This window comes from Mucilaginibacter sp. HD30 (assembly GCF_054061755.1).
The window spans coordinates 2473571-3396316 of sequence record NZ_JBSSEO010000001.1 but is presented as its reverse complement, the minus strand read 5'-3'; the positions used below and the strand labels follow the sequence as shown (position 1 = coordinate 3396316).

Here is a 922746-nt window from a genome sequence, read left to right as displayed (position 1 = left end):
GCAATAATAGCTTTAATGCTATCATCATCCACAAAGCGCTGCATATCTGCTGCCCGCATATCGTCGTCGCCCGCAAACTGATGGTATGATGCTGTAACCGTATCGCCCAAAACCACCTCCAATCCCCAGGATTGCAGCAATACAACAGCATCCGTCATGGGTACAGGAAGTTTCTTAGCCGGGCAGGTAATGGCAATTTTATCGCCTTTTTTAAGGTGCGGTGGTTGTACGATTGCGGCGCTGGCGTTGTGCATCATCAATAATAAAAAAAAATTAGCAGTTTACCACCTGCTGCCGGTTAACTATGGGTTTTGTAGCAAGTTTGTAGCAGGGGAGTCCCCCCTGCTAACGCTACACCATGTAATTGCTTTAGCGTTTGGCCTTAAAATAATTTATCTTTGCAAGCTATTGATCTATATAATAAATGTCGCAATTAGATAAATTTAAACGCTATACCATTACTTCGGCACTACCTTATGCCAACGGCCCGCTACACATAGGCCATTTGGCTGGTGCGTATTTGCCGGCTGATATATTTGTGCGCTTTCTTCGCCTTAAAAAGAAAGATGTGGTATACATCTGCGGTTCTGATGAGCATGGCGCAGCCATCACCATAAAGGCAAAGAAAGAGGGTACAACGCCGCAGGCTATTATTGATAAGTACCATGCACAAATAAAACAAAGCTTTGAGGATTTCGGTATCGGATTTGACATTTATCACCGCACCTCTTCACCAATACATCATGACCTGTCGCAGGAGTTCTTTCTGAATCTGTATAAAAAAGGGGAGTTTGTAGAGCAATACAGTGAGCAGTACTTTGATGAAGATTTTCAACAATTTTTAGCGGACAGATACATTATTGGCACCTGCCCCAACTGCCACAATGAGAATGCTTATGGCGATCAGTGCGAACGTTGCGGTACATCATTAAACCCCACGGACCTGATCAACCCTGTGTCTACTTTGAGTGGCAAGCCACCTATTTTAAAAGCAACTAAGCACTGGTACCTGCCATTAGATAAGTACCAGCCCTGGTTGGAAGAGTGGATAGAACATAAAGAAGGCGAATGGAAGGTGAATGTTTTTGGGCAGTGCAAGTCGTGGCTAAAATCGGGCCTGCAGCCGCGCTCTATGACCCGCGACCTGGATTGGGGTATTGACGTACCGCTTGAGGAAGCAAAAGGCAAAAAGCTGTATGTTTGGATGGATGCGCCTATAGGTTACATATCCGCCACCAAACAATGGGCAATTGATAAAGGAAAAGACTGGCAATTATACTGGAAAAAGCAAGCTAACGAGGCGGACGACACCTGCCTAATCCATTTTATAGGTAAGGACAATATTGTTTTTCATTGTATCATCTTTCCATCCATATTGCATGCACACGGCGACTATGTGTTGCCACAAAATGTGCCTGCTAATGAATTTCTGAATCTGGAAGGCGATAAACTCTCAACTTCGCGTAACCATGCGGTGTGGTTGCACGAGTATCTGGAAGAGTTCCCAAATAAGCAAGACGAGCTACGGTATGTGCTTACATCAATATTACCCGAAACCAGCGATAGCGAGTTTACATGGAAGGATTACCAAGCCCGTGTAAATAACGAACTAGTTGCCATATTAGGCAATTTTGTTAACCGGGTTATGATATTGATGCACAAGTTTTACGATGGCAAGGTTAACGGCGACATAAAACTTACCGACGGTTATCTGAACGATGAGATAGGTATATTTTATGATGCTTTAGATAGCAGTCTGCAAAACTACCGCTTTAGGCAGGGGCTACAGGCCGTTATGGACATTGCCCGTTTAGGTAATAAATACCTTACCGATAAGGAGCCCTGGAAAACCATCAAAACCAATCCGGATGATGCCCGCGACGCGCTGCACAACTGCCTGTTTATTATTGGGCATTTGGCAACCTGTTTGCAACCCTTTTTGCCGGCAACGGCCAAAAAGATCTTTGGCATGCTCAATTTGCCTGAGCAGTTTACTTTTGATGCAGAACTGGTATTTAGTGATGGACATCAGCTTAACCCCGCTGCATTGTTATTTGACAAGGTAGAGGATGAGGTTATTGACAAACAGATAGAAAAGCTAAATAGTAAGAAACAGGTGGCCACAGTAGTGGAAGAGGTACCCGTAATACCGGCGAAAGAGAACATCAACTACGAAAGCTTTGCCACTATGGATATACGTACCGGCACCATACTAACTGCCGAAAAGGTAGCCAAAACCAAAAAGCTGATTAAGTTAACAATTGATACAGGTATAGATCAGCGCACGGTAGTATCCGGGATTGCGGAGTATTACGAACCCGATGCTATAATTGGCCAAAAGGTGAGCATCCTGGTAAACCTGGAGCCACGCGACATAAAAGGCATAACATCGCAGGGGATGATACTAATGGCCGAGAACGCCGAAGGAAAACTAAGCTTTGTTGCTCCCGTGGATGATTTTAATAACGGATCTGTAATTAGGTAATGTGGATGTGCAAATGTGCGGATATGCAAATGTTTTTTGCTTATCCGGCTTTAATTTGCACATTTGCAGCATTAATTTGCACATTCGCAAATCTGCATATTAAATGGTCCCGTAGTTCAACGGATAGAATAGGAGTTTCCTAAACTCTAGATATGGGTTCGATTCCCGTCGGGACCACATTGTTAAGTCAAAATTAAAAGCCTTTTAGATGAAAATCTGAGGCTTTTTATGTTTAAGGCTTTTGAGTATCTTCGTAGATAAGGCACCGAACCCCAATGAACTTTAGAAGCTTATATGCTGAATATCAGAAATTGGACTCCAATGATCCATTGATCGCACATTCTTTTTTAGATAGCATTTTTCGATCAGCGAAAAAATTTAAATCGGAAATCCATAATATTATTAATGAAGCAATATTTCATCAAGACAAAGTTCAATTACAATTTGCATTACATATTGCATATAGGGACGGAATTGATAATAGCCATAAAGCTAATAGCCCAATTGTTAACGGCAACTTGGCATCAAGAACACGAAGATTTGATAAATACTGTTTATTTACACAACCTAAATAATAACATTTTCACAGATTCGTTATATAAAATTGCTACTGAGCCAGGCATATATAAGAAGTATGACGATGAAATGGAGTCGACATTAAGAAAATGTATTCACGCGCTAAAAATGATTAATTCAGGAGAAGCTAACACATACCTTGAGGAATTGAAAAACTCTAAAAGCAGCAATGTAGATATGGCGCTTTCGGTTTATAACAAGTAATCTGTTAGATATATATCTTCCAAATTGGTGGTTGCCTACACCATCGCTAACTCGGGTTATTATATTCAGTTTAGAGAACAGCAAACATTTGTTATATTGGTCTGTAGAGGAACCAACAGATCTGTAATGCTTAATTGTAAGATGATAAGATGGACTTTTCTACAAAATCACCCTAAAGTATGACTAAAAACACAAACCGATAATTCAATTTTGCTTAATATTAAAGGTAAGACGATAGCAACATGAAAAAGATTGTTTGGATTTACGGTGTATTAGCGGGCATTATAAGTGTGTCTTGGGGGGTGCTGAGCGAAAGTGTGTTAGGCGATAGTTTGAGCCTAAACACCCGGATGATACTGGGATATGCTACCATGATAGTGGCGTTCTCGCTTATTTTTGTGGCCATAAAAAGCTATCGCGACAATGAAAATCATGGCCGGATAACTTTTGGTAAGGCGGTGGGAATTGGTCTGTTAATAACACTCATTGCTTCAACAGTATATGTTGTGGTATGGATGATAGACTTTAAATATTTCGTGCCGGATTTTGGCGAAAAATACCAGGCCCAGGCTATTGCCGAAATGAAGCAAAGCGGCTTAAGCGCCCCTGAGATACAAAAACAATCGGCAGAGATGGCTGATATGATGCAAACCTATAAATCAAACGCTGCTTACAGGGCAATGTTCACTTACTTGGAAGTGGCTCCGGTAGGCATTTTGATGTCGTTATTAGCGGCGCTTATCCTTAAAAGAAAAACTAAACCGGCTGAAGCGGCCGCATAAATTAATTTAACTATATGAAAAAAGTAACAGGTATTGGCGGAGTTTTTTTTAAAGCCAACAACCCCAAAGCAATGAATGATTGGTACGCTAAAAACCTTGGACTACCAAGCGGCGAGTATGGTACCACCTTTGAATGGCGCGAAGCAGAAGATCCTGCTAAAACGGGAAGTACCTCGTGGTGCGCATTCCCTGCCGATACCAAATATTTCAACCCATCTGAGAAACCTTTTATGATCAACTACCGGGTTGAAGACCTGGTGGCGCTGGTGGAGGAGCTAAAAAAGGATGGCGTAACCATAGTTGATGAAATAGCTACATATGACTATGGCAAATTTGTGCACATCCTTGACCCGGAAGGCAACATCATAGAGCTTTGGCAACCGATAGATTAATTTAAACGGCCGAACTCTGTTTTGCAGTTATTTAAATATCGATTTAGCTTTTTTGATCGTGTTTTCCAGGTTTATTCCTTCACCCAACACGCCTTTAAACAAATCGCCGGTTTCCTTTAGTCGGCCCAGCGAATTGCGGATGTTAAAGTCGCGCATTTTTAAACCGGCTTTAACCTCATGCCAGGCCAATGGCATTGAAACGGTACCGCCCGGTTTTGGGCGTAATGAATAAGGCGCGGCAATAGTAGCTCCGGGGCGGTTCTGCAAAAAGTCAAGATACATTTTGCCTTTGCGCTTGCTTATCATACGTTCAATGCTGGTAAAATCGGGCATTTGCTTATGCACAAGTTGCACTACCATTTTAGCAAACAACTGGGACTGGTCATAAGTGTATTTTGCGCTAAGCGGGATATAAATATGTATGCCTGTTGAGCCCGATGTTTTTGGATAGCTGGGTACTTCAATGGCATCCAGCACTTTCTTAACTTCCTGTGCAGCCAGTATTACCTGATCAAAAGTGTTTTTATCGGGATCAAGATCTATCACACAAAAGTCGGGGTTGTCTGGCGATTGTATGCGGCTAAACCAGGGGTTCATTTCAATACAACCTAATGATGCCATCCAAAGTAGACTATCTTCTTCGCTGCCTACAAGGTATTCTTTATGCTCACCTTCGCCGGTAACATGAGGCATGGTTTTGGCCCAATCGGGCGCTTTATCAGCTACATTTTTTTGGTAAAAGCTTGGGCCGTGAATTCCGTTGGGAAATCGGTTTAACGACATGGGCCTATCCTTTAAATACGGAATGATATACGGCGCTACCTGATAGTAATAGTTAAACATATCGCGCTTGGTAATGTCATCCTCGGGCCAGTAAACTTTGCTTAAATGACTAAACTTAAGCGTGTGTCCGTTTACAGGCCGCTCCTGTGTTTCGTCTTTAGGGTTAAGTAAGGTGCGTCTTGCCTGTTTTGGAGGTTCAACAGGCGGATGCAAAGTGTTTTCAGTCTGCTCATCAGCAGTTTTAACGGTTTTGCCTGTTTCGGTGGGCGTTTCAAGAACCACATCATCTGCATCTTTATCGCTCCGCAGTCCTTTAAACGATGCCTGCCTAACTTTACCGTCGCTGGTTAATTCGGCAAAATTTATCTCGCACACCAGTTCCGGCTTTAACCAGGTAGGTTTTGCTCCTAACCGCTTGGGTCTAAAACGCGATGGTTCATCTACATCCGGTTCAATTTCAAAAGGGCACTCGTCTGTTATCAGCGGCTTGAATTTTTCCATTAATTCCTTTTGCAGCTTGTCGCCCCACCCGGTACCTACCTTGCCCATGTATTTAAAAATGCCGTTTTTGTATACGCCGATAGTAAGTGCGCTAAACGGTTTTGAAGTACCTTCATTTTTAGTAAAGCCGCCTATTACCACTTCCTGCCGCCTTTGCACCTTAATTTTTAGCCATTCTCTTGACCGCAGGTCTGATGTATAAACACTGCTTGATTTTTTAGCGATGATTCCTTCAAGCCCCATGCGTTCTGCTGCGTCAAAAAACTCAATGCCGCGGGCCTCAAATACCATGCTCTGGCGTATCCTGTCGTCATTTTTCGGTAGCACATGGCTTAATATAGTCTGACGCTCCTTAAGGGTAAGGTCCATCAGGTTGTTGCCCTCGTACCATAAAATATCAAAAACGTAATAAACCAGGTCCCCATCTGCTTCGCTGCGCCAGTTTTGGATGCCGCTAAAATCGGAGATGCCTTTATCGTTTAGCACTAATATTTCGCCGTCTAAGACAGCGTTTTCACCCCATTCGCTCAACAACGTATTGATGGGATAAAACTGATCGAACAGCAGGTTATTGCGCGAGATCAGCTTAACCTCATCCTTACTTACCTGGGCAACTGCGCGGTAACCATCCCACTTAATTTCGTACACCCAACCCGGGTCGTCAAAGGGCTCGTCAACCAACGTAGCTTTCATGGGCTTAACTTTTGCCGGCATGGGCGATTTAGGTGCAGCGTTTAACAGGCGCTCCGCCTCCGCGGCTTTATCCGGCATTTTGATTTGACCCTGTTCGGCCTTCTCAATCTTTTTTTCAAGCGTCTTTGTTGCCATAATGGTATGTGCAGACGTTGAAGCCCCTTGCGGGGCTTCTTTATTTTTGTCTATTTAGTTCTTTTTCTACTGCCGACCGCTCGTTGCTTTTGGCCTCTTCTTTTGCGGCCTCAACCGCTTTTGCCGAGGTGTTTGTTTTTCTTCCTTCGTAACTTAATTCATGTGGCTGTTCAGATACTGAACGTCTTTCCACTTTCGTTCCTCTTGTTGCCATATTTATCAATTATGCTGTTTAAATAACTTTTGGGTAGATTGTTTTGTTTTGAGAAAGTGCCTTTAAAAAAAGAGCCGCTCTTGACAAAGCAGCTCTGCACAAAGCAGCTGATTATTTTAAACCAGCTTCTATTTTTGTTATCTCTTCCAGGTGGTGTTTTACTACAGGCGCTGTTTTGGCAGCAAATGCTTTCAACTCGCTGTCCTGGCCACCATTAGCTTGAGTATTCATTATTGCCAGCGTTTTATTATGGCCTTCAATCATGGTTTTTGCGTACGCCTTATCAAATTCTTTTCCGCTAAGTTGGCTCAAGCTGTCGCTTTTGGCCTGATGTTCGGCATCAAGGCCGGTTGGTAAGGCCAGCTTTTTCTTTTGAGCAATAGTCATCAATTCGCTATTGGCCATGCCGTGGTCTTTAACCATCATATTGCCAAAGTTTTTAATCTCGGTGCTGTTGCCTTTTGCCATTGCCATTTTGCCCAATGCCACTTCGGCCAAACCGCTAACAGCGGCTTTATTGGCGAAGGTTGTGTCGGTTGCAGCCGGTGATGATACGTTTGATTGAGCGGCTACAGGTGAGTTGTCAGCTAATACATCTGTGCTGTCCGCGCCACGGTCGGCTTCATTGCCGCTGCAAGCTTGCAATAGACCCGCGGCAAATAGTGCAATAAAAAGAAGGTTGATCTTTTTCATAAGAATAGTTTTTTAACACTACAATGCATGGGTTACAAAGTTCTGTTTACCCGCGTTCTTATTGAAAAACACGTAGTTTACGCGTTTGCGTATTTAACGCAATTGCCGGCTTTGGCCGTTTAGTTTCAAAACAATTGCGTTGCCAAAATAACCTCACGATTTTGTAACACCGGGATTATTCTACCAAGTGCGATAGCCTGAAAATGTTCTGAAGCACGGTGCGCCGCTACCGAGGCCTCATCTTTATAGGCCTCGTATAGCATAAATATATGCGGTTCTGTATTGCTTTGGTGTACGGTATAAAACAGATTGCCCTCTTCTGTGCGTGTTTGTTCTACTAATTCCGTAAACAAATTTAGTACTTTATCCAGTTCGCCCTCTTTTACCTGCCATTTGGCAAACACGGTGATAGGTTTTTGTTCCATTTTATTTACTGCGTTAAAAGCCGCAATATAAATACAACAAAGCTCGCTTCAAAAAGCGAAACGAGCTTTATTGTATTTAGTGGCGCGTACCATCATTATGTTTATTCATCAGGCTTTCCAAATTCTTCAGTTTGGATGCCCAGAACTGATCGAAGTAGGTAAGCCAGGCCTGTAGCTCTTCAAAGCCATCCTTTTTTAAGCTGCAATAACGCTCTCGACCGATATCCTCAATGGCTATGAAGCCGGCGGTTTGCAGTATTTTAACATGCTTTGACACTGCGGGCCGGCTCATATCAAAGTTATCAGCAAGGTTATTAATCGTCAGGCTATCCTGCGATAGCAGCATCAGCATTTTGCGCCTGCTCGGGTCGCCTATCACCTGGAAAATATCAAGCGTTGGTATGGCCATGTTGTGCAGCGTTTAAAAGAGCATCAATTTTGGTGAATTTCTCCAGCCAGCCGTGCATCAGGCCATTATAGAAATTTAGGTTTTCTGCTTTCTCAAAACCGCGATGATCTAAGAAAACTTCGGTACCATTTTCTTTTGACTGCAAATCCCAGGTCACTACAGATTCGAGGGTGATCTTGCCCTCGCCGGGTCCACAGTTCCATGAGTAGGAGAGCTTTTTTTGCGGCTCTATCTCCAATACTTGACAGTAAAAAATCCCGTCAAAATCAAGGCTCGTTATGGGGCCTGTTTTGAATTGAAAATCGTGCCCTATAACAGGTTGAAAATCATTTTTCATGAGCCATTGCGTCATCAGCTCAGAGGTTGTTAAATACGCCCAAACCATTTCAACAGGATGAGGGAAAAAATACTGGTGTTTAATAACTTGTGTCATAATACGTAACTTATGGGTTACGCAAATATATGGGTAACTTACGGGTTACGCAAATGTATTTTAAAATTGCGTAGCTTTTAAACAAAAAAACCTCCGGATAATCATCCGGAGGCCCTGTTTTTCGATAGGTATTATAATTATTTTGTAGCTACCAGGCTAATGTTTAATATAAACTCATCATCAATAGCTTTGTCGCCAAGGGCATCAAAAAAGCTTTTTGAATTGTATTTAATGTTGTGCTTAGTGCGGTCAACCTTTACGTTTACAGCTTTAGCTGTTAAGGTATTGCCGGTTACTGCATAAGTGGCAGGGAAAGAGATAGTATTGGTTAAACCTTTTATAGTAAGATTACCTGTTATCAAAACGCTGCCATTGCCCGCTTTGGTAATTTTGGTAGTTACAAATTGAGCTTCAGGGAATTTTGTTACACCAAAGAAATCGTCAGATTTTAAGTGGCCCAACAATTTACCTTTTGAATCCTCATCTGTAAGATCTTTATTGCTAATAGAAGCCATGTTAATTGCGAAGCTACCTTTAGCCGGAACATTGTCCTCTGTAACAATAGTTCCTGAAGCCAATTTGATCTCGCCATTGTGCTGACCTAATACTTTTTTACCAGTCCACTCAATATTACTCTTCTGAGTATCTATTTTGTAAGTTTCTGTTTTTGCTGCTCTGAATGCTAATAACGCCGTTACCGCCAGACCAATTGTTAAGAGTGATATCTTTTTCATTTTTGTTTTTTTTATGATTATGCATCAAATATAGACTTATATATTAGATGTTTAAACATATATTTGTTTTAATTGCACCTTTTTGACAATTGGATACGCTGATAGTTTAATTAAGGTTGCCTCAGCTATTCATCAGCTTTATTTTTCATCATCATTAATAAGGAATATGCGCCTTTGATAACGAACTGAGCACTTTTTAACCGGTTTGCCGGGTTTATAATTTCTGTGTATCCATTTTCGCTTTCGCCGGTATTTACTTCAGTCATTTCGTAACTGTTTTTACCAACAACCCTGTATAGGTACTGCTTGCCTTCAAACTCTACCAGGGCATCGGTTGGTATAGCGGCTGCTTTTGCATTTTTAACCTGCACTTCGGCATTCATATAAGTACCCGGTACCAGGGTTTTGTCATAATCTTCAAAGTGGCAATGCACCTCTGTATTACGATCGGTAGACAGGTCGCGGCCGATCAGCAATATCTCGCCTTCATGTTTCTTTTCAGGATTATTGTTCGTGTACGAAATCACTTTCTGCCCTATGTAAAGCTTATCCAGATCCTTTTCATAAACTTTAAGTGCCAGATGTATATCTGTAGGATTAACAAGCTCAAAAAGCACCTCGGTTGGCGATACGTACTTACCTATATTTACATTTACCTTAGATACAAACCCACTAATTGGCGAATAAATATTTACGCTGCGCGCGATGCTGGATTCGCTGATGCTGCGCACATTGATGCCTGCTAACTGTAACTTTTGCGCCAGCGACGTGATCAATACCAATTGGGTGTGATAATCTGCTTCGGCCTGTTGAAAAACCTTGTCGCTTGCAGCGCGGCTCTGGTTAAGATCCTTTTGGCGCTTGTATTCATTCTCGAGGTAACTAATGCGTGCCTTTGCAGTTAAATAGTCTTGCTGTAGTTGTATGTATTGCTGATCCTCTACCACGGCAATTGCATCGCCCTTATTTACGTGCATGCCGGGCAGCATTGTGGTCGATTTTAAATAGCCGCCCAAGGGTACGCTTATAGAAACCATATTTTGCGGCGGCACATCAATTTGCCCGTTAAGTTTTAAAACGGATGATATGTCTTTCTGCTCAATTTTGCCGGTTGTAATGGCGGCATTCTTAAATTGCTCATCGGTGAGGGTTACTATATTGCTGTTGTTTGCCGGGGCGGCGTCTTCGGTTGCTGTTTTTTTATCGCCGCAGGCAGATAGAAATAATACAAGGCTTGCTAAAAATATAATAGGTTTCATGGTTATTTGCTATTGAAATAGTTAACTTGAATAGTTGCCTCTACAAGGCTATTTATCGTGTTTATGTATTCGCTTTTTACTGCAGTGGCCTGGTTAATAAGCTGCACCCACTCCAGGTAATTGATATTACCTGCCGCCAACTGCTTATTTGCTGTAGTAGTTATTAAAGCCGCGTTTTTTAGCGCCTGATCCTCAAAATACTTTAGCGCCTTTGCATATTTTTCCTGTTGCAGCATGGCTTCGCTATATGCTGCATTTATATTTTGAACATCGGCTGCATAATTGCCTTCGGCCATTTGCTTATTCAGCTTCGCGCTTTTTATCCGTGCTTTTTGCGATCCTGCGAAAATGGGCACTCCCACACCTATCTGTACCGAATTGAAACGCGTGGAGCCTTTGTAAAATACATTATCGGCACCGGTACCCCGTATGCTGGTATTGTTGTAACCGATAGTCAGGTCTGGCAGAAGCTTGCTCTTTTCCAGCGCTACGGCGGCATCGGCTGTTTGTAATTGCTGTGCCGATAACATCAATTGGGGATGCTGCTTTATAGCCGTTGTATCGGCCATAACAACTGTGCCCGGTTTAAACGCCCCGGGCGCAGGTGTAAATACAATTCTTGAATTTAACAGTAATTGAAACTGCAATTGTAAAACCGCCGAATCCTGTTTTAACGGATTAAGCTGTTGTTCTATCTGCCCCAACAATATCTCAGCGCTTGTTTTCTCCAGTATATTGGCCTCGCCTTTTTCCAGTCTTAATGCTGCCTTTTTATAAAAATTGCGGTAAAGACTATCCGTATATAGCAATAATTGCCGCTTTTGGTCTAAAAGCAATATTGAGTAAAACACCTGTGTTACCTGTCGTTTTAATAAAGCTTCCTGCACCGCAATGTTAAGCACACTGCTTTTCCAATCCTGTTTTAAAAACTCTTTTTGCCTGCTGTAAACAGTTGGGAAGCTGAACGATTGTGAGATGCCAAACTTGGTATCGGTGTAACTGCTGTTAAACTGCCCAAATTCGCCGAAGGCATTTGCCTGTGGTATGGCTGCAGATGTGCCGATAAGCGCCTGCTGATATTTGGCTTTTAGCTGATCCTGCTTAACGCGCAGGTTATTCTTTAAAGCGGTGTCTACAGCAGCCCTAAGCGTAATGGGCTGCTGTGCGTTAGCTTTTTGCATGATTCCTGTTAAAATGCAAAAGCCAATTATTATTACCACTCGCTTGCTTATGGTATTCTTCAACCCCTTTTCGCTGATTATATACAACACCGGCAAAACAAATAAAGTTAAAAAAGTAGCGATCAAAAGGCCGCCTATTACAACGGTAGCCAGTGGGCGCTGCACCTCGGCGCCCGCACCATTACTTAGCGCCATAGGTAAAAATCCTAATGATGCAACAAAAGCGGTCATTAAAACCGGCCGTAATCTTAATGCTGTTCCGGTTAGTACTATGGTTTTCATATCAGTAATTCCTTGTTTTTTTATGTTGTTAAATTCAGATATCAGCACAATGCCATTAAGCACCGCCACGCCAAACAGCGCAATAAAACCAACACCCGCGCTAATGCTGAAAGGCATGCCCCGTAGCGCCATAAACAAAATGCCACCAATGGCCGATAACGGGATAGCCGAATAAATAAGCAAACCCTGTTTTACAGAATTGAATGCGAAATACAACAACAGAAAAATGAGTACAAGGGAAACCGGCACCGCTACTGTAAGGCGTTGTTTAGCGGCATTCAGGTTTTCAAAAGCGCCGCCGTAAGTTACGTAATAGCCTGCGGGGAGTTTTAGCTGTTTATCAACCTTTGCCTGTAATTCATTCACAATGGTTTCAACATCGCGGCCACGCACATTAAAGCCAACAATTATTCGCCGTTTAGCATCCTCGCGCTGTATCTGGTTGGGGCCATCTTTTATTTGCACGTCGGCCAGTTGATATAAAGGTATTTGCGTTCCCTGCGGCGTTGGGATCAGCAGGTTTTGTATGTCTTTCAGATCCTTTTTTTGATTGCCGCTTATGCGGACAACTATCTCAAAGCGTTTTTCACCCTCAAACAAAGTACCGGTACTTTGTCCGGCCAACGCGGTATTTACCACTTTGTTTATTTCAACTATGTTAAGCCCATACTGCGCAATGGCATTGCGGTTATAGTTAATTATTACCTGTGGTAAACCGGCAACGGCCTCAACATACAGGTTTTGTGCACCGTCAACCGTATTAACCACCCGCCCCAGTTTGCCGGCATAAGCAGCCAGGGTATCAAGGTCCTCGCCAAATATTTTACACACTACATCCTGGCGCGCGCCTGTCATCAGCTCGTTAAAACGCATCTGCACCGGGAACTGAAAGCCCGCGGTTATGCCCGGCACCGCCTGTAGGGCAACCCCCATTTTTTCTGCCAGATCATCAAAAGTTTTGGCGGATGTCCATTCGGCTTTAGGTTTTAAAATAACCATCATATCGCTGGCCTCCATAGGCATGGGGTCTGTTGGTACTTCGCCACTACCAATTTTGGTTACCACCTTTTCCACCTCGGGGAACTGTGTTTTTAAAATATGCGCCGCCTTTTGGGTATTGGCAATGGTAGTGTTAAGGTTGCTACCTGTAAGCACGCGGGTATCAACCGCAAAATCGCCTTCCTCAAGGGCGGGTATAAACTCACCGCCTAAAGTGGTCAGCACAAAAACAGAGACTATAAACAATCCAATAACCACTAATAACAAGGCTTTAGGGAAATCAATTACCCGTTCTAACGTACTGCGGTATGATCGCGTTACCTTTTCCATCAGTCTTTCTGAGAAATTGGGTGCATGCTTTATTCTTTTGCTGAGAAAGACCGAACTCATCATCGGTATATAGGTGAGCGATAAAATAAATGCTCCCAATAAAGCAAATGCCACCGTTTGCGCCATAGGCTTAAACATTTTGCCTTCTATACCCTCCAACGCAAAGATGGGCAGGTAAACCACCAGGATAATTATCTGTGCAAATACAGCGCTGTTCATCATCTTGCCCGCCGATTCTTTTACCTCGCGGTCCATGGTGGATTGGTCAATGCCGTCGGCCTTGCTAAATTGTTTACTATGGCTCAGGCGGTGCATCACCGCCTCAACAATAATTACCGCCCCGTCTACTATCAAACCAAAATCAAGCGCGCCCAGGCTCATCAGGTTGCCGCTAACGCCAAATATGTTCATCATAATAATAGCGAACAGCATAGCCAGCGGTATAACCGACGAAACCAGCAAGCCCGCCTTTAAATTGCCAAGGAATAATACCAGTACCAACACTACTATCAGCGCGCCTTCTAATAAATTACGTTCAACGGTACTTATGGCGTTGTTAACCATTTTGGTACGATCTAAAAATGGCTCAACAACCACACCCTCCGGAAGTGTTTTTTGGATCTGGGCAATGCGCTCTTTAACGTTTTTTATCACCTCGCTGCTGTTGGCGCCCTTAAGCATCATCACAACAGCGCCGGCAACTTCGCCTTCATCATTATAACACATGGCACCGTAGCGGGTGGCGTAACCTGTTTTAACATCTGCCACATCCTTAATAAACAAAGGGCTTCCATCGCCGTTGTTGCGGATAACCGTGTTGTTAATATCGTTTATATTCCCCATCAAACCTTCGCTGCGGATATATAGCACCGTTGGCCCCTTTTCAATGTAAGCGCCACCCGTATTTTGGTTGTTATTTTCAAGCGCATTAAAAACATCAGTAATAGTAATATTATGCGACAGCAGTTTGCCGGGATCAACCTCAATAGAATATTGTTTAAGCTTGCCGCCAAAGCTGCTTACTTCCGCAACGCCTTTAACACCAAGCAGCTGCCTACGCACTATCCAATCCTGTATGGTTCGCAGCTCTGTTTCGTCGTACTTATCCTCAAAGCCTTTTTGGGGTTTTACCACATATTGGTAAATTTCTCCCAAGCCGGTGCTTACAGGGCCTAACACCGGTGTACCAATGCCTGTGGGTATCTGCGTTTGTACCTGCTGTAAACGCTCGGCCACCTGCTGGCGGGCCCAGTAAACATCAGTAGCGTCATCAAAAACAATGGTAACTAATGATAGCCCAAAGCGGGAAAAACTCCTGATCTCTTTAATGCCGGGAATATTGCTGTTGGCCTGCTCTATAGGGTAAGTAACCAGGCGTTCAATATCCGTAGCGCCAAATGATGGTGCAACGGTTATTACCTGTACCTGGTTATCAGTAATATCGGGTACGGCATCAATAGGAAGCCGCGTAAACTGGTAAAGGCCATAACTTATCAGGGCAATAGTAAACAGCCCTACAATAAGCTTGTTCTTTACAGAAAAAGCTATTATATGATCTAACATAAAAATATGATGTTAAAATAAAATTACAATTCAAGAAACCGCCGTATAGCACGGCAAAGGCCAAACTACAGCAATGGTTAATTAAAATTTGAATAGGAAAATGATCAGCAAGCTTTAGGCGGCTGCCAGATGCGGGAAAGGTAAGATGAAGGCATAAATTCATCCTGCATAATAAACCGCTGCCTCTTTTTAAGCTTAACAGGCTGGTGTACAGCTATATTGATGTTCTGCGGAACAATTACCGCCATGCCGGCGCTAAGGCATTTATCAATTGTTTTAAACGGAAGTTGCATGTCCTCGGCATAATCATTAGAGAGAGGGCTGCCATGCATATAATGCATGTCAAGAAAGCCGAGAAAGGAAATATCTTTGTTCAGTTGCTTGTGCTCATAATAATGCTGAAAAACAACGGGAAGCTTTAACAACTGATGTAACTCGGTTGTTGAAAACAAATAGGCTGTTAAAATTAATATGGCTGTAAATTTTTTCAATTGACCCTAAAGTTAAATAACGTTAATGAATAACGGCGAATAAATGTAAGATTTGTACAAAGCGACACTAAATAGTTACAGCACTATTTTAAACAAATTATTACCTTAGTGCTGTAAACCAATATAAATCAATCTTATGAATTTCTGCAAATTTGCATTTGCTGCTTTAGTTATAGCGCTTGCCGGCTCTTCAACCCAAGCTCAAAGCCAAAAACCATTAATTACCGTAAAGACTATTGACCCGGCTTTTAACAAGTTGGTAAGCAAAACCGCCAAAGCCGAAATCATTGCAGAAGGCTTTGTTTGGTGCGAAGGGCCGGTATGGATAGAAAGCCATAAAATGCTGCTCTTCTCTGACGTTAAAACGAATAAAATATACAAGTGGACAAAAGAAAAAGGTAAAGAAGTTTATCTCGATCCGTCCGGCTATACCGGAAAAACACCTCGTGGCGGTGAACTTGGCTCAAACGGACTGGGTTTAAGCCCCGATGGAAAGCTGGTAATTTGCCAGGATGGTAACCGCGAGGTGGTTATAATGGATGCGCCATTTGACAAGCCTAAACCAAAATATAAAGCCTTAGCCGCCAACTACAATGGCTTAAAGTTTGACAGCCCTAATGACCTGGATTTTTTACCAAACGGCGATATTTATTTTACTGATCCTCCGTATGGCCTTGAGAAAAACGTTGATGATCCGTTGAAAGAAGCCCCTTATCAGGGCGTTTACCGCATAGCAAAAAAAGACGGTAAGGTTACGCTGCTTACAAAAGATATCACCCGACCTAACGGCCTGGCATTTTTCCCGGGTAAAAAAAGAGTGCTGATAGCCAATTCAGATCCGCTTAAACCAGATTGGTATGTTTACGACCTGGATAAAAACGGATTGCTGATCAACAAAAAAACCTTTTACACCGCCCAAATGCCTAAGGATACCTATAACGGCGTACCCGATGGTTTAAAGATAGACAGGCAAGGCAACGTATACGCTACCGGCCCGGGCGGCATATTTGTACTAAACAGCGCCGGTAAATTATTAGGTAAAATAGAGGTGGATGATCTGGCGTCAAACTGCAGTTTCTCTGCCGATCAGAAAACAATGTATGTTACCAATAATCACAGGGTAATAAAGATTGCGTTAAGGTAAGGTCTTGTCACTGGCAGATTGCCCAAAGGCGCGCTTATAAAATTAAACTATGGTAATATCTTCCCTTAAAAAAACAATACTTCTCATTAGCCTGTGCTGCATAAGTCTTTTTACATCGGCACAAGTAGTAAAGGAGCGGGCGACGCTCACGCCCAACTGGGTAAAATTATATAAGCCTTTCCGCATTGTAGGCAATCTCTATTACGTAGGAACGTATGATCTGGCCTGTTACCTGATAGTAACGCCGAATGGAAATATTTTGATCAACACCGGCTTGGCGGCTTCAACGCCCATTATAAAAGCCAATATTGAGGCCCTTGGCTTTAAGTTAGAAGACACCAAAATATTGCTTACTACCCATGCGCATTATGACCACGTAGGCGCTATGGCCGAAATTAAAAAGCTAACCGGCGCCAAAATGATGATCAACGAAGCCGATGCCAGCGTACTGGCAGATGGTGGCGTGACTGACTATGCCTACGGCGGCGAGTTCCCAAGTTTTGCACCGGTGAAGCCCGATGTTTTGTTAAAGGATGGCGATAAAGTTAAATTGGGTGGTATGGAGATCACTATTGTAAATAGCTATGGACACAGCAAGGGAGCAAACAGCTTTTTATTGAATGTTAAGGATGAAACCAAAACCTGGAAGGTGTTTATTGCCAATATGCCTACCATTATTGCTAACGAACCTTTTACGGCAGTGCCGGGTTATCCTAATATATCTGCCGACTACGCCCACACTTTAGCATCCTTGAAAGCGCAGACATTCGACCTTTGGCTGGCATCGCATGCTGATCAAATGAAAATGCACAGCAAGCGCAAACCCGATGACCCGTATAACCCCTCCGCATTTGCAGACCGCGCGGGCTTTGATGCCATTATAGCCGGGTTTGATGCGGCTTATCAGAGGAAGATAAAGCAGTAGCGTTTACAGGCGATATCAACCTAATCCGCTGGATTTATGGTTTGCTCATCCTGGCTTTGAATATTTTCCTTGCTTAACTCCTTTGGCTTATCGCTCGTCCCCGCCCCCTTAGTTATCTCGCAGACGAGCCTCTATTGGCGAAGAATTCACTTTACGGGCAAGAGAATATTTATCGATATTATTTAGATAGGCTTGCATTCCAAGGCTGTTAGCTTTCTTAAGCATGTTTTTTTCTAAGTACAGCTTCCTGTTTTTAACAATCAAGCCGGTGATCTCACAAGCTCTATGTCTATAATGGATTTTATTATAATTCGGAAAGAACCCGTTTACCAAAAGTATGTGTAGTATTTCGCTCTTACTAGATGTAAAATCATGTTTAGATGAAAAAGTTAGATCATCTACAAATGCAGTAAAAATTATATTTCTTTTAGCACAAATTTTTTCTAATAGCCCAGCTGTATACGCAAATGCAATGTTTGCTAGCGTACTTGATGTTGGCGCGCCTTGCGGTAAACATTGATTTAAAGTGCACATTTTAGTAATTATTCTGGCGTCCTCTAATAAAATGCCATGGTCGCATAGCGCGCAAAAGATCTGGCACTTACTTATATTGGTAAAAAAGTCCTTCAAATCAATTGTAAAAAAGTAATTTGATTCAATATGCTCGAGTGCATTTAGTATATTATTTTTAAACTTTACTGCACCGTACATGCACTTCGGTAGCTCCAAAACCTGCAAACGGGTGTTTATTTCTCGTTGTTTAAGTTTTAAAATTGGATTTGGAGCAAGGGTGACTCTTATCCTGGGCTCGCCATTTTCATCCAACTGCATCCTGCCAAATTTCATTTTAGGCTGTTCTTTCCTTGCATAAAATTTCTCCGGACAGGCGGACAATTTATGAATGAACTGATTTGACAACTTTAAATCTGATTGTAAAGGCATATTTAACAAAATGAACCGGGTCTAGAAAAGAGGAATGTTAACGCAGAGCACCATTTTTAGTAGTAATAATAACGTTAAGATATTGTTAAATGTCCTCTTCGTGCTAAGTTTGATGATCAAGGCTATCAAAATCCACTTTTCCGTTCTTGATAGTTGTTTGCAATTCTTTGCATACAGTTTTTGCAATTTTTTTCGAAAATGCTTTCGTTTTTTCATGATTTATGAGGGTTAATTCCGGGTTATTCCGGCCGCAGTAAATCACACCCGTCAACTTGGCAAATCAAGAACTCAGACCCGGGATAAATCATTATTTCTCGCTGCCTGCCGCAGGCAGCGAGATACCATCAAAGGCATTAATTAAAAAAGGTATAACGGAAAAACGAATTTGCAAAGAACTGATACGAATATATTTTATATCCTATAAATGCATCACATTGTTGATAATTATTAGTTATTAACAGCCTCCTGCTACAAGAAAATGTGTTTTAGCCATCCTTTGATGTGAAGGATAATTACGCCGTTAAATTTTCTACGTCAGAAATGATTACCTGCATAACAATGTCATAAACAAGAATGGAATTTATTAGTTAGAATTGCGGTCTGCAAGATAATTTATGAGAATCCTGCGGAAACAAAGGCATAGAAAAGTCTGGGTAAACTAATCAGTGGGATTTATTATCTGCTCACCCAGGCTTTGAATATCTTCCTTGCTTAACTCCTGTGGATTATCGCTCGTCCAAAGATACAGGGTGTCTTTGTAAACGGTAATAGTGCGGTCCTCAAATTGGATATCATATAGCGTTTTATCGCCCTCCACGTGCTCAGAAATCCGAACCGGGAATTGTTTGCCATTAAGAGATATGTTATAATCGTAGGTTTCCATGTGTAATCGTAAGCGTTTATTTGATGATTTAATAACAGCAATTACAAATGGTTGTTTGATTTGACCTATTTTGCTATTCACCCGTCGCCTAAAGAAGATGCTTTATTAGCGCAAAAGCGTTTCATTCGTTTTTTAAATGTCGCCGTTTTTCAATCGTTTAATAACCAACTAATTAGCTGTTTATTGCAGCTAAGTTCACTGACTTTAAAGTAGTTTCATTGTGTTTCACCATTAAAATGCAAGTGCCTAATATCTATTCCTTTATAAAAAATAGCGTTTCAAACGTTTCTATTATGTTATATATATCTGTGAAACGTATCTGCGTTAATTTAATATTAAATAAATATTACCAAAACGTTAAAATGATAATATACAAGCTATTGTTATTATGTGTAAGTTTAATTCTACAATCAATTTTAAACAAAGATGATCGGGCGTGCGGGCAAGCTTTTGGTGTTGTTGCTGATCATTACTTTTCCCTACGTTTATGGCCAAAGTAATGACAGGAGGCTGTGCTTTGAGTTTTACGAGGGTACCTTTAACAGCGAAATTAGCGCCGATCTTTTGGTTGATGTTCCGCAACGGCTAACCCAGCTAACAGTAAGGTCTTTTTATGCTGATTTAAATGCAGGCAACTATCGCCCGCTGGTTGATTCATTACTGTCGTTCAAAAAACGCTATCAACTAAACGATTGGCTTTATTATCAGCTGATCCGCAAAACAGCGCAGCTGTTAAGCCCTAAAGCTGATAACTATAGCCGTTACACTTTATACAAATGGTTTCTGCTTACTAAGTCAGGTTACGATGCCCGCCTGGCACTTACCCACGATAAGGTGATATTTTACGTTTATAATCGCGAGGATGTAGAGGACCTGCCGTTCTTTATGGTGGAGGGCAAAAAGTATGTTTGCCTTAACTGGCATGATTACGCCCGCGTAAATTTGAATGAAGACGCGCCCATACCGGTTAACATTGCCGTGCCCGGGGCGGAAAATGCTTTCTCCTATAAAATAGATAAAATGCCCGATCTGCGCCCTGCCGAGTATTTTGACAAGGAGCTGCAGTTTACCTATAAGCATAAGGTGTACTATTTCAACATAAAACTGAGCAAAGAGGTAGACGCCATTTTTAACAACTACCCTATAGTTGATTTTGCCAGTTACTTCAACATCCCACTGAGCAAGGAAACCTACGGTTCGCTAATTCCGACACTTAAACAGAACACCAAGAAAATGAGCCAGAAAAAAGGGATTGATTACCTGATGCGATTTACCCGCTACGCCTTTTTGTACGAAAATGATGAAGATAATTTTGGCAGGGAAAAGCGCCTTGCCCCCGAGGAAACCCTGTTTGCCAAATACAGTGATTGCGACGACCGTGCCGCGCTGTTTTTCTATTTGGTTAAAGAGGTGTATAATCTGCCCATGATTGCGCTTTTATACCCTACTCACATTACGATTGCTATACAATTTGATAAACCTGTGGGTACGCCAATAATGTATAAAGGCGTAGCCTATTCTGTTTGCGAACCAACCCCACAAAAAGAGGACCTTGGTATAGGACAGTTGTCAGCAAAATTAAAGAATGAGCCTTACAAAGTGGTTTATCAGTATGTGCCCAGGGTGCAGGGTTTATAGGCGTTATACAAACCTGTATTGAAGTATAGCGGTAACCGTCGGGGTAAGCATTTTGATGTCGTGCTCGGCATGTAAGGGTATCTCCAGGAAATCGCCCGCATTTAAAAACACCTCTTTGCCATCTATTGTACATTGACACTGTCCCTGTAAAATAAAAAAGCTTTCGGCGTAATTATTATGAGATTCGTCGGGAACGTCAACCTTGGCAACCACCAGCATTTGGGCAATTTTATCATTTTGCTGCAGCACCTGTATATTCAAACCTTCAAAAGGTTCGGTTGGCAGCAGGTGCTCCACTGCTTGCAGCCAGCTTAAGTAATTAGAGTAAGCATCTGTTGGTGGCAGGTTGTTAATGTCAAGCACCTGATTGCCGGCAAAGCCAAGACGGGCAAAAATTTTGTCTTTAAGTGGGGGCGGAGGATCTTTAGCTTTTTCTATTGCCATTTTTTCAATGGCAGCCTCAATGTTGTTCAACTCGTCCCGCAAGGCCGGATATTTTAAACAATAGCTTACAACCTGGTTAGCTTCGTCGCTATCCAGCAGGCCCAAACAATATTGTTCTAATACGCCGCTGTTTATATAATCCTGTAAATTCATTTTTAAAGGATGCAATCAATATTTAAAGCAAAAAGCATTTTGTTGCGGAAAAATACCTTCGGGGGTAAGGGATAATCGTGTTGCAACAAATATATAATATATTTACGTTTAAATCACCTCAAGCGTATCAGTATAAAATTTATATTTACCGTTGGCCTACCGCTAAAATGTACTTCATTCTTTCTAAACTTCTATTGTTTTTACTCATTCCGCTCAATTGGGTTTTGGCTCTGTTGATAATGGCGATTTTTAAACTTAATAAAACTAGTAGCCGGCGCTACATATTTGCAGGCTTAATATTGGTGTATGTTTTTAGCGTCCCTTTGTTATTTAAAGGATTTACCCGCTTATGGGATGTTAAACCAGGATCCATAAAAACGGACAGCGTAAAATATTCGGGTGTAATAGTTTTGGGCGGATTTTCTGGTGCAGGCGTTAACGGGGGCGGGCAGTTTAATCGCGCTTCCGACAGGTTCATAACAGCTACCTTGCTTTTAACTACAGGTAAAGCCGGGCACATATTGATAAGCGGAGGTAACGGCGAGTTAGTTCCGGGCGCCTATCGTGAGGCGCCGTGGGCAAAGCTGCAATTACAAAAACTGGGTATTGCAGATAGTTTGATCCTTACAGAAGGTAACTCTCGTAATACCATAGAGAACCTGGAGTTTTCAAAAAAGGTATTGCTCGCGCATAAATTAAAGCCGCCATATTTACTGGTTACATCTGCATTCCACATGCGTAGGTCACTAATGATCTGCAGGAAAAAGGGAATTGACGCAGTGCCGTATCCATGTAATTATTTAACTGATAACAGGCACCTTAAACTGACCGACGTAGTTCCACAGGCAGATGTGCTTTCCAGCTGGGAGTTTTATTTGAAGGAAGTAGTTGGCTACGTAGTGAATTACTTTTCTAAATGACGGCATTTTAATACCCCACGTATTGATAGCTAAATCCCTGGCTTACAACTTAATTTCCCCTCCCATCTATATAATCTAAGGGTGTTTCTGCCATATAAGAGAACTTTTTTATATGATTTTTTTAAAAAAGGCGTTTCAATAAAACATTTCACCCCTGAAAAACATTATTTACGCTTATGAATACAACATTGCACCGGGTTCGGTCAATTGATGCATTTCGTGCCGTTACCATGTTCCTGATGATATTTGTGAATGATATTGACGGGATGCCTAATACCCCACAATGGATACAACACGCGCACGAAAGCGCCGATGCACTCGGACTTGCCGACACCATATTTCCCGCTTTTTTGTTCATAGTGGGGCTGTCCATCCCCTTCGCTTTTCAAAACCGGTTAAATCAAGGCTATTACCGTATCCCGTGGCGAATTATTACGCGATCGGCCGCTATGATATTTATCGGTGTTTTCTTCACCAATGTAGAAACTTATAATGAAGAAGCCGCGCTACTTCCCCGTCCCGTGTGGGAAAGCCTGGGAACGCTCAGCATATTTTTCATTTTCTTAGATTATGACGAGACCAAACCAGCATGGCACAGGTACACCCTGCGTGGCATCGGGTTGTTATTGTTGTTGGTGTTATCCTGGGCATATAAAAGCACCGACCCTGCCCACCCCTGGCTGCATTTTACTTGGTGGGGCATATTGGGATTAATAGGCTGGGCCTACCTGGTTTGCGCGCTTATCTACTATTATTCCGATGGGCAGTTGTGGATCCAGGCCGCGGCCTGGCTGTTCTTTATGTTCTTCAATATTGATTTTCACTTTGGCTGGTTTGAATTTTTAAACCCCTTGAAAGATTATGTCTGGATAGCCGGCAATGGCGCTATGCAAGCCTTTACCATGGCAGGCGTATTTGTGGCCGTTTTATATATGCGCCTTGCCGAGCGTAATGAGCTAAAACTACTTTGGATTGGTATGCTGTTAATGGCAGTGATCCTATTCAACCTGGGCTTTATTATAAGATTCGTAAGCGGCGGCATCTCAAAAATACGCGATACCCCGGCTTGGGTTTTAATATGTACGGGCATAAGTCTGGTTGTATATGCCGTATTTATTTTTGTTGTTGATTTTAAAAAGAAGTATCACTGGTTTAAACCTATTGAACCGGCCGGGGTTGCCACTTTCACGGCCTATATAGTGCCGGGGCTGTTTTATCCTATGTACGAAATGATGAATATAGAATACCCGCAGTTATTGAGTCAGGGTACAGGTGGGCTGATAAAGTGCATTTTGTTTGCTTTAGCAATGATCGGGTTTACAGGCTTATTGCAACGGATAAATATCCGGCTTAAGATATAACAGCGTGCCGGGCACCTTAACAAATCATTGCTTAATTTGAGGTTTTTTATGGTATTTTTCGATCTTGTAAAACGGTTGGAATACAGGCCGATCAAACGTAAAAACCCATGACTGCAACTTTACCACGCGTACGTTCAATAGATGCATTTAGGGCGGTTATTATGGTCCTGATGATATTTGTGAATGATATTGAGGATATTCCGAATACACCACAGTGGATGCATCACGTTGCAGATGATGTTGATGGCCTTGGCTTAGCAGACATCATCTTCCCTGCGTTTTTGTTCATTGTGGGTCTATCTATTCCATTTGCACTTCAAAACCGTTCAGCAAAAAGCAGTAATTTGCCATTGCATATAATTAAGCGCTCCGCTGTACTTATGTTCTGGGGCTTCCTTTTTACCAACCTGGAAACTTACGATGAAGAGAACACACTAATACAGCGTGGCACGTGGCAGTACCTTGCCATAATCAGCATGTTTTTTATATTTCTTGATTACAGTTGGCTAAAACGCGCTTGGGTAAAATATGCGCTACAAGGTTTGGGCGTGGTATTGTTAGTGTTTTTGGCAGTGATATATAAAAGTGCGGATCCTGAAAATATATGGCTCCATTTTACATGGTGGGGTATTTTAGGTTTAATAGGCTGGGCTTACCTTTTTAGCGCTTTGATATATTGCTACTCGGCGGGAAGGCTTTGGATCCAGGTTGCTGTCTGGCTATTCTTTGTATTGTTCAACATTTTTTCTAAGATAGGACTTGCGGATTTTCTGGATCCGTTTTATCCATACGTATGGATAGCGGGCAATGGGGCCATGCAAGCTTTCGCAATGGCGGGTGTTGTTGTAGCCGTTTTTTACCGTATTGTGTTAAGCAATGGTAATATGCGCCTGTTTTGGTTTATTGTACCAGCGGCAGGTTTGTTACTTGCAATAATTGGCCTTGCCTTGCGCAACAGTACCGGGGGCATGTCAAAAGCACTTGAAACACCGGCCTGGGTTTTGGTTTGTACATGCCTTTGTTTATGGTGTTATTTGCTGTTTGTTTTTATTGTTGATGTAAATAAAAAATACAACTGGGTAAAGCCCATTGAAGCGGCAGGAATTGCCACACTTACCTGTTTTATGTTACCAGATATGTTTTATTCCTGGTTTGAAACCACCGACTTTGATTACCCGGATCTGGTAAAAAGCGGTGCCGGGGGTGTAGTTAGGGGTGTTGTTTTTGCCTTACTGACGGTTTGGGCAACGGCGATGCTATTAAAGATCAGGATCCGGCTTAAAATATAAAAGCGAATATATTTTTATTTTCAATAATTTCTGAAAGTTTAATATTGTTTTTATATTTGTTTATGAAAGCGGAAGTAATAGCCCTTGTGAACATTCATCGACTGATCCAACTGGCTGGCCTGGCGCAGCTAATACTGGCCCTTGGTAGTCTTGCAATCCCTAAATTACTCAACTGGCGGGGCAGCTTACTCAACACTACTAAGTTGATACAACAAATGTTTTGGACCTATGCGGCATACATTCTGGTCATTAACATTTGTTTCGGTTTATTATCTGTTTTCTGTTACCATGAACTTGCCAATGGTTCCCGGTTGGCAGTATTGATAAATGGTTTTATAGGTGTTTACTGGATCTCACGCCTTATCATTCAATTTTTTTATTTTGACAGAGCAGCTTTTCCGCAAGGCGGGTTTTACCTGGCGGGCGAGTTTTTGCTGGTTTTGGTTTTTGTGGCGCTGAGCGTTGTATATAGCTACGCTTTTATGTTTAATGCTTTTCTGCAATGAGTCACTATCCTGCAACGGTGATTAATTTGTTTTACCTGGCCCTTGTTTATTTTTTTTTATTGCTGATAGGGTATCCAGTAGCAAAACGAAACTTAGCATGGGTAGGATGGCTTTGCCTTGTACTGTGTGTTTCTGCTATGTGGCTGGTTTTTCGGCTGGAGCATCCGGTAATAAAGATGCTGGCTATAATTATTACAACCTTTACCGCTATGAAAATGGTTGTGGTTGCAGAAAGTTACCGCAATAAACCATTTAAGCTGAGTTTTTTTCAGTGGTTGGCATTTACGGCAGGCTGGGCGGGTATGCAACCAAAAGCCTTCGAAACCGTGTTCAGCAAAAACCTGCCAGGCGGCGGGCTGCTGATAAATCAAGGTGTTATTCGCATATTGATAGGCTTGTTATTAATAACATTGGCCCATCTTACAACAGATCTGGCCGGGAACACGCAGATTATAACAAATGGCTTATTGCTGGTTGGTTTAAGCTTGATTTTGCATTTTGGCATATTAACTGTTTCTGCCGGCTTATGGCGGTTTTTTGGGGCCGATACCTATCTGCTGTTCAGGCAGCCAGCTAAATCAAATAGTCTGGCTGAATTTTGGGGACGACGCTGGAACCTGGCTTTCATTGAAATGCTTTCTATTGCCGTTTTAAGGCCATTCAAAACAAAAATTGGTAACACAACTGCCGTGCTTGTTTCATTTTTACTTTCCGGTTTGTTGCACGAGATAGCAATTACATTGCCGGTAAACGCCGGCTTCGGCGGGCCAACCATTTATTTTATTATTCAGGGGATAGCTGTAGTGGCGGAGAAAAAAATGGAAGAACAAAACATCGCCCTAAGCAAAAACAAGCTTTTAGCAAAACTGTGGCTATTGTTTTGGTTGATAGTTCCTATCCGCTTTTTGTTCCCTGACGCTTTTATTGAGCAAATTGTACGGCCGTTGGCAAATCTAAATCCAATACTGAATACTGCCCCTTAGCTAAGCGGCAATTACCCTGTTTTTGCGCCCGAAAGCATTTTAAAAAAACGTTTTTCTGTATTATTATTTTTATCTACATTTGCAGGCTAATTGTTGCTCATTGAAATCGCTTAAAAAATATTCCATCCCGTATACCGGTCTGGCTTTAGGAAAGCATAAGTTTGAGTATGCTGTTGATGACGCTTTTTTTACCGAGTTTGAGTACTCGCTGGTAAAAACGGCCGACCTGAAATGTGAGATAGAATTGGAAAAGCAGGAAACAATGCTGATCCTGAATTTTCATATTGTTGGAACCATCGGCGCTACTTGCGATAAATGCCTGTCACAATATCCGCAGGTTATTGATGTGCAGGAGCAGCAGATAGCTAAGTTTAGCGTTGAAGAGCTGGGAGATGATGAAGATATCATCACGTTGAGTAAAAACGAACACGAGATTGCGCTTGCGGGCCTGATCTATGAATACATAAATGTTGCAGTGCCGTTTGTAACGGTTTGTGACGACGAGGGTAACACCCCGTATTGTGATAAAGATATGCTTGATAAGCTAAATAACTTATCGGCAGGTAATGAACAAAATGAGAGTCCGGACCCACGATGGGAAGCACTCAAAAAATTAAATAAATAACAGGAAGTTATGCCACATCCAAAACGTAAAATATCCAAATCAAGAAGAGACAAGCGTAGAACTCATGATAAAGCTGTCGCTCCAACATTAACTACTTGCAAAACAACTGGCGCAGTGCATTTATCGCACAGAGCTTATACTGTTGATGGTAACGTATACTACAACGGCAAATTGCTGATAGAAAAAACTGCAGTAGCTTAATTTCCATTTTCCGCGTATGAAAATTGGACTAGATATTATGGGCGGTGATTTCGCTCCAAAGGCTGCGGTTTTAGGAGCAATCAAAGCATATAAGGTCTTAACAGGTCATACGTTGGTACTTATTGGCGATAAGGAAGCTGCGTTAAGCATCCTTGCCGAGCATGGAGTTAGTGCCGACAATTTTGAATTTGTTCATACTACCGAGGTGATCGGTATGGGCGAACACCCTACCAAGGCTATAGTTCAAAAACCAGATTCAAGCATAAGCGTTGGCTTTAACCTGCTTAAGCAGGGCGCAATACAGGCATTTTCGTCGGCTGGTAACACAGGCGCAATGCTGGTAGGCTCCATGTTTAGCGTTAAGGCAATTCCGGGCGTGATTAGGCCTGCTATAACTACTATTGTACCCAAACTGAAAAACGGTTTGGGTATTTTGTTGGATGTAGGCGCTAACGCAGATTGCAAACCAGATGTACTGGTGCAATTTGGTGTGTTGGGCAGCCTGATGGCCGAAAGCGTTTATAAGATAGCTAACCCAAAGGTTGCGCTGATGAATATTGGCGAGGAGGAGGAAAAAGGCAATTTGCTTTGCCAGGCCACCTATCCGTTAATGAAGCAAACTAAGCTGTTTAACTTTGTTGGCAATGCCGAAGGCCGCGATTTGTTTAGTGACCATGCCGATGTTTATGTGTGTGATGGGTTTACGGGCAATATCATTTTAAAATTGGCCGAATCTTTTTACGGCATATCCCGCAAAAAAGGAATAAAAGACGATTTTTTTGACCGGTTTAATTATGAGCAATATGGTGGAAGCCCAATTTTGGGTGTTAATGCGCCGGTAGTTGTGGGCCACGGCATTTCAAATGACGAGGCAATAAAAAACATGGTACTGTTATCAAAAGATATGGTTGAAGGCGATCTGGTGAATAAAATAGCCGGAGCTTTCCAATAAAAATATATTTATGAGTAAAATTACTGCAGCAATTACCGCTGTGCATGGCTACGCGCCAGATTATGTACTCACTAACGAGGAGTTATCTACAATGGTGGAAACCAATGATGAATGGATAACTACCCGTACAGGTATTAAGGAACGCCGCATTTTAAAAGGCGAAGGATTGGGTTCTTCTGATCTTGCTGTTCCTGCCGTTAACGCCTTATTAAAAAAACGAGGTATTGGTGCGGATGAGATCGATCTGATCATTTTTTGCACTACTACACCCGATATGCCTTTCCCGGCAACCGCAAATCTTTTTGCACATAAAATTGGAGCCGTTAACGCCTGGGGGTTTGACTTGCAGGCAGCTTGTTCCGGCTTTGTTTTTGGCCTGGCTACCGGTGCCCAGTTTATTGAAACAGGTAAGCACAAAAAGGTATTAATTGTTGGCGCTGATAAAATGTCGTCAATTGTAGATTACCAGGACCGCGCTACCTGTATTATTTTTGGCGATGGTTGTGGTGCTGCCCTGCTTGAACCCAATTATGAAGGTTTAGGCGTTATCGATTCTATTATGAAAAGCGATGGCGCAGGTATTCCTTTTCTGCACATGAAAGCAGGCGGATCTGTAAAGCCGGCAAGCCACGAAACCATTGACGCCCGCGAACATTATGCTTATCAGGAAGGTAAATCTGTATTTAAATTTGCGGTGACCAATATGGCCGATGTTTCTGCCGAAATAATGGAACGCAATAATCTTACCGGCGACGATGTTGCCTGGTTGGTACCACATCAGGCCAATAAACGTATTATTGATGCTACCGCATCGCGCATGAATATTGGCGAAGATAAAGTGATAATAAATATTGAACGCTACGGAAATACAACCAATGCTACTATACCCCTTTGCCTTTGGGAGTGGGAAGATAAGTTTAAAAAAGGCGATAACCTGATATTGGCTGCTTTTGGCGGTGGATTTACCTGGGGTTCGCTTTACTTAAAATGGGCTTATTGATGTGCGGATATGCAAATGTGCGGATGTGCAGATGCGTGGATTGCAGACATTAATTATTCCTATACCGGCTAAACTTTAAAATATAAAAGTTGTTAATTATCAATAACCTAAAGTAAAAAATTCATCTGCAAATTTGCACATTTGCATATCTGCACATCAGTTGAAATATGGATATTAAACAAATACAAGAACTTATACGCTTTGTTGCAAAATCGGGCGTTAACGAAGTTGCTATAGAACAGCAAGACTTTAAGATCACTATTAAAACCAACCAGGCCCAAACTATAGTTAATGCTACGGTGCCGCAGGTACAGCAAGCACCTGTAGCGGCACCGGCGTTACCTCAGACACCGCCAGCAGCCCCGGCGGCAGCTGTTGAAGACACTTCGAACTATATAACTATCAAATCGCCTATGATAGGCACGTTCTATCGTTCTGCATCGCCTGATAAGCCACTATTTGTTAGCGTTGGCGATGAGATCAAAGCCGGAACAGTAGTTTGCATTATTGAGGCTATGAAGCTGTTTAATGAAATTGAGTCAGAAATATCAGGTCGCGTAGTAAAAATACTGGTTGATAATGCATCACCTGTTGAATACGACCAACCTTTATTTTTGGTAGAACCTATTTAATGATGTGCAAATGTGCAGATGAGTAGATGTGCAAATACCTTGCGCATCTAAAAACATCTGCACATTTGCATATCTGCACATTTGCACATTAACTATCATGTTTAAAAAAATACTTATAGCTAACCGTGGCGAAATTGCCCTGCGAATTATCCGCACCTGTAAGGAAATGGGTATTAAAACCGTAGCTGTATATTCTACTGCTGATCGTGACAGCCTTCACGTTCGTTTTGCCGACGAGGCCGTTTGTATAGGCCCGCCGCCAAGTAAAGACTCTTATCTAAGCATTCCAAATCTTATATCAGCTGCCGAATTAACCAATGCCGATGCGATCCATCCGGGTTATGGTTTCTTATCAGAAAATGCAAAGTTCTCTTCTATTTGTGCCGATTACGGTATAAAATTTATAGGCGCTACTGCAGATCAGATCAACGCCATGGGCGATAAAGCTTCGGCTAAAGAAACCATGAAAAAAGCGGGAGTACCCACTATTCCAGGATCGGAAGGTTTGTTAACCGACTTTAAGCAAGGTATTGCCATCGCAAAAAAAATTGGGTATCCGGTAATATTAAAGGCTACCGCAGGTGGTGGTGGTCGTGGTATGCGTGTGGTTTGGAAAGATGAAGAATTTGAAGCGGCCTGGGATTCGGCCCGTGCAGAATCAGGTGCAGCATTTGGTAATGACGGCATGTATCTTGAAAAATACGTTCAGGATCCGCGCCACATTGAGATACAGATCGTAGGTGACCAATATGGCAAAGTTTGCCATTTATCAGAACGCGATTGCTCAATCCAGCGTCGTCACCAAAAGCTGGTAGAAGAAGCACCATCTCCGTTCATGACCGAAAAATTGCGGAAAAAAATGGGCGAAGCTGCCATTAAAGGCGCCAAAGCCGTTAAATATGAAGGCGCAGGTACCGTAGAGTTTTTGGTTGATAAAGACCGTAACTTCTACTTTATGGAGATGAATACCCGTATACAAGTAGAGCATCCGGTTACCGAAGAGGTAATAAATTTCGACCTGATAAAAGAGCAGATAAAGGTGGCATCGGGTATACCTATTTCCGGCAAAAACTATGAGCCAACTATGCATGCCATAGAGTGTCGTATCAATGCTGAAGATCCTTATAACAACTTCCGTCCTTCACCAGGTAAAATAACCAACTTCCACTCACCCGGCGGGCATGGTGTGCGTATAGATACGCATGTTTATAGTGGTTATGTTATTCCGCCTAACTACGACTCAATGATAGCAAAGGTTATTTGCGTGGCGCAAACCCGCGATGAAGCCCTTAGCACCATGGAGCGCGCTTTAAGCGAGTTTGTTATTGAAGGTGTTAAAACTACTATCCCTTTCCATTTAAAGTTGTTGCAAGACCCCAACTTCCGTGCGGGAAACTTTACCACCAAGTTTATGGAAACCTTTGAATACTAAGGTAAAGGGATTATTACCAAACAAAATAAAACTACAAGCGGCAGTATATACGTTAATGCGTAATATTGACACATAAAAATGGCCAACAAACTATTTAACGCAATAAAAGACAAGGGTAAGAACCTGGAATCGGAAATGTCATTTTTCGAGCATCTGGAGGCCTTGCGCTGGCATTTGATACGGGCTGTTATTGCCCTAGTGATCTTTACATCCCTTGCTTTTTATTTTGAGGACTTTCTGATAAACACAGTTATTTTCGGCCCCAGGTACAAAACATTTTGGACCTACAGTGTGCTGTGTGAAATTGGCAACGCGCTGAAAATGGACGGATGGTGTTTTGAAGGTTTTACCGACAAAATGGTAGTTACGGAAGTAGGCGCTAAGTTTAACCTGGTAATGAATTCGTGTATAACGGCTGGGCTGGTGTTTGCCATTCCCTACTTTTTGTATGAAGTGTGGCGATTTATAAAGCCTGCGCTTCATGAAAAAGAACGAAAAGCAGCGTCAGGATTTGTTTTCTATGCGTCGGCTTTGTTTTTGCTGGGTGTATTATTTGGGTATTACATTGTGTCCCCAATGTCAATAAGGTTTTTGATCGGGTTTGAAGTGAGCGACCAAATAGACACAATGATACGTGTGGATTCTTACCTGTCTACACTAACCACTTTAACGCTCGGTTCGGGTTTGGTGTTTGAACTGCCTATATTAATTTACCTGCTTGCCAGTCTTGGTATATTAAATGCTGGTTTAATGCGCCGTACGCGCCGTTATGCTATCATCATCATCTTAATAATAGCCGCCATTATTACACCAACACCTGACATGATCACCATGAGCGTTGTTGCGGTGCCATTGCTTTTTCTTTATGAAATAGGTATTTGGGTAGCTGCGGGTGTAGACAGAAGACGTGGAAAGAAAAGCGAAGAGTTGATGAGTTCTTAAAAATACAATCTATTTTAATTGAACAGCGATGAGATGATATCTCATCGCTGTTTCTGTTTTTTATAACAAAACAGCTACCTTAGCGTTAATTAACTGATTTTATGAAAAAGACTCTTTTACTACTAACCCTTTCGGGGTTTGTTATTAGCGCATACGCGCAGAAAAATCCAACTGCTGTAAAATATTCAAAAATTGTAAGTGCGGAATTAGCCAGAAAGCATCTTACAATAATTGCTTCCGACGAGTTTGAGGGCCGCGAGACGGGCAAACCCGGCGCTGAAAAAGCTGCACAATACATTGCTGCCGAGTTTAAAGCATTAGGCTTATTACCTGCGGCAAAGGGCTCCTATTTTCTTGACGTTCCGATTGTGGAGCCCGCCTTTACAGTAAACGCATTAACTGCCAACGGCAAAAGCTACACTATTGGTACCGATTTTTCGGCTACCGGAAATACCGGCGTTAAAACTTTAACCGCCGGCGATTTTGTCTTTATAGGATATGGAATAGGTGCTGATGCTTACGATGACCTTAAAAGTACAGACATAACCGGCAAAGTGGTGTTGTATATTAATACCGGCGAGCCAGTTAGTAACGGCATATTCAAAATAACAGGTACCGATAAAACATCAAACTGGAGTACCGACCGTAGCCGTCGCATTCAGTTTATCCAAAGTAAAAAACCTGCCTTGGTCTTGGCGGTAAATCCTGCGGGTGGCGTGGTAAGGCGATCTAACGGTGCAAGAATGACGCTTAAAGTTGAAAGTGTTTCTGCCCCCGTTTATACCATAACACCGGCTATGGCAAATGATCTGCTTAAGCCAACCGGAAAAACCATTACACAGTTTAAGCAAGAACTTGATGCCAACGGCACGCCGCAAACGCAAACTGTTAAAGCTGATTTTTCTACAACGTACACAGGTACAGAAAAAGCTGTAAAAGCAGTTGACGTGGTGGGTGTTTTACCGGGCCGCGACGCTAAACTTAAAAACGAATATTTAGTAGTATCTGCGCATTATGACCACATTGGCATGCTGCCCGAAGGTACCAAAGGCGACCGTATAAATAATGGCGCAGATGATGACGGATCTGGTACTACGGCTATGTTAGAGATTGCCCGTGCTTTTTCGCAAGCTAAAAAAGCCGGTAAAGGCCCACTCAGAAGTATTTTGTTTTTAGGTAACGTGGGCGAAGAGAAAGGGCTACTGGGCTCTGAGTATTACTCTGAGCACCCGGTTGTACCAATGGAAAGTACCATTGCTGACCTTAATATTGATATGATAGGCCGTGTAGGCGAGGAGTATGTTGGTAAACCCGACTCTGCAAATACAGTTTATGTTATTGGTTCGTCTATGCTAAGCTCTGATCTGCATAAAGTTGGTGAGAATGCCAATAATACCTACACCAAACTAAATTTAGACTACAAATATGACGATCCTAACGATCCTAACAGGTTTTACTATCGTTCAGATCACTATAACTTTGCCAAGCACAATGTGCCTATTATATTTTATTTTAACGGGGTACATAAGGACTACCATGGCCTTGGCGACGAAGTGAGTAAGATCAACTTCCCATTGTTGGCCAAGCGTGCACAACTGGTTTATTTTACAGCCTGGGATTTAGTCAATGCAGCTAAACGGCCGGTTGTTGACAGCAAGAGCAACCGTTAATTTAAAGATATATTATAAAACAGCCATTCTCTTCCCCGGGGATGGCTGTTTATTCCTCTAAAAAACCACCACCTTTGGTGGTAGGTCAAGGTTGAAGGCTTTGCCAGTTTTTGTACCTTAGCTTTGTGACGAAATACAGGAAATTATCTCATAGCTTTTACTATTAAAGCAGGGGTTTTTTGTTTTTAGGGGATACGCTTAACTAAACAGCCGGTAAGGTAAAAGAAAATACAGAGCCTTCTCCCTCTTTACTTTCTACCCATATTTTTCCGCCGTGCCTGTCAATGATCTCTTTACATATATACAAACCTACGCCAAACCCCGAAGTGTTTTGCATCTGATCGCCCTCTACTCTATAGTAGCGGTTAAATAGTTTATCAAGCTGATTGGCAGGTATGCCCATACCTTGATCTGTAACCGAAACGGTTATCTTACCATCAGTAGTTATACAATCAACTTTAATTGGGTTTACCGAAGATGAATACTTAATAGCGTTGCTTAATAAATTGGTCAACACCTGGCCAATTTTATCACGATCAGCGTATAGGTTTACGGTTTCTTTACATGGCACAAAGGTAACCGTGTGGGTGGCACTGGTAAATTCTGTTTCATTAACCATTTCCCAAATAAGATCGTGCATATTAAATACTTCCGGCTGCAGTTGAATCTGCCCTGAGCTGTATCTTCCAACATCCAGAAAACCGGTTATAAGCTTGGTCATTTTTTTTATCTGCGTTGCAGATTTCTCAAGCTTAGTGAGTAATAAAGGTTGCTCCTCCCTTTTTGCCATCAATTGCATTATCTGTACATAACCTTGCAATGAGGTAAGTGGCGTTTTTAACTCATGACTTACCATACCGATGAAATCATTCTTACGCCGCTCATCCTCTTTTTGCGCAGTTACGTCCATAACAATACCGGTAAAAGATGAAATTTCTCCGGAGTCATCTGCACGAAGGTTTCCAACGGCCCTTACCCAGCGGAGCTGCTTATCATGAAACCCTTTTACTGTATGGGTTACGTCATAGTTTCCGCCTTGGGTAATTGCTTTTTCAACTTCTGCTTTGACTAAGTTCCTGTGATCATCAGTTATTTGCGCAATGCAGCCGGCTAACGTGATCTCATCATCCGGATAAAACCCGAATAATTCTTTTAAGCGCCGCGAGGCTATCATGTTCCTTGATCGCGGATCAATACTCCAGGTTCCGAAATCTGCTGCAGTTGTTGCCATGCGCAAATCGCGTTCGGCATTAATTAACTTTAATCTGTCGGCAACTTCTTCCGTTATATCTTTTACAACACCTACCATGCGGCTGGCAACGCCATTTTCGTCATAACGGGCAAGTCCGTGAGCGCTTATCCAATGGATCGTTTCATCCGGCCAGGCCACTTCATATTCGGCACGGTAAACCGTATGGTTTTCTTTTGCTGTTGTAACCAGGTTTTTTATGTGCTCCCTATACTGCGGTAACATGGCATTAAAAAGGTCAGGATAAGTAAATTCCTCATCTGGCCCCCTGCCATAGCACTTTTTAAACTGGGTGGTACACGTCATTTTTCCCGTAGCAAGATCAACTTCAGTCGCACCAAAATCACCTGCCTCTAATGCGATACTCAAACGCTGATTGACCTCAGAAATAGCCTTGCGTGCATCTACCTGCGAAGTTACATCTGTTACCAAAGCCAGTATTCCGGCTATGGATCCGTCAATACTCCGCCATGGTAAATAATCAAAAGAAAAATAGCGGTTAATTAAAGGGCCGTCCGCAAATTCAGCAATAGGTATTAATAATTCCTGAATATTGAAGGTTTCTCCTTTATGATAAACGTTCAATAGCAACTCTTCAACCTGTGTACCTACCAGTTCGGGCAGGGCGACAAAAACTGACCGGTTTTGCAGATCACGGTCCGGTAAAAGCGCCTGATAGGTAGGATTAATAAACGTGTAGATTAACTCAGGCCCTTCTAACACACACACACCAACCGGGGCCTGCATCAAAAATTGATTTAAACGCGCGCGCTCCAGTTCTGAAACGGCCTTCGCTGCGGCCAACTGTTGGTTTGTAAATGCCTGCTCTTCCGACGCTGCCAGTAGTTCCTCGTTGGCCGCCATCAATTCTTCATTCATGGCCTGCTGTTCCTTTTGGCTTTGCTTTAGCAGTTCCCTTGTCTCTACAATTTGGGTAATATCTGTTACTGTAGCCATAACAGCTTCTACTTGTCCATCTGCTGCAAATAGCGGTTCATAGCTAAAGTCGACAAAAACAGTCCTGCTTTCTCCTGATAGATCTTTGATGTCGGCAGACATCTCTGCAATAGCTATAGACTTGCCCGTTGTAAATATATCTGCCAACATCTTCGGAAAAGGTTGATCATGCAATTCAGGGAAAATGTCCAATAGACGCTTGCCGATAACTTCTCTTTCTGTTCTGCCCCAGATGGTTAGCATGGGTAAATTGGCTATTTCAACCACCAATTCCTCGCCTTGTAGTATGGTCATGCCCACTTTGGCAGTTTTTACCATATTCCTGAAACGTTGTTCCCGCTGCTCAAGCAATCTTGTTTTTCGGCGCAACTCCAGCTTGTCCATCAGTTGCGTGCCAAGGGTTTCCAGGGCCTGTATCTGCATGTCAGATAATTTACGGGCTTTGTGGTCTATTACGCAAAGCGAGCCAAGCGCGTAACCATCCTCGTTTACAAGCGGCACACCGGCATAAAAATTAACTTGTGTTGGGCCGGTAACCAGTGGGTTTTCATTAAAACGCGTATCAAGCGTTGCGTCTGGCACAACCATAATATTGTCAGCAACCAACGTATGCGCGCAGAAAGCTATTGACCGGGGCGTCTCGGTTATATCAGTACCGTGATGGGATTTAAAAACCTGCCGCTCGCCATCAAGAAATGTTATTAACGCGATAGGCACATCACATATGGCAGAAGCAAGCGCAGTTAGCGCATCAAAATCTTTTTCTTTAGCAGTATCAAATATATTGTAAGATAACAGCGCTTTTAAACGCTCCGTTTCATTAATTGGAATAGGGTAGTCAGACATTACAATACTATATACTTATATCACGAAAGATAAAAAAATTAATTCCTGCATTTCACTTTTAAGAGAATTTATTATCAATGTATAAACTTTGGTCATTACAGTTTAATTAACAACGGTTAAACTTAAAGATAGCACATGGCAAATTTTACATTGCATTTACGTAATTTGCGGCATATACCTAATTTGATCTTCGCCATGAACAAATTATTTATCTCTATGTCTATTGTATTGCTACCGGTATTTACAATGGCACAAAAAAAAGATAAGTCATCCACGCCAAAAGTTTTTGATCTTTTAATAGGAGGATATACCGCCCCCGATGGTAACCGGGGCATTACGGTTTATCGCTTTTATGCAGAAACCGGGAAGTTTGCCTTTTTAGGTGAGACAGAAACAGCAAGCCCTACTTTTTTGTGCGTATCACCCGACAGAAAATTTGTTTACTCGGTTAACGCAGTTGCAGATGGGGGGGTGAGCGCTTTTAGTTTTGATTATAATACAGGGGCACTTAAATTTATTAACAAGCAAGCTTCAGTGGGTGCTAATCCTGCTCATATTACTATAGATAAAGATGCCAACAATGTTATTGTGTCAAATTACAATAACGGTACGCTTTCCGTTCTGCCGTTAAATAAAGATGGATCAGTGGCGCCCGCCACGCAGACTATTATCGGCGAAGGGAGCAGCGTAAATGCTGAGCGACAGGCAGGCCCGCATTTTCATTCAGCCAATTTTTCACCCGACGAAAAGCATGTGCTGTATGCTGATCTGGGAACTGATAAACTTTACATAGCCAAGTATAAAGCAGGTAAAATACCCCCCTTAGTACCAGAGGAGATTGCATTTGAAAAAGTTAAGCCTGGCAGCGGCCCTCGCCACATGGATTTTTCTACGGACGGTAAGTTTTTGTATCTGGTAAACGAAATGGCAGCAACGGTTAACCAATACGCATATAATAAAGGCAAAGTAACCTTTATTGAAAGCCTGGACCTTGCATCGCCCGGCTTTACCGGCCGTAATGGCGCTGCCGATATACATGTATCGCCCGACGGCAGGTTTTTATATGCCACCAATCGCGGTACAGCGAATGAATTGGTGGTTTTTGGCATTGACCAGGCAAGCGGTAAATTACATTACTTAACCCGCTATCCAACAGGTAAAGAGCCGCGTAACTTTGTTATTGAACCGGGAGGGAATTTTTTATTGTTAGCAGCGCAGAAAGACAACATTGTTAATATATACAGAATAGATAAGCTAACCGGCCTTTTAGTAATGTTAAATATGTCCATTAATATTCCTTCGCCAACTGTTTTGAAGCTGGTATCGGCAGAATAATAAGCTATGGCACTTTTGCCTCGCCTTTAAGGAACAGGGAAACATTTGTAAAATGTTCTTATAACACAAAAGCGCCCTGATATAGGGCGCTTTTGGTGATTATTTAGTTTGTGATTTGAAATTACAATTCTTCGTCGTGTTGGCTAACGTCCAAACCTGCTAACTCTTCTTCAGCAGTTACACGTAGCGGGCTAATCAGGTCAGTTACTTTCAATAAAATAAATGAACCAACGAACGCGAACACTGAAACAGAAACTAAGGCAATAACGTGTTTGACAAACAGTTCAGTTTCGCCATAAGCTAAACCTTCTGCACCTAAACCGTTAACGCTTTTAGTAGCGAAGATACCAGTCATTAACATACCAACCATACCGCCTACACCATGGCAAGGAAATACGTCAAGGGTATCGTCAATGTTAGTTTTGCTTCTCCAGATAACTACCAGGTTACTTACAACAGCAGCAACTATACCTACTACTAACGAGCTTGATACAGTGATGAAACCTGCAGCAGGAGTAACAGCAACCAAACCAACTACAGCACCAATACAAGCACCTACAGCTGAAGGCTTTTTACCACGTAGCATATCAAAGAAGATCCATGACATGGCAGCAGCAGCCGATGCAGTAGTTGTTGTAGCTAAAGCGGTGGCAGCTAATTCGTTTGCACCTAATGCAGAACCCGCGTTGAAACCGAACCAGCCAAACCAAAGTAAACCTGTACCTAATATTACGTAGCTAATACGTGCCGGTACATGAGACTCGGAAACCTCGTTACGTTTTTTAAGATATAAAGCTGAAGCTAATGCCGCCCAACCTGCAGACATGTGTACTACAGTGCCACCTGCAAAGTCTAACACACCGTATTTAAAGAAAATACCTTCTGGGTGCCATGTAGCGTGAGCAAGTGGAATGTAAATGATAACAATGAATAAAGTAATGAAGATAAGGTAAGAGTTAAAGCGGATACGCTCTGCAAATGCACCGGTGATTAACGCAGGCGTAATAACCGCGAATTTTAACTGGAACATAGCGAAAAGTATTACCGGGATTGTTCCCCATGCTACACCCAAGGTGTTTTGCATCATAAAGAACGATGCCGGGTTACCAATGATTCCCCAGCCGTTAACGTCTTCGCCAAAAGCCATACTGAAACCGAATACTACCCAAATGATAGTTATCAGGCCCATACAAACAAAGCTCTGTAACATGGTAGAAATAACGTTCTTCTTTCTCACCATACCGCCGTAGAAGAATGCAAGACCAGGGGTCATTAATAATACAAGCGCTGTTGAGATTAATAGCCAGGCAATGTCTGCGCCTACGTAGGTAGTTGGTGCAGGCGTAACTGCTTTAGCACCCGGGTACATTAGTGCCAGGATAACTACAATTACAAGAATGCCAAAAGGTACGATTTTTTTCATTTTTTAATTTGTTGATTAGGTTGTTATACAATAAGTAATATTTGGGGCTCGCCCCCGGGGTTGTTCTATAGTTTAAGTTTTGTAGCAATTTCACCCGAACGAGTGATTGGGGAAAAGCAGCAGCCTTAAAAAACGGGCGCGCTCTCCGCTTAAATTTTTTTTGTTATATACTTTGTCCCGATGGAACACCGGCAAGGCAACGATATGGCTTACCTGTGTTCTTGTAAAATCTCCCTGGTCTGTTACATTGCCGTCTGCCAGATATAAAACTCTGCGTTCTGCAACTGATAACATCTCTGCATTGAACTCCCCACTCTTTGTTACATGATCTGCAGAAGTATCTGTATTACCTTCGCCTGCAAAAGAGTCGCTCACGTTCCATAAACATGCGCGCATCAATACAAAAATCATGTAAAATTGTTTGTATACTCTCATTTGCATGTCTAAAATTAGTATTTTTTTATTAAATAGATAATAAAAATGAAATTTTTTGTGAAAAAATTATAAAAAATATGAAAATTGGTAAATTTTAAGTTCAAAATGCTTTAATTTTCAATGTAAAATGAAAATATGCATAAAAGGGAAAATTATATTTTGATTGTAGTGGTAAAAGTGACCGAATGGAGCTACATAAAAGCCTATAAACAGAAAAAGCTCCGAAATTCGGAGCTTTTTCTATTTCATATATAAAACTAAGGCTATTCTTCTACCATCTCGCTGTTGGGCGCTATTTCTTCGGGCGCCTCTTGCTTAAAATAGTGTTTTTGAAAAATAAGGATCAAAATAACGCCTACTGAAATAGAGGCATCGGCTAAATTGAACACCGGGCGGAAGAAAACAAACTCTTCGCCGCCCCAAAGTGGCACCCATGCCGGGAAATTGCCGCTTATTAAAGGGAAATAGAACATATCTACAACCCGCCCGTGAAAAATCGGTGCGTATTTATAAATAATACCATAAAACGTAGAGTCTATTATATTGCCCATAGCGCCGGCAAATATCAGCGCCACATTCATTATCAATCCGCGGTGGTATTTATGTTTAATAAGATACACCATGCCGTAACCTATACCTATAACAGCAACAATCCGGAAAAGCGTAAGGGCAAGTTTGCCCCAGTCGCCGCCAAGCTCCATGCCAAAGGCCATTCCATTGTTTTCGGTATAGTGCAGCATGCCCCTTTCGCCCAAAAACTTTATCTCCTCGCCCTGGTACATGTTGCTCTTAACCCATACTTTAATAAGTTGATCGGCAATAATAACTAACGTAGCAGCAATAAAAGGTTTAATGTAAGCAGCCTTCATTTATTGCTTTAATTTAGCTTCCATTGTTAAGGTAGTGTGTGGCACTGCACGCAGGCGCTCTTTAGGTATTAACTTGCCTGTTTCGCGGCAAATACCGTAGGTTTTATTCTCAATACGCACTAAAGCAGCTTCTAACTGATCAATAAACTTTTTCTGACGGGCAGCTAACTGGTTGATCTGCTCTTTCTCTAAAGTTGCTGATCCATCCTCTAATGTTTTATAAGTGCCGGCGGTATCATCAGTACCGTTGGCATTAGGTGAGCTTAGCGATGTAGCCAGCGCATTCAATTCTTCTTTAGCACTTGCCAACTTATCCAACAGCAAATCTTTAAACTCTTTAAGTTCTGCGTCGCTATATCTGGTTTTTTCTGTTTCTGGTTTCATTTAAATTTTATTTATGGCGATAATTATTTCATTTCCGTCTATCTCGGTCTTTTCTCCCTCAGTTAATTGATTGTCAGGCGATACGGTATCTGCTAAAATTTCGGCGCAAATATATAACAAATTATTTTGCACCGACTGCCAAATATCCTGCGGACCGCTTACCTGAACATTTATCCTGTCGGTAACTTCAAACCCTTTGGCTTTGCGTAAGTTTTGCACGCGGTTGATAAATTCGCGCGATATCCCTTCCTCCTTTAAATCGTTGGTTAGGGTAACATCCAAAGCCACGGTTAGTTTTCCTAAACTTGCAACCTGCCATCCCGGAACGTCTTCGGCAATAATTTCAACATCTTCCAGGAGTATCAAGTATTTAGTATCAAGTATCAAGATTCGGCCCTCTGATTCTAACTTACCAATCTCATCCTGGCCAAATTCGTTTATAGCGGCAGCCACGGCTTTCATATCCTTACCCACCTTGGCGCCTAAAGCTTTAAAGTTGGGTTTTATTTTTTTGGTAATGATGCCGGCGGTATCGGTTATATATTCTATATCCTTAATATTGGTTTCAGACAAGATCAACTCTTTTACCTGCTCTACCTGCTGCTTAAAGTTTTTATCCAGTATGGGCAGCAAGATTTTGCTTAAAGGCTGACGAACATTAATGCTCACCTTTTTGCGCAACGATAATACAAGCGATGATATATCCTGCGCCATTTGCATGCGCTCTTCTAAACCGGTGTTTACCAATTCGGCTTTATACTGGGGGAAGTTGGCAAGGTGCACTGATTCAAATTCTTCTTTACCGGTTACCGCATTTAAGTCGGTATATAAACGCTCTGCGAAGAAAGGCGCCACGGGCGACATCAACTTGCTGATCGTAATTAAACAGGTATACAGGGTTTGATAAGCCGAAAGTTTATCTGAAGAGTCATCCGATTTCCAGAAACGGCGGCGACTTAGCCTTACGTACCAGTTGCTTAAATGCGCGTCAACAAAATCTTGTATTGCGCGGGTAGCTTTGGTAGGCTCAAAATCGGCATAATAACCATCAACCTCTTTGGTTAAGGTATTTAACAAGGAAATGATCCACTGGTCAATCTCCGGCCGTTTTGCTAATTCAACTTCTGCCTCGGCATAATTAAACTTGTCAATATTAGCATACAGCGCGAAAAAGTTGTACGTATTATATAAAGTGCCAAAAAACTTACGCCTTACCTCGTCAATGCCATCGGTATTAAACTTAAGGTTATCCCACGGCGACGCATTGCTGATCATATACCAGCGGGCGGCATCGGCACCGTATTGTTCAATAGTCTCAAACGGATCGGCAGCGTTGCCCAAACGTTTAGACATTTTGTTGCCGTTCTTATCAAGCACCAAACCGTTTGAAATAACATTTTTAAAGGCAACGCCTTTATTGCCAATCTCTGCATTAATAGCTTTTACTTCATCACTGGCCTCGCTCAGCATTACGGCTATGGCGTGCAGGGTGAAGAACCAGCCACGGGTTTGGTCAACACCTTCGGCAATAAAATCGGCCGGGTAGGCGGTTTTAAACTTGTCTTTGTTTTCAAACGGGAAATGCCATTGCGCATAAGGCATGGCGCCGCTATCAAACCAAACGTCAATCAGGTCCGGTTCGCGGAACATTTTGTTACCGTTTGCAGAAATGAGGATAATATCATCCACATAAGGCCTGTGCAGATCGCTCAGGTCAAAATCAGCAGGCATAAAACCAGCCGAAACAGATTTTGCTACTTCGGCAGTTAATTCCTCAACAGATCCGATGCATTTTTCTTCTTTACCGTTCTCTTCGCGCCAGATAGGCAGTGGAGTGCCCCAAAAGCGGGAGCGCGACAGGTTCCAGTCCACTAAATTCTCCAGCCAGTTACCAAAGCGGCCGGTACCGGTCGACTCAGGTTTCCAGTTAATGGTTTTGTTCAGTTCCACCATCTTGTCTTTTAAAACAGTAGTGCGAATGAACCAGCTATCCAGCGGATAGTATAATATAGGCTCATCCGTACGCCACGAGTGCGGGTAGCTGTGTTCGTATTTCTTAACGTCAAAGGCTTTGTTCTCTGTCTTTAATTTAATAGAGATCAGCACATCTGTAGGTTTAAAACCTTCGGCAGCACGCTCTTCGGCGGTATAATATTCTTCTTTTACATAAAACCCGGGGAAATCGCTCACCTCATCAACAAACTTACCTTGTTTGTTAACCAACGGTACATCTTTACCAAGTTCATCTTTTACCATAACGGCAGGCACACCTGCTTCACGGGCCACCCTAAAGTCATCCGCGCCAAAGGTTGGGGCAATGTGTACTATACCAGTACCGTCGGCAGTGGTAACAAAATCGCCTGCAATAACACGGAAACCGTTTTGTTCCAGATCTGCGTTGGTTACATACGGCAGCAACTGCTCATAATGTATGCCAACCAGTTCTGCACCTTTATGGATAGACTTTAACGCCCACGGAATCAGTTTATCTCCGGCTTTGTAATCATTAAAAGATGCGTTCTCAGCTTCGGCTTTAAAGTATTTGCCCACCAGGTCCTGCGCCAAAACAACAGTTATCGGCTCAAAAGTGTAAGGATTAAATGTTACTATTTTAGCGTAGGTGATCTTTTCGCCAACGGCTAAAGCACTGTTTGACGGCAATGTCCACGGTGTAGTGGTCCAGGCTAAAATAAATACATCCGCATTTACACCCTCAAACAAAAACTCCGAATCTTTATCCCGCTTAACTTTAAACTGAGCTGTAATGGTGGTATCCTTCACCATTTTATAGGTTCCCGGTTGGTTCAGCTCATGCGAGCTTAGGCCGGTGCCCGATTTTGGCGAATACGGTTGTACGGTGTATCCTTTGTATAAAAGATCTTTATTGTAAAGCTCTTTTAAGATCCACCAAAGGCTTTCTATGTAGTCGTTTTTGTAGGTAATGTATGGGTCTGCAAGGTCAACCCAGTAGCCCATCTTTTCAGTCAGGTCGTTCCAAACATCGGTATAGCGCATTACCTCTTTGCGGCAGGCATCGTTATAGCCCTGTACGCTTATTTTTTTACCAATGTCTTCTTTGGTAATGCCCAATGATTTTTCTACAGCCAGTTCAATAGGCAGGCCGTGGGGTATCCCATCCGCCTTTACGCTCAACGCGATAACCTTTCAGGGTTTTATAGCGGCAAAAAATATCTTTTATAGCACGCGCCATTACGTGGTGAATGCCGGGCATTCCGTTTGCCGAAGGCGGGCCCTCGTAAAAAGTGTAAGGGTTACCGGCTGGGCGACTGTCAATACTTTTTTTGAAGATGTTATTCTTCTGCCAAAAGTCCAGCACGTCTTTTCCGGTCTGCGATAAATTTAACTGCTTGTATTCCTTGTACATCAAAATGGCTACCTCAATTTTTAGAGGTTGCAAAAATAGGCAATTTGAAGTAAAAACTGTTAAGGAACTGTAATGAAATAAGCATCGGTTTTGAATTTTTTGATGGCTTACTTCATAGGGATGGGTTTGAACTACGAGTGTTCGAAAGATTGATTACCATAAAAACTCCTTCCCTGGGGAAGGGTGCGGTTGGCTGTGAAATGGCGGGATGGGGTTTAATAAAGCGTATAAACCCCTCCCTACACCTCCCGAGGCAGGGAATCGCACTGCCCACTGCTTTTTTGCATTTTTTACCCCACACATTATGTGCTATGTAATTGTATTTAAAATTATAATTTTACGCTAACAAACATTAAAGTCCATGGAAACCGTAAACATCCCTTTGCTGGATCTGAATAACTACCTAAATGGCGACGCAGCCCAACGCAAGCAATTTTCTGACGAAATAGGAAAAGCCTTTAACGATACCGGCTTTGTTACGGTAACCAATCATGGATTGAGCAAGGAGTTGATAGATGATCTTTACGCACAGGTTAAGGCCCTATTTGCTTTGCCTGAAGAGGTGAAATCAAGTTACGAGATCCCTGAACTGGCGGGGCAACGCGGTTATACTGGCAAAAACAAGGAGACGGCCAAAGGCTTTAAAACGCCGGATATGAAGGAGTTTTGGCAGATAGGGCAGACTGTAACCGATGGCGGTGTTAATAAAGACGATTATCCGGACAATCTGGTGGTTAAAGAATTGCCAAAGTTTAATGACGTTACCTTAGATATCTACAGGAAGCTGGAGAACATAGGCATTAACCTGCTGCGCGCCATAGCCGTTTATTTAAATTTAGACGAGCATTATTTTGATGATAAGGTGCATAACGGTAATTCTATTTTGCGCACGTTGCATTACTTCCCGATAGAGAACCCCGATGCGGTACCCGCCGACGCGGTGCGTGCCGGGGCCCACGAAGATATAAATTTGATAACCCTGCTGATAGGCGCCAGTGCCGACGGTTTGGAAGTGCTAACCCGCACAGGCGCATGGTACCCGGTAAAAGCGCACGGCGAGGACCTGGTGGTTAACGTAGGCGATATGCTGCAACGGTTAACTAACAACAAGCTAAAATCAACCACGCACAGGGTAGTTAACCCGCCGCGCGAACTGATGAAGTTTTCTCGCTTTTCGGTACCGTTCTTTCTGCATCCAAAATCAGATATGGACCTTACGTCGCTGCCATCCACCATTGATGCAGAAAACCCTAAGGCTTTCAGCGATATCACTGCCGGTGAGTATTTAGACGAGCGATTGAGAGAGATAGGCTTGAAGAAGTAATTTTTAATGTGCAGATGAGAAAATGTGCAGATGTTTTGATTAGCATCTGCATTTTTTTTGCTTTGATCCTTGCTAGACCATCAAGGGTTAGTGGAGGAATAAAAAAAAGCTGTCATGCTGAACTTGTTTCAGCACCCCACAAGATATTTACGCTTGCTTAGCATATGAGGTGCCGAAATAAATTCGGCATGACATGATGTTAAAGTTAACATAAACATAACATTACTACCTGTAGCGTTTGCTCGTCAAAGCCGTTTTATCAACAAACTAAAACGGCATGAAAACTTTAATCTATCGCATTATACTATTATTTGCTGGCGTAGCTTTATTAACCGCCTGCAACGACAAGAGCAACAACCCTGAGCCTGAGTTGACCAATTGCACCAACTGCCAGTTTTTGTTTACTGAACGAGCAGACCTGGTGATACCCGGCTACAATTTCACCAGCGGCGATTACCGCATTTTTTGGAGTGAAACCAAAAAGAACGTAATTACGCAAAGGCTTTATATAAAGGCACCTATGCAAGGTACAAGCTTCAACCTGACGAAAGCGGATATACTGGCCGGTAAAATTATAGTACTTGATAACTGCGCCAATTGTAATTTATTTGCGATGCAGCCGGTGGATGGAAGCGTGAAAGGCGTAAACACAACGCCCGGAGTAAGGGCAGATAGGGCAAAGTGGCTTATAGAGGCTAAAATAATACGCCAGCCATTTGACAATACATTTGGCTTTCGCGATACGGTTTATGTTAAGCAGTATTTTGGGGCTAACTTTGTGATTGATTAGCCAAACGGGTAATTAGAAACATCCTTTGTTAATCCGTATCTGTCGCAGGTCCGGATTAAAGTGAAGGTAACGGTTTACTTTTTTGATTGCTTTGCAATTTGGCTCTTCGCCCACTCCAATTCCTTGTCTACTCCACTTAAATACTCTTTAATGGAATACGAAACTTCATGATTAGGCATCACCCCCCTGCCTTCTGTTTTTTCCAAGATCGGTGTTTCCATCACAATATTGCCAAACCGCAGAATTAAGTGGGAATTAGGTGCCACTGCTTCAGTAATTAAACCGGCAGTTAAATAGTTGCGCCCCCCTCCGCTTTCTTCGCCTATAAACACTGCTCTGCCTATTCCCTGTAAATTTGCGGCTAACAAGCTCGCGCACGAAAAAGTGCCGCCATTGATCAATACATATAACGTTCCTTTAAAACTTAGCGATTGAGGGGTCACTGGGGTGGCGCTTCCATATTTTAAACGTTCGTTGGGCGTTTTAACTTTATTGTTTAACACACTGTCTGCCACCCTGGCAAAAAGCGAGGGTCTGTCAATCAGGTAAGAGAATAGGTTGGTAGCCGTAAGATAGTCTCCGCCGGTATTGTTGCGCAAATCAAGGATCAGAGATGTAGTCCGGCTTGACGCCAGCCTTTGAAAAACCGATAAGTGCGGCGATTGTAATTGTGCCAGCAGGCCAGACTGACTTTGACCTGGTATGCTTGCAAAACCAGCGAACGGTATTTGCGGAAAACCAGTAACCTTTAAATAAGCCGATGCATTCGGTAATAATATAAAGTCGGGAGTTTGCTTTCCGGTTTGAACCGGAGCAGGCTTATGCACCGGTATCGTATTAACCTGCACCACCCGTGCACTGTCGTTGACGTTTATTTTGAATGCAAGCCTTTCCTTAAGACCATAAAACTGGGTAAACAAATCAGGGATGACACCCTCACTTAACATTGTAAATTTAAAAGTTTGGTTGTATCCGTCTGAGGAGATCACACTGCAAAAATCAGCAAGCATTTTAGCGACCGTGATGCCGTCGATCGACAAAACTTCCGCACCCGGAGGAATCAGTGCATTAGGGTCAGATGTGCTGGTAATAAACAATCTGCCTTGTAAAATTTGGTAAGTAAACTGCTCAATTGGATAGGTTTTTAAGGTTGCTGCTTTAAAAGCGGCCAATTCGGCTTGGTTGCTTTTTAATATCAGGCTGAGATGGCCGTTGCCAATGAAAGTCAATACGCTCAATACGGCATTTCTTAACGCTATCTGAGTTACAGGCTGCTTGATAGAGCGCTTAAGACTATCCATCTTTTTATCAAAAGTCTTCTTGCTAATGTACCTGTATAAATTGGGATGCCCTTTTTCTAAGGTATTCTTTATAAAATCAATGTCGGCACGGGCTTCCTTAACGGTGTTTATCTTGTCAAATAAGGGAGTATACAATTGCGCGCGTAAACCATGAGAAAGGCTTATAAAAAACGCCAAAGTTAGGCAGGTAAAATATTTCACAGGAGATATTATTTAATACTTAATCAAAATTCGTCTTCACCAAATTAATTATCCCACCCGAAGCGATCTGCAACCCCACACAAAATATCAAAAAGGCCATTAAACGGTTAACTATGTTCTCGTTGCTGGAGCCTATGTAGTTGATCATGCGTTTGGTATTGGCGAAGAATAGGAAGATCAGAATACAGATACCAATAACTGAAATCAAGAGCGCACCGATGTTGAGCAGATAATTATTGAATGATCTGTCTGCTCCGTTGGCGCTTAGGGTAAATAGCACCGCTATGGTGCCTGCACCGGTTGTCATAGGGAAGGTAATAGGGAAAAACAGCTTACCTTCTACTTCGCTAAAATGTTCAGCGTTAAGATCGGCTGTTTGTGTTGAGGGTGTTTTCTCTACCGCGTCGTTGTCTGATGCCAGCGACTCCCAGCCAATTTTACACATCATAATACCGCCCGCCAGTTGGATAATGGGGATGGAAATGCCGAAAAGTTCCAGGATCCAATGCCCCAATAGTAAGGTAGTGAGACAAAGTAGAAAGGCATAAAATGTGATCTTTTTTACCGCGTTTAGGCGCTCTTTGCGAGATGAAATAAGGATTAACAATAAAGGCAGTACCCACAGGGTTTACCACCGGGAACAGCGCCACAAAGCCAATAAATACCAGGTGAATAAAGGAGTTTAGATATTGTGGCATGGTGTAAGTGTTTAACAAAATCTAACCTACAAAATAAAATTGGTTGAGCCGAATTAGAACACCAATGCCCTCCATAAATATTAGCCACCCCCTGTTGCAAAAGTGTTGCTATGGTGTTGTTAAACTGTTGCTATTGTGTTGCAAAAAACGGCAAAAAGCAGCCAATTTCATAAATTTTCAATTGTCTGATAATCAATGCATTACGATGTATTTACAGCTAAGTTTACTAACTTAAAAGTTGTTGTATGCAAAATTGTTAAGCTGTTGATTTTTAGGAAATTGTGTTTTTGTTGCATAGGGAACATATATTTTTTGCAACACCTGTTTTTTACTAACCTTTTTAGGATTTAGCGTTAACTTCTCCTAATTTTACCAATATGAACAATCTGCCGCCATTAGCCGAGCGTATGCGCCCCAAAACCCTTGACGACTATGTCGGTCAGAAGCATTTGGTGGGGCAGGGCGCGGTGTTGCGTAAAGCTATAGAAAGTGGCGCGCTGCCGTCCATGCTGTTTTGGGGGCCGCCAGGGGTGGGTAAAACCACGCTGGCCTACATTATCTCACAAACACAGGATAGGCCGTTCTTCTCTTTAAGCGCCATTAACTCTGGCGTGAAAGACATCCGCGAGGTGATAGAAACGGCAACCCGCTTACGTGATGAGGGGCATACCCTGCCTGTTTTGTTTATTGATGAGATCCACCGCTTTTCCAAATCGCAGCAGGACTCATTGCTTGGGGCAGTTGAGCGGGGGATAGTTACGCTGATAGGTGCCACTACAGAAAATCCCTCGTTTGAGGTGATCTCGGCTTTGCTGTCGCGATGCCAGGTATACATATTGCAGCACCTGGAAGAAGATGACCTGATGGGCCTGCTGGATAAAGCCATGCACGAAGACGAGGTGCTCAAAAAGAAAAAGATCACTATAAAAGAGAGCGAAGCGCTGCTGCGCCTATCCGGTGGCGATGCCCGCAAACTGCTCAATATATTTGATCTATTGGTAAATGCCCTTCCCGGTAAAAGCATTGAAATTACTAACAAAGCCGTGCTCGACCATGTGCAGCAGAACATGGCGCTGTATGATAAGGCCGGCGAGCAGCATTACGATATTATTTCGGCCTTTATAAAATCAATGCGGGGCAGCGATCCTAACGGAGCCGTTTACTGGTTGGCCCGGATGATAGCCGGCGGCGAGGACCCGCTATTTATAGCAAGGCGCATGCTAATACTGGCATCAGAAGATATTGGCAATGCCAACCCGAATGCCTTGCTGCTGGCGCAGGCCTGCTTTAATTCCGTCAATGTTATAGGCATGCCAGAGTCACAGTTAATCCTATCGCAAACGGCCATTTATTTGGCTACATCGGCTAAGAGTAATTCGGCAACTACAGCTATTGGCGCGGCCCTGAGTCTGGTTAAACAAACCGGCGACTTACCCGTGCCACTACACCTGCGCAACGCCCCAACCAAGCTGATGAAGAACATAGGTTACGGGAAGGATTACAAATACGCCCACAGCTACGAAGGTAATTTTGTAAACCTCGACTTTTTACCCGATGCCATAAAAGGCACAAAAATTTACGAACCCGGTAACAATTCGCGGGAAAACGAATCGAAAGAAAAGTTAAAGAAACTTTGGGGTGACAGGTATAAATATTAGTACCTTAAGCCACATAAAACTGATCTCACATGATATCAACCTTCCTCAGCCATGAACTGAAAGCCTTTTGGCGGTCAAAAAATACAGGTAAAAGCATAGCCATCCGCGTTGTAATGGGTTTGCTTATTTTGTATCTTTTGCTTAATGTGCTGTTCGTGGGCTTTTTTATGGATAAGGTTTTAGAAAAAGCCTTCCCGCATGACGATCTTATTGTTGCCTTTTGCGGCATAATCCTTATCTACTTCCTGTTCGAATTATTGATGCGTATGCAATTGCAGGAACTGCCAACGCTGCGTGTACAACCCTATCTGCATTTACCGGTTAGGCGTAACATAATTGTGGGCTATTTGGCGCTTACAGCATTGTTGTCTGTATTCAACCTGTGGCCAATTATTCTGTTCTTCCCCTTTATATTTAAAGTGATAATGCATACCGGCGGCGGCGCGGCAGCGGGTTTTATGGTATCCATAATTGCCATCAGCGTTTTCAATAACTACCTGGCTATCTATTTTAAACGGAGAGCCAATATTAACGGCTGGGTTTACCTCATCGTAAGCGTATCGCTGGCTTTAATAATTTCGGGTGATTTTGCCTGGCACCTGTATTCGCTAAAAGATATATCTTACTTGTTTTTTGGTAACCTGCTAAAGCAGCCCGCTTTGGCTTTAATACCTGTAGCAATGGCCGCAGGCATGTACACACTTAACTTTTTGTATCTAAAACAAAACCTTTACCTGGAAGAGCTTTCGCGCAAAAAGGCATCGTTTAAAAGCAGTACCGAGTATCCGTTTCTTAACCGTTTTGGCTCCATCGGCGACCAGGTGGCTAACGAAATCAAACTTATTTTGCGCAACAAGCGCCCGCGTTCGGCCTTTATTATGTCGGGCCTGTTTTTGTTGTATGGCTTGATTTTTTACAAGAACCCTCAATTTGCAAATTCCGACTGGCCGAGGCTGTTTGTAGGAATGTTCATCACCGGGTTTTTTATAATCAGCTACGGACAGTTTCTATACAGCTGGCAAGCCTCGCATTTTGACGGTTTAATGGTGAGCAAGGTAAACTTTACCGATTTTTTGAAAGCTAAGGTTTTGTTATTTAGTGCAGTTTCAACCGCTACTTTTTTACTTACTACACCATATGCATACTTCGGTTGGCGAACTTTGCTGATCCACTTTATTATGTACCTGTGGAACCTGGGCGTTAACATTTACATCGTACTGTATTTTGCTAACCGCAATGCTAAGCGAATTGATCTGAGCAAGGGGGCATCTTTTAATTGGGAGGGTGTAGGGGCCACTCAGATGTTGCTATCTTTCCCGTTGCTGCTGGCGCCATATGTAATATATATTCCATTCAAGCTGCTGCATTTGCCCGATGTTGGGCTGGCGGTTATGGCTGTAATGGGCGTAGCAGGCATTTTAACACGCAGTTTCTGGCTGGAGAAGCTGGTGCAGGATTTTTATAAGAGAAAATATACCATAACCGAGGGTTTTAGAAATAAATAACATGATACAGGTAAAAGATATTAAGAAGGTTTATAATGGCGTTATTGTGGTTAACGTGCCGCAATTGAACATCAATAAAGGCGAAAGTGTTGGCCTGGTAGGTAACAACGGCGCAGGTAAAACTACCCTGTTCCGCATGATGCTTGACCTGATCAGACCTGAGGCTGGCGAGGTGCTATCGGAAGGAAAATCTGTTGCCGGTAACGAGCACTGGAAGGAATATACCGCCTCTTACCTTGACGAGGGTTTTTTGATAGACTACCTTACGCCTGAAGAGTACTTCTATTTTATTGGCGGCTTGCATAATCAAACCCGGGCGCAGGTGGATGATTATGTTGGGCAGTTTGGAGAGTTCTTTAACGGCGAGATCCTTAAAAAAGGGAAGTACATCCGCGACCTGTCTAAGGGTAATCAAACCAAAGTGGGGATAATATCATGCCTGCTGCAAAAGCCACAGTTTTTAATGCTGGATGAACCCTTTGCTAATATTGACCCTACTACGCAATACAGGTTAAAAACTTTACTTAAGGATCTGAACAAGAACAACGGGGTATGTACATTGGTATCCAGCCATGATCTTAACCACCTTACTGATGTTTGCGACCGCATTTTGTTAATGGAAAAGGGAAGGATCATTAAAGATATTGCTACCAGTGCGTCAACATTGGCTGAGTTGGAAGCGTATTTTGCCATCGGGCAGTCTACCCAACATATATCTTTACCTGTTGATGAGGAGGAAAATCATTAATTTGAACTTAAAAGTCTCCCCTTCCGGGAGAGATTTAGAGGGGGCTTAATTATGTATGTCATCCGCAAAGCAACAACAAACGATGTAGCAACTATCCGCCAATTGGCTGAGGCCGTATGGTGGCCAGCCTATTCTCCAATTCTCTCCACGGAGCAGCTAACGTATATGCTGGCTGAAATATACTCGGCAGAAAAAATCACATCGCAAATAAATAATGGCGAGCAAACTTATCTATTGCTGGTAGAAGATGATAATGCTGTAGCCTTTGCGGCATACTCCCCACGAGAAGAAAACGCCGACATATACAAACTGCATAAACTGTATTGCCTGCCAGCAACACAAGGTAAAGGCTATGGCAAAGCACTAATTAATAAGGTTTGTGCGGAGGTTTTAGTTGCCGGTAAAAACATCCTGGAGTTGAATGTTAACCGCCATAATCCCGCTAAGCACTTTTATGAAAAGCAGGGATTTACTGTAATATACGAAGAGGATATTGCCATTGGTCCGTACTGGATGAATGACTACGTGATGCGGAAGCAGCTAACCAATTCCTGATACAAAAAGATTTTTCAACGTCGCCTCAATGTTATTTTAGTTAAGAATTTTCAATGCATCGTAGATGCAAAGGTCGGTAGAAAACCCAGCAAACAGATAAAGCATGCCGTAGGTATGCCACTTAGGTATCGTACCGATGACAAGATTATCTTCGTCGTTACTTTCCTGCCGAAGTTTAACTCCTAACGGAGTTGCTTCAACTCAATATCTGCAAAAACTCCTTCTTATAGTCGGTAGGTTTTTTGTTCATCTCATCCCTAAAATGCTTGTTGAAGTTAGACAGTGTTTTAAAGCCTGTCCGTTCGGAAATAGCGGCTACGCTCAGATCGGTTTCCGTTAGTAATTTACAAGCGTGTTTAACCCGCAGCTCGGTAATAAATTTGGAAAAGCCTTTGTTATTAGCCGCAGCAAAATAACGGCTAAAGGAGGTCGGTGTCATACAAACCAGGTCAGCCAACTCATTCAGGTGAATTTTTTTGCGATAGTTTTTAAGAATGTATTCATAAACACTGCTCATGCGGTCCGCTTCATCCTTTTTAAAAGGATCAATATATTCGTTATGCGATATGAAGCCGTACTCTTTAGTGTTGGCAAGTGTATTCAGTATTTTTAGCAAATGAATAAAGGCAGGTAAGCCGCTTAAGGTTAAAAGCTCCTTCATCATTTCAATTATCGCTACCCGTACCTTGCCATGAAACTCTAACCCGCGCGACGACTTTTTAAAGAAATTTCTTAATTGCACCATTTCATCCTTTGCCATCAAGTGCCCGCCCAAAAAGCTCTCCTGCAGGTAAATTACAATTCCGCTTACTTTTAAAGTGGCGTTCTTTTCAAAATAAGACTCGTCGCTCCGCCACAAATGGGGTAGGTTTGAACCAATGAGAATCAACTCGTTAGGTGTAAAATTTTTGATACTATCACCAATAAACCGGGTTCCGGTGCCTTCAAGAGGTACAAATAACTGGTATTCTGAGTGGGAGTGCCATACCGGATCAAAATAATGATCTTCCAGGTACTTTACCGTAAATATCTGTGAATCAGGTATTGAGTGCTTGTGTATGGCGGTTCTCATGGGTTATTATTGCATTAATGCATGCTAAAATACTGTATCAATGGCAAAATACAGTCAGTTTTTGATAAAAAAGGAGTGGATTAGATGTTCATATTTGTTTTATAGCTAATTGCACAATTAGCGCAAACCAATATTAACCAAGTTCATGAAAAAATACATTGCGATTGCTGTGATCTGCCTGGTGGCAGTTATCAGCTTTAAAGGAACGTTTATTAAAAGCGCCGGGCCGCATAGGTTAGAGCTTTTATTTTTAGGCCATACCCCTAAAAATCACGACTCAGAAAAACTTGCAGAGATACTTTCTAAAGAGTATTTTAAGAGTGGAATTAACATTACCTATACAACTGATGTTAACGATCTGAACACACCCACTCTATCAAAATATGATGGGCTTATAGTATATGCCAACTACGATAGAATTACAGATTCGCAGGCCGAGGCATTATTGTCTTTTGTAAAAAGCGGTAAAGGCTTTATTCCATTGCACTCTGCTTCGTTCTGTTTCCGCAATAATGATGAAGTGGTTAAGTTAATTGGTGGCCAGTTTCAATCGCATAAAACTGCCGATTTCCCGATGGTTATAGTGGATAAAAAGCATGAGATAATGAAAGATATGGTTCCGTTTACCACTTGGGATGAAACCTATGTTCACACAAAAATAAACCCCGCAATACACGTGCTTTCTGAGCGTGTAGAGGGCGACCATCACGAACCATACACCTGGACAAATACTTATGGCAAAGGCCGTGTGTTCTACACCGCCTATGGGCATGACGAAAAAACGTTTAATAACCCGGGCTTTAAGCAATTGGTTTACAACGGCATTTTATGGGCGGTTGGTAAAGATGCTGCCAAACAGCTTTCTAAGTTAAAAAAACCACAACCTACCTACAGCGATGCTGCTATTCCTAACTATGAGAAACGTGACCCGGCCCCGAAATTACAGGCTGTTTTATCTCCTGAGGAGTCGCAATTACTAACGCAAATACCGGTAGGCTTTAAAATGCAATTGTTTGCACAAGAGCCACAAATAGAAAAACCTATTGCTATGGCATGGGACGAAAAAGGGCGCTTATGGATAGTTGAAACGGTTGATTACCCTAACACGGTATTAGAAAATAAAGATCAGGGTGCAGACCGTATCAAGATATGCGAAGATACCAACGGCGATGGCAAGGCTGATAAATTCACCATCTTTGCTGATCACCTTAATTTACCAACAAGTATAGTATTTGCCCGCGGCGGCATAATAGTTTCGCAGGCACCGGTAGCCCTGTTTTTAAAAGACACCAACGGCGATGATAAAGCCGATGTAAGAGAAACACTTATATCCGGCTGGGGATTTAATGATACCCACGCGGTTATCTCAAGCTTACATTATGGCTTTGACAACAATATTTGGGGTACAGTGGGTTACTCTGGTTTTAACGGTACTGTTGGCGGCAAACAAATGAAATTTAGCAACGCGGCTTTCCGTTTTGCACCAGATGGTAAATGGTTAGAGCACATGGGCAACCTAAGCAATAATACCTGGGGCGTTGGTTTTTCTGAAAACAATGATGTGTTTTATTCAACTGCTAACAACTCTCATAGTGATTACCTGGGTATACCTCAGCGCTATTTAACTACCACAGGCTTACCGGCAGCTACATCTATATTGAAAATTGATGGTCACTACGGCGTTCACGCGGTTACAAAAAACCTGCGTCAGGTTGATGTGTTTGATGGCTTTACTGCTGCTGCGGGGCATAACCTGTATACCGCGCGTAACTTCCCTAAAGAATACTGGAACCGTATAGCATTTGTTAACGAGCCTACCGCCCGCGTTGTTCACCGCGCAATACTTGAAAAAGATGGATCCGGGTTTAAAGAAAAAGATGGTTGGAGCCTGTTAGCCAGCGCTGACGAGTGGATGGCCCCCGTGCATACAGAAGTTGGCCCTGATGGCGCTGTTTGGGTGTCAGACTGGTATAACTACATTATCCAGCACAACCCTGTGCCAAAAGGTTTTGAGAATGGTAAGGGTAACGCTTATGTAAACCCGTTGCGCGACCGTACTCATGGCCGTATCTACCGCATAGTTTATGATGGCGCTAAACCATCTGAAATTAAAAAATTAGATAAAAACGACCCTGCCGACCTGATTAAAGGTTTGCAAAGCGACAATATGTTTTGGCGCATGACAGCTCAGCGTTTAATTGTTGAGTCTGGCAATAAAGCAATTGCACCGCAATTATACGGCTTGATCCGCGATACCAAACTTGACGAGATAGGCTTAAACCCAACGGCTATACACGCGTTGTGGACACTGCATGGTTTAGGATTATTAGACGGATCAAATGCAGAAGCTTTAACAGTTGCGGAAGGGGCGCTTAAACATCCTGCCGCCGGTGTGCGTAAAGCTGCTGCCCAGGTTCTGCCTGTAACAGCCAGAACATCGAAAGCATTGTTAGGTGCAAACGTTATAAACGATGCTGATCTGAATGCCCGCAAAGACATGATATTAGCGTTAACAGATATGCCACAATCTGATGAAATAGGTGCGCTGTTATTGGCTGCACAAAAAGACCCTGTAAATGCTAAAGACAAGTGGATAGCAATGGCCTTAGAAGTTGGCGTAGCTAAACATGTAAAAGGTGCGGCAGAAACAATTCTGGCAAAAAACAAAGAGTCTGTAGAGCAGGAAGCCCTTGCCCGTGTACCTGCAAATAGGATTCAAGCTGTGAAAATCGGTGTTATACAGAACGAAATGAAGTTTGATACCAAGGTGCTTACAGCAAGAGCAGGTGGTGTTATCGAAATTGAGTTCACCAACCCCGATTTTATGCAGCATAACCTATTAATACTTCAAAAAGGCAGTCTTGAAAAAGTTGGCGCTGCTGCTGATAAGCTGGCACAAGACCCTAAAGGCATCGAGATGAACTACATTCCAAAGATGCCTGAAGTGTTGTTCTCAACAAAATTGATCAACCCTAACGAGTCAGTAAAAGTTAGATTCCGCGTCCCGATGGAAGCTGGTGATTATCCATTCATCTGTTCTTTCCCTGGTCACTGGAGAATAATGAACGGGGTGCTTACGGTTACAGCAGCTGCAGGCCCTCCGGGACAAAGATAAATACCTAAACCTTGTTACATAAACCTGTCAACTGAATTTACAGCTGACAGGTTTTTAACCTTAAAAAACTAAATGGCAGCTAAAAAAAATACATTGGAAACTACGGCCACAGCAGTTAAACCAGATCTGAAAGTATTTTACGCATGTTTTATTGCTCTGGTCACCACTGCTTTTGGGTTTGTGTTACGCGCAATTGTACTACCTACATGGGGGCATCAGTTTAACTTAACCCAAACACAGCTTGGGGAAATATCGGGGGTAGGTTTATGGCCCTTTGCCATCAGTATTGTACTATTCAGTTTGATAATTGATAAAATTGGTTATAAAACTGCCATGATATTTGGGGTAATTTGTCACCTTACATCTACAATTATAACCATTTTTGCTACCGGGTATTGGTCGCTTTACATAGGCACATTTATTGGCGCTCTGAGTGCAGGTACTGTTGAAGCCGTAGCCAATCCGGTAACTGCGACTATGTTTCCTAATGATAAGGTAAAATGGTTAAGCCGCCTGCATGCGGGTTGGGCCGGTGGCTTGGTTTTAGGCGGTATAATGGGTTTGTTGATTGGCGAAAGTACGGGTTGGGAATACAAAATAGCCCTAATATTTATACCTACAGTAATTTATGCGGTAATAACGTTTTTTGTTAAATTTCCGCTTAATGAACGCGTTCAGGCAGGCGTGTCTTACAAAGAAATGCTGCAAGAAGTTGGCGCTCTTGGGGCTCTTATTATTACGGCATTAATAGTGTTTCAGTTGGGTGCAGTATTGAAACCATACATTCCCGGATGGTCACCTACAGTAAGCGTTATAACAACGCTTGTAATTGCCGCTGGTTTCGGTTTTTACACACGTAGTTTAGGCCAACCATTGTTTGTAATATTTCTTTTAATAATGATACCGCTGGCTATCACCGAATTGGGTACTGATAGCTGGATAAGCGACCTGATGACGCCGGAAACCCAGAAGATAGGTTTACAGGCAGGTTGGGTATTAGTTTATACTTCGTTAATTATGCTTGTTCTAAGGTTTTTTGCAGGACCAATATCGCACAAGTTTTCATCGCCCGGTTTGCTGGCACTATGTGCTGCAATAGCCATAATTGGGCTGTACTTACTATCCGGTTCGTCAGGAGTAATGGTATTAGTAGCGGCATCCATTTATGGTATAGCTAAAACTTTCTTTTGGCCAACCATGCTGGGCATGGTATCAGAGCGTTTTCCAAAAGGCGGTGCTTTAACATTAAACATTACAGGTGGTTTGGGGATGATAGCAGCAGGAGTTATTGGCGCGGGTGCTTTAGGCTTTATACAGGATAAAACAATTGATCAAAACATTGCTAAGTACGATGCAACTAACAATACAGCAATTCATTCAACATACGTAACAGAGAAAAAGACAAGCGTTTTTGGCGATTATCAAGGTTTAGATCAAACAAAGCTTTCTGTAGCTGGCCAAGGCGAGCAGAGTATTGTAAAAAACATACAAGATGGGGCCAAGAAAGAAGCGTTAAAAAGCTGGCTGCTTTTTCCTGTAGTTATGTTTGTGAGTTTTGTATTGTTGATATTGTATTTCCGCTCAAAAGGGGGCTATAAAGTAATTGCCTTAAAAAAGCAGGAAGAGGATATTATTAAGATTTAAACGGATGCCTTTAGATATAAAATTTGGGGTAAGTACCTGGTTATGGACATCGCCATTTCAAACATCGACTATTGATGAACTGTTCTCAAAAATAGCCGCAATGGGTTATGATCTGGTTGAAATTGCGTTGGAAGATCCTGATTTGGTTGATGGCAATGCGGTAAAGGCCGCGCTTAAACAATACGGACTTAAAGCCCTTGTTTGTGGGGCCTTTGGCCCAACCCGGGATTTGACCAATGAAGACCCGGCTGTACATGAAAACTGTTTCAAATATATTGCGGCCTGCATGGACCTTTGTGTCTTATGGGATGTTAAGTTTTTTGCCGGGCCAATGTACTCTGCAGTGGGTAAGGCACGTATGCTACCGCCCGAGCTTAGGCAAGCCGAATGGGATTTAGCTGTTAAAAACCTGCGTATAGTTGGTGATATGGCGGTAGAGCGGGGCTTGGAAATTGCTATTGAACCACTAAACAGGTTTGAGTCTGATCTGGTAAATACTTGCGAAGACGTTGTGCGTTTGATAAAAGATATCAATCATCCGGCAGCAAAAATATTGCTTGACGGTTTCCACATGAACATAGAGGAGCCAAGCTTGGAAGCAGCTATAAAACTTGCCGGCGATAAGTTATTACACGTACAAGTAGCCGATAATTACCGCGGTACGCCCGGCACCGGCCAAACTAACTGGGGCGCATACAGAACCGCGCTTGAGGAGATTGGTTATACCGGCGCCATATCAATAGAGAGCTTTACGCCAAATAACAAAGAGTTGGCGCAGGCAGTATGTATATGGCACCCATTGGCTGAAAGTCAGGATAAGTTTGCCATTAACGGGCTGGCTTTTTTAAAGGAATGGGCCGCAAAACCTGTAAAAATTCAACAATATAGTTTATAGTAGTTTATAAAATTTATGCAGAACAAAACAATTAATGTTGCCATAGTGGGCCTCGGTTTCGGGGCCGAGTTTATACCGATTTACCAGCGTCATAAAAATGCAAATATGTATGCCATTTGCCAGCGCGATAAAGAAAAACTGAACGCAGTTGGAGATGCTTTTGGTATTGAAAAACGCTATACCAACTATGATGAGTTGTTACTTGACCCGGAAGTTCACGCTGTACACATTAACACGCCTATTCAAAACCATGCAGAGCAGTCAATAAAAGCACTGCGGGCAGGTAAGCACGTGGCCTGCACCGTACCTATGGCTACTACGGTAGAAGAATGCCGCCAAATTGTTGAAGCCGTTGAAGAAACCGGCCTTACTTATATGATGATGGAAACCGTAGTTTACAGCCGCGAGTTTTTGTTTGTTAAGGAATTGTATGAGAAAGGCGAGTTAGGCAAATTGCAGTTTTTACGCGCATCGCATCAGCAGGAAATGGCAGGCTGGCCGGGATATTGGGAAGGGCTGCCACCAATGCATTACGCAACACATTGCGTTGGCCCGGTAGTGGCGTTGGCCGGAGCCGATGCCGAATACGTGTCTTGCTTTGGTTCGGGTACAATTGATGAGAACCTTATACCAAAATACGGTTCGCCATTTGCCATTGAAAGCTGCCATATTAAGTTCAAAGCTTCTGACCTTGCGGCAGAAGTAACACGCTCTTTGTTTAATACTGCTCGTCAGTATCGCGAAAGCTTTGACGTGTACGGCTCTAAAAAAACATTTGAGTGGACCTTAATTGAGCATGAGCCATCTGTTATTCACACAGGTGAGGTACCCGAGAAAGTTACAATACCAGATTATGCACACCTGCTACCCGAAGAAATACAGGCTTTCACCACAGGTGGTGTATATGATGCTGATAGCAATCAACATCTTTCCTTCTTGCAGGGATCGGGCCACGGGGGTTCGCACCCGCACCTGGTAAATGAGTTTTTATCGGCATTGGTTAACAAACGCGAGCCTTTTCCTAACGCCAGGCAGTCGGCTAATATAACCTGCGTGGGTATATTGGCACACGAGTCGGCAATGGATGGGGGCAAAAAAATAAACCTGCCTCAATTTACTTTAGCAAAATAATAAATTAAGGTTGGCCCGGGCAACTCCATGTTGCGGGTCCATTTTAGTATAATCGGGTGTAAAGGGGCTTTAGGGCCCCTTTACTATTTCTCTACTGATATTTAACTAGTTAGCTTTTTTTATTAGGCCCTTTTACCATAAATCATTAAGTTGTTTAACAGTTGGTTACAAACATTTTACAAACTATTTTAAGGGGGTTTAAAAAAAAATAAAAAAAAAGATTATTGTTTGTAAGATATTATTATCTAATTTCGAATAATAACCAATTGTAAAATACTCCTTAAAGGTTAATCCGTGATACCCCTCACGTACTTTTCCGGTGGGATTTGCTAATATGATAATTCAGGATATAGAGGAAGCTATTCAGAGAGTTGTGTTTGAAGACGACCAGGTAGCCTTTGAAAAAATTTACAAAGGATACTATAGTCGTTTATTCAGGCTTGCATTGTCTGTTGTAAAATCTGAAGAGTTGGCCAACGAGGTATATGATGATGTGATGCTCAATGTTTGGCAAAAAAGGAAAAACCTTGCTCACGTTAATAATTTTACAGTTTATCTGTACGTGTCTGTAAAAAACGCGTCATTGCGGCAATTAAGTAAACTCGGCAAAATTAGCTACATCCGCATTGATGAAGATTTTGACATTCAGGATAACACTCCTACAATGCAAGAGGAAATGATGTCACTTGAATTGTTAGCTATAATAAATCAATCGATTGCAGGGTTATCACCTCAATGTAAACAAGTATTTAAGTTAGTGAAGGAAGACGGTTTGAAGTATAAAGAAGTGGCCGAAATTTTAAATGTAAGTGTTAAGAATGTGGAATACCACATGGGTAACGCCCTGAAGAAGATCAGCGAAAATATCTCAAACAACAAGAAACCGGTAGTTCAGGACGCATTCAAGTCCATCATATTCAATTGACTCAATACTACATCGTTGTAGGTGTTTCTTACGCAACCGGCGATAATCTGCTGCAGAAATATTATTAATTTTTTTTTCCACTAGGGTATGCCCTGTAAAAAAGCCTCCTTTCGTTAATGGTTGCTAATCGCATTTGGATATTGATCGGTAAAAAGGTTTCGGGTGAAGCTACTTTGCAAGAACTTGAAGAGCTGCAAAGCCTTATTGCCAACAGTGGCGATAGTGGCCATACTATAGAGGAACTTGAACATACGTTACTGGCAGTTACTATTGAATCACCCCATAAATCTGACGATGAGATTGATGAAAGATGGAACGAGTTTAAGAAACAAATAGCCCCTGAACCTGCTGTTATTCCATTGCAAAGAGGCAGTAAACGTAATATTATTTGGCTTGCTGCAGCGTCTATCCTGGTAGCGCTGGCAATTACGTTCACACTGATTAAAGCCGACGTATTTAACAGTAACCTTGCAAATAACGTAGTTGCGCCTACCGCATCACCTAAAAAAATAAAACTGCCGGATGGCTCAACAGTGTGGCTAAATGCTAAAAGTACACTTACTCCCGCAAAAAACTTTGGTGTTAAACGCAGAGAAGTAACGCTGGTTGGCGAAGCTTATTTTGATGTTGTTAAAGATCGTAAACATCCATTTGTTGTTAAGACGGCGTCAATGCACCTTACAGTGCTGGGTACCGCATTTAACGTTAGGGCATTCGCTAACGAAAAAAAATCAGAAGCTGCGTTGGTGCATGGTTCAATTGAGGTTATGTTGGTAAATAATCCCGACAAAAAGATAATTTTAAAACCCAGCGAGAAAATAACGGTACGTAACAGCAACCTGGAGGTAACGCCTGCTGCCACTGACCTTGTTGAAAAAGGTAGAACTGTACCTATACCTCTTATTACATTAAGCAACATTCATTATAAAGATAGAGATCCGCTACCTGTAGAAGCACAGTGGATAGAAAAGAAACTTGCCTTTGAATCAGAAACATTTGATGACATTGCAGCGCGCATGGAGCGTTTTTATAACGTTTCTATTAAATTTCAGGACGAGTCTGTAAAATCATTGGTATTAACCGGAACTTTTAAAGACGAAACCCTGAACCAGGCAATGTTAGGCTTACAGGATGCAGGCGGCGGTCAGTTCAAGTTTAAAGCCGAACGCAATAATCAAATAGTCATTTATAAATAATAAACCAATTATACTAAAACCATACCTAAATTATAAGGAGAGATATATGAGATAAAAAAGCTTACCTACCCCTCAGTAGATAGTGCAAAAAAAAGCGGAAGGTGTTGGCGCACCCCCCGCAAAATAGACGCTGTCTTAACTACTTACAGTAAAAGAGAACATAGTTAAAAAACCAACCAATCAAAGTTATGAAAAAAAATATTTCTGACGCCCTACGGGTGCGAAATAAACGCATATTAAAGTTTCTCATTATGTCAAAATGTATCTTGCTGCTTGTCATAATCTCTTCACTACAAGGCTTTTCAAAGGGCTACAGCCAGGATAAGATAAGCATCAAATTGCGTAATGCATCCCTTCAAACTGCCCTAAAGGAAATTGCAAAACAATCAGATTATCGTTTCCTATATAGTGACGCGGTGCTTAATGGATTTGACAATAAAGTTAACCTTGAGGCTACAGATGCCTCTATTAATCAAATAGTATCGCAGGTACTTGCCAATAGCGACCTTAGTTTTAAAGTGAACGCAAACCTGGTTATAATAACTAAACCCATTGCAATTGCTGTCCCAATTAAAGGTAAAGTAACAGACAGTAAAGGCCAGCCTATGCCGGGCGTTACAGTGTTTGAAAAAGCTAATCCGGTAAACGCAGTTGTTACTGATGGTGATGGTAACTATACCATCAGCGTTGCAGACAGAACCTCGGTAGTGGTTATTCGTTACGTAGGGTTTATTACACAAGAAATAACCGCGGGCACACAAACTACAATTAATGCTTCATTGGTAGAAGAAAACGCTACTTTAAATGAAGTTGTAGTTGTTGGTTACGGTGTACAAAAAAAATCCAGCGTAACCGGTGCAGTTAGTAGCGTAAAGGGCGCTGAACTAGCACAGGCACCTGTACCAAATATTAGTAACGCCCTTGTAGGCAGGGTGGCAGGTGTAATTGGTCGTCAGTCAAATGGCGCGCCTGGTAGTAGCGGTAACTCGTCAATTCAAATACGTGGTGTAAATACAACAGGTAACAATGGGGCTTTGGTTGTTGTTGATAACGTAGTACGTGGCAACATAAACCAGGTAGATGTTAATAGTATTGAATCGGTATCTATTTTGAAAGATGCGGCCGCGGTAGCACCGTATGGCTTAAATGGTGCCAACGGTGTAATTTTAATAACTACTAAACAAGGTAAAATTGGTGCCCCAACAATAACACTAAACTCGTGGTACGGTTTCCAGGGACCAACTTATCTTCCAAAAGTATTGGGTCCTCAGGATTATATGCGCCTGCGTAACGAAGCTTATTTAAATGATGTTCCGGGTGGTGTAAACAAGCCTTTTCCACAAAGCACGATAGATAATTACTTAACTATGAATGCTGCTGACCCTGATAGGTATCCTATAGCTACTCCTCAGGATATAATAAAAATGCGTGCCCCTTATCAAAGCCATAACGTTCAGGTAAGCGGTGGTACTGATAGGATCAAGTTTTTTACCAACTTAGGGTTTCTTAGACAAACGGGTATGTTTGACCAAATAGGTTATACACATTACACCTACAGCATGAACGTGGTAGCAAAGGTTACTAATACTACAACCTTTACTATGTCATTAAATGGTTCACAAGAAAAAGATGATGGCTTAGATCCTGATTGGAATGTTGGTAACTTATTACGTGCTGTATACAAATATATACCTACTGACCCTTATAGATATACTAATGGCTTGTATGGTGCTTCTGCCGCTCAAAACCCTGCAATTGTAACTAATTCTGGTGGATATACAAGAGGCTACTATAACACATTATTATCAAGTGTAAGCCTTGAGCAAAAATTGCCAATTAAAGGTTTAAGCATTAAAGGTGTGCTAAGTTACGACCCTGTAAACCAAAATGGAAAAAATTGGCACAAACCGTTTTATTATTATACTGCTAACCTAAGCACTACACCATATACTTATACAGCGGCTGTATCTACTGCTGAAGGAGCCGCTACTGGCTATACTTATTTGACTGAGAGTAATATGAAAAACTTAAGGTTGACTTATGACGGTTATCTTAATTATCGTAATACATTTGGCAAGCATGACGTTACGGGACTAATTGTGGCTACAGCCAGTAACTTTAAATCTGACAATTTTAATGCCCGTATTAACAATTACGCGTTAAGTGTAGACGAGTTTCAATTTGGTAGTTCAAATAAAAACGACTATAGTATTGGTGGTAATTCCAATACATCAAGCCAGGTAGGTTATGTGTATCGTGTAAGTGATTCTTACGATAATGGCCGGTTCACAGTAGAGGCTTCGGGCCGTTATGATGGGCACTATCTGTTTGCACCAACAAAAAGGTATGCTTTTTTCCCGGCATTTTCAGGAGCATGGACTATCTCTAGAGAAAAATTTATGCAATCTGTTACATGGGTCAACAACTTAAAATTAAGGGGCTCATGGGGTAAATCAGGCGCATTGGCTGGTGGTGCGTTTCAATACGTAGATGCTTATACCTTAGGTGGTAACGCTTATGCCTTTGGTTCCGGTAACCTGCTACAAGGTACTACACCTACAAATCAGGCTAATCCTAATATTACCTGGGAACAAGCTATTAAAACAGACGTGGCTTTAGAAGCAACGTTATTTAACGGTGCATTGAATGCTGAGTTTGACTATTTTAAATCAAAACGTTCAGGCATGTTAGCTAATCCAACTACTACAGTACCTAACGAATACGGAACGGGCCTTTCTCAAGTGAATGCAGCCGCTATGGAAAGTTCAGGTTTTGAGGTATCATTAGGCTCTTCGCACAGGTTTGCCAATGGCTTAGTTTTAGGATTAAATGGTAACTTAACCTATGCTACCAATAAATTAACCCAGGTTTTTGAATCAGCTGCAACCTTTAATAACCCTAACCGTAGCAGAACTGGTAGGCCCAATGGCACACAATTTGGTTTACACTCTTTAGGGTTGTTCCAACAATCTGATGATAAAAATAATGATGGTATCATTAATGCCGCTGATGGTTATAATATAACCCAGTTTGGTGTTTTACATCCGGGCGATATCAAATATCAAGATCAAAATGGCGATAATAAAATTGATAATGCAAATGACGAGGTAGTTATAGGTAAAAATGCTACACCACTATTAAATTATGGTTTTACATTAACTGCTAACTGGAAAGGTTTTGATGTAAGCGCGTTCTTCCAGGGATCTTCTTTATCTTCAATAGGTACCTTAGGGTTCCTTACCAACCCTTTCCAGCAAAATAACTCTAACGCTGGTTATGAATATTATGACAATCGTTGGACTCCTTCAACACCAAATGCAAAATACCCAAGAATAGCCGGGGCACCTACACAAAACAATACAGCAAATTCAGATTTTTGGGTTAAAGATGGTTCTTTCCTGAGGTTTAAAACTGCAACAGTAGGTTATACTATTCCCGGCAGTGTTGTACGGGCTTTAAAGATCAAATCTGTTAGATTTTATGTAACCGGCCAAAATATTTTGACCTTTAGTAAGATTAAATTTATTGATCCGGAAACTGCAACAGGCGGTGGTAATAACCCTGCATCTGAAGTACAATTCCCTTTACAGAAGAGCGTAATTTTTGGTTTAAATGCAACTTTTTAACATAAACTAATTTATAAATAAAATTATGAGAAGGATTAAATTTTTAGTAAGGCTATTATTAGTAGTTGTACTAATGAGCACGTTTTCGTGTAAAAAGTATCTTGACGATAACATTAACAAAAGTACTGTGGCTGATGATGCGCAATGGGCATCAGAAGGTAATGCAGATATTTTTCTAAATGCTATATACGGTAGACTTTGTGCAATGAATAATACACCCGATCCGATGGATTGTTTTACTGATGATAACGACGGATCACAGCTGTGGAAATCATGGCCGTGGAAACAAGGTACAGTAGGCCCATCAAATAACGGCGGTGAGCCATTTCGCGAAACACAAGGTGGAAGTAATGCTACTTTTGCAAGTTGGAACGATGCCTACACAAGCATAAGAAGATGTAATCTTTTTATTGAAAAGGTTACTTTAAATAAGGGAAACGTTTTTACCCCCGCTTACGCAGCTAAGAGAATTGATGAAGTGAAATTTTTAAGAGCTTATTGGTATGCCATGTTATGGCAACATGTTGGCGGCTTACCAATTATTACAAAAACACTTAACAATAATGATGGAACTGAGATATACTATGCCCGTAATACCTTTGAAGAAACTTATAATTTTATTGTAAGTGAGCTAACTGCTATTGTGACCAACAACAAATTGGCTGTAAAATACTCAAATGGTAATACCGATGCGGGCAGAGCTACCATAGGCGCAGCTCAGTTTGTAAAGGCTTGGGTGCAATTATATGCTGCAAGCCCTGCATGGAATTCTGGCACTAGCCCAACAGGTGTTGCGGATCCAAATAACCTGATACATTTTGCAAGTGCAGACAATAACAGATGGGCTGCTGCTGCTGCCTCGTTTAAATATTTCATGGATAATTTCCCCCAGTACAGCTTATATAACGATATGACCAAATTTTGGTATGAGGCAAATGAGTATAATTCTGAAGTGATATGGGATAAACAACAGGTGCAAGGCATCGGTGGCCAATTAAATAATAATATTGACCAATACGGTGGCCCGGTTTGGATATATGGTACCTACCATACCTGGGGTAACTATTGTCCTAACCAAGAATTGGTTGACGATTACAGGATGGCCAATGGAAAAAGGATAAACGAAACAGGATCAGGTTATGATCCTAAAAATCCTTATGTAGGGCGCGAAAACAGGTTCTACCAGTTTATAGTTTACGATGGAGCGCCATACAAACAAGATTGGATGCCAACAACAGATATTATTTATACCCGTATAGACGATAACAAAAACAGCCCGAACTATAATGGTGGCCCATTTATTGGTAAAAGTAACCGGATAGTTTTTGATGGTTCAGATCCAACCAGAACAGGTTATTATTTTAGGAAAAAACTAAACAACACAGCATTTGAAGGTGGTAATCGTAATGGCCAAAACCAGGTTTACTATCGTTATGCCGAAGTATTGTTGGGATATGCTGAAGCTCAAAACGAAGCCTTAGGCTCACCTGATCAATCTGTTTATGATGCTTTAAACAAAGTAAGACAACGTCCGGGCACTAATCTTCCTAAAGTAGATTTTGGCACCCTGAACAAACTTGAAATGCAAAGAGAGATAAGGGACCAACGCCGTATTGAGTTTGCTTTTGAAAACCGTCGTTATTATGATCTTATCCGTTGGAAAATTGCAAAAGATATACTAAATGTTGATCGTCATTCTATGGTGATCAAAAATACAGTTCCGGCTGATAACTCAGGTGTATGGACATATACTGTTACTCCTTTGAACCACCCTCACGTGTTCACAGATAAAATGTATATAAGCCCGGTACCTCAGGGAGTTATGGATAATAATAAAAAACTTATACAAAATCCCGGTTACTAATAATTTATTTAACTGATCCACTGGGCGGGGCTGCTTTTTTAAAGCAGCCCCTTTTTTTGTGGAAATTTTTATCGGACCGATAGCAATGCTGAGAAATTTATAAGAAGCGAAAATTTATAAGGTGGCAATTATCAATCACATATTAAATTAGGTGTATTCAAAATATCGAAGTGTATTTGCTGTATACAGCTACACCTACAGCCCGTTTTGGCTTAGAATATCTCAACTGATTTTGTCGTGGAGAGGAAATTAATTTTTGAGAATATAAAAGTACATATCAGATCGCACTGAAAAACCGAGCGACAGATAGAGATTAACAGCACGTTTATTATCGTGTTTTACGTGTAGATAGGGAATGTCAGAGGTAGTTAAAATACGATTTACCTGATTGGTAAGTAGTTGTCGCGCGTAGCCTTTGCCGGCATAGTCAGGATGCGTACAAACGGCACTTAATTCGGCATAATTAAAGGCATGCATACGTTGCCCAGCCATGGCCGCCAGTTTATCATTGTTAAATATACCCTGATAATAACCAAACTCAATAGTGCGCATGTTAAACGGACCCGGGTTGGTGAGTTTTGCCAAAGCCACCATTTCTGCGCAATGATTAGTAGACAAGTTAACTGCTGTATAGGCACACTCATCTTTTATCGCAATACCGTTATGAACCATTTGTAGGCCGTGTACGCAGGCTATAACCTTCCAGGGTGGGGGTATAGTAAGCATTAAGGGCGTAGCAAAAAAATTTATTCGGTTGCCAGGTAGTATTTGGTATAACTCACTAAAACTATCGGCAGTAGCTTCGCGCAGCGCTATAAACGGCGACACATCAGCATTGAAATATTTTACCCTTTCGTTCCCTTCACCAAGATGACTATTACCTGAGTTAAGCGCATGCCATACTGGATTGTTCAATACTTCACTCATAGGCTATTTGCTGTTGCCAAACCGGGTAAATAAAGTAAGTTGCATAACATTGTTAATATTATATGCCTTTGCTTGCTGCACATATTGATTAAGATATCCGGCTTCAAGGTCAACGTTTTTGTTAAAGCGGTGTCCAATCCCAATAAACGCACGGTTTTGATCAAAAAAATGGTTGTTTACCTTCTCTTTGTTTTGTACGTTAACAAATACTTCATTAGCTAATGCAAGATATGTTCCATTGGTAAAAGGCAGTTCTTTGCTGTTTAAAGGCACCACGGCTCTAATAAAATACCTAAAGCGTTGAGAAAAGACGCTTTGTTGGGTGGCTGTTTCGCCTAAAAAGCGCTGTTCAAGCCTAAAGCGATGTGTTATTTGTGTATTAACGCCTGCGGGCTGCGAAATAGTTAGTTGTTCAAACGCCCGGTTTTCGGGTCTGAATGTTTTTACATCGCCCGCCCGACCGCTGGCACCTACGTAAGCATAACCCAAGGCCACATTTTTATTACCGAAATAGTAATTGATAGACGGCCTTAACAATACAGTTTTTAGATAGTCAGCGTGATGAGAGGAGCGCAAATGTCCGTCAAACGATGCGCCCCAGTGTTTGTTGAAGCGCTGGGTATGAAACCACGCGGCCCAGCCCGATAGCTCGTTGGTTTGCGCATTGGCCACACCAACAGCAGCCAGTTGTATAAATGCAATAGCTAACAGTATCCTGTATTTCATAAATGAACTTTAATTGTATCGAAATTTTTCGCAAGTATAGTAAACATCGCAAAGAACTAAATACTCATTAAAATAAAAGTGTTTTTACTTGCGGCTAAATACAGCCCGCAGTTTTTCTACCAAGCTATCATTTTTACTCCCTTTATCGCCACATCCAAGCAAAAAGCCATAAGGCTTAAGGGCGTCAAAATGATCGCAAAAAATCTTTATCATGCCGAAGATAGGTACTGCCAGCACCATGCCTGGCAAGCCCCAAACAGCCTCGCCTATAACAATGCCAAGTATTGTAAATAGTGGATTTAAGTTAACGCCCTTGCCTACAACAAGCGGTTCCAAAATGTATGATTGTATAAATTGTACAAGTGCGTATGTAACAAGGATGCCCCCTATCAGTTTAAAATCCCCGCCTTGAACTATACCCATCATAACCGTTAGGGCTGTTCCGGTTAAATTACCAACGAAAGGTATAATCTCAAGCGTGCCACAGAGGATGGCAAAAAAAATAGCGTACTTAACGCCTGCTATGGTAAAGCCAATGGAATACATGATCCACAATGTCACAATCATCTGAGACAGCCCGATAAGGTATTGTTGCGACACTTCCCCAGCGCACTGAACCATATCGGCAACATTGCCGCGTTGGGTAGCTGGCACGGCCTTTTTAATAAACGTCATCAAGTGGTTTCTGAAATACATCAACATAAAAATGTACACCAACACCAATATTACGTTTACCAGACCGCCGGTTATAATGCCGGTTACCTGGCTTATCATACTTGCGGGGGCTTCCTTATTTACTTGCTCTACCAATTCTTTTTGTTGGCTGCTGTCAATACCGGTACGTGTACTGATAAATTGTTGAATCCTCTGCATCATGCTGGTAAGTCGCTCCTCTATATTATTCATATCGTCTATCAGCGATGAAAGCTGCCATGATAACAGACCTATTATTACAGCAAAGGTTAACAGCAGCAGTAGAATGCAAGTTAAAACAGCCACTGCGCGGTTCAAACCAACCTTTTCCATCCGCTTGCACAATGGTATTAGCAGCATAGCCAATACCAGCGCGAACGCCACCGGCACCAACACCGGCTTGGCTACGTATAACATTGCCGTACCTGCTATGATAATAAACAAAACGTGACTAATACGGGGCAGATAAGTAGATGGAGTTGGTGGCATTGGCAGGGCTTAATAGCGCATCCGTAATTTGGATGAATCATTTAATAAACATTTTTAGGCCAAACATGTTTGGTACATAGCCTTGCGTAAACATATACGCATTTTAAGCCGCACGATATGAGAATAAACAACCTGATAATACCAACAGTAATTGCTATAGCCATGGCAGCGTGTACATCGCCAGAAGAAAAAGAAAGCATTGGAGATACCATAGTTAACCGCGACACTGTTGCCAAACCAATTAAGGTGGAGGCAACTTCCATGTGCTTTTTGCACACCGAAGGCACGGGCAATAAAGACACAACCAGTATTGAACTGGTTATTAAAAACAACAAGGTAAGCGGACAAATGTATTGGCATCCGTTTGAAAAGGATAGCCGTAAGGGTGCATTAAACGGAATCCTGAAAGGCGATACTGTTGAAGCAGTATGGACTTTTATGCAAGAAGGTATGCAGGATACCCTTGGCCTGCAGTTTTTAATTAAGGGTGAAAACCTGATGCAAAAGCCGCTGAAACTGAACAGCCAAACCGGCAGACAACAAACTGATAATACTGCAGGGTTTACGCTTTTGCACCATCCAAGCGTTAGTTTGAAGAAATAGTTATACTGTATTAGAAAGATGTTCCGTTCCGGAACAGGCGGAACGCACCGGAAAGGCTTTTTGGTAAGTAGTTGGCAGTAAGCGGTTTGCTTTTTTTGGTGAAACAAAGCGAAACAACTTATATGTCAGGAAAAATTAGCTGTAGCAATAAGCTATCGCTTTGACTATTAAGAAATTGCTAAATAGCATAAATTGGTCAAAATAAAACAATGATTGTTGCCCAAATCTGGCCTTAATTACGTAGCATCCCCCTCGTGTTTGCGGAGTTTTATTTCGGATTGGTTAAAGTCTTTTTCAAAATCTTTTTCATCCTTAATATTTCGTCTTATCATCCATCCAACCAGGATCAATAAAAGTATTAGAATGGGAACTACCCACCAGTAGTTTACAGCTGTTTCCATGAACTATTGTTAATAGCGGTAAAATAGATAACTACTTTAAATATAACGTTATGCAAATATTAACATTAAAAAAGTTAATACGCGCGTACCATCTGATATTACAATGGACAGATCTTATTGCCGGTTATATAAATTGGGCGATCAACAGATAAAATGAGATATTTATCAGCTATTGTTAACTTAGATAATGCAAACTACCAAAACCTACAACTCCGGAATTGATAACTGGCTAATTGCCGTTTTAACCATACCTTTTTTGATAGTCTTTATACTGCTTCTGTTTAAACCGGATTGGGTAGGGATGTTAGTGATGGTACCTATTGCAGGCTTTGTAGCGCACATACTCTGTGGCACTAAATATACCATAGCAGATACTATATTAACAGTGAAAGCGGGATTTGTGGTCAATCTTTCAATCGATATCACCGCCATTAAAAGTATTACAGAAACCAATAGCTTTTTTAGCGCCCCGGCAAATTCATTAGACAGGATAGAAATTACCTATAACAAATATGATAGTGTTGTAATATCACCTAAAAATAAGGCTGAATTTATTGCTGATATACTTGCAATTAATAGCGACGTAAAAGTTACCTACAAAACCTGAATTTAGCAGTTCGCAACCCATATAAGCACATCCGTAATTAAAAACTTAGTTTGTATATTGCAAAACCGTTTTAAACCTGCTATCCAATAGTTAATAAAATTATATGTTTTGTGTGCTAAAAAAACACCTTGTAAGTTGCTGCCTGTTTTTGCTGCTGGTTGCTTATGGTAATGTGTTGCACGCGCAACGGCCCATGTTTGATTCGCTGCTTAATTTATATGATGCTAAACATCATTCGCCGGTGTTATTTATGCACTTTGACAAGAACGTATATTCTAATAACGAGAACGTTTGGTTTACTGGTTATCTGTTAGACAATATTGATAATTCGCCCTACAAAACACTGTCGCTTACATTGGTTAAGGATGATGACCGCAGCGTATTAATGGACGACAGGTTTGTAATAACTAACGGATTTTGTTTTGGCAATTCCTACATACCCGATTCGGTAAGAGCGGGGAGTTACACGCTTGTTGCGTACGGAAATTTGCTTAAAAACAATGCTCCCAATATTGTTTTTAAGCAGCAAATAACCATTAAAACGGGCAGTCAGCAACTGTTTAACGCTTCACTTAACCCCTTAGATACTTCTGCTACCGCGGCTAACCAAAAGGTAATACTGCTGGTAAATTTCGTGAATGAAAAGTCGCCGCCGTCGTCTGTTCCGGTTACCTATTATGTGGGTAAAGCAAATAAGCCTGTAAGCACGGGTGCTGTAAAAACAGCTGAAGGGCAATATGTTTTTAACATACCTTCTAATTTATTAAGTGCAGGTAATAATACCCTAAATGTGCAGGTTAAGTTTAAAACCGAAGTGCAGGATCTAAGTATAGCGCTCCCTGTTCTGCCGCAGCCCCCCCAGGTAAACTTCTATCCCGAAGGTGGTAACATGTTGAATGATGTTGTTAACATAATTGGCTGGGAAGCAAAAACTGCAGCAGGAGCGCCGCTCAATACAGAAGCTACGCTTTATGAAGATCAGCAAGTGCTTAACACCGTAAATACAAATGGTAATGGGTTGGGCAAATTCGCTATAATTCCTAAACAAGGTAAAAAGTATACGGTTAAGCTTGCACCTGCCAACTATACTACAAGTTATAACTTGCCTGATGCTGTTAGCGGACCTGGTTTGTCTGTAAGACGAGGGATCGTTAACGATACGCTATTGGTGGATATATATAACAATGACCCGCTGAAGAAGCTTTACCTGGTGGGCCATAATTACAGCAAGTCTTTTTTTGAAACACCTATTGAAAAGTTTCCCAATCAACGGGTTAAAATACTATTGAATGGCATGCCGCGCGGTATTATGCAGTTAACTTTGGCTGATAGCCTTGGGCATCCCTACGCCGAACGTGCGGTATTTGCACATTATACTAATACTGCCAAATTAGAGATAAGCGCCGATAAAGACGACTATACTAAACGCGAAAAAGTTAAGCTTAAAATAAAGCTTAACGGCCAGGCTACCACCGGAGCGGTATCTGTAGCTGTTGTTCAGGAAAACAGGGTAGAGCTTAAAAATAAAAATGATATTGAGACCTATACTTATTTGAAGAGCGAACTAAGCAGCGTGCCTGTAAAAGAAAATTATTTTAGTAATGATGATATTGACCGCCGCGACTTGGAAAACGTACTGCTGATTAGAGGTTGGAGCAGGTATAAGTGGACTGATGTATTGAAGATAAAAGCGGTGGACACTGTGCGCAATACCCAAGACTTAGTTTTTACCGGCAGGGTGAAAAAATATGCAGGAAAGTTTAAAGAGCCTGTAGTTTTGGTAGCATTCACACCTACAACTATGCACAACACAGATGTAAACGGAGATTTTGTGTTACCAGATAGTAGCATAGTTACTGAAGCCGGTAAAAAATTGACGATGATGGTAGCCAACGATAAACCGTCGGACTATAAGATAAACCTGGCAAACCCTTATGATAGTGTAAATAGAAAAATAGCTAAGTTGATAAACCCGGAGCAATACCTTATGGCCGTGCAGGAAACTTCGGCCGCATCCAGATTGTCGGCGTCAGAGCATGCCATTCAGCTTAAAGAGGCCGTTATTAAAGCAAAAAAAGATGATTTTTTTTCGCAAAGTGGTAAGGAATTAAGAGAGAACGATTGCGGCGACTATGTGTGTATGTATAATATACTTAACTGTCCAAACCATCATTTCGGCAGGCCGGCAATGGTTGGAGAAACATATCAGGGGAGGGTTTATACTGGTTGCCAATCAGGGCGACCACTTAATCAGCCAAATTCAATCAGATTTAAAGGCATATACGCCGCGCAGGAATTTTATCCGGCAGATTATGCTGAGCTTAGTCCCAGCCAGCCGGAATATGTATCAACACTGTTTTGGAAAAGCCAGCTGATGTTGAAGAAAGGCGAAACGCAGGAAGTATCGTTTTACACCAGTGATATAACCGGCCCCTTCAAAATTATAGTACAGGGTGTAACAGATAAGGATGTTATCTATGGCGAAGCCTCGTTTAGGGTAACTAAGTAATCGTACTCCTTACTTTTATTTATCTGCTATTGCGAGGCATGAAGCAATCGCGAGTCTGGCATATTCCGCTTTTCTCCGTGCTATTGCTTCGTGCCTCGCAATGACAATATATTATTTTAGCTTAGCCAATGCCTCGCGTATGCGTGGTATAGCGGCAGCAATCTCTTCATATCCGCAGGCGCCTACTGATGCCCTGAACCAGGTAACTTCATCGCCGGTGCCAAATGCAGCAAACGGAACAAAAGCTATTTTGGCTTCTTTTATGAGGTGGAAGTTAATATCAGCAGATGTTTGCAATACATTACCATCGGGCGTAGTTTTCCCTTTGTAGTCAATTTTGATAGTCAGGTAAATAGCTCCCATCGGCGCTATAGAATCAACGCTAAAGCCATCTGCCTTTAATTGCTGAAAACCTTCGTGCAACGTGGTAAGGCTTTGTTGTACCCGTGCTTTTAAGGTGGCCAGATAGCTGTTTACGGCCACGTCGTCCATTATGTACTTGGCCATGGCAACTTGTTCTGCTTTGGGCGACCATGCGCCCATATGGCCTACAATGGCTTTCATGTTATTGATAACACCTTCAGGCCCGAAACCCCAGCCCACACGTACGCCTGTAGCCGCGAAGCATTTTGATGCGCCATCAATAAATATCACGTAATCTTTCAACTCGGGGCGCAAAGTAACCGGGTCAAAGTGCCGATTATCGCCAAAGGTTAATTGCGAATAGATCTGATCATATAAAAAGTACAGTGGCTTTTCGCCTGTAGCGCGACTTTTGTTTTCGGCGATCACCAGATCACAAATTTCCTCCAGGTCCTTTTTTCCGAACATAGTTCCGGTAGGGTTTAGTGGAGAGCATAGCGCCAACAGCGCAGCGCCTTTTACGTGCGGGCGCAGCTCCTCGGCAGTAGGCATAAAATTGTTTTCTGCCCGAGTTTGCACTATAATGCCCTCGGCTTTTAGCAGATCGCAATAGTGGTTATTGTTCCATGACGGTGCCGGGAAAACCACCTTATCGCCCGGATCAACCACAGCTAAGAAAGTTGAATAGATCAATGGGCGCGATCCGCCGGAAATTAAAATCTGGTTAGGCTTGTAATCCAGGCCCAAACGGCTCTTTAAAAACACCGATACACTTTCGCGTAGCGCCAATACACCATCCGCAGGCGGGTAATTGGTTTGATTAGCAGCATAAGCCTCAACAATGCTTTGTTTTAGCTCATCAGGGATAGGGTATATGTTAGAGTCGTAATCGCCTATGGTAAGGTTAGCAATATTCTGACCCTGACGTTTTAATTCATTTATTTCGCCGGCTATTTTAATTATCTCAGAACCGCGCAGGTTCTCGGCTAATGCAGATACTTTCATTTTTTTTAAGCTCAAAGGATTAAGCACAAAGCTATAAGGATAAGCTGAAAGCAAAAAGAATAAAGCAAAAAGCTTTTGCTCGATTTTCTTTAAACAAAAAAGCCGAAAGGGTTGCTTTCAGCTTTGGTGTTTCAGCTTTTCGCTTTAAGAGCTTTCACCTTAAGAAACGTAAGGCTTTCGTAATCTTATAATGCGTACCCAATGCATCAATTTCATTACCGGGTAAACAGGGTCAATCTCGTACCATTTAGCGGCGAAGTTAGAGCTATTGGGGCGTTTATGGTGATTGTTTTGAAACAACTCGCCAAGCATTAAAAAGTCAAGCGGGATAGAATTTTTTGATTTATCGCCGTTATCAAAATTAGAATAACCGTATTTATGGCCGCACCAGTTTACAATAGCGCCGTGCAGTGGGCCCATTACAAAATGGATGGGTATTAATAAAAACATCCACCAATGCGTGGCAAAGGCAACATAAAAAGCAATATAACCAATGCCGAATAATATCCGCGATGCATAGGTGGAGCCCCAGTAATCAAGCGCGCGCCACTCGGGGTATGACCCGCCAAATTGCGCATCAGGTTCTTTAAGGCGTTTTTCGTATAATTTATAACTCTGCGCGGTGCGCCACATCATCTGAAAAACATCAGTGAAGAAATGGGGTGAATGAGGGTCTTTTTCGGTGTCACTATATGCATGGTGTTCGCGGTGCATAATCGCATACGCACGCGGATTTAAATAAGACGATCCCTGACAAATAAACGTAAGCAGATGGAACAAACGCTCGTTAAATTTTGACGTACTGAACATTTTATGAGACGCGTACCTGTGCAGGAAGAATGTCTGGAAAAACAGGGATAGGAACCAGTGCCCTATAAAGAATAGTAAGATAGCCAAAATAATTGTATTGATTGTAGTATAACTAACGGCAAAGATACGATTATAGTTTTACCACAATTAAAGTAAATCAAATAATGACTAACATCATTTAACTGCTTCCAGCTCAAATAGATCAGCTAAATGTTTGTACGATAGCAGCCTGTCATCAAAATCCTCGGCAATGGTAATGGCTATAATTTCATCTATGCCATAGCTTTCTGCCAGTATGCTTAGTCGCTCTTTTACCATTTTAGGTGTGCCGGCTACCACGCGTTGCCGGTTGTACCGTATCCTGTCCTGCTCTTGCAGCGTATACTGCATGTCTTTAACATCATCATAGCCTAAAGCAGATATACCGCCGCCGCGCTCTAACTGGATAAAGCGGTGATCCATTACAGCTTTATGCTGTGCTATTTTTTCTTCATTGTCAGAGCAAAAAACAAATATGGCCATATTGACCTGTGGCTCATTCAGATCCAGCGAAGGGTGAAAACGGTCTTTGTACTGCTGAACAGCAGCCGGCCCGCCTACAGGGTTAATAAAATGTGCGAATGAAAAGCCCATACCTAAGTGAGCAGCAAATAAGCCGCTTTGCCCGCTCGAGCTCAGCAGCCACATATCAGGTACAGTTTTTACCTGCGGGATGGCCCTTACTCTGGCTTGCGGCGTTCCCGGTTCGCCGGTATCATAAAAGTAGTTTTGGAGTTCGGTCAACTTTTCCATAAAATCCTGCTCGCTAAAATGATTAGAGGGATTTAACAGGGAGGCAGTCAGGCGGTCAGTACCGGGTGCACGGCCCATGCCAAGGTCAACTCGCCCTGGCGCCAGTGCTTCCAGCATCCTGAAATTTTCTGCAACTTTTAATGCGCTGTGGTTAGGCATCATTACACCCCCAGAACCAATCCTTATAGTTTTGGTTTGCGATGCCAGGTAGGCTATCAAAACCTCGGGCGTTGAGCCCGCCAGGCTACCCGTATTATGGTGTTCTGCTACCCAAAAGCGGGTGTAACCAAGTTCTTCGGTATATTTTGCTAACGCGATAGTTTCTTGCACCGCCTGCACGGCTGTAACGCCCTTGCGCACCGGCGATTGATCTAAAACGCTTAACTTTAATATTTTTGTACCCATATTATTATTAGAACACAAAGGTAAGCGCAGCGTTTGCCGAGGGCTAGTTCTAAGTGTTTTATGGCATTGGGCTTACAGAAGAATTAATCTTTAAAGTGATACAAGAACACCACTTCGCCTTTGTATGCCGGCTTTTTCTCGCCCTCTATTTCCATGGTAACACCAATAGCCGCTTTGGTAATACCTCGTAAATTAACAATGGATGCTAAAGTAGCGATAAGCCTTACCCTGCTGTTCACCTTTACGGGCTGTGCAAACCTGATATTCTCAATAGAATAATTGATCTCCATTTTTAAATTTTGCACATCTGCAATCTGATGCCAGAAATAGGGAAGTAGTGACACGGTTAAATAACCATGTGCTATCGTCGCTCCAAACGGACCTTCGTTTTTAGCGCGTTCTTCATCTGTATGTATCCACTGATGGTCAATAGTGGCCTCGGCAAACTGGTTTATTTGCTGTTGGGTTATGGTGTGCCAGCCTGATGTACCTATCTCTTGTCCTAAAAGCGCTTCAAATTCGGCGTAATTATTAATAATAACCATGGGTGTATGTTTATAATGGTGGCGGTGAATATAGAAAAAAATCTAAATAATTTAATTATCGCGTTATGCCCGCTGAGTTAAATTGCAGATCATACAATTTGCGGTAATAACCATTTTCTATACGCAAAAGTTCTTGATGGGTACCTTCTTCTTTTATTTCGCCATGGTCAAGTACAATGATTTTATCCGCATTTTGAATAGTTGAAAGCCGGTGGGCAATAACAATTGCGGTACGGCCCTCCATCAGTTTATCAATTGCTTTTTGTATGAGTATTTCTGTTTCCGTATCAACCGATGAGGTGGCCTCATCTAACACCAATATCGCCGGGTTATAAACCAACGCGCGTATAAACGATATCAACTGCGCCTGTCCTGCTGATAGAGTAGCTCCGCGCTCCATCACATTATAATCGTAACCGCCGGGCAAGCGCATAATAAAGTCGTGCGCGCCAACATCTTTTGCCGCCGCGATGATCTGCTCGCGGGTAATGACATCGTTATTTAGACTGATGTTGTTAGCGATGGTATCGCTAAACAAAAACACATCCTGTATAACAGTTGCAATCTGCGAGCGCAGGTAATTAACGTCGTATTCATTAATAGCGTGCCCATCTATAGTTACCTCCCCTTTGCCAATTTCATAAAACCGGTTCAGTATGTTTATGGTTGATGATTTACCCGCTCCGGTAGCACCCACCAAAGCCATTTTTTCGCCTGGTTTAACTTTAAAGTTGATGTTTTTTAGCACCCAATTCTCATAATTATAAGCAAACCAAACATCTTTAAACTCAATTTCGCCGGTCAGTCTGCCGGTTTGCAGTTGTCCATTGTTAATAGCTACCTCATCAGTATCTAATACCTTAAAAATCCTGTCCGCGCCAACCATGCCCATTTGCAGGGTGTTAAATTTATCAGCGAGCTGGCGTATAGGGCGAAACAGCAGGTTAAGCAATATTATAAACTCTAAAATAACACCCGCAGTTACCGGCTGGCCGGTAGACGAAATGGCGGATAACTGCTGATCTGTAAGAATACGCTTGCAGCCATACCAAACCAGCAAACCCATGCATATAGCAAACAAAATTTCTACCACGGGGAAGAAGATGGAGTAATACCAGTTAGAGCGAATGTTGGCATCGCGGTATTTTAAGTTAACTGCCCTGAACTTGCGCATCTCCTGCTCTTCGCGCGCAAAGTTTTGTATTATGCTGATGCCTGAGATATGCTCTGCCAAAAATGTATTTAAGCGTGCAACCTGCGTACGCACCTCCTGGAAAGAAGATTTAATGGCCTCTTTAAATACATAGGTAGATGCAAAAAGCAGTGGCATAGGTATTAGCGTAATAAGTGCCAGTTTCCAGTCTTTAACCAACATAGCAACTACAATAGCCACCACCAATAAAAGGTCGCCTATGATGGAGATTAGCCCCTCGGCAAAAATATCTGCGATAGTCTCCAGATCAGATACCGTGCGGGTTATAAGCATGCCGATTGGTGTACGGTCAAAATATTTTAAACGCAGACTGGTAATGTGATTGAACACATTTATCCGCAGGTCCCGAATAACGGATTGCCCCAAAGTATTTGTAAGGTAAGTTTGATAATATTGCGCAACCGTTTGAATAACTAACAAGGCCAGCATGATCTCCACCATCAGCAGCAGACCATCATAGTTGTTCACCATGATATAATCGTCAAGCGTTTTTTGGATGAGCAAGGGGAGTGCCAGCGCGCTTACCGCTAAAAAAACAGTAAGAAAAGCAGAGATAACAAAGGTTGAGCGATATGGCCTTACATAGCGCATTATGCGCTTAAGCAATTGCCAGTCGAATGCTTTGCCGGTAACACCCCCAGCCCCCCCCGGCGGGGTAACTTTTGAATTGTCTTTTGTTTTGTCGTCGCTCACCAAATCAAAGGTAATCTATTGTGAACCTAAAATAAAATATCCCGCTATTGTTCCCCCCTTCAAGGGTTAGAGGGGTACTTTACCTCTGTTAAATACAAACCACAGGCCGGTACCGATGTTCCGGCGTTACTGCGGCTTTTGCTGGCTATTATTTCGCGCACAGCATTGGGCGGTATCTGTTTGCGGCCTACCATTATTAGGGTGCCAACAATGGCCCGCACCATGTTGCGTAGAAACCTATCGGCCGAGATATGAAACACAATTCCGCTTTCGGTTTCAACCCACTCTGCTCTTGTTATTTTACAGTTATTGGTTTTAACTTGTGTGTTCGCTTTACTGAAACAGCTAAAATCGGTATACTCCATTATGATATCCGCTGCCTGGTTCATCAGCGTAATATCCGGCCTGTCTCGCAGCAACCAGGAATAGCCTGCTTTAAAGGGGTCTTTATGAAAGTGGATATGGTACTGGTACGACCGCAGGTTTGCATCAAACCGTGCATTAGCATCAGCAGCTACCGGAAAGATTTGTTTCACGGCGATATCTGATGGAAGAAGATAATTTATACTCCGTAATACTTTTTCGTAGTCGATGGTCCATGGCTCATCAGCTACGGACTTAATATCAAAATGCGCGAAAAACTTTGTGGCATGCACCCCTGCATCCGTACGGCCGCAGCCGGTGGTATAAATAGGTTGCCTTAAAATAGTAGAAAAAGCTTTGTTTAAAACCTCCTGAATGCTGACAGCGTTGGGCTGAAGCTGCCAGCCGTGATAATGCGTACCATCGTAAGACAGTTCTATAAAATAGCGTTGGGTGTTAATCACCGGGCAAAGTTAGTTATTAAAGATTAGTGATTAAAGATTGGAGATTGGCCATCGGAAATAATAATCTTTAATCTTCACTCAACTAATGTACTCCTTATAAATAGCGTCAAACAGTATCTTGTTCTCTACGGCAATGTCAAAAGGCTGGTCAAAAAAAGTATTGCTGTAGCCAAGCGCCTGGGCAAGGTTTTTTAATACTTTAAAATATGTTATTTCAATGCCTTCAATTATCTGCAGATAAAAAAGAATAAATACATCGCGTTCTATTGGAGTTTTACCCGATTTAATTACTGATATATAGGCCTCAAGCGTCATTCCCTTCATGCCTAATATACTAATTTTTGAAGGTTGCTCATTTACCATATTGTAAACAGAGTCTAATTGCATTAGTTGTGTTACGGTGTCATCCTGGCATTCCCTTAGCGCCAATTTAAGCTGGTTTAATGATGCTATTTCTACTACTTCTGCTAAAAAATCTAATAAGTGTTTTTTGCCAAAATAAATGTTATTTAAATGTTCTAAAAAAATACGTTTAAGGTGCGCATCAGCTATTACAACGTCTTTGGGCGTTTGCGGATCTTTCGGAGTGTCTGTCATAGCGATAATTATGGGTGCATAAATTTAACATTATTTATTGTATGTTATAATACACACTTTACCAGGAATAATAATGAACTGATGCTATGGCAAATAATTTATATTTGCCTAAAAATTGACGTGTTATGTTGCAAAGAATACAAAGTATATATCTTCTTTTTGCCGCGCTGGTAATTGCGGCCTTGTTTGTTTTTCCGTTAGTGCATGATGTTTATGTAAGCGGGCAATCTGTTACCATAAAGGTTGCAGGCATTTATACGTATGTAAACGGGCAGGCACACCAACTGCAGGCTTTTATGCCGCTAACTATAGCCACTGTTGCCGTTGCACTGATGCCTGTAGGCATCATCTTTATGTACCGCGATCGTAAAAAACAGATTATGCTGTGCTATGGCGCTATGGGTATTATATTAGCGTACAGCTATTGGGTATCATCAACTGTAAAAAATGCTATCGGTGGCGCTGATTTACAGATGTCTAATTATGGTATCGGCATCATTCTTCTCTCGTTAGCTATATTTTTAATTGTGTTTGCGCAAAAAGCTATTCAAAAAGATGAGAAGCTGGTAAGATCGGCTGATAGATTGAGGTAATTGAATTTCGGATTTCGAATGTTCAATTTCGGTTAAGAGTTAACTCCTGAATAAATTGATTATGACAACCTGGATAAAAGTGTTGTTTTTTTGCATGGGCTGTACGGTGTTTATTGGCTGCGACAGGGTGACCAAACAGTTAGCCAAGGCACATCTCATGTATCAGGAGCCGCGTTCTTACTTTCACGATACTTTTAGATTTGAATACGCCGAAAACACGGGTGCCGCCTTGGGGTTGGGTGATAGCTTGCCTAAAATGCTTAGCTTTTGGCTACTTAGTATGGTGCCGCTTGCTGTAATGATGGTGGTGTTGGCATATGTGTTGAGGCATTTAGGCAAACTGGGTTTTCTTAAACTCTTTTGTTTCTGCCTGGTCATAGCCGGTGGTTTGGGGAATATAATTGACCGTATTGTTTATGATCGGCATGTTACCGATTTTATGAACATGGGCCTTAGCAATATACGTACAGGCATTTTTAATGTGGCCGATGTTTGTATAACGGCAGGGGTTATTGGTTTGTTTTTCGCTTATAATAATGGGGTTAAAGGGTTATTGAAGCGAGATGTGGCGTCGCAATAGCAGGATGGTTACTAGCCCGCGAATGGAATCTCAATTGTCATACAAAACACACGTTCACCAAACTCTTTGAAATGTGAATTATTAACACTACCTTTGCGCCCGATTTGGCGATGTAGCCAGATACGTTATTTTAAATCATGAACCCATTTATTAATCTGGGAATCCGTCATGATATTGTTAATGCCATCTCTGAGTTAGGCTTTGAAAACCCTACTCCAATCCAGGAACAGTCAATCCCGGTATTGCTTACAGGCAGCAACGATTTTGTCGGATTAGCCCAAACCGGGACCGGTAAAACTGCTGCCTTTGGCCTTCCACTTTTGGAACTGTTGGATTTCGAAGAAAATCATCCCCAGGCGCTTATTCTGTGCCCAACGCGCGAACTATGTTTGCAAATTACTAACGACATTAAAAACTACGCCAAAAACATGAACAACGTACACGTTGTTGCAGTGTATGGTGGTGCAAGCATCTCTGATCAGTTGCGTCAAATTAGACGCGGCGTGCAGATTGTTGTAGCTACACCCGGCCGTATGTTAGACATTATTAACCGTAAGGCGGTTGATTTTTCGGAGGTGAAGTTTGTAGTATTGGATGAAGCTGATGAAATGCTCAATATGGGCTTTCAGGAAGATATAGACAATATCCTGTCAACCACACCCGACGAGAAAAAAACCTGGTTGTTCTCGGCCACCATGCCTACAGAAGTTAGGCGCATCGCCAAAAAATACATGGATAACCCTTTTGAGTTAACCATGGGCGAAAAAAACACAGGCAACGTAAATATTGAGCACGAATACTATGTAGTGCGTGCCCGCGATAAATACGCTGCATTTAAACGCATTGTTGATTTTAACCCTGAGATTTTCGGTATAGTATTTTGCCGTACCAAAATTGAAACACAGGAAATTGCAGAATCACTGATAAAAGACGGTTACAATGCCGATTCTTTACACGGCGATCTTTCGCAACAACAACGCGATAAAGTAATGAAACGCTACCGCGAGCGCAGTTTGCAGTTGTTAATTGCAACAGACGTAGCTGCACGTGGTATTGACGTTAACGACGTTACACACGTTATTAACTACTCGTTACCTGACGAGATAGAGAATTATACCCACCGTAGCGGTCGTACAGCCCGTGCAGGTAAAACCGGTGTTTCTATCGCCATCATAAACTCTAAAGAGTTAGGTAAGATCCGCCAGATTGAGCGTGTTATAGGTAAGAAATTTGTTAAAGCTGAGATCCCTACAGGGTTTGATGTTTGCGAAAAGCAATTGTTTGCCTTGATACACAAAGTACATAACGTTGAGGTGAATGAGCAGCAGATTGAGCAGTACATTCCGCGTATTATGAATGAATTTGCTGATCTGAGCAAAGAAGATATCATCAAACGTTTTGCATCATTAGAGTTTAACAGCTTCCTTGATTATTACAAGAATGCTCCCGATCTGAATGCGCCTGCTGATGACCGTGTCGGTCGTGACAGACCTGAACGCGGTGAACGTGGCGAGGGTGGCGAACGCTTTGCGCGTGAAGGTGCCCGTGGCGAGTTTACCCGTTTGTTTATCAACTTAGGTTCTGTTGATGGCTTTAGCCGCGGCGATCTGTTAGGTTACATCTGCAATACTGCTAAAATAAGCGGTAAAACAGTTGGTAAGATAGACGTTAAAGGTGTGTACTCGTTCTTTGAAGTACCGCATGATGATGTTGCTAAAACACAAGAAGGCTTTAAAGGCGCAGATTTTCAGGGCCGCGAAGTTAGGATAGAAATATCAGGTGAAGGTACAAGCAGCACCCGTAGTGGTGGTGGCGAAAGACGCGAAGGCGGTGGTGGTTATCCTCGTGGAAATCGCGAAGGCGGTTTCAGAGGCGGCGACAGGCGTGAAGGCAGCGGCGGTGGCTACCGTGGCGGCGAAAAACGCGAAGGCACTGCAAGCACCGGTGGTTTCCGTGGTGGCGAGAAACGTGAAGGTGGCGGTGGTTTCCGCGACTTCTCGGGCAAACGCCGCGAAGACAGACCAGAGCGCAGAAGACGTTTTTAAGTTTAGTTTTTTTATAATGAAAAGCCCGCTGATGTTATCGGCGGGCTTTTTCATTATATTGTAGATTACATCCAGCTCACCAAAAGAACTGCTGTAATTATGTGAATGGCTATTAAAGCGTAGGTTTTCATGGTGATAAGATGGTTAAACCGGTTATGGCTTAGTTGTCCTCATTTGTGCTTTGGTAATAAACTGGCGATGGCCCTTTTTGTCTACATAAAAGTATTTACCATACTCGTCTATATAAACCAGTTCGCCTGTCATCGCCCAATGGCCTGCGTAGCGTTTTGTAGAAACTGCAGCAGCGCCTTTTGAGGCAAGTTCTGATGTTTTTTTGCCTACGGCTTTCGCGCCGGTTGCGGTTGTGTTGCCCACGTCTTTAGCGGCAGTCGCTGTGGCATGGCCAACATCTTTGGCGGCATTTCCAATTTCTTTGGTTACGGGTTTCTTTTCCTGCGCGTAGGTAGTGCTTTGCGCAGCAACAAAAAGGGCTGCTGACAGCAAAGCTATTTTGAGTGTGTTTTTCATGTTAGTGTTATTTATAACACACTAACACAATTTTTCGGCCAATTGCTTCATTTCAAAAACAGGAGACCGTTTGTCGTACAAAATAGCATATACAGCCTCGCAAATGGGCATATTCACTTTGTATTGTTTGTTGATCTGGTGTAGGCAATTTACTGCATAATAGCCCTCGGCTACCATGTTCATTTCCAGCTGTGCGGATTTTACAGTATAGCCTTTCCCTATCATATTACCAAAAGTGCGGTTACGGCTAAACTGCGAGTAGGCGGTAACCAGCAGATCACCCAGGTAGGCCGACTCTTTAATGTCACGGTCTATCGGGTGCACGGCATCAACAAAATTCTTTAACTCGCGTATAGCGTTAGAAATTAATACCGCCTGAAAATTATCACCATAACCTACCGCATGACAAATGCCGCTGGCCATGGCATAAATGTTTTTTAACACCGCGGCGTATTCAGTACCCCATATATCGTCAGATGTGATGGTTTTTATGTAGCGGGTATTGATCATCCCGGCAAATTCCGCCGCAAATTCTGCATCACCCGAGGCAATGGTTAAGTACGAAAGTTTTTCTAACGCAACCTCTTCGGCATGGCAAGGGCCGCTCAAAACCGCAAAATTTTCTGTGGTTATGCCATAAGCTTTGTTCAGATATTCAAATATGATCAGATTTTCATCTGGCACTATGCCTTTAATGGCTGATATTACTTTTTTACCCTTCAGGTCTTCGGCGCCAATGTCTGCCAATGCTTCCTTCAAAAAAGCAGCGGGAACATTGAGTAACACCAGGTCAACGCCGGTAATGAGGTCGCGCAAATTACTGGAAATGTTTTCGGGGGCAACTTTTACTTCTACCGAACTAAGATATTTAGGATTGTGCCCAAACTTATGGATATGCTCAACAGCTTCAGTATTGCGCATCCACCAAAAAATTTCTTTGGGGGTAATGTTATCAGTTAACATTTTAATGTTGGCCGTAGCCCAGCTACCTCCACCAACAACCAGTATTTTATTTTGCTTTTGCATTAATATGTCCCGGGCAAAGTAACAAAAAATTGTGCATATGTACCGTGAACGTTAGTTTAATGCCCAAGCTAATGCCTTTAATTTGCTACTAATCCATAAGCTGTTTTGTGGTAATAATGTTTTTTTCTATCCGGTTTTTTTCTGATTTGACCTTTGTAAGATTTAATGCTGAGTTTAAGTGCTGCAAAGCCTGCTTATTATCAATGCCTGTATAAAGATGCCCTAAGAGGCAATGGTAAAGATGGGTGCCCGCTAATTGTGTAAGTTTTTCAGCTTCAATAATGGCAACTTCATTTCCCTTTGCTTTAGCCAGCGCATAGGTTCTGTTAAGTGCCGCCATGGGCGAATACTCAAGTATGAGCAGTTTGTTATAAAGCTGTAATACGCTTTCCCATTTTTCGTGCGAGGGGATTTTGCGGGTATGCCAGAAAGCAATAGCCGCTTCCAGATGATACCTGCTTAATTGCTCTCCGCGCGATGCGCTGATGAGATAGTTGGTGCCTCTGGCTATCAGTTCATCGTTCCATAAGGTATTGTCCTGCTCATCATATAAGATTATCTCGCCGCGCTGGTCCATCCTTGCGTCAAACCGCGAGGCATGGAAACACATCAAAGAGAAAAGTGCATTCACAGCCGGTACATCCGTTTGTTGGTTTTCTATTAAGAGGTAGTTGAGGCGCATGGCCTCAAGGCAAAGCTCTTTTCGTAATGCTGTATTACCGCTGTTAGAATAATAACCCTCGTTAAACAGCAGGTATAAGGTAAGCAAAACCGTTTCAAGCCGCTTATCTATCTCGTTACCCGCCGGGAAGGCTATTTTTACATTCAGTGTCCTGAGTTTTTCTTTGGCCCGGTGCAAACGTTTGTTAATGGTTTCTTTGTTGGTCAGAAAGGCGTCTGCAATCTCATCAATGCCAAAACCGCACAGTATGCGTAACGCCAACCCTATTTGCGCTTCAGCGGGTATGGCAGGCTGGCAAATGGCAAACATCATTTGCAGCTGACTGTCATTAATGTTTTTTTCGGACAGATCTATTTCGGTTTCATCTGTTAGCCGGTGCTCGTTTTGCAAAGCAGGTTGTACCTTTTGGTTAAAGATAGTGCCCCGTTTTAAATGATCCTTGGCTTTATTTTTTGCAACAGCATATAGCCACGCAGCCGGGTTGTCCGGCGGGCCCTTTATCTTCCAGTTTTCTGATGCGGATAAAAACGTTTCGCTAACAATATCCTCGGCGGTTTCCATGTGCTCAAAACCAAAAAAACGCACAAGCACCGCAGTTATCTTGCGGTGCTCGGTGCGAAAAAGGTTAGATAAAATCGCGTCGTGATGCATATTGGCTTTTAATTAGCGCATTTGCATTATTTGCCTTATCTCTACACAGCCACCCGTTGCCAGTATAGGGCAGTTTTTTGAAAGTTCTGTAGCCTCGTCTAATGATGATGCCCTGATAATAGTATAACCACCAATAGATTCCTTAACCTCAACGTAAGGGCCGTTAGTAATTATGCCGTCCGGTTTTACTACTTTACCATCAGGGTTAAGGCGGTTGCCGGGGCTGGCTAATTTGTCCTGGGCGGCGAGCCCACCCATCCAGTCCATCCAGGGGGTGGTAATTGCCTGTAATTGCTCCGGTGTCATTTTCGCGTCGAAATCTGCGTCGCGGTGAAAGATCAAAAGAAACTCGTTCATGTTATTTAAGTTTAAGAGTTAAAAACCTAATGACGTTTCACACTGGCTAAATTGGACAACATCAAAATTTAAATACCAAGATAGTAATTATAAAGTCTCTCCTTTAGGGGAGATTAGAGGGGCCGCAGATAATCCTTCAAACTTGTTCCTAAAATATAGGTCCATCCTTTGGCAAAGCTTTCGCGCGCAAATGAAGAATTATCTTGCGGGAAGCTTTCCAACCCCGTATGCGTAAGCTTAACCCGGGTTTGATGCCCATCATCAAACAGCTCTATACTTACCAATGAGTTACCCGGAAAATTTAAATATCGCCAGCTGTAAGCTATTTTCCGCTCAAAAACCGCATCGGTAACCACACATTCATGCACAAATTTTACGCCTTTATCCTCGCCCGAGAAATGAAAAGTAAAGCCTACCTCAGGCTTAAAATCGTCTACATCAAAATACCAGGCTTTCATTTTCGCCTTATCTGTTAGGGCTTGCCAAACGGCATTAACGGGCGCATCATAAGTGCGTTCAATTACAAAAGGTACTGTTTTCATAATGGTAGGTTTTTAATTTTATAGCTTGTTATTGATTATTGTTTTCCTGTTCCTTAGCCAGAAAGTCGCCTAAAGCATCCAACTTCTCGTTCCAGAATTTTTGGTATTTGGCTGTCCAGTCGGCAACCTGTTTAAGCTGCTTAAGTTCTGCATGGCAGTAACGTTCGCGGCCCTGCTGCGTTATGGTAATAAGCCCGCACTCCCTTAATATTTTAATATGCTTTGATATGGCGGGCCGACTTATTTTAAACTGGTCAGCAACGTTATTGAGATTTAAGGTGCGCCCCGAAAGCATACCAATAATTTCGCGCCGGGTAGGGTCTGCTATTGCCTGAAATACATCTCGTCTCATTTTACAATTAATTGGTAACTGATTGGTTACAAATATATATGTAATCAATCAGTTACGCAATTTTTTAAAAAATGGTTCATAATTATATTTCAATATGGAAGCAGAGACGATTTAGCATTGTAACATTTCTATAAGGTGGATATTTAGTGCAGCTTTTATTATGAATTGAGCGATAAAATTTGTTTTTTTGACAACGACAAATGCTGCTTTAACGGCAGTATAACCAATTGTATTAATAAGCAATAGTTTAAGTAAAAGATTTTAGGGCAAATTACGTTGCCAAAGCGCTTTAACCGCAAACGATTGCACTGATGTTAAACCAAATTAATTTAAATTGAAAAATAAAGTTATTTACCAAGCGGCTTTGGGCGCAGCAGCAATTGCCCTTATAGCCGGTGTTGTTATGGCCTTTAGCGGAAACGGCGTAAACGCCGGGTCCGGCATTTATTGCATTTTTCCTGTTAATGGCTGTGGGTGTAAAAATTAACACTACGTCGGGCAGGTTCTCTTATACCCTGTTAATATTTGCCTCAACGGTAGCGGCTTTATATTACCCAGCATTTTTTACATCATGGGGAAGTTTTAAGCTTTCTGTTTTGCTTATTCCGCTTATTCAGGTTATCATGTTTGGTATGGGTACCTCAATGGGTGTACAAGATTTTGTGGGTGTAGTAAAAAATCCTCGCGGAGTATTTATTGGTGTTGTGAGCCACTTTATAATAATGCCGGGCGTTGGTTATTTATTGGCAAAATCAAGTGGTTTACCTCCTGAGATAGCTGCCGGTATTGTATTAATAGGCTGCTCGCCTAACGGTATGGCATCAAACGTAATATCTTACTTGGCTAAAGCTAACCTTGCGCTATCTATTACAATTACTGCTGTTTCTACACTCTTATCGCCGTTTGTTACACCGTTACTGATGGGTTGGCTCGCAGGCGCATTTGTTAAGATAGAAGTAACCAAGATGATGTGGGAGATAGTAAAGATGGTGATTTTACCTATTGGAGCCGGCTTAATTGTTAACAGAATATTTAAAGGTAAAGCCAAAGTTTTAGACGTTATAATGCCGCTGATTTCAATGGGTGGTATAGTTTTGATCATCACCATTATAGTTGCTGCCGGCAGAAACAACCTGTTAACTATCGGACCGATATTGTTATTGCTGGTACTGGTACATAACTTATTGGGTTATACGTTTGGTTATTGGTCTGGCAAGCTGTTCAGAATGAATGAGCGCGACTGCCGCACCATGGCTATTGAGGTGGGTATGCAGAATGGTGGTTTAGCAACGGGTATTGCCCAGGGCATGGGTAAAATGGCTACCGTTGGCTTAGCGCCCGCCATATTCAGCCCATTGATGAACATTACCGGGTCAATACTGGCATCGTACTGGCATAGCAAACCGCTTGATGCAGAGTCTGTAAAGGCTGCTTCAAAAGATACGGTCACCAAGCACTAATAGATCAAAAGAATATTTAAATAAGAATTTTGCCGGACTAAAATGCTAAAAACGCATTTTATGTTCGGCAAAATTGCATATAGAGTCAAGCAATTCGCTTAGTTCGGTGCCTTTTTCGGTTAGTGTATATTCGGTTTTTGGCGGCGGGCCGGATAGGTGATGCTTGTTAATAAGTTCATGCTGCTCCAATACTTTAAGCCTGTCGGCCAAAATATGGTCGCTAATAAACTCCAGGTCTTCTTTTAAACCGGTAAAACGGTTATGTCCCTCTTCTATACTGAACAGAACCTCGGTCATCCAGCGTTTGCTTAACAAGTAAAGCAACTCGTTAAGTGCGCATTTTTCTTCCAAAAAAGTTTGATTCTGGAAATTCGTGGAACTTAATTTTCTCTCAGACATACAGCACTATTTAATGAAAATTATTGATCGGTTTAATTTAGGGTAGCAAGGTAGTATCGTAATATTATATGTAAAGCTATTAAACATAAGGAATAACAAAGTTTGTGCATCGTAAAATTTACATGTCAACTTTATTGTTAGTCAACGCTAATTTATTTGTTAGTACGCGGCAATTTTGTATAAAGTCCTTTATAGCTGATTTTACTTAATCAGTTTTGTAGTTAATGGTTAGTCTCCACCGGCTGGCTTTGCTGCTCAAGTAATTTAATAATGCCGGAGTAATACTGATGATGATTTTTCGGTTTGGTCCAGTAATAGTAAAGCGCAGGCTTAAAAGCCTGCGCCCATCCGGCATCACTACTAATAAAAAATGCGCACAGAGGCATTTAATTAATCCGTAAATCCATAGTTTTATTGCCATATCTAATCTTTTTATGAAGACGCTCCTGACTATTGTATCGCTTTTTTTAACAACCTTGGCCCAGGCTCAACAAAAAGTGAATGTTAGGTTAATAGATAGTAAATCGGGATCTGCACTACCGGCTGTTTCTATTAAAAGCGCAAAACGTGTTTTAGCTATTACAGACGGCAGCGGTAAAGCGGTACTATCCCTGTTGACGGGTAACCATACTTTAAGTTTTTCAATAACAGGTTATGGATTGAAAGACACCATAATTACTATTCCGGGTAGCGAGACACTTATTATATCTTTAACAGAGGCCGAAACATCATTAGAAGAAGTTACGGTTGTATCGTCTACACGTAACAACCAAACTATGGAAAATGGGCCCATGAAAGTAGAAGTTATAGGGCTGGAGGAAATGACAGAGGAAGCAGGCTTAAAGCCCGGGAACGTAGCCAGTATTTTGGGCGATTTGAGTGGCGTACAGATACAACAATCATCGGCAACATCTGGCAATAGCAACGTGCGTATACAGGGGCTTGACGGGCGGTACACCCAAATAATACGCGATGGTATGCCAATGTACGAGGGTTTTTCCGGTAATTTTGGCATCCTTACCATCCCACCGCTTGACTTAAAGCAGATAGAGCTGATAAAGGGATCTGCTAGTACGCTTTATGGTGGTGGGGCCATTGCAGGCCTTGTTAACCTTATATCAAAAAGGCCCACTCAAAAGCAGGAATTGGATGTATTGCTTAATTATACAACCCTTGATGAATTTAATGCCAACGCTTATGTGGCGAAACGTAACAGCAGATGGGGATATAATCTATTTGCCGGCTATAACCGCCAGGAGAAACGCGATGTCGATAAAGATGGTTTAAGCGACCTTCCGGATGCGAAAAGTTTCATTTTCCACCCCAAAGTATTTTTTTACCCGACATCAAAAACCATTATTCATGTTGGATACAATGGCTCGTTTGACGACCGCAAGGGCGGCGACATGCTGGTATTGCAAAACAAGCCAGACGCTGTTCATCAATATTTCGATGCAAATAAAACGCAGCGGCATACCGGCGAATATTTACTGGAACAATTTTTTGGTGGCGATGCAAAGCTTACTGTTAAGGGTAACTTAAGCAACTTTACACGCGACAACACCACCTCTCAGTATTTTATAAAAGGCAAGCAGTTAAGCTACTATAATGAAGCATCGGTTTATGCTCCCTTTGGTAAGAATGACCTTGTTGCTGGTATAAACGTAACAGGGCAGAATTATGAGACAGTTGAACCCAAGGGGGCTTTATTGAAAAAGTATTCCGGTAATACCATAGGCGCCTTTGCGCAGTATGATCTGCATCTTTTTGATAATACTACCGTTGAAGGCGGCATGCGGGCCGACCATCATGATCAATATGGCTGGTTTGCATTGCCACGCATAGCAATATTCCATCGCTTTAATGAACACTGGGCCACACGAGCAGGGTTTGGAATGGGTTACAAAACACCTAACCCATTAGTGGAGCAAAACATAGAACGCAGCGTGCTTGACCTGCTGCCGTTTAACGCTAATGTAAATGCAGAGAAATCATACGGTTACAACGCCGAGTTTAACTATAAAAAAGAATGGGGAAAGGATGTCACCCTCTTCATCAATCAGGCATTCTTTTTAACTACGGTGAATAGCCCGGTAGTGTTTGATCTGATAAACCCCTCAGGCAAAATAGGACTCATAAATGCGGCATCACCAATAAGAAGCAAAGGGCTGGATACTTACGTTAAGCTGGATGTGGATGAATGGGAGTTGTATGCAGGCTATACGCTTACCGATGCCCGCAATACATTCTTACCTGTACAAAGCTTTATACCTTTAACACCTAAACACCGCTTTGCTTTTGTAGCCGCTAACGAAATATCAGAAAAGTTAACCGCTGGCCTTGAGGGTTCATATACAGGTACGCAGTTTAGGTACGACGGTACAAAAACACCATCGTACTTTTTTATGGCAGCTATGGTTAAATATGCTATAGATAACCATGTTACCGTAGTATTTAATTGCGAAAATTTGCTGGATTATAGGATGAATAAGGTTGAAAGTGTCTATGTAGGAAGTATAACCAATCCGGGTTTTAAACCGCTCTGGGCGCCAATTGATGGACGAGCCATTAACCTGTCGTTGCGGTGGAAGTTGTAGAACTTATTTTTTAATGCTTCGTTTAATCAATTCCTTTTCAATTCCCTTGAGCGCTTTTTGCTTTCTGTTGGCTACGGCTTTCTTTTGCTTTAAGGCTTCGGCCTTTAGCAAGGCTTTTTCGGTATGAGTACGCTCGTAATAACGGCAAAACCAGGTTAGCGGACAAATTTCGCATTTTGGGTTGCGGGCCACGCAGATATAACGCCCGTGCAGAATAAGCCAATGGTGGGCTACTCCTAAGGTTTGGGGAGGCAAATATTTCATTAACTGTTTTTCGACAGCTAAAGGAGTACGGGCATTAGTTGTAAGGCCGATACGATCAGCAACTCTGAACACATGCGTATCTACCGCAATTGCAGGCGCGTTAAACACAACTGATGCAATTACATTGGCTGTTTTGCGGCCAACGCCTGGCATCTTCTGTAGTTCATCAATTTCTGACGGCACTTCTCCGTTAAAATCATTTAATAAAACCTTTGCCATGCCCAGCAAGTGCTTCGCCTTATTGTTAGGATAGCTTACGCTGCGGATATACGAAAGGATCTCTTCTACGCTTGATGCAGCAAGGCTTTCGGGATCAGGAAAACGCTGAAATAAGGCAGGAGTAATTTGATTGATCCGCTTATCTGTGCATTGTGCAGATAGAATTACTGCAACCAGTAACTGAAAAGGATTATCATAATGCAATTCCGTTTCAGCATCGGGCTGATTTTTTGAGAAGTATTCAACAAAGTGGTGGTAACGTTCTGATCGTAGCATAATGCGGGTTAAACCGGAGCGCTAAAATAAAAAAAGTCCGGACATGAATGCACCATCTCCGGACCCAATGCTATCTTTTGATTTCGTTACCTAAGACTTTTTGAATAATCAAGCAGGTAATGGATGGTTTGCAGCTTGGGCTTTTTAGCTAAAAGTTCAAGGTCTGCGCGTAGCGAATGATAAAAGAGCAGGTCATCAGCAGTTAAGTTTTCTGTAGTACTCATTTTTTCCTCCTCGCTTTGGTTATCGACAGCTTTTAAAAAAGTAAAGGTTTCACCCATAAGCATTATTTTGATCAGTTATGTTAATATAGGATGTATAACGACGGTGTGTTTCAAATATTTTATGAAAGATGAAATTTTAATGAAATTTCCACTTTTTTATTATTTTCCAAAATGCTTTAAAACAATACTATATCCGCTGTAAAATGCATGCCATCAACAATAAAAGGATACAATAATTGAACACCCGCCCTAGTAATATGACTTTTTTAATAAAAAAAGCAATAAATTAGACAAATTAGTTGTTTAAATATGATACTAATTAGAGTAATTTATTAAATTAGCAGCACCAATTATAAGCATGAAGCTTTCTAAAGTTAAATACTTATTTGTTTTTTTATTCCTGTTTTCTCTAATGGAGAAAACAGGAATATCTGTTGTCTCTTTGTGCTCGCATATCAAAATTATGGTTAGTGGGCCACAGGCAGAAAAACAAGCAAGTGAAAACAGCGAAAGCAGTGAGGCTAAACAAGTAGAAGTTAAAGAGTATTGGGCCACCTATCCGGAACATACTTTCAGGTTCGTACCGGTAGTTACAACGACCATGCTTTATCCCCGCGAAACATCACAACGGCACTACAACTGGTGCCCGCCTGTCCCTACCCCTCCGCCCAACTTTAATGTTTCATAAATAGCATTGTTATTCAGTATGCACACACCGCTGTGCATAACGATTTTATTATTTAAACATTTAAAGAACCATGATTTCAAATATTAAAGCGGGCATTATTATGCCTGCAATTGTCGCCCTGTTTTTAGCGTGTAATACAAAGGCTGCTCAAGCGCAGCAACTGTCTGATAAAGAGATAAAGAAGAACACTACACCTGTAAGTAATTCTTTAGCCGCTTTATCACGCCTGGAGCCGGTTACTTATGAGTTTAACCGCGATCAGTTTAAGCAGTTAAACCTGCCGGGTGGTACACAATACGGCTTTATAGCCGACGACCTGAAACAGGTACTGCCAAGTGCAGTTAGCACAGATGCAAAATGGTATACTGCGGGCAAGAACAGCCAGCGCGCTGTTACCGTGAGCACTGTTGATCTGGAAAAGATAGTGCCCCTTTTGGTAGGCGCAGTTAAAGAGCAGCAGGCCGAAATTGAAAAGCTGCGCGCCGATATAAAGGCGCTTAAAAGGTAAGTTTTTTGTTTTGTTTTAGTAGAAACCCCGGGAAGCCGGGGTTTTTTTGTTGCCCTATTTTAAGAGAGCTAACGGTTTGAAAAAAAAGCTGTTAAAACGAGAAAGCAACCTCCTTTCGGGGTTGCTTGTATCTCGCAAATCACAACGTATTAATCTTAGTTCTTAAGGCTCAACTCTTTTGTAAGCATCATTTTGCGCAGGTTATTCAACGCGTAACGCATACGGCCAAGGGCGGTATTAATGCTAACATCAGTTATGTCGGCTATTTCTTTAAAGCTCATATCGCCAAAATGGCGCATTATTAAAACTTCTTTCTGCTCAGAAGGGAGTAACTGTATCAACGATTTAAGGTCTTTATGCGTTTGCTCGCGAACCATGCGGTCCTCCATGCTTTCATCATAATTGCCTAACACTTCAAAAATGTCAAAATCATCGCCGTTACTCACCATAGGCGCGCGTTTTTCCCGCCTAAAATGGTCAATAACCAGGTTATGCGCAATACGGGTTACCCAGGGTAAAAACTTACCTTCTTCGTTATATTTTCCGGCTTTAAGGGTGTTGATCACCTTAATAAAGGTATCCTGAAAAATATCTTCAGCCAAAAAATCATCCTTTACAAGGAGATAGATGGAAGTATAAATTTTGGTTTGATAACGGCGTATAAGCTCAACCAGTCCTCCCTCTTCGCCGTTTATGTACAGATGGATTAGATCCTGATCACTTTGCAATTGAAAATCCATAGAAATCACTACTACTTTAAATTAATTAGCTTAAATTTTATTAGTATAGTTTTATTCTATAGACTGATCTCCTCTCAATTAGTTAATTGCGTACATCAAATAAAACAAATTTCACTTAAAAAAACAAATAATTTTTTTGCGTCATAATAAAATCTAATAGTGGTATGTTATTTGGATACTGCTAAAAATTTTAGGATTTTTGCGGTTGGAAGAGGTTCATAGTTAATAGATCATAGTTCATGGTCATTTTCTCTATGAACTATGAACCATGAACTATCAACTAAAAAATGATCAGCGAAGCAGACAAAGATCCTAAAAAGCATATTATAATAAAGGGTACCCGCGTACACAACCTTAAAAATATTGATGTCGCCATCCCAAAAAATAAGCTGGTGGTGGTAACGGGCATGTCGGGTTCGGGTAAATCATCGCTGGCGTTTGATACCTTGTATGCCGAGGGGCAGCGCCGCTATGTAGAAAGCCTTTCGGCTTATGCACGCCAGTTTATGGGCCGGATGAACAAGCCCGATGTAGATTACATCCGTGGTATTGCGCCTGCAATAGCTATTGAGCAAAAGGTAATAACCTCCAATCCGCGGTCAACCGTTGGTACATCAACAGAGATATACGATTACCTGAAGCTACTGTTTTCCCGCATTGGGCAAACTATATCGCCGGTATCGGGCGAGGTAGTTAAGAAAGATTCGGTTACTGATGTCATCAACTTTATTATGGCTTTGCCTGATGATACCCAGGTTACTCTTCTTTGCCCCTTGCATCCGCATAATAACCGCAGCATAAATGAAGAATTGGCGGTTTTAATGCAAAAAGGTTTTGTTAGGGTTGAGTTAGATGGCACAATAAGCAGGATAGAAACTTTATTAGAAGAAGAAATTGAGGTAAAGGGTGCAAGAAAAAAGGTTAAAGGCGATCTGCAGCCGGATGAATCATCGCTTGCCACCGGCCACTCGCTCCGCATCGTTATTGATCGTATTACCAAAGATCAATCGGAAGAAACCATCAGTCGTTTAGGCGACTCGGTGCAGACCGCTTTTTTTGAGGGGAAGGGAGATTGCTATGTTCGTTATGAAGTCTCCCCTTCCGGGGGAGATTTAGAGGGGGCTACAGAACGCTTTTTTTGTGACCGGTTTGAGCTGGATAATATCCGCTTTGAAGAACCTACGCCAAACTTCTTCAGCTTCAATAACCCTTATGGCGCCTGTAAGCGCTGCGAGGGCTACGGCAAGGTAATTGGCATTGACGAGGATCTTGTTATCCCCGACAAAAGTAAAACCGTTTACGAGGGCGCTATAGCCCCATGGCGCGGTGAGAAGATGCGCGAGTGGAACGATCAGTTAATAAAACACGCCTTAAAGTTTGATTTTCCTATCCATCGCCAATATAACCAGTTAACCGAAGCGCAGCAACAATTGCTGTGGACGGGTAACCAATATTTCCGTGGACTGGATGAGTTCTTCAAGGAAATGGAGGCGCAGACCTATAAAATTCAGTACAGGGTAATGTTATCCCGCTACCGCGGTAAAACTACTTGTCCGGATTGTAAGGGCAGCCGCCTGCGTAAGGATGCAACTTATGTTAAAATAGCCGATAAATCTATAACCGATATTGTTTTAATGCCGCTGGATACGGCTCATGCCTTTTTTATAGGTTTAGAACTGAACGATACGCAAGCCATAATTGCTAAACGCCTGCTGGTTGAAATTACCAATCGTTTAGGCTTTTTAAATGATGTGGGGCTGAGCTATCTCACGCTTAATCGCCTGTCTAACACGTTATCCGGCGGCGAATCGCAGCGGATCAACCTGGCTACATCATTAGGCAGTAGTTTGGTGGGTTCGGTTTATGTTTTGGACGAGCCAAGCATTGGCCTGCACCCGCGCGATACACAGCGTTTAATAACCGTGCTAAAATCCCTGCGCGATGTGGGCAATACCGTTTTAGTGGTAGAGCACGAAGAAGAGATAATGAAAGCCGCAGACCATATTATTGATATTGGTCCCGAAGCGGGTACGCATGGTGGCGAACTGATCTTCACCGGCACATATGATGAAATTATTAAGGACGAAAAGAGCCTAACCGGCAAATACCTGAGCGGTAAAGAAGAAATTGCCATACCTACACGTCGCCGTAAATGGAATGATTTTATTGAGATAAAAGGCGCGCGCGAGAATAACCTGCAAAACGTATCGGCTAAATTTCCGTTGGGGGTTTTTACGGCGGTTACGGGGGTATCCGGCTCTGGTAAAACAAGTTTGGTTAAACGCATTTTTGCGCCTGCCCTGCAAAAGACCTTGGGCAACTACACCGGCGAACAAACCGGAAGCTACGATGCCATTGAAGGTGACTACAACAAAATTGAACAGGTTGAACTGGTTGACCAAAACCCTATAGGCCGTTCATCGCGCTCCAACCCGGTTACGTATGTAAAAGCCTGGGACGATATCCGTAACTTGTTTGCCGCGCTGCCAAAAGCAAAAGCTGCCGGGTTAAAGCCATCGGCGTTCTCTTTTAACGTAGAGGGTGGCCGTTGCGATGTTTGCCAGGGCGAAGGCGAGGTGAAGATAGAAATGCAGTTTATGGCTGATATATTTCTCACCTGCGAGACCTGCGGAGGCAAACGCTTTAAGCAACATATATTAGACATTGCCTACAACGATAAGAATGTGAGCGATGTACTGAACATGACCATTGAAGATGGTTTGGAGTTCTTCGCCAAAGAAACCAAGATACTGGCCAAGCTAAAACCACTGTTTGACGTGGGTTTGGGTTACGTGCAGTTGGGGCAATCGTCTAACACGCTATCAGGCGGCGAGGCGCAGCGTATTAAGCTGGCATCGTTTCTGGTTAAAGGCAACAATCCGCATAAAACACTCTTTATTTTTGATGAGCCTACCACCGGGCTGCATTTTGCCGATATTAAAAAACTGCTGAAATCATTCGACGCACTGCTGGAGCATGGCAACACCATTATTGTTATTGAACACAATATGGATGTGATAAAATGTGCCGACTGGGTGATAGATATCGGCCCCGAAGGTGGCGACAGGGGAGGTAAGGTGATGTTTGAGGGCCTGCCCGAGGATTTGATAAAAGTTAAGGATAGCTATACGGGGGTGTTTTTGAAAGAGAGATTTTTGGGTAGTTGATTAGAGATTAGTTGAAGACTAACGCATAAAGCTATAAATAATTAATTTTATTCGGTCTCAATGGGTAAAAACTTATAGTTAAACGAGTAACTACCCACGCTGATCTCATAAGTAATAATAAACTTTTGAGCTACCGGTACACCATCAAAAGTTGCAGGTTGCATTTTGGGTATCCGCATTAATTCTTTCAACAACTTCATCACTGCCGGATTAGCACCATATGTATCAGCTGTTAAGTGGCTGATGTTACCTTTGTTTGAAATTTCACCTTTTAAAACTAAGCTTGTTATATTATTTGCGCTGTAATCAGCATAACTAAGTACGCCAGTTGTAGCGCGTGCAATTTGCCCCGTAAAACTGGAATATCTATCTTCGTATTGGGCGTTAACAAAGTGCTTTTTCTTAACGCCGTAACATGGCGCAGATGATAGTGTTAATAATTCTGCATTGATGAAGGGCAGTAAATCGGCAGCCACCAATATTATCTTAGAAGAATTAGTATAGGCACCCAATATTCCGGTACCTTTTTGGAAGCTGCCATTTTTAAAATTTTCGGTGGCTACCACCCTTTTAGCTTTATCATCCGTTCTCATCATCTTCCACTGTCCGGTTGGTTTTCCATCCAGCAATTTCCCGCTCCAGTATAGATCGCCCAGGCTTATCTCGTAGTTTCCTTTGCCATTGTCAATCACTTTAGTGCTTTTATTATCCCACATATCTATAATTTTAACATCACCGGGTGTAGATTCAAAAGTGATATGTGGGTGGCCATCATCATAGAAAACTTCCCATTTGCCATCAAAAACATCATTCTTAAAATTGCCGCTTGCTTGCAGCTTGCCATTTAAAAAACGCGCAATAAATTTTCCCTCTTTTAATCCTTGACTGCTGTAATAGCCCTCCGTTAACGCAAGATTAGGATCAGTACGGCTAACATCAATTACTTTACCTTTAAACTTATGGGTATCAAAATTCAAATGACCATATCGAATAATTTGACTACAGCTATCTTCAATCAGCTCAAAATTTTCGTTTAGCGGAATGGCAACACTATCATAGCCAATGACCTTGATCTTCACCTCGCGCGAAACGTTGTCGATGAACTGTGCATCGGCTGAAGACCAGGCAGAGAAAGAAAAGCAGATCAGTATAATTTGTTTCATCAGTGATAAGGTTGTATTTACGCTGACACAATATACCAATTATTTGCAAAACCAAGCTGCTAATAGGGGCTGTTGCCGAAAATTCAACATAAGCAGTGTTAGCCTTAATAAAAAAGCCAGCAAGGTGTAGCAATATTTTGTTAGTGTTATTAGCCTGTTATCTCGCTACCAGTTCAAAGATTTTGTTATACAATTCATTTTTATCAAATGGCTTTGAAATAAAATCGTTCATCCCTATTGCCAAACATTGTTCCATCTCTCCTTTAATGGTGTGTGCTGTCATGGCAACAATCGGGATGTCCTTTTTGCCGGCACTTAATGCACGGATCTTTTGCGTTGCTTCGTAACCATCCATTTCAGGCATCTGTAAATCCATCAATATAATATCGAAATCTTGCCGTTCATGTTTGTGTAACGCTATCAACCCGTTTTCAGCTACATCAATTGTAAATCCGTAATTTTCAAGCACTTTCACTACCAGCATTTGATTTATCCTATTGTCTTCAACCACCAGAATTTTTATGCCATTGCCACTGTGCTTTATTACTTCCGTTTTAATAGGCACCCGAGCAGGAATTTCTGTCGCCACCTTTAAAAATTGCAACCTGAAACGAAAATCAGAGCCTACCCCGGCTTCGCTGTCCACAAAAATTTCGCCATTTTGTAATTCAATCAGTTGCTTCACAATGCTGAGTCCCAACCCTGCACCCCCAAATTTGCGTGCGGTATCGTTATTAGCCTGTTCAAAACTTTCAAAAATGCTGGCTTGTCTTTCCTTGGGTATTCCTATACCGGTGTCTTTAACGGTAAAATCCACTAAAACGCCATCAGTGTTATGTTTAAGGCAAACCACTGAAATATGCACGCCTCCTTTTTCAGTGAACTTTATAGCGTTAGAAATCAGATTCAACAATATTTGATTTAACCTTAATGAGTCTCCCAGTAGTGTTTCCGGAATTTGCTCATCTATATCAAACGTAATTGCCAGACCCTTTTTCTTTGGCTCCATCATCTTAACGTTAAGATGAACTATATCGCGGATGTTGATAGGTGCATTTTCGATGGTAATTTTACCCGCCTCCAGCCGCGAAAAATCAAGAATATCATTTAAAATGACCAACAGGTCATCGCCCGATCTGATAATTATTCTGAGATATTCTTGTTCATCATCACCTTTAACCGTTTCTTCAAGCAGTTTCGCAAAACCAAGGATGGCGTTCATCGGCGTTCTAATCTCGTGGCTCATCTTAGCCAAAAAAAGCTGTTTGGCTTTTTCTGATGATTCTGCTTTGTCCTTTTCTATTTTAAGTTGGTCTTTTTTGTCGTTAAGGTCACTTATATCACGCAAACTGTGTTGAAGCGCGTCGGTCATTTTATTAAAAGATGTGGCAAGCAAACCAATTTCATCGCCCGAATAAACGTTTACTCTCGTGTTTAAAAATCCCTGGCTAATTAACGCTGCTCCGTCTATTATCGCGTTAACACCTTTAGCAATACCGCGACTTACCGAGATTGTTATCAGTATGCCGGTTGTCCCGATAGTAAGCGATAGGGTTAACAATACCCGCAATACTATATCTTCCAGCCATCGGGCTCCCTCGCTAAGTGTGAAAGAAAATTCATCTTCAGATAAGGTGACATCCCTGTTCAACTCACCAACCTCCGCCGTAAGTCTATTGATCTTTTGCCGGGATGATGGTGTAGATCTGATCACATCATGCAGCGTATCGCCCAGCACAATTAGTTGCTCCATCTTCAATTGGGCATCTCCCCAGGCACCGATAGCTTTATTAAGATAGGATATGTTATGAAAACGCATAATAAGCGAAATCATACCGTCAACATCTTCGGGCGCGTTACGGCCCTCAATAAATCCGTTACGCGCAATTTGCAGGTCAGAATTTACTTTCGAAAGTTCCAATCTGGTTTTGTTGTCGCCAAGCGGGACCTTCAAGTATTCGCGGAATGCCCGGAAATCTGTTTCATTATGCGAATGTGCATAATGAAACAAACTGTAAACGGCATCTTTCTGCGCCTTTGACCATAATCCCTCGCCATTTACAAAAGCCCTGACGGAGGAAAGGGTATTAACGGCAAACCAAAGTGTACATAACTCTAATACTATCAACAGCGCCATTATTCCAACAGTAAAATACAGCTTTCGGGCTATTGTAATATCGCGGAGCTTCTTCTTTAAAAATGGCATCATAGGTAAGGGCTTTGCAAAATCATTTCATAGCATAGCTATAAATGGTAACAGTAGAGGCATGTATTAACTGACGCTGGCATTTAAAAAGCTACTTCACTGTGTACGCAGTTGCTTTTAATAAAGTTGAGGAAAACAACTTAAACGCATATGGTTTAAGCAAAACGCTTGCAAACGCGTTTCGCATAAGGGTCAAATCTTTGCTGATAGGTGGTATGGCCCAAGATTCTGAGCGCGCGTGATGCATTAAATGTCTTTCGGTTTTTCTAACGGCTTTTTTAATAAGAATACCGACCTTCGCAAAAGATCTATAAAAAATGTCGTCAGAACCGAACAGTAAAATCACGGAAAAAGAAAATCTGCACCCACGCAACAGCCATAGGGCTGGGTATGATTTTAAACAACTTAGCAAAAGCAGTCCGCGGTTAAAAGCGTTTATATCATTAAATCAATATAATGACGAAACGATAGATTTTAGTAACCCCGAAGCTGTTAAAGCTTTAAACAAGGCCCTGCTAAAGCAGTTCTACGGTGTTAACCATTGGGATATCCCCGAAGGCTACCTATGCCCGCCTATACCCGGACGGGCCGATTATGTTCATTATATGGCTGATATCTTGGCCGAACTTAATAACGGTAAAGTACCCACAGGCAGTAAAATACAGGTTTTAGACATTGGCGTGGGTGCCAATTGCGTTTACCCTTTAATTGGCAGCCACGTTTACGACTGGCAATTTGTTGGTACTGATGTTGACCCTGCTGCTATCGCTTCGGCAGAGAATATTGTTGCGTTAAATCCGGAATTTAAGGATAAGATAGAATTTAGGTTGCAGGCCAACAAATCGCACATATTTGCCGGTATGGTTAAAAAGCACGAGGGTTTTGACATCACTATGTGTAACCCGCCGTTCCACGCATCATTGCAGGAAGCGCAGATCTCTACAGCTACCAAGTGGAAGAAATTAGGTTTTAGCAAACAGGCTACAGCGCTAAACTTTGGCGGCCAAAAAACTGAGCTATGGTGCTACGGCGGCGAGGCCGGTTTCATCAGGCGCATGGCTGAGCAAAGTACCGTAGTTGGGCAGCAATGTTTATGGTTCTCAACCCTGGTATCAAAAAAAACCACGCTGCCCATTATTTACAAAGCACTAAAAAACGTTAACGCGATTGATGTCAAAACCATTACCATGGCACACGGCCAAAAAGTAAGCCGCATTGTAGCCTGGACATTTTTAACGCCGGCAGAACAGGTTAATTGGAGAAATAAATTTTGGCAGGATCGCGGCTAAAGAAAGCGTTTCAAGCGAAGCGTACATTTCTATTTTTAATAATCTATTAAAAGTCAACCGGTTAAACATAATTTACAGCTGGTGTTCCTGACGAATAAGTCGTTTCATTTTGTTTCACTTAGAAAGTATAAAGCGCTAACAATTAATTAAATGAATAACAATTCTGTTTCATTGTTTCACCATTGTCGTATATTTTTGTGAAACACCATCACCTAACCTCAATCGGCAATAACGAATAGTTAAATCTATACATCCCCTCGTTAAAAATAAACGCGATTGTGAAATTTTGCTTTACAGGCTTACCATCAACCGTGGCGGGTTCCAAAAAGGGCAGCTTTTGTAGTTGGCGCGTTAACGTTCTAACAAACGCGTCGTTTTGGTGGCTTTGAGCGTTAAAGTTTACAATTCTTCCGCTGGTGGCTATTTCGCCTTTAAAAAGTAATTCGCTAAAAGTCAGCCTTCTTATATCAACATCTTTAAATGCGTCGGGCATTAAATTTTGTATCTGTGTGTTAAAACTTTCAAACCCATTGCCATATTTGGCGCCCACTACTTTTTTAATGTTAAATAGGGATGTGCCGTCGCAGTTAGTCATAGAAATACGCATTGCCTCTGCCTGGGTAAAGGGCAACAAATCTGGCGCTACCAACATTATACGCGATGAGTCGGTATATGCCGCTATCGTCCCGCTACCTTTTTGAAATATACCATTCTTAAAATTCTCAGTTATCATCACAGTTTCTTCGCCGCGACTATTATTTATAGCTTTCCAGGTACCATCCGGTTTGCCATTAGCCAATTTCCCTTTCCAAAACAGATCGCTGGGAGGGCCACGGTAATTGCCGTTGCCATTGTCGATAATTTTGTTGCCTTTTTCATCCCACATATCAATTATTTTAACATTTCTGCCATTGCCTTCAAATGTTACCCGTGGCTTATTGTTATCATAAAAAATCTCCCACTTACCATCATACTCTCCATTTTTAAAGTTGCCCCGCGCTTGCATGTTGCCGCTTAAAAAACGTGTAATAAATGGGCCGTCTTTTAATCCATTGTCGGTATAAAACCCCTCGCTTAAGACCAACAGCGGGTTGCCCTTGCTTACGTCTTTTACTTTGCCTTTAAATTTACGCTCCTGCATATTTAAGTGGCCATAACGTATTATCTGCGCGCAGCTATCTTCAACCATCTCAAAATTTTCATTTAATGACAGGTTTACGCTATCTCTGTTGATAAAATTGATTTTAATGTTGCGCGTAACTGTGCTTGTTCTGATGAACTGCGCGTTTCCCAGCGTTGCGCAAGCAATTAAATTGATCAGTAAAATAAGGCGTTTCATATATATTGGCCGATTAGGTTTATTGGTTGATGCAAAGTAGCAATAATTATAATCCACTCCAATAGCCAGCTCTGTCAGTTACGGGCAATAATTAAACTTATATAAATGCCGCGCCAAATTATGGCTATATTAGCTTTGATGAATAGGCTTGCCGGTTACTTGTATTTATTTGTGCTTTGTGTAGCCCTATCATCGTGCCGGTCGGCAGATGATAACAGTAAAAAAACCGTTTTCAATTTAAATTTAGATGAGGGCCTTACCTCTTTAGATCCCGCTTTTTGCCGTAACCGCAATACCATCTGGATGGATAATCAGTTATACAACGGCTTGGTGCAGTTGAATGATAGCCTGCATACCATCCCCGCCATCGCCAAAAACTGGGATATATCTGCGGACGGACTGGTCTATATCTTTCACCTGCGTAATGATGTTTTTTTTCATGATGATTCGCATTTCAAAGGCGGCATTGGCAGGCAGGTTACCGCTGCCGATTTTGCTTACAGTTTTTCAAGGCTGATAGACCCTAAAGTGGCTTCATCCGGCTCATGGATCTTCAGTGATAAAATCACGGGCAAGGAGGCCTTTGAAGCCGTTAACGACTCAACCTTTCGTATCACATTAAAACAACCCTTCGCGCCCTTTATAAGTATGCTTACGGCGCAATATTGCTCTGTAGTACCGCATGAGGTGGTGGAGTTCTACGGGAAGGATTTCCGCAGTCATCCCATAGGTACCGGGCCGTTTAAGTTTAAGTACTGGAAAGAGGGCGAAACCCTTGTGCTGCTCAAAAACGAGAAGTACTGGGAGCGTGATGCCACCGGTGCTGCACTGCCTTATCTGGATGCGGTACAGGCAGGTTTTATTGATGATAAGCAAACCTCCTTCCTGGAGTTTATGAAGAAGAAGCTTGATTTTCTGAATGATATTGATGGCAGCTACCGCGATGATATCTTGACCAAAACAGGGCACATCACCCAAAAATATGATGGCAGATTTAAACTAAGTACCGGTCCGTTTTTGAATACCGCCTACCTGGGGATGTTGGTTGATACTAATTTGGCTATTGTAAGAAACTCGCCCCTGCGCAAGCTTAAAGTAAGGCAGGCCATTAATTGCGCTATAGATAAACGTAACTTGATAAAGTACCTGCGTAACGGCCTGGCAACGCCCGGCGACGCAGGATTTATACCTAAAGGCATGCCGGGCTTTGACGAAGAAGCAGTGAATGGTTACGGCTATGATCCTGCCAAGTGTCGTCGCTTGTTGGCCGAAGCGGGATATCCTAACGGGAAAAATATGCCGGTTATCCAATTAAACAGTACCGTGGCCTACCATAATTTGATTGAATATGTGCAAGGCGAGCTGGACCGCGCGGGTATTAAAACCAATGTGGAGGTGGTGCATGGGGCAAGTCTGCGCGAAATGATTGCCAAAAATGGTATCAACTTTTTTTACGGCAGTTGGATAGCCGATTACCCCGATGGCGAAAACTATCTGTCGGTATTTTACTCAAAGAACAAAATTCCGTTTGGCCCCAATTATACCGGCTTTAACAACAAAACTTTCGACAGGCTATACGAGTCGTCTTATCATGTAAAAGACGATCCGCAGCGCCACGCTATCTATCAGCAAATGGATAACCTGATCATGGAAAAGGCGCCTGTTGTGGTGCTGTATTATGACAAGCGCGTAAACTTGTATCAGAACAATATATCGGGCTACAGCACTAATGCCCAAAACCAGCTTACTTTAAAGCGGGTTAAGAAAATCAATTAACAGATAACCGCCGCTGCATAAGGTTTTACCATAGTGTAAAAAACAAGATACGAATGCGATTTCGTGACAAATTACATGATTGAAGCTACTTATCTTCTCTAAATCGTCCTTCCTTTCCGTTGTTATAAGGCTATATTAGCCTAACCAATTACCTGCAACCAGGCAGTTTACATCCCCGTTAAACCGAGCATACTATTATAAAATAACGTTATGGAAAACGAAATTAAAAAGGAGTTACAAGGAATTTCCCGTCGTAAATTTCTGGAGTCGACAGGCAAAGTTGCGGCCGGCACCATATTGTTAGGCGGTTTCCCAACCATTGTGCCATCATCGGTATTTGGTAAGAGCGCACCCAGCAATAAGATCAACGTAGCACAGATTGGCTGCGGGCGCATAGCCCGGGTGCATGATCTGCCATCGACCCTAAAAATAGCCGAGGCCCGCATTATGGCCGTTTGCGATCTGGACAGTAAAAGGGTAGACAGTACCAAAAAGTTTATTGAGGATGAGTACGCTAAGAGCACTAACAAGGATAATTACATGGATGTTAAAACTTATAGTAATTACCGCGATCTGCTGGCCAATAAAGATATAGATGCCGTTATGATAAGTACGCCCGACCACTGGCATGCGCAATTAGCGGTTGAAGCGGCCTTGGCCGGCAAGCATATTTACTGCCAAAAACCTACGTCCCTAACCATAGAAGAGGGCCGCCAGATGAGCGATTTTATACGCAAGACGGGTGTGGTTTTCCAATTGGGTAGTCAGCAACGTTCTAATAACCCCTGGCCACAGTTTAAGCGTGGCTGCGAGCTGGTGCGCAATGGCCACATAGGTAAGCTGCATACCATTAAAGTGGGTTTACCGGGCGATCCTGCGGGTGGTATTGCTACAGAAATGCCCATCCCTGCCAACTTTAACTACGAGATGTGGTTAGGATCAACGCCATACGTTTATTATACGCAGGATAGGGCGCATTCGCAAAATTCGGTAACATCAAGGCCCGGATGGTTACGCTGTGAGCAGTTTGGCGCAGGCATGATAACCGGTTGGGGTGTGCATCACCTGGATATTGCCCACTGGGCCATGGATACCGAATACTCGGGGCCGCTATCAGCAGAGGCTACTGCAGAGTACCCGACAAAAGGTTTCTGGAACGTGCATGGCAACTTTGAAGTAACCATGAAGTACAAGAACAATGTTAACGTGATTGTTAGCGGTAAGTTCCCTAACGGCCTGCGTTTTGAAGGTACAGAAGGCTGGATCTTTGTATCTCGTGGCGAAGAGCCGGTAACGGCATCTGATCCTTCGTCGCCAAAATCTCCGGCCTTTGAGGCAAGCAGCGCAGCAATTACAAATGCTATTATTAAACCTAATGGCATTAAATTATATGATAGCCCAGAACAGCATAAAAACTGGATAGAATCCATCCAAACCAAAAAACCCAACATTAGCCCCGTTGAGGTGGCCCACCGGTCATGCAGTGCATGTTTGGTTGCACATGCAGCCATGAAGTTGCCACGTAAGCTGGTTTTTGACCCTAAAAAAGAGCTGTTTATAAATGATGCCGAGGCGAATAAACTGTTATCACGCCCGCAGCGTTATCCGTATGGAACAAGCTTTATAAAGGCGTAGGTAGTCGTTTATCGTATAAAGGAACGCCTCGTGATCATTGATCACGAGGCGTTTTGATTAATATTAAGTTTGTCCTTTCGACTGATAACGAGAAATTTATACACAAGCTCAGCAGCCGGACAGGTTTGTGTATAGATTTCTTACTGCGTTAGTTATGACAATTATTGGTTGTTTTTACTTCCCCGCCTTAGCCATCTCTAACGCGGCAGTAGTTGTATAATATTTCGCAATCATGTTAGGTACTTCCCAGGCAGGCATGTTCTTATTTTTAAAGTACGCTAAAAACTTTTCCATAACGCGGGCAAAGTGTGCTTCGTGACCTTCTTTAAAGGTATCAGGAATAGTTACCCACCAGCCATTCTTTGCTTTTTTTAGCGCGATGCCGGGATATTTTGCCTGTAGTTTTTCTATCTGCTGCTGTAATAACTGCTCTGTTAATGCTGGTTGCCCGGCCGCCTGCTCAATGTAAAGTTCAGGTTTGTGTTGTTGCTCTGCCCCCTGTTTTATTACCAGGTTAGTTTTTGTACCCCGCATAACCGAGTTATGTGTGTCACCTGTACCCTCGGGTGCTTTATAGTTCCACCTAACCGATACCCTGGCATGCACACCATTAATGGTGTAATTCATCTCGCCGTTTGAAAATACTTTAAGCACACTGTCCTGTATTACATCCTTTTTTAAGTAATCAGGAAAAGCACCAGCGCCCGTAATGGTTTTAAACTGACTCAAAGTCATATCGGTGGGCCATCTTTTAGCCGCAAGCATATTAATGTTTTTTGTTTCGATGATCTTCTCCGGGAAACACTCCCACTGCACAAGGTCAACTAAATGAGTGGTAACATCAACAATGCCTTCGCCCTGTTGCGCTACATCCATAAACCAGGGTGGTCTAACCAGCACCTTACCCGATACGTATTTGTAGAAATAATGCACACTCTCTTTAGTCACGGCCGGGTTGTCGGTGGTGCCTTGTTCTAATTTCCCAAACACTTCGGGTATCATAGAAAGTTCGCGCTGTAAAATGGTAGTTATCTCATAGCGCTCAGTCATAATATCATACAACAGCACCTTATTCTTTTTTGCACTTTCAAAGGCGTTTTTTAAAACCTCAAAACCGGCACGGTCAATAGCCATAGGTTTATCTGCCAATACGTTTAAGCCGGCATCTACTGATTTTTTTATATAGCTTGTTTTCTTCTCGTTATTACCCGCCAATATTACAACGTTGCCTTTTTTTTGGTGTATCATTTCTTCAAAGAAATTGGAGCCGACAAAAATTTTCTCTTTCCAATCAGTTGGCTTATCAGGGCGGTGGTTGTAAGCTGATATTCTATCCATATGTTGTTGCAGGTCGTTCCCCTCAGGGGCGTAAATACGTACAACGCTGTCAACTTCTGGATACATTGTTTTTTGCACCAATGCCGCATGAAAGTGCCCGGGATCAACGGTGATCAGATGCACAGTGAAAGCTTCCTTACTATCTTGTTTTTGTGTACAGCCGGCCAGTAAGGCAGATAGTAATAAAATAGATATTTTCTTCATTTATCGGATTGTGTATAATTGGGTTTATATAATTGAGCGCTTCAAATTTAAAGTATTTTTTTACATGTGATATAGCGAGTTTCACTAACAAAAAAGGATGGTCGTTTTGACCATCCTTTTTTGTTATCTGCAAATTGTGCTTAAGCTTTTTTTACCGGCTTTTTCTTCGTTTCGGTATAACCCGCAGCGCCTATGGCTAATACCAACAGTATTGATCCGGCTAATGAAATGCCCTCGCCGGTATAATAAGATGCAGGGTGGAAAACAAATTCAATATCATGGTTGCCTACAGGTATTTTAGCGGCACGCAAAAGATAATCAGCACGGAAATACGGCGCTTCTTTACCGTCGATATACATATTCCAGCCCTTATTGTAATAGATCTCTGAAAAAACTGCTATTTGCTCTGCCGTTGAACCACTGTGGTACTTTAAGGTATCAGGACTGTAATGCACTAATTTAATTGTCGCATTAGGATCAAACGCGGTTCTGTCACCTGCCTGTGGTTTATATTGCTCGTCAACTATAGCTTCAAGTTTGGGGTCGAAACTGCTTATAGCGGCCATTTCCTGGTCGGCTGTTTTTACATATTTTACGCTTTTTACAAACCAGGCATTGCCGCAGGCAGTAGAATTGGCCTGCATTTTTACGGACTGGCCGTCAGAGTTGGCCGTTATGATGTATTTCGTGTTCATCATATCCAGAACATCCTGGTTTACGCTTTTGCTGAATTGCGCGTCTATTATCTCCTGGAAACGCTTTAGCCTTGCTGCAGAATACCCTCCGAATGATTTATGAAAGAATGGATTATACGTGTCCTGCAATGGCCCGGTAGTTGCATCATAAACTCTGAAATTCGGATCAGCATCGCGTGCAATGAAGGTGTCAACTTCACGTGGTTCGGGTTTGTTAGATAATTGCTTAGGCGCAAAGTTTTCATCTTTTAAATAGCGCTTATCAACCTGCCAAAGATCAACCAATATGAGTGATAAGAATCCAAGTGAAAGTATAGTAATGTTTATTTTTTGTTTGATGTACAGGAAAACAATGCCAAATGCCAATGCAACAAATACCAGGGTCCTGATAGCGTCCATACGGGCGAGGCTTACTCTGTCCTGAACAATACCGTTAGATATTGCAGACGCAAAATTGTTATCTCCATTGAGATATTGTGAAAGCATAGTTACACCTTCTGACTGGTTTGAGGGGCGAAAGCTCAAAATGACATCAGGTAATGCAACCATTATCAGCGCAATGCCTCCAGTAATATAAAATGATAACAAAGCTTTTTTCAGTAAGACCTTTTTGTCAGTGCTATCCATAAGTTCTTTTATTGCTAAAATAGCCAGGATAGGGAAGCACAACATAGTAACGGACAGAATGGATTCAACTGCGCGAAACTTATTATATAAAGGGAAATAGTTAAAGAAAAGGTCGGAAACAAAAGGGAAATTGCGGCCGAAGGAAAGCAACATTGTTAATAAAACTGTTGCGAGTATCCACCATTTAAGGCGATCCTTAACGATAATAAGGCCCAATACAAACAGAAAGCATACTACTGCGCCAAAATACCACGGCCCGCTGGTAGACGATTTATTACCCCAGTAAGTGCCCAAACCAGGAACAGCGCCCGCACCAATCTGACCGGCGTTTTTAACGGCTTCCTCTACGGATGCTCCTTTGGTAATAAATGCCTTGGCAGTAGCCGAATTTTCATCCAGTTCTAAAGTACCTGTTCCACCGCCATACGCATTTGGTACCAAAAACGTAATACATTCGCCTACACCCTGGCTCCATAGGTACGCATAATCCTTAGCGAGACCGGTGCTCGGCTCGTCTGCTGATGTTAAATTGGATTGGCCGCGGATGGTTTCTTTTGCATACTCCGCATTGCTCCATAACATAGATGCATTAACGGCTATAGCTAAACACAAGCCCGCCACTAAAAAGCCTATAGATTTTAGCAGTTGAGGCATTGTTTTGCTTTTTACCGCGTGGAATACTTCTACCACTACCAAAATAAGTACCGCAAGCATCAGGTAATACGTCATCTGCAGGTGATTGGCACGTATTTCCATCGCCAGAAAGAAAGCTGTTAACGCTCCGCCCAAAATATGTTTTCCACGCAGGGTTAATATTATGCTGGCTATTATCGGCGCAAAAAAGGCGATAGCAAAGGTCTGGTTGGAATGCCCTGCCACTATATAAATAATATTGTATGACGAGAATGTAAAGGCAATTGCGCCAGCTGCTGCTAACCAGGGGTTCAGCTTTAGCACTATAAATAGAAAATAGGCTCCAGCTAAAAGAAGCATTACGGTATCAATAGGATTGGGGAAAACAGCTTTTAGCCCGATTATAATATGGCTGGTAATGTTATTGGTATAAGGCACCCAGATCTGGAATACGGGCATGCCACCAAATATCTGGTTGGTCCATAATATGGTTTGACCCCTATCTTTATAAGCATTTATCTCGGTTTGTGTTGATTGCGCGCCGGTTACGTCACTTTGGCCTAAGGTTTTACCCTGAAACGCAGGCGTAAAATAAATAAAACACATTACGAAAAATATGCCGATAATGGCAAAATGGATGCCATTGCGCTTGAACCAGTTATTCATTTACTTGATTTAAATTGGAATTAATTGTACCGCCCAAAAATAGAAATTTACGCGACAATTGAAACGGCAAAGCTAAAAAGGATTTTGCTTAAATTTTGTGGATAAAAAAATACAGCAAAGCTATGCCAGCCCAGCCAACTGCGTAAGCAATAATGTTTATGCGGGTTATCTCATCGCGGTTGCGGCGGATAATGTGAACATTATACAGAATTAAACCTGCCAGTACTATAGAAAAAAACCAGCGGGTAGGACTAACTGTTGAAAACAGTATAGTACAAACTATATAATTTGTTATGATCAGAACCAAAGATTGAGGCGTGTTATCATGCCTTCGCCTGCGGTTATATAATTCTTTTGGGATCATTTATTTTTTAATCTCTTCGTATTCTACAAAGTCGCCTTCAGTGTCGGGCACCTTACTTTTGGCAGCTTCCTGGGGTATAAAATCGATGTTGATCTTTCCAGTTGGCTTTTGCTGGTTGGGGCGACCATAACCTTGCTGGCCCTGCTGCTGTGCTTTATTTACCAGGCCTTGAAAAAGCATGGGCAATAAATAACGTAACAGCGCTCGTATGGCATATAAAATGAGTATGGATACTAATAAAAATCGCAGAAATACTGACATGCGGATATGCTTTTAAATTACAAATATAGAATATAACGTGTAAAATGATCGCTTATGATTTTACACGGTAATTTGATGTAGGGATGATAGCGTTTGTTACATCAGCTAAATGTAAACTCTACCCGACATGCCGAACTTGTTTCGGCATGTCATCAGCAATTACCGTACGCTTAGCATGTGGGGTGCTGAAACAAGTTCAGCATGACATTCTTGTTTAATATCTGTACATCTAACTAAATTTCTCCTCCATCATCTTTTCAAGCGCAAACATTTCATCACGAAGCTTGGCTGCACGTAAAAAGTCCATATCCTTGGCGGCGGCCAGCATATCTTTTTTGGTGTTGTCGATGGATTTCTTCAGGTCGCCTTTACTCATGTATTGCACAATAGGGTCCGCAGCAAGGGTAAGGGTATCAGTTTCAACATAAGCTTTTTGCACACCGCCCTGAAAATCCATAACCGATGTTTGCTCAATAATTTCGGCCTTGGTTTTACCAACTGTTGTTGGCGTTATCCCATGTTCGGCATTGTAAAGGATTTGCTTTTCGCGGCGGCGGTTGGTCTCGTCCATGGTGATCTGCATAGAGTCGGTTATCTTATCAGCATACATAATTACCCGGCCACGATCGTTACGCGCTGCACGGCCTATGGTTTGTATCAGCGACCGCTCAGACCGCAGGAACCCCTCTTTATCGGCATCCAAAATGCAAACCAACGATACTTCCGGCAGGTCCAAACCCTCGCGTAGTAAGTTAATACCTATCAGCACATCAAATACACCAAGCCGCAGATCGCGCAGTATCTCAACCCGTTGCAGGGTCTTTACTTCTGAGTGGATGTAACGGCATTTTATATTCAGGCGGTCCATGTATTTGGCCAGTTCTTCTGCCATGCGTTTAGTAAGGGTGGTTACCAGCACGCGGTCGCCCTGTTTAATGGTTTTATCTACCTCATCCAGCAGGTCGTCTACCTGGTTAATGGCCGGGCGCACATCAATCAACGGGTCAAGCAAGCCGGTAGGGCGTATTACCTGCTCCACCACCACGCCGCCCGATTTCTCCAGCTCAAAATCGGCAGGAGTAGCGCTCACGTAAATGGTTTGCGGTGCCAGCCGTTCAAACTCCTGGAAGTTAAGCGGACGGTTATCCAATGCTGCAGGCAAACGGAAACCATAATCAACCAAAGAGATCTTACGCGACCTATCGCCGCCATACATGGCGCGAATCTGCGGCACAGTTACGTGGCTCTCGTCAATCACCATCAGGTAATCATCCGGAAAATAATCTAACAAACAGAACGGCCTTGCACCCGGTTGGCGACCATCAAAAAAGCGGGAGTAGTTCTCGATGCCCGAGCAATAACCCAGCTCGCGGATCATTTCCAAGTCATAGTTTACCCGCTCTTCTAAACGCTTGGCTTCTAAAAAGCGGCCGTCGCCAATAAATTGCTTCTTGCGGCTCTCTAACTCCTCCTGTATGGCCCAGATGGATTGCTGGAAACGCTCGCGCGGAGCTACATAAAGGTTGGCCGGGTACAGCACCATGTGGGTCATCTTCTCAACCGTTTTACCGGTGCCAATATCAAAAGTGCTTAACTCTTCAATATCATCGCCAAAAAAAGAGATGCGGTAGGCGTGGTCCATATAAGCGGGGAAGATATCTACTGTGTCGCCCTTAACCCTGAAGGTTCCGCGTTTAAAATCGGCAGTGGTGCGGGCGTATAATATCTCTACAAGTCGGTGCAAAAAAGCGTTGCGACTTATCCTTGTACCTACCGCGAACTTAAATACCGAAGCCGCGAAATCTTCCGGGTTACCCATACCATAAATGCAGGAGATAGACGACACCACAATAACATCCCGCCGCCCGCTCATTAAAGCTGATGTAGTGCGCAGGCGCAGTTTCTCTATCTCCTCGTTTATCTGCAGGTCCTTTTCTATGTAGGTGTTGGTTGTGGGGATGAAAGCCTCGGGCTGGTAGTAATCGTAGTAAGAAACAAAGTAGTTCACCGCGTTTTCGGGGAAGAACTGCTTAAACTCGCCGTATAACTGCGCGGCAAGGGTTTTATTATGGCTCAATACCAGCGTAGGCTTTTGCGTTTGCGCAATAACATTGGCAACCGTAAACGTTTTGCCCGAACCGGTTACCCCCAGCAGCGTTTGGTAGTTTTCGCCGCCATTAACGCCGTCTACCAGTTGTTTAATGGCGCCGGGCTGATCGCCGGTGGGTTGGTATTGAGAGGTGAGTTTAAAATCCATGTGTGTGTTGCAAAAATACAGATTAGTGACTAGTTAATCGGTTTTAGTGATTAGTTATAACACTTTTTGACTATCGAATGTTCAAAGAAACACAACGGTAATGACAAAGGTATGTCAGCAGGGTGAATATAAATAGCGATGGGTTTCAAAGCCATCTCTATTGCGGGAGTGTGTCCCAAGCGGGTGTGAGACAAAAGAGGACAGTGTGGGACGCTTTTTTTAGTAAGCATTTGGTAGTAAGCGGTTTGGGTTTTTGGAGTGGGACGAAGTGAGACTACTTATTCGTCAGGGAATTTAACTGTAAAATCTCGGTAAATTATTGATTATTAATCTCATGCGAAAGTCTTAAATTTTGTCTCACTTTTGAAAGTCAATTAACTCCGGTCGCGCCTATTTTCTTTCTCCCGCCAAACAGCTGCCCACATTAAAAACCACCACCGCCGCAAATATCAGCGAATAAGAAACAATCTGGATAGCGCTCATATGCTCGTGATATACCACCCCCGCAAGTGTAAAGCCAATAATTGGATTAATATTCAGCAGCATCCCCAACGTAGAGGAGCCAAGACCCTTTAACGCAAACAGATTTAAAAACAGCGGAATAATGGTAAACAGCACGGCAATTATTAGTATGTATAAGTAGAAGTTGTCGGCTGTAGGTAGCGCTCCGCCAAAGGCGGGGTAAAAAGGGAGCAACATAATAGCCGACAGTACAATATGAAAAGTAAGCACCAAAAATCTATCAAACCCTGTATTAGGGCGCTGGCTAACCAGATAGGCGGCATAACTAAGCCCCACCACGCTGCTGTAAAGCATATCAATTATGTTGGCGTAGGACAGCAACAGGCAGCTAACTAAACTTAAGCTCACGGCTCCCCATTGCAGTTTGCTCAGCTTTTCGCGTAGTATTAACCAGGCAAGCAGGGTGGTTAACACAGGGCAAACCAAATAAGCCAATGCAGCTGCTTTTACGCTTATGTGGTTCATTACATAAATAAAGCTGAACCAGTTAAAGCTTAGCAGTACACTCCCGCCAATGTTGAGCCATAGCGCTTTGCGCCTCTGTTTAGGTGATAGTGCTTTATAAGTGTTAATGGCGTCTGTAATAGCCTGCCTTTTAAACAGCGCCACAACTACCAGCATCAATATCGCGCAGCTAAATACCCGGAAAAATAAGATATCAACCGATGGGTATGCTACCAGCGGCTTTAGCACCAAGCTAAAAAAGCCCCATATTACATAAGCTACAATTGCTGCCAGGTAGTATTTACTGTTATTCAAACCTTTATTGTGAATGTTTAAGCGGGCAAATATCTATAAATGCACCTTGTGTAATGACACGGCTTTGTTAAATTATGTTTCGCTAAGCGGGTAAATTTGTTAGTGCCGGAGTTTAATATATCACTCAATCGGCGGCGTGATGATTATTCTTCTGTATGAGGTTAATGGATGCATACCATTATCGGTTACCTCGCAAATGATGTGAAATCTTTCTCCTGCGGCATCAAAAGGAATGTTCAGCTTTACTTTCGATGTATTGTTATTGGCTATTTCAATAGCTTGTCCGTAAGTTCCGGCCTCGGTGAGTATCCACCAGTTGTAGCTAAGGTTATCGCCATCCGGGTCTGAGGACGCCGACGCATCCAATGTAATAGTTGTATTTTCCTTGGGTGACAAATGTATAGGTGATAGACTTTTGTCTCCATTTATCACTACAACAGGCTCGCGGTTGCCTTTACCATCGCGTGCCCACTCCATCCGCGCCGCGAAGTTGTTATAAAGCGCCGGGTAGAATTTCTCTTCGTATTTTTTTGAGACAGCGTTGGCGGGTGTGTTCTTTTGATTTACGTACGCCGTAGTAACACTATCGGCGCTAATGCCTCTTCGAAAAAAGCCGCCCCAACTGCCACCGGATGGATTTTCAGGATCGTTCAATCCGTTTGGCCACACATATAATAACGAAGGGGTATCGCCTTCAACGCCCCATTTGTATTTGGGGTACAAAGTGCCTAATGCGCCATGTCCCTGTATATCTTTAACGTATTGGTCCCAGTTTTTCTTGCCGTTGTTATTTTGAAATAACCAGGCAGATTCATCCCATACAAAAAACAGGTCGTTAGCAAACTCCTTACGCATCCAATAGTGTGAGCTGGCATTTGCTTTATACCGAAACTGGACATGGTCTTGATCTGTGATGGTATAAATGCGCAGCTTATGTAAAAACTTCTTTAGCTCTGCCGGCGAGCGTTCTTTTTGCACCTTCCATATGGCTTGTGCCACAGTGTTGCCACCACCCCATACTAATACCCACAACGGGCGGTCGTCTTTTTCATCAACCATCTTAATAATGAGATCGCTTCCCGCCGAGTTGTTGGCGTCGCTTAAAGCGGTTACACCCATTTTTGTGCTACCCAAAACTGTGCGGTCGCGTAGATATGCCGGACTGGGCCAATAGCCCATTTGCTGCCGCGATTCGTCGGTCCTAAACGCTTTTTGTGCTGACCGCTTTTGCAGGTTAGGCAGGTCCTTCTCGTAGGCGTTTATCACGTCATGAATGATCTCTGGGTGTTCTTTATCGCCATAATCGCTCCAGCCTGTGCCGGCTATAAGCCCCTCTATTTCAAACAGGTCCGCGTGCGCCAGTAAGCGTATCATTGATTCCATGTCGTCGGGCTCAATATCTATCGGCGCAATGTCGGTTAAAACAATAATGCGCGGTTTAAGGTTATTACCTGCACCGACAGGTACCTGTGCCACAGAAAGTTTGCTGATTAAAAACAGCAGGGTTAATGCCCGGAGAGAAGTCTTCATATATAAGAAACATTTATAGTCTGTTAAAATTAAACAATAACGGGTAAGTTCTAATAATGCGAGTCGGCATTTGCTTTAAAACGATCTGTACTTGGTGTTGATTTGTTGTGGTATAAATCCCAGCTTATAATTTACGACGCTCATAGAGATCTAAAAGTGGTGCGATAGATCCCGCCAATTAGATAGTTCTATTCCCGCCGAAAGCATCCCGCCGATTTGAGCATACAACCGATCTGGCGACATGCCTTGGCCCACCAGGTATTGAATGGATGTTGCCCCTGCGGATTTAGAAAGCTTGGTGTGGTTGTAAGCCATTAATAACTTGTGATGATGAAAGGTTATTTGGTTAAATGAAGGCATGTTTAATACAGATGCCAGGTAATTTTGTGCAATGGTGGACGGCCACAGGTCCTGGCCCCTAACAATCAAATCAACACCGAAATGCAGATCATCCAGCAGTGATGTGAGCTGATAGGCCGGATATCCATCCTTTTTTCGGACAATGAAGTTTTTCATTTCTGCAGGTAGTGCTACCTTTATATTGCCTTGCGTAAGTGTGTTAACAGATAAAACCTTGTCGCTGGTTAATACACGCCATGCAACACCTGCCGCGTCAAGCGGCACATGTTTTTCCGAGCAGCTACATTCATACCCGGCAGTTTGCAATTGTCTGCGCGAGCAGGTGCATGCAAAAACGTTACCGCTCTCTGCTAATTTTGCAAGTACAGGCTGGTAAATATTTAACCTGAATAGCTGCGACCATTCGCGCTTATATTCATCGGCATTACGGGGGCCGCGCTGCCATCCAATACCCAAAAAGGTAAGCGTATCAAAAATATCATTTACATAGGCAAGCTCCGCTCTGTCACGATCAAGATCGTCTATTCGCAACAAAATTTCGGCACCTGTACTTTCGGCTATAGCGGCGGTAAGTGCAAATGAGTAAGCGTTACCCAGGTGAAGGTATCCACTTGGCGTAGGAGCTATTCTTGTTAAATTATACTGTTTGGCGGATTTGAGCATAAGCAGCCATCAAAATAAGTAAAAGTATTCGCCAATAAAAAAGGCATGAGAATAATCACGCCTTTAGCATTATGTTTATTATGGCCTTAATTAATAATGAAAGCTGCCTGTATCTTGCTAAACCTAACAACTGTTTATAAATGAAGGGTTTTTGATGAAACATATAATTTAATTTTTCGTTAAATTCTTAAAACAATCTCACTTATGAACAATATTAGCAACTTGCACAACAAAGTGCATAAATGGCTCAATGCCATCGGATTTAGGTTGAATGCTTCGCAAACCAACAAACGCAGCAAGGTAACTACCAATCATTATTTTTTTGAAACTTTTAACTTACTGGAAAAAAGTAAGCCAGGCGATCAGAACAATTCAAAGTTTTTATGTTTTGATATGTATGGCGAAAAAATCAATGTGAGGTCCTTACTTGACCTTCAAACAGCTTTTTTTGAAAATATAAGTCAGTTGAAATAAGGTATAAATCAAGCTTGATCATATTCTTCGTTTTAAAGTAAGCACCAATCTTTCGGTAATTTTATCGCGGTATAGCTCCAATAAAATATTGCGGCCATCTCTTGATTTAAAGAGCTCGTCAATTTGCTGCAGGCTCATTTTGTAAACCGGCCTAAAGTTGATAGAAATTATTTCATCCAGGGGCTGTACGCCCATTTCTTCTGCCGTAGATCCTTCGTCAACTTTTTCAACAATTAGGTGATCAAAGTTTTTGCCGCCGGCATGATAACTTATTCCGCTCATATCATGCTCAAATGTTTCCTTAAAATTATAATTCGGCTTTAAGTACATTGCGCCATTTTGATAATCGAATATGATATCAAATCGTTTCAATGTCCCCATACCTATGCTTCCGTTGCGGGGTACGGAAGTTTTAAATGAAGGGTCATCAGCAGGGAAGGACGTGATGACATCTTTTATACCATATCTCCCGATAGCAAGTTGATTTACGCGCGCGAGATGTCCACCTATCAACCCGTTCAAACCTATTCCTAAATTAGCGCTGATGCATTTCTGAGGTAAAGAGTCTATGTTTTCTAACGATAATGCATGCCCGGCTCCAAGATCAATCAATAGCTTGTTTGTTTTTTCAATACCGGCAGACATGGTAACATTAGTTTGTATGTAAGGTTTGCCCCCTTCAATTGTTATAGGAATTTTCTCCGCTTTTCTGAAAATGCGCATGCCCCCCGGCTTTGTAGCTACTAAGGTGCTATCCGTAAAACTGATCTTAACCGCCAGTTTAGAAAAAAAATCATTTCCAATCAGCCCGTGAATGGGTATCCCCGCATAATTTGAAAGTCCAAAAAAATCTTCTTTTAGTATGGCGGCTGATACATTATGACTAACAAGCCGGTCTGAAATGTTAACATTCACTAACGGTGCCACTATCGCCTCGTAGTTTTCACGCTCCCCTAATCCGGCTATCTTTATGGTGCGCGGGTTTACAATATTAAGCGAATCAGCAACTATAGGATCGGTGATGAGCATTACTCCAACACCAGTGTCTAATATAAAATTGTAAGGCCCTTTATTATTTATCTTCAGTTGGATAACAACCATGCTACGTATAACCTTAAAAGGTACATACGCTCGATTTTTATTTCCTGATATGTTAAATTGCTGCGCCCGGGCCGAGGTTGCACACGTTATTAGTGCCAACAAATACAGCAGGATATTAAATCTCACAACACGGGGCATTCTGTACAATGTATTTACAATTGGAATCTAAAATTACAAAATTTAGAACGCAAATGAAATCAACATCGTAAACGATATTCGGTTACTCGCTATCTGAAGGGCTTTTGAGTTTCCCCTCCAGTTGCGGATTTTGGGGCGGCAACTCTTTAACCACTGCTTCAACTTCTGTTTGTCTAACATATACCGCGTAGGGGGCCGGCTCAATTTTACTGCCTATGGCTTCGGCATAAACCTGTGTAAATTCGGCACCTATGTATAGAATTGCTGATGTATAATAGATCCAAACCAAAATAACAATAAGCGATCCGGCAGCGCCGTAAACAGATCCCTGTGCTGTGTATTGTATGTACATGCCGATTAAATACTGCCCTAACATAAAAAGTATAGCGGTAAAAAATGCGCCTATCCTTACGTCTTTCCATCTGATCTTAACGTCTGGCAAAAATTTAAATATAATGGCAAATAGCACGGAGATAACAACGGCTTCAATAGCCATATTAACCCCTTTTAATAACAGGCCGGTTATTACGGGTAAAAAGTGCTCAATGCGGGCGCTTAGCGCATCCATTAGCAAATTGATCAACAGTGATGCCAGCAGCAGAAAGCCCAAACTGATAATGAGTGAGAAAGAAAGAAAGCGATTTTGAAGCATCTTAACCCAGCCTTTTTTGGGCTTGGCTTTAACCCGCCATATCATGTTCAACGAGTCCTGTATCTCAATAAATATACTGCTTGCGCCAAGCATAAGTGTTGCAATACCAAGTACAAAGCCTAAAGAACTTTTACCGCTAAGCTTTAATGCTGTAACAGTACTGTGTAATTGTATTGCAGCGTCGTTCCCAATAAATTTACCTAAATCCTGATAAAGAGAATCGCCTTTTGCCATTGGAAAAAGGCCCACTATAGCTATAAGTAAAAATAGTAAGGGCGCTATAGAAAATACTGTATAATAAGCTAATGATGCGCTTAGTTTTAAGCCGTTATCATTAGAAAAACCCGTAAATGTTGCAACTAAAACCTTCCAGAATCTTTTCATGTACTCTTTATTAATTATCATGTTAATGGAGATGTATCGCTATTGAATGCATGAATTTTTAAATATACTTATTTGCCAATGAAAACTTACGTAACTGCTACAGGCATATTTAGTTTCAATAAGCTGCCTTTGGCTAAGCAATTTTAATGCCCTTGCGCAAAAAACAAATTTTTGGATTGTAAGCACGTGTGGACAAGAGAATTGTCCGGTAATGCGTTTAACAGATTTTAACCTTATGTTTTGTTCGGCCTATAATGTAGCGCGTTTTGCTAATGGTGCGATACAATTAACAAGTCAAGGTCTTTGCAGGGCAGCGAAAAACGTTCAGCAACATACTTGTTGGTGAGATTACCTTGGTAGATGTAAACAGCCTCGCGTACGCCCGCTTTTTGCCATATTACATTCTTTATGCCTCCGTGTTCTCCTATGTCCAGTAAAATGGGTGCAAAAATATTGGTAAGTGCATACGTTGCGGTACGGGCTACACGCGATGCTATATTGGGAACACAGTAATGAATAACATCGTACTTGCGAAAAACCGGATGCGTATGGTTGGTAATTTCTGATGTTTCAAAGCAACCACCCTGGTCTATACTTACATCAATAATAACCGAGTTAGGTTTCATTTTGCTAACCGTTGCTTCTGATACGATACAAGGGCTGCGGCCATCTTCTGCGCGCATGGCACCAATGGCTACATCGCAGGTAGTAATAGCTTTTTCTAATACGATAGGCTGCACCACCGAAGTGAATATTCTTGCGCCAATATTGTTTTGCAGCCGTCGCAGTTTATAAATGGAGGGGTCAAAAACTTTTACTTCGGCACCTAATGATATCGCTGTGCGGGCGGCGTATTCGCCTACGGTTCCTGCCCCTAAAATTACTATTTCTGTTGGTGGTACGCCTGTAATGCCGCCTAACATAAGGCCCTTGCCGCCGAATATATTACTCAGGTATTCTGCCGCTATTAAAATGGAGGTGGCACCCACAATTTCGCTCATGGCCCGCACTACCGGTAACGAGTTGCCCTCATCGCGCAGGTCCTCAAAACATAAAGCGGTTATTTTTTTTGCCATCATAGCTTGCAAACAATCAGCCTTCATGGTTGAGATCTGCAATGCCGATATCAGGATCTGACCGGGTTTCATCAACTCGATCTCCTGCAAAGTAGGTGGGGCAATTTTGATAATTATGTCCGCTTCGTAGACCTTTTTGGTTTCGAATACTATTTGTGCGCCTTGTTCGGCGTAGTCCTTATCCAAAAATTTTGCAGCTTTACCGGCGTTGCTTTCCAGCATAACGTCGTGCCCGTTGTTTACCAGCAAGGCCACAGACAAGGGAGTAAGCGGTATCCGGTTCTCCTGAAAAGAGACCTCTTTAGGGATACCTATGTATAGTTTGTTTTTTTTGTTTTTTACCTCAAGCATTGACTCCTGAGGTTGCATCATAGCTTGTTTGGCTACATCTGAGAACCCACTGTATTTCCCTGAACTCATAACGCGTTATTTATGGCTGATGAAGATAAGAAAAAAACATTAAATTTTTTCAAATGATATCTCCCTGGTAGTGTCATTTAACACACTGATGTTTATATTGATATAATGAGCCGGAAGCATGTCGGGAATCTTCTCCGGCCATTCAATAAAACAGTAATCGCCTGAGTAAAAATACTCTTCGCACCCCATATCCAAGGTTTCTGTTTGATTTTTAAGGCGATAAAAGTCGAAGTGATAAATGCGGTTTTGTGCGCCTTCGTATTCATTTACAATGGCAAATGTGGGGCTGCTAACAGAGCTGCTAACACCTAATTCTGCGCAAAGCGACTTGATAAGTGTAGTTTTTCCCGCTCCCATATCACCATGAAATAGAAATATGCGGTTGTTGCCGGCAAAGCTTAATAGCTGCTGAGCAATGGAGGGGAGATAGGAAATATTATAAATTAAAGATTGGTTATTCATCCGCAGTAACATCGTAAAATATTAGATCTAACCCCGCTACATTTCTAAGGGCTTTATCGGCAGTTATTAAAGGTAGCTTCAAAGTTATAGCCAAAGAAGCAATAATTGCATCTTGTAATTTTAGTCGTTTCCCAGCGCGAACTTTTACAATATCTTTTTTATGAGAATCATCGTATTTTACAATCGTAACATCGGAAAGAAAGTCTTGTATAAGTGATTTTTGTTCAAAAGACATCTCTGGGGCAGATAAAAGCTCCAATTCGCTTATGAAAGAAATCAAAGGGTCAAAATCCTGAACAAAACGGACAACGTTTTTATCTCCGTTCAAAAAATATAAAAGAATGTTAGTGTCAAGAATTACCTTTTCACCATTCATCGCGCCACCTTCTTTGTAGAATTACGGGGTCTTCGTTGAGTTTAAGAGCCCCAAAAAATTGGCTTAAGCGCTTTTTTTTGTCTTCAATGAGTCCGTCTCTAGCCTCTTTAAGTTTGGCCATTCTGTTGGAAGCCTCCTTGATCTTATTTTCAAGTTCTTCTTCAGAATCCTGTTTCCTTATTTCAACAATAACACTCATATTCAAATATAAGCAAAATAATTAATACTACTTTGGCCCATAAGTAACCACCGGAATGATCATTTCTTCTAACGAGATACCGCCGTGCTGGAAGGTTTCGTTATAGAAATTAACAAAGTGGTTGTAGTTGTTGGGGTATACAAAAAAGGTATCCTCTTTAGCAAAAACAAAGCTCGAGCTTACATGCAACTTAGGCAACATGGCATCATGTGGATTGCGTACATGAAACACATCTTTTGCGTTGAAATTAAGATTACGCCCTTGTTTGTATCTCAGGTTGGTATTGGTATTACGGTCGCCGATTATTTTGCTGGGCTTTTTAACGCGAATAGTGCCATGGTCTGTTGTAATGATAACCCGCGCTTGTTTCTGGCCCAGGAATTTAAGCAGATCAAACAAAGGCGAATGCTCAAACCATGATAGGGTTAAAGACCGGTAAGCAGCATCGTCACTGGCCAGTTCGCGTATCATCTGCATATCAGTACGGGCGTGCGAAAGCATATCAACAAAATTATAAACAACCACATTCAGGTCGTTTTTCATCAGGTTGTTTACCGAATCGTTTAATGAACGCCCTTCGTCAATATTCAATATTTTGTGGTACGAATGCTTAACATCTTTACGCAAAACGCGACTTAACTGATCGCTTAAAAAATCTGCCTCAAACAAATTCTTACCGCCTTCGTCCTCATCGTTCTGCCATTTCTCCGGAAAACGTTTTTCCATTTCAAGCGGCATTAAACCGGCAAATATGGAATTTCGGGCGTATTGCGTTGCAGTGGGTAAAATACTGTAGTAAGTATCTTCTTCCTCTAAACGGAAATATTCTGAAATTATAGGGTTGATGATCTTAAACTGATCAAACCTTAAATTATCAATCAAAATAAAAAACAAAGGCCCCTTGCCATCCAGTTTAGGAAACACTTTCTTTTTAAAAAGCTGGCTTGAATTGGTTGGCGCGTTTTCAGGGTTTTTTATCCACCCCAGGTAGTTTTTTTCTACAAATTTGCAAAACTGGGTGTTAGCTTCGGCTTTTTGCAGGGTAAGTATTTCGTGCATGCCGGCGTCTTCCAGTTGCTGTAGCTCAAGTTCCCAGTATATCAGCTTCTTATATACGTCTACCCACTCCTGATAGCTAAGGTTCTCATTTAATGTAATACCCAGGTTTCTGAAGTCCTGCTGATAAGCCATGGTGGTGCGCTGTGTAACCAGGCGCTTATTTTCAGTAAGTTTTTTTATTGTGAGCAGTATTTGTTTGGGGTTTACCGGTTTTATAAGGTAATCATCAATTTTTGATCCTATCGCATCCTCCATCAGGTACTCTTCCTCACTTTTGGTGATCATTACAATGGGAACATCATTATTGATGTTTTTTATCAGCGCAAGTGTCTCAATACCTGTAATACCAGGCATGTTTTCATCTAAAAAAACCAGATCGAAATAGCCATTCTTAAAAGCATCAACAGCATCATACCCATTGGTAACAGTAGTAACCTTATATCCTTTCTCACTTAAAAAAAGCACATGCGGTTTTAACAGATCAATCTCGTCATCGGCCCAAAGTATAGTAGTATCTTGCATGGTATAGTGTATAAATCAACTAAAAATGCGCTGCTAATACAGCACATAACGTATAATCTAACCCCAAAGCAAATCATTTGTTGCGGGTTTTGGTGACTAATTAACATAAATTAACATAATGGTGTTAATCCGTTTATTTATTTTGGCATTTTTGCATTATATAATCTGCATTTGAACAAGCGAAAGATAATTAACGACCCGGTTTACGGGTTTATCTCCATCCCTTCTGATCTGGTCTTTGATCTGATAGAACATCCATACTTTCAGCGCCTTAGGTACATAAAGCAACTGGGGATGACCCATTTGGTTTATCCCGGTGCGTTGCACACACGTTTTCATCACGCGTTGGGTGCCATGCACCTGATGAAGCTTTCTATTGAGGTTTTGCGCTCAAAAGGACATGAAATAACGCCACACGAAGAAGAAGCTATAACCATTGCCATTTTACTGCATGACGTAGGGCATGGCCCGTTTTCGCACGCCTTAGAACATACTTTAGTTCAGGGCTTATCGCATGAGCACATTTCTGTTATGTTGATGGACAGGTTAAACCAGCAATTTAAAGGGGAACTAACTACCGCTATAAGCATTTTTAAAGGAACGTATATTAAAGGCTTTTTGCACGAGTTAGTATCAAGCCAGTTAGATATGGACAGGTTGGATTACCTGAACCGCGACAGCTTTTTTACCGGCGTATCCGAAGGTGTAATAAGCTCGGACAGGATAATTAAGATGCTGAACGTAAAAGACGGGCATATTGTAATAGAAGAGAAAGGCATTTATTCGGTTGAAAAGTTTTTGATAGCGCGCCGTCTAATGTACTGGCAGGTATATCTGCATAAAACGGTAATAGCTGCAGAGCAGTTGTTGGTAAAGATCTTGCAGCGCAGTCGTGAGCTGGTTACGCAAGGCAAACAGCTTTTTGCTACTCCCGCCCTGGAGTACTTGCTTACAAACACCATAACCAGCGATGCCCTAATGCAGGCAGATCATCACCTGGAAATATTTACTGCATTAGATGATACGGATATCATGTCGGCTGTGAAAGTCTGGGCCACTAACGAAGAGTTTGTTTTGGCCAAGCTATGTACTGATTTTGTACAACGTAAGCTTTTTCATGTGGATATTACCGCGCAGCCTGTTGCAGTTGAATACATAGAAGAATTAAAAGAAAGGGCCGCCAATAAATATAACATATCAAAAGCAGAGGCAGGTTATTTTGTTTTTTCAGATTCGATACGGAATGATGCCTATCAGCCCGGCGACGGGAACATACGCATTCTGCTAAAAAATGATAAGATAATTGATATTGCAGCTGCGAGCGATAACTCTAATCTGGAAGCATTGGCTAAAACCGTTAAAAAATATATACTTTGCTACAGTAAGGATTTGATGGACTAATATTTTGGCTTTAAAGATTGAAGATTAGTTACTTGGTGCAATTATGCCCAGTTAGCTAATTTACCGATACACAATCTTTAATCTTCAATCTTTAATCTTTAACAACTAAAAATAATAAATTTGCCCGATGCAGTTTACAGCACAGGATATAGCATTTATACTTAACGGGAAAGTTGAAGGCGATCCGCTTGTTGCGGTGGACCGGTTGGCTAAAATTGAAGAGGCCGCCCCGGGCAGCTTAACTTTTTTGGCTAATCCTAAATACGAGCCGCATTTGTATAGCACCAATGCATCAATTGCTATTGTAAATGACAGTCTTGAACTAAGTGCTCCGGTTAAATGTACCCTTATAAGGGTGGAGAATGCATATAGCGCATTTACGGTACTGCTTGAAAAATATAACACTTATAAGCTGCACAAAGAGGGTATAGAGCAGCCATCTTTTATACACGAAACAGCAGTTTTAGGAGAAAACGTTTACGTAGGCGCTTTCGCTTACATTGGCGCAGGTGTAAAAATTGGGGACAATAGTAAAGTTTATCCGCACACCTACATTGGCGACAATGCTAAGGTAGGATCAAATACAACCCTGTTTGCTAACGTAAAAGTTTATTTTGATTGTGTTTTAGGTAACAATAACACCATCCACTCGGGCGCGGTAATAGGTAGCGATGGTTTTGGTTTTGCTCCAAACGCCGACGGTACATACACTAAAATAGCTCAAATAGGTAACGTAGTTTTAGAGGATGATGTTGAAGTGGGCTCTAACACCACTGTCGATCGTGCTACAATGGGCTCAACCATTATTCACAAGGGCGTTAAATTAGATAATCTTATCCAGATAGCCCATAACGTGGAGATTGGAGCAAATACAGTAATTGCCGCCCAAACGGGTGTATCGGGCAGCACAAAATTGGGCGAAAATGTGATTTTAGGCGGACAGGTTGGTGTAGTTGGGCACATAACAATTGCTAAAGGCACACAAGTGCAGGCACAGTCTGGTATTGGCCGGTCACTTACCGAAGAAAATAAGAAGTGGGCGGGATCGCCGGCATTTGCATATAGTAGTAATATGCGTTCTAATGTTGTATTGCAAAGACTGCCCGAATTAGAAAAAAGAGTTGTTGAATTAGAAAAAATAATAGCGGAACTGCGTAAGGCTGATTGATTAGTCAATAGTCATTGGTCATTAGTGAATTAGTTATGTTTTTAAATAGCTAAAACCAATGAGCAATGATGAATGACAAATGACCAATAAAGGATGAATATTAAACAAAGAACTATTAAGGCGCCTATAACTGTTTCGGGTGCGGGTTTGCATACAGGCGAGAAAGTTACCATGACGTTTCATCCGGCACCGGAGAATCATGGCTATAAATTCAGAAGGGTTGATGTAGAAGGCATGCCTATTATAGATGCCGATGTGGATAATGTTACCGATACTTCGCGCGGCACAACACTATCACAAAACGGCGCAAGTGTAAGTACTATTGAACATGTTTTGGCCGCATTAGTGGGCTTGGAGGTTGATAATGTGCTGATTGATATGGACGGCCCGGAGACGCCAATAATGGATGGGAGCTCTATTCAGTTTGTTGACGCTATTTTAAACGCAGGCTTGCTTGAACAGGAAGCTGACCGCGAATATTATCATATCCCATATAATATTCATTATTCTGAGCCGGACCGTAAAGTAGATATGGTGGCTATGCCTTTAGATGACTATCGGTTTACCTGCATGGTTGATTATAACTCGCAGGTATTGGGCAGTCAGCATGCCAGTATATCATCAATTACCGAGTTTGTTAAAGAAATAGCATCATGCCGCACCTTTTGCTTTTTGCATGAACTGGAAATGCTTTTAAAGCACGACCTGATAAAGGGTGGTGATTTGAATAACGCCATTGTTGTGGTTGATAAGGATGTTGACGAGGCTGAATTGGCTCATCTGGCCAAACTATTTAATCGTAAAGACATCAAAGTAGCACCGCAAGGCATACTCAATAATATTGAACTACGCCATCAAAACGAGCCGGCACGCCACAAGCTGCTGGATATGATAGGTGATCTTGCGTTGGTAGGCGTTCCGCTGCGCGGCCATATCATGGCGGCAAGGCCCGGTCATGCGGCCAATGTTGCCTTCGCAAAAAAAATAAAGACGCTGATAAAAAAAGAACGCAGCCGTAAGCACTTTAAGGTTTACGATCCGAATATGAAGCCGGTTTATGATACCGTGCAGATAATGAAGATATTGCCGCACCGTCAGCCTATGCTGCTGATAGACAAAATATTAGAGCTAACAAAAAGCCACGTGGTGGGGTTGAAGAACGTTACCATGAACGAAGAGATTTTTAAGGGTCACTTTCCGGATGCTCCGCTTTTCCCCGGTGTTTTGCAGATCGAGGCTATGGCGCAAACCGGTGGAATACTGGTGTTGAATACAGTGCCTGATCCTGAGAATTACATTACCTTGTTTTTAAAAATAGAAAATGCCCGCTTTAAAGATAAGGTTGTGCCCGGCGATACGTTAATATTCCACTGCAACTTGTTAGCACCCATACGCCGCGGCATTGCACAAATGAAAGGCATTGGTATGGTAGGCGAGCGTGTTGTAGTAGAAGCTGAGCTAATGGCCCAGATTGTTAAAAAACAAATAACAGAATAATCGAATGATCCAACCCTTAGCGTATATACATCCGCAGGCCAAAATAGCCGACAATGTTGTTATTGAACCCTTTGTTACCATCCATAAGGATGTAGAAATTGGCGAAGGCACCTGGATAGGCTCAAACTCTGTTATTATGGATGGCGCCCGCATTGGTAAAAACTGCCGTATTTTTCCGGGTGCAGTAGTTTCAGCACCGCCACAAGATTTAAAGTACAAAGGCGAGCCCAGCACCGTTACCATAGGTGATAACACAGTTATCCGCGAATGCGTAACGCTTAACCGCGGTACTGCATTAGATAAAAATACCACTACTATTGGCAGCAATTGTTTGCTGATGGCCTATGTACACGTAGCGCACGATTGTGTTATTGGCGATAATGTAATTATAGCCAACTCTGTACAGTTGGCCGGCCACATTAACGTTTACGATTACGCATTCATCGGCGGAACCTCTGCTGTACACCAGTTTGTGGAGATAGGTGCGCATAGCATGATATCCGGCGGATCATTGGTGCGTAAAGATGTGCCACCTTTTACCAAAGCAGGACGTGAGCCATTATCATACATAGGCATAAACTCAGTTGGTTTGCGCCGCAGGGGATTCTCTGCAGCATCCATTAATGAGATCCAGGAGATCTACCGGATCATCTTTCTTAAAAAATATAATGTTACCAAGGCACTGGACATTATTGAGGCAGAGTTTAATCCAACCGTTGAGCGCGACGAGATCATTAACTTTGTATCCAACTCGCAGCGTGGTATCATGAAAGGGTTTGGGATATAGGTTAGTTCATAGATGATAGTTAATGGTTCATGGCAAAAAGCATAATGATGGATAATCTAACCACTAACAATTACCATGATCTTATGAACCCTTAACTATGAACCAAATAAACATCTCCCTCCAAAACGTAGGCCGACGCTTTAACCGTGATTGGATCTTCAGGGGGATAGACTACAACTTTACGGGTGGAGAAAGTTACGCCATCCTGGGGCCGAATGGTTCGGGCAAATCAACCTTGCTGCAAATACTAAACGGCAGCCTTTCACCATCAATAGGGAATATTACGTTTTTAAATAACGGTAACAAGATCGACATAGAAAGAGTATTCAATTACCTGAGCTTGGCTGCGCCCTATCTTGAATTGATAGAGGAGTTTTCGCTGGAGGAGGTGATCGATTTCCATTTCAAATTTAAACCCTACAAAGCAGGCATCAATAAGGACAAAATAATTGAACTGCTGAGCTTACCTGGTGGTAAAAATAAACTCGTTAGGTATTTTTCATCAGGAATGAAACAGCGGCTAAAACTTGCACTCGCGTTTTGTTCGGACACGCCATTGCTGATGTTGGATGAGCCAACCTCTAATCTGGATACACAAGGTATCGACTGGTATTTAAGCCTGGTAGAGCAATTCGCGCAGGGCCGGCTAACCATTGTATGCTCTAATCAGGAGCATGAGTATAGTTTCTGCAAATACCGGTTAAACATATCTGATTATAAATAGCATGACGCTTAACTACTTGCTGGAGGTTTATAGCATAATAGCAGGTATTGGCTGGATAGGAGTGATTGTGTATGTTCTAATTGGCTTTAACAATATTAAGAACCTGCCTGATCAGGGATTTGCTGCGAACGAGCCTGCTATAGCAGTTATAATAGCAGTAAGGAACGAGGAGGAAGATGTAGAAAAGGCATTGCAAAGTGTTTGCCACATCAAGTACAGCAACTGTCGCATCATTGTATTGAATGACCGCTCTACCGACGGCACCGGCGCCATACTGGCCCAAATGAAGATAAAATATCCCGCAATTAATGTGGTTACTATTGATGCCCTGCCTGGTGGCTGGCTCGGTAAAAACAACGCGCTTTATCAGGGGTATCTGCAAAGTACCGAAGAGTGGATGCTGTTTACCGATGCTGATATTGTTTTCCATCCCGATGCCTTAAGTAAGGCAATGAGTTATGTTGCTCAACATGATCTGGATCACCTTACTATATTGCCGCGAACTGTTTCGCGTTCCGTTATTTTAAACAGTTTGTTGGCCACATTTGCCTTAATGCTGGTACTTTATATTCGCCCCTGGGATGTTCGCAATCCTAAACGGAAAGCAGCAATGGGTGTTGGCGCTTTTAACCTGGTTAAACGCACTGCCTATGAAAAAGCCGGTACACATGCACCCATCAGTTTAAGGCCCGACGACGACCTTAAACTGGGCCAATTAATTAAGCAGGCAGGTTTGCGGTCAGATGTATTATCGGGCAAGGAATACCTTACCCTGGAGTGGTACAAAACCGTCAGGCAGTTTCGCGACGGATTAATGAAAAACTCTTTTTCTATTAGTAACTACAAAATGAGCGGCGCTGTTATAAACGTGCTGGCCACCCTAATTTGTGTGGTAATACCCGTTCCGTTAACGCTGGCCTCGGGTAGTTTCCCCATTCAAATATTAGGTTGTGCAGTTATTTTATTTCAAATGGTTTATATGGAGCTAACATCGCCTAACAAATGGTGGTACGCGCTAATGATACCTTTTGCGGGTGCATTAATGGCCTACATTATAATGCGTGCCGCTATAATTACTCTTAAACAAGGTGGCATATACTGGCGCGACAGCTTCTATTCGTTAGATGAGCTAAAAAGAGGTTCATAGTTAATGGTTAATGGTTCATAGCTGTATTTAATTGAATCAACAAAGCGTTGCTACAATCTATGAACCATCATCCATGAACCAATTTCAACCTCTTGCAACTTTCGCCTTAACTCCCTAAGTTTGCGCCTCAATTATTATTGTTATGTCTAAAGCATCCGAAGTAAAAAATGGCAATATCCTGCGTTTTAACGGGGAGTTATTACAGGTTGAAGAGTTTTTACACCGCACACCCGGCAATTTGCGCGCATTTTACCAGGCCCGTATGCGCAACGTAAAAACAGGCAAATTGGTTGAGTACCGTTTTCGTACAGATGAAGACGTAACTATTGCACGTGTTGAAACCAACGATTACCAATATCTTTATGATGACGGCGATCAGCTGGTGATAATGGATAACACTACTTACGACCAGCATAATGTGCCTAAAGCGTTGTTTGGCCCGGCTGTTAAGTTTCTTAAAGAGGGCATGAATGTTATTGTTGCCTTTGAAAGCGAAGAGCCGATAATGGGACAGATACCAGGATCAGCAGAGTTGGAAATTACTTATACAGAACCTGCCGTAAAAGGCGACACTTCAACCGGAGCGCTTAAAAAAGCAACAGTTGAAACCGGTGCAGAAATTAACGTGCCCCTTTTCATCAACATTGGCGACAAAGTTAAAGTTGATACTGCCAGCGGTTCATATGTAGAAAGAGTTAAAGGATAAGCCCCCGGTCCCGTAAAGGGGGTGTAATATTTTATAAGCCTCTGCAAGGGGCTTTTTTTATACCCAATTTCCCGCTAAATGCGGGTGTTGCAAAATATATGTGTCCCCCTTATTTAAAAAAGGTAATCATTTGATTTTTAGATAGTTGTTTTTTTAAACTTGCTAACTTATTGGTCGGGATATTTAGCTGTAAAAAATTTGTAATGCATTAGTTATCAAATAATTGTGAATTACTAAAATTGACTGTTTTTTGCGATATAATGCAACAGTATAGCAACACAATAACAACAGTTTAGCAACACTTTTGCGAGAGGCCTATTGAGTTGTCGTTGTAAGGATAAGAGCGGTAATTGTGGTCCGCAGGGTCCTCGCCTTACAAAGGTAAATGAAAACAAAAAGTGCTGCCTTTACCCGGTTCACTTTGAATGCTAAACGAGCCTTTATGTTTTTTAATGATCTCTGAAGCTATGTATAGACCCAGCCCAACACCCTGAAACTGCAAAGCCGTTTTGCTAACCCGGTAAAACCGTTGGAACAAGTGATCAATATCTGCCTTAGCTATGCCGATCCCGAAATCCTGTATAGAGACAACGAGTTGCTTTGCCTCCAACTGAGCACGTACAATAACCTGGCTTGCATTGGGAGAGTATTTAATGGCATTGGTTAATAGATTGATCAGCACCTGTTCAATCCGGAACTGGTCACCGGTATATAAGAGTTCAATGGAGTTCTCTAATATGATCTCATGATGATGTGCTGCCAGCTGCACGGTGGCAATGCTATTAGTAAGCGCATCGGCAAAATAGAAAGCGGCGACATTCAGATCGATCTGGCCCGAATTGATTTTTGTTACATCCAGCAGGTCTGCAATAAGTTTCTCAAGGCGTTTGATGCTGTTGCCGGCATTGGCCAGAAACGGGTAGATCTTATCTGCTTTGTCCGTTTTCTTTTCTAATAATTGATGAATAACCTTAATATTAGTCAGCGGCGTTTTAAACTCATGACTCACCATATTGAAAAATTCGTCCTTTTTGGCCTCCGCCACTTCTCGCCGGTCATTTTCCAATTTTTGCACCATTAACTCCCTGTTGGCGATAATGAGTTCGGCGGCCCTTTTTCCTTTTTCTTCATCCTGATAACCCAGTTCTTTCAAAGCTATCAGCAATTCTGCGGCACGCTTTTCCTTTTCCTCATCCTGAAAATCTAGTTCAATATTGGCGATGATGAGTTCGGCTGCGCGTTTTGCTTTTTCCTGGTGCTCAAAAACCAGCTTTTTATTAGCAATGATCAATTCGTTGGCGCGCTTTTCCTTTTCCAGGTTCTGAAAAACCAACTCTTTATTCGCTACCATCAGTTCAGCAGCCAGTTTCTCTGTCAGCTTGTTTTGTAGTACCAATTTCTTATTGACAACAATGAGTTCGGCAGCTCTTTTTTCTTTTTCACGATTCTGAAAAACCAGTTCCGTCCCTGCAAGGATCAGTTCTGAAGCGCGCTGTTCGCGGTCCGCCTCCTGGTTGTCCAGTCGGGTGTAGGCTATAACCAGTTCGGCAGCTCGTTTAGCTTTTTCTTTTATAAGCCCATCCAATTGTTCATTGGCAATGATCATTTCACTCGCGCGTTTGATCTTTTCTTCATTCCGAAGATCCAGTTCAATGTTTGCTAAGATCAATTCTGCTTCCAGCTTGGCCTTTTCCTGGTTGGCAATCAATAATTGTGCGGTTAAGCTGTTGGTATCCATTTGGGCTGCCGTAGCAGCGATCGGTTAAGCACGGTGAATTTATAAAGAGGTACTACAATAGTACACATTTAACTCGCTTTACGGCTATTTTTAAAGTAACTGGTATAAATAAGCTCTAATTTATCTTTGGTTACAGGTTTTATCAGGAATTCTTTTACAAATGGGTAAGCAGCAACCCGTCTGTGATCGTTTTCGTCTACAGACGACGAAACGACGTAAATACTGATCGGTTTTTGAAAAGAAAGACAAAGCCGTTGAAATTGTTCCAGAAAAGAGAAGCCGTCGCAAATAGGCATATTCAGGTCCAAAAAGATCAGATCGGGCAGTTCGGCGGTATTGTACCGGTTCTCCTTCAAAAAGTCGATAATCACTTGCGCCTCTGCAGCATGGGCAGCATCCTGGAACAGATTATGCTTGTCAAACATCTTCTGCATAATATAATGTTCCATCGGGTTATCGTCAATCATGATTAGCTTGCTCATATATATATAAATATTAGGATCTGAAAATCAATATACTACAACAATCGCTCCATGAAACATACAAGATTGATGTTTATGCAAGTATGTTACGCAAACGCCTTACTTTATGTAATTAATACAGATATCCAAAGCCCAACTTTATTAAAACTATTTGACAAGTTTTCGAGTCAATTTTTATATTTGTCAACTCGTAAAAATTAACAAAAACGGGATGTAGCGTAGCCCGGTATCGCGCCAGCATGGGGTGCTGGAGGTCGTGGGTTCGAATCCCGCCATCCCGACGGAACCAAGTATAAAAGAGCATATTAAGAGGTTGAAATAACTGATTGGATGTGCTCTTTTGAAGTTTTTACGGCATTTGTATACGGTACCGTATACACCTCAGTCATTGAAAATGTACTGTCATAACCACAACTTAAAAGATGTATTGCCTAGTTGATGGGTTTCATACGCCTTACTAGAATTGAACTTCTCTCACTTCATGTCAACGAATTTGAATGGGATTAAGATAATTTTACATATGACTATGATCTTAGCTATGCTGATTCACATATATAAAAAAACAATCAGGTAGGCTTTAAAACAGCCAAAAGACGTATTAAAATGGAGTTGGATGATCTGTTAACTATTATGATTATTCAAACTTCCGGCGGTGATTCTACCGTCTTTTTCAGGGGACCCTAATCTTTCGAACGCTCCTAATCGCAGATCCAAACTCTTTTTAGGCCGGGGATGGAACTTACCGACCAACGGGGGCGTTGAGCTCAATTCAACATCAACTATCGCCCAATCTCACAAATCATCGCCGAATTGCCGCCTGCTTGTTTAGTTGTGTCAAAGCAGCCTCCGGGTATTTTTATAAGCGGCCATGAATGTGGTAATGCCGCCATTACCGCAACTTACTACAAAGATATTTGCTACCTTATTTCTAAATAAGATCCTTTAAATAATTCATAATTGTACGGCCCGCAGCATCCCAGTTAAGCACCTCCTGAAATCTTTTGTAAGATGACATGCACAAGCGCTGATACCTTTTTTCGTCGTTAAAAACATCAAATATATACTCGGCATATTGCTGCGGGGCGGCATCCAAACTAAACGTTATCCCGTTTATGCCGTTTTCAATAATAGTGGGTATGCCGCCAACATTGGTGGATATAACCGGTAAGCCGTTTGAATTGGCTTCGCTAAAAACAACAGGGGTGCAATCAGCTTTGGTGGGTAGTATTAAAAAGTGACTATCTGCGTATAACTTGTCTATTTGTTGTTGACCTTCTTCGGTTTTTTTACTTATAAAACCATAGCTTTTTACATAGGGCGGTAAATCAGGGATCTCGGGTACCCCTGCTATATGCAAGCTGGTGGGCAGTCCCATCTCGTTAAGTATCCGGGCTACGTTCAAAGCCGTTACGCCGCCCTTACGTTCCCAGTCTATACCCATAAAAAGCAGGTTGCACATTTTTATTCCCCTTTTTTGCACAAGGTTTTCTATTTCATGAAAAGGCTTGATGTGGGCTATATTAGCCCCAAAGGGCACCACTTTAACTTTATTGGGGTTTGCCCCATAAAAATTGATGGCCGAGTTTGCCGCCCAGGCCGATGAGTAGATGGCTAAATCGCAATTTTGCAAAGCCAATCGTTCAATTTCATTGCCGTATTTAATAGTTTCGGCACTTAAGTTTTTAAAGGCGTCGTAAAAGTTAATTAACAATTCAAAAGTGGCATCGCAGTAAAGCACTTTTGGTTTATCCGTTTTTAAATAGGCATAGAATAAAGAGGTAGGGGAAAATATAACATCCGTACTGTTTTGTATAGCAGCAGCGGCATTTACGGCAATCTTTTTTGCATACGGCTTTGTTCTGTCAAACAAAAATTCTTTTCCCAAAAGTTTATAGAAGTGCTTTTTCAGGTGATAAGAATATATGCGTGCCCAGCCCAAATTATTACCATAATTAAGGTGTGCTCCCTGCTGCTCAAGCGATTGGCCAATGTAGTAATTTAAGCCAGACCATGCATGTATATTCTCTGCGGAATCCAGGGAAAAATAGGATATTTTCATACACCTAATATACATAATTATACTTATACCGGGCTAAAACCAGCTCTTTTCAGGGCGTCCCATCGGGCAATGTCATTAAGTTAAAAAAAAACGAAATAAAAAAGGAATTGCAGTAAGTAGTTTTGAATCGACTAAAACGCAAAACACTACTACAACCCTAATGGCCGAGATAAAAACAGGAATAAAATAAATATGCATTTGCACATTTTACCTTTTAAAGGCTAAGGGTGAAGATGGATTTTCGATACTCACAAACGGGATTTCCCAAAATCTTAATTTTTCAAAGCAGAACTACAGTTGATATCAAGGGGGTGTAATAACCCCTTTTTTAGTAAAAGTGTAGTTGAGAAATATTTATTTATATATCCTGCGTTATTCCATTCGCGCGCTTTTAAGATATCTTTGTTTATTAAATTATCATTCAATGAGATACGCTATTTGGTCTATTACGTGTTTGCTATCGGTTACGACATTTTACTCATGTAAAAAAGCAGGAACGGCGCCAAATTCTATAAATGACAAAGATCCTGTTGTATATATTGCAGGTACAGTTTGGGATGATGTTAATAAGAAATATAGCGCTTTTGTATTAAAAGATGAGGCACTTTCACTCTTAAATAACAGTGATGAAAGCGCAGCTGTTTTAGGAATGACTGTTCAAGGTTCAGATATTTACCTAACTGGATACTTGAAGAAACCTTCTGATAAGGATCGAATAGCCTGTTATTGGAAAAACGGAATACGTACTCCTGTTGATATAGATCGTGATTTTGGAAGCTCTGCTGTTGACATTGTTGTAGGAAACAACATAGTTTACACATGCGGTTTCAAAAATGGTTCTGCTGTTTATTGGAAAAATGAATCCAGTTTTAATGCCGCAAGATCATCATCTGGCAGAGACAACTATAATGCGATAGCTATTAATAACAGCGATTTTTATATAGGAGGCAACTACACTAACCCAGTAACCTTTAAATCAATACCAGCCTATTGGAAGAACGATGTTTTAGTAAATCTTCCTGCTCCGGATGGTCATCATGGGATTGTGAACGGAATAGCCTCAAAAGGTAATGACGTATACGCAGTAGGGTATACACTTGAGTTTGATGGCAAAAATGAAGTTGCCACATATTGGAAAAATGGAATTGCTGTCAAACTTGGCGATGGCTCAGTTCCAACCACTATTAAAAGTATTGCCATTGAAGGTAATGATGTTTACATGGTAGGTACAGTTGATAGAAAAACGATGGTATGTTGGAAAAATGACAAAATTCTCTTAAAAGATTTAACTGCTGCTCAAGAGTCCACTTACCCAACCGACATTTACATCTATAAAAACGATGTTTATATAACTGGATCCATTTACATAAACAATATCAACACAGGCCCTTTATATTGGAAAAACTCAGAACGCCACATCATTAACAATATAGCTTTAAAAGGAGGAACCGGTTATGGCATAGCTGTGTTACCACAATAAAAACGCTATAGTAATCTACTGCTTCAATGATTCATTGAGCAATCTTTAACTTCTTAGTCAAGGCAGCAGTACGTTATTTCAGCTTCATCCTTTATAAGGGAAAGAAGGTAAAGTGTCGGAGATAAAAGTGGATTGAAGAGGGGGAGTGATATTAGAATTACTTAACAAAGTTACGCTTATAGCTTCTGAAGCGTGCAAGAGCTTCCGGCATAAACCCTCAATACAGCCGCACTATCCATTTATTCCTTTGCCATCTTGCACTTGATTGCTATAAGCGTGTGTGGGCATCATAATTCTTTTATTCACCTAAATCAACTTTATATGAAACAACTATCTTTATCTTATGAACAGCATCTTGTATACGGTGGACGATGCCCGGTATGTTCAATTTATGCGATTTTAAACAGATTTAACAACATTACCGACAGTATTTGGCAATGATGGGGTGCTGGAGGTTGTGGGTTCGAATCCCGCCATCCCGACGAAGTAAAAAAGCTCTGACAATCGTCAGAGCTTTTTTATTAGTATACGCTGGGTACTTAAAGCGCTACATCTTTGCCACAAAACCACCGCTTGGGCGCAGCTTTATGGTCAAAACATCTTTTTTAGATACGGTTTGCTCTTTTCTGTCAACGCTGGTATTGGTTTCGCCATCATAAACAAGAGAAGCCTTAACTGTTTTGGTTAAAAAATCCAGTGGGATCTTCACTTCACGCTCTTCGCCGCCGTTCATTACACCAACCCACCAGGTAGTGCCTTTGCGCCTTGCAAAAGCAACCACATCGCCCATGCTGGTGCATGGCAATACACGTGTCTCATCCCAGGTAGTAGGCACTTCCTGAAAAAGATCAAACATCGGGTTGTCCAGGTAAAACTGGTACTGATCTGTAAAGTGTATTACCGGCGACAAGTAAACAATAGCCTGTGAAAACTCATGCGGCCAGGTAAATTTTGTGCTGGTTAACTCTTTAGGGTTCAATATAACCGATGTAAAGTCAGCAGGGCCGGTTAACAGGCGCGTAAATGGCACGGTTACATCATGCTGCGGCGGCATAACACGGCGGTATCTGGTCATGTGATATTCGTTGCCACGAATAGCCTCGCGTGTAATATCGTTCGGGAAGCTGCGGTTTAACCCCGTTGGTTTTACGCTGCCATGAAAGTTAAGCAGTAATTTCAGCGCGGCACATTCCTGCTGCGTTTCGGCGTACCACTGCATTATGTCAGCAGTTGCATCCGGGATAAAATCTATTTTTATACCAGCCGCACCAAGGGCTTTAACCTTATCCAAATAAACCTTGCGCTCAGGCGCTTTTCTAAATTCTTTTGAATCAACCCAAACAATAGATTTTACACCTACTGTTTTGCCGTAATCTATCGCTTCTTTTAACAAGGTCCATTGATCCTTGCCTTCCTGTTTCCAGTTGCGCCAGCCATCATCAATAAGGTAGTATTCCCATTTTAGCTTAGCTGCTGCATCAAACCATTTTTTTTGATCGTCCAGCTTCGGCGCGCCAATGCTCCACCACTGCCACATACTGCGGCCCGGTTTAACCCAGGAAAAATCTGAACCCTTTTGCGGTGGCGGGCACAAATTGGTTATCAGGTCTGAGTTTGCCAGTTGGTTAAGCGACCTTGCCACCGTGGTAGTGCGCCACGGCGTAACCTGCACCCCTTTATAGGTACCGTTTAAATATATTGTGGTTGATGGCGGCTTAACTTCCCATCCTTTTTTTGCAAACGGGAAGTAAGCGCTCAGCACATTGCCGTTGCGCATAAAAGACATATCCGAAAAATTTTCGACATCAGCTTCTGATACCGAAACGTAGTAGCCATTGGTTTGAAATGTAACCGGCCCCATTATGGTTTTCCCCTCTGTCACTTTATCCAGCGCGGTTACATAGTTTACGCCTTCATAGCTTTGCGAGTAATCTGCCCATGCAATTTTATCAACCTTGGCAGGCAATGTCCATGATGTGCGTTCGCTGTCAATACGCTTAACGCCGGAGGGTATGGTATAACGGATGGCAACACCATCATTATAAACCCTAACAATAAGGCTCATTTGCTTGCCGGCGGCCATAAGCGGTATTTCAGCTTCGTTTGCCTGGTTGTGCGCCACCGGATGGTTGCCTATAAGTGCATAGGTCTCGTTGATCTTACTGTTTTTTACTGCGCCCTTTATAGTAACGTTATCTCCAAGATCAGTACTGTCTGCAATTAACCCCAATGGCGATGTATCAATTATGGTGTTCTTGTCTGCTTTTATATTGTAAACCAGTTTTTTGTTAATGGTTGATACCGTTAACGAGATCCGCTTATCCGGGCTGGCCAATGTTACACTTGCCGTTTGGCTAAATGCGTTTGTTGATGCACATAGCACTAAAGCAGCAAATAGAATATTAATAAATTTCATATAAATATATTGTTATTTTGGAGCGATAAACTCCATTAAACCCATACGGTTAGGTTGGTGAACATCCATTTTTATATCATATATTGGATATAGGGTTGATGAAGAGCGGAAACGATCATCCACAAGATTACGATCCTGCCTCACAGCCTGGAAAGCCCACTTTGCACCAACACGCGGCCGGCCAAAATTTGATAGAGCATCTATAGGGATAGCCAATTCCATTGTCCAGCCTTTGTCTTTGTCCTTGTCATTATTAATGGTACCATCATAGGTAACCTCAACCTTATAAGCGGGATTATATCCCTTTACAAAAAAATCGCGTTTGTTATAATATTTATAAAACATCATATAATCGTAAGCTGCTTTGGTTATGTTGATCTCAAAGCCAAAGTGCATACTTACGCTGTCAGGAATAGGAACAACAAAAAATTCGGCACAATCATCAAGGTAGGGGCGAGCATCAAAAGCAGTTTCGCGCGCGGTTAACGAGGTGTCCTGGCACTCATAGAACAAATACAGGTTGGTATCATCCCACATCATCCTGAACTTGGTAGCTTGTTTATCAACTGGTTTGTCTGCACGGTAAAAATAATCAAGGCTGCGCACCTCGGCGTTTTTCCAGGCGGCCTCGTTCATTTTTCCATCAACAGTAATGGGCTCTGTGGCCCTTGCAACTTTGTAGCTTGGCAGTTCGCCAATTACAAATTTCTTTTCGGTTTGTGCCTTCAAACTTAAGCATGCCAGTAAGCAGCATGCTGTTGTGGCTAATATTTTACGGATCATAATTTATGTTATATAAGTAGATTAATTAGCGGCTATAACAGGCCCTTTGTGGCCTAATAACTCCAGCATTTTTTCGCCATAACGTGTGCCAAGTAATTTATAGCCATCAAAAGTGAAATGTAACCTGTCTCGTTTAGCTGTTGCCCCTGCAGATGATATTACGTAGGAGTTGGGTATTACCTGTGGTATGGTGGCAATAAATTTATTAAAGCCGGCACACGCACCATTTTGATCTGCGTTTACTAACTCACCAACCAATAAAGGTGTGTTTTTCGCTTTCAGGTTAAGGTCAGTTAACAAATGATCATAAATGCCTTTTACTTTTTTGGTCCACAAGCTATCGTTAGGGTTTGATTCTCCCTGATGTAACAAAATTCCTTTAATAACTCCATATTTAGATGCTTCTTTAGCCGCATCAACAAAATATTGGTAAGGGTTGTCATTGTATTCTTTAACAATGTTTTTCATCCAACTCGCCTGGTTAACAATATAACCTTGATAAGTTGTGTTATCAAATACTTCTATTTTGGCACCGGCAACAGCTACATTTACAATACCCACTTTTACATCAGAAGGAAGATTTGCTAAAAGCGTTCTGCCAAAATAGTCTGAGGGCGATACCCCGGTATTGCAACGGCAAAGCGGCGGTTTTGCCTTGTACCATTTGCCTTTTTCGCGGCCCAGGTTAGGGCAGTTCACTGTTTCAAAAACCTGGAGACGTGGGTCTACACCAACAGTGTCTTCTGGCCGCACCGGCCCGTTACCCTCCATGTTAGACTGACCAAAATTGAGGAAGATGTAGAATTTCTTATCCTGCTTTATTTTTTCGACCGGTTTATAGGCCGGAAAAAATATTGCACTGATTAATATAAGTGCACAAAATGCTGTTAATGTAGCAATGCGTTGTTTCATGTAATGCTTATAAATTGATTAATATAATTGGTTAATCGCCGGTTGCGATAATCACAGCCAATTTATAAATAATCACCAAAAGAATTGTAAAGGTTTTATTCCTCATTTGTGGTGTATTTATTCCTGTTTTGTAACAATTTTGTCGGATATGGGCGTATGTGGCATAGGCGCCTGATACTACCTGTAATATTAACACGTTAAGTGTGTGCCAACATGAAAATATCAACTATAATTCCATATCTGTACTTAGTGTTTCTGTTTACAATTCCGATGGGATGCGGAACGATCAGGTCAGTTGGTAAAAATCCCTCCGGCAGGGACCTTACAGCGTTGCAAGACTTGCCTAATTATACCGCAGATGGCTTCCTGAATTTAGGTGATGTGCCACCCCGCCGTGTAGCGGTATCTAATAGTCCGCCTAATAATAGCAATGGCATCCTCAGTAAAATAAGACCGTTACGGATGTTAAGAGGCAAACCCGATACTGTTAGGCCAAAAAGCATTATCCGGGTTGTTAAAACAGATTTGCTAAGCCTAAAGGCCGATAAGCCCACTATTGTATGGTTTGGCCATTCCTGTTTTCTTGTCAAAACAAAAACAGCAAATATCCTTTTCGATCCGGAATTGAGCAGTTTTGCCGGGCCGTTCAGCGGCCCTGTAAATGCTTTTGAAGGTGCAGATGCTTACAAACCCGAAGATATGCCGCCGATTGATGTACTGATAGTGTCGCATGATCATTATGATCATCTGGACTACAACACCGTAAAAAAGCTGAAGAAAAAAGTTAAAAAGGTGGTTGTGCCTATGGGTATTGGCAGTCACTTTAAATATTGGGGATATGATAGTGCGAAAATACTGGAACTTAATTGGGGCGAATCAATAAGCATAAACCCGCAGCTAAATATAACTGCCATGCCTGCGCACCACAGATCAGGCCGCACATTTACCGGAAACAAAACGCTTTGGGCATCTTACGTGATTGAGGTAGATGGCTTTAAGCTTTTCTACTCGGGCGATACCGGTTATAACCGTCATTTTAAAACTATAGGCGAGCAGATGGGTCCGTTTGACTTGGCTGTGATGGAGTGCGGACAGTACAACAACAACTGGTCGCAGAACCACATGTTCCCGGAGCAAACGGCGCAGGCCGCTGCGGATCTGAAAGCAAAAATGATATTGCCGGTACACTGGGGTAAATTTGCCGAGGCCTATCATCGATGGAACGAATCGATCAAAACCATGTTACCGGTTGCAGAAAATCTTGGCATTGCAGTTACCATCCCTAAAATTGGCGAGCCTTACACGGTTAGCGGCCCGCCCTTGCGCAGCAATTGGTGGGCTATGGATTAACGTCTGTTCTATTGCATAAAAAAGAGCGCGGTAATTACCGCGCCCCAACAAAATCTAACAGGGGTATTATGCGCTTTTTAGTTTGTTGCTCATTTCAATTTCTATATCACTGATAGCTTGCGTTGTTTTCATGAATGAGTCTGGCGTAACAGAGATGGTATCAATGCCTTCCTCAACCAAAAACTGAGCAAAATCAGGGTAATCTGATGGCCCCTGGCCGCATATACCCACTTTTACACCCATGCGTTTTGCTGTACGTATCAGTTGAGATATCATTGATTTAACAGCCTCGTTCCTTTCGTTATATAATGATGCTACTAAAGATGAATCGCGATCTAACCCTAATACCAATTGCGTAAGGTCATTTGATCCGATAGAAAATCCGTCAATATATTTAGCAAACTGATCTGCCAGTATCACATTAGACGGTACTTCCGCCATCAGGAATACTTTTAATCCCGCTTCGCCTCTCTTCAAACCAAATTCCTGCATTACATCATAAACCATCAATAGTTCGGTAACGGTGCGGCAAAATGGGATCATCACTAAAACATTATCTAAACCCATTACCTCGCGTACTTTTTTAATCGCCATACACTCCAGTCCAAAAGCCTCGCGATACGCTTTTGAATAATAACGTGAGGCGCCTCTCCAACCTATCATTGGGTTTTCTTCATTCGGTTCAAAGTATTTACCGCCCGGCATGTTGTAATACTCATTGGTTTTAAAATCAGAGAACCTAACAATCACAGGCTTCGGATATACCGATGCTGCTATTTTAGCTACACCAAATGATAATTTTTCAATAAAAAAATCCTCTGCTGATTTGAAAGGCTTTGCCAGCGTAGTTATCATCTCAGTTAATTCAGGGTCGTTCAATTCCTCGTGTTTAAGCAAAGCCATCGGATGTACTTTGATGTAGTTATTGATGATAAACTCCTCGCGCGCCAACCCGATGCCGGCAGATGGATACCCCGCGTATTTAAAGGCAATATCCGGTGATGCAATATTCATCATTACAGGCGTGTCAGTTTCTGGTAACGAAGCAACGTTATGTTTTATCATATCAAAGGCTATAACGCCACTGTATACATTGCCGTTGTCGCCTTCGGCACAGCTCACAGTTACCTCAGTCCCGGTTTTGAGTATTTGTGTAGCTGTGCCACAACCCACAATTGCGGGTACGCCTAACTCGCGGGCTACAATTGCAGCATGGCAGGTGCGGCCGCCCTTGTTGGTAACAATGGCTGATGCTTTCTTCATTACCGGTTCCCAATCTGGATCCGTCATGTCGGTAACCATTATATCGCCCTCTTTAAAGTCGGCCAGATTAATGTTGTCACCCTCTAATACGTGTACTTTACCAGATGCTATCTTGTCGCCAACAGCAATGCCGCTTAAGATCAATTTTTCCGCACGGCTCGCATCTTTTATATTGTATTGAATAATTGTTCCGTGGTTTTTGCGGGAGTGGATAGTCTCTGGCCTTGCCTGTAAAATAAACAGTTGGCCAGTGGTGCCATCAACACCCCACTCTACATCCATCGGGCACCAGTGGCCCTTAAGGGTGGTGTAATAGGTTTCTATTTTGCTCACCCAATCGGCCAGTTGCAGAATATGCGCGTCGCTAAGGCAAAATTTTTCTTGTTCAGCTTCGGTGGTATCAATCGTTTGCAGGCTGATTCCTTCACCTTTACCGTATATCATTTTATTGCGCTTGGCGCCTAATTTCTTTTCTATTATAGCCGGATAGCCTTTTTTAAGCAGGGGTTTAAATACAGTATATTCATCCGGGCTCACGCTTCCCTGAACGATCATTTCGCCCAGGCCGTATGAAGCGTTTATTACCACGACGTCTTTAAAGCCACTCTCGGTATCCAATGAAAAAGCAACGCCAGACACACCACGATCAGACCGCACCATTTTTTGCACGCATATAGAAAGGCCAACCTTAAAATGATCATAGTTAAAAGCTGCGCGATAGCTTATCGCCCGGTCTGTAAACAATGAAGCAAAGCAGTTTTTTATAGCTTCCATCAGCTCGGTTTGGCCGCGAACATTCAGAAAAGTATCTTGTTGTCCTGCAAATGAAGCGTCAGGCAAATCCTCTGCCGTGGCAGAAGAACGTACGGCCACATCCATGCTCACACCGCCGTAATCTAATATCAACATGCGATACCGCTCGGCTATTTGCTTTTCCATTTCGGCAGGGAACTTTCCTGATCTGATTAAATCGCGCACTTTTGAACCACAGACAGCCAGTTGCGACAGATCATCTATATCAGTAGCCTCAACAATCTGACGAATAGAATCAGCAAGGTTGTTGTGTTTTACAAATTCATAGTAACCATCAACCGTTAATATAAATCCGTCAGGAATTTTAATGCCTAATTGCTCCATATTCTGCAGCATCTCGCCGAGCGAAGCATTTTTACCGCCAACGGTTTCAATATCAGTTATTGATGCTTCGGCCAATTTCATTGTGAACTTTACTGTTTTCATAGCTTCCAAATGTTGATGATACAAACGTATGCTTAAAAAATGCGCATTAATTTGTAAAACTTCATAATAACTAATACTATTTTCATAATTTGTGCTAATGAAATAGAAATTAATGGTAATATCATACAAATGGCATTTACTTTAAGTGAGTTTTTAAGGAAGGATAATGAGTCGCTGGTTGTAAAGCGGAGCAAGATCTACCACGCGCTTAATGAATTCCATACACACCCTGATATGGAACTGCTGCACATAACCGAAGGCACCGGCACTTTACTAATAGGCGAAACGCCAATTTCTATTAAGGGTGACGAACTCATATTAGTTGGCTGCAATGTGCCGCACCTGTTTCGTTTTGAGCGGGAAGGGTTTACAGACCCCATAATGTTACGCGGGCCAATTCAATTACCCATCAATCTATTAATGCTGCATTTTGACCCCCTGATATTTGGCGAGACTTTTATAAACGTGCCCGAGAACGGTCTGATAAAGCAGTTGCTAAAAAAGGCAGGCAGCGGCTTATTGATTGAAGGCGCAATTAAGAACGAGGTGATAGCGATAATGAATACCCTGCTAACCGCACCGGTTAACGAGCGATTGATACAACTGCTCACCCTGCTCAACAAACTGGCATCGCAGGAGCACAAACCCTTGACGGACGATATCTACCACATGGATTTTAACCGCAGTGACGAGGCCCGGCTCACCAAGATCTTCCTGCTCACCATGCACGATTTTAACAAGCGCATTAAGCTAAAGACCGTAGCCGAAGCCATCTATATGGCGCCCAATGCGTTTTGCAACTACTTTAAGCAGAAGACGGGTAAAACCTATTTTGAGTTTCTGTTAGAAGTGCGGGTTAACCATGCCTGCAAGCTCTTACGCGAAACCGACTTTGCCGTGGTAATGATCTGCTACGACTCCGGGTTTACCAACCTGTCTAACTTTAACAGGCACTTTAAGGATATAACAGGGAAAACGCCGCTGGCCTATCGCAGGGAGTACCGCACCGCTGTATAAACCTACCCTTTCAGCTCCTTTACCAGGCTATTAAAGGCATCGCGGAGGGTGGCAAGCTCTTCTTCCAGTTGGGTAACGCGGGCTTCCAGTCCGCTGTTGCGGGTGGGGGTGGGTTCGTCGTTCCAATCGTCGGTTATTTGGGGTTCGCCGCTTAGGAGGTGGGCGTAGCGGGCCTCTTTTTGACCGGGGCGTTTGGGTAGCTGGGTTATAAAGGTGGGTTGGCCGTTAGCCAGCTTATCCAGGTATTCCTGCACTTCTTCTATGGTTTCAAACTCGTAGAGGCGGGCCGAGTTGGTGTTCAGTTCGCCGGGTGTTAGGGGGCCGCGCAGCATAAGCAGGCACAGTAGCGCCAGTTCTTGCGGAATGAGCGGGTGTACTATGGCGAAGTTGTGCTTAAACTTTACCGCCCTGCTTGAGCCGCCAGTTGCAGTTGAGATCAGTCCGCGTTTTTTGAGGGAGTTGAGGGCGTCCATCACAGTTGCTTCCTCGTAAGCTACCACCGGGTTGCGGGATGTTTTCTGGTTGCAGGCCGTAGTGAGGCCGTTCAGCGTCATGGGGTAGTAATCGGGTGTGGTGCGGCTTTTCTCTATTAACGAGCCCAGCACACGCAGTTCGGCAGCGTCTAATAGGGGTAAGGTTTGTGGTGTATCCATAAGTGTGGTAAATATAATGATTTGGCCTTAATGCAGAGTTTTGTCCCACGTGTGAGTGAGACAATATGAGACGAAGTGGGACGCTATTTTAAGTAAGCAGTTGACAGTGCGTAGTTTGCAGTTTTCGCGTGGGACAAAGTGGGACTACTTATTCGTCAGGAAATGTAGCTGGGGATTCAAGTTAATTTGTTGAATTTCAGTATAGTTGTAGAATTGAATATTTTGTCCCACTTTTTTGTATTTGTCTCGTCCTGAAATAGGTTTACACATTAAGTAAACAAAGATGGACGAAAGAACAGCAGAATCGATACTTATGGATCGTAATTTATTGGGATTAAATTACCGAGCTTTAGAGAAAAAGTACGGAATATCCCGTGCGCAAATCCACCGGATGGTGATGTCAAAGCAAAAGAAAGAAAAGAAGCCGGCAGCAATTAAAGCCATTTCAGTAGAAGACACAACCTTACCGGATGATGTTAAGACGCTCCGTGAGGAGCTTCGAAAAGCTCGTCTGAAGATTGAGTTACAGGATCTGATGATCGATATATCCAGTAAGGAGCTGGGTATAGACCTGCGAAAAAAGCATGGCACCAGGCGGTCCAAATGAAAATGCAAAGCTGCTCACGGGGACTTCGTGAGCTTTGCAGACTGCTTGGTCATTCGCCACAGGCGTATTATCAATATCAAAAAGCATTAGGAAAAAGTGTACTGGAGGACGACCTGATAATCGCTCAGGTGCTTGCTCACCGCCTGCTTCAACCGAAACTTGGAGGACGAAAGTTGTATGCGATGATGGAGCCATTTATGGCAGATCATCATATCGTCAGGGGCAGAGATCGGGTGTTTGACCTGCTGCGTGAAAACGGTTTGTTAAACAGAAAGCGTAGGCACAGTAAGCCCCGGACAACGGACTCGAATCACTGGATGAAGAAATACCCCGACCTGATAAAGGGTATCGTATTAAGCCGTTCAGAAGAATTATGGGTGAGTGACATTACCTATATACGACTGAAAAAGAGCATATTCGCTTATCTGAGTTTGGTTACAGATGCTTACAGTCGTAAGATCGTGGGTTACCACATGAATAAGGACCTATCAGTTCAGGGGCCTGTGGCGGCTCTGGAAATGGCGCTTAAAGAAAGGACGGGTAATGAACTGTTGATCCATCATTCAGACCGTGGTTCACAATACTGTTGTGAAAACTATATCGGTTTGTTAAATCAAGCCGCTATCGCTATCAGCATGACCCAAAGCGGTGATCCCAGGGATAATGCCATTGCAGAAAGAGTAAACGGAATACTAAAGCTGGAGTTACTTAAGGAAGTATATCCCCACCTTACAAGCGCCCGGGAGTCGGCAGTAACAGCTGTTGAGATTTATAACAGCGTGAGGCTGCATAGCAGCATTGATATGATGACCCCTGACCAGGCACATGGGCAAACCGGCCCGATCCAACGTAAATGGAAGAGTTGGGTTAACAGACCCTGCAGAAATCGGGTACTACAGTTTTAAACAAAAGAAAGGAGACAGTAAAAAGAAAAAAGAAGCAAAAAACGAAAAACATGTGGAAATATGGAAAACTGAAGGAGTTTCCCACATTCCCACACAACAAGCAAACAACAATAGTTTATTCTTTATATTTAGAAAAGTGTAAACCTATAACAGGACTAAAATTAAAGTGTAAACTTATCACAGGATTAATCATTAAAAGTGTAAACTTTTTTCAGGACGATACAATTAAAAGGCGGTTATGCTTGTCGCTTGGTGACGCTACTGCACTTGACTTGCCCTTGCCAGCGCACCGCTCACCAGTTTTTCCTGATTTCGTCCGAAGCTGACCTGCTTTGGGATAATCCTATTAATCCGTCCATTCAAACAACCTGCCGCCTATGGGGTTAAAATATTACCTTGCCATTTTTGTAGGGACACACCAACCATTAAAGCATGACGGTAGGCATCATCATAACACTCTGTACATTAGTTCTGTTAGCTTATATTTTCGACTTTACATCGGCAAAAACCAAAATCCCGTCGGTTATTTTATTGCTGGCTTTGGGCTATTTAGTTAAGCAACTTTGCAACTTTTTCGGCGTTGTTTTATTCAATTTGAGCAGTATTCTGCCTGTTTTAGGCACTATCGGCCTTATTCTTATTGTGCTGGAAGGAGCATTAGAGCTTGAGCTTGATCAAGGCAAGCTGCCCCTCGTGGGTAAAACTGTTTGGGTGGCGCTGGTACCTATTTTAGTGCTTTCTTTCGGGATAGCCCTAACTATACATTATTTAGCCGGCTACAATATGCAGCAATGTTTGGCCAACGCCGTGCCGCTGGCCATCATCAGCAGTTCAATAGCCATACCAGCCACCCGCAACTTTACAGCCGGGCAGCGCGAATTTGTTATTTACGAAAGTTCAATTTCTGACATCCTCGGCGTAATACTTTTCAATTTTATTGCCCTGCATACCACCTTTGGCGTAATGTCGTTCGTTCTGTTTTTTGTGGAGCTTATTATAATCGTGCTCATATCCTTCGTTGCCACGGGGGCGCTCTCGTTTATGCTGGGCAGGCTTCAGCACCATATTAAATTTGTGCCCATTATATTTTTGGTGATCCTGGTTTACGAGATCTCAAAGGTTTTCCACCTACCTTCGCTGATTTTTATACTCGTTTTCGGGCTCTTCCTCAACAATCTGGAGAAGATAAAACACATCCCATTCGTTCAAAAACTAAAGCCAAGCGTACTGCATATCGAAGTAAAGAAATTTAAAGAAATAACCATAGAAGCCACCTTTTTGGTAAGGGCGCTGTTTTTTTTGCTGTTTGGTTACCTTATAGAAACCGACGAATTAATAGCTACAGATACGCTGGCATGGTCGGTAGGTATAACCGCAGGGATATTTGTGGTGCGGACGCTTATTTTAAAGGCGGCTAAAATGCCGCTCTCGCCATTGGTATTTGTAGCGCCGCGCGGACTTATCACCATATTGCTGTTCCTGTCGTTAACCCCTCAACTGCGCATCCCGCTCATAAACCGCCCTATCATTATCCAGGTAATTATCCTGTCGGCATTGGTGCTAATGGTAGGGGCGTTGCTTAATAAACGACCGGTAAGTGAGGGGGCAGTTGTGGAGTATCCGGGGTAGTGTGGCAGGTTGAACGTACTTGTCGCTTGGTGATTCTCAACACGCTTGGCTTGCCCCGCTTGGGCCGCGGAGGCCTTTTTTCTTTTCCTTGATGAAAGGAAACAAAACTAAGCGCAGCGATCTCATGAACACTTTAAAAAACAAACAACACGTGAATAAATCAAGTCAGCAGGAAGGCTTCTTTGCCGCACCGGGCCTTTGCCCTGCAAATCAAGAAAACCACGGGCTGTAAAGTTTTGCCCCGCTGTCGCTCGCACAAGGCCTGCGCTTCAGCAAAAAATTACTATGCCCTTGCCTGCGCACCGTCCCACCAGTTTACCTGATTTCGCCCGAAGCTGACCTGCTGACGGGTTCTCTTATTAGGCCTCCTATAACCCTCCACGTCATTGCGAGGAACGAAGCAATCTCTACACGATAGGTTGAGCAGATTTTTCTATTAAATGAATTAATTCCGCCAACTTAACCGCTCCATTTGCCGGGTCATCAGTATATTCCAAGCTTTCAAATTCATGCCAGGTTGGGTCCTTGTCATTAATGTCTGCAAATCTCAGATCGGGTAATTGCCACTGATGCGCGTAGAGCCAACAGCCATCAATTAAGCGGCTTTTGATGTGTTTTTCAACAATACTCAGATCAATATTTGATGGATTTGCAAAAACTATCGAGCCGAAGTTTTTATAGTTACCGCTATCGCGGTAGAGATAGGAGAGTTTGATGTTGGTCATAGCTGAGCTAAAAAACTCCGATTTTTATTTCCATTGAAATCAATAATTCGCTATTAACTGGCATAAAGGTCACATTCGATAAAACGAGTTCGGCGTTTTCAAGTAAGCAATTTGCTTGCGACTTATAATCATAAGTTAGCTTATCTCCTGCTAAGCTCATCAGGAACTTCTTCAATTTATATTCGTAAAATTTGTGGCCTAACGAATGTTCAAACTTAAGCGGATTGCTAACCTCCAACCAATGCAATAGCTCGCTAAATTTACAAACACCATCTTTATAGGCTTTAATAACCATTGCAGCTAATATTTGCGGCAATGACGATTCTATCAAAATTAAATCAAGCTCAAGTAAAGCAGGCTCAATCCTTACTAATTCTAAATTGTCGTCCTCAACCTTAAAAATGAAATTAGACGCGGTTTGTAGAAGCTCGGATTTACCATTTTCCATTAAGCTAAGTTAATTGGGCTACTATGCCATGTCAATCGGATATAAGTGAACTTTGGATAATTTAATGACACTTATAGTCCGTTGACTTATAGTCGACAAAGCTTGATCTTGCTGCATGAGTATTAAAGCAGATGTTGGCTTAAGAGTTAGGGAGTTACGGAACAATATTGGGATTTCGCAAGAGGCGCTCGCTAATAAAGCGGAGATCGATAGAACGTATGTTACTGACGTGGAAAATGGACGTCGAAACATATCGATAGAGCTTCTTTTAAAAATCACCTCTGCTTTAGAAATTTCAATCAAAGATTTTTTTGATGCGCCTAATTTCAGTAAATAATGGGTGCATTTTATTCGAACGCAGTCGGCAGGTTTATTAATGATGATGACGAGCTAATCATAGGGGCTCTAACAATTAAAGCAGGCTTGGCCGGCTTTCACCAACAGCTTCATACCCAAACTCTTTCCTGGAAGGAAGAAATATCAATTTTAAAGGCGGCTTTCGTCAACGCAATTTCTCAAAACCCAGCAATAGAAGATTTTGCAATTTTGTTGGAGTATCCTATAGCACGGCGCGAGAAGAGAATAGATGTCGTCATAATTGCTAGCGATTTAATAATTGTAGTCGAGTTTAAAGTTGGTCAAATTGATTATTTAAGTTTAGACAAAGAGCAGCTAATGGATTACTGCTTGGATTTACGCGATTTTCATTTTGAGTCGAGAAACAGAAATATAGTGCCTATTTTACTTGCAACTAATGCGAAAGACGAGGAAAATGAACCTTTGGAATTTGAAAACTCCATATCCAATATGCAAATCGCTAATGTCCTCAATTTTGCAGGAGTTCTTCAACATACAATCTCCAATTGCAGCATTGAAAATGCAATTGATTATTTAAAATGGAACGTTAGCGACTATAATCCAACGCCAACCATTATAGAGGCGGCGAAAACATTATATTCTGGAAAATCAGTTGTTGAAATTTCGAGATCGCATGCAAGAATCAAAAATTTAACCCGGACATCAGATGCTGTTATTGAAGCGATTAACGCGGCGAAGAGAAATAATGAGAAAATAATTTGTTTTATTACAGGTGTTCCTGGAGCCGGCAAAACACTGGCAGGTCTAAATATAGCGCATCATAAAGCTTTCCAAAATAAAGATGGGTCAATTGCGACGTTTCTCTCTGGGAATGGACCTTTAGTAAAAGTATTGAAGGAAGCTTTATCACGAGATGCATATAAAAGGGCTAAACTAAAAGACCCTAAAGCAACTAAAAAATCAACTGGTCGCGAGATATCGTTCATTGAAAATGTTCATAATTTCATATCACATTACTTTGAAAAAGCAGACACTGTTCCTAATAACAGAATCGTGATTTTTGACGAGGCGCAAAGAGCATGGAATGCTGAACAGTCTAAGAGAAAATTTCAGCGAAATTTCTCAGAAGCTGAAATAATGTTAGAGATTATGAGTCGAGATACTGGTTGGGCGGCTATTGTTGCTTTAGTAGGTGGCGGTCAAGAAATAAACACGGGAGAGGCCGGGCTTCCAGAGTGGGGAAAAGTTTTAAAGGAAAAATTTAATAAATGGAAGGTTTACATTTCTCCTCAGTTGAAAAAAGGCAACCACAGCACTGGCGACATGACTTTATTTGATCAAGTACCATCAAACTTGGAAGTCATCGAAGAAGTAGATCTTCACTTAGACGTTTCAATCAGATCTTATAAAGCTGAACAACTTTCCAACTGGGTTAACTTGGTATTAACCAACGAGCCTTTTTTAGCAAAAGAACTGCACGACGTTGCGTTAAAGAACTATAAAATTTTGTTGACAAGGGATCTAGAGCAAGCAAAAAAATGGCTAAGAAATCAGTGCAAAGGCTCTAGAAGAATGGGATTAGTTGCTAGTTCTGGGGCAAGGAGATTGCGTCCATATGGACTGGATGTAAAGGTGCCTTTAGAAGAAAGTGAATGGTTTTTGAATGATAGGAATGATGTTAGGTCATCCTACTATCTAGAAACACCTGCCACGGAATTTGGGGTACAGGGTTTAGAATTAGATTGGACTGGAGTTTGCTGGGATGCAGATTTAAGAAGGAAAGGTAAATCTTGGGACTTTAATTCTTTTAGTGGAACTAGATGGACAAAAACGAAGGCGAGTGCAGCTCAAACCTTTACGCTCAATAAATACAGAGTACTATTGACAAGAGCTAGAGAAGGAATGATAATCTTTGTACCCCCGGGAGACTTTGAAGATCCAACAAGAAATCCAGAGTGGTATGACCAAATAGCTGACTATCTGATTTCTTGCGGTGTTAGGCGATTATAACTGCGTACTTCCTTACTATGCACATCGGCCATAAACAAATAACGATAAAACCGGTAAATTGTGCTATAGTGTATTAATTGCCATTCCCGTCAGCAGATAAGCTTCGGATGAAAACAGGTAAGACTGCCGGCCTTTGCGTAGGCAAGGGCATAGTAAATTTTTGCTGAAGCGTAAGACACGCGCGACAACAGGCGCAAAAAGATTACAGCCCGTGGTTTTACCTGATTTGCAGGGCAAAAGGCCCCGTGCGGCAAGGAAGCCTCTCTGCTGACTTGATTATTCGCTGTTGATTGTTTTTTTTGGATGCTCATGAGATCGCTGCGCTTAGTTTTTGTTTCTTTTTATCAAGAAAAAGAAAAAAGGCCTCCGCGGCCTAAGCGGGGCAAGGCATGAGCAAAGGCTTGTCCGCTGTCTACTACCACCATTATAAACATCAAATTACCATTTTCATAAATCCTACGCCGCTTAAAACCGTATAAATACGCAAATGGCAAATAAATGTACCCGTTGTTTAAAAAACGCCATTTTTTACAACACATTTTTTAAATTATCTGCTTGTTCTATTGCATAAATGTTTAGTACCTTAATCGCAGTTACTATACCCAATGAGAATATACCATTTAAGTGCCGAATGCTACCCTGTTGCCAAAGTTGGCGGCCTTGCCGATGTTGTAGGCGCATTGCCAAAATATCAGGTACGGGCGGGTTTAGATGCTGCCGTTGCGCTGCCTTTTTACGACCGTAAGTTTGTGCAGGAAAACCTGTTTGACCTGGTTTTTCAAAGCGCTACCCTGCTGGGTACACGCAGATTGTATTTTGAAGTTTGGAAAGAACGTAACAACGTATTGGGCTTTGAGCTGTTTTTAATTAAGATACCCGGGCTGATAGACCGTGAGGAAGTTTATTGTTATCCTGACGAGAACGAACAATTTATTGCTTATCAGCTGGCTTTTTTAGACTGGATAACCTACACCGGGCAGTCGCCTGATATTATACACTGCCATGATCACCACTCGGGCCTGGTGCCTTTTTTATTAAAATATTCAAAACTATATACTCGTTTGGCTAATACGGCAACGGTATTTACCATTCATAACGGGCAGTATCATGGCGCTTTTGGCTGGGATAAGGTGAGTTATTTGCCCGAGATAGATTTAACAAAGGCCGGCCTGCTTGATTGGAGCGGCGGCATTAATCCGCTGGCTTCGGCAGTGCGCTGCTGTTCAAAATATACCACCGTGTCGCCAAGTTACCTGCTGGAGCTGGAGGTAAGCTCAAACGGCCTGGAGCACCTTTTTGAAATGGAAAAGGCGCGGGGCGTAGGCATTGTAAACGGCATTGATAACGAGGTTTGGGACCCACAAACCGACACCATGTTAAAAGGTAACTACAACACTGCCACCGCAGCTGTAGGTAAACAGGCCAATAAGCAAGCCATTTGCGACCGTTTTAACCTTGAGCCCGACAGGCCTTTGATATCATTTATTGGCAGATTGGTTTACGAAAAAGGGGCCGATGTTTTGGCGCAGGCCATTGCTGATAGTTTAAGATTATTGAGCGGGCAGGTAAATTTTGTACTGTTAGGCGCCGGCGACCCTGAAGTTGAAGCGCAATTGCAGGAGTTGAAAGAAAAATTCCCCGAAGATTGCAATGTGTTCATCGGCTATAATGAAGAGCTGGCGCATTTGGTTTATGCAGGGTCAGACTTTTTGCTGATGCCGTCGCGCGTGGAGCCTTGCGGATTGAACCAGCTTTATGCCTTACGTTACGGCACAATGCCAATGGTGCGCAGCACCGGGGGTTTGAAAGATACCGTGAAAGATTTTGGCGACGAAGGTGGCTACGGCATACGGTATGACGAGACCAGCGTACCCGATATTGAATATGCCATTAACCGGGCCCTGGTACTCTATAAAAACAACAAACATTTACAACAATTGCGTAAACGCATGATGGGTCTTGATTTTTCGTGGGACGTATCGGCCAAACAATATATTGATCTTTATAAAAGCTTAATTCCAACAACAACAACTCCATAAACTGTTATGACATCAAATGTAATTTGCATAGTGTTAGGCGGCGGGCAGGGCAGCCGGCTTTCTCCTCTAACGGCATCGCGCTCAAAACCCGCAGTGCCAATTGCCGGTAAATACCGGTTGGTTGATATTCCGATCTCTAACTGCCTTCACTCGGGTATAACGCGTATCTATGTGTTAACGCAGTTTAACTCGGCATCGCTTAACAAGCACATAAAAAACACCTACCACTTTAGCAGTTTCAGCGAGGCTTTTGTTGATATTCTGGCTGCAGAGCAAACTCCTATGAGCGGTGGCTGGTACCAGGGTACTGCCGATGCGGTAAGGCAAAGCCTGCACCATTTGGCCGTGCATGAGTTTGACCACGTACTAATACTATCGGGCGACCAGCTGTACCAGATGGATTTTGAGGAGATGATAGCCAACCACATTAGTAAAGGAGCAGAGATCTCTATAGCCACCATTCCGGTGCACGCTAATGATGTGCCGGGTTTTGGTATTCTTAAAACCGATGAAAATAGCTTTATTACTGATTTTGTTGAGAAGCCAAAAAGCGGTTTTGACAAGCTGGTATCAGAAGTGAGTGATGAGATGAAGGAACAGGGGCGCGTGTACCTGGCATCAATGGGTATTTACCTGTTTAACCGTAAGCTGTTGTTTGATACGCTGCAAGGTAATGATCATCCTGATTTTGGTAAAGAGATCATCCCATCGGCCATACATAAAAGTAAAGTGCTTAGCTATCAGTACGAAGGTTACTGGACAGATATTGGTACTATCCCATCTTTCTTTGATGCCAACCTGGGCCTTACTGATGACATACCGCAGTTTAACCTGTTTGATAAGAACTACATATTTACCCGTGCGCGGATGCTGCCGCCCTCAAAAATATCGGGCACACACATGGAGAAGGTTATTATTGCCGATGGTTGCATAGTTAATGCCAGCCATATTAAACGGTCGGTAATTGGTATCCGTACCCGCATTGGTTTTGATACGGATATTGAGAATTGCTATGTTATGGGTAGCGACAATTATCAAACACTGGATCAGATTGATGAATCTTTTGCCAACGGCACGCCTATAATGGGCATTGGCGACAGGTGTAAAATAAAGAACGCCATTATTGATAAGAACACCTATATAGGTAACGATGTATGCATTAACTGCGGTCCGGCGCTTGCAGATGGCGATTACGGCACGTACACCGTTCAGGATGGAATTGTGGTGGTTAAAAAGCGGGCTGTTATACCGCATGGTACGGTTATTTAGCCTTTAAGCACCAGCTCTTATATAACAAAATCGGCCCGAATTTCGGGCCGATTTGTTATATACAATAAGTTTTATACGTAAGGTAATTTTGTATTAGCGTCTGTTTTTAGCACGCACCCTTATTTTAACCATTTTTTTCTCGGCAAGTATTTGCATACCGCCAATAGTTAATAACGCCGCAAAAACGGGATATAACACCATAAAAGCACGGTGAACAGATGGTGTACCAATTAGCAGGGCCATAAAAATATGCAGTACAGCGGTAACTATCATTCCTATAGTTCCGATCACAAAAAAAGGGTTCAGTGTTTTCATAGCCTAAGGGTTTTTATTATTGGAAAGGTACCCAAAAATATCCGGAAAACCTAACCGCAAGCTTAAATGTTAAAAATGTTAAATAATTTGCAATATTGAGGCTCAAGCATTTAAATTAGATTAACCATTTCATGCTTATGAAAACAATCGTCATTACAGTAGTAATTTCTGCTTTTGCCTTTAGTGTAAACGCACAGCAATCGCCTTTATTACCCGAGCAGCAGCCGTTAAAAAAATTTAGGATACTGCCGGATAGTTTATCAGGCAATAAATTTTCATTTAAGGCAGATAGTCTGCGTAAACAACCGGCCGTCAAGCTTGATTTACCGACCAACGCTAATATTGATAATATGCTTGTAGCGCGTATGCGCGGGAATGATAACATGCCTGTGGTACAAACCGACATAACGGGTTATAATATGCCTGTGGTAGGTTTGCAGGGTGATTCAAAAAAACAGGTAGCACAAGCTGAAGGGATGCCTTACAATATGCCATTTTTTGGAGGGAAGCCACCCGTATTTCTTAAATTTAAGAAATACCCGAATGATACTCCACCGGCAGATAACACCACGAAATAGCAGCGCTATCAGGCCTGCTCGTTCATAAGCTTAACCTCTGCACTAACCAGTACCGCAGCTTTTTCTGTGTCGATGCCGTTTATGTTGGGGTTGCTTTTTACGGCATCGCGCTGGCCTGCCACTTGTTCAAATACTTCCTCGTATTTAGGGTGATTGGTTTTCATCCATCTGTCCCATAAATTAAAATACAGCCCGAAGTTATATTTAACATACCTGTGGTGCATGTTATGATGTGTGGCGCTGTTGTGCCAGTTGGCAGCTTTGTTGCGGGCAAAACTTTTAGGGAAAAACTCATAACCCATGTGGCCCATTATATTCATTACCAAAGCATAACCCGAAAATATGGTAAGCGCCAGGTAATGATAGGGGACGATAAATACAATAACCGGAACTATCCCCACCTCAACCAAAGCCTCAACAGGGTGAAAAGCATAAGCCGAGAATGGTGTTGGGTTTAACGACATGTGATGCACCACATGCACGCGCTTAAACAGCGGTTTCCAGTGTAGTAGGCGATGCGTCCAGTAAAAGTAGGCATCATGTATCAATATCATCAAAAATACGCTGAACACAAAATAGCCGTAGCCGTATTTATCAATAGGGCGATACACAAGGGTGATATCTTCAGCGCTGGCCCACATCACTAACACTATCACCACACTAAAAATAATGGAGGTGGAGATGGAATATTTTATCTCGCGGGTGACATCTTTTTTTGATGGAAAACGCTGCTGAATTTTAAGATAGAGGTATTTGGTTTTTTTCCAGATATAAAATACCATGAACAGCCCGCCTGCTATCAGCATAAAATGCAGGGTAAGTAAAATTGGCGGCGCCAGCGCTACCCACCATTTGTATATTGAGTTAAATATCTCCATATAAAGGCTGCAAAGGTACAAAAACTATACCCGCATTTTTAATTAGCGATTAAGTATTGTAATTATGGCGATAGGTTATTGGAAATCTTTGTTCAGCAATTTCTCCAGTTCAACAAAACTGATGCTCATTTTTACGCGGCCCTGTTTGGCGTAAGATATTTCACCGGTTTCTTCGGATACAATGATGGCAGTAGCTTCGTTAGCCTCGGTAACACCAATCCCTGCCCTGTGGCGCAGGCCAAACTGCGCAGGCAGATCCTGCTTATCCGTAAGCGGCAAAATACAACTGGCAGATTTTATTTTGTTATCAGCAATTACCACAGCCCCATCATGCAAGGGGCTGTTTTTTTGAAAGATGCTTTCCAGCAATCGCTTGGAAATTTTAGCCTCCATCAGTTCGCAGCTGTTTTGATAAAACTGTTCATCATAATATTTGGCAAACACAATAAGCGCGCCTGTGCGGGTTTGCTTAAAGCTTTTACAGGCATCAATAATAGGCTTTATGCGGGCGTAATTGTTCTTTTCGGCTTCAACTTTACCAAAAAAGTATTGCCACCAGGCTTTGTTGCGCTGCAGCGAGGCGTTTTTACCTGCCAGCAGCAAAAAACGCCGGATTTCCTGCTGAAACACAACTACAATTATTACAATACCACCGCTGGTAAAATACCCCAATATGCGCGACAGTAGTTGCATGTGCAGCTTCTCTACCACAAAACCAAGGGCATATAAAATAAGCAGGCCCACTAAAATGTTGGCGGCAATGGTACCCCGTATCAGGTTATAAATATGATAGATAATGAATGCTACCAGCAATACATCTACCACATCAATAAACGATGGCATAAACGAAGAAAGATCGCGTAACTGCATTTTACTAAGGTAACATTTTAAACTTAAAACACTTTTAACAGGCAGATTTTAGCCCTGGTACGGCCCGCCCGGCACACCCCAACCCCAGTGCGGCATGGGTATATGTGGCGGGCTGTCAATCTCATCGGTATTTGAGTTGATTACGGCAATGCGCGTTCCCCACTCCAGGTAAGCTACAAATGCAGAGCGGAACTCAGGGTCGTCAGGTAATTCATGTTCATCAGCTGTTTGCAGCAGCAACTCTACCCAACGTTTGCCGTGCTGTTCCGTTAAATGCTTTGACAGGTGCTTCTGGATCATTTTAAAATGACTGCCACCCGCCTCGCTGTATAACTTTGGTCCGCCTAAAACTTCGGCAACAAATTGGGCCACGTGCTGCCGGTGCTCATGCGACATGTGTTTAAAAACGGGTTCCAGTATCGGGTCGGCTAAAACTTTGTCGTAAAATTTATTAAAGAGCTTCTCAAAGGCAGGCATACCTCCGGCCCACTCAAATAACGAAGGGATTTGTTGTGCGCTATTGTTTTCCATACGGCTAAATGTTACCGTAAATTTAGTAGAATAAACGGCTTATGCCAGTTTCTTTTTAGGGAAAACCAATGATGCCACCACGCTTATGGTTAAAATAGATAAGATAATTATAAGCGAGGTAAAGGTCGTTAAACCTATCTGCTCGGCGTAATGCGCGGCCAGCATTTTTAAACCGATAAAAGCCAGCAGCGCGGCCAGGCCAACTTTAAGGTAATGAAACTTCTCGATGATATTCACCAGCAAAAAGAACATGGACCGCAGCCCCAGTATGGCGAAAATATTAGAGAAGAAAACGATGTAAGGATCTTTAGTTATTGAAAATATCGCCGGGATAGAATCAACAGCAAAAATAAGGTCTGTAGTTTCAATGATGAGCAACACCAGGAAGAGTGGCGTAATCATTTTTTTGCCTTCTATCTTAGCAAAGAATTTATTACCTACAAAATGCGGATGAACAGCAAAAAACCTGGCGGCAAACTTAACAACAGGGTGATTTTCAGGATCTATCTTCTCCTCCTTATTGCGGTTAACAAACATGCTGATGCCGGTATAAATTAAAAATGCCCCGAACACATACAAGATCCAGTGGAAACGCTCAATAAGCGCGGCACCTAAAAATATAAACAGGAAGCGCATTATAATAGCGCCAATAATACCCCACAATAAAACCGTGTGATAGTTTTTGGGCGCTACACCGAAAGCAGTAAAGATGAGCACCATCACAAAGATATTGTCTACAGAGAGCGCGTACTCCACTACATAGCCGGTAAGAAACTCCAGGCCGAGTGTTTTACGATAGACCTGCAGGCTGCTAACCAGGTTATGGTTATCAATAACAAGGCGATGAAAGTGTTTTTGATTTATCTCGCGTAGCCTTGCTAATGTAGTAACATCATGCAATAAATTGCCGAAGTTTAAAATGAGCAGATAAAATGCCAGTGCAAGCGTAACCCATACCGCGCTCATAATACCGGCCTGCTTTAAACTTACCGGTTTACTTGCCTTACCGAACAGGCCCAGGTCAATAGCCATCATTATCCCAATGAAGGTTATAAAACCAGCTATAAAAAGAAACTCGGTAGACATTATTTGTTGCGTTCGGTGGTAAATCTTACTAACTGCTCAAGCCCGCGCCGGGCTTCGCTATCCGGAAAAGTATTTAAAATAGCAAAGGCTTCCTCCTGGTACTTTTTCATCTGCGTTTCGGCATATTGCAAGCCGCCGCGCTGGTTAACAAAGGCTATAATGGCCGAGATCTTTTCAGGGTCGTCATTATGGTTTTTTACCAGGCTAATCATCTTCTTTTTTTCAGAGGCTTCGCAATTGTTTAAAGCATAAATAAGCGGCAGGGTAACCTTTTTCTCCTTAATATCAATTCCAACAGGTTTACCCACATCATCTGTGCCAAAATCAAACATATCATCCTTTATCTGGAAGGCTATGCCCGTTTTTTCGCCAAACAGGCGCATTTTTTCAACTGTTTCGGCATCGGCGCCTGCAGATGAAGCCCCGCTGGCACAGCAGGAAGCTAAAAGCGAAGCTGTTTTTTGCCGTATCACATCGTAATACACCTCTTCGCTAATATCCATACGGCGCACTTTTTCTATCTGCAGTAACTCTCCCTCGCTCATCTGCCTTACGGCTTCTGATACGATCTTTAGCAAAGCGAAGTCGTTATGCTCAACAGACAGCAACAAACCTTTTGATAGCAGGAAATCTCCCACTAAAACAGCTATCTTATTTTTCCATAAAGCGTTGATAGAAAAGAAACCACGGCGCTGGTAAGAGTTGTCTACCACGTCGTCATGCACCAGCGATGCGGTATGCAACAGTTCAACCAAAGCAGCTCCACGATGGGTAGCATCCGTAATGCCCCCGCAAACACCTGCTGAAAAGAATACGAACATGGGCCGTATCTGTTTGCCTTTGCGTTTAACTATGTAGTGTGTAATGCGGTCTAACAGCGGCACCGAGCTTTGCATAGACGCCTTGAAGCGGTGCTCAAAAACGTCAATATCAGCGGCAATAGGTTTTTTTATGTCGTTGATGCTCAGCATTGGTAATAGGTAGTCTCTTATGTGCTACGGCTGTTATTGCCGCGGACAAACATAAGGTAAAAAACGCTATTTGTGTTTATTCACACTTGTTTTTATAACATAGCCGCCCCCTTCAACTACCATAGGCATAAACTGTTTAGCTTTAATTGCGCTACATAATTTTTAAGGCATTATAATAGCTTGCAGTAATATTGCCGCTTTGCCTAACTTAGCCAACACAAAAACCAGCAACAATTATGAGCGAACTTGCGCCGTGCCCAGTATGCAATTCAGCATTTACTTATGAAATGAACCAGCTACTAATATGCCCTGAGTGTGGGCATGAGTGGAGCCCCGCCGCAGATATCGCAGATGAGCCCGGAACCTTTGTGGTGAAAGATAGCAACGGCAATATTCTGGCAGACGGCGATTCGGTAGTTACTATCAAAACGCTGCCGGTAAAAGGCTCTTCGCAAAGTATTAAGGCCGGAACAAAGGTTAGAAACATCCGTTTGGTTGATAGCGACCATAACATTGATTGTAAAATAGATGGCTTTGGCGCTATGGCATTAAAATCTGAATTTGTGAAAAAGGCCTGATAGTATCGCTCCCTGGAATTTCCTTGTCTATGAGTAAGTGTATTTTATATACCCAATTAGGAATATTCTGCTTAATAGATTTTTAAGTCAATTGCTCAAAAAATAAGTAATTTGGGCCAACCAATTTTGATTCCAGAACCAATTAGTGACTAAATGAAAAATTTACTCTTACTTCCTTTATTGTTTATATCGATGCTCGGCTTTGGGCAAACAAAGCCAGGTATGAAACTCTGGTATAAAACCCCGGCGGGTAAAACCTGGGAAAACGCTATGCCTATAGGAAATGGCCGACTGGGTGCCATGATCTATGGTAATGCCGAAAAAGAAACCATTCAGCTTAACGAGCATACAGTTTGGAGCGGCAGCCCCAACCGTAATGATAACCCAATGGCATTAGATTCGTTAGCACTGATCCGTCAGCTAATATTTGATGGCAAAAGAAAAGACGCTGAGAGAACTGCCGGCAGATCCATCATCACAAAAAAATCTCACGGACAAAAATTTGAACCGGTTGGAAGCCTTCAACTAACTTTTGACGGGCACGATAAATATTCAAACTATTACAGGGAATTGGACCTGGAAAAGGCAGTAACAAAAACATCTTACACCGTTGATGATGTAACCTACACCCGCGAAGCCTTCGCATCGTTTCCGGACCGTGTTGTGGTGATGCACTTAACTGCGAGCAAACCGGGCAAACTTTCTTTTACGGCCGGTTTTACTACGCCTCAAAAAAGGGCGACCATTAAAACAACAGCTGCTAAAGAGCTAACCATTTTTGGTGTTACGTCTGACCATGAAACGGTTAAAGGCATGGTGAATTACAAAGGTATTGTAAGGATGAAACTGGAAGGCGGCGACCTGGCATCGACAGATACTTCGCTGGCCGTAAAAAATGCCAACGCAGTAACTATTTATATATCTATTGCTACCAACTTTAACAACTACAATGATATTAGTGGTGATCAGGATAAAAGAGCGTTGGACTATTTAAACAAAGCTTATACAAAATCATATGCTGCTATGTTACCTGCACATGTAGCTGCTTATCAGAAATATTTTAACAGGGTAAAAATTAATTTGGGAACCAGCGATGCGGCTGCTGCAGCACTGCCTACAGACGAAAGATTGAAGAATTTTAATACCACTAACGATCAATCTTTTGCAGCACTTTATTATCAATTTGGCCGTTATCTTTTAATTTCGTCTTCGCAGCCGGGCGGACAGGCAGCTAACCTGCAAGGTATTTGGAACGATAAGATCAACGCATCATGGGATAGTAAGTATACTGTTAACATTAACGCAGAGATGAATTACTGGCCCGCCGAAAAAACAAACCTTGCCGAAATGCATTTGCCATTTATTGAGATGATAAAAGATCTGTCAATAGCCGGGCAAAAAACCGCTAAGGATATGTATGGCGCGCGCGGTTGGGTGGCACACCATAACACAGATATTTGGCGCGCAACAGGCGCAATTGACGGTGCTACTTATGGTTTATGGAACGGCACAGGCGGTTGGACAAGCCAGCACCTTTGGGAGCATTATTTATACAGCGGCGATAAAGCTTATCTGGCTTCTATTTACCCGGTAATGAAAGGCGCAGCAACTTTTTATGTTGATTATCTGGTTGAGCACCCGGTATATCATTGGCTGGTTGTTAGTCCGGATGAATCTCCGGAGAACCCGGCTAAACAGCACCAAAATTCTGCTGTTGACGCGGGCGTAACCATGACCAATCAGATAGTTTTTGAATTGCTAAGCTCAACCATTAAAGCCGCGGAGGTTTTGAAAAAAGACGCTAAGTTTATTGATACTTTAAAGGGGATAAGAAAGCGCCTGGCGCCTATGCATATTGGCCAATACGGCCAGTTACAGGAGTGGCTGGATGATGTGGACGATCCGAAAGATACGCACCGTCACATTTCGCACTTGTATGGGTTGTTCCCGTCAAACCAGATCTCACCTTACCGTACACCGCAGTTAGCCAGTGCAGCTAAAACTACGCTAACGCATCGCGGCGATGTATCTACCGGTTGGAGCATGGGCTGGAAAGTTAACTGGTGGGCACGTATGTTGGATGGCAACCACGCTTATAAATTAATTCAAAATCAACTTACACCTGTTGGTTCAGGTGGTCGTGGCAGCGGCGGTACCTATAACAACCTTTTTGATGCGCATCCACCGTTCCAGATAGATGGTAACTTCGGCTGTACATCAGGTATTACCGAAATGCTGATGCAAAGCGAAAATGGTGAAGTGCATTTACTTCCGGCGCTTCCGGATGTTTGGCAAAACGGCAGCGTTGCCGGCTTGCGCGCTATGGGCGGTTTCCAGATAGTAAGTGTGGAATGGAAAGACGGCAAACTGGTAAAAGCGGTTATCAAATCTACCCTGGGCGGTAACTTAAGATTAAGAGCGCCAAACGCCATCAAAGTAACTGCCGGAGCTTTAAAGAAAGCAACAGGCAAAAACTCAAATGCATTTTTCCAGGTTGAAGATACCCCAACTGCTGTCATATCAGAAAAAGCGACCCTTGTTCCGCTTAACCTGAAAGAAACGATGGTTTATGACCTGCCAACAGCAGCAGGTAAAACTTATACTTTGGTAGCGCAATAGTTGCCCATTTGAATAATAAACAAGCAAGCCTGCAATAATTATTGCAGGCTTGCTTGTTTTCAGGGCTTGTCGCGGCCCATGAATCTGTTTAGTCCCATCAGGAAACCTATTGCAAGTTTTATGTTCCTGGCCCGGCTTTCGGGGGACTTTAGATTAGAAATATAACGAATGATCTCCTTCTTGCGTGATGGCGGTAGTCCCTCAAAAACAGATTCGGCTTCTTTGTTTTGCGTCAGCGCCTGTAACAGATCAGGGTGTGCCTGTAATGTACGGTCCCGCCGATCAAATTCAACCGAAACTTCAATGATCTCGCCTACCTTTTTTGGCGAGTTGGGTAACATAGTGGTGTTGATATATAAACGCCACTCTCCTTTGTAGCGTAACAGCGTTTGTTCGTATGATTTTCCGTTTACCAGGCCACACACCGGGATATGCCCCTTGTCTCTTCCGGCATCTTTAAACAAGCCCAACAATATATCTTCAGGAACAAACACGAAAGGGTTAATTCCTATAATAGCTAACTCCGCTTTAAATGACGACATGCACTGCAAGATAAAGCGCGAAGGGGATTATTTATAAATGAAAGAGATCGTTTTATTTACTTTTAGGCCGCTAATATTTTCGCTGGTGTATTCAATTGTATACTTACCCGGCTTTGTAAGCGCGTAGCCTTTTAATACATCAACTTTTGTTACCAAGCTATCTTTTGAGTTAAGGCTGATGTAAGCGTCAGCCGGTGGCGGCATCATCCTTTTGGCCATGGCACCCTTGTACTGAACTTCCTGGCCCTGCTCATCCTTTATGTCCAGGTATTTGCTTAACAAAGGCTCAAAGGGCGTTTGCCATTTCAGGAATTTTTTAATGCTATCGGTTGGGTTGTAAACAGTAAACTTCAACAAAACAGAATCTGCTGTACGGATGGTGTCATTAATAGCCATTACCGCATAAATGTTCTTTTCGGTATCCGGCACTTGAGTGGCCATTGTGGCATCGTCTGTCTTATTGTTTTGCATGCTGCAAGACGCGGTTACAAATAATAAAAGGGCAATCGGCAAATAAAATATATTTTTCATAGGTGTTTTACTAATTACGTGTATAGACAAGCAAAGGCTGTTAAAGTTTTATAGCTATACAAACAGTTATAAAAGGATATCCTGTTGCAGAACAGCTATTTTAGCACAACCCGTGTGGCGCCATAACCAAATTTTTCCTTTTGAGCGTCCATAAAGGTTTGCACTTTGGGGTGCTTGCTTAGCGTTTTTTGCAGCTCGTGGCGCAAAGTACCGTTGCCCGCGCCGTGAATAAATATAACATCAGGCAGCTGGTGCACAATTGCAGCATCAAGCGATTTGTTAAAATGAGCCAGTTGGATCTTTAATATCTCTGTACTGTTAAAAAGCTGGTAGTCGTCCCGCAGCTTTTCTATGTGCAGGTCAATCTCGCGGCCGGGTTTAGTTAACGTGATTTTTTCTTCGGCAGATTGGAAAAAGCTTGCTTTTAACTTTTCGGCATCAATAACTAATTCAGGTTCGTCCAAACGAATCAGCCAGCCCTGTTGATTGATGACGGGCAGATTTTTCTTATTTCCCGAGAAATCTTTGGCTTTAAACTTCTCTGCAAATGTAAATGGCGCTGGCGCTTCAATATCCTGGGCGGTAAAATATAAAACATTAAGTACCACCTTCGGCCAAATTTGAAGATCAGCCAATTGCGCTGAGTAAACCTTTGCCGAACTGTTTGGGCCGATGATGCCCGCATATTCGCCTTTAAAGCCTTGCTTTTCGGTAATTAGCGTTGCTAACAATTGGAAGGAGGTATCATTGATCAGGTAAAAATGCACTACTGAATTGGCCTTTTCATCAGGCACAACACCCAGGTAAATACCCTTGGTTTTAAATTCAGCTGCCAGTATTGGCGGCTTATCAGTCGTGTTAATAGTTGCTGTCCCCGGCGCTTTGTAACCATGTACCAGCGTAACTTTAGCGGCCGGCACAGGTATTTCAAAATCGTCATCACCGGTTACCCCAATCATTTGTTCGTCAATAATGCGGGTTATAAAACCTTCCAGCTTCTCGTCAACAAAGCGTACAAAATCGCCTAATTTATATTTCATAGTGGTGTTTTGGGTAAAGCTACTTTATATAGTTATACCATACAGATCCTCGGTATTAAAAAAGCCCGCAAATATTTCATTTGCAGGCTTTGCGGAGAGGGAGGGATTCGAACCCTCGATACGCTTTTGGCGTATACACACTTTCCAGGCGTGCTCTTTCGACCACTCAGACACCTCTCCAGGTCATTATTTGGATGGCAAATGTAACAAAAAAACCGCCCCAAAAAATTGGAGCGGTCAAAACTAAATTATAACCTAAAAACTATACTCACTTTTATCACCATCATGGCAATTGCGGTGTTATTATAATAGAGTGTTTTAACGTTAGATGGTTTAATAGAGGATGATTATTTTTGTAAAAAGGATGCGCCAATCAGCACATTTGCCGGTATAACAGCGTATAGGCAAGATTTTATATTTAATAGCGAACATGGAATTTAACCCGGGCAACAACATTATACAACTTTGTATAAAAGGCATGGATATGGAAGAGAAAGGCAAACCTGAAGAGGCAGGCAAACTCTTTCTTCAAGCCTGGAACGAGGCTTTAAACGATTTTGAAAAATTTATTGCTGCCCATTATGTAGCGAGGCACCAAAAAACTGTTTCGGCCAAATTACAGTGGTACCAAGCAGCTTTGCAGTTTGCGTTAAGCGTAAATACCGACGCGGTTAATGGCGCTTTTGCTTCACTATATTTAAATATCGCCAAGTGCTATGAAGAACTGGGCGACTTTGACAACGCAAAAAAGAACAATGAATTAGCTATATCGGCCGCGCATACACCAACTGATAAAGGGCCCTTTTATCACGGAACAAAGGCAGATATGCACATCGGCGATTTATTGACCGCCGGCCGCGGGTCTAATTATCAGCCTGAGCTGCTAATGAATCATATTTACTTTACCGCCCTGGTTAATGGGGCGGGCCTTGCCGCGGCATTAGCCAAAGGAGATGGCCAAGAACGTGTTTATATTGTTGAACCTGTAGGAGGTTTTGAAAACGACCCCAACGTTACCGACAAGAAGTTTCCGGGTAACCCTACACGTTCTTATCGCACCCAAGAACCTTTAAAGATAATTGGTGAGGCGAAAGATTGGTTAAGACAAACCCCGGAGGATTTGCAAAAATGGCGCGAAAGGTTGGCGACTAACAAAGGAGAGATAATTAATTAAATTTGAACAGGATACTTAACAGGTTTTGGGTAGTGTAAAATGAAATGTACTTCCGTCTCCTTCTAAAGATTCAACTGTAATATTTCCACAAAGATTCTCAATTATCTTTTTGGTAATTGCCAACCCCATGCCGGTACCAGGATATTCTTCGCGTGTGTGTAAACGTTTTAAAGGCAGAAAAATTTCTTTGAGATGAGCCGGGTGGATACCTATGCCATTATCTGCAATAGCAAATTTCCAGTGATCACCTTTGTCTTCTGCAGATATTCTAATGGCCGGCGCATTACCCTCATGATGGTATTTTAATGCATTACCAATAAGGTTTTGAAATACCTGGTGCACGGGCGCTCTAAAAGTACTTAAAACAGGCAATTGCTCAATTTCAATATTGGCGGTAAGTTCTTCTACCTGCTTTCTATAAAAACCAACTATTTTTAAAACTAACCCTTGTAGGTCAATATTTTCCCGCTTATCATTAGTACGCCCCACGCGCGAGTAGTCTAACAGGTCAAGTATAATCTGGCGCATGCGGGCGGCACCATCTACGGCAAAGAACATGTACTGTTTGCCTTTTTCATCAAACGTGTCGCCATACTTTTTATTGATCTGCCCTAAAAATCCGGTTACCATGCGCAGTGGTTCCTGCAAATCATGCGATGCTGCATACGTAAACTGTTCAAGGGCTGCGTTAGATACCGCCAGTTCCCTTGCTTTTTGTTCTAACTTTTCATTTAGTACTTTCAATTCTGTTTTGTGTGCAATGCGTTCTTCAGACATTAATGCTTCTTTTTCTAATTCAATATTATGCAGCGCTTGTTGTAGGTACAGTTCGCTATTTTTTTTAAGCTGAAATGACCATAATCCGCAGATAAGCAAAATTGCAATTGCCAAACTGATATGTATAATGAATGTAGAAAGGTGGAAATAGTTAAGCTGCGTAGAATATAGTCCCGAAAATGCTGGGTGTTGTATATCAGATACCGCGAGCTGTAGCATTAGGATAACCAGGATAGGTACTTGCAGTTTCCAGTTTTGATAAAGGTATTTTGCTAAAAAATAAGCCAAGACCCAAATGCCGCTAATACCAATTGCTATAAGCCAGACGCCGTAAAAAAATGCAAAACTACAGCCAATAAAAAAATACCCAATGAGAAAATAATTCAACAATCGGCCTGAAGGTTCTTTAACATCCAATAACATAGCATAATTATTTGAGTGGCTCATTTCAATTTGGGGTCTTTTACGTAACCTACCAGCAAAGGTTATCTTTTATAATGGCTTTAATAGTGGTTCGCCGGCTTATCGTATAAAGTAATATCAAGTAATACACTATAAATTCAGCGTCAGCGCCAGAAGTTGGGCTATGGCCAATTTAAAATTAGATGCATGTAGAATACTTGGCGCTTCAATTTGGTCATGTAAAAAATCTTCAACCAAATCAAATTCGCTGGGTTGTCTTCAATTACCAAAATTCTTAAACGGCGGCTGCTCATTGCTGGCGGGGTATCTGCTTTTTTGCCTTAATATGATGAATGTCAGGTTAGAAAATGATTTCCATCCAAATCACATAGTAAGGTTATGGTATCTTATACGGAAAATAAAAAGTTATGTTAGGGAATTAAATGAATAGGTAGGGCTATAGGAGAGGCTTAAAAACAATAATGCCGGATCCCATTACTTTCTAAACTCTTCTCCGATGCGCGGCGCTTCGGGTTTCTGTTCGTCTAACGAGGTACGGTACTTTATACAACCCCTTAAAAATACGGGCCATTCCGGTACGGCTATTTGCGGCTCCGTTTTTTCAGGTAGAAGCGCCCATAGATCGGGATGATGCCAGCATAGCTCATGCGCTGAGCTATCGCGATGTTTTCGGATACCGTTTCGCAGTTTAATTATTTCTTCAACCAATTGTTCGCGCGAGAGGGACGTTAAGTCGTTGTCTGTTGCTGCCATATAAAAGCATGGGATTAAACCGAACCCATACAGAATATACAAAAGAGCAGTCAATGTGTTTTTGGTGGGTTAAAGAGGTAGGTGGCTCAGAGCCGGTTGAGCCGCGCGAACCTTACTTCTTGCCAATATCCTGCTTATAGGGTATAGTGTAGCAGAGGGAGGTGCTACATCCAGCTACCAAACGCCACAGCAAACATTTGATAAAATAAAGCGGCAGGGTCTGTTTAGGAGACACTGCCGCTTTTACCATTAAATATGTGTTACCTGCTGTAGGTTTTTATTGCGGAGCTAATATAACATTATACGTTTTAACCACACCGTTGTAATCAAACTTCACCACTGCCATACTTTTAGATGTTTCAGGTTGAGTAATGCCTATTTTAACGGCAGGATTATTTGATGATGCGGTAACAACAGGCGCTGCCGTGCCCGCAGTATATTTATACGTTGTTTCGTAAATATCATATCCGGTAATTCCGTTAGCATTGGTTGATCTTAGCGGAGTAGCCGGAATAGTTACGGCTTGTCCACCAACAGCTATATTTACAGATGGTACAACGGGGCGTGTAATTTTCTTAGCTTTTGAGCTGAACCCAAGGCCCATTAAATCAAACAGCGCATCTGTTCCTTCGCCTTCTGCTACAAGGTATATAGCATGTTTCTTGCCCATATTGTCAACTATTTTGGCTACGTCTGCAGTAAATTGCGTTACCTCTTGTTTTGAATTGGCAGGCACAACTATCTCAGCAATTTTTTTCCCTTTCCAGGTGGCATTGTCCCAGGGGCCATCCAGCCACACGTTAACCTTAAAGGCCTTATCGGTTTTCGGGGTAAGCCACACGTTAAATTTAGTGCCATTGCCAGGTTTAGTTCCTTCAAATGGTTTCAAGCCTTTTTGGGCTGTTTTAAGGCCGCCAAAGCCAAAGTATTTATATCCTACAATGTTGCCATTCTTGGCTTTTTCAATAGGCATGTGGTTATCCCAAATATCCCATGAGTCTTGCTGAATTCTGCCGTCTGAAAGATAAGATGCATAACCGGCAGAGTAATACTGATACGGATCAAGCCCGTAAAAATGGAAACCTTCTGAAGTCACTTCGGCGCCCTTGTACTCTCTTCCCTGGCTGTCTTTAGCAGACCAGGTACCGTCTGCAGCGTACGGATCATAACCTCTGATCGTAACAGTACCACCTTCTGATACTGGTTTCTGATCCCACTTAATGGTAACCGGAGCTACCACAGCCTGGCGGGCAAATCCAAATCCACGCGGTGGCCTGTGATAAAACACATACCATTGTCCATTTATATCTTGTAAACTACCGTGCGTGTTGTGGCCGGCGTTTGTTGTTTGTATGCCTGTTCCATCCTGATTTAATACCGGCGCGCGCGAATCAACTACCACTCCGCCGCTTTTCCATGGTCCAAGAGGTGAGTCGCCTACGGCATAACGCAGGGTAGAGTTGGAGCTGCTTACACCATATTCCGGACCAGAGTAACCGCTAAAAATGGTTACATATTTATTACCAACCTTGCGGATAGATGATGCTTCAAAAAAGTTGAATGTGCCCAGATCTTCGCCGGGATAGATGTTTGGATATACAGCGGTTGGTTGCCGAAGAACGCCATAGCGTGAGCTTGCCGGTATGAGCAAATTAATAGGCTCTGTACCGGGACGCAAAGAATACATAGTATTTTGATCTAACTGCGCGGCTGATGATTTTTGAAAGCCCCAAAAACCATAAGCGCGGAAACCAATGTTGAAATCAGGATCTTTCGGATCGGTAACGTATTCTATATACACCGCCGGATCAAATCCTAATATACTACCAGGGATAGTGCTTTTGCCATCTTCAGTTAAGTTAACCGGTTTAAAAGGGCCGTCTGGGCGGTCACCCTTGCATACCATTGCTTCCCTGTTACGACCACGGCTGTGGGGATATAAATAATACTCTTTTTTGCCATTTTTTCTCTTCACCTCAACTAAATCGGGTGCATACATAACATCCCATTGTCCGTCTATAGGGTAGGTAAAAATAGCTCCTTCGTTACGCCACTTGGTCAGATCCTCTACAGGTGCAGACCACATCCTGATGTCGGGGCCGCAATATTCGGTAAATCTCAGATCATGAGATCCGATAATGTAAGCACGGTATTTTCCCGGATTATCAGGGTCTTCAAAAACGCGGGGTTCGCCGTCAGGAACATGCTCCCATAACGGCAGGTAGGGGTTCCCCGCCTTGGTATGGACGAATCTATCAGCCGTCTTTTTTTTAGCAGTGCTATTTTGCGCGCTTACTCCTGTTGCACAAAACAGAAAGATGGCGGCAAGAAATAAAACAATTTGGTGTCTTTTAAAACCGGATTGAAAGTTCATAAAGAATAAGTTTGTTGAGGTTTTTTAAAAGCCAAAGTAAACGTTTTTTATTAAAATACGACTAGCAAGGTGGAACGTAGCAGGGGTGCTACTTTAAATGACATCTATTATTGATTGATCATATTAAATTAGGTGCAATACATGCATTCCTAAAGGGATACTTAAACTGATAATTTTTTGTTATTGCGAAGCCTCCGCGGTTTTCTTCAACACTGTAAACAACAGATCTATTTTTAATGGCTTGCCTAAAAAGCCATTCATTCCTGCATTAAGGCATTCCTGTTGTTGTTCTGCAATAACATTAGCTGTCATGGCAACAATCTGTGGTTGAAAAGCGCCGTTTTTACGTATTTGGCGGCAGGCCGTCAGGCCATCCATTTCGGGCATTTCAAGGTCCATCAGTACCAGGTCATAGGGTTGCTTATCAAGCAGCTCAATTACTTCAAGTCCATTTTGGGCCAGGGCAGGTGCATATCCCAAACGCTCAAGGATCTTTAAAATAAACAGCTGGTTTATCTTATTATCTTCGGCTACAATAATGTTTAACGGATGCGCTGTTGCAAATTCTTTATCTAACAGACTGGTGGTTTTCGGCGCAGCACCTGTGCGCAAATTAAGCGCCGATAACAAAGTATGAGCCAACGCCTGTTGCTTAACCGGCTTGGTCAATATTGCCGAAAATTTTTGTTTTGCACTTCTTTCAAATTCTGCGCCTGCTTTCACCAATAATATCACCGGCAGGGTGACATCGGCGGCCTTTACGGCTGTAAATAGCAGTTCTTCGCCACATTCAGGCAATCCGGCATCTGTTATAATAATATTAAAACGTTGGCCGCTGTTTATCAGGTTAATTGCAGCAGTGGCATTATTTATACCCGTAACCACTACTTTCCATGACCTTAATTTTGCGCACAGCAGTTGTAGTGCGGTATCGTTGTCGTCAACAACCAGCATATGCAAGCCTTGCAACTGCATCACTTCCTGGTGGTAGTCTGGCTGCTTGGCATCCCGGACAATTCCGCATTTGATTGTAAAATTAAAAACGGTGCCCTTTTGCGGCTGGCTTTTAACAGATATATCACCACCCATAAGATTAACTATCTGCTTACATATCATTAACCCCAGGCCAGATCCGCCATATTTACGCGCTGTTGATGCCTCCGCCTGCGTATAAGGTTCAAATAAATGGGGCAGCTTATCGCTGGAAACACCTATGCCGGTATCGCTTACTTTAAAATCAATCTCAATTTTATCATCAAGATTTGCTTTAAGTTCTACATTTAAAAATATTTCGCCTTGTTGCGTAAATTTTGTGGCATTACCTATTAAATTTATCAGTACCTGGCGTAAGCGCATACTGTCGCCCAGTAAGTATTCGGGCAATTGGTCGTCTATATTATATAATAGTTCAACATTACTGTTAGCCAATTTTACAGAAAATAGCCCGAGCACTTCTTCCACGCAATTACGTAACGAAAACTCGTGGCTATCAAGTACCATCTTACCCGACTCAATTTTTGAAATGTCCAGCACATCATCAATCACACTTAACAACGCTTCGCCACTCTGAATAATAGCCTGGGCATATTCCTTTTGTTCGTCGTCCAGATCGGTTTCCTTCAACAGCGCAGCCATGCCCAATACGCCATTCATAGGCGTACGTATCTCATGGCTCATGGTAGCTAAAAAGACACTTTTAGCCTCATTTGCATTCTTATGCCTGAAAGCGTCTACTTGTTTGCGATATATAACTATTAGAAAACAAATAACGATGGTGAATGTGCACATCATGGCAACAATCACCATTACCTCAATATTTTCTGTTATTTCTTTCATTTATAATTGCCCAGAAAAATAGCAGGTACATAATCAACACAAAAGTACCATGCAAATCCCAAATTAAGTGCCTTATAAGCTTGCTTGCATTTTTACTGATTACATTTGAGAATATAAACTGAAACAGCGAGCTGCAAAAATAGATCAGAAACCCGGCAGCTACCAACCTTCCTGATCTGGTTATTAGTGCGCGGTTTTTAAAACCGTTTTGCATGGCCATATAAGCCGTTGTAAATATGATGATAATTAAGGCATCTAAAGGCCGGGTAAAGGTATTGTATTCGTATAGACTTTGAAAAAAGGTAAAGTTGATAATGCAGATCACCGGGAAGATGATCATTACCGCTTTAATCCATTTACTGATGTTCCCCTTTTCAAAAGCGTACAGAAAATACAGCATTACGGCAACTACTTCAACAATAGTATAAAAATGCAGGCCGGGCAGGTTGTTAATATGCTGGTAAGACAGTACACTGCCCATTACGTTAAGACCAAACGACGCGCCTAAATAAATCAATAATATCCGGAGAGGTTTATTTATTTGCTTATAAAAAACCAAACCCGAAATAATTGGAATTAGGGTAGCAGCGGGTATAACATACCCTAAATAAATGGCAGAAGGTGACATTGTTAATGGTGTAATTTATTCTATGCCGGTAAAAAGAGGACTTTCCCAATCGCACACATCTGGGCAGGGTATTGTATAATCATATACATTTGAGTTTTTGGCAACACTGCCATCGCTGTCGGGCATATAAAGCACATCATCGCCATATGGCTTTTTGTCACTTTTCCTTACAAGCACCATTACAAAGGTTACTTCATTCTTTATATCCTCTGCAGCCTCACTGTTTAACGTAAAATAGGCGCGCACACCTGCAATGCTGTCATCTGCTTCGCATTGCTTACCCATTTCTATAATATCTTCTTTTGAAATATAAACCGCCTTCGGAACCTTTTTTGCATCCGCCTCAGAGGTTTTATTTAGCATAAAATTGCGCCAGTTGGTGGTTTTTTCTATTGCTTCCGGAACAGAAATAATTACTTTGGTTTCTGTGGGTAATTGGTTTTTTGAACTCATTTCTTAGGTTTTTAATTGTGAAAGTTGGTTGTATTAGCCTATGTAAATATTAGCGGAATTTACCTAAAAAAGTAATTAGGATGCAAGTTTGTTATGCATTATTAAGGCGCAACGCTTCCGGATGAAAATATTTCATTATAATGCAATTTAAACTAATGAAAAATGGAATTTCGCGAGATAGGTAATACAGGGATCATTGAAATAATTGTTGATGGTTTGGTTATCAATAATTTGGAAGATGGGACTGACCTGGTAGGCGATGTATACTATCAGGGTTATGAAAAATTAATCATCTATAAAGATAACATCGCACCCGATTTTTTCGACCTGAAAACAAAACTGGCCGGTGAGATCCTGCAAAAATTTTCTAATTACCGGGTGAGATTAGTCATCCTTGGCGATTTTAGTAAAGTTGAAAGCAAGAGTTTGCAAGACTTTATCCGCGAGAGTAATAAGGGTAAACTTGTTAATTTTTTATCGTCAAGAGAGGAAGCGATAGGCCGGTTGTCCGCTTAAAGTTATGTAACTGGCATACCACCTCGAGCAACCGGAGCTTGAGTGGATATAAAGTGGCTTGGCGAGAAAAGGTAACAATCAATCTTAACGCTTTGCTTTCCCTTTACAAATGTTTAAATTTGATAAACAGCATTATTATGGCAAAGGCATTAGAAAGGGAATTGTTGCAATATATTCTCCAACTTGACGAGGCGGAGAAGAAATCTGTATTACAAATGCTAAAAACCTTTTTAAAAGGTCGTGAAAAAGCAGTTTCTCGTATTAGCGTAGAGCAGTATAATAAAGAAATTGACGAAGCCATTGCCCGTGTAGAAGCGGGTGATTTTTACACACAAGCCGAAGTTGCACAGATGGCGAAAGATTGGTAATGAGAAGGATTTCCTGGGATAAACAGGCATTTGATTGCTTTCGCGATGCTATTTCTTTTTCCGGTAAGTGATAATTTTATGTTGTTCCCCATGCGTACCAATTATCACTTATTTTTACCCAGCGAACAATTTCTCCGCAATCATTAAACTGTGGATGTGTACCGGATTTTGAATAGGAAAATCCATAGCAATTATCTAACATTCCATCCATTGTGAATGAGATTGACCCATCTTCCAACAATGCAAAACTTATGAAGCCTGTCGCGATCAGTCTTTGACGAAACCGTTCATAAATTTTCTTGTCAATCCCGTTATGGTTTAAAACACTATCAAGTAAATATTTTTGCCCTCCAAGTTCATTGCCAATCGTGTCGATGTCTTTCTTATCAGGCTCTATGGATATACTATTTACTGATTTCCAATATCTCAGGCCATCAGTCATTTCTACAATCTTGCGGTAATCTTTTATTTCAGAAACTAAACTTCTCAGCTGCTTCTCTCTAAACTTAAAGTAAATAGCATCTGCAACTTGCAACTGGATGTCGTAGCTGTAAAAAAACAAAACTACGCTGCCTATTGCGATTGGGATAATCAAACTCTTTCTAACGAACTTACGGCGTGACAAACGAACCGTTGTTATTATTAGAACAAACAATGCAATAAAGTATATTGGAAACAGCATGAATATGCTTATATTCCGTATTAAGAATATGGTTCCTATAAATGGCGTTATGGCACTACTTATAAAAAATACCAATAGTGGCTTGTAATTAGTGGTTGTTTCCTTTTGAGTTGTCAAGTGGTTTAGCTATATCTAAGGCTGGTGATAACAAATATAAACAACTATTCGCAAGTCAAATCTTGTTACAAGTATTCGATACTTATTGATAACAACTTTGATTAAATTTAACACTAAACCAAAAACACCCCACAGCCTTCCAACTGTAGGGTGTCTTATTATATAAATAATTACTTCTTCACTGCATAAACATTAGCAGCCCCCGGCGTAGGCCCGGCGCTGGCTACCTGTGTACCCACAATATGCGTTTTGGTCAGTGCTGCAGCAAGTGTAACGCCACTGCCCGATACTTGCACTCCAGCCATTTGCGCGTTTTTGAGCGGCGCAGTTAAAGCAATTGAATTACCGGGTGCTGCAGGAGCATTTGCTGCCGGCGGCGGACCGCCAAAGCCGCGACGTGCCGCCGTAACGTTAGCAATAACAACCGTTTCTGTAGTAGCACCGCTGCCTATGGTAATGGTTTGGCCAACGGCAAATCCAGCCACGCTACCAACAGGGACAACTGTTTCGCCTGCGTTGATGGCTGCACTTGTTGTTGTGGCGCCGGTTGTGCCTACGTTGCTAATCACAATATTTTCAGCATTAGCGCCCGAACCTATGATAAGTTTCTGGCCCGCGGTAAGATTGGCTACACTTGCCACTTTGATATTAGTTGATCCTGCCGCTGCTGGTACTACAATGTTCACTGTATTTTGTACATTAAAGTCGCTGCAATTGCTGTCGCTGTCGTTACCATCCGGGAAACGGCCCACGCTGCGGTTAGTAAGATCTGTAGGTGAAGCTCTTGGGGCTGCAGGCCGCGCGGTTGAACCGGGCAGTACCACAATGCAACCACCCATACCTTGTTCTCCCTCTAATGTAGCTATTTCTGTACTGGCTATGGTGCCGTTGGCGCTCGAGTTGCTTTGCTGCGATCCGTATACCATGCCATCAACCAGCACCTTGCCCGTAGCGTCCATCAACGCTATAGATCCTGCATTGGCCGAAAGCGGAATGCCAAACCATTGGTTGGGCTGCCCCTGATAGCCAAAAGATGCCTCGCCCGCATGGTGCAAGGGCGCACCTTCCTGATGTGCCTTACCCAGATAGTTATTAAGCGTTATACCACTACCTAACGCCTGCACCAGGTCGGCACTTTTGTGTTCAAAACGTGTTGCGGGTGTAAAGCTAATGCCTGTGCCTGATCCAAACACATCAACATCAACCATGTGATCGCGTTTTAAAGGAGCCTGTAACTCTATCTCGCCGCCTGCGCCGGGAGCCGCGCCACGTACAGGGGCGGTATACGCGCTGATTATTCTTTTAACCTTTACATCTTCAATGCGGGCACCAGTATTGATGGTCAACACATCACCCACATTAATGGCAGAATTGTCAGTAACTTTAATAACGGTTTCGCCAGCCTTGGCAGCAACAGAAAGATTGGCCTGTGTGCCCGCTTTTCCAACCGCGGTAACTGTTGCAACTTCGTAGTTGCCGCCCATATCAATACCTATCTTTTCGCCTACCACAAAACCTGCCGCGCTGGTTATAGGGATATTGGTAGCACCAGCTTTAATGGTAAGTCGGGATGAAGTAGAAACCGGAATGTAAACCGTTGTTGCCGGTGCGGCTGCGGTGCCTAATCTGGAGATCCTGCGTGTTTCGCCATCTACATCCAGCACCTGACCCTCTACCAGGCCATCTATACTTTGAACATTGATATCTATATCGCCTGCTTTAACAGGCGCAACAAAGCCCGACGTAGCCAGGCCAAGCACATAAAAACCACCCGCCTTAATTTTTGTACCTGCCGGGATGGTTGCCAATTTAACAGAACCCCATTCGCTGCGGGTATTAACAATGGTCCAGTTTGAAATATCTACAGATGAAGAGGATGAATTATATAATTCTATAAACTGATTGCTCAAATTATTGCCTGTACCAAAACGAACCTCGTTGATTTTTACAGGCGGCGCGTTGCGTACCCGCTGCGTGCTTATATCTGATTGAGCTATGGCATTATTAGCCCCACTCCATTCGGCTTTGGTGGTTAAAAAACCTGCTTCAGCAGCGGCGGGTGCGGTTACTTTAAAAGTAACGCTCACGCTGGCGCCTGCAGCAATTGGGTAAGCAAAGCTTTTTGATGCACCCGTTGCACCGTCAACGGTTGCTGTCCATCCCTTGAGTGGTAATATGCTTAGTTTTACACCATTTGCTGTTGCGCCGGTGGTATTGGTAAACTTTACAGTTACATCCTGCGATGCCTTAGGGGTGAAAGTTTTAATGCGCGAAACACTTAGTCGCTCCACATCATATTTAGCGGCTACTATGTTAGCTTGCACAGCATCGGTAGTAGTAAATGATGGGTAGCCAACGGTCATCACACCCTCGTAAAATGTACCTGATGAACCTGCTCCGTTATCGCCGCCGTTACCCAATAATACACCGCCTTTTTTGTGCATAGGGTAATAAGCGTTGCTGCCCGGTGTGCCGGGGCGAACGCCGTCATAATAAGTAGTTAATTTGCCTTGCTGTGCATTGCCGCCACGCAGGTCCCATTTGTTTCCGCCGCCGCCATCAACAAAAGCGCTCACAAACCGCCACGAGTCTATAGTGGGTACATCATTCTTTTTAGCGTTATAACCCGAAAACAGACCAGCCTCCATATCAGACATTATCCAGGGGCCGGCGCCGTTGCCACTACCCCATGCGGTTGATGTGCCATAATAAGTGGTTTCCATGGTACCTGTCCCAACAGCCCGGCTGTTGGTTGATGAGTTACCGTAATCAAAGCAGCAGCCACTATCATAATGCTTTCCGTTAATAACATAATAAATGCCTTCGGGTTCGTCGTTTATGGCAAGGTCGCTGGAGTTGTTGTTACGCAAACCAGTACCAGGCATTATAAACACGCCGTAAGCTTTATGCCCGCTGATGGTTACCGGTGCCATATCGGCTATCGGCAGGGCATCATAAGCGCCTTTTTCCGGGCCTTTAAATGTTCCCGGGGGGGCTTCGGTAAGGTGGTTTTTTTTGCCCGACTGATCGTAAAGTATGGCAATACGACAAAGTGAATTAGCACAAAAGGCATCCTGTGCCGCCGCATTAGCGTAGCCGCCTGCATCACCCTCGCTGGGTTGAACTACCCCCACATCCAATGTCTGCCCATCGCTTTCGCGCAAAACCTGGTAAAGGGGGCCGTTGTAAGATTTGTATAAGGCGCGTGTAGTGCTGTGTGCCGCCGCGCAGGGTGTGCCACCTTTTGCATAAATATCACATGCTCCTTCGGGGCGCTCCGGAATGGCATTTTTTGGTCCGGTCATGGCCATTATTAATAATCCGACGGGCATTGTTAATGCAAATGCGGAGAGCGCTATTAAACGATTCTTCTTCATTAGTTATGTTGGCTGTTTATTAGGAATTTTAATTGGTTTTCAGTCTGCAAAACAAATATAAACCTTTAAATGTGTTTTAAACACTTAAAAAAAAGCTCCTCAGCAATAAGATCTCTGCTTCTTTTTGCTTTAAGATATATTTTATTTATACTCATTATCAACAGTTTAAACTAATTTATTTGTTAGGCAGATGATTGGCCTTTAATGGTAGCATTTTAGTTACGAAAATGGATAGTTCTTGATAACTAAGCCCATAAATTTTTATATTTGGGAATAAACTTAATGATATGGCCAGTTATAACCTTTCTGTCAACGGTAAGAGCATGACCGTTGAAGCTGATTCGGATACCCCTATGCTATGGGTGTTGCGAGACCATTTAAACTTAGTGGGTACTAAGTTTGGTTGCGGCATTGCACAATGCGGCGCCTGTACCATTCATGTTAACGGTGTAGCCACGCGCTCATGCCAGTTGCAGGTGGCATCAGTAGGCAATAATAAAATAACCACTATTGAAGGGCTTAGCAAAGACGGCAACCACCCACTGCAAAAAGCATGGGAAGAGATTGATGTTGCGCAATGCGGTTATTGCCAGGCTGGCCAGATTATGGCTGCAGCGTCCCTGTTAAAGAAAACTCCAAAACCAACGGATGCTGATATTGACGCAGCAATGAATAATATATGTCGTTGCGGTACGCACTACCGCATACGCAAGGCCATTCATTTGGCTGCTGAGAAAGGAGTGGTAACGAAATGATAGATCAATCAACATCAAGACGTAATTTTTTAAAGATTACCTCAATAGCTGGTGGCGGTATGCTGGTTGGCTTTAATATGATAGCCGATTCGGCTTTGGGCAATGCTGCTGATGCAGTTTTCAATCCAAACGCCTACGTGTCTATTAGCTCAAAGGGGGTTGTAACGTTAATGTCGCCTAATCCTGAGATTGGGCAGGGCGTTAAAACCGCTTTACCCATGATCCTTGCCGAAGAATTGGAGGTTAAATGGGACGATGTGGAAGTTGAAATGGCTCCGCTTAACTCAGCCAAATACGGCCAGCAAATTGCCGGAGGTAGTGGTGCTGTAAGAGGAAGGTATATGCCTATCCGCACCGCCGGGGCTACTGCTAAAACAATGCTGGTTACAGCTGCCGCTCAACAATGGGGCGTACCTGCAGAAGAGTGTTATGCAGAGAATGCTACAGTAATACATAAACCTACCAAGCGCAAATTATCTTACGGCGACCTGGCAGCTAAAGCGGCAACCTTGCCTGTGCCAACTGATGTTAAACTTAAAGATCCTAAGGATTTTAAGATAATTGGTACGCGTGTACCCAATATAGATAACCATAAAATAGTAACCGGGCAGCCTTTATATGGCATTGATACCCGCAGAGAGGGTATGCTGTTTGCCGCCGTTGCCCGCCCGCCTGCATTTGGTAAAGCATTAAAATCGTTTGACGACACCGAGGCCCGTAAGGTAACCGGGGTGAAAAATGTAGTAAAAGCAGGCAATGTGGTTGCGGTATTGGCAACATCTACCTGGGCAGCTAAAAAAGGCAAACTGGCGTTAAAGGTTGAGTGGGAAGACAAAAGCAAACTGGAAAGCTCTACTGAGCATACTGCAGCGTTTACTGAGTTATTAAGCAAGACAACAGAACGCGCGGCAAGAAATGACGGTGATGTAGAGGCAGCGTTAAAAGACAGCAACAATAAAATTATGGAGGCTGTTTATGAAACGCCTGCACTGTCGCACGCTAACATGGAGCCGCTTAACTTTTTTGCCGATGTTAAAGGCGATAAAGCCGAACTATATGGCCCTACCCAAGTACCAAGTGCCCTCCGCTCTTCGGTAGCGCAGGCTTTGGGGATACCTGAAGCAAATGTTACTTTGGCTATGCCAAGACAAGGTGGTGGCTTTGGCAGAAAGTTAAAACCTGACAATGGCGTTGAGGCGGCACTGATATCGCAAGCGGCTAAAGTACCCGTGCAAATGCTTTGGATGCGTGAAGATGATATGCAGGGAGACTTTTATCGCCCGGCATCCATGTTTAAATATCGCGCAGCCATCGGCCCTAATAATGAAATTGCTGCATGGCATTTAAACGCCGCGGTGTTAAGTGGCGGCGGAGCTGCAGCAGCCAACGCCTTCCCGGCAGCCAGTATTACCAATTTTAGGGTAGACAATCAAAATTTGCCTACCAATATTCAAACAGGTGCATGGCGTGCGCCAACGGCTAACTCGGTAGCTTTTGCTGATGAGAGTTTTATAGATGAGCTGGCTCATCAAATGAAGAAAGACCCGGTTGCGCTACGCCTTGAATTGATAGAAAAAGGAAAGAACCAACCGGTAGGCAAAGCGCTGAGCTACGACCCGGTTAAATACAAAAGCGTGATAGACCTTGTGGTAAAAATGAGCGGCTGGGGTAAAACCAACAAGCCTAATGTTTACCAGGGTTTCGCAGCTCACTATTCATTCTCAACCTACGCGGCACACGTTGCCGAGGTAACTAAAATGCCCGATGGCCAATTGCGTGTAACAAAAGTTTACAGCGCCATTAACTGCGGCAGGGTAGTAAACCAAAGCGGCGCAGAAAACCAGGTGGAAGGCGCGATAGTTGATGGCTTAAGTCATGCTTTATTTAGTAAGGTAACCTTTGATAAAGGAGCCGTAGAGCAAACCAACTTCCATACCTACCGCTTTATGCGCATGAAAGACGCGCCTATAGAGGTTATAGTAAAATTCGTACCATCAGAAGATGCACCAACCGGCTTGGGCGAACCAGGCTTACCTCCGATAGCGCCTGCCGTAGGTAACGCTATTTTTGCAGCAACGGGCAAAAGATATCGTAAGTTGCCTTTTGAGTTAGGATAAAATTAGATCGATATTTATATACAAAGCGATGGGTGTAAACCCATCGCTTTTTTGTTTTAGCGGCGATCTCTTCTTCTCCTCAACATAAACTAACAATTTTTATTTGCATTGACTAACTTTTTAGTTATTTTCGATGTAAATCATTTATAAACCTTGTTGAGTGAAGTTATCAGCACTTAGAGTCTGCACCTTAGCAGCAATTATTAGCTGTGTTTATAATAATATATACGCCCAGCAAAAAACAGTTGCAAAACTTAGCAATTACGCAAGCGCGCTAAACAACATCCGCGAGCTAAAGCCGATTGAAAAGTTGTATCTGCAAACAGATAAACCCTATTATGGGGTTGGCGATACCCTGCGTTTTAAAGGATATTTATTGAATGCTGATTACCTTACAGCTGCTGCCCATAGCGGTTTACTTTATGTTGAACTGTATAACGAGCAAAGTAAAAGTGCAAAGCGAATAATGGTGCCCGTTACAAACGGACTGGCATGGGGTAACATTGCATTAGACAGTACAGAGATACCCAATGGCACTTATACTTTGCGTGCCTACACCAACTGGATGCGCAATTTTGGCGAAGATTATATTTTTAAGAAAACCATTCTCATATCAAAAAGTGCGGATAACCCCCAATTGGTAAAAGCCAACTTTAAGCAGGTTGGTAATAAGGTGGAGGCCCAACTGCTGTTCAGTTTGCTTGATGGAAGGATTGAGGCTTTTAAGGACGTGGAACTGAAAGTAATGAATGGCAGGCGAAACTTGTCGAAAGATAAAGTTGTAACGGGAGCCGACGGTGTTGTTAAAGTTAACTTTACTGTGCCTGAAGGTGCCGGGACATTGAGCATTCAGGTGCTTACCCAAGGCCGTGATTTGCTGAACATTCCTGTCCTGATCAATCGCAAGGAAAACATCGACCTGCAGTTTATGCCCGAAGGGGGGCATTTGGTTGCGGGCTTAATAAGCAGAGTTGGCTTTAAGGCCATTGGCGAGGATGGCAAAGGGTTTGATGTTAGTGGTAAGATACTTGACAGTAAGGGCCAACAGGTAAGCACCTTTGCGTCTGCACACATAGGTATGGGAAGTTTTGAGTTTACGCCGGTGGCCGGCGAGATCTACACAGCAAATATTAACGGAGTTGCCAAAGCTTACGCTTTTCCGGTTGTTAAATTAAACGGAACAACTTTATCGGTTAAACAACAAGCTGACTCAATACAGGCTCTGATCTCTGCTACGTCTGATGCAAAAGGCACTTACAACTTAATAGCCGTGGCAAATGGTTTGGTTTGTTTTGCAAAAACGATATCGGTAGATAAAAGCACTAAGATATCCGTTGATAAAAAGCTATTTGCGACAGGGGTTGCGAGATTTACGCTGTTTAATAATTATCAGCCGCTTAACGAACGGATTGTTTTTATTGATAATCACGACAGCTTAAATGTTAGCATTAATACCAACAAAGCCAATTACACACCAAGGGACAGTATAGCACTAAACGTTACTGTAAAAGACCCGGACGGCAACCCCGTGCAGGGGAATTTCTCAATAGCTGTAACCGACGATAGCCAGGTAAAATTAGATAGTTTAAGCACCAATATTCTGAATGACTTGTTGCTCACTTCTGATCTGAAAGGCGAGATAGAGCAGCCGGGTTATTATTTTACTTTAAACAAAGAAACCGATCTTGACAATTTAATGCTCACGCAGGGCTGGGTGGGCTACACCTGGCAGGAAGCATTTCAGCCAAAATTGCCGTATGCTTATATGCCCGAAAAGGAGTTTGTTATTAAGGGAAAAGTGAGTACGGCTTTCGGCAAGCCGATTGAAAGATCAAATGTTGTGCTTGTTGCCAATAAGCCGCTCACGTTTAAAGACACATTAACAGATAACACCGGGCGCTTTACTTTTAAAGGCTTATTTCCGGTTGATACGGCCATATTTAAATTACAGGCACGTAATAAGAACGGCAAGGAAATGAATGTAAAGATAGATATGGACGAAGTAGCTTCTCCTGTATTTGATCTTATTCCATTAACAAATCCCTGGTACGTTAATACTGACAGTATTTTACTCAACAATTCAAAAACAAGAATTGCTGAGGCCCAAGCGCTATCTGAGTACAAGGGCGAAGGCAATGTACTTAAGGCAGCAACTATCAAAGCAAAAAAAGTAGTGCAAGGTTCTAAAAATCTTAACGGCCCCGGAGCTGCAGATCAGATAATTGATGAAGAGGAATTGCTGAAAGCGGATAAAATGACTTTAGAAGAGTTACTATTAAAAAAGATAAAAGGATTTGCCGTTTGGTGGCCGGGCAAACCTGTACCTAAAGCGTATTATATTAATGGCAAAAGATTGTTTTTAGTAATAGACGGGTACAATATTGATAGCTTTTTTACCGGAAAAACGGAACAAGAACGATACTCTTTTATGAAAACTTACATGGATTATTTTACAGCAGAAGATCTTACAGGACTGGAAGTGATGTTCAATGCAAAGTACACTGCTGGTTATATTATTGCCTACTCTGCATCTGGGGTAAACATTCGAAAAGAACCCAACCCTTTACTACCCTATTGTTATTTAGAAATAACAACACGCTCAAAAAATGGGCCGTTTATGCAGGTAACGCCGGGTACGTACCTTTATAAAACACTACCTTTTTCAGTAGCGAAAGAATTTTACAGCCCCAAGTATACCCTTAAAAATAAAACTACCGGTTTGGGTACAGATCAGCGTTCAACCATTTTTTGGGATGCAAATATTACTACAGATAAAGGCGGTAAGGCTACGGTTTACTTTTATAGCGCAGACAAAGCGGCTAATTACAGTGTAATTTTAGAGGGCACGGATATGAATGGGCAATTGGGATATAAAAAATACAAAGTGGTTGTATCGCGCTAATAAAATTCCTCCTTACAAAAAACCATTAATGCAAAAGGTATGCATTAGCGTCGACTAAGCATACCTTTTTTGTTTTTCTTATAAATCAAGCCTGAATCAGATCGCTAATCTTTTTTTATCTTTTTATAGGACGGTGCCGGTTTGGGCTTTTTACTGAATAACCCTCCAAAAAGGCCTTTGGCTTTACCCCAAATATCGGTAACTGTATCGCTTGAAACATAGCTGGATGCTTTTTGAGACGCAATGCCCACCAAAGCTTTCATTATAAAACCCGAGCCACGGAACAGTGTTTTATTTAACACCAGCGGAATAATAAAACGGGATAAAAAGCCTACCCAATCCTGCTTTGGTTCGTGTTTGTCATCAGATTTTGAAGAACCGCCTATTAAACCAACAACGGTAGATAATACGGCACCAGGACTGCTGAAATGCTGTTTCAGCTCGATCTGTTTCTCTAATTTTGCCTGTTGCAGCCTGAATATCTCAGCCCTCAGATCACTTCGGTTTCTTATCAGCGTATTCATAGCTTAATTGTTAATTATTTTGTTGATCATTTTGTCGGCTATTGAAGCTTTTATGGCTTTGCTGCTTAACAAAAGTATCAGCACCAAAATAAGATATAATCCCGCCACACAGCCAAAGCCGGCCCAGAAAGACTGCAGCACATCTGCCAGATAAAACCCTAAGGCGGTGCTTGCAAACATGACCAGAAATATTACTAATACAGCGAGTACTACGCCAACTATAGCAGATGCTAATGCACCCGAGCTACCGTCAATTGCTTTTAGTTTTGCAATTTTTATCTGCAGCTCAATGTATTCTTTTATCTGATCAATAAGAGATTGAGGTTGCGTATCTTTTTGGTCTTCCATAGGTATTATGTTAGCCGGATATATAATTAAACCCCGGATATTGTATAAAGCCAAACGGGGCTTAATAAGTTTTAATCAATATTTACGCGTGTTCAAGATCGTCCTGATATTCTTCTTCAGCGCCTTGTATCTTGCTTTTGATGTTCTCAACTATCTTATCTTTAAAGCCTACCAGGTTATCAATTTCGGCAGCAGCAGTTTCTTTTATGGAGTCGCCAAGATTTTTTAATGATTCGGCCAGTTTATCACGGGTTTCATCCCCTTTGTTTGGCGCAAACAATATCCCAAGTGCAGCACCTGCCGCTAAGCCGGCAAGCAGCGCAACAACTACTTTTGTGTTATCTTTCATAATAATGGTTTTTTAAGTTGAACATTCTGTTTAATAACGACTAAATATCTTGCCAAATATATGAGCCGAGACATTTTATTTGAATTTAGATAAAAAAAGCGATTCTAGAAATAAGGCCGGCCGTTAAATGTTCAGAAAACTGTCCATCTGTCAGGTCAAACCCTCCTCACGGACTGATTGGATGCGCTCCAGCCGGTCGGCAGCCAGACGGTTGGTTTCGTAGATCTCTACTAACAACAAAAAGTACGAAAACAAAAGCGGCCCGAACACCAGGCCCAATATTCCAAACAGCGGCAAACCAATAAACACGCCTATTACTGTTATAATAGGGTGGGTGTTAGATACCCGTTTGTTGATCATCATGCGCAATACATTGTCAATGTTGCCTATAAACAGCACGCCATATAATAACAGTAAGACGCCTTTAGCCGGATGGCCCTGAGCATATAAAATAGCCCCTGCGGGGATGGTTAAAGTAGGCGCACCTACAACGGGTAAAAACGAGATAAAGGCGCCTATAACGCCCCAAAAAAGCGGATCGGGTATGCCGCAAATCCAAAAGCCGTTGGCCAGCAACGCGCCCTGTACTACCGCTATTAACCCCTGGCCCAATACGTTTGAATAGGTGGAGTTACGCAGTTCTTCTGCAAACTTCAGTGCATATTGTTCGCGGAATGGTGCATACTTTAGTGCGCCGGCCTCAAACTGCTTTATCTGTACAAACATAAAGTACATCAAAAAATAGCATACCAGCAGCAGTAAAAAGATATTGATTACACTACCTATAAGGGAGGGGAAAAGCTCGGTTGCAATTGTGCCCAATTTTTGCACTGTCTCTTCGGCAAAATGCGGTTTGCCTATTGTTTTACCGGTAAACTCATCAATCTTAACCAGCCATTCCTGTATCGGGAAATTCTTACTATTCAACTCGGATATTTTGCCTATCACCATTAAGCTCAGTGCTAAAAAAGGCAAAACAATAACCACGAACGAAAACACAATGATAAGGACGGCAACTAAAGGGCGGTTCCAGCCCTTTTTATCAACCATGTATAAATAAAATGGCCTGAAAATGGTGAAAAGCACAATAGCGCCAAGTATAGCGCTGAATAAACCGCTTAACGCATAAGTTATAAAGCAGCCTAATATGACTATGCTTACCAGGATTATAACATTGCGCTGCTTATAATTAAAAATGGACATGCGGTAAAATATATAAGCAAAACAAAAATGCGCCCGAATGTTTTAGCGCATGCACGTAAATATTTTTGAAAAGCGCGTTACGGCATTTCTTTTATCAGGGCATCAATTTTTGCTGCGCTGGCGGCAATGGTTTCAATGCAAAACTTAACATCGTCGGTTGGGTTAACCACGTCGTGTTTAATAGTATCTAAAGCAAGGTGAATATTAGAAAGCTGATTCTTTACATCATGTTTAATTAAACGCAAAGTTCTTATATCAACGGTTCCCATTTACTTTAAATTAATAGCTTTCATTTTATTGTAAAGGGTTTTCCTGTCTATCTGCAAAATTTCTGCCGCTTTGGTTTTATTAAAATTCACTTCGCGCAATACTTTCAATATCGTTTCGTATTCTGCTTCAAGCGCCGCGTTCTTCAAATCGTGGCGCGGCTCTTTGGCTACCTGTGGCTCTGTTGATTGGCCTTGTGCAAAATCACTAACAGGCATACGGTAGTTTGATATCTCTAAAGGTAACGATTTGGTGGTTATCTCGGTGCCCTCGCTTATTAACGCTGCCCTGCGCACTATATTTTTCAGCTCGCGTACATTGCCCGGCCAACGGTAGTTCATAAAACACTCAATCGTTTCGGGCGCAAACGTTATAACGTGCCTGCCCAATTCTTTATTAGCTTCTTCCAGAAAAAACTCCGCCAGTAACAAAATATCGTTTCCGCGCTCGCGCAATGGCGGCATATAAATACCAAACTCGTTAAAGCGGTGGTAAAGATCCTCGCGAAAACGGCCTTTTTGTATGCCTTCCTGCAGGTTTTCGTTGGTTGCTACAATAATGCGCACATCAAGGTCTATCTCTTTGGTGCTGCCAATTCTTTTTACTTTGCGTTCCTGCACTGTTCTAAGCAGTGCCGCCTGTATCTCGTAAGATAGGTTACCTACCTCATCTAAAAATAAAGTTCCGCCATTGGCCATTTCAAAGTGCCCTATTTTAGTTGCAAAGGCGCCGGTGAAAGAACCCTTTTCGTGCCCGAAAAACTCGCTTGCAGCCAGTTCTTTAGTTAACGATCCACAGTCCATAGCTACAAATGGCTGGCTGTGGCGATTACTGTGCAGGTGGATGCTTTTAGCTACTTCTTCCTTCCCGGTACCGCTTTCGCCTAAAATAATTACGCTGTAATTGGTTGGTGCAACTAATTCTATCTGCCTGTAAAGTTCTTTTGAAGCACGGCTGGTACCCACTACAAAACCTGATAGGTTTTGCTTTTTATTAGCTTTATTAGCTGTAGGGGCGCTGCCTTCATCCTCAACTAAAGCGTGGTGAGTTTCAATAGCTTTGGTAATGGTGTTTAAAATTTCATCAGGATAAAGCGGCTTGGTGATATAATCATATGCGCCCATCTTTATCAGTTCAACCGCCATTTTTATATCAGAATAGCCGGTAATGATGATGACCCCCGTTTTTGGATACTGGGTCTTTATCTTCTTCAGCATTTCGCGGCCATCAGTGTCTTCCAGTCTAAAATCGCACAAAACAAGGTCAAATTCCTCGGTTTTGAGAATTTCCATGCCACTGTTACCGCTTGATGCAGTACTTACATCAAAGCCATTACGTGTTAAAAACTTTGACAATAATAAGGCAACGTTAACTTCATCGTCTATGATGAGTATTTTTTTCATATAGCTTCGTACAATATAACAGGCAGATGCACCAAAGGGGTTAAATTACACAAAAAAACATAATTCTGTTTGAAATAAATTAATTGGAAAAAATTATTGCGCAGTTGCTTTCACAAAAAAACGGGGAGCGCTAATTAGCGCTCCCCGTTTAAATTACAAATGTTGTGATGGTAGTTACTTGGTGTCAAACGCATAAGCTAAACGCAGACCTAAAAAGTTGATCTTGCTATCGTTAACCAGGCTGTTAAATTTGGTGCTGGCCTCGTAACGGATACCGGCATCAAGGTAACTTTTATTACCTACCGGGAACTGGATACCCACCTGCGGTGCCCAAACAAAAGCTGCTGAGTTATCAAAACCCAGATCTTTTTTGTTTAAAGCGATGCCGGCACCAGCTTCACCCTGAATGTAGAAGTTACTTACAGGGAAGAACTTTAAACCCGCTTTAACCGGCAGCAATTGAATATCGGTTGCTGATATTGCGCCGACAGCTTTGCCAAAGATGTTGTTGTAACCCGCATTAACGGTAACAAACAAGTCGTTGGCAACAGGGATATCAGCTTGTACCGATCCGCCCAGGTTCCAGTTATGCGAATCATTTAATTTGCCGGTAGGGATGCCGGTTTCAACACCGATACTTAAACGTACGCCATTTGCATTGGTAGATGTAGGGGCGGTTTGTGCTTTTGCAGCGAAGGTAAGACCAGCAAATGCCGCAACTAATGCTGAAATTTTTAATGTACTTTTCATGGTATATAAGATAAATTGTTGTGTGTGTTTTTAAACACGGAGCAAATTAAAGCAACAATTTATATATGATTTCTCATCCAAAAGTCACGATTATTCAATCGATTGATTAACAGTAATTTAATTTTTGACCGAATGGGAATTTTGGTCAGTATTATGTAAAAATCATTACAGTTATGCTATCTTATTGGCGGGGATAAGGTTGATAAGCTAATGAATTATTTACAAAAGTTAAGAAATCTATGCTAATTTTATGAGATGAAAAAAACCTTATCAATTAGTTTCATTATTGTGTTAATGGCATGTGGTTGTAAGAAAAATAATGAATCGCCAGATACCGGGTCTAAAAACTCCTATCAACCAGTTAGCAGAGAGTCATTTTGGAAGTATAAGGAAATCGGTCCCTCTGGAACACCCCTCACCACGCTCGTCACCATGACGGGAGCAACAAAGACTATAAACGGCCATATGTACTATGAATACACAACCCAGCTTGCACCCTCAGGCGCCAAAGGTACAGGTTACTCTTACTCAGAAAATGGCATAGTGAGGTCAGCGATTGGCGACGTAGAAAACCTTTTCCTCAAAGAAAACGCGGCGATAGGCGAAACCTGGACATATATGGGGCCAATGGCCGATAAAGAGGAGATAAGGCCGGGCGTTTTTGTTGATAGTTATTCTACAGTCATTGCAAAAGTTGTTGAAAAAGGTATTAACTATACCGTTGAGGGAAAAGCATTCGCAAATGTTATCCATATTAAACAGATGAAACAGTACAGTTCGGGCGCGACAATTGACCTGGATGATTATTACATAGCTAAAGGCGTAGGTATGATTGAACGCAAAAGCGCTGACGGAACCAATGGTTCTTTGCTGGTGGATTATGCTGTAAAGTGATGATACGTTACGTATCCCTTTAAGTTAAAGATGTTGAAAGGTAACTTCCTCTGTAATGCCGGAGCCAAATGCAGACAATGTCATGGTGTTTTCGTTAAGCGCCTGAATGGAAAAAGTCTGGTCGAGCAGAACATTATATAAAGTAATATTCATTTCATAACCCTGATAACTCCACCTGCCTATAATGGGCTGTGTAAAATCAGGGTTGCATGCTATTGCTCCCATTTCTCTGGTGCAAGTTTGATCTGATTTAAATGTGAAAATGTCATCCTTCATGCAGGCATCGCGCGAAGTGAAATTGTCAACCCAATCACCCCCTCTTATATTGTAGCGCCAACTAACGATTATCCAAGGTTTTTGCGTGAGTAATTCGGACCGTGTTTTAGTTTTAGTAGTCTCACTTTTTTTGCACGATGATTGAGCAAATGAGATAACGATCAGTAATAGCAGTAAATATTTAGTATGCGTCATTTTGATAGGTTTTATTATAATTCACTAAAACAATGAAATAATGAATTGGCAAATCAGAAAAGCATTTCACTTTTAGTGTAAATTTATGTTATTTACAGCGCTTTGATGATAAGTAGTTTAAGGTGTTCAAAGCGCTTCATGCCAACTGCTTACTAAAAATACTGTTTCGGTCTGTTCCGCATGTTTCGGAACGTAACACTAACCATAAAAAAGCCCTCCCGTGTTCCGGAAAGGCTTAATATATATTGCAGATAGGAATTGCTTAAGCGCCACCGCCCAGATCACCACCATGCACACCTTCCTCGCGGAATAGTTTAGCACTCAGGTAATCATTATTCATGCGGCTGATGTTGGTCAGCGTAATTTCTTTAGGGCATTCTGCTTCGCAGGCGCCGGTATTGGTACAGTTACCAAAGCCTTCTTCGTCCATTTGTGCAACCATACTTTGCACACGGCTCCAGCGCTCAGGCTGGCCCTGTGGTATCAAAGCAAATTGCGACACCTTGGCAGATACAAACAGCATAGCTGATGCATTTTTACAAGCTGCCACACAAGCACCGCAACCAATACAGGTAGCAGAGTTAAAGGCCTCGTCCGCAATTACTTTAGGGATAGCAATCTCGTTGGCATCAGGCACGCCACCGGTATTAACCGATACATAGCCACCCGCCTGTTGTATGCGGTCAAATGCAGAACGGTCAACCGCCAGATCCTTTATCACCGGGAAAGCTGCTGCGCGCCATGGCTCAATAGTAATAGTTTGCCCATCATGAAAGCTGCGCATGTGCAACTGGCAGGTGGTAATGGCGCGTTTTGGTCCGTGCGGCTGGCCGTTAATGTATAACGAGCACATACCGCAGATTCCTTCGCGGCAATCGTGATCAAAATGTATAGGGTCCTCGCCTTTTTTTGTTAAGCTTTCGTTCACTACGTCAAGCATCTCCAAAAATGACATATCAGGCGAAATGTTTTCGGCCTTGTAGGTTACCATTTTCCCTGAGGTGTTGGCGTTTGCCTGTCTCCACACTTTCAGGGTAAGATTCATATTTCCACTCATTCTTCGTTAGATTTGAGATGTGAGATTTGAGACATGAGATTAATTATTTAGCAAGGTTTTTTGAAATGCATAATTCATCTTCTGCAATTCATCAATTTGTTTTAATAATACATCCAACACCTCATCACTCAATAAACTTAATTTATTTGATATTATTAACTGAGTTTGTAATTCATAGGATGAGCCATTAGCAATTCCCAAGAAATTAGTGAACTCTTTTTTTGAATTTCTTCCTGCCCCTTCAGCAATATTTGAAGGAATAGAGACAGCGCATCTTCTTGATTGGCTGGTTAGGCCAAACCTCTCATCTGAAGGAAAATTACCAGTTGCTTTATAAACATCAACCGTTAAATTAATAGCTTTATTCCAGATTTTCAGTTCCTTTAGATTATGCATTGTCTTTAATTTGAGTATTGAAATATGAGATTTAAGACAAAAGAGCCACTGGAGGTCTCAAATCTCATATCTCACGTCTCAAATCTTACTTATAACTCCTCTGCGAAGGATGCACCGTTTCAAAAATCAGTTCTTCCTTGTTCAATATTTCCGGTTGGTTATCGCCTGTGTATTCCCACGCGCCAACAAACAAAAAGTTCTCATCGTCTCGCAAAGCTTCACCTTCTTCTGTTTGCGATTCCAACCTGAAGTGGCCGCCGCATGATTCACGGCGCATCAGCGCATCATCAACCATTAGTTCGCCAAGTTCTAAAAAGTCGGCAACGCGGCCGGCTCTTTCTAACGAAGCATTAGCCTCTTCATTCGCACCTATCACCAGCGCGTTCCTCCAAAAATCAGCACGTAGCTCGCTTATCAATCCTTTAGCTTTGGTTAAGCCCTCTTCTGTACGCGCCATGCCGCAATATTCCCACATAATGTGGCCAAGGTCGCGGTGGTACTCATTAACAGTTTTGGTGCCCTTAAGCGCCAATAGTTTATTTATACGTTCAATTACTTCTTTCTTGGTTTGCGCAAAAGCAGGGTGGCTGGCATCAACCGGTTTCGGACCGATGGTAGCCAGGTAATCGCCTAAAGTATATGGTATCACAAAATAGCCGTCGGCTAAACCCTGCATCAAAGCAGAGGCACCTAAACGGTTGGCACCGTGGTCAGAGAAATTACATTCGCCCAAAGCGTATAAACCAGGTACGGTTGTCATCAGGTTATAATCAACCCAAAGGCCACCCATGGTATAGTGCACCGCCGGATAAATACGCATTGGCTGGGTATAGGGGTCCTCGTTAGTGATCTGATAATACATATCAAACAAGTTGCCGTATTTAGCTGCTACTGCAGGCTGCCCAAGGCGTTTTATGGCATCGGCAAAGTCAAGGAAAACGGCTATGCCCGAGCCACCTACACCACGGTTATCATCAACCATTTCTTTAGCGTTACGTGATGCCACGTCGCGCGGTACAAGGTTACCAAATGATGGGTATTTGCGTTCCAGGAAGTAATCGCGGTCTTCTTCTTTTACATCAACAGCCTTTAACTGGCCCTTGCGCATTTTTTCGGCAGTTTCAACAGTTTTTGGTGCCCAAACCCGTCCATCATTACGTAATGATTCAGACATTAGCGTCAGTTTAGACTGATGATCGCCGGATACCGGGATACACGTTGGGTGAATTTGCGTATAGCATGGGTTAGCAAACATAGCACCGCGTTTGTGTGCGCGCCATGCTGCCGTTACGTTGGAGCCAATTGCATTGGTTGACAGGTAGAATACGTTACCGTAGCCACCTGTACACAATAATACTGCGTGGCCAGTGTGTGTATCAATCTCGCCTGTTGTTAAGTTACGGGTAATGATGCCCTTGGCGTGGCCGTCAATAGTAACCACGTCAAGCATTTCGCTGCGGGTATACATTTTAACCTTGCCTTTGTGGATCTGGCGGTTGAGCGCAGAATATGCACCTAACAACAACTGTTGTCCGGTTTGGCCGCGGGCGTAGAACGTACGCGATACCTGCGAACCACCAAAAGAGCGGTTATCAAGCAAGCCGCCGTATTCACGGGCAAAAGGCACGCCTTGTGCCACGCACTGGTCAATAATATTTACTGATACCTCGGCTAAACGATGTACGTTCCCTTCGCGTGCGCGGTAGTCGCCACCTTTAATGGTATCATAAAACAAACGATATACACTATCGCCATCATTCTGATAATTTTTAGCTGCGTTAATACCACCCTGTGCCGCAATTGAGTGGGCACGGCGCGGGCTGTCCTGAAAGCAAAATGCTTTTACATTATAACCTAACTCGCCCAAAGTGGCTGCTGCCGAAGCACCGGCTAAACCTGTACCCACCACAATAACATCAAACTTGCGTTTGTTGGCGGGGTTAACCAGTTTTAAATTAAATTTATGCTTGCTCCATTTTTCGCCCAGCGGACCGGCGGGGATTTTAGCGTCTAAATTCATGTTTTTTATTTTAGAGGCAAGAATTAAGAGTCAAGAATCAAGATAAAATGATAATTGCTTCTCTGTCTTTTCTTCCCGTTTATTTTAGTGTTATAATTCTTTTTGATGAAAATTAAAAGTCTTGAATCCTGACTTCTTAACTCTTGATTCTCAACTTATTTCAAAATACAATTCTGTAAAAAATACCAAACCGGCATGGCTGCAAAACCTAAGGGGATAATAACCCCAAAAAACCAGGTGCCAATAAACTGTACCACAGGCGTGTACTTGCGGTGCGTCCACCCCAGCGTTTGGAAAGCGCTTTGAAAGCCATGCAGCAAGTGAAATGCCACAGCAACCATAGCCAGCACATAGAATATTACGTATATTGGATTGGTAAAGCTCTCTACAATTTTTGCATGCAGATCTTTAACTCTAACAATCTCAATATCGCCTTCTGATGTTGCAGAGTGTTCAAACTCCGGATCAGCCGGTGTAAAGTCTGTTACAGTAGTAACATTGGTTAACACATTAGTGCGGTACTCTTTATAAGCTACCGTGTGGGTATACTTGTACTTATACCAAAAATCGCTCATGTGTATCACAATAAACAAAAACAATATAGAGCCTAAAAGCCCCATGTTTTTGGATGAGAATGATGCGGGAGATTTTGGCTGGCTTGCATAAGCCACGGGGCGCGCTTTACGGTTTTTAGTTGTAAGTACAATAGCGTACACAGTATGCACAAGTATAGCAGCGTATAACAGGTATGCTATAACTTCAATAGGCGGAAAATGCGTAAGGAAGTTGGCGTACATATTAAAACCATAACCCTTATCATCCTTAAAAAGAAAAAGGTTGCCGCCCAAATGCACAATAATAAATGTACATAAAAACAGGCCCGTTAGTGCCATGATCAGCTTTTTACCCACCGATGAGTTAAAAGTTTGTTTAAATTCACTCATTATGTATTATAAAAAATTTTTGTCAAAAGTATTTATTAAATGCCGAAAGATAGAAATGCAATCAGCGTTTTGGCTATGAAATGGTTATTTAGAATCAATCTAAAAAAATGACAAAGTTTTGACCATGTAACATTATAAAATCAACTTTAAAAAACGCTTAAGTTTAAATAAATTGCCCCGCTAAAACTTTGTCCCTATGCGCTATTTTTTCTTTCTTTTGGCCACCGTTTTTCTACTTACGGGCTGTGGTAATAACACTGTTGAATTTACCGGAACGGTTTTGAGCGGTAGTACGGGCAAGGTGCTGATAAGCAATAACGCTAACGAAATTGTTTATCAGACCGAAATAGCCAATGGCAAGTTTTATATTAACAGGCAGCCTCTGCCATCAGCGGGTTTTTATAAATTGGTGTTTTTTATAGGAGGCAAGTCATCCAAAAAAAATGAAATTTACCTTGAACCCCGTGTTTTCTACACTATAAAACTGGATGCCAAGAACATTGAAAAATATCCTGAAATAACAAGCTCACCAAAAAAACAAACAGAACTATCAGCTTATTACAATCTGCTAACGGCTGCTAAGGTAGCGTCGCGCGCCAAAGTAATGTCTTTTGATGCGCAAATGCACAAGCTTGATGATGAGTTGCTGACATTTGAAGAGCGTAACACCCGTTTGCAGCAACTGCGCAACCAGCAGTTAGATGCCAATGTAGTTGATATGGTTGCAGTGTTTGAGGCGTTTTTAAAGCAGCATGCTGATAGTGAGATTGTACCGCATTTAATGCTGAGTACCGAATACCAGCTAAACCCAATTGGTTACTATGCGTTATTTAACAAATTGAGCGACGCTGCAAAAAGCACTGATGAAGGCAAGCAACTGGAGGAAAAATTGAAACAGCTTACCCGCCTGGCTGCCGGGGGAGAAGCACCCGAAATTGAAGGAAGTACGCCAGAGGGCAAGGCCATTGAATTGAAAGCACTGAATAAAAAAGTAATTATAGTTGATTTTTGGCGGGCACTCAATTCGCAAAGTTTGCGCGATCATGATGAAATGCAGAAAAACATGTTGCCCCGCTATAAAAGCAAGGGCCTTGAAGTTGTAAGTGTATCGTTTGATGACAATCGCGACAAATGGCTGGCTTACATTAAAAAGAGCAACATGACCTGGCCGCAGTTATCAGACCTTAAAGGCGACGACTCGCCCAATGCAAAGAACTGGGCCATCACAAAAATACCTACCTATTATATACTGGATGGCAAGGGCCATATAATTAAACGCTGCCTTGATTATTACGAGCTGGAAGTGGCTGTTAACAATTATATGGCGAAGCGCTAAACGCCAACCACCTTATCTTTTAGCACGGCAAATATCTTATCGGTTTTGCTGCTACGCACCGCTACGCGGCCTGTAAATTTGCCAAAGGACGGCAGGATGGCCTGCCTGCTGCCAATTGCAAAACATGGCAGCGTAATACTTTGACGGCCCTTGCCCGTTAAGTGGATGCCCGGGTGTATGTGGCCGCAAAATGCATATTGCGTTACTAACTGTAGGTCATCTTCGGTTAGTGGGTGATGTAGCATTAAAAACGGCCCGATGATCATTTGTTTATGCAGCGCGATATTTAACTGATCATAATATTTATCGGCTATAATATCGTGGTTCCCTCTTACCAGATCAATGATAACCTTCGGAAATTGTTGTCGCCACATAGCAAACCACTCCCAGTCAGCATTTATATCGCTATGAAACAAATCGCCTAAAAAGATGATGCGTTCGGGTTTAAACTCGGCCACAAGATCAGATAATACTGCCAGGTCATTTTGCTCCAGGTCTCGCGGAACTGCTATGCCTGCTTTTCTGAAATGGCCGGTTTTGCCTAAATGCACATCGGCAACCATTAATGCTTTTTGCTGCTGCCAGTAAATGGCTTTTTGCGGCAACAATAACAGATCCTGATCAAATAGTTTATATGGTGCACCCGCGCTTATCGTCATGGGGCAAAAATAATAAATTGGATGTAATCCTTTGGCGTGATACACATGCTAACAAACAAGCCAAATTTTAGCACATAAAAAAAGGGTCGGAAAACTCTCGCAGTTTTACGACCCTACATCTACCTATGAAAAACAGCCCTTTGGGTGGGCGTATGCGCATTTTGTCCAAAAAAAATGCCAAGAGTATTTTATGCGTTTTTAGCCCAAAACACAACTAAAAGGTGTGGAATTAATTTACTATGAGGAAAATACTTCCCCTAATTGGGTAAAATTTGCCATAACCGTATGTAGCTTTAATTAACTAATACTAAAGGCTAAACTTGTTTAACAGGCAAATGCATTAACTGCGTAATAATTAATAGCGCTAAGCGAATAATTTATGAAACCATCGGCACAAACTATTGTTAGAAAGGATATGGAGTACAATGTGTATTTATTAGCTACCGACCCAAAAAACCCTTGCAGAGACGTTATACACTCTAGAGATACCGGTTTAAAGATCAGGGTTTACTGTTTGGATAGTGATAAGATAAATCCGGATCCGAACGAGATACAGCTTTTTGGATATGCCCACAAAAAATTATACGCCTTTGAAACTATTGATATAACGGCCGAAGACGCATTAGACGTGGTGGGGGCCATTCAATGGTATGCCGAATATATTAACTATCCCGAAATGGAAATTTTGCCCGAAGACCCACGCCCGGGCCATAGCAATGATATTGCCATGTAATAAAAAAGCAGCTTCCTCACCGCTTTATTAAACGTAAAACACACTAAATGAGCTGAGTAAAAATAATTGAAAATTATTTTTGCATAGTTGTGTAGAGATTCTATATTTGCAGTCCCAAAACAAGGGAGTTTAGCTCAGCTGGTTCAGAGCATCTGCCTTACAAGCAGAGGGTCACTGGTTCGAACCCAGTAACTCCCACTTAACAAAAGGTCTTTTTCGCATGAATTAGGCCTTTTTTGTTGCTCCTAACTTTTCTATCCTATCAATGTGCTTGCAAATCGCTTGCAAATGCTTGCAAATTTTGCAAGCAACCAAACCGGTTAATGATTTAATTAATTACATACAATATACGAAAAATTACCGGGATTACCAAGGCAAACATAAAGTTTACCTTAGCTCCCCCGGTATATAGGGTTACCGGGGGTATCCCCCCTTACCCCCCACCTGCACCCCACCCCCAACCGGGGAGAGACACGCTCCGAAAATCGTAACAATTTTTTTGGGTGGGAATAATAGTCTTTTAAAAACGGGCTTGTTTTGAAAAAAATGCGAGCTCTAAAAAAAATTTTTCTGGTAAAATTTTGTTGTGAATTTTTAGCATGTTCCGGGTCTTACGCATGGCGTAAAAAACTTTTAAAAGTTAAGCCCAATTAAAATATCTTAGCCTAATTCATTTATTACTATTTGAATTTACATAAACTATGTCGCAACTTACTTTAGATAAACTGGAATCATGGCTTTGGGATTCTGCCAATATATTGAGGGGCAGTATTGATAGCTCTGATTTTAAAAACTACATATTTGGGTTACTGTTCCTGAAACGTGCTAACGATGTTTTTGATGAAGAGGTTGAAACCATAATAGAACGTGACGGCATAAGCCGGGAAGATGCCGAAGAAGAGCCTTTTTTTAAATTACCTGCCGAAGCCCGGTGGGGTGCACTTAAAAAGGTTACCGAAAATATTGGGGTGGCATTAGATAAAGCATTTGCCGCCATTGAGCGTGAAAACACAAAATATTTAGAAGGTGTATTGACCACAACCAAGTTTGGTGATAAAGACAGGCTGAGTGACGAAGTATTACAACGCTTACTACGCCATTTCAATCAACACTCATTAGCCAATAGGGACTTATACACTCCGGACTTATTAGGTGATGCTTATGAATACCTCATTAAACAATTTGCCGATGACGCTGGAAAAAAAGGTGGCGAGTTTTATTCACCGCAAGGAGTTGTAAAAACCATCGTACAATTAATCAAGCCGCAACCCAAAAACAAGATATACGACCCCACTTTTGGCAGTGGTGGAATGTTGATTGAATCGGCTAAGTACGTTGCTCAACTGCCGGAAGGTAAAGTTGGTAACAACATCAACGTATCATTGTATGGGCAGGAAAAGAATGTAGGTACTTGGGCTATCGGTAAGATGAACATGATACTTCACAACTTTGTTGAAGCTGACCTTAGAAAAGGCGATACGCTTACCAGCCCACAACACTTAGAAAATGACAGCTTGATGTTGTTTGACAGGGTAATTGCTAACCCGCCATTCTCACAAGATGCGTGGTGGGGATTGATTGAAGCCAATCGAGAAGTTCAACTGGATAAAGAAGGGAAAGAAAAGAAATCAGCACCTAATTATACAAAAGAAGTGGTTGATAAACATGGTAGATTTCAATACGGGATACCACCAAGAGGCTATGCGGACTTAGCTTTTTTACAACACATGATTGCTTCTTTAAAGCTGGATGGTAAGGCTGGTGTAGTACTACCACTTGGTACCCTTTTTAGAAGTGGTACAGAAGGCTCAATAAGAGAAAAGTTATTAAAAGAAGATTTGATTGAAGGCATAGTAGGTTTACCCGCTGCGTTATTTTATAACACCGGCATACCCGCCTCAATCTGGATTATCAATAAAAGTAAGCCCACTTATCTAAAAAACAAAGTCATTGTTATTGATGCCAGTAAAGAATATAAAGAAGGAAATAATCAAAACGAGCTTACGGAAGATAATATCAGAGCCATAATCTCTGCTTACGACAATTTTGCGTTAGCGCAATCATTACAGGAAAACCAAAAGGAAAGTTATGCTCGGTTAATTAACACAAATGAAATCGCCGATAATGATTATAATCTCAATATAAGCAGGTATATCGATAATCAGGTAAAAGCAGCCGAAATCGACCTTCATCAAGTAAAATTAAAAATTAAAGAGTTGGAGTTAGCAGAAAAAGCTATCGATGAAAAATTGCAAAACCTATTAACCGAATTGGGGATATAACAACAATATTATGCCACAAGCGAACGAATTTCCGGAAAATTGGCTTTTAGCTAAAATATCAGATACCGGGTTAATTATAAGTGGAGGTACGCCCGATACCTCTAAACCCGAATATTGGCAAGGGAATATTTTATGGTGTACACCAACAGATATTACATCATTAAAAGGGAGTAAGTATATTAATTATACTTCACGTAATATTTCAGAGAAAGGCCTTAAAAATTCCTCAGCAAATATTTTACCAATTCATTCGTTGGTAATTTGCACAAGAGCAACTATAGGAGATTGCGCCATAAATGAGGTGTCCTTAACCACCAATCAAGGTTTTAAAGCTATTGTACCGAATAAAAATTGGTCAACTGAATTTTTGTACTACTTAGTAGTTAATTTAAAGCCTAAGCTAATTCAATTATCAAGCGGCAGTACATTCTTAGAGCTTTCCAAGAAAGTATTTGAGAATATAATCATTCAACAACCACCTCTGAATGAGCAAATAAGAATCGCAGAAGTACTTTCGGCAGTTGACGAAAAAATCAATATTGTTAAAGCTCATATAATTGAATACCATAAATTAAAAGAATTTTTGAGTAGCAATTTATTAACGAGAGGTATTGGGCATTCCAATTTTAAAAGTAGTGTAATAGGTGAAATTCCTGAATCGTGGAAAGTAAAAAAATTTGAAGATGTTACCACAGTCATCACCTGTGGAGTTGCGTCAACACCACAATATGTTGACGACTGTGTAGGTGTGCCGTTTTTGTCAGCACAAAACGTAAGGGATGGAAAAGTGGTTTTGGATAAATACAAATTTATATCTCGTGAATTTCATACTCAGCTTACCAAAAATAATAAACCCGAAAAAGGAGATATTTTATATTCAAGAGTTGGAGCAAAATTCGGCGAAGCAGGTATCATTGAACATTCCTTCGAATTTAGCATTTATGTAAGCTTAACCCTTATTAAAGTAAATTCCGAAAATCACAATTATTACATAAAGCATCTTTTAAATAGCAGCGTTGTTAAAAGCATGGCTAATAGAAGTGTTTTCCAAGGTGCAGGTGTGCCAAACTTGAATGTTAAAGTTGTTAGAAACTTTTTATTACCCTTTCCTCCTATAGAAGAGCAAAAAAAAATCGCCTCTATCCTGAATGCTATAGATGAAAAAATAGAAATGCTTAATATAAAAAATGAAAATCTCAATAAGCTGAAAACGGGATTAATGCAACAACTTCTTACTGGTAAAGTACGAGTTAACACCTATCAATAACAGAGCGCAGTAGCATGAGCCAGTCGCCAGAGTATATCTACAGTGAACAACCAGCAATAGAGTTGTTCCAAAAATTGGGTTACCAATATTGGGATGGTAGCGGTACTCACGAGCGCATCAGCATAAATGATATAATTCTTAAAGACCGGCTATTAGAAGCTATTAAACGGCTTAACCCGTGGATTGATGAAACCAACCTAAGTAAAGCATACGATAAGATAACCGAGGTACAGGGTACATCCCTGATGGAAGTAAACCAAAATTTTTGGAATTTAATTAAGGGGAGCACCTTTTCAGTTAAGCAGGTTATCAATGGCAAAGAAGAGTTCCCACCGGTAAAGTTTATCGAGTATGATACCGACCATGTGGACGATAACGACTTTTTAGTTGTTAGCCAGTTGAAGGTTTACGGTATCGCCCGGCACTCTATTCCAGATTTGGTAGTTTACGTAAACGGCTTGCCTATCGGAGTGATTGAGTGTAAAGCCCCCGCCGCCCATAATTCTTTTGAAAATGCACACAGCGATTTAGAATTTTATCAGCGCAATTCCGAAAAGCTGTTTTACCATAACCAGATATGCGCCACTATATGGGGTGTTGGTGGTAAGTATGGCGCAATTAACTCACCAGCCGCCTTTTATTCAGTGTTCCGGGTAAAGCCCTATGAGGAGGTTGCCGGTATTACTACCGAACAAGACAGATTAATATACAACCTGTTCCAAAAAGAGAAGTTACTGGACATCATACGGCACTTTGTCATTTTTGAATTGGATGAAGGGAGGGTTATTAAAAAACTCCCCCGCTACCAGCAAATCCGGGCCACCAACAATACTATTGACAAATTACAAGAGGGTAAGGGAGGGGTTATATGGCATACCCAAGGCAGCGGAAAGTCTATCACCATGGCATACGTTACCCGTAAATTACAAGCACCAGAGTACGGTTTTGATAACCCTACTGTTATTGTCATGACCGACCGTAAAGATTTGGACATACAAATTACAGGTACACTGCGAAACGTGGGATTGAAAAATGTACGTCAAGCATCGTCGGTAAAGAATCTGGACAGGTTACTGCGCAACGATTATGGAGGTATCATTACCACAACCATACAAAAGGTTCAGGAAGCCGATACTGAGGCCACCGATTCACTTGACCAGACAGATATTGAAGAGGAAAAACTGCGGGTTGAAAAACATATCAATAATAACATACTTTTTAAGATAACGAAGATTGCCAAAGATGGTAAATGGCTGGAAGTTGAACGGGAAGAAGTAAAGCTTGAAGAGCTATCCAACAAAAAGAATTTATATGTTTTGGTAGACGAAGCACACCGCAGTCAATACGGCTTTTTAGCCTCGTTTATGCGCTCTGTGCTGCCCCATGCGAAGTTTGTAGCGTTCACCGGTACACCAATATCAAAAGAAGATAAAAGCACCTTAGGTGAGTTCTATGGAGGTGATTATTTAGATGTTTATACTATTAAAGAATCAGTAGCAGATGGCGCAACAGTTGAGCTATTGTATGATGAAGGTATAGCCAAACTTGATATAAAAAAGGAAGAGCTTGATGCTGAATTTCACAAAAAGTTTGGGGACGAATCCGAAGAGAGGCAGGAGCTACTAAAAAATAAAGCACTTAAAACTTACCAGTTTTCAACCAGCCGCATTAACGAGATTGGTAAACACATTATTACCCATTTCCGGGATAAGATTTTCAAGAACGGTAACAAAGCCATACTGGTATGCGATGGAAGGTTTGGTGCTATCCGTTACAAGCAAGCCTTCGAGGAATTAAAAGCCGCAGGTTACCATGATTTTGAGACCAAAGTGGTTGTAAGTATTGGTTCGCCAAAAACAGATGAGATTGCAGAGGAATACTACAAAACTGTTGAATGGAATAAAAACCACCCTGATGATTTAAAACCTCTTTGGGTTGTTGCGCCGGAAGATATTAAAACGCTTACTGAGGATTATAAACTGCCGTTTGGTGATGTTACAGAAGTTGAAAAATCTGGAAGGAAGAGGTTTGACAATACGGCGATACTTATCGTTTCTGATATGCTTTTAACAGGCTATGACGCACCGATAGCATCTTGCCTATATTTAGATAAGCCTTTAAAAGAACATAACCTACTGCAAGCAATAGCACGGGTAAACCGCAGCAGAAAGGGCAAAGCGGCGGGTTACATAGTTGACTATTATGGTATATCGGCCTTCCTTATTCAAGCACTTGAAATATTTTCTGGTGACTTGCGCCCGGATGATATTTTAAAGAACATAAACGAGGAGTATCCTAAGCTGGAATTAAATCATACTAAGCTGGTGGATTTTTTCAGGCCATTAAAAGCCAACAGGCATTTAAACCGTGATAAATACATTGATGAAGCGATACGGTTTATTGAACCCGTAGATAAGCGGGATAATTTTAAAGAGGTATTAAAACACTTTAACAAAAGCGTAGCTATTGTATTACCTGATGTCAAAGCGATGAAGTTTTTTGATGACTTCAAATTATATAACGAAATTAAGCTTCGTGCAAGGAATGCCTACCCGGATGATGAAGAGCTGAAAGTAACAAAAGATGAGAGCCAGATGCTACAAGCCTTGATAGATGCGCACCTGCGGTCTGAGGGTATTGCAAGCTTACTGTACAAACCTATCTCAATTATTGATAAAGATAAATTTAAAGAAGAGATTATGAACGCATCCCCGGCTACCAAAGAGCTAAAGATGCGTAACAACTTGATACACGTAATAAAAGTAGGACTGGATAAAAACCCTGACTTTTATAAACCACTTGCCGAGCGGTTGGAAGCTTTACTAAAAGAGCGGGAAGATGACCGCATAACGCAAATAAACCTGTTGAAGGCTTTTGCTGATATTCAGGATGAAATTATTAACGAACACCGGGAAGGAGCAGCTAAAGGCTTTTTCACTGAGCGGCAAATAGCGGTTTACAATACCATGAAAACTATTTATGGTGAATCAGATGCGGAAGCAGCCACTAATTCGTTATTTGATATTATAGATGGCGAGCTTGGAATTGTTGGTTGGGAGGGTAAAGGTTTAGTACTACATGAGATGGAAAAAAAGATAATTTCTGTTATAAAAGATAAAATTGAAAGACCAGCAGCAAAGGTTAAAGCTAAAGAATTAATAGAGGTTTTAAAGCGAAATAAAGATGCCTAAGGTAAAGTATGGTAACAGCGTGATTGATTACTCCATTCTTGAAAAGGATGGCCTTAAATCGCATTATATCGTGGTTGAGAAACATGCAGGAGTAGTACTCAAAGGCAAATCGTTACCACTATACAAAGCAGACCAACTGATACTCAAAAAAGCAAGGTGGATAATAAATAAATTGAATCTTGTACGGGGGATTGAAGAACAAGAAATTGTTACCGGTTCAAGAATAATGTACTTGGGTAGAAGGTATTACACAGAGGTAATATTTGATAGTACTGTTGCTAACGCTGAGATTCAATTTAATCATTCACAATTCAAGCTTACTGTTAACCCTTTTGTTGATGTTCAGGCTGCAATTAAAACTTCATTGGAATATTTCTATAAAGCCAAAGCAATTGAGAAGATAACTCCCCGCATAAAGAAGTGGTCGAAGACCACCGGTTTACACCACAACGAATTAAAGTTTTTAAATCTTACTAAACGTTGGGGTAGCTGCACTGATACCAACAATATAATAATTAACATTGATACCGTAAAACTCCCTTTTTCATTGATAGATTATGTTATAGTACATGAACTTGTACATACTAAAATCAAAAACCATTCAAAGGAGTATTGGGCAGAAGTATCTAAGTATATTGGTAACTGGAAAGAACTTGATGAGAAGATTTACGGGTTACAGCTGTAACCAAATGTGCCGTCCCTGGCACTGTGAACAGTTGAGATATTCTGCTGCGCAGGTCTCAATCAAAATAAATAAGCCTTGTTGTTGAGATGCCCACACTTCCAACATATTTGTTAATTAACATTAATTACTCAATACACCTACCGGTAAATTATCAGAAAGGAATGGTATTGAATACTCTTCTCAAAGAAAACCTCTCCATGTAACTTAAATTATATATTTCTTTTTTTTTATTTCTATTAGCTATATACTATTACTATAAAGGAATGGTTTCCAAGAGGGTTTACCGCAGGGTTTTCTGGGTAGTTTGCCGGGTAGTTTTCTTGCTACAATCGTCTCAAAAAATAATATTGAAGTTTTTTATTTCACCACTTGACACGGCTAAAAAAAGAACTATATTTGCACTATAACTAATTGATAAAGAATTGGTTACCTAATAAACTTTGCCACCAAAATAAACTATACCAGTGTTATTGATGTGGGATATGCTTGATAATTGAGTTAGGCATAGTGAGGTAGATTTAATAAGAAATATAACACAGAAAATGGATAAATTAAACAACGAAGATAAACCTGTTATCTTCAACACCCCGGCGGGGTTCAACTTTCAAAACTTATTTGAAGAACATTCAATTAAGTTTAAACCTAAGGTAGAATTTCTGATACATCAGATTAACTACTACGACAACAGAGGTGGGTACCAGATACATTCAAAAAACCATCAGTGGTTTTTTGGTATAAAAGGCACGGAACTTGCCATGATGCTTAGGAAGTTAGTGGCAAATGGCATAATAAAATTAGCAGCAAATTATCATCCCGGTAATACCAGCAATACTTATAAGATGGTTACCCCGTTTGACATTAAAGCAGCGGATACGCAACAAAGCTTTTACTATGCCCATGAAGTAACGTTTGTGAAGAAATGGATACTGGATGGCCATATTGTAAAGAATGCCAGTACATCCAGCTTTATCAAAGAGCGCAAAGCAACGACCAATTCTGCAATTATAGCGGCGCAACAAAAACAAATAGATGAATTGAGAGCGCAGGTGTTATCGTTTGTTAATCAGTCGATTACAGGCAAAGATAAGCAATCTACTATAAGGATATCCAATGTTGAAATAGTGAACGATAACCCGCAGGCTACAACCATATCAGAAACGGACACCAAGGTGGATGAATCACCTTTAGACCAAAACCTAATGTTAGATGCATCAGGCGCAATGGAAGAAATTCTGCCGCTATCATTTGATACTGTCACTCCCGTGGATGTAGTTGAGGACGAGCCAGATATTAGCCAATTAGCTACTTTATTGAGTCAAAACACAATGCCAAATGTTGAAGAAAAAGCCTTTAAAGGCAATCTGACAATTCACTACTTAGAACAGGGACTGGGAGTGGGGATAGAACATGGCGATACATGGGGTGTGTTATACAACTACGATGAAATGCAACCATGGTGTGAAGCATTATCGGAGTTTGAAAAGCAAAGACTTTATCATCATATAATAACATCAACAGAAAAAGATATAAAGTTTCCACTGAATAAGCATACAAAAGCTTTGTTTACACGAGAGCTGATGAATGGTGGCCTGCTTTTTTCCTACCGAGGAGTTTACACAGCATAGACTGTTGTTATTGGATTATGTCTCCCGGATTGTGAAAAATCTTTCCGGGGGATATTCTTACCTCATAAAGGGTTATCTGGAAAAAAGTCTTTAGGAGAACAGTTGAATATTTTAGCAAGTTTGTTAAGATGGTCAATATTGTATTTAGCCCTATGTAAGGGGTTTTCTATCGCCCCGATAAAAGAATCTGTAACATCAAGTTTAACAGCTAAAGCCGCCTGAGAAAGCCCGTTTTTGACCCTAAGTTGCTTTACAACTCCAATTATATGCTGGTCTAACGCTGATTTCTTTACTTCTGACATCAACTACAATGATGCAGGTAATGACAATAGGCTTCACCAATACAGGTGTGGGTATTATTTACCAATACAGGTGTTGGTAAAATGGTTTATTTTTTGTAGATTAGGACTTTATAACGAATTTATGAAATCCTATAAAGTCAGATTTTACCTTATCCCATCCGGCGCACTTGAAGTAGTTATTCAAGCTAAGAATAGCTATGAGGCCGAGCAAATTGTTAAAGCGCAATACGCAGGTAAGTTTAAAGCTATCGCATCCACCAGAGAAATTTAAAAGAACATGATTGCAATTTTTGCGATTTCGGCTGCAATAACACTTTTTGTAGTAATTCTCATTTCCAAAAAACATTCAATAAAGGAGTATACTGAATGGGAATTCTGGAAAGTCGCTCCGCCGCACATCCTTGTTTTGCCAAATGGTGAAAAACGATTTCAACATCAGGAATACTGGTCACGATATAACAACATTACGCAAAAGTGGGAGAGAAAAACTGTGCGAGACCCTCAAATCCTGCGATTTGAAGAGGCTACCCATTGGAGTGACTCCTATAATTTTCTACATCAATAACTTTATCATAATTACATGTCATTAATTTCAGATTATGGCGGTATTAAACCATCAATAATAACATACCAGCCTTACAAGGAAACCATAGAAACAATCAGCGGATTATTTTTACAGTACCTTATAATTGAAGAAGAGTATATACAAAATGGTATAATTTATCACTTCTTCAAGAAGAGTCTTTGGGGTAAAAAGCAGATGGGTTTTTTAACATTAGAATATTTGCCGGGGCAGCACATTAATGACTTATTAACAAGTGATGATACTGAGCCGATACATCCATATTCTGATATTTTAATAGGTGCGGAATATGGCTCTGAGTATAGCTCAGTTAATTGGACGGGGATGTATCAAACCTTTAATCTGCAATCTCCAAATAAGCAGGTTCTTAGTTTGGGATTATTAATAGCGAACATAGAAGCAGGGAAAGATGTGTTCAGAACTTTGCAAGCAGACGAATTTAATAACGCCGGGGATATGATGATGCTTAATACTACACGCATGAATTACCTAAGGAAGAACATTGAGCTGTTGGATACAGTTAAAAGCAAGTTAAAAGTCTTCGATAAATTCTTAATAAAATCATCATTTCAACCTGCGCCAAATGAGCAACAACAGTTATAATGATTTTAAAAATGGTATTAAAACAGATATAAAAGAAACAGGGGCTGGTTTACTTATTGTTGGTGGGGCTGCCATATCAGTTATATTAATACTTACAAGCCTTATGTATGCTTTTAAAAGTAAAGATGCAAATACTGAGACAAGGTTTTTAGTGGGTGGCATTGCTGCTATCACGGGTCTCCTAATGATATTTAGCGTTAAAATAAGAACCTTAATATTTCAATTTTTTGTAATTGCTTTAGTAGCGATTCCTATGCTACTTTTAATTTATCTTGTACTGGCTTTTTTTTATGTCGTTATAATTCAGTCATAAATGATGGAAAAAAAATACAGTATTACGTTGTATAATACGCAGTTCTTTAGTGACATTCTTACTTATGAATTTCCTGTTCTTCCTGAGGTGGGGGATATGATTGAAGCGGTTAACCAGCGCACTATGTTTATAGTAAAAAGCAGGTCGTTTACGCCACATTTCACAGCAGGATTAATACATGTGATGTTGCATGGTGTTTTTGAGAATGGGGAAGAAATGGGTTTAAGTACTTTTGATAAAATAAGAAACTCAATTATAGATAATAAAGAAACATTAGCTTCTATGCATTCAGAGATTAATAACCATATTTCCTGATTATTATATGTACCATAACCCGGTTTTACTGTACCTATAAGCTTTATTATCGGAACCTATTGGTCCGAGAGGCCGCCCGGCAGGGCTTATCAATGCCGATTTCTACGATAATTCAACAATATAAGCGGTGTTTTACGCCTAATTCACGCAAAAAGGTGACTTGCAGTGATAAATAGCCTTGCAAAATGTTTTTGAAAAATTTTCAAATAATTAGATGAGTATCAAGCCAATCCTTCATATCCCTCACGCCAGCACTAATATTCCTGATAAAACAGGGTATTTAGTAAGTGATGATAAGCTTGAAGATGAGATGTTGCTTCTAACCGATTGGCACACAAATGAGCTGTTTACTTTTGCGGGGGGTATTCCGATAATTGCTGACTTTAATCGTGTTTTTTGCGATGTTGAGCGGTTTGCGGATGATGAGCAGGAGGTAATGGCTAGTTACGGAATGGGTGTATGTTATAAAAGGTGTGATGATGGCAGTGATTTGCGGATACTAACAACAGAACAACAGTCTACTATTATAAACAGCTTTTATAAACCTCATCATGATAAGCTAACAGTGGCTGTAGATGAACAATTAAAAGTGAACGGTCATGCGCTAATCATTGATTGCCACTCGTTCAGTAATGAGCCATTTAAAAGAGATTTAAGCCAAGAAACACCAAGGCCGGGTATTTGTATAGGGACGGACAGTTATCACACCCCAATGGCTTTATTGCACTTTACCGAGGCTTATTTTAAGGGAAGAGGATACAAAGTCAAATGCAATAGTCCTTATTCTGGGAGTATTATTCCGTTTAAACATTACAAAAAAGACAAGCGAGTTTGCTCAATTATGATAGAAGTTAACCGTGATATTTACATGGTGCCGGGCACCAACAGTAAAAGCAGAGGATACTTCAAAACCAAGCTTGCAATTCACGAGTACTTTGTCAAAGTATTGCGGCATTTTTTGTAATTTTCGAAATGGCCGAATCACACAATACTTATTCCAAATTATTAAACGAAATTTGGAGATTTTTGTCGTCTGAACTCTCATACACTTTTACAATTCACTTTTTACCTGCGGATAAATGCATAATCTATTCTGACGATTTTGAAATTACCACTGGTGTACATTCATGGTCGGTAGAAAATAATGTATTCTGTGTAAGTATCGACTCTGACTTAATAATTTTAAAAGGTAATGTAATCGATGAACAAATAAGTGGTGAACTTCGTAGAGGTGATGAGCGTCAAACTTTAACAGGTGAAATTTTAAATATTTCCACTAATAATGCGATACATAAGACAAATCTATTCGGTTATAATTGGGCTTCAACGTTTAATGGATATTGGATGCTTAGTCACAGTGACAATCCATTAAATTTTATTGTGATTGAGTTCTGTGAAGGCGGGGAGATGTTTTTACTTCGTAGCGATTGGCAAAGGGAATCAACAAATACATATTGGGAATATAACAAGTCGGCAATTAAATTTTGTCTCTATGGAGGTATGAAAATATATAGCCTTACTTTCAAGCGTAATCACATGACTGGAATGGCAATTACAAAAACAGGTCATAATTACTCCTTGCGTGGTACGAGATGTATCAATATTGGACTTAATTTTTATGATAAACGTTGGAAGTTTACACTTATAGCCGATAAAAGCAATTTTATTGTTGACTTCCATCCATCAAAAAAATGTACTATTTACAACGAAAACTTAGAACTTATAGATGGGGAGCATACATGGAAGTTGTGTTATCATGATTTTTGTTTTAGTATTGACGGAAAAGGTACTAAATTTTTTGGAATAATCTCAAATAACATGGTTTCCGGGGATGCCTATATCGAGAATAAAGAGTTTAAATTTTTAGGGGAACGTAATGAGGTAGTTAAAAAAAGCAATCTCAATGTAGAGGTTAGTTCAAATAAAAAACAAAAACTTATCTGGTTTACCAAAGCTACCAAAGTAGAATTGGACGCTAAATTAGGTAAAAGTGAGTTCTTCCACATTCCCGGTAGACCTCCAAGAAAAATAAGGGAGAGATTAGTTTACCATATAGACCAACGATGCGCTTATGCGTTAAAAGACTATGAAGTAGCTGGCGAAATTATTGCCTATAACTCTGGTGTTGTAGATGGGGAATATAATGGATTTTTAGAACTGTGTAAATGTTGCGGAAGCGGTTTTTACACGCCATGTGACAGATGCGGTGGTTCGGGAAATCTGTCTCAATATATTCATGTAGAAGGAGGGGTGTGCTTTAAATGCGGTGGCGAAGGTTATGATGTAACTAAGGTTCAGTAACTTTAAAAAAGCACCGAAATACATCGAAGTAATTGCAACATTAACATCTTACAGAAAATTTCTAAAAGTGCAATAAAATAATCAGTACACTTGCCTTAGAACATTGCTTTTACATGGACCGCACAATACAAAATCTCTCAGAGTTAGAAAAGAAATTTGTTGATACAGTGATTATCAACTCTAAAAGTTATGCTGAATCAGCCCTACTTTTAGCTGTTGATAGAAAAACCATAATTAGACTTTATGCTGAGTTAGAAAGCTGTTGGCGACCATTAATTTCTGTCCGAAATAAGTGGAAATCAAAAAAGATTGGTGGCGATTTTTGGGATTTCTATCACTGGTACTTATCCGCAGAAAAATGTTGCCGTTATTGCGGCATTACGGAGGAAAAGCTTGCCGAACTTCATTTAATCGGATTGGTAAACAAAAGAACTTCACGGGGTAGAACATTGGAAATCGATAGAATGGTATCATCTGAGCAATATGCTAACATAGGTAACCTGACCTATAGTTGTTATTGGTGCAATAATGCTAAGACTGATACTTTCAGCGAGGAAGAATTTAAGATTATTGGCAAAGCCATATCAACAGTTTGGAAGAAAAGATTAAACAATGATAACTGATAAAGAGTCCAACTTTGTGTATCTATCCAATCTGCTCCAAGATAAATGCCCGGATGTATTTGAGCAGCTTACATTTTGGTTTGAAAAATATAATATAAAACACGCCATGCTTTCTAACACGAAAGATTTGTGGGCGGTTGATTATATGCCTTTGCAATTATCCACAAATCGATTTGTGCAGTTTAGGTATGCTCCTGATTATCTTACTCCAAAGATACATCAGATAACGAAAACCGACTCCGCAAAGGTTTACGGCGAGTTAGGGATTAATCCTGAGTGTGTAGATATAACTATTGATGGTGGTAATGTTGTTAAATGTGCGAATAAGGTCATCTTAACCTGTAAAATATTTAAGGAAAACCCCACAGTTCTTGAACACGATTTAGTTAACTGTATCGCAAATGCACTACAAGTAAAACAAGTAATCATCATCCCCCAAGAACCTAAAGATTTTGTTGGTCATGCAGACGGAATGTTAAGATTTATTAATAAAGAAACTGTATTAATCAATAAATATCCCAACCAAAAACCTTATCAGGACTTTGGCTATATATTTAGATGGAGTTTGCGGAATGCTGGTATTCATTACGTTGAATTTCCTTACGAATCATGGAAAAATGTTGACCCTAACGATGCTACTGGTTGCTATATTAATTTCTTAGAAATTCAGAATTTCATATTTTATCCAGTTTATGGTCTCGCTACTGACCAAAGTGCTCTAATTCAGTTACAAAAAGTATTTTCGGGAAGAGAATTTATAGGGATTGATTGTAGAGAATTAGCAAAACTCGGCGGCGTACTCAATTGCGCAACTTGGAATATTAAAATCTAAACTATTTTAAAGCTTTTTTGCAAACCCGGTAAACCGAGGTTGGAAGCATATTCAATAGCCTTGCCTTACCCAGACTATAACAATCAGACGGCTTAAAAACTTATATTTGACTATAAGCCTATACAAAATGTTAAAACTGTAAAACACCTTTTCAAAAGGCGGAGGGCTAAGAAACAAAATTAAATTACTATTATGACAACCGAGCAGAGACAGTTAGTATTGCAGCTAAATGATATTAAAAATAAGGTTCAGGCTTCTGATAATCGGGAGGAGATTAATGAGCTAATATTAGATGCTATAAAGTTGGCAAATCCCATTCAGCCAAGATTAGTATATCTTAACGGAGATATCGGCGAACCATACTATAAGGGAAAGGAAAATTCAATAAAAATACTCCTTAGAGATTCGGAACATCTAAACCTGTACGCAGACATTGAAGATGTACACTTACAGGTTTCAGCATCGTTATTGATGCTGATGAATAAATTTGCAGATGGAATCAGTACGATAGAGCAGGTGATACAGTAGCAATCATCTATCTTCGGGATTATGGAAAATAAAATTTTAAGTATCCTCAAGGAATTACGAGAAAGAGACATTGAGAACGTCTATTCCTCAATTAAGAATTTCTTTGATTATCAAAATTTTCCATTTCAAGTAGTTGAATTAGTCAGTCCTTACAAATTTCTCTTTAGAGTACGGCGGCATGAATCTGGCGAAGATTTCTTTAACAATGAATCAGATGTTTCTTATCGGAAAGACTTTTTAAACATTAAAAGTTACGGTCGATGCAATGAACCCTTACAAAGTATGTTTTATTGCTCTGATAGTAACCTTTTATCCTTTTGTGAGGTATCTAAGTACTTACAAGACCACAAAAGTGTACCACCAGTTTATCATACAACAAGTGTATGGCGAGTTAATCGGAACGTTAGAGTAACCTATTTGCTGGAAAATCAAAGCAACGAGTTTTTGAATAAGGAGCTGCTTAACATGACATTAAAATTCAAAAATGAAATTATAGCTAATCCTAACTTAATCGGAGATAAAATTGAGTTGATAGAGTTTCTACACTACATATCTGATGAGTTTAGAATCAAGCACGCTAAGACCGCCGATTATTTTTTAAGTGCAGCATATAGTAACTACTTATTTTCCAGAGTTACTGAGGACAACAAAAGCATAGTTGGAATAATTTACCCAACTTGTTTAGGTGAAGCGGGATTAATAAATACTGGATTAAATCATGCTTTCAATCCTGATGTGGTCGGTTTTGATAAGGCTATCGAGTTATTTGATGTATACAGGTCAACAATCACAGTTACTGAAGGAGAATGTAACGAATTGGAGGTTGTACACTGTAAAAACATTAATAGAACTACAGGGAAAATCAGTTGGTAATTAAATAAGTCCGCCTATAATTTATAGCGAATACTTTTTTTTATTTAAAGGCCTTTCGCCTGTAATATTTATCTTCCCATTGATGGTAAGTCTGTGTCCTTCTCAACAGGCTATTCAACCTGTTATTATAGAATATTGCTCTAATCCATACAATCAACAAAGAAAGGAGTGGTAAGGCAGAAGCAAATAATACTATTGCCAATGCGCCGTACATGAAATCTAAAACCTTTAATGCACCTTCCGTTTGAAGGAAATAAACTTTAACATTGAGAAGTAAAACTATCAGTAATGGAATTGCATCTACAATCAGCCACCCTTTAGCCTCATTAAAGATGCTTACATATCCGTAGAAATCAATTCTTTTTCCGTTATCTGATATTGCTTTAACTCTCAGATAATCCCAATCACTAATTGGGAAACCGGGGTTATTGAATTTATAATATGTGAATGTTACACTCATGGTTTTTAATATAAACCTAATATAAACCAGCTCCTTGTGTTACGAAGCAGACTGTACCAAATTAATTTATTTTGACATAACTTTGTTATAACTGCATTTGAATAACAACTTTTAACCGGATAACAATACCTCGTAGCATGCCGTTTCTTAGAACATACTTCCGCAAGATAAAATTTAAGAAAGCTTATTGAAAAAATAAGTGAGGCATTAAAAATGCACATAATCGAATCCCTCCCTCTACGGAAATAATTGCCATGTCGTAGTAAATAAAATCACAGGTAAAATTTACTTTGCTCCGGCACCATATTGGTTCTAAATACTTGGTAAAATGTTCTCTTTTTAAGCATGATTAAAAGGAAAACAGAACACAATTCAAGTATAAAGTAGTGATTAATGGATAATTATGTAAATTTAATGCTACTAAGACATTGCAAAACTAATCATGCTTAAACTATTAGAACATATTTCTCAATTAGTTCCTCTTTTTATTTTATTCGTAACAATTTTAGGATTCGTTGTTGGTAAAATCTTTTACAAAATCTCTTTTCTACAACCATTGGAAAAGATTGCTAACGAGCAGAAAGAATATCAGAGAAAAAACAGGCAAGAAGATTTAAAGATAGCGATTACTGAAAGGCATCTATTGTTAGGAAACAATTTATTAAATGTTGGGAACCTAAATGCTGCAAAGTTGGAATTTAAAGCCGCATTAAATATTGATTCCGTTAATGAATTAGCAGCAATGGGGCTTTTTAAGTCGCAAATTAGGGATAACATCGACAACTATGGTTTCACTACAGAGCTATTGATAAAGAAGATTGACTTGATTTTTCAATTCAATAAAAATGATGAACATGCTTTATATTTCATGGGGTTATTATACCGAGACCTTGATTATAAATTAGCGATAAAGTACTTTCAAAAAGCTACCGAGAGCAATCCGGAATTTCCTGATGCATTTTATCGATTAGGAATGATTTACGAAACTTTAGACGAATATGACACTAAACTTGCTTTACCTTATTATGAAAAGGCGTTAAGCTTATCCAAATATAATCAAACATATCTGAATAACTTAGCCTACCAATATTTTCAATTCGGCGAGTATGAGAAGGCAATCAAAAATTACGAGACGCTAATTAAAATAGATAAAGATGACCTATTACCATATTTAACCGTCTCCACATCTTATTTATTGGCTAATGATTTCTCCAAATGCACTTTCTATATAAATTTATTTTTAGACAAGATTGAAAAACAGCCGGACATAATGGGGACTGTATTCAATCAACTGAAATGGCATTTTGAAAGTTTCAATGAACAAAAGGTATTGTTAGATTCAACAGAAAAGAAGCTTATTTATGGGTATTTGTCAGGGTTTATAAAAATGCAATAAAACAAGATGAGAAAAGAGCTAAACATTATTTAGATACAGCTTTTAACTTATTTCAAAAAAATGTTCGTGAAAACTATTCCATTTTGCAACTAATCGATTTTGAAATAGAATACTATGCAAGTAAAATTACTGATAACGTAACTTTAGGAACTTTACGGCAACGGTATAAAATCATATTCAAAGACATCATTGAAGCTAATATTTTAGTTATATAATAATGTTTCCAATATAATCTGCGTCAGAAGGTGCGCCACTTAAACAAAAATTGAGTAATGTAAAAGTGAGGCAAAAAAAAAGTCCTCAATAACCAATATTTTACTTAATCCCTCACTCTCTCATTGTTCAATAAAACCTTGCTGGTAGAACTACATGTATTTTAAAAGATAATATTTCGCAGTTTATAAATATTAAATCTAACTTACGCTCATACCAAAACCTCATGTCAATTCAAACTACTATCCGCCAATTCTCAATAGACGTTTTTTATTTTCTAACAAGTGTTTTCAGGCACAACAATAGTTTTGCCGAATTGGGGCTTACCGACCACTTAGTACATAGGTTATCAGAGTACCTTGCATCGAGCGGGAGCAATGTAATTGAGATTTACAAGTCGACTTGGAAAACAGAAACCAAATATGGGAATGACTTAGACTTATATATACAAAACGCTTCGGGAACCTATAGCTGGTATGCTTTGCAAGCTAAGGTAATGTCGGCAAATGGAGCATTTAAAGATATTAAGATAAAGGGCAAAATATTAGAGCAATGGGATAAACTATTCATCCATGAAAAAAAGTTCGGGGGTAAATCTTACTACCTTTTATATTGCGGAAAATCAAAGGCGTTTCCTACAGCTTTACCTCATAGAAGTGATTGTTTCGGCGTTCCGCAGGTAGAAGAACTTGGTTTGGGAATAGTTGAAACAAGCATAATAAAAAACATACGAACTGTTACATTGACTTCAGGTAGCTTACTTTATTTTAAACACGTTTTTCCAGACCATATAGATTCAGTAAGAAAATTACTTTGTGATTTAACTAACGCCGCTCCGTCTACAAAGCAGTTTACCAGAGGAGAAATTGATACCAATGGTTATCAAAGAATTTATAGCGCAGACAATATTGAGTCAGTAAATCAAGACGATTTAAAGCCGAAGGCTGGATTAGCTCCTATAAGAATCATTATAACCAACGAAGAGAACCATAATAGCTAAACATCACAAAAATGAACATATACGAAAAAATAAAAGAGCAAGTTCAAACGGCTTTTTTCCAACAAAACTTTGCTAATGACGGGCAAAGATTTGTTGCTTGGTATCTCCGAAATATCCACCTAAGGGATATGAATGAGACAAGAGATGATATCACTGATGGTGCGGACGACAAGCAAATTGACGCTATAGTAATAGATAATGATAAGACTACAATTTATATAATTCAAGGTAAATTCATGTCCGGGTCTTCCGTTGATGCTGAGCCTTTAAGAGAAGTTTTATCTTCATGGATTCAATTAAGGGATTTGGTTAGACTTCAAAACGTTGGGAATATTAGACTTCAAAGAAAACTTGCAGAAGTAGCTAAGGCACTTGAAGATGATTATGAAATTTGTTTTGAATTGGTAACTACATCACTATTGACAGAGGCCGCACAAAATGACCTCGAAACGTTCCAAAGAGAGCTGGCTATCATATCAGAAAATGATGATATTGATGCCGTAATTACGGTAGTTGATGCACCCGAGTTATTGAGGAGATATGAACTCTCTATTGAATCAGATAACCCAAACATTAATTATACACTTGATTTGTCTGACTGCAAATATTTTTCAGAGACTATTGCAGGTACGCAGGTTGTTTTGGCGGCTGTTCCTTTAAAAGACTGCGTTAAACTGCCCGGAATAAAGGATGGTTCTCTATTTCAGAAAAATGTAAGGCAAAGTCTTGGAATAAGTAACGCTGTTAATAAGGGTATAAAAAATACCATTTTGGGGGATAAGCATCGGGACTTTTTCTTTTTTCACAATGGAATTACAGCCATTTGCAATAAAATGGAAGTCGAGGGATATAGCTTAAAAATGCATGGATTAAGTATTGTAAATGGTTGCCAATCTTTAAATACAATTCTTAGCTGTAGTGAAACTGTTAAAAAGCTTGATGAAACTTTTGTGATGTTCCGATTCTATGAAATCCCACAAAGGGAAAGAGCAGACAGGATTAGTATAAACACAAACTCACAAAGTGCAGTAAAACCACGTGATTTAAGAAGCAATGATAAGCGAGTATTAAACCTTAAACGTGCATTTGAGCTTAAATATCCAAACGGATATTTCGTTACTAAAAGAGGCGAGCAAGCTCCCGCTGAGAAAGATAAAAACTTTGTGTTGGATTTATCAGACTTCGGTAAATACCTTATAGCATGGCACTCACAGAGGCCGAATATATCTTACGGTGAAACTAAGATATTTGACAAATATTTTGAAATATTATTTAAGCGTGATTACAGACCTGAAAATGCACAAGCCCTTAATTTGTGGATGAAGGAAGTGTTGACTACTTGGACACCTGATAATCCAATAGGATTAAATGAAACGTTGTTAGCTATGAAAGCGTACGCACCATTTCATCAGTTGTATGCAATATCAATGTGTTTTGCAATTTCAAATAACATTTCTGATAGGGTACCTTCACCTATAAGATGTTTAGAACAAGCACAAAAAAATGGTTTGGTAAATGAAATTGTTAAAATTGCAGGTCTTAGCTTAAATATGGCATTAGAGGCGGCTGCCAATGAAGTGCAGCCACAAAACAGGGTCTTTAGCCCACAAAACTGGATAAAAGCGAAAACATGTTTAGCAGGAATCAACTTCGCCATAAGGAATTATTTCCAGATGTTACCTATGATGCCCGGCGGTACACAGGTAAGCCAAAAACTTAAAGAAGGTCTTGTGCTCGGGCAGGAGGATTTCGAATATCGATGGGCGGCCGATTGATACGCATCGCAATCACATAAATCATCTACTACAATCAAAACCTTGAAATTTTATGCGTGGTATTACGCCTGAACTTACAAATGAGTTATTAAGATATTACAAGGATGCTAATAAAGTCGCAGCATCAGAGGCTTTTCCGATTAATACCTTTGGTGAACTCGTTGAGGTCGCAGCAAAGTTGTCTTATAAAAACAAGGATAATCTCCTGTTTTTCAGGGGGCAAAATAATGACTTTTTAAACAAGGCCGGTAGTTCAACATTCTACCCAAGTATATACAGAGGTGACTATTTGCCAATTCGGGAGCTTACAAATCGTTTTGATATCTTGGATGGAGCATGTAAAGCTCTTGTAGATTTGTTTACAGAAAAGAAGATTGACGGTTATAAAGAACTAAGAAAGCGTAAGTATGTTCAATGGAGTGTTTTGCAGCATTATGAAGTTTGCTCGACACCTTTATTAGATTTCACACATTCATTAAGAGTCGCATGCTCATTTGCAACACTTGGCAACACTGATGATTTTGCCTATGTCTACATGTTTGGGTTTCCATATCTTACCAATAGAATTTCTATCAATTCAGAACAAGATATTGTTAATATTAGGCTACTAAGTATTTGTCCACCAAATGCCCTTCGACCCTATTTTCAAGAGGGCTATTTGGCGGGTACGGACGAAATCACTACTAACTTCGAAAGTAAAAACGAGTTAGATTTTAACAATCGCCTTGTTGCGAAATTTAAAATAAATAATAGCAAGGTTTTTTGGGGGAATGATTTTCATGAAATCCCGGAGGCATCACTTTACCCTAAACAAGATGAAATACTTGAATTATGTCAAGAAATTAAATCGATAGTTGAAAGGGAGTTAAAAACAGGAGATTTAGGCGAGTTTTTGAAACTATGGGCTGAACTCGAAGACGTTATGGTTACAACATCTCGCAACGAGTCAAAAAGATTTTTATCAGTAAGAGAGGCTACAAGACTTTTATATGAATCGAAAAAAATAGATAAAGGACAGGCGTTTATAATTGATAGGTTGAGAATTTTTAGAAATTTGTTAGTACATACACCTAAGAAAATCTCACAGCAAGAGTTACAAGACTATACTCAGTCACTGATTGTCGTATTGGCAGAGTTAAAAATTAAATTATAATTTCTTACATCGTTAAGTTCATCAATACGTAAAACAATTACAATTAATGTGTAAGCTATTCTTTACGACCATTTATAAAGCCTTTACAACTTTAATAGCTGGGCAAGAACATATAAGACCCAAGGAAAGGTTGTATCCTGCAATAAAAAATCAAAAACTAAATGTTTGCCGTATTTGGAAAAATAAATACCATAATGATTTTGGTATTGAAAGAATACTACGGTTATTGTTGTCGTTATCATTATTTATATTTCCGGGATTATATATTAGGCACGTTTCAGGAAAATACGGGTTGCTTACAAGAAAAATATGGATAGAAATCTACGTTATCTTCAAACTCTTTCTACCAATAGCCTTTCTACTTTTTCATTTAAACAATCATTGGATATACGCATGCATAGCCGGTTACATGGCTTGGGAAACGGTGAATTATTTGGCGTGCCTTATATTTCTATCAAATGAATTTGCCGAACCTATATCCTATAAGAGGTCACTAATTTCAATTTTCATAAATTACATTGAGGTAGCGCTAAATTATGCCGTTATCTATTCAGTATGTAATACCCTGATTAACAATTTCTTTAAAGACAAGCTAATTTCAAATATTCAATTAGTATATTTTAGTTTTGTAACAACGGCGACGGTTGGGTACGGCGATATTTATCCTTTACATTGGTTTGGGCAGCTTTTAGTTATAAGTCAAACAATCTTATTTTTTTTATTTGTTAGTTTGTTTTTTAATTTTTTTTCAGCCAACATTCAACGGCCTACTTATTATACAAAAGGTGAAGATTACAAAGCTAAATGGAAAAATCGCACGAAAAGTTAGATTGACCTAAAAAAGCCTTTAGTAATTACTAAAGGCTCATAAGTGCTCAAAAGTTCTTTATCTCCTTGAATTAATCACTAAAACTCAATAGCTCACTTATAGAATATTGTATTGCGAAATTTAAGTTATCAATAACATCTTGCTCGAAATCATCCAGATAAATAGCGGTAGTTCTATTGCCGTATTGATGCCCCATTGCTTCAGCAATTAACTCGTTTGAGTACCCCATACGCTTAGCTAAAGTAGCCCAAGTGTGACGTGCGACATAAGTAGTAACTTCACCAATTTCGAGGTTACCGGATATTCTTTTCAAATATTTGTTCGTGGTTTTAATCCATTGCAGTATGATGTTTTTTGCCTCTAAGCCATCTTCTTTAATAGTGTTAGGCATGATAGGTAAAAGATACTCCCCGTTTTCATTATGATACTTCTTAAAGATTGCCAGAGCTTCGGTAGTCAATTTTATATCGTAACGCTTACCAGTTTTGCGTCGTTTATATTGCAAGCGACCAGACTTAATATTTGAGTGTTTTAAGTATGCAAGGTCGGTAAACGATATACCTATAAGGCAAAAGCTTAGCATGAAATAGTTTTTTACATCCCACTCAGGTTTATTCGGTGCAGCCTCGTAGGTTGCAAATTTTATAACCTCATCTTTTGTGATTGCACGTTTAGCGGTTCGTTCAGACTTGAACGCAATATCAGTAAAGTAATACGCATCTTTACTTACCAGTTTCTCTTTAATCGCCTTATTAAAAATCGCCCGGATAGTTCGGAAGTAGTTGCTTACAGTATTCGGTTTTACGCCATCGCTAACCAACCTGCTTTTAAAGTTTTCAAGAAAGCGGTAGTTTATTTGCTCAAACGTGAGTTCGGCAAAGTTAGCAAACGATATAAGGCGATTAACCGAAGTCTGATAAACGATAGCATTTCCAACTTTATTATTTTGGTATAGGTCATTTATTAGGCGATTCGAGTATTCATTAAAAGTAAGTGGTTTGTTTACTTCAACTTCAATTACCGGCTGTACCCTTATCTTTTCTTTTAAGGCCTTTAACGTAAACTGTTGATTGTCCAATAACCCCTCAGTGGACTTCTGTACCTTGTGGTAAGCGTTGGTAATGGCGGAATGAAGACTTTTATAGTTAGGGTGAGATTTGAGCAGGGTGGAGTTATGCTCGTCCCAATGTTCTTTCTTTATTGATACACCTACCGGAAATGCGGCGGTTCTACGATTGTGGGTTACCCGGATAATGACTGGATAAGTACCATTAACTTTTGCTCTGCGGTCATCTAAAACTAAATGTGGAAAAACCATAAAAGTGATTTTTATGGCTCGGTGGCATGCTTTTGCTTGCAAATGCTTGCAAATTTTACAACAACACATCGGTTGGACGGTAGCGGTTAGACGATTTGTCTTTATAATTACCTAGAAAACAGTCCCTTTAAGCCAAAGGGAGTTTAGCTCAGCTGGTTCAGAGCATCTGCCTTACAAGCAGAGGGTCACTGGTTCGAACCCAGTAACTCCCACTTAATAGTCAGGCACTTACGGTATAAAAACCATAAGTGCTTTTTTATTTGCATACAATTTGCATATAAAAACTGTTAAATTAAATATTCTATCGGATTTTTAAAGCTTAGAAGCTCAGCTGCATTTAGTGAAAAATGGCGGTTTAATTTGATCATGAGGTACCTAGCGGCAAACGCGAGGGGACATTTAAGATGCCTGAACGACCTTGCTAAAGTTAGCATAGCAAATTTCATACACTTCACTCAGTAGGTCACGCCTTCTTACCGTTTTATTCCGGTGTTTTTGTTTGATATCTAATATAGGAATCTCTTTTAAAGGCAAGGTGAACAGGTAATCATCATGGAAACGCGCAGCTCCCCTCGCCTGCCAAAACTCGTCATAGGTATTGGCAAAAGCCTTTTGATCCAATCCAGGACTATTACTCAACTGGTTGGCGGCGCCAACCGCTAATAGGGTATCGATATCCAATGACACGGCAACCGCTTCAATTGCTTTAAGCAAAATAGCCGACGGGTGAATTTTGTTAAAAAGGTCCAGGAAACGATCATTGTTCGCTTTTAATGTTGGCGACCTTTGCAAGTGAGCAATGTAGAGAAGGACACCGCTCCGGCAGCCCATCAATTCCCCGGGCAGGAAACTAAATGACATGGTAGAGATGAGATCATTATTCACTTTCAGGCATAAGGATAAAGGCCCCTCATACTCCGATATGATATTCTTTTGCAAAACGATGCTAAATTCACAGTCCTCTATGCTTAATTTAACACACTCCAGTCCGTATAAAAAAAGCTGGCGAAGGTGTACCGTGGGAATAGTCCGGGAAAGAAAGGTATAATGACAGATCAATACCTGATTCCTTTGGCGGCTATCAAAGGGCCGGGAAATATAAGGGTCCAGGAAAATAGTAAGCGGGCGGTTGGAAATGAGTTTTGCCTTCAGAAATGGGGAAAGTACCCGGCTCAATTTCCAAAAGTTACCGATGTTCAAAAGTACCTGACCGTGAATCATGTAGGAAAGGATCGCAACTATTCCCTTGACTTTATCACTCATTTTATAGAAAAACCGCATGTCTCATAGGACTCGATCTGCTAAGGTAGGCTTTTTCGGTCAACTTATCCGGGTGGTCGCATTCGGGAACAATAAGAACATCAGGGTTATGAGATAAAATAAATTCGCCTTTTTTACGAAATGCCATACTACAATTCCACATAATTATTTTCATTTCGTTATAATGCTTTATTAAACCTTCTCTAAAAGTCTAATAATTTTTCCATTAGTTCCTTTTTATTTGCCTCTTCAAAGCCTGCAAAATAACCTTGCGTTGTTTTCAAGTTACTATGCGAAAAAGCCTCGCTAACAAACTCCATACTTAACCCGCTTCTAATTGCGTTGGATGCTGCGCAAAATATGTATGAAAGGAAGAGATTGAAAATATTTTCAAAAATAAGTCCTAATATTTGTTTCGTACGAAAATATTCCTACCTTTGTTTTATCAAATATTATGGAAGATCAAAACAAAAGAGTAGAACCTACCAAATCTGAATTAGAAATATTACAGGTACTATGGGAAAAAGGCCCTTTAACCGTTCGCGCGGTTAATGACGAGTTGCTGAAGCAAAAGGATGTGAACTATACCACTACCCTGAAGCTGATGCAGATTATGGCTGAAAAGCGCATCCTAAAACGTGATGAAAGCCAGATGAAACACATATATCACGTGGTGGAAGCCGAGCATAAAACCAAAGACCACCTGCTTGATAGGTTTATCGACTCTGTATACCAAGGCTCAGCAGGCAAGCTGGTTATGCAACTGTTAGGCAATGAAAAAGCGTCAAAAGAAGACCTTGATAGTATCCGCCAGATGCTTGATGAATTAGAAAAGAAATAAACCACTCCTAAACCTTCTACATTATGTTAAAATCAGTAATTACATCCACGTTGATTGATCAAATAATGGTTGCATTAAGTGCCACGCTAGTGTACTCATTAGTTTTGGCAACTGTGTTGGCCGCGTTGGCTGGGCTGGTAATTTTGTTTACCCGCAAGGCAAGCTCGGCCATGCGTTACAATTTATTAGTATGTCTGTTAGTGTTGTTCAGCGTTTCATGCGCAGTAATATTTGGTCGGGAGTTTAGCGATATTGACCGGTCGGAAGTTGCTTCGTCTTTGGGTACCTTTACGGGCAACATTGATCTTGGGTCAACAACTGTTGCACCGCCAATGCAGGTTCGGTACAATTATCTAACAGATCTTTCGGCCTTTATCAATACCTATCATCATGCTGTAGTGCTCATCTGGTTCCTGATTATTTGCGTAAAGGCTATTCAAATGGGGTTGGGGTTACAGGATGTTTACCGTTTAAAGCGTTCAGGTACGCGCCAGGTGAGCGGGCGTTGGATAGAAACCATGCAACAAATGGCGGAGCGCCTTAGAATTAAACAAAAAGTTGAGCTACTAGAATCAGGTGCGGCCAGGGTTCCAATGGTGATAGGCAATTTAAAACCGGTTATACTGATGCCTATAGGCCTGCTAACAGCTTTAAGCACTGCCGAGGTAGAGTCTATATTAATGCATGAACTGGCGCATATCCGCCGCCGCGATTATTTGGTTAACCTTCTGCAAAGCTTTATAGAGATAGTCTTCTCTTTTTAACCCTGCTGTGTTGTGGGTATCGCATTTGATCAAAACTGAGCGCGAAAATTGTTGTGATGATCTCGCTCTTAACAATAGCACAAGCAAACATAATTATATACAAGCGCTGGTAAGTTGCGAGGAATACCGCCAGGCAAACCCTACGTATGCGGTAGCTTTTTCGGGCCAGAATAACAGTTTGATCAGCAGGGTAAAACGCTTGGTAAATAACCGTAACCACAGCCTGAATGCTTTTGATAAAGCCTTGCTGACTATCTGTTTGGTTATATCTGGCCTATGTCTGTCGGCCTTTGCAGAAAAAGAAACGATTAAGAAGACCATCCATCAGGTGGTTAATGCTATTTCACATAAGCAAGAGAGGAGCAAACGGGTTGCCGAAATTGTGGTGCCTGCTGCCGTTAAATTAAAGCCAATACTTGGGCAGACAGATACAGTTCCGAAGAGTGCCAGGGAACAAGCCGAACTTAATGAAGCAGCATGGTTTAAGCCGACAGATTCACTTAATAAAAATATTCAAACAGGCAGAAGAGTTATCCGCGACACGAATACAGTAACCAGTTTTTCAGTAACTACTTCATCCAAAATAAACCTAAAGGAGTTGATGAAGTTAGACTCTGCCGGTAGTTCTACTCCGCTAAAACCGCTGCCTACAACCGCCGCTAATAAACCCAATAACACCACCGGCGTTATTTGGGCCGAAATGGTAAAGGATGGTCTAATGAAAGAAAATCATCCGGTACCATTTAGTATTGATGAAAACTCATTTGTAGTAAACGGAGTGAAACAACCGGAAGCACTGGCCCAAAAATACCTGGCATTATCTAAAAATGGTCTTTCACATAGAGTTGATCCAACGCAAAACCGATCAACCATGAACAAAATTATTTTGGAAATGGCAAAAGATAAACTGTTCACAGCCGGCGAAGACAATTTTTCATTTAAGCTAAATAGCGATGAGTTTATAATAAACGGTAAGAAGCAGCCCGACGACGTTTTCCAAAAATATTTAAACGACTTTGTGAAAAAAGCACCGGGTGGCGCAATAAGTTGGAGTTACAGCGATGTTAGAACCAAGTGACCTTCACTTAATAAGAAGTCCGACAGAAATGTTGGACTTTTTTGTTTAGCTTATTGCTAACTTATAGCATAAATTTACAACATGAACAACGGCCGCCACATCAAACCAGAATGGATACCCGCCGCTTACCAGAGCAGTCAGGATGAGGCAGAGGAAAAGGGCATAAAACCCCAAATGCAGCCCTTAGCGCCACTATATTCCCGTGGCAAGGCTCTTTTGAAGACAAACATAAACAAGCCCGGCAAAAAGCCCTAAAAACAAAATGTGCAGACGTTAATTAAAACATCTGCACATCCGCATATCTGCACATCAAAAAATCTACAGCTTTATCTCTTCGTCTTTCGACGAGAAAAAATGAAACTCGGTTATCTGGTAAGCAGGGTTACTTTTAACCTTTATCCATTGGTTATATTTAAAGTACCACTTGCGCTGTATATTAAATAAGCCCTTTTTTATGAATGCTTCAACGTACGGGTGCACGCATAGTGTTATGCCGCGCTCGTTTTGTTCAAGCAGTATATAATTAAAGTTATTCTCAATATCGTCTATCAGCAATACGGTAGGCCTTATGGTGCCGGTGCCATGGCATGCCGGGCAAACCTCGCTGGTGACAATATTCATTTCGGGCCTTACGCGCTGGCGGGTAATTTGCACCAACCCAAATTTGCTTGGAGGCAAAATGGTGTGCTTGGCCCTGTCATGCGCCATTTCGGCACGCAGGTAGTCAAACAGCTCCTTGCGGTTGGTAGGTTTGTGCATATCGATAAAGTCGATCACCACAATACCACCCATATCGCGCAGGCGCAGTTGCCTTGCAATTTCTTTAGCAGCTTCTTTATTTACCTGGAAGGCGTTCTCTTCCTGGTTTTCTTTGCTTGCTGTGCGGTTGCCGCTATTAACATCAATAACATGCAGCGCTTCGGTGTGTTCAATAACCAGGTAGGCGCCGCCTGCCAGGTTAACTGTTTTACCAAACGCTCCCTTTATTTGCTTATCAATGCCATAATGTTCAAATATCGGTTCTTTGTGCTTGTGCAGCTTAACGATACTTTCCATATCCGGAGAGATGTCGCGTATGTACGACTTCACCTCTTCAAACAAACTTGGGTCGTTTAAATAAATGTTCTGAAAATCGGGATTTAATATATCCCTTAAAATTGTTGAGGTACGGCCAATTTCGCCCAATACCTTCTTCCCCGGCTCTACCAATGGCAGGCGCGTAACAAAGGCTTCCCACTTTGATATCAGATCAAGCAGGTCTTTTTGCATTTCGGTTACACCTTTTCCTTCGGAAACGGTACGGATAATAACCCCAAAATTTTGGGGCTTAATGCTTTCAACTATCTTGCGCAGGCGTGTACGCTCTGTGTTGCTCTTTATCTTTTTTGATATGGATATCACATCAGAAAAAGGCACCAGTACTACGTAACGGCCGGCTATTGACAGGTCTGAGCTTAAACGCGGGCCCTTGGTAGATATAGGTTCCTTTGCAATCTGCACCGGAACAAGCTGATTTTTTACCAATACTTCAGAGATCTTTCCTCCCTTACTTATATCGTCATCAAGCTTTAACCCATCTAACAATTTAGACTTGTAGCTGCCGCCACGTACCTGCTTGGTCAGTTTAAGCAGGCTCTGCACCTGCGGACCAAGGTCAAGATAGTGTAAGAAGGCATCTTTCTCGTAGCCAACATCAACAAAAGCGGCATTTAACCCGGGCATCAATTTTTTAATGCGCCCGAGATAAATATCGCCAACAGTATAATTGTTGCTTATTTGCTCTTTATGAAGCTCTACGAGTTGTTTATCCTGTAATAATGCAATGGTAGCCCCGTTGGGGGATGAATCGATAATTAGTTCTTTTATCAACTGCTACTCCATTTCTTAATGCCGTGATTTGTTTATTCTCACAAGGCATATTAATTGAGGGTAAAAAACAATAAATGCTATCTGCTTTTGCTATAAAAGCAAACAAAATAGGGGGCCTAAAAGCCCCTTATCTTATTTCTTTTTGTGCCTGTTTTTTCTTAAACGCTTTTTGCGTTTGTGCGTAGCCATTTTATGTCTTTTACGTTTTTTACCGCTTGGCATAATAATAATTTTTTAAATGTGTTTAACTTAATTTTGTAATTCCTTTATATACTGGTCAATGCGCTGAGTGAATGATGGATCAGGCATTAGTTCCTTGCATTTTTGGTAAGCCGCAATGGCTTCCTGTTTTTTGCCTATTTGCTTGCAGCTTTCGGCTAAATAAAAATAAGCTTCAAAATCGGGCTTAATAGCTATCAGCGTTTTAAAACGTGCAACAGCTTTATCATACTGACCAGATTTCATCGAGAACAAACCCAGATTAAGGTTTGCTGCCACATTATTAGGGTCTTTATCAACCACCTCGCGCAGCAAAGCTATACCCTGCATTGGCGATGCGCCACCATTTACATAAGCCACACCCAAACCTGTTTTTGCATCCAGGCTTGATGGGTTAAGTTTAGTGGCATTTTGAAAAGCTTCAACCGCGTTAGTTACAAAAACAGGTGCGGCTGCAGTATCCGGCGAAACTTTGTAAGCCTCATTAAACCTGATACCAGCGTTCATCCATTGGCTGAAAGAATTTTCTTTGCGCGCAACGGTAAGGTAGTAAAATGCAGCTGGTGCGGGTTGATTTACATCATCCCAGGTTTTTGCAAGTTGTTTTTCAAGATCAATTTTATCCGCATCAGCTGATGCTTTTTGAAGCTTCGCTTCCAGATCATTGATCTTTACTGACAGGCCTTCGCCTATAGCAGCTTTAGCGGTTACAGATACACTCGTAACTGTAACATTTGCTGCCGGGGCAACACCTGCTTTAGCGCTTTCGGGCGCATCATGGCCGCTATCTTTAGGTAAAGCCCTTAACGGTTGAACATACAAATAGCCCATAATAGCCAAAATGGCTACTGCGAATGCTATTTGTTTGATTTTCATGACCTTTTAATTGATTGCTTATTTAGAAACTTTGTTACCAGTTTTTACTTTCTCAACAAAAGTTTTAGCCGGTTTAAAGCTTGGAACGAAATGCTCCGGGATGATGATAGCGGTATTTTTTGAAATGTTACGCGCTGTTTTTTTAGCTCTCTTTTTAATAACAAAACTACCGAATCCTCTAACGTATACGTTCTCGCCGCTAACCATAGAGTTTTTTACAACTTTAAAAAACGCCTCAACTGTTTCCTGAACGTCTACTTTTTCTATACCTGTTTTTGAAGAGATCTCGGTTATAATTTCTGCTTTAGTCATGTTTTTATTTCCTTTTAATATATTATTACTTAACTGATTTGGGGTTGCAAAAGTATCTCTTTATTGGCAAAGTTTGAAATTATTAGTGCTTTTTTTTTGCGGGGGTATCTAATACACATATATATATTACAAATGCCACACAATTAGCTGTATAACTTATACTTTTGTGGGTCATGCACGTTACAGAAAAGCTGATAAACTGGTACAATACACGCAAGCGCGATCTGCCCTGGCGCCACACAACGGATGCTTATACCATATGGTTGTCTGAAATTATTTTACAGCAGACCCGGGTTGAGCAGGGCCTGCCTTACTTTTACCGGTTTTTAGAAAGATACCCTACCGTAACTGATTTTGCCGCCGCGCCGGAAGATGACATTTTAAAACTTTGGCAGGGCCTGGGGTATTACTCGCGCGGGCGCAACATGTTAAAAACTGCTCTACAGGTGGAGCAAGAGTATAAGGGAACATTCCCCACCGCCTATCATCAGCTTATAAAATTAAAGGGTATAGGCGAGTATACAGCCGCCGCTATAGCATCGTTTTCTGCTAATGAGGCTAAGGCCGTGCTTGATGGTAATGTTTACAGGGTGCTATCCCGCTACCTGGGAATAAGCGAGCCTATTGATAGTACGATAGGGAAAAAGATCTTTAGAGCGGCGGCAGACGATTTTCTTAACCAGGATAAGCCCGCCGAGCATAACCAGGCCATGATGGAGCTGGGCGCATTGGTTTGTAAGCCCAAAAATCCGGCTTGTGGTACCTGCCCCATTAATTTGGGTTGTTACGCTTTTTTGCACAACGCAACAACAGCGTTGCCCGTTAAGGCCAAAAAAGTAAAAATTAAGGAGCGCTATTTTAATTATTTTTTAATAGAGGACGATAACCGGATACTAATAAATAAGCGCGGCGAGGGCGATATATGGGCCAATATGTATGATCTGCCTTTGATAGAAGCAGACCATCAAATCACCATAGCAGAATTGGCAACCTTACCCCAAACGGTACAATTTTTTGGGCCTGATTTAAGAATAAAGAAAATACTCCCAGTTGTAAAACATATTTTAACCCATCAACATTTGCATGTGCGCTTTGTTATTTTAGACCAGAAACCCATTGTAATGGCTAAAAGCTGGGATTTCATAGAAGTAGAAAATTTGACGAAGTTGGCGCTGCCAAAAGTGATTTTTATATTTTTAGATAATTTTTTAAATTAGAAATAAATATTTACTTTTATGGCCATGTCTGGAATTAACAAAGTAATTTTAGTGGGTCACTTAGGCAAGGACCCCGAAATAAGATATTTAGAAGGTGGTGTGTCTGTAGCAAGCTTCCCTTTGGCCACCTCAGAAACATTTAATAAAGATGGAAAAAAGGTTGAGCAAACGGAGTGGCATAATATAGTATTATGGCGCAGTTTGGCAGAAGTAGCCGCCAAATATTTGCAAAAAGGCAAACTGGTTTACATTGAAGGTAAACTGCGTACCCGTTATTTTGAAGATAAAGAAGGCTTAAAAAAGTATACTACCGAAATAGTTGCAGAGAACTTTACCCTTTTAGGTAGAAAGACTGATTTTGAAAGCGACAATCATCCGCGCTACGGTAACAAACTGCCCGACGGCCAGCCAACTTTTGACGGGACTGCCGCATCAGAGGATATACAATTCTAAACCAAATATAAACCAACCAATGAAGGCCTCCCGATTCTTGTCGGGGGGCTTTGTTTTTTTTAGTGATTTATTTGAAGGTCTTAATGCAATCGGCAAGTTGCCTGCCAGGATAATGATATATAGTAATAATTATTTATTGTTTATCAGCCCGACTAAATGTAATACCGTCTTTGTAATCGATAGCAAGTCTATTTTGGTCGCACTTGTGTGTATCGTCCTGAAAAAAGTTTACACTTTTAATGATTAATCCTGTGATAAGTTTACACTTTAATTTTAGTCCTGTTATAGGTTTACACTTTTCTAAATATAAAGAATAAACTATTGTTGTTTGCTTGTTGTGTGGGAATGTGGGAAACTCCTTCAGTTTTCCATATTTCCACATGTTTTTCGTTTTTTGCTTCTTTTTTCTTTTTACTGTCTCCTTTCTTTTGTTTAAAACTGTGGTACCCGATTTCTGCAGGGTCTGTTAACCCAACTCTTCCATTTACGTTGGATCGGGCCGGTTTGACCATGTGCCTGGTCAGGGGTCATCATATCAATGCTGCTATGCAGCCTCACGCTGTTATAAATCTCAACAGCTGTTACTGCCGACTCCCGGGCGCTTGTAAGGTGGGGATATACTTCCTTAAGTAACTCCAGCTTTAGTATTCCGTTTACTCTTTCTGCAATGGCATTATCCCTGGGATCACCGCTTTGGGTCATGCTGATAGCGATAGCGGCTTGATTTAACAAACCGATATAGTTTTCACAACAGTATTGTGAACCACGGTCTGAATGATGGATCAACAGTTCATTACCCGTCCTTTCTTTAAGCGCCATTTCCAGAGCCGCCACAGGCCCCTGAACTGATAGGTCCTTATTCATGTGGTAACCCACGATCTTACGACTGTAAGCATCTGTAACCAAACTCAGATAAGCGAATATGCTCTTTTTCAGTCGTATATAGGTAATGTCACTCACCCATAATTCTTCTGAACGGCTTAATACGATACCCTTTATCAGGTCGGGGTATTTCTTCATCCAGTGATTCGAGTCCGTTGTCCGGGGCTTACTGTGCCTACGCTTTCTGTTTAACAAACCGTTTTCACGCAGCAGGTCAAACACCCGGTCTCTGCCCCTGACGATATGATGATCTGCCATAAATGGCTCCATCATCGCATACAACTTTCGTCCTCCAAGTTTCGGTTGAAGCAGGCGGTGAGCAAGCACCTGAGCGATTATCAGGTCGTCCTCCAGTACACTTTTTCCTAATGCTTTTTGATATTGATAATACGCCTGTGGCGAATGACCAAGCAGTCTGCAAAGCTCACGAAGTCCCCGTGAGCAGCTTTGCATTTTCATTTGGACCGCCTGGTGCCATGCTTTTTTCGCAGGTCTATACCCAGCTCCTTACTGGATATATCGATCATCAGATCCTGTAACTCAATCTTCAGACGAGCTTTTCGAAGCTCCTCACGGAGCGTCTTAACATCATCCGGTAAGGTTGTGTCTTCTACTGAAATGGCTTTAATTGCTGCCGGCTTCTTTTCTTTCTTTTGCTTTGACATCACCATCCGGTGGATTTGCGCACGGGATATTCCGTACTTTTTCTCTAAAGCTCGGTAATTTAATCCCAATAAATTACGATCCATAAGTATCGATTCTGCTGTTCTTTCGTCCATCTTTGTTTACTTAATGTGTAAACCTATTTCAGGACGAGACAACTGTTATCAAAAGTGCGCAAATTTGAATTTATATAACTGGCTGATAATCAAGAAAATGGATTTATTTTACAGCTAAATTTCCTGACTTATAAGTAGTCTCACTTTGTCCCAACAAAAAACTGCAAACGGCTAACTGCCAACTTCTTATTTAAAAGAATGTCCCACAACGTCTCACTCTGTCTCGCGCACACATGGGACAATAGATCATGGTTGATAGCTAACACAAGGGAACCATGATCTGTCAACCATCAACCAATCTCCTATCTTCCTCCCGGCGGGCAATGCTCTTTTAAAAACTTGGTAAACGTAGTTTGCAGGTGCTTGGTGGTACCCTCGCCTTCTGATATGGAGTGCGTTCGGTTAGGGTATAGCATCAGTTGAAACGTTTTGTTGTTTTTAACCAACTCGTTAATAAGCAGCTCAGCGTTCTTGTAATGCACGTTATCGTCTCCGGTACCATGAACGTACAACAGATCGCCCTTCAAATTCTTAGCATAAGTAACCGGCGATCCCTTTATAAAATAGGCCCGGCCCTCGTCTGTAGTAGGTACACCCATATAGCGCTCCTGGTAAATGTTATCATAAGTAAGCTGATCGTCTACCGCAGCTACGGCAATGCCTGTTTTGTATATCTCAGGGTACTGAAACATCAAGTTAAGGGTAGATGAACCGCCGCCGCTCCAACCATGTACGGCCACGCGGGTAGGGTCAACAAAGGGCCATTTTAGTATCTCGGTAGCGGCCATAGCCTGGTCGCGTATGTTAATAAGGCCTATGTTTTTGTAGATAGCCTGGCGCCATGCTGCACCTTTAGGGGCAGGTGAGCCGCGGCCATCAACAGATATATAGATATAACCGTCGTCGGCCATGCTGCCGGCGTATCTTGAGTTTTTACCGGCACTATAGGTATCCGCAGAGGTTTGCGTAGCCGGTTCGCCATATACATAGAACACAACAGGGTATTTCTTAGTTGGGTCAAAGTTGGTGGGTTTAACCATCCAGCCGTCCATTTCAATACCATCAACCGTTTTTACTTTGAAAAACTCGGGCTTGTTCTTGGCGGTAATGTTTAAGCGTACCTGCGTGCCGCTTATATACTGATGCTCTGGCAGGCTAATTACCTCGCTTGCCGCCGCAGTGTAGCTGTTCTGGAAGGAATGTATGGCCACCTTGGCATTAGGGGATATATCGTAACTGTGCGTACCCGGCAACGCATATGGCGACAGGCGCTCGGCCCTGCCACCGCCAATTTTAACGCGGTGCAGGTAGCGTTGGGTTGCATTATCAGGCGAGGCTATAAAGTAAATGTAGCCACCCTTTTCATCTATCAGTGTTACGCTTATCACGTCGTAATCTCCGGGGGTTAACAGGGCTTCCTTGCCATCAATCCCAACGCGGTAAATATGTTTCCAACCGTCTTTTTCGGTAAGCAGTAAAAAGGCTTTGCCTTGATTTACCCAATCCCATCCAACTGCTTTGCCGCGCACATCAACCCAGGCTTTGCTTTTTTCCTGATAGATGGCACGCGCGGTACCGGTTTGGGCATTGCATATAAAGATATTCTCCTCGTTTTGCGGGCGGTTAAGCTGCAACAATATTAATTCGTTGGCATTGGTGGTCCATTCCATACGGGGTATATAATGCTGTATGGCATCTCCCGGTACGTTCATCCAGGTGGTTTTGGCAGTTGATACATCTACCACGCCAACCTTGCATGCGCTGGGGTCTTCCCCTGCTACCGGGTATTCCACCGGCACTACAAAGGGGTAGGTGGCATCAGTAGTGTTAAGCATCAGGTAGTTTTTTATCTTGCGGGCATCTAACTGCCAGTAAGCAATTGTCTTGCTATCCGGCGACCAGCGGAAACCGTCGCGGCAATCAAATTCTTCCTCATATACCCAGTCAAAAGTGCCGTTTATCAGGCGATCAGTTCCGTCGGTGGTTAATGCTTTGGCCGTGCCGCCCGCAACGTCTTCCACGTAAATGTTGTTTCCACTTACATAGGCTACCTTGCTGCCATCCGGAGATAACTTGGCAAACATGAGGGACGAGGCCGGCTTGTCCTTACCAATCTGCTTCAGTGTTTGTGTGGTGGCATCAAATAACCAGTAATCGCCGCGGGTATCCTGCCGCCAAACTTTTTTGGTATTGGTGTTGATCAGGATCTTTTGCCCGTCTGTTGTTATGGTAAACCTGCGCACATTGATAGGTTTGCCGCCCTGCGGTGTAAGCTGAGCTACACTTGCCAATACGGTTTTCTTTGCTGCATCACGTGCATCAAGGGAAACTATCTCGCCATTTTGCGTGGTGTAATACTGATAACCATCAGGTGCCCAATAGCGCTGGGCCTTTGTGATGTTAACAAAAATGAACAACGCCAATACCGGCGATAAAAATTTTATCGAAATTTTCATGAGAATAATATTCAGTTAATGTTAAATAGGCTATTGCTTATTTTGGCGTTAAAATTAATATTTTATTGCGTTATTTAAACCATCGCAAACCTAAAGGCGTTACGCTATTAATAAATCTATATAGAACCGGTTTTAAATGAGAAAAATTGTATTGGTATTTGGCTGTGTGTGCCTTGCTTTTAGTGTTTTTGCCCAGCGTGCAGACAGGAGCCAGTTTATTCGGGACAGCCTTGATATTTACATAAACCGTGCGATGACCACCTGGCGAATACCGGGTTTGGCCGTTTGTGTTGTAAAGGATAACCAGGTTGTACTGATGAAAGGCTACGGCATTAAGGAAATGGGACTTAATGATCAGGTAGACGAGAATACCCTGTTTATGATAGGGAGCAACACAAAAGCATTTACAGCTACCGCGCTTGCCATGTTAGCTAACTCTGGTAACCTTTCACTTGATGATAAAGTAACCAAATACTTCCCCTGGTTTAAGTTAGATGATAAAGCAGCGGGCGAAATGGCAACCGTTCGTGATCTTTTATGTCACCGCCTTGGCCTAAAAACCTTTCAGGGCGATTTTACATTTTATAACAGTAACCTTACGCGTTTACAGATCATTGAAAAGATGGGGCAATTAAAGACCACCTATCCTTTCAGAACTAAATGGGGTTATTCTAATTCTGCCTTTTTAACTGCGGGCGAGATTATTCCGCACGTTTCTGGAAAATCATGGGATGCTTATTTAAAAGAGAATATTTTTGCTCCGCTGGGCATGAGCAATACCGTGGCTCTTACTGCCGATCTACCAAAATCGCTTAATCGCACTGTACCACATACTTTTATTGATGAACGGCTAAGCCCTGTTCCTTACGGGCAATTGGATAATATGGCACCAGCAATGAGTATATCATCATCAGTTAGTGATATGAGCAAGTGGGCCATGATGTTGCTAAATAACGGCAAAGTAGGAGCAAAGCAGGTTATACCTGCTGCAGCAATTGCTGCAACGAGGGCTCCACAAGATGTTGTTGGCACGGTACGCCGGTTAAACGGGCAAACTAATTACTCGTTATATGGACTTGGCTGGCATTTGGAAGATTATGCGGGGCACAACCTGGTGATGCATGACGGCGGCGTTACCGGCTATGTGTCTTCGGTAACGTTGGTGCCTGACGAGCATTTAGGCATTATTGTTTTAACCAACACTGATCAGAATGATCTTTACGAGGCTTTGAAATGGGAACTTATTGATGTTTTTTTGAGATTGCCTTTTCGCAATTATAGTGAACAGTTCCTGGCTAATGCAAAAAGTGGAAAGGCTTTACAGCAACAAACTGATAAAAAACTGCGCGACTCAGTAGCGTTGAATTTACAGCCTGTGCCGTTTGTCAGCAATTTTGCCGGAGTTTACCATAATGATCTGTATGGCAATGTAACGGTAACACGCGGTTTAAATAATGATCTGGAAATGCGGTTTGAGCATCATCCGCGTATGTTTGCTAAGCTACAACCATTAGGAGGGGCGCGTTTCTATGCTGCTTTTTCTGATCCGATATATGGAAAAACGGTTTTTCCATTTACCGTCCAAAACGGGCGCATAATATCGGTAAGGGTAAAAGTTGATGATTTTATAGAATCAGACCTTTACGAATTCAGGAAAATCAATTAAGCAGTTTAGTTAAAGTTAACCAGTGTAATATCAAATATTAATACTGAGTTGGCAGGAATAGTCCCGGCATCTTCATTTTTATATCCCAAACCCGAAGGGACGTACAACACGATGCGCCCGCCTTTGCCAATTTTAGGTAGGCCAATTTTCCAGCCTTCAATTAAACCATCAATAGTTGAGAAATAATAAGGGCTGGTTTTTTCGTCAAAAACAACTCCGGTTTCCATCAAACTACCTCTGTATGTTATAAACGGACCATTGCTTAAAGTTGGCTTGGCTGCCGAGCCCGGCGTAATTATCTGGTAATATAATCCCGACGCATCCTTAACCGCAGTAATACTATTTGCAGCAAGATAAGCCACTATTTTCGCATCATCTATCTTAGCTTGCGCCTCATGGTCAAAATTATCCTTATCAGATTTTTTACACGCAGAGAGGGCGGTTATTATCAGGCAGAAAAACAGTAGATATCTTTTCATATAAATTTATGGTACTTGCTATGCAAGTTTAACGCAAAAGTACTTTAACTATTTTGTTTATATTGTTAAAGAATGTTAAAGCGCCGTTTTAATTTTTAGTTCATTTAACTGTGCATCTGCAATGGTTGATGGCGAATCTATCATTACATCGCGCCCCGAATTATTTTTAGGGAAAGCTATCACATCGCGTATAGAATCCAGACCAGCAAAGATAGAGCACAACCTGTCAAACCCGAAAGCGATACCACCATGCGGCGGAGCGCCATATTCAAAGGCATCCATTAAAAAGCCAAACTGTTTTTGAGCTTCTTCCGTGCTAAAGCCTAAATGTTTAAACATAAGGGCCTGCAAAGCGCGGTCGTGTATACGAATAGAACCGCCGCCTATTTCAGTGCCGTTTATAACAAGGTCATAAGCATTAGCACGTACCTCTCCCGGTTTTGAATCAAGCAAAGCAATGTCCTCTGGTTTTGGCGAAGTGAAGGGGTGGTGCATGGCGTGGTAGCGCTCGGTTTCTTCGTCCCACTCTAATAACGGGAAGTCAAGCACCCAAAGCGGCGCATAAGTATTTTTATCACGCAGGCCCAAACGGTTACCCATTTCTAAACGCAGTTCGTTCAATTGCTTGCGTACCTTATCTGTTGTGCCTGCAAGCACAAGCATTAAGTCGCCTTTTTCGGCTTCAAACGCAGCGGCCCAATTGGTCAGGTCGTCTTCAGTATAAAATTTATCAACGGATGATTTTAAAGTACCGTCAGCATTGTAACGGCAATAGATCATGCCTGTTGCACCTATCTGCGGGCGTTTTAACCACTCGGTAAGTTCATCAATTTGCTTGCGGGTATATTCTGCGCAACCTTTGGCGTTGATACCCACAACCAACTCTGCATTGTCAAAAATGCCCAGGCCTTTGCCTTTTACAATATCGTTAAGTTCAACAAACTGCATCCCAAACCGGATATCGGGTTTGTCAGACCCATATAAACGCGCAGCATCAGCATATTGCATCCGTGGGAAATTCTCAAATTCTATCCCCTTAATATTTTTAAACAAATGCCGGGTTAATCCCTCAAATATATTCAGGATATCTTCTTGCGTAATGAAAGCCATTTCGCAATCTATCTGGGTAAACTCCGGTTGTCTGTCGGCACGCAGGTCCTCGTCCCTAAAGCACTTTACTATCTGGAAATAACGATCGAAACCGCTCACCATTAACAGTTGCTTAAATGTTTGTGGCGATTGTGGCAGGGCGTAAAATTCGCCCGGGTTCATGCGGCTTGGTACAACAAAATCGCGCGCACCTTCTGGGGTTGATTTAATAAGCACCGGGGTTTCAACTTCAATAAAGTTAAGCCCATCTAAATACTTACGTATTTCCTGCGCCATTTTGTGGCGTAACACCAGGTTGTTGCGTATAGGGTTACGGCGCAGATCAAGATAGCGGTATTTAGCGCGAAGCTCTTCGCCGCCATCAGTATCATCCTCAATTAAAAACGGAGGGATCTTAGCCGCGTTAAGCACTTCTATATCGGTTACGGTTATTTCAATTTCGCCGGTGGGGATCTTTGTGTTCTTGTTAGTACGCTCTATTACAGTACCGGTAACTTTAATTACAAATTCCCGGCCCAGCTCGCGGCTGATTTCACGCAATGCGGCATCGCTATCGGTATTAAATACCAGTTGGGTTAAACCGTAACGGTCGCGCACATCAATAAAGGTGGTGCCGCCCAGGTCGCGAGATTTTTGCACCCATCCGCATAAAGTAACCGACTGGCCTAAATGGCTGATATTTAATTCGCCGCAAGTATGTGTACGTAGCATAGCAATTTTTGTAAAGAGTGCAAAAGTAGTATTTTGAGGTGAAAGCTGAAAGGTATTTTAAGGCGAAAGGAAAAGGGGAAAAGGTAAAAGGTCTTTACAGGAATAATTTAACCAGGGTAGTAATGACTTTGCCATATTAATTATATTTGAAAGAGTAGATATGGAAGTAAGAAAAAGCATCATCATTTTATCAGGGCCTATTGGTGCGGGCAAAAGCACTACCGCTTGTGAGTTGATAAAACTTTTACCAGAACCGCTGGTGTATATTGAGGGTGACAGCTTTTGGAAGCACATTGTTAAAGGCAGGCCGGATTTTAGTGCCAAGGAAAATTTAAGAATGAATGCATCGGCCATTTTTGCCGCGGCCATTCCATACGCGCTTTATGGGCATACCGTATTGCTGGATTTTGCCTTTACGCCCGGAGCTTTAAAGAAAGCGATTGAAGTAGCTACCCGCCGGCAAATACCCGTAAGGTATGTAGTATTAAGGCCGGATATAGACATATGCGCCACCCGTGCCGCCAACCGCAAAGAGTGGGCTTTTGCAAAATACGACGAACCCTTGCAGCGCTTATACAATGCTTTTGATAGTATGCAGGCCAATATCATTTACGATAACACAAATAATGCTGCTGAAATCGCCTCAAAAATTATAGAGGGGCTTGATGAAGGGATGTTTGATGTAAGTATTTAAAATGCTAAATCTATAAAATACGAAATAGTACATCCGAAATGGCGCAACCCTCTTGAGCACCTAAAAAAACAACAACTCGCGAAAAATCCGAAATAAAGAAATACCTTTGCCTCATAATTCTCAAGGGGTGCCTTGCTTTGGTTATAAAATAAACTGCAGGTTATTTTACCAAACATAAAGACGGGCTGAGATCAAACCCATGTTGATTTGTAAGTTACATGTTGAAGGTTGTAAGTAAAACTTGCATCTCAAAACTCGAAACACGCAACCCAACTGCACCTGATCCGGGTAATGCCGGCGTAGGGAGAGGTAATAAGTTAAGTGTACTGCGCATTCAACCCTGGTGGGCAGATGGTTTAACGTTTTTTATTTAATAATCATTTGAAAAATTTATTTACGGCATTATTTGCCCTGCTGCTGCCTGTCTTGGCATCTGCGCAATTCTCTATTTCCGGAAAAATTACAGACAAACTCGACAGTCAACCTTTGCCTGGCGCAACCATTAAGATCAATGATTCAACATTAGGAACCACAACAGATAACGAGGGTAACTATAGTATTGCTAACCTAAAATCTGGTGTATACACAATATCGGTAAGTTTTGTTGGTTTTGAAACACAGCAGAAGAGGATATCCTTATCAGCTAACAGTAAAGTTGATTTTTCGCTTTATCTCTTGATGAATATTAACGAGGAGGTGGGAGTAACAGCTACACGAGCGGCATACAATACGCCTGTGACCTTTAAAAATTTAACAAAAAAAGATATAGCAGAAAACAACTCAGGCCGTGGCTTTGAGTATCTGCTGGAGCAAACACCATCTGCGGTAGTGAGCTCAAACGCCGGGGCGGGTGTAGGTTACACCGGGATCCGCATCCGCGGATCAGACGGTACGCGGATCAACCTTACCGTTAACGGAATACCTATTAATGATGCCGAGTCCCAAGGCTCCTACTCTGTTAATTTACCTGACCTGGCATCGTCTGTAAATAGTATTCAGGTGCAACGTGGTGTAGGTACTTCAACAAATGGCGCTGCCTCTTTTGGTGCAAGCATAAATATACAAACCAATACCCGGCAGGATTCCGCCTATGCGGAGTTGAATAATTCGGCCGGCTCATACGGAACTGTAAAAAACACGGTTAGTATGGGTACTGGTTTGCTAAATAACCATTTTAGTGTAGATGGTCGGTTATCGCGTACCGTTTCCAATGGTTATATTGATAGGGCATCATCTAATTTAAGATCGTTCTTTTTGAGTGGAGCTTATTATGGTAAGAATGATCAATTGCGTCTTAACGTATTTTCAGGTCATGAAAAAACCTACCAGGCCTGGAACGGTGTCGCTGAAGAAACAGTATTGGCAGGCAATGCGCGCTATAACGAGGTTGGCTACATTGCTAAAACAGGTGGATTTTATGATAACCAGACAGATAACTATACTCAGAATCACTACCAGTTATTGTACGACCGGAAATTAAGCGACAAGCTAACTTTTAACGGCGCTTTACACTATACCCGTGGTTATGGCTATTATGAAGAATATAAAAATGATCAGGCTTTAAGTAAATACGGTATTACCCCCGTTGTAATTGGCGGTGTACCGGTAACCAATACCGATTTGGTGCGCCAGCTTTGGTTGAGCAACCATTTTTACGGTACCACTTACAATTTTACTTATAAACCTAATCAGCGGGTTAAATTTATTTTGGGCGGCGCCTATAACGAATATAAAGGCGACCATTATGATAAGATCATGTGGACGCAGGAAAGTACCAACGTTCCGCCGGGATATGAATACGCCCGCGATTTTGCTAAGAAGACGGATTTTAATGTTTTCGGGCGCTCTGAGGTGACATTAGGGGGCTTTCTTTTGTATGGCGATATGCAATATCGACACATCAACTACTCATTTTTAGGATTTGACCGCAACCTTAACAATGTACAACAACAGGCCCTGCTTGATTTTTTTAATCCTAAAGTAGGAGCCACTTATAGTTTTGGCAACAGCCGGGTTTATGCGTCGTTATCAGTGGGTAACCACGAGCCTAACCGGAATGATTTTACCAATTCATCGCCAACAAGTCGCCCTAAATCAGAGAATTTAAAAGATTTTGAAGCGGGATATCATTTTGATTCGAAAAACTTTAGCACAACGGTTAATGGCTTTTATATGTTGTATAAAAATCAATTGGTGCTAACCGGCTCACTAAACGATGTTGGATCTGCAATCCGCACCAATATCGAAGATAGCTACCGCGCCGGCATTGAAGTTAGCACTCGAGTGCGCATTGCCGAACCGCTTACGTGGCTGGCCAACGCCACTATAAGCGCTAACAAGGTGAAAAATTTTAAGCAGTACTTGTATAACTATGATACCGATACCTATGATCTTACACAGTATACAAAAACTAATATAGCCTATTCGCCGGCATTTATAGCTGGTAGTACTATTAGCTACAAACCGCTAAAAAACACAGAGATCGCTTTTATAAGCAAATACGTTAGCAGGCAGTATCTGGATAACACATCAACAGAAAGTCGCTCACTTGCAGCTTACTTTGTAAATGATGTGCGCCTGGCTTATAACTTTAAGTTTGCCGGTGTTAAAAATATAGGCCTTGGCTTGTTGATCAACAATGTGTTCAGTGAGAAATACCAGTCGGACGGCGCAACTTACCCAGATATTGAAGGCGGTAAGGTGGTAAACTATAATTATTGGTTCCCGCAGGCACCTGTGAATTTCCTTGCATCATTGAATATAAGATTTTAAACAGCCACAATTTGTCATTCTGAGCGATAGCGAAGAATCTTGTAAAGGCGGCGAGCAAGGCGTATAGGATTCTTCGCTATCGCTCAGAATGACAATTAAATAAAAAAATGGATACAAATCACTGGTTACAACTTTTTAAAGAACAAGTTAAGCAAACTTCTTTATTGGAGTGGGCCTCTGTATCTTTCAGCGTAGCCGAGGTGTTATTGGCTAAGGTTAACAATGTGCTGCTATACCCGGCAGGTATAATCGGCATAGTGCTGGGTACCTATATTTTAGTGGATGTTGGCCTATATGCTGAATCAATTTTGAATGGCTATTACCTGGTAATGAGCTTTTATGGCTGGTGGTACTGGCTAAAAAAACGCAACGAGACACCTGTTAAAATATCGGTAAACAGCAAGCAAGAGTGGGTAATAACCCTATTGATTGTTTTTGTAGGATGGGGATTGTTATATATCCTGCTTAAAAACTTCACCAACTCCACTGTGCCTGTTTGGGATGCCTGGGTATCGTCAACGGCATGGGCGGGTATGTGGCTGTTGGCAAGGCGTAAACTGGAGAACTGGGTATTGCTTAACTTGAGTAACCTGTTTGCCATCCCTTTGCTCTGGCATAAGCAGTTGGTAATGTTCTCGGCGCTCACGTTGTTTTTATTTATTGTAGCCATTTTCGGCTTTTTTGATTGGCGGGCCATCCTGAAAAAGGATAAAGCCGCTGTGTAATTTTAAACCTTATGGGAGATCTACCTCACCCTTCAAAATATATTAATGATAAGCATGTAGCTGCTATCCGCAACGGCGCTACGCAAGCGGAGCATTTGGGTATGCTGAGCGACGAGCAACTTGCTATCGCATATAGCCAAAAATGGTTCCGACTGTTGGTGCCCGAAGTATATGGCGGCAAACAAATTGCATTACCTGATTTAGTGCGCTTGCAGGAAGCCATTAGCTGGACCGACGGCAGCACCGGCTGGGTGGTAACCCTTTGCAGCGGTGCAGGCTGGTTTGGTGGTTTTATTGATCCCGAAGCGGCAAAAGATATATTCAATAATGAAGGTGTGTGCCTGGCGGGGAGTGGCGCAGTTAGCGGAACAGCAGACATAAATAACGATGGCTATGTGCTTAATGGCACCTGGAACTACGCCAGCGGCGCACATCATGCCACGCATTTTACAGCCAATTGCACTATCAAAAGAAACGGCGAAACGGTATTTGATGATGATGGCCTGCCTTTAGTGTTACCTTTTATTATTGATAAAAAAGATGTTAGCTTGTTGCCTACCTGGAAATACATGGGCATGGTTGCTACCGGGAGCCATTCGTTTAAATTAGAGAATGCGCAGGTACTTGCTAACCGGTGTTTCCATATTGATGCCAGGTATTCGCAAATTGATGAGAAGCTATACCAATACCCGTTTATGCAACTAGCAGAAGCTACCCTGGCGGTTAACCTATCGGGTATGGCGGTACATTTTGTTGATCTGTGCCGGGATACTTTTGAAGAGAAACAACATCAACCTAAATTAAGCAAAACACAAAAGGACCTGCTTTGGCAAATTTTAGATGAGCAAACACAACGGCTAAACCTGGCGCGTACAGAGCTTTTTGCTGCTGTGGATGCATCCTGGGTGGAAACAACATCAGAAAGCTTAAGGGATGTTAGCCATACCAGTCGTGTTTTGGCCAAGTTTGCACGAGAAGCCGTAGATAACCTTTATCCTTATTGTGGATTAAAGGCTGCGGCTCCTGATACAGAAATTAACCGTGTTTGGCGCGATCTGCACACGGCAGGGCAGCATTCCTTGTTAACCTTTCTGGAGATATCCGATAATTAACGCTGCTGTTTTAGCTGATGCGCCAGGTTGACCCATTAGCGTGTCGAGTTCGGCGTAGTCGGAAAGCATTTGTTGGCGGTAGGCGCCATCGTTAAGTATGTTCTCCATTTCTGTTTTTATTTTATCAGGACTGCAATCATCCTGAATCAGTTCTTTCACAACAAGTCGATTCATAATGAGGTTAACCAGTGATATAAACTTGATAGTAACAACCATTCTTGCAATGCCAACGGATATTTTACCCCCCTTGTAAACTACTACCTGGGGTACGTGGAACAAAGCGGTTTCTAACGTGGCCGTGCCTGATGCTACTATTGCCGCATCGGCATGCTTTAAGAGATCGTATGTGGCATTAAATATGATCGGGATTTTTTTGCCGTTCAAAAAAGGTGTATAATAATCCGCATCAAATGATGGCGCTCCTGCTACCACAAACTGATACAATTTAAAGCGTTCTGCAACAGCCACCATGTCCGGCAATAGCCTGCTTATCTCTTGCTTACGGCTGCCCGGCAGCAAGGCGATTATTTTTTTGCCGGTAAAATTATGCTTAACAAGGAAATTATTTTGCGGTTTAAATGCAGCAACTGCGTCAAGCAGGGGGTTACCTACATAATCTACCTCCATTCCCCATTTTTTATAAAAATCAACTTCGAAAGGCAGTATGCAAAACAAGTGATCAACTACCCGTTTTATTCTTAATACTCTTCTCTGGTTCCATGCCCATACTTTGGGCGATATATAAAAATTGACGGGGATACCCTGCTTTTTAGCGTAGGTGGCTATTTTTAAGTTAAAACCGGGGAAATCTATCAATACCAAGGCATCAGGTTGCCAGGCGGCTATGTCCGCTTTGCATGCTTTAAGGTTTTTTAAGATGGTAGGCAGGTTAATAACCACTTCTAAAAAACCCATAAAGGCCATTTCGGCATAATGCTTAACCAACGTACCACCTTCGGCTTGCATCAGGTCGCCGCCAAAAAAACGGAATTCGGCCTGTGGGTCCAGCTTTTTTAGCTCCTTCATTAAATTGGCCCCGTGCAGATCGCCCGAGGCCTCGCCGGCTACCAGGTAATATTTCATGCGTTGGGGTTATTTAATGATGCCATGTAATTAAACATTGAATTTCCAGCTGTTTAAAACGGGTATGGCATGATGGGCCGTCATATCAAAATGTACCGGCACAACCGAAACATAATTATTATCCAAAGCCCAGGAATCATTATCCTCGCCATTATCATTTAATTGAAATACGCCCGTGAGCCAATAGTACGGCCTTTGGTGCGGATCCATACGCTCATCAAACTCCTCGGCCCATTTAGCATTAGCCTGACGGGAGATCTTTATACCTTTCAAGTTGCTTCCTTTAGGGAAGTTAACGTTCAACAGCGTAGCTGTTGGCATGCCGTTTTGCAGAACCTGAAAGGCAATTTCTTTTACATATTTTCTGCAATGGCTAAAGTCGGCCTGTAGCGTATAATCATCTAAAGAGAAACCTATAGCTGGAATACCCTCAATAGCTGCTTCAACAGCTGCCGACATGGTGCCTGAATACAATACGTTAATGCCGTTATTTAAGCCATGATTGATGCCTGATACACACAGATCAGGCTTTTTGCCTTTGAATATTTTGTTCACGGCAATCTTAACACAATCAACCGGGGTGCCGGAGCAGCTGTACATTTCTATACCTTCATAAACGCTAACCGCGTCTAAACGCAGTGGTTTGCCAATGGTAATGGCATGCCCCATACCCGACTGCGGACTATCAGGTGCCACTACAACCACGCGACCTATCTCTTTCATTACATCCATCAAGGCTTTTATACCGGGTGCGGTAATGCCATCATCATTCACTACCAGTATGGTGGGTTGGTGTTTTTTCATTATGGCTCAAAATTAGTTATATTTGTTATATGCTGATTGCAGAAGGAAAAAAGAAGTATACGGTTGCAGAATATGATCTGTTAGAAGAGGGCGCACCTTTTCAGCTAATTAATTATGATTTAGTTATGTCGCCTTCTCCTTTAGCTGTTCACCAGCAAATATTATTTGATCTTTCAGAAATTATCGTTTTATATAACATTACTTCCAGAAAAGGTCAGTGGATGTACGCCCCAATTGATGTTAAATTTGACGACGGGAATGTTTTACAACCCGATATACTCTTTATTTCAGAGGAGAGGAAAACTGAACTAATAAAAGACCGTGTGGAAGGAGCGCCTGATCTTATAATAGAGATACTATCACCTTCTAACGCTTATTATGATCTACGGCAAAAGAAAGAGATATATGAGAAGTTTGGGGTTAAGGAATATATAATTGTTGATCCTATAGCTCAAAATGCAGATTTATATTCTTTAAAAGATGGTGCATACCAACTACAGCAAAAAGCACAAAAAACAGAGCAATTAAACTCGGTTTTGTTGCCCGGCCTGATAATTGAGCTGCAAAAGCTATTTAAATAAAAAACTCCCGTTTTGCGGGAGCCTTCAACTTACAAATCGTTTATCCATTTTACCAGCTCATCGCGGCCTTTGCCTGTTTTTTGTTGGAGTTTGCCTAACAGTTCATCATCTTTTCCTTCCTCCCGTACTAAGTCATCATCTGTCAGATCGCCATAGGCTTGTTTTATTTTTCCCTTCAGCTCGTTCCAGCCGCCTTTTAATTCTAACTTATCCATAGTGTTTTTTATTAGATGTATTAGTATAACATCTGTAAATGGTATGGGTTTTAAACAATTAATAATGATAGCGAAGCTGGGCTACAAACAAAGTATCTTTCTCCACTTTGTAAACTAAACGGTGTTCGTTTGTGATGCGTCTTGACCAATAACCATTTAGATTATGTTTTAAAGCCTCTGGTTTGCCTGTTCCTTCAAATGGGGTAAGTTGTATTTCTTCAAGGAGAAACTTTATTTTTTCGATCACCTTTTTGTTGCCGCTTTTTTTCCAGTATTGTAATTGTTCTAAAGCCAGAGGTGAAAAAACTATTTCCATAAATCATCGAGAGAGACTTTAATGCCTTGTCCTGCATTCAATTGCTCAATGCTTTCCGTTAAAGCCTTGCGGTTCACTTCGCTCTTCATAAGGTATTCGGTTTCATCAAGCTCTTTTTCATACTTAATGCCGAAAGCTTCAAAAATAGTTTTCAAAGCTCTTTCCTGTGCCTCGTCTTTAGGGTGAATGGTAAGTGTCGACATCTTCTTTGAATTAGTAATGCAAATTTAAGTTATTTACATTAACAATTTATATAAATTGCCTAGTCGCCTGTCATCATAACCGGCTCGGCAGTCTCATCCTTGTCTTTCTATTTTATAAATCTACAACGCCCCCGCTTTTATCTCCTCAACAACTCCCGGATCCAACAGCGTTGAAGTATCACCTAAATTGCTTGTATCGCCCTCAGCGACTTTTCGCAAAATGCGGCGCATTATCTTTCCTGAACGCGTTTTTGGCAATCCGCTTACAAACTGGATTTTATCGGGTTTTGCAATGGCACCGATTATACGGGCAACCGTCATTACTATGTCTTTACGGGTAAGCTCATCATCTTCGTGTTTATTAGGGCAAACCACGAAGGCATATACGCCCTGACCTTTAATATCATGCGGATAACCCACCACAGCAGATTCAACCACACTGCTGTGCATGTTAATAGCGTTTTCAACTTCTGCAGTGCCAATACGATGGCCAGATACATTCAGTACATCATCAACCCGGCCTGTAATACGATAGTAGCCGTTTTCATCGCGCATGCAACCATCGCCGGTAAAGTAAAGGTTTTCATAAGCCGAAAAGTAGGTCGTGCGGCAGCGCTCGTGGTCGCCATAAGTAGTGCGCAGCATACCCGGCCAAGGGAATTTGATACATAAATTGCCGTTTACCCCGTTGCCTTCAATTTCTTTACCTGTTTCATCAACCAAAATGGGCTGCACGCCCGGTAAAGGCAAGGTTGCAAAGCTTGGTTTAAGCGGCGTTACATTAGCAATGGGCGATATCATAAAACCGCCAGTTTCTGTTTGCCACCAGGTATCAATAATAGGGCAGTTGCCATGACCTATCTTTTCATCAAACCAGTGCCAGGCCTCCTCGTTAATAGGCTCGCCTACAGAGCCGAGTTTAGTTAATGAACTCAGATCTTTATTTTTCACCACATCATCGCCAAAACTCATTAATGATCGGATGGCGGTAGGCGCAGTATATAATATGTTTACTTTGAATTTCTCCACGATCTCCCATAAACGCCCCGGAGTTGGATAGGTCGGTATCCCCTCAAACATTACCGATGTTGCACCTTGTGTTAATGGTCCGTAAGCAATATAGGAGTGACCGGTTATCCAGCCTATATCAGCGGTACAGAAATATACTTCGCCCGGCTCGTATTGGAACGCAGTTTTAAAAGTATAACCGGTGTAAACCATATAACCGCCGCAGGTATGTACCACGCCCTTAGGCTTGCCAGTAGAGCCGGAAGTGTATAAAATAAACAGCATATCTTCGGCATCCATTTCTTCGGCGGGACAGTCAGGGTTCCCCTGTGTTTCAACTTTTCTAACCTCATCTTCCCACCACACATCGCGGCCCTTTATCATGGCTACAGGTGTGCGGGTGCGGGTAAGCACAATAGTTCTGTCTACCGTTGGGCATTGAACCAAAGCATCATCTATAATAGATTTAAGCGGCACCTCTTTATTGCCACGGAAACTGCCATCGGCAGTTATAACAATATTGCAGCTTGCATCTTGTATCCGGTCGGCTATGGATTGCGCTGAAAAGCCCCCAAAAACAACCGAATGAATTGCACCAATGCGTGCGCAAGCTAAAACGGCAATAGCCAGCTCCGGCACCATGGGCATGTATATACAAATACGATCACCTTTTTTTGCGCCATTGTTTTTTAACACATTGGCAAACTGGCAAACCTTTTCGTACAGTTGTTTATAAGTGAGTACGCGGTGCTCATCTTTAGGATCGTTAGGTTCCCATATAATGGCCGGTTTATCGCCCAGTGTATCCAGGTGTCGGTCAAGACAGTTCTCCGTAATATTCAACTTGGCACCCTGGAACCATTTTACATCAGGATCCTTAAAATTCCATTCTAAAACATTATCCCACTTCTTTTTCCACAGAAAGTTTTCAGCAATACCTGCCCAAAATTCCTCGGGCTGTTCAACGCTTTGTTTATATACTTGTTTGTACTGGTCAAATGATGTGATCTTCATAATTATAAATTGGTAGCGCAAATTAGCGATTTCCTGAAAGATGTGTAAATGGAATATTTAAAGCGGATGATTTTTTTACGAACACGAAAGAGTTGTTTACTTTAGGTAAAGTATCATGCAATCATTCGTTAAAAAAGCTGTTTTAGAAGTGTATATTCCTTAGGGAATAGCGTTTTCGTCTTTGGCAAGGGACCTTCGGCATTGGTTAAATGTTTAATTTGATTTTAAAATAGCATTCCTTAGGTTAACCTCAATCTGGCTGTAACCTGCATGCTTGCCATTTTTATGGCCATGTTAAGCCTTATTGTTTGGTCAAAAGCAACTCAAAAGGGGGCCGTTTGAATGCACTTTATAGGCTATTTACAAGGCGCTTAAAAAAGTTGAAATATTTTTCAACTCGCTGTTGTCTATATCATTCAAAATCCTGATATTTGCAAACTCTTTTAATAAAAGGGTACTAAAATTAATTTGTCATGTCAAGAATTTGTGATCTAACAGGAAAAGGCTCTATAGTTGGTAACAACGTTTCTAACTCAAACGTTAAAACCAAACGCAGATTTCATCCAAACTTAAAACTTAAAAAGTTTTACATTCCTGAGGAAGATAAATGGATAACCTTAAAGGTATCTACGTCAGCAGTAAAAACCATCAGTAAAAATGGTATCACTGCCTGCATCAATAAATTTGTAAAAAAAGGATACATATAGTAGTTGTAGGTTAGTGGTTTTACGTTATGCGTGAAAGATCTAACTGAAGCTTCAATTTGAACATAACGTACAACGTATTTGCGTAATACGTACAACAATAAAATAAGATGGCTAAGAAAGGTAACAGAGTTCAGGTAATTTTAGAGTGCACAGAGCATAAAACAAGTGGTATGCCGGGTATGTCTCGTTATATTACCACCAAGAACAAAAAGAATACTACCGAGAGATTGGAGCTTAAAAAATTCAATCCGGTTTTACGTAAAGTAACTGTACACAAAGAGATTAAGTAATTAGTTGATTGGATTGAATGGTTGATTAAGTTCAGTTATTCAATAAATCAATAATTCGCTAATTCAATAATTAAAAAGACATGGCAAAGAAAGTAGTTGCAACCCTGAAAACAGGTGCTGGTAAAGAATACTCAAAAGTAGTTACAATGGTTAAGTCGCCTAAAACAGGTGCTTACTCATTCAAAGAAGTAATTGTGCACAACGATCACGTTAAAGACGCGATCAACGCTGCAAAAGGTCAGTAATTATTTTTGATGATGATATAAAAGCCGTCTTGTTTATAACGAGAGGGCTTTTTTTATTAATATGCAGACAGATAGATGTGCGAATGTGCAGATATGTAAATGTGAAGATGCTTTAATTATTGAATTGATTTGATAATTGTTAAATTACAAAGCGGGATATTTGCACATCTGCGTAATTGAATGCGCTAACAATGCTACTTTTTAATAAAAACATTTGCACATCCACACACATTTGCATATCTGCGCATCTACTAATCTGCACATCTAAAACTTATGGGATTATTTGATTTTTTTAAAAAGAAGGAAAGCACGCCGCAAGAGCAGGAAGCGCTTGATACCGGTTTGGAAAAAACCAAGGATAGCTTTTTTTCAAAGATCACCAAAGTAATAGCCGGCAAATCTACCGTTGACGATGACGTGTTAGACGATCTGGAAGAGGTGTTGGTAACTTCAGACGTTGGGGTAACTACCACACTAAAAATAATTGAGCGTATACAGGGCCGTGTAGCGCGCGACAAATATGTAAGCACATCAGACCTTAACGGCCTGTTGCGCGATGAGATACAACAATTACTTGCTGAAAACAACAGCAACGATTTTTCGAGTTTTGAGTACGGTAGCCACAAGCCTTATGTAATAATGGTAGTGGGCGTTAACGGTGTGGGTAAAACTACCACAATTGGCAAGCTCGCACATAAACTAAAGCAAGCGGGCAACCAGGTGGTATTGGGTGCAGCGGATACTTTTCGTGCTGCGGCTGTAGACCAAATAAAACTATGGGGAGAGCGTGTTGGCGTGAAGGTGGTAGCACAAGCCATGGGATCAGACCCTGCATCGGTAGCATTTGATACTTTACGGTCGGCCGTTGCCAGTGGCGATGACGTAGCTATAATTGATACAGCGGGCCGGTTACACAACAAAGTAGGCCTGATGAACGAGCTGACCAAGATTAAAAATGTAATGCAAAAGGTTGTTCCCGGCGCTCCGCACGAGATCTTGCTGGTGCTGGATGCTTCAACCGGGCAAAACGCTATTGAGCAATGCAAGCAATTTACCGAAGCCACAGCCGTTAATGCTTTAGCACTTACCAAGTTAGATGGTACCGCTAAAGGTGGTGTGGTGATAGGAATATCAGATCAGTTTAAAATACCCGTAAAATATATTGGGGTAGGCGAAGGCATGGATCATTTACAGTTATTTGATCGGAAGGCGTTTGTTGCTTCGCTATTTAAAGAACAGTGATGATTTCGCTGATTGATTTTTGATTCCACCGATGGTTGATTGCAAACTTTGAGCATGATGTATTGACAGAGAAAATTATTGGATGCTGCTTGCAGTGCATTCATCACTTGGCCCCGGTTTTAATGAAGAGGTGTATGCAAAATCACTTCAGCATCAATTGGCGAAAGAATATTTAAACTTTGTAGCCGAAAAGGAATTTAATGTGGAGTTTGACAGTGTGTTGGTTGGTAAATTCCGTTGCGATCTGTTTGTAGAAGGTCGCGTTATAGTAGAACTTAAATCAGTGACAGGTTTTATACCCAAACTTTTTCAAAACCAGTTACTGTCGTATTTAAAAGCCAGTAAAGTTAAAACAGGGCTGTTAATAAATTTTGGTAACCCAAGTTGTGAAGTAAAAAGATTGTCTGTTTGATCTCTACCGTCTGATTAAATCAAGAGCATCGGTGCAATCAACAAATAATCAGCGAAATCTAAATAATAATGCGTACGAAAGAAATAAGTAAGCCGATACAAATTAAAAAACCACGCGTTAACGTAGTGACTTTGGGCTGCTCAAAAAATATCTACGATTCAGAGATTTTAATGGGTCAGCTTAAAGGTAATGCTTTTGATGTGGTGCATGAGGCTAACAAGGTGGGTAAAGACGATATCATCGTAATAAATACCTGTGGCTTTATTGATAATGCCAAGCAGGAATCAATTGATACCATTTTACAATACAGCGAGCTAAAGGAGCAAGGCAAAGTAGGCAAAGTAATAGTTACCGGATGCCTGAGCGAACGTTATAAGCCCGAGCTGGAAGCCGAAATAACCAATGTTGATGCCTACTTTGGCACTAACGATCTTCAAAATCTATTGTGTTCGCTTGGCGCTGATTATAAGCACGAACTGATAGGGGAGCGCTTACTGACCACCCCATCTCATTTTGCCTACTTTAAAATTGCCGAGGGCTGTAATCGCCCTTGTTCGTTTTGCGCCATCCCCTTAATGCGCGGTACACACGTGTCAACTCCGATGGATGAGTTGGTTAAAAACGCTGAAAAGCTGGTGAGAAACGGTACGAAAGAATTGATACTTATTGCTCAGGATCTTACTTATTATGGATTAGACCTTTACGGTAAACGTAATCTTGACGAGTTACTTCGCCGTTTATCAGATGTTAATGGTGTAGAATGGATCCGACTGCAGTATGCTTATCCATCGGGCTTCCCAATGGAGATCTTGGATGTGATGAACGAGCGCAGCAACATATGTAAGTACCTTGATATGCCTTTGCAGCATATTACCGATAATATGCTAAAATCAATGCGCCGCGGTATCACCAAGCAAAAAACCATTGATGTTGTTAACCAGATCCGCGATAAAGTGCCGGGCATTGCCATGCGCACCACACTGATAACCGGTTACCCTGGCGAAACGGAACGCGATTTTGAGGAAATGCAGCAATGGGTAGCAGATACCAAATTTGACCGTCTGGGCTGCTTCACTTATTCCCATGAGGAAAAGACCCATGCCCATAATCTGGTTGATGATGTGCCTGAAGAAGTAAAACAGGAACGCGCTGATGCTATAATGGAGATACAACAAGGGATCTCATTTGACAAAAATCAGGAAAAAATAGGCAACACCTACAGGGTACTAATTGATAAAAAAGATGGCGGCTATTTTGTTGGCCGTACGGAGTTCGACTCGCCGGAGGTGGATAACGAAGTTTTAATCAATTCAGCGATAGATTATGCTCCAATTGGCAGTTTTGTACAGGTAAAAATTGACTCGGCAGAGGATTTTGACCTTTATGGACACATTGTAAAATAATCAGGATTTAGGATTGCTGTTGCGTTTTTAGAATTTTAAAATCTAAATTCGGCATCGGATAAAAAATCCGAAATTGAACATCCGCAATCCGAAATCAATGGACGTTACCTGTATAAGCTATAAAGACACCGGATTTTTCTCTTCGGGCTTAACCGACTACCTGGAAGGTAAACCCGAACTTGAGCCGTTTTACGGCAACCGCCCCAATTTTGAAGGTTTTGCAGAACTGCTTAAAAACAAAAAAGTTATTGCAGACAGGGAAATACTTGCCGGCGTTTTAACTGAACAATACCAGATTATTACTAAATACGCCCGCATTTGGGATTCGTCTTTCGCAATTGCAGACGCTGTTCAGCAAAATATAGCAAGGCTTAAGCAGGCTAATACTTACACCATTACCACCGGCCACCAACTTAACATTTTTGCCGGACCGCTATACTTTATTTATAAGATTGTAACAGCCATTAAACTGGCGCAACAGCTTAAGGACAAGCATCCTGATAAGGATTTTGTGCCCGTTTACTGGATGGCGTCAGAAGATCATGACTTCGCAGAAATCAGCTATACCTATATCGGTGGTAAAAAAGTGCATTGGTGGCTCGAAGCTTCTGGAGCTACGGGGCGCATAAACCCAGAGACCATGCGGCAGGCGCTTAATCAATACAAGGGCGTTTTGGGTATGGAAAACTTTGGTCCGGAGCTGGCTGAAATTGTAGAAACGGCTTACACCCGCTTTGATAAATTGGCCGATGCTACGCGTTATATGGTTAACGCATTGTTTGGGCAATACGGCTTAGTAATTATTGATGCGGATAACAGTCGCCTTAAGAAACAGTTCGTTCCAATTATTGAGCAGGATATAATTGAGCAAAATAGCTTTAAAAATATAAGTGCCACCAACGAAAAATTGCATAAACTGGGAATGCACATACAGGTAAACCCGCGCGAGATCAACTTTTTTTACATGAAAGGTGGTACGCTACGCGAGCGTTTGGTGTTTGAGGACGGCATTTATAAAGTGCTGGATACCGAAATAAGGTTTACAACGGATGAACTGAAACAGCAAATTGCCAAACATCCCGAAAGGTTTAGCCCAAACGTGGTGATGCGGCCGCTTTACCAGGAATGCATTTTACCTAATATCGCTTACATTGGCGGCGGTGCAGAAGTAATTTATTGGCTGGAACTGAAAGCTAACTTTGACTTTTATAAGGTTAATTTCCCCATACTGATATTACGCAACTCGGCTTTGGTGGTGCGTAAAGAAGCAGCCGGAAAAATAAAGCGGATGGAACTACAGCTTGCAGATCTATTTAAACCAACTGATGCCATTAAAGCCAACTGGGTTAAACAGCATAGCGAAAATGACCTATCTATAGGATCTGAATGGCAACAAATACAGGCAGTTTTTGAACAGATAAAATCTAGCGCTTCACGCATTGATGTTTCGTTAGTACCATCAACCGAGGCTGTACAAGCACGCTTGAAAAAGGCAATGGACAGTCTTGAGAAAAAACTGGTTAAGGCAGAAAAACGCAATCACCAAACCCGCTTAGAGCAGATAGATCAGATTAAAGAGGATCTTTTCCCGAACGGAAGCTTACAAGAGCGTACAGAGAACTTTGGTATGCTCTATGTACGCTGGGGGCAGGATTTTATTGACGAGTTGATCCGTCATTTTGAACCGTTGGATTTTGAATTTGCAGTGGTAACGGAATAACGAAAGCGTTTAGGGTGTCATCCTGAGCTTGTCGAAGGACTGTATAAAGGCCAGCCGCACTATTGGTTCGACAAGCTCACCATGACACCCACTTTTTCGCTTCTATTTCAATGACAGGTATCTATCCTCTCTTCTCTATCCTATCATAAAACCCACCAAAAACATTCTCTTTGACAGCTGCTTCTTTAAAAAATTCACCCGGAAAGCCTAAGTCTATTTTACTTACTTCATCCAGCTTTTGCAGTTGTTCTGTGCTCAATTTTACATCGACAGCTTTCATATTCTCTTCCAGTTGGCTCACTTTTGTGGCACCCGCAATTGGGATAGATGAAAAGCCTTGGCTCATGGTCCATTGTAAGCTAACATGACTTGCGGGTACACCCAGCTCATCAGCAATTGATACTACAACTTCGGCAATTTTGGTGCTTCTATCATTGCGACGGTTGCTTTCAGGCTTGACACGCCCTTGCTCGCCCCTTAAATATTTGCCGCTTAACACGCCACCGCCTAAAGGCGCCCATGGCGTAACCGTCATCCCGAAGTGTTTGGCCATGGGTATAAGCTCACGTTCAGGCGTGCGTTGCAACAAGCTGTATTCAACCTGTAACGCAATAAATTGGCTCCAGCCCATCAACTCGGCCATGGTATTGCCTTTGGCTACCATCCATGCGGGGGTGTCGCTTATGGCAGCGTAGTTAACTTTGCCCTGACGAATTAAGTCGTCTAACCCGCGCAGCACCTCATCAATAGGCGTAAGGTCGTCCCAAATGTGCAGGTACATTACATCTATAAAATCCGTCTTTAATCTTTTCAAACTTTCTTCCACGCTCCGCATCATATTTTTGCGGTTATTTCCCGATGCGTTAGGATTGGTGACGTTATCCTTTAATGAATATTTGGTAGCCACCACAAAGTAATCGCGATCATGGTTGCTCATATATTCCCCAATTATCTTTTCGCTGGTTCCCAGCTTATATATGTTGGCAGCATCTAAAAAATTCCCTCCGGCGTTGACAAAAGCGTCCATTATGGCAAAACTGGTTTCTTTGTCAGCGCCCCAGCCGGCCTCGGTACCAAAACCCATTGTGCCCAGGCACAGTTCAGAAACTTTAAGACCCGAGCGGCCCAATAATTTGTAGTTCATAGTGCAGTAGTTTTAAGCAAAATTAAACAATAATAGCCTCTGCTTGTACAATAAGTATGAAAGTTATAACCCTCCATAATCGCATTGGCATTGACGAGCTGTTTAGCCATTTGCAGCAAAAGCTAAATCCGTTATTTAAAGAACAGCGGCAAACAGATATTGATCTGCAAATATTCCAGGCAGACGATTCCGTTGAAATTGCTATACCTCAATTATATGAAGGAGCACTTTTTCAAATTGCCATTAACGGCACAGAGCTTTGGATAACACGCAGTGAGCACTATGTTGATGACGTCAACTCGTTAGCTATTGAGTCGATATTAAATCAGTTGTTTGATGATCTGTCTGATGAAAAAGGGACAGATCTGGTGCAGGAGGGGTAATCATCACGTTGTGAGCTATCATGGCATGAAACAAAACACCGTCGCACTTTTCGTTTATGCTAATCGCAAAAAAATAAGGCCTCTTTCTATTGCTAAAAAGAGGCCTTATATATAATTTCATTTTTTATATTTTAACCGTATATCCAGCTAAACTTATACTCCAGCATAGGGTTTTTCATACGTTCGGCAACGCGTAATAAACGGGCAGGTAAAGCTAAAACATAGTCGCGGGCCTTTTCGCCTTGCTCATTTAAGCCGGTAACTTTTTCAATTTGCCATTCCTCTATCAGGTCTTTTAAAATGTCCACATAGTCTACGGCTGTATAAATGCCCAAACGTTGTGCAGCATCGGTAAAGTGCCCGAAAGTTTGACCGATCTTTAAACCAACTTCGCGCAGAAAATGAGCCGGCATCACTATTTTTTTACGCATCATATCCTCAAAGGCTATCATGGCTTCGTTGGCATCAACTTCAAAAACACGTTTTATAAAGTACATATAAGCTTTAGCATGGCGAGCCTCATCAGAAGCAATAACGCCGCACATTTTTGACAATAGCGCGTCACCATCTTTTTTAGCTTGTGATGCTACTCTGCGGTGGGATACATTGGTAGCCAATTCCTGAAAAGATGTGTAAATAAAGTTGCGGTACGGATCATGCCCGGTGCCAATGTCAAAACCATCGGCGATTAAATATTGGGTTGATACCTCCATGGCACGCATATTAACGCGGCCGGTTAAATAAAGATATTTGTTCAACAGATCACCATGGCGATTTTCTTCGGCTGTCCAGTGGCGGGTCCATTTCATCCAGCCACCTTCTTCGTTATCAGATACACCTTCAACCATCGTTAACCATGATTCGTAGGTAGGCAGGGCCTCTTCGGTAATTGTATCGCCAATAAGTACCGCCATCAGGTCATACGATAAGCCTTTTGCGCTTTCGCGCATCTCTTTTATTTCGTCAAAAAACGTATCTTTTGTAGAGTCAGGCAAAAAATCAGTTGGCTGCCAAATAGTGTCAATAGGCTTTAAATATTCATACATTTTCTCCAGCATGAATTGTTCAATATGCCCCATCACTTCCCGCCTTTTTTCTTCAAAAAATCTCATATTTATCTGTTAGCGTGCAAAGGTAATGATTTAAATGTTTAGTAGTTATCAATTTTTACCGGTGTAGCCTATGGCTTTTTTCATACACTCGGGCAAAGTTTGCGTTGATGGCTTACCCGTAAAAATAGAAAATGTTCCGTTATAGTCCCATAACATTCCGGGGATGTTTAAAGTTTTAAGGGTTTTGCGCATTGCTGTTATATACCTACAACGGCTATCTAAATTAGCATACTTGTTATATACCCCATATTCGCCGCATAAAAGAGGAACATTATATTTTGCACCCCATTTTTTTACAATAGTAAGTTTGTCAAACAGAGACCGCTCATTACCGTCAACCTTATATTGGTAATAATTAGTTTCGCCCCAGGTGTTTTTTGCCTTTGCGCTAAGTGCAGGAAAATTTTCCGCATTATAAGGAAATGGCACCCCAATAGTTGCTACCTGGTTGCCTACCCAATCAGCACCCTGATGGGTAAAGAAAAAAGGTTCATAAAAATGAAATGTATAGATAATATTTTCATCAGCCAGCCGTACAAAACGGCTCAACTCGTAAATGCTGTTGTAGTTAGATGCGCCCACAATAAGCGTTCTCTTTGTATCTACCTTGCGTATTGCAGTTGTTATGTTATATGCTGCATCTTTCCAAACCTGTGGGTTGATTGGAGGGGGTTCATTGTATATTTCAAACAACAAGTTGTCGGGACTTACACTCTTATATCTTTTAGCTAAAATAAGCCATAGTTTAGTTATTTTGGCCGTTTCCGTTAAAAAATTAGCATCGTTTAGATTGCCGTAATGATAGTCAAGCACAAGTTTAAAATCATATTTATTACATAGGGCAAGCACGCGGTCAATTTGCGCCAACACATCATTAAGCGGTGTTTTTTGCTGCTCAAAAAAATTAAATGCCACAGGTAGTCTTACACTTTTAAAACCTAAAGTTTTAAGCAAAGCAAAATCTCTTTGGTGTATACCAGCTTTTAGTATACCTTTATTCCACGTCTGCTCAAGCCATGATATACTTATGCCATTGTTTAAGCTTTTGGCTCTTTTAAATGCAATTGCACGTGCATCAACCACACTTGGTTTGCTTTTTGCATGTACTCGGGCCAAAGCGTTTGTTTTAACGGACAGAATAAATATAACAAGTGTTAATAAAAAAGTTTTCATTCGGTATTTTTCATTTTATTAATAACAACCGTTCAATCTTTTCATAATTTTAGTGGCTAATAATGTTTGTTCAGATTACAAAAGAAGAATTTTCAAAAGAGGTTTTAAAAAAAGCATGGTATCAAACTAATAATATTGTTTGGACACTCATTTTTTTATATCCGTTACTTGCTGTTGTTGACTTTATTTACGCTATTGACCTTTGGGTTCAGTTTTTAATAGTACGGATAATAGTTGTTATAGTTATTTACGGGTTATACAGTTTTTTCAAAAGTAGCCAATACAATTACCGCATACTGCTACACTGCTGTTTTTTTCTGGTATCATGTACCTCGGCAATTTTCTGCAACCTGGTACATATAGAGCATTTAACTGTTTACTGCCTTGTTTACTCGGCCGCACTGCTGTTTTTCAATATACAGGTATTCTGGGAACCGGTGCATTCCATAGTTCAGTCGCTGGCTGCATTGGTGCTGCTGTCGGTATTTTTTAACACACTAAATAGCGGCACTGCCGAACAATTTATTAACGAAGGCGGGCAGTTTTTTTTCATTATAGCGGCTGTGTCATGTCTTATTCCGGGCGCCCGTTTTAAAGTATTGGAGCGCGAAGCACGGCAACAGTTGCAGATTGAAAAATCTAATGAACAACTAAAAGTTCAAAATCAGGATATTGTTGAAAAGAATCGCATTATTGACATACAGTATGAACGTATGGTTAAAATGGACGAACAAAAAAACAGCTTTATCAATATTGCCGGCCACGATCTTAAAAATCTGATAGGATCAATAGTGATGAGTGCCAACATGATAAGAGAAGAGGATTACAGGTTAAGCGCAGATCAAAAAGAGTTTTTGGGCTATATCACTGAATCGTCAGAGAAAATGCAATACATGTTGAACAAATTGATGGATGTGAAGGAGATTGAGTCGCCGGAGTTGAAGTTCAATATGGAGATATTTGACGTAAACGTAGAGGTTCGTCGTATTTACCGTGGATTGATAGAAACCGCGCAGATGAAGAACATACATTTGCTTGACAACATCCTGAAATTGCCGCTTAACGTTAAACTGGACAAGGTATTCGCCGGACAGGTGTTCCAAAATTTGTTGTCAAATGCGATAAAATTCTCGCAGACAAATAATACTATTAAAGTAATAACCGGTTTACAACGGCAAAAATTTGTGTTAGAAATAATTGACGAAGGAATTGCGATCGGACAGGAAGATCTGGACGTAATGTTCAATAAACTACAAACACTTAATGATGCATCAACCAGCGCCGAGAGCCGTTTAGGGTTGGGCCTTTCCATTGCTAAATTAATTACATTGGAGATGGGCGGCGAGTTGTTTTACCGCAGCGACGAAAACGGCAATTATTTCAGAGTAGAATTTAATGTAATTAACTAAACATATCAGTAAGCAATGAACAAATTTTTAAGCTTGTTAGCCTTTTTATTTTTGTGGAGCACAGCTTCTTTCGCTCAAAAAATTGTATCGTTCAAGGCAATGGGGCATGAGGACGAGGCGGTGCAGGGAATGATCGGTAGTACAGCGTACTACATGAAAATAGACCCTCTTATTGAAATGAATGGCAGTAAATTGGTTTTGTTTTTCGAGGCATCACAGGCGCTTATTCGCGAAAAGTCTTTTGTTAACGTTATTATCAATGACAGACCAGCCTTCAGTGCCCGTTTAACTAAAGACTCAATACAGCAAATTAGCCTCAATCTAAGCCGTAACGACCTTTCGGGCGACAAGTTTCTTAAGGTGCAGGTAAAAACGGCGCTTACGGTGTCTGATGAGAAATGTAAAGATTTAGATAACCCTGCAATGTGGTTAAAAGTAAAATCATACTCCTATCTTAACCTGGTTAAAAGCAACTCCAACTTTTTTTCCAACGTAAATATTGGCAACAGTTTTGAGACGATGCGTGCTATTGTTTACCCGGCTAACCCTTCGCTTAATGATCTTAAAGCAGTAGCCTGGGCTTACTCACGCTTAAAGAAAGCGGATGCCAAGAATATCCAGGTTTATCAAGACGGACGCCTGCCAGATAGTGTGAAAAATTATGTTGTGGTGGGTCAGCTTTCGCGGCTTAGTGCTGCAAGACGCAGCTTGATTAAAATTACGCCGCAAGGGGGCGAAGGTTTAATGTATTTAAGTAAAGCTACTGTTAACACGGTAGATACCATAATGCGTTTAGTAAATGCAGGCGGCAAAATAATGGCAGTAAAATCATTAGCAGAGAGTACTGTGCCATCTCAAATATTATTTGTTACCGGCAGTGATGAAACAGGTTACGCAAAATCAATCACAGCTTTAGGAAACATCAACATTCTGAATTCAACTTTCGGCGATTATTTGCTAATCAATAAAGCCGAGAATGCCTTTTTCAAAACTATTGATGAAAACCGCTCAAAATTAAGCTTCAGACAAATAGGTGGCACAACTACCTTCATGTCAGGCATCGGTAGCTTGCGTAGCGTTTATAATTTTAAAAACAGCGATTTTAGCTTTACACCAAAAGAAGTTGAGATACGCGTTATAGCCAACTACAGCAGTTTGGCCCAAGGCGATAGGGGCTACCTGAACGTTTACCTTAACGGGATGCTGATACAATCAGAAAAATTGGATGGCACCGGCAAACTAAATACTGCCGTAACAATTAACCGCTACCAACACCATAAATATAATACGCTCGAAACTGAGTTTAGATTTTACTCAAGTGGCGGCAATTGTTTAAACAGTTTCAATGGTTTCTTTGCAGAGGTTGATGTGGATAAATCTTACCTTGAATCAAAAAACCCATTTGTTACCAGTGATCTTAGCTTTTACCAATACCCTGAAGCATTTAATAATGGTACCACACGTATAGTTATCAGCAAAAAATACGCGCCTTTTGCTGCCGGAGCTTTAGGAGAGATAATTTATGAATTAAACAATAACATCAACGCCAATAATTTCCCTGAGTTTACTTACTCTGGCGACATGGATGTAAATGATCTGAAAAAGAACCACATTATTGCGCTATTGGCCGGAGATGATCCGCTAATGAAGGAGTTTCCGGATGCGCCGATACAATTTGACCGCAAGTTTAGATTATATAATAACGAGAATAATAAGATAGTATACGAGCTGTCAGACTCCGTGTCAAACGGGTTGGCGCAGATTTTTTACGGGCGTAGTAACAACGCGGTACTGGTTTTAACAGCAACCGGTAATGACCTGGCCGCGGCCTTTAGTTCGGCTTCGCGCTCCATAACAGAGCAGCTTTCAACTCTTTCAAGTAACGTAGCTATATCTGATATAAACAATAATAAGTATCTGTTTAACATCAGTAAATCAAGCGAGAACTTGGAGTACATAGATACCAAGAGTGTACTTACCCGTTTCTGGGAAAGTTATAACCTGTATATATTACTGGCTATGCTGGTGCTGATATTACTGTCGTTCCTTTACATACGCGCTAAGGTTCAAAAATCACAAGACATATTCACCGACTAATTACACAGGCCGGTGGCGCAGGCTGCCGGCGTATTTATAAAAATACATGAAATTATCTGTCCCGAGACTTTTAATACGCGACGGCTTTTTAACGCAGGCCGACCAGGAAAGGATCGATGATTTTTCGCGGCGGTCGGGTTTATCTTATGTTAAAATAGCCCTTAATTTTGGTTACATATCGCGCAAAAACTACGAGCGTTCACTAATTAACGAAGGTTACGTTTTTCAGCAGATCCGCGAAGAGCCTTTTGACCAGGAAGTGCTTGATAAAATTGAGCTGAAGTTTGCTGATGAGCACCTTGCTTTACCCCTGCGTATTGAAAACAATAAAGTGGTTACCTTAATGGCCGACCCAAGTGACGAGCTTTTTATTGATTTTATCAGATTTACTTATGATCTGGAACCTGAAATAATAGTAGCTTCCGACCTTGACATCACCTGGCGAAGCCATATTTTACTGGGCCAAAAATATGTTAAATCGGCTGTTTTTGAATTGTTGAACCGCGACCCCAAGAACTCTGCCCTTACAACATTTACAACGCCTCAGTTGATTTTTACTTTTGGCGTTATCGCCGCTTTGGTTGTGGGATTAGTTTTAAGCTTTTCTAATACAGCAATTATTCTTAATGTAGCGCTTAGCAGTTTCTTCTTGATAGCTATTGTGTTTAAACTGTTTTTAGCGCTGGTAGGATCGCGGTTTGAGTTAGACGAAGCAGTTACGAAGCAAGAGGTGCGCGATGTTGTTGATGAGGACCTGCCTATTTACACCATACAGCTGCCGGTATATAAAGAAGATAAGTTGATAAAAAAACTAATCTGGAATTTGCAGAGTATTGACTATCCACGCGAAAAACTCGATATTAAATTACTGATTGAAGAGGACGATGATAAAACCCTTAATGCCGTACGTAATTTGGATTTTCCGGCAGTATTTGAAGTAATTGTAGTTCCTTTCCATATGCCTAAAACCAAACCTAAGGCTTGTAACTACGGTTTGCATTTTTCGCGGGGTAAATATCTTACCATTTACGATGCTGAGGACGTACCCGATACCGATCAGCTTAAAAAAGTAGTTGCGCTGTTTAATAAACTGCCTGATAATTATATTGTTATACAGAGCGCGCTTAACTATTTTAACCGCAATGAGAACTTTCTTACCCGCATGTTTACGCTTGAGTATTCCTACTGGTTTGATTATATGTTACCAGGGCTTGATACGTTTGATATTCCCATCCCACTGGGTGGTACCAGCAATCATTTTAAGTTTGAATACCTAATTGAGTTGGGTGGCTGGGATCCTTTTAACGTTACCGAAGATGCCGACCTGGGCGTGCGGGCTTATGACAAGGGCTATAAAGTAGCAATTATTAACTCAACCACTTACGAGGAAGCTAATAACGAAATGTTTAACTGGGTGCGGCAGCGTTCGCGCTGGATAAAAGGCTACATGCAAACCCACCTGGTACACATGCGTAACCCGGTTGCCTTGTGGAAGAAGCTTGGATGGAAAGGCTTTTTAGGATTTAACTTTTTTATTGGTGCTACACCAATTACCTTTTTGGTGTACCCGCTGCTGCTGGCCATATTCTTCTGTTACGTAGTTTTTGACCTGGATAGTATAAGAACGTTTTTTCCAGATTGGGTGCTATTCATGGCAATTATCAACCTTATGGTGGGTAATATATTAATGATATACGTAAATATGATGGCAGTATTTAAACGCCGTTATTATGAACTGATATTGTTTGCAGTTGCCAATCCGGTTTACTGGTTACTGCACTCGTGGGCCGCCTACAAGGGCCTTTACCAACTTGTAATAAACCCCTTTTACTGGGAAAAAACCAACCACGGCTTAAGTAAAACCCATAGTCCAACAAATGCGGTTCAGTAAAATAAAAATAAGTAAAAGTCAATCGTTATTAATAATAACATTGCTGCTGGCGGTTTATTACCTCATTTGGGGTTATGTGCTTTATGATATGGGCTACAGCAACCTCGAGTCGCTGTTTTATGTAGAAAAAGTGCGTATTGTATTTGAGGGTGTTGGCTATAAGCTGAAGGTTATAGGCCTCACGGCACCTATAATACCATTTTTTGCTACCATCGCATTTACCGTTTTAAGCCCTTTAATGGCCCCTGTAATAGCATCGTGCATAGGTACTGCGTTCCTTTTTTACGTAATAGCCGGCACGTTAGTAAGCAATCTGAAAGACGATTTTTACTTGTTTTTACTGTTTGCGGTGTTTTTACTTCATCCCGGCCTTATCTATACGGCCTGTTCCGGCAAGTCCATATATCTCATACTGGTGTTTTTTTATTTGTTTTTCTTCAATTTATTCAAATACTATACCTCAAATACTACGTTTCACATATCAATTGCCAGCGTATGCCTTGTATTGTTGCTGTTTTGCGATTATAAATTTATTTGGCTCACCTTATTTTTTATACCGCTTATTTTCTCAATGGCAATACATAGCCTTAACCTGGCCGAGAAGGAACCTATTTTCCGGATGACGCTGAGCTTTAATAACCCGTCGTTGCGGCGTAAACTCATCAATAAAACTTTTGCACTATATATTATACTTTTTATTTTACCTATCGCATCTGTTACATGTTATAAGCTTCTTAACCTTACCAATGCTAACGATGTTGATTACTTTTTGCAAAGCCCATATTCTACCTGGACAGTTTTAGCCGATCGCCTTAATTATGATTTGGCAGCGGCTGATCCAAAAGGTGAAACGGCCGAACTTTCGCTACTTGTGGCTGGTAAAGCAATAGTATTTTGCCCGCTTATTGTGGTAATGATGCTTTTTTTTAGGGATAAGCTTTACCAAATACTCACCTTGTTTACGCCTTTCGCCTTTATTGAGTTTCTGCCCTTAAAGTATGAAAAAACGTTTGTGGCTTATCAGTATTATCTTATTTTTTTGATGCTTGCCATTTTATGCGTTATTATAAAAGGCGCTGCCATTAAACGGCAGTTGGCATTTAAAATAGGCCTGGGATTAATCATGGCTCTGCAGATATTTACAGGATACTATTTTCTAAAAAATTCTTCATCTGAAGAGGAAAAGAAATTTATTACCGCGCTTATCGATAGAAAAATTGAAGTAGTGGAGGTAGAGGATGAGGATAAGGATATGGCCAATTATATAAACGGTTTGCCCGAGTATTCGCGAATATTATTGGACGATGCGGTAGCTTATAAAATTGTTGCTTTTACCGATAACATCTCTCGTTTGATTCTGCCTTACCAGGATGTTTACCTGGGTGCTGTGGAATCGCCCGGAGACTATGCCGAGTATATATTGGTTACCTCGCCTAAAAATTTGTCGGCCGGCTACACCCTGCTAAGCTCCAAATACCCGCCATTATTCTATCAAACAATAAGTCACCCCACACTACAAAAAGTGCACGAAACCAAAAATTGGGCACTATACAGATTTATACAACTATAAAACCAACCTGTATGCTGATGCGTAAAGATTAATAGCGCAACTATGCTATTAATCTCTATCTTTATAAACGCCTGCCTGTTATACAAACTTCTCTTAGACATTACTGTTATTTCAAAATCGGTAATTTTTAAGCTTTTGCTATTAAATTATCGTTACAGAAAATGAATCTGCGCTGATGCCTCGTGCTTTTACAAATGAAACGGTTGTAACAAAGGTTACGGCAAGCATGCCGGGCCATTAGGTTGCTAAGAGAAACAGTATTAATAAATCAGCGCTCTAAAAAAGAAAGCATTATGAAAATAACAACAGTAGAACAACAAGCCAAAATGTATGTGTATGACCTGGATAACAAAGCCACGGAGCTTGGTTTTAAAGCTGATGAGGCCTGGTCATTACGTGCGGTAGCTACCGACGAAAAGGCTGTGATTGAAAAGCAGTATTACCCCACGGTATCTGTAAAAGCATTTCCTGAGAAACTGGCCGAGCTTTTTAATTTGGTAAAGGCCAAAGTGACCCAAGTAAAGCCAGGTTTTGTCGCAGAGTTAGGATTAGTGCAATCTGATATGGAATACATTGTTGCTTACAATACGCAACGGCCAATAAGGTAAGCTTACCAGGAACTAATTTATCAAGGCGTTATGCTGAATATTTATTCGGAATAACGCCTATTTGCTTTTTTGATCACCTTAATCTCTTCCCTTACTTTGCCCACACTGTCTTTTATATCGCTGTTCTGCGTTTTAAGGCTGTCAATCTCCTGTTTAAGCCCATTTAAATTTATTACAAGTACCTGGCGAATTATAACGAAGAAAAAGTCGACATGGAAAGCGAGCTTGAAAAGGCAATCTTAAAAAAGTCGAACCTTGACCAGTATGCCGATTATGCCGTTGGTTTCGCTTCAAACCTGCATAAAAGTGGCATTCTGCTACCTATGAAACAAAGCAGAAGCTTCAAAACCTGCTGTTCCCGAGGGTATTTACTATGATCGCGAAACGGACAAATGTCGAACTCCTAGGATAAACTTTGTGTTCTTATATCTCGCGTATTTAAAGCAGACTACGCTGAAATGCAAATGGGCGTACCCGCCTTACAGCTTCAGTACGCCCAAATCGCGCGTTTGGTAGCGGGGAGCAGGATCGAACTGCCGACCTTAGGGTTATGAATTCGCAAAAAACTGAAATTAAATGGTGCAAAATGGCCTAATTTGGCTGTTTTCTCGGTTTTTCAGTCCATGCCAAACCACCTCATTGCGTATAAATACAGGCAATGTTTTATCATTGTTTTATCAAAACAGGTAGCTTTATGCCAATGGTTGGCCAGCCATTCACACTTAATATTTTGTGGAATGGCAACTGTAGATTTTTACATTTGGAAACGTCCAAAGAAGGACGGCAAGTATGCTATTTCGGTGCGGATTACGATCAACCGAAAAGCCTCTTACATCGTGACCGGTCAGAAGCTGGATAGCTTAGACCAATGGGATGAGAAAAGACAATGCGTCAAGAAAACGCATCCGAACTCCGCCCGCCTCAACAACTACCTGCGTGCGGAACTTGCAAAGGCGAATGACAAGGCGTTGGAAATGGAAACCAAAGGCCAGGCTTCTGCTAAGGAAGTCAAATTCGGACTGAAGCCGATTGAGGAACAGCACACCTATTTTAACGAGATAGCTGATCGCTATTTGGAAGATCACAAATTATGCGGCAACTATGACGCATACAAAACGGACACAGGCCGCTTAAAGCGGTTCTATGAAATGACGAACGGCGGTAAGATTACCTTTCCAGAAATTACGGTTGAACTGTTGCAACGGTATCTCGTTCATCTTCGCGCAGCGAAACGATTCCGATACAACGCTAACAGCCCGGTTAAGCCGCTTAGCGAACGGTCCATTACCAATCACATGATTTTAATCCGCACGATCTATAACCGCGCGATTACGGCTAAGAAAGCCAGTAAGGATGATTACCCGTTTGGCGCAAAGGGTAAAATCGCCATCAAAATTACTGGCGCTGGGAAAATGGGTTTGGACGAAACGGAAATCAAAAAACTGGAAGAGTTAGACTTGTCGCACCATTTACCGATCTATAATGATGCGCGGAATATTTGGCTTACCGAATTCTACTTCGCTGGGATGCGTGTTACGGATTGCCTGCTACTGAAATGGCCGGATTTTCAGAATGGCAGACTCTATTATCAGATGTCTAAAAATGGTGAGCATGGCTCGGTTAAGGTTCCAGCCAAAGCACTAACCATCATTAACCAATATCGCCAAGGCTGCAACGACCGGGAAAACAACAAACACAATCTTGTTTTTCCGTTGCTGCAAGAGTTGCCATCACTTGACGACCGCTACGAATTACGTCGGAAAATCGGCGCTGTCGTGAAACGGCTGAACAAGACAATGGGAGCTATCATGGAAATGATCGGCAGTACCAAAAGCGCATCGCAACACAAGGCGCGGCACTCTTTCGCGCAACGGGCTGAAGAAAAAGAAATCCACCCTAAGGTACTGCAAAAAATGTATCGACATGAAAGCGTGCTGACCACCATGAAATACCAATCCAATTTTTCATTCAGCAAAGCGGATGAAGCGATTGATGCGGTCTTGAATTTCTGACCGGCAAACAAACCCTGTCCTTATAAAATAACCACTTGGTGGCTATTTTATAAGGATGACTCAAAAATATTTCTGTTTCAAAAGCCCTTAAATTATGGCATATAGTCATTGGAATAGAAAATAATTACTTAATTTAGTCATTTAAACGGCAAAATATTATGATAATTCGTCAGCTGCAATCAGCCATAAAAGCCCGACTTTTCAAAGGCAAAGCATTATTGATCTTTGGCCCACGCCAGTGCGGCAAATCCACATTGGTAGAGGCAATCCTGGAAGGAGAGGAATATTTGCATCTGACTGGTGATTATGCCGATGTCCGTGAGATGCTTTCCAATACCAGTACAGGAACCTTAAAAAACATCATCGGCAAATACAAAATCCTGTTTATCGACGAAGCACAACGGGTGGAAAATATCGGCCTGACACTCAAAATTATTACCGATCAGATCAAGGACGTGCAAGTCATCGCTACGGGTTCGTCCGCGTTTGAACTGTCCAGTAAAGTCAATGAACCGCTGACGGGGCGTAAGTTTGAATTTATGCTTTATCCTTTTAGTTTCGGTGAAATGGTCGCGCACCATAACTTTATCAAAGAAAAAGGAATGCTCAATCACCGCCTCATTTATGGTTATTATCCTGAGGTAGTTTCCGCACCTGGCGGAGAAAAAGACCTGCTGAAACTCTTGGCTGGCAGTTATTTGTACAAAGATCTGCTGATGCTTGAACAGGTTAAAAAGCCCGTGCTGCTTGAAAAGCTATTGAAGGCTCTAGCCTTACAGATCGGTAGTGAGGTCAGCTATAACGAACTGGCGCAAACTATCGGTGCCAATAAAATTACGGTCGAAAAATACATCGATCTGCTGGAAAAAGCATTTGTGGTCTTTGTGTTGCCCGCCATGAACCGCAATATGCGCAACGAGATTAAAAAGGGGAAAAAGATATATTTTTACGATTGCGGCGTCCGCAACGCCATCATCAATAACTTCAATACCATCGATTCCCGTACCGATGCCGGTGCGCTTTGGGAAAACTTCATCATTGCCGAGCGCATGAAGTTTTTACGCTATCATCAAAACGATGCACGGCTTTATTTCTGGCGCACCACACAGCAACAGGAAATAGACCTCATAGAAGAACACGAGGGAGGGGTATTGAAGGCCTTTGAGTTTAAATGGGGGAAAACCCAAAAGGTAAGATTTCCGCAGACATTTACTGAAAACTACCCTGGTGCTGAAACATCGATAATCTCTCCCGATAATTTAGAAGATTTTTTATTACCCATTTCATCGTAAGTTATTCACCCTAAAAACAAAAACGTGCCGCAGGACGTAAGCCAAAAATGCGCGGCGGCCCCTTATGCGTCGAATAGCTAAACACGGAAGCAATATACAGGGTAACCACACTAGGTTAATTCTTCAATTTGTAACCGAGATAATCAAGATTGAGGCCGAAGAGGGCCCATGTTTTACCGTTCCACCGTTGCGGGTCCGTATGAAATTGATTGATCATACTTTGCAGAAGTTTTGCATAGGAATCACTATCAATAGCTTTTACTAGCCCGAGCATCAGCGCGGTTTGAAGACCAAATGCATCAAATGGTTCAATGACATCATCGTCACCGGTCACGATGATGTCCGTAAAAAATAGCACACCTGCCCCGCGGATTAATCGGAGGGAGGTATGAATATTACGATCAAACAGATTATCCTTGCTCACACATGTAACATCTACGTAATTGTCTTGGATCGTGTAGGTCCCGTTAAGGTAAATATTAGACACATGCGCCGCTTCACTCAGGTCTTTTACACCTTTGTAATAGAAAAAATTGGAAAGCGTTTGAGCGAAAGCCCATTGGTTGGCGAGAAGCGCAATAGCGATGATAAGCAGGCTAATGGTGATAAATCGTTTCATTAGGTTAGGTTTTAAAAGGTGAATAATTCCTTAGGTATGGATTATTACGCGTAATTATTTTACGCTGACATTCTGCCGCAAAATATCGGCAGCGAAGGCTTTCACCCCGCCATGGTCGCGGTAATAATCTGGCAGCAACTGCTCCAATACATCGTAGCGGGTTCGCTGGGCCGCCATGCTAAGGAAGCGTAAGGCCCCGGGTGCTTCTTTCTTCATTACCTTTAAATCACTCGGTACCCAATCTTCGTAAGACTTCACCCAAACTACCCGCTGGCCATCTGTATGATAATCCTGATCCTTACAATAATTAGCTTCTTTAATTGCCTCAATTGCCGCCTGTATCTTACTTACCTGCTGACCTAACGCGGTACTTGCAATCAACGTGAAGCCGAGCATTAGCATCATGTATTTTAGCGGAGCCTTTTTTGAGTTGATTTGAAAATCCTGCATTGTTTTATGTTTTGATATTTATCTGCGACATTATTTTATGCACCGTGCTGACATGCCATTTACTGCCATCATTGCGGTACGTTGGCACACGTTGCCGGTTTAGTTCATCGGTAATGGCCCGCACCGTTTCATAACCGTCATCAACGAGCCTGTTGATCGTCGGACACATAGCCAGTGCAAACCGCTGCGACAGTTCCCTGTTCTGCTTTGACAGGACGTGCCGTCCATAAGTACCGAGTTCCACGCCCCGCGCCTTTGCTGCCTGTAATGCCAGGATTGTGCGTTTGCTGATCTGGTCGCGCTCATGCTCTGCTACCGCTGCCATGATATGCATCACAAATTTTTCGCCGCCCGGCACATCAATCGCTACAAAACCAATCCCGGATTCGAGCAGCCCGGTAATGAAATTCACGTTGCGGCTCATCCTGTCGAGCTTGGCCACCAATAACGTAGCTTGCTTTCGCTTGCACTGATTCAACGCGCGTTTTAACACAGGCCGGTGGTTATTTTTGCCCGACTCGATTTCGATATATTCCTTTTCGAGATCGTAATTATTGGCCATTGCAAAATCCCGGACCGCCTTGATCTGCGCGTCAATGCCCAAACCGCTCTCGGCCTGCCTCCCGGTTGATACCCGGTAATACGTGATCGCTTTTTTCATATCTGTTTTTCGCAAAGGGTGAGGACACCGCTGCGTCAGACACATCTGTTATGAAGTAAACCAACGTATATCTTTGAACAGAATTTGCCGTTTGACTCACGGAACCTCGGTTGATGGCTATTGCAGTTAGCGCTGTAAAGCAAAAAGTTACGGGGTGAACGAATTAGGTAAAGTGTCGGTTTGCGGTTGGATTTTGTTCGGAAATATACGTTCGTATGCTTACGAACAAATTTTTGTGAATTATTTTTTGCTTCGCTTGGAAGTCCGGTCGGAGGGGCAACATCATTCATTGTAAGTTTTGTATCTGGTGAGGAGGTATCGTCGAACGCCGATAACGCATTGTCAGCAACGGATTCTCTTTTTGAGATCACCGCCAACTCCTTATCCACCATCTCATGCCGATCTTTACTCTTTTTATTAGCATCATCAAATGACGGCTGGGCATTCGGATGCTCTTTAAGCTGCTTCTCTGCCTGCAACAACATCGCATCATCCACCGCGTCGAGTTCTTTTTGACTGGTAAGGTCACGCGGATGGGTCTTTAAGTACTCCATAAGCTCGGTGTGGCGATTCAGCAGGGTTTGATTGAACACAATCCCTGCCTTTTGCATTTTCGTGAAATCGTCGTCGATTTCTTTGTTGCTTGTTTTAATGCGATGCCAAAGCTGATCCGTTTTCTCTTGCAGCGTTTGCGCTTTTCCAGTGCAATCTGTACCTGAAACAGCGGTAGAAGCTTCTGCCAGGGCTTGAGTGAGTGCAGCACGTGAAACGTTATCCTTGCCTACGGCAGAGCGTAATTTGGTTAAAGCGGCAGTCAGCTTCAGCGAAGTGGTATCGTCCAGCTTACCCGCATTCAGCAAATGTTCGATATTCTCAATAGCCGTATTCGCCTGTTCGGTAAGCTTGGCGAGGTCATCATGTGGTGCGTCTTCATGCTTCACCTGCCGCAAGTTGGATAATACGCCAGAATGCGTTACCGATGCCCGAACGGCATCTGTCAATTTCTTACTGTTTTCAGCGTTATCCATCCTCACCATCCTTTGCTTAGCCTATCGTAAAACCATTAATAATTTATTAAATACGCTGCCGTTTGCGAAAATCGAACCAAGTGTTTAATTTTAAAGCATTAATCTAACCTAATCACGCAATGGAAGTTATTTGCCTACATGACGAAGCGTTTTACAGCCTGATTGAGCGTGTGATCGAGCGCATTAAAGAAAAACAGCACAATAGTTCTGACAAATGGATTTCCGGTGAGGAGGCAATGGGTGTCCTGCACATTACCAGCAAGACCACGCTGCAAAAGCTTCGTGACGAAGGGAAAATACGTTTCTCGCAGCCTGAGAAGAAAATCATCCTTTACGATGTAGAGTCTATTTATAGCTACCTGGAAAAACACACTAATCCCAATTTCTAAGCAATGGAGGAACAACAATATATCAGCGGATTCAATAGGGGTTACCTAATCGCCAAACATGAACCGGACTTGGCGGCAAAGCTGGCAGCGACACCAAATCAAGAGAATCCATTCTTTAGCGGCCTGATCGACGGTAAAGAACAATACGAAATGGAAGTCCGTGAATGGACGAAAGGATTTTCAAGGGGAACTCCTGCGAAGGATGACAGAGATATTCATAAGGAACGGTAATTGCTGTTAAATCTACGGCACTATTGTCCGAATAAGTTGCATAACACTTTTATCAATGCAATTTAAAGATGCATAACCCCGGAAAATATTTCAGGGGGGAATCATGAACGTTTTTGAAAAGGAATATCACGGTAGAATTCAGTGCCCGCAGCAGTGGCTGCCGGAAAATATTATCGAGGTAGATAAGAACATCCTACGCGAGATCGTCGATAAAATTTGCGGAAAAGACGGGTGTCGTTATCCATTGCTTGCCCTACGCATCCTCATTCATGTGATCACAAGCATCGACCAAGCAGGCAGGGTCTACATTTCAGCGCGGCAGCTTTCAAAGTCACTGGATGTCAATTACGACACCGTTACCAAATGCATGAAATACCTGCGCAGCATCAATGTGTTGGAGCAGGACAAATGCTAACACGTTTCATGCTTCTTTACGCCACCTGCTTAATACTGCTGATTTTCTTGTTTTCAGCTGCTTGCAGATAGTCGCTCCACCATTGCATCATTTTTTGTCTTTCGGGTAAGTATTCTGCACGGTTATACGCGGCACGGACCTTGTCTCGTTCGGCGTGTGCAAGTTGGCGCTCTATAACATCCGATCTAAAACCATGTTCATTAAGAACGGTCGAGGCTAATGCACGGAAGCCGTGCCCAACTAATTTGCCTTCGTAGCCCATTCTTTTGAGGACAACATTAACCGTATTCTCACTCATGACCGGATTCTTTAACCGTTGTTGAGAGGGAAACAGATATTGGCTATACCCTGTTAGTGTCTGCAATTCCTTCAATAAAGCAATTGTTTGGTTTGCTAATGGCACCACATGCGCGTCACGCATTTTCGTGTTTTCGGCTGGAATGTGCCACTCGCGGGTTTCCCAATCGATATCTGACCATTTGCTATAGCGTAACTCGCCTTGCCGCATAAAGGTCAGTAGCAACAGTTTTACCGCCAGTCTATTTTGATGGGTCGTGGCTACATGCTCAAGTGATTCAAGGAACTGTGGTAATTCTTTGGGTTTAAGCGTGGGGTAATGTTTTTCTTTATGCGAAATAAGAGCGCCTTGGAGATCACCAGCTGGATTATATTCTGCTCGCTCCGTGACGATGGCGTAGCGGAATATAAGTTTACACATTTGCAAAATCCGATGTGAAAGATGGGTAGCCTGGCGTTTCTCTATTTTGCGGATTACGTCAAGCAGTTCGATAGGTCTGATTTCCTTGATAGGCCGTTGCCCCAGATCAGGAAAAACATGCAAATTAAGTCGCCGCAAGACCACCTGGGCATGCCTTTCAGTCCATTTCGAATGATTAACGCGATGCCATTCCTCAGCAACGGCTTGAAAAGAATTAGTAGCGTTGAAATTGATCAAACGCTTATCGTTTCGCTTTTTTACAGCGGGGTCGATGCCACTAACAATATTTTTCTTAGCCTCATCACGTTTTGCACGCGCCTCTTTCAAAGACACAGAGGGGTAAATACCAAGCGCAAGCTTCTTCTCCTTGCCGTTTATACGATACTTGAATCGCCATGCTTTTGTCCCGCTCGCGGCAATCAGCAAATACAATCCGCCACTATCGTAAACCTTCTGCTCTTTCAGAGTAGGTTTTAAAGCGCGGATCGCTACTTCGGATAATGGCATCACTCACTCCTAAAAAGGCCCCCAAAAGGCCCCCAAAATGTTTCGGCTCACAAGAAATCGCTCAGGATCATCACGGATCATAAATCCGTATTTTCCTTGGATTTGCTTGGGTATTTTGGAATTTATGGGATGATGTCGGAAATGTCAATGGTGCCCAGGAAGGAATCGGAACTAATTTAGTAACCCCTTGCTTTTAAACTCAAATCTTCCTTCATGTTTTTTGCGAGGCCCCCAAAAAGGCCCCCGCATTGGCCGTACTTGGGTTTTGAAGAGCCGCACCTTTGTTCGGTACAATCCTTATGTCCCCCTCTTACATTTTTAAAACGCTGATGTAAAGTTTTTATGGATTAAAAGAAAGGTTCATCATGCACAGAATTATCAAATTACCCGCAGTCAAATTAGCAACTGGCCTCAGTCGCAGCACGATCTATAAAAAAATGTCGGAAAAAAGCTTTCCAGCACAAATCCCGCTTGGTCAAAAAGCTGTTGGCTGGTTAGAGGACGATGTTCAAAATTGGATTCAAGAACAAATTGATCAGCTTCGAAGGACAGTATAGATATGAAAAAACAAAGTGGCTGCTATAATGGAAAAAAGCCCATTACCTATTATGGTAAGAAGGCTTATACGGTAAATAGTTCACTGGTACGAACTAAGATTTCGATAAATGACCCTGACTACAGCAATGAAAATTTAAAGGGAATGTACGTCACCGACAAGCAGAGGTTCCCACAGCCGTCATAAATAAAACTATAGTCTGAAAATGATCTTAATCCATTGCACGGGATTTAGAAGCGTATCTGTTATCCCAGAAGCAATAGCATCTGCACGTTTTTCCTCGGAAGGTCGATTATCTGGCTTTGGCTTAACGCCTTCTTTAAAACCCTCTACAAAGTCGCTCCACGAGTCTTTCTTATTGTCATCCATTGTTATACAGTTGCATGGTAAAATGAGTCTGTGTCTGGATTGTAACGATAAGTTTTATCGTGGACTTTCAAATATTCGTGTCCGTCAGCACAATGATAAGCATCCCCCACGTGACGATCTTCATGAAAAACATGGCCTTTAATATATGCAACAACTCTATTTCCTATTGGATTGTATACGAAAATAGATGCTCCTTGACTTGCAGCTTGTTTTAACCACCAGTCAGTTTTTTTTAGATTACCTACAAGTTCTCCTAGAGCTTTGCCGGTAGATTTGAAGTTTCCCATTATGTGATAATTTTATATAACAAAAATATGATTTACAATGAGATATGCAAATAGGTATCCAACTATTTAACAGCACTATAACATTTATTTTTATTTCGGCGTGCGTCTTCCGTATCTACAAAACTGCGCTTCCAAATGTCTTTTTGGGAATCATACAAATAAGTGCGGTCCCCTATTTGGGCATAAGCACTTTTTTCACCTTTTAATGAGGTTAATTGACAGATATCTTCGTTGTAACCTTCTTTAAATCCCTCCACAAAATCTTTTAATCGCTGCTTTATCGCAACATATGAATTTAGTAGATATTGCATATGAATCCCCAGTTTAATAGATTAATTATACCTCATAGCAGTTTGCGCGAATATTAAGATTTTGTGACAATTGAGAAAACGCTCTTATCACTCAATAAGGGAAGATGTCTGTTCCAAAGAAAAACAATTACCTCTGTTGTTTGAACTCAGACTAAAAGCAGCAATATTTATATCAGCAAAATACTATAGGTGAGTTGAAGTTATGTCAGATTCGATTAACTTTGAAGCATACATCTATTCAAATGATCGCAACTTGGCTAACCTCGAAGCCCATCGCTCATCGAGGGTTACATACGAACAACAAAATTATTCCTGAGAATTCGATAAGTGCTTTCCGTGCCGCAATCAAGCGGGGCTTTCCGATAGAATTGGATGTCCACGTTACTGTAGACGGTACGGTTATCGTGTTTCATGATAACGACTTAGAGCGGATGTGTGGCGTAAAGCGCGACACAGACAGTCTGCGGTTAGAAGAACTCACTAATTTATTTCTAAAGAATTCAAAAGAAACGGTACCGACTCTTAAATCTGTCCTTGATGTAGTAGACGGCCAAGTTCCTATCCTTATTGAGATCAAGGAACTTAAGAATATCGGCCAAGGAGCAGAAAAGATTTGGAAGGTACTTCGCGATTACTCCCATGAATATGCTATTCAAGCCTTCAACCCATTTATTCTTGCGTGGTTTGCAAGGCGGGTACCTGAAATTACTCGGGGTCAGTTGGCATCGGGTTTCAAAAATGAAAAAATGTTTTTTCTTAAAAAGTTTTTATTAAGAAATTATTTATTTAATTTCATCAGCCGACCTTATTTCATTGGGCACAACATTCATGATTTACCATCAAAGCGTGTTAATTCGTTTCGTGAGAAAGGAATTATAGCCTTAGGATGGACCGTTAAATCTATGGAAGAGATGGAAACGGCTAAGCAGTATTGCGACAATATAATATTTGAACAATTTATTCCTATATAAATGGCTGATCCGAAATCTTACTTTGATGATTTTATTGATAAAGGTTTCGTTCAAAATGTAGTGGTTGGTCTGATTTTTTCTATTGCGGGCTATATAAGTGGTTTGAAATTTCACGGGTATTATGTTTTCCCCTTATTAAGACGAATCAAATACTTTTTCTTTAGGCAAAAATATATCCTAATCTGGAATGACGACAGCGTTGAAACGAGTCAAAATATCACAGCGCTATTAAAACTCCAATGCCCACAATATCGTTATAAGGAGCTTACGACTGCTGAACATCTGCTTCGATATCCCCTTAAAACCAAACAAGTGCACATGGTTATTCTGATTGTTACCGATGTGACAAAATTATCGGAAATTGAAAAACGACGTGAGAGAATTCAGGTTAAGTTAGGAGATTATGTGCGCGCTGGAGGCACATTATTCGGCACTCATGACCTTATTTATAGAAGATGCCGCAACGAACATCTCCAGGAATTATTTGGATGTGAAATCTGCCATTTTCAGCGGGTCCATGTTCCTGTTAGTGTAAAAATTGAACAACAATTTCACGATCACCCTCTTCTCAAAAATTTGCCAGATGAGTTTTCTTTTGACGATGGTGAAGTGTGCTGGGGAAAGTGGGTGCCAGATGCAAAGATCTTAATCAAAACAACGAAAAAATTCAAAGACACGGATGGTAATTCTGATCAGGTGCCCACATTAGTCGTTCGTCATACCGGAAATATAGGCACATTGATTTGGGTGAACTGTGCAGATAAGGCGGATAAAATACCAAGAAGTCTTAGTGAGCCGCAATCCCAACTTGTGAAAATCATGGAAAATGCGATAACATATTCCAACGAAATCAAGCAATATTACAGGGAACATAACTGATAGTTTTGCTACAGTAAATTGGGGTAATCAGAGATGATGCCGTCTATACCCCAATCCTTTAATTTTTGAATATCCGCAGGCTTATTGACCGTCCAGGGAATGACTCTGATATTCAAGTCATGGCATTCTTTGATGATAGATTCATCGATCACTTTATAATCAGGGCTGTAAATAGCAGGGGTAAAGGACAATTTTGCTAAGTTACCCTTCAGGTCTTTTGTATCGACGAGATAAGACGTTGGAATTTTAGGATATTTTTTATGGATGATTTCCAGAGTTCGCGTGTCAAACGATTGAATAATAACGCGCTGGTCAATCTTTTTTGAAAGGATAACTTCCATCAACTTTTCAACAAACTCTTCAGGCGCAGGATGAAGAATATTATCCCCGGCAGGCGATGTTTTGGTTTCAATATTGTATTGGGGCAAAGGTCGCTTTTGTTGTTTTGCATAAGCTTCTACACTGTCTATTAGCTCATCCAATTTAGGAACATACGTTTTCGTTAACGTCTGATTTGGAAAAAGTGGGTAGTGTTTTTGACCGTAAATATATTTTCTGATCTCAGCGTATGGCATCTGATATAATATAAGCGCGCTCTCCTCTTCCTTGCTGATGGTATCACCGTTTGGTTTCAAGGCAATTCGTGAGTCGATGTATTGATCATGCGCTACGATGGGCGTTTTTTCCTTACTGAACGAAATATCCATTTCCAAGGTTACGCCAAGATCTACGGCCTTCTTCATTGCCGGAATAGAATTTTCTGGAAAAAGCCCGCGACTTCCACGATGCCCTTCTTTATCGAAAGTTTGCTGAGAATTAGACATTGCTGACATAGAAACCCCTACAAATAGTAACGCAATTTTCGTGTCAATTTTCATGGTTTCATTTTTAGCTAATTTAAGGATTAACTTCAACAGCGAACGTACTTACTTCAAATGCGCTACCCGCCAATATAATTTATATCTGCAACTTATTGTAATTTGCTAATTATCTTCGTCGCTCCAACAATAGATGGTTGATTGAATTCGAAGGTGTATTTAGGTTGATCCGAATACTCAAGATAAGTCCCATCCGGCATGGTGGCGAAAATCTTTATTATCGGAAATTGTCTGTCGGGGACATTTAGCCGATTTTGAGTATTAGGAGTTGTCATAGTTGGATTATCGAATGGATGAGTTTTATCGAAGTTAGATGTAAAGGTAACGGTGACACCAGGCGGCGTTTGCCCTTTGGAATCCAAAACTACAGCTTTTAAAAAGTATTCGGCATATCCGTAGTGTGGGTTACTTACACTTCCATAAAAGGTTAAGTTGATTCGTAAAGAAGCAGATAACAGATACTCCGTGTTTACATTCTTGAATCTGATAACTTTATAACCTTTTTCAAACAGAAATTTTAAGTCCTCAGAATTGGGTGCCATACCAACGGGGCCATGTTGCATATCGGAATTTATTTCACATGTATTTGAAGGCTTACCAAATGAATTCAAAATACTCCGACCGTTTTTACCATCAAAAACCATTCCCATATGACGTCCTGGTCGTACGATTATGTCCCCTTCAAGGAAATCGTAATTTGATGTTATCTTTGTAACATCAACCGCTTTGATGCCCGAATAAATACCAGATTTTGCAAATAAAGAATTCCAATAATTTAGATCTGCGTAACCGGATGTCCCCAGCCTTTGAATGTCTAATCCGGCTTTACTGAAAATTTGGTATACAAATCCTGAACAATCTAAGCCATACAGAGGCTTTGAACACGCACAGTCGGTTTCAGTCTTGTCCTCACTACATAAATGCTGTTTGTCAGTGTCACTAGCGGCCCAGACATAAGCAAGCCTGTCTTGTTCTTTTATGTTTGGAAAATTAGAGTGAAACGTTTTAACGTCTGGATACCTAGAAGTAAATTCAAAGGCCGCTCTTTTACAGCGAGAAAGCAGCGTTGCCAAAGCCTGTCCGGGTGACAATGGCGTTTCCGCCATTGTTTTTAGAGAACTAATGGATTGGCTGACTTTAAGTTGTTGCGATTTAAACCATTCGTCTAAATTTTTACCGTCGATAGTCTTTAAGTCGGATAACCGCGTCATCGTATCGACAGGAATGCCTTCCCATAGTTGATATTCGCCATCGGAAGTTGACAACCCAACTTCTTTTACTATTTCGGTTGCAGGTGGTTTCTCAGCTGTGGAAGTCGCTTGCTCAGTTATTATGGGGGACTGTTCTTTCTTTTTACAACTAAGGGCAAACAGAAGAATAAATCCAACAAGTTTGATAGGCAGGCAAGGTTTCCTCATATTACGTTTTTATTTTATAGAGAATTGGGACTATACATGAATAGGAGCGTTAGAAAATTACAATAAAGATATTCATTCCATTGACCTTATTGAAGTATATTTCTTGAAGAATTTGCTAAAGGTTTTATGCTGCGACGTCGGGATATTCCTTATGCAATTGGAATAAATTGTTCACTTACCCGCAGGATATAATGGATGCAGTTTAATCCATTCCTCCAGGTTCTCGCCATCAATGGTCTTTAAGTCGGATAAACGGGTATTAGTATCGATGGGAACGCTGCTCCACACCTCGTATTCGTCGTCTTTAAGGCCCACTTCCTTAATTGCACTTGGGGGAAGATTTGCGAAGTTACTGATGAAGCAGTTTGTCCACTCCTTTCACAACTAACAGTAAATACAAGAGTGAATGCAATCAAAGTTATATCAAGACAGCGCAGGGTTCTCATTTTTCTTCCAATCATATTTGCCGTTAAATATTCTTAGTTCAAATTCAAATGCGCTACCCGCAATATCAATGGTCCCTTAGGAACATCTTTCGTTAACTGAACTAAGTAGCCGTTACCATCAACGTGCTTCCATGCCGCGCCGACAGGGTTCCAATTGTTAGCCTCGTCAACATGCCAAGCAACGTAACTAGCGTTATCATTTGCCCGAATTTTAAGATGATCTTTATTCGTAGTTAGATCCATTACACTCTCCTTAAGAAACCTTCCATTCAGTTCTTCGATGCTAAGTATATACAATTCTGCTTGCGGCGAAAAGAGATTGATCGCTAGCCCTCTTTCTCGTTTAGGCGCATCGTGACACGGCCATTGCGCGGCAAGCATTCCAGATTGATATTGTAGCCCTTGCCGTCCTTGTGTGGCCATGCTGCTCCGATGCGTGTCCAGTAACCTGCCTGGCCACCCTCGCTCACCTGATAGGCAATGTAGGTCGGCATCGATGGTTGGCCTTGCTGGTTGTCGTGATTGCTCATTGTATCCTCCGGTTTGTAGGCGGCAGAATTGCCGTCCTTATGAGAACGATCCAAAGCTGCCGATGCGGCGTAGCGCACGGGTCAACCGAAACGCGGAGGCTCCATGTAATGGAAACCGTGTTGGCAGGTTTACCGGCGCAGAGGCTGCTTTAGTTTCTCATGCAAAGGTCGGCAGTTCAGTTGCCGGGGATGGGGGATTAGCATTGGGCTCGCAACCGCATTGTCCGGCACCATTGTGCCGTGTTGTGAGATCGTCGTTTTATTAGGGTATGGGCCGGGCGTAGAGGTCTCTCTGGCAGCAATCAGAGGCACATGCACCACATGACCCCACGCGATACCATATCAAGCCAAGAATATTACGCCGCAAGGACCGAACTTAATGCGCAGATAAAGAGTGTATTATGCTGCGTATCACGATGAATAAATCCGCCTCCGGCGCAAAGAAATATTACTGTGAGGAATATTACAAGGAAGGACATGCAGCGGCCTATGATTATTACGGCGAAGGAAATGAGCTGATCGGGCGTTGGGGCGGCAAAGCCGCCAAAGCCCTTGGCCTGACAGGCAGCATCGATAAGCAAGGCTTTGCGAAGCTGTGCGATAACATCAACCCATCGACAGGTACTACGCTGACAGGCCGAAATGATACCGACCGAACGGTTGGGTATGATTTTACCTTCAACGCCAGCAAATCGGTTGGCCTCGCCTATGCGTTTGCGGGCACCGGTGAAAAAAGAATTATCCTGGATGCGTTTCAATCCGCTGTCCGCGACACCATGAGCGATATTGAGAACGGTATGCAGACACGGGTTCGGGCTAAAGGAAAGAATGAGAACCGGGAAACCGGCAACCTTGCTTACGGCGCGTTCACCCATTTTACCACCCGCCCGATTGATGGGGTGCCCGATCCGCATTTGCATAGCCATTGCTTTGTGTTCAACGCCACCTATGACCAACAGGATAGGAAATGGAAAGCGGGGCAATTTCAGCAAACCAAGCAGGATGCGCCGTATTACGAAGCGATTTTCCATAGTAAACTGGCGCAGGGCCTGCAAGAGCAAGGCTACGCTGTCGAAAAAACCAAAAACGGATTTGAGTTGGCGGGTCTTCAAAAGCAGACGCTGGAAAAGTTTTCCCGGCGGACGCAGGAGATCGAAGATTATAGCCGTGAACACGGAATCAGCGACGACAAACAAAAATCGCAGATCGGCGCGAAAACCCGCGAAGCAAAACGTTTATCGCTCAATTTCGCGCAGCAAGAAGCTGCATGGGAATCACGCCTGACAGAAAGCGAACGAAAAGCACTGCGTAGCCTTAAACAGCAACCGGCCTCCGGCGAAAATGCTCAGGCGGCGAAACGCGCTGTTCAATTTTCGCTTAGCCATCATTTGGAGCGCAAATCGGTCGCAAGTGACAAAGAGATTTTGGCAACGGCCATTAAATCAGCCATCGGCGAGGCAACACCTGAACAAGTGCGGCAGGCGTTTCGTAACGAAGAGGATGTTTTACACGTTACCGACCGATTACGTACGTTCATCACTACCAAAGAAGCCCTGAAGGAAGAAAAGAAGCTTATTCAGCACTGCATGCTCACCCGTAATAAATTCCGGCCCATCAATGAAAACTACCTGCCTGCAAATCCTATCCTTAACACACAACAGCAAAAGGCGGTGAAGCACGCCTTATCGTCAAGCGATGGCGTTATCCTCATCACCGGCAAAGCAGGTACAGGTAAAACAACCCTGATGAAGGAAGTACGGCAGGGCATTCTTGCCAGCGGCAAGCAAATCTTCTCCTTTGCGCCGTCAAGCGAAGCAAGCCGGGGTGTGCAGCGTAGTGAAGGGTTCGACAATGCGGAAACGGTGGCGCGGTTGATCCAGCAAACGAGCGGACACCCTGCTTTTAAGAACCAGGTGATCTGGGTAGACGAGGCTGGCATGTTATCCAATAAAGACATGAACCGCATTCTGGCGATAGCCAATGCGCAAAGTGCGCGGATCATTCTGTCGGGAGATACCAAGCAGCATACAAGTGTGGAACGTGGCGATGCGATGCGCATTATCGAACAGGAAACAGGCCTTAAGCCGGTAACGGTCGATAAGATCCAGCGGCAAACAACGGCCGCTTATAAGGAGGCCGTGCAGCAACTTTCAGAGGGCAAAGTGGAGCAAGGGTTTAAAAAGCTCGACCGTATGGGTGCCATTCACGAAATAACGGACGGCGACGCACGTATCAATGCTGTCGCGGAAGATTATTGCAACTCCGTTGGCAATGGTTCCGGCAAAAATGTATTGGTCGTTTCACCGACTCATGCCGAAGGTCAACTCGTGACCGACGCCATCCGGGAAAAACTGAAGATGCAGGATATAATCGGCCAAGAGGACCGCACGTTTACCACGTTAAGAAACTTGCAATTCACCGAAGCGGAGAAGCAACAATGGGAATCGTATCAGCCCGGCACTATCCTTGCGTTCCATCAAAACGCAAAGGGGATCAAGGCCGGAAGCCGTTTGGATGTGCTTAAGGCAGATGAGCAAGGCGTGTTCGCAAGTAACAAGGAGGGGCTGGATTTTTTGGTGCCCTTTACCGAGACCGCCAAATTCTCCGTATTTGAACCAAGACAGGTCGATATCACCGAGGGCGATAAAATCCGCATTACCGCTAATGGTAAAGGCGAAGATGGAAAGCACCTGTTCAACGGTTCGGTATTTCAGGTGGAGGGATTTAACGAGGCGGGAAGTATAAAGCTCTCGAACGGTTCCACCATCTCAGAGGATTTCGGACACTTCAATCTGGGCTATGTTTCGACATCGCACGCGGCGCAAGGCAAGACGGCGGATAAAGTCATTATTTCGCAAAGCGAGTCCACCTTCAAAGCATCCTCAATGGAACAATTTTATGTGTCCGTTTCGCGCGGTCGCGAAGCGGTATCGATCTATACCGATGACAAAGAGCATTTGCTCGACGCGGTAAGCCAGTCAGCGGAACGCATTTCCGCCACGGAGTTAATGGCAAAGCAACAGCAGCAGGCACAGGAAATAAACAGGCAATTATCCATCAGGTCGCAACAGGAAAAGCGGCCCGAATCTCACGCTTATGCAAATCTAAATCAGCAAACATATGGACTTCAGGAAGCGACTCGAAACTAGCCGCGTACAATTGGTACATGGCAATTCTGCCGAGGAACCGCTGGATCACAGCGCCTCGGCGTATTTTGCCACGGATAGAGGCAATACCCCCACTTGCCTTGATCTGCGCTTGCCCGATGGCAGCCGCAAAGCAATTCCCTATTCCTATTTCACACAAATCAATTTCGACGTGGATGCAGGCATTGAAGTCCTTACTACGCAGCAACGTATAATTCTTACTGGCCGTAATTTAATCTCACTCTATGAAGCGTTAATTACGTACCGTGTACGTTACGTACAATCGGATGTCGGCAGCGATATGCAGGAGGATGGGTTATTTATCGCCGATATCTCACTCAGTAGCCTTTGAGCGGGCAACATTTGTGATTACACTGGATAATACGCCCTTCATTAGCGTATCAATCCTTTCATTCCGCATATCGTCAATGATCTTGCTGAGAGGCGGGTGCTGAATGATAACGGGAGCGGGTGCCTTTGCAGAAGGAGATTTTTTATCTGCTGGCTTCTTCTTTTCTTTCCCCGTTTCTAAACTGGCTTTTCTTAGTTCGCGCATCAACTCCGCCTCGACCTTGCTATCTTGAAAATCGATTATTTTGGCTTTCCGCGCCATTTCTTTCCAATGGGCATGCAGGAACATCGCAAGACTGGTTACAAGCAAATAGAAGCTAATGAAACTGCTTAAAAGAATACCTAGAATAAGAACCGCACCTGGTTCAAAAAAAACATTTGTGAATGTATCTTCTTCCTTGAAAAGCCAGGGGAAAGGCTTGCCACTTCTTTGTTTAGACGGAATCAATATCCAAAATAAAAACATGACTGGCGTGGCAATGATGTTGAATATCCACATCACTAAAAATGCTGCCCATTTCAACCTTGACCTACCGTCATCAAAGGAATGCAACGGCACCTTAGCCTGATTTCGCCACTTTATTTTGAACAAATGATAAGCACCCATGTAAAAATAAAGACAAAAAAACAGCAACATGAAGTATTGATTATACAACTTTTTTATTGCTGCATCGGGGCCTTGTTCAAAGGGATTTATAAAGCCAAGCCAACCGGGAATTTCTTGAAAATGGTCAGCAATATCATAGAACGTGAATTGAATGCCTTCGACGATACATACCAATAGGGCTCCTGTTATAAAGCTGACAATCGTAAACCAACGCTGCCCAAAATCCTTTCGGAAAATCACCTCAAAGGGGATCGTAAACCATCCCATAATTAACATGAACGTGCCGATGACCGGCGACGAACGCGCCCATTTATTGATGCCTGTTACATTACGTGCCTTGTCCATTTCCTCCCCGTGAGCAAATGGTTTGGTGATTACTTTAGTCATGTTGCTTGAAGGTTGCGCGTAAATGGGTCTGTTCGTTTGACCATGTCCGGCCATTCTGGAAGATGATCGCTTCCACGATCTTGTCATTCGTTCCGCCGCCTTTGAGGAGTTTGGTAAAGGTCTGCGGTGGGATATCGTAATCGAAGCTTTCATTGCTGCCGCTACTGACATTAAAATAATCTGCGCCATAGCTTTCACCGGAAGATTGCCGTATATGCCAGCTCTTACCGATGGTTTCTGCCGCATGCTCATTGGTCATGGGATCACTGTTGGCATGCCATATTTTCGTTTGCAGATTACCCATTAAGGAATCAACCCGGTATTTGCTTTGACCGCCGCCCATGACTGCATAGTAATTGGGCAGATTTTGCGTGAGATAAACGGTGCAGGCACGGGTGCTTCGCGCCGTTGCCTGAAATTGCATGTCATACTCGGTAACAAAGTTCTGTGCCTCATCCACCCATAGGAAGACGGGTACGGTGCTATTCGATGCCTTTCTGCGCTCGACAGCCTGTTGCCAGAGATATTTGTAAACCACCTGCGCCGCCCTGCCTGCGTCGCCAAACTCTTTCACCGGCAGATTGACAATAATGATCGCTCCCCGGTGGGAAAGCTCTGGATAGGCTATTTTGCGCCTGTCGCTGGGCATTTCAGAAAACAACCTGCGAAACGGCCTGCGCAGGAAAATATCCATCATCGTGCTCAGCGTCGAAATAATACTGCTACGCGTCTTATCAGCGAGATTCGGGTATTCCTCCAGCCAGAATGCCGCCGTTGCGTCGAAATCATACTTGGTCCAGGTTTCAAGATCCTTCGCATGTGATTCCATAAGCAGCTTCCAGCAAAGGCTTCGGTCTTTCCAATCCTGTGTATCGATCTGGGTAACGCTTAAGGGAGCGGAAAGAATCACATCGTGAATCATCGGTACGGAGACTGTGCCGCGAGCAATCATGCAAAGGTCAATCGTATTGCGAAGCAGCTGCTGCATGGCGCGTTCCCAATAGGGATCGGCCCCTTCGCTTTTGACGCTACGGTCGATGGCTTCATAAACCGTTGTAAATAGCCTCACGAGGTTATCGGTATAACCGGCCCCCTCGCCTTCGCGCTCGATTTCATACTGAAGAAAAGGAAAGACGAAGTCCCCCGACGCATCAAAAACCAGCACCTGTTCGGCCCGGCCGGTTTCACGCGCATAGCGTAGCCAGTCATCGAGGACATCTTTTTTGGCGCAAAGCACCAGGCCACCAAGCAAGATAAGCACGTGCAAGCGCCTCGCCGCTGCCGCTGGTTTTGCCGGAACCTATTCCACCAAATATCTGCACACCCTCGCAGGCATTGCCGATGGTGAATGGTTCTTCGTCGTTGAAAGAATAGATTGCCCGGTCAAGCGGGAAGTCAAAAGAAGGCATAAGATTCAGGATTTGAGCCGAATATAAAATGTTCGGGTGAAAAATCCAAAACCTTGATGCAATTATCGGCCTAAACTTTTTTCTTGCGGTTCCTGTAGCGGATTTGCCTGCTCTTGCCTGGCGTTGGCACGGTCAACCGCATTCTGATTCAGGTAATTGTTCCCGCTGCCTTGCTCGATGTTTTCAATGTTGGATTTGAAATTGGAATTCAGTTCAATAGGTTCGGCATTGACCACCCCATGCGTCGGCGGGGTGGTCATCGGTGGAGATACCGAATCAACACTTTGCATCGTTTCAAACGGGATAGAACGTCTTGCTTCTGCGATAATCTGTTCGTTGCGGGATATAATATCGGCCGCCTCAGGCGACTGGAAATTTCCCATCTGAAAGCTGGCAGAATTAATATTCCGCTGCGCTTCATCGATGGTTTGCATCGCTTTTTCTTTTTGATCGGCTTTCGCACGGTTTAGTGCGTCTTCAACTGCATTTGCCATAACGGTAAGGTTTGCTTTGGCTAAAGATAAGATTTTTGCTTAGTACGATGAAGATGAGCTGAATAATTGTTACTTTAGCTATTCGGCAGTATCTCTTACTGCCGTGTGATAAGGTTTAGGTTGAAGGCCCCCAGACAGCGAGTGTGTGAGGGCTTTCGTTTTTTGGGCAAAACCGGAAATGATCGTAGGGCTGGCGTTTTCTTTTGCTACTTTGCTTTGCCGCCGGAGAAAAGAAAAGTAGCGCGGCAGATGCTTCCATGTCGCAAATATCGAATCGTTAATGAACGGCCTAGATTAATGCGAATAATTCAATAAAGTTGGCGTGTCGCTATTAAAACATAAGGGTATCTTTGGGTTTCTATCGCTATGGTGCGATAGAAGATCTTCCATCCCCCTTATGGTAAAGTCAGATACAAATAGCGAAAGTGAAAAAAATAAAAAGAAGTGCGCCTGTGGTTCACTGAAGTCTGATTGGGACCGCATTTCTCGCGGGCTTTTGGTAAAGACATTTTTATTTTGGTTGCCCATTAAGCATTATAAATGCCGTCGCTGTGATCGGTCGCATTGGGTTATGGATTAATAGATTCGTTCACGGCATGTCGAACGTTTCATAGGCAAAATCTTCCAAGTAATCGCTGATCGAATCCCGGTCATAAAGAATAATGCGTTTAGCGGGCTGCGATACGCGTATCTTCCCCTCATCTTTCATTTTCTGTAATGTTGTTTTGCTTTTTAAACGTAACAGCTGCATGGCTTCCGCTCCGCTTATCCATTTCTCCGATTTCGCGGGTGTTTTTTCTCTAATGCGCGCAACCACTTTTTCGACCAGCACATGGAAAGCGGATTCTTCAATACAGATAACGTCCATGAGGTTAGGATTTTATGAAAGTAAAAATGCTAAAATTTTGCGAAGAAGCTGAATGTTTTGTATATTTAGGTATAAATCGTTGCACGAAGCAGCGGTAGGCTGGCTCAGCCATTTGACATAATTACCTCTGTTTTATCATTGTTTTATTAAAAAACAAAAAAGGCAGCTACATGGTATGTAACTGCCTGATAATGAGTAGCGGGGAGCAGGATCGAACTGCCGACCTTAGGGTTATGAATCCTACGCTCTAACCATCTGAGCTACCCCGCCTTAATATTCTGAGCTGCAACAAGGCTGCTCAAAAAAGGTTTGCAAATATAGCAGAAATTCGTTTCCTTTAGAAAAAATGTTAACATTGTGGCACACAATCCGGGCCATCAATTATAAACCCCTATGTCTGAAAAGAAAAAATTCTCTATTGAGTACGAGATAAAATCGTCGCCACGCATATTATACACTTTTTTAGTTGAACCTAACGGGCTGGCGCAATGGTTTGCTGATGATGTTAATATTCGCGAGCAGACCTATACTTTCACCTGGGACGGTGAGCAGCAAAAAGCGAAACTGGTTAACGCCCGCGAAAATAAACTGGTAAGGTTTAAGTGGTTAGACGACGAGCCGCATTGTTATTTCGAGATGGAGATAGTACAGGATGAGCTGACCAATGACGTTGCTCTTGCTGTTACCGATTTTTCTACAGAAGAGGCAATGGGCGAAAGAAAATTGATATGGGATAATCAGATTCAGTACCTTATTAGCGTTTTAGGTGCATAAGGGTTAATTTTCCCTAATTTTGCACGCGTGAAAAAGATACACCTGTTACTCCTCAAATCTTTTATAAGGCCTTTCCTGGTTACGTTTTTGATAGTAATGTTTGTGTTGCTGATGTTATTTCTGTGGAAATACATTGACGATCTGATAGGGAAGGGCTTCCAGTGGTACATCATATTGGAACTGATGGCTTATGCCTCGGCTACTAACGTAGCAATGGCTTTGCCTTTGTCGGTTTTACTTTCGTCTATCATGACATATGGAAGCCTGGGCGAAAACTACGAACTGGTAGCCATCAAATCTGCGGGCATATCACTCACCCGTGCTATGTATCCCATGTTTTTTTTAGTTTGTACCTTAAGCATGGGCGCTTTTTTTTTCTCCGACTATATGCTGCCTATTGCCAACTATAAATATTTTTCGTTATTGTACGATGCGCGCGAACAGAAATCAGCCAATTTTTTACCCGAGGGCGTTTTTAGTAACAGTTTTTCTAACAATACCATACGCGTGCAAAAAAAAGATCCGGATGGCCAAACACTTTACGGATTAACTATTTATTCTAAAGATCCGCTTAAAAACACCTCGTTTATGGTGATGGCTAAACAGGGTAAAATGTATCGCTCATTTGACAATAAATATTTAATAATAGAGCTTACAGACGGCATACGATATGAAGAAAACGCCGGATCGGGTAGTGGCGTCTATATCCCAAGACGGGTTTTTATAAGGCAACGATTCAAGTCCACTACTCAAAAGCTTGACCTTAGCGGGATAGGATCATTTAAAAGAACCGATGAAAGCGCTTTTAAAGGTGCATTTCAAATGATGAACCTGCGAATGCTGCGCGATACGATACGCATTCTTAACCACGTATTAGACAGTAACCGGGTAGCAAATTTTAACGTAACCAAACCGTTTATAAAATACTTTTCTGTACCGAATAAGCCCGATAGCCCAGCTATTAAACCTGTTGCCTATAAAGCTAATTGGTTTAGCGCATTGCCGGTAGCAGAGCAACAGCAGGCCGTTTCAACTGCCCAGGGCGAAGTGAATTCTGTAAAAGAGCAATATAAGATCAGAAAGGGTGCCGTTGAAAATATAGCTTTGAGTGAACACGGTGCCCAGGTTGAATACTATAAGAAATTTACCTTGTCTGCCGCTTGCCTGGCACTGTTCCTCATAGGTGCACCGCTTGGCGCCATTATTAGAAAAGGCGGATTGGGCCTGCCCGTAGTAGTTTCAGTAATATTCTTTCTCATCTATTACATTATTTCAACAATTGGCGAAAAAGCTGTTAAGTCCGGAGACGCGTCGCCATTTATAGGCATGTGGATCAGTATAATCGTGCTTACTCCCATCGGTATCTTCTTGTCTTACAAAGCGGCCAATGATTCGGCTATTTTTGATGCCGAACTTTATAAACGCTTTTTTACCAATTTGTTAACTAAAGTAAAATCCCTCTTCAGCAAAAAACAAGTGGTTTAACATAGCGGCGCAGATAGCCTATATATTTACAAACCACCGACGTTTATTTTTTTAATATGCGTTAACTTTGTTAAGCGGCATTGGTAGTCAAACAAAAGCCGTTAATTTGATAACATGCTTAACACCATTCCAGAAGCTATTGAAGCTATAAAAGCCGGTAAAACTATTATTGTGGTTGATGATGAGGATAGGGAAAACGAGGGTGATTTTTTAACTGCCGCGCGTAACGCAACCCCTGAAATAGTAAATTTCATGATCCGCTATGGGCGGGGGCTTGTTTGTGCGCCTATAACGCAACAGCGTGCATCTGAGTTAGAGCTGGAGCTTATGGTTAGCCATAACACTACATCGCACGAAACTAATTTTACGGTATCTGTTGATCTTTTAGAAGGTTGTACCACCGGAATTTCTGCGAGCGACAGATCAAAAACCATACTTGCTTTAATAGATCCAAACACTAAGCCTGCAGATCTGGGCCGGCCGGGACATATATTTCCGTTGATAGCAAAAAACGGAGGCGTACTACGGCGCTCTGGTCATACTGAGGCAGCTGTAGATCTTGCTGTAATGGCAGGCTTTGAGCCGGCTGGGGTAATATGCGAAATAATGAGCGAAAGCGGTGACATGGCTCGCCTGCCCGAATTAAAGGAAATAGCTAAGGAACTTGATCTTAAAATAATTTCTATCAAAGATCTGATAGCGTACCGGTTGGATACAGAAACTTTGATAAAAAAGGAAGTATCTGTTAAGTTACCAACCGAATGGGGCGAATTTGAAATGACCGCTTACACGCAAGTTAATACAGGTGATAATCATATCGCATTAACAAAGGGAACCTGGGAGCCGGATGAACCTGTTTTGGTGCGTGTGCATAGCTCATGTGTTACTGGCGATATTTTTGGATCATGCCGTTGCGATTGTGGCCCGCAATTGCACGCCGCTATGGAGATGATAGAAAAGGCAGGTAAAGGCGTTATTGTTTACATGAACCAGGAAGGGCGAGGTATTGGCCTTGTAAATAAACTTAAAGCGTATAATTTGCAGGAAAACGGTTTTGATACTGTTGAAGCTAATATAAAGCTGGGTTTTAAAATGGATCAGCGTGATTATGGCGTAGGCGCTCAAATATTACGTAGCCTGGGTATATCAAAAATGAGGTTGCTGAGTAACAATCCTAAAAAACGTGCGGGTCTTACTGGTTATGGGCTTGAAGTGGTTGAGAATGTACCGATAGAAATAGCACCTAATCCACATAACGAGGTCTATTTACGAACCAAGCGTGATAAAATGGATCACGCTATTTTACGCAATCACTAATCTTCTTCGTCTTTATTAGCCGGGCCGCCTGGGGTATCTGCTTTTGGTAAGGTTCCGGGCGTAGGTACTAATGGAACACTTTGGTCAAGTGGAATTAACCGGCGGTTACGACGGTTACTGTTTCTGAATATATTTTTGAAAAAATCGCCGAAGTTGTCAAAATCTTTTTGGTAAACTAAGCCCAAACCGTTAACATACTGCACGTTAAGTTGATCTGCAGTATTAATTGTATTGGTATTAAGTACCCGGTACGAATAGCGGGCAGTTAAGTTACCGTCAGGCCTAATGCGGTACAACGCCTCAAAATCTTTTGTAAGCTTGTTAAAGTCTGAGTTTAGTAAGCTGTTATTACTGTTAAATATGCTGTTATTACCGCTGTTATTGAATAAACTCCCGTTGAATATTAATCGCTCATTCATAAATTTAAGAGATGCACTTGCATCGCTTGGCGACTTTATATTGAGGTCAAACCCTTTAATATTTGATTGTGATATAAGGCTGTTTAACTTGTTAAACGCAAACTCACTTATAGCGCTATAAGCCGTATTAAAAACCTGGTTGCCTAAATTACTGCCTGTGCCCGGCGCAAAAACACGACGGACTATAATGCTGAGCGCTTGCTGGCTACGGTTATTGTTGTCGGCTAAATAGGTGCTTACATCTTCCTTAATCTGTGGATCTGTAGGGAAGTTAAAGTCAAAATCAATATTCGGTTTTAAAAGCGATTTTGTAATAAGTAAATTAGCCTGTACCAATACCTGCTGGTTACCTCTTGGCGATTGCAAACCTGCAGCTGTATATAGGGGCGAAACAGGTGTTCGCACTTCATATACCGCATTTAAATTAATTTCGGCATTGGCGGGGTTGCCGGTCCAGCGTATGTTACCACCCTGGTTTACTACAAAATTTTTGCTGATGAAGTTTTTTGCCGTGAATTCAAACTTACCCGATGTGATGTTAAAGTCGCCAAACATTTCAAAATCCCCCAAACTGTTTATTTTAAGGCTAAGTCTGCGGGCGGTTCCACTTCCTTGCAACACGCCATAATCAGTTGTAATTATCACAGTACTTTTTTCGTCTACATCTAACAAAAAATTAAGAGTAACGCCGTTAAAGTTTTTCTTTTTATCAACCTCAACGTTAGTAGTGTCTTTATGGCTTACAAACTTTATAAAGTCATAGTCGCTCACTGTTGACGATGCATTTAAAGGAAGATTAAATACAGTGCCTGCCTGGGTGGTTGCATCAATATCAATGCTCATATTATCAACGGGGCCTTTAAAGCTAAAATCGCCGGTAGCGAAGGCTTTGCCAAAGTACACGTGATTGTCTTTGAAAGTTGTGTTAAGCGCCATTAAAGCGTTGCCGTTCTCTACAGTAAGCTTAACATCAATTATTGGATTACCGGGGTCGGCAAGGTTAACGCTCCCCGTTGCAACACCTTTCCCGCCAATAGTATCCCTCAATGTGAGTTTTTCAATGTTGATGATGCTGTTTTTTACCGTTACCTTATCATTTAAAATAAATGGTGTTTTAAGGTAATTAACTGTTACCCCCATATCATTAAATTCAACATCGCCGTTGAGCTGCGGCCTTTTAGGTGTTCCGGTAAGTTTAAGATCGGTGGAGAGCGTGCCTTTAATATTTGATACCAGGTCTTTAATAAATGGTTCAAAAATAATAGCCTTTGTTTTATCCATTGTTATGTTAAAATCAAGCCCATCATCTTCGTTATTTTTTATAAAATAAGTTCCGTCAATATCTAATGTTTTAAGGCCGTTTGATGTTATTCCCATTTTAACGGCTGCCCTTTGCTTCTCATTATCAAGGTTTGATACAATAGATACATCGCCTATTTGTGTGGTGTTCATTTTAAGCGAGTCGATCTTTAATTTTGCATCAATCCCAGGCGATTTAAGGATAGATGAAAGCTCCACATTGCCATTAAGTAAGCCATGTAATTCAATGTCAGACGTTCTGGTAAGCTGGTTAAAAGTGCCCATGTTAAACTGCTCAAAAACCACATTGAGCTTATCATTAATAGATGGAGAGATCAATCCATCAACCTTTACTTTTTGCAAACCGTTGGATAGCTCAAAACCCGAGACCTGTGCTTTACCCTCAAGAAAACGCACTCTAACTGCTTCTTCAACGTGCCATTTCTGATTCTCCAATATAACATCAGAAGGTAGGATCTCTAATTTAGCCAAAGTATCGCGGCCAAAAGCCACGCGGCCGTAAAGGTCCAGCTGGTTGGTTGCGTTTTTATCCGCAAGCTTTATGTTAAACTTTAGGCTGTCGTTATTCAAAAAATTGGTTACGTCTACGTCTTTCAGATAAAGCTTTTCAGTAAGATCTACGCGACTCATGGATATGTTCAAACTCATAAACTGGTCCAATGTAGATTCGTCAAGGATGAAATCGTGAAAAACCATATCGCCATACTTAATAGTTTTAATAAAACCATTAAGAGTGGCTGTTTTATCTTCAGAATTAAATCGCCCTATAAAAGTTCCCCGCTCGGGTATTTTCAACTCAGGTAAAAATATAGCTGTAAGCGGATCAAGGTTTTTAATGGAAAGGTTAAACTCAAAGTTCTGCGGTTTGGGCTCGACTATGGTTGTTTTTAACGATGGAATATATTTTTTAACGATGGTTTTAAAATAGGATGGCAGGGTAGCCAGATCATAACTTCCCTTTATGCTTCCATCTAAGGCATCAGACCGGAAATTGATAGAACGCACATCGCCGGCGCCTACTGCGGCAATATATATAGAATCAAGCAGGTAATTATTGCGCGGATCAACAATGCGGATGGGCGAAAACAGTGCTTCGCCCTGTAGGTTTTTTAGGCTGTTACCTGTTATTTTTGTTTTTATTTGAGTGCTTATAGTAATGGTGTCTTTTAATAATTTAAGCTTATTTAGATGCGCATCGGTTATAAGTGCTGAGAAATCATATTCTGGCAGATCAGATTTTAGATTGACACTACCATCGGCATCAAGTTTTACGTTAACGTCATTTATAGTTAGCTTTCCGCTCACTTTTTGGTTTATAAAATTGCCATTTACTGCAACGTTGTGATAGTTATATCCTTTAAAATAAATGTGTGCAATTTTTGCAATTACCTTTTCATTTAGCGTTTCCAGCTTATCACCACTTCCCTGCACATTTGCGTTAAAGGTGGCACGGCCCAGGTCAGCTTCGTCTAATAATGTACCCAGATCAAAATCGTAAGCGTTTATTTTGCCGCTATAGCTTGGGTGGCCATTCTTGTCAATTTTAAGATTGATATCCGGATCAAACCTTCCTAATTTAGTTTTGAAACTGCCGTAGGCAACAAAGTTGTTTTGCAAGCCGGTGAACCTGCCTTTGAAACTTATGTTGCCAAATTTTGAAAGAATATCCGGAGCCTTAGTTTTAGTGTTGCCCGTAAAGCCTGCAATAACGCGGTCAAGGTCTTTTTTGTTGGTAGCCACCTGATCAAAGTCAAGTTCCATAAATGTTTTGTCAAAGTCTGGCAATCCTTTTACGCTAAAATCACCTTTAACAAACGTTGCCTGGCCGGTTGTAACTACAAGGTCTTTGGCGCGCAGGTCATTCATTTTGCCCTGGATGTGACCGTTAAGGCCCAACTCGAATTTCATTTTTTCCAGATCGGCGAAGTATGCAATGTCTTTTGATGAAATATGCGACGATTTAAATCGCCCTTCCATGCGCACTTTGTTTTCAAAGTCCTTCATGTCATCAAACGTTTTGAAACGCATGCGCAGGTAGTCCTTAATATTTGAGTTGGGCGTTTTAAGCAATAGTTTCTCTACCAGTATTTGGTTAGAATCAACGGTGGCATTAGCTGTAAAGTTTTTTATGTTGAAGCCGCTTTTTTCTTTCAGGGTAAGGTTGCGCACCTGTGCCTTAAACAGATGGTTATAAATATCCATATTATTTACAACCGTACTGAAGTTGCGCACATCAACATCATCAAAGTTTACTCCCTTAACAACATCCTTTTTAAGCGTGTTTTTATAACGGAAATGAAAGTTATTGACCGCTATTTTTTGAAAGATGAGTGTCCAGGGTTTGCTTTTTGTAACAGGAGTAGTTTTGCTAGTGTCTTTAGAGGCAAGGCTATCTATTATAAACTTGAAGTTGGTTTTATTGCCGGCAAGATTTTTAAGGTAAAAAGAACCATTATCCAGCTGAATAAGCTTAAGATCTATTTTCCTATCGGGTATGCTTGAAAAAACTGAGAAACCGTTTAGCTCCACTGTAAGTTTTGGCGTGCGTATAAGTGTGTCGTTCTGCTTGTCCAGCACATAAAAGTCTTCCAGCACTATAGATGTAAAAGGTTTTATATAAATGCTCTTTATATCAACCTTGGTACCCAGTTTTTCTGAAAGATAATGCGTTACTTTTTTAGCCGCCCAGGTTTGCACCGGCTGATACTGAAATACCAATAGCAAAATGCTCAGCATTAAAAACAGGAGCAGAACAATGCCGAGGGTTATTTTGAGGACTTTTTTAATAACTTTGAGTTTAATTTACAATTCAAAAGTAAAAATTCAAAAACGCGTAAAGTGTTTCACATTTTGAATTTATATTTACAACCCGCCCAAAGGCTAAAGGAGTTTTTGACTTTTAGCTTTTGAATTTTGACTTTTGCAAAATGCCCGTAATATTAGCCATAGAATCTTCCTGCGATGATACCTCTGCTGCCGTATGTGTGGACGGGGCTGTTTTAAGCAACGTTATTGCCAACCAGGCCATACACGAAGCTTACGGAGGTGTTGTGCCCGAGCTTGCCTCGAGGGTTCATCAGCAGAACATAGTTCCGGCCGTACAACAAGCATTATTAAACGCAAAAGTAAACAAAAATGATATTGATGCTGTAGCTTTTACACGCGGCCCCGGTTTATTAGGTTCTTTACTGGTTGGTGTATCCTTTGCTAAGGCGTTTGCGCTGGCAAACAGCATCCCGCTTATTGAGATTAATCACATGCAGGCACACGTTTTGGCGCATTTTATTGCAGATAAAAAGCCATCGTTCCCGTTTTTGTGCCTTACAGTATCAGGTGGACACACACAGATAGTTTTGGTGAAAGATTATTTTGAGATGGAAGTGATAGGCCAAACTTTGGATGACGCAGCGGGCGAAGCCATGGATAAAACCAGCAAAATACTGGGCTTGCCTTACCCCGGCGGGCCACTTATTGATAAGCACGCACGTTTAGGCAATGCCGAGAGGTTTAAGTTCCCGGAGCCACAAATTGCGGGGTTTGACTACAGCTTTAGCGGATTAAAAACTTCTATACTTTATTTCATCCGCGATAATGTAGCTGCTAATCCCAATTTTATACAGGAAAATTTAAATGATATTTGCGCCTCAGTTGAAAAGCGCATTGTAACCATACTGCTTAACAAGTTTGAAAAGGCCGCAAGGCAATATGGTATAAAGGATGTAGCTTTGGCGGGCGGTGTGTCTGCTAATACCGGTTTGCGGTTAGGGTTGCAACAATTAGCAGAAAAGAACGGATGGAACTATTTTATACCCGCCATGCAGTATTGCACTGATAATGCAGGTATGATAGCTATAGCTGGTTACCATAAATATTTAAAAGGCGATTTTACCGGGCAGGATGTAGCGCCGCTGGCGAGGATGCCGATTTAGTTTAATGAATGATTGAGTGAGTTTTGAATAAGTGAATGGTCATTTCAATCGTTAATAAAGTAATTTAATCGCTAATTCACTCAATCATTAATTCTCTCATTATAGAAATGTCAGCACCATCATTAATTTTCTGGGCAATATTTGTACTGCCGCTCCTTGTATTTTTAATTTGGCTGCTTAAACAGGATAAGCGCAAAGGCTGGATAGGGCTTATAGTGCTGGCAGTTACGGTAATTGCCGGCATTGCGTGGATGTATGTAAAAACAGGAGGTAAGTAAGATTAGGATTTGTAGAATTTAAGGGATGTAGGATTCTTTCCAATCATTCCAGCAATTTTCTCGGGCGGAAATTCAAATTGCCATTACAATCCTAAATCCTTCCATCCTAAAAATCCTGGTTCAGACATTCTGGTTCAGGCAACTAAACGTATATCCCGCCTTGCTCCACACCTCCATTGCCTTTGGCAAAACGTACTCCAACCGTTCAAAAGCTTTTAAACTATCGTGAAAAACAATAATAGAGCCCGGTTCTGTGTGCTTTAAAACATTTTGCAGGCAATTTTCGGGGCTCAGCGTTGTATCAAAATCTCCGCTTAAAACATCCCACATAATAATTTTAAGGTTGGGGTGGTGTTCTTTTAGCAATTTTATTTGCGAACGTTTAATTCGGCCATACGGGGGGCGGAATAATGATGTGTGTAGGAATTCGTCGGCTTTTACAAAGTTTTGCAAGTAAACATCATCCGCTGTAGCCCAGCCGTTTAAATGGTTAAATGTATGATTGCCGATTGTATGCCCTGCCGCTTTTACCTTAGCGAAAATATCCGTATGTTTAGTGACGTTTTCACCAATGCAAAAAAAAGTGGCCTTTGCCTTATATTGTTCTAAAATATTTAAAACAAATGGTGTAACAATTGGTATAGGGCCGTCGTCAAAGGTGAGATAAATAACACGGTCGCGTTTATCACTATCCCAAATTAGTTGGGGATATATTTTTTTTAGCAACCACGGTGTTTTAACCAGATACATTTTCAAACAAGAGAGCCCCTATACAGGAGAGATCAGAAAAACCCTTTATTAGTGAAACATGCACTAATGTAAAGCCAAATCTAATTATCTAAGGTATAACATCTCAATTATTTGTACACAATAACCCATATGAAGCAAAATACATCAGTTTTAAAACGGGCAGGCTTAATAGTCACACTGTTCATGGCTGCAAGTTTTACTGTTAAAGCGCAAGAGAAAATTACTCTACAAATGGCGGTTGACCGCATGTTGGCCAATAACCTTAACATAAAACAGGCACAAGTAAGTGAAGCTGTAGGATATGCCGATTTGCAGCAATCACAGTACAATCAGCTGCCAAGCTTAACTGCTTTTACATCAACAGGATACAATTTCGGGCGGAGTTTAATAACAGGTACTTCTGATTATCTGTCATCGACAGCACAAAGTGTCAATGCTAATGCCCAAATGTCGCTTACATTGTTTCAGGGCGGTCAATTGCGCAATCAGATTATCCAAAACAGGTTAACTGTTGAGGTTAATAAGAGCAATACCTCTAAAATTAAAAACGACCTGATATTAAATGTTGTAACCACTTATTTGCAAATATTAATTAATCAGGATCTGGTAACTGCTGCCACCCAACAAGGCGATATAGCTAACCAAACTTTGCAGCGTTCGCAAATAAGTTTTGATGCAGGCCGCCAAACACTGGCTGATTTGTCGCAGGCAAAGGCCCAGGTAGCCACTGCCAATCTTAATTTAATTAATGCTCAAAACCAGCTTAATATTTCGATTTTGGTGTTGAAACAGTATATGGAGATGAATCCAAATACCGAAATAACAGTTGAGAAGCCGGACATTAGCCGTTTAACAAATGTTCAAACTATTTTTGATGCTAACCAGGTGGTAAGAACAGCTTTGGATATCAATCCGGATATAAAATTGGCAGAGGCTCGTCAAAAAACGTTTGCGCAATCCATCAAAATAGCTCGCGGTACTTTTTATCCAACCTTAAGTTTATCAGGCGGCGTTGGTTCTACTTATAACAACAGGTTTAAGAAGTTTTTAAATAACACGGCAGTTGATTATCAGTTTTTTGATCAGATAAGAGATAACTTCAATCAGTCAATAAGTTTAAGTTTGAATATACCCATATTTAACCGCTTTAATGCGCATACTAACGTTAAAAAGGCTGAGTTGAATTTTCAGAACGCACAGTTAAATACCCAAATAGCTAAAAACAATCTTAGCAAAATAATTATACAGGCAGTGCTTGATTTAAACGCTGCTAACAAACAGTACCAATCGGCCACGCAAACATTTGAAGCTAACCGCGATGCATTGAACGTTACACAACAACGTTATGATGTAGGTTTGGTTAACTCGTTAGATTACAATACTGCTGTTACTAACTATAACAGATCGCAAAACGATATGATACAGGCGCAATACTCTGTCATATTTAGAAGCAAAATTATTGACTATTACTTAGGAAACACTATAACTCTTTAAAATAAAAAATCCTGCACATCATGGGAAAAACTACAAAATATATTCTGATTGGTTTAGGCATCTTAGTGGTGCTGCTTGTTGTTGGTAAAGCAACCGGCGTTATTGGCAAAGAGCCGAAAACTAAAGTAGCTACTGAAAAGGCCGCTGACCGCGAAATAAATGAAACAGTATCAGCAAGCGGAAAAATAATGCCGCATGTTGAAGTAAAAATTAGTCCGGAAGTTTCTGGTGAGGTAGTAGAGCTGCCTATCAAAGAAGGCGACGTGGTTAAAAAAGGTCAGTTGTTGATCCGTATTCGCCCGGATATTTTGCAATCAGGCTATAACAGGGCTGTGGCTTCATTAAACTCGCAAAAAGCAAATGTGGCTAATTCAAGCCAACAGCAAAAGCAAGCCGAAGCTACTTACAACAACCAGGCTGCCAATTACAAACGCAGCAAAGAGCTTTTTGACAAAAAAGTGCTTACAGCTGCCGAGTTTGATCAGGCTAAAGCTACCTATGAGAGCGCTGTAGCAGGTTTAGAAGCCGCTAAGCAGAGCGTTATAGGTGCCAGATTTGGGTTGGAGCAAACAGCAGCAAGCGTTAAAGAAGCAAGCGATAATCTGTTAAAAACCACTATCTATTCTCCGGTTGATGGCGTGGTTTCAAAACTGTCTGTAGAACTTGGTGAACGCGTTTTAGGTACTGCTCAATTTGCGGGCACAGAGATAATGACCATTTCAAACCTTAACGAGATGGACGTAAATGTTGATGTGAATGAAAATGATATTAACCGCATAACTTTAGGCGATGAGTCTGTGATACAGGTTGACGCGTTCTCTGGTAAAAAATTCAAAGGAACAGTATCAGAGATTGGTAGCTCTGCAAACGTAGTGGGTACCACTGCAGACCAGGTTACTAACTTTACAGTGAAAGTTCGTATTGATCCTAAATCATATACTGACATGTTAAATGCAAAGGCTGTTAATCCATCACCTTTCCGTCCGGGACTTACGGCTACTGTTGATATTCAAACTAATCATACCAAAGCATTGTCAGTTCCAATACAAGCGGTAACCACCCGCGACGAGAAAAAGGACGAAACAGGCCCTAAGAAAGATGAAAGCGCTGAAGAAAAAACTACTGCGAGCGCGGCTCCTGCAAAAGAGTATGTATTTATTTACCTGGCTCCGGGTAAAGTAAAGCAAGTACAGGTAACTACCGGTATCCAGGACGATACCTATGTGCAGATATTATCCGGCATTAAAGTGGGTGATGAGGTTGTTTCGGCTCCATATCCCGCAATTTCAAAGACTTTGAAAGACGACGCTTTGGTTGAAAAGGTTGACAAAAGCAAATTATTTACCAAAGAAGGTAAGGAATAGATAGTATAAACAAGTAACTAAATTAAGGCCGACCCGAAAGAGTTGGCCTTTTTTTTTAAGAATAATTTTTGGTTACTTTAAATGGGGCGTTTACGTCGGCATAATATTTAATCTATCACGAATACAACGAAGTGACTTTTGATCCTACAGAAAGAAAATGGAGGTTTTACAAATCAGTAGTTAGTTACGAAGAGTTGCTTATAAACGGTTTAAACTTATGGGAGCATGAGTGGCGATCCCTTGGCTATAGTATTCACGTAAAAGATCCGCTATACCAGCAGGATCACTCTATGGACGTATATGAAATTACTGATGGAATGGGAACTGTGTTATTCGCTGCGGGCGAGTTTTCCAACAATGTTTGGGGTATATATCTTCCGGTCGATTAGTTTTTGTAGAAGCTAACTAACGGAGTATAAACAAGAAGAGCTCCTGATGGGCAGGAGCTCTTTCTAAACCAATTATAAACCAATTATATGAAGAGATGTGCCTTGAGGCACATTGCGTTAATTCGTTGTAACTGAATAACATTATACAAACGTTGTACCAAAAAATATATTGTGTGTTATGTTAACACTATTAAAATGTTACATGTGCTAAATTAAGTACAAAAAAAAGTGCTTCAGAATGTTCTGAAGCACTTTTTATACGTGACTTTATTAAGTATTAAATTGTGTGCAAAGCGTTGCCTGTATAGTACAGTATAATTATAACTATACCGGCTGCAATACGATACCAGCCGAATACCTTAAAACCCTTGCGCTCTAAAAAAGTAATGAATGATTTTATTGCTAATAGCGCAACAATAAATGCCACAAGGCTGCCCACCAATAAAAATTTAATATCCTGATAAAGTTCAGCCTGATTAATGCCTCCATCTTTATAAAAATCATAAACGTCTTTCAGGGTAGCGCCAAGCATTGTTGGTATCGCTAAAAAGAAAGAGAACTCCGCAGCTGCGGTCCTGCTTAATTTTTGCGACATGCCGCCTATTATTGATGATGCTGAACGCGATACGCCGGGTATCATGGCCAAGCATTGAAAGAAACCTATTTTAAGCGCGGTAACATAACTTATATCTTCTTCGTTTTTAACTGTTGGGTTTTTGAACCAATCGTCAACAAAAAGCAATACAATACCACCGGCAACCAATGCCACGCCAACCACCAAAGGGTTTTCAAGCAGCTGGCTAATTTTGCTTTTAAACAACAAGCCAAAAACCACAGCGGGAATAACGCCTACTACCAGTTTAATATAGAAATTAAAGGACCGAAAAAAGCGTTTAAAGTAAAGCACCACCACAGACAGTATGGCACCTAACTGTATAACTATCTCAAATAGCTTAACAAATTCATCTTTGCCAATACCCATTAATGAACTTGCCACAACCATGTGGCCGGTTGATGAAACAGGCAAAAACTCGGTAAGGCCTTCAATAATGGCCAATACAATAACATGAAATATATTCATTTTGCGATAATGTTAGATTGAAATGCTGTCCATTAGCCCTATCAGGCATCAGATTTTTTCAGGATGGCGTAAAATCCTATGCCGAAACCGGCTAAAACTACCACTGGCGCCACAACTATTTTGGTACTGCTATAAATATCGGTTGTACCAGCCATCAGGAAGAAGCCCAACATTACTACAGCTATGCTGATAATAAACCACAGATAATTGGTTTTGCCGAAAATAAACTTAACAGCGCTGGCGGCGTCCTGCTGGTTAGAGGTTTTGGTTTTTGATATTGTTTGCGCGGTCTTTGCCATTTTAATTATTGAATTACTGCGTTATTGATTTTATTGAAGGGCAAAAGATTTTTTTACCCTTCAGCTTTACCTTACCTGTAAAGGTCGTATATTTTTAAACGTAAAAACTTGTTTACAGCTAAATAGGTACTTAAACCTGATATAAAAACCCCTAAACCCAATACCAATAAAAACACGGCACCAAATTCAAAGTTGTTTTGAAGTATCACAAGGTCTGGTATTTGCAGGTTGGCGAGATATAAAGTACCTATCAGTATAATTACAGCTATTAAGCCACCTAATATGCCGTGCCATAAACCATATAGTATAAACGGTTTGCGAATAAAGTTTTTGGTGGCGCCAACTAACTGCATTGATTTGATTAAAAACCTTTGCGAATAGATAGCCAGCCTGATGGTGTTATTTATCAGCGCTACGGATACCACTACAAAAATACTTGCAAAGGCCAGTATCACCAGGCTTATAGCTGTAAGGTTTTGGTTCATTTGATCAACCAAAGATTGTTGGTATTTTACTTCTTTTACAAAAGGATTTTTTAATAATTGAGTCTTTAACTTTGTTATCTGGATGTTATTAGCATAATCAGCATTGAGGTAAACATCTAAAGACTGCGATAGCGGGTTGTAACCTAAAAACTTAACAAAATCCTCGCCCAGATCTTTTTGCAGATTACGGGCCGCAAGTTCTTTACTTACATAAATAGCTTGTTTAACAGCAGGGTTGGCATCAAGTTGCGTTTGCAGCTGCCTAACATCTGCTTCGTGCGCGGCCTCGTCAACAAAAATATTAAGCACAATATTTTCTTTTACGTAACGCGATAGATTATTGGCATGTACTAATATCAATCCCAATAAACCCACCATAAGCAGCACCATTGAGATACCGAATACCGTTGAAATATAAATGGTCTTGGTTTTTGTTGCCGACTCGCTTACTTCAAATTCTTCCATACTTGCGTGTTTGTTGCGCTAAATTAAGAATACGCGCTTAAAGGTAAAACTTTATAATTTATTTAAACAGATAACGCATGGATATTAACATTATTTAACGGAGTTAAACAATATGGATTAATAGTGGTTTTGATTATAAGGTGAGGGGTAAAAGCTGAAGGTAAATGGTTTTTGCCTTCACTAATTCAATCACTAATTCACTCATTCAATAATTAACATGACCACGCCAGCCAACTCAACAGATAAACCTTCACCGGCAGATACGCCTACAGACAGACCAAATGATAACGGCCAAAAAAGTAAAGTGAAAAAAGAAGATAAAGTTTACAATGCGGACGAGCCACATGGTGGCGATGTTGCTAAAAAACGAGAAAAGGAGGAGCAACCGGTACATTCGGTTAAAACTCCTCCCAAAAATAATCAGTTAAATTAGTATAAAGAACGATTTATAAGAGACTGGGATTTAATGATTCTACTTAAGTTTTAAAGCGATCTTACCCTCTTCTATCCCTTCAATGTTCTTCTCGCTGAAAATGTCTTTGCCGGTTTCGCCCATTAATTTTAACAGGTTGTCGGTTGATTCTTTGTGCGTAACTTCAATAGTTGATGCAGTTGAGTTAAACTTCATTTTGGTTTCGGTAACAGTACCGCAAGCCTGAATGCTTTCGTTGAATTTTTTAAGCGTAGCATAGTCAATTCCGGTTATTGATACAGTGGTAACTTTAACGCCGGCCGGTAATGCAGGTATGCTTGCAACAGCAGCGTTGGCTGTTTGCAGGGCCGCAGCGGCTGCTGCTGCGGCAACCGCCTCAGCTTCTTTTTTCTTTTTGCCACCAAACATACCTTTAAGTGTGTTTACGGCACCGGCTGCCTGGCCGACGGCCCCCGCGGCGTTACTTACACTTCCCGCCGCGCCTGATACACCGCCTGCCGCGCCGTTAGCTGCATTTGTTCCAGAAGCAATTGCGCCTAAAAGGCCCTGAGCCATTAATGATGAGCAGCTTAGCATTATTGCAGCTGCAATTAAAGTAATACGTGTTTTCATGATTCCCTTGGTTTTACAGTTATTATTTAGTTTTAATTGTCTATGCTAATAACTCCGCAATTTTTAGAGGCCGCCAATCACTATACTTTCAAATCAAAAATAACAGAGATGTTTTGAATGATGCCTTAATTTTTCCCGGCGATCAGACAATTCAAAACTATCCATGTAAGCGGGGGTAATCAATAATACATTTGTAGTATTTTGTGAGACAGTGTATTATGAAATAAAAAACCCCTTTCTTTTTTAAGAGAGGGGTGGGATAAGGATTTATTTAAACCTGTTCTTTAATGCCGCCAGCTTTAACGCCATATCTGTTTCCGGCTCGGGTTGCATCTTTTTTGCCGGCTGCTGCTGATTTGGCCGACTTGGCTGCTGCGGTTTTGCCGGTCGCTCTTTTTGTGGTTCATCGGTTTTCATCGAAAGCGATATGCGTTTACGGGCTACATCAATTTCGGTAACGGTAACCTCAACCTGCTGATGCACCTTTAACACTTCGTTAGGATCTTTAACAAAGCGGTTGGTTATTTGGCTCAAATGTACCAGGCCATCCTGATGCACGCCGATATCTACAAATGCACCAAAATTGGTAATGTTGGTAACAATGCCTGGTAGTTTCATGCCTGGTTTCAAATCAGTAATGCTATTTACTCCCTCGGTAAAGCTAAATGCCTCGAACTGTTCGCGCGGGTCGCGGCCGGGTTTGGCCAACTCCGCCATGATGTCGTTCAGGGTGGGTAAACCAACAGTATCGGTAATATATTTTTGTAGCGGGATGCTTTTGCGTAGCTTTTCGTCACGTATTAATTCACTTACAGAACAACCTTTATCCTTTGCTATTTGTGCCACCAACTGATAGCGCTCGGGGTGCACCGCGCTGGTATCAAGTGGGTTTTCGGCATTCCTTATCCGCAGAAACGCTGCTGCCTGTTCAAAGGCTTTGTCGCCAAGGCGGGGTACTTTTTTCAGCTGCTCGCGATGGGTAAACGCCCCGTTAACATCGCGATAGCTTACAATATTTTGCGCCAGTTGAGGCCCAAGACCCGATACATAAGATAGGATCTGTTTAGACGCCGTATTCAGCTCAACCCCAACAGCATTTACGCAACTGATAACTGTGTCATCTAACGATGCCTGTAATTTAGTTTGGTCAACATCATGCTGGTACTGACCAACACCAATTGATTTCGGATCAATTTTAACCAGTTCGGCCAATGGGTCCATTAACCGCCGACCGATAGATACGGCTCCGCGTACGGTAACATCCTTATCCGGAAATTCCTCCCGCGCAACATCCGATGCTGAATAGATAGACGCACCGCTTTCATTAACCATAACAATTGTTGCATTTGGCAAATTAAGCTGACGAACGAATAATTCAGTTTCGCGACCGGCAGTGCCGTTACCAATGGCAATGGCCTCAATGTTATATTTTTCAAACAAGTGAATAACCGTTTTCTGCGCCTCACGTGCCTGGCCCGCACCTGTGTGCGGAAATATAGCATTGTATTCCAGCAGCTTTCCCTGCTCATCCAGGCAAACCACCTTACAGCCTGTGCGGAAGCCAGGGTCAATTGCCATCATGCGTTTTTGGCCGAGCGGCGCAGCTAACAATAGCTGGCGGGCGTTTTCTGCAAACACCCGGATGGCTTCTTCATCGGCACGCTTTTTCGTAAGCAGGCGCACTTCCGTTTCCATCGACGGGCGCAGCAGGCGTTTGTAACCATCATAAATTGCCAAACGCACCTGTTCAGCAGCGTCATTACGACCCCTTATAAAAGCGTTTTCCAGCAAACTTACCGCTTCATCTTCGGGCGGCAAGGTGTCCAAAAACAGAATCTCTTCCTTTTCGCCGCGGCGCATAGCCAATATGCGATGCGATGGCGCCGATTTTACAGGCTCTTCCCACTCAAAGTAGTCTTTATATTTTATACCGGTTTCTTCTTTGCCCGGTGCAACCTTGCTTTTAAACACACCTTTTTCAAGGAACAACTGGCGTAGTTTGGCCCTTACATCGGCATTTTCACTTATAAACTCTGCAATAATATCGCGGGCACCGGCAAGGGCATCTTCAGCATTTGCAACCCCTTTTTCTTCGGATATATATATTTCTGCTTCTACTGTTATATCAAATTTGTTCTGGGCCAATAATGCATCAGCCAAAGATTGCAAACCTTTTTCGCGGGCAGTTGTAGCACGCGTTTTGCGTTTAGGGCGGTAGGGCAGGTAAATATCCTCTAACAGCACCATCGTTTCTGCACCTTTTATCAGGCTTTCTAATTCAGGTGTTAGCTTGCCCATTTCGGTAAGCGAGTTTAGAATCGCTTCGCGGCGTTTATCCAGTTCGCGTAGTTGTAGTATGCGGTCGCGTATGCCCGCTACCTGCACCTCATCCAAACTTCCGGTAAGTTCTTTACGGTATCGGGAAATAAAGGGTACAGTAGCGCCTTCGTCAAGCAAGGCAATAGTGGCAACAACCTGCTTTTCGGCAATGGAAAATTCAGCAGCTAATTTTTTATAATGATCAGTCATAATTCAATAAATCGGACTGCGAAAATCGGTTTATAAAAAACAAATGCCAAGCGATGTGGGAAAATAGGTGAATGGTTGATTTGTGATTAGTTAGATGGTTGGCTCAGAGCCAGGGTGAGCCTACGTGAGTCCTGTGAGCCACCGCAATATTTGTCAAGTAACCGTAAATGGAGCATGAATTAGATAGTTAAATACTAATTACTAATTACTTTTTCTTCTCCAAACTCTTCTCCACCCTAAATTTCACTATCCGTGTTATCAGGTCAAGTGGCAAGGGTTTATCCAACGCAAACTGTAGCGTGCCTTTACCGGTCTCGTACTGCGCTGTTTCTTCCTTAAAAGCTTCAATACCCATTGGGGCAGGATAAAACCCGATGTGCTTTTTGTAGCCGCCAAAGTGCACCAGGTTACCGTTTAACACAAAAGTGGGTATGCCATATTTAATAGCTTCTTCGGCGGAGGGAGCGGCAGCGTGAATGGTGCTGCGAATTTTTTGAAGTAAGATCTGCACATCATTAGGGAACGACGTGATGTACTCATCAATATTTTTATAATTCTTCATCGTATGTTAAATTGATGAATCGAATTTAAAGTGATTTGTCGGTTTTGCTGATGGCTAAAAACGACAAAATCAGGGGGTGTTTCTCCTCCTGATCTTGCAACGCGTTTAAATATTTTGATTTAGTTTTCCAGCGGAGAAAATACTTCTAAAAGGATATTCCATTTATGTGCAGCATCAATTTCCCAAATGCGTACATAGTAGTAATTGTTAACCACGTTTCCTTTTTTAATAGTGGCTTTTCCGAAACTGTAAGCCAGGTCTCCGCTTGAAGATCGCCCTGCCCCACTGGTTTCTGCAGAGATACTGATGGCATTGTTGTTTATAAATTTCAATACTTTGTCTGTACCGGTCATAGGTTCAAAACCAGGGAAATAATACCTGCCTTCTGGACTTAAAAACTCCTTGTAAGCCGCCATTTCTGATTTTGTTAAAGAAATATTGAAGGTTTTATCTGTATTTATTATAATCGTTTTACTATTAAAAGGATCTGCCGCTTCCTTAACCGGTTTGGCCTCGCTGTCTTTAAAATCAGTTAATTGTTTTTCTACAGGCTCGGGGTGTTGTATGCCCAGGTGTATCAATAATTTTAATTTGTTATTTGCATCTGCCCGCCATAAAGAAACATAATCACCATATACTTTGTCATCTTCCGACTTGCCGTTTTGGTAAGTATAGGGCCCTGCGGTAAAGGCCAGGTCGCCATTTGCAGATATGCGCGCAAATTTAGGTTCTTGTTTAGAAGTGCCAGGTTGCTTTTCCACACTGGCATAGAAACTGGTTATTTTTACCGGATTAGGCTTAAAAACAAAACCCTCCGCATCAGCCGCGCTTAAAAATCCTTCTTTTATACCTTTAGCGGCAACTATTTTATTAAAATTTGTTTCGGCTTCTACTACTTTGCTAACCTTGGCAGTTTGTGCCAAAGCAGATGCCGAGTAGCTAAAAATTAAGGTCGCCAGTAATATTTTTTTCATGTTTTTGTTTTGGTGATATTATTGCGGTTAAACAAGGTTGTTTCCGTTTTGTTGTGTCGTTTCTTGATAACGTAATTTTATCAATTAAATTTTACTCCAGTTAGTACCTTCTTTACTGTCTTTTAACTGGAAGCCAATTTTTTGCAAACCATCTCTTATCTTATCAGAGGTAGCGTAGTCTTTGTTTGATTTAGCTTCGTTTCGTAATGAAACTATCAGGTCAAGCACTTTAGGCAGGTCATTATTGGCGGCTTGTTCATTTTTCAGGCCCAAAATATCAAACACAAAAGTATTCATCATGTTTTTTAGCAGGTCCAAATTGTGTGCATCTATGTTCATCTTGCCATCGTGCACCGAGTTAATGATACGCGCTCCATCAAACAGTTCAGCAATTAAAACTGGACTATTAAAGTCATCGTTCATGGCCTGGTGGCAACGTTCTGTTAATGCCGCAATTTCTACGTCAGACGCAGGAGATACTTTAAGAGTATCTAACAACGACAAGGCATTCATCAGTCGTTTAAATCCTTTCTCGGATGCTTCCATGGCGTCATTTCCAAAATCAAGTGTACTGCGATAGTGCGCCTGTAACATAAAAAAGCGCACCGTCATTGGGCTGTAGCCTTTATTAAGGATAGAATTGTTGCCGGTAAAAAGTTCGTCAGGTAAAAAACTGTTGCCTAATGATTTTGACATTTTTTGCCCGTTAACCGTAAGCATGTTGGTATGGATCCAGTACCTGGCGGGGTTTTTACCGCAGCAGGCCACATTTTGCGCTATCTCGTTAGTATGGTGTGTTGGCGCAAGGTCAATGCCGCCGCCATGTATATCAAACTGATGGCCCAGGTATTTAGCGCTCATGGCAGAACACTCTAAATGCCAGCCCGGAAAGCCATTACCCCAAGGCGAGGGCCACTGCATTAAATGCTCGGGTTTGGCCTTTATCCATAAGGCAAAATCAAGTTTACCACGTTTCTCATCCTGCCCGCCTAAATCGCGGGTATTGGTAAGCAGATCTTCCAGCTTGCGGCCATTTAAAATGCCATAGTCCTGCGTTTGGTTGTATTTCTCAACGTCAAAATAAATTGAGCCATTCACCTCGTAGGCGTAGCCTTTAGTCATAATACTTTTAACCAGCTCAATCTGTTCACTTATATGCCCGGTAGCAGTTGGTTCAATGCTCGGTGGCAAGGTGTTAAGTATCCGCATAACGTCGTGAAAGCCAACGCTGTATTGCTGTACGATCTCCATTGGCTCCAACTGTGCCAGTTTTGCCTTTTTTGATATTTTGTCTTCTCCCTCGTCGCCAGCATCGCCCTCTAAGTGGCCCGCGTCTGTTATATTACGTACATAGCGCACCTTGTACCCAAGGTGGGTAAGGTACCTGAATATCAGGTCGAATGAAATATAAGTGCGGCAATTACCCAGGTGTACATCACTGTAAACTGTTGGGCCGCATACGTACATGCCAACGTGTGGCGCTGCAAGTGGCTTAAATTGTTCTTTTTTGCGTGTTAGGGTATTGTAAACAAACAAATTTTGCTCCATGGAGGCAAACTTACGATTTTAGGTTTGAGTTAAGTAATGGTTGATTAAGTGAGTAGTTGATTAAGTGGGTGGTTGTGTTATTCAATTGTAAGATTTTAAACATTCACTTAATCAACATCTCCAACTGCTCACTTCAAAACAACATCAGCATAGACCGGATAATGGTCTGAGAATTTTTGTTTTATGATGTTGTAATTCAATACATCAAATTGGTTGCTCGCTATTATATAATCAATTTGATAATTGGGGAAATCGCCGTTATAAGTGCGGCCCAGACCAAAGCCTTTTTCGCGGAAGCTATTTTTTATGCCCTTTGCCACTTGGTTTACTGCAAATGATGTAGGTGTATCATTAAAATCACCAGATATGATATAAGGATAGGGGCAGGCTGCAGCATGTTGCTTTACTTTAAGTGCCTGATCTGCCCGTTTTAAAAATGCCCGTTTGAGTTTTGCAGCGAGGCGTTTTGTTGATGAGATATCGGTTTTGCCGCTTTTTGCAACCGTATCAATGTATTTATAGTCTTCCTGTTCAAAAAGGAAAGACTGTAAATGAATGCAGTAGACCCTAACTATATTTTCGCCGTTTTTTACATCGGCATAAATACATTGTACGCCGCTGTTAGGTTCGGCAATAGCAACAGAGCCACTGGCAATTATGGGGTAGCGCGAAAAGATTGCCACTCCTATCACTTCGCTTTCACTTTCCATGCTGTTTTCGGTAAACCTGTAATTTGTGCCCAATAAATTACTTATCGAATCTCGCATGGCATAAGGCCCTTTTTTACGCGAGAAGTATTCTTGTATACTGATAACATCGGGCTTATTACTGCGCATAATACGCAAAATACCGCGTCTGGTTGTATCGTCAAAAAGCAACCCGCCCTTCCTGAAATTATGAACGTTGTAACTCAACACGCGCAAATTGCCCACGGAGCGCTCATGGGCTTTATTCCAAAAAGAAAATCCTATGTTATTGTGTAGCGTATTCCATCCCAATAAAATTGTAACTATTGATACCAGTGCAAGTTTACTGCGTGCAATTAGCCAGTAAACTATAAAAAGTACATTAGCCAGTAACAAGGGTGGGTAGGCCAAACCAAAAAATGCCACCGGCCAAAACTTACGCGGATCTGTTACAGGAGCCAGGTAAGAAATAAGCAAAGCAAGGGCCACCCCGCAGTTAATAAAGAGCAGCAGCTTTGTAAAAAAGGAAAGTTTTTGATCAGATTTCTTCTTCATGTTTGCTGGCCCGGAAAAGGATCTCCTTTTCGTGCTTGTTTAGGCTATCATAACCGTTTTGAGAGATTTTGTCTAATATGGCATCTATCTCTTCCTGCCGTGGTTTTACCGAAAGATTTTTTTCGCGATTGGTTGATACTACTTTGAGTGTGGGTTTGCGTTTAAATATTCCTGTCATACCCGTAATCCAGTCGTTGCCCCGCTGCAACTGTTTTACATAAATAAAGCCAATCAAAGCACCACCTAAATGGGCTATCTGCCCGCCGGCATTAGGGCCGGTGGTGCTTAAAAAATCTACAGCAACGTAAAAAAGCGCAATCCATTTTATTTTTACCGGGCCAATTAACATCAGGTTAATAGTATAGTTGGGCGCAATGGTAGCCGCGGCAACCACTATAGCCATAACACTTGCTGATGCCCCAACAACCGTCCCGGTATGTTTGATATATGAAAATAGCGGTAGCAGATTAAAAGCTACAACAAATAATACCCCGCCGGCAAGGCCCCCTAACAGATACAGGCCAATAGTGCGTTTTTTGCCTAAAAACTCTTCAAATATCTGCCCAAACCAGTATAGCCACAACATGTTAAACAGGATATGCCAGATATCTGCGTGCATAAACATGTAGGTAACAGGCGTCCAGAAACGAATAAGCAACCGATGCAGATTTGAAGGCAGCGAAAGATACTCATTGGCGTAGGCTGCAATATATTCTGTACGGTTAAACCAACCCTCAATTGTACCCGGGATATTAATTGCCAAAAAAACGGCAACGTTTATACAGATAAGCATAAATAGCTTACTCTGAGTTGCCGTTATTTTATATTTTATGTTATCCCAAAAAGTCATAGATCAGCGTAACCTTAATAACCATACTTGCCCGGGCCTTGTAAGCGCCACATTTTTACTAATAAAAAACCTAAAACAGCACCGCCTAAGTGGGCAAAGTGCGCAACATTATCGCCGTTAACTTGGCCCAGGCCAAGCATTAATTCTAAAACAACGTAAACCGGCATAATGTATTTTGCTTTTACCGGAACCGGGATGAACATGATCATCATTTCGGCATTGGGGTATAACATACCGAAAGCTATGAGTAAACCAAATATAGCTCCGGATGCACCCACCATTGATGAGCCATATATGCCCTGTAATTTTTGTATAACATCTGATGATGCTGAAAAGTTATCTGCCACGGTGAAAGAACCGGTTAGCTGATGAACTTCTATGCCCTGCACCAGCAATTGTAAAGCAATACCGCCCAAACCGCAAATAAAATAAAACATTATAAATCGTTTGGAGCCCATGTTGTATTCTAAAATGCTTCCGAAAGAATAGAGCGCAAACATGTTGAAAATTATATGTGCCCAACCGCCATGAAAGAACATGTAGGTTATGGGTTGCCACGGTTTAAATAAGGGCGAATCGAAATAATGGGCCGACGCGAGGTTGTATATAGTATTAACCAATGACGGATTAAACAACAAAAACGGCAAAAAGCAGATGACATTAATAATAAGCAGGTTTTTTACAACCGGCGATATATTGGCTAATGGAGATTGCATCATAAATATAAAAATGGGTTATTTTTCAAACCGCTCTAATAATTCAGTTAAGGTAAAAGTACTAATAACAGGCTTACCGTTAAGCGCTATGTTGGGTAATTGGCAGGCAAAGAGCTGATCCGTCATCAAATTCATCTCTTCTAACGATAGTTTTGTTCCTGCTTTTATAGCCGCGTTACGCGCCAGCGACCGCGCCAGGTTATCCCGTTTATCCAACTTTAAAATACTTAAGTTGTTTTTAAAACCTTCCAGTAAATGCTCCAACAACTGGTGCCCGTCGGCATTGTTAAGGTCGGCGGGTATACCCTCTACTACTACGGTGTTTTTGCCAAACTCGCGTATGTCAAAACCCAGTCCGCGAATATCGGGCAATAACTCTTTCAATAACTCAAAGTCGGCCCCGTTTAGTGTAAGCGATTGTGGAAATAAGCTTTGCTGACTAACACCCGAATGGTTCTGCAATTGCTGCAAAAAACGCTCGTACAATATACGCTCATGCGCGGCTTGCTGGTCTATCAGCATAAAGCCAGATTTAATGGGCGAAATAATAAAGCGGTTATGGATCTGAAAAAACTGACGCTCGCTGGCTTTGCTTATTTCCTGCTCATCAACATCAATGGTTTTTTCAACATGCATTTCGTGCTGCGTAGCTGTATCGCGCTTGCTTATTTCATATAAGGTGTCCCAATTTTGGGGGATAGATGAGCTACGGTGGCCGCCACTGTCGCGCTGATTCGAAGAAGAGGCCAGCGGCCTTTCTGTATTGCGTTCAACAAAGGGATTAAAATTAGGATCAAATTTAATAGATGGCGCAATTATCTGCTCAAATGGCTTGGGTGTTATCAGGTGCCCAATGCTGTTTTCCTGGTCAAAATCTAAACTTGGGGTAATGTTATAACGGCCCAATGAGCGTTTTACCGCAGAGCGGATGATAGCATAAATAGCTTTCTCGTCCTGGTATTTTATTTCAGTTTTGGTAGGATGTACGTTGATATCAATTTTTGAGGGATCGATATCAATAAACAAAACATAAAGCGGAAAGGACTCATCTGGCAATAACTCCTCAAAAGCAGTTAACACCGCGTGGTTAAGGTAAGCATCCTTTATAAAGCGGTTGTTTACAAAAAAGAACTGCTCGCCACGGGTTTTACGGGCAAACTCGGGCTTACCCACAAACCCGTGCAGTTTTATAATAGTGGTATCCTCCTCAACCGGCACCAAACGCTGATTGTAATTATTACCTAACAGGTGCACTATGCGCTGCTTTAAGGTAACGGCAGGTAAGTGATAAACTTCCTGCCCGTCATGGTGCAGCGTAAAAAACACTTCAGGATGTGCCAGCGCCACCCGCTGAAACTCATCAATAATATGCCGCATTTCTACCGGGTTACTTTTTAAAAAGTTGCGGCGGGCCGGTATGTTGTAAAATAGATTCTTTACAGATATGGAAGTCCCCGGAGTTACGGAGCAAGCCTCCTGTTTTAACACTTCAGATCCTTCAATAAACAGCTGCGTGCCTAATTCATCCTCGTGGCGGCGGGTTTTTAACTCCACCTGCGCTATAGCGGCTATTGAAGCCAAAGCCTCGCCCCTAAAACCCATGGTTCGGATGGCAAACAGGTCATCAGCTTTTTTTATTTTGGATGTGGCGTGGCGCTCAAAACTCATGCGGGCGTCTGTACCGCTCATACCGCAGCCGTTATCAATCACCTGTATTAATGATTTTCCGGCATCCTTAATAATCAATTGTATTTTATCGGCACCTGCATCAATAGCGTTCTCTATCAGTTCTTTTACGGCAGATGCGGGCCTCTGCACCACTTCGCCGGCGGCTATCTGGTTGGCAACGGAATCCGGTAAAAGCTGAATTATATCTGACATTAAATTTCCCTTCAATTTCTTTCCGATGCTAAATTAATTATTTGAGGGGATAATTGAGTAGGTTTAATGTAGAACGCTGAATATACAATAATGAATAAAGTAGTGCTAACTCGATAGTGGATATTCATTCGACTGCAGAGTTTGATACTAAACTTTATCAACTAACGGTTGTATATACTATTACGTTAAATATATTTACAGAAAGTACCCTGCCGCGATGAAGAAATTATTGCCCTTATTGTTGCTTTTAATAGCAGCGTGCAAAAAGAAAGATTTTAATGCCGATATATTGATTAAGAATGCTGTGGTTTACACTGCAGATAGTGCTTTTACAGTTACAGATGCGTTTGTTATTAGCGCAGGTAAAATTGTTGCCGTAGGCAAGGCTGCGGATTTAGAAGAAAAATACACGCCGAAGGAAGTTATTGATGCGCAGGGCAAGGCTATATATCCCGGATTTATTGATGCGCACACACACTTTTACGAATACGGAATGGGTTTGCAGCAGGTAAACCTGAAAGGCATCACTAACTGGCACACCGTTACCGATTCTGTGCAGGCGTTTGCCCGCAGCAACCCAGACGGTTGGGTATTGGGTAACGGCTGGGATCAAAACCTGTGGCCGGGCAGAAAATTTCCGGATAAGGCAGTGCTTGATTCCCTCTTCCCCATGCGGCCGGTTTTACTCTCACGGGTTGATGGGCATGCCGCCATTGCCAATCGGGCAGCCCTGGATATTGCTGGAATAAAACCAGATCAGAAAATAGCTGGTGGTGAAATTGAAACGATAAACGGAAAGCTTACAGGCGTTTTATTGGACAATGCCGTAGGCATAGTTACCCGTAAAATTCCTGCAGCTGATGAGCAGGCCGTTCAAAAAGCGCTACTGGCAGCACAACAAAACTGCCTGGCAGTAGGTTTGACAACTGTTGACGATGCGGGCCTGCCTTATGGAATGGTTAATACCATTAATCAACTGCAAAAAAAGGGCGACCTGAAAATGCGTATGTACCTTATGTTGGCAGATAGGGAAGAAAATTATAAATATCTTTTTAAGAACGGCATAGTTAAAACACCGCGCCTTAGCGTTCGGGCCATAAAAATGTATGCTGATGGGGCACTGGGTTCGAGGGGGGCATGTCTGTTAAAGCCTTATGCCGACCAAGCCGGATGGAGCGGCTTTTTGTTGGCCAATCCGCAACATTTTATACAAATTGCCGAAAGGCTTGCCGCAACTAATATTCAGTTATGCACCCATGCCATTGGCGATTCGGCCAACCGGGTAATGCTGAAAATTTATGCCGGGGTATTAAAAGGCAAGAATGACAAACGCTGGCGCATAGAACACGCACAGATAGTAGCACCCGAAGACCTGCACTACTTTGGCGACAATGATATAATACCATCTGTACAACCTACGCACGCTACATCTGATATGTATTGGGCCGGTAAGCGTTTAGGTGACGACCGTTTAAACACTGCTTACACCTATAAACAACTTTTAAAACAAAACGGATGGATGGCTTTAGGGACAGATTTCCCGGTGGAAAGTATAAACCCCATGTATACTTTTTATGCTGCGGTTGCCCGTAAGGATCTAAAAGGTTATCCGCAAAACGGTTTTCAAGCAGACAATGCGATAACGCGCACAGAAGCTTTAAAAGGAATGACCATTTGGGCGGCAAAAGCCAATTTTGAGGAAAAAGAGAAAGGCAGCATAGAGCCGGGCAAGTATGCCGACTTTGTTATATTAGACGCTGATATTATGCGGATAAGTGCCAGCCAACTGCCTTACACCAAAGTTTTAAAAAGCTATATCAACGGAGAAAAAGTGTATGAGAAGAAATAGGCCGTTCGGCTTTACGGTAATTTTATCGGCATTTATTTTACTTAATTCGGCATGTGCGCAAAGCCCCTATACGGGTGAAGGTTACCTGGTTGAACAACGTCAGGTACAAACGTCAACAGTATTGTTCAATAACCAGAAGGACATTATTCCGCTAAAAAAACTTGCCGAGAAAAAGATAGCCAGTATACATTTTTCCCATGTTTTTGCTGCTGGTTTTGACAGTCTGCTTAACAACTACGCTAGGGTGGAGAGCTTTAAAGGGGCAGATTATTTGGGCGCTAAAAGTATAGAAGACCTTTCACGGGACGTTAAATTATACAACACGATTATTTTACAGTTAAATGAGGCTGATATTATTAATCCTAAGATCATAGATTTTATAAAGGCGAATCAAAAGTTAAAGGATATAATAGTAGCTTATTTTGGTATGGGCACACAATTACTTTACCTGAATGATTTTAAAGGCCCCATCATTTGTGCTGAACGCATATCGCCGGTATCATCCAATTTTGTGGCGCAGGCCATATTTGGGGGTTTAGCATTTACGCAAAAACTAAGCACCACTTACACCCAGCAATTAAAGCCCGGTTCGGGTTTTACTACTAAACAGATCCGCCTGCAATACACAGTTCCCGAAGAGGTAGGTATCCGCTCAGAAAACCTGGCTGACATTGATAAAATAGCCCGCGAAGCCATTGCCCAGCATGGAACACCCGGCTGTGTGGTGTTGGTGGCTAAAGATGGCAAGGTGATATTTAATAAAGCTTATGGCTTTCAAACTTATGATGCTGTGGTGCAAAATAAGATAACGGATATTTTCGATTTGGCCTCTATGACTAAGATCTCTGCCACTACAATTGAGGCCATGAAGTTGGTGGACGAAGATAAACTGGATATAAATGCTACTGTTGCAGATTACTTACCAGAGGCAAAAAACACCCCGGTTAAAGATGTAAAGATATGGGAGATACTCACCCACCAGGCAGGTTTTATTGCCGATATCCCCACTTTTGAGGTAATAAAACCACAGGACCACAGCGTTGACTCGTCTGCTGCGTATCCAACCAAAGTAAACCAGAATTATTACCTGGTTAAAGATTATTTTAAAAACGTAATGTGGCCCAAAATGCTGCGCGGCCCGTTAAAAACACGCGGTCAGTACGTTTACAGCGATGTAGGAATGTGTGTGTTGCAGCAGATAATTGAAAACATTACGGCTACCGGCGAAGCTGACTATACCCAAAAGAATTTTTATACGCCGCTGGGTATGCAAACCGCAGGCTTTTTACCACTTTACCGTTTCAACGCAGACAGAATACCGCCTACAGAAATAGACCGGAAATACCGCAAGGCAACACTAAAGGGTTATGTTCACGATCCCACCGCGGCGTTAATGGGTGGTGTAGCCGGGCATGCAGGCTTGTTTGGCAGTGCTATTGATATGGCAACTTTGTACCAGATGCTGCTAAATGGCGGTAAATACGGAGGCGAAGAATATATAAAATCTGGTACGATAAAGCAGTTTACCGCAAAATACTCCAACGTAAGCAGACGAGGGTTGGGCTTTGACCGCTGGGACCCTGCCAAAGACAAGAAATATCCATCTGAGTTTGCATCCGATCAAACTTTTGGGCATACGGGCTTTACAGGTACCTGCGTTTGGGTTGATCCTAAATACAATTTGGTTTACGTGTTGTTGTCAAACCGGGTTTATCCAGATGTGAGTAGTAAATTTAATAGCTTAAGCATAAGGCCGCGTATTCAGGATGTTGTATACCAGGCAATTGAAAAGGGGATGCAGTAAGCTCCACCCAACCCTCCCCGTAAGGGAGGGATTTATTTTGGAGGAAGCATAAAAAAGTCTCCCCTCCCGAAGGAGATTTAGAGGGGGCTGAAATATTACATCCGGCTAACACTAATGTTATAAAATGCTGTTAAACTTGCAAGGTAATTCAACTCATACTTTATAAATGAAGATCGGAATAGTTTGCTATCCAACTTTTGGCGGTAGCGGCGTTGTCGCCACCGAGTTGGGGAAAGCTCTGGCAGATAACGGACACCAGGTGCATTTTATCACCTACAACCAACCCGCCCGTTTAGACTTTTTTTCCGAGAATCTTTTTTACCACGAAGTATCGGTAGCCAATTACCCGCTGTTTGATTATGCGCCTTACGAGGTTGCTTTAGCCAGTCGTTTGGTTGATGTGGTACGCTTTGAAAAACTGGATGTTTTACACGTTCACTACGCTATACCACATGCGTCTGCGGCGTTTATGGCTAAGCAGATATTGCTAACTTATGGTATTTATATCCCCGTTGTAACCACTTTGCATGGTACCGATATCACTTTGGTTGGTAAAGACCGCACGTATAAGCCGGTAGTTACTTTTTCTATTAATAAGTCTGATGGCGTAACAGCGGTGTCTGAAAATTTAAAGAAAGATACTTTTGAGTTTTTTGATATTGAAAACGATATAAGAGTAATACCCAATTTTATTGATCTTACCCGTTTCAGCCTAAAGCCGAAAGACCATTTCAAAAAGGCCATTGCACCAAACGGCGAGAAGATACTGATCCATACCTCCAACTTTCGTAAAGTAAAACGCACCGAAGATGTTGTGAGGATCTTCGCCAAGATCCGCGAAAAGATCCCATCAAAATTGCTGATGGTAGGCGATGGCGGCGAACGCTCTGCATGCGAGCAATTGTGCCGTGATCTTGGTGTAAGTGAAGATACCCGCTTTTTAGGCAAGCAGGATGCTATTGAGGAGATCCTTTCTGTATCCGACCTGTTTTTGATGCCTTCGCAGTCTGAAAGTTTTGGTTTGGCTGCACTGGAAGCTATGGCTTGCAAGGTGCCTGTTATAAGCTCAAACACCGGCGGCCTGCCCGAACTTAATTTGGAAGGTGTTACCGGCTTTTTGCGAGATGTGGGAGATGTTGACGGCATGGCCGAAAGATCCATCTATATTTTAGAGGATGATGCACGTTTAGCCACTTTTAAAGATAACGCCCTTGCCCGCGCAAAAGAATTTGAACTGTCTAAAATATTACCGCTATACGAAAGCTATTATACTGAGGTGATAGAGAAAAAGCTTATCGGCTAAGGGTATAGCCTGAGAGGGGGTTACAAGTTGCTTGCAGAAGCAAATATTAGTATATTTGTTAAAAGGTAAATGCAATGAAATTAGTAATAGACATAGCAGATAACGAAGCCGAAGGTTTTATTGAATTGCTCAAGGGCTATTCCTACGTAAAAGCCAAGCCTATTTCTGCTCCTGATGCGGCGGTGTTGGAAGAATTAAGGCACCTTAAAAAGGCTGTAAATTTGGCTGGCAAACTTAAAGCCGGAAAAATGCAAAGCCGCCCTGCTGCTGAATTTCTGAATGAGCTATAGTGTTCGAATAATGACGGAAGTCTTCCGTTTTTAGACGTGTTTTTTTCAGTCTCTTCCTGCGGAAACCCAATATTTCTTAAATTAGGTTTATGGAACAAGCGGAAACTTTTCAAGCTGGTAAATGGCAATGGTGGCAAAATCGTCGAGCTAAATATAATAAAGGTTTAATAGTGGCCGGTCTTTTGGCATTTCTGCTTTACTGTATTGTGGGAGAAATAGTGATAGCGCCGTATGAAGAGTTTGAAGTAACACTCTTTACAACAGGTTTTCAGGGCATAGGCTATTTAATTATGATGCTTGTAGCCAATTTGCTATATAACCTGGGCTTTCTTTTTGACAGACTTTTCAATAAACAGAACAGCGAATCCTTTAGGTTAAACCTCTTTCAGTTAGGTTATTGGTTCTCGGTAGTGTTGCCCTTTTCTATTCCTGTATTAGTGGCAGTTACTCATTGGAAATAAGCCTTTATGATTCAGACATTTAAGGCGTCCAACTACCACAATATTTGCGATGAGCTTGGCAGGAAGGATGTTCATTTAAATAATATTATCCAAACCTACGGCTATCCGGCAATGTGGAGCCGCCCCAATACTTTTGAATCATTAGTGCATATTATATTGGAGCAACAGGTTTCGCTTGCTTCGGCATTGTCTGCCCTAAATAAACTGCGCAATTATGTGCAGCAAATAACCCCCGCTCGTGTTTTACTGCTTACAGATGACGAGTTCAGGGCCTGCTATTGCAGCAGGCAAAAAACAGCCTACATAAAATACCTGGCTGAAGTTATTTTAAGCGGGCAAATAAATCTGCAAACATTTGAGACAGTGCCCAATGATAAAATACGGGCCCAACTAACAGCGCTGAAAGGCATTGGCAACTGGACGGTTGATGTTTACCTGATGTTTGTTTTGCAGCGTGCAGACACTTTCCCGGTGGGTGATCTGGCCGCTGTTAATGCGTTAAAACGGATAAAAGGTTTGCCGGCTCAAACATCAAGAGAGGAACTGATTAGCGTAGCTGAGCGATGGCAGCCTTATCGTACAGTAGCAACAATGATTTTATGGCATTATTATCTGTCGGCACCGCGAAAAAGCTAAAAAACTCTAAATCTTGGCTCTTGATTCTTGACTTCACTCAAACACCACTGTTTTGTTATTATAAACAAACACCCGGTCCTCAAAAACCAGTTTAAGCGCGCGGGCCAAAACAGCGGTTTCAATTTCTTTTCCGGCGTTTACCATATCGGCAACGGTGAAAGAGTGGTTTACAGGTATGGTTTGCTGCGCGATGATTGGCCCCTCGTCCAGTTCGTTAGATACAAAGTGGGCGGTAGCGCCTATCAGTTTTACGCCCCGTTCGTAAGCCTTACGGTAAGGGTTGGCCCCTATAAATGCCGGTAAAAAGGAATGATGAATGTTGATTACACGCATAGGATATTGGGCCACAAATGCGGGCGACAGGATGCGCATAAATTTGGCCAGTACTAAATAATCGGGTGCATACGGTGCTATCAAAGCCTCTGTTTGCTGTTCAAACTCGTCTTTGCTTTTTGATTCATGCGATACATGATGAAATTGGATGCCAAATCTTTCGCAAACATCGCTCAGGTCATTATGATTACCAATAACGCATTGTACCGTTGCACCTAAAGTATTAAAGAAATTGCGTATCAATATATCGGCCAGGCAATGGTATTCTTTGGTGACCAAAACCACTATCTTTTTCTGTGGAAGCGGATTAATATGAATTGTAGCATCATCAGGCAATACATTGCTTAACTGTTTCTGAAGCTCATCGGAGTTAAAAATCTCCTCAACTTCAAGCCGCATAAAAAACAGATTTTCCATTTTATCAACATACTCACGCATGGATATAATGTTTAACTGTTGTTTAGAAACTACCGAAGATATGGCTGCCACCAACCCAACCTGGTCAGCGCATTGTATTACAATTATCATATAAGGTTTTATAACCGGGCGTCAGGAGAAAATGTGTGTTTGTTATTTCAACCCTTTAATAAAGCCAACCACGCTGGTAACAAACTCCGGCTTTAAAGGCAGATCGGGTTTATTATAAGTTGCCAGGTTTTGCTGCCTGTCTTCGGGCGCTTCTTTCAAAATATGGTTCATACCCGGTATTATCGCTAATGTGGCATTCCGGGTTTTTAACTTTTCTGCATTGGCAACATTTACCTGTAGATCAGTAGTTCCCTGCACTATAAGGATGGGCATCTTTAATTTTTTAATCTCTCTTTGCGGATCAAAACGGCACCAGCTCATCAAGTACATTTGCACACTCGGGCGGGCAATAAAGTATAGCTGAGGGTCAACCTTTTTTTGCAGCCTTCCCCTCTTTAACGAATCCATGATCTTGTTAAGGCCGTCGGCCAGGTAAGATGGCTGCGATTTCATCTGATCCTTCAATACTTTCTCACCAGGTTCGCCTGCTCCCTCAACCGAAATAAATGCATTAACGTTTTCGTCAGCTGATCCGCAGGCAAGTATGCCAACCAGCGAACCCTCGCTGTGCCCCAGCACAATAATCTTTGAAAAACGCTGATCTGCCTTCAACAAGTTAATAAAGCCAATGGCGTCATCAGTATTATCATCAAAAGTCAGGTTTTCTTCTTTCTGTGTCCCCATGCTTTGGCCCACCATGCGTTTATCATAGCGTAAAGATGCTATACCGTTTTTGGCCAATGATTCTGCTATTTGCTTATAAGTATTGGTGTTAAGGTTGGCCTGCGCATTGTTGCCATTACGGTCTGTTGCGCCTGATCCCGGTATGATCAGCACCACAGGCATTTTGCCGGATGCATTGCTGGGTACTGCAACAGTGCCAGACAGTGTACCGGTTAGTGTTTTAAGTAAAATTGGTGCCTCTGATATGGATGGATCAGCAATGGCGGCGGCGGCAGTTTGTTGCTGATATGGACTCAGCAACAAACCAATAAATTCGTCTTTGCTGTTTAGTGAGATATTCAGTAAAAAAACGCCGTTCTTAAAGGTAGCTTTATAAACTGCAAGCGGTTCGCTGTAAGTAGAAAACTCTGCTTTGGTTAAATTGCCTAATTGTGCCTTTAACTGGGTGGTGGTTTCTTTAAACTGAGAAGGGGGCAATTGGGCCTTCATGGCTGCGCTAAAATGCACTGAAATGCTGTCTGGTAGATTTTGATTATAAAACTTTTCAAAAAGCCCTACTGCTGCTTTGTATTTTGCCGGCTCGGACTGCGCAAATAACATGGCCGGAAAAAAAATACGAAGTATGATAATGCTAAATCTTTTCATTAATATACGGTGAAATTGAAGACTGATATTTTCAATCGGAAAATTAGTAAAAAAGTGCATACAATTTGAAATTCATTGTGCATTTTTACCCGTACCTGTGTTTTACTTAATATCTTATCAAAGGCCACAATCAACTTTAGTGCAGTAAAGGCCGTATAAGGTTTAATAACAATTTTGATATTGCTTACTAACTTCAATATAGCTTACTACATATATTGTGGAATAAGGCGCGCTGTTAAAACAGCAGCGCTTGTTGTTGGCCTGTTTTTTACTGTCACGCAATGCTATGGTCAAAGTAAAACGTCGGTTATAAAAGGCACCGTTTTTACTGAGAACAAAATACCTTCGCAATCTTCAACCGTTATTTTGTTAGCGGCAGACTCATCCATACTTACTTCCACCGCAACTGACGAACACGGCGGTTATAATTTTACTGTTAACGAGGGTGTTTATTTGGTGCTTGCTTCGCGGATAGGTTACAACCAGTCGTTTTCGGGGCCGTACACTGTATCAGGGCAGGGAGATCTTAATGCGCGAGACATAGTTCTTGTCCAATCCGTTCCTGTTTTGAAAGAGGTATCAATAACTGCAAGAAAGGCGTATGTAGAAGTTAAGCCCGGCCGTATGGTACTTAACGTACAAAGCAGTATTGTTGCAGAAGGTAATTCGGTATATGATTTGCTTCGCCAGGCGCCGGGTGTACATGCGGGCAGCCAGGGCACTTTAAGTATTATAGGGCGGCAAAGCGCTATGGTATTGATTGACGGAAAGCCCGTTAATGTAAGTGGAGAGAGCCTTGCCACCATGTTAGAAAATTTGCAAAGCAGCACTGTACAGCAAATTGAATTGATAACTAACCCCTCTGCCCGGTACGAGGCAGGTGGCGCGGGTGTTATTAATATTATGTTAAAAAAAGGCAGCAACGCCGGTACAAACGGCACATTTACCATTGGTGGGGGATATGGTAAATTTTATAAAGCTAATACTGGTATTACGTTTAATAACCGTATGGGTAATGTCAATATTTTTGGCAATTATAATTATGCCGCCAATAAAACCTTTAAAACCTTTACCACTGATAGGGCAATTGATTACCTGGGCGTTTTAAGTAACTATGATTCGCGCTATTATACCACGCGCGAAAGTTATAATCACGCATTCCGGCTGGGCTCAGACTTTTTCCTGTCTCCAAACCATACATTAGGCGCATTGATTAGCGGTACTGTGAATAACAGTAACTTTATTAAAGACAACTTGCTTCGCATTAGCAACAATGGTAAGTTTGATTCAACCATTGTTACAATGGCCAACCTTAAACGAAACCTTGCAACCGTTAATTACGAGGTGAATTACAATGGCAAGCTTGATACGTTGGGGCAAACGCTTTCGGCTTATGTAAGCTATAACCATTTTGATCGCGAATCTGATGAATACATCAGTAATCACTTTACTAAAGCTTCCGGCGAGGTTTATCGTCCTGATCTGTTTCAGCAAAACATTTCTCCCTCGCAAATAAATATTTGGGCTGCAAAGTTGGATTACGTGAAACCACTGTCGAAAACTACTACGTTAGATGCGGGTATAAAATATAGTCGGGTTTCAAGTGGTAACGATCTGATATTTGGGCCAAAAAGAAATGGCGTTTATACGGTAGATCCCAATTTTAGCAGTAATTTTAATTATATCGAAAACGTAAATTCAGCTTATACTAACCTGTCAACCGCGGCAGGTAAATGGAAAATGAGCGGGGGACTACGGGTGGAGCAAACCATTGCCCATGCTATTTCAACAAGTGATAAAATCAATTTCGAAAAAAATTATGTCGATTTTTTTCCGCAGGCGCAGCTACGGTATACCTATAATGCTAAAAATAACTTTACACTTAGTTTCAACAGAAGCATCTACAGGCCATTGTATGAGGAAATAAATCCGTTTTTATATTATGTAGACCTTTATGATTACCGGGCCGGTTACCCGCAATTATTACCCTCTTACACCAATACAATAGAATTAGCGCACAGCTATAACAGCGCAATTGTAACCAGTTTGTATGCGTCCGTTACAGATAATTTTTATGGTTTTAACGCATTTGAGCAGAATAATGAAAGCAAGGTAAATATTACTATACGCAAAAACTTTGGCAGAATGGCTGTGTATGGTATTAAGTTTTCAACCCCTGCGCAGTTTACTGCATGGTGGAGCGCCAATTTCTCTGCTGATGTTTCCTACCAACGCACAAAAGCCTACCCAGAAAACGGAGATCTTAACAAAGGAACGCAAGACGTGCTTTTATCAACAAATCATTACTTTAAGTTGGGTGCGGGTTTTACGGCGGAAACAAATTTCAAATATGAATCGCCTACGTTTTATGGGTTTAGCCAGTTCAAAGCAAATTACCGGCTCGATGCCGGTATAAGTAAAACTGTGTTCAATAACCTGGGTACATTCAGGCTAACAGTGCTCGATATTTTCAGGACAGAGCGCGACCGTGCCTATACCAATTATCGTAACCTTAACCTATCAATAGTTAACCGTGAGGAAGGGCGGGTGGTGCGCTTTGGTTTTAGTTACCGGTTTGGCAACAAGCAGCTTAAAAGCGCCGGTACGCATAAGTTAGGAAACGAAGATGAGCAGCGCCGCAGCGGAAGCGTGGCAGGTTCAGCCAATTGATAGTACTAATTGGCAACACAACACTTTTTCAATTTTGTACATTTGCCGCAATATATTTTGATATGGGTTACCCAAGTTTGCAGGCATGCATAGCCGATCTGGAAAAAAATGGACATTTGATCCGCATAAAGCAGGAGGTTGATCCCTATTTGCAAATGGCGGTCATACACCTTAGGGTGTTTGAAAATGGCGGCCCGGCTATTTTGTTTGAGAAGGTAAAGGGTAGCAAGTTCCCTGCAGTTTCTAACTTGTTTGGTACGCTGGAGCGGTCTAAGTTCATTTTCCGCGACTCGCTCGATAAAGTTAAAAAGCTGGTAGAGCTAAAAAACGACCCAATAACGGCTTTCAAGCATCCCATACAAAACGCCAATGTAGCGCTGACAGCTTTATCTGCCCTGCCAAAAAGACTAAGCAGAAACTACCTTAACAATTTTGAACGTTGCCGTATCAGCGATCTGCCGCAGATCCTTAACTGGCCCAAAGATGGCGGCCCCTTTGTTACCATGCCGCAGGTATATACCGAAGATATAGACAAGCCGGGTGTTATGAATGCCAACCTGGGTATGTATCGTATACAGCTGGCAGGTAACGATTATATATTGAATGATGAGATAGGCCTGCACTACCAATTGCACCGGGGTATAGGCGTGCATCAAACAAAAGCCAATGCCAAGGGGCAGCCGCTAAAGGTGAGCATATTTGTAGGGGGGCCACCATCGCACCCTGTGGCTGCAGTTATGCCCTTGCCCGAGGGGCTGTCTGAAATGACCTTTGCGGGGGCGCTGGGTAACCGTCGCTTTAGGTATTTGTATGACAATGAAGGCTTTTGCATCTCTGCTGACGCCGATTTCATAATTACCGGCACCGTGATGCCGCACGAGAATAAACCCGAAGGCCCCTTTGGCGATCACCTTGGGTATTACAGCCTCACCCATCCCTTCCCATTGATGAAGGTGCATAACGTGTATCACCGCAAGGATGCTGTGTGGTCGTTTACTGTTGTGGGGCGCCCGCCGCAGGAAGATACCAGCTTTGGGGCGCTGATCCATGAGATTGCAGGCTCGGCCCTGCCGCAGGAGATCCCGGGGTTGAAGGCGGTAAATGCCGTTGATGCTGCTGGTGTGCACCCCTTGCTGTTTGCCACAGGCAGCGAACGATATACGCCTTACCTGAAAGAGTGCCGACCGCAGGAGATCCTTACCATAGCCAATCATATATTAGGCAAGAACCAATTGAGCCTGGCAAAATACCTGTTCATTGCCGCGCACGAGGATGACCCCCAATTGGATGTGCACGATATCGGCCACTTCTTAACGCACATACTACAGCGCGTTGACCTTACCCGCGACCTCCACTTTTACACCAAAACCACCATTGATACGCTTGATTACAGCGGCAGCGGACTAAACTCAGGCAGCAAGGTGGCCATAACGGTAGCAGGCGATGTTAAGCGCGAGCTATGGGCCCAAACGCCCACCGACTTCACCCTGCCGCGCCCTTTTGTTAACAGCCAAATGGTTATACCAGGCGTGCTGGCGCTTGAAGTGCCCGGCAACATACGCAGCAGCGATATGCCGTTAATGCTGGAGATACTGCAAGAGCATTTTGGCGAGACCGACCTGAGCGGCCTGCCGTTGATGGTGCTTTGCGATGATGCCGCTTTTACCGCCGCTAACATTAACAACTTTGTTTGGGTAACCTTTACCCGCAGCAACCCATCGCATGATATATATGGGATAAACGAGTTTACTGAGCATAAGCACTGGGGCTGCCACGGCCCGCTGATTATTGACGCCCGCATAAAGCCGCATCATGCGCCTGTTTTGGTGAAGGACCCGGAGGTGGAAAAGCTGGTGGATAAAATGGGCGAATCAGGAGGCGAATTGTACGGGGTGATCTGATGTTTGTCCCACGGGTGTGTGAGACACAATGAGACAAGTGGGACGATTTTTTTTAATAGTCAGCTGATAATTAGTGCTTTGCTGTTTTAGCGTGGGACAAAGTGGGACTACTTATTCGTCAGGGAAATTAGCTGTGAATATTTGTTATTGGGCTGATAATCAGCTATGATGTAAAATTTGGATTTCTTGTCCCAATTTTTAAGCAAAAGGGGCCAATTAAACGACGACGTAAAAACCGATTCAAACTAAACGCACGTTTATATTAACCCAATGTAGCCGCTTTCAACTTGTATGTTTTTTGGAAAAGATATTTGCAGGAAGTTTAATGAAAATTAAACGCACAAACATGAAAACTTTACTAACCTTCCTTTCCTTATTTTTAATTTCCTGCACCTGTTTAGCACAGGAAAAACTCCCGCTCAGGGATCAAAGTGGACAAATGGCCACGTTCGGTGTTAGCTCGTTAAATTCTAAAATTCAGATTTTTCTGCAGGCGGATGAGCATACAAAATCTATAAGTCCCTTTAACTACATACCTAACGACCCATTGGGCACGGTAGTTTTTTTAGAGGGCGCCACAACTGTTAATGTAACTACAAGGATTCACAAAGACAGTTTAAAGTACTATCGCTATTCTATAACGGAGAATGACAGCTCCATTATAAAATCTAACCAAAGTTTAACCAAAGTAGATTTTGTTTGGGTAAAAGGAAGTGATCTTCCGGGTTATTTAACCATGAATTTCGGTGTCAGTAATACAGCAGGAAAAAAAGTAACATTAAAGGTATATAGCCTGCTTGATGTTAATAAAGTAACCAATGTTGTTATTTATAATAAGCCGATAAAAACTGCGAAGCTTTTAAAAACAGCATTAACTACCATAAACGAAGGAAAAAAAATAACCTACAATGGTTTTACATATAATAAATACAAATCTTTACCTATTAAGGACGGAACCACTATAACAGATAACGGAAAAAATATAGGCATTTGGTTGTCTATGAAAAAAACCGATCTGGATTTTATTTATAACATCTATGTGGTTCATCATAACAAAGATGGACAACGAATAACGCTACAGACCAGCAACTGGACATATAATTCAGTAGACGGCGGTCCGGCTTATTTTATCGACTACAACTATCTAAAACAACCCGGCGATTACGAAATATTGATAGCCCCCGGAAAACTAACGCTTGAGCAGTTAAACAGTGGCAAAATACAAACCGCTAAATTCTCATTTAAAGTTTTGCCGGCACCAATGGTATATTCTACCGGAGAACTGGTTCTAATAATATTTATCATAGCATCTGTAATTGCCACCATTGCGCTGGTAATTATTTACCTGATGAGGAGAAAAAGTAAGGCAAAATTAATGTTGGCAGATTTACGCGCGGATGCTGCCGGAAGCGAGCTGAACATGGTACGTTCGCAATTAAACCCACATTTTGTGTTTAATGCTTTAAGCGGCATTCAAAGTTTAATAAACAAAAACGAAGTGGAGCGAGCTAACAATTACCTGAGTAAGTTTGCAGGTTTAACAAGACACGTGCTGAGTGACAGCGCGATGATAAGTGTAGGCGATGAGATAAACCTGTTGAGCGACTACCTTGCAATGGAACAGCTGCGGTTTTCTTTTCAATACCAGGTTGACGCGGGTGAGGATGTGAATGATAACGTTGAAATTCCGGTCATGTTAATTCAGCCCTTTGTTGAAAATGCTGTGAAGCATGGGATAATGCCCCTAAAAGGGACAGGTGAAATAACTGTACGTTTTGCAAAGCATAATAACGACTTAAAAGTAACCATTACAGATAACGGGAAAGGATTTGATGCTAATAAGAGTTACACCGGCTTAGGTTTAAAGTTGAGCAAAAAAAGAATAGATTTATTAAATCAAACCTTTAAAGAATGTCCCATAAAACTGGAAGTCAATTCCACAGGATCCAAAACATCAGTTGTTATACTTTTAACCCAATGGTTGTAAGCTGATGAGAGCGTTAATTATTGATGATGAGCTGCATAATATTGAAAACCTGGAGATTTTATTAGGACAGTATTGCCCTGACGTAGAAATTGCAGGTTCAGCAACAGACGTAGCGGTTGCTGTTGCACTTACCCATGATTACCCGCCGGATATTGTTTTTTTAGATATACAAATGGGTGAAGCTTCAGGATTTGACTTCCTGAAGCTGGTGCCTAATAAAGATTTCGAAGTGATTTTTATCACAGCCTTTGATAAGTATGGCATAGACGCGATCAAGTTTGCAGCGCTTGATTATTTGTTAAAGCCGGTTGCCATTGCCGATTTAGTGCTCGCGGTTAATAAAGCAAGAGAAAAGCTCAAAATTAAGGAGAAAAGTAAACAGCTTGATTTTTTGCTGAGCCATGTGCGTAACAGCGACCAGCACGTTGCCAGGATAGCACTGCCGCAATTACATGAGATACGTTATGTATTAGTGAGCGACATTGTACGCTGCGAAGCAGACAATTCATATACATTTTTTCATCTTGCCAATGCTGAGCGGATCCTGGTTTCCAGGTCTATTAAAGAATACGCAGACTTGTTAAAACCATCAGGCTTTATTCGTACGCATCAAAGCCACCTCATCAATGCTATCCATATAAAAAGCTGGGTAAAAGAAGATGGCGGGCTGTTAGTGTTAACCAATGGCGACAAAGTTCCGGTTTCAAAGCCTAATCGTGATGCTGTTAAAATGATCCTGAATAGATCTTTGCGATAATTCGCCGATAAATTACAAATGCCTCTACTCAATTACAAGGTTTTTGCAGCCACGCCCTTCCAAGCTTGCAGCTTGGAAGGGCAAAAATTTAAGCGTCCCGCTTAAATCAAAACATATATGCTATTCTTCATACCAAAGCCTCGCTATCGCCAATACGCAAAGAACTTAGAATTAATTAGTTAATTTAAGCGGGACGCTTAAATTGGTTAGCATCCAAGCAAGATGCCTGGATGTGCGTATTTGGATTTTTTCGCGGTTATATCAACACACTTTTGGGCACGTAATACGCTCATACTACGCATTGTTAAAATAATTTTTTAAATTGTGATTTGATTTAACCTGCTGCTAAACCACACACTATGCAATCTTCCGAAACTTCTTCCTGGCCGCTTTGGAGAAAAATACTCTTTCGCTTCTGTTTTATTTATCTCACGCTACAAATTGCTCCTTTAACCTGGTTAGACAGCCTGCCATTAGTTTCCACGGTAACGCAATACTATGGCAAATTAACAGATTGGGTAGTTACGTGGGCTAACGCTGCGTTCTTTCACGTTCGCCCCGTGCTTGTGCCCGAAAATGGCAGCGGTGATACCTCTATGGGGTGGGCGCGGCTGTGGACCTATCTGTGTATAGCCGCTTTAGGCGCGCTTATATGGTCCATCCTGGACAGGAAACGGCCAAATTACACGCACTTAAACTATTGGCTGGTTTTGTTCGCGCGGTACTTTGTTATAATGATTGCGCTGTCATATGGTATTATAAAGGTGTTTGGCCAGCAAATGGTGTTTCCTAATATGCATCAGTTGGCTACACCGCTTGGCGATTTGCTGCCTATGCGCTTTTCCTGGCTTTTTATCGGCTATTCTGCCCCATACCAGTTCTTTTCTGGTGCCATGGAAATATTTGCTGCCTTGCTGCTGCTCTATCGCCGCACAATATCATTAGGCGCTTTGGTGGCTACAGGCGTGTTCATTAACGTAATGATGCTTAACCTGTGTTATGATATCCCTGTAAAGATTTTCTCTATGCAAATGGCTTTTACCTGCCTGTTTTTATTGGCTAATGAAAGCGGCCGGTTGATAGACTTTTTTATTTTGAACAAGCCAGCACCTGCAGGCGCTGTTTATCATTTCAGGTACTCCAAGAAATGGATGCGCGTTACCAGAATAGTTTTAAAGTGCGTAATTATTATAGTAGTGTTAGCAATACCATTTTATTATTCCTACAGCAGCCCTGTATATAATGATACTGTAGCCAAGCAACCGGTAAAAAATGGTATGTACAACGTTACCGGTTATCGTATAAACGGGCAGGAACAACCACCCTCTGTTACAGACACCTTGCGCTGGCAGAACGTTATTTTTGAGAACGGACTGGGTAGCGTAGCATCGGGCGATACAATTTTCAGACAAAGGTATAAACGCGGCTATTTTGGATACAGTTTAGACAGTGCGAAGCACATGCTGGCTTTCAAAAAGTTTGCTGACGACTCAAACTATATAATGGAATTTAGTTATTCAAGGCCAGACACCAACACTATTATATTGGCAGGACTTAAAGGTAAGGATAGCCTGCATATAGAATTGAAGCTTATAAAACGCCATTTTCAACTGGCCGAAAGACAATTTCATTGGTTGAGCGAGAAGAACAGGTAGGTACATCTTTTCTGTCTTTGTAGAGCTTGTAAGTCTGTATCGATAAAAAGTAAACCTGACCGCTTGTATGGTGGGATCATACAACTGCAAGAAAGCCTGCGCAGACAGAATATTGTATATTGTTGATTACTGTGGGTGCGCAGCTTATTTTAATGAGGCCACCCATTCCTCCACTTTACTATCCTGGTAAAATTTGCGGTAATCTTTAATGTTAAGTATATCATATACGGCCTGCTTTTTATCTGCCGCATTGTTGTAATATGCTTTGCAGATAACGTACCCTACCCAATAACCCAGGTCAGCCGGATGATCCGGAGTTTCCTGACTGCTGTTCGCTATCCAGTTATAGTTGCGTTGCATGTACATTTCTTTCCTGAAATCATTCCATATTTTTTGCTCTTTGCCCTTTGCAAACGTTATCAGTCGTTCATTTGCTGAGTGTCCGGATATGAGCTCACCAATAAAGTCAGCCATGCCTTCCACAAGCACACTGCGCAGCAGTATAGTGTCTTTGGCCAGGTTATCCTGCTGAAAGTGGATCAGTTCGTGCGCTACTATATTGGGCAATGTATTAATATCTAAAAAATTATTCTTCTCCCACAAACTCAATTCGTTGGTAGGTATATCTGCAGAGCGGGCTATTTGATCTACACCCAATATAAGCCCGTTAGCACTCACGGTACCTGCAGAGTTAAACCTTCCTATCACAAAATAAACGTAAGGGAACAGGGCCTGCGGATACAGCACTTTAAATTTGTTAAGAGCGGCCTGCATTTGCTTTTTCTGATCTTTTACTTTCAGTGTATTAGCACGAATAGCGGGGTAAAAATGTGCTTTCTTATCATGCTGCTCAATAAACCTGCTTACGCTGCCTACTTTAGTGTTCAGGTAATCCTGCAGGCCGGCACTACCTTTATCCATATACATTTGGGTGTAATAGCGGGCGCGGTTAGCGGTGTCTTTTTGAGCCATATCGTACGCTCTCCAAAAATTATCAATGTCGGTAGTAACTAATTCGGCTTTAGCCGGATCGCCGGAACTTGTTACCGGCGTTTGCATGGCTTCAAACTTTTTCCATTGTCCCTCAGCATGCAATAAGTTAAGGTCCGAGTCGGTTTTTAAATGCTTAAAGTTAGAGTAACCATTATCAACGGCTTTTTGCAGGTAGGCAAAAGCCTTCGCCTTATCGCCAAGCAAGGCATAGCAGCAGGCGGCATTATAATAACCGGTACGGCGCTGGGCTTTAAAATCTGCCATTGCCGCTGCCGCCACATATTGTTCGGCAGCTGGTTTATAATTTTTCGCGTTGTAATTGCTGTCGGCGCGGGCCGCAAGTTGATCAAGGGTTTGAGCGCGGGCTGTTACCGCAACAAAGAGTAATAGAAAAATGGTTAATGCTTTTTTCATAGCGTTAAGATAATAATTTGACGCAAAATTTTAGTGAGTAATTTTTTACTTCGGACATGCAAGCCGATTGGATAGACGGCCAGACGTGCGTTTTCCAACTCAACAAAACCTGATGCACTAATCTTTATATCGGAAAATACCCTCAATCTCTTTTATATATAAAGGCAGGTCTTTCTTGGCCGCATCTGTATAAAAGAAATAGAAGTTAACAAAGCCTCGGCCTTTCTTTTGCAGGTAAAGCGCATTAAAATTATTATACTTTCCTTTATAAATATCTCTATCACTAAGTTTTATGGGTACAAGTATGGCTGTATCTGCATTAAACTTTTGTTGCGCCTCTTCACCGGGATAGTAAGTAACATGTTCTTTCCAATTGTTTACAGCTTCTTCGCTCACTAACCACCGTATATTCTGTTTTATGTTACTTATGTGTTGCTTGTCGACATAGTCATGTGAAAACCCGGGCAGCAGTTTCTTCATCTCTAACGAAAATTGCCGGGTGAATGGCTTATATATAGCAATAAAAGCAACAAACTCTCCATCCTTCGACTGTAACTGATGCCTAACACAACTCATACTTTCTTTCAGATACGGTTGATCATTGAAACACTCTCCTCCGGGAACTTCAACAAAGAGGGAAGATGGTTTATAGGTAAGCTTCATGGTATCTAAAATGTTCCTGTAAAATTGTTCTAGCCATCTGCTGTCCGGTACTGCATCTATGACATTAATTTTAGGGATAACGCGCTGTGCACCTGCAATAGTTGACAGGCACAATAATGCATTAAGAATGGAAAGGCGAAGGATTTTCACGGTTGATTGCTTTCTTTGTGAGTCTTTTGGTTTTACCTTCCTTTAGGGCTGGAGTAGGTTGTCGTCTCAAATATAAAAAAGAAATTTGGGCATTTCTCCCCCAACTCGTCACGCTTTCAACTTAGATGGGTAGGGCCCGTTTTTCAATCCCCTGTTTGCGCGGTACGTTAAGAAAGCGTACGTAGCGATGTCGAGTAAGTTTAGTCGCTATAACCAATAGTTAAATCCATTTACCGTAGCTTCATTTTTCCCATTGTTCGCTAAAATTCTACCGCCCACTTTGCACATGTGCTAACTGCCTGCCACTAAGTAATTAAGAGAATTTTCTATTCTGCCGCCGTCTATAAAACACAGCCAAAGTGGGAGAAAAAACACCATTTGTAATGTTGAAAACTTTTTGGTGGGAAAAAGTGTTTAAAAGTGGGAAAAGTAAATTACTTTTACGTTACAATAATTGCCAAAGTGTAACCATGCCAAATTTTTTGGGTGAATTTGATTGTAAACTGGATGCCAAAGGACGCATGATGATCCCTGTTGGCCTCAAAAAACAGCTTCCCGAAGCTGTAGCTGAGGGCCTTGTGATCAATCGTGGGTTTGAAAAGCACCTGGTGATCTATACCCGGAAAGAGTGGGAGAAAACTGTGGAGGACCTGCAGGAGCTTAACCAGTACGAGAAAAAGAGCCGCGAGTTTATAAGATATTTTATGCGCGGCGCTTCAGAAATGACGTTGGATACGGCCGGTCGCGTGCTTTTGCCAAGGTCGCTGCTGGATTATGCCGGCATTGATGCAAGTGGGGATGTGGTGCTTTCGTGCCAGTTAAATACAATAGAAGTTTGGGCCAAGAACGCTTATGATGCGGAACTGGATAACGAACCAGAAAATTTTGCCAAGCTGGCCGAAGAGGTAAAAGGTGGCGCAAAGATCAGGAGGATAGATGAGTAATTACCATACCCCCGTTATGCTGCAGGAGTGTATTGAGGCGATGAATATTCGCCCTGATGGCACTTATGTAGATGTAACTTTTGGAGGTGGTGGGCACTCGCGCGAAATAATGAAACATTTAGGCGAGGGTGGCAGATTGCTGGCCTTTGATCAGGATGCTGATGCGCAGCAAAATACTATAGATGATGAGCGCTTTGAACTGGTGGACCAGAACTTTCGCTTTTTGAAAAACTTTTGCCGTTTGCATGGTGCTATTCCGGTTGATGGTATACTGGCTGATCTGGGTGTCTCGTCTTACCAGTTTGACCAGGCCGAGCGGGGTTTTTCCATCCGCTTTGATGCTGAACTGGATATGCGGATGAACCAGGCATCAGACCTGAGCGCTAAAGAAGTGGTAAACACCTATGCCGAGGTTGATCTACATCGCATTTTCGGCATATATGGCGAAATACAGAATGCTAAATCGCTTGCAAAAACAATAGTTACAGCAAGGTTGAATACCCCGATCAATACGGTAGCTGACCTTAAAAACGCCATCGGAGGCTTGATTCCCCGTGGTAAAGAAAATAAATACCTGGCGCAGGTTTTTCAGGCGCTGCGGATAGAGGTTAACCAGGAACTGGAAGCGCTTAAGGATTTTTTGATCCAGAGTGCCGATGTACTGGTATCGGGAGGGCGGTTGGTTGTGATGTCTTACCATTCGTTGGAGGACCGGTTGGTAAAAAACTTCATCGCCAAAGGCAAATTCAGCGGCGAGGTGGTGAAGGATCTGTACGGAAATGATCAGAAACCTTTGGATGCGGTAAGCAGAGGCGCTATAACAGCATCAGAAGAAGAGATAAAAAATAATAACAGGGCACGGAGCGCTAAATTAAGAATAGCGGTAAAAAAATGACCAATCGTTTACGTACCGAAATTGACCAGGAAGAGGAAACAGATACAGCTGCAGGCAACAAATCTGTAGAGATACCTGATAACTTTTGGATGAAATTTTTAACCAAAGGATTCATTACCACCGATGATGCCACCCGTGCGCTGCCTTTTGTTTTATTCATTGCCTTTTTGGCCATGATATACATAGGCAACAGGCACCTGGCCGAAAAGAACATCAGGAAAATAGACAAGCTGGGTAAAGAAGTAAAAGAATTAAGCTGGGGTTATAAAGTAGCCAAAGCGGATATGGCTTTTAAAAGCACACTTAACGAGGTTGCACAACGTACAGATACGTTGGGGATTAGAGAATCTATATCGCCGCCGCAAAAAATAGTATTAAAGGAGGAAGTGCAATGAGTATCAGGACCAATATACTTTTTCGTGTATACATAGCTTTCGGGCTTATCCTGCTGCTATCATTGGCGGTAATTGGGCAGCTATATAATTTGCAGTTTGTGCAGGGTGAAAAATGGAAACAAATGGCGAGTAAATCGTCAACCAAATATGAAACCATTGAGGCAGTAAGGGGCAATATATATTCTGTTGATGGCAGCCTGCTGGCCACATCAGTACCCGAGTACGAGTTGCATATGGATATGATAGCCGGTAAAATTGCCGAAGACGAAGTGTTTTACAGCAAGGTTGATTCTTTGGCGGCCAATTTATCAAAAATGTATCCTGATAAATCAACCCGCGATTATTCACGTTTACTACGCGAGGCGCGCAAGGAAAAGTTGCGTTATCAATTGATTCGCAGGCGGGTTACTTTTAACGAGCTGAAGGCCATACGCAAGTTCCCGATTTTTAATTTAGGTAAATATGGCGGCGGCTTAATAGTAGAGCAAAAAAACAAACGCATTCTGCCGTTTAAAACATTAGCAGCACGTACCATCGGCTACAAAAACGAGAACGTTGCTAATGGTGTCGGTTTGGAAGGTTCGTTTACAAAATATATTAGTGGCGAGAACGGCAAACGCCTAATGCAGCGTATAGCAGGTGGCGTGTATGTTCCTGTTAATGAAGAAGACGATGAAGAGCAGGCAAAAGATGGCGCTGATATCATCTCTACTATTGATGTAAACTACCAGGACCTGGCGCAAAAGGTTTTGAAAAAGCAATTAGACAGTGTACAGGCTGATTTTGGTACCGTGGTGCTAATGGAAGTGGCAACCGGCGAGATCCGCGCCATTGCCAACTTTACCCGCACACCTGAAGGGGATTATAAAGAGAAGATGAACTATGCTATAGCGGCATCGGCAGAGCCGGGTTCAACTTTTAAGCTGGCATCGTACATGGCTATGATTGACGACCATAAAATAGATACCAGCAGCACCATTGATGCGGCCCATGGCACTTTTTCGGTGATGAATCCGCGTAACGGCAGGGTAGCTTTAAAAATAAGGGACACAGAAGATCACGGAGGGTTGATAAGTGCCAAACGCGCTTTAGAAGAATCGTCAAACATAGCGGTGGCCCGTTTTGTAAACAGGGCTTATGGTGATAACCCGCAAGCTTTTATAGACAAGCTATACAGCTTCCATTTAAACGAGCCCAACCAGATACAGCTACGCGGCGAGGGCAAACCCCGGATAAAAAATACACGCAGCGAAGATTGGAACAAGATCCAGTCGCTTTGGCAAATTGCTTATGGTTATGAGTCAAAGTTAACGCCGTTGCAAATGCTTACGTTCTATAATTCGGTTGCTAATAACGGTAAGCTGATAGCGCCATTGTTTGTGCGCGAGATCCGCCGCATGGGTAATACGGTAGAGCGTTTCCAGGCAAAGGTTATTAACCCTAAAGTATGTTCTGATGAAACGTTGGCCAAAGTACGCGGAATGTTGGAAGGGGTGGTTTTAGAGGGTACGGGTAAACTCATCATCAAAAATAAACTATACAGCGTGGCCGGTAAAACAGGCACAGCTCAAATAGCCAACGGCGCAGCCGGTTATGGCAGCAAAAGTAGTCACCAGGCATCTTTCTGCGGATATTTCCCGGCTGATAAACCTAAATATTCCATGATAGTAGTTATCAGCAACCCGCGTGTGGGCTCGCATCTGGCCGCATGGGTAGCCGGACCGGTGTTCCGCAAAATAGCCGACAGAGTTTACGCTAATGATTTGAACATTAACCAACAGCCTGCGCCATTAAAGTTTGTAGGTAACACCAACCTGCCAAAGGTTAAGCAAGGCAATGTAAAGGCTTTAAAGCAGGTGTACGAGCAACTTGGCGTTAAACCCCTATATGCATCGGCAACTACAGGGATTGACACCAGTGCGGGTATATCATTTGAAGATGTAAAATATAAAACAGGCACCGTTCCGGCTGTTGCAGGCATGGGTTTAAGCGATGCCTTATATACGTTAGGAAATGCAGGTTACAAAGCGGTTGTGCGTGGCGCGGGCGCTGTGGCAAGCCAGTCGGTGCCTGCCGGAAATGTATTGCGTAAAGGATCTAAAATATTTATTGAGCTGCGATGATGTACCTGAGCGACATAATAAAGGGTGTTCCGTTTACCGAACTGCAAGGCAGCGCCGATGTTGAGATCAGCGCTGTTGTGTTTGATTCGCGTAAGGTAGTGCCCGGTTGCTTATTTGTTGCGGTTAAAGGTACTGTTGTTGATGGCCATGAATACATAGAGCAAGCCATACAACAAGGTGCGGCAGCTATCATCTGCGAGGATTTGCCCGCCCATACGGCAACCGAAGTTGACTTTTTAATGGTTGCCAATTCTGCCAAGGTGTTAGGCACAGTAGCCGCCAATTTTTATGATAACGCATCAGACAAATTAAAGCTGGTGGGCGTAACCGGCACTAATGGCAAAACTACCGTGGCTACTTTGTTATATCAGCTTTTTAGAGAGTTGGGTTACAAGTGCGGTCTGCTCTCAACAGTTGAGAACCAGATAAACGGTAAAGTTATACCATCAACCCATACCACGCCAGACCCGGTAGCCTTAAACAGCTTACTGAACGACATGGTGGAGCAGGGCTGCGATTATTGCTTTATGGAAGTGAGCTCGCACGCAGTTGCACAGCACCGTATTGAGGGGTTGAACTTCGCGGGCGGCATTTTTACCAACCTCACGCATGATCATCTGGACTATCATAAAACATTTGATAACTATCTGAAAGCTAAAAAGGCTTTTTTTGATGGCTTGCCTAAAGATGCATTCGCCCTTACCAACATTGACGACAGGAACGGTAACGTTATGCTGCAAAACACTAAAGCGCATAAAAAAAGCTACGGACTAAAAAACATGGCCGATTACAGGGCTAAAATATTAGAAAACCAGTTTGGTGGTTTGCTATTGATGATTGATGGCGAAGAGGTTTGGTTTAGGATGGTAGGCAGCTTTAACGCTTACAACCTGCTGGCAGTTTATACAACAGCCATGTTATTAGAGCAGGATAAAGCCAAAGTGCTAACCGCGCTAAGCAAGCTGAGTGGTGCCGAAGGCAGATTTGATTACGTAGTAGCACCCAACAAAATAATAGGCATTGTTGATTACGCCCACACACCGGATGCTGTGCAAAACGTTTTAAGCACCATTCACGATATCCGCAAGGGTAACGAAAAAGTAATAACCGTTATTGGCTGCGGCGGCGACAGGGATAAAACCAAACGCCCTGTTATGGCGAAAGTAGCTTGCGAATGGAGCGATAAAGTGATCCTGACATCAGATAACCCGCGGTCAGAAGATCCGGCAGCTATTATAAAAGATATGGAAGCCGGTGTTGATGCTGCTTTTAAACGTGTTACTGTAAGTATAGCCGATAGGCGCGAGGCAATTAAAACTGCCTGTATGCTGGCACAACCCGGCGACATTGTTTTGTTAGCAGGCAAAGGCCACGAAAAATACCAGGAAGTAAACGGAGTGAAAAATCACTTTGACGATAAGGAAGAGTTATTGAACCAATTTAAGATGATGTGAGGATGTTTTTGATGTGCAGATATGCTGATGTGCCAATGTGCAGATAAGTAGATGTGCAATTGAGAAGATAAGAAGTCATATAATCAAGTAGAAGAGAACTAATAATTAAACAATCATTTGCACATCTGCACATTCGCACATCTGCAAATTAGAGCGAAGCGATGCTATACTATCTATTTACATACCTGTCTGAAAACTATCATATCCCTGGGACGGGGGTATTTCAGTACATCACGTTCCGGATGGCAATGGCTGTTATCACTTCGCTGTTGGTAACAACAGTTTATGGCCGCAGGCTGATAGATTATTTGCGGTATAAACAGGTAGGCGAAACGGTAAGGAATTTGGGTTTAGAGGGGCAAATGCAAAAGCAAGGCACCCCAACAATGGGCGGCTTGATCATTATAGCGGGCATACTAATCCCGACGCTGTTATTTGCAAGGTTAGAGAATGTATATGTAATACTAATGTTGGTTACAACCGTTTGGCTTGGCGCTATAGGTTTTTTAGATGATTATATTAAAGTATTTAAAAAGAACAAAGAGGGCTTAGCGGGCAGGTTTAAAATAACAGGTCAGGTTGGTTTGGCGCTGATAATTGGTTTTACTATGTACAATAACCCTAACGTGGTTACCAGGCAAGAAGTTAAGCTGCCCATTCAATATGATGCACCTGTTGCTTACCATATAAAGAACGGCAAGCAAGTTTATACACAGGATATAAAATCAGTAAAAACCACTTTACCGTTTATTAAAAACAATGAGTTTGATTACGGCAAAGTAGTAGAATTTTTGGGCGGCGACTATGAGCGTTACACACTTTTAATATTCATGCTGGCCGTTATAATAATAATAACAGCCATATCCAACGGCGCTAATATAACAGATGGTATAGACGGCCTGGCAACGGGTACATCAGCCATTATGGGTTTCACGCTGGCCATCTTCGCCTATGTTTCCGGTAGTGTGGTGTTTTCAGATTATCTGAACATTATGTACATCCCCTACACCGGCGAGCTGGTAATTTTTGCGGGTGCCTTTGTTGGGGCCTGCGTTGGCTTTTTGTGGTACAACGCTTATCCGGCCCAGGTTTTTATGGGCGATACCGGCAGCTTAACCATTGGTGGTATCATAGCAGTTTTTGCCATTTTAATACGGAAAGAATTGCTGCTGCCTGTACTGGCGGGCATCTTTTTGATAGAGAATCTATCAGTAATGATACAGGTAGGTTGGTTTAAATATACGCGTAAACGATTTGGCGAAGGCCGCAGGATCTTCCTGATGTCGCCGTTGCACCACCATTACCAGAAAAAGGGATTCCACGAATCAAAGATCGTTACCCGGTTTTGGATCATCGGGATAATGCTGGCGATAATAACAGTGATAACATTGAAGTTGCGGTAGACCGCAGTCCATGGTCCATAGTCAATGGTCCATGGTTAGTAAAATGAAAAACAACTATGGGCTATGGTCCATGGTCTATGGACGAAAAGATGAACGATAACAAAAACATAGCAATACTCGGTGCCGGCGAAAGCGGGGTGGGTGCGGCATACCTTGCGCAGCAGCAGGGCTATGATGTTTTTGTGTCTGATTTTGGAGCTATAGCGCCAAACTATAAAGAACAGCTGCAAAGCTGGAATATCCTGTTTGAAGAAAATCAGCATACCGAAGCTGAGATACTAAAAGCCACAGAGATAATAAAAAGCCCCGGGATACCTGACAAGGCGCCTATCATAAAAAAGATAAAGGAAAAAGGCATTCCTATTATTTCAGAAATAGAGTTTGCCGGTAGATATACGGATGCAAAAATAATAGGCATTACCGGCTCGAACGGAAAAACCACTACCACCAGTCTTACTTATTTCATCCTTAAAAACGCGGGAGTAAACGTGGGTTTGGCGGGTAACATAGGCCAAAGCTTTGCCTACCAGGTGGCTACAGAAAAGTTTGACTATTACGTGTTGGAGCTAAGCAGCTTTATGCTGGATGATATGTATCAGTTTAAAACAGACATAGCAGTGTTGTTGAATATCACACCCGATCATTTGGACAGGTACGATTACAAACTGGAAAATTACGCGGCATCAAAGTTCCGCATCACGCAAAATCAAACAGCTGATGATGTATTTATTTATTGCGCTGATGACGAGGAAACGCTTAAAGGCATGGATGGGAAAGCCTTTAATGCGCAGCTATTGCCTTTTTCAATAAAAAAAAAAGTTACACCCGGAGCATATCTCCAGGACGACAAAATTATTATACAAACCAATCAACAACCTTTTGAGATGACCATTACAGAACTGGCCCTGCAAGGCAAGCACAATATTTATAATTCTATGGCATCAGGTATTGTTGCCCGCGTGCTTGATCTGCGCAACGACACAATACGCGAGAGCATGGCGCAATTCAAAAACATCGAACATAGGCTTGAGTTTGTTGCCAAAATATCGGGCATCAGCTTTATTAACGACTCAAAGGCCACCAACGTTAACTCAACATGGTATGCTTTAGAGAGCATGAGCAGCGATGTGGTGCTAATATTAGGTGGTGTTGATAAGGGAAATGATTACAGTATGTTACGCGACCTGGTGAAGCAAAAAGTGAAAGCTATTGTGTGTTTGGGAAAAGATAACCAGCGCATTCATGATGCTTTTGAAGATGATGTTGATGTAATAGTAAACACCACATCAGCGCAGGAAGCGGCTACTGTGGCGTATCATCTGGCAACAAAGGGCGATACCGTATTACTGTCGCCTGCATGCGCCAGTTTTGATCTGTTTAAAAATTACGAAGACAGGGGAAGGCAGTTTAAAGAGGCGGTGAAGGAGTTGTAGATGTGCAAATGTGCAGATGCGAGGATGTGCTGATATTAAATATGCAGATTTGCTGATTTTTGAATAGAGTAAATGAAAGATAAGCCTAACCTGATTGTTGATTTGACATTTAATTTTTCCATCAAGGTGATCCGTTTTTCGGAGGAACTGGAATCTAAAAGAAAATTTAACATGGCTAATCAACTTTTCAGATGCGGAACGTCAATAGGAGCAAATGTAAGGGAGGCCCAGGGCGCAGAAAGTAAGATTGATTTTAGACATAAATGTAAAATAGCATATAAGGAAGCAGAGGAGACAGAGTATTGGTTGTCGTTGTGTAAGCATTCTGACAGTTACCCATACGAAGAAAGTCTGCATAGTGATATACAATCTATTATAAAAGTATTAGGGAAAATTATTTCATCAACGCATTAAAAAATTATCTGCACATCTGCACATTCGCACATCTGCATATAACTAACATAGGGGCATGAACCAAATAATAAATAACTTAAAAGGAGATCGCTGGATATGGCTAATAGTGATATTGCTTTCGCTTATATCATTGTTATCTGTTTACAGCGCTATTGGTTCGTTGGCCTATAAGCGTGGTGTAGGGGCAGAATCCATATTAATAAAGCACCTTGCTATAATAATTGGCGGCTTAATGCTGATGTACATTTCGCACAAACTGGATTACCGTTATTATGCCGGTATCAGCAAATTGCTGATGTTTATCACTATTCCGCTTTTGCTATATACTTTGGTTTTCGGTTCCAAATTGAATGAAGCCAGCCGTTGGATAGCTATACCCGGTACTGGCTTAAGCTTCCAGACATCGGATATGGCTAAACTTGCCTTGATCACGTATCTGGCAAGGCTGCTATCGCGTAAGCAGGAAAACATTAAAGACGTTAAGAACTCATTTATCCCAATTATGGGTTCGGTTTGTCTGGTGTTTATATTGATAGCATTGGCTAACCTTTCTACTGCTTTAATGTTGTTTGGTGTAAGCATTTTGTTGCTGATAATTGGCCGGATAAGCATTAAGCAAATAGCAGTAGTATGTTTGGCCGGAGGCGTGTTACTTGCAGGAGTGGTGCTGTTGGGCCCTCGCAGGCATACTTACATGTCGCGTTTTAACACGTATATGCACCCTGAGTTGGCTGATCCGGATAAATCATTCCAGGCAGATCACGCCAAAATAGCCATTGCCAGCGGTGGTTTCCTGGGCAAAGGACCGGGCAAAAGCACCGAGGTGAATTATTTACCCGAAGCTTACTCTGATGAGATCTACGCCATTATAGTAGAAGAATATGGCATGTTAGGTGGCATAGTGCTGGTGGGCATTTACCTGTTCCTGCTTTATCGCTGTATAAAAATAGTAACACGTGCGCCGAAGGCTTTCGGGGCTTTATTGGCCGCCGGACTAAGCTTTAGCCTTACCATACAAGCCTTTGCCAATATGGCCGTAGCGGTTGGCCTGGGGCCGGTAACCGGTGTGCCTTTACCGTTTGTGAGTATGGGTGGTACATCAATGCTGTTTACCAGTATAGCCTTTGGTATTATATTATCGGTAAGCAGGGATATTGATGAGCCAAAAGGAGCAGAGCAAGAGGAAGCAAGGACAGGAAACAAAGTTATTGTGGGGCAAATTGCGTGATATGGGATTTCGAATTTCGAATTTTCGGATTTCGAATTTAAAAATAGAAAGTAAGAACTAATAGATCGGGGAAATAATTTATTAATCGGCGTAATCAATAAATAACAAATCGGTGGAATCACTAACAGGTAAAAGGATAATCATTAGCGGCGGCGGCACAGGTGGGCATATCTTCCCGGCTATTGCCATTGCCAATGCTTTGAAAAAACTGGATCCTAAAACCGAAATATTATTTGTTGGGGCAACCGGCAGAATGGAAATGGAGAAAGTGCCTGCGGCAGGTTATCGTATTATCGGGTTGGAAATACAGGGCATACAGCGCGGCTCTATTGTGAAGAACCTGATGTTCCCTATAAAACTGATCAACAGCGTGCGCAAGGCACTGCAAATAATAAACGATTTTAAACCCAATGCATGTGTGGGTGTTGGTGGATATGCCTCGGGGCCGCTTTTGTATGCGGCTTCATTAAAGGGCATACCCTATTTGATACAGGAGCAAAACTCTTATGCGGGCATCACCAATAAATGGCTGGGTAAAAAAGCACAAAAAATATGTGTTGCGTTTGATGGAATGGAAAAATTTTTCCCCGGTGCAAACATCATCAAAACAGGTAATCCTATTAGGCGTGAGTCTGTAGATATTGCCGGTAAGCAACGTGAGGCCTTGGAGAACTTTAAGTTATCAGCATCAAAAAAAACCATTTTGATTACAGGTGGCAGCCTGGGTGCGCGTACTTTGAACAATAGTATAAAAGCGGGTTTAGACAAATTGATAGCGGCAGATGTGCAGTTGATATGGCAAACAGGCAAGTTTTATTATAAAGATTTGATAGCCCAACTGAGCGAGGATTACCACCCAAATGTGCGTATTAAAGAGTTTGTAACCAGAATGGACCTGGCCTATGCAGCGGCGGATGTTATTATATCACGCGCCGGTGCAGGCACTATAGCGGAACTATGTGTAATTAAAAAGCCGGTTATACTGGTACCATCGCCAAATGTGGCGGAGGACCACCAGACCAAAAACGCGCTGGCTTTGGTGCAAGAGCGTGCGGCAGTTTTTATTGCTGACAGGGATGCCGAAACCAAGCTGGTTGATAAGGCTATTGCGCTTTTAAATGATAAACACGAACAAAAAATATTAAGCGATAACATTGGTAAACTGGCCATGCCAAATGCTGATGAAGTTATTGCGAAAGAAGTTATCCAAATAACAATTAACAATTAATCCCGGCTCTCCTCTTCAAAAGGAGGAGAGCTTTTTTAAAAACATGGAACTACAAAACATACAAAGGGTGTACTTGGTAGGCATAGGCGGCATAGGCATGAGTGGCCTTGCGCGCTATTTCCATAAATTGGGTTGTATTGTTTATGGGTACGATAAAACGCCTACTGATCTGACCGATCAGTTACATAACGAAGGCATACAGGCCTCTTTTGATGATAACAGCGAATGTATCCCCAAAAGCTTCCGCGATTTTGACGAGGGTACGCTGATAATTTATACTCCGGCCATCCCAAAAGATTCTGCCATACTTAATTTCTTTAAGAGTAAGGGCTTTAATCTATATAAGCGGTCGCAGGTGTTGGGGCTTATCAGTAAAGGTAAATACACCATAGCTGTTGCAGGTACGCATGGTAAAACCACTACGTCAAGCATGGTTGCGCATATACTTAAAGATTCGGGCAAAGATTGTTCGGCGTTTTTAGGTGGTATCTCATCCAACTACCAAACCAATGTGTTATTTGGCGATAATGATATTGTGGTAGTTGAAGCTGATGAGTACGACAGATCGTTCCTAACGCTGCACCCCGATATAGCCATTATTACTTCGATGGACGCCGATCATTTGGATATCTACGGCAATCACGCGCAGTTGACAGAATCTTTCCAGTTGTTTGCTTCGCAGATAAAACAAGGCGGCACACTTATCCATTATAACGGCTTGCCGCTTAACGGAGGATTAACTTACAGTATTGACGGCGCTGCCGATGTACGTGCGGTGAACATACGCGTTGAGAACGGCGACTTTTATTTCGACTTTAACAACGCGGACATCAGCATTACAAACATAAAGCTGGGCATTGCCGGTTTGCACAACATAGCCAATGCCACAGCTGCAATTGAAGCGGCATTGCTGGTAGGGGTAAATGCCGACGATATAAAAAAGGCTTTGGAATCATTCCGCGGGGTTAAACGCAGGTTTGAATATATATTGAAAAACGATCAGCATATTTTTATTGATGATTATGCGCACCATCCGGAAGAGTTGAAGGCGGCTATATCATCAGTAAAGCGTTTGTATCCTGAAAAAAAACTCACAACAATTTTTCAACCGCATTTATACACCCGCACCCGCGACTTTGCCGATGGCTTTGCCGAAGCTTTAGATATGAGCGACGAACTGTTGATGCTGGATATCTATCCGGCGCGAGAGTTGCCAATTGAGGGGGTAAATTCTGATATGATCATGCAGCGCATGCAAAGCCCTAACAAGCAAAAATATAGCATGCAGGAAGCCCTTGAAAAAGTAAGAAAAGAACAACCCGAACTGCTGCTAACAGTAGGAGCGGGCGATATAGATACATTGGTACAACCATTAAAGCAAGCCTTACAGCATGTGGAATAAAAGACTATGGCGCAACATTTTTATAGGATTTTCCTGGCTTATTAGCCTGGGCGGTCTGGTTGTGCTGATGAGTTTTATCGGGGTAAAAAAAGCCGGTGTGGTTTGTAAGGCCGTAAAGGTTTACATCCCGGGCAGCCAGTTTTTTATAGATAAACAGGAGGTGGACCATATTTTACAGTTGGGCAATTATGCGCTGGTGGGTTTAAAGATGGAAAACATCAAAATGCACGAGCTGGAGAACAGCCTAAAGGCTAATCCTTTTATTGAATATGCAAAGGTATACGGCGACATGGACGGCACTTTAGTGATTGAGATAAGTCAGCGGCAGCCTATTTTACGCATGCTCAACCGTTTTGATCAGGATTTTTATATAGATCAGCATGGACTGAAATTGCCATTGTCGCCCAACTTTACCGCTCGTGTACTTGCGGTGAACGGCTTTATTGAGGAACCATTTGGCGGTAGGGTAGATACACTGCACACACCAATAGCGCGTGATGTTTTTAAAACAGTGAGTTACATCCATAACGATGCCCTTTGGGATGCGCAGATAGCGCAGGTATATGTTAACGCCGACCAGGAAATTGAGTTGATACCCCGTGTGGGCACTCAGCGCATCTTGTTAGGCAATGCAGATTCGTTAGACGTTAAATTTAAGAACCTTTTAGGTTTTTACAAGCAGGCTTTGCCAAAAGTAGGCTGGGCCGCATATAAAACAATCAATATAAAATACACTAACCAGGTAATTGGTATAAAAAATACAAAAGCCGATTCGTTAAATGCAGTAGCGCCTGCGGTTACAGATTCGGCCACATTAAAAAAAGATACATCTCAAATAATGCATTAATATGGATAAAAGTTCAACTCAGGAAAAAAGTTCGCCCATTGTAGTAGGGTTAGACATTGGGACTACCAAAATATGCGCAATTGTAGGCCGCCGAAGCAAGAACGGGAAAATAGAAGTGTTGGGTGTTGGCAAAGCCGAATCTGCCGGAGTAACGCGCGGTGTGGTTTCTAACATTGATAAAACAGTTCAGGGCATAGGCCAGGCGGTTGATATTGCAGGCACGCAATCAAACGTAGAAATACGGGTTGTAAACGTGGGCATAGCGGGGCAGCATATAAAAAGCTTACAGCACAGGGGCCTGATCACCCGCCGCGATCTTAAGGAAGAAATAGGCCGCAAGGATATTGACAAGCTTATAGAGGATATGTATAACCTGGTTATGCCTCCGGGCGAAGAGATCATCCACGTATTGCCGCAGGAGTTTACTGTTGATGGCGAGCCGGGTATAAAAGATCCGATAGGTATGGCAGGTGTACGTTTAGAAGCCAATTTTCATATCATCTCGGGCCAGGTCACAGCAATAAAAAATATCGTTAAGTGTGTCAACAAGGCAAGCCTGGAGAGTCAGGAACTGATATTGGAGCCATTGGCTTCGTCTGAATCGGTTTTAAGCGACGAAGAAAAAGAAGCCGGCGTTGTATTGGTGGATATTGGTGGTGGTACTACGGATGTAGCTATCTTCCATGAAGGCATTATCCGCCACACGGCTGTAATACCATTTGGCGGCAACAGTGTTACAGAGGATATCCGCGAAGGTTGCTCGGTAATGCGCAACATAGCGGAGCAGTTAAAGGTGCGTTTCGGTTCTGCATTAGCCGAAGAGAACCGCGAGAACGAGATAGTATGTGTTCCGGGTTTACGCGGCCGTGAGCCAAAAGAGATCTCGGTTAAAAATCTGGCCTTTGTTATCCAGGCACGTATGGAAGAAATTGTAGAGCACGTTTACTACGAGATCAAATCGTCCGGCTACGAAAAGAAACTGATAGCGGGCATAGTAATAACCGGCGGTGGTGCGCAATTAAAACACTTGCCACAGTTAGTTGAGTTTGTAACGGGCTTAGATTGCCGCGTTGGTTACCCTAATGAGCATTTGGCTAAAAACGAACTATTGCCTAAAAATGTTTACGAGGAAATGCAAAGCCCAACTTTTGCTACCGGTATTGGCTTGCTGATTAAAGGAATCCAAAAAATGGAGTATGATGGCTTGACATTGCCGCAGGTAGAAGCACGTACAGAAAAACAAAAATATACCGATGAGCGCAAGTTTGGCTTGTTGGGTAAAATATTAGAGAGCGGAAAGAAGTTTATTAAAGACGATATAAAGGACGAGGACTTTTTGAAATAATAGCTGCGCTGTCATGCTGAACTTGTTTCAGCACCTCATTAGTTATGCAGGCGTGTATGCCCTGTGAGATGCCGAAACAAGTTCGGCATGACATATGTGAGGAGGGCAGTGGTAATTTTCAACAAGCCGTTAATTTTTCCACATTATGTACAATTGTGGAAAACGCTTGTGGAAAATGTTATATTATTACAATGGTTTAATCTACTGAATCGTCAAATACCAAATGGCTGAAAAACAAAGACTATGCAATTTGAGATGTTAAAAGAAAAGTCGTCTATCATCAAAGTTATTGGTGTTGGCGGCGGTGGTGGCAATGCGGTTAACCACATGTACAAGCAAGGCATTACCGGTGTCGACTTTATAATTTGTAATACCGATGCCCAGGCGCTTGAGTTAAGCCCCATCCCTAACAAGGTGCAATTGGGTGCAAGCCTTACAGAAGGTATGGGCGCAGGCTCTATCCCCGAAGTTGGTAAAAACTCGGCTATTGAGAATATAGATGATATAAAGCAAATGCTGGGTACCAATACCCGCATGCTTTTTATAACCGCCGGGATGGGTGGTGGTACAGGTACAGGCGCGAGCCCTATAATTGCCAAAGCCGCCCGCGAGCTGGATATTTTAACTGTGGGCATTATTACCACTCCTTTCTCTTTTGAAGGCAAGCGTCGTCGTATGCAGGCCGAAGAGGGGATGGAAGAGTTTAAAAAATATGTAGACTCTTACCTGGTAATATCAAACGACAGGCTACGCCAGATCTTTGGTAACCTTACATTAGGTTCGGCATTTGCACAGGCTGATAACATATTGACTACTGCCGCTAAAGGCATTGCCGAGATCATCACACTGCCGGGCTACATAAACGTTGACTTTAAAGATGTGCGCACTGTGATGAAAGACAGTGGCGTATCTATAATGGGTAGCTGCGCAGCCGAAGGAGAAAACCGTGCGCTTAAAGCTGTTGAAGGAGCTTTAGCATCACCATTGTTAAAAGATAATGAGATAGAAGGTGCGCGTTATATATTGCTTAACATAAGCTCCGGTGAAAAAGAAGTAACCATGGACGAGGTGAGCATTATTACCGATTATATACAGGAGGAAGCAGGCTTATCAGCAGATCTGATATGGGGTAACTGCCGCGATGAGAGCTTAGGCGATAAGCTATCGGTTACAATTATAGCTACAGGGTTCCAAACTAAAGACGAGCGCGAGAAAGAGCATAACAGCAAGAAAGTTGTATCAATGCTTATGCCTGATGCGCCGTTAGTAAGGCCGGTTAATGAGTTTATAACCCCTGTTAACGATGCGCCTGCTACAACAAGCACTCCTTACCTGAAAGGTCAGAAAGAAGAACAACAACCGCAAACAGGTTTGTTTGATCTTTTTGCCAAACCACAAGTTACAGAGGAAAATGCAGACATAGTAAAATATAATCTGCAGGAAGAAGAAACTGTGGCACAAGCATCTGAAAATGATTTGCCTGAGTTTACTTTCAAACTGTCTGAACCAACTGCGTTGTTAGATATGCAGATAGAAGATATTGAAGAGGAAGAAGAAGAGCCGGTGCAGGCAGAAGTAGCGCCAGTTGTGCTTAAAGGCGCCGACGATAATAAAACCGATGAATCTATTGAGGAGCAGCTGCGTAAATCGCGCGAGCGTATTATGCGCCTTAAAGATCTGAGCATGAAACTGCGCAGCGGCAATATCCAGGAAATGGAAAATGTGCCTGCCTATAAGCGCAAAGAGATAGCCTTGCAGGAGCCCCCTCCATCAAACGAGACACAGGTATCAAGGTTTTCCCTGCTTCCTGATGATGAAGGCAGAACCGGCATCCGCAACAACAACTCTTTCCTGCATGATAATGTAGATTGATTTTTAGAGACAAGAATCAAGAGCCAGGAGCCAAGATATTTTTAATAGCTTGATTTCTGGCTTTTTTGCTACAAAAGGCATCTTAGTTCTTGGTTCTTGTCTCTTGCTTCTTATATAGCTATATTTGCAATTTTAAAATACAGTACATTGGATTTATTTGATAAGATTTTGAAAACCGTGGGCGGCCCGCTTGGACAGCATCAGAAATGGGCTCACGGTTATTTTTCGTACCCTAAGTTAGAGGGCGAAATAGGACCCCACATGATGTTTAACGGGAAGGAACATTTGGTTTGGAGCCTTAATAACTATTTAGCTCTGGCTAATCATCCCGAAGTAAGGGAGGCTGATGCCAAAGCAGCCGCAGACTACGGAATGGCTTACCCCATGGGTGCCAGGATGATGTCTGGAAATTCAATCCATCACGAAGAGTTAGAAGCCAACCTCGCCAATTTTGTAGGTAAGGAAGATGCATATCTGCTTAACTATGGTTATCAGGGTATGGTATCAATAATTGATACACTGGTTGATCGTAATGATGTTATAGTGTATGACGCTGAATCGCATGCCTGTATAATTGATGGTTTGCGTATGCACATAGGTAAGCGTTATGTATATCAGCATAACGATATTGAAAGCTGCGAAAAGCAACTGGAACGTGCTACCCGTTTAACCGAGCAAACCGGTGGGGGGATACTTTTAATAACCGAAGGTGTTTTTGGCATGTCGGGCGCGCAAGGCAGGTTAAAGGATATAGCTGCTTTAAAAGAAAAATTCAATTTCAGGATGCTGGTTGATGATGCACATGGTTTTGGTACCATGGGCAAAACAGGTGCGGGCACACACGAGGAGCAGGATTGTATTGACGCTGTTGACGTTTATTTTGGCACCTTCGCCAAATCAATGGCAGGTATAGGTGGCTTTGTAGCTGCAGATAAGCAGATTGTTGACTATCTGCGTTATAACATGCGCTCGCAAATCTTTGCAAAAGCGTTGCCTATGCCAATGGTAATAGGGTTGAAAAAACGCTTTGAGTTGCTGGTTTCTCAACCACAACTGCGCGAAAAACTTTGGCAAATAGCAAACGCCCTGCAAAGCGGTTTAAAAGAACGTGGGTTTGATTTAGGTGTTACCAATACTATGGTTACCCCTGTATTTTTAAAGGGCGATCTTTACGAAGCTACCGCGCTTACCCGCGATCTGCGCGAAAACTACGGCATATTTTGTTCTATAGTTATCTATCCTGTTATTCCTAAAGGATTGATAGTTTTAAGGCTCATTCCAACCGCGGCCCATTCTTTAGCGGATGTGCAACGCACGTTGGATGCCTATACCGAAATGGGCGAAAAACTTAAGGCCGGGCATTATAAAAGCGATAAAGTTAACGCAGTTTAATAAGCTGATATATATTAGAACGAAAATGCACCTGTCTTAAATGTTAGGTGCATTTTTGTTTATAGAAAAAACACTATAAAATCCTCATAATAAGTAGATTTAGTGTTTAATATCGTTAATTCTTAAAAAAAACAGCTTACTTAATAGCTAAAATTTTTTTTTTCAATAAAACATATTAGATTAGCTTAACAAAAACAAAAAACCTCAAATTATATTAAAAAAAGGAGCAATTTAAATGGAAAAATTTACTGAAGTTAAAAACTTAATTGCGTCACTGGAAGCAGATGCAGACAAGTTTTACAACAAAGGCAACAGCGCTGCCGGAACCCGCGTACGTAAAGGTATGCAAGATCTGAAAAACCTTGCTCAGTCAATTCGTTTGGAAATTCAGGATTCCAAAAACAAAGCTTAATTAGCTTTTTTGCTGATTATAGAAAAGACATTTAAACCCCCGATCACTCCGGGGGCTTTTTTATGCAGTTATTTTTGCAAGCTCTTTTTTAAACTGATCAACCGTATCACTGCCAACCTGTACAAGGGGCAGGCGCACGGTATCACCACAAACGCCCAGTAGTTTTAAGGCTGTTTTAACCCCGGCGGGGCTGCCTTCAACAAAGCACAAACGTGTAAAGTCTATTAAGCTAAAATGACCTTTTTGGGCAGCAGTATAATCGTTATTAAGGGCGGCCCGCACCATATCAGATGTTTGGCGTGGCAAAGCATTCCCAATAACGGTTATAGCACCCACGGCGCCAAGGGCTATCATAGGTAATGTAACCGGGTCATCGCCAGATATCAGTAAAAAACCCTCTGGCTTATCGCGCATTATCTGGTTAAACTGGTCAAAATTGCCGGATGCTTCTTTGGTGCCAATAATATTTTTAAAATCACGGGCGAGGCGTACAGTGGTATCAGCACTCACATTGCTGCCCGTGCGGCCCGGAACGTTGTATAATATAACCGGAAGCGGCGAAGCCTCTGCTATTGCTTTATAATGCTGATATATGCCTTCCTGTGTTGGTTTATTGTAAGATGGGCTTGCCGATAGAATGGCATCATAGCCGGTAGTATCAAATGCTTTTATCTGCTCAACCACATCGGCAGTATTATTGCCGCCAATGCCGGCAACTAAGCCAATGCGCCCGTTCACCGCTTGCGCAGTGAACGCCCATACCTTCTTCTTTTCTTCTGCGTTCAATACAACATTTTCGCCCGTAGTGCCTAAAGACACTATGTACTCAACGCCACCCTCAATTAAATACTCAATCAGGGTTTTAAGCGCGTCAAAGTCTATTTCTCCGTTTTGTTGAAAAGGTGTTATAATAGCTACACCCGTTCCGTAAAATTTGTTCATTGTCAGAATTAAAAGGTCGCTAAGATAATAATTTTAGTTGTGGATGTGAGGTTTAAACTATTAAATCTACTGCTTCTGTAGACAATTATTAAAAATTTATGCCCACCCTAAAGGCCGAACCGGCATTAGTTGCCGAATTGAATGATCGCCCATACATTACCCTAAAGCTAAAATACTGCAACCCTATTCCAACTTCGTAATAGTTTTTTAGCTCCGGTGTTGACAGGTAGTTAACGTTTAAGATCTCCTGTAATTTTAACTTGCGTATTAAGGGCAACTTATTAGTAATAAAGCCCGAGAAGTTATGTTCAAGATGCCCTTCTAAATATTCGGTGTTTGTACTGTACTTATAATAATCTAATAGCATAAAACTGTTTAAACCACCCTTATAAAAGAGTACCTGGTTGCCGCTAAAATGATGATAATCTGTATAGAACAAATTTTTGTTGCTCAGAAATTTTCCTGCCGAAATATAAAACGATGTTTTACCGTAAACACCCATGCTGAGGTTTGACTTGGAGATATCTGCCGAAACCTGGGTATAATCTACGTCAGATCCCAACACGTTCCTAAGTCCCCTTGTAAGTGTAAACCCAACAGTTGGATATTTTGAAGATACATATCTTCGCCCGCCAGGGTAGGTCTCGTACTTGTTGCTAAAGTTGTAAGTAGTGCGTAAGCCTATTTTAAACGAGTTATTATCCGCAAAAAGCGGCACATCAACCCCCGGTACCAGCGGGTTGTTAGAAGTAAACACTCTATCTCTATTGAAAAAACTGAAGTTAGACGAGTTGGCTAACCAGTGCCTCTCGGCCCACTCAACACCCAAACTGCCCTGCCATCCGCCGGCAATACGCACACCCAACGATGCCGCAGCAAAAGTTTTTTGATAGAACTTTTGAAAATTCTCTCTATATAATAATGTATGGCCAGTATTAATAATGTTTTTGATAGGTTGGGTATTATTCATGTCTAAAATATCAGAGCCGCCGCTTATACCAAGATTGAATCTTCCAACTGGTATGTTCACCGCGGCATTAGCATTTAACAAGCGGTTAGCAAAACCGTAGCGCAAATTGCTGCGGATACTAAGGTTGCGATTGTTAAGCGTGTCTATCCTTTTTACGTATGATGCGCCATAGTTTATGGCAAGTCCTTCAACGGTATTAAATAACAGCGACGCAGGTATAGCATCAAAGTGAAAAGATTCGCGCTTATAGCGGTTGCGGATATTGATACCACCGATAATGAAATTGCCCAGCCTTACTTTGTTGTTTCGGTTGTCTAAAGAATCCAGATATTCTTTTGATTCGCGTTTCCGCGCTAACACCTCTTTTTTCTGATAATCTTTTTTTTCTTCCAGCGTTAGCGGTATCGGCCTTTGCTCCAGCCAGTACAAGCTGTCTTTTTTATTTACATCGCGGGTAATACGCAACAGTTCATTAAAGTTCTTTTTGCTAAAAGTTGGATTAAGGTCGTAATTGTTGTAAACAGAAACAAAATATCCGGCCAGTTTAAAACCAAGCAATCCGGCTGTAAAATCAAACCTAACTGTTGATGGCATCCATGCTTTTTGATCAACAGGTAAAAACTGCTGATTTATTTTAACTGTATCAACAAACCTTATGTTAGCTTTTTTGGTAATAAAAAGTTCAACGCCTACCACGCGCCAGTTATCCTCCTGTATGTAAATAAAACCTTCAAAACAGGGGTCGTGCCCGCGGCGCGGAATTACCTGTATCTTGTTTACCTCCTGCCCGTCTTGCGTGGTTTGGCCTATATATTTATAACGATAATAAAACAGCGCGTTATCAGCAATGGGTGATACAAGTGGCCGCAAGATTATCTCATCCCAGTTTTGATAGTTCTCATAAAAATCCACTTTCAGGTCTGATGCCCTGTTATAACTGAACGCCCGGTTATTGCCCGATACTTTTGAGGATATCATTTCTTCATGCACCTGGTCCGGGTAGCTAAAGCTGTATTTTGATTGCGATTCTGACAGATAGACAATACCCCGCCTGTTTGAATCAAGGCCCATCCTGCTAGTCATCTGTTCAATATCGCGACCTAAAAAACGCTTTGGCGCATCTAACAGCTTTTGCAGCCCCTTAATATATACATCAGCAGTATAGGCTTTAACTTGCTGCAAATAGAATTTACGCTTTTTAATTGCCTGGCGAATGATGGCGTAGGCAGGATCTTCGCCTGTTGCGCTAATGGATACGGTTTGCAGCTGGTAAACCTCTGGCTGGAGTGTTATATTTTTTGCCTGATTCTGCTTGAGGTCAATTGCAAACGCTTCCTGCCTGTAGCCTACAGCTTTATATATTATGGTATGCAACCCTGTTTTTAGGTTGAAGGAATATTCACCTTCGTTGTTGGCAGAGGTGCCTGTTGTTGTATGCTGAATATATATACTCGCAAATGGAACCGGCCGGCCAGATTCATCTGTAATTTTTCCTGTTAAAGTAAATTGTTGCGCCGAAGCGGAAAAAAATATAAATAGTAAACAGACTGAAAACAGGACAGGTTTCATGCGCATATATATGGCGCTAATATGCGTTTAATTAATACAACTATATGCTGCTTACGTGTTAATTACTGTTAAATTTTAATACCCTGCAAAACAAAAAAACCTGCTTTACTTTTGGTATTGCAGGTTTGGTGGAAATATAACCGTTAGGGGTCTCCGGTTCAATTAGAATATATATACTGTTATAGGCGTATAATAAAATTAATGACCATAGTCATGCTGTTCAAGCGTTATCTGCCTTTTTATACTTTCTTCAAGCGATATGAAGGTTTCTGTACGCTGTATACCTTTAACCCCTTGAATCTGTTCATTCAATACTTCGCGCAAATGAGTAGTGTCATGACAGATAATTTTGGCAAAAATACTGTAGCTACCGGTTGTGTAATGCAACTCAACTATCTCTTTTACAGTCTTTAACTGTTTAACGGCCTCGTTATATTGCGAGCCCTTTTCCAGAAATATGCCCAGGAAAGCAGTAATGTCATACCCCAATTTTTGCGGGTCAACTTCAAGGCTGGCGCCTTTAATAACACCCATCTCTTCCAGTTTCTTCATACGCACGTGTATTGTGCCACCAGAAACTATTAATTCCTTGGCGATCTCGGTGTACGGAGTGGTCGCGTTTTTCATTAATATTGATAGAATCTGTATATCCAGATTATCAATTTCTAAATTTTGCGCTTTTCTGTGAGACATAAATTTGAATTTCAATATTTAAATACAAGTTTAATTAAAATTTGTATAAAAATAAAATAATTTTGTTGAAATATTTGCAAGAAAGATGAGACTATGTTACTTTTGTTTCAAGCAATCGATAAAACCTAATCGTCGTTCTTAAAAAATTTATAATGTTGGGTGGTGAAATTTTTGGCAGACACACCTCCTTGTCCCGGTGGCGGAGATCATAGGAAACCCGAAGCGGGCTAACTACTCTGTGGAGGTTCGAATCCTTCCCCAACAGCAATTCACTGGCGTGAATTTTATACTGTAGGATGGTGAAATTTTTGGCAGACACACCTCCTCGTCGCGGTGGCGGAGACTATGGGAAACGCTGGCAACAGCATAACCACTCTGTGGAGGTTCGACTCCTTCTCCTACAGCTCTTCTCATAATTTAGGTTTATAATTGGTTAGTAAAGGCCCCTGCCCATCAGGGGCTTTACTTGTTTTATACCTTTTTGTATTGAAAAATATACAATGTAATATCGAACACCGAATTTTGAATAATGAATTTCCAATTAAGGAGAGTAATGGTTCTAATTCATCATTTAGTATTCGATGTTGGATATTCACAAAAAAGCCTCCTGATCAAATCAGAAGGCTTTTTATAAGAATCAAAGTTATCCTCTAATCTACAAATCTTACGTCAGCCTAAAAGAATTTAAAGCCAACACTCAGCGCCCAAAGGTTTTGGCGCTGCCCGTAATTTTTGTTTACATCAGTTAGGCCGCCTTCATAGCGTACGTCGGCAGTAATAGCGCCAATATCAACGCCGGCACCTACCTGGTAACCCAGTGTGCTATTTTTGTAGTTGCCAAAATCAGCATAAGCACCGTTAAAATTAGCCGAGAAATTTTGACTTTTATCCATAATGTAAGAGTAAATAGGGCCTCCCATAATACGGAAGTTAAAACTATCATCGCCGATAGCGGTGCCTAATAAAAGCGGTACGTTTAAAGTAGTAAATTTAACATCGCCGCTGTAACTGGTGTTGTTGGCGGTAGAATTAAATTTACCACCTTTGCTGCTTACATAAAGCTCGGGCTGTAAATAAACACCGCTACCCACACGGGCAAATAACCCGGCCTGATAACCGGCCACTGTCGATTCATTTAAGTTATCGGTAGCGATCTTTGAAAAATTTACGCCACCTTTTACGCCTAAACTAAATTGTGCCTTAGCGCTGATGCTTACTGCTACCAGTAATGCTGCACTTAATAAATACTTTTTCATAAATAGATACATTAGTTATTATAAAGTATGGCTTTAAACGGCCATACTTTGTAATATTAACAATTGCTATACCAATTTTTAAAAATGCAAATGAGGTTATTTTTATATTTGCCCAAAATATATCATCATGGCAGAGGTAACTATCAGTAATAAAGACTGGGAACGGGTAAAAATTAAGTTACAAAGAAAATATAATCATCTTACAGATCAGCAGTTAAGTTATGCCGAGGGCCAGGAAGAGGCCTTAATTAATACCATAATGCAGTTGGTTAACCGTAAACGCGAGTATGTAGTATTCACGTTAAAAAAAGCTTTGGCTAATATGGATAACAACAGACTGTAAAATCTCTGTCAAGTGTCTTATTAATAAAGATCTATTTTTGTATTTTTATTTTTCTAAGTTTATTTATGTGGGTGTGATGAAAAAGTATAAAAAGATCATTTTGTCGGCAGGGTTGCTGGCATTTGCAGTAGGCACATGGAGCTTTAAGGACGACCTGTTTCAGATCTCCAAAAATCTGGAAGTATTTGCCTCACTATACAAAGAAGTGAACGTTAACTATGTTGATGATATTAACTCTGCAGAGATGCTTAGAACGGGTGCCGATGCCATGCTTAATGGCCTTGACCCCTACACCGAGTTTGTTCCCGAATCGGAAATTGAAGACTACAAGCTGCATTATGTAAGTACACAGTATGGCGGTATTGGCGCAAGTATTTTTTTGCGTGATAGTAAAGTGTTCGTTTCGAGCGTATTTGAAGCATATCCCGCTCAAAAAGCCGATGTTAGAGCCGGCGACCAGATAATTTCTATAAATGATGTACCACTGCAAGGTAAAGACAATGACCAGGTGAGCACTTTGCTTAAAGGATCAAACGGAACTGCGGTAAAGTTAGTGGTTAAGCGCGAAGGTGAAGCCAATACTTTAACAAAGAGCGTTATACGCGATGAGATAAAGCAACCTAACGTTTCCTACTCTGGTATGGTTGACGGTAATATGGGTTATATTAAGTTAGACAAGTTTCTGGAAAACTCTGCTGATGAAGTAACCAGCGCTTTAGTGGCTATAAAGAAGAACAACCCCGCCGGTGTTATACTTGACCTGCGCGCAAACGGTGGTGGTATTTTGCAAGAAGCCGTAAAAATTGTGAACCTTTTTATACCACAGGGTGTTGAAGTGGTATCGCAAAAAGGCAAGGTCAGAGAAAAGAGTTATGTATACAAAACCATGGCACCACCTGTAGCAGGAGATCTACCTTTGGTGGTTTTGATAAATAACAGGTCTGCTTCTGCATCAGAAATTGTTGCGGGTGCCATTCAGGACCTTGACCGTGGTGTTGTTATTGGCCAGCGTAGCTATGGCAAGGGTTTGGTGCAACAAACATTTCCGTTGCCCTACAATAGCCTGGTTAAGATAACCATAGCCAAGTATTATGTACCATCTGGCCGTTGCATTCAGGAATTAGATTATGCGCATCGTAAAGACGATGGCAGCGTATTGAAATTTGCCGATTCGCTTATACATGAGTTTAAAACCAAAGCAGGTAGGTCTGTATTTGATGGTAGCGGTATCTATCCGGACATTGCCGTTAAACAGGAACGCTATGCCACAGTTACACAGACGCTCATTGGTAAATTATTATTGTTTGATTACGCTACCAAATACCGCGATTCGCACCCTAAGATTGCTGATGCAAAGACATTTACTTTGAGCGACGCTGATTACAACGATTTTGTGAAATATTTGGCGGGCAAAAACTATAGTTATAATACGGTATCAGAAAAAACGCTTGATATCTTAAAATCCGACGCTACCAAAGAAAAGCAGTTTGATCAGATCCAGACAGAATACGACATACTGAAAACAAAATTAATGAATAGCAAGAAAAACGATCTGCAAATTCATAAAGCCGAAATAAAGCAATCTTTAGAGAATGAGATCGTATCGCGTTATTATTACGAAAAGGGCCGCTATGAGGCCAGCCAAAAGTATGATAACGAAATGGCGCAGGCTGTAAAAACATTACAGGATAAGAGCCAGACTGCAGCTGTATTACGCGGCGATGGCAATTATAAAGTTATTGGTAAGCCTGTTTTAGCCATGGCCGGTAAAGGTGCAGATGACAAAGAGAAGAACTAAATTTAACTGAATACTCATTTTTAAAAGAGCGGCACTTCGGTGTCGCTTTTTTAATTGAGTAAACTTTTTAACAATAAAGTTGTCTTACATCCATATTAAACAAAACAACTATGAAAAAGATAACTTTAATTGCCGCTACTATTCTTAGCAGTTTACTTTACACAACTGCCAATGCACAAATAAGTTTAAATGTAAACATCGGCAGCCAGCCAGCCTGGGGCCCGGTTGGATATGACTATGTTGAAAATTATTACCTGCCTGACATTGACACTTATTACGATGTGCCAAGCCACCAGTATGTTTATTTAGATAATAATGTGTGGGTGCGCTCACGTGCATTACCTGCCCGTTACGCAAACTACAATGTTTACAATGGTTACAAAGTTGTTGTTAACGAGCCACAGCCCTGGAAGAGAGCCGATGTTTACCGCACCAAATATGTAGGTTACAAAGGCCGTAAAGATCAGGTTATTATTCGCAACAGCGTTGATGTAAAATACAAAGAGCATTGGAAACCGGGTAAAGGTCCAAAAGGTAAAGGTCCCGGAAGAGGTAATGGTGGCGGCCCGGGTAAAGGCCACGGTAACAAACATTAATACAATACTGAGCAACAAAAAGCCGACCCAATTGGGTCGGCTTTTTTGTTGCGCTATTAAAATTTATCTATAATCATTTGCCGAAGGCACACTCGCTACGCGATAGCTTGTATTCCCGTCCTTTACAATAGCCTCATAATAAACGCCATCCGGAGCGGCAAAGTAGTTAACGCCATTAAGGGTAACTTTTTGGCTTCCATCAGGCAGTTTATCAATTGTATCACCAACTTTCGGTAATGGCGCCTCGTTGTCGCCATCGTCAGTATTTAAAACCCCGTCTTTGCCGGCAACTACATATATTGTTTCGCCTTTATCATTAACCTGTGCGGTGTAATACACCCCACGGTATTCATAGTACTGTGCGCCGTCAATAAGTATTGAATGAGCATTTTTAGGCAGATTAGGAATAGTAGCGCCCACTGGTGGGTCTGTTACAGTATAGCCGCCGGTATCATTAGGGCGATAAAATGCGCCAGCCGAAAAATAATATAAACTGTTACCAAAGTAAAAAGGATAAAAGCCCAAGGGCATTGCACCTATACGAAAACCTATATTCGGATATCCCCAGGCGCCAAATCCCGGGCCGTAAAACCCACGATTAAATCCTATTCCCAAACCTATTGCTAATCCTGGTCGGTAACCAAAACCGCCACCGCCATGCGCAATATTTACTCTTCCACGGACTCCTCCGCCACCACCGCCGGTGCCGCGGCGTTGCGCGTCGGCAGTTAAAACCATTGCACACATTGCCCCGGCTAACAATAAACCGGCAGCATACTTAAATACTTTACCCATTTTCTGAAAAATTGTTATGTATTCCGTTGGACTGATTTAGCTTGAAAGGGTTTAATGATGGGTACTTAAAATTTAATTTTATAACAGGCTATTTATTCCTACATTCAAACTTAATCTTTCAGTTTTTTAGCAGCAGTATAAATGGATATTTGATTCCGGGCATGAAGAAAGTTCTAATTCTTATACTTGCTTTAATTATACTGGCAGCGGCATATATGTTCAGCGGGCGAAGCTTAGAAAACAATAGGATACCGGTGTCAGGCTGGCCGGTGCTTCCAAACGATTTTCAGTTGGGCGAGCCCAGTGGGCTTGCTATAGACAGTGCCGACAACTTAGTGGTTTTTCATAGAGCTGGCCGCCAATGGCCGCTTCTTGGGCCGATGCCTGATACCGTTATCAAGAACAACACCATCACCGTATTCAGCAATAAAACCGGGGAGTTGCTACGCAGTTGGGGTGGCAACATGTTTGTGATGCCGCACGGTCTGTGTATAGACAGGAAAGGTAATTATTGGTTAACAGATGTTGGCTTGCACCAGGTGTTTAAGTACAGCCCGGCCGGTAAGCTTTTATTAAAGTTAGGCGAAGCAGGCTTACCCGGCGCGGACCGTTTTCATTTTGATAAACCAACCGATGTAGCCGTAGCTGAAGATGGCAGTTTCTATGTTAGCGATGGTTATGGTAATAGCCGCATAGTTAAATTCTCTGCTCAGGGAAAATATCTTTTAGAATGGGGACGTAAAGGCAGTGGCGATGGAGAGTTTAATATTCCTCATAATCTGGAATTGGATAATACAGGCAATGTGTATGTTGCCGACCGCGAGAACAAGCGCATACAGGTTTTTACGCCTAACGGTCGCTTTATCCGCAAGATTACCAGCCCCAATTTTGGTAAGATCACATCGTTGGCTTTTGGATCAAATGGTCGGCTTTACGCAGCTGATGATGCCAATATCCTTGGATTACTGCATCGGGGATCGAATATTTTTGAGATACCGGATAACGCCGCTCCGCGAGTACTTGCTGGTCAGGCAGGTTGGTTTCATGCAATAGCAATAGATAGCGATGGTAATTTGTATGCCGGCGACATTAGTAAAAACAAGATCTTTAAATTCCTTGGGCCTGAATAAGTAGGGATATTACTTCAAATAGATACCTCAGATTAAGCAAGCACATCTGCGGGGAATATCACTTTAAAGGTGCTGCCTTCGTTTACCTCAGAGCTAACCACTATCTCTATGTTATGAAAGTTAGCTATCGACTTTACTATTGGTAAACCCAGGCCAAAGCTGTCTTGTTGTAGTGATTGCCTGAATTTTTTAAACCGGTTAAATATAAAAGGCATTGCATCGGGGCTTATACCAATTCCTGTATCAATTATACTCACCACTAATGTTCCGTTTTCCGTAGCAGTAATCACAGTGATCTCCCCATTTGGCCGATTATATTTTATGGCGTTGTTTATCAGGTTGAAAAACAAATTAAATATTAAAAAGCTATTTATGTTTATCAATTGTTTGTCCTCTGGTACTATTAAAGTACAAGTAATGTCCTTCTCAGTCAGGCGGATAGAGATCTCCTCATAAACTTCGTGCAAAAGCTCTTTGATGGAAACCTTGTCTTCTTTTAAAAATTGCTCGTTTTCAATTTGGGATATCAGTAACAAGGTTTTGGTGATGCTTTTTAGCCTGTTAAGCATTTTCTGCATTTCAAGCAAACGCAGTTTAAGATCCTCTGCAATATCTTCCCGCTCAAACATGTTCTCAATTTTTGATTGCAGAATAGATATTGGCGTCATCAATTCGTGCGACGCGTTAGAAATAAACTCACGTTCTTTTTGAAAAGCCGCCTCAATAGCCTCTATCATTTTATGAATACTGATATCAAGATGCTGAAAGTCGGTAGTGCTGGTTTTAACTTCTTTATAAGTACCGAAGTTTGGAAATTTTTGATTGAGCAGCTTGTTTTTTATGATCAACTGTAACGGTCGCAGCAAGTAATTGGTATAGATCTGATCGGCCAGGATAGTGAGCAATATCATGCTAATCAAAACAACAAATGCAATATTTTGCAGGGGTGCGCTGGTATCGTAAAGGGTAGCTGTGCTTTTACCTATTTCAAGAAGATAATTTTGGTTATCTATTTTAAAGGTGTGGCTTAATATGCGGTATTCAATCGTATCGCGCCCTACAGATCGCTTATCATTTTTTATAGTATCAATAGCCAGTGCAGATAGCGTATCTCTTTCAATGGTCAGATACTCGTCTTTTAACGGCAAATAATAACTGCCATAAGTTTCTCCGGGTGGTATGTATTCTGTTATTCCCTGCTGCGCTACTATTTGAAGGAATTTGTTCTTCTGCTTAATAAGGTTGCTATCTACATAATTTTTGCTGATGGTGATGATAAAATAGGGAACCAACAGTACAAACAGCACCGCTATAGCCAGCTTTGATATGGCATTAAACAGGGTGAGTTTGGTGTTTAGTTTCAATAGATCAGCTATTCAAGGTAATTTTATAACCCAGGCCCCTTACGGTTTCCAGCCAGTCGGGCGCTGAGTAGGTATTTAACTTTTTGCGGATATTTTTTATGTGCGCATCAATATAATTAGAGTCGTAATCGTCATTGATAACGCTTCCCCATATATGTTCACTTAATTGTGTACGCGTAAGTGTTCGGTTTTTATGCAGTATTAAATAAGCTATCAAGTCAAACTCTTTTTTGGTGATAGTATTTACAACGCTACCCAAATGGGTGATAGTACGGTCGGTTAAATTTATGGCGAAATTGCCCAACTCAACCGCACTTTGCTTAAGCCCAAACTTGCGGCGCAGTATGGCTTGCATACGGCTTTGTAGTTCAAGCAACGAAAAAGGCTTAGGTAAATAATCGTCTGCACCCTGATCAAGTCCCCTCACACGGTCATACACTTCGGCCCGGGCGGTTAAAATAATGCAAACGGCGTCGGGATTATTTTGCTTTGCTTCTTTAAGTAGGTCCATGCCATCGTAATCAGGTAGGCCAAGGTCTATCAAAATAAAATCGTACAAGTTGGTAGCTACCTTTTCTGATCCACGCTTGCCGGTATGGCACACTTCGCAAATGTAATTGTTGTTGGTTAAGAATATTTCCAGTTCCCGGGCAAGGGCAACCTCATCCTCTATGATCAAAACATTCATTGTGTATCAGTAAAAAAGGTAGTAAAACGTAAGGTTGTAAAATGATTCGCGCCTGTTCATTAAATTCCCTTCGACATTAACAGGTATAGAATATTTATAGGCAAACTCAAAAGTATAATGCGGGCGGTTGTATGCTACGGGGATCTTAAAACTATAATTTAAAGCATTGAAGCGCCCGTTATTATATTGATAAGGCGAGTAATCATTCTTATAAATGTTGGCTATCAAAAAACGAGTTTGATGATCAAGGGCATAGGTTTGCACAAAATTTTGCGTGCCTAAGATCATGCTTATAGAAGGATTGAACGTTAGATAGTCGTTTTTGCTAAAAAGGCGCCAGTTAGGTTCAAAATACTTAGACTGACTCACGGTAACAAAAAAATCGCTCGAGCGGCCAAACAGGTAGTCCAATATCACGGTAGATTTAAAAGGTCCCCAGTTATAAGCGTTTTTTAGGTTGATATCATTATTAGTGGCAGATTCAATTATACGCTGCTCTTTGTTAAAAATAAAACGGGTATAGCTAACCGAGCCCGAGAATTTTTTTGAGGGCCGATAAAGGTATCCGCCGCCAATATCTATTTCGTCAATAGAGGTGCGGTAGCCAATTAAACGTAACAGCGAGCCATAAGCAAAAAAACCCTGTTTGGTGTTGTAAACAACGTCGGCAGAATAAAACGGATACCTGATAGGCCCGGTGCGCCCAAAAAACATAGCATCGCTGCCAAAATTAAACCCTACGGAAATTGATCTTTTACGGATGATGGTATCAGTATCAGCATACAAACTAAGGTTAATTTTGGGCAAAAGCAACCTTGCTGCCGAAGAGTGTGCAGAGATAACTATGGTAAGAAAAAATAATATTCGGACGAACTTCATTTACTGCTTACAAATTGGATTAAGGTTAATTGCTATTTCTTCTGGGTATTTCGGGCGGTCGTTCCATACCTTCGGGCCTGCGTTCGCGCTGTGGCTTGGGCTGGTTATTAGCGTCATCAATTTTCTCGGGTTTTGACTGGCGCTTTGCCTTTGATATTCCCTTTATTTTATTTTTTTCTTCTTCATCAGGCGGATGCTTTTTTATAATGGTATCTGCCAAAGGTAAAGTGTACAGGATATAATACCGCTTATTTGCGGACGGCAGCTTAACCGCGCTGCTAATTAATTTGGCTGATGACGGTGTTGGCGCAATTAGCAAAAACATCACAATATACACAAACCACCTTATCATCAAATAACAGAAATTTCTACAAATTTTTTCAAAGCAGGTATTAATCAGAATGCCGTTACAGGGGCGGCTGCAAATTAGAGGCTAATTTACCCTTATAGTTTAATAAAGCCAAGCTATTTGCTTAGGCCGTTTTAACGTCTTTAGAAGTATAAACACGATTTTGATCGTCGGTAATAACGCAGCCAATCTGATGAAGACGATTTACCAAATACAATGCGGCATTTATACCCATGGCCATTAACGGAGAAGTTAAGGCACCAGCAAACTCGGCCGATGGACTCAATACATTTATGCTTTCAATAGCGCTCACAACAAATCCACTTTTCGTGCTTGATTTTTTGGTAAGGTTTTCCTTATTCACAGAAGCGGCCAAAGCCATATTACTGATGTTGATATTGGCCAGCAAACTATCATTATAAGCAGCACAGGCTGTTGTTACGGTCCACGGTTCAAAGTTGGGTTGGGCTCCCCAAGTTAAAATATCGCCGCCTGCGTTAATAACACCACTGCCCACACCTTCTAATTGCATTAAATATTTGGCCCTGTCTGCAGCGTAGCCTTTGGTAACAGCGGCAAGGCTAATGCGCATTCCTTTTTCCTTTAAAAACACAGTACAGTTTTGCGGGTCTACAACAACACCCTTGTAGTTTGTTTTGATAATAGAGTAGGGGATGGTATTTACAGGGGTATTGTTATTGCTGTCAATAAAAATTTTATCGGCAGAATAATAAGTAATATCAAAAGCGCCGTAAGTAAGATCAGAAATTTTAAGCGCACGATCTATAAGCCTGAAAATTTCGCCACTTACCTTAACAGGTTGTATACCTGCATTGCGGTTGATGGCATTAACTTCACTATCGTCGCCAAAGGCGCTTAGTAGCTTTTCAATACGGTTTATCTCGGCTATTGCGCTGTTTATTCGCTCGTTTGCCCAGGCATGATCATCGCCCACAACACTTATCTCAAATTGCGCACCCATTAAGCGGGTTTCGTGTCCGAAAACTGATAAGTTACTTACTGATATTTGTTTTAGAGCCAGCATAACAACGCTATTAATATATTATCAGATAAACCAGTGTTCTTTAAACCTAATCATGCAGAACATAGGTATAATAAATATAGTAGCTAAAGTAGCGGCGTTTTATGAAATTAACATGAAAAGGGGGACTTGAACCACAGACATAAATAGTTAACTTTTGCTGTCGCTCTTTAAGGCCTATTTAGGGAGAGCAAAAAGGTGGCACCTGTCCGGAATAAAAACACTGCGGTTGAACTGCACCGGTGGACTATATATATCCAATTGTATCCATAAGTCATAGTTCTTTTCAATTAAAGACAGTAATTGGTCAACAGTTGCGCCATAACGTTGCATCATGTCCAAGTGCAGTTCGATGGCCAATCGCGGCCGCGTTTTCAATATTTCCGTAGCGCCTTTAAGAACTTCGAACTCAAACCCTTCGACATCTATTTTTATTACGTCTATTTTTTTGTCTGCAAAATCATCAATTTTAACAATAGGTACTTCAATCCCTACATTTTCGTTGCCTTGAAGGATATAAGAATTTGAGTTTGAATGGGATATCAATATGTTACCGTGTTCGGAACCAACAGCATTTGGTATTACTGTTATGTTTTTTGAAGAGTTTATATTTATATTTTTCCTGATGATGGCTAAATTGTCAGAATTGGGTTCAAACGTATATACATGCCCTTCTTCGCCTATCCATTTTGAAATGACAACTGCAGTAAGCCCGTGATGGCCACCGCACTCTAATATAACATCGCCTTTCTTACAAATTTTGTTTTTTACAAATTCCATTTCCGGCCATAACCATTCTTTTGATTCGTCCTGACTCTTATTCGATGTTTGGTCATACCACTGTTGCCCCTCCAAATTAGCTACGTAAAATTTAAAGTCAGTATGATATAACTTTTTTTCAACTATGTAAGGTTTAAAACCTCGATTTTTATAGCGGTAATAAATTTTCTTGAGACTTTCTTTTACGTCTGTGCCAAAAATGTTAGTAAGTTTCATTTATTATATGGTGTTGAATAAATTGTTATATTCCGCAATATAAATTTAATTTAAGCTAACGAAGTATTCCACGATCAATATTATAATGCCATGAGTGACTTTATATCTTATTCCAACAACACCTTACGCTACCGTTCCCTCTTTCAACTTCTCAGCATTCTCTGCAAACTGCAGCGCTTCCATAATGTCCTGAATGTCACCATTCATTACACCTGCAAGATTGTAGATGGTAAGCCCTATGCGGTGCTCGGTTAAGCGGCCCTGCGGGAAGTTATAAGTACGCACCTTGGCAGACCTGTCTCCGGTGGCAACCATGGTTTTACGTTTTTTAGATGCTTCTTCCAGGTGTTTTTGCAGCTCCATTTCGTATACACGTGAGCGCAATACCTGCAAAGCCTTATCAAAGTTTTTTAACTGTGATTTTTGGTCCTGGCACTGTGCAACAAGCCCTGTAGGTAAGTGAGTTAAACGTACCGCAGAGTAGGTAGTGTTTACTGATTGTCCACCCGGTCCTGATGAGCAGAACAGATCCTTACGTATATCAGCAGGGTTTAGCACAATATCAAACTCATCCACCTCTGGCAATACCACAATTGATGCTGCCGACGTATGCACGCGGCCCTGTGTTTCAGTATCTGGCACACGTTGTACACGGTGCACACCCGATTCGTATTTTAAAGTACCGTAAGCGTCTTCTGCATTTACGTTAAAAACAATCTCTTTGTAACCACCTGCAGTGCCTTCGGTAAAATCAACCAATTCAGTTTTCCAGCCGCGTTTTTCGCAAAAACGCATATACATGCGGTAAAGGTCGCCTGCAAAAAGCGAAGCCTCATCACCACCTGTACCACCACGTATCTCAACAATAGCGTTTTTGCTATCTTCAGGATCTTTAGGTATCAGCATCAGGCGGATCTTTTCTTCCATCTCATCCTGCTGGGTAAGCAATTCATCCAGCTCCATTTTAGCCATTTCCCTGAATTCGTCGTCCTTTTCAGTGGCCAAAATCTCCTTGTTGGTATCTATATTGCTCATTATGTTGCGGTATATATTATACTCAGCAACAATTTTAGCCAGGTCTTTATATTCTTTATTTAATTGAGCAAAACGCTTCATATCAGCCATTGCATCCGGGCTGCTCAGTTCAGCTTCTACATCTTTCCAGCGTTGAAATATCGCCTCTAACTTATCTAACATAATCTAATTATTATTGGGGATACAATAGCTGCAGCCCTAAAAAGCCCACAAAAATACGGTTTTTTAAGGGAAGGTGAAAGCTTAAAGCTTAAAGGCAAAAGGTTTTACAATTTCAGGATATACTATACCATTTTCTGTTCAAAACGTTCCAGTTTTAAATCTTCGCCATCAAATACGGCGTACGAGTTGTAATTTATCCATTCGCCAAGGTTTACATAGGTACTTTTATCTGTTAACTGTACTTCCATGGGATAATGCCTGTGGCCAAATATCATGTAACTATAGTCTACAGTTTTAATAACCTCCTTACTGTAATCAAGCAACCAACCCTGCTCTTCCTCTTTATAAGGCTTGTCGCCCAGGTTATGAAGCCGGCTTTTGCCAGACCAATAATTGGCTATGCCCACGCCTAAATTAGGGTGCAGGCGCTCAAACAGCCACTGGCAAAATCTGCTGCGAAATATCTTCTTCAGTAGCTTATAGCTACTATCGCCGGGCCCAAGGCCATCGCCGTGATGCAGGAAGAATTTTTTGCCGCCGCGCTCTATTACCAGTTCATCATTGATGATGGTAGCGCCAAGTTCCCTTTCAAAATAACCAAACATCCACATATCATGGTTGCCTTTAAACAGGTATATTTTTATGCCCGCATCAGCCAGTTCCGCCAGCTTTCCTATAAAGCGGATGTAGCCTTTTGGCACAACTGTACGGTATTCAAACCAAAAGTCAAACACATCGCCCATTAAAAAAAGTTCGGCGGCATCAGTCTTTATCGTATCAAGCCAGCGCACCAGGCGCGCTTCGCGCTCACGACTATCATCTAAACCACCTGCCCCTAAATGAAAATCAGAAGCGAAATAAAGTTTGTTGCCTGTTGCCATCAGCCCCAAAAATACATTTTAAGCGCAATATTTAACGCAAGGCCTTTGGTTTATCAATTGTGGCAAACCGTTTGCAAGTAAATAAGTTATAGTTTAAATAATAAAGCTTTAGCAATGAGATCTATCTGGAAGGGTTCAATAGGGTTTGGGTTGGTAAACATCCCGGTAAAATTGTATTCTGCTGTGCAAACCAGCAATATTGATTTTGATATGTTGGATGGTCGCGACCACTCGCGTATCCGCTTTCAGCGCGTTAATGAGCAGACGCATAAGGAGGTACCTTATGATAAAATTGTTAAAGGCTATAAGCTGAATGATGATTATGTAATAATGGATGACAGTGATTTTGAAGACGCTGCCCCCGAAAAAAGCAGACTGATAACCATTGAAAGCTTTGTTGATATTGCTGACGTTAACCCAATGTATTACGAAACATCGTATTACACCGAGCCCGATACCAAGAATAACAAAGCTTATGCCCTATTGCTTGCCGCCCTTGCAAAATCAAAAAAAGCAGGGCTTGCACGTTTTGTACTGCGCAGTACAGAAAGTTTATGCATTGTGCATCCGGTTGATAGTGTGCTGGTTGTTACGCGCATACGTTTTGGTCAGCAAATAAGAAGCACCGAGGAATTGAAAGTTGGCGATAAGGTGGATGTTACCAAAAAAGAGCTGGATATGGGTTTGGCGTTGATAGACCAATATGCAGAGAAGTTTGATGTGTCAAAATTTAAGGATGAGTACAGCGAATCGTTATTAAATATAATAAAGGCTAAATCAAAAGGTAAACGTGCCAAGGTTAAAAAACTCACCCCGCATAAAACCACCAGCGATGATCTGTACGACCAGTTAATGGCAAGCCTTAATACCAAGAAAGGAGCATAGCATGAGCCTGGAGACCTATGTTAAAAAGCGCGATTTTAAACAAACTGCTGAGCCTAAAGGCGGCAAAAGCGACAATAAAACTTTGTCGTTTGTAATACAACGGCATCATGCCTCGCGTTTGCATTATGATTTTAGGCTGGAGCTGGACGGGACGTTGAAAAGCTGGGCGGTGCCTAAGGGGCCATCGCTAAATCCGGATGATAAGCGACTGGCCATGATGGTAGAAGATCACCCAATAGATTATCAGCATTTTGAAGGTATTATTCCTAACGGCAACTATGGCGCCGGCGTAGTTATTATATGGGACAAAGGTACATATACATCATTGGCAGGTGACCGCAAAGACGATATTAAACAACTGCGGGCGGGACTAAAAGCGGGTAATTTAAAGATCAGGCTGGACGGTGATATTTTAAAGGGCGAGTTTGCGCTGGTTAAAATAAAAAACGCTAATGAGGACAACTCCTGGTTGTTGATCAAGCATCGCGATGAATATGCGGTTGATGATTTTAACAGTGAGGATTTGGTGCCCGATGCCGTAAAGGTGATGTTAAACAACAAAGACGGCAAGGCTAAGGCATTACCAAAACAGCATAAGGTAAAGGTTGAAAAAAAAAGCGCTGAACTTATTGAGGATACAAAAGAAGAGCCTGTAGAAACTAAGTCAAAAAAAGCTTTCTCGCCCATGATGGCCAAGCTTGACGATAAGCTTTTTAACGATGATAACTGGATCTATGAACGTAAGCTTGACGGTTACCGTGCTTTAGGTTACTCCGGGAAAGATGCCAGGCTGATATCGCGCAATAACATCGATTTTAGCGCCAACTACAAAAAAATAGTGGCTGAACTTAAGTCAATTAAAAAAGATGCGGTGCTGGATGGAGAACTGGTGATAGAAGATAGCGAGGGCCGCAGCAGTTTTCAGGATATACAACATTACGAGGGTGATACGAAAGATAAGCAGCTAAAATTTTATGTTTTTGATCTGCTGAGTCTGGACGGTCATGATCTGCGTGGAATTGAACTATTAAAGCGAAAGCAGTTGCTTAAAGCTTTGGTAGAGCAACTGGATAGCACGTCAATAATATATAACGACCATATTACTGGTAATGGAACTGATCTTTTTGACAAAGCAAAAAAAGAAGGGTGGGAAGGTATAATAGGGAAAGATGCCGAGAGCTTTTACGAAAGCGGCAAACGTACAGACAGGTGGCGTAAATTTAAATTACAGCAATCTCAGGAAGCTTTGATCTGTGGATACACCGCACCCACCGGATCACGCAACCATTTTGGTGCGTTGCTATTGGGCATTAATAAAGGCGGTGGCTTACAGTACATTGGTAATTGCGGTACCGGGTTTAACGATGCAGGTATAAAAGAACTTTATAAAAAACTACAGCCGCTTGAAACCGATGTAAAGCCTTTTAAAGAAAAACAACATAGCCGCACAAAAGTTACCTGGGTTAGGCCCGAACTGGTATGCGAGGTATGGTATTCTGAATGGACCGCCGATGGACACCTGCGTCATCCGGTGTTTAAAGGTTTGCGCGTGGATAAAGAAAAGGAAAAAGTAGTTATGGAAAAGCCGGATAAACAAATGGCCGATGATGAAACCATAGCCGTAGGCAAACATAAATTAAAGGTTACGCACCTTAATAAGGTGTTTTGGAAGGATGAGGGTATTACCAAAGGTGAACTGATAAATTACTACCGGGAAATGGCCGATTGGATAGTGCCTTATTTAAAGGATAAACCCATTTCTATGCGCCGGCAGCCCAACGGAATAGACGACCCCGGTTTTTTTCAAAAAGACAATACAGCCAATTTACCTGCCTGGATAAAAACAGAAAAACTATACTCTGAGAGTAATGATAAGGACATCAACTATATTATTGGCAAAGATGCGGCAACGCTGATATACATGGCCAATTTGGGTTGCATTGAAATAAACCCCTGGCTTAGTTCATACAAAACGCCGGAAAACCCGGAGTTTGTTGTGATAGATATTGATCCGCACGATGTACCGTTTACGCAGGCAGTAGACGCAGCACTTAAAACCAAGGAGGTGTTTGAACGCATGAAACTTGATGTTTTTGTTAAAACCTCTGGTTCAAAAGGTCTTCATATTTATTGCTACCTGGGTGCAAAGTATGATTATGATCTGGTTAAAATGTTTGCCGAGTATGTAGCTAAACAGATTCATGCCGAACTGCCGGATACTACCAGTATAGAACGCAGCCCCGCAAAACGCCCCAATAAAATTTATATCGACTTTTTACAAAACCGCCGCGGGCAAACTATAGCCTGCCCGTACTCTGTAAGGCCAAAGCCCGGAGCTACCGTTTCAATGCCCCTGCACTGGCATGAAGTGAATAATGACCTTAAATTATCCAACTATACTATTTTCAATACAAAGGAACGTGTAGAGAATACAGAGGACCCATGGAAAAACCTTACTTCAAAAAAAGCCGATTTAAAACAGGCTTTGAAATTGCTTAAGGAATTTGTTTAGGCCATCGTTTTTTGCTCACATATCTCAAAAATTAGTTAGAAAATTAATAATTTTCTTAATAGTACGTGTTGTGGCATTGCCTTTGCATACTTGCTTGTAGAAAAACATAAAACATCATTTACCATGGCAACTACAAAAACAGCTAAAAAAGCAGAACAAACAACAGACGTTCAGGAGTCAGCATTGAACGAATTATTCCTTGACGAATTAAAGGACATTTATTGGGCAGAAAAGCATTTGGTTAAAGCCTTACCTAAAATGGCAAAAGGAGCAACATCTGATGAGTTGCGCGCGGCCGTTCAAAAACACATTAGCGAAACTGAAAACCAAATTACCCGTTTAGAGCAGGTATTTTCATCAATAGGCGAAAAGGCTGTTGCGGTAAAATGCGAGGCGATGGCAGGTTTGCTTAAAGAAGCAGAAGAAATTGTTTCTGAAACCGAGAAAGGCAGTGTTACCCGCGATGCAGGTATAATCTCTGCAGCACAAAAAGTAGAGCATTATGAAATTGCTTCTTACGGTACCCTGCGCACTTTAGCCGGTGTTTTAGGTTATGAGGAAGCAGTTGATTTGCTTGAAGCAACTTTGGCAGAAGAAAAACAATGCGATGAAGATCTGACCGTTTTAGCCGTTAACGGCATAAACAAAATGGCCAGCACCGAAGCTGAGTAACATTTGCCGACACGATAGAATACGAAAAGGCCATTCCTTAAAAGGAGTGGCTTTTTTGCTATTGATGCCATCTTAAATGGACGAAAGATCTACACACATTTATAGCAGTGGCTCGACAATGCAAAACGTTTACAGCAGAGTTTTATTAACCAAAAAAAGTCCGCAGAATCATCTTCTGCGGACTTTTTGAATCTTAACGCGCTATATATTAAAGCGCTGTTGGCCTTCTGATCACCCCTAATAATAAAGAGATAATAGCAATTACAAGCAATACGTGAATGATGCTGCCTGCTGAATACACGAAGAAACCTAATACCCATCCTATGATGAGAATAACTGCGATGATATACAATAATGAGTTCATGGTAGTGATGTTTTAGTTAACGATTTTCATAAGTTATGATAACCAATACTAAAACGGTGCCAAATAACAACTATACAAACAAATCGGCCTTACATAGCAAAAAACGCCCTTTTTTAAGGGCGTTTTGTATTTTTTTAGCCATAAGATAGTGCATTGGGTTATTCAAGCGTCATCCATTTTTTACGCACTGCTAATTGCTGAGGCGTAGCATTTGCAAGCTGTTCTATCTTAAACTTAACAGTAGTAGAGCGTTTAAGCGTTACCATAATCTCTCTTTCAAGTCCATCGCGTATCAGCTTTACTAAAATTTTATCTCCGGGCTTTTTATTGCCAATAAGTGATTCCTGGCTGTCAACGGGTTTGCCATCTATGGTAATAATCTCGTCATTAACATTTATTCCATCGTCCCACGCAGAAGTACCCCGCAATACCGAGGCTACTATTACCCTGCGGGTATTGGCTATCATAGTAATACCTAACGCTGCCGTATTGGTTCCGGCTAAATCGTCGCTTATTTTGCAGCCTGCGTAGGTTAAATAACTGTTATAATCAATATCAGCAACACCGTTTATATATTTAGCATAAAAGTCATCCAGTTTTTTACCGGCAAATTTTTCAAGGGCCAGTTTAAACTCGGCATCAGTATAACCGCGTTTTTTAACTTTATAATACTCGTTATACATGTATTGCATTACATCATCTAACGAGTTTTTGCCTTTACTGTAGTTGATTATTTCAAGGTCCAGCATCATTGCAACTACAGCTCCCTTGGTATAATAAGATATGGTGGTGTTAACAGAATTCTCGTTGGGGCGATATGATTTTATCCACGCATCATAACTTGCCATGGCAGCGCTTTGCACCTTAACCCCCGGTTGATTTTCAAGCTGGGTAATTTGCCTCGCCATCAGATCAAGATAATTTTGTGGGGCATATAACTGCGTGCGGCGCACAATAACATCCTGATAGTAGGCTGTAAAGCCCTCTGCTATCCATAGGTTGGTAGTGTAGTTTTCGTTGTCATAATCAAACGGACCCAGTGCAATAGGGCGTAAACGCTTTACATTCCAAAGGTGAAAATGCTCGTGCGCCGCTAATGACAGAAAGCTCTGGTAGGTGCCTTCGTGTTTATAACCATCGCGCGTAGCACCCAACGTGGTAGAGCTTAGGTGCTCTAACCCGCCGCCGCCTTTTAAATTATTATGTATAATAAAAGTGTAATGCTTGTTAGGGTTTTCACCAAAAATGGCCGCCTCCTCTTCAATAATGCGGGTAAAGTCTTTTTTAATACGCTCTTTGTCGTAGTTACCCCCACCGCTCATGGCCACTTCATAATCTGTTGCGCCTACTTTAAAGCCAAACACATCCTGCGTTCCTACCTCTAAAGGTGAGTCAAACAAAATATCGTAGTTAGGAGCTGTGCGGGTAAAGGTATCGCCGTTCACCTTTTCCAAACTTGTTGAAATGGTTGTCCAGCCTTTATACGGAATAATACGAACGGTAGAAGGACTATTAAGCATACCGGCCGGATAAATAAAAACATCCGGAGATGACAGGAACGCGTGATCTGCATCTATAAAGCTGGTGCGTACCGATAGTTCAAAAGCATACAGCCGGTATTTCACGGTTACCGTCGCTTTTCCGGAGATATCAACATGCCATATGTTTTTTCGCGTTTTAACCACAGGTAATGCTTTCCCGGCCGCGCTTACATCTAACGATTCAATATTGCGGGTAAACTCGCGCACCAGGTACGAGCCGGGCGCCCAAACAGGCATTTTAAGATCCAAAGTTTTCTGAGCCAATCCGCTCAGGGTCATTTCCACATCGGCGTAATGGGCCTGCGCTTCGGGAAAAGAAATGGTGTAATTAATTTTTACATTATCAATAGCGTATCCTGAATTCGTGTTCATTAAAATATACGTTATAAAAAAAAGTGTAGTAAGAAATTTTTTCATAGCTGCAATGTATAAAAATATGCGTATTTGCTTATCAATAAATTAGCATAAAGTTGTTGTAACATGGTTGATACAAGGAATTATCTGGAAATCGAACTAATTACTTTTGACGTTTTGAGCTTACGCATGCAAAAACGTTAGCAACGGCTTCTGCGGTATCATTAAAGTCGGCAAAAACAGGCCGCATTAATTGGGATCTTAGTTAAATTGCCCATATTATGAATATATTTGAGGACCGTTCAGTACGGCCGAAGTATACTGTTGAGAATACAAAATAGAGCTTTAAATTCAGAGGGGAATAAAAAAAACCTAAGCGTCTTTTATAGGAAATATGAAAACCAGATATATTGTTTACATCGTTATAGCCGGAGTAATTGGCTTTTTAATTTATAACAAATTTTTTAGTGAGGGTGCTAAAAAAAGAGCAGCTATGAGCGCGAAGGGGCCAGGTGGTCCGGGTGCCGGAGGCCCGGGCGGCGGACGTGATGGTGGGGGCGGCAAACGCGGCGGCGGTGGCCCTGGCGGCCCAGGTGGTCCCGGAGCGGGTGGCCCCGGTGGTGGTAAAAGAGGCGGTCCTGTTGCTGTTAATGTAATGATAGTGAAAGATACCACAATAAGTAATAACATTGATGTAACAGGTACCATTGATGCTAACGAAAGGGTGAATTTGATAAGTGAAGTAGCAGGCAGAATTACCGGCATTTATTTTACCGAAGGCAGCCATGTAAACAAGGGCCAATTGCTGGTTAAGGTAAATGATCAGGACCTGGTGGCTTCGCTCAAGCAAAATGCATATAGCATAGCGCTGGCAAAGCAAAACGAGAGCCGTAACAAACAGTTGTTACAAAAAGAGGCGATAAGCCAGGTGGAGTATGAGACATCGCTAACCGGCCTGAATACTTTAAATGCGCAGGCAGACATGATAAAGGCACAAATTGCCAAAACAGAAATGCGTGCACCGTTTTCGGGCACCATAGGTTTGCGCAGTGTGAGTCCCGGTGGCTACCTGTCGCCTAATACGGCTATTGCTACATTGGTAAATTTGGACCCTGCCAAGGTTACGTTTTCCGTACCCGAAAAATATCAGGCCTACATAAGGTCTGGCAGTAAAATAAGCTTCAACGTGGCAAGTTCACCGGATGATTTTAACGCAACGGTATATGCCATTGAGCCATCTATTGATGTTAGCTCGCGCACCATTACTGTGCGCGCAAGAGCATCTAACCCAAAAGGAGTGCTTAAGGCAGGTAGTTTTGCCAAGATCAACCTTGTGCTTGACCACATACCTAAAACTATTATGCTGCCTACCGAAGTGGTTACACCAGACATTAAAGGCAACAAAGTTTTTATTTATGACAATGGCATAGCCGTGCCTCGCTCGGTTACTACTGATCTGCGTACCGACACTAAAATACAGATTACAGATGGGTTAAAACCGGGAGATAGTGTGGTGGTTTCTGCCATTATGCAAATGCGCCCTAAGGCTCAGTTAAAATTGATCAAAGTAATTAAATAATAGAGCATGAGTTTATCCTCAGTTAGCATAAAAAGGCCGGTACTTGCAACAGTTATGTCTGTTGTTATAGTTGTATTTGGCATAATAGGCTATAATTTTTTAGGTATCCGCGATTTCCCTTCGGTTGATCCGCCTATTATAAATGTGCGCACCACTTACACAGGCGCTAACTCTGATGTAATTGAGTCGCAAATTACCGAGCCATTGGAGAAAGCCATTAACGGTGTACCGGGTATACGCAACATATCATCAACAAGCTCTGTGGGAAGCAGCAACATAACTGTTGAGTTTGACCTGGATGCTGACCTTGAAACTGCCGCTAACGATGTGCGCGATAAGGTGAGCCAGGCGCAACGCCAGTTACCGCAAGATATAACAGCGCCGCCGGTTGTTACCAAAGCCGATGCAAATGCCGATAACATTATTACCGTATCTGTAAAAAGCAACAAGCGTAATATTACACAGGTAAATGATTATGCCGAAAACGTTTTGATGGAAGGCTTGCAAACCATACCGGGTGTAAGTTCTATCAACTTGCAGGGTACGCGCCAGTATGCCATGCGTTTATGGATAGATCCTTCTAAATTAACAGCATTAGGCTTAGCCGCCAATGATATATCTACGGCGCTTAACCGCGAAAACGTAGAGCTGCCTGCGGGTAAAATTGAAGGTAATAAAACCGAACTGAGTATACGCGCAGTAGGTAAAATGACCACCGAAAAAGAGTTTAACGACCTTATAATACGTGCCGATAGTAACCGGGTAATACGCTTAAGCGATATAGGCTATGCTGTATTAGGATCAGCAAATGAGCAAACTGCTTTTAAAGAGTCTGGTTCGCTACAGGTATCGTTAGCTATTGTGCCACAGCCTGGTGCAAATTATGTAGAGATTGCCAAAGAGTTTTATAAAAGATTTGATCAGTTAAAAAAGGACCTTCCACCTGATATAGAGGTGAAAGTTTTGGTTGATAAAACAAAATTCATTAAACAGTCAATTACAGAGGTTGAAGAAACGCTGGCCATATCGTTTATACTGGTAGTTATTATTATTTACCTGTTCTTCCGCGATTGGCTCATTGCATTCCGTCCGTTAATTGATATTCCGGTATCATTGATCGGCACATTCTTCATCATGTATGCTTGTGGTTTTTCCATCAACATTTTAACCTTGTTGGGTATAGTGCTGGCTACGGGTTTAGTGGTGGACGACGGTATAGTGGTAACTGAGAACATCTATAAAAAGATAGAGGAGGGCATGGATGTGCGTAAGGCCGCGTTTGCAGGCTCTGCGGAGATCTTCTTTGCAGTAATATCCACTTCGGTTACCCTTGCGGCGGTGTTTTTGCCGGTAATGTTCCTTCAGGGCTTTACGGGCCGCTTGTTCCGCGAGTTTGCGGTTGTGGTGGCAGGGTCTGTGCTTATATCGGCTTTCGTATCCCTTTCATTAACACCTATGCTGAGTGTTAAGTTTATCCGTAAAGATCAAAAGAAATCGAAATTTTATGAGCGCACCGAGCCGTTTTTCGTAAAAATGACCAATGCTTATACAGAAACGCTTACTAATTTCATGAAGCGTAGATGGATTGCGGTTGTTGTTTTGGTGGCTTCGCTTGGCGTTATTTGGGCACTTAATGGTGCTATACCATCAGAACTTGCTCCGTTGGACGACCGCAGTTTTCTGCGTTACCAGGTAACCGGTCCCGAAGGTTCTTCATACGAGTTTATGGCCGATTACATGGATAAGGTATCAAACATGGTAGCCGATTCTGTGCCCGAAGCCAACATGAATGTTGAAATAGTTGCTTTTGGCGGTGGTGGCGCCGGCGCTGTAAATAGTGGCATGGGTATGATTGGGCTTGTTGATCCTGACGGACGTAAGCGCACTCAACAGGAAATAGCCGACGCTTTGACTAAAGCGCTGCAAAAATATCCTGATGCCCGCGCTATTGTATCGCAGGAGCAAACCATAAGCGCCGGTGGTGGCGGTGGCCGAAGCTCACAGCCTATACAATACGTTATTCAGAATCAAAATTTTGATAAGATACGTGCGGTGCTTCCAGAGTTTTTAGCTGAGGTTAACCAAAGCCCTGTATTTGTAACGCCTGATGTAAATTTAAAATTTACTAAACCCGAATTAACCGTTACAACTGACAGAGAGCGAGCGCGCGATCTGGGTGTTTCCGTTGCCGATATAGCACAAACATTGCAATTGTATTATAGTAACAGCCGTTTAAGCTACTTCTTGATGAACGGTAAGCAGTACCAGGTTATAGCGCAGGCAGACAGGGCAAACCGCGATGAGCCACTGGATCTTAAAACATTATATGTACGTAATTCGCGTGGGCAGCTAATTCAGTTAGACAACGTTGTAAAAGTTGCTGAAGATGCTACCCCGCCTTCAATACTGCACTTCAACCGTTTTAAATCAGCAACGTTGCAAGCGGGCCTTGCTCCGGGATACACTATAGGTGATGGTATAAAAGAGATGGACCGGATTTCCAAGAAGGTATTGGACGAAACCTTCAGTACTGAATTAAGCGGCCCATCCCGTGACTTTGCTGAAAGCGGATCAAACATCATGTATGCTTTCATCTTCGCCCTGTTACTCATTTACCTCGTACTTGCAGCACAGTTTGAAAGCTTTAAGGACCCTATAATTGTAATGTTTACCGTGCCATTAGCAGTTGCAGGCGCTTATTTATCGCTTTGGCTGTTTGATCAAACCCTTAACATATTTGGCCAGATAGGTATAATTACTCTTGTGGGTTTGGTTACCAAAAACGGTATTCTGATTGTTGAGTTTGCCAACCAACGCATGGAGCATGGCTTGAAAAAGTACGATGCCGTAATTGAAGCTGCAACGGCCCGTTTACGCCCAATTTTAATGACGAGCCTTGCCGTGGTTTTAGGCTCGGTGCCCATTGCATTTGCTTTGGGTGCAGGCGCAAAAAGCCGTGTATCATTGGGTATAGTTATTATAGGCGGCATGCTGTTTTCACTGATACTAACCTTATACGTTATCCCAACAATGTATGTGTTAATAGCATCAAAAGTACGCCGCGACCCGGATGCCGAAAATGAATTTGAGCCCGAAACCAAAAAGAACAAAAAAGTAAAATTGGTTGAACAACACTAAGAAATGCAGTTAATGAAACTTAAACAAATAGCCTGCCTTATTTTATGCTGTGTGGCTTCATCTTTTATTGCAAGTGCGCAAAATGCACCCCTGCTTACTTTAAAAGGTGCCATAGACACCGCATTGCAGAATAATTACAACATAAAGCTGGCACAAAATAATGCAACTATAGCACAGAATAACGTTACACTGGGTAACGCCGGATTTTTACCCGCTTTACCCGGTAGCTTTAGTAATAACAACAGCGTTCAAAATAGTACCGTAACGCGTACAACAGGAACAAATAATTTTGTTAATGTGCGCAGTAAAAGCTATAACTATGGTGTAGCAATGGACTGGACCATTTTTGATGGTTTTGCCATGTTTGCCAATTACGATGCGTTGAAAGTGCGTGAGCGTTTAAGCGGCATAACATCGCGCGATACAGTGTTGCAAACATTAACCAATGTAATATCAACCTATTATAGCTTAATTAATCAAAACCAGGTTTTAAAGTCGCTGCGCGGAGCAATTGGTATCTCAAAGCAGCAGTTAAAATTTGCACAGGATAAGTTTTCGGTAGGCGCTGTTTCGCGGTTAGAAGTGTTAAATGCAGAAGTGAATGTAAATACAGATACAGCTAATTATGTATCGCAATTACAGCAATTTAAAGCTACCAAAATACAATTGAACCAATTGTTGGTTAGAGATCCGCAGGCAGATTTTTCGGTAACGGATACTATAGTAGTTGACGATAAGCTGGTGCTTGGTAATATACTTGCGGCCGCTGCTACGCAGAACCCGCGTATCTTATCATCCCAAATAGCCAAACAACTTGCAGAGATCAACCTGAAACAGGTTAAAGCGGTACGGTACCCGGTTATTGGTGTAAACACAGGCTATAATTTTACCAACAGCAGGTCGCCAAGTGGTGCGCTATTGGCAAACGACGCAAGAGGCTTAACCTATGGTTTTACAGCAAGTATGAATATTTTTGACGGATTTAACCAAAAACGCCGCGAAACCAACGCTAAAATTCAATTAGAGAACTCCGCAATACAAACTAAAAATGTTAAGATGGGAATTGATGCGCAGATCAATACCTTATATGTTAATTATTTATCGGGCCTTGATCTGATAAAACTTGGGCAGGCTAATGTGGCCATTGCAAGGCGTAATCTTGAAATTACTTTGGATAAATATAAATTGGGCAACATTACTCCGCTTGAGGTGCGCCAGGCCGAAGAGAACTTTATTAATGCGCAGGTGAACTATCACGCAGCAGAATATCAGGCAAAAAGTGCTGAGATAAGCTTAAAGCAGATAACCAACAACATTAATATTCAATAAATATCCAATAATAAAATAAAAAGTTATTTTTGATGATTAAAAATGGCTGAATCTTACAAAACCTGCTTGCTGATTGATGACAATTATATTGATAATTTTGTCACGAGCAGACTTTTGGAAAATTGTAATTTTGCTGAAAGCATAATAATAAGTCAGTCATCGTCTGAGGCAATTGAGTCACTGCGCGACGGTAAAGTAACTCCAGATGTTATATTTTTGGATCTGAGAATGCCGGTTATGGACGGCTTTGAATTTTTGCAGGAATACGATAAGCTTGAAATTGAAAAGAACAGGGTAAAAATATTTATGCTGTCGTCATCGCTTGACCCCACAGATATGCGCAGGTCACTGGCCAACAAATACGTCACCCAGTTTCTTCACAAACCACTAACTAAAAAAATACTGGAAGATATTTCATGATCTTAGTTGCGGATAGCGGATCATCAAAAACAGATTGGTTGCTTAAACAACCCGACAAGGACCCGGTCGAGTTTCTAACCCCGGGCCTGAATCCATATTTTTTAACCGAGAAAGAGATAGTTAAGATCTTGCAGGATAGGGCAACTGATATGCTGGCCTACAGCAGTAAGGTTACCGAGATTTATTTTTTTGGCGCCGGATGCTCCGGCCCCGACAGGCACGAAATTGTATCAAACGCGTTAAGTCAGTTATTTCCAAAAGCCTATATAAGTGTTGATAGCGATCTGCTGGCCTCGGCATACGCAACGTGCGGGCATGAGAAAGGCCTTTGCTGCGTTTTAGGCACAGGTTCCAACATGTCTTTTTTTGACGGCGAAGACATCCATTCGGGTAAGCATGGCCTGGGTTTTATATTGGGTGACGAAGGATCTGGTAACTGGTTTGGTAAGGCCTTAATAACCGACTTTTTATATGGCGAGATGCCTTATGAGGTGCATACCCTGTTTGAAAACACTTATGAACTTAATAAGGAAGTGGTGATGCAGAATGTTTATCAAAAGCCCGCCGCTAACACTTACCTGGCGTCGTTTGCAAGGTTTTTGAATGTAATACGGCGCACACCTTACGGGCAGGACCTGCTAAAAAAAGGCTTTTTGGAATTCATCGAAACTAACATAAAGTCCTACCCCCAATATCACGATCATAAATGCCATTTTGTAGGATCAATAGCTTACACCTTTGCGCCCGAACTTACTGCCTTATGTAAGGCCAACGGTGTGCATGTTGGCAAGATCATAAAACAGCCCATACATGATCTGCTTACATTTATTTTAAGCCGCGAGGCTTTGTAATTGCTAAAAGGCTAAATTTGAACAATGAACGTTCAGGTAAAGGATCTCAGCAAAACTTACGGTACACAAAAAGCTGTTAATGATATTTCTTTTAGTGCAGATTTAGGTGTGCTGGGCTTTTTAGGGCCTAATGGCGCGGGTAAGTCAACCACCATGAAAATGCTTACGTGCTTTTTACCGCCCACCACCGGCAGCGCAGAGATCTGCGGGTTTAGCGTGGACAAGCAATCGTTACAGGTGCGAAGCAATATTGGGTATCTGCCAGAGAATAATCCACTTTATACAGGTATGTACGTAAAAGAAGCGCTTGCTTTTGTTGCAGACCTGCATAAAATTGAAGGGGCGGCTAAACGCATTGCCGAAGTTATTGAACTTACCGGCCTGGGCGAGGAACAACACAAAAAGATAGGGCAGCTTTCAAAAGGTTACAGGCAACGGGTAGGTTTGGCGCAGGCTATTTTGCATGATCCGCCGGTTTTGATATTAGACGAACCAACTTCGGGGCTTGACCCAAACCAGTTAATAGGCATAAGGCAGCTGATCCGCGATTTGGGTAAAACAAAAACCGTTATTATATCAACCCATATTATGCAGGAGGTTGAGGCCATATGCGATAGGGTAATCATCATTAATAAAGGAAAAATTGTAGCTGATGATACGCTAACAGGTTTGGTGGCTGCCAATGGTTCAGATTCGTTAGAGAAGATATTTATAAAATTGACCAATAACGCGGCATAAATACCCGTAAGTTAACAGCATGAAAAAGTTTGTTTTTACAACCCTGTTTTTTGCAGTTATTAGCTTAACGTGCGTTGCTCAACAAGATAGCAGGATGAGTATAGGCGTTGATGCGGGTATACCAGTTGGATTCTCTGCGGACGATTTCGCATCTGCTATAGGCGGCTCACTAAAAGTAGAAAACCCCCTAAATGATAACACATTCATCACCTTTTCATTGGGGTACACGTCTCTGGCTGCAAAAAACACATTACTTGGTGCCAATATTAAACCCCCTGCTCCTGTATTTACCCCATTAAAATTTGGTGTAAAATATAAACTTGCGGGGCCGCTATTTGCCGAGGCGCAAATTGGCGCTGCATTTGAGATCCGTGGCAGGCGCAGTACCCGCTTTGTTTACGCACCCGGCCTGGTTTGCAGCATTAACAAGTTTGATCTGGGTGTGCGGTATGAAGGCTGGGCGGGTAGTGGCGGTGCTATCAGCCAGGTGGCTATGCGGTTAGGTTACAGTTTGTAATACTTGCTGCATTCATTGAAAGGCAGGCGTTAACTTGACGAATACGGTTTATAATGCAAGCTTGCAAGGCAAGAAGTAAATTACATAATGGAATAATCTACTCTCGCCGTTGCCTACTTGCTTAACTAACTATATGTGCATACCTCTTCTTGTAAATATTATGCCATATACTAATTTGCTTAAAATCAATAGTTTATTTTTTGACAAACAAGGAATGGTATCATAACCGAACGGTATTTGTTCGCAGTTGATACACCCTGATAAGCCAATAGCCGACTCAAAAAGCGTTTCACGATGAGCGTGAAAGTGAATAATCCTCAAACTATTTTAAATCAGCCAATTACTGTCGTTTTACAGCTGAATGTACTGACGAATAAGTCTGTTTCAAAGCGTTTCATATTTCTAACATTTATTTATTTAACTAACTGATAGATAGATTTTTACAAAATTCGGGTGTTTCAAATGTTTCTTTTGTTATTATATGTTCGTGAAACGCTCTATCGCGATGTTTAGTAAAGCTTGACATGTAAAATGGCTAAAAACAACAAAGTAAGGCTTCATTATTTTTAATTTGTAATTTCGGCCGTTACATTATTAATATGCTATCCATCTTAAAAAAAGAGATCACTCAATACCTCAGCTCGCTGGTTGCTTATTTTACCATAGGCGTGTTTTTGGTAGTACTTGGCCTTTTTTTATGGGTGTTTCCAGACTCAAGCATATTAGATTACGGCTATGCCGGATTAGATAGTTTGTTTAATACCGCGCCATACCTTTTTATGTTCCTGGTGCCGGCCATTACCATGCGCTCCATAGCCGAGGAGCGCCGCGAAGGTACTTTTGAACTGCTGGCCACACGCCCGCTAACCCATCTACAAATAATATTGGGTAAATACCTGGCCGCAGTGCTGATAGTGCTGTTTGCCTTGCTACCAACGCTGGTTTACTATTATTCGGTATATACGCTTGGGGCCATTCAAGGTAATATTGATACCGGAGCGGTAATAGGTTCATACATCGGTTTGTTTTTGTTGGGAGGCGCGTTCGCGGCTATAGGTCTGTTTGCATCGGCAGTTACGGGTAACCAGATCATTGCTTTTATCATTGCTGTGTTTACCTGTTTCTTTTTTTATAGTGGTTTCGATTCTCTAAGTGGTTTGCTTTCGCTGCAAAGTTTTGGCGTGCAGCGGCTGGGTATTACACAACATTATACGTCTATAAGCCGGGGTGTATTAGATACCCGCGACCTGATTTATTTCATCGTATTAACAGGTCTCTTTTTATGCCTCACACTTTTTGTGCTGCTGCGCCAAAGGCAAAAAAGTCTGCGCGAGGAACCGTTGTTACAAATATTGGCGACCCTGATTGTGCTGATGCTGATATCAGCATTCACCTTTGCCCGATTTGATTTTACTAAGGAGAAGCGCTATACCATATCGCAAACCAGTCGCGATATTTTGAGCAAGCTGCCTGCTGATGTTAAGGTTACTGTCTACCTGCAAGGCAATTTAACCGGCGGGATGAAGCGTTTACAGAACGAAACCCGCGACATGCTGTCGGACCTGCAAGCTTATAGCGGCAGCAAGCTGCAATTTGAGTTTGTTGACCCGCTTGCCGGGCAAACGGCGGAGCAGCAGGAGCAAACCATAACAAAACTACAAGCCTGGGGACTTGAGCCTACTAATTTAGGTGTAGCTACAGAGAATGGCATGAATCAGCAGGTAATTGTTCCGGCTGCGATGTTGTCAAGCAAGGGAAGGAACGTGCCGGTTAAACTCCTCTACCAGCAACGTGAGATGGGCCTGTCGGCAGACGAAGTGATTAATAATTCTATTCAAAACCTGGAGTACGCGTTTGTTTCAGGTATAAAAAAGGTGAGCAGCGGTGGTACATCAGCCATTGGTTTTACCACCGGACATGATGAGCTAAATGACGGCCAGCTAAATGATGCCATGGCCAGCCTGTCTGACGGTTTTTTGGTTGGTCGGGTGGATCTGAAAAACATTCCGTTTGACAGCTTGCAAAACATTAAAATGCTGGTAATAGCCAAGCCCGCAAAGGCATTTACCGAGGCCGAAAAATTTAAGCTGGATCAATATATTATGCGTGGTGGCCGCGTGCTGTGGGCCATTGACCAGGTAAGCGCCGAACTGGATAGTATGCGCGGCCACGGCGACGAGCAAATGGCATTCCCGAGGCAGCTGAATTTGGACGACCAACTGTTTGTTTACGGCGTGCGCATCAACTACGATCTGATAGCCGACGTAAACAGTGCACAAATACCGGTAAGCACAGGGAACGTGGGCGGGCAGGCGCAAATACAGTTGGTGCCCTGGCTGTTCTACCCGGTATTTGTACCCTGGTCAAAGCATCCTATTGTGAAAAACCTGGATGGTATTTATAGCGAATTCCCCTCTACAATTGACGTGCTTGATATAAAGAACGTGCGTAAAACGATGCTGCTTACATCATCCATCTATAACAAGAAGCTAAAGGCTCCGCACCTGTTATCATTGCAGGCTATTGAGCAACAACCAGACCCAAAAGCCTTTCAAAGCGAACCCAAAATAACAGGTGTTTTGCTGGAAGGTAAGTTTGCATCTAACTTTAAAAACCGGCCGCAGCCGGATGGTGGGGTGGCAGGCATTACTACAACAGCCGAAAGCGTTCCGACTAAAATGATTATTGTAAGTGATGGTGATCTGTTTAAAAACCAGGTAGGAGCAGACGGCTCACCGTTTCCGTTAGGGTATGATCGCTATACACACCAAACCTTTGGCAATAAAAACCTTTTATTGAACATTGCCGATTACTTAACTGACGATTCGGGCCTGATAGAACTGCGTAATAAAGAAGTACAATTGCGACTGTTAGACAGGGCTCGTATCAAAACAGAAAAGATGTTTTGGCAGCTTATTAACACCATTGTGCCCTTGCTATTAGTGTTAATATTTGCTATTTTTCAACATTATATTCGCAGGCGTAAGTATGCCCGCTAAATTTTATACTTTTGATAATTAATCATTAATTATATATATGAGATTTATAGTTTCCACATCAACTTTACTTAAGCAATTGCAGGCGGTTAGTGGGGCATTAAGCAGCAGTACGGTTTTACCGATATTGGAAAACTTTTTGTTCGAGATAAAAGAAGGAAACTTAACTATTTCGGCTACAGACCTGCAAACCAGCATGACCACCACACTAACCGTGGAGGCAAAAGAGAATGGCCGCATAGCTATACCATCGCGCATTTTGCTTGATACTTTAAAATCATTACCAGAGCAGCCTATTGCCTTTTCTGTTGATGATAACACCTTTGCCATAGAAATAAACGCCGGCGATGGTAAATATAAACTGAGCGGCGAGAACGGTGAGGATTTTCCGAAGATCCCGGTTGTAGAGAACGCTTCATCAGTAAACCTGCCTGCTTCGGTTTTATCAGAAGCAATAAACAAAACCATTTTCGCGGTAAGTAATGATGAACTGCGCCCTGCTATGACGGGTGTTTACTGCCAGCTATCGTCGCAATATTTAACCTTTGTGGCTACTGATGCGCACAAACTGGTGCGTTACCGCCGCCTTGATGCAAAGGCAGAAAGCGTTACATCATTCATTCTGCCTAAAAAAGCATTGGCCTTGTTAAAGTCGGCGTTGCCTTCTGATGATGTTAATGTATCAGTTGAGTACAACAGCACAAGTGCATTTTTTAAATTTAATAACATTAACCTGGTTTGCCGTTTAATAGACGAGCGCTACCCGGATTACGAAGCAGTTATACCGCAAAACAATCCTAACAAACTAAGCATTGATCGCCTTGCGTTTTTAGGATCGTTAAGCCGTGTAGCTATATATGCTAATAAGACAACTCATCAGGTTAGGTTAAAAATAACCGGCAGTGAGCTGCACATTTCGTCAGAAGATATTGACTTTGCAAACGAGGCCCACGAGCGCTTAAGCTGTCAGTACGAAGGAACCGATATGGAAATTGGTTTTAATGCGAGATTTTTGATAGAAATGTTAAAGAACTTAAGTGGAGAAGAAGTATCTTTGGAGATGTCTTCGCCAAACAGGGCAGGTTTATTACTGCCGCAGGGAGGGGATGAGAACGAAGACGTGCTGATGCTGGTTATGCCGGTGATGCTTAATAGTTATGCTTAAGTGTAAACTTAAATTATAGATCCAAAATCTAAGTCCGGTATAAAAACCGGACTTTTTTGTTAAACGCAGATAACAAAAGCCACAATTGTAAGTTAAATAGCAATTGACTGCCCATGACGAATAAAACCGGCATATTAATATTGATTGCACTACTGGCATGTATAGTATGTTCATGCAAGAAAATGAATGCCGATCTGCCGCCGGATACCGGTGAACCTGCATTGATAAACGTGGTAAATGCCTCTGCCGATACCCTTAATATTTTTCAGAATGGAACCCGCTTTAATTATAGTTCGAGCTTTTACCCGGGCGGCTCATTAGGTTATTTGAGGGTGCTGGCCGGCGAGCATCAGTATCAGCTAAAAAAAGATGGTAAGCCGGATGTTTTGCTCAGTTTACCTATGACGTTGGATATTACAGGTGTTTATTCGTTTTTTATTGGCGGTAGTGCTACCGACCGTGTGTTTTTAACAAAAGATGTATTTTTGGCCAATAACGATATTGAAATAAGGTTTGTTAATTCATCGCCGGGAAAAAGTTTTGATATTAAAATAGGCAGCAACTTTAGCTATAACAACCTTGGCTTTAAAACAGTTACCGGTTTTGTTAAGATGACCGCAGGTAAAAATCATTATGAGTTGTACGAGACTGGAAACCCTGTACCCATAGCACAAGGCGATTTAACGTTAGCCGAGCAGCGCGTTTATACGTTATTTACAAAGGGCACAGCAACCGGAACAGGTGACAACGCATTAGGCGTTAAATTAATAACCAACAGATAAAATGAGATCGGCATTACTACTTATCAGGCAAAAGGGAATAGCATGGCTGTTTGCGTGTTTTGCCGGGCTGTTGTTAATGTCGGGCATCATCTCTTGTGGAAAATCTAATAGTGTTATTCCGGTAGGCGCAAATATCCAGTTTCAGGTGGTTAATCTCAGTCCCGATCTGCGCCCTATAAACCTTTGGGTGGGTTTTGTAAAAAGGAATATTTCTTATAGTTATCCATCTCCGTCGGGTTATTTTTCAATGGCATCTGTTGATACACCTTTGCAAATACGATCGGCCCTGGCTAACGTATCTACAGCCAACCTGGTATCATTAGATACCTTGCTTAAGGCAAATACCAAATATACTTTGTTTGTTACCGGCCTGCGGATAGATTCAACCGTAACCGGAATTTTTACCACTGACACCTCATCAACAAGCACACCGGGCCGTGGCAAAGTAAGATTTGTGAATGCTTCGCCACGTTCTGCAGGTTTAAACGTTACAGCTAATGGTACTACGGCCTTTACCAACCGTGTTTATAAAAGTGTTTCAAAGTTTATAGAAATGGCACCAGGCAGTTACGAGTTTAAAATATCACCAACCGGGGCACCTACCAATGTTTTAAAAACGCTGCCTGTGCTAAGTGTGCAGGACGGCAAGTTATACACCATATATTCTTATGGAATGGTGGGACGTACGGATTCTGCGGCATTTGGCGCAGGAGTTATAGCCAACAAATAAGGCTTTACCCATATATATTTATATTTTTGCCCAAAACATACAAAGCCCTTGGAACTGATTAAGCACCTTATCGATTTTATTCTTCATATAGATACACACCTGTCGGCCATTATCAGCCAGTATCAGGGTTGGACGTATTTAATTTTATTTGTAATAATTTTCGCCGAGACCGGCTTTGTGGTAACCCCATTCCTCCCGGGCGATTCCTTGCTATTTGCAGCAGGGGCGCTGATTGCAGGCGGCAACACAGGTTTAGATATCTATCTGCTATCGCTGATATTAATTGTGGCGGCCATTAGCGGCAATACGGTTAACTATACATTGGGTAAGATATTAGGCGACAAAGTATTTAAACCCAATAACCGCATACTTAAACTGGAGTATTACAATCAAACTCATGCTTTTTTTGAGAAACATGGCGGAAAGGCTGTAATTTTCAGCAGGTTTATGCCTATAATACGCACTATAGCACCTTTTGTGGCAGGCGTGGGTAAGATGCCTTTTGGGCGCTATACAATATATAATGTTATTGGCGGCGTAACGTGGATTGTGATCTTCTTGTTTGCGGGCTTTATGCTGGGCAACATCCCATTTTTTAAAGCGCACTTTTCACTCATAGGCCTTGGTATTATTGCAGTATCCCTGATTCCACCAATAGTGGCAGCAGTAAAAAGCAAAATAAAAAAGTAAATTCTACTTTCGTCATTATTTACATCCGTACTCGTGCTAAGCAGTTGTAACAAAAATTTTCCGCTTTTTTTTACCTCTGTAACTAAACCATCCCGAATACGCGAAGGGAAACAGAAAATAAATACATCCTGACATACCTGCATGTTCAGGGAAAATAAGAGCAGTCGCTATAGATAGCGCACAAATGCCCATACATATCAGGTTGATATTTGTTAAAGTTTTGGTTTCCCATATTTCTGAAGCGGTTAGCTCAAGCTCGACAACAAATTTTTTAACGTGGCTGTACATCAGGTAAAACAAAAGATAAATGGTAAAAAAGCCGGTGCTGTAGATCAGCATCAATGGTTGTATTTGTTCGCGGTTTAGTTTAATTAGCTCCTTTCCACCCTCATGGTATTTGTTTCCGACAAGTAAAAGATCACATAAAAATTTAAGTGGGAAGGCATACACCAGCACCACAAAAAGCAGTACCGCGTTAAGGAATATAGTATAAGAGTCGTTAACACCGTACCTTCTGAAAAACATATTTTGACTGTTCCATATATTGAACAGTATCGCAAAGCAGGCAGCGAAGCTAAGTGTGCCGCTCATTATTTCAATTAACTCTTCGAATGATTTGGGCACTTCTATTGACAGGATAATGAGCGTCAGCGCAAATGCAAATACGGCATCGCTAAATGTTTCCAATCGAGAGGGTTCGTGACTGCGCCAGGCAATTTCACCTGACTGTAGTTTGGCAGCTTTTGTTCTTAGCATTATCAGTTACTGTTAAAGGTCGCTATCTTTCCTGCCTTAAATATACTTTCTTCTTTTTGAATTTTTAAACGATCTACTTTACTTAATGGCTCCGTAATGAATTTATTCAGGTCAGGCTGCCCCGCATCTACCCAGGCCGAATACCAATAACTCCCAACAGATAATACTGCCGACCGCATACGGCGTTGCACCATCCCCCGCAAAAGTTTTTGATAAGCGCTACTATAGGTCACGGAGTAATCTTTTACCTTGCGCGTTCCGCGCACGGTCATAGTATATTTCTTTAGGGAAGGGAAGGTTCTGTTAAGCTGCCGCTCCAGTCGTAAAACAGAATCGGCATTGCTAAAAGACATTCGGCAGATCTTGAATGCCCCGGTAAGCGGGTTTTCAATGTACCGTGCTTTACCTGCATAACAGTTGTAATTGGCTGCAAAAAGTTCGGGCAGGCGGCTTTCCCATAGCGCGTGTATGCCATCCTGGTGGCTTAGCTGACCGTTGTAATTGCTGTGCAGATGCAACGGTACGTGGGCATCCGCCACATAATGCCCTAAATTTGCCGAGGCGGTTAATATGGCAGTGGTATCATGATTTTTAAATGCTTCAACCAAACGGTAATACTGAAACTGAATGGCCCATGGAACCGTGCCGTATTTATTTAATGTATCGGCGGAATATTTTTTTGCCGCATCCGTCCATTTGCGGGGTATGGCTGTAAACGGTTTTTTACCATAGCGGTCAGCGTTCAGAAAGTGTCGCGGAGCTTCTGTAGAGTCTACGTAACGGCGTTTGTCGGCGCTAATGGCATGTTCGGTTATAAAACCAATGTTGGCTTTGTAGAAGCCTGCCATAGCCTTGGGCAAAATAAAAACAGCCAGCCGGTTAATGCGGTAATGCGCAAAAAAGCCCCAGGAGGAACATACCACAATAAGCAATGATCCCGCTATAAAACGGGCGGCGAATTTCATTTTAAAATTGGCTGTAGTTAAATGCAGTAAATTACTGGTTTTTAAAGATAAAACTAATTTAAAAAAGACATTTGTTTTTAAATTAAAACGTCATATATTTGCAGTCCTTAAATAAGAACAGAAAGAATAGAGCTACAATGGCAAATCATAAATCATCATTAAAAAGGATCAGGTCAAACGCTGCGAAGCGTCTGCGTAACCGTTATCAGGCAAAAACAACCAGAAACGCAATTAAGAAATTAAGAACCAGCACCAGCAAAGCTGATGCAAGCGCTCTTTTATCTAAAGTGATATCTATGCTTGACCGTTTAGCTAAGAAGAACGTTATTCACAAGAATAAAGCGTCAAACAATAAATCAAAGCTTACTAAATTCGTTAACGGATTAAGCTAATCATACTTTAAACTTCCGGGTTTAGAAAGGCGATGAATGTATACTCATCGCCTTTTTTGTGTCATGATTTTTAGGATTTTTTGTCTTAAAAATCATAGTTCAAACAATTTTTGTATCTTAAACTTGTGGAACCTTACCAGGAGAAAATAAGCATTAAGGCATGGGCGGAAGAAGACCGCCCGCGCGAAAAGTTAAACGGCCAAGGCAGGCGCGCGCTAACCGATGCTGAATTAATAGCCATTTTGATTGGGTCGGGCAGTCGTACTGAATCGGCAGTGGAGCTTAGTAAACGTATCCTTCATCATTACGGTAACGATCTTAACAAGCTGGGTAAGGCTTCCGTTGTTGAGCTGTCGCGCTTTAAAGGCATCGGCGAAGCTAAAGCAATTTCTATTATAGCCGCTTTAGAGATCGGTCGCCGCCGGAACGATACCGAAACAAAGGCACCCGAAAAGATAAACAGCAGCAAAGACAGCTACAACGTTATGCGCCGGCACCTGATGGATCTGGGTCATGAAGAGTTTTGGATCATCTTACTTAACCAGGGCGGCAAAGTTATCTCTACAGAACTTATAAGCAAGGGTGGCTTAACCGGTACGGTGGCCGACCCAAAGATAATTTTCAGTGTGGCGCTGCAGCATCAGGCGGTTTCTATTATACTTAGCCACAATCACCCATCGGGCACTCTTAGGCCAAGTCAACTGGATATTGATCTTACTAAGAAAATCACAGCGGCAGGTCGACTGCTGGAAATCAACGTGCTGGATCATATCATATTCACTAACGAAGGCTTTTATAGCTTTGCAGATGAGGGGATAATGTAACTTCGGATTTGGTGTGTTTAATCTCGGACTTATTGTTAAAAGCAACGCATTTTCATAAATCGAAAATAATCGATAAATTTGCACAATGGAACTGGATGCAAAGAAAGTAGAGCGGATATCAAAGGCGTTGGGCGACCCGTACCGTTTAAAAATTATGGAAATGGCCAAATGCCAGGCCGAAAACAATTGGCTAAAATGTTCGTGTGTGATGGAAAATATTGAATTGGCGCAGTCAACCATATCTCATCACATTAGTCAATTAGTGGACGCGGATCTGCTACTTACAGAGAAAGACGGCCGTAATGTACGCTACCGGGTTAATAAAGATGTACTGGATGCCTACATTAAATTTCTTGGCGTGTTAAGCGCCTAAAAAAAATTAAAAATATTAATCGAAATATTTCGATATATCAATTTAATGTATTTATATTTGCATCGGATTTAATGGAAACATTATTCTATAAAATATCGAAAAATTTAAATATATAAATAAATGAAAAAGTTAGAAAACAAAGTTGCCGTAGTTACCGGTGGTAACAGCGGTATAGGATTAGCGGCAGCTAAATTATATGCACAGCAAGGCGCCAAGGTTGCCATTACCGGCCGTAACAAAACAACGCTTGATTCTGCTATAACCGAAATAGGCGAAGGCGCCATAGGTTTTATAAGTGACGTGTCTGACGTGAGCAGCATTGCGCCGGCGTACGAAAAAGTAACCGAAGCGTTTGGTAAAATTGACGTGCTGGTAGTTAACGCTGGTGTTTATGCCGGTGCGCCTTTGGCGGATCTTACTGAAGAAGTTTTCGATCAGTTAAGCGACATCAATTTTAAAGGCGCGTTTTTCTCGGTGCAAAAGGCATTGCCTTACTTGAAGGATGGCGCTTCAATTATCATTACGTCATCAGCAGTAAGTAATAAAGCTTTTGGCGACGCGGCGGTGTACGCGGCTACCAAAGCAGCAACCACCTCATTGGCCAGGAGCTTATCACAATCATTGCTCGACAGAAAAATCCGCGTTAATGTGCTCTCTCCCGGCCCGGTTGAAACACCAATATTCGGCAGGAACGGCGGAACCGCTGAAGAAGTTGACGGCATGAAAGCGTATATGGCTGAACTGACCCCGATAAAACGTATTGGTAACGTGGAAGAAATAGCCGAAGGTTACCTGTACCTTGCATCAGACGATTCAAAATTTATGGTTGGCGGTGATTTGGTACTGGATGGCGGTTTTAGCAGATTTTAATTTTTTGAGATAAAAGGTAAAAACTAAAAGGTAAAAGTTTTTTGGGGGATCACCGTATAGGTGACCCCTCTTTTTTTTGAAATATAATTATATACGTTTACTTGAAACAACACTAACTTTATAGGGTTAACCAATAAACAACAAGCCATGATAACACCAGACGACGAACTATTACCAGACGATTCAGAACCAGGAGAAGTAGAACAAACCAGTCAACAGGACATTCACTCCATAGGCCTTGACGAGGACGTTGAGTACGAAGCCGGCGAGGTTGACGAGACTGATGCCCTAAACCAGGCTTATGATGCTTCAGAATCATCATATACGCTGAACTTAGATGACGCGCCGTCTGACGATGAATAATTAGGATCTACGACATACGAATTACGATTTGGGTCTAAAAGCCATCAATCGTAATTCGTAAATCTAAAATCGCAAATCAACCAACCTTTCAGCTTTTACCTTTTAGCTTTCACCTGCAAACGACTATCTTTGCCGATTATCGTTCCGCAATAATGAAGATATCATATAATTGGCTTAAAGAATTTATCCAAACCGAAAAAACTCCGCAGGAGATATCAACCATACTTACCGGCACCGGCCTTGAGGTAGAAAGCCTGGACAAAGTGCAGGCTGTTCCCGGTGGATTAGAAGGTTTGGTAATTGGCTATGTGAAAGAGCGTGCCCAGCACCCCAATGCTGATAGGTTAAGCATAACTAAAGTTGATGTAGGCACAGGTGCCGATCTGCAAATTGTTTGCGGCGCACCCAACGTAGCCGCAGGCCAAAAGGTGGTAGTTGCCACCGTTGGCACAACTGTACACCCAACAGTAGGCGAGCCTTTCGCTATAAATAAATCAAAAATAAGAGGCGAAGTATCCGAAGGCATGATCTGCGCCAACGACGAGATTGGCTTAGGAACAGGCCATGCAGGTATAATGGTTTTGGCTGATGATGCTATAGTTGGCACACCCGCCAAGGAATATTTTAAGCTGAACGATGACTATATGTACGAGATCGGCTTAACACCAAACCGTGCTGATGCCACATCACATCTGGGTACGGCCCGCGATATTGCAGCATTTCTGAAAACTACCGTAACACGGCCTGATGTATCAGCCTTTAAAGTTGATAATAATGATCGCGTTATTGAGGTAGTGGTAGAGAACGCCGCTGCAAGTCCGCGTTATGCAGGTTTAACTATTTCGGGTATTGAGGTAAAGGAATCGCCACAATGGTTAAAAGAGCGCTTAGCTGTTATAGGTGTAAGAAGTATCAATAATATTGTTGACGTTACCAACTACGTGTTGCACGATTTAGGGCAGCCGCTACACGCTTTTGATGCAGATGCTATTAAAGGCGGCAAAGTGGTTGTGAAAAACTGCGCAGAAGGCACCTTATTTAAAACATTGGATGATGTAGAGCGCAAGCTATCTGCCGATGATCTGATGATCTGCAACGCCGAAGCGCCGATGTGTATTGCCGGTGTGTTTGGCGGCATTGATTCTGGCGTTACAGAAAAAACTACCGCTATATTTTTAGAGAGTGCTTATTTCAATTCTGTTTCGGTACGCAAAACCGCTAAGCGCCACGGCTTAAAAACTGACGCTTCTTTCCGCTTTGAGCGGGGCACGGATCCGGATATGCCTGTTTTTGCATTGAAACGCGCTGCCTTATTGATCAAGGAAGTTGCGGGCGGAATCATATCGTCAGATATTATCGACCTTTACCCGGAGCCGGTTCAACCGTTCGCTGTTGAGCTGCCGTATAAAAATGTAGATAGACTGATCGGTCAGCAAATACCGCACGAAGAAATTAAAGCCATTGTTACCGGTTTGGAAATGCAGATAGTTAACGAAACTGTAGAAGGACTATCGTTGTTGATACCACCTTATCGTGTAGATGTAACCCGTGATGTAGACGTGATTGAAGATATACTTCGCATTTACGGTTATAATAACATTCATATTCCTACGCAGGTTCGCGCGTCATTAAGCACCTCGCAGCGACCTGAAAAGGATACCGTTCAGAATTTGTTGAGCGATCTGCTTACTGCAAATGGCTTTAACGAAATCTTATCTAACTCGCTTACCAAATCTGTTTATTCTGATAAGCTTGAGTCCGCAGTTAAAATATTGAACCCATTAAGTTCTGATCTGGACGTTATGCGCCAAACTATGCTTTACTCTGGTTTAGAAGCTATAGCCTATAACCAGAACCGCCAGGCCGCTGATCTTAAGCTGTACGAGTATGGCAAGGTTTATAGCATCAACGAGGATAAGTATGTAGAGAGCCAACGCTTCGCGATATTTATAACTGGCGATGCTGCGCCAGCACAATGGAGTAAAAAGGCTCAACAATCGTCGTTCTATAATTTAAAGGCCATAGTTGACGGCATTTTGCAGAAACTGAATATTACCGACACTACGTTGGAGGATTACACCTGCAAAAAAATGGCTTATGGACTAAACTATATTAAAAATGGCAAAACGCTGGTTAAGTTTGGCGCTGTAGCTAAAGAGGCTTTGAAGAAAGCCAATGTGGACCGCGAAGTTTTTTACGCTGATTTTAGCTTTGACCAGATCGTGCAGATCGTTAAAAAGAACAAAATTGTTTACCGCGAAATATCTAAGTTCCCTTCTGTAAAACGCGATTTGTCTATGTTGGTAGATAAAGCCGTAACGTTTGATCAGCTAAAACGCGTAGCTCAGCGTACGGAGCGTAAGCTATTGGCACAGGTGGATATTTTTGATGTTTACGAAGGCGATAAGCTGCCCGCGGGAAAAAAATCATACGCGCTTAGCTTTGTTTTGCAGGATGCAGAAAAAACCCTGACTGATAAAGCTATTGAAAGCGTTATGCAAAAAATAATGTATAACTTAGAGAAGGAAGCAGGAGCGGAGATAAGGAAGTAGTTGATCAGAGATTAGTTGATTAGAGATTAGACTTAGCATGAGTTCATTTTCGGATTTAGAGGTTTGGAAAAAATCAAGAATTTTACGAAACAGCATCTTTGAATTAACTAAATCTTTTCCTGTGGAAGAAAAATATAGATTGAGCGATCAAATCATCCGGTCTTCCAGATCAGTAGGAAATAACATTGCGGAGGGGTATGGCAGATTTCATTACGCAGATGAGGCGAAGTTTCTGCTAAATGCAAGGGGCTCCATGATAGAAACAATTGATCATTTGATAATTGCTTTTGATAATAAGTACATAAGCGAAGTTACGTTTGAAAAGTTCAAAGCCGATTGCGATGAATGCGCTAAAATGATAAACGGTTATATTAACTATTTGCGTAACCAATCAAAGCAAAAACTCACAGACAAATAAAATAATAATAACTAGTCTCTAATCAACCAGTCAACTAATCAACTAATGTCAACAGCAGCAACTTTAGATAAAGTTCTTGATAAAGCACAGCGACTAATAGAGCTGTGTACTGCTTTGCAGGAGGAGAATGACTTGCTTAAACTGGAGAATGAATCACTGTCGGTTGCCTTTAATGCAAGTAAAAACAAGACCAAAGAGCTCGACGAAAAGTTGAGGGCGTTGAAGTTAGCCAAGTCATTTTCAGAAACAAATGAAAAAAGTGTTGACATTAAACAAAAAATTAACGAATTTGTGCAGGAAATAGACAAGTGTATTGTATTGCTGAAAAAGTAATGCAAAAAGTGAACAAGCTCAAATGGGAGAAATCTCAATAAAAATAAATATTGCTGACAGAGTTTACCCTTTAAAGGTGAACATGGAAGAGGAAGAAATAATACGTAGGGCAGCTAAGTTAATAAACGACCGTATAAAGGAATATCAGGAAAATTACGCGGTTAGAGATAAGCAGGATCTGTTGGCTATGAGTGTGTTGCATTACGCCACATCATCATTAAAAGCAGAAAAGAAAGTTACTTTTGAAGATACAGAGGTGGCCGAGAAAACTTATCAGTTAGATAAATTGCTGAACGACTTTTTTTCAAAACAGTAATAACGTTCTTTAATATAAGCGAAAAGCAAAAAGGTAAAAAGCATAAAGCGCTGTAAAGGTTGGCTTTTAGCTTTGTCTTTCAGCTTCAGCTTAAAAACGAGTAATTAAGATTTAACCGCGGTTAAATTTTGAGTTCACTATTGAAAACTTAACACTTCAATATCAAAGGATCAAAGAGAGCATGCGTTACTATACAGTATTAACGGTAACTCATGGTCCCAAAGTATCTGCAGAAGTTTTTCAAATACATGAGCTTGAAGTTTAATCGCGGTTTTTTTTTATATAACCTAACAAACAAGAATGAATATATTATATGTAATTATCGGGCTGCTGATAGGCATCCCGTCGGGCATCGTTATAGGACGGTTCCTGCTGAGAAAGCTTTTTAAAGATCAGGAAGCAGCCGCTCAGCTAAAAGTAAAAAAGATACTGAAGGATGGAGAAAATGACGCAGAGATATTAAGGAAGAACAAATTGCTGGAAGCTAAAGAGCGTTTCTTGCAAATGAAAGCTGAACATGAACAGGAGATAAACAGTAAGAACAACGAGATCAATCAGCGCGAAAACGGTGTTAAGCAAAAAGAACAATCGTACAACCAACGTTTAGAGAACATCACCCGCAAAGAGAACGAGCTGGATAATACCCGTAAAAACCTGGAACGTCAAACTGAACTTGCTGTTAAGAAACAGGAAGAGGTTGAAGTTTTAAAAAATCAGCACGTACAACAGCTGGAAACCATTGCCGGTTTATCTGCTGAAGAAGCTAAAAATCAATTAGTAGACAACCTGCGCGAGGATGCCCGCAGCAAGGCCATGGCACAGATAAAAGATATTGTTGACGAAGCTAAGCTAACTGCTACCAAAGAAGCCAAGAAGATAGTTATACAAACCATACAGCGCACAGCTACCGAAGCAGCTATTGAGAACACCGTATCTATTTTTAATATAGAAAACGACGAGATCAAAGGCCGTATCATAGGTAGGGAGGGCCGTAACATCCGTGCGCTGGAAGCCGCAACCGGTATTGAAATTATTGTTGACGACACGCCGGAGGCCATTATCCTGTCGGGATTTGATCCGGTACGTCGAGAGATTGCCCGTCTGGCCATGCACCGTTTGGTTACTGACGGACGTATTCACCCTGCCCGTATTGAAGAGGTAGTTGCCAAAACCCGCAAGCAGATAGAGGAAGAAATTGTTGAAATAGGCGAGCGTACCGTGATCGACTTAGGTATCAGCGGCCTGCACCCGGAACTGATAAGAATGGTTGGCCGCATGCGCTACCGTTCGTCATACGGACAAAACTTATTGCAGCACTCGCGCGAGGTAGCTAATTTCTGCGCTACTATGGCGGCTGAATTGGGCCTTAACGTAAAATTAGCTAAACGTGCCGGCTTACTTCACGATATTGGTAAAGTACCTGATGACAACCCGGAATTGCCACACGCAATTTTAGGTATGCAGTTAGCCGAAAAGTATAAAGAACACCCTGAAGTTTGTAACGCTATTGGCGCTCACCACGACGAGGTGGAAATGACCTCGATGTTATCGCCTATTATACAAGTTTGTGATGCTATATCAGGTGCGCGCCCTGGTGCACGCCGCGAGGTGGTTGAAAGCTACATTAAACGTTTGAAAGAACTGGAAGAATTGGCAATGTCATACCCTGGTGTTGAGAAAACTTTCGCTATACAAGCCGGTCGTGAGTTGCGCGTTGTTGTAGAAAGCGAAAAGATAAGCGACGCACAGTCTGAGACTTTAGCTGCCGATATCTCTAACCGTATCCAAACTGAAATGACCTATCCGGGCCAGATCAAAGTAACGGTTATCAGAGAGACTCGTTCGGTAGCGTTTGCCAAGTAAGATTATTATCGACAACGTCATGCTGAACTTGTTTCAGCATCCCACTAATTAAGCAGCTTGATCTGTAAGTGAGATGCCGAAACAAGTTCGGCATGACTTCTTTAATAGATATCATGAAAAATCAATCCAAAACTAAGCAACCAGAAATAGCAAAACGTCCGGTGGATGTTGTGATGGATGAGTATGCTTCGTTTCATACCAACCCCACCAACCGCATTATGAATTATATATGCATACCCTTGGTAAGTTTTGGTATCCTGGCTTTCGTGTGGTCAATTCCTTTCCCGAAGCTGGAGTTTTTAGGAAAAAATCAAACGTTTATAAACTGGGCTTCGTTTGTAGTGGCATCTGCGCTTTATTATTATTTGCGATTATCGCCCATGCTGTCGTATCTGATGCTGTTTTTACTGGGCGTGTTTAGTTACGTAATTGTCTCGTTAGAACACACTTTTGTATTGGCACAAATCGGACTCGTGCTATTTGTGATAGGCAATATAGGGCAGTTAATTGGCTATAAAAATGAAGGCCGCCGGCCCGTGTTCGCACAGGACTTTAAATTTATGCTGATAGCACCTATGTGGTTGTTAAGCTTGATTTTAAAGCGATTTAAGATTCGATATTAATTACGCCAACATCGCCATCAATTCCTCGTCGCTGATAATTGGAATATTGAGTTTCTGCGCTTTCTCTAATTTTGCAGGGCCCATATTATCCCCGGCCACCAGGTAGTTTAGTTTTGCAGATATACTGCTTAATATCTTACCACCGTTTTGCTCAATAATATCTTTCAATTCATCGCGCGAGAATTTTTCAAATACGCCCGAAATAATAAAACTCTTACCGGCAAACTTATCGCTGGCAAGTGTTACCTCTTTTGTTTCGGCAATAAGCTGCAAACCGGCCGCCCGTAGTTTTTCAATTTCTTCGCGATGCTTTTCTTCGCTAAAATACTCAATCAAACTATGAGCAATGCGATCGCCAATTTCGTCAACAGCTATAAGTTCCTCAAATGTTGCTGCCATCAGGTTATCTATATTTTTAAAATAGGCAGCCAGTTTTTTAGCAACGGTTTCGCCAATAAAGCGGATGCCTAACCCAAACAATACTTTTTCAAAAGGCATTTGTTTAGATAGTTCAATACCGTAAAGCATGTTAGTTATTGACTTTTCGCCAAAACGTTCCATTTTTTTCAGATCATCCTGATGGTCTTTTAGTACATACAGATCGCTGATGTGCCTGATAAACCCTTTCTGATATAAAGTGTCAATGGTCTCATCGCCCAAACCATCAATATTCATGGCCTTACGGCCAATATAATGCTGCATTTTTCCCGTTATTTGCGGCGGGCAACCCTCATCATTAGGGCAATAAAACGCAGCCTCGCCTTCCTGGCGTTTTAGTAAAGTTTGGCAAGCAGGACAATTGGTGATATAATCAATAGCTGGAGCTGCAGGATCGCGCTTTTCAATATTTACGCTGATGATCTTCGGGATGATCTCGCCTCCTTTCTCAACGTAAACCCAATCGCCCTCATGCAGATCAAGCCGGAGCATCTCGTTAGCATTATGCAGCGTGGCACGTTTAACTGTGGTGCCCGCTAGTAACACAGGTTTTAAATTAGCCACAGGCGTTACTGCTCCTGTACGACCTACCTGGTAAGTTACAGCCTGCAATTGCGTTTGCACCTGCTCGGCTTTGTATTTATAAGATATGGCCCAGCGCGGCGATTTGGCCGTGAAGCCCAGCTCTTGTTGCTGGCCGTAACTGTTAACTTTAATTACAATGCCATCAATATCATAGCTCAGTTCAAACCGGCGCTTATCCCATTCAGTTATAAAAGCCAGTACATCATCAATATTTTTGCAAAGCCTGCTTTCGTCGTTTACGTGGAAGCCCCAGTCTTTAACCGCCTGCAGGCTTTCCCAATGGGTTTTAAAAAGCGTTTTCTCTGTATACAGTCCGTACAGAAAGCAATCCAGCGGACGTTTCGCTACTTCGCTTGAGTCCTGTAACTTTATGGTACCCGATGCAAAGTTGCGCGGGTTGGCATATGGCTGCTCGCCGTTATCTACCCGTTCCTGATTTAGACGCTCAAAGGCCTTCAGGTGCATAAACACTTCGCCGCGAATCTCAAACTCGTCAGGATAACCACTTCCATTTAAGCGCTTCGGTATGGTATGTATAGTTCGCACATTCGTAGTAACATCATCGCCCTGTGTGCCGTCGCCGCGGGTAACAGCTCTGACTAATTTACCTTGTTCGTAAGTGAGGCTCATAGAAAGCCCATCAAACTTTAGCTCACATACATATTCAAAATTATCTCCTATAGCTTTACGGATACGCTGGTCGAAATCCAGCAGTTCCTGAGCGTTGTACGTGTTGCCCAATGATAGCATGGGCCAGCGGTGCTTTACAGTGGTAAACTCCTTGGTGATAAAACCACCCACCTTTTGCGTCGGCGAATCAGCATCCAGCAAGTCCGGGAACTGTTTTTCAAGCGTGGTCAGTCGCTCTAATTTCTTATCAAACTCAAAATCAGTTATGACAGGCATGGCCAGCACATAATAGTTGTAAGTGTGCTGTTTAAGCTCCGCCGATAATTCGTCTATTAGTTTTTTTGCTTCCGAAGGTGACATACCAACGAAGATAGTAAATTGAGCGCTGAGCAAAATAATTTTATTACAGAATGCTATCGTTAAACTTTCCCCGGTGAAACCAGTCTTTATTATAGTAAATGATATTACGATGCTCTTTAACGTTAAGCGCTAACTTTATAGGGTAATAACTTTAAGAAACCTTCATTTTCGGGAGAGGAGCCCGAAGGTGAGGGTTTTTTATTTCCCGGTTTTACAGCTTATAATCGTATTATTGTGTTAGGATGAAACGATTACTCACCAACCTTACCTTCCAGGTTTTAGTAGCCATAGCCCTTGGTGTAGTAACGGGTTTATACTTTCCAGCGTTTGCCCCAACGGCGCAGCTCATCAGCAAAACGTTCATCAACCTAATTACTATGTTGATTGCGCCTATCATATTCTTCACCATAGTGCTTGGTGTAGCCGGCATGCGCGATATGAAAAAAGTGGGCAGGGTAGGCGGCAAGGCACTTCTGTATTTTGAGATAGTAACCACCTTTGCGTTGGTAATAGGCGTTGTTGTATGCAATTTACTTAAACCCGGCGCGGGGTTCGTAAGTCATGTAAAGATTGATACGGCAAAGCTGGATGAGTACGAAAAAGCAGCATCCGCGATGCATTGGGGCGATTTCATCGCCCACATAGTGCCACCAAATTTCTTTGATGCCTTTGCCAAGGGTGATATTTTGCAAATCCTTTTCTTTGCTATATTGTTCGGCATAGCGCTTAGCCGGATGGGGGAGAGTGGCCATACCGTGGTTAACCTGTTTGAAAAGATAGCCAAGGTGTTCTTCAACATTATGCACATGGTAATGAAGGTGGCGCCTTTCGGGGCTTTTGGTGGGATGGCCTTTACCGTTGGTAAGTACGGAATATCTACACTTCAGCCGCTGGCTAAGCTCATGGGGTCTGTATACCTTACCATGTTCCTGTTTATATTTGTGGTACTTAACATCATTTGCTACCTGTACAAATTCAGCTTGTGGCAATACCTTAAGTTTATCAGGCAGGAGATATTGATAGTTCTTGGCACCTCGTCCTCTGAGCCCGTGCTACCTGCCATGATGGAGAAAATGGAAGCTTTTGGTTGCTCAAAATCTGTAGTAGGCCTGGTTATACCAGCGGGCTATTCCTTTAATCTGGATGGCACAACTATTTACCTGTCCATGTCGGTGATATTTTTGGGGCAGGTGTTTAACATACCGCTTAGCTGGGAGCAGCAGCTTACCATCATTGGCATTTTGATGGTAACCTCAAAAGGCGCGGCAGGAGTTACGGGCAGTGGCTTTATCGTGCTGGCATCAACCCTAACCGCTATTAAGGTAATACCTGTTGAGGGCGTGGCTATACTGCTCGGAGTAGACCGCTTCATGTCCGAAGCACGGGCCATTACCAATATGATAGGCAACGGCATGGCTACCGTGGTAATTGCCAAAAGCGAAAAGGAATTTGATGAAGCCAAATACCGCGCGGCGATAACTGATAAATATTAACGCCCCGTCCCACGCGTGCGTGAGACAAAACGGGACGAAGTGGGACGATTTTTTAAGTAAATAGTTGTTAGTAAGCATTTTGTGTTTATTAGTTGGGACAAAGTGAGACTACTTATTCGTCAGGAAAATTAGCTGTGAATGTTAATTAAATAACTAATAATCAGTACAATTATAAAAATAGAAAATTTTGTCTCATTTGACTTGTCGTGAAATGGGTTGACAAAAAAGGTCAACCATGAGCAAAAATAGAAACAAGCAAGAGATTATAGCAGAATATTTGTTAGGAGACACAAGTACACGTAAATTAGCCATGAAGTATGGCTATGGCCGTGTTACCATATCAAGATGGGTTATGGCATATCAAAGACAAACAAAGAACCACCCTTTAAAGTATTCCAAAGCTATTTTGGAATCAAAGGAAATGCCGGTTACTGTAGAGGAGCTACAGGAAGCCTTGCGCTTAAGCCAGCTTAAGGTTGAGCTGCTGGAAGCGATGATCGATATCTCGGATGAACAGTTTGGTACCGATATCCGAAAAAAAGCTGGAGCCAGGCAGTCATGAGAATAGAGCAAAGCAGCGGGCGTAGTTTATTGCTGCTATGTTTACTGTCTGGCCACAGCCGTCAGGCTTATTACAAACAACGTTCACAAGCGGAAAAGGAGCCATTACAAGAAGATCTCATTGTTCAGCAGGTGCTCAAACACCGCCGGTTGCAGCCTCGCATAGGTGGCCGTAAACTGTATTTTTTAATCAAAGGTTTTATTGTTAATCGGGGAATAAAGATGGGCATGGATGCCTTTTTTAAGCTGCTGGGCAAATATGAGCTGCTCAATAAACGCCGCAGACATAAAGTACGCACAACCAATTCTAGCCATTGGATGAAAAAACATCCCAACCTGATCAAAGATGTCACTCTCACCGCTTCCGACCAGGTATGGGTGAGCGATATAACCTATATGGCATTACAGCATAAAGATGCTTTCCTGAGTTTAGTAACTGATGCATACAGCCGTAAGATAGTTGGGTTTCATTTAAGCAATAGCCTGTCAGCCGAAGGGACAGTAAAGGCGCTTAAAATGGCTATTGCAGGGCGCAGGGAACTACCCGGGCTTATCCATCATTCGGACCGGGGCGGACAATATTGCTGTAATGACTATGTAAGTGAACTCACCCGCCGTCAGATCAGCATCAGTATGACCCAAAGCGGTGACCCAAGGGATAATGCTATAGCTGAAAGAGTGAATGGAATACTCAAGATGGAATTACTTGAACCGGTATATCAGGATTTACAAACCGCCAGAGAAGCCGTTGAGAAGGCGGTAAACACTTATAATTACCTTCGTCCGCACAGCAGCATATCTATGTTAGCGCCTGCACTGGTTCATGGCAGGGATATTCCGGTAAAACGACGCTGGAAAAACTATTACAGAACTGCCAGAGAGAACAGGCAGGATGTAGTTATCAACAAAACAGAATCATCTTTGAAAAAGAAAAAAAGAAGCAAAAAAAGAAAAACGCATCAGGATGTGAACAACGCTGCGCGTTCCCCACATCCTGACACGACAAACAAACAAGCAATTAATTAACTTTATTAAAAATCACTGTCAACCTTTTTTGTGACAAGTCAATTGTGAGACAGCGAAAACAGCCACCTGGCTGATAAGATATGATGAATAAAGATATACAAAAGTGGACCGTACTTGAACAGGAAGACGTATCACCGAGCCATTGGTTTCCTGTTACCAAACAGAAGGTAAAGCTTGCTAACAATAACGTTTACGATTATTATTTTTCTGAACTGGGCGATGTTGTGCAGGTTTTAGCCATTACCAAACAAAACGAGGTGGTTTTGGTAAGGCAATACAAACATGGCCTGGGCGATGTGTTATTGGAAGTGCCCGGCGGCATGCAGCAAAAAGATACATCTATCATCCAATCGGCATTGAACGAGTTGGAAGAAGAAACGGGAATCAAAGCTACGTCTGATCAGTTGATATCATTGGGTAAAATAGCTATCAATCCTACCAAATTAAAGCAGGTAACTTATGGCTTTATTGTGTTTGATGCTGAGTTTAACTCGGTGCAGCAATTAGAAGATACAGAAGACATACAAATAGTATTAATGCCCGCGCCAGAGGTGTTTCAATTAGCGCTAAAGGGCGAGATCTGGGTTACGGATTCGCTTAACTGGATTTTAAAGGCGGCTATGTTGTATCCTGATGTATTTGGACGGTTGTAGACACCGATTGTAAAACTCAAAATCAGCATGGTATTTTTGTAAACAAAAAAAGCGATGACCTTTCGCCCATCGCTTTCAATATAAGAATGCTCTGTTAATTACCTCATATCACTTTTGATTTTATTAGCGGTGCTTTTACCAGGCAAGTAAACCTGTAAACCCAGCGATAAATTTAGCGTGCTTTGGAAAGCAGCGTTACCAAACCCTCTAAGACCGTTGTATTTTAACAAGGTCTCTAACCCAATGTTAGGTGTAATAAAGTATGCAAAGCCGGGGCCTATGCCTAAGTTAATACCGTTGGTGTTACCTACGCCATTGCTAACATTTATGCCGCCAAAACCAAGTGTGGCCTCAGCAAAAAATCTGCCGTGACGCAAAACCTCAACATCATTGCCTGCATAGTAACGCCCTAAAGCACCTACACCGTAAGTGGTAGTAGTTGCGGTGTTTTTTGCAGTGCGTATACCCAGGTTGGCATAACCACCCAAGGCAAGGTTGTCCTCAATAAACCAGGCCGCTTTAGGCGTTAGGTCAAAGCTGAAAATTTTACTGTTATCAAGCCCAAGGTTAAGGTTGGCAATGTTGCCGCCCATTAATACGTTGCCTTCTTGTATTTGCGCCTGTGCTGCCAAACCTGTAAAGGCTAATAAACCTGCTATTAAAACTTTTTTCATGTCAACATTTTTCATAAGGGAGGATTTAAATTGGTGATTATTTTTTGATGCTTTAAAGCATGTTATGTATATTAGGAAGGACAAATTTGGTGCCATGCGTTACCCAACCAGGGCAAAACAGGTATAATTCGCACAAAACAAGGCGATGAGCTTTCACCCATCGCCTTTAACAATGTAATTAAACAGATTTGTTAGTTTAACGAAAATTCAACCCTACGGTTTTGCTGACGACCCGCTGCAGTTTTATTTGTTGCTATTGGCTGGTTTGGACCGTAACCTGTTGCTTCAATTAATGATGCATTTGCACCTTGCGATACCAGGTAAGACTTAACAGCTTCTGCACGGTCTTTTGATAAAGCCAGGTTTAACGCCATTGAACCGGTATTATCTGTGTGGCCGGCTAACTTTAAGCTAAAGCTTTTCTCTTTAAGCAATTCGGCAACACGGTTTAATGTTGGATATGATTTTGCTTTGATGGTAGCTTTACCTAAATCAAACTCCAAATTTTTAATGGCTTCGCCAACTACACGGCGATCAGACTCAGTAACTATTACACGTTCTTTAGTAACAACCACTGGAGTCGGAACTTTTAAAGGGCAACCTGCGCCGTCAACTTGTGTACCTGATGCTGTGCCCGGGCATTTGTCAAACTTGTTAGCAACACCGTCGGCATCATCATCACCCATTTCGCGGGCATATTGTTGCGCCAAAGCTGTTCTTGCTGCCTCTTCAGCCATGCGTTGTTGTTCGGCAGTGGCCAATCTTGCTCTAAGTTCAGCACTTTCAGCAGCAGCTTCTTCGCGTAAAGCAGCAAGGGCGCTGTAATTTTGCAGTTGCGGCGATTTCTTTTTGCCTAAAGCTATTTCTAAACCTGCGTGTGCGTAAGAGAATCTGTCGCTTGTGCCACTTCTATAGCCATCAAAGTTGTTGCTTTTTACAAAGTTTACGTTATAGCCAAGGTCTATGTTAATTCCTTTGGCTACACCAATCTTTACACCTGCACCAACAGGAATATAAATGTTTTCATCATAAGTAGTGTTAAAAAAGCCGGGTACATTACGCACATTAGCACTTGATGACATTACGCCTACACCCGAAGTAAAATAAGGGGATAGCACACTTCGTTTTTGATTTATGCTAAGGTTAGCCAATGTAATGTTTGCGCTAATTGCACCTGCCCACTGTATAGTGCTTTTAAAGCTGCTGTTATCCTGCGCTGTTGATCCAGGCTGCAACGCGTTTGAGCGTGAACCTTGAACGCTGCCTGCAAGGAAATCTGCCTGAATGCCAAAGCCTGGTAAAATTTGTTTTTTAATATAACCGCCATAACCCCAGGTCTCCTGCGGGGTCAAAAAATCGCCGTTGGTTTGGTTATTCAAGGGTGTGTAGTGGGTTAACATGCCGCCATTAAGGCCGATAGACCAGGTGCGGAAGTTTTTTTTGTCGAAACGTTTGGTTGTGTCTGAATAACTTTGTGCAAATAACGCGCTTGTTGATCCGATCAATGAAAGGACCATGAGAGATCTTGTAAAATTAAGTTTCATTTGTATAAGTATAAATTATGTTGGGCTTGTGCTCAACATGCGCCAATATTCAACAACCACGCCCATTTTAGCTTAATTAGCGTTTAGCTTACCCAACCCCCTCGTAACCACTGTTAAACATTACAGGCATATGATAAACGGAAAAATGGACAACCGTTTAAAAGTGTTTACTAAATAGTGCATATTTTGGTTTTAAACTAAATTTGGATGCCCAAATAACCTTTGGCAACTGTTTTTACGCTGTAAAACAGTTTGCCTGGCTACATTTTATTAAAACACGAGCAATAGAATTTACAAACTACTGCATGTCAGTGGGTTGAAATACACATTCAAAAAAAGCTTGTCCGGGCATATTTACAGCCAAAAAATCAATAAAATTTCGCTAACATTGCGGGCTCAAAACGGCGCCGTTTTTTTTTAATAAAAAATTTTGTGCGGCGTTAAAATTTTGTAAATTTGCAATCCCTTTCAGAAAGGTATATATGGCCACTTCTGAAATAAGGGAACGGTTCTTTAAAATAAAAATTATTAACCTGAATAATTGACCGAAAGGTTTTCGTGGTTCTTCCCCGATAGTTTGCCCAGGCAAACCAAACAAAATAGGTAAATAAGCCTCCTTAGCTCAGCTGGTAGAGCGACTGACTTGTAATCAGTAGGTCATTGGTTCGATCCCGATAGGAGGCTCAGTTTGATTTCGAATTTCGAAATTTCGATTTTGGATTTTATCTGTCAAAGGGTAAATCTGAAATTCTAAATCCGAAATCCGAAATAAACTTGGGGGGATACCAGAGCGGTCAAATGGGACGGACTGTAAATCCGTTGCTTCGGCTACGAAGGTTCGAATCCTTCTCCCCCCACAAGGGAGTAAGCAGTTTGCAGTAGCAGTGTGCAGTTTTTAACTGCCTACTGAAAACTGTAAACTGCAAACTTGTTTAAGCGGAAGTAGCTCAGTTGGTAGAGCGATAGCCTTCCAAGCTATAGGTCGAGAGTTCGAACCTCTTCTTCCGCTCAATAAAATGTCGGATTGCGGAATTTCGATTTCGGATTTGGCATCATGATTAGAATAAAAGATGTAGGAGCGGTATAAAATCCGAAATTGAACATCCGAAATTCGAAATCAGAATAAGCCGACGTAGCTCAGGGGTAGAGCACTTCCTTGGTAAGGAAGAGGTCATGGGTTCAAATCCCATTGTTGGCTCAACTTATTAAAGTATAAATAAGTAATTGTTTTTAAATATAAATTAACCTACAAAATAAATAAATCATGGCAAAAGAAAAGTTTGACCGCAGTAAGCCGCACTTAAACATCGGCACTATCGGTCACGTTGACCACGGCAAAACTACCTTGACCGCAGCTATCACTAAAGTATTAGCTGACGCAGGTTTATCAGAAGCTCGTTCATTTGATTCAATCGACTCAGCTCCTGAAGAAAAAGAACGTGGTATCACTATTAACACAGCACACGTTGAGTATTCAACTGCTAACCGTCACTACGCTCACGTTGACTGCCCAGGTCACGCGGATTATGTGAAAAACATGGTTACAGGTGCTGCTCAAATGGACGGTGCTATCATTGTGGTTGCTGCTACAGACGGCCCAATGCCTCAAACCCGCGAGCACATCTTGTTGGCTCGTCAGGTAGGTGTACCTTCATTGGTTGTGTTTATGAACAAAGTTGACATGGTTGATGATCCGGAATTGTTAGAATTAGTAGAAATGGAGATCCGTGAGCTACTTTCATTCTATGATTTCCCTGGTGATGATATCCCGGTTATCCAAGGTTCTGCTTTGGGTGGCTTAAATGGCGATCCAAAATGGGTTGGTAAAATTATGGAGTTAATGGATGCTGTAGATAGCTACATCCCAATCCCTCCACGTTTAACTGATCTTCCTTTCTTGATGCCGGTTGAAGACGTATTCTCAATCACTGGTCGTGGTACTGTTGCTACTGGCCGTATTGAGCGTGGTGTAATCAACTCTGGTGAGCAAGTTGACATATTAGGTATGGGTGCTGAGAACTTAAAATCAACCGTTACAGGTGTTGAGATGTTCCGCAAGATCCTTGACCGTGGCGAAGCTGGTGACAACGTAGGTTTATTGTTACGTGGTATTGAAAAAACTGATATCCGTCGTGGTATGGTTATTTGCAAACCAGGTTCAGTTAACCCACACACTGATTTCAAAGCAGAAGTTTACGTATTATCAAAAGCAGAAGGTGGCCGTCACACTCCATTCTTCAACAAATACCGTCCGCAATTCTATTTCCGTACAACTGACGTAACCGGTGAGATCTCATTGGCAGAAGGTGTAGAAATGGTTATGCCTGGTGATAACGTTACCATCACTGTAAAGTTGATCAACGCTATCGCAATGGAGAAAGGCTTACGTTTCGCTATCCGCGAGGGTGGTAGAACAGTAGGTGCCGGTCAGGTAACTGAAATTTTAAAATAATCCCCCTGCCCTCTGAAAAGAGGGATTAGGAAATGGGTTAATTATATACAAAGTACCTGGGTTTTTAACCTGGGTACTTTGTTACATAAAGAGATAACAACCAAATTCCTGTTAGGGATTAGGATATAAACGGGAATAGTTCAACGGTAGAATAGAGGTCTCCAAAACCTTTGATCAGGGTTCGAATCCTTGTTCCCGTGCTTATAGTAGTAAATAAAATATTGATGGCTGGCGTATCAGAATATATTAAAGAGTCGTACATAGAGTTGACCCAGAAGGTAACCTGGCCAACCTGGAAAGAGCTGCAAAGCAGTGCCATATTGGTGCTTATTGCCGCTGTTATTATTGCGTTGCTTATTTTCGGTATGGACCAGTTAATTGGTACTGTACTTGACAAGTTCTATAGTTCACTAGCTTAATAATATATATAAAGAATGGGTGATCAGTTAAAATGGTATGTTGTTAGGGCCATTAGCGGTAAAGAAAAAAAGGTAAAGCAATATATTGATGCAGAGATAAACCGCTTAGGAATATCACACCTTGTGCCGCAGGTTTTGATACCTACCGAGAAATATTACCAAATGCGCGACGGTAAGAAAATTGCAAAAGAACGCAATATTCTTCCGGGATACGTGTTGATGGAAGCTTCGCTTGACGGTGAGCTTGAGCACATTATAAAAAACATAAACAGCGTAATTGGCTTTTTAGGTGATAAGGCAGGTAATGCCATACCTATGCGCCCATCAGAAGTAAGCCGTATTTTAGGCAAGGTTGATGAGATGACCGCGCAAGGCGAAACCATGAACGTGCCATATTATGTTGGCGAGGGCGTTAAAGTGATGGACGGGCCTTTTAACGGTTTCAGCGGTGTGATTGAAGAGATCAATGAAGAGAAAAAGAAACTGAAAGTAATGGTAAAGATATTTGGGCGCCGTACACCGCTTGAATTGAATTACATGCAGGTGGAGAAAGAATAGTTAATATTTCGAGTATCGAATTTTCGATTTCGAATTTTTATATAAAGACATTTTGATCAGGAAGAGGATAGGAAACTCGAAATTGAACATCCGAAATCCGAAATCAGAATAACAAATGTTACATAGCTTCCACTAATAACATTGAATAATTAAATAACAAAGCAAAAGATGGCAAAAGAAGTCGGTGCGATGGTAAAGCTGCAAGTAAAGGGCGGCGCTGCAAACCCATCACCTCCAATAGGCCCAGCATTGGGTGCCAAAGGGGTGAACATTATGGAGTTTTGCAAGCAGTTCAATGCACGTACGCAGGACAAACCTGGTAAAGTGCTTCCTGTAGTTATTACTGTTTATGTTGACAAGTCATTTGATTTTATCATTAAAACCCCACCGGTAGCTATCCAGTTAATGGAAGCAACAGGCTTAAAAAGCGGGTCGGCAGAACCCAACCGTAAAAAAGTTGCCAGTGTAAACTGGGAGCAGGTTGAGAACATTGCCAAAGATAAAATGACTGATTTAAACGCATTTACAGTAGAATCAGCCATGAAAATGGTAGCAGGTACTGCCCGCAGCATGGGGATAACCGTTAGCGGTACAGCTCCCTGGAACAACAATTAATTTCGGATTTCGGATTTTCGATTTCGAATTTTGAAATTGAAAACAAGAGAGCCGATCATTAAAATTTTGAATAAGGAATTTGACAAAGACGACAAATCTGAAATCACACATCCGACATTCGAAATAAAAAATTAAATCAGTTAAAGACAGTGGCTAGATTAACAAAAAATCAAAAAGTGGCACTCTCCAAAATTGAGGCTAATAAATCATACACGTTAGAAGCTGCATCAGCTTTGGTAAAGGAATTAACCTTAACTAAATTTGATTCATCAGTTGATATAGATGTGCGTTTAGGTGTTGACCCGCGTAAAGCCAATCAAATGGTACGTGGTATTGCAACATTGCCTCATGGAACCGGTAAAACTGTACGTGTGTTAGTTCTTTGTACTCCTGATAAGGAACAAGAAGCTAAAGATGCAGGTGCAGATTTTGTAGGTTTGGATGACTATATTGCCAAGATTGAAGGCGGTTGGACTGATGTTGATATTATCATTACTATGCCAAGTGTTATGGCTAAGGTAGGTAGATTAGGCCGTGTGCTTGGTCCGCGTAACTTAATGCCTAACCCTAAATCAGGAACAGTAACTCCAGAAGTTGGAAAAGCTGTAACTGAGGTAAAAGCGGGTAAGATCGATTTCAAGGTTGATAAAACCGGTATCATTCATACTTCAATAGGAAAAGCATCTTTCCCTGCTGAGAAGATTTACGAGAATGCATTAGAAGTATTGCAAACACTCTCTAAATTAAAACCTTCATCAGCTAAAGGAACATACTTTAAGAGCATTCATATCTCTTCTACTATGTCTCCGGGAATAACAGTAGAAACAAAATCAGTAGCGGGGATCTAAATCATGAATAAAGAAGAAAAATACGACCTTGTTCTTGCCCTCACTGAACAAATGAAGGAATACGGTAATTTTTATATTACCGATACTTCAAACCTAACGGTTGCAAAAGTTAATGATATCCGTCGTAAATGTTTCGAAAGCGACATTAAAATGCAAGTAACAAAAAATAGCTTGATCAAAAAAGCTATGGAAGCTGCAGGCGGAGACTTTGCTCCAATATATGATGTATTAAAAGGTTCATCATCAATACTTTTCTCTAAATCAGCAACTGCTCCGGCAAAACTGATCAAACAACTGAGAAAAGCAGGTGACAAACCAGTTTTAAAAGCAGCTTATATTGACTCTGCAATATTCATTGGCGATAACCAATTAGATACGTTAACCAAGTTGAAATCAAAAGAGCAACTTATTGGCGAAGTTATTGGCTTATTGCAATCACCAGCGAAAAATGTTATTTCAGCACTGCAATCAGGCGGAAACACATTGGCAGGATTAGTAAAAACATTACAAGAAAGAGGTTAATCCAAACACCTATAAGTTTGGTAATTAAAAACAAAGCATTACAATAAAACACAAAATAAAATGGCGGATTTAAAAGCGTTTGCTGAACAGTTGGTAAACTTAACAGTAAAAGAAGTAAACGAATTAGCTCAGATATTGAAAGACGAGTATGGCATTGAGCCTGCTGCTGCAGCTGTTGCTGTTGCTGCTGCTCCTGCTGGTGGCGATGACGCCCCTGCTGCTGCTGCTGAGCAAACAGCATTTGACGTTATCCTGAAAGAAGCAGGTGGCGCTAAATTAGCTGTAGTTAAATTAGTAAAAGACCTAACCGGCCTTGGTTTGAAAGAAGCTAAAGATCTTGTTGATGGTGCACCAAAAGAAGTTAAAACTGGTGTAACTAAAGAAGAAGCTCAATCTTTGAAATCACAATTAGAAGAAGCCGGAGCGGTAGTTGAGGTTAAGTAATTTAACCATACACACAAAGCACAGAGACTCCGACCTGTTTTTGGTCGGGGTCTATTGCTGTTTATAAGGTTTTAGATAGGAGATATCCGAGCTGAGTTATGAGATTTAATGGCACAATATTTGCGCAATCAAAATTTCGTTCTTCCTCACATCTCATAATACCACCCGGTACAGCGCCGGGAAACTCACATCTACTAAAGTTTAATTTTTAAACTAAATTTATAACACCTTGGCAACCCAAATAAATCAAAGAGTTAACTTTGCAACCAGTCGGAAGGTACTTGAATACCCCGATTTTCTGGATGTGCAGTTGCAATCTTTCCAGGAATTTTTTCAATTAGAAACTACTTCAGACAACCGCCACAAAGAAGGTTTGTTTAAAGTTTTCGCAGAAAATTTTCCGATCTCAGACTCAAGAAACATCTTTGTTCTTGAATTTCTGGATTATTTTATTGACCCGCCACGTTACGATATACGCGAGTGTATTGAGCGCGGCTTAACCTACAGCGTGCCTTTAAAGGCAAAGCTGCGCCTGTCTTGTAACGATGCAGAGCACGAAGATTTCGAAACCATAGTGCAGGACGTGTACCTGGGAACCATCCCTTACATGACGCCTAAAGGTACTTTCGTTATTAACGGTGCCGAGCGTGTTATTGTGTCGCAGTTGCACCGTTCGCCCGGTGTATTCTTTGGTCAAAGCCGCCACACTAACGGTACCAAGTTGTACTCTGCCCGTGTAATTCCTTTCAAAGGATCATGGATTGAGTTTGCTACCGACGTTAACAACGTAATGTATGCTTACATTGACCGTAAGAAAAAATTCCCGGTAACTACCTTGCTTCGTGCTATTGGTTATGATTCTGATAAGGATATATTAGAATTGTTTGAACTGGCCGACGAAGTAAAAGTTAGCAAATCAGGTCTTAAAAAGTTCATTGGCCGTAAACTGGCTGCAAGAGTTTTAAAGAAATGGGTTGAAGACTTTGTGGATGAAGATACCGGTGAAGTTGTTTCTATTGACCGTAACGAGATCATTCTGGAGCGTGAAACCATGCTTGAAGATGACCATATTGATATGATCATTGACGCAGGTGTTAAAACCATCATCCTGAACAAGGAAGATAGCGCATCCAGCGGTGATTACACTATTATATATAACACTTTACAAAAAGATACTTCAAACTCAGAGAAAGAGGCGGTTGAGCATATCTACCGTCAATTGCGTAACGCAGAACCACCTGATGAGGAAACCGCACGCGGTATCATTGACAGATTGTTCTTCTCTGACAAACGTTATGACCTTGGTGATGTGGGCCGCTACCGCATTAACCGTAAGTTGAAACTGGATACCTCTGAGGAGATAAAAGTTTTAACTAAACAGGATATCATTGCGATAGTTAAATACCTGATCAAATTGATCAACTCAAAAGCTGAGGTGGATGATATTGATCACTTGTCAAACCGTCGTGTTCGTACAGTAGGCGAGCAGTTATATGCTCAGTTTGGTGTTGGTTTGGCCCGTATGGCCCGTACCATCCGTGAGCGTATGAACATCCGCGATAATGAGGTATTTACACCAACCGACTTAATTAACGCACGTACACTATCATCTGTGATCAACTCGTTCTTCGGAACTAACCAGTTATCACAGTTCATGGACCAAACCAATCCACTGGCAGAGATCACGCACAAGCGTCGTCTGTCAGCCCTTGGGCCCGGTGGTCTGTCTCGCGAGCGTGCAGGTTTTGAGGTACGTGACGTTCACTACACTCACTACGGCAGGTTGTGTACCATTGAAACACCGGAAGGACCAAACATTGGTTTGATCTCTTCATTGTGTGTACACGCTAAGATCAACAACCTGGGCTTTATTGAAACACCATATAAACGTGTTGTTGAAGGTAAGGTACAAGTACAGGAGCCGGTTATCTATTTATCAGCAGAAGACGAAGACGGCAAGACCATTGGTCAGGCCAACGCGCACTATGATGATAAAGGTGTATTTGCTTTACCGAAGGTAAAAGCACGTTTTGAAGGTGACTTCCCTATTATTGAGCCGGAAAGATTGGATTTGATGGACGTTGCTCCAAACCAGATCACATCTATAGCAGCTTCATTAATTCCGTTCCTGGAGCATGATGATGCTAACCGTGCATTGATGGGATCAAACATGCAACGCCAGGCCGTTCCGCTTTTGCGCCCTGAAGCGCCAATTGTAGGTACCGGTTTGGAAGGCCGTGTTGCAAAAGACTCTCGTACCCTTATCAATGCCGAAGGCAATGGTGTGGTTGAGTATGTTGATGCTAACGAAATAAGAATTAAATACGATCGTAACGCCGAGGACCGTTTGGTTTCTTTTGAAGGTGATACAAGAAGTTACATATTAACCAAGTTTAAAAAGACTAATCAGAGCACTACCATCAACCTTAAGCCGATCATTAAAAAAGGTCAGCGTGTTGAAAAAGGACAAGTGCTTTGCGAAGGTTATGCTACACAAGATGGTGAACTGGCCCTGGGCCGTAACCTTAAGGTAGCATTCATGCCTTGGCAAGGTTATAACTTTGAGGATGCGATTGTAATATCAGAGCGCGTTGTGTCTCAGGATATATTTACTTCGCTTCACGTTGAAGAATTTGAACTGGAAGTACGTGATACAAAACGTGGAGAAGAGGAGTTAACTGCCGATATCCCTAACGTATCAGAAGAAGCTACTAAAGATCTTGACGAGGATGGCATCATCCGCGTTGGAGCCGAGGTTAAAGAAGGCGATATCCTGATTGGTAAGATCACCCCTAAAGGCGAATCTGATCCTTCACCGGAAGAGAAACTTTTACGTGCCATATTTGGTGACAAAGCTGGTGACGTTAAAGATGCGTCATTAAAAACTCCACCTTCAATTGCAGGTGTGGTTATTGATACCAAATTGTTCTCTCGCGCTAAAAAGACTACCAAGGCTGAAGAAAAAGCTCAGATAGAGAAACTGGATACCAAACACGATAAAGCAACTAAAGATCTGAAGGCAACTTTGATTGAGAAATTGTTTGAAATTGTTAACGGCAAAACATCACAAGGTGTACAAAACGTTTACAAAGAGCTGTTGGTACCAAAAGGTGTTAAGTTCACTCAGAAAATTTTAACTGAGTTGCATTACGAGAACATCAACCCAACTAAATGGACAACTGATGATGACAAGAATGATCAGATCAAATTGCTGCTTCATAACTACAACATCAAATTGAACGAAGAATTGGGCGCTTACCGTCGTGATAAATTTGCTATCAGCGTAGGTGATGAGCTTCCATCAGGCATTGTACAAATGGCTAAAGTTTACATCGCTAAAAAGCGTAAGCTTAAAGTGGGTGATAAAATGGCTGGCCGCCACGGTAACAAAGGTATTGTTGCGCGTATTGTACGTGATGAGGATATGCCGTTCCTTGAGGATGGAACCCCGGTTGATATTGTGTTGAACCCACTGGGTGTACCTTCACGTATGAACCTTGGGCAGATCTACGAGACTGTATTAGGATGGGCCGGTAAAGAACTGGGTATTAAGTTTGCTACTCCTATTTTTGATGGTGCAAGCCATGACGAAGTAGAAGAGTATGTTAAAAAAGCAGGCATACCAGAATCTGGCCGTACCTATTTATACAACGGCTTAACCGGCGATCGTTTTGACCAGCAAACAACTGTAGGTATTATCTACATGCTTAAACTGGGCCACATGGTTGATGATAAGATGCACGCGCGTTCAATAGGACCATACTCATTAATTACACAACAACCATTGGGTGGTAAAGCTCAGTTTGGTGGTCAGCGTTTTGGTGAGATGGAGGTTTGGGCACTGGAAGCATTCGGCGCATCAAACATCCTGCAGGAAATATTGACAGTTAAGTCTGACGACGTTGTTGGCCGTGCCAAAACTTACGAGGCTATTGTTAAAGGCGAGAACTTGCCAACACCTTCAGTACCTGAATCATTCAACGTATTGGTTCATGAATTAAGAGGTTTAGGTTTGGATATCACGCTGGAATAATTAGTGAATTAGTGAATGAGAGAATGAGTGATTAAGTCACCATTCACTCATTCACCACTCACTCATTCACTCATTAAAACAAAGGAGACTATGTCTTACAAAAAGGATAATAAAATCAAAAGTAACTTTACCACCATTACCATTAGCCTGGCTTCGCCTGAGGCTATTTTGGAGCGGTCAAGCGGTGAAGTTTTAAAACCGGAAACCATTAACTACAGGACGTATAAGCCTGAGCGCGATGGTTTATTTTGCGAGCGTATTTTTGGTCCGGTAAAAGACTACGAATGCCATTGCGGTAAATACAAACGTATACGTTACAAAGGTATAGTGTGCGACCGTTGCGGTGTTGAAGTAACCGAGAAAAAAGTACGTCGTGAGCGTATGGGCCACATCAATTTGGTGGTGCCTGTTGCGCACATCTGGTATTTCCGCTCGTTGCCAAATAAAATTGGTTACCTGTTGGGCCTACCTACCAAAAAGCTCGACCTGATAATTTACTACGAGAGATACGTGGTAATTCAGCCTGGTATTAAAGAGTCTGACGGTATAGCTAAAATGGATTTCCTTACTGAGGAAGAATATTTGGATATATTGGATACTTTACCAAAAGAAAACCAATATCTGGATGATAAAGATCCGCAGAAATTTGTAGCCAAAATGGGTGCAGAGGCTTTAGAAGAATTGTTAAGACGCATTGATCTTGACCATTTGTCTTTCAGCTTACGCCATCAGGCAGCTACAGAAACTTCGCAACAGCGTAAAAACGAGGCCTTAAAACGCCTGCAGGTTGTTGAAGCTTTCCGTGGTGCAAAAACCAGGATAGAAAATAACCCTGAGTGGATGATCGTTAAGATCGTTCCGGTTATACCACCAGAGTTGCGTCCATTGGTACCACTTGAAGGTGGCCGTTTCGCTACTTCGGATTTGAATGACCTTTACCGTCGTGTAATTATCCGTAACAACCGTTTAAAACGTTTGATCGAGATCAAGGCACCAGAGGTGATCTTGCGTAACGAGAAACGTATGCTTCAGGAAGCTGTTGACTCTTTATTTGATAACTCACGTAAAGTTAACGCAGTTAAAACTGAAGGTAACCGTGCTTTGAAATCTCTTTCAGACATCCTGAAAGGTAAACAAGGTCGTTTCCGTCAGAACCTGTTGGGTAAACGTGTGGATTATTCAGCACGTTCTGTAATTGTTGTAGGCCCTAACCTTAAACTGCACGAGTGCGGTTTGCCAAAGGATATGGCTGCAGAATTATTTAAACCGTTCATCATTCGTAAAATGATTGAGCGTGGTGTGGTTAAAACTGTAAAATCTGCCAAAAAGATTGTAGATCGTAAAGATCCGTTGGTTTGGGATATATTGGAGAACGTACTTAAAGGACACCCGGTATTACTAAACCGTGCACCTACGCTGCACAGGTTGGGTATACAGGCTTTCCAACCAAAACTGGTTGAAGGTAAAGCAATCCAATTGCACCCATTAACTTGTACCGCGTTCAACGCCGACTTTGACGGTGACCAGATGGCTGTTCACGTACCACTTGGTAACGCCGCAATTTTAGAAGCACAAGTGTTGATGCTTGCATCGCACAATATATTAAACCCTGCTAACGGTACGCCTATTACAGTACCTTCTCAGGACATGGTTTTGGGTCTTTACTATATTACCAAAGGCCGTAAAACTGATGCTGGTCGTGTTGTAAAAGGCGAAGGCTTAACATTCTACGCTGCCGAGGAAGTTATTATAGCTTATAACGAGCGCAGAGTTGACTTGCACGCGTTTATTAAAGTTAAGGCTTTGGTAAAAGAACGCGATGGCAGCATTGTTAGCAAAATAATTGATACTACTGTAGGTCGCGTATTGTTTAACCAACACGTTCCAACAGAGGTAGGTTATATAAACGAACTACTTACCAAAAAATCACTCCGTGATATTATTGGCGAGGTTGTTAAAAACACCGGTATGGCCCGCGCTGCTGCTTTCCTTGATGATATTAAGGAATTAGGTTTCCGTATGGCGTTCCAGGGTGGTTTATCGTTTAACTTAAAAGACATCAATATCCCTGCTGAGAAAGTAACCCTGATTGCAACTGCTTCTAAACAAGTAGAAGAAGTAATGGGTAACTACAACATGGGTTTCATTACCAATAACGAGCGTTATAACCAAATTATCGATATCTGGACACGTATCAACAATCGCTTAACCGCGAATGTGATGGACATCCTGAGCAACGATAACCAGGGCTTTAACTCGGTGTACATGATGCTTGACTCAGGCGCACGTGGTTCTAAAGAGCAGATCCGTCAGCTTGCAGGTATGCGTGGTTTGATGGCTAAGCCTCAAAAATCAGGTTCAGGTGGCGAGATCATTGAAAACCCTATTCTTTCAAACTTTAAAGAAGGTTTGTCAGTATTAGAGTATTTCATTTCTACCCACGGTGCACGTAAAGGTTTGGCGGATACGGCTTTGAAAACAGCTGATGCTGGTTACTTAACCCGTAGGTTACATGACGTTGCACAGGATATGATTGTTGGTACCGTAGATTGCGGAACTTTAAGAGGTATATTCACTACCGCGTTAAAAGATAACGAGGATATTGTTGAGCCTTTATATGATCGTATTTTGGGCCGTACATCTTTACATGATGTTCATGATCCTATCACCAATGAATTATTGGTTAACGCAGGACAAGACATTACTGAAGAAATTGGTAAAAAGATAGAGAATTCACCGTTAGAAGGTATTGAAATTCGTTCGGTATTAACCTGCGAAAGCAAGCGTGGTGTATGTGCATTATGCTATGGCCGTAACCTTGCAAGCGGTAAACGCGTGCAAAAAGGCGAGGCTGTAGGTGTAATTGCTGCACAGTCTATCGGTGAGCCGGGTACACAGTTAACACTACGTACATTCCACGTGGGTGGTACCGCATCAAACATCGCTGCTGAATCTCAGATCAACGCTAAGTTTGATGGTATCATTGAATTTGAGAACGTTCGTACTGTTGAGTATGCTGGCGAAGAAGGACCGGTTGACGTAGTTTTAGGCCGTTCTGGTGAGTTCCGTATAGTAGAAGAAGGTAGCAACAAGGTAATTGTAAGTAACAACATTCCTTACGGCGCTTACTTATATATTAAAGACGGAAGCAAGATCAAACGTGGCGACAGAATTTGTTCATGGGATCCGTACAATGCGGTTATCATTTCAGAATTTGCAGGTAAAACGCAGTTTGAGGCTGTATTAGAAGGTATCACTTTCCGTGAAGAGTCTGATGAGCAAACAGGTCACCGTGAAAAGGTAATTATCGATACACGTGATAAAACCAAAAACCCGTCTATCCAGGTTGTTGATGGCAAAGGCACTGTTATTAAAGGATACAACATCCCGGTAGGCGCGCACATTGCTGTTGACGAAGGTGAGAAATTACAAACCGGACAGATCATTGCTAAGATACCACGTTCTACAGGTAAAACACGAGATATTACAGGTGGTTTACCACGTGTAACCGAGTTGTTTGAAGCACGTAACCCATCAAACCCTGCGGTAGTAACCGAAATTGATGGTGTGGTAACTTTAGGTGGTGTTAAACGTGGTAATCGCGAGATCACTATCGAATCAAGAGACGGACAGGTGAAGAAATACCTGGTACCATTGTCAAAACACATCCTTGTACAGGATAATGACTTTGTTAAGGCCGGTATGCCATTGTCTGACGGTTCAATATCACCATCTGATATATTAGCTATTAAAGGCCCTGCTGCCGTGCAAGAGTATCTTGTTAACGGTATACAGGAAGTTTACCGCTTACAAGGTGTGAAGATAAACGATAAGCACTTTGAGGTTATCGTTCACCAGATGATGCAGAAAGTAATGATCGAGGATGCAGGTGATACCCGTTTCTTAGAGAAAGAAGCTGTTGATAGCTGGGACTTTATGCAGGAAAATGACGAAATATTTGACAAGAAGGTAGTTGTTGATCCGGGTGATTCAACTACAGCTAAAGCGGGTCAGATAATGTCTGTTAGAAAACTGCGTGATGAGAACTCTATCCTTAAACGTAAAGACATGAAGCTTATTGAAGTGCGCGACGCTATTGCTGCAACCTCAAGCCCTATACTGCAAGGTATAACCAGAGCTTCATTAGGTACCAAGTCGTTTATTTCGGCTGCATCGTTCCAGGAAACTACAAAAGTACTGAACGAGGCTGCAATTGCCGGCAAACGCGACATGATGCTTGGTCTGAAAGAGAACGTGATCGTTGGTCACCTTATCCCTTCAGGTACAGGTTTACGCGAATACGAAAATATCCGTGTAGGATCTCAGGAAGAGTTTGATCGTCTGATGGCATCAAAAGCCGAAGAAGTAGAAGCTTAACCAATAAGCAAATAATTAATTATTTTCAAAGCCTTTCCATTTGGGAAGGCTTTGTTATTTTAGCGCCATGGAAGAACAATTTGACAACCAGCTTAATATAGAGCTTTCCGAAGAAATTGCCGAGGGGACATATGCTAACCTTGCCATTGTAACCCATTCAACTGCCGAGTTTGTAATGGATTTTATACGTGTTATGCCAGGTGTGCCGAAAGCTAAGGTCAAATCGAGGATAATATTGACCCCCGAGCATGCTAAGCGGTTGCTGATTGCGCTTGAAGACAACATTGCTAAATACGAGGCTGTAAACGGACGCATAAAGACCCAACCCGAAGTGGGAGGTTTCCCAATTAATTTTGGCGGAACAATGGGGCAAGCTTAATAGCCTGCCGGTAAACGCTATCGCGCCCCTTTCCTGCAATAAAATATACTGTTGTTAAAGCCGAAAATGAAAGTATATTTGCAAAATCTATTAAATCAGTAGAGTTACTCAATGATATCTAAATTAAGTTCAAGTGAAGTACTGCACTTCCTGATCATTGTATCACTTATGTTGATATCTGCACGGTTGTTAGGCGAGCTTTGCCGCAAACTTAAACAACCTGCAATTATAGGCGAGGTGATGGCGGGTATCATTCTGGGTCCATCGTTACTGGGTGGTGTGTTTCCTAATTTATTTAATGAAATATTTGTATCGCAACCCAAGGCATATGGCGCTTATGACGGCTTAGCCAACATTGGCATTATGCTGCTGATGTTTATAGCCGGTTTTGAAATAGATCTTAAACAGATAAGGCAGCAGGGCAAGCAAGCTTTCTCTATAAGTATGATGGGTCTTTTGTTTCCGTTTGCCGTAGGATTTGCTGTGGCCTATTATTTTTACGACCATATATTCGCCGAGCCAAGCCATAACCTTGTTATATCTGCCATGTTTTTTGGTACAGCATTATCTATTACAGCATTGTCTGTAATTACCAAAATATTGATAGATATGAACATCCTTCAATCTAAAATTGGGGGTTTGGTTTTAACTGCTGCAATGGTCGACGACTTTTTTGGCTGGATACTTTTTTCAATTATACTTAAAATGATGGGATCGGGTAAAGATGATGCTTCCTTCGTTTCTATTATATTGGTTTTAGTATTTGTGGTATTCATGCTCACTATAGGCAGGTGGGGAATTAACAAATTATTATCAATTGCCCAACAGCATTTAAAAACAGGCAGAATAGTGACGCTTTGCGTGTTTCTGTGCCTGGTAGGTGCCATAGTTACTGAGTATTTAGGCGTACGCGGAGTTTTCGGAGCATTTTTGGTTGGTATAGCCATTGGCGATTCGGAATATTTTAGTGCAAGGCACAGGCTTGCCCTACACCAGTTTGTGGTAAACGTTCTTGCCCCGTTATTTTTTGCGTCAATTGGCCTGCGCCTTAACTTTATCGAAAACTTTGATTTAAAAGTTGTGCTGATTATATTAGGTATTGCTTGTTTTGCCAAGTTGGGTGGCGCGTGGTTGGGCAGCCGCATGAGCGGTATGACTAATAATGAATCATGGGCGGTGGCTTTTGGCATGAATGCGCGCGGATCGCAGGAAGTAGTTTTGGGTTTAATAGCGTTGCAGGCCGGAATTATAGATGAGCAACTGTTTGTTGGCCTTGTGGTAATGACAATAGTTACCATAGGGGCTTCCGGGCCGTTGATGCGATATTTTATTTTGAAACAGGAAAGTGCGGTTGCCAAAGCAAAGTTATCGGCGTAATTGCCTGTAACTTAATATCGGATTTTGCACTTTTATCCCGAAATTTGCGGGATGGAAGGAAACCCCAATATTATAAACTTTACTTACTCGGTTAGCAAAGCTATGCGAGAGCGGGTAAACGAGCATAAGGGGGCATGTTTGTGGTTTGAGGGGCTATCTGGCGCAGGGAAAAGCACTTTGGCAAACGGAGTTGAAAGCGAGCTTTTTAAAAAAGGAATTAAAACGTTCGGCCTGGATGGAGACAATATAAGGAAAGGCTTAAGTAGCGATCTGGGTTTTTCAGAATCAGACAGAATAGAAAACTTAAGGCGCATAGGCGAGGTAGCAAAGCTGATGTGCGACGCCGGGTTAGTGGTAACAGCGGCTTTTATATCGCCTTATAAGAAAGACAGACATTTGCTTAGAAATTTAATAGGCGAGTGTTTTTTTGAGTTTTTTGTGGATACGCCGCTACAAGTTTGTGAACAACGCGATGTAAAAGGGCTCTACAAAAAGGCACGAGCCGGAGAGATAAAGAATTTTACCGGGATAAACATCCCTTTTGAACGCCCGGACAATCCGGATATGATAATAAATACAGTTAATCAATCAATAGATGAATCCGTAAGTTTAATTTTGGATTTTATTTGGCCAAAATTAGCGCTTAGTTAAATATAATGAATAAATACTATCTTAATCATCTTCAGGAGCTTGAAGCTGAAGCAATCTATGTGATCAGAGAAGTCGTAGCTCAGTTTGACAGACCCGCAATTTTGTTCTCAGGCGGAAAAGACTCTATCGTGGTAACCCATTTGGCACGCAAGGCATTTTGGCCTGCGCGTATCCCAATGCCTTTGATACACATTGATACCGGCCATAATTTCCCGGAAACGATGGTGTTCAGAGATAAACTTGTTGACGAATTGGGCATACAACTGATTGTTGGATCGGTACAAGAGTCAATTAATGATGGCCGCGCAGTAGAAGAGACAGGCTTAAACGCCAGTCGTAACGAATTGCAGATCGTGACGCTATTAGATGCGATTGAAAAAAATAAAATTGATGCCGCCATTGGTGGCGCGCGCCGGGATGAAGAAAAAGCCAGGGCAAAAGAGCGCTTTTTTTCGCACAGGGACGAATTTGGCCAATGGGACCCCAAAAATCAACGCCCTGAGCTGTGGAATATATTTAACGGGCGCAAGCGTATGGGAGAGCATTTCAGGGTGTTCCCTATAAGCAATTGGACAGAAATGGACGTGTGGAATTATATCCTGAGCGAGAACATACCCATTCCTTCACTATACTTTGCTCATCAGCGCGAAGCAATTTATCGCGATGGCACCTGGTTACCTGTTTCAGAGTACACAGAGCTGCGTGCCGGCGAAAAGGTAGAGAATAAGTTAATGCGTTTTCGGACATTAGGCGATATCACCATTACCGGCGGTATAGAGTCTGAAGCGGATACATTGGAAAAAATTGTAGATGAGGTTGCAGGGAGCCGCAGCACTGAGCGCGGAAACCGAAGCGATGACAAACGTTCTGATACTTCAATGGAAGACAGAAAACGTCAGGGTTATTTTTAAATCACCCTATACCTTAGTTTACACTATTATATATTATTAAACTTTATATGGAATTATTACGCTTTACTACAGCAGGTAGTGTTGATGATGGAAAAAGCACATTAATTGGCCGTTTATTATACGATTCAAAATCAATTTTTGAGGATCAGATTGAAGCAGTAAGAAAGTCAAGCGAGCGCAAGGGTTTACAACATGTAGACCTTAGTTTATTAACAGACGGGCTACGCTCAGAGCGCGAGCAAGGCATAACTATTGACGTTGCCTACCGTTACTTCGCTACGCCTAAAAGAAAATTTATTATAGCAGATACCCCTGGACACATACAGTATACCCGCAATATGGTAACGGGTGCGTCAACAGCCAATTTAGCTTTGGTGTTAATTGACGCGCGCCATGGCGTAATTGAGCAAACCTGCAGGCACTCATTTATAGCATCGCTTTTACAACTACCCCATATTATTGTTTGCATAAATAAAATGGATCTTGTTGACTATTCTGAAGATGTATTTAATAACATTGTTGAGCAATACCGTGAGTTTGCAAGTAAGTTAAGCATCAACGATATCCGTTATATTCCTATTAGTGCGCTTAAGGGTGACAATGTAGTAAACCCATCAGCGCATATGCCTTGGTATAAAGGCGCCAGTTTGTTAGATACGCTTGAAACATTGCATATCGGGAGTGATTATAATCACACAGACGCTCGTTTCCCGGTTCAAACAGTTATCAGGCCACATGATAATGAATATCACGACTATAGGGGCTACGCGGGGCGCATTGCAGGCGGTATATTTAAAACCGGCGATAATGTGGTCGCTTTGCCGTCGGGTCTTAGTTCCCGCATAAAATCAATCGACACCTTTAGCGGTCCTGTTGCCGAAGCTTTTGCGCCTATGTCAGTATCCATAACGTTAGAGGATGATATTGATATTGGCAGAGGCGATATGATTGTTGCAGAAGATAACCAGCCGATAGAAACACAGGATTTAGATGTTATGCTTTGCTGGATGCGGGCGAAAGGCCCAAGGCCGGGTGCTAAGTATTTTATAAAGCACACCAGCAGAGAAGTAATGGGGATTATAAAAGAAGTGGTGTATAAACTTGATATCAACACCATGGAAAAGATAACAGGTGATCAGAACATTAAAATGAACGATATGGTACGGGTTAAAATAAGAACGGTACAGCCCCTAATGGTTGATGAATACCGCAAAAACCGTGTCACAGGTTCTTTAATATTGATTGACGATACCACTAATGAAACAGTTGCTGCAGGTACAATTCAAGACTAACGCGTTAACGCGTGTAACCGCCTGCATAAAAAGAGGCTAAATTACAGATATGGGAGATATAGCAAAAAATGATGTTAACCCTTTTTTTGAAAGCCAGCATATCCCTATATTTTTTGTACAAGTAGGAGACCATATTAATTTATTTCTTGATAAGATACTTCGCCAGGCACAACAATCAAACGGAAAGGAAAACGTTTATTTGCTGGCGAATAGTAATTTGCATTTATACCGGGATTTTAATTGTATTGATATATCCAAATACATGCAAGGCCGTGAATTCGATTCTGTATATCAACACCACTCCACTAATAAATACTCGTTTGAAAAAGCCTGCTTTGACCGCTGGTTTATTATTAATGATGTTATAAATGATTTAAACATCAATTATTTTTTTCATGCCGATTGCGATGTGCTTATCCCAGAAGATCTTAACCCGGTTTACACGTATTTGTTGCAGCATAATTACGACGGCTCGGTAATGTATTTTGAGCATGAAGGAAAAAGCGTAACATCCGGGCACTCGTCGTTCTGGAGTAAAACTCTCCTTAATGATTTTTGTAAGTTTGTTTGTGCGAATTACGCTGATGAGGAAGCCTTCAATAAGATATTGAACATTACGAAATCCGGATTTTTTTTGAATAACAAAAATGTTTCTGATATGATTTTCCTTGACATTTTTAGGCGCACTACCGATTTAAAAACCCTAAATTTATTTTCGCTTGAAGATGAGGGTATTATCTTTGATTTTAATATAAATGTTTCTCCCAATGGTTGGCGTAAAATTTTTAAAGTAGATAAATTTTACGGTATCAAAACCATAAAAAAGAAAAAGGCGAGTTTATATGCCCAAGAGGCAGCAAATAACGGACGCATTAAATTCTACTCCCTGCATTTTCAAGGTTATATTGCCAAAGCGCTGATACCTAAATATATAACCTTTGGAAGCAAGTTGGATAGGTTAGAAAATACCTTATTAGCGTATGCCACTTTTACTGTAAGAAAGTTAAGATTAAAAAAAAATCGGGTGAGAGATAAGCTTAAAATTAACACATAACCTGAATTAAAAGTTCTATATTTAGGCAATCTAGGGAGTCAAAAAAATAGTATTTAGGCAGTTTAATCACTATTGCATTAACGGTTTTATAAAAATTGGTATTTTTTTTTAAAAATTTAATAATTTAAAATTGTTCAATGATATGAAAGTTGTAAATTTGTTATCGTAGGCCGTAACGTTTGGCTTATTAAAGTTTGGTTCGTCCATGCTTATAAAATATCTTATGAAAAGAAAATTCTACATATTTAACCTTATTGTTGCAACTATATTTCTCGGATCTTTACTAAGCTCTTGTATATCCAGTAAACAACTTGCCTATTTCAACAATATAAAAAGGGATAGTGTTTCTACAATTCAGCCTACAAATATTCAGACAGTTATCAGCAAAAATGACATTTTACAGATAGAAATTTCAACGCCTGATCCGGTAACAACGGCAAGGTTTAATTCTGCCGGAGCTATTGGGCGTACGGAGTATCTGGTAGACGAGACCGGTGTTATTAAGTTGCCTTATTTAGGATCTGTAAAAGCCGAAGGGTTAAATAAAAAACAATTGGCTGATTTTATTACAAATGCACTTGTAAAAAGCGAATATGCAAAAGATCCCATAGTTTCTGTACGGGTAATCAATTTTAAAATTACCCTTTTAGGAGAAGTTGTGAGGCCTGGCAACGTTTCGGTACCAAACGAAAAAATAACGTTGCCCGAGGCGCTGGCATCAGCCGGGGATTTGACCCCATATGGCCGGAGGAACGATGTATTATTAATAAGAGAGACCAACGGTAATCGCATATATAAACACGTCGACCTTAATAAAGGCCAGATGTTTGATCCCGAGGTTTATAATCTCCAAAACCAGGATGTTATTTACGTTTACCCCACCAGAAATCGGGCGGCGAGTGTTGATAGAACGGGTCAGTTAATATCAATAGTAGCATCGGTGGTGTCACTTGCGATAGTGGTATATGTTCAATTTATTAAGTAGCGATTCTGTTTATAAATGAAAAATATTGAACAAAAGAATAATCCATTTGAGCAAAGGTCTGTAAAGACCATTATTAATCACATCGCCTTTAGGTACCTGCCCTTTTGGCCAATTTTTGTAATTACAATTATTGTAGCACTTGTTGTAGCACACTTTTATATCCGTTATCAAACGCCAATTTACCAGGCTAACGCTACCATCGTTTTAAAGGACAACGCAAATGAACGTGAAGATGCCAACGTTTTACAGGCTTTAGGAGTTTCAAACTCGGTAAAATCGGTAGAAAATGAGATTGAGATATTAAGATCCAGGGATCTGTTAGAGCAGGTTGTTGTTAGGGCTAGGCTATATGCCACCCTGTATAATAAAGGTAGGTTAAGAGATGTATTGATATACCCAAGTCCGATTGATTTTGAAGCCATACAGCCGTATAATATAAAGTCCACCGGCCCAATATCTTTTGCTTATGATGCTGCAAAAAAACATATTCTGCTTGATAACAAAAAATACCCATTAGGGGTGCCGGTAAGCACCCCTTATGGCGTATTTAAATTTAACGTAAACAGCGATTTTATCACGCCGCCGCAGTCTGACATTCAGCAGGAATATTATTTGTCATTACGTGATGTTAAATCTGCTGCCTTAGGTACTTTAGGCAGTTTGAGTGTTACGCCTCTTTCTAAACAATCTTCGTTAATTAATTTGTTAATGTCAGACCCTGTACCGCAGCGCGCTGTAGATATTCTGAATGTTATAATTGAAGAATATAATAGTGAGGGGATAGATGACAAGAATCAAATTGCCAAAAACACGCTGGCATTTTTAAAAGATAGATTAAAGAATGTTGCGGCTGAACTATCGGGCGTTGAAGGAGAGTATGAGAGTTACCGGTCTCGGGAAGGTATAGTTAGCCTTAGCCAGGAAGGAAGTAACTTTCTGAACAATGTTCAGACGTTTGACAAACAAAAGGAGCAAATAAAACTGCAATTGGTTATTCTGGAACAGGTTGAAAAATACATAGTTGCTAAAGGCCCTCATCCTGGTACGGTACCTGCCGGAATTAACAATTCTTTGTTTAATGGTTTGCTTGAAAGACTATATGGCTTTGAGCTACAGCTAGAAAATTTAAGGGAAACCAATGGCGAAAAATCTTCGGCGGTGGTTGTGTTGTTGGCGCAGATTAACCAGGTAAAACAAAGCTTATTAGAAAGTATCAAAAATACCAAACAAAGCTTAATTACCGAGTTAAATTCTATACAAAGCCAGGGCCAAAAGAACTCTCAGATGCTGAAGCAGGTTCCACAAAAAGAACGCGAGCTAATCCAGATCAATAGAACGCAGGTTATAAAAAACGATATTTACACTTTCCTGCTTAAAAAACGCGAGGAAACCGAGTTATCTGCCGCTTCCCAGGTAGCTAACAGCAAGGTAGTAAATTCAGCCAGCAGCGGCGGGGGGCCAATAATACCCATACCTCGAAACATTTATCTTATAGCGTTAACAGTTGGTGTTTTTGCCGGGGTGTTATTTGTATTAATTAGAGAGCAATACAATCAATCAATATTGTTCAGAAACGATATAGAGCGACTAACAAGTGCTCCGATTATAGGAGAGATAATGTATGATAGCAGCTCAGAAGCCATGGTTATTAGAGATGGCAAACGAACGGTTATTGCGGAGCAATTCAGGGCATTGCGTACTTCACTTAGCTTTACCGGCCTTAATCCGGATGCCAGTAACACGTTTTTATTGACCTCTTCCATTTCTGGTGAGGGTAAAAGTTTTATCGGTGTTAATCTCGCGGTGAGTTTTGCGCTAACCGGCAAGAAAGTAGCATTGCTTGAGTTCGACTTACGTAAGCCAAAAGTAAGTTCTATGCTTGAAATTGAAAAGGACCCCGGCATAAGTAATTATTTGGCCGGCTTGGTAACTTTAGAAGAGATCAAAAGACCAATGGATAGCAAAGGTGTACCGGGTTTTGTAGTTCTGGCTGCCGGTACCATACCGCATAATCCTACCGAATTGATGTTAAACGGCCGACTTGATGTATTGATGAAAGACCTAAAAGCTGAGTTTGATTACATAATTATAGATTCGCCGCCTATTGGCTTGGTAACAGACGCTAAACTGCTTAGTAAATATGCCGACGTCTGCTTGTACATGATCAGACATGGCTATACCCCTAAAGGTTACTTAAAATTAATAGATCAACTTTACAGTAATGAAGAGTTAAAAAATGTAAACTTGATATTCAACGGTATTAAATCAAGAGGTGTCGCAGGTGGTAGCGGTTATGGTTACGGTTATGGCTACGGTTACGGTTACGGTTACGGTTATGGTTATGGCTACGGTTACACCCAGGAAGATGATAAGAAACCCGGTTTATTGCAACGGTTGGTAAAGAAAAAGAAATAAGCCAAAAGGTATGGCGCCTGGAGGTCGTATGGCATTATTTAAAAGTTATGCAAAAAAGTGATGGATCTACAGATTGGACGCTCAGAATAAGGCCGTCGCGGAGTGCTTTTGATCTTCACCTAAAAGATATCTGGCTCTATCGAGACCTGTTGTGGCTTATAGTCCGAAGAGATTTCGTTTCGTTCTATAAACAGACTGTATTGGGGCCGCTTTGGTTTTTTATTCAACCTATATTTACTACTATCATATATGTAGTGATTTTTAGCAATCTGGCAAAAATAAGCACCAGTGGTGCCCCGCCTGCCATTTTCTATTTGGTGGGGACGGTTGCTTGGACGTATTTCTCTGATTGTCTTACCAAAACCTCAACGGTATTCAGAGATAATGTATCCATTTTTGGTAAAGTTTACTTCCCAAGGCTTATAATGCCCTTAAGTATTATTTTTTCTAATATGATAAAATTGGGGGTACAGTTTTTACTTTTCATTATATTACTAATATATTATATTTTTCAGGAACGAGTGCATGTAAACGGTTATGCTTTATTATTTCCGGTGGTAATATTGCTAATGGCCATTTTAGGTTTGGGTATTGGATTAGTCATAACGGCCCTTACCACTAAGTATCGTGACTTAGCTTTCATTGTAACGTTTGGTATGCAATTGTTAATGTATGCTACACCGGTTATTTACCCGTTGTCAGCTGCTCCGGTAAAGTACCGAACAATTATTGCACTTAACCCTATGAGTGGGTTAATAGAAACTTTTAGGTACGGCTTTTTAGGCACAGGTAATTTTTACCCCGGTGCTTTTATATACAGTCTTTTTGCAAGTATTATTTTATTAATATTAGGATTAATTGTATTTAATAAAGTGGAAAAAGACTTTGTTGATAAAATATAACGCCAACGGGTAATGAGTGATATAGTAATACAAGCAAACAACATATCGAAAGCTTACCAACTGGGCGATTTTGGTACCGGTACACTAAGTCGCGACATTGAACGGTGGTGGGCAATGATGCGGGGGAAAGAGGATCCGTTCTTAAAAATAGGCGAGAGCAATGATAGGACGATACAGGGCGCTAGCGATATTGTGTGGAGCCTAAAAGATATCAATTTTGAAATTGGGAGGGGAGATGCTGTTGGGATTATAGGGCGTAATGGGGCTGGTAAAAGTACTTTACTAAAGTTGCTTAGCCGTGTAACCGTACCAACAACCGGCGAGATAAATGTTAAAGGACGTATTGCAAGCCTGCTTGAAGTTGGTACCGGATTCCACCCCGAACTTACCGGCCGCGAGAATATTTTTTTAAACGGTGCAATACTAGGCATGCGCAAAGCCGAGATAAGAAAACAGTTTGACAGTATTGTAGCTTTTGCAGGAGTGGAGCGGTATATCGATACCCCTGTAAAGCGCTACTCATCAGGAATGTATGTTAGGCTGGCGTTTGCTGTTGCAGCTCATCTTGAGTCGGAAATTTTAATTGTTGATGAGGTTTTAGCTGTGGGAGATGCTGAATTCCAGAAAAAGTGTCTTGGCAAAATGGGCGAAATAAGTAAGGGTCAGGGAAGAACAGTATTATTTGTTAGCCATAACATGGGTAGCGTTATTCAGTTATGTAACAAGGGTATATTATTAAAAAATGGTAGTATAGAATTGAGCGGTCTGCCTCAGGAAGTAACGCAAGAATACCTATTTGATAATGAAGAAAACCAATCTGTTGGACCGTATTATTTTATTGGCGACGCTACGGATATGCTATATTTCATAAAAGCGGTAGAACTACTTGATGATAAAGCAACCATACGAGAAGCGTTTTCTACAACCGAAAAGTTTTGTTTAAGTGTAAGTTTATGTTTTATCAACTACCATCCGTCTATCGAAATAGCGATCAATTTGTTTAGCCAGCGCGATTTTCGGGTGTTTACCATACATGAACGCTTGTTTGACCACTTGGTAGATAGACAGGAAAGGGAGGTAAAGCTTAACTTTGAATTTCCGAGCGAAATGCTTGCACCCGGTACATACACATGGGTTGTAGTTATACATATTCCGCACCAGCAGGCTTTTCATGTGCTGAAAAGTATTTGTAAATTTACTGTAACGGATGGTGGCACCAAGTTAGCAAGTTACGAAGGCACCGATATTGGAGTAATACTCCCAAAATATAAAATAGTTAAGTGAGCGCATTTAGAAAATTGGTGAGCCTTTTTAAAGTATTGTACCAAAGGGCTTCATTTTTTATACAGTATAAAAAAATTGAGCTGGCCGCATCATACTTGAAAAATATAATCCGTTTGGCTAGCATCCGCTTTTGGATTGGCGCTATGCAGCGTCGAGAAATAATTGTGATTGCACTAACCGAACATATTGGTGACATTGTAGCCTGCGAACCAGTAAGCTATTATGTTCGTATCAACTATCCCAAAGCATTTGTCATTTGGGTAGTAAACAAGCGTTATCAGGAGTTGATAATTGCTAACAAGAATCTTGACGACGTATTGACTGTTACTGGAATTGGCGAATGGATATACTTGAAAAAAAAGTTAGGAAGCAATGTTCAATGTTTCGATTTGCATTTAGATAGGAAGCCTTGCTCAAAATATGGCCTAACCCTCCGCAACGAAAATCCTGATAATATTGACATTTATAATTATTATTTTTTCGGCAACTTACTGCAAGCGTTTACCAGGTGCGCTGGTTTGAAGGTGCCAGACATAACACCCAGACTGCATATTGATACTGCCTCATTGAACGTTCCTCAGCCTCCGGGGCGCTACATTGTAGTGCATGCGGCATCTAACGAGGATACACGAAACTGGGACGCAAGAAAATGGGATACGCTGGCTGAAAAGATATTAGATAGCTACGCAGATATTTATATAGTAGAGATCGGCATGCAAAAAGTAATTAATAGTCAAAATAAAAGGTATCAGAATTACTGCGACAAGTTGTCTCTCGTTCAAAACGCTGCGATAATTAAAAATGCATTTTTTTTTATCGGTATTGATAGTGGTTTTGCACATTTTGCGAATTCATACCACATTAATAGTTTGATTTTAATTGGACACTATCGTGATTTTGAAAGATACATGCCATATTCCGGATATTTTGAGCAATATCAGAACGAAATGATTTTATATCATAATGGTAACTTAAAAGAGTTAGATCCGGCGGTAGTGGCCGAGCGTGTATCTATGCGTATAAGCCCAGGCAATAAAGTTAACAACACTTTGAATGAACACTATTAAGGCAATAGCAATAAATCTTCCGCAATTTCACCCCATACCTGAAAATAACGAATGGTGGGGAAGAGGCTTTACAGAGTGGACAAATGTGGTGAAAGCAAGGCCTCAGTTTAAAGGACATTACCAACCGCATTTACCAGCTGACCTTGGCTTCTACGACCTTCGATTGGAGGAGTCCCGTATAGCTCAGGCCAATTTAGCCAAGCAATATGGCATACACGGATTTTGTTACTACCATTATTGGTTCAACGGAAAACGCCTGCTCAATGAACCGATCGATGGCATTTTACGTTCAGGCAAACCCGACTTTCCGTTTATGGTTTGTTGGGCTAATGAAAATTGGACGCGCCGCTGGGACGGACATGACAAAGAAATACTAATTGAACAACACTATGGCAGACAGGATGACCTTGACCACATACGTTTCCTGACTGCCCATTTTTTTAGTGACGAACGGTATATTCGTGTAAACGGTAAGCCTTTCATTATTATTTATAGACCAGCACTCCTACCCAATATTGCACAAACGCTCCAAACATGGAGAGAATATGCGGCTAAACAAGGTATGGAACTGCACATTGGTTGTATGCAAACTTATGATTATAAAAAAGAGGACGCTGTTCTATTTGATTGCGTCATCGACTTCCAACCTCATCTGTTTAATATGCCGGTTGACGTGCTCATGCCTCTTAAACAGCGTATAAAGAAAAGATTAGGGTTTGGCCGCTCAGTATATCACAACAACCGTATATTTGATTACTCCGCGTATGTAGATGCCATAATTAAAGAGAACGCTGAGATGCTTGAAAATGTTTATCCGGGGATAACGCCGGGCTGGGATAACTCTGCCCGGCGAAAAAAAGATGCGTTGATCATCACTGGTTCAACGCCCCGCGAGTATGGCCGCTGGCTTGAGCATATCGTTGCAAAATACAAACAAAAAGATACTTTTTTATTTATAAATGCATGGAACGAATGGGCCGAAGGCAATCATCTGGAACCAGATTCGCATTGGGGGCTACAATATCTAGAGCAAAGCGCAAAATTCTTAAGAGATGCCTGAAGTATCTGTAATCATCCCAAATTACAACCATGCTCTTTACCTCAGGCAGCGTATAGATAGTATTCTTGCGCAAAGTTTTCAAGACTTTGAGGTGATCATATTGGATGATTGTTCAACGGATGACAGCCGTATAGTAATTGAAGAATATAGAAGCAACACTAAGGTGCAGTTAATTACTTACAATAAGATAAATAGCGGTGGCCCTTTCAATCAATGGCAAAAAGGTATAGAAGTTGCAAGCGGTAAATACATTTGGATAGCTGAAAGTGATGATTGGTGCGAGCCATCGTTGCTTGCAACGTTAATGGAGGCCTTTACTAACAAAGAAGAGTGTGTAATGGCTTATGTGCAAACCCATACTGTTCACAATAACGATATCACTCAAACATCCTTCTATCCAAAGTTAGCCGATTACATGGACGGAAGGGAGTATATACAAAAACACCTCGCTGCCCAATGCGCTATATGGAACGCCAGTATGCTTTTATTCAAAAAGGATTGTTATTATAAAGTTTCAGAGCGTTTTACTAAATTTAAAATGTGCGGCGATTGGCAATTTTACATTGAGTTAGCCGCGCAGGGGCAGGTTTTTATATGTGGTAAAGTTCTCAATTACTTCCGCAAACATGATAAGGATGTGAGCGGTAAAATGTATAGAACCGGAGCTAATTACCTGGAAGAAATTGATATATTAACAGGCCTGATAAATGCATCGCAAATAACTACCGAAGAATTTAAAAAGCACATCCTTACTAAATATTTATTTTTCTTAGCAGCACGCAATGGCTTTACCACTGAAATGAATAATGTAATTGAGCGTGAATTTTTCAGTGCAAACGAGCTTAACTTAAAAGGCTTTCTGGTAAATAATAGTAGGCGAGTGCTGATTAAAGCCCGGATAAAACGCCGACTTAATATTTTACTTGGTAATTATTAACGATGGCAGAAAGTGTTTGCGTAATTATTCCGGTATATAAGCCACGACCAACAAACGCTGAGATTCTATCATTGCAAGCTTGTATAAGGCACTTGATATCTTATGATTGTTACCTGATTTTTCCGGAAGGATTAGATATAAGCGCTTACACATGCATACATACAAGTTTGTTGCTTAAACCAGTAAACCCACAGTGGTTGGCATCAATTCAAGCGTACAACAGGATGAAACTGAATTTAGGTTTTTATAATCTTTTTAATAATTATAGCCACATGCTTACTTATGAGCTTGATGCCTATATTTTTAGCGACGATTTAAAGGCTGCCCACGCCTTTGAATTTGATTTTATAGGCGCGCCATTTTTTGAAGGTTACTGGCGGGCAAAACCCGATGCTGAACCTGTGCAAGGCTGCAATTCGGGGTTTTCTGTCAGAAATATTCAATCGTGCGTAAACGTGTTAAGCTCCATGCATAAATATCGTGCACATTGGCTGTTGTATAGGTTTTTTTTAGCCCCGGTGCGCAGATTAAGATTGTTTTTAAATAGCCTTACAAACAATAAGTATGACGTTTTTATCACAGGTAAGTTTGCTTTTAGTTTTGATAAATTTCATTTAAATGAAGATGTTGTTTGGACTGAAGTTGTGCCCAAATTATTCCCCGATTTTAAAATTGCCAACTCAATGGCAGCTTTGGCGTTTAGCTTTGAATACAATTTACCGCAATCATTGATTTTAAATGGTGGTAAACTGCCACTGGGATGCCATGCATGGCTTAAACATCCTGAATTTTGGAAGGATTATATAAATATGGATAGCCTAATTTAAAAACATGGCGTTTGATTTTTATCTTTCTGAAATGTCTGTATCCAATCAACACGGTGGTGGTCTTACTATACAGCGTATTTTAGGCGATGAACTGTTCGCCATTCCATTATTTGTGCACCTGGGTAGGTATGCAGATATGCATCCTATTATACCCGCTTTAGAAGGCCGCGAATTGACTTTGTCTACATGGTGGGATAGTGATGGCGCTCGTCGTTTAATTGGCCGCACACGGGCGCGTACAATGCGAAAGAAAATGTGGGTAATTAAAAGCGCCGCCATAAATGCCGCCCGGGCGCTCGCCGATAAATTTGGAAAAGAGAAATTGGTAAAAGTGTTGGTTTGCCCGCAAGGCGCAAATTCTCTTTACACAATAGAAGCTTTGAAGAAACGGCGCCCGGTAAAGTACATTAGTTGGGTAATGGACGATCATTTAGTGCAATATATAAATGGTCGGTGGGAGTATCCCAATAACATCGAAACTGTTTTTGGAAAACACTTGCGAGAAGCGGAACATGTTTTTGTAATTAGCCCCCAAATGCAACAATTCTATTTAGAAAGATTTGGCGTTAACTCAACCGTGTTATTTGGCCCTGCGGATGCCATAAAAACTACAACCTACAATGTAAATACAACTGGGTTGATAAAAATAGGCTATTTTGGCGCAGTTGACCTTTGGCAAAAAGATGCACTTGCAGCGGTGGCAAATGCAGTGAGTGATGCAGGCGGACAATTGGACATTTATTCTATCATTGAAAAATTACCGCAGGAATTGAATCATCCAGGTGTACAGTTGAAGGGGCGCCTCAGCCCTGAAATGGTTTTACCAACAATGCAGCGATACGATGCTATATTGTTACCAATGAGTTTTTCAGAAGAAAAGCGCCATATGTCTGAATTTAATATAGCAACAAAAATGAGCGAGTACCTGGCGTCGCGAGTGCCTATTTTAGCTGTAGGGCCGGCATATTCGGCTATGATAAAATATCTTAAAGGTCATGAGGCAGCTATTGTAGTTGATTCCGTTGATAAATCAGAAATAAAAAAAGGATTCACGTTACTACAGCATAAACAAACAGTTGCTATTACGCTTGCGAATGCAGCAAACGTGGCAGCAAATGCAACCGGCACAAAACCTATGCGTATGCAGTGGCAAATAGCTGTAAATAAATTTTTATCTTAGGCATTAATTAGGTTAAGCATACTACTGATATTTGTCTGTTACAATAAATGGTTTCCGTCATAATCCCCAACTATAATCATGCCCGCTATCTAAAGCAACGTATTGATACAGTGTTGGCGCAAACTTACCGCGAGTTTGAAGTGATAATACTTGATGATTGTTCTACAGACAATAGCCGGGATGTAATAGCCGCCTACAAAGGTCATCCCCAAGTTAGTCATGTTATTCTTAATGAAAGGAATAGCGGCAGTACCTTTATCCAATGGCAAAAAGGTATAGAGTTGGCTAAAGGGAAGTATATTTGGATAGCTGAAAGTGACGACTGGTGCGAACCAACGCTGTTGCAAACGGTGGTTGAGGGCCTGGAGGCCAAACCTAACGCGGTGCTGGGCTACGTGCAATCGTCCATTGTAAATGGAGATAACGATATTTATAAAGTTTCAGCAACAAATCAATTGGTTGAGTATATGGCTGGCAATAAATATGTTTCGCAATGCCTGGGCAATTATAACCTGATTATTAACGCCAGTATGGCCTTGTTTAAACGCGAATGTTACTATAACCTTTCTCCGCGTTATCAAACCTTTAAATACTGTGGCGACTGGCTTTTTTGGATAGAAATAGCCTTACAGGGCGATATATTTATATCGGGTAAAGTGCTTAACTATTTCAGGAAACACGGTGCCGATGTAAGTGGCAAAATGCTGGCATCGGGCAATAACCATATAGAAGAAATAAGAGTGCTTAAGCTGATCAAACAGCAGCAGCTAATTACTGAAACTGAATATAAAAGTTATTTATTACCCCGCTTTATACGATATATGGTATTTAAAGAACAATACAAGGCGGATACCCGTTTAGCAATTGAAGATGCGTTTTTTATTGACGGAGCAATATCTTATAAGAAATATCTTACCAGGGTGGGATTTTGGAACTTGATTAAAATAAAATTGAAAAACAGACTGAAACTATAGCAGTAAGTGTTCACTATAACGTTATTTTTGAATAGGCCTATCCAATACATTATATTTATTGGATAATATATAGCGGTGGTGAATCACCGTTGGTGGCCATACTACAATATAAATGGATGAATTAGTTTCTATAATTATGCCGGCCTATAACGCCGAGATTTATATTGCAGCTGCTATTGAAAGTGTTATTAGCCAAACTTACAAAGTGTGGGAACTGTTGATTATAAATGATGGATCTACAGATGCTACGGCCTCCATTGCCCAACGTTACGCTAATGAGGATAGCCGGATTTGTGTAATTAGCCAAACTAACCAACGCCTGGGCGCAGCAAGAAATACCGGCTTAAAACAGGCAAACGGCACATGGATAGCTTTTTTAGATTCTGACGACCTATGGGAACCGATTAAGCTTGAAAAGCAATTACAGCTAAGCGAGAAGCTTCCGCACGTTGATATGATATTTACCAGTGGTTGGACCTTTAATTACGACAACCGTGCCGATTTGTTTCATTATCAAACCATTACAGGTGAGTACGGACCGGACGAAATGTATCAAAAGGAATTTGAAGTTAACCATATACTGGTGATGTCGGTTATCGTAAAAAAAACAATGACGGAAGCTGTCGGTTTACAAGAAGTGCGCCCGGAATTTTATGGTTGCGAGGACTGGGACTACTGGCTCCGTATGGCTTTAAACGGTGCTATATTTTACGGCATGGCCGATCAGCTTGTTTACTATCGCCAGCATGGCAGCAATATGTCGTCAAATTTTATAAAAATGCGCCTGGCCGAGGCGAACGTATATGCTAAAAATTATCGTCCTGGTATGGTGAGTGCCACAAAAAAAAACGCGGCTATACTGCCCTTGGTAAATACGCTGATTATAGCCTTAATTAAAGCCGGTAATAAGGCCGAAGCACACGCCATGTTAAGTGATATGCAAAGTTTAATACCCCGGTATGTAAAGTACTACAGGCAATTACTCAACATCGCTAACAAAAATACCATCAAATATTTTGCGGTTTTAAACCGCCTGTATGTAAAAGTTAAGCGGAGGGTAGCAATTAATTAACAGTATAGGCGGTCAAAAAGGCCGTTGTAAAGTTTCCGCCATACTGGAAAATAGTTTTACAACAAAAGCGAGATGAAACATCGCACCTGCGTTTGCCGGCTAACACTAATGTATAAAAATGCGACAATGTAATAGGCGCCAACTTTTTAATCTTTAAAAATATACCGGCAAATACCATTGTGAAGCTGAATACCGAATTAATTACAAATACTGTAGCAACGCCACCATATTAAATGAACGTTACCCTTATTAATTCATCAGACCAGGGCGGGGCCGCCAATGCGGCAAAAAGCCTGCAGATGGGTTTGGCGCAAATTGGTGTTAGCGCGGAGTTTGTCGGCGAGCAAAAAGTAATAACACAAAAAAAAGGGCGGTTTGCGAAATTGCGCAATTGTTGGTTGGTGCGCAAATACATTAAAAAAAATGCAGCATACCTGAAAAATGCCCCGTCTGGTTTTGATCATTTTTCGTTTGCACGTACCGGATATCAAAATATCCAGCGACAGCCTTTGGTAAAAAATGCTGATGTGCTTAGTCTGCATTGGTTAAGTTACCTGATAGATTATCCTACGTTTTTTAAGCGGTTAAACAAGCCCCTTGTGTGGACACTGCACGATACAAATCTGTTTACGGGCGGATGTCACTACACGTTCGGCTGTCAAAAATATGAAACGGATTGCGCGGATTGCCCCCAATTGGCAGCAGGAATCAGGGAGTATGCCGCAAAAGAGAATCTTAAACTTAAGATAGCTAGTTTGAAGCACATAAACCCTGCTAAAGTGGCTGTTATATCGCCATCAGTATGGTTAAAAAACATGTCTGAAAAAAGCACCTTATTTAAAGGTTATAGACATTTTCATATTCCTAACGGGATAGATACAAATGTTTATAAAAAGCTTGATAAAGCGCAATGCAGGATAAAATTGGGATTGCCTGCTGATAGGTTTATTGTTCTTTTTGTGGGGACATCACTCAGCGAGCATCGCAAAGGATTTGATATAATTTTAAGATTAAGCGATGAATTAAACCACAGAGATAATATTCAATTTGCAGCCATAGGTAAAACTGACCAATCTTACGCTAATATTTTAAACTTAGGCTACATAACCGATAGTAGTGTTATAGCAATGGCTTATAACGCTGCAGATGTTTTTATTATCCCATCACGACAGGACAATTTACCCAATACCATGCTTGAGGCGTTATGCTGTGGTACGCCTGTTATAGGGTATAAAACCGGCGGCATTGTAGATGCCGTTCGTCATGGAGAAAATGGATTTTTAGTGGATCGGGAAAATGTAACGGATATTAAGAAGTATATAGTAGGCATGAGTAATAAAACCATTGTTTTGAATAATGAAAAGATCTCTAAAGACGCAAAAGAAAAATATTCATTAGAAAAGCAGGCATTAGCCTATAAAGAAGTAATGGAAGAAGTATTTTCGATAACTTAACTGCTAAAAAATTTATGAATAAAAGGCATTATGATAAGTAAAAAAAAGAAATTATTGGTGACCGGTTCTTCGGGCTTGATTGGCTCTGAGGTTTGTATTCATTTTGCCGAGCTTGGCTGGCAAATTCATGGATTGGATAATAATCAACGTGCTGTGTTCTTTGGTCCGCAAGGCGATACGCGCTGGAATCAGAACAGACTAAAAGAGAAATTAGGAGAAAGTTTCATACACCACGAACTCGACATCAGAGACCGTGCAGGTGTGTTAGAGTTACTTAAACAATTAAAGCCAGATGCTACAGTGCACACGGCTGCGCAACCTTCGCATGACAGGGCTGCAGCAATTCCGTTTGATGATTTTGACACCAACGCGGTTGGTACATTAAATTTACTGGAAGCAGCAAGGCAAGCTTGCCCGGAGTCGCCTTTTGTACATATGTCAACCAACAAAGTTTACGGCGATAAACCCAACACGATCAATCTTGTAGAAAAGGAAACGCGATGGGATTATGCCGATCCGTTATATGCAGATGGAATAGCAGAAGATTTTTCTATTGATCAAAGCAAACACTCTTTATTCGGAGCTTCTAAAGTTGCTGCAGACGTTATGGTACAAGAATATGGGCGTTATTTTAATATACCAACTTGCTGTTTACGTGGCGGTTGTTTAACAGGACCTAATCACTCCGGAGTTGAACTTCACGGCTTTTTAAGTTACCTGGTAAAATGCAATATCGAAGGAAGGCCATATAATGTGTTCGGCTATAAGGGTAAGCAGGTACGCGACAACATCCATTCGCACGACGTAGCTTTATTTATAGAAGCGTTTATAAATGCGCCCCGAGTGGCCGAAGTATACAATATTGGAGGAGGCCGAGATAATTCGTGTTCAATTTGGGAAGCCTTTAAAATTGCTGAGAAGTTCTCCGGAAAACAGCAAGTTTATGCTTACGTGGATGAAAATCGGATTGGCGACCATATTTGCTATATTTCTAACTTAGGCAAAATGCGACACCATTACCCTAACTGGGACATCACAATTTCGCTAGAGGAAACAATCAGGCAAATTGTAGCGGCGCAATTAGGCAGATTATAAGCACTTAAAGTAAAACAAATGAAAATCCTTTCTTTCCATCCGTTTTCTTTATACGCAAATGGCGGAGGCAGTCGTATTTTGCGTCGTTTGTATCAGGGACGTGAAGGACAGATTACTTCTCTGGTGATTGAAGGCATTAATAATACACCGAATGAAGGCGTTATAAATGAACATATTGTACATGCCTGGCCCATTACACGAAAATGGATGCGATGGTATTTGCGTACCTGGATAATATTTTTGCGGGAAAAAAAATTAGTCAAATTAACTAATCGGCGTATTCGCCGGATAGCTGCACAAATACCTTGCGATGTTATACATGTTGTGCACCATGGCCCATTTGCAAACGCTTTATGTACAGATGAATTTGCACAGAAGCAACTTTGGGTTTCGTTTCACGACCATTTTAACACTACAAAGTGCACATTTAGCAGTTCGGCCGAGTTGTGGAATCGGGCGCATAGGCGGTTAGTTATTTCTGATGAACTTGGCAAAACATATCAGCAGGCATTCGGTAACAAACCTTACGATCTAATTACCGACGGTGTCTATACCAATGAAATAACTTATCCGGGCGAGGGCGATTCGCCGGAGCCTTTTGAGATTTATTTTGCAGGGCTACTTCATATTGCCTATTTACCCTTATTTGAAGTGTTGGCAGATGCACTTGATAAATTGAGTGCTGGTGGTTTATCCTTCAAACTAATTTTACGGGCCACACAAAAATTGCCATTTTTAAACAACAGGCTTTTTCAAACAGAGTACAGAGGTATCACGTTAGATGACAACGAATTAAAAGCCGAACTAAATAGTGCAATTATTCTTTATCTTCCAATAAAATTTACGCTGCCGGATTTTTACTTATATAGCTTGTCAACTAAAATGGTGGGATATTTAGGTGCGCCTGGTAGTATAGTTTACCATGGCCCTGCAGATAGTGCCGCATATAATCTTTTGCACAATGCAGGTGCGGCCTCGTGTTGTACTGCTTTAAATGTAGATGATTTAGTAGCATCTATTTCGGCTGCTATTAATAACAGGCAAGATTTTTCTGTTCAGGCTAAAACCCTGGCTCAAAATAAATTTGATATGTCAGCTATGCAAAATAAATTTTGGCAAGTGGTATAATTTAGCAATGAAACGGACTATTAAATGAGGCGCATAATATCTGAACTTCGAATATTTATATGCAACCGGTGGGTGACAAGATTACCCAGCCGAACTTTGCGCTTATTTTTTTACCGTAAGATAATGAAATTTAAAGTAGGTAAGGAATCTTATATCTTTATGGATTGCACGTTTGATTGTACAGTTAACTTTAGTATGAAGAACAACTCGGTAATTAATACAAAGTGCAGGTTGGATAATAAGTCGGGAATAAATATAGGGGAAAATGTCTCCGTTTCCCAAGAAGTTATGATTCTTTCTGCTGACCATGATCCGGATTCGGCCAGCTTTGCTGCGCGCGATAAGGCAGTGCACATCGAGGATTATGTTTTTATCGGATCTCGGGCTATTATAATGCCAGGAGTTACTATTGGTAAAGGAGCAGTTGTGGCGGCCGGGGCGGTTGTTACACGCAGCGTTGAACCTTATGTAGTAGTTGCTGGAGTACCCGCAAAAGTAATTAGGACACGCCCGGGAAATCTTGATTATAAAATTAAATATAGCCGTTTTTTACAATAACGATAGGGATTAGCACATTATTAAATGAGAATCTTGTTTATTTGTAGCTCACTTGAACCTGGGCGTGATGGCGTGGGAGACTATGCTCGACGCTTAGCTGAAGCTTTTAAAGGCGACGGACACCATTGTGCTTTACTATCATTAAATGATGCTTTTGTAAAAGTAATAACCACTGATAGCGAGAGAATGGGCGATGACAAGGTACCTGTACTAAGAATTCCGCATTATGAATTAACATCCAGTTTAACGGAAATCAAATTATGGATTGACGACTTCGATCCAGATTGGTTAAGCTTTCAATATGTTATTTTTGGCTTCCACGACAAAGGCTTGCCGTTTAACTTAAGCAAAAGCATGCTTATCGTTAGTGGTCGCAGGCGATGGCACATCATGTTTCATGAGCTCTGGGTAGGTATGGCCATTGAACAGTCTACTAAGTTCAAATTATGGGGCTTAGTTCAAAAAAGATTAATAGCGTCAATGATAGCCCAACTCAAACCAAGGGTAATACACACGCAAACGCGTCTTTATCACCAGATTTTAACAAAAATGGGTTACAAGGTCAATCATCTGCCGCTGTATTCTAATATTCCGGTGCATAAACCCGAAAAAATCAATGACCATAGCAATGAGATAAGGCTGGTTGTTTTTGGCACAATCCATAATAATTCATACATAACGGAATTTGCAGCCGACGCCGGTGAGTACACGCTTAAAAACAAGTTGCCCATCACACTATATTTTATTGGGATTTGTGGCAATGAACAGCAAAACTGGATAAATATATGTGAAAATGCAGGGCTAAAAGTTAAGGTGATGGGAGAACAGCCGGCTGATTTAGTGTCAGATCTCCTTCAAAATGCTACACTGGGCATTTCATCAACAGCTGCAGCAGTGTTAGATAAAAGCGGCTCGTTCGCTGCTATGCATGCGCATAAATTGCCGGTAATAAATATAGCAAAGCCATGGCGTCCTATTGGAATAAATGATCCTGAAATTCCTTCCGGGGTATTAATCTATAAACCAGGTAAGTTTGACGAATTATTAGCAGGGCGAACCAATCTGGGCTATACTATTACTGATCCGCTTATTACAGCAAGAAATATGATTGACGCATTAAACGCTGTTGTGTAAATGGCTAAACCTAATGTATGCTTGTTTACGGCTCATTCGCCCATAAGGGGGGGCGGGGGCGCAATTTTACGCAGTCTTATTGGTAATTTGCCCACGGTATCGGTAACGTGGTATTACACATACAAAAAAGCCGAAGAGGGGTATGAGGGGGGATATTTAGGACCGGGTATAATGGGAGGTAATATTCTGAATGATTTAACTTCTACATTTAAAATGCTCAGTAGGATGGATGATGCAGGAGTCAATAGACTGGTAGATAAGCTACTTACTATTCCCTGCGATGTTTACTGGATAGTATCACATAACGAGGGGATTAGAGTTGCTTTGGAATTGGCTTTAAGGCAACAGCAGCGCCCGGTACATTTAACAGTGCACGATGACTGGGGTGGCGCCTTGGCTGCCCAATCTTTTAGATACCGTCTGTTTAAAACACTGGCAAATCAATTGACAGTGAAGGTGCTGCAAGCTGTATGTTCGTTTGATGTTGTAAGTTATGGCATGCAAAATTACTATAAAAATATAAGCGGTATAAAGGGTGAAGTTTGCCACAGATTTCTTTCTTCACAGTTTATAAAGTTTAAAACTTTTGAAAGCGGAACACGAGTAAATATAGGTCATATAGGGCGTTTATATAAAAAGAACAGCTTAATTAAGTTAATAAAGTTGTTAAAGAATTTCTATGAACCTAAAGGCATAACGCCACTTGTAAAATTGTGGGGTTGCCATATCAACAGCGATGCTCTGCCCAAATCTTTAAGAGCTTATGTATGTTTCTATCCCACTGCGTCAGAAGAAGAAGTTATTCGACAGTTGGTAGCCTGCGATATATTATATGCAATGTACCCTTTAGAAAAGCGGCTTGAAGTTTTTGCTCAAACCAGCTTGCCAACCAAGCTTTCAAGTTACTTGCAGGCAGGTCGTCCTATATTAGCACATTGCGCTCCTGATAGCACACTTGCAGAATATATAAATACTACCGGATTGGGCTTGGTATGGAAATCTGATAGCGATGCGGAAGGTATGAAAATTCTTCAAAAATTGTCTGTGCTAAGTGTAACTGAGCAAAAAGTATTAAGTGCACGCGACCGGTATTTTGGCGAGCGCAACTTGGAGGTTATAAATAGTTATCTTGTGCCTCGCACGCAAACAATGAAAATTTAAGTATGGAGACGGGTATGCCATCACGCAAAATATCAGGATCGTCAAGTATTTTTTTAGATGTATTGCGAATTAGTGCGGCACTTGTAGTTCTTGTAGTACACGCTTTTAACAAATGGTTTTTAACAAAGGCTTATCGTAGCGAGTGGCCGGGTGAACCATCTCATGTAGCAGTTATTGTATTTTTTGTTCTTTCGGGCTACGTAATCGGGCACACCACCGTAAGTAAAAACCGCGGTGCAATGCAGTATGCACAGGCCCGCTTAAGCAGGCTGTGCTCTGTAGTTGTACCCGCAATTGTAATAACAGCCTGTGTTCACGTTATTGTAACAACAGTGAACCCCGAGGTTTTATTACAATATTCCAGAGGGTCCTCCGCTCTGCGTTACATCTTATCTAGCTTTTACCTAAACGAACTGTGGCTCTATTCTGCAGCACCGCCATTAAACGGCTCACTGTGGTCTTTGAGTTTTGAATTTTGGTATTATACCATATTTGGCTTGTGGTTCTTTAGAAAACCTGGTAAAACATCAATAATGATATTAACGCTGGCGATAATTATTGTAGGCCCTAAGATAATACTGATGATGCCGATTTGGGTAATGGGTTATTTAGCGTACAGATTACCCACGCCAAATGTGAGCAGACGAATGGCTTGGTGCATTGTTGCCTTGGCGTTTTTAATCGGAGGAATTGTAGCTGCTTTTTTGCCGCCGTTACCATATGTAATTCATTTAAAACCGCTGTATTACGCCAATCAGTTTTTTACAGATTGGGTTATTGGCATATTTGTAGCTACAGCCTTGTGGGCGTTGCCAAACGGCAATAGTACCCAACCCGTTAGTAAACGCGCAAACGTATGCAGGAAGATAGCTGATCTTACCTTCCCTTTGTACGTTTTGCATTTCCCGTTAATTGTTTTGTGGCGTGCAACTATTGGCATAGACTATGGCAATTTTGGGCAACTTTGTGTTGCTATTATTTTTGTGCTGATAACTGCTTCTATTATCGGATACTTTTTAGAAAAGCAACGGCCGTTATGGTCGCGCTTGTTTAAGTGGCTGCTTACAAATGGTCGTAATATCTTAACCGCGAGTCAATCTGAAAACCAGCTGCCAAATCATGAATAAAATAGTTTTGTCACACCCAACGGGCAATCAGTTTGTCAGAGCACTACTTGTGGAATTGCAAGAACGCGATCTATTAACGCGGTTTTATACAACTATAGCAACCAACCCCACAAATGCATGGCTTGATTTGTTGCCCACAAAGCTTAAGCAAGAATTGCTACGTAGATCTTATCCGGTCTCGAGAGATATTATAGCAACCCAGCCTTTAAAAGAAGCGTTACGTAATTTGCTGCCAAAAATTGGTTTTAAAAGTATAGTGCAACATGAAACTGGATGGGCAAGTGTTGATTCGGTCTACAGGGAGCTTGATAATAAAGTTGCGGGCGTATTAGCGCAACTTAAAACGAAAAACGAAGTCACTGGTGTGTATGCGTACGAGGATGGCGCTGTAGCCACTTTTGGCGTTGCAAAAAGCCTTGGCTTAAATTGCTTTTATGATTTACCCATAGGCTATTGGAGAGCTGCGCAGCAAATGCTTTCTGCAGAAGCAGAGCGCTGGCCTGACTGGGCGACCACGTTGCCAGGAATGCGTGACTCTGCAGCAAAATTATTAAGAAAAGATGAGGAACTGAAAATGGCTGATAAAATTTTCGTAGCCAGTCGTTTCACAGCAAGTACACTGGATTTTTATAAGGGCACTCTTGCACCCGTAGAAGTAATCCCTTATGGGTTTCCGCCGGTTAATACTCGTGAGTATGATAAAATATCGCGAAGGAGGCCGTTGAAATTACTTTTTGTAGGGGGGCTCTCTCAACGAAAGGGCATCGCTGACGTATTTAAAACTGCTAAATTTTTCGGTAACCGCGTAGAGTTAACAATAGTTGGGCATAAAACAGGAAATAACTGTGCTGCCTTGAATGAAGCACTTGCAAAACATACCTGGATACCTGGTTTACCTCATGATCAAATATTAAAATTGATGCATCAACATGATGTGCTACTATTTCCTTCCCTTTTTGAAGGGTTTGGTATGGTGATTACCGAGGCAATGGCGCAGGGTACACCCGTAATTACTACAGAGCGCACTGCCGGGCCTGACATTATTGAGCATGGGCATAATGGATGGTTAATTGAAGCAGGAAATACTGACAAATTAATTGAAGCAACTGAAAGTTTGCTGTACAAGCCACAGTTAATTGAAGAGAATGGTAAAGCAGCTATCGAAACAGCGGGTAAACGACCCTGGCAATTGTACGCGGGGCAACTCGTTAGTTCAATTATTGATATAAATTAAGTATAATTGAAGAAAAAACAGCAACAGACCACTTAACGAGCATGGCGGAAGGAATATTAGCGCAGCTGCAAACAAATACGGACAAAAATTTGCCCAATTTTAGAGCAGAACAGGGTGAAATGCTGTTAAAAAGGGGAATTTGGGTTTATTTTTTACTTATTGTTCTGGAAGGTGCGCTCCGAAAATGGTTTGTACCTGCGCTGGCAACACCATTACTTATTGTAAGAGACCCCGTTGCTGTGTGGCTTCTGTACACCGCATGGAAATACGATAAATTTCCATCCAATTTTTATATAACCGGTATCTTTTTCGCGGGTATACTAGCATTTTTTACAACAATGCTTATCGGGCATGGAAATCTCTTTGTGGCTATATACGGCGAACGCATACTATTACTTCATTTTCCCCTCATATTTTTAATAGGGAATACCCTTAATCATAACGACGTAGTAAAAATGGGTAGGACGTTTATGTGGATGGCTATTCCCATGGTAATTATCGTTGCTCTTCAATTTTACACTCCACAGTCGTCATTCGTAAACAAGGGCATTGGCGGCGAGGGCAGCTCCGGCTTTAGTGGTGCGAACGGTTTTTTTCGCCCATCAGGCACTTTTTCGTTTACCACTGGTTTAACCGAGTTTTACACAGTAATAGCCGCGTTTGTCGTGTATTTTTGGTTTAACCCTCAAAAAATTGAAAGATGGATTCTCATTGGTGCAACTATTGCAATAGTTGCGGCAATACCATTATCGATAAGTCGTACATTAACAATTCAGATAGCGCTTACATTATTGTTTACGTTAGTAACCACTTTTAACAATCCAAAATATTTTACCAATATAATTGGTGGGGTCGCTGGGTTAGTATTCTTGTTTTTTGCTTTAAACCAAACCGGGTTATTCGGAACTGCAGTTGACACGCTTGTAATAAGATTTACAGATGCCAATGAAGCTGAAGGTGGTGTAGTTAAAACGCTAACTAGTAGAACTATTGCGAACGTTGACGAGCCCTATCTGGGCGATGATTTTCCCTTTTTTGGTATGGGGGTAGGCATGGGGACTAACGCAGGGGCCAGAATACTTGTAGGCCGATCAGATAAATTTTTAGTTTCAGAAGGTGAATGGGGGCGGTTGGTTGGAGAGATGGGATCTATTTTAGGTACGTTTGTACTTTTTATGCGGATTGCTATATGCGTTAGAATACTTATTGAAGCATATAAGGGACTAAAAGTGAATAATGTTCTTCCGTGGCTGTTGTTAAGCGTGGATTTTCAGCTTATATCACAGGGGCAATGGGCGCAGCCCACTGCACTTGGCTTCGCAGTGCTTTATGCCGGTTTAAATATCGCGGCCTTTAAAACCGGCGAGGCTAAACTTGAAAATTGATAATGAAAACACGACAATATAAGAAAGGCAAAGCCAACCTTTAAAACCAATATTAACTAAGAGGCATGAGACTTTTACACATTATAGGAAGTATGAATCCGGTAAGCGGAGGACCGTGCCAAGGTATACGCAATAATAATCCATTGATAAAAGATTTGGGCGTTTATCGCGAAGTTGTTTGTATGGATGATCCAAACTCAGATTTTTTAGGGTCAGATGATTTTCCGATACATGCTTTAGGCCCACCCAAGGGGCTATGGCAATATTCAAACAAATTATTTCCATGGTTAACAACGCATATGCAATCTTTTGATGTTGTTGTTATCAACGGTTTGTGGTTGTTTTTTAGTTATGCGGGATGGAAAACGCTTAAAAACATTCAAAAAGCGGCAAAAAAAAAAGGTGGAAATGTGCCCAGGGTTTTTGTAATGCCGCATGGAATGCTCGATCCATATTTTCAATCAGCTCCTGATAGGACTATAAAGGCCATTCGTAATCGTATTTATTGGCGTCTAATTGAGAAAAATGTAATAAATGATTCTGATGGATTATTATTCACTTCAGAATTGGAGCTTTTGCTTGCACGCACGTCTTTTGCAGATTATCACCCAAAAAAGGAGTATAATATTGGTTATGGAATTCCCTCGCCACCGCAGTACTCAACTGAAATGAAGGCAGCATTTCATAAAATTTGTCCTGAACTGTATGGAAGAAATTATTTGCTTTTTTTTGGAAGAATACATCCCAAAAAAGGTGTTGACATGTTGGTCACAAGCTATTTAGAAATTTTAGTACAAAACCAGCACAAAGATTTTCCTGCACTGGTTTTGGCCGGACCGGGAATGGAAACAGATTACGGATCAAAAATAAAAAAGAAGCTTTCTTCAATGCCAGTAGCTAAAAATAATGTATTCTACACAGGGATGTTGACGGGCGACGCCAAATGGGGTGCATTTTATGGCTCAGATGTATTTGTTTTGCCAAGCCATCAGGAAAACTTCGGTATTGCCGTTGTTGAAGCTTTGGCTTGCGGAAAGCCTGTACTTATTTCAGACCAGGTAAATATTTGGAAGGAAATTAGTGCAGGGGATGGTGGGTTTATTGGAGAAGATACCAAAGAAAGTGTTTATAATAATTTGTTAAAATGGGTAACTATGTCAAATCACGACAAAGCAGAAATGGGTAAACGTGCATTTCAAGTTTTTTTAAAAAATTTCCAGGTAAAGGATGCCGCGTATAACTTTTACCAAATAATATGTCACGAGCGAGGAGTTTATTAGTAAGCTGAAACTAACTTAACAATGCCTTTAGATACAGAACACGCATACTTAGGCTTTTTAAAATAATTAGAATATATTTGAATACGTAAAGTATTTGGTGAGATATATACTGACGAAATAAAGCAACGAGGATTACCTTTACAGGGCATGTTGACTATTTTTGATAACTACAGGCTCACTTAAACATCGGGAATCGCTACGGGCTTCGATTATTTAGGAGCGGCTTTATGGTAAGTTATTATGCCTCAATACATGCCTTGCTTAGGTAACTGAATTAGGCGGATCAAATCAAAGATAAATGATTATTAAAAGTCGTAATGATATCAGTACTGATACTAACAAAGAATGAAGAACAAGATATAACCGGCTGCTTAAAATCTGTGTCATGGTGCAATGATATTCATGTTTTCGATTCATTTAGCGATGACAAAACAGTTAGAATAGCCGCAGAATTTGGAGCCACAGTCACGCAAAGAAAGTTTGACAACTGGTCAAGTCATCAAAATTGGGGGTTGAGAAACATTCCCTTTAAATACCAATGGGTTTTATATATTGATGCAGACGAACGCGTATCAGAGAGTTTATTTTCTATACTGAAGCAATTTGAACATAAAGTGGCTGATAACGTAGTAGCTTATGAAATTCAACGAAGGGATTTTGCATGGAATGGAAGATGGTTAAAATATTCACAAATTTCACCATATTATTTAAGGTTGTTTCGCCCGGAGAAAATGCGATATGAAAGATTGGTTAATCCGGTATCAATTCCCGACGGGAACGTGGCCCGAATTGATGGTTTTTTAGACCATTATCCATTTAGCAAGGGTATTAAATACTGGATAAACAGACATTTGGCCTATGCAGATTTGGAGGCTGAGATGAGGCTATCAGATATAAAGGCAACCACGTATTTTTCTTTGAGAAAAGCTTTTTTTGCAAGCGATTTTTCGGAAAGAAGGTATCATCAAAAAGGAATTTTTTATAAAATGCCGTTCAGACCACTTATAAAGTGGTTCTATATAGTTATCTGGCGGAGGGCTTTTATGGACGGCGTAACCGGAATAACCTATGCTTCACTCCAATCCATCTATGAATATTTTATCGTTTTGAAAACAAGAGAGCTGATATTGGTGGATAAAAAAAATTAATAATAGAAAATGAGATTGTATAATAAGTCGCCGGAGCCCACTTTGCAATATTTTTAAGTTATTTAAATTAAAAGAAACATAATTCAACAATCCAATATGTTTTTTGATTAATAATATTAATTTAGATGTTATATTATTTAGTCGAAAGGTAGCATGTGAAAACACAGTACTTTTAATGGATAAAAAACGCATTCTACTTATAAGCCATAATTTTTCACCAGAACCTATCGGGATTGGTAAATATAATGGCGAGATGATTAATTGGCTGTCAGAAAATGGACACGATTGTACGGTAATAACCACGTTTCCCTACTATCCGCAATGGAAGATACAAGAGCCATATAAAAATTCATGGTATAAAAAGGAAACTATATATAACTCAAAAAATGATTCCGTAGTTAATATTTACAGATGTCCATCATATATTCCAAAAAATCCAACCGGTAAGCAAAGAGCTATACAAGACTTTTCTATATGGATCTCTAAGTTTTTTGTCGTTTTCGCGTTTATTGCTCTACGAAAGAAATTCGACTTAATTATTAATATAGCCCCCCCGTTTCACTTAGCTTACCTTGGATTAATATTACGTACTTTTAATGGTGGAAAATTGTTGTATCATGTTCAAGATATGCAAATTGAAGCTGCTCGAGATCTTAAAATGTTTTATCATAAAAAGGTTTTATCAAGTTTATTTAAAATTGAACACAAAATATTTGAAAACGCAGATTATGTAAGTAGCATTTCTGCAGGAATGATCAGTAAAATAAACTCCAAAATAAGTAAGAATGTAATTTTCTTTCCGAATTGGGTGGACACGGTTTTTTTTTGCCCCTTACCGGATAAGACTGCCCTTAAGAAGAAATGGAATTTCCAGGATGACGATCTCATATGTTTGTATTCAGGTGCTACTGGCGTAAAGCAAGGGCTTGAAGACCTTCTGGATGCAGCAGAAGAATTGAAACAGCATAAAAAAATAAAATTTATTATCAGCTCATCGGGTCCGTATCACAGGCAATTAGAGGAGAACGCAAAAGCAAAAGGATTGACTAATATATTGTTTTTACCTTTGCAAAAAAAAGAGAGCTTTAATGATTTTTTAAATATGGCAGATGTGCACCTGGTTATGCAAAAGGCCAAAGCAGGTGATTTGGTAATGCCATCAAAACTTTCTACAATTCTTGCTGTAGGCGGTGTAAGCATAGTAACATCATCTCCCGGAACATCATTGTATAAAATGATATACGAAAATAAGCTAGGCTATATTGTTTCTCCAGGAGAAAGCCATTTCCTGGCAAAAAAGATACTTGAACTTGAAAAGCACTGCGATAACGAGATAAGATTAAATGCCCGTGAATACGCTATAAAATATTTGAATATTGATAGTGTAATGAAAAGGTTTGTAAGCGAATTATTATAATACTTTAAATAATTCTTATATTGTAAGAGGACAATGGCTACCGTTAGAAGGGGTTTAAGAGCGAGGCTCTCAAGCAGTCCTGGCAACGTTTATTTAGTAATTATTGAATTATAAATGTTTAATAAATCAATAATTATTTTTTTGGGGTCATGCCTCTCAAGAGCCGTTTTGCGCCCATTTCTACCATACTTAACCGCCTTTTTGTAATCTCTCAGCATCTCAACAATTGCTCCAGCCATGACAAACGGATCTCCATCTTGGACAATGATGCCTTCTTCGCTATCTTTCAATAGGCTGGCCGTTCCCCCGGCGTTAGTAGCTATACACGGTATTCCTAGAATTTGTGCCTCGCAAAGACTATTTGCGCTATTTTCAATATGCGATGTGGCAACATAAATATTAGCTTGAAGCAATTGTGACACTAAGTCCTGTTCAGCAACTGTACCCATAAACTTAATATTAGCCGAAATTGGTTTTTTTATAGCTCTTGCCGCAATGGCAACAGTTTGGTCTGTTTGGCTAAGGCCGGCCACCCGCCATTCAAAAGTAATGTTAATTGAATCTAATAACCAGGCGCAATGTAATAAGGTTTCTATACCTTTGTAAATATCAGGACCGTTGGTAGTAAATATTATCAATTTCGATCCTAATTGAGCACCCCACTCGTGTAGATAAAAGCCCTGACGCAATATTTCGTCGTTATGATGATAAGATGCTTTTGGCGCTAATATCGATACAACTCGTCTGTCCCACGCAGTGCGACCTATAAGATGTTTAGTATTATTGTAAATCTCCAATTCGCGGTGAACCATCTTATTAAAACGGCGGTAAACATTGTTAAAGCTTCTAAATAAAAGAAACTCTTTAAGCCCGGAATATTTTGTAATGTGAGAATGATTAATGGTTGAAAAATACTTGTGATGATAAACAGTAATTATGCTTTGTATTGATATTACTACCGGAATATTAGTATGTTTCTGAATGAGGCCATAGTTTGTTTCTGTACCATGAACATGTATCACATCAGGTTTAACTACATTAATAATTCTCAAAAAAGTAGCGATATGTCTGTCGCCCTCTAACGAATTAGTTATTCGCTCTAACATCTCAGATACCTTACCTTTTTTGTATCGTTTAACCGGGAAATATTTTGTGCCATTTAAAGTAAAAGGCTCTATTTCTTCATCATGGTAAAATGCAATTGATAGTTCAACTTTTTCTTGTATGTTGCTTTCAAGTGCTTTTAGCCAGCCAAGACCCATGTAATTATTATTTATGTGGGGTGCGCTTAATCCTGGTGACAGGGAAAACCATAGAACCTTTAATCCCATATTTTGATGTGTATTTATAAGTGTGGAAATCTTACACCCTTTAAAGGTGGTTTTACTGGTCAAGTTAACTAAAAATTTATCCGTCTAATATTACAAAAATTACTTAAATGATTATTCATTTTGTGTTTTAAAGAGCAGGCCGATTCCTTGCATAATAAGTACATAGAATATTCTGCGTTTACATAGTATTATTAGTAAGGACTTCACGGAACGTTAAGGACTAGTTTCGTTTAATCAATAAGACATGCACGAATGTGCATACCGATTTGATAGAAATCTCTATATTGTACAACTTTTGTAATACAAGGAAGCCTATAAATATTATGTCAAATAAGATCATTACGGATCAAATAGCATCTTCAATACTGGTAAAACAAAGCATTCTTAGTAATCCAGATTTAATCAAGATAATTGACCAGGCGGCTAACGTGGTAACTAACGCCTACAGGGCCGGCTATAAGACTATGTTGGCCGGAAATGGCGGTAGCGCTGCTGATGCACAACATATAGCGGCAGAATTTGTAGTTCGCTTTTACTATGACAGGCCGGGGTTGCCATCTGTCGCTTTTAGCACCGATACATCCATTTTAACGGCAATTGGGAACGACTATGGCTATGATAAACTTTTTGCCCGTCAGGTGCAGGCATATGGCGTCCCAGGTGATATTTTCATAGGAATTTCAACATCCGGAAATTCAGCAAACATTTTAAATGCGTTGGAGAAAGCTAAGAACATGGGCATAACAACAATAGGTCTCACAGGAACTGGAGGAGGAAAAATGAAACGACATTGTGATATTTGTATTGAGGTGCCATCTAAAGATACACCACGAATACAGGAAGCTCATATTTTAATTGGACATATAATATGTTGTATTGTTGAAGAAGAAATTTTTGGCAATTTCAATCCCGATAATAAGCGAGATAAATAGATTTATAATTGACTACAAATACCGGCTATTGAAAATGAAAATCATGTAGTTTTGCATACTATGGGTGAAAAAAATTATGCGATTTAAAAAGGTATTTAATGAGTATTAAGCACTATTTAATTGTAGGGGCGGGTTTTTCTGGAGCTGTTGTTGCAGAACAATTGGCTAGGAATTTAGACTGCCGCATAACTGTGGTTGATGAACGCAATCATATTGGCGGGAATTGCCACACTGCACGAGACCCTTCAACTGGAATAATTGTACATTCATACGGCCCACATATTTTTAACACAGATAACCAAGAAGTATGGAACTACATAAGACAGTTCGGTGAATTTAAAAATTATACACACCGTGTAAAGGCTGTTTACAAAGGCAAAGTGTATACGTTGCCAATAAATCTGCATACTATTAATCAATTCTTCGGTAAAAATTTTAATCCCAAGGAAGCTGAGGCGTACATTGCTTCAATTGCACTTGACATTCCTGAACCTGCTAATTTTGAAGAGCAAGCCATGAAAATGATTGGTTCAGATCTTTACTATGCTTTTATGCACGGCTATACTAAAAAGCAATGGGGATGTGAGCCTAAAGAATTACCTGCATCTATACTTAAAAGACTGCCACTCAGGTTTAATTATAATGACAGTTATTATCACGGGCAGTTCTATGGAATACCTGAAGATGGATATTCTGCGATAATTGATAAAATGCTGGCAAATGAAAAGATTGAAGTTTGTTTAAACACAAAGTTTGATGCAACTACAGATACAACGGCCTATGCCCATATCTTTTACACAGGTCCTATAGATGCTTACTTTGACTATAGCCATGGGCGGTTGGGCTACCGCACCGTTACGTTTGACCGGTATGAAACCGAAGGCGATTTTCAAGGCACATCACAAATGAATTATTGTGATGAAAATGTGCCGTATACCCGTATTGTTGAGTATAAGCATTTTACTCCTTGGGAAGAGCACCGGCAGACGGTATATTTTAAGGAGTATAGCAAAGAAACAGGATTTGATGATATACCGTACTATCCTAAAAGACTAAAAGGCGACATAAAAAAACTAATGCACTACCAGGCAGAGATATTAAAACTTGACAACGTGAGTTTCTTAGGTCGTCTGGCAACCTATCGATATATGGATATGCATCACGTAATTGATGAGGCCTTGCAGCTTGCAGCTCAATTTCTGTTAAAAAATACTTAATATGGCAGAAAAAATTGCTGCTGTAATAGTTACCTATAATCGCTTTGAATTACTCAAGCAATGCGTTAGTGCCTTGCAGGCGCAAACTACACCGGTTGATGATATTATAATAGTAAACAATGGCAGCACGGATGGTACTACAGAGTGGCTTGCGCACCAAAGGCAATTTAGAGTTATCAATCAAACCAATAGTGGTAGCGGCGGTGGTTTTTACACAGGTATCAAAACTGCCGACGAACGCGATTATACATGGGTTTGGTTGATGGATGATGACGGTTATCCGGCTAAAAACTGCTTAGAAAAGCTTATTGAAGCAGCTGTTAAAAACCCCGAGGTGAGCGTATGGGGTTGCATTGTACTGGATAGGGACAATACTGCGCGGTTGGCTTTTGATTGCCCGGCTATAACTACTGACGAAGGCAAAATGAATTTATCAGTAGAGTATGTTGACAATTGGGCACCTTTTTTTAATGGCATTTTGTTGTCAGGGCGCATTATAAAAAAGGTAGGCTACCCAGATCCGCGACTTTTTATATGGGGCGATGAAATGGAATATTTTCAACGTATAGTTAATAGTAGAGCTATAATAAAGAGTACTACCAAAGCATTGTTTTTCCACCCGAAAGACAGGTTGTACGATACTATGTACAAAGGCGAGTATGTTTACGATGGTCCTATCAATTGGAAGGGCTATTGTTTTTTCAGAAATCGCGCGTATTTAGGCCAAAAGTATCATAATAGCACTAACACTAAGATATTACTTAAACAGTTTGAATTTTTATATAAAAAGTTGTCGCTAATTGATTTTGCAAAAGCTATAGCGTTAATTACTATAGCGCATTTGGATGGATTGAGGGGTAATTTAAAGAAAGAGTTACCTTATTGATTATTCAGCCTCATTGTCGCAATTACCGGTTTATGATCGGATATTTTTTTGTCAATGGATTGATAACTTAGAATATCAAAATCCTTTGTCGCAAATATATGATCTATATGCAATGGATAAGCGCTGTAATAAGTGGTTTCAAAACCGCTGCCCTTTTCCATAAATGCGTTTTGTAAGCCACTTCCAATTTCATTTACGGAATACGAATTAGGCGTATCATTAAAATCCCCCACAATAATGTATGGATAAGGGCATTTTTCAATATGTTTTTTGATATATGAAACCTGTAGGCTGCGAGCAATAAAAGCAGATGCGAGTTTTCGCAGTACGAAGGTAGAGCTGCCTGCGGAAACGTTCCCTTTTAGATACTTGGATTTTAATTGATTGGAATGGCTTTGAAATGTAACAGCTGCCATATGGACACTGTAAACTCTAATTACAGTATTATGATTTTTAATGTCTGCAAAGATGCACCTTGTTTGTAGCACTTCCGGTGCGGTAATCCTGCCTGTATCAATTATAGGTAATTTACTGAAAATTGCATTGCCACTAAGTTTGTCAGATACCGTATCATTGAAGTTTGTTACAAAACTATAATTGTACTTCAAATTCTTTTTTATTAGCAATACTGTGCTATCATTATCATACTTATCAGTAAGAAATTCTTCAAATACTAAAATGTTGGGGTTAACCCCGCCTACCAATTCTAAAACCTGTTTTTGTGTTGCTAAATTTTCATATTTATCAATTCCTTTAAAACCCCTAACGTTATACGATAAGATCTTTATTGAATCGTTTTTCACATTCGTTTCTTCCTTATTAAACTGGAAGTAAGTTAAAAACGTATTATAACCAAGTATAATTACAACCGCCGGGATCAAACAAAAGACCGGCTTTTTAAACAACCAAAAAATTAGCAATAAGAAATTACTCAATAGCAATAATTGATAAAGAAATCCTAATACGGCTATGTATGAATTATCTCTGGGGTTAGTATCAGGCGCCATATAACTTAGCAATAGCGATATTGAAGCTAATATATTTAATCCTAAAAAAATTTTATCGAGTAGGGTAAGTTTCTGCGCAGGTCGTTTTTTTATCTTCTTTCTCATGTTTGGTAAAGAGAAGCTGTTAAGTTTTTAAATATAGGATTTATGTAAAATAATAAGCGAAACAATTATTTTTTTGCAAATTTTAATGCCTTGAGTATAATTGTTCAATTAATTTTAATTTCAAATACTTTTTGTTTGCTTTTTCATAAGGTTAATTATCGCTTTGTATTATCTTTAGCATAATTATCCAAAACAAAAAAGGATGAAATTTTTCAAACAATTTGATGTCTACTACTTTATCACGCTGTTGTTTTTATTACTGTCATCAGCAGCAAATTTTCTTTCCTCAAATGATATAATTTGGTTTATTATTTTGCTTTCGTTTGCTGTTTTTGCAATTAGTAAAAAACTTTTAAAAGTTCCTGATTTACGCATTATAGCCATATTCTCTATAATATATCTTGCCTTTGTTGGTGTCAGAGATACTTTAGTTAATAGTCTGGCGGCTGAGTACTTGATAAGCGATGTTGTCTTCCTGTTCAAATTTGTTTATCTAACTTTTTTGTATTGCACAATAATGAAGGAAAAGGCGGCACATTATTTTGTAAAAGTAATGGCTCATCTTACAGTGATCTCGTTTTTCTTTTACGCTATTCAATTAGTTGGATTAAGAGATAACTTATACAATTTTTCTGAATCTTTAAATTTACAAAGGTCTTACCACATTGATGGCTATACCAACTTTGTTATATTTACTTATGTAAAAAGGTTGCATGACTATCGCAATTCAGGTTTCGCCTGGGAGCCAGGCGCCTTTGGTTGTTTTTTGATTGTTGCGCTGATGTTTAATTTATTTTTAAATAAGTTTAAATTCGACCCAAAATCTTATCTATTTATAATAGGCATTATTACAACCGTATCAACGACAGATTATTTAGCACTTATTGTACTGTTGTTTATGGTATACAGATATCGCGTACCGCGTATAAATTTCGGTATAATATTGCTATTGCTAATTGGGGGTGCGATTTTCGTTTACATCCCTATTTTGGGTGATAAGATAATGGGAACATATGAGGAGGATATGGATGATTTGCGGCGCCTTAAATATCTGGAAATATTTTATAGACGCATGAACAGTCAGGTACCGCTTAATCGCTTTTCGAGCATGGTATACCTTTACGAAACCTTTGGCTGGCAGCTTATACTTGGGGTAAGTAATAAGTACGACACTATAGTGAACAGCAAATTTAATATCAATATTTCTAACGGGCTATTTGACTTTATGGCTAAGTTTGGTCTGGTAGGCCTTATTCCACTTGTATATCAATACGCCAGATTTTGCTGGGCTAACGTTAAAAAACATGAGTACACGATCTATTGTGTAGTTACGTTATTGGTATTAGGTTTTGGAGAACCCATTATGTTTTTACCAAATATAGTAATGTTTGTTTTTTTACCATTTGAACAGATAAAGGTGTTACCTGCTAAGCTAAACCTTTTTGATAATAATAGGACTGGGAAACTTGCTACAAAAAGTTAAGGCAATGTACAAAGCTGGGCTTGTAACGGTCTTGTTCAATTCTGACGACGTGTTAAGTGATTTTTTTAAAAGCTTAGCTATACAATCGTTTCAAAATTACGTGCTGTATTTAATAGATAATTCCCCATCAGAAACTACCGACCGGGTTATAAAGGACTTGAACAAACAATACCCACTGGCGGAATATGTACATGTAAAAAACCCTGATAATTATGGCGTTGCCAAAGGCAATAACCAAGGAATTGAACTTGCACTAACCGGTGGCGTTGACTATGTTATACTACTGAATAATGATATAGAATTTACACAACCGCACCTGCTTAACCAATTGATAAATACAGCTGTGCAAAAAGCCGAAGACATTATTATTCCTAAGATTTATTACTATGGTACCCGAAAAATATGGATGGCAGGAGGAGTATTTGTTCATTATAAAGGAATATCAGAAACCACCGGCGATAAAGAAGTTGATATTGGGCAGTATGATACTGAAGGGTACGTAGATTATGCCCCTACTTGTTTTATGCTTTTAAGCAAAAAGGTCTTTGAAGTTACGGGTTTTATGGATGAGCGTTACTTTGTTTATTATGATGACAACGATTTTATATTCCGGGCTAAAGAAGATGGTTTTAAAATTTTCTTCATGCCAACCCTTGAAATTTTTCATAAGGTTTCTATTAGCACGGGTGGGTCAGAATCATTGTTCTCAATCTATTATTTGAACAGAAATCGTATTTATTTCATCCGGAAACATTATAAGTTTCCTATAAAGCAAATTGCGCTTACGCAAATGATGATTACTAAAGGAATTAGATATCTTAGTTACAGTACACTAAGGAAGCAAAGTTTGCTTAAAGCGGTTAGAAACGGGTTTTCCATGAAGCTAAATTAATGTTAGTAAAAGTGACGGCATTAAGCAGTTATTAAAGGTGATCGAAATTTGAAAGTAGCGATATTAAGTAATGATTTTAGAGTTTACTGGAAGGGGCGTTTAGTCTATTTGCAGCAATTTTTATCGGAAAACGGAATACAGCTGCAAGCCATTGAACTTTTTGGTAAAGGATCTCCATATAACTTTGACCTCTACAACAACAATTATTCATGGTGGACATGTTTATTTCCTGATAGTGATGCAACACAATTGTCTAAAAAGGAAATAACAATCAAGATATTTGATACGCTTAACAATTTTAATCCCGATGTAGTTATAACATCACCCATTACCTTTTTCGCGGGTGCGTTGGGCATGAGATGGGCGAAGCAAAAACACAAAAAGCATATCATGTTTGATGATGCTAAGCCCCTTGTTCAGTTTAGAAGGAATAGGCTGGTGCGTTGGGTAAGGGATACTATTACGGCTCAAACAGATGCTTTATGGCTACCATCTGTAGACTACGAATCTGAATACCCCACACTCAACAAAAAAAGTACGCTATTATTTTACGGCTTCAATTGCATTGATAACTCTTTTTTTAAACCTCAAATTCAGAATAAGTTTAACAGTAAAGTAATAATTTGCGTGGCGCGACTGGTGCCTATAAAAAATCTGGAGGCATTGTTATATGCATGGAAAAATGTTGAAGAAACTAATGCCGGCTGGAGTTTAAATATAATAGGAGAGGGACCTTTACACAGCAAATTGAACCGGCTTGCAAAACAGTTAAACTTGCTCCAGATAGCATTTAACGGAGCAGTAAAATATAATGAGTTGCCGGGTTACTTGCATAGTGCTGAGGCACTTATCTTACCCAGTTTTTCAGAAACCTGGGGTTTAGTAGTAAATGAGGCAATGGCATCAGGTTTACCCATATTATTGAGCAATCGGGTAAATGCCGCTAAAAGTTTATTAAAAGACGGTGCCAACGGTTATCTTTTTAATCCTTACGATGAAAGTGCTTTAAGTGCCGTGCTTCTAAAGTTCATTGCTTTAAGTAGCGATCAAAAATTAAAAATGTCTGCCTTGTCATTAGATATTATCAACGATATGGACTATCAGGAAATGGGCATAAACTTACTAAACGCGTTAAATAAGTTGGTAGTTAAAAAGCGCAAAAAAATCAATTTTGTTCCTTACTTATTGTTAAATTTATGGTCCGGTAAGCATGACATTTCCGCTTGGAACAATCTTTAGCGACTTAGAAAACCATTAAACAATTTTATAATGAAATTATACTAAAGTAATTATGATGGCTAAAAAGTCTGAATATATGCCTTACCTTGATGGCCTTAGGGGGGTCGCAATCAGTATAGTCATCTTATCGCATATTGGTTTAGACGGAATTTCGCCCGGAGCCTTAGGTGTAAATCTTTTTTTCTTTTTAAGTGGCTTTTTGATCACTAAGCTTTTGCTTAATGAATTTGAACAAACAGGCACAATCAATTTCAAATTCTTTTACATACGAAGGATTATAAGGCTTTATCCGGCGTTGATAGCAATGATTTGTTTATCAATAGTGATCCTTGTAATAGTCAAAGAAAAAGTATTAACAGGCGCGATATTTTCTTCGTTTTTTTACGCTGCTAATTATTATCTGCTTTACTTTAAGCCACCAGGAGGGGCAAGTGATTACTCAAGCAGCAATATTTTCGACATCATTTGGTCTCTCTCAGTTGAAGAACACTTTTATTTAGTCTTCCCTTTTATTTTTTATATTTTTCGGCGATATACAAGTTACCTTGTGTATTTTTTGTGCTTAATAAGTATCGCTATTTTATGTTACAGGGTTTACCTGATACATGTTTCAACCAGTACTGACTTTACAATTAATAAGATCTACCTTAGTACACAAAGCAGAGCAGATTCAATTATTTGGGGTTGTATACCTGCTATATTGCTATATCAGAACCGAAACCAGGCTTTTATTAAAATGGCTAAATCAACTTGGCCGATTATTGCCGGTATTTTACTCATTTTGGTTTCTTTACTATTCCGCAATTTTGTTTTTAGAGAAACCGCAAGATTCACTGTTCAGGCAATAGCGTTTATATTAATTATTCCTTCATTAGTTTACTATGGCGAAAACTCACCTATGAAGCGAGCATTACAAAACAAAGCTTTGGTTTGGGTTGGCAAGCTTAGCTATTCCCTTTATTTGTTTCATTGGCCGGTAATTATATTAATTAGTCATTATTTTGAGCTATTTAGCTTCCATTGGGAGGTGTTAGTTTTAGTACTGAGCTTTTTGCTTGCCACGGCATCTTACTATTTTATTGAACAACCGTTACTTGCTATACGTAAAAAGTTAGGGTCCAACGTAAAATAAGTACTAATTGGATTAACCGACAGGAAAAATATGTTTAAATGAACATTTAGATTGCCAAAAGATTGATACTTTTAATTACTTTTGTGTGTAAATCACGATAATGTTGCGTAGAACTTGGCCTAAATTCTTTACAGTGTTAACACAGGTCGAAATTCCCATCAGTTTATTTTATTATACCGCTGGAATATGAGTGTAGATCGCACTATAAGTTTATTTGATTATTCTATCTACAGTTCTAATTTAGAATTTATTGATTTAAATTCTAAATACATTATCAACACGATTAACCAATATTCTTATGTTGTAGCGGAGCGAGATGCTGAGTTTAAACAGTCACTGTTAAATTCGGACATACTGCTTCCAGATGGTATCGGCATTGTTGTAGCCACTCAAATTATAAAAGGTAAAAGAATAAAAAAAATTGCCGGGGCCGATCTTCATAAACATTTGTTAAATGAGTTAAACTTAATTTCGGGCAGGTGTTTTTATTTAGGTTCTTCGGATGACACATTAAGGCGAATTAAGGACCGCATTACAGCTGATTACCCACAAATCAATTTTGATTGTTATTCCCCTCCTTACAAAACAGTTTTTAGCAATGAGGATAATCAAATTATCATTGATAAAGTAAATAGTTTTATGCCTACAGTATTATTTGTCGGCATGACGGCACCTAAACAAGAAAAGTGGGTTTATGAACATAAAGATCAACTGCAGGCAAACATAATTTGCTCAATAGGCGCTGTTTTTGATTTTTATGCGGGTACGGTAAAAAGACCAAGCAATTTTATGATAAAAATTGGAATGGAGTGGGCCGGACGTTTATCTAATCAACCCAAACGTTTATGGAAGAGATACATGTATTACGGGCCTGTATTCGTTGCTGATTTAATAAAAGACCTGATAAGTAATATCTCTAATAAGGGCGAGCAATAGTTTGGCTGTATATATCAGTCGGTTATAAACTATCCTAAATATGTGGTGTTTGTAAATTATCTTGAAGCTTTTATATAGCTTCTATTGAGACAAATTAAATTTTTGGAATTATTATTCTAAGGTTTTAAAATTTCGAAATGTAATCTGTTTGCGGGTAATATCTTCATAAATTTCAACCATTTGCTTCGCCTTATTATCCCATGACAATTCTTTTTTTCGTTCAATACAGTTATTTGATTTTTCAATAATTGCATTTCTGTTATTTATTAAAAATTTCAAAATTTCTGCAAAATCTTTTTGGGACTGTTTGGGGTTGGAAAGCCTTATTTTAAAGCCAACCTTGTCATTTATAGAATCACCCTGTCCGCAAGTATCGAAGCATATAACCGGCAAGCAATTAGATATTGCTTCTAACACCACATGAGGAGTACCTTCCGCTACGCTCGTAAAGAACAATAAATCGGTTTCAGACATTAATTTCTGAACTCTGCTATGGGATATTTTGTTATGCCATATACATTTATGTGCTATATTAAGTTTATCAGCCAGCCGCTTATAGAGAACTGATTCTTCTTCTTCACCGCCAACTATATTTAACATTATGTCGAGATCTGAAACAGATCCTACAGTTTTTATCGCTAAAGTCAATTGTTTTCTAAAATCGAACTTACCCACCCATAATAGGTTAAGTGTGGTTTTATTTTTATTTATAACACGTGGACTAACGTCTGTTAAATTACATCCTGTCTCATTAATAAGTACAGCGTTATCGCCAAAATATTTTTTTACCGTTCTCACAGAGTCTGAACTTGCACCGATTACGGCAGATGCTTTTTTAAAAGCCTTTATCACCCTGGGCGAATACTTTAGCTGAAGAATAGTGATGATATTTTTGAGTTTTATGAACAATTTTTGCTTAGCGCTGCCTCCTTGCAGGTATGCTACAGGAAATTTCTCCTTAACATCAACTGGCCCCCACACGAAGGGAATTTCTTCAATTTGCCATAAATATCCCGGCTCTCTGAAGCCAATCATATTTAATTGATGAACAACATCTATGTTAGTCTGCCTTATTATATCTAACGCCATCTCATATGTTTTGCACTGCCATTTTTTGTAATGACTGTAAAATCTCCAATCTCCCTGGTTCCAGCACATTTGTCTAACCTCATCTGAAACTGGATTGTAGTAGAAATGCATATTGGCGCCCTGTGGAAGCGTAGGAAGTATGTGTTCAATTTTATCCCTGAACTCGCCTTCTGTGACGATATGCAATTCGCAATGTTTTGCCAGATGAATACACCAGTTCCAGGCCATTCCCGGTTCACTGCCCATATTTGGAGCACAGGCGTAAGCATTAATGAGGATGGATATTTTATTAGACTGATTGGACATTCCCTAAGTGCTATGTTATAACTGTTATTATAAAACTATTTGAAACGAACCCCAAATACATATTCAATCCCTATTTTTATGTAGCGATTGAATATATAAATTACCGGGATACTCAACGCTATAGTTAGCATTGATATAAGCAAGCATAAAATTATATTGCGTCTAACATCATTTACATCCATTCCTGCTCCTTTTGAAACCACAAAAATAAGAGCTCTATAACTTTGTTCCTGCATTGCTAAAATTACCAACGAATTTTTTCCTATGTATTCTATCACCTTATTTTGACCTATTTGTCCGGCAATTGTAAGATAAAGGCTTATGCCAAAAAGGGCCAAAAAAATAAAGGGGAAATTAGCTGCTTCCATTGTGCCTTGATATCTGCCTAAGCAATAAAGCTGTATCGCAAAACATGCAAATATTATCAACAGCTTTTGAGGTAAAGTACTATTTAAAAAAGATGACAAAGGTTTGCCTTTGCAAAAATAGCCAATGCCATAAAAAACAATTCCAAACATTGCGGTATGCAAACCGAATGGTAAAATGTTTAACTTATAATCATGAATTAAAGAGCCTGCTATAAAAAAAAGAACCAAGACGAAAATAATTGCTATCGCATTCTTTAGTTTCGCTACAAAATAGAACAGCAGTTGAACCGAAAATAAACAAGGTAAAAACCAAAGGGCCCCATTAAAGTTTAAATGTTCACCTTCATATGTTCCATAAGGCAAACCTAATAGCTGATGACCAACACTATAGTTGCCTCTTACCCTTCTTTCTATAAAAAACCAATAAGCAAAGGTGAGCAAGAAAAAAAATACATAGGGTACGTAAATTGTTCTGATTTTGGCTTTAAGGAATGGCCAAAAATTATTGTACCTCTCGCTATCGAATAATAAGCCGGAAATCCAAAAAAATAGCGGCATATGGAAGTCCCAAATGTATTCTCTAATTGTATGATTTCTATTTACATGTCCAAAAACAACAAAGAATATCCCAATTCCCTTCAATATATCTATTGCAGAATTGCGGCTTAGCCCCCCTTGCTTGGGTAAATTAATATGTGCCATATGAACCACTTAAGTTATTTAATTTCCGTAATAAAAATACGCTCCAGGTTCAAATAAAGATTAAGAGAGGAGGGAATTTATATTTAATAGAGTTGTTAGTTGTTTCTAATATTTGCTTTTTCGCACCAACTGATTTTCTAAAAATTGGATGTGATCTTTTTTGACTTTTTCCGAAATAAATCTGTCGCGAATTTTCCTGGCCGGCACCCCCCCCCAAATTTCACAAGCGGGAACATCCTTATTTACTACCGAGCCTGCTGCTATAATAGACCCCTTCCCAATAGTAACCCCTGCTATAACTATGGCATTATGACCAATCCATACATCGTCTTCTACTATGGTAGTTCCATCCTCACCTCTTTCTCCTTGCCATATATATTTACCTGGCTGCGAAAAGTCATGATCGTTCTTCCCAACAAAACAAACCCTACCCGCCATCAATACATAATTGCCAATTTTTACATCAGAAGCCACATTACAATAATTGCCAAATTGTACGTGATGACCAAGTTCTATATCCATTTTTGCGAAGCTGGTATGCGCCATTACTCTAACAAAACCATCATACTTTACCCACGGATATCGTATATGAAAAATATACCACGTTCTTAGAATATTAAAAATATACCTCAAGGTAAAGATAAATTTGCCTGCCCCGTTAGGCATATTTTCATAGTCTATTTTCATGATTGTGATTATTTTACAACGTTTACAAAAGCATCCATATAATCAGAAAAAGATACAGGCATCAGATTTTCTCTATTGGTTTTTTTTGATAACAGATCCCCTTTCTTTAATACACTTGTAAAGTCTGATAAATCATCCGGATCGAAAATATAGCCGTTAATTCCTTCTTCTATGTAATCCAGGGCACCAATATTTTTACTTGTTAAAACGGGGCATCCAAACACTAAAGCTTCATTTACTACAGCTCCAAAAGGTTCGTAACGGCTCGGTAATACAAAAAAAGATGCTGTGCCGTACCATGCATATAATTCCGCCCCATGGAAATATCCTGCAAAAATCACACTGTCCTTTATGCCTAATTCAGCAGCTTGTAACTCCAGTTCTTCACGTTGGCTTCCATTGCCTACCAACACCAACTTATAAGCTGATAAACTTGATTTTGCAAAGGCATTTATTAATAAATCCAATCCTTTTACGTGCTCTAACCGGCCTATGTATAAAACAATGTTGTCTCCTAAGTTAAAGTTGCTTTTAAAATTTTCTGCCTGGGAGTGAAAATTCTTTTTGTACTGTAACAAGGTTTGCGGATTCTGGATATTGGGGCATACTTCTACTTTCAATCTCGGGAAACTCTTTTGATACCATTTTTTTACTTTCTCACTATACACAATAATCCCTGTAGATTGAGTGAGCACATATCCCCTAAATATCTGCTTTAGTTTACCTACACTCTTCGCGATAATCAAATTATCCGAAGTTGTCACGACCAGTTTGAATGAAAATCTTTTAAATTTTAAATATGTAGCCAGAACTATACTTGTTGGTGAGTATTCATGTGTAAACACCACATCTGGATTATACTTTTTTATAAGGCTTCCAATTCCCAGCCGAAATGGCTTAGAGCCTATTAAAAAACCTTTATCCCAAAACACAGTATTTACATTCAGCCTGGACAACAATGACTCCCGGTCATAAGTGAAACCCGATGCTTCTGAATGAAGAAACACAATCGTTAAATCGTATTGCTTCCCCATTTCGTTAAAAACGTCAATGCGCCACGGTGGTAGATAAGTATAAAAAATAAGGGCTTTAGGTTTCACTTTTTTAAATATTTATTTAGAAGAAGTCGAAATAGAAAGCTCAGTGATGTTGTTAATCCCATCACATTAATAGAAAACCCAATGGAGCTGTGTATTTTGCCCGCGTACGAATTCAATATCTCAGTTTTAGAGTTAATAACTTTAGTAAGTGCATTTTTTAGAAATGGAATGCCATGATGAGCGGTATTAAAGAAGATAGTTTTTACCGGCTCCCCTTTTATATGTAGATATTGATTATAATCCCATGAACTTTTTTTGGAGCAAAAATAAAAAATATTACTTCTATTATCTTTTAATACCCCTTTTAAGCTAAAGTATTGATTTATTAAAGGATTCTCAAAATTTCTAAAGACAATAGGGTTAATGCTTTCGTCTGACGTTTCTAATAAGTCGCTTAACATCATCTGCCCATTAAAAGAAAGTACTCTTTCTGCCTTTAACATTATGCCAAACAAAACTGCAGCATACCCCCCTGCGGAACTTCCTATAGTTGTCACTTTGAATCCTTTAGTCTCTTCCTGTAACAACTCAAAAAGTTTTGCAACGGTATTTAATTTTTCGTTTATGCCTTCCAGATACCATTGCTTTTGAATATCTCTTATAAAGATATGCTTATACGCATTCTCAATTCTAGTCCCATACCATTCGTAAGCATTTTTCTCTACAATTCTTTTTTTGAACGCATCTTCACTATTGGGATAATAAATTTCGTGGCTGCTAAAATAAATAGCGCAGATATTGTTTGCGCTATTGGCATCGGCATATTCGATCAGGTAATTATTATTGTTATCATAAACTTGCTTAACAATATTCGAGTCCGTTTGAAATACAAAGGTCATAGTAACAAAATATTTCTTTTATACAGTAAATTTATAGTAATCAACAAGTTTGTTCCATTGGGCCTCATTTTCATTTCGATCAACATTTGATTGCATTAAACTTGTTGTTTGAGAGCCGGACAGAAAAAAAGGTACAGGATACGCGTTAACCTTTACCACACCAACACCTAAATTTAACGCTTGAGCTTTGAGCCACAAATCATCTGCATTTAAAGACAGTTTGCGAATATTATCTATATTAAAAAGTTCGTCAGACCTAAAATTTTTAGGGTATAACACTCCAAAAACCCCGCGTGCCACGTTGGTATCTTCTAAAAATTTTGGACTACAATCGTTTGTTAAAGTTAAGGTACTATTCGCATACCGTAATCTGACAGCAGAGTTGGCACAAACGCAATTATTAAACTCGGTATGTAAGTTAACTAATTGTTTAATAGTATTTGGCCAATAAAATAAATCGTCGTCTATAGTTATTACCTCTCTGTTTGGATAGTTTTTTAGGGAATAGTAATATTTGTTATGTGGCCGTAAATTATATTCTACAAACACTATTTTTAATCCTTTGCCCAGCAAATTCCTTAAAGCTAACGGAACTTCTTCCATTCCTCCTGGAAATTCCTCTTTAGTTAACACAAGAATAATTTTGCCGGGTAATACTGTTTGCATATATAAGCTATAAATTACATAACAAACCGAACCGATTCTTTTTGGAAAACTTGTTAGGCTAACTATAGGCGCTAAACCATCATCTACTAATGGGCTTACGCTAGACTTAATGACATTATATTTTAACCATAAAATAGTTTGAATTATCTGAACGGAAACTAACGAAAACAACCTGAAAAGTATTTTATTGATAAACGTTCTATTTTCAGGTATTGTGCTTTCGTAACGCAAACTGGCATTATAACAATAGTTTACAAATCTTAATAACATATTTAAATAAATTCAGAATACTACAGATGCGTTAGTGTTAAAATAAGCTTGACTGTTACTGATAATTTGTATGATTCTACTAATTGCATACCCTTGGCGAAACACTACTATAATTTCGCATGCTACTTCCAGGCTTAAACCTCATGGAAGAACATTTTTCCTTAATATACGGCCTAACCCCGATTAAAGATGCAAATTGAAATCAAAGAACAGGAACAAGTAACTTATATTCAAATATATAAAACATGAAAAAACTTATTTACTACCAACAACATACTATTGCCATCAAATCAATTCACGTTGCGTTTGCGTTTAATGAAGTGTTTTTGAAACCGCCAATCAGATCTGCAATTTTAAATATTATATTAAAAGTCGCTACGACAATCAAAAATTGTGAATAAAATCCATGTATATAGGGGTATGGATTTACCTCAAGATTAACAACCATCGAGAAATAAAAATAAACCAGCAAAAACTCGATCTTGTTATCCTTAAAAATAAATCTAAAAACATTGCAAAAGTATTTCCATATAAAAAACATAAGAACAAAGTGAAGTATGGCGGCAATTACGCCGATCCAATCCCAATCAGCTACATACCACGTCAATACACTTTCGCCAATGTCAGCTCCTTTGCCTTGGTAAGTATCTCCTAAAATATTAGCCTCACTAATTTTTAGATTTTGTGGGACTAAATATTGGAATATCATGAAAGTTAACTCCCCGTTGCCTCTAAATGAGCGCGTACATGCCCAATGCAAAGCGGTGTAAAGCCCTAATGTTCGTTTGTTATATACGTGTAGCTGAGCTTCTATTTCTGATTTCATGAAGCTATCCATATTGATAGTTGCAAGCACAACCTGACTGAAAGACTCTACCTGAGACCTGGCGGCCAGATTTTTCTTTACAAGCCTGAATGTTTGAGACATTGGAAGCACAAACGCAAAAAATATCAGAACAATAATAAACATACGCACAAAATGTTTTCTTTTAAGCGAATGTTTGTAAACAGTATAATAGTAATGGGCAATAAAAAAGAATAGATTAAGAAACGTTGATTTAGTTGCCAGGAAAGCACATATGACACCAATAGTTAAGGAAATATAGGATATCGCTTTGTATTTAAATGTCTTTTTATGCTTATTATCTAAAATATATTTGTAATTCAGTAATATTAGAACCGGATAAACACTGTAAACAAATATTAATTCAGTGCGCTCTAAAAAGCTAACATTACCACCACCAAACCCTGCAGTTATGTTTGAGTCCATGCTATCTTCAGTCATTCCACTGTAATTTGTAAGTGGAACACTAAATAAAACAAACAGGATAAAAATAGCCGGTATATAAATAGGCTTAACCGCTACCCTGCTATCCCAATACCGTATATATGTACTAATATTTAATGCCGAGTATTTACCGCTATATTTATTGGTAAAAAAAACATCTATCACCAAAATTAAAAGGTGAAAACACAGAATTATAAACGGCGTATAATAATCATGTATATATTCACTTTGGAGCTCAGGCAAATCAATATATAGGGTTTTAATTGGAGTTAATGAATAGAATAAGGTACTGAAGATTAAAAGAACATCAAAGATATTTATATCCTTACGCTTAAGAAATTTTCGTAGCGGATATATTATAGGAATAATTGTTAACAATAAAAGTATTAAAAATACATTATCAGTTAAAAACATATTATATTTTACTTAGAGGTAATGCGTTTACTAAATCAGGCGACAGATTCCACCATTTTTCCGCAATCAAGTTATTGAAAAAAGAAGTGTCTCTATATTTTAAAATTCTTGCTGGAACACCTGCAACAATTGCATATTCCGGAATATCTTTTGTAACAACAGATCCAGCAGCAACTACAGCACCATTTCCAATTGTAATGCCGTTTAATACTATCACCCCGGCGCCTATCCACACATCATGCCCGATATTAATTTGCTTAAATCTTTGAAACCCGTCTTCAGTTACAACAACCTTTGAGTTGTAAAAAAAACTACTGGTTGAAAAGTTATCGAGCGGATGCTCTCCCAATCCAATTAAAACATCGTGAGCAATAGAACAATAGTTGCCGATATTTGCATGTTCAATTCGGGTATCCATATGAACCATTGTGTAACACCCAATATTAGAATGGTTTATTACAGATTTTTCTATTATTGAACCTTTTCCTACTTTACTATCTGCACTAAAAGAGCACCCATCGGTAATTTTAGCACCGTCATATTTAAGCTTATTCATTATGTCTCGCGAGTGTAGGTTAACCAGTTTTATTACACCAATTATTAACCCCAAAGGAGACACTAAAATCCTTAATATTTTCCACTTCATAATAAACTATTACCAGTAACAACCATTTTCCACCTGTATGTAGTTAGCAGGTCTGAAATTAGCACCGGGGCTTACCCAATACTCATTTTTTAATTCTAAATATGCCCCGGTTCTTCCTAATTGCGATTTAGGTGAAGCGTATCCTGGGTTATCCCATCTGTTGCCCCAAACTCCAAACAATAATTGCAACGTTCCACCAATATGTACAGCTTTTTTACCGCCGTGTTTTACATGCGCTGCCAATGGTAGCCCGTAAGCCCCTGCTCCAATTAAGCAAATGTCATAATCACGCTTGTTAATTTCCGCCTTCAGATACTCCAGCGCTTCAAACCAGTCTTTAAAATCATCAGTACCGCCGATGGATTGAACTGCTGTAATAACCTGCAAGTCAAAAACAGGTAAAGTTGCCTTGTTTTTAAATAGTTTGGCCCTATTCGTATCATATTGCTCTTTAATTAAATCAGCAAATGGATGCACCACTAATACTTTCTTTCCCTCAAGTGCTCTGGTCCATGGTTTTTCAGACCAATACGGATCTAAATAGACAAAGTTTATTAATTTTGCTTTAGGAAAATAATGAAGAAATTTATTTTCAGTAGGCTGCCATGAACCTAAAACGTCTATTGATTTAATGCCATCCATCATTAAATCTCCAAATTTTATCAGGTTATCATTTGTAGGTGGATAAAAGCCAGACCAATTCTTCATTTGCTGTCTTAAACTTTCATTCCACCACCATTCAGGTGCTTCTCCATTAATAAATTTCCAGATATTTTTTTCTGTAATTCCCTTAACACCTAAATAATTTACAAGAGCTGAAATTTCAGTTGCCCCAAATCTGGTTATCATACAAGGCCCGTCGGCAACCAGCAGATCATACATGATATCTGAAGCCTTGTCTGGGTTCATTTCGTAATTCGGTAAATTATTTACAACAGGTTTGAAAAGTTTTGAATAAACCTTTCTTAATCCCAATAATGCTTTTTGGGAAAACGAATATTCATTATTATTTTCTTTCATTATTATAGTTTTTTAATTTTTCAATATCAAAATTTCCTTCATCGTTTACCAGAATGAAATCATCTGTTTTAGGATAGTCATGCCAGAAGTTTTCCGGGCATACCTTTATTCCACTTTTATTAAGAAGAGCCGGTTTATAGGAAAATGAACTTTTACTGGTAATTAAAACATCTGCATAAATAAAATGCAAAAAAGAATTTTCTACATCCATATCTAAACACCAATGTATATTAGGTATAGCATGGAACTCTTTAAAATCTTCCATTTTGCCTTGAGAAAAAAAATAGACATGTATTGGCTTAACTGTATTAATGCCAGTTAAAACTTTTTTTAACACTCTAACAAAATACTCGTTATCCAGGTATCTTTTAGCCATCCCCGGGCTGCTCAGGTCAGCCAATATATCACCTCTGCGTACGTGAATGGCAACGTTGTAGCAGTCTTTTAAAAAGGTTACTTGCTCCTTTTTTCGTGCGTCAGCTTTGTAAAACTTATTCTGTATATCGGCCATTACCCCATACTGACCTCTGTAGTGTTGATCCTGTTCACAAAGGATTACAGTTTTGGTGCCGTTATGGGTTGCTATTATTTTTCTAATAAATTCTATTTCGTTTGGCTCATCTTCATTAAAAAGCGGGATACGCCTTACTTTGTATCCATCTTTTAAAAGTTCATCTACCGACTTTTCCTTAGATCCAAATGCAAAAAAGTTTTCCCACTTTTTTGGGGAAAAAGGCAGATGAGCAAATTTTAGGTCAAACTGTTTGGCCCACCAATATCCCGATATCCAGTTGGCCAGCTGATGACCTATGCCTGCACCACGATTAGGACGTGCTGTAAAATACAAGGTATTACCTGTTTCAGCAACCTTTTTTTTAGAAAATAAATAATGCCAATAAGATTTATAAATATAAGGGTAAACCGGGGTTTGTTTAAATCTGGAAACAATTTTTTCCCACAGTTTACGCTCTATTTTTTCTATTGTATATTTCATTTTCTCATCTATCACTTTGCACTCCCCAAAAATTTAAACAACTCATATTTTTGGTAATACAACCTCAAAGTATTTTTTATTGACACCTTAATAAAATAAAAAGGTAATAAATTTTTCCGAATTTGAATAGGCTTATTTTCAATAATTATTGCTTGTAGATCCCTATTTTTCAAATCCCAATATTGCAATGCCTTTTTGCTTAAAATGTCAGGAACATCAGCGTTCTTCACGCTATTTGTTATATCTTCTACACTATAATCGGTTTCAATAACACCCGGAATATCTGCTGAATAAAGGCTCTTTTCGGAAATTAAATAACAACCATTTAAAGGAGCGTGCCAAAACCGTCCAGAAAAAGTTACCCCTCTTTGAAAAGGATACATCAAACCTAACGCATATTTGGATCGGGCATATATTTTAGATACATCAAAAAGACCTGATTTGCCATGGTACTTGTTTTTGTCTTCTAATTGCCAATTCATTCCCCAAATATCCGCATTCAGCGCTTTAACAGCAGCATTAAATTTCTCGCGAACGGCATCACTGTCATCTATCTTTTTAAAATTGCCAATGTGCACGAAATCATATTTTTTTAGTTGAACTTTTTCTACCCATAACGAAGTTTCTACGGGAGGAAAAGCTATATAAATATGATCATCAGGGAAAGCAAGTTTATTAGCAATATGCTGTTTGTGTTGTGGTGCAGTGGTAAAAATATATGTTTTTGCATAATCAAGGGAGCGAATACATTCATCATAACCCCATCCTCCATAATCATAAACGTGTATCTGTTCAAAATTAGTAGTGTCGGCTTCAATAGGTTTATCTACTGCTCTCAATATTACTAACAGGTTGGCATCAAATAACTTTTCAGAGAAAACTGTCCAATAACCCAACTTTTTGTAAAAGGCTTGCAAATTTAATGCAACATCTAAATCAAGGCCATTTTGTCCATAAATAAGGCAGGTTGTCATTTCGCTCGTTTTAAAATTAAACTTTTTTTGTTCTTTTTAGTAGCAATGAATTGAACCATCGCAGCATAGGGGATTCTATTAGCTTATAGTAAACAACGCCAGCTATGGTTGCTGATATTACCGAAAATATAATTAAAAAATCCAATGGAATGAATTTTAAATGATCAATAAATTTATTTACAAAACTTATAAAAAGTGTGTGTATCAAGTATATAGAGAAAGATGCATCTCCAAGTAGTAGCATTATTTTGTTATTAAATTTCACTCCGCCGTTTTGTTCTAAAAAAATAATTCCGAAAACAATAGATGCACTTGGTAACCCCCATAATAAAAAGCGAGTGAGATAACTAATAAGATTAATACTTGTGGGATGATTGAAATCATTGTAACCCCGGCCGGTTAAGATGATGATTACATACCATACAAGGCCGATAATGATTGACGAAATATAAGACGTTGCTCTTAGTGTTGTTTGTTTGTTTGATAAAATTAATGCAATTAAAACGCCTAAACAGAATTCTAATGCTAAAGGATTGGCAATGAAATTATATTGGCTGTTATTGATCGGGAAAACGAGTCCGACAATTGTTGTGACAACAAATATCGATACCAGCAAAAGTCCTTTTTTATTTACTGAAGTTGCTATTAAAACTGCGAATACCATATAAAATAACCATTCATATGCTAATGTCCATCCCACGTATAAAATTGGCTTCCATGTAACCGCTTCCGTTACAAAGACAGGAACAATTGTTAGCGTCATCAACAATTCATCAACCGGAACAAATGTATTGGGTTTTGAAATAAACCTCAAAATTAAAGCAATTATACTTGCAACGTAATAAGTAGGGTTGATACGAACGAATCGTTTTTTTAGGAACCTTACAGCATCATCAACGCCATTAAGGTGCATAGATACATATGCAATTATAAAACCGGAGATAACAAAAAATATGTCAACCCCAATTGCCCCAAATTGTTTTAAGTAATAAAATGATGTCTGAGACGAACTTCCATGTCCAATAAATTTCAAGCAATGGTGATATACTACTAAAATTGCAGCAATTGCTCTTAAATATTGTATAGAATTAATCTTTCTGTCATTTCTCATTTTCTCATTTTTTGTGCTGCAGATATCTGTAATGCTTCAGCAATTACGTGGTGCATATCCATATATCTATAAGTAGCAAGGCGGCCAATAAAAGAAACATGTTCTAATTGTTTTGCTTCCTCCTGGTACAGAGCAAGTTTTTCCATGTCGTCCTTTAATCTTTTAGGATAGTAAGGCACATCTTGTTCGCTGGTTTCTTTGCTGTATTCTTTAAAATATGTTGTTTTATTATGCTGCTCCCAAGGCGTAAAATGTTTATGCTCATGCACCCTTGTATAGGGCACTTCAGGATCGGCATAGTTAATAACCGGATTTCCCTGGTAATCCCCGTCAGCAACACCTTTTTCAAAATAAACTGTTCTATAGGATAGTCTGCCGTGTCGATAATTAAAATAGGCATCTATAGGGCCGGAATAAAACACGTGGTCATACTCAGATACATCCCACATGGTATCGAATTTGGTATTCAAATGTACCGTAATATTTGGGGCGGAAAGCATTTTCTCAAAAATACCAGTATACCCGTCTTTCGGAATTCCCTGGTAAGGATTAGCATAATAATTGTCATCGTAATTAAACCTTACAGGCAAGCGCTTAAGGATACCTGCCGGCAGTTCAGTAGGCTCGCAACCCCATTGTTTTTTTGTATAGCCGTAAAAAAATGCTTTATATAAATCTTCGCCGATAAACTTCATTGCCTGCTCCTCAAAATTTTGAGGTTCTTCTATGTTCTTACTGGCAATAGATGCTATAAAAAGTTTCGCCTCTTTAGGGTTTAAGGTTTTATTAAAAAACTGATTAATAGTATGCAGGTTAATAGGCATAGAATATACCTTGCCTTTGTATACCGATTTTACCCGGTTTACAAACGGCATCATTTCACAAAACTGTTGAATATAATTCCATACCTCCAAATTATCTGTATTAAAAATGTGAGGCCCGTATTTATGGATCATTACGTTGGTTTCTGCATCTCGTTCTGTGTAGCAGTTGCCACCAATATGGCTTCGCTCATCAATTACAACAATGTTGTTTTCTGCGTCCTTGCTTAATTGTTCTGCAATTACAGCGCCCGAAAATCCGGAGCCGATAACTAAAAATTTTTTCTTGTACATTATCTATAAAAATTTCAGTGTTCTCTTATTAAAATTTAACTTGGAAACGAATTGTGCCAATATTACCCGAATGTTCTTTTTTTCTTCAGAATTTAAACCGATGAAATAAAAACTCACTGTATAAAAAGCCACTGTAAACACAGCAGTTAAACAGAGCCTAAAAAAGCCTTCTTGTAAAAAATGAATTAAAATATAACCGCTTACCAGCACTATGCCAAATGCCAGCGTACAACGCACAATAACATTCCAAAAATATCCGCTAAAGGATATATTGCAAAGCTTATCGGCATAGTACATTACCAGAAAATTTTGTATGAGACTAACTCCTGCAGTTATTGCATAAATTACATATGCTTGCGCACCAAAGCTATATGCTATGTAAGAAATAAGTAATGGAAGAAATAGAAAAACTGAATTTGCCATTTGAAACGGTTTAATTTTACCTATTGCTGCAATAGCTTGGGGTAAAAATAAAACCAGATCATTAATAAAATTAGTCAACAATAATAGCCAGCAAAATATTTGAGCATATTGTGGTGGTTTTTTTAACCATAATTTTAAAATAAATGGCATTTCAATCATAAATGCCAAAAACATAAAAGTCACTACAAATAAAATTATTTTGGTGCCTAAAACGGTGGTCTTCACCATTAGTTCATGATTATCAGCTCCAGCACTTTTTGCAATAATGGGTGTTATAGCCTTTTTAATACTTGAACCCAGTACTCCAAGCTGACCAGACACCTGATTGGCTATACCTTGAGAGGCGTTTGCAATCGTTCCGTGGAATATATTAATTAATATCCCTGTTCCTGACTGCGATAATACGCCAGACATACTACCTAACAAGTTCCACGCGGCAAAACTCCTCATTTCTTTCATCAGTTTTTTATCCCAATACTTTCGGGGCGCAACTACACACTCCTCGTATTTTCGGTGGCAGTATATCCGCATAATGGCCATAATAACTAACGGTATTCCTGCCATCATTACTCCGTAAATAACCAGTTTATCGCCGGCAAGATAAACTACCGACAATGCTACACCCAGTTTTAATACAGATTCAATAATCCCTACAATAGCATAATACTTCATGTTCTCGCGGGCATTAAGCACTGCGTCATAAGGTACGGTCATTACTGTAAACATGGTGCTTACAATCAGGCTACCATAAACTACTTTGGCAGCACCTAACCTGTTGGCATCAATATTCAACAACCCGTTGAAAAAGAAATATCCTGCAATCAATAAACCAACACCTAACAATAAGGCAATAAAAAAGTGAAGCACTACGCTAATGTTAAATATTTTCTTCTGCTTTTCCTTGTCGCCTTCTCCTTCGGAGAAACTCATAAATCTTTGGGTAGCACCCGCCATTGCAGCATTCAAAAACCCAAGCATGGCAATGGCTCCGCCAACAACATTAAAAACACCAAAATCTTTTTCTCCCAGCGCATTGAGTACTAAACGGGTGATATATAGTGAGATAAACATCGTTATGCACATTTTGGTGTACAAAAAGCCGGTGTTTTTTATAACCCTGTTGGCGGTACTCATTTAGTTTGATTGTTCGAGATTATTAATTTATGCACAGGTATAGCAGTCTTAAAAACAAAATTTAAGCCTTTCGGCCGAGCTTACTTTTAAAAGGTGTAAAATACGATTTTCATACAACAAAAGCTGTTTTTATATGATAATCATTTTTTATTCCTAAAAATATTATGATTAATCATTGATGGCGATAATTGATTGATAAAAATTTTCAATGGACAACGTTTGAGCAGCTTTTACTGCCGCCGTTTTTTTGCTAATTAAAACATCCGTGTTTTTTTGTAAATAATTTAATGCTTTACTGAAGCTGGCACTATCATTATCGCATAAAATTGAATTGTCTTCATTACAATAATCGCGTATTGAGCCTACATCATTGGCAACCACCACAAGACCCATTGCCATTGAAGTGGTTATAGCATTGCTGCCTACAGTGTAATAAAGTACATTGAGGGATACATCAGCCTCTGCCATGAGGCTTTTTAGTTTGTCTTCAGACACATAGCCCACAATGCTTACATTTTTTAGTTTTCTGAACTCGTCTGATATTGTTTGTTTACTAATACAAAATGTAAAATGTACGCCAGGGGTATTGACAAATACTTCATAAAGCAAATGATAATTTCTTTTTACATTACCAATTATTATAGCGTTTAACCTGGTGATTATTTGTTGCGTTTTTATGTTATTGCTGTTATAATAGTCAACATCAACATAATGAAAAGTAGTAACCATTTTTTCGGGGCTTACACCACGTTTAATAAAATAAGCGGTTAATGAACTTCCTAATGTTAATAGCTTATCAAGAACCTGTGTCTGTTTGCAAATCTCTTTATCGTTTGGAAAAAGAAGATCAAGTTCTTCTGGAGTATGATGTGCAAGCGCGTAAATTCTAATTTTCTTGCTAAGCCTTCTGCACATTTTTGAAATTCTGTACTGCTCAACATACTCAGAAAAATATTCCATTAAAAAGAGCTTATCGTTTTTTTTAATCCTAATTGCAACATATATTGAAATGAACGAGTATAGAAGATTTTGTAAATCTTTACCAAGTCTACCCCCTTTGTTAAATACAATATGAGGAACAACTATAATCTTTACGTTTTCGGGGTCAAGTTTTTTAATGCTTTTGCATAAATGGGCCATCCCTGCATGATTAGCTTTTGTTGTTTCCCAGTCCTGAACTACAAAATACCTCATTTTAATTTAGCTCTAAAAAAGCCTCCGCAGATAAGCGGTATTCATTTACAATTTTATTTACCTTTTCGTAATCAATGTTATGCCTTAATATATTTTCAGGAAGTTTGTTAACGATCAACCTATCTTTTAAGCCAAGCAATGCGAGTACTGATTCAAACCTTGTTAATCCGCGGCTGGCGTTACCTATGGCAATAAAGGGCTTATTAAAAATTATTGCAAACACACAGCCATGATAGGAATCTGTAACCACATATTCAGCGTCATCAAATCCTTGCAACCACTGCCATACGGGCGGATAAGTTCTTAATTTTAATGAAAACTCCAAAGACGTTTCTTTAACCCCAACCTTAAAACTCTGAAGGTTTAGTGTTGTTGTTATTTCATCGCGGATTAACTCTTTAGAGGGGTTTTTGTCAAGAAAGTATTCCAAAAGCTTTCCTTTATTATTTTCTCCTTTTTTTCCTGAGTAAAGTTTCACGTATTGTTCTTTATTTAACAAAAACGCAGGATCAAGAACCAACGTAGCGTCTACCTCTAATTTGCCTTTGCATAAGTTTACTCCGCTGCTTTCCCTAACGGAAATGCGATCAAAGGTGCTGATTAGTTTTTTAATGGCATCCGTTTTTTCTTGTGATATAGACCATTCGTCAACCCCAAATGATGCTGCGTAGGCAATTTTTTTAATATGATTAACTTTTATAAAATCAAGAAAGTAGTTCTTATAAAAGTCCGCAGTATACTCAAACCGCCAAACCTGGTCGCTCCCTACAATTACCGCGTCCAAATTATAATCATCTAAAACGCTGAATTCTGCGTCACTAGTTATTGGTGGGGTAGACGTCATGTGGTTATCAAAGAAATGCCTCATGTGATAAGAAATATCTTTTCTACCAATAATAGCCTTAATAAATTGCTTTACAATCTTAATAAATTGACTTAAGTTAGTTGATATACCAAGGTTTGGCTTATTCTCTAACCTTTGAATCAATATTACATCATGTCCTTTGTTTTTAAGGAAAGTTTGTAAACTATAAGATTGCAGCAAACCACCATAGTTATTATTAAACGGTAACGTTAATATCCCAACCTTCATCTTAACAATTCAAAAATTTTCGCTTTTGCACAAACACTTAATTAATATTAAAAAATGCATAGTAGTTTCACGAAAGAAATTTCAGTCTCTTCTCTAAAAATAACAGTCGATGTTTTGTCTTTTCTACCAACGGGGTATAGTCTAACAGTAATGGCAACAATAAGATGTTCTCAAAAAATGAAATATTCATCAGAAGAAAAATACCCAAATGGAATAAAAATAAAGCGATTAATATGAAAAATCTGACCTTACTACTTGAAAATAAAATTAATGGAGCGCAAATTTCTATAATAGTTGAAATAGGCAGCATAGGCGCAATTATATATTTTAGCCATGGGTGATCTAACGCGTAAAACCCAAAATTAAAGCTCCAGTTACTTGGATTTATTGCATGATATACCAACCAGCTTTTCATAACATCCGGATAAAAAACTTCAGGAAACCCTATCGAAAGCCGCGCAATGCCTATAAATGTATAATCCAGTAAAATAATAACGGATAATGCAATCATGGATGCTCTGTATATGTTGTTACCCTTACCGGTAATTTGCATTGTATCATAACAAGGCAATAAAATCAGCAAATAGGTGCAATACAATAAAGTTAATTCTCTATGATTGACATGATTGCCAAAACCTCTGATATATCCCATATAAAATGTAATCAGTATTGCGGCAATTGCAATATTCCACTTTGACTTACCCACGCCTGCAATAATGAACGTTATAAAATAAAGGACTATACACTTCAATGAAAGCAGAACGCCGGGGCCGAGTGCACGATAAAAATCATCGGAAAATATTTTCATGATACCGTGTTTAAAAAAAATGCCAAACTCTGCATTTGCTAATACATAACTGCTATCTGTAGCGAACCATATAAACCATATCCCGAAAATCCACTTTCTTGCAAACGAAAGCGTAACGGCATTGGCGTTTTTATGGGCAGTTATATTCATCTCAAAAACGGATTAGCTAAATTCAAAATAGTATTTCTGGTAATAGCATTAGAGCTATTCTTTTGCATATCTATAGTAATTATAGCAAATGAAATACTGTCAGGCAGTCGTTTCTGTTGATATTGAAGCACATTGTAAATAGAGCGAATGTATTTTTGTACTTCTTTTTTTGCCCAGTTTTTTTCTTTTTCATCAGCAGATTGTAATGCAGGGATTACAACACTATTCATTTTTGTACTTAGGGTCTCAACGCCCGCTCCTCTTAGTAAGTCGGCTAATACATAGTCTGTACGACGACCGTTATTTTCAGAAAAAAAATCATGCACAAAAATATACCGGGTCCTATAACCACTTTGAAACATGGCAAATCTGGCTATCGGGAAAAATTCAATTTTTTTATCCGGGAATTGATATTGCCATCGGTCTACCACTTGCACAAATGTCCAAAGGCCTATAAACAACATGAAAGCCGCTAATTTTAATCTGCCTAATGGTTTTAAAAAGTTAAAAGCCTTAGCTCTGATGAAAATGAAGTAAAGTAATGCGAGTAAAAACAATACTTCTAAGCCGTACCTTAATAGCGTCATACAGGAAAATTTTTATTAACTGCATCAATTATATATTTTTTTTCAATGGGCCTCAATCCTAAAAACCAAATGCCCAAGAGAGAAAGAAACACTATCAGCGTCGACGAGATGATAAATTGTACAAAAGATTTAACATCAAAATTTATTAAGTAAACGCATAAAAACATAAATGCACCTACCATCAAAATAGGCAACAAAACCTCTTTAACATATTTTATAGACGGGAATTGCAACAAGTGCTTTAAAAAAAACAAACGCATTATCAACGACAAGAAAGTAATAACCAGCAGCACGTACAAAAACATTTGTGGATGTGGATATAGTTTTAATACAAAATAGGAAACTGGTAAATTGAGGCAAACAAACGTGCCCATGATAATTTGATACCATTTTATCTTCCCCGTAGCAGAGACACCAATTATTAGTGGATTGGAAATAACATCTATGCTGAGAAAAATCAAGTTGTATACAATAAAGATACTGCTGTAGGGGGGAGGATTCTGGAGCCAGAATTTTAAGATAAAATCTATGCTGTATATTATTGGGCACATAATAACAAGTATCATGTAAAAGCTGAATTTAGAAGTATAGAACATTATTCTGAACATTTCTTCCTTTTCGCCCTGCGCATGCAATTTAAAAATTTGCGGATTAACCGCAACTTGAAAGTTAAGCACAAAGCCCGAAACGGCATTTTGAACTTGCGCCATTACACCATAAGCAGCGTTTATCAGGGTGCCAAATAAAATATTCAATATAATATTAATTCCCTGTGTTCTGGCAACTGCAGATGCATTGCCAAACAAACTCCAGCCTGAATAAGATATAAGTGTTTTGTAAAGAACTTTATCTTTGTAAACAGAAAACTTTGACTCTTCAAATTTTTTTAAGCAGTATACTTTATAGATGGTTGACTCAATTAGCACTACTGCCAAAGTAAGCACCGCATAAATTTTCAGTTTATCAAACGTTGATATGAATAGTAGATAAACAACCAATAACTTTAGCACTACTTCTGCTATACTAATAAGTGCAAATACATTCATTCGCTCTCTTGCAATTATTAAAGCATTAAATGGTACTTGAGTTATAGTAATAACACTTGCCAAAATAGAAAGCTGATAAACAAAATTAGCAACCCCCAATCTTCCGTCGGGCAAATTCAGTTTATTGTTAACAAGCCATAAGCCGGCCGTTTCTCCAATTAATAATAGCATTAGTGCTATGCCTATATGGATAATTAACGTGGAATTAAACGTTTTCTTTAACCCGGCCCAATCGTTTTTTCCAATATCAATAGATAGGAATCGCAATGTGGCAGCAGACATTGCGGCATTAAAAAATCCAAATAACGCCACAACACCGCCAACAACAGAGTAAATGCCGTAATCTTTATTTCCTAACGTACTAAGTACAACACGCGAAGTATATAACGCAACTCCCATAGTCAGTAACATCCTAAAATACAGCATTAAAGTGTTTTTAGCGATAGTTTTAGTACCCGTACCCAAAGTTTGCGTCATTTTTTACCTTTTAGGGCTATGCAACTATTTTAGGGGCATGGTACATGTTTTCACAAACATGTACCCAATTTGATCACAGACGTACGTACCTGATTTTATATCAAGTGGATTGTCGCAACTTTAAAGTTAACAAACAGGTTATATTATTGCCGATTAAAATCTGCTAAAAATGCCCTTCATTATTTTGCCAAATGTCACCTTTTCTTTAGTGGCATAAGAGTTATAGCTATTAGCACCACCATATCCTCCGTAGCCGTAGCCATACCCATATCCGTAGCCATATCCTCCGTAGCTTGACAGACCGCTTTTCACACCGTTAAATACAATTGTAAATTTAGGGAAGCGATTGGCCTCGTTAATTTCGTTAACAAACTCCAACTCGTATTTATGTGTATATCCTTGCCTTACAACATATAGTGAAGCATCAGCTACACGGGCTATAATTAATGCATCGGTAACCAAGTGTATTGGCGGCGAGTCTATTATAATGTCATCATAAATCTCCTTTAACCTGTTGATAAGTTCATCAAGCTTTCCACTTTCAAGCAGTTCGGAAGGATTGGGCAATATTGAACCGCAACCTAACACATCAAGGTCAGGTATTCCCGATGGCTGTATTAAAGTTAAAAGATCAGAAGTTTCATCATTTAGGAAATTACTTATACCAAAATGTGTGGTAGGCAAACCAAAAGCTATAGAAATTTTCGGTTTACGCAAATCCATTTCTAATATAACTGTTTTTCTAGACGCATAAGCCAAGGTTACTGCCAGATTGGAACTTACAAAGCTTTTACCCTCACCACTCACACTTGATGTAAAGAGTGTAACACGCCCTTTATCATTATTACTGTGTAAATGATATAGGTTGGTTCGTAACACCCTGAATTGCTCACCGATCGCAAATTTACTTCGCCCTTCAGATACTACGATCTGCTGCTCACTTTCCTGATAAGCAAGTTCGCCCAAAATTGGAATCTCAGTTTCATCCTCAATCTGCCGGCGACTAATTATCATGTCATTCATAACTCCGCGTAAATAGAGTATACCCGCTGCTGCCGCCATGCCAAATAGCAGCGCTAAAGCAAATACCACGATTGGAACAGGCCATGTCACTCTACCAGCATGAGCATCATCAACAACTTCGGAATCAGACACTGAAGAAGAATAGCGCAAAGCAACCTGCTCATATTTTTCCAATAAGAATTTGTAAATGTTTGCCTTACTTTCATGAGATCTTTGCATAACACCAAATTCTTTATCTTGAACTGGTACAGATCTTAATGAACTTTTAACATTATTATCTATTTTTTGTAAAGTGGTTTTTTCCGCAATGAATGACAATTTTATATTTTGGATCTTGTCCTTAAGTTGGCTTTTAAGGCCGGCAATCTGTTTATTAACAGAACTTAATATGTAATTATCTCCAGAAACTGTAGATATTAATTGTTGGCGTCTTATTTGCAAATCGGTCAATCTGCTGTAAAGATCATTTAATGAAGCGTCTGATAAGATAGTACCTATCGCCGGCAATGTTTCATCGTTTGTTGACGACGAGGCGTATCGTTCAAGACTATTAAGAATACCCAGTTGCCCATCAACTGCGTTCATGTTCTTTATATTATCCCTATCAAGGTCTCTAAATCCCTGCGCTTGTGCTGAAATATCAGTTATATTATGCGCACTTTTATAATCTCTAATCTCTGTTTCAATAATATTTAACTCCTTTTTAAGAGAGTCAAGTCTAAATCCGATAAATTTAAGCGTTCGTTGCGAAAGCTTGTTTTTATCTTCCATAGCATATCGAAGATAAAGCTTCATTAACGAATTAAGAATATCTTTACCCCTTTTTGGAACCTCATCAGAGTATGTTAAATTAACAAAAGGGGCATCCTTATTTTCTAACGCAACCTTAATTTTAGATTGAATGCCATCTGTAACCTGATCTGGATCTTGAATTTTGACTGTAATAGTAGAATCTATGAAATTACTTACCTTAAGCGTAGGGGCTAGTTGCCATGAACCCATACCGCTTTTTACAACGGATGAAAAATTATAGGTAGTAATTTTACCATGCTGATCCTCATACGCGAAGGTGCTTGGGGTTTTTATGTGAATCAGTAAATCTTCTCCCTTGGGTGAAATAATACCATCTTGCTGTATGAATTTGAAAGTTACCGGGCTCTGATCATAAAGCTCGATTTTTTTTAGTCCTTTCTTTTGTGAATAACGTATCCAAAGTTTTAGTGAATCTACTACCTGATAGATAATTTTTTTTGACTGCATTATCTCTATCTCATTCTCAACAATTATTGGTTTATCAATTGGGTCGAGTTGTTGTTCTGTAGAACTTTGGTTCACAGTTAACGAAGCCGAAGAGGCAGTTGGTGCTTTAAACTCTAAAGTGGCAATTATAGGGTAAACTGGAACTACAGTTTTTAGATAAAAGTATGCGCCAATTAAAGTAACAATGGTACAAAGTACAAACAGCGGCCAATGATAAAGATATTTTTTAATAAGAAGGTTTATGCCAGAACTCTGAGTTTCGGCGTCTCCCGGCAATGTAAACGTTGTTAACTGTTGAGTTTTTTGTTTGCTCATGGATCAATTGGTTAAAAAAAGTAATTAACGTGAAAATAATACGACAATTACTGTCAATGCAGACAAAATTAATGAAAGCTTTTGAGAATAAGAATCACTTGCAAGAACGCGGTCGCGGTTAGGCTTTATATAAATGACATCGTTATTCTTTAAATAATAATATTTCGAAGTAATAACGTCTTTCGACCTCAGGTCTATTGGCACATAATCCCGCTTACCATCCTGTTCTCTGATGAGAAAAATGCTGTTGCGTATGCCAGTAGTATTTAAATCACCAGCTAAAGCTAAGGCCTCAACTATATTTATTTTCTCGTTTGCGATACTGAATAGCCCCGGATTTTTTACATCACCTATTACCGAGATTTTAAAATTCTGTAATCTAAGCTCAACAATAGGTGATTTAAGTGATTCGGATAACTTACTTTCCAATGCTGTTTTTGCCTGTGAAAGCGTGTACCCCGAAATCTTAAGCGGCCCTAAAGTAGGTAAATATATATTACCCTTACTATCAACCATATATCCCACAATGGCGTTTTGTGCACTATTGCCAATTTCTCCGGTTGTCGCTACACTGGCACCGTTTGAGCTCGGACGTATCAAGTTATAGTTGAAAACTGCATCTGCTTCGTGATTTAAACTCACTACGTTAAGCCCGATCAAATCACCTGGCTGAAGAGTTAGCGGAGAGTAATTATCAATCTGTTCTGATAATATGCTGTCTTGTTTCAAATCCTGAAAATAAGGGACATTTTTGTAAGGAGTGCACGAGCTAATAAGAAAGACGGCACTAATTGTAAAAAGAAAAATTTTTAAGCGCATAGTTTTTTGAAATCAATTGACGTTAGGGTAAAGGACCTTGCTGTTTATTAAAACACTATATTAACAATCTAATAATATTCTGAAAGATAATTTTTAATTTTTAATTTTTTTTGAGTTATTAGCAGTAAAAATATTAAAAATATTGATTATTTTAAAACAAATGTACTTTTTTTTGACAAAATTAAAAAATTCTCAAATTTTAATTTCATGGATAAACAGTTAATTGTTGCCAATGCTGACGATTTTGGTTTAAGAACTTCTGTTAACGCAGCTATCATAAAGTGTTTTAGAGCGGGATTAATAAATAGCGTATCATTAATTACTAATAGCCCGATTTTTGATGAAACGATTGCGTTGATCAAAAGCGAAAAATATGTTAAAAATATTGGATTACATGTTAATCTTGTTGAGTTTAAGCCCTTGACCGTTTTTGCTGCACCGGAGTTTATTGATAAGGAAGGAAATTGGAGCTTAAATAATGCTAATAACAAATCGTTATTTCTTAATAAAAAGGCCATTAAGGCATTCGATAACGAAATTTGTACGCAAATTGAAAAAGGTCTTTCGGCAGGTTTAACATTAGTCCACCTTGATTCACATTACCATGTGCATACTTTACCTGCGTTTTATATGTTGTTTATTAACGCTGCCAAGAAATATAATTTGAAATTACGTTTGGCGCAATCTTACAATGAGGGTAATTATGGCAAATTTCTATATCGTAAATGGTTGAATAACTTGATTAAAAAAAACGGATGTTCTTATACCGACCTTTTTCAAGATGTGCAATATTTCCTTTCCAAAAACAAAGACAGTGAACGAAAATATAGCGTTGAAATAATGTTACATCCGGATTTGGATGATGCAGGAAATCTTACCGATCATTATGATCAACAAACCATGACGATATGGATGGAATATATAGCCTGTCGGCGAACAGATTATAAAGAAAATTATGCTGGATTATAAAGCCAACCTTTAAACGTTAACGGTTATGTTGGTGCTGGCTATCGTAAAACTTAATTTTGCCAACGGTGTCAAAAATATGTGTTTTTGATGATGCGCCAAACAAAATTGATTCTACATTAGGAAGACCGCAAACATAATCTAAAGCCTCATCTGCTGGTATAGCCCCAGCGGCAAGTACTTGCATTGCAACAATTCTCAATTTTCGACTTTTCAAGATTTCTTCGTAACGTTCTTTTCCGCCGGGCATTCTAAAACCAATTTTATTGATAGAAGTACATATAATAGCGTCGTGTATATTACATGAATCCAACATCTCAACCAACTTAGGCATGTTCATTGTAATAAAACCTACTTCTGCATTGTATTTTTTACGAATATGATCATAAAATGCTATAAACATTTCTTTCATTCCGAGCCCAAGCAGTAAATCTGTTACGATGTTTTGTAACCATATAACCGGGGTTTTAATTCCCTTGAACATTTTCATTTCCGCATCAATAAGCAGTTGGACTATTGCTACGAAATCTTTGGACAAATAAGCTATTCCTCCTTTTGCCAAAGCACTTAAAAAATTACCGGGGACATATTGTTTTATAGTTTCCCAATACCCCAGTTCGGTAACGGCGTTAGCGTATTTATGAGCGTAAGGCATACAAGGGTAAATTTCAAAATCCTGGTATTTGTCGGGATATTTCCTCATATAATCACAGATATTTCCAATCCTTTCATGAGTAGTGCACATAAAAGTATTTATACCAGCCTCCCTGGCGGTATCTAATGTTTGAATAATTGCACTATCATCTTTAAACTTTATTGAAAGCGCTCTTGATTTTTCTTCGGAAATATGATTAATTGCAAAAAACTGATTATCGCCAAATAGTATTCTATCCATTTCTAAAGATTATTTTGCATTTGTTCTTATCAAATCAATTGCCTTGTCTGTAAGCCAAGCGCTTTCAAAAGTATTGATAGTATTAGGTTTATTCTTTATAACTGCGTCTATAAAATAATCTATTTGAGATGAATATTCTTCTCCGCGCAAATAAAAATCAATTTTCTCAGTCAAATCTGTAACATATTTAATATTCCAACCTTTTGTATAGCCAGCCGGAGCATTTTTATCTTTAAGGTAAACTCTTAACTCGTTTATATCTGAAACTATTTTGCCTTTTGTACCTTCAATTGTTACAGAGGTTGACATTACGCGACATGTTTCGTCGCTCCAGTTAACGGATATAGTACCTGTAATGTTATTTTGAATTTTTACCAAAGCATAAACGGCATCTTCAACTTTTTTAGAATAAATGGACTTTAAAATACTGCTATCAACATTTGTTATAGGCCCAACTAAGTAATTAACCAAATCTATAACATGAGATGCGTATTCCATAAGGCATCCCCCACCTTCGCCTGGATCAGAACGCCATGTATAGGATTGTTTTTTTACCACCACCGGGCCGTAAGATTCGCCTTTAAAATGCAATATATCACCTATGGCATTTTCATCCATTAGGCGTTTTACCTCCTGCCACGTACCTGTAAACTTGTTGTGGTATCCTACCTGATTTATAAGTTTGTTAGACTTGGCCAATTTAACTAATGGTGCACCTTCTTCGGGAGTCAGACAAAATGGCTTTTCTACAAAAACATGTATTTTTTGCTCCAAAAGTTCCTTTACAATCTCAGCATGATATTTTGTGGGTGCGGCTACAAAAACGGCATCCGGCTTAGTGGCAGAAAGCATTTTTTTATGATTAGCGAAGCATGAAAAGGGCGAATATCTTTCTAAAACGTCAACTACAAGTTTTGATGTGTCGCAAACGCCAACCACCTCAACCTTTGGATGAGAGCCAAGAATAGATAGATGAGAGATTCCCATTTTGCCAGCCCCAATTAGCGCCACTTTAAGCATTATTCAATTTCTTTAATTTAAAAAACAACAAAATCACTTCTGCAAAAAATTTCATCTGGTTGCGTATATTTCGTTTGAAAATTTCAGGACGCAAAAAAATTCGGATTAACCATGCCAACCTTAATTTATACCAAAACACATGAACGGCCTTTTGTGTTCCTGCAAACCAATCAAATACATTACCTATACTTATTATTAATCCGGTTTTTAAAACACATTTATGCATAACTGACCATTTTTCCTGTTTTGGACAAGTCATGCCTACAAATAAAATATCCGGCTCAAATTCATTAATTATATCAACCATTTTTTTATTGTCCTCTTCGCTAAAACTTGATTTAAACGGAGGAGAATAACTTTTCACTTTAACGTTGGGATAGACGCGCTTTACTTTTTCTTCTATTTTTTTTAGTGTTTCAGCAGTTGATCCTAAAAAAAAAACTTTGTAAGTGTTAACATTAGCCCTTTTTATAAAGTGGTCAAACACATCCGGACCCTGATTTTTTTTTATATTTTTTCCCTGCAACAAGATAGATGCAAATGCAAAATATACGCCATCTAAAACAAGGTAATCACTTTTTTTTAATGATTGATAAAATTCTGCGTCGCACATTGACAAACCGTATGAATTAGGACTAATAGTGTTAATAACCCGGGGGATGGTATTTTCTATATCAATTAAATCCAATTCATCTGAAAAAACTTTGAAACCTAATGTATCAATATATTTTGCTTCACGCATTATTTCAAACTTGACTATTATCTATCTACTAAATAGATTCCGCTTAGAGCTATTCCACTATCTCTAAAACAGGCAGTGAAAATATACTTTCTAAGGAACACAAACAACTAATTTCAAAATTTGTGTTATTGTAAATCATTTAGGGGCAATAATACTAAATTTAATGCAATTTTACTCAGATATTGATAGTGTAGCGATTTAATGCTACACAAAGCTACAATTATATTACAAAAAGTGATGTTTTTATAGCAATTTTATAATTTATTCGACATATAAATTAACTATTTGCAAATATATTAATTTGCCAAGCAAGATAATGAAGAGAAATAAGAGTAAATTATTACTGACGATTTGGCCATTTACGATTGTAATTTTCTTGATAATTAATCAAAAAGAAAAGAAAAGCACAAACTTGGTTTTCAGTGATATACATGATAAGGTAATCTCCAATATTTCTATAAATAACACTATACAACCATGTCTTACTTTCAGTAATTGCCGTAATATAATTATTGAGAGGTGTGCTTTAACTAATTCTAAAGATGTAGCCATCTCTCTTTACCGCTGTCGTAATATTTCAATTAAAAACTGTTACATGTCCAATGTATCCAGCGGTGTCTACGCGTTAGAGTCTCAAAGCATTAGGGTAATTAACAATACTGTTCAAAATGTTCAAGGGCCTTATCCACGTGGACAAATGGTTCAATTTGACAACGTAAGCGGAGCGGGAAATCAGGTTGTAAACAACCGTTGCGAAAACATTCTCGGGCAAAGTTTTGCTGAGGATGCTATAAGTATGTATAAGTCTAAGGGAACGCGTGCAGAGCCAATATTAATAAGTGGTAATTTAATAAAAGGTGGTGGCCCCAGCATAACGGGTGGTGGCATAATGCTGGGCGATAAAGGCGGAGAGTATATTGTTGCCAGAAACAACGTGTTGGTTAATCCAGGACAGTATGGCATGGCCATTTCTGGTGGCAGCAACATGCAAATCATTAACAATAAAATTTATAGCAAAAGTCAAATGTTTACAAACGTTGGTCTATATATATGGAACCAAAATGAATTGGCTTGCCAAAACAATATTATTAGTGGCAATTTGGTAAATTGGAAAAATTCTAAAGGAAAGGTAAATGATGGCTGGAACAATGGAAATTGTGGGCCGGTTAAAGGATGGGAAACTAATGTATGGCGCGCTGATATTGATTCAACACTTATCAAGCCCGACTTTATGAAATACCGGCTGTAGAAGAATTATTTTTATTATATAACATGATGGCTGGGCATAATTTAGTTGTCTTTTAAATTTTTTAAAAAAATAGGCATATTATTATATAATTTTTATTTTACATGTTGTATCTTTATCGCATTGATAAATTATTAAAGTGAAACCAATAACAGCAGAGCATTGTGTACGCCTGTTGGGATACTTGAATGTTTATTTCGTTGCAAAGTTTAACGTTAGTTAATATAAAAAAACATAAATTCCAATGCCACAGAAGAAAAAAGTTGCCCTGCTAACAGGTGTCACCGGACAAGATGGTGCATATCTGGTTGAGTTATTATTGTCAAAAGGATATGAAGTACACGGTATAAAACGTCGTAGTTCATCTTTTAACACTGACCGGATTGATCATTTATATCAAGATCCGCATGAAGAGCATGTCAATCTTACTTTGCATTACGGGGATTTAACAGACTCAACAAATTTAATACGTATTATACAGCAAGTACAACCCGATGAAATCTACAACCTCGGTGCTATGTCGCACGTTAAAGTTAGCTTTGATACGCCAGAATACACCGCAAATGCTGATGGAATAGGCACGCTACGTATTTTGGAAGCGGTTCGTCTACTAGGGCTGACACAAAAAACCAGAATATATCAAGCCTCCACGTCTGAACTATATGGTTTGGTACAGGCCGTTCCTCAATCAGAAACCACACCTTTCTATCCACGTTCGCCTTATGCGGTTGCAAAATTGTATGCTTACTGGATCACTGTTAATTACCGCGAAGCTTACAATATGTTTGCATGTAATGGTATATTATTCAATCATGAGAGCCCACTTAGAGGTGAAACATTTGTAACCAGAAAAATAACCAGAGCTGTTGCTAAAATAGCTATGGGCTTGCAAAAGAAAATATATTTAGGCAATTTGGATGCTCAACGAGACTGGGGACATGCTAAGGATTATGTTGAGGCAATGTACTTAATACTACAGCAAGATCAACCTGAGGACTATGTGATAGCCACCGGGATTACCACCAGAGTACGTGAATTTGTGCGGCTGGCATTTAGCGAAGTTGGAATTGAAGTAGGGTTTGAGGGAGAAGGTGCTGCTGAAAAAGGCTACGTGGTGAGCTGCTCTGACCCTGCATTTCAGGTTGAGATTGGCACAGAAGTGGTGGCAGTTGATCCAAAGTATTACCGTCCAACCGAAGTTGAATTGCTTATAGGAGACCCTACAAAATCTGAAAAACAATTGAATTGGAAACCAAAATATCAATTACATGAATTGGTGAAGGAAATGGTTGCTGCCGATTTACAACTTTTTCAAAAAGAGAAACTGCTTAGAGATTCAGGATATACCATCAAAAACCAATACGAGTAAACACATCGGAATTAAAATATGAATAAAGACGCTAAAGTATACATTGCCGGGCACAGAGGAATGGTGGGATCGGCAATTTATCGTAAGCTGTGTAATGAAGGCTTTAATAATATTATAACTCGTACTTCGGCAGAACTTGATCTCCGCAATCAGCAAGATGTGGCTGACTTTTTTGCTAAAGAAAAACCCGAGTATGTATTTCTTGCAGCTGCAAAGGTGGGAGGGATATTGGCTAATAATATTTACCGTGGCGAGTTTTTATATGACAATCTACAAATTCAGAATAACATTATCCATTCGTCTTATTTGAATAATGTTAGTAAACTTATGTTTTTAGGTTCAAGTTGTATTTATCCTAAAATGGCACCTCAACCGCTTAAAGAAGATTATTTGCTAACGGGAACGCTAGAGCCAACTAACGAGCCTTATGCAATTGCGAAAATAGCCGGAATAAAAATGTGCGATGCTTACAGGCAACAATATGGATGCAATTTTATTTCTGTTATGCCCACTAATCTATACGGGTATAATGATAATTATCATCCCGAAAACTCTCATGTGTTGCCGGCGCTTATCAGGCGCTTTCATGAAGCAAAAACAAATCAGTCTGAATCGGTAACAATATGGGGTACCGGAACGCCTAAACGGGAATTTTTATTTGCAGATGATTTAGCCGACGCTTGTTTTTTTTTAATGGAGAATTATAGTGAAGCGGGCTTGATAAACATAGGCACCGGGCATGATATTTCAATTAATGATTTGGCTGAACTTGTTAAAGAAGTTGTTGGTTTTAATGGGTCAATCAAATTTGACACTTCTAAACCTGATGGTACCCCAAGAAAACTGATGGACGTTACTAAATTGGAAAGTAAAGGCTGGAAGTATAACGTAGATTTAGCCCAGGGTTTAGCTTTAGCATATCATGACTATTTAAATAAGTTACAGGTAAGCTCAAATTAGCGAGATTTTGAAACAATATTTACCTGTAAAGTGATAAAGGGGATATATTATATTTAACAAACATCATATTTACTTAGAACGATCTATAAATGAACTTAATAAAAACGCCCCTGGATGGATGCGTTGTGATTGAGCCGCGGATATTCAACGATAGTCGGGGGTACTTTTTTGAGTCATTCAACCAAAAAAAGTTTACAGAAGCTACGGGGCATAATTTGCCTTTTGTGCAGGATAACCAGTCGTTTTCCCCAAAAGGCACTTTGCGCGGGCTGCATTTGCAGAGAGGCGAACACGCTCAGTCTAAGCTGGTGCGCGTTTCAAGAGGCGAGGTATTGGATGTAGCCGTTGATCTGCGCAGTTCATCTGCTACATATGGTCAATATTTTTCAGTTATACTATCAGAAAGTAACAATCGCCAATTATTTGTTCCACGAGGTTTTGCACACGGGTTTGTAGTACTGAGTGATTTTGCAGTGTTTCAATACAAATGTGATAATTATTATAACAAGTCCGCAGAAGGGGGCATCCATTTTACAGATGCGAAACTCAATATCGACTGGAAATTTTCGGCAGATGATCTAACGGTATCAGATACAGATAAAGAGCTTCCCTTTTTAACTGGCGCAGATGACTTTGGGTTTTAGATTTGTAGATTAATTTTATGTACCCGACCGGCCGCGCACTAATTAGTACACGGCAATAGCTTTATAGACTGTTATTGTATAAATAAACTAAAAAAATCTTGTTCTTAATATGAAGGGAATAATTTTAGCGGGTGGTTCAGGAACGCGCCTTTATCCCATTACCAAGGCCATAAGTAAGCAATTAATGCCTATTTATGATAAGCCAATGATATATTACCCGCTATCAGTATTGATGTTAGCTGGAGTAAAAGAAATACTTATTATTACAACTCCGGAAGACCAAGCCGGCTTTGTAAGGCTTTTAGGCGATGGCAGCGATTTGGGTTGTAAATTTGAATTTGCTGTGCAGGAAAAGCCAAATGGCTTAGCCCAGGCCTTTATAATTGGCGAGGAATTTATAAAAAATGACAAGGTTGTTTTGGTATTAGGTGATAATATTTTTTATGGATCAGGTTTTAGCACACTTTTACAAAGTTTTAATGATCTTACGGGCGCTGCTATATTCGCTTACCCGGTAGCAGATCCGGAGAGGTATGGTGTAGTAGAATTTGATAAGGACTTTAACGCGCTTTCTATTGAAGAAAAGCCCGTTGAGCCAAAATCGCAATATGCTGTACCAGGGTTGTATTTTTATGACAATTCTGTTGTTGAAGTAGCTAAAAATATCCAACTTTCGCCGCGGGGCGAATATGAAATTACTGATGTAAATAAATGGTACCTTGAGCAAGGTTTATTAAAAGTTGGCTTGATGGATAGGGGTATGGCCTGGCTTGATACAGGGACCTTTGATTCATTAAGCGATGCATCAGAATTTGTAAAAGTTATTGAGAAACGCCAAGGCAAAAAAATTGGTTGTATTGAGGAGGTGGCATATAGAATGGGCTTTATTGATAGTGAAGCTTTACAAAAACTTGCAAGCATGTATATTAAAAGCGGCTATGGAAAGTATCTTGAGGGGCTTATATGATTTTTGTTAAAAAAATAGAACGTTATCTGTACTTATTAATATTATAAAAATGTCTGTAAAGAATATATGCTGTATTGGCGCCGGTTATGTTGGGGGCCCAACCATGGCAATGATAGCCAAAAAATGCCCGCAAATAGCTGTTACTGTAGTAGATCTTAACGAAGCTAGAATTGCAGCCTGGAATGATCCCGACGTAAACAACATTCCGGTTTATGAACCGGGCTTAAGCGAGGTTGTTGCCGAGGCAAGAGGCAGAAATTTATTTTTTTCAACTGACGTAAATTCTGCCATTGACAACGCAGAGGTAATCTTTATATCCGTAAATACCCCAACTAAAATGTATGGGGCAGGCAAAGGACAGGCTGCAGATCTGAAATGGATAGAACTTTGTGCACGTCAAATTGCAAGTGTAGCCAAAAATGATAAAATAATCGTTGAAAAGTCAACTCTACCTGTTCGTACCGCAAGTGCAATAAAAGACATTTTGATGCACACAGGAAGCGGTGTTTCTTTTCAGATATTGTCAAATCCTGAGTTTTTGGCTGAAGGGACAGCCGTTGAAGATCTTGATTCACCAGATCGCGTTCTAATTGGAGGTGACAATACACCCGAAGGGCAAGTTGCATTGCAAAAGTTGGTTGACATTTACGCCAATTGGGTTCCGGTTGACCGAATTTTAACGACAAATGTGTGGTCGTCGGAACTATCAAAACTAACAGCAAATGCTTTTTTGGCTCAACGAGTATCGTCTATTAATGCACTGTCTGAAATTTGTGAAAAAACTGAGGCTGACATAGCCGAGGTAGCGAGAGCTATTGGTACCGATAGTCGAATAGGGCCTAAGTTCTTAAAGGCCTCTGTTGGTTTTGGTGGCTCTTGCTTTCAAAAAGACATATTAAATTTAGTTTACATTGCCAAAAGTTACGGGCTTAATGAAGTAGCAAATTACTGGGAGCAGGTAATTATTATGAATGACCATCAAAAGACAAGATTCGCCAGTAAGATAGTGAACACACTCTACAATACTGTTAACGGTAAAAAAATAACACTGTTAGGTTGGGCCTTCAAAAAAGATACAAATGATACAAGAGAGTCGCCAGCTATTCATGTTGCAGACCATCTGTTATATGAACAGGCAGACCTTGCTGTATATGACCCCAAGGTGTCGGAGTCACAGGTGTACAATGATTTGGATTATTTAAAAACACGCGAAAGGGCAGAGAATAGGGCTAACTTGCAGGTTTACGAAGATCCCTACGAAGCTTGCAAGGGGGCGCATGCTATCGCGATATTAACAGAGTGGGATGAGTTTAAAACTTATGATTGGACGCATATATATAATAACATGCTTAAGCCAGCTACGGTGTTCGATGGCAGAAATATTTTAGACACTGAAAAGTTAAAAGCTATAGGTTTCCAGGTTAGATCTATTGGCTCAACGCTATAAGTATTTGCGTTGTATATAGTATTTGTTATGAAGTACCTTTAATTTTAAGGTAGTATTCTAATAAGAAACTTATCCAAAGTAAGCTGTAAAAAAGATATAATAATGAACCACAGATATTTAACATTTATTAAAGCGATCAATCTTACGTTTGATCATATAAGCTTAAATATTGCTATGGTTTTGGCGTATTATTTTGAGGGCATAGAAAACACATTTTTTATTAAAAATATCAATTACTTACCTATAGTATTGGTTTTTAATTTTACATGGTTACTTTCAGCAAATTTAACAGGATTGTATGAACAGGTTCTTAATAAAGATTCCATACGTACTTATAGAAATGTTTTCAAAACCTATGTAATTTTTATTTGCATCATTTGCTTTATCGTAATAATAATCGGCCCTAAAACTTATTTTATAACAAGGTCCTACCTGCTTTACTCTTCAGTTTTATTCGGTGGACTTTTGGCTACATGGAAATTAGTTTTTCTAGCAATAAGAAAAAGTGACAGGGCCAGACTATATGACTCTCGAAATGTTGTTATTATAGGGTCTGGCAGGGTTGGCATGGATCTTCAATATTATTTTGAAAACAACTCTGGCTTGGGGTATAATCTTGTTGGTTTTTTCGATGACAACCCTAATAACATATTAAACAAAAAAATGTATTTGGGTAGCACAAAAGAGTCAATAAGCTATGTGTTAAGCAATCGGGTAGATGAAATATTTTGCGCACTTCCGGTTTCAGAAAAAGGTAAGATTGAACAGTTGATGAGTGACGCTGACAAAAATCTCATACGTTTCAGGTTTGTTCCTGAGTATTATGACTATGGTATAAAACCAGTATTAATCCAAAGCTTTGGTAATATACCCGTGATATCTGTAAGGCCCGAACCGTTAGAAAATATGCTTAATAGATTTTTCAAACGTGTTTTTGATATCCTTTTTGCGTTGTTTGTTATAGTTTTTTTCTTCAGTTGGTTATTTCCAATACTTGCTATTTTAATAAGATTAGAATCAAAAGGGCCAATATTTTTCACTCAACAAAGATCCGGACGAGACAATAATCCATTTATGTGTTATAAGTTTAGAAGCATGAAAGTAAATGATGAGTCTGATAAAAGACAGGCAACTCGTGATGATGATAGGATAACTAGGGTTGGTGCTTTTATTAGACGCACAAGTATTGATGAATTACCCCAGTTTTTTAATGTTATCATCGGTAATATGTCAGTAGTTGGCCCAAGACCTCACATGATTAGTCATACAAAGCAATATTCTGAATTAATAGACAGCTTCATGATACGCCAATTTTTAAAACCGGGTATTACAGGTTGGGCTCAAGTAAAAGGATTACGTGGTGAGACAAAAACTACCGAAGCTATGTTAAAGCGTGTTGAAGCTGATGTTTGGTATCTTGAAAACTGGTCTTTTTTACTGGATATGAAAATTATTTTCCTTACAGTATGGAACAGCACTAAAGGTGATGGAAATGCATTTTAAAAATGTAAGCTGTCTTTTGCACGATAGGTCCATCCTGTCCCCAGTAACTTTTTAAAAAAAAAAATATCCCGGTGATTGGTTTGGGTGAAGATTGCCCATATTAAGCCCTAAGTTAATATTGAACGTTCGAAGTAACACACATAATTTAAAACCTAAAGCCTACTCCATTTTTACTTATATATTAAACGGCATATTTAACTTAAAATATAGCAGCCTTAGATTGTGGGGATGCGTAAAAATTGTTAAAGTAATATTATTTAACTTTGCGCTCGTCAAAATAAACATGCCACAGGATGGCGGCTACCGAATATAGTGAATATGAATAGATCAATACTTTTTATCCTAACTGTTTTTTTACTTACTGGGATATATAAATCAGTAAACGCCCAGGCAATGCCGCAAAATTTGTCAACTGTAAACGTTGATGATCTTTCTGATGCAGAGGTAAAGCAACTCATGCAAAATGCACAATCATCTGGACTAAGTGATGCGCAATTAATGCAGGCCGCTCAGGCCAGGGGCATGTCTGCGGCACAAATGCAGCGGCTGCAAACAAGAGTAGCCGACATTCGCCGTAAGGAGGGAAGCTCTGGATATAATACTAACGGAAATTCATCGGATACTGTTACCCGGTCTAGGGGTAGAAATTTTACACCAGATACAACGGGAAACTCATCGCAGAAAGAACGAGAAGATATATTTGCAGATCTTCAGCCTAAAATATTTGGAGCCAGTTTGTTTAGAAGCAACAAAATTAACTCTTTTGAACCCAATTTAAAAATACCAACACCAGTTAACTATATCCTTGGTGCTGAAGATGTGTTGCATATAGAAGTTTACGGTAACTCCATTGCCAATTGGAAATTACCAGTAACACCTGAGGGGACAATTAATATACCCGGGGCAGGCGTTTTAAATGTAGCCGGCAAAACGATAGAAGCCGCCACGGCTCTAATCAGACGTACGTTAATTGCTAACAGGTATGCAATAGGCAGAGGAACGGAGATAAACGTAACATTAGGAGATATACGAAGTATAAAAGTGATTGTGCAAGGGCAGGTAATGCGACCGGGTACATATACTTTATCTTCCTTATCAACGGTGTTTTTAGCATTATATGCCAGCGGTGGGCCAAGTAATATTGGTTCTTTTCGCGATATTGAAGTAATAAGAGATAATCGCATAATAAGGCACCTTGATTTATATGACTTTTTAGTAAAGGGGAGTCAAAAAGATAATATAGGTCTTAAAGATCAGGATTTAATACGGGTACCAGCTTATCGCCTACGGGTTGAATTAAAGGGGGAAGTTAAAATTCCGGCAATTTTTGAAATGTTACCGGGTGAAACGTTGCAAACGGTGCTTGATTTTAGTGGGGGATTTACCGATGAGGCTTACACCGCGCGCATCAAAATAAATCAAGTTGTTGACCAACAACGCAGGATAACAGATGTTTTAGAGGCGGATTTTAAGAGTTATATTCCATTACGAGGTGATAGATTTATAGTTGAACGAATATTAGACCGTTTTGAGAATAGGGTGATTATTAACGGCGCTGTTTTTAGACCCGGCGAATTTGAACTGCAAAAAGGGCTAACGGTTGCACAGTTGATAAAGAATGCTGGCGGGTTAAAAGAAGATGCGTTTACCGGCAGAGGATCTATAATAAGGCTTAATCCCGACAATACCACACAGCAAATCTCTTTTAATTTGTTTGATGCTATGAGTAAACCTAGTTCTGATATCATGTTGCGGCGCGAGGACAGTGTTATAGTTTCGTCATTATTTGATCTTCGCGACAAATATAAAGTAACCATAAAGGGTGAAGTTAGAAAGGCCGGTGAATTTGCATACGCAGACAGCATGAAAGTTGCAGACCTTATTGTTAGGGCAGGTGGATTTTCTGAAGGTGCCAGCGCCAAAAGAATAGAAGTGTCCAGACGAGTGTTTGACAGTGACCCGAGTGCACTAAATAGTAAGGTGGCTGAGATTTTTACCGTAAATGTTAACAGCAAGTTGCAAGAGGATGGCATGGATTTTACACTTCAACCATTTGACATAGTATCAGTTTACGCCTTGCCGGGTTACGAAACGCAGAAAGTTGTTTATGTAGAAGGCGAGGTGCTGTACCCTGGGCCTTTTACTATTCAAAAAAAGAATGAAAAGATATCTGATATTATTGCAAGGGCCGGCGGCTTAACAATGTCTGCTGATATAGATGGAGGCAGTTTAAAGCGCGACAATGACGCGATACTTGGTGTTGACCAAAGCAAAGTTGATGTGAGCGCAGAACGGAATGCGCGTTTGCGACAGTTTCAGAGAACGTATTCTATTAAAGATATAGATTCTGTTAAAACTAATACGGATACCGCCCAGCTTAGAAACAACTTCATTGGAATTAATCTTAGAAAGATATTGAAGAACCCGGGCTTAGGTGACGATATTATATTAGAAAACGGCGATGTGCTACGCATACCAAAGCAACAGCAATTAGTTAAGGTAAATGGCGAAGTGCTTTATCCAAGTGCTATAGTTTACAATAACGGTAAAAACTTTAGAGGGTATATATCAAATGCTGGTGGTTATTCTGCCCGAGCCCTAAAAAGCAGAGGATATGTTGTCTATGCCAATGGATCTGTTAAGTCCACATGGAAATTTTTATTGTTTAATATACATCCTTCGGTAAAGCCTGGCGCTGAGATATACGTCCCAAAGAAACTACCATCTCCTGCTAATGCGGCTCAAACTATTTTAGGTTTTACAACCGGGCTGGCAGCTTTGGGCACAGTTATTTTGGGGATAGTAAGCTTAAGTAAATAATGAGAATGCAATCGCGTCAATAATTCGTTGTTGCTATTTTAACCGCTAATAAATAAAGCAGAGATGTCAATATGGTAAATTGGTATGAGGTAATTTTATTGCTCTTTATGCTCTTCGGCATTGAATTGGTTTATTTCCGCATTGCCGAAAATTATAATATTATTGATCGTCCTAATCATCGTAGTTCTCACACCAAAATAACAATACGTGGCGGAGGAATTATTTTTAGCATAGCAATATTGTTGGCCACTATTACACAAGGTTTTTCAGACATTTATTTTGTCATCGGTTTATTGTTGATAAGCATGATAAGCTTTATTGATGACCTAAGCCCTTTAAGTAACCGTATCAGGATATTTTTCCATGTAATTGCCGTGGCATTTCTGTTTTATCAGCTTAATCTGTACCATCTCTCTTTTTCGGTAGTTCTATTTGCCTTTATGTTTGTGATAGGCACACTTAATGCGGTTAATTTTATGGACGGCATTAACGGCATAACTGGTGGATATGGCCTGATTGCGCTGTGCTCTTTATGGTTTTTGAACAGCCAGTTTGCATTTACAACAAGCAACTACTTATTGGCCGCTGTGGTGGGCGTAGTTGTTTTTTGCTTTTTTAATTTTCGCCAAAAGGCTAAATGTTTTGCTGGGGATGTTGGCAGCTTGAGCCTTGCGTTTATTATACTTTATTTTGTTTTATTAGCGGTTATTAAAACTCAAAATATTAAGTACATTTTACTTCTTTTTGCGTATGGGGTTGACACCATAACAACAATTTTATTAAGGCTTTGGCGAAGAGAAAATATTTTTAAGGCTCACCGAAGCCATTTTTATCAATTTCTAGCAAACGAAAAAAAAATACCTCATTTAATGGTTGCGCTACTGTATATGATAACCCAAGCCTTGGTTAATATTATAGTAATAACAGCAAATATTAGTAACTTATTTCGCTTTATTCTTTATATTGTGGCAGGGGTTGTTATATTTGTTGTATTAAGATTAAAAATTGAAGGAAGGGAAAGACTCTTAAAAAAAACCGTTACTATTAATAATTAATTTTAGCCTTAACCATATAGTTATACCCCTTAATACTATTACACTGGCTTGGTAAACAATATCTTTAAGAAATTGTTAATGAATGGACATCTATACCAACTACTATGAATTCGTATGTATATTTAGGGCAGCTTAACATTGTGCCCAGATGGATAATCTTTGCACTGGATTTATCCATAAGTATCTTATCATTGATAGGTGCGTACTTAATCAAATATAATTTCAATCTTTCTACCCTTGACGTGGTTGAGTTTAGTCGTAATATATTAATATCGGCTTTTTTAAGTATCGCAATTTTTAGCTCGTTAAAAACCTATAGTGGTATTATACGGTATACCGGCATGCAAGACACGTTGAGAATACTGTTTGCTGTTCTGCTTAATTTTTGCGTTTTCTTGTTACTAAATATTATATCAACTGCCTTTTTAAGACATTCTTTAATATCTAATAGCATTTTAATTATTACGTCTTTAAGCTGTTTCCTGCTTATGATTGCGTACCGGATTATAGTTAAGTATGCGTTTATTTACATTCGTAATTTGAAGCTTGACGAGAAGAATATTGTTATTTACGGAGCAGGGGAAGCAGGGGTGGCAGCCAAACGTTCATTTGATAATGCTTATAAAGTCAACAGAAAAATAATAGCCTTTGTTGATGATGACCCGCGTAAAGTAGGTAAAACCATCGGTGGCGTAAGAATATTTAATGCTAAAGAATTGCCACGGTTTATAACCGATCAAAAAATTGACGAGCTTGTTATTGCTACTTATAGCCTGCCGATCAACACTAAGAATAGCCTTGTTGATATGTGCCTTGAAAACGGCGTTAAGGTTCTTAATATACCCCCGCATAATCAGTGGGCAGACGGCGAATTGCTTCCGGCGCAAATACAGAGCATAAACATTGAAGACCTGCTAAACAGAGATCAGATTAAAATTGATACCACCGGCATAAAAAGAGAACTGGGGGGCAAACGCATATTGATAACAGGTGCAGCAGGCTCTATAGGGAGCGAGATTGTGCGTCAATTAACATCATTTAATACCTCTCTTATAATTCTATGTGATCAAGCCGAAACGGCATTGCACAGCTTATATCTTGAACTTTCAGAAAGTGCTCCACACGCAAATATTTGTTCGTTCGTTGGCGACGTAAAAGATAAGCCAAGAATGGAATTCTTATTTGATGCCTATAAACCCCATTACGTTTATCATGCTGCTGCCTATAAGCATGTTCCAATGATGGAAGATAATCCTGCGGAGGCTATTAAAACGAACGTATTAGGCACGAGGACGATTGCAGACCTATCCGTTAAACATGGCGTGTTGAAATTTGTGATGGTTTCTACCGATAAAGCAGTTAATCCTACGAATGTAATGGGAGCGTCTAAGCGAATTGCCGAAATGTACGTACAATCATTGAACCGGGCAGTAAGCACCACCAATTTCAAAATTTTAAATGGCTTTAGCAATTTGGGCAATAAGAGCAATACGCGTTTTATTACAACAAGATTTGGCAATGTACTTGGATCCAATGGCTCTGTTATACCTCGATTTAAACAGCAAATTGAAAAAGGCGGCCCGGTTACAGTAACACATCCAGATGTAACGCGCTATTTCATGACAATTGCTGAGGCATGCAGCCTTGTTCTTGAGGCTGGTTGTATGGGCAAAGGCGGTGAGATCTATATATTTGATATGGGCAGATCCGTAAAAATTGTAGAACTGGCCAGGCGAATGATAAAATTAGCCGGCCTTATTCCTGATCAGGATATCAAAATAGAATATACAGGATTGCGACCAGGTGAAAAACTTTTTGAAGAGTTATTAAACGATAGCGAAAATACTTTGCCCACCCATCACGAGAAGATTATGATAGGACAGGTTAAAGAGTTTCTGTTTTCGGAAGTTGAATCACAGATCAAGGAATTGATAGAAAATGCACAGAAAAGTGATGATTTAGCCGTTGTAAAATCAATGAAGAAAATTGTTCACGAATTTAAGAGTGAAAACTCTATTTTTGAGGAGTTAGATTTAGTATCCAAGGCAGTATAATTTCAATGAGAAAAAATGTTTTCTTCGCCCTTGTTTTTTTTGTTTCTATCTCATCATGTAAAGACAAAGCAAGTGAGCAAATCCAGGTTTATAATAATGATTTCGAGAGTAATGATTTAACTAAAATAACCAACGGACAAATAGTGCAGTTTAATGGCAGTAATGTGTTGGGGCGTTATAACAACGGGAATTTTATTTTAAAGCTTGATAATTTGCCCGCTCATGATCTTGTAACAATAAGTTTAGACCTTTACATTCACGATAGTTGGGATGGCAATAAACAAGATGTAGACGGACCTGACATATGGCAATTGCTAATGGATGGCGGCTTATATGTTAATACAACTTTCTCGAATTCTACATGCGGCATAAACGAATTTTGTTCGCCGCAATCCTATCCATTAGATTATCCTAATAACTACAATAACCCTAAAACCGGGGCTTATAGAATTGATTTACCATTTGCATGTAAACCTACTGAACCAAGAGGAACATCTGTTTATAAGATTGTAAAAACAATAAAGCATTCAAACGCCATTTTGCTGCTACGGTGTCTTGATAAATTGGTGCAAACTAATGCTCCTGATGCCAAGTGCGACGAAAGCTGGTCTATAGACAATCTTAATATTAAAACAATTAAGCTATGACGATCGTAAAATATATTTATGGTACATTAGTTTTTTTGGTCGTTTTTCAGGTAGCAGCTTATTCTCAGTCCCTCCCCGTTGGGACACCTGCCATTGAAGATTATTACAGAAGAGCCCAGTTAACCGGAAATGTCGATACAAATGTATCTTTTACCATTCGGCCCCTGTTTCCCAGCCAGATTACTAAAAATGCCGATGCTTTTTATCCTGATCCTATAGAAGAAAAAGCTAACCTGTTAAATGCTGGTCAAACCTTTCAAAACGCAAGTGGAACGCTTAAAGGTAGTTTTTTACCAATGACTTTCCAGTCGCAGTTTAATTCTCATCATCCGTATGGTTGGAATGACGGCGCAATGATACCCGCCAAAGGATTACAAACTGTTTTAAGCGGAGGAATATTTGCCCAGTATGGCCCACTTACAATTCAATTTAGGCCTGAATTAGTATATGCACAAAATGAGCGTTTTGACACCTTTAACAACGATCATTATGACGTGATATTTGCACGATATTATGACATTTATAACAATATTGATTTGCCTGTAAGGTTTGGTAACGACGTTTATGGAAGAATAAATTGGGGGCAAAGTAGTATAAGATTAAACCATAAAGGATTTTCTTTCGGCTTGTCTACAGAAAACCTTTGGTGGGGGCCAGGCATGCGTAATTCTTTGCTGATGAGTAATACTGCCCCTGGCTTTAAACATTTAACACTAAATACGCTCCACCCCATAAAAACGCCCATAGGAACTTTCGAGGGGCAGTTAATCGCCGGCAGATTGGAGAATTCAGGATTCGCACCTTTAACACCAGACCACTATTTCTTTGGCACCAATCTATACGTTCCTAAACCAGATGATTGGCGGTATCTGTCTGGTCTTATTATAACATGGCAGCCTAAATGGATAAAAGGCCTGTTTTTAGGATTTGACAAGTCGTCCTTAATGTACGGGAAAGATTTAAACGGATTTAAAGATTACCTTCCAATATTTGCTCCGTTTAAAAAGGTAACCAGTCCCACCTCGCAAATAAACAAAAAAGACCAAATGGGTTCAATGTTTATGCGGTGGTTATGGACAGAGGAACATGCCGAAATTTATTTCCAGTTCGGTCAATATAATTTTGAAGGTAATTTAACACAAGCCTTATTATCCCCAAATGACTCGCGTGCCTATGTGTTTGGACTACGAAAACTCTTGCCTTTCAACAAATCACGTGATGAAAGTATAATAATTGGCATAGAGGCGGCCCAGTTTCAGGTGAATTCGCTTGATCTGCTTGCACAGGGTAAACAGTGGTATGTTAGCAAGGGAGTAAGGCAGGGGTACACCAACATGGGCGAAGCCTTGGGTGCAGGAATTGGCCCCGGCGCAAATTTGCAAACTGTAAATGTAAGTTGGGTTAGAGGTTTAAAAAGAATTGGTATTGAGTTAGAGCGCTATGTGCACAACAATGATTTTTATTATTACGCTTATATTGATAGCGGCGATCCGCGCCGCCATTGGGTTGATTTAAGCTTTGCGGCACAGGGAGAATGGAATTTTAAGAATTTAATTTTTAACGCTAAATTACAGGCTATCAGGTCCTTAAATTACCAATGGTATTTGAGGCAAAACCCGGGCGATCAGTATTGGGTAAACGGTAAGGATGTAACTAATGTACAAGTTCAGGCAGGGGTAACTTACAGATTTTAAAAAGAATGAGAAAACTATTGCGGATAGTGACAATTATTCCTGCTCTCACTGTTATTTTATGCAATAATTTGTTTGCCCAATCTATCCCGGTTGGAACGCCTGTACTGGATGATTATTACCGAAGAATGCAACTGCTCGGCAAAGTTGATTCAAATTTTTCTTTTACCGTTAGACCTATTTTTACAGAGGTATTAAAAGTTGCTGATGCCTATGATCCTGACAGCACTTTAAAAAAATCAAAATACACATCATCACTAAATGATCTTGCCAGTGGCCCTGTGGTTCTACGGATATTCCCTTTAACATGGCAACAGCAATTCAATTCCCACCATCCGTATGGATGGAACGACGGAGCCATGATACCGGCAAAAGGCTATCAGACCTTAGTAAGCGGCGGCTTGTATTTTAAATATGGAATTTTAACCATACAATTGCGCCCTGAGATGGTTTATGCCGCTAATACGCCTTTTAACGGATTTGCTGTTGGGCACAGCGATGATGAGTTAATGCATTATTATGGTTGGAATAGTTATATCGATCAGCCGGAGCGCTTTGGCACCACGCCATATAGGAAATTTTTATGGGGGCAAAGCAGCATTCGTTTAACCTTTGGGCGCATATCCATGGGATTGTCAAATGAAAATTTATGGTGGGGCCCCGGAATTAACAACTCTTTGCTATTAAGCAATAATGCGGCTGGCTTTAAGCATTTAACTTTAAATACCGTAAAACCTATCCAAACCAAGATAGGAGCTTTTGAGGGACAGATTATAGCAGGCCGTTTAGATGGATCAGGTTATAACGCATTACCGGTAACAACAAACTCGTTAGGAGTAAGTTTACTTAATCCACAAAGGGCAGAATGGCGTTATTTTACGGGTATAAATTTAAACTACCACCCTAAATGGGTTCCGGGGTTAACATTGGGTTTAACCAGAACATTTAGCTCTTATCATTCAGATGTAAAAGGGATAACGGGATATTTCCCATTCTTTTTTACATACTTTAAGGCAAATACAACTGATGCCAGCGGCGATCCGTTTGAGCGCGATCAGTATACATCCATGTATGCCAGGTGGTTGTTTAAAAAAGCCCGGGCCGAGGTTTATTTTGAATTTGGGGTAAATGATAACTCTTATAACCTCCGCGATTTTGTTCTTTCGCCAGATCATGCTCGAGCTTACCTGTTTGGTTTCAGAAAAATGATTCCAATAAATGGAAAAAAAGATCAAAATATTTTGATTGGGGCTGAAGTAACTGAGTTGGCTCAAAGCCCTGAAAGAATGGTTAGGGGTGTTGAATATTGGTACATCCATGCGGGGGTAAGACACGGCCACACACAGCAAGGGCAGATATTAGGTGCCGGCATTGGGCCCGGCAGTAATCTTCAATCTGTTGAGCTAAGCTGGGTATCGGGCCTAAAAAAAATTGGCCTAAAGCTTGATCGGTATGATCATAATCTTGAATTTTCAAAAACGAATTTTTTGGACATTAATGGAAATAAAAGGAATTGGGTTGATATTGCATTTGGCTTGCAGGGCGATTGGGATTACAAAAACTTGTTAATAAGCGCGAAGTTGCAAACCGTTAAATCGCTCAATTATAACTGGTTGTTAAAAGACTACACAGCCGAAAGCTATTATATACCCCATAATACCGTTTACAATTTACGCGGAGAGCTAGGATTAACGTACAGATTTTAGCAATTTACGCGACTACCTCAAACCACGCCCGTTTATATTGGTTACCTTTATACAGCCAGTAAACCTTATCTGCCTTTATTAGTTAAGACCGAATGAGAAGAAAATATTTCATTATTGTAATTTTAAACGTATTGTGCGTTTTTTTTAGCTGCCGTTCACATGCACAAACCATATTTGTAGGCGAACCGCATTTGGATGATTATTACCGACGAGCACAATTACTAGGTAATGTCGACTCTAATATCTCATTTACTATCAGGCCGCTATTTGCAGGTTACGCTTTAAAAGCAAATGACATTTATGACCCTGACAGTAGTCTGACTAAGAATAACTGGGCGACGGCCGGTCCTGTGCATTTTGCTAAGAAACTGGGTTTATTTCAAATTTTGCCCGTTCATATCCAACAGCAATTTAACAGTAAGCAACCCTACGGTTGGAATGACGGTAGCATGATACCGGCAAGAGGTTATCAAGCAAGAATAAGCGCGGGCTTTTTCTTAAAGTTTGGGCCATTAAGCATTCAACTACAACCTGAATATGTTTATGCTGAGAACAAATCATTTAACGGGTTTGAAACCGGCAAATCAGCAGCTGAAATAGAGGCTTACAGTTTCTATTTCAGCACTATTGATCAGCCCGAGCGATTTGGAACAACACCGTTTAAAAAATTGTTTTTGGGACAGAGCAGCATTAGGTTAACGTTTAGCCCAATATCAATAGGTCTATCCAACGAAAATGTATGGTGGGGGCCAGGTGTGCGAAATGCAATTGTTTTAAGTAATAATGCTCCGGGTTTTAAACATCTTACATTAAATACTGTTAAACCTGTTAAAACGCCTGTAGGGCATTTTGAAATGCAGGTGTTGGCGGCACGTTTGGACGACTCTAATTTTCCGTTACTATCAGACCAACCAAACGTTGTTACTTCTAAAAATAATGACTGGCGATATTTTACAGGGTTAAATATTAACTATCATCCTAAATGGGTGCCGGGGCTAACGTTGGGGTTGATAAGAACGTTTAATGCCTATCGAGCTTCAATACAGACATTCAGCGATTATGTGCCCTTCTTTTTTCCTTATCAAAAACAAAACACAAATGACGGCGATCCGATACCTCGCGACCAATTAACTTCGTTTTATGCGCGGTGGTTGTTTAGAAAAGCAAAAGCGGAAATATATTTTGAATATGGATTAAACGATAATTCTTATAATTATCGGGATTTTATTGGCTCGCCTGATCACTCCAGAGCTTATGTATTCGGATTTAGGAAAATGGTTGCCATTAACGCAAATCCCAATACTCATTTAATGTTAAGTGGTGAGATTACTCAGCTCTCTCAAACCCCAGACAGGGTGGTTAGAACTGCAGGAACGTGGTATACCCACTCTCAAATAACCGAAGGGCATACCAATCAAGGGCAGATATTAGGAGCCGGTACCGGACCGGGCGGTAATCTTCAATCTTTTGACGTGAAGTGGATATCTGGCTTGAAAAGTTTAGGTATAGCATTTGAACGTTATGAACATAATGTTGATTTTTCAGATCAATATTTCTATGACAGCTATGGTAACAAAAGAAAATGGGTTGATTTTGCCATTGCGCTGCAAGGGGAGTGGAGCTATCGCAATTTATTGTTCAATGCTAAGCTGCAGCATATCAACTCCTTAAATTACCAATGGGTTTTAAAAGATTACCTGCCAGGGCAATATTACGTTCCTCACAACACCGTTAATAATTTTCATGCCGAATTAGGCGTAACTTTCAGGTTTTAAAGGCTTGCGCGTTATTAATTTAAAGGCCGCAAATAATACTAATAAAACAATAATTCCTCCTGCAACGGCAGTAGGATATTTAAGGCGGTTTTTCTTTAAAGGAAGTTCAGGCTCGTCCACTATTTGCACGGTCGGGGTTTCTTGCGAGAGCATTGTTTTGCTTGCTTCCAGATTTTTCACGGTTTCCGAAAAAATAGTACTTAACACAACTTTATCACGCTGTTTAATATCCATTCGGGCCTCTTCTTCAGTAAACGCAGGATTTAGATCAAGCCCCACACGTGCGTTATTAGACATAGAATAAGTTTTAGCGTTAAGCAGCCTTTCTATGCTATCAGCACGCACCTGAAGCCGGTCAACATTGTTTTTTAGTCGTTTTGTTTTGGTTGTAATGAAAAAATCTGTCGATTGCGTAATTATCCGCTGGCAAAAAAGCATAGCCAGTTTCTCATCTTTAAAGGTAACGTTGAGCTCGAAAAATCCTAATTTTTTGTCGGGTTTTGCTATGCCAAATTGCCCCTTTTCTAATATAAATTCTGTCATCTCGTGCAGTAAGCTATCCTGCAGGCGGGTATTATTTTTACCGTTCAACGGAAACCGGATGGTTTTGCCATCTGTGCTATATTCAAGCCATTCCTTGTCAAGTTTATTCGCTTCGGCATACTTATCAGCAAGCGTGTGGGTATCATCATATGCCGATAATAAGGTGTTTTTTATTAATTTTTGACTTTTTACCAATTCCTCAATATTGTCACCGGCAAGCACTCCGCTTGCACCGCCCAAACCATCAAGGTTAAATCCAAATTGCCCGGCCAGGCTGGAAAGTCCGCCCATAGACCCCGAAGACTTTGCGTCATCAACTACAAATGTAAGCCGCGCAGTATAGGTGGGCCTTTTAATATAAGCCGCAAGCGCGCCTAAAATTGCGCCAATAATGATACAAGTTGCTAACAGTTTCTTATACTGCAGCAGATATTTAATGTCGCTATATCTGTCGTTTAACAGCTCTTTGAAGGAGAACTCACGTTCAAATGCGTTAGGTTGATTGATGCCATTCATAATCTACTTTGATAAAATTGCAACAATACTAACCAATGCCGTTAAAGCAGCGGCAATTCCACCTAAATCACTTATGCCTACCTTCAAGCGCGAATCAGGACTTTTCTCAGGCACTATTATTTTGCTGCCCGGTTTTACCGAAGGATAGCTTTTAAAAAACAGTACGTTTTTAACCGGCTTATTCATTCCATTAGGATATTTAATATAGGCACCTTTAAGGCGGGCTTTTTGGGTGGTTCCGCCCGCGGCATCTATATAGTACCTAAAACTACGCACCTTGTAAATTATATACTGCGGATTGTTTACTGCGCCTGCTACCTCAACATTTGATATAACACGCGGTACATAAATACTATCGCCCGGTAATAATATACTTTTTGATTTTGCCGAAAGCAGATCAACATTAACACGTACCCCTTCTCTGAATATCTGTACATTCTCTATCGAACCGAATGGCGTTATGCCCCCGGCGCGCGTTAAAAATTCCTGTGCTGTCTCATCTCTTTTTTGCACAGCGTAATCACTCGGGAAAACCACCTCGCCCCTTACTTTAACATTACCGAGCGCCCTGTTGTTAGCCTGTCTTAATACATTAACCACGTCTCTTGGCTGTAGCTCAACCTCATAATTAGGATCAGATGGATCGTCCATATTAACAATAAATGTGGTAACGAGCTGAGTTGCCACACTGTCTGATTTGTTATTTATAATACGCGAAATTTCAACATGATGAGATGCGGCCTCGTCATTAAAACCTCCGGCTAAAGCAATAACATCTGCCAGTTTTAATCCTTTACGGTAGGTTATGGATACAGGTTTTCTAACATACCCGTTCACCTCGATTTTCTGATTGGATATAAATACGTCCTGGCTAAGAATCAACACAGAATCTTCGCGCATAAGTGGTATATCATTTTTACCAGCGGTAATCAGCCTCGGGTCAAAGGGAATGGAGGTGCGCTGAAGATCAGGCATTGTTCTTTTTATAAAGCCCCGCTCCATATAAGCCTCGGGCTTAAGCCCCTGGGCTTTGGTTAATAATTGCGATAAGGTAAGCCCGGGCACCAGTTCATACACGCCTGGCCTGTATACCATTCCCTCTAAAATAATTCTGTTGGTATAACGATCAGTTATCGGGTTAATTTCTACAATGTCGCCATTGCGTAAAACGTAGTTTTCAAAAGTGTTTGCTGGAACGTCCTTCACATCTTTTTGCAATTCATTGATCTGAATCAGCTTTGCAATACCCTTATATGCCTGAGCGGAAAATCCACCGGCATAGGCTATCAGATCAGCCATGGTTTCGTTGTCCTTTAATTCATAAAAGGCGGGGCGTTTAACTTCGCCTTTTATACCCACAAGTTTTTTATAAACGGGCACGTTTATCACGTCCTGGTCTTCAAGGCGCACATTGCCAGACATTATGCCCTGTTGTAAAAACTCGTAAAAATCTACAGTTTTAATTACTTTGTTATTTCTTATCAAACGTATGTTACGTAAAGAACCATTTGCGTTAGGTCCCCCGGTATTATACAATACATTAAACAAAGTTGCCACTGAAGATATAGTGTATGCTCCGGGCGTGTTTACTTCGCCCGTAACCGTAACCTTGATACGACGTGTATTACCCAGGGTAATTGTTACATCGCTTTTTCCGCTTTGTATAGCCGGATACACTTTGGTCAGCCTCCTTTTGATTAAGCTTGTAGCTTGTTCAATTGTAAAGCCACCTACCGGAATAACGCCCGCGTAAGGTATTTGCAGGTTCCCTTCCGGTGTAACCACAGATCTTGTATCTCTTTCATTTAAACCGGTAACTAATACAATTACTTCATCGCCGGGGCCCAAAATGTAGCTTTTAGGAGTAGGTACTGAAAAATTAGGTTCAAACGAAAGGCCGGCTTGCCTAAAAAGATCGTAACCATAAATAGTTAATTGATCTGAATTTTTAGGAATGTCCTGTTTATTTGCAACAGGTTTTACTACAGTATCAATGTTGGTGCGACTATAATCAATTTTCTTTGCCGGTGCTATTGTTGAGGACTTTCTCGCCTGGCTTCCACCGGTTAAGCCAAGTAATACCAGCCGGCTTTTTAGCTCCTCAATTTCTGAGGCCGGCATGCCCCTTTCTTTTAAGACACCATACATTTCGGTTTCAGATAAACCCTGCGCAATGCCTTTGTTCCACAAAGAGATTATTTGTTCATCAGGAATTTGGCTCACTTTCGTTGTAGCGATCATATCTGCCGATCCCTGCGCGAACGTATTGTTAAATGAAATAATTATAACAAGGGTAAATATGTATAGTAGGTATTTATGTCGCATGTAATTTTTTATGACTGTTACAAATATAAAGTATTATATTGGTGTAGGGCAATACACAAACCTAACGGATATGTACAAATTTAACCCCTATAACACAATTTAGCGCAATTTGTTGAGGCGATTATAAACCGGGAACCAGTTGTTGCAAACCAGCGTAATGCTTATCGTTATCTATCAGAGTTGTAATATGCCGGCGCGCATTCTCGCCCATTTTCATAATCAAATCCTCGTCGGTATATAGAGTTGTTATCAATTCATTAAGTTGTGTGTAGTTGCCCGGTTCAAATAAAAAGCCGGTATTGTTATTAATCACCATTTCGGGTATAGCGCCAATGGCCGATCCAATTACTGGTTTGCCCAATGCCATAGCTTCTACAACCGTAAAACCGAGCACTTCATACCACTCGGACGCGCATATTAAAAAAGCGGCATTTTTTATTAGCTGTAAAGTTTCGTTACGGGTTTTCTTCCCCTCAAAACTTACGTTATCAAGGCCATTTTGCAAAGCAAATTGTTTCAAGTCTTGCTCCTGGGTGCCGGTGCCAATAATCTTTAACGCTATGTTTGGGCAGTTTTTAATTGCCTTTAAAACCGTGTGCGCTCCTTTTATTTTTTCGAGCCGGCCCACAAATACAATATATTTTTCATCGCTTAACACCTGTGTCTGTAATGCAAAGTCTATTTCTGAATAGTTATAGCCATGATACAATTGCACCAGTTTATCAGCAAAAAAATTAAACTGCTTAAACTTATTATATAAAAACACCGACGGGCAAACATAAAAATCTACGTAACTATAATAATTAAGGTACTTATGTACATAGTTTTCAAAAGCGGCTACCGTACTGGCCAGCACTGATCCTTTTTTACAAGTATGCGTTATACAGTTGTAAAAAGCGCCCCCGTAACATCGTTCACAAATTTGCCCATGACTTATAAATGTACTTTCCGGGCAAATGGGAGTATATTCATGTAAGGTCCATATAATGGGTATGTTCCTTTTTTTTATAATTTTTAATATGGTTGGCGTAATGTAATGATGTATTACATTGATATGTACAAAATCTATTTTTACATTGTTAAGTAAGCGCTCCAGATTTTGTTGTGCCTCAAACGAATAAATGCTTTTTGCAACAACCTTAATCCCTGCAGACAAGCTTCGCTTGTTTATTGTTTTATAATCAATGTTCTCGATAAAATATTCAGCATAATCAGACGGAAAATTGCGTTCATCCTTCATCGAAAAAGGGATAACTTTATGCCCGTTTCTTGTGTAAAGGTCTACTACATTCTCAACGTATGTCCAATCACCGCCACTGGGATACCACGTCCAGTTAACAACAAGAATATTCATATTTAATATTTGAAGGCGAAATCATAAACGCGTATTATTTCTTTTTTGAAGCAAAACAAAAACAAAACACAAATAGGCTTGTATTATACTCTATAATTAAACTTTGTAATATTAACAATAAAAAGCAACCCCTTTAGTGTATAAATAGCATTAAAATTATAATAATATAGCAACATCGCAATTTTTCAAATTGTTAGTCTAATGCATAATTATTAGTGAATCTTATACATATTAGGTTGAATTATTTTGTTTATTACTAATATCTGCCCTTTTGTTTTAAATTATAATATGTTTTTAAGTCTAATCTGGTCGTGTTCCAAAAAAAAGAGTAAATTTGGGAGATAAAGTTTTCGCACCTTATCACACTTTTAAAAGCATCTGCCAGATGTCGCCTGTATGGATAAACGTTTAATATGAAAAAAAAAATTTACATTGCCGGTGCGGGCGGAATGCTTGGTGAAGCATTTAACCGCATTTTTAAAGAAGATTATTTTATTAAATGCACCGATAAAGACGTAAACGAAGAATGGCTTAGCTTTTTAGATTTCCGTAATTTCGAAGCTTATAAAAAAGATGTTGAGGCATTTGCCCCGGATTATTTATTTCACCTGGGCGCCCACACAGATCTGGAATATTGTGAATTAAACCAGGACGACGCTTATCTTACCAATACTACCTGTGTAGAGAACGCGGTATTTATTGCCAATAAATTAGGCATCCCCCTATTTTACGTAAGCACTGCCGGAATATTTGACGGTACAAAAGATTTTTATGACGATTGGGACGAACCCAACCCGCTTGGCCATTACGCGCGTTCAAAATATATGGGCGAGCGCTATGTTCGTGAAAATGCCAAACGATATGTTATATGCCGCGCTGGCTGGATGATGGGTGGCGGCCCTGAAAAAGATAAAAAATTCATTAATAAAGTTATAAAGCAGCTGGTAAGCGGTAAGCGAGATCTGCATATTGTTAATGATAAAGACGGAACACCAACCTTTACAGTTGATTTTGCCAAAAACGTTAAGCTACTGCTTGAACGCGAATATTGGGGTTTATACAATATGGTTTGCGGAGGCGAAACCAGCAGGCTTGAAGTTGCCCGCGAACTGGTAAAAATATTAGGATTAAAAGATCAGGTAGCCTTTCATAATGTTTCCTCAAGTTTTTTCCAGGATATTTATTTTGCCCCAAGGCCGCCATCAGAAAGGCTGGTTAACAAAAAACTGGAACTACGTAATATAAATATTATGCGCGATTGGAAAGTTGCGTTAAATGAATATATAAGCGATTACTATTTAGCATATCTGAATGAGAATAATATCTATCCGGTAAAAGCTACTCCAGTTACTTTATAGTACAACCTTTATTGATGAGAATAGCAGCCTTTGGCTTCCGCTCTTTACCGCCCGCAAAAGGTGCGGCAGGTGCAGATAAATTCGCGCTTGAATTATTTCCCAGATTGGTTGCACGCGGCCATAGCGTTATAGCGTACAATCGCCGCTATGCTGATTCCTTTGTTGATGTTACAGAATACAAGGGTGTAAAAATAAAGACCTTTAAAACTATTAAAAAGGGCGGCTTTGATACCCTTTTGCATTCGTGCAAATGTACACTTGACATTATTTTTAACAACACTGCCGATATTGTACATATTCAAAACGGCGGTAACAGTATATGGGCACTACCGCTGCGCCTTTTTGGTAAAAAGGTTTTTATAAGCCAGGACGGTGTTGACTGGAAACGCGATAAGTGGCCCTGGTATGGCAAAATGTTTCTTAAGCTATCAAGTTTTATTACCGCGCACTGCCCCAACCAGGTAATATTTGATAACGTTATAGCCAGGAAACTTTTTGAAGAGAAATTTAAAAAGCAATACAAATTCATTCCCTTTGGCAGTGAGGTTGAGTACCCAACTGATAGCGAAAAAGTATTGCAAAAATTTAATCTGCAAAAAGGAGAGTATTATTTGTTTGTAGGTCGTTTCATTCCTGATAAGGGCCTGCACTATTTGATCCCGGCATTTAAAAATTCCGTATCACACAAAAAGCTGATTTTAATAGGTGGTTCGCCTAATCCGTCTGAGTATGAAAGCCGGATACTTAACATGAGTGATGAACAAATAATTTTTCCGGGCTTTGTTTATGGCGGAGATGTGAACGCGCTCATGGTGAACGCCTATTGTTACATTCAGCCTTCGGACGTGGAGGGACTTTCGCCCGTTGTATTAACAGTTATGGGTTTAAATGTTCCTTTAATAGTTAGTGACATAGAGGAAAATCAATACGCGGTACAAGATACCGCCCGCATGTTTAAAAAGGGAGATATACTATCGTTAACCGAAGAAATAAATTATTGCGAACGCCATTATCCCGAAATGTTGCAACTGGCTGAAAAAGCACAGCAACGGGCATTAAGCCAATTTAACTGGGAAAAGGTTGCCGATGAGCACGTAGAGGTGTTTATGAATTATTAGCCACCCGCTTAAAAATCTCAACCAAGCGCTCAGCTGTTTTACTCCACGAAAACACTTTTAACCGTTTCCGCCCCTTATCCACCATTGTATTGCGTAGTGTTTCATCATCCAGCACTTGTTTCATAGTTCTGAATATGTCGTCAGTATTAAACGGATCAAAACTTAAAACGGCATCGCCGCCTACTTCTGGCAAACAGGTATTGTTGGCTACAATAACAGGGACAGCATGACCGAACGCTTCAAGTACAGGAAGACCAAAACCTTCATTCACTGATGGGAAAACGTAAAGCAAGGCGTTTTTATAAAGAGCTTCCAAAAGGCTATCGCTCAGATAGCCCGTTAAAATAACATCCTTTTCAAGCTTATATTTTGCTATTACATCAACAATTTCGCGGTAGTTATTCTCTGTCTTACTTGCTGGTAAGGGCCCTGCCAATACCAATTTTATATTAGCATATCCACGCTCTTTTAGTTTTGCAAAGGCTGCTATCAGGGCAGGCAGGTTTTTCCGTTTAAAAAATGAACCCACGTGCAGGATGTATTCTTTTGGTTGGATGGGTAATCCTAAGGTGTTCAGGTCCTCTTGTTCCGGAGTTTCTGCTAAACTGCGCGCGCCCTCAAAAACTACTTCAAGTTTTTGCGCGGGTATGCCAGTAAATTTTTGCAATTGCTTTTTTGCGTGTTCAGTAGGGGTGATGATAACCGGCGACCGGTGGGCCGCGGGCAACGCTGTCTTTTTATATAACCACAACCATAATTTGCCATAATCTTGTGGTGTTTCAAAGAAAAATGCGTCGTGAAAAACGGGTACGGTTTGATATCCTAAATGAACCACTGGAACAAAATTATCGGTACAGAAAACTATATCGCAACGTTTACTGCGGGCTTTTAAAGGCAGTATTACTTGTTTCCATGCTTGATAACGCAAATGCTCCGTCCATTTAAGCAGTTTGTTGTTGCCGGTATAAATAGGTAATGTGGTATCTAAAAATTCAAACCTCAAAGTATTGCTTTGCATTTTCTCAAACTCGCGGCAAAGTTCAAGCAGATAGGTGCGCGTGCCGGTTTTGGCCACCTTCAGGTCGCGCACGTCAACACCTATAACAAGTGGCTTGTGCATTGGTTAAACCTCTCCGCGGGTTTTAATAACTTTTGCCGGTACGCCGGCCACTATTGAGTTAGACGGAACCGATTTTGTTACTACACTGCCCGCAGCAATAACGCAGCCATCGCCAATGGTAACACCGGCCAGTACGGTAATGCCCCCGCCTAACCAGCAATTATTGCCTATAACTGTTGGCTGCCGGGTAACTCCTTGTTCCTTTATAGTTAACGATGCATCGTTAAAATTGTGATTTTCTGAAAATATCTGAATGTTAGGGCCGGTTATTACATCGCTACCGATAGTAACCCCGCCTTGCCCGGCTATGAAAGCCCGTGCGCCTATTCCGGTGCGGTCGCCAATGGTTATTCCTGTTCCTTTTTGCGCAATTACGCCGGTGCAAAATAAAATAGCGTCTCGCGCTATAGAAACATTATCGCCCAATTTTATGCCACTAACTGATAACGCGTTTATACTCACATTATCATCTAATATCAAATTTTTGCCGGCAGAAAGCTGGTAAGCATGCTTTACTTTTACCTGGCACCCTAAAAAAACAAGGCCGCGTGAACGCTGTAAAAAAGGTTTAAGAAACAGGCCGCGCAATGCCTGGCAACCCCGCGTCCAGGTAATAATAAACAGGTCGCGCCCGCTGTAGGCGCTATCCCATTTATAGTCAGGGTCATTCTTTAACTTTTTTATAATCGTTTCAACCATTGCTTAGTTCTACTGTGTTTGTAGGCCTGGGTCGCATTATTATGCTGATCAATAAACCCGACAAAAACCAGTTTAAGTAGGAAATATAAGAAGATGATTCAACTTCTGACGTAAATAATGGAATTAAGAAACCAACTTTCATCAATAATACAGCCAGGCAAACTTGCCGTTCTTTACCTTCAAGGTAACGCAAGCCTTTAATTCCGGTACGTATAAACATGATGTATATACACAAATACAGCAACAATGCGACCACACCGGCTTGCACGCCTATAATGATAAATTGATTCTCGCCCCCTACGTTTTCGCCTAAGGTGCCCGCCACGCGACCCGAGGCCCCCAAGCCTAAACCCATGGGCTTTTGTATCATGGCGTTTATACCTGCCACCCACTCAACTACGTGGCCAACGCTTGATGGGTCGGTAAAGTCAACAGTGTTCATTAAAACCTGTATCAATGGGTTGTTGCGCCTGGTTGAATCACTGAATAAATAAGCTAAATAAGCTACTACGCACAGGCCCGCCACATGGAAAGTATGCGAGATAATTTTATGGTTGGTAACCAGTGCATACACGTAGATAATTAGAAAATAGGACGCAAGCGGCGCCCTTGATAAGGCAAAAATTATTGAAAGCAAGCTGGCACCCAATGCTGCCATACCCATACTTGTAGGCTTGAATTTGTTTTTTGCATTGGTATATAAAGCCAGTATTACAGACAATGCCAGCAAGGTTGCGGCGGCATGCTCAAGCGGGTTGGCGAAAAAAGAAGCAAACCGCCTGTGCCCGCTGTCTGATTCAAAAGTGGTGCTTAAACCAAACATCCCGGTGGGCTCAAAGTTGAAAAAATAATATACATATTCGGCATAGCCGGTAATGGTTTGTAAATGCTGGTTCAACGCCACCTCGCCCAATAACACAACGCCGGCAGCTATAGTGAGCAATATCAGGTAATTAAAATACTTACTAATAAATACACCTTGCGGATCCATTAGCCTACCGGTAAAATAAACTACAATGTAGAATGATATACTTTTTAAAGCCAACAGTTTTTGTATGAAAGTTTGCTCGCCTATGGGTAGCAGAGCATAGAGAAGTGTTAGCGCCAGGAAGGAAAAAATAGCATAGTCTATTAAGTGAAAACGGGGCCGGTATTTAAGGCTTACGATATTTAAAGCCAGCGTGCACAGTATCAATATTTCTTTAAAATACTGAAATACAGGTATAAATAGTTTGAGCCCAAGCGTGTACGTTACAGACATGGCTGTGGTGTACATAGATAGGCCCAGAATAATGAAGATCAATACACCATCCCGCCGCCCTTTCAGCACCTCTCTGAAAGCTACAATAAATGATGCGACAAAAATTAGCGTAAAAACAAACATGCTTTAGCGGCGGTTGATATTATCCAAGTCTACAGGCCAAATTAAGTTTTTTGGCGTAAAAAGCCCGTCTTTTAGCCCTTTTATTAAGTTGGATGCTTTCTCGTTCCGACTGCGAAGCTTAAAATAAACGTACAACGCGCCGTAGTATAACATGTTGCTAACAGCGTATACCGGCAAAAACGTTTTGTTGCCATATCTACGCAAAAACCATATATGATTGCGGCTGGTGTAGTAATGTATTACAGGGCTTAAATTGCCTTCGTTGTTTTTGGGTGATATTTTTGCCGATACACCTGCCTCATGATACATTTTAACCGATGGGAGGTAATGTAGTTCAAAGCCATCATCGCGTAAACGGTAGGACAGTTCTACATCCTCATAGTACAAAAAGAATTTATTGTTGAGCAATCCACTTATTTGCAAGGCACTGTTACGCAACAAAACGCAACAGCCTGTAACCCATTTTGCTTTTTTAAACGATGCAAGGTCATCAGGTGCAGGTGTTGTGGTATCAGACCGTACTAAGCCCGTCACGGGGTTAAAATCACCCTCGCCGTTCCATATTTTGCCTTTATCGTGCATCCAGTAAATAGCAGGTTGCACGGCAGCTGCCTGCATATGCCCGGCTAAATGCCGGCTAAGGGCGGTTATAATATCTTCATCAACAAGCGTATCAGTATTTATAAGCAGAGAGTAGATGTATCCGTGTGTTATACTATAGGCCAGCGCTTTGTTATTTCCTTCCGCAAATCCCAGGTTTTTTTGGTTGTCAATAAATATAACATCCGGAAACTGTGGCTGTAAAATGGATAAAGAGTTATCCGTAGAACCATTATCGGCAACAATTATATCAAAAACCTTTTCATCGCAATACTGCTTTAAAGACTTGATGCACGCCGCGGTGTATTCGGGAGTGTTCCAGTTCAATAAAATAACTGCTACAGGTTTATGCATTTTGCGTTTTTGTTTTTTTTATAACATACTCATACATAAGCCAGGCTGTGCCTTCTATAAATATCGTGAAAGCGGCAATGATATAAATATTGCCAGCATAAACTGATGCGAAGGCGGCGAACACTGCCACACCTGTAAGCACTATTGCTATGTTAAATATATTGCGTCTTTTCTGTTTCAGCAGCAGGTCAAGCATGCTAAAGACATTAAAAGATGATATGATTGGTACAAACGCCATTATGCGTAATATCAATATCGTATCCGGTTCATGGGTTTTTGTTAGTATAAATACAATCAGATCTGCCATAACAAAGATTGCTGCCGCTCCACCAAGCGCCACCAGCGCAAAAATGTTCTTCATTTTCTTCCTGAAAGCTGTCCACTGATCTTCGCTCAGCTTATAAATGGCAACTGCTTTTGGATATACCGCGTTTGAAACAATATTGAACGCGTTACGGCATTGGCCTATCACCCTGTTGCTAATGCTGTAAGCCCCGAGAAACGGTGAGTTGAAAAAACCGAGTGCAAAAATGATAACCGATTGCTGAAGGTTGGCCGAAATATTATTCAGCGTAAGCGAAAAATTGGCCTTGCTTATGGCTATCAGATCATTTGTAGAGGGAAGATAAAATTGTAGCTTAAAACGTTTGTGCAGATATAAAAACAAACCAGTATAGGTAATAACGTTTGCACTGCCTAAAACAAAATTTACCCATGCCGCATTATCTTCACCCTTTACAAAGAAAAAAATAGTTGCCACAGCAAAAAAGTTGCCTATCAGGTTAAGAATGTTAAATATTTTAACTTTTTCTACTCCAATAAAAAAACACAATGGATTAACAACTTCGGCCAGTGCAAGCGGGAGCGCAAACCATAAGTAATTATAATGATCCGGATCAAACCAGTAATAGGCTGATAGTGCTATGCAAAACAGCATAAATATAACAGCACGTATACCTAAGGCATTGTAAATAACAATACTCAAGCTTTCGGGTTCGTCAACGTGGTAAGCCGTGTCTCTAACGCCAGATTGCGTGGTGCCGTAGCTTATAACCGTACCGGCAAGCATCAAAAAAGTGTAAGCTACTGATACAAGCCCATAGGTCTCAATGCCGTAGCGACCGGTTATAATTCTTATAGTAATAATAAATAGCAATATGTTAGACCCCTGTATACTGCTCAAATTGAAAAAATTTGAAAGTATATTGGTTGACCGCAACTTACTATAATAATTATTTATGGTTGATCTCAAATAATGCCGGTTTTAACAGAACAAATTTAGTTTAATTTATACGTAATAAAGTTGGCCATAATCATATATAGCCATAGCTGTGCAAACATAAATATGATAATTTGGTTATATTGCGCAGGCAAAAGCATACTTATTTATGAATTATTTAAACCCGAATATAAAAGACATAAAACAGCTGGGTATTGATAAGCAAAAGGAGTATTTGAATGCGGAACCCTTCCCTAATATTGTAATAGACAATTTTTTTAACGAAGAGATATTGAGCCAGGTACTGGCTGATTTTCCTGATCTTTCAACCAAGCAGGATGTAAAAGCCTACGATAACCACAACGAGAAAAAACTGGAAGCTAAGGGCGAAAAATACTTCAGCGATGTTACCAAAGGCTTTGTCCATTTTTTAAACTCGCAGCCTGTGCTAGAGTTTTTGCAGCAACTTACCGGCATAAAAGAAACACTGTTACCTGATCCTTATTTGTTAGGAGGAGGCTACCATGAAATTAAGCCCGGCGGTTTGCTAAAGGTACATGCTGATTTTAATAAACACGAAATGACCTGGCTTGATCGCCGCATAAACCTGCTGGTATACCTTAACAAAGACTGGGAGGAAAACTATGGCGGCCATTTTGAACTTTGGGATAAAAGCATGACCAAATCCTACAAAAAAGTGCTGCCCATTTTTAACAGGATAGCTATTTTTTCAACCACTGATTTTTCATACCACGGGCACCCGGACGCCCTTAATTGCCCGCCAGACAGAAGCCGAAAATCAATAGCGTTGTATTACTATACCAACGGTAGGCCAAAAAGCGAAATTAGCGGAACGCCTCACGCAACCCTGTTTATGGGTAGAGCCGGGAAGGAAGATGATGTAGAACACGAGCCCGTATCTGCAAAGGATGTTATCCGGGAAATTACGCCGCCTGTATTATTTAAAGCAGTAAAAAGAATATTTAAAAAATGAGTAAGGTAGTAATATTTGGAGCATCAGGGCAATTAGGTACTTGTATAAAAAGTATTATCGGCAGCTACTCAGACAACTTCTATTTTCCTAATGAAGCCGAAGCTAACATATTAGATGTTGAAGCGCTTAATAAAGTTTTTTCAGCGCAAAAGCCAGATTATGTTATTAACTGCGCTGCCTACACCGCGGTAGATAAAGCAGAAGATGATAGTGAACTTTCTGAAAAAGTAAATGTAACGGGCGTGAAAAACCTGGCCGACCAATGCGCCAAGCTTGCTACTGTACTGGTCCATATATCAACCGATTTTGTTTTTAAAGGCGATTTGGCCCGACCGCTCACGGAATGGGATCCAACGCATCCCATCAGTGTTTATGGCCAAACAAAATTGAATGGTGAAAAGGCGGCAGCTCAAATAGAAAAGCATTTCATTATTCGCACGGGCTGGCTGTATTCTGAGCACGGCAATAACTTTGTTAAAACCATGCTTAAGTTAGGTGCAGAACGTGACGAGCTGCGCATTATTGCCGACCAGGTGGGAACGCCTACTTACGCTATTGATCTGGCAGGGTTTATTCTGCATATTATTGAACGGCAAAGCACTGCTTATGGTATTTATCATTACAGTAACGAAGGTGTAACATCATGGTTTGATTTTGCCAGGGCAATATTTGATCTATCAGCAACTCAGGTAAAGGCGACACCTATCCGTACAGACCAATACCCTACGCGTGCAACACGACCGAGTTACTCCGTAATGGATAAAAGTAAGGCAAAGGAAACATTTGCTATAGAAATTCCGTATTGGAGAGATAGTTTGATAAAATGCATCCAAAAACTCGCGTAAAAAATTAATCAGGCTTAAGGATTTAATGAGTTGTGCCATTTAGAGGGGTTGTTAACAATTCCTCTATTTTTTTACCCGTTACCTCTTCCGGCGCCATCCAGTGTATATCCTTGTCTTTTCTAAACCATGTTAACTGCCGTTTGGCAAAGCGGCGGGTGTTCTGTTTTATCAATTCAATTGCCGTATTCAGGTCGCTTTTACCATCAAAAACATCAAACAGCTCGCTGTAGCCAACGGTGTTTAATGCGTTTAAGTGCCGGTAGGGTAATAAGGCACGCGCCTCATCAACCAAGCCCTGTGCTACCATTGCATCCACACGGGTATTAATGCGGTTGTACAATACTTCGCGGGGTAGATCAAGCGCTATTTTAATACTTTTAAAGGGCCGCGTATTAGCTTTTGCCTTGCGATAGGATGAGAATGGCTGGCTGGTGCTGCGATACACCTCCAATGCGCGTATAACGCGTTGAGGGTTATTAATATCTACCTCGGCATAGTAAGCTGGGTCAACTGTTTTAAGTTCTTCCTGTAGCGGCGTTATTCCATTTAGGGCAAGGTCACTGTTCAGATGCTCGCGTATGCCTTCATCCGCTTGCGGAATATCATCAAAGCCCTCACACAGCGCCTTAATATACAAGCCCGATCCTCCAACCAGTATAACTGTATCGTGCTGTTTAAATAATTCGTCAAGCAGGGCTAAACCTTGCTTTTCAAAATCGCCTACAGAAAAAAGCTCATTTATACTGTGCGAATTAATGAAGTAATGCTTAGCAGCAGCCAGCTCCTCATCATGAGGCTTGGCCGTGCCTATAGACATTTCGCGATAGAACTGCCTTGAATCTGCCGAAAGTATAACCGTATTAAAATGCCGCGCCAACCGTATAGCAGCAGCCGTTTTACCGGATGCAGTTGGCCCTGCGATAACGATTAGGGTTTTTGTTAGTACATGGTCCATGGTCGATAGTCCATAGTTTTTTTGATCGGTATGGTCCATAGTCTTCTACATCAAATATTCACTATGGTCCATGGACTATGGTCTATCGACTAAAACTAATAATCATCCCTTGACGATTTGCTATCGTCTTCAAAGCCTTCATCGTCGGCAAACTCACTGCCAAACTCGTCTTCTTCCTCTTCGTCTGCGTGTTCGGCCGCAACTTCTTCGCCGCTTTCATCAACTTCGGTAAAGTCTTCTGCATCTTCGGGGTTCATGCCCACTTCATTGAAAAAGTCAAATTCGTCTGCATCCGTAGCGGCGGCGGCTGCCATAGCAGCGTCAGGGCCGGTAACAAACTGCCGCGGCGCTTCACCGGTTGATTTTATAACAGCCGGGTAAGTAACCTTAGGGTCCTCATCAAGGATGATTTTCATCAATTCGATATGAAAGTCAAAAGGACGATCAAAATTAAATGTATAGTAAAATTTTTGGTGCGGATCATCAATGCGGCTGCTCAGCTTCACCTTTTCCATGGTTGCCACACCGCGGTCAATCCGGCGCTGGTTAGGCAAATAGGTTATTTCCTCGCCCTTCATCCATTGGTCGTTGCTGATATAAAAAGATGATGGAAACTCTGCATTGTATTTGGTAGACTGATGAATTGCCCGGTGCAGATCCTCAAATGTTTGGTTTGATTTGATATCTATCACCCGCGATACATCGTCATAATCCTCAAAAGTTACGCTGAACCTGTATAGTGCCATTGTATAAGATAGTAGTATTTTTTTGCAAAAATAATGTTTTTAGTTAGTGTTTGTGTTTGCAGCAACTTTTAAGCCAATTTCTTCGCCTTTTTTTATTGTAAAGTTAATAACCTGCTCACGTTCGTTCGGAATTTCGCCTTCCAATATAGCTTCCCGTATCTGATTTTTAATTATACCTACTTCACGGCCCTCTTTAATGCCAAACAGTTCCATAATATCTGTACCGGTTACCGGGGGTTGCCAGTTGCGTATCTTATCGCGCTCCTCAACATCTTTTAATTTTTGCTGAACCAGCTCAAAATTGTTGCGGTACTTTTTAACCTTGTATTCGTTTTTGGTAGTTACGTCTGCTTTACACAACAGCATAAGCGCCTCAATGTCATCGCCTGCCTCAAAAAGTAAACGCCTAACTGCCGAGTCGGTTACAATAGACTGCGACAAAACAATGGGGCGCAGGTGCAGCTGCACCAGTTTTTGCACCAATTTCATTTTTTCGTTAAGCGGCAGTTTTAGCTGCGCAAAAATTTTAGGCACCATGCGGGCACCCTTGTCTTCGTGTCCATGGAACGTCCAGCCATGGCCGGCTTCAAAACGCTTGGTGGCAGGTTTGGCAATATCATGTAAAATAGCTGCCCACCTAAACCAAAGGTCGTTAGTGGTTTCGCATATGTTATCCAGCACCTGCAGGGTATGGTAAAAATTATCCTTATGGCCTTTTCCGTTAATGTAATCAACGCCATATAGCGCCACCATTTGCGGGAAAATTTTATGCAACAACCCGGTATCAAACAAATAGTTAAAACCGATGGATGGTTTTGGCGACAGGATGATCTTGTTCAACTCGTCAGTAACCCGCTCCTGCGAAACAATGCTGATACGGTCGATATTATTTTTTATAGCCTCAACAGCCAGGTCATCAATTTTAAAATTAAGCTGTGTGGCAAAACGGATGGCGCGCATCATCCGCAGCGGGTCATCGCTAAAGGTTTCAACCGGATTAAGCGGTGTGCGGATAAGCTTGTTTTCCAGATCGGCGATGCCATTGAAGGGATCTATCAAGTCGCCGAAGTTATCAGGATGCAGAGATATAGCCAGCGCATTGATAGTAAAATCACGGCGCAGCTGGTCGTCTTCTAACGTGCCGTTCTCAACAATTGGCTTGCGCGAATTGCTGCGGTAGCTCTCTTTGCGAGCGCCCACAAACTCCAGTTCAAGATCGTGATAGCGTAAGGAAGCTGTGCCGAAGTTTTTATATACGGCCAATTTTGCCTTTAAAGCTTTGGCAACCATTTCTGCATAATCTATACCGTTGCCTATAACCACCACATCGATATCCTTTGAGGGGCGGTTTAAAAAAATGTCGCGCACAAAGCCACCAATTGCATACACCTGCAGGTTTTGTTCGCCGGCAATTTTGCTTAATATTTTAAAAACGGGATGTTGGAGGTGTTTCTTCATGTATGCATCGCGGTGAAGCGAAGGGCAAAATTAAGGAAATTATTTGGAGCCCCCTCTGAATTTCCTCCGTTAGGGGACACTTGGTTTTTAAGCGATGATACATTAACAACTGGATCGCTGTCCGTCTCCAGACTTCGGACACAGTCATTCGTAGTCAGAGACTAACAGCGTGGTTTTTTTTCAGACAGTACTCAATTAACCAAATCATACTCCTTAACCAACGCCGAAGCAGGCAAACGCAATAATTCGCTAAACTTCCTTATCATAGTAAGCGACAGCGCTTGTTTGTAATTTAAAACTTTGCTTATCGTGCCTTTATCGCCATAAACGGCCGCAAGGTCGGCTGCTTTGTAGCCAAAGTCATCCATACGTATTTTTATCATTTCAACCGGATCAACTTCCGGCAGATCCCAAATGCTGTTTTCGTAATTACTGATCAAATGCACCAAGAGCAGCTTTTCTTTATGATCAGCTCCTGTTGTTGCATATTCAATCATTTCATACCGTGCAAGAGCTTTTTCATACTCTTGTTCGGTTTCTATTAAAAACCATTGTGGTTTTTCGTTCATATTTTTAGTATTTGTCCAGCTTATATGGAACTCGCATCAATATCGTCATATTCAGAATGGGTTCCAATGAACCTCACTTTTACAGTACCATCCAAATAATCTACTTCTATTATCAGGCGATATTTATTGCCTACAATTTTGAAGCGGGCCCGCTTGGCAGGAATAAGTTTTGCTTTCGGAAAGTCAGCTAAAATATCTGCTCCTTTTTCCCATTTTGCATCCAGCACAACTTTGTACCAGGTGCTTAAACTTTTAGCAGCATCCGCGTGTTTTATCGCAAAATCCCGCAATTTCTTTTGATAAATAATTACCATCGTAAGTTAATTTTTTGTTTTCCATTGGCGATCTCCTTACTTTTTACAACTTGTTAATTTCTAATTTTCTATGCCGCTCACCGAGATTTTCTCGGAATGATAGATCAAATATATAATAAGGTTGGCAAAAAACCAACTTTATTATAAAATAGTTACAAAATGATTAATAATCCTCTATTCCACTTGAATCCACATTCCAAAACTTACCCGTTTCTGTATTATCGGTAATGGCCTTATAAATACCATTAACAGATTGTTCAATGGTAGTAGGCGCTTTCTGCCCACCCATGCGGGTTTGCACCCAGCCGGGATGTAAGGCCGTTACACGGATGTTCCTTTTTTTCAACCGCTTACTCAGCATAACTACATACATATTCAATGCAGCTTTAGACATGCGATAGCCGGGAGCATCCGGCGCAGCCGCGCGCAGTAATGACATAATGGTGGAAAGAAAAATGATCTGCCCTCCATTTGTTACTTTATTTAATAACGCTTCTGTAAACAAGGCGGTGCCGGTAGTATTAGTGGCAAAGCTGGCATTGAGCGCCGCTGCCGTAGGTACTTCCGTATCAAAGTCTACTCCAACACCTGCATTGTTTATAAGGCAATCAATGCTGATGCCTGATTTATTTACATGCGCAGCAACCCCGGCAATACTTTCTTCATTACTTATATCGCCCTGTATAACTGTAAGGTTAGGATGCGAAAAGCCGGCTACCTCGCCAGACCGCGTTACTGCAATTACTGTTATTCCTTCGTTGATCAATTTTTTGTTAAGGTCAAGTCCTATACCGTTGCTGGCACCGGTTATAAGGGCGGTTTTTATGGAGCTGTTCATATTTTTATAGATAGATTGGGTGTAATACTGCAAAGCTAAATTATCCCGAAATGTTTGAAAAACCCGTTTCACAAAAAATGCAAATTTTATAAATATCCAACATGCTGATAAGTAGTTAATTATATCCGTTTTACAGCTAAACTCGCTGACGAATAAGTAGTTTCAATTTGTTTCTTTTTTGTATTGCATTGTGCTAAATATCAGGTTGTTATAATAATTTCCGTTTCATCCGTTCCGTTTATTTCATATATTATTTTGAAACACCTTGTTGTTACGCCTTACCCAGGGCCTGCGTCACATTTTCGTTACGGGAAGCGGATAGTGTTCGTTTACAATAAAAGAAAACACCGCTATCTGTATATTTATAACACCATTATAAACAATTGCTGCCTTTAGGCGGTATGTGTTATAACCATTTATAGATGATTTGTTAACAAAGCCCGCCTCTGTTAAGCAAAAAAATAACATGAACACACCCGAAACTGAGTCTATCCAAACCGCGCAAGGCGCAATGCTGCGCACCTTGATTGACAATTTGCCCGACATAATTTATGTTAAGGACCCGGATGGCCGTAAGATCATTGCCAATAGGGCCGATGTACGCTCGGTAGGGGCTGCGTCTGAAAGTGAGGTGCTTGGGAAAACCGATATTGAGTTGTACAAAGGCGACATTGGTGAACGCGGTTTTCATGATGATATGGAAGTTTTACGTACCGGCGAACCGCTGCTGGATATGGAAGAGTTTTTTTACGACGAGCATGGCGAAAAGCACTGGCTGTTAACATCAAAGGTGCCGGTACACGATAGCACTGGCGCCATTACGCATCTGCTGGGTATAGGCCATAACATAACAGCGCGTAAAAACACTGAAGAGTCATTGCAAGATGCCTATAGAAAGATCAAGGATACAAATGATACACTACGCGATCTGGCCTGGTCCAACTCGCACGAGATACGTAAGCCGCTATGCTCTATTTTTAGCCTGGTTGATCTGTTGAAGCAAACCATCAGTGAGGATGAACGCAGCGAATGCCTGAGAATGTTAGAACGTTGCGCACAAGAGTTGGACGATGTGATACATAAAAACAGCGAAAAAATGAACACGCTTGAGTTAGGCTAAGGCATATCTTACATCTATCGTCTTAAAAATTCAAATTTACCGCTCGGATCCAGGCTCATAATAGTTGATGGTTTCTTTATCTCTGTGCTATGCTGTTCCAGGTCTACCACGTAATCAACCCCGTTTATAATCTCATCACTTATCTGCCCGAAATATTGCGGAGAGGGTTGGCCACTTATATTGGCCGATGTAGAAACCAATGGCCTGCGTAAGCGCTGTATCAGCTGTTGGCAAAACTGGTGCGATGTTACCCTTATACCCACACTGCCATCAGCAGCTATCAATGCAGGCGAGATGTTTTTGGCACCCGGCATCACCAGTGTAAGCGGGTTTTCGGCGTATTCTATCAGGTTATAGGCCAGCTCTGGCACTTCCTGTATATAGCTTTGCAGCTTGTTATCAGTATCAAGCAATATGATCATGCTCTTGGCTTCGTCCCGCCGTTTTAAGGCGAATATGCGTTTAACGGCATCGGTATTGGCGGCGTCGCAGCCAATACCCCAAATGGTATCAGTAGGGTACAGGATGATCCCGCCCTCTTGCACAACTTTAAATGCGTTTGCAACCTCGTCTCTAAGCATGGTTTAAATATACGCTGAGCGCGTTAATAATTCGTGCATCATCAAGCAATTGCATGCATTTGGGTATGCCGTACAGCTTGCAAACGTTACGTACGCAAGGTTCGCAGGCTAATTGCCCGGCACGGATTATGGTGAGCTTATCGGCATTATACGGAGCCGTATTACGTTCATTACCTGCACCAAACAGGGCTACCACCGGCAATCCCACACTGTTAGCCAAATGCGCCGGACCGGAATCTGTACTCAGCAGCACCTTTGCGCCTGCCATTAAATTGGCCAGCGTCGCCAAGGTAGTTTTTCCGCAATAATTATTGATGCGATCAAGATTAGCCGCCCCTTGCAGCAATTCTTCTACATAAACCGAGTCTTTAGGTCCGCCTATCAGGCCAAACTGATGGTAAGTAAAAGTTTGTGTAAGCAGTTGCACCAACTCTCTGCCCTTATCCAAAGGCATGCGCCGCGATTCTGCTTCCGAATTAAAATTCAGCAAAATAAGATCCGATTTTTTCTGCGGCTGCGGCCGTAGTTTTACCTCTTTTTGGCTGATGGCTTTATCGGTAAATTGTTCAAGTATAGATAAGTATTCATCTACCCGGTGCGCATTTTTTGGCCGGCGGCAAACTTTGGTCAGCAGAAAAAAGCCGCCTTCTTTGCTAAACCCCACCCGCTTTTTTGCCCCGGTAGCCTTACCCATTACCGCTGCCGAAAGCGAATCTGGCAGGGTAAAGAAGATGTCGTAATTTTCGGCTCTTAAAGATTTGCCAAAGCGGTATACACCGCCCAGGCCCGGATTATCCTGCTTGGAGAAGGAATGGATAGTGTCAATCCCCGGTATAAGCGAAGCGATGGAGCTCAGCTCTTTTTTAATGATGACATCAATACGGGCATCAATATAAAGCTGCCTAACCGCATTAATTAACGCGGTGCTCATCACCACATCACCCAACCAGTTAGGCAGCCTTATGAGTATTTTCATCTTTTTAGATTTGAGATATTAGATTTGAGATATGAGACAGATGCAATCTCATATCTCAAATCTCAATTCTCACATCTAATTAAACTGCCACATTATTTTCCCTCAAAGCATCATTCAATGAGGTTTTTTTATCGGTTGATTCTTTACGGGTGCCGATGATCAGGGCACAAGGCACCTGGAAATCGCCGGCGGGGAAAGTTTTAGTGTATGAACCCGGAATAACTACAGAACGGGCAGGCACGCGGCCCTTATACTCAACCGGGCTGCTGCCGGTAACATCTATAATTTTGGTTGATGCGGTAAGTACAACGTTGGCACCTAACACCGCCTCGCGCTCAACATGCACACCCTCAACCACAATAGCACGAGATCCTAAAAAGCAGTTATCTTCGATGATAACCGGTGCTGCCTGTACCGGCTCTAAAACACCGCCAATACCTACACCGCCGCTCAGGTGAACATGCTTGCCAATTTGCGCGCATGACCCTACTGTTGCCCAGGTATCAACCATGGTGCCTTCGTCAACATAAGCGCCAATATTTACATAGCTTGGCATCATAATAACGCCTTTAGCCAAATGCGCGCCATAGCGGGCAATAGCATGTGGCACAACGCGTACACCGGTAGCTTTGTAATCAGTTTTTAGTTTCATTTTATCATGAAATACAAAGGGACCCACCTCAATTTCCTCCATCGTACGGATAGGGAAGTATAATATTACGGCTTTCTTAATCCAGTCGTTAGTATGCCAGCGGGTGCCTATCAGTTCGGCAACGCGTATCTCGCCCTTGTCAAGGCGCTCAATAACGGTTTCAATGGCATCAATGTATTCGTTATAAGCAAGCAGGTTACGGTCTTCCCAGGCTTGTTCAATTAGTTTTTTTAGCTCTTGCATTGGATGTGTTAAAAGTTTGCAGCAAATTAAAGGATTTTTGAGCAGATTTGTTTGATTGAGTTTATCTGAGATGACTACCTTTAAAAGTAACTGGTTAAAAATATTAGTGTTTGTTATTTTACAAACATTAGCAATGTTAACGGTATTTTATCCATATCCGGCAATTTCAATGTTGTTTTTAGGAGAAGGAGGAGATAGTCTATTGTACTCTGAAGGAAATTCTGTAGCGTGGATTGTTCTACCACTTGTTTCGCCTCAGCTACTCAATTTCTATCGAATTCAGACCGCTCGTAAAGACGATGATTCAGTAAAAGTTAAAGTCTATATTACAATTTCTGTTGTTACTTTTACAATATATGCAGCCTTTATAATGCACTGGGCAATAAACAACGGTTTTAGGATATGAAGATTTTGGCGTTGCCTGTGGCCCGCGCTATCCGCTCACACTGCACAGGCATTAGCCACGGGGCGGTATCCGCTTCTATCGCTAACGCACTTGGTGTAATTGGAATTTCTTAAATTTGCCCTATCATGCCCGAAAAAGAAAAACTCCGAATAGATAAATACCTGTGGGCCATTCGCCAGTTTAAAACGCGCACGCTGGCGTCTGATGCCTGTAAAGCCGGCCGTGTAAAGTTGGATGGCAACAACATAAAACCATCGCACGAAGTGCGCTTGGGCGAAGTTTACCAAATAGCAAAAGGTCCGGACCGCAAAATAATACGTGTTGTTGGCTTGTTGGAAAACCGCGTTGATGCTAAAACCGCTGTAGGGTTTTATGAAGATATTACGCCCGTTGAACAGACTACTGCTTTTAAATCAATGTTCCACGCACCGCTGCTTAAGCGCGACAGGGGCACCGGCCGCCCCACCAAACGCGACCGCCGCGAGATAGATGACCTGAAAGACGATCTGCTCGAAAAAACCAACGACGAGGATTAGCCCATCCCATAAAAAACAAAACCCCGACTACTGCCGGGGTTTGTAAAATGTTAAATTATCTATGCATTAAAGTTCATCTGCACATCTGCATATCCACGTATCTGCACATCAAGCCTCATCTGCACATCAGAATCATCTACAAATTATTTTTTCTCTTTAGCGTAAGCTTCGTTTATGCCTTTAAGTACATCAGCGGTAACATCAAGTGTGGTATCGCCATATAATACGGTAGGGTTGGCTTTTGAAAAAGTAAGCACCATTTTGTAGCCTTTCTGTTTTGCATAAGTTTTAGTAAACTCAGCCACTTTATCATACAGTTTATTTGCTTCGGTACCCTGCAGGTTTTGAAACTCAGCAGTTGCATTTTGCTGATATTGCTGTAACTCTTGTTGCTTGCGTTGCAAACGTTGCTCGGTAGCTGCGCGTTGGTCGGCGCTCAGGGTGTTGGCGTTTCTTTGATATTCGGCCACTTCACGCTGAAATGCCTGTCCGCGGGTGCCAATGTCGCCTTCGGCAACTTTGCTTTTGCCTTCAAGCCTGGTACGCATATCCTTGGCATACTCATACTTGGTTAAAAGCGTATCCTGGTTTACAAATACAATGGTTTCGCTGCCAGCCTTAACAGTAGAAGCCGCCGCCGGAGCATCGCCTTTTTTATCATTGCTGCAGGCTGCTACGCCAACCGCAACCATTATACATAAAGTAATCTTTGTGAAAATAGAACCTGTGGTTTTCATTTAATTTTTATTGTATTGATAATGTGTAAGGTATTTTAAGGTGTTATAAAACCGATACCTGTTTTTTTAAAAATTTTCACAAATATAATCTTTCGGTACAAGTATCCTAATAAATTATATACAGGTTGGGGCATGTCATTTTTATCAACAATCGCAAATATTAGGGCAAAATTTGTAACTTTGAAGGTTATTGTTTTAACCAAATTATGAGCGAAGAAAATCAGGACAAATCGAATTACTCAGCAGATAATATACAGGTTTTAGAAGGTTTAGAGGCGGTGCGTAAGCGCCCGTCCATGTACATTGGCGATACAGGCGTTAAAGGCCTGCACCACCTGGTATATGAGGTAGTAGATAACTCAATAGATGAGGCACTGGCCGGCTATTGCGATACTATAAATGTTACTATCCATAAAGGCAACTCCATTACAGTAGTTGATAATGGCCGCGGTATCCCAACAGGCATTACCACCAAAGAAAAAGTATCGGCCTTACAAATTGTAATGACGGTATTGCACGCTGGTGGTAAGTTTGATAAAGATACTTACAAAGTTTCCGGCGGTTTGCATGGTGTGGGGGTAAGCTGCGTTAATGCCTTATCAACCCACATGAAAACGGTTGTTGAACGCGAAGGCAAAATGTTTACGCAGGAATACTCTGAAGGAAAACCTTTATTTGAGGTTAAAGAAATTGGCACATCTAATCGTACCGGTACAACGCAAACCTTTCAGCCCGATCCGTCTATTTTTCAGTTAACTACTGAATACAAATTTGATACTTTGGCTGCCCGCTTACGCGAGCTGGCTTACTTAAATAAAGGTATCCGCTTGACTTTGACTGACGAGCGTGAAGCAAACGAAGACGGAAGCTTCCCAATGGAAGATTTCTTTTCGACAGGCGGCTTAAGCGAGTTTGTTAAATTTTTGGATGGTACCCGTACCTCTATCATACCCGAGCCTATTTATGTTGACGGTATAAAGCAAGGTATCCCGGTTGAGCTGGCTTTGCAGTATAACGATACCTACTCAGAAAACGTACACTCTTACGTAAACAACATTAATACCATTGAGGGAGGTACCCACGTTGCGGGTTTCCGCCGCGGGCTTACGCGTACGTTGAAAAACTATGCCGATAAGGAAGGTTTGTTAAAAAACCTTAAGGTAGAGATCTCTGGCGATGACTTTCGCGAGGGCTTAACTGCTGTTATATCTGTAAAAGTGCAGGAGCCTCAGTTTGAGGGTCAAACCAAAGGTAAGTTGGGTAACAACGAGGTAATGGGGGCAGTTGATCAGGCCGTGGGCGAAATTTTAGGTAACTACCTGGAAGAACATCCACGCGAAGCGAAAATGATAGTTCAGAAGGTGGTATTGGCCGCTACCGCCCGTGCTGCTGCACGTAAGGCACGTGAGCTGGTACAGCGCAAAAACGTAATGAGCGGATCTGGCCTGCCCGGTAAACTGGCAGATTGTGCGAACAGCGACCCTGCTTTATGCGAGATCTACCTTGTCGAAGGGGACTCGGCGGGTGGTACCGCCAAACAGGGCCGTAACCGCGAGTATCAGGCAATTTTACCATTGAGAGGTAAGATTCTGAACGTGGAGAAAGCCATGGAGTACAAGATCTACGAGAACGAGGAAATAAAGAACATGTTTACAGGCCTGGGCGTAACCCGCGGTACGCCTGAAGACGATAAAGCGCTGAACCTTGCCAAACTTCGTTATCATAAAATTGTGATCATGACGGATGCTGACGTTGACGGATCGCACATTACCACACTGATCCTTACTTTCTTCTTCCGTTATATGAAGGAGCTGATAGAAGCCGGATATGTTTACATAGCATCGCCGCCACTTTATCAGGTTAAAAAAGGTAAAGAATCTGTATACGCCTGGAACGATGAGCAGCGCGATGTTGCTATACAACGTTTAAAAGGTGCCGGTAAAGAAGACAGCGTACACGTACAGCGTTACAAAGGTTTGGGCGAGATGAACGCCGAGCAATTGTGGGAAACCACCATGGATCCGGCACGTCGTACCTTAAAGAAAGCAACCATAGAAAATGCCGCAGAATGCGATCATACCTTCTCTATGCTAATGGGCGACGAGGTAGCACCACGCCGTGCGTTTATTGAGAAAAACGCAAAATACGCAAGAATAGATACATAGTAGCTATTAGTGATAGTTGATTAGAGATTAGTTGACTATATCAGGAACCCCCTCGTCGGAAGATGGAGGGGGTTTGTTTTTTAGTTGTGGCCAGTTTGCGGTTTTATTTAAAATTCAGTATTTATCGGTAAAACCCGGCCTACACCCAATTGTTGGTCTAAGTATAAAGTGTTAAACGCGGTGTTTAACCAATAACTTATAATCATCAAAAATGAAAGCCATTATATTATTGGGGACTTTAAAGAAGAAAGGTCTTTCTAACACAGAAGTGCTTGCAGGTTTTTTTAAAGAAAGACTGCAATTATATGACATAGAATGCGATATAGTGAAATTGGTGGATCATTCCATTCATCAGGGAACGTATACCGATGTGGGCGAAGGAGATGCCTGGCCGTTTATATACGATCAGATAATTGAATCAGATATCATCATTTTCGCCACGCCTATTTGGTGGGGTGGTCACTCGTCTGAAATTCAAAGAATAATAGAACGTTTGGATAATGTGCACGATGAGATATTAGCAGGAAAGCCGTCTGTGCTTGAAGGTAAAGCAGGCGGAATAATTATCACCGGCGATTCTGACGGTGCACAGCATATTACCGGCAACATCAGTAATTTTTTTAACGCGATAGGCATAACGCTACCGCCATACGCTACACTATCGGTAATGTGGGATGGTCAGCGTAAAGGGGCGGAAACAACAAAGGAAGAATTGCTGGAAAAATATCAGAAAGAATATGTTAAAATCGCCGACGCCATGGTAAAGCAGTTAAAACAGGTATTACAAAAACAATCAACTACTACATAATAAGCTCTGTATACTACGTTAGCTTAAAATTGTATCCAAAATATATTCCCCATTAAACCTTGTGCTATCTCTTGTAGTCAAAAAAGGGAGTTTAACGATTTTTAGTTTAATGAGAGGTGGATTAGTGAGGATGGCCCTGGCCGTCGCCTTAATGATTATAGTGAGGAACGAGGCGATGGCACAGGGGTACCATCAATTAACACCGTCAGATTTTCAGGGAATACCCAAACCCCGCGTTATGGGCCATGTGGCCTACACCAATTGCACTATTGATTTTAAATACCGGGCTTATCGTGATAAAGGAAGCGCTTACCGTTTGTATGCTACCGTACAGTTGCTACTAAACCGCGACCGCTGCTGGCTGGATACCAGAAATATTGCTTCGAGGCAAATGGATGAAGTGCTTAACCATGAGCAGGGCCATTATATTATTGCATATATGGAGCAGCAGGAGTTACTGCGCCAGATAAACCGCACCTATTTTACGGCTAATTATAAGCAGGAGGCTATGCAGCTATTTGATACTGTTGATGCCAAATACAAAGAACTTAACCAAAATTACGAGACAGGTACCCAGCATATGCAAAACAAAGCGCAGCAGCGCAGTTGGGATGATTACTTTAGACAGCGCCTGGATAATGCGCCGCCGTTGGCCAAAACGGGTTATTAATTTGTTCCCCTGCCGGAACAAAATTGAGAGCTTTGTAAAATATATTGATAATGAGTATCCAATTTTTACAGCTAATTTTCCTGACTTATAAGTTGTTTCGCTTTGTTCCGCCCGAAACTTCAAACAGCTATCTGTCAACTGCTTACTAAAATGGCTGTTTCGCTTTGTTCCGATTGTTTCGCCTCCGCAAGCGGAACACTAATACGGTGCCTCAACTGCTAAAAACCCTTCTTTCTTGTTACACCCGGTTTTCTTGCTCTCTTGGTTTCTACTGACCCAAAGCCTTCAGCGCCGTATTGCCGCGCCATTTTTGCTATACGGTCTTCCAGGCTTTCGGTAGTTAAGCGCTCACGGCCCAAACTATCCACCATTATGGGAAAGGCGAAAGGAGTGGGGCGCTCAATGGTTTTAAGTACTATACTTTGTGTCGCTATGCGTTGCAGGGCCGCCCTGAGCCTGAACTCTTCTAACTGAAAAGCCAATGCCTCATTATAAGCCTGGCGCACTAATAGATTGTCTGGCTCATACTCGCTAAAAACCTCAAACAGCAAAGACGATGAGGCCTGCAAGTGCCTGTTTTTTACCTGCTGACCGGGATAGCCGGTAAACAGCAGGCCCCCAATATGTGCAATATCTCTAAAGCGCCGGCGAGCCATTTCGTTGGCATTAAGGCTGTGCATAATGTCATCCAACAGGTTGTCAATTGAAAAGAAGGATGCATCTTCCAGCACTTCCTCAATGGGCACATCTTCATCAGTAAGTAGTTCAAAGCCATAATCATTCATGGCGATGGAGAAACTTGCCGGCCTGATGCGCGATATCCGGTAGGCCAAAAGCGAAGCCATGCCTTCGTGTACTAAGCGCCCCTCAAAAGGATAAAACAACAAATGATGCCCCTCCCGGGATTTGAAGGACTCAATCAAAAACTCGTGACTTTGCGGTAAATGAGATAACTCCCGCTGCAACGCGAACAAAGGCTTTAGCGCTTTAACTTCTTCATCCTGCTCAATGCCATGGGCAACCTCATCCAGTTTGTCCCTTAATACTGCCGAGAGTTGGGAGGATAATGGCATCCTGCCGCCGTTCCAGCTGGGTATCATTCCCTTTTGCGCTGTCGACTTTTTTACGTAGGCCGTCATTTCTTTTAAGCGCACAAACTCCAGACTGCGCCCTGCAAACCAGAAGGTGTTGCCGGGTTTTAGTTTAGATATAAAAGATTCCTCTACCGTACCCAAGCTGCCGCCGCTTAACCACTTTACCCGTACGCTCATATCGCTGGTTATGGTACCAATGCTTAGGCGATGGCGCATGGCTACCCTGCGGCTGTTTACTTTATATAATCCGTTTTCAACTTCTACCTTTAAAAATTCATCGTATTGCGCCAGTGTTTTACCGCCGTTAACAATAAAATCAAGTAATTGGTTAAATTCTGCTCTGCTCAGATCAGCAAAGGCATAGGTTGTTTTTACTTCGTTAAATAGCTCATCTGCCCTAAATCCGTCAGACACGGCAAGCGTTACCATAAATTGTATCAGTACATCCATGGTAAGCAGCATCGGGTCGCGACTTTCAAAAATGCCGCGCTTAAGGGCCTCTTTCAGGGCAGCGCCCTCCAGTAGTTCTAATGAATGTGTAGGCACAAAGTACGCTTTTGATATAGCGCCTGGATGGTGCCCGCTGCGGCCCGCCCGCTGCATAAAGCGTGCAACACCTTTTGGGCTGCCAACCTGTATAACGGTATCAACCGGCCTGAAATCCACCCCCAAATCAAGGCTGGAAGTGCAAACAACAACCTTTAGCGCTTCGGCATGGAGCGCTTGCTCCACCCAGTTACGCAACTCATTATCTAACGAGCCGTGATGCATGGCCATAATCCCGGCGTACTCCGGGTAATTATCCAAAATAGCATGATACCAGATCTCTGATTGCGACCGTGTATTGGTAAATATCAGCGTGGTTTTACTTTTGGCCACCAACTCCATCACCTGCGCAATCAGCTTTACGCCAATATGCCCTGCCCAGGAGTAATTCTCAATATTTGGCGGAATGACAGATTTTATCACCAGTTTTTTGTCGATGTTGGCACGTATCAATTTCACTTTATCACGTGCGAAGTTATTGCCCAACAGCACATCGCCTGCCTGCTCCAGGTTGCCAATGGTAGCGCTGATGCCCCATATTTTTAGTTGGCAGTGAGCAGGTCGCAGGTTTGAATGATTATTATCAACTGCCAATTGCCCACTGCAAATTGACTTCAAGCGGGATAATCCCAACTCCACCTGTACACCGCGTTTGGTGCCCAGCAGTTCGTGCCACTCGTCTACCACTAAAACCTGCAAGCTTTTAAATATGGCGGGATATTCTTTTTGGGCCAGCATCAGATGCAGACTTTCTGGCGTAGTAAGCAATACTTCAGGAAGTTTTTTCTTTAGCGCGGCTTTCTCGGCAGCAGATGTATCGCCGGTACGGGTGCCAATTCTCCATGGGAGTTCAAGGTCATCACAAACCTCCTGCATAGCCTTGCGGATATCGTTGGTGAGCGCACGCAAAGGTGTTATCCAAAGCATTTGAAGCCCGTTGTTTTTGCGGGTTTTATAGTCGGGATTTTTGTTGATGAAATCAGCAAGGAAGGGCAGGAACAGCGCGAAAGTTTTGCCACTGCCTGTAGGGGCATTTAACAATCCCGAATAGCCTTCCAGATAAGCAGCCTCCATTTCTTTTTGAAACGGGAACTGCCGCCAGTTTTTTTGACGATACCACTGCTGAATAACTTTTTGCCCCGGCGTGCTCATTGCTTGCTAACAAAGTAAGTAAAGTATTTGTTATTAGTAAATGATGAAGTATCGTTTAATATTATCAGCGCTAATTGCACTGAGCGCCTGCAACCAGGCCGAGAAGCCCGAAAACAGCAGTGCTGTGGTTGAAAATAAACTACCCGATAGCTTACTTATAAAAGCTGGCGAGCGCATAGGTAACATGAAGATAGGAGATGATATGCAAGCGCTGTTGAAGCAATACGGGCAACCCGACCAACAGGATGCGGCAATGGGCAGCGCTGCTTACACCTGGTTTCCGGGGCACGATACAACAGGATATCGTACCAGTGTTTACGGGCATCGAAATTTTGGAGCGGGAGATGAACGCTTAAACATTAAAAAGATAATGACGACGTCTACTGAATACAGTACTCCCGAAGGTGTGCATACAGGTACGGATATGGACGATGTGAGCAGATTTTATACGCTGACAAGTAACAGCAATCAGTTAATTAAGGGGAGGACTGTTGGTGTCTTCGCAGACATTGGTAAAGGAATTTCATTTGACATAGACCCTGCAACAAAAAGATGTACGGCAATAAGCATTTTCAGGCCCGGCGATACATCGGCAGTTAATATCAATATTTATTAAATGCGAAAACCACCGATTAGGTGGCTTTCGCTTGTCTGTCTACAGATGAAATTTTATTTCTTCTCCGGCATTAATACCAGCTTTATAAAGTTGGCATCATTAAGATATTTAATAGCAGCTTCTTTAGTACGCTGTATGTTTAATTGTTGAAGCAACTGGGCATGTAATAAAATCTTGTCAGGATCATCCCCATTTTGCGCCGCCACATTTAATGCACCGCTCCAAAAAGCGTTCTGTTTCAATTGCGATTGAATACTACGTGCTTCGTCCAAAATAAATGTGTTTAACTCTTTTTGTTCGGCTCCATTTTTTTTAAACTTATTAACTTCATCCATAACGTAGCCGGTAATTCTATCAAAATCAGCCACAGGGCATTGAATATCAATGTGTACACGATATCTGCTTTCGGGTTGTTTTGTATAAGCTACTCTTACCCCTACGTCAATTTTACCGGTTGTATCCTTTATACGCTGCGCTATCTTTAAATATAATATCGTTTCCAAAGCATCAAGATCAACGTTGTTAACGGCATTGTAATCATACGCGCCGCTAAATATTAATTGAGCTGTGGCATTATCGCCTTTACCTTTAACTATAGTTTTGGTGATATTGCCAGCCGGTGGATGCATGCCGAGGTTTTTGAACGTTTCTGTACCGCTTTTTGTAGGCAATGAGCCTAAGTAAGTTTCAAGGAACGGCAAAATGGCCTCAACAGTAAAAGACCCTGTGAATGTAAACGTGAAGTTGGCCGCGTTTGAAAAACGATCTTTATAAAACTGGTAGGCCTTGTCTAAACTTGCTGCATTCAACTGGGCTATGGTAGTTGCCATACCGCGTTTATTGTAACCGCTTAATAGAGCGTTCACAGTATCCTGAAAAACGGCAGTTTCTTCAACACCAAGCAAAACAAGCGCACCTTTAGTCTGTGATATGGTATTTTGCCATGCTGCGGCATCTTTGCGGGGGCGGGTAAAATAAAGGTGGAGTAACTGTATGGCTGTTTCAAAGTCGGCAGAGGATGTAAAACCACTAAAACCATGAACAATATTGCTTGCGTAAGGTTCAATGTTTAAGTTTTTATTACGAAGCATTCTTTCCAACTGCGTTTGACTAAAATCGCCAACTCCACTTACGCTGATTACCTTGGCAGCAAGATCTGCAGAAGTAAAATCCTGGTCAGACGCGAGCGACGTGCCCCCAAATGCAAATCCGTTCATGATGATCTGCCCTTGTTGAAACTGCGTAGGCTTTAAAATTACTTTTACACCATTTGATAACGTTACGTTCGTTGTAAGTATGGTACTGTCAGTTTTAATACTTGTTACCTTGCCGGCTACGGGCAACTTTTCCATAAGCGGTACGCTGGCATTATCTTCATAAGCTTTAAGTGCAGTACCTCCTGTAGTGAACCAGGTGCGCAATGCCTGCTCTGTAGGTAGCAGCGCTTTTTCGCTCTCAGGCGCCTGCACTAAAATAGCCTTGTTTTGGGTTAATAGCTTTGCAGCAAGCGCATTCATTGCGGCAAGGTCAATTTTGCCAATGTTATCCAAATAATGCGTGTACTTATAACTGGTGCCGGTGGCAATACTGCCCCACAAAAAATTGCGCTGATATTCTGCAGCGATGCTGCCCGGTAATATGTTATCGCGCTGCTCATATTCATAGCTAACCCGCGAAATTCCGTTCTGTTTGGCGCGTTCCAACTCGGTTGATACAAATCCAAATTTGCGCATACGCTCAATTTCCGTGGCAAGTGTCTTTATAGCGGTATCAATCCCTCGGGAACTGGATATGGCCAGCGCTGTAAAAGCGTCTTGCTTGCCAATAAAGCTATTATAACCCGCCTGGGCAAACAAAAAGGGCGAGTTTGATTGCTGCTTCAACTCATCAATACGCGCCGCCAGCATGTCGTTAAACAAATTTAACTGCATGTTTTGCACAAAACCTGCAGGAGTTTTTGCCACTATTTGCGGGTGAGATATTACAACCTGGGTAACTACATACGGCAGCTCCTTATCAGTAATAAATTTAATTTGCGTCCCGATTGCCGGCGTAATTGTATAAGGCGTAACGGGTTTAGGGTTAGCCGGTGCCTTTAGCGCTGTAAAGGTGTTTTTTATAAAAGTTTCAACCTTTTTTGCATCAATATCACCAACTACTATAATGGCTTGCAAATCCGGGCGGTACCAATCGGTATAAAAACTCTTTACGGTTGTCGCGTTCGCCGCATCAATTACGGCCTCTTCTCCTTTTGGGTTGCGCAAAGCATAGCGCGAGTTATTAAGCATAAACGGCAAGGCAGATTTGTCCAGCCTCTCTTTCATTACGTTCGCGCCGTTTTTTAATTCTTCTAATACAGCGGTTCGCGCGGCGTTTACTTTGGCCGCATCAAAGCTGATACCGCCTGCCCAACCGGCTAATAAATTCAAACCTTTATTCAACGCATCGGCCGTATCTGTTGGCACAGTTAGTCGGTAAACGCTTTCATCGTAACTGCTAAGTGCATTACTGTCGGCTTTTAAAATATTTTTTGTGAGTTTCATAAAACCAGCCAGTTGGTCTTCGGTAACGTCTATTGTACCTTTAAGCGCCAAATGACTTATTAAATGAGCGTAACCGCGCTGCACGTCTGTTTCTAAAACTGATCCGGCTTTGGTAACTAAAACCAGCTCAGCTTTTTTGGGCAGGGCCGGGGTGCTTCTTATATAATAGGTTAACCCATTAGGTAATGTGCCTTTTAACAAGAAAGGATCTGTAGGTAAAGTTTGTGTACTAACCTGCGGCGCAATTTGTTTTGCAGGCGATACCGGCTTGCTTTTTGGAGAGGGTGCAGGTTTTTTCTTTACCTGGGCAAAGGCTCCGCCTACAGTAACCAACAACACTGTTGCCGATAAAAAAAAGGTATGCTTAAAATTCATATCAATATTTAAAATAATGGGTGCTAAGATGCAAAAACGAAGGGGTTAGTTAAAAATTATTTTTCGGGCGGTTTTTTTACTAAATACAACTACACCTTAATAACGATATTTAGTTTATATAATAAACGCATCAACCCCCAAATTATAAAAACCAGTAGCAGTCCGCTAAGCGCGGATGCAACGTAGGGCTGAAAGTTAGGTTCAAATAGCAGTTGATAAAGGGTACTGCCCCCAAACTTTACCTTATTGATAATATAATGCGGAATGTAGTTGGAAAGCACATAGGCCGTTATGGCATTTACGCCTAAGGGTACAAAAAACAGGGCGACTTTTTTATAACCCTGTACATCAATTAACCAGTAGCATAGTGCCAGGCCTGCAGTTGCCCAGCCGCCTGCATAAAGCACGTATGAGCTTGTCCATAAGGCTTTGTTTATAGGGAAAAATAAACCCCAAAGTAAGCCGACGACGATAGCTGTAAAACCATAGATAAAAAGCCAGCTCACTTTAATGGCATCATCGCAGTCTTTGCGTTTTAGCCAGCTGCCCACCCTTATACCAAACAAACCGGTTGCAATAGCGGGCAGCGTGCCCAATAAACCTTCAGGATCCCATGTTTTTGATTCGGACCATAAGTGATTGGTTGAAAACACAACACGATCAACCCAGGCGCCCATGTTGGTTTCGGGATCAAGGCTTGCTTTACCGGTATTGGGTACGGGGATAAATACCATTAAAATATAATAACCCACGAGCAGCACCACGAACAGTATATCGCGGGTTTTTTGTGTCGTTTTAAGGAAGAGAAGCGTGCTGATAAAATACACCAAACCAATGCGCTGCAACACGCCCGGAAAACGCAGATGTGCAAGCCCCGGATGGAAGAGCAGTTGGGTTATCAGGCTTATAACCATTAATATAATCATGCGTCTGAACGCAGCCCCAACCATTTTTGAGTGATTGGCCTTTACTTCGGCCCTGCTCTCCATAGCGTAAACAATAGATACGCCGACAATAAACAGAAAGAAAGGAAATATCAGGTCGGTAGGGGTGCAGCCGTTCCAGGCCGAGTGTTCAAGCGGAGCGTAAATATGCCCCCAGTCGCCGGGATTGTTAACCCATATCATGGCAGCAACCGTTGCACCCCGAAAAACATCAAGAGAAAGCAGGCGGGGTTTTATTGTTGCTGTCATTTTTATAATGGTTTAGGTAAAACTACAACTTTATTTGTAACCTCGAGCGCTAGTTAACAACCGGCAAGCGGGTGTTGCAAAAAATATGCGTCACCAAAAAAACAAAAGTTAATTAACTGGATATTAATATTTTATGATTTTTATTTGCAATTACTTATTAGTCAGTAAAAATAGCTATAAATAAATTTCAAGTAGCTGATTATAAACATAATGCAAAAGACAAAAATTGGCGTTTTTTTGCTTTTACTTGCAACACTTTAGCAACACAATAGCAACAGTTTAGCAACACTTTAGCAACAGCTCTGCTACTTGACGCGCACTCAAAACTCCACACTTTCGACGTTAATACTTTTATGCGTTTACACTACAGACCCTGTACATAGTACATGTGATTACACCAGTTAGCTACATACAACATTGATGATCAAAAAACTTCATCAGCTTTCTTTATCTATCATGTCCTCTTTTATTTTAAAAAAGAAGTGCGTTTGTACCAAATAGCTAATAACGGCGATGATAACCGTAGCCGCCACTTTTGCCACAGTTGGATAAAAGTTTAGGTATTCTACAAAAAGCTTAATAAACACAGCGTTTAGCACTATACATAACGTGTTTACTGCTATAAACCTATATAATTGCACACTCCTTTTTAAGCCCGATTCCTTAAAAACGATATATCTGTTCAAATAAAATCCTGTACTAAAAGAAATACTAAAAGAGAGCAACAGCGAAGCTATATAAGGGCTTAAGGTTATATCGCCAATGATGAAGTTCTGCTTCCGAAAAATAAAGTTATAGCAAGCCCAGAATAAAATAATATCGAACGCAGTATTGCCACCACCGCAGGCTGCGTACCTGAAAGTATGTAATGGTATCCATTTTTTAAACCGACCGTAAAAAAAATCAATAAAATTAAAAATGATCCGTTGCAATGAGTATTAGAATTTGCCGGGTAAAGATAAACTATTCCAACACCACCTTTGATGCTGGTGCGGAATTTCCACCTCCGCAAATCTGTGGGAAGGTGTTGTTCCATATCATATTCGCCTTGTACTAAAAAATAACTTTCGCACCTGGCAGGTTCCCGGCAGTTAGAAATGTAAGTCTTGTAGTCGCCATGCGCACTCATTTTACTTTAGCTCTTTCAGCTGTAACAGATCCAGCAATCACAAATTGATAACTGATTGGTTTAATAAAATGGTTATTGATGCAATATTCTGAATTTGAATCGTTAGCTTTTACGATGTATGGAAGTATCAGAACCAAGGACGCAATAAAAAAAATCGAAGGATAAATGCCAAAAAATAGAGTTATGAAAAGAGTATTTTTTTTGTTTATTATAACATTTATTGTGCAATCCGGGTATGCGCAGCAAAAAAAACCAACTGATGCCCTGGTGACGGATGTAGCTGACATTTATGCCAAATTAAATATTTATACAGACTCTGTATTTATATATACAACGTCCTTAAAAACCTGCTTATCAGGGTATCTTTTTGTACGTTTTAAGGTAGATAAAAATAGAAACCCGGTAAGTGTTCAAACCAATACGGGTACGCCACATTTTTTAGATTCGTTATTTAAAAAAGCACTTAAACATACTAACGGAGCATGGAAGCAGATACCTGCCGGAAAAACTTATTTGTTGCCCGTTAAATTTGTACTTAAAGATGGATGCGCGATTGATACCAGTTCAAAAAAATATAGTGCCCTCGAATGGATTTTAAAACAAATGCCGGGTCTGCCCGAGTTAAATAGCACTAATCGTAGCCATCCCGACATTGATTTTTTGAACATGTTAAATTTTAGCGGCAGAGAAGCAAATGTAAACCAGCAATCGCCTATTGACTGTATTTTATTACCACCCTACCAATTGGCAAATCCGGTTAGCGGTCATCCATATTAAAGCAGAAAATAGTTGTTACTCCAACACTACCTTTTGATGCTGATGCGGAATTTCTACATCGGCAAATCCATTTTCCTTAAGTGTTTCGGCAAAATGCTGCTGCACACCGTATTCCCCATGCACCAAAAATATCTGGCGCACCTTTGCCGGGTCCTGGCATTTTAAAAAATGCAGCAGATCCTGGTAATCGCCGTGCGCGCTCATTGAGCGTATTTCGGCCACTTCGGCTTTTACATCATATTCCTCGCCAAAAATGTGTACCACTTTTTCGCCTCGTAGTAAACGCCCGCCTAACGAGTTCGGTTCGCAATAACCCACCATTAATATGGTGTTTTTAGTATTGTTGATAGCATATTTTATATGGTGCTTTACCCGGCCCGCCTCGGCCATGCCTGAAGAAGATATAACCACACAAGGTTTTGGGTTATTATTCAGTGCGATGGATGCCTCAGTTGACGGCACAAAACTTAAACCTTTAAATGCAAACGGGTCTGCATCAACCTTCATTACCTCTTTAACTCCACTATTGTAAACTTCGGGGTGGTTTTTTATTACCTGCGTTGCTTTTTCTGATAGGGGGCTATCCACATAATAGGGCACATCAGGCAATAAGCCACGCAGTTCTAAAGCGTTTAAAGCGTAAAGTAACTCCTGGGTGCGGCCCACGCTAAACGCGGGTATAATAACTTTTCCTTTTTTAACCAGGCAAGTTTGTTTTATCACCTCTAACAGGGCATCTTCAATAGGGCCAATATCTTGATGTAATGAATCACCATAGGTAGACTCTAATAGAATATAATCCGCCTGCGGAAACCTTTGTGGATTTTTTAAAAGCAGATCGCCATAGCGGCCTACATCTCCGCTAAAGGAGATATTGGTTTCTTTGCCGTCTTCGGTAATGGTTAGATGTACTGCAGCGCTGCCTAAAATATGCCCTGCATCAGTAAAGTGAAATTTTACCTCGGGGGTTATAGCATAGTGTTCATGATATTCTACAATTTTAAACAGGCGTAACGCTTCCATCGCCTGTTCATCATTATATAATGGCTCCAGCAGCGGCAAACCCTTGCGTTCGCGGTTTTTGTTGCTGTACTCTACATCCTGCATCTGTATTTTCGCAGAGTCCATCAGTAGTATCCGGGCCAGATCCATTGTAGCCGGTGTGCAAAATATAGTGCCGGTAAAGCCTTCGCCAACCAGGCGCGGTATCAGTCCGCAATGATCAATATGTGCGTGCGATAATATTAAATAATCAACCTTAGCCGGGTTAAAGCCAAAATGCTCGTTCAGTCCATCTGTATCTTCGCCCAATCCCTGGAACATGCCGCAGTCAAGCAATATGGTGGTGCCGTTATTAAGCCTTATTAAATGCTTACTGCCTGTAACATTACGGGCAGCGCCGTGAAAAACAATCTCCATTAAATATATTTTGGTTTATAAGCGGAAACATACGTGAAATGTTTGAGTAAAAAATAACTAATAAATTAGTTGTATGTTTAAAAATAAACTAATAAATTCGTTTAAGATATTTTAACCAAATACTAATAATCATGAGAACATTAAAAAACACGCTAAAAATAGCAGCCTTTGTAATTGCAATTTCTTTTACTGCAAGTGCACAAAAACCAAATCCGCCGGTTCCAAAAGCCCCGGTTTTGGTAAAACAAGACGGCAAGAAAGTGTTCGTTACCGTAGAAAAATCGCCTGCGTTCCCCGGGGGGCAAAAAGCGCTCGGAACTTTTTTATCAAAAAACATAAAGTATCCTGCAGTAGATAGAGAAAACAATGTTCAGGGCAAAGTATTTGTATCATTTGTTGTTGAGGAGGATGGCAAATTAACAGACGTTGCTGCCGTACGCGGCCCGTCAGCAACCTTAAAGGCCGAAGCAGTTAGAGTGATCGCAAAGTCGCCCGCATGGAAACCGGGCTACCAAAATGGTAAATCGGTAAGGGTGCAGTTTACCGTTCCTGTTAACTTTGTGTTAGGCGGTGAAGAGGCTTCTTTAAAAACCGGTGCCCGACCAAAACCACAACCCCCGGTTGTTAAAAATCAGAAAAAGGGAAATATATTTGTTGCAGTTGAAAAATCACCTCAGTTTCCGGGTGGGGTGAAAGCCTGGTCTACTTATTTAGAGAAAAATATAAAATACCCCGCCGCCGACAGAGAGAATAATCAACAGGGCAAAGTATTTATATCGTTTGTTGTTGAGCCGGATGGTAAATTAACAGACGTTGTTGCTGTGCGTGGCCCGTCAGAAACCTTAAAGGCCGAAGCAGTTAGAGTGATAGAGGGTTCGCCTACATGGAAACCGGGTTTGCAAGGCGGTAAACCGGTTAGGGTGCAATATACCGTTCCAATCAACTTTACTTTGGGGAGTTAATTTGAATACTGATAACTTTTGCGTTGTGCTTACTGTATTAACAAGTTGATTAAATACCTAATAAATTAGTTGCTTATTTAAAAGCAAACTAATAACTTAGATAATACCAATTATAAAATACATGAGGACATTAAAAAATGCACTTAAAATAGCAGTAGCAATAATGGCGGCAACGTCATTCTCGGCCAATGCAATGCACGCAGATTATTGCATTAAAAAGCAAGTGGTAACCCACATGTCAATGGGCATTGATACCACAATTTATACTTCGGTAGATGTAGCGCCGTATTTTCCTGGCGGGGTAACCGCTCTTATGGATTACTTAACCGGAAGTATAAAATACCCGGCAGAAGATAGAGAGAAAAAGGTAACCGGGAAGGTTTTTGTGGTTTTTGTAGTTGAGCCTGATGGAAGTTTATCAAATTGCAAGGCGATGCGCGGCCCATCAGAAACGTTAAAAGCAGAAGCCACAAGAGTGTTGGCAAACTCGCCTAAATGGCAAGCGGGGCAACTGGGTGGTAAAAAGGTTCGGGTTCGATATACAATTCCTATAAATTTCGAATTACCTAAATAGTATCAACAGAAATAAATAATGCAAAAGCAACTCCGGTGAAAATTAGAGTTGCTTTTGTTAATATTAACTAATAAATTCGTTGATAAATAAAAGCTAAATACCCCAATACTAAAAATTAACAAAAAAAATCATGGAAATTAAAGAGCTAACGCGTGCTGAGGAACAATTGATGCAGATATTATGGCAGTTAAAAAAAGGCTTTGTTAAAGACGTAATTGAATTACTACCAGAGCCGAAGCCGGCTTATAATACCGTGTCAACCATCATCAGGATATTAGAAACCAAAGGCTTTGTAAGCCATAATGCCTATGGCAAAAGCCATGAGTATTACCCGCTTATAAGCAAGGATCAATACCAGAACTTTGCTACCGACAAGCTGATGAATGGCTATTTTGATAACTCTGTACAGCACATGTTCTCTTACTTTGTAAAGAAAGAGAAAATAGATCTTAAGGAGGCTGATGAGATACTTAAACTGATAGAGAAACTTAAAAGCAAGTAAGTTATGAGCTGGTGGCATTATTTATTGTTGGTAAACTTTTACCTGCTATTGTTTTTTGCCTTTTACGCGCTGTTGCTGCGCCGCGAGACTTTTTTTCAGCTTAACCGCATTTATCTTGTGGCGGCATCGTTACTTTCGTTTGCGATACCCATAATACAAGCCGACTGGGTGAAGAACCTGTTTATTACCAAACAGGTTCAATCTACACTATATGGCGGCGGTGTTGAATTAATAACATACAACTTTCAGCAGGCAGAACAATCAGTTACAATAGGCCACCTTTTAACTTTAGTTTACATAACGGTTACCTTGTTTTTAACCTTGCGGTTGCTATGGCAGTTAATCGTACTAAAAAAACAAATAGAAAAGCCATCACCATCGGCAGCATATTCGTTCTTCAAAAAAATAAGTTTGGGTAAAGATGTTGCCCATCATCACGCAATTGCCAGGCATGAGCAAGTTCATGCTACGCAATGGCACTCTGTTGATGTTATGATCATTGAAACAGTAATGATCATCAACTGGTTTAACCCGGTGGTTTATCTGTACCGTTTTGCCATTAAATATATACATGAGTATATTGCTGATATGCAGGTAATCAGGTCGGGCACAGACAAAGCAGATTATGCCTTGCTTTTGCTTAGCCAAACCTTTCATGTTCCTGCCCACAAGTTAACCAATCCGTTCTATAGCCATAGTATGCTTAAAAAACGGATAATGATGTTGCAAAAAAGCAGATCGCAGCGCATAATGCTGTTTAAATACTGCTTGTCGGCTCCGCTGTTTGTGTTAATGATGATACTGTCATCAGCAACGGTAAATAATAGTGCAGCGGTTACTGATATTCATAATGGTGTGAAAGAAGTTTTCCAGGCACCGGTTGACAATCTTGCTGACGGAATAGTTGAGCATGCTGAAATACCTGAAGACGAGATCCAGGTTAAATTTCCGCCGGTAGTTGTTTACCATGACGCCGCCCAACAATACTATACTATGCCCTATAAAGATCATCCTACATATGGAACATCGGAAGAAGATATAGTAGGTGATAAAAAAGTATTTGTATCAGTAGAACAGGCACCCACTTTTCCGGGAGGCGTAAATGCCTTTGGCAAATTTTTAGAGCAAAATATAAGATACCCGGCGCAGAGTCGGGAGAGCAATATTCAGGGTAAGGCATTTATTTCGTTTATTGTTGAAGCCGACGGGTCACTTTCTGATATACATGCAGTGCGCGGCCCTTCTGAAGACATTAAAGCGGAAGCGGTGCGTGTGTTCAGCACTTCGCCTAAATGGCAGCCCGGCATCCAAAATGGTCAAACGGTAAGAACGCAATATACCGTGCCTATCAATTTTACGCTTGGCGATGACGACGATATGCCACCTGCCGCAAACGATTTAGATAATAGAGTATATTCAAATGTTGAATCGTACCCGGTTTTCCCGGGCGGTATGAGCGCATTTACAAAGTTTTTAGCAAAGAATATTCACTATCCAAGTGAGATGGGAACAAGGGGCCTGCAAGGAAAAGTTTTTGTAACATTTATTGTAGGTACAGACGGCCAGCTATCTGATATACGGGCGGTACGGGGCCCGAGTGAAGAGTTTAAAGATGAAGCGGTAAGGGTACTTTCCAACTCGCCCAAATGGATACCCGGATTTCAAAACGGGCGCAAAGTAAAAGTGCAGTATACCGTGCCAATTAACTTTACGCTTTCTTTTGACGATACACAGGTGGGCCAGTAAAACAAGCATTGCTGAAGTGCCCTTTGGCAAAAATTAAAACCATTTAACCATATTTTTATCGGTTTAGCTTCGCAGATATTTTTGCGGGGCTTTTTTGTTAGAAGTGCAACGCAATACGCAATTAATGTGTAGTTCATCATATATAATAAACTTTTTTGATACCCCGATGATAAGTTTTTTAGGTTTAATTATTACTTTTGGTGCAGATAAACAATATTAAAACATGAACCCTTTTATCTCAAGAAGCTTTTACGGAATTATAAATTATGCCACCGCCCTGGTATCAATGGCTTCGCCATGGTTATTTGGATTTGAGGATTCTCACGGCGCTACCTTTTTTTTACCAATACTTATAGGTTGGGTACAGTTAATAATGGCTATTTTCAGCAATAACAGTCATGGGTTTATTAAGATATTCCCTATGCCAACACATAATGTGCTTGATGCATTTTCGGGCTTTATATTATTGGCATCGCCGTTTTTGTATGGTTTCGCTTTCGTTGAGCACGGTATTTTCTGGCCACACGTTTTAATAGGCGGTACTTTTTTAATAGCTGGTGTTTTTACCCACGCCTCGCCGTTTACTACTGATGATGTGCACCACGAAGTGGTTAACAATTAATATATTAAAAACATAAAAAAAGCGGTCCTCAACTTAAGTTGAGGACCGCTTTTTTTTATATACCTATTTGTCGGTATGATCAGAAAACTTCGTTCAAGCCTATAAATATTCCTTTGGCACCGTAGGTTCCTATGCCATAATCAATACAAAGGTTTGACCGGGTATACTTGTTAAACAATATACGCAAACCAAATCCACCGCCTGGTTCAACATATTCACCCAGGTTAACATCATTTAAGTTACGCTGAGCGCTTGAAGTTTGCGCATTGGCAAACACCACACCACTAAACAGTTTGTTTTTTGAGATAGGGAAGCGGTATTCAGCCTCGCTGTAAGCAAATGACTGGCCCTTAAAACGCCCTATAGTGTACCCCCGCCCTAAACGATTGGTTTGGTCGCTGCCTGTACCGGGCAGTTCAAGGTAGGGCAGGTCTCCGTTTATTAGGAAACTGCCCCAAAACCAAAATGCCAATACGTGTTCCCGGTTAATTTTTGAAAGGCCCCAATATTTTCTAAACTCAGTTCTTAATTGTGTTGCACGTTTGTTACTTCCCATCCAGGTTTCGTTGGTGCGTAGTATCACATCAGCAAACATGCCTTCGTAAGGGCGGTTAATATGGTCGCGGGAGTTGTATTCTAAATTTAACAGCAGGCCGTTATTGGTATAACCGCCTGTTGGAAAACCGTGGTTCACGCTGTACCGGTAATTATGTGCCCTGGTGTTTACGCCTAATTTACCTTCGTTATCAATATCATTATAAATGTTAAAAATAACCCCTGCGCCAAAAAGCAGATTTTTCGCTATACGGCGATACACTCTTTCAGATACCTTGATATAAGAATAGTTGATTGGCATTACCTCACTATTGCTTGATAATGGCAAACCATCAAATGAAAAACCCTGTTCACCACGTGCGCGGCTTCCTGTCCCTACGCCATAATCAAGGCCCACGGTTTTGCCTACCTGTACATTACCTTGAATATTATACAGATCATCGTTTGTGAAAATATTGTGCTTAAATTCAAATTGTAAAAGCCCTTTGGTTGATATGTACGCGTTGGTGTTTAACACAGACATGGTTGTTACCTTTGGGTCGCCAAATATCAAACCTGCCGTTGAGGTTACACCTACAGACATGCCTACACTTGGGTTAAACCCTGCAGAGGGTAGGGTAGAGATAGTGGAAGGTTTTGTAGCTGTTGTATCAGTACCCGTTTTTTTCTTACCGAACCACTTGCTCAATACTTGTTTGGCATCAGTTTGTTTTTGTAGAACGGCAGGCGGGTCCTGCCGTTCCTGAGCAAAAATTATCCCTGTGCTTAAAAGCACAATGCTCGTCGTAAAAGCGAGCTTCCACACCAGTTTAATCAATTTTAGTTTATTTAATTGGAATGCAATATAGTCATTGCATTGTAAAATAAAATAGCAGGATAATAATTTATTGTTGCCAAGCTATAGTCTGGCTATTATCTTGTAACTTAAACTATAATAAATTACTCTAATGCGATAATTGTATCACGGTTTAAACTATAGGGTTATAACAGCGTCAAAGTAAAAGGAGGACAATGAAATGGGAATGATAAAAATTTGTTGGAATTATTGTTTTGCCGATACCAATAAGATGCGGAGCGAGGTATGTTCTGCGCAGATCTTTTAATTTTTGTTGACTTGGCCCCGCTAAATAAGCGGGGCTCTTTTTTATACAGTGTTTTTGTTATTCTATTACAGATACCTTAACCGTATTGGTACGGCCCTGGCGGGCTATAGGTGCTGACACCGTGTTGATGATAACGTCGCCTGCGGCAATAAACTTTTCAGCTATAAGCATGTTATTACAATCAGTAATGGTTTGGTCCGTGCTTTCTACCTTATCATAATAAAAGGTACGCACGCCCCATACCAGGCTAAGCGCAGTAAGCAAATTTTTGTCGGCAGTAAAAGTAAAAGTTGGCGCATCAGGCCTGTAGCTTGAAATTTCAAAGGCAGTATAACCAGATGATGTCATCGCTATAATTCCTTTTGCATTGGTTTGTTCGGCAAGATATACGGCAGACCCGCAAATGGCATCAGCCAGGTAGGTTGATTTTGTATCATCAATATCTGCTTTTCCGGTGTTGAACGGATAACCTACTTCTTCTACGTTTCTGATAATTTTTGACATAGTCTCAATAACGATCAACGGAAACTCACCTACAGACGTTTCCCCGCTCAGCATCACCGCATCCGCGCCATCTAATACTGAGTTGGCTACATCATTAACCTCTGCACGTGTTGGGCGCGGGGTAGTTATCATAGACTCCAGCATCTGTGTAGCAACAATAACCGGCTTTGAAGCCGCACGGCATTTACGTGCTATCATTTTTTGCAGTAAAGGCACTTCTTCCAAAGGCATTTCAACGCCAAGGTCTCCGCGTGCTACCATTATGCCATCAGTAACGGCTATAATGGCATCAATATTTTCAATAGCTTCCGGTTTTTCTATTTTAGCAATAACTCGTGCAGCTTTACCGCTGCGGGCTATTATTTGTTTAAGCTCTACTATATCTTCAGCATTTCTAACAAACGACAGACCTATCCAGTCAACATCGCATTCTAAAACAAAATGCAAATGTTCCAGGTCATCCTCTGTTAAGCTGGGGATAGACACTTTGGTGTTTGGAAGGTTAACGCCCTTGCGCGATGTTAATATACCACCGTGCACAATTTCGCAAACCACGGTATCTATTTTGTTGGTCTCCAAAACGCGCATTTGTATCTTTCCGTCGTCAAGCAAAATTATCTCGTTAGCCTGCACATCCTGCGGAAATGTATCATAAGTAATATAGATCTGGTTATCGTCGCCTATACACTCGTGGGTGGTAATATTTATATGTGTACCGTTAATAAGGTTGATGCCGCCATCCTTAACAAGGCCTATCCGTATTTTTGGCCCCTGCAGGTCGGCAAGTATGGCTACGTTTGTTTTATACTGTTCGTTAATTTCCCGTATTGTTTCAATAACCTTTTTATGGTCAGAGATTTTTCCGTGCGAAAAATTAAGGCGGCATACATTAACGCCTGCTTTTATCATAGATAGCAGTACATCTTTATTTGAAGATGCAGGCCCCATGGTGGCAACAATTTTGGTGCGGTTATAAGCTAATTTCATGTTTTGTCGGTATTCCAGGTTTGTGTAATTATAACACTTTGTAAATTTGCGCTAAAATAGCAGATTTTCGCGTGATTTTATTTTTTTTGGGTCGATCTTTACTGCGGCAACAATTTCGGGGATGCGGTTTAACGATGAGGTAAGGTTTTCAAGGTCGGTTTCATCAATGTAATTCTTAATCAACAAAAAATAGTCGGCTTTGCGCATTTCCGGAACAAGATAACCTTCAGTGCCTTTGTTGGCTATAAAATAAAAGTCGGTTTCGCTCGCTTCCCAGTAGCAGCTAAATAACGAGAAATAACCGCGGTTATTGCTGCCATTTAAATTATCAACGGTAAGATCGTTTACCCGAACAAAATTAAAATTTAAGTGTTTATTTATAAGATAGCAGGCACGATAGTCTTTTAATGAGGCAGTTACGGCTATCAAAATAAAATCAAGATCGATCTCAAACTTTAAAATTTTCCTGTTCAATTATAACTATATTTAACCCGCCAAAGATACAAAAACCGCATCGGGGAATTAAATTTTGTTGGACACCAAACTAAAAAGGTTTTAGATTTGATATTTGATAGATTTTATTTTTCTTTGCACAGAATTTTATTTAATCATTAAACTATAAAACTATGTCTGATATCGCTTCAAGAGTAAAAGCTATTATCGTTGAAAAATTAGGTGTTGACGAAAGTGAAGTAACACCTGAGGCTAGCTTCACCAATGATCTTGGTGCCGACTCTTTAGACACCGTGGAACTTATCATGGAGTTTGAAAAAGAATTTAATGTGGCTATACCTGATGATCAGGCAGAAACTATTGGTACTGTTGGTCAAGCCATAGCTTACCTTGAAAAAAACGTTAAATAAGCTCTCCTTATTTTATTTTAAATGGGGTTTAAAAGAGTAGTTGTAACCGGGCTTGGGGCACTCACTCCAATTGGCAATAGCGTTTCTGATTATTGGAACGCTCTTATCAATGGGGTGAGTGGCGCTGCTTTGATCAAGAGTTTTGATACAGAAAAGTTCAAAACAAAATTTGCATGCGAAGTTAAAAACTTTGATGCCGATGGCTTTTTAGGCCGCAAGGATGCCCGTAAGCTTGATCCGTTTGTTCAATACGCACTTTATTCAACTGAAGAAGCAGTAAAGGATGCTGGATTAGATTTTACTAAGCTTGATACCAACCGCATAGGCGTGATTTGGGGCTCAGGCATAGGAGGTTTAAAAACCTTTTTAGACGAGGTTGTGGCTTTTGCCAAAGGCGACGGAACGCCAAGGTTTAATCCCTTCTTTATCCCTAAAATGATTGCAGATATTGCCCCCGGCCATATCTCTATTAAATATGGATTACGCGGGCCAAACTTTACTACCGTTTCGGCCTGTGCATCGTCAAACAATTCACTGATTGATTCTTTCAATTATATTCGTCATGGACGCGCCGATATGTTTATTACCGGTGGTTCTGAGGCTATTATTAACGAAGCTGGTATAGGTGGTTTTAACGCCATGCACGCCTTATCCGTGCGCAATGATGACCCGGCTACTGCTTCGCGCCCGTTTGATCTGGACCGCGACGGCTTTGTTGCCGGCGAAGGTGCGGGTACCATAATTTTAGAAGAACTGGAACACGCTAAAGCGCGCGGTGCTAAAATTTATGCCGAAATGATAGGTGGCGGCATGAGTGCCGACGCGTATCACATGACGGCTCCGCATCCGGATGGTTTGGGCGCAGCGTTGGTTATGAAAGCTGCATTAAGCGATGCAGGCCTTACACCGGCTGATATAGATTATGTAAACGTGCATGGCACGTCAACTCCAATAGGTGATCCGCAGGAAGTAAAAGCTATAACTGATGTTTTTGGTGATGATATTTACCGTATAAATATCAGCTCAACAAAATCAATGACGGGGCACCTTTTAGGCGCTGCCGGTGCAGTTGAGGCAATTGCATCTATATTGGCGCTCAACAATGGCATTATACCGCCAACTATCAACCACTTTACAGACGATCCATCATTTGATCCTAAAATAAACTTTACTTTTAACACTGCTCAAAAGCGCGATGTTAAAGTAGTACAAAGCAATGGCTTTGGTTTTGGCGGTCATAATGCTTCTGTGATTTTTAAAAAGTATGAAGGTTAATAGTAACGTTAATGCCTGTTAGCCGTTTATATAAGCTTTATTTATCTCCACACAGAAAATACGTTAAGGTTTTTAAAAAATTTGCTCGGTTTTGTGCCGGGCAATTTGCTGTTATACCGTTTGGCTTTCAGGCATAAATCGGTAGCGCAAAACGTAAAAAAAGGCGTAAAGAATAGTAACGAACGCCTTGAGTTTTTAGGCGATGCTGTTTTAGGCAGTGTAGTGGCCGAGGTGCTTTTTAAACTTTACCCTTACGAGGATGAAGGATTTTTAACAGAGCTGCGATCTAAAATAGTTAACCGCCAAAATCTTAACCAACTGGCCCGCAAGTTAGGCTTTGAACAGCTTATTGAGTATGATGCCCGCATGCTTGGCCCATCCCGCCAGGGCTCTTTATTAGGCGATGCCTTCGAGGCGCTTGTAGGCGCCGTTTATCTGGACAAAGGATACAATTTTACGCGTGATTTTTTGGTTAACCAAATCATCAAAACGCATATAGATATCCACATGCTTGAACAAACGGAAACAAACTTTAAAAGCAAGCTGATAGAGTGGTGCCAAAGGCATGGCAAGGATATTTCCTTTGACGTTGTAGAAAATGAGATAGGCGAAAGCTTAAAGCTGTTTACCGTTCAAGCCAGTATAGAGGGGCAGACCTTGGGTCTTGGTAAAGAATTCAGTAAGAAAAATGCTGAGAAGCTTGCTGCAGAGAAAGCTTGTGAAGCTTTAGGAATTTAATACAGTTTTTGCGGCTTTAAATTTTCTTTGTTCTTCACAAAGTACGCGTACGAAGTTTGTACGTATTTAATTATATCATAATCGGCCCAAACCCTAATTTGGTCATATGATGGGGTAAACGCCATCATAAAAGCTGTTACATCCTCTTCGGGAATATCAACAATTTTCTTAATCACACTTTTATTATATCGCTTCTCTATTTCCACCTGTTCCAGCTCTGTTTTTGAAAAAGCCGCAAAGCGCCTCGCATTGTTAGCTGTTTTACCAAAGAGGTTGGATATGCCTGATATGGGAGAGAATATATACGCCGCAACGCCAGGACGCAAAGTGCTGTAAGGAGTTTTTTTCATGTAATCTCCCATTGTGTTACCTAACTCTTGCCTCGTGCTCAGGTCCCTTACCTTTACCTCATCTAACGTAACAATGGGTTGCAGATAAACCGATAGCAGGTTGTCGTTTAGTACTACAATAGCTTGCGTAGTGTATTGATTTTTGCTAAACAGCAGCGTGTCGCCGGCGCTGGCTTGTATCCTGAAAATGCCCAAGTCATCGCTTCTGGAAATGGTTCTGCGGCTGGTGTTATTGACAATTACCTGCGATACGCGCACTTGCGAAGCCTTCTGAAAAGTAACGCCGGTTACATTAAGTAGTTTTTGCGCTTTCGTATCCGAAAAGAAAATGGCGGTAAACAACAGTGTAATACAAACGCTGCGGTATAAAAATGGCTTATTCAACACCATGCAAAATTAGTTAATCTGTTTAATTATTAACGTTAAAAATTGTTAAAGCTTATATCTACCCGTGCCGCGCAGGCCAGGTTAACAGAATATTACCCTGCTGCGTCTGTAATTTGCCAAAAACACTATCTTTGCGCATGATAAAATCCATGACAGGGTACGGCATTGCCAGTTTTGATACGGGTAATACAAAATACACCGTCGAAATAAAATCCCTTAACAGCAAGTTTCTTGAACTTAGCTTACGCTTGCCCAAAGTATTTTCTGAAAAAGAATTTCAGTTACGTAATGATTGCAGCAGGCAAATAGAGCGCGGTAAAGTTAATCTATCAATAAATACCGAACAGGCAAATTCTAAAGTTAAAGCTGCCGGTATTGATGCTACTTTACTTAAACATTACGTAACCCAGTTACAGCAGGTTAGTACAGAATTAGGCCAACCGGCCGATAACCTGCTACAGTTAGCACTTGGGCTGCCCGAAGTAGTAAAATACGATGAAGAAACTGTATCAGACGAGGAGTGGAAAATAGTTGAAGATACCTTTAAACAGGCTATGGCCGCTTTTCAGCAATTTAGGAAAGATGAAGGTGATACGCTTGAGAAAGACGTTAAATATCGCATAGGTATTATACTTGAAAACTTACGACTGGTTGAAATTGAGGAGCCCAAACGCGTACCGGTTATACGTGAGCGGCTGAATCAGTTTTTAAGCGAAGCGGTTAACCGCGAGGCGATAGACCAGAACCGTTTTGAGCAGGAGCTTATTTATTATATTGATAAGCTTGACATTACCGAAGAAAAGATCCGCCTGAAAACACACTGCGATTATTTTATAGAAACCTTGCAGAATGCTGATGCCAATGGCAAAAAGCTGGGCTTTATATCACAGGAAATAGGCAGAGAGATAAATACGCTGGGCTCAAAAGCTAACGATGCCAACATACAAAAGTTAGTGGTTGGGATGAAGGAAGAGCTTGAAAAAATAAAAGAACAATTACTGAATGTATTATAAGTTCATAGTTGATGGTTCATAAAAGTTCATGGTTCATAGTTAATAGATCATAGAAGATTTGTTATTAACCATGAATTATTAACCATGAACTATCAACTATGATCCATGAACTATTAACCATGAACCCAAACGGTAAACTCATTATATTCTCAGCTCCTTCAGGCGCAGGTAAAACAACTATAGTACATCACTTATTAAAAAAAATCCCTAACCTGGAGTTTTCTATATCAGCTACTACCAGGCAGCGCCGTGGCGATGAAGTTGATAAAAAAGACTATTACTTTATTAGTAAGGAAGAGTTTCTACACCGTATTGCTAAAAAGCAGTTTGTAGAGTTTGAGGAGGTTTACAGCGGTACTTTTTACGGAACGCTTCGCGAAGAGATTGAGCGGATTTGGGAGTCTGGCAAAACAGTAATTTTTGACATTGATGTTGAAGGGGGGCTTCACCTCAAGAAAAAGTACGAAGAACAGGCTTTAGCTATATTTGTTCAGCCACCTTCGCTTGAGGTTTTAAAGGAGCGTTTAACCGGCCGTGGTACTGATAGCGCCGAGAAATTACAGGAGCGTTTTATAAAAGCCGAAAAAGAGCTCAATTACGCGCCTAAATTTGATATTATACTTAAAAATTACGACCTTAATACGGCATGTGCGGAGGCGGAGAAGTTGGTTACGGATTTTATAGGGCGTTAGCTTGTTCATAGTTGATGGTTTATAGATCATAGTGAACTTTTAGCCTTATTATCCATGTAGAAACTCAAAAAACTATGATCCATGAACTATTAACTATTAACTATTAACTAAATGAAAATAGGCTTGCTATTTGGTTCATTTAATCCTATACATATCGGTCATTTAATTATAGCCAACTACCTGGCCAACCATACAACTTTAGATAAAGTTTGGCTGGTAGTATCGCCACAAAACCCATTAAAAAAATATGGCGACCTGATCAATACCTACGATAGGTTAGAGATGGCCCGCCTGGCTACTGACAATGCGCAGAATATTGAGGTAAGCGATGTGGAGCTTAAGCTGCCGCAGCCATCCTACACCATTGATACTCTTACCCATTTGAGAGAGAAGTATCCGCAGCATGAGTTTGCGCTTATAATGGGATCAGACAACCTGATCTCGTTACCCAAATGGAAAAACTACAAGCTTATACTCCGCGATCATCAGATCTACGTATATCCACGTCCTGGTTATGAAAATGCCGAACTGGCTTCGCATCCATCAGTTACCATCACCATGACACCACAGATGGAGCTTTCGGCTACGTTTATACGCAAATCAATAGCCGAGAAAAAGAACGTGCAGTTTTTTGTACCCGACCCTGTATTGAAATTTATAGAGAGCAAAAGCTTGTACAGGATATAATTGTTATCTTTATAAAAAGGAGGTTTACATGGAAGCTTTAATTATTGGAAAAGAAAAAATACAGGCGATGCTTAATAAGGCTCCCGAAAATATTAATATAGACGACTTCATTGACGAGATAATAGTTACTGCAAAAGTAGAAAAGGCGTTAGAGCAAATTGCAAGAGGTGAATATCTTACATCTGAACAATTGGATGAAGAAATTAAGAAATGGTAAAAAAAATTATTTATCTTAATGTAGCAATTCACGATCTTTCATCCATATACAACTATATCAGTCAGGATTCTATAAAATATGCTCGTTTGGAAGTGCAAAGAATTAAAGCATTCACTGAATCACTCTTAAAGCATCCTTTCAAAGGAAAATTTTACAAAACGATAAAGGGGCAAGAAATCCGATCTATTGTTTATAGAAATTATATCATCTTTTACAAAACCGATGATTCAGCAATTTTTATCCTAACTATCCACCATCACGCCCGATCTATCGCTCGAAATCCAGCTTTCGACGGCGCAGAGTAGTCTGGGTTAGCCATCGCCTAATATTTTTTACATCTTCTTTACTTTAAACTATCCTTCTAATACGCTCTATACGTCGCTATGTCCTCATATAAATGGCGAAATGAGCTGCGTATTGCAAAGAACACTATAGTGGTTTTGTCGTTAAACTGGATGTTACTTTCGCGGCGATAAGTTAAGCCTGCTTCTATGCGTAGGTTATACTTTGGGTTAAGTAAATAAGCCACTCTGCCGTTTAAAAATACCATATCTGTTGCTAAACCCTGGCCGATGTAGTTTCCGGTTAGCCGTGCCGGATAATTATAGCTTTTAAAAATATCCTTGCCATAATTGGTAGCATCAACATCAAGGCCATACTGTGCGTAATTTAGCTGACCGCTAAAATCAAAGCGTTTGTAGCTATAGTTAAGCATACCTACAGTTTCTTTGTAGTTGGCGCCAAAAGGGTGTGCTAACGGCTCGCCTTGCTGGCTATAGTTGGTAATTGAGTTGGTTTCAGAATAAGTATATGGACGGGCGGCATTATGCTCTAATAAAAAATTGAGGTTTTTAACTTTAAACAGATCAGAACCCCGAACACCTATTTGGTAAGCAAATTTGTTACGCGCACTACCATTTCCAGAGAACAGGTCTTTGGCTACAAATTCATCCAATACAAATTGTCCATAAGCCGCTATGCCATCTGTTAATTTATATTTGCCGTTAAAGCCAAGCATTGCATTATCCGGAGAGCCGATTGACGCTTCGGTGGGCCTTAAAAACACAACAGGGTTAAGGTAATTAAATTCAAATCCTCTAAAATTTCCGTCACCGTCACGTTCTGACCAAATTATTGATTCAAAAAGACCTAACGATAATTTGTTCGTTACGCTCCAATCCAGGTAGTGGAAAGCTCCCCATTTTTTTCTGTAACCGTTAACATACGATACCTGAGGTGAGGCGGGATCCGTCATATACGACCACATAGTCATATACTTTACATTACCAATGTTTGCTGTAAGTTTAAGGAAGGGGTAAGGTGAAGAATTATCTGACAGCAATTGCGAACGGTATCCGTCGCCAATAAAGTTCCTGTCGTGCCCTAAAGTTATGTTTAGGAATTTTACCGGTGTGTAAGATACTAAGGCCAACACGTTAGACCAATCTTTCTCGTCATGTCTGGTAAACGTACGGTCGAACGCCTGTCCGGGCACTACACCCACCTGATCAATATATTTTCTATAGTAATCCGGAAATACCGCCTGGTTTTCAAAACCTGCGGAGTAAAAGTAGAATTTTTTGCCAACGGTTCCGCCCAATTGAAAGCCACGTGTATTGCGCCAAACCGTTTTTTTACCTGTGATATCCCTCCCGCCGGTAACGTCGGTAAGGTAATCAGCAAAAAACGTATATTCTTTGTCGTTTACTTCAATTAAATGCTCATCAAAAATTTTACGGTGTACCCAGCTATGTTTTATAGTGCTATCTTTTCCATAATTCATAAGGTCCTGATAGCGCTTTTGTAATACGGTATCATCCAAAAAAAACGGTTTCAACGACGTGTGAAAGCGTGTTTTTGTCGAATAAGCATCGGCATTAAACTTTTGGTAAAACTGGTATGAATAGGGTTGATATTGTACCTGCCCTTTTGATATACTTACCGCAGTTAACAATACAATTATACTTAGATAGATTTTTTTCATGTAGGCAGATGATTTGTATTTAGATACTACTCAAAGTAATTAAGCGTTGTAAAGCCACCTTTTTGCAGATAGGCATCTTTTTTTACCAGATGAAGGTCTGATATCATCATTTCTTTAACCAATGCAGGAAGGTCATATTTTGGGATCCAGCCTAATTTTTGTTGCGCTTTTGAAGCATCACCTATCAAGAGATCAACCTCTGTAGGGCGGAAGTATTTAGGGTCAACTTTAACAATTGTTTGTCCGGCTGGTAAAGCAGCCAGGTCAAGGCCTAATTCTTCTGCCCGTTGCTTGTCAACATCAATTATAACGCCGCGCTCGTATTCGTCTTTACCGCTAAATTCTACTTCTATACCCAATTCTCCGAAGGCCATTTTTATAAAGTCTCTTACAGTAGTGGTAATACCGGTAGCAATAACAAAATCTTCGGCGTTTTCCTGCTGCAGCATTAGCCACATAGCTTCTATATAGTCTTTAGCATGGCCCCAATCGCGCCGGGCAGACAGGTTGCCCACGTAAAGGCAATTTTGAAGCCCAAGAGCTATCTTAGATGCTGCACGGGTAATTTTACGCGTAACAAAAGTTTCGCCGCGTATTGGGCTCTCATGGTTAAACAGGATGCCATTACAAGCGTACATACCATATGCTTCCCGGTAATTTACAATTATCCAGTACCCATACATTTTGGCAACTGCATAAGGCGAGCGCGGATAAAAAGGTGTGGTCTCGCTTTGCGGAACGGCCTGTACTAAGCCATAAAGTTCAGAAGTTGATGCCTGGTAAATACGCGTTTTTTTGGTCATGCCCAATAAACGCACGGCTTCCAGTATTCTAAGGGTACCAATACCGTCAGCATTAGCGGTATACTCAGGCGTGTCAAAGCTTACTTTTACGTGGCTTTGCGCGGCCAGATTATAAATTTCGTCGGGCTGTGTTTCCTGTATAATGCGTATTAGATTGGTGGAGTCGGTAAGATCTCCGTAATGCAATTGAAACTTTAAGCCGCTTTCGTGTGGATCTTGATAAAGATGATCAATGCGGTCAGTATTGAACAATGAAGCTCTTCTTTTAACTCCGTGAACAAGATATCCTTTTTTTAAAAGAAATTCAGCCAGATATGCACCATCCTGACCGGTGATACCCGTTATTAATGCTATTTTCATTGTTGTGTGGTAATACTTGCAATAATATTCAATTTAATTGTAAAACCTGTTAGTGTTTTGCTTTATAAATTTATAATATCACAACAACAAAAAAGCTTTCTGAGTTTCAGCTGCCAGCTAAAGTTCCGATGCTTTAATGTATTCTACCGCTTCTTCCAGTTCAGCATACCACTCCGCGCCGTACTTTCTGGTAAGCGGGCCTTTTAAAAACTGATGCACGCTAACTTTAAGCTGGTCGCCAAAACTACAGGCAGGGCTGCAAATGCTCCAGCGGTCATAATTTAATACATCAAACTCAGGGTATTTGGTTATCCGGATAGGATATAAATGGCAAGAGATGGGTTTTTTCCAGTTAATAACACCTTCTTCATAAGCCTTTTCAATGGCACATTTTGTTATGCCACCTTCCCAGGTAACGTAAGCACATTCTTTATTGGTGTCAACACATGGGGTGGTATACTCGCCGTCAAAGTCTGTAACATGAGTTCCTTCACGTTCAATAGTGGCTATGCCCTTGGTGGTCATGTAAGGTTTTACCTTTGGATATATTTCTTTTAGGATATCCAGTTCGGCGGCATCAAGGGGCGCGCCCGAGTCGCCTTCAAGGCAGCAGGCACCTTTGCACTTGTTTAAATTGCAAACAAAATTGTTTTTTATTACATCTTCGTGCACCAGCACACTGCCTACTTCAATCATTTATTGCTTTACTTTTTAATTGGATTTAACGGGTGTTTAAGCCCGCTGGCACCAGTAAGATCCATTGTTACGCTACCCACTATTAAGCCAACATGCGCCTTTACCGGTATGCGGTTACCATCATCCGTTATCCACAAATATAACTTGCTGTCTTTTTTAAAGATACGCCCTGGTATAATGGTAGGGTTAAACTTAAGGCAGTTAAAAGTACCCATTGAACATGTTACCTGCTCTTTGCCAATATAGGTAATGCTTAATGTTTGTATACCATCTTCCAAAAAATAAGGCATATCCAATTTGTCGCCAGGTTTAAGTTGTGAGATATCCAAATTGCGGGCAAAATAATAGGCCGATACAAAATCAAATATCTTTCCTTTAAACGGAAACGTGCCCTTATCAGCAGTTACTTTTCCCTCCTGATGATTAAACGTTACATTGTCGGTATGCCTGTAGCCGCCTTCGCGCCGGTTTTCGGTATAATAGTACGGCAGCAATGTGTTTTTATCTATATAAGTATCGTATTGGTTGCGCACCTTATAAAAAACATCAAAAGTGCCTGCCGTTTTTCCGGTGGCTGATATATGATAGCTGGGATGTCCATTTATTTTCTGTCCCCCGTCTTCAACCTTCAAAGTTGCTTCGGCGCCGGTAAAAAAACCGTATTTTAATTTGTAGCTAAGCTCTTCCCCGGGTTTAAAAACTGCCTCGCCTGTAGCTTTAAGTTCCTGTGCATTTGCGTGCAGAACATAACTTGCAAAAAGTATAATGGTAATAATATATTTCTTCATTATCAGCTTATTAAAAAGCAAAACCAATTAATTTTGGTATATTATTAAGACCATAAATACTTATAAAAGTTTAACATACCTAACGGCATATTACAACGGCTAATTAATCTTTTCGCTTGTAAATGGGTACAGTAGAGCATGGCTCGCCAAACATAAGGCTCTTAACAACGGGTGTAAGTTTTTTGCCAAGTTCAACATAAGCAGCAACGGGTATATCAATATCACCACAGCCTTTTATTACCAGGCGCTGATCACGATATTGCTCAGGGTCAAGTGTAGCTATTGCCTTAACAAATAAAACGGTTTCCAAAACTTCAGCATCTCCAAAAACAACTTCGTTAGCATAAGGTGCCATGCGGTTAGCCAACAACAAATACGCCCAGGCCGGCACTATAGCATCCGCCGTACAGGTTACTGCCACATTTTTGCCCTGATATTGCGTCCAATCGTGCTCCTTAACAAATTCTCTCAGATCTTTTTCGCGTAAAATAAGCCCCTGAAACAGATTATCCTTAATGTCATATACCACGCGCTCGCCGGGGGTATAAAACTCGGCAGGATCCAATGTAACCAGTCCGCTTTGCGCTACCTTATTCACTATGTTTTCCTGTATCTCCATGTCGTTAAATAAAAAATCCGGGAACACGATGTTATCGAGATCCCGGATGCAAAATTACTTTAATTTATAACTATAACAGCCTAGCCCTGTAATCTTTTACATTGCCCTTATTTTTCAAGGCCTCAAGTGCCTGTCCTTGCGACCGTTGTGCCAATGCCTGACCTAATTGTTGTTTCTGCGTAACAGTATTAGCCAAAGCAGCCGGATTTATAAAGCTATTAACTACATAAACATAAACGCCCTGCTGGCCGGTAACCGGTTTTGACAATTTGTTTATTTGAGAACCAAATATAGAACCTATTAATTTATATTCTGCACCAATGCCCGGCACAACCGGATTGGCAAATACCACGTTTTGGATAGGAGTAACAGTTGTGCCTGCCTTTTGGGCAGCCTGCTCAATTGTTGTTGAGCCGTTTAATGCCAAGTTGAATTTATCGGTAAGTGTTTTAGCTTTAACTTCATTTCTTACCATCGGCTCAATTTGTTTTTTAACCACATCAAGCGCTAAAATCCCCTGTGGCTTAACAGTAGTTAACTTAGCTACTATATATTGATCGCCTGATGTGTAAACCTGGTCATAAACATCGCCTTTCTCTGCGTTAAATGCCCATCTTACCAATTCGCGTGCAGTTTCAACGCCAGGTAGTGATGCAGAGACACCTGTAATATCATCAGCTGTTTTTACTTCCAGCCCGGCTTTTTTAGCTTCGGCTGTAAAATCTCCATCATTCGTAGAGATTAAAAAGTTCTGTGCTTTAGTATATGCCGCAGATTGCGTTTCGCTGCTGGCATTTAAAGGCTTATCAACAATGGCCACTTTAACCACACGTGAAGATCCCTTCTGGGCAACTATGTAAATAAGGTGAACACCAAACTGAGATGTAACTATTTTATAGTCGCCGGGTTTGCCGTTAAATGCAGCGTCATCAAAAACAGGAACCATAGCGCCTCTTGCAAAGGTGCCTAAATCACCACCTTTAATGGCCGATTGCTGATCCAATGAGTAAGTTTTTGCCAGATCAGCAAATGATTTACCGCCTTGTATAAGCGTTTTTAATGAGTCTGCTTTTTTCAAACCATCGGCAGGGCTCAACAAAATATGTTTGGCAGTAACCGAATCCGGCCCAACCTTTGACTCAACCAATTTAGCCAAAGCATAATATCCGTTTTGCAGGTATGGGCCATATATAAAGCCGGGCACGGCGTTAAACATTACTGAATCTAAACCACTACCCAATTCGCCTTTATGTTTGTAGGTAATAGGTTGTTTGTTTTCTGAATTTATTTGTACAAACAACGAGTCGTTGGTTGAAGCGGCAAATTCGCCTTTTAGTTTTTCAACCTGGTTTTTTACCACAGCAGAATCTGCTTTTGACGGTCCGCCGTTAAAACTTACATACTCAATACTGCGCGTTTCCTGCTGATTTTTAAACTCGTTTTTATGTTCGTCATAATAGCTGCTGTAATCAGCATCAGTTAAGGTAACCTTGCTATCCTGAATGGTTTGGTAGTTTAAAAGGGCATATTTAAAATTGGCCAGTTTGTTCTTAGCCTCATAATCGTCTTTTGCGTCAAGCGAGTTTACATACAGACCGTTGCTTAAGGCTGTCATGTATTTTTCGGCTAACTTATTTTGGATCAATTCTGCCACAAACTTATTCCATTGCTGTTTTTGCGGATCGCTATCCGGCGTTACACGCAATTTACTTATTGTTGAACTAAGGCTGTTTCTGTCAAACTGACCGGTTTGCGGATTGGTAAACGCGCGCACAATCTCGGGGCTTGGATTATTCCCGCTGATCATTGCCTGCGACTCGTCGGCTGTAACCTGTAAGCCAACTTTTTCAGATTCGTGCTCTATCATAGCTTTGCTTAACATCTGGTTCCAGGTGTTATCTTGTATGTAAGCCGTTATTTGTGGAGTAAGGTTGTTTTGCCCAGATTGTTGTTTAAACTGGTTGCCATTTTGTTCAACCGTTTCTGTAAATTCAGCATACGGAATTTTTTGGCCATATATTTCTCCTATAGTGCTGTTGTCGCCTTTAAAAAATGAACTTCCCGATTGCACAACCTCAGTTATAACAAAGGCCACAAGCGATAAGCCTATTACACCTGCAACAATTTTACCCATCCGCTCGCGCAGATAACCCATTATACCCATATTGATCTATAATATTTTAATGAAACTTTTTTCTTTAAAAGAGGGCGCAAGATACAACTTTTGGTAAAATTATATAATACAATTTTTTAACACAAAATTGGCCTATTGCATTTGATTATCAGGCACCTCAAATTCACCCGTCATTCCGATAATTTGCGGATGCTCCAACTTATCGTCGCTGGTAAAACGCAATCCGTAGGTCACATCTCCATTAGGTCTGGTAATTTCAATCCGCTTGTTAGAATATATGATTTTTTTTGGCTGATCCCATATCATTTCTTCGGACCTGAAGGTGCTGCCATCTGAGGAAGTAGCGACAACGTTTTTGTAAAATTTCGTAATGTTTTCGTTCTCCAGTTGAACTGCTGAGTCGGCTACAATATTACCTTCTTCTTTACCGTACTTATCAAAAGAAATCACCTTTACGCCTTCCGGCATTATGTCGTATGGCTTTTCTGTGGAGTATTTGATAAGCAAAGGCGTCGTCATTCGACCCTTAACTATTGCCGAATCGCTGTATATAATGTCAACACCCCGGGTGGTGTCAATGGCTGAACCCGAGTTCATGTTAGCAATCTTCTTTATATTTTCCAGATCGTTCTCGCATGCGGCAAGCCACAACATACTTGTTGCCAGCAAAGTTAAAAGCAGGCTTGGTATGCGTTTTTGGCTATACGGCAACATGTTTAATCAAATTTATATCGCTGGAACCACCTGTCGTTAAGGGTAAAGCCAAGGCGTATTTTAAAATAGTTTTCGCGTACCAGGCCGTTTGCTATCGTGCCTCTGCGGCCAAGCTCTGCAGCTATGTTTATTTTATAAAAGCTTGTTCCGTTAACAGGGCGCAATGGTAACCCAAAGCCAAAAGTAGCGGCATACGACTTGATATTGGTTTGACCACCACCGGTTACATTATTAACGTTAAAGTAGGTTTGGTCTAAAATAAAACCAGCACGGTAGTCAACGGTTGCCCAATAGCTGTTTATGGAGTTTAAGTTAGGTGTAATTTGGCCACCTACATTAAGCGTTTTGCTGTTAGACATACCGGCGTTAGTCCCGTCAACACTTAGCGCAGACCAATTACCCATGGTATAATCAACACCAACTAAAAACTTCTGATCGCGTTGGTAAGAAACACCAAAATGATGAACATTAGGTAACTGTAACTTGGTTTTAGCGTCCTGAATGTTTAACACAGAGTCTGTAGGTAAACTTTCATTGCCTGATGCGTCGCTTCTATAATGGCTAACAATGTGGCTTTTTTGAGACCTGAGAGCTGATTTGGCTGAGGCCGAATAAGCAAAAATAATATGCCTGGTTAACGAAAGATCAAGCTGATATTGCGCGCCGTAATCATAGCTAAGGCCTCCAACGGCATAACTTTTCTCGTCGCGGGTATTTAATACGCCGTAAAGATCAGGGAATTCAGTTGAGTTAAACTGCTTCATGTTACCAAATATGTACGACATATTAGCACCCAACTTTAGGGTTCTGAAAAGCGAAAAGCCGTAACCTAAGAAAGCTTTAGAAAGGCCGCCTTCGCCTCTGTAGCTCATTAAAGTGCGATTGGTATCGACGGGTGACGATGAGCCGAAACCGCGTTCAAGCGTTTGTGTATAATTATATCCTATTTCGCTGTAAGGCATTAAACCAAAAGCAAGTGCCGAACTGCGTGTTACCGGGATACCAAATGTAATGTGGCTGAGTCTGAAACTGGCATCGCGTTGTGAAGTTTGCCCGGTTTGGTTCAACGTAAAAACACTGCCGTACAAACCTACATCAATAGTGGTTAAGCCAATGGTTGAGTAAGAGGCCGGATTGATTGGGTTTACACTGCTGTAACCATTTATAAGGCCTACAGCTGTACCTATACCGCCCATTGCCATGTTTTGTGGCAGCAATTGCGGGTTTAGGTCGCCAATACCATAACGCGAATATGGAGAACTGGTGGTACCGGAGTTTTGCGATCTTGCATCAAGCGCTATACCGGCAAGTAAAAATAACAGTAAAAACTTTATATATTTAATCATTATGCTCAATGGCTGCGTTTAATCCCTTCAAAACCAGGTAGGGCTCTTTTTTTATATAGGGGGCAAAGATGCTATTTTTAAGCAGCGTATCAAAAAAAACATTATCGCCCCCGGTTAGTATAATATTTATGTCTTGCTTGTTAGTAGTGTAATTTTCAATAAACCCCAACAATTCATATTTTATTCCGTTTTGTACGCCCGATGTAATGGAGGTAACGGTATCATCGCCATAAAACTCATCAAAATCCACATTTGCCTTTAGTAAGGGCAACGCAGCGGTATAATGGTTAAGCGCATTATAACGCATATTTAAGCCCGGCGATATACTGCCTCCAAAATAATTCCCACCGGCATCAACCCAATCATATGTTATACATGTTCCGCCATCAATAATCAGGTTATTTTTATTGGGGAACATGTTATGCGCCCCAACTACTCCGGCCAACCTATCGGCACCTAATGTTTGCGGTGTTTTATACTTGTTATTTATACTTTTTACTATACCGGTATTAAAGTGCAGCAAAGTAGTTTTAGCGTTTAAACCGGGCTGCCACGCCTGGTTGTTTTTATTTACTGATGATATTATGGCTTTACTGATGTTGTGTTTCTGTAAGAGAGAATTGATGATGGCCTCATCAATAGCTTCGTACCGCGCCATATCAACCATTTCATCCTGGTTAAATATGGCCAATTTTGTATGCGTATTACCTATATCGATAACCAAATTGGCCATCAGGCGCGCGCTATTGATATAATAGATTCAAATATTGCCAAACCATCTTCGTTAGCTAAAAGGCTGTCTGCTGCACGTTCAGGGTGAGGCATAAAACCAAAAACATTTCTTTCGGCGTTACAAACACCGGCAATGTTTTCAACAGAACCGTTTGGATTAGCGTCTGTGGTTATGTTACCGGCCTCGTCACAGTATCTAAACAATACCTGGTCGTTATAATTCAATTGTTTAAGCAGTTCAGCATCTGCAAAGTAATTGCCTTCGCCGTGCGCAATGGGTATTTTAAGCGCCCTTTGCTCATCAATCTGCGCAGTTACCAATGAATTGGCTGTTTGCGGTTTCATGTAAATATTGCGGCAAATAAACTTACGATGTTCATTATGCAGTAAAGCGCCCGGCAACAAACCAGCCTCTGTTAGTATCTGAAAACCATTGCAAATGCCCAAAACTTTGCCGCCTTTAGCTGCAAATTGTATAACCTCCTGCATAATTGGCGAGAAACGGGCAATAGCGCCAGAGCGCAGATAATCGCCAAAAGAGAACCCTCCGGGTAAAATTATAAAATCAGCCCCTTGCAGGTCGTGATCCTTGTGCCACAGGCGAACAACCTGCTGACCCATTATTTTTTCTAATACGTGGATGATATCTTCATCGCAATTGGAACCGGGGAATATAACTACGCCAAACTTCATGGTACAAAACTAATATAACCGCTCAAATTTGAACGCATATAAAAGTTAAAAAGTGTTAAACTGGAAATATATTACACTTGCAACCAGCAAAAGAAACAAGCTCTCGTAAAACCATTTGCGTTTGGCATATAAAAAATAATAGGAAAAAAAGACGGCCAGCGGCACCGCACACAGCAGGAAATGCTCCAGGTGGAACTCTTTTTTTATGTAAAACGACAAGTCGCTTATAACGGTAAGTACTAACAAAAGCTGAAACGACTTGCGCGTTTGCACATAACTCCTGAAAAATATCTGGCTAACTTTTAAAAAACAAAGCAGCAATATTATTGCAACAGGCACCAAAACCAGGTAATGATATGAGTTGAGCTGAACGTGTGCAGGGAGGGTTGCGGATAATGGAAGCCATATTTTAGCAAAAGCCGGTAACCTATCGGTCAGATAATATATTACACCTAAAAAAAAGAATACAGTAGCAAAACCCATAATGGCCGCCACCCACTCGCGCCAGTTAAAGGGCCTGAAAACTATTAACCCTGCCCATATAACCAGGAACATAAATACAAAGGGAAGGTAAATAAGTGTGCCAAGGGCGACTATCATTCCCAAATCATAAGCTACAGATTTGGCATCGGGTGCTTTATAAGTACTAAATAGCTTGAACAACATGCCTATGGTTAGAAAATTGCAGATAAGAGGCGCGCTCAATATCAAAAAAGGAGTAAATAGCGCTGTTAACACTACATACATCAATGCGGGCAAAAAGCTGGGGCGCCCCATTAAATTAAAACTGTTAACCAAACGGTTAAACCATAATGCCTGCATAAATATGATAACACCCGCTAAAGATATGTTCATGAACGGCGAAAGCGCGAACTCATAATTTACAGGTACAAGCAGGCGGGCAAAGGGCTCAACAAATACAAATTGTATTTCGGCAGGGGCGTTAAACAGGTAGCCAATGCGCAGTATAATCAACAAAACAGCCAGCCATATTGCATTAAGCGGGTTGTATGTTTTGAAAAGATTGATCACAAGGCAATATTAGCGTTTTTTGGTGATTAGTTGATTTGAGACGTGTTCTTAATAATGCTAAACTTTTATTAAATTTGTTATATGGAAAAGTTGGTGATAAGTGTTCCTGACAAGAAAAGTGCTTTAGTAAAACAAATACTAAAAGGCCTTGGCGTTACCATACAACCGCAAAACGAAGTTATTCCTCCAAGCTATCGGGAGAAAATACTAAAAATACCTACCTGGACCGAAGATGATTTGAGAGTTTTTGAGCAAGCTAACGATGCCTTTGAAAGCCTTAAACCCCAGCAATGGTAATTGATACCAATATTTTTATTGATTATCTTAGAGCAAAAGATAAAACAGCCACAAAGTTGTATCAATTATCAGTTAGTACCGAATTATTCATTTCATCAATATCTTTATATGAATTGTATATGGGTGCAACCACAATTGATAAGGAGCAGCACATGAAAACGCTTACAGAAGGTTTTACTATTTTACCGTTTACCAACCACGTAGCAATTAAATCTGCGAAGATATATCAGCAGTTAAAAGCAAAAAACCAGATGATAGAGTTTAGGGATATTTTCATTGCCGCAACTTGCATTGTTAATGACCTGCCTATAGTAACACTAAATATAAAACACTTTGATCGCATTGCAGAACTAAGAATCATGGGTTAATGATGTCAGTCATTGTTTGTCGCTGCATTATTTCCTTGCATAGCGTTTCACCATATCCTCAATTATCTGGGCCGTCTCATCCGGAAAGTTAACAAACACACGTTCATCTTCATGCACCCATTTGGCCACATGCTCGGCAAATTTATGACCGATAGCCGGCACAAACGGTACACCCAGGCGCGATGCCGCCAAGGCATTGCATTGCTGCTCGTACTGGCCCTGCATGGGTATCATCATTACCTTTTTTTGCAGGAACAGCGCTTCGGCCGGGCCTTCAAAACCGCCACCGGTAAGCAGGCCCTCGCAGCTTGCCAAACTGCTGTTAAAAGCTTCGTTACTTACCGGGAATATGTTAATGTTATCTAATTTGTAAGGCGTTTTTTGTCTTTTCGAGAAGATGTGCCATTCCGTATTTTTTATTTTGCAAAGATGCTGCGCCAGTTTTTTGTCGTCATAAGCCGGCAGGTATACGGTGTAGTGCCCCAGGTTGCTGGTTGCCATACTGCGAATGCCGCTGCGAATAACCGGCGTATGAATAAAATCAGCATAACGCTCAAAATGGAAGCCTATATGATGCGTGGTGGGAGAGTAGTGTTTGAACAGCCACTCGCCATAGTGCCATTTGCGCGGGCGGGGCGTGTTTTTCGAAACAAAAGAGCATTGGTGACTTAATGATACCGACGGTACGCCCTGCATTTTGCAAGCCCAGGCGCTTACCGGTTCAAAATCATTAACTATAAGGTCATATTGATCAAGCGGCAGGCCACGCATGTCTTTCCACAATTGGGGCAGGTCCATAATTTTAAAGGTGGCCCATTTATCTACGCCGCCATTAGTGCCAAAAACAAAGCTAAACCCATGAAAACGATATTTGAGTGGTTGAGAGAGGGTAACTTCGGCCTCGGTGCCGCTTACCAGCAGATCAAGCTCGCCGTATTGTTGCAGCAACGGAACAATTTCGCGGGCGCGACTGATGTGTCCGTTACCTGTTCCCTGTATGGCAAATAATATCTTCATTAGGTTGTTGTCCTCACAAAGATATTATTTGCGACAGTTTATATTAAACTCTGGCTAAAATTAAAATGAGTAGCCCAAGGATAGCGCGAAACCACTGTTCTTAGCTTTGTTTTGAGCAGAATTGTCATTAGCAGCCTTATCAAAATCAAAAACATAGTTGCCGCTAAGGCTTACATTGCTGTTAAAGTTGTAACCTATACCAACGTTACCGCCTATGGCGTTTTTTCTTAACCCATCGGTATTAGTTGTGTTTGACGTTGCCGCACCGTTAACATAGGTATCTGTTGATTGCGATAGCAAAAATGCCACTTGTGGCCCGGCAAACAAAGTTACCTCTGGGCTTGGCTTAAAGCCAAATAGCAAAGGCACATCCAGATAATTAAGCCGCGTTCTTATTTCGCCGGTGGTGGCGCCTAATGTTCCTTTTACATTGCCACCTTTTTGGGTATACAAAACCTGAGGCATGAATGATAACTGACTGGCCAGCGGAAGATCGGCCGTTAACCCGCCCTGAAAGCCGAAACGGTAGTCGTAGTCATAAGTAGCGCCGCCTGTTTCCAGTTGTCCCAGGGTCATGTAATTTGCGCCTGCCTTAATACCTATACGTGGTGTTGTTGACTGTGCCGTTGCAGTGTTTAAACCTGCTGTTAGCGTTAATCCTAATGCTGATAGTATGATTAGCTTTTTCATTCTTTTATGATTTGTGTAATAAAATATTGAACATGCAAGGCCAATATCTATGCCAAAACCATAAATTTAAAATTGTTATACTGCTTGTTGTGTTGAAAATGAGAGGGTTGGCAGAGGTTATTAATGCTCTTGCTTAAACCTTTCTAACAACCCGCGAACGTCCATTTTTGCATCCAGGTCCTCGGTGTCTGAAAGATCTGCTGCATCGCTGTCTTCTTCAAAATCAAGCGGGGTGTATTTAAAAATCTCCCACGCACCGTTATTGTATTCAAGCGCGGTAAGGTTTTCAACCCAATCGCCGGAGTTAAGATAAAGCACCCTACCCGGATTATCTGTGGCTATGATCTCGCGCATTTCGGCATGGTGGATGTGACCGCATATTACATATTGGTACTCTTTGCTTACGGCAAGGTCGGCAGCAGTTTGCTCAAATTGGTTAATGAATTTTACAGCGTCTTTAAATTTGGCTTTTATTTTTTTTGAGAAGCTCATTTTCTCGCGGCCCAATGCGGTAAGCAGCCAGTTGGTAAAGCTGTTAAGTAGTATCAGCGTATCATAACCAACAGCCCCCAGTTTGGCCAGCCATTTAGAGTGCTGCATGGTTACATCAAACACGTCACCGTGAAATATCCAGGCTTTTTTACCGTCAATATTTAACACCAGTTTATTTAACAATTGGAACGAGCCCAGGTTCATGTCAGCAAACTTGCGCAGCATTTCGTCGTGGTTACCGGTTAGGTAATATACCGGGATGCCGTCAGTAACAAACTTTAATATTCTGCGCACCACTTTCATATGTGCTTCCGGCCAGTACGATTTGCTAAACTGCCAGATATCGATAACGTCGCCGTTGAGAATTAGTATTTTGGGTTTTATGCTTTTTAGATATTTAAGCAATTCTTTGGCATGGCAACCGTAGGTACCCAGATGCACATCAGATATAATTACAATATCAACCTCGCGCTTTGCCATTAATTAAAGGGGATAAGGAGAAATACCGGTAATATTATCGGTGCAAAAAAAGAAAAGTATAGAAAAACAACTTTTATTCGTCGTCTTCGTCTTCATTAACTTTAAGCTCATACGGACTTAAATAGAACACGCCAACTAACACAAGCAGCCCTATAACAACCATATACGATGTATATTCAAACATGATGAGAGGTTTTATACAAAGGTCTGTAAATCAATTTAATTTAACATTAAGACTCTGTTAAATGTAAAAGGTTTCAAACGTTGAGAAATATATTTTTATGAACATATTAACAAGTGGAAGGGATGTTGTACTTTGATTTTTCATGGCGGGGTACGAAGCATCGCGGACTTTGCGTGTGGGCTCCTTCCTTGCGGTTGCTTCATATGCCGTTAAGACATAATATTACAACATCACCATCAACTCCTGCAAATGATTGATCTGCGCAGGGACATCCTTAGGCTTTTCGGCATAAAAAGGGTTAAAGAAAATAGCATCTATCCCAAAGTTAAGCGCGCCGTAAACATCAGCCTCTAAACTATCGCCTATCATAATGCTTTCGTTTTTTTGGGCTCCGGCCAGATCCAACGCATGCTGAAAAATGGCTTTGTCGGGTTTGTTTACGCCGGTTAATTCTGACACTACCACATGCTGAAAATACTTACCTATACCGGTATTACCTATTTTAACATCCTGCGACTCTTTAAAGCCGTTTGAGATGAGGTGCAAAGTATACTTGCTCTGCAAATAGCTCAGTGTTTCGTGCGCATGAGGGAACAGGTTGGTTTTGGTGGGGCAAAGCTGCACATAAGCATCCTCAAACCCGGTGGGTATAACGTCAGGGTGAACACCCAGATCTAAAAATGTTTTATTAAACCGGGCCTGTCGCAACTGTTCTTTGGTGATGGCGCCCAGATGATACTCGCGCCAGAGGCTGTGGTTGTTCGCTGTATAGGTCTCAATAAATATATCGGCAGAGTTTAGCCCAAGGTCAGCCAGTTTATGCAGCAGGTAAAGCTCATGCAGAGTTTCTTCAGCGTTCTTGTCAAAATCCCAAATGGTATGGTCAAGATCAAAAAAAATGTGTTTGTATTGCTTACCCGTGAATGCTTTCGTGCTTACCATAGTTTTGTATCACTTTAGCCTCGTAAGCTAAAAATTCTTTCCAGCGGGTATCAACGTCAATGTTAACCGCATATTTTTTTGCCAGGTTAATAAACATAGTATAATGTGTGGCTTCGCTTATCATCAACTCATGATAAAATTCTGAAAGCTCCTTATCATTAAGGTTGTCTGATAACACCTTAAAGCGTTCGCAACTGCGCGCCTCTATCATCGCCGAAAACAATAGCCTATCTATCAACTGGGCTTCCCTGCCGCCACCAATGATGATGAATTTGCGTAGCTCGTTAACATAATCATCTTTGCGCTCTTTTCCCAAAGTAAAGCCACGGTCAACAATTATCTGGTGCACCCTTTTAAAGTGGTCCATTTCCTCGCGCACCAGGTCGGCCATTTGCTGCACCAGGTCGCTCAGGTTAGGGTTTTGTACAATAAGTGTTATGGCATTGCTTGCTGCTTTTTGCTCGCAAAAAGCATGGTCGGTAAGTAGTTCTTCAATATTACTTTCAACCACGTTTTTCACCCAAACCGGATCGGTAGGTAACTGCAATTTAAGAATGGTTTTCTCGCTCACGGGGCAAAGATAATAAATTAGCAGCGTCATGCTTCATAGCGATGGGTTTCAAACCCATCGCTATGAAGCATGAAATAATTTTAATATTTTGGATACAAATTTAAACCAATGCCGCAAAGTTATTCTTCACTGTGGGTGCATCTTATCTGGTCCACAAAAAATCGTGAGCCAATTCTTACACCCACTTTAAAAAGCGAAGTTTACAGGGTGATTAACGAAATAGCAACCGACCATGAAATTTATATCGATTGTATAAATGGTGTGGAAGACCACGTGCATTTGTTAGTGAGAATGCGCACCGATCAATCGGTTTCCGACATAGTTAAAACAATAAAGGGTAATTCGTGGGAATATTTTAAAAATGATCCGGAGAAATATGTGACATGGCAGGATGGTTTCGCAGTGTTTAGTGTTAGCCCAAATGAGTTAATGAGGGTGCGCGATTATATTTATAATCAGGAGAAACACCATCGCGATAAGTCTTTTACGGATGAAGTAAAAGAAATAAAAACGGCTTCAAAAAACATATAGCGATGGGTTTCAAACCCATCGCTATATGTTTTTTTACGAAGCTATCGTATGCGTCTTCCTTTGTGCAGCTATGCTTTTTACCTTAATAGCAATATTCGCGGCATCATAACCGCATTCTGCCCATAGTTCGGGCTGCTCGCCGTGTTCTACAAAGTGATCTGGTATACCCAAGCGAATTACTTGTGCCTGGTAATTATTATCGGCCATAAATTCAAGCACAGCTGTTCCCATGCCGCCTTCAATACAGCCATCTTCAACGGTTATAACCTTACCGAATTTCTTAAACACTTCATGCAGTAATGCTTCGTCAATAGGTTTAACAAAACGCATATCGTAATGGGCAGGGTAGTAGCCGTCGTGATTAAGCTCTGCAACTGCATTTACAGCTTCGTTACCAATGTGGCCAATGGTTAATATAGCCACATCTTCCCCGTCGCATATTTTGCGGCCCTTGCCAACTGGTAATACTTTAAACGGTCGTTGCCAATCAACCATAACGCCGTTGCCACGCGGGTAGCGTATAACAAACGCACCCATATTTTCTTGCTGAGCAGTATACATCAGGTTACGCAGCTCTTCTTCATTCATTGGCGAAGAAATAGTCATATTAGGGATGCAACGCATAAACGCCAGATCGTAGGCACCATGGTGGGTAGCCCCGTCGGCGCCGGCAATGCCTGCTCTATCCAAACAAAAAACAACGTTAAGATTTTGAATAGCTACATCGTGGATCACCTGATCATACGCCCGTTGCATAAAGCTTGAGTAAATATTACAAAACGGTACTAATCCCTGTGTAGCCAATCCTGCCGAAAAGGTAACAGCGTGCTGCTCGGCTATGCCCACGTCAAAAGCACGCTCGGGCATGGCTTTCATCATCAGGTTTAAAGAGCAACCCGATGGCATGGCAGGGGTTATCCCCATTATTTTAGGGTTCTGCTCTGCCAGCTCTATTATACTATGGCCAAACACATCCTGATATCTAGGCGGCTGTGGTTTTTCGCTTTTGGTTTTCTTTATTTCGCCGGTAATTTTATCAAACAAACCCGGGGCATGCCACTTGGTTTGGTCTTTCTCGGCCAGCGCATAGCCCTTGCCCTTAACGGTTATGCAATGCAGCAGTTTGGGGCCTGGTATATCGCGAAGATCGCGCAATACTTTAGCCAGATTTTTAACATCGTGCCCATCAACCGGACCGAAATATCTGAATTTAAGAGCCTCAAAAAAGTTGCTTCTTTTAAGTAAGGTGCCTTTTATACTCTTCTCAATTTTAAGTGCCATGTTGTAAGCATCGGGTCCTATGGCCGAGATCTTAGCCAAAACGTTAGCAATATCATCCCTGAAACGGTTATATGGCTTTGAGGTAGTTATGCTGGTAAGATATTCTTTTAAGGCGCCAACATTAGGATCAATAGACATATTATTGTCGTTGAGAATGACTAGAATGTTAGAGTTGGCTATACCGGCATGATTTAAAGCTTCAAAAGCCATACCCGCTGTCATTGCGCCATCACCTATTACGGCAACGTGCTGCCTGTCATGCTCACCTTTGTATTTTGACGCAACAGCCATGCCCAATGCAGCAGAAATTGAGGTTGAAGAGTGCCCAACGCCAAAGGTATCATATTGACTTTCTGAACGTTTTGGGAACCCGCTTATACCACCATAAACCCGGTTGGTATGAAAATCGTCGCGACGGCCCGTTAATATTTTGTGGCCGTAAGCCTGGTGGCCTACGTCAAACACTAACTGATCGTAAGGGGTATTAAGGATATAATGCAGTGCAACGGTCAATTCAACCACGCCCAAACTGGCGGCAAAGTGCCCGCCATTTACCGATACAACGTCAATAATATACTGGCGCAGCTCCTGGCAAACCTGCTCCAATTCGTCTTCAGAAACTTTTTTCAGATCAGAAGGCGAGTTAATGCCTTCCAGTAATTTGCCAGCGGGTACCTGCATTTTTTTTTACCGATATTAACTACAAATATAGAAAAAATAGTTTGTTGCCGGCACAATTACATTTAACGCTGATGCGGTATAATTGGTATTTGTAGGCGATAAAATTTATACTTTTTTTGTTGTAGGAGCCTTGTTTATCAAATTGACTGAAACAATACCCGGGCAAAATAGCTCGTTTGATAACACTTTGTATCAGAACAAAAGCAAGGCGATCTGGTCAAAATTACTATATTTGGGTTAAGCCATGACCGATGAAAGTTTTGAAATAAAACTGCCGCAGTTTGAGGGGCCGTTTGATCTGCTGCTGTTCTTTATTGAGCGGGATGAGCTGGATATTCACGAGATTTCCATCACCCGGATAGCTAACGATTTTCTGGACTATATTCACCACATGACCAGCCTTAACATTGAGCTGGCCAGCGAATTTATTTTTGTTGCCGCTACGCTGATGCGCATAAAGGCTAAAATGTTGCTGCCGCGATATGACGCCGAGGATGGCGAAAGTGAGATAGACCAAAAAGACGAACTGATACGCCGGCTGATAGCGTATAAAAAGTTTAAAGAGGTATGTGAAGAGATAAGGCCGATGGAAGATGAGCGCTTTAAACAGGAGCGCCGAGGCAATATTAAGTTTGATATTGAACAAACCGAAGTAGTAAAGTTGCCCGGCGAAGAACTGGCAGATATCAGCTTATATAAATTAATGATGGTGTACTCGCGGTTAATGCGCAACTACCAAAACCGTGCGCAGGAGGTAACCCATACCGTGGTACAATACCCTTACACCATAGAAGCGCAAAAAAAAGCCATAGACGATCTGCTGCGGATAAACACCCGGCTTGATTTTAAAACCATAGCAGGCAACTCAGAAAATAAAGTGCATTTTGTATATAACTTTTTAGCCGTGCTGGAGATGCTGCAACAGGAACTGCTGGACATACAGATAGGCTTGGGTTACAATAACTTTTGGGTATCGCCTAAGGAAGTTAATTAAAAGATAAAACGTCATGCTGAACTTGTTTCAGCAGCTCACAAGCCCGTCCGTTGTTAAATAGTGGGGTGCCGAAATAAATTCGGCATGACTTGATAGAGCTAATATTCTACACCCCAAACTGCTGCAAGTGGTGGTCCAGGTGCTTGTAAAACATTACGTTCCATTCATCTGCAGTCAATCGCCCAAAGGACAGCGATTCCCGGCCCTCGAAATGATCTTTACCTAATTGCAAGGTATGATCAAGGTATTCTATCAAACGCGCTTTCTCCGTCTCAAAATTCCTTTCATCGGCTATTATGAATGCTTTGGCGGTGGGTGTATTGCGTTTATATGGTTTTGGCCCCACAACAGCACTTTTAACTATCGCCTTTAAAATAAATCGCATAAAAGCGTTGGGTTTGGGGTGCTTATCGGTGTAAGCCATTTCATAGCTAACATTAGTATGCGCCAGCATTTGCGATACACTCATTTTGCCCCACAACGCGGCGGTTTGCGGCGTTAGTTTATTGATGCGGGCTTTAAGTTCGGCAACGTCGGCAGCATTGAAAACGCTTTTAATCATGATGAGAGGGTTTATTCAAATATAGTATTTAACCTTTTTATTTTACGTGCTTTATAATAATGTTGATAAACTATGGTTATAAATTACAACTTAGGACAATCACAAAAATGCATTTTAAACCTCTGGTTTTATTGGTATTAATATTTGCCTCATTATCATCAACGGCGCAGCTTAAAATACAAGGACAGATAACTAATGCTTTCTCTAAAACAGCCATTCCCTTTGCTACCGTTGGCGTAAAAAACAGAGTTATCGGTACCGTAGCTGATTCGGCCGGAAGATTTCAATTATCTATTTCACCGGATAGTATCGGTCCCAATAATCCCCTTATAGTAAGTTGTATCGGGTATCGATCCGTCGAAATAAATTATCAGAACATTAAGGATGTTAAGCAGATAATAGCGCTGGCCCCGGCTAATAATTATTTAAACCAGGCTACGATAAAACCAGCAAAGTTCAAGGAGAAAACATTTGGCAGAACGGGCAGCTCGGCGTTTATGAGCACGAAAATGATATCTGAGCATAACCACACAAGCGACGAGTTAGGCAAAGAGATAGGAACGGTAATTAGTATTGATAGAAATTGCAGGCTAACGGCGTTTAACATGCATGTTATATTCAATCATTTTGATAACGTTAAGTTTAGGCTAAATATTTATAGCGTAAAAGACGGCTTACCTGATACATTAATTATAAAGGACAATATATTGTTGGATGTTGGCCATGTAAGGCAAAAATGGATCAATGTTGATCTTACAAGATATCAGATCTATTTAGAGGGATATGATAAAGTGGCCGTAGCTATTCAGTGGTTAAAAAGCAAAACGGGTGATAATCCTCAAAAATCGTTCAATATAGCAGCCGTTCCGGCTATGGGCCATTCCATCTTATTCAGGGATAAGAGCCAGGCGAACTGGTTAAAGGTGGGTGGTAATTTAAGTATGAATTTTACCGCCAACGTTTATAAGGAATAAAGCTATCTGGCTTTTATACCAAAAACATCTTTCAACGCTTTTTTTGCCGCATGATAGCCACACATGCCATGCACGCCGCCACCAGGCGGGGTGGATGATGAACAAATATACAGCCCCTTTGCGGATGTGCGGTAAGGCGACCAGCGCAAGGCGGGGCGGGTAAACAACTGTTTAATATCCTGAACGCCGCCATTTATGTCGCCGCCGATGTAGTTGGGGTTATGCTCCTGCATCTGGGCGGTATTCATGGTATGCCGGGCCAGTATAATGTCTTTAAAACCGGGGGCAAAACGCTCCACCTGGTTTTCAATAGCAGCGGTCATATTAGCAACTGATCCATTGGGCACATGGCAATAGGCCCAACCGGTATGCGTTCCTTTGGGTGCACGGCTATGGTCAAACAAGCTTTGCTGGGCAAACAAAACAAAGGGCTTTTTCGGAATGATGCCTTTGCTAACAGAAAGTTCGGCATCCGCTATCTCGGCGAAAGTTCCGCCTAGATGTACGGTGCCTGCACCGTGACAAAAGTCGTTAACAAACGGTACCGGCCCATCCAACGCCCAATCTATTTTATAAACACCCATGCCATAACGGTAACGGTTTAGCTGCCATTTGTATATAGCCGAGAACTTGTGTCCTGCTATTTGCAGCAGTTGTTTGGGCGTAACATCAAACAGTACAGCGTGCGATGACGGCAATTGCGACAGTGAGCTGATGTACATATTGGTTTCGATAACCCCACCAAGCGATATGAAATACGAACCCAATGCCGCTGCAATAGATGCGGAGCCACCTTTAGCCACCGGCCAGCCTTTTAAATGGGCACCGGTGATGAGTGCTAAAGCAATAGCTGCTGTAGATCTGTTACTAAGCGGCTGCATACTATGCGCCGCCATGCCTGCAAATAACGCTTTAGCGCGTTCAGTTTTGAACGCGCCCGCTATTTTTTCGGCGCTTTGCAAGCCTTTCAACCCAAATTCTGCCATCTCTAACGGGTACTTAGGGAAATGCAGTGGACCTAACACATCGTTTTCAATGAGTGGCCAGTTTTTAACAACGGGCGATATCAAGTTCGTATAAGCCTGTTCATCGCCGGGTAAATATTTTGCTGTGGTTTGTATGGACGAATGCAACACGCCGGCGCTGCCGTCGTCAAGCGGGTGGGCGCAGGCAATTGTTGGATGTATGTATTCCAGTCCGTGATCTGACAATGGCAGGTTCCTGAAAAACGGCGAATTGATGGCCAGTGGATGAATGGCCGAACAAACATCATGCTTAAAGCCGGGTAGTGTCAGCTCCTGCGTAGCGAGGCCGCCGCCTATGCTAGCCTTGCCCTCTACGATCAAAACTGAAAGGCCATTTAACTGCATTAGTATAGCAGCGGCTAAGCCGTTTGGTCCTGAGCCTACTACAATAGCGTCGTAATCTCTTTTAGGTAAAGATTCAAAATCAGACATAACAGATTCAGCTCAGCATAAAAAATAAATAGTAAATGCTAAACAATTATAAGCGGAAATGTTCGAAAGAAAAAAAGCGGGTTGTGCTATTCCCTCCTCTGGGAGGGTGAAGGGAGGGGTTCAGCCGCGCTATTAAACCCCTTCCCGCCACTACGCATGCCAACGCACCCTTCCCAAGGGAAGGAGTTTAGCGGATCAAAAATGATTGACTACCCTAACGCCGCCGCAAAATCAGCTATCAGATCATCTTTATCCTCAATGCCTATTGAAAGGCGGATCATGTTATCAGATATACCCATTTCGGCGCGTTTCTCGGGGCCTAACTCATTAAAAATAGTATGTGCAACAGGAATAGATAGCGTACGCGTATCGCCGAGGTTGCTTGATTTTACAACCAGTTGCAACTTGTTTAAAAATGCGAAGCAATCCATGCTCTCTTCCAGCTCAATGCTCAACAATGTGCCATAGCCAGAGAATAGTTTTTTTGCCAGCTGATGCTGCGGATGGTTTTCCAGACCAGGGTAAAACACCTTTTTGATATTGGGGTGCACCTCGAAATACGATGCCAACGCCATCGCGTTATCTGTGTTACGATCCATACGCAGGGCCAATGTTTCGGCACCTATGGAGATATAATGAGCTGCTTCCGGCGCCATAGTGCCGCCGGCATCACGCAATCCTTTTTTTCTGATCTGGGTGATGCCCCATTTTTTAACATCGCCTTTTTTGTATACATCGTAAATGTTGGGATAAACGCTCCAGTCGAATAGGCCTGTATCTGTTACACAGCCGCCCAATGCGTTGCCGTGGCCGCCAATATTTTTAGTCAGGGAATTTACTACCAGGCCGGCTTTAACATTTACCGGCTTAAACAGATAGGGCGTGGTCATGGTATTATCCACCATGTACAATATGCCTTTTTGCTCGCAAAGGTTGCCAATAGCTTCCAGATCAGCTATTTGTGTAGCCGGGTTAGCAATGGTCTCAACAAATACCATGCGGGTATTTGGCTTTAAGGCATTTTCAACGTTGGTTACCGCTGTGGCATCAACAAATGTGATATCCAGCCCCATATCCATGTACGATTGGAACACGCTGCGGGTATTACCAAACAGGTAAGAGCTGGCCACAATATGATCGCCCTGTTTTATCAAAGCCAATACGGTTGATGATATGCCCGCCATGCCCGTAGCAAAGCCAACAGACGCAAAGCCATTCTCCATTTGCGTTACCTTATGCTCTAAAGCACTCACAGTAGGGCTGCCCTGACGCGAGTAAGCGTAGCCGCTTGTTTTATTCTGAAAAACATCAACCAGGTCCTGAACATCATCATAACCAAACGTTACAGAAGTGTGTATGGGTTTATGCAAAGCGCCGTGCTCTGGTTTTTGTAAACGGTCTGAGTGTAGCAGGGTGGTAGTAAAGCCTTTTTTAGTTGTCATTATCTTATTCGGTTATCACAAAATCACGTTGCGAACTTAGTAGTTTTTGCGCTAATTTTTAAATGATTTGAGAGGATTACGCTAATCCAAGCAGTATGTGACGCTCCGATTATCACAATCTTATTATCTTGCTTAATGTTTAAGTGGTTCAAGTTTAACTGGCCGTGTCGCAGGTATCAGCTGTATTTAATAAATACTACCGTTGAGTGTCGGTTGTATTTATGGGATAACTGGGAAAAGATATTGCCCTATATAAATACTTTGGTAGCCTTGACAGATCAGCCGGCATTTATCCGCACTTATCAATCTTATGAGTTTGAAAACCGATGGCTGGGTTTCGGGCGAATGAAATGGAGTGACGAGAATAATAGAAAATGGACAACGAAATACAGAGACAATAACTTCCCCGGAAAAGTGCCTGAGTTCTATTATACAGAAATATGGGCACCAGACTGGAATGCGTTATGCAAAACAGGTATGCCTCCGGATATTTTTGTTCACCTTTATAATAATCCCGGCGTTCAAGATGTAACAGAGGGCATTATTATCGCTTTGCCAATATCACTTTACGACAAAAATAAGCTATTAATTGATGATGCGGTTTCTAAAATTGCGGTTACTGTTACCGGTTCAAAAATTTATGAAGCCAAACGTGATTGGTGGGGGCGTAGGGCGGTAAGAAATAGCATAGAGGCTATTAATATTCATGAGGTATTGGAAATAATGAAGAGCGGAAAGTAGGGGTAATACCTTACAATTGATGCTATTTACTAATTATGAGTAATATTATATAACCAATATTTATCCACCAGCATTTATCGAGGCTTTAAACCCTACTGCTATGAAAAAATGGATATTCTTACTTCATGCATTATTAGTAATAAGTCTAATAACCCATGCCCAAACCATACCGAGCGGGGAAATGGTTAAAGCCACCAACACCGTAAACTCTCGCAGTGAATGCGGTTTGGCTGCCGCAAATGGCAAATTATACCTAATGGGCGGAGGTGGCAACTCGGCTTTGCCGGTTGAGATCTTTGACCCGGCAACAGCAACCTGGACAAAAGGCGCCACCGCGCCAAGCATTATGCACCATTTTCAGCCCGTAACATTGGGCGATAAAATTTATGTGCTGGAAGCTTTTGTTGATAATAATTATCCAAGCCAAACCACAGCCACTAATGTGTTTTGTTATGATATCAAAGCGGATAAATGGCAAAAACTGGCCGGTTTGCCTGTGGAGCGGCGGCGCGCCGCCGCGGGCGCTGCGGTTTACAACGGCAAGCTTTATATGGCAGGAGGTATACAAAATGGCCACGCCAGCGGCACTACCAACCTATTTGATGTGTACGACCCGGCAACTGATAAATGGACCGCGCTGCCTAACGCGCCGCACATACGTGATCACAGTATGGCCGCTGTTTTAAATGACAAGCTTTATACCATTGGCGGCCGTAATACCAGCATCCATGAGCCGGAGTTTGGCGCTTTTTATAGTAAAGTAGTGTTAGAAGTTGATGTTTACGATTTTAAAACGGGCCAATGGTCTACCCATGCCGCTAAGCTGCCGCAGGGTACCGGTGGTGGCTCGGCCGTGGTGGGTGGCCCCTTTTTATTTTATATAGGCGGCGAACGCGCTACCGATACCGAGGCAAACGCGCCGCGTAAAGATGTTTATTACATTGACCCACGAAGCGATAAAGCTTTTACCAAAACGTCCGACCTCAACTTTGCGCGCAACGGGCCGGGCGGAGCGGTTATAGTAACTGCTAAGGGTGGTGCCACAAATTATGATATTTATATTGCCGGCGGAGCCGGCAATAACGGCATTGGACTGGAAAAATCTAATGTGAGGACAGGGCCAGACGAATATTAAATGTTGAGTCGATGTGTCGACTTCTCGACACCTAAAATGCTGTTGACTTGTCCTAAAATAAGTTTACACTCGGTCTTGTCCGGATTTTGGTTTACACCTTTGGAGGGTTAAAGTGTTATTTATTGTTACTAAGTTAATAAGAGTTTTGATTAATATTTAGTGCTCTAAAGTTGTATTTATGATCGCCTTCTTTCTTCTATTCTTCCGATATTTTATCAGCGGTTCGTTAATTTCGTGAGCGATAACCGGCGTTAAGTTACTGCAACTCATATGAGGCCTGATATTATTTTAAGCCTCTATAGCAACACCGACAGCTAATAGCGCTTCCGACCTTGATTTGAATATACGGCTTAACCTAGACTCGGTCTTAAGAATACCATTTATTCTTTCAGCTATGGGATTTTCATATGCTTCACCGTGCTGTGTCATGCTTATGGCCATACTTTCCTTGTTAAGTATTTTGATATAATCATAGCTGCAATACTGAACACCCCTGTTTGAATGATGCATTAAAGGATGCTCTGTGCTCCTGTTTTTTACTGCCATATTCAACGCGTTTATAGGTCCGTCATTGGTCAGATAAGGATGTAAACAATATCCCATGATCTTTTTGGAATAGGCGTCCGTGATCAAACTCAGGTAATTAAAGTCATAGCTTATACAGATATAGGTTATATCAGCCACCCAGAGTTGTTCAGGACGGTTTATTTCTATTCCTTTTGCCAGATCCGGGTATTTCCAAAACAGGTGGTTAGACTGCGTTGTTCGCGGCCCTCGCAGCTTCCTGGAAATCAATAAGCCATGATCTCTTAATAAACCATTAAGCTTATCTCTCCCCATTGGAATATTGTTAGTTCTGAGAGGCTGATAAATGCACTTATAAAGCTTGTGAAGTTCTAAACCCGGCAGTTCTCGCCTGACTTGGGCGACCAACTCCAAAACGATTAATTCTGCCTGTTCAGCATCGCTTAAATGCCATTGCTTTTTATAAAATGCATGTCGGGATTTACCAAACAGTTTACAAAGTGGCCCTACACCCATCCTTGTAATATGCTTTTCTTTGATTAGCATCACTGTTTGGTGCCACGCTTTTTTCGCACCGGGACCTTCAGCTCTTTCTCAGCATAGTCAATCATGGCATTCAATCCATAGATCATGACATTTGCCTTTTCTAATGACTTCTCTAATTGCCGGATGCGTTGCTTAAGTGCATGCGGATCATTTTTATCTTTAGCGTCCATTGTAGCTAAAGTTACGGCTCCTTTTTCCAATTTCTTCTTGTAAAGATTCACCCAATTATTGAGTATCTGAACATTTGGTAATCGGTAGCTTTTGGCAACTTCTTTGGCTGACCGGCTACGGTACATAACCATCAAAACCAACTTTTCCTTAAACTGCTCTGTAAAGGTGAAGCGCTCTAACATTTTTTCTTTCATCTGGAATAAGTTTATTCCAAAAGTGTAAACCTATAGCCGTATGAGACCCATACGAGTGTAAACGATGAACAAAACAGAAGAAAAAAAGATCATTAGAGATCACTTAACCTACGGAATAAGTTTTCGTAATTTAGCCATACAGTACGGTATTAGCTACACCCGTGCGTACCGCATAGTGAAACGTCATAAATCAACTAACCAGGAAAAGGCTGTCCAGGAAGAACTGCCAGATGATGTCGCAGCGCTGAAAGCTATGTTACGCAGGGAGCGTTTAAAGAACGAATTGCTTAACAACATCATTGATATAGCAGATAAGGAGCTGGGCACCAACATCAGAAAAAAGTCTGGCACCAGGCAGTCGGAGTAAGCATACAGTTACACGCGCGCGGCTTACGTGCCAGCACTTGTTCTGTCACTTCAACCGCAATATCCATAACGCCAATTATAACATCGTTATCTAAAAGCGGGCGATAGCTGAAGTTAAAGTAACGCGTTTCCAGTTTCCCGTTGCGCATCATAGGTACCGGAGCTTCGTTGCCATCAAGCGCTTTACCTGTATTGTAAACCTCAAATAACATATCTACAGCCGGCGCGTCCTGTATCTCCGGTAAACCCTTTAGTAGTGGCTTTCCAATAATGCTGCTGTCTTTGTTCAATATTGCCAGCATAGCCTGGTTAACCTGGTCAATAACCATATCCTGCCCGCGAAATACTAAAATAGCAACCGGGGCCCGTTCAACAAGGCGCTTAAAATCTGTTTCTGATTCTTGCAGCCTTGTGTTAAGTCGGCTTATATTTTGATTAGAGGTTTGCAGTTCGGTGTTGGCAGCTAACAGTTCCTTATTAACGGCGCTCATTTTATAGCCGCTGTTGGAAAGTTCCGCTATCAGTTGTTCTTCGCGCTGCTGTTTTTCTGTTATTTGATCAAGGGCCTGCACCCTGCCGGTAACATCTGTAGCTGTATGTAAAATAGCATAAGTTTTGCCCGCGTTATTAAGCAAAGCCCGGTATTCAAAATCAAAATACGATGTTTTAGCTTCTCCATCAATTATCAGGGTAGCCGGCGTAGCGGTCGCGGTAATTGTTTCGCCGCTGTTCCAAACTTTTCTAAGCATCCCTGTAAAGGGCTGACCTTTAATTTCCGGAATAGCCTCTTCAAAGGTTCTGCCTAAAACGCTTTTGTCTTTGCCCCATATTTTAAGCATAGCGTTGTTAACAAACCCTATATGCAGATCAGCGCTGCAGTATACAGCTGTAGCATCTTTAGACAGGGACAGCACATGCAGTAAATCCTGGTCGGTTAACATTATTGTTTGCTAATTAATATCGCTTATTATAGGAATACGTTATTAACCGATAAAATTTTTTATTGTTTAAAGAATGTTTAATCTTAAAAATGGCTAACCTGCTTATCCTGTGGATGATTTTTCTAAATTTTACCTTTTTATGCTTCCGCCGGGTTGATTTGTGCTAATATTTGAGCGCACGAAGCGCTTTTATTCATTAAATACCAAATGATTTGTTTAAGTTAGCACAGTCCTACAGCCATTACTATGATTTGAAAAATCAAAATTTTGACTGGTTTTAATGCCTTAGCATGAAACAAGTTTTACAATGGTACCGGTCCATAGCCCGTCGCAATTTAGCTTCAAGCATTGACAGTAACACTCAAGGTTTAGGTTACTGGAAAGACGAGTTGTTTTGCAACTTTTTGCTTTATTGCTTGCCAATAAGCTTAATTGCTTTATTGCCCGGAGTTTATATGGCGCTAACAGACGGCTTCCCAATTATAGCCGTTGTTGATCTGGCAAGTTTTGCGGCAATCGCCATCATTACTTTTTCTGACAAATTTACCCTGCTTACACGCAAGGTCCTCACCTTAACCGTGTTGTATTTACTGGCAATTTTTTTAATCAACACGCTGGGCTATATGGGGCCGGGTGTTTTTTACCTGTTTTTTGTTACTGTCCTGTCGGCACTTATCTTCCCAATACGGGTTGGTTACACATCGGTAATTATTAACACGGTTATATTAATTGCTTTTGCGTTTATTATTGACTTTAAACTTTTTAATACCGCGCTTGCGCAGCAGTATACAACCGGTAAATGGATAGCCTTTAGCGTTAATCTTATTTTTGTTAGCGTAGTTATTTTGCTGCTTATTGATAAGATATTTGAAAGACTACAGTTAAGCATAGTTAACCTAACCCAGTTGCAGGAGCGCTATCGCCAGATTTTTGATAAAAGCCCATTGCCGATGTGGCTGTTTGATACCGGCGACTATAAATTTGTTGAGGTTAATGAGGCCGCCATCAGAAATTACGGCTACTCCAAAGCAGAATTTACAGCCATGACTATTATGGATATCCGTTATCCGGAAAGTGTCCAGCGAACAGCAAAGTTAGTTGACACTAACAAGTTATCCGGCGAATTTTACGGAGGTGTATCGCAGCACATTAAAAAGAGCGGCGATACCATCCTTGTAAAAATTGAAAGTAATTTACTGGAGCTGGATGGCCGCCGGGTGCGCCTTGTACAAGCAACTGACATTACCACGCAGGTAGAACACCAGGTAGAAGTATTCAATTATAACCAAAAGATAAAAGAATCAGAATCTAACCTGCGAGCGCTCTTTGATAGTGCGATAGACGGTTTTGTTTTATTGGATTCGCTGGGTACAATTAAATTGTATAACACAAAGGCCTTGGAAGCCATGGAATTTAACAAAGACCAAAAAGCGTTTGAGATTGGCGATAGCATTTTTGATTATGTGGAAACATCCCGCCTGGATTATTTTAGAAAAGTAATGGACAGGGTTTACCAAGGCGAAACGATCGACTATGATCGCATGTTCCGGGTAGACGGCGCAAGCATTTGGATAAGGTACACCGTGACACCTGTGCGCGAACGTAAGCGTGTTATCGGCGCCTGTATTGCCGGCAGGGATATAACTGAAAGAAAGTTTTACCTTAGGTCTGTAGAGGAGCAAAACAAGGTATTCCGTGAAATATCCTGGATGCAATCGCATTTGGTAAGGGCGCCTCTGGCCAGTATAATGGGCCTGTTGCCTATGTTAAGCAGCGAACCCGAGGATGGTACCAAAGAGCAAGTAGTAGAGTACCTGAATGTTTCTGCAAACCAATTGGATAAGATAATTTGGCAGATTATTGAAAAATCTACCAGTGTTATTGAGCAGTACCCTGAACAGGGGCAACAAAATCAGGGCGAAGGTTGATCTACCTTAACACTGATCTTCTTCCAGATAGAATACACACCCAAAACAAATATCGCTGCTATTATGGCGTACACCCATGGCGATATATTGCGCCCAACTATCATAACGTAAGTGTATGGGATGCAGAAGCTGACGCCGGCAGCAAGTAGCTGCGTTATAAAAGGTTTTTTTAGGCGGATGTTATTGATGGCCCAGCCCAGGCAAGTAAATAAACTGATCTTGCTGCACAGGTAGAGGCAAAAGATAACCAAGGGGTCAACCCCGTGCTTATCGCCCAGGTCAACCACCCAATCTTTTATGATGTTAAAGAATTCCTGCATCAGTGCAAGGTAAAGAATAGCAATTAAAGACAAACATTATAAGTTTTTAAACGCTTAATAAAGCCACATATTACTGCCGCCTGTAACTTATCGCGTAACTAACGCTTCGCCTTCAAAAACAACGCCATCCCAGCCATGCACCATAAACTGCCTTATGTTTTGATGGTCTGTGCCGGTAGGAGTATCAAGTACTGCCCGATAGTGTTCTGCAAACAGTAAAAGGGTATCTTCAGCGTTCAAATTATTAAGCTTGGCAAAAGCAAAAACGCGGGCGCTGCCCTGGTTTTGGGCAACTTCATTATAGGTATCGCCGTTTTTAAAGGCGGTTGGCTGGTGCATATAATGGGTATCTATAAATTCAATAACCTTAGCAAAAGGCATTGCATTTAATTTTAGGGACTCGAGTAAAGTTGGCAGTTGTTCTTTCATCCGGCAAAAATAAAAGAATATGTTGATCGCGGCCCTGCAACTTAACACTACGTTGAAAAGTCTTAAATTCAGTTTATATTTGATAAAAGCCACTACATTATGGAAACGGTATTTAATAGCATTATACCCGTATTGCCGTCGGCAGATATTGAACGGGACGTTATATGGTACAAAGATAAAACCGGATTTGACCTCATCTTTTCTGATAAGATGTACGCTGTTTTAGGCCGAGACTGCTTGTACATGCATTTACAATGGCACGCCGACACAGTGTCTGACCCATTGTTAGGTGGCTCTGTAATAAGGATCTATGTGAAACATATTCAAGCTCTTTTTGATGAATTTGTAGCAAGGGGTACAGTTAAGCATGATGCCTTGATACCCAACACACCTTGGGGCACCAATGAGTTCGGTTTTTACGACTTGAATAGGAATGCCATTTTTGTTATGGAAGACGTTGGCAAGCAAGCCATATAACTCAAACACTTATTTCTTTACCAACCACAGGCCGGCTATAACGCCGGCAAATGCTGCTGCGGCTATGTATTTACGATGCGCGCCCGGCTTTCCCGGCAGCCCGAAGCCTCCATAAGGCGACATGCCATAATCTACAGTATTAAAAACATTGCCGTCGGTTTTGCTGATCTCATCGGCCTGGTTAAGGTAGCGCCGCATCACTGCGCCGGTTGCATTGGCCATTAATTGCGGAAACAAGGTATGCGCAAGTTTAAGTACAATAGAAACGCTGCCCACAAACCGCGTTGATTGCGGGTTGGCAGCTACATCAATCATTGCCAGCGCTACACGTCGCGGATCGTAAACAGGTGGGGCGGGTTTTAAAACTTTACCGGTATAGTTACCCGCATGCTGAATTCCGGGGGTGTCTAAAAACGCCGGAAAGAGGTCGCACACGTGTATATCGGGCCACGCTGTCAGTTCGCCCTTTAGCGATTGTGAAAAACCGCGCAAGGCAAATTTACTGGCCGTATAACCGCCGCCGTAAGGCACAGGTACAAAACCGCCTATAGAGATATTGTTGATAATTATTCCGCTTTTTTGCGCTTTAAAGAAGGGCAGTACCGCGTGCGCGCCATTCATGTAACCTAATAAATTTGTGCGGATAACCTGCTCATGCAGCGCCATGGGCATTTCGTCAAAAGGACCCGCGGCTAAAACACCTGCGTTGTTTACCCACACATCAATACGGCCGAAAAAATAGATGGCTGCATTTGCCAAATTTATTACGGCTTTGCTATCGCTTACATCTGTTGGTACAACCAGTACCTCGGCGCCCAGCTGCCTGCATTCCTGCGCCACTTCTTCTAAAACCACTTCGTTTCTGGCTGCTAAAGTTAGCCGTGCCCCGCATAGCGCAAATTCTGTGGCTGCTGCCCGGCCCGCACCGCTTGATGCACCTGTAATGACCACACTTTTATTGAAAAGTTTTTTTGATGTTTTCATTCTGCTTTTTAACATGAATATTATCGCGCTTTTAATTTCCGTCCGGAAATGGCTTGTTCTGCATTTTGGATAAATAGCTCCGTTTTACAAAAGTGACGTTAGCGCTTTTGTAGGCGGGCCTGTTAGCACCTCGCCGTTTATAGCGTAACGCCCGCCATGACACGGGCAATCCCAGGTACATTCTGCCGCGTTAAAATTGACTATGCAACCAGCGTGGGTACAAACCGGGCTCAAGGCATGTATAGCGCCGGCTTCATCACGATAAACAGCCATCTTTTCACCATCAAGCTTAACAATCTTGCCGGTGCCGGGCTTCAGGCCCTGCAAAGAGTCCGTTTCGTCTACGCCAAAACGATCAGCAACAAAATGATAAGCAACGTCTGCATTTTCTTTAACAAACTCTAAAAAGCCGTCTACCGGTTTTAGGCGCGATGGTGAAAAAAGATCTTCATACCGGTTTTCAACACCAAGAACTTTATCTGCCAGTATTTTTGCCGATATACTGCCTAACATCATTCCGTTACCGTTAAAGCCGGTAGCTGTGAACACACCATCAGCCATAAATGGCATTTGGCCAACATAGGGCAATCCATCCGCAGGAATATAATACTGAGACGACCACTTGTATTTTATTGATGAGACGTCATAATATTTACGTGCGTATTCTTCCAGGTCGGAAAACGCTTTTTCAGGATCATCATGCCCTGTTTTATGATCGTTACCCCCTATAAGCAGTATTTGTTCCCCATCTATATCGTGCGTACGTACATAGTGATATGGTTCCTGCATATCATATATCAACGCATCAGGGTAATCGCCGCTTTTTAGTTTTACACCCAACACATAGCTGCGGTAAGGCGCGCAACGAAAGCTAAACACCGTGATGCCCGGTGGAGTATGTGTTGCGTATATCACCTGTTTGGCGGTAATCTCTATGTCTGCTGCTTTTGCAAGATGTGTACCGTCTGCATGTTCCAACTTTTCTATAAAAGTATTTTCAAACAGGTGGCCGCCGGCTGCTATAAAGGCTGTTTTAAGGGCCAGTAAATATTTTATGGGGTGAAACTGCGCCTGCCCGGGTATCGCCAATGCTTTAACGAAAGGCACATGGGTAGGTACATGTTCGGTATAGTTAGCCGCAACGCCCACCTGTACAAAGCCATCATAAATATCAGCCAGTTGTTTTGCTTCATCGTCGTTTTCGGCATATAAGTAGCCCATTTTTTCTTCATGATCGCAATCTATTCCGAGGCTGCTTACAAAATCCCTTATTATGCCGGCGCCTTCATTTATCGCGTCGGCAAACAGCTGAGCGCCTTCCTGCCCAAAAGCGCTTTGGGCTTCCGGGTAGGTGGTGTCGGCAAAAGTGTTAATATGGGCACTTGTGCCGCCGGTGGTGCCAAAACCCAGGTTGTGCGCTTCTGCAATGGCCACTTTTTTGCCTGCCTGCAGCAGCAAAACACCCGCTGTTAAACCGGTAATACCGCCGCCTACAATAAGGCAATCGTACACTTGGTTTGCTACGTCCTGTTTACTTATTGCGGCCTCTTCGGCCATTTGCCATGGGCTGTGCTTCATCCCATCGCGTGTAGTGTTATTTTCAATGCTGTGTGCCATACTAATTGTAACTGATTGAGGGGATTGTTGTTTTCTTAAAAGCTGAAAAATTTAACTAAAACCACAGGTTGTTTAGATTGTTAATTACAAATACCAACGCAATTGTTAAAAAAAGGATTAATATGGGCAGTTTTTTTGTGATGATTTTTGGAGAGGGTAAAGACTTAAATGCCCTGCAAATGACTTGCAGGGGTACAGCTGTATTTTTGCTTGCGTTAGTACTTATCCGCCTCTCGGGCCGTCGCTCTTTCGGGCTGCGCACTCCGCTCGACAATATCATTAGTATTTTAATGGGAGCTGTTTTGAGCCGCGCAGTTGTGGGTGCATCGCCTTTTGTGCCGGTTGTTCTAACATGCGTGGTTGTGGCGTTTCTGCATAGGGCGTTTGGATGGCTGGTTGCCCGGTATCCAGCCTTTAGCCGTTTTGTTGAGGGTAATAAGATCTTACTTTTTGAAAGGGGACATTTTATTGATCCACATTTAAAACGGGTGCAGGTTTGTCGCGAAGATGTGATGCAGGGCATCAGGAAGTCTGCACTCACTGAAGATATGGAAAATATCGATCACGTTTATATGGAGCGGAACGGCGAAATAAGCGCGATAAAAAAACAAGGGAAGTAAATTGAAAATTTTGTTTAACACTAAAATTGATAAGCTATGCCATGGTATAACGGAGACTACCCGCCATCATACAAAAATCAGCCCGAGCATGTGCGGGAAAAGGCGACAGAGATAGCCAACGAGATTTTAAAGGAAGGCGGAGACGAAGGCATTGCCATTGCCACTGGTTTAAAACGCGCCAGACAGTATTTTAAGGATCATCCGGAAGAGAAACCGGTTAAAGCGCGATAGTTTACTATGCCTTCAACAGTTATCAGGCAAATGGACTATGATGCAACGAACTCAACGCTTACGATCAGCTTTGTTTCGGGGCAGATATACGTATATAAGGGCGTTCCCGAAACCATCTACAAAGAACTAACGGCTTCGCGGGTAAAGGGGCGCTATCTGCGTTTTTTTATAAAGGATAAATACCCTTTTGAGAAGATAGCGGACATTGGTGCATAATGCAACCGGGTATAGTAACTTATTGCCTAGTAAACTCCTTAAAAATAAAATTACTGTTCTCTAAATCAGCGGGTTTTGACTTACATTTGGTGTTGAATAAAAAAAATGCAAAAAACCATTGCGTAATTAGCAGTTAAATCCTACTTTTGCACACTCCAAACCGGAAAACACTCCTGAGTAGCTCAGCCGGTTAGAGCATCTGACTGTTAATCAGAGGGTCGCTGGTTCGAGCCCAGCCTCAGGAGCAGCTCTTAGAGCCTTTAAGTTCAAACTTAAAGGCTCTTTTTGTTTTACAGCAATCAATAACCTTACTTATCCCTATTATACAATATTTAGCATCCACTGGACGAAGAGCTGATAATTGTAACATAACAGCTTTAGGAACTACTTTAATAGGCCCGTTGGCCGCCGTTGCCGAACCGGGAGTTACTCGAAGACATCAGCAACTATATTTGGATCACCTTAACGCACAAACCAATCCCGCCCCGCCCCAAAGACTCTGGCCCAGGTATGCAAAGTCCCAGCTATTGCCAAACGTTATATCCTGCCCAAAGAAGAACAGTCGGCAGAAGCGCCGCTGACCTTCAAATATGGTATTGCCCGATTTCTTCCAGCAATTCGGCCGTCCGCCAGCCATCACCTGCAAATTGGCCCGCGATGACCCGGCGCTGTTGCGCGGTATCCCGGTAATCATAGGGAATTTCAGTTTCGGAAACGAACATAAAGATGATGTCCGTCTTCTGATTATAGGCGTTCAGCATGACTGACCTATAAGGCACGCTAAAAGTTTGCATCGTCCTTTGCGGTACCAGCACTTTAGGCACAATACTGATCGAGAAATAGGCCCCCAGCGAATGCGCATAATCCGCTTCGGGCCCGAACCAAATCCGCCGGATACCGGAATGGGAGCCATCGCAGCCAATAACCAGATCGAAGCTTTGCGGCGCACTCTTTTTAAAAGTAACCTGCATGCAATCTCCGGTTTCCTCCATGGCAGTAACGCTATCACTGAACAAAAAATCCACTTTATTTTGGAGCGCATTCATCATCACTTTAACAAATTTGTCCCGCTCGATTTCAATTTCATCACCAGAATTTTCGCCAAGTACGATCGTACCCTCCGTTTCATCAGCGGCGTTCTTATATTCGATCCGGTCAACACCCAACCGGTGGGCTTTCAGCTCTTCGTACAAGCCCATGCGTTTGGCAATCGCTACAGTCGGTACATTAATATCTACCGCCGCGCCATCGATTCTGGGCGCAGCCGCCAGTTCGACCACTGTTACCCTATAACCCAAATGGTTCAGCCACCAAGCTGTAGACAAACCAGCGATGCTGGCACCGGAAATCAACACTTTCTGATCTTTCATGGAACAAAAGTGCGCACTGCCTGCTCAGGAGGATAGAACAATTGCGACAAAATCATCGCCAAAGGCCGCTTTCCGCGTTTTAGTGAGCTTGGCAAAAGCGGCTGCTGTTGTACCACTGTACCGTTTGAACTCCCGGTTCAAATGTGATTGATCAGCATAACCCAGTTCATGCGCCAAGCCGGCAATAGCTATACCAGGTTCACCCCATAAACGGTCACGCGCCTGTTCAAAACGAATCAGTCCTGAAATATCTTTGATTGTATGGCCGGACGACGCCTTGAACTTTCGCTCCAGTGTCCGGACGGTTGCGTGTGCCGCTTCCGCCACAGAACTTACCGGTAAAGAACCGTTTGCAGCTAACATCGCCCGGCCCGCCTTCATCAAGGCGGGGGATACTGCAGGACCGGTCGCCAACAACCAATCCTGTACTAAGGCCAACGCTTCTTGAACTTTTCCACCCTGAACCAACTGTTTCAGTTCTGTTTGTAGTGAAGCGATAGGGTGGGTGAAATTCTGCACCCCGCCTTTAACCGAGGGGAGATTCAGCAGATCATAGACTGCCCACGGAAAACACTTGATCCCGATTACGTGTAAGTGGCCCCGTGCCTGAAAAAAAAACCGGCTTGCCCAAAAGCCCAACGATAAAAGGGGAAGGCAAGGATTCGATTCGATCATCCAACACCAAACTGCAGCCGCTTCCAAAATGAAAGATGATCTCCGCATGCCCATCCGGCAATACCTCGAAAACGGAGGGTGAACGGCCGAAATCTTTCTCCAGGTACCAAAACTCCCGGATACTATGGCCAAGCGCTGCAGACACATCAAGTTCTTTGTGTTCCATCAGGCGCTTAGTTTAGCCAGCTTTTCGGCAACGGTCTGGAGCAAATTGATGCTCACCACCTTGGAAATAGCCGGATGTTCGGGCGTAATCATCACCCGGTAACTCCCTTCTTCATCAGGCTCAAATACAAACGTATTTTCATCGATCAACACGGCGATCCGGTGCGTATAGCCGTAACGCTCAAACCGCGCCTTTAACTCATGCTCCGTTCCCTGGTAATCAACAGGAAGAATAAACGTCTCCGTCATAATAGCGGCTAAATTAGTTTTTTAAACGCTTCCATTTTCGGGCATTGCCCGATTTCATGCCCGGCGGTCTTCGGCCGGTCCGCTGGAAAACCATTATGCAGATTTAGGCTCTCGCTGTTAATCAGAGGGTCGCTGGTTCGAGCCCAGCCTCAGGAGCAGCTCTTAGAGCCTTTAAGTTCAAACTTAAAGGCTCTTTTTGTTTTACAAGGTTCTATTGGGTAAGTAAATAGCCATGTTTGTACACTGATAGTACAACCGGCGGCCATGGCAAAGCGTTATGTATATTTAAAATCGTTGCAAATTTGCCTATTCATTTGTCGTGTTTTAAAGTAGAGCGGTTGAAAATATTTAGTATATTAGTAATTCACTTTAAACCAATGTCATGAAAGCGACTCACAACAGCGGAATACCTTTCCGATGGCAGCGTTCTCATTTATCACAACATTATTATAACACACTCTTAGCCGTGCTAATACCGCTGCGCATCAGTCCTTTTCTTTTTATAATATGGCTAATACTTGCAGTAAGCCCTGTTAGCAGCGTTGCTCAAAATAATGCAGAGGATGATATTGTGTTCCGTGTAAGTCCGTCAAAAAAGGACGCATTATTTAATAAGGGAGAGAAAATTACATACAATATTGATGTAAAGAACAATCTTCCGCAAGCTCAAGCGGGTACCGTGGGCTATACGATTATGTCTATGCAAGACAAAGTACTTAATCAAGGATTGGTTGAGATTAGCTTGAAAAAGAAAGATACTAAGGCTATAACGTTAAGCATACCCTCGCAGCCTGCCGGTTTTTATAAGGTTAACCTGCTTATCAATGTTACGGAATATGATGATACACTAAGGCGCGTAGTGGGGGTTGACGTTAAGAACGTAAAATCGCAAGTACCCAAACCTACAGACTTTGAACGATTTTGGCAAAATGCGATGGACTCTCTTGAACTGATACCTATGTCGCCCATGATTACCTTGCAACCTGAGATGGAGATTAAAGGTATTGCCTGTTACCTGGTAGAATTGAAATCATGGAATAATGTGACTATCAGGGGTTGGCTTACTATGAGTAAAAACAATAAGCCAAACCATAAACTTCCTGTTTGGCTGGTGGTGCCCGGATACGGGGGGTATGGCTTGAAACCTATTTATGGCTCAAAAGATCTTGCCGTTTTGGTACTTAATGTGCGCGGACAAGGAAATTCCCGAGATAAGATCAACCCGTCCAAAGAGGGGTATCTTACAACTGACTTAGAAAACAGATACAAGTGTATTTTTCGCGGCGCTATAATGGATGTGATTCGTGGAGTAGACTTTATTACCTCCCGTTCGGATTTGGACGAAGAAAACATAGTATGTTCCGGTGCAAGCATGGGAGGGTATTTATCTATTGCTTCTTCAAGTATTGATAGACGCATAAAAATATGCTCCGCTTTTAATCCTAATTTTTCAGATTTCCGTTCAATGATAGGAAGTAAAGAGTGGCCGATGAAGAATATAGAGGAATATAGCGTTCAGCGCCATATCCCGTTAAATAAAATATTAACCAATCTGGATTATTATGATCTTAAAAACTTTGCATCCAATTTAAAATGCAACTCATTAATGGGTATAAGCTTGCTCGATAATCTTGCGCCGCCCCAAAATTCATTTGTGATGGTGAATAGCCTCACCAACAAAAACAAACTTTTTGTTTATCCTAACCTGGCCCATGAGGTGCCGCAAACAATATTTAGTTATTTAAGTGATTGGATAATGGACGTTTTTGGGATGTTTTAGGTATAAAAAATACTTACCTTAACTAAAGCGGTTTATCGGGCCGTTGGTTAATTATTTTTGGTGCTTCCAGAAACGGCCTTTACCTTCGGCTATCCATTCCAGTGCTTCGCTGATCCTTTTTTGACGTGTTTCTTCAGTTTTTGCATCAGTGATCCAAATGATGTAATCTTTACGGAAGGAATTAGATTTACTTTCAAAGACCTCTTTTGCGGCTGGCACGGCATCAAGCGCCGCCGTTAGGTAATCCGGAGTTTCCAATACCTTGGGCTTATCTGATACCGGTTTTTCCCGTTTGATTTTTACACCGCTTTCATTCAGCGCCATGGCTTCTTTAATCATGGCAATGAATTCGTCATCCGGCGGTAATTGCTCCAGTTTGTTAATTTTTCCAAAAAAACGTTGAATAGGTTTCAGGTCCTTATCGGCGCGCAGGCGCGGGTCGGTCATGAGTTCCGCTTTTAAAAAGGAGAATGAGCAATGCTTGCTGTAAGCAGCCATCATACACATATGGTCGCCTTTGTAGTCAAAATGCGGGAAACTCCATTTAATGGCTTCTTCTGCATCAGGGCAATTTTCCCGGATGAGCCGGCGCCAGTGCGCAAGGATGGGCTTGGCAAATTCGGCAGCATTAGCTATATAAGCGTCTATGGCGGCGTCTTGGTTCATCATACAAAGAAAGGGATCACTATCAAAAAAAAATGGTCTAAAACATGGAGATACTGGTGAATTTTATAGGTTGCGGAGCTGAGATGGGGTTTGACCGGTATGTTTTTTAAAGAATTTGCTAAAGTTAGCTGCGTCAGAAAAATTAAGCTGGTAAGCAATTTCTGCTATCTGGAGGTCTGTATAAAGTATCAGCGACCTGGCCTCGGCAGCAACGCGTGCCACGATGAAGCTCAAGGCATTTTTACCAGAGGCTTGTTTTACCGCCTGGGAAAGATAATTAGCGGAAACCGACAGCATGGCTGCGTATTCCCCAACCGTTCGCTGATCGATATAATGATGGTCTATCAGTCGCAGATAATTACGCAGCAGGCCTTGCTGGCTGCTCACTTTGTTAACTGCCGGTGCCACTAACGACGAACTATGCAAATGATACAGCAGCCCCAGCAACTTTACTCGGGCTTCCATGTGCTTGCTTTTGTCCGAGCGTTCGTAGGCTGTAAAAACCTCTTCAAAATGCGGCGCCAAACTCTCAAAAGTCGCCTTCCCGAACTTGAACAAATTAGTGTTCAAAATATCAAACAAAGGAAACTCCTCATTAAAGTCGGGTTTAAAGAAAGCGAAACACGCGGGTTTAAAATAAATGACATAACCCTCCAAAGCATTATTATGCGCGAAACTATAAACCAAATTAGGTGAATGAAAAACCAGGTAAGAATCGGCATCCTGCATCGTCCGGTCGCCATAGTTCACTTCGATCTTGCCCGAATTAAAAAATAACGCGAAAAAGTAAAAAGACCTTTTAAAGGGTGGCCTATACACCTGCACCACCTCCTTCAACGATTTTAAACGCAGGCAATAAAAATCCGGGTCTGTCGTCCTGTCCGGCCATGGAATAGAAGCCAGGAATTCATTGATATCGGTATAATAAGGAAGCTTCGATCTTGGTGGCGCCACGAGTCTAAAATAATGAAAAGAATTTGTATTGGCAGAGAGCCGGTGTGAGCCGGCCCTTTTTAACATTATACAACAAAGAGGCATAGCAAACCGTCATGGCACGACTTTTAGCCGCCATAAAAGCATTTCATCAATCTTTATACCGATCTTAACGTGTGTTGAAGCGGCATTACCCGTATAGTTTTATTGCAGAGTTTGTTAAGGAATAACTGTAAAATTATGTTTAGTTAAGCTCAATAGTGAGCAGTCCGGTAGTTAAACCGGCAGCGCTTACATTTAGTTGGATCGAACCTTTTTTGCCGTTTTTCAATGGTCTTAGTATAGCTATTGCCTGGCCTCGGTAAGTTTTACAAACCGGGCTGTTAACACTCTCCATATCGTTTGGAGAGGCACTGCCCGACCCTGCTATCTCACCATCGCCGGAAACCGATATGTTAACAGGGATAGTAGCATCTGGTATGATATTACCATCTGCATCTGTAATGGCTATTCTAACGTACGACAGATCATTACGGCTGGCTTTAATGCTTTTCCTATCGGCAATGAGCTTGATCTTAGCAGGCGCTCCGGTGGTAGTAAGCTGCTTTGATTCCATTTCCCTACCATCTTGAATGCCTATTGCTTTTAATATTCCCGGCTGATAAGGTACTTTAAATGTCGCTATCAACTTAGTAGCGTCGCCTGCTTTTTGCTCGGCTATAACCTTACCATTTAGTACAAGGCGTATGAGCGGATATTTTGAAAACACGCGCACATCAATAGTTTTACCTTCATTACCGGCCCAGTTCCAACTTTGCCACTCATCCGGCCAGCCCCATTGGCTTACTATTTCTCTTTTCCCTTCGGGTATCGGTGCATGCGCCACTATTTCCAGCTTACTGTTATGCCATAGTACATCCCTGTAAAGCATCTGCGGCTTCTTAGCTCCGGTTATGTCAATATCCCCGCAAAACCCGTTAAACCAGGGGAAGGGCCTTAAAATCCCCCTTACAATCTCGTCATTAAGCCTGCTGTTGCCCAATCCAGTTTCGCCAAAGTAATCCATTGCTGTCCAAACAAAGTCGCCTATAACCCAAGGATTTTTCTCCACCTGGATCCAATTATCATAGGCTTCCTTTGGATACGATTCAGTACCCATCATTACCCTCTGCGGGAATTTTTGGTGGTCGGCCTCATACTCTTTCCACATGTAATTATATCCGCCAACATCAAGCATGGCAAAAGCAGGGATAGTGCTGTCCCATTTATAACCCGGATGATCCCAGAAACTGCAGATAGCGTAAGTTACAGGCCGTGTGTTATCCAGACGTTTTACCTCTGCAACTAATTCCTTTTCAATCGCTAATCCTAAAGAATCCACACGCTCGTTAATTTCATTGCCTATGCTCCAGAAAATTACTGATGGGTGATTCCTGTCGCGGTGGATCAATGCTTTAAGATCTTTCTGCCACCATTCTTTAAAATACAGATGATAGTCCTCGGGGTTTTTGGGTCGCTCCCACATATCAAATGCCTCATCAATAACCAATATACCATTTCGATCACAAGCATCTAAAAATTGTTTAGATGGAGGATTATGACTGGTCCTGATGGCATTAAAGCCATTAGCTTTCATCAGCTCCACCCGCCGTTCCTCGGCGCGGTCAATAGTAGCAGCACCCAAAAAGCCATTATCATGATGTAAACAGCCGCCTTTTAACAACACTCTTTTACCGTTTAAAGTAAAACCTGTAGTCGAATCAAAATGAATGGTACGGATACCAAAAACTGTTTTAGTCCTGTCGGCTACTTTACCATTGCTGATCACTTCAACCTGCGCCGTGTAAAGATCAGGCTTTTCAACAGACCACGGTTTTGGTTGGTTAACCGTTATGTACTGGTCAATCTGTTTACCGGCCATTACCTTGCTTGCAGAAACACTTACGGTTTGAGCAATTTTACCATTTGGGCCAATTAGTTTAATCACCATTTTTAATGGAGCTGCCTTGCCTAAGGCATTCTCAATTATTGCTGAGACTTTGATTTTAGCCTTATCCGCTGATAAGCTCTCTGTATTGACCCAAACTCCGTTTTGCGCGAAGCGTACCGCTTGTTTCCTTATCAACGATACGTGCCTGTAAATTCCAGAGCCGCTATACCAACGCGAATTCTTTCCTTCGTTAGGCACTTTAATGGCAATTATATTGGGTTGTCCGGCTGGTTTTAGTACCGAACTCATGTCGACATCAAAAGGTGTATAGCCATAAGGGTGTTTGGCCAACAACTTTCCGTTTACATACACTTCGCAATTCATGTATACGCCATCAAAGTTGACTATGGTTTGCGCGTATGGCTCGCCGGCTTTCAGAGTGAAGGTTTTTCTGTACCAGGCGGTGCCGCCCATAGTATAGCCGGTTGCTGTAGTACCAATGCTGCTTTTAGAGAATGGTCCTACTACTTCTCCCGGTTTTTGGTTTGGTAAGTTCTCGATACTCCAATCATGAGGCAGATCAACATTTCGCCATGAACCATCATTAAAAGCAGTTGCTTCGGCGCCCGCCACATCTCCCTTATAAAACTTCCAGTTATCATCAAACAACGACTCATGCCGAACATTTTGCGCACTTGAAAAATAGTAAACACAACATAGCGCAGTCAGAAGTAAGGTTCTAATTCTCATATAGGTTGGTTTGAATTGAGGTGTTCAATTATAATGATTTTTGATGATAAGTCATAAGTATAGTTTGTTTAACAGCATAGCTGTGCCGGGTTAATAAACCTGCATTTTCAAAAGCAAGTTAAAGGAAATGTAATGTTAGACATTAAGAAAATTCCCTGAAATTTAAGGCACTTGTTATATCTTAGAGTCGATAATAATTTCATGCTTGTATTAAACAGATGTTCATTCAATGAAAATTTTGAAGTTTCTTAGCGTTTTAGTGATTCTGGTAATCGTCGCTTTTTCATATTGGATCTATAGATCCTTAAACACCCCCTATGCCCACAGTAAGAGTAAAGAATACATAAAAATCCCACAGGGCTCATCCCCTAATCAAATACTCAATAAACTTAATTCTGAAGGAATTATTTCAGATAAAATTCCGCTTAAAATATATCTGAAAATTACCGGTACCGGCAATGCGATGCAGGCGGGTGAGTACCTGTTCAATTCGCCAATTACACCGCTTGAAGTGTTGGAGGAGCTGAAAAACGGAAAACTAAGAACTGTGAAATTAACCATCCCGGAAGGCTTTACCCGCTTTGATATTGCTAAAAGAATAGCCGGGCAATTCCCCCAAAATCACGATGGAAGCGAAAATGCTGTATTGAAACGCATGGAGGATATTGCGCTCATTAAAGACATAGCGCCGGAAGCTAAAAATCTTGAGGGTTATATGTATCCAAACACCTATAATTTCCCCCGCTCCGTTACCACGGATGCAATCATAGAGAAAATGGTTATGGAGTTTAAAAAGATTTGGAAGCCGGAATATGCAGATCGGGCGGCTAAATTGAACCTTACACCGCACCAGATAATTACAATAGCTTCTCTTATCGAAACAGAATCGCGATTGGATGAGGAGCGACCTGTTGTAGCCTCGGTGATCTATAATCGCTTGAAGAAAGGAATGCCGCTTGGGATAGACCAGACCGCTGTTTACATAGCGAAGATGGAAAACCGTTGGGATGGGGTGATAAACAAAAGCGATTTGGAATCATCATCTCCTTACAATACCAGGAAGATCGTCGGTCTTCCTCCGGGACCTATTTCGTCAGTTTCTGAAAGCTCCATCAAAGCCGCTCTTTATCCCGCTACAACAAACTATATTTATTACGTGTTAAACGTAGCTAAAAACGACAGGTCCCATAAATTTTATTCAACGGTTGCAGAGTTTGAACGTGGAAAGGCTGCCTATCAAGCCTGGTTGCAAAAGCAGCGTTAGTTAAAGATCTATACAAAAGCAATTGCCCGCAATTTAACTCAGCTGGGTAGCGTCATGCGTGTGAGGGATTAATCAAAGGGTCATTGGTTCTGCTCAGCCTCTGGAGCGAAGAGGCTTCACAGAAATTTGGAGCCTTTTTTTATGCGCCAAATCCCCGAAAGATAAAGCAAAGGTATAATCAGCCCAACCGCTTGATTAAAACAGCTTCTTTTAATTTATTTCAATTCCCCGGGTGATATTTAGTACATATATTACACATAGTAATAAACAGCACTGATAGCAATGAATAACAACACATTATTAACAGTTGAAATGCGCGAAGCCTTCTTTATAGGGCTTTACAAAAAAGCATTCCCCACGGTAGCACGTTATGTAGCCCGGATGGGAGGGAGCCTTGAAGAAGCGCAGGATATTTTTCAGGATGCGCTGGTTGTGTATTATGAGAAATTAACCGCCGCACAAACCGATATTGTGGTAAACGAAAGGGCCTATTTGGTAGGCGTTGCCAAAAAACTATGGCTGCAACATTATAAGGTTGATAGTAAAAATCAGCCTCTGGGCGATCTGGAACCCGTGCTGACGACGGAGGAGCAACCCGCAAGCGGCAAACTAATGCGTTACCTTGAAACCGCGGGGAAAAAATGTATGGAATTACTTAAAGCGTGCTATTATGATGCTTTGCCTTTAAATGATGTGGTAAACCTTTTTAGTTATTCGGGCACACATTCAGCAACGGTTGCAAAATACAAATGCCTGGAGAAAGTAAGAAAAACAGTTAAACAAAAATCATTAAGCTATGCGGACTTCATTAAATAACATTAAAGCCATAGATGATTATCTTTTTGGAAGCATGGCACCCGGTGACAGGTTGTTGTTTGAAGCTAAAATGCTGCTGAATAATGAATTAATTAACGATGTGCAACATCAAAAAAATACACATGCCATCATCAGGCAATATGGCCGCCAAAGCATTAAGACCGAGATCAAGGCGGTACAGCATATATTAGCTACTGCACCGCAACACAACAACTTTATGCAACGTATTGTAAATCTGTTTAAAAAGTAACGCCATGAATGTTAATACTGAATTTAGAAAATATGCTATTAAACATCACCGCATAGGCAGCCAACATGTTGATAGTTACATCGGTCGTGCAACGAGCATCCCAAAAAGCATGACGCCGTACATTATGGAGGAACGCCAGCTTAATGTTGCACAAATGGATGTTTTTTCTCGTCTGATGATGGACCGAATTATATTTTTAGGTGAGCCGGTTGGGGATAGAATGGCAAATATTATACAGGCACAGCTGCTTTTTCTTCAATCTGTTGATGCTAAAAAGGATATTCAGCTTTACATCAACTCACCCGGCGGCGATGTTTATTCGGGCATGGGTATTTATGATACCATGCAGTTAATAACACCCGATGTTGGCACCGTTTGTATAGGCATGGCTTGTTCTATGAGTGCTATACTGCTTTGCGCCGGTAAAAAAGGCAAGCGGTCGGCATTGCAACATTCACGGATAATGATCCATCAGCCTTCGGGCGGTGTTCAAGGGGTATCAGCTGATATAGAAATAACCGCGCAGCAAATTATAAAAGTGAGGCAAGATCTGTATAAGATAGTGGCTAAACACAGCGGCCAAACATACGACTGGGTGCATAAGGCATCTGACAGGGATTACTGGATGACAGGCCCCGAAGCGCAACAACAGGGTATAGTTGATGAAGTATTGGGCGATATTGATTAGCGCATTAATTAAACTGACATTCCTTAAACCGGGTATCCGCTAACAATCAGTATTTTTGTAGTAGATAATAGTTTAAAATGTCTATAACTACAGAAGACGAGAAAATAGGTATACAAATGGTGAGCGATGCCGTGGCCCTCACGCTTAAAAAAATGCGCCGGTTTGCAAAGCCGGGTATGTCTACAAAACAACTTGATGACTACGGTGGTGAACTGATGACACAAATGGGTGCTAACTCTGCGCCTTTATTAACTTACGGTTTTCCCGGCTATACTTGTATAAGCGTTAACGAAGAAGCTGCGCACGGTATACCATCAGCTGAAAAAATACTGAAGGAAGGCGATCTGATCAATATTGATGTATCGGCAGAACTGAACGGGTACTGGGCAGACAATGGCGGCTCGTTCGTTTTGGGCGAAGATATTAATGGTCATGGGCGCCTGGTTGCGGCATCTAAACAAATACTTAAGAAAGCCATCAGTAACATTAAGGGTGGGGTAAGAATATCAGAAATAGGCGCCTTGATAGAAGCAGAGGCCAAAAAAGCCGGTTACACCGTGATAAAAAATCTTACCGGGCACGGCGTTGGCCGAAGCCTGCACGAAGAACCGCACGAAATAGCTAATTATTGCGATAGATACAATACAGCCCGTTTCAAAAAGAATGCTGTAGTAGCAATAGAAACATTCATTTCAACCCGGTCTACAATTGCTGAGACACAAGCCGACGGCTGGACGTTAACCGGGAACAAAGGCGGATTTGTTGCGCAACACGAACATACTATTATGGTAACAGGTGGGCAACCTGTAATATTTACCGCGCAGAACGGTATTTGGGAATAATTTCGTAAAATTTGCCTTCAGCCATCAATTATTAAAATAAGCATTATTTAATTGTACATAAAATGTTTTGGTATCAGGATGATATAAAGCGCTTAGAGGATGAACGTAAGGCAATTAGCCACCAGCCGGCTACCCTGTTTTACGGGAGTTCTTCCATTAGGCTATGGACCAAACTTTCATCAGATTTTAAGGAATTTGATCCCGTTAATATTGGCTTTGGCGGCTCGACGCTGGCCGCATGCACCTGGTATTTTGACAAGGTTATGGAAGGCCGCAAGCCCAAAAGAATTGTGCTTTACGCCGGCGACAACGATCTGGGCGACGGCAGGCACCCGGAGGAGGTATTTCTGTTTTTTGAGGAATTTGCCGAGCGGGTAATGAAAAAATTTGGGCCATTGCCCTGCTATTTTATTTCGTTAAAGCCAAGCACCAACCGTTGGGGCATGGTAAACAGTTTTAAGTTTACAAATCAAATAATTCGCGCCGAGATAGAAAACAACAGGCCCAACTGGCATTGGATAGATATTTTTGATGCAATGTTGAATGCTGATGGCTACCCAAACCCAGCGTATTATATGAGCGATGGCCTGCACTTAAGCGAACAAGGTTATTTGCTGTGGGCAAAAATTGTTAAAAAGGCGTTAAGCAAATAATTAACTGTTTTTTTACCGGTAGTTAATGTGACGTACAGATATTCGGCAACAAGTGTGTTTATATGAACAGGGAATACCATAAGTGGTATAGCGAGCGCCTGGGGCGCGATATGGAGCTATTGGTTTATGGACACGCGGGCAGAGCAGTTTTGTTTTTCCCAACCCGCATGGGGCGTTTTTACGACTACGAGAACTGGGGCATTATTGAAGCCCTTGCAGATCGTATAAACGGCGGCGAGCTGCAGCTGTTTTGCGTGGATAGTGTAGACACAGAAAGCTTATACAATTCTAAAACCCATCCACAAAACAGGATCAGCCGGCATTTACAGTACGAAGATTATATTCTTAACGAAGTACTGCCGCTTATGCGTCTCAAGAAACCTGATAATGATTTTGAAGTGGTGGGCTGTAGTTTGGGTGCATACCACGCTGCCAATTTTGCTTTTAAATATCCGCACCTTTTTAATAAGCTGGTTTGTATGAGCGGAAGGTTTGATCTAACCATACCTGTTCAATACTTTTATGATCTGTTTGATGGCTTTCATGACCAGAACATTTACTTTAACATGCCCCGTCAGTTTATGGCCAATATGCACAACGAGCCTTTACTTGAAGACATGCGGCGGATGGAAATAGTTTTGGCAATAGGAGAGACAGACCCCTTTAAGCAAGATAATTATGATTTTAGCCAGCTGTTAACACAAAAAGGTATCCAGCACCAACTATATATCTGGCAGGGATACGCCCATGCGCCGCGAAGCTGGAAGAAAATGGTACATCTTTACCTGTAATTTTGTTTTTGCGCATATTTATAATGCTATCTGATTTATAGCAAAAAACAATGATATTTGCAGCAAACACATAAATTTATAGCATGAGCCTATTAGTAATTGGTACCGTAGCGTTTGACGCCCTTGAAACTCCCTTTGGTAAAACTGATAAAATTGTTGGCGGCGCGGCAACCTATGCGGGTTTGGCGGCCTCTTATTTTTACGAAAAGGTAAAAATTGTTGCCGTTGTTGGTGATGATTTCCCAAAGGAGAGCATAAAGGAGTTTAACGATCATGGTATTGATACCGAAGGGCTGCAGGTAAAAGAAGGTGAGAAATCATTCTTTTGGAGCGGAAAGTATCATAATGATATGAATACCCGCGATACATTGGCCACCGAGCTTAATGTGCTTGCTGATTTTGATCCAATTATTCCAGAAAGCTACCAGGACTGCGAATACCTGATGCTGGGTAACCTTACCCCGCAGGTGCAGCAAACTGTTATAAAGCGCCTAAAAAATCGCCCTAAATTGATTGTGATGGACACAATGAACTTTTGGATGGACATTGCGCTGGACGATTTGCTGGAAACCATTAAAATGATTGATGTACTTACCATTAATGACGCCGAGGCCCGCCAGCTATCCGGCGAGTATTCATTAGTGAAAGCAGCCCGCAAAATATTAACCATGGGGCCAAAATACCTAATCATCAAAAAAGGGGAGCATGGTGCCCTGTTGTTTGGCGAGGATAAAATATTTGCGGCGCCTGCATTACCATTGGCCGATGTATTTGACCCAACGGGAGCCGGCGATACCTTTGCAGGAGGCTTTATTGGTTATATGGCCAAAATAGGTACAGTTAATTTCAACAACATGAAAAACGCGATCATCTTTGGCTCTGCGCTGGCTTCATTTTGTGTAGAGAAATTTGGCACCGAACGTGTAATAGACCTGTCGCAGGTTGAAATTGCGGCGCGTGTGCAAGAGTTTGTAAGCCTTTCTGCTTTCCAGATAGGAGAGTAGTTTTTAGTTGGCAGTTTGCAGTTAATTACTGCATACTGGTAACTGCCCAGTGCAACTAACTACTTTAGTTTCCCTATTACATCCAGGTTCTGAAAAACCCAGTCATCGTGGGGGGCATCAGCCAGTTCGGGCGTTAAGTCTTGTCCGGCCCAGTGCTCGTAGTGTTTGCCGTTCTTCCAAAGGCGGCTGCGGCTTACATCGTAGATCAAACCTTTGTAGGCTATCCATACTTCGGGCTTGTCCTGCCCGTTGCGTAGCGCCAATTGCGATCTGGTGTATTCTGGTAATTGTTCCATCAACTGCAAAAATAGTATTTAAAAAGCAGAGCCGCCCCGATAATTCAGGGCGGCTCTGCTTTTAACACTGATGAAATAATACCTTACTTACCTGCAATTTCAAATACGGCGCTAACCCTGTAGGTTAGTTTTATCGGCTTAGCATCAATGTCCGATTCGGGGGCTACTCCATCAGCGGCCATGTTACTTTTAGCCATATACATAACATTCCGGGGCTGCGGAAAGTTGTTATCCTCAAACTCAGTAATGCTTATTGGCTGGCCCACTTTTTCGCCAATGCCATTTAGTAGGAACGTAGCCTTGGTTTTTGCGGCTACAAGTGCCTGTAATTTCAAATCGTTTCTTAAGTACTCAATTTTTGAATAATCGTAACTGTCAATATTGGTAGACAGGATACCTTTAGGGTCAACCTGACTCAATACCTGGTTAAATTTATTCAGATCCCGAAAACGGATCATGTATTGTTTTGAGGCTAAAAAATCAGGCGTTTTCTTTTTAGGGTCAATGTAATTATATGACGACAGGTTGTTTATCCTGAAATCGTCTTTAGCTATACCGGCGCCCAATACTGCCTTTTCTAATTTCTGCTCTAACTGGCTTATGGTTACTTTGGTTTTACCATCAAGGTACTCTTTCAGCGATATGGTTACATTGATAATATCGGGTGTAACTTCTTTTTCGGCAACGCCATTAACTTCAATTCTGCGGCGCAGGTCAACACCTTGCGCAAATCCTGATACCACACTTACCGCAATCAGGGCTATTATTAAGCTTAACTTTTTCATATTTATTTGTTTTTATAGATAGGATGCAACCTTGCACCGGTTTCCATAAGCCCCAACAAAATTTTATACTATTTGTTGGACAAGCCCCCCGGCTATTTATCTTTGACGGATGATGGAAACCATTAGCTGGACCGATTTTGAACGTGTAGAACTGCGTGTTGGAACGATACTACAAGTATTGAATTACCCCGAAGCGCGTAAGTCGGCCTACAAGCTGCAGGTTGATTTTGGCGAGTTCGGCATTAAATGGTCAAGCGCGCAAATAACGAAGCATTATACCATTGAAGAACTGCCCGGCAGGCAGATAGTTGGCGTGATCAACTTCCCTAAAAAGCAGATAGGGAAATTTATGTCGGAGTTTTTGGTAACAGGTTTTGCTGATGAGAATGGCGATATTGTGCTGGCGGCAGTTGATAAAACGGTACCCAATGGCAGCAAATTGGTGTAGATAGTTAATGCATAAATGAGCGTTTAGTTGAGTGTTGCAAAAAATAGATGTCACCAGAAAAATATGGCACTATATTTTATCTATATGGCTTATTGTTAGTTAGTTAACATTTTTTATTTGCAACAACTTATTCGTCAGGAAAATTAACTGTAAAGTGTTTATAAATACTTGAATATCAGTGTATTGTATAATTTAAAAATGTCTGTTTTTACGCCGGTTATGCAACACTTTTGCAACAGATTAGCAACACTTTTGCAACAGCGTGCAACACAGGTTCAGTTTGATACTAACCCAATAAAAATATGTCAATAAGAGACTGGATATTCGGACCGCAGGTAATAGGGCTTTTCTTTTTACTTATAGGAATTGTAACCTATTATTTCCCGGCAAAGAACATTACAACGTGGTACGGCTTCAAAACGCCGTCGTCTCGCAATAACCAGCAAACGTGGGATGTTGCCAACCGTTTTGGATCTGTGTTTTGCATAAAAGCGGGCGTAATATTGGTGGTAGGCGGTATACTGATCAATCTGTTGGTAAGTAACATGGTAATGCCTAACAAAACGCAACCAATGCTGCACATTATTTTATTTATGGGCAGCGGAATTTTCATGGGGCCGTTGTTGATCGTTGCAACAGAAAAACATATTGATAAAACCTTTAAGCAATAGCATGAGATACGTAACCTTTGGCGATGAGCCAGCTGTTAAACCCGATGATTTTTTTATGAATGAGGCTCTTAAGGAAGCTAAAGTTGCCCTGGCCGAAGATGAGATACCCATTGGTGCGGTGGTGGTTTGCAAAGGACAGATAATAGGGCGGGGGCATAACTTAACCGAGCGACTTAATGATGTATCTGCCCACGCCGAAATGCAGGCGCTTACTGCTGCTGCAAATTTTATGGGTGGTAAATACCTAAAGGAATGTACTTTGTATGTAACGCTGGAGCCCTGCGTAATGTGCGCAGGCGCATCGTACTGGTTCCAGGTAGGCCGGATAGTTTTTGGCGCTTACGACCCGCGGATGGGCTTTGGGCGACTTAACCAGAAGATCACGCATCCCAAAACCATTATAGAAGGGGGCATCCGTGAGAATGAATGTGCGGAGTTGGTGAGGAGTTTTTTTAAAAAGAAAAGGTAAACTAATTATTATTCAACAGCTTCAATCTCAAACCCAATTCTACATTGTTGTTGGAAGATTGGTTAAGTGACGAGTTATTGATGCTGAAAGCTAAAAACAAACCCACGGCCGAAAGATCTAAACCTACCGCAGCCGAAATGCTTTTATTGCTGTGGTATAAGCCTGTAAGGTTAAGGTGATAATCGGGCATATGCACGTTACCCCCCGCATCCAAAATATGGTTAAACCCTCTAACACCCCTGTATGCCAGTTTAGGTTCAAAAGTGAGGTTGTTATCGGTTAATATCTTGTAGGCTATGGCCGTATAAAAAATAGTTGTATTGGTAACTATATCCTGATTTTGGTTGTCTTTAAAAAAAACTGTTTTAAGGTTGGGCACAGCACCCTGAATGGTTAGGTTTTTGGATGTATAAGCTATACCCAGATCACCATCAACATACAAGGGCCGCCGGTTAAAAAGTTCTGCTTCCTGGTCGCCGCTATCACCTATAATGGCGCTGTAATCAAGATAAGTATTATTTAAGCCTAACGACAAGCCAAAATGAAGTTTGCTGTCTTCGCTTATCGGCAAATGGTAGGCGTAACTACCCAAAATGCGGGTGCGGTTAATTAAACCCGTTTTTTCATTATTTACAATTAAGCCTATGCCTACATTATTACCCGCTGCGTAATCGGCACTCAGGTTTTGCAGTTTGGCGCTTCCCGGCAGGCTGTTCAATTGTTGCCGATAAGCAAAGTTAAGTACCAGACCCTTATCTAACCCCGCCATGGCCGGGTTAGATAAGTACTGGTTTTGATAATAAACAGATTGAAAATTATTTACCTGTGCCCTGCTTTTTATTGGTGCCAAAATAGCAATTGAGAGTCCAATTAAAAAGGCAAGGCGCTTTATATCGAAATACATATGCGCTGTCCGCTGTTATTTAGTACGGGCCTTATTGCCTGCTGCTCAATACTGTAATAAATCCTTTTTTAGTGGTACCATTGCCAAGGTCTATTAAATAATAATAGGTACCCTCTTTAACTACGCCACCACGGTAAGTGCCTGCCCAATCATTGGTATAGCCTTTTTTGGTATATACAACATTACTGCCCTGATCATAAACCGCCACACTATTATTTTGGTATTGCTCAATATTTTTCACCATCCAGGTGTCGTTTTTCCCGTCTCCGTTTGGCGACAGTATGTTGGATGCCTCTATTTCGCTAACACCTAATTCATCTGCAGGCGTATCACTTTTAAGCGAAGTAAAAGCAAGGCGCAGGCCCGATCCTGTGGCTGTAATTACGCTTGCCGGGGCAAGCCTGCTATTCATATACTTTTCACTGCCGATTGAGCCATTAAAATCTACAACAGTTACGCGATAGGTGGTGCCGGGCGTTAAGCCGGTAATGTCTGCACTGTTTCCTGCTTCATTGTATACACAATACCATCCCGTAGAACCTATTTGTGCACCTGCTCCAAATGTAGGATTGCCCATATAGGGGGTATTGTCCATGGGCGCTGCAACGCCGCCTGATCTGCGGGCCACAAATACCGCGCGCCTGAACCCGTTACCGCTTGTCCAGCTTACTGTAGTAGCCGTACCGGTGGTATTACTGAAATTTAAACTAAGCGAAGGCGCGGTAGGCTGTACCGGCCCTGCCGGTATTGTAGTTACAATGGCGGGGTTAAGCTTATCGTTTGTGTAGAGCTGCGCGCCACTGCCGCCATTATACTCTATAACCGTTACCCTGTAAGTTGTATTGGCATCAAGCGCTGTAATGTTGGTGGTATTTCCTGATCCATTGTATACACAATACCAGCCCGTTGAGCCTATTTGTGTACCCACCGCGAAATTTTGGTTAGCTGTGTAGGTAATATTATTAACCGCGTTAGCCACGCCATTGGCGGTTCTGGCTACAAATACCGCCCGCATAGCGCCGTTACCACTTATCCAGCTTACGTTGGTTGTACTGGCAGTGGTATTTGTAAACGTAAGTTTTAATGATGGTATAGTTGGCGATGTTGATGCTGTAGTTACAATGGCAGGGGCAAGCTTGCTGTTGATGTACTTTTGGGTTCCAGCGGCGCCATTATAATCTACTACGGTTACACGGTAGGTTGTATTGGGTGTTAAACCGATAATATTGGCGCTGCTGCCCGTTCCGTCGTATACGCAGTACCATCCCGTGGTACCTATTTGAGTGCCCACAGGAAAGTTAGCATTAGCACTGTAGGTAGTGTTATCTATCGGTGCTGCAACACCATCAGCCCTGCGTGCTATAAATACTGCCCGTCTGCTTCCGTTGCCGCTTACCCAGTTTACCGTTGTGCTTGTTGGCGCTATGTTGTCAAAAGTTAATTTAAGCGACGGTATGGTTGGTGTTACCGAAGGCGATGTCAGTGTTGATACGCTGGCAGGTGCCAATTTAGTATTTATGTATTTAGGAGCGCCTGTATTATTGTAATCTACAACTGTTACACGGTACGTTGATAAAGGATCGAGGCCGCTGATATCAGTGCTGTTCCCGGTGCCGTTATACACACAATACCATCCGGTGCCACCTATTTGACTACCTGTTCCGAAAGCAACATTAGCGGTATAAATATTATCATTAACAGGGGCGGCCACGCCGTTGGCAGTTTTGGCCACAAACACGGCACGCATAGCGCCGTTACCGCTCACCCAACTTACGTTGGTTGTGGTAGCCGTAGTATTACTAAAAGTAAGTTGTAATGACGGTACTGTTGGCGGGTCATTTGGCGACGCAGGTGTTACCACGCTGGCAGGAGCCAGGTTTTTCTGCAGATATTTTTCATCACCGCTTACTCCGTTATATTCCACTACCGTTACACGGTAGGTGGCATTTGATGCAAGGCCGGTAATATCTACGGAACTGGCATCACCATTATAAATAGCGTACCAGCCGGTTGCACCTATTTGTGTGCCCGCACCAAAAGCCGTATTGGCTGTATAGGTGACATCATTTATGGGCGCTGCTACTCCATTGGCTGTTCTAGCAATAAAAACAGCCCGTTTGGCGCCGTTGCCTTTGGTCCAGCTTACAGTAGTGCTGTTAAATGTTGTGTTGGTAAATACTAATTTGGTAGTTGACAGGGTAGGTGCGACAGCGAGCGGAGCGGGAGGCATAGTGTTTTCAAAAACCTGTGCTGCACCCCCATTAGGGTCATAAGCAAGTCCTAACAAAGCTTTGGTGGCATCAGGAGTTAAAGATACCGCGCTTAAACCCGACGTATTTGGCAGGGCCGTTAATGGGGTACCCCAGTCTGTTCCGTTCCACTTGTAAAATAGGGCTCCGTTGTCTTTGACAACTAATGCGACGGTGCCGTCAACATTTAAGCTAAACCCTCCGTTAAAATCGGCACCAAGCATCTTGCTTTTATCTGTCCAGGTGCCATCATCATTACGTCTAAAGGTAACCGGACTAGTTGCAACGCCACCTGACATTAATACTCTGCCGTCGCCGCTTATTGCTACTCTGCTAGCCTCGTAATTTTGGCCTAGATACAAGGCGCTTTGTAAGTTAGTGCCACCGGCAGTAGGAAAGCCCAGGTCATCAATGTTATAAATAACACCAGCAGATCCGTAAAAGGTTGAACCACCCCTCCCGGGCGTAGTAAACGCCATTGGTTTACCAACCACCAAGGTACGGCTGCTGCTAAATGCCAGCGAAATAAAATTAGCTGCTCCCTGATAAAAAGCAGGAGGGGACGTATACCCGTTACCAACACTGTCTTTAGCAAAAATGGTCAATACAGCATTAGGCGCTAAATGGTCATCAGAATTGGGCTCAACATTTCCTAAAACGGCAATTTTACCATCGCCACTTAATGCTACTGCTTCACTTAAACCAAAATCTGCAGCTGCGGTCCAGGTGGTTCCGCTCCTGCTAAATAATACGGTTGCCGCACGCATAGACAAAAAGCCGTTGGTTGAGCCCTGCATTTTGTGGCCACCGCCTATAACGGTATTGCCGTCAGCGCTTATGGCCACACTAACACCTAAAGCGGGGTTGCTGTATGGATTAACTAATGCCGGCCCTTGTTGCACCCAGGCACCTGTATTGTTGCGTGTAAAAATTATTAAAGCGCCTTTGCCACTGCTGTAGTTAGGTGCACCTAAAACCGCTGTGGTACCGTTGGCACTTATGGCTACGCTATAACCTTGGTTAATATCGGTATTTCCGGTTGTAACAATGGTACCAAATTTAGCACTACCCGTGCTAGGTGGTATAGATGGAGAGGCTGTTACATTGAAATTAGTAGAGCTTGTTATAATAGCACTATCTACATTCGTAATAGCAACGGCTCCGCTTGTGGTACCCCCGGCAACCATGCCTAAAATATTGGTACCGTTATTAGATATTAATATGCCCGGTTTGCCACCTATGCTGAATTGTTTAATTCCTTTTAAGTTGCTGCCGCTCAGGGTAACAACCGAGCCTATAGGGCCGCTGGCCGGTGTAATGGAAGATACTGTTTGAGCGGGACTAACAGGCCCTCCGGGAGTGGCCAATTGATTAGAATATACAATAACGCCTCCACGACCACTACGGTTGGTGGCCGAAACGGCTGTACTACCATCGGCGCTTAAATTTCCTATCGCCAGCCATGATGGTGGGTTGGTGTAAACGTCAACAGTGGCGCTTTCGCCGGCAGGTTGCCTGTCAATGGAATTTTCGTACACAACACTCCAGGCTGAGCCCACATATTTCATAATGCGTGTATAGTAAATTCCAGTACCTGAAAAAGAGGCCGCTGTTTGTCCATCGGCACTCAAAGCTACTACGCCACGGGCTATATCGCCCGCATCTTCCTTTGTCCACATTGTGCCTGTACGGGTAAAACTTGCCATCTTAGCACCCGATCGGTTAACAAACATCAGTGGATTAAATAAAATACGATTACCATCAGCGCTAATGGCTATGGTTAAATCCTGGTATTCCGGACCATCCCAATACCACGGATCATCTCTCTGCCCCGCATTTTTGGCATTACCGGGATATGTGGCTAATTGCGCTTGCATGGCCCAACCATTTCCGTTACGGACATAAACCCATGCCTTCAATGAATCTGGCTGATACGGATGAACAAGAGGATTAGGGAGGGCATGGTTAGATACGTCGTCAGTTATCAATACGGTGTTGGCATCGCCATTAAGGGCTATGTGTGAACCAAATCCGGCATCGGCTCTTACAATCGGGTCGCCAAATACCGTCCAGGCGCCTAAATTGCGCTTGTATGCAACAATTTGACTTTCAACATTGCGAACCAGTACGGTGTTACCATCAGCACTTAGTGCCTTTATCCCGCTTAGCTCAAACTGCCGCACAAACTGGCCGCCGCCATTATCAACATATACACCTGCCATAGGCTGAACAACGTCGTAATATTCTGTGGCGGTAAGGGTTTTACCGTCGGCACTAATTTGTATGTTGAAGGCGTTCGGCAAGTTTGCATAAACACTCCAGGTGCTACCCGTGCGCTTGTACACAACTGTACTATCAGGTGGGCGTGTTGTACATTTTTTACACGAATAGTGATTGGGCTCAACAACCAGGGTATTACCGTCAGCACTTATAGCTACGCTGGCGCCTTCGGCGGTGCCCAGCCTGTCATTTTGCAAATTTGTTGGTGGTTGTGCAGCCGTAACCAAAAAAACTTCGTGGCTGCCAACGCCACCACCGCCTTTATGTACCAGCATCGTGCCATCAACGGTGCCGGGCATTATCATAGCGGTGATAGTAGTCTTGCTTTTTGACAAGATCAACTGGTATATTCTGCCAATACTTACGTGGTCAACATCATCAAGGTAATCACCATTAATAGTTAATATTGTACCCACGGGGCCATGATTAGGTGCGAAAGAATTAACAACCGGGACTTCAATCTTTGAGGGCATTGTTTTGGTAAGTGATTTTGGTTTTGAAGCCACTGCTTCAAAACCAAAGCAGCACAGGGCAAACAGGCATAGTAAAACAGCCGTAAAATATTTTTTACTTAACCAGTGGTTAAAGGGTGATTCGGTTTTAAGGTGCGTCATAAGGTGTTGTGTATAAGCGCCCTAAAGATAATTCAAATTTTCGTTCCAGAACAACTTGTCATTAATGAATTAAACTATTCGTCAGCCGGTAGAATTTTTAAATACGAGTGTTGGAACTTGCAGAAATGCAGATACTTACATATACGGCTAATTTACCTGCGATAATTGCACAGAGAAACGTACCTTATTTGTTACTTAATTTTTACTTATATGTGTTGACGTCAACTTACACAATGGCCTGTATGTAGTTTACTTTATAAAGTAAACTACATACAGGCAAATCATTATAATCGTTAAATCCAATAAATCATCCTTCAGACAAAAAAATATATATTTGCGCCATTATGAGTAACAATACCGACGAAATTTTTAAGAACGTTATAGCGCATGCCAAAGAGTATGGCTTTGTTTTCCCCAGTAGTGAGATATATGATGGCCTAAGCGCTGTTTACGACTACGGACAGAACGGCGCCGAACTTAAAAATAACATTAAAGCCTATTGGTGGAAAGCCATGGTGCAGCTAAATGATAACATAATGGGTATTGACTCGGCCATATTTATGCACCCCAAAATATGGAAGGCAAGCGGCCACGTTGATGGTTTTAGCGACCCGATGATTGATAACAAGGATTCGAAAAAACGTTATCGTGCAGACCAGTTGCTGGAAGACCGCATTGCTCAATATGATGCGGAAGGTAAAACTGATGCTGCTGAAGAGTTGCAAAAAGAAATGGATGAGGCGCTTAGGGCCGAGGACCTGCCACGCCTGCGCGAACTGATAGTTGCCCACAACATTACCTGCCCGTTAAGCAAAACCGCCAACTGGACAGAGGTGCGCCAATTTAACCTAATGTTTAGCACCCAGATGGGTGCAGTGGCCGATGATGCCGATGTGGTTTACCTGCGCCCCGAAACTGCTCAGGGGATATTTGTAAATTATTTAAACGTGCAAAAATCTGGCAGGATGAAAATTCCGTTCGGAATTGCGCAGATAGGTAAGGCTTTCCGTAACGAGGTTATTGCCCGCCAGTTCATCATTCGCATGCGCGAATTTGAGCAAATGGAAATGCAGTTTTTTGTGCGCCCCGGCACGCAAAAAGATTGGTTTAATAAATGGAAAGAGACCCGTTTAAAATGGCACCTTGCTTTAGGTACCGATGCTGCTAAATACCGTTACCACGAACATACCAAGCTGGCGCACTACGCTGATGCCGCGTACGATATTGAATTTGAATTTCCGTTTGGCTTTAAAGAAGTAGAGGGCATACACAGCCGTACCGATTTTGACCTGAGCCAGCACCAAAAGTTCTCTGGTAAGAAGATGCAATACTTTGATCCGGAGTTGGACGAAAGCGGCAAACCTTATGGTAACTATGTGCCTTACGTAATAGAAACTTCTATTGGTTTAGATCGTATGTTCCTGTTAACCATGATCAACGCCTACGAAGAGGAAGATTTGAGCACTGAGGAGAAACACGACAGTCGCACGGTATTGCGCCTGCACCCATGCTTAGCGCCGGTTAAAGCCGCTATTTTCCCGCTAACCAAAAAAGATGGTTTGCCTGAAAAGGCCCGCGAGATAATGGATAAGCTTAAGCTTGACTTTAACCTGCAGTACGAGGAGAAGGATGCTATTGGCAAACGTTACCGTCGCCAGGATGCTATTGGTACACCGTTCTGTATCACCGTAGATCATCAAACTTTAGAGGACAATACCGTAACCATCCGCCATCGCGATACCATGGCGCAAGAACGCGTGCCTGCAGATCAGTTGGAAAAAATCATTGGTGATCTGGTAAGCTGGAAGAATTTGCTGGGGTAAAAATTTGCCGGGTATTAGAGTAAAATAGAAATGCCAACTGGATTTATCAGTTGGCATTTCTATTTTAGCCCATAAAATTATTTTACGGCCGAAGTATCAAATTCAATTAAAAAAGGCTTAATGGGTATGCCATTAACGTTTTCAAATCTTTCTGTCAGGAGCAATTGATAATGTTTGTCAGGCGCAAGATCAACCTCTATAGAAACGCTTTTTCCGTCGGCAGAAAAACCGATGTAGCGCTTTACCCTTAACACATTGCTTTCGCCGAGCGGGCCAAAATCAAATCCCCGCGCGCCCGTGTTCATTGGTTCAGAAAATTTGAAGGTAAGTTTGTTAATGCGGGTATCAATATTCGTAGTTTGATTATTTAATTCTTCCACGGCTGTAACATATGGGCGGGAGGCCTCGAAAGTTTTCTTCAAGAGCTTCATGCTTTGATTGAAATAGCCCGATCTATCAGCAAACGCCATCAATGCGGCATCGTCATTGTAATCTAATTCAATCATCTCCTTTACAGCCAATGTTTTGCTTTTAGCCTTGTTATAGTACGACTGGCAAATAGCAGAGCCTACATAATAACCCAGATCGCGCATGTTAAACTCATTGGTTTGATTACTATAAAGCCAAAATCCGGTATTGGCCTTGAACATTTGCTGTGCAAAAAGGCTTTTAATACGCGCAGCATGCTCGGGTCCATAGGCAAGGGCCGGGGTTGGCGAAAGCCGCCCGGTTGCTTTAATGGCCAAAAATTCTGCTACACCTTCTAATACACATTGCCCTAATAAGGTGTTAGCCACCGTTGTTTTTTGTTGCGTATGAACATATTCATGTACGCTACCAAAAACAACATGTTGAATAGGGTTACTTTTAAAGAAAGGTATTAAATGACTTAGCGTTGCCGGAAACTCGGTGCTGTTTATGTTACTATCTGCAAGAGCAAGCTCGCTCCCAATAAGTATTTGGTTGTTTTGCGTTGTACCATTGGTTCTTAAGGCGCCCATGGTAAAGTAAATAGTTGCAGGTTTAATTTTTGGATAAAGCTTTTTAAACCTGGTAATGCCTTGATCAATTTGGGTTGAGAAACTTTTAGCCTTTAGCGTATTGGCTCTGATCGACTTCCAAAACAATGGGTAATTTTTTATAGCATCTATGTAAGATTTTGCGGTATAATCCCTTACCTCCATAATCGCCTTTAGCCCGGGTGTTGCTTTTGACAAGAATAGTTTATCAAGTATCCGGTATTGTTGGGCAGTATCGGCCGATGTAATTATGCCATCGTATGCCTGCCAAAAGTTATCAATGTCTGTTGATATAATGTGTGTCTGGCTTTGAGCCGCCGTAATTTTAAGAAACAAAGCTATGAGGATGAAGAATTTTAATGATTTCATATGAAGTGAGCTGTAGTAAGAATGACGCCTTAACTAAGTAAGCAATTTTTTAGCAAATTGTAATAAAGCTTTCTGTTATATAAGTCCGCCCTTTTCGCTATCTCCCCAACATGTTTATTGCCAATACCTGGCTTTTAATTACATCCAGTTCAACGGCTGTTTTGCTGCCTGGAAAGCCTGCAAAGTCAGCATAGCTAACCTTGCTCAAATACTCTTTCAGGTATATTTTTGCCAAAGGCAAATAGCTCCAGTGCCATTTTTCTTCCTGATAACCCGCGGTGCGTCCCGCGTCAAAGGGTTGAAAAAAGCCAAATTTGGCCGCGTTCTTTACCATCCAATTGTACATTTTCTGACCAGCTGCGGTTTGATAATAAGCGAGTTTCATACTAACCAGATCCATATCTGTACCCCAATGATGCCTTGAAGTACCCGGCATTGACGACCAACGAAGCACCGCCAAAGCAACGTTTTTGGCGTTTGAATTACTCATAGCTTGCGCGTCATTCCACTTTCGCTCCCAAATTGCTTCTTGCTCGCTGAAGGAGCGTGTGCCCGAAATAATAGTTAGCCTAACACCGTCTTTAGCGGCGGCTGCATACATTTTTAAGTAGGCGTTATATGTGGCTTTTTTCAGGATAACGTCTTTCTCGGAATATTGAGGTGCAACTTTGGTGAAAGATGTGTCGTGTGCGTAGTTGTGCCGTCCCATTAAAAAAGTTTTGGCAACGGTGGCATTTTGCGCGCGGGTGTGCGGCGCAAGCATGGTTAAAAAAGCAACCGCGCTCAACAAGGTTCGGGCAAGCATGTGCATAAACAATTGCGTTAGGTAAGGCAAAAAAATGTGTTAGCTAAATATAAAAAATAATACCTAAACTAACAAGATAGTTGAAGGAAATATTTTATTTAAGCTGAATTTGATGAGCTTTTACACTAGTTGCATGCTTTACGGCTGAGTTGGACATATGAATACCCCTGTCTATTATTAAAAATCTATATAACCCAATATGCTTGTATATACAAATAATATTATATTTGAGATGTGAAAAAAGATATCGACCAGGCCTTACAGTATATTAACCCCATGGTATGCTATAACAGCCGCGTAAAAATGCTTAACCGCTTAATTAATGCGCGGTACGACGCTGCACTTAAACCATACCGCCTTACCGGCAGTCAGTTTACATTATTGTTATTTATTGGCAAGGCAAAATCAACAAACCAAAAAATGATTGCCGATTTGCTGATGATAAATTTTACCACGGTTAGCAGGGAGGTGGCAAAAATTAAGATTGCGGCGTGGATAGTTTTTGAAAAAGCTATTGATGCAAGGAATAGCCAGATCTCGCTTTCTGAAAAAGGCAGGGCATTGCTAACGGAGGTTTTGCCGGTTTGGGCTAATATAAATAACGAAATGGAAGGCCTGTTAGGGGATGTTGCTTCGGCTGGACTCAATAACATGATAAATGCATTAAGGGCTAAGAAATAAAAATTTGATTAAAAACTTGTATATACAACTATTATGAAAAAAATAAATGAATCTGTTTTTACTGAGCATTATGTTAAAATAACTGAGGGGAAAATTATATATGCCCGCGAGTATGCCCGCAACGGCCCGACTATGTTTTTGCTGCATGGTTTCCCGGATAACATCCACCTGTACGATTATCTCGTTCCCGAGCTTACTGAAAAGTTCCATATAATCATTTTTGACTTTTTAGGTTGGCATAACTCATCAAAGCCCCGGGATTACGGTTATACTGCTCACGATCAAAAGAAAGAACTGGTGGCGGTGATTGGCTATTTTAGAGCTGAGAATATTTGGTTGGTAGCGCACGATGCATCCGGCCCACCTGCTATAAATTATGCTTTAGATCAACCTGAAAATGTTGAACAGCTAATTTTGCTGAACACTTATTACTCCAGGATGCCAACCACCAGAAAACCAGAAGCGATCTGGATGTTCTCGACGCCGGTTGTGCGCGTGGTTACCGGCTGGGTGGCCAGGAACTTTAGTTTTATAAACCGCCTTACTTATTACAACCAGGTAGGTAAGTTTATAAAAAACAAAGAGCGCAGGAAGGCGCTTGTACCGTTGCTTTATCGTTCTTTTTCGCAGCCCGAAAATTTCAGATCATTTTTAGCGCTTAACCGCGATCTTGATTCTGCTGTGAGAGCTAATACGTTGCGGGTGCCCGAAATGTGGAAGTTGAACAACAAGGTCCACATTATATTTGGCGATGCGGATCCATATTTAAATGCTGGCGTGGCATGTTCATTTAATAATATAATGCCGGGTTCTACACTAACACTTATAAGTGATGCGGGGCATTATGTGCAGGTAGATAACCCGGAGCAAATTGCTTTAGTCTTAACAGACCTGCTCAAATAACCGGTAAATTTTTTAGTTTGCGTGCTTTATCATCTTAATAACTAAGCAATGGATCATAAAGAAAGAATGTTGGCGGGTTTGCCATATAAAGCTTGGATGGACGGCCTTGCCGATGAGCAGATGGCGAATAAAAAGCGGGTATATAAATTTAACCATTGCGCCCCTGAAGAACTGGATACGATAGAAGAATATACCCGTGATATGTTAGGTAAAGCGGGCAAAAACGTAAGGATAATGGCTCCATTTAGCTGCGATTACGGCCGCCACATAGAGGTAGGCGATAACTTTTTTGCCAATTATAACTGCGTAATTCTGGATGTAAGCAAAGTATTAATTGGCGATAATGTAATGTTTGCTCCCAATGTCACCATTTCAACAGCAGGGCATCCGGTGCATCCGTTGTCGCGTAATTCGGGGTATGAATATGGGATCCCCATAAACATAGGAGATAACGTTTGGCTTGGTGCTAATGTAGTGGTTAATCCGGGAGTGACAATAGGAAGTAATGTTGTAATTGGGTCCGGCAGTGTGGTAACAAAAGATATTCCGGATAATGTTATTGCAGTTGGTAATCCCTGCCGCGTGCTGCGCAAAATTACCGACGAGGACCGGCATTACTTTTATAAAACTAACCGGTTTGATGTGGATGATTACTAAATAGATGTAGGTGGCTCACATGGGCTCACCCGGCTCGAGCCCCTCACATTGTTTATAACACCACTCTTCCTTTTTCCAGTTTCAAAACTTTGTCAACACTTTCAGGTATTTCATGCTGATAATGGGTAACGTAAATCAAGGTGACATTGCTTAGGCTGCAAATGGTATCAACAAGTGTTTTAAAATGTTGTACCTGGTGTGCATCCATTCCCTGGCAGGGTTCGTCAAATATTAATAACGGCGGGTTTTTAATGAGCGCCCGGGCCAACAAGCAAAGCCGTTGGGCGCTTGCAGGGATATTTTTTAATAATACGCGTGCATATTTATCTATTTCCAAGGCTTTCATCCACCGTAAAGCAATGTCTGTCCGTTTGGGGTTACTCGGCCTGAATAAGCCAAGCGTATCGTAATAGCCAGATTCAATTACCTGCAAACAGCTGTTATCCGTAGGGAAATATTGATGCAGTTCCGGCGAGACAAAGCCTGTTTTCTTCTTGATATCCCATATGCTTTCTCCACTGCCGCGTTGCCTGTCAAATAAGACAATATCATTAGCATACGCTTGCGGGTTATCGCCATTAACAAGGCTTAACAGGGTTGATTTACCTGCTCCATTATTTCCCAATAGCGCCCACTTATCCCCGGGTTTTACATCCCAGTTTATTCCATCCAGTATTACATTTTCGCCATACTTTATGGTCACATTCTTCATGTGGACAATTTGCCGGTAGGTTTCTGCAGCAGTTAAATTTAAAAGCGCCTTTATTTCATTTTTATCAATTCCGCTTTCTGGTTTTAATGTAGCTAAATGGGTCTTAAACTGATTTTTAGGTCCCTGCCAGTTAATACCGCCATCCTTTAGTAATGCTACGTTTGTAATAACATCAGGTAATTCATCAGGCGAAGTAGCCATTACAATGGTAATGCCTGATGCTGCTATTTCGCCTATAATATTATTAAACTCGCGGCGGGTTTCAACATCCAAACCGGTTAGCGGGCTATCCAGCAACAATAAAACCGGGTTTTTCATCAATGCAGCGGCAATGCGCAGGCGCTTACCCTCGCCATTAGAAAGTTTAATAGGCTGTTTTTCTCTTAGAGCGTCGAGTTTTAGAACTAACATTATCTTTTCGAAATTCCAATAGGTATTATCGCCTGTTAAGGGGTTTATAGTATCCAGATAGGCCGAAACGGTAAGCGCATCTTCAGAATCGGATGAATTATACCGCTGCTGGTAGTAAAATTCGGTAGTATTGGATAAGTTTCTGAAATGGTGCTTCGGCTCAACCAAGGCAATCAGCTTGTGATGGGTGATATAACCTTTTTGGTCAGGATGCTGTTGCAGGTATTCTTCAAAGAAATAATAATTAACCATTCCGCCGATGGCATTTAAATTACCCGCTACCGTTTGCAGCAGCGCACTTTTGCCTGAGCCGCTTTCGCCCATAATTGCCCAATGCTCGCCCTTGTTGATGCTGAAATTAAGATCGGTGAATACCGTGTTATTAAACAGTTTTACGGTAACGTGAGCTATAGAAAATAGTGGCTGCATTTACGGGGTAAAAATAATTATATATCGGTTATAAGCTAATATTAAAACAGAGTGTAGCTATAAAACTACATTTTGATTATTAGAACGTGTTTTTTTATAGGGTAGAAAAAAAGGCGCAATTATTGAATAGCCTATACTAAAATTTAAACCTATGAAAAAGTTAACCCTACCCTTTATTTTTTTACTCGTTACAATGCTAAGCAGTTGCGAGGTTGTAACCGGAATTTTTAAAGCCGGCGCCGTTACAGGAATAGTAGCTGTAGTGGTTATTGTTATTTTGATAATATGGTTAATGTCGAAATTTCGGTCTAAATAATTATTTACAAATGTGAAAATAAATGTCTTTAAAATTAAAACAGTATACGTTTAGTCAGGTTATTTAATAAAACAGCTAATATCATGGAAAACACAAAGGAAACAGTAGGGATTTTGAACGATCTGATAGAGATCAATAACGACCGAATAAAGGGCTTTGAAAACGCCTTAAAAGATGTAGAGGGCGATGTAGAACTAAGAGCCACATTTACCGAAAAAATCGGCGAAAGTCATCATCTCAAAATGCAGTTGGCTAAAGAAGTAGAAGCTTTGGGCCAGGATGCTGAAACAGGCATCAGTGTTAGCGGTACCATACATCGCACCTGGTTAGACTTGCGTGCTAAATTTACAGGCCATAGTGAACACACTATTTTAGAAGATTGTGAATTTGGCGAAGATGCGATTTTAAAAGCTTATAAAAGCGCATTAGCCGAGGAGCATTTGCCTGCTTATGTAAGAGATCTGTTAAATGATCAGCTGGTAGTTTTGCAAGCCGCGCATGACGAGATCAAGGCGCTGCGCGACAGCACGGTTCAGTAACAGCTATAAAACAAAAAAAGCCTCCGAGTTATCGGAGGCTTTTTTTGTTTAGCTAAAAAATGGATTACATTTTAGCAGCAGTGTCAGCTTTAGCTGTATCAGCAGCAGCAGTGTCAACTACAGTAGTATCAACTACAGTTGTGTCAACAACAGTTGTGTCAGCAGTTTTTTCTTCAGAACCTTTGCAAGCTGCAAATGAAGTAGCGATAGCTAATGCTAAGAAAGCGATTTTTAAGTTTTTCATGTTTTAAAATTTTAAAAGTGACTATATAGTTTTGCTGTTAATACAATAAAAAGCAAAAGGTAACCCATCTATTTTAAAAAAATAGGCTACCTTTTATAAAATAGCTAATAATGAGCTATTAAAAATGAAATTACATTTTTGCTGCCGTATCAACATGAGTTGTATCAACCACGTTAGAGTCAACAGTAACGTTTGAATCGATTGTAACGTTTGAGTCGACTACAGTTGTGTCAGCCGTTTTATCGGCATCACCGCCGCAAGCAGAAATGGTAGTAGCTAAAGCCAGGGCTACGAAAGCCAGTTTAAATAAGTTTTTCATGGTAGAAATGTTTTTAAGTTATGTTTAATTGTTAATACTCATAATTTAAAAATGTGACCCAAATTTCTTTAAAAGTTAATTTTCATAAAAGCTATTTCGGTTTGTGTTGCGCGTAATACATTGTAATAATATTTATACTTTTATTTTTTTATCGCCCCCGTTGGGTTACAATTTTATATAAAAGGTATTAAGTAGTGAATAAAGAGCTAAAAGATTCAACGCCAACAGACAGCGAGGTTATTCTTGGGATACTTAACAACTCAGAAACAGCATTAAAAAAGCTGTACGTTGCGTATTTTCCGATGATATTGCAGCTGATAATAAATAACAGCGGCGATGAAGACGATGCAAAGGATATTTACCAGGAGGCTATAATTGTTCTTTATAATAAGGTTAAGGCCGGAGATTTTGAGCTGAGCAGTAAGCTAAAAACCTATATTTATTCGGTTTGCAGGCGTTTATGGCTAAAAAGACTGAATCAGATAAACCGGTACGGTGGGGATATTAAGGATTTTCAGGAATTTCTTCCGGTAGAAGAAGATGAGTCTGAAAGGCATGCTGACCGCGATATCCAGTTTAAAAAAATGGAAAGCGCGTTGCAATTGCTGGGCGAGCCCTGCAAAACCATTATGGAAGATTTTTACATACATAACAGATCAATGCAGGAGATCTGTGAGCGTTTTGGCTACACCAATGCAGATAATGCCAAAACACAAAAATATAAATGCCTGCAAAGGCTGAAGAAATTGTTTTTTCAGCAGCAGTAAAAAGACGGATATAAGATGAGCGAGAGTCAACTTTTAGAAAAAATTGAACGTTACCACAGCGGCGAAATGAATGCTGCCGAACGTGAAGCGTTTGAAGCGATGCGTAAAGCCGACGCCGGATTTGATGCGAAAGTTATGGAGCATCAGTTTTTTGCAGGTTTGCTTAAGCAATACAGCGAACGTGTTGAGCTGGAAAACCGTTTGAATGCCATTCACGAAGAAATTGATGTGCACGACCTTAAAGAAAGCCTGATGGCTCATCCATCATGGGTTGTAAGATTGTGGCGTAACCATCACTCCAAAATATCTGTGGCTGCCTCGGTTACTATTTTGGCAGCATTATCTATTTTGTATGTTGCCGGTAAGTTTGATAACAAAACTAATATAGAAGCCTTAAAAAATAAGGTGGAGCAATTAGATAAATCAAACGCCAAATTGAGCAGATCAATAAGGGATATAAAATCGCAAAATGTAAAACCCGACGATCATTACAGCAGCACCGGTACGGGTTTTGCTTTAACATCAGAAGGGCTTATTGCAACCAATTATCACGTGGTGCGTGATGCAGACTCTGTTTATGTGCAAAATGCAGAGGGCAAATCTTTTAAAGCAACAGTTTTGCATACCGAACCGCAGTATGACATTGCCATACTTAAAATAGTTGACAAATCATTTGAAGGACTGGGCACCATCCCTTATGTCATCAGACGCGGCGAAACTTCTTTGGGCGAGCAACTTTATACTTTTGGTTATCCTGACCGTACAGCAACTTTTAACAAGGGTTATTTGGCTGCTCAAGCGGGGTACCACGGCGATAGCTTAAATTACCGAATTGGGATTCCTATTTTGCCAGGTAACAGCGGCAGTCCGCTTTTAGATAGTAAAGGCAATTTAGTAGGAGTTGCTACCGCCAAGCAAGCGCAGTTTGAAGGGGCACATTATGCCATCAAATCAAAATATTTGCTTGATGCGATCAGTAACATCCCTGAGGATTCCTTAACACAAAAGATCGCTCTTAGCAAAAAGAGTTCAATGGCAGGATTGAACGACGTAGATAAAGTAGAAAAAGTTAAGAAATTTACCTTTATGGTTAAGATCTACGGTCAGTAGTAAACAGTAAAATACTATATAAACAAAAAGAGACGCTTAAAGCGTCTCTTCTTGTTAGCGGTCCACCTCGCCTAATACAAAGTCTATTGATCCTACTATGGCCACAAGGTCGGCAATCATAACTCCTTTTGCTAACTCAGGCAGTACGGATAAATTGTTAAAGCCGGGTCCGCGTGCTTTGGCGCGGAAGGGGACCTCAGTATCTGTCATTCTTATTGAGCCATCTTTACTCAGCTCTTTGTTTTGTTTGTGTATAAAATAAAAGCCTAACTCACCTCTTGGCCCTTCACAGCGAACGTAATAATCCTGTGGTTTTGGTGTAAGCTTACGTGGGAGTTTAGCGCGCGGATCAAAATCAGGCGTGCGTTTTAATTCCTTTTGCAGTCGATCAAGGCATTGTTCAATAATTTTGAGTGATTGCTCTATCTCGTCAATACGCACCTTGTAGCGGTCCCAGCAATCGCCTAACGATCCCATTTCTCCCTTACCTACCGGGACATCAAAATCAAGTTCAGGATAAACAGAATAACCATCTATGCGGCGCAGGTCGTATTTTAAGCCCGATGCCCGCACAATAGGGCCTGAACAGCCATAGTTAATTGCCACATCAAGGGGTAACTTGCCTATATTGGCCGTGCGGCTAATAAAAATCTGGTTGTTGGTTAGCAACTCGTTAAGCTCAACCATTTTAGGTTTAAAGTAGTCTACAAACTCGCGGCAGCGTTCTTCAAAGCCTACTGGAAGATCATAAAATAAACCACCCACCCAAATGTAATTATACAATAAACGCGATCCCGAAGCCCACTCCAGCATACCCATGATATGCTCGCGATCGCGGAAACACCATAAAAACGGCGTAAAAGCGCCAATATCAATTCCGTAAGTGCCAACCGCAATTAAGTGTGATGCTATGCGGTTAAGTTCGCAAACCAACACGCGTATGTACTCAACACGTTTTGGTATGTCCTTATCAATGCCCAGCATGCGCTCAACACCCATTACCCAGGCGTGACTGTTATTCATCGATGCCAGGTAGTCCATCCTGTCCGTAAACGGAATGGTTTGCTGATAGGTAAGGCGTTCTGCATGTTTGTCAAAACAGCGGTGCAGGTAACCCATGTGTGGGATACATTCCTTCACAATCTCACCATCGGTAATCAGCTCCAACCGCAAAACCCCATGCGTAGACGGATGCTGTGGCCCCATGTTCAGCACCATGTCTTCTACACTGGCGGTAGATATTTTGTTGTAGTATGCTTGTAGTGCTTCGGTCACTTTATTTCGAATTTCGAATGTTCAATTATTTCGGATTTCGGATGTTCGATTTCGGAATTATTTTTTATTTCGGATTTCGAATGTTCGATTTCGGAATTATTTATTTTGATTTTTTTATTTCTGATTTTCTTTGGCCGTTTTGCCTATCGCTGTGAATATAGCAGTAAGTTCGTCAGCTTCCTTTCTCAAAGGCGCTACTTTTGCCTGTTAAACTAATTCGGCCTCGATTAACAAATCCAACCAATAAATGCATTCATCGCCCTCCTCCTCGCAAATAACAATTTTATTAATGAAATCAGCAGTTGATTTGCCTTTACATGCTGCTCTATAATTAGCTCCAACAGATGTTGCGCTTCTTAGTAATTGATTGCACAACGTATTCGTTGCGCGATTATATGGAAGGCTTTCCGTGAACATAATGGTGTCAACTGCAAATCTCTGTGATCTGCGCTTTAATTCGGCTTTATCCATTCAGGTGTATTAAATCTTTTGAAATCTGAATTCCCAAAATCTTTCAATCATCCATTAAAAAATCCGAAATCGAACATTCGAAATCCGACATCAAAATCAATCTATCTTAATCCCCTTATAATACTCAGCGTTTGTATAATCTTTTCTTAACGGATGACCTTCCCAATCATCAGGTAGTAAAATGCGGCGCAGGTCGGGGTTTCCTTCAAAAAATATCCCTACCAGGTCGTAAGCCTCGCGTTCATGCCATTCGGCAGTACGGTAAACATTGGCCACACTTTTAAAAGCCGGCAGTTCTTCGCTTGTTCGATCGTGAATTTTGCTGATCTTTAAAGTAAGCTGCAATTGATAGGGGATGGATGATAAATGATATACCACCTCAAATCGCCCATCTTCGGCACCATGATCAACCCCGCTTAGGCACGACAAAAAATCAAAATAGGTTAGCGGGTTATTGCGTAGTTCCAAACACACATCAGCTATCAGATCAGGAGCTATCAGCAAGGCAGGTTGCAGACCTGCTGTTTCCTGGCCAACAATTGCGGCAGCGCCAAATTTGTCTGTTAATAATTGTTTGATATCATCAAAACTCATGGCGCCAGGCGTACTTTTTTCCAGGTTTTATTGTCAACTTTTTTATAAACAATGCGATCATGCATGCGGCTTGGTCGTCCTTGCCAGAATTCAATTATCTGGGGTTTCAATATATAGCCACCCCAATGCGCAGGCTTAAGGACTTCTTTATCCTGATATTCATTTTCCATTTTCACCATCCGGCTGTCCAGTTCGCCACGGCTGCTAATCTCCTGGCTTTGCGGCGAAACAACAGCACTTATCTGACTGCCTTTGGGTCTTGAGTTGAAATATCTGTCGGACTGTACCTTGCTCAGTTTTTCAATGGAGCCTTCAATGCGCACCTGGCGCTCCAATTCCCCCCAAAAAAAAGTAAGCGCGCCCATAGGGTTTTTGGCTATTTCGCGGCCCTTTCTGCTCAGGTAATTTGTATAAAAGGAAAATCCATCCGGATTATAATCTTTTAATAATATAATTCGTGCTGATGGTCGCCCATCAGTGGTAGCGGTAGAAAGTGTCATGGCGTTTGGCTCAAGCACATTTGCGGCTACGGCCTCATTAAACCAGGCATCAAACTGCCTTACAGGATTAGCATCGCTGTCCTTTTCAGTTAGCGAGGCCGAGCTGTAATCTTTCCTTAAATTTTGTAATTCTTCGCGGTTCATTACCTGCAAACTTACAAATTTATTAAGCCGCAATACTTAATATTGTATAGCAAAATATAGTTTAGGTAATAATTTACTTTGGCTTGTTAATTGCGTCTATATTATATAAAAATAAAAACGATGTTAAATTCGATTACACCGGCAGCGGGCGGATTGCTATTATCAGAGCCCTTTATGATGGACCCCAACTTTAAACGATCAGTTATTTTACTGACCGAGTATGCAGATATTGGGGTGATGGGTTTTATATTGAATCATCAAAGCGATTATTTATTGGGTGATGTTTTGCCTGATGTTTCTTATTCTGAAATACCTGTTTTTACTGGCGGACCGGTAGCTGCAAACACGCTGCATTTTATCCACCGCGCGCCCGAAAAGATTGAAGGGGGTATTGAGTTGACTGAAGGGATTTACTGGGGCGGCGACTTTGAACAGGTGAAGGAATTGGTGAGCACTTATCAGCTGAATGAAACAGAGATAAAGTTTTTTATGGGATATTCGGGATGGACGCCTGAACAATTATCTGGCGAGATAAGAGATAACAGCTGGCTGGTGACCGATAAGTTTAACAGTGAGATGTTGTTTAAAAGCAACGACCAGCAAATGTGGAAACAGGTAGTGATAAGCATGGGGCAACGTTTTGCGCATATTGCTAATTTTCCAGAGAATCCGCAGTTGAATTAACGAATGCGCTATTTGCTAAGTTAGATGTAGCGTTAACATGTGTTTTGTCGTTTCACAACAAAACACATTTAACAAGTATCATCTGCCATGAAAAAAACAATAGCTATAGCATTACTAATTGCCTGCGGTTTTGGTTGTACTAAAAAGCAAGCCAGTGTGCTTAACTGCCCTGCACTGGCATGCACCATGAATTATGTGTCTGTAACCGTGCAGTTTCAGGATAAAAATGGAAACACGGTTACTGTGAAAAATTATACTGTGGTTAACCAACGCACTAATGAAAGCTTAACATCGTCGGGCACAGGGATAAATAGTGCCGGCCATTATACGGTAGTTGATGACGGTATCCTCAAAAAATTATCTACTGCCGGAGACGATATAATTGTTACAGCAAGCCATCCAACAAGCGGTCAAACTAAAAGCGCGATTTATAAAATATCAGGAGGGTGTAATTGCCATGTAGATCGGATTTCGGGGCCGCAGGTTATTACGTTTGATTAGATTCGCATTATGTTTAAACAGTAGATTATTGATTTACGTTTTTCCGGACATCTAACAAATATCGCCTATTGATCGTTGTTAGAGTTCGCAGGTGAATTAGACTCCATAAATTGATTATAATCAGCTAATAATTTAATCTTTGTAGGTATGTCTGCAAGGCGCATGGAATCAATGAATTGCGTAAGTTTTATTCCGTTTATTCGAAGCTGCTCTAATGGCATATGTACATACTTGGATAAATGGGATTTTTCCTTGACGTTCGGTTTATAAAGAAATATTATGATAGAGTTTTTTTTGGATAATGGTAAGCCTTTGTAGGACCCTCTATAAACTTTATAGGATACTTTTTTTATATTTTCCCATTTAGTAACGCCTTTGTTTTCGCTTTTATCAAACATTGTAAAAGTCATCCTGTTGAAAATCGCATACTCATTTATAACAATCTCCGGTCTTTCATCTAAAAGGTTAAATACACCAAAACCTAATATACACCCCAAAATTAAAACAGATGGCCAGTAAGTCCATGGGGACAATTGCGAGCCATTATCGTAATGATTAAAAAATACTATAGCCAACAGAAATGGAAGAGAAAGCAGTATGAGTTTAATTGCTTTCCATTTTGATTTAAATATTTTAACCTCCGGCATCTAAAGGTAAATTGAAATTTGAAAAGTTTATTTTTCAATAAATGGCTTGTGGGTTATAACCGCTTTATTCATGGTCTGCTGAACTTTGTATAATAATGTGGCGTATTCAAACCGCTCTTTATACGTGCGTTTTAAACCTTCTTTTAAATACGCCAATTCAGCTTTGTCCAACAAGGGTTCTTCCTTTTTCATGCAAGTTGCTTTCACCTAATCAAAAATACACAAATCACCATTAAAGTGGAGATTTATTACTTTCCCATTTCCTCGGCAGATTCTTCCACCTTTTTCTTCAACTCTTCTTTAAAAGCGATAAGGTTTTTTACAACAGTTTCGTCTGCAGTTGATATGATCTGAGCGGCTAATATGCCTGCATTTTTTGCAGCATTTAATGCAACAGTAGCAACAGGAATACCGTTAGGCATTTGTAGTATGGACAGGATAGAATCCCAGCCATCAATAGAGTTGCTTGACTTTACCGGTACACCTATCACGGGTAAATGCGTTAACGATGCCACCATGCCCGGCAAATGCGCCGCGCCGCCTGCACCGGCTATAATAACCTTAATACCACGAGCGGCAGCTTCGCGGGCGTAAGTAAACATACGGTCGGGTGTGCGGTGGGCAGATACAACGGTTATTTCGTAATCTACACCTAATAACTTTAACACATCCGCGGCGTCCTGCATAACCGGAAGATCCGATTTGCTGCCCATTATAATTCCTATTTTTGGGAAGGTGGAACTCATATCAAGAAGACTGTTGTTTTTGTTTTTTATATATTATTTTTTTTAGGAAGGCAACTATCGCAAATCCAACGGCTACGAAAAAACCAATAGTCATCAATGTCCCAATTCCTTCACCAAACCTGTAAGCAGTATTCGATGCGTCGATCTTTTCCAATTCGGCAACACTTATCACTTTAAAGGTGTTAAAAAAGGTTTTGAGCGCTTGGTGATCTTTGGGCACTAAATCTGAAGCTATTAACCCGCAAGTTACCAATGTATCATTTAGATTAGCTACACGATAATAGCCATAAAGCTGGCGGTCTTTAACTTTGGTCTTAAACCCAAATTGTATTGCCTCATGACCGTTGAGGGTTATTTTATCTTTATATAAAAGCGTGCCTTTAGTGCTTTCTAAAAACTGAGTTACATAATCATTAAATACCGAGTCGGTACTCGCAGAGTTAAATATGTTTTTTAAACCTTTATTAACATGCATTAAAGCAGCTTGGTAAGTTATGCCATCGTGATTAATTAGGTATTGTTTAACGCCTGACACATCAATTGTTTTTGGTGTATCAGGAAATGCAACGGTAGCAATGCTGCCCAATTTTTGAATAAAAGTATACTGACCGAAGGTGGTTATCGATATCAATAGGAAAGTAAGTGTAACGATAATCGGCTTTAGGCTCATTATGTAAGTTTAATTGAATATCAACTAATCACTTTAAGTGTCTTCTGCACAAACCTTGCCTTCTCAATAGCTTTCTCCCTGTCGGCATCAATTATAGTAACGTGACCCATTTTCCGGTAAGGCTTGGTTAAAGCTTTGCCATATAAATGTACATATATGCCCGGGCATTTTAAAATTTTCTCAATGCCCTGATAAACAGCTGGTCCTTCATGGCCTTCTTCGCCTAAAACGTTTACCATTATGGCATTATTAAGGCAGGCGGTATCACCCAGCGGTTGGTCAAATATGGCTCTTAAATGCTGCTCAAATTGCGATACCACATTACCCTCAATGCTTTGGTGCCCGCTGTTGTGCGGTCGTGGCGCCAGTTCATTTACCAATATCTGTCCGTCCTTGGTTAAAAACATTTCAACCGCTAATAAGCCAACGATTTTAAGGTCATCGGCTATTTTTTTTGCGATGCTTTCCGCCTGTTCATGTATCTCAAGGGGTAGGGTAGACGGGCTGATGAGGAACTCCACCAGGTTAACATCCGGGTTAAACTCCATCTCCACCATCGGGAAAGCGCTTATATCGCCGCTTTCATTACGGGCTACAATTACGCCTATTTCTTTTTCAAAATCAATCCACTGCTCAATTAAGCTGGGTTCTTTAAAAGCATCTTTTAAGTAAGATTCATCTATTACTTTATAAACCCCCCGACCATCGTAACCATCGCGCCTTAATTTTTGAATATACGGGAACTGCATAGTGGTTTGCTCCAATTCAGTCGCCGAAGAAATTACCTGGAAAGGGGCAGTAGGAATATCATTTTGTTTAAAGAATTGCTTTTGCAGGCCCTTATCCTGGATCAACCGGATAACCCGCGCCTGCGGATAAACCAATACGCCTTCTTTCTCTAATTGCTCCAACGCATCCACATTAACCTTTTCAATCTCGATGGTTAGCAGGTCAACCTTTTTGCCAAAGTTGTAAACGGTGTTGTAATCGTTAAGTGCGCCAACAACAAATTCATCGCATAATTTGCGACAAGGTGCCTCCCGATCAGGGTCAAGTACTTTAACCGTAACGTTGTAATTAATAGCCTGTTGTATCAGCATGCGGCCCAGTTGTCCGCCGCCTAAAATGCCGAGTTTAAGGTCTCCGTAAAATGTTTTCATTCCAATTGCAAGTTTACCCTAAATCTTTTAAAAAGCATAGCGGAGTTTTGTACCTACGGCACAAACTATATTTCGTTTTACCTTTCTACCGAATTTCGTTTTACCTTTCTACCGACGTTTTGCTCCTACGGAGCAGTGTGGTAGAATTATTTTTTGTCTTAGCGTGGTAAATAAAACGACTGAAGTCGGAATTATTTAGAAGCAACAGGCGTGTTCATACCTGGCGTGTTAAATAATACCCACTAAGGTGGGAAACTCTTAAGAGCAAATAGTAAGTTCAAATTTGGTGTGTAAATAATAGCCACAAGGTAAGGCTATTTACCACCACGAGGTTGGTCTAAAACTTGGTGCGCTAAAATAATATGGCTAATGGAGGTGCTCCGTAGGAGCAAAATGTCGGTAGAAAATAAGCCGCCCGTTTTTCGTGCCATAGGTACGCTACTTATTCCAGCGACTTAAAAACATATCTATCATCATATTCAATTTCAAAGTGTTTTAGAAATTGCTCATATTCTTCTAAAAATGTTTTCTTCCGATGATGCTCTTCTTGATTGGCTATATATTCCGCCACAGATTTAATTTGAGAGCGAGAATACGAAAACGCGCCATAACCCTCTTGCCACCTAAACTGTGATGGTGTAAAGCACTGCTTATTTATCCATTCCGAGGAATCCCCTTTTACTATCCTCATCAGATCTGATAGTGATTGGTTTGGTCTGAACCCAAAAAAAAGATGCAAATGATCGGGCATGCTATTTATAGCAATCATTTTGTGCCCTTGATTTTTAATTATACCCGTAATATATTGTTGCAATCTTTCTTTCCAGATTGGTTCAATAACTGATTGTCGAAATTTTACCGCTATAACGCACTGAATATGAATTTGGGTGTAGGTGTTTGCCATATCTAAAATTAAAGATATTATAGTTTAGGCGAAAGTATTATCGGCGGTCTAGGTGTAGTTTCTTATCCGCTATCAGCGCAACCGGTAACCCTACGCAAATTATCAATATCAATAAGGCTTTTATAACGGCAATCGCTTTAAAATCGTGCGGACCTATTTTGCTTAGCGGTACAACTACCATATTCATTACAAGCCAGGTTATGCCGCCGTAAATATTGGCCACAACATACTTGTTTTTTAAAAGTGAAAAGCTAAAAGGATAAAGCAGATAAAACGCCGTGGCAAATAAGTAAGCTATAAGGTAATGAAACACAATGCCGGCAACAACCATTTCGCCACCGCCCTTAAATGCATCAGCGCCAAACACTCCGCTGGCTATAAATTTGAATATAGGTGCAGGCCCTACATTGTAATTAAGCAGTAAAGCTGCAAGGCCGTCCAATGAACCCACCAAAAAACCTATCCAAAGGATGTTTTTTAAGGCGTTCTTTTTATAACTGGCCAGGTTGTACATTATAATTTTACGAGTTGTTCTCCTTCAATTATCTTTTGCAGCTCCAATATACCGCCAATTAATGCTTCAGGGCGGGGTGGGCAACCCTGCACATACACGTCAACCGGAATTACACGGTCCACACCCTTTACCACATGATAACCATGCTGCCAATATGGGCCTCCACAGTTTGAGCATGACCCCATAGAGATAACATATTTAGGCTCGGGCATTTGCTCGTATAATAATTTAATACGCTCGGCCATTTTAAAAGTAACTGTTCCCGCTATAATAATAACGTCGGCCTGGCGCGCAGATGCACGCGGAAACACACCAAACCTTTCCAGATCATAAGTTGAAGCGTAGGAGGCCATCATTTCAATAGCGCAGCAGGCAATACCAAACTGTAACGGCCATACCGATGACAACCGCGACCAATTAAGCAGATCGTTCAATTTGGTAACTACAAAACCGCCACCCTCGTTGTTAAGATCACTCATCGCTTGCAGGTTTTTTAAAGGTTGGTTTAAACATGGGTTTTCTTATAGGCACTTCATCGGATGGCTTTTCTGCTGCCGCTGCTAATGCGGGTGCGACAAAAGCCGGCTCTTCATTAAATTTTTTAAGGATATAAGCGCTTTGTTGCTGATTTACTTTCTCATACAAAGAAGCCGGGATGTTCACATTTGTGGTAGGCACAACGGGGTGGGGTTTTATCCAGTCCAGATCGCCTTTTACCCAAACGTAAACTAAACCCAATATCAGTATGCCTAAAAATATAAACATCTCTGCTAACGAGAACCATCCCCAGTTGGGGGCAGCAGCAATAATTTCGTGATTGCCAAATACAGTTGCCCACGGAAAAATAAACACCATTTCTACATCAAACAACAAGAAAACCAGTGCGATAACATAGAAACGCGGGTTAAACGGTAACCACGCGTTGCCGGTTGGTTCCTCGCCACATTCATAAGACGATAGCTTGATTGGGTTTGGTTTATTAGTGGATAAAATGCGGTTGGCTAAAAAGCCAAGGCATACCATAATTATTCCCGCAATTAAAAAGATAAGTATCTTGCCAAATTCTGATATTTGCGAAACTTCACCCATGCCGGCAAAATTAATAAAACAAACCCATTTTGATGCTATAATAATCGGCGGTGGCGCATGCGGACTGATGTGCGCCGTTCAGGCCGGGTTTTTAGGTAAGCAAACGCTTATTCTGGAAAAGAACGACAAGGTAGGCGCCAAGATCTTGATAAGCGGTGGAGGGCGTTGCAACTATACCAACTTATATTCATCGCACCAGCAGTTTATAAGCGATAACGAGCATTTTGTAAAGTCGGCCTTTGCGCAGTGGACAGTTGACGATACCATCAGTTTTTTTGAAACCTATGGCATAACAGGCAAAGAAAAAACCTTAGGTCAGTTGTTTCCGGAGAGTGATAAAGCGCGCGATATAGTGAAGGTTTTTACCGATCTGTGCCATGACCTTGGTCAGCAGATAAAATGCAACGCCAACGTAAAGCAGGTAATTCAAACAGAAGAGGGCTTTACAGTGATTTATGACAGCCATGGAGAGGAAACGCAAATCACTGCATCCAGTGTAGTCATTGCGTCAGGCGGTTTGCCTATAGCCAAAATGGGCGCTACAGATTTTGGACTGCGTACCGCGCGTCAGTTTGAAATGAAGATAGTAAATACTGCGCCTGCACTTGTACCTCTCACTATTACCGGGAAGGATCAGCCCTGGTATGAGCAGTTATCGGGCAACAGCATTTTTTGCCGGGTTTGGAACGATAGGGCCAGCTTTGATGAGAATATTTTGTTTACCCACTGGGGGCTGAGTGGTCCGGCCATTTTGCAGATCTCATCCTATTGGCGACCGGGAGAGTTTATTTACCTTGATCTGCTGCCTGATCAGGATATCACCCAATTGATCCATCAGGAACGCATCGCCAATGGCAAGAAAATGCTGCTTAACTTTCTTACCACATTATACACCCGCAAGTTCGTAGAGGCTTTGAGCGATCATCTGCCGGTTGACAAGAACCTGGCATCGCTAAGTAAGGTGGAGCTGGAGAGTATCCATACCTTAATCCATAATTTTAAGGTTAAGCCTGCCGGCGATAAAGGTTACGATAAAGCAGAAGTTATGCGCGGAGGCGTATCGACCGATGAGTTATATTCAAAAACGTTAGAAGCTAAAAAGGTGCCCGGCCTGTTCTTTGGCGGCGAATGCGTTGACGTAACCGGATGGCTGGGCGGATACAATTTTCAGTGGGCATGGGCAAGCGGGTTTGTTATCGCCCAGCATATTTAACGGCGATGCGCCCTCTCTTCTTCAAGCTTGTGGTAGTATGCTATCATCTTTTCAATATCGCGTAAGCCCACTTTACCGGTTCTTAGCTGCTCAACTGCTGCAGGTTCATCACCCATCACTTCTATCATAACATCAGTAAAGTTTTCGTTTGTTATCGCTTTCATGCCGTTGGTGCCCTCGCCATAAAAATAAGCTACATGCGTGCCGCCACCGCCGCGGTTACGACCTAAGTTAATAGATACACCACCCCCCAAGCCGCCACCCATGCCGCCGCTGCCGTATCCGGTGCTTAGCGCCGGGCTTACAGAGACCGCTTTTTGCTGCGCGCTCACATTACCTACCCTTGCCATATACAGCTTTATGGGTGCGTTTATGGCTACGCGGATAAAGTCCATTTGCTCGCTTGCCCAGTCGTCAGTAAGCGATACGGCCACAACAAAGCTATCACGACCAACCACGTAAGATTTCATATCACTGGCGCTCAATTTGATGGGTTTATCCTTTTCGTATTCCTTAAACTCAATAAAAGCTTCGTTTTTGATAGGGCCCTTGCCAGATGGGGTTTGGTTGATGAAGCCCACGTTCTTTGCACTTCGTTTATCATAGAAATAGCCCTGCTGCCATTTTTGGGCAATAGCGCTAATGCTTAGTAAGCTGAATAATATAAATGCTGCAGTGTGACGTATCATACTAAAACACAAATAACGTAATTTTAACCATATTTGATATATGATGACCGTTGATTTAAGAAGCGATACCCTTACCCGGCCAACGCCTGGTATGTTACAGGCCATGTGGAGCGCCAAAGTGGGCGATGACGTTTTTGGCGAGGATGAAACCGTTACCCAATTAGAGGAAAAGACCGCCGCGCTATTCGGTATGGAAGCAGGCCTGTTTTGTCCGTCGGGTACGATGACCAACCAGATAGCCATTAAATGCTTTACCCTGCCAATGGATGAGTTGATTGCAGATCAAACCGCGCATGTTTACCGCTACGAGGGTGGGGGTATAGCCTTTAACTCGGCGGTATCTACAAGGCTGCTTAATGGTTACCGCGGACTGATCAACGCTGACATGATTGAACCCGAGATAAACGCTGATAACATTCACTACCCACGCACCAGTTTGGTGGTGTTAGAGAACACCAGTAACCGCGGGGGCGGCAGTTGTTATACGCTTGATCATATAAGACCTATTGCCGACCTGTGCCAGGCCCGCGGCCTTAAACTGCACCTGGATGGCGCCCGCATTTTTAATGCCCTGGCACATACCGGCGACAGCGCTGCCGACTACGGCCAACACTTTGACGGTATCTCCGTCTGTTTATCAAAAGGGTTGGGAGCACCGGTTGGTTCAGTGTTATTGGCGGATAAGGATACTATTAAGCAGGCCCGGCGTATTCGCAAGGTTTTGGGCGGTGGCTGGCGACAGGCGGGCTTTTTGGCCGCCGCCGGAATTTATGCTTTAGATCATCATGTGGAGCGGTTAAAGATAGACCATGCTCATGCAGCAATACTAGCAACAGAACTTGCTAAATGCGCCTGGGTTGAAAGCGTGATGCCTGTCGAAACCAACATAGTTCTGTTTGACACCCTGCCACCTGCGGATAGCGTTGTTGAACAACTGGCTGCAAAAGGCATTAAAGCTATGGTTACAGCCCCCAATCGCATTCGTTTTGTGTTGCATTTGGATGTTCCTCCGGAGCAGGTGGAGTATACAGTGAGTGTATTAAAAGAGCTTTAAGGCGAGTGTTTCGTCCCACGGGTATGTGAGACAGTTTGAGCCAAGGTGGGACACTCGTTTAAGTAAGCAGTTGGTAGTAAGTAGTTTGCAATATTTGTGTGGGACAAAGTGAGACTACTTATAAGTCAGGAAAATTAGCTGTGGAAATTAGGTAACCGACTTGTTTACAGTTGCTTGTAAATAACGGTTTTTTTGTCCCACGAAACTGTGTAATCCTAATGCAGGATTAGATTTTCGATGTGGCTGCTGTTTACGTTTTAATTTCTGTAGTCAGAGAGTACAGAAATAGTCTTCCGTAGTCGGGAGATTACTGGCAGTGGTGGAATAGAGTGTATTAGCGAGGTAACATTATTTTTTCCATTCAATCACCGAAAAAGAATTGACAACAGAGTCACCGACTAAATTAAATTCGAGAGTTTTTGTGTAAACTGGATCTATATCGCTACCGTAATCAACAATTATATTATAACAAACGTAATTATTTTCAATATGATCTGACGGCCCTAATAAGTTGAATAACTCTGTCTTTGTGAGGCCTTTTAACTTGTAATTTTTAGTGAGATCTTGTAACATGGATTCCCTGTGCTGCGAAGGGAAGCCTGAGTCGCCATCCACCCAGAGGTCTTTTTTGTATGCGGTATTCAGGGTACAGGATTGCAGAATTAATAGCAAAAATAGCGACAGAAGAATGCAGCTATTCAGTATTATTCCTTTCGCTTTCATTTAATTATTCCCTCTCCTTATTCTTATTATGCAAATAATTAAAAAGAATAACCAATCCCAGCAGCACAATGCCATTCAGCCCGAAAAAAATATTTGTTTTGCCAGGTATAACATGCCCTGCAAAATAAGTCATGCCCCATGTAAACAGGTTTACACATAAAAAAACAACGAATATGGCGCGGAGGATCTTCGTGAATAATGTCATGCTGCTAAGATAGCCATTATTCTATTTGCGTACTCACCGCCCAATAATTACCGGCAAAGTCGTAGAAAGATCCACGTTTATCCGGGTCGCCGTTTTTATTTACCGGTTCTTCTATCGGTTCACAACCATTTTCAATAGCCAGTTTAAATGTCGCCATAACATCGGGCACGTAAAGGTGCAGCATGGTTTTCTGTGCCGGATAATTGGCGGTGGCGTCGCTTAGCATCACCACGCTATCGTCAATCAGTACCTCCATATGCATAACAGAGCCATCTTCACGGTTATATTTTCTGAGTTCCGTACCATTGAAGATAACTATCAGCAAATCGGCCAGTCGTTGTGTCCCGTTTACAATGAGGTAGGGGGAGAGGGAGTTATAGTCGTTTGGTTTGTACATCGGAAGAAGTTTGGTTGATGCAATTTAGGGATTTTTGATGCAAATTAATAGCGATGGGTTTCAAAGCCAAGAGTGTTCGGAAAGATTTAAAAGAGCGGCGGGCGGTGCGATTCCCCTCTCGAGAGGGGTGTAGGGGTGTGTTATATAAGCGGCTTAACACACCCCCGCAGCCGCACAATTCCTACGCGCCCCCTCTCAAGAGGGGAGCTTTGCCGGTATATAATATCTTCCAAATACTCCCGGTACAAACCACCGCTATTTTGACTGCCAACTGCCTACTAAAAACTGCCAACTAAACGACCGGCGGTTCCCTGTCCATTGATTGTCTTTCAACCATCCAGCCCGGGTATTCGCGCGGCAGGGCGCTTATTTCGTCAATGCGTTTCAATTCATCGGCAGATAATACCACATCAACAGATTTTAAGTTATCATTAAGCTGATCAATGTTTTTAGCCCCGATGATGGTACTGGTAACACCTTTTTGTAACCGCACCCAGGCCAATGCTACCTGCGCTATGGATACGCCCTGTTGTTTGGCAATTTCGCCCAATACGTCAATAATATCGTACGTCTTTTCTTTGTTGATGGGTGGGAAATCAAAGGCATCGCGCCGGGCACCTGCTGCACCACCGTCGCGTGTATACTTACCCGATAGGAAACCGCCTGCCAGCGGACTCCATGGCATAATGGCCAGGTTTTGATCAAGAGCCAACGGCACCAATTCGCGCTCAATGTCGCGGCTCGCTAATGAGTAATAGTACTGTAGCCCCACAAATTTGTTCCAGCCATATTTGTCGGCTATGCCCTGCGCTTTCATCACCATCCAGGCGGGCCAGTTACAAATGGCTATATAGCGTACTTTGCCTGTTAATACAATATCATTCAGCGCGCGTACGGTTTCTTCAATCGGTGTTTTCAGGTCTGTGCCATGTACGTATAGCAAGTCTATATGATCCACCTGCATGCGCTTTAAGCTGGCATCAACAGACTGGAAAATGTTTAAACGGCTCAAGCCAACATCATTAACCCCTTTGCTCATGCGGCCGCGTACTTTGGTGGCTATCACCAGGTCGTTACGGTTAAGGCCCAGATCAATTATTGATTGGCCCAGTAAGGTTTCAGATTCGCCAAAAGAGTAGATATTAGCGGTATCAATGTAGTTAATACCGGCATCAACAACGGTTTTCATCAGGCTGTTAACTTCCTGCTGCTGTACGTTGCCAATGTTGGTCCAAATACCGCCGTTGCTGCCACCAAAGGTCATGGTGCCAAAACAAATTTCAGACACGTAGATCCCCGTGTTTCCTAAAAGATTGTATTTCATAATTAGATAATTTGTAGTGAAGATAAAAACTAAAATTCGGAATACTTTCTAACAAAATGGTTAGTGTAATGTGAAAAAAAGGTCATATTTTACAGGTGTAAAACCCCTGTTTCACCTAACACTTGGCTCTGAGTTTGCAGGTCGCCCACTCTTGTGAACACTAAATTCTTAATATCAAGGCCGTCGGTGAGTTTTTTATCTTTTTTTGCGATTCTATACAGGTCAAAAGTAAATGGCACTTCGACCCATTCTAAAGTATATTGATAGCCATCTACTATGTTGTTTTTCTTATCTGTCTTTAGGATGATCAAGTCGTGAAAAACTTTTTGTTTCTCAGTTTCGTGCGAAAGCCCTTTAAAAGTGCAAATGAACCTGTAAACAGTAAACCGGCCTTTTTGAGGTTTAAAGGCCTTGTCCAATAGATGATAACCTGCCCCAAGAGAATTTAGGTGATCGAGTTTTTTGTAATCAATATCTGCATTCTCAATGCGATCTACTATTTTGTAAACTTTGATTTGACCGTTTGCTCCAAACTTCAGCAATGCGAAAGATATGAATAGCAGTAGTATTTTCAAGACCATTGGTTTGTGGAGTAAATATCCATATAAATTGTTTCATTTATGGTTTAAACTTATTACTTGTAGCGCTGTTCATAATGATGATGAATAGACTTACAAAGAAATTAGAAAAAATAGGCCGCGACCCTAAGATCACGGCCAAAGCTGTCGGATTACGTTATGTAAGCGATTCTGCCCCAGGTTATACACGCAAAAAAGCAGGCAAAGGCTGGAGTTATTATGACACTGATGGCGCGCTTGTAAAGGATAAAGAATTGATACGCCGGTTCAATGCGCTGGTTATCCCTCCGGCATATACGCGGGTGTGGATCTCGCCATTTGATAACAGCCATCTGCAATTTACCGCCATTGATGTGGCCGGGCGCAAGCAATACCGCTATCACCCCACCTGGAACAGCATCCGCAACCAATCTAAATATCATCGCCTGCAAACCTTTGCGGCTCATTTACCTGCAATAAGGCAGCAATTAGATAAAGATCTTTCGCGCCCCCATTTGGATCATGATAAGGTAGTGGCGTTGGTGGTTCGTTTAATGGAACTGACGAGCATTAGGGTAGGGAACGAGTCGTACAAAAAGCTCTATGGATCATTCGGCTTAACTACTTTGCAGGACAGGCATGTAAAGATCAATGGTACACAGCTCAACTTTGAGTTTAAGGGGAAAAAAGGGGTAATGCATAAGATAGCGCTGCAAAGCCGCAAACTGGCGCGGCTGGTAAAACAGTGCAGGGATATTCCGGGCAAAGATCTTTTTCAGTATTACAATGCTGACGGAACGCGTTGTGTAATAGGCTCTGGCGATGTGAACAATTACCTTAAAGGCATTACAGGCGAGGATTTTACCGCTAAAGATTTCCGCACCTGGGCTGGTAGCGTAAGCGCGCTATATGCCTTTAAGGCAGCAGGGGAGTTTGAAACCGTGAGCGAATGCAAAAAGAAAATAATAAGTGTGTTAGATGAGGTAGCCATTAACCTGGGTAACACCCGCACCGTTTGTAAAAAATACTACGTGCACCCAACGGTAATAAAAAGCTACGAGGAGGGAACCTTGTTTAATTATATAAAGGAGATTGACGAAGAACAGGATATTAAAGCATCAGAATTAAACGTTGCCGAAAAGGCATTGCTGGCTTTGTTGGAAAAGGAAAAACTGGCGGTAGCAAGTTGATATTACCTGCCATGCCGAATTTATTTCGGCAACCCACGTGATAAGTAGCCCGTTACATGCCGCTTCATTACCTATATGTGGGATGCCGAAACAAGTTCGGCATGACTTGTATTTTTCTTCCGTCATGCCGAACTTGTTTCGGCAACCCATGCGCTAAGTAGCCCGTCACATGCCGCTTCATTACCTATATATGAGATGCCGAAATAAATTCGGCATGACTTTTTATTATTTTAGTGCAAAATATATGCTATGCTTTTCACTCAGGGCCACGTATACATAATGTCAAATAAGTATCGCACTACTTTTTATATTGGCGTAACCAGCGACCTTGAAGCAAGAGTGTGGCAGCATATCAATAACGAAGGATCTGCTTTTGTTAGGAAGTATAAACTGTATGATTTAATTTGTTTTGAGTATTTTGAAAGAATAACAGATGCTATTGATAGAGAGAAACAACTAAAACGCTGGCATAAGGATTGGAAAATTAATCTTGTCAAATCTATCAATCCGGAAATGAAGGATTTAAAAGACCAACTAAAACAGTAGAATTACCCACCTGTCATGCCGAATTTATTTCGGCAACCCACGTGATAAGTAGCCCGCTACCCGTCGCTTCATTACCTATCCATGGGATGCCGAAATAAATTCGGCATGACTTTTATTTGTGTCCCGTCATGCCGAACTTGTATTTGTCTCCGTCATAGCGAACTTGTATTTGTCTCCCGTCATGCCGAACTTGTTTCGGCAACCCACGCGCCAAGTAGCCCGCTACCCATCGCTTCATTACCTATCCATGGGATGCCGAAACAAGTTCGGCATGACTTTTATTTTTCTCCCGTCATGCCGAACTTGTTTCGGCATCCCACGCGCTAAGTAACCCGCCACATGGCGCTTCATTACCTATATATGGGATGCCGAAATAAATTGGGCATGACATGCGTAATAAAAAAACCCGCCGAAGCGGGTTTTTATGTCGTTAATCTGTGGTCAGCAAATCAGCAACCTTAATATGGTTTTATATCGTCATTGATTTTAAACCAAGCGGTTATATGACGATAGTTTACAACAAACGGTTACATATTTTCTCTATTTCTTCGCGTCTTTAGTAGTTATAACCAAAGCACCGTTTTCTCCTTTTGTTCCGTATTTTAAAATGGCCGTCTCCGGATTTAAATAAACTACTTTGCCTTCAAAAGATTTAAGGTCTTTTTGGTTAACCAATTTGCCGTCTACTACATAAAGCGGTTGAATAGTAGAGGTCTGATTTCCGTTTTTATCGGTTATTACATGCCACAGGCCATTGGATGGTATTGGTCTACCTTCTACAATAACCTCCTTGTTTTTATCGGGGTTAACACTAAGTAGTTTTCCTTTATCTACTACATTGTTGTTGTTGTAATAAGTGCCAACCGTATGTGCCCCTGATGAAATTATCACACTATTGTCCTTGTTAACACTCATTGTTGTTTTGACTGGTGCCGAAATTACTACGTTGTTATTTAAACTAAATGTAGTGGCAGCGAGTTTAGCATCTCCGTCTTTATAAATAAACTGGTGGCTCGCGGTGTCAATTGTAAGGGCTGGTACTGACAGATGTACAGATTTTTCCTGGCCGATTTTATTGATATTTACATTATCAACGTTAAGTTGTATACCTGTTAGTCCGCTTGAATTGAAATTACTGTGGTAGTCGCTTCTAAAACTGCCCATTGGCTTATCTTCAATAGTAAAAGTAATAACAGAGTCTTTTTTACCTGGTCTTTGGCCTGTAATGGTTACAGTATGCCGTTCAATTTTAGGGCTGTCTATCGTAAAACTCAGGTTGTCAACATCGGCGCCTTTTAAGGTGATGGTTTTTGTTGTGCCGTTAATGCCTTTTTTTACGGTTACTGTACCGGTTATATTCCTGGTTGTAGCGGGTACAGTATCGTTATTCAAAACCACATTGTTTATGTTTTTTACTGCGGCCGCAACAGCCTTAAAAGCCGGGCTGCTTTTTACAGCCTCGGCTTTTGAAAGGCTGAAAGCAAACAGGCAAACCATTACTACGGGCACCAAAAACGCGTAGCGGGTAAGTGTTAATTTTGAAGATCTTTTAGCGTTCATCATTTTAATTCTTTTTTTTAAGGTTGAAAGGTTAAAATTGCTGGTAATGGCCGGGGCCGGTTGATTAAAAGTTATGTTAAGCAGACTGTATTGATAAGCTTTGCTATCAAGTCCTTTTTGTAAGATCTTACGGTCTGTTATAAACTCAATGTTCTCGCGCACCGCGCGTTTCATCATCCATATGCCGGGGTTAAACCAGTAAAATACTACACTTATCTCTGTCAATAAAACATCAAGGGTGTGCCACTCATCCACATGAACTTGTTCGTGCGCTAAAACGTTTTTTAGGTCAGTTGAACTTAGTTTGTCAGGGTTTACATAAATGTTTTTCCAGAAAGAGAAGGGGCTGATATCTCCATTTACTACCCGGATGGCTTGCCCGTTTATCTGTTTGGTGGCCGATCTGGCATGTATTTTATAAAGCGAGACCATCTGAAACAGCAGCCGCGCGGCAAACACAGCGACCCCTGTCCAGAAGGCAATTTCTAACCAGTTCCAGTAAGCGGCTTGTTTAACAAAGTTTTGGGCAGGTGCCTGCCAAATTATCACAACGTTTTGTACCGGCGCTACGATCTCCTGATGGTGCTGCGCAAATACCGACAGATCAATAAAAGGATATACGCTGGCGAAAATGATGGCCGTTACCAGGTAAGCGCGGTTAAGCGTGTAAAAAGTAAGCTTGCGCAGCACCAGGTAGTAACCCAGGCAAAACAGCACTAAAGCTATGTTTACTTTTATCAGGAAAGTGAAAAACTCAGGCATGATGAATTATGGTTTAGACATCAATAACTAATCAACTATTTCTTTTTGGTAGTAATAATAATAGCGCCGTTTTTGGCTTTCTCGCCGTATAACGAGGTAGCAGAAGCGTCTTTAAGCACTGTAATGCTTTTAATATCGTCCTGATTTATTTGTTCGAAGCCCTTTTCTGTAGCGATTTCCCCATCAATTATAATAAGCGGCGCAGCTAAATATCTATTTGTAGTATCTCCCAAAGCACTTGTTAGGGTGTTAGCACGCAGGCGTATATTTGCTTTGCTGCCAGGCGTCGTAACGGTTAAGCCCGTAACCCCTACGGGTTGCACATTATTTGTGTTGGTTTGGTTGCCTGTTAAATTATTGGTTACGTCTACATTTTTATTTATGCCGTACCCTCTAACCACTACCTCATTGCTAACCCCCGGCCTGTTATTAAAGGCGTCGTTTGGCCCACCGGTAGTAATAGCAATTACACTTTTTATTTTACCATTGGCCGGGGCGTTTAATCCTGATATTTGGTTAAGGTATGTTGTTGCATTGTCTTTGATAACGTTAACCGTTCTTATGGTGTTAGGATTTATATTACTAATATTATTATTATCAACGATCTTACCATCAACAACAATAACTATCGAATCGTTAAGTTTGCCGCCCCGAACTGTTAATGAATTGTTATCAATACGGTTTAATATTTCAGCTGCTGCCCCTTGCGTTTGTATTTTATTGTCTGTTGTTGTAATAGTGATCGTATTTGTTGCTGCACCGGTGGCTCCAGTTTTTTTTGCCGGAGTGGTTTTTGTAACAATCTTTTTAACCGGAGTAGTATCAGCGTTAAAAGCTACACTCTTAATGTTTTCTACAGCAGCGGCAACTGCTTTAAATGCCGGGTTGGTTTTTACCACTTCGGCCTTTGATAAGCTGAAAGTGAACACACATACCATAACTACGGGCATTAAAAACGCGTAGCGTGTAAGGTTCAGGTTTGAAGATTTTTTAGCGTTCATCATCATTATTCTCTTTTTTAATGTTGAAAAATTGAAATTACTGGTAATTGCAGGTGCCGGTTGGTTAAAGGTTATGTTAAGCAGGCTATATTGATAAGCTTTGCTGTCCACACCTTTTTGCAGTATTTTACGGTCGGTTATAAACTCAATATTCTCGCGGACGGCACGTTTCATCATCCATATGCCGGGGTTAAACCAATATAGTATTACGCTTATCTCTGTCAGCAAAACATCAAGCGTGTGCCATTCATTTACGTGAATTTGTTCATGCTCTAAAATATTCTGCAGATCTGTGGTGCTTAAGCGCTCGGGGTTGATGTAGATGCTTTGCCAGAAAGAAAACGGACTAATGTCGCCTTTTACCACCCGCACGTTTTGCCCGTTTATCTCTCGCGCTGTTGACCGACGGTATATTTTATATAACGAGGCCAGCTGAAATATAAGGCGTGTAGCAAATAATGCAGCTCCCGCCCAGAACAAAATTGCTAACCAGTTCCAATAAGCCGCCTGCCTTACAAAGTTTTGGGCAGGCTCCTGCCATATTATCACAACGTTTTGTACAGGCGCAATTATTTGCTGGTGCTGCTGCGCAAATACAGACAGATCAATGAACGGATACACGCTGGAAAATATAATAGCGGTGATAAGGTACACACGGTTAAGTGTATAAAATGTAAGCTTGCGCAGCACCAGATAATAGCCAACGCAAAAAAGCACCAGTGCTATGTTTACTTTTATCAGAAAGGTGAATAACTCAGGCATTGTGATTAAGGTTTAGGGTTTTCTATCAGTTTAATAATTTCTTTCAATTCGCTGGCGCTTATCTTTTTTTCCTTGGCAAAAAAAGTAACCAGGTCTTTATAAGAGTTTTCAAAATAGTCGCTTACAAAGCCATTCATAAACCGCTTTTTATATTCCTCTTCTTTTATAAGAGGTTTATAACGATAGGAATTGCCAATTTTTTCAGCCGCTAAAAAGCCTTTCCGTTCCAGGTTTTTAACTGTTGATGCGAGGGTGGTGTATGGAGGTTTGGGCTCTGTAATTTGGTCTAAAAAATCTTTTATAAAGCCGTTCCCGCATTGCCATACTGCCTGCATTGCTTCCTCTTCCTGTTGTGATAACTTCTCCATATTTTACGATTGTTTCGTAAAACTACGAACAATTCGTAATAATCCAAATTATTTTAACAAAATTTAACTTTTGTAACTTTTTAATGATTTTCTAATAACCGTTGCAACATTCAATCGTAATAGGTACTTTTAATGACTTAATTATGACATTATGCACCTGAACAAAAAGATTACAGTTATAACCACATTACTGCTGGCAGTAATAGTGTTAGCTTCAATGACATTGCAGCAACAGCCGCAACGTCCGCCAGAAACTCCTCCAACAAATCTTAAAGTTTTACCAAAAAAACTGACCCGCAATCAGGTTGGTAAAATTATGGACGAGTGGTCATCATCATTAGGCGTACGTTGTAATTTTTGCCATGCACGCGACGAATCTGCCAACAGAACCGATTATGCAAGTGACGCAAAACCTGAAAAGGAAATGGCCCGCCACATGTATAAAATGATGGTATCTATCAATAAAAAATATTTTAAAGCAGGCGAGAAAGACACCTTAGGCATGGTAAAATTAACAAGTGTTAATTGCAACACCTGCCATAATGCTAAATCAAAACCTGAACTAACTGTACCAAAACGCGCTGGTTTCGGCGGCCCGCCTCCGGGTGGTGCTCCGGGAGCAAGGCCACAAGGCGGCCCGCCAGCGGGTGGCCCACCGGCAGGTACACCTCCGGCAGGTAGTGCCCCAAGACAAGGATAACAAGAAAGCCCCATAAACAAATAAGCTCCCCGGATACCCGGGGAGCTTATTTGTTTTAATAGTTTGTTATATAGTTAACTGCTGGCGCGGGTTTGCGTTTTTGTTATCTCAGTATTTCTTTGTTTGCTTACGGCGTTGTTAGCGTTAAGGCTGGTCAACATCATATAGCATTTAACAAATATAATGAACAGGAAAAAGGCTGCTAAGACAAAGCTTTGCAGGTCTTCTTTTGTTTTAAGCACTTTGTCTATCGGGTTTACAGGGTTGTTCATTCTTGCAAGTTGTACTCTTTATTTGTTTAATACGGACAAGTTGTTGTAAATGTTATATTAATTGAAATTTTTTTTTTGTAATTATAACGCGCAGCTTGATATCGCCTTTTAGTAGTTGAGATTGATACTACAATTGTGCTACATTTACATATATGCAAAAAATATTAATTGCTAACCGTGGCGAAATTGCATTAAGAGTAATGCGTTCCGCCCGCGAAATGGGTATTAAAACTGTTGCTGTTTATTCTGCGGCAGATAGGAATGCTTTGCACGTTCGTTATGCCGATGAAGCGGTTTATATTGGCGAGGCCCCGTCTAACCAATCTTACTTAGTTATTGATAAGATAATTGCGGCTTGTAAAAAAACTGGTGCAGAAGGTATCCACCCCGGCTACGGTTTTTTAAGTGAGAACGCTGCTTTTGCCCGCGCTGTGCGCGATGCAGGGTTAACCTTGATTGGCCCATCGCCTGAAGCAATGGAGGTAATGGGTAACAAACTATCGGCAAAAGCGGCTGCAATGCGTTATAATATCCCTATGGTGCCGGGGACGGAGGAGGCTATTACAGATGTTGCCGAAGCTAAACAACGTGCGGTAGAAGTTGGCTTTCCTATTCTTATAAAAGCTGCCGCAGGCGGAGGGGGCAAAGGCATGCGGATTGTTGATGGTGCAGATGATTTTGAAGAGCAGATGCAATTAGCAGTGTCAGAAGCTACCTCGGCATTTGGCGATGGTTCTGTTTTTATAGAGCGATATGTATCATCACCCAAACATATTGAGATCCAGGTTTTAGGTGATACACACGGCAATATTGTACACTTGTTTGAGCGCGATTGCTCCGTGCAACGCCGCCATCAAAAGGTAATAGAAGAAGCGCCGTCTGCAGTGCTAACGCCTGAAATAAGAGAGCAAATGGGCCGCTGTGCTGTGGATGTGGCGCGGTCTGTTAACTATACCGGCGCCGGAACGGTGGAGTTTATTATGGATGAGCAGCTCAATTTTTATTTTCTGGAGATGAACACCCGCCTGCAGGTAGAGCATCCGGTTACCGAAATGATAACAGGTATTGACCTGGTTAAAGAGCAGATCCGCATTGCAAGGGGCGAAGCGCTAAGTTTTACTCAAGCTGATCTGAAGATAAACGGTCATGCTTTAGAGTTGCGTGTATATGCGGAAGATCCGGCCAATAACTTTTTACCTGATATAGGTACACTGCAAACGTATGTTACGCCTAAAGGGCCCGGCGTTAGGGTGGATGATGGTTTTGAACAGGGAATGGAGATCCCCATTTATTATGACCCGATGATTGCCAAGCTGGTTACGTATGGTAAAGATCGGGAAGAGGCCATTGACAGGATGATACGCGCCATTGATGAGTATATTATTACGGGGATAACAACCACATTGGGCTTCGGTAAATTTGTTATGCAGCATCAGGCATTCCGCAGCGGGAACTTTGATACACATTTTGTTAAAAAATACTTTACGCCAGAAGCTCTTAATGAAGATAACGAGCAGGAAGCGATGATAGCGGCCCTTATTATGGAACGCTTATTAAGCGCAAGGCAAAGCAGTGTAGCGGCAGCATCATCAGAAGTATCGGCGTGGGTAAAGAATCGGAAAGAAATATAGACTTGTCGCGATTTTCGTTAAATAGTTGCCGGTTTATATGAGCGGAAGTAAATAAAAATTATAGTAGCGGTAAAAGCTATAGGGATAAAAAAGCTGAGTTTGGCAAACATCACCAAACCAATAAACGTCAAAGGTAAAATCAATACGCACGAGGCGATAAATCCTAAAATTATATTAGCGCGTGATTTATCTTCTCCCGAAGATGCCATCTCATAAGTCTTAGCTAAAAAATAAGTTACCGGAGCGGCATAACACATAATTATTATTATCAACTTTAAAAACTCAAGGCTTAAAATCCAATCGATTTTAAAGTTTAGCAACAAAGAAATATACGGATACAGCAATGCTACTGTAACTAACGGTAAAATTATGCACAAAAAGGTGTTGTAAGTTTTTGTGTTAACGCGAACGAAGCTTAGGATTTTCATGTTTGTTTGGTTAATTTCAACACATCTAAAGTAATAATAATTTCCAATAAATTGATTTTCAACTAATTCAATCAAAAACAAAGCCGCTGATATGTCCGAAGCCATAAGTACCTCTCAACGCATCCGGTCAATAGTAGGCGGCTCTTTAGGCAATTTGGTTGAGTGGTATGATTGGTACGTGTATTCGGCCTTTGCGCTTTACTTTTCGGGCAGCTTTTTTCCTAAGGCCAACGAGACAGTACAGCTGCTCAATACAGCGGGCATATTCGCAATAGGCTTTTTAATGCGCCCCATAGGGGGCTGGGTAATGGGAACCTACGCCGACAGGAAGGGCCGCAAAAAAGCGTTAACAGCATCTGTATTAATGATGAGTGTCGGCTCGCTTATTATTGCCATTATTCCCGGTTATAGCCAGATAGGGGTAGCAGCACCTATACTATTGGTGCTGGCCCGCATTATACAGGGCCTAAGTGTTGGCGGCGAGTACGGCACCAGCGCTACCTACCTCAGCGAAATGGCTACGCAAAAACACCGGGGTTTTTACTCATCATTTCAATATGTTACTTTAATAATGGGGCAATTACTGGCTTTGGGGGTGCTGGTAATATTGCAACGGGCGTTTCTAACAGAAGAACAATTACATGGCTGGGGCTGGCGCATTCCGTTTGCCATTGGTGCGGTTTTGGCCATCAGCGTTATGTATTTAAGGCGCAGTTTGCACGAGTCTGTAATTATTGCTTCAGATGATAAAGAAAAAGCATCTCGTGGTACTTTGCGGGCGCTGGCCGCCCACCCAAAAGCGGTACTAACTGTAATAGGCTTAACCATGGGTGGCACTTTAGCCTTTTATACGTTTACTACTTATATGCAAAAGTTTTTGGTCATCACATCCGGCTTCAGTAAAAGCGATGCGACCCTTATATCAACATTAACTTTGGTGTTTTTTATGTTATTGCAGCCTGCGTTCGGTTCGCTGTCAGACAGGATAGGCCGTAAGCCACTGCTCATAGCTTTCGGTATATTTGGCACAGGGGCAACTGTACCCATACTAACAACGCTAAGCCACACCAACAATTTTTGGGTTGCCTTTGGCTTAATTATGGCAGCGCTGGTTATTGTTAGCGGCTATACATCCATCAACGCGGTGGTAAAGGCAGAGCTTTTCCCGGCAAATATCCGTGCCTTAGGCGTGGGCTTTCCTTATGGTATCGCGGTTTCATTATTTGGTGGCACCGCCGAACCTGTCGCTTTGTTGTTTAAAGATAAAGGCCATCAGGAATGGTTTTACTGGTATGTTACCGGGTGTATCCTGGTATCTTTAGCTATTTACGTGTTAATGAAGGATACGAAGAAGTATTCCAAGATAGATTAAAGCAACCGAATATAATTACTTCATATATCTATTCAGACGTCTTATTGGAGATGTTTTTAATTGCATCATCCAGTTCAGCAGAACTTTTTTTGAGCATAGTACAAAGGTCGCCAAGCTTTTCGTCTGATGTTTGGTGTTGAATCAGTTCGGCCAAACCTATAATATTTGCCAATGGTTTGCGTACCACGTGCGATTGAATAAATCCAATCTCGTCAAGTTGGGTATTTGCAGAGTTGAGCCTGCTTCTTGTGTCAACAAACTCGGTTATATTATAACCCACACAGAATATGCCTTGCGGCTGCCCGTCTCCGTCAAAGTAAGCCTGCATCTCCCATTGCGTAGTTACAAAACCACCTCGCCCGTCGTGCTTGCGTAACGTAGCCGCAACTAATTTCCCCGGATTTGCGAAGCAGTCTGACCCTGATTGCTGACAGATAGCAATATCTTCGGGATGAAGGGTTATGCTAAAATGTCTTCCCAATAAAGTGCCATTGGTAAATTCAAAATTGCGGTCGTAATTTTTACTTACATAAGCATACGTACTGTCCATACCTATTGCAATGGTATAAAAAAAGGAAGACTCTTGAAGGAAATGATTTATCTGGTCGTATTGCTTCATGTGTAGCAGTATTTACTTTATGAACGCAGCTGGCAGGTAATTAGTTTTATTAAGCCTTAGGATAACCAATCAAGCATACTTTCAGCGAGATTTTCTACATCAATCCGGCAACTATATTAATACTCAAGGCCACAATAGCAGTATTAAAAGCAAAAGAGATGAGGGCGTGAAATAGCGCAAGCCGCCTGATGCGTTTGGATGAGATCTCTACATCTGATACCTGGAACGTCATGCCGATAACGAAGGAAAAATACACAAAGTCAAGGTAATCCGGATCTTTCTCATTGCCGGGGAAATCTAAACCGCCTACCGGTTTTTGTGCATGTTCGGGCTCGTAATATAAATGGGCGTACCTTAAGGTAAATAGCGTATGCACTAACCACCATGATACCAGCACCGATGCCAGGGCCAGTATAACAGGAAAAGCCACACCCTCGCCCGTTTTTCCTTTGGCCGACATCAGCAGAAAAATAATGGCACCCAGGCTCATTATGGAGGAAGCAATAACGAACAGGAAAATAAAAGTGCGGTTAGAGTCTTGCAACTTGGCGTTTTTACGCACTTCCTGCGGATGAGAAGTAAAAATAATGATCCAATCCATAACGATCACTGTAAAAGCGAAAGCTATCCATACCATTAATATGGCAGACGGAGTGGATTGACTGCTACGGGTTATAAAGAACGCAGCTATGGCCACTATCAGGGCGATAAGGAACCGGTAATGTGCATCAAGCCTGAAAAATAATTGGCGGTTGGTTTGTTTCTGGTTCATAGATCATGGTTGATAGTTCATGGCCAAATTGTTTTCAGTTGCTGGTTGTAATAAATAAAAAATACCATGATCTGTTAACCATGAACTATTCGCTATCAACTATAAAAGCCACCCGGCCCACCTGTCCGTCTTCCAGCCTCACTTTTATTCCGCGGGAGTGGTAAGCCGAACTGGTAAGCAAGCGCTCAACAATACCGCGGGTTAAAGCGCCGCTGCGCTGATCTTTTTTAAGAATGATATCTACTTCTAAACCCGGATATATGTTGCTTCTGTTTTGTCCGTTCATGTTTTTTTTTGTTCGGAAGTCGGAAAGACCGAAAGTGCGAAAGATGTTTTTTAGTCCGGAAAGTCGGTGAATATTGAAAACCCTATATTAATCTTTCTGACTTTCGGTCTTTCCGACTTCCGGACTATTAACTCTTCACCAACCTGGTTACTGCCCAACTTACTTTTTCAAAATTAAAGCTGTTTACCAGCGTTTCCATTGCCGCAATAATACGTTCGTTATTCAGGTTACCAATACTGCCCTCGTGGGTATGGAAAACCTGTTTTGCCGGGTTAAAATCGCCTTGCTCAATTGCTAAACCTACTTGCTTATAAGCATCGCGGAAAGGTGTGCCGCTCAAAACCATGCGGTTAACTTCTTCTACACTAAATAGGTAAGCGTATTTTGGGTCGTTTAAAATTTCTGTGTTAACGGTAATGTTTTGCAGCATGAAAGTAGCCATTTTTAAACAGCTTTTTAACTCGGTAAAGGCCGGGAAAATAAGTTCTTTCAGCAATTGCAGTTCACGGTGATAGCCCGATGGCAGGTTGGTCGTCATCATGGCTACATCGTTGGGTAGTGCCTGTAAGCGGTTGCATTTGCCGCGCATAATTTCCCAAACATCGGGGTTCTTTTTATGCGGCATAATGCTACTGCCGGTGGTCAATGTATCAGGGTAGCTAACAAAAGCAAAGTTCTGGCTTAGGTATAAAGTTTGGTCCATGGCCATTTTAGCCAGCGTAGCAGCTATAGATGATAGCGCCTGCGCTATAACCCGCTCAGTTTTGCCTCTGCCCATCTGCGCGTAAACCACATTATAGTTAAGACTCTCAAAACCCAACAGCTCGGTGGTCATGGTTCTGTTCAATGGGAACGATGACCCATAACCCGCGGCAGAGCCTAATGGGTTTTTATTGGTGATCTTGTATGCCGCTAAAACCATCTCCAGGTCGTCGGTCAGGCTTTCCGCATAAGCGCCAAACCATAAACCAAACGATGAAGGCATGGCCACCTGTAAGTGGGTATATCCCGGTAACAAAACATCTTTATATTTTTCGCTAAGTGCTATAAGCTCGCGGAAAAGGGTATCCGTTTCATTTACTACCTGTTGCAATTCATGCCTGAAAAACAATTTCAGGTCAACCAGCACCTGGTCGTTACGTGAGCGGCCGCTGTGAATCTTTTTACCTGCCTCGCCTATGCGTTGTGTAAGCAACATTTCTACTTGCGAGTGTACATCCTCAACGCCCGGTTCTATTTTGAATTTTCCCTTTTCAATCTCCGAATAAATATGTTTTAATTCGCGCTGAACCAGCTGCAGATCGTCTGCACTCATCAGGCCTATACTTTGCAGCATTTGGGTATGCGCCAATGAGCCAAGCACATCAAAGGCAGCCATTTGAGCGTCAAACTCAGTATCCCGGCCAACGGTAAAGTTTTCTACCAGTTTATTAACGTCAATGTTTTTTTGCCAAAGCTTGCTCATGCTGCAAATATGAGAAATATTTTGATGATGATTGGCAGGATAAAAGGCGGTACAAATATGCTACTTGCCTTTTTTTGGAAGGGATTTCAATAGTTCTTTAGCCGGAATGGAAGCAGAAGTTCCATCCATGTAACCAATAACAAGACTTTCGTTGTTCTCGGCTGCTTTTTCAGCCATTTGCCTAAGGCCGATATTTAGCGCATCAACCACTTTGCTTGCAAAGCCATCGAAATTATTATTACTGTTATTGATCGCCATCGCTTTGTTCATTAATTTCTTTCCAAATATCGTTATTTAAAATTATTTTCGGCGAAGCGTTTACTTTTTCTACCACAACCTCTACTTTTAAAGCCATGTTGTTGATGATGGTCCAATTGTCGCAAATTGGAATATATAATTTAAACAAGTTCATTATTCCTCTATAATATCGCCGCTCTACAACATCGTCAGGGATATGATGTCCTCCTTTACTTACTCTTTTTGCCACACGATCTACCGCTACTTCCGGCGAACTCAACCAAAAATATAGCAACGTAACTGTGTAACCGGCTTTTTTTGCCTTTTTAATAAGCGATACATAGCTTTTAGTTGAAAGAGTAGTTTCAAAAGCAAAGTCAACTCCTTCGTTCATCAGGATGCTTATCCGTTCCAACATAATTCGTCCGGCTGCTAATGCTACGCTTTCAGGATTGAAAGGAGATAATCCGGCAGCTATAATATCAGCGTTCACAAATTCTTTACAGTTAAGCAATTCCGGCAAAACAATATAACTGGCAGTAGTTTTACCGGCACCGTTACACCCTGCTATTATATACAAGTTTGGCATTGCTTCGTAAATCTAAATTCGTAAATCAAATCACACTATCTTTTCCAACATTTGCACATACAATTCTATCCCCTCGCGTATTTCATCAACATACACAAACTCATCCGCCATATGAGATCGTGCTGAATCGCCAGGACCTATCTTAATCGTTTCGATGTCTAATAACGACTGGTCAGATGTAGTAGGCGACCCGTAAGTTGTGCGCCCTAAACTTATACCTGCATGTACTATTGGGTGATTACGACTTATAGAGGATGGTTTTAACCTTGTAGACCGCGCCTTTAGATCGCACTTAACATGTTCACCAATTATTTCCAATACTTCTTCGTTGCGATAAGCATCCGTAACCCGCACATCAACCACAAAATTGCAGCTGGCAGGTACTACATTGTGTTGCGAGCCTGAATTGATGACCGTAACAGACATTTTTATTGGTCCGAAAGCATCAGATTCTTTTGGAAACTTAAAGGTGCGAAACCATTCAATATCTTTCATGGCATTGTAAATAGCATTGTCGCCTTCCTCACGGGCGGCATGGCCGGCTTTTCCGTGCGCAACACAATCCAACACCATCAGGCCGCGCTCGGCAACCGCCAGTTGCATTAAAGTGGGTTCGCCAACAATACCGAAATCCAGTTTACCCAGGTCGGGCACTACCAGCTCAATACCGTTAAGTCCGGATATTTCCTCTTCGGCAGTTGCTGCCAGGCAAAAGTTATATTTCAGGTCATCGCGCTCATAAAAGTAAAGGAAGACTGCAATTAGCGATACCAAACAACCCCCTGCATCATTACTGCCTAAACCGTACAATTTGCCATCCTCTATTTTAGCATCAAACGGATTGCGCGTATAACCGGAATTAGGTTTAACGGTATCATGATGAGAGTTAAGCAAGATGGTGGGTTTTGCCTCGTCAAAATGTTTATTACGTGCCCAAACGTTGTTGATATTACGGGTGGGGGTGATGCCTTTTTCTTTTAAAAATTGTTCTATAATATCGGCAGTGCCTTCTTCCTCTTTACTGAAAGACTGCGTGGCAATTAATTTTTTTAGTAACTCCACCGCTTGTTGGTAGAGGGTGTTTAAATCTGTCATATCAAACTTTGCTATTCAAACAATCCTTTATCCCTATCCAAAAAATGCGGCCTTGGGAGTTCTAAACCAAGCTTTTTACTCAATTGCTCAGATGTATAGTCGGCCAGTTCGGGCGAGTAGCGCTCATCGTGCTGGTGCATAAAAAACCAAACCGACTGCAGGCCCATATCCCGCCATTGTTTAATTCTATCTACCCAATCATCAACCCTTTTATAATCGGTGCGGTGCAAGCTATTACCCACAAAACGAATAAAGGCATGCGGGGTAGGCAAAGTCATGTGCACCACGTCGCGCCGGCCAGATGCATCTGTAATTACTGCACCTATACCCAACTCGTGCATCAAATTAAAAGCGCTTTCGCGTGCTTCGCTGTTGGCAAACCATTCTTTATGCCGCAGTTCCACAAATAGTGGTACGTCCTTAGGCAAATGTTCCAGGTATGCTTTTACTTCGGGAAAACTTTTTGGCGTGAAATTATCGCTTAACTGCAAAAAAAGCGGGCCTAACTTATCGCCGAAGGCCATAACACCTTCGTAAAACTGCGTGGTTATCTCCTCGGCGTTTTTTAAGCGACGGATATGACTTATGCTCTGTGAAAATTTGGGACAGAATTTAAAATCGGGGTTACTGTCGGCTTTTTCTTTCCATTTAGCAATAGTAGCGGCAGGATAAACATTGTAAAATGTAGCATTGAGCTCAATACTATCAAAATGCTTAACATACTCGTCTAAAAAATTAGCATCTTTTGTTTTAGGCGGATAGATCTTTCCTACCCACTCTTTCCTACCCCATTTGGCACAACCCACATGTACCTCCAGGGGCGATTTTCCCCTGGCTGCCGCGAGCGTTTTAACGGTAAGTTCAGGATCAGGTGGAAATGAAAAATCCACCGCATCTAATTCTTCTGGTAGTACCCTGCCAAATTCCATATTTAAAGCAATTTTCCCCGCAAGTTAATACTTTTACAGCATACCCCATTTGGCATAATATTATTTAAGCAAGGGCGTTTAACCTTGGCATAACAATAAAACACCATATCATGCTTAACAGATATATAACTATGGCGTTGCTCATGTTCTTAGCTCTGTCCGTAAATGCGCAGGCTCCTTTACAGCAACAGATAAATGATATTGCTAAGGATGCCAAAGGCATTGTAGCCGTAACAGCATTGAATATTGAAACCCGCGATTCGTTATCCTACAATGGAGACGCGCAAATGGTTATGCAAAGTGTTATGAAGTTCCCGATAGCCTTGGCGGTAATGAACCAAGTAGAAAAGGGTAAGTTAAAGTTAAATCAAACCATAAAGATCCGCGAAAGTGACCTGCACCATACCTGGGGAGCGATCTACGAAGAGTACCCCAAAGGGGTGGAAATGACCATCAGCGAATTGCTAAGCTACATGGTATCATTAAGCGATAATAACGCTTGCGATATTTTGCTGCATAAACTGGGCGGCGTTAAACCTGTGATGGATTATCTGGGTAGTATTGGCGTAAAAGGAGTTGTTATTGATGCATCCGAAGCGGATATGGCAGCCGCCTGGGAGGTACAATACACCAACTGGTGTACACCTGCTGCTATGGTGCATCTGCTGGATGTTTTTTACCAGGGCAAGGCGCTTAATAAAGCAAATACAGATACGCTAATGAAAAAAATGGTGGAGACCACTACAGGGCCTAAACAAATAAAAGGATTATTACCCACCGGCACTGTGGTGGCGCACAAAACCGGCAGATCAGCCACCAACAGCGCGGGGTTATCGCCGGCCACGAATGATGTAGGTATAATTACATTGCCAAACGGACAGCATCTTGCGCTTGCCATATTTGCAGGCAACTCAACCGCTGATTTGGACACGCGCGAGGGTGTTATTGCGCGCATTACTAAGGCGGTTTGGGATAATGCGATCAGTAAAAAGTGAAAAATCAGATAGCGAACCGCAAACCATCATAAGCCAGTTCTATACCCGGTGGCAATTCTGCTGATACATCAGCGTGTTTGCCTAAACGGTGACTTATATGGGTGAAATAGGTTTTTTCAGCACCAATTTCAAGTGCAAAATCAATAGCTTCCTGAAAAGTAAAATGCGAGATATGTTCCTGTTTTTGCAGCGCGTTCAACACCAGTATTTTAGTGCCCCTCAGCTTTTGTTTTTCACTTTCTGCAATGGTTTTGGCATCGGTAATGTAGGTAAAATCATTTATCCTGAAACCTAATACAGGCAAGCGGTAATGCATAACTTCAATAGGTGTTAACCGGATATCGCCAACTGTAAAAGGGTCAAGGCCTATGGTGTTTAGATTAACCTGCGGAATGCCCGGATATTTGTGTTCATCAAAAACATACGGAAACTCACGTTTTAGCGTAGCCTGCACCCGTGCATCCGCATAAATATCCATTGGTGCCTGCTGTTTGTAGTTAAACGCACGTATATCATCCATTCCGGCTACATGGTCTTTATGCTCGTGGGTAAAAACCAGTGCATCAAGTTGCTGCACATTTGCCCGCAACATCTGGTACCTAAAGTCGGGGCCCGAATCAATAACAATTGTTGTGCTGTCACTTTCTACCAAAATAGAGCTGCGTAAGCGCTTGTTATGGCTGTCTGTTGATGTACATACCGCGCAGCCACAGGCAATTACAGGCACTCCCTGCGAGGTTCCGGTTCCTAAAAAAGTAACTATCACAATTGCAGTTTGGTTTGTTTAAGCTGCTGTAAAAAAGCAGTCTGTTTATCATCAAGCAAGTTTTGGTCAACTTCCAGTTCGCGCAGCAGATCGGCAATGGCCAGCACCTTGCTCTCCAGGTTTGAAAAACGGTTTATCACTATTATTTTGCTGTTTTGCAGCAAACATGCTCCCGTTTTAAAGTTGCCCTTTTCGTAACGCACCCTGTAACCGGCTGTTTTTAGCAGCAGTTCCATTTTTTCAAGTGTATGGGTGGTAAGCGTGAGCATAATTTCAAAAGTAGTGTTTTGTTGGGATGCGCGGAAATGAGGAAGACGGAAAGTAAGACAGAATATTCAATGAGGTGATTTTTCAATTATTGTTTTCTTGCCGAAAAACAATTGACAGCCATTTATTGTTATTAGCAGACCCATTATTGAGCTTATAAATGACAAAAAAAATTCTGGTAATTGATGATAATGATGATCTGCTTGAGCTGTTAAACGAAGCGCTTACCGCTGAAGGTTATGAGGTTGAATGCGCATCTCACGTTGATAACATCTATGAGTCTGTGCGTAATTCGCAGGCGCAGCTGGTTATAATTGATTACATATTAGAAGGTATTAATGGTGGCGAACTTTGCCATCAACTTAAAATAAATCCACGCACCAAGCATTTGCCTGTTATTATGATATCAGGCTTTCCGCGCGTACTTGAATCATTAGGTAATTACGGTGCTGATAAAATTTTAGCCAAGCCCTTTGATTTGCCCGAGTTGCTGAGTGTTGTTAAAAGCCACTTTTCTGGCGCGGCTGCCGTTGCCTGATAGGGTTAACCTATCTTGGTAAGGTTTATGGTAAAAGTAGTGCCCTGCTTTTCAACGCTGTATACTTTGATATCACCGCCATGTTTGGTAACTATCTGGCGCACTATACTAAGACCCAGGCCAACAGATTCTTCTCCACGCATACCGCGCCTGCTTGCTCTTGAAAAACGTTCAAAAATAAATGGCAGCAACTCTTGAGGAATACCCATGCCAAAATCTTTTATATCAATAAGAGCATCGGTGTTTGTAGCGCGCAATGCTATTTCAATATGATTGTTTGGTCCGGAAAACTTAATGGCATTGCTAATAAGGTTATCCATTACGCGGCCCATTTTTTCAGTATTTATGTGGGCAAACACCGGTTGGTGGTTTCCGTAATACAAAATATTGGCTTGCCCATGTTTGCTTTTAACCCATTCGTCAACAATTTTTAGCAAAAACTGGTTCAGCTCAACTTTTTCGGTATCAAACTCGTGGTGTTGCTCATCATGCGCAGTTTCAAGCAGGTCATTAATAATGCTCGCCGCTTTATCGCACGATGCTTCCATCATAATCAAGTTCTGGTGGTCCTCGGTGTCCATTTTCTTCTCCATCTTCATAATGGCAGCAATGGTTTTTATGGCTGAAAGCGGATTCCGCAGATCGTGCGCCACAATACCTAATATTTCGTTCTTCGCCCTTATGGCTTGTTCAATTTCGAGGTTCTTTTCTTCAATGGCCTTAAGCTTTAAATAATTGTCGGCCCTGTAAGAGAAGGTATATCTTGATATGCAAAAAAATACAATCAATAGTATAAGCGATGCCAGGTTATTCATTACCACCTCGTTTGTGCCGCTTTGGTACGAAGGTAAAAGCAGCGAAAAACAAATGCCGGTAACCAACGCCAGGAAAATGGTTTCAAAATGCTCAAACGTGTAAAAAACTGCTATCATGATGAGCCCGATGAGGTACATCACCAATGTGTTGCGCGGATTATGCATTGTAAAAAAGGTGGTGCGCATAAAACTTAACATAACAAACAGCGCAAACAGCAGCGTAAACGCACGGGCAAGCATTCTTATGTTAAAGTTTTTTTGATAGTGTTTTAGCAAAACCACAGATCCTGCGTAAAAAATCGGGGAAACAAGTATTGATATCCAGTTGGCCTGTTTAAATTCACCTATATGGTCAAAATTCTCAATAGGCAAATCAGTTAATGTTACCAATAGCCTTAAAGATAAACTAACAATAAGATAAACTAAACTCAATACTTTTACCGAGCGCAGATTTTGGAATGTACTGTAATGATAGAAAGCAGAGCGCTTGAGCGGATCAATCCTTGTGAAAAAATGAACCCTCATCACAATACATTTAATACGCTGATACGGTTATATGTTAGGGGGCATACAAGCATTTTTATCAATAATTAAATTGTCATAGGCGCTATAAATTTAGCTAATATTTATTACTTACGTAATATTTCGTAAAATAAGTTTTTGTAAAATCTCGCAGTTAAAGCCGCCTGATTTTACTATTTTGTGCACCTGAAATTTTTATAAACAGATACTCAATTATAATGACTTATTGCTTAGGGATTAAGGTTAAAGAAGGGTTGTTGGCCATTGCCGATACCCGCATTACCTCGGGTACAGATACCACGGTAAAAAAGAAGATATCAATAGAACAAAAAGATCATTTTTCTCTTTTTATCATGACGAGCGGCCTGCGTTCAACCCGAGATAAGGCAATAGTATATTTTAATGAACTGCTGGAAACAACAGAGTATAATAAATTATATAAAGCGGTTAACGCGTTTGGCGAACAGATAAAAAGGGTAGCAGCCGAGGACAGACAGTCGCTTGAAAAGGCGGGGTTTAACTTTGATCTGCACTCTATAATTGGCGGGCAATTAAAAGATGACAGCGAGCATAAGTTGTTTTTACTTTACCCCGAAGGAAATTGGGTGGAGCTGGGGCAAGGCGCACCTTTTATAATTATCGGCAACTCAGGGCATGGTAAACCCATACTTAACCGCACACTGAACGAAAATTCGAGTTTGCGGCTGGCGCTTAAGGCGGGGTTTTTGTCCTTTGATTCTACCCGGGTAAGCTCAAACAATGTTGACTTCCCTATTGATGTTGTTTTATATAAAAAAGACAGCTTTGAAATAGTAGAAAAACGCTATGAGAAAAAGGACCTGGAAAACATCTCAACCCAATGGGCGGAGGAGTTGAAAGCGGCGCTCGACAATATATCAGAAGACTGGATGGACACGGCATTTGATAAAATGCCATAAAACACACAAAAAGTAAATGAAATTTAACGTATTCACCGAGATGGAGTATCGGGTAGGGGCGGATAGTACGTTGATATTAAGCATCAATGCGCTTCGCAATCAGCATCAAACTGTATTAAGCGAGGAGTTCACTATCTCGCCTTATATCAAAACCGAAGAGCTGCCGGCAGTGAGTGGCGAGAACCGGCTTATACGTTTTGAGGTTGCAGATGCCACGCTGCTTAAATTAAGTTATAAAGCTACAGTTGACAATTGCTACAAATTAGTTGACTTTGCGGATAAGCCCGACATTTCAATCGCGCAGCTTGATCCAACCATTATTCCTTACCTTAACCCAAGCCGTTATTGCCAATCTGATAAATTATTCAGGCTGGCCAATAACCTGTTCGGGCATATTGAAAGCTCTTTTAGCAAGGTAATAGCGCTAACAGATTGGATAAATAAAAATATTGAGTACTTAAGCGGCTTTAGTAATTCTAATACTTCGGCATTTGATACCGTTACAGAGCAAGCCGGTGTATGCCGTGATTTTGCCCATTTAGGTATAACACTGTGCCGCGCGTTGAACGTACCGGCGCGTTACTTTACGGGATATTCTTACAAACTTAAACCGGCAGACTTTCACGCATGTTTTGAGGCGTACCTCGGTGGCGAATGGGTGTTGTTTGATGCAACGGGCCTGGCTCCTTTAAACGGAATAGTTAAAATCTCTACGGGTAGAGATGCCGCCGATGCTGCCATTGCCAATCTGTTTGGTGATGTATTATTTACATCAATGATAGTAAGCTGCGAGTTGGTGGAAGGGGAAGCATTTGAACCTTTTTTCTATAACAGTAACGATAGCATAGGTATTTGTTATCTGTAGCCCGAATCAGGACTTAGTGGATTTAGTGTTTATAGGATTATACCTGTTCCTATAAACATTAAATCATTTAATCGCTTTTATAGTAAATTCTACAATCATTTAGTCCAAACAACCTAACTTCATACAAGCCTTTATTGTACAAAAGACACACCTGTGTTTAATGTACACTTAGAAAATTATTTGGCCTCAACAAGAAATTTTTTTTACTTTTTTGTAACATTATTGTGATTGAAATGTTATATCTTTAAATAACCAATCAATTTAAAGGCTAAAATTATGAAAAACGCAATTTTTGTTTGCTTGATGGCTATTGGCCTTAAAGCGGCTGCACAATGCCCCATCAACGAAGTTCTAACAACCCGAGACCCGCAAAACATCACAAACCTGATTGACAATAACACGGAATGCTTTAAAGAGGCCCTTACGCAAAACAAGGAATATGCATCCTTTAAAACCTACCTGGATTACATCTACAATAACGCCAGCGATTGGGTTTATCATAACTATCCTGAGAAAGAAAAGCAGTTTGATGAATTTTATGCAAAATGGGGTAAAGACTATCCAACCATGACCTCGCCTGCACCAAACATTCCGGAGTTTTACCGTGAACTGGCCACAATGGTGGCTGCAGATAAATCTTTTTTTGCACAGGTAAGACCTACCAAAATGCCTTTGCGTTATATGCAATGGTTGTTTGTTAAAAACCTAAAGCAAAAATATGGCGAACAGGCGGTAGTTAACTTGGCTAATGCAGCGGGCAAATTGGCTAACCTGCAGAAAACTCCTAATTACAGCTATTATGATATGCTTGCAGGCAGTTTTTATTAATAGAATAAGTACTACTATATAGTTTTTTTGAGGGTTGAAGGTAAAAGTCGGTTTTTAGGGACAGGAAACCAGTTAGACTTTTACTTTTGGCCCTTCTTTTTTAACCTAAAATATCAGCAATTTCTGTAAAGCCTTTTTCGCGGGCCAGATCAGCAGGCAGCTTGCCGCCTTCCATGCGGATATCAACAAGGGCACCTTTTTCCAACAGTAATATTATCAACTCCAGATTACCGTTTTGCGCTGCAGAGTGCAGCGGGGTAACGCCCATTTGCTGTTTTATATTAACATCAGCGCCATTTTCTACCAGCATACGGGCAACATCTGTATAATTACCTGCCGCGGCGGAGTGCAACGGAAAAACATTGTAGCCATTTTTTGAAGGCAAATTGACATCGGCGCCTTTTAAAACTAAATATCGCGCAGCCTCAAATTGCCCAAAATAACATGCAAGGCCCAAAGCCGTAAAACCATCATCAGCATATTTATTAATGGTATCGGGGTGGGTGTAAATAAGGTGAGCCAGCGTATCGAACTTTCCGGTTGCAGCTGCCTCAAACAGGTTGAGTTGGCCGGTATAATTTAACAACAAAGTTGTAACCTCGGGTTTTTTGTAATAGCAGGACAGCATTAACGGCGATACATGGAAGCTGGTTGTTTTGGTGGCCAATGCCGGGTTTTCTTTCAGCAAAGAGGTTAAGCCTTCAAGGTTGGCTTCGGTAACATATTGCTCAAGTAGTTCTGTACTCATTGATTTCAATATTACTAAAAAATTTAAAACTTTAGCCGCATAGTTGTTTAATCTACGTAACTTTATATTTGCATATACTACGCTATAATTTAAATGCCAATTAAAGGAAATCAGTTTAAATCAAATAGTTTCAGGGAAGAAAATTCACCGCGTCAGCCATCAGATAAAGGCGCAAAAGTGCGTTCATCAAGGCCGGTAAGCGAGAGTATGCCGGTTTTTAACCTGCAAGACGGACGCGTTATTAAGATAGCGGGTTTGTTTTTCTTAATACTTTCCATCTTTTTTCTTATCGCGTTCACATCCTACCTTTTTACCTGGGAACAGGATCAAAGTTACGTTTCTGCTAACAATGGCGGGTGGAGCAATCTGTTTAAAACCCAGGCAGAACTGCTGGACAAGGGTATTACCGATCCCGTAGTTGATAACTGGTTGGGTAAATTTGGCGCACTACTTTCCAACCAGTTTATATTTGAATGGTTCGGGGTGGCATCGTTTGTTTTTGTATTTGTGTTTTTTATCATAGGGTATCGCATGCTGTTTAAGGTGCGTATATTCTCGTTGGGTAAAACTTTAGGGTATTCTTTTTTTGTGCTGATATTCTTATCAGTTTGCGGTGGGGTTTGTGCATGCCTTTATTATTGATTACCCCCACTTTTTAGAAGGACAATTTGGCTTTTGGAGCAACCGCCTGCTTGATGCGCAGATAGGGCAGGCCGGAACCGGCGGCGTACTGGTATTTGCCGCGCTTACCGTATTGATCATTGCTTACAATATTGATTTTAAACTGCCGCAACGCAAGGAAAAGCCAATAATGGCCAACGCAGATGTAACCGACGAAATTTTCCCGCAGTCGGTAGAACTGATTGAAGAGATGCCGTCAAAGCCGGTGGAGTGGCCGCGCGCAACTGCTGCTAATACCGTAAAAGCTGAGGCCGTGAAGCAAATTGAGCCCGAACCCGTATTTCATGAAACTGTTGTTCTAAGGCCCGATGATGAGAACGCCGACCCTGAAATTGGTACTGATATTGCGCTAACGTTAGAGGTGGAGCGCCCAACGCCCCTGTTAAACGTTGAAAAGGAGGATGATAGTAAGGCAAAATCTCTTGTAGATCAGTTTGGTACCTACGATCATAAGTTGGATCTGGCGTCCTATAAAATGCCGCCGCTTGATTTGTTAGAGAACTACGGCTCAAACAAAATACAGGTTAACTCTGAAGAGTTAGAGGCCAACAAAAACAAGATAGTTGAAACGCTCAATCATTATAATATTGAGATAGATAAGATAAAAGCCACCATAGGGCCAACCGTAACACTTTACGAAATTATACCGGCCCCTGGCGTACGCATCTCCAAAATAAAGAACCTGGAGGACGATATAGCCCTTAGCCTTGCCGCATTAGGTATACGTATTATTGCCCCTATGCCTGGCAAAGGAACTATTGGTATTGAGGTGCCTAACCAAAACCCTGAAATGGTTTCTATGCGATCTATGATGGCATCAGAAAAATTCCAGACCACTACAATGGAGTTGCCCATTGCTTTGGGTAAAACCATATCTAACGAAGTTTTTATTGCCGACCTGGCCAAAATGCCTCACTTGCTGGTAGCGGGTGCTACGGGCCAAGGTAAATCCGTCGGGATAAATGCTATCCTGGTATCGTTGCTGTATAAAAAGCACCCGGCAGAATTAAAATTTGTGTTGGTTGACCCTAAAAAGGTAGAGCTAACGCTGTTCCGTAAAATAGAGCGCCACTTTTTGGCTAAGCTGCCTGATGATGGCGATGCAATCATCACCGATACCAAAAAGGTGGTAAACACGCTTAATTCGCTTTGTATTGAGATGGATCAGCGTTATGATCTGTTGAAGGACGCGCAGGTGCGTAATTTAAAAGAGTACAACGCCAAGTTTATCAACCGTAAAATAAGCAACCCCGAAAAGCACCGCTACCTGCCATTTATAGTGTTGGTGATAGACGAGTTTGCCGATTTGATGATGACTGCCGGTAAAGAGGTAGAAATGCCTATAGCGCGTATTGCGCAGCTGGCCCGTGCGGTAGGGATACATTTGGTTATTGCCACGCAAAGGCCATCGGTAAATATTATTACGGGTACCATTAAGGCCAACTTCCCATCAAGGCTGGCATTCAGGGTATTGTCAAAGATAGATTCGCGTACCATTTTGGATGCAGGCGGCGCAGATCAATTAATTGGTCGCGGTGATATGTTATTCTCAACGGGCAGTGATCTTATCCGTTTGCAGTGCGCGTTTGTAGATACACCCGAAGTAGAAAAGATCTCAGACTTTATTGGTTCGCAGCGCGGTTATCCAAGCGCATACGAATTACCTGAATACGTAGGCGAAGGCGAAAGCAACAGCCCGAAAGACTTTGATCCGGACGATCGCGACCCGATGTTTGAAGAGGCAGCGCGCCTTATTGTAATGCATCAGCAAGGCTCTACATCATTAATTCAGCGTAAGCTAAAACTGGGTTATAACCGCGCAGGCCGCATTATTGATCAGCTCGAAGCCGCCGGTATAGTTGGTCCGTTTGAGGGCAGCAAGGCCCGCGAGGTGTTGTATCCTGATGAATATTCTTTGATGCAATATTTTGAAACGCTGGAGAATAAAAATTAGTTGGCCCCTCCCAACCCTTCCCGGAAGGGAGGGCTTTAAAAGGAATTTCGAAAAGTCTCCCTACCAGGGGGAGATTTAGAGGGGGCTAAACGTTCCCCTCAAAAAGCAGTCTATAAAACATGAAGAAATTAATAATATACGCCGCACTGCTATTATCGTCAGCAAACGTGTTTGCCCAGAAAGATGGCGAGGCTAAGAAGATTTTAGACGCAGTAGCTGCCAAATACCGCACTTTTACTACTATAAAAACAGATTTTGTTTTTACGGTTGATAACCAGCAGGCGGGGATAAGGCAATCGCAAAATGGTGCGCTGATAACGCAGCCAAAAGCCAATAAGTTTAAGATTACGCTATACAAACCAGGTTCTGCTGATCTGCAGCAGGAGATAATAAGCAATGGTAAAACCCAGTGGACATATTTAAAGGCCGAAAAAGAGGTAACTGTAAATAACGCCGGCACAAGCAGCGATAGCTTTAACCCCGCGCAGCTTTTTACGCTTTACCAAAAAGGTTATAAATATTTGTTTACCGGCACACAGAAAATAAACGGAAAGCTTTACCAGGTAATAGACCTTACGCCCGAAGACAACAAAGTCTCTTTTTTCAAGATCAGGCTCAATGTTGATAAAAACTCAAAGCAGATCTATAGCGCTACTATTTTTGATAACACCGGCGGTAAGTATACCTATACATTGCGTGGTGCGGCCACTGCTATGCAGGCCCCTGAAAGTACGTTTGCTTTTGATGCAAAAACGCATCCCGGTGTTGAGGCGGTGGATCTGCGCTGATTTCGGATGTTCCATTTCGAAATTGATTTATCAAATAAAGTTATGCTGCGAGACTTTGAGTCCTCTAACTACGATTAAAAAAAGGCTACGTTATTCAAAATGACGCAGCCTTTTTTATGTAAAAGGAATGTTATTCAAGCCGGATTCACTTTTGATTTCCTACATTAGAAGCTGCAATATTTTTAATTAACATGACAAAAGCATCATTCTATATTACCGGCGCAGTTATCGCGTTAGCAACTCTTACAAGCTTAACCATAAGCCTGCAAAATTCGTTGCCACCGGCTCCTACTATAAAGTTACCACAAGGTTTTACAGCAAACATTGTAGCTGATTCATTAGGGCCTGTAAGGCACTTGGTGGTAACCGACAACGGGAACATCTATGTAAAGCAAAACAATATTCGCAACCGAAAGGGTTTATATTACATTACCGACAATAATAAAGACGGCTATTTTGAAACCAAAACCGGCTTTGGCGATTACCCGGGTACGGGCATTAAAATAAAAGGTGGTTATTTATATTCTTCGTCAAACAGTGCTGTATACCGCTATAAATTGAACGCGAAGAACGAAGTTATTGACGCAGATAAGCCGGAACTAATAGTAACCGGACTGGTAGATAAACGCGCCGATAATGCCAAAGCATTTGTTATTGATGATAAAAATGACTTGTATGTTGCTGTTGGTTCTTACTCTGATGCCTGCCGCGCACAAGGTTCAATTGTTGGGATACCGGGTTGCCCGCTACGCGATTCGGTAGGAGGGGTGTGGAAGTTTAAGGCCGATAAACCCAACCAGACATATGCTGATGGGGTTAAGTTTGCCACAGGAGTTAAAAATTCAGTCGGGATAGACTGGAACCCGGTAACCAAAACCATTTTTGTAACCCAGCATGGCCGTAGCCTGGATAATAAATATCCGCAATATTATACATCGCAACAGGTGGCACAGTTGCCTGCCGAAGCGCTGTATGAACTTAAGCAAGGCGTTGATGCGGGCTGGCCCTTTGCCTATTATGATAACTTTCAGAACAAATACGTACAATCGCCGGAGTATGGCGGTGATGGTAAAAAATCACCGGACACAAAATACCTTGAACCCTTAACGGTTATTCCCGCTCACTTTGCACCAAATGATTTGCTGTTTTACACGGGGAAATCGTTCCCGGCTAAATACCGTAATGGAGCCTTTATGGCTTTCCATGCGCAATCGCCCGAAATGAAAAAGGGATACCTGGTTGCATTTGTACCCTTTAAAAATGGCAAGCCATCAGGCCCATGGGAAGTATTTGCTGATAATTTTTCGGGACAGGAGACAGGCAGCATATCCACACAATACCGCCCAACCGGTCTGGCCCAAGGTCCGGACGGCTCGCTTTATGTAGCGGATGATTTGAAGGGTACTATATTTAAGATAAGTTACGGGAGTAAATAAGAAATTTATTCGAATCGTTCCACTTTAGCATCTTGTAGCTGCTTTGTAGCAGGGTGTAGCACCCTACCTGCTACGCTACATTCTGCTACAAAATTTGCCATAACAACAAAGGCGGCCGAAGCCGCCTTTATTCCCAGGTATTTAAATAATATTATGGTTCAATTATCGGAACAGCAACCACTTTATAAGTGTTGGTGCCCGGTATAGGCTGGTAATAGTATTGATCTGGCGATACCAAAAAGCTTTCGCCATTAAGCGTTACTCTCCTGGTATCAGGCGGCAGATCGGTTACAATTTCGCCTACGTGAGCCTCTGGTATTGTTGGAGCCGGCATATCGGCCATATTGCTGGTTTCCAACTGGCCGTCTTTACCTACAACTTCATAAACTACGCTGCCGTCATCCCGGGTAGTAGGTAAATAGTAAACACCGTTCAGCTCGTAGTACTGTTCGCCATCAATAATTATTGATTCGGCACCATCAGGCAAACTGGAAACAGCCGCGCCCAGTGGTGGCTCAACAACAGTATATTGGTTGTTGTTATATTGATAAAAGTAACCACCGCTCAGGTAAAACTGCGAACCACCCCAATAAAACGGATAGTAGCCGTATGGCAATACACCTAAACTAAAGCCAAGGCGTGGGTAATAAAGGCGGCTATAAAAACCGCGGTTAAAATAGTAACCACGCGATCCGCCCCAACGGCCATAATTGTTGCCATAATAACGGCCGCCGTAATTTCTGCTGCCGTAGTTTACACCACCTGAATAATAACGACCGCCTCTGTAAAAGCCGCCCCGGCCAACGTTTGAGCTTGATCCGTATCTGCCTGTTGCAATGTTAGGGCCTGCAGTACCGCGTCTGGCCATATTGCCGCCGCTATAGGCGTTGTTGTATCCGCGCTGTGAAGTAGCATTGGGCTGACGGCCTGAAATATTGCCGTTAAAACCACCACGACGCGCATCATTTACACCGTTGTTTACGCGAGGCGATACGCCATTGGGTTGCTGCCCTGCCATATCGCGGTTAAAGCCACCACGGCGGGCATCAGCTGAATTGTTGTTAGCACGTGGCTGCTGGTTTGACATATCGCGGTTAAAACCACCACGATTAGCCTCGGATGGGCCGGCATTAGAGCGTGGTGATGAAAAACCGCCTCCGCGATTAAAGCCACCCCCACCTGAAGGGGCGCCGCCTCCGCGGGAAAAGCCGCCGCCACCACCTGAGCGGCCACCGCCGCTTGCACCTCCGCCGCCGCCACCACCGCCGGTTCCACGGCGTTGGGCATCAGCAGGTAAAGCTAACGTAACACACAATAAACCGCTAAAAACGGCCATTGTTAAGTATTGAGATATTCTTTTCATAATTGATTGAAAAATTTAATAATTCGGGTTGGCTTATTTGCCATAGTATATAGACTATATTTTTGTAAACGGTTTAATCTACCGTAAATTATTTTAGCAAGAAGCGGGCCTGAATAATAAATTTTATTCAACATCCTTTATATTTAAGTGGATTTAATTATAAATTATATGAAAGCAAAAGCATACGTTTTTCTTTTGGCTGTGCTATGTTGCTCAGCCCTTACACAAGCGCAAACCAAGCCCGCATTTGATGCCGCTTTAGCCAAAAAACTTGGCGCAGACGATTACGGTATGAGGCAATATGTAATGGCTTTTCTAAAATCAGGCCCAACAAAAATTACAGATAAAGCCGAAATGACAAAGTTGCAAATGGCACATCTGCAGAATATAGAGCGCCTGGCAAAAGAGGGTAAATTAGCTTTAGCGGGACCGTTTACCGACGACAAAGAAATAGAAGGTATATTTATTTTCAACGTTAAAACGGTAGAAGAGGCCAAAGCACTAACAGAAACCGACCCTGGCATAAAGGCCGGTGCTTTTGTAATGGAGCTTCACCCATTTTATTGCAGCGCTGCTTTGCTACAGGTTACAACCATACATAACAAGATACAAAAGAAGGACATAACAGACAGGTAGCCCCCGATTGATGAATAAGCGTTTGGGCGGAGCGTTTGTTAATAAATAGTTACCATAAAATAATCGAATGAGGGCAATATCACGTTTTCCTAATACGGTATTTCTTTTCGTATTTGTATGGAACAGGTTTTTGTCTACCATATTTGGGATATCTTTTTTACTGGTTAAACAGTTAACTATTAAATAATTAACTATGTTTTTGAAGATATCTTGCAGATGTAAAAATGACTTTTATGGCATGCTAAAGTTTTAAACAAAACCTCACATTTGATAATCTGATGTTAACATTGGCTTAACGATGCGCCGGTAATTTTGCCGGTATTATTAAGCATTATGTTAAAATCAAAGAATCTCCTCTTCACAGTTTTTATAATTTTTATAATAAACTTAAATCTTTCAGCTCAGGATGCCGGAAAGATATCAGGTAAAATTACCGACCAAAAAACCAGCGAAACCCTTATAGGCGCTACTATAGCAATTGACGGCACAGGCAAAGCCGCTGCTGCTGATGTTGACGGTAAATACCTGCTTTCAGGCTTACAGCCAGGCAAATATGCCTTAACTATAAAATATATTGGTTATCAAACCAAGGCTATATCTGATGTTGAGGTTAAGGCCGGAGAAGTTACCAATTTAGACATAATCTTATCAGAAGCTGCCACGCAGGCACTTGGCGAAGTTGTTGTAAAAGCCACTTTCCGCCAGGCTTCTGCTGCCTCTCTATATGCCCAGCAAAAAAATAGTGTTTCTATTTCTGACGGTGTATCTGCAGAGGTTATTAAGCGTTCGCCGGACAGGAACACTGCTGACGTGTTAAAACGTGTTAGTGGTGCAACCGTGCAGGACAATAAGTTTGTGGTAGTACGCGGTTTGAGCGACAGATATAATAACGCAATGCTGGATGGTTCATGGCTGCCAAGTACTGAGCCTAACCGAAAAGCCTTTTCTTTTGATATAGTGCCTTCAAACCTTGTCGAGGCTTTAACAATCACCAAAACAGCTACGCCAGATCAACCGGCAGACTTTGCAGGTGGTTTGATCAATATCACCACTAAAGATCTCCCTGATCAAAATTTTCTTTCATTTACAATTGGTGGGGGTTATAATACTGCTTCAACTTTTAAGAATTTTAAAAGCGGAACGCGCAATACAACAGACTATTTTGGTTTTGACAATGGCGACAGACAGTTGGCATCGGGCATTCCAAATTCTACTGTGTTGGGCAATGGATTGAGTCCAGATCAAAATAAGGCGGCGTTGTTGAAATTTTTACCGAAACGTAACTTTACCATTTATAACAACAAAGCGCTTCCAACGCAAAACTATCAGTTTACTTTAGGGAAAGTTAAAGACTTTGAAAGCGGAAACCGCTTAGGTGCTATATTCGCTTTAACCTACCGTAACTCGCAAACCATACAAAATGATGTTTTGCGCCATGATTACAATAACGATTACATTGACAATGTTTATAAATTTTCAACTAACGTTGGTGCATTATTGAATTTAGGATATTCTTTCGGTAAAAGCAAAATCACGTTCAAAAACATTTACAATCGGATATACGATGACCAATATTTGCAAAGAGCCGGAACAAACGAAAGCTCTACTGCCGATGTGAGGTATTTTGCATTTGACCTTTTACAGAAAGCCTTACTGAAATCAACATTAGAAGGTAACCATCCGGTTGGCGAAAAAGGTGCTAAAATTAACTGGGTATTGGGTTACAACAATGTGTTGAATGATCAACCAAACCAACGTAAGATCAGCTATAACGGTCCTTACCGTGGTAATGGTCCGTTCTTCGCCAACGTAACAACCTTAGGTAAAGACAATACAACCCTGTTTTCAAAACTTAATGAGAACTCGTTCACAGGTAGTGTAAACTTTAGTTTACCTGTTAAGGTATTTAAGCAAAGCGCAATTTTCAAAACAGGAGTGAGTTCTTTGTATCGCGACAGAACCTTTAATGCGCGTTTCCTGGGGGCGGTGCTAAATACCAGCAATCCTAATATCGAACCAAACGATGTCAGGCAGTTACCTTTAAACCAATTGTTTTCTCCGGATCTGATCAACAAAGGAGCTTACACTTTAAGCGAGATCGTATCGCCTATTGACTCTTATTTGGCTACATCTTCAACTAATTCGGCTTATGCAATGCTGGATAACAAACTGGGTAAAAACCTGCGGATTGTGTGGGGTGCAAGGGTAGAGCAATTTAATTTAGATCTATCAACTAAAGACAACGATCCTCAGAACACGGCCAAACGTAATTATGTAGATATACTACCATCAGCCAATTTAACTTACAGCCTTACCGAAAAAACCAATCTTAGGGCATCTTATTCGCGCACCCTTGCAAGGCCGGAATTTAGAGAAATGGCCAGAGCGCAGTATTATGATTATGAGATACTTGCCTCTATCGTAGGCGATCCTAATCTGAAAAAAGCTACTATAGATAATATGGATTTGCGTTTAGAATTTTACCCGTCAGCAGGGCAGATAATTTCGGTTTCAGGATTTTATAAAAAATTCCAAAACGCAATTGAAACCTATAATGATGATGCTGCTTCTTCAACTCGTCAGATCAAATATTTCAACTCAAGCAAGGCTGATGTTTACGGCCTTGAGTTTGAGATCCGCAAATCACTTGATTTTATAGCTGAGAATGACTTTTTGAAAAATACAACAGCTTACACCAATGTAGCAGTTATTAAATCAAACGCGGTTAACCCCAATATTGGCTTAACTTTTAAAGAAAAAGAACGCCCTTTGGTGGGCCAGGCGCCTTATGTAATTAATGCCGGCTTACAGCACAACTTTCTGGATAATAAGCTAACATTTAATGCATTGTTTAACAGGGTTGGGCGTAGATTGTCTGTAGCCGCCGGCGCGCAGTTTGAAGGTATATGGGAAGCGCCAAGAAATGTTCTGGATATGCAGTTAGGCATCAAAGTATTAAAAAGTAAGGGAGAGTTAAAGCTTAATGCAGGCGATATACTTAATCAAAAAGCTACCTTTTACTATGATATAAACAAAAATAAACGATACGATCCGCAGAGCGGAGATTACACGCAAAGCAGCTACAGGCCTGGAAGCAACTACTCATTCGCCTTTAGCTACACCTTGTAGTGTTAACTTAATGTTAATCTGAATCGATGTTATTTAATGTTTATTTAAATAACCTGTAACATTCAGTTCAATTAGCATGAGTTACTTTGGAGCATAGTAAACAGAAAAAAAATACTTACGTAACATTAAAGCAACAAAAATGAAAAACTATCTATTATTAACGTTTGCCGCCCTTGGAATGCTAATGGCAAGCTGTTCAAAAACAACTGACGACGGAGGAACTGTAAATCCACCGGCGACAGAGAATGTTGTAACAGTAACTGGCGACATAACTACTAATACAACTTGGTCTGCAGATAAGATTTACCTTTTAAAAGGTAATGTGTTTGTAACCAGTAACGCTACATTAACCATTGCAGAAGGTACACTTATTAAAGGTGATAAAGCTTCAAAAGGCGCTTTGATCATCACCCGCGGAGCTAAAATAATGGCAGTTGGTTCTGTAGAAAAGCCAATTGTATTTACATCAAACGTAGCTGTTGGCGGCCGTTCTGCAGGCGACTGGGGTGGTGTTATCCTTTTAGGTAAAGCTCCAAACAACCAAGGCGAAAGCGTTGCAATTGAAGGTATATCTGATGCTACCGATAAAGGTAAATATGGTGGCACTGATGCTAATGATAACTCTGGTACTATGAAATACGTTCGTATTGAATATGCTGGTATTCCATTGAGCCCTGATAACGAGATCAACGGTTTGACTTTTGGTAGCGTTGGTGCCGGTACTACAATTGACTACATTGAAGTATACCGCTCAGGTGACGATGCTTTCGAATGGTTTGGTGGTACCGTAAATTGTAAACACTTAGTAGCAATTGATAGCTGGGACGATGATTTTGATACTGATTTTGGTTTCTCTGGTAAAATACAGTTTGGTATAGCCCAACGCTTAGCTGCTACTGCTGATGTATCAGGTTCTAACGGCTTTGAGTCTGACAACAACGCTGCAGGTGACAATAAAACTCCTCAAACCAGCGCTATATTTTCAAATATGACAATATTAGGCCCACGGGAAGTTGCTTCAGGTGGCCCGAGCGTTAATGCTAACTTCCAGCACGCTGCTCAAATCCGTCGTAACTCGTCTATCAGCATATTTAACTCTGTATTTGCAGGTAACGTGCAAGGTATATTTTATGATGACGCGCTGCCAGCTATTGGTGATGCAAACTCTTCATCTGTTAATTTAACCGGTGGTAAAGCAATATTTGCAAATAACCTGGTTGTAGGTACCGGTTCAAACACTGTTAAAGGTTCAAACGCTACAATACAAACAGCTATAACCACTTTCCTTAACACAGGATTAAATAACACCTTTGATAATGCAGTTTATGCAGGTGCAATCTACACTGATCCATATAAATTCGGTGCCGATATTGCTTCTAACACGTCTACGTACACAAGACAAGGTACGCCTAACTTTACTCAGGTAGCTGCATCACAGGCTTTAACCGGTGCCGCATACACCAATACTAAAGTTACTGACGCTTTCTTTGACAAGACAGGTACTTTTAAAGGTGCTTTTGGAACATCTGACTGGACTGCTGGTTGGGCTTCATATAACCCACAGCAACTTCCTTACGGTGCCCCAGGTGCTGTAAAATAATTTTAAATAAAGCTTATCATAAAACAGAATCGGCCCGCTCAATAAGCGGGCCGATTCTGTTTTATATACTATCGTGATGTGCTCGTGTGGTTTATAAACTCAGGCTGCTCCCCGATTATATTTATGCTTATAATCAATAGGAGAGAGGCCGGTGATCTTTTTAAAAACGGTTCTGAAGGTTTTAATGTCCAGATAGCCAATATCGTACATTACTTCGTTTACATTTTTCCGGGTATTTTCCAGGTCTTTTTTGGCGGCTTCAATTTTAACACGCTGTATATACTCAGCAGGCGTGTTATTTGTTGCTTTTTTAAACCTGCGCGCAAAGTGCCTTGTACCGATAGCGAAGCGCGATGCCAGTTCTTCTACAGAAATTTTCTCGGTAAGGTTTTGCTCAATAAACTCCTGCGCCTTTTTTATTGGTTCATCCTCATGCTTTTTTTGCCCGTTAAACATAATAAATGGCGACTGACTCTTTCGATCGATTTCGATAGCGAAGAATTTGCTTGCGCGGATAGACATTTCACGCCCTGTGTATTTTTCAATCAGGTGCAACAGCAAGTTCCAGTAGGATGCAGCTCCTCCGCTTGAATACAAACCATCAACTTCTGTAATAATGCTGCCATCAGTAAGCGTAACATCCGGAAACATGTCTCTAAACTCGTTAGCAAATAACCAATGAGTAGAACATTCTTTGCCATTTAAAAGGCCGGTAGCTGCCAGCAAGAACGCCCCCAGACATAGCGATACCACTTCGGCCCCATTTTTATGCTGTTCAATTATCCAGGGTATAAAATCTTTATTCATTTCAACAGCGGCGCGCATATTGCCAGACAGTGCCGGTATGATAATAATGTCTGTTTTTGGAACATCGTTGCAAAGGCTGTCGGTATTTACAGAAAACACACCGTCGTTTAACGGTACCTGTTTGTTAAGCCCCACTAACTGCACATTAAAGGCGGCTTCGCGGCCCATATCTTTCAAAAATAAATTTACCGTACTGAACATATAACGCGGATCAACAATAGCTGCGGGGACGGCCTCATAGGGTACTAAAATTGAAATCTGTTTCATACAGGTTTGTGCTGTTATATATCAAATTTAACAAATAAGTTTACACAATTGTATGATGATATCTGCATAAAGTCGCAATCACATCCTTATAATGTCGCATTCACACATTACGATATAGCTGATAAGGAAGCTACTTTTGTATCGTAACGACTTAAAACTTAAGCGATGAAAACAAAAACCGTTAAAATTTTATATTGGGTGTTCACCATCCTGTTTGCCTTTATGATGCTTGGCTCTGCCATTCCGGATATTCTGGTTATGCCGATGGCTGTTGAGGGTATGCATAACGGTTTGGGCTATCCTGTTTATTTTATACCCTTTATTGGTACAGCCAAGGCTTTAGGGGTTATAGCTATTTTAATACCCGGTTTTCCACGTATTAAAGAGTGGGCATATGCGGGCCTGATGTTTGATCTGATAGGCGCAACCTATTCTATTATGATGTCTCCAAAGGCTGATGGTCCATGGTATGTTATGCTTGTTCCGTTAACAGCAGGAGCGTTGGCATACATCTTTTATCGCAAGTACCTAAAGGCATCCGCCGCATAAAAACGCAATTTATGCGAAAACTCATATTATCTGTTAATGTTACGGTAGATGGCTTTATGGCAGGCCCCAACTGCGAACTGGACTGGCACTTTAGCCGCTGGACTGCGGAAATGGCCGAAGCCCAAAGCAGACAATTGAGCCGCGCCGACACCGTATTATTAGGGCGGGTAACCTATAAAGCTATGGCGGCGTATTGGTCCGCAACACGGTCCGACCTTTGTTTTCCGCGAGAAGACCTGGCATTTGCTGATTTAATTAACAGCAGGCAGAAGGTGGTTTTTTCGCGTACATTAACAGACCTTAATTGGACAAATTCTGTACGTGTAAGTGGTAACATAGGTAGTGAGATTTATAAGTTGAAGAACTTGCAAGGGAATGATATCATTATCTATGGTAGCAGCAAACTGGTAAGTAGCCTTATGCGATTGGGTGTTATTGATGAATATGTAATGTGGGTACATCCGGTAATATTAGGATCTGGCAAGCTGCTTTTTAGTAAAACAAAATTTATAACCAACATGCAGGTTTCCCGCGTACAACGGTTTGATTCCGGGGTAGTGTTGTTGCACTATAGTAAGTTGTAGCACGGTCTGCCCGCGAATAGATAAGCCAATTTTTTTTTCAAACTCATTTAAATACATCGTTGTTACTCATAAAATGTATGGCGATGAAAATAGGAGCAAAATTACAGCGATTGTTAGACAAGGTATACCCGCCCGATGCAAAACTGGAATTTCAGTTGGATAGGACGGATGTAGTTCTAAAAACCGATGGCGAAGGAAGGCCAGTGTTGTTATTTGTTGGCCGCAAGGGCGAGGATGGAAACGTTAAAGGCGATCGTTTTGCACGCACTTTGAAGAAACTGCCCAATGGAACATTTAAGGACCATTGGGAAAATAAGGGAGAGGCGACTTAGGATACTATCTGCTGCTGCAAATGGCAACCGCAGTTTTACCGGTAGCAGGGTGTGCGTTAGCCGCTTTTGAACCATTGCTACATTTGCCAAGCAACGTATATATTATTATAAATATAACTATAGTTGAGAGGCATCCGCCTCCCAACTTTTTAGCGCCCCAGGCCGCTATTATACCCCTGAAGAAGTTATTCATCGTGCCTGGTTATCGTTAAAGTTTTGTTTTATGTCATCCACGGTTTGCGTAGCAAACTGTTTGGCATCATTCATCCAGTCGGGCATGTTATCGGTTAGATCATCTAAAATGCTGGTGCCATCTTCCCTTTTTTTGGTGATATAGTTAACACCGTATACCACTGCTGCGCCTACTAAGGCTAATTTTATAATATTCATAGCGTTTCTCTTTTTTAATAACAACGCTATTTGATGTATTAGGTTTGGTAAATTAGAAATAAAAAAAGCCGCATAACGCGGCTTTCTTGTGCTCCCGACGAGATTCGAACTCATATCGATGGTACCGGAAACCATAATTCTATCCGTTGAACTACGGGAGCAATCAGCGGCAAATATATTAAAATTAGCTGTGTTTTTATTTCTTGACCTACATCAAGTGCTGCCTTTAAAATGCACCGTAAATTTGTGGTGTAATAATTAAAGAACAATCACTTAAAATAAAAGCATCATGAAAAATACAATAAACGGCATTCACCACATAACAGCAATAGCAGGCAATGCCAAACGCAATTTTGATTTCTATACCAAAGTATTAGGCTTACGCATGGTTAAAAAAACCGTAAACTTTGATGATCCCGAAACCTACCACTTTTACTATGGCGATGAGTACGGCACCCCCGGTACCATACTTACTTTCTTCCCATGGGGCAATATAATGCAGGGCAGGCGGGGCGCAAGGCAGGCTACCGAGATTGGCTATGCCGTACCAGCAGGCAGTCTTGATTTTTGGCAACAACGCTTTGAAGTCAACAATGTGATCTATAACAAAGTGGCCGAAAAATTTGGTGATAAATACCTTACCTTTTTAGACCCCGATGGTTTAAAGCTGGAGTTGATTGAAGCTAAAGCTAACGATAACCGCAAGGGTTGGGAAACTGATGAGATCAAAGCAGAACACGCTTTAAAGGGCTTTTACAACATCACCATAACTACCAATAAAATGCAGCCCACTGCCGACATTTTAACCAATGTTTTCGGGTACCGCTTGTTGGAGCAGAATGTTAACCGTTACAGGTTTATTACTGATGCTGTGGATACTGCCAACATTGTAGATCTGGTGGAGGTTGCAGGCGAAGTTGCAGGCCATGTTGCGGGAGGTAGCGTGCACCACGTAGCCTTCAGGGTTGAAAATGAGGAAGTCTTAATGCAGTTTAGGGATAAGATAGTAGCTTTGGGCTTGCACATTACCGAAAAGATAGACCGTAACTACTTTTACTCTTTGTACTTCCGCGAACCCGGTGGTGTATTGTTTGAGATAGCTACCGATAACCCCGGTTTTGATGTTGACGAACCCGTTGCTGAGTTGGGCAGCCATTTGAAACTGCCTGCACAGTACGAGTCGCGGAGGGATGAGATTGAGGCCGTATTACCAAAATTAAACTGAGATGTACACACACGATAATAAATATATGAGCGCCGGTACCCCGGCGCAGCAGGCTAAAACCGCCCTTGTTATGCTGCATGGCAGGGGCGGCACCGCAGCCGATATCATGCGGTTGGCAAAGTTGTTTAACTTAAAGGATGCTGCTATTTATGCGCCACAGGCCACCAATAACAGCTGGTACCCATACAGCTTTATGGTACCCGAAAAGCAAAACCAACCCGCCCTTGATTCGGCGATTGAGAGCATTGAACGGGTGGTTAGCCAGATTGAAGCCGAGGGTATTGCCGCCGGCAACATCTACTTCCTGGGCTTCTCGCAAGGGGCCTGCTTAACATTGGAATATATAACGCGTAATGCCAGGCAATATGGCGGCGCGGTTGCCTTTACCGGCGGATTAATAGGGGAGCATTTGAAGATAGAACGGTATAAAGGCCAATTTAATGGAACGCCCATCCTAATTACCACCGGCGACCCCGATCCGCATGTGCCTTTGGGCAGGGTAGAAGAGTCGGTTGAGGTGTTGAAGGGTCTGGGCGCCGATGTTACGCTTAAGGTTTATCCAGGTAAGCCGCACAGCATATCGCCGGATGAGATTGAGCTGGCTAATACTGCAGTTTTTGGCTTGTAAGCATACAAACTGTCCCACACGGGTGTGAGACAAGTTGAGACGGAGTAGGACAGTTTGTTTAGTATGTAGTTGGTAGTAAGAAGTTTGTGGTTTTTGAGTGGGACAAGGTGAGACTACTTATTCGTCAGGAAAATTAGCTGTAGCTTTGCTTTAATGATCTGATAATCAAAATATTGAAAAATTTCATTTTTCTGTCCCAAAAAATTACTGGCATTGGCATTAAAAATCGGTACCTGTAAAACAAGGTTGGAATCTTCCGTCAGAAGTGTAAATTTTAGCGCGGGTTAATAAATACCATTCTCTGCTTACCGCTCACCAAACACTATTTTACTATCTTGCCTCATCAACCGGGCATTGTAATTATGTTAACCGACACCATTTTAAAAAGCATTGGCAGGCACATCAACCTTACCAACGAGGAAAGCACTTATTTCATCAGTTTACTGCATCCAAAGCAATTAAGCCGCAAGCAATTCCTGCTAAAAGAGGGCGAAGTTTGCAAGTACTCTGCTTTTGTAATTAGTGGTTGTTTACGCGGTTATACGGTTGACGAGCACGGACAGGAACATGTGCTCAACTTTGCACCTGTTGGCTGGTGGATAGCTGACATGTACAGCCTGATAAGCCAGCGCCCCGGCACTTTGTATATTGAGGCGCCTGAAGCATCTGAAGTTTTGTTGCTGTCAAAAATAAAACAGGATCTGCTTTTTCACGAGGTGCCGAAGTTTGAACGGTTTTTCAGGATAATTACCGAAAATTCATTGGTTGCCTATCAGCAGCGCTTAATGGATAATTTGAGTCTTACCGCAGAGGAACGCTATAATAATTTTTGCAAGCGGTACCCAACACTCATTAATAACCTGCCAAAAAAAGATATTGCATCGTACATCGGGGTTACGCCTGAGTTTTTTAGCAGGATGATGGGGGCAAGGTTAAAGGTAAAAGCAGAAAGGTAAAAGTTTTTTATAATTACACCCATAAGTATAGTTTGTCATATTGAGCGACAGCGAAATATCTTATACGCTTTACAAGCGTGCGACCTGTCTGCGGATGACCTATCAGTTTTACAAGATTCTTCGCTGTCGCTCAGAATGACAATTTATTAAGAACTCATTACGTTTGCTGTATCAAGCTAAAAAAATAAGATTTAACAAAAAGAAGAAGCGATGAATTTTACAACCATCGCTTCTTTTCTAACTATAGGGATGTATTTTAACCCAGCTTCAACGGAACTTTCTTTCCGGTTTTAACTGCTTCGTAAACGGCGTCAATTATTTTAGCGTCTTTTACCGCTTCTTCGCCATCAACTGGTACAACGGGTGTTTTGCCTTCTAAAAATATTCCGGCCATTTCATCCATCTGTACGGTTTGCTGTAAGGGCGGCGATATTGCTTTCAGGTCGCCTTTATTGGTTCTGCCTTTTAAAGGTCCGTAACCGTTTGCGGGGTTCAGCTCGGCCCACCCTTTTTCGCCAATCAGCAAAAAGCGGTCAACACCGTTCATGCTGTAGGTTGAAAGGCACTGTGCTATTGCACCGCTGGGGAAGCCCATCTGGAAGGTTATGGTTTCGTCAACCCCTTCTTTAAATTTAACCGGATCACTTTTTGGGGGCTCTTGCGCAGTAACCCAAATAGGGTCCTCGCCAACCATATAACGGGCGCCGTTAACGGCATAAATGCCAATATCCATCATGGAACCACCGCCGGCTTTTTCTTTGTCCAAACGCCATTGGGTAGGGTCGCCAATTCTAAATCCACCGTTGCCGGTAAAGTATTTTATTTTGCCAAAATCGCCCGCATTACGCATGGCAATTATCTCCAGATTTTTAGGCTCAAAGTGCATACGATAGCCTACCAATAATTTAACGCCTGCTTTTTTACAGCCATCAACTATTTCCTGAGCCTCTTTGGCATTGCGGCCAAGCGGTTTTTCGCTTATTATAAACTTCCCTGTTTTTGCACCTCTTAGTACATACGGTTTATGCAAAAAGTTGGGTACGGTAAAATATATGGCGTCAATATCGGGGTTGTTCTTTATCTCCTCAAAATTGTCGTAATTGTAAACGTTCTTGTCAGGTAGACCATATTTTGTTTGCCAGTCTTTAACCTTTGATGGGGTACCGCTAACAACGCCTACTAACTTGGCCTTCGTACTTGCCTGTAATGCGCGGGCCACTATATTACCATAGGTGCCTATGCCTACCATTGCAACACGTAAAACAGGTCCGTCATAAGGTTTATCGCTTATTACAGGTTTGTTTTTTGCCCAGCCGGTTACGGGGGCTAAGTTGAGTGCAAGAGCCGACAGGCCAAGCTTCTGTAAGAAATTTCTGCGAGAGTCCATAGATTGTATTTAAAATTGGTAATCAAGTATACAAATAATGGTTCAAAAAAAGAAACGCTATCCTTTTAGTTAGTTGGAATGATGAATTCTTTTTTTAGCGGGTTATTAATTAAAACTTTGTTCCGCTGGAACATAAGTACAGTTTCGGAGATAAAGCCTCGGCTTTAAACAAAAAAGGCCAACCAGATTTTACTCTGGTTGGCCTTTTATTTAGTTAACACTATAAAAGTGTTAATGCATACTATTATTCAAAGTAAGGCACGCCTGCAACAGCGTATTTTTTCATTCCTTCTTGATTAACATCCACACCAATACCTGGTTTATCAGATACAGTCATGAAGCCTTTTTCAATAAACGGTTTGTCATAAGATACCATGTCTTTCCACTCTTGGTCGGTATCACTTTTTGTTTGCCACTCTAAAATTTGGAAGTTAGGTACTGCAGCACAAACGTGAGCAGATGCCATAGCGCCAACCATTGTACCCACCATGTGCGGAGAGAATGGTGTATAGTAAGCGTTAGCTAAAGCAGCAATACGCTGTCCTTCACCTAAGCCACCGCATTTTTGCAGGTCGGGCATAATAATGTCAACCATAGCTTCAGATAGTAAACGTGTAAAGCCATAAGTAAGGTAAACGTTCTCGCCACAGCAAATAGGTGTACTGGTTTCGTTGCTTATGGTTTTATATACTTCAGCGTTATCTGCAGGGATAGGTTCTTCTAACCACATAAGGTTGTAAGGCTCTAAGGCTTTAGCAGCTTTACGCGCGGTAGGCGCATCATAACGGCCGTGCATATCGCAGCAAATATCAATTTTATTACCTACTTGTTTCCTTGCAGCAGCTACAGAGTTAACCATTCTATCAATTTCCATTTGGCTGGCGGTCCAGTTAGTACGGTCCCATTTATTTGGGTCATTGGCCTCATCAAGGTCAAATTTAATTGCGGTATAACCACGGTTAACAACGTCTTGTGCAGCTTTAGCAAAAGATTCAGGAGTTTTGCCACCTACTGCATAAAATTCAGTATCGCAATAAACGCGCACTTTATCACGGAATTTACCACCTAATAATTGGTGAATTGGTAAACCCAATGCTTTACCTGTTAAATCCCACAAAGCACATTCAAGCGCAGTTAAAGTAGCAACGTAGGTGCCAGCCTGAGCACCACCAAAAACACCACCTTTACGAATTTGCTCGAAAATTACATTTGGTCTTAACGGATTTGGATTTCTGGTTAGTTGTCCGGCCATGCGTTTTAGCAAATAATAACTGCCCGCGCTTGCATCTACAGATTCGCCCCAGCCTACAATGCCTTGGTTGGTTTCTAATTTAACAAACATACCGCCCATTCTGGTGTAAGCAACTTTTACAGCAGTTATTCTAAGATCAGAAGGAGCAGACATCATAGATGTCCTTTCTTTAGCATCTTCCAGGCCTTTTCCAAAAGTTTGGATCAATGGCGTTGAAGCTAAAGCTGCGGCACCTACGCCGGCTTTAGTTAAGAATGAACGCCTATTTTGTTGAGTTGTTGACATAATAATTATTTTTAAATTTTTGTTGGTTATAGTTTAAATTAGAGATTAGTGTACGTTGGCTACTTCGCTGGCTGCAATTATTTCATCAACCTGAGCTTTTGCAACCGGTAGTTTTATTTTCTTGTCTTTAGCGGCAGCTTTCAACCACGCCAAATAATCGGCACGGATAGGGGCAGGCCAGCCAGCGTCCATTTGTCCGGAAGTATATACGCCTTCTGCAGTGCGAATGTGGGCGAACATATCCTCTAAACGGGTTCTTTCTGACGCTTTAACTACTCTTTCTGCTAAATGTGGTGGGATAAAGATAACCACACCTTGTTTGCCTAAAACAACGTCGCCCGGCATAACAGTAACCTGGCGAATACGGGTAGGTTTGTTAAAACTCAATATCATTGTGTTTTGATCGGTGCCCGGATTGTGAAAAGTTGGTGAATAACTATCTATGTATGAAGTAAAGCCGCCCAGTTCTTTTAACCCTTCAAGGTCTCTTACGGCTCCGTTATACACAATACCGGTTTTAGTTCTTTTATAAATATCAGCTGCTACACGGTCGCCAATGGTTGGGCCGTTTTTGTGCAAGCCAAACTGATCTGCCACATAAACGTCGCCTTTTTGCAATTGCTCAACACCCCAAACGTTTTGCGCGCGCCGGCCTTCTTTTTTACCTCTGTCGTCTATCGCTTTCCACATATCAGGGCGATAAGGTACAAATTGAGTGGTAAAAGCACGGCCACAAAGTACACTATCCGGGTTGATTTTTATTGGCCAATCTTCAGCCAGCTGATAATTGAATTTTGAACCACCCATGGTAGCCCAGGCTTCTTCAATACTTACAGATTTCATACGCTGAATAATATCATCTGGTACTTTTGGGCGTCCGTCCGGAAAGCGCTCGCCTTTCCATTCGGGGGTAAGGTACACTAGTTCATCTCTGTCAGTCTGGTTTACTTGCGGGCCAGCAGCTGGCGCAGCAACCTGGGCAGAAACTTCAACAGAAACACCAAGCAGTAATGCAAGGGCAACTATCTTTAGGTTTGTACTCATCTTGGTTATATAATAATTGGTTAAATAATTATGGGCTCTAAGCTACATAAATAATTTTTACCTATATTTTTAGGTTACGTAAAAATTTTAGGATAAAACTATTTTCTTTGTTAGGTAATACAACGGTTGCGCAAATAATAAAAATCAGCAAAAAATAAACTACCATTTTTAACCAATGTTGATTTTTACACAAAATTCTTACTTTAGCGGTATATATTTGTTACAATATTAGCCGCCGAACTCGTCACAATTTATAACCAATTATTATAGTTAAAGCATTTAAGCCAGAATGAATCAGTTGTTACTTCAACAGGAAGCATCAAAAGAACTGGTAGACTTTCCGCATATTAAGGAGTTTGCCTATAAAAAGAATACAACCATCCAGCTTAACTCATTTAATGTGGGCGTGATGGATGGTATAGGTCTATACTATGTATTAGAGGGTAAGCACAACTGGGTTATTGGTGCAACAGAGCATACGCTTTACCCGGGAGATATTGCCGTTATATTACCCGGCGAGAATTTTGGAGGAAAGAACAACATACTCAACATAGGCTCGGTGATGTGGGTTAAGCTGAATGTTCAAAATCAAAAGCAATTAATAGGAGAATGGAGCCAGTTAAGCAAAAAAGAACGGCACGCGCTTGAGCAAATACTCTCAGTAAACAAAGGCCTGCTGGTACTTAATATAAAAGAGGCCCAGGCTTTGTTTTTTGATCTGAAATACGAACTTCAAAATGCTGAAGTAGGATTTTGTACACGCATTGCACAATTGCTTGATCACCTTTTTATTACGGTATGCCGCCAGCTTATACGCCAAAACCACTCTCGCCGAGATTTCCCGACAACTTTTTTGCGGCTTGAACAAACCTTGCGACAGAACCTGGCCAGGCAGTGGACGGTTGAAGAAATGGCGGCCTTTGCCGGCATGGGCACCACCGCCTTTACAGAGAAGGTTAAAAATTACTCAGGCTTTTCGCCATTAAATTACCTTATTAATTTACGTATAACCGAAGCAATTAAATTATTAAAGCGAAACGAGGTGAATGTAACTGATATAGCCCTTGCCATTGGTTTTTACTCGTCTCAGCATTTTTCAACAACCTTTAAAAAGCTTACCGGATATACGCCAAGCGATTTTAGGAAGAATAACATTCAACTTAGCAACCTACAACCATGAACAGTATAATAGCCATTGAATTAGGTACCAACGCGGTACGGATTTTTGCGTTTGATCTGATGGGTAATATAATAGGTTTTGCAAAAGGCCATTACCCTACTTTTCATGAAGGACCTGATAATAGCGAACAAGACCCCGAGCAGGTTTTTATAACGATGCTTTACGTTTTAAAGAATTTACTTAACGAGACGCTTTATCCGCAAAAGTATGTTGTTGGTTGCATTTGTTTCAGCGCATCCATGCACAGCCTGCTTACTGTAGATAAAGATGGCGTTCCGCTGGGCAATGTAATAACCTGGGCGGATAACCGTGGAAAGGAAGAGGCGGTTGAACTAAAAGAATCTGAGCTGGGGCGCAAACTGTATGAAGCCACGGGTACACCTATACATCCCATGTCGTCAATGGTGAAGATTGCATGGCTCAGAAACAATGATCCGGAACGATTTAGCAGGACAAGTAAGTTCCTGCCTGTTAAAAGTTACATTATTCAACAGCTTACGGGTGCTTGCCTGGTAGACTATAGTATTGCTTCGGCAATGGGCCTGATGAATATCCATAAACTTGCCTGGGACGATGCAGCACTTGATTTTGCCGGTATAAAGCCCGACAAACTACCAGAGCTTGTATCTGTTTTCTACTCAGAGGCTAAGCTAAAAAAGGAGTTTCAAAAAGCGCTGCGCCTGCAGCCCGAGGTAAAGATCATAGTAGGATCAAGCGACGGATGTTTGGCAACACTTGGAGCAGGGGTTTGGGAAGAAGGCAAGGCCACCATTACTATTGAAGATAGTGGGGCGTTCAGAATAATTGGGGATAAGATTATAAGAGACCATAGTAAACAGATATTTAATTACGTGCTTACCAAAGAGCACATTGTAAGCGGCGGCCCTACCAATAGTGGCGGGGTTATTTTTGAATGGTTTACCAAACGCTTTGGCGACTTTAAAAAGGCTTTTGATATTGATTATTCAATGGGCAACCTTATAAGAGACGCAGCTGAGGTTGCAGTAGGGTCAGACGGGCTGTTATTTTTGCCATATTTACTGGGCGAAAGAGCTCCAATTTGGAACGCCAACGCCAAGGGATGTTACTTTGGCATTAATATAAGGCATGAACGTAAGCACTTTATTAGGGCTACTATTGAAGGTATACTATATGAGATGTACAGCATAGGCAAAACGTTCGAGAATCATCGTGCTATAAACAGCTTATCTGTTAACGGCAGCTTTGCGTCTATCCCGTTTTGTACACAAATAATTGCTGATATTTTTAACAAGCCTGTTAGTACAATAACGCACGGAGATACCATTGGAGTGGGGGCGTTCTTATTAAGTGCAACAGAGATGGGCATGTACAAAAATCTGCGCGAAGCGTCGAATACAATAAAAATGCATCAAATATTTTTGCCAAATGCTAATGATCATGCGCGCTACATGCAATATTTTGCCGTTTTTGAGAGCCTTATAGAGAAAATTGGTGTCGAGTTTGATAATATTTCGCGGCTTCAAAACATCACTTAAAACCAATTTTTTTAGATTCTTTTAAACGGTAATGACGATTTGTTGCCATTGTTGTAGCTGTTTAGGTTGGTGAATAAAAATTTAATAAATCTTTATTTCACCCCTAGGGTAAGTTAAAAAGAATGTCCCTCATTTTTTTGTGTAAAAATCACCGCTGGTTTTATTTAGTAGACTGGATTCTTTATTTTATCATTATTTGTAACAAATCTATTATAAACTATTAACCGGTTAAACTTTTTTGGTACTGCCCCTTTTTAAATAGTAAAATTTGTTTCTATTTTTTCTGGTCAGCAGGTTTAAACTACCTTATTAATTTTAACATAAACTATTTTTCTTTATTGATATTGAAAGGCACCTGAAGGTTTTGCCTGATGTTTTATATGAAATTAGTACGCTTTGCGTTACTGATATTAACATAACAGAAGCAGATTGCCTACGTAATTTGGAAAAAGAGGTCTAACCCAGTTAAATAAGTTAAATAAATTAAATTATTAGTAACCTAAATAATCAAACATGAAGAAAAAAGTACCTTAACCTTAGGCGGCGTAATTACGCACAAAAAAACCTCTACCAAAATGGTCAGATTTTGATAAAGGCATTAATCAAAAAATATAGTCATTGATTTAAACCAAAATTATGAAAAAAAGAAGAGGAACACCTTCGTACAATCGTATTGTTACAAGTGTTTTCACATTACTTTTGTGTGCTTCGGCTGCGCAGGCAGACAACCACAAGACAAATAATAACGCCAGGTCTTTTAATAAAGAACCTAAATCACTTTTCGCAAACGTTGTAGATAAAGCTGTACCGGCTAAAACAGTAACCGGTAAAGTGGTAGACGACAAGGGCGAGACCCTTGTAGGGGTAACCATAACCGAGCAAGGTACCCAAAAAGCCACTACAACTGATGCTAACGGTAACTACAGCCTATCAGTAGAAGGCGATAATTCAGTATTAGTGTTTGCCTATTTAGGTTACGAAACACAAACACAAACTGTAGGAGCCCGTACAGTAATAAATGTAACTATGGCCACCAGAAGCAGCGCGCTTGAGGAAGTTGTTGTAACTGCATTGGGTATCAAACGCGAAGCAAAAAAATTAGGTTACGCCTCAACTACAGTAAAAGTTGAAGAGATAACTCAAAACCGTACAACTAACGTAATGTCTTCCTTAGAAGGTAAAGTTGCCGGCTTGAACATTTCTCCTCCTTCAGCTGGTCCGGGTTCAAGTACCAGGATCCGTTTACGTGGACAGGCAGCGTTTAATGGCGCTACCAACTCTCCGTTAATTGTTATTAACGGTTTGCCAATGGATCAAGGCGAGCAGAGCGTAGGCCCAAATAACACTACAGACCGCGGTGACGCCTTGCAACAAATTAACCAGGATGATATTGAGTCTTTCAACGTATTGAAAGGTTCTACCGCTGCTGCGTTATATGGTTCAAGAGCGGCTAACGGTGCAATCATTATCACTACAAAAAGTGGTGCTAAAAATGCTAAGTTTAGTGTAGATTTCAGTTCGAACTTTGCTGCCGACCAGGTATTAGATTATAACCGTTATCAAATGATATACGGACACGGTGTTTGGGATGCAGTAAATATGACAGGCAGAAAACCTAAAGATGTTGGTGAGTCTATTACTTACGGAGGTCAAACCTGGGGCGCTAAATATGATGGCTCGCCGGTTGATTTTTTTGATGGAAGTAAAGGCCCATATTTACCAAACCCACATCGTATCACTGAATATTACAGAACAGGTACCTCATTTAATAATAGTTTAGCAATTTCTGGCGGTAATGCTACAACCAGTTTCAGGTTAGGTTATTCAAACCAGGATGCTAAAGGTATCTCTCCTGTTAACGATTATCACAAAAAAATTGTAAACTTTGGCCTAAACAGTAAGCTAACAGATAAGTTGAACCTTACCTTTAACTTAAACTACGCTAATGAGGTAAATAACAATCCGCCTCAGGTAGGTTTCCAGGGTGCAGGCGCTCCTAACTTTTTCTATCGCTTGAGCCCGGCAATACCAATCGCTTTGCTTAGAGATAAAGCAGTAAATCCTACTTCGTTAAGTGAAGCCACAACATCAGGGTTTCAAACAACATTGCTTAATCCATATTATTCAAACCCGCGCCAGTTTTTGCTGAGACAGTCAGACCGTATTTTATCTACAACAACTGCAAGGTATGATTTCTTTAAATATTTATACTTACAAGGCCGCGTAGCGTTTGATTATAACAGCGGGCTTAACGAGGGTAACACCCCGCACGGCGTAGGTGCATCCAACTTATTACAGGGTGGTACCGGCCCTGCGTTCAGCGGAAGTTACAATGTTAATACAAACTGGGCGCGCAACATGAACTACGACTTCCTGTTAGGCACCAATAACCAAAGGTTTGGTGATTTTAGTGCCGAATTAACTTTGGGTGGAAATATTCGTGATGAGCGTGGTAGTGGTGTCAGGGCGTCAACCGCTAATGGATTGATTGTACAAAATCTATACTCTATTGAAAACGGTGCTCAGAAAAATGTTAACTATGATTTTAACAGACAACAGGTAAACTCTCTTTATGGTGTTGCCGATTTTGGTTACAAAAGCTTTTTATATTTAACCGTTACAAGCCGTGTAGACTGGTTTACAGTTTTAACACCGCCGGCATTTATAGTTGCTGATCCAAAAAATTCGGTAAACTATCCATCTGTGAGTGGTAGTTTTGTTTTCTCTGAGTTGTTACCAAACATGAGCTGGTTAAATTATGGTAAATTAAGAGCCAGTTACGCGCGTACAGGTAGCGTAGGTTCTATAAATAACTTTAATGGCCAACTTACCTATAGCTCAAATGCTAACCCTTTTAGCGCAAATGGCTATAGCTATACAATTGGTAATTACAGCTCTACTTTTCCTAATCCTTATGTTCAGGCATTTGACGTAATTGAGAAGGAAATAGGTTTAGAGGTAAAAACCTTAAATAGCCGTTTAAATTTCGATATCGCAGTTTATAACAAAAGCAGCGAAAACCAACTATTAAACACTCCGCTTTCTGCCACAACCGGCTTTACCTTAAGGCCCGTAAATTTAGGCAAGTTGCAAAACAAAGGTATTGAAGTATTAGTGGAAGGTACACCTATAAAAACTCCAAGCTTTACCTGGACCACCTCAATAAACGGAGCGTACAATGAAAGCCGCGTGTTACAATTAGCTGCCGGCACAACCGAGCAGGTAGTTAACGCATTTAACGCTAATGGTAACGAGTTTTTAGGTAAATTAAGTTACAGGGTTGGCATGGCTATGAACCAATTACAGTCACCAACTTACCGCAGAGACGCAAACGGCAACATCCTTGTTTCAGCAGCCGGAACGTTATTAGCAAGTGCTAACGACGTGACATTTGGACAGGCAGATCCGAAATGGACCGGTGGTTTCAATAACAACTTCCGTTACAAAAAATTAAGCTTATTGGTTCACGTTGACTATAAATTTGGCGGTAAGGTGTTTTCATCAACAGCGCTTAACGGTTTAAGACAAGGTTTAACTCAAGCGTCGTTAGTTGGTCGTGAAGGTGGTGTGAAATTCCCTGCTATAATTTATGATCCAACCGGAGGTCCGGGTGGCACCCCTGGTGCAACAAATGGTACAAACAATGCTAACAGAGCCGTTGGTGTTAACCCGGCATCTTTCTATACAGACTATCGTACTTTGCAAATTGCAGATCCATTTGTATTCAAAAGCGATTTCGTAAAATTAAGAAACATTACGCTTAGCTATGATTTCTCTGATATGGTTAAAAACGTTAAAGGAATAAAAGGCTTAAGCTTATCTGCGTTTGTACGTAATGCTGCAATACTTTACAAAGATATTCCGGATGTTGATCCTGAATCAATGGCATCTACAGGCGATTCAAGATTGGGTTATGAGCAAAGCGCTTTACCAACAACCCGTACATGGGGCCTTAACTTAAATGTTAAATTCTAAAATTGAACATGATGAAAAAAATAAATAGCTTTAAATTTTTATTGGCAACTACCGCGGTTTTAGCATTGGGAAGTTGCGATAAAGGTTTTGTTGAAAAAAATCAAAGCCCGTATCAACAAACTACTATAGATCCGGCAATATTATTGAGTTCTGCGCAACGTAACGTAAGTACCGGAAGCTGGGAAGTCGAATCAACTATCGTTCAGCAGTTTGTTAACGCGTATGATGTTGGTGTAACCGCTGGTTTTCAGTTTAACTCAATAGTAGGTGCGGATACTTACAACGTAATAAGATGGAACCAGATGTACGGCGGCGCCGCCGGTAATGGTACCGTTAGATTATTAGACCGCGCACTTGCATTAGCAAAAGCCGAGGCGATACAAAGGCCCAACCTGATTCAAATGATCAGAATATTACGTGCCATGAACTACATGATATTGGTTGACACTTACGGCGATGTTCCTTATAGCGAAGCCACTAAAGGGTTTACCGGTACTGATGTTAGTATTCTTACACCTAAGTATGATAAGGCTGCTGATATTTATACTGATTTATTGAAAGAGTTGAAAGAAGCAAGAGCAGGTTTTAAATTAACAGGTGTTAATAGCACTGACGCTGTTCCATTTGATATATTTTATGGTACAGGCTTTAGTTCTACTACCGCTACAGTACAAATACCTAAATGGCAAAGATTAGCAGGCAGTTTAATGCTGCGCTTAGGCATGCGTTACTCTAAGGTAGATGCAGCCAAAGCACAATCAATTGTTGCTGACGCGGTAGCTGCTCCTGGTGTTATGACATCAACCGCCGATAACGCTTATATACCATTTAACGCTACAGATAACAATCCGTTAAATGCCGGTCCGCGAGGAACAAACCCGTTCAACTATTATTTGTATGAGCCTTTTGTAAATCAGCTAAAAAATACCAAAGATCCAAGAGGTAAATACATATCGGCTTTTTATAGCTCTCCTAATGTTATTAACGGTACTCCGCAAGATACTGTATTGGCAAATCAGAAAGGTTTCCCCGTAGGGTTTAATAACTCAACAGTTATCACTAAAAGCGATTTCAACGGAAATGCTCAATCTGGTTCTGGTTTTAGATACAGCCAGTTAAACTATGCCGTTTTTGGCAGCAACACTGCACCGATATTTGTTTGCACCTATGCACAAACATCGTTATTGTTGGCTGAGGCGGCTTTTAGAGGTTGGATTAGCGGTTCTGCCGAAACTTTTTACAACAACGGTATAAGAGCTTCAATGGATGAGTACCCACTTTACCCTACAGCTGCAGCAATACCTGCTAACACCTACAATGTTTACATAGCGCAAGCATCTGTTAATTTTGCAGGCGGTAATGAGCTTCAAAAAATCAATACACAGTATTGGATAGCATCATTGGGTAATCAGGCAGAGAGTTACGCTAATTTTAGAAGAAGCGGTTTCCCGGCTTTAACTCCAAACTCATTCGGTACTCCTCTACCTGCGTCAACCGGCGGTTTTGCCCGTCGTGTACCTTACCCTCTAATTGAGCGTTCGGTTAATGCCTCAGGTTACCAGGGTGCCATTGCAAGCATGGGTGGCGATGACGTTACACAACGCTTATTCTGGGATAAGTAATAGTTAAAACGATTATAATTATCTATAAAACCCGGGCGAAAGCCCGGGTTTTATGTTTTAATGGCTAACCTAAATATTGGTCACGTTTTCGTTAATTTATTTTCAAGTGTATTTATAACAATTAAAAATGGTTTTATACATTAGCAGAACAAAAACCGATAACATTGTTGCCTCTTTGTAGCCTATATTGTAAACATTTGTAAACCAATTTTCTTTAGTATAACTATCGGCACTATAATATTTAAAAAAGCGTTGTTGGCTGTTATAAGTGTCTGATTAAAAATAAGTTAATATTAAGCTTAATAAATATATGAGAAATTTTATTCTGGCATGTTGCCTTATTATTGCCGGTGGGGCAACTAAAGCGCAGCTTGTGTTGCCTAAAAGCAAGCAAACAACTATCATTAATCCGGTTAACTTAAGTTACCGCTACGCGTTAGACGGTACCTCGCGCCGTGAGGCAGCCGACCCGGCAATGATAAACTTTAGAGGAGAGTATTACCTGTTTGCATCCAAATCTGGCGGTTATTTTCATTCTACTGATATGTTAAACTGGGACCTGATCAAAACCAATGATCTGCCGCTGGAAGATTATGCGCCAACTGCGATGGTTTACAGAGGCGAGGTATACTTTATGGCATCAGGCAACAATCCACTTAAAATTTATAAGACGGCAGATCCAAAAACTGGTAAATGGACCGTAGTGCAGGATAAATTCCCTATAACTATGATTGATCCCTTTTTATTTGCTGACGATGATGACCGCGTATATTTTTATTACGGATGCTCTAACGTTAATCCACTGTATGCAGTAGAGCTTGATCCTAAAACCATGCTCCCTTTGGGCCAACCAACTGTATTTTTTAACAGCGATAAGGAAAGCCATGGTTGGGAGCGTCGCGGCGATTATCAGACTGTTGACGGGCGCCCCTGGATAGAAGGAAGTTGGGTAACCAAGCACAACGGTAAATATTATTGGCAATACTCTGCACCGGGCACGGAATTTAAAAGTTATAACGATGGTGTTTATGTTTCTGATAAGCCAATGGGCCCATTTACATTAATGCCAAATAATCCCGGATCTATGCGCCCGGAGGGCTTTGTAGCCGGAGCAGGACATAGCGGTACATTTAAAGATAATTATGGCAATTACTGGCGTGTATCAACTGATGTGATTTCTGTAAAACATATGTTTGAGCGCCGCCTTAGCTTGTTCCCTTTGTTTTTTGATAAGGACGGTATTTTCCATACCTACACAGACTTTGGCGATTTCCCGCTAACCCTACCTAAAAAGCAGTTAACCAGCCCTGCAGAGTTAAAGCCTAAATGGATGCTGTTGTCTTATAAAAAACCTATAGAGGTTTCCTCGTCACAAGAAAAATATCCAAAAGAAAACGCTTCTGACGAGGATATACGCACCTATTGGAGCGCGGCTACAGGTGATAAAGGCGAATGGATAACCATGGACCTTAAAAAAATATCGACAGTAAATGCGGTGCAGGTAAATTACGCTGAGAACGAAGCCAGCTCTTTTGGTCGTAGCGATAACGATTATTACCAGTACTTGTTGCAATACTCAACCGATAAGAAAACATGGAAAACACTTGCTGATAAACGCACTAATAAAATAGATGCTCCACATGATTATTTGGAGTTGAGCGCACCGGTTAAAGCACGCTACATTAGGTTAACTAATTATAAAATGCCATCAGGCAAATTTGCCATTGCAGACTTGCGCGTGTTTGGAAAGGGTACTGACGGCGTAATGACCCAGAAGAACGATATTTTTGTTAGTCGGTCAAAAACAGACCCTTGCGTGGCTGATATATCATGGATAAAAACCCCTAATGCAGTAGGCTACAACGTGCGCTATGGCACAGAACCTGATAAGTTGTATCATACTTATCAGGTATTAGGCGCAGAGAAAGTAACCATCAGAAGCTTAAACAAAGCAGAAAGCTATTATTTTACTGTTGATGCTTTTAACGAGAGTGGTATTAAAACAGGTAACCCGGTAGTTAAAGATTGATTAATTAGATATATAAAATTCATACATGAAAAAAACATTGTTTTCTGTAGGCACACTGGCATTATGGGCCCTTGGCGCGTCATCTGTTTTTGCTCAAAGCGCAAAAGCAACGATAGGTAAAGAAACCGGCATGGTGGTAAGTCGCCACATATACGGGCAGTTTGCCGAGCACCTGGGCCGCGGTATTTATGATGGGTTTTGGGTTGATGCTAAAATGCCTGTTAAAAAGCAGGACCGTGTTAGGTTGGATATTGTTGAGGCTTTAAAAAAGATCAAGATCCCAAACCTGCGCTGGCCGGGAGGTTGCTTTGCCGACGAGTATCATTGGCGCGATGGCATTGGCGTACGCACAAACAGGCCTAAAATGGTTAACACCAATTGGGGCGGCGTAACGGAGGATAACAGCTTTGGCACACACGAGTTTTTAGAGCTTTGCAAACTGCTAAATACCGAACCTTACATAACAGGTAACGTGGGCAGTGGTACCGTTCAGGAGATGTCTAACTGGGTAGAGTACCTTAACTTTGACGGCAAGAGCCCGCTTACTGATCTTCGCGCTAAAAACGGCCATCCAAAACCATACAATGTAACGTTTTGGGGTGTAGGGAATGAAAGCTGGGGTTGCGGTGGTAACATGACGCCCGAGTACTACGCTGACGAGTATAAACGCTACGCTATTTTTGCTAAAGACTATGGCGATAATAAGCTGAAGAAGATTGCTACCGGCCCTGCGGGCGATAATTACAACTGGACAGAAGTTGTAATGAAAAATGTTAAGAAAGATATGTGGGGTATAGCGCTGCATTATTATACACTGCCAACCGGAAGCTGGACAGGCAGTAAAGGATCAGCCACAAAATTTACAGAGGACGCTTACTTCAACACCCTAAAAAATGGCCTAAAAATGGAAGAGTTTGTTACTAAACACTCTGCCATTATGGATAAATATGATCCGGAGAAAAAAATGGCCCTTGTAGTTGATGAGTGGGGTGTTTGGACAGACTCTGAACCAGGCACTAACCCGGGGTTTTTGTATCAGCAAAACAGCTTGCGGGATGCATTGGTAGCGGCATCAACATTAAACATATTTAACAACCATGCCGATAGGGTAAAGTTGGCCAACCTGGCGCAAACTATTAACGTTTTGCAGGCGTTGATCTTAACCCAAAAAGAGAAGATCATTCTTACACCAACCTATCATGTTTTTGATATGTACAAAGTGCATCAGGATGCTAAACTGCTGCCAATTAAACTGGATGTACCTGATTATGAGTTTGACGGCAAGAAATTGCCTGCTGTTAACGTATCAGCATCAAAAGACGCCAGCGGAAAGATCCACCTTACTATAGTGAACATTGACAACCATAAAGCAATTGATTTTAAAGCTGATTTAGGCGATGTTGCCTGGAGCATCGTAACGGGCCAAATACTTACAGGTACAAATGTTACCAATATTAATACTTTTGCTAACCCCAATAATATTAAACTTGTAGCGTTTAATGATGCGAAAAAGGATGGAAGCAATATATCTGTTAAATTGCCTGCACATTCAGTTGTATCGCTTGAATTAAAGTAAACCAATAAACCAATTAGAACAATGAGAACACAATCAAAAATTTTCATGTCGGCTTTAATAGCGGTTGCTGCTTTAGGCAACTATGCATGCACGCCACCAACTGAAGAGAAAACAACAACCGAGAATACTATGGAACAAACTAGTACTGCAGTACCCGATAGCAGTAATTTTACTGGCAAGGTGAATGGTAAAGACACCCACCTTTACACCTTATCAAACAAAAATGGCATGACTGTAGCCATTACCAACTATGGCGGCCGCATTGTTAGTTTAAATGTTAAAGATAAAACCGGCGCGTTTAAAGATGTTGTTTTAGGATATGATGATGTAAAAACCTACCAAAAACGCGGCGAGCCGTATTTTGGTGCACTGATAGGCCGCTTCGGAAATCGTATTGGCAATGGCAAGTTTACATTAAATGGTAAAGAATATACCCTTGAGCTGAATGATGGAAAAAATACTTTGCATGGCGGCGCCCACGGCTATTGGATGCAGGTATGGGATGCAAAACAGGTAGGCAAGCAAAAATTGGAACTTACCTACGTTTCTAAAGATGGCGAAGCAGGATATCCTGGCACATTAAATGTTAAGGTTGTTTATACTTTAACTGATGATAACGCTGTTCAAATTGATTATAGCGCTACTACTGATAAAGCTACCGTTGTTAACTTAACCAATCACGCTTATTGGAATCTTAACGGCGCCGGCGATTCAACCATTTTGAACAATGAGTTGCACATAGCCGCTGATGCTATAACACCGGTTGATAACACACTTATCCCAACCGGAAAGATCACTCCTGTAAAAGGTACTGCGTTTGATTTTACTAAATCAAAAACTATAGGCAAAGACATTAACGCTACCGAGGAGCAACTGAAATTTGGTAAAGGTTATGACCACAACTTTGTGCTTAACAAACACACGCTAAAAGATATTGTAGCAACAGTTAAAAGCCCGGTTACCGGCATTGTTATGGACGTTTACACAGAAGAGCCCGGTCTGCAGTTTTACAGCGGTAACTTTTTAGATGGCCGTGCTAAAGATGGCAAAGGAAAAGTTGCCTATCCGTTACGCTCGGCGTTGTGTTTAGAAACACAGCATTTCCCTGATGCACCTAACAAACCAGAGTTTGCATCAACAACTTTAAATCCTGGTCAAACATATAAAACCACAAGCATTTACAAATTTAGCGTAGCTAAATAAGTTATTTGTATCTAAGTAAATATTAAAGCAGACCGGGTAACCGGTCTGCTTTTTTGTTTTTAGGAAGTTTTATTTGGTTGAGCATAGCTATATTCGGCGGCAAATAGCATACGAATGACAACTTATACCCTAAATAAATTAAACCAACTAACCGAATTAAGTAAAGGCTACAAAGCTTTCTTATATGACTGTGACGGCACCCTTGCCGATAACATGCCTGCACATAAAGAAACCTACTTAAAAGTAGCTTTAAGCAAGGGCCACGTTATTGACGGTGATATTATTGATGAATTGGCCGGCTGGCCGGTTATAGATGTTATAAAAGAAATGAATGTGCGGTTCGGTACCGATTTTGATGCAGCCGAGTTTAAGGAACTAAAATATCAGCTCTTTTTGAACGAATACATAAACCTTACTAAACCTGTTGAATTTGTAACAGAGCATTTAAAAGCTCACGTCGGTAAAGTTAAGATAGGGGTAGTGTCCGGCAGTGGCCGCGTGGCCGTTGAAAAAACGCTACAGGTTTTGGGCCTAATTGATCTGGTTGACGTTATAGTATGCGCCGGCGAAACCGATAGAGGCAAACCTCACCCGGATCCCTTTTTGGCGGCAGCACAGAAACTCAATATAGCCCCCGAAGATTGCCTTGTTTTTGAGGACGGTGATGCAGGCGCAGAGTCCGCGTGGCGGGCGGGGATGCGATGCATAAGGATTGACAAATTATAATTACTCCCATAATACCCCCAATTACATGGGTCGTAAAAACTACCGACGCACTATATCGAAACTATTTCGTTTGCGTAAAAAGTATAGCTTTTTAGCGTTATAACTATTTCGTTTGCGTAAAATTTCTATATCGTTTGCGTAAATATTTATCGTCAATGAATCCCCCCTTTAAACATTTGTGATATAATTTTGGTGAAATGTGATAGTACAAACCAACCATCCGCTGCAAATTAGTGGCGGTAATTTGAAACGGATTATCGCTATAAATTATAGACCCAATTAGTCACTCTGTGATATTTTAATTTTTGCTTGATTTTTAATAACGTAGCTGAAAGCTAAGCACAGCATACGCGTTTTGCCGTAAGCGAGATTTGTAAAATGGCATTAAGTGATCAATATGTTTTGTTGTAAGAATTTATCAGTAACCTAAATATTAATTAAAACCAATAACCAATTAAATGATAAAAAAAGAGATATAATAAACTGCTAATTCGTCGCATGTCAAGGACAGGTGGCCAATTTTAAATTATATGAATCTTAAATAGTAAAACTAATTATATGAGCAAACTTCCACTTTTTAATAATGTAAAGTGGTGGAAAACAGTGTGCATGATCGCGATGATCAGCCTGTTTTCTGCTACTGCTTTTGCGCAAGCTATCACGGTTAAAGGCCGTGTTATGGATGACAAAGGCGAGCCACTTATTGGCGCAACCATAAAAGCTACCGGCACGCAGAACGCTGTTACTGCCGATGCCAGCGGTAACTTTTCACTAAGTGTACCTACAGGTACAACAAGCATAACAATAACTTTTATTGGATACGTAGATGTAGTAAGACAGATATCTGCTGCTACCGCCAATTTGGGTACTATCACAATGGCTGCCAACGCACGCGACTTGAACGAAGTAGTGGTAATTGGTTACGGTACTGTAAAAAGAACCGAAAACACAGGTACTGTTACCAGTGTGGATGCTAAAACACTACAGGAGATACCTGCTGCATCTGTTGTTAACCAACTGCAGGGCCGCGTTGCCGGCTTAGACGTTGTTGGCGGTAATATCAGAATACGTGGTACCCGTACAATAGGGAGCCCGGATAAAGACGGACCGCTTATTGTTTTAGACGGTGTACCTTTTTATGGTGGGCTTGATAATATCAATCCAACTGATATTAAGAGTGTAGACGTTTTAAAAGGTGCATCTTCAACAGCTATTTACGGTTCACGTGGATCGGGTGGCGTAATATTGATCTCTACTAACAGAGGCCGGATAGGCCGCACTCAAACTGCATATGATTCTTATGTAGGCTTATCAAGATTAGAGGGAAAAATAAAAACACTTGATGCTGCAGGTTACGTGCAGCTTAAAGCTGACGCTTTAGAAGGTTCTATCCTGCAAAGCAATGGTAACGCACAGTCTTACGGTTTAACTCCTATAGAAAGACAAGCGCTTGCTGATGGAAAAAATGTGGATTGGGTAAACGAAGTGGTTAAGCAGCAGGTAATTTTTGACCAAACGCTACGCGTTTCGAGCGGTACAGAAAAAACACAGTTTAATGCGCAACTTGGTTATCGTACTACAAAAAACGGAAACCTGCAACCAGGTAACGAAAATGAACGTGTTACTATGAGCATAAATGTTGACCACCAGATCAACAAATATATTAAGATCGGAGCCCAGACGCGTAATACCTTAACAATGAATGATCAGTCGGGTGGTAATGAATTAGGTAATGCTCAATGGATGAGCCCGCTATCTTATGTGTATAACCCTGACGGTTCTCTTGTTTTAAGGCCGCTTGAAGGACAATTGGACGCGGCTACTGCAAATCCTTTATTGCGTTCATCATTACCTAATGCTTATTATAACTATACCAGGGGATGGCAAAGCGACAATATTATATATGCTGAATTAAAACCATTGGATCATTTAACTTACAAGTACACCATCAATTATAACTACGGCCAGTCAACCGGCAACAATTACAGCGGTATTAATGGTGTAAACGTTATAAATGTCGCCGGTACAACTGCCAGCACAAATAATAATACTTCGTATCGTGTGGCGCAAGAGCATTTGCTTACTTACAACAACACGTTTGGCAAACACAACATAAATCTTACAGGTGTATTCACCGCAGAAAGAGGGCACAACGAAGGCTTCAGCGCAAGCGCGCAAGGTATCCCTTCTGATGCGAACAGAAATAGCAACCTCGCCTTAGGTAGTACCTTTGGCGTAGGAGGTGGTTCTTATTCTGAAACAGGATTAATATCTTATGTTGGTCGTGCAGCGTACACCTACAACAATAAGTACAGCATTTCGGCTTCAATGCGTGCTGACGGTAACTCTACCCTGGCTACAGGCAACCAGTGGACGTCATATCCAGCTGTTGGTGTACGTTGGAACATTACCAACGAAGATTTCATGAAGAAATATGATTTTATTGATAACCTTGCTTTACGTGCCGGTTACGGTGAAACCTCAACAACAAGCAGTAATGCTTACGACATTTTAGGTCAGTTACAAAATCGCCCATACCAGTTTGGTGGCGGCTCTGCAGGTAACCGTCAGGGTGTAAGAATCAACACAATTACAAATCCGGCACTTACCTGGCAGCGTACGCATGACTCTAACGTTGCGTTAGATTTTGCCTTACTTAGAAACCGTATAAGCGGTAGCATCGAGGGTTATTACTCCAAAACTACAGGCATAATATTGGATAATATACTTCCGGAGACTAATGGTGCAGTTACACAAAAATCAAACTTAGGTGTTTACGAAAATAAGGGAATTGAGTTTACTTTAAGTACGGTTAATATTCAAAACTTAGGCGGCTTTACCTGGTCTTCGGATTTCAATATAGGCATTGGTCGTGAAAAAATTGTTGAGTTACCTAACGGTGCACCAAGGAACATTGGTTCAGGTTTATTTCAAGGTCAGCCTCAAGGTGTAATTTATGACGTTAGAAAGTTGGGTATCTGGCAGATTTCAGATTCGCAAGGTATTGATGTTACTAAAACTAATGCAACTAACAGTGGCGGTACAGTATACCTTCCGGTTAGAGGCCAGACATCACCTTTGCAATATCCTGGCCAGATCAAGGTGCAGGATGTTGACGGAAACGGCATAATCAATTCTGATGATAACCAAATAATTGGTCACTTTAACCCTAATTACACTTTTGGTTTCACCAACAGGTTTAATTATAAAGGTTTTGACGTAAGTCTGGTTATTGTTGCGCGTATGGGCTTTACTACCCTGGTTCCGTATGTATCATCTAATAGCTCAAACGCCGAAGGATGGCAGTTTTTAAACCTTGGCCGTCATAACCAGCCGGTACTTGATTACTGGACCCCTCGTAACCCTACTAACGCGTTCCCAATGCCGAACAACCAGTTCCAGGGCCAGTATTATTCAACACTGCAGTACTATGATGGCTCGTTCATTCGCGCAAGGGCAATTAACTTTGGGTATAACATACCATCAGGTATAATTAAACGCTTAGGCTTATCATCACTGAGAGTTTATGGCAACGTTACCAACCCGTTTGTTATTTACTCGCCTGCAAGCAATTACAGCTTCTCGGTAGTAGATCCTGAGTCAAGTGGTGTTACTCAGGTAAATCCAACCGTTGGCGGCAACATCAGCCGGAATGTCGGTTTAAATGGTGGTACGCAAACACGCCAGTTTATTTTTGGTATCAATGCAAAATTTTAATTAAAAGGAGATAAGACATGAAAATATTTAATAAAACGTGTATTGTACTCGCGGGTATAGCAACAATAGGTACAGTCTCAAGTTGTAAAAAGCTTTTGGTTGAAGAGCCACGTGCAAACTTATACCCGAGTTATTTCACTACAGCTGGCGGTATAGCGGCTGGTGTAGCGGGTGTGTATCGTAACATACGCGATGCTTACAGCGGCGAGGAAGTGCGCTGGACGGCTGGTACAGACGAAAGCAGACCAGGGTCAGCTGCTACCGATCTACATAAACAAAATGACACCTTTAACGGGCTTAACAGTGCAAACACTGTGGGTTTTAATGGTTTCTATTCAGACATCAATACGCTTAACGGAATATTGAAGTATGCCAATGATGCTACAGGGCTTACTGCTGTGCAGAAAAACCAATACATCTCGCAAGCTAAATTTTTAAGAGCTTATGAGTATTTTTGGCTGGTACAAAATTTTGGTGGAACAACCGCTACTGAAAAAAGTGGTATACCGCTTCACCTGGATTTTATAGAGTCGGCAACTACTTCAGATGCTCCGGCACCGGCTGCTGATATTTACAATCAGATAATTAAGGATTTAACAGAAGCTGCTGCAAGTTTGCCTAATACAATAACAGCAGACAACCCTTTTTCTGCAAATGGTGTAGGCAAGTCAGCAACTGCTGCGGTAGCCAAAGCCTACTTAGCTAAAGTGTATTTAAGCCGCGGTTACCTGCCAGAGATTGCTCAGCCGGGCGATTTCCAGAAAGCGGTAGATCTTACTGCCGAAATTATAGCCAATAAGACCACTTATGGGCTTGACCTTTGGCAGGATTTTGCTGATGCGCATAAAGTAGAAAACGACTATGGTAAAGAAAATATGTTCAATATTGACTTTGGCTTGGGCGGATCAGACGAGTCTTTCACCGGATATACACAAATTGGTGATGGTGGTTGGGGTAATAACTTCCTGTTTTTGGTGTGGCGCATGGATTATATAGCTAACATCGGTGTTGATAACAATACAGGTATAGATGACATAAATCAGATTGTTAGCACAGTTAAGCGCCCAATGCGTCGCGATAACTATAACGGCCGTCCTTATGCTCGCGTAGCGCCAAACGGCCCTTATCTTTATGATGTATTGTATCCTAATCGTATTGCAGACAGTCGTTACGATGCTACTTTCCAAACATTCTGGATCTCTAACCAAAGCGGTGTTTCTGGCGTAACAAGCACAGGTGTATCAAAGGGCGCGTTGATCTCAACAAGCAATTTCTCTGAAACCCAGTACAACATTCCTGTTGATGGCGATACCTCTATTTTAATAACTAACGGCGACGTTACAATGGCAAGAAGAGACGCCTTTAAAGGGTTAATTGTTGAACCTGCTCAAATCAATCAGCTACATTTTCCTACAGTTAAGAAATTTGACGAGACCAGGCGTATAAGATTGAATGATAAATCTGCCCGCCCGATTGTGTTGATGCGCTTTTCTGAAGTTTATTTGCTGAATGCAGAAGCTAACTTTATGGTAGGTAATGCATTAAATGCAGCAAACTCTTTAAACGTATTAAGAAGACGCGCCGCCTACCGCGTTCCTGCTGATGGTGACCGTATACCTAAACATGCATTTAGGGTAACAACTGCTAATATGGCAACAGCTAACGCGGCAAATACGCTTGCTATGGAGCTTACACCTGCTCAAGTGGCTCAACTTTCGGTTCCATATAACAGAACTGCAGGTACGGCTTTGAACGGTTTAGACCTGATACTTGACGAATACAATCGTGAATTATACGGCGACCCGCGCAGATGGTATGATTTGGTAAGAACACGCTACCTGGTACGCCGTGTAAAAATGTACAGAACCGGTCTTCCCGCTACTAACGTTGATGACAAATTTATGCGCAGAGCTATACCACAAAGTTTAATTAACTCTGTGTTAACGGGCCCTGTGTATCCACAAAACAATGGCTATAATTAATCTGACTAATTAATTTAGGTTATAACCCGCTCCAAAAAAATGGAGCGGGTTTTTTGTTGCGACTTATTAACCTAAAAGTTAGTGAATATGGCGCAATTAAGGTAGTTTATAATAAGCGTGTATTTTTTATATTTGACCTTTCGCTATAAATAAAACCCATGCAGAAATATTATAACCAAACACGTTTATTATTAGCGGTAGATTGCATAGTTTTTGGGTTTGATGGCGAATCATTAAAAATACTATTGATACAAAGGGGTTTTGAACCCGAGAAAGGCAACTGGAGTTTAATGGGCGGATTTGTGCAGCCCGACGAAAGCCTTGATCAGTCGGCCAATCGCATTCTAAAACAACTAACCGGCTTAGATGGCGTATACCTGGAGCAATTACAAACTTTTGGCGACCCGGGCCGCGATCCTAAAGAACGTACAGCATCCGTTGCGTACTTCGCGCTGATAGATACTTCAAAATACGAGAAACAGATAAGTCATGATTATCATGCAGAATGGTTTCTGTTAAAGAAGATACCCAAGCTAATATTTGACCAGCCCGCTATGGTTGAAATGGCACGTAAGCGCATCCGTTATAAAGCCGCGCTGCATCCCATTTTGTTTGAGCTTTTACCTGCTAAATTTACCATACCACAGCTTCAAAATTTGTACGAAAGTGTTTACAGCACCACAATTGATAAACGCAACTTTAGCAAGCGGGTATTGGCCACCAAGTTGCTGATAAAGTTGCAGGACAAAGATAAATCAGGATCAAAGCGTGGTGCTTATTACTATCAGCTAAACAGGGAGAACTACTATGCTAAATTTCAGGCTTTTTTAAATTTTATACCCAATCCGGATAATCTTACGGCTTAGTCTGGTTAGTTTTAACCCTGCTAATGTTTGGAAATATATTTCATTTTATAAAAAATTAAGTGTTATTTAGACACGAATTTTAACCCTCTATGGAACCTAATAAATATGTAATTGGTGTTGATTATGGCACCGATTCTGTGCGCGCTATTATTGTAGATGCCGCAAACGGAAAAGAATTGGCATCGTCTGTTCACTACTACCAACGTTGGCAAAAAGCTATGTTTTGCGATGCACCCAAAAACGTTTTCAGGCAGCATCCGCTTGATTACCTTGAGGGACTTGAAATAACTATTAAGGATGCTATTAGTAAGGCGGGCGGTAAAGCCGTTGCCGATAATATACGTGGTATAGCTGTTGATACAACAGGGTCAACACCTATTGCTGTAAACAAAAACGGAACGCCCTTAGCGCTTACCCCGGAGTTTGAAAACAACCCCAATGCCATGTTCATTCTGTGGAAAGATCATACAGCTATTAAAGAGGCTGCCCAGATCAATGAACATGCTACAAAATTTGATATTAACTACTTAAAATACGTTGGCGGCATTTACTCGTCTGAATGGTTTTGGGCTAAATTATTGCACATTATACGCGTTGACGAAGAGGTGCGTAAAGCATGCTACTCTTGGGTTGAGCATTGCGACTGGATACCGTTTGTATTAACCGGTGGTAATGATGCCTCTAAAATAAAAAGGAGCAGATGCGCAGCCGGCCATAAAGCTTTATGGGCCGAAGAGTTTGGTGGCTTACCGCCGGATGAATTCTTTTCAACTTTAGATCCTTTGCTGGCCGGTTTTGCTTCCCGTCTTTTCAGGGATACTTATACTTCTGATGTACCGGCTGGTGTTATAAGTGCAGAGTGGGCAGCTAAGCTTGGTTTACCTGGTGATGTTAAAATTGGTGTGGGCGCATTTGATGCGCACATGGGTGCCGTTGGCGGCCAAATTGAGCCTTACTTTTTAAGCAAAGTTATGGGCACATCAACCTGCGATATATTGGTTGCACCTAATGCCGAAATGAAGGATAAACTGGTTGCAGGTATATGTGGCCAGGTTGATGGCTCGGTTATACCGGGTATGGCGGGTTTAGAAGCAGGCCAGTCGGCCTTTGGCGATACTTATGCCTGGTTTAAAAACATTGTGTCATGGCCGTTAAATAACTTGCTAAGCAGCTCAAAAGTTATTGATGAGGAGACAGCTGAAGCTTTAAAAAACGAAATTTTTGAAGAGATAATTCCTGAATTAAGCCGCCAGGCTGCTTTGTTACCGATTGAGGAAACGAATGAACTTGCAATTGATTGGTTTAACGGCAGGCGTACCCCAGATGCTGATCAATCGCTTAAAGGTGCTGTTATAGGCTTAAATCTAGGTACAGACGCACCGCGCTTTTTCCGCGCAATTGCAGAGGCTACCTGTTTTGGCGCCAAAAGCATTGTGGAGCGTATGATAGACGAAGGTGTACCCGTTAAAGGCTTAATAGGTATTGGCGGTGTGGCAAAAAAATCAGCATTTATTATGCAAATGATGGCAGATATAATAGGCATGCCAATCAAAATACACCAGCATACGCATACCTGCGCATTGGGTGCAGCCATGTTCGCAGCAGTAGTTGCAGACCTGCATGATAATGTACAAGACGCAATGCATGCAATGGGTGGCGGCTTTGATGTGGTTTACGAGCCAAACGCCGAACTTAGCGAAGTATATGCTAAACGTTATAAGCAATACAAAGGCCTGGGCGATTTTATCACTTTCCAAACCAGGCAAATAGAACAATCCATTTCAGCATGAGTACCTATCAGCATATAAAAGAAGAAGCCTACCAGGCAAATATGCAGCTTCCAAAATTGAACCTTGTTTTGTTCACTTTTGGCAACGTTAGCGCTGTTGACAGAAGTGCCGGTGTGTTTGCCATTAAGCCAAGCGGGGTGCCTTACGAGGACCTTACGCCGGATAGCATGGTAATAGTTGACTTTGACGGTAATACCGTTGAAGGAAAGCTAAGACCATCGTCAGACACTAAAACACATGCTGTGCTTTACAAGCATTGGGATACCATCGGCGGCATTGTGCATACGCATTCAACTTATGGCACTGCATGGGCACAGGCACAAAGAGATATCCCTATCTTCGGCACTACACATGCTGACCATTTAACAACCGACATACCCTGCGCGCCGCCAATGAGCGACGAAATGATCAAAGGCAATTACGAGTATGAAACCGGGTTCCAGATCATCAATCATTTCAACAAATTCAATCTGGACTACAAAGAAGTGGAAATGATATTGGTGGGCAATCATGCGCCGTTTACATGGGGCAAGTCTGCAAGTAAAGCCGTTTACAACAGTGCGGTTTTAGAAACTGTGGCTAAAATGGCTTATTTAACAGAAATGATCAATCCACAGGCGCCGAAATTAAAAGACACTTTAATAAACAAACATTTCCAGCGCAAGCACGGGCCTGATTCTTATTACGGCCAAAACTAACCTGCGCTACACTATTCGACCGATAATAAATACTAAATAAACAATGATCGATTTAAAAACTTTAGAAGTCTGGTTTATAACCGGAAGCCAGGACCTGTATGGTGAAGAAACCCTTAAACAGGTAGCTATACACTCACAACAAATTGCAGCTGGCTTAAACACAGCCGGCCAAATACCGGTAACAGTGGTATACAAGCCTGTTGTTAAAAGCACAGACGAAATATATAATACCATAGCCGAAGCTAATAACGCGGTAAATTGCATTGGTATAATTACCTGGATGCACACGTTTTCGCCGGCTAAAATGTGGATTCGTGGCTTGGGAATACTTAAAAAGCCAATGCTGCATTTGCATACACAATTTAACAGGGATATCCCATGGAACTCTATAGATATGGATTTCATGAACCTGAACCAAAGTGCCCACGGCGACCGTGAGTTTGGCTTTATGGTTTCGCGTATGCGTATGGAGCGTAAGGTAGTTGTTGGCCACTGGCAGGAAGCCGAAGTTGCCGAACAAATTGGCAGCTGGAGCAGGGCCGCTGCGGCATGGCACGATTGGCAGGGCGCTAAGTTTGTTCGCTTTGGCGATAACATGCGTTACGTTGCCGTTACTGATGGTGATAAAGTGGAAGCTGAACTACAATTTGGTTTCTCTGTAAATACCTACGGTATTGGTGACCTGGTAGCTGTAATTAATAACGTTACAGATGCACAGGTTAACGAGCTTATAGCTGAGTATGAAGCCACTTATGATATGGATGCTTCATTACTTAAAGGTGGAGAAAAGCACCAATCAGTTTATGATGCTGCTAAGATAGAGTTGGGTCTTCGCGCGTTTTTAGAGGCTGGTAACTTTAAAGGCTTTAGCGATACATTTGAAGACCTGCACGGCATGATACAATTGCCGGGCATAGCTGCACAGCGTTTAATGGAAAGCGGTTACGGTTTTGCCGGTGAAGGCGACTGGAAAACTGCTGCTTTAGTACGCGCCTGTAAAGTAATGGGTAGCGGCTTAGCGGGTGGTAACGCTTTTATGGAAGATTACACCTACCACTTTGATCCGAGTAACTCATTGGTATTAGGATCGCACATGTTAGAGGTTGATTCATCTTTGGCAAGTGGCAAAGCAACTTTAGAGGTACATCCTTTGGGCATTGGCGGTAAAGCTGATCCTACACGTTTGGTATTTAATGTAGCCGGTGGCCCTGCGCTTAATGCATCATTAATTGATATGGGTAACCGTTTCCGTTTATTGATAAACGAAGTTGAGGCTGTTGAACCAACCAACGAATTGCCTAACCTACCCGTTGCACGTGTGCTTTGGAAACCATTGCCTGATATGAAGACAGCTTGTGCAGCCTGGATCTACGCAGGTGGCGCGCACCATACTGCTTACAGCCAGAATTTAACCGCAGAGCATTTGTATGATTTTGCATCAATTGCCGGGGTTGAGTTTATACGTATTGGCAAAGACACCCGCATTGACCAATTACGTAACGAATTAAAATGGAACGACAGGTTCTATAAATAAAACCTGCATTTCAATAAATATAAAAGGCTGCACCGTAAAGTGCAGCCTTTTTTGTTGAGCGGTTTTACTTGCCCCGCTTATCATTTAAATATTCCGATGGTAGTACCCCAAATTTCCCTTTAAACATTCGCGAGAAATAGCTTGGCGTTCCAAAGCCTGTCATGTAAGCTATCTGGGCCACATTATAGTCGCTTGTTTGCAGTAATCCGGCGGCCTTTTCCAGCTTAACAGAGCGCATATATTCAATAGGAGTGAGGCCGGTTAGTTCAATCAGTTTGTAATATAACGAGCCGCGGCTCATACCCGCATGTTTGCTTAGCTCTTCAACAGACAGGTTAGGGTCGCTAAGGCGCGACTCCATAAAGGCTATTAACGAGTTGAGCAGTTTTACATCTGATGATTCTGTTTCCGGCGGTTGCTCTGCAACCATGTGGATGTGTTTGGAGTAAGTATCTTTAAGGCTCTTATTTAACTCAAGCAGGTTGCTTATACGCGCATGTAATATTTGGAAGTTGAATGGCTTGGTCAGATAATCATTCGCTCCTGCGTTGAGGCCCTTAAGCTGTTCGTCCTCGCCATTTATAGCGGTAAGTAATATTATCGGGATGTGTTTGGTGCGTTTATCCGCTTTTAATTTCTTACTTAACTCCACTCCGTTCATCTGCGGCATGCTAACATCACTTACAACCAACTGCGGATGCGCAGAGAGCGCTTTTTGCCAGCCCTCTTTACCGTTACTGGCTTCGATGATCTGATAATGTTGCTGTAAATGTTCTACAAGGTAGCCGCGAAACTCGTCATTATCCTCTACAAGTAAAATCCGAATGACTTCGTTTGCGATAATGGCATGGCCGCTTTGTTCTATTTCTGCCACATCTGGCTCCGGTAAAACGTGCTCTTCTATTGTGGTACTGTTTCGTTCAACTTTGTTGGCAGGTTTTAACGGCAGCTCAACTATAAACCGCATACCCCGCTCGGGTAAAAGCTTGGCAACAATACTACCATCGTGCAGTTCAACAAACTCTTTTATAATAGATAAGCCGATGCCGGTGCCCTGGTTAAGAATGTAAGATGGCTGCACAGATTGATAAAAGCGGCCAAAAATGGCGTTCAGGTCGCCTTCCGGAACACCAACTCCGGTGTCTGACACCGTGATGGTAAGATAAGGGATAACGGCATTTTCATTAACTGCTGTTTCAAGGGTTATCAATCCTTCGGCCAGGGTAAACTTAAATGCGTTTGATAGCAGATTAAAAATTATACGCTCCAGTTTATCATGGTCAAACCAGGCCTGCCAATGTGGACGCGAATTTATTATCTCGAGTGATATTTGTTTTTTTATGGCGATGTCTTTAAATGATTCGGCCGTTTCATTTACAAACATAATAACATCAGCATCTTTCAGATTTAGTTTAAGCTGATGCTCCTCCATTTTACGGAAATCCAATAACTGATTTACCAAATTGAGCAAACGCCTTATGTTTCTGTTGATAACATTTAGCTCATCGTTAACATCATTGCCTAATTTTTGGCCTATCAGTTTTTCTACGGGCGCGGCAATAAGAGAAATAGGGGTTCTGAATTCATGACTAAGATTGGTAAGAAACTGAATTTTATCTTTATCCAGTTCACGTAATTGTGCGGCTTCCCTTCGTTCTGTTTCAATTAATTGGTCAACCCGCAGGCTTTCCTGTTCACGGGCAAATTGCTGTTTCAATTTGTTAATACCCCGTTGTCTTATCCAAAATATCGACAAACAAAATAGTGTTGCGTAAATAAAATATGCAAAATAGGTACGCCAAAAAGGTGGTGAAACAACAACTGTGATAGCGGTTATTACATCGTTAGAGAACTTGTCGTTATTGTCAGCCTTAACCTGAAACGTATACTCACCGGGGGCCATATTGGTATAATTGGCAACCCTTGTTTTGTGTACGTAGTTCCAATCATTATCAAAGCCTTCTAATTTATAAGCATATTGGTTTTGCATTGGCGATGTATAATCTAAAGCAACATAGCCTATAGAAAAATTCTGGCCATACTTTAGCTGTATCTCCTTACTAATGCCTATTTGTTGTTGTATGGCAGCATCTTCGCCGGGTAAAACCGAAAGGTTATTTATTTTTAGGTCCGTTAATATTACCCTGGCCGGAGCCGGTACATCTGGCAGCGAGGCCGGATTAAAAAAATTGAAACCTTCTTCGCCGCCAAAATAGATATCGCCCCGTGATGTTTTTATAACCGAGGTTCTGTTGAAAGAGCCCTGCTGTACGCCATTTTCATTAGTAAAGTTTCTGAATGTTTTTTGCCGACGGTCAAACAAGCTTATCCCCCCGTCAGTGCTTAGCCAAAGCGTACCGCGGTCGTCCTCTATTATTGCTTTTATACTTGCGTTGGCAAGTCCGTTTTTCTCGGTGTATGTTTCAAACTTTTTTGTATTGGCGTTAAAGTAGCTTAATCCCTGGTTGGTGCCTGCCCACACTGTACGATCTTTTGACACAAAAATGGTTTGGACAATATCGTCCGAAAGGTTGTTCCGTAATTTGTCATAATTGGATACTGTACTGTTTGATATATGGTAAACAGCAACTCCGGTACCGTTTGATGCTATCCATACATCGCCGTTGGGGGCACGGGTAATAGTATTTATAAAATCGTTAAGAGGTGACTTTGGCGCAAAGGCTGAAGTTGATTTTTTATTGAATTGATCAAACTTACCCGTTGCCGGGTCGTACACGCTAACGCCTTGCCCTATGGTACCAATCCATATTTTTCCGTTACCATCTTCCATAAGCGCAGATACATCGTTGCTGATTATTGCGTTGGGTGTTCCATCTGCCATAAATTGACGGTAAGCACCCGTTGCCGGATCAATACAAAAAAGTCCGTTGTTGTATGTGCCGGCCCACAGGTTGCCCAGATGATCCATTTGTAAGCTTAATATAGCCCCCGCTGTTTTACCGGTAACCTTGCTTTGCAGCGGGTAATGCTTAAACAAGCGCGTGGTTTTGTCAAATAGCGATAGGCCCCCACCATCTGTGCCTAAAAATACTTTCCCGTCTTTATATTCTGCAAAGCAATTAACCGACGGGTTATTAAGCCCTTGAGGGTCAAAAGCGCTACTCAGCTTAAGATCCAAAAGCGGTAAAATTTTGTCGTGCTTAGCAATACCACCCCTGAAAGTACCAACCCAGTAAATGCCCGCCGGGTCAATGTAAATGCTCCGTATAGAATTATTTCGAATGCTGAATATATCGCGGGAGTTGTTTACATAATGCTGAAAGGAATCGGTGGCGGGCTCGTAAATATCCAAACCATTCTCTGTGCCTACCCAAAGTTTTCCGTACGAATCCGGATGAAGGGCAAAGATCACATCATTACTAATAGTGTGTTCGCCAACACCGGCGTGATAAACCTTAAAGCGCCCATTTGACATCCATTTACTAAGCCCATTCTGTGTACCGAACCAAATATTGCCGTTTGTATCTTCGGTTATTGTTTTTATTGCGTCATCACTAATACTATTGGCGTCTTCGTTGCTATGTGTAAAGCTTTTAAAGCTATCTGTTTGCCGGTTATATAAAAACAAGCCCTTGTTGCTACCCAGCCAAAGGCGATGGCGGCTGTCTTCAAATATTGACAGCACAACAAATGAACCGGGCTCTGTTACCCTTTTGTCCCTTACGGGCTTAGAAGTGATCTGCGAAGTTTTAAGGTCAATTAATATCAGATTTCCGTAAGTGCCTATCCACAGTTTTCCATCATGATCCTGATAATATGCCCTTGCAGATGCATTCTTTATTTGAGGTAACGAGTTTTTGCCTTCAAATACAAAAAAACTATCCGAGTTGCGATCATAGTAATATATCCCGCCATTGCTTGAACCTACCCACAAACGGCCGCTTTTATCTTCGTAAAGCGATACTATATCGTTGGTAGGCAGGCTGTGCGCGTTCCCAACCTCGTGCCGGTAAACGGTAAAGTTACTGCCATCAAACCGGCTTAAACCGTTACTGGTTCCAAACCACATTAAGCCGTATTTGTCTTTAATAATGGCGTTAACGGTATTTGACGGAAGCCCTTCTTTGGCCGTAATGGCTGTGAAATTAATATCGGCCTGGCCCCTTGCGGCTTTAACCCCAACCAGCAAAACAAACCACACAAGAAAATGGCTTGCCCTTATTTTAAACATAAAAACACTTTAATGGATATATGGCAATGGTCCGATCAGTAATAAACTTAACTACATTTTTGGAGCGCATTCTTAACAAATATATAAAAATTGATAAGATCCAGCCGACCAATACCATGCTGCCGTATCAAAAAAGTTACCCCATTAATTACTCAAATTCAGTGTAAAGCTTTACTTTAGATGCTCTATTCAACAAAACCAAGGGGCATAACACACCTATTTGCTCTTAATTTTACTTTACGGCGTACCGGCAAAAAAAAATATATCCTACTCTATCGATGTAGTTGAAAAAGTATGATCAAATCCGAGCCGCCTGTCCGGATAAAATATTAAACAGGTTAAAAAAATTGCTGTTGTTTTACCAATTAACAACCAAATTACAGGGGGCGACAGCCCGCAACCTTAAAATGAACATGAAGAGAAAATATATAAAATCGAAATTGCTTATTGCTTTAAGCCTGCTTGTGGGTTCGGCATTGGCACAAGGCCCCGGCCATGCAAGTTACGTAGCCGAAAACGGTGGAGCGGGCTATTTTCAATTAGCGGCAAATGGCAGCGCAGCGCCGATATTGGTGAGCGATAACGAGTGGCCGGGTGTTAAGAGAGCTGTTAATAGTTTTATTACCGATGTAAAGGCGGTAACGGGTATAACACCTGCACTGGCGGCCGTGGCAAAAGGCAAACAGATTGTAATTGTTGGTACGCTGGGTAAAAATCAGTGGATAGACCAACTGGTAAAACAAAAGAAATTAAACGTAGCAGATATTGCAGGCAAATGGGAAACCTACCTTGTGCAGCCTGTGGCAAATCCGTTCCCGGGTGTTAGCAGCGCGCTGGTTATTGCCGGCAGCGATAAACGCGGTACCATTTTTGGCGTGTATGACATGTCAGCACAAATAGGGGTATCGCCATGGTATTGGTATGCCGATGTTGCGCCTAAAACAAAAAAAGCCATTTATGTAGCACCAGGCAGGCACACTGATGGTACTCCGGCTGTTAAATACCGCGGGATATTTATAAATGACGAAGCGCCTGCTTTTTCCGGATGGGCCAAAGAGAAATTTGGCGGCGTAAATCATCAGCTTTATGAGCACATGTTTGAGCTTATTTTACGTATGAAAGGTAACTTTCTGTGGCCGGCCATGTGGGCTAACGCTTTTAATGATGATGATAAGTTGAACCCCATTTTGGCTGATGAGTACGGTATTGTTATGAGCACATCGCACCACGAACCGATGGACCGTGCGCAGCAGGAGTGGAAACGTTATGGTAAAGGCGAATGGAACTACGAAAAAAATAAGGAAGGTTTAAAGGAGTTCTGGCGCAAGGGTATTGAAAACATGGGTAACAAAGAAACGGTTGTTACCCTGGCTATGCGTGGCGACGGCGATGCGCCGATGACACAAGGCGCTAACATTAGCCTGCTTGAAAATATAGTGAAAGATCAGCGCGAGATAATAGGCGAGGTGATGAAGAAGGATGTTACAACAGTGCCGCAGGTTTGGGCCTTGTATAAAGAGGTGCAGGACTATTATGACAAAGGCATGCGGGTGCCTGATGATGTGACGCTTTTGTTATGTGATGACAATTGGGGAAATATTAGGAAACTGCCAGCAATAACAGATAAGCCACGTAAAGGCGGTTATGGTATATATTATCACTTTGATTATGTGGGTGGCCCGCGTAACTACAAATGGTTAAACACCAGCACCATATCAAAAACATGGCAGCAAATGAATTTGGCTTATGAATACAATGCAAGGCAAATATGGGTGGTAAACGTGGGCGATCTAAAACCGATGGAGTATCCTATCAGCTTTTTCCTTGATTTTGCCTGGAACCCTAAACGCTGGCCGGCCAACAAACTGCCACAGTACGCGGTTGAATGGGCAAAACAGCAGTTTGGTGCTGAACATGCTACACAAATAGCAAGTATGCTTATAAAGTACACCCGTTATAACGAAAGGCGGAAGCCCGAATCGTTAGATCAAAATACCTACAGCCTTACCAATTACAACGAGGGTGCGCGCGTAGTTGCCGATTATAATAAGTTAAAAGACGAAGCCGAGAAACTGGCTGCTGTAATGCCAAAGGAACATAAAGATTCTTTTTACGAATTGGTGCTTTACCCTATACAAGCCTGCGCCACTTTAAACGAAATGTATTTTGAAGTTGCTAAAAACAGGTACTATGCGCAGCAAAAAAATGGTGTTGAAGCTAATAAAGCTGCAGACCGGGTAAAAGAGCTTTATGCCAAAGACGCCGAGATCAGCAAATATTACAATACTGTACTGGCCGACGGAAAATGGAACCACATGGCAGATCAGCAGCATATTGGCTATAATAACTGGCAACAACCGGTGGCTAACAAAATGCCTGCACTTACCATACTTAATCCTGATAGTGCTAGAAATACTGCTCTGCTTCCTGTTGAAAGCGATGGCAGCACACCTAAAGAGAACGGCTTATTCAGCGATAAAAACGGCCATATAGCTATCGAGGCAGAGCATTATACTAAAGCAGTTGCTGCAAATAATATTAGCTGGACAACTATTCCTGATTATGGTTTAACCTTGTCAGGCGTCATGGCTTTGCCGGTTACTGCTCCGCGTATAACTACGCCAGGCGGCGCAAGTCCGCATTTGGAGTATGATATCAATGTTAAGCAAGCAGGCGATGTTGCTGTTACCGCCTTTATTGGTAATACCCTTGATTTTAAAAACGGCGGCGACGGCTTGTTCTACGCCATATCCATTGATGATGACGCACCGCAGCGAGTTGATGTAGGTTCAAAAGTTGATGGCCGTGACTGGACCCAAATGGTATTGGGTAACGCCCGTAAAATAACAACCAAGCATAAAGTTGCAGCGGCAGGTAAACACACCATTAAATACTGGTTTGTTGATCCGGCGGTGGTATTACAGCGCGTAGTGGTTGATACAGGCGGCTTAAAACAAAGCTACCTGGGACCGAAGGAATAACTTTTAATTAGTTAGGCTATAAATTTAAAAGCCCCTGCCTTGCAATTGCAAGCAGGGGCTTTGTTTTGCCGGTAAAGATGCGGTGGCCCAGGCCAACGTTAAGAAAAATAAACACCGCTCTTATATTTTGCACCATATAGTTACTGAGCGTCATTTTGCCCATGGTTTGTAAGCCATGAAAAAATAGTTTTAATTTTTCATGGGTATAGAGCCTACGCTACACCTTGCAGATTTTTTGATGCGACGTAGCTTTTTATCCCTTTAATATGTTAATTTGGTGCACCAATTAGACATTGATCAACCGTTAATAATTCATCATGAAATTTATAAAAGCTTTTTTAGTAGGAGCCATATTATGCCCGCTGGCCCTGCAGGCGCAGGATACTTTAAAATTATATTCCGGAGCCATCCCTAACTCAAAACCAACAACACTTACCAATTTTGGTGGCGGCCAGGTTAGGCGCGTTACTACACCGGTACTTGAAATTTATCTGCCCGAAACCGGCAAAGGCAACGGAACGGCTGTTATCGTCATACCCGGCGGCAGTTATAAAGTATTAAGTTATAGCGGCGAAGGTGTGCGTACTGCCAAAGAGTTTGCCAAGAACGGCATAGCAGCATTTGTATTAAAGTACCGCCTGCCTGATGATAACTTTATGGTTGATAAAACTATCGGCCCGTTACAAGATGCACAGCAGGCGCTGAAGGTTGTAAGGGAGAACGCCGCTAAATGGCAGCTGGATGCCAATAAAGTAGGGATAGCGGGCTTCTCGGCAGGGGGGCACCTGGCGTCAACATTGGCTACGCATTTTCAAAAGGCCTATATAGATAACGCTAATAACACTAATCTTCGTCCTGATTTTTGTATTGTGGTTTATCCCGTTGTAAGTATGCAGGATGGAGTAACGCATAAAGATTCGCGCAACAATCTGTTAGGAAAGGATGCGACAAAAACATTGATAGACGAATACTCTAACGAACTTAAAGTTACCGCCAACACGCCGCCAACCTATATAACCCACACCGGCGACGATAAGCTGGTTGACGTTGATAACAGCATATTTTATTACGAGGCTTTACGGAAGAACAATGTTCCAACAGAAATGCACCTTTATCCCAAAGGCGGCCACGGCTTCTTGATGGGATGGGCTCCTGACAGATGGATGCCGAACATGCTTGCCTGGTTAAAAAGCATTAACATGCTTAAGTAAACGTTAAAAATTGTTAAGTAGCAGCAGTATTCAAAAAAACTGATTTACTTTTGATGGGTAAATGAGGTTTTTTATACTGCTGTTTTTGTTTTCAGGATTTTATGTCGGGGCTTTTTCGCAGGGCAGGGTGCGTGGTAAAGTGCTGGAGAATAAAAGCTACATACCCGTGGGCGGTGTAACGGTTGAAAATCTGAAAAACCACGCTACCAACGTTAGTGATACCACCGGTGCGTTCTCTATTGTTGCCAAACCTGGCGATGTGCTAAGTTTTACAAGTTTAGGCTATAAACGTGATACTGTTTTAATAACAGACATGGGTGTAATAACCGCCTACCTGATACCCGACGAAAACATGCTTAAAGAAGTGCAGGTGAAAGAAATTGAATTTCCTCCCGGGGCATTTGCCATGCCGGCACTACTTGGACCATTGGGCAGCAAGGTTGTACGTTATCAGACAGATAAAAGCGGTAACCCAATAGGTGGGCTTAAAATGAGCATAGGCGACCTGTTTGGTGGAGGCAAAAATTCCTTAGAGGCTAAAAAGGAAAAGCGCGCCAAAGAGGAGCAGATAGTTCAGGTTTTTAACAAAATAAATCTTGGCAAGTACCTGCCTATAAGCGGGCAAGAACTCACCAATTTTGTAATATTGTATATGCCCGACGTGAATACTTTTTACGACAAAAATTTTAACATTACAGAGTATATCAGCGTCTGTTACCGCAAATTTATGCAAATGCCTGTAGAAAAGCGGCAATCAAAAACCGAGTTCGCGCTAAAGTGATTTTATAAAGTTTATAATTCTTGATTCACAAAATCCGAAATCGAACATCTGAAATTCGAAATCAAAAACTACACGTTAAACCTGAAGTGCATAATGTCTCCATCCTGCACAATATAGGTTTTACCCTCAATGTTTAGTTTCCCGGCTTCTTTTATTGCACTTTCTACACCGTTATATTTTACAAACTCGTCGTATTTTATCACCTCGGCACGTATAAAGCCTTTCTCAAAATCAGTATGGATAACACCTGCAGCCTGTGGTGCGGTAAAGCCCTCGGTTATGGTCCATGCACGTACTTCCTGCACACCGGCGGTAAAGTAGGTGGCCAGGTTAAGCAGTTTGTAAGCCGCCTTAATCAGTTTATTAACGCCCGATTCTTCCAGTCCCAGATCATCCAAAAACATCTGGCGCTCTTCAAAAGATTCCAGTTCGGCAATCTCAGCTTCAATTTGGGCCGAGATAACCAGCACACCAGCGTTTTCATCTTTAACAGCTTCTTTCACTCGGTCAACATAAGCATTGCCGGTTTTTACCGCAGCCTCGTCAACATTACAAACATATAAAACGGGTTTGGCTGTTAATAACCAAAGGTCGGCAATGTATTCTTTGTCTTCTTCGGGTACAGGTGCTGTGCGGGCTGACTTGCCGCTTAGCAAATGGTTTTTGTATACGGTTAAAACTTCGAAGGTTTTTTTTGCCTCTTTGTCGCCACCGGTTTTAGCCATTTTTTCAACCTTCTGGATCTTCTTTTCTATTGAATCCAGATCCTTCAGTTGCAGCTCAGTATCAATTATCTCTTTATCGCGAATGGGGTCAACACTCCCGTCAACGTGTATTACATTGTCGTTATCAAAGCAGCGCAGCACATGCAAAATTGCATTGGTAGCGCGTATGTTGCCTAAAAACTGGTTGCCAAGGCCTTCGCCTTTGCTGGCCCCTTTTACAAGGCCGGCAATGTCAACAATCTCAATAACATTAGGCACAATGCTTTTGGGGTTAACAATCTCGGTTAATTTAACCAGCCGCTCATCGGGCACAGTAATTACGCCCACGTTAGGCTCTATAGTACAAAACGGAAAGTTAGCCGCCTGTGCCTTTGCATTTGATAAACAGTTAAAAAGTGTTGATTTACCCACATTCGGCAAACCCACTATACCACATTGTAATCCCATTTGTTTTTTATTAGAGTCAAGAAGCAAGAGTCAAGAAACAAGAAAGGTCTTGACTCCTGCTTCTTGATTCTTGTCTCTTGTAAAAGGCGCAAAGATAACAGAAAATACCACCTTGTTTTTTGAAAAAATAAACGACTTTTGTGGCAGATTTTTAAATGCAGTAAAACCGATGTAAAAACAGGCGTATGATGGAAGAAATGGTTGAGCAAATAGAATTATTGCTGGAGGAAAATAACGATGAAAAACTGCGTGATTACCTTAACAACCTCAATATATCTGACGTTGAAGAACTGATAGATGAACTTCCTAAGCATGGCTCCAGGTTTATAGAGATCCTTTCTATTAACCGCGCGGTAAATGTTTTCCGGATCTTGGATTTTCCTACTCAGGAACGAATCTTCAAAAAACTCTCAGGCAGTAAAGTTGCTCAAATTGTTAACGAATTACCACCTGATGATCGTACTGCCTTTTTCTCTGAATTACATGGCGACGCCGTAAAAAAACTGATCCTCCATCTTTCTGCTGCCGACCGTAGGGAGGCGCTTTCTTTATTAGGTTACGATGAATACAGTGTAGGGCGCTTAATGACGCCGGATTACATCGCAGTAAAAAAAAGCTGGAATGTTAAACGCGTATTGGAGCACATAAGGGAATATGGCAAAGGATCTGAAACGATTGACGTATTATATGTTTTAGGCGAAAAGGGGGTTTTACTGGATGATATCAGGATTCGTGAAATTTTAATAGCTGACCCATCAACCAAAGTAAGTCAATTAATGGATGGTAGGCTGATAGCGCTTAAGGCGACTGATCCGCAGGAAGAGGCTATTAACATTTTCAGAATGAATAACCGGGTGGCGCTACCGGTTACTGACGATGACGATGTTTTGCTGGGTATTGTTACGGTAGATGATATTTTGTGGATAGCTAACGAAGAATATACCGAGGATATCCAGAAAATTGGTGGTACCGAAGCGTTGGATGAACCTTACCTGGATATCTCCCTATTAAAACTGGTTAAAAAGCGGGTAGGGTGGCTCATCATTTTATTTTTGGGCGAGATGCTTACGGCAACGGCAATGGGTTTTTTTCAAAAAGAAATTGAAAAAGCAGTTGTGCTGGCACTTTTCATCCCACTCATTATCTCCAGCGGGGGCAACAGCGGTTCGCAGGCCTCAACCCTTATTATACAAGCCATGGCACTTGGCGAAGTTACTATCGCCGACTGGTGGCGCGTAATGCGCCGTGAAATCCTCTCCGGCCTTATGTTGGGCGTAACGCTGGGTATTATAGGCTTTTTGCAGGTAATCATCCGCAGTGAATTTAGTGACATTTACGGCCCTAATTCGTTCCTGGTAGCTGTAACAATAGGCTTTTCTTTAGTGGGTGTAGTTTTATGGGGATCATTAATGGGGTCAATGCTTCCGCTTGTATTGAAAAAATTGGGTGCCGATCCGGCCACATCTTCCGCCCCGTTTGTAGCTACATTAGTTGATGTAACGGGGCTGGTTATCTATTTCAGCATAGCAGTGCTCACTATGCATAATCTCTTGATAAAATAGCCGGATCTATAAAACAAAAAAACCTGTTCGATTACCGGACAGGTTTCCCATTAGATTATAATTGGTTTAGCGTGATTGGTCTTACAAATTATCAAAAGAGAAATCTTCGTCAGCAGCAGCTTTAGCTGTTTCTGTTGATTCTGTAAACTCGTAGCGTTTCTCAACAACTTCCTGATGATCTTTTATATAGTCAATTGTACCGTTCAGGCCTTCAATAAACTTTTCAAAATCCTCTTTGTATAAAAATATTTTATGTTTAATAAATACTCCGTCTTCCAGTCTTTTTTTGCTTTCGGTAATGGTTATATAATAATCATTTGACCGTGTTGCCTTTACATCAAAAAAATAAGTCCTTTTCCCCGCTCTTACCTTCTTTGAAAAAACCTCTTCGCGCTCTCTGTTGTCGAAATCTCCCATGTTAAAATAGTATTGTAATTTAGTTTGATTGGCATAAATATAAATAAATTTTCAATCTGCAAGTATTAAATCAAATAATATTGAGTTTTTTAAAAGATTTATCATACAATGTCGCAAAAATCGCTAATTAAGGTTTTCAGGCTCCTCTTCTTCAAGCAGTTGTTTTTCGTAAAGCTCAAAATAGGTACCCTGCTTACTCAATAGCTCATCATGCGTGCCCTGTTCAACTATCTCGCCATTATTCATCACCAATATTTTATCGGCATTTTTAATGGTCGATATCCGGTGCGCTATAATGATATTGGTTTTTCCCTGCATAATACGCCCCAGGTTATTTAGTATCTCCTCCTCGGTGCGGGTATCAACTGCCGAAAGGCAATCATCAAATATCAGTATCTGTGGGTATTTAGCCAGAGCACGCGCTATGGATACGCGTTGTTTCTGCCCGCCGGATAAGGTAATTCCACGCTCGCCTATCAGGGTTTCAAACCCATGCTCCAGTTTAATAATGTTATTATATACAGCGGCGTCGCGGGCGGCCTGCTCAATAGCGGGCATATCTGCTACATCAGCGCTAAAGGCAATATTATTAGCAATGGTATCAGAGAATAAAAAAACTTCCTGCGGAACGTAGCCAACCTGGTGCCGGTAGTCGGTTAAATTAAGCGCCGTAATAGGTTTTTCATCTATTAAAACTTCGCCTTCGGTTGTATCATACATGCGCAGCATAAGATTGGCAATGGTTGATTTGCCGGAACCTGTACGGCCAATTATGGCAATCATTTCGCCGGGCATAGCTGTGAATGAGATATTTTTAAGCGCCTGAATGCCTGTATCGGGATATGTAAAGGAGACGTTTTTAAATTCGATCAGCCCATCTACTTTATGCGGAGTATCAACTACTGATATAATTTCGGGCTGCTCACTTAAAAATTCATTGATACGTTTTTGAGATGCAGCCGCGCGCTGGATCAGCGAGGTAACCCAACCTAATGCCATTACAGGAAAAGTAAGCTGGCTTAGGTAAACTATAAACTCGGCAATGTTGCCGGGGGTTATGTTGCCTTTCATTACCTCAACCCCACCAATGTATATAATAATAACGTTACTTAAACCTACCAGTAGCAACATCATAGGATAAAACATAGCTTGCACCCTAACCAGCGACATGGAGTGAGTTTTGTAGTGATTGCTCTCCACAGCGAATTTTTCGCGCACAGAAGCCTCTCGTACATACGATTTCATGATACGTATACCCGAAAAGTTTTCCTGCACAAAGCTGGAAAGTGACGATAACCGCTCCTGTATTTTTTCGCTGCGGAAGTTGATGATGTTATTTACATAGTAAATTATAACAGCCAAAATAGGCAACGGCAAAAGCGAAAATATAGCCAGGCGCACATTTACGCTCAGCATAGCATATATCACCAAAACAAATAATACCACGGTATTAATGGTATACATAATGCCGGGGCCGAGGTACATGCGCACCCTGCTAACGTCCTCGGTAGCGCGGTTCATCAGGTCGCCGGTGTTGTGCCTGCGGTAAAATGCCAGCGAAAGCGCCTGGTAATGATCATAGATCTCATTTTTAAGATCGTACTCTATATGCCGCGACATTAAAATAATGGTTTGCCGCATAAAGAAGAGAAACAAGCCCCTTATAATAGCCAACACCAAAACTAAGGCCCCAAATAATAAAAGGCTTGCGCCAAATATGTCGTAGATCACACTTTGCCTGTTAAAGCCCGCAAATAGCTGATAAGTGCTGATGTTTTCGTTTACCAGGTCAAAAGCCACGCGTACAACCTGCGCCGGAAGCACGCCAAATATGTTGGAGATAATGACAAACAATATCCCCGGAATAAGCCTCCAGCGATATTTGAAAAAAAATTTATTTAAGTAGGCAAGATCTTTCATAAAGTCGGAAAGTCCGCATTCCGGGAAGTCCGTTGTCAAATGTAGATTAATACAATTGATTTTTCAAACGATGGACCCGCTAACGCAATTTAAGAATGTAATGAGAGAAGGATTTATCCTCTCAATTTATCAAGCAGGTCGCTCAATAAACCGGCTTCTTCGACAGTAAGATTGTTCTTCAGGAAATCTTTGGTTTTAAACTCTGCATCCATTTTGGCCAGTGTTTCCAATCCTTTATCGCTGATGCGGATATCAACAGCACGTCTGTCTTTGCTATTGGTACAGCGGGTTATCAGCTCTTTCTGTATCAACCTATCAACAATGCGCGATGCATCGCTCATTTTGTCAAGCATCCTTTCCTTAAGCAAGTTTATAGTTGCCGGTTTTGGGTATTGACCACGCAGAATACGCAAAATATTAAATTGCTGGTTGGTTAAATTGTGTTTTTCAAAGTGGCAGCGAAGGGTATTATTGAGCCATCCTTCGGTATAAGCAATATTAACAACTACCTTATGGTAATTGTCTTCAAATTTCGAACTCTGTATTTCGTCGTCTATGCGCATGGCTTATTAACTTTCGGCAATACAAATATGTTTATTTTTTCTATCACTTTTTTGCAGGTACAAAGTGCAACCGCTGTAAAAACGCCGGAGAGTCTATTAATTTAGTTGAGCAATTTAACAAAAATATTGTCACCAAAATAAGTTTGTAAATATTTGCCACTACCATGCAGCGTCCATATTTGGCTGGGATTCACCTGTTTTACTGCTATAAGTATATCGTTCCAGTCAACATGGTCTGATATAAACAAGGTGTCCTCCCGGTTAACCTGAAGCCTGTCCCAACCTGATGCAAACAGGCGCTTTACATCGGTTGCCCGTATGTAACTATTAAAGGTAAAAGGTGGTACAATGTATACGAAGTGGTCCTGCGTTTTCATTAATTTGCGACCGTAAAGCTGGTAATTACCTAAAGAAAAGCCGGCCACCTCGTATATTTTATTAATGGCCATGATGCGGTGGTGCACCAAAACTTTTTTTTGCGGCGCATAATCTGTTATCATCCTTATTAAGCGCTGACTTTTACCCGTAGCGTATGCGCCCAATAGGATATTGCTCTCTATTTTATCCAGCTTTTGTATTTCCAGAACAGGGTCTGGGTGAATGATCTTTGGGTCGGCAAATGTGCTTTCTGTTATCAACACATCAGCGTTTACCCATTCTATCGGTTCGCAGGTGGCGTCGGGCTGTAGTTTATAGTCACCTGTGTACAGGTATTTAACTCCCTTATATTCCATCAACACCATAGCCGAACCCAGCATATGCCCTGCTGGGATAAAGCTGAGCTCCACGCCGTTTATATTGAATGGGGCATTGTAGGGCGCAATGTTAAATACCTTAGCAGCGTAACGGCTATAACGCAGCTCCATAAAGGCGCGGGTAGATGCCGTGCAATAAACTTCTGCATTGCCGCTTATGGCATGATCTGCATGAGCGTGGGATATTACCGCTGTTTTTACCGGCTGGATAGGGTCAAGGTAAAAATCGCCGTATTTGCAATAAATACCATTTTCACTAATAAAAACAAAGTCGTCAATTATCATCATTGGGTACCTGCAAGCTGTAGAAACTGGCTATGCAGCTGTAATATTTGTGGAATAACTAATTGGGTGTCGTCGTTGAAAAGAATATAGTCGGCCAATTCTTTCTTTCTTTCTTCTGTAAATTGCCTCGCTTCGCGTGCTTCCACCTCGGCACGGCTTATCAAATCACGCTTCATTACTCTTTCCAGTCTCATTTCAAGCGGGGCAGCAACCATCAAGGTCTTATCGCAAAATTGGTATGATCCGCTTTCAAAAAGCACAGCAGCCTCTTTTATTACATAGGGCTCATTGGTATAAGCCTTTGCCCACTCATGAAAAGCCCTGAATACGGCCGGGTGAACCAGCGCATTTAGTTTTTTCAGTTCTTCCTCATTCTTGAAAACAATGCCTGCTATATATTTTCGGTTAAGCTGGCCGTCTGTTAAATAGGCGTCAATACCAAAGGTTTTTTTTATTCCGGCTATCAACACTTCATCAACCGTCATTACCTTTTTAGCTTCGGCATCGGCATAAAAAACCTTTACACCTAATATTTCAAACACCTTAGCGGTGATGCTTTTGCCGCTCCCTATGTTGCCTGTTATACCAATTTTCAACATTATTTCTTTACAATAAAGTCGATGTTACGTGGTTCAATTCTCACTATTTTGCAAAAGTCAGGCACGCGGATAATTTTAACAGGCAGTGTGCTGTAACCGTATTTTTTCCAATAATCTAAATCCGCCTGGGCTTCAAACAGGTCCGCATCTATCTCTGCATACCTGTCAAGCGATGTAGTAAACGTAACTTCAATTCGCTGGGGCACAACTTTAATATTATAGTAATTAGCGTTATTAATGATCTTTACCGGGATCTTTATTGTTTTTTCGGTAAACTCATTTACAGGTACCGTAACCTGTACCATTTTTGGATATATGGTGATGTTACCCTGTGCCGGTGCCTTAACGTTAACGCCAGCGGTTATGGTCTCGTTAACGTCCGTCGCTTTTAACGAGTCGGTGGGCCACGCTGTCATTGCGTCTATTTCGCCACTTGGCCCGCTTACTGTAACGTATGATGGCTGGATGATGACATTGTCTGACTGCGAAAATTGTTTTTGATAATTTATTGAAGTCAAAAGTTTAACGGGTATTCGCCGGATACTTCTGTTTGAAAAATCAAAATATAAGGTGTCCGGATTAAAAGCGATTATGGGGTTATCTCGTGGAAGTTCGGCATTGATACTCTGAAGCTGGCTACTTAATGTTATGTAAGGGTGCTCCTCCAGCGACTGCAGATCAACAGTTATGGATGAGCTTTTTTCATTAACCCTTGCAAAAATCATTTGCCAGCCGGTGCCCTTTACAACAGCCTCAATTGTATCTGACTGTAGCGAATGAAACGAACGTTTTAAAGGAACATTTTTATACCTGATAACCTTTTTTGCAGTATAGCTATAAGTACTTGAAAAGGCAACTACCAGCCAGGCACAGATTGCCAGCACGAGACACGTTAAAAAAACCGAGATCCGCCTGCGCTCTGTTACCGATAGTTTTATTATTGCCATTATTGAGCTGAAAGCTAAAAGCGGAAAGGCAAAAGCTATAAGCTTCCCTTTCCGCTTTATAATATAAAATATGCTTTTCGCTTTAAGCTTTCTGCTTTAAGCTTTACTTAGCCGGTGTATTCAATGGTTTTGACGCATCAAGCGATACAGCCGATTTATCAAAACGTAGTTTGCTGCCCAGTTCGGTATCAATTACAATAGTTGTATCGTTTACCTCGGCAATGCGGCCGTGCAAACCAGCCGTAGTTATAATTTTATCGCCTTTTTTCAACTCGTCAGCAAATTTTTTCTGATCTTTTTGTTTCTTCATTTGCGGGCGTATCATAAAGAAATACATTACCAGGATGATTAATCCCAACATAATCAGTTGCTGGTAACCGAACCCGCCTGCCTGTAATAAAATAGTTGTTGTCATTGTTTAAGATTTATTTTTTTGCCAGCACTTCGCCTATTAAATGCACTACGGTTTGCGCAGGATCTGTGTTGGCAGTAACTGTAATTTGTTTGTCTTGTAAGCCTTGTTTGCCCGCACTGTTAAACGTAACCGAAATTTCGCCTTCTTTACCAGGTAATACCGGTGTTTTTGGCCATGTAGGGGTGGTGCAGCCGCATGATGCCACTGCGTTGGTTATAATTAAAGGCTGCATGCTGCCGTTATAAAATTTAAAAACGTGCGTTACTTTTTCGCCTTGGGTTATTTTGCCAAAATCGAAACTTTCCTCGTTAAATTTTAAAATTGCCGGATCTGCTTTAGCTGCTGCTGTAGTATCGGTTGCAGTGCTTTTGCTGCTCTTATCGGCACTGTTACAGGCTGATAAAGCGCCCGCTGCAAGTAAAATTAAAAAAAGCTTTTTCATATTATTCAATCAGGCCTCGGCCGGTTTTACGTATTTTCTTTTCCTCTTTTAATTCAATTAAAATTTTGTCTAAAATACCATTTATAAATGAATTACTTTTCGGTGTACTAAACTCCTTAGAAATTTCAAGGTATTCGTTAATCGTAACCTTAACCGGGATAGAGTTGAAATTTAAAAACTCTGCAATAGCCATCTTCATTAACAAGTTATCCATCATGGCAATACGTTCCGGCTCCCAGTTTTGCGTTTTAATACCAATCATTTCCTGATAGTCTTTATCATACCTGATGGTAGTTTTCAAGAGGTTGGTTATAAATTCGCTGTCTTCGTCCCAATTGCCGGTTACTTCGGCCAGTTTATTCTTAGCAGGCTCATCAAAAGCAAAGTTTTTAAAGGTTTTGGCAATCAGCGCCTGTAAAACTTCCTTATCAACCGGCCAGAAAATAAATTTCTCTTCAAAAACCTGTTCTGCTAAAGTTGATTTGAGTATTACCTTTTTGAAAATGAATTTGATGATGTCCTTATCCGTTTGAATAGTATCACCTGTTTTTTGAAGATATTCTTCGTACTCGGGCGCTGTTTTTAACGCCTTGAAAAGGCCCTTCACCAATTCCGGGTCAAAGCTCCATTCTACTTTGTATTTTTTAATACCTGCCAGGTATTCTTTGTTCTGTTGTAATGATGTGTAAAAGCGGTTGCTTAATATCTTTAAATTGGCATTCAGGTCCTCAGCAGTAGGTAGGTGTTTGTGCGCACGCTCCTCGGCATCCGTTGATGCATATTCTATCACTTCTGAAATAAGAGATAGCATCCAGATATACATTTCGTATACCTTGTCAACGTTTTGAAGTAAGTTTTTTTCATGCTGACTTACACTATTTGCTCCTGTTTGATGATACGCATATAATGCCTGTAATACTTTTACCCGTAGGTGCCTTCTGTTTAACATGTTGTAAGAACGATTTTAGGACTAATCCTGTTTATTATTTATTTAATATGATGATTTTACTTTATTGATATCGGCTAAACGTTTTGTTACCATTTTATTTGCCGCCTGTATAGTTGGTATATTTTCTGCTTTTGAAAGCTTTAATACGTTCCGGGTAGCTTCGTATATATTTTCAGTAAGCTGCAATGAATGTTTTTTGCTAAAGCCCATTAACTCCGAGTAGCAATTAATTACACCTCCTGCGCTTATAACGTAGTCGGGGGCAAATAAAATGCCTTTCTCCAGCAACATTTGTCCGTGCACTGCTTCGTCTTCCAACTGGTTATTAGCCGAGCCGGCAATTATAGCGCATTTTAATTTTTTAATAGTTTGCGAATTTACCGTAGCACCCAATGCGCAGGGCGAATATATATCAGCTTCTATGTCAAATATGCTGTTGTTAGAAATCGCCTGCGCGCCGTATTTTTTTGATACAAAACCGGTGCGTTCTTCATTAATATCACTCACATACACCTTAACGTTTTCATCGCGCAGCAGTTTTACCAGGTTTTCGCCAACATGGCCTATGCCTTGAACGATAACTGATTTCCCGGTAAGGCTATCGGTACCAAAAAGCTCTTTAACAGATGCTTTAATACCCATAAACACACCCATCGCAGCAATAGGGGTAGGGTCGCCGCTGCCGCCCATGGTTTCGGGCAGGCCGGTTACGTTACGTGTTGCGTTTCCATGCGGATATACGCCATATCGCGTGGGTTGGTGCCTACATCCTCTGCCGTTATAAATTCGCCGTTAAGGTTTTTTATAAACCGGCCAAACTTGCGCAGTAAAGCTTCTGTCTTATCGCGGCGCGAATCGCCAATTATTACCGCGCTGCCGCCACCCAGGTTAAGGCCGGATATTGCAGCTTTATAAGTCATGTTTTTTGAAAGCCTCAAAACGTCATCCAGCGCATCACTTTCGTTTTTATAGGCCCACATGCGTGTACCGCCTAAAGCAGGCCCTAAGGTAGTGTCGTGAACGGCTATGATGGCCTTCAAACCTGTATCCGGGTCACTGCAAAACACAACTTTTTTGTGTCCGTAGGTTTCAATTTTATTGAAAAGGGATTCGGTGGCGTCCTTTGATGGCATTTGCTGTTTTTAGGCACAACAAAAGTAGATGTTTTTTTGGATGCGGCAAAGGTTTTTTAACGGACTGAGAAAAGGGCGTTAACACCTTGTATTTAAATCGCGTATTTTTTTATTAATGAGACTTATATCTGTTTGCGTTTTAGCTAATTTTAAAGCGACCTCGTAATTAAGTAATGCCTGTTGGGTGTTTAAATCTGTATATAAATAGCCCATCAATATAAAATAAAACTGATTGTCTTGAAGGTTTAATTTTTCGGCTTCGACAATAGCGCGCTTTTTACCCGCAGTTTTTGATAGTACATAAGCACGGTTCAATGCTCCCATAGAGGAATAGGCTACAATCAACAATTTATCATATAAAGCCAGCACCGCTTCCCACTTTTCCGGGCTATCCATTTTTTGTGTGCGCCAATAAGCAATCATTGCTTCTAAGTGATATTTTGATAAGTCATTTCCGTTTGCAGACCTATGCAAGTATAAAGCGCCCTGGCTTATCAGGTGTTTATCCCACAGAGCAGTATTCTGTTCATCATATAAAATATGGGCTCCGTTGTCGTCCATGCGTGCATCCAGTCGCGAAGCGTGAAAATACATTAATGCAAGCAAGGCGTTTACGACGGGTTTGTTAGTAAGGGCGCTTTCAACCAGCATGGTACATAAGCGGATGGCCTCGAAACAAACATCTTTATTTACTATTTGGTTGTTGTTTACCGAATAATACCCCTCGTTAAATAAAAGATAAATAGTTAAAAGTACAGTATCAAGTCGTGCATCAATTTGTGTTGCCGAGGGTATTTCAATGCTGATGTTCTGCTGCCTCAATTTATCTTTGGCCCTGTACAACCGCTTACTAATGGTTTCTTTATTGGATAGAAAAGCATCGGCAATTTCATCAATACCGAAACCGCAAAGTATACGCAAAGCCAGGCCAACTTGTGCCTCTGTTGGAATAGCCGGATGGCAGATCGTGAAGATCATTTGCAACTGACTGTCGGCAATGTTTTGTGGCGACAGGTCTATCTCGTCCTCAAAAACCTCGCTGTTTCTTTGAAGGTCCGGAGATATTTTGTTTTCGAATAAGGTACTGCGTTGTAATACTGTTTTTGCCTTGTTTTTGGCTACAGCGTATAACCAGGCGGTGGGATTTGGCGGAGTACCGCTGATAGCCCAGTTTTGCGCGGCGGTTGCAAAGGTATCGCTGGCAATGTCTTCGGCAGTTTCCATTTGCTCAAAACCGAACCGCCGGTATAGTACCGCTACTATCTTGCGGTATTCGGTTCTGAATAAATGGGGGATGATCTCCTGCTGTTGCATTAAATTATGAAGCTCCGCGAAGGCTGTGCATTTTATTATTTAGGCGTGCACGCCGTCACCTTTTGCAAGCGCGCGTACTTCAACCGTGTTGCCCTCGCCTTGTAATACGGGGCAGCCTTTTGCAAATTCAGCAGCTTCATCGGCGCTATCGGCCTTTACCACCACATATCCGCCTAAGGTTTCTTTTATTTCGCCAAAAGGGCCGTTGGTTACGGTTTTATCATGATGCACCACTTTTGCATTGTCAAATACCAACCCATCGCCTTTGCCGGCAAAATTACCTGTTGCTGCTAAGCCGTTAAGCCAGTCCATAGTTTGCTGCATCCAAATCTGCATTTGCTCTGGCGAGGCAATTTTGCCGCCGTCCTGGTGTCTGAAAATAAGCATGTAATCTCTCATCGTTTTGTTTTTTAAATGTTACTGTATAAATAAATTATACTCACATATCAAACACACCTCATTAAACCGGACAATAAAGTTAAAATAAATATCAATCCTGCAATCTCACCATGCACTGCACATCCTTATCGCTCAAATACCATTCCACGCAATAACCCTGCGGGTCTATGTCTGAGCGGACAATCATTTGCTGAAAAGTGTTGCCAATAGCGGGCAGGTCCTTCATGTAATCATGCAGCGTAGCGCTAATGTAATTGCCTTTTTTTATGATGATGGTTTGCAGGTTTAGTTTCTCGGCCTCGCCGGATTCCAGTACTTCGGCCGCAGCTTTATAAACAATTAAGTCACCACCTTCGGGACGCGAAAGGCCAAAATATTTTCGTTCGGTTGAAAACGGAATAAGCGAGTGCAGCTTTTGATGCGCCGCTAATACGCCATCAGGAAAAGAGGTCGCGTTAACGTACATTACTGTTATGTCGTTGTCTAATTTGATTGTTTCCATGGCCGAGTTTTTACTGATAACAAATTTATGCTATCGGTTCAAAAAGCTTACAGGGAGTTAGCGACAATTTTGGGGGTGGGATGGGACATTGAATTACTCTCCCGATGCTTCCAGAATTTTTTGCAGCATGCCGTCCGCTACTCTAAAATCAGTTGATTTTATTTTGTCAAAGTAAGGTTTTAGTTGAGTTATAACGCCTCGCTGCTTAGCTAAAACTAACACTCCTAACGTACCCGTATAGTTAAGTTTTAGTTCTGCTGCCAAATTACGGCCTTTCAAATCATCCAAAATAAGCTGCGCGGATGGTAATTCAAGAGCCAGAGCTATAGCACTGGCCTCGCCTATATCAACTTTTTCAGCGTAAAGCAACAATAAGTTAACATCTCGTACCGATTTAATTTCTATCCATTCAGGAAGAGGTTTAGCGAATTCACTTGCAATTTGAGGGGTAGTTACTACATGTTTATAGAGTGAATTCAAAACAGAAAAAGCGTTTATTTTATCTAATAAAATAAAACAACTTGTATCAGTAATAACGGCAAAATTACTTTGAAATTCTTTCGACATCTGCCATCACATCATCAAAAGAATAATTGATATAATTCACACCATGATCAGCGAGAATAGCAGAAAAGCCAGACTTTGTTAGCCCGGCCATATCAGCAGCCTGACCCATTGAAAGTTTACCAGACTCGTAGAGCTTTGCTGCTAAAAATTGAACCGTATCACCATGATTCTCTTCCAAAAAATCAGGAACCTGAAGTGTTAACGTAGTCATGCGCTTTTCATTATTCAATTAAAGATACAATTTTCGTTGCCATTTCCAAAATATCCAACCAAGCAAGCAACCAACCAAAGTGCCATACATTGCGCCTACGATAACGTCTATTGGATAATGCACACCTACATATACTTGCGCAAAACTAATAGACGCCGCCCAGATCAAACTTGCGGGCAATATCCATTTGTAGCGCTTGTAAAAAATAATACATAACAATACCGCTATGGCAAAATGGTTAGCAGCGTGGCTGGAAGGGAAACTGTAGCCCGTGCCGCAGTCGATGCGGTGTACTACCTCCGTTAACTGTGGGGTATTGCAGGGGCGGGCCCGCTTAAAGAGAGATTTTATAATTGTGGCACTTCCATAGTCGGAAAGGGCAAAAGTTAAAGCCAGCAATAAAATAATGATCAGCCCTTGTTTTTTATAGCGCCAAAGGCAAAACACAAAAATGAAAACGTAAAGGGGAATCCAAACACGGGCATCGCGCAATATTGGCATCAACAAATCAAAAAACCAATTACCCACATCGTGGTTAATGAAATGGAATAATTGCTGATCAAGATGTAGCAGAAAATCGGGCATTACGACAAATATAAACTAAGATTGGTAGGATGAGCGGATTTTAGGATTTTATAGCTACTATCCTTACATCATCAAATCCTGTAAATCATAGTGTAAATTATTCTATTTTTGCACCACTTTATTTTTGAACTTTGACACTTATAAAATCAATTTCGGGTATAAGGGGTACCATAGGCGGGGCGGCCGGCGATGGTTTAACACCTCTTGATATAGTAAAATTTACATCGGCATATGGCGCCTGGATTATAAAAAACGGGGGCGCTAAAAAAGTAGTTGTTGGTCGCGATGCGCGCATATCCGGCAGTATGGTTAATAACCTGGTAACGGGCACATTAATGGGTTTAGGTATTGATGTGGTTGATATTGGCCTGTCTACAACCCCGACAGTTGAAGTGGCGGTGCCTTTAGAGCAGGCGGGCGGCGGCATTATATTAACAGCAAGCCATAACCCAAAACAGTGGAATGCGTTAAAACTTTTAAATGCAAAAGGCGAATTTATAAGCGACGCCGATGGCAAGGAACTGCTCGAAATTGCTGAAAGCAGTGCTTTTGAGTACGCCGAAGTAAACGCTTTAGGTAAGGTAACTTATGACGAAAGCTATTTGCAGAAACACATAGACCAGATACTGGCCCTGCCTTTGGTTGATGTTGAAGCAATTGCCAATGCTAATTTTAAGGTAGTTATTGATTGCGTAAACTCTACAGGCGGCATTTTTGTACCGGCCTTATTAGCAGCCTTAGGCGTAAAAATTGTTCACAAGTTGTTTTGTGAGCCAGATGGTGAGTTTCCGCATAACCCGGAGCCGCTGCCTGAGAATTTGACGGCACTTTCAAAAGAGGTTTTGGCCAAAAATGCTGATTTGGGTATTGCAGTCGATCCGGATGTTGACCGGCTTTGCTTTGTTTGCGAGGATGGCAATATGTTTGGCGAGGAATATACGCTGGTTGCAGTTGCAGACTATGTAATGAAAAATACAAAAGGCAATACCGTATCAAACCTGTCATCAACCAGAGCCTTGCGCGATGTTACCGAACTGGCAGGCGGAGAGTACTATGCAGCCGCAGTAGGAGAGGTGAACGTGGTAAACAAAATGAAGGAAGTAAATGCTGTGATAGGCGGCGAAGGCAATGGCGGGGTGATCTATCCTGAGTTGCATTACGGGCGCGACGCTTTAGCGGGTATTGCCTTGTTTTTAACACATCTGGCAAAATATGGTAGGCCCGTTTCTGTTTTACGCCGCTCGTATCCGGGTTATTTTATCTCAAAAAATAAAATAACGCTTACGCCCGAAATGGACATTGATGCACTGCTGCTAAAGGTGGAGGACCGCTACAAAAATCAGCCATACAGCACTATTGACGGACTTAAAATAGAGTTTGATAAGCAATGGGTACATTTGCGCCGTTCAAACACCGAGCCTATTATCCGCATCTATTCAGAAAGCGAATCTGAAACAGCGGCTAATGGTTTGGCTAATAAAATAATTGCCGATATAAAGGAAATACTCAGCTTGGCTAATGAGTGAATTAGTGATTGAGTGAATTAGCGATTGTTTAAGTTGTCTTAATTTATATAAATTGAGACATGGAAAGATTAAGTAAAAACGAATTCGCGGAACAATTTCGTGAGAGGACAAAAAAATTTGTCGTAGATAATATCCGATTGTATCAATCTTTGCCCAAAACGGAGGAAGCGAAGATAATTGGCAGGCAGTTATTAAGGTCTTCGTCTTCTGTTGGAGCGAACTATAGAGCAGCTTGTCGGGCAAGATCACAAGCTGAGTTCCACTCAAAAATATCCATTGTTGTTGAAGAAGCAGACGAGAGCGTTTTTTGGATGGAAGTAATGATTGAAACGGACATCCTATCTTCTGAAAAAATAAAAAATTTGATGAACGAAGGAAACGAAATACTAAAAGTAGCAGCTTCTGCCAGAAAAACCGTAAGCGAAAATAAACGATAAGAAATCACTATTAAGTTCAAAGTGTAAATAAAAAATCACTCATTCACTAATTCAATCCCTCTCTCATTAAAAACTATGCGTGTTTATTTAGATAATGCGGCTACTACACCGCTTGATCCCGAAGTTATAAAGGTAATGTGTGAAGCAATGGAGAACAGTTTTGGAAATCCATCCTCCATTCATGCTCATGGGCGAGAGGGGCGTACGCTTGTTGAAAGAGCACGCAAAACCGTTGCCGGATTATTGCATACTTCGCCCGCCGAAATATTTTTTACCGGTAGCGGTACCGAAGCCGATAATATGGCTATCCGTTGCGGTATAATTGATAACGGTATAACGCATGCTATAACTACCAAAATTGAACACCACGCCGTTGTGCATACGCTGGAGGCCATGGAGAAAGCCGGTGTTATTAAACTGAGTTTTGTTGATATTGACGACAAAGGCAACATCAGTTTAGAACATCTGGAAGAACTGCTGAAAAATAACGAACGGACTTTTGTATCCTTAATGCAAGCCAACAATGAGATAGGCACGCTTACTGATATTGAAAAAGTTGGTAACCTGTGCGAACAATACAATGCTATTTTTCATTGCGATACTGTACAAACCATGGCGCATTATCCACATGCGCTAAACCAGCTAAAAGTGCATTTTTTAACCTGTGCGGCACATAAATTTCACGGACCAAAGGGCGTAGGCTTTTTATACATCAACCACAAAATAAAAATTAAACCCCTTATTTACGGCGGCGCACAAGAACGCAATATGCGTGGTGGTACAGAGAATGTGTATGGCATTGCCGGGCTGGCAAAGGCACTTGACTTAGCTTACGCCGATATGGACGATAAGCAACAACATATACAGGGCCTAAAAACCTATATGATTGAACAATTAGAGGCTATTATTCCCGGTATTAAGTTTAACGGCGAAACCGCGCCGGATAAAAGCCTGTATACGGTATTGAACGTTTCGTTCCCCGAAACAGACATTGCCGATATGTTGCTGTTTAAATTGGACATCGCGGGTATTTCAGTATCCGGGGGTAGTGCATGCAGCTCTGGTACAGATATAGGTTCACATGTACTTACTGCTATTGGCGCCAGTTCTTCGCGGCCATCTGTAAGGTTCTCTTTCTCAAAGTACAATACTAAAGAAGAGATAGATTTTGTTATCGAAAAACTACGCGAACTTTTTAGCCCCCTCTAAATCTACCCCGGCAGGGGAGACTTTAATAAAGTATTTACAAGAAGCCCCTCCCTTCCGGTGAGATTTGGGTGCGGCTTTTTTGGCATGGTTATGGTTTATTAATTTGTAATTAAAATAATAAACCTATGGAAATGAATAATCAAAATTCCGGAAACGGTAATCGCCCAGATGAAACTCCTGAAAGAAGACAATCAGAACAGGAAGGTTCAGGATATAATCCACAAAGAGAGCAGCAACAACAAGATTCAGGTAACGATGCTTCTTACAGTGAGCAAAGTGATGTAACCCCACCTAACGAGCACGAGTTTCCTGCAGAGGGACCTGCGCGTGGAGATTTTCAACCTCAGCACCATAACCGCGGCACCGGCAGAATGGTAGGCCATGAGCCAGGCACGGAGAGTTTATAAACAAAAAGCATCTACCTTTAAAAACATACACCTATGATTTTACAAGAAAACAAATTTGGGTACGACCCGGATAACTATGATGACGAACCATCAGACTATGTAAATAGCGAAACGGCTTATCCCGCAGATGATCTGTCAAGGGATAGCGCCGAAGAATTTGAGGATGACGACGAATCAATTGACGTGGACGATGAAGATGATCTGAGTGATGACGTTGTGGAGAACGGCGATGATTTAGATGACGACATTGCCGATGATGAAGACCCGGAGGTTGATTATGAGGAAGACGATAGCGATGTAACCGAAGATGATCCTATTAACGATGACGTAACAGATTATCCGTCAACTGAACCTGAAGCTTTTACGCAGGAAGATAAAAAGCCAGTGTTTATTAAGGATATGCCTTATATAGACCATGCAATGCCTGGTGTAACATCCCATTAAAAATTGTATACTTATATTAAAGCAAAACGGCTCCCCGGATCTCCGGGGAGCCGTTCTTATATAGCTATAAAATTAATTTTGCATCATTTTTAAAAATGCGCCAAGCTCTTCTTTCATTTCGCGGCGGTCAACTATAAAATCCAAAAAGCCGTGCTCCTGTACAAACTCAGCAGTTTGGAAACCTTTGGGCAAATCTTTCTTAATGGTTTCTTTAATAACGCGTGGTCCGGCAAAGCCAATTAAAGCGCCCGGCTCAGCAATATTAATATCGCCCAGCATTGCGTATGATGCAGTTACACCACCGGTAGTCGGATCCGTCAATAAAGATATGTAAGGTATTTTAGCCCGACCTAATAAGGCCAGTTTAGCCGATGTTTTAGCCATTTGCATTAGCGAGAAGGCGGCCTCCATCATGCGCGCACCGCCTGATTTAGATATCATCAGGAAAGGTATTTTGTTCGTTATGGAGTGATCAATAGAACGGGCTATCTTTTCGCCGACTACAGATCCCATTGATCCTCCTATAAAATTGAAGTCCATGCAGGCAATTACCAGGTCCTGTCCGTTTATCTTTCCAACTGCAGCGCGTATAGCATCTTTGAGACCGGTTTTAAATTGGGTCTCGTTAAGCCTGTCGGTATATTTTTTTGAATCTGTAAACTGTAATGGATCACCTGATACCATGTCAGCGAACAGTTCTGTGAACTCGTTATTATCAAACAGTACTGAAAAATATTCCTTTGACCCAATACGCAGATGGTATCCGCAATAATGGCAAACGTATTGATTTTCAACCTGTTCAGAATAGTGGAGGGGCTTTTTACATTGAGGGCATTTGTTCCACATCCCATCGGGTGTTTCCTTCTTTTCCTCAGTAGTCGTAATTATCCCTTTTGATTCTCGTTTAAACCAACTCATATCTGTTTCTAACTCTTTCAAACTGATGCAAAGAAACGAATATTTTGTTAGATATGAGATTTGAGATAATAGATTCGAGATGGAATTTATGAATTAAAGCTAAAAATCTCATATCTCGTATCCCAAATCTCGCATCTAAATGATAACTTCGGGCTTTAATTAGATACAATGAGCTTAAAAGACTATAAAGGCGTTCTGCACGGCGATCAGGTGCAGGAGTTGTTTGAAGCGGCAAAAAAGCACCAGTTTGCTTTACCTGCTGTAAATGTTACCGGCACAAACACCATTAATGCGGTAATGGAAACTGCTAAAGCGGTTAATTCGCCTGTTATTATACAATTATCAAACGGTGGCGCGCAGTTTTATGCGGGTAAATCGTTAGATAATTCAAAACTGCAGGCATGCATTTTAGGCGGTGTATCTGCTGCAAAACACGTGCATTTGTTGGCTGAGCATTATGGCATTGCTGTAATATTACATACAGACCACGCAGCAAAAAAACTATTACCCTGGATAGATGGCCTGCTTGATCATGGCGAGAAATTTTTTGCTGAAACCGGCAAACCTTTGTTCTCATCGCACATGCTTGATCTGTCTGAAGAGCCTATAGAAGAAAATATAGAAATATCTGCCAAATATTTGGAACGTATGGCCAAAATGGGCATGACACTTGAAATTGAACTGGGCGTTACCGGTGGCGAAGAAGACGGCGTTGATAACTCTGATGTTGATAGCTCACGTTTGTACACCCAGCCCGAAGAGGTTTCTTATTCATACGAGCATTTGTTAAAAGTTAGCCCGCGCTTTACCGTTGCTGCTGCTTTTGGTAATGTACATGGTGTATACAAACCGGGTAACGTAAAACTGCAGCCGGTTATATTGCATAACTCGCAGGAGTATGTCAAGAAGAAGTTTGGTTTGACTGACGAAAAGCCTATTAACTTTGTATTCCACGGTGGTTCAGGCTCAAGCCAGGAAGAAATTCGCGAAGCTATTAGCTACGGTGCCATTAAAATGAACATTGATACCGATTTGCAATGGGCATTTTGGGAGGGTATTAAAGATTACTATAAATCAAAAGAAGGATATCTGCAAAGCCAGATCGGTAGTCCGGATGGTGAAGATTCTCCTAACAAAAAATATTATGATCCGCGTGTTTGGTTGCGCAAGGCGGAAGAAACTTTTGTTAAAAGATTAACGGCCGCATTTGAAGACCTTAACTGCATTAACGCCACAGACAAACTGTAGCCGAAAAGCCATAAATTATATAAAGCGCCGGTGTATAAAACATCGGCGCTTTTTTTTAGTTTTAGTTGTAGCAAAAACGAGTTTATGGCTAAAGAAAAAAAGAATTTATTTGAGCGGTTTGCCAATTGGGCCACTAATGCCACAGGCAGCTCAGCCGCATTTATTTTGGCTATTACAATAATTATAATTTGGTTGGTAACAGGGCCTATTTTTAAATATTCTGATACATGGCAGTTAATTATAAACACAGGCACCACCATAGTTACTTTTCTAATGGTTTTCTTGATTCAAAAAAGCCAGAACAAAGACTCAAAAGCAATACATTTAAAACTGAATGAATTGTTGGCGTCTCACGCAGGGGCCAGCAACCGGATGGTAGATATTGAAGATTTGACTGAGGAGGAATTGGATCGTCTGCATAAATATTATGAGCAACTGTCTGACCTTGCAGAAGGAGAGGATGATATTTTGTGCACACACTCTATTGATGCTGCAGAAGAAAACCACAACCTAAAGTTAACCGGCCACATGAACAAAAAACATTACCAGGATGCCAAAGCCCAAAGAAATAAAAGTAAGCAAGGTAAATAACCCGCAACTGCTTGAAACGGTGTTTGCCATACGGCGCGAGGTTTTTGTAATTGAACAACATTGCCCGCCCGAGCTGGAATGGGAACACGAAGAAGAGTCGACTCATTTTTTAGCCACCATTGATGGTGAACCTGCTGGTGCCTGCCGTTGGAGAAAGACCGACAGCGGCTATAAACTGGAGCGTTTTGCAGTATTAAAGCAACACAGAGGGCAAGGGATAGCACACACCATGGTGACAACTGCGTTGCATGACCTGCCTGCTGACGCCGAATACATTTACCTTAATGCACAGGTTGACGCGGTGCCGTTATACGAAAAATCGGGCTTTGAAAAAACGGGTCCGCAGTTTGAAGAAGCGGGGATACAGCATTATAAGATGGTGAAGAAAATTTGATTTCGAATTTCGGATGTTCGATTACGGATTTATTTGGATTTCAAATTTCGGATGTTCAATTTCGAATTTTACTTGTCATTTTGATAGGGAAGAATCTTGTAAAAGCGACTAACACGCCGGATTAGCAAGCGTATAAGATTCTTCGCTATCGCTCAGAATGACAAGAAAAACGTCACTCATCTGCCCAAACTTTATTCTCAACACTTATCCTAACATACAACATTCCCGCGTTAAGTACCGAGAATATTATAGCCGTGTAATACAGGTTAAATACCAGCGGGATTATAGCAATCTCTAACACCACCTCCATGTAGTTAGGGTGCTTAAAGATCTTGTACGGACCTTTCTTTACAGGATAAACACCCGGTACACGGTAGATCTTGGTGTTCCAGTATTTCCCTAAAGATGACAGTGCCCAAAATTTGAAAGAAAGCACCGCGATAAATGCAAGCAGGAAGTAGTAATTAAATGGTGCATTGTCCCGTAAGTTATATTCAACAATAATAGATACGATGAACAGTGTATGCATGCCTACCATAAAGGGATAGTGGCTTTGCCCGTATTGCACCGCACCTTGTTCTAACAACCACTTTTCGTTCTGGCGAGCTATGTACAACTCCGACAGGCGCTGTGTGATAAGGAAAGCAAGGAATACCCAGAAATACATCGTTTAATTGTTAGCAAGCTTTAAAAGTACCATCTCACTGGAAAACCCCGGGCCCATAGCCATCATTAAGCCATAGCCATCCTCAAAGCCTTCGGTCATAAATTTATCCAACACATACAAAACGGTAGCGCTTGACATATTGCCGTTTTCGTTCATCACCTCGCGCGTTTTCTGCAAAAAGTCGCCTTCCACCTGCAAGGCATCTGCATATGCATCTAAAACTTTTTTGCCGCCTGGATGAAAAATAAAATTCTTGATCTGGCTTAGCTGCAGGTTATGTTTTTGCAGGAACTCAGTTATATCGTGCTTTACGTTCTCGTGTATAAATGTAGGGATATCTTTAGAGAATAAAACCTTAAAGCCAGTATCCTTAAATTCCCAGCCCATAACGTCAAGCGAATCATAATACAATTTGCTGCTTGCTGCGATATAAGACACTTTCGATGCTGGGGTTTGATTGGCATCGCCTTTAACGATACATGTCGCCACGCCGTCTGAAAATAAGCTTGAGCCAATAAAATTACTCTTGCTGTAGTCTGATTTGATCAGCGTTAACGAGCATAACTCCACTGCTATCAACAAAACTACCGCATTTGGGTTTGCTATAGCGATGGTATTGGCTTTTGCCATTCCTGATACCCCTCCGCCGCAACCCAAGCCCCAGATAGGAGTACGGTTTATGTGCGGATTTAAACGCATGGCGTTTATGATGAGCGCATCCATACTCGGTGTGGCCAGGCCTGTGGTTGACACAAATAGGATATCCGTGATCTCTTTTTTAGTGATACCGGCTTTAGTAATGCAATCGTCAATGGCTTTTATTGAATACTCCAGTGTTATTTGCTGATAGTCATTATTCCGCTCCTCAAACGTGGTAGGTTGGGCGTACCAATCAAGAGGTTTGCAAAAGTTACGGGTGATTATCTCGGTATTATCAAAAGCAAATATAAGCCTGTCGGTTTGTGGGAAGTTGGCAGAAAATAAAGCCTTAGCTTGCGCTTTCACTGCTTGCTGCTCAGTTTTAAATGGAAAATCGACTGTTGATGTTGCTGCTATATGGGGCATACTTTATATACGTAGAATAATGTTTTACGCTGCCTTAATAATGCTTTTTCCGGCTCAATTGTTTTGTTCAATAAATGTACCAAACAAAAAGCGCCCCGGTTTCCGGGGCGCTTTTTAACAAATCACTTTTTTATTTAATTAATAGAACACTGTATAAAGGGCAGTTAATATACCTATTATCAGAAGCGCTCCTACAGCGAAGCCGTTGGTTGTTTTAAACATAGATGCGTCAACTTCCAGCCCGTTAGTTTTCTTGCCGCGTGCATGATCAATTAAACTGATGACAATCATCGAGATCATACAGATAACGAATACAAAACCCATACGGTCTAAGAACGGAATTTCCCATAAGCCACTTTGGGTGTTAAAGAAAGAAAATCCGGTTGTTTTTAATGGTTCAAGATTTGCGAATTTTGGCAGGAACTTAAAGAATACAGAGAAACCAAAACCACCAATTGTTGCAAATAACGCAGCGTTTGATGATGCTTTTTTCCAGAAGAAGCCCAAAATAAACATGGCGAAGATACCCGGAGATACGAAACCTGTGTACTCTTGTATAAATTGAAACCCGCCTTTTTTGTCGATACCCAGGAACGGAGAAATTACTACACCCAGTATCATGGCTACAACAACGGTGATTTTACCCACATTAACCAGGTTTTTTTCGCTGGCTTCAGGGTTGATCTTTTTCTTGTAAATATCAAGTGTAAAAATAGTAGCAATACTGTTTGCCTTACCCGCTAACGATGCCACTACTGCAGCCGTTAATGCCGCAAAAGCCAATCCCTTAACGCCTGTAGGCAATAGGTTTAACAATACAGGGTAAGCATTATCATGGTTTTCATTAATGCTGCCTGCGCTTACTGCATCAAATACCTGCTCTTTAAACAATACGTAAGCAGCTATACCAGGCAATACTACTATAACCGGCATTAACAGCTTTAAAAACGCTGCGAATAAAATACCGCCACGGGCAGTTTTTAAATCGGCCCCTAAGGCACGTTGGGTAATGTATTGGTTACAGCCCCAATAGTTCAAATTCACTATCCACATACCGCCCAATAGCATGGTTAATCCCGGAACGTCGCCATAGCTGGCATTGTCTTTCTTAAGGATCATGTGGAAGTGATCATTGTATTTTTCGTACATTACGGTTAAGCCATTAACTATGCCTTGCTGGCCGTAATGCTCGGCTACTTGTGTTACAGCAATGTAAGTAGTTACTAAGCCACCCAATATCAAAAAGAACACCTGTATAACATCAGTAAAGCCAATAACTTTCATACCACCAAGGGTGATAATGATAGAAAATACAGCTAACAGGCCGATACACAGTTCAAAGTTGATACCTGATATACCGTGGATAGCTATTGCACCCAGGTAAAGGATAGAAGTAAGGTTTACAATTACATATAATAATAACCAAAATATAGCCATGATCATTGCGACAGTGCTGTTGTAGCGCTGATGCAAAAACTGCGGCATGGTGAAGATCTTGTTTTTAAGATAAACCGGAATAAAAAATACAGCTACAATAACCAGCGTAAGCGCGGCCATCCACTCATAAGTCGATATAGCTAAACCCATCGTGAAGCCGTTACCACTCATGGCTACAAATTGCTCTGCAGATATGTTAGAAGCAATTAATGATGCACCAATGGCCCACCAGGTTAAAGAACCCTCTGCAAGGAAATAATCCTTTGATGAAGATACCCCAACTATTTTTTTACGGTTATAAACCCACAACCCGTAAGCAGCGACAATGACGAAGTACACAAGGAATACTGCGTAATCGCCAAAAGATAATTCTTTCATATGTTTTATATTGGTTTTTTGCAACAATTATAACCTTTATGTTACGCATTAGCAACAGCACCGAACAAATATTATCGACAAAGGTTTGTGTTTTTTAAATACCATACGAAGAGTGGTTTTTTTTGGTTGATTTTTGACGAAAATCGCAAGAACGTTAGTCTTTTTGAGCCCTCAAGGTTTTTGCTGGAGAGCTTTGTGGTAGTCATCCAATGCTTTATCCAAGGGTTGCCCTTTAACGTGGATGCACTCACAAAATATTTTGCATGCCCCGGGATTTTTGCTGTCATCGCATTGTGTTTTACAGTCGGCTAAAGTATTGCGCGGCATCAGGTCAAATACATGCGTAATAACAAATACAAAGAGCACCAAACCCGCGAATACGCCTGCGAAGAACTTAACCGGGAATTTGCTATTGGTGATTGCAGGCTTTGTAACCATAACAGGGCCGGAAAATATAATGGCTTTTAATCTATGGTAATCCCAACAAAGCAAGTAAATGCAAGATACCACCATCAATGGCGATGTTAAAAGCGAACCCTCAAAACGCACTGCAAGCGACAGTATGCAAATATTTAATATAATAGGGAAGTAGATTAGTACCCCTAATAATGCTGTACGCGGAATTAGTAACAGAACGGCAGCCAAAACTTGTAAAATGCCTATGGATGTATAATAATAACCCGTATGATGCAGCGCCTCTAAATAATGCCCCATCGGCTGGTTATTGTGCAGATCAGTGAAACGCTCGCCAATGATCTTAACATAACCCGCGGGTAAAAAACCTGCAGCCAAAGCAATGCGGTTAAATACCGTAAAGTAATTCATCCATTTATTTTGCCTTGCCTTTAAATGCAGATCATCGAGCGTAGAAAATATATTCATAATAAAAGTACTTTGTAATGCAAAGTTAATTATAAATATGAATTGAGGAAATTAATTCTTGAAGCAAGAGTTAGCATATAGTTGGATGATATAATTAAAATATTCCGCAATTGTAAGGGAAGGTTAGTACCGTTATTTGATGACATAACTACCCCAAAAATCTGTCGGATATTGTACGGAATTAATATTAGTAGCATTCCCCAATCCTCTAGGCACAGCGCTGACAGTGGGTGCTCCTTCCACTGAAGGCCTCGATGTTCGTTGTATAGATGTGACGCCATTTATCATCACGTTATAGAAAATCATTTTCCCACTGTTAGGAGCTATCCCTAAAAGCTTAATCGGAATCAAAAGTTCACAAGTTAATGCACCGGTGTTATTTACTACAACGGCTGATTTGAATCCTGTATCGTTATAGATAGACAATAGCGTATCAGAGATAGTCTTAAACCCCTTTAGTTTTAATTCTTTCCATCCACTCATGATTTTATTGTTGATTATGTGAATGACCGAGTCGCGTGAACTTTTTCATTCGAATGGGCCTTCATATCCTCCAAGGAAGGAAATATGGAAAGTTGACGATCATTCGGAATAACTGGGAATGTAATAATATATGGAGATAAGTCTTCTCTACTTCCACTCGTGTTAATCGTAAAAGACATCCCACCTCCAATGATTTTTTTTATGATTAAAGGATCTACAGCTTGAATGGCCAGATATATGTACTGGCTGTTATTGGCCAAGATGTAATTAGTCTCCGTTCTTTTATTGTATGCTTGAAACTTGTCATTCCACTCTTTCGCTAACCCATCTATTTTAAATCCTGGTTGCAAGGCAATACTTTCCGTTTGTTGATTAGGGAGATTTTGGGCTTTTAAAATATTTGAGATAAAAATTGTTGTTAGTATCGGCAGCATTAAAATTAAATTTCTCATAAATAAGCTTAAATTAATTTGTGCAATATCGAACAATCATCATCAATGTAAATGACTAATTATAAGTATTGAGGAATTGGTCAACGAGTTTTGGTAAAACTATTAGTTTTCTTTGTCTTCTAATCATTGTCCACTTAAACCATTGGTACTTATTTTCTACAAACAAAAAAGCCGCTCCTTTTTACAGAAACGGCTTTATATAAATTAAATATCTGGAGACTAGATATAACGGTTGATCAGGTTTTCAATGTATTCCTGTTTGCCGCTGATAACAGCAGGCTCGCCGTTTTGAATAGCATATTCGCGCAAATCTTCTAAAGAAAGTTTACCTTCTTCAAATTCTTTGCCTTTACCGCTGTCATAAGAAGCGTAGCGCTCAGTGCGGATCTTTTCGTAATCTGATTTTTGCAAGATGGCATCAGCAGTTACCAATGCACGTGCAAAAATGTCCATACCACCAACGTGAGCGTAGAACAAGTCAGCCGGATCAGTTGAGTTTCTGCGGATCTTAGCGTCAAAGTTAACACCACCACCTTGTAAACCACCTGCTTTCAGGATGATCAACATAGCTTCGGTTATTTCGTTGATATCGTTAGGGAACTGGTCGGTGTCCCATCCGTTTTGAACGTCGCCACGGTTAGCATCAATTGAACCTAATAGGCCGGCGTCAGCAGCAACCTGTAACTCGTGTTGGAAAGTATGACCAGCCAATGTAGCGTGGTTTACTTCTATGTTAATTTTGAAATCGTTCAACAGATCGTATTTCTGTAAGAAACCAAACACAGTAGCACAATCATAATCGTACTGGTGTTTAGTAGGCTCGCAAGGTTTTGGCTCAATGAAGAAATTACCTTTAAAGCCTTGTTTGCGGGCGTAATCCTTAGCAGCATGTAAAAATTTAGCCAGGTGCTCCTGCTCGCGTTTCATGTTGGTGTTCAACAGGCTCATGTAACCTTCTCTGCCACCCCAGAATACGTAGTTTTCGCCACCTAATGCAATAGTAGCATCTAAAGCAGCTTTAACCTGAGCAGCACCATGTGTTAACACGTGGAAATCAGGGTTGGTAGAAGCACCGTTCATGTAACGTGCGTGCGAAAACAAGTTAGCAGTACCCCAAAGCAATTTTACACCGCTTTCGGCTTGTTTTTGCTTAGCATACTCAACTAAGGCCTGTAAACGACGATCGTTCTCGTTAATATCATTGGTGTAATCAACCACATCCACATCATGGAAGCAGTAGTAAGGCAGGTTCATTTTAGTTAAAAACTCAAATGCAGCGTCCATTTTGTCTTTAGCGCGTTCAACTGCGTCAGCTTTTTTATCCCACTCAAACTCATGAGTTGGTCCACCGAAAGGATCGCCACCGTTGCCCACAAATGAATGCCAGTATGCACCTGCAAACTTAAAGTGATCTTTCATGGTTTTACCTGCTACCACTCTGTTTTCGTCATACCAGCGAAATGCCAACGGATTATCTGACGCTAAGCCCTCAAATTTGATCTGGCCGATACCTTTAAAAAACTCGGTTTCGCCTGTTACTATTTTTGCCATTAGTTTATTTGTTAATTACTTAATATTTCGGTTTATTAATTTACTGTGTGTAATTGTTTGTCTTTAAGTATGGTTAGCTGCTGTGTAAGCAATCCCTTCCATTCCTGGTAAACAGATTCAAACATTTTTGATGTCGGCTCTATCAATTGCACCGGATGCATATTGCTGAAAGCCTCAGCCGGATTGTTAAAAATACCGGCGCCAATACCGGCACCTAAAGCCGCACCTACGCTACCATCATTTTTGTACAATTCAACAGGTATCCCTGTAGCATTAACAAATGTTTGTGCAAAAAGATCGCTTAAAAACAAATTAGCTTTACCGGCACGTATTACCGTTGGGCTCATACCGTTTTCGCGCATAATATCTACACCATAACGGAACGCGCAGGCTATACCTTCCTGTACTGCTCTAAAAATATGTGCCTGTGTATGCAGGTTCAGATCAATATGATGAAAATGTACGCCTACCAATTCGTTATTCAGCATGCGCTCCGCGCCATTACCGAATGGTAAGATGCGCAAACCATCGCAACCGATAGGGGCGTGGTTGGCTATCTCATTCATTTGCTGATAGCTTACTGCCGAGCCAAACAAATTTTTGGTCCAGCGGTACATGCTGCCTGTACCGTTAATGCAAAGCAATACGCCTGTTCTTTTTTCTTCTTCGCTATAGTTAACATGAGCGAAAGTATTTACGCGTGATTGCGGATCGTATGTCAAATCATCACTCACACCGTATATGACGCCTGATGTACCTGCAGTAGCAGCTACCTCGCCAGCGTTCAACACGTTTAATGAAAGCGCGTTGTTAGGTTGGTCGCCCGCTTTATAGGCTACCGGTATGCCAGCTTTAAGGCCTAATTTACCGGCAATGGCGGCAGTTACCTGGCCATGATCAGAAAATACAGGTTTTACAACAGGGAAGAAACTTTCTTCAAAACCGTAATAGTTGATGATATCTTTTGAGATACTATTGTTCTTAAAATCAAAGAAAACACCTTCAGACAAAGCCGATATAGAAGTGGTAATATCACCCGTAAGCTTCATGGCGATATAATCGCCAGGCAGCATTATTTTGTCAATCTGCGCGTAAATCTCGGGCTCGTTCTTTTTTACCCATGCCAGTTTAGAGGCGGTAAAGTTGCCGGGAGAATTTAGCAAATGCGATAAGCAAACATCATGGCCAATGGTGTCAAATGCTTCTTCGCCCAGCTCAACTGCGCGGCTGTCGCACCAGATAATACTATCGCGAAGTAATTTTTGTTCTTTATCAACCAGTACCAAACCATGCATCTGATAGGCTATACCTATGGCAGATATATCTTTAGGATCGTACTTTTGGGTGCTGTTACACAGGCCTATAGCTTGTTGCGCCTGCTGCCACCACATTTCTGGCGATTGCTCTGCCCAACCCAACTGCAAAGAGGTTATAGGCGATTCAGTATCAGGATATGCGGCTGATGCGATAGTTTTTTGCGTTGCCGCATCAACAACCGATACTTTAACTGATGATGTACCTATATCTATGCCTAAAAGTAACATGCTGTATATTAATTAATTATAAATAATTGTCGATTTAATAATTGGGTACGCGTCTGAGCAACGAAATTAAATCTTTTTTTTAATATGCAATCGATTGCAGGCAATTATTTTTATCATATTTGCAATAATCCCATGAAAGCTAAAAAGCGAGTTACCATTTACGATATAGCCGAGAGGCTAAATATTACTGCATCGTCGGTATCGCGGGCGCTTAATAACAGTAATCACGTAAACGAAGAGACCAAAAAGCTGGTAATTAAGACGGCTGCAGAGCTTAATTATAAGCGTAATGTACTGGCCTCAAACCTGCGCATGGGGAAAAGCCACACCATAGGCGTTGTTGTGCCGCGAATTAATCAGAATATATTTTCGAACGTTATTGCCGGGATTGAAGAGGTTACCAACAACCAAAATTATAACCTCATCATCTGCCAGTCTAACGAGTCGGTGGCTAAAGAGATCAAATGTGTTAATGCGCTGGTTAACCAGCATGTTGATTGTGTAGTCATCTCTATGTCGGTTGAAACGGAGGATATAAGCCACCTAAAAAATGTTATAGACCACGGCATACAGTTGATACAGTTTGACCGTGTGGCTACCGAACTGGAAACCCTGAAAGTTATAAACGATAACGAGCAGGCTTCTATGGAGGCGGTTGAACACCTGATAGAACAGGGTTACAAACGTATAGCCTTATTAGAAGGCCCCCAAAACCTGAACATATTTAAACAACGCCGCGATGGTTATTTAAAGGCGCTTAGAAAGCATAACATTGCGGTTGCTGATGAGTTGATGATGAAGAACGCCTGGACAAAAGAGCTGGGAGCCACCGCCACCCGCCAACTGCTTAGCCTGCCCCAGCCACCTGATGCTATATTTGCTTCCACATCTGATTTTTCTGCGTTGGGTGTTTTAGATGTTGCGCACGATATGGACATACAAGTACCCTCTCAACTGGGTATCTGCGGCTATGCCAATGAAGCCTTTACCGAGCTAACCAATCCATCCATTACCACTATAGACCAGTTCAGTATCCATATGGGCCGCACCATTGCAAATTTGTATTTTGATGAGTTGCAAAAAAGCGAAGTTGCAGTTACACCTAAAGTAATTAGTTTGAAACCGGAGTTGATTATTAGGTCATCGACTTTGAGGAAGGGAAAATGAAATGGAACCCGGCACTTATTATAATTTTATTTTTTGTGTTGACGGCCTGTGATTGGCAGGCGGAAGTAATTGTTGTAAGCAGTCAGCGAACTGACACCTTAGCAGTAATGACCTGGGATGACAACGAATTTGGGCCGGTAACAGATAGTATGGTTTATGATGACTTATATTCAAGGTCTGATGTAATGCTGCCGACTAAAGCGCAAATGATTACGCTGCCTAATAGGAAATTTAAATACGCTCCAGATTCTAAAATGATTGATCTATATATTTTTAGTCTCGATACCGCCACAAAATATCAGCAGTTAAAGCTAATGTCTGGAATCTTGAAAAGAGCCTTATTGAAAAAGATTACTATTCAGGCCAATACAATTAAAGAACCGGTAGACACCATTTACATCAAATAATTTTCCCTCCGCTGTCCGAAGTTTTTACTTCGGACGACTATGCCGGTAGTCTCTGACTATCGTACGGCTGGTTAATAGACTGTTTTTTCATTTCGTGTAGTCAGAGACTACACGCATAGTAGTTCGAAGTCTGGAAACTTCTACCAGCGGGCAAAAATTCGCTTCTCACCCGCTAAGACTTGCGCTAAAGAGCGAAATAGTAGAGTGAACGCTTGATATAAGATAGATGTCTAAGCCGTTTTTATCAGCGCTTCTGCTTCTGTATTTAATTTGGGTAAATGATTCATAATTATGTTCCAAATAACAATGTCGTTTACATTGTCATAAGCATGAATCACTTTGTTTCGCAAGTCTACTATTTGTCTTGCGTATGAAATAGCAATTGTGGGATTGATTTTTAATAATTTGCTTACCGCCTCGCCTATAATTTCAAGCTCTCTTTCTACTGCTCGTCTCTTGGTCTTGTTGCTTAAGTATTCGTCAAGTACTCTGCGTCCCTCAAGATGCTCGTCAATTGATGAAATGCTCACAATAACATCTGCAAGAAGTTTTTTCTCTTCAAGGGTCATAAAACAGCTATTTTCTGACTGTTTATTTTTTGTAGTAAATAAGGATTTGTAATTGTTTCCTCCGCTATAATGTCTACGTTTTTTTTCAGAATTTTTTGCAGCGCATATATAAGTTTAAAATAATTTTCGCCGTACGCAGTGTAGTTTAGTTCGGGATTAAAACTTACCATAAAATCAACATCACTTTCATCAGCCATATTACCCACGGCAGCGCTTCCAAAAAGGTAGGCACGTATAACCCCACACCTGCGCATCACATCTTTTATTTCCGATAAATTAGATTCCACTAAACTAACCATGATAGCAAACTTACAAAATTATCCGCTGTCCGAAGTTTTTAACTTCGCATTACTATGCCGGTAGTCTCTAACTACCGTAACTATGTGGGGTTAATTAAATGTTTTTTTCTTTTCGTGTAGTCAGAGACTACACGAAAAGAAGTTTTTGGGGCTGGAGATTTCGACAGCTACGTCCTAACCTGAATTTACAGTGTTGCAAAACTGTTGCTTTTCTGTTGCTAAAGTGTTGCAAAAAAGTGTCAATTTTTAAATTTTGCAACTATCTGAAAATTAATTAATTAAACATTTTTTATAGCTAATTTTTTAACTTAAAAGTCGTTGTGTTTTTTATAAGTGATAAAATATAATATTTTAATAATAAGTTAGTTACAAATTTTTTTTATGTTTTTTCCGGGTAACACATATTTTATGCAACACCCTGCTATCATCAGCATGAAGACTTTGAACAAACTGGCATTAACGCTTTACCAAGTGTCAAAAAAAATGCCCCGAACATTTACGTCCGGAGCACTCAAATCAAAAACTAAAATTTTCAGGCCAATTTACGGCAGATTCTTTTTATCAACTTTCCAGTTCTTGTCAGCAGCAAGCCCCGGAGGGTTGCCGGTAAACCATTTGGCTGCTTCTTTGTCGCCTTTTAATTGCCATTTGTACCATGCAGTAGCAACCTTAGCAAACTCGCCGCCGTGTGGTTGGCCGTATGTGCCGCCGTGCCCCACATCCATGTTGGCAACAAAAACAGGTACGTGGTTAATGTTTTTAAAATCGTCCATACCGTTAGCATAGGCAATATCCTTCTCGCCTCCTAACACATACAAAGTAGGAGTATGCAGTTTTTTCAGATGCTCTTTTGGTAGATCAGGCATGCCGCCTACACCGCTACCGCGTGTTACGAAAAGGCCACTGTTGTATATAACAGCAGTGGTAACTCGTTTATCGGGCGCCATTTCTAACGTTTGCAAGCCACCGCAAGACATACCGCTTACTGCTATTTTGGCAACATCTATTTTGTTATACAGCGGACTTGTTTTGTCGCTGTTTTGCGCAATAGCCCAATCAATGGCATCAGTTAACTGGGTTGATTTTGACATGGGGCCACTTGCCTTTTCACCCGCCAGAGGTAATGGGCCAATAGCTACCACTAAAAATCCATTAGAAGCTACTTCAGACAGGAAATTAACATGCTCCCACGGCGAGTTAGCGCAAGCGCCGTTACCCCATGCTATAATAGGCAGTTTTTTATTTGGCCCGAAGGAGCTAAGATCCTGCGGACGGAAAACGGTGTGCGTAGCTAATGAAGCCTCTTGCAGCGCAATGGCTTTGTAAGGGCCCGTGCCGCCGTCTTCAATAACACGTGATGTTGGCCTTGCTGCTGGTGCTGTTTGTGCCGATACTGTGTTTACCATGCTTAGGCCGGCAATTGCAGCAGCAATTAAAAATGAAATATTCTTTCTCATAAAATTCAATTGATCGTTATAATTAACTAAGATTACTATTTAAATAATTTGGGTAAAGTAGTGGCCAGATAAAGTTTGCAGTTCATCCAGGTGTGTCCGCCGGGAACTATCAGCGACTCAAAATTTACGCCCTTCTCCTTAAACATTGCCATGTTCTTTTTGGTGCTTTCGTACAAAAAGTCTTCGGTACCTACGCTAAAGCTTAAAAGTTTAAATTGTTTATTCAACATAGCAGCGTCCGGCTTCCAGTCGGCAAAAATTTGTCTAAATTCTGCAGTTTCGGGATATGGCGCGTAAGCACTTACATAAGCAAATTTATCGGGATTGCTTATGCCAACCTCCATTGTTTGGCCACCGCCAACAGAAAAGCCGGCAATGGCACGATGGGGTTGATCTGTCAGCACCGGATAGTTGGCCTGAATAAATGGAATAATATCGCTAACCACATCGTCCATAAACTTACCCATTGGCGATGGGCGCACGTTAGCATAAGGCATAACAATTATCATAGGTACGGCCTTCTTTTCTGCTATAAGGTTATCAGCAATAAAATTAGCCTGACCCACTTTGGTCCAGGTTTCTTCCGTGTCAGATCCACCATGGATCAAATAAAGCACAGGGTATTTTTTTTGGCTGTTTGCATCAAAGCCCGGTGGGGTATATACCAATAACTGACGGGTAGTGTTCAGGCTAGCTGACTTGTATAAACGATAGGTAACTTTACCATGGGGTACATCTTTTACCGCATGTACAAGCGGTGTGCTACCTTTAATATCAACCAAGCTGAACTTAAAGCGCTCGTTGGCGAAAATGCGGGTGTTGTTAGGGTCGGCTACCTGTATACCATCAGCTACGAAAGCATAGGGGTAAATATCAGGTTTAATATTAGGTACAGTAATGGTCCATACGCCGGCAGCGTCTTTAGTCATGGCCTGTTTCTCTTTCAGAAATTCGCCGGTTAGGAAAACTTCTTTTGCGTTTGGTGCGGAGAATCTGAAGATGGCACTATTGTCTGCATTTACCTGCGGCGACACCGGATACGGCGCGCGCACTGCCTGCGGCATAGCGCTCAGGCCTGTAAATAGGGTTAAAATAAGCAGGTTTAATATCTTTTTCATGTTGATTTTCTGTCTGTGATTATTTAAAAAGCAAAGGCGCAGTAGCAGCTGCATATTGTTTAACATTCATCCAGGTATGGCCGCCACCGGTGATAAGGCTTTTATAATTTACATTATGTGCCTTCAGGTAATCCAGGAACTCAACGGTTGATTTATACAGAAAATCTTCACTGCCCACGCTTACCCAAAAAAGTTTAAATTTTTGATTGGTAACAGCTGGTTTGCCCGCTACGTCCTTGTATTCGGTCTCCATTTCTTTAGGCGATAAGTAGGCGCTATAGGTACATACGTAAGCAAACTTATCCATATTGGTCAAAGCGGTACGCAGGGTTTCGCCGCCACCGCGAGAAAATCCCCCGATGGCACGATTGGCAGCACCGGGTAAGACGCGATAGTTTTTCTCTACATATGGGATAACCTTAGTAACAAGATCATTAGCGAAGTTTTTGGCACGTGTTACTGCCTCTTCACTTTCGCGACCTGCCGGGTCGGCCGGCTTTGAACCACCTTTTTGATCTGCCACGCGTGCTTCAATATTACCATTTGGCATTACTATTATCATTGGTTTGGCTTTGCCTTCGGCGATAAGATTATCCAGTATCAGGTTAACTTTGCCTACTTTAAAAAAAGTTTCTTCCGTATCTGTAGTACCGCTGATAAGGTAATATACCGGGTATTTTTTATTTTGGCTTTTATCATAACCGGGAGGGGTATATACTACTAATGATCCGGTTGTATTTTCAACACCGGCGTAATATTCGTAAGAAACAGATCCATGAGGAACGTCTTTTAATGCATGAATTAACGGCTCATCGCCTTTAACATCTAACAAACTCCCTTTAAAACGCTCATTAGGGAAAAAATCCTCATTGGCAGGGTCCATTACAGAAATGCCATCTACAACAAAATTGTAAGGATAAATGTCTGGTTTAACCGGGCCTACAGTAACGGTCCACTGGCCTTGTTCATTTTTGGTCATGGCAGCCGGGCCGGTTAAAAACTGACCGCTCAATTTAACGTCCTTGGCATTAGGTGCAATGTAGTTGAAGGTTACCGTTTTGTCGGCATTAACCCGTGGTGACATTGCTAACGGCCCACGCGGGGGTTGACCCTTTACTAGTGCCGGTAAGCAGAGCAAACAAATTAATAGCGCTCTTAAAGCTTTGTTTATTTTCATAATTGGTTGTTAGTTATAATGCTATCGGTTTAGCTATAGCTGCTTAGGTTTTATTAGTTATTAACTTCAAAAATACAACGCGAAATCGAAATAGTAACAAAAATGTTAAAATTCTTTGTCTCTGCATGTTATGTTGATTTCTGTTCAACCATGTTGACAGAAATAAATTAAGCATGCACTATATAAATATTTGCGATTTTATTTATCCCTACAAAAAAAAGCACCTCCCGGGGAAACCCGGAAGGTGCTTTAAGCCATTTCTATTTTACATTAAAATTTCTTTGAGCCGGCCGGAGGTGTAGCCTTTACGTTCCCTACTTTTTTAGGTACATTCATAACGGCGTTAAAGGCTGGCTTTTGTTTCCATTGCCTGTCCCAAAGTAACGGATAATTCATACGGCCCGGTATTGGCGATCCGTTTTTCCAGCTTTGACCGTCCTGCACTCCCCAGAAGGTTACCCGGCCTATCTGGTCGCGGTGCTTGTAAAATATCTCAAATATCTCTTCGTAGCGTTTTGCCAGTTGCGCCTGAACATCAGCAGGCAGGCCGTCTCTGTAAGGGTCTAAATAACTTTTGAATTCCGGCAGTTGTAATTGCCTGTCGGGATTCAGGGTCCACCCGGTTAGCTGTCCCTCTCTGCTAAGCGGTAGCACGTCTATATCAAGCTCGGTTATCATCACCTTAACTCCTAAAGCAGCATACATATTAATGGCATCTTCAATGTATTGGTTTTTAGGATAGTTAAGTCCCCAATGGCTCTGCATGCCTACACCATCAATACGGATACCTTCCTTTTGCAGCATTTTTATCATGCGTATTATGCCATCTCGTTTTTCAGGGCGCCAGGCATTAAATTCATTGTAGTAGAGCTCGGTATGGGGTGCGTACTGTGCGGCATATTTAAAGGCATACTTTACCAAGGTGTCGCCGCTTCCTAACGATTTGATCCAATTGCTGTTGGTACGATAATTTCCGTCTTCGCCCATTTGTTCGTTTACAACATCCCAGGCATTAATACGGCCTTTATACCTGCTGCTACGGCTTCAATATGGCTTCTTAACCGTTCGAGCTGCTGCTCTTTGGTGTTAGGTTTACCTTCTGCATTGGTAAAGAAAAAATCAGGTGTTTGCTGGTGCCATACCAGCGTGTGCCCCATTATCCACATCTTATTCTTTTCGCCAAACGCTACATATTGATCAGCAGGTCCCCAGTTGTATTCGCCAGGGCGCGGGTTTACCACCGCGGCTTTCAAATTGTTTTCAATGGTGATGGCATTAAAATGCTTTAGCACGGTATCCATCAAAGTTTTGCTACGCTCAGAGGTAATGTTAGGCGATATAGCGGTGCCTATTAAAAAGGCATCTTTGTAAACGTCTTTTAAAGCTTGTGCCTTAACGGTAGTGGGCATTATCAAACCGCTGATAAACAGTGCGGGTATTGCAATTAGAATATACTTTAAACGGGTCATTGTCTTACTTATATAAGGATTCGCGAAAGTAAAGAAACATAAATTATCTGCCCTAACGAAGGCTACTATGTAATAACTTAGTTAGTATAAATAAAAAATGCCCCGCCCGGTATAACCAGGCAGGGCGGTTGAATTTATTTAACCGATATTAATATAAGGCAGGGATTGGATTAAGCTTAGTGTTTTGGCGCTGGTGCCAGTAAGGATAAATAGGATCACGATTACTGGCGGCATCCAGTTTCTTTATCTGGTCTACGGTCAAGTTCCAGCCTACTGCTGCAAGGTTTTGCTTTAGTTGCTCCTCGTTACGGGCGCCTATTATCAGGTTAACCACTGTTGGGCGTTGCAGCAGCCAGTTCAGGGCTACCTGGGGGACGGTTTTGCCCGTTTCTTCGGCTACTTCATCAAGCGCATCAATAATAGGGTAAAGGCGATCAAAATCAACCTTGGGGCCATGGCCGCCACCTTGGCTTATGCGATTATCAGCGGGCATGCCGGTACCGCGCCTGAACTTGCCGCTTAGCTGACCAGATGACAGCGGGCTCCACACAATGGTGCTTACCTTTTGATCTACACCCAGCGGCATTAGCTCCCACTCAAACTCACGATCGAGCAGGGAGTAGTAGGCCTGGTGTGCCACATAACGAGACCAGCCGTAACGCTCGGATACCGAGAGCGACTTCATCAAGTGCCAGCCCGAGAAGTTGGAACAGGCTATATAACGGATCTTGCCGGCAGTTATTAAATCCTGTAAAGCGTGCAGGGTTTCTTCAACTGGGGTATTGCCGTCAAAGCCGTGCATGTGGTAGATGTCTATATGGTCAACACCCAGGCGTTTAAGGCTGGCGTCGCATTCTCTTATCAGGTTATAGCGGGATGAGCCCACATCATTCGGGTTATCGCTCATCGGGAAGGTGGCTTTGGTTGAGATCAGCACCTTATCATGCAAACCCTTAATGGCCTGCCCCAGGATCTCTTCTGACATGCCGCGCGAGTAAACATTAGCTGTATCAAACAGTGTTACATCGGCATCAAGGCACAGGTTAACCATGCGTTTGGCCTCGGCCACATCTGTGCTGCCCCAGGCTTTAAAAAACTCGTTACCGCCGCCAAAGGTTGCCGTGCCTAAGCTAAGCACCGGAACATGAAACCCTGATGCGCCCAATTGTCTGTATTCCATATTATGCTATTGTTGGTTGTTGTGTGGTAAAGGTAGCAGATGAAAGCTTACGCTGTTTTCACGGTTTTGTCATTTGTTGAGAAATGTTTAGGTGTGCTGTCCCACCTGTGTGTGAGCCAGTATGAGACAAATTGGGACAGTTTTTTTAATAAGTATTTGTCAGTTAATAGTTTGCAGTTATAGTGTGGGACATTGTGAGACTACTTATTCGTCAGGAAATTTAGCTGTGAAAATAAGTTAAGTAGTTAATAATCAAAATGTTGTAAATTTTCTGATTATTGTCCCAATTTCGGGTTGCTATTTGGGGCTATTTTTAAGCATATCCATAGTGGGGTTGGTTTTCTTCCACTCCTCGGCAGTAACAATAGACAGTTTGTTACGCTCGCAATCCCATATAGAGGTATAATTTTGCGACAACACAATATGCTGTTTCCAGGTAGTGAATTTTTCGTACAGCATAAGGGTACAAATATCCGTAGCTGTAATAAAGTCGCCGGTTTCCGGCAGATGCATATGTATGCCGCCTACGGTTATCTGGCCACTATTGTCCTTGGTTTGTACCGGAATCAAATTTTTGTGAAGTTTCCTTTTCGCAATAATATTATTGTCCTTATCAAAATTTAAAAGGTAATCGTTACCAAAAAGTACTACACCGCTTATAGTTGGCCCGGTGAGCGCATAAACCATCTTTTTTCCATTATTTATTATAGGGATGGGGTTAAGGTTGGCATTTTTGTAAACTTTAAATAAAGTATCGCGGTTCATCTGTGCAATTGCTGCTTTTCTCATGCTGTATAACGCTCTCTCAGTGGGGTTAAAAGGCCTGTCGGTGGTATCTAATTTGTAATTTGATGCGTTAAAATCATAGCCGAAAGAAATGGTGGAAACTACGGTTGGAATCTCCCCATCTGAATAAAATACATTTATCAGGTTCTTTCCATTATCGTACGACAGATACCCGCTGGCGCTGGCACGTCTTACCTTGCATTTTTCGCTAAATATATCCGATCCATACCACGATGCAAATTCTGATCTGAAAAGCACCTCAGCTTCTGCGCGTATGCTATCGGCTACTTTAGTCAGATCACGTTGTTGACCAATTGCAAGCAAGCAAATATTTGATAGGATAACGAGTAAGAAAAGTCTTTTCATTTTTCAGGTTTTGGTAAGGCAATTTAATTAATCTTTGGTCATCATGTCAAAATTAATTTTTGTTCCGGTTATAATAACGTCGCATTAATAAGCCTTGTAGTCGCCACATTATAACTAATTGTATACTTTACTTTTATGCGCACAAAACATAGTTTATACTTGTGCATGGTTTGAGGTAATAACACCACCGGTTTTTAAATAACCATAATTAGCCTGATGAAATTGTGAAAAAAAATGCACCCTGTAAAGTCTTATCAATAATCCTTTTGCTGTTCCCTGCACTTTTATGGGGCCAAGCCATTACGGGCAGGGTTACGGACGAAATTACCGGCAAGCCCCTACAGCAGGTAAGCGTTTATTTTGACGGCACATTCCAGGGTACAGTAACAGACAGTGCAGGGCATTTCGCGCTAAACAACGCTTTAAAAACAAACTCACCGCTGGTTATTAGTTTTATGGGTTATCAATCGCAGAAAATAAGCAACTACGGCGATGCAAGTTTAAGCATTGCCCTAAAAAGCAAAGTGATTGAACTGGCGGAAATAACAGTAGGTGCTGATGAGATTAGCAGGCCGAAAGCAATGAAAATATTTTTGAAAGAGTTTCTTGGCGGGGATAGCAAAGATTGTGTGATTGATAATTCGGATGAGATTTATTTCCGCTATAATAAAAAGAAGGACCTGATAATGGCCGATGCCGAAAAACCTTTGATCATTACCAACAAGCTGCTGGGTTACAAGATCACCTTTTTTTTAACCTCATTTACCAACACGCCATCGCAAACCAAATACAAGGGGAATTATTTTTTTACCGAGGATATTGCGGGACTAAAGCCTGCCAAAGTAAGGGCCATTATGAAGGCGAGAGACGAGGCCTATTATGGATCGAGAATGCACTTTATACGTGCCTTATGGGCAAATGAGTTAGAAAAAAACAATTTTTCTGTTTACAGAACGCCGCGGGGTAGGGTTGGCAATAGCAATACGTACAACCTTCAAGCCACAAACCCTGTCGGCTTTGATGATATTGTGCAAGTTGCCGACAAACAGAAATTTATTATGCTGGCGAAGGAAGCCGGTGCAAATGATGACAAGTTGAATGGCAACGAGGTTTTTGTTACCTATAAAAATGGGAATGACTCTTTTTTACAGCAGGAAGACAGCTACACAGGCGTTGCTATTGACCAAAATGGCTTTCACGACGAAGGACTGGAATGGAAAGGAAATATAAGCGTTTACCGCGTTAATATGTTGTTGCCTTTTGAGTTTATGCCGTCGGCAAAATAATTAAAACAGATCTTAAACCTTGCGCTCGTATGCGACGAGTGCTTACATGGGGGTGCGATTGTATGGTGTTAGAAACGTGAAGTACCCGAGCGCGAGCCTTGTCATGGTGACCCTGTTGACCATGGCCTGGAAAAGCCTTTATGCGCACCCTTCGACAAGCTCAGGCTAACACCCCGAGCACTTAGTCATGGGTTCGTTAATTAGCGGCCGCTTTGCCAAATTTTATTAGGGTTCCCCTGTTTGCTATAACAATTGTGAGGCATAACAGCAGCCACAGCGTTATAAACGCGGGCGTTCCCATTATCCAGGTTTGGTTAAGTATTCCCCGGCCCAACAGCCCGTTTAATAGTATTAATATTACAATCGTATCCAAAATAAGCGGGAGAATAATCAATATTAAAAACAGTACCGGCCGCCTGCTGTTTGTTATAGCCCGGTAAGCGGTTATCATGGGTGGTAGGCAAATGAGCGTTACGAGTGCGAGTGTTGCCAGCCTGATGATTAGGGCGTTGGAATGATCGGGATGTAAAAAAAGGGTCCTAAAGCCCCAGATCTCATCGCCGGAGCCCATCGCCGCCATGTATATTCGCCCGAACTGCATATTACCCAGTACAAAAACCAAACCTAACGACGGATTCCCCTTTTTTATCAGGTAACGACCCAGCCAAAGCATAGCAAATGTAAATACAGGGCCGGCAAACGTTGCAGCAACGGCCCACTTATTATTTTCGCAAGCACTACATACCGCCCAAACGTTAAAATCACGCGTACCCCAGCATCCGCAAATCAATCGTCCGGTAAAAATATGCGCCAGTTCATGCAATTCATGCATTAAAAAAAAGAAGAACAGGAATACAAGCAGTGTCTTAAAATTCAGTTGAATACGCACGCCCGGATTTTTTACCATATAATTGATATCATTGTAATTTTGTGACGCCAACTTTGACGCCATAAATCCACATAGGTTACTCAATGTTTTTGCAGTTTATACCATAATTGTTTCACCTAAATAGGCCCTTGTGTTGCTGACAGTATTTTAACGAATCAATTACCATAACGCGATAAATTTGTCTTGAAAAAATATCTATCCAACCCACAACAGTAAATGTCATGTAATAAATTGCCTGTTGGTCTCTGATAATGTAGCCCTTGCGTGCCATTTGATTTAGGTTTTTGCTAAAAGTAGACATTTTGCCTGTAGTTGCAAACTACGTGCATAGTCGTTCGAAGTTACAAACTTCGAACAGCGAGCGAGAATTTAATTTAGTTTGATTAAATATAGGTTATTATGTTAGGTTTTGCAAACTTTTATTGTAGTTGCAAACTACAGGCATAGTCGTCCGAAGTTACAAACTTCGGACCGCGGGTAGTGTAAGGGGTATTTTATTTAGACTGCTTTTTTGCTTGCGCTTCCATTCCTAAAATTAAATCTCGTACGGTAGTCTGAAACTACAAACATAATCGTCCGAAGTCACAAACATTCAAACAGAGAGCGGTTGTTATTAAAGGAGAGGTGGGTTAACGTGCCTGTAAACCTATTTATCAACGTGTGTTTTAACCAGCGCTAAAAGCTCATCCAGATCAAAAGGTTTACGCAGGAAACCGTCTGCAAGGCCGGCCTCGGCAATTTCTTTTATGTTACTTACGGCTGATATTATAACTACAGGAATGTGCTTTGTAGCGGGATTAGTTTTTAAGTTCCAGCTTATTTGTTGTCCGTTGGCGTCGCTTTTCCATTCGGTGAGCCAGTTATCCAACAAAACCATATCCGGAGCTATTTGCTCAAATTGTTTCAGAACTTTAGAATCTTCAGAAGCTACAACGTCATAACCATCCTCCTCCAGTGCATACTGAATAGCTTCTCTGATGTCCCTATCGTCTTCAATTACTAAAATTTTCTTCGCCATAGTTTAAGCCTGATACGCGTTTGTTTCAGGTAGTCAACGGTATCATCAGAATAACCTTTTATAGCAGAAAATTGTTTTGCGGTTTAGTAAAATTTAGCCTTTACTATTGTAACAAACCCGGCAACGTGGCTCGTAGCTTTCCTTTTCGCCCAGCAAAACCTTTTCCTTGCCCGGCACCAGGCGATAGGAGTAAAGCGCCGGGTTACCGCATTTAACGCACACCGCGTGCACTTTGGTTACAGATTCGGCAATGGCCATCAGCGCGGGCATGGGGCCAAAGGGGCGGCCCTTAAAGTCCATATCTAAACCGGCTAAAATAACCCTTATCCCCTTATTGGCCAGCGTTATACAAACATCGGTAAGGCTGGCATCAAAAAATTGCGCCTCGTCAATACCAACCACCTGGGCATGGCCCACCAACAACAAAATCTTTTCGGCTTTATCAACGGGTGTAGAAGCTGCCGCCACGGCATTGTGCGATACTACATCATTGTCGTCATACCTCACATCCAACAGCGGCTTAAATACCTTTACACTTAGGCGGGCATAACGTGCACGGTTGATACGGCGTATCAGCTCTTCTGTTTTGCCTGAAAACATGGAGCCGCATATCACTTCAATGCCCCCGCCGGCTTCATTCTTCCGGCTAAATATTTCGTCGCTAAGCTGCATTCCAATGGTTTGTAGGGGTCTAATATCAGAATTTAATGCTTAATTTTGATATCATTTTCCACAAACAAGTTATGAGGCAAAAGGAAATATTTAATAAAATAGGATTAATATTAAAAGAGCTTAACGACCAGTACAAATACCTTGAGGCTAACCCGGATGACATGAACAGCCTTGAGCTGGAACTTTTTGTAGCTAACGCGCATTTTTTGAAGGACCATGCCGAAATCTTAAATAAGATAAATTTTCAGCTTAGTACCGCTAAGCCCGCTTTACCCGCACCTAAAGAAGAACCCAAAAGCGAAGAAAAATATTTTGAACCGGTAGTGCGCCAGCCTGCAAAAGGGCAAAATGCTGCAAATGATAAGGTAGAGGAGCTACCCGTAATAAATTTTGAAATTTCGCCTGTGGCAGATGTTGAACTGGTTGCTGAGGATGAGCCGGAAATTATCAGGCACGAGCTTGATGTTGAAGCGATAGCCGATTGGGACGAGGAAGAAGCAGAAATTTTGGATGAACCCGTAGCAGCTACAGAGGGCGAAGAAAATGATGAAGTTTTGCCTGATGATGAGGAAACTGAAGTAATTGAACCAGTTGCTGAATTACCGGAACCAGTAAATGTGACACCCGAAAAACCCACTGAGCAGGCTAAAGATAAAGAGGAAGTGCTTACCATTAATCAACGCATGTCTGCGCAGCTAAACAAAGGAGGTCTTAGTGATCAGCCTGGGGGGCAGCCGGTAAGCGACCTGAAACATGCCATTAGTTTAAATGATAAGCTGCTGTATATAAAAGACCTGTTTAACGGCTACAACCTCTCTTACAGCGAAGCCATTGAGATATTGAACAGATTAGGTTCTTTTGAAGACGCGGAGCGGTTTTTAACCAAAAACTACGTTGTAAAAAATAATTGGGAAAACAAGGCCGACACAGCAGCTAAGTTTTACGCGGTGCTGAAAAGAAGGTACTTTAGTTGAATCAAAGAGGTAGAACGTGCGATTCTCCTCTGGAAAAGGGAATCTAATTTAACTTGTTAATATGTGAGTAAAACCACCCTTGCAGCAATCGGAATTATTAAATAGCTTTATATCGAAATAGAACACAGCCGAATGAGACGCTTGATAGATCTTTTTAAAAATAAATTCTTCCTGGTTACGGTTGCCTTTATTGTGTGGATGACATTTTTTGATAAAAACGACCTGCTATCGCAATACCAATACCACCAGGAGGTAACTAAACTTGAGCAGGAGCGCGACTTCTATAAAACCGAAACCGATAAAGTAAGCAAAGACCTGGAGCAGCTTACCTCAAACCCCCAGCAACTTGAAAAATTTGCCCGCGAAAAATACCTGATGCGTAAAGACAATGAGGATGTTTTTGTTGTGGTGAAGGAGAAGGTAGCGGAGTAGATAGCTTCAATACCCTTTGTGTCATTTCGATAGTTTCTGCCTACATATACTTGTACCAATCTAATAACAAAGCGTCGTTTTCATAAATTTCAATATCATAATTACCCCTACTGTCAGGAAATAATTGAATCCCACATATTTTATGTTCAATTCTCAAAGCCCATGCAAAGTCGGGGTCACAGTTTTTAGCAACAAAGCGTATGGAATTCCCCGCCATTACCTTAAAAATAATGGCCTCGGGTTCTAATTGAATTTCAAGAGGTTCATCATTTTCATATAAAAGAAATTCGATTAATGAGTTATCAGACATAAATTTTGGCTTTGCTATTTAAAGATAATCATCTTACCGTAAAAATGATAGGTTATGCTGCTACTGCCTTGCGCCTAAACCTGATTTTACTCCCCATAAAAAGCATCCCCAAAACAGCCAAAAAGCTGCCGGTTTTAGGCAAGTAATCGCCATATTTAATGTAGAAGGTAAGGTCGCTATTCAGGTTAATATCTTGCTTAAGCGCAGCCCGCACCCACCATTTGCTTTGCTGCACAATATCGCCACGCTGGTTTATAAAAGCGGAGATCCCTGTATTAGCAGAACGGCAAACCCAGCGGCGGGTCTCAATGGCGCGTAGTTTGGCGTAGTCAAGGTGCTGGTCCTTACCTGATGTGTTCTCCCACCAGCCATCGTTGGTAATGATGGCGATGAATTGCGCGCCGTCTTTTACAGCACCAGCCACCCATTCTCCCCAGATAGACTCGTAACAAATAACGGGAGCGGCACCAATACCGCTTTGCGCGTACAGAACGCCTGCCTTTTGCTGGCCCACATAACTACCCACAGCGCCGCCGATATGTTCAAAAACAGGTTTTAAAAATGACAGGGCATTACCAAACGGCAGTTCCTCCACGCCGGGCACCAGTTTAGATTTATGGTAAAATTGCACCTGTGCCGAGTTTTCAATATTCACGGCGGTGTTGTAGTTTTCTATTCTATCGCCTGCATTAGGATCTGCGAAATCAGTTTCAGAACCTCTGAAATACTTTTTGGTTTCGGCACCGGTAATAACATTGCCATTGCGGTACCTACTTAAAAATTGTTGCACCTGGAGATAATGAGGGCTTGTTCTGATACGATCCTCATCAATGCCACCCAGCTGTGGAATGGCTGTTTCGGGCCAGATAAAAAACTCCGTATTAACCTGTCCTACCGAATCAGATAGTTTAGTAAGTGTTTGAATTTGTTGGTATGGTGTTAAGTATCCGTTTTTATAGTAGGGATCAATATTAGGCTGCACCACCACTATGTTAGATGGGTCAGACTGTTCCTTGTAGCTGTAATAGCTGTACAAAGAGAAACTAAGCGGCAATATCAAAACCGCCGCTAAAGCACCTGCCAGTTTTAAGCGCGTTTGCTTTACCTGCGCTTCGGCAAAACCTGTATAGATCAGGAAGATCAAAATATTTATAACCCACACCCATATAGTGCCGCCATAAACGCCTGTATATTCATACCATTGCACCCATTGATGCGATACCGCGAAGCCGTTACCCAACGTCATCCAAGGGAAAGCAAGGTCCCAACTTTGGTGCAGATATTCGTAGGCTATCCAAAAGCAAACCAGAGCTATCAAACTCTTATTGCGATTGGTAGCCAACCTAAAGCGATAATACAGCCAAAAAGCAGAGGCCATCAACAGCGGTCCAAGTGAATAGGGTATCAAAGAAATAGGAACAGCTACCAGCTCGCCCACAAACTTTATTGAATTATATACCCAGTAAATGCTAAGCGTATTCCAAACAAAAAACCCAAGGAAGGTAACTTCAAAAATCTTGGTTCCCTTTTTAGTTGAGGTTGATTGAATGATATTCTCTACTGCGACCAGCATGGGCACCATCCCAAAGAATAAAAAGAAGGTGGTGTAATGCGTAGGCGGCCAGGCCAGCCAAAGCATTAAACCAGAAAATATGGATAACAGGATGTTTTTTTTCATTTAGCCCACTCTAAATCTCCCCCTGTAGGGGAGACTGTTATTATATATCTTACTTTATATGATATTACTTTTTCGGAAACATTCAGCATTAAAAGCTTGCGTGTGGCCCATTACATTAACTTTTACCCGCAACACAAATTACAAATTCACCTTTAATGGGGTGGGTTTCGTAGTAGGTTTTAACTTCGGCCACTGTGGCGCGTACAGTTTCTTCAAACATTTTGGTTAGCTCGCGCGATACGGATATTTGTCTATCTGCTCCCCAGTATGTAGCCATTTCGTCCAGCGTTTTTAACAAACGGTGCGGCGACTCATAAAGTATAATAGTACGCTCTTCTTCAGCTAAAAATTTGTAGCGGGTTTGGCGACCTTTTTTGAGCGGCAAAAAACCTTCAAAGCAAAACTTATCTGTAGGGAAGCCCGAGTTAACCAATGCAGGCACAAAGGCCGTAGCACCCGGCAGGCACTCAACAGCGATATTAAATTTTAAAGCCTCGCGCACCAGGAAAAAACCCGGATCGGATATAGCCGGTGTTCCCGCATCTGAAATAAGCGCGATGTTTTGACCCATCAGCAAAAATTTGATGATCTCGTTAGATGACTGATGCTCGTTATGCTGATGGTGCGCGAAGACCTTTTTCTGAATATCAAAATGCTTTAACAGCGGCGCAGATGTGCGGGTATCCTCGGCCAATATCAGGTCGACCTCTTTTAGCACGCGTATAGCCCTGAAGGTCATGTCCTCCAGATTACCTATCGGGGTGGGAACTAAGTAGAGTTTTCCGGTGGAGTTCATAGTTCATGGTTCATAGTTCATAGTTGCTTTTGAGCGCTTCAACTTTTTCGCAAATGGCCATGAACCATGAACCATAAACTATGAACTAATTATATCTTTGCGTAAAAATTATAATAATGCTGCAAGTTAGTTATATCCGCGATAACCGCGAACTGGTTTTAGAACGTTTGGCTGTAAAAAATTTTAAACAGCCTGCGCTGGTTGATGAAATTATTCAACTGGATGATAAACGTCGCTCAACTCAAACTAAACTTGACAACACTTCGGCAGAGGCCAATGCAGCTGCCAAACAAATTGGCGAGTTGATGCGTACCGGCAAAAAAGAGGAAGCCGAAAGCATCAAAGCCAAAACCGGTACGTGGAAAGAAGAAATTAAACAATATAACGAGCAACTTACCGGCGTTGAAGCAGAACTTTACGAAAAGCTGGTATTGTTGCCCAATCTGCCGCACTCATCTGTGCCTAAAGGCTTAACACCCGAAGAAAACGAGGTTGTGCTGGAAAACGGCGAGAAGCCCGTGTTGCCTGCCAATGCTTTACCACACTGGGAGCTTGCCGCTAAATATAAACTGATTGATTTTGAGCTTGGTGTTAAAATAACGGGTGCCGGCTTCCCAGTATACACAGGTAAAGGTGCCAAACTGCAACGCGCTTTGATCAATTTTTTTATTGACGAGGCTGAAAAAGCAGGCTACAGCGAGGTTGGTGTGCCCTTGATGGTGAACGAAGCATCGGGTTTTGGCACGAGTCAGTTGCCGGATAAGGAGGGCCAGATGTATTTTGTTAACGAGGATAATTTTTATTTGATCCCTACTGCCGAGGTGCCTATCACTAATATGTACCGCGATGTGATTTTAAAGGGTGAGGACCTCCCGATAAAAAATTGCGGGCATACACCATGCTTCCGCCGCGAGGCGGGTTCATATGGCGCGCATGTGCGTGGTTTGAACCGCTTGCACCAGTTTGATAAGGTAGAAATAGTACAGGTGGCACATCCCGACAAGTCTTATGAAATATTAGAAGATATGAGCGCTCACGTACAGGGCTTATTGCAAAAGCTCGGCCTGCCTTACCGGGTATTGCGCCTTTGCGGCGGCGATATGGGCTTCGGCTCTGCTTTAACTTATGATATGGAAACCTGGAGCGCCGCGCAGCAACGCTGGTTAGAGGTTTCATCCGTATCAAACTTTGAAAGTTTCCAGAGTAACCGTTTAAAATTGCGTTTCCGCAATGCCGAGGGTAAAACGCAGTTGGCGCATACACTTAACGGCAGCGCGCTTGCCTTGCCACGTATTGTTGCTACCCTGCTGGAGAATAACCAGACCGAAAGTGGGATCAAGATACCGGAAGCATTGGTGCCTTATACTAAGTTTGATGTTATAAACTAATAATCAAATCGTTATTAATAAACCCTGCCCATTTTTTGAGCGGGGTTTTCTTTGATGGCGCTAATATGTCGCATATACGCCGCTGTATATTAACTTTAACGCTATTTAGCTTTGTCGAAAAATATAAAGATGAGAAATATCATCAGCGAAAAAATAAAAACACTGCGAATTGCGCGCGGCCTTAGTCAGGCAGAAATGGCCGCGCAAACGGCATTAAGTTTAAGGACAATTCAAAGGATAGAGAATGGTAATACCGACGCGAGAGGCGATAGTTTAATAAGAATAGCAAAAGCGTTAAATACAACTCCGGAGGAACTATCAAAAAGCTCTGTTGATAAAAATATACAAAGCAAAGCCGAAAATTATAATTACCTCTTAATACTTAATTTATCGGCCTTATGTTTTTTAGCGTTGCCGTTGCTGGGCATAATTATGCCGCTGTTATTATGGTTGTTAAAAAAGGAAACCATAGCCGACATTGATAGGATTGCTAAAAGCCTATTAAATTTTCAGATCTCATGGCTTTTATTGGGTGTTATCTTGTTAATAATTTTAATAATCCTGTCATTGTTTTTTCCACGTAGCATTGTGGGTATCCATTCAGAAAGAATTATGTTAATAGGTATAATTTCCATGTACGCTATCAATCTTACGTATATAATTTTCAACGCTATATTACTGTTAAAAAAACGGACAGTAATATATCAGCCAGCTATAATATTTTTCAAGGATTAAGTTTAGAATAACATAAAAAAACCCCGCTAACCTATTAGGCAGCGGGGTTTTCCATTATATATGTTGAGTTTAATATAGCTTACATTTCTGCGTAAACCGGTTTTTTAACACCGTTGTCATACGCTTTCAGATTTTTCTTTAATAGCTTGCGGGCTACGTGGATGCGGGTTTTAACAGTACCAATAGGTATAGTTAAATGATCTGCTATCTCGTGATATTTGTGGCCTTCAAAATACATAGTGAATGGCACATAATAATCAGCAGGCAACCTGTCTAAAGCTCTTTTAATATCATCCATAACAAATTTAGCTTCGCCTTGATTTTTAGTAGAGCTGAATACCAGGTTAGGTGAAGAGATCTCGTCAGACTTGGTAACAAAAGTGCTCATTTTAACAAAACGGCGGTAGTTGTTAATGAAAGTGTTTTTCATGATGGTATACAACCAGCCTTTTAAATTGGTGCCTTCTTTAAACTTATTGTAATAAGTAATGGCTTTTAAAATAGTGTCTTGCACTAAATCGTTCGCGTCGTCTGCGTCGTGTGTAAAGTGTAAGGCATATGACCTTAATGAACTTGCTTGACGTAATACCAGGGTGTTAAACTCAATTTTTGTCATGTTGCTATCGTTTTGTACAGCTTTTAAGACAAAGTTGATACCACAAAACAATTTTATTAGCTTTTTAATAAGCTTAACAATGACTTATTGGTGACAGTTGATAATGGGTGTAATTATAACACTATATATAACTTAACTATCTTATTTACACGTAAATAAAATCAAGTACAAACTCTTAAAAAAAGCTTTTATTAAGGCTTGCCTTCCGTAACTATTAACAAGAAAAAAAGTTTTTATCTTATTTAATAATATTCACTTCGCGTTGCAGGGTAACGCCAAATTTAGTGTACACACTGTCTATGATTTGCGACGAAAAGTTGTACACCTCCTGTCCGGTAGCGCCGCCGTGGTTAACCAGCACAAGCGCCTGGTTCTTCCAGGTGCCAGTATTTCCTACCACTTTTCCCTTCCAGCCGCATTGCTCTATGAGCCAACCGGCGGCCAGTTTAATTAAACCATTACCGGCAGGGTAATTTACCACATCGGGGTGTCTTGCTAAAATGGGTGCGAATTCATCCCCAGAAACAACAGGGTTTTTAAAAAAGCTACCGGCGTTGCCAATGGTAGATGGATCTGGCAGTTTTGCTACCCGGATATGAGATACTACCTGCGATACATCCTTTATAGTAGGATGTGTTATACCACGATGGAGCAGCTCCTGTTCAATAGCGCCATATTTTACGTTGAGACTGGGTATAAGTGATAAATGGAACTTAACCGAGGTTATTATAAACTGTCCTTTCAACTCATCCTTAAAAACGCTTTCGCGATAATCAAATTTACAGTCGGCTTTGGTAAAGATTTTAAATTTGCCGGTGGCAATTTCAAAGGCTTTGCAGCTTTCAAAAACATCTTTTAACTCTACACCATATGCGCCTATATTTTGTATGGGCGATGCCCCTACAGAGCCGGGTATCAGGCTCAGGTTTTCCATACCTGCAAATTCATGCTTTACGCAGTAATTTACCAGGTCGTTCCATACTTCTCCCGCGCCTGCTTCAACAAAAACTTCGTTATGGTTAATGCGGTGCTCAATGCCCCGAATATTAAGGCGAATAACTAACCCATCAAAATTGTTGATCAGCAACATATTGCTGCCGCCGCCAATTATCAACCGCTCGGTTTGCTGCCATTGCGGATCCATAAACAACTCTACCAGATCATCCTCGTGGTTAAGCTCCACAAAAAAGCGGGCATTAACATCAACGCCAAAAGTGTTAAAGTTTTTTAGAGATACGTTTTCCTGTATTTGCAGCATGTGGGCGAATTTCGTAAATAATTGGGAGAAAAATCGTTTCAATTTGACTATCACCAATCCCTACCCATTGTCTGAATGTCTCTGAATCGGACGATTATGTTTGTAGCCGATAACTACAGTGATGGTAGTCTGACTACAGATAGCGAGGTTGGATACTGTTTTTACCAAACTTTATTCCATATTGTTGTAAATCGCCAAAAACACTGACAATGCCTGCTTTAGGCTAAAATTAAGGCAATAAGTAATTGTAACACCAATAACATTTCGTAAAGAGCAAACGTATAACCTGTGTGGTTAATAATGCAGTAATGGGGTTTCGGTAAAAAGCATTTTTTATTTTTGCCGACTATGTTTTACTTTAAAAAAATGTAAATTTAACAACCCTCAATTAATTAAAAACTGTTTTTACCCGTTTAATGTAATGAGAACAAAGCAACATCATTTTGTTGGCAACAGCTGGAAAGATTTTTCTTCTGAGCTTGACGCACAAAAATGTCAACTGGTTTTAGTATTCGGATCATCGGATATTATAAAAAAGCCAGAAATTTATAGTCATTTACAGTCTTTATACCCGACAGCTGAGATTGTATTTTCTTCAACAGCCGGAGAAATATTAGACAATGCTGTTTATGATGATAGCGCTGTAGCAACCGCTATTGAGTTTGAAAAAACCACTATACGGTCTGTTAAAACAAATATTAAGCATCATGCTAATAGTTTTGATACCGGCGTTTTTTTAATGGATAAATTGTCTGGTGATGATTTGAGTTGCGTATTTGTTATATCTGACGGTACATTTATTAACGGCAGCGAGTTGGTTAGCGGCTTAAACAATGACAATAAGCACCAGGTACCTATTACCGGGGGCTTAGCGGGCGATGCCGCCCGGTTTGAAAAAACCTATACAGGCATTAACCAGGTACCATCGCAAGGCAATGTAATTGCAATAGGGTTTTACGGTAAAAACATTAAGGTGGGCCATGGTTCTGTTGGCGGTTGGGATGAGTTTGGCCCCGAGCGTACCATAACCAAATCAAGCCAGAATATTCTGTTTGAAATTGACGGCGATAACGCGCTTGATCTGTATAAAAAGTACCTGGGCGATTATGTTAAGGAACTGCCCGGATCTGCACTGTTGTTCCCTTTATCATTACGGATGAACGGCGACGATAAAAATGTAGTGAGAACGATTTTGAGTATTGATGAGGAACAAAAGTCTATGACGTTTGCCGGTAACCTGCCGGAGGGTAGCAAGGTGAGGCTAATGAAGGCTAATTTTGATAAGATAATAGAAGCATCATCAACGGCGGCAAGCAATGCCTTTGATGATATAGAAAATAGCAAGCCCGAGTTGGCGCTGTTGGTAAGTTGTGTTGGCCGTAAACTGATACTGCAAGAGAGAACAGACGAAGAACTGGAGGCAGCTAAAGAAATTTTAGGAGACAAAGCCACCATTACGGGCTTTTATAGTTACGGTGAGATTTCGCCTTTTAACGAAAGTGTACAGTGCGAGCTGCATAATCAAACCATGACAGTTACCACCTTTACCGAATTTTAATACTTATCTGAATTATAGAACGATATACCGCGTAATGGAGTACCACAGTATTTTAGGCAAACAAATAAAAAAATTTATACCCGACCACGATCTGGAAAACGCAGAAATGCAGAAGTTTTTAGAGAGCGTGAGTAATTCTTATCATTCTTTTGAGAAATCAAAAAAACTGTCTGAACATGCTTTTACCGTTAGCGAACGCGAGTACCAGGAAGTTAACAGTTTTTTGCTTAAAGAGAATGAAATTAAGCACAAATCTATATCTGAAATTAAAAAGGCTATAAGCGCGCTTACGCCCGATGCTGTTGCTGACGTTGATCAATCAGACGATGATTTGATCACGATCATTAAATTTTTGCAATTACAAATAGAAAAGGCAAAGGAGCTGGAAGCACAGCTGATAGAATCAAAAGAAGTTGCGGAAAAGGCTGCCATGACCAAGGCTCAGTTTCTGTCTACCATGAGTCATGAGATACGCACGCCGATGAACGCGGTAATTGGGTTTACTCATTTATTGCAACAGTTGGATCCGCGCGAAGATCAGAAGGAATACATTAAGATGCTGAAATTTTCGGCAGAAAACCTTTTGGTGCTGATAAATGATATTTTAGATTTTAGTAAAATAGAAGCCGGAAGGATAGAGTTTGAAGAAGCGGATTTTAATTTAAAAGAGCTCATCAGCAATATTAGATTGGCTTTGCTGCAAAAAGCGTCGGAAAAAGATATCCAGATAAAATTATTTATAGATGAAGACCTGCCGAGTGCAATTAAAGGTGATCCGGTAAGGATAGGGCAAATACTTACCAACCTGATAAGCAATGCTGTTAAATTTACCAAAGTGGGTAAGGTTACTATAACCGCATCGTTAACCAGTAAAACAGATACAATTACCACCATTGATTTTGAGGTTACCGATACAGGCATTGGAATAGAGGCTGAAAAAATTGAACATATCTTTGAAAGCTTTACACAAGCCAGCTCGGCCACAACAAGAAAATTTGGCGGCACGGGCCTTGGGCTTACTATAACAAGGCGCTTGCTGGAGTTAATGGGAAGCGAGATTAAAGTGAAAAGCGAGTTTGGGCGCGGTTCTACATTTTACTTCGGCCTGGAAATGAAGAACAGCGACAAAGTTTTTGCTGCAAATAAAAACAACGAAAACAAAGTTGAAACAAAGAGCCTTAAGGGTGTTAAACTGCTGATAGCCGAGGACAACCAGATAAACGTTATTTTGGCTAAGCAATACATGAAATTGTGGGACATTGAATGTGATGTTGCCGAGAATGGCGAAATAGCCCTTATGCTGGTGCAGAATACCGATTATGATATGGTGTTAATGGACTTGCAAATGCCTGAAATGGACGGCTATCAAACCACTACTGCCATACGTAACCTTAAGGACGAAAAGTATAAAAAACTACCCATAGTTGCGCTTACGGCATCGGCAATGTTAGATATTAAAGATCAGGCTTTTATTGTGGGTATGAACGATTACATAAGCAAACCCTTTAATCCTGACGAGCTGTTTAGAAAGATAGCCCACTACTCAAAGGGAATAGCTGTATAAACTTTCTCTTTACAACCTTAGCGGCTTCTTAGTTTGCTCTGTGTTTTAAAATTTAACACAGAGCACACCAAAAGGCTATTATTTACAAGGTACTCATATCAATAACAAAGCGGTATTTAACATCAGCGGCCAAGGTGCGCTCATATGCCTCGTTTATCTGGTCCATGCTTATCAGTTCAATATCTGATACGATATTGTGCTCTGCACAGTAATCCAGCATTTCCTGTGTTTCTTTTAACCCGCCTACTAATGATCCCACCAGGCTGCGGCGTTCCATTAGCAGCGGAAAGGCAGATACCGGGATAGGTTTTGGAGGGGCACCCAACAATATCATCACTCCATCAGATTTTAGCAAATTAAGGTATTCGTTATAATCATGCTCTGCGGATACAGTATCAATAATAAAGTTGAACGTTCTCCCAATAGCCTGCATTTGGGCTTTATCCGTAGTAAGAACAAAATGTTTGGCACCAAGCTCGGTCGCGTCCTGCTTTTTACTTTCTGATCGGCTTAGCATGGTAACTTCTGCACCAAACGATGCAGCCAGTTTAACTGCCATGTGGCCCAGTCCACCCAGGCCTACTACAGCCACTTTATCGCCTGCCTTAACGCCCCAATGTTTCATAGGCGAATAAGTGGTAATACCGGCACATAATAAAGGCGCTACATTGGCTAAAGGTAACTTGTCTGAAATGTTTAATACAAAGTGTTCGCGTACTACTATATGGCTGCTATACCCGCCTTTGGTGATGGTCTTTTTATCCTGACTTGGGGCATTGTAAGTTTGCGTGTTACCATTTTCGCAATACTGCTCCAGGTCGCTCTCGCAATTAGCGCAATGCATGCACGAGTCGACAAAACAGCCCACACCAACTGTTTGGCCCACTTTAAAGCGGGTTACATCAGCGCCTGTGCGCGTTACCGTGCCCACAATTTCATGGCCTGGTACAGCGGGGTATACTGTGCCGCCCCACTCGTTACGGGCGGTGTGAATATCAGAGTGGCAAACACCGCAGTACAGTATTTTTATTTCCACATCGTCGGCGCCGGGTTCGCGGCGTTCAAACGAATACGGAGCAAGGGGTTTATCTGCGGCTTGCGCCGCGTAGGCTTTTACAAGTGTCATTTATATATTATTGTTGAGGGGTTTTTACAAAAATGCCAAACCTGTTTCACATAAACAGATGCGATTACTATAATTATTTAATTAGCGTCAAGGTCCCTTAACGCCATAAATTTCTGGCTTATCTGTAACAGTAAACCCCGGTCTTCTTTTGCTTCGTCAAAGTTTTCCCTTAATAACTGATCCACCGCCTCGTTATTTAATTTTTTAGCCGTAAGGCGAAGCATTTGAAAAGACGTAGCCTCAATGCTTTCAATATTCTGCAAATAAAATATCAGTGAAAGATCGCATAATGGTTTATCGCCTTCATTCGGGTCTATGCCTTCAAACATTTCCTTTAACAGCGCAGTCATACCAACACAACCCTCGTCCTTTCGTTCAGTTTTCAGCAACTCATATATTTCATTCATCCTGTCTATCTGTTTGCGTACATCGTCGCGCAGTTCCAGAATGGCAAGTTTAAGGTCGCTAAAATGCGTACGGTCTGCAAGTGCTGGCAAACTTTCTATAAGGTGTTCTTTGCCGCAGTAAATGCGATCCAGGTGGCCGGAGAAAAAATTAAGCAAGGTGTTTTTGGCTGGGTTACTCATATGGAATTTAACTCGATAACAGCAGGCCGGGTATTTTGTTTCTTTGCCAACTTAGTTATAAAAGAGGTTTGCAGAACTTAATTTTTGTTGAGGTTGTAATGTTTATGTAAGATATTCTACTAATCTGCAAAACAGCAATTTATAATAGCTTTACACGTAATGGACGAAAAGCAGTTTCTAAAACTTATAGGTGAACATCAAGGAATTATCCATAAGATATGCCGGTTGTACAGAGACACTGCTGCCGATAGGGAAGATCTGTTTCAGGAGATAGTTTTTCAATTATGGCGGGGCATAAATACTTTCAGAGGTGAGGCCAAACCGGGCACATGGATCTATCGCGTATCGCTTAATACGGCTATCGCCACTTTTAGAAAGAGAAAGCCCGTTATTGAATATGCACCACAACTGCCGGATGTTTTGCAGGAGGATGAAAGCGAAGAACTGGCATCACGCCGTGAGCGTTTGTTTATGGCCATTAAACAATTGAACGATGGAGAGAAGGCTATTATAGCCATGTATCTGGATGATATGGATCATGGGCAGATAGCCGAAATAACCGGTATTACAGAAAACAATGTGGCGGTAAAATTAAACCGCATAAAAGCCAAAGTGCAGAAACTTTTAAAGATTTAACAATATGGAACTCGATGATTTAAAAAGCAGTTGGAACAGCGCCGTATCACAACAAAAAACAGATAATGAACTGAGGCTGATGTTAAAAGAAAACAGACATCCGGTTCTTAAACGTATCAGGAAGCAAATTACGATAGAGACAGCGGGCTGGTTGATGTTCCTGCTTTGCTACTATACTATGTTTGATGGCGCTGCCAAACCTTTAATTGCCAATGTTATTTTGGTTTTAGCTGTTTTTGCGGCTCTGTTGCATAATTTAACCGGGTATACTTTTTCAAAAAATCTTGTGGTTGACAACGACCTCAATACTGCCTTGCATGCCTGGTTAAAAAAAATGAAACTCCATGTAACGGTGTCGATAATACTGAGAATAATATTTATTGCCGGGTTGCTTGCCTTTTTCTGCTGGAACATAACTATAGACACGCGCCGTTATTTGCTGATAGGCGCGGTACTTATTATTTTATTTGGGCAATTAGTGGTTCTGCGCAGTATCTGGATGCAACGCATAAAGGCATTACGTAGTTCGTTAGGTAGTTTATCATAGTATGGCTATATTTGAATTTTACAATAGAGGTTAGTAATGGACATCACATCGCTTGAAGATTTTTACAACGAAACCACTGCAATTCTGCCGGAAGGTATTAATAAAGAAATTGGGCATTTTAACGTTTTTAAAACAGAAGAGGTTTTTGCTGCTCATAAAAAAAAGCCGGGCACCATGCTTTATAACCGCCGCGCTTACTACAAAATAAGTTTAATAAACGGCCGAAATAAGGCCGAGTATGCAGATAAGACGATTAACATTAATAAAAAGGCGTTGTTGTTTGCTACGCCACGCATTCCTTACAACTGGGTGCCGCAGGACGACAACCAATCTGGTTACTTTTGTATTTTTACCAGCGAATTTTTGATAAAGCCCAAAAGCGGGGTTGTGCTGGACGAACTTCCTATTTTTCAGCCGGGCGGCTACCCTATTTTTCAGCTTTCTGACGAGGAATCTGAAGAGATCCTATTTATATTCAGGAAGATGTACAAAGAGATATCGTCTGACTACGTTTATAAATATGACCTGCTGCGCAATTACATATTAGAACTTATACATTACGGGCAAAAACTCCAGCCGGCCACCGTATTATACCCCTCACACAATGCTTCGGCAAGGGTATCGTCGCTTTTTATTGAGTTATTGGAGCGGCAGTTTCCTATTGAGTCGCCCCGGCAGCGGCTTAATCTGCGTACGGCTAAAGATTATGCCGAACGGCTCTCAGTGCATGTAAATCACCTTAACAAGGTATTGAAAGAAAATACAGGTAAAACCACCACCGCTATTATAACAGGGCGGGTTATGCAAGAAGCCAAGGTCTTGCTTAAGCAAACGGATTGGAATATATCAGAAATTGCTTATAGCCTGGGTTTTGAGGAGGTAGCGCATTTCTCTAACTTCTTCCGTAAGCAAACATCGTTGGCACCACAGGCTTTCAGAGCGTAGTAATATTTGATATTTGCAAATATTGGATGGTTTTTTGCAAACAGAGAAGTTAAATCATAACCTACCTTTACATCATCAAAATAATAAAAAGATGAGCGTAAATAAAATAGCCCTGGTAACTGGCGGCAGCCGCGGGTTGGGCAAAAACATGGCCATACACCTGGCCCAAAAAGGCATCGGCGTAATACTTACCTACAACAGCAAAAAAGAGGAGGCGCTTGAAGTAGCCGCAGAAGTTGAGTTGGCCGGCCAGACGGCGGCGGTATTACAACTAAATACCGGCGAAATTGGCAGTTTTGATGCCTTTGTGATTGAATTATCAGCAATATTGAAAAGTAAATTTAATACAGATCACTTTGATTTCCTGATCAATAATGCCGGAGTAGGTATACATCAATCTTTTGCTGAATTTACCGAAGAGAGCTTCGATACTTTGCTGAACATCCATTTTAAAGGCGTATTTTTCTTAACTCAAAAGTTATTACCTGTTATAAATGATGGTGGGCGCATTGTTAACCTGTCAAGCGGTTTGGCGCGTTTCAGCATGCCTGGTTATTCTGCCTATGGTGCCATGAAAGGCGCTATCGAAACATTGACACGCTATATGGCGGTAGAATTAGGCTCGCGCGGTATTGCTGTAAATGTTGTTGCACCCGGCGCCATTGAAACAGATTTTGGCGGCGGAATGGTTAGAGATAATGCTCAGCTAAACGAACATGTTGCTAAGATAACTGCCCTTGGCCGTGCCGGTTTGCCCGATGATATTGGCGGGGTAGTAGCTTTTTTATGCAGCGAGGAGGGCCGTTGGATAAACGGACAACGCATTGAGGTATCAGGCGGGATGAATTTGTAGTTGTGAATTCGAATTTTTCGCGCCTTGTTTGTTTTTTAAGGAGCTCAAGAGGGCTGCGCCGTTTCGGATGTTCGATTTCGAATTTATTTTCTTGCCATAACTTATAAACAAAGAAAGCCGCTTTCAATTGAAGGCGGCTTTCTTTTTTTATGGATAGTTTGATTACTTCATTAGATTGATAAAGTCATCAAACAAATAGCGACTATCATGCGGGCCCGGAGATGATTCAGGGTGATATTGTACCGAGAATGCTTTTTTGCCTTTAACACGTATGCCTTCTATTGATTGGTCATTAAGATTAACGTGGGTAATCTCTACTTTGTCAGATGCTCTTACTGCATCAGGCACTACACCAAAACCATGGTTTTGCGATGTTACTTCGCAATGATTAATGATGATGTTTTTAACCGGGTGATTTAACCCACGGTGCCCGTTAAACATTTTTTTTGTTGGGATGCCATTGGCAAGCGCCAGTAACTGGTGGCCTAAGCAAATACCAAAAAGCGGTTTATCAGCATCCAGAATATCTTTTACGGTATCAACCGCGTAAGGCATAGCAGATGGGTCGCCGGGGCCGTTTGATATAAAGTAACCGTTAGGTGCAAAGTCTTTTTCCATTTCGCCAAAAGTGGTTTTGGCCGGGTAAACTTTGGCATAAACCTCGCGGCTATCAAAATTACGCAGTATGTTCTTTTTAACACCAAGGTCAAGCACGGCAACGCGGTAAGGAGCGTTTTCATCACCCATGGTATACGTTTGGGTAGTGCTTACTTTTGATGAAAGCTCAAGGCCATCCATTGACGGTACTTCGGCCAGTTTAAGCTTTAGTTCTTCAATGTCTAATATCTCTGATGATATGATGGCGTTCATAGCGCCTTTATCGCGGATGTGGCGCACTAACTGGCGGGTATCAATATCAGATATACCTACAATGTTTTGTTCCTGAAAGTAATCTTCAATAGATTCATTAGCCTGCTTGCGGCTGTAAGCAATGTTGTAGTTTTTGCAAACCAGCCCGGCAATTTGAATCTTGCCAGATTCAACTTCCTCATTGGCTATACCATAGTTGCCAATATGCGCATTGGTAGTTACCATTATCTGCCCAAAGTAAGATGGATCTGTAAATACTTCCTGGTAGCCGGTCATGCCGGTATTAAAACATATTTCGCCGGCTGTAGTTCCAATTTTGCCTGCGGCTTTTCCATTAAAAACGGTACCGTCAGCTAATAATAATACGGCCGGTAATTTGGTGAAATAAGTCATTTTATTAAGTAGATTGAATGGTTAAAAACGCGGCTTATCCGGTGTGGTGCGCCGTGAAAAAACGATGGGAAAACTATGCGGACAAGTCCCTGATTCACGCCGCAAAAGTAATTAATAATTTCGGATTTCGGATGTGCGATTTTGAATTATTTCGAATTTCGGATGTTCAATTTCGGATTTATTTTTTTTGATTGAAACAGATCTAAGCTATTTTAGCTCAAGGTCCGATATAGTTTCGACAATTTATTACGGTTTTTAGCAGATTTCATCCAGGCAGGTAATTTCTCTACCATTGTCCATCCCTGCCGAGCATTTTTTTCTCTTAAATCGGCAGCAATATATTGTTTCAAATAATCTAAGTGCCTGTAGTTATAAGCCCAAAAGTTATTCCCACGAAAGTTTTGCGTCAGCCATAAGGGTAACCCAAAATAGCTATCAGAAGGCTGCCCGGCGTTTTGATACATCCATTTCTGTTCTATGTTTCTGGGTTCATAGGCCTCAGTTTCACCACAGTTGTTACATCTAACAGCAATCTTGTCTTTTTTTTCTTTCACATTTTGCAAACTAACCTTTATTTCAGCAGCGCAATTTGCGCAGTGGCAGTTTAATTCAACAGTAAAAGATTCTTTTCTGCCATCCTGTTGGAAGAAGCAGTTTGGGCATTTTAATATCCTTTTAGAAAAATAGAAATTAGGTTTTTCCTTTGTTATTATGGCTCGCTTAGTACACTTTGGACACGCAACAAGAACTTCATCATCAAAGTAAGAAAGTCGTAGATTTTCATCTTGAAACCGTTTCATGAAATAATTATACGTTAAAAAACTTGAAAATGAAATAAATTCGAAATTGAACATTCGAAATTCGACATCAATATATCCGAAATCGAACATCCGAATTCCGAAATAAAAATATCCTAACTTTGCCAACCATAAATACAACCCATGTCGGTAAATAAAGAAATAAAACGCATCACCACCAACACCCTTCAGGATATGAAGAGCCGTGGCGAAAAGATAAGCATGCTTACCGCTTATGATTATTCTATGGCAATTATTGTTGACGCTGCCGGAACGGACGTAATTTTGGTTGGCGATTCTGCATCAAACGTTATGGCGGGCCACGAAACCACATTACCAATAACGCTCGATCAGATGATCTATCATGCGTCGTCGGTAGTGCGGGCAGCCAGTCGTGCGTTAATAGTTGTAGACCTTCCTTTTGGTACCTACCAGGGTAACTCAAAAGAGGCGCTTAACTCAGCTATCCGGATTATGAAAGAGTCTGGCGCACACGCGGTAAAAATGGAAGGTGGCGTTGAAATTGCTGAATCAATTACACGCATACTTACGGCGGGTATACCTGTGATGGGGCACCTGGGTTTAACGCCACAATCTATTTATAAATTTGGTACCTATACCGTACGCGCAAGGGAAGAGGCAGAAGCAGAAAAATTGAAACAGGATGCTTTAAAGCTACAGGAATTGGGTTGTTTTGGTATAGTGATAGAGAAGATACCTGCTGCATTAGGCAAAGCGGTTACCGAGAGCCTGCATATACCAACGATAGGCATAGGCGCGGGCCAGCATTGCGACGGACAAGTTTTGGTTATACACGATATGCTTGGCCTTAATAAAGGCTTTAAGCCACGTTTTTTACGCCAGTATGCTAATATGTTTGACGATATGAACAAAGCCATACAAAATTATGTTAGCGATGTAAAGGGCGGAAGTTTCCCGAACGAAAAAGAGCAGTACTAATTGGTTGATAGTTCATAGATGATGGTTCATGGCCATTATTGCTATATACTATCAACCAACACATGAAAAAAAATAGTTGATGTCCAATTACTATGAACTATCAACCATTAACTATGAACCGCAAAGAATTCCACTACATCCCGAAAGATATAACCGACAGCGATGTGCTGTTTGAGGATAACCACCTTATAGCAGTTAACAAGCGCGCGGGTGATATTGTGCAGGTGGACGAAACAGGGGACGAGCCGCTGGATGAGAAGGTAAAGAAATACATTGCCCAAAAATACAATAAACCCAACGGTGCATTTTTAGGTGTTGTACACAGGCTTGACAGGCCGGTAAGCGGCGTTATTTTGTTTGCTAAAACAAGCAAAGCTTTGGAGCGAATAAACAACATGTTTAAAGCGCGAGAAATGCATAAAACCTACTACGCGGTTGTTCGGAAACGACCATCCCCGGTAAGCGGCACGCTGGTGCATTGGCTGTTAAAAAATCCGCAGAAAAATGTAACTAAGGCGCATAATAAAGAAGTGCAGGGCAGCCAACGTGCTGAACTGCATTATAAATTAGTTGGCGAACTGGATGGTTATTATTTAATAGAAGTTGACCCCATAACCGGCCGCCCTCACCAGATAAGGGTGCAGCTATCTACATTAGGTTGCCCCATAGTTGGCGATAATAAATATGGTTATCCGCGCGGTAGTTTGCGTAAAAGCATTTGTTTGCATGCCCGCCGTTTGCAGTTTAACCATCCGGTTAAGAATGAACCAATATTGATAACCGCGCCCGTACCTAAAGATGGTTTTTGGGAAAGGTTTGAGGGAATGATGGGGTAGTTTTTTAAGCTGAAAAAATTATTAGTATTTTTGAGTAAACGATGATTGATTTATGAACTTGCAATATATTTCGGATAATAACGGTGAAACGACGGGAGTGTATATTCCTATTCAGGAATGGAATGAGCTGAAAAGCAAGTTTAAAGGAATTGAACAAGAAGAAATTGATGTGCCCGGGTGGCATGTGAATGTAGTTAGGACGCGTTTTGAAAATTATCTGAAGAATCCTGGCGAAGTTTTGGATTTTGACTCTACTATAAAATCGATTGAAGACGAAATATAATGTATAAGACGGTAATGTTACCGGTTGCAAAACACGATATTAAGGATGCTGCTTCATGGTACAATTCAAAGCAAAAAAATTTAGGCAAAAGATTCATTGCGGAAATTCAAAGAAAGGTAAATTTTATACAAAAGTTTCCTGATGGAACAGCTATCAGATACGATGAAATTAAAACCGCAGTTATTGATACGTTCCCTTTTATGGTTCACTACAGTGTGGATAACGTCAAAAAGCTTATAGTTATTCTCGCAGTCTTACATACCAGTCGTAATCCTGATATTTGGAAAGAGGAACGTTAATTACAACTTCCTAACTTCTTCCCAAATCTTTTCATCCACCAACACACCCTCATCTAAACTTTTATCGCGGGTTTTCAATGTATTTTCTCCGGGGTATAGTACCGGCTCATCTGTTTTTGCAGGCGGGCTGCTTTTAGTGAAAGCTATTATCTCATTAATTATATGCTCAATCTGATCTGTATCACCTGGCCTTATGGCTATAAACAGCTGCGATACCCCTGCGTCGGTATTTTCCTCAGTCAATGTTTTTACTGACCGGCCTTCGCTTAAGACACTTACCAAAAGGTCGAGCATTATTCCTAAACCTGAGCCCTTCCACAAACCTGCCGGCAATAACCGTTTTGAATTGACAATAGCATGTGCGTCCCTGGTCAAATTCCCGTTTTCGTCATATCCGCCAAAAAAGTCAAGTTCTTTGTCATAACTTTTGTATTGCAGCACCTTACCCCACGAATATTGTGATACCGCCATATCTAATACAACGTGGCCCTCTTCCCGGGGAACAGCAATAACCAGTGGGTTATTACCTAAAGCAGCCGTGGTACCGCCCCAGGGTACAGTGGTTGCTGTAGCGTTGGTTACACAAATGCCTATAAAGCCGGCTTCGGCAGCCTGCCAGCCGTATGTCCCTCCGCGCATCCAATGGTTGGTGTTTTTTACGGCAACGCAGCCAATACCATTTCGTTCTGCCAGTATTATCGCGCGATCCATACAAAAACCGGCGTTTATAACGCCCGGGCCAAAGTTGCCGTCCCATTGTTCAAGAGCGCCAAGAGACTTAACCAGGGTTGGGCTGCCATCCTTATTTATTTCGCCAGCCTTAATGGACCCGATAAATTTTGGAAAACGATTTAAACCATGAGTATACACTCCGTCGCGGCTATTCTCGGCAAAGACAAGGGCACATAGTTCGGCCTTCTCTTCGGAGAAGTCAAGTTGCAGCAAGATTCGCTTAAATTCGGCTTTTAGTTGGTCAAAGGGTACGCGCATAAGGCAAATATAGCAGCATAGCAAGCGGCCGTTAAAATAATAGTAAATAAAAACAGTTATTATTACCGTCTGTTAACCCACCATTAAGTATGGATTTATATTTTTGCTGCATCTGATGAAGAATGTCCCGTTTATATTTATCCTGTCCCTGCTTGCGCTAAGCGTGCTTTGCAACTCTTGTAAAAAAGTAAATCAAAGCTCTATAGAGAGCTTGTTTTCCAGAGGTACCTGGGAACTTGCAACTGTAGTGGTAACTGTTTCGGTAGGCACCAACCGCGAATCAGAAGATACCCTTAATACCGTGTGCGATAAAAAGCAAATATTTACTTTTAATGCCGATCGTACCTGCACCTATACTAACTTTCATTGTAAAGATCAGCCTGTGGCTTCGGGCAGTTGGTCGCTGTCACAGGATCAGCTTTATTTAAAATCAGACATTGTTTGCCAGGATACATTTAAACTGGGTAAAGGTAGCTCAAAGCCTTTTGAGAATGCGCAGATTGAAACCCTGGGGCAATACGGTATGGTGTTGGTAACCGGCGATATACAAAACTATTCGGCTACACAACGCAGAACGGTTAGGCGGTATGGTTTTGTAAGGCAAAAAGTTGCTACGCAATAAAAACAACGCGGTAAAAATTTATATTTGACAAGTAATCAATCAATTTACCTGTGATTTTGAAAAAACGAATAGCCATTTTTGCTTCCGGATCGGGTTCAAATGCCCAAAAAATAATGGAGTATTTTAAGCGAAGTCCTGATGCCGAGGTTGTACTGATACTTACCAATAACCCGCAGGCCTATGTGCTGCAACGTGCAGATAACTTTGAGGTCCCATCGCACGTTTTTAACCGGAACGAATTTTATCAAACTGATGAGGTGATCAGAATATTAAAAACACTTCAGGTTGACCTCATTGTATTAGCTGGTTTTTTATGGCTGGTGCCGTCATCATTACTAAGCGCTTTCCCTAATAAAATAATTAACCTGCACCCCGCATTGCTACCTAAATATGGCGGCAAAGGCATGTTTGGCGACAATGTGCACAAAGCGATATTAGAAGCTAAGGAGGAAGAGTCGGGCATTACCATCCATTTTGTTAATGCCGAGTTTGACGAAGGAGAGGTTATCCATCAATCGCGCTTTAAGATAGACCCATCTGATACGTTAGAAATGGTGAAGTTTAAAGGCCAGCAATTAGAGCATCAGCATTTCCCGAAGGTGATAGAGAATTTGCTTAAAAAAATGAAGAGTTAAGTTTAGTAAAATTGTTTATTAGTGACTAGCCTTGAAAACAATGGGCGCTTAACGGCATATTTTAACTGCCAGAAAATTATTCAAAAAAACTAATCACTAATCACCAATCTCTAATCACTATTCCCTACCTTTGCGGCTCAAAATTTCCCATATAAATGAGTCAGCCTGTTACCATAAAAAATGCCTTAATTTCAGTTTATTATAAAGATAATCTGGAGCCTATTATACACGAATTAAATCGCCTTGGTGTAAACATTTACTCAACCGGCGGGACCGAAAATTTTATACGCAGCCTTGGTGTTGATGTAATAGCGGTTGAGGATCTTACATCGTACCCATCTATATTGGGCGGCCGTGTTAAAACCCTGCATCCAAAAGTATTTGGTGGCATATTGGCCCGTAGAAGTTCAGAGAGCGATCAGCAGCAAATAGCGCAATACGAAATACCTGAGATAGACCTGGTGATAGTTGATCTTTATCCGTTTGAAGAAACGGTAGAATCTGGCGCGGGGCATGACGACGTTATTGAGAAAATAGACATCGGTGGTATCTCCCTTATCCGCGCAGCGGCAAAAAACTTTAAAGATGTCGTAATTATTGCCTCAAAAAACGACTATATTGAACTGGACGGCTTGCTGAAAACCCAAAACGGCGCCACCACCATTGATCAGCGTAAGAGTTTTGCTAAAAAGGCATTCAATATCACATCTAATTATGATACTGCCATATTCCAGTATTTTAACACAGAGGACCCCATACCGGTATTTAAGCAAAGCATTTTAAGCAGCCAGGTTTTGCGTTATGGCGAAAACCCGCATCAAAAAGGCGTATTTTACGGTAACCTGGATGCCATGTTTACCAAATTGAATGGCAAGGAACTGTCTTACAATAACCTGGTTGATGTTGATGCAGCAGTTGCCCTTATTGACGAGTTTGAGAATGAACCAACCATTGCCATATTAAAACACACCAATGCCTGCGGCATCGCCAGCAGGCAGTTTATAAGAGAAGCGTGGTTAGATGCTTTGGCTTGTGACCCTGTATCAGCTTTCGGTGGCGTTATCATCGCTAACGATGAGATTGATGCCGCTACAGCTACAGAGATAGATAAGTTGTTTTATGAGGTTTTAATTGCGCCGGCTTATACAGATGATGCACTACAGATTTTAACAGCTAAAAAGAACCGTATAGTTTTAATACGGCAGCGGGTTGAGTTACCGGCTAAACAATTTAAAACCTTACTGAACGGCGTTATTGAGCAGGACAAAGACAATACAGTTGAGGGCCCAGAGCTTATGAAGGTTGTAACCAACGCGCAACCAACAACGCAGGAGTTGAAAGACCTTTTCTTTGCTAATAAGGTGGTAAAACATACCAAATCAAACACCATAGTATTCGCTAAAAACAACCAGTTAATGGCAAGCGGAGTGGGGCAAACATCAAGGGTTGATTCATTAAAGCAGGCAGTGATAAAGGCGCATAGCTTTGGCTTTGACCTTAATGGCGCAGTGATGGCGTCTGATGCATTTTTCCCTTTTCCTGATTGTGTTGAATTGGCTGCCGAAGCAGGTATTAGCGCCGTATTACAACCAGGTGGATCAATTAAAGATCAAGACTCTATAGATATGTGTAACCAAAAAAACATAGCCATGGTTACCACAGGAGTACGCCACTTTAAGCATTAATAAGCAGTTGTTAGTTGATAGATTGATTAGTGGAATAGTTGAAATTTTTTACAATAAAAAACCAACTAACAAGTTAACTTAATCAAGTTATTACACTAAATTTATAAAATTCATAAAATATTTGAAGCCGTAGTAAAATGAGCTTATTTAATTTTTTCACACAAGAAATCGCAATAGATCTGGGTACTGCAAATACCCTTATTATACATAATGATAAAGTTGTTGTTGACGAACCGTCAATAGTAGCATTTGACCGATCGACGAACAAAGTAATTGCAATAGGTAAGCAAGCCATGCAAATGGAGGGCAAAACCCATGATAACATACGCACTGTGCGCCCGCTTAAAGACGGTGTAATTGCCGACTTTAACGCTGCCGAGCACATGATACGCGGCATGATAAAAATGATAAACCAGGGCAAAGGATGGTTCTTTCCGTCTTTGCGTATGGTTATCTGTATCCCATCTGGCATTACCGAGGTTGAGAAACGTGCCGTGCGCGACTCGGCAGAGATTGCAGGTGCTAAAGAGGTATACCTGATACACGAGCCAATGGCTGCTGCGGTAGGTATAGGAATTGATGTAGAAGAGCCAATGGGTAATATGATAATTGATATTGGCGGTGGTACCACAGAGATAGCGGTTATAGCATTATCCGGTATTGTCTGCGATCAATCTATTCGTGTGGCAGGAGATAACTTCGACTCTGATATTGTACAATACATCCGCCGTCAGCACAATATCATGATAGGCGACCGTACTGCTGAGAAAATTAAGATTGAAGTTGGTTCTGCTTTGCCTGAGCTAACCGATCCACCTGCTGATTTTGCGGTACAGGGTCGCGATTTAATGACAGGCGTACCAAAACAGATCATGGTATCGTACACAGAGATTGCGCATTGTTTAGATAAATCTATTTCTAAAATAGAAGAAGCGATACTAAAAGCGTTAGAGATCACTCCACCGGAGCTATCTGCCGATATTTATCAAACCGGTATTTATTTAACAGGTGGAGGAGCTTTACTTCGCGGATTAGACAGGCGGGTATCAGCCAAAACCAAACTGCCGGTTCACGTAGCAGAAGATCCGCTGCGGGCTGTTGTTAGGGGTACGGGTACCGCTCTAAAAAATATTGGTAATTTTAAGTTCTTAATGCAGTAACTTAGATTTGAGACGTGAGATATGAGTATTGAGACTTATAGTCCATTATTTATCTCACATCTCAAATCTCATATCTCACATCTCAATCATGCGTAACCTGTTAATCTTCATCAGCAAGTATAACGCATTTTTTCTTTTCGTTATTTTCGAGATAGCGTCTATCGTCATCTATATAAATTACAACTCGTTTCAAAAGGCTACTTTTATTAATAGCACCAATCACGTTACCGGCAACTTATACGCCCGTGTTGATGAGTTTAAAGGATATTTAACCCTTAGAGAAGTTAATGATAGCCTTGCAAAAGAGAACGCGAGATTACGAGATCAGCTTAAAACATCGTTTTATGTTGATACCATAACCAAAGGGAAAATTACCGACACTATATATAAGCAGCAATATGAATATATAGCGGCCAAAGTTGTTAATAACGCTGTTAACGGGCTCAACAATATCATCACCATCAACGCAGGATCAGATGCCGGTATAAAAAAGGGCATGGGTGTAATTAATGATAAGGGCGTTGTTGGTAAAGTTTTACGGGTAAGTCCACACTTTTCCACTATACAATCGCTTTTGCACACGGAGACTGTTGTGAGCGCCATGCTGGCTAATTCACGACAAATCGGATCATTTTCCTGGGGGGCAGATCTCAATCCGCATAGGGGTTTGTTATATGATATTACCAATGATGCTTCGCCAAGGGTGGGAGAACTGGTAGTTACTTCAGACCGTTCGCTTTATCCAACAGGTATAGCAATTGGCAAACTGCTTAACCTGCGTGCAAAAAATGCAAAAGGGTCATTTTTAAGTATGGATGTTGCCTTGGCAGTGGATTTTACTAAACTGGAATATGTTTATGTGGTAATTAATGAGTTTGCAGCAGAACAAACGGGACTGGAGGCCGAGGTGAAGAAAGATGAGTAGGGCCATTTTATACAATATAATACGCTTTATAGCTTTAGTTTTTGTTCAGGTGTTTTTACTGAAGAACATCACGCTATACAATGTATCTACCCCGTATCCCTATATATTGTTTATCCTTTTACTCCCGTTTGAGACGCCGAATGTGCTATTGTTTTTGCTCTCGTTTTTGTTGGGCATAACGGTTGATGCTTTTTATGATACACCGGGCCTGCATGCAGCCGCCTGCGTGCTTTTAGCATTGGTAAGGGTGCTGTTTATAAGTGTTACCGTACAAAAGGATGGGTTTGATAACGAGCCTGAGCCAACCTTAAGCATAATGGGTTTCAGATGGTTTTTAACATATGCCTTTATACTTACCTTTATACATCATACGTTTCTCTTCATATTAGAGGCATTTAGTTTTTCGGAGTTGCTGTTTATACTGCAACGGGTTGTAACCAGCTCAATTTTTACTGTATTTTTGATGCTGGTTACCGGCCTATTGTTTTTCAGAAAAAGGGAACGTAAATGAATACTTTTTTTCAGCGGCGGTATGTTATCGCAGGGGTATTTATTAGTCTTATTATCGTTTTGTTGGTCCGCCTGTTTTACATGCAGGTAATTGATGATCGTTATCTGCGGTACGCCAATGCCAACGTTATTCGTCAGTTTGTGCAATATCCGGCACGTGGGCCTATTTTTGATAGGAACAACCATATTTTAGTGCAAAATAAACTGGTATATGATGTGTCTGTAATTCCTCGCCAGGTAAAGCCTTTTGATACGGTTGAATTTTGCAAACTTTTAGAAATTACACGTGAGGACTTTGATAAACGATTTAACAAGGCTATCGGGTACTCGCGGGCATTAGCTTCTAAGTTTGATAAACAAATATCGCCCGAACTTTATGCCTCATTACAAGAACGAATGTCAGAGTTCCCTGGTTTTTTCGTTGAACCCCACCCCGTTCGTATTTATCCAGACTCAACCGCTGCACAGTTTTTAGGTTATATTGGCGAAGCGGGAGAGGCTGTTATACAGAAATCGGGTGGGTACTACCGTCCGGGAGATTATGTAGGTATAACCGGGGTTGAAAAAGCATATGAAACCATTTTGCGCGGACAGCGCGGTATAAAAAACATGATGGTTGATTCGCGCGGAGTACAGAAGGGCTCATATGCTAACGGTGCTTTTGACACAGTTGCTGTGGCCGGGGAAAAGGTAATGTCATCTTTGGATATAAGAATACAAAAACTGGGCGAAAAATTAATGCAGAATAAGGTGGGTAGCATAGTTGCGATAGAACCCTCTACCGGTGAAGTACTGTGTTTTGTTAGCAGCCCTACTTACGATCCTAATTTGATGGTTGTAGGCCCCGATAGGGGCAAACGTTATAGCGAACTTGACAAAGACCCATATAAACCGTTTTTGATACGGCCTATTATGGCTACTTATTCGCCCGGGTCATCGTTTAAGCCGCTCAGTGCGCTTGTGGCCCTGCAAGAGGGTATTATAGACGAGCAAACGACTTATACTTGTACAGGCAGTTATTTACCAAACAGGGGAAAGCCAAAGTGCACCCACGTACACGGCGTGGTTAATTTGAGCAGTGCTATAGCGCAATCATGCAATGGCTATTTTGCAATGGTGTTTGAAAGACTGATCAACAAAGCAGGTGCAAGAGCCACCGCGGCCAGTTTTACCGATTGGCGCTCAAGGGTTACAGCCTTCGGCCTGGCCAAAAGATTGGACATTGATATGGCGGGTGAAGTAAAAGGAAATTTGAATACCGCTGAACAGTATGACAAGGTTTACAAAAAAGGTGGCTGGCGTTCAAAAACTGTTATCTCATTGTCTATAGGGCAAAGCGAGGTAGCGGCAACACCGCTGCAGTTAGCCAATATTGAATGTATTATTGCCAACAAAGGATTTTACTACCTGCCGCACTTAGTAAAATCTGTGGGTAATACACCTGTTATTAAGCACGAATACACTGTACGACATGAAGTGGGTATTAATGCAAAATATTTTGAACAGGTTATTGATGGTATGGAGAATGTAGTTCAACAGGGAACCGCGTACGGATCAAGAATACCAGGCATAGACATGGTGGGTAAAACCGGCACAGTCCAAAATAACCGCGGCGCCAATCACTCCGTATTTGTTGCCTATGCTCCGCGCGAAAATCCTAAAATAGCTATCGCTGTTGTGGTTGAAAACTCCGGGGACGGCGGCACATGGGCGGCACCTATTGCCAGCTTTGTTGTAGAAAAATATTTGCGCGGTACAATACTGCCTCGCCCAACAATAACACCCGAATATTATATTAATTCTAACTTGCTGGCGGTACCCAAGCCAAAGAAAAAGCCGGCGGCTGCGGATAGTGTAAAGATAAAGGTCGCCGCAAAGCCTTTGAAATCAGCAGCTGTTGAACGGGACGCAGTGAAAAGTGTTGTAGCTGATGTTATAAACAAAACACCGGGAAGATGAACCATAATAACCAAAGGAGCTTCTTTTTTAATGTAGACTGGCTTACTGTATTTGTTTACCTGGCATTGTGCACTATTGGTTTACTAAGTATCCACTCGGCTGTATTCAGTCCGGATCATCCGGGATTGATAGATCTGCAGACCAATTACGGCAAGCAGTTTATTTTCATAATCGTGTCCCTTGTTTTAGGCGTATTTATATTACTGCTGGAAAGCCGTTTCCTGTCGGCCCTTGCACCGGCTATTTATGTGGTTACCGTCCTGTTGCTTATAGCGGTGCTCACCGGATTAGGACGGAACGTTGGTGGTAACCAGGCCTGGATATCTATTGGCGGCGGCTTTAGATTGCAACCTTCTGAGTTTGCCAAATTTGCCACATGTTTACTATTGGCACGTTACTTAAGCAGCGTTAATATAAAACTGACCGAATTGCGCTCGTTCGGTATTGCTGCCGGAATTATCCTATTTCCCATGACACTTATCATGCTGCAACCTGATGCAGGATCAACACTTGTATTCAGCTCGATGATATTTGTACTTTACAGGGAGGGCTTATCGCCGTATTTTCTGATATTGGAAGGGTTGTTTATCGCATTGTTTGTTGTTACCATTAAGTACGATACTGTATTTTGGGTAATAGCAGGTGTAGTTGCTGTTGCTATTGTTCTGATAGTTCTGCTCCGTCGAAATAGGAAAATGATGACGACTCTGCTCTCTGGTGCTGCGATTTGCATAGCCTTTACACTCAGCATTCAATTTATTTATAAAAACGTTTTAAAACCCCATCAAAAATCACGTATTGATATTGTATTGGGCATTACCAGCGATCCGCGCGGCAAGGGATACAATGTAAACCAGTCTAAAATAGCCATCGGCTCTGGCAAGTTATTTGGCAAGGGATATATGGAAGGTACGCAAACCAAGTACTCTTTTGTACCCGAGCAAAGCACAGACTTTATTTTTTGCACCGTGGGCGAAGAGTTTGGCTTCGTGGGCTCATTAGTTGTACTGGGGCTTTACATGTTGCTTGTGCTGCGAATTATCCTGATAGCAGAACGGCAGCGATCGCCATTTTCGCGCATTTATGCTTATGGGGTGGCTTCGGTAATATTCTTCCACGTATTTATCAATATCGGTATGACGATAGGTATTGTGCCCTCAATAGGCATCCCACTGCCGCTGATCAGCTATGGCGGGTCTTCGCTCATCGGCTTTACACTGATGTTGTTTGTGCTGTTAAAGCTCGATTCTAACCGGATGGGAATTATCTAAAACTCCCGAAAAACGGGGTGTTGCAGAAAATATATGCTACCAGAAAATTAAAATAATAATTTGTTGAATATTAGGTATTTACCAAATTATTCTGTCAATACGTATTCGTTAGAAAAAATAGCTATAGATAGGTTGTAAGTGTCTGATTATAAACGTGCTGAAAAAAGTCAAAAATGACTGTTTTCAGCCTTTTTCAGCAACACTTTGGATCGTTTTAGCAACAGTTTAGCAACACTTTAGCAACAGCTATCACGACAAAATCCACCAATAAAAAAAGCGATGAGCCTAAACCCATCGCTTTCTGTTTTCTGTTTTTTAAATCCGAGATCGAAAATCCGATATCCGAAATATAAATTACTCTGCTATTACAGAGAAAGGTACTTGTACCTTAACCTCTTTGTGCAGGTTGATGTTAGCAACATAATCGCCAACAAATTTTGGTTCCTGATCAAAAGTGATACGACGACGATCAACATCAAAACCTTCTTTCTTCAATGCATCAGCAACCTGAATAGTGTTGATAGCGCCGAAAATTTTGCCGGTTTCGCCTGCTTTTGCGCCGATGTTTAATTTAACACCTTCTAAACGGGCAGCAATTGCATCAGCGTCTTTGCGTATTTTCTCTTGTTTAAATGCAGCTTGTTTAAGGTTTTCTGCCAAAACTTTGCGTGCACTTACAGTAGCTAATATAGCATAACCCTTTGGGAACAAAAAGTTACGACCATAACCCGGTTTTACGGTTATGATATCGTCTTTTTCGCCCAGGTTTTTAACATCTTGTTTTAAAATAACTTCCATTGTTTATCCCTCCCGATTATTTTAATGAGTCTGTAACATAAGGTAATAAACCAATGTGGCGCGCGCGTTTAACAGCTTGTGCCACTTTGCGCTGGAATTTTAATGAAGTACCTGTTAAACGGCGAGGTAAAACTTTACCCTGATCATTAACAAACTTTAATAAAAAGTTAGCGTCTTTGTAGTCAATATACTTAATCCCGTTCTTTTTAAAGCGGCAGTATTTTTTACGGTTGTCCTCTACTTTAGGGGCGGTTACGTATTTAATTTGTTCGTTAGCCATTAGTTTGCTTCCTCCACTTTAGCTGCAGGTTTTTTGTTAAAAGCACCGCTGCGTTTTTTGTCGTTGTAAGCAACGGCATGTTTATCCAAAGCAATTGTAAGGAAACGCAAAACACGCTCATCGCGCCTTAACTCAACCTCCAATTTGTTAATTAATTCACCCGGAGCCTTAAATTCAGTTAAGTGGTAGTACCCTGTAGTCTTTTTTTGAATAGGGTACGCAAGTTTTCTCAAACCCCAATTATCCTCCTGGACAATTTCGGCTCCGCCATCAGTTAGGGTTTTGCTGTATTTGGCTATAGCCTCTTTAGCAGTCTCTACTGAAAGCAACGGGGTTAGAACGATCACGATTTCGTACTGTTGCATTTTTGTACTTTGATTTTTAGTTATTTAACCCGACAATTCGGGGCTGCAAATATAGCAATGATATTTTGGTTAAGCAAACTGTTTTTTAAAACCTATGATGCTATTTACAAATTGAATAGTTGATATACAATAGCCTGTTATTTGCAAGTATTTTAATACAATATTATTTTGTTACCTTATTTTTATTATTTAAATAAAAATAAGGTAACAGGTTGATTTTTAGATGTTAACTTTTTATATTTACAATATCTAAACTTATCATCATGAATCACAACTCAGAAAGAAAAAGCACGCTTGTAACTGCATGGTTAATCACTCTCTTTGTGTTACTAACCCATATATCGGTTGCACAAGTAAAAGGCAGTAAAAACGATGCATTACCAACTGTAGATATAGTAAGCAACGTAACCAATATCTACGGTGGACTGGTTCAATATCAGCCTGACGCTGATAAACCTATTTATGGGGTTGTAAACATCGGGATAAAAATTGCCGGTAAGCCCCCTAAAAATGATTTGCCGTTAAAACTAACCATTCAAAGTTTTAACGCTGCCGGTGCACTATTTTTAACCGAGTCAGGCACATCTAACACAATAAGCAGGAGCATTAGTAAAGAATTATTTAAAGCTGATGGCAGCGAAAAGCTAATTGCGCTTGCTCCCGTTACGCTTGTTTTTAAAGCTTTAGCTAATGGTGGCGACGCTTACATTGGTATACAAGGTAAAACCAATTTTTTTCATCATGTAATATTTGATCCTATAGTAAAAAAAGCAGATAATACTATCGGTGAAGTACAAAAACCACTTGGGGTAAAGAGTGGGCACGTATTATCGTTTGATAATGTTGAGGTTCAAAAAATTCAGTTAGACAGTTTTAAAAAAGATGGCGTTAACATAAATAAGGTCATGGTTAAACTCTTTTTTAAACTGGATAAGGCACAAGCTGTTGATACCAACATTAAAGTAACAGCCCGTTTAGAATTTCCTTATCAAACGATAAAGTTATCTGATAACGCCGATCAAACAGAAACTTACACCATACCCTTAGAAGCCGATAATTGGAGTACAAAACAGGAAACAAAAGTTGTAAAGGGAATTAACATGACAATACAGCAAATGGCCGAATTTACCACGGAGCAAAATATTATTTTTCAGTTGAAAGTTAATGGGGTGGTGAGCCAGCAGATTGTTAAAATATTACCCTTTACCCCCAAAACAAAGCCCGTACCTGTTAGTGACCTTGTAAAGTTGGGTGGAGCACAAATCTTAGATCCGGCCAGCGCAAGTATTACACACAACTATGGAGCATCATTAAATAATATTAGTACTATAATTATAAAGGTAAAATTGAACGGAGAATATGATGAAAAGCGTAACAAGCTTGATTTTGTATTTTTAGATACCAGTTATGCTAAACGATTTAAGGTATTAAATACTCCACTAGAAATAAGGAGAACTGATTGGACAGATGGCAACACACTTGATGTTCCGCTTGAAATAAAAACACTTGTTAATGATACACTAGCCGGCGGCCCGGATATCAAGATAATATTAAAGGGCCAGCAATACGTAGGTAGCGGCACCAAAAATATTAAACTGGCGGTACGAGACTTAGATTTTTGGGCGGAGGTTGGGGCCAATTTTGATTTATTGGATAATATTAAAACCAATAACTTTTACGCTGGTATTTTTGTATTCAATAAAGATATTGCCAGGATTGCCACACCAAATTTTTGGATATTTAAAAGAAAAGGTGAGCGAAAAAACAACCTGAGTTTTGTAGGTGGGGTATATGAGTCGCAGGCAGTAAGCACAACTACAACGTCAAGCGGAGGTGTCAGATATAGAACTACAGATAGCATTTACAGAGATACAGGAATTATCAAAGCTTCTACAAGTGTAAAAAGTATAGGCATTCTTTTCTCGCCAATGCTAAGGTTAAATAGTGTAAAGACCGAAGCTAACGGCTTTCACATATATACGTCGTTGTATTTAGAACTACTTTGGCAAACAGTTAGATCTGATTTTGACTATAAAGACGCAGGCAGATTTGGAAGCGCAATGGCCAGTACCTTAGATATTGAACGTTACCCGTATCGAGAAAAGGCAATCAATTACGATTTTAAATCATCTTATTACGGCATAGGACTACCTCTTTTGCTAAAAGACAATAGCTTTAGTTTATATATTAATCCAGTTTTAGGATTAACCAACCAAGGGTACTACATTAAAAGAAATTACCCCAACCAAACAATTGACATGACAGACAACTATACCAGGGCATTAACGTTTGAAAATATAAATGGATGGAACGCTTTTCTTTTATTCCAGTATCGTTTAAATGCGGTAGCTTACGGACTTACTTTTAGCGGCGAAATTAGAGGCTTATTAAATGATAACTCAAAACCTGTGGCTACTTTAGCAATAAGCAAGAAATTTAATATCGATAAGTTGTTTAAAGACGTATTTGATCCGGTAAGATAAAAAAGCAATGAAGCATGTTTGTTATAGTTTCTGTTAATAAAAATAACAGCTATTTAACATTGAGTACAAAACATTCAGGTAAGTTCGGTTGTCTTTAAAACGTTGTCTTTTTAATAAACAATTAAACATTATCGCCATGGATTTTAAACAACTTGAAAGCCCATTAGCCAGCCACTCTGCATTTATGTATGACACTATTTATTTCCAGTCGCCTGATGAATACAGCGGGAGTGACGAAGATGATGATTGGGATGATGAAACAGATGGGGAAGACGAAGACTTTGACGATACCGCCGCAGACCTTGATGATTTGAATACTATACGCGTAGGCGATGATTTGGATCAAAGCGACGATGCTTACGACATCACCAATCCTGATCCGGATGACGACCATTTGCCGGATGATGATTTGCAGTAATTAAAATATCAAAATAAAGTTGTAATCCTAAGCGTAGCGAAGATCTTGTACGCCCTGCATAGTCGCTTTATAAGATCTTTCGCTACGCTCAGGATGATAATATCTCTTAACGGAAACGCGCCTCCATTTTTATCCACAATCTATCTTCCCATTTTCAGGAAAGGTAAATTCTATCTACCTTAGTAGCTGTGGATAATTTCATCGTTTCGGCACGTAAATACCGCCCGGCTACTTTTGATACCGTTGTTGGTCAGCAACATATAACCAACACCCTTAAAAACGCTATTAAAAATAATCAGCTGGCGCAGGCATTTTTGTTTTGCGGGCCGCGTGGGGTGGGCAAAACCACCTGCGCGCGCATATTGGCTAAAACCATTAACTGCACCAATTTGCAGCCTAATGGCGAGGCTTGCGGCGAGTGCCCTTCGTGCGTTTCGTTTCAAAATGGTAACTCATTTAATATTCATGAGCTGGATGCAGCCTCTAATAATTCGGTTGATGATATCCGCAGCTTGATAGAGCAGGTGCGCATACCGCCACAGGGTGCCCGTTACAAGGTTTATATTATTGATGAGGTGCACATGCTATCGCAGGCTGCTTTTAACGCTTTTTTGAAAACCTTAGAAGAGCCACCACACTACGCCATTTTTATTTTAGCTACAACCGAGAAGCACAAGATACTGCCCACTATACTGTCGCGCTGCCAGATATTTGATTTTAACCGCATAGGGGTTGACGATATGAGCGCGCATCTGCAAGGTATCGCTATAAAGGAAAACATAGCCTACGAGCCGGACGGACTGCACATAATTGCCCAGAAGGCCGACGGCGGCCTGCGCGATGCGCTATCTATGTTTGACCAGATAGTAAGCTTCTCGGGCAGTAACGTTACTTACAGGGCGGTTATTGATAACCTGAATATTTTAGATTACGATTACTATTTTAATATAACACATAGCCTGCTTGACGAAGAAACAGCCAAAACGCTTTTGTTTTTTGATGAGATATTGCAAAAGGGTTTTGACGGCGCTCATTTTATATCAGGGCTTTCTGAGCATTTGCGTAATTTACTGGTGAGTAAAGATGCTTCAACCCTTAAGTTATTAGAAGTAAGCGAGGGTATTAAAGCCAGGTACCTGCAGCAGTCGCAGGCGGCAAGTGTATCATTCTTATTATCGGCGTTGGGCATAGCCAACCAATGCGATCTGAATTACAAACTAAGTAAGAACCAGCGTTTGCAGGTTGAGTTGGCGCTGCTTAAAATGTGTCATCTGCAATCGGTGTTTAACATAGCATCAGGAAACAACGTAATGCCCGATAACAACGGGCAATTAAAAAAAAAACCTGATACCGCAGTAAGTTTAACTGCACCGCCTGAGGGCGAAATAAAAAATCAGATAGCTGTTTTAAGCGATGCCCCGGCGGTTTATACTACAACTAAACCTGTGCAGGCGCCATCTCTGGTAGCGCCTGCAGCTCAAACGGCTACTACGGCTGTAGAAGAAAAACCGAAAGTATTTATTCCAAATGCCAGTGCATCCTCAGTAAAGATACCGTCGCTTAAGGGATTAGATACATCGACAGAAGTAATTGAAGAAGAAGACCCTTATTTAAAAGGAGATAGCAAAGAGCCATTTACGACTGAACAGTTTATGCATTATTGGAACGCCTATGCCGAAAAAGCAAAAGCAGACGGTAAAGCTACCTTATCAACAATTTTTGCGGGCAAGCCAGCGGCGCTTAACCCAACCTTATACGAGGTTATTGTTGAGACCAAATCACAAGATGCACAACTACGGGATGAAAAACCTAACCTGCTCAACTTTTTGCGATCAAACCTGAAGAATTTTGATCTGGATATCACATCACGCATTGACGAGATAAAAGTTAACAGAAAGCCATATGGAGCGAAGGAGATATACCAATATATGGCCGCCAAAAACCCACAGTTGGCAGAGCTGCGCAAAATGTTTAATCTTGATTTTGACTAATAAATTTCTACCTACATGAATTTTTGTTTCGTACAGGTAAAACCTATATATTAGGTACAGAAATTATCACAATACGTTGAAGCAAAAATCACTTTCGGTACTTAGCTTTCTCGCGCTATGTTTGTTGGCCACAGCATGCAAAAAGGATCCACCTATATATCCCGATGACCCTGATTTTGTTGCTTATCAGAGTAAGGGCGGAGGCGGTGGTACGTCATCTGTCACAGTTGATCTTACTTTGCTTACCGGTAAATGGCAGGTATCTACAACTTACACTGAAGTTTATTCAACCAATAATGTAGTACAATCAAGTTTATTGTCGCCACTTAATTTATACAGCGGCGTTCAACTTAGTAATACTTCAAAAAACTATTTGTTCACCGGTTCATCCGTTGCGCCTGATCCGGGTGTTTTTACAACAACAACTGGCAGTAGTGTTTACATCCAGTTACAGCAGGATCCGTTCGGCAGATCAGTCAACGACAAAATACAGATAATCAACTTAACCGCTAACAGCATGACCTGGCTGGCTATAGATCCACAAATACTCAGCACACCCGGTGGTAGCGCCAAAAACGGGTTTAAAGTTGTTTATACACGCATGCCCTAATATATAGTATTATTTAGGTCGGTCGTTTTTTGGATAGCCTTCCTCGTCCAGATCGTCGCGGTCATCTTCGGGCGTGTGTCCTAAAACCTCATCTATCGGGTCCAGATCAACTATACTTCCTGTGCTGTCAATATGCATGCCTAACTTGTCAACATCTGTTTCCAAACTTTCATTTGGTATATATTCGTCAACAGCATAAGGATTAGACTCATCATAAGTCGAAATAGAATCTTCGCCGTTCCTGGCTGATGTATTATAAGGGTCGGGATGATCATAATCCGGATCATCGCCTTTTACATCAAATTCGTAGCTGTTATCATCAGCGTTAAAACTCAGCTGTTCCTTATTAATAGTTTCGCCAAGTTCATTCTTCAGGGTTTGGTCCCGGTCAGAATTTTCGTTTTTAGAATTGTAGGTATTCATAGGTTAAGTATTTTACGGATTAATACAGTAAAAACCTTGCCAAATATTACACGGCCCATGTAATATTAATACTTAATTGATTTGCGGTAAGAGGTAATGCCGCCAATTGCAAATTTTACACCAATAGAGACCTGATCATATACATCATTCTTGCTTTTGCCGGTTTCAAATCCGTCCAGGTCATCACCCAAAATGTAGTTAAATTGATAGCCAATATCAATTTTAAACGAAGGCTGATTATACTTATTAAAAACCTTAAACTCGTAACCTACACGGGTGGGTATAAGCAACTGATTACTATGATTACGCCCGGGCGTGTAAAAACCGGCGTCGTCTGGCACCCTTAAAAGGGGGTCAATATCTAATTTGTTAACTACAAAGCCTATCCCGCTGGAAATGTAGAAATTTTTAAGGCCGTTCATCATTCTGCTGTCTGAGTAATTAATAAACTCGCCGGCCTGTAACTGTGCCCTTAACATAACGGCAGCAAATGTATTTTCAAAAACACGTTTTGACTTATCGGTTGCAGCTCCTCCTTTTAAAATCCCGCCCTGGGCCTCTACAATGTAGTTTATATAAGGGCTTAAGTTGTAGGTGAAATTTAATTGGCCCGTAGGAGCAAACTTAATGGTTTCGGCATCGCTGCCAATAACCCGGCTCATGGCGCCGCCAAACCCTATATCATATTGCGCATATTCAAATCCAAGCTGTGCTTTGGCGCTTAAACATAAAAAGCTTATTAGTAAGGTTGCTGCAGCAGCTTTAAAAAAACGTTGGGTCATAATGATCTTGGGGGCATATAGGTTCAAAACCAAATTATTTGTTTTTAGCAATAGGTTATAAGTGTAAAGTATAAGCACTGTCAGAGCTGATAAAAATACAACTAAGTTTTATAAAACAACAACACAACGTAATTATCTGCACAATGTTCATTGCAAATTGTCAATTAATAAACTGTTAAACTCAATTTTCTTATATTTGCGGCCTAAATAATCAATAGCATCTGGTATGGCAAAAATTAAAGTAGACAATCCTGTAGTTGAGCTGGATGGTGATGAAATGACCCGCATCATCTGGAAATTTATTAAAGACAAACTTATAATTCCGTATCTGGATCTGGATATTAAATACTATGATCTTGGCCTGGAGTATCGCGACGAGACAAATGACCAGGTGACTATTGATGCCGCTAATGCTATCAAGCAGTACGGAGTAGGCATTAAATGCGCCACTATTACACCAGATGAAGCCCGCGTTGAGGAGTTTGGTTTGAAGCAAATGTGGAAATCGCCAAATGGCACAATCCGTAACATACTGGATGGCACTGTATTCCGTGAGCCCATTGTAATGAGCAACGTACCGCGTTTGGTACCCAACTGGACAGCGCCTATCTGCATTGGCCGTCATGCTTTTGGCGATCAGTACCGCGCTACTGATTTTTTAACCAAAGGCAAAGGCAAACTTACCATAACTTTTACGCCAGAGGATGGCGGCGAAACACAATCATTTGAAGTATTTAACTTTAAAGGTGATGGTGTAGCACTGGCTATGTATAATACCGATGAGTCTATACGTGGTTTTGCCCATGCATGCTTTAACCAGGCTATAATGAAAGGCTGGCCATTATACCTGTCAACAAAAAACACCATCTTAAAAAAATATGATGGCCGTTTTAAAGATATTTTTGAAGAGATCTACCAAGTCGATTACAAAGCTAAGTTTGCTGAGTTAGGTATTGTTTATGAGCACCGTTTAATTGACGACATGGTTGCATCTGCCCTTAAATGGAACGGCAACTTTGTTTGGGCCTGTAAAAATTATGATGGCGACGTACAAAGTGATACCGTTGCGCAAGGTTTTGGCTCGTTAGGCTTAATGACTTCAACATTGGTTACTCCGGATGGCACTGTTATGGAGGCAGAAGCTGCGCACGGTACAGTAACGCGTCACTACCGCGAACACCAGGCAGGCCGCCCAACATCAACCAACCCAATTGCATCAATATTTGCATGGACCCGTGGTTTAGAGTTCCGCGGCATTTTGGATGGTAACCAGGAATTAATTGATTTTTGTAAAACTTTAGAGCAGGTTTGTATTGAAACTGTTGAAAGCGGCAAAATGACCAAAGATTTGGCCATCACCATTAAACCAAAAGTACAGCACGGTACAGATTACCTGTATACCGAGGAGTTTTTGGAAGCAATTGACGAAAATTTGAAAGCTAAATTGGTTAAGTAAAAATAATCGCTTAAACTATATATAAAAAAAGCGCCTCGGTTAAAGGGGCGCTTTTTTTATATATAGTTTTTAATGTTATGATTATAGTCAATTGTCAGGGTTTTATTACCCTGGCGCCACAGTTGGCCGCCGCTTTTTGTAAAACATCTGGCGGTAGCGGCACCATTACATCTTTTGGATAGATTTTTTTGAGCTGACTTAACGTGCACTCAAAAAGCTTTTCCATTTCTTTGTAGTTCTCCTTTTTTACGTCTTTTAACATTGCTTCTTTTAACCCGGCCTCAAGTTCTTTGGTCCACGGTGTTAACGCAGGAACTATCGTAGCTACCTTTTTTTGATTGGCCAACCCATATTCTTTTCCAAATTTACTACTTAAGGCAGTGAAACTATCAAGAGGCAGTGACTCCAGTCCATCTGGCACTTCTTCTTTAAATCGTTTTACCATGAAAGTAACAAATTCTTTTCTGACATTGGTGTCGGGCAGTCGGGGGGCAACGTCATTTAAAAGCTGGTTATAAAAAGATGATTCGTATTCCGCAGTCCATACCACTTTATCTTTTTGGGCAGCAGCTTTGTAGCCAACGTTGAATATTAAAGTCAACAGCACAATAGCTGCCTTTGTCACGGTGTTCCTCATTGGAGAATTATTTCAGTAAATTTAAGATTTTGCCTTTTAATAACAACAAAAAAGGCCACACATAAGCGCGGCCCTTTCTCAATTATAAACTAAACGTAAACTAAAATTAACTGTTGCGGGTTTCAATTGAAGTGATCTTCCAATCCTGGCCTTGTTGTTTAATGGTAATGGTGCTTGTACGTACATAGCCTTCGTATTGCATGTTTAATCTTAACACCATTGTGTTATCAACATCAGATACAATTGAGGTAGAATACTGGCATGATTGTTCAACATTCTCAGAAGCTTTAAATGAGTCAAGCAAAGCTTGCTTGTTCAGTTTAAAAGTTTTTTCGCCGCGATAAATGGTATATTCAACATCTTTAGCGAAAGCCTGTTCTAAATTTTGCAGGTTGCCATGAATAACAGCGTTGGTGAATACAGACACTACGTCGTTTTTTGACAAGGTGTTTGCTGTATTTGGTTTTGCGTTTGCTACGCCGGTTGCCACTAATAAGGCAAGACCGAAAAGGATTGATTTTAAAGTTTTCATAATAATATCGTATTAAAGGTTATTAATTTATTTTTATACCCATATGACAACGTCAGGTGACGATTCGTTACAGACGATTTAAATTTTATTTACTATTTAACTAAAATTTAACATTTAGCCCTTGCTGGCACCCTGAAAAAAATGGTTGAGTTTAACACTATTATGCTGCAATTTGAGGCGCAGGGCGAGAAGACCGGGTGGACCTATGTTGAGATTCCTGCCGATATTGCTCAACAGCTAAAACCGGGCAATAAAAAATCATTCAGAGTAAAAGGAATGTTAGATGGCCTGGCAGTTGCAGGCATGGCTCTTATACCTATGGGTAGTGGCAACTTTATTTTAGCGCTTAAAGCCGATGTGCGCAAGGCTATCAAAAAAAATGCAGGGGCTATGTTAACGGTTAAACTGGAGGAAGACAAACACTATACAGTTCAGGTCCCCCCCGATCTGCAGGAGTGTTTTGACTTTGAGCCGGAAGCGCTACAGCAATTTAACAGCCTACCAAAATCTCACCGCGATTATTTTATAAGATGGATTGAAAGCGCCAAAACCAACGAGACACGGTCAAAGCGGATAGTGAACACGGTAAACGCCATGCTGCGCAATTGGGATTACGGTACAATGATACGGGAGATGAGAAAGGACTGAAGCGGAAACTACTTCAAGTTTCTTAGCTTCTGTGGATTTTGGCGATTATCGAAAAGCGTGACAATTTTTCCACCAACTCATTATTTGCCTTGAATAGAATTGAAGTTTGTTTTGATAAAACATAGCGTCTGATTTGTTTTCCTCTCAAAAAGATGGGAAATTGTTCAGGAAAATCCCTAATCCGAACAGCAGACTCTTCTATCTCCTTTCTTACTCTTAGTGCGATGTCTTCTCCCCATTCTTCCAGTAAATAGGCAAACAATTTTCTATTATCTTCCCGCGCTCTTTTAGACCACTTCAGAATGTTATTTGCCATTCTTTCTGCGGAATTCTTCCAATTGCTTCGTCATATCAGCGATAACTTCTTCATGAGAGTGTACTCGTCCTGCTTCTATATCAGAAAGACCTTCTTTTATCCCCTCTATTTCGACTTCCGAAAGATCGCCCCAATCTTCCTCGTCGATATGGTACTTTAAACCAAGTTTACTTAAAGCGGCCTCCAAAGCAGGTAGGTCCTGATCTTTTTCTATTTCAACTGTTATGGTCGTCATACTCAAATTTAACAATTAAACGCTAAACTTTATTGTGTATATCCGTCAAAGTGTGCAAAAAATGTGCACATCTGCATATCAACACATCTGCACATTCCATTATCTTTACCCATCCAAATTTTTTGTTACGAATGAGTGAAGAGCTGAACGAAAATACATCTGCCAACGAAGAAAAATTACATAACATAGTCTCACTCGACGGCCTGTACGAAAACTGGTTCCTTGATTACGCTTCGTACGTAATCCTCGACCGGGCAGTTCCGCATATTAACGACGGTTTAAAGCCCGTACAGCGCCGCATACTGCACTCCCTTAAAGAGATGGACGACGGGCGCTTTAATAAAGCAGCCAATGTTATAGGTAATACCATGAAGTATCACCCGCATGGCGATGCTTCTATTGGCGACGCCATGGTGCAGATAGGACAGAAGGACCTGCTGATAGAATGCCAGGGTAACTGGGGCGACCCCGTAACCGGCGACTCGGCTGCGGCGCCACGTTACATTGAGGCCCGTTTATCAAAATTTGCTTTAGAAGTAGTATTTAATCCAGATACCACCGTTTGGCAAGCCAGTTATGACGGACGAAACAAAGAGCCTATAACTTTGCCGGTTAAGTTCCCGCTGTTACTTGCACAAGGTGCCGAGGGTATAGCCGTAGGTTTGGCTACAAAGATACTACCGCACAACTTTATTGAATTAATAGATGCATCAATAGCAGTATTAAAAAATGAACCGGTTAACTTATTGCCCGACTTCCCTACGGGTGGTATGGCCGATGCCTCTGCCTATAATGAAGGGCAGCGCGGCGGCCGTGTAAGGGTACGTGCTAAGATCAGCGAGCGCGATAAAAAGACACTGGTGATAACCGAGATCCCTTTCTCTACCACCACAGGCAGTTTGATTGACAGCGTTGTTGCTGCTAACGATAAGGGCAAAATAAAGATCAAGAAGATAGAGGATAACACCGCGCGCGACGTTGAAGTTGTAATCCACCTGGCGCCGGGTATTTCGCCAGATGTTACTATTGATGCGCTATACGCCTTTACAGATTGTGAGGTTTCTATATCGCCAAACACCTGCGTAATTCAGGATGACAGGCCGCGCTTTATGAGCGTGAACGATATGCTTACCGAAAGCACGCATAAAACACGCGAACTGTTAAAACAGGAGCTGGAGATAAAGCTGAAGGAACTGATGGAAAAGATATTTTTCAGTTCGCTACTGAAAATATTTATACAGGAAGGAATGTACAAGCATCCCGACTATGAAAGCTCTACCAATTTTGAAGAAGTACTGTTGGTATTGAACCGTTTGTTTGAGCCTTTCTTTCCGCAGTTTTACCGCGAGATCTTACCGGAAGATTATAAGAAGCTGATTGATAAACCTATGAGCAGCATCACCCGTTTTGATGTGAAAAAAACGGATGAGCAGATAAAAGGTTTAGAAAGCGAAATAAGGCAGGTTAAACAGTACCTGAAGCATTTAACAGATTACGCCATAGACTGGTTTGTTAAATTGAAAGAGAAATACGGCAAAGGCCGCGAGCGCAAAACGGAGTTGCGCACCTTTGATAAGGTAGAAGCTACCCAGGTAGCCTTGGCCAATGTTAAATTATACGTTAATAAGCAGGATGGCTTTATTGGTTCAGGTTTAAAGAAAGACGAGTTTGTAGGTGATTGTTCTGATATTGACGAGATCATAGTTTTCCGCGAAGACGGACGCTGTTTGATTACCAAAGTGCAGGAAAAGGTTTTTGTGGGTAAGGATATTATTCATGTTGCGGTGTTTAAAAAGAACGACGAGCGCACCGTTTACAACATGATTTATAAAGACGGACAAAGTGGCGTTGCTTACATTAAGCGCTTTGCTGTTACCGGCGTAACGCGCGATAAGGAGTACGACTTAACCAAGGGCAGCAAAGGATCAAAAATGTTGTATTTTTCTGCCAACCCTAACGGCGAGGCCGAAATAATAAACATACAGCTTAAACCCCATGCCAAGTTAAAAAAGCTACAGTTCGACGAGGATTTTGCTGCTATTACTATTAAGGGCCGTAACTCAATGGGTAATATAGTTACCAAGTATCCGGTTAAAAAGATAGTGCTAAAAAGTAAGGGTATCTCTACTTTATCCGGCAGGAAAATATGGTATGATGAGATATTGAAACGCCTTAATGTTGACGCGCGCGGTAAATACCTCGGCGAGTTTGATGGAGACGACCGTATTCTAACGGTACTAAGCAGCGGTATTTTTGAGCTGACCAGTTTTGACCTGAAAAACCATTTTGATGATAAGATGGTGCTGATAGAGAAGTACAATCCTGAAAAGGTTTATACAGTGGTACATTTTGACGGCAAATCAAAAAATTACCTGGTGAAGCGTTTCCTGTTCGAGAATATTGCCATAGGCAAGCAAACCAGCCTGATAAGCGAAGAGAGCGGATCAAAAATGGTGTTAATATCGGGCGCTATGCAGCCAATTGTTAAGGTAGACCAGTTAAAAGGTGCCACCAAGACACCGGAAACTGTTGAACTGAATCTGGCTGATCTGATAGATGTTAAAGGCGTAAAGGCCATGGGTAACCGTTTATCGGCACATGTAGTGCAAACGGTTACGCTTATGGCCGAGCATGATGATGCGGAGGACGTACCAGACCCGGAACCGGATACTGTAGAAGAAACCCAGATCATCGTCACTCCCGAAGATAAAACGGTTGCCGACGTAGCGCCATCGGCCAGTGCGGAGGTTAATACAGATTTAGCGGCTGTGCCTTACGAGCCAGCTGATGAAACAGAGATTGAATTAGATGAACCATCCAATGAATCAGAGAAATCATCCATTATATCGGTGAAATCACCAGAAGCACCGACGGAATCAAACGAAAAATTAGTGGAAACAAAAACCCCATCGGTAGAATCTGCAACAAAAAAAATAGACTTTGAAATAACCAACCCGGATGATATTGATATAGACGATAAGGGGCAGTTGGGGTTGTTTTAAAATATAAAAATTTGCTTGTCATTGCGAGGCACGAAGCAATCGCGAACTTTGAATAACCGCGATGCATCCCGGCGATTGCTTCGTGCCTCGCAATGACAAATTATTAAACGAGTATAAAAGAGGGTTTAAGTATTTTTCTATATTTGAGATAACAACGCAACCTCACAATGTATTCGCTATTCGGCAACTGGTATTATATCCCGCTTATTTTACAGGGCCTTTGCCTTATCCACAGCTTTCGCCGGGGCACGCAGCAAAAGTGGCTCTGGGCAATTGTGTTTCTTCCGGTAATAGGCAGCCTCATTTATATTTATCAGGAGATAATAAGCAATCGTAGTGTCAGGATGAAAACACCAGACATTAGCTCCGTATTTGATCCCGGTGTAAAGTTAAAACGCCTGGAGAATGATGTTAAATTTACCGATACCTTTGCGAACCGAATAAAATTGGCCGACGCTTATCTGAATGCCGGCCATGTTGATAAAGCCGTCGAAATATATAAAGCCAGCCTTACAGGCGCTTTTGCAGAAAATGAGCATGTACTGGCACAACTCATCGTTTCCTACGATAAGCAAGGTCGTTATCAAGAAATAATCCCCATTGCGCGCAAGCTATATAAGCTACCGCAATTCGCACGGTCGCGAATACATGTTTTGTACGCTACAGCCCTTGAGCAAACCGGCAACATTGATGCTGCTGAAGAAGAGTTTAAATTGATGAAGGGCCGGTACTCTTATTTTGAGAATCGCTACGAGTACGGCTTATTTTTAATCCGTCAGGACAGAATTGAGGATGCGGCAACTATATTCTCTCACATAATTGAAGAGCAGCCGCACTTAAGCGCCGTTGAGCGTAATAGCAATAAAGTGTGGTTTGCCAAGGCCAAAACCGAGCTAAAGAGAATAACAGCTTAATTATTCCGCAGTGATAAAATAAGCTGCTTCAAATACGTGCCCCACTTTTAATTCCTGTATCGCTTCTTTTTTACTGATATCAACATGCTTACCTTCTATATCGGCACAGCCCAGCCATGGCTCTATGCAAACAAAATCTGCACCGGGTTTGGCCCATATACCTAAATAATTAAAGTGGGGGAACTCAACCGTTAAGCTTAGTCCGTGTAGTTTGCTTTTAATACTTACCTCGCGGGATTTCAAATTTTTAAACACCAGGGCATCCTTTTCAAACAGGTCGCGAGTTAAAAAAAGCATACGGTCGCGGGTTGGGATGGCGCGGGTCTCGCCGGTAAAAAACCCATCTGCCGAAAGCTGATGCGTTTCTAATTGCTCATCAGATTCAAACTCCAAATAATAATCCTCGTATTTCTCGCCTTTATGGAAAGGGACATTAAATGCAGGGTGACCACCAACTGAAAAATAAATGGGTTTTTTATCGTGATTGATAAGTTTGTAGGTAACGCGCAGTGCAGTATCTATCAAATCATAATGAATTTGAAAATCAAACTTATACGGATAAACAGCCAACGTTTTTTCGCAATTAGGTAATGAGAATTTAGCCGATACGGGGCTACTTTCTATTAGTAACAATTCAGACGTGCGGGTAAAGCCGTGCCGTGGCATGTTAAAAGTTTTGCCGTCTGCAATCAGCTCGTTATTAATTAATCCGCCTACTACCGGGAACAGGTTAGGTGCGTGCCAGGGCCAAACAGCGGCATCGGCTTGCCACATATGTTCAACACCTGTTGCTTTGTTAAAAAACGAGGTAAGCTCGCCACCCTGGTTGCGGATGGCTACTTTATAAAGTTCATTCTCAATAGTCGTCATAATGGTTATATCGTTCGGCTAATTCTTCAATTTATAACGCAAAGCGTTTTATACTGTTTCCTTTTTTAGTTAAAAATTATTCATTGATCTTAAGAATAGCACGTAAAACCGAATCCTTTTGCGCAGCATTAAGCTTTTGATTGCCCAAAAAGGCATTCTCAAAATCTCCGTAAGCCGCGTTTGGAATCACGATGTACTTGTTTCCGAAATACTTTTTAAGGCGCTCTGTAGTGGCATTGCGCATATCCTGCAAGGGCTTGTTATCATAAGCCGAATCAAAATCGGGCAGGTTATCGCCACAGTATAAAACCACGTTGTATTTTTTTAAGATCTCCTGCCGGCGCACTTCCTTGCTTGATACACTTTGCTTTAAAACAAGGTGTGCTTGATCCGCATTAGGCAGGTTGTATAACTTCAGGTTTTTGGTCGTCCCTTCTCGTTCGTCCTCTTCCCGGTTGGTTACATAAAACACCGTTACTCCTTTTGATGCCGCATACTTAAAAAATGATGGCGCTCCGGGTACAGTATCGGCTATACCTTTTGCCGTCCATGCCTTCCAGCCTGTCAAATCAAAGTCCTTGTCCTTAACGGCTCGCCCAGCATCATACGGACTGTTATCCAAAACCGTTTCGTCAACGTCAGTAATAACAGCCAAAGGTTTCCCACCTTTGCGTTTTAAAGCTTCATCTAACCGCAAACGGGCCAGATTGTAGGCCTGAAAACAAAGGGCCTTATACTCGGCCGCGCGTTGCTGATACAGTGATGCCCACACCTTGCCGGCATTAACAATAGATAACTTACCCGCATCCTGCGCGTTTACAACGGAAGTGCTTATCAGCACAAAGAATAAAAGAGAAAGGATTCTTTTCATACGCATTATTAGGTGCTTGGTTTTAATTTACATGCCGATATAACCCGGTTTAACACTTTTTACGCCCTTAAGTGTTTGAAATATAGCGTTGATACACCAAATGCAACCGTTGGCCAACCTGATTTTTTTGTATTCCATTAGTGTATATTAACAAAGTTAAGATTTAAACATCATGAAAACAGCAACATTGATAGCCCGCGTTCTATTAGGGTTAATTTACCTCCTTTTTGGGATAAATTTCTTTTTCCCGTTTATGCCCATGAATCAGCCCAAAATGAGCGAAGCCGCTACAGCTTTCTCCAGCGGATTGTTCGGCTCGGGATATTTCTTCCAATATATGAAAGTGCTTGAAATTTTAAGTGCAATAACCTTACTGGTTAACCGCCTTACGGCATTTTTTCTGTTGGTGCTGCTGCCAATCAGCTTAAATATTTTCCTGTTCCATATTGTGCTTGCTCCGGCCGGTGCTGTAATAGGAATTGGTATTATAGCGCTTAATCTGTTTTTGTGCGTAGCCTACTTTAAGTATTATAAGCAGGTGTTTACATTTGAGCCTAAACTTTAACCGCAGCCCCCTCTAAATCTCCCCCGGTAGGGGAGACTTTAATTGTCGCCCTACTTTTCAGAACAAAAAAATCCTTAGCAACGCTAAGGATTTTTTGTTCTGTGCTGGAGTATTCTATATTTATAGACATGCCAATCAAAAGTCTCCCCTATTGGGGGAGATTTAGAGGGGGCCGGTCTACTGATACTGAATATATATCGGGTTTGGTGTTTTCTTTAACACTTCCTCTGGGGTCATCATATGATGTGGCTCCTTTTTAAGGTCGTTTTTGTAGAATAACTTAAAGCCTGTAAACTGCACCGGCTCGTTTTGTATAAAGTAGCGCCAGGTACCACCTTTAAGTTCTGGTTCGCCCCAGCCATCCATATCCATAACTACCTGTACTTCCGGGCGTAGTTTTATGTTTTGATAGTTGGTAACCATCTTTTTAGTAAAGCGGTGTACTATCAAAATTTTAGGAGGTATGTTATATTTTTTTACTATTCCCGCTAAGTAACCCGTTACATAGTTAACGTCGGCAGCATCATAAGTGCCAATTTTTTTGCCCGGTTTAGAACCGTCTTTCATAGAAAACTCAGGGTCCATACCAAAATGTACATGTGGCATAGCCAGGTATTTTTCAAACAGCGGCAATTCTGCCTGTATATTACTTAAAGCTACCTGCACATCTAAAAATACTAATCCGTTAACTTTTTTAGCTAAAGTTAACACGCTGTCAATCTGCTTAAAAGGCATGCGGTAGCGGTATTTACCATCTTTACCACCATCGCCTTGTGCTACAACAGCAATATAATGCAGAGCAGGTTGTACCGGTGTTTTAGGGTCTGCCTTTTCCCATGCTTTTACTTCGCCTTTTAATTTAGCCAGCATTTCTTTAGGTGGAAGTTCGCCTAAAATGCCCATTTTTTTTGAGTATAGGTTGCCATAATAAGCTACTATACGTTTATACGGAAAAATTGCGCCCGGCAGGGGGTAAGGTGCATTTTTTACCGGCCATTTACCGGTGGTATCACCGTGCGATAAACGTTTCATCAACGAATCGTACTGTGCTTTATCAATAGGCGGGTAGTTGCGCGCAACAGTAGTGGTATCGGGCGCTTCGCCATCTGCAGTTGCAGCAGTTTTAACTTTGGTAGTATCGCCTGTTTTGGTTCCGCTGCTTTGGGTGCAGTTGCTAAATAGCGTTAACGAAGCCAGAACGAAGGTGAAAGAAAGAAAAAGGTTTTTCATGTATTGGTTTTAGTTTACAGACGCAAAATAGCACTTTTTGTTTACCGCAAACATTAAAATTATCCACAGTCTATTTCCATTTCCAGTTGAGATCTGAAATGAAATTGATGTTTAATTTTTTTGACAGATTTGTTAACAGGGTACGTACCTCGTCATTGTTATGGAGTTGGGCCTTCGGAATTATTAAATGTTCACCTGTTTTTAGCTTTAAATAAAAATAGCTGTGACCCAAAACCGACGACGTTTTATTAGCTTGGTTACTCTTTCGCTTTTTGACGCAATGAATAATTGCAATTGTAGGTAATCATCTTCTGTAAGGTTGTAGGTTAAAGTCATACCTAAAGATAGCTTATTTTATATGCTTGCAAAACTTACCAAACACACCCAGCGGCAATTTGATGCCTGACGTTGCCTGTAAGTAGAGTTCACCAATTTCCAAATTCTCTACTTTAGGGTAGGCGCCGCGGATAAGGTTTTCAACTATTACTGATGAGAAACCCAGTGAGTAGGTATTCAGAATAAGAAAATGCTCATCGGGATGCAACAATTGGGTAACCTCGCCCATCATCTCGTTTATTTGGTCCTCTAACTTCCACTTCTCGCCGTTAGGGCCGTGCCCATAGGCTGGGGGATCCAATATTATACCGTTGTACTTTTTGCCGCGTTTAAGCTCGCGTTTTACAAACTTCAAAGCATCCTCAACCACCCAGCGGATATCTTTTAAGCCGGATAATTCCTGGTTCTCGTTACCCCAGGTAACCACTTGTTTTATAGAATCAACGTGGGTAGTATCAGCACCCGCTCCGCGCGCTATTAACGATGCGCCGCCGGTATAAGCAAAAAGGTTAAGCACCTTTGGCTCAGGGGTTTTAAATTTTTTTACGTTTTGCGATATGTAATCCCAGTTAACGGCCTGCTCGGGGAAGATCCCCACATGCTTGAACGATGTAAGCGCAAGGCGGAACTTGATAGCCGCCTCGGGGTTTTTATACTCAACGTGCCACCTATCCGGCGTGGCAGTATTTTTCTTAACCCACTCGCCTGCTGTTGCAGAGCGCCCCTTAAACCTGATGTTGTGCAGTCGCTGCCACTCGCTTTGCGGTAAAGCTTTGCTCCAAACAGCTTGTGGTTCGGGGCGTATCAGTATAACATTGCCAAAACGTTCCAGCTTCTCAAAATCGCCGCAATCAATCAGTTCGTAATCTTTCCAGTGGGTGGGCGTGAGTAGTTGGATCATCTTTTTATGTTATAGGTATTACTTTTTACGAGACACCTTTGATTGCACAAAATTAAAATAAAAAACAACAAGCGATAGTTAAATACAACTTTAATAACTAATTTGGTAGTTATATGAGAAGGCTTTTATTTTTTGTAATGTTGCTACTATGGGGTGGCTTAGCTATGGCACAGCAGACATACAATATTACTGGCATAGTTACGGACGATAAAGATGCCCCAATCCCAGGCGCTACCATATTTATAGCCGACTCAAGAAAGGTTACTGGAAGTGACAAGGACGGGCGGTTTGTTTTTTCGCAAGTGCAGCCCGGCAACTACAACCTTGTAGTAAAAATGATAGGTTATCAAATTTTGCAGCATGCTTTTATGCTGCAAAACAAGGATGCCCGCTTTAGGTTTAAGCTGGCGGAAGACAATGTTATGCTGAACACGGTTAACATTACATCCATGTCTCTTGCCGAACGAAAACGGCTGCTGGCAATATTTACAGAGTGTTTTTTGGGCCGATCAAAAAATGCTGCGCAATGCAAGATTTTAAATACCGACGATATAAAAATTCGGTCCGATAAAAGGCGTAATATAATAACTGCTTCTTCTTCTGATTTCCTGATCATTGAAAATAAGGCCTTGGGCTACACCATGAAGTATTTACTCAATGGCTTTACTTATGATCGCTCCGGGCGCCAAAGTTTGATCAGTTTTGATGGTACACTATTTTTTGAAGATATGAAGGGAAACCCCCGTCAGCAAAAAAAATGGGAAGATGAGCGGGTTAATACATACTTAGGGTCTGTGCCGCATTTCTTCCGGTCAATGTTTAGCAATACGTTAGACGAGAATGGTTTTGTTGTTTACCAGATGTTAAACCGGGATGCAATTGACGCCTATGGCCAAAAACGACAGAAAATACCTGCGCAATATTCCTTTCCGATTAAGTCTTTTGATAAATATGTTAAAACGGTTGATGACAATTTTAAAACCTTTAATTTAGGTTTATTAAGTAAAGATTCTACTGAGTTATATATAGTTTATACGCCTAAAAAAGAACCGGCAGATTTTTTAGCGGCTGGTTCAGCAGTTCAGCGCTTCTTCCGGATGCCGGATGGGCAAGCATCTACTATATACCCCAGCCAGGACAGTCTGCTAATAAGCCGCAGCGGAGATATAAGCCCTGTGAAAAGCGTTATACTGGGTGGTTTTTTTGCCTGGGGGCAAGTTGCCGCATTTTTGCCATCAGATTATGCAATCCCGAACGGAATGGAACCACCTAAAATAAAGCAGAAGTAACCACCGGAGTCGCGGGTGAAAAATAAAGAAAGCGACACTTTTTTATAACTTGGCCTTTGCCGCCCGCATAAACTTGCTGGCAAATACAAAATCGTTCAGCTCCTTGTTATCGGTATGGGCAATGTCTTTGTTAGAACCTTCCCACCATTTTTGGCCCTTATTTAAAAACAGAATATGATCGCCGATACCCATAACAGAATTCATATCGTGTGTAACTATAATGGTTATCATTTTATACTCTTCGGTTATCTCATTTATCAGATCATCAATAAGTATTGACGTCTGTGGGTCAAGGCCCGAGTTAGGCTCGTCCACAAAGAGATATTTGGGTTGCATAGATATAGCGCGGGCTATACCCACACGCTTTTTCATACCACCAGATAGTTCAGACGGAAATAACTTGTTTTTACCTTCCAGGTTAACCCTTTCCAGGCAAAAGTTTGCGCGGTCCAGTTTTTCTGAGTAAGATTTATCAGTAAATAAATTAAGCGGGAACATTATGTTCTCTTCTACCGTCATAGAGTCAAACAGTGCGGAATTTTGAAATAACATACCTATTTCTGTACGGATAGGCACACGTTCCTCAAAACTCATTTCGGTAAAGTTTGCGCCGTCAAACAATACCTGGCCTTTGGTAGGCTGGTGCAGGCCAACAATACATTTAAGCAACGTGGTTTTACCAGACCCTGATCCGCCTATGATGAGATGGTTTTTGCCGGGTTCAAATTTGGCGCTAATGCCTTTTAGTACCTCGTTTTCGCCGAATGTTTTATAAATATCTTTTATCTCTATCATAATAACATGCTGGAAACTACAAGATCAGCAAACAACACCATTACACAGCTGTAAACTACGCCGCGGGTAGCAGACTGCCCAACCTCTAAAGCGCCGCCCTCTGTATAAAAGCCGTTATAACAGCAAATAGAGGTTATTAAAAAGCCATAAACAATTGATTTTACAGCGCAAACGGTAACGATAACAGGGTTAAAATCTGACTGCAGCCCGGTAATAAAATCTGACGGTGAAATGTCGCGGGTAATAACGCAGGCTAAGTAACCGCCGCACAAACCCAAACCTACCGAAACTATGGTTAACAGCGGGATCATGGAGATGCCGGCAATAACTTTAGGCGCTATCAAAAAGCCGGGTGCGTTAACACCCATAATTTCCAAAGCGTCTATTTGTTCGGTAACACGCATGGTGCCAATTTGCGATGCCATGCTAGAGCCCACACGCCCTGCAAGCACCAAAGCCGATATGGTGGGGCTGAACTCAAGTATGGTAGAGTCGCGCGAGATGCCCCCTGCAATGCTTTGGGGCACCAGTGGACTTGACAGTTGGAAAGCCACCTGTATAGTAGCTACCGCGCCAATAAAAACGGATATAATGCAAATAATGCCCAAAGAGCCAATGCCTACCGATACCATTTCGCGCATTACCTCCGTCCAGTACACACTGAATTTTTCGGGCTTTTTAAAACTTAATCGTAATAAGAGGATATATCTACCTAAACTGTAAAACATAATTGAATATAATGCCGGTTAAAAATACATTTTTGCTTTGAGCTTCTGTATGGAGCAGCGTATAAATTAGATGTTAACCGTATTATAAACGGAAATTAATGAGGATTGTTTAAGAGTTTAGTTGTATTAGAGCTAATCTTTTCCCAAGGCAAAATTTATCGGCATATCGTACCTCATTCGCACAGGCTTGCCTTTTATGGTGGCAGGTATCCATTTTGGCGAAGACCTTAAAAATCTTATCGCTTCCTCCGCAAGTCCAATAGAGGGTGTTGAATGTATTTGTATATTGTTAATAGTGCCATCCTTCTCTACAATAAAACTGGTAATTACCTCGCCCGTTACACCCTTTTCCTTTTCAGCTTTTGGGTAGATAATATTTTTGCTCAATAACTGAGTAAAGGCGGCAGATCCGCCTTTAAAACTGGGTGTAGTTCCAGTATTGATAAATATATTTTTACTGCTGGTGTCAGCCAATAAAGAGTCACGTAGAAAATTTATCGGTATAATAAACGGAGCGCGTATTGGTTGATTGTTTTTATAAACGGGTTGCCATTTACCCCAGGATTTAAGCGCTCGTATAATTTTCTCACTAAGCGTGTTATAAGTAGACTGAAAAACTTGAACGTCACTTAAAGAACCATCTTTTTCCACAAACAAACCAACATAAATAACACTATAGACGAAGGCTTTTTCATTTGAACCTATTTTAACACTGTCAATTATAAATTGATGAAGTTCTTTATATGTACCGCTATTATCTGTTAAGGAATTAGCGGTAAAATATTTATCTTCTCCGGGCCACATTGTCCTTTCAGCCACCGGACCTTTAGGTTTAACGAAATTAATAAACACAGCTTCTTCAACATAATCTTTTACAGTAAACGATCTTATTACCGCTTTAAAATTATTATCAAAAATAATCCATTGCCCCCTGCCATTCGCTGTAAGGACATTCCCTAAAGAATCAAGGCAATCTATTAGTTTGACCTCACGCCTCTCATGCCTTGTTTTAGTGTAGATTAGCCCGTTAGGATAGTAATTAATCTCATCGCCAACAGACTTTCCGTTTTTGTTGTTTACAGAAGTACGCCGTTTACCATTAGCAAAAAAACTCAAATAGGGGCCTTCATTTATTAAAGGAAACCTATTTGTACGCGATGTAGTGATCAACTTTTTTCGCCCGTTGGGATAGTATTCAATAACAGGGAATAGCTTAAGATTATTTATCTGCGTCTGTGGAAGAATAAAAAGTACAAAATCTGCTTCAATCTTGTCATGCACTACGCTTCCATCATTCTTCACATAATACACCAGCGTATCACTTTTCCCCTGCGAATAGGCGCTGTTGAAAACGAATGTAAATAAGATAAGGCTGAACAGGTATTTTGACATATTATAAATGTAGTCTCTTATTATACTTTCAAAATTAAATTTAAGCAATTCTGCTGATAATATTTACATTTAATACCATGAAGAACGCACTGATAACCGGCGCTACAAAAGGTATGGGCCGCGCCATAGCCATAGCTTTTGCAAACGAGAATATTAACCTGGCTGTTTGTGCACGCAATGCCGCAGACCTGGAAGCTTTTAAAATTGAGCTTAACACTATAAACCCGGATATTGAAGTTGTAACAGTTACAGCCGACGGTAGTAACCGCGAAGAGCTGCTTAATTTTGCAGAAATAGCGCAACAAAAATTGGGGCAAATCCACATTATTGTAAACAGTTTGGGCATGTATGTGCAATCGAGTATACTGGATGATGAAAAAAGTTTATTCCTAAAAGTTGTAAACACTAATCTTATGCCTTCCTATGAACTGTACCGTTTTTTCGGTAAAAGTATGGTTTCTGTCGGTGAAGGTCACATCTTCAATATTTGCTCAATTGCAGCGCTTGATCCTATCCCCGAAGCGGGAATTTACAGTGTAACAAAGGCTGCACTGCTATGTCTTAATGATGTAATGAGGCTGGAAATGAAGCAATACGGCGTTAAAGTAACTGCAGTAATACCCGGTTCAACGTTAACAGACTCATGGAAGGGCATAGCCGTTGATAAAGACAAAATGGTGCTGCCCGAAGACATAGCTTCGGCCATAATAAACATTTATAAAATGAGCGCCGGTGCCAATGTTGATCAAATTATAATAAAGCCTGTGTACGGACAGGTGTAAACTGTAAACTAAAACAATAACTGAAAAAACTAAGATCATGGAAAAGAGATTATACAGAGACGAGCTAAACAAAAAAGTTGCAGGTGTTTGCGCCGGTTTAGCCGAATATTTAAATGTTGATGTTACTATAGTACGGGTAATATTTGCATTGGCCGTTGTTTTAAAAGGCGTTGGACTTTTACCTTACATTGTATTGTGGATAGTATTGCCTAAAAAACCATACCATTTAAGCAATCCGCATGTAGACTATACCGTTCCACCATCAAACGAACCCTTTAATCCTTTTAAATCAGGTGTGCCCCCTTTTAACCCGGGTGCTGTGCCACCGTTTGCAATGAAACCGAAAAAGAGCTCAAGCGCAGGGCTAATAGCCGGTATTGCGCTGGTGTTGTTCGGTTCGTTCTTTTTACTTGAACAATTGGATGTAATACCTTTTTTAAGCTTTCACGATGTATGGCCGGTAATACTAATTGTAATGGGTGGAGTAATCATATTTTCAGGAATGGAAAAAAAGCCTAAACCTGTTGAAGAAAAATGGGATGCGGAAGAAAAAGCAGAAGCCTTTAAAGCCGATGCTGACGAGATCAACCCTTCACAATCAACCGAACAATAATTTACAACACTAATATTTAAATAAACAAGATCATGAAAAATAATAAAATAATTCCCGGTGTTGTATTGATGCTGATTGGTGTTGCATTTTTACTACGCAACTACGGCTACCTTAATTTTCACTTCTGGAACCTGTTTTACCTTTGGCCAATTGTAATTGTGGTTATAGGTATCAACCTGATATTTGCTAATAACCGCTCAACCTGGGCCACACTGTTAAAGTTAGGCGTTATTGTTGTAGGCTTTGGTTTGTTGTTGTTTGGCAACTTCTCCAAACATCACCCGTTTAGCACCCGTTACGCTTATCATTTTGATGATGACGACGATAATGATGACGACGACGACGAGAATTACAGCGAAGGCAGAAAGATAACTAAGTTAGAGGGAGCTGCTGTATTTACCGAAGCCTATAGTGATAGCGTTACAGTAGCAGATCTGAACATAAGCGGTGGCGCTACAACCTACAAATTAAGTGATACCACTAACCAGTTGTTTAATGCCAACACGCAAGAGTATTTTGGCAACTACCAGTTAACTACTGATAAAAAAGATTCGTTATACGTGCTTAATTTTAAAATGCGCGATAATAAGGGCCATTTTGATTGGGACGATGATCATAAAAAATCAAACCTTGCTACTTTTAAACTTAATGTAAACCCTGTGTGGAACATCAATGTGGCTACCGGAGCAACTGATCTTGACTTTGACCTATCGAAGTTTAAGGTGCGCTCACTTGATCTGGCCGGTGGTGCAGGTGCTTTCAAAATAAAATTTGGTCAGCCATTAACCACTACAAACATTGACATTTCAACCGGCGCGTCTGATGTGGATATAAATATACCGGTTACCGCAGCATGCAGAATTACTAAAGGCACAGCGTTTTCATCAAACAATTTTGAGGGCTTTACCAAAGTAAGCGATGGAGCTTACGAAACCCCGGGTTTTGCAAAGGCAACCAATAAAATGTATATAAAAATTAAAGGCGGGATGTCGTCCTTCAGTGTAAAAAGATATTAGTACATCAGCAATTAAAAAAAGCGATGGATTTAAACCCATCGCTTTTTTTAATTGGTTTTTACTATGTAAGTTTTCGCCAGGCTGTCATACCAGTTCTGGCGATGCTCGTTAAAAAGCATAGTGAGGAACGGCAAACCCGAAAGTACTATTAAAGATAATAAGGCACCCAAGTTTCGCCCCAGCGCCTGTATAAAGCTTAGTTTTTCGCCGTTGATATTAACTACAACCAAGCTGCAAATTTTTTTCCCAACGCTGCCTTTAAAATCGCTTAGCTCTAATACGGTGTTATAGATCAAAAACACAACGGAAAAATATAACTGTAATTGCAACATCTCTGCTTGTGGTGGCATCTCAAACATGGCGGCGTTTTTTGGAATAGTGATCCAACCCATTTTAACAAACAAAATATCAAGCGGGATACTGATTAACAGAAAATCAATAACGAAAGCTCCGGCTTTAATGCCAAAATTAGCCAGATTATCGCCGGTAGGGAAGTGAATGCCCCGGGACTTAAAATATTCAATAAACTCAGGCATCTCTGAAGCTAACTGCCACTTATCGTTTAATGGCGTTGACAACTGCGTGTGCACATCCATCCCTTTTTGTACCAACTCGCGGTAGGTAAAAGGCCCGGTTCTCTCGTCGCCATCCTGCAGGTAATATTCTTTCTCCATATTGCCCGAAGGTAGATATTTAGCAGCATTTTTTAAAGCAAATTACTACTGGCGATGGTAAACAGTCGCCCTTATAAAATCGCCAAAAAAAGCCTTTGAATTAAGAGATCGATAACGTTGTTCAGCAAAAAGGTGCTTTACGCCGGGTAATTTGGTAGCTTCTACACCGCACAGTATTTTAAAAAAAGTGTGCATTGTTTTAAGCAGCATTTTTTGCCATAATTTGTCCGTCAGCTCAAAATCGGCGTATAGCCATAAACCATCCGGTTTAAGGGCCAGGTTTAAATGATTAAATACTTTTTGAGCTGTCGTATCACTAAAATTATCAAACAAAAAGGGCGTTACCACCACATCAAAATCCGATGGAAAAACTACATTTTCCACGGCCGAAGTAATAAAGGTTACATCATTAGCACCTGTGTGTCTTTTGGCAGATGTCGCCATCATTTTGGCTGATACTTCTACGTAGGTTATTTCAAGGCTGGCGGGATGGAGCGCTGTCAGTTTTTCTAATATCCACCCGGTACCGCCACCCACTATCAATATTTTTGATAGCGGGTTGATATATTGAAGCAGATATACCTGAGTGTTTACAATGGCTTTACCAAATACCAGCCGCGATAAGCCATCGTAAAACCATGCAGCATTATCGTAGTTGTTGGCCATATTATTGAAAGCTAAGTATCATTAAAAACAAATACTGTAGTATCAACACACCGTCCAAATAGAAAAAATAGTAGTATTCATCCTTTTGCCAGCCAGATTTGAAGATCAGCCAGCCTGTGAGTAGCGCTGTAGTGGTTAGCGCCCAAAAATCGGTACTAAAGCCGTTGTTGCGGAATAGGAACAACAAAACGATATATCCTGCTAAAAGCACCTGACAAAATAGGTAGGCGTTCTTTTCGCCCCAAACAACGGGTATAGTACGCAGGTTGGTTTTGCGATCTTCAAATAGATCGCGGATATCAAAAGGAATAGTGAGCGCCGCAATAAACAAAAAGCGCTTGGCCAAAAGTATCATGCTATCCCGCATAGAAATAGCTGTCTGGTTTGCATCCTGCGCTTCTAAAATTGGCAACATAACAATGCTTAATGTCCATACCAGCGTTATCAAAAATGACTTAAGACCGGGGATGTTACGCAGACCAAATTTATGATCGCCAACAGAGAATAGCGGCAAGCCATAAGCAAAGGACAGGACGCCTAAAAATATAAGCAGCAGCCTTGATTGTGTAGAAATTAAAAAGAACAGTGGCACCAGGCAGAGCATACAAACAATGGTAATGGTAACCATAAGCCGGTGATGGGCATAAAACCAGCGAATACGGATATAAGGAGAATTTTGCGGATCGCTCTTTTTATCAATCAGGATGCAGAAGTTGTAAATACCCAAGGTAGAAGCAAACAGCAAACCTAAAACGGAATACAGGGGAGGTGTTTGTAGCAGATGGAAGGTAACCAAAGCCTGTGCTACAGCGCACAACGCCATAAAAACATTGCTGAACAGCAGAAAATTTAAAACAGACTGAAAGATCTTTTTCATCCGCGGCTAATAAGCTGCCGCCAATTAGGCCTTAATTAACGATGGGTCGGCGGCTGATCGTAATTCAAATATCGTAATCTCCGGCAATATTCCAACCCTGCCCGGGAAGCCGAGGAAACCGTAGCCCACGTTTACATATAATTGCTGGTTGGCTTCGCGGTACAAACCTGCCCATTCTTTGTACACATATTTAACGGGGCTCCATTGAAAATGCTCCGTTCTTACGCCAAACTGCATGCCATGCGTATGGCCCGAGAACATGACATCTATCTGTGGATATTTCTGTAATACCTGTGCCCTCCAGTGTGATGGGTCGTGCGATAACAGTAGTTTAACAGGCAGGTCTTCCGTACCCTTAACAGTGGGTTCCATTTTGCCGTATTTAGGAAAACGGGTTAGCTCACCCCAGTTCTCGCAGCCTAAAATGCCTATTTCTTCTCCGTTTACTTTTAAGCGGCGGTTTTGGTTCAATAACAAATCCCAACCCATGTTTTTATGGGTGACTTTCAAATCGTCCAGATTTTTTCTTTTTGCAGCTTCTGATGGCCAGTCATAGTAATAATCGCCATAATCATGATTACCCAAGGTTGAGAAAACACCCAGCGGCGCTTTAACTTTGCTGAAGATATCCTGATAGCCGTACATCTCGTCGCTGCGCTTGTTAACCAGATCGCCGGTAAAGAATATTACCTCCGGTTTTTGTTGCAATAGCAGCTCAATCCCGCGCTCAACGGCTTTTTTATTATAAAAACTACCGGAGTGCACGTCAGAGATCTGGCCTATCGTCATCCCGTTAAACGCCTTTGGTAAATTAGGCAGATATAATACTTGCCTGCGTACACGGTAATCATATGCACCTGATACAATGCCTACACCAATACCTGCCAAGGGAACAACGCCGGTTATTAAACCCGCTTTTAATAAAAACTCAGCGCGGGGGATGGTTTCTTTTTTGCCTTCAGCGACAGGTGCGGAGATAGGTTTCCGTTCCTTGCTTTTCAGCCAAATAAATAAGCGGCGACCATCGTCAATTAACACGAACGGTAAAAAGGTAACCTTGATGATCATCAACACAAAAAACACCATCAGGAAACCGGCACGGGTGCCTACCGGCAGTTTCAAGTAGATACTACAGATGGTGCCAGCTATTAATATGGCCGAAAAAACGAAATAGCCCAACTTAAAGCCTTTTTTATGCACAAAGGCGCGGCGTTTAAAAGCAGCCACAAGTCCGCCGAACAGGTAGGTATCCAGCGCAAATAAACCTGCGCCTAAAATTAGGATTATTGGTATCTGCGAGAACATTTAACGCTTAGTAACGGTCATCATCCAAATCAATGTCATCATCGTCTGGCTGCAGGTTGAACAGGCTGTTAAACATATCAGAGAATGCGAAGCCATTATCCAGGAAACCTTTGCTCAATTGCGAAAATTCGGCAAGGCCATGCAGCACAAACTCCATCAATATCAATTGTTGGTTGTCGGTTAAATTAGGATGGAATTTTTTGATCACATCTTTCAACCCGGGTACGCCGTTCAATGCTTTTTTATACTCAACTGCTGATAGGTCATCTAAAACCGAAAGCGTATTGCCATCTGCAAACCAGGCAACAATTGCAGCATATGGGTTAGCCGCTTTACTTTTCTTGGCCTTTTCTGGGTCAGGGAAGTATTTAAGCAACAGTGTTTTTATAGCTTTGCCAATAAGGATATTAGCAACTTTTGCCGGGCCTTCTAACTCACCTTCGTATACCAATTCTATCTTGCCCGTAATAGCAGGAATAACGCCCAGAAAATCCGAGATCCGCACAAAAGTATTTGGCTCGTGATTAATGATCATGCGGCGCTCGGCGTTGCTGATCAAGTTCTCGTAAGCGGCAATGGTTAAACGGGCAGATACACCCGATTTTTTATCGATGTATTCTGAACTGCGTGCCTCAAAGGCTATTTGTTCCACCAGATCTTTTACTAAGCCATCAGCCTCTACCGTTGCTTTTTGCTCTGGCGTAAGGGATGCTTCCTGTTGGGTGATTTTGCGCGAAATTTCAACTGAACGCGGATAGTGGGTCAAGATCTGGCTTTCTATACGGTCCTTTAACGGCGTAACTATGGAGCCACGGTTGGTATAATCTTCAGGGTTAGCGGTAAATACAAACTGGATATCTAACGGTAAACGCAATTTAAAACCACGGATCTGGATGTCGCGTTCCTGCAAAATATTAAACAGTGATACCTGGATGCGCGCTTGCAGATCCGGCAACTCATTGATAACAAAAATACCTCTGTGCGCCCTTGGGATCAAACCGAAGTGAATTACCCGCTCGTCTGAATAAGTTAGCTTCATGGTGGCAGCCTTAATGGGGTCAACATCACCGATAAGGTCGGCAACGGTAACATCGGGCGTCGCCAGTTTTTCTGTATATCGTTCGCTGCGGTGGATCCAGGCGATAGGCGTGTCATCGCCCTTTTCCTGCACAATATTATGCCCGAACCATGAAATAGGATTCAATGGATCATCAAAAAGTTCAGAACCGGCTATGTAAGGGATGTATTCATCCAGCAAATTAACCAGCAAGCGGGCTATGCGTGTTTTTGCTTGTCCGCGCAAACCCAGCAACAAAATATTATGGCGCGATAGAATAGCGGTTTGCAGATCGGGAATTACAGTATCTTCAAAACCGATGATACCTTCAAAACCACCTTCTTCTTTTTTTTGCAGCTGCGTTATCAGGTTACGGCGTAATTCGTCTTTAACTGATTCGCTTTTGTAATTGGTGGCTTTTAGTTCACCTAATGTTTTTATATTCAAATTACTCATAAGTCTCTTTAAGATGTTTGTCATTTCGAGCGTAGCTCGTAATCACATTTTATTTATTTGCACATCTGCACATTCGCATATCTGCACATTTACCTAACATTCTTCCTTCTATTCCTTGCGTAATCCTCAAAAATATACTCGCCCAAATTATTTAGCGAGCTGTAAAACGCTTTACCACCGTTTGTTTCGGTAAACTTACGTACAAACTGTTGCAGGTAAGGGTCGTTAGCTATCATAAATGTGGTGATAGGTATTTTTAAGCGCTTGCATTGCGCCGCCATGTTTAGGGTTTTATTAACCACCTTACGATCCAAGCCAATACTGTTTTTATAATATTTGGTACCTTCCTTTAAGCAGGTAGGCTTACCATCGGTTATCATAAAAATTTGCTTGTTAGATGTTTTTCTACGGCGCAGCAAATCCGTAGCCAGTTCCAAACCTGCATAGGTATTAGTATGATACGGCCCAACTTGCAGATAGGGGAGATCACGCAGCGTAACGGGCCACGCATCGTTGCCAAACACTACAATATCCAGAGTGTCCTTCGGGTATTTTGTGCGGATCAGTTCAGCCAGCGCCATGGCTACTTTTTTGGCGGGCGTTATCCTGTCCTCTCCATACAATATCATGGAGTGCGATATATCTATCATCAGCACAGTAGAGGTAAGGGTTTTATAATCTTTTTCCTCTACTTCCAGGTCGCGCTCCGTCATCTGGAAATCCCCAATGCCGTGGTTAACCTGGGCGTTATGGATAGACTGTGTCATGTCTATCTGGTCCAAACTATCGCCAAACTCAAACTCGCGGCGCTCGGCATTTTTCTCATCACCCTGGCCAGATTGCGGAGAGCGGTGGTTGCCCTTGCCTGATTTTTTTAGTTTACCAAAGATCTCCTCCAAAGCCGACTGGCGAATGCTTTGCTCGGCCTTGGCGGTAATTTTAAAACCGCCGCCATCGCGGTCATCATCCAAATAGCCCTTTTGTTTAAGCTCGTCAATAAAATCGCCCATGCCATACTCATCGTTGGTAAGGCCGTATTGTTTATCTAACTCATTCATCCAGGCCAACGCTTCGCCTGCATCGCCCGATGTATAGTTGAGCAACTCTAAAAATAATTTCAGTAATTCGTCAAATCCGCCTTTGGGTAGTTCGTTTGGCGTAAACTTTGTAAATCCGTAACCACGCATATTTTGCCTTTCAGTTATAAATTAACGCATTATTTGTGTGAAAAGTTCAACTAAATACAATTGTTAGGATGTAATGACAATCAACTTAGGTTGCAGAATTTAAAAGAAGAGGTGGGCATGTGCGATTCCCCTGTTAAGAGGGGTGGAGGGGTGTGTTATATAAACGATTTAACACACACCCGCTACCGCTACTGCCTATTCGCCCTCTCTCGAGAGGGGAGTTGTGTCGTCCTATTTATTCTTTTGTAATTTAAATCACCCAACTAAAACCCATTGTTAAATAAATAGTTTATTAAAAATACTTTCCTAAATTAGATTATGCCATACACTAACCTGCCATTAGTTAACAACACCGAAAACCATAATTTTGAGATGTTTGTTGACGGCCACCGGGCTTTTATTGATTATCAGCTGCGTGGAGATAAAATGTTTTTAACACATACCGAAGTGCCTGTTGAACTGGAAGGACAGGGTGTTGCCCCCGCGCTTGTTGAAAAGGTATTTCAATATGTAGAGGAGCACCAGTTAAAGGTGGTTCCGTATTGCGCCTATATCAAGGTTTGGTTAAAGCGGCACCCGGATTGGGAGCGCCTGGTTGCCTGATCCAAAACATCAATATTGTTTTTTGGCCCTTGAGGCCCACTTGGGGGGCTCATTGCTATTTTGCCGTAGCAACAAGTTTAACTGCGCTGTATGATGTTGTACATGACGCATGCTGGACAATAGAATTTCAATCTCGTTAAAATCCTTTTTGTAATTGTTAGGAATGGTTTTTTCAACGTCTTCCCCCGTTAAACGCTTTATTTTATCGTAACATTTATTTCTGCCATACTCCAGGTAAGTAAGAAGCTCAGCCTTACTGTAAACACGATCGGGCATTAAACCTGATGGGTCCATCTCTGATAAAGTAAAAGGCTGCGGGGGCATAAAGCTACCGGCATCTTCTGTGGAGTGATAGTCCAGAAAAAACAGGGCATGATAGGCGTTGTACCAAAACTTAGACTCACCGCTCCATAAATCTTCAGGGCATGCTGCAATAGCATTTCCCAGCATATCTATGGCCGCCCCATATTGCTGCCAAATGGTTTGTTTCCAAAAGTCTATCATAGACGTTTATTACCAGGTTTCCATCAGTTCTGTTACACCCTCAACGTAACGGGGGTTAGCGCCGCGTTTGCCGGCAACAAAACCGCCAACCGCGCATGATCGTTTCAATATGTCAGTCATAGGCAGTTTATCAAGCAGGCCCTTAACAAAAGTAGCCAGGAAGGCATCACCCGCTCCCACGGTATCAACCACTTTTACGGGATAACCGGGATGCTCATAAAACTCATGATCATGCCAAACTACAGCGCCCCGCTCGGCAAGTGTAACGCATATTGTTTTAACGTGGTACTTCATATGGAACTCGGTTATCCTATCCTTTAGCGTACCTTTTTTGCTTGATAAAAGCAGGTTGGCTTCTTCCTCGTTCATCTTCACTACATCGGCATGGGCGGCCAGTGTTTCAATGGTGGTTTGTGTGTAATGCGGCGAGCGCAGGTTAACATCAAATACCTTTAAGGCTTTGGTATCGCTTAACAGATTTAATAAGGTGTTTCTTGATACCGTATCGCGGCAAACCAGGCTGCCAAACACAATGGCTGATGCCTGTTCGGCCATTGCGGTTAACGCTTTTTGAGGTTCGATATGGTCCCATGATACCGGCTGCGGAATTACATAGGTGGCTTGCTGTTTATCATCAAGCTCAACCGTTACTTCGCAAGTTGGAAAATTCCTGCTGCGCTGAACAAGCGGCCCAAACAGGTTGTTATCTTTTAAAAATTCAAGCAACTCAACACCAGGTTTGTCATTGCCTACGCTGCTCACAAAGCAAACCGGCGCACCCTGCTGCATTAAATGGAAAGCTACATTCATGGTTGCTCCACCCGGCTGTTTTCCATCGCCAAAGGTATCCCACAAAACTTCGCCAAAACAGAGTATAGTTTTATTCATATTGTCTTTTTAAGTAGCAATGCAGTTTAAATACCGCCCGCCAAAGTTAAGCCCTTTTTTGTAGCTGTTATGTTAAATTATTGTTAGGCTAATGTTTATTAATGCTACCTTATTTTAATTTTAGCAGATACGTGTATATTTAAGTATGAAAAAGTTTTTATTGGTATGCATTTTTACGTTAACTGTGCACACAATGTTTGCCCAGGAGAGTAAGCGTATAATTAACGTAATGAACAAGCAAATGGCCGCCTGGAACCGCGGCGATCTGGAAGGCTTTATGCAAGGCTACTGGAAGTCGGACTCACTGATGTTTGTTAGTTTAAAACCTACCTACGGCTGGCAGGCTACGCTTGATAATTACAAGCGCAGCTACCCGGACAAAGCAGCAATGGGCATTTTATCTTTTGATATAAAAAAGGTGAATGTAATTAACGCTACCAACGCCTTTGTTTTCGGCGCATGGCATTTAAAGCGCGAAAAGGATAACCCGGGCGGTTATTTTACACTGTGGTTCAGAAAAATAAAAGGAGAGTGGAAAGTGGTGGTTGATCATACGTCGTGACGTGAAGCTGAGGGATAGTTAATAATCTGAAGATGACACCTCATACGCTATTCTTCAATACGGCTTTCCCTTTGCCAGTGCTTTATCAGCCAGCCTAACAGCAGCAGCCTCCCTATACCTGGCATAATTACCCTTTAAAGCCATTTTAAGCACGCTATCTAATCCGCCTTTTATGGCCAGGTTATACAAGCTGGCAGCTTTGCGGCTTAGGGATGCGTCCCAGGCACGCAGGCTTAGTGAATATCCAACCGTCCAGATACTTCATCCAATGCCAATAGCCTGTTGGCATAAACAGGGTATCGCCATGTTCTAAGAAAACTTCAATGCCTTTTACACCTTCTAAGGCCGGGAATTTCTTAGTATCGGGGTTGGCCACGTCGTAATCTTCAAGTGCGTACGTAGCGTTGGGTAGGCAGTATAGGCGTTCCTTCCATTTGTTTTCAAACAGGATGATATGCTTGTTGCCATGAAAATGGGTATGAAAAATATGCGGCAAGTCAATGTCGTAATGTAAAAATGTAACTGAGTTTGAGCCACCAAAAAACATAGCAGGCATGTTTTCTATAAAGCCACCCATCAAATCCTTGGGTAGTATCAGGTCGTTTAACAGCTCGGGGGCGTGTTTAAATATATTGAAGAAGAAAATGCGCAGCTCAGTAGGTTGCGCCATTATCAAATCCATATAGTCGTCAAAAGGCATTTCTGCGGCTGCCGAATTAATGGGCTTGGATGGATCGGCTTTAGCATTATTATAAAGCGGAACCACCTGTTGGCCCACAACCTGTTTTAGGTATTCCGGCGTCCATTTGCTTAGAGCCGGCCAATCGCGGGTTAAACCTTTTATCACCAGGGGACGACGCGGATCAAGATATTTCTTTTTAAAGTCGGCCGCGTTAATTGTATCAACGGTATCAATAGCGCTAAGAATGAAACCCATTTTGTAGTAAGGGGATTAAATGAATGTACGGTGGGCTTAATATACGCTTCACCTAAAATTTCAAAATTACGGTAGTGGTATTAGGTTAGTGATAAGGGAGTATTAAATTATATATAGGGTTATCTTTTAATAGTCATGCTAAACTTGTTTCAGCACCTCGCAAGCAAAGCCCGCGTTTATGTCCTGTGGGATACCGAAACAAGTTCGGCATGACTGAGCGGTCGCACAAAAAAGGCCCCCCGATAATTCGGAGAGCCTGATATTTAAGTTTATTAATTGTCTTTTTAGTCTGATGATAGGGCTGCTGCACCACTCACAATCTCTGTAAGCTCTGTAGTAATAGCTGCTTGGCGCGCCTGGTTGTACGAAAGCTTAAGTGCCTTTAACAACTCGCCTGCGTTCTCAGTTGCTTTATCCATCGCCGTCATACGGGCACCGTGTTCAGATGCTACCGAATCTAGCACACCGCGATATAATTGTATTTTGATGTTCTTAGGTATCAGCTGCTCAACTATCTCTTCTTTTGATGGCTCCAGTATGTAATCTACCTGCGCATTAATTTCACCTTTAACAGGTGCAACCTCTGTTTTTTCAGCTTTAGGTACCGGCAATAATTGCTCGGTAATTAAAAACTGCATGGCGGCGTTTCTAAAGTGATTGTAAACAATCTCAACACGATCATAGTCACCCTTCAGGAAACCATCCATAATGCTTTCGGTAATAGCAGAAACATTGGCAAAAGTCAGGTTGTTATAAACCTCGTTATTGTTGCCAATTACATTGTATTTACGGCGTTCGTAATACTCCTGAGATTTTTTACCTATTGCTACAATAGAAACATTGCCTGCTTTATACTGCTCGCTGTATTTTTCGGCTATCAGGTTATTGACAGTTTTAATAACGTTAGCGTTAAATGCACCTGCAAGGCCACGGTTTGATGTAATAGCTACAATCAAAACACGGGCTGGCTCGCGTTGCTGCAAAAACGGCGATGCGCCGTCTTCAAGGCTCGAAGACAAATTAGCCAGCAGTTCCTTAAGCTTGTTGGCATAAGGGCGCAGCTCAACTATAGCATTGGTAGCCCGTTTCAACTTAGCTGCCGAAACCATTTTCATGGCTTTGGTAATCTGCTGCGTTGATCTTACAGAACCTATCCTGTTTCTTACTTCTTTTAAATTAGCCATTTTTGGAGATTTGAGATTTGAGATTTGAGATCTGAGATTTTCATCTCGCTTTCAAATTCTTATCCCTGGTTATTTATATCTCTATTAAAATGTGAGTATTATCTCAATACTCACATCTAATATCTCACATCTAATTAATAATTTGCTGCAACTTCTTTAGCTACTTTCTCTAACACGCTGGTTAACGAGTCATCAAACTTACCGGCTTTAAGGCCTGCAAGCACTTCTGGATGACGCATTTCTAATTGAGTAGTGTACTCAAGTTCAAACTCGCGTATTTTATTTACAGGTACACTACGCATTAAGTTTTTAGTACCTAAATAGATAATAGCCACTTGTTTTTCAACAGTTACAGGAGAGAATTGACCTTGTTTCAACACCTCAACGTTACGGGCACCTTTGTCCAATACGTTTTTGGTTGAAGCATCTAAGTCTGAACCGAATTTAGAGAAAGCCTCTAACTCGCGGAACTGAGCCTGGTCAAGTTTTAAGGTACCTGCCACTTTCTTCATTGATTTGATCTGCGCGTTACCACCTACACGAGATACCGAGATACCTACGTTAATAGCCGGACGAACACCTGCGTTAAACAGGTTTGATTCAAGGAAGATCTGACCATCAGTAATTGAAATTACGTTGGTTGGGATGTATGCTGATACGTCACCCGCTTGAGTTTCGATAATAGGAAGTGCAGTTAACGAACCGCCACCTTTAACGATACCGCGGATAGACTCAGGCAAATCATTCATTTGGCTTGCGATAGAATCATTATTATTGATCTTAGCGGCACGCTCTAATAAACGGCTGTGCAGGTAAAATACGTCACCAGGATAAGCCTCACGGCCCGGTGGGCGACGTAGTAACAATGATACCTCACGGTAAGCAACTGCTTGTTTTGACAAGTCATCATAAACAATTAATCCCGGTCTTCCGGTATCACGGAAATACTCGCCGATTGCTGCACCTGCTAATGGAGCAAAGTATTGCATAGTAGCAGAGTCAGAAGCGTTTGCCGCAACAATAATTGAATAAGGCATAGCACCTTTTTCTTCTAAAGCACGAACGATGTTAGCTACTGTAGACGCTTTTTGTCCGCAGGCAACATATATACAGATCACAGGCTCGCCTGCATCATAAAATTCTTTTTGGTTGATGATGGTATCGATACAAACTGCGGTTTTACCTGTCTGGCGATCGCCAATAACCAACTCACGCTGGCCACGGCCAATAGGGATCATCGCGTCAATAGCTTTGATACCTGTTTGTAAAGGCTCGGTAACCGGCTGACGGTAGATAACGCCCGGTGCTTTACGCTCCAAAGGCATCTCGTAAGTCTGGCCCTGGATAGGTCCTTTACCATCAATAGGTGCGCCCAATGTGTCAACAACACGGCCAAGCATGCCTTCGCCTACGTTGATAGAAGCGATCTTGTTAGTACGTTTAACAGTGTCACCTTCTCTGATCTCGTCGCTCTTGCCTAATAATACAACACCAACGTTATCTTCTTCAAGGTTCAATACAATGCCTTGCAGGCCTGTTCCAAATTCAACCAGCTCACCTGACTGTACTTTGGTTAAACCATAAACGCGTGCAATACCATCTCCAACCTGAAGTACGGTACCAACTTCTTCTAATTCAGATTCTGACTTGAAGCCTGCTAATTGCTGACGCAAAATTGCTGATACTTCATCTGGTCTTACCTCTACCATTTTTTATTTTGATTTTAATGATTTTTACTTAACAATGCCTTGGGCAAAGTCTTTTTTTAACTTTTTTAAATTGCTTGCTATACTGGTATCAATCTGCCTGTCGCCAACAGTTAATACAAAACCGCCAATAAGCGCCGGATCAATCTTGGCATCCAATATGATCTCGCCACCAATGGCTTCTTTAACATCAGCCAGCAATTTAGCTTTGTTTGCTTCTGATAGCGGGGTAGCCGATGTAACAGTAGCTTTGGTAATATGCTTTTTGATGTTGTACAGATTAATAAACTCCTGGGCGGTGGTATAAAGCACCAGCCCGCGGCCTTTATTGATCATTATCTTAAAAAAAGCGATAGACAAGGCACTTACCCTTGAGGCAAACACCTCTGTAAGCACACCCAGCTTTTTTGCATGAGAGATAATAGGATTGCTTAATACCGCCTTTAACTGCGAATTAGCTTTCAATGTTTGCAGGAAAAACACCATGTCGCCATTAACAGTTTCCAAAGAATTTTGCTCTTCTGAAAGATCTATTAATGATTTTGCGTACCTGGATGCTACCGTTAGTTCTGACATATTTTTGTGAGATGTAAGAACCAAGAACCAAGAGCCAAGAACTATATCGTCTTGATTCTTGACTCTTGATTCTTATGTCTATAATTTTACTTCTTTCAATAACTGGCTTACCAGTTCGTCTTGTTTTTGCTGATCTTCAAATTGCTTTCTCAGCACTTTTTCAGCAATCTCAAGCGATAATGAGGCAACCTGATTTTTAACATCAGCCATTGCAATAGCTTTTTGGTTGTTAATCTCAATACGGGCAAGCTCTATCTGGCGTGCACCTTCTGTATGCGCAGCCTCTTTAGCGTCGCTTATGATCTGATCTTTTACCTTTTTAGCTTCTGATAAAATTGCGTCGCGCTCAACACGGGCTTGTTTTAATAAAGCTTCGTTCTCGTTGGTTAAACGAGACATTTCTTCTTTAGCAGCTTCCGCTTTTAATAAAGCACTTTCAATAAAGCGTTCTCTTTCGTCAATGGCGCCGATAATAGGCTTCCATGCAAATTTAGCAAGCAGGAAAAACAGTATTAAAAATGATACTGTGGTCCAAAATACTAAGCCAAGTTCTGGGGTAACTAATTCCATTGTTTATATTCAGAATTTAAAGTTTAATGTTTAATAACCGTACCGCCGCCAATCGCTGCGGTACGGTTAATTTTTACCTTACGGGAATTGATTATTTCAAGCCCATAAATGATACAACCACACCGAACAAAGCAACACCTTCAACAAGTGCAGCAGCGATGATCATTGCAGTTTGGATTTTTGCAGCTGCTTCTGGCTGACGAGCAATACCTTCTACTGCTTTGCCACCAATTTGACCAACACCGATACCGGCACCGATAACTGCTAAACCTGCACCAAGTGCAGCGATACTTCCAACCATTGTTTTAAATTTAAAAGTTAATATATATGTATAGTTATTTACAAATTAGTGGTGAGCATCTGGATGAGGCTCTTCAATAGCTGCACCTATAAACAGTGCAGTAAGCATGGTGAAAATGAAAGCTTGTAGCGCTGCAACCAGTAGCTCAAGCACGTCCATAAACACCACAAACGCAACCGATACCGGTGCAATATATAATGATTTAAAAACGAAAATAAGTGATATTAAGCTTAACACGATAATGTGGCCCGCAGTAATGTTAGCAAACAAACGTATCATTAAAGCGAAGGGTCTTGATATAATGCCTACAAGCTCAATAACCCACCATAATGGCCATAAAACTTTAGGTACACTATGCGGAACAAAAATGTGCGCCCAGTAATGTTTGTTAGAACCAAAGTTAACAACAATTAAAGTTATAACAGACAATACCAGCGTTACAGCAATGTTACCGGTTAAGTTAGAACCACCCGGAAAGAAAGGTATTAAACCCATTAGGTTATTTATCCATATAAAAAAGAAAATGGTTAATAACAACGGCATGTAGCGTTGATATTTATAACCAATATTAGGGCGGGCAATATCGTCGCGAACGAAAAGGATAAGGGGCTCCATAAATGATTGCAGGCCCTTGGGGGCTTGTCCACTACGTTTTTTATAGGCAGAAGACACTGCAAAAAATATGATAAGCAAAACTGCTATCGAAAGCCACATGCTTACCACATTGCGGGTGATAGAAAGATCAATAAGTGTGGTATGCAGTTTAATAACCGTAGCTGCCGGCAATAACTCACCTGCTACACCTACAATATTTACTTTGTCTTTAATTAAGCGATAGGTATAATATTTACCGGTATAGTCGGCATGGCCATGTTCAAAATGTGCTGAAGAAAAAACCTCCAAACCTTTATCTGTATATAAAATGACAGGTAATGGCATTGCAGTTTCTCCAATTATGTGGAACGAGTGTGAATCAGCAATGTGCTCTGAAATAACCTCGCCTGCATCAAATTTCTTTTCGCCGCCATGCTCTCCACCTTCGGTTCCAACTGCTTCGCCGACTTCGTGTGCAACACCTTCTGCAACGTGTTCGGTAGTTACGGTATCAGTACTGTGTTCGGCAGCATGTTCTTGAGAAAAAGAGGGAACAGAAAAGGCCATTAATGCTAAAAAAACGCAGAAAATGGATAGAAGGGTAATTTTTTTTGCTTTCAAAATAGAGCTTTTATACATCTAAATAAAGTTTTTTACTTTAATTTTTGGTTGCGCAAGTTACGCAACAAAAGGTAAACTTCAAAGCCCGTATTTAAGAAATATAAATAGAAAAAATCGGCCACAAAAGCAGGTTTATTTACCGAAGTTTTGAGCATCAAAAACAGCATAAAACAAAGGCAAGCCAGCATCTTAAAAACGGTTGCAGCTAAAAAAGCCTGGGCATAATACTCCGGCATTAAATTTTGTATCACCAAAACAAAAATCAGAACGGAAAGGGTTAAAAAACAAATAAATGCAAACATCAGCCAAAATTGGGCTGCCACCAATTTTGGCATGCCCATAAATTTCAGCCCTAATGGTATAGCTGCCAGCAACAGGGTAAATAGCAAAAAGGGAATGAGCTTAAATATTATTTTTTTCAATTTTTTACAGATCTGATAACAATGTACAATGAGATAAAAACACCAACAAGTGACAGCACGGCCGTTACCCATTTTGTTGAATGATTGGTAGAAGCATCTATTTTATAACCGATAAAAGTAAACACACCTATAATAGCTATCATCTGGAAACCCATGGCGCTATACCTGGCATAGGCATTTACTGCTTTGCCGGCCCCGGGTTTATCTTTTTGTTCATTTTCAACCATCCGCAAATTTATTAATCCTGTTGTATACTATTTACTAATTTAGCCATGCTTTTTAAACACCGGGTTGATATTTTGAGTTGTACACATAAATTTACTGTAATTAAGCGGATTATATTCCTGATGGTAACTCCGCTATTAATAATAGCAGGGTGCTCCCTTCAAAAAAAATCAACCGTAAACCGTGCGCTTCAAAACCTTACTGCGCATTATAACCTGCTTTTTAACGCCACCGAACTACTAAAAGAAAAGCAATTGGACTATGCCGCGGGCTTTGTTGATAACTATCAGCAAATGCTGGCTGTTTATCCGGATACGCTTGGGGCAACAGATGCAGTAGACAAGGATCTTGAAAACGCTATAGCTAAGGCCAACAAAATTGTAAGCGAAAAGGAGCAGAGCAAATACCTGGGTGACGCCTACCTGGTAATAGGCAAGGCAAATTACTTAGCCAACAATTATTTTAATGCAGTTGAGTTTTTTAATTACGTTATTCGCTCGTTCCCAAAGCGGGCCGATCTGAAACAGGAGGCGCTGACCTGGAAGGCAAGGGCCTTATTATACCAAAACAATACTGAGGAAGCCGCCGTAACCCTTGATAGCGCTTTTGCCAACATAAACGTTAAAAAAAGAAACCCTGCTAATATTTATGCCGCCCAGCTCCAATACTATATTAATGTGCAGGAGTATGAAGCTGCCGAAGAAATGGCGATGAAAGCCATTGCGGCCGTAAAGCAGAAGCAACTCAAATTACGCTGGACCTATATTCTGGGCCAACTGCAGGAGTTAAATAATAAAAATGCCAGCGCCATAGCCAGCTATACCCGCATAGTAAAAAGTAACGCCCCCTTTGATATGGCCTTTAACGCCAGCCTTAACCGCATACGTATTGAGGATATGCGGGACGGCGTTAAGCAGGATCGGGTGGCGCTGCTGTTAAAGTTGCTTAAAGACAATAACAATGCTGATTTTCATGATCAGATCTATTACCAGGTGGCCGATATTTACCGCGCCGCACACGATCTGCCCAATGCTATAAAATATTACAACCTATCCATTCAAAAAAGCACCAGGAACCGCACCCAAAAAGGCTTATCCTATTTAAGTATAGCCGATATTAAATTCAAAAACGACGCTGATTACGTTGCCGCTAAAAGTTATTACGATAGCGTGTTAACCAACCTCTCTGTATATTACCCAGGCTATAGGCAGATAAAATTAAAAAGCAACAACCTACAGCTGTTGGTTGACCAATTAAAGGTGATAGCTTTTGAAGATACCGTGCAAATGCTGGCCAAACTGGATGAAGACGCCCGCCTTGCAAAAATAGACCGGTTAGTAAACGCCGAGATACAACGCGGACAAGCTACCGTTAAAAATGGGGCACAGGCTAATGTAGGCGGTAGTAATGCCGGGGCAACAAGCCCAGGCACGATTATAGCCAGTACAGGCAGCAACTTTTATTTTTACAACAATGCAGCGGTAAGCAAGGGTTTTAACGATTTTAAAGTAAAATGGGGCAATCGTAAGCTGGAGGATAACTGGCGCACCAGTCAGCGCACTTCAACCATTACCACGTCTGTACTTCCGGCGGGTGTAGCCGGTGGCGATCCCGATGTAGTACCCGGCAATTCGCTCAAGAATGACCTGGTGGCGCCTGCTGCGGCCTACCGGCAAAGTTTAATGCAAAACCTGCCGCTTACGCCGGTTTTAATGGCGCAATCAAATCAGCGGGTTTATACGGCTTATTTAGATATGGCTAATTTTTACCGCGATATATTGGATGATAATAACGAGGCTATTGCTAATTATTTAGCATTACTAAATCGTTATCCGGCTAACGAAGGTAACGCAGGAGTATATTATAATCTGTACCGTTTATATTTTGATAGCAACAAACAGCTATCAGATACTTATAAAAACAAATTGATCAGCACTTTTCCTGAATCAATTTTCGCTAAGGTTATCCTGGATCCTGACTATGCCAATAAGTTAAACGATAAGGACGCACAGTTAAAAAACGCCTACAATAATTTGTTCGATCTTTATCAGCGTAAAAAATTTGATAAAGTAATTACCGGCGCAGATAGTGTGCAGGCTATTTACCCTGATAACGTGCTTTTGCCGCAATTGCGTTATTTACGGGCCATTGCGGCTGGCCATCAGCAAACATTAGTACCGTTTGAGGCATCGTTACAGGATATTGCCAAAGCCTATCCGCAGGATAAATTGATAACACCTTTAATACAGCAGCATTTTGAATATATAAATGCCAACCGTTTGCAACTGGCTGCCATGCCGGTGGTTTTAACCAATGCTGATGAGGACGAACTGATTTTTTCATCGCCCATTGCTAATAAAAAGGAAACACCGTATAACCGTAACCGCACCGCCCCTGTGGTAGTGCAAACGCGCAGAGAGCCTGTTTTAACGCAGAAGCCGGTAACACCGCCGGTTATAACACCGCAATCCATAACATCCCCACCGGCTATAGCGAAAGTAAATCCGGTTGTTATACCAAACTTGCCACCCGATGTGGCTAAAACGGACGCTGTGCCTGTTGCACCGGTTGTGGCGCAGGCCCCGGCCGTGAACCCGCCAAAACCTGATAGCGTAATTGCACAGCTGCCTGTTCCAATCAAAAAAGATACGGTTGTGGCTGCGGCACCTGTTAAACCCGTGTTTGTGTCTAACCTTTTTAATGAGCGCGACAGTACCAACTACTATTTTGTAATTAATGTAAGCACGGGCACGCAAGATCTCTCATCCTCTCGTTTCGGTATAGGGCAATTTAACCGCGTTACTTACAAACTAAATAGCGTTGTGCACCGTTTAAAATTTGCCGGCCCCAACAATCAGCTGATATTTGTGGGGCGTTTTACCAGCCTGCCGGGTGCTAAGGCTTACGCAAAGGCTATAACACCTTTACTGCCCGAGATTATGAAGGTGGCTAAAGATAAATACAGCTTTTTTATCATAACACAGGAAAATCTGAATAAATTAGCCGACAAAAATTTATTAGATAGTTACATTAACTATTATGAACAGACCTATTAAGAAAAACGATCAGCTTACACAACAGGATATACGAAGATACAATGGATACATTTGGAAATTTGTAGCTACCTGTTTTGTTATAGTGATATTATTAATTGGGTCTACAACTTTAGGTTTGTTTGGCCCGCTGCCGTCGCTCCAGGAACTGGAAAACCCTAAAAGCAGCCAGGCATCCTCAATTCTCGCTGCTGATAATACAGAAATTGGCAAATATTATAAGGGAGAGAACAGAACAATCGTTCCGTACAGTAAAATATCCCCCAATGTTTTTAATGCGCTTGTTGCTACCGAGGACAATCATTTTTACGACCATTCTGGTATTGATTTCTGGCGTTCGTTTACTATAATAGCCTATAATCTTATTGGTAACAGGCAGGGTGGCAGTACCATTACTCAGCAATTGGCACTTAACCAGTTTTCTGAAGAGGGACGGGCCCATGGTTTTTTTGCGCGTGGTTTTCAAAAACTAAGAGAACTGATTATTGCTGTACGTTTAGAAAAGCATTATACCAAGCAGGAAATTATTACCATGTATTTAAATACTGTACCGTTTGGTAGTCATAGCGATGGTATAAGCGCAGCCGCCAGCACATTTTTTAATACAACGGCAGATAAGTTAACGCCAGATCAGGCTGCCTTATTAGTAGCCGTAGTAAATGCGCCAAGTCGTTATTCGCCGGTTAGACATCCCGAGAGTGCTTTAAACAGACGTAATTTTGTTTTGGCACGCATGGCCGATGAAAAATATCTAAGCAAGACTGAAGCAACGGAGCTACAGCAAAAACCATTGGGTATTGACTATCATCCCGTAAATCACAATAACGGATTGGCACAATATTTCAGGGAGGAATTAAAAAAAACGGTAACAGAAATATTGAAGCAGGGCAATTTTGTTAAAAGTGATGGAACCCCTTACGATCTGTATCACGATGGGTTGAGAATTTATACCACCATTGATGCCACCATGCAGCAGTATGCCGAAGAGGCACAGCGCGAATGGATGCGGAAGCTACAGCACCAGTTTAATATGGAATGGAAAGGTGTTAAATTGTCTGCTAAAATCAATAACTATGATCTGCGGATTAAGCAGGGCATGCATGAGTCTGACCGGTACGATTCTTTGAAAACAGAGGGATTACCAGATGAGGACATTGTAAAGAATTTTAATACCCCCATTGTATTAAACTTGTTTACCTGGAAAGGGAATATAGATACATTAATGAAACCGATTGACTCGGTTGCATACGCCCAAATGCTGCTGCGTAATTCATTAATGAGTATGGACCCTACGACAGGCTATGTTAAGGCTTGGGTAGGAGGTATAAATTTTGAGCATTATAAAAGTGATCAGGTAAAAGTAGGCGCCCGGCAGGTGGGTTCAACTGCTAAGCCTTTTACTTATGCTACTGCAATAAAAAATGGGTACTCGCCGTGTTACAAGATTGATAATGCGCCTATTACTATAACAGGTTATGGTTCGGCAGATTGGACGCCCCGCAATGCCGGAAAAGCTGTGCCTGGCAGGATAACGCTAAAAACGGCGCTTGCCTTTTCGCAAAACTGGGTAACCGCACGCCTTATGAACGAAATAACGCCTCCGCCGGTAGTAGAAATGATAAAAAACCTTGGTATAAAAGAGCCTGTTGAGGAAGTACCAAGTATTTGCCTTGGCACATTTGATGCTACGGTGATGGAAATGACTGCGGCCTATTCTACTTTTATTAATCATGGGGTTTGGACAGAGCCTACCTACCTTTTGCGTATTGAGGACAAGAACGGCAACCCGATATATACAAACACGCCCAAAGTTAAACAGGTAATGGATGAAGAAGTGGCCTACAAAATGGTAGATATGCTGCGCGGGGTTGTTGATATAAGGGGCGGCACAGGTAACCGTGTGCGCTGGATGTTTGATTTGACCGGCCCCATAGGCGGTAAAACAGGTACAACCAACGATAATTCTGACGGTTGGTTTATTGGCGTAACTCCTAAACTGGTTACAGGCATTTGGACAGGCTGCGAGAAGCGCGATTTCCACTTCCGCTCGCTTAATAACGGCGAAGGAGCCAATTCGGCCCTGCCTATATTTGGTTTATATATGCAAAAAGTGTATGCTAACCAGACTTTAGGTATACAAAAGGGTATTGAATTTGAATTACCCAAAAACCCGCTGAATAGTCCGTTAGATTGTGATGCTTATGATCAGCAAACGCAGGGTGCCGGTGAAGTTGAAAAGAAGTTGGGATTTTAGGACGGGATGAGTCAGTTTGATTACAGAGAAGCTTTAAAAAACATACCGCATAAGCCAGGGGTTTATCAGTACTGGAATGCTGAAAACGAACTGATCTACATCGGCAAGGCAAAGGACCTGCGCAACCGTGTTGGCTCTTATTTTAATAAAGATATTAACGTTAATGCCAAAACCAGGGTGCTGGTATCGCGCATACGTAACATCACCTTTACTATTGTTGATACCGAAATTGATGCCTGGCTGTTAGAGAACAGCCTGATAAAAAAGCACCAGCCGCGGTATAACGTAATGCTGAAGGATGATAAAACCTATCCCTGGATCATCATCAAGAACGAAAACTTTCCCCGCATTTTCTGGACTCGGCGCATAGTAAAGGATGGCTCCAAATATCTTGGTCCGTATGCATCGGTAAGCATGATGCATGCCATCCTGAGCCTGATAAAGGATACTTACCCGTTGCGCACCTGTAACCTGGCGCTCACCCGGCAAAACATTGATGCCGGTAAGTTTAAGGTATGTTTAGAGTACCAGTTGGGTAACTGCAAGGGCCCTTGCCAGAATTACCAGACCGAGGGCGATTACGATCATAACATTGAGGAAATAACCAATATCCTTAATGGGAAGATAGGTTCTGTTTTACGCACAATGAAAACAGAAATGGACGAGGCTATATCAGCCATGAACTATGAGCATGCGCATAGGCTTAAGCGGAAGTTTGACCTGCTGGAAAATTACCAGAGCAAATCAACAGTGGTTAACTCATCCATTACCGAAGTGGATGTTTTCAGTATTGCCAGCGAAGAGAAATACGCCTTTGTTAATTACCTTAAGGTGATGCACGGCACCATCATTCAAACGCAAACAATTGAACTAAAAAAACGCCTTGACGAAAGCGATGAGGAGTTACTTGAGTTGGCAATCAGCGAGTTCCGTACACGTTATAATAGTACATCAAAAGAAATAATAGTACCCTTTAACCTGGATATTGAAGACAGCACGCTTAAATTTACGGTGCCTAAACTCGGCGAAAAAAGAAAACTGCTTGACTTATCCCAAAAAAATGTGCAGTTTTTTAAGAAGGAGCGGATAGATCAATATGAGAAGTTAAACCCAGAAGTTAGAACCGAGCGCCTGTTAACGCAGATGATGAAGGACCTGCGCATGAACCATCTGCCGCGCCATATAGAGTGTTTTGATAATTCTAACTTTCAGGGTAAATACCCGGTATCGGCCATTGTAGTTTTTAGAGATGGCAAGCCATCAAAGAAAGACTACCGGCACTTTAACGTGAAAACTGTTGAAGGACCTAATGATTTTGCTACTATGGAAGAAGCGGTTTTACGCCGTTACCGCCGCGTTTTAGACGAAGATACCGGCCTGCCGCAACTGATAGTAATTGATGGGGGTAAGGGTCAGTTATCGTCAGCTGTAAAAAGCCTAAAGCTATTGGGCATTGACAAGCAGGTTACCGTAATTGGTATTGCCAAACGTTTAGAAGAATTGTACTACCCCGGCGACCAGTACCCGCTGTACCTGGATAAAAAATCAGAAACCCTGAAAGTAATACAGCAGCTCCGCGATGAGGCCCATCGTTTCGGTATAACCTTTCACCGCAAAAAACGCGATAAGGGTACCTTAGTTACGGAGCTGGAGCTGATAGAAGGAATAGGGAAAACCACCGCAGAAAAGCTCTTAAAGTACTTTAAATCTGTAAAGAAGATAAGAGAAGCTGATGAAACGCTGCTGTTAGAGGTAGTAAATACCAAACAGGCCAAAGCTATTTTAGGATACTTTAATGGGGGCGAGTAATAGCGATTTACTGTAATCTGAGGGCGATGCAAAGTGTTGCTAAACTGTTGCTTTTTTGTTGCTAAAGTGTTGCAAAAAACGCAGAAAAACAGCTAATTTTTTCTTTTTTCAATAAGCTTATAATCAACAAATTATAATTGATTTACAGCTAAATTCCCTGACGAATAAGTTATTGTAAATAAATTTGTCAACATTCTAATAATCAATTTCTTACACTTTTTTTTCCGCGGAATGCATATTTTTTGCAACACCTGCTATTTATGCCTTAATTTTTACCGAAGCGGTAAGCGGTGGCTATTGACCCCCATTGTTGGGCGAGCGCGGTGCTGCCACCCCCAACCTCGCGCGAGCGGATAAACGCGGTGTATGATGCCGACCATCTTTTCGACGCGAACTGTAAACCTACCTGTTGGGTAAACACCAGGTGAATAACCGGATAATGAACAGGTCCTTTATCTCTTATAAACATCCCGCCCTGTATGGTGGCATCGTATCCAATATAGCTTAACTGAGGTATGGCAAAAAGGTAAAGTTCCGTTTTTTGTTTGTCCCCGCCCAAACTCACCCTGCTATTGGTGCTTGCCGATTGATACAACTTGTCCAAACTGCCAATACGCACCTGCACGGCTGCTGTAGCATTGCTAAAAGTGTTACCCAGGCGCACAGATGGGGTAGCGGCTATATCCAGCCACGCATTACTATTACGATACAATAAGCGGGTGTAGTGCGCCTCCAGGTTAAGCCCTACCTCGTTATTTAACTGGTATTGCCAGCCTTCGGGGTCTTTTAGATCAAACGCGTGGTGAAAACTCTTCTGCACCTTTTCTGCCAGTGATGCCGGCCCAATGGTACCTACCAGAGCTGTGATTTTTAAAGCGCTCTCATCGTCATATAGCCAATTGAGTGCCGCGCCTGCATAAAGGTAGCCGGTATAGGGGCGATCCTGCAAAAACGGTTCGCGCGCCCAGGAGGCAAAGGGGCCGTATATTTGCTGCCCTACTTCCAGCTCCAGCGTTTTCTTAACCACGGTACTGCCAAAAAGGCCTGCGCAATCTTTACTGGTGTTTAATACGGTAGTAAAGTTGATAAACTGCCCGGCCAGGTAATAGCGGTCGTGATAGGGATTTATATACTGATCATTATCCAGTCTGTCGCCAATCTGGTTACGGTAGCTGCTTTGAGCGTTAGTGTGTTTTACAGTAAAAATGAATGCTATGTTAAGTAACAGAGCATAAAAGGCATGCTTCATTGTGATGCGGTTTCGATCGCGTTTAAAATAATAGGGAACGTAAAAGTATCTATTATTTTCGATTTTTTCTAATGCGCCGCTTAACAAGATCCTATTTCTCCTCATCTACCAACGCAAGGTAGTAATTGAGCTTTTGCAGGATAAGTTCAACGGGCAGATCGGCGTAGGGGTCAATCCGGATGGACTCATATTTGTCTTTGGGCTTAACATCAGCATTTATTTGCTGTTGTAGTTTCCTGTCCATGCAGAAACCGAGCATCAGTTTTTTTCCGTTGAGCCATAGGTAGCCCAGTTTTTTGTCTTTGTAGGTGAAGAAAGGAATCTGGTATTTACGTACGTGGCAAATGCCGGAGTTAGCTTGCAGAACGATATCCCTTAAAGCGAGCAGACAGCCTTGGTAAGGCTCGGGTTTTGAGAGGTAATACTCTTCAAGGGTTTTTAGCTGGGATGTCATTTAAGTGGCGAGTGTTATGGCAGATAAGTAATCGTTAATGCCTCGTTCTTTTAATATCTCCTTATACGCTATCACGGTATCGTTTGTCTTATTGAAATTTGTCAGTCGCGACACAATTTCTTCCGTACTTAGATGACGAAAATTATCTTTAAGCTGACTGATGCGTTCAATATTACGGCTGGTTTTGCTAATTTTCATTGTTACTTATAATTACAATTAATACCACTACCTCGAAGCTGGCTTTGTGCAGACTCAAGGCCACCGTTAAACCCCGTTACCGATACCGGCTATCCGTGTTTTTTTTACGACTCATTTTAAAATACTGCTGCTTACTTTATCAATTTAAGATCGGCGGTGGTACTAACATAAGAGGATGCATCTTCTACGGCTCCGCTTACATATTTAGGATAGTTAGGATAAGAACAAAGTAAATATCCCTTTACATTTTTATCCGTACCAATGCGGCCCTTATCATCAATAACCAGCGTTTTAGCCGGAGCTTGCTTTTTTTCTACCCATGATACCAGCTGATCAACGTTGTCGTCGCCATTTGGGCTTGCAATGGTTTTTGCTGTAACCGGTTTTCCTTCGCCATTAACTGAATAACCTTTGCCACTTAAACCATGCCCGCCATGAGGCACAACAAATAGTCTGGCAAATTCATCTACTTTATTTCTTCCCATTTTATCAATCATTGCCTGGTAATAGTCTAACTGTGCGCCATCAGAAGCAAGGTTATCCATCAGACCAATGGTGATGATCATTTTTCCGCCGCGTTTATAAAACGCAGATAGGTCAGGGTTGGTAGCATCCAACCAGGTCGAGATCTCTTTTCTGCGCTTAGTGTACTTGCCATCTTCTACATAATCAAGCGAATTAGCTTTAAGGTCCTGCATCAGCATGCCGGTAGCGCCTGCTATACCAAGATGGCTGAACATTGGCGCATTTTCAGCCGCACCTTCCTGCCCTTTAAAACGCGAGCCGGCAATCATGCCAAAATCTGCAGGTGAAGTATTTGGAAGCCACATACCGAAGGACTTAACGCCATTTGCCAAAGGTGTTTTCCAGGTGTAGGAGCTATACATAAATTCCAGCGTTTTTATTTGCCCATCTGTAAGCTTGGCACTTGCGGTTGCGTCTGCCGGGTTTGGATCTACGCCATTTGGCGCCCTTAATGCTTTCCATGGATCTTTAGGGCCAATGCCATCTTTTACATTAAAAATGGCGCGTGCAGTCACGTAATTATTTATCATGCCATCGGCAACACCGTCAAGCGCATCGCACTGTCTGATAAACTCTGCTGTAATAGCTTTTACTTTTGCAGGACTAACCCAATTGGCTACAGGTTTTTCCTGTATTCGCACCAGCACCGGAGCCAGCATAAGAGTTGAGTTATTAAGAATAGGAACGTTGGCTATAATGCCATCATAGTCTGCCGGGTAACGTTGTGCAACGGTCAACGCTTCGCGCCCGCCTTGTGATGTACCTACGTAATAATTGTAAGCAGGCTTTTTGCCATACACCCGTTCCATAATTACCAGGGCCGCGTCACGCGTTTTCTTCATTTGCATGTAGCCCAGGTTTTTTATGGCCTCGTCGTTAACTGCCCAGTCATCACCACCGGTTGGGCCCGTTGCCAAGGGTTTGGCCGGTCCCCCCATGCGTGTGGACTGATGGCCGCCATCGCTTCCATACAAAACAAAACCTTTACCAAAGGCAGCTCCCCTTGCGCTTACGCCAAGTGATCCGTTCATTCCGCCGCCGCCCTGCTGCATACCGCGTAACGACCAGCTTGCCGGCAATATTACCCTGAAATTGATGGGCCAGCCTTTAGGGTCTACCGGCGTAATAGAGCCTTCAACAATTCCATGTGCAGGCGTTGTTCCTGCTGCCTCAACCCAGCGCGGTTCATAGAGCACCACCGAACTAACGGGTTCGCCGATGGCTGAAGCAGGAATTGATCGCCCTGCCTTTTCAATATCAGCTTTGCTGATAATAATATTGCCTGTGCTTGCCTGGCCGAATACAGAACCGCTGATTAATAAAAAGAATATTACTTTAAGTATAATTATTGGTCTTGCCATGATCATGGTGGTTTCGGACGTACAAGGTACTAATGTGAAGGATATTTACAAAAGATTATTTTGTGGCTGATGTGGGTTCTTGAACGTAAAAAGGCCACTTCCTGACAGAAGTGACCTTTTGTTGCTGCGGTGCAATTTGGAATTGAACTATCTACCTATAAATTGTTCTGACGTTAAATAGCCGTTACGCAGAAAAGCGGCCAGGCCGATATTTAACTTTATAGAATATCCATATCCCGCGCTACGTAATAACTGGGTACCAAGGGCCTGAAGCCTGTTTTTGTTCTAAGTTTAGATATGTCCAAAATGCCTTCAAATGGGTCGGCTAAATGTGCTTCGTGGGCGTCAAATGTAGCAGCGGCCTGCCCCACAGAGTCAGCCAGTTCATATAACGTGATGGGTGCGTCATCTGCGATATTAAAGATCTCACCGCTAAGGTTATCAGCCTGTAATAATAAGATCAGCGCCTGGGCCACATCCAAATGATGAACCATATGCATCCGTGAGCCCGAATTACGGTTCATTTTCTTTAACAGGGGGATGATCTCTTCAATGTGCGGGTCTTTATCACCGTATACAAAACCTAAACGCAATACACTTATATTCAGGTCTTTTGTAAGCAATTCCTGCTCGGCAGCAATTTTGCTGGCCGAATAGGCTCGCGGGTCATTGCTGTTCAGCGGATCATCTTCTCTGGCGGGGTGTCCGTAACCCGAACTGTAAACATTACTTGTGCTGGTAAACACAAACCGTTTAACGCCGGCCGCAATGGCGGCATCGGCCAACGCAATTGTTCCGGTGTAATTTGTTTTTACAATACCTTCATTATCTGTAAAGGTGCGGAACAAGGCCGCGAGGTGAACTACCGCATCAACACCTTCAAGTGCCGGCGGTAAAGTCGTTTCATCAAATAAATCACCAATTATGATCTCGGCGCCGAGCGCGGCTAAGTTTGCCGCCTTCGCCGCATCGCGTACCAAAACCCGAACATCATAACCCTTTGTTAAAAGACGGGGGACAAATCTACTGCCTACCTTTCCGGTAGCGCCTGTAACTAATATTTTCATACCCCAAAGTTCGATTGAAAAACGGGGTAATGGTAACGACTATCAAACCAAAAAGTATGATTTTCAAACTATCTGAAAGACTTTGGCGTGGTACCGGTAATACGCTTAAAATAATTATTAAAATAGGTGCGGTATTCAAAGCCGAGCGCATAAGCTATATCGGCCACGCTCCAATCGGTATGTTGTAACAAGGCCTTGGCCTCGGCAACCACCCGCTCCGCAATATGCACGGAAGTAGGCTTGCCGGTCACTTCTTTTACCGAGCGGTTCAAATAGTTTACATGCACGGCGAGGCTCGCTGCAAAATCCTGTGCGTTTCTCAGTTTCAGCGGATCAGCGCTACGCTCAATAGGAAACTGCCTTTCTAAAAGATCCATGAACAAATGCGTGATCCGCGTGGCGGCATTGTGAAAAGTTACCACGTTTTGCGAAGGTTTTATCCGTTGCGCCTCATGCAGTACTAACTCTATACAATTCCTCACCAGGTCTCCCTTAAAAGGATAGTCACCATTATACACCGTCAGCATCTTTAAAAATACCTGGCGCATAAAATCCGCTTGTTCGCTGTTTAGCGAAATTACCGGGCAGTCGCCCGCTTGAAACAACGGAGAGCTTTTTAAAAGATCTGTCCGTTTAATAAACGCTTCTGTAAACAAACAGGCGTAGCCGCTTCTGCAACCGGTGCGGCGCACCCTATGTGGCACCCTGGGATTTACAAAAAACAGTACGGTGCCGTTGATCTCTATTACCTGCGCGCCAAAATGCACCGTCATATCGCCGGTAATCAAACCCATCTTATAAAAATCGCGGCGCCCCCCGGATACCGGCAGATCACTGCTATCTGTTGATACCGGCAGTTCGTGAACGCGAAAACCCTGTAGCCGCAGGTCCTGCATATTCACTCCCGGAATTTCAACTAATATGTTAACAGCCATCTGGTAAAATTAATAAAATCAAACCAGGAAGATAAATGCCAGGAGCCGAGAGGCTCCTTAATTTATCCCAGATATGTTTTTAATGTTCTTGAGCGTTTGCTGTCACGTAAACGTGCCAACGCCCGGTCTTTAATTTGTCTCACACGTTCGCGGGTAAGCTGATATTTTTCACCAATCTCTTCCAGCGTGTGTGCGTGCTTGTTTTTCAAGCCGAAAAATAATTCCAAAACGTCTCTTTCCTTTTCGCCAAGCATACGCATACTCTCCGTTATCTCAATACAGAGCGATTCGTTCATTATTTCCTTATCGGTTCCCGGCTCAGCGCTTTGTAATACATCCAGCAATGTGTTGTCTTCCTCGGTAGAGAAAGGCGAGTCATAAGACAAATGTTTGCCAGAATTAGCTAATGAATTACTGACCTTTTCAACGGTTGTTTCTAAATCATCTGCCAGCTCCTCCGGAGTGGCTTGCCGCTCGAAAACCTGTTCCAGTTTTGCAGCAGCCTTAGCAATCTTAGAAAGATCACCCACCTTGTTTAAGGGTAACCGTACCATACGCGACTGTTCGCCAATGGCTGACAGGATAGACTGGCGGATCCACCATACTGCGTAAGAGATAAATTTAAAGCCCTTGGTTTCGTCAAAGCGCTTTGCCGCTTTAACCAAGCCAAGATTGCCCTCATTGATCAAGTCTCCGAGGGTAAGCCCTGAACTTTGGTATTGTTTTGCAACAGAAACCACAAACCGCAAGTTTGCAGTTGTTAATCTTTCCAGGGCGGCCTGGTCGCCTTGTCTTATTTTTTGCGTCAAAATCACCTCTTCTTGCGCGGTGACCATTGGAATCTTTGCTATATCTGACAAATATTGATTCAACGACGCGCTCTCACGATTGGTGATCGACTCACTAATTTTAAGTTGCCTCATTTTTGAAATACTTTTTTTAAATGGATGCTAAAGATCTGGTGCCTTAAAAAGCGCGAAGAGCAGATATGATCGTTTAATAGATACAGCGGAGTTGCCGGTGCCCGCGAAGAAAGGAGTTGAAAATCTTTAACATGCAAAGATAACCATAGTATTCAATAATTGTGTTGATTGAGTGTCAAGATATTTTGGGTGAACCAACATTTATTGAAATTGCCAACGGGACAAAGGCATATTGCATTATCTGCAAACATGAATGTGCCAATTACTCTAAACGTTGTCTACGCTTAATTAGCTGAAGCATCTGGCAGGATGCTACAAAAAAAGGCTATCCCTATCAAGGTAGTCTCTTTTTTTGCGCCAATTGGATACACAACATATATTTGTGCTTATGCCATACAAAATCAACCCATTGGTGAAGCGCGTTATAGTCATTGCTATTTTAGCTGTGGTTATTTGGCTGCTTAATGTAGTCACCAATTACCCGGCTGTGGTTGAGCGGTATTACTCGCAGGGTTTTTATGTTGCAGTTTGCTGTGTGCTGCATCCTTTGTTGAATATCTTTCCGTTCAGCTTTGGGGATGTGCTTTACTCGGCCGTTATATTATATCTCATCTATTTTGTTGGCCGGCTGATCTACCTGTTGTTTAAAGGCAGGTTTAAGGTTATTGGCAGGGCACTGCTGGGTTTGATAATCGGCATACAGACGGCCTACATTGTATTCTATTTGTTTTGGGGGATGAACTACTTCCGCCCATCAGCGGCGGAGCGTTTGAATCTGCGCGATACGTCTTACACTACCGCCCAATTAGAAGCCGTTACCTGCGCAATTATTGATAGCGCCAACGTAACCCGCGCCCGTATAAAACACGGGGATACGCTGCAGAACAATAGCCAGATTTATAACACCGCCTTGCTGGCCATCAAAAAGCTATCTGCCGATTCAGTTAACTTTCGCACCTATTATCCAGGTGTTAAATCATCGTTGTTAACGCCCGTTATTAACTACATAGCTACCTCTGGTTACTATAATCCTTTCACTGGCGAGGCGCAGATCAATTATCAGATGCCGGTGTTTGCGCGCCCCGTTGTGGCTTGCCATGAACTATCGCACCAAACAGGTTTTGGCGCCGAGGATGAAGCGAATTTTGCCGGCTTTTTGGCAGGTGTCAACTCGCGCGACAGGCTGTTGCGCTACTCTGCCTATCAGTTGGCCCTGGCGGAGTGCATGCAATGCGTACGCCGCCGCGACACGCTGATCAGTAACGAGCTCAAAACCCATATCTCGCAGAAAGTGCGGGGCGACTTCATTGCCGAGCGCTACTACTGGCTATCATTTCGTGGCAAGGCGGGCGTGTTGAGTGGCATGTTTTATAACGACTTCTTAAAAGCCAATAACCAGCCCATGGGTATGGATACGTACAACCAAATGGTGCTGTTGCTTGTAAACTGGTATAAGCAAAAAGGCGTGTCTGTCCCACGTGTAGTGCGGGACAGGTGAGACGACATGGGACACTTTTTTAAGTAATCAATTGACAGTAAGGAATTTGAATTTTTGAGGTGGGACAAAGCGAGACTACTTATTCGTCAGGATTTTTAGCTGTGGAGTTTGTCTAATTGCTTGACTTTCAGCACAGCTGCCAAATTCAGAAATATTGTCCCATTTTTTGTTAAAAAACCGATGCGGACGCCGCCTTTACAAGGCAGACCAGGCAAATTCCGTATTGCATATCCTACGACTACATAGGTATATATACCTACAATAAGTAGCATTTAGCCTCATTGCGCGTCCGCGTTGCATAATTGATTTTTGTTGCACACAATTCCTGCATCATCAATTATCAATTATGAAAAAAAATTCAATACTACTATTTACTGCGCTCTTATTGGGTAGCTTAACCGCAAATGCGCAGTTCGGCGCCCTAAAAAGCCTAACCGGCGGCGGCAAGGCCGGCAAAAAAAGCGGCAGCTTTCAAACCGTTTGGGAGTCTGAGTTTGATAACAAGGCCAGCCGCATTGCGTTGTCTAACGCTGACGGCTCTATTATTATAGGCACCGATGATAACTCTGCCACGGTATTAAATTCCGAAGGTAAACAGGTTTGGAGCGGCGACTATAAAAAACTCACCACTAACAAAACCAATAACTCCGAGTTTCAGTACGTTATAAAAGGCGATAAAAGCGGCTATTTATTTCTGTTTGACGCACGCACAATTGGCGCCGACCGCGTTGCTGTATTAGACCTTACATCTGGCAAAGAGCTTTGGAATTCAGAAGCATACCAGGACCTGCTGGATAAAAAGGAAGCTGAAGCCGATATTGAAACCGTAAAATACATTAACGAACTGGATGCTTTTTTAATAGCACAACGCGGCGGCTTAAGTATGGTTGAAGCAAAAACTGGCAAGCAACTTTGGACTACTAAGACATTTAAGGGTAGCGTGGGCAAATACCTTTATGATAAAAAAACCAACCAGATATTGATGCTTAATTATAAGCCTACTTTTTGGTCGGCTTTATTTTCCGCTTTTAAAAATCAACTGGTTAAGATCAACGCCCTTAACGGCGAAATAATTTGGGATGCTGAGTTTAGGGGAACAATAGAAAAGAAACTGATAACCCGCGAGCCTTTGGTTGATTTGACAATTAAAGGTGATAAGCTGTTTTTATGGTTGGATGGTTTGCAGGCCTATGATCTTAATAGCGGCAAAAAGCTATGGGATGTGGCGTACGAGAATGATATTGACCAAGCCAAAAAAAGCGTGTTAGGCATAGGAGGCAGAGGTAGTAAAGGCGTTTATGGCACACTTGCGCCGCCTGTTTATACCAATGACGCTGTTTACCTGGCCATGTTTGCCAACGGCAATAAAACCAAGTTTATTGAAAAGCATGATCTGAATACCGGTAAACTGATTTGGGCATCAGAAAAAATAACCGGAGCATATTGTCTTCCGCATATATATGTTACCGGCGACAAGTTAATGATACAAGTTGGTGGCAAAGTAGAGGTACAGGAAATCAGTACCCACCGTGGCGCTAACGGCATGGTTACTAAGTATAAAATATCAAATGAATATATGAACCAGAAAAACGGCCTTTTAGCATTGAACGCAGGCACGGGGCAATCTTTATGGCGATCAGATAAATTTGATAAACGCATAACAGACATGGTGATACACCAGGACAAAACTGTGTTTGCCGGTGATGGCGACGAGTTCTTTTCTTACGATATAGCAACCGGTAACCAAAAGTTTGTAGTAAAACACAACGATGCCAAAGTGGGTAAAGCTACAGACGTAATTGATTTTGGAGATGACGTAGTTGTGATATCAGAAAAAGGTCTGGCCAGTTACAAAAAAGCAGACGGAACCCGTAACTATGCCACATCCAAGCTTGCGGAAATTACCAATTTTTACCTGGTAGGCGACAACTACTTCCTACAGAGCCAAAACGACTCAAAGAATATAATTTATGGTATAGACATGACTACCGGGAACATAAAAGGGTCTGTAGCCTCCAAGGGCGATGGCGGTAGCCCTAAATATGGCAATGGCATTGATATAACCGATGATGGAGAATACATATTTGCTTTTAACGGTAAAAAAGTGGAGAAAATAAAGGTGAATAATTAGATATGTGTGTAGCTTTTTAGGGGGAATTAAGTTACGCATTGGCCGGGAGATTTTTTCTCTCGGCCTTTTTTGCTGTTAGCGCATCGAGTAATGCCAATTTATTTCGTCGTCCCAAGGACAGGAACGCGTACTCAGCATATGGATTGCTGAAACAAGTTCAGCATGACAGTTTTTGTTGTAGGTACATATACCTATCAGATTGCGAAACCATCCTCATTGACCGTAAATCAGTTTAAATGGACTTTTGATCAAAACAAATCTCTATGAAAACAGCCTTATTTAAAACATTAAAACCGCTATTTCTTGCGGTATTGATGGTTTCTTTTTTTACTGCCTGCAAAAAAGAAAATGTGATCAATCCGCCTGCTACCGAAACACCGCAGGTAACCAGTATTCAACCTAAGAACCCACAACCGGGAGACGTGGTAACCATTACCGGCAGTGGCTTTGGCGCTACCGCTAATGATGTTAAAGTAACCATAGGCACCAAAACCTTAACGTTATCATCTGTTACTGCTACAGAAATTAAATTCGCAATACCGGCAGACCTAACATCGGGCGACCTTGCAGTTGTTATTAAAGATGTTAAGGCGGCTATAAAAGACCCTGCCGGCGTGGCCATAACTGTTACGCCAAAAACCGGTACCACCCCAACCTTTACGGCAATGGCCCCAACCAGTGGCAAAAGCGGCGATGTGGTGACGTTGACAGGCACCAACTTTAGCACCCTGGCCAGCGACAATAAAGTGTTTTTTACCACCAATACCGGTGGCACTGTCGTGTTAGGAACCATAAAAACCGTTACAGCAACGCAAATTACAGTTGAAGTACCTGCCAGCGCCATTACCGGGGGGATATTAATAGATGTTAAAGGCGCTAATGCAATACCTGCAACAGGCTTTAGTACCACATTTACTGTAAACACCACAACAGGCTCCGGCAGCAGCAGTGTACCCTACATCAATAGCATATCCGGCAAGCTTAACTTTGGTAAAATAGCTTCGTCTGCAAACGAAATAGGAGAGATGTATTATGATAAAGTTAAAAACTATATCTACTACAGCGATTACACCCTGCTTACCCAAACCGGCGACAAAGTTTACAAGCAAGACCCTACGGGCAATAACCCGGCTGTTGTTTTAACCAATGATGCTCGCGTTAATAAAATAGTTAAGTTAACTACTGATGCTGAAGGCAATGTTTACGCGCTTAAATACGAAGAAGGCCCCAGCTACTATTCCATTTATAAAATAACTCCCGACGGCAGCACTGTAACCGAGATAAAGAAGAGATTTGAGATGAATGCCAATACATCAGGTAATTATTTCTTTTTTATTAACGCAGCTAACGAGATCTGCCTACGCCCTGACTATAAGGTAAAACAAAACGGCGACTTGGTTAGCTCGGGCAAGATTGCTTTATACGGACTAAATCAGGCAGCCGGTGGCGCGTTTCTGAACACCGGAAGCGCATACCTTGCACAAGGCACCAATAATACTACTGATGCCAACCAGACCAAGTTTATAAAGTGGAATTTGAATGACGGCAGCGTTGCCGACGCAAGTTTTACTTTAAAAGATTTATTTAACACAGACGACCCTACGCTTTTTAGTAAAGACCAGAGAATATCTAAGTTAAAATTTGCTGTGGATGATAGTGATAACTTTTACGCCCTGATGGATCACTCTTACATAAGCGGACAAATTACCAGTACCTGGATAATACGTAAAGCCAAAAACGGCACCGCCGGATCAACATTGCTGGGCACGTTTTCCATCAAATTCCCGAGCCTTGATCTGACAGACTACACAGGTGCTGTAATATTTGTATCAGACGCGCGTGGCAACCTTTACATAAAAGCTAATCAGAAAGATATAATCAGAATTACACAATAAACAACATATAACCATGAAAAAAGCAATTTTAAGTATTTTAACAATGGCGGTATTATTTACCACCGCCTGCAAAAAGGATGACAACAACGGCGGTACCGCAACAGGCGGAGCGGCAACAGTTACAGCGGGTAATTACGGGTTTGATGGCTCCGCAAGTTTGGGTAAATTTTCATCAACCAAAGCGGGCATTACACAAACAACTGTAGCCGGTATTACCTCTTTTAGCGTTTCGGCTATTAAAGATGGGAGCAACGAATCTATTACTATTGTGCTGCTAAAAAGCGCAGCTGTAGGTAAGGTGCAATTAGGGCCATCATTAAGCAACGGTGGCATAATTATCAGTAAAGATTATACCAAGGCAGGCGATGGCGCAGTAAATTACTCTACTGATAACAGCGGCACTATGGCAGGCGGAGGCGAAGTAAATTTTACCAAAGTTGATGGAAAAACGGTAGAAGGTACCTTTTATGCTGTAGCGTATAACAATGCACGTAAAGAAGCCTTTATTGAACAAGGAAGTTTTAAGGGAACAATTCAATAATAAATGTACAATCATGGCCATTGCCTTACAGGGCAACTGGCCATGATTGTTTTACTTTTAACGGGAAGCTTTATAGTGTTCTTTTAATTATGTTTGTTTGCTAGCCGATCTTTATCGTTTGATATCTTAATGAAACATATTTTTATCTCCTTATTGCTTTTAGGTTGCTGTAGGTTTACCTACGGCCAGGCCGATAGCCTTAAAGCCCAACTAAAACAACAGCCCGATAACCTTAAGCTTAAGTATCAATTAGGATTGGCCAGTCTGAAAAATGGAGATACTGATAGCGCAAGGATATGGTTTAACGATGTTATAGATAACGCTGCAAAAAAAGGCGACGCTGCAAATTACATTTTAGCTAAGATACAGGTGGGTAGGTTATTGGCAGACAAAGGCCAAAATGTACAGGCCTTTAAAATTTACCAGGAAGCGTTAAGCAAGGCCGAAAGCATGCACAATAAATTAGAGATAGCCCACATATATAAAAATATAGGAGCGCTTTATGTTAGCTGGAAAAAATTTGAGGATGCTTTAAATTACTACCAAAAAGCAGAGCTAATTGCCGTTGAGATAGGGGATGAGGAATTAATGGCCGATTGCCAGAACAACAAGGGCACGGTATACGAACAAACAATCAGTTATGACAAAGCCATAAAAGCATACAAAAATGCATTAGCTGTTTACTCTGCAAAAAACATCAAGCCTAAAATTTCAATGGCGCTTAGTAACATTGCCATAGTTTACAAATACCAGAAAAATTATCCCGCATCACTTGAGTACAACAGGAAAGCACTCGCGTTATCCATTAAAACCAGCGACAACTGGATGACAAGTGCTACTTACAATAACATAGGCAATTTATATGGCGAAATGGGCAACTATAAAATGGCTATTTTTTATTGCGAAAAAGCATTGGCCATAGCCAATAGAATAGGCGCTATAGAAATTGTTGAATGTACTTATGATAGTATGAGCGAGGCCGCAGCTAAGGTTGGCGATTATAAAAACGCTTATAAGTATCACAAAGATTTTTCTGAGGCCAATAGTAAATTTATCAATTTAGAAAGCGCTAACAGGCTGTCAGAACTGAACGTAAAATATGAGACCGCGCGTAAACAGAAACTGATACAAGAGCAGCAGTTTGAAATTAGCAAACGCAATTATTGGCTCTATGGGGCGCTTATATTATTGGTTTTAATATCAGTTGTAGCTTATCTTATTATACGTAATAACAGCTACAAACAAGACAAACGCATACAGGCGGAAATACGCAAGCAACAGGAAATTGAAACGCGGTCGTTATTTGAGGGTGAGCAAAAGGAAAGGATAAGAATTGCTCGTGATCTGCATGATAGCATTGGGCAGTTACTATCCGTAGTTAAAATGAATTTATCTAACCTTGGTCCACAATATAAGCAGGATGCCAATATAGATAATACGGTGTTATTGGTTGATAAAACCATTACAGAAGTACGCCATATATCACACAACCTAATCCCCGAAGAATTGAACTTTGGCCTGTTCGCAGCCTTGGAAGATATGGCTGATAAGATCAACCAGGCCGGTAACACAACGGTTGTTTTAGATATACCGGACGAAGCACGAGATCATCAATTTGAAAAATCAAACGAATTATCCATATACCGCATAGTGCAGGAAGCCTTAAGCAACATTGTAAAGCATGCACAGGCTACCACCATTGATCTGGCTGTTTTGCCGCAGGCAACCGGAATGACGATCAGTATTAAAGACGATGGCCGCGGGTTTGACACGGGGAAGATAAAAACCTCAAAAGGAATTGGATGGAAAAATATAGCTGCGCGTGTAAATATGCTTGATGGCAGCTTACAGGTAAGGTCAGAAAAATTAACAGGAACTCAAATAGAAATAACCATCCCCGGATGATAGCCCAAAAAATTAACATCCTTATTGCCGATGACCACCAGATGGTGATAGATGGACTTAAGAGCCTGCTATCGGCAGAGGAGGCCTACAATGTGGCGTCCGAAGCTAATAATGGCCAGGTGGCCTATGAAATGATTGCCGCTGACCCGGATAATTTTCAGCTGTTACTTACCGACATAAGCATGCCTTTGCTAACCGGTACACAGTTGTGCCGTATGGTGAAGGATAAATATCCGCATATACAGGTACTTATTTTAAGCATGTACAATAATGCGCCCGCCGTAAAAGAGGCCGTAATGGCCGAAGCGGATGGTTATATTCTGAAAAACGCCGGCCGTACAGAACTTTTGCAGGCCATGCATAGAATAACAGAAGGGGGCACTTACTTTTCGCAGGATATTGTGCCCATTATATACGGGCAGTATCATAAACAAAAAATACAGGACGAGCAGTTGAGTCAGCTTTCGGCACGTGAGCGGGAAGTTTTGGGTTTGATAGTTAAAGAATTAACGAGCGAAGAAATTGGCGAGAAACTTTTCATTAGCAAAAAAACCGTTGATAACCACCGGCAAAATTTGTTGGAGAAAACCGGATGTAAAAGCACCGTTGGCCTTGTTAAGTTCGCTATTAAAAACGGGTTAGAGTAGTTTTAAAACTTATCATGTGGAGACACACGCTTTAAAACGTACGACAGCAGGGCGCCAAAAAACACATATCCCACAAATATAAAATAGCCGGGTTGCAGGGATGTGCCGTTATCAGTAACCATGTTTAGCGATGGAGTATGAATATTGAGGGTGGTTAGCTGGCTTTTTATTATACCGTTCAGGCCAATATAGGTCATTAAAACACCTACTATCATAACGTCGGCCATGTCCCATTTACCCAGCTCAAAAGTTAAATAGCGCACCACCGGGTGGCGTGCTATTTTTTTGGTACTTAGTACATAAATACCTTTCGCTATTAATCTTAAAAGGGGCAATACCAACACAAACAGCATAATTAGCGCGCCTACTACAATAGTATCTGGCTTACGTTGACTCATTAGCGTACTAACTATACCAACAATACTTTTGCTTTGGTAAAATAATACTTGGTTCTGAAAAGTCATTTTCTCGCCCAACAGCATTAGATCCATAGATTGTATGCGCGCGTCAACCTCAATAACGGGTAGTAAACTGCCAACAGCCAGCAGCACGAACGCAAACAGCAGTGAAAATACAAAAAGCGGCGTTTGCAGTTCAACATGCCTGCGCATAGATATCCACAGCAAAAGCGCCGCAACTACGCAACCTAACATGATAGCAACGTATTTAATAAGTTCTTCTGTAAGGGAGGCCACGCGTGCTTTTATAGCATTGTTAAAGCTTTCCGGATCTGAAACCTTATATTTTTTATAAACATATTGGGTAACCGCATAATTGGCCACCCGTGTGCTATCGTACGTTTGGGTTATTAACTGCTTAAACTTGCTGCCTGCAATATCTTTTAGGCGCTCTTCGCTCCGTCGACTGCTCACTTTGGCAACAATGGTGTTGGCAAATGGCTTAACCTGGGCCTGTATTTCGGCAGAGTCTACCAGGATGTTAAATGCCAGTTTCTTTAACTTACCACCAATACTTTTTTGCGGCTTTTTTATTTCTCTTATGGTTTTGGCTAACAAGCCGTGCATTTCGGCTTCTATACCTTTGCGCATGTCTCCCCGTAGTTTGGGCGTGATGTGATAGGCATCAATTTTACCATCAATCAGGTTGGCAATTCTATCGCTCCATTCATCAATTGAAAAAATCCCGAAGGTAACACTGTTAGCCAAGCTATAATCCTCCTTAACCTGTACACGCTCCGCCGATATTGATTGTAATTTATAGCCACAGTAAACTGCCCCTGACAGTAATATACTTAAACCAGCAAGCAGTACAATATTTAAGGCGGTATATTTCAGTTTAACTGGCATCGTTTGGGGTAATATATTTCAGTATGGTTGACAGGATCAATCCATACAGCACAAAACTTATAAATATGATGTACCCGGGCTGTAGCGCGGTATTATTGGTAGTGATAATGGTAAGGTCCTGGCTTTTTATGTTGAGAAAAGCAAGCTGACTTTCCAATAATCCGTTTAGTCCGATGTAGGTCATCAGCACCGCTATTACAATAACATCGGCCATACTCCATTTGCCCGATTGAAAAGCGAAGTATTTAATGATCTTGTTCTCGGCAATTTTGCGCCGGCTTAACAGGTGTATCCCGGTTGATGATAATTTTAATACCGGGAAGAGAATACTGAAGCATAATATCAAGATACCAACAGCAATAGCATCAACAGCGGGCTGCTCTATCAGCACCTTTACCACGCCTAATATGCTTTTACTTTCATAAAATAATACCTGGTCCTTAAAGTCAACGTGTTCGCCTAATAGCACAAAATCGAATTTTTTAATGCGGCAATCCACCTCTATCATAGAGGCGCTTAAGCCAACCCATAAAAGTATAAACGCAAAAAGCAGCGACAGGATAAATAGCGCCCCATGCAGATCAGTACGGCTACGGAAAAACCACCAGCAGCAAAGCACAATTATAATGCAGCCCAGCATGCCAAAGCAATACCTGTACATTTCTGTATTGATATTTTTTAGCTGACTGTCTAATTTATTATTTAGCGTGAGGGGGGAGTTTACATCATACTTTTTATACATGCGTTTAAAAAGTACGTCCTGCGCGCGTAGGGTGCTGTCTATCGTATCGCTTCGCAGCACGTCGGCAAATTCTCTCATTGCCATTTCGCTCAGTTTAGCTTTTTGGTTGGGGTTGTCTGCTTTGGCAATAATAGAGCGGGCAATTTTAGGTACCTGGGCACGCACCTTTTCTGTCTTTACAAAGGTCTTTACAACCAGCTTTCTTATTTTACCCATCAGGCTTTTAGGCTTTTTTTCAACCATGCCCTCTGCCTTGGCAATTAATGCGTACAAAACCTCTTCAACCTCGGTTTGCATTAAATTTTTTTGGCGCTTATCAAACTTGAAATTACGTACCTGTTTGTTTACAATACGGGCTATGTCATCCCGCCACTGATCTACAGAGAGCAGGCCGTAATTAATACTGTTAACCTCAGAGTAGTCGGCTTTGATAATTTCCTGTTGCGCCGACAGCGTACGCAGGCGGTACCCGAAATAAGCTTCGGCAGCGAGCAATAAAACAAGGCCGACGATAAGAATTAATTTATCAATCGAAAAAAAGCCGTTTTTAGATGTTGCGGTCAAGGTTTAAAGATCAAAGACAATTGTGAAGCGGCAGTTAGTACGCCTTAAAAAAGTAGCCATGGTTAGGCAGCAAGTTTTTCGCCTTGCATTTGTTTAGCACGAAACGCTTTCAAGTCTTTTTTTAACAAAGCTTTTAATTCAATATCTAAAGCTTTAAGCAGAATGTCGGTTTGAGTAACAGTTACTTTTTTCATGATTAGATGGTTTTATAATAGTTGTTGAAACAAATGTAAATATCGTGCCATGGGTTTCTTATGCTGATAAGATGTGTATGATATTAAAAAGTGTAGTTTTTAGTAGACGATTATTTATATAGCAATGGGTTTTAAAACCATCGCTCTGAGGATAACCTATAGCTTTTCCCTATCACATATAGAATTAATTGATTTTGTTTTAACTATCAACAAGCCTACCTTTATAAAGAGGCACGCTTGTGCTGTTACATTCCGATCAAACCTGATAAACTTATTTTATGGAAAACGAATCAAACGACATCAGTAAATGCCCTTTTCATAATGGCAGCATGAAACAAAATGTTGCCGGTGGCGGCACTAAAAATCACGACTGGTGGCCAAAGCATTTAAAAGTTAGCATCCTGCGCCAGCATTCGGCATTATCAGACCCAATGGGCGAAGGTTTTAACTATGCCGATGCTTTTAACAGCCTTGATCTGGAGGCTGTAAAGAAAGATCTGCACGCTTTAATGACAGACTCGCAAGAATGGTGGCCGGCAGATTTTGGCCACTACGGCGGTTTATTTATACGTATGGCCTGGCACAGCGCGGGTACCTATAGGGTATTTGATGGCAGGGGTGGAGCGGGCGCAGGGCAGCAGCGTTTTGCTCCGCTGAACAGTTGGCCCGATAATGTGAGTTTGGATAAGGCGAGGAGGCTGCTTTGGCCCATTAAACAAAAGTATGGTCGCAATATATCATGGGCAGATCTGATGATACTAACCGGCAATATTGCGCTTGAGTCGATGGGTTTTAAAACCTTTGGATTTGCAGGCGGCCGTGCCGACGTTTGGGAGCCCGATCAGGATGTGTACTGGGGTGCAGAAACTGTGTGGCTGGGTGGCGATAAGCGCTATGCCCATGGCTCTGAAGGGGTAGCTAAACATGCTGTGCTATCATCAGATGATGATGCCGACGGCGATATTCACTCGCGCAATTTAGAGAAACCTTTGGCAGCTGTACAAATGGGTTTAATCTATGTTAACCCCGAAGGCCCGGACGGTAATCCCGACCCGGTTATGGCGGCTAAAGATATTCGCGATACATTTGGCCGCATGGCTATGGATGATGAGGAAACCGTTGCATTAATAGCTGGCGGACACACATTCGGTAAAACCCACGGTGCGGCGCCATCTGACAATGTTGGTAAAGAACCCGAAGCGGCTGATCTGGCCATGCAGGGGTTTGGTTGGCATAACAAATATGGCAGTGGTGCAGGTGCCGATGCCATTACCAGCGGTTTAGAGGTAACCTGGACAAAAACGCCAACAAAATGGAGCAATAACTTTTTTGAGAACCTTTTGGGTTTTGAGTGGCAGTTAAGCAAAAGCCCGGCTGGTGCGCACCAATGGGTAGCTAAAAATGCAGAAGCTATTATTCCTGATGCTTTTGATAGCTCGAAAAAGCGTTTGCCTACCATGTTAACTACCGACCTTGCCTTACGCTTTGACCCTGCTTATGAGAAAATATCACGCAGGTTTTTAGAAAACCCTGATCAGTTTGCGGATGCTTTTGCGCGGGCATGGTTTAAACTAACCCATCGTGATATGGGCCCGAAAGAGCGTTACCTTGGTCCGGATGTGCCACAGGAAGAGCTGCTTTGGCAAGATCCTATCCCGGCGGTAGATCACGAATTGGTAAGCGATGCTGACATAGCATCACTTAAAGCGAAAATATTAGCTTCTGGATTAAGCGTTGCCGAACTGGTACAAACAGCCTGGGCCTCGGCATCAACGTTCCGTGGGTCTGATAAGCGCGGTGGCGCTAACGGTGCCCGCATCCGTTTGGCTCCGCAAAGATACTGGCAAGTAAACAACCCTATGCAGCTGCAAAAAGTGTTGGATGTGCTGGAGCAGGTACAGCAGGATTTTAACGCGACTGGTAAGAAAGTTTCATTGGCAGATCTGATCGTATTAGGTGGTTGTGCAGCTGTAGAAAAAGCCGCTGCGGATGCCGGGAAGAACGTTACGGTTCCATTTACGCCGGGCCGTATGGATGCCTCGCAGGAAAAAACGGATGTAGAATCATTTGGATACCTGGAGCCTCTTGCTGATGGTTTCCGTAACTATCGCAAATCAAGATCATCTGTATCAACAGAAGAATTGCTGATAGATAGAGCGCATTTACTTACCCTAACCGCGCCTGAGTTAACTGTGCTGATTGGCGGCTTACGTGTGCTGGGTAACAACTATGATGGTTCAACGCATGGTGTATTTACAGATCGCCCGGGCCAATTAACCAACGACTTTTTTGTGAACCTGTTGGATATGGGTACCGCCTGGAAAGCAGCATCGCAAGATAGGGAAATTTACGAGGGCAGCGACCGCGCTACCGGTGCAGTAAAATGGACCGGCACCCGTGCCGACCTTGTATTTGGATCAAACTCTGAACTACGTGCCGTTGCCGAAGTTTATGGTAGCGCAGATGCGAACGATAAATTTGTAAATGATTTTGTTGCGGCCTGGAGTAAAGTGATGAATTTGGATAGGTTTGATGTGAAAGAAGTCAGCAAATAGTCCAAAGCGTCATGCCGGATTTATTTCAGCATCCCACGGGATAGGTAACCGGCAAGGTATTGTTCTCAACCTGTCTGTGGCGTGCTGAAACAAGTTCAGCATGACAGTCTTTTTTGAAATAAATCAGCACCCCGCCCAAAGCGTCATGCCGAACTTGTTTCGGCATCCCACAGGCTAAGTAACCGGCAATGCATTATTCGTAACCTGTCCGTGGGGTGCTGAAACAAGTTCAGCATGACAGTCTTTTTTGAAATAAATCAGCAACCTGTCCAAAGCGTCATGCTGAACTTGTTTCGACATCCCACGGGCTAAGTAACCGGCAAGGTATGTTCGCAAACTGTCTGTGGGGTGCTGAAACAAGTTCAGCATGACAATTTTTTTGAAATAAATCAGCAACCCGTCTAAAGCGTCATCCCGAAACAAGTTCAGCATGACAGTCTTTTCGAAATAAATCAGCAACCCGTCCAAAGCGTCATGCCGAATTTCGGCATCCCACGCGATAAGTAACCGGCAAGGTATGTTCCCAACCTGTCTGGGGGGTGCTGAAACAAGTTCAGCATGACAGTCTTTTATAAAGATTATTATCCCAACTTCTCCCTCAACCGCTCCTTCACACCACCAAACCATTCATCCTTTAAAATACTTAAAATTATGGAGTCGCGGCGGCCGCCATCATGCAACACCATGTGGCTGCGGATAATGCCTTCTACCGTACAGCCAATGCTTTTCATTGCAGCGATGCTTAGCGCATTGCGTGCATCAGCACGAAACTCCACGCGCTCGGCGTTCATCGTTTCAAACGCAAACTGCAGGAGCAAAAATTTGCAATGCTTATTCATGCCCGTACCACGGAAATCTTTTCCATACCAGGTATAGCCTAATTGTACAGTACCATTTACAGGTTGTATATCATAAAAACGTGTGCTGCCGGCATAGCTTCCAACGCGTTTATCAAATACTATAAACGGATATTCAGTTTTCGCCTCTCTCAAAGTGAGGGCCTCTTTGAGATACAACTTTAAATTTTCTTCACCTTCGGCAGACTTTGCAGAATAGCGCCAATTATCGGGCTCGTATAATGAAAAAGGCAGAAGATTTTCAAGATCGTCAGCAAGCAATGGTCGCAACAAAACCCGTTCGTCCTCCAGTATATATTCCTCTTTAGCGTTAAAATTGAGTGCCATAAATTTTTTATGAATGATCTTAAAATATTATTGCCTGATGATCGTCTGCAATCTTAATAAAAATATAACATAAGCTTTAGTATTTTTGCCTCCTCAATAAACAATATGCCCTCAAAAACAACCGCTAATACGCCAAAACCACCAGGAATAGGCAGCTTGCTAAAACCTTACCGTGGTTTGGTAGCCCTGCTTATTGTGCTGGCACTGCTAAGCAACGGCATTAACCTGCTGCTGCCACGCTTTATAGCGGATGGGATAGACGCTTACACTCATAAAACTTTTGATCTGAAAGTTGTTATTACAGAGTTCGCCATAGCTGTTGTACTGGTTTTTATATTTGGATACCTGCAAAGTGTTATTCAAACCTACGCTTCAGAGCGCGTAGCGCGCGATCTGCGTACCCGGTTGGCCGATAAGATCTCGCGGCAAAGTCATGCTTTTATTGAGCAGGCCAACCCGGCCAAATTACTTACCAACCTAACTGCCGATGCCGACTCTATTAAGCTGTTTGTTTCGCAGGCTATTGTATCAATCGTATCATCATTGGTGATAATTGTAGGCGCAAGTGCGCTGATGCTGAGCATTAACTGGCGACTGGCACTAACAGTAATTGCTATCATCCCGATAATAGGCGGTACGTTTTTTTATGTGCTTAAAAAGGTACGGGTACTTTTTATTCAAAGCAGAGAGGTTATAGACTGGCTGAACAAGATCATTAACGAAAGTATTTTGGGCTCGGCGCTGATCCGCGTCATCAACTCGCAAGGTCTGGAATCAATGAAGTTTTTAGAGGCCAACAGTAAAGCCCGCGATTTTGGTTTAACTATACTTAAAATGTTTGCCGGGCTTATCCCTGTTATCTCCTTCACGGCCAACCTTTCCCTGCTAACCATTCTGGCGCTGGGCGGTCACTACGTAATAATGGGCACCATGACGCTGGGCGAATTCTCGGCCTTTAACAGTTACCTCATCATGCTCATCTTCCCTATACTGGTTATAGGTTTTATGAGCAATATTATAGCGCAGGCTACGGCATCTTTCCAAAGGCTTAACGCCATATTAAACGCGCCCGATACGGAGGAAAAAGGAACCGATACCACCCCGATAAAAGGTGATATCGAGATGAAGAGCGTAAGTGTTTTTTACGGACAGAAACCCGCTTTAAAAGATGTTTCACTGTCGGTAAGATCAGGTTCAAAAATTGCGATAATTGGTCCGACTGCCGCCGGGAAAACGCAACTGCTTTACTTACTTACCGGGTTAATAAATGCAACAGAGGGAACGGTTGAGTTTGACGGTAAAAGCATAGCAAGCTATAACAGCGAAGCCTTTCATCGGCAGGTTGGTTTTGTGTTTCAGGATAGTATTATATTCAATATGAGCATCCGCGAGAATATCGCCTTTAGCGATACAGTAACAGATGAATCATTGCAAAAAGCGATAGAAACCGCAGAACTGGCCGACTTTATTAATGGCCTCCCCGATAAGCTGAACACCATTGTTTCTGAGCGGGGAGCAAGCTTATCTGGCGGGCAAAAGCAGCGGATAATGCTGGCAAGGGCGCTGGCAGTAAATCCTAAAGTTTTATTGCTGGATGATTTTACCGCCCGTGTTGATACCGGCACCGAACAGAAAATACTGGCTAATGTTCAGCGCAACTATCCCGGTACCACGCTGATCTCGGTAACCCAAAAAATAGCTGCCATTGAGCATTACGATAAAATTGTGGTGCTGATGGATGGCGAAATAGTGGCCGAAGGAACCCACGACGAACTGATGGCTGATAGTCCTGAATATGTACAGATCTTTAATTCACAACAAAGCACCAGCAACTATGAATTACGATCTTAACCAGTTATCTAAAGGGCAGCAAAAAACCTCAACCCTTTCAGGGCTGAAAAACCTGCTGCAGTTAATAGCGCACGAAAGAAAAAATCTTTTGCTGGCCATGTGTGCCATATTGGTTACCTCATCTATCAACCTGGCAGGGCCTTATGTGGTGGGCCACACTATTGATGAGTATATAGTTACCGGCAGCAAAAAAACGGCTATCGACCCATATCACGGCGTTTTGGTTAATTGTGGTTTGCTGCTTTGCCTGTATTTTGTGTCGCTTGTTACCAGTTATCTGCAAACGCGCTTAATGGGCGGGGTAGGGCAGCGAATGCTATTTACTTTGCGCAACGCAGTTTTTAATAAGTTACAGCAACTGCCGGTAGCTTTCTTTAACCAAAACAAAGCCGGCGACCTGATATCCCGCATAAATAATGATACGGATAAGCTTAACCAGTTTTTCTCGCAGTCGCTTATGCAATTTATTGGCAGCATTGCTACCATGCTTGGCGCGGGGATATTTTTGGTGGCTATTAATATTAAATTGGGTGCGGCAGCGCTTGCTCCGGGTGTGTTGATCTTATTTTTTACCATGATCGTATCGCCCTGGGTAAAACGTACCAACGCCAAAAATTTAAAAAGTGTGGGCGGCATGAGTGCAGAGATACAAGAGAGTCTGCACAACTTTAAAGTGATCATCGCTTTTAACCGCCGCGATTATTTTAGGAAACGTTTTGATGTTGCCAATAAAGAAAATTATAAAAGCGCCATTGGCGCTGGCCTCGCAAATAATATTTTTATGCCGGTTTACACGCTGTTTGCAAGTATAGCGCAACTGGCTGTTTTAACATTTGGCATTTATTTAATTAGCGAAGGCGAGTTTACTATAGGCTTGCTTGTGAGTTACTTTTCGTACACCACCAACTTTTATAACCCGCTTAGGCAGTTAGCTACACTTTGGGCCAACTTCCAGGTGGCCATGGCGGGTTGGGACAGGATCTCGCAAATTTTAGCTCTGGAGACTGATCTGGCCACGGTAAAAGCTGCTGAAAAAGAAACTTCTGATGCGCTGCTGGAATTCAGGAATGTGCATTTTGGTTATGGTGATAACCAAATCTTGCATAATGTTAATTTTAAATTGGAACGGGGTAAGACTTATGCCCTGGTTGGGCCAACAGGTGGCGGCAAAACCACCACAGCATCATTAATTGCCCGTTTGTATGATCCGCAAGGCGGGACTGTTTTGCTTGATGGGAAAGATATAAGGAGCTATGATGCTACAGAGCGTTCCAAAAAAATAGGCTTTATTTTACAGGAACCATTTTTATTTACCGGTACCGTACGCGAGAATATATTGTATGGAAATAAGCTTTATGCCGGCTATACTGACGAGCAATTGGAGCAGGCCATTAAGGATGCCAATTTGGGAAACTTACTGGCCATGTTTGATGATGGATTAGAAACCAAAGTACTATCAAGTGGAAACAGCATTAGTTTAGGGCAAAAACAGCTGATCGCCTTTATGCGGGCCGTATTGCGCCATCCTGACCTGCTTATATTAGATGAAGCAACGGCAAACATTGACACCATTACAGAAAAGTTGTTAAGCGAGATACTTAATAATCTGCCGCAGCATACTACGCGGGTTATAATTGCCCACCGCTTAAATACCATTGAAAATGCTGATGAGATATTTTTTGTGAACTCGGGCGAGGTTGTTAGAGCAGGATCTTTTAACGATGCAATGGATCTGCTGTTAAAGGGCAAAAGGGTAAGTTAAAACCCGTTTACGCAATTTATTGCGTAGGCAATACTGGTTGTTATTAGTGATTAAAACTGACTTAATGTGCAGAATGGTAACAAAAAATGCTCTTTGCAAATTTTTACATTAGGGTTTTGTTTTTATAATGTATCATTACTGTGAGCTTTGCAATTAAATATGGCAGTTGGAGTATTATATGTGGATGACGAGGTTAATAACCTCAATAGTTTTAAAGCAGTCTTTAGGCACGACTTTGAGGTATATACAGCAATATCTGCTAAAGAGGGCCAAAAAATATTGGACACTACAGAAATTGGTGTAATTATTACAGACCACCGCATGCCTGTTATGACGGGTATTGAATTCCTTGAGTCGATAATACCTACCTATCCGGATACCATTAGAATATTGCTTACCGGCTTTGCCGATATAAACGCGGTGATGGATGCCATTAACCGTGGCCACGTTTATAAATACCTGGTAAAGCCATGGCAAAATGATGAGCTGAAAATGTACATTGTAAACGCCATAGAAATCTACAAATTAAGGCGCGAGAATAAAGATCTGGCAGCAAAACTACGGCTTGCCCACGCCGAAATAGAGGCCCTGAAAAAGTTAGTGTAGCAGTTTTGTTATTGTGTTTTTTTAGTATGTATATTTAGACGGAATTTTATAAACCGCCTAATTAATTTTACTGCTTGATACACACCAGGACATTATATTGTACTGCTCTTATTTTATTGCTTTTTTTTTGGCGGACAGATACCAAAGCCCAGGGAACCAGCAATAAGGGTACTGAGTTTTGGACGATGTATATGGATCATATCCGTACCTCAACGGCGAATAATCCCAGCGCCATGATCCTTTACATTACCTCCGACGTGTCTACTACGGGTACAGTTGACATTGCTGACGGATCATTTAACACAAGCTTCAACGTAACAGCCAATGCTGTAACTTTTGTAAATATCCCCGCCAGCGCCTTTGTGGGCAGCCAGGGTAAGTTTTTAAAAGGCATCCATATCAAATCGGCAAAGCCGATAGCTGTTTACGCGCATATTTACGCGTCGTCGGTATCGGGTGCCACATTGCTGCTGCCTGTCAGCGCTATGGGTAAGGAGTATATGTCTATCAATTATAAGCAGGGGTCAAATTCACTTAACTCAGACGGGTTGCCATCCTATTCAACTTTTGCGGTGATTGCCACCGAGGATAATACTGCTGTAGAAATAACGCCTTCTGAACAACTTTTAAACGGCCAAGCAAAGGGTGTTACGTTTACGGTCAACCTGCAAATGGGAGAGTTGTATCAAGGTTTAGGTGCTGAACACCTAGATCTTACCGGCACCAAAATTAAATCAGTCAGTACAGCATCCGGTACCTGCAAAAAAATAGCGGTTTTTTCGGGCAGTACTAAAATTGGCATTGGTTTTTCTAATGAAGCTCAACTTACCTCTGATAATTTGTTCCAGCAGGTTTACGCCACTTCAACATGGGGCAAAAATTACATTACGGCACCCCTAAAATCACGCCCTTACGATATTTACCGCGTTATTTTAAGTGATCCTGCAACACAGATAATACTTAATGGGACTACAATCGCGGCGAACCAAATTGTAAATGGTTTGTATTATGAATTTCAGTCAACCGCCACCAACGTAGTATCGGCTGACAAGCCGATACAGGTAGTTCAATACTCTGGGAGTCAGGGAGAGGGCCCTAACGGCAGGGTAAACGGTGATGTCGGCGACCCTGAAATGATCTATTTAAGCCCTATTGAACAGGGACTTGACAGGGTAACACTGTATTCTAGCGGTTATTATAGAATATTGGCAAGCTACATCAATGTTATGCTACCCACCAGTGCAGTATCGTCATTTACCCTCGATGGAGCTCCTTATACAGCGTTTACCCCGGTAGCGGGTAAGCCCGAATATTCTTACGCGCAGATAGCAGTTTCATCCGGTCCCACAAACAACGGCGGTGGTTCTGTAACATCCGGCACGCACACGCTAAAGGCGGATGAAGCCTTTACAGCTATCGCATATGGCTTCGGGGGTACAGAATCATACGGTTACGCTGCCGGTACCAATCAGCTGGATCTGAATACCCACCTTGTGTTTGAAGACTCTGCTGATATTGCAAAAAGCCTCACAACCGCATGCAGCGGCCAGGCTTACAAGTTACAGTTAACCCTGCCCTATGCAACCACCCGCATAAGTTGGGACCTTGGTAATGGCACGGCACCCCTTGTGCAAACCAATCCGCTGATAAAATCTACGACGATTGTAGCGGGAAAAGCTTTATACAACTACGAGTACCCCAATATGGTTATCTATCCCGTTGGTAACCACATAGCTACAGCAACTGTTTTTAACCCGGTGGTTGATGAATGTGGGTCTGATCAGGAGGTACAGTTCTTTTTTACGGTTAACGGTCAGCCTGTGAGCGCTATACAGGTTAATAAAAGTAGTTTTTGCCTGGGCGATGGTGTGCAGTTTAAAGATGTTTCGGTTATTGCCGATGGAGGGGCAGCACAGCAGTGGTTATGGGATTTTGGCGACGGATCTCCTTTCTCAACCGTGCAGAACCCTACACATATTTACGCCGCCGCAGGCGACTACAAGGTTAAGTTAACCGTTACAGATGCCAATGGCTGCAGTACTGTTTCCCCCGAAAAAAATGTACATATCAACAAATTACCGGTCGCTTTATTTACCATGACGGCGTCTGATTGTTTAAACAACGGCGTTACCATAACCGATAATTCGCTGGCCTCAGAGGGAAGCATTGTAAAATGGAGCTGGGATTTTGGCGACGGAACACCTGCTGAGGACAAAACAGCAGCTACGCCATTTAGCCATGTTTTTACTGCTGTAGGCACTTACAGCGTTAAGCTGATGGTTACCACTGATTCAGGATGCGTTAGTGTGACATTTCAAAAAGATATTACTATTCATTCCCTCCCGGTGGTTGATTTTAGCCTGCCCGATGCCTGCATTGATGACGTAGCAAGGTTTACAGATCTGAGCACAATTGAAGATAACACGCAAGCAGAGTTTACCTACAAATGGAACTTTGGCGACCCTAACGCATCGGTCGTTAACAACACATCCACCCAAAAAAATGCGCAGCATAAGTATAATGCTGCGGGTAATTACACCGTTACGCTCACCGTAACTTCTAAATACGGCTGTGTAAGCACTAAACAACTTCAGTTTAAAATAAATGGTGCTAACCCCGTAGCCAAATTTTCTGTGCAAAACAACTGCAGTGGCAGTGACATTTCTTTTAAGGACGAATCGGCCATACCCGGCGGCTTTGGTGATGTAACCAAACTTATATGGTATTTTGATTATGATAATCACCCCGAGCTATCAGAAACCTACGCATCTGCGGCCCTACATGCAAATAAGTTATATACCCATAACTACGGCCTTTTTAATACCCCCGCTACGAAAACCTATCATGTTAAATTGATAGCATTTTCTGGCGATAGCCAATCCTGTACCAATGTTTTTGACAACATCATCACCATTAACGCCAACCCGGTAATTACCTTATTATATAACAATAACCCTATTACCGCTGATATTATTCTTTGTCAGGATAATGGCGTTATCGTAATTAAAGAGAATAAAGGCATTTATGCAGGTACGGGGGTTTTCTCAGGAACTGGAATAAGTCAGACCGGCACTTTTGATCCTGTGGTTTCCGGTACCGGTACTTTTGTAATTAACTATGTATTTGCAGCAAGCGGAACAGGCTGTAGCTACGCTGCTAAATTTAACATTAAGGTTAACCCCATACCCGTTATTCAGGATGATGAACAATATGCCATGCTTGAGGGGCAAAAAATAATATTGCGCCCCAATGTAAGTATCAGCTCTGGTTCAGTAAGGTATAGCTGGCTGCCCGCCGCCACGCTTGATCGCGCAGATGTTGAAAAGCCTTATGCCAGCCCCATTGAAAATACAACATACACATTAACAGTAACATCTGATAAGGGTTGCATAACCGTTAAAGACATATTTGTAAAGGTTTTAAAGGCCCCGCTTATACCCAATGCCTTTACGCCCAATAGTGATGGTATAAATGATGTATGGGAAATTAAATACCTGAATTTGTATCCCAATGTAACCGTTGAAGTATTTAGCCGGACCGGAGAAAAAGTATATTTTTCAAAGGGATATGCATCACCCTGGGACGGAAGCTTGCGCGGCTCGGCATTACCGGTAGGTACATATTATTATATAATTAACCCTGGAAGCGGACGAAAAACGGCTTCAGGATACCTTAGTATTATCAGATGATGAAAATTTTATAGCTTGTTTATGTAACAGATAAATGTAGAAAAGCTATATTCGTCAATAATTGTGTCTGTAACTTAAAATTAATAAATACAAGATTAAAACTAGCAGCCAGACTTAGACCTTCATTTTAAAACAATATCGCGATAACAAGGGTGGATCTTCTTTAATGAAAAAACTTCTATTATTCATTTTAATTATCAGTGCGCGCTCTGCTATGGCGCAGCAGCTCCCACAGTTTACACAGTACGTGTTTAACAATTACCTTTTAAACCCGGCTGTTACGGGTATTGAAAGTTATACCGATTTAAAGATGGGCCACCGCAACCAGTGGTCGGGTTTAGATGGGGCCCCTGTTACCAGTTACCTATCAGTTAACACACCCATTGGCCGCAATTTTATAGAAGGCGATGCAACGGGTTTTTCTGGCCAGAACGGCGTAAATCCATCAAGCCGGTTATACACGCAAAACTACCAGGCCGCTGAGCCGCATCATGGTGTGGGCGCCATGATCTTGACCGACAAGGCCGGACCTATAACGCAAACCAACGTTGCCGCCACGTATGCTTATCACCTGGGGTTAACCAGCCGGATGAACCTATCGGTAGGGGTTATGGGAGGTTTTAACCGTATTACGCTGAATACAGAGGATATAACGCTTACCGATCCTAACGACCCTGCAATAACCAACGGGGCAAACAACAGCCAATGGAAGCCTGATATTGGTGCAGGTGTATGGTTATATTCGTCTACTTATTTTGTGGGCCTGTCCGCGCGGCAGCTGCTTCCTCAAAACTATTACTTTGGCACTTCCAGAACCACAAGCAGCCCAACCGTCCCGCATTTTTATTTAACAGCGGGTATTAAACTCTTCATGACGGACGAGATAACGTTTATGCCATCTGTAATGATAAAAAGAACCAGTCCGGTACCATTAACTTATGATGTTAACGGAAAATTTAACTTTAATGATAAGTTTTGGTTAGGCGCATCCTATCGTCATAAAGATGCTGCGGCCGTTTTGGCCGGCTTCAATCTGAGTTCGCTTATTAATGTGGGGTATAGTTACGACATCACCACATCGGCCCTTAATACAGTAAGCCGCGGTACCCACGAAATAGTTATAGGGCTTATGCTTAACAACGGCTTTAAACTTACCGCCCCGCAGCACGGTTTTTAAACTTCAATATGCTGTGCAAGTTTATACTGTAGCTGGAATTTAGAACCCATAAAAAGTGCATACACCTGTTTCTTATGTGTTTGATTTTAGTTTTTTGTGATTTTTAGCGTTTATAAAAGGTACTAAAAAGTGGCATTATACTAAAGATGCTAAACCTGCAATATAAGCTTCTTAAACTATTTGAATTTAGCCAGTGTATACTCTCCCCAAAAATCGCTTGGGGTTGCCAGGCTCCAGTTGCGTGGCGTTGCGTCGCCTAACATATAGTCTTTTCCATCGCTGCCTTTAAAAGTTAAAAAGCGGTCACGCATAACTTTCAGGTCCGACCCGCCAAAAGCTAACCCGTTGAGTTTGATGTTGTACGCTAATTTTTGCGGGTTGGAATTGAACGCGAGGAGTTTTAAGGGCACTGAAAGTTCAAAATCGTAATATAAACTATTATCAAGCATACCGGCAGCAGCTATTCCCTCGCCATTGTAAATAGGTATAATTTCTTCGTTGATACTTTTTAAGCCAGATATGCCGATAAACTTAAACGCGGCTTTTATTTTGGCGTTTCCGCTATTTATTAGACTGTCTTTACGCACATTATAATTTGCTTTGTCTGCGTTAATCTCCTTTCGTTTTTCCAGATTTAAATAGGGGTGGCTTTTATCTTTTCCGTAAAAAGGGAAGGTTATAACCAGGCCGTTTTTGTCTTTTTTGCCATCTGTGTTAATTGTAATGGCTATACCGCCTGTAATTATCTTTTGAATTATTTCTACATCCTTCGCCTGGATAGCGAGATAGAGATAGTCGCTGCTGTTTGCTACACTGTAGGTAATTTCGCAGGTTTTGTTATACGTTTGAAATTGATGCCACCACTCCGTTAGTTCACCATCAATTTTTATTTCAGTATTGTCAGCCTTAATCGGCAATTGTTGTACATCCGCCTTGGTTTGGGCATTTGCCACAAGAGTTATTGCTGATAAAAAAGTGAATACTATTCTTTTCATGATTATTTCGCTAAAGCGTACTCACCCCAAAAATCTGTAGGAGCGGTCCAGTTGTTAAGGAAGTTTTCAAAAGTTTCCATGTTTTGGATCGACCTCTCTGTTGTAGGCCAATTGTTGTTGCTTACAACGCGTTTCATTACGTTTAACGGGCCGGTGAAGCTATAGCTGTTAGGTTCCGCATTAATCATAAGGTGGTAAGAGAACTTTGATGCATGGTCAAAAGAAAGCCCAAGCAGCGAGAGATCGATAGCCATTTCAAGGGTGTATTTCATTTCATTATCAAAAGCGTTAGCGGCCGCTACGCCATGCTCGTTATAAATAGAAAGCAGGCTATCTACCCCGTTTAGTCCACTTGTATATATCCATTTAGCCCTGGTAGCTAACTGTTTGTTATACTTTATTACTGCCGTGTCTGTAGCGTGATCCCAGTCTTTGGGATCTATTAGTACCGTCTTGCCTTTTTCCATATAGGGAAACTTGATAAATGGTGCCCCGGCATCACTTTTATAGCCCGCTTTTTGTATTGCCAGCTTGATACCGCCGTTAACAGCAGTGGTCATTACGCTTTGGCTTACCTGTACTATTAAGTAGAGTTTCTTATCGTCGTTAGCCATTGTATAAAAAACTTCTGTAGCCGGGTTATATGCCTGTAGTTTTTTACCCCACTCCGTTGCTTTACCATCTATTTTGACATTGGCCGGCGCACGTAAACTAACCTGTTGCACATTGGGCAGTTTTTGGGCATGGGCACCCATATATACTATCAACAGGAAAGCAAATATTAATAGTTTCATATTTATTTAGCTAAAGTGTATTCGCCCCGTAAATCTGTTGGACTATTTACTTCTAAAGTGATGTGCCGGGGATCAGAAGGTAGCCAATTAGCCGGAGCGGTTAAAGGTGGCGGCGGAGGGCCAGCTGCTACCTGGTACGTTGGAACGCCATTTAATTTTATCTGATAAGCAAATGGTTTAGAAAGTCCCACCAAACCAATAAATTTTTTTGGGATCAAAATTTCGCATACAAACGCGCCATTGCCGTAAGTCATTTTGGTTTGTATGCTTTGCTCGTTATAAATTGAAATTAAGGTGTCTTGTAATCCATTAAAATTAAGTGCTTTTATAAATTTAAACTGTTTAATTGCAGCCATAATTTTTAAAGAATCTGTTAAAACAGAAAAATTTGCTTTCACAGCTCCTGATGCAGTTAAAGCATAACCCGAATTGGTGACAGGCACAGTTATAGAGGCGGCATTGGCTTGCTTTATGCCGGGGATATAAAAATTTAGGGTTATTCCACCTGCCAATATTTTTGCCGTGCTTGCTACATCTTTTGACCTGACGGCCAAATAGAATTGTTCGGCGTTATCGGCTAAGGTATATTCAATGCGAGTGGCTTTATTATATGCCTGTAATTTATCACCCCACTCGGTTGTTTTACCATCAATTTTAACATTGGCAGGTAAGCGTAAACTTTCCTGTTGTATATTGGGTAGTTTTTGGGCATACGCGGTAACAAAGGCTACTGTCATTAAAAAAAATAAATACTGTTTTTTTCAAGGCTGAAAGGGGTTAGTGTTTTAATTGGTTGCTCTAATATAAAACTATTTTATTAGTTAAAAAATGATTGTATCTTTTATTTAACCTTATCCATTAATTAGCCATTCACTAATTACTTATCTATTGACCGCTCCCGCTTTTTTAAATAGCTTTACCGCATAATAACGAAGCAAAAAAATGAATTATTGGTTAGTAAAATCTGAGCCTGATAAATACAGTTGGGACAAATTTGTTGCCGACGGCCGCACTTTTTGGGATGGTGTGCGTAACTACGCGGCACGCAACAACCTGCGCGGCATGCAACTGGGCGATCTGGTATTGTTTTACCACAGCAACGAGGGTAAAGAAATTGTAGGGATAGCCAAAGTGGTAAAAGAAGCCTACCAGGATCCAACTACCGATGATACTAACTGGGTGGTAGTAGAGCTTTCTCCGGTTGAAAAACTGAAAAATCCGGTAACGCTGGCACAAATAAAGGCCGATGAAATGCTTAAAGATATTCAGCTGGTAAAGTTGAGCCGTCTATCAGTAGCCAGCATTAAACCCGAAGAATTTGACTACATTTTACAATTAGCAAGTAATTAACAATCTCCTTAGGGGCAATACCATGAACTACAGAAAATTTAAAGATACAGCCATAGCCGAAGTAGGTTTAGGCACCTGGCAATTAGGCAGCGCCGATTGGGGTAATATTAACGATGACGATGCCTTTGCAATTTTGCAAGCCTATGTTGATGGCGGCGGCAATTTTATTGATACGGCCGATGTTTATGGCATGGGCGTGAGCGAGCAGGTGATAGGCAGGTTCTTAAAAACAGTTGACACGCCAATTTATGTAGCCACCAAATTAGGCAGGCGGGGAGACGAGCCTAACGGCTGGCCGCAAAACTTTACCTATGATGCGATGCGTAGGCAGGTGGAGGATTCATTGCGTTATTTAGACGTGCCGCAATTGTTTTTAGAGCAGCTGCATTGCATCCCTACTGAAGAAATGCGATCAGGCAAAGTGTTTGACCATTTGCGCCAACTAAAGCAGGAGGGATTGATAGCCAACTTTGGCGCAAGTGTAGAAACGTCAGAAGAGGCGTTAATATGTTTGGAGCAGGAGGGATTGGCATCGTTACAGATCATATTCAACCTTTTTCGCCAGCATGTGGCCGATGAAGTATTTGCCAAAGCTGCCGAAAAAGGTGTTGCTATTATAGCACGCGTTCCATTGGCCAGCGGTTTGTTAACCGGCAAGTTTAACCAGCAAACAGCGTTTGCAGCTAACGACCATAGAAACTATAACGCCAACGGCGAGAAGTTTAATGTAGGCGAAACCTTCTCGGGGATTGAATATAATGAAGGTGTGCGCTTATCAGAGAAGATAGGTGCAATGTTGCCGGACGAGCGCATGGCACAGTGGGCTATCCGTTGGATCCTGGATCATCCGCAGGTAACCACGGTTATCCCGGGCGCATCAAAGGTGAGTCAGGTTGAAACCAATATACACGCGTCTACATTGCCGCCATTGCCAGCGCAAACGTTTAGTGGTCTGCGTAAGCTATATGATGAAGAAATTCACAAAAAGATAAGAGGGGTTTATTAGTGGTTATAAACTAAGCGAGATTTGACAACCTTTAAAAGGTTGTCAAATCTTTAACTCGTAAGCTGTTTGGTAAATAATACTAAATGCTTAGTTTTAAGCAGCAATAAATTATCCCTTTATGAAGCTTACATTTTCAAGTATTCGCATATTTTTATTTGTCGGAGTTTTGGCTTTTGCTGGTTTTAAAAGCGTGGCCCAAAAACTTCCTAATAAACAGGAAGGCAGCGTGTTGGCACCGCCCAAAGTAAAGATTGATGGTAAAACGACCGAATGGGATTTCAAAGCCTACAATAACGCTACCGATGTGTTTTATACCATAGCGCACGATGATGAAAATATTTACCTTGCTATAAAAGCAACTGACGAAACTATTGTGCGCAAAATTTTAAGTGGTGGAATTACGTTCGTTATAAACGCTATCGGCAAAAAATCAGACGAAAATGCCGCTACTATCAGATTTCCCCTCTTTAATTTCAAAAACAAACCCAATATAAAATTTTCACTAAGGGCCGTACCGGCAGATAGTGTGAATTACTTTATGTCAGCAAATAATAAAAATTTTGCAAGTAAAGGCAAGTTTTTAAGAACCACCGGAATAACGGGTGTAGACACCCTGCTTTCTGTTTACAATACTGATGGTATAAGCCTGGCATCGTCGTTTGATAATGAACTGCATTATATGTATGAACTATCTGTAGCGCGTAAGTTAATTAAAGATGCCATAAACGGCGAAGGCAGGTTTTATTATAAAATATTACTCAATCCCATTACAATGGATGATACGCCGGGTGTAACAATTAATCGCGAAGAAAACGGCAACATAAAAAGTGTATACATCAATAAAACCAATATGCCGCCGAATCCAAACCCAAGCATGTCTGTACTTACCGGTGTTTCAGGGGAGTATAGTTTAAAATAGATAAAGCCTATTGCTTTCCAAAGTAGCTGGAAACGTCAAAGTAAACAGCAACATCTCTGCTGTCTGCAGTAGAAATGTTAACTACCTCGTGCTGTTTGTCTTTATAAACCTCATACCGCTGCGAAACTCTTTTACTGCCTGGGAACAATGCAAGTAGCTGGGTGTTCTCAGCTTCAAGGCCGGCTCTCTCGGTTTTTTCTTCTATTATAATCGCTCTTTCAAACGAGCTTCCGTCGCGTTGAGCAGTAAATGTAGTAGCGGTTTTAGGAAGCGGGGCATCAGTGGCCGTGCCTTCAACGGTATTTTTGTTGCTTGAGCATGCTGCTATTACTGATGAGCATATAATAAAGGCAAAAATTTTAGCTTTCATATTTAGTAGATTATATAACATAATAAGCTACCAAAGCATTAAAAAGTTTTATGCTTTATCTATAAACAAAGCTTTTAGCTCCGTAGCGTCATGTGGCTTTAATTTACCATCCAATATCAAACGTAGTTGGCGGCGGCGCAGTGCGCTGTCGTATAGGGCATGTTCCGCCGGTGTTTCTGGTACTAACTCAGGCACAGGCAGCTTATTGCCTGTTTTATCCAAAGCCACAAATGTGTAATAAGCCTCGTTACTTTTAACCCGTGTGCCCGATGGAATATTCTCGGCATAAACGTCCATCCGTACTTCTACAGAAGTATTAAACGCCCGCGATACCCGCGCTTCAATGGTCACTACATCACCTAATTTAATAGAGTGCTTGAAAGAAACACTGTCAACAGATACCGTTACCGCCAGCGTATTGCAATGTTTTTGTGCAGATATAGCGGCGGCAATGTCCATCCAGTGCAGCAGGCGGCCGCCCATTAGATTGTGCAGCATATTGGTATCATTAGGTAACACCAATTCATTCATAATGGTGTGCGAATCTTTGGGCGATTTTTTTAACATAAGCGGTGTTTTTGTAAATATACACAGTTACCGCACAAATTTGTTTATCTGCTGTTAACGGTATAGCCTTCGGCGTTCTGAATAATAATAGCTATTTTTATTGCGGACGATGTTGCTGCTAAATTAACCCTGCCCGTTATGAAAAAAATACTTTTAGTTGTTTTATTACTTATATCAGCTAAGACCGCTTTGTTTGCCGATACTGTAAACATTGATCGTTTTACAGTCAAGGAAAATCCCTTTGCTGAAAGCGAAGTGGCCATAGTGGCAGTAGATACGTTGGATAATATTCGGGAAGATGTTGACGGTATTTTCAGTTTTACCATCAACGGTTTTCAGGAAGAGATGAAGTTTGAAAAGGGCACTGCGTTTTACCACCACAAGCTGGATAAATCGTCTTTTTTTTATGTTAAGCATATTAATGACAACGGCACGCACTCCATGCTTTACTATATTTATAAGCAAGACGGCAAACTGCGCCCAATAACGGTAAGTTGGGCGCTGCTGCTGGGTATACCGCTGGCGCTTGTTTTACTGGGGTACGTGTTTAAGCGTTTTATAGCTATAATTCTGATCGTGTTTTGCATATTCCTGTTCTTTAACTACCAGAACGGCCTAAGCATCTCAACCTTTTTTGAAAGTATTGTTAATGGGTTGAGAGGGTTGTTTTGATATGCAGTTGATTGATGCGCAGATGTGTGGATATGCAAATGAGTTTTAAATGTGCGGATATGCAGATGTGCAAATGAGTTTTTAATGTGCGGATATGCAAATGATTAAAAAGGATTTTGAATGGTTTTGAGCTTCTCTTTAAATCAAGCTAACATCTGCACATTCACGCATCTGCATATCTGCACATCAAGCTAACATCTGCACATCTAAAAAGGCATCCCTATACCAAAATTAAGTTGCATAAAGTTATAGCCATCGCCGCCATTGGCTTGTTGGTAGTTCTGTTTAAACGCGCCGCTCTTAAACAACTCATCAGCATGTTTAAACAGCACCCATTGCTCAGATCCTCTAAACTGCGGATCTTTTACTTTAAACGCGGCATCTAAACGGAAAACGAAGAAGTTAAGGTCAAACCGTAAGCCGGTACCTATGCCAATTGCCGATGATTGAAGAATGCGGTTAAACTTAAATTCGCCATTTGGGTTTTCAACCTCCGGGTGCAGGCGCCATATGTTGCCAGCGTCAACAAAAAGCGCTCCTTTTAAAATAGTTCCAAAAAAGTTATTAGCTAATTTATACCTGTATTCGGCATTCATTACCAGCTTTACTTCGCCAAACTGGTCAATATATTTTAAGCGGGTGCGGGTAATATTGTCACTGCCATAAGCGTCTCCGCGATTAAACTGGCCTGGGCCAAGCGTGCGGGGTAGCCAGGCCCGTATATCGTTGGCACCTCCGGTGTAAAAGTTTTTCTCAAAAATAAGCTGGCGACTGTTACCGTAAGGTATACCAATACCTGGGTTGATCCGGAAAATAAACTGTTTGTCGCCACCAAGACTTTTATATACCCTGAAATCAATTTCTGATTTGGCATATTGCGCAAAAGTATAGCCAAACAGGGTGCGCTGTCCCTGCGCATCGCGCGGAGTGTTAAAAGCTGTACTCAAAAGCGACAACAGGTTACCGCCAACATCAAGCGAACCGCGGAAATAAGAAAAATTGCGTAAGGTGTTTAACTGATTACCGTTAACCTGATAGGTATACTGACTACCAGTTGTAAAAGTAGTACGGCCAATAAGGTATACGTACGAAAATCTATTTTGATCAAGTAATTGCTGCCTTGCAATGGGGTCTATTGAGCCCTTTGAAAATTCAAAATTGGCAGCTGTAAGGCTGTGTAGTTTGTTTGCCGTTTCTGCAAAATCATAAGTAATCGAGTTGATAAAGCTTGTACGGGTAACCAGATCCCGCTGAAAAAACAGCGAATAGTTACTGGCAAATGTAGTATGCGGCACACCATATTTACCGGGTTTGGCAAAGTTGAACGGCGCTATAATTCGGGGATAAGTTAAACTTACACCTATCTTAAAATCCTGGTTGGTTACACCACTTGAACCGGGTATATCATTCCCGGTTGCATATAAAACGCTGTAGTTAAACTTCAGCTGTAATATAGCGGCCTCTTTAAAAATATTTCTATTAGTAAAAGTATTGCCAATATTGTAGCCGTATCGCCCGCCGGCAAACAAGAATTCAGCCTCCACGCGGTCAGACATTTTTCTGAGCGGCACAATATCTATTTGCGAATTTAGCCGGTTAGTACTGTCAGCCGTTTTGGTATAGGTTGGATTTGGCACGTTTCTGAAAACGTTAAGTTCGGAGAGCCGCGAGGTAGTGACAGTCTGCATATCTATATCATAGATATCGCCTTTTTTCTGAAAAATATAATCGGTAACGGTGTGTGGTTTAAACCTGCGCGAATGATCTACAAATGTAAATTGCGAATCTACCTGTATGGTATCAGCATTGCTGTTTGTACGTCCGTTACTGTTTGATATGGTTATCAGCGTGTTATTTATGGTGTAAACAGGATGCGCATTTTTATCGGCGGGGTTATCAATTACCATATGCAGATCAATAACGCTGTTGTTAAAAACAGAATCATATTCAAAATTGATGTACTGCCTGTAAAAATCATAATAACCGTTACGCTTCATTACCTGGTAAAAGGCATCGCGATTATAAGCTACGCTATCCAGATCAAATCTGCCGCCCGGGCGCAAGTGAGAGAAGTTGCCGTAAGTGTTGTGGAAAAGTGAACGTACCTTTTCGTCTGGTATGCTGTCAGTTAACTTGCGAATCCTGAATAGTGGCCCCTGATCGGTAATAAATACCAGTTCGGCCTTCTTTTTTTTGATGACAATACTATCCCTGATTTTTGCTTTAAGATAACCCTTGGTCTGTATAAATTTTTCCATTTGAAAACGGGAAAACTCAACCAGGTTGCTATCCAGTATAGCAGGCGGTTCGCCTATTTGTCTTTTACCATTTTTACTAAACCAATAGTAAAATTGCAAGTTAACCACGCTATTGGGCTGCTGCTGTTTATCAACGTAATTAACAGCGGCCTCTTCAAACTCCTTATCCATGCCCTTTATGGTTATTTTACGCACCAGCGCCTGGTGAGGGCCAAGCTTTCGGGTTAAACTGCATCCGGTACCTATAAAAAGCAGAAGAATACCTAATATTGTAAAGCGATAAAGATTTGTTTTATTAATATATGCTTTCAAAATCTCAGGTAAGTTTATTACAATCGTTACAACATAAAAAATTCCGCAAGGAACATGGTGTGTTTCTGGTTGAGGGCTTAAAATCCGTTAATGAATTTCTTCAATCTGCCTATACCGTTGAAACCATTTATCATACACCTGCAATAGTGCCAAAATTGCTTAAATTATCGCATAAAATAAACACGATAGAAATATCAATAACCATTCTGCAGAAAATAAGTTCTTTAAAATCGCCCGCAGATGTAATTGCGGTGGTTAAAATACCCAATTGGCCGGCATTAAAGCCTGTTTTACTTAAAAATAAGTTTTCGCTTGTGTTGGATGGCATACAAGATCCGGGCAATATGGGTACCATTATTCGGACAGCAGACTGGTTTGGTATAACCGACATAATTTGCTCCGAAGATGCTGTTGATGTTTACAATCCTAAAGTAGTGCAGGCTACCATGGGTTCGCTATCCCGCATTAACCTGCACTATATGGATCTTGTAGATGTTCTTTCAACTGCAAACCTTCCGGTATATGGCGCATTGCTTAACGGCGAGGATATTTATGCAACAAATTTTGGCTCAGAAGGGCTAATTGTAATGGGCAATGAGGGCAACGGCCTCCGCCCTGAAATTATAAAGCTGGTTAGCAAAGCCGTTACTATCACGCGTTTTGGTGGCGCCGAGTCGTTAAACGTGGCTATTGCTACCGCTATATTTTGTTCGGAAATAAACAGAAATAACCGCAAATAAATATTGGTGTGCAATAAATAATTACTATTTTTGCAATCCTTTAAAGGGTCGGGTGGCCGAGTGGCTAGGCAGAGGTCTGCAAAACCTTTTACAGCGGTTCGAATCCGCTCCCGACCTCAAGGTTAAAAACATTAAATAAAAAAATTGTCATGGGCGTAACTCGTTTAAAAAGAAAAGATAGAAGAAACAAAACTTTCTCAAGATTAGAAGTTCAGTTTTTGAAAAATGCCACCAACTTAGAGTATGGTAGCCGTTCAAATGAATCAAAAAATAGCCAGATAGCTAAAAACAACGAAGTTTTAGCAGCTGTTGCAGGCAAATAATTTCTAAACAAATTTATGGTCTAAAGTCTTGTCGGTGATAACCGGCGAGGCTTTTTTTGTGCGTTTATTTTGGATTAGGGTTGTCTGAAGTAAGATTCATAGGATATAAAGATTTTAGGATTACCCGGTAATTAAAATCTAATAATCCTGCACATCTTACAAATCCTGGTTAAGACAGATTAAGATAACATCTTCTTATTTATCTCCTTTATCAAGCCTGGGCCTTCATAAATAAAACCCGTGTAGAGCTGTACTAAAGCTGCGCCTGCCTTGATCTTCTCTAAAGCATCCTTTGCAGAGTGTATACCACCAACACCAATAATAGGGAACGAGTGATTTGATTTGTTGGCCAGATAACGAATTACTTCGGTAGCGCGTTTGGTTAGGGGCGCGCCGCTCAAACCACCAGCCTCCGTCTTTAGTGCCTCATTTTTTAATCCCGATTTGTCAATGGTGGTATTGGTAGCTATAATGCCGGCAATTTTGGTTTCCTGTACTATCTCAACAATGTCGTCCAGTTGCTCGTTGGTTAGGTCTGGGGCTATTTTAAGCAGAATGGGTCTGCTTATGTCATCTTTATTGTTGCGCTGCTGTAGCGTGTTTAAAATGTGCATAAGGGGTTCTTTTTCCTGTAATGCCCGTAAGCCAGGCGTGTTGGGCGAGCTTACATTCACCACAAAATAATCTACCACATCAAACAGGCGGTCAAAACATTTTATATAATCATTAACGGCGTCTTCGTTAGGTGTATTTTTATTTTTGCCAATGTTGCCACCAATGATCAAACCTTTTTGTGCCTCGGGCTGGTTTTTGCGATAAGCTGCTATACGCGATGCCAAAACATCAACGCCCAGGTTGTTAAAACCCATGCGGTTAATAATTGCCTTATCCGCCGGACTGCGAAACATCCTTGGTTTTGGGTTGCCGGGTTGGGGCAGCGGGGTTACGGTACCTAACTCCACAAAGCCAAAACCCAGATTAGCCATTTCGGTTATCACCTCGCCATTCTTATCAAACCCGGCTGCCAAACCCACCGGATTTTTAAATTTAAGGCCAAATACTTCTTTTTCCAACCGGTCATCACGCAGATCCCACAACGCACGGCTTAATGCCGCTCCTCCCGGGAAGCCGTTAAAGCGCCTTAAATTGCGGGTTACAAAGTAATGAACGTTTTCGGGGTCGAATTGAAAAAGGATGGGTTTGAGTAGAGAATACATGCAGCAAAGTTAGTAGTTTGGTTGGTAGTTTTTCGTTCATAGTTTATGGTTCATAATTCATAGTTATGTTGTTTTCTTTTTGTTAGCCATTATAGTCAAGTAAAAGATTACATTAGTAAAGCCGATTACTATGAACCATTAACCAAGAACTATGAACTTTTTAAGCTCCCGCCGAAATTTTATCAAAACTGCATCTATTGGCACACTGGCCGCTGTCAGTATTCCTCAAATTGTATCTGCTGCTATAGCGGAGCATCCTATAGCGAAAAAAGTTGCTATTGAAAAAGGCGACGTGATACTTTTTCAAGGCGATTCCATCACCGATTCCGGCCGTAACAAAACCATTAATACACCCAACCTGGCATCGCCGCTGGGTAACGGTTACGCACTGATGGCCGCTGGCGAACTTTTATTGAAACATCCTGATAAGGACCTTAAAATATTTAACAAAGGAATTAGTGGTAATAAGGTTTATCAACTTGCCGAGCGCTGGGATGCCGATGCGCTGGATATTAAACCAACGGTATTAAGCATTCATATCGGCGTCAACGATTTTTGGCACACTTTAACCAGCGGTTATAAGGGAACCATTGAAACCTATATTGCCGATTATAAAAAACTGCTGGACCGCACTAAAACCGCATTGCCGGATGTAAAATTTATTTTATGTGAGCCTTTTGCGTTGATGGGAGTAAGGTCCGTCGACGAAAAGTGGTACCCAACGTTTGATCTGTTCCGCAGGGCCGCTCGGGATATTGCGGACGAATACAACGCGCCCTTTGTCCCTTACCAAGCAGCTTTTGATAAAGCTATAAAACAAGCGCCGCCCATTTACTGGACGGGCGACGGGGTGCATCCATCTGTAGCCGGTGCAGCGTTAATGGCGCAAACGTGGTTGGAAGCTGTTAAGTAGCTGAAAGGTAAGCTGAAAGATTGCATCTTGTTTAAACTATAAAACCTTTTAGTGTTCGCCTTTAATATTTTACCTCAAAAAACCGTACCTTTGCGCCCAAATGATCGCTATAAATAATTTAACGTTCGAGATAGGTGCGAGGGCGTTGTATGATGAGGCCAACTGGCACATTAAACCCGGAGAGAAAATTGGACTGATTGGTGCTAACGGAACCGGAAAAACCACACTTTTAAAAATAATTGTAGGTGATTACAAACCTACTTCGGGTACCATATCAATGGCTAAGGACCTTACCATGGGTTACCTTAACCAGGATCTGTTGTCATACTCGTCTGATAAAAATATCGTGCATGTGGCTATGGAGGCTTTTGAACGCCAAAACCAATTGCATGATGAGATTGAAGTTTTGCTTAAAAAGCTGGAAACTGAATACACCGAAGATATTTTACATAAACTAAGCGACAAGCAAAGCGAGTTTGAAGCGCTTGACGGGTACAATATTGAATACAAAGCGCACGAGATTTTAGCCGGTTTAGGTTTTAGCGAGTCTGATTGCCACCGTAAGCTAAGCACCTTTTCGGGTGGATGGCGTATGCGGGTAATGCTTGCCAAAATACTTTTGCAGGCACCAGATATTTTGCTGCTGGATGAGCCTACCAACCACCTGGACTTACCCTCTATACAATGGCTGGAAGATTATTTGAAAGCATTTACCGGCGCCATAATCATTGTATCGCACGATAGGTGGTTTTTAGATAAGGTGATTAACCGCACGGTTGAGTCGCGCAAGGGTAAACTGAACGTGTACGCAGGTAATTACACTTTCTATCTGGAAGAAAAAGCACTTCGTGCAGAAATTCAGCGTGGGGAGTTTAAAAACCAGCAATCAAAAATAAAGCAAGAAGAGCGTTTGATAGAGCGTTTCCGTGCCAAAGCATCCAAAGCAAAAATGGCGCAATCACGTATCAAAATGCTTGATAAGATGGAGCGTGTAGATGACGTGGATGACGACAATCCTGAAGTCAACTTCAGCTTTAAATTTAGCAAACAATCCGGTCGTCACGTAAGTACGTTGGAGCACATCACCAAAAAATATCCTGCAATTGATATTTTAGACGATGCAGAAGCCATAATTGAAAAAGGTGATAAAATTGCACTGATAGGTGCCAACGGTAAAGGTAAATCGACGCTGCTGCGTATTGTGGCCGGAGCTGATAAAGAGTACCAGGGCACCGCAATAACGGGCCATAACGTTACGCAAACTTTCTTTGCGCAGCATCAACTGGAATCGTTACATCTTGAGCATCAGATCCTGCAGGAGCTGCAAGCTTTTGCTCCAAAACATACCGATACAGAGCTGCGCTCCATATTAGGTTCGTTCCTGTTTACAGGGGACGATGTTTTCAAAAAGATCAAAGTGTTATCCGGTGGTGAAAAATCGCGCGTGGCCTTGGCTAAAGCGCTAACCGCAGATGCTAACTTTTTGGTACTGGATGAGCCTACCAATCACCTGGATATGGCTTCTGTTAATATACTGATACAGGCTTTACAGCAGTATGAGGGTACGGTTATAGTAGTATCGCACGACAGGTATTTCCTGGATAATGTGGCCAATAAGATCTGGTTTATTGAAGATCAAAAGATCAAGCAATATCCGGGTACTTACGCCGAATATGATGTGTGGAACGATAAACGTAAGTTAGAGCCTAAAGCAGCAGCAGCAACTCCTCAGCCAAAAAAAGAAGAGAAAAAACCTGAACCGGTTAAGCAGCAGCCATCAGAAAATAAACATCAGCAGCTAAAAAAGTTAAACCAGGATCTTTCTAAAATGGAGGAGCAGATAGCTGGTTTGGAAAAAAACGTTAAGGATTTCGAAGCCAAACTGGCCGACGATAAAATATATAACGACGGCGCCAAATTAAATGAAACCAACGCCGCCTATTCGCAAAAGCAGGCGGAGTTGAAAAATCTGCAACAAGCCTGGGAAACATTGGCGGAGCAGATAATGGAGCTGGAAGGGTAAATTTTCAGTCATATCGAACCTGTTTTGGCATCCCACCAAACATGAATGCGCGCTAAGCATGTGGGATGCTGAAACAAGTTCAGCATGACGATATATTGTCATTATCATGAAGATCCATATCATGGGCGCGTCATGCGCCGGTTCTACAACGCTGGGTAATGCGCTGGCTAAGCGCTTAGGTTACACCTATCTGGATACTGACCATTATTATTTCGTTCCATCAGAAATACCTTATTCAGTAAAGCGCGATCCGGCAGAAAGGATTGCCATGCTTAAAGCTGATTTTGAGGCTAATGAGGACGTTATTGTCGGCGGATCATTAGTTAGCTGGGGCGATGATTGGCATACCAAATTTGATCTGGTGGTTTTTCTTTATCTACCTCATGCTATACGGATGCAACGTCTCGACGCCCGTGAATTAAAGCGTTACGGCGATAAAATATTTACCGACCCTTATCGTGCAGCGCAATACCAAAAGTTCACTGGCTGGGCCAATGGGTACGATGATAACAGTACAAATGGAAGAAATCTGAGCGTGCATCAACAATGGATAAGCAAATTAAATTGCCCTGTTTTGAAAATAGAGGGTGATACTACGGTGGATGAGCGCATAGAGCAGGTGATGGAAAACATCAAAAGAGTATAAAACAGCTGATTGTATTCTGATATAATAATATGTAAATTTGAATATGGCGACACTGATAATGCATCCGCAGACCAAGGAACAAGAAACTGTTTTGAAAGCTATAGCTAAAGCATTGAAAATTAGCGTAGAGGAAGGTCCTTATGATCCTGAGTTTGTGTCTATGATTAAAAAAGCACAAAAAAGCGGTAAATACACAGAAATAGATCCTAAAGATGTATGGGGAAGTTTAGGATTGAAATAGAGGAATTAGCGAAAACACACTTAAAGCAGCACTATAAATCCGGCGATAAGGTAAGCATAAAAAAAATAGAAAAAATACTTATTGAACTTTCCGAAACACCATTTGTTGGAATTGGCAATCCTGAAGCTTTGAAATACTCGCTTAATGGTTTATGGTCAAGGAGAATAAATCAGAAAGACAGACTTATCTATCAAGTTGAAGAGAATGTAGTAACTGTTTTTGTTATTTCAGCTATGGGACACTATAATAAGTAGCGATATGGCAAAGCGCGCTATTTTATTACTATTTCTGTCAAATTGGGTTTTTAACACCCTCGCCCAAACCCCTTATACCAATTACGTTTTCAACCCTGCTATAAAAAGCGTAGAATTATACAACACCTCAAAAGTTGGCTCTTTCCCTGTTATCAATTTAAACACACCCGAGCAGTTGTTATTGGCATTTGATGATCTGCGCGGCGGATTTCATAATTATTATTATACAATTGAGCATTGCGATAACAAATGGAACTCATCGGGCCTTTCAATAGGGTTTTACCTGCAAAGTTACCAGGACGACCGCATTATAGATTATTTATACTCCACCAATACCATGCGTAAGTACACGCATTACGAGTTGAAGTTCCCAAATGAGAACATCAAACCGAAAATTTCCGGCAACTATGTGCTTAAGGTGTATGAAGATGGCGATCAGAATAAAATGATACTTACCAGGCGTTTGTACGTTTTAGGTAGCCGTGTAGGGGTTGCCGCAGATGTAGTTACGCCTAATCTTGTTCAATTAAGACAAACCGGGCAAAAGGTAAATGTACAGGTAAACTATGGCGGGCTGGTTGTCCAAAACCCTAACTCGGACATGCGGTTGGTGGTAATGCAAAACGAGCGCAGTGAAACGGCGCAAACCAATATTGCGCCTACCTATGTGCGCAACGGCCAACTTATTTATAACGATATCAGCATCAATAATTTTGCGGGGCGCAATGAGTTCAGGCGTTTTGATACACGCACACTGAAGCTTAACTCGCAACGTATAGGCCGTATCTATCGCGATACCGCTTATTCTGTTGTATTACTTACAGAGCCGCTGCGCAACAACCCGGATTATCTATTTGAGTTTGACAACGATGGCCGCTTCTTTATCCTGAATCAGGATGGTAATGATGCCCGCCGCGATGCAGATTACACGTACGTTTATTTTAGCCTGGCACCAGGTAATTTGCCCAGTCAGGGAGCGGTGCACCTGATTGGCCAATTTAATAATTATCGTATTGACGAACGCAGCAAGCTGGAGTTTGATGCCGGAGCGGGCCGGTATATCGGTAAGCAATTGCTAAAACAGGGTGTCTATGACTACGAATACACATGGGTAGACAACGCCGGCAAGGCAGATGATGTGCCCATAGAAGGCAGCCACTTTGAAACCGAGAATGAGTACCAGGTATTGGTTTATTACCGCCCCCCAAGCGCCCGCTGGGATGAGTTGGTAGGCTACCGTATGCTCAGTACCGCCAAAAAATAAGCTACTGTAGGTTAATTAATGCAAACCACTACCTTTGATGGTAGAATGACGCAAACCAACCCTGCATTTGATAAACAATGGCTGTACCTTTTTATAGGTGTTGCGGTGCTGATCAACTTAACAGGATTGTTTATCCCTATTATGGGGCCTGATGGTACGCTTTACGCTACCATCGCCAAAACCATGGTACAGCGCAATAACTACATTGAGCTGTTTTATAACGGTACCGACTGGCTGGATAAACCACACTTCCCTTTTTGGGTAACTGCATTTTCTTTTAAGCTTTTAGGTTTTACCACATTTGCCTATAAATTGCCCGCTATACTTTTTATGCTGATGGGGGCGGGGTATACCTATTTGTTCGCTAAAAGATTATATAATACGCAAATAGCATTATGGTCCGTATTAATATTGCTTACTGCACAGCATATTATTTTATCTAATAACGATGTACGCGCCGAACCGTATTTAACCGGGCTGATCATTGCGTCAGTGTATCATTTGTACCGCGCGCAAAAAGGCAACTACCGGCAATTGGTATTGGCCTGCCTTTTTGCCGCCTGTGCAGTTATGACCAAGGGTCTTTTCGCGCTGGTGCCCATTTGCGGAGCCATAGGCGGGCACTTGTTCATCACAAGGCAATGGAAGCAGTTATTCAATGTAAAGTGGCTTATAGCCGCTGTATTAATCCTGATATTTATTTTACCTGAATTATACTGTCTTTATGTACAGTTTGATGCCCATCCCGAAAAATTGATCTTTAACACGCATAACGCATCGGGCATAAAATTCTTTTTTTGGGACAGCCAGTTTGGGCGGTTTTTTAATACCGGGCCAATCAGAGGCCACGGCGATCCTTTCTTTTTTGTGCACACCGCTTTGTGGGCGTTCTTACCCTGGTCGTTGTTATTGTTTGTCGCACTGTTTCAGTCGATGAAAAAAGGCAGCCGTATGGTATTTCGCACCGAGTGGTATTGTATAAGCGGCTCCATGCTTACTTTCTTGCTCTTTTCTGCCTCAAGCTTTCAGTTGCCGCATTATTTAAATGTTGTGTTCCCGTTCTTTTCTATAATTACCGCACAGTACCTGTACGATATAAAAGCGCCGGGAAGTGTTAATGCGGTTAAAATAACGCAAGGCATCATTTTCGCGTTGTTGCTGCTGGTTATAGTGGCTCTCCATTACTTCTACCGGCCCGAAACTTTAACGTTTGTTATAGCTTTCTTTTTAGGAGTGATCTTCTTGTTCTCCTTCCTGCTTCCGCAACGCATAAGCCAAAGTATTATGCCACAAATTGTTTTGCGGACGGTAATGGTCTCCTTCATTGTCAACCTTTACCTTAATCAGGTTTTTTATAAGTCGTTATTGAAATATCAAGCCGGCAGTGAAGCCGCGGCGTGGATCAATGAACATAACCCACAAGATTTGCCGGTTGTGCAGGTAAATGAGGATATGACTACCCCTTTTGAATTTTACATTGACGCAGAGACGAAAACCATATCGGGAGAGGTGATATCAAGCGAGGTGAAAAAAGAGACCATTCTATTTGGCTCTAAGGCATACATCAATACGCTTGCCGGTAAAGGCTGGCAGGTTAAACCGCTTAAAGATTTTAATAGATACTGGATAAGCAGGTTGAAGCCTTCGTTTTTGAATAGGGCAACCCGTAGCAAAGAGCTCACCGAAATGCAAGTGGCTTTAGTAACTCCAAAATGACAATCGCGCCAAAATAAAATCTTACTTTTGCCGCAATGAATACATCACTGAAAAACAAATTCGATAGCATAATTTTTGATCTGGACGGTACGCTTTGGGATAGTACCGGCGTGGTAGCCGAGGCATGGCAGGCCGCTAAAGAGCAAGTTGATTTTATAAAAGAAGACGTTACCGCCGATATGGTGAAAGGCATCACCGGCATGACCTATAAAGCCATTTTCGAGAAGTTGTTTCCTTATCTTACAGATGAAAAACGCGAGGAGTATAAAGCCATAGCGGCAAAATATGAGTTGGAAATTTTGCACACAAAAGGCGGGCAGCTTTACCCGGCTTTAGCAGAAACATTACAATATTTATCAACCAAATACAAACTCTATATCGTCAGCAATTGCCAAAGCGGTTACATTGAAGTTTTTTTTAAAACCAGTGGACTGGAAAAATATTTTTTGGGCCACCAATGCTACGGCACAAAGAATATGCCCAAGGCAGATAACATAAAGGATATTGTAAACGATCATGACCTAAAGGCACCTGTTTACGTGGGCGATACCATGGGCGATTATAATGCCGCGGTTGGTGCCGGCGTGCCTTTTATATTTGCGTCATACGGTTTTGGAAAGGTAGACGAAGATCAGGTGGCAACTATTGATACGGTAGGTGATTTAACTCAGTTGCTATAACCCACTTCTATCATTAGGCTATCAAAATTGAAGTAAAAGCCAAATGTGTCGCGTATTTTGCCTGGGACTCGTCCTATAGTAATTCCATCGTTTTTCAAGCTCTCAAAACACTTGGTCACTTCTTCTTCACTGTTTAACATAAAGCCGATGTGAAATGCATGGGGATAGGTTACTTCTCCCGCTTTGTCTTTCATAATAACAAGGATAAAGCCATCCTCGCCCTTTAAGATGGCGATGGCATTATCGCCTTTAATAGTCTCGCATTTAAAGCTAAAATGTGTTTCAAATAGCTTTACCGTATTTTCAACAGTCGATACTACTAAGTTAATATGGTTAAGCCTCATTGGTTAAATGTATTTTACATCAAAGATAAAACTTAGATATTATCTTTGATAGATGAGGATCTCGAAATACCTGCACTCTTGCTTAGTGTTTGAGCTGGATGGTTATAAGCTACTGTTTGACCCAGGCAAATTTAGTTTTGCCGAAGGCTTGGTGCAGCCCGAAATGTTTGCCGATATCAATGGGATTATCATCACCCACGTGCATCCGGATCATTTGGATGTAGATATTCTTGACCGTATCCTGGCTTTAAACAATGCGCCCGTTTATACTAATGCTCAGGTTGGCGAAGTGCTTACCAAAGCCGGATTAGCGCATACTGTTTGGAGCGATGGGACCTATAGCCTTGGCCCGTTTAAATTACAAGCTATATCAGTAAAGCATGAGTTGATATTGGATAACCCGCTGCCTCAAATGACGGGTTTTGTCATCAACGATAAAATACTCCATCCGGTTGATTCGATGGAAGATGATTTATTGACTTATAAAGGAATTGAACTGCTCATCATGGTAACCATGGCACCCTTTACCAACGAACTCCGCATAACAGAGTTTGCAGATAAATTACAACCTAAACAGATCCTGCCTGTTCATGACGGCTACGCTAAAGACTTTTTTATTGAGCAGCGGTATGCTGCTTATCAACAACACTTTGAGAAACGTGGTATAAAATTTAACCCGATTTACAAAGTTGGGGATAGCGTGACCCTTTAATTACTGCAACTTTTTGATCAGATCAGTACCTAAAGCATCCGTGCTTTCGCTTGCATTGGATAAAACAATAACAGCGAGTTTCTTTTCTGTATTAAAGGCCAAAAAGCTGCTGCTGCCATAGGTGCCGCCGTTATGGTAGGTGTAATCAACGCCACCAACTTTAATAATATGCCAGCCCAAAGCAATCGGCGTGTCGCTGTTTTTAAACGTTATCTGGTGGGTTAACTTAAAAGCTTTTGATAGTTTGCTCTCATCAGTCGCCATGTTAGCTTTCGCGTAAATAGCCAGATCGTTAACGGTTGATCGTAAAGACCCTGCAGCCGCCAATGCGTCAAAATCCCATGCCGGGGTAACATTACCCTGGTCATCATATACCGCAGCAAACCTGTCGGCAAGTATACGCGGTAAATGCTGGGCAGTGCCTTTCATTTGCAGTGGTGTTGTAATAATTTCCTGTACAATTTGCTCATAAGGCTTGCCACTAATTTTCTCCATTATAACGCCTAATAAGCCTACGGCAACGTTTGAATATGCGTAGGTTGTGCCCGGCTCATTATTAAGTCGGCAACTTTTTAGGTAAGCAAATAGCAATTGTTTATTGTAGTTTTTGTAAGGATTTGATTGATCGTACGGCTTTTGCGCCTGAAAATTAGTGGGAAGACTGGGCAGGCCTGAAGTATGGTTACTTAAATTAAGCAACGTAACATTTTTTAGCTGAACATTAGATGCTACTGAATCCGGCAGGTATTTAGTTATCGGGTCGCTTAGTTTTATTTTTCCCTCATTTACGTACCAAGCCAATAGAGCAGCGGTAAAAGTTTTGGTTATTGAACCTATTTCGAACAATGTATTGCCGGTAGGTAATTTATTGTTGCTTTTAGTAGTTTCACCATAGTTATAAATGCTGACGTTGCCGTTTTTTATAATCCCTATGCTAAGGCCTACGGTATTAACCTTTTGAATGTAGGCGCGGGCTGCAGTGTCAACCTTTTTGTCAATTAATGTTACCCGCGGATTACTGGTGGCAGTTTGCATGAGCTTTTTAACAGAAACGTCTTTATAAGGCTGAAACAGAAAAAGCTCTATCTTATCAAACTGATCAAGGCTTAGCATTAGTTGCAGCGTTACTGCATCGAGCTTTAGCTTGTAAGTAGCGGTTTTGTTATTTACAAAGCTGATGAGTGAATCAGATTTGATATTGCCTAACGGGAATAACTGCTGGTTGCAAACCGCTTGAAAGGCGTTTGGCGTTAAGGCCAGTTTGAATTTGTCGCCCATAAGGGCATACAATTCGTTAGCATTCTTTAATTTGAATTTTTGCTTTATCAGTGTTAATACAGAATCTGTTTTTTGCAGCTGGCGGTTTTGGGCAGAAGTATTGTTGTGTATTAAGACAAATACTAAGACCCAAACCACTAAAACAAATCGCCTCATAATTCGATATTTTTACGACGTTTGCCCGGCCAGAAGGTACAATACCGCCATACGTATAGCCACACCATTCTCCACCTGATCAAGTATAATAGACTGCTTGCTATCTGCTACGTCGCTGGTTATTTCAACACCGCGGTTAATGGGGCCGGGGTGCATAACGGTGATCTCTTTGTCCAGGGAGTTTAATATCTGTTTGTTCAACCCATACAGCATTGTGTATTCCCGCAGGGAAGGAAAGTATTTGATATCCTGACGCTCGAGTTGGATGCGCAGCATATTGGCAACATCGCACCAGTTTAGCGCCTTGATTAAGTTGTGCTCAACTTTAACCCCTAACGCGCCGATGAATTTTGGCATCAGCGTGGTGGGGCCGCAAACCATAACTTCGGCACCCAATTGTTTAAGGCATAATATGTTAGACAGTGCTACACGCGAGTGCAATATATCACCTACAATCACCACCTTTTTTCCTGCTACATCGCCATATTTTTCGCGGATGGAGAACGCATCTAACAAAGCCTGCGTAGGGTGCTCATGTGCACCATCGCCTGCGTTAACTATCTGCGCCTTTACGTGTTTAGATAGAAAGATGCCGGCACCGGCATATGGGTGGCGCATTACCACCATATCCACCTTCATGGCAAGGATGTTATTTACCGTATCAATCAGTGTTTCGCCCTTACTAACCGATGATGACGAGGCTGAAAAGTTAACCACATCTGCAGAAAGACGTTTTTCGGCCAGTTCAAATGAAAGACGCGTACGGGTAGAGTTTTCAAAGAATATATTGGCTATAGTAACATCGCGAAGCGACGGAACTTTCTTTATCGGCCGGTTTAAAACAGATTTAAAAGTATCGGCAGTTTCAAATATCAGTTGAATGTCCGCTTCGTTTAAGTCTTTAATGCCGAGTAAATGCCTTGTGCTTAATCCCATAGTTTTTAATTTCGAATGTCGGATGTTCGATTTCGAATTTTATTCTTTTTATTTAGCGGTTTCTCAAAATGTTCAATCCGAAATTGAACAACCGAAATCCGGTATATCTTATTTTACTTCCGATAACAGTACAATTCTGTCCTCGCCATCTGTTTCTTTCCAGCTCACTACCACTTTTTGCGATGCGATGGAATCTACCTCAATTCCCACATAATCGGCAGATACAGGTATATGACGTGAGTAGCGACGGTCAACCAATGTTAAAAGTTCTACTTTTTCAGGGCGGCCAAAGGCCAGCATAGCGTCCATGGCGGCGCGGATGGTGCGGCCGGTCCAAAGCACGTCATCCATCATGATCACTTTTTTGCCTTCAATAATAAAATCTATTTTGGTTTGATTAGGCAGCAGCGGCGATTCCCTTCTGCGGAAATCATCCCGGTAAAAAGTGATATCCAGGTCGCCTTGTTCTATAGTGCTTTCCGGTAAAATTTTACGTAATTCTTCAGCCACCCTCTTGGCCAAATAAATGCCGCGTGGCTGAATGCCTATCAATACTGATTCAGAAAAATCGTTGTGATTCTCAATTAACTGACGACATAAACGTTGAATGGTTATCTGAAATTTTTTTCCGTCGAGCAGTGTTAGATTTTGCATCGTATGGGTGGATTTGGGCAAAGGTAATTATTTTTTGATTAGTTGAATAGTTGATTGGAGATTAGTTTTTGTTTGTACTGCTAATGTTTTAATCTAAAAGTATAATCAACACAATAAAAAAGCCCTGCTGATTGCTCAACAGGGCTTGCAAAACTTATTAGTTAAAGCTTAGTTAGCTTCTTCTTCTGACTTTTTAGCAGCTGACTTTTTAGCAGCGGCTTTAGTCTCAGCGCCTTCCATTTGCTCTTTTAGCTGTGCTAAAACGCTTAGGTCGCCTAAAGTTGATTTCTCAACTGAGTCTTTAACTTTTTTAACTGCACTGCTTGCAGATTTAGCTTCTTTTTTGCGGTTCTCAAAATCCTGCATGCGGGCCTCTGCACGGGCTTCTTCCCAAATACGTGAGTGAGATATCACAATACGTTTGCTGTCTTTATTAAATTCAATGATCTTAAATTCAGCAACCTCATCAGCTTTAAGGCTCTTGCCATCTTCTTTAACCAGGTGTTTGGTTGGCACAAAGCCTTCAACACCATAAGGTAAAGCAACAATAGCACCTTTATCAGTTACCTTTAATACGGTACCTTCATGTATAGAGTCTATAGTGAAGATAGTTTCAA

865 protein-coding genes, 15 tRNA genes and 8 pseudogenes (2 of these 888 only partly in view) are annotated in these 922746 nt (G+C 41.5%); 460 read left to right on the top strand and 428 right to left on the bottom strand.

What is annotated here, in order from left to right:
* Nucleotides 1–257 carry the 5' portion of a S66 peptidase family protein gene (locus ACVW2L_RS16195; protein ID WP_457128996.1) on the bottom strand. It extends 667 nt beyond the left edge of the window, so only the first 257 of its 924 coding nucleotides appear in the window; its start codon is at nt 255–257; its stop codon lies beyond the left edge, outside the window.
* Nucleotides 258–424: 167 nt separating this feature from the next.
* Here ACVW2L_RS16195 and metG point away from each other — a divergent pair, with 167 nt between their 5' ends.
* The 4 genes from metG (at nt 425) to ACVW2L_RS16175 (ending at nt 4439) form a co-directional block, all read left to right on the top strand.
* Nucleotides 425–2485: a methionine--tRNA ligase gene (gene metG / locus ACVW2L_RS16190; protein WP_457128995.1), complete on the top strand. Its 2061-nt coding sequence runs from the start codon at nt 425–427 to the stop codon at nt 2483–2485.
* A 105-nt stretch (nt 2486–2590) separates the two neighbouring features.
* Nucleotides 2591–2662, top strand: a tRNA-Arg gene (locus ACVW2L_RS16185).
* An 845-nt stretch (nt 2663–3507) separates the two neighbouring features.
* Nucleotides 3508–4047 (top strand): DUF4199 domain-containing protein, encoded by a 540-nt coding sequence (locus tag ACVW2L_RS16180; protein ID WP_457128994.1) that lies wholly within the window; start codon nt 3508–3510, stop codon nt 4045–4047.
* Between the two features lie 14 nt (nt 4048–4061).
* On the top strand, nt 4062–4439 hold the full coding sequence (locus tag ACVW2L_RS16175; protein ID WP_457128993.1) for a VOC family protein: 378 nt from the start codon (nt 4062–4064) through the stop codon (nt 4437–4439).
* Between the two features lie 27 nt (nt 4440–4466).
* Here ACVW2L_RS16175 and ligD (ACVW2L_RS16170) read toward each other — a convergent pair whose 3' ends face one another.
* From ligD (ACVW2L_RS16170) to ACVW2L_RS16125, 10 genes are all read right to left on the bottom strand, one after another.
* On the bottom strand, nt 4467–6551 hold the full coding sequence (ligD, locus tag ACVW2L_RS16170; RefSeq protein WP_457128992.1) for a DNA ligase D: 2085 nt from the start codon (nt 6549–6551) through the stop codon (nt 4467–4469).
* A 40-nt stretch (nt 6552–6591) separates the two neighbouring features.
* Complete coding sequence (locus ACVW2L_RS16165) at nt 6592–6765, bottom strand: hypothetical protein (protein WP_457128991.1); 174 nt, start codon at nt 6763–6765, stop codon at nt 6592–6594.
* A gap of 111 nt (nt 6766–6876) precedes the next feature.
* Nucleotides 6877–7458: a DUF4142 domain-containing protein gene (locus ACVW2L_RS16160; RefSeq protein ID WP_457128990.1), complete on the bottom strand. Its 582-nt coding sequence runs from the start codon at nt 7456–7458 to the stop codon at nt 6877–6879.
* A 125-nt stretch (nt 7459–7583) separates the two neighbouring features.
* A complete protein-coding gene (locus ACVW2L_RS16155; protein ID WP_457128989.1) occupies nt 7584–7883 on the bottom strand; it encodes a putative quinol monooxygenase in 300 nt (99 codons plus the stop codon).
* A 76-nt stretch (nt 7884–7959) separates the two neighbouring features.
* Nucleotides 7960–8292 (bottom strand): ArsR/SmtB family transcription factor, encoded by a 333-nt coding sequence (locus ACVW2L_RS16150; RefSeq protein ID WP_457128988.1) that lies wholly within the window; start codon nt 8290–8292, stop codon nt 7960–7962.
* Nucleotides 8273–8725: an SRPBCC family protein gene (locus tag ACVW2L_RS16145; protein WP_457128987.1), complete on the bottom strand. Its 453-nt coding sequence runs from the start codon at nt 8723–8725 to the stop codon at nt 8273–8275. Before ACVW2L_RS16145 ends, ACVW2L_RS16150 begins: the two co-directional genes overlap by 20 nt.
* Before the next feature lie 137 nt (nt 8726–8862).
* Nucleotides 8863–9459, bottom strand: coding sequence for a YceI family protein (locus ACVW2L_RS16140; RefSeq protein ID WP_457128986.1), 597 nt, complete (start codon nt 9457–9459; stop codon nt 8863–8865).
* 125 nt (nt 9460–9584) lie between these two features.
* Nucleotides 9585–10718, bottom strand: a complete 1134-nt coding sequence (locus ACVW2L_RS16135) for an efflux RND transporter periplasmic adaptor subunit (RefSeq protein ID WP_457128985.1) — start codon at nt 10716–10718, stop codon at nt 9585–9587.
* A 2-nt stretch (nt 10719–10720) separates the two neighbouring features.
* Complete coding sequence (locus ACVW2L_RS16130) at nt 10721–15073, bottom strand: CusA/CzcA family heavy metal efflux RND transporter (protein ID WP_457128984.1); 4353 nt, start codon at nt 15071–15073, stop codon at nt 10721–10723.
* 104 nt (nt 15074–15177) lie between these two features.
* Nucleotides 15178–15564, bottom strand: coding sequence for a hypothetical protein (locus ACVW2L_RS16125; RefSeq protein ID WP_457128983.1), 387 nt, complete (start codon nt 15562–15564; stop codon nt 15178–15180).
* Nucleotides 15565–15700: 136 nt separating this feature from the next.
* Between ACVW2L_RS16125 and ACVW2L_RS16120 the strand changes: the two genes are divergently transcribed.
* Together ACVW2L_RS16120 and bla (ACVW2L_RS16115) are read left to right on the top strand one after the other, a co-directional pair.
* Nucleotides 15701–16708: an SMP-30/gluconolactonase/LRE family protein gene (locus tag ACVW2L_RS16120; protein WP_457128982.1), complete on the top strand. Its 1008-nt coding sequence runs from the start codon at nt 15701–15703 to the stop codon at nt 16706–16708.
* A gap of 49 nt (nt 16709–16757) precedes the next feature.
* Complete coding sequence (gene bla / locus ACVW2L_RS16115) at nt 16758–17633, top strand: subclass B3 metallo-beta-lactamase (RefSeq protein WP_457128981.1); 876 nt, start codon at nt 16758–16760, stop codon at nt 17631–17633.
* Nucleotides 17634–17741: 108 nt separating this feature from the next.
* Here the strand turns inward: bla (ACVW2L_RS16115) and ACVW2L_RS16110 are convergent, their stop codons facing one another.
* Together ACVW2L_RS16110 and ACVW2L_RS16105 are read right to left on the bottom strand one after the other, a co-directional pair.
* Nucleotides 17742–18575 (bottom strand): reverse transcriptase family protein, encoded by an 834-nt coding sequence (locus ACVW2L_RS16110; protein WP_457128980.1) that lies wholly within the window; start codon nt 18573–18575, stop codon nt 17742–17744.
* Between the two features lie 658 nt (nt 18576–19233).
* A complete protein-coding gene (locus tag ACVW2L_RS16105) occupies nt 19234–19458 on the bottom strand; it encodes a hypothetical protein (protein ID WP_457128979.1) in 225 nt (74 codons plus the stop codon).
* 426 nt (nt 19459–19884) lie between these two features.
* Here ACVW2L_RS16105 and ACVW2L_RS16100 point away from each other — a divergent pair, with 426 nt between their 5' ends.
* Nucleotides 19885–21096 (top strand): hypothetical protein, encoded by a 1212-nt coding sequence (locus tag ACVW2L_RS16100; protein WP_457128978.1) that lies wholly within the window; start codon nt 19885–19887, stop codon nt 21094–21096.
* 3 nt (nt 21097–21099) lie between these two features.
* Here ACVW2L_RS16100 and ACVW2L_RS16095 read toward each other — a convergent pair whose 3' ends face one another.
* Entirely contained in the window at nt 21100–21693 is a 594-nt protein-coding gene (locus tag ACVW2L_RS16095) for a cupin domain-containing protein (protein ID WP_457128977.1), read from the bottom strand.
* Nucleotides 21694–21932: 239 nt separating this feature from the next.
* Between ACVW2L_RS16095 and ACVW2L_RS16090 the strand changes: the two genes are divergently transcribed.
* From ACVW2L_RS16090 to ACVW2L_RS16030, 13 genes are all read left to right on the top strand, one after another.
* Nucleotides 21933–22613 carry a YdcF family protein gene (locus tag ACVW2L_RS16090; RefSeq protein WP_457128976.1) on the top strand — a complete coding sequence of 227 codons (681 nt, stop codon included), beginning with the start codon at nt 21933–21935 and terminating at the stop codon, nt 22611–22613.
* A 176-nt stretch (nt 22614–22789) separates the two neighbouring features.
* Complete coding sequence (locus tag ACVW2L_RS16085; RefSeq protein ID WP_457128975.1) at nt 22790–23974, top strand: heparan-alpha-glucosaminide N-acetyltransferase domain-containing protein; 1185 nt, start codon at nt 22790–22792, stop codon at nt 23972–23974.
* 107 nt (nt 23975–24081) lie between these two features.
* Nucleotides 24082–25263, top strand: coding sequence for a DUF5009 domain-containing protein (locus ACVW2L_RS16080; protein WP_457128974.1), 1182 nt, complete (start codon nt 24082–24084; stop codon nt 25261–25263).
* 62 nt (nt 25264–25325) lie between these two features.
* On the top strand, nt 25326–25769 hold the full coding sequence (locus ACVW2L_RS16075) for a hypothetical protein (protein ID WP_457128973.1): 444 nt from the start codon (nt 25326–25328) through the stop codon (nt 25767–25769).
* On the top strand, nt 25766–26752 hold the full coding sequence (locus ACVW2L_RS16070) for an MBOAT family protein (RefSeq protein WP_457128972.1): 987 nt from the start codon (nt 25766–25768) through the stop codon (nt 26750–26752). Before ACVW2L_RS16075 ends, ACVW2L_RS16070 begins: the two co-directional genes overlap by 4 nt.
* Before the next feature lie 100 nt (nt 26753–26852).
* Nucleotides 26853–27377, top strand: coding sequence for a YceD family protein (locus ACVW2L_RS16065; RefSeq protein WP_457128971.1), 525 nt, complete (start codon nt 26853–26855; stop codon nt 27375–27377).
* A 9-nt stretch (nt 27378–27386) separates the two neighbouring features.
* Entirely contained in the window at nt 27387–27578 is a 192-nt protein-coding gene (rpmF, locus tag ACVW2L_RS16060; RefSeq protein WP_294796132.1) for a 50S ribosomal protein L32, read from the top strand.
* A gap of 16 nt (nt 27579–27594) precedes the next feature.
* Entirely contained in the window at nt 27595–28530 is a 936-nt protein-coding gene (gene plsX, locus ACVW2L_RS16055) for a phosphate acyltransferase PlsX (RefSeq protein WP_457128970.1), read from the top strand.
* A gap of 10 nt (nt 28531–28540) precedes the next feature.
* Nucleotides 28541–29530, top strand: a complete 990-nt coding sequence (locus ACVW2L_RS16050; protein ID WP_457128969.1) for a beta-ketoacyl-ACP synthase III — start codon at nt 28541–28543, stop codon at nt 29528–29530.
* 167 nt (nt 29531–29697) lie between these two features.
* Nucleotides 29698–30162, top strand: a complete 465-nt coding sequence (accB, locus tag ACVW2L_RS16045; protein WP_457128968.1) for an acetyl-CoA carboxylase biotin carboxyl carrier protein — start codon at nt 29698–29700, stop codon at nt 30160–30162.
* A 97-nt stretch (nt 30163–30259) separates the two neighbouring features.
* Nucleotides 30260–31594: an acetyl-CoA carboxylase biotin carboxylase subunit gene (gene accC / locus ACVW2L_RS16040; protein ID WP_457128967.1), complete on the top strand. Its 1335-nt coding sequence runs from the start codon at nt 30260–30262 to the stop codon at nt 31592–31594.
* Nucleotides 31595–31672: 78 nt separating this feature from the next.
* A complete protein-coding gene (tatC, locus tag ACVW2L_RS16035; protein WP_457128966.1) occupies nt 31673–32536 on the top strand; it encodes a twin-arginine translocase subunit TatC in 864 nt (287 codons plus the stop codon).
* A gap of 101 nt (nt 32537–32637) precedes the next feature.
* Nucleotides 32638–34206, top strand: a complete 1569-nt coding sequence (locus ACVW2L_RS16030; RefSeq protein ID WP_457128965.1) for a M28 family peptidase — start codon at nt 32638–32640, stop codon at nt 34204–34206.
* 202 nt (nt 34207–34408) lie between these two features.
* On the opposite strand, the gene ACVW2L_RS16025 is transcribed toward ACVW2L_RS16030, so the two are convergent.
* Entirely contained in the window at nt 34409–37258 is a 2850-nt protein-coding gene (locus ACVW2L_RS16025; RefSeq protein WP_457128964.1) for an ATP-binding protein, read from the bottom strand.
* A 135-nt stretch (nt 37259–37393) separates the two neighbouring features.
* Between ACVW2L_RS16025 and ACVW2L_RS16020 the strand changes: the two genes are divergently transcribed.
* Nucleotides 37394–38593, top strand: coding sequence for a lactonase family protein (locus ACVW2L_RS16020; RefSeq protein ID WP_457128963.1), 1200 nt, complete (start codon nt 37394–37396; stop codon nt 38591–38593).
* 121 nt (nt 38594–38714) lie between these two features.
* On the opposite strand, the gene ACVW2L_RS16015 is transcribed toward ACVW2L_RS16020, so the two are convergent.
* The 5 genes and pseudogenes from ACVW2L_RS16015 to ileS form a co-directional block, all read right to left on the bottom strand.
* On the bottom strand, nt 38715–40016 hold the full coding sequence (locus ACVW2L_RS16015) for an ammonium transporter (RefSeq protein WP_457128962.1): 1302 nt from the start codon (nt 40014–40016) through the stop codon (nt 38715–38717).
* A 90-nt stretch (nt 40017–40106) separates the two neighbouring features.
* A complete protein-coding gene (locus ACVW2L_RS16010) occupies nt 40107–40427 on the bottom strand; it encodes a hypothetical protein (protein ID WP_457128961.1) in 321 nt (106 codons plus the stop codon).
* Nucleotides 40428–40714: 287 nt separating this feature from the next.
* The gene (locus ACVW2L_RS16005; RefSeq protein WP_457128960.1) at nt 40715–41320 is read right to left on the bottom strand and encodes a lipoprotein signal peptidase; all 606 of its coding nucleotides are present in this window, start codon (nt 41318–41320) and stop codon (nt 40715–40717) included.
* Nucleotides 41321–41704 (bottom strand): TraR/DksA family transcriptional regulator, encoded by a 384-nt coding sequence (locus tag ACVW2L_RS16000; protein WP_457128959.1) that lies wholly within the window; start codon nt 41702–41704, stop codon nt 41321–41323. It abuts the gene before it with no gap.
* Nucleotides 41705–45089, bottom strand: a pseudogene (gene ileS / locus ACVW2L_RS15995) (isoleucine--tRNA ligase).
* A 361-nt stretch (nt 45090–45450) separates the two neighbouring features.
* Here ileS and ACVW2L_RS15990 point away from each other — a divergent pair.
* Both ACVW2L_RS15990 and ACVW2L_RS15985 read left to right on the top strand, forming a co-directional pair.
* Nucleotides 45451–46413 carry an isopenicillin N synthase family dioxygenase gene (locus ACVW2L_RS15990; protein ID WP_457128958.1) on the top strand — a complete coding sequence of 321 codons (963 nt, stop codon included), beginning with the start codon at nt 45451–45453 and terminating at the stop codon, nt 46411–46413.
* A gap of 277 nt (nt 46414–46690) precedes the next feature.
* On the top strand, nt 46691–47203 hold the full coding sequence (locus ACVW2L_RS15985) for a hypothetical protein (protein ID WP_457128957.1): 513 nt from the start codon (nt 46691–46693) through the stop codon (nt 47201–47203).
* Nucleotides 47204–47277: 74 nt separating this feature from the next.
* On the opposite strand, the gene ACVW2L_RS15980 is transcribed toward ACVW2L_RS15985, so the two are convergent.
* The 3 genes from ACVW2L_RS15980 to ACVW2L_RS15970 are packed head-to-tail and all read right to left on the bottom strand — an operon-like array spanning nt 47278 to nt 49403.
* A complete protein-coding gene (locus tag ACVW2L_RS15980; RefSeq protein WP_457128956.1) occupies nt 47278–48705 on the bottom strand; it encodes a S41 family peptidase in 1428 nt (475 codons plus the stop codon).
* 19 nt (nt 48706–48724) lie between these two features.
* Entirely contained in the window at nt 48725–49261 is a 537-nt protein-coding gene (locus tag ACVW2L_RS15975; RefSeq protein WP_457130208.1) for a MarC family protein, read from the bottom strand.
* On the bottom strand, nt 49143–49403 hold the full coding sequence (locus ACVW2L_RS15970; protein ID WP_457130226.1) for a hypothetical protein: 261 nt from the start codon (nt 49401–49403) through the stop codon (nt 49143–49145). The genes ACVW2L_RS15975 and ACVW2L_RS15970 overlap by 119 nt, the downstream gene beginning before the upstream one ends.
* 377 nt (nt 49404–49780) lie before the next feature.
* Between ACVW2L_RS15970 and ACVW2L_RS15965 the strand changes: the two genes are divergently transcribed.
* From ACVW2L_RS15965 to ACVW2L_RS15950, 4 genes are read left to right on the top strand one after another with little or no spacing between them, the layout of a single operon-like run.
* Entirely contained in the window at nt 49781–51061 is a 1281-nt protein-coding gene (locus tag ACVW2L_RS15965) for a replication-associated recombination protein A (RefSeq protein ID WP_457128955.1), read from the top strand.
* 29 nt (nt 51062–51090) lie between these two features.
* Entirely contained in the window at nt 51091–52566 is a 1476-nt protein-coding gene (locus ACVW2L_RS15960) for a DUF5687 family protein (protein ID WP_457128954.1), read from the top strand.
* Between the two features lies 1 nt (nt 52567).
* Nucleotides 52568–53314 carry an ABC transporter ATP-binding protein gene (locus ACVW2L_RS15955; RefSeq protein ID WP_457128953.1) on the top strand — a complete coding sequence of 249 codons (747 nt, stop codon included), beginning with the start codon at nt 52568–52570 and terminating at the stop codon, nt 53312–53314.
* A 51-nt stretch (nt 53315–53365) separates the two neighbouring features.
* Entirely contained in the window at nt 53366–53869 is a 504-nt protein-coding gene (locus ACVW2L_RS15950; RefSeq protein ID WP_457128952.1) for an N-acetyltransferase family protein, read from the top strand.
* Between the two features lie 196 nt (nt 53870–54065).
* On the opposite strand, the gene ACVW2L_RS15945 is transcribed toward ACVW2L_RS15950, so the two are convergent.
* A complete protein-coding gene (locus ACVW2L_RS15945) occupies nt 54066–54941 on the bottom strand; it encodes an AraC family transcriptional regulator (RefSeq protein ID WP_457128951.1) in 876 nt (291 codons plus the stop codon).
* A 145-nt stretch (nt 54942–55086) separates the two neighbouring features.
* Between ACVW2L_RS15945 and ACVW2L_RS15940 the strand changes: the two genes are divergently transcribed.
* The 8 genes from ACVW2L_RS15940 (at nt 55087) to ACVW2L_RS15905 (ending at nt 69337) form a co-directional block, all read left to right on the top strand.
* Nucleotides 55087–58056 carry a PVC-type heme-binding CxxCH protein gene (locus ACVW2L_RS15940; RefSeq protein WP_457128950.1) on the top strand — a complete coding sequence of 990 codons (2970 nt, stop codon included), beginning with the start codon at nt 55087–55089 and terminating at the stop codon, nt 58054–58056.
* A gap of 72 nt (nt 58057–58128) precedes the next feature.
* A complete protein-coding gene (locus ACVW2L_RS15935) occupies nt 58129–59700 on the top strand; it encodes an MFS transporter (protein WP_457128949.1) in 1572 nt (523 codons plus the stop codon).
* A 4-nt stretch (nt 59701–59704) separates the two neighbouring features.
* On the top strand, nt 59705–60595 hold the full coding sequence (locus ACVW2L_RS15930) for a sugar phosphate isomerase/epimerase family protein (protein ID WP_457128948.1): 891 nt from the start codon (nt 59705–59707) through the stop codon (nt 60593–60595).
* 15 nt (nt 60596–60610) lie between these two features.
* A complete protein-coding gene (locus ACVW2L_RS15925; RefSeq protein ID WP_457128947.1) occupies nt 60611–61726 on the top strand; it encodes a Gfo/Idh/MocA family protein in 1116 nt (371 codons plus the stop codon).
* 334 nt (nt 61727–62060) lie between these two features.
* Nucleotides 62061–62651 carry an RNA polymerase sigma-70 factor gene (locus tag ACVW2L_RS15920; RefSeq protein ID WP_457128946.1) on the top strand — a complete coding sequence of 197 codons (591 nt, stop codon included), beginning with the start codon at nt 62061–62063 and terminating at the stop codon, nt 62649–62651.
* Nucleotides 62652–62767: 116 nt separating this feature from the next.
* Nucleotides 62768–63847, top strand: a complete 1080-nt coding sequence (locus ACVW2L_RS15915; protein WP_457128945.1) for a FecR family protein — start codon at nt 62768–62770, stop codon at nt 63845–63847.
* A gap of 188 nt (nt 63848–64035) precedes the next feature.
* Nucleotides 64036–67473, top strand: coding sequence for a TonB-dependent receptor (locus ACVW2L_RS15910; protein ID WP_457128944.1), 3438 nt, complete (start codon nt 64036–64038; stop codon nt 67471–67473).
* Between the two features lie 25 nt (nt 67474–67498).
* On the top strand, nt 67499–69337 hold the full coding sequence (locus ACVW2L_RS15905) for a RagB/SusD family nutrient uptake outer membrane protein (RefSeq protein ID WP_457128943.1): 1839 nt from the start codon (nt 67499–67501) through the stop codon (nt 69335–69337).
* A 249-nt stretch (nt 69338–69586) separates the two neighbouring features.
* Here the strand turns inward: ACVW2L_RS15905 and ACVW2L_RS15900 are convergent, their stop codons facing one another.
* The 3 genes from ACVW2L_RS15900 to ACVW2L_RS15890 all read right to left on the bottom strand — a co-directional run bounded on the left by ACVW2L_RS15900 (nt 69587) and on the right by ACVW2L_RS15890 (nt 72172).
* Nucleotides 69587–70264 carry a GNAT family N-acetyltransferase gene (locus tag ACVW2L_RS15900; RefSeq protein WP_457128942.1) on the bottom strand — a complete coding sequence of 226 codons (678 nt, stop codon included), beginning with the start codon at nt 70262–70264 and terminating at the stop codon, nt 69587–69589.
* Between the two features lie 3 nt (nt 70265–70267).
* A complete protein-coding gene (locus ACVW2L_RS15895; protein WP_457128941.1) occupies nt 70268–70990 on the bottom strand; it encodes a DUF2490 domain-containing protein in 723 nt (240 codons plus the stop codon).
* An 84-nt stretch (nt 70991–71074) separates the two neighbouring features.
* Nucleotides 71075–72172 carry an AI-2E family transporter gene (locus ACVW2L_RS15890; RefSeq protein ID WP_457128940.1) on the bottom strand — a complete coding sequence of 366 codons (1098 nt, stop codon included), beginning with the start codon at nt 72170–72172 and terminating at the stop codon, nt 71075–71077.
* A 117-nt stretch (nt 72173–72289) separates the two neighbouring features.
* On the opposite strand from ACVW2L_RS15890, the gene ACVW2L_RS15885 reads away from it, so the two are divergent.
* Nucleotides 72290–72775 (top strand): hypothetical protein, encoded by a 486-nt coding sequence (locus ACVW2L_RS15885; protein WP_457128939.1) that lies wholly within the window; start codon nt 72290–72292, stop codon nt 72773–72775.
* 236 nt (nt 72776–73011) lie between these two features.
* Here the strand turns inward: ACVW2L_RS15885 and ACVW2L_RS15880 are convergent, their stop codons facing one another.
* Nucleotides 73012–73176 (bottom strand): hypothetical protein, encoded by a 165-nt coding sequence (locus ACVW2L_RS15880; RefSeq protein ID WP_457128938.1) that lies wholly within the window; start codon nt 73174–73176, stop codon nt 73012–73014.
* Between the two features lie 187 nt (nt 73177–73363).
* On the opposite strand from ACVW2L_RS15880, the gene ACVW2L_RS15875 reads away from it, so the two are divergent.
* Nucleotides 73364–73783 carry a PH domain-containing protein gene (locus tag ACVW2L_RS15875; protein ID WP_457128937.1) on the top strand — a complete coding sequence of 140 codons (420 nt, stop codon included), beginning with the start codon at nt 73364–73366 and terminating at the stop codon, nt 73781–73783.
* A gap of 112 nt (nt 73784–73895) precedes the next feature.
* Nucleotides 73896–76292, top strand: coding sequence for a hypothetical protein (locus ACVW2L_RS15870; RefSeq protein WP_457128936.1), 2397 nt, complete (start codon nt 73896–73898; stop codon nt 76290–76292).
* A gap of 111 nt (nt 76293–76403) precedes the next feature.
* Here ACVW2L_RS15870 and ACVW2L_RS15865 read toward each other — a convergent pair whose 3' ends face one another.
* The 7 genes from ACVW2L_RS15865 to ACVW2L_RS15835 form a co-directional block, all read right to left on the bottom strand.
* A complete protein-coding gene (locus tag ACVW2L_RS15865; RefSeq protein WP_457128935.1) occupies nt 76404–77660 on the bottom strand; it encodes a pyridoxal phosphate-dependent aminotransferase in 1257 nt (418 codons plus the stop codon).
* 159 nt (nt 77661–77819) lie between these two features.
* Nucleotides 77820–78557 carry an acyl-CoA desaturase gene (locus ACVW2L_RS15860; protein ID WP_457128934.1) on the bottom strand — a complete coding sequence of 246 codons (738 nt, stop codon included), beginning with the start codon at nt 78555–78557 and terminating at the stop codon, nt 77820–77822.
* A gap of 87 nt (nt 78558–78644) precedes the next feature.
* A complete protein-coding gene (locus ACVW2L_RS15855) occupies nt 78645–79667 on the bottom strand; it encodes an LLM class flavin-dependent oxidoreductase (protein ID WP_457128933.1) in 1023 nt (340 codons plus the stop codon).
* Between the two features lie 83 nt (nt 79668–79750).
* Nucleotides 79751–80212, bottom strand: a complete 462-nt coding sequence (locus tag ACVW2L_RS15850; protein WP_457128932.1) for a MaoC family dehydratase — start codon at nt 80210–80212, stop codon at nt 79751–79753.
* 55 nt (nt 80213–80267) lie between these two features.
* Nucleotides 80268–82016, bottom strand: coding sequence for an ABC transporter ATP-binding protein (locus ACVW2L_RS15845; RefSeq protein WP_457130207.1), 1749 nt, complete (start codon nt 82014–82016; stop codon nt 80268–80270).
* A gap of 161 nt (nt 82017–82177) precedes the next feature.
* Nucleotides 82178–82945 (bottom strand): tRNA pseudouridine(38-40) synthase TruA, encoded by a 768-nt coding sequence (gene truA / locus ACVW2L_RS15840; RefSeq protein WP_457128931.1) that lies wholly within the window; start codon nt 82943–82945, stop codon nt 82178–82180.
* Nucleotides 82946–83023: 78 nt separating this feature from the next.
* The gene (locus tag ACVW2L_RS15835; protein WP_457128930.1) at nt 83024–83542 is read right to left on the bottom strand and encodes a DUF892 family protein; all 519 of its coding nucleotides are present in this window, start codon (nt 83540–83542) and stop codon (nt 83024–83026) included.
* Between the two features lie 125 nt (nt 83543–83667).
* On the opposite strand from ACVW2L_RS15835, the gene ACVW2L_RS15830 reads away from it, so the two are divergent.
* The 3 genes from ACVW2L_RS15830 to ACVW2L_RS15820 all read left to right on the top strand — a co-directional run bounded on the left by ACVW2L_RS15830 (nt 83668) and on the right by ACVW2L_RS15820 (nt 86760).
* Nucleotides 83668–84135 (top strand): DUF4293 domain-containing protein, encoded by a 468-nt coding sequence (locus tag ACVW2L_RS15830; protein WP_457128929.1) that lies wholly within the window; start codon nt 83668–83670, stop codon nt 84133–84135.
* A gap of 61 nt (nt 84136–84196) precedes the next feature.
* Nucleotides 84197–84715, top strand: a complete 519-nt coding sequence (gene lspA / locus ACVW2L_RS15825) for a signal peptidase II (RefSeq protein ID WP_457128928.1) — start codon at nt 84197–84199, stop codon at nt 84713–84715.
* A gap of 137 nt (nt 84716–84852) precedes the next feature.
* A complete protein-coding gene (locus ACVW2L_RS15820; RefSeq protein WP_457128927.1) occupies nt 84853–86760 on the top strand; it encodes a DEAD/DEAH box helicase in 1908 nt (635 codons plus the stop codon).
* A 153-nt stretch (nt 86761–86913) separates the two neighbouring features.
* On the opposite strand, the gene ACVW2L_RS15815 is transcribed toward ACVW2L_RS15820, so the two are convergent.
* From ACVW2L_RS15815 to ACVW2L_RS15790, 6 genes are all read right to left on the bottom strand, one after another.
* Nucleotides 86914–87288: a hypothetical protein gene (locus tag ACVW2L_RS15815; RefSeq protein ID WP_457128926.1), complete on the bottom strand. Its 375-nt coding sequence runs from the start codon at nt 87286–87288 to the stop codon at nt 86914–86916.
* 21 nt (nt 87289–87309) lie between these two features.
* Nucleotides 87310–88314 (bottom strand): NAD(P)H-dependent glycerol-3-phosphate dehydrogenase, encoded by a 1005-nt coding sequence (locus tag ACVW2L_RS15810; RefSeq protein ID WP_457128925.1) that lies wholly within the window; start codon nt 88312–88314, stop codon nt 87310–87312.
* A gap of 88 nt (nt 88315–88402) precedes the next feature.
* Nucleotides 88403–89647: an RNA polymerase sigma factor gene (locus ACVW2L_RS15805; protein ID WP_457128924.1), complete on the bottom strand. Its 1245-nt coding sequence runs from the start codon at nt 89645–89647 to the stop codon at nt 88403–88405.
* Between the two features lie 12 nt (nt 89648–89659).
* Entirely contained in the window at nt 89660–90004 is a 345-nt protein-coding gene (locus ACVW2L_RS15800) for a YciI family protein (RefSeq protein ID WP_457128923.1), read from the bottom strand.
* Between the two features lie 113 nt (nt 90005–90117).
* Nucleotides 90118–90546 (bottom strand): SRPBCC family protein, encoded by a 429-nt coding sequence (locus ACVW2L_RS15795; protein WP_457128922.1) that lies wholly within the window; start codon nt 90544–90546, stop codon nt 90118–90120.
* A 28-nt stretch (nt 90547–90574) separates the two neighbouring features.
* Nucleotides 90575–90898 (bottom strand): ArsR/SmtB family transcription factor, encoded by a 324-nt coding sequence (locus tag ACVW2L_RS15790; RefSeq protein ID WP_457128921.1) that lies wholly within the window; start codon nt 90896–90898, stop codon nt 90575–90577.
* 470 nt (nt 90899–91368) lie between these two features.
* Here ACVW2L_RS15790 and ACVW2L_RS15785 point away from each other — a divergent pair, with 470 nt between their 5' ends.
* Entirely contained in the window at nt 91369–92358 is a 990-nt protein-coding gene (locus ACVW2L_RS15785) for a bile acid:sodium symporter family protein (protein WP_457128920.1), read from the top strand.
* Between the two features lie 45 nt (nt 92359–92403).
* On the opposite strand, the gene ACVW2L_RS15780 is transcribed toward ACVW2L_RS15785, so the two are convergent.
* Nucleotides 92404–92757 carry a winged helix-turn-helix transcriptional regulator gene (locus ACVW2L_RS15780; RefSeq protein ID WP_457128919.1) on the bottom strand — a complete coding sequence of 118 codons (354 nt, stop codon included), beginning with the start codon at nt 92755–92757 and terminating at the stop codon, nt 92404–92406.
* 221 nt (nt 92758–92978) lie between these two features.
* Entirely contained in the window at nt 92979–93143 is a 165-nt protein-coding gene (locus tag ACVW2L_RS15775) for a hypothetical protein (protein WP_457128918.1), read from the bottom strand.
* A 48-nt stretch (nt 93144–93191) separates the two neighbouring features.
* On the opposite strand from ACVW2L_RS15775, the gene ACVW2L_RS15770 reads away from it, so the two are divergent.
* A complete protein-coding gene (locus ACVW2L_RS15770; RefSeq protein ID WP_457128917.1) occupies nt 93192–95354 on the top strand; it encodes a TonB-dependent receptor in 2163 nt (720 codons plus the stop codon).
* Nucleotides 95355–95357: 3 nt separating this feature from the next.
* Here ACVW2L_RS15770 and nth read toward each other — a convergent pair whose 3' ends face one another.
* Both nth and ACVW2L_RS15760 read right to left on the bottom strand, forming a co-directional pair.
* A complete protein-coding gene (gene nth / locus ACVW2L_RS15765) occupies nt 95358–96113 on the bottom strand; it encodes an endonuclease III (protein WP_457128916.1) in 756 nt (251 codons plus the stop codon).
* A gap of 86 nt (nt 96114–96199) precedes the next feature.
* Nucleotides 96200–96394, bottom strand: a complete 195-nt coding sequence (locus ACVW2L_RS15760; RefSeq protein WP_457128915.1) for a hypothetical protein — start codon at nt 96392–96394, stop codon at nt 96200–96202.
* Between the two features lie 301 nt (nt 96395–96695).
* Between ACVW2L_RS15760 and ACVW2L_RS15755 the strand changes: the two genes are divergently transcribed.
* The gene (locus ACVW2L_RS15755) at nt 96696–97025 is read left to right on the top strand and encodes a hypothetical protein (protein ID WP_457128914.1); all 330 of its coding nucleotides are present in this window, start codon (nt 96696–96698) and stop codon (nt 97023–97025) included.
* Nucleotides 97026–97095: 70 nt separating this feature from the next.
* Nucleotides 97096–97533, top strand: a complete 438-nt coding sequence (locus ACVW2L_RS15750) for a tail fiber domain-containing protein (RefSeq protein WP_457128913.1) — start codon at nt 97096–97098, stop codon at nt 97531–97533.
* 155 nt (nt 97534–97688) lie between these two features.
* Here ACVW2L_RS15750 and ACVW2L_RS15745 read toward each other — a convergent pair whose 3' ends face one another.
* Entirely contained in the window at nt 97689–98273 is a 585-nt protein-coding gene (locus ACVW2L_RS15745) for an RNA polymerase sigma factor (RefSeq protein ID WP_294796351.1), read from the bottom strand.
* Nucleotides 98274–98560: 287 nt separating this feature from the next.
* Between ACVW2L_RS15745 and uvrA the strand changes: the two genes are divergently transcribed.
* Entirely contained in the window at nt 98561–101440 is a 2880-nt protein-coding gene (uvrA, locus tag ACVW2L_RS15740) for an excinuclease ABC subunit UvrA (protein WP_457128912.1), read from the top strand.
* Nucleotides 101441–101487: 47 nt separating this feature from the next.
* On the opposite strand, the gene ACVW2L_RS15735 is transcribed toward uvrA, so the two are convergent.
* A complete protein-coding gene (locus tag ACVW2L_RS15735; protein ID WP_457128911.1) occupies nt 101488–102603 on the bottom strand; it encodes a toxin-antitoxin system YwqK family antitoxin in 1116 nt (371 codons plus the stop codon).
* Between the two features lie 157 nt (nt 102604–102760).
* Nucleotides 102761–104812, bottom strand: coding sequence for a response regulator (locus ACVW2L_RS15730; RefSeq protein ID WP_457128910.1), 2052 nt, complete (start codon nt 104810–104812; stop codon nt 102761–102763).
* Nucleotides 104813–105126: 314 nt separating this feature from the next.
* On the opposite strand from ACVW2L_RS15730, the gene rlmF reads away from it, so the two are divergent.
* Entirely contained in the window at nt 105127–106098 is a 972-nt protein-coding gene (gene rlmF / locus ACVW2L_RS15725) for a 23S rRNA (adenine(1618)-N(6))-methyltransferase RlmF (protein ID WP_457128909.1), read from the top strand.
* 208 nt (nt 106099–106306) lie between these two features.
* Here rlmF and ACVW2L_RS15720 read toward each other — a convergent pair whose 3' ends face one another.
* Nucleotides 106307–107437, bottom strand: coding sequence for a toxin-antitoxin system YwqK family antitoxin (locus ACVW2L_RS15720; RefSeq protein WP_457128908.1), 1131 nt, complete (start codon nt 107435–107437; stop codon nt 106307–106309).
* A 105-nt stretch (nt 107438–107542) separates the two neighbouring features.
* On the opposite strand from ACVW2L_RS15720, the gene ACVW2L_RS15715 reads away from it, so the two are divergent.
* Entirely contained in the window at nt 107543–109213 is a 1671-nt protein-coding gene (locus ACVW2L_RS15715; protein ID WP_457128907.1) for an ABC transporter substrate-binding protein, read from the top strand.
* 210 nt (nt 109214–109423) lie between these two features.
* A complete protein-coding gene (locus ACVW2L_RS15710; RefSeq protein WP_457128906.1) occupies nt 109424–110848 on the top strand; it encodes a Gfo/Idh/MocA family protein in 1425 nt (474 codons plus the stop codon).
* A 174-nt stretch (nt 110849–111022) separates the two neighbouring features.
* Here ACVW2L_RS15710 and ACVW2L_RS15705 read toward each other — a convergent pair whose 3' ends face one another.
* The 8 genes from ACVW2L_RS15705 to ACVW2L_RS15670 all read right to left on the bottom strand — a co-directional run bounded on the left by ACVW2L_RS15705 (nt 111023) and on the right by ACVW2L_RS15670 (nt 121727).
* Nucleotides 111023–112390, bottom strand: coding sequence for a putative oxidoreductase C-terminal domain-containing protein (locus tag ACVW2L_RS15705; protein ID WP_457128905.1), 1368 nt, complete (start codon nt 112388–112390; stop codon nt 111023–111025).
* A gap of 140 nt (nt 112391–112530) precedes the next feature.
* A complete protein-coding gene (locus tag ACVW2L_RS15700; RefSeq protein WP_457128904.1) occupies nt 112531–115011 on the bottom strand; it encodes a YfhO family protein in 2481 nt (826 codons plus the stop codon).
* An 88-nt stretch (nt 115012–115099) separates the two neighbouring features.
* Nucleotides 115100–115375, bottom strand: a complete 276-nt coding sequence (locus ACVW2L_RS15695; protein ID WP_457128903.1) for a hypothetical protein — start codon at nt 115373–115375, stop codon at nt 115100–115102.
* Nucleotides 115376–115636: a DUF4834 domain-containing protein gene (locus ACVW2L_RS15690; protein ID WP_457128902.1), complete on the bottom strand. Its 261-nt coding sequence runs from the start codon at nt 115634–115636 to the stop codon at nt 115376–115378.
* 229 nt (nt 115637–115865) lie between these two features.
* Nucleotides 115866–117893 carry an excinuclease ABC subunit UvrB gene (gene uvrB, locus ACVW2L_RS15685; RefSeq protein WP_457128901.1) on the bottom strand — a complete coding sequence of 676 codons (2028 nt, stop codon included), beginning with the start codon at nt 117891–117893 and terminating at the stop codon, nt 115866–115868.
* A gap of 390 nt (nt 117894–118283) precedes the next feature.
* The gene (locus ACVW2L_RS15680; RefSeq protein WP_457128900.1) at nt 118284–119174 is read right to left on the bottom strand and encodes an EamA family transporter; all 891 of its coding nucleotides are present in this window, start codon (nt 119172–119174) and stop codon (nt 118284–118286) included.
* Nucleotides 119175–119294: 120 nt separating this feature from the next.
* Nucleotides 119295–120704, bottom strand: coding sequence for a nucleoside hydrolase-like domain-containing protein (locus tag ACVW2L_RS15675; RefSeq protein WP_457128899.1), 1410 nt, complete (start codon nt 120702–120704; stop codon nt 119295–119297).
* Between the two features lie 150 nt (nt 120705–120854).
* Nucleotides 120855–121727 (bottom strand): glutamate--tRNA ligase family protein, encoded by an 873-nt coding sequence (locus ACVW2L_RS15670; protein WP_457128898.1) that lies wholly within the window; start codon nt 121725–121727, stop codon nt 120855–120857.
* Nucleotides 121728–121931: 204 nt separating this feature from the next.
* Between ACVW2L_RS15670 and ACVW2L_RS15665 the strand changes: the two genes are divergently transcribed.
* Nucleotides 121932–122201, top strand: coding sequence for a hypothetical protein (locus ACVW2L_RS15665; RefSeq protein ID WP_457128897.1), 270 nt, complete (start codon nt 121932–121934; stop codon nt 122199–122201).
* A gap of 18 nt (nt 122202–122219) precedes the next feature.
* Here the strand turns inward: ACVW2L_RS15665 and ACVW2L_RS15660 are convergent, their stop codons facing one another.
* The 7 genes from ACVW2L_RS15660 to porX form a co-directional block, all read right to left on the bottom strand.
* Nucleotides 122220–123302, bottom strand: a complete 1083-nt coding sequence (locus ACVW2L_RS15660) for an aspartyl protease family protein (protein WP_457128896.1) — start codon at nt 123300–123302, stop codon at nt 122220–122222.
* Between the two features lie 220 nt (nt 123303–123522).
* A complete protein-coding gene (locus ACVW2L_RS15655) occupies nt 123523–124476 on the bottom strand; it encodes a YihY/virulence factor BrkB family protein (RefSeq protein ID WP_457128895.1) in 954 nt (317 codons plus the stop codon).
* Nucleotides 124477–124745: 269 nt separating this feature from the next.
* Complete coding sequence (locus ACVW2L_RS15650) at nt 124746–125972, bottom strand: alanine dehydrogenase (RefSeq protein ID WP_457128894.1); 1227 nt, start codon at nt 125970–125972, stop codon at nt 124746–124748.
* 39 nt (nt 125973–126011) lie between these two features.
* Nucleotides 126012–126434 carry a tRNA (adenosine(37)-N6)-threonylcarbamoyltransferase complex ATPase subunit type 1 TsaE gene (gene tsaE / locus ACVW2L_RS15645; RefSeq protein ID WP_457128893.1) on the bottom strand — a complete coding sequence of 141 codons (423 nt, stop codon included), beginning with the start codon at nt 126432–126434 and terminating at the stop codon, nt 126012–126014.
* Nucleotides 126427–126810 carry a PIN domain-containing protein gene (locus tag ACVW2L_RS15640; RefSeq protein WP_457128892.1) on the bottom strand — a complete coding sequence of 128 codons (384 nt, stop codon included), beginning with the start codon at nt 126808–126810 and terminating at the stop codon, nt 126427–126429. The genes tsaE and ACVW2L_RS15640 overlap by 8 nt, the downstream gene beginning before the upstream one ends.
* The gene (locus tag ACVW2L_RS15635; protein ID WP_457128891.1) at nt 126800–127009 is read right to left on the bottom strand and encodes a hypothetical protein; all 210 of its coding nucleotides are present in this window, start codon (nt 127007–127009) and stop codon (nt 126800–126802) included. Before ACVW2L_RS15635 ends, ACVW2L_RS15640 begins: the two co-directional genes overlap by 11 nt.
* Before the next feature lie 27 nt (nt 127010–127036).
* The gene (gene porX / locus ACVW2L_RS15630; RefSeq protein ID WP_457128890.1) at nt 127037–128590 is read right to left on the bottom strand and encodes a T9SS response regulator signal transducer PorX; all 1554 of its coding nucleotides are present in this window, start codon (nt 128588–128590) and stop codon (nt 127037–127039) included.
* 171 nt (nt 128591–128761) lie between these two features.
* Here porX and ACVW2L_RS15625 point away from each other — a divergent pair, with 171 nt between their 5' ends.
* The 7 genes from ACVW2L_RS15625 (at nt 128762) to efp (ending at nt 136020) form a co-directional block, all read left to right on the top strand.
* Nucleotides 128762–129991: an HD domain-containing protein gene (locus ACVW2L_RS15625; RefSeq protein ID WP_457128889.1), complete on the top strand. Its 1230-nt coding sequence runs from the start codon at nt 128762–128764 to the stop codon at nt 129989–129991.
* 127 nt (nt 129992–130118) lie between these two features.
* Complete coding sequence (gene lpxD / locus ACVW2L_RS15620; protein WP_457128888.1) at nt 130119–131159, top strand: UDP-3-O-(3-hydroxymyristoyl)glucosamine N-acyltransferase; 1041 nt, start codon at nt 130119–130121, stop codon at nt 131157–131159.
* Nucleotides 131160–131252: 93 nt separating this feature from the next.
* Entirely contained in the window at nt 131253–132656 is a 1404-nt protein-coding gene (locus tag ACVW2L_RS15615) for a bifunctional UDP-3-O-[3-hydroxymyristoyl] N-acetylglucosamine deacetylase/3-hydroxyacyl-ACP dehydratase (protein WP_457128887.1), read from the top strand.
* A 4-nt stretch (nt 132657–132660) separates the two neighbouring features.
* Nucleotides 132661–133443: an acyl-ACP--UDP-N-acetylglucosamine O-acyltransferase gene (gene lpxA, locus ACVW2L_RS15610; RefSeq protein ID WP_457128886.1), complete on the top strand. Its 783-nt coding sequence runs from the start codon at nt 132661–132663 to the stop codon at nt 133441–133443.
* A gap of 106 nt (nt 133444–133549) precedes the next feature.
* On the top strand, nt 133550–134167 hold the full coding sequence (locus ACVW2L_RS15605; protein ID WP_457130206.1) for an ABC transporter ATP-binding protein: 618 nt from the start codon (nt 133550–133552) through the stop codon (nt 134165–134167).
* Nucleotide 134168: 1 nt separating this feature from the next.
* A complete protein-coding gene (locus ACVW2L_RS15600; protein WP_457128885.1) occupies nt 134169–135314 on the top strand; it encodes a glycosyltransferase in 1146 nt (381 codons plus the stop codon).
* A gap of 142 nt (nt 135315–135456) precedes the next feature.
* Complete coding sequence (efp, locus tag ACVW2L_RS15595; protein ID WP_457128884.1) at nt 135457–136020, top strand: elongation factor P; 564 nt, start codon at nt 135457–135459, stop codon at nt 136018–136020.
* Nucleotides 136021–136393: 373 nt separating this feature from the next.
* Here efp and ACVW2L_RS15590 read toward each other — a convergent pair whose 3' ends face one another.
* Together ACVW2L_RS15590 and ACVW2L_RS15585 are read right to left on the bottom strand one after the other, a co-directional pair.
* On the bottom strand, nt 136394–137758 hold the full coding sequence (locus ACVW2L_RS15590; RefSeq protein WP_457128883.1) for an ATP-binding protein: 1365 nt from the start codon (nt 137756–137758) through the stop codon (nt 136394–136396).
* A 68-nt stretch (nt 137759–137826) separates the two neighbouring features.
* Nucleotides 137827–138240, bottom strand: coding sequence for a response regulator (locus tag ACVW2L_RS15585; RefSeq protein WP_457128882.1), 414 nt, complete (start codon nt 138238–138240; stop codon nt 137827–137829).
* A 207-nt stretch (nt 138241–138447) separates the two neighbouring features.
* Between ACVW2L_RS15585 and ACVW2L_RS15580 the strand changes: the two genes are divergently transcribed.
* Nucleotides 138448–138521: transfer RNA gene (locus ACVW2L_RS15580), tRNA-Pro, on the top strand.
* 647 nt (nt 138522–139168) lie between these two features.
* Here the strand turns inward: ACVW2L_RS15580 and ACVW2L_RS15575 are convergent.
* Nucleotides 139169–140299 carry a glycosyltransferase family 4 protein gene (locus ACVW2L_RS15575; RefSeq protein WP_457128881.1) on the bottom strand — a complete coding sequence of 377 codons (1131 nt, stop codon included), beginning with the start codon at nt 140297–140299 and terminating at the stop codon, nt 139169–139171.
* A gap of 424 nt (nt 140300–140723) precedes the next feature.
* On the opposite strand from ACVW2L_RS15575, the gene ACVW2L_RS15570 reads away from it, so the two are divergent.
* Complete coding sequence (locus tag ACVW2L_RS15570; RefSeq protein ID WP_457128880.1) at nt 140724–141779, top strand: hypothetical protein; 1056 nt, start codon at nt 140724–140726, stop codon at nt 141777–141779.
* Nucleotides 141780–142326: 547 nt separating this feature from the next.
* Here the strand turns inward: ACVW2L_RS15570 and ACVW2L_RS15565 are convergent.
* Genes ACVW2L_RS15565 through ACVW2L_RS15555 form a run of 3 tightly spaced genes read right to left on the bottom strand, consistent with a single transcriptional unit; the run spans nt 142327 to nt 145890 of the window.
* Complete coding sequence (locus ACVW2L_RS15565; RefSeq protein ID WP_457128879.1) at nt 142327–144195, bottom strand: glycoside hydrolase family 97 catalytic domain-containing protein; 1869 nt, start codon at nt 144193–144195, stop codon at nt 142327–142329.
* A gap of 12 nt (nt 144196–144207) precedes the next feature.
* Nucleotides 144208–144978, bottom strand: coding sequence for a carbohydrate-binding family 9-like protein (locus ACVW2L_RS15560; RefSeq protein ID WP_457128878.1), 771 nt, complete (start codon nt 144976–144978; stop codon nt 144208–144210).
* 21 nt (nt 144979–144999) lie between these two features.
* Nucleotides 145000–145890: a sialate O-acetylesterase gene (locus ACVW2L_RS15555; RefSeq protein ID WP_457128877.1), complete on the bottom strand. Its 891-nt coding sequence runs from the start codon at nt 145888–145890 to the stop codon at nt 145000–145002.
* Nucleotides 145891–146103: 213 nt separating this feature from the next.
* Here ACVW2L_RS15555 and ACVW2L_RS15550 point away from each other — a divergent pair, with 213 nt between their 5' ends.
* A complete protein-coding gene (locus ACVW2L_RS15550; protein WP_457128876.1) occupies nt 146104–147240 on the top strand; it encodes an MBL fold metallo-hydrolase in 1137 nt (378 codons plus the stop codon).
* Nucleotides 147241–147306: 66 nt separating this feature from the next.
* On the opposite strand, the gene ppsA is transcribed toward ACVW2L_RS15550, so the two are convergent.
* Nucleotides 147307–149742, bottom strand: a complete 2436-nt coding sequence (gene ppsA / locus ACVW2L_RS15545; protein WP_457128875.1) for a phosphoenolpyruvate synthase — start codon at nt 149740–149742, stop codon at nt 147307–147309.
* Between the two features lie 129 nt (nt 149743–149871).
* Between ppsA and ACVW2L_RS15540 the strand changes: the two genes are divergently transcribed.
* Entirely contained in the window at nt 149872–150759 is an 888-nt protein-coding gene (locus ACVW2L_RS15540) for a helix-turn-helix domain-containing protein (RefSeq protein WP_457128874.1), read from the top strand.
* A gap of 2 nt (nt 150760–150761) precedes the next feature.
* Here the strand turns inward: ACVW2L_RS15540 and ACVW2L_RS15535 are convergent, their stop codons facing one another.
* On the bottom strand, nt 150762–151412 hold the full coding sequence (locus ACVW2L_RS15535; protein ID WP_457128873.1) for a YceH family protein: 651 nt from the start codon (nt 151410–151412) through the stop codon (nt 150762–150764).
* 283 nt (nt 151413–151695) lie between these two features.
* On the opposite strand from ACVW2L_RS15535, the gene ACVW2L_RS15530 reads away from it, so the two are divergent.
* The 4 genes from ACVW2L_RS15530 (at nt 151696) to ACVW2L_RS15515 (ending at nt 154785) form a co-directional block, all read left to right on the top strand.
* Nucleotides 151696–152019 (top strand): hypothetical protein, encoded by a 324-nt coding sequence (locus ACVW2L_RS15530; protein WP_457126385.1) that lies wholly within the window; start codon nt 151696–151698, stop codon nt 152017–152019.
* Nucleotides 152016–152924 (top strand): IS3 family transposase, encoded by a 909-nt coding sequence (locus ACVW2L_RS15525; RefSeq protein ID WP_457128872.1) that lies wholly within the window; start codon nt 152016–152018, stop codon nt 152922–152924. The genes ACVW2L_RS15530 and ACVW2L_RS15525 overlap by 4 nt, the downstream gene beginning before the upstream one ends.
* Nucleotides 152925–153356: 432 nt before the next feature.
* On the top strand, nt 153357–154553 hold the full coding sequence (locus ACVW2L_RS15520) for a sodium:proton antiporter (protein WP_457128871.1): 1197 nt from the start codon (nt 153357–153359) through the stop codon (nt 154551–154553).
* Nucleotides 154554–154644: 91 nt separating this feature from the next.
* On the top strand, nt 154645–154785 hold the full coding sequence (locus tag ACVW2L_RS15515) for a hypothetical protein (protein ID WP_457128870.1): 141 nt from the start codon (nt 154645–154647) through the stop codon (nt 154783–154785).
* Between the two features lie 175 nt (nt 154786–154960).
* Here ACVW2L_RS15515 and ACVW2L_RS15510 read toward each other — a convergent pair whose 3' ends face one another.
* Together ACVW2L_RS15510 and ACVW2L_RS15505 are read right to left on the bottom strand one after the other, a co-directional pair.
* On the bottom strand, nt 154961–155278 hold the full coding sequence (locus ACVW2L_RS15510) for a hypothetical protein (protein ID WP_457128869.1): 318 nt from the start codon (nt 155276–155278) through the stop codon (nt 154961–154963).
* 7 nt (nt 155279–155285) lie between these two features.
* A complete protein-coding gene (locus tag ACVW2L_RS15505) occupies nt 155286–155726 on the bottom strand; it encodes an HpaII family restriction endonuclease (RefSeq protein WP_457128868.1) in 441 nt (146 codons plus the stop codon).
* A 115-nt stretch (nt 155727–155841) separates the two neighbouring features.
* Between ACVW2L_RS15505 and ACVW2L_RS15500 the strand changes: the two genes are divergently transcribed.
* The 4 genes from ACVW2L_RS15500 (at nt 155842) to ACVW2L_RS15485 (ending at nt 161362) form a co-directional block, all read left to right on the top strand.
* A complete protein-coding gene (locus ACVW2L_RS15500; protein WP_457128867.1) occupies nt 155842–156063 on the top strand; it encodes a helix-turn-helix domain-containing protein in 222 nt (73 codons plus the stop codon).
* A complete protein-coding gene (locus ACVW2L_RS15495) occupies nt 156063–158054 on the top strand; it encodes a DUF2075 domain-containing protein (RefSeq protein WP_457128866.1) in 1992 nt (663 codons plus the stop codon). Before ACVW2L_RS15500 ends, ACVW2L_RS15495 begins: the two co-directional genes overlap by 1 nt.
* A 605-nt stretch (nt 158055–158659) precedes the next feature.
* Nucleotides 158660–160093, top strand: a complete 1434-nt coding sequence (locus ACVW2L_RS15490) for a glycogen synthase (RefSeq protein WP_457128865.1) — start codon at nt 158660–158662, stop codon at nt 160091–160093.
* Nucleotides 160094–160099: 6 nt separating this feature from the next.
* Nucleotides 160100–161362 (top strand): glucose-1-phosphate adenylyltransferase, encoded by a 1263-nt coding sequence (locus ACVW2L_RS15485; RefSeq protein WP_457128864.1) that lies wholly within the window; start codon nt 160100–160102, stop codon nt 161360–161362.
* A 93-nt stretch (nt 161363–161455) separates the two neighbouring features.
* Here the strand turns inward: ACVW2L_RS15485 and ACVW2L_RS15480 are convergent, their stop codons facing one another.
* Nucleotides 161456–161677, bottom strand: a complete 222-nt coding sequence (locus ACVW2L_RS15480) for a hypothetical protein (protein WP_457128863.1) — start codon at nt 161675–161677, stop codon at nt 161456–161458.
* A gap of 137 nt (nt 161678–161814) precedes the next feature.
* On the opposite strand from ACVW2L_RS15480, the gene ACVW2L_RS15475 reads away from it, so the two are divergent.
* Nucleotides 161815–162255 (top strand): hypothetical protein, encoded by a 441-nt coding sequence (locus ACVW2L_RS15475; RefSeq protein WP_457128862.1) that lies wholly within the window; start codon nt 161815–161817, stop codon nt 162253–162255.
* A gap of 8 nt (nt 162256–162263) precedes the next feature.
* Here ACVW2L_RS15475 and ACVW2L_RS15470 read toward each other — a convergent pair whose 3' ends face one another.
* The 5 genes from ACVW2L_RS15470 to ACVW2L_RS15450 all read right to left on the bottom strand — a co-directional run bounded on the left by ACVW2L_RS15470 (nt 162264) and on the right by ACVW2L_RS15450 (nt 166591).
* A complete protein-coding gene (locus tag ACVW2L_RS15470) occupies nt 162264–163133 on the bottom strand; it encodes a sterol desaturase family protein (RefSeq protein WP_457128861.1) in 870 nt (289 codons plus the stop codon).
* A gap of 75 nt (nt 163134–163208) precedes the next feature.
* On the bottom strand, nt 163209–164003 hold the full coding sequence (cdaA, locus tag ACVW2L_RS15465) for a diadenylate cyclase CdaA (RefSeq protein ID WP_457128860.1): 795 nt from the start codon (nt 164001–164003) through the stop codon (nt 163209–163211).
* 48 nt (nt 164004–164051) lie between these two features.
* Nucleotides 164052–164534 (bottom strand): group II truncated hemoglobin, encoded by a 483-nt coding sequence (locus tag ACVW2L_RS15460; protein WP_457128859.1) that lies wholly within the window; start codon nt 164532–164534, stop codon nt 164052–164054.
* A gap of 39 nt (nt 164535–164573) precedes the next feature.
* Nucleotides 164574–165620, bottom strand: a complete 1047-nt coding sequence (locus tag ACVW2L_RS15455; RefSeq protein ID WP_457128858.1) for a TerC/Alx family metal homeostasis membrane protein — start codon at nt 165618–165620, stop codon at nt 164574–164576.
* Nucleotides 165620–166591: a polyprenyl synthetase family protein gene (locus tag ACVW2L_RS15450; protein ID WP_457128857.1), complete on the bottom strand. Its 972-nt coding sequence runs from the start codon at nt 166589–166591 to the stop codon at nt 165620–165622. Before ACVW2L_RS15450 ends, ACVW2L_RS15455 begins: the two co-directional genes overlap by 1 nt.
* 236 nt (nt 166592–166827) lie before the next feature.
* Here ACVW2L_RS15450 and ACVW2L_RS15445 point away from each other — a divergent pair, with 236 nt between their 5' ends.
* Nucleotides 166828–167169, top strand: a complete 342-nt coding sequence (locus ACVW2L_RS15445) for a zinc ribbon domain-containing protein YjdM (protein ID WP_457128856.1) — start codon at nt 166828–166830, stop codon at nt 167167–167169.
* A gap of 222 nt (nt 167170–167391) precedes the next feature.
* A complete protein-coding gene (locus tag ACVW2L_RS15440) occupies nt 167392–169788 on the top strand; it encodes a glycoside hydrolase family 95 protein (protein ID WP_457128855.1) in 2397 nt (798 codons plus the stop codon).
* Nucleotides 169789–169847: 59 nt separating this feature from the next.
* On the opposite strand, the gene ACVW2L_RS15435 is transcribed toward ACVW2L_RS15440, so the two are convergent.
* From ACVW2L_RS15435 to ACVW2L_RS15420, 4 genes are all read right to left on the bottom strand, one after another.
* A complete protein-coding gene (locus ACVW2L_RS15435; RefSeq protein WP_457128854.1) occupies nt 169848–170330 on the bottom strand; it encodes a YdeI/OmpD-associated family protein in 483 nt (160 codons plus the stop codon).
* 27 nt (nt 170331–170357) lie between these two features.
* Entirely contained in the window at nt 170358–170861 is a 504-nt protein-coding gene (locus ACVW2L_RS15430; protein WP_457128853.1) for a protease, read from the bottom strand.
* Nucleotides 170862–170956: 95 nt separating this feature from the next.
* On the bottom strand, nt 170957–171901 hold the full coding sequence (locus ACVW2L_RS15425) for a Smr/MutS family protein (RefSeq protein ID WP_457128852.1): 945 nt from the start codon (nt 171899–171901) through the stop codon (nt 170957–170959).
* 92 nt (nt 171902–171993) lie between these two features.
* Nucleotides 171994–172081 (bottom strand) — tRNA-Ser (locus tag ACVW2L_RS15420).
* A gap of 586 nt (nt 172082–172667) precedes the next feature.
* Here ACVW2L_RS15420 and arr point away from each other — a divergent pair.
* The gene (arr, locus tag ACVW2L_RS15415) at nt 172668–173075 is read left to right on the top strand and encodes an NAD(+)--rifampin ADP-ribosyltransferase (protein WP_457130205.1); all 408 of its coding nucleotides are present in this window, start codon (nt 172668–172670) and stop codon (nt 173073–173075) included.
* A gap of 15 nt (nt 173076–173090) precedes the next feature.
* Here the strand turns inward: arr and ACVW2L_RS15410 are convergent, their stop codons facing one another.
* The 6 genes from ACVW2L_RS15410 to ACVW2L_RS15385 all read right to left on the bottom strand — a co-directional run bounded on the left by ACVW2L_RS15410 (nt 173091) and on the right by ACVW2L_RS15385 (nt 180319).
* Nucleotides 173091–174299, bottom strand: a complete 1209-nt coding sequence (locus ACVW2L_RS15410) for a sensor histidine kinase (protein WP_457128851.1) — start codon at nt 174297–174299, stop codon at nt 173091–173093.
* Between the two features lie 450 nt (nt 174300–174749).
* Nucleotides 174750–175028, bottom strand: coding sequence for a hypothetical protein (locus ACVW2L_RS15405; protein ID WP_457128850.1), 279 nt, complete (start codon nt 175026–175028; stop codon nt 174750–174752).
* A 277-nt stretch (nt 175029–175305) separates the two neighbouring features.
* Nucleotides 175306–177402, bottom strand: a complete 2097-nt coding sequence (locus tag ACVW2L_RS15400; protein WP_457128849.1) for a hypothetical protein — start codon at nt 177400–177402, stop codon at nt 175306–175308.
* Between the two features lie 180 nt (nt 177403–177582).
* The gene (locus tag ACVW2L_RS15395; RefSeq protein ID WP_457128848.1) at nt 177583–179238 is read right to left on the bottom strand and encodes a response regulator; all 1656 of its coding nucleotides are present in this window, start codon (nt 179236–179238) and stop codon (nt 177583–177585) included.
* Nucleotides 179213–179866: a hypothetical protein gene (locus tag ACVW2L_RS15390; protein WP_457128847.1), complete on the bottom strand. Its 654-nt coding sequence runs from the start codon at nt 179864–179866 to the stop codon at nt 179213–179215. Before ACVW2L_RS15390 ends, ACVW2L_RS15395 begins: the two co-directional genes overlap by 26 nt.
* A 15-nt stretch (nt 179867–179881) precedes the next feature.
* Nucleotides 179882–180319 carry a hypothetical protein gene (locus ACVW2L_RS15385; RefSeq protein ID WP_457128846.1) on the bottom strand — a complete coding sequence of 146 codons (438 nt, stop codon included), beginning with the start codon at nt 180317–180319 and terminating at the stop codon, nt 179882–179884.
* Between the two features lie 162 nt (nt 180320–180481).
* Here ACVW2L_RS15385 and ACVW2L_RS15380 point away from each other — a divergent pair, with 162 nt between their 5' ends.
* On the top strand, nt 180482–180835 hold the full coding sequence (locus ACVW2L_RS15380) for a DUF4180 domain-containing protein (protein ID WP_457128845.1): 354 nt from the start codon (nt 180482–180484) through the stop codon (nt 180833–180835).
* Nucleotides 180836–180873: 38 nt separating this feature from the next.
* Nucleotides 180874–181203, top strand: a complete 330-nt coding sequence (locus ACVW2L_RS15375; RefSeq protein WP_457128844.1) for a hypothetical protein — start codon at nt 180874–180876, stop codon at nt 181201–181203.
* Nucleotides 181204–181279: 76 nt separating this feature from the next.
* Here the strand turns inward: ACVW2L_RS15375 and ACVW2L_RS15370 are convergent, their stop codons facing one another.
* Together ACVW2L_RS15370 and ACVW2L_RS15365 are read right to left on the bottom strand one after the other, a co-directional pair.
* On the bottom strand, nt 181280–181885 hold the full coding sequence (locus ACVW2L_RS15370; protein ID WP_457128843.1) for a hypothetical protein: 606 nt from the start codon (nt 181883–181885) through the stop codon (nt 181280–181282).
* 287 nt (nt 181886–182172) lie between these two features.
* Nucleotides 182173–185379 carry an arabinofuranosidase catalytic domain-containing protein gene (locus ACVW2L_RS15365; protein WP_457128842.1) on the bottom strand — a complete coding sequence of 1069 codons (3207 nt, stop codon included), beginning with the start codon at nt 185377–185379 and terminating at the stop codon, nt 182173–182175.
* Nucleotides 185380–185666: 287 nt separating this feature from the next.
* Here ACVW2L_RS15365 and ACVW2L_RS15360 point away from each other — a divergent pair, with 287 nt between their 5' ends.
* The 3 genes from ACVW2L_RS15360 (at nt 185667) to ACVW2L_RS15350 (ending at nt 191153) form a co-directional block, all read left to right on the top strand.
* Nucleotides 185667–186134, top strand: coding sequence for a (2Fe-2S)-binding protein (locus ACVW2L_RS15360; protein WP_457128841.1), 468 nt, complete (start codon nt 185667–185669; stop codon nt 186132–186134).
* The gene (locus tag ACVW2L_RS15355; RefSeq protein ID WP_457128840.1) at nt 186131–188251 is read left to right on the top strand and encodes a molybdopterin cofactor-binding domain-containing protein; all 2121 of its coding nucleotides are present in this window, start codon (nt 186131–186133) and stop codon (nt 188249–188251) included. Before ACVW2L_RS15360 ends, ACVW2L_RS15355 begins: the two co-directional genes overlap by 4 nt.
* A gap of 160 nt (nt 188252–188411) precedes the next feature.
* The gene (locus tag ACVW2L_RS15350) at nt 188412–191153 is read left to right on the top strand and encodes a hypothetical protein (protein ID WP_457128839.1); all 2742 of its coding nucleotides are present in this window, start codon (nt 188412–188414) and stop codon (nt 191151–191153) included.
* A 104-nt stretch (nt 191154–191257) separates the two neighbouring features.
* Here the strand turns inward: ACVW2L_RS15350 and ACVW2L_RS15345 are convergent, their stop codons facing one another.
* From ACVW2L_RS15345 to ACVW2L_RS15315, 7 genes are all read right to left on the bottom strand, one after another.
* A complete protein-coding gene (locus ACVW2L_RS15345) occupies nt 191258–191677 on the bottom strand; it encodes a hypothetical protein (protein WP_457128838.1) in 420 nt (139 codons plus the stop codon).
* 3 nt (nt 191678–191680) lie between these two features.
* The gene (locus ACVW2L_RS15340) at nt 191681–192025 is read right to left on the bottom strand and encodes a phage holin family protein (protein ID WP_457128837.1); all 345 of its coding nucleotides are present in this window, start codon (nt 192023–192025) and stop codon (nt 191681–191683) included.
* 82 nt (nt 192026–192107) lie between these two features.
* Complete coding sequence (locus ACVW2L_RS15335) at nt 192108–192374, bottom strand: YtxH domain-containing protein (protein WP_457128836.1); 267 nt, start codon at nt 192372–192374, stop codon at nt 192108–192110.
* Nucleotides 192375–192524: 150 nt separating this feature from the next.
* A complete protein-coding gene (locus tag ACVW2L_RS15330) occupies nt 192525–193577 on the bottom strand; it encodes an AI-2E family transporter (protein ID WP_457128835.1) in 1053 nt (350 codons plus the stop codon).
* 77 nt (nt 193578–193654) lie between these two features.
* Nucleotides 193655–193846 (bottom strand): hypothetical protein, encoded by a 192-nt coding sequence (locus tag ACVW2L_RS15325; protein ID WP_457128834.1) that lies wholly within the window; start codon nt 193844–193846, stop codon nt 193655–193657.
* Nucleotides 193847–195247 (bottom strand): sigma-54-dependent transcriptional regulator, encoded by a 1401-nt coding sequence (locus tag ACVW2L_RS15320; RefSeq protein WP_457128833.1) that lies wholly within the window; start codon nt 195245–195247, stop codon nt 193847–193849.
* A 174-nt stretch (nt 195248–195421) separates the two neighbouring features.
* Nucleotides 195422–195997, bottom strand: a complete 576-nt coding sequence (locus ACVW2L_RS15315) for an outer membrane beta-barrel protein (RefSeq protein ID WP_457128832.1) — start codon at nt 195995–195997, stop codon at nt 195422–195424.
* Between the two features lie 255 nt (nt 195998–196252).
* On the opposite strand from ACVW2L_RS15315, the gene ACVW2L_RS15310 reads away from it, so the two are divergent.
* Nucleotides 196253–196891, top strand: coding sequence for a hypothetical protein (locus ACVW2L_RS15310; protein ID WP_457128831.1), 639 nt, complete (start codon nt 196253–196255; stop codon nt 196889–196891).
* A 24-nt stretch (nt 196892–196915) separates the two neighbouring features.
* On the opposite strand, the gene ACVW2L_RS15305 is transcribed toward ACVW2L_RS15310, so the two are convergent.
* From ACVW2L_RS15305 to ACVW2L_RS15285, 5 genes are all read right to left on the bottom strand, one after another.
* Nucleotides 196916–197362, bottom strand: coding sequence for a lipocalin family protein (locus tag ACVW2L_RS15305; RefSeq protein WP_457128830.1), 447 nt, complete (start codon nt 197360–197362; stop codon nt 196916–196918).
* Nucleotides 197363–197624: 262 nt separating this feature from the next.
* A complete protein-coding gene (locus ACVW2L_RS15300; protein WP_457128829.1) occupies nt 197625–198419 on the bottom strand; it encodes a succinate dehydrogenase/fumarate reductase iron-sulfur subunit in 795 nt (264 codons plus the stop codon).
* 39 nt (nt 198420–198458) lie between these two features.
* On the bottom strand, nt 198459–198815 hold the full coding sequence (locus ACVW2L_RS15295) for a four helix bundle protein (RefSeq protein ID WP_457128828.1): 357 nt from the start codon (nt 198813–198815) through the stop codon (nt 198459–198461).
* Between the two features lie 85 nt (nt 198816–198900).
* A complete protein-coding gene (locus ACVW2L_RS15290; protein ID WP_457128827.1) occupies nt 198901–200835 on the bottom strand; it encodes a fumarate reductase/succinate dehydrogenase flavoprotein subunit in 1935 nt (644 codons plus the stop codon).
* Between the two features lie 155 nt (nt 200836–200990).
* A complete protein-coding gene (locus tag ACVW2L_RS15285; protein ID WP_457128826.1) occupies nt 200991–201779 on the bottom strand; it encodes a succinate dehydrogenase cytochrome b subunit in 789 nt (262 codons plus the stop codon).
* A 196-nt stretch (nt 201780–201975) separates the two neighbouring features.
* On the opposite strand from ACVW2L_RS15285, the gene ACVW2L_RS15280 reads away from it, so the two are divergent.
* The gene (locus ACVW2L_RS15280; RefSeq protein ID WP_457128825.1) at nt 201976–203115 is read left to right on the top strand and encodes a TlpA family protein disulfide reductase; all 1140 of its coding nucleotides are present in this window, start codon (nt 201976–201978) and stop codon (nt 203113–203115) included.
* Here the strand turns inward: ACVW2L_RS15280 and pdeM are convergent.
* Nucleotides 203112–203774, bottom strand: coding sequence for a ligase-associated DNA damage response endonuclease PdeM (gene pdeM / locus ACVW2L_RS15275; RefSeq protein WP_457128824.1), 663 nt, complete (start codon nt 203772–203774; stop codon nt 203112–203114). The two genes, ACVW2L_RS15280 and pdeM, sit on opposite strands and share 4 nt — an antisense overlap.
* 379 nt (nt 203775–204153) lie before the next feature.
* Between pdeM and ACVW2L_RS15270 the strand changes: the two genes are divergently transcribed.
* From ACVW2L_RS15270 to ACVW2L_RS15240, 7 genes are all read left to right on the top strand, one after another.
* Nucleotides 204154–204507, top strand: coding sequence for a hypothetical protein (locus ACVW2L_RS15270; protein ID WP_457128823.1), 354 nt, complete (start codon nt 204154–204156; stop codon nt 204505–204507).
* A gap of 123 nt (nt 204508–204630) precedes the next feature.
* Nucleotides 204631–204705: transfer RNA gene (locus tag ACVW2L_RS15265), tRNA-Val, on the top strand.
* 503 nt (nt 204706–205208) lie between these two features.
* Nucleotides 205209–206789 carry an N-6 DNA methylase gene (locus tag ACVW2L_RS15260; RefSeq protein WP_457128822.1) on the top strand — a complete coding sequence of 527 codons (1581 nt, stop codon included), beginning with the start codon at nt 205209–205211 and terminating at the stop codon, nt 206787–206789.
* A gap of 10 nt (nt 206790–206799) precedes the next feature.
* On the top strand, nt 206800–208056 hold the full coding sequence (locus ACVW2L_RS15255; RefSeq protein ID WP_457128821.1) for a restriction endonuclease subunit S: 1257 nt from the start codon (nt 206800–206802) through the stop codon (nt 208054–208056).
* Between the two features lie 14 nt (nt 208057–208070).
* Nucleotides 208071–211247 carry a type I restriction endonuclease subunit R gene (locus ACVW2L_RS15250; RefSeq protein ID WP_457128820.1) on the top strand — a complete coding sequence of 1059 codons (3177 nt, stop codon included), beginning with the start codon at nt 208071–208073 and terminating at the stop codon, nt 211245–211247.
* A complete protein-coding gene (locus ACVW2L_RS15245) occupies nt 211240–211932 on the top strand; it encodes a M48 family metallopeptidase (protein WP_457128819.1) in 693 nt (230 codons plus the stop codon). The genes ACVW2L_RS15250 and ACVW2L_RS15245 overlap by 8 nt, the downstream gene beginning before the upstream one ends.
* Before the next feature lie 542 nt (nt 211933–212474).
* Entirely contained in the window at nt 212475–213557 is a 1083-nt protein-coding gene (locus ACVW2L_RS15240; RefSeq protein WP_457128818.1) for a hypothetical protein, read from the top strand.
* A gap of 62 nt (nt 213558–213619) precedes the next feature.
* Here ACVW2L_RS15240 and ACVW2L_RS15235 read toward each other — a convergent pair whose 3' ends face one another.
* Nucleotides 213620–213859, bottom strand: coding sequence for a helix-turn-helix transcriptional regulator (locus ACVW2L_RS15235; RefSeq protein ID WP_457128817.1), 240 nt, complete (start codon nt 213857–213859; stop codon nt 213620–213622).
* Between the two features lie 121 nt (nt 213860–213980).
* On the opposite strand from ACVW2L_RS15235, the gene ACVW2L_RS15230 reads away from it, so the two are divergent.
* From ACVW2L_RS15230 to ACVW2L_RS15180, 11 genes are all read left to right on the top strand, one after another.
* Nucleotides 213981–214130: a hypothetical protein gene (locus ACVW2L_RS15230; RefSeq protein WP_457128816.1), complete on the top strand. Its 150-nt coding sequence runs from the start codon at nt 213981–213983 to the stop codon at nt 214128–214130.
* Nucleotides 214131–214136: 6 nt separating this feature from the next.
* Nucleotides 214137–214424 carry a hypothetical protein gene (locus tag ACVW2L_RS15225; protein WP_457128815.1) on the top strand — a complete coding sequence of 96 codons (288 nt, stop codon included), beginning with the start codon at nt 214137–214139 and terminating at the stop codon, nt 214422–214424.
* A gap of 15 nt (nt 214425–214439) precedes the next feature.
* A complete protein-coding gene (locus ACVW2L_RS15220) occupies nt 214440–215045 on the top strand; it encodes a hypothetical protein (RefSeq protein WP_457128814.1) in 606 nt (201 codons plus the stop codon).
* Entirely contained in the window at nt 215026–215358 is a 333-nt protein-coding gene (locus ACVW2L_RS15215) for a hypothetical protein (protein ID WP_457128813.1), read from the top strand. The genes ACVW2L_RS15220 and ACVW2L_RS15215 overlap by 20 nt, the downstream gene beginning before the upstream one ends.
* Nucleotides 215359–215673, top strand: coding sequence for a hypothetical protein (locus ACVW2L_RS15210; protein ID WP_457128812.1), 315 nt, complete (start codon nt 215359–215361; stop codon nt 215671–215673). It abuts the gene before it with no gap.
* A gap of 214 nt (nt 215674–215887) precedes the next feature.
* The gene (locus tag ACVW2L_RS15205) at nt 215888–216637 is read left to right on the top strand and encodes an N-formylglutamate amidohydrolase (RefSeq protein ID WP_457128811.1); all 750 of its coding nucleotides are present in this window, start codon (nt 215888–215890) and stop codon (nt 216635–216637) included.
* A gap of 8 nt (nt 216638–216645) precedes the next feature.
* On the top strand, nt 216646–217974 hold the full coding sequence (locus ACVW2L_RS15200; protein WP_457128810.1) for a hypothetical protein: 1329 nt from the start codon (nt 216646–216648) through the stop codon (nt 217972–217974).
* A gap of 113 nt (nt 217975–218087) precedes the next feature.
* Entirely contained in the window at nt 218088–218597 is a 510-nt protein-coding gene (locus ACVW2L_RS15195; protein ID WP_457128809.1) for a hypothetical protein, read from the top strand.
* On the top strand, nt 218587–219429 hold the full coding sequence (locus ACVW2L_RS15190) for an agmatine deiminase family protein (protein ID WP_457128808.1): 843 nt from the start codon (nt 218587–218589) through the stop codon (nt 219427–219429). The genes ACVW2L_RS15195 and ACVW2L_RS15190 overlap by 11 nt, the downstream gene beginning before the upstream one ends.
* Nucleotides 219430–219621: 192 nt before the next feature.
* Nucleotides 219622–219957 (top strand): hypothetical protein, encoded by a 336-nt coding sequence (locus ACVW2L_RS15185; RefSeq protein WP_457128807.1) that lies wholly within the window; start codon nt 219622–219624, stop codon nt 219955–219957.
* A gap of 21 nt (nt 219958–219978) precedes the next feature.
* Nucleotides 219979–220830, top strand: a complete 852-nt coding sequence (locus ACVW2L_RS15180; RefSeq protein WP_457128806.1) for a hypothetical protein — start codon at nt 219979–219981, stop codon at nt 220828–220830.
* Nucleotides 220831–220870: 40 nt separating this feature from the next.
* On the opposite strand, the gene ACVW2L_RS15175 is transcribed toward ACVW2L_RS15180, so the two are convergent.
* Nucleotides 220871–221290: a hypothetical protein gene (locus ACVW2L_RS15175; protein ID WP_457128805.1), complete on the bottom strand. Its 420-nt coding sequence runs from the start codon at nt 221288–221290 to the stop codon at nt 220871–220873.
* A 442-nt stretch (nt 221291–221732) separates the two neighbouring features.
* Here ACVW2L_RS15175 and ACVW2L_RS15170 point away from each other — a divergent pair, with 442 nt between their 5' ends.
* From ACVW2L_RS15170 to ACVW2L_RS15145, 6 genes are all read left to right on the top strand, one after another.
* Nucleotides 221733–222686, top strand: a complete 954-nt coding sequence (locus tag ACVW2L_RS15170; RefSeq protein ID WP_457128804.1) for a tetratricopeptide repeat protein — start codon at nt 221733–221735, stop codon at nt 222684–222686.
* 439 nt (nt 222687–223125) lie between these two features.
* Nucleotides 223126–223899, top strand: coding sequence for a hypothetical protein (locus tag ACVW2L_RS15165; RefSeq protein ID WP_457128803.1), 774 nt, complete (start codon nt 223126–223128; stop codon nt 223897–223899).
* 11 nt (nt 223900–223910) lie between these two features.
* A complete protein-coding gene (locus ACVW2L_RS15160; RefSeq protein WP_457128802.1) occupies nt 223911–225674 on the top strand; it encodes an AIPR family protein in 1764 nt (587 codons plus the stop codon).
* Between the two features lie 52 nt (nt 225675–225726).
* Nucleotides 225727–226827, top strand: coding sequence for an FRG domain-containing protein (locus ACVW2L_RS15155; RefSeq protein ID WP_457128801.1), 1101 nt, complete (start codon nt 225727–225729; stop codon nt 226825–226827).
* Between the two features lie 309 nt (nt 226828–227136).
* The gene (locus ACVW2L_RS15150; protein WP_457130225.1) at nt 227137–227289 is read left to right on the top strand and encodes a hypothetical protein; all 153 of its coding nucleotides are present in this window, start codon (nt 227137–227139) and stop codon (nt 227287–227289) included.
* A complete protein-coding gene (locus ACVW2L_RS15145) occupies nt 227237–227656 on the top strand; it encodes an ion channel (protein WP_457130204.1) in 420 nt (139 codons plus the stop codon). Before ACVW2L_RS15150 ends, ACVW2L_RS15145 begins: the two co-directional genes overlap by 53 nt.
* A gap of 70 nt (nt 227657–227726) precedes the next feature.
* Here the strand turns inward: ACVW2L_RS15145 and ACVW2L_RS15140 are convergent, their stop codons facing one another.
* Entirely contained in the window at nt 227727–228974 is a 1248-nt protein-coding gene (locus ACVW2L_RS15140) for a phage integrase SAM-like domain-containing protein (RefSeq protein WP_457128800.1), read from the bottom strand.
* Nucleotides 228975–229111: 137 nt separating this feature from the next.
* Here ACVW2L_RS15140 and ACVW2L_RS15135 point away from each other — a divergent pair.
* Nucleotides 229112–229186: transfer RNA gene (locus ACVW2L_RS15135), tRNA-Val, on the top strand.
* A gap of 187 nt (nt 229187–229373) precedes the next feature.
* On the opposite strand, the gene ACVW2L_RS15130 is transcribed toward ACVW2L_RS15135, so the two are convergent.
* The gene (locus ACVW2L_RS15130) at nt 229374–230237 is read right to left on the bottom strand and encodes a DUF535 family protein (RefSeq protein ID WP_457128799.1); all 864 of its coding nucleotides are present in this window, start codon (nt 230235–230237) and stop codon (nt 229374–229376) included.
* Nucleotides 230238–230688: 451 nt separating this feature from the next.
* Between ACVW2L_RS15130 and ACVW2L_RS15125 the strand changes: the two genes are divergently transcribed.
* From ACVW2L_RS15125 to ACVW2L_RS15110, 4 genes are all read left to right on the top strand, one after another.
* On the top strand, nt 230689–231075 hold the full coding sequence (locus ACVW2L_RS15125) for a BlaI/MecI/CopY family transcriptional regulator (protein ID WP_457128798.1): 387 nt from the start codon (nt 230689–230691) through the stop codon (nt 231073–231075).
* A 23-nt stretch (nt 231076–231098) separates the two neighbouring features.
* Nucleotides 231099–231839, top strand: coding sequence for a M56 family metallopeptidase (locus ACVW2L_RS15120; RefSeq protein ID WP_457128797.1), 741 nt, complete (start codon nt 231099–231101; stop codon nt 231837–231839).
* A 7-nt stretch (nt 231840–231846) separates the two neighbouring features.
* Nucleotides 231847–232917, top strand: a complete 1071-nt coding sequence (locus ACVW2L_RS15115) for a hypothetical protein (protein WP_457128796.1) — start codon at nt 231847–231849, stop codon at nt 232915–232917.
* An 81-nt stretch (nt 232918–232998) separates the two neighbouring features.
* Entirely contained in the window at nt 232999–233172 is a 174-nt protein-coding gene (locus ACVW2L_RS15110) for a hypothetical protein (protein WP_457128795.1), read from the top strand.
* A gap of 63 nt (nt 233173–233235) precedes the next feature.
* Here ACVW2L_RS15110 and ACVW2L_RS15105 read toward each other — a convergent pair whose 3' ends face one another.
* From ACVW2L_RS15105 to ACVW2L_RS15095, 3 genes are all read right to left on the bottom strand, one after another.
* Complete coding sequence (locus tag ACVW2L_RS15105) at nt 233236–234786, bottom strand: Rne/Rng family ribonuclease (RefSeq protein WP_457128794.1); 1551 nt, start codon at nt 234784–234786, stop codon at nt 233236–233238.
* Nucleotides 234787–235035: 249 nt separating this feature from the next.
* Nucleotides 235036–235881: a tetratricopeptide repeat protein gene (locus ACVW2L_RS15100; protein WP_457128793.1), complete on the bottom strand. Its 846-nt coding sequence runs from the start codon at nt 235879–235881 to the stop codon at nt 235036–235038.
* Between the two features lie 18 nt (nt 235882–235899).
* Nucleotides 235900–236193: an HU family DNA-binding protein gene (locus tag ACVW2L_RS15095; protein WP_457128792.1), complete on the bottom strand. Its 294-nt coding sequence runs from the start codon at nt 236191–236193 to the stop codon at nt 235900–235902.
* 173 nt (nt 236194–236366) lie between these two features.
* Here ACVW2L_RS15095 and mutY point away from each other — a divergent pair, with 173 nt between their 5' ends.
* Together mutY and ACVW2L_RS15085 are read left to right on the top strand one after the other, a co-directional pair.
* Entirely contained in the window at nt 236367–237410 is a 1044-nt protein-coding gene (gene mutY / locus ACVW2L_RS15090; protein WP_457128791.1) for an A/G-specific adenine glycosylase, read from the top strand.
* 24 nt (nt 237411–237434) lie between these two features.
* Nucleotides 237435–237863, top strand: a complete 429-nt coding sequence (locus ACVW2L_RS15085; protein ID WP_457128790.1) for a single-stranded DNA-binding protein — start codon at nt 237435–237437, stop codon at nt 237861–237863.
* Between the two features lie 432 nt (nt 237864–238295).
* On the opposite strand, the gene ACVW2L_RS15080 is transcribed toward ACVW2L_RS15085, so the two are convergent.
* The 3 genes from ACVW2L_RS15080 to ACVW2L_RS15070 form a co-directional block, all read right to left on the bottom strand.
* A complete protein-coding gene (locus tag ACVW2L_RS15080) occupies nt 238296–239204 on the bottom strand; it encodes an IS3 family transposase (RefSeq protein WP_457128789.1) in 909 nt (302 codons plus the stop codon).
* Nucleotides 239201–239524, bottom strand: a complete 324-nt coding sequence (locus ACVW2L_RS15075) for a hypothetical protein (protein ID WP_457126385.1) — start codon at nt 239522–239524, stop codon at nt 239201–239203. Before ACVW2L_RS15075 ends, ACVW2L_RS15080 begins: the two co-directional genes overlap by 4 nt.
* A gap of 302 nt (nt 239525–239826) precedes the next feature.
* Nucleotides 239827–241980 carry a DPP IV N-terminal domain-containing protein gene (locus ACVW2L_RS15070; protein WP_457128788.1) on the bottom strand — a complete coding sequence of 718 codons (2154 nt, stop codon included), beginning with the start codon at nt 241978–241980 and terminating at the stop codon, nt 239827–239829.
* A 136-nt stretch (nt 241981–242116) separates the two neighbouring features.
* Here ACVW2L_RS15070 and ACVW2L_RS15065 point away from each other — a divergent pair, with 136 nt between their 5' ends.
* The gene (locus ACVW2L_RS15065) at nt 242117–243646 is read left to right on the top strand and encodes a serine hydrolase domain-containing protein (protein ID WP_457128787.1); all 1530 of its coding nucleotides are present in this window, start codon (nt 242117–242119) and stop codon (nt 243644–243646) included.
* 5 nt (nt 243647–243651) lie between these two features.
* Here ACVW2L_RS15065 and ACVW2L_RS15060 read toward each other — a convergent pair whose 3' ends face one another.
* Both ACVW2L_RS15060 and aspS read right to left on the bottom strand, forming a co-directional pair.
* Nucleotides 243652–244125, bottom strand: coding sequence for an FKBP-type peptidyl-prolyl cis-trans isomerase (locus ACVW2L_RS15060; RefSeq protein ID WP_457128786.1), 474 nt, complete (start codon nt 244123–244125; stop codon nt 243652–243654).
* Nucleotides 244126–244200: 75 nt separating this feature from the next.
* Nucleotides 244201–245946 carry an aspartate--tRNA ligase gene (gene aspS, locus ACVW2L_RS15055; RefSeq protein ID WP_457128785.1) on the bottom strand — a complete coding sequence of 582 codons (1746 nt, stop codon included), beginning with the start codon at nt 245944–245946 and terminating at the stop codon, nt 244201–244203.
* A 160-nt stretch (nt 245947–246106) separates the two neighbouring features.
* On the opposite strand from aspS, the gene ACVW2L_RS15050 reads away from it, so the two are divergent.
* The 5 genes from ACVW2L_RS15050 (at nt 246107) to ACVW2L_RS15030 (ending at nt 251249) form a co-directional block, all read left to right on the top strand.
* Nucleotides 246107–246640, top strand: a complete 534-nt coding sequence (locus ACVW2L_RS15050) for an AAA family ATPase (RefSeq protein ID WP_457128784.1) — start codon at nt 246107–246109, stop codon at nt 246638–246640.
* Nucleotides 246641–246858: 218 nt separating this feature from the next.
* On the top strand, nt 246859–247014 hold the full coding sequence (locus ACVW2L_RS15045) for a hypothetical protein (protein WP_457128783.1): 156 nt from the start codon (nt 246859–246861) through the stop codon (nt 247012–247014).
* 7 nt (nt 247015–247021) lie between these two features.
* On the top strand, nt 247022–249412 hold the full coding sequence (locus ACVW2L_RS15040) for a TonB-dependent receptor (protein ID WP_457128782.1): 2391 nt from the start codon (nt 247022–247024) through the stop codon (nt 249410–249412).
* 107 nt (nt 249413–249519) lie between these two features.
* Entirely contained in the window at nt 249520–250137 is a 618-nt protein-coding gene (pnuC, locus tag ACVW2L_RS15035; RefSeq protein WP_457128781.1) for a nicotinamide riboside transporter PnuC, read from the top strand.
* A gap of 11 nt (nt 250138–250148) precedes the next feature.
* On the top strand, nt 250149–251249 hold the full coding sequence (locus ACVW2L_RS15030) for an acyl-CoA dehydrogenase (protein WP_457128780.1): 1101 nt from the start codon (nt 250149–250151) through the stop codon (nt 251247–251249).
* Here ACVW2L_RS15030 and lpxB read toward each other — a convergent pair.
* Nucleotides 251220–252332, bottom strand: coding sequence for a lipid-A-disaccharide synthase (lpxB, locus tag ACVW2L_RS15025; protein ID WP_457128779.1), 1113 nt, complete (start codon nt 252330–252332; stop codon nt 251220–251222). The two genes, ACVW2L_RS15030 and lpxB, sit on opposite strands and share 30 nt — an antisense overlap.
* Nucleotides 252333–252362: 30 nt before the next feature.
* Nucleotides 252363–253136, bottom strand: coding sequence for a 5'/3'-nucleotidase SurE (gene surE, locus ACVW2L_RS15020; RefSeq protein ID WP_457128778.1), 774 nt, complete (start codon nt 253134–253136; stop codon nt 252363–252365).
* Between the two features lie 29 nt (nt 253137–253165).
* On the opposite strand from surE, the gene ACVW2L_RS15015 reads away from it, so the two are divergent.
* On the top strand, nt 253166–253717 hold the full coding sequence (locus tag ACVW2L_RS15015; protein WP_457128777.1) for a Uma2 family endonuclease: 552 nt from the start codon (nt 253166–253168) through the stop codon (nt 253715–253717).
* Nucleotides 253718–253746: 29 nt separating this feature from the next.
* Here the strand turns inward: ACVW2L_RS15015 and ACVW2L_RS15010 are convergent, their stop codons facing one another.
* The 4 genes from ACVW2L_RS15010 to acs form a co-directional block, all read right to left on the bottom strand.
* Nucleotides 253747–253932, bottom strand: coding sequence for a CsbD family protein (locus tag ACVW2L_RS15010; RefSeq protein ID WP_457128776.1), 186 nt, complete (start codon nt 253930–253932; stop codon nt 253747–253749).
* A 58-nt stretch (nt 253933–253990) separates the two neighbouring features.
* Nucleotides 253991–254248: a Txe/YoeB family addiction module toxin gene (locus ACVW2L_RS15005; protein WP_457128775.1), complete on the bottom strand. Its 258-nt coding sequence runs from the start codon at nt 254246–254248 to the stop codon at nt 253991–253993.
* On the bottom strand, nt 254239–254451 hold the full coding sequence (locus ACVW2L_RS15000; RefSeq protein ID WP_457128774.1) for a DUF2683 family protein: 213 nt from the start codon (nt 254449–254451) through the stop codon (nt 254239–254241). The genes ACVW2L_RS15005 and ACVW2L_RS15000 overlap by 10 nt, the downstream gene beginning before the upstream one ends.
* A gap of 120 nt (nt 254452–254571) precedes the next feature.
* The gene (gene acs / locus ACVW2L_RS14995; protein ID WP_457128773.1) at nt 254572–256473 is read right to left on the bottom strand and encodes an acetate--CoA ligase; all 1902 of its coding nucleotides are present in this window, start codon (nt 256471–256473) and stop codon (nt 254572–254574) included.
* Nucleotides 256474–256946: 473 nt separating this feature from the next.
* On the opposite strand from acs, the gene rpmB reads away from it, so the two are divergent.
* From rpmB to bshC, 7 genes are all read left to right on the top strand, one after another.
* The gene (rpmB, locus tag ACVW2L_RS14990) at nt 256947–257180 is read left to right on the top strand and encodes a 50S ribosomal protein L28 (RefSeq protein ID WP_022830076.1); all 234 of its coding nucleotides are present in this window, start codon (nt 256947–256949) and stop codon (nt 257178–257180) included.
* A 107-nt stretch (nt 257181–257287) separates the two neighbouring features.
* On the top strand, nt 257288–257470 hold the full coding sequence (gene rpmG / locus ACVW2L_RS14985) for a 50S ribosomal protein L33 (RefSeq protein WP_022830075.1): 183 nt from the start codon (nt 257288–257290) through the stop codon (nt 257468–257470).
* An 80-nt stretch (nt 257471–257550) separates the two neighbouring features.
* Nucleotides 257551–257715, top strand: a complete 165-nt coding sequence (locus ACVW2L_RS14980) for a DUF4295 domain-containing protein (RefSeq protein WP_294793862.1) — start codon at nt 257551–257553, stop codon at nt 257713–257715.
* A 273-nt stretch (nt 257716–257988) separates the two neighbouring features.
* On the top strand, nt 257989–258957 hold the full coding sequence (gene ftsY / locus ACVW2L_RS14975; RefSeq protein ID WP_457128772.1) for a signal recognition particle-docking protein FtsY: 969 nt from the start codon (nt 257989–257991) through the stop codon (nt 258955–258957).
* Between the two features lie 82 nt (nt 258958–259039).
* Nucleotides 259040–259369: a GxxExxY protein gene (locus ACVW2L_RS14970; RefSeq protein WP_457128771.1), complete on the top strand. Its 330-nt coding sequence runs from the start codon at nt 259040–259042 to the stop codon at nt 259367–259369.
* A gap of 68 nt (nt 259370–259437) precedes the next feature.
* Nucleotides 259438–260772: a 30S ribosomal protein S12 methylthiotransferase RimO gene (gene rimO, locus ACVW2L_RS14965; RefSeq protein ID WP_457128770.1), complete on the top strand. Its 1335-nt coding sequence runs from the start codon at nt 259438–259440 to the stop codon at nt 260770–260772.
* A gap of 73 nt (nt 260773–260845) precedes the next feature.
* Entirely contained in the window at nt 260846–262492 is a 1647-nt protein-coding gene (gene bshC / locus ACVW2L_RS14960; RefSeq protein WP_457128769.1) for a bacillithiol biosynthesis cysteine-adding enzyme BshC, read from the top strand.
* Between the two features lie 121 nt (nt 262493–262613).
* Here bshC and ACVW2L_RS14955 read toward each other — a convergent pair whose 3' ends face one another.
* The gene (locus tag ACVW2L_RS14955; protein WP_457128768.1) at nt 262614–263636 is read right to left on the bottom strand and encodes an aldo/keto reductase; all 1023 of its coding nucleotides are present in this window, start codon (nt 263634–263636) and stop codon (nt 262614–262616) included.
* A gap of 56 nt (nt 263637–263692) precedes the next feature.
* Between ACVW2L_RS14955 and ACVW2L_RS14950 the strand changes: the two genes are divergently transcribed.
* Nucleotides 263693–264019, top strand: a complete 327-nt coding sequence (locus ACVW2L_RS14950) for a hypothetical protein (protein ID WP_457128767.1) — start codon at nt 263693–263695, stop codon at nt 264017–264019.
* A gap of 131 nt (nt 264020–264150) precedes the next feature.
* On the opposite strand, the gene ACVW2L_RS14945 is transcribed toward ACVW2L_RS14950, so the two are convergent.
* Complete coding sequence (locus tag ACVW2L_RS14945; protein WP_457128766.1) at nt 264151–265131, bottom strand: acyl-ACP desaturase; 981 nt, start codon at nt 265129–265131, stop codon at nt 264151–264153.
* 48 nt (nt 265132–265179) lie between these two features.
* Entirely contained in the window at nt 265180–266304 is a 1125-nt protein-coding gene (locus tag ACVW2L_RS14940; protein ID WP_457128765.1) for a glycoside hydrolase family 5 protein, read from the bottom strand.
* Nucleotides 266305–266366: 62 nt separating this feature from the next.
* Here ACVW2L_RS14940 and ACVW2L_RS14935 point away from each other — a divergent pair, with 62 nt between their 5' ends.
* The 7 genes from ACVW2L_RS14935 to ACVW2L_RS14905 all read left to right on the top strand — a co-directional run bounded on the left by ACVW2L_RS14935 (nt 266367) and on the right by ACVW2L_RS14905 (nt 277183).
* Nucleotides 266367–267713, top strand: a complete 1347-nt coding sequence (locus ACVW2L_RS14935; RefSeq protein WP_457128764.1) for a sensor histidine kinase — start codon at nt 266367–266369, stop codon at nt 267711–267713.
* Between the two features lie 15 nt (nt 267714–267728).
* Nucleotides 267729–269810 carry a cellulose biosynthesis cyclic di-GMP-binding regulatory protein BcsB gene (locus ACVW2L_RS14930; protein ID WP_457128763.1) on the top strand — a complete coding sequence of 694 codons (2082 nt, stop codon included), beginning with the start codon at nt 267729–267731 and terminating at the stop codon, nt 269808–269810.
* Nucleotides 269811–269856: 46 nt separating this feature from the next.
* Nucleotides 269857–271701 (top strand): glycosyltransferase family 2 protein, encoded by a 1845-nt coding sequence (locus ACVW2L_RS14925; protein WP_457128762.1) that lies wholly within the window; start codon nt 269857–269859, stop codon nt 271699–271701.
* Nucleotides 271688–273271, top strand: a complete 1584-nt coding sequence (locus ACVW2L_RS14920) for a hypothetical protein (protein ID WP_457128761.1) — start codon at nt 271688–271690, stop codon at nt 273269–273271. Before ACVW2L_RS14925 ends, ACVW2L_RS14920 begins: the two co-directional genes overlap by 14 nt.
* 293 nt (nt 273272–273564) lie before the next feature.
* On the top strand, nt 273565–273879 hold the full coding sequence (locus tag ACVW2L_RS14915) for a hypothetical protein (protein ID WP_457128760.1): 315 nt from the start codon (nt 273565–273567) through the stop codon (nt 273877–273879).
* A gap of 737 nt (nt 273880–274616) precedes the next feature.
* Nucleotides 274617–275891 carry a tyrosine-type recombinase/integrase gene (locus tag ACVW2L_RS14910; RefSeq protein WP_457128759.1) on the top strand — a complete coding sequence of 425 codons (1275 nt, stop codon included), beginning with the start codon at nt 274617–274619 and terminating at the stop codon, nt 275889–275891.
* Between the two features lie 158 nt (nt 275892–276049).
* Nucleotides 276050–277183 carry an ATP-binding protein gene (locus tag ACVW2L_RS14905; RefSeq protein ID WP_457128758.1) on the top strand — a complete coding sequence of 378 codons (1134 nt, stop codon included), beginning with the start codon at nt 276050–276052 and terminating at the stop codon, nt 277181–277183.
* A gap of 115 nt (nt 277184–277298) precedes the next feature.
* On the opposite strand, the gene ACVW2L_RS14900 is transcribed toward ACVW2L_RS14905, so the two are convergent.
* Genes ACVW2L_RS14900 through ACVW2L_RS14885 form a run of 4 tightly spaced genes read right to left on the bottom strand, consistent with a single transcriptional unit; the run spans nt 277299 to nt 279941 of the window.
* Entirely contained in the window at nt 277299–277802 is a 504-nt protein-coding gene (locus ACVW2L_RS14900) for a hypothetical protein (RefSeq protein ID WP_457128757.1), read from the bottom strand.
* 54 nt (nt 277803–277856) lie between these two features.
* On the bottom strand, nt 277857–278252 hold the full coding sequence (locus ACVW2L_RS14895) for a hypothetical protein (RefSeq protein WP_457128756.1): 396 nt from the start codon (nt 278250–278252) through the stop codon (nt 277857–277859).
* A 4-nt stretch (nt 278253–278256) separates the two neighbouring features.
* Nucleotides 278257–278913, bottom strand: coding sequence for a recombinase family protein (locus ACVW2L_RS14890; protein WP_457128755.1), 657 nt, complete (start codon nt 278911–278913; stop codon nt 278257–278259).
* A gap of 35 nt (nt 278914–278948) precedes the next feature.
* Nucleotides 278949–279941, bottom strand: a complete 993-nt coding sequence (locus tag ACVW2L_RS14885) for a hypothetical protein (RefSeq protein ID WP_457128754.1) — start codon at nt 279939–279941, stop codon at nt 278949–278951.
* 119 nt (nt 279942–280060) lie between these two features.
* Here ACVW2L_RS14885 and ACVW2L_RS14880 point away from each other — a divergent pair, with 119 nt between their 5' ends.
* From ACVW2L_RS14880 to ACVW2L_RS14870, 3 genes are all read left to right on the top strand, one after another.
* Entirely contained in the window at nt 280061–280330 is a 270-nt protein-coding gene (locus ACVW2L_RS14880) for a helix-turn-helix domain-containing protein (RefSeq protein WP_457128753.1), read from the top strand.
* Nucleotides 280331–280333: 3 nt separating this feature from the next.
* A complete protein-coding gene (locus tag ACVW2L_RS14875) occupies nt 280334–280561 on the top strand; it encodes a hypothetical protein (protein ID WP_457128752.1) in 228 nt (75 codons plus the stop codon).
* Between the two features lie 103 nt (nt 280562–280664).
* Entirely contained in the window at nt 280665–280976 is a 312-nt protein-coding gene (locus ACVW2L_RS14870) for a hypothetical protein (protein ID WP_457128751.1), read from the top strand.
* A gap of 16 nt (nt 280977–280992) precedes the next feature.
* Here the strand turns inward: ACVW2L_RS14870 and ACVW2L_RS14865 are convergent, their stop codons facing one another.
* Nucleotides 280993–282201 carry a tyrosine-type recombinase/integrase gene (locus tag ACVW2L_RS14865; RefSeq protein ID WP_457128750.1) on the bottom strand — a complete coding sequence of 403 codons (1209 nt, stop codon included), beginning with the start codon at nt 282199–282201 and terminating at the stop codon, nt 280993–280995.
* A 365-nt stretch (nt 282202–282566) separates the two neighbouring features.
* On the opposite strand from ACVW2L_RS14865, the gene ACVW2L_RS14860 reads away from it, so the two are divergent.
* A complete protein-coding gene (locus ACVW2L_RS14860) occupies nt 282567–282758 on the top strand; it encodes an AlpA family phage regulatory protein (RefSeq protein ID WP_457128749.1) in 192 nt (63 codons plus the stop codon).
* A gap of 191 nt (nt 282759–282949) precedes the next feature.
* On the opposite strand, the gene ACVW2L_RS14855 is transcribed toward ACVW2L_RS14860, so the two are convergent.
* The 3 genes from ACVW2L_RS14855 to ACVW2L_RS14845 all read right to left on the bottom strand — a co-directional run bounded on the left by ACVW2L_RS14855 (nt 282950) and on the right by ACVW2L_RS14845 (nt 283724).
* Nucleotides 282950–283126, bottom strand: coding sequence for a hypothetical protein (locus ACVW2L_RS14855; protein ID WP_457128748.1), 177 nt, complete (start codon nt 283124–283126; stop codon nt 282950–282952).
* Nucleotides 283127–283128: 2 nt separating this feature from the next.
* On the bottom strand, nt 283129–283413 hold the full coding sequence (locus tag ACVW2L_RS14850; RefSeq protein WP_457128747.1) for a hypothetical protein: 285 nt from the start codon (nt 283411–283413) through the stop codon (nt 283129–283131).
* 62 nt (nt 283414–283475) lie between these two features.
* Nucleotides 283476–283724, bottom strand: coding sequence for a hypothetical protein (locus tag ACVW2L_RS14845; protein WP_457128746.1), 249 nt, complete (start codon nt 283722–283724; stop codon nt 283476–283478).
* A 242-nt stretch (nt 283725–283966) separates the two neighbouring features.
* Here ACVW2L_RS14845 and ACVW2L_RS14840 point away from each other — a divergent pair, with 242 nt between their 5' ends.
* Entirely contained in the window at nt 283967–284695 is a 729-nt protein-coding gene (locus tag ACVW2L_RS14840) for a glycerophosphodiester phosphodiesterase family protein (protein WP_457128745.1), read from the top strand.
* Nucleotides 284696–285574: a hypothetical protein gene (locus tag ACVW2L_RS14835; RefSeq protein WP_457128744.1), complete on the top strand. Its 879-nt coding sequence runs from the start codon at nt 284696–284698 to the stop codon at nt 285572–285574. It begins immediately after the preceding gene.
* Nucleotides 285575–285582: 8 nt separating this feature from the next.
* Here ACVW2L_RS14835 and ACVW2L_RS14830 read toward each other — a convergent pair whose 3' ends face one another.
* From ACVW2L_RS14830 to ACVW2L_RS14810, 5 genes are all read right to left on the bottom strand, one after another.
* Entirely contained in the window at nt 285583–286452 is an 870-nt protein-coding gene (locus tag ACVW2L_RS14830) for a glycerophosphodiester phosphodiesterase family protein (RefSeq protein ID WP_457128743.1), read from the bottom strand.
* Between the two features lie 92 nt (nt 286453–286544).
* On the bottom strand, nt 286545–287870 hold the full coding sequence (locus tag ACVW2L_RS14825) for a hypothetical protein (protein WP_457128742.1): 1326 nt from the start codon (nt 287868–287870) through the stop codon (nt 286545–286547).
* A gap of 171 nt (nt 287871–288041) precedes the next feature.
* The gene (locus tag ACVW2L_RS14820) at nt 288042–288185 is read right to left on the bottom strand and encodes a hypothetical protein (RefSeq protein ID WP_457128741.1); all 144 of its coding nucleotides are present in this window, start codon (nt 288183–288185) and stop codon (nt 288042–288044) included.
* Between the two features lie 164 nt (nt 288186–288349).
* Nucleotides 288350–288559: a hypothetical protein gene (locus ACVW2L_RS14815; RefSeq protein ID WP_457128740.1), complete on the bottom strand. Its 210-nt coding sequence runs from the start codon at nt 288557–288559 to the stop codon at nt 288350–288352.
* A gap of 83 nt (nt 288560–288642) precedes the next feature.
* The gene (locus ACVW2L_RS14810; protein ID WP_457128739.1) at nt 288643–288846 is read right to left on the bottom strand and encodes a hypothetical protein; all 204 of its coding nucleotides are present in this window, start codon (nt 288844–288846) and stop codon (nt 288643–288645) included.
* A gap of 401 nt (nt 288847–289247) precedes the next feature.
* Here ACVW2L_RS14810 and mobF point away from each other — a divergent pair, with 401 nt between their 5' ends.
* The gene (gene mobF / locus ACVW2L_RS14805) at nt 289248–291995 is read left to right on the top strand and encodes a MobF family relaxase (RefSeq protein ID WP_457128738.1); all 2748 of its coding nucleotides are present in this window, start codon (nt 289248–289250) and stop codon (nt 291993–291995) included.
* The gene (locus tag ACVW2L_RS14800) at nt 291967–292344 is read left to right on the top strand and encodes a hypothetical protein (protein WP_457128737.1); all 378 of its coding nucleotides are present in this window, start codon (nt 291967–291969) and stop codon (nt 292342–292344) included. The genes mobF and ACVW2L_RS14800 overlap by 29 nt, the downstream gene beginning before the upstream one ends.
* Here ACVW2L_RS14800 and ACVW2L_RS14795 read toward each other — a convergent pair.
* The 5 genes from ACVW2L_RS14795 to ACVW2L_RS14775 all read right to left on the bottom strand — a co-directional run bounded on the left by ACVW2L_RS14795 (nt 292327) and on the right by ACVW2L_RS14775 (nt 296378).
* On the bottom strand, nt 292327–293337 hold the full coding sequence (locus ACVW2L_RS14795; protein ID WP_457128736.1) for a hypothetical protein: 1011 nt from the start codon (nt 293335–293337) through the stop codon (nt 292327–292329). The two genes, ACVW2L_RS14800 and ACVW2L_RS14795, sit on opposite strands and share 18 nt — an antisense overlap.
* Nucleotides 293330–294589 carry a type IV secretory system conjugative DNA transfer family protein gene (locus ACVW2L_RS14790; protein WP_457128735.1) on the bottom strand — a complete coding sequence of 420 codons (1260 nt, stop codon included), beginning with the start codon at nt 294587–294589 and terminating at the stop codon, nt 293330–293332. The genes ACVW2L_RS14795 and ACVW2L_RS14790 overlap by 8 nt, the downstream gene beginning before the upstream one ends.
* Before the next feature lie 219 nt (nt 294590–294808).
* Nucleotides 294809–295240, bottom strand: a complete 432-nt coding sequence (locus ACVW2L_RS14785; protein WP_457128734.1) for a hypothetical protein — start codon at nt 295238–295240, stop codon at nt 294809–294811.
* Between the two features lie 589 nt (nt 295241–295829).
* The gene (locus ACVW2L_RS14780; RefSeq protein ID WP_457128733.1) at nt 295830–296108 is read right to left on the bottom strand and encodes a helix-turn-helix domain-containing protein; all 279 of its coding nucleotides are present in this window, start codon (nt 296106–296108) and stop codon (nt 295830–295832) included.
* Between the two features lie 196 nt (nt 296109–296304).
* A tRNA-Met gene (locus tag ACVW2L_RS14775) sits at nt 296305–296378 on the bottom strand.
* 123 nt (nt 296379–296501) lie between these two features.
* On the opposite strand from ACVW2L_RS14775, the gene ACVW2L_RS14770 reads away from it, so the two are divergent.
* The 3 genes from ACVW2L_RS14770 to ACVW2L_RS14760 all read left to right on the top strand — a co-directional run bounded on the left by ACVW2L_RS14770 (nt 296502) and on the right by ACVW2L_RS14760 (nt 299684).
* Nucleotides 296502–296882 carry an START-like domain-containing protein gene (locus tag ACVW2L_RS14770; protein WP_457128732.1) on the top strand — a complete coding sequence of 127 codons (381 nt, stop codon included), beginning with the start codon at nt 296502–296504 and terminating at the stop codon, nt 296880–296882.
* A 27-nt stretch (nt 296883–296909) separates the two neighbouring features.
* On the top strand, nt 296910–298367 hold the full coding sequence (locus ACVW2L_RS14765; RefSeq protein WP_457128731.1) for an LptF/LptG family permease: 1458 nt from the start codon (nt 296910–296912) through the stop codon (nt 298365–298367).
* 114 nt (nt 298368–298481) lie between these two features.
* Nucleotides 298482–299684, top strand: a complete 1203-nt coding sequence (locus ACVW2L_RS14760; protein WP_457128730.1) for a bifunctional 3,4-dihydroxy-2-butanone-4-phosphate synthase/GTP cyclohydrolase II — start codon at nt 298482–298484, stop codon at nt 299682–299684.
* Here the strand turns inward: ACVW2L_RS14760 and ACVW2L_RS14755 are convergent.
* Nucleotides 299681–304210 (bottom strand): translocation/assembly module TamB domain-containing protein, encoded by a 4530-nt coding sequence (locus ACVW2L_RS14755; RefSeq protein WP_457130203.1) that lies wholly within the window; start codon nt 304208–304210, stop codon nt 299681–299683. The genes ACVW2L_RS14760 and ACVW2L_RS14755 overlap by 4 nt on opposite strands.
* Before the next feature lie 140 nt (nt 304211–304350).
* On the opposite strand from ACVW2L_RS14755, the gene tsaD reads away from it, so the two are divergent.
* Both tsaD and ACVW2L_RS14745 read left to right on the top strand, forming a co-directional pair.
* A complete protein-coding gene (gene tsaD / locus ACVW2L_RS14750) occupies nt 304351–305352 on the top strand; it encodes a tRNA (adenosine(37)-N6)-threonylcarbamoyltransferase complex transferase subunit TsaD (RefSeq protein WP_457128729.1) in 1002 nt (333 codons plus the stop codon).
* A 107-nt stretch (nt 305353–305459) separates the two neighbouring features.
* Nucleotides 305460–305630, top strand: a complete 171-nt coding sequence (locus tag ACVW2L_RS14745; protein ID WP_457128728.1) for a hypothetical protein — start codon at nt 305460–305462, stop codon at nt 305628–305630.
* Nucleotides 305631–305750: 120 nt separating this feature from the next.
* On the opposite strand, the gene ACVW2L_RS14740 is transcribed toward ACVW2L_RS14745, so the two are convergent.
* On the bottom strand, nt 305751–306380 hold the full coding sequence (locus ACVW2L_RS14740) for a polysaccharide deacetylase family protein (protein WP_457128727.1): 630 nt from the start codon (nt 306378–306380) through the stop codon (nt 305751–305753).
* Between the two features lie 129 nt (nt 306381–306509).
* Here ACVW2L_RS14740 and ACVW2L_RS14735 point away from each other — a divergent pair, with 129 nt between their 5' ends.
* From ACVW2L_RS14735 to ACVW2L_RS14725, 3 genes are all read left to right on the top strand, one after another.
* Nucleotides 306510–307874, top strand: coding sequence for a TolC family protein (locus ACVW2L_RS14735; protein WP_457128726.1), 1365 nt, complete (start codon nt 306510–306512; stop codon nt 307872–307874).
* 20 nt (nt 307875–307894) lie between these two features.
* Nucleotides 307895–309238 carry an efflux RND transporter periplasmic adaptor subunit gene (locus ACVW2L_RS14730; protein WP_457128725.1) on the top strand — a complete coding sequence of 448 codons (1344 nt, stop codon included), beginning with the start codon at nt 307895–307897 and terminating at the stop codon, nt 309236–309238.
* A gap of 131 nt (nt 309239–309369) precedes the next feature.
* Nucleotides 309370–309627 carry a hypothetical protein gene (locus ACVW2L_RS14725; protein WP_457128724.1) on the top strand — a complete coding sequence of 86 codons (258 nt, stop codon included), beginning with the start codon at nt 309370–309372 and terminating at the stop codon, nt 309625–309627.
* A gap of 277 nt (nt 309628–309904) precedes the next feature.
* On the opposite strand, the gene ACVW2L_RS14720 is transcribed toward ACVW2L_RS14725, so the two are convergent.
* The 3 genes from ACVW2L_RS14720 to ACVW2L_RS14710 form a co-directional block, all read right to left on the bottom strand.
* The gene (locus ACVW2L_RS14720; protein ID WP_457128723.1) at nt 309905–310708 is read right to left on the bottom strand and encodes an undecaprenyl-diphosphate phosphatase; all 804 of its coding nucleotides are present in this window, start codon (nt 310706–310708) and stop codon (nt 309905–309907) included.
* Between the two features lie 41 nt (nt 310709–310749).
* Nucleotides 310750–311007 carry a DUF3098 domain-containing protein gene (locus ACVW2L_RS14715; protein ID WP_457128722.1) on the bottom strand — a complete coding sequence of 86 codons (258 nt, stop codon included), beginning with the start codon at nt 311005–311007 and terminating at the stop codon, nt 310750–310752.
* Between the two features lie 71 nt (nt 311008–311078).
* Nucleotides 311079–311957, bottom strand: a complete 879-nt coding sequence (locus tag ACVW2L_RS14710; protein WP_457128721.1) for a cell division protein FtsX — start codon at nt 311955–311957, stop codon at nt 311079–311081.
* Nucleotides 311958–312174: 217 nt separating this feature from the next.
* On the opposite strand from ACVW2L_RS14710, the gene ACVW2L_RS14705 reads away from it, so the two are divergent.
* The gene (locus tag ACVW2L_RS14705; RefSeq protein ID WP_457128720.1) at nt 312175–312390 is read left to right on the top strand and encodes a hypothetical protein; all 216 of its coding nucleotides are present in this window, start codon (nt 312175–312177) and stop codon (nt 312388–312390) included.
* A gap of 39 nt (nt 312391–312429) precedes the next feature.
* Here ACVW2L_RS14705 and ACVW2L_RS14700 read toward each other — a convergent pair whose 3' ends face one another.
* The 9 genes from ACVW2L_RS14700 to mutL form a co-directional block, all read right to left on the bottom strand.
* The gene (locus tag ACVW2L_RS14700; RefSeq protein ID WP_457128719.1) at nt 312430–313002 is read right to left on the bottom strand and encodes a hypothetical protein; all 573 of its coding nucleotides are present in this window, start codon (nt 313000–313002) and stop codon (nt 312430–312432) included.
* Nucleotides 313003–313269: 267 nt separating this feature from the next.
* Nucleotides 313270–315531 (bottom strand): Tex family protein, encoded by a 2262-nt coding sequence (locus ACVW2L_RS14695; protein WP_457128718.1) that lies wholly within the window; start codon nt 315529–315531, stop codon nt 313270–313272.
* A 205-nt stretch (nt 315532–315736) separates the two neighbouring features.
* Nucleotides 315737–316093: an iron chaperone gene (locus tag ACVW2L_RS14690; RefSeq protein WP_457128717.1), complete on the bottom strand. Its 357-nt coding sequence runs from the start codon at nt 316091–316093 to the stop codon at nt 315737–315739.
* Nucleotides 316094–316212: 119 nt separating this feature from the next.
* A complete protein-coding gene (locus tag ACVW2L_RS14685; RefSeq protein WP_457128716.1) occupies nt 316213–317067 on the bottom strand; it encodes a hypothetical protein in 855 nt (284 codons plus the stop codon).
* A gap of 84 nt (nt 317068–317151) precedes the next feature.
* Nucleotides 317152–318615, bottom strand: a complete 1464-nt coding sequence (cysS, locus tag ACVW2L_RS14680; RefSeq protein WP_457128715.1) for a cysteine--tRNA ligase — start codon at nt 318613–318615, stop codon at nt 317152–317154.
* A 128-nt stretch (nt 318616–318743) separates the two neighbouring features.
* Complete coding sequence (locus ACVW2L_RS14675; protein WP_457128714.1) at nt 318744–319856, bottom strand: endonuclease/exonuclease/phosphatase family protein; 1113 nt, start codon at nt 319854–319856, stop codon at nt 318744–318746.
* Nucleotides 319840–320649, bottom strand: a complete 810-nt coding sequence (locus ACVW2L_RS14670; RefSeq protein ID WP_457128713.1) for a rhomboid family intramembrane serine protease — start codon at nt 320647–320649, stop codon at nt 319840–319842. Before ACVW2L_RS14670 ends, ACVW2L_RS14675 begins: the two co-directional genes overlap by 17 nt.
* Before the next feature lie 71 nt (nt 320650–320720).
* On the bottom strand, nt 320721–321425 hold the full coding sequence (locus tag ACVW2L_RS14665; protein ID WP_457128712.1) for a rhomboid family intramembrane serine protease: 705 nt from the start codon (nt 321423–321425) through the stop codon (nt 320721–320723).
* A 15-nt stretch (nt 321426–321440) separates the two neighbouring features.
* On the bottom strand, nt 321441–323303 hold the full coding sequence (mutL, locus tag ACVW2L_RS14660; RefSeq protein ID WP_457128711.1) for a DNA mismatch repair endonuclease MutL: 1863 nt from the start codon (nt 323301–323303) through the stop codon (nt 321441–321443).
* A 217-nt stretch (nt 323304–323520) separates the two neighbouring features.
* On the opposite strand from mutL, the gene ACVW2L_RS14655 reads away from it, so the two are divergent.
* The 6 genes from ACVW2L_RS14655 to ACVW2L_RS14630 all read left to right on the top strand — a co-directional run bounded on the left by ACVW2L_RS14655 (nt 323521) and on the right by ACVW2L_RS14630 (nt 329646).
* Nucleotides 323521–325152, top strand: a complete 1632-nt coding sequence (locus ACVW2L_RS14655) for an amidohydrolase (RefSeq protein ID WP_457128710.1) — start codon at nt 323521–323523, stop codon at nt 325150–325152.
* Nucleotides 325139–326956 carry a serine hydrolase domain-containing protein gene (locus ACVW2L_RS14650; protein ID WP_457128709.1) on the top strand — a complete coding sequence of 606 codons (1818 nt, stop codon included), beginning with the start codon at nt 325139–325141 and terminating at the stop codon, nt 326954–326956. The genes ACVW2L_RS14655 and ACVW2L_RS14650 overlap by 14 nt, the downstream gene beginning before the upstream one ends.
* Before the next feature lie 166 nt (nt 326957–327122).
* Nucleotides 327123–328259 carry an N-acetyl-alpha-D-glucosaminyl L-malate synthase BshA gene (bshA, locus tag ACVW2L_RS14645; protein ID WP_457128708.1) on the top strand — a complete coding sequence of 379 codons (1137 nt, stop codon included), beginning with the start codon at nt 327123–327125 and terminating at the stop codon, nt 328257–328259.
* A gap of 74 nt (nt 328260–328333) precedes the next feature.
* Nucleotides 328334–328549: a hypothetical protein gene (locus ACVW2L_RS14640; protein WP_457128707.1), complete on the top strand. Its 216-nt coding sequence runs from the start codon at nt 328334–328336 to the stop codon at nt 328547–328549.
* 89 nt (nt 328550–328638) lie between these two features.
* The gene (locus ACVW2L_RS14635; protein WP_457128706.1) at nt 328639–329010 is read left to right on the top strand and encodes a hypothetical protein; all 372 of its coding nucleotides are present in this window, start codon (nt 328639–328641) and stop codon (nt 329008–329010) included.
* A gap of 6 nt (nt 329011–329016) precedes the next feature.
* A complete protein-coding gene (locus ACVW2L_RS14630; protein ID WP_457128705.1) occupies nt 329017–329646 on the top strand; it encodes a DNA-3-methyladenine glycosylase family protein in 630 nt (209 codons plus the stop codon).
* 33 nt (nt 329647–329679) lie between these two features.
* On the opposite strand, the gene purU is transcribed toward ACVW2L_RS14630, so the two are convergent.
* Both purU and ACVW2L_RS14620 read right to left on the bottom strand, forming a co-directional pair.
* Entirely contained in the window at nt 329680–330507 is an 828-nt protein-coding gene (gene purU, locus ACVW2L_RS14625; RefSeq protein WP_457128704.1) for a formyltetrahydrofolate deformylase, read from the bottom strand.
* A 42-nt stretch (nt 330508–330549) separates the two neighbouring features.
* Nucleotides 330550–331836 (bottom strand): alpha/beta fold hydrolase, encoded by a 1287-nt coding sequence (locus tag ACVW2L_RS14620; RefSeq protein ID WP_457128703.1) that lies wholly within the window; start codon nt 331834–331836, stop codon nt 330550–330552.
* Nucleotides 331837–332016: 180 nt separating this feature from the next.
* Between ACVW2L_RS14620 and ACVW2L_RS14615 the strand changes: the two genes are divergently transcribed.
* The 5 genes from ACVW2L_RS14615 (at nt 332017) to ACVW2L_RS14595 (ending at nt 340806) form a co-directional block, all read left to right on the top strand.
* Complete coding sequence (locus tag ACVW2L_RS14615; protein ID WP_457128702.1) at nt 332017–334506, top strand: outer membrane beta-barrel protein; 2490 nt, start codon at nt 332017–332019, stop codon at nt 334504–334506.
* A 62-nt stretch (nt 334507–334568) separates the two neighbouring features.
* Nucleotides 334569–336407 carry a UbiD family decarboxylase gene (locus ACVW2L_RS14610; protein ID WP_457128701.1) on the top strand — a complete coding sequence of 613 codons (1839 nt, stop codon included), beginning with the start codon at nt 334569–334571 and terminating at the stop codon, nt 336405–336407.
* Between the two features lie 346 nt (nt 336408–336753).
* Nucleotides 336754–338394 (top strand): sensor histidine kinase, encoded by a 1641-nt coding sequence (locus ACVW2L_RS14605; protein ID WP_457128700.1) that lies wholly within the window; start codon nt 336754–336756, stop codon nt 338392–338394.
* 4 nt (nt 338395–338398) lie between these two features.
* On the top strand, nt 338399–339151 hold the full coding sequence (locus tag ACVW2L_RS14600) for a LytR/AlgR family response regulator transcription factor (RefSeq protein WP_457128699.1): 753 nt from the start codon (nt 338399–338401) through the stop codon (nt 339149–339151).
* A 359-nt stretch (nt 339152–339510) separates the two neighbouring features.
* Nucleotides 339511–340806 carry a hypothetical protein gene (locus ACVW2L_RS14595; protein ID WP_457128698.1) on the top strand — a complete coding sequence of 432 codons (1296 nt, stop codon included), beginning with the start codon at nt 339511–339513 and terminating at the stop codon, nt 340804–340806.
* Nucleotides 340807–340950: 144 nt separating this feature from the next.
* Here the strand turns inward: ACVW2L_RS14595 and ACVW2L_RS14590 are convergent, their stop codons facing one another.
* Together ACVW2L_RS14590 and ACVW2L_RS14585 are read right to left on the bottom strand one after the other, a co-directional pair.
* On the bottom strand, nt 340951–342213 hold the full coding sequence (locus ACVW2L_RS14590) for a TPR end-of-group domain-containing protein (RefSeq protein ID WP_457128697.1): 1263 nt from the start codon (nt 342211–342213) through the stop codon (nt 340951–340953).
* Nucleotides 342214–342330: 117 nt separating this feature from the next.
* On the bottom strand, nt 342331–343026 hold the full coding sequence (locus tag ACVW2L_RS14585) for a hypothetical protein (protein WP_457128696.1): 696 nt from the start codon (nt 343024–343026) through the stop codon (nt 342331–342333).
* Nucleotides 343027–343496: 470 nt separating this feature from the next.
* Between ACVW2L_RS14585 and mraZ the strand changes: the two genes are divergently transcribed.
* The 16 genes from mraZ (at nt 343497) to ACVW2L_RS14505 (ending at nt 361813) form a co-directional block, all read left to right on the top strand.
* Complete coding sequence (gene mraZ, locus ACVW2L_RS14580) at nt 343497–343970, top strand: division/cell wall cluster transcriptional repressor MraZ (protein ID WP_457128695.1); 474 nt, start codon at nt 343497–343499, stop codon at nt 343968–343970.
* The gene (rsmH, locus tag ACVW2L_RS14575; protein WP_457128694.1) at nt 343963–344865 is read left to right on the top strand and encodes a 16S rRNA (cytosine(1402)-N(4))-methyltransferase RsmH; all 903 of its coding nucleotides are present in this window, start codon (nt 343963–343965) and stop codon (nt 344863–344865) included. Before mraZ ends, rsmH begins: the two co-directional genes overlap by 8 nt.
* Complete coding sequence (locus ACVW2L_RS14570) at nt 344862–345260, top strand: FtsL-like putative cell division protein (protein ID WP_457128693.1); 399 nt, start codon at nt 344862–344864, stop codon at nt 345258–345260. Before rsmH ends, ACVW2L_RS14570 begins: the two co-directional genes overlap by 4 nt.
* Entirely contained in the window at nt 345257–347383 is a 2127-nt protein-coding gene (locus tag ACVW2L_RS14565; protein WP_457128692.1) for a penicillin-binding protein, read from the top strand. Before ACVW2L_RS14570 ends, ACVW2L_RS14565 begins: the two co-directional genes overlap by 4 nt.
* Nucleotides 347380–348837 (top strand): UDP-N-acetylmuramoyl-L-alanyl-D-glutamate--2,6-diaminopimelate ligase, encoded by a 1458-nt coding sequence (locus ACVW2L_RS14560; RefSeq protein WP_457128691.1) that lies wholly within the window; start codon nt 347380–347382, stop codon nt 348835–348837. Before ACVW2L_RS14565 ends, ACVW2L_RS14560 begins: the two co-directional genes overlap by 4 nt.
* Nucleotides 348838–348998: 161 nt before the next feature.
* Nucleotides 348999–350240 carry a phospho-N-acetylmuramoyl-pentapeptide-transferase gene (gene mraY, locus ACVW2L_RS14555; RefSeq protein WP_457128690.1) on the top strand — a complete coding sequence of 414 codons (1242 nt, stop codon included), beginning with the start codon at nt 348999–349001 and terminating at the stop codon, nt 350238–350240.
* 56 nt (nt 350241–350296) lie between these two features.
* Nucleotides 350297–351673, top strand: coding sequence for a UDP-N-acetylmuramoyl-L-alanine--D-glutamate ligase (gene murD, locus ACVW2L_RS14550; protein WP_457128689.1), 1377 nt, complete (start codon nt 350297–350299; stop codon nt 351671–351673).
* Nucleotides 351674–351745: 72 nt separating this feature from the next.
* Entirely contained in the window at nt 351746–352087 is a 342-nt protein-coding gene (locus ACVW2L_RS14545; RefSeq protein WP_457128688.1) for a four helix bundle protein, read from the top strand.
* A 55-nt stretch (nt 352088–352142) separates the two neighbouring features.
* Entirely contained in the window at nt 352143–353315 is a 1173-nt protein-coding gene (locus ACVW2L_RS14540; RefSeq protein ID WP_457128687.1) for an FtsW/RodA/SpoVE family cell cycle protein, read from the top strand.
* 112 nt (nt 353316–353427) lie between these two features.
* The gene (gene murG / locus ACVW2L_RS14535) at nt 353428–354543 is read left to right on the top strand and encodes an undecaprenyldiphospho-muramoylpentapeptide beta-N-acetylglucosaminyltransferase (protein ID WP_457128686.1); all 1116 of its coding nucleotides are present in this window, start codon (nt 353428–353430) and stop codon (nt 354541–354543) included.
* Between the two features lie 43 nt (nt 354544–354586).
* Nucleotides 354587–355945, top strand: a complete 1359-nt coding sequence (gene murC, locus ACVW2L_RS14530; RefSeq protein ID WP_457128685.1) for a UDP-N-acetylmuramate--L-alanine ligase — start codon at nt 354587–354589, stop codon at nt 355943–355945.
* Nucleotides 355935–356792 carry a cell division protein FtsQ/DivIB gene (locus ACVW2L_RS14525; protein WP_457128684.1) on the top strand — a complete coding sequence of 286 codons (858 nt, stop codon included), beginning with the start codon at nt 355935–355937 and terminating at the stop codon, nt 356790–356792. Before murC ends, ACVW2L_RS14525 begins: the two co-directional genes overlap by 11 nt.
* Nucleotide 356793: 1 nt before the next feature.
* On the top strand, nt 356794–358137 hold the full coding sequence (gene ftsA / locus ACVW2L_RS14520) for a cell division protein FtsA (RefSeq protein WP_457128683.1): 1344 nt from the start codon (nt 356794–356796) through the stop codon (nt 358135–358137).
* Between the two features lie 243 nt (nt 358138–358380).
* A complete protein-coding gene (gene ftsZ, locus ACVW2L_RS14515; RefSeq protein ID WP_457128682.1) occupies nt 358381–360009 on the top strand; it encodes a cell division protein FtsZ in 1629 nt (542 codons plus the stop codon).
* 147 nt (nt 360010–360156) lie between these two features.
* Nucleotides 360157–361401 carry an aminotransferase class I/II-fold pyridoxal phosphate-dependent enzyme gene (locus tag ACVW2L_RS14510; RefSeq protein ID WP_457128681.1) on the top strand — a complete coding sequence of 415 codons (1245 nt, stop codon included), beginning with the start codon at nt 360157–360159 and terminating at the stop codon, nt 361399–361401.
* A gap of 235 nt (nt 361402–361636) precedes the next feature.
* Nucleotides 361637–361813, top strand: coding sequence for a histone H1 (locus tag ACVW2L_RS14505; RefSeq protein ID WP_457128680.1), 177 nt, complete (start codon nt 361637–361639; stop codon nt 361811–361813).
* Between the two features lie 60 nt (nt 361814–361873).
* On the opposite strand, the gene dapA is transcribed toward ACVW2L_RS14505, so the two are convergent.
* From dapA to ACVW2L_RS14490, 3 genes are all read right to left on the bottom strand, one after another.
* Entirely contained in the window at nt 361874–362755 is an 882-nt protein-coding gene (gene dapA / locus ACVW2L_RS14500) for a 4-hydroxy-tetrahydrodipicolinate synthase (protein WP_457128679.1), read from the bottom strand.
* Nucleotides 362756–362843: 88 nt separating this feature from the next.
* Nucleotides 362844–365294 carry a DUF5686 and carboxypeptidase regulatory-like domain-containing protein gene (locus tag ACVW2L_RS14495; protein ID WP_457128678.1) on the bottom strand — a complete coding sequence of 817 codons (2451 nt, stop codon included), beginning with the start codon at nt 365292–365294 and terminating at the stop codon, nt 362844–362846.
* 198 nt (nt 365295–365492) lie between these two features.
* The gene (locus ACVW2L_RS14490; protein ID WP_457128677.1) at nt 365493–365987 is read right to left on the bottom strand and encodes an Lrp/AsnC ligand binding domain-containing protein; all 495 of its coding nucleotides are present in this window, start codon (nt 365985–365987) and stop codon (nt 365493–365495) included.
* A 153-nt stretch (nt 365988–366140) separates the two neighbouring features.
* On the opposite strand from ACVW2L_RS14490, the gene ACVW2L_RS14485 reads away from it, so the two are divergent.
* Nucleotides 366141–366252, top strand: a tRNA-Asp gene (locus ACVW2L_RS14485).
* 409 nt (nt 366253–366661) lie between these two features.
* Here the strand turns inward: ACVW2L_RS14485 and ACVW2L_RS14480 are convergent.
* Nucleotides 366662–367243 (bottom strand): porin family protein, encoded by a 582-nt coding sequence (locus tag ACVW2L_RS14480; protein WP_457128676.1) that lies wholly within the window; start codon nt 367241–367243, stop codon nt 366662–366664.
* 127 nt (nt 367244–367370) lie between these two features.
* Here ACVW2L_RS14480 and ACVW2L_RS14475 point away from each other — a divergent pair, with 127 nt between their 5' ends.
* The 3 genes from ACVW2L_RS14475 to ACVW2L_RS14465 all read left to right on the top strand — a co-directional run bounded on the left by ACVW2L_RS14475 (nt 367371) and on the right by ACVW2L_RS14465 (nt 369980).
* Nucleotides 367371–367586 (top strand): hypothetical protein, encoded by a 216-nt coding sequence (locus tag ACVW2L_RS14475; protein ID WP_457128675.1) that lies wholly within the window; start codon nt 367371–367373, stop codon nt 367584–367586.
* Between the two features lie 76 nt (nt 367587–367662).
* Complete coding sequence (locus ACVW2L_RS14470; RefSeq protein ID WP_457128674.1) at nt 367663–369384, top strand: S41 family peptidase; 1722 nt, start codon at nt 367663–367665, stop codon at nt 369382–369384.
* 110 nt (nt 369385–369494) lie between these two features.
* Entirely contained in the window at nt 369495–369980 is a 486-nt protein-coding gene (locus tag ACVW2L_RS14465) for a hypothetical protein (RefSeq protein WP_457128673.1), read from the top strand.
* A 63-nt stretch (nt 369981–370043) separates the two neighbouring features.
* Here ACVW2L_RS14465 and ACVW2L_RS14460 read toward each other — a convergent pair whose 3' ends face one another.
* Nucleotides 370044–370775 carry a DUF6515 family protein gene (locus tag ACVW2L_RS14460; protein WP_457128672.1) on the bottom strand — a complete coding sequence of 244 codons (732 nt, stop codon included), beginning with the start codon at nt 370773–370775 and terminating at the stop codon, nt 370044–370046.
* A 161-nt stretch (nt 370776–370936) separates the two neighbouring features.
* On the opposite strand from ACVW2L_RS14460, the gene ACVW2L_RS14455 reads away from it, so the two are divergent.
* Nucleotides 370937–371905 carry a peptidyl-alpha-hydroxyglycine alpha-amidating lyase family protein gene (locus ACVW2L_RS14455; protein WP_457128671.1) on the top strand — a complete coding sequence of 323 codons (969 nt, stop codon included), beginning with the start codon at nt 370937–370939 and terminating at the stop codon, nt 371903–371905.
* Between the two features lie 32 nt (nt 371906–371937).
* Here ACVW2L_RS14455 and ACVW2L_RS14450 read toward each other — a convergent pair whose 3' ends face one another.
* The 8 genes from ACVW2L_RS14450 to ACVW2L_RS14415 form a co-directional block, all read right to left on the bottom strand.
* Nucleotides 371938–373269, bottom strand: a complete 1332-nt coding sequence (locus ACVW2L_RS14450; protein ID WP_457128670.1) for a sensor histidine kinase — start codon at nt 373267–373269, stop codon at nt 371938–371940.
* Nucleotides 373270–373273: 4 nt separating this feature from the next.
* On the bottom strand, nt 373274–373957 hold the full coding sequence (locus tag ACVW2L_RS14445) for a response regulator transcription factor (RefSeq protein ID WP_457128669.1): 684 nt from the start codon (nt 373955–373957) through the stop codon (nt 373274–373276).
* A gap of 6 nt (nt 373958–373963) precedes the next feature.
* On the bottom strand, nt 373964–374836 hold the full coding sequence (locus tag ACVW2L_RS14440) for a hypothetical protein (protein WP_457128668.1): 873 nt from the start codon (nt 374834–374836) through the stop codon (nt 373964–373966).
* A 25-nt stretch (nt 374837–374861) separates the two neighbouring features.
* Nucleotides 374862–375161 carry a hypothetical protein gene (locus ACVW2L_RS14435; protein ID WP_457128667.1) on the bottom strand — a complete coding sequence of 100 codons (300 nt, stop codon included), beginning with the start codon at nt 375159–375161 and terminating at the stop codon, nt 374862–374864.
* 148 nt (nt 375162–375309) lie between these two features.
* Nucleotides 375310–376230: an FAD:protein FMN transferase gene (locus ACVW2L_RS14430; RefSeq protein ID WP_457128666.1), complete on the bottom strand. Its 921-nt coding sequence runs from the start codon at nt 376228–376230 to the stop codon at nt 375310–375312.
* A gap of 174 nt (nt 376231–376404) precedes the next feature.
* Nucleotides 376405–377223 (bottom strand): FkbM family methyltransferase, encoded by an 819-nt coding sequence (locus ACVW2L_RS14425; protein ID WP_457128665.1) that lies wholly within the window; start codon nt 377221–377223, stop codon nt 376405–376407.
* A gap of 123 nt (nt 377224–377346) precedes the next feature.
* The gene (gene prfA, locus ACVW2L_RS14420) at nt 377347–378420 is read right to left on the bottom strand and encodes a peptide chain release factor 1 (protein ID WP_457128664.1); all 1074 of its coding nucleotides are present in this window, start codon (nt 378418–378420) and stop codon (nt 377347–377349) included.
* Between the two features lie 122 nt (nt 378421–378542).
* Complete coding sequence (locus ACVW2L_RS14415) at nt 378543–379301, bottom strand: UDP-2,3-diacylglucosamine diphosphatase (RefSeq protein ID WP_457128663.1); 759 nt, start codon at nt 379299–379301, stop codon at nt 378543–378545.
* Between the two features lie 114 nt (nt 379302–379415).
* On the opposite strand from ACVW2L_RS14415, the gene ku reads away from it, so the two are divergent.
* From ku to ACVW2L_RS14400, 3 genes are all read left to right on the top strand, one after another.
* Nucleotides 379416–380186: a non-homologous end joining protein Ku gene (ku, locus tag ACVW2L_RS14410; RefSeq protein WP_457128662.1), complete on the top strand. Its 771-nt coding sequence runs from the start codon at nt 379416–379418 to the stop codon at nt 380184–380186.
* 1 nt (nt 380187) lies between these two features.
* A complete protein-coding gene (gene ligD / locus ACVW2L_RS14405) occupies nt 380188–382698 on the top strand; it encodes a DNA ligase D (protein ID WP_457128661.1) in 2511 nt (836 codons plus the stop codon).
* Nucleotides 382699–382821: 123 nt separating this feature from the next.
* Nucleotides 382822–383370, top strand: coding sequence for a YciE/YciF ferroxidase family protein (locus tag ACVW2L_RS14400; protein WP_457128660.1), 549 nt, complete (start codon nt 382822–382824; stop codon nt 383368–383370).
* Between the two features lie 208 nt (nt 383371–383578).
* Here ACVW2L_RS14400 and ACVW2L_RS14395 read toward each other — a convergent pair whose 3' ends face one another.
* Together ACVW2L_RS14395 and ACVW2L_RS14390 are read right to left on the bottom strand one after the other, a co-directional pair.
* A complete protein-coding gene (locus ACVW2L_RS14395) occupies nt 383579–383734 on the bottom strand; it encodes a lmo0937 family membrane protein (protein ID WP_457128659.1) in 156 nt (51 codons plus the stop codon).
* Nucleotides 383735–383892: 158 nt separating this feature from the next.
* Entirely contained in the window at nt 383893–385647 is a 1755-nt protein-coding gene (locus ACVW2L_RS14390; RefSeq protein ID WP_457128658.1) for a M61 family metallopeptidase, read from the bottom strand.
* A gap of 376 nt (nt 385648–386023) precedes the next feature.
* Between ACVW2L_RS14390 and ACVW2L_RS14385 the strand changes: the two genes are divergently transcribed.
* The 12 genes from ACVW2L_RS14385 (at nt 386024) to ACVW2L_RS14330 (ending at nt 400564) form a co-directional block, all read left to right on the top strand.
* Complete coding sequence (locus ACVW2L_RS14385; RefSeq protein ID WP_457128657.1) at nt 386024–387208, top strand: efflux RND transporter periplasmic adaptor subunit; 1185 nt, start codon at nt 386024–386026, stop codon at nt 387206–387208.
* Nucleotides 387209–387214: 6 nt separating this feature from the next.
* Nucleotides 387215–390346, top strand: coding sequence for an efflux RND transporter permease subunit (locus tag ACVW2L_RS14380; protein ID WP_457128656.1), 3132 nt, complete (start codon nt 387215–387217; stop codon nt 390344–390346).
* Between the two features lie 12 nt (nt 390347–390358).
* Nucleotides 390359–391675 carry a TolC family protein gene (locus ACVW2L_RS14375; protein WP_457128655.1) on the top strand — a complete coding sequence of 439 codons (1317 nt, stop codon included), beginning with the start codon at nt 390359–390361 and terminating at the stop codon, nt 391673–391675.
* 42 nt (nt 391676–391717) lie between these two features.
* Nucleotides 391718–392095, top strand: coding sequence for a response regulator (locus ACVW2L_RS14370; protein ID WP_457128654.1), 378 nt, complete (start codon nt 391718–391720; stop codon nt 392093–392095).
* Nucleotides 392092–392946 carry an N-acetylglucosamine kinase gene (locus ACVW2L_RS14365; RefSeq protein ID WP_457128653.1) on the top strand — a complete coding sequence of 285 codons (855 nt, stop codon included), beginning with the start codon at nt 392092–392094 and terminating at the stop codon, nt 392944–392946. Before ACVW2L_RS14370 ends, ACVW2L_RS14365 begins: the two co-directional genes overlap by 4 nt.
* Before the next feature lie 24 nt (nt 392947–392970).
* Nucleotides 392971–393684, top strand: a complete 714-nt coding sequence (locus ACVW2L_RS14360; protein WP_457128652.1) for an ATP-binding cassette domain-containing protein — start codon at nt 392971–392973, stop codon at nt 393682–393684.
* A 19-nt stretch (nt 393685–393703) separates the two neighbouring features.
* The gene (locus tag ACVW2L_RS14355) at nt 393704–394201 is read left to right on the top strand and encodes a hypothetical protein (RefSeq protein WP_457128651.1); all 498 of its coding nucleotides are present in this window, start codon (nt 393704–393706) and stop codon (nt 394199–394201) included.
* A gap of 599 nt (nt 394202–394800) precedes the next feature.
* Nucleotides 394801–397200 (top strand): gliding motility-associated ABC transporter substrate-binding protein GldG, encoded by a 2400-nt coding sequence (gene gldG, locus ACVW2L_RS14350; protein ID WP_457128650.1) that lies wholly within the window; start codon nt 394801–394803, stop codon nt 397198–397200.
* A 37-nt stretch (nt 397201–397237) separates the two neighbouring features.
* A complete protein-coding gene (gene dnaN, locus ACVW2L_RS14345; RefSeq protein WP_457128649.1) occupies nt 397238–398362 on the top strand; it encodes a DNA polymerase III subunit beta in 1125 nt (374 codons plus the stop codon).
* Nucleotides 398363–398475: 113 nt separating this feature from the next.
* Nucleotides 398476–399144, top strand: coding sequence for a DUF4397 domain-containing protein (locus ACVW2L_RS14340; protein WP_457128648.1), 669 nt, complete (start codon nt 398476–398478; stop codon nt 399142–399144).
* Between the two features lies 1 nt (nt 399145).
* Complete coding sequence (locus ACVW2L_RS14335; protein WP_457128647.1) at nt 399146–399874, top strand: DUF4397 domain-containing protein; 729 nt, start codon at nt 399146–399148, stop codon at nt 399872–399874.
* A 48-nt stretch (nt 399875–399922) separates the two neighbouring features.
* On the top strand, nt 399923–400564 hold the full coding sequence (locus ACVW2L_RS14330) for a DedA family protein (protein ID WP_457128646.1): 642 nt from the start codon (nt 399923–399925) through the stop codon (nt 400562–400564).
* Between the two features lie 36 nt (nt 400565–400600).
* On the opposite strand, the gene ACVW2L_RS14325 is transcribed toward ACVW2L_RS14330, so the two are convergent.
* Nucleotides 400601–401320, bottom strand: coding sequence for a TMEM175 family protein (locus tag ACVW2L_RS14325; RefSeq protein ID WP_457128645.1), 720 nt, complete (start codon nt 401318–401320; stop codon nt 400601–400603).
* A gap of 2 nt (nt 401321–401322) precedes the next feature.
* A complete protein-coding gene (locus ACVW2L_RS14320; RefSeq protein WP_457128644.1) occupies nt 401323–402285 on the bottom strand; it encodes a zinc dependent phospholipase C family protein in 963 nt (320 codons plus the stop codon).
* Nucleotides 402286–402422: 137 nt separating this feature from the next.
* Between ACVW2L_RS14320 and rpsT the strand changes: the two genes are divergently transcribed.
* The 11 genes from rpsT to ACVW2L_RS14265 all read left to right on the top strand — a co-directional run bounded on the left by rpsT (nt 402423) and on the right by ACVW2L_RS14265 (nt 411212).
* A complete protein-coding gene (gene rpsT, locus ACVW2L_RS14315) occupies nt 402423–402677 on the top strand; it encodes a 30S ribosomal protein S20 (RefSeq protein WP_457128643.1) in 255 nt (84 codons plus the stop codon).
* Between the two features lie 125 nt (nt 402678–402802).
* Nucleotides 402803–403501 (top strand): RadC family protein, encoded by a 699-nt coding sequence (gene radC / locus ACVW2L_RS14310; protein WP_457128642.1) that lies wholly within the window; start codon nt 402803–402805, stop codon nt 403499–403501.
* 85 nt (nt 403502–403586) lie between these two features.
* Entirely contained in the window at nt 403587–403874 is a 288-nt protein-coding gene (locus ACVW2L_RS14305) for an ArsR/SmtB family transcription factor (RefSeq protein WP_457128641.1), read from the top strand.
* 120 nt (nt 403875–403994) lie between these two features.
* A complete protein-coding gene (locus ACVW2L_RS14300; RefSeq protein ID WP_457128640.1) occupies nt 403995–404744 on the top strand; it encodes an SDR family oxidoreductase in 750 nt (249 codons plus the stop codon).
* A 147-nt stretch (nt 404745–404891) separates the two neighbouring features.
* Nucleotides 404892–405107: a hypothetical protein gene (locus ACVW2L_RS14295; RefSeq protein ID WP_457128639.1), complete on the top strand. Its 216-nt coding sequence runs from the start codon at nt 404892–404894 to the stop codon at nt 405105–405107.
* A 152-nt stretch (nt 405108–405259) separates the two neighbouring features.
* Complete coding sequence (gene pheT / locus ACVW2L_RS14290; RefSeq protein ID WP_457128638.1) at nt 405260–407659, top strand: phenylalanine--tRNA ligase subunit beta; 2400 nt, start codon at nt 405260–405262, stop codon at nt 407657–407659.
* A 37-nt stretch (nt 407660–407696) separates the two neighbouring features.
* A complete protein-coding gene (locus ACVW2L_RS14285) occupies nt 407697–408077 on the top strand; it encodes a four helix bundle protein (RefSeq protein WP_457128637.1) in 381 nt (126 codons plus the stop codon).
* A gap of 45 nt (nt 408078–408122) precedes the next feature.
* Nucleotides 408123–408410, top strand: a complete 288-nt coding sequence (locus ACVW2L_RS14280) for a hypothetical protein (RefSeq protein WP_457128636.1) — start codon at nt 408123–408125, stop codon at nt 408408–408410.
* Between the two features lie 22 nt (nt 408411–408432).
* A complete protein-coding gene (locus ACVW2L_RS14275; RefSeq protein ID WP_377100259.1) occupies nt 408433–408726 on the top strand; it encodes a cell division protein ZapA in 294 nt (97 codons plus the stop codon).
* 300 nt (nt 408727–409026) lie between these two features.
* A complete protein-coding gene (rny, locus tag ACVW2L_RS14270; RefSeq protein WP_457128635.1) occupies nt 409027–410589 on the top strand; it encodes a ribonuclease Y in 1563 nt (520 codons plus the stop codon).
* Nucleotides 410590–410702: 113 nt separating this feature from the next.
* Entirely contained in the window at nt 410703–411212 is a 510-nt protein-coding gene (locus ACVW2L_RS14265; RefSeq protein WP_457128634.1) for an Mpo1 family 2-hydroxy fatty acid dioxygenase, read from the top strand.
* Here the strand turns inward: ACVW2L_RS14265 and ligA are convergent, their stop codons facing one another.
* Nucleotides 411213–413225: an NAD-dependent DNA ligase LigA gene (ligA, locus tag ACVW2L_RS14260; protein ID WP_457128633.1), complete on the bottom strand. Its 2013-nt coding sequence runs from the start codon at nt 413223–413225 to the stop codon at nt 411213–411215.
* A 242-nt stretch (nt 413226–413467) separates the two neighbouring features.
* Between ligA and ACVW2L_RS14255 the strand changes: the two genes are divergently transcribed.
* From ACVW2L_RS14255 to ACVW2L_RS14240, 4 genes are all read left to right on the top strand, one after another.
* The gene (locus ACVW2L_RS14255; RefSeq protein WP_457128632.1) at nt 413468–414718 is read left to right on the top strand and encodes a dicarboxylate/amino acid:cation symporter; all 1251 of its coding nucleotides are present in this window, start codon (nt 413468–413470) and stop codon (nt 414716–414718) included.
* A 235-nt stretch (nt 414719–414953) separates the two neighbouring features.
* Nucleotides 414954–415280 carry a hypothetical protein gene (locus ACVW2L_RS14250; protein WP_457127556.1) on the top strand — a complete coding sequence of 109 codons (327 nt, stop codon included), beginning with the start codon at nt 414954–414956 and terminating at the stop codon, nt 415278–415280.
* Entirely contained in the window at nt 415277–416305 is a 1029-nt protein-coding gene (locus tag ACVW2L_RS14245) for an IS3 family transposase (RefSeq protein ID WP_457127555.1), read from the top strand. The genes ACVW2L_RS14250 and ACVW2L_RS14245 overlap by 4 nt, the downstream gene beginning before the upstream one ends.
* Before the next feature lie 80 nt (nt 416306–416385).
* On the top strand, nt 416386–416958 hold the full coding sequence (locus tag ACVW2L_RS14240; protein WP_457128631.1) for an NUDIX hydrolase: 573 nt from the start codon (nt 416386–416388) through the stop codon (nt 416956–416958).
* Nucleotides 416959–417056: 98 nt separating this feature from the next.
* Here the strand turns inward: ACVW2L_RS14240 and ACVW2L_RS14235 are convergent, their stop codons facing one another.
* Nucleotides 417057–417632: a hypothetical protein gene (locus tag ACVW2L_RS14235; protein WP_457128630.1), complete on the bottom strand. Its 576-nt coding sequence runs from the start codon at nt 417630–417632 to the stop codon at nt 417057–417059.
* Between the two features lie 191 nt (nt 417633–417823).
* The gene (locus ACVW2L_RS14230; RefSeq protein ID WP_457128629.1) at nt 417824–419149 is read right to left on the bottom strand and encodes an OmpA family protein; all 1326 of its coding nucleotides are present in this window, start codon (nt 419147–419149) and stop codon (nt 417824–417826) included.
* Nucleotides 419150–419787: 638 nt separating this feature from the next.
* Between ACVW2L_RS14230 and ACVW2L_RS14225 the strand changes: the two genes are divergently transcribed.
* The 43 genes and pseudogenes from ACVW2L_RS14225 (at nt 419788) to ACVW2L_RS14015 (ending at nt 465932) form a co-directional block, all read left to right on the top strand.
* Nucleotides 419788–419860 (top strand) — tRNA-Thr (locus ACVW2L_RS14225).
* Nucleotides 419861–419952: 92 nt separating this feature from the next.
* Nucleotides 419953–420033 (top strand) — tRNA-Tyr (locus ACVW2L_RS14220).
* A gap of 79 nt (nt 420034–420112) precedes the next feature.
* Nucleotides 420113–420185: transfer RNA gene (locus ACVW2L_RS14215), tRNA-Gly, on the top strand.
* Nucleotides 420186–420302: 117 nt separating this feature from the next.
* Nucleotides 420303–420374: transfer RNA gene (locus ACVW2L_RS14210), tRNA-Thr, on the top strand.
* Between the two features lie 66 nt (nt 420375–420440).
* A complete protein-coding gene (tuf, locus tag ACVW2L_RS14205; RefSeq protein WP_294793777.1) occupies nt 420441–421628 on the top strand; it encodes an elongation factor Tu in 1188 nt (395 codons plus the stop codon).
* Between the two features lie 129 nt (nt 421629–421757).
* Nucleotides 421758–421828: transfer RNA gene (locus tag ACVW2L_RS14200), tRNA-Trp, on the top strand.
* Between the two features lie 24 nt (nt 421829–421852).
* The gene (gene secE / locus ACVW2L_RS14195; RefSeq protein ID WP_457128628.1) at nt 421853–422047 is read left to right on the top strand and encodes a preprotein translocase subunit SecE; all 195 of its coding nucleotides are present in this window, start codon (nt 421853–421855) and stop codon (nt 422045–422047) included.
* Between the two features lie 15 nt (nt 422048–422062).
* Nucleotides 422063–422605 (top strand): transcription termination/antitermination protein NusG, encoded by a 543-nt coding sequence (nusG, locus tag ACVW2L_RS14190; RefSeq protein ID WP_457128627.1) that lies wholly within the window; start codon nt 422063–422065, stop codon nt 422603–422605.
* A gap of 168 nt (nt 422606–422773) precedes the next feature.
* Nucleotides 422774–423220: a 50S ribosomal protein L11 gene (gene rplK, locus ACVW2L_RS14185; RefSeq protein WP_457128626.1), complete on the top strand. Its 447-nt coding sequence runs from the start codon at nt 422774–422776 to the stop codon at nt 423218–423220.
* A 149-nt stretch (nt 423221–423369) separates the two neighbouring features.
* Complete coding sequence (gene rplA, locus ACVW2L_RS14180) at nt 423370–424068, top strand: 50S ribosomal protein L1 (protein WP_457128625.1); 699 nt, start codon at nt 423370–423372, stop codon at nt 424066–424068.
* 3 nt (nt 424069–424071) lie between these two features.
* A complete protein-coding gene (rplJ, locus tag ACVW2L_RS14175; RefSeq protein WP_457128624.1) occupies nt 424072–424590 on the top strand; it encodes a 50S ribosomal protein L10 in 519 nt (172 codons plus the stop codon).
* 60 nt (nt 424591–424650) lie between these two features.
* Nucleotides 424651–425034, top strand: a complete 384-nt coding sequence (gene rplL, locus ACVW2L_RS14170) for a 50S ribosomal protein L7/L12 (protein WP_457128623.1) — start codon at nt 424651–424653, stop codon at nt 425032–425034.
* 229 nt (nt 425035–425263) lie between these two features.
* Nucleotides 425264–429067 (top strand): DNA-directed RNA polymerase subunit beta, encoded by a 3804-nt coding sequence (rpoB, locus tag ACVW2L_RS14165; RefSeq protein WP_457128622.1) that lies wholly within the window; start codon nt 425264–425266, stop codon nt 429065–429067.
* Nucleotides 429068–429157: 90 nt separating this feature from the next.
* Nucleotides 429158–433444, top strand: a complete 4287-nt coding sequence (rpoC, locus tag ACVW2L_RS14160) for a DNA-directed RNA polymerase subunit beta' (RefSeq protein WP_457128621.1) — start codon at nt 429158–429160, stop codon at nt 433442–433444.
* Nucleotides 433445–433511: 67 nt separating this feature from the next.
* Nucleotides 433512–433823, top strand: a complete 312-nt coding sequence (locus ACVW2L_RS14155) for a DUF3467 domain-containing protein (RefSeq protein WP_457128620.1) — start codon at nt 433512–433514, stop codon at nt 433821–433823.
* 111 nt (nt 433824–433934) lie between these two features.
* Nucleotides 433935–435200 carry a cation:proton antiporter gene (locus tag ACVW2L_RS14150; protein ID WP_457128619.1) on the top strand — a complete coding sequence of 422 codons (1266 nt, stop codon included), beginning with the start codon at nt 433935–433937 and terminating at the stop codon, nt 435198–435200.
* Between the two features lie 51 nt (nt 435201–435251).
* The gene (cysC, locus tag ACVW2L_RS14145) at nt 435252–435851 is read left to right on the top strand and encodes an adenylyl-sulfate kinase (RefSeq protein WP_457128618.1); all 600 of its coding nucleotides are present in this window, start codon (nt 435252–435254) and stop codon (nt 435849–435851) included.
* 5 nt (nt 435852–435856) lie between these two features.
* Nucleotides 435857–436762, top strand: coding sequence for a sulfate adenylyltransferase subunit CysD (gene cysD, locus ACVW2L_RS14140; RefSeq protein ID WP_457128617.1), 906 nt, complete (start codon nt 435857–435859; stop codon nt 436760–436762).
* A 47-nt stretch (nt 436763–436809) separates the two neighbouring features.
* The gene (locus ACVW2L_RS14135) at nt 436810–438054 is read left to right on the top strand and encodes a sulfate adenylyltransferase subunit 1 (RefSeq protein ID WP_457128616.1); all 1245 of its coding nucleotides are present in this window, start codon (nt 436810–436812) and stop codon (nt 438052–438054) included.
* A gap of 49 nt (nt 438055–438103) precedes the next feature.
* Nucleotides 438104–439108 carry a hypothetical protein gene (locus ACVW2L_RS14130; RefSeq protein ID WP_457128615.1) on the top strand — a complete coding sequence of 335 codons (1005 nt, stop codon included), beginning with the start codon at nt 438104–438106 and terminating at the stop codon, nt 439106–439108.
* A gap of 223 nt (nt 439109–439331) precedes the next feature.
* Nucleotides 439332–440093, top strand: a complete 762-nt coding sequence (locus ACVW2L_RS14125; protein ID WP_457128614.1) for a polysaccharide biosynthesis/export family protein — start codon at nt 439332–439334, stop codon at nt 440091–440093.
* 15 nt (nt 440094–440108) lie between these two features.
* Nucleotides 440109–442508 carry a GumC family protein gene (locus ACVW2L_RS14120; RefSeq protein ID WP_457128613.1) on the top strand — a complete coding sequence of 800 codons (2400 nt, stop codon included), beginning with the start codon at nt 440109–440111 and terminating at the stop codon, nt 442506–442508.
* 47 nt (nt 442509–442555) lie between these two features.
* The gene (locus ACVW2L_RS14115; RefSeq protein ID WP_457128612.1) at nt 442556–443410 is read left to right on the top strand and encodes an ABC transporter permease; all 855 of its coding nucleotides are present in this window, start codon (nt 442556–442558) and stop codon (nt 443408–443410) included.
* Nucleotides 443411–443422: 12 nt separating this feature from the next.
* The gene (locus ACVW2L_RS14110) at nt 443423–444694 is read left to right on the top strand and encodes an ABC transporter ATP-binding protein (RefSeq protein WP_457128611.1); all 1272 of its coding nucleotides are present in this window, start codon (nt 443423–443425) and stop codon (nt 444692–444694) included.
* Nucleotides 444691–445761 carry a glycosyltransferase family 9 protein gene (locus tag ACVW2L_RS14105; protein ID WP_457128610.1) on the top strand — a complete coding sequence of 357 codons (1071 nt, stop codon included), beginning with the start codon at nt 444691–444693 and terminating at the stop codon, nt 445759–445761. The genes ACVW2L_RS14110 and ACVW2L_RS14105 overlap by 4 nt, the downstream gene beginning before the upstream one ends.
* Nucleotides 445748–446821 carry a glycosyltransferase WbsX family protein gene (locus tag ACVW2L_RS14100; RefSeq protein WP_457128609.1) on the top strand — a complete coding sequence of 358 codons (1074 nt, stop codon included), beginning with the start codon at nt 445748–445750 and terminating at the stop codon, nt 446819–446821. The genes ACVW2L_RS14105 and ACVW2L_RS14100 overlap by 14 nt, the downstream gene beginning before the upstream one ends.
* Complete coding sequence (locus ACVW2L_RS14095) at nt 446814–447758, top strand: glycosyltransferase family 2 protein (RefSeq protein WP_457128608.1); 945 nt, start codon at nt 446814–446816, stop codon at nt 447756–447758. Before ACVW2L_RS14100 ends, ACVW2L_RS14095 begins: the two co-directional genes overlap by 8 nt.
* 2 nt (nt 447759–447760) lie before the next feature.
* Nucleotides 447761–448585 (top strand): DUF5672 family protein, encoded by an 825-nt coding sequence (locus ACVW2L_RS14090; RefSeq protein WP_457128607.1) that lies wholly within the window; start codon nt 447761–447763, stop codon nt 448583–448585.
* A 4-nt stretch (nt 448586–448589) separates the two neighbouring features.
* Nucleotides 448590–449765 (top strand): hypothetical protein, encoded by a 1176-nt coding sequence (locus tag ACVW2L_RS14085; RefSeq protein WP_457128606.1) that lies wholly within the window; start codon nt 448590–448592, stop codon nt 449763–449765.
* 47 nt (nt 449766–449812) lie between these two features.
* Nucleotides 449813–450739, top strand: a complete 927-nt coding sequence (locus ACVW2L_RS14080; RefSeq protein WP_457128605.1) for a glycosyltransferase family 2 protein — start codon at nt 449813–449815, stop codon at nt 450737–450739.
* A 112-nt stretch (nt 450740–450851) separates the two neighbouring features.
* Complete coding sequence (locus ACVW2L_RS14075; protein WP_457128604.1) at nt 450852–451811, top strand: glycosyltransferase family 2 protein; 960 nt, start codon at nt 450852–450854, stop codon at nt 451809–451811.
* Nucleotides 451812–452044: 233 nt separating this feature from the next.
* Nucleotides 452045–453265: a glycosyltransferase gene (locus ACVW2L_RS14070; protein WP_457128603.1), complete on the top strand. Its 1221-nt coding sequence runs from the start codon at nt 452045–452047 to the stop codon at nt 453263–453265.
* 30 nt (nt 453266–453295) lie between these two features.
* Entirely contained in the window at nt 453296–454360 is a 1065-nt protein-coding gene (locus ACVW2L_RS14065) for an NAD-dependent epimerase/dehydratase family protein (protein WP_457128602.1), read from the top strand.
* An 18-nt stretch (nt 454361–454378) separates the two neighbouring features.
* The gene (locus ACVW2L_RS14060; protein WP_457128601.1) at nt 454379–455488 is read left to right on the top strand and encodes a hypothetical protein; all 1110 of its coding nucleotides are present in this window, start codon (nt 454379–454381) and stop codon (nt 455486–455488) included.
* A gap of 24 nt (nt 455489–455512) precedes the next feature.
* A pseudogene (locus ACVW2L_RS14055) lies at nt 455513–455998 on the top strand (acyltransferase); the annotation flags it as partial.
* Nucleotides 455999–456070: 72 nt separating this feature from the next.
* Nucleotides 456071–457180: a hypothetical protein gene (locus ACVW2L_RS14050; protein WP_457128600.1), complete on the top strand. Its 1110-nt coding sequence runs from the start codon at nt 456071–456073 to the stop codon at nt 457178–457180.
* On the top strand, nt 457181–458341 hold the full coding sequence (locus ACVW2L_RS14045) for a hypothetical protein (protein ID WP_457128599.1): 1161 nt from the start codon (nt 457181–457183) through the stop codon (nt 458339–458341).
* A gap of 14 nt (nt 458342–458355) precedes the next feature.
* Nucleotides 458356–459468 carry an acyltransferase family protein gene (locus ACVW2L_RS14040; protein WP_457128598.1) on the top strand — a complete coding sequence of 371 codons (1113 nt, stop codon included), beginning with the start codon at nt 458356–458358 and terminating at the stop codon, nt 459466–459468.
* Complete coding sequence (locus ACVW2L_RS14035; RefSeq protein ID WP_457128597.1) at nt 459461–460702, top strand: glycosyltransferase family 4 protein; 1242 nt, start codon at nt 459461–459463, stop codon at nt 460700–460702. The genes ACVW2L_RS14040 and ACVW2L_RS14035 overlap by 8 nt, the downstream gene beginning before the upstream one ends.
* 41 nt (nt 460703–460743) lie before the next feature.
* Nucleotides 460744–462087 (top strand): hypothetical protein, encoded by a 1344-nt coding sequence (locus tag ACVW2L_RS14030; RefSeq protein WP_457128596.1) that lies wholly within the window; start codon nt 460744–460746, stop codon nt 462085–462087.
* 65 nt (nt 462088–462152) lie between these two features.
* Entirely contained in the window at nt 462153–463367 is a 1215-nt protein-coding gene (locus ACVW2L_RS14025) for a glycosyltransferase (RefSeq protein ID WP_457128595.1), read from the top strand.
* 317 nt (nt 463368–463684) lie between these two features.
* Entirely contained in the window at nt 463685–464515 is an 831-nt protein-coding gene (locus tag ACVW2L_RS14020) for a glycosyltransferase family 2 protein (RefSeq protein ID WP_457128594.1), read from the top strand.
* Between the two features lie 175 nt (nt 464516–464690).
* Entirely contained in the window at nt 464691–465932 is a 1242-nt protein-coding gene (locus tag ACVW2L_RS14015) for a WcaI family glycosyltransferase (protein ID WP_457128593.1), read from the top strand.
* An 89-nt stretch (nt 465933–466021) separates the two neighbouring features.
* Here ACVW2L_RS14015 and ACVW2L_RS14010 read toward each other — a convergent pair whose 3' ends face one another.
* Complete coding sequence (locus tag ACVW2L_RS14010) at nt 466022–467263, bottom strand: glycosyltransferase family 4 protein (protein WP_457128592.1); 1242 nt, start codon at nt 467261–467263, stop codon at nt 466022–466024.
* 323 nt (nt 467264–467586) lie between these two features.
* Between ACVW2L_RS14010 and ACVW2L_RS14005 the strand changes: the two genes are divergently transcribed.
* The 3 genes from ACVW2L_RS14005 to ACVW2L_RS13995 all read left to right on the top strand — a co-directional run bounded on the left by ACVW2L_RS14005 (nt 467587) and on the right by ACVW2L_RS13995 (nt 470298).
* Nucleotides 467587–468195 carry a D-sedoheptulose 7-phosphate isomerase gene (locus tag ACVW2L_RS14005; protein ID WP_457128591.1) on the top strand — a complete coding sequence of 203 codons (609 nt, stop codon included), beginning with the start codon at nt 467587–467589 and terminating at the stop codon, nt 468193–468195.
* 98 nt (nt 468196–468293) lie between these two features.
* Nucleotides 468294–469412, top strand: a complete 1119-nt coding sequence (gene glf / locus ACVW2L_RS14000; RefSeq protein ID WP_457128590.1) for a UDP-galactopyranose mutase — start codon at nt 468294–468296, stop codon at nt 469410–469412.
* 1 nt (nt 469413) lies between these two features.
* Entirely contained in the window at nt 469414–470298 is an 885-nt protein-coding gene (locus tag ACVW2L_RS13995) for a glycosyltransferase family 2 protein (RefSeq protein ID WP_457128589.1), read from the top strand.
* On the opposite strand, the gene ACVW2L_RS13990 is transcribed toward ACVW2L_RS13995, so the two are convergent.
* On the bottom strand, nt 470292–471410 hold the full coding sequence (locus ACVW2L_RS13990; RefSeq protein WP_457128588.1) for an endonuclease/exonuclease/phosphatase family protein: 1119 nt from the start codon (nt 471408–471410) through the stop codon (nt 470292–470294). The two genes, ACVW2L_RS13995 and ACVW2L_RS13990, sit on opposite strands and share 7 nt — an antisense overlap.
* 202 nt (nt 471411–471612) lie before the next feature.
* Here ACVW2L_RS13990 and ACVW2L_RS13985 point away from each other — a divergent pair, with 202 nt between their 5' ends.
* The 5 genes from ACVW2L_RS13985 (at nt 471613) to ACVW2L_RS13965 (ending at nt 477092) form a co-directional block, all read left to right on the top strand.
* Nucleotides 471613–472893: a hypothetical protein gene (locus ACVW2L_RS13985; protein ID WP_457128587.1), complete on the top strand. Its 1281-nt coding sequence runs from the start codon at nt 471613–471615 to the stop codon at nt 472891–472893.
* Nucleotides 472894–472897: 4 nt separating this feature from the next.
* Nucleotides 472898–473785, top strand: a complete 888-nt coding sequence (locus tag ACVW2L_RS13980) for a glycosyltransferase family 2 protein (protein WP_457128586.1) — start codon at nt 472898–472900, stop codon at nt 473783–473785.
* A 48-nt stretch (nt 473786–473833) separates the two neighbouring features.
* On the top strand, nt 473834–475024 hold the full coding sequence (locus ACVW2L_RS13975; RefSeq protein WP_457128585.1) for a glycosyltransferase family 4 protein: 1191 nt from the start codon (nt 473834–473836) through the stop codon (nt 475022–475024).
* Nucleotides 475025–475076: 52 nt separating this feature from the next.
* The gene (locus ACVW2L_RS13970) at nt 475077–476156 is read left to right on the top strand and encodes an acyltransferase family protein (protein ID WP_457128584.1); all 1080 of its coding nucleotides are present in this window, start codon (nt 475077–475079) and stop codon (nt 476154–476156) included.
* A 186-nt stretch (nt 476157–476342) separates the two neighbouring features.
* Nucleotides 476343–477092 (top strand): WecB/TagA/CpsF family glycosyltransferase, encoded by a 750-nt coding sequence (locus ACVW2L_RS13965; protein WP_457128583.1) that lies wholly within the window; start codon nt 476343–476345, stop codon nt 477090–477092.
* Between the two features lie 111 nt (nt 477093–477203).
* Here ACVW2L_RS13965 and ACVW2L_RS13960 read toward each other — a convergent pair whose 3' ends face one another.
* From ACVW2L_RS13960 to ACVW2L_RS13860, 21 genes are all read right to left on the bottom strand, one after another.
* Entirely contained in the window at nt 477204–478487 is a 1284-nt protein-coding gene (locus tag ACVW2L_RS13960) for a glycosyltransferase (protein WP_457128582.1), read from the bottom strand.
* A 35-nt stretch (nt 478488–478522) separates the two neighbouring features.
* Nucleotides 478523–479557 (bottom strand): acyltransferase family protein, encoded by a 1035-nt coding sequence (locus ACVW2L_RS13955; protein ID WP_457128581.1) that lies wholly within the window; start codon nt 479555–479557, stop codon nt 478523–478525.
* A 105-nt stretch (nt 479558–479662) separates the two neighbouring features.
* Complete coding sequence (locus ACVW2L_RS13950) at nt 479663–480244, bottom strand: acyltransferase (protein WP_457128580.1); 582 nt, start codon at nt 480242–480244, stop codon at nt 479663–479665.
* Nucleotides 480245–480252: 8 nt separating this feature from the next.
* The gene (locus ACVW2L_RS13945; RefSeq protein WP_457128579.1) at nt 480253–481344 is read right to left on the bottom strand and encodes a glycosyltransferase; all 1092 of its coding nucleotides are present in this window, start codon (nt 481342–481344) and stop codon (nt 480253–480255) included.
* On the bottom strand, nt 481341–482183 hold the full coding sequence (locus ACVW2L_RS13940; protein ID WP_457128578.1) for a hypothetical protein: 843 nt from the start codon (nt 482181–482183) through the stop codon (nt 481341–481343). The genes ACVW2L_RS13945 and ACVW2L_RS13940 overlap by 4 nt, the downstream gene beginning before the upstream one ends.
* Before the next feature lie 18 nt (nt 482184–482201).
* A complete protein-coding gene (locus ACVW2L_RS13935; RefSeq protein ID WP_457128577.1) occupies nt 482202–483119 on the bottom strand; it encodes a hypothetical protein in 918 nt (305 codons plus the stop codon).
* Nucleotides 483120–483414: 295 nt separating this feature from the next.
* On the bottom strand, nt 483415–484821 hold the full coding sequence (locus tag ACVW2L_RS13930; protein WP_457128576.1) for a hypothetical protein: 1407 nt from the start codon (nt 484819–484821) through the stop codon (nt 483415–483417).
* Between the two features lies 1 nt (nt 484822).
* The gene (locus tag ACVW2L_RS13925) at nt 484823–485377 is read right to left on the bottom strand and encodes a CatB-related O-acetyltransferase (RefSeq protein WP_457128575.1); all 555 of its coding nucleotides are present in this window, start codon (nt 485375–485377) and stop codon (nt 484823–484825) included.
* A 99-nt stretch (nt 485378–485476) separates the two neighbouring features.
* Nucleotides 485477–486487 carry a hypothetical protein gene (locus ACVW2L_RS13920; protein ID WP_457128574.1) on the bottom strand — a complete coding sequence of 337 codons (1011 nt, stop codon included), beginning with the start codon at nt 486485–486487 and terminating at the stop codon, nt 485477–485479.
* Nucleotides 486474–487496: a hypothetical protein gene (locus tag ACVW2L_RS13915; protein ID WP_457128573.1), complete on the bottom strand. Its 1023-nt coding sequence runs from the start codon at nt 487494–487496 to the stop codon at nt 486474–486476. The genes ACVW2L_RS13920 and ACVW2L_RS13915 overlap by 14 nt, the downstream gene beginning before the upstream one ends.
* A complete protein-coding gene (locus tag ACVW2L_RS13910; protein ID WP_457128572.1) occupies nt 487493–488455 on the bottom strand; it encodes a hypothetical protein in 963 nt (320 codons plus the stop codon). The genes ACVW2L_RS13915 and ACVW2L_RS13910 overlap by 4 nt, the downstream gene beginning before the upstream one ends.
* Nucleotides 488456–488471: 16 nt before the next feature.
* Nucleotides 488472–489566, bottom strand: a complete 1095-nt coding sequence (locus ACVW2L_RS13905; protein WP_457128571.1) for an acyltransferase family protein — start codon at nt 489564–489566, stop codon at nt 488472–488474.
* Complete coding sequence (glf, locus tag ACVW2L_RS13900; RefSeq protein ID WP_457128570.1) at nt 489563–490681, bottom strand: UDP-galactopyranose mutase; 1119 nt, start codon at nt 490679–490681, stop codon at nt 489563–489565. The genes ACVW2L_RS13905 and glf (ACVW2L_RS13900) overlap by 4 nt, the downstream gene beginning before the upstream one ends.
* Before the next feature lie 3 nt (nt 490682–490684).
* Nucleotides 490685–492238: an MATE family efflux transporter gene (locus ACVW2L_RS13895; protein WP_457128569.1), complete on the bottom strand. Its 1554-nt coding sequence runs from the start codon at nt 492236–492238 to the stop codon at nt 490685–490687.
* A 168-nt stretch (nt 492239–492406) separates the two neighbouring features.
* Nucleotides 492407–493432, bottom strand: a complete 1026-nt coding sequence (locus ACVW2L_RS13890) for a glycosyltransferase (protein WP_457128568.1) — start codon at nt 493430–493432, stop codon at nt 492407–492409.
* Nucleotide 493433: 1 nt separating this feature from the next.
* On the bottom strand, nt 493434–494525 hold the full coding sequence (locus ACVW2L_RS13885) for a polysaccharide pyruvyl transferase family protein (RefSeq protein ID WP_457128567.1): 1092 nt from the start codon (nt 494523–494525) through the stop codon (nt 493434–493436).
* Between the two features lie 67 nt (nt 494526–494592).
* Nucleotides 494593–495483, bottom strand: coding sequence for a hypothetical protein (locus tag ACVW2L_RS13880; RefSeq protein WP_457128566.1), 891 nt, complete (start codon nt 495481–495483; stop codon nt 494593–494595).
* Nucleotides 495480–496070, bottom strand: coding sequence for a hypothetical protein (locus tag ACVW2L_RS13875; protein WP_457128565.1), 591 nt, complete (start codon nt 496068–496070; stop codon nt 495480–495482). The genes ACVW2L_RS13880 and ACVW2L_RS13875 overlap by 4 nt, the downstream gene beginning before the upstream one ends.
* The gene (locus ACVW2L_RS13870; protein ID WP_457128564.1) at nt 496067–497593 is read right to left on the bottom strand and encodes a lipopolysaccharide biosynthesis protein; all 1527 of its coding nucleotides are present in this window, start codon (nt 497591–497593) and stop codon (nt 496067–496069) included. The genes ACVW2L_RS13875 and ACVW2L_RS13870 overlap by 4 nt, the downstream gene beginning before the upstream one ends.
* A 153-nt stretch (nt 497594–497746) precedes the next feature.
* A complete protein-coding gene (locus tag ACVW2L_RS13865) occupies nt 497747–500191 on the bottom strand; it encodes a GumC family protein (RefSeq protein ID WP_457128563.1) in 2445 nt (814 codons plus the stop codon).
* 24 nt (nt 500192–500215) lie between these two features.
* A complete protein-coding gene (locus ACVW2L_RS13860) occupies nt 500216–501010 on the bottom strand; it encodes a polysaccharide biosynthesis/export family protein (protein WP_457128562.1) in 795 nt (264 codons plus the stop codon).
* Nucleotides 501011–501217: 207 nt separating this feature from the next.
* Here ACVW2L_RS13860 and ACVW2L_RS13855 point away from each other — a divergent pair, with 207 nt between their 5' ends.
* The gene (locus ACVW2L_RS13855; RefSeq protein ID WP_457128561.1) at nt 501218–501979 is read left to right on the top strand and encodes a carbohydrate deacetylase; all 762 of its coding nucleotides are present in this window, start codon (nt 501218–501220) and stop codon (nt 501977–501979) included.
* A gap of 16 nt (nt 501980–501995) precedes the next feature.
* Here ACVW2L_RS13855 and ACVW2L_RS13850 read toward each other — a convergent pair whose 3' ends face one another.
* From ACVW2L_RS13850 to ACVW2L_RS13840, 3 genes are read right to left on the bottom strand one after another with little or no spacing between them, the layout of a single operon-like run.
* Nucleotides 501996–502871, bottom strand: a complete 876-nt coding sequence (locus ACVW2L_RS13850; RefSeq protein ID WP_457128560.1) for a hypothetical protein — start codon at nt 502869–502871, stop codon at nt 501996–501998.
* Between the two features lie 9 nt (nt 502872–502880).
* Nucleotides 502881–503858, bottom strand: a complete 978-nt coding sequence (locus tag ACVW2L_RS13845) for a Gfo/Idh/MocA family protein (protein ID WP_457128559.1) — start codon at nt 503856–503858, stop codon at nt 502881–502883.
* Nucleotides 503859–503883: 25 nt separating this feature from the next.
* Complete coding sequence (locus ACVW2L_RS13840; protein ID WP_457128558.1) at nt 503884–504633, bottom strand: WecB/TagA/CpsF family glycosyltransferase; 750 nt, start codon at nt 504631–504633, stop codon at nt 503884–503886.
* Nucleotides 504634–504949: 316 nt separating this feature from the next.
* On the opposite strand from ACVW2L_RS13840, the gene ACVW2L_RS13835 reads away from it, so the two are divergent.
* From ACVW2L_RS13835 to ACVW2L_RS13770, 14 genes are all read left to right on the top strand, one after another.
* On the top strand, nt 504950–505882 hold the full coding sequence (locus ACVW2L_RS13835) for a right-handed parallel beta-helix repeat-containing protein (protein WP_457128557.1): 933 nt from the start codon (nt 504950–504952) through the stop codon (nt 505880–505882).
* Nucleotides 505883–506123: 241 nt separating this feature from the next.
* A complete protein-coding gene (gene gmd / locus ACVW2L_RS13830) occupies nt 506124–507248 on the top strand; it encodes a GDP-mannose 4,6-dehydratase (RefSeq protein ID WP_457128556.1) in 1125 nt (374 codons plus the stop codon).
* A gap of 18 nt (nt 507249–507266) precedes the next feature.
* Nucleotides 507267–508208, top strand: a complete 942-nt coding sequence (gene fcl, locus ACVW2L_RS13825) for a GDP-L-fucose synthase (RefSeq protein ID WP_457128555.1) — start codon at nt 507267–507269, stop codon at nt 508206–508208.
* Between the two features lie 89 nt (nt 508209–508297).
* Nucleotides 508298–508852: a dTDP-4-dehydrorhamnose 3,5-epimerase gene (rfbC, locus tag ACVW2L_RS13820; RefSeq protein ID WP_457128554.1), complete on the top strand. Its 555-nt coding sequence runs from the start codon at nt 508298–508300 to the stop codon at nt 508850–508852.
* A gap of 109 nt (nt 508853–508961) precedes the next feature.
* A complete protein-coding gene (rfbA, locus tag ACVW2L_RS13815; protein WP_457128553.1) occupies nt 508962–509819 on the top strand; it encodes a glucose-1-phosphate thymidylyltransferase RfbA in 858 nt (285 codons plus the stop codon).
* A gap of 49 nt (nt 509820–509868) precedes the next feature.
* Nucleotides 509869–511266: a UDP-glucose 6-dehydrogenase gene (locus tag ACVW2L_RS13810; RefSeq protein WP_457128552.1), complete on the top strand. Its 1398-nt coding sequence runs from the start codon at nt 509869–509871 to the stop codon at nt 511264–511266.
* Nucleotides 511267–511368: 102 nt separating this feature from the next.
* Complete coding sequence (locus tag ACVW2L_RS13805; RefSeq protein WP_457128551.1) at nt 511369–512769, top strand: undecaprenyl-phosphate glucose phosphotransferase; 1401 nt, start codon at nt 511369–511371, stop codon at nt 512767–512769.
* A 393-nt stretch (nt 512770–513162) separates the two neighbouring features.
* Nucleotides 513163–515589 (top strand): SLBB domain-containing protein, encoded by a 2427-nt coding sequence (locus ACVW2L_RS13800; protein WP_457128550.1) that lies wholly within the window; start codon nt 513163–513165, stop codon nt 515587–515589.
* Nucleotides 515590–515660: 71 nt separating this feature from the next.
* Nucleotides 515661–516644 (top strand): MraY family glycosyltransferase, encoded by a 984-nt coding sequence (locus ACVW2L_RS13795; RefSeq protein ID WP_457128549.1) that lies wholly within the window; start codon nt 515661–515663, stop codon nt 516642–516644.
* 104 nt (nt 516645–516748) lie between these two features.
* A complete protein-coding gene (locus ACVW2L_RS13790) occupies nt 516749–518698 on the top strand; it encodes a polysaccharide biosynthesis protein (protein ID WP_457128548.1) in 1950 nt (649 codons plus the stop codon).
* Between the two features lie 5 nt (nt 518699–518703).
* On the top strand, nt 518704–519345 hold the full coding sequence (locus ACVW2L_RS13785; protein ID WP_457128547.1) for a hypothetical protein: 642 nt from the start codon (nt 518704–518706) through the stop codon (nt 519343–519345).
* Nucleotides 519342–521039: a capsule assembly Wzi family protein gene (locus ACVW2L_RS13780; RefSeq protein ID WP_457128546.1), complete on the top strand. Its 1698-nt coding sequence runs from the start codon at nt 519342–519344 to the stop codon at nt 521037–521039. Before ACVW2L_RS13785 ends, ACVW2L_RS13780 begins: the two co-directional genes overlap by 4 nt.
* Nucleotides 521040–521044: 5 nt before the next feature.
* On the top strand, nt 521045–522742 hold the full coding sequence (locus ACVW2L_RS13775; RefSeq protein ID WP_457128545.1) for a capsule assembly Wzi family protein: 1698 nt from the start codon (nt 521045–521047) through the stop codon (nt 522740–522742).
* Between the two features lie 92 nt (nt 522743–522834).
* Entirely contained in the window at nt 522835–524517 is a 1683-nt protein-coding gene (locus ACVW2L_RS13770; protein WP_457128544.1) for a capsule assembly Wzi family protein, read from the top strand.
* Here the strand turns inward: ACVW2L_RS13770 and ACVW2L_RS13765 are convergent.
* From ACVW2L_RS13765 to ACVW2L_RS13755, 3 genes are all read right to left on the bottom strand, one after another.
* Nucleotides 524494–525576 carry a hypothetical protein gene (locus tag ACVW2L_RS13765; RefSeq protein WP_457128543.1) on the bottom strand — a complete coding sequence of 361 codons (1083 nt, stop codon included), beginning with the start codon at nt 525574–525576 and terminating at the stop codon, nt 524494–524496. The genes ACVW2L_RS13770 and ACVW2L_RS13765 overlap by 24 nt on opposite strands.
* A 3-nt stretch (nt 525577–525579) precedes the next feature.
* Entirely contained in the window at nt 525580–527817 is a 2238-nt protein-coding gene (locus ACVW2L_RS13760) for an SLBB domain-containing protein (protein WP_457128542.1), read from the bottom strand.
* A gap of 205 nt (nt 527818–528022) precedes the next feature.
* Nucleotides 528023–529255: a glycosyltransferase family 4 protein gene (locus tag ACVW2L_RS13755; RefSeq protein WP_457128541.1), complete on the bottom strand. Its 1233-nt coding sequence runs from the start codon at nt 529253–529255 to the stop codon at nt 528023–528025.
* Nucleotides 529256–529668: 413 nt separating this feature from the next.
* On the opposite strand from ACVW2L_RS13755, the gene ACVW2L_RS13750 reads away from it, so the two are divergent.
* Complete coding sequence (locus ACVW2L_RS13750) at nt 529669–530613, top strand: SDR family oxidoreductase (RefSeq protein WP_457128540.1); 945 nt, start codon at nt 529669–529671, stop codon at nt 530611–530613.
* A gap of 14 nt (nt 530614–530627) precedes the next feature.
* Complete coding sequence (locus ACVW2L_RS13745) at nt 530628–531731, top strand: glycosyltransferase (protein ID WP_457128539.1); 1104 nt, start codon at nt 530628–530630, stop codon at nt 531729–531731.
* On the opposite strand, the gene ACVW2L_RS13740 is transcribed toward ACVW2L_RS13745, so the two are convergent.
* The 5 genes from ACVW2L_RS13740 to ACVW2L_RS13720 are packed head-to-tail and all read right to left on the bottom strand — an operon-like array spanning nt 531718 to nt 537107.
* A complete protein-coding gene (locus ACVW2L_RS13740) occupies nt 531718–532851 on the bottom strand; it encodes a glycosyltransferase family 4 protein (RefSeq protein WP_457128538.1) in 1134 nt (377 codons plus the stop codon). The genes ACVW2L_RS13745 and ACVW2L_RS13740 overlap by 14 nt on opposite strands.
* Before the next feature lie 3 nt (nt 532852–532854).
* Nucleotides 532855–533550: an acyltransferase gene (locus ACVW2L_RS13735; protein WP_457128537.1), complete on the bottom strand. Its 696-nt coding sequence runs from the start codon at nt 533548–533550 to the stop codon at nt 532855–532857.
* A complete protein-coding gene (locus ACVW2L_RS13730; RefSeq protein ID WP_457128536.1) occupies nt 533543–534934 on the bottom strand; it encodes an O-antigen ligase family protein in 1392 nt (463 codons plus the stop codon). The genes ACVW2L_RS13735 and ACVW2L_RS13730 overlap by 8 nt, the downstream gene beginning before the upstream one ends.
* A gap of 3 nt (nt 534935–534937) precedes the next feature.
* A complete protein-coding gene (locus ACVW2L_RS13725; RefSeq protein WP_457128535.1) occupies nt 534938–535888 on the bottom strand; it encodes a glycosyltransferase family 2 protein in 951 nt (316 codons plus the stop codon).
* Nucleotides 535881–537107 (bottom strand): oligosaccharide flippase family protein, encoded by a 1227-nt coding sequence (locus ACVW2L_RS13720; RefSeq protein WP_457130202.1) that lies wholly within the window; start codon nt 537105–537107, stop codon nt 535881–535883. The genes ACVW2L_RS13725 and ACVW2L_RS13720 overlap by 8 nt, the downstream gene beginning before the upstream one ends.
* Before the next feature lie 169 nt (nt 537108–537276).
* Here ACVW2L_RS13720 and ACVW2L_RS13715 point away from each other — a divergent pair, with 169 nt between their 5' ends.
* Complete coding sequence (locus tag ACVW2L_RS13715) at nt 537277–538101, top strand: 2OG-Fe(II) oxygenase (RefSeq protein ID WP_457128534.1); 825 nt, start codon at nt 537277–537279, stop codon at nt 538099–538101.
* Nucleotides 538098–538946: a dTDP-4-dehydrorhamnose reductase gene (gene rfbD, locus ACVW2L_RS13710; RefSeq protein WP_457128533.1), complete on the top strand. Its 849-nt coding sequence runs from the start codon at nt 538098–538100 to the stop codon at nt 538944–538946. Before ACVW2L_RS13715 ends, rfbD begins: the two co-directional genes overlap by 4 nt.
* A gap of 22 nt (nt 538947–538968) precedes the next feature.
* Here the strand turns inward: rfbD and miaA are convergent, their stop codons facing one another.
* The 6 genes from miaA to ACVW2L_RS13680 form a co-directional block, all read right to left on the bottom strand.
* On the bottom strand, nt 538969–539940 hold the full coding sequence (gene miaA, locus ACVW2L_RS13705; protein ID WP_457128532.1) for a tRNA (adenosine(37)-N6)-dimethylallyltransferase MiaA: 972 nt from the start codon (nt 539938–539940) through the stop codon (nt 538969–538971).
* A gap of 56 nt (nt 539941–539996) precedes the next feature.
* Nucleotides 539997–540647 (bottom strand): IS1096 element passenger TnpR family protein, encoded by a 651-nt coding sequence (locus ACVW2L_RS13700; RefSeq protein WP_457128531.1) that lies wholly within the window; start codon nt 540645–540647, stop codon nt 539997–539999.
* Nucleotides 540648–540686: 39 nt separating this feature from the next.
* Complete coding sequence (locus ACVW2L_RS13695; RefSeq protein WP_457128530.1) at nt 540687–542105, bottom strand: CCA tRNA nucleotidyltransferase; 1419 nt, start codon at nt 542103–542105, stop codon at nt 540687–540689.
* 191 nt (nt 542106–542296) lie between these two features.
* Nucleotides 542297–542674 (bottom strand): helix-turn-helix domain-containing protein, encoded by a 378-nt coding sequence (locus ACVW2L_RS13690; protein WP_457128529.1) that lies wholly within the window; start codon nt 542672–542674, stop codon nt 542297–542299.
* Nucleotides 542675–542694: 20 nt separating this feature from the next.
* A complete protein-coding gene (locus ACVW2L_RS13685; RefSeq protein ID WP_457128528.1) occupies nt 542695–542988 on the bottom strand; it encodes a type II toxin-antitoxin system HigB family toxin in 294 nt (97 codons plus the stop codon).
* Nucleotides 542989–543151: 163 nt separating this feature from the next.
* The gene (locus ACVW2L_RS13680; RefSeq protein WP_457128527.1) at nt 543152–543826 is read right to left on the bottom strand and encodes an SDR family NAD(P)-dependent oxidoreductase; all 675 of its coding nucleotides are present in this window, start codon (nt 543824–543826) and stop codon (nt 543152–543154) included.
* Nucleotides 543827–544292: 466 nt separating this feature from the next.
* Between ACVW2L_RS13680 and ACVW2L_RS13675 the strand changes: the two genes are divergently transcribed.
* Nucleotides 544293–544946, top strand: coding sequence for a PAS domain-containing protein (locus ACVW2L_RS13675; RefSeq protein ID WP_457128526.1), 654 nt, complete (start codon nt 544293–544295; stop codon nt 544944–544946).
* Nucleotides 544947–544960: 14 nt separating this feature from the next.
* Here ACVW2L_RS13675 and ACVW2L_RS13670 read toward each other — a convergent pair whose 3' ends face one another.
* The 3 genes from ACVW2L_RS13670 to ACVW2L_RS13660 all read right to left on the bottom strand — a co-directional run bounded on the left by ACVW2L_RS13670 (nt 544961) and on the right by ACVW2L_RS13660 (nt 547398).
* The gene (locus ACVW2L_RS13670; RefSeq protein ID WP_457128525.1) at nt 544961–545527 is read right to left on the bottom strand and encodes an L-threonylcarbamoyladenylate synthase; all 567 of its coding nucleotides are present in this window, start codon (nt 545525–545527) and stop codon (nt 544961–544963) included.
* Complete coding sequence (locus ACVW2L_RS13665) at nt 545520–546503, bottom strand: glycosyltransferase family 9 protein (RefSeq protein WP_457128524.1); 984 nt, start codon at nt 546501–546503, stop codon at nt 545520–545522. The genes ACVW2L_RS13670 and ACVW2L_RS13665 overlap by 8 nt, the downstream gene beginning before the upstream one ends.
* 79 nt (nt 546504–546582) lie before the next feature.
* Nucleotides 546583–547398 carry a 2,3,4,5-tetrahydropyridine-2,6-dicarboxylate N-succinyltransferase gene (locus tag ACVW2L_RS13660; protein ID WP_457128523.1) on the bottom strand — a complete coding sequence of 272 codons (816 nt, stop codon included), beginning with the start codon at nt 547396–547398 and terminating at the stop codon, nt 546583–546585.
* Nucleotides 547399–547468: 70 nt separating this feature from the next.
* Here ACVW2L_RS13660 and ACVW2L_RS13655 point away from each other — a divergent pair, with 70 nt between their 5' ends.
* Nucleotides 547469–547804, top strand: coding sequence for a hypothetical protein (locus ACVW2L_RS13655; RefSeq protein ID WP_457128522.1), 336 nt, complete (start codon nt 547469–547471; stop codon nt 547802–547804).
* 125 nt (nt 547805–547929) lie between these two features.
* On the top strand, nt 547930–548340 hold the full coding sequence (locus tag ACVW2L_RS13650) for an RNA-binding S4 domain-containing protein (protein WP_457128521.1): 411 nt from the start codon (nt 547930–547932) through the stop codon (nt 548338–548340).
* A 143-nt stretch (nt 548341–548483) separates the two neighbouring features.
* On the opposite strand, the gene ACVW2L_RS13645 is transcribed toward ACVW2L_RS13650, so the two are convergent.
* Nucleotides 548484–549077 (bottom strand): OmpH family outer membrane protein, encoded by a 594-nt coding sequence (locus ACVW2L_RS13645; protein ID WP_457128520.1) that lies wholly within the window; start codon nt 549075–549077, stop codon nt 548484–548486.
* A 206-nt stretch (nt 549078–549283) separates the two neighbouring features.
* Between ACVW2L_RS13645 and gyrB the strand changes: the two genes are divergently transcribed.
* The 3 genes from gyrB (at nt 549284) to ACVW2L_RS13630 (ending at nt 552720) form a co-directional block, all read left to right on the top strand.
* Nucleotides 549284–551242 carry a DNA topoisomerase (ATP-hydrolyzing) subunit B gene (gene gyrB, locus ACVW2L_RS13640; protein ID WP_457128519.1) on the top strand — a complete coding sequence of 653 codons (1959 nt, stop codon included), beginning with the start codon at nt 549284–549286 and terminating at the stop codon, nt 551240–551242.
* Nucleotides 551243–551453: 211 nt separating this feature from the next.
* Entirely contained in the window at nt 551454–552050 is a 597-nt protein-coding gene (locus tag ACVW2L_RS13635) for a flavodoxin family protein (protein WP_457128518.1), read from the top strand.
* Between the two features lie 109 nt (nt 552051–552159).
* The gene (locus ACVW2L_RS13630) at nt 552160–552720 is read left to right on the top strand and encodes a DUF922 domain-containing protein (RefSeq protein ID WP_457128517.1); all 561 of its coding nucleotides are present in this window, start codon (nt 552160–552162) and stop codon (nt 552718–552720) included.
* Nucleotides 552721–552938: 218 nt separating this feature from the next.
* Here the strand turns inward: ACVW2L_RS13630 and ACVW2L_RS13625 are convergent, their stop codons facing one another.
* The gene (locus ACVW2L_RS13625; protein WP_457128516.1) at nt 552939–555512 is read right to left on the bottom strand and encodes a ligase-associated DNA damage response DEXH box helicase; all 2574 of its coding nucleotides are present in this window, start codon (nt 555510–555512) and stop codon (nt 552939–552941) included.
* Between the two features lie 40 nt (nt 555513–555552).
* On the opposite strand from ACVW2L_RS13625, the gene ACVW2L_RS13620 reads away from it, so the two are divergent.
* Complete coding sequence (locus tag ACVW2L_RS13620; protein ID WP_457128515.1) at nt 555553–556128, top strand: hypothetical protein; 576 nt, start codon at nt 555553–555555, stop codon at nt 556126–556128.
* Between the two features lie 53 nt (nt 556129–556181).
* Here the strand turns inward: ACVW2L_RS13620 and ACVW2L_RS13615 are convergent, their stop codons facing one another.
* The 4 genes from ACVW2L_RS13615 to ACVW2L_RS13600 all read right to left on the bottom strand — a co-directional run bounded on the left by ACVW2L_RS13615 (nt 556182) and on the right by ACVW2L_RS13600 (nt 561275).
* A complete protein-coding gene (locus ACVW2L_RS13615; protein WP_457128514.1) occupies nt 556182–559046 on the bottom strand; it encodes an insulinase family protein in 2865 nt (954 codons plus the stop codon).
* A gap of 89 nt (nt 559047–559135) precedes the next feature.
* Nucleotides 559136–560239 (bottom strand): acyltransferase family protein, encoded by a 1104-nt coding sequence (locus ACVW2L_RS13610; protein WP_457128513.1) that lies wholly within the window; start codon nt 560237–560239, stop codon nt 559136–559138.
* Between the two features lie 437 nt (nt 560240–560676).
* A complete protein-coding gene (locus ACVW2L_RS13605) occupies nt 560677–561054 on the bottom strand; it encodes a GtrA family protein (RefSeq protein WP_457130201.1) in 378 nt (125 codons plus the stop codon).
* Nucleotides 560991–561275: a hypothetical protein gene (locus ACVW2L_RS13600; RefSeq protein ID WP_457130224.1), complete on the bottom strand. Its 285-nt coding sequence runs from the start codon at nt 561273–561275 to the stop codon at nt 560991–560993. Before ACVW2L_RS13600 ends, ACVW2L_RS13605 begins: the two co-directional genes overlap by 64 nt.
* A gap of 276 nt (nt 561276–561551) precedes the next feature.
* Here ACVW2L_RS13600 and ACVW2L_RS13595 point away from each other — a divergent pair, with 276 nt between their 5' ends.
* On the top strand, nt 561552–562145 hold the full coding sequence (locus ACVW2L_RS13595) for a hypothetical protein (RefSeq protein ID WP_457128512.1): 594 nt from the start codon (nt 561552–561554) through the stop codon (nt 562143–562145).
* A 15-nt stretch (nt 562146–562160) separates the two neighbouring features.
* On the opposite strand, the gene ACVW2L_RS13590 is transcribed toward ACVW2L_RS13595, so the two are convergent.
* Complete coding sequence (locus ACVW2L_RS13590) at nt 562161–563564, bottom strand: MBL fold metallo-hydrolase RNA specificity domain-containing protein (RefSeq protein ID WP_457128511.1); 1404 nt, start codon at nt 563562–563564, stop codon at nt 562161–562163.
* 131 nt (nt 563565–563695) lie between these two features.
* Here ACVW2L_RS13590 and ACVW2L_RS13585 point away from each other — a divergent pair, with 131 nt between their 5' ends.
* From ACVW2L_RS13585 to ACVW2L_RS13565, 5 genes are all read left to right on the top strand, one after another.
* Nucleotides 563696–564526 (top strand): energy transducer TonB, encoded by an 831-nt coding sequence (locus ACVW2L_RS13585; protein ID WP_457128510.1) that lies wholly within the window; start codon nt 563696–563698, stop codon nt 564524–564526.
* A gap of 121 nt (nt 564527–564647) precedes the next feature.
* A complete protein-coding gene (locus ACVW2L_RS13580; RefSeq protein WP_457128509.1) occupies nt 564648–565100 on the top strand; it encodes an energy transducer TonB in 453 nt (150 codons plus the stop codon).
* 130 nt (nt 565101–565230) lie between these two features.
* Complete coding sequence (locus ACVW2L_RS13575; protein ID WP_377100505.1) at nt 565231–565602, top strand: BlaI/MecI/CopY family transcriptional regulator; 372 nt, start codon at nt 565231–565233, stop codon at nt 565600–565602.
* 3 nt (nt 565603–565605) lie between these two features.
* A complete protein-coding gene (locus tag ACVW2L_RS13570; RefSeq protein WP_457128508.1) occupies nt 565606–567348 on the top strand; it encodes a TonB family protein in 1743 nt (580 codons plus the stop codon).
* Between the two features lie 223 nt (nt 567349–567571).
* Complete coding sequence (locus ACVW2L_RS13565) at nt 567572–567970, top strand: SPW repeat domain-containing protein (protein ID WP_457128507.1); 399 nt, start codon at nt 567572–567574, stop codon at nt 567968–567970.
* Between the two features lie 79 nt (nt 567971–568049).
* Here the strand turns inward: ACVW2L_RS13565 and ACVW2L_RS13560 are convergent, their stop codons facing one another.
* The 3 genes from ACVW2L_RS13560 to ACVW2L_RS13550 all read right to left on the bottom strand — a co-directional run bounded on the left by ACVW2L_RS13560 (nt 568050) and on the right by ACVW2L_RS13550 (nt 571593).
* Nucleotides 568050–569342, bottom strand: coding sequence for a BamA/TamA family outer membrane protein (locus ACVW2L_RS13560; protein WP_457128506.1), 1293 nt, complete (start codon nt 569340–569342; stop codon nt 568050–568052).
* Nucleotides 569343–569685: 343 nt separating this feature from the next.
* Complete coding sequence (gene pyk, locus ACVW2L_RS13555) at nt 569686–571119, bottom strand: pyruvate kinase (protein ID WP_457128505.1); 1434 nt, start codon at nt 571117–571119, stop codon at nt 569686–569688.
* 51 nt (nt 571120–571170) lie between these two features.
* The gene (locus tag ACVW2L_RS13550; RefSeq protein WP_457128504.1) at nt 571171–571593 is read right to left on the bottom strand and encodes an IPExxxVDY family protein; all 423 of its coding nucleotides are present in this window, start codon (nt 571591–571593) and stop codon (nt 571171–571173) included.
* Nucleotides 571594–571745: 152 nt separating this feature from the next.
* On the opposite strand from ACVW2L_RS13550, the gene ACVW2L_RS13545 reads away from it, so the two are divergent.
* From ACVW2L_RS13545 to rnc, 3 genes and pseudogenes are all read left to right on the top strand, one after another.
* On the top strand, nt 571746–571982 hold the full coding sequence (locus tag ACVW2L_RS13545; RefSeq protein WP_008508386.1) for an acyl carrier protein: 237 nt from the start codon (nt 571746–571748) through the stop codon (nt 571980–571982).
* A gap of 21 nt (nt 571983–572003) precedes the next feature.
* Complete coding sequence (fabF, locus tag ACVW2L_RS13540) at nt 572004–573257, top strand: beta-ketoacyl-ACP synthase II (RefSeq protein ID WP_457128503.1); 1254 nt, start codon at nt 572004–572006, stop codon at nt 573255–573257.
* An 11-nt stretch (nt 573258–573268) separates the two neighbouring features.
* Nucleotides 573269–573995, top strand: a pseudogene (gene rnc / locus ACVW2L_RS13535) (ribonuclease III).
* On the opposite strand, the gene ACVW2L_RS13530 reads toward rnc, so the two are convergent.
* Nucleotides 573992–574735 (bottom strand): hypothetical protein, encoded by a 744-nt coding sequence (locus ACVW2L_RS13530; protein WP_457128502.1) that lies wholly within the window; start codon nt 574733–574735, stop codon nt 573992–573994. The pseudogene rnc and the gene ACVW2L_RS13530 overlap by 4 nt on opposite strands.
* 134 nt (nt 574736–574869) lie before the next feature.
* On the opposite strand from ACVW2L_RS13530, the gene ACVW2L_RS13525 reads away from it, so the two are divergent.
* From ACVW2L_RS13525 to ACVW2L_RS13505, 5 genes are all read left to right on the top strand, one after another.
* Complete coding sequence (locus tag ACVW2L_RS13525) at nt 574870–575745, top strand: YicC/YloC family endoribonuclease (protein WP_457128501.1); 876 nt, start codon at nt 574870–574872, stop codon at nt 575743–575745.
* 98 nt (nt 575746–575843) lie between these two features.
* A complete protein-coding gene (gmk, locus tag ACVW2L_RS13520) occupies nt 575844–576437 on the top strand; it encodes a guanylate kinase (protein ID WP_457128500.1) in 594 nt (197 codons plus the stop codon).
* 111 nt (nt 576438–576548) lie between these two features.
* Nucleotides 576549–577124, top strand: coding sequence for a nicotinate (nicotinamide) nucleotide adenylyltransferase (nadD, locus tag ACVW2L_RS13515; protein WP_457128499.1), 576 nt, complete (start codon nt 576549–576551; stop codon nt 577122–577124).
* 28 nt (nt 577125–577152) lie between these two features.
* Entirely contained in the window at nt 577153–577341 is a 189-nt protein-coding gene (locus tag ACVW2L_RS13510; RefSeq protein ID WP_457128498.1) for a hypothetical protein, read from the top strand.
* A complete protein-coding gene (locus ACVW2L_RS13505) occupies nt 577335–577646 on the top strand; it encodes a type II toxin-antitoxin system RelE/ParE family toxin (RefSeq protein WP_457128497.1) in 312 nt (103 codons plus the stop codon). The genes ACVW2L_RS13510 and ACVW2L_RS13505 overlap by 7 nt, the downstream gene beginning before the upstream one ends.
* 56 nt (nt 577647–577702) lie before the next feature.
* On the opposite strand, the gene ACVW2L_RS13500 is transcribed toward ACVW2L_RS13505, so the two are convergent.
* The 11 genes from ACVW2L_RS13500 to ACVW2L_RS13450 form a co-directional block, all read right to left on the bottom strand.
* The gene (locus ACVW2L_RS13500; protein WP_457128496.1) at nt 577703–579325 is read right to left on the bottom strand and encodes a gliding motility protein RemB; all 1623 of its coding nucleotides are present in this window, start codon (nt 579323–579325) and stop codon (nt 577703–577705) included.
* A 26-nt stretch (nt 579326–579351) separates the two neighbouring features.
* Nucleotides 579352–580488, bottom strand: coding sequence for a GDP-mannose 4,6-dehydratase (gene gmd / locus ACVW2L_RS13495; protein ID WP_457128495.1), 1137 nt, complete (start codon nt 580486–580488; stop codon nt 579352–579354).
* 117 nt (nt 580489–580605) lie between these two features.
* Complete coding sequence (locus ACVW2L_RS13490; RefSeq protein WP_457128494.1) at nt 580606–581184, bottom strand: DUF3109 family protein; 579 nt, start codon at nt 581182–581184, stop codon at nt 580606–580608.
* A gap of 8 nt (nt 581185–581192) precedes the next feature.
* The gene (locus ACVW2L_RS13485; RefSeq protein ID WP_457128493.1) at nt 581193–581972 is read right to left on the bottom strand and encodes a DUF3108 domain-containing protein; all 780 of its coding nucleotides are present in this window, start codon (nt 581970–581972) and stop codon (nt 581193–581195) included.
* A 103-nt stretch (nt 581973–582075) separates the two neighbouring features.
* On the bottom strand, nt 582076–582591 hold the full coding sequence (locus tag ACVW2L_RS13480) for a DUF2480 family protein (protein WP_457128492.1): 516 nt from the start codon (nt 582589–582591) through the stop codon (nt 582076–582078).
* A gap of 70 nt (nt 582592–582661) precedes the next feature.
* Nucleotides 582662–584755, bottom strand: a complete 2094-nt coding sequence (locus ACVW2L_RS13475) for a peptidylprolyl isomerase (RefSeq protein WP_457128491.1) — start codon at nt 584753–584755, stop codon at nt 582662–582664.
* A 102-nt stretch (nt 584756–584857) separates the two neighbouring features.
* A complete protein-coding gene (gene lptC, locus ACVW2L_RS13470; protein WP_457128490.1) occupies nt 584858–585439 on the bottom strand; it encodes an LPS export ABC transporter periplasmic protein LptC in 582 nt (193 codons plus the stop codon).
* A gap of 2 nt (nt 585440–585441) precedes the next feature.
* On the bottom strand, nt 585442–586785 hold the full coding sequence (locus tag ACVW2L_RS13465; protein ID WP_457128489.1) for a hypothetical protein: 1344 nt from the start codon (nt 586783–586785) through the stop codon (nt 585442–585444).
* The gene (locus ACVW2L_RS13460) at nt 586778–587518 is read right to left on the bottom strand and encodes a type III pantothenate kinase (RefSeq protein WP_457128488.1); all 741 of its coding nucleotides are present in this window, start codon (nt 587516–587518) and stop codon (nt 586778–586780) included. The genes ACVW2L_RS13465 and ACVW2L_RS13460 overlap by 8 nt, the downstream gene beginning before the upstream one ends.
* Nucleotides 587518–588210: a phosphoribosylformylglycinamidine synthase subunit PurQ gene (gene purQ, locus ACVW2L_RS13455; protein WP_457128487.1), complete on the bottom strand. Its 693-nt coding sequence runs from the start codon at nt 588208–588210 to the stop codon at nt 587518–587520. Before purQ ends, ACVW2L_RS13460 begins: the two co-directional genes overlap by 1 nt.
* Before the next feature lie 45 nt (nt 588211–588255).
* On the bottom strand, nt 588256–589242 hold the full coding sequence (locus tag ACVW2L_RS13450; protein ID WP_457128486.1) for a DUF6427 family protein: 987 nt from the start codon (nt 589240–589242) through the stop codon (nt 588256–588258).
* 81 nt (nt 589243–589323) lie between these two features.
* On the opposite strand from ACVW2L_RS13450, the gene ACVW2L_RS13445 reads away from it, so the two are divergent.
* Together ACVW2L_RS13445 and ACVW2L_RS13440 are read left to right on the top strand one after the other, a co-directional pair.
* On the top strand, nt 589324–589539 hold the full coding sequence (locus tag ACVW2L_RS13445) for a hypothetical protein (protein ID WP_457128485.1): 216 nt from the start codon (nt 589324–589326) through the stop codon (nt 589537–589539).
* Complete coding sequence (locus tag ACVW2L_RS13440) at nt 589533–589907, top strand: type II toxin-antitoxin system VapC family toxin (protein WP_457128484.1); 375 nt, start codon at nt 589533–589535, stop codon at nt 589905–589907. The genes ACVW2L_RS13445 and ACVW2L_RS13440 overlap by 7 nt, the downstream gene beginning before the upstream one ends.
* A 27-nt stretch (nt 589908–589934) precedes the next feature.
* Here ACVW2L_RS13440 and ACVW2L_RS13435 read toward each other — a convergent pair whose 3' ends face one another.
* The 5 genes from ACVW2L_RS13435 to miaE all read right to left on the bottom strand — a co-directional run bounded on the left by ACVW2L_RS13435 (nt 589935) and on the right by miaE (nt 594283).
* Nucleotides 589935–590924 carry a glycosyltransferase family protein gene (locus ACVW2L_RS13435; RefSeq protein WP_457128483.1) on the bottom strand — a complete coding sequence of 330 codons (990 nt, stop codon included), beginning with the start codon at nt 590922–590924 and terminating at the stop codon, nt 589935–589937.
* Nucleotides 590925–590984: 60 nt separating this feature from the next.
* Entirely contained in the window at nt 590985–591614 is a 630-nt protein-coding gene (locus ACVW2L_RS13430; RefSeq protein ID WP_457128482.1) for a porin family protein, read from the bottom strand.
* A 120-nt stretch (nt 591615–591734) separates the two neighbouring features.
* Nucleotides 591735–592586, bottom strand: coding sequence for a UDP-2,3-diacylglucosamine diphosphatase (locus ACVW2L_RS13425; RefSeq protein ID WP_457128481.1), 852 nt, complete (start codon nt 592584–592586; stop codon nt 591735–591737).
* A gap of 406 nt (nt 592587–592992) precedes the next feature.
* The gene (locus ACVW2L_RS13420) at nt 592993–593712 is read right to left on the bottom strand and encodes a YjjG family noncanonical pyrimidine nucleotidase (RefSeq protein ID WP_457128480.1); all 720 of its coding nucleotides are present in this window, start codon (nt 593710–593712) and stop codon (nt 592993–592995) included.
* On the bottom strand, nt 593684–594283 hold the full coding sequence (gene miaE, locus ACVW2L_RS13415) for a tRNA isopentenyl-2-thiomethyl-A-37 hydroxylase MiaE (protein ID WP_457128479.1): 600 nt from the start codon (nt 594281–594283) through the stop codon (nt 593684–593686). The genes ACVW2L_RS13420 and miaE overlap by 29 nt, the downstream gene beginning before the upstream one ends.
* Before the next feature lie 108 nt (nt 594284–594391).
* On the opposite strand from miaE, the gene tnpA (ACVW2L_RS13410) reads away from it, so the two are divergent.
* The gene (gene tnpA, locus ACVW2L_RS13410) at nt 594392–594814 is read left to right on the top strand and encodes an IS200/IS605 family transposase (protein ID WP_457128478.1); all 423 of its coding nucleotides are present in this window, start codon (nt 594392–594394) and stop codon (nt 594812–594814) included.
* A gap of 33 nt (nt 594815–594847) precedes the next feature.
* Here tnpA (ACVW2L_RS13410) and dxs read toward each other — a convergent pair whose 3' ends face one another.
* Nucleotides 594848–596776: a 1-deoxy-D-xylulose-5-phosphate synthase gene (gene dxs, locus ACVW2L_RS13405; RefSeq protein ID WP_457128477.1), complete on the bottom strand. Its 1929-nt coding sequence runs from the start codon at nt 596774–596776 to the stop codon at nt 594848–594850.
* A gap of 244 nt (nt 596777–597020) precedes the next feature.
* Here dxs and ACVW2L_RS13400 point away from each other — a divergent pair, with 244 nt between their 5' ends.
* Nucleotides 597021–597770, top strand: coding sequence for a segregation and condensation protein A (locus tag ACVW2L_RS13400; RefSeq protein ID WP_457128476.1), 750 nt, complete (start codon nt 597021–597023; stop codon nt 597768–597770).
* Nucleotides 597771–597876: 106 nt separating this feature from the next.
* On the opposite strand, the gene ACVW2L_RS13395 is transcribed toward ACVW2L_RS13400, so the two are convergent.
* Complete coding sequence (locus ACVW2L_RS13395; protein WP_457128475.1) at nt 597877–598332, bottom strand: DUF1569 domain-containing protein; 456 nt, start codon at nt 598330–598332, stop codon at nt 597877–597879.
* Between the two features lie 107 nt (nt 598333–598439).
* On the opposite strand from ACVW2L_RS13395, the gene ACVW2L_RS13390 reads away from it, so the two are divergent.
* Nucleotides 598440–599306, top strand: coding sequence for a carboxypeptidase-like regulatory domain-containing protein (locus ACVW2L_RS13390; RefSeq protein WP_457128474.1), 867 nt, complete (start codon nt 598440–598442; stop codon nt 599304–599306).
* Nucleotides 599307–599308: 2 nt separating this feature from the next.
* Here ACVW2L_RS13390 and ACVW2L_RS13385 read toward each other — a convergent pair whose 3' ends face one another.
* Both ACVW2L_RS13385 and ACVW2L_RS13380 read right to left on the bottom strand, forming a co-directional pair.
* Nucleotides 599309–600763 carry a phytoene desaturase family protein gene (locus ACVW2L_RS13385; RefSeq protein WP_457128473.1) on the bottom strand — a complete coding sequence of 485 codons (1455 nt, stop codon included), beginning with the start codon at nt 600761–600763 and terminating at the stop codon, nt 599309–599311.
* 209 nt (nt 600764–600972) lie between these two features.
* A complete protein-coding gene (locus ACVW2L_RS13380; protein ID WP_457128472.1) occupies nt 600973–602205 on the bottom strand; it encodes a cystathionine gamma-synthase family protein in 1233 nt (410 codons plus the stop codon).
* Nucleotides 602206–602340: 135 nt separating this feature from the next.
* Between ACVW2L_RS13380 and ACVW2L_RS13375 the strand changes: the two genes are divergently transcribed.
* Both ACVW2L_RS13375 and ACVW2L_RS13370 read left to right on the top strand, forming a co-directional pair.
* On the top strand, nt 602341–602946 hold the full coding sequence (locus tag ACVW2L_RS13375) for a hypothetical protein (RefSeq protein WP_457128471.1): 606 nt from the start codon (nt 602341–602343) through the stop codon (nt 602944–602946).
* 100 nt (nt 602947–603046) lie between these two features.
* Nucleotides 603047–604081 (top strand): Kelch repeat-containing protein, encoded by a 1035-nt coding sequence (locus ACVW2L_RS13370; RefSeq protein ID WP_457128470.1) that lies wholly within the window; start codon nt 603047–603049, stop codon nt 604079–604081.
* A 288-nt stretch (nt 604082–604369) separates the two neighbouring features.
* Here ACVW2L_RS13370 and ACVW2L_RS13365 read toward each other — a convergent pair whose 3' ends face one another.
* Nucleotides 604370–605152: an IS3 family transposase gene (locus tag ACVW2L_RS13365; RefSeq protein ID WP_457128469.1), complete on the bottom strand. Its 783-nt coding sequence runs from the start codon at nt 605150–605152 to the stop codon at nt 604370–604372.
* The gene (locus tag ACVW2L_RS13360; RefSeq protein ID WP_457128468.1) at nt 605152–605517 is read right to left on the bottom strand and encodes a hypothetical protein; all 366 of its coding nucleotides are present in this window, start codon (nt 605515–605517) and stop codon (nt 605152–605154) included. The genes ACVW2L_RS13365 and ACVW2L_RS13360 overlap by 1 nt, the downstream gene beginning before the upstream one ends.
* 64 nt (nt 605518–605581) lie before the next feature.
* On the opposite strand from ACVW2L_RS13360, the gene ACVW2L_RS13355 reads away from it, so the two are divergent.
* A complete protein-coding gene (locus ACVW2L_RS13355) occupies nt 605582–605884 on the top strand; it encodes a hypothetical protein (RefSeq protein ID WP_457128467.1) in 303 nt (100 codons plus the stop codon).
* Here the strand turns inward: ACVW2L_RS13355 and ACVW2L_RS13350 are convergent.
* A complete protein-coding gene (locus ACVW2L_RS13350; protein ID WP_457128466.1) occupies nt 605850–606824 on the bottom strand; it encodes a PAS domain-containing protein in 975 nt (324 codons plus the stop codon). The two genes, ACVW2L_RS13355 and ACVW2L_RS13350, sit on opposite strands and share 35 nt — an antisense overlap.
* A gap of 290 nt (nt 606825–607114) precedes the next feature.
* Between ACVW2L_RS13350 and ACVW2L_RS13345 the strand changes: the two genes are divergently transcribed.
* Nucleotides 607115–608752, top strand: coding sequence for a PAS domain S-box protein (locus ACVW2L_RS13345; protein ID WP_457128465.1), 1638 nt, complete (start codon nt 607115–607117; stop codon nt 608750–608752).
* On the opposite strand, the gene ACVW2L_RS13340 is transcribed toward ACVW2L_RS13345, so the two are convergent.
* Nucleotides 608737–609072 (bottom strand): hypothetical protein, encoded by a 336-nt coding sequence (locus ACVW2L_RS13340; protein ID WP_457128464.1) that lies wholly within the window; start codon nt 609070–609072, stop codon nt 608737–608739. The genes ACVW2L_RS13345 and ACVW2L_RS13340 overlap by 16 nt on opposite strands.
* Before the next feature lie 87 nt (nt 609073–609159).
* Nucleotides 609160–609501, bottom strand: a complete 342-nt coding sequence (locus ACVW2L_RS13335; RefSeq protein ID WP_457128463.1) for a HopJ type III effector protein — start codon at nt 609499–609501, stop codon at nt 609160–609162.
* 99 nt (nt 609502–609600) lie between these two features.
* On the opposite strand from ACVW2L_RS13335, the gene ACVW2L_RS13330 reads away from it, so the two are divergent.
* Nucleotides 609601–609978, top strand: coding sequence for a hypothetical protein (locus ACVW2L_RS13330; protein WP_457128462.1), 378 nt, complete (start codon nt 609601–609603; stop codon nt 609976–609978).
* 9 nt (nt 609979–609987) lie between these two features.
* Here ACVW2L_RS13330 and ACVW2L_RS13325 read toward each other — a convergent pair whose 3' ends face one another.
* Both ACVW2L_RS13325 and ACVW2L_RS13320 read right to left on the bottom strand, forming a co-directional pair.
* Nucleotides 609988–610962, bottom strand: a complete 975-nt coding sequence (locus ACVW2L_RS13325) for an SDR family oxidoreductase (RefSeq protein ID WP_457128461.1) — start codon at nt 610960–610962, stop codon at nt 609988–609990.
* Between the two features lie 84 nt (nt 610963–611046).
* Entirely contained in the window at nt 611047–612579 is a 1533-nt protein-coding gene (locus ACVW2L_RS13320; protein ID WP_457128460.1) for an FAD-dependent oxidoreductase, read from the bottom strand.
* 122 nt (nt 612580–612701) lie between these two features.
* Between ACVW2L_RS13320 and ACVW2L_RS13315 the strand changes: the two genes are divergently transcribed.
* From ACVW2L_RS13315 to ACVW2L_RS13300, 4 genes are all read left to right on the top strand, one after another.
* A complete protein-coding gene (locus ACVW2L_RS13315; protein WP_457128459.1) occupies nt 612702–613199 on the top strand; it encodes a DUF421 domain-containing protein in 498 nt (165 codons plus the stop codon).
* 36 nt (nt 613200–613235) lie between these two features.
* Nucleotides 613236–613430, top strand: a complete 195-nt coding sequence (locus tag ACVW2L_RS13310) for a hypothetical protein (RefSeq protein ID WP_457128458.1) — start codon at nt 613236–613238, stop codon at nt 613428–613430.
* 6 nt (nt 613431–613436) lie between these two features.
* Nucleotides 613437–613646 carry a KTSC domain-containing protein gene (locus tag ACVW2L_RS13305; protein ID WP_457128457.1) on the top strand — a complete coding sequence of 70 codons (210 nt, stop codon included), beginning with the start codon at nt 613437–613439 and terminating at the stop codon, nt 613644–613646.
* 171 nt (nt 613647–613817) lie between these two features.
* Nucleotides 613818–613891 (top strand) — tRNA-Asn (locus tag ACVW2L_RS13300).
* Nucleotides 613892–614230: 339 nt separating this feature from the next.
* Here the strand turns inward: ACVW2L_RS13300 and ACVW2L_RS13295 are convergent.
* From ACVW2L_RS13295 to ACVW2L_RS13280, 4 genes are all read right to left on the bottom strand, one after another.
* Complete coding sequence (locus tag ACVW2L_RS13295) at nt 614231–615016, bottom strand: FAD-dependent monooxygenase (protein WP_457128456.1); 786 nt, start codon at nt 615014–615016, stop codon at nt 614231–614233.
* Between the two features lie 24 nt (nt 615017–615040).
* A complete protein-coding gene (locus ACVW2L_RS13290) occupies nt 615041–615379 on the bottom strand; it encodes a helix-turn-helix domain-containing protein (protein ID WP_457130200.1) in 339 nt (112 codons plus the stop codon).
* 187 nt (nt 615380–615566) lie between these two features.
* Complete coding sequence (locus ACVW2L_RS13285; protein ID WP_457128455.1) at nt 615567–615857, bottom strand: DUF6597 domain-containing transcriptional factor; 291 nt, start codon at nt 615855–615857, stop codon at nt 615567–615569.
* Entirely contained in the window at nt 615857–616105 is a 249-nt protein-coding gene (locus tag ACVW2L_RS13280) for a hypothetical protein (protein ID WP_457128454.1), read from the bottom strand. Before ACVW2L_RS13280 ends, ACVW2L_RS13285 begins: the two co-directional genes overlap by 1 nt.
* A 382-nt stretch (nt 616106–616487) precedes the next feature.
* Here ACVW2L_RS13280 and ACVW2L_RS13275 point away from each other — a divergent pair, with 382 nt between their 5' ends.
* On the top strand, nt 616488–617885 hold the full coding sequence (locus tag ACVW2L_RS13275) for an acetylxylan esterase (protein WP_457128453.1): 1398 nt from the start codon (nt 616488–616490) through the stop codon (nt 617883–617885).
* 51 nt (nt 617886–617936) lie between these two features.
* Here the strand turns inward: ACVW2L_RS13275 and ACVW2L_RS13270 are convergent, their stop codons facing one another.
* From ACVW2L_RS13270 to ACVW2L_RS13260, 3 genes are all read right to left on the bottom strand, one after another.
* Entirely contained in the window at nt 617937–618554 is a 618-nt protein-coding gene (locus tag ACVW2L_RS13270) for a YdeI/OmpD-associated family protein (RefSeq protein WP_457128452.1), read from the bottom strand.
* A 60-nt stretch (nt 618555–618614) separates the two neighbouring features.
* Nucleotides 618615–619505, bottom strand: coding sequence for a helix-turn-helix domain-containing protein (locus ACVW2L_RS13265; protein ID WP_457128451.1), 891 nt, complete (start codon nt 619503–619505; stop codon nt 618615–618617).
* A 223-nt stretch (nt 619506–619728) separates the two neighbouring features.
* A complete protein-coding gene (locus tag ACVW2L_RS13260) occupies nt 619729–622164 on the bottom strand; it encodes a glycoside hydrolase family 2 TIM barrel-domain containing protein (RefSeq protein ID WP_457128450.1) in 2436 nt (811 codons plus the stop codon).
* Between the two features lie 229 nt (nt 622165–622393).
* Here ACVW2L_RS13260 and mltG point away from each other — a divergent pair, with 229 nt between their 5' ends.
* The 8 genes from mltG (at nt 622394) to ACVW2L_RS13220 (ending at nt 628472) form a co-directional block, all read left to right on the top strand.
* On the top strand, nt 622394–623428 hold the full coding sequence (gene mltG / locus ACVW2L_RS13255) for an endolytic transglycosylase MltG (protein ID WP_457128449.1): 1035 nt from the start codon (nt 622394–622396) through the stop codon (nt 623426–623428).
* Between the two features lie 282 nt (nt 623429–623710).
* The gene (locus tag ACVW2L_RS13250) at nt 623711–624244 is read left to right on the top strand and encodes an RNA polymerase sigma factor (protein ID WP_457128448.1); all 534 of its coding nucleotides are present in this window, start codon (nt 623711–623713) and stop codon (nt 624242–624244) included.
* Entirely contained in the window at nt 624225–624494 is a 270-nt protein-coding gene (locus ACVW2L_RS13245) for a hypothetical protein (RefSeq protein WP_457128447.1), read from the top strand. The genes ACVW2L_RS13250 and ACVW2L_RS13245 overlap by 20 nt, the downstream gene beginning before the upstream one ends.
* A gap of 4 nt (nt 624495–624498) precedes the next feature.
* Nucleotides 624499–625182: a ClpP family protease gene (locus ACVW2L_RS13240; protein ID WP_457128446.1), complete on the top strand. Its 684-nt coding sequence runs from the start codon at nt 624499–624501 to the stop codon at nt 625180–625182.
* Nucleotides 625183–625259: 77 nt separating this feature from the next.
* On the top strand, nt 625260–626024 hold the full coding sequence (map, locus tag ACVW2L_RS13235; RefSeq protein WP_457128445.1) for a type I methionyl aminopeptidase: 765 nt from the start codon (nt 625260–625262) through the stop codon (nt 626022–626024).
* A gap of 62 nt (nt 626025–626086) precedes the next feature.
* Nucleotides 626087–626677 (top strand): GDSL-type esterase/lipase family protein, encoded by a 591-nt coding sequence (locus ACVW2L_RS13230; protein ID WP_457128444.1) that lies wholly within the window; start codon nt 626087–626089, stop codon nt 626675–626677.
* Between the two features lie 62 nt (nt 626678–626739).
* Nucleotides 626740–627468, top strand: coding sequence for an esterase family protein (locus tag ACVW2L_RS13225; RefSeq protein WP_457128443.1), 729 nt, complete (start codon nt 626740–626742; stop codon nt 627466–627468).
* Nucleotides 627469–627551: 83 nt separating this feature from the next.
* Nucleotides 627552–628472, top strand: a complete 921-nt coding sequence (locus ACVW2L_RS13220) for a PfkB family carbohydrate kinase (RefSeq protein WP_457128442.1) — start codon at nt 627552–627554, stop codon at nt 628470–628472.
* Nucleotides 628473–628531: 59 nt separating this feature from the next.
* Here the strand turns inward: ACVW2L_RS13220 and ACVW2L_RS13215 are convergent, their stop codons facing one another.
* Both ACVW2L_RS13215 and ACVW2L_RS13210 read right to left on the bottom strand, forming a co-directional pair.
* Nucleotides 628532–628768 (bottom strand): cytochrome b5 domain-containing protein, encoded by a 237-nt coding sequence (locus tag ACVW2L_RS13215; RefSeq protein WP_457128441.1) that lies wholly within the window; start codon nt 628766–628768, stop codon nt 628532–628534.
* Nucleotides 628769–628851: 83 nt separating this feature from the next.
* Nucleotides 628852–629553, bottom strand: coding sequence for an SIMPL domain-containing protein (locus ACVW2L_RS13210; RefSeq protein ID WP_457128440.1), 702 nt, complete (start codon nt 629551–629553; stop codon nt 628852–628854).
* Between the two features lie 112 nt (nt 629554–629665).
* Here ACVW2L_RS13210 and ACVW2L_RS13205 point away from each other — a divergent pair, with 112 nt between their 5' ends.
* From ACVW2L_RS13205 to ACVW2L_RS13195, 3 genes are all read left to right on the top strand, one after another.
* On the top strand, nt 629666–630001 hold the full coding sequence (locus ACVW2L_RS13205; RefSeq protein WP_457130199.1) for a tRNA-binding protein: 336 nt from the start codon (nt 629666–629668) through the stop codon (nt 629999–630001).
* 302 nt (nt 630002–630303) lie between these two features.
* The gene (locus ACVW2L_RS13200; RefSeq protein ID WP_457128439.1) at nt 630304–630672 is read left to right on the top strand and encodes an SdpI family protein; all 369 of its coding nucleotides are present in this window, start codon (nt 630304–630306) and stop codon (nt 630670–630672) included.
* A 1-nt stretch (nt 630673) separates the two neighbouring features.
* Complete coding sequence (locus ACVW2L_RS13195) at nt 630674–631141, top strand: nucleoside deaminase (protein ID WP_457128438.1); 468 nt, start codon at nt 630674–630676, stop codon at nt 631139–631141.
* A 1-nt stretch (nt 631142) separates the two neighbouring features.
* On the opposite strand, the gene ACVW2L_RS13190 is transcribed toward ACVW2L_RS13195, so the two are convergent.
* On the bottom strand, nt 631143–632045 hold the full coding sequence (locus tag ACVW2L_RS13190) for a PorP/SprF family type IX secretion system membrane protein (RefSeq protein WP_457128437.1): 903 nt from the start codon (nt 632043–632045) through the stop codon (nt 631143–631145).
* A 31-nt stretch (nt 632046–632076) separates the two neighbouring features.
* Entirely contained in the window at nt 632077–637188 is a 5112-nt protein-coding gene (locus ACVW2L_RS13185) for a T9SS type B sorting domain-containing protein (protein ID WP_457128436.1), read from the bottom strand.
* 344 nt (nt 637189–637532) lie between these two features.
* On the opposite strand from ACVW2L_RS13185, the gene ACVW2L_RS13180 reads away from it, so the two are divergent.
* A complete protein-coding gene (locus tag ACVW2L_RS13180) occupies nt 637533–639011 on the top strand; it encodes a glycine--tRNA ligase (protein ID WP_457128435.1) in 1479 nt (492 codons plus the stop codon).
* Nucleotides 639012–639088: 77 nt separating this feature from the next.
* Here ACVW2L_RS13180 and ACVW2L_RS13175 read toward each other — a convergent pair whose 3' ends face one another.
* A complete protein-coding gene (locus ACVW2L_RS13175; RefSeq protein WP_457128434.1) occupies nt 639089–640399 on the bottom strand; it encodes a hypothetical protein in 1311 nt (436 codons plus the stop codon).
* A 97-nt stretch (nt 640400–640496) separates the two neighbouring features.
* A complete protein-coding gene (locus ACVW2L_RS13170; RefSeq protein WP_457128433.1) occupies nt 640497–641204 on the bottom strand; it encodes a M15 family metallopeptidase in 708 nt (235 codons plus the stop codon).
* Nucleotides 641205–641438: 234 nt separating this feature from the next.
* On the opposite strand from ACVW2L_RS13170, the gene ACVW2L_RS13165 reads away from it, so the two are divergent.
* From ACVW2L_RS13165 to ACVW2L_RS13155, 3 genes are read left to right on the top strand one after another with little or no spacing between them, the layout of a single operon-like run.
* Nucleotides 641439–641885: a MarR family winged helix-turn-helix transcriptional regulator gene (locus ACVW2L_RS13165; protein ID WP_457128432.1), complete on the top strand. Its 447-nt coding sequence runs from the start codon at nt 641439–641441 to the stop codon at nt 641883–641885.
* A gap of 33 nt (nt 641886–641918) precedes the next feature.
* Nucleotides 641919–642788, top strand: coding sequence for an alpha/beta fold hydrolase (locus ACVW2L_RS13160; RefSeq protein WP_457128431.1), 870 nt, complete (start codon nt 641919–641921; stop codon nt 642786–642788).
* A gap of 48 nt (nt 642789–642836) precedes the next feature.
* Nucleotides 642837–643445: a sugar O-acetyltransferase gene (locus ACVW2L_RS13155; RefSeq protein ID WP_457128430.1), complete on the top strand. Its 609-nt coding sequence runs from the start codon at nt 642837–642839 to the stop codon at nt 643443–643445.
* Between the two features lie 52 nt (nt 643446–643497).
* Here the strand turns inward: ACVW2L_RS13155 and ACVW2L_RS13150 are convergent, their stop codons facing one another.
* A complete protein-coding gene (locus ACVW2L_RS13150; protein WP_457128429.1) occupies nt 643498–644997 on the bottom strand; it encodes an ATP-binding cassette domain-containing protein in 1500 nt (499 codons plus the stop codon).
* 151 nt (nt 644998–645148) lie between these two features.
* On the opposite strand from ACVW2L_RS13150, the gene ACVW2L_RS13145 reads away from it, so the two are divergent.
* A complete protein-coding gene (locus ACVW2L_RS13145; RefSeq protein ID WP_457128428.1) occupies nt 645149–645313 on the top strand; it encodes a hypothetical protein in 165 nt (54 codons plus the stop codon).
* An 83-nt stretch (nt 645314–645396) separates the two neighbouring features.
* A complete protein-coding gene (locus ACVW2L_RS13140; RefSeq protein ID WP_457128427.1) occupies nt 645397–645852 on the top strand; it encodes a PA2169 family four-helix-bundle protein in 456 nt (151 codons plus the stop codon).
* A 64-nt stretch (nt 645853–645916) separates the two neighbouring features.
* On the opposite strand, the gene ACVW2L_RS13135 is transcribed toward ACVW2L_RS13140, so the two are convergent.
* Together ACVW2L_RS13135 and ACVW2L_RS13130 are read right to left on the bottom strand one after the other, a co-directional pair.
* Complete coding sequence (locus tag ACVW2L_RS13135; RefSeq protein ID WP_457128426.1) at nt 645917–646096, bottom strand: hypothetical protein; 180 nt, start codon at nt 646094–646096, stop codon at nt 645917–645919.
* Between the two features lie 130 nt (nt 646097–646226).
* The gene (locus tag ACVW2L_RS13130) at nt 646227–646415 is read right to left on the bottom strand and encodes a hypothetical protein (RefSeq protein WP_457128425.1); all 189 of its coding nucleotides are present in this window, start codon (nt 646413–646415) and stop codon (nt 646227–646229) included.
* Between the two features lie 194 nt (nt 646416–646609).
* Between ACVW2L_RS13130 and ACVW2L_RS13125 the strand changes: the two genes are divergently transcribed.
* Both ACVW2L_RS13125 and ACVW2L_RS13120 read left to right on the top strand, forming a co-directional pair.
* Entirely contained in the window at nt 646610–647182 is a 573-nt protein-coding gene (locus ACVW2L_RS13125) for an RNA polymerase sigma factor (RefSeq protein WP_457128424.1), read from the top strand.
* A 15-nt stretch (nt 647183–647197) separates the two neighbouring features.
* On the top strand, nt 647198–648292 hold the full coding sequence (locus ACVW2L_RS13120; protein ID WP_457128423.1) for a S1C family serine protease: 1095 nt from the start codon (nt 647198–647200) through the stop codon (nt 648290–648292).
* A 54-nt stretch (nt 648293–648346) separates the two neighbouring features.
* On the opposite strand, the gene ACVW2L_RS13115 is transcribed toward ACVW2L_RS13120, so the two are convergent.
* The 4 genes from ACVW2L_RS13115 to pdxH form a co-directional block, all read right to left on the bottom strand.
* Nucleotides 648347–649510, bottom strand: coding sequence for an NADH-quinone oxidoreductase subunit D (locus tag ACVW2L_RS13115; protein ID WP_457130198.1), 1164 nt, complete (start codon nt 649508–649510; stop codon nt 648347–648349).
* Between the two features lie 264 nt (nt 649511–649774).
* On the bottom strand, nt 649775–650038 hold the full coding sequence (locus ACVW2L_RS13110; RefSeq protein ID WP_457128422.1) for a four helix bundle protein: 264 nt from the start codon (nt 650036–650038) through the stop codon (nt 649775–649777).
* 96 nt (nt 650039–650134) lie between these two features.
* Nucleotides 650135–650632, bottom strand: a complete 498-nt coding sequence (locus ACVW2L_RS13105; RefSeq protein ID WP_457128421.1) for an NADH-quinone oxidoreductase subunit C — start codon at nt 650630–650632, stop codon at nt 650135–650137.
* Nucleotides 650629–651276 (bottom strand): pyridoxamine 5'-phosphate oxidase, encoded by a 648-nt coding sequence (pdxH, locus tag ACVW2L_RS13100; RefSeq protein ID WP_457128420.1) that lies wholly within the window; start codon nt 651274–651276, stop codon nt 650629–650631. Before pdxH ends, ACVW2L_RS13105 begins: the two co-directional genes overlap by 4 nt.
* A gap of 120 nt (nt 651277–651396) precedes the next feature.
* Here pdxH and ACVW2L_RS13095 point away from each other — a divergent pair, with 120 nt between their 5' ends.
* Together ACVW2L_RS13095 and ACVW2L_RS13090 are read left to right on the top strand one after the other, a co-directional pair.
* Complete coding sequence (locus tag ACVW2L_RS13095; protein WP_457128419.1) at nt 651397–651960, top strand: YqgE/AlgH family protein; 564 nt, start codon at nt 651397–651399, stop codon at nt 651958–651960.
* An 87-nt stretch (nt 651961–652047) separates the two neighbouring features.
* The gene (locus tag ACVW2L_RS13090; protein ID WP_457128418.1) at nt 652048–652461 is read left to right on the top strand and encodes a hypothetical protein; all 414 of its coding nucleotides are present in this window, start codon (nt 652048–652050) and stop codon (nt 652459–652461) included.
* 65 nt (nt 652462–652526) lie between these two features.
* Here ACVW2L_RS13090 and ACVW2L_RS13085 read toward each other — a convergent pair whose 3' ends face one another.
* From ACVW2L_RS13085 to ACVW2L_RS13045, 9 genes are all read right to left on the bottom strand, one after another.
* Complete coding sequence (locus tag ACVW2L_RS13085) at nt 652527–653108, bottom strand: hypothetical protein (RefSeq protein WP_457128417.1); 582 nt, start codon at nt 653106–653108, stop codon at nt 652527–652529.
* Between the two features lie 27 nt (nt 653109–653135).
* Nucleotides 653136–653300 carry a hypothetical protein gene (locus tag ACVW2L_RS13080; protein WP_457128416.1) on the bottom strand — a complete coding sequence of 55 codons (165 nt, stop codon included), beginning with the start codon at nt 653298–653300 and terminating at the stop codon, nt 653136–653138.
* Between the two features lie 56 nt (nt 653301–653356).
* Nucleotides 653357–653854, bottom strand: coding sequence for a 5-(carboxyamino)imidazole ribonucleotide mutase (gene purE / locus ACVW2L_RS13075; RefSeq protein WP_457128415.1), 498 nt, complete (start codon nt 653852–653854; stop codon nt 653357–653359).
* 1 nt (nt 653855) lies between these two features.
* Complete coding sequence (locus tag ACVW2L_RS13070) at nt 653856–654524, bottom strand: hypothetical protein (RefSeq protein ID WP_457128414.1); 669 nt, start codon at nt 654522–654524, stop codon at nt 653856–653858.
* A gap of 20 nt (nt 654525–654544) precedes the next feature.
* On the bottom strand, nt 654545–655684 hold the full coding sequence (locus ACVW2L_RS13065) for a 5-(carboxyamino)imidazole ribonucleotide synthase (RefSeq protein WP_457128413.1): 1140 nt from the start codon (nt 655682–655684) through the stop codon (nt 654545–654547).
* 442 nt (nt 655685–656126) lie between these two features.
* The gene (gene tnpA / locus ACVW2L_RS13060; protein ID WP_457128412.1) at nt 656127–656588 is read right to left on the bottom strand and encodes an IS200/IS605 family transposase; all 462 of its coding nucleotides are present in this window, start codon (nt 656586–656588) and stop codon (nt 656127–656129) included.
* Nucleotides 656589–656625: 37 nt separating this feature from the next.
* Nucleotides 656626–657102: a hypothetical protein gene (locus tag ACVW2L_RS13055; protein WP_457128411.1), complete on the bottom strand. Its 477-nt coding sequence runs from the start codon at nt 657100–657102 to the stop codon at nt 656626–656628.
* The gene (locus tag ACVW2L_RS13050; protein WP_457128410.1) at nt 657102–657581 is read right to left on the bottom strand and encodes an NADH-quinone oxidoreductase subunit B; all 480 of its coding nucleotides are present in this window, start codon (nt 657579–657581) and stop codon (nt 657102–657104) included. Before ACVW2L_RS13050 ends, ACVW2L_RS13055 begins: the two co-directional genes overlap by 1 nt.
* Nucleotides 657574–658191 carry an NADH-quinone oxidoreductase subunit A gene (locus tag ACVW2L_RS13045; protein ID WP_457128409.1) on the bottom strand — a complete coding sequence of 206 codons (618 nt, stop codon included), beginning with the start codon at nt 658189–658191 and terminating at the stop codon, nt 657574–657576. Before ACVW2L_RS13045 ends, ACVW2L_RS13050 begins: the two co-directional genes overlap by 8 nt.
* On the opposite strand from ACVW2L_RS13045, the gene ACVW2L_RS13040 reads away from it, so the two are divergent.
* Entirely contained in the window at nt 658190–659404 is a 1215-nt protein-coding gene (locus ACVW2L_RS13040; RefSeq protein ID WP_457128408.1) for an NAD(P)/FAD-dependent oxidoreductase, read from the top strand. The genes ACVW2L_RS13045 and ACVW2L_RS13040 overlap by 2 nt on opposite strands.
* Here the strand turns inward: ACVW2L_RS13040 and ACVW2L_RS13035 are convergent.
* The gene (locus tag ACVW2L_RS13035; protein WP_457128407.1) at nt 659401–660093 is read right to left on the bottom strand and encodes a hypothetical protein; all 693 of its coding nucleotides are present in this window, start codon (nt 660091–660093) and stop codon (nt 659401–659403) included. The genes ACVW2L_RS13040 and ACVW2L_RS13035 overlap by 4 nt on opposite strands.
* Before the next feature lie 40 nt (nt 660094–660133).
* Here ACVW2L_RS13035 and ACVW2L_RS13030 point away from each other — a divergent pair, with 40 nt between their 5' ends.
* Nucleotides 660134–661147, top strand: a complete 1014-nt coding sequence (locus tag ACVW2L_RS13030) for a threonine aldolase family protein (protein WP_457128406.1) — start codon at nt 660134–660136, stop codon at nt 661145–661147.
* A 348-nt stretch (nt 661148–661495) separates the two neighbouring features.
* On the opposite strand, the gene ACVW2L_RS13025 is transcribed toward ACVW2L_RS13030, so the two are convergent.
* The 4 genes from ACVW2L_RS13025 to ACVW2L_RS13010 form a co-directional block, all read right to left on the bottom strand.
* A complete protein-coding gene (locus ACVW2L_RS13025; protein ID WP_457128405.1) occupies nt 661496–661870 on the bottom strand; it encodes a hypothetical protein in 375 nt (124 codons plus the stop codon).
* A 221-nt stretch (nt 661871–662091) separates the two neighbouring features.
* Nucleotides 662092–662472: a VOC family protein gene (locus tag ACVW2L_RS13020; RefSeq protein WP_457128404.1), complete on the bottom strand. Its 381-nt coding sequence runs from the start codon at nt 662470–662472 to the stop codon at nt 662092–662094.
* A gap of 292 nt (nt 662473–662764) precedes the next feature.
* Nucleotides 662765–663796, bottom strand: coding sequence for an aldo/keto reductase (locus ACVW2L_RS13015; RefSeq protein ID WP_457128403.1), 1032 nt, complete (start codon nt 663794–663796; stop codon nt 662765–662767).
* Nucleotides 663797–663885: 89 nt separating this feature from the next.
* The gene (locus ACVW2L_RS13010) at nt 663886–664371 is read right to left on the bottom strand and encodes a hypothetical protein (RefSeq protein WP_457128402.1); all 486 of its coding nucleotides are present in this window, start codon (nt 664369–664371) and stop codon (nt 663886–663888) included.
* An 86-nt stretch (nt 664372–664457) separates the two neighbouring features.
* Here ACVW2L_RS13010 and ACVW2L_RS13005 point away from each other — a divergent pair, with 86 nt between their 5' ends.
* Together ACVW2L_RS13005 and ACVW2L_RS13000 are read left to right on the top strand one after the other, a co-directional pair.
* On the top strand, nt 664458–665543 hold the full coding sequence (locus tag ACVW2L_RS13005) for a DNA topoisomerase IB (RefSeq protein ID WP_457128401.1): 1086 nt from the start codon (nt 664458–664460) through the stop codon (nt 665541–665543).
* Nucleotides 665544–665792: 249 nt separating this feature from the next.
* Nucleotides 665793–666089: a GIY-YIG nuclease family protein gene (locus ACVW2L_RS13000; RefSeq protein ID WP_457128400.1), complete on the top strand. Its 297-nt coding sequence runs from the start codon at nt 665793–665795 to the stop codon at nt 666087–666089.
* A gap of 540 nt (nt 666090–666629) precedes the next feature.
* On the opposite strand, the gene ACVW2L_RS12995 is transcribed toward ACVW2L_RS13000, so the two are convergent.
* Genes ACVW2L_RS12995 through ACVW2L_RS12985 form a run of 3 tightly spaced genes read right to left on the bottom strand, consistent with a single transcriptional unit; the run spans nt 666630 to nt 670542 of the window.
* Entirely contained in the window at nt 666630–668411 is a 1782-nt protein-coding gene (locus ACVW2L_RS12995) for a M56 family metallopeptidase (protein ID WP_457128399.1), read from the bottom strand.
* Nucleotides 668412–668446: 35 nt separating this feature from the next.
* Entirely contained in the window at nt 668447–670174 is a 1728-nt protein-coding gene (locus ACVW2L_RS12990) for a M56 family metallopeptidase (protein ID WP_457128398.1), read from the bottom strand.
* 5 nt (nt 670175–670179) lie between these two features.
* The gene (locus ACVW2L_RS12985) at nt 670180–670542 is read right to left on the bottom strand and encodes a BlaI/MecI/CopY family transcriptional regulator (RefSeq protein WP_457128397.1); all 363 of its coding nucleotides are present in this window, start codon (nt 670540–670542) and stop codon (nt 670180–670182) included.
* Nucleotides 670543–670693: 151 nt separating this feature from the next.
* Between ACVW2L_RS12985 and ACVW2L_RS12980 the strand changes: the two genes are divergently transcribed.
* The gene (locus tag ACVW2L_RS12980; protein ID WP_457128396.1) at nt 670694–671242 is read left to right on the top strand and encodes a c-type cytochrome; all 549 of its coding nucleotides are present in this window, start codon (nt 670694–670696) and stop codon (nt 671240–671242) included.
* Nucleotides 671243–671316: 74 nt separating this feature from the next.
* Here the strand turns inward: ACVW2L_RS12980 and ACVW2L_RS12975 are convergent, their stop codons facing one another.
* Entirely contained in the window at nt 671317–671514 is a 198-nt protein-coding gene (locus ACVW2L_RS12975; protein ID WP_457128395.1) for a hypothetical protein, read from the bottom strand.
* A 152-nt stretch (nt 671515–671666) separates the two neighbouring features.
* Between ACVW2L_RS12975 and accC (ACVW2L_RS12970) the strand changes: the two genes are divergently transcribed.
* Entirely contained in the window at nt 671667–673145 is a 1479-nt protein-coding gene (accC, locus tag ACVW2L_RS12970; RefSeq protein WP_457128394.1) for an acetyl-CoA carboxylase biotin carboxylase subunit, read from the top strand.
* A gap of 17 nt (nt 673146–673162) precedes the next feature.
* Here accC (ACVW2L_RS12970) and ACVW2L_RS12965 read toward each other — a convergent pair whose 3' ends face one another.
* Entirely contained in the window at nt 673163–673678 is a 516-nt protein-coding gene (locus ACVW2L_RS12965; protein ID WP_457128393.1) for a hypothetical protein, read from the bottom strand.
* Here ACVW2L_RS12965 and ACVW2L_RS12960 point away from each other — a divergent pair.
* Nucleotides 673665–674945, top strand: coding sequence for an MFS transporter (locus ACVW2L_RS12960; protein ID WP_457128392.1), 1281 nt, complete (start codon nt 673665–673667; stop codon nt 674943–674945). The two genes, ACVW2L_RS12965 and ACVW2L_RS12960, sit on opposite strands and share 14 nt — an antisense overlap.
* A 28-nt stretch (nt 674946–674973) precedes the next feature.
* Here ACVW2L_RS12960 and ACVW2L_RS12955 read toward each other — a convergent pair whose 3' ends face one another.
* From ACVW2L_RS12955 to ACVW2L_RS12920, 8 genes are all read right to left on the bottom strand, one after another.
* A complete protein-coding gene (locus tag ACVW2L_RS12955; RefSeq protein ID WP_457128391.1) occupies nt 674974–675564 on the bottom strand; it encodes a PAS domain-containing protein in 591 nt (196 codons plus the stop codon).
* Nucleotides 675565–675658: 94 nt separating this feature from the next.
* Nucleotides 675659–676336 (bottom strand): DUF1345 domain-containing protein, encoded by a 678-nt coding sequence (locus ACVW2L_RS12950; RefSeq protein WP_457128390.1) that lies wholly within the window; start codon nt 676334–676336, stop codon nt 675659–675661.
* An 85-nt stretch (nt 676337–676421) separates the two neighbouring features.
* Nucleotides 676422–676622, bottom strand: a complete 201-nt coding sequence (locus ACVW2L_RS12945; protein WP_457128389.1) for a YwbE family protein — start codon at nt 676620–676622, stop codon at nt 676422–676424.
* 127 nt (nt 676623–676749) lie between these two features.
* Nucleotides 676750–678087, bottom strand: coding sequence for an argininosuccinate lyase (gene argH / locus ACVW2L_RS12940; RefSeq protein ID WP_457128388.1), 1338 nt, complete (start codon nt 678085–678087; stop codon nt 676750–676752).
* Nucleotides 678088–678147: 60 nt separating this feature from the next.
* Nucleotides 678148–678345 carry a hypothetical protein gene (locus tag ACVW2L_RS12935; RefSeq protein WP_457128387.1) on the bottom strand — a complete coding sequence of 66 codons (198 nt, stop codon included), beginning with the start codon at nt 678343–678345 and terminating at the stop codon, nt 678148–678150.
* On the bottom strand, nt 678332–678913 hold the full coding sequence (locus ACVW2L_RS12930) for a zeta toxin family protein (RefSeq protein ID WP_457128386.1): 582 nt from the start codon (nt 678911–678913) through the stop codon (nt 678332–678334). The genes ACVW2L_RS12935 and ACVW2L_RS12930 overlap by 14 nt, the downstream gene beginning before the upstream one ends.
* A 30-nt stretch (nt 678914–678943) precedes the next feature.
* Complete coding sequence (locus ACVW2L_RS12925) at nt 678944–680008, bottom strand: M20 family metallo-hydrolase (RefSeq protein ID WP_457128385.1); 1065 nt, start codon at nt 680006–680008, stop codon at nt 678944–678946.
* 11 nt (nt 680009–680019) lie between these two features.
* Nucleotides 680020–680937, bottom strand: a complete 918-nt coding sequence (locus ACVW2L_RS12920; protein ID WP_457128384.1) for a DUF72 domain-containing protein — start codon at nt 680935–680937, stop codon at nt 680020–680022.
* Nucleotides 680938–681047: 110 nt separating this feature from the next.
* Here ACVW2L_RS12920 and bla (ACVW2L_RS12915) point away from each other — a divergent pair, with 110 nt between their 5' ends.
* A complete protein-coding gene (gene bla / locus ACVW2L_RS12915; protein ID WP_457128383.1) occupies nt 681048–681932 on the top strand; it encodes a class A beta-lactamase in 885 nt (294 codons plus the stop codon).
* 4 nt (nt 681933–681936) lie between these two features.
* Here bla (ACVW2L_RS12915) and ACVW2L_RS12910 read toward each other — a convergent pair whose 3' ends face one another.
* Together ACVW2L_RS12910 and ACVW2L_RS12905 are read right to left on the bottom strand one after the other, a co-directional pair.
* The gene (locus ACVW2L_RS12910) at nt 681937–682698 is read right to left on the bottom strand and encodes an MBL fold metallo-hydrolase (protein WP_457128382.1); all 762 of its coding nucleotides are present in this window, start codon (nt 682696–682698) and stop codon (nt 681937–681939) included.
* Nucleotides 682695–682967 carry a hypothetical protein gene (locus ACVW2L_RS12905; RefSeq protein WP_457128381.1) on the bottom strand — a complete coding sequence of 91 codons (273 nt, stop codon included), beginning with the start codon at nt 682965–682967 and terminating at the stop codon, nt 682695–682697. Before ACVW2L_RS12905 ends, ACVW2L_RS12910 begins: the two co-directional genes overlap by 4 nt.
* A 158-nt stretch (nt 682968–683125) precedes the next feature.
* Here ACVW2L_RS12905 and ACVW2L_RS12900 point away from each other — a divergent pair, with 158 nt between their 5' ends.
* Nucleotides 683126–683503 carry a response regulator gene (locus tag ACVW2L_RS12900; RefSeq protein ID WP_457128380.1) on the top strand — a complete coding sequence of 126 codons (378 nt, stop codon included), beginning with the start codon at nt 683126–683128 and terminating at the stop codon, nt 683501–683503.
* A gap of 5 nt (nt 683504–683508) precedes the next feature.
* Here the strand turns inward: ACVW2L_RS12900 and ACVW2L_RS12895 are convergent, their stop codons facing one another.
* Entirely contained in the window at nt 683509–684843 is a 1335-nt protein-coding gene (locus ACVW2L_RS12895) for a sensor histidine kinase (RefSeq protein ID WP_457128379.1), read from the bottom strand.
* Between the two features lie 215 nt (nt 684844–685058).
* Between ACVW2L_RS12895 and ACVW2L_RS12890 the strand changes: the two genes are divergently transcribed.
* The 3 genes from ACVW2L_RS12890 to ACVW2L_RS12880 all read left to right on the top strand — a co-directional run bounded on the left by ACVW2L_RS12890 (nt 685059) and on the right by ACVW2L_RS12880 (nt 687471).
* A complete protein-coding gene (locus ACVW2L_RS12890; RefSeq protein ID WP_457128378.1) occupies nt 685059–685778 on the top strand; it encodes a peptidase in 720 nt (239 codons plus the stop codon).
* Nucleotides 685779–685794: 16 nt separating this feature from the next.
* Nucleotides 685795–686643: a transglutaminase-like domain-containing protein gene (locus tag ACVW2L_RS12885; protein ID WP_457128377.1), complete on the top strand. Its 849-nt coding sequence runs from the start codon at nt 685795–685797 to the stop codon at nt 686641–686643.
* A 276-nt stretch (nt 686644–686919) separates the two neighbouring features.
* On the top strand, nt 686920–687471 hold the full coding sequence (locus tag ACVW2L_RS12880) for a hypothetical protein (RefSeq protein ID WP_457128376.1): 552 nt from the start codon (nt 686920–686922) through the stop codon (nt 687469–687471).
* Between the two features lie 100 nt (nt 687472–687571).
* On the opposite strand, the gene ACVW2L_RS12875 is transcribed toward ACVW2L_RS12880, so the two are convergent.
* The gene (locus ACVW2L_RS12875; protein ID WP_457128375.1) at nt 687572–688219 is read right to left on the bottom strand and encodes an ankyrin repeat domain-containing protein; all 648 of its coding nucleotides are present in this window, start codon (nt 688217–688219) and stop codon (nt 687572–687574) included.
* A 93-nt stretch (nt 688220–688312) separates the two neighbouring features.
* Between ACVW2L_RS12875 and ACVW2L_RS12870 the strand changes: the two are divergent.
* From ACVW2L_RS12870 to ACVW2L_RS12860, 3 genes and pseudogenes are all read left to right on the top strand, one after another.
* Nucleotides 688313–690854, top strand: a pseudogene (locus ACVW2L_RS12870) (DNA translocase FtsK 4TM domain-containing protein).
* A 119-nt stretch (nt 690855–690973) separates the two neighbouring features.
* On the top strand, nt 690974–691642 hold the full coding sequence (locus tag ACVW2L_RS12865; RefSeq protein WP_457128374.1) for a LolA family protein: 669 nt from the start codon (nt 690974–690976) through the stop codon (nt 691640–691642).
* Between the two features lie 191 nt (nt 691643–691833).
* Nucleotides 691834–693078 carry a PQQ-dependent sugar dehydrogenase gene (locus ACVW2L_RS12860; RefSeq protein ID WP_457128373.1) on the top strand — a complete coding sequence of 415 codons (1245 nt, stop codon included), beginning with the start codon at nt 691834–691836 and terminating at the stop codon, nt 693076–693078.
* A 151-nt stretch (nt 693079–693229) separates the two neighbouring features.
* Here the strand turns inward: ACVW2L_RS12860 and ACVW2L_RS12855 are convergent, their stop codons facing one another.
* Entirely contained in the window at nt 693230–694441 is a 1212-nt protein-coding gene (locus tag ACVW2L_RS12855; RefSeq protein ID WP_457128372.1) for a DUF6515 family protein, read from the bottom strand.
* A 168-nt stretch (nt 694442–694609) separates the two neighbouring features.
* Here ACVW2L_RS12855 and ACVW2L_RS12850 point away from each other — a divergent pair, with 168 nt between their 5' ends.
* The 3 genes from ACVW2L_RS12850 to ACVW2L_RS12840 all read left to right on the top strand — a co-directional run bounded on the left by ACVW2L_RS12850 (nt 694610) and on the right by ACVW2L_RS12840 (nt 699806).
* Nucleotides 694610–695077 (top strand): YciI family protein, encoded by a 468-nt coding sequence (locus ACVW2L_RS12850; RefSeq protein WP_457128371.1) that lies wholly within the window; start codon nt 694610–694612, stop codon nt 695075–695077.
* Nucleotides 695078–695410: 333 nt separating this feature from the next.
* Nucleotides 695411–698206, top strand: coding sequence for a TonB-dependent receptor domain-containing protein (locus ACVW2L_RS12845; RefSeq protein ID WP_457128370.1), 2796 nt, complete (start codon nt 695411–695413; stop codon nt 698204–698206).
* A 139-nt stretch (nt 698207–698345) separates the two neighbouring features.
* Nucleotides 698346–699806, top strand: a complete 1461-nt coding sequence (locus ACVW2L_RS12840) for a hypothetical protein (protein ID WP_457128369.1) — start codon at nt 698346–698348, stop codon at nt 699804–699806.
* Nucleotides 699807–699905: 99 nt separating this feature from the next.
* Here the strand turns inward: ACVW2L_RS12840 and ACVW2L_RS12835 are convergent, their stop codons facing one another.
* On the bottom strand, nt 699906–700880 hold the full coding sequence (locus ACVW2L_RS12835; RefSeq protein ID WP_457128368.1) for a GlxA family transcriptional regulator: 975 nt from the start codon (nt 700878–700880) through the stop codon (nt 699906–699908).
* 165 nt (nt 700881–701045) lie between these two features.
* On the opposite strand from ACVW2L_RS12835, the gene ACVW2L_RS12830 reads away from it, so the two are divergent.
* From ACVW2L_RS12830 to ACVW2L_RS12820, 3 genes are all read left to right on the top strand, one after another.
* Entirely contained in the window at nt 701046–701429 is a 384-nt protein-coding gene (locus ACVW2L_RS12830; RefSeq protein ID WP_457128367.1) for a DoxX family protein, read from the top strand.
* Between the two features lie 11 nt (nt 701430–701440).
* On the top strand, nt 701441–702013 hold the full coding sequence (locus tag ACVW2L_RS12825; protein ID WP_457128366.1) for a dihydrofolate reductase family protein: 573 nt from the start codon (nt 701441–701443) through the stop codon (nt 702011–702013).
* 83 nt (nt 702014–702096) lie between these two features.
* A complete protein-coding gene (locus tag ACVW2L_RS12820; RefSeq protein ID WP_457128365.1) occupies nt 702097–702345 on the top strand; it encodes a hypothetical protein in 249 nt (82 codons plus the stop codon).
* A gap of 4 nt (nt 702346–702349) precedes the next feature.
* Here the strand turns inward: ACVW2L_RS12820 and ACVW2L_RS12815 are convergent, their stop codons facing one another.
* From ACVW2L_RS12815 to ACVW2L_RS12805, 3 genes are all read right to left on the bottom strand, one after another.
* The gene (locus ACVW2L_RS12815) at nt 702350–702538 is read right to left on the bottom strand and encodes a hypothetical protein (protein ID WP_457128364.1); all 189 of its coding nucleotides are present in this window, start codon (nt 702536–702538) and stop codon (nt 702350–702352) included.
* Complete coding sequence (locus ACVW2L_RS12810; protein WP_457128363.1) at nt 702535–702735, bottom strand: YtxH domain-containing protein; 201 nt, start codon at nt 702733–702735, stop codon at nt 702535–702537. The genes ACVW2L_RS12815 and ACVW2L_RS12810 overlap by 4 nt, the downstream gene beginning before the upstream one ends.
* An 89-nt stretch (nt 702736–702824) precedes the next feature.
* Nucleotides 702825–702896 (bottom strand) — tRNA-Arg (locus tag ACVW2L_RS12805).
* A gap of 128 nt (nt 702897–703024) precedes the next feature.
* On the opposite strand from ACVW2L_RS12805, the gene ACVW2L_RS12800 reads away from it, so the two are divergent.
* From ACVW2L_RS12800 to ACVW2L_RS12790, 3 genes are all read left to right on the top strand, one after another.
* Nucleotides 703025–703960 (top strand): ring-cleaving dioxygenase, encoded by a 936-nt coding sequence (locus tag ACVW2L_RS12800; RefSeq protein WP_457128362.1) that lies wholly within the window; start codon nt 703025–703027, stop codon nt 703958–703960.
* A 1-nt stretch (nt 703961) separates the two neighbouring features.
* Nucleotides 703962–704588, top strand: coding sequence for an alpha/beta hydrolase (locus tag ACVW2L_RS12795; RefSeq protein ID WP_457128361.1), 627 nt, complete (start codon nt 703962–703964; stop codon nt 704586–704588).
* A 335-nt stretch (nt 704589–704923) separates the two neighbouring features.
* The gene (locus ACVW2L_RS12790; RefSeq protein WP_457128360.1) at nt 704924–705544 is read left to right on the top strand and encodes a Crp/Fnr family transcriptional regulator; all 621 of its coding nucleotides are present in this window, start codon (nt 704924–704926) and stop codon (nt 705542–705544) included.
* 256 nt (nt 705545–705800) lie between these two features.
* On the opposite strand, the gene ACVW2L_RS12785 is transcribed toward ACVW2L_RS12790, so the two are convergent.
* The 3 genes from ACVW2L_RS12785 to ACVW2L_RS12775 all read right to left on the bottom strand — a co-directional run bounded on the left by ACVW2L_RS12785 (nt 705801) and on the right by ACVW2L_RS12775 (nt 709512).
* Nucleotides 705801–706931: a Gfo/Idh/MocA family protein gene (locus tag ACVW2L_RS12785; protein WP_457128359.1), complete on the bottom strand. Its 1131-nt coding sequence runs from the start codon at nt 706929–706931 to the stop codon at nt 705801–705803.
* Nucleotides 706932–707175: 244 nt separating this feature from the next.
* Nucleotides 707176–708468, bottom strand: coding sequence for a mandelate racemase/muconate lactonizing enzyme family protein (locus tag ACVW2L_RS12780; RefSeq protein ID WP_457128358.1), 1293 nt, complete (start codon nt 708466–708468; stop codon nt 707176–707178).
* A gap of 45 nt (nt 708469–708513) precedes the next feature.
* Nucleotides 708514–709512, bottom strand: a complete 999-nt coding sequence (locus ACVW2L_RS12775; RefSeq protein ID WP_457128357.1) for an RraA family protein — start codon at nt 709510–709512, stop codon at nt 708514–708516.
* 289 nt (nt 709513–709801) lie between these two features.
* On the opposite strand from ACVW2L_RS12775, the gene ACVW2L_RS12770 reads away from it, so the two are divergent.
* The 14 genes from ACVW2L_RS12770 (at nt 709802) to araA (ending at nt 733927) form a co-directional block, all read left to right on the top strand.
* Complete coding sequence (locus ACVW2L_RS12770; protein WP_457128356.1) at nt 709802–710692, top strand: helix-turn-helix domain-containing protein; 891 nt, start codon at nt 709802–709804, stop codon at nt 710690–710692.
* Nucleotides 710689–712209, top strand: coding sequence for a gluconokinase (locus ACVW2L_RS12765; protein WP_457128355.1), 1521 nt, complete (start codon nt 710689–710691; stop codon nt 712207–712209). The genes ACVW2L_RS12770 and ACVW2L_RS12765 overlap by 4 nt, the downstream gene beginning before the upstream one ends.
* Before the next feature lie 636 nt (nt 712210–712845).
* Nucleotides 712846–716184 carry a SusC/RagA family TonB-linked outer membrane protein gene (locus tag ACVW2L_RS12760; RefSeq protein WP_457128354.1) on the top strand — a complete coding sequence of 1113 codons (3339 nt, stop codon included), beginning with the start codon at nt 712846–712848 and terminating at the stop codon, nt 716182–716184.
* 8 nt (nt 716185–716192) lie between these two features.
* On the top strand, nt 716193–717806 hold the full coding sequence (locus tag ACVW2L_RS12755; protein WP_457128353.1) for a SusD/RagB family nutrient-binding outer membrane lipoprotein: 1614 nt from the start codon (nt 716193–716195) through the stop codon (nt 717804–717806).
* A gap of 310 nt (nt 717807–718116) precedes the next feature.
* Nucleotides 718117–719835, top strand: a complete 1719-nt coding sequence (locus ACVW2L_RS12750) for a family 43 glycosylhydrolase (RefSeq protein WP_457128352.1) — start codon at nt 718117–718119, stop codon at nt 719833–719835.
* Nucleotides 719836–719860: 25 nt separating this feature from the next.
* Nucleotides 719861–721411: an alpha-N-arabinofuranosidase gene (locus ACVW2L_RS12745; RefSeq protein ID WP_457128351.1), complete on the top strand. Its 1551-nt coding sequence runs from the start codon at nt 719861–719863 to the stop codon at nt 721409–721411.
* Between the two features lie 21 nt (nt 721412–721432).
* The gene (locus tag ACVW2L_RS12740; RefSeq protein WP_457128350.1) at nt 721433–722614 is read left to right on the top strand and encodes an aldose epimerase family protein; all 1182 of its coding nucleotides are present in this window, start codon (nt 721433–721435) and stop codon (nt 722612–722614) included.
* A gap of 114 nt (nt 722615–722728) precedes the next feature.
* Complete coding sequence (locus tag ACVW2L_RS12735; RefSeq protein ID WP_457128349.1) at nt 722729–723340, top strand: HAD family hydrolase; 612 nt, start codon at nt 722729–722731, stop codon at nt 723338–723340.
* A 558-nt stretch (nt 723341–723898) separates the two neighbouring features.
* Entirely contained in the window at nt 723899–727057 is a 3159-nt protein-coding gene (locus tag ACVW2L_RS12730) for a SusC/RagA family TonB-linked outer membrane protein (RefSeq protein WP_457128348.1), read from the top strand.
* Nucleotides 727058–727074: 17 nt separating this feature from the next.
* Nucleotides 727075–729039 (top strand): RagB/SusD family nutrient uptake outer membrane protein, encoded by a 1965-nt coding sequence (locus tag ACVW2L_RS12725; protein ID WP_457128347.1) that lies wholly within the window; start codon nt 727075–727077, stop codon nt 729037–729039.
* A 158-nt stretch (nt 729040–729197) separates the two neighbouring features.
* Nucleotides 729198–729905 (top strand): NUDIX hydrolase, encoded by a 708-nt coding sequence (locus ACVW2L_RS12720; RefSeq protein ID WP_457128346.1) that lies wholly within the window; start codon nt 729198–729200, stop codon nt 729903–729905.
* A gap of 89 nt (nt 729906–729994) precedes the next feature.
* Nucleotides 729995–731695 carry a ribulokinase gene (locus tag ACVW2L_RS12715; protein WP_457128345.1) on the top strand — a complete coding sequence of 567 codons (1701 nt, stop codon included), beginning with the start codon at nt 729995–729997 and terminating at the stop codon, nt 731693–731695.
* Complete coding sequence (locus tag ACVW2L_RS12710) at nt 731692–732393, top strand: L-ribulose-5-phosphate 4-epimerase (protein WP_457128344.1); 702 nt, start codon at nt 731692–731694, stop codon at nt 732391–732393. Before ACVW2L_RS12715 ends, ACVW2L_RS12710 begins: the two co-directional genes overlap by 4 nt.
* A 43-nt stretch (nt 732394–732436) precedes the next feature.
* Entirely contained in the window at nt 732437–733927 is a 1491-nt protein-coding gene (gene araA, locus ACVW2L_RS12705; RefSeq protein ID WP_457128343.1) for an L-arabinose isomerase, read from the top strand.
* A gap of 64 nt (nt 733928–733991) precedes the next feature.
* Here the strand turns inward: araA and ACVW2L_RS12700 are convergent, their stop codons facing one another.
* Nucleotides 733992–738119 (bottom strand): hybrid sensor histidine kinase/response regulator transcription factor, encoded by a 4128-nt coding sequence (locus ACVW2L_RS12700; RefSeq protein WP_457128342.1) that lies wholly within the window; start codon nt 738117–738119, stop codon nt 733992–733994.
* A gap of 413 nt (nt 738120–738532) precedes the next feature.
* On the opposite strand from ACVW2L_RS12700, the gene ACVW2L_RS12695 reads away from it, so the two are divergent.
* The gene (locus tag ACVW2L_RS12695) at nt 738533–741100 is read left to right on the top strand and encodes a glycosyl hydrolase 115 family protein (protein ID WP_457128341.1); all 2568 of its coding nucleotides are present in this window, start codon (nt 738533–738535) and stop codon (nt 741098–741100) included.
* 16 nt (nt 741101–741116) lie between these two features.
* Here the strand turns inward: ACVW2L_RS12695 and ACVW2L_RS12690 are convergent.
* Nucleotides 741117–741299, bottom strand: a pseudogene (locus ACVW2L_RS12690) (DUF418 domain-containing protein); the annotation flags it as partial.
* A gap of 118 nt (nt 741300–741417) precedes the next feature.
* On the opposite strand from ACVW2L_RS12690, the gene ACVW2L_RS12685 reads away from it, so the two are divergent.
* Nucleotides 741418–742311 (top strand): alpha/beta hydrolase, encoded by an 894-nt coding sequence (locus tag ACVW2L_RS12685; protein WP_457128340.1) that lies wholly within the window; start codon nt 741418–741420, stop codon nt 742309–742311.
* A 61-nt stretch (nt 742312–742372) separates the two neighbouring features.
* Nucleotides 742373–743092: a hypothetical protein gene (locus tag ACVW2L_RS12680; protein ID WP_457128339.1), complete on the top strand. Its 720-nt coding sequence runs from the start codon at nt 742373–742375 to the stop codon at nt 743090–743092.
* A 68-nt stretch (nt 743093–743160) separates the two neighbouring features.
* Here ACVW2L_RS12680 and ychF read toward each other — a convergent pair whose 3' ends face one another.
* Entirely contained in the window at nt 743161–744264 is a 1104-nt protein-coding gene (gene ychF, locus ACVW2L_RS12675) for a redox-regulated ATPase YchF (protein WP_457128338.1), read from the bottom strand.
* 185 nt (nt 744265–744449) lie between these two features.
* Here ychF and mgtE point away from each other — a divergent pair, with 185 nt between their 5' ends.
* Nucleotides 744450–745826, top strand: coding sequence for a magnesium transporter (gene mgtE / locus ACVW2L_RS12670; protein ID WP_457128337.1), 1377 nt, complete (start codon nt 744450–744452; stop codon nt 745824–745826).
* 81 nt (nt 745827–745907) lie between these two features.
* On the opposite strand, the gene ACVW2L_RS12665 is transcribed toward mgtE, so the two are convergent.
* The 16 genes and pseudogenes from ACVW2L_RS12665 to ACVW2L_RS12590 form a co-directional block, all read right to left on the bottom strand.
* Entirely contained in the window at nt 745908–746243 is a 336-nt protein-coding gene (locus ACVW2L_RS12665) for a DUF3276 family protein (protein ID WP_457128336.1), read from the bottom strand.
* Nucleotides 746244–746366: 123 nt separating this feature from the next.
* Nucleotides 746367–748163 (bottom strand): ABC transporter ATP-binding protein, encoded by a 1797-nt coding sequence (locus ACVW2L_RS12660; RefSeq protein ID WP_457130197.1) that lies wholly within the window; start codon nt 748161–748163, stop codon nt 746367–746369.
* Between the two features lie 113 nt (nt 748164–748276).
* Nucleotides 748277–748726, bottom strand: a complete 450-nt coding sequence (locus ACVW2L_RS12655) for a MarR family winged helix-turn-helix transcriptional regulator (protein WP_457128335.1) — start codon at nt 748724–748726, stop codon at nt 748277–748279.
* A 101-nt stretch (nt 748727–748827) separates the two neighbouring features.
* Entirely contained in the window at nt 748828–749769 is a 942-nt protein-coding gene (locus ACVW2L_RS12650; protein WP_457128334.1) for an MBL fold metallo-hydrolase, read from the bottom strand.
* Nucleotides 749766–750365, bottom strand: coding sequence for a dephospho-CoA kinase (coaE, locus tag ACVW2L_RS12645; protein WP_457128333.1), 600 nt, complete (start codon nt 750363–750365; stop codon nt 749766–749768). Before coaE ends, ACVW2L_RS12650 begins: the two co-directional genes overlap by 4 nt.
* Complete coding sequence (locus ACVW2L_RS12640; protein ID WP_457128332.1) at nt 750365–751312, bottom strand: CdaR family protein; 948 nt, start codon at nt 751310–751312, stop codon at nt 750365–750367. Before ACVW2L_RS12640 ends, coaE begins: the two co-directional genes overlap by 1 nt.
* Before the next feature lie 103 nt (nt 751313–751415).
* The gene (gene yajC, locus ACVW2L_RS12635) at nt 751416–751727 is read right to left on the bottom strand and encodes a preprotein translocase subunit YajC (protein WP_457128331.1); all 312 of its coding nucleotides are present in this window, start codon (nt 751725–751727) and stop codon (nt 751416–751418) included.
* A gap of 10 nt (nt 751728–751737) precedes the next feature.
* Complete coding sequence (locus tag ACVW2L_RS12630) at nt 751738–752169, bottom strand: DUF1573 domain-containing protein (RefSeq protein ID WP_457128330.1); 432 nt, start codon at nt 752167–752169, stop codon at nt 751738–751740.
* 1 nt (nt 752170) lies between these two features.
* A complete protein-coding gene (gene nusB / locus ACVW2L_RS12625) occupies nt 752171–753118 on the bottom strand; it encodes a transcription antitermination factor NusB (RefSeq protein WP_457128329.1) in 948 nt (315 codons plus the stop codon).
* A 42-nt stretch (nt 753119–753160) separates the two neighbouring features.
* Nucleotides 753161–754251 (bottom strand): annotated as a pseudogene (locus ACVW2L_RS12620) (Glu/Leu/Phe/Val family dehydrogenase).
* A gap of 78 nt (nt 754252–754329) precedes the next feature.
* Complete coding sequence (locus ACVW2L_RS12615) at nt 754330–755565, bottom strand: RNA polymerase sigma factor (RefSeq protein ID WP_457128328.1); 1236 nt, start codon at nt 755563–755565, stop codon at nt 754330–754332.
* 39 nt (nt 755566–755604) lie between these two features.
* Nucleotides 755605–755964, bottom strand: a complete 360-nt coding sequence (locus ACVW2L_RS12610) for a YciI family protein (protein WP_457128327.1) — start codon at nt 755962–755964, stop codon at nt 755605–755607.
* 91 nt (nt 755965–756055) lie between these two features.
* Nucleotides 756056–756466 carry a transcriptional regulator gene (locus tag ACVW2L_RS12605; RefSeq protein WP_457128326.1) on the bottom strand — a complete coding sequence of 137 codons (411 nt, stop codon included), beginning with the start codon at nt 756464–756466 and terminating at the stop codon, nt 756056–756058.
* 93 nt (nt 756467–756559) lie between these two features.
* Nucleotides 756560–757033, bottom strand: a complete 474-nt coding sequence (locus ACVW2L_RS12600) for a DUF3368 domain-containing protein (protein ID WP_457128325.1) — start codon at nt 757031–757033, stop codon at nt 756560–756562.
* Nucleotides 757011–757244, bottom strand: a complete 234-nt coding sequence (locus ACVW2L_RS12595) for a UPF0175 family protein (protein WP_457128324.1) — start codon at nt 757242–757244, stop codon at nt 757011–757013. Before ACVW2L_RS12595 ends, ACVW2L_RS12600 begins: the two co-directional genes overlap by 23 nt.
* Nucleotides 757245–757262: 18 nt before the next feature.
* Nucleotides 757263–757829, bottom strand: a complete 567-nt coding sequence (locus ACVW2L_RS12590) for a phosphatase PAP2 family protein (RefSeq protein ID WP_457128323.1) — start codon at nt 757827–757829, stop codon at nt 757263–757265.
* Nucleotides 757830–757960: 131 nt separating this feature from the next.
* On the opposite strand from ACVW2L_RS12590, the gene glmM reads away from it, so the two are divergent.
* The 5 genes from glmM (at nt 757961) to ACVW2L_RS12565 (ending at nt 761852) form a co-directional block, all read left to right on the top strand.
* Nucleotides 757961–759355, top strand: coding sequence for a phosphoglucosamine mutase (glmM, locus tag ACVW2L_RS12585; RefSeq protein WP_457128322.1), 1395 nt, complete (start codon nt 757961–757963; stop codon nt 759353–759355).
* A 59-nt stretch (nt 759356–759414) separates the two neighbouring features.
* Complete coding sequence (locus ACVW2L_RS12580) at nt 759415–759792, top strand: four helix bundle protein (RefSeq protein WP_457128321.1); 378 nt, start codon at nt 759415–759417, stop codon at nt 759790–759792.
* A 75-nt stretch (nt 759793–759867) separates the two neighbouring features.
* On the top strand, nt 759868–761001 hold the full coding sequence (locus ACVW2L_RS12575) for a cysteine desulfurase family protein (protein WP_457128320.1): 1134 nt from the start codon (nt 759868–759870) through the stop codon (nt 760999–761001).
* A 125-nt stretch (nt 761002–761126) separates the two neighbouring features.
* Nucleotides 761127–761408, top strand: coding sequence for a hypothetical protein (locus tag ACVW2L_RS12570; RefSeq protein ID WP_457128319.1), 282 nt, complete (start codon nt 761127–761129; stop codon nt 761406–761408).
* Between the two features lie 33 nt (nt 761409–761441).
* Complete coding sequence (locus ACVW2L_RS12565; RefSeq protein WP_457128318.1) at nt 761442–761852, top strand: hypothetical protein; 411 nt, start codon at nt 761442–761444, stop codon at nt 761850–761852.
* Between the two features lie 72 nt (nt 761853–761924).
* On the opposite strand, the gene accD is transcribed toward ACVW2L_RS12565, so the two are convergent.
* Nucleotides 761925–762770, bottom strand: a complete 846-nt coding sequence (gene accD, locus ACVW2L_RS12560; protein WP_457128317.1) for an acetyl-CoA carboxylase, carboxyltransferase subunit beta — start codon at nt 762768–762770, stop codon at nt 761925–761927.
* 168 nt (nt 762771–762938) lie between these two features.
* Here accD and fbaA point away from each other — a divergent pair, with 168 nt between their 5' ends.
* From fbaA to ACVW2L_RS12545, 3 genes are all read left to right on the top strand, one after another.
* Complete coding sequence (fbaA, locus tag ACVW2L_RS12555; RefSeq protein ID WP_457128316.1) at nt 762939–764018, top strand: class II fructose-bisphosphate aldolase; 1080 nt, start codon at nt 762939–762941, stop codon at nt 764016–764018.
* Between the two features lie 84 nt (nt 764019–764102).
* Nucleotides 764103–764609 (top strand): low affinity iron permease family protein, encoded by a 507-nt coding sequence (locus ACVW2L_RS12550; RefSeq protein ID WP_457128315.1) that lies wholly within the window; start codon nt 764103–764105, stop codon nt 764607–764609.
* Entirely contained in the window at nt 764569–765003 is a 435-nt protein-coding gene (locus ACVW2L_RS12545; protein WP_457128314.1) for a GNAT family N-acetyltransferase, read from the top strand. Before ACVW2L_RS12550 ends, ACVW2L_RS12545 begins: the two co-directional genes overlap by 41 nt.
* 172 nt (nt 765004–765175) lie before the next feature.
* Here the strand turns inward: ACVW2L_RS12545 and ACVW2L_RS12540 are convergent, their stop codons facing one another.
* The 8 genes from ACVW2L_RS12540 to ACVW2L_RS12505 form a co-directional block, all read right to left on the bottom strand.
* On the bottom strand, nt 765176–765670 hold the full coding sequence (locus ACVW2L_RS12540; protein WP_457128313.1) for an isoprenylcysteine carboxyl methyltransferase family protein: 495 nt from the start codon (nt 765668–765670) through the stop codon (nt 765176–765178).
* Nucleotides 765671–765673: 3 nt separating this feature from the next.
* Nucleotides 765674–766735 (bottom strand): type III polyketide synthase, encoded by a 1062-nt coding sequence (locus ACVW2L_RS12535; RefSeq protein ID WP_457128312.1) that lies wholly within the window; start codon nt 766733–766735, stop codon nt 765674–765676.
* A gap of 138 nt (nt 766736–766873) precedes the next feature.
* The gene (locus tag ACVW2L_RS12530) at nt 766874–768550 is read right to left on the bottom strand and encodes a sodium/sugar symporter (RefSeq protein ID WP_457128311.1); all 1677 of its coding nucleotides are present in this window, start codon (nt 768548–768550) and stop codon (nt 766874–766876) included.
* Between the two features lie 171 nt (nt 768551–768721).
* On the bottom strand, nt 768722–769432 hold the full coding sequence (locus ACVW2L_RS12525; RefSeq protein ID WP_457128310.1) for a hypothetical protein: 711 nt from the start codon (nt 769430–769432) through the stop codon (nt 768722–768724).
* 132 nt (nt 769433–769564) lie between these two features.
* Nucleotides 769565–769915 carry a hypothetical protein gene (locus ACVW2L_RS12520; protein WP_457128309.1) on the bottom strand — a complete coding sequence of 117 codons (351 nt, stop codon included), beginning with the start codon at nt 769913–769915 and terminating at the stop codon, nt 769565–769567.
* 14 nt (nt 769916–769929) lie between these two features.
* A complete protein-coding gene (locus ACVW2L_RS12515) occupies nt 769930–770367 on the bottom strand; it encodes a hypothetical protein (RefSeq protein ID WP_457128308.1) in 438 nt (145 codons plus the stop codon).
* A 219-nt stretch (nt 770368–770586) separates the two neighbouring features.
* The gene (gene xylA, locus ACVW2L_RS12510) at nt 770587–771918 is read right to left on the bottom strand and encodes a xylose isomerase (protein ID WP_457128307.1); all 1332 of its coding nucleotides are present in this window, start codon (nt 771916–771918) and stop codon (nt 770587–770589) included.
* 35 nt (nt 771919–771953) lie between these two features.
* Nucleotides 771954–773462 (bottom strand): xylulokinase, encoded by a 1509-nt coding sequence (locus ACVW2L_RS12505; RefSeq protein WP_457128306.1) that lies wholly within the window; start codon nt 773460–773462, stop codon nt 771954–771956.
* Nucleotides 773463–773594: 132 nt separating this feature from the next.
* On the opposite strand from ACVW2L_RS12505, the gene ACVW2L_RS12500 reads away from it, so the two are divergent.
* Nucleotides 773595–774629, top strand: coding sequence for a LacI family DNA-binding transcriptional regulator (locus ACVW2L_RS12500; RefSeq protein ID WP_457128305.1), 1035 nt, complete (start codon nt 773595–773597; stop codon nt 774627–774629).
* A complete protein-coding gene (locus tag ACVW2L_RS12495) occupies nt 774626–775036 on the top strand; it encodes a hypothetical protein (protein WP_457128304.1) in 411 nt (136 codons plus the stop codon). The genes ACVW2L_RS12500 and ACVW2L_RS12495 overlap by 4 nt, the downstream gene beginning before the upstream one ends.
* A gap of 230 nt (nt 775037–775266) precedes the next feature.
* Here the strand turns inward: ACVW2L_RS12495 and ACVW2L_RS12490 are convergent, their stop codons facing one another.
* From ACVW2L_RS12490 to ACVW2L_RS12455, 8 genes and pseudogenes are all read right to left on the bottom strand, one after another.
* The gene (locus ACVW2L_RS12490) at nt 775267–775605 is read right to left on the bottom strand and encodes a HepT-like ribonuclease domain-containing protein (protein WP_457128303.1); all 339 of its coding nucleotides are present in this window, start codon (nt 775603–775605) and stop codon (nt 775267–775269) included.
* Nucleotides 775602–775904, bottom strand: coding sequence for a nucleotidyltransferase family protein (locus ACVW2L_RS12485; protein ID WP_457128302.1), 303 nt, complete (start codon nt 775902–775904; stop codon nt 775602–775604). Before ACVW2L_RS12485 ends, ACVW2L_RS12490 begins: the two co-directional genes overlap by 4 nt.
* 542 nt (nt 775905–776446) lie before the next feature.
* Nucleotides 776447–777361 carry an alpha/beta hydrolase family protein gene (locus ACVW2L_RS12480; protein WP_457128301.1) on the bottom strand — a complete coding sequence of 305 codons (915 nt, stop codon included), beginning with the start codon at nt 777359–777361 and terminating at the stop codon, nt 776447–776449.
* A gap of 35 nt (nt 777362–777396) precedes the next feature.
* Nucleotides 777397–778479: an esterase gene (locus tag ACVW2L_RS12475; protein WP_457128300.1), complete on the bottom strand. Its 1083-nt coding sequence runs from the start codon at nt 778477–778479 to the stop codon at nt 777397–777399.
* A gap of 19 nt (nt 778480–778498) precedes the next feature.
* Nucleotides 778499–779563, bottom strand: coding sequence for an alpha/beta hydrolase-fold protein (locus ACVW2L_RS12470; RefSeq protein WP_457128299.1), 1065 nt, complete (start codon nt 779561–779563; stop codon nt 778499–778501).
* Nucleotides 779564–779926: 363 nt separating this feature from the next.
* A pseudogene (locus ACVW2L_RS12465) lies at nt 779927–781065 on the bottom strand (endo-1,4-beta-xylanase).
* A gap of 208 nt (nt 781066–781273) precedes the next feature.
* Nucleotides 781274–782305, bottom strand: coding sequence for an aldo/keto reductase (locus ACVW2L_RS12460; RefSeq protein WP_457128298.1), 1032 nt, complete (start codon nt 782303–782305; stop codon nt 781274–781276).
* Between the two features lie 297 nt (nt 782306–782602).
* A complete protein-coding gene (locus ACVW2L_RS12455; protein ID WP_457128297.1) occupies nt 782603–783457 on the bottom strand; it encodes a hypothetical protein in 855 nt (284 codons plus the stop codon).
* 266 nt (nt 783458–783723) lie between these two features.
* Between ACVW2L_RS12455 and ACVW2L_RS12450 the strand changes: the two genes are divergently transcribed.
* Nucleotides 783724–784743 carry a carboxypeptidase-like regulatory domain-containing protein gene (locus ACVW2L_RS12450; protein ID WP_457128296.1) on the top strand — a complete coding sequence of 340 codons (1020 nt, stop codon included), beginning with the start codon at nt 783724–783726 and terminating at the stop codon, nt 784741–784743.
* A 196-nt stretch (nt 784744–784939) separates the two neighbouring features.
* Here the strand turns inward: ACVW2L_RS12450 and ACVW2L_RS12445 are convergent, their stop codons facing one another.
* The 3 genes from ACVW2L_RS12445 to ACVW2L_RS12435 form a co-directional block, all read right to left on the bottom strand.
* Nucleotides 784940–785650 (bottom strand): hypothetical protein, encoded by a 711-nt coding sequence (locus tag ACVW2L_RS12445; RefSeq protein WP_457128295.1) that lies wholly within the window; start codon nt 785648–785650, stop codon nt 784940–784942.
* Nucleotides 785651–786278: 628 nt separating this feature from the next.
* Nucleotides 786279–786650: a response regulator gene (locus tag ACVW2L_RS12440; protein WP_457128294.1), complete on the bottom strand. Its 372-nt coding sequence runs from the start codon at nt 786648–786650 to the stop codon at nt 786279–786281.
* Nucleotides 786651–786743: 93 nt separating this feature from the next.
* Nucleotides 786744–787322: a thymidine kinase gene (locus ACVW2L_RS12435; protein WP_457128293.1), complete on the bottom strand. Its 579-nt coding sequence runs from the start codon at nt 787320–787322 to the stop codon at nt 786744–786746.
* Nucleotides 787323–787393: 71 nt separating this feature from the next.
* On the opposite strand from ACVW2L_RS12435, the gene ACVW2L_RS12430 reads away from it, so the two are divergent.
* Together ACVW2L_RS12430 and ACVW2L_RS12425 are read left to right on the top strand one after the other, a co-directional pair.
* Complete coding sequence (locus ACVW2L_RS12430) at nt 787394–788296, top strand: hypothetical protein (protein ID WP_457128292.1); 903 nt, start codon at nt 787394–787396, stop codon at nt 788294–788296.
* Between the two features lie 132 nt (nt 788297–788428).
* Nucleotides 788429–788728 (top strand): FtsB family cell division protein, encoded by a 300-nt coding sequence (locus ACVW2L_RS12425; RefSeq protein WP_457128291.1) that lies wholly within the window; start codon nt 788429–788431, stop codon nt 788726–788728.
* Between the two features lie 40 nt (nt 788729–788768).
* On the opposite strand, the gene ACVW2L_RS12420 is transcribed toward ACVW2L_RS12425, so the two are convergent.
* The 3 genes from ACVW2L_RS12420 to rsmI form a co-directional block, all read right to left on the bottom strand.
* Nucleotides 788769–789038 (bottom strand): hypothetical protein, encoded by a 270-nt coding sequence (locus tag ACVW2L_RS12420; RefSeq protein ID WP_457128290.1) that lies wholly within the window; start codon nt 789036–789038, stop codon nt 788769–788771.
* A 52-nt stretch (nt 789039–789090) separates the two neighbouring features.
* Nucleotides 789091–790716 (bottom strand): apolipoprotein N-acyltransferase, encoded by a 1626-nt coding sequence (lnt, locus tag ACVW2L_RS12415; protein WP_457128289.1) that lies wholly within the window; start codon nt 790714–790716, stop codon nt 789091–789093.
* 115 nt (nt 790717–790831) lie between these two features.
* Entirely contained in the window at nt 790832–791512 is a 681-nt protein-coding gene (gene rsmI / locus ACVW2L_RS12410) for a 16S rRNA (cytidine(1402)-2'-O)-methyltransferase (RefSeq protein ID WP_457128288.1), read from the bottom strand.
* Nucleotides 791513–791628: 116 nt separating this feature from the next.
* Here rsmI and serS point away from each other — a divergent pair, with 116 nt between their 5' ends.
* Entirely contained in the window at nt 791629–792900 is a 1272-nt protein-coding gene (gene serS, locus ACVW2L_RS12405) for a serine--tRNA ligase (RefSeq protein WP_457128287.1), read from the top strand.
* Between the two features lie 129 nt (nt 792901–793029).
* Nucleotides 793030–793635 (top strand): DUF4870 domain-containing protein, encoded by a 606-nt coding sequence (locus ACVW2L_RS12400; RefSeq protein ID WP_457128286.1) that lies wholly within the window; start codon nt 793030–793032, stop codon nt 793633–793635.
* Between the two features lie 79 nt (nt 793636–793714).
* Here the strand turns inward: ACVW2L_RS12400 and ACVW2L_RS12395 are convergent, their stop codons facing one another.
* Together ACVW2L_RS12395 and murB are read right to left on the bottom strand one after the other, a co-directional pair.
* Nucleotides 793715–794251: an RNA polymerase sigma factor gene (locus ACVW2L_RS12395; RefSeq protein ID WP_457128285.1), complete on the bottom strand. Its 537-nt coding sequence runs from the start codon at nt 794249–794251 to the stop codon at nt 793715–793717.
* A 238-nt stretch (nt 794252–794489) separates the two neighbouring features.
* A complete protein-coding gene (gene murB, locus ACVW2L_RS12390; RefSeq protein WP_457128284.1) occupies nt 794490–795509 on the bottom strand; it encodes a UDP-N-acetylmuramate dehydrogenase in 1020 nt (339 codons plus the stop codon).
* Nucleotides 795510–795930: 421 nt separating this feature from the next.
* On the opposite strand from murB, the gene ACVW2L_RS12385 reads away from it, so the two are divergent.
* Together ACVW2L_RS12385 and ACVW2L_RS12380 are read left to right on the top strand one after the other, a co-directional pair.
* Entirely contained in the window at nt 795931–797067 is a 1137-nt protein-coding gene (locus ACVW2L_RS12385) for an FIST signal transduction protein (RefSeq protein ID WP_457128283.1), read from the top strand.
* 34 nt (nt 797068–797101) lie between these two features.
* Complete coding sequence (locus tag ACVW2L_RS12380; protein ID WP_457128282.1) at nt 797102–798631, top strand: ATP-binding protein; 1530 nt, start codon at nt 797102–797104, stop codon at nt 798629–798631.
* Nucleotides 798632–798713: 82 nt separating this feature from the next.
* Here ACVW2L_RS12380 and ACVW2L_RS12375 read toward each other — a convergent pair whose 3' ends face one another.
* Entirely contained in the window at nt 798714–799757 is a 1044-nt protein-coding gene (locus ACVW2L_RS12375; protein WP_457128281.1) for an NAD(P)-dependent alcohol dehydrogenase, read from the bottom strand.
* A 77-nt stretch (nt 799758–799834) separates the two neighbouring features.
* Nucleotides 799835–800344, bottom strand: coding sequence for a DUF892 family protein (locus ACVW2L_RS12370; RefSeq protein ID WP_457128280.1), 510 nt, complete (start codon nt 800342–800344; stop codon nt 799835–799837).
* Between the two features lie 159 nt (nt 800345–800503).
* Between ACVW2L_RS12370 and ACVW2L_RS12365 the strand changes: the two genes are divergently transcribed.
* The 4 genes from ACVW2L_RS12365 (at nt 800504) to ACVW2L_RS12350 (ending at nt 803325) form a co-directional block, all read left to right on the top strand.
* Nucleotides 800504–800980 (top strand): RNA polymerase sigma factor, encoded by a 477-nt coding sequence (locus tag ACVW2L_RS12365; RefSeq protein ID WP_457128279.1) that lies wholly within the window; start codon nt 800504–800506, stop codon nt 800978–800980.
* Between the two features lie 4 nt (nt 800981–800984).
* The gene (locus ACVW2L_RS12360; protein WP_457128278.1) at nt 800985–801527 is read left to right on the top strand and encodes a hypothetical protein; all 543 of its coding nucleotides are present in this window, start codon (nt 800985–800987) and stop codon (nt 801525–801527) included.
* A 36-nt stretch (nt 801528–801563) separates the two neighbouring features.
* The gene (locus tag ACVW2L_RS12355; RefSeq protein ID WP_457128277.1) at nt 801564–802472 is read left to right on the top strand and encodes a helix-turn-helix domain-containing protein; all 909 of its coding nucleotides are present in this window, start codon (nt 801564–801566) and stop codon (nt 802470–802472) included.
* A gap of 91 nt (nt 802473–802563) precedes the next feature.
* Nucleotides 802564–803325, top strand: coding sequence for an SDR family NAD(P)-dependent oxidoreductase (locus tag ACVW2L_RS12350; RefSeq protein WP_457128276.1), 762 nt, complete (start codon nt 802564–802566; stop codon nt 803323–803325).
* A gap of 162 nt (nt 803326–803487) precedes the next feature.
* Here the strand turns inward: ACVW2L_RS12350 and carA are convergent, their stop codons facing one another.
* Both carA and ACVW2L_RS12340 read right to left on the bottom strand, forming a co-directional pair.
* Nucleotides 803488–804588 carry a glutamine-hydrolyzing carbamoyl-phosphate synthase small subunit gene (gene carA / locus ACVW2L_RS12345; protein ID WP_457128275.1) on the bottom strand — a complete coding sequence of 367 codons (1101 nt, stop codon included), beginning with the start codon at nt 804586–804588 and terminating at the stop codon, nt 803488–803490.
* A gap of 212 nt (nt 804589–804800) precedes the next feature.
* The gene (locus ACVW2L_RS12340; RefSeq protein ID WP_457128274.1) at nt 804801–805388 is read right to left on the bottom strand and encodes a hypothetical protein; all 588 of its coding nucleotides are present in this window, start codon (nt 805386–805388) and stop codon (nt 804801–804803) included.
* A 141-nt stretch (nt 805389–805529) separates the two neighbouring features.
* Here ACVW2L_RS12340 and panB point away from each other — a divergent pair, with 141 nt between their 5' ends.
* The 4 genes from panB to ACVW2L_RS12320 all read left to right on the top strand — a co-directional run bounded on the left by panB (nt 805530) and on the right by ACVW2L_RS12320 (nt 807763).
* Nucleotides 805530–806345: a 3-methyl-2-oxobutanoate hydroxymethyltransferase gene (gene panB / locus ACVW2L_RS12335; RefSeq protein ID WP_457128273.1), complete on the top strand. Its 816-nt coding sequence runs from the start codon at nt 805530–805532 to the stop codon at nt 806343–806345.
* Between the two features lie 113 nt (nt 806346–806458).
* Nucleotides 806459–807181 (top strand): RluA family pseudouridine synthase, encoded by a 723-nt coding sequence (locus ACVW2L_RS12330; RefSeq protein ID WP_457128272.1) that lies wholly within the window; start codon nt 806459–806461, stop codon nt 807179–807181.
* A gap of 52 nt (nt 807182–807233) precedes the next feature.
* Nucleotides 807234–807464, top strand: coding sequence for a hypothetical protein (locus ACVW2L_RS12325; RefSeq protein WP_457128271.1), 231 nt, complete (start codon nt 807234–807236; stop codon nt 807462–807464).
* On the top strand, nt 807464–807763 hold the full coding sequence (locus ACVW2L_RS12320; protein ID WP_457128270.1) for a type II toxin-antitoxin system RelE/ParE family toxin: 300 nt from the start codon (nt 807464–807466) through the stop codon (nt 807761–807763). The genes ACVW2L_RS12325 and ACVW2L_RS12320 overlap by 1 nt, the downstream gene beginning before the upstream one ends.
* Here ACVW2L_RS12320 and yiaK read toward each other — a convergent pair whose 3' ends face one another.
* Nucleotides 807764–808753 carry a 3-dehydro-L-gulonate 2-dehydrogenase gene (gene yiaK, locus ACVW2L_RS12315; protein WP_457128269.1) on the bottom strand — a complete coding sequence of 330 codons (990 nt, stop codon included), beginning with the start codon at nt 808751–808753 and terminating at the stop codon, nt 807764–807766. It lies immediately after the preceding gene.
* 115 nt (nt 808754–808868) lie between these two features.
* Here yiaK and ACVW2L_RS12310 point away from each other — a divergent pair, with 115 nt between their 5' ends.
* From ACVW2L_RS12310 to rodA, 8 genes are all read left to right on the top strand, one after another.
* A complete protein-coding gene (locus tag ACVW2L_RS12310) occupies nt 808869–809375 on the top strand; it encodes a DUF5004 domain-containing protein (protein ID WP_457128268.1) in 507 nt (168 codons plus the stop codon).
* Nucleotides 809376–809431: 56 nt separating this feature from the next.
* Nucleotides 809432–810010 carry a phosphoribosylglycinamide formyltransferase gene (purN, locus tag ACVW2L_RS12305; RefSeq protein ID WP_457128267.1) on the top strand — a complete coding sequence of 193 codons (579 nt, stop codon included), beginning with the start codon at nt 809432–809434 and terminating at the stop codon, nt 810008–810010.
* 155 nt (nt 810011–810165) lie between these two features.
* Nucleotides 810166–811695: a bifunctional phosphoribosylaminoimidazolecarboxamide formyltransferase/IMP cyclohydrolase gene (gene purH, locus ACVW2L_RS12300; RefSeq protein ID WP_457128266.1), complete on the top strand. Its 1530-nt coding sequence runs from the start codon at nt 810166–810168 to the stop codon at nt 811693–811695.
* A gap of 137 nt (nt 811696–811832) precedes the next feature.
* Nucleotides 811833–812855: a rod shape-determining protein gene (locus tag ACVW2L_RS12295; protein ID WP_457128265.1), complete on the top strand. Its 1023-nt coding sequence runs from the start codon at nt 811833–811835 to the stop codon at nt 812853–812855.
* A gap of 88 nt (nt 812856–812943) precedes the next feature.
* Nucleotides 812944–813780 (top strand): rod shape-determining protein MreC, encoded by an 837-nt coding sequence (gene mreC / locus ACVW2L_RS12290; protein WP_457128264.1) that lies wholly within the window; start codon nt 812944–812946, stop codon nt 813778–813780.
* A complete protein-coding gene (locus ACVW2L_RS12285; protein WP_457128263.1) occupies nt 813773–814291 on the top strand; it encodes a rod shape-determining protein MreD in 519 nt (172 codons plus the stop codon). The genes mreC and ACVW2L_RS12285 overlap by 8 nt, the downstream gene beginning before the upstream one ends.
* The gene (mrdA, locus tag ACVW2L_RS12280) at nt 814288–816249 is read left to right on the top strand and encodes a penicillin-binding protein 2 (protein WP_457128262.1); all 1962 of its coding nucleotides are present in this window, start codon (nt 814288–814290) and stop codon (nt 816247–816249) included. The genes ACVW2L_RS12285 and mrdA overlap by 4 nt, the downstream gene beginning before the upstream one ends.
* Nucleotides 816246–817520: a rod shape-determining protein RodA gene (rodA, locus tag ACVW2L_RS12275; RefSeq protein ID WP_457128261.1), complete on the top strand. Its 1275-nt coding sequence runs from the start codon at nt 816246–816248 to the stop codon at nt 817518–817520. Before mrdA ends, rodA begins: the two co-directional genes overlap by 4 nt.
* A gap of 354 nt (nt 817521–817874) precedes the next feature.
* Here rodA and rplI read toward each other — a convergent pair whose 3' ends face one another.
* The 3 genes from rplI to rpsF are packed head-to-tail and all read right to left on the bottom strand — an operon-like array spanning nt 817875 to nt 818963.
* A complete protein-coding gene (rplI, locus tag ACVW2L_RS12270; RefSeq protein ID WP_457128260.1) occupies nt 817875–818318 on the bottom strand; it encodes a 50S ribosomal protein L9 in 444 nt (147 codons plus the stop codon).
* A 16-nt stretch (nt 818319–818334) separates the two neighbouring features.
* Nucleotides 818335–818598 carry a 30S ribosomal protein S18 gene (gene rpsR, locus ACVW2L_RS12265; RefSeq protein WP_078350865.1) on the bottom strand — a complete coding sequence of 88 codons (264 nt, stop codon included), beginning with the start codon at nt 818596–818598 and terminating at the stop codon, nt 818335–818337.
* A complete protein-coding gene (gene rpsF / locus ACVW2L_RS12260; RefSeq protein ID WP_377096027.1) occupies nt 818598–818963 on the bottom strand; it encodes a 30S ribosomal protein S6 in 366 nt (121 codons plus the stop codon). Before rpsF ends, rpsR begins: the two co-directional genes overlap by 1 nt.
* A gap of 263 nt (nt 818964–819226) precedes the next feature.
* Between rpsF and ACVW2L_RS12255 the strand changes: the two genes are divergently transcribed.
* From ACVW2L_RS12255 to ACVW2L_RS12240, 4 genes are all read left to right on the top strand, one after another.
* The gene (locus tag ACVW2L_RS12255) at nt 819227–821446 is read left to right on the top strand and encodes a hypothetical protein (protein ID WP_457128259.1); all 2220 of its coding nucleotides are present in this window, start codon (nt 819227–819229) and stop codon (nt 821444–821446) included.
* Nucleotides 821447–821582: 136 nt separating this feature from the next.
* On the top strand, nt 821583–821864 hold the full coding sequence (locus tag ACVW2L_RS12250) for a hypothetical protein (protein WP_457128258.1): 282 nt from the start codon (nt 821583–821585) through the stop codon (nt 821862–821864).
* A 188-nt stretch (nt 821865–822052) separates the two neighbouring features.
* Nucleotides 822053–823855, top strand: coding sequence for a DNA polymerase III subunit gamma/tau (locus ACVW2L_RS12245; protein ID WP_457128257.1), 1803 nt, complete (start codon nt 822053–822055; stop codon nt 823853–823855).
* Between the two features lie 76 nt (nt 823856–823931).
* Nucleotides 823932–824465 (top strand): hypothetical protein, encoded by a 534-nt coding sequence (locus ACVW2L_RS12240; protein WP_457128256.1) that lies wholly within the window; start codon nt 823932–823934, stop codon nt 824463–824465.
* 9 nt (nt 824466–824474) lie between these two features.
* On the opposite strand, the gene ACVW2L_RS12235 is transcribed toward ACVW2L_RS12240, so the two are convergent.
* On the bottom strand, nt 824475–824888 hold the full coding sequence (locus tag ACVW2L_RS12235; protein ID WP_457128255.1) for a hypothetical protein: 414 nt from the start codon (nt 824886–824888) through the stop codon (nt 824475–824477).
* Between the two features lie 65 nt (nt 824889–824953).
* Complete coding sequence (locus ACVW2L_RS12230; RefSeq protein ID WP_457128254.1) at nt 824954–825670, bottom strand: hypothetical protein; 717 nt, start codon at nt 825668–825670, stop codon at nt 824954–824956.
* A 226-nt stretch (nt 825671–825896) separates the two neighbouring features.
* On the opposite strand from ACVW2L_RS12230, the gene ACVW2L_RS12225 reads away from it, so the two are divergent.
* Nucleotides 825897–827126 carry an NADP-dependent isocitrate dehydrogenase gene (locus ACVW2L_RS12225; RefSeq protein WP_457128253.1) on the top strand — a complete coding sequence of 410 codons (1230 nt, stop codon included), beginning with the start codon at nt 825897–825899 and terminating at the stop codon, nt 827124–827126.
* 94 nt (nt 827127–827220) lie between these two features.
* Here the strand turns inward: ACVW2L_RS12225 and ACVW2L_RS12220 are convergent, their stop codons facing one another.
* Together ACVW2L_RS12220 and ACVW2L_RS12215 are read right to left on the bottom strand one after the other, a co-directional pair.
* Entirely contained in the window at nt 827221–827763 is a 543-nt protein-coding gene (locus ACVW2L_RS12220; protein ID WP_457128252.1) for a hypothetical protein, read from the bottom strand.
* A gap of 106 nt (nt 827764–827869) precedes the next feature.
* Nucleotides 827870–828295, bottom strand: coding sequence for a nuclear transport factor 2 family protein (locus ACVW2L_RS12215; protein WP_457128251.1), 426 nt, complete (start codon nt 828293–828295; stop codon nt 827870–827872).
* 141 nt (nt 828296–828436) lie between these two features.
* On the opposite strand from ACVW2L_RS12215, the gene ACVW2L_RS12210 reads away from it, so the two are divergent.
* Nucleotides 828437–828943: a YdeI/OmpD-associated family protein gene (locus ACVW2L_RS12210; protein WP_457128250.1), complete on the top strand. Its 507-nt coding sequence runs from the start codon at nt 828437–828439 to the stop codon at nt 828941–828943.
* A gap of 22 nt (nt 828944–828965) precedes the next feature.
* Here ACVW2L_RS12210 and ACVW2L_RS12205 read toward each other — a convergent pair whose 3' ends face one another.
* Nucleotides 828966–829259, bottom strand: coding sequence for a type II toxin-antitoxin system RelE/ParE family toxin (locus tag ACVW2L_RS12205; RefSeq protein WP_457128249.1), 294 nt, complete (start codon nt 829257–829259; stop codon nt 828966–828968).
* The gene (locus ACVW2L_RS12200; protein WP_457128248.1) at nt 829249–829500 is read right to left on the bottom strand and encodes a hypothetical protein; all 252 of its coding nucleotides are present in this window, start codon (nt 829498–829500) and stop codon (nt 829249–829251) included. Before ACVW2L_RS12200 ends, ACVW2L_RS12205 begins: the two co-directional genes overlap by 11 nt.
* A gap of 125 nt (nt 829501–829625) precedes the next feature.
* Between ACVW2L_RS12200 and ACVW2L_RS12195 the strand changes: the two genes are divergently transcribed.
* Complete coding sequence (locus tag ACVW2L_RS12195; RefSeq protein ID WP_457128247.1) at nt 829626–832496, top strand: DNA gyrase/topoisomerase IV subunit A; 2871 nt, start codon at nt 829626–829628, stop codon at nt 832494–832496.
* A gap of 167 nt (nt 832497–832663) precedes the next feature.
* A complete protein-coding gene (locus ACVW2L_RS12190; RefSeq protein WP_457128246.1) occupies nt 832664–833410 on the top strand; it encodes a PLDc N-terminal domain-containing protein in 747 nt (248 codons plus the stop codon).
* Here the strand turns inward: ACVW2L_RS12190 and ACVW2L_RS12185 are convergent, their stop codons facing one another.
* The 3 genes from ACVW2L_RS12185 to ACVW2L_RS12175 all read right to left on the bottom strand — a co-directional run bounded on the left by ACVW2L_RS12185 (nt 833411) and on the right by ACVW2L_RS12175 (nt 835289).
* Entirely contained in the window at nt 833411–834280 is an 870-nt protein-coding gene (locus ACVW2L_RS12185; RefSeq protein ID WP_457128245.1) for an aldose 1-epimerase family protein, read from the bottom strand.
* Between the two features lie 76 nt (nt 834281–834356).
* Nucleotides 834357–835151: a 5'-nucleotidase, lipoprotein e(P4) family gene (locus ACVW2L_RS12180; protein WP_457128244.1), complete on the bottom strand. Its 795-nt coding sequence runs from the start codon at nt 835149–835151 to the stop codon at nt 834357–834359.
* 27 nt (nt 835152–835178) lie between these two features.
* Nucleotides 835179–835289 (bottom strand): peptide-methionine (S)-S-oxide reductase, encoded by a 111-nt coding sequence (locus tag ACVW2L_RS12175; protein WP_457128243.1) that lies wholly within the window; start codon nt 835287–835289, stop codon nt 835179–835181.
* A 34-nt stretch (nt 835290–835323) separates the two neighbouring features.
* On the opposite strand from ACVW2L_RS12175, the gene ACVW2L_RS12170 reads away from it, so the two are divergent.
* Entirely contained in the window at nt 835324–835716 is a 393-nt protein-coding gene (locus tag ACVW2L_RS12170; protein WP_457128242.1) for a hypothetical protein, read from the top strand.
* 177 nt (nt 835717–835893) lie between these two features.
* Here the strand turns inward: ACVW2L_RS12170 and ACVW2L_RS12165 are convergent, their stop codons facing one another.
* Nucleotides 835894–836946, bottom strand: coding sequence for a hypothetical protein (locus ACVW2L_RS12165; RefSeq protein ID WP_457128241.1), 1053 nt, complete (start codon nt 836944–836946; stop codon nt 835894–835896).
* Nucleotides 836947–837295: 349 nt separating this feature from the next.
* Nucleotides 837296–838183 (bottom strand): class I SAM-dependent methyltransferase, encoded by an 888-nt coding sequence (locus tag ACVW2L_RS12160; protein WP_457128240.1) that lies wholly within the window; start codon nt 838181–838183, stop codon nt 837296–837298.
* A gap of 113 nt (nt 838184–838296) precedes the next feature.
* On the opposite strand from ACVW2L_RS12160, the gene ACVW2L_RS12155 reads away from it, so the two are divergent.
* Nucleotides 838297–839472 carry a carboxypeptidase-like regulatory domain-containing protein gene (locus ACVW2L_RS12155; protein WP_457128239.1) on the top strand — a complete coding sequence of 392 codons (1176 nt, stop codon included), beginning with the start codon at nt 838297–838299 and terminating at the stop codon, nt 839470–839472.
* A gap of 42 nt (nt 839473–839514) precedes the next feature.
* Here ACVW2L_RS12155 and ACVW2L_RS12150 read toward each other — a convergent pair whose 3' ends face one another.
* The 3 genes from ACVW2L_RS12150 to ACVW2L_RS12140 all read right to left on the bottom strand — a co-directional run bounded on the left by ACVW2L_RS12150 (nt 839515) and on the right by ACVW2L_RS12140 (nt 842387).
* Nucleotides 839515–840267 carry an ABC transporter ATP-binding protein gene (locus tag ACVW2L_RS12150; RefSeq protein WP_457128238.1) on the bottom strand — a complete coding sequence of 251 codons (753 nt, stop codon included), beginning with the start codon at nt 840265–840267 and terminating at the stop codon, nt 839515–839517.
* Nucleotides 840264–840998, bottom strand: coding sequence for an MlaE family ABC transporter permease (locus ACVW2L_RS12145; RefSeq protein WP_457130196.1), 735 nt, complete (start codon nt 840996–840998; stop codon nt 840264–840266). The genes ACVW2L_RS12150 and ACVW2L_RS12145 overlap by 4 nt, the downstream gene beginning before the upstream one ends.
* Nucleotides 840999–841127: 129 nt before the next feature.
* Entirely contained in the window at nt 841128–842387 is a 1260-nt protein-coding gene (locus ACVW2L_RS12140) for a TonB family protein (RefSeq protein ID WP_457128237.1), read from the bottom strand.
* A 77-nt stretch (nt 842388–842464) separates the two neighbouring features.
* On the opposite strand from ACVW2L_RS12140, the gene ACVW2L_RS12135 reads away from it, so the two are divergent.
* The 3 genes from ACVW2L_RS12135 to ACVW2L_RS12125 are packed head-to-tail and all read left to right on the top strand — an operon-like array spanning nt 842465 to nt 844798.
* On the top strand, nt 842465–843169 hold the full coding sequence (locus tag ACVW2L_RS12135; protein WP_457128236.1) for an SDR family oxidoreductase: 705 nt from the start codon (nt 842465–842467) through the stop codon (nt 843167–843169).
* Between the two features lie 37 nt (nt 843170–843206).
* Nucleotides 843207–843782, top strand: a complete 576-nt coding sequence (locus ACVW2L_RS12130) for a PspC domain-containing protein (protein ID WP_457128235.1) — start codon at nt 843207–843209, stop codon at nt 843780–843782.
* A gap of 32 nt (nt 843783–843814) precedes the next feature.
* Nucleotides 843815–844798, top strand: a complete 984-nt coding sequence (locus tag ACVW2L_RS12125) for a LiaI-LiaF-like domain-containing protein (RefSeq protein WP_457128234.1) — start codon at nt 843815–843817, stop codon at nt 844796–844798.
* Between the two features lie 47 nt (nt 844799–844845).
* On the opposite strand, the gene ACVW2L_RS12120 is transcribed toward ACVW2L_RS12125, so the two are convergent.
* The 6 genes from ACVW2L_RS12120 to ACVW2L_RS12095 all read right to left on the bottom strand — a co-directional run bounded on the left by ACVW2L_RS12120 (nt 844846) and on the right by ACVW2L_RS12095 (nt 851020).
* Nucleotides 844846–845472, bottom strand: a complete 627-nt coding sequence (locus ACVW2L_RS12120; protein WP_457128233.1) for an RDD family protein — start codon at nt 845470–845472, stop codon at nt 844846–844848.
* Nucleotides 845473–845517: 45 nt separating this feature from the next.
* Nucleotides 845518–846138, bottom strand: coding sequence for a class I SAM-dependent methyltransferase (locus ACVW2L_RS12115; protein WP_457128232.1), 621 nt, complete (start codon nt 846136–846138; stop codon nt 845518–845520).
* Between the two features lies 1 nt (nt 846139).
* A complete protein-coding gene (locus tag ACVW2L_RS12110; RefSeq protein WP_457128231.1) occupies nt 846140–847015 on the bottom strand; it encodes a UbiA family prenyltransferase in 876 nt (291 codons plus the stop codon).
* Nucleotides 847016–847039: 24 nt separating this feature from the next.
* Complete coding sequence (locus tag ACVW2L_RS12105; protein ID WP_457128230.1) at nt 847040–848320, bottom strand: metallophosphoesterase; 1281 nt, start codon at nt 848318–848320, stop codon at nt 847040–847042.
* 7 nt (nt 848321–848327) lie between these two features.
* Nucleotides 848328–849833: a sigma 54-interacting transcriptional regulator gene (locus tag ACVW2L_RS12100; RefSeq protein WP_457128229.1), complete on the bottom strand. Its 1506-nt coding sequence runs from the start codon at nt 849831–849833 to the stop codon at nt 848328–848330.
* An 89-nt stretch (nt 849834–849922) separates the two neighbouring features.
* The gene (locus ACVW2L_RS12095) at nt 849923–851020 is read right to left on the bottom strand and encodes a vWA domain-containing protein (protein ID WP_457128228.1); all 1098 of its coding nucleotides are present in this window, start codon (nt 851018–851020) and stop codon (nt 849923–849925) included.
* A 318-nt stretch (nt 851021–851338) separates the two neighbouring features.
* Here ACVW2L_RS12095 and ACVW2L_RS12090 point away from each other — a divergent pair, with 318 nt between their 5' ends.
* Complete coding sequence (locus ACVW2L_RS12090) at nt 851339–851623, top strand: GNAT family N-acetyltransferase (RefSeq protein ID WP_457128227.1); 285 nt, start codon at nt 851339–851341, stop codon at nt 851621–851623.
* A 9-nt stretch (nt 851624–851632) separates the two neighbouring features.
* Here the strand turns inward: ACVW2L_RS12090 and ACVW2L_RS12085 are convergent, their stop codons facing one another.
* A complete protein-coding gene (locus tag ACVW2L_RS12085) occupies nt 851633–852127 on the bottom strand; it encodes a DinB family protein (RefSeq protein WP_457128226.1) in 495 nt (164 codons plus the stop codon).
* A gap of 9 nt (nt 852128–852136) precedes the next feature.
* A complete protein-coding gene (locus tag ACVW2L_RS12080) occupies nt 852137–853015 on the bottom strand; it encodes a carbohydrate kinase family protein (protein WP_457128225.1) in 879 nt (292 codons plus the stop codon).
* A gap of 145 nt (nt 853016–853160) precedes the next feature.
* Here ACVW2L_RS12080 and ACVW2L_RS12075 point away from each other — a divergent pair, with 145 nt between their 5' ends.
* Nucleotides 853161–853577 carry a YybH family protein gene (locus ACVW2L_RS12075; protein WP_457128224.1) on the top strand — a complete coding sequence of 139 codons (417 nt, stop codon included), beginning with the start codon at nt 853161–853163 and terminating at the stop codon, nt 853575–853577.
* A gap of 54 nt (nt 853578–853631) precedes the next feature.
* Here ACVW2L_RS12075 and ACVW2L_RS12070 read toward each other — a convergent pair.
* The 9 genes and pseudogenes from ACVW2L_RS12070 to ACVW2L_RS12030 form a co-directional block, all read right to left on the bottom strand.
* Nucleotides 853632–854514: pseudogene (locus ACVW2L_RS12070) on the bottom strand (cupin-like domain-containing protein).
* Between the two features lie 284 nt (nt 854515–854798).
* Nucleotides 854799–855698, bottom strand: a complete 900-nt coding sequence (atpG, locus tag ACVW2L_RS12065) for an ATP synthase F1 subunit gamma (protein ID WP_457128223.1) — start codon at nt 855696–855698, stop codon at nt 854799–854801.
* 134 nt (nt 855699–855832) lie between these two features.
* On the bottom strand, nt 855833–857407 hold the full coding sequence (gene atpA / locus ACVW2L_RS12060; RefSeq protein ID WP_457128222.1) for a F0F1 ATP synthase subunit alpha: 1575 nt from the start codon (nt 857405–857407) through the stop codon (nt 855833–855835).
* 24 nt (nt 857408–857431) lie between these two features.
* Nucleotides 857432–857980 carry an ATP synthase F1 subunit delta gene (gene atpH, locus ACVW2L_RS12055; RefSeq protein ID WP_457128221.1) on the bottom strand — a complete coding sequence of 183 codons (549 nt, stop codon included), beginning with the start codon at nt 857978–857980 and terminating at the stop codon, nt 857432–857434.
* 78 nt (nt 857981–858058) lie between these two features.
* Nucleotides 858059–858550, bottom strand: a complete 492-nt coding sequence (gene atpF, locus ACVW2L_RS12050; protein ID WP_457128220.1) for a F0F1 ATP synthase subunit B — start codon at nt 858548–858550, stop codon at nt 858059–858061.
* Nucleotides 858551–858641: 91 nt separating this feature from the next.
* The gene (gene atpE, locus ACVW2L_RS12045; RefSeq protein WP_457128219.1) at nt 858642–858851 is read right to left on the bottom strand and encodes an ATP synthase F0 subunit C; all 210 of its coding nucleotides are present in this window, start codon (nt 858849–858851) and stop codon (nt 858642–858644) included.
* A gap of 45 nt (nt 858852–858896) precedes the next feature.
* A complete protein-coding gene (atpB, locus tag ACVW2L_RS12040; protein ID WP_457128218.1) occupies nt 858897–860012 on the bottom strand; it encodes a F0F1 ATP synthase subunit A in 1116 nt (371 codons plus the stop codon).
* Nucleotides 860013–860098: 86 nt separating this feature from the next.
* A complete protein-coding gene (locus ACVW2L_RS12035) occupies nt 860099–860488 on the bottom strand; it encodes a hypothetical protein (protein ID WP_457128217.1) in 390 nt (129 codons plus the stop codon).
* Nucleotides 860485–860715 carry an AtpZ/AtpI family protein gene (locus ACVW2L_RS12030; RefSeq protein WP_457128216.1) on the bottom strand — a complete coding sequence of 77 codons (231 nt, stop codon included), beginning with the start codon at nt 860713–860715 and terminating at the stop codon, nt 860485–860487. The genes ACVW2L_RS12035 and ACVW2L_RS12030 overlap by 4 nt, the downstream gene beginning before the upstream one ends.
* Nucleotides 860716–860760: 45 nt before the next feature.
* Here ACVW2L_RS12030 and porW point away from each other — a divergent pair, with 45 nt between their 5' ends.
* The 3 genes from porW to uvrC are packed head-to-tail and all read left to right on the top strand — an operon-like array spanning nt 860761 to nt 867829.
* Entirely contained in the window at nt 860761–863769 is a 3009-nt protein-coding gene (gene porW / locus ACVW2L_RS12025) for a type IX secretion system periplasmic lipoprotein PorW/SprE (RefSeq protein ID WP_457128215.1), read from the top strand.
* Nucleotides 863753–866020, top strand: a complete 2268-nt coding sequence (locus ACVW2L_RS12020; protein WP_457128214.1) for a penicillin-binding protein 1A — start codon at nt 863753–863755, stop codon at nt 866018–866020. Before porW ends, ACVW2L_RS12020 begins: the two co-directional genes overlap by 17 nt.
* 6 nt (nt 866021–866026) lie before the next feature.
* A complete protein-coding gene (uvrC, locus tag ACVW2L_RS12015; RefSeq protein ID WP_457128213.1) occupies nt 866027–867829 on the top strand; it encodes an excinuclease ABC subunit UvrC in 1803 nt (600 codons plus the stop codon).
* A 265-nt stretch (nt 867830–868094) separates the two neighbouring features.
* Here uvrC and ACVW2L_RS12010 read toward each other — a convergent pair whose 3' ends face one another.
* The 7 genes from ACVW2L_RS12010 to ACVW2L_RS11980 all read right to left on the bottom strand — a co-directional run bounded on the left by ACVW2L_RS12010 (nt 868095) and on the right by ACVW2L_RS11980 (nt 874541).
* Nucleotides 868095–869078 carry a lipid A deacylase LpxR family protein gene (locus ACVW2L_RS12010; RefSeq protein WP_457128212.1) on the bottom strand — a complete coding sequence of 328 codons (984 nt, stop codon included), beginning with the start codon at nt 869076–869078 and terminating at the stop codon, nt 868095–868097.
* Nucleotides 869079–869169: 91 nt separating this feature from the next.
* A complete protein-coding gene (locus ACVW2L_RS12005) occupies nt 869170–869532 on the bottom strand; it encodes a DUF1801 domain-containing protein (protein WP_457128211.1) in 363 nt (120 codons plus the stop codon).
* The gene (locus tag ACVW2L_RS12000; protein WP_457128210.1) at nt 869533–869730 is read right to left on the bottom strand and encodes a hypothetical protein; all 198 of its coding nucleotides are present in this window, start codon (nt 869728–869730) and stop codon (nt 869533–869535) included.
* Between the two features lie 131 nt (nt 869731–869861).
* The gene (locus ACVW2L_RS11995; RefSeq protein ID WP_457128209.1) at nt 869862–871616 is read right to left on the bottom strand and encodes a tannase/feruloyl esterase family alpha/beta hydrolase; all 1755 of its coding nucleotides are present in this window, start codon (nt 871614–871616) and stop codon (nt 869862–869864) included.
* Between the two features lie 218 nt (nt 871617–871834).
* Nucleotides 871835–872683, bottom strand: a complete 849-nt coding sequence (locus ACVW2L_RS11990; RefSeq protein ID WP_457128208.1) for an NAD-dependent epimerase/dehydratase family protein — start codon at nt 872681–872683, stop codon at nt 871835–871837.
* A 68-nt stretch (nt 872684–872751) separates the two neighbouring features.
* On the bottom strand, nt 872752–873618 hold the full coding sequence (locus tag ACVW2L_RS11985) for a helix-turn-helix domain-containing protein (RefSeq protein WP_457128207.1): 867 nt from the start codon (nt 873616–873618) through the stop codon (nt 872752–872754).
* Nucleotides 873619–873680: 62 nt separating this feature from the next.
* Nucleotides 873681–874541 carry a sigma-70 family RNA polymerase sigma factor gene (locus ACVW2L_RS11980; RefSeq protein ID WP_457128206.1) on the bottom strand — a complete coding sequence of 287 codons (861 nt, stop codon included), beginning with the start codon at nt 874539–874541 and terminating at the stop codon, nt 873681–873683.
* Nucleotides 874542–874929: 388 nt separating this feature from the next.
* Here ACVW2L_RS11980 and ACVW2L_RS11975 point away from each other — a divergent pair, with 388 nt between their 5' ends.
* The 6 genes from ACVW2L_RS11975 (at nt 874930) to ACVW2L_RS11950 (ending at nt 883158) form a co-directional block, all read left to right on the top strand.
* The gene (locus ACVW2L_RS11975; RefSeq protein ID WP_457128205.1) at nt 874930–876039 is read left to right on the top strand and encodes a DUF3810 domain-containing protein; all 1110 of its coding nucleotides are present in this window, start codon (nt 874930–874932) and stop codon (nt 876037–876039) included.
* 346 nt (nt 876040–876385) lie between these two features.
* Nucleotides 876386–878170 (top strand): outer membrane protein assembly factor BamB family protein, encoded by a 1785-nt coding sequence (locus ACVW2L_RS11970; RefSeq protein WP_457128204.1) that lies wholly within the window; start codon nt 876386–876388, stop codon nt 878168–878170.
* Nucleotides 878171–878433: 263 nt separating this feature from the next.
* Nucleotides 878434–880065, top strand: coding sequence for an IPT/TIG domain-containing protein (locus tag ACVW2L_RS11965; RefSeq protein ID WP_457128203.1), 1632 nt, complete (start codon nt 878434–878436; stop codon nt 880063–880065).
* 13 nt (nt 880066–880078) lie between these two features.
* Nucleotides 880079–880606 (top strand): hypothetical protein, encoded by a 528-nt coding sequence (locus tag ACVW2L_RS11960; protein ID WP_457128202.1) that lies wholly within the window; start codon nt 880079–880081, stop codon nt 880604–880606.
* A 129-nt stretch (nt 880607–880735) separates the two neighbouring features.
* Entirely contained in the window at nt 880736–882511 is a 1776-nt protein-coding gene (locus ACVW2L_RS11955) for an ATP-binding protein (protein WP_457128201.1), read from the top strand.
* Nucleotides 882508–883158, top strand: a complete 651-nt coding sequence (locus tag ACVW2L_RS11950; protein ID WP_457128200.1) for a response regulator transcription factor — start codon at nt 882508–882510, stop codon at nt 883156–883158. The genes ACVW2L_RS11955 and ACVW2L_RS11950 overlap by 4 nt, the downstream gene beginning before the upstream one ends.
* A gap of 2 nt (nt 883159–883160) precedes the next feature.
* Here the strand turns inward: ACVW2L_RS11950 and ACVW2L_RS11945 are convergent, their stop codons facing one another.
* From ACVW2L_RS11945 to ACVW2L_RS11935, 3 genes are all read right to left on the bottom strand, one after another.
* On the bottom strand, nt 883161–884465 hold the full coding sequence (locus ACVW2L_RS11945; protein WP_457128199.1) for a paraquat-inducible protein A: 1305 nt from the start codon (nt 884463–884465) through the stop codon (nt 883161–883163).
* On the bottom strand, nt 884455–885771 hold the full coding sequence (locus tag ACVW2L_RS11940; RefSeq protein WP_457128198.1) for a paraquat-inducible protein A: 1317 nt from the start codon (nt 885769–885771) through the stop codon (nt 884455–884457). Before ACVW2L_RS11940 ends, ACVW2L_RS11945 begins: the two co-directional genes overlap by 11 nt.
* Nucleotides 885772–885833: 62 nt before the next feature.
* On the bottom strand, nt 885834–885965 hold the full coding sequence (locus ACVW2L_RS11935; RefSeq protein ID WP_457128197.1) for a hypothetical protein: 132 nt from the start codon (nt 885963–885965) through the stop codon (nt 885834–885836).
* A gap of 278 nt (nt 885966–886243) precedes the next feature.
* Here ACVW2L_RS11935 and katG point away from each other — a divergent pair, with 278 nt between their 5' ends.
* Nucleotides 886244–888520: a catalase/peroxidase HPI gene (gene katG / locus ACVW2L_RS11930; RefSeq protein WP_457128196.1), complete on the top strand. Its 2277-nt coding sequence runs from the start codon at nt 886244–886246 to the stop codon at nt 888518–888520.
* A 581-nt stretch (nt 888521–889101) separates the two neighbouring features.
* Here the strand turns inward: katG and ACVW2L_RS11925 are convergent.
* Nucleotides 889102–889704 (bottom strand): GNAT family N-acetyltransferase, encoded by a 603-nt coding sequence (locus ACVW2L_RS11925; protein WP_457128195.1) that lies wholly within the window; start codon nt 889702–889704, stop codon nt 889102–889104.
* A gap of 105 nt (nt 889705–889809) precedes the next feature.
* On the opposite strand from ACVW2L_RS11925, the gene ACVW2L_RS11920 reads away from it, so the two are divergent.
* From ACVW2L_RS11920 to ACVW2L_RS11900, 5 genes are all read left to right on the top strand, one after another.
* Nucleotides 889810–891555: an ABC transporter ATP-binding protein gene (locus ACVW2L_RS11920; RefSeq protein ID WP_457128194.1), complete on the top strand. Its 1746-nt coding sequence runs from the start codon at nt 889810–889812 to the stop codon at nt 891553–891555.
* Nucleotides 891539–893317, top strand: a complete 1779-nt coding sequence (locus ACVW2L_RS11915) for an ABC transporter ATP-binding protein (protein WP_457128193.1) — start codon at nt 891539–891541, stop codon at nt 893315–893317. The genes ACVW2L_RS11920 and ACVW2L_RS11915 overlap by 17 nt, the downstream gene beginning before the upstream one ends.
* Before the next feature lie 159 nt (nt 893318–893476).
* Nucleotides 893477–893923, top strand: a complete 447-nt coding sequence (locus tag ACVW2L_RS11910; protein WP_457128192.1) for a response regulator — start codon at nt 893477–893479, stop codon at nt 893921–893923.
* A 116-nt stretch (nt 893924–894039) separates the two neighbouring features.
* On the top strand, nt 894040–897612 hold the full coding sequence (locus tag ACVW2L_RS11905; protein ID WP_457128191.1) for a PKD domain-containing protein: 3573 nt from the start codon (nt 894040–894042) through the stop codon (nt 897610–897612).
* A gap of 166 nt (nt 897613–897778) precedes the next feature.
* Complete coding sequence (locus ACVW2L_RS11900) at nt 897779–898789, top strand: PorP/SprF family type IX secretion system membrane protein (protein WP_457128190.1); 1011 nt, start codon at nt 897779–897781, stop codon at nt 898787–898789.
* Between the two features lie 176 nt (nt 898790–898965).
* On the opposite strand, the gene ACVW2L_RS11895 is transcribed toward ACVW2L_RS11900, so the two are convergent.
* From ACVW2L_RS11895 to ACVW2L_RS11885, 3 genes are read right to left on the bottom strand one after another with little or no spacing between them, the layout of a single operon-like run.
* Nucleotides 898966–899784: a hypothetical protein gene (locus ACVW2L_RS11895; RefSeq protein WP_457128189.1), complete on the bottom strand. Its 819-nt coding sequence runs from the start codon at nt 899782–899784 to the stop codon at nt 898966–898968.
* Between the two features lie 2 nt (nt 899785–899786).
* Nucleotides 899787–900578 carry a hypothetical protein gene (locus tag ACVW2L_RS11890; protein ID WP_457128188.1) on the bottom strand — a complete coding sequence of 264 codons (792 nt, stop codon included), beginning with the start codon at nt 900576–900578 and terminating at the stop codon, nt 899787–899789.
* A 2-nt stretch (nt 900579–900580) separates the two neighbouring features.
* Entirely contained in the window at nt 900581–901315 is a 735-nt protein-coding gene (locus tag ACVW2L_RS11885; RefSeq protein WP_457128187.1) for a hypothetical protein, read from the bottom strand.
* 205 nt (nt 901316–901520) lie between these two features.
* Between ACVW2L_RS11885 and ACVW2L_RS11880 the strand changes: the two genes are divergently transcribed.
* From ACVW2L_RS11880 to ACVW2L_RS11870, 3 genes are all read left to right on the top strand, one after another.
* Nucleotides 901521–901928 (top strand): EVE domain-containing protein, encoded by a 408-nt coding sequence (locus ACVW2L_RS11880; protein ID WP_457128186.1) that lies wholly within the window; start codon nt 901521–901523, stop codon nt 901926–901928.
* A 22-nt stretch (nt 901929–901950) separates the two neighbouring features.
* Nucleotides 901951–902934 carry an aldo/keto reductase gene (locus ACVW2L_RS11875; protein WP_457128185.1) on the top strand — a complete coding sequence of 328 codons (984 nt, stop codon included), beginning with the start codon at nt 901951–901953 and terminating at the stop codon, nt 902932–902934.
* Between the two features lie 118 nt (nt 902935–903052).
* Complete coding sequence (locus ACVW2L_RS11870; protein WP_457128184.1) at nt 903053–903853, top strand: hypothetical protein; 801 nt, start codon at nt 903053–903055, stop codon at nt 903851–903853.
* A gap of 7 nt (nt 903854–903860) precedes the next feature.
* On the opposite strand, the gene ACVW2L_RS11865 is transcribed toward ACVW2L_RS11870, so the two are convergent.
* Together ACVW2L_RS11865 and ACVW2L_RS11860 are read right to left on the bottom strand one after the other, a co-directional pair.
* On the bottom strand, nt 903861–904223 hold the full coding sequence (locus ACVW2L_RS11865) for a hypothetical protein (protein WP_457128183.1): 363 nt from the start codon (nt 904221–904223) through the stop codon (nt 903861–903863).
* A 48-nt stretch (nt 904224–904271) separates the two neighbouring features.
* On the bottom strand, nt 904272–904790 hold the full coding sequence (locus ACVW2L_RS11860) for an acyl-CoA thioesterase (protein ID WP_457128182.1): 519 nt from the start codon (nt 904788–904790) through the stop codon (nt 904272–904274).
* A 138-nt stretch (nt 904791–904928) separates the two neighbouring features.
* On the opposite strand from ACVW2L_RS11860, the gene ACVW2L_RS11855 reads away from it, so the two are divergent.
* On the top strand, nt 904929–905462 hold the full coding sequence (locus tag ACVW2L_RS11855) for a hypothetical protein (protein WP_457128181.1): 534 nt from the start codon (nt 904929–904931) through the stop codon (nt 905460–905462).
* Between the two features lie 206 nt (nt 905463–905668).
* On the opposite strand, the gene tamL is transcribed toward ACVW2L_RS11855, so the two are convergent.
* Nucleotides 905669–908032: a translocation and assembly module lipoprotein TamL gene (tamL, locus tag ACVW2L_RS11850; RefSeq protein ID WP_457128180.1), complete on the bottom strand. Its 2364-nt coding sequence runs from the start codon at nt 908030–908032 to the stop codon at nt 905669–905671.
* On the opposite strand from tamL, the gene ACVW2L_RS11845 reads away from it, so the two are divergent.
* From ACVW2L_RS11845 to ACVW2L_RS11835, 3 genes are all read left to right on the top strand, one after another.
* The gene (locus ACVW2L_RS11845) at nt 908023–908772 is read left to right on the top strand and encodes a TrmH family RNA methyltransferase (RefSeq protein ID WP_457128179.1); all 750 of its coding nucleotides are present in this window, start codon (nt 908023–908025) and stop codon (nt 908770–908772) included. The genes tamL and ACVW2L_RS11845 overlap by 10 nt on opposite strands.
* Nucleotides 908773–908818: 46 nt before the next feature.
* Nucleotides 908819–908889 (top strand) — tRNA-Cys (locus ACVW2L_RS11840).
* Between the two features lie 32 nt (nt 908890–908921).
* Nucleotides 908922–909095, top strand: a complete 174-nt coding sequence (locus tag ACVW2L_RS11835) for a spore protein (RefSeq protein WP_457128178.1) — start codon at nt 908922–908924, stop codon at nt 909093–909095.
* Between the two features lie 179 nt (nt 909096–909274).
* Here ACVW2L_RS11835 and ACVW2L_RS11830 read toward each other — a convergent pair whose 3' ends face one another.
* Nucleotides 909275–910312: a quinone-dependent dihydroorotate dehydrogenase gene (locus tag ACVW2L_RS11830; RefSeq protein ID WP_457128177.1), complete on the bottom strand. Its 1038-nt coding sequence runs from the start codon at nt 910310–910312 to the stop codon at nt 909275–909277.
* Nucleotides 910313–910463: 151 nt separating this feature from the next.
* Between ACVW2L_RS11830 and ACVW2L_RS11825 the strand changes: the two genes are divergently transcribed.
* The 8 genes from ACVW2L_RS11825 to ACVW2L_RS11790 all read left to right on the top strand — a co-directional run bounded on the left by ACVW2L_RS11825 (nt 910464) and on the right by ACVW2L_RS11790 (nt 918049).
* Nucleotides 910464–911225: an SGNH/GDSL hydrolase family protein gene (locus ACVW2L_RS11825; RefSeq protein ID WP_457128176.1), complete on the top strand. Its 762-nt coding sequence runs from the start codon at nt 910464–910466 to the stop codon at nt 911223–911225.
* Between the two features lie 100 nt (nt 911226–911325).
* Nucleotides 911326–913248: a ribosomal protection-like ABC-F family protein gene (gene abc-f / locus ACVW2L_RS11820; RefSeq protein WP_457128175.1), complete on the top strand. Its 1923-nt coding sequence runs from the start codon at nt 911326–911328 to the stop codon at nt 913246–913248.
* A gap of 106 nt (nt 913249–913354) precedes the next feature.
* Nucleotides 913355–913894: an adenylate kinase gene (locus ACVW2L_RS11815; protein WP_457128174.1), complete on the top strand. Its 540-nt coding sequence runs from the start codon at nt 913355–913357 to the stop codon at nt 913892–913894.
* Nucleotides 913895–913937: 43 nt separating this feature from the next.
* Nucleotides 913938–914135, top strand: a complete 198-nt coding sequence (locus tag ACVW2L_RS11810) for a DUF2683 family protein (protein ID WP_457128173.1) — start codon at nt 913938–913940, stop codon at nt 914133–914135.
* Nucleotides 914111–914389, top strand: a complete 279-nt coding sequence (locus ACVW2L_RS11805) for a Txe/YoeB family addiction module toxin (RefSeq protein WP_457128172.1) — start codon at nt 914111–914113, stop codon at nt 914387–914389. Before ACVW2L_RS11810 ends, ACVW2L_RS11805 begins: the two co-directional genes overlap by 25 nt.
* 4 nt (nt 914390–914393) lie before the next feature.
* Entirely contained in the window at nt 914394–915653 is a 1260-nt protein-coding gene (locus ACVW2L_RS11800; RefSeq protein WP_457128171.1) for a type IX secretion system plug protein, read from the top strand.
* Nucleotides 915654–915671: 18 nt separating this feature from the next.
* Complete coding sequence (locus ACVW2L_RS11795; RefSeq protein ID WP_457128170.1) at nt 915672–917369, top strand: ArnT family glycosyltransferase; 1698 nt, start codon at nt 915672–915674, stop codon at nt 917367–917369.
* Between the two features lie 35 nt (nt 917370–917404).
* A complete protein-coding gene (locus ACVW2L_RS11790) occupies nt 917405–918049 on the top strand; it encodes an HAD family hydrolase (protein WP_457128169.1) in 645 nt (214 codons plus the stop codon).
* Here ACVW2L_RS11790 and ACVW2L_RS11785 read toward each other — a convergent pair.
* The gene (locus ACVW2L_RS11785; protein WP_457128168.1) at nt 918037–918393 is read right to left on the bottom strand and encodes a VOC family protein; all 357 of its coding nucleotides are present in this window, start codon (nt 918391–918393) and stop codon (nt 918037–918039) included. The genes ACVW2L_RS11790 and ACVW2L_RS11785 overlap by 13 nt on opposite strands.
* Before the next feature lie 52 nt (nt 918394–918445).
* Between ACVW2L_RS11785 and ACVW2L_RS11780 the strand changes: the two genes are divergently transcribed.
* Nucleotides 918446–919105, top strand: coding sequence for an MBL fold metallo-hydrolase (locus ACVW2L_RS11780; protein WP_457128167.1), 660 nt, complete (start codon nt 918446–918448; stop codon nt 919103–919105).
* Here the strand turns inward: ACVW2L_RS11780 and ACVW2L_RS11775 are convergent, their stop codons facing one another.
* The 4 genes from ACVW2L_RS11775 to rpsA form a co-directional block, all read right to left on the bottom strand.
* Nucleotides 919106–920539, bottom strand: coding sequence for a serine hydrolase domain-containing protein (locus ACVW2L_RS11775; protein WP_457128166.1), 1434 nt, complete (start codon nt 920537–920539; stop codon nt 919106–919108). It lies immediately after the preceding gene.
* Between the two features lie 12 nt (nt 920540–920551).
* A complete protein-coding gene (locus tag ACVW2L_RS11770; RefSeq protein WP_457128165.1) occupies nt 920552–921475 on the bottom strand; it encodes an aspartate carbamoyltransferase catalytic subunit in 924 nt (307 codons plus the stop codon).
* Between the two features lie 108 nt (nt 921476–921583).
* Complete coding sequence (gene pyrR, locus ACVW2L_RS11765) at nt 921584–922129, bottom strand: bifunctional pyr operon transcriptional regulator/uracil phosphoribosyltransferase PyrR (RefSeq protein ID WP_457128164.1); 546 nt, start codon at nt 922127–922129, stop codon at nt 921584–921586.
* A 168-nt stretch (nt 922130–922297) separates the two neighbouring features.
* Nucleotides 922298–922746, bottom strand: partial view of a 30S ribosomal protein S1 gene (gene rpsA, locus ACVW2L_RS11760; RefSeq protein WP_457128163.1) — the final stretch only. The gene runs 1522 nt beyond the window's last position; the window shows 449 of its 1971 coding nt (coding positions 1523–1971); its start codon lies beyond the right edge, outside the window; it ends in the stop codon at nt 922298–922300.

Excerpts from the sequence above, each read along its gene's own strand:
- metG (WP_457128995.1), top strand. The coding sequence starts at position 425 with ATGTCGCAATTAGATAAATTTAAACGCTATACCATTACTTCGGCACTA.
- ACVW2L_RS16180 (WP_457128994.1), top strand. The coding sequence starts at position 3,508 with ATGAAAAAGATTGTTTGGATTTACGGTGTATTAGCGGGCATTATAAGT.
- ACVW2L_RS16175 (WP_457128993.1), top strand. The coding sequence starts at position 4,062 with ATGAAAAAAGTAACAGGTATTGGCGGAGTTTTTTTTAAAGCCAACAAC.
- ligD (WP_457128992.1), bottom strand. The coding sequence starts at position 6,551 with ATGGCAACAAAGACGCTTGAAAAAAAGATTGAGAAGGCCGAACAGGGT.
- ACVW2L_RS16165 (WP_457128991.1), bottom strand. The coding sequence starts at position 6,765 with ATGGCAACAAGAGGAACGAAAGTGGAAAGACGTTCAGTATCTGAACAG.
- ACVW2L_RS16160 (WP_457128990.1), bottom strand. The coding sequence starts at position 7,458 with ATGAAAAAGATCAACCTTCTTTTTATTGCACTATTTGCCGCGGGTCTA.
- ACVW2L_RS16155 (WP_457128989.1), bottom strand. The coding sequence starts at position 7,883 with ATGGAACAAAAACCTATCACCGTGTTTGCCAAATGGCAGGTAAAAGAG.
- ACVW2L_RS16150 (WP_457128988.1), bottom strand. The coding sequence starts at position 8,292 with ATGGCCATACCAACGCTTGATATTTTCCAGGTGATAGGCGACCCGAGC.
- ACVW2L_RS16145 (WP_457128987.1), bottom strand. The coding sequence starts at position 8,725 with ATGACACAAGTTATTAAACACCAGTATTTTTTCCCTCATCCTGTTGAA.
- ACVW2L_RS16140 (WP_457128986.1), bottom strand. The coding sequence starts at position 9,459 with ATGAAAAAGATATCACTCTTAACAATTGGTCTGGCGGTAACGGCGTTA.
- ACVW2L_RS16135 (WP_457128985.1), bottom strand. The coding sequence starts at position 10,718 with ATGAAACCTATTATATTTTTAGCAAGCCTTGTATTATTTCTATCTGCC.
- ACVW2L_RS16130 (WP_457128984.1), bottom strand. The coding sequence starts at position 15,073 with ATGTTAGATCATATAATAGCTTTTTCTGTAAAGAACAAGCTTATTGTA.
- ACVW2L_RS16120 (WP_457128982.1), top strand. The coding sequence starts at position 15,701 with ATGAATTTCTGCAAATTTGCATTTGCTGCTTTAGTTATAGCGCTTGCC.
- bla (WP_457128981.1), top strand. The coding sequence starts at position 16,758 with ATGGTAATATCTTCCCTTAAAAAAACAATACTTCTCATTAGCCTGTGC.
- ACVW2L_RS16110 (WP_457128980.1), bottom strand. The coding sequence starts at position 18,575 with ATGCCTTTACAATCAGATTTAAAGTTGTCAAATCAGTTCATTCATAAA.
- ACVW2L_RS16105 (WP_457128979.1), bottom strand. The coding sequence starts at position 19,458 with ATGGAAACCTACGATTATAACATATCTCTTAATGGCAAACAATTCCCG.
- ACVW2L_RS16100 (WP_457128978.1), top strand. The coding sequence starts at position 19,885 with ATGATCGGGCGTGCGGGCAAGCTTTTGGTGTTGTTGCTGATCATTACT.
- ACVW2L_RS16095 (WP_457128977.1), bottom strand. The coding sequence starts at position 21,693 with ATGAATTTACAGGATTATATAAACAGCGGCGTATTAGAACAATATTGT.
- ACVW2L_RS16090 (WP_457128976.1), top strand. The coding sequence starts at position 21,933 with ATGGCGATTTTTAAACTTAATAAAACTAGTAGCCGGCGCTACATATTT.
- ACVW2L_RS16085 (WP_457128975.1), top strand. The coding sequence starts at position 22,790 with ATGAATACAACATTGCACCGGGTTCGGTCAATTGATGCATTTCGTGCC.
- ACVW2L_RS16080 (WP_457128974.1), top strand. The coding sequence starts at position 24,082 with ATGACTGCAACTTTACCACGCGTACGTTCAATAGATGCATTTAGGGCG.
- ACVW2L_RS16075 (WP_457128973.1), top strand. The coding sequence starts at position 25,326 with ATGAAAGCGGAAGTAATAGCCCTTGTGAACATTCATCGACTGATCCAA.
- ACVW2L_RS16070 (WP_457128972.1), top strand. The coding sequence starts at position 25,766 with ATGAGTCACTATCCTGCAACGGTGATTAATTTGTTTTACCTGGCCCTT.
- rpmF (WP_294796132.1), top strand. The coding sequence starts at position 27,387 with ATGCCACATCCAAAACGTAAAATATCCAAATCAAGAAGAGACAAGCGT.
- plsX (WP_457128970.1), top strand. The coding sequence starts at position 27,595 with ATGAAAATTGGACTAGATATTATGGGCGGTGATTTCGCTCCAAAGGCT.
- ACVW2L_RS16050 (WP_457128969.1), top strand. The coding sequence starts at position 28,541 with ATGAGTAAAATTACTGCAGCAATTACCGCTGTGCATGGCTACGCGCCA.
- accB (WP_457128968.1), top strand. The coding sequence starts at position 29,698 with ATGGATATTAAACAAATACAAGAACTTATACGCTTTGTTGCAAAATCG.
- accC (WP_457128967.1), top strand. The coding sequence starts at position 30,260 with ATGTTTAAAAAAATACTTATAGCTAACCGTGGCGAAATTGCCCTGCGA.
- tatC (WP_457128966.1), top strand. The coding sequence starts at position 31,673 with ATGGCCAACAAACTATTTAACGCAATAAAAGACAAGGGTAAGAACCTG.
- ACVW2L_RS16030 (WP_457128965.1), top strand. The coding sequence starts at position 32,638 with ATGAAAAAGACTCTTTTACTACTAACCCTTTCGGGGTTTGTTATTAGC.
- ACVW2L_RS16025 (WP_457128964.1), bottom strand. The coding sequence starts at position 37,258 with ATGTCTGACTACCCTATTCCAATTAATGAAACGGAGCGTTTAAAAGCG.
- ACVW2L_RS16020 (WP_457128963.1), top strand. The coding sequence starts at position 37,394 with ATGGCAAATTTTACATTGCATTTACGTAATTTGCGGCATATACCTAAT.
- ACVW2L_RS16015 (WP_457128962.1), bottom strand. The coding sequence starts at position 40,016 with ATGAAAAAAATCGTACCTTTTGGCATTCTTGTAATTGTAGTTATCCTG.
- ACVW2L_RS16010 (WP_457128961.1), bottom strand. The coding sequence starts at position 40,427 with ATGATTTTTGTATTGATGCGCGCATGTTTATGGAACGTGAGCGACTCT.
- ACVW2L_RS16005 (WP_457128960.1), bottom strand. The coding sequence starts at position 41,320 with ATGAAGGCTGCTTACATTAAACCTTTTATTGCTGCTACGTTAGTTATT.
- ACVW2L_RS16000 (WP_457128959.1), bottom strand. The coding sequence starts at position 41,704 with ATGAAACCAGAAACAGAAAAAACCAGATATAGCGACGCAGAACTTAAA.
- ACVW2L_RS15990 (WP_457128958.1), top strand. The coding sequence starts at position 45,451 with ATGGAAACCGTAAACATCCCTTTGCTGGATCTGAATAACTACCTAAAT.
- ACVW2L_RS15985 (WP_457128957.1), top strand. The coding sequence starts at position 46,691 with ATGAAAACTTTAATCTATCGCATTATACTATTATTTGCTGGCGTAGCT.
- ACVW2L_RS15970 (WP_457130226.1), bottom strand. The coding sequence starts at position 49,403 with ATGCCACAATATCTAAACTCCTTTATTCACCTGGTATTTATTGGCTTT.
- ACVW2L_RS15965 (WP_457128955.1), top strand. The coding sequence starts at position 49,781 with ATGAACAATCTGCCGCCATTAGCCGAGCGTATGCGCCCCAAAACCCTT.
- ACVW2L_RS15960 (WP_457128954.1), top strand. The coding sequence starts at position 51,091 with ATGATATCAACCTTCCTCAGCCATGAACTGAAAGCCTTTTGGCGGTCA.
- ACVW2L_RS15955 (WP_457128953.1), top strand. The coding sequence starts at position 52,568 with ATGATACAGGTAAAAGATATTAAGAAGGTTTATAATGGCGTTATTGTG.
- ACVW2L_RS15950 (WP_457128952.1), top strand. The coding sequence starts at position 53,366 with ATGTATGTCATCCGCAAAGCAACAACAAACGATGTAGCAACTATCCGC.
- ACVW2L_RS15945 (WP_457128951.1), bottom strand. The coding sequence starts at position 54,941 with ATGAGAACCGCCATACACAAGCACTCAATACCTGATTCACAGATATTT.
- ACVW2L_RS15940 (WP_457128950.1), top strand. The coding sequence starts at position 55,087 with ATGAAAAAATACATTGCGATTGCTGTGATCTGCCTGGTGGCAGTTATC.
- ACVW2L_RS15935 (WP_457128949.1), top strand. The coding sequence starts at position 58,129 with ATGGCAGCTAAAAAAAATACATTGGAAACTACGGCCACAGCAGTTAAA.
- ACVW2L_RS15930 (WP_457128948.1), top strand. The coding sequence starts at position 59,705 with ATGCCTTTAGATATAAAATTTGGGGTAAGTACCTGGTTATGGACATCG.
- ACVW2L_RS15925 (WP_457128947.1), top strand. The coding sequence starts at position 60,611 with ATGCAGAACAAAACAATTAATGTTGCCATAGTGGGCCTCGGTTTCGGG.
- ACVW2L_RS15920 (WP_457128946.1), top strand. The coding sequence starts at position 62,061 with ATGATAATTCAGGATATAGAGGAAGCTATTCAGAGAGTTGTGTTTGAA.
- ACVW2L_RS15915 (WP_457128945.1), top strand. The coding sequence starts at position 62,768 with ATGGTTGCTAATCGCATTTGGATATTGATCGGTAAAAAGGTTTCGGGT.
- ACVW2L_RS15910 (WP_457128944.1), top strand. The coding sequence starts at position 64,036 with ATGAAAAAAAATATTTCTGACGCCCTACGGGTGCGAAATAAACGCATA.
- ACVW2L_RS15905 (WP_457128943.1), top strand. The coding sequence starts at position 67,499 with ATGAGAAGGATTAAATTTTTAGTAAGGCTATTATTAGTAGTTGTACTA.
- ACVW2L_RS15900 (WP_457128942.1), bottom strand. The coding sequence starts at position 70,264 with ATGAGTGAAGTATTGAACAATCCAGTATGGCATGCGCTTAACTCAGGT.
- ACVW2L_RS15895 (WP_457128941.1), bottom strand. The coding sequence starts at position 70,990 with ATGAAATACAGGATACTGTTAGCTATTGCATTTATACAACTGGCTGCT.
- ACVW2L_RS15890 (WP_457128940.1), bottom strand. The coding sequence starts at position 72,172 with ATGCCACCAACTCCATCTACTTATCTGCCCCGTATTAGTCACGTTTTG.
- ACVW2L_RS15885 (WP_457128939.1), top strand. The coding sequence starts at position 72,290 with ATGAGAATAAACAACCTGATAATACCAACAGTAATTGCTATAGCCATG.
- ACVW2L_RS15880 (WP_457128938.1), bottom strand. The coding sequence starts at position 73,176 with ATGGAAACAGCTGTAAACTACTGGTGGGTAGTTCCCATTCTAATACTT.
- ACVW2L_RS15875 (WP_457128937.1), top strand. The coding sequence starts at position 73,364 with ATGCAAACTACCAAAACCTACAACTCCGGAATTGATAACTGGCTAATT.
- ACVW2L_RS15865 (WP_457128935.1), bottom strand. The coding sequence starts at position 77,660 with ATGAAAGTATCTGCATTAGCCGAGAACCTGCGCGGTTCTGAGATAATT.
- ACVW2L_RS15855 (WP_457128933.1), bottom strand. The coding sequence starts at position 79,667 with ATGGGTACAAAAATATTAAAGTTAAGCGTTTTAGATCAATCGCCGGTG.
- ACVW2L_RS15850 (WP_457128932.1), bottom strand. The coding sequence starts at position 80,212 with ATGGTTATTATTAATAATTACGCCGAATTTGAAGCGCTTTTAGGACAA.
- ACVW2L_RS15845 (WP_457130207.1), bottom strand. The coding sequence starts at position 82,016 with ATGCGCTATGTAAGGCCATATCGCTCAACCTTTGTTATCTCTGCTTTT.
- ACVW2L_RS15835 (WP_457128930.1), bottom strand. The coding sequence starts at position 83,542 with ATGACAGACACTCCGAAAGATCCGCAAACGCCCAAAGACGTTGTAATA.
- ACVW2L_RS15830 (WP_457128929.1), top strand. The coding sequence starts at position 83,668 with ATGTTGCAAAGAATACAAAGTATATATCTTCTTTTTGCCGCGCTGGTA.
- lspA (WP_457128928.1), top strand. The coding sequence starts at position 84,197 with ATGACAACCTGGATAAAAGTGTTGTTTTTTTGCATGGGCTGTACGGTG.
- ACVW2L_RS15820 (WP_457128927.1), top strand. The coding sequence starts at position 84,853 with ATGAACCCATTTATTAATCTGGGAATCCGTCATGATATTGTTAATGCC.
- ACVW2L_RS15815 (WP_457128926.1), bottom strand. The coding sequence starts at position 87,288 with ATGAAAAACACACTCAAAATAGCTTTGCTGTCAGCAGCCCTTTTTGTT.
- ACVW2L_RS15810 (WP_457128925.1), bottom strand. The coding sequence starts at position 88,314 with ATGCAAAAGCAAAATAAAATACTGGTTGTTGGTGGAGGTAGCTGGGCT.
- ACVW2L_RS15805 (WP_457128924.1), bottom strand. The coding sequence starts at position 89,647 with ATGCATCACGACGCGATTTTATCTAACCTTTTTCGCACCGAGCACCGC.
- ACVW2L_RS15800 (WP_457128923.1), bottom strand. The coding sequence starts at position 90,004 with ATGAACGAGTTTCTTTTGATCTTTCACCGCGACGCAGATTTCGACGCG.
- ACVW2L_RS15795 (WP_457128922.1), bottom strand. The coding sequence starts at position 90,546 with ATGAAAACAGTACCTTTTGTAATTGAACGCACTTATGATGCGCCCGTT.
- ACVW2L_RS15790 (WP_457128921.1), bottom strand. The coding sequence starts at position 90,898 with ATGAGACGAGATGTATTTCAGGCAATAGCAGACCCTACCCGGCGCGAA.
- ACVW2L_RS15780 (WP_457128919.1), bottom strand. The coding sequence starts at position 92,757 with ATGTCTGAGAGAAAATTAAGTTCCACGAATTTCCAGAATCAAACTTTT.
- ACVW2L_RS15775 (WP_457128918.1), bottom strand. The coding sequence starts at position 93,143 with ATGCCTCTGTGCGCATTTTTTATTAGTAGTGATGCCGGATGGGCGCAG.
- ACVW2L_RS15770 (WP_457128917.1), top strand. The coding sequence starts at position 93,192 with ATGAAGACGCTCCTGACTATTGTATCGCTTTTTTTAACAACCTTGGCC.
- nth (WP_457128916.1), bottom strand. The coding sequence starts at position 96,113 with ATGCTACGATCAGAACGTTACCACCACTTTGTTGAATACTTCTCAAAA.
- ACVW2L_RS15760 (WP_457128915.1), bottom strand. The coding sequence starts at position 96,394 with ATGGGTGAAACCTTTACTTTTTTAAAAGCTGTCGATAACCAAAGCGAG.
- ACVW2L_RS15755 (WP_457128914.1), top strand. The coding sequence starts at position 96,696 with ATGAAGCTTTCTAAAGTTAAATACTTATTTGTTTTTTTATTCCTGTTT.
- ACVW2L_RS15750 (WP_457128913.1), top strand. The coding sequence starts at position 97,096 with ATGATTTCAAATATTAAAGCGGGCATTATTATGCCTGCAATTGTCGCC.
- ACVW2L_RS15745 (WP_294796351.1), bottom strand. The coding sequence starts at position 98,273 with ATGGATTTTCAATTGCAAAGTGATCAGGATCTAATCCATCTGTACATA.
- uvrA (WP_457128912.1), top strand. The coding sequence starts at position 98,561 with ATGATCAGCGAAGCAGACAAAGATCCTAAAAAGCATATTATAATAAAG.
- ACVW2L_RS15735 (WP_457128911.1), bottom strand. The coding sequence starts at position 102,603 with ATGAAACAAATTATACTGATCTGCTTTTCTTTCTCTGCCTGGTCTTCA.
- ACVW2L_RS15730 (WP_457128910.1), bottom strand. The coding sequence starts at position 104,812 with ATGATGCCATTTTTAAAGAAGAAGCTCCGCGATATTACAATAGCCCGA.
- rlmF (WP_457128909.1), top strand. The coding sequence starts at position 105,127 with ATGTCGTCAGAACCGAACAGTAAAATCACGGAAAAAGAAAATCTGCAC.
- ACVW2L_RS15720 (WP_457128908.1), bottom strand. The coding sequence starts at position 107,437 with ATGAAACGCCTTATTTTACTGATCAATTTAATTGCTTGCGCAACGCTG.
- ACVW2L_RS15715 (WP_457128907.1), top strand. The coding sequence starts at position 107,543 with ATGCCGCGCCAAATTATGGCTATATTAGCTTTGATGAATAGGCTTGCC.
- ACVW2L_RS15710 (WP_457128906.1), top strand. The coding sequence starts at position 109,424 with ATGGAAAACGAAATTAAAAAGGAGTTACAAGGAATTTCCCGTCGTAAA.
- ACVW2L_RS15705 (WP_457128905.1), bottom strand. The coding sequence starts at position 112,390 with ATGAAGAAAATATCTATTTTATTACTATCTGCCTTACTGGCCGGCTGT.
- ACVW2L_RS15700 (WP_457128904.1), bottom strand. The coding sequence starts at position 115,011 with ATGAATAACTGGTTCAAGCGCAATGGCATCCATTTTGCCATTATCGGC.
- ACVW2L_RS15695 (WP_457128903.1), bottom strand. The coding sequence starts at position 115,375 with ATGATCCCAAAAGAATTATATAACCGCAGGCGAAGGCATGATAACACG.
- ACVW2L_RS15690 (WP_457128902.1), bottom strand. The coding sequence starts at position 115,636 with ATGTCAGTATTTCTGCGATTTTTATTAGTATCCATACTCATTTTATAT.
- uvrB (WP_457128901.1), bottom strand. The coding sequence starts at position 117,893 with ATGGATTTTAAACTCACCTCTCAATACCAACCCACCGGCGATCAGCCC.
- ACVW2L_RS15675 (WP_457128899.1), bottom strand. The coding sequence starts at position 120,704 with ATGAAGACTTCTCTCCGGGCATTAACCCTGCTGTTTTTAATCAGCAAA.
- ACVW2L_RS15670 (WP_457128898.1), bottom strand. The coding sequence starts at position 121,727 with ATGCTCAAATCCGCCAAACAGTATAATTTAACAAGAATAGCTCCTACG.
- ACVW2L_RS15665 (WP_457128897.1), top strand. The coding sequence starts at position 121,932 with ATGAACAATATTAGCAACTTGCACAACAAAGTGCATAAATGGCTCAAT.
- ACVW2L_RS15660 (WP_457128896.1), bottom strand. The coding sequence starts at position 123,302 with ATGGTTGTTATCCAACTGAAGATAAATAATAAAGGGCCTTACAATTTT.
- ACVW2L_RS15655 (WP_457128895.1), bottom strand. The coding sequence starts at position 124,476 with ATGAAAAGATTCTGGAAGGTTTTAGTTGCAACATTTACGGGTTTTTCT.
- ACVW2L_RS15650 (WP_457128894.1), bottom strand. The coding sequence starts at position 125,972 with ATGAGTTCAGGGAAATACAGTGGGTTCTCAGATGTAGCCAAACAAGCT.
- tsaE (WP_457128893.1), bottom strand. The coding sequence starts at position 126,434 with ATGAATAACCAATCTTTAATTTATAATATTTCCTATCTCCCCTCCATT.
- ACVW2L_RS15640 (WP_457128892.1), bottom strand. The coding sequence starts at position 126,810 with ATGAATGGTGAAAAGGTAATTCTTGACACTAACATTCTTTTATATTTT.
- ACVW2L_RS15635 (WP_457128891.1), bottom strand. The coding sequence starts at position 127,009 with ATGAGTGTTATTGTTGAAATAAGGAAACAGGATTCTGAAGAAGAACTT.
- porX (WP_457128890.1), bottom strand. The coding sequence starts at position 128,590 with ATGCAAGATACTACTATACTTTGGGCCGATGACGAGATTGATCTGTTA.
- lpxD (WP_457128888.1), top strand. The coding sequence starts at position 130,119 with ATGCAGTTTACAGCACAGGATATAGCATTTATACTTAACGGGAAAGTT.
- ACVW2L_RS15615 (WP_457128887.1), top strand. The coding sequence starts at position 131,253 with ATGAATATTAAACAAAGAACTATTAAGGCGCCTATAACTGTTTCGGGT.
- lpxA (WP_457128886.1), top strand. The coding sequence starts at position 132,661 with ATGATCCAACCCTTAGCGTATATACATCCGCAGGCCAAAATAGCCGAC.
- ACVW2L_RS15600 (WP_457128885.1), top strand. The coding sequence starts at position 134,169 with ATGACGCTTAACTACTTGCTGGAGGTTTATAGCATAATAGCAGGTATT.
- efp (WP_457128884.1), top strand. The coding sequence starts at position 135,457 with ATGTCTAAAGCATCCGAAGTAAAAAATGGCAATATCCTGCGTTTTAAC.
- ACVW2L_RS15590 (WP_457128883.1), bottom strand. The coding sequence starts at position 137,758 with ATGGATACCAACAGCTTAACCGCACAATTATTGATTGCCAACCAGGAA.
- ACVW2L_RS15585 (WP_457128882.1), bottom strand. The coding sequence starts at position 138,240 with ATGAGCAAGCTAATCATGATTGACGATAACCCGATGGAACATTATATT.
- ACVW2L_RS15575 (WP_457128881.1), bottom strand. The coding sequence starts at position 140,299 with ATGAAAATATCCTATTTTTCCCTGGATTCCGCAGAGAATATACATGCA.
- ACVW2L_RS15570 (WP_457128880.1), top strand. The coding sequence starts at position 140,724 with ATGAGATACGCTATTTGGTCTATTACGTGTTTGCTATCGGTTACGACA.
- ACVW2L_RS15565 (WP_457128879.1), bottom strand. The coding sequence starts at position 144,195 with ATGAAATTTATTAATATTCTATTTGCTGCTTTAGTGCTATGTGCATCA.
- ACVW2L_RS15560 (WP_457128878.1), bottom strand. The coding sequence starts at position 144,978 with ATGATCCGTAAAATATTAGCCACAACAGCATGCTGCTTACTGGCATGC.
- ACVW2L_RS15555 (WP_457128877.1), bottom strand. The coding sequence starts at position 145,890 with ATGAAACAACGCATTGCTACATTAACAGCATTTTGTGCACTTATATTA.
- ACVW2L_RS15550 (WP_457128876.1), top strand. The coding sequence starts at position 146,104 with ATGAAAATATCAACTATAATTCCATATCTGTACTTAGTGTTTCTGTTT.
- ppsA (WP_457128875.1), bottom strand. The coding sequence starts at position 149,742 with ATGAAAACAGTAAAGTTCACAATGAAATTGGCCGAAGCATCAATAACT.
- ACVW2L_RS15540 (WP_457128874.1), top strand. The coding sequence starts at position 149,872 with ATGGCATTTACTTTAAGTGAGTTTTTAAGGAAGGATAATGAGTCGCTG.
- ACVW2L_RS15535 (WP_457128873.1), bottom strand. The coding sequence starts at position 151,412 with ATGGATACACCACAAACCTTACCCCTATTAGACGCTGCCGAACTGCGT.
- ACVW2L_RS15530 (WP_457126385.1), top strand. The coding sequence starts at position 151,696 with ATGGACGAAAGAACAGCAGAATCGATACTTATGGATCGTAATTTATTG.
- ACVW2L_RS15525 (WP_457128872.1), top strand. The coding sequence starts at position 152,016 with ATGAAAATGCAAAGCTGCTCACGGGGACTTCGTGAGCTTTGCAGACTG.
- ACVW2L_RS15520 (WP_457128871.1), top strand. The coding sequence starts at position 153,357 with ATGACGGTAGGCATCATCATAACACTCTGTACATTAGTTCTGTTAGCT.
- ACVW2L_RS15515 (WP_457128870.1), top strand. The coding sequence starts at position 154,645 with ATGAAAGGAAACAAAACTAAGCGCAGCGATCTCATGAACACTTTAAAA.
- ACVW2L_RS15510 (WP_457128869.1), bottom strand. The coding sequence starts at position 155,278 with ATGACCAACATCAAACTCTCCTATCTCTACCGCGATAGCGGTAACTAT.
- ACVW2L_RS15505 (WP_457128868.1), bottom strand. The coding sequence starts at position 155,726 with ATGGAAAATGGTAAATCCGAGCTTCTACAAACCGCGTCTAATTTCATT.
- ACVW2L_RS15500 (WP_457128867.1), top strand. The coding sequence starts at position 155,842 with ATGAGTATTAAAGCAGATGTTGGCTTAAGAGTTAGGGAGTTACGGAAC.
- ACVW2L_RS15495 (WP_457128866.1), top strand. The coding sequence starts at position 156,063 with ATGGGTGCATTTTATTCGAACGCAGTCGGCAGGTTTATTAATGATGAT.
- ACVW2L_RS15490 (WP_457128865.1), top strand. The coding sequence starts at position 158,660 with ATGAGAATATACCATTTAAGTGCCGAATGCTACCCTGTTGCCAAAGTT.
- ACVW2L_RS15485 (WP_457128864.1), top strand. The coding sequence starts at position 160,100 with ATGACATCAAATGTAATTTGCATAGTGTTAGGCGGCGGGCAGGGCAGC.
- ACVW2L_RS15480 (WP_457128863.1), bottom strand. The coding sequence starts at position 161,677 with ATGAAAACACTGAACCCTTTTTTTGTGATCGGAACTATAGGAATGATA.
- ACVW2L_RS15475 (WP_457128862.1), top strand. The coding sequence starts at position 161,815 with ATGAAAACAATCGTCATTACAGTAGTAATTTCTGCTTTTGCCTTTAGT.
- ACVW2L_RS15470 (WP_457128861.1), bottom strand. The coding sequence starts at position 163,133 with ATGGAGATATTTAACTCAATATACAAATGGTGGGTAGCGCTGGCGCCG.
- cdaA (WP_457128860.1), bottom strand. The coding sequence starts at position 164,003 with ATGCAGTTACGCGATCTTTCTTCGTTTATGCCATCGTTTATTGATGTG.
- ACVW2L_RS15460 (WP_457128859.1), bottom strand. The coding sequence starts at position 164,534 with ATGGAAAACAATAGCGCACAACAAATCCCTTCGTTATTTGAGTGGGCC.
- ACVW2L_RS15455 (WP_457128858.1), bottom strand. The coding sequence starts at position 165,620 with ATGTCTACCGAGTTTCTTTTTATAGCTGGTTTTATAACCTTCATTGGG.
- ACVW2L_RS15450 (WP_457128857.1), bottom strand. The coding sequence starts at position 166,591 with ATGCTGAGCATCAACGACATAAAAAAACCTATTGCCGCTGATATTGAC.
- ACVW2L_RS15445 (WP_457128856.1), top strand. The coding sequence starts at position 166,828 with ATGAGCGAACTTGCGCCGTGCCCAGTATGCAATTCAGCATTTACTTAT.
- ACVW2L_RS15440 (WP_457128855.1), top strand. The coding sequence starts at position 167,392 with ATGAAACTCTGGTATAAAACCCCGGCGGGTAAAACCTGGGAAAACGCT.
- ACVW2L_RS15435 (WP_457128854.1), bottom strand. The coding sequence starts at position 170,330 with ATGTCGTCATTTAAAGCGGAGTTAGCTATTATAGGAATTAACCCTTTC.
- ACVW2L_RS15430 (WP_457128853.1), bottom strand. The coding sequence starts at position 170,861 with ATGAAAAATATATTTTATTTGCCGATTGCCCTTTTATTATTTGTAACC.
- ACVW2L_RS15425 (WP_457128852.1), bottom strand. The coding sequence starts at position 171,901 with ATGAAATATAAATTAGGCGATTTTGTACGCTTTGTTGACGAGAAGCTG.
- ACVW2L_RS15410 (WP_457128851.1), bottom strand. The coding sequence starts at position 174,299 with ATGAGCCACTCAAATAATTATGCTATGTTATTGGATGTTAAAGAACCT.
- ACVW2L_RS15405 (WP_457128850.1), bottom strand. The coding sequence starts at position 175,028 with ATGGCAGCAACAGACAACGACTTAACGTCCCTCTCGCGCGAACAATTG.
- ACVW2L_RS15400 (WP_457128849.1), bottom strand. The coding sequence starts at position 177,402 with ATGAACTTTCAATCCGGTTTTAAAAGACACCAAATTGTTTTATTTCTT.
- ACVW2L_RS15395 (WP_457128848.1), bottom strand. The coding sequence starts at position 179,238 with ATGAAAGAAATAACAGAAAATATTGAGGTAATGGTGATTGTTGCCATG.
- ACVW2L_RS15390 (WP_457128847.1), bottom strand. The coding sequence starts at position 179,866 with ATGTCACCTTCTGCCATTTATTTAGGGTATGTTATACCCGCTGCTACC.
- ACVW2L_RS15385 (WP_457128846.1), bottom strand. The coding sequence starts at position 180,319 with ATGAGTTCAAAAAACCAATTACCCACAGAAACCAAAGTAATTATTTCT.
- ACVW2L_RS15380 (WP_457128845.1), top strand. The coding sequence starts at position 180,482 with ATGGAATTTCGCGAGATAGGTAATACAGGGATCATTGAAATAATTGTT.
- ACVW2L_RS15370 (WP_457128843.1), bottom strand. The coding sequence starts at position 181,885 with ATGCTGTTTCCAATATACTTTATTGCATTGTTTGTTCTAATAATAACA.
- ACVW2L_RS15365 (WP_457128842.1), bottom strand. The coding sequence starts at position 185,379 with ATGAAGAAGAATCGTTTAATAGCGCTCTCCGCATTTGCATTAACAATG.
- ACVW2L_RS15360 (WP_457128841.1), top strand. The coding sequence starts at position 185,667 with ATGGCCAGTTATAACCTTTCTGTCAACGGTAAGAGCATGACCGTTGAA.
- ACVW2L_RS15355 (WP_457128840.1), top strand. The coding sequence starts at position 186,131 with ATGATAGATCAATCAACATCAAGACGTAATTTTTTAAAGATTACCTCA.
- ACVW2L_RS15345 (WP_457128838.1), bottom strand. The coding sequence starts at position 191,677 with ATGAATACGCTGATAAGAAACCGAAGTGATCTGAGGGCTGAGATATTC.
- ACVW2L_RS15340 (WP_457128837.1), bottom strand. The coding sequence starts at position 192,025 with ATGGAAGACCAAAAAGATACGCAACCTCAATCTCTTATTGATCAGATA.
- ACVW2L_RS15335 (WP_457128836.1), bottom strand. The coding sequence starts at position 192,374 with ATGAAAGATAACACAAAAGTAGTTGTTGCGCTGCTTGCCGGCTTAGCG.
- ACVW2L_RS15330 (WP_457128835.1), bottom strand. The coding sequence starts at position 193,577 with ATGTCCATTTTTAATTATAAGCAGCGCAATGTTATAATCCTGGTAAGC.
- ACVW2L_RS15325 (WP_457128834.1), bottom strand. The coding sequence starts at position 193,846 with ATGGGAACCGTTGATATAAGAACTTTGCGTTTAATTAAACATGATGTA.
- ACVW2L_RS15320 (WP_457128833.1), bottom strand. The coding sequence starts at position 195,247 with ATGAAAAAAATACTCATCATAGACGATGAAGTTAACGTTGCCTTATTA.
- ACVW2L_RS15315 (WP_457128832.1), bottom strand. The coding sequence starts at position 195,997 with ATGAAAAGTACATTAAAAATTTCAGCATTAGTTGCGGCATTTGCTGGT.
- ACVW2L_RS15310 (WP_457128831.1), top strand. The coding sequence starts at position 196,253 with ATGAAAAAAACCTTATCAATTAGTTTCATTATTGTGTTAATGGCATGT.
- ACVW2L_RS15305 (WP_457128830.1), bottom strand. The coding sequence starts at position 197,362 with ATGACGCATACTAAATATTTACTGCTATTACTGATCGTTATCTCATTT.
- ACVW2L_RS15300 (WP_457128829.1), bottom strand. The coding sequence starts at position 198,419 with ATGAGTGGAAATATGAATCTTACCCTGAAAGTGTGGAGACAGGCAAAC.
- ACVW2L_RS15295 (WP_457128828.1), bottom strand. The coding sequence starts at position 198,815 with ATGCATAATCTAAAGGAACTGAAAATCTGGAATAAAGCTATTAATTTA.
- ACVW2L_RS15290 (WP_457128827.1), bottom strand. The coding sequence starts at position 200,835 with ATGAATTTAGACGCTAAAATCCCCGCCGGTCCGCTGGGCGAAAAATGG.
- ACVW2L_RS15285 (WP_457128826.1), bottom strand. The coding sequence starts at position 201,779 with ATGAGTGAATTTAAACAAACTTTTAACTCATCGGTGGGTAAAAAGCTG.
- ACVW2L_RS15280 (WP_457128825.1), top strand. The coding sequence starts at position 201,976 with ATGCGCTATTTTTTCTTTCTTTTGGCCACCGTTTTTCTACTTACGGGC.
- pdeM (WP_457128824.1), bottom strand. The coding sequence starts at position 203,774 with ATGACGATAAGCGCGGGTGCACCATATAAACTATTTGATCAGGATCTG.
- ACVW2L_RS15270 (WP_457128823.1), top strand. The coding sequence starts at position 204,154 with ATGAAACCATCGGCACAAACTATTGTTAGAAAGGATATGGAGTACAAT.
- ACVW2L_RS15260 (WP_457128822.1), top strand. The coding sequence starts at position 205,209 with ATGTCGCAACTTACTTTAGATAAACTGGAATCATGGCTTTGGGATTCT.
- ACVW2L_RS15255 (WP_457128821.1), top strand. The coding sequence starts at position 206,800 with ATGCCACAAGCGAACGAATTTCCGGAAAATTGGCTTTTAGCTAAAATA.
- ACVW2L_RS15250 (WP_457128820.1), top strand. The coding sequence starts at position 208,071 with ATGAGCCAGTCGCCAGAGTATATCTACAGTGAACAACCAGCAATAGAG.
- ACVW2L_RS15245 (WP_457128819.1), top strand. The coding sequence starts at position 211,240 with ATGCCTAAGGTAAAGTATGGTAACAGCGTGATTGATTACTCCATTCTT.
- ACVW2L_RS15240 (WP_457128818.1), top strand. The coding sequence starts at position 212,475 with ATGGATAAATTAAACAACGAAGATAAACCTGTTATCTTCAACACCCCG.
- ACVW2L_RS15235 (WP_457128817.1), bottom strand. The coding sequence starts at position 213,859 with ATGTCAGAAGTAAAGAAATCAGCGTTAGACCAGCATATAATTGGAGTT.
- ACVW2L_RS15230 (WP_457128816.1), top strand. The coding sequence starts at position 213,981 with ATGAAATCCTATAAAGTCAGATTTTACCTTATCCCATCCGGCGCACTT.
- ACVW2L_RS15225 (WP_457128815.1), top strand. The coding sequence starts at position 214,137 with ATGATTGCAATTTTTGCGATTTCGGCTGCAATAACACTTTTTGTAGTA.
- ACVW2L_RS15220 (WP_457128814.1), top strand. The coding sequence starts at position 214,440 with ATGTCATTAATTTCAGATTATGGCGGTATTAAACCATCAATAATAACA.
- ACVW2L_RS15215 (WP_457128813.1), top strand. The coding sequence starts at position 215,026 with ATGAGCAACAACAGTTATAATGATTTTAAAAATGGTATTAAAACAGAT.
- ACVW2L_RS15210 (WP_457128812.1), top strand. The coding sequence starts at position 215,359 with ATGATGGAAAAAAAATACAGTATTACGTTGTATAATACGCAGTTCTTT.
- ACVW2L_RS15205 (WP_457128811.1), top strand. The coding sequence starts at position 215,888 with ATGAGTATCAAGCCAATCCTTCATATCCCTCACGCCAGCACTAATATT.
- ACVW2L_RS15200 (WP_457128810.1), top strand. The coding sequence starts at position 216,646 with ATGGCCGAATCACACAATACTTATTCCAAATTATTAAACGAAATTTGG.
- ACVW2L_RS15195 (WP_457128809.1), top strand. The coding sequence starts at position 218,088 with ATGGACCGCACAATACAAAATCTCTCAGAGTTAGAAAAGAAATTTGTT.
- ACVW2L_RS15190 (WP_457128808.1), top strand. The coding sequence starts at position 218,587 with ATGATAACTGATAAAGAGTCCAACTTTGTGTATCTATCCAATCTGCTC.
- ACVW2L_RS15185 (WP_457128807.1), top strand. The coding sequence starts at position 219,622 with ATGACAACCGAGCAGAGACAGTTAGTATTGCAGCTAAATGATATTAAA.
- ACVW2L_RS15180 (WP_457128806.1), top strand. The coding sequence starts at position 219,979 with ATGGAAAATAAAATTTTAAGTATCCTCAAGGAATTACGAGAAAGAGAC.
- ACVW2L_RS15175 (WP_457128805.1), bottom strand. The coding sequence starts at position 221,290 with ATGAGTGTAACATTCACATATTATAAATTCAATAACCCCGGTTTCCCA.
- ACVW2L_RS15170 (WP_457128804.1), top strand. The coding sequence starts at position 221,733 with ATGCTTAAACTATTAGAACATATTTCTCAATTAGTTCCTCTTTTTATT.
- ACVW2L_RS15165 (WP_457128803.1), top strand. The coding sequence starts at position 223,126 with ATGTCAATTCAAACTACTATCCGCCAATTCTCAATAGACGTTTTTTAT.
- ACVW2L_RS15160 (WP_457128802.1), top strand. The coding sequence starts at position 223,911 with ATGAACATATACGAAAAAATAAAAGAGCAAGTTCAAACGGCTTTTTTC.
- ACVW2L_RS15155 (WP_457128801.1), top strand. The coding sequence starts at position 225,727 with ATGCGTGGTATTACGCCTGAACTTACAAATGAGTTATTAAGATATTAC.
- ACVW2L_RS15150 (WP_457130225.1), top strand. The coding sequence starts at position 227,137 with ATGGATAGAAATCTACGTTATCTTCAAACTCTTTCTACCAATAGCCTT.
- ACVW2L_RS15145 (WP_457130204.1), top strand. The coding sequence starts at position 227,237 with ATGGCTTGGGAAACGGTGAATTATTTGGCGTGCCTTATATTTCTATCA.
- ACVW2L_RS15140 (WP_457128800.1), bottom strand. The coding sequence starts at position 228,974 with ATGGTTTTTCCACATTTAGTTTTAGATGACCGCAGAGCAAAAGTTAAT.
- ACVW2L_RS15130 (WP_457128799.1), bottom strand. The coding sequence starts at position 230,237 with ATGAGTGATAAAGTCAAGGGAATAGTTGCGATCCTTTCCTACATGATT.
- ACVW2L_RS15125 (WP_457128798.1), top strand. The coding sequence starts at position 230,689 with ATGGAAGATCAAAACAAAAGAGTAGAACCTACCAAATCTGAATTAGAA.
- ACVW2L_RS15120 (WP_457128797.1), top strand. The coding sequence starts at position 231,099 with ATGTTAAAATCAGTAATTACATCCACGTTGATTGATCAAATAATGGTT.
- ACVW2L_RS15110 (WP_457128795.1), top strand. The coding sequence starts at position 232,999 with ATGAACAACGGCCGCCACATCAAACCAGAATGGATACCCGCCGCTTAC.
- ACVW2L_RS15100 (WP_457128793.1), bottom strand. The coding sequence starts at position 235,881 with ATGAAAATCAAACAAATAGCATTCGCAGTAGCCATTTTGGCTATTATG.
- ACVW2L_RS15095 (WP_457128792.1), bottom strand. The coding sequence starts at position 236,193 with ATGACTAAAGCAGAAATTATAACCGAGATCTCTTCAAAAACAGGTATA.
- mutY (WP_457128791.1), top strand. The coding sequence starts at position 236,367 with ATGCACGTTACAGAAAAGCTGATAAACTGGTACAATACACGCAAGCGC.
- ACVW2L_RS15085 (WP_457128790.1), top strand. The coding sequence starts at position 237,435 with ATGTCTGGAATTAACAAAGTAATTTTAGTGGGTCACTTAGGCAAGGAC.
- ACVW2L_RS15080 (WP_457128789.1), bottom strand. The coding sequence starts at position 239,204 with ATGAAAATGCAAAGCTGCTCACGGGGACTTCGTGAGCTTTGCAGACTG.
- ACVW2L_RS15075 (WP_457126385.1), bottom strand. The coding sequence starts at position 239,524 with ATGGACGAAAGAACAGCAGAATCGATACTTATGGATCGTAATTTATTG.
- ACVW2L_RS15070 (WP_457128788.1), bottom strand. The coding sequence starts at position 241,980 with ATGAAAATTTCGATAAAATTTTTATCGCCGGTATTGGCGTTGTTCATT.
- ACVW2L_RS15065 (WP_457128787.1), top strand. The coding sequence starts at position 242,117 with ATGAGAAAAATTGTATTGGTATTTGGCTGTGTGTGCCTTGCTTTTAGT.
- ACVW2L_RS15060 (WP_457128786.1), bottom strand. The coding sequence starts at position 244,125 with ATGAAAAGATATCTACTGTTTTTCTGCCTGATAATAACCGCCCTCTCT.
- aspS (WP_457128785.1), bottom strand. The coding sequence starts at position 245,946 with ATGCTACGTACACATACTTGCGGCGAATTAAATATCAGCCATTTAGGC.
- ACVW2L_RS15050 (WP_457128784.1), top strand. The coding sequence starts at position 246,107 with ATGGAAGTAAGAAAAAGCATCATCATTTTATCAGGGCCTATTGGTGCG.
- ACVW2L_RS15045 (WP_457128783.1), top strand. The coding sequence starts at position 246,859 with ATGTTGAAGGTTGTAAGTAAAACTTGCATCTCAAAACTCGAAACACGC.
- pnuC (WP_457128781.1), top strand. The coding sequence starts at position 249,520 with ATGGATACAAATCACTGGTTACAACTTTTTAAAGAACAAGTTAAGCAA.
- ACVW2L_RS15030 (WP_457128780.1), top strand. The coding sequence starts at position 250,149 with ATGGGAGATCTACCTCACCCTTCAAAATATATTAATGATAAGCATGTA.
- lpxB (WP_457128779.1), bottom strand. The coding sequence starts at position 252,332 with ATGAAATATTACCTGGTAGCCGGCGAGGCCTCGGGCGATCTGCACGGG.
- surE (WP_457128778.1), bottom strand. The coding sequence starts at position 253,136 with ATGAAAAAACACCAACCCACCATACTGGTAGTGAATGATGATGGCATT.
- ACVW2L_RS15015 (WP_457128777.1), top strand. The coding sequence starts at position 253,166 with ATGCTGATTGCAGAAGGAAAAAAGAAGTATACGGTTGCAGAATATGAT.
- ACVW2L_RS15010 (WP_457128776.1), bottom strand. The coding sequence starts at position 253,932 with ATGGATAAGTTAGAATTAAAAGGCGGCTGGAACGAGCTGAAGGGAAAA.
- ACVW2L_RS15005 (WP_457128775.1), bottom strand. The coding sequence starts at position 254,248 with ATGGAAATAGTTTTTTCACCTCTGGCTTTAGAACAATTACAATACTGG.
- ACVW2L_RS15000 (WP_457128774.1), bottom strand. The coding sequence starts at position 254,451 with ATGTCGACACTTACCATTCACCCTAAAGACGAGGCACAGGAAAGAGCT.
- acs (WP_457128773.1), bottom strand. The coding sequence starts at position 256,473 with ATGAAGATCACATCATTTGACCAGTACAAACAAGTATATAAACAAAGC.
- rpmB (WP_022830076.1), top strand. The coding sequence starts at position 256,947 with ATGTCAAGAATTTGTGATCTAACAGGAAAAGGCTCTATAGTTGGTAAC.
- rpmG (WP_022830075.1), top strand. The coding sequence starts at position 257,288 with ATGGCTAAGAAAGGTAACAGAGTTCAGGTAATTTTAGAGTGCACAGAG.
- ACVW2L_RS14980 (WP_294793862.1), top strand. The coding sequence starts at position 257,551 with ATGGCAAAGAAAGTAGTTGCAACCCTGAAAACAGGTGCTGGTAAAGAA.
- ftsY (WP_457128772.1), top strand. The coding sequence starts at position 257,989 with ATGGGATTATTTGATTTTTTTAAAAAGAAGGAAAGCACGCCGCAAGAG.
- ACVW2L_RS14970 (WP_457128771.1), top strand. The coding sequence starts at position 259,040 with ATGCTGCTTGCAGTGCATTCATCACTTGGCCCCGGTTTTAATGAAGAG.
- rimO (WP_457128770.1), top strand. The coding sequence starts at position 259,438 with ATGCGTACGAAAGAAATAAGTAAGCCGATACAAATTAAAAAACCACGC.
- ACVW2L_RS14955 (WP_457128768.1), bottom strand. The coding sequence starts at position 263,636 with ATGAACTACAAATTATTGGGCCGCTCGGGTCTTAAAGTTTCTGAACTG.
- ACVW2L_RS14950 (WP_457128767.1), top strand. The coding sequence starts at position 263,693 with ATGAAAGTTATAACCCTCCATAATCGCATTGGCATTGACGAGCTGTTT.
- ACVW2L_RS14945 (WP_457128766.1), bottom strand. The coding sequence starts at position 265,131 with ATGAGATTTTTTGAAGAAAAAAGGCGGGAAGTGATGGGGCATATTGAA.
- ACVW2L_RS14940 (WP_457128765.1), bottom strand. The coding sequence starts at position 266,304 with ATGAAAACTTTTTTATTAACACTTGTTATATTTATTCTGTCCGTTAAA.
- ACVW2L_RS14935 (WP_457128764.1), top strand. The coding sequence starts at position 266,367 with ATGTTTGTTCAGATTACAAAAGAAGAATTTTCAAAAGAGGTTTTAAAA.
- ACVW2L_RS14930 (WP_457128763.1), top strand. The coding sequence starts at position 267,729 with ATGAACAAATTTTTAAGCTTGTTAGCCTTTTTATTTTTGTGGAGCACA.
- ACVW2L_RS14925 (WP_457128762.1), top strand. The coding sequence starts at position 269,857 with ATGAAATTATCTGTCCCGAGACTTTTAATACGCGACGGCTTTTTAACG.
- ACVW2L_RS14920 (WP_457128761.1), top strand. The coding sequence starts at position 271,688 with ATGCGGTTCAGTAAAATAAAAATAAGTAAAAGTCAATCGTTATTAATA.
- ACVW2L_RS14915 (WP_457128760.1), top strand. The coding sequence starts at position 273,565 with ATGAAAATAACAACAGTAGAACAACAAGCCAAAATGTATGTGTATGAC.
- ACVW2L_RS14910 (WP_457128759.1), top strand. The coding sequence starts at position 274,617 with ATGGCAACTGTAGATTTTTACATTTGGAAACGTCCAAAGAAGGACGGC.
- ACVW2L_RS14905 (WP_457128758.1), top strand. The coding sequence starts at position 276,050 with ATGATAATTCGTCAGCTGCAATCAGCCATAAAAGCCCGACTTTTCAAA.
- ACVW2L_RS14900 (WP_457128757.1), bottom strand. The coding sequence starts at position 277,802 with ATGAAACGATTTATCACCATTAGCCTGCTTATCATCGCTATTGCGCTT.
- ACVW2L_RS14895 (WP_457128756.1), bottom strand. The coding sequence starts at position 278,252 with ATGCAGGATTTTCAAATCAACTCAAAAAAGGCTCCGCTAAAATACATG.
- ACVW2L_RS14890 (WP_457128755.1), bottom strand. The coding sequence starts at position 278,913 with ATGAAAAAAGCGATCACGTATTACCGGGTATCAACCGGGAGGCAGGCC.
- ACVW2L_RS14885 (WP_457128754.1), bottom strand. The coding sequence starts at position 279,941 with ATGGATAACGCTGAAAACAGTAAGAAATTGACAGATGCCGTTCGGGCA.
- ACVW2L_RS14880 (WP_457128753.1), top strand. The coding sequence starts at position 280,061 with ATGGAAGTTATTTGCCTACATGACGAAGCGTTTTACAGCCTGATTGAG.
- ACVW2L_RS14875 (WP_457128752.1), top strand. The coding sequence starts at position 280,334 with ATGGAGGAACAACAATATATCAGCGGATTCAATAGGGGTTACCTAATC.
- ACVW2L_RS14870 (WP_457128751.1), top strand. The coding sequence starts at position 280,665 with ATGAACGTTTTTGAAAAGGAATATCACGGTAGAATTCAGTGCCCGCAG.
- ACVW2L_RS14865 (WP_457128750.1), bottom strand. The coding sequence starts at position 282,201 with ATGCCATTATCCGAAGTAGCGATCCGCGCTTTAAAACCTACTCTGAAA.
- ACVW2L_RS14860 (WP_457128749.1), top strand. The coding sequence starts at position 282,567 with ATGCACAGAATTATCAAATTACCCGCAGTCAAATTAGCAACTGGCCTC.
- ACVW2L_RS14855 (WP_457128748.1), bottom strand. The coding sequence starts at position 283,126 with ATGGATGACAATAAGAAAGACTCGTGGAGCGACTTTGTAGAGGGTTTT.
- ACVW2L_RS14850 (WP_457128747.1), bottom strand. The coding sequence starts at position 283,413 with ATGGGAAACTTCAAATCTACCGGCAAAGCTCTAGGAGAACTTGTAGGT.
- ACVW2L_RS14845 (WP_457128746.1), bottom strand. The coding sequence starts at position 283,724 with ATGCAATATCTACTAAATTCATATGTTGCGATAAAGCAGCGATTAAAA.
- ACVW2L_RS14840 (WP_457128745.1), top strand. The coding sequence starts at position 283,967 with ATGATCGCAACTTGGCTAACCTCGAAGCCCATCGCTCATCGAGGGTTA.
- ACVW2L_RS14835 (WP_457128744.1), top strand. The coding sequence starts at position 284,696 with ATGGCTGATCCGAAATCTTACTTTGATGATTTTATTGATAAAGGTTTC.
- ACVW2L_RS14830 (WP_457128743.1), bottom strand. The coding sequence starts at position 286,452 with ATGAAAATTGACACGAAAATTGCGTTACTATTTGTAGGGGTTTCTATG.
- ACVW2L_RS14825 (WP_457128742.1), bottom strand. The coding sequence starts at position 287,870 with ATGAGGAAACCTTGCCTGCCTATCAAACTTGTTGGATTTATTCTTCTG.
- ACVW2L_RS14815 (WP_457128740.1), bottom strand. The coding sequence starts at position 288,559 with ATGGATCTAACTACGAATAAAGATCATCTTAAAATTCGGGCAAATGAT.
- ACVW2L_RS14810 (WP_457128739.1), bottom strand. The coding sequence starts at position 288,846 with ATGAGCAATCACGACAACCAGCAAGGCCAACCATCGATGCCGACCTAC.
- mobF (WP_457128738.1), top strand. The coding sequence starts at position 289,248 with ATGCTGCGTATCACGATGAATAAATCCGCCTCCGGCGCAAAGAAATAT.
- ACVW2L_RS14800 (WP_457128737.1), top strand. The coding sequence starts at position 291,967 with ATGGACTTCAGGAAGCGACTCGAAACTAGCCGCGTACAATTGGTACAT.
- ACVW2L_RS14795 (WP_457128736.1), bottom strand. The coding sequence starts at position 293,337 with ATGACTAAAGTAATCACCAAACCATTTGCTCACGGGGAGGAAATGGAC.
- ACVW2L_RS14785 (WP_457128734.1), bottom strand. The coding sequence starts at position 295,240 with ATGGCAAATGCAGTTGAAGACGCACTAAACCGTGCGAAAGCCGATCAA.
- ACVW2L_RS14780 (WP_457128733.1), bottom strand. The coding sequence starts at position 296,108 with ATGGACGTTATCTGTATTGAAGAATCCGCTTTCCATGTGCTGGTCGAA.
- ACVW2L_RS14770 (WP_457128732.1), top strand. The coding sequence starts at position 296,502 with ATGTCTGAAAAGAAAAAATTCTCTATTGAGTACGAGATAAAATCGTCG.
- ACVW2L_RS14760 (WP_457128730.1), top strand. The coding sequence starts at position 298,482 with ATGCTTAACACCATTCCAGAAGCTATTGAAGCTATAAAAGCCGGTAAA.
- tsaD (WP_457128729.1), top strand. The coding sequence starts at position 304,351 with ATGCCCGTAATATTAGCCATAGAATCTTCCTGCGATGATACCTCTGCT.
- ACVW2L_RS14745 (WP_457128728.1), top strand. The coding sequence starts at position 305,460 with ATGTCAGCACCATCATTAATTTTCTGGGCAATATTTGTACTGCCGCTC.
- ACVW2L_RS14740 (WP_457128727.1), bottom strand. The coding sequence starts at position 306,380 with ATGTATCTGGTTAAAACACCGTGGTTGCTAAAAAAAATATATCCCCAA.
- ACVW2L_RS14735 (WP_457128726.1), top strand. The coding sequence starts at position 306,510 with ATGAAGCAAAATACATCAGTTTTAAAACGGGCAGGCTTAATAGTCACA.
- ACVW2L_RS14730 (WP_457128725.1), top strand. The coding sequence starts at position 307,895 with ATGGGAAAAACTACAAAATATATTCTGATTGGTTTAGGCATCTTAGTG.
- ACVW2L_RS14720 (WP_457128723.1), bottom strand. The coding sequence starts at position 310,708 with ATGAATATATTTCATGTTATTGTATTGGCCATTATTGAAGGCCTTACC.
- ACVW2L_RS14715 (WP_457128722.1), bottom strand. The coding sequence starts at position 311,007 with ATGGCAAAGACCGCGCAAACAATATCAAAAACCAAAACCTCTAACCAG.
- ACVW2L_RS14710 (WP_457128721.1), bottom strand. The coding sequence starts at position 311,957 with ATGGAAGAATTTGAAGTAAGCGAGTCGGCAACAAAAACCAAGACCATT.
- ACVW2L_RS14705 (WP_457128720.1), top strand. The coding sequence starts at position 312,175 with ATGACCACGCCAGCCAACTCAACAGATAAACCTTCACCGGCAGATACG.
- ACVW2L_RS14700 (WP_457128719.1), bottom strand. The coding sequence starts at position 313,002 with ATGAAAACACGTATTACTTTAATTGCAGCTGCAATAATGCTAAGCTGC.
- ACVW2L_RS14695 (WP_457128718.1), bottom strand. The coding sequence starts at position 315,531 with ATGACTGATCATTATAAAAAATTAGCTGCTGAATTTTCCATTGCCGAA.
- ACVW2L_RS14690 (WP_457128717.1), bottom strand. The coding sequence starts at position 316,093 with ATGAAGAATTATAAAAATATTGATGAGTACATCACGTCGTTCCCTAAT.
- ACVW2L_RS14685 (WP_457128716.1), bottom strand. The coding sequence starts at position 317,067 with ATGAAAAAAATATTACTGGCGACCTTAATTTTTAGCTACTCGGCATCT.
- cysS (WP_457128715.1), bottom strand. The coding sequence starts at position 318,615 with ATGGAGCAAAATTTGTTTGTTTACAATACCCTAACACGCAAAAAAGAA.
- ACVW2L_RS14675 (WP_457128714.1), bottom strand. The coding sequence starts at position 319,856 with ATGAAGAAGAAATCTGATCAAAAACTTTCCTTTTTTACAAAGCTGCTG.
- ACVW2L_RS14670 (WP_457128713.1), bottom strand. The coding sequence starts at position 320,649 with ATGCTTATCTGTATAAACGTTGCCGTTTTTTTGGCAATTAATATCCCG.
- ACVW2L_RS14665 (WP_457128712.1), bottom strand. The coding sequence starts at position 321,425 with ATGATGCAATCTCCATTAGCCAATATATCGCCGGTTGTAAAAAACCTG.
- mutL (WP_457128711.1), bottom strand. The coding sequence starts at position 323,303 with ATGTCAGATATAATTCAGCTTTTACCGGATTCCGTTGCCAACCAGATA.
- ACVW2L_RS14655 (WP_457128710.1), top strand. The coding sequence starts at position 323,521 with ATGAAGAAATTATTGCCCTTATTGTTGCTTTTAATAGCAGCGTGCAAA.
- ACVW2L_RS14650 (WP_457128709.1), top strand. The coding sequence starts at position 325,139 with ATGAGAAGAAATAGGCCGTTCGGCTTTACGGTAATTTTATCGGCATTT.
- bshA (WP_457128708.1), top strand. The coding sequence starts at position 327,123 with ATGAAGATCGGAATAGTTTGCTATCCAACTTTTGGCGGTAGCGGCGTT.
- ACVW2L_RS14640 (WP_457128707.1), top strand. The coding sequence starts at position 328,334 with ATGAAATTAGTAATAGACATAGCAGATAACGAAGCCGAAGGTTTTATT.
- ACVW2L_RS14635 (WP_457128706.1), top strand. The coding sequence starts at position 328,639 with ATGGAACAAGCGGAAACTTTTCAAGCTGGTAAATGGCAATGGTGGCAA.
- ACVW2L_RS14630 (WP_457128705.1), top strand. The coding sequence starts at position 329,017 with ATGATTCAGACATTTAAGGCGTCCAACTACCACAATATTTGCGATGAG.
- purU (WP_457128704.1), bottom strand. The coding sequence starts at position 330,507 with ATGATAATTGTAATACAATGCGCTGACCAGGTTGGGTTGGTGGCAGCC.
- ACVW2L_RS14620 (WP_457128703.1), bottom strand. The coding sequence starts at position 331,836 with ATGAAAAGATTTAGCATTATCATACTTCGTATTTTTTTTCCGGCCATG.
- ACVW2L_RS14610 (WP_457128701.1), top strand. The coding sequence starts at position 334,569 with ATGGGTTACCCAAGTTTGCAGGCATGCATAGCCGATCTGGAAAAAAAT.
- ACVW2L_RS14605 (WP_457128700.1), top strand. The coding sequence starts at position 336,754 with ATGAAAACTTTACTAACCTTCCTTTCCTTATTTTTAATTTCCTGCACC.
- ACVW2L_RS14600 (WP_457128699.1), top strand. The coding sequence starts at position 338,399 with ATGAGAGCGTTAATTATTGATGATGAGCTGCATAATATTGAAAACCTG.
- ACVW2L_RS14595 (WP_457128698.1), top strand. The coding sequence starts at position 339,511 with ATGCAATCTTCCGAAACTTCTTCCTGGCCGCTTTGGAGAAAAATACTC.
- ACVW2L_RS14590 (WP_457128697.1), bottom strand. The coding sequence starts at position 342,213 with ATGAAAAAAGCATTAACCATTTTTCTATTACTCTTTGTTGCGGTAACA.
- mraZ (WP_457128695.1), top strand. The coding sequence starts at position 343,497 with ATGCCAAATTTTTTGGGTGAATTTGATTGTAAACTGGATGCCAAAGGA.
- rsmH (WP_457128694.1), top strand. The coding sequence starts at position 343,963 with ATGAGTAATTACCATACCCCCGTTATGCTGCAGGAGTGTATTGAGGCG.
- ACVW2L_RS14570 (WP_457128693.1), top strand. The coding sequence starts at position 344,862 with ATGACCAATCGTTTACGTACCGAAATTGACCAGGAAGAGGAAACAGAT.
- ACVW2L_RS14565 (WP_457128692.1), top strand. The coding sequence starts at position 345,257 with ATGAGTATCAGGACCAATATACTTTTTCGTGTATACATAGCTTTCGGG.
- ACVW2L_RS14560 (WP_457128691.1), top strand. The coding sequence starts at position 347,380 with ATGATGTACCTGAGCGACATAATAAAGGGTGTTCCGTTTACCGAACTG.
- mraY (WP_457128690.1), top strand. The coding sequence starts at position 348,999 with ATGCTATACTATCTATTTACATACCTGTCTGAAAACTATCATATCCCT.
- murD (WP_457128689.1), top strand. The coding sequence starts at position 350,297 with ATGGGCTATGGTCCATGGTCTATGGACGAAAAGATGAACGATAACAAA.
- ACVW2L_RS14545 (WP_457128688.1), top strand. The coding sequence starts at position 351,746 with ATGAAAGATAAGCCTAACCTGATTGTTGATTTGACATTTAATTTTTCC.
- ACVW2L_RS14540 (WP_457128687.1), top strand. The coding sequence starts at position 352,143 with ATGAACCAAATAATAAATAACTTAAAAGGAGATCGCTGGATATGGCTA.
- murC (WP_457128685.1), top strand. The coding sequence starts at position 354,587 with ATGGAACTACAAAACATACAAAGGGTGTACTTGGTAGGCATAGGCGGC.
- ACVW2L_RS14525 (WP_457128684.1), top strand. The coding sequence starts at position 355,935 with ATGTGGAATAAAAGACTATGGCGCAACATTTTTATAGGATTTTCCTGG.
- ftsA (WP_457128683.1), top strand. The coding sequence starts at position 356,794 with ATGGATAAAAGTTCAACTCAGGAAAAAAGTTCGCCCATTGTAGTAGGG.
- ftsZ (WP_457128682.1), top strand. The coding sequence starts at position 358,381 with ATGCAATTTGAGATGTTAAAAGAAAAGTCGTCTATCATCAAAGTTATT.
- ACVW2L_RS14505 (WP_457128680.1), top strand. The coding sequence starts at position 361,637 with ATGGAAAAATTTACTGAAGTTAAAAACTTAATTGCGTCACTGGAAGCA.
- dapA (WP_457128679.1), bottom strand. The coding sequence starts at position 362,755 with ATGAACAAATTTTACGGAACGGGTGTAGCTATTATAACACCTTTTCAA.
- ACVW2L_RS14495 (WP_457128678.1), bottom strand. The coding sequence starts at position 365,294 with ATGAAACCTGTCCTGTTTTCAGTCTGTTTACTATTTATATTTTTTTCC.
- ACVW2L_RS14490 (WP_457128677.1), bottom strand. The coding sequence starts at position 365,987 with ATGTCTCACAGAAAAGCGCAAAATTTAGAAATTGATAATCTGGATATA.
- ACVW2L_RS14480 (WP_457128676.1), bottom strand. The coding sequence starts at position 367,243 with ATGAAAAAGTATTTATTAAGTGCAGCATTACTGGTAGCAGTAAGCATC.
- ACVW2L_RS14475 (WP_457128675.1), top strand. The coding sequence starts at position 367,371 with ATGGCAGAGGTAACTATCAGTAATAAAGACTGGGAACGGGTAAAAATT.
- ACVW2L_RS14470 (WP_457128674.1), top strand. The coding sequence starts at position 367,663 with ATGAAAAAGTATAAAAAGATCATTTTGTCGGCAGGGTTGCTGGCATTT.
- ACVW2L_RS14465 (WP_457128673.1), top strand. The coding sequence starts at position 369,495 with ATGAAAAAGATAACTTTAATTGCCGCTACTATTCTTAGCAGTTTACTT.
- ACVW2L_RS14460 (WP_457128672.1), bottom strand. The coding sequence starts at position 370,775 with ATGGGTAAAGTATTTAAGTATGCTGCCGGTTTATTGTTAGCCGGGGCA.
- ACVW2L_RS14455 (WP_457128671.1), top strand. The coding sequence starts at position 370,937 with ATGAAGAAAGTTCTAATTCTTATACTTGCTTTAATTATACTGGCAGCG.
- ACVW2L_RS14445 (WP_457128669.1), bottom strand. The coding sequence starts at position 373,957 with ATGAATGTTTTGATCATAGAGGATGAGGTTGCCCTTGCCCGGGAACTG.
- ACVW2L_RS14440 (WP_457128668.1), bottom strand. The coding sequence starts at position 374,836 with ATGAAGTTCGTCCGAATATTATTTTTTCTTACCATAGTTATCTCTGCA.
- ACVW2L_RS14435 (WP_457128667.1), bottom strand. The coding sequence starts at position 375,161 with ATGTTTTTGCTAATTGCGCCAACACCGTCATCAGCCAAATTAATTAGC.
- ACVW2L_RS14430 (WP_457128666.1), bottom strand. The coding sequence starts at position 376,230 with ATGCTGGCTCTAAAACAAATATCAGTAAGTAACTTATCAGTTTTCGGA.
- ACVW2L_RS14425 (WP_457128665.1), bottom strand. The coding sequence starts at position 377,223 with ATGAAACTTACTAACATTTTTGGCACAGACGTAAAAGAAAGTCTCAAG.
- prfA (WP_457128664.1), bottom strand. The coding sequence starts at position 378,420 with ATGTTAGATAAGTTAGAGGCGATATTTCAACGCTGGAAAGATGTAGAA.
- ACVW2L_RS14415 (WP_457128663.1), bottom strand. The coding sequence starts at position 379,301 with ATGGCAACAGGCAACAAACTTTATTTCGCTTCTGATTTTCATTTAGGG.
- ku (WP_457128662.1), top strand. The coding sequence starts at position 379,416 with ATGAGATCTATCTGGAAGGGTTCAATAGGGTTTGGGTTGGTAAACATC.
- ligD (WP_457128661.1), top strand. The coding sequence starts at position 380,188 with ATGAGCCTGGAGACCTATGTTAAAAAGCGCGATTTTAAACAAACTGCT.
- ACVW2L_RS14400 (WP_457128660.1), top strand. The coding sequence starts at position 382,822 with ATGGCAACTACAAAAACAGCTAAAAAAGCAGAACAAACAACAGACGTT.
- ACVW2L_RS14395 (WP_457128659.1), bottom strand. The coding sequence starts at position 383,734 with ATGAACTCATTATTGTATATCATCGCAGTTATTCTCATCATAGGATGG.
- ACVW2L_RS14390 (WP_457128658.1), bottom strand. The coding sequence starts at position 385,647 with ATGAACACGAATTCAGGATACGCTATTGATAATGTAAAAATTAATTAC.
- ACVW2L_RS14385 (WP_457128657.1), top strand. The coding sequence starts at position 386,024 with ATGAAAACCAGATATATTGTTTACATCGTTATAGCCGGAGTAATTGGC.
- ACVW2L_RS14380 (WP_457128656.1), top strand. The coding sequence starts at position 387,215 with ATGAGTTTATCCTCAGTTAGCATAAAAAGGCCGGTACTTGCAACAGTT.
- ACVW2L_RS14375 (WP_457128655.1), top strand. The coding sequence starts at position 390,359 with ATGAAACTTAAACAAATAGCCTGCCTTATTTTATGCTGTGTGGCTTCA.
- ACVW2L_RS14370 (WP_457128654.1), top strand. The coding sequence starts at position 391,718 with ATGGCTGAATCTTACAAAACCTGCTTGCTGATTGATGACAATTATATT.
- ACVW2L_RS14365 (WP_457128653.1), top strand. The coding sequence starts at position 392,092 with ATGATCTTAGTTGCGGATAGCGGATCATCAAAAACAGATTGGTTGCTT.
- ACVW2L_RS14360 (WP_457128652.1), top strand. The coding sequence starts at position 392,971 with ATGAACGTTCAGGTAAAGGATCTCAGCAAAACTTACGGTACACAAAAA.
- ACVW2L_RS14355 (WP_457128651.1), top strand. The coding sequence starts at position 393,704 with ATGAAAAAGTTTGTTTTTACAACCCTGTTTTTTGCAGTTATTAGCTTA.
- gldG (WP_457128650.1), top strand. The coding sequence starts at position 394,801 with ATGCTATCCATCTTAAAAAAAGAGATCACTCAATACCTCAGCTCGCTG.
- dnaN (WP_457128649.1), top strand. The coding sequence starts at position 397,238 with ATGAGATTTATAGTTTCCACATCAACTTTACTTAAGCAATTGCAGGCG.
- ACVW2L_RS14340 (WP_457128648.1), top strand. The coding sequence starts at position 398,476 with ATGACGAATAAAACCGGCATATTAATATTGATTGCACTACTGGCATGT.
- ACVW2L_RS14335 (WP_457128647.1), top strand. The coding sequence starts at position 399,146 with ATGAGATCGGCATTACTACTTATCAGGCAAAAGGGAATAGCATGGCTG.
- ACVW2L_RS14325 (WP_457128645.1), bottom strand. The coding sequence starts at position 401,320 with ATGCTAAGAACAAAAGCTGCCAAACTACAGTCAGGTGAAATTGCCTGG.
- ACVW2L_RS14320 (WP_457128644.1), bottom strand. The coding sequence starts at position 402,285 with ATGAAATTCGCCGCCCGTTTTATAGCGGGATCATTGCTTATTGTGGTA.
- rpsT (WP_457128643.1), top strand. The coding sequence starts at position 402,423 with ATGGCAAATCATAAATCATCATTAAAAAGGATCAGGTCAAACGCTGCG.
- ACVW2L_RS14305 (WP_457128641.1), top strand. The coding sequence starts at position 403,587 with ATGGAACTGGATGCAAAGAAAGTAGAGCGGATATCAAAGGCGTTGGGC.
- ACVW2L_RS14300 (WP_457128640.1), top strand. The coding sequence starts at position 403,995 with ATGAAAAAGTTAGAAAACAAAGTTGCCGTAGTTACCGGTGGTAACAGC.
- ACVW2L_RS14295 (WP_457128639.1), top strand. The coding sequence starts at position 404,892 with ATGATAACACCAGACGACGAACTATTACCAGACGATTCAGAACCAGGA.
- pheT (WP_457128638.1), top strand. The coding sequence starts at position 405,260 with ATGAAGATATCATATAATTGGCTTAAAGAATTTATCCAAACCGAAAAA.
- ACVW2L_RS14285 (WP_457128637.1), top strand. The coding sequence starts at position 407,697 with ATGAGTTCATTTTCGGATTTAGAGGTTTGGAAAAAATCAAGAATTTTA.
- ACVW2L_RS14280 (WP_457128636.1), top strand. The coding sequence starts at position 408,123 with ATGTCAACAGCAGCAACTTTAGATAAAGTTCTTGATAAAGCACAGCGA.
- ACVW2L_RS14275 (WP_377100259.1), top strand. The coding sequence starts at position 408,433 with ATGGGAGAAATCTCAATAAAAATAAATATTGCTGACAGAGTTTACCCT.
- rny (WP_457128635.1), top strand. The coding sequence starts at position 409,027 with ATGAATATATTATATGTAATTATCGGGCTGCTGATAGGCATCCCGTCG.
- ACVW2L_RS14265 (WP_457128634.1), top strand. The coding sequence starts at position 410,703 with ATGAAAAATCAATCCAAAACTAAGCAACCAGAAATAGCAAAACGTCCG.
- ligA (WP_457128633.1), bottom strand. The coding sequence starts at position 413,225 with ATGTCACCTTCGGAAGCAAAAAAACTAATAGACGAATTATCGGCGGAG.
- ACVW2L_RS14255 (WP_457128632.1), top strand. The coding sequence starts at position 413,468 with ATGAAACGATTACTCACCAACCTTACCTTCCAGGTTTTAGTAGCCATA.
- ACVW2L_RS14250 (WP_457127556.1), top strand. The coding sequence starts at position 414,954 with ATGAGCAAAAATAGAAACAAGCAAGAGATTATAGCAGAATATTTGTTA.
- ACVW2L_RS14245 (WP_457127555.1), top strand. The coding sequence starts at position 415,277 with ATGAGAATAGAGCAAAGCAGCGGGCGTAGTTTATTGCTGCTATGTTTA.
- ACVW2L_RS14240 (WP_457128631.1), top strand. The coding sequence starts at position 416,386 with ATGATGAATAAAGATATACAAAAGTGGACCGTACTTGAACAGGAAGAC.
- ACVW2L_RS14235 (WP_457128630.1), bottom strand. The coding sequence starts at position 417,632 with ATGAAAAAAGTTTTAATAGCAGGTTTATTAGCCTTTACAGGTTTGGCA.
- ACVW2L_RS14230 (WP_457128629.1), bottom strand. The coding sequence starts at position 419,149 with ATGGTCCTTTCATTGATCGGATCAACAAGCGCGTTATTTGCACAAAGT.
- tuf (WP_294793777.1), top strand. The coding sequence starts at position 420,441 with ATGGCAAAAGAAAAGTTTGACCGCAGTAAGCCGCACTTAAACATCGGC.
- secE (WP_457128628.1), top strand. The coding sequence starts at position 421,853 with ATGGCTGGCGTATCAGAATATATTAAAGAGTCGTACATAGAGTTGACC.
- nusG (WP_457128627.1), top strand. The coding sequence starts at position 422,063 with ATGGGTGATCAGTTAAAATGGTATGTTGTTAGGGCCATTAGCGGTAAA.
- rplK (WP_457128626.1), top strand. The coding sequence starts at position 422,774 with ATGGCAAAAGAAGTCGGTGCGATGGTAAAGCTGCAAGTAAAGGGCGGC.
- rplJ (WP_457128624.1), top strand. The coding sequence starts at position 424,072 with ATGAATAAAGAAGAAAAATACGACCTTGTTCTTGCCCTCACTGAACAA.
- rplL (WP_457128623.1), top strand. The coding sequence starts at position 424,651 with ATGGCGGATTTAAAAGCGTTTGCTGAACAGTTGGTAAACTTAACAGTA.
- rpoC (WP_457128621.1), top strand. The coding sequence starts at position 429,158 with ATGTCTTACAAAAAGGATAATAAAATCAAAAGTAACTTTACCACCATT.
- ACVW2L_RS14155 (WP_457128620.1), top strand. The coding sequence starts at position 433,512 with ATGGAAGAACAATTTGACAACCAGCTTAATATAGAGCTTTCCGAAGAA.
- ACVW2L_RS14150 (WP_457128619.1), top strand. The coding sequence starts at position 433,935 with ATGATATCTAAATTAAGTTCAAGTGAAGTACTGCACTTCCTGATCATT.
- cysC (WP_457128618.1), top strand. The coding sequence starts at position 435,252 with ATGGAAGGAAACCCCAATATTATAAACTTTACTTACTCGGTTAGCAAA.
- cysD (WP_457128617.1), top strand. The coding sequence starts at position 435,857 with ATGAATAAATACTATCTTAATCATCTTCAGGAGCTTGAAGCTGAAGCA.
- ACVW2L_RS14135 (WP_457128616.1), top strand. The coding sequence starts at position 436,810 with ATGGAATTATTACGCTTTACTACAGCAGGTAGTGTTGATGATGGAAAA.
- ACVW2L_RS14130 (WP_457128615.1), top strand. The coding sequence starts at position 438,104 with ATGGGAGATATAGCAAAAAATGATGTTAACCCTTTTTTTGAAAGCCAG.
- ACVW2L_RS14125 (WP_457128614.1), top strand. The coding sequence starts at position 439,332 with ATGAAAAGAAAATTCTACATATTTAACCTTATTGTTGCAACTATATTT.
- ACVW2L_RS14120 (WP_457128613.1), top strand. The coding sequence starts at position 440,109 with ATGAAAAATATTGAACAAAAGAATAATCCATTTGAGCAAAGGTCTGTA.
- ACVW2L_RS14115 (WP_457128612.1), top strand. The coding sequence starts at position 442,556 with ATGCAAAAAAGTGATGGATCTACAGATTGGACGCTCAGAATAAGGCCG.
- ACVW2L_RS14110 (WP_457128611.1), top strand. The coding sequence starts at position 443,423 with ATGAGTGATATAGTAATACAAGCAAACAACATATCGAAAGCTTACCAA.
- ACVW2L_RS14100 (WP_457128609.1), top strand. The coding sequence starts at position 445,748 with ATGAACACTATTAAGGCAATAGCAATAAATCTTCCGCAATTTCACCCC.
- ACVW2L_RS14095 (WP_457128608.1), top strand. The coding sequence starts at position 446,814 with ATGCCTGAAGTATCTGTAATCATCCCAAATTACAACCATGCTCTTTAC.
- ACVW2L_RS14090 (WP_457128607.1), top strand. The coding sequence starts at position 447,761 with ATGGCAGAAAGTGTTTGCGTAATTATTCCGGTATATAAGCCACGACCA.
- ACVW2L_RS14085 (WP_457128606.1), top strand. The coding sequence starts at position 448,590 with ATGGCGTTTGATTTTTATCTTTCTGAAATGTCTGTATCCAATCAACAC.
- ACVW2L_RS14080 (WP_457128605.1), top strand. The coding sequence starts at position 449,813 with ATGGTTTCCGTCATAATCCCCAACTATAATCATGCCCGCTATCTAAAG.
- ACVW2L_RS14075 (WP_457128604.1), top strand. The coding sequence starts at position 450,852 with ATGGATGAATTAGTTTCTATAATTATGCCGGCCTATAACGCCGAGATT.
- ACVW2L_RS14070 (WP_457128603.1), top strand. The coding sequence starts at position 452,045 with ATGAACGTTACCCTTATTAATTCATCAGACCAGGGCGGGGCCGCCAAT.
- ACVW2L_RS14065 (WP_457128602.1), top strand. The coding sequence starts at position 453,296 with ATGATAAGTAAAAAAAAGAAATTATTGGTGACCGGTTCTTCGGGCTTG.
- ACVW2L_RS14060 (WP_457128601.1), top strand. The coding sequence starts at position 454,379 with ATGAAAATCCTTTCTTTCCATCCGTTTTCTTTATACGCAAATGGCGGA.
- ACVW2L_RS14050 (WP_457128600.1), top strand. The coding sequence starts at position 456,071 with ATGAGAATCTTGTTTATTTGTAGCTCACTTGAACCTGGGCGTGATGGC.
- ACVW2L_RS14045 (WP_457128599.1), top strand. The coding sequence starts at position 457,181 with ATGGCTAAACCTAATGTATGCTTGTTTACGGCTCATTCGCCCATAAGG.
- ACVW2L_RS14040 (WP_457128598.1), top strand. The coding sequence starts at position 458,356 with ATGCCATCACGCAAAATATCAGGATCGTCAAGTATTTTTTTAGATGTA.
- ACVW2L_RS14035 (WP_457128597.1), top strand. The coding sequence starts at position 459,461 with ATGAATAAAATAGTTTTGTCACACCCAACGGGCAATCAGTTTGTCAGA.
- ACVW2L_RS14030 (WP_457128596.1), top strand. The coding sequence starts at position 460,744 with ATGGCGGAAGGAATATTAGCGCAGCTGCAAACAAATACGGACAAAAAT.
- ACVW2L_RS14025 (WP_457128595.1), top strand. The coding sequence starts at position 462,153 with ATGAGACTTTTACACATTATAGGAAGTATGAATCCGGTAAGCGGAGGA.
- ACVW2L_RS14020 (WP_457128594.1), top strand. The coding sequence starts at position 463,685 with ATGATATCAGTACTGATACTAACAAAGAATGAAGAACAAGATATAACC.
- ACVW2L_RS14015 (WP_457128593.1), top strand. The coding sequence starts at position 464,691 with ATGGATAAAAAACGCATTCTACTTATAAGCCATAATTTTTCACCAGAA.
- ACVW2L_RS14010 (WP_457128592.1), bottom strand. The coding sequence starts at position 467,263 with ATGGGATTAAAGGTTCTATGGTTTTCCCTGTCACCAGGATTAAGCGCA.
- ACVW2L_RS14005 (WP_457128591.1), top strand. The coding sequence starts at position 467,587 with ATGTCAAATAAGATCATTACGGATCAAATAGCATCTTCAATACTGGTA.
- glf (WP_457128590.1), top strand. The coding sequence starts at position 468,294 with ATGAGTATTAAGCACTATTTAATTGTAGGGGCGGGTTTTTCTGGAGCT.
- ACVW2L_RS13995 (WP_457128589.1), top strand. The coding sequence starts at position 469,414 with ATGGCAGAAAAAATTGCTGCTGTAATAGTTACCTATAATCGCTTTGAA.
- ACVW2L_RS13990 (WP_457128588.1), bottom strand. The coding sequence starts at position 471,410 with ATGAGAAAGAAGATAAAAAAACGACCTGCGCAGAAACTTACCCTACTC.
- ACVW2L_RS13985 (WP_457128587.1), top strand. The coding sequence starts at position 471,613 with ATGAAATTTTTCAAACAATTTGATGTCTACTACTTTATCACGCTGTTG.
- ACVW2L_RS13980 (WP_457128586.1), top strand. The coding sequence starts at position 472,898 with ATGTACAAAGCTGGGCTTGTAACGGTCTTGTTCAATTCTGACGACGTG.
- ACVW2L_RS13970 (WP_457128584.1), top strand. The coding sequence starts at position 475,077 with ATGATGGCTAAAAAGTCTGAATATATGCCTTACCTTGATGGCCTTAGG.
- ACVW2L_RS13965 (WP_457128583.1), top strand. The coding sequence starts at position 476,343 with ATGAGTGTAGATCGCACTATAAGTTTATTTGATTATTCTATCTACAGT.
- ACVW2L_RS13960 (WP_457128582.1), bottom strand. The coding sequence starts at position 478,487 with ATGTCCAATCAGTCTAATAAAATATCCATCCTCATTAATGCTTACGCC.
- ACVW2L_RS13955 (WP_457128581.1), bottom strand. The coding sequence starts at position 479,557 with ATGGCACATATTAATTTACCCAAGCAAGGGGGGCTAAGCCGCAATTCT.
- ACVW2L_RS13950 (WP_457128580.1), bottom strand. The coding sequence starts at position 480,244 with ATGAAAATAGACTATGAAAATATGCCTAACGGGGCAGGCAAATTTATC.
- ACVW2L_RS13940 (WP_457128578.1), bottom strand. The coding sequence starts at position 482,183 with ATGACCTTTGTATTTCAAACGGACTCGAATATTGTTAAGCAAGTTTAT.
- ACVW2L_RS13935 (WP_457128577.1), bottom strand. The coding sequence starts at position 483,119 with ATGTTATTAAGATTTGTAAACTATTGTTATAATGCCAGTTTGCGTTAC.
- ACVW2L_RS13930 (WP_457128576.1), bottom strand. The coding sequence starts at position 484,821 with ATGTTTTTAACTGATAATGTATTTTTAATACTTTTATTGTTAACAATT.
- ACVW2L_RS13925 (WP_457128575.1), bottom strand. The coding sequence starts at position 485,377 with ATGAATAAGCTTAAATATGACGGTGCTAAAATTACCGATGGGTGCTCT.
- ACVW2L_RS13920 (WP_457128574.1), bottom strand. The coding sequence starts at position 486,487 with ATGAAAGAAAATAATAATGAATATTCGTTTTCCCAAAAAGCATTATTG.
- ACVW2L_RS13910 (WP_457128572.1), bottom strand. The coding sequence starts at position 488,455 with ATGACAACCTGCCTTATTTATGGACAAAATGGCCTTGATTTAGATGTT.
- ACVW2L_RS13905 (WP_457128571.1), bottom strand. The coding sequence starts at position 489,566 with ATGAGAAATGACAGAAAGATTAATTCTATACAATATTTAAGAGCAATT.
- glf (WP_457128570.1), bottom strand. The coding sequence starts at position 490,681 with ATGTACAAGAAAAAATTTTTAGTTATCGGCTCCGGATTTTCGGGCGCT.
- ACVW2L_RS13895 (WP_457128569.1), bottom strand. The coding sequence starts at position 492,238 with ATGAGTACCGCCAACAGGGTTATAAAAAACACCGGCTTTTTGTACACC.
- ACVW2L_RS13890 (WP_457128568.1), bottom strand. The coding sequence starts at position 493,432 with ATGAGGTATTTTGTAGTTCAGGACTGGGAAACAACAAAAGCTAATCAT.
- ACVW2L_RS13885 (WP_457128567.1), bottom strand. The coding sequence starts at position 494,525 with ATGAAGGTTGGGATATTAACGTTACCGTTTAATAATAACTATGGTGGT.
- ACVW2L_RS13880 (WP_457128566.1), bottom strand. The coding sequence starts at position 495,483 with ATGAATATAACTGCCCATAAAAACGCCAATGCCGTTACGCTTTCGTTT.
- ACVW2L_RS13875 (WP_457128565.1), bottom strand. The coding sequence starts at position 496,070 with ATGACGCTATTAAGGTACGGCTTAGAAGTATTGTTTTTACTCGCATTA.
- ACVW2L_RS13870 (WP_457128564.1), bottom strand. The coding sequence starts at position 497,593 with ATGACGCAAACTTTGGGTACGGGTACTAAAACTATCGCTAAAAACACT.
- ACVW2L_RS13865 (WP_457128563.1), bottom strand. The coding sequence starts at position 500,191 with ATGAGCAAACAAAAAACTCAACAGTTAACAACGTTTACATTGCCGGGA.
- ACVW2L_RS13860 (WP_457128562.1), bottom strand. The coding sequence starts at position 501,010 with ATGCGCTTAAAAATTTTTCTTTTTACAATTAGTGCCGTCTTTCTTATT.
- ACVW2L_RS13855 (WP_457128561.1), top strand. The coding sequence starts at position 501,218 with ATGGATAAACAGTTAATTGTTGCCAATGCTGACGATTTTGGTTTAAGA.
- ACVW2L_RS13850 (WP_457128560.1), bottom strand. The coding sequence starts at position 502,871 with ATGGATAGAATACTATTTGGCGATAATCAGTTTTTTGCAATTAATCAT.
- ACVW2L_RS13845 (WP_457128559.1), bottom strand. The coding sequence starts at position 503,858 with ATGGGAATCTCTCATCTATCTATTCTTGGCTCTCATCCAAAGGTTGAG.
- ACVW2L_RS13840 (WP_457128558.1), bottom strand. The coding sequence starts at position 504,633 with ATGCGTGAAGCAAAATATATTGATACATTAGGTTTCAAAGTTTTTTCA.
- ACVW2L_RS13835 (WP_457128557.1), top strand. The coding sequence starts at position 504,950 with ATGAAGAGAAATAAGAGTAAATTATTACTGACGATTTGGCCATTTACG.
- gmd (WP_457128556.1), top strand. The coding sequence starts at position 506,124 with ATGCCACAGAAGAAAAAAGTTGCCCTGCTAACAGGTGTCACCGGACAA.
- fcl (WP_457128555.1), top strand. The coding sequence starts at position 507,267 with ATGAATAAAGACGCTAAAGTATACATTGCCGGGCACAGAGGAATGGTG.
- rfbC (WP_457128554.1), top strand. The coding sequence starts at position 508,298 with ATGAACTTAATAAAAACGCCCCTGGATGGATGCGTTGTGATTGAGCCG.
- rfbA (WP_457128553.1), top strand. The coding sequence starts at position 508,962 with ATGAAGGGAATAATTTTAGCGGGTGGTTCAGGAACGCGCCTTTATCCC.
- ACVW2L_RS13810 (WP_457128552.1), top strand. The coding sequence starts at position 509,869 with ATGTCTGTAAAGAATATATGCTGTATTGGCGCCGGTTATGTTGGGGGC.
- ACVW2L_RS13805 (WP_457128551.1), top strand. The coding sequence starts at position 511,369 with ATGAACCACAGATATTTAACATTTATTAAAGCGATCAATCTTACGTTT.
- ACVW2L_RS13800 (WP_457128550.1), top strand. The coding sequence starts at position 513,163 with ATGCCGCAAAATTTGTCAACTGTAAACGTTGATGATCTTTCTGATGCA.
- ACVW2L_RS13795 (WP_457128549.1), top strand. The coding sequence starts at position 515,661 with ATGGTAAATTGGTATGAGGTAATTTTATTGCTCTTTATGCTCTTCGGC.
- ACVW2L_RS13790 (WP_457128548.1), top strand. The coding sequence starts at position 516,749 with ATGAATTCGTATGTATATTTAGGGCAGCTTAACATTGTGCCCAGATGG.
- ACVW2L_RS13785 (WP_457128547.1), top strand. The coding sequence starts at position 518,704 with ATGAGAAAAAATGTTTTCTTCGCCCTTGTTTTTTTTGTTTCTATCTCA.
- ACVW2L_RS13780 (WP_457128546.1), top strand. The coding sequence starts at position 519,342 with ATGACGATCGTAAAATATATTTATGGTACATTAGTTTTTTTGGTCGTT.
- ACVW2L_RS13775 (WP_457128545.1), top strand. The coding sequence starts at position 521,045 with ATGAGAAAACTATTGCGGATAGTGACAATTATTCCTGCTCTCACTGTT.
- ACVW2L_RS13770 (WP_457128544.1), top strand. The coding sequence starts at position 522,835 with ATGAGAAGAAAATATTTCATTATTGTAATTTTAAACGTATTGTGCGTT.
- ACVW2L_RS13765 (WP_457128543.1), bottom strand. The coding sequence starts at position 525,576 with ATGAATGGCATCAATCAACCTAACGCATTTGAACGTGAGTTCTCCTTC.
- ACVW2L_RS13760 (WP_457128542.1), bottom strand. The coding sequence starts at position 527,817 with ATGATCGCTACAACGAAAGTGAGCCAAATTCCTGATGAACAAATAATC.
- ACVW2L_RS13755 (WP_457128541.1), bottom strand. The coding sequence starts at position 529,255 with ATGAATATTCTTGTTGTTAACTGGACGTGGTATCCCAGTGGCGGTGAT.
- ACVW2L_RS13750 (WP_457128540.1), top strand. The coding sequence starts at position 529,669 with ATGAAAAAAAAAATTTACATTGCCGGTGCGGGCGGAATGCTTGGTGAA.
- ACVW2L_RS13745 (WP_457128539.1), top strand. The coding sequence starts at position 530,628 with ATGAGAATAGCAGCCTTTGGCTTCCGCTCTTTACCGCCCGCAAAAGGT.
- ACVW2L_RS13740 (WP_457128538.1), bottom strand. The coding sequence starts at position 532,851 with ATGCACAAGCCACTTGTTATAGGTGTTGACGTGCGCGACCTGAAGGTG.
- ACVW2L_RS13735 (WP_457128537.1), bottom strand. The coding sequence starts at position 533,550 with ATGGTTGAAACGATTATAAAAAAGTTAAAGAATGACCCTGACTATAAA.
- ACVW2L_RS13730 (WP_457128536.1), bottom strand. The coding sequence starts at position 534,934 with ATGTTTGTTTTTACGCTAATTTTTGTCGCATCATTTATTGTAGCTTTC.
- ACVW2L_RS13725 (WP_457128535.1), bottom strand. The coding sequence starts at position 535,888 with ATGCATAAACCTGTAGCAGTTATTTTATTGAACTGGAACACTCCCGAA.
- ACVW2L_RS13715 (WP_457128534.1), top strand. The coding sequence starts at position 537,277 with ATGAATTATTTAAACCCGAATATAAAAGACATAAAACAGCTGGGTATT.
- rfbD (WP_457128533.1), top strand. The coding sequence starts at position 538,098 with ATGAGTAAGGTAGTAATATTTGGAGCATCAGGGCAATTAGGTACTTGT.
- miaA (WP_457128532.1), bottom strand. The coding sequence starts at position 539,940 with ATGGACCATACCGATCAAAAAAACTATGGACTATCGACCATGGACCAT.
- ACVW2L_RS13700 (WP_457128531.1), bottom strand. The coding sequence starts at position 540,647 with ATGGCACTATACAGGTTCAGCGTAACTTTTGAGGATTATGACGATGTA.
- ACVW2L_RS13695 (WP_457128530.1), bottom strand. The coding sequence starts at position 542,105 with ATGAAGAAACACCTCCAACATCCCGTTTTTAAAATATTAAGCAAAATT.
- ACVW2L_RS13690 (WP_457128529.1), bottom strand. The coding sequence starts at position 542,674 with ATGAACGAAAAACCACAATGGTTTTTAATAGAAACCGAACAAGAGTAT.
- ACVW2L_RS13685 (WP_457128528.1), bottom strand. The coding sequence starts at position 542,988 with ATGGTAATTATTTATCAAAAGAAATTGCGGGATTTTGCGATAAAACAC.
- ACVW2L_RS13680 (WP_457128527.1), bottom strand. The coding sequence starts at position 543,826 with ATGAACAGCTCCATAAAAACCGCCCTTATAACCGGTGCCAGCAACGGT.
- ACVW2L_RS13675 (WP_457128526.1), top strand. The coding sequence starts at position 544,293 with ATGAACACACCCGAAACTGAGTCTATCCAAACCGCGCAAGGCGCAATG.
- ACVW2L_RS13670 (WP_457128525.1), bottom strand. The coding sequence starts at position 545,527 with ATGCTTAGAGACGAGGTTGCAAACGCATTTAAAGTTGTGCAAGAGGGC.
- ACVW2L_RS13665 (WP_457128524.1), bottom strand. The coding sequence starts at position 546,503 with ATGAAAATACTCATAAGGCTGCCTAACTGGTTGGGTGATGTGGTGATG.
- ACVW2L_RS13660 (WP_457128523.1), bottom strand. The coding sequence starts at position 547,398 with ATGCAAGAGCTAAAAAAACTAATTGAACAAGCCTGGGAAGACCGTAAC.
- ACVW2L_RS13655 (WP_457128522.1), top strand. The coding sequence starts at position 547,469 with ATGACTACCTTTAAAAGTAACTGGTTAAAAATATTAGTGTTTGTTATT.
- ACVW2L_RS13650 (WP_457128521.1), top strand. The coding sequence starts at position 547,930 with ATGCCCGAAAAAGAAAAACTCCGAATAGATAAATACCTGTGGGCCATT.
- ACVW2L_RS13645 (WP_457128520.1), bottom strand. The coding sequence starts at position 549,077 with ATGAAAACCACAGGTTCTATTTTCACAAAGATTACTTTATGTATAATG.
- gyrB (WP_457128519.1), top strand. The coding sequence starts at position 549,284 with ATGAGCGAAGAAAATCAGGACAAATCGAATTACTCAGCAGATAATATA.
- ACVW2L_RS13635 (WP_457128518.1), top strand. The coding sequence starts at position 551,454 with ATGAAAGCCATTATATTATTGGGGACTTTAAAGAAGAAAGGTCTTTCT.
- ACVW2L_RS13630 (WP_457128517.1), top strand. The coding sequence starts at position 552,160 with ATGAGAGGTGGATTAGTGAGGATGGCCCTGGCCGTCGCCTTAATGATT.
- ACVW2L_RS13625 (WP_457128516.1), bottom strand. The coding sequence starts at position 555,512 with ATGAGCACGCCGGGGCAAAAAGTTATTCAGCAGTGGTATCGTCAAAAA.
- ACVW2L_RS13620 (WP_457128515.1), top strand. The coding sequence starts at position 555,553 with ATGATGAAGTATCGTTTAATATTATCAGCGCTAATTGCACTGAGCGCC.
- ACVW2L_RS13615 (WP_457128514.1), bottom strand. The coding sequence starts at position 559,046 with ATGAATTTTAAGCATACCTTTTTTTTATCGGCAACAGTGTTGTTGGTT.
- ACVW2L_RS13610 (WP_457128513.1), bottom strand. The coding sequence starts at position 560,239 with ATGACAGCAACAATAAAACCCCGCCTGCTTTCTCTTGATGTTTTTCGG.
- ACVW2L_RS13600 (WP_457130224.1), bottom strand. The coding sequence starts at position 561,275 with ATGGAACAACACCTTCCCACAGATTTGCGGAGGTGGAAATTCCGCACC.
- ACVW2L_RS13595 (WP_457128512.1), top strand. The coding sequence starts at position 561,552 with ATGAAAAGAGTATTTTTTTTGTTTATTATAACATTTATTGTGCAATCC.
- ACVW2L_RS13590 (WP_457128511.1), bottom strand. The coding sequence starts at position 563,564 with ATGGAGATTGTTTTTCACGGCGCTGCCCGTAATGTTACAGGCAGTAAG.
- ACVW2L_RS13585 (WP_457128510.1), top strand. The coding sequence starts at position 563,696 with ATGAGAACATTAAAAAACACGCTAAAAATAGCAGCCTTTGTAATTGCA.
- ACVW2L_RS13580 (WP_457128509.1), top strand. The coding sequence starts at position 564,648 with ATGAGGACATTAAAAAATGCACTTAAAATAGCAGTAGCAATAATGGCG.
- ACVW2L_RS13575 (WP_377100505.1), top strand. The coding sequence starts at position 565,231 with ATGGAAATTAAAGAGCTAACGCGTGCTGAGGAACAATTGATGCAGATA.
- ACVW2L_RS13570 (WP_457128508.1), top strand. The coding sequence starts at position 565,606 with ATGAGCTGGTGGCATTATTTATTGTTGGTAAACTTTTACCTGCTATTG.
- ACVW2L_RS13565 (WP_457128507.1), top strand. The coding sequence starts at position 567,572 with ATGAACCCTTTTATCTCAAGAAGCTTTTACGGAATTATAAATTATGCC.
- pyk (WP_457128505.1), bottom strand. The coding sequence starts at position 571,119 with ATGAAATTAGCTTATAACCGCACCAAAATTGTTGCCACCATGGGGCCT.
- ACVW2L_RS13545 (WP_008508386.1), top strand. The coding sequence starts at position 571,746 with ATGTCTGATATCGCTTCAAGAGTAAAAGCTATTATCGTTGAAAAATTA.
- fabF (WP_457128503.1), top strand. The coding sequence starts at position 572,004 with ATGGGGTTTAAAAGAGTAGTTGTAACCGGGCTTGGGGCACTCACTCCA.
- ACVW2L_RS13530 (WP_457128502.1), bottom strand. The coding sequence starts at position 574,735 with ATGGTGTTGAATAAGCCATTTTTATACCGCAGCGTTTGTATTACACTG.
- ACVW2L_RS13525 (WP_457128501.1), top strand. The coding sequence starts at position 574,870 with ATGATAAAATCCATGACAGGGTACGGCATTGCCAGTTTTGATACGGGT.
- gmk (WP_457128500.1), top strand. The coding sequence starts at position 575,844 with ATGATCCATGAACTATTAACCATGAACCCAAACGGTAAACTCATTATA.
- nadD (WP_457128499.1), top strand. The coding sequence starts at position 576,549 with ATGAAAATAGGCTTGCTATTTGGTTCATTTAATCCTATACATATCGGT.
- ACVW2L_RS13510 (WP_457128498.1), top strand. The coding sequence starts at position 577,153 with ATGGAAGCTTTAATTATTGGAAAAGAAAAAATACAGGCGATGCTTAAT.
- ACVW2L_RS13505 (WP_457128497.1), top strand. The coding sequence starts at position 577,335 with ATGGTAAAAAAAATTATTTATCTTAATGTAGCAATTCACGATCTTTCA.
- ACVW2L_RS13500 (WP_457128496.1), bottom strand. The coding sequence starts at position 579,325 with ATGAAAAAAATCTATCTAAGTATAATTGTATTGTTAACTGCGGTAAGT.
- gmd (WP_457128495.1), bottom strand. The coding sequence starts at position 580,488 with ATGAAAATAGCATTAATAACGGGTATCACCGGTCAGGATGGTGCATAT.
- ACVW2L_RS13490 (WP_457128494.1), bottom strand. The coding sequence starts at position 581,184 with ATGATTGAAGTAGGCAGTGTGCTGGTGCACGAAGATGTAATAAAAAAC.
- ACVW2L_RS13485 (WP_457128493.1), bottom strand. The coding sequence starts at position 581,972 with ATGAAGAAATATATTATTACCATTATACTTTTTGCAAGTTATGTTCTG.
- ACVW2L_RS13480 (WP_457128492.1), bottom strand. The coding sequence starts at position 582,591 with ATGGAGATACAGGAAAACATAGTGAATAAGGTAGCGCAAAGCGGACTG.
- ACVW2L_RS13475 (WP_457128491.1), bottom strand. The coding sequence starts at position 584,755 with ATGGGTATAATGGGTTATCTGCGCGAGCGGATGGGTAAAATTGTTGCA.
- lptC (WP_457128490.1), bottom strand. The coding sequence starts at position 585,439 with ATGTTGCCGTATAGCCAAAAACGCATACCAAGCCTGCTTTTAACTTTG.
- ACVW2L_RS13465 (WP_457128489.1), bottom strand. The coding sequence starts at position 586,785 with ATGATTAAATATATAAAGTTTTTACTGTTATTTTTACTTGCCGGTATA.
- ACVW2L_RS13460 (WP_457128488.1), bottom strand. The coding sequence starts at position 587,518 with ATGGCCAATTTGGTTATCGATATAGGTAATACGCATACAAAATTGGCC.
- purQ (WP_457128487.1), bottom strand. The coding sequence starts at position 588,210 with ATGAAGTTTGGCGTAGTTATATTCCCCGGTTCCAATTGCGATGAAGAT.
- ACVW2L_RS13445 (WP_457128485.1), top strand. The coding sequence starts at position 589,324 with ATGGAAAAGTTGGTGATAAGTGTTCCTGACAAGAAAAGTGCTTTAGTA.
- ACVW2L_RS13440 (WP_457128484.1), top strand. The coding sequence starts at position 589,533 with ATGGTAATTGATACCAATATTTTTATTGATTATCTTAGAGCAAAAGAT.
- ACVW2L_RS13435 (WP_457128483.1), bottom strand. The coding sequence starts at position 590,924 with ATGAAGATATTATTTGCCATACAGGGAACAGGTAACGGACACATCAGT.
- ACVW2L_RS13430 (WP_457128482.1), bottom strand. The coding sequence starts at position 591,614 with ATGAAAAAGCTAATCATACTATCAGCATTAGGATTAACGCTAACAGCA.
- ACVW2L_RS13425 (WP_457128481.1), bottom strand. The coding sequence starts at position 592,586 with ATGGCAAAGCGCGAGGTTGATATTGTAATTATATCTGATGTGCATCTG.
- ACVW2L_RS13420 (WP_457128480.1), bottom strand. The coding sequence starts at position 593,712 with ATGGTAAGCACGAAAGCATTCACGGGTAAGCAATACAAACACATTTTT.
- tnpA (WP_457128478.1), top strand. The coding sequence starts at position 594,392 with ATGCCGCAAAGTTATTCTTCACTGTGGGTGCATCTTATCTGGTCCACA.
- dxs (WP_457128477.1), bottom strand. The coding sequence starts at position 596,776 with ATGCAGGTACCCGCTGGCAAATTACTGGAAGGCATTAACTCGCCTTCT.
- ACVW2L_RS13400 (WP_457128476.1), top strand. The coding sequence starts at position 597,021 with ATGACCGATGAAAGTTTTGAAATAAAACTGCCGCAGTTTGAGGGGCCG.
- ACVW2L_RS13395 (WP_457128475.1), bottom strand. The coding sequence starts at position 598,332 with ATGATTAAAAGCGTTTTCAATGCTGCCGACGTTGCCGAACTTAAAGCC.
- ACVW2L_RS13390 (WP_457128474.1), top strand. The coding sequence starts at position 598,440 with ATGCATTTTAAACCTCTGGTTTTATTGGTATTAATATTTGCCTCATTA.
- ACVW2L_RS13385 (WP_457128473.1), bottom strand. The coding sequence starts at position 600,763 with ATGTCTGATTTTGAATCTTTACCTAAAAGAGATTACGACGCTATTGTA.
- ACVW2L_RS13380 (WP_457128472.1), bottom strand. The coding sequence starts at position 602,205 with ATGACAACTAAAAAAGGCTTTACTACCACCCTGCTACACTCAGACCGT.
- ACVW2L_RS13375 (WP_457128471.1), top strand. The coding sequence starts at position 602,341 with ATGTTTAAGTGGTTCAAGTTTAACTGGCCGTGTCGCAGGTATCAGCTG.
- ACVW2L_RS13370 (WP_457128470.1), top strand. The coding sequence starts at position 603,047 with ATGAAAAAATGGATATTCTTACTTCATGCATTATTAGTAATAAGTCTA.
- ACVW2L_RS13365 (WP_457128469.1), bottom strand. The coding sequence starts at position 605,152 with ATGCTAATCAAAGAAAAGCATATTACAAGGATGGGTGTAGGGCCACTT.
- ACVW2L_RS13360 (WP_457128468.1), bottom strand. The coding sequence starts at position 605,517 with ATGAAAGAAAAAATGTTAGAGCGCTTCACCTTTACAGAGCAGTTTAAG.
- ACVW2L_RS13355 (WP_457128467.1), top strand. The coding sequence starts at position 605,582 with ATGAACAAAACAGAAGAAAAAAAGATCATTAGAGATCACTTAACCTAC.
- ACVW2L_RS13350 (WP_457128466.1), bottom strand. The coding sequence starts at position 606,824 with ATGTTAACCGACCAGGATTTACTGCATGTGCTGTCCCTGTCTAAAGAT.
- ACVW2L_RS13345 (WP_457128465.1), top strand. The coding sequence starts at position 607,115 with ATGAAACAAGTTTTACAATGGTACCGGTCCATAGCCCGTCGCAATTTA.
- ACVW2L_RS13340 (WP_457128464.1), bottom strand. The coding sequence starts at position 609,072 with ATGCAGGAATTCTTTAACATCATAAAAGATTGGGTGGTTGACCTGGGC.
- ACVW2L_RS13335 (WP_457128463.1), bottom strand. The coding sequence starts at position 609,501 with ATGAAAGAACAACTGCCAACTTTACTCGAGTCCCTAAAATTAAATGCA.
- ACVW2L_RS13330 (WP_457128462.1), top strand. The coding sequence starts at position 609,601 with ATGGAAACGGTATTTAATAGCATTATACCCGTATTGCCGTCGGCAGAT.
- ACVW2L_RS13325 (WP_457128461.1), bottom strand. The coding sequence starts at position 610,962 with ATGAAAACATCAAAAAAACTTTTCAATAAAAGTGTGGTCATTACAGGT.
- ACVW2L_RS13320 (WP_457128460.1), bottom strand. The coding sequence starts at position 612,579 with ATGGCACACAGCATTGAAAATAACACTACACGCGATGGGATGAAGCAC.
- ACVW2L_RS13315 (WP_457128459.1), top strand. The coding sequence starts at position 612,702 with ATGGGCAGTTTTTTTGTGATGATTTTTGGAGAGGGTAAAGACTTAAAT.
- ACVW2L_RS13310 (WP_457128458.1), top strand. The coding sequence starts at position 613,236 with ATGCCATGGTATAACGGAGACTACCCGCCATCATACAAAAATCAGCCC.
- ACVW2L_RS13305 (WP_457128457.1), top strand. The coding sequence starts at position 613,437 with ATGCCTTCAACAGTTATCAGGCAAATGGACTATGATGCAACGAACTCA.
- ACVW2L_RS13295 (WP_457128456.1), bottom strand. The coding sequence starts at position 615,016 with ATGAAAGATCAGAAAGTGTTGATTTCCGGTGCCAGCATCGCTGGTTTG.
- ACVW2L_RS13290 (WP_457130200.1), bottom strand. The coding sequence starts at position 615,379 with ATGTTAGCTGCAAACGGTTCTTTACCGGTAAGTTCTGTGGCGGAAGCG.
- ACVW2L_RS13285 (WP_457128455.1), bottom strand. The coding sequence starts at position 615,857 with ATGGAACACAAAGAACTTGATGTGTCTGCAGCGCTTGGCCATAGTATC.
- ACVW2L_RS13280 (WP_457128454.1), bottom strand. The coding sequence starts at position 616,105 with ATGACGGAGACGTTTATTCTTCCTGTTGATTACCAGGGAACGGAGCAT.
- ACVW2L_RS13275 (WP_457128453.1), top strand. The coding sequence starts at position 616,488 with ATGAAAGCGACTCACAACAGCGGAATACCTTTCCGATGGCAGCGTTCT.
- ACVW2L_RS13270 (WP_457128452.1), bottom strand. The coding sequence starts at position 618,554 with ATGATGAACCAAGACGCCGCCATAGACGCTTATATAGCTAATGCTGCC.
- ACVW2L_RS13260 (WP_457128450.1), bottom strand. The coding sequence starts at position 622,164 with ATGAGAATTAGAACCTTACTTCTGACTGCGCTATGTTGTGTTTACTAT.
- mltG (WP_457128449.1), top strand. The coding sequence starts at position 622,394 with ATGAAAATTTTGAAGTTTCTTAGCGTTTTAGTGATTCTGGTAATCGTC.
- ACVW2L_RS13250 (WP_457128448.1), top strand. The coding sequence starts at position 623,711 with ATGAATAACAACACATTATTAACAGTTGAAATGCGCGAAGCCTTCTTT.
- ACVW2L_RS13245 (WP_457128447.1), top strand. The coding sequence starts at position 624,225 with ATGCGGACTTCATTAAATAACATTAAAGCCATAGATGATTATCTTTTT.
- ACVW2L_RS13240 (WP_457128446.1), top strand. The coding sequence starts at position 624,499 with ATGAATGTTAATACTGAATTTAGAAAATATGCTATTAAACATCACCGC.
- map (WP_457128445.1), top strand. The coding sequence starts at position 625,260 with ATGTCTATAACTACAGAAGACGAGAAAATAGGTATACAAATGGTGAGC.
- ACVW2L_RS13230 (WP_457128444.1), top strand. The coding sequence starts at position 626,087 with ATGTTTTGGTATCAGGATGATATAAAGCGCTTAGAGGATGAACGTAAG.
- ACVW2L_RS13225 (WP_457128443.1), top strand. The coding sequence starts at position 626,740 with ATGAACAGGGAATACCATAAGTGGTATAGCGAGCGCCTGGGGCGCGAT.
- ACVW2L_RS13220 (WP_457128442.1), top strand. The coding sequence starts at position 627,552 with ATGAGCCTATTAGTAATTGGTACCGTAGCGTTTGACGCCCTTGAAACT.
- ACVW2L_RS13215 (WP_457128441.1), bottom strand. The coding sequence starts at position 628,768 with ATGGAACAATTACCAGAATACACCAGATCGCAATTGGCGCTACGCAAC.
- ACVW2L_RS13210 (WP_457128440.1), bottom strand. The coding sequence starts at position 629,553 with ATGAAAAAGTTAAGCTTAATAATAGCCCTGATTGCGGTAAGTGTGGTA.
- ACVW2L_RS13205 (WP_457130199.1), top strand. The coding sequence starts at position 629,666 with ATGGAAACCATTAGCTGGACCGATTTTGAACGTGTAGAACTGCGTGTT.
- ACVW2L_RS13200 (WP_457128439.1), top strand. The coding sequence starts at position 630,304 with ATGTCAATAAGAGACTGGATATTCGGACCGCAGGTAATAGGGCTTTTC.
- ACVW2L_RS13195 (WP_457128438.1), top strand. The coding sequence starts at position 630,674 with ATGAGATACGTAACCTTTGGCGATGAGCCAGCTGTTAAACCCGATGAT.
- ACVW2L_RS13190 (WP_457128437.1), bottom strand. The coding sequence starts at position 632,045 with ATGTATTTCGATATAAAGCGCCTTGCCTTTTTAATTGGACTCTCAATT.
- ACVW2L_RS13185 (WP_457128436.1), bottom strand. The coding sequence starts at position 637,188 with ATGACGCACCTTAAAACCGAATCACCCTTTAACCACTGGTTAAGTAAA.
- ACVW2L_RS13180 (WP_457128435.1), top strand. The coding sequence starts at position 637,533 with ATGAGTAACAATACCGACGAAATTTTTAAGAACGTTATAGCGCATGCC.
- ACVW2L_RS13175 (WP_457128434.1), bottom strand. The coding sequence starts at position 640,399 with ATGAAATCATTAAAATTCTTCATCCTCATAGCTTTGTTTCTTAAAATT.
- ACVW2L_RS13170 (WP_457128433.1), bottom strand. The coding sequence starts at position 641,204 with ATGCTTGCCCGAACCTTGTTGAGCGCGGTTGCTTTTTTAACCATGCTT.
- ACVW2L_RS13160 (WP_457128431.1), top strand. The coding sequence starts at position 641,919 with ATGAAAAAAATAAATGAATCTGTTTTTACTGAGCATTATGTTAAAATA.
- ACVW2L_RS13155 (WP_457128430.1), top strand. The coding sequence starts at position 642,837 with ATGGATCATAAAGAAAGAATGTTGGCGGGTTTGCCATATAAAGCTTGG.
- ACVW2L_RS13150 (WP_457128429.1), bottom strand. The coding sequence starts at position 644,997 with ATGCAGCCACTATTTTCTATAGCTCACGTTACCGTAAAACTGTTTAAT.
- ACVW2L_RS13145 (WP_457128428.1), top strand. The coding sequence starts at position 645,149 with ATGAAAAAGTTAACCCTACCCTTTATTTTTTTACTCGTTACAATGCTA.
- ACVW2L_RS13140 (WP_457128427.1), top strand. The coding sequence starts at position 645,397 with ATGGAAAACACAAAGGAAACAGTAGGGATTTTGAACGATCTGATAGAG.
- ACVW2L_RS13135 (WP_457128426.1), bottom strand. The coding sequence starts at position 646,096 with ATGAAAAACTTAAAAATCGCTTTCTTAGCATTAGCTATCGCTACTTCA.
- ACVW2L_RS13130 (WP_457128425.1), bottom strand. The coding sequence starts at position 646,415 with ATGAAAAACTTATTTAAACTGGCTTTCGTAGCCCTGGCTTTAGCTACT.
- ACVW2L_RS13120 (WP_457128423.1), top strand. The coding sequence starts at position 647,198 with ATGAGCGAGAGTCAACTTTTAGAAAAAATTGAACGTTACCACAGCGGC.
- ACVW2L_RS13115 (WP_457130198.1), bottom strand. The coding sequence starts at position 649,510 with ATGGTGCTGAACATGGGGCCACAGCATCCGTCTACGCATGGGGTTTTG.
- ACVW2L_RS13110 (WP_457128422.1), bottom strand. The coding sequence starts at position 650,038 with ATGGATAAAGCCGAATTAAAGCGCAGATCACAGAGATTTGCAGTTGAC.
- ACVW2L_RS13105 (WP_457128421.1), bottom strand. The coding sequence starts at position 650,632 with ATGAGTTTTGATGATATCAAACAATTATTAACAGACAAATTTGGCGCT.
- pdxH (WP_457128420.1), bottom strand. The coding sequence starts at position 651,276 with ATGAACCGCGAAGAATTACAAAATTTAAGGAAAGATTACAGCTCGGCC.
- ACVW2L_RS13095 (WP_457128419.1), top strand. The coding sequence starts at position 651,397 with ATGTTAAATTCGATTACACCGGCAGCGGGCGGATTGCTATTATCAGAG.
- ACVW2L_RS13090 (WP_457128418.1), top strand. The coding sequence starts at position 652,048 with ATGAAAAAAACAATAGCTATAGCATTACTAATTGCCTGCGGTTTTGGT.
- ACVW2L_RS13085 (WP_457128417.1), bottom strand. The coding sequence starts at position 653,108 with ATGCCGGAGGTTAAAATATTTAAATCAAAATGGAAAGCAATTAAACTC.
- ACVW2L_RS13080 (WP_457128416.1), bottom strand. The coding sequence starts at position 653,300 with ATGAAAAAGGAAGAACCCTTGTTGGACAAAGCTGAATTGGCGTATTTA.
- purE (WP_457128415.1), bottom strand. The coding sequence starts at position 653,854 with ATGAGTTCCACCTTCCCAAAAATAGGAATTATAATGGGCAGCAAATCG.
- ACVW2L_RS13070 (WP_457128414.1), bottom strand. The coding sequence starts at position 654,524 with ATGAGCCTAAAGCCGATTATCGTTACACTTACTTTCCTATTGATATCG.
- ACVW2L_RS13065 (WP_457128413.1), bottom strand. The coding sequence starts at position 655,684 with ATGAAAACATTTTACGGAGACCTTAAACTCGGCATTTTAGGCGGCGGA.
- tnpA (WP_457128412.1), bottom strand. The coding sequence starts at position 656,588 with ATGGCAAACACCTACACCCAAATTCATATTCAGTGCGTTATAGCGGTA.
- ACVW2L_RS13055 (WP_457128411.1), bottom strand. The coding sequence starts at position 657,102 with ATGTACAACCTGGCCAGTTATAAAAAGAACGCCTTAAAAAACATCCTT.
- ACVW2L_RS13050 (WP_457128410.1), bottom strand. The coding sequence starts at position 657,581 with ATGAGTGATCTTAACAACGAGGGTGGCGGTTTTGTAGTTACCAAATTG.
- ACVW2L_RS13040 (WP_457128408.1), top strand. The coding sequence starts at position 658,190 with ATGCCGGCAAAATTAATAAAACAAACCCATTTTGATGCTATAATAATC.
- ACVW2L_RS13045 (WP_457128409.1), bottom strand. The coding sequence starts at position 658,191 with ATGGGTGAAGTTTCGCAAATATCAGAATTTGGCAAGATACTTATCTTT.
- ACVW2L_RS13035 (WP_457128407.1), bottom strand. The coding sequence starts at position 660,093 with ATGATACGTCACACTGCAGCATTTATATTATTCAGCTTACTAAGCATT.
- ACVW2L_RS13030 (WP_457128406.1), top strand. The coding sequence starts at position 660,134 with ATGATGACCGTTGATTTAAGAAGCGATACCCTTACCCGGCCAACGCCT.
- ACVW2L_RS13025 (WP_457128405.1), bottom strand. The coding sequence starts at position 661,870 with ATGAAAGCGAAAGGAATAATACTGAATAGCTGCATTCTTCTGTCGCTA.
- ACVW2L_RS13020 (WP_457128404.1), bottom strand. The coding sequence starts at position 662,472 with ATGTACAAACCAAACGACTATAACTCCCTCTCCCCCTACCTCATTGTA.
- ACVW2L_RS13015 (WP_457128403.1), bottom strand. The coding sequence starts at position 663,796 with ATGAAATACAATCTTTTAGGAAACACGGGGATCTACGTGTCTGAAATT.
- ACVW2L_RS13005 (WP_457128401.1), top strand. The coding sequence starts at position 664,458 with ATGAATAGACTTACAAAGAAATTAGAAAAAATAGGCCGCGACCCTAAG.
- ACVW2L_RS13000 (WP_457128400.1), top strand. The coding sequence starts at position 665,793 with ATGCTTTTCACTCAGGGCCACGTATACATAATGTCAAATAAGTATCGC.
- ACVW2L_RS12995 (WP_457128399.1), bottom strand. The coding sequence starts at position 668,411 with ATGCCTGAGTTTTTCACTTTCCTGATAAAAGTAAACATAGCTTTAGTG.
- ACVW2L_RS12990 (WP_457128398.1), bottom strand. The coding sequence starts at position 670,174 with ATGCCTGAGTTATTCACCTTTCTGATAAAAGTAAACATAGCACTGGTG.
- ACVW2L_RS12985 (WP_457128397.1), bottom strand. The coding sequence starts at position 670,542 with ATGGAGAAGTTATCACAACAGGAAGAGGAAGCAATGCAGGCAGTATGG.
- ACVW2L_RS12980 (WP_457128396.1), top strand. The coding sequence starts at position 670,694 with ATGCACCTGAACAAAAAGATTACAGTTATAACCACATTACTGCTGGCA.
- ACVW2L_RS12975 (WP_457128395.1), bottom strand. The coding sequence starts at position 671,514 with ATGAACAACCCTGTAAACCCGATAGACAAAGTGCTTAAAACAAAAGAA.
- accC (WP_457128394.1), top strand. The coding sequence starts at position 671,667 with ATGCAAAAAATATTAATTGCTAACCGTGGCGAAATTGCATTAAGAGTA.
- ACVW2L_RS12960 (WP_457128392.1), top strand. The coding sequence starts at position 673,665 with ATGTCCGAAGCCATAAGTACCTCTCAACGCATCCGGTCAATAGTAGGC.
- ACVW2L_RS12965 (WP_457128393.1), bottom strand. The coding sequence starts at position 673,678 with ATGGCTTCGGACATATCAGCGGCTTTGTTTTTGATTGAATTAGTTGAA.
- ACVW2L_RS12955 (WP_457128391.1), bottom strand. The coding sequence starts at position 675,564 with ATGAAGCAATACGACCAGATAAATCATTTCCTTCAAGAGTCTTCCTTT.
- ACVW2L_RS12950 (WP_457128390.1), bottom strand. The coding sequence starts at position 676,336 with ATGAACCAGAAACAAACCAACCGCCAATTATTTTTCAGGCTTGATGCA.
- ACVW2L_RS12945 (WP_457128389.1), bottom strand. The coding sequence starts at position 676,622 with ATGAACGGACAAAACAGAAGCAACATATATCCGGGTTTAGAAGTAGAT.
- argH (WP_457128388.1), bottom strand. The coding sequence starts at position 678,087 with ATGAGCAAGCTTTGGCAAAAAAACATTGACGTTAATAAACTGGTAGAA.
- ACVW2L_RS12935 (WP_457128387.1), bottom strand. The coding sequence starts at position 678,345 with ATGGCGATCAATAACAGTAATAATAATTTCGATGGCTTTGCAAGCAAA.
- ACVW2L_RS12930 (WP_457128386.1), bottom strand. The coding sequence starts at position 678,913 with ATGCCAAACTTGTATATAATAGCAGGGTGTAACGGTGCCGGTAAAACT.
- ACVW2L_RS12925 (WP_457128385.1), bottom strand. The coding sequence starts at position 680,008 with ATGACAGATTTAAACACCCTCTACCAACAAGCGGTGGAGTTACTAAAA.
- ACVW2L_RS12920 (WP_457128384.1), bottom strand. The coding sequence starts at position 680,937 with ATGGAATTTGGCAGGGTACTACCAGAAGAATTAGATGCGGTGGATTTT.
- bla (WP_457128383.1), top strand. The coding sequence starts at position 681,048 with ATGCTTAACAGATATATAACTATGGCGTTGCTCATGTTCTTAGCTCTG.
- ACVW2L_RS12905 (WP_457128381.1), bottom strand. The coding sequence starts at position 682,967 with ATGCTCACGCTTACCACCCATACACTTGAAAAAATGGAACTGCTGCTA.
- ACVW2L_RS12900 (WP_457128380.1), top strand. The coding sequence starts at position 683,126 with ATGACAAAAAAAATTCTGGTAATTGATGATAATGATGATCTGCTTGAG.
- ACVW2L_RS12895 (WP_457128379.1), bottom strand. The coding sequence starts at position 684,843 with ATGAGGGTTCATTTTTTCACAAGGATTGATCCGCTCAAGCGCTCTGCT.
- ACVW2L_RS12890 (WP_457128378.1), top strand. The coding sequence starts at position 685,059 with ATGACTTATTGCTTAGGGATTAAGGTTAAAGAAGGGTTGTTGGCCATT.
- ACVW2L_RS12885 (WP_457128377.1), top strand. The coding sequence starts at position 685,795 with ATGAAATTTAACGTATTCACCGAGATGGAGTATCGGGTAGGGGCGGAT.
- ACVW2L_RS12880 (WP_457128376.1), top strand. The coding sequence starts at position 686,920 with ATGAAAAACGCAATTTTTGTTTGCTTGATGGCTATTGGCCTTAAAGCG.
- ACVW2L_RS12875 (WP_457128375.1), bottom strand. The coding sequence starts at position 688,219 with ATGAGTACAGAACTACTTGAGCAATATGTTACCGAAGCCAACCTTGAA.
- ACVW2L_RS12865 (WP_457128374.1), top strand. The coding sequence starts at position 690,974 with ATGAAGAAATTAATAATATACGCCGCACTGCTATTATCGTCAGCAAAC.
- ACVW2L_RS12860 (WP_457128373.1), top strand. The coding sequence starts at position 691,834 with ATGACAAAAGCATCATTCTATATTACCGGCGCAGTTATCGCGTTAGCA.
- ACVW2L_RS12855 (WP_457128372.1), bottom strand. The coding sequence starts at position 694,441 with ATGAAAAGAATATCTCAATACTTAACAATGGCCGTTTTTAGCGGTTTA.
- ACVW2L_RS12850 (WP_457128371.1), top strand. The coding sequence starts at position 694,610 with ATGAAAGCAAAAGCATACGTTTTTCTTTTGGCTGTGCTATGTTGCTCA.
- ACVW2L_RS12845 (WP_457128370.1), top strand. The coding sequence starts at position 695,411 with ATGTTAAAATCAAAGAATCTCCTCTTCACAGTTTTTATAATTTTTATA.
- ACVW2L_RS12840 (WP_457128369.1), top strand. The coding sequence starts at position 698,346 with ATGAAAAACTATCTATTATTAACGTTTGCCGCCCTTGGAATGCTAATG.
- ACVW2L_RS12835 (WP_457128368.1), bottom strand. The coding sequence starts at position 700,880 with ATGAAACAGATTTCAATTTTAGTACCCTATGAGGCCGTCCCCGCAGCT.
- ACVW2L_RS12830 (WP_457128367.1), top strand. The coding sequence starts at position 701,046 with ATGAAAACAAAAACCGTTAAAATTTTATATTGGGTGTTCACCATCCTG.
- ACVW2L_RS12825 (WP_457128366.1), top strand. The coding sequence starts at position 701,441 with ATGCGAAAACTCATATTATCTGTTAATGTTACGGTAGATGGCTTTATG.
- ACVW2L_RS12820 (WP_457128365.1), top strand. The coding sequence starts at position 702,097 with ATGAAAATAGGAGCAAAATTACAGCGATTGTTAGACAAGGTATACCCG.
- ACVW2L_RS12815 (WP_457128364.1), bottom strand. The coding sequence starts at position 702,538 with ATGAATAACTTCTTCAGGGGTATAATAGCGGCCTGGGGCGCTAAAAAG.
- ACVW2L_RS12810 (WP_457128363.1), bottom strand. The coding sequence starts at position 702,735 with ATGAATATTATAAAATTAGCCTTAGTAGGCGCAGCAGTGGTATACGGT.
- ACVW2L_RS12800 (WP_457128362.1), top strand. The coding sequence starts at position 703,025 with ATGAAAAATACAATAAACGGCATTCACCACATAACAGCAATAGCAGGC.
- ACVW2L_RS12795 (WP_457128361.1), top strand. The coding sequence starts at position 703,962 with ATGTACACACACGATAATAAATATATGAGCGCCGGTACCCCGGCGCAG.
- ACVW2L_RS12785 (WP_457128359.1), bottom strand. The coding sequence starts at position 706,931 with ATGGACTCTCGCAGAAATTTCTTACAGAAGCTTGGCCTGTCGGCTCTT.
- ACVW2L_RS12780 (WP_457128358.1), bottom strand. The coding sequence starts at position 708,468 with ATGTCAACAACTCAACAAAATAGGCGTTCATTCTTAACTAAAGCCGGC.
- ACVW2L_RS12775 (WP_457128357.1), bottom strand. The coding sequence starts at position 709,512 with ATGAGTACAAACCTAAAGATAGTTGCCCTTGCATTACTGCTTGGTGTT.
- ACVW2L_RS12770 (WP_457128356.1), top strand. The coding sequence starts at position 709,802 with ATGAATCAGTTGTTACTTCAACAGGAAGCATCAAAAGAACTGGTAGAC.
- ACVW2L_RS12765 (WP_457128355.1), top strand. The coding sequence starts at position 710,689 with ATGAACAGTATAATAGCCATTGAATTAGGTACCAACGCGGTACGGATT.
- ACVW2L_RS12760 (WP_457128354.1), top strand. The coding sequence starts at position 712,846 with ATGAAAAAAAGAAGAGGAACACCTTCGTACAATCGTATTGTTACAAGT.
- ACVW2L_RS12755 (WP_457128353.1), top strand. The coding sequence starts at position 716,193 with ATGATGAAAAAAATAAATAGCTTTAAATTTTTATTGGCAACTACCGCG.
- ACVW2L_RS12750 (WP_457128352.1), top strand. The coding sequence starts at position 718,117 with ATGAGAAATTTTATTCTGGCATGTTGCCTTATTATTGCCGGTGGGGCA.
- ACVW2L_RS12745 (WP_457128351.1), top strand. The coding sequence starts at position 719,861 with ATGAAAAAAACATTGTTTTCTGTAGGCACACTGGCATTATGGGCCCTT.
- ACVW2L_RS12740 (WP_457128350.1), top strand. The coding sequence starts at position 721,433 with ATGAGAACACAATCAAAAATTTTCATGTCGGCTTTAATAGCGGTTGCT.
- ACVW2L_RS12735 (WP_457128349.1), top strand. The coding sequence starts at position 722,729 with ATGACAACTTATACCCTAAATAAATTAAACCAACTAACCGAATTAAGT.
- ACVW2L_RS12730 (WP_457128348.1), top strand. The coding sequence starts at position 723,899 with ATGAGCAAACTTCCACTTTTTAATAATGTAAAGTGGTGGAAAACAGTG.
- ACVW2L_RS12725 (WP_457128347.1), top strand. The coding sequence starts at position 727,075 with ATGAAAATATTTAATAAAACGTGTATTGTACTCGCGGGTATAGCAACA.
- ACVW2L_RS12720 (WP_457128346.1), top strand. The coding sequence starts at position 729,198 with ATGCAGAAATATTATAACCAAACACGTTTATTATTAGCGGTAGATTGC.
- ACVW2L_RS12715 (WP_457128345.1), top strand. The coding sequence starts at position 729,995 with ATGGAACCTAATAAATATGTAATTGGTGTTGATTATGGCACCGATTCT.
- ACVW2L_RS12710 (WP_457128344.1), top strand. The coding sequence starts at position 731,692 with ATGAGTACCTATCAGCATATAAAAGAAGAAGCCTACCAGGCAAATATG.
- araA (WP_457128343.1), top strand. The coding sequence starts at position 732,437 with ATGATCGATTTAAAAACTTTAGAAGTCTGGTTTATAACCGGAAGCCAG.
- ACVW2L_RS12700 (WP_457128342.1), bottom strand. The coding sequence starts at position 738,119 with ATGTTTAAAATAAGGGCAAGCCATTTTCTTGTGTGGTTTGTTTTGCTG.
- ACVW2L_RS12695 (WP_457128341.1), top strand. The coding sequence starts at position 738,533 with ATGAAGAGAAAATATATAAAATCGAAATTGCTTATTGCTTTAAGCCTG.
- ACVW2L_RS12685 (WP_457128340.1), top strand. The coding sequence starts at position 741,418 with ATGAAATTTATAAAAGCTTTTTTAGTAGGAGCCATATTATGCCCGCTG.
- ACVW2L_RS12680 (WP_457128339.1), top strand. The coding sequence starts at position 742,373 with ATGAGGTTTTTTATACTGCTGTTTTTGTTTTCAGGATTTTATGTCGGG.
- ychF (WP_457128338.1), bottom strand. The coding sequence starts at position 744,264 with ATGGGATTACAATGTGGTATAGTGGGTTTGCCGAATGTGGGTAAATCA.
- mgtE (WP_457128337.1), top strand. The coding sequence starts at position 744,450 with ATGATGGAAGAAATGGTTGAGCAAATAGAATTATTGCTGGAGGAAAAT.
- ACVW2L_RS12665 (WP_457128336.1), bottom strand. The coding sequence starts at position 746,243 with ATGGGAGATTTCGACAACAGAGAGCGCGAAGAGGTTTTTTCAAAGAAG.
- ACVW2L_RS12660 (WP_457130197.1), bottom strand. The coding sequence starts at position 748,163 with ATGAAAGATCTTGCCTACTTAAATAAATTTTTTTTCAAATATCGCTGG.
- ACVW2L_RS12655 (WP_457128335.1), bottom strand. The coding sequence starts at position 748,726 with ATGCGCATAGACGACGAAATACAGAGTTCGAAATTTGAAGACAATTAC.
- ACVW2L_RS12650 (WP_457128334.1), bottom strand. The coding sequence starts at position 749,769 with ATGATGATAATTGACGACTTTGTTTTTATTAGTGAAAATGGTATTTAT.
- coaE (WP_457128333.1), bottom strand. The coding sequence starts at position 750,365 with ATGTTGAAAATTGGTATAACAGGCAACATAGGGAGCGGCAAAAGCATC.
- ACVW2L_RS12640 (WP_457128332.1), bottom strand. The coding sequence starts at position 751,312 with ATGGCAATAATAAAACTATCGGTAACAGAGCGCAGGCGGATCTCGGTT.
- yajC (WP_457128331.1), bottom strand. The coding sequence starts at position 751,727 with ATGACAACAACTATTTTATTACAGGCAGGCGGGTTCGGTTACCAGCAA.
- ACVW2L_RS12630 (WP_457128330.1), bottom strand. The coding sequence starts at position 752,169 with ATGAAAAAGCTTTTTTTAATTTTACTTGCAGCGGGCGCTTTATCAGCC.
- nusB (WP_457128329.1), bottom strand. The coding sequence starts at position 753,118 with ATGTTAAACAGAAGGCACCTACGGGTAAAAGTATTACAGGCATTATAT.
- ACVW2L_RS12615 (WP_457128328.1), bottom strand. The coding sequence starts at position 755,565 with ATGCAACAGCAGGAGATCATCCCCCATTTATTCAGAACCGAATACCGC.
- ACVW2L_RS12610 (WP_457128327.1), bottom strand. The coding sequence starts at position 755,964 with ATGAGAGATTACATGCTTATTTTCAGACACCAGGACGGCGGCAAAATT.
- ACVW2L_RS12605 (WP_457128326.1), bottom strand. The coding sequence starts at position 756,466 with ATGGAAACAATCAAATTAGACAACGACATAACAGTAATGTACGTTAAC.
- ACVW2L_RS12600 (WP_457128325.1), bottom strand. The coding sequence starts at position 757,033 with ATGTCGAAAGAATTTCAAAGTAATTTTGCCGTTATTACTGATACAAGT.
- ACVW2L_RS12595 (WP_457128324.1), bottom strand. The coding sequence starts at position 757,244 with ATGACTACGTTAACACTTCAGGTTCCTGATTTTTTGGAAGAGAATCAT.
- ACVW2L_RS12590 (WP_457128323.1), bottom strand. The coding sequence starts at position 757,829 with ATGCCCGATTTTCTGCTACATCTTGATCAGCAATTATTCCATTTCATT.
- ACVW2L_RS12580 (WP_457128321.1), top strand. The coding sequence starts at position 759,415 with ATGGAAAGATTAAGTAAAAACGAATTCGCGGAACAATTTCGTGAGAGG.
- ACVW2L_RS12575 (WP_457128320.1), top strand. The coding sequence starts at position 759,868 with ATGCGTGTTTATTTAGATAATGCGGCTACTACACCGCTTGATCCCGAA.
- ACVW2L_RS12570 (WP_457128319.1), top strand. The coding sequence starts at position 761,127 with ATGGAAATGAATAATCAAAATTCCGGAAACGGTAATCGCCCAGATGAA.
- ACVW2L_RS12565 (WP_457128318.1), top strand. The coding sequence starts at position 761,442 with ATGATTTTACAAGAAAACAAATTTGGGTACGACCCGGATAACTATGAT.
- accD (WP_457128317.1), bottom strand. The coding sequence starts at position 762,770 with ATGAGTTGGTTTAAACGAGAATCAAAAGGGATAATTACGACTACTGAG.
- fbaA (WP_457128316.1), top strand. The coding sequence starts at position 762,939 with ATGAGCTTAAAAGACTATAAAGGCGTTCTGCACGGCGATCAGGTGCAG.
- ACVW2L_RS12550 (WP_457128315.1), top strand. The coding sequence starts at position 764,103 with ATGGCTAAAGAAAAAAAGAATTTATTTGAGCGGTTTGCCAATTGGGCC.
- ACVW2L_RS12545 (WP_457128314.1), top strand. The coding sequence starts at position 764,569 with ATGCCAAAGCCCAAAGAAATAAAAGTAAGCAAGGTAAATAACCCGCAA.
- ACVW2L_RS12540 (WP_457128313.1), bottom strand. The coding sequence starts at position 765,670 with ATGTATTTCTGGGTATTCCTTGCTTTCCTTATCACACAGCGCCTGTCG.
- ACVW2L_RS12535 (WP_457128312.1), bottom strand. The coding sequence starts at position 766,735 with ATGCCCCATATAGCAGCAACATCAACAGTCGATTTTCCATTTAAAACT.
- ACVW2L_RS12530 (WP_457128311.1), bottom strand. The coding sequence starts at position 768,550 with ATGAAAGAATTATCTTTTGGCGATTACGCAGTATTCCTTGTGTACTTC.
- ACVW2L_RS12525 (WP_457128310.1), bottom strand. The coding sequence starts at position 769,432 with ATGAATATATTTTCTACGCTCGATGATCTGCATTTAAAGGCAAGGCAA.
- ACVW2L_RS12520 (WP_457128309.1), bottom strand. The coding sequence starts at position 769,915 with ATGAGTGGATGGAAAGAATTAAAACTAAAGGGGTTTAAGACTATCTCT.
- ACVW2L_RS12515 (WP_457128308.1), bottom strand. The coding sequence starts at position 770,367 with ATGAGAAATTTAATTTTAATGCTGCCGATACTAACAACAATTTTTATC.
- xylA (WP_457128307.1), bottom strand. The coding sequence starts at position 771,918 with ATGGCAAAAATAGTAACAGGCGAAACCGAGTTTTTTAAAGGTATCGGC.
- ACVW2L_RS12505 (WP_457128306.1), bottom strand. The coding sequence starts at position 773,462 with ATGTTACTTTTAGGCATAGATATAGGTACATCATCAGTTAAAGTATCG.
- ACVW2L_RS12500 (WP_457128305.1), top strand. The coding sequence starts at position 773,595 with ATGAAAGCTAAAAAGCGAGTTACCATTTACGATATAGCCGAGAGGCTA.
- ACVW2L_RS12495 (WP_457128304.1), top strand. The coding sequence starts at position 774,626 with ATGAAATGGAACCCGGCACTTATTATAATTTTATTTTTTGTGTTGACG.
- ACVW2L_RS12490 (WP_457128303.1), bottom strand. The coding sequence starts at position 775,605 with ATGACCCTTGAAGAGAAAAAACTTCTTGCAGATGTTATTGTGAGCATT.
- ACVW2L_RS12485 (WP_457128302.1), bottom strand. The coding sequence starts at position 775,904 with ATGGTTAGTTTAGTGGAATCTAATTTATCGGAAATAAAAGATGTGATG.
- ACVW2L_RS12480 (WP_457128301.1), bottom strand. The coding sequence starts at position 777,361 with ATGAGAAAGAATATTTCATTTTTAATTGCTGCTGCAATTGCCGGCCTA.
- ACVW2L_RS12475 (WP_457128300.1), bottom strand. The coding sequence starts at position 778,479 with ATGAAAAAGATATTAAACCTGCTTATTTTAACCCTATTTACAGGCCTG.
- ACVW2L_RS12470 (WP_457128299.1), bottom strand. The coding sequence starts at position 779,563 with ATGTCACCACGGGTTAATGCCGACAAAACGGTAACCTTCAACTACATT.
- ACVW2L_RS12460 (WP_457128298.1), bottom strand. The coding sequence starts at position 782,305 with ATGGAATACAGACAATTGGGCGCATCAGGGTTTCATGTTCCGGTGCTT.
- ACVW2L_RS12455 (WP_457128297.1), bottom strand. The coding sequence starts at position 783,457 with ATGAAAAGACTTTTCTTACTCGTTATCCTATCAAATATTTGCTTGCTT.
- ACVW2L_RS12445 (WP_457128295.1), bottom strand. The coding sequence starts at position 785,650 with ATGGTAAAAAATCCGGGCGTGCGTATTCAACTGAATTTTAAGACACTG.
- ACVW2L_RS12440 (WP_457128294.1), bottom strand. The coding sequence starts at position 786,650 with ATGGCGAAGAAAATTTTAGTAATTGAAGACGATAGGGACATCAGAGAA.
- ACVW2L_RS12435 (WP_457128293.1), bottom strand. The coding sequence starts at position 787,322 with ATGCAGCTTAGCGACGAAATATTTAGCCGGAAGAATGAAGCCGGCGGG.
- ACVW2L_RS12430 (WP_457128292.1), top strand. The coding sequence starts at position 787,394 with ATGAGGCAAAAGGAAATATTTAATAAAATAGGATTAATATTAAAAGAG.
- ACVW2L_RS12425 (WP_457128291.1), top strand. The coding sequence starts at position 788,429 with ATGAGACGCTTGATAGATCTTTTTAAAAATAAATTCTTCCTGGTTACG.
- ACVW2L_RS12420 (WP_457128290.1), bottom strand. The coding sequence starts at position 789,038 with ATGTCTGATAACTCATTAATCGAATTTCTTTTATATGAAAATGATGAA.
- lnt (WP_457128289.1), bottom strand. The coding sequence starts at position 790,716 with ATGAAAAAAAACATCCTGTTATCCATATTTTCTGGTTTAATGCTTTGG.
- rsmI (WP_457128288.1), bottom strand. The coding sequence starts at position 791,512 with ATGAACTCCACCGGAAAACTCTACTTAGTTCCCACCCCGATAGGTAAT.
- serS (WP_457128287.1), top strand. The coding sequence starts at position 791,629 with ATGCTGCAAGTTAGTTATATCCGCGATAACCGCGAACTGGTTTTAGAA.
- ACVW2L_RS12400 (WP_457128286.1), top strand. The coding sequence starts at position 793,030 with ATGAGAAATATCATCAGCGAAAAAATAAAAACACTGCGAATTGCGCGC.
- ACVW2L_RS12395 (WP_457128285.1), bottom strand. The coding sequence starts at position 794,251 with ATGACAAAAATTGAGTTTAACACCCTGGTATTACGTCAAGCAAGTTCA.
- murB (WP_457128284.1), bottom strand. The coding sequence starts at position 795,509 with ATGCTGCAAATACAGGAAAACGTATCTCTAAAAAACTTTAACACTTTT.
- ACVW2L_RS12385 (WP_457128283.1), top strand. The coding sequence starts at position 795,931 with ATGAGAACAAAGCAACATCATTTTGTTGGCAACAGCTGGAAAGATTTT.
- ACVW2L_RS12380 (WP_457128282.1), top strand. The coding sequence starts at position 797,102 with ATGGAGTACCACAGTATTTTAGGCAAACAAATAAAAAAATTTATACCC.
- ACVW2L_RS12375 (WP_457128281.1), bottom strand. The coding sequence starts at position 799,757 with ATGACACTTGTAAAAGCCTACGCGGCGCAAGCCGCAGATAAACCCCTT.
- ACVW2L_RS12370 (WP_457128280.1), bottom strand. The coding sequence starts at position 800,344 with ATGAGTAACCCAGCCAAAAACACCTTGCTTAATTTTTTCTCCGGCCAC.
- ACVW2L_RS12365 (WP_457128279.1), top strand. The coding sequence starts at position 800,504 with ATGGACGAAAAGCAGTTTCTAAAACTTATAGGTGAACATCAAGGAATT.
- ACVW2L_RS12360 (WP_457128278.1), top strand. The coding sequence starts at position 800,985 with ATGGAACTCGATGATTTAAAAAGCAGTTGGAACAGCGCCGTATCACAA.
- ACVW2L_RS12355 (WP_457128277.1), top strand. The coding sequence starts at position 801,564 with ATGGACATCACATCGCTTGAAGATTTTTACAACGAAACCACTGCAATT.
- ACVW2L_RS12350 (WP_457128276.1), top strand. The coding sequence starts at position 802,564 with ATGAGCGTAAATAAAATAGCCCTGGTAACTGGCGGCAGCCGCGGGTTG.
- carA (WP_457128275.1), bottom strand. The coding sequence starts at position 804,588 with ATGACTTATTTCACCAAATTACCGGCCGTATTATTATTAGCTGACGGT.
- ACVW2L_RS12340 (WP_457128274.1), bottom strand. The coding sequence starts at position 805,388 with ATGAAACGGTTTCAAGATGAAAATCTACGACTTTCTTACTTTGATGAT.
- panB (WP_457128273.1), top strand. The coding sequence starts at position 805,530 with ATGTCGGTAAATAAAGAAATAAAACGCATCACCACCAACACCCTTCAG.
- ACVW2L_RS12330 (WP_457128272.1), top strand. The coding sequence starts at position 806,459 with ATGAACCGCAAAGAATTCCACTACATCCCGAAAGATATAACCGACAGC.
- ACVW2L_RS12325 (WP_457128271.1), top strand. The coding sequence starts at position 807,234 with ATGAACTTGCAATATATTTCGGATAATAACGGTGAAACGACGGGAGTG.
- ACVW2L_RS12320 (WP_457128270.1), top strand. The coding sequence starts at position 807,464 with ATGTATAAGACGGTAATGTTACCGGTTGCAAAACACGATATTAAGGAT.
- yiaK (WP_457128269.1), bottom strand. The coding sequence starts at position 808,753 with ATGCGCGTACCCTTTGACCAACTAAAAGCCGAATTTAAGCGAATCTTG.
- ACVW2L_RS12310 (WP_457128268.1), top strand. The coding sequence starts at position 808,869 with ATGAAGAATGTCCCGTTTATATTTATCCTGTCCCTGCTTGCGCTAAGC.
- purH (WP_457128266.1), top strand. The coding sequence starts at position 810,166 with ATGAGTCAGCCTGTTACCATAAAAAATGCCTTAATTTCAGTTTATTAT.
- ACVW2L_RS12295 (WP_457128265.1), top strand. The coding sequence starts at position 811,833 with ATGAGCTTATTTAATTTTTTCACACAAGAAATCGCAATAGATCTGGGT.
- mreC (WP_457128264.1), top strand. The coding sequence starts at position 812,944 with ATGCGTAACCTGTTAATCTTCATCAGCAAGTATAACGCATTTTTTCTT.
- ACVW2L_RS12285 (WP_457128263.1), top strand. The coding sequence starts at position 813,773 with ATGAGTAGGGCCATTTTATACAATATAATACGCTTTATAGCTTTAGTT.
- mrdA (WP_457128262.1), top strand. The coding sequence starts at position 814,288 with ATGAATACTTTTTTTCAGCGGCGGTATGTTATCGCAGGGGTATTTATT.
- rodA (WP_457128261.1), top strand. The coding sequence starts at position 816,246 with ATGAACCATAATAACCAAAGGAGCTTCTTTTTTAATGTAGACTGGCTT.
- rplI (WP_457128260.1), bottom strand. The coding sequence starts at position 818,318 with ATGGAAGTTATTTTAAAACAAGATGTTAAAAACCTGGGCGAAAAAGAC.
- rpsR (WP_078350865.1), bottom strand. The coding sequence starts at position 818,598 with ATGGCTAACGAACAAATTAAATACGTAACCGCCCCTAAAGTAGAGGAC.
- rpsF (WP_377096027.1), bottom strand. The coding sequence starts at position 818,963 with ATGCAACAGTACGAAATCGTGATCGTTCTAACCCCGTTGCTTTCAGTA.
- ACVW2L_RS12255 (WP_457128259.1), top strand. The coding sequence starts at position 819,227 with ATGAATCACAACTCAGAAAGAAAAAGCACGCTTGTAACTGCATGGTTA.
- ACVW2L_RS12250 (WP_457128258.1), top strand. The coding sequence starts at position 821,583 with ATGGATTTTAAACAACTTGAAAGCCCATTAGCCAGCCACTCTGCATTT.
- ACVW2L_RS12235 (WP_457128255.1), bottom strand. The coding sequence starts at position 824,888 with ATGAATACCTACAATTCTAAAAACGAAAATTCTGACCGGGACCAAACC.
- ACVW2L_RS12230 (WP_457128254.1), bottom strand. The coding sequence starts at position 825,670 with ATGACCCAACGTTTTTTTAAAGCTGCTGCAGCAACCTTACTAATAAGC.
- ACVW2L_RS12225 (WP_457128253.1), top strand. The coding sequence starts at position 825,897 with ATGGCAAAAATTAAAGTAGACAATCCTGTAGTTGAGCTGGATGGTGAT.
- ACVW2L_RS12220 (WP_457128252.1), bottom strand. The coding sequence starts at position 827,763 with ATGAGGAACACCGTGACAAAGGCAGCTATTGTGCTGTTGACTTTAATA.
- ACVW2L_RS12215 (WP_457128251.1), bottom strand. The coding sequence starts at position 828,295 with ATGAAAACTTTAAAATCAATCCTTTTCGGTCTTGCCTTATTAGTGGCA.
- ACVW2L_RS12210 (WP_457128250.1), top strand. The coding sequence starts at position 828,437 with ATGGTTGAGTTTAACACTATTATGCTGCAATTTGAGGCGCAGGGCGAG.
- ACVW2L_RS12205 (WP_457128249.1), bottom strand. The coding sequence starts at position 829,259 with ATGGCAAATAACATTCTGAAGTGGTCTAAAAGAGCGCGGGAAGATAAT.
- ACVW2L_RS12195 (WP_457128247.1), top strand. The coding sequence starts at position 829,626 with ATGAGTGAAGAGCTGAACGAAAATACATCTGCCAACGAAGAAAAATTA.
- ACVW2L_RS12190 (WP_457128246.1), top strand. The coding sequence starts at position 832,664 with ATGTATTCGCTATTCGGCAACTGGTATTATATCCCGCTTATTTTACAG.
- ACVW2L_RS12185 (WP_457128245.1), bottom strand. The coding sequence starts at position 834,280 with ATGACGACTATTGAGAATGAACTTTATAAAGTAGCCATCCGCAACCAG.
- ACVW2L_RS12180 (WP_457128244.1), bottom strand. The coding sequence starts at position 835,151 with ATGAAAAGAATCCTTTCTCTTTTATTCTTTGTGCTGATAAGCACTTCC.
- ACVW2L_RS12175 (WP_457128243.1), bottom strand. The coding sequence starts at position 835,289 with ATGGAATACAAAAAAATCAGGTTGGCCAACGGTTGCATTTGGTGTATC.
- ACVW2L_RS12170 (WP_457128242.1), top strand. The coding sequence starts at position 835,324 with ATGAAAACAGCAACATTGATAGCCCGCGTTCTATTAGGGTTAATTTAC.
- ACVW2L_RS12165 (WP_457128241.1), bottom strand. The coding sequence starts at position 836,946 with ATGAAAAACCTTTTTCTTTCTTTCACCTTCGTTCTGGCTTCGTTAACG.
- ACVW2L_RS12160 (WP_457128240.1), bottom strand. The coding sequence starts at position 838,183 with ATGATCCAACTACTCACGCCCACCCACTGGAAAGATTACGAACTGATT.
- ACVW2L_RS12155 (WP_457128239.1), top strand. The coding sequence starts at position 838,297 with ATGAGAAGGCTTTTATTTTTTGTAATGTTGCTACTATGGGGTGGCTTA.
- ACVW2L_RS12150 (WP_457128238.1), bottom strand. The coding sequence starts at position 840,267 with ATGATAGAGATAAAAGATATTTATAAAACATTCGGCGAAAACGAGGTA.
- ACVW2L_RS12140 (WP_457128237.1), bottom strand. The coding sequence starts at position 842,387 with ATGTCAAAATACCTGTTCAGCCTTATCTTATTTACATTCGTTTTCAAC.
- ACVW2L_RS12135 (WP_457128236.1), top strand. The coding sequence starts at position 842,465 with ATGAAGAACGCACTGATAACCGGCGCTACAAAAGGTATGGGCCGCGCC.
- ACVW2L_RS12130 (WP_457128235.1), top strand. The coding sequence starts at position 843,207 with ATGGAAAAGAGATTATACAGAGACGAGCTAAACAAAAAAGTTGCAGGT.
- ACVW2L_RS12125 (WP_457128234.1), top strand. The coding sequence starts at position 843,815 with ATGAAAAATAATAAAATAATTCCCGGTGTTGTATTGATGCTGATTGGT.
- ACVW2L_RS12120 (WP_457128233.1), bottom strand. The coding sequence starts at position 845,472 with ATGGAGAAAGAATATTACCTGCAGGATGGCGACGAGAGAACCGGGCCT.
- ACVW2L_RS12115 (WP_457128232.1), bottom strand. The coding sequence starts at position 846,138 with ATGGCCAACAACTACGATAATGCTGCATGGTTTTACGATGGCTTATCG.
- ACVW2L_RS12110 (WP_457128231.1), bottom strand. The coding sequence starts at position 847,015 with ATGAAAAAGATCTTTCAGTCTGTTTTAAATTTTCTGCTGTTCAGCAAT.
- ACVW2L_RS12105 (WP_457128230.1), bottom strand. The coding sequence starts at position 848,320 with ATGTTCTCGCAGATACCAATAATCCTAATTTTAGGCGCAGGTTTATTT.
- ACVW2L_RS12100 (WP_457128229.1), bottom strand. The coding sequence starts at position 849,833 with ATGAGTAATTTGAATATAAAAACATTAGGTGAACTAAAAGCCACCAAT.
- ACVW2L_RS12095 (WP_457128228.1), bottom strand. The coding sequence starts at position 851,020 with ATGCGTGGTTACGGATTTACAAAGTTTACGCCAAACGAACTACCCAAA.
- ACVW2L_RS12090 (WP_457128227.1), top strand. The coding sequence starts at position 851,339 with ATGCCATACACTAACCTGCCATTAGTTAACAACACCGAAAACCATAAT.
- ACVW2L_RS12085 (WP_457128226.1), bottom strand. The coding sequence starts at position 852,127 with ATGATAGACTTTTGGAAACAAACCATTTGGCAGCAATATGGGGCGGCC.
- ACVW2L_RS12080 (WP_457128225.1), bottom strand. The coding sequence starts at position 853,015 with ATGAATAAAACTATACTCTGTTTTGGCGAAGTTTTGTGGGATACCTTT.
- ACVW2L_RS12075 (WP_457128224.1), top strand. The coding sequence starts at position 853,161 with ATGAAAAAGTTTTTATTGGTATGCATTTTTACGTTAACTGTGCACACA.
- atpG (WP_457128223.1), bottom strand. The coding sequence starts at position 855,698 with ATGGCTAATTTAAAAGAAGTAAGAAACAGGATAGGTTCTGTAAGATCA.
- atpA (WP_457128222.1), bottom strand. The coding sequence starts at position 857,407 with ATGGTAGAGGTAAGACCAGATGAAGTATCAGCAATTTTGCGTCAGCAA.
- atpH (WP_457128221.1), bottom strand. The coding sequence starts at position 857,980 with ATGTCAGAACTAACGGTAGCATCCAGGTACGCAAAATCATTAATAGAT.
- atpF (WP_457128220.1), bottom strand. The coding sequence starts at position 858,550 with ATGGAATTAGTTACCCCAGAACTTGGCTTAGTATTTTGGACCACAGTA.
- atpE (WP_457128219.1), bottom strand. The coding sequence starts at position 858,851 with ATGGTTGGAAGTATCGCTGCACTTGGTGCAGGTTTAGCAGTTATCGGT.
- atpB (WP_457128218.1), bottom strand. The coding sequence starts at position 860,012 with ATGGCCTTTTCTGTTCCCTCTTTTTCTCAAGAACATGCTGCCGAACAC.
- ACVW2L_RS12030 (WP_457128216.1), bottom strand. The coding sequence starts at position 860,715 with ATGGTTGAAAATGAACAAAAAGATAAACCCGGGGCCGGCAAAGCAGTA.
- porW (WP_457128215.1), top strand. The coding sequence starts at position 860,761 with ATGCTTTTTAAACACCGGGTTGATATTTTGAGTTGTACACATAAATTT.
- ACVW2L_RS12020 (WP_457128214.1), top strand. The coding sequence starts at position 863,753 with ATGAACAGACCTATTAAGAAAAACGATCAGCTTACACAACAGGATATA.
- uvrC (WP_457128213.1), top strand. The coding sequence starts at position 866,027 with ATGAGTCAGTTTGATTACAGAGAAGCTTTAAAAAACATACCGCATAAG.
- ACVW2L_RS12010 (WP_457128212.1), bottom strand. The coding sequence starts at position 869,078 with ATGAAGCATGCCTTTTATGCTCTGTTACTTAACATAGCATTCATTTTT.
- ACVW2L_RS12005 (WP_457128211.1), bottom strand. The coding sequence starts at position 869,532 with ATGACATCCCAGCTAAAAACCCTTGAAGAGTATTACCTCTCAAAACCC.
- ACVW2L_RS12000 (WP_457128210.1), bottom strand. The coding sequence starts at position 869,730 with ATGAAAATTAGCAAAACCAGCCGTAATATTGAACGCATCAGTCAGCTT.
- ACVW2L_RS11995 (WP_457128209.1), bottom strand. The coding sequence starts at position 871,616 with ATGGCAAGACCAATAATTATACTTAAAGTAATATTCTTTTTATTAATC.
- ACVW2L_RS11990 (WP_457128208.1), bottom strand. The coding sequence starts at position 872,683 with ATGAAAATATTAGTTACAGGCGCTACCGGAAAGGTAGGCAGTAGATTT.
- ACVW2L_RS11985 (WP_457128207.1), bottom strand. The coding sequence starts at position 873,618 with ATGGCTGTTAACATATTAGTTGAAATTCCGGGAGTGAATATGCAGGAC.
- ACVW2L_RS11980 (WP_457128206.1), bottom strand. The coding sequence starts at position 874,541 with ATGAGGCAACTTAAAATTAGTGAGTCGATCACCAATCGTGAGAGCGCG.
- ACVW2L_RS11975 (WP_457128205.1), top strand. The coding sequence starts at position 874,930 with ATGCCATACAAAATCAACCCATTGGTGAAGCGCGTTATAGTCATTGCT.
- ACVW2L_RS11970 (WP_457128204.1), top strand. The coding sequence starts at position 876,386 with ATGAAAAAAAATTCAATACTACTATTTACTGCGCTCTTATTGGGTAGC.
- ACVW2L_RS11965 (WP_457128203.1), top strand. The coding sequence starts at position 878,434 with ATGAAAACAGCCTTATTTAAAACATTAAAACCGCTATTTCTTGCGGTA.
- ACVW2L_RS11960 (WP_457128202.1), top strand. The coding sequence starts at position 880,079 with ATGAAAAAAGCAATTTTAAGTATTTTAACAATGGCGGTATTATTTACC.
- ACVW2L_RS11955 (WP_457128201.1), top strand. The coding sequence starts at position 880,736 with ATGAAACATATTTTTATCTCCTTATTGCTTTTAGGTTGCTGTAGGTTT.
- ACVW2L_RS11950 (WP_457128200.1), top strand. The coding sequence starts at position 882,508 with ATGATAGCCCAAAAAATTAACATCCTTATTGCCGATGACCACCAGATG.
- ACVW2L_RS11945 (WP_457128199.1), bottom strand. The coding sequence starts at position 884,465 with ATGCCAGTTAAACTGAAATATACCGCCTTAAATATTGTACTGCTTGCT.
- ACVW2L_RS11935 (WP_457128197.1), bottom strand. The coding sequence starts at position 885,965 with ATGAAAAAAGTAACTGTTACTCAAACCGACATTCTGCTTAAAGCTTTA.
- katG (WP_457128196.1), top strand. The coding sequence starts at position 886,244 with ATGGAAAACGAATCAAACGACATCAGTAAATGCCCTTTTCATAATGGC.
- ACVW2L_RS11925 (WP_457128195.1), bottom strand. The coding sequence starts at position 889,704 with ATGGCACTCAATTTTAACGCTAAAGAGGAATATATACTGGAGGACGAA.
- ACVW2L_RS11920 (WP_457128194.1), top strand. The coding sequence starts at position 889,810 with ATGCCCTCAAAAACAACCGCTAATACGCCAAAACCACCAGGAATAGGC.
- ACVW2L_RS11915 (WP_457128193.1), top strand. The coding sequence starts at position 891,539 with ATGAATTACGATCTTAACCAGTTATCTAAAGGGCAGCAAAAAACCTCA.
- ACVW2L_RS11910 (WP_457128192.1), top strand. The coding sequence starts at position 893,477 with ATGGCAGTTGGAGTATTATATGTGGATGACGAGGTTAATAACCTCAAT.
- ACVW2L_RS11900 (WP_457128190.1), top strand. The coding sequence starts at position 897,779 with ATGAAAAAACTTCTATTATTCATTTTAATTATCAGTGCGCGCTCTGCT.
- ACVW2L_RS11895 (WP_457128189.1), bottom strand. The coding sequence starts at position 899,784 with ATGAAAAGAATAGTATTCACTTTTTTATCAGCAATAACTCTTGTGGCA.
- ACVW2L_RS11890 (WP_457128188.1), bottom strand. The coding sequence starts at position 900,578 with ATGAAACTATTAATATTTGCTTTCCTGTTGATAGTATATATGGGTGCC.
- ACVW2L_RS11885 (WP_457128187.1), bottom strand. The coding sequence starts at position 901,315 with ATGACAGTAGCCTTTGTTACCGCGTATGCCCAAAAACTACCCAATATA.
- ACVW2L_RS11880 (WP_457128186.1), top strand. The coding sequence starts at position 901,521 with ATGAATTATTGGTTAGTAAAATCTGAGCCTGATAAATACAGTTGGGAC.
- ACVW2L_RS11875 (WP_457128185.1), top strand. The coding sequence starts at position 901,951 with ATGAACTACAGAAAATTTAAAGATACAGCCATAGCCGAAGTAGGTTTA.
- ACVW2L_RS11870 (WP_457128184.1), top strand. The coding sequence starts at position 903,053 with ATGAAGCTTACATTTTCAAGTATTCGCATATTTTTATTTGTCGGAGTT.
- ACVW2L_RS11865 (WP_457128183.1), bottom strand. The coding sequence starts at position 904,223 with ATGAAAGCTAAAATTTTTGCCTTTATTATATGCTCATCAGTAATAGCA.
- ACVW2L_RS11860 (WP_457128182.1), bottom strand. The coding sequence starts at position 904,790 with ATGTTAAAAAAATCGCCCAAAGATTCGCACACCATTATGAATGAATTG.
- ACVW2L_RS11855 (WP_457128181.1), top strand. The coding sequence starts at position 904,929 with ATGAAAAAAATACTTTTAGTTGTTTTATTACTTATATCAGCTAAGACC.
- ACVW2L_RS11845 (WP_457128179.1), top strand. The coding sequence starts at position 908,023 with ATGCTTTCAAAATCTCAGGTAAGTTTATTACAATCGTTACAACATAAA.
- ACVW2L_RS11835 (WP_457128178.1), top strand. The coding sequence starts at position 908,922 with ATGGGCGTAACTCGTTTAAAAAGAAAAGATAGAAGAAACAAAACTTTC.
- ACVW2L_RS11830 (WP_457128177.1), bottom strand. The coding sequence starts at position 910,312 with ATGTATTCTCTACTCAAACCCATCCTTTTTCAATTCGACCCCGAAAAC.
- ACVW2L_RS11825 (WP_457128176.1), top strand. The coding sequence starts at position 910,464 with ATGAACTTTTTAAGCTCCCGCCGAAATTTTATCAAAACTGCATCTATT.
- abc-f (WP_457128175.1), top strand. The coding sequence starts at position 911,326 with ATGATCGCTATAAATAATTTAACGTTCGAGATAGGTGCGAGGGCGTTG.
- ACVW2L_RS11815 (WP_457128174.1), top strand. The coding sequence starts at position 913,355 with ATGAAGATCCATATCATGGGCGCGTCATGCGCCGGTTCTACAACGCTG.
- ACVW2L_RS11810 (WP_457128173.1), top strand. The coding sequence starts at position 913,938 with ATGGCGACACTGATAATGCATCCGCAGACCAAGGAACAAGAAACTGTT.
- ACVW2L_RS11805 (WP_457128172.1), top strand. The coding sequence starts at position 914,111 with ATGGGGAAGTTTAGGATTGAAATAGAGGAATTAGCGAAAACACACTTA.
- ACVW2L_RS11800 (WP_457128171.1), top strand. The coding sequence starts at position 914,394 with ATGGCAAAGCGCGCTATTTTATTACTATTTCTGTCAAATTGGGTTTTT.
- ACVW2L_RS11795 (WP_457128170.1), top strand. The coding sequence starts at position 915,672 with ATGCAAACCACTACCTTTGATGGTAGAATGACGCAAACCAACCCTGCA.
- ACVW2L_RS11790 (WP_457128169.1), top strand. The coding sequence starts at position 917,405 with ATGAATACATCACTGAAAAACAAATTCGATAGCATAATTTTTGATCTG.
- ACVW2L_RS11785 (WP_457128168.1), bottom strand. The coding sequence starts at position 918,393 with ATGAGGCTTAACCATATTAACTTAGTAGTATCGACTGTTGAAAATACG.
- ACVW2L_RS11780 (WP_457128167.1), top strand. The coding sequence starts at position 918,446 with ATGAGGATCTCGAAATACCTGCACTCTTGCTTAGTGTTTGAGCTGGAT.
- ACVW2L_RS11775 (WP_457128166.1), bottom strand. The coding sequence starts at position 920,539 with ATGAGGCGATTTGTTTTAGTGGTTTGGGTCTTAGTATTTGTCTTAATA.
- ACVW2L_RS11770 (WP_457128165.1), bottom strand. The coding sequence starts at position 921,475 with ATGGGATTAAGCACAAGGCATTTACTCGGCATTAAAGACTTAAACGAA.
- pyrR (WP_457128164.1), bottom strand. The coding sequence starts at position 922,129 with ATGCAAAATCTAACACTGCTCGACGGAAAAAAATTTCAGATAACCATT.